At 66.4% G+C, this 888989-nt stretch carries 878 protein-coding genes, 5 tRNA genes and 16 pseudogenes (2 of these 899 only partly in view); 483 read left to right on the top strand and 416 right to left on the bottom strand.

What is annotated here, in order from left to right; all coding sequences use genetic code 11:
- A protein-coding gene (locus ABSY19_RS24565; RefSeq protein WP_382156721.1) for a substrate-binding domain-containing protein crosses the window boundary here: on the bottom strand, positions 1-487 show its 5' portion. The gene continues 215 nt to the left of window position 1, outside the view; the window shows 487 of its 702 coding nt (coding positions 1-487); it begins with the start codon at positions 485-487; the stop codon falls past the left edge of the window.
- A 125-nt stretch (positions 488-612) separates the two neighbouring features.
- Between ABSY19_RS24565 and ABSY19_RS24560 the strand changes: the two genes are divergently transcribed.
- On the top strand, positions 613-1506 hold the full coding sequence (locus ABSY19_RS24560) for a LysR substrate-binding domain-containing protein (protein WP_382156719.1): 894 nt from the start codon (positions 613-615) through the stop codon (positions 1504-1506).
- On the opposite strand, the gene ABSY19_RS24555 is transcribed toward ABSY19_RS24560, so the two are convergent.
- From ABSY19_RS24555 to ABSY19_RS24530, 6 genes are all read right to left on the bottom strand, one after another.
- Positions 1503-2474 carry an AEC family transporter gene (locus tag ABSY19_RS24555; RefSeq protein WP_382156717.1) on the bottom strand — a complete coding sequence of 324 codons (972 nt, stop codon included), beginning with the start codon at positions 2472-2474 and terminating at the stop codon, positions 1503-1505. The two genes, ABSY19_RS24560 and ABSY19_RS24555, sit on opposite strands and share 4 nt — an antisense overlap.
- Before the next feature lie 139 nt (positions 2475-2613).
- Positions 2614-3609 carry a Bug family tripartite tricarboxylate transporter substrate binding protein gene (locus ABSY19_RS24550; RefSeq protein WP_382156715.1) on the bottom strand — a complete coding sequence of 332 codons (996 nt, stop codon included), beginning with the start codon at positions 3607-3609 and terminating at the stop codon, positions 2614-2616.
- 5 nt (positions 3610-3614) lie between these two features.
- Positions 3615-4934: a TRAP transporter large permease gene (locus ABSY19_RS24545; protein ID WP_382156713.1), complete on the bottom strand. Its 1320-nt coding sequence runs from the start codon at positions 4932-4934 to the stop codon at positions 3615-3617.
- On the bottom strand, positions 4931-5401 hold the full coding sequence (locus tag ABSY19_RS24540) for a TRAP transporter small permease (protein WP_382163930.1): 471 nt from the start codon (positions 5399-5401) through the stop codon (positions 4931-4933). The genes ABSY19_RS24545 and ABSY19_RS24540 overlap by 4 nt, the downstream gene beginning before the upstream one ends.
- Positions 5402-5518: 117 nt before the next feature.
- Positions 5519-6559 carry a TRAP transporter substrate-binding protein gene (locus ABSY19_RS24535; RefSeq protein ID WP_382156711.1) on the bottom strand — a complete coding sequence of 347 codons (1041 nt, stop codon included), beginning with the start codon at positions 6557-6559 and terminating at the stop codon, positions 5519-5521.
- Between the two features lie 177 nt (positions 6560-6736).
- The gene (locus ABSY19_RS24530) at positions 6737-7519 is read right to left on the bottom strand and encodes a GntR family transcriptional regulator (protein ID WP_382156709.1); all 783 of its coding nucleotides are present in this window, start codon (positions 7517-7519) and stop codon (positions 6737-6739) included.
- 149 nt (positions 7520-7668) lie between these two features.
- On the opposite strand from ABSY19_RS24530, the gene ABSY19_RS24525 reads away from it, so the two are divergent.
- The gene (locus tag ABSY19_RS24525; protein WP_382156707.1) at positions 7669-8799 is read left to right on the top strand and encodes a 5-methyltetrahydropteroyltriglutamate--homocysteine S-methyltransferase; all 1131 of its coding nucleotides are present in this window, start codon (positions 7669-7671) and stop codon (positions 8797-8799) included.
- A 289-nt stretch (positions 8800-9088) separates the two neighbouring features.
- Here the strand turns inward: ABSY19_RS24525 and ABSY19_RS24520 are convergent, their stop codons facing one another.
- Positions 9089-10129 (bottom strand): TRAP transporter substrate-binding protein, encoded by a 1041-nt coding sequence (locus tag ABSY19_RS24520; RefSeq protein WP_382156705.1) that lies wholly within the window; start codon positions 10127-10129, stop codon positions 9089-9091.
- Between the two features lie 216 nt (positions 10130-10345).
- On the opposite strand from ABSY19_RS24520, the gene ABSY19_RS24515 reads away from it, so the two are divergent.
- Complete coding sequence (locus tag ABSY19_RS24515; RefSeq protein ID WP_382156703.1) at positions 10346-10954, top strand: 2-hydroxychromene-2-carboxylate isomerase; 609 nt, start codon at positions 10346-10348, stop codon at positions 10952-10954.
- A gap of 7 nt (positions 10955-10961) precedes the next feature.
- On the opposite strand, the gene ABSY19_RS24510 is transcribed toward ABSY19_RS24515, so the two are convergent.
- Both ABSY19_RS24510 and ABSY19_RS24505 read right to left on the bottom strand, forming a co-directional pair.
- On the bottom strand, positions 10962-12803 hold the full coding sequence (locus ABSY19_RS24510; RefSeq protein ID WP_382156701.1) for an AMP-binding protein: 1842 nt from the start codon (positions 12801-12803) through the stop codon (positions 10962-10964).
- Between the two features lie 124 nt (positions 12804-12927).
- Positions 12928-13791, bottom strand: coding sequence for an amidohydrolase family protein (locus ABSY19_RS24505; protein WP_382156699.1), 864 nt, complete (start codon positions 13789-13791; stop codon positions 12928-12930).
- A gap of 113 nt (positions 13792-13904) precedes the next feature.
- On the opposite strand from ABSY19_RS24505, the gene ABSY19_RS24500 reads away from it, so the two are divergent.
- From ABSY19_RS24500 to dnaJ, 15 genes are all read left to right on the top strand, one after another.
- The gene (locus ABSY19_RS24500) at positions 13905-14693 is read left to right on the top strand and encodes a crotonase/enoyl-CoA hydratase family protein (RefSeq protein WP_382156697.1); all 789 of its coding nucleotides are present in this window, start codon (positions 13905-13907) and stop codon (positions 14691-14693) included.
- Between the two features lie 134 nt (positions 14694-14827).
- Positions 14828-16696, top strand: coding sequence for a feruloyl-CoA synthase (locus ABSY19_RS24495; RefSeq protein ID WP_382156695.1), 1869 nt, complete (start codon positions 14828-14830; stop codon positions 16694-16696).
- Between the two features lie 12 nt (positions 16697-16708).
- On the top strand, positions 16709-17956 hold the full coding sequence (locus ABSY19_RS24490) for a thiolase family protein (protein ID WP_382156693.1): 1248 nt from the start codon (positions 16709-16711) through the stop codon (positions 17954-17956).
- Between the two features lie 23 nt (positions 17957-17979).
- On the top strand, positions 17980-18744 hold the full coding sequence (locus ABSY19_RS24485) for an SDR family NAD(P)-dependent oxidoreductase (RefSeq protein ID WP_382156691.1): 765 nt from the start codon (positions 17980-17982) through the stop codon (positions 18742-18744).
- An 8-nt stretch (positions 18745-18752) separates the two neighbouring features.
- A complete protein-coding gene (locus ABSY19_RS24480; protein WP_382156689.1) occupies positions 18753-19172 on the top strand; it encodes an acyl-CoA thioesterase in 420 nt (139 codons plus the stop codon).
- A 53-nt stretch (positions 19173-19225) separates the two neighbouring features.
- Positions 19226-20359, top strand: coding sequence for an ABC transporter substrate-binding protein (locus ABSY19_RS24475; protein ID WP_382156687.1), 1134 nt, complete (start codon positions 19226-19228; stop codon positions 20357-20359).
- 149 nt (positions 20360-20508) lie between these two features.
- Positions 20509-21549, top strand: coding sequence for a branched-chain amino acid ABC transporter permease (locus ABSY19_RS24470; RefSeq protein ID WP_382156685.1), 1041 nt, complete (start codon positions 20509-20511; stop codon positions 21547-21549).
- A 1-nt stretch (position 21550) separates the two neighbouring features.
- Positions 21551-23320 (top strand): ATP-binding cassette domain-containing protein, encoded by a 1770-nt coding sequence (locus ABSY19_RS24465; protein ID WP_382156683.1) that lies wholly within the window; start codon positions 21551-21553, stop codon positions 23318-23320.
- A 10-nt stretch (positions 23321-23330) separates the two neighbouring features.
- Complete coding sequence (locus tag ABSY19_RS24460; RefSeq protein ID WP_382156681.1) at positions 23331-24071, top strand: ABC transporter ATP-binding protein; 741 nt, start codon at positions 23331-23333, stop codon at positions 24069-24071.
- Positions 24068-25759, top strand: a complete 1692-nt coding sequence (locus tag ABSY19_RS24455; protein WP_382156679.1) for an acyl-CoA dehydrogenase family protein — start codon at positions 24068-24070, stop codon at positions 25757-25759. Before ABSY19_RS24460 ends, ABSY19_RS24455 begins: the two co-directional genes overlap by 4 nt.
- Positions 25760-25774: 15 nt before the next feature.
- Positions 25775-26338 carry a MarR family winged helix-turn-helix transcriptional regulator gene (locus ABSY19_RS24450; RefSeq protein WP_382156677.1) on the top strand — a complete coding sequence of 188 codons (564 nt, stop codon included), beginning with the start codon at positions 25775-25777 and terminating at the stop codon, positions 26336-26338.
- Positions 26339-26449: 111 nt separating this feature from the next.
- Positions 26450-26779: a winged helix-turn-helix transcriptional regulator gene (locus tag ABSY19_RS24445; protein WP_382156675.1), complete on the top strand. Its 330-nt coding sequence runs from the start codon at positions 26450-26452 to the stop codon at positions 26777-26779.
- Between the two features lie 146 nt (positions 26780-26925).
- Positions 26926-27486: a nucleotide exchange factor GrpE gene (gene grpE, locus ABSY19_RS24440; RefSeq protein ID WP_382156673.1), complete on the top strand. Its 561-nt coding sequence runs from the start codon at positions 26926-26928 to the stop codon at positions 27484-27486.
- A gap of 92 nt (positions 27487-27578) precedes the next feature.
- A complete protein-coding gene (gene dnaK / locus ABSY19_RS24435) occupies positions 27579-29519 on the top strand; it encodes a molecular chaperone DnaK (protein WP_382156671.1) in 1941 nt (646 codons plus the stop codon).
- Between the two features lie 81 nt (positions 29520-29600).
- Positions 29601-30737 (top strand): molecular chaperone DnaJ, encoded by a 1137-nt coding sequence (dnaJ, locus tag ABSY19_RS24430; RefSeq protein ID WP_382156669.1) that lies wholly within the window; start codon positions 29601-29603, stop codon positions 30735-30737.
- Between the two features lie 100 nt (positions 30738-30837).
- Here the strand turns inward: dnaJ and ABSY19_RS24425 are convergent, their stop codons facing one another.
- The 4 genes from ABSY19_RS24425 to ABSY19_RS24410 all read right to left on the bottom strand — a co-directional run bounded on the left by ABSY19_RS24425 (position 30838) and on the right by ABSY19_RS24410 (position 33880).
- Entirely contained in the window at positions 30838-32235 is a 1398-nt protein-coding gene (locus ABSY19_RS24425) for a hypothetical protein (protein WP_382156667.1), read from the bottom strand.
- A 221-nt stretch (positions 32236-32456) separates the two neighbouring features.
- On the bottom strand, positions 32457-32930 hold the full coding sequence (locus tag ABSY19_RS24420; RefSeq protein ID WP_382156665.1) for an ASCH domain-containing protein: 474 nt from the start codon (positions 32928-32930) through the stop codon (positions 32457-32459).
- 40 nt (positions 32931-32970) lie between these two features.
- Complete coding sequence (locus ABSY19_RS24415) at positions 32971-33390, bottom strand: DUF5329 domain-containing protein (RefSeq protein ID WP_382156663.1); 420 nt, start codon at positions 33388-33390, stop codon at positions 32971-32973.
- Positions 33380-33880 (bottom strand): GNAT family N-acetyltransferase, encoded by a 501-nt coding sequence (locus ABSY19_RS24410; RefSeq protein WP_382156661.1) that lies wholly within the window; start codon positions 33878-33880, stop codon positions 33380-33382. Before ABSY19_RS24410 ends, ABSY19_RS24415 begins: the two co-directional genes overlap by 11 nt.
- A 112-nt stretch (positions 33881-33992) precedes the next feature.
- On the opposite strand from ABSY19_RS24410, the gene ABSY19_RS24405 reads away from it, so the two are divergent.
- A complete protein-coding gene (locus tag ABSY19_RS24405) occupies positions 33993-34982 on the top strand; it encodes a ZIP family metal transporter (protein WP_382156659.1) in 990 nt (329 codons plus the stop codon).
- Positions 34983-35017: 35 nt separating this feature from the next.
- Positions 35018-36244 carry a lytic murein transglycosylase gene (locus tag ABSY19_RS24400; RefSeq protein WP_382156657.1) on the top strand — a complete coding sequence of 409 codons (1227 nt, stop codon included), beginning with the start codon at positions 35018-35020 and terminating at the stop codon, positions 36242-36244.
- A gap of 2 nt (positions 36245-36246) precedes the next feature.
- Here ABSY19_RS24400 and ABSY19_RS24395 read toward each other — a convergent pair whose 3' ends face one another.
- Positions 36247-37221 (bottom strand): YafY family protein, encoded by a 975-nt coding sequence (locus ABSY19_RS24395; protein ID WP_291116900.1) that lies wholly within the window; start codon positions 37219-37221, stop codon positions 36247-36249.
- A 115-nt stretch (positions 37222-37336) separates the two neighbouring features.
- Here ABSY19_RS24395 and ABSY19_RS24390 point away from each other — a divergent pair, with 115 nt between their 5' ends.
- On the top strand, positions 37337-37942 hold the full coding sequence (locus ABSY19_RS24390) for a glutathione S-transferase family protein (protein WP_382156655.1): 606 nt from the start codon (positions 37337-37339) through the stop codon (positions 37940-37942).
- A 15-nt stretch (positions 37943-37957) separates the two neighbouring features.
- Here the strand turns inward: ABSY19_RS24390 and ABSY19_RS24385 are convergent, their stop codons facing one another.
- From ABSY19_RS24385 to ABSY19_RS24375, 3 genes are read right to left on the bottom strand one after another with little or no spacing between them, the layout of a single operon-like run.
- Positions 37958-38647 carry a nucleotidyl transferase AbiEii/AbiGii toxin family protein gene (locus ABSY19_RS24385; protein ID WP_382156654.1) on the bottom strand — a complete coding sequence of 230 codons (690 nt, stop codon included), beginning with the start codon at positions 38645-38647 and terminating at the stop codon, positions 37958-37960.
- Positions 38640-39158 (bottom strand): helix-turn-helix domain-containing protein, encoded by a 519-nt coding sequence (locus ABSY19_RS24380; protein WP_382156652.1) that lies wholly within the window; start codon positions 39156-39158, stop codon positions 38640-38642. Before ABSY19_RS24380 ends, ABSY19_RS24385 begins: the two co-directional genes overlap by 8 nt.
- Positions 39159-39209: 51 nt before the next feature.
- Positions 39210-39554: a heavy metal-binding domain-containing protein gene (locus tag ABSY19_RS24375; RefSeq protein ID WP_382156650.1), complete on the bottom strand. Its 345-nt coding sequence runs from the start codon at positions 39552-39554 to the stop codon at positions 39210-39212.
- A gap of 78 nt (positions 39555-39632) precedes the next feature.
- Between ABSY19_RS24375 and ABSY19_RS24370 the strand changes: the two genes are divergently transcribed.
- Positions 39633-40295: a class I SAM-dependent methyltransferase gene (locus ABSY19_RS24370; protein WP_382156648.1), complete on the top strand. Its 663-nt coding sequence runs from the start codon at positions 39633-39635 to the stop codon at positions 40293-40295.
- Positions 40296-40308: 13 nt separating this feature from the next.
- Here ABSY19_RS24370 and ABSY19_RS24365 read toward each other — a convergent pair whose 3' ends face one another.
- From ABSY19_RS24365 to ABSY19_RS24345, 5 genes are all read right to left on the bottom strand, one after another.
- Positions 40309-41925 (bottom strand): DHA2 family efflux MFS transporter permease subunit, encoded by a 1617-nt coding sequence (locus tag ABSY19_RS24365; RefSeq protein ID WP_382156646.1) that lies wholly within the window; start codon positions 41923-41925, stop codon positions 40309-40311.
- 16 nt (positions 41926-41941) lie between these two features.
- A complete protein-coding gene (locus tag ABSY19_RS24360) occupies positions 41942-43246 on the bottom strand; it encodes an HlyD family efflux transporter periplasmic adaptor subunit (protein ID WP_382156644.1) in 1305 nt (434 codons plus the stop codon).
- A gap of 41 nt (positions 43247-43287) precedes the next feature.
- The gene (locus tag ABSY19_RS24355; RefSeq protein ID WP_382156643.1) at positions 43288-44745 is read right to left on the bottom strand and encodes an efflux transporter outer membrane subunit; all 1458 of its coding nucleotides are present in this window, start codon (positions 44743-44745) and stop codon (positions 43288-43290) included.
- Between the two features lie 59 nt (positions 44746-44804).
- Positions 44805-45287 carry a MarR family winged helix-turn-helix transcriptional regulator gene (locus ABSY19_RS24350; RefSeq protein ID WP_382156641.1) on the bottom strand — a complete coding sequence of 161 codons (483 nt, stop codon included), beginning with the start codon at positions 45285-45287 and terminating at the stop codon, positions 44805-44807.
- Positions 45288-45436: 149 nt separating this feature from the next.
- A complete protein-coding gene (locus ABSY19_RS24345; protein WP_171020127.1) occupies positions 45437-45607 on the bottom strand; it encodes a hypothetical protein in 171 nt (56 codons plus the stop codon).
- 225 nt (positions 45608-45832) lie between these two features.
- Between ABSY19_RS24345 and ABSY19_RS24340 the strand changes: the two genes are divergently transcribed.
- From ABSY19_RS24340 to ABSY19_RS24255, 18 genes are all read left to right on the top strand, one after another.
- Positions 45833-46669: an ABC transporter ATP-binding protein gene (locus tag ABSY19_RS24340; protein ID WP_382156639.1), complete on the top strand. Its 837-nt coding sequence runs from the start codon at positions 45833-45835 to the stop codon at positions 46667-46669.
- A gap of 43 nt (positions 46670-46712) precedes the next feature.
- Positions 46713-47708 (top strand): ABC transporter substrate-binding protein, encoded by a 996-nt coding sequence (locus ABSY19_RS24335; RefSeq protein WP_382163928.1) that lies wholly within the window; start codon positions 46713-46715, stop codon positions 47706-47708.
- Positions 47709-47748: 40 nt separating this feature from the next.
- On the top strand, positions 47749-48534 hold the full coding sequence (locus ABSY19_RS24330) for an ABC transporter permease (protein ID WP_382156637.1): 786 nt from the start codon (positions 47749-47751) through the stop codon (positions 48532-48534).
- Positions 48535-48692: 158 nt separating this feature from the next.
- Positions 48693-49448, top strand: coding sequence for an SDR family oxidoreductase (locus ABSY19_RS24325; RefSeq protein ID WP_382156635.1), 756 nt, complete (start codon positions 48693-48695; stop codon positions 49446-49448).
- Between the two features lie 122 nt (positions 49449-49570).
- Entirely contained in the window at positions 49571-50068 is a 498-nt protein-coding gene (locus ABSY19_RS24320; RefSeq protein ID WP_382163926.1) for a cupin domain-containing protein, read from the top strand.
- A 103-nt stretch (positions 50069-50171) separates the two neighbouring features.
- Positions 50172-50996 (top strand): alpha/beta fold hydrolase, encoded by an 825-nt coding sequence (locus ABSY19_RS24315; protein ID WP_382156633.1) that lies wholly within the window; start codon positions 50172-50174, stop codon positions 50994-50996.
- A gap of 14 nt (positions 50997-51010) precedes the next feature.
- Complete coding sequence (locus ABSY19_RS24310) at positions 51011-51838, top strand: IclR family transcriptional regulator (protein WP_382156631.1); 828 nt, start codon at positions 51011-51013, stop codon at positions 51836-51838.
- On the top strand, positions 51835-53508 hold the full coding sequence (locus tag ABSY19_RS24305; protein WP_382156629.1) for a thiamine pyrophosphate-binding protein: 1674 nt from the start codon (positions 51835-51837) through the stop codon (positions 53506-53508). Before ABSY19_RS24310 ends, ABSY19_RS24305 begins: the two co-directional genes overlap by 4 nt.
- 125 nt (positions 53509-53633) lie before the next feature.
- Positions 53634-54365 (top strand): aspartate dehydrogenase, encoded by a 732-nt coding sequence (locus ABSY19_RS24300; RefSeq protein ID WP_382163924.1) that lies wholly within the window; start codon positions 53634-53636, stop codon positions 54363-54365.
- 125 nt (positions 54366-54490) lie between these two features.
- The gene (locus ABSY19_RS24295; protein ID WP_382156627.1) at positions 54491-55963 is read left to right on the top strand and encodes an aldehyde dehydrogenase; all 1473 of its coding nucleotides are present in this window, start codon (positions 54491-54493) and stop codon (positions 55961-55963) included.
- 34 nt (positions 55964-55997) lie between these two features.
- A complete protein-coding gene (locus ABSY19_RS24290; protein WP_382156625.1) occupies positions 55998-56981 on the top strand; it encodes a Bug family tripartite tricarboxylate transporter substrate binding protein in 984 nt (327 codons plus the stop codon).
- Between the two features lie 4 nt (positions 56982-56985).
- Positions 56986-57975 (top strand): Bug family tripartite tricarboxylate transporter substrate binding protein, encoded by a 990-nt coding sequence (locus ABSY19_RS24285; protein WP_382156623.1) that lies wholly within the window; start codon positions 56986-56988, stop codon positions 57973-57975.
- A gap of 5 nt (positions 57976-57980) precedes the next feature.
- Entirely contained in the window at positions 57981-58370 is a 390-nt protein-coding gene (locus ABSY19_RS24280) for a hypothetical protein (protein ID WP_382156621.1), read from the top strand.
- Positions 58370-58816 carry a RidA family protein gene (locus ABSY19_RS24275; protein ID WP_382156619.1) on the top strand — a complete coding sequence of 149 codons (447 nt, stop codon included), beginning with the start codon at positions 58370-58372 and terminating at the stop codon, positions 58814-58816. The genes ABSY19_RS24280 and ABSY19_RS24275 overlap by 1 nt, the downstream gene beginning before the upstream one ends.
- 6 nt (positions 58817-58822) lie before the next feature.
- The gene (locus ABSY19_RS24270; protein WP_382156617.1) at positions 58823-59602 is read left to right on the top strand and encodes an SDR family oxidoreductase; all 780 of its coding nucleotides are present in this window, start codon (positions 58823-58825) and stop codon (positions 59600-59602) included.
- Positions 59603-59681: 79 nt separating this feature from the next.
- Positions 59682-60668 (top strand): Bug family tripartite tricarboxylate transporter substrate binding protein, encoded by a 987-nt coding sequence (locus ABSY19_RS24265; protein ID WP_382156615.1) that lies wholly within the window; start codon positions 59682-59684, stop codon positions 60666-60668.
- A gap of 17 nt (positions 60669-60685) precedes the next feature.
- A complete protein-coding gene (locus tag ABSY19_RS24260) occupies positions 60686-61054 on the top strand; it encodes a RidA family protein (RefSeq protein WP_382156613.1) in 369 nt (122 codons plus the stop codon).
- 86 nt (positions 61055-61140) lie between these two features.
- Positions 61141-62364, top strand: coding sequence for an MFS transporter (locus tag ABSY19_RS24255; RefSeq protein WP_382156611.1), 1224 nt, complete (start codon positions 61141-61143; stop codon positions 62362-62364).
- 7 nt (positions 62365-62371) lie between these two features.
- On the opposite strand, the gene ABSY19_RS24250 is transcribed toward ABSY19_RS24255, so the two are convergent.
- A complete protein-coding gene (locus tag ABSY19_RS24250) occupies positions 62372-62830 on the bottom strand; it encodes an NYN domain-containing protein (RefSeq protein ID WP_382156609.1) in 459 nt (152 codons plus the stop codon).
- A 423-nt stretch (positions 62831-63253) separates the two neighbouring features.
- On the opposite strand from ABSY19_RS24250, the gene ABSY19_RS24245 reads away from it, so the two are divergent.
- On the top strand, positions 63254-63763 hold the full coding sequence (locus ABSY19_RS24245) for a DUF1993 family protein (RefSeq protein WP_382156607.1): 510 nt from the start codon (positions 63254-63256) through the stop codon (positions 63761-63763).
- A 51-nt stretch (positions 63764-63814) separates the two neighbouring features.
- On the opposite strand, the gene ABSY19_RS24240 is transcribed toward ABSY19_RS24245, so the two are convergent.
- The 3 genes from ABSY19_RS24240 to ABSY19_RS24230 form a co-directional block, all read right to left on the bottom strand.
- Complete coding sequence (locus ABSY19_RS24240) at positions 63815-64267, bottom strand: SRPBCC domain-containing protein (protein ID WP_382156605.1); 453 nt, start codon at positions 64265-64267, stop codon at positions 63815-63817.
- Complete coding sequence (locus tag ABSY19_RS24235; RefSeq protein WP_382156603.1) at positions 64264-64635, bottom strand: ArsR/SmtB family transcription factor; 372 nt, start codon at positions 64633-64635, stop codon at positions 64264-64266. The genes ABSY19_RS24240 and ABSY19_RS24235 overlap by 4 nt, the downstream gene beginning before the upstream one ends.
- A gap of 121 nt (positions 64636-64756) precedes the next feature.
- Positions 64757-65125 carry a DUF1428 domain-containing protein gene (locus ABSY19_RS24230; protein WP_382156601.1) on the bottom strand — a complete coding sequence of 123 codons (369 nt, stop codon included), beginning with the start codon at positions 65123-65125 and terminating at the stop codon, positions 64757-64759.
- Positions 65126-65377: 252 nt separating this feature from the next.
- Here ABSY19_RS24230 and ABSY19_RS24225 point away from each other — a divergent pair, with 252 nt between their 5' ends.
- The 4 genes from ABSY19_RS24225 to ABSY19_RS24210 all read left to right on the top strand — a co-directional run bounded on the left by ABSY19_RS24225 (position 65378) and on the right by ABSY19_RS24210 (position 69765).
- Complete coding sequence (locus ABSY19_RS24225; protein ID WP_382156599.1) at positions 65378-66187, top strand: phosphatase PAP2 family protein; 810 nt, start codon at positions 65378-65380, stop codon at positions 66185-66187.
- A gap of 24 nt (positions 66188-66211) precedes the next feature.
- Positions 66212-66706, top strand: a complete 495-nt coding sequence (locus tag ABSY19_RS24220) for a DUF1579 domain-containing protein (protein ID WP_382156597.1) — start codon at positions 66212-66214, stop codon at positions 66704-66706.
- Between the two features lie 143 nt (positions 66707-66849).
- Positions 66850-67965 (top strand): DUF4062 domain-containing protein, encoded by a 1116-nt coding sequence (locus ABSY19_RS24215; protein WP_382156595.1) that lies wholly within the window; start codon positions 66850-66852, stop codon positions 67963-67965.
- A gap of 15 nt (positions 67966-67980) precedes the next feature.
- Positions 67981-69765 carry an alkaline phosphatase family protein gene (locus ABSY19_RS24210; protein WP_382156593.1) on the top strand — a complete coding sequence of 595 codons (1785 nt, stop codon included), beginning with the start codon at positions 67981-67983 and terminating at the stop codon, positions 69763-69765.
- A 1-nt stretch (position 69766) separates the two neighbouring features.
- On the opposite strand, the gene ABSY19_RS24205 is transcribed toward ABSY19_RS24210, so the two are convergent.
- A complete protein-coding gene (locus ABSY19_RS24205; RefSeq protein WP_382156591.1) occupies positions 69767-70756 on the bottom strand; it encodes a cupin domain-containing protein in 990 nt (329 codons plus the stop codon).
- 92 nt (positions 70757-70848) lie between these two features.
- On the opposite strand from ABSY19_RS24205, the gene ABSY19_RS24200 reads away from it, so the two are divergent.
- From ABSY19_RS24200 to ABSY19_RS24190, 3 genes are read left to right on the top strand one after another with little or no spacing between them, the layout of a single operon-like run.
- Positions 70849-71988 carry an FAD-dependent monooxygenase gene (locus ABSY19_RS24200; RefSeq protein ID WP_382156589.1) on the top strand — a complete coding sequence of 380 codons (1140 nt, stop codon included), beginning with the start codon at positions 70849-70851 and terminating at the stop codon, positions 71986-71988.
- 31 nt (positions 71989-72019) lie between these two features.
- Positions 72020-73003, top strand: coding sequence for a Bug family tripartite tricarboxylate transporter substrate binding protein (locus tag ABSY19_RS24195; RefSeq protein ID WP_382156587.1), 984 nt, complete (start codon positions 72020-72022; stop codon positions 73001-73003).
- A 13-nt stretch (positions 73004-73016) separates the two neighbouring features.
- Positions 73017-74597: a sulfatase gene (locus ABSY19_RS24190; protein ID WP_382156585.1), complete on the top strand. Its 1581-nt coding sequence runs from the start codon at positions 73017-73019 to the stop codon at positions 74595-74597.
- Between the two features lie 47 nt (positions 74598-74644).
- Here ABSY19_RS24190 and ABSY19_RS24185 read toward each other — a convergent pair whose 3' ends face one another.
- The 5 genes from ABSY19_RS24185 to ABSY19_RS24165 are packed head-to-tail and all read right to left on the bottom strand — an operon-like array spanning position 74645 to position 79981.
- The gene (locus ABSY19_RS24185; RefSeq protein WP_382156583.1) at positions 74645-75355 is read right to left on the bottom strand and encodes a CoxG family protein; all 711 of its coding nucleotides are present in this window, start codon (positions 75353-75355) and stop codon (positions 74645-74647) included.
- Complete coding sequence (locus ABSY19_RS24180; RefSeq protein ID WP_382156581.1) at positions 75345-75821, bottom strand: (2Fe-2S)-binding protein; 477 nt, start codon at positions 75819-75821, stop codon at positions 75345-75347. The genes ABSY19_RS24185 and ABSY19_RS24180 overlap by 11 nt, the downstream gene beginning before the upstream one ends.
- A gap of 15 nt (positions 75822-75836) precedes the next feature.
- Positions 75837-76703, bottom strand: a complete 867-nt coding sequence (locus ABSY19_RS24175) for an FAD binding domain-containing protein (protein ID WP_382156579.1) — start codon at positions 76701-76703, stop codon at positions 75837-75839.
- A complete protein-coding gene (locus ABSY19_RS24170) occupies positions 76696-78981 on the bottom strand; it encodes a xanthine dehydrogenase family protein molybdopterin-binding subunit (RefSeq protein ID WP_382156577.1) in 2286 nt (761 codons plus the stop codon). The genes ABSY19_RS24175 and ABSY19_RS24170 overlap by 8 nt, the downstream gene beginning before the upstream one ends.
- 19 nt (positions 78982-79000) lie before the next feature.
- Complete coding sequence (locus ABSY19_RS24165; RefSeq protein ID WP_382156575.1) at positions 79001-79981, bottom strand: Bug family tripartite tricarboxylate transporter substrate binding protein; 981 nt, start codon at positions 79979-79981, stop codon at positions 79001-79003.
- Positions 79982-80231: 250 nt separating this feature from the next.
- Between ABSY19_RS24165 and ABSY19_RS24160 the strand changes: the two genes are divergently transcribed.
- A complete protein-coding gene (locus ABSY19_RS24160; protein WP_382156573.1) occupies positions 80232-80792 on the top strand; it encodes a MarR family winged helix-turn-helix transcriptional regulator in 561 nt (186 codons plus the stop codon).
- On the opposite strand, the gene ABSY19_RS24155 is transcribed toward ABSY19_RS24160, so the two are convergent.
- From ABSY19_RS24155 to ABSY19_RS24105, 11 genes and pseudogenes are all read right to left on the bottom strand, one after another.
- Positions 80789-81757, bottom strand: coding sequence for a PDR/VanB family oxidoreductase (locus ABSY19_RS24155; protein WP_382156571.1), 969 nt, complete (start codon positions 81755-81757; stop codon positions 80789-80791). The two genes, ABSY19_RS24160 and ABSY19_RS24155, sit on opposite strands and share 4 nt — an antisense overlap.
- Positions 81758-81767: 10 nt before the next feature.
- Positions 81768-82796: a Rieske 2Fe-2S domain-containing protein gene (locus tag ABSY19_RS24150; RefSeq protein ID WP_382156569.1), complete on the bottom strand. Its 1029-nt coding sequence runs from the start codon at positions 82794-82796 to the stop codon at positions 81768-81770.
- A gap of 43 nt (positions 82797-82839) precedes the next feature.
- Positions 82840-83064: a recombinase-like helix-turn-helix domain-containing protein gene (locus ABSY19_RS24145; protein ID WP_382156567.1), complete on the bottom strand. Its 225-nt coding sequence runs from the start codon at positions 83062-83064 to the stop codon at positions 82840-82842.
- Positions 83065-83085: 21 nt separating this feature from the next.
- Positions 83086-84060, bottom strand: a complete 975-nt coding sequence (locus tag ABSY19_RS24140) for a VOC family protein (RefSeq protein ID WP_382156565.1) — start codon at positions 84058-84060, stop codon at positions 83086-83088.
- A gap of 137 nt (positions 84061-84197) precedes the next feature.
- A complete protein-coding gene (locus ABSY19_RS24135) occupies positions 84198-84548 on the bottom strand; it encodes a hypothetical protein (protein ID WP_382156563.1) in 351 nt (116 codons plus the stop codon).
- A gap of 10 nt (positions 84549-84558) precedes the next feature.
- Positions 84559-84924 (bottom strand): SDR family oxidoreductase, encoded by a 366-nt coding sequence (locus ABSY19_RS24130; protein ID WP_382156560.1) that lies wholly within the window; start codon positions 84922-84924, stop codon positions 84559-84561.
- Between the two features lie 61 nt (positions 84925-84985).
- Positions 84986-85153, bottom strand: a pseudogene (locus tag ABSY19_RS24125) (SDR family NAD(P)-dependent oxidoreductase); the annotation flags it as partial.
- Between the two features lie 11 nt (positions 85154-85164).
- Positions 85165-85518 (bottom strand): hypothetical protein, encoded by a 354-nt coding sequence (locus ABSY19_RS24120; RefSeq protein ID WP_382156558.1) that lies wholly within the window; start codon positions 85516-85518, stop codon positions 85165-85167.
- 8 nt (positions 85519-85526) lie between these two features.
- Positions 85527-86051 (bottom strand): alpha/beta hydrolase, encoded by a 525-nt coding sequence (locus tag ABSY19_RS24115; RefSeq protein ID WP_382156556.1) that lies wholly within the window; start codon positions 86049-86051, stop codon positions 85527-85529.
- Positions 86052-86089: 38 nt separating this feature from the next.
- Positions 86090-87088: a Bug family tripartite tricarboxylate transporter substrate binding protein gene (locus ABSY19_RS24110; RefSeq protein WP_382163923.1), complete on the bottom strand. Its 999-nt coding sequence runs from the start codon at positions 87086-87088 to the stop codon at positions 86090-86092.
- Positions 87089-87298: 210 nt separating this feature from the next.
- A pseudogene (locus ABSY19_RS24105) lies at positions 87299-88174 on the bottom strand (porin); the annotation flags it as partial.
- Positions 88175-88349: 175 nt separating this feature from the next.
- On the opposite strand from ABSY19_RS24105, the gene ABSY19_RS24100 reads away from it, so the two are divergent.
- Positions 88350-89039 carry a GntR family transcriptional regulator gene (locus ABSY19_RS24100; protein ID WP_382156554.1) on the top strand — a complete coding sequence of 230 codons (690 nt, stop codon included), beginning with the start codon at positions 88350-88352 and terminating at the stop codon, positions 89037-89039.
- On the opposite strand, the gene ABSY19_RS24095 is transcribed toward ABSY19_RS24100, so the two are convergent.
- The gene (locus ABSY19_RS24095) at positions 89036-89917 is read right to left on the bottom strand and encodes a transglutaminase family protein (protein WP_382156552.1); all 882 of its coding nucleotides are present in this window, start codon (positions 89915-89917) and stop codon (positions 89036-89038) included. The two genes, ABSY19_RS24100 and ABSY19_RS24095, sit on opposite strands and share 4 nt — an antisense overlap.
- 165 nt (positions 89918-90082) lie before the next feature.
- Between ABSY19_RS24095 and ABSY19_RS24090 the strand changes: the two genes are divergently transcribed.
- From ABSY19_RS24090 to ABSY19_RS24080, 3 genes are all read left to right on the top strand, one after another.
- On the top strand, positions 90083-92638 hold the full coding sequence (locus ABSY19_RS24090; RefSeq protein ID WP_382156550.1) for an FtsX-like permease family protein: 2556 nt from the start codon (positions 90083-90085) through the stop codon (positions 92636-92638).
- A gap of 62 nt (positions 92639-92700) precedes the next feature.
- Entirely contained in the window at positions 92701-93738 is a 1038-nt protein-coding gene (locus tag ABSY19_RS24085) for a PLP-dependent cysteine synthase family protein (protein ID WP_382156548.1), read from the top strand.
- A 7-nt stretch (positions 93739-93745) separates the two neighbouring features.
- Positions 93746-94885, top strand: coding sequence for a lipocalin-like domain-containing protein (locus ABSY19_RS24080; RefSeq protein WP_382156546.1), 1140 nt, complete (start codon positions 93746-93748; stop codon positions 94883-94885).
- 13 nt (positions 94886-94898) lie between these two features.
- Here ABSY19_RS24080 and ABSY19_RS24075 read toward each other — a convergent pair whose 3' ends face one another.
- From ABSY19_RS24075 to ABSY19_RS24065, 3 genes are all read right to left on the bottom strand, one after another.
- A complete protein-coding gene (locus ABSY19_RS24075; RefSeq protein ID WP_382156544.1) occupies positions 94899-95513 on the bottom strand; it encodes a LysE family translocator in 615 nt (204 codons plus the stop codon).
- A gap of 495 nt (positions 95514-96008) precedes the next feature.
- Positions 96009-97076, bottom strand: a complete 1068-nt coding sequence (locus ABSY19_RS24070) for a M48 family metallopeptidase (protein WP_382156542.1) — start codon at positions 97074-97076, stop codon at positions 96009-96011.
- Positions 97076-98284, bottom strand: a complete 1209-nt coding sequence (locus ABSY19_RS24065) for a YjgN family protein (protein ID WP_382156540.1) — start codon at positions 98282-98284, stop codon at positions 97076-97078. Before ABSY19_RS24065 ends, ABSY19_RS24070 begins: the two co-directional genes overlap by 1 nt.
- Positions 98285-98373: 89 nt before the next feature.
- Here ABSY19_RS24065 and ABSY19_RS24060 point away from each other — a divergent pair, with 89 nt between their 5' ends.
- The gene (locus tag ABSY19_RS24060; RefSeq protein WP_382156538.1) at positions 98374-100158 is read left to right on the top strand and encodes an ABC transporter transmembrane domain-containing protein; all 1785 of its coding nucleotides are present in this window, start codon (positions 98374-98376) and stop codon (positions 100156-100158) included.
- A 138-nt stretch (positions 100159-100296) separates the two neighbouring features.
- The gene (locus ABSY19_RS24055) at positions 100297-101628 is read left to right on the top strand and encodes a Glu/Leu/Phe/Val dehydrogenase (protein ID WP_382156536.1); all 1332 of its coding nucleotides are present in this window, start codon (positions 100297-100299) and stop codon (positions 101626-101628) included.
- A 132-nt stretch (positions 101629-101760) separates the two neighbouring features.
- Here the strand turns inward: ABSY19_RS24055 and ABSY19_RS24050 are convergent, their stop codons facing one another.
- The 26 genes from ABSY19_RS24050 to tsaD all read right to left on the bottom strand — a co-directional run bounded on the left by ABSY19_RS24050 (position 101761) and on the right by tsaD (position 126939).
- On the bottom strand, positions 101761-102240 hold the full coding sequence (locus ABSY19_RS24050) for a DUF1178 family protein (RefSeq protein WP_382156534.1): 480 nt from the start codon (positions 102238-102240) through the stop codon (positions 101761-101763).
- The gene (locus ABSY19_RS24045) at positions 102237-102860 is read right to left on the bottom strand and encodes an NUDIX domain-containing protein (protein ID WP_382156532.1); all 624 of its coding nucleotides are present in this window, start codon (positions 102858-102860) and stop codon (positions 102237-102239) included. The genes ABSY19_RS24050 and ABSY19_RS24045 overlap by 4 nt, the downstream gene beginning before the upstream one ends.
- A complete protein-coding gene (locus ABSY19_RS24040; protein ID WP_291120470.1) occupies positions 102860-103162 on the bottom strand; it encodes a DUF2818 family protein in 303 nt (100 codons plus the stop codon). The genes ABSY19_RS24045 and ABSY19_RS24040 overlap by 1 nt, the downstream gene beginning before the upstream one ends.
- Positions 103163-103217: 55 nt before the next feature.
- Positions 103218-104726 (bottom strand): NADH-quinone oxidoreductase subunit NuoN, encoded by a 1509-nt coding sequence (gene nuoN, locus ABSY19_RS24035; RefSeq protein WP_382156530.1) that lies wholly within the window; start codon positions 104724-104726, stop codon positions 103218-103220.
- A gap of 27 nt (positions 104727-104753) precedes the next feature.
- Positions 104754-106229, bottom strand: a complete 1476-nt coding sequence (locus tag ABSY19_RS24030) for an NADH-quinone oxidoreductase subunit M (protein ID WP_291120474.1) — start codon at positions 106227-106229, stop codon at positions 104754-104756.
- Between the two features lie 16 nt (positions 106230-106245).
- Positions 106246-108285: an NADH-quinone oxidoreductase subunit L gene (nuoL, locus tag ABSY19_RS24025; protein ID WP_382156528.1), complete on the bottom strand. Its 2040-nt coding sequence runs from the start codon at positions 108283-108285 to the stop codon at positions 106246-106248.
- Between the two features lie 40 nt (positions 108286-108325).
- Positions 108326-108634 carry an NADH-quinone oxidoreductase subunit NuoK gene (gene nuoK / locus ABSY19_RS24020; RefSeq protein ID WP_291120478.1) on the bottom strand — a complete coding sequence of 103 codons (309 nt, stop codon included), beginning with the start codon at positions 108632-108634 and terminating at the stop codon, positions 108326-108328.
- Positions 108631-109281, bottom strand: a complete 651-nt coding sequence (locus ABSY19_RS24015) for an NADH-quinone oxidoreductase subunit J (RefSeq protein ID WP_382156526.1) — start codon at positions 109279-109281, stop codon at positions 108631-108633. The genes nuoK and ABSY19_RS24015 overlap by 4 nt, the downstream gene beginning before the upstream one ends.
- A 51-nt stretch (positions 109282-109332) precedes the next feature.
- Positions 109333-109869: an NADH-quinone oxidoreductase subunit NuoI gene (nuoI, locus tag ABSY19_RS24010; protein ID WP_291120482.1), complete on the bottom strand. Its 537-nt coding sequence runs from the start codon at positions 109867-109869 to the stop codon at positions 109333-109335.
- Between the two features lie 15 nt (positions 109870-109884).
- Complete coding sequence (nuoH, locus tag ABSY19_RS24005; RefSeq protein WP_291120484.1) at positions 109885-110961, bottom strand: NADH-quinone oxidoreductase subunit NuoH; 1077 nt, start codon at positions 110959-110961, stop codon at positions 109885-109887.
- Positions 110958-113090, bottom strand: coding sequence for an NADH-quinone oxidoreductase subunit NuoG (gene nuoG, locus ABSY19_RS24000; RefSeq protein WP_382156524.1), 2133 nt, complete (start codon positions 113088-113090; stop codon positions 110958-110960). The genes nuoH and nuoG overlap by 4 nt, the downstream gene beginning before the upstream one ends.
- Before the next feature lie 14 nt (positions 113091-113104).
- Entirely contained in the window at positions 113105-114478 is a 1374-nt protein-coding gene (gene nuoF / locus ABSY19_RS23995; RefSeq protein WP_382156522.1) for an NADH-quinone oxidoreductase subunit NuoF, read from the bottom strand.
- On the bottom strand, positions 114475-114999 hold the full coding sequence (gene nuoE, locus ABSY19_RS23990; protein ID WP_382156520.1) for an NADH-quinone oxidoreductase subunit NuoE: 525 nt from the start codon (positions 114997-114999) through the stop codon (positions 114475-114477). The genes nuoF and nuoE overlap by 4 nt, the downstream gene beginning before the upstream one ends.
- On the bottom strand, positions 114996-116249 hold the full coding sequence (locus ABSY19_RS23985) for an NADH-quinone oxidoreductase subunit D (RefSeq protein ID WP_382156518.1): 1254 nt from the start codon (positions 116247-116249) through the stop codon (positions 114996-114998). Before ABSY19_RS23985 ends, nuoE begins: the two co-directional genes overlap by 4 nt.
- A gap of 87 nt (positions 116250-116336) precedes the next feature.
- Complete coding sequence (locus ABSY19_RS23980; protein ID WP_382163921.1) at positions 116337-116945, bottom strand: NADH-quinone oxidoreductase subunit C; 609 nt, start codon at positions 116943-116945, stop codon at positions 116337-116339.
- A 69-nt stretch (positions 116946-117014) separates the two neighbouring features.
- Positions 117015-117494, bottom strand: coding sequence for an NADH-quinone oxidoreductase subunit B family protein (locus tag ABSY19_RS23975; protein WP_066270388.1), 480 nt, complete (start codon positions 117492-117494; stop codon positions 117015-117017).
- Between the two features lie 36 nt (positions 117495-117530).
- Positions 117531-117890 carry an NADH-quinone oxidoreductase subunit A gene (locus ABSY19_RS23970; RefSeq protein WP_204735483.1) on the bottom strand — a complete coding sequence of 120 codons (360 nt, stop codon included), beginning with the start codon at positions 117888-117890 and terminating at the stop codon, positions 117531-117533.
- A gap of 48 nt (positions 117891-117938) precedes the next feature.
- Positions 117939-118023: transfer RNA gene (locus tag ABSY19_RS23965), tRNA-Leu, on the bottom strand.
- 180 nt (positions 118024-118203) lie between these two features.
- Positions 118204-118608, bottom strand: a complete 405-nt coding sequence (gene secG, locus ABSY19_RS23960; RefSeq protein WP_382156516.1) for a preprotein translocase subunit SecG — start codon at positions 118606-118608, stop codon at positions 118204-118206.
- A 55-nt stretch (positions 118609-118663) separates the two neighbouring features.
- Positions 118664-119410: a triose-phosphate isomerase gene (gene tpiA, locus ABSY19_RS23955; protein WP_382156514.1), complete on the bottom strand. Its 747-nt coding sequence runs from the start codon at positions 119408-119410 to the stop codon at positions 118664-118666.
- A gap of 22 nt (positions 119411-119432) precedes the next feature.
- Complete coding sequence (locus ABSY19_RS23950) at positions 119433-120422, bottom strand: NAD(P)H-quinone oxidoreductase (protein WP_382156512.1); 990 nt, start codon at positions 120420-120422, stop codon at positions 119433-119435.
- 20 nt (positions 120423-120442) lie between these two features.
- Positions 120443-122572 carry a polyribonucleotide nucleotidyltransferase gene (gene pnp / locus ABSY19_RS23945; protein WP_382156510.1) on the bottom strand — a complete coding sequence of 710 codons (2130 nt, stop codon included), beginning with the start codon at positions 122570-122572 and terminating at the stop codon, positions 120443-120445.
- A 234-nt stretch (positions 122573-122806) separates the two neighbouring features.
- Entirely contained in the window at positions 122807-123073 is a 267-nt protein-coding gene (rpsO, locus tag ABSY19_RS23940; protein ID WP_291117839.1) for a 30S ribosomal protein S15, read from the bottom strand.
- Between the two features lie 121 nt (positions 123074-123194).
- On the bottom strand, positions 123195-124397 hold the full coding sequence (locus tag ABSY19_RS23935; protein WP_382156508.1) for a pyridoxal phosphate-dependent aminotransferase: 1203 nt from the start codon (positions 124395-124397) through the stop codon (positions 123195-123197).
- 20 nt (positions 124398-124417) lie between these two features.
- On the bottom strand, positions 124418-125722 hold the full coding sequence (locus ABSY19_RS23930; RefSeq protein ID WP_382156506.1) for a branched-chain amino acid ABC transporter substrate-binding protein: 1305 nt from the start codon (positions 125720-125722) through the stop codon (positions 124418-124420).
- A gap of 113 nt (positions 125723-125835) precedes the next feature.
- Positions 125836-126939 (bottom strand): tRNA (adenosine(37)-N6)-threonylcarbamoyltransferase complex transferase subunit TsaD, encoded by a 1104-nt coding sequence (gene tsaD, locus ABSY19_RS23925; RefSeq protein WP_382156504.1) that lies wholly within the window; start codon positions 126937-126939, stop codon positions 125836-125838.
- A 73-nt stretch (positions 126940-127012) separates the two neighbouring features.
- Between tsaD and ABSY19_RS23920 the strand changes: the two genes are divergently transcribed.
- The 13 genes and pseudogenes from ABSY19_RS23920 (at position 127013) to ABSY19_RS23860 (ending at position 142194) form a co-directional block, all read left to right on the top strand.
- The gene (locus tag ABSY19_RS23920; RefSeq protein ID WP_382156502.1) at positions 127013-128284 is read left to right on the top strand and encodes a nitrate- and nitrite sensing domain-containing protein; all 1272 of its coding nucleotides are present in this window, start codon (positions 127013-127015) and stop codon (positions 128282-128284) included.
- 333 nt (positions 128285-128617) lie between these two features.
- Positions 128618-129886, top strand: coding sequence for a CmpA/NrtA family ABC transporter substrate-binding protein (locus tag ABSY19_RS23915; protein ID WP_382156500.1), 1269 nt, complete (start codon positions 128618-128620; stop codon positions 129884-129886).
- Positions 129887-129916: 30 nt separating this feature from the next.
- Entirely contained in the window at positions 129917-130855 is a 939-nt protein-coding gene (gene ntrB, locus ABSY19_RS23910; protein ID WP_382156498.1) for a nitrate ABC transporter permease, read from the top strand.
- A 58-nt stretch (positions 130856-130913) separates the two neighbouring features.
- Complete coding sequence (locus tag ABSY19_RS23905; protein ID WP_382156496.1) at positions 130914-131720, top strand: ABC transporter ATP-binding protein; 807 nt, start codon at positions 130914-130916, stop codon at positions 131718-131720.
- A gap of 21 nt (positions 131721-131741) precedes the next feature.
- Positions 131742-134231, top strand: a complete 2490-nt coding sequence (nirB, locus tag ABSY19_RS23900) for a nitrite reductase large subunit NirB (RefSeq protein ID WP_382156494.1) — start codon at positions 131742-131744, stop codon at positions 134229-134231.
- A pseudogene (nirD, locus tag ABSY19_RS23895) lies at positions 134228-134599 on the top strand (nitrite reductase small subunit NirD); the annotation flags it as partial. The gene nirB and the pseudogene nirD, both read left to right, overlap by 4 nt.
- A 95-nt stretch (positions 134600-134694) precedes the next feature.
- Positions 134695-137475, top strand: a complete 2781-nt coding sequence (locus tag ABSY19_RS23890) for a molybdopterin-dependent oxidoreductase (RefSeq protein WP_382156492.1) — start codon at positions 134695-134697, stop codon at positions 137473-137475.
- A 68-nt stretch (positions 137476-137543) separates the two neighbouring features.
- Positions 137544-138473 (top strand): DNA-binding protein YbiB, encoded by a 930-nt coding sequence (gene ybiB, locus ABSY19_RS23885; protein ID WP_382156490.1) that lies wholly within the window; start codon positions 137544-137546, stop codon positions 138471-138473.
- A complete protein-coding gene (gene cobA / locus ABSY19_RS23880) occupies positions 138457-139242 on the top strand; it encodes a uroporphyrinogen-III C-methyltransferase (RefSeq protein WP_382156488.1) in 786 nt (261 codons plus the stop codon). Before ybiB ends, cobA begins: the two co-directional genes overlap by 17 nt.
- Before the next feature lie 47 nt (positions 139243-139289).
- Positions 139290-139967: a methyl-accepting chemotaxis protein gene (locus ABSY19_RS23875; RefSeq protein ID WP_382156486.1), complete on the top strand. Its 678-nt coding sequence runs from the start codon at positions 139290-139292 to the stop codon at positions 139965-139967.
- A 54-nt stretch (positions 139968-140021) separates the two neighbouring features.
- On the top strand, positions 140022-141242 hold the full coding sequence (locus tag ABSY19_RS23870) for an NAD(P)/FAD-dependent oxidoreductase (RefSeq protein WP_382156484.1): 1221 nt from the start codon (positions 140022-140024) through the stop codon (positions 141240-141242).
- A gap of 176 nt (positions 141243-141418) precedes the next feature.
- Positions 141419-141631, top strand: a complete 213-nt coding sequence (gene rpsU / locus ABSY19_RS23865; RefSeq protein ID WP_056273869.1) for a 30S ribosomal protein S21 — start codon at positions 141419-141421, stop codon at positions 141629-141631.
- Positions 141632-141738: 107 nt separating this feature from the next.
- Positions 141739-142194: a GatB/YqeY domain-containing protein gene (locus ABSY19_RS23860; protein ID WP_382156482.1), complete on the top strand. Its 456-nt coding sequence runs from the start codon at positions 141739-141741 to the stop codon at positions 142192-142194.
- A gap of 91 nt (positions 142195-142285) precedes the next feature.
- Here ABSY19_RS23860 and pmbA read toward each other — a convergent pair whose 3' ends face one another.
- Positions 142286-143701 (bottom strand): metalloprotease PmbA, encoded by a 1416-nt coding sequence (gene pmbA, locus ABSY19_RS23855; RefSeq protein ID WP_382156480.1) that lies wholly within the window; start codon positions 143699-143701, stop codon positions 142286-142288.
- Positions 143702-143773: 72 nt separating this feature from the next.
- Between pmbA and yjgA the strand changes: the two genes are divergently transcribed.
- Genes yjgA through ABSY19_RS23840 form a run of 3 tightly spaced genes read left to right on the top strand, consistent with a single transcriptional unit; the run spans position 143774 to position 145531 of the window.
- Positions 143774-144430 carry a ribosome biogenesis factor YjgA gene (gene yjgA / locus ABSY19_RS23850; RefSeq protein WP_382156478.1) on the top strand — a complete coding sequence of 219 codons (657 nt, stop codon included), beginning with the start codon at positions 143774-143776 and terminating at the stop codon, positions 144428-144430.
- Complete coding sequence (gene mog / locus ABSY19_RS23845; RefSeq protein WP_382156476.1) at positions 144427-145035, top strand: molybdopterin adenylyltransferase; 609 nt, start codon at positions 144427-144429, stop codon at positions 145033-145035. The genes yjgA and mog overlap by 4 nt, the downstream gene beginning before the upstream one ends.
- Before the next feature lie 19 nt (positions 145036-145054).
- Positions 145055-145531 (top strand): peptidylprolyl isomerase, encoded by a 477-nt coding sequence (locus tag ABSY19_RS23840; protein ID WP_291115907.1) that lies wholly within the window; start codon positions 145055-145057, stop codon positions 145529-145531.
- Between the two features lie 137 nt (positions 145532-145668).
- Here ABSY19_RS23840 and cysE read toward each other — a convergent pair whose 3' ends face one another.
- The gene (gene cysE / locus ABSY19_RS23835) at positions 145669-146439 is read right to left on the bottom strand and encodes a serine O-acetyltransferase (protein ID WP_382156474.1); all 771 of its coding nucleotides are present in this window, start codon (positions 146437-146439) and stop codon (positions 145669-145671) included.
- Positions 146440-146450: 11 nt separating this feature from the next.
- On the bottom strand, positions 146451-147185 hold the full coding sequence (locus tag ABSY19_RS23830) for an RNA methyltransferase (RefSeq protein WP_382156472.1): 735 nt from the start codon (positions 147183-147185) through the stop codon (positions 146451-146453).
- Between the two features lie 123 nt (positions 147186-147308).
- On the opposite strand from ABSY19_RS23830, the gene ABSY19_RS23825 reads away from it, so the two are divergent.
- Positions 147309-148232 carry an inositol monophosphatase family protein gene (locus tag ABSY19_RS23825; RefSeq protein ID WP_382156470.1) on the top strand — a complete coding sequence of 308 codons (924 nt, stop codon included), beginning with the start codon at positions 147309-147311 and terminating at the stop codon, positions 148230-148232.
- Between the two features lie 19 nt (positions 148233-148251).
- Here ABSY19_RS23825 and ABSY19_RS23820 read toward each other — a convergent pair whose 3' ends face one another.
- Positions 148252-151560: a PAS domain-containing protein gene (locus ABSY19_RS23820; protein WP_382156468.1), complete on the bottom strand. Its 3309-nt coding sequence runs from the start codon at positions 151558-151560 to the stop codon at positions 148252-148254.
- Positions 151561-151684: 124 nt separating this feature from the next.
- Between ABSY19_RS23820 and ABSY19_RS23815 the strand changes: the two genes are divergently transcribed.
- The gene (locus tag ABSY19_RS23815) at positions 151685-153568 is read left to right on the top strand and encodes an ATP-binding protein (protein WP_382156465.1); all 1884 of its coding nucleotides are present in this window, start codon (positions 151685-151687) and stop codon (positions 153566-153568) included.
- A 3-nt stretch (positions 153569-153571) separates the two neighbouring features.
- Here ABSY19_RS23815 and rpoN read toward each other — a convergent pair whose 3' ends face one another.
- Complete coding sequence (gene rpoN, locus ABSY19_RS23810) at positions 153572-155062, bottom strand: RNA polymerase factor sigma-54 (protein ID WP_382156463.1); 1491 nt, start codon at positions 155060-155062, stop codon at positions 153572-153574.
- A 258-nt stretch (positions 155063-155320) separates the two neighbouring features.
- Entirely contained in the window at positions 155321-155593 is a 273-nt protein-coding gene (locus tag ABSY19_RS23805; RefSeq protein WP_382156460.1) for a GlsB/YeaQ/YmgE family stress response membrane protein, read from the bottom strand.
- A 157-nt stretch (positions 155594-155750) separates the two neighbouring features.
- Between ABSY19_RS23805 and ABSY19_RS23800 the strand changes: the two genes are divergently transcribed.
- From ABSY19_RS23800 to ABSY19_RS23790, 3 genes are read left to right on the top strand one after another with little or no spacing between them, the layout of a single operon-like run.
- Positions 155751-156230 (top strand): CBS domain-containing protein, encoded by a 480-nt coding sequence (locus ABSY19_RS23800; protein WP_382156458.1) that lies wholly within the window; start codon positions 155751-155753, stop codon positions 156228-156230.
- Between the two features lie 10 nt (positions 156231-156240).
- Complete coding sequence (locus tag ABSY19_RS23795; RefSeq protein ID WP_382156456.1) at positions 156241-157104, top strand: YihY/virulence factor BrkB family protein; 864 nt, start codon at positions 156241-156243, stop codon at positions 157102-157104.
- On the top strand, positions 157101-158255 hold the full coding sequence (locus ABSY19_RS23790) for a putative zinc-binding metallopeptidase (protein ID WP_382156454.1): 1155 nt from the start codon (positions 157101-157103) through the stop codon (positions 158253-158255). The genes ABSY19_RS23795 and ABSY19_RS23790 overlap by 4 nt, the downstream gene beginning before the upstream one ends.
- Here the strand turns inward: ABSY19_RS23790 and ABSY19_RS23785 are convergent.
- The 4 genes from ABSY19_RS23785 to ABSY19_RS23770 form a co-directional block, all read right to left on the bottom strand.
- On the bottom strand, positions 158246-159520 hold the full coding sequence (locus ABSY19_RS23785; protein WP_382156452.1) for an ATP-binding protein: 1275 nt from the start codon (positions 159518-159520) through the stop codon (positions 158246-158248). The genes ABSY19_RS23790 and ABSY19_RS23785 overlap by 10 nt on opposite strands.
- An 80-nt stretch (positions 159521-159600) precedes the next feature.
- Entirely contained in the window at positions 159601-160113 is a 513-nt protein-coding gene (locus tag ABSY19_RS23780) for an MgtC/SapB family protein (protein WP_382156450.1), read from the bottom strand.
- Positions 160114-160118: 5 nt separating this feature from the next.
- Entirely contained in the window at positions 160119-160589 is a 471-nt protein-coding gene (locus ABSY19_RS23775) for a response regulator (RefSeq protein ID WP_382156448.1), read from the bottom strand.
- Positions 160590-160645: 56 nt separating this feature from the next.
- Complete coding sequence (locus tag ABSY19_RS23770; RefSeq protein WP_382156446.1) at positions 160646-161329, bottom strand: outer membrane beta-barrel protein; 684 nt, start codon at positions 161327-161329, stop codon at positions 160646-160648.
- Between the two features lie 187 nt (positions 161330-161516).
- Here ABSY19_RS23770 and ABSY19_RS23765 point away from each other — a divergent pair, with 187 nt between their 5' ends.
- Complete coding sequence (locus ABSY19_RS23765) at positions 161517-163769, top strand: response regulator (RefSeq protein WP_382156444.1); 2253 nt, start codon at positions 161517-161519, stop codon at positions 163767-163769.
- Positions 163770-163876: 107 nt separating this feature from the next.
- A complete protein-coding gene (locus ABSY19_RS23760) occupies positions 163877-164335 on the top strand; it encodes a PA2169 family four-helix-bundle protein (RefSeq protein ID WP_382156442.1) in 459 nt (152 codons plus the stop codon).
- 60 nt (positions 164336-164395) lie between these two features.
- Here ABSY19_RS23760 and ABSY19_RS23755 read toward each other — a convergent pair whose 3' ends face one another.
- The 3 genes from ABSY19_RS23755 to ABSY19_RS23745 form a co-directional block, all read right to left on the bottom strand.
- Positions 164396-164674 (bottom strand): hypothetical protein, encoded by a 279-nt coding sequence (locus tag ABSY19_RS23755; protein WP_382156440.1) that lies wholly within the window; start codon positions 164672-164674, stop codon positions 164396-164398.
- An 88-nt stretch (positions 164675-164762) separates the two neighbouring features.
- The gene (locus ABSY19_RS23750; RefSeq protein WP_382156438.1) at positions 164763-166190 is read right to left on the bottom strand and encodes a sigma-54-dependent transcriptional regulator; all 1428 of its coding nucleotides are present in this window, start codon (positions 166188-166190) and stop codon (positions 164763-164765) included.
- A gap of 121 nt (positions 166191-166311) precedes the next feature.
- A complete protein-coding gene (locus tag ABSY19_RS23745) occupies positions 166312-166518 on the bottom strand; it encodes a hypothetical protein (RefSeq protein ID WP_382156436.1) in 207 nt (68 codons plus the stop codon).
- 133 nt (positions 166519-166651) lie between these two features.
- Between ABSY19_RS23745 and ABSY19_RS23740 the strand changes: the two genes are divergently transcribed.
- Positions 166652-166861, top strand: coding sequence for a DUF6496 domain-containing protein (locus ABSY19_RS23740; protein ID WP_382156434.1), 210 nt, complete (start codon positions 166652-166654; stop codon positions 166859-166861).
- 17 nt (positions 166862-166878) lie between these two features.
- Here ABSY19_RS23740 and ABSY19_RS23735 read toward each other — a convergent pair whose 3' ends face one another.
- A complete protein-coding gene (locus ABSY19_RS23735) occupies positions 166879-167133 on the bottom strand; it encodes a hypothetical protein (RefSeq protein ID WP_382156432.1) in 255 nt (84 codons plus the stop codon).
- A gap of 145 nt (positions 167134-167278) precedes the next feature.
- On the opposite strand from ABSY19_RS23735, the gene ABSY19_RS23730 reads away from it, so the two are divergent.
- From ABSY19_RS23730 to ABSY19_RS23670, 13 genes are all read left to right on the top strand, one after another.
- Positions 167279-167644: a hypothetical protein gene (locus ABSY19_RS23730; RefSeq protein WP_382156430.1), complete on the top strand. Its 366-nt coding sequence runs from the start codon at positions 167279-167281 to the stop codon at positions 167642-167644.
- 53 nt (positions 167645-167697) lie between these two features.
- Complete coding sequence (locus tag ABSY19_RS23725) at positions 167698-167823, top strand: hypothetical protein (protein WP_291115850.1); 126 nt, start codon at positions 167698-167700, stop codon at positions 167821-167823.
- A 114-nt stretch (positions 167824-167937) separates the two neighbouring features.
- Entirely contained in the window at positions 167938-168339 is a 402-nt protein-coding gene (locus ABSY19_RS23720) for a GreA/GreB family elongation factor (RefSeq protein ID WP_291115847.1), read from the top strand.
- 86 nt (positions 168340-168425) lie between these two features.
- A complete protein-coding gene (locus tag ABSY19_RS23715; RefSeq protein WP_382156428.1) occupies positions 168426-169295 on the top strand; it encodes a universal stress protein in 870 nt (289 codons plus the stop codon).
- Positions 169296-169303: 8 nt separating this feature from the next.
- Positions 169304-170176 (top strand): hypothetical protein, encoded by an 873-nt coding sequence (locus tag ABSY19_RS23710; RefSeq protein WP_382156426.1) that lies wholly within the window; start codon positions 169304-169306, stop codon positions 170174-170176.
- Between the two features lie 47 nt (positions 170177-170223).
- Positions 170224-171348 (top strand): MBL fold metallo-hydrolase, encoded by a 1125-nt coding sequence (locus ABSY19_RS23705; protein ID WP_382156425.1) that lies wholly within the window; start codon positions 170224-170226, stop codon positions 171346-171348.
- 4 nt (positions 171349-171352) lie between these two features.
- Entirely contained in the window at positions 171353-172141 is a 789-nt protein-coding gene (locus ABSY19_RS23700) for an IclR family transcriptional regulator (RefSeq protein ID WP_382156423.1), read from the top strand.
- 140 nt (positions 172142-172281) lie between these two features.
- On the top strand, positions 172282-173124 hold the full coding sequence (locus ABSY19_RS23695; protein WP_382156421.1) for an alpha/beta fold hydrolase: 843 nt from the start codon (positions 172282-172284) through the stop codon (positions 173122-173124).
- Entirely contained in the window at positions 173124-174476 is a 1353-nt protein-coding gene (locus tag ABSY19_RS23690; RefSeq protein ID WP_382156419.1) for an amidohydrolase family protein, read from the top strand. The genes ABSY19_RS23695 and ABSY19_RS23690 overlap by 1 nt, the downstream gene beginning before the upstream one ends.
- Before the next feature lie 37 nt (positions 174477-174513).
- The gene (locus ABSY19_RS23685) at positions 174514-175473 is read left to right on the top strand and encodes a Bug family tripartite tricarboxylate transporter substrate binding protein (RefSeq protein WP_382156417.1); all 960 of its coding nucleotides are present in this window, start codon (positions 174514-174516) and stop codon (positions 175471-175473) included.
- Between the two features lie 7 nt (positions 175474-175480).
- Positions 175481-176182, top strand: a complete 702-nt coding sequence (locus tag ABSY19_RS23680) for a fumarylacetoacetate hydrolase family protein (RefSeq protein WP_382156415.1) — start codon at positions 175481-175483, stop codon at positions 176180-176182.
- Positions 176183-176216: 34 nt separating this feature from the next.
- Entirely contained in the window at positions 176217-177131 is a 915-nt protein-coding gene (locus tag ABSY19_RS23675; RefSeq protein ID WP_382156413.1) for a delta(1)-pyrroline-2-carboxylate reductase family protein, read from the top strand.
- Between the two features lie 252 nt (positions 177132-177383).
- Positions 177384-177923 (top strand): DUF4142 domain-containing protein, encoded by a 540-nt coding sequence (locus ABSY19_RS23670; protein ID WP_382156410.1) that lies wholly within the window; start codon positions 177384-177386, stop codon positions 177921-177923.
- A 6-nt stretch (positions 177924-177929) separates the two neighbouring features.
- Here ABSY19_RS23670 and ABSY19_RS23665 read toward each other — a convergent pair whose 3' ends face one another.
- From ABSY19_RS23665 to ABSY19_RS23645, 5 genes are all read right to left on the bottom strand, one after another.
- The gene (locus ABSY19_RS23665) at positions 177930-179090 is read right to left on the bottom strand and encodes an alpha-hydroxy acid oxidase (protein WP_382156408.1); all 1161 of its coding nucleotides are present in this window, start codon (positions 179088-179090) and stop codon (positions 177930-177932) included.
- Between the two features lie 73 nt (positions 179091-179163).
- Positions 179164-179937: an SDR family NAD(P)-dependent oxidoreductase gene (locus ABSY19_RS23660; RefSeq protein ID WP_382156406.1), complete on the bottom strand. Its 774-nt coding sequence runs from the start codon at positions 179935-179937 to the stop codon at positions 179164-179166.
- Between the two features lie 34 nt (positions 179938-179971).
- Positions 179972-180943, bottom strand: a complete 972-nt coding sequence (locus ABSY19_RS23655) for a Bug family tripartite tricarboxylate transporter substrate binding protein (protein WP_382156404.1) — start codon at positions 180941-180943, stop codon at positions 179972-179974.
- A 37-nt stretch (positions 180944-180980) separates the two neighbouring features.
- Complete coding sequence (locus ABSY19_RS23650) at positions 180981-181454, bottom strand: RidA family protein (RefSeq protein WP_382156402.1); 474 nt, start codon at positions 181452-181454, stop codon at positions 180981-180983.
- A gap of 5 nt (positions 181455-181459) precedes the next feature.
- On the bottom strand, positions 181460-181849 hold the full coding sequence (locus tag ABSY19_RS23645; protein ID WP_291115815.1) for a RidA family protein: 390 nt from the start codon (positions 181847-181849) through the stop codon (positions 181460-181462).
- A 123-nt stretch (positions 181850-181972) separates the two neighbouring features.
- Here ABSY19_RS23645 and ABSY19_RS23640 point away from each other — a divergent pair, with 123 nt between their 5' ends.
- The 4 genes from ABSY19_RS23640 to ABSY19_RS23625 all read left to right on the top strand — a co-directional run bounded on the left by ABSY19_RS23640 (position 181973) and on the right by ABSY19_RS23625 (position 185807).
- Entirely contained in the window at positions 181973-182872 is a 900-nt protein-coding gene (locus ABSY19_RS23640) for a LysR family transcriptional regulator (RefSeq protein WP_382156400.1), read from the top strand.
- A 135-nt stretch (positions 182873-183007) separates the two neighbouring features.
- Positions 183008-183886 carry a polysaccharide deacetylase family protein gene (locus ABSY19_RS23635; RefSeq protein WP_382156398.1) on the top strand — a complete coding sequence of 293 codons (879 nt, stop codon included), beginning with the start codon at positions 183008-183010 and terminating at the stop codon, positions 183884-183886.
- 33 nt (positions 183887-183919) lie between these two features.
- On the top strand, positions 183920-184921 hold the full coding sequence (locus ABSY19_RS23630) for a Bug family tripartite tricarboxylate transporter substrate binding protein (protein ID WP_382156396.1): 1002 nt from the start codon (positions 183920-183922) through the stop codon (positions 184919-184921).
- A 22-nt stretch (positions 184922-184943) separates the two neighbouring features.
- Positions 184944-185807 (top strand): fumarylacetoacetate hydrolase family protein, encoded by an 864-nt coding sequence (locus tag ABSY19_RS23625; protein WP_382156394.1) that lies wholly within the window; start codon positions 184944-184946, stop codon positions 185805-185807.
- Positions 185808-185830: 23 nt separating this feature from the next.
- On the opposite strand, the gene ABSY19_RS23620 is transcribed toward ABSY19_RS23625, so the two are convergent.
- Positions 185831-186268, bottom strand: a complete 438-nt coding sequence (locus ABSY19_RS23620) for a MarR family winged helix-turn-helix transcriptional regulator (protein ID WP_382156392.1) — start codon at positions 186266-186268, stop codon at positions 185831-185833.
- A gap of 108 nt (positions 186269-186376) precedes the next feature.
- On the opposite strand from ABSY19_RS23620, the gene ABSY19_RS23615 reads away from it, so the two are divergent.
- Both ABSY19_RS23615 and ABSY19_RS23610 read left to right on the top strand, forming a co-directional pair.
- Complete coding sequence (locus tag ABSY19_RS23615; protein WP_291115798.1) at positions 186377-187324, top strand: amidohydrolase family protein; 948 nt, start codon at positions 186377-186379, stop codon at positions 187322-187324.
- 29 nt (positions 187325-187353) lie between these two features.
- A complete protein-coding gene (locus ABSY19_RS23610; RefSeq protein ID WP_382156390.1) occupies positions 187354-188352 on the top strand; it encodes a Bug family tripartite tricarboxylate transporter substrate binding protein in 999 nt (332 codons plus the stop codon).
- Positions 188353-188442: 90 nt separating this feature from the next.
- Here the strand turns inward: ABSY19_RS23610 and ABSY19_RS23605 are convergent, their stop codons facing one another.
- Positions 188443-188769 (bottom strand): low molecular weight protein tyrosine phosphatase family protein, encoded by a 327-nt coding sequence (locus tag ABSY19_RS23605; RefSeq protein WP_382156388.1) that lies wholly within the window; start codon positions 188767-188769, stop codon positions 188443-188445.
- Between the two features lie 212 nt (positions 188770-188981).
- Between ABSY19_RS23605 and ABSY19_RS23600 the strand changes: the two genes are divergently transcribed.
- Positions 188982-189452 carry a DUF5990 family protein gene (locus tag ABSY19_RS23600; RefSeq protein WP_382156386.1) on the top strand — a complete coding sequence of 157 codons (471 nt, stop codon included), beginning with the start codon at positions 188982-188984 and terminating at the stop codon, positions 189450-189452.
- Here ABSY19_RS23600 and ABSY19_RS23595 read toward each other — a convergent pair.
- The gene (locus ABSY19_RS23595; protein ID WP_382163919.1) at positions 189444-190061 is read right to left on the bottom strand and encodes a class I SAM-dependent methyltransferase; all 618 of its coding nucleotides are present in this window, start codon (positions 190059-190061) and stop codon (positions 189444-189446) included. The genes ABSY19_RS23600 and ABSY19_RS23595 overlap by 9 nt on opposite strands.
- Before the next feature lie 111 nt (positions 190062-190172).
- Entirely contained in the window at positions 190173-190862 is a 690-nt protein-coding gene (locus ABSY19_RS23590) for a glutathione S-transferase family protein (RefSeq protein WP_382156384.1), read from the bottom strand.
- A 114-nt stretch (positions 190863-190976) separates the two neighbouring features.
- Between ABSY19_RS23590 and ABSY19_RS23585 the strand changes: the two genes are divergently transcribed.
- Positions 190977-191867 carry a LysR substrate-binding domain-containing protein gene (locus tag ABSY19_RS23585; RefSeq protein WP_382156382.1) on the top strand — a complete coding sequence of 297 codons (891 nt, stop codon included), beginning with the start codon at positions 190977-190979 and terminating at the stop codon, positions 191865-191867.
- A gap of 346 nt (positions 191868-192213) precedes the next feature.
- Positions 192214-193788: an HNH endonuclease family protein gene (locus ABSY19_RS23580; RefSeq protein WP_382156380.1), complete on the top strand. Its 1575-nt coding sequence runs from the start codon at positions 192214-192216 to the stop codon at positions 193786-193788.
- A gap of 232 nt (positions 193789-194020) precedes the next feature.
- Here ABSY19_RS23580 and ABSY19_RS23575 read toward each other — a convergent pair whose 3' ends face one another.
- Complete coding sequence (locus ABSY19_RS23575; protein ID WP_382156378.1) at positions 194021-194410, bottom strand: helix-turn-helix domain-containing protein; 390 nt, start codon at positions 194408-194410, stop codon at positions 194021-194023.
- Between the two features lie 106 nt (positions 194411-194516).
- On the opposite strand from ABSY19_RS23575, the gene ABSY19_RS23570 reads away from it, so the two are divergent.
- From ABSY19_RS23570 to ABSY19_RS23515, 12 genes are all read left to right on the top strand, one after another.
- Positions 194517-194723 (top strand): hypothetical protein, encoded by a 207-nt coding sequence (locus ABSY19_RS23570; RefSeq protein WP_382156376.1) that lies wholly within the window; start codon positions 194517-194519, stop codon positions 194721-194723.
- Between the two features lie 77 nt (positions 194724-194800).
- Positions 194801-195067, top strand: coding sequence for a hypothetical protein (locus ABSY19_RS23565; protein WP_382156374.1), 267 nt, complete (start codon positions 194801-194803; stop codon positions 195065-195067).
- Positions 195068-195181: 114 nt separating this feature from the next.
- Entirely contained in the window at positions 195182-195715 is a 534-nt protein-coding gene (locus ABSY19_RS23560) for a phospholipase D family protein (RefSeq protein WP_382156372.1), read from the top strand.
- Positions 195712-196281 carry a hypothetical protein gene (locus tag ABSY19_RS23555; RefSeq protein WP_382156370.1) on the top strand — a complete coding sequence of 190 codons (570 nt, stop codon included), beginning with the start codon at positions 195712-195714 and terminating at the stop codon, positions 196279-196281. Before ABSY19_RS23560 ends, ABSY19_RS23555 begins: the two co-directional genes overlap by 4 nt.
- 50 nt (positions 196282-196331) lie before the next feature.
- Positions 196332-196784: a GFA family protein gene (locus ABSY19_RS23550; protein WP_382156368.1), complete on the top strand. Its 453-nt coding sequence runs from the start codon at positions 196332-196334 to the stop codon at positions 196782-196784.
- Positions 196785-197260: 476 nt separating this feature from the next.
- The gene (fusA, locus tag ABSY19_RS23545; RefSeq protein WP_382156366.1) at positions 197261-199288 is read left to right on the top strand and encodes an elongation factor G; all 2028 of its coding nucleotides are present in this window, start codon (positions 197261-197263) and stop codon (positions 199286-199288) included.
- Positions 199289-199361: 73 nt separating this feature from the next.
- Complete coding sequence (locus tag ABSY19_RS23540; protein ID WP_382156364.1) at positions 199362-199739, top strand: nuclear transport factor 2 family protein; 378 nt, start codon at positions 199362-199364, stop codon at positions 199737-199739.
- 708 nt (positions 199740-200447) lie between these two features.
- Positions 200448-201212 (top strand): hypothetical protein, encoded by a 765-nt coding sequence (locus ABSY19_RS23535; protein ID WP_296339551.1) that lies wholly within the window; start codon positions 200448-200450, stop codon positions 201210-201212.
- The gene (locus tag ABSY19_RS23530; RefSeq protein ID WP_296339549.1) at positions 201209-201406 is read left to right on the top strand and encodes a hypothetical protein; all 198 of its coding nucleotides are present in this window, start codon (positions 201209-201211) and stop codon (positions 201404-201406) included. Before ABSY19_RS23535 ends, ABSY19_RS23530 begins: the two co-directional genes overlap by 4 nt.
- A gap of 176 nt (positions 201407-201582) precedes the next feature.
- A complete protein-coding gene (locus ABSY19_RS23525; RefSeq protein WP_382163917.1) occupies positions 201583-202137 on the top strand; it encodes a very short patch repair endonuclease in 555 nt (184 codons plus the stop codon).
- On the top strand, positions 202089-203267 hold the full coding sequence (locus tag ABSY19_RS23520; protein ID WP_296339545.1) for a DUF262 domain-containing protein: 1179 nt from the start codon (positions 202089-202091) through the stop codon (positions 203265-203267). Before ABSY19_RS23525 ends, ABSY19_RS23520 begins: the two co-directional genes overlap by 49 nt.
- Positions 203264-204007: an MAE_28990/MAE_18760 family HEPN-like nuclease gene (locus ABSY19_RS23515; RefSeq protein WP_308326627.1), complete on the top strand. Its 744-nt coding sequence runs from the start codon at positions 203264-203266 to the stop codon at positions 204005-204007. The genes ABSY19_RS23520 and ABSY19_RS23515 overlap by 4 nt, the downstream gene beginning before the upstream one ends.
- On the opposite strand, the gene ABSY19_RS23510 is transcribed toward ABSY19_RS23515, so the two are convergent.
- The 25 genes from ABSY19_RS23510 to ABSY19_RS23390 form a co-directional block, all read right to left on the bottom strand.
- A complete protein-coding gene (locus ABSY19_RS23510; RefSeq protein WP_382156362.1) occupies positions 203968-204951 on the bottom strand; it encodes a DNA cytosine methyltransferase in 984 nt (327 codons plus the stop codon). The genes ABSY19_RS23515 and ABSY19_RS23510 overlap by 40 nt on opposite strands.
- Before the next feature lie 331 nt (positions 204952-205282).
- A complete protein-coding gene (locus ABSY19_RS23505; RefSeq protein WP_296339539.1) occupies positions 205283-205567 on the bottom strand; it encodes a DUF2274 domain-containing protein in 285 nt (94 codons plus the stop codon).
- Entirely contained in the window at positions 205564-206826 is a 1263-nt protein-coding gene (locus tag ABSY19_RS23500) for a TrbI/VirB10 family protein (protein WP_308326628.1), read from the bottom strand. Before ABSY19_RS23500 ends, ABSY19_RS23505 begins: the two co-directional genes overlap by 4 nt.
- Before the next feature lie 2 nt (positions 206827-206828).
- Complete coding sequence (trbG, locus tag ABSY19_RS23495; protein ID WP_308326629.1) at positions 206829-207845, bottom strand: P-type conjugative transfer protein TrbG; 1017 nt, start codon at positions 207843-207845, stop codon at positions 206829-206831.
- The gene (gene trbF, locus ABSY19_RS23490) at positions 207842-208546 is read right to left on the bottom strand and encodes a conjugal transfer protein TrbF (protein ID WP_308326630.1); all 705 of its coding nucleotides are present in this window, start codon (positions 208544-208546) and stop codon (positions 207842-207844) included. The genes trbG and trbF overlap by 4 nt, the downstream gene beginning before the upstream one ends.
- Before the next feature lie 12 nt (positions 208547-208558).
- Positions 208559-209908 carry a P-type conjugative transfer protein TrbL gene (gene trbL / locus ABSY19_RS23485; RefSeq protein WP_308326631.1) on the bottom strand — a complete coding sequence of 450 codons (1350 nt, stop codon included), beginning with the start codon at positions 209906-209908 and terminating at the stop codon, positions 208559-208561.
- 9 nt (positions 209909-209917) lie between these two features.
- Positions 209918-210646 carry a P-type conjugative transfer protein TrbJ gene (trbJ, locus tag ABSY19_RS23480; protein ID WP_308326632.1) on the bottom strand — a complete coding sequence of 243 codons (729 nt, stop codon included), beginning with the start codon at positions 210644-210646 and terminating at the stop codon, positions 209918-209920.
- Positions 210643-213114 carry a conjugal transfer protein TrbE gene (trbE, locus tag ABSY19_RS23475; protein WP_308326633.1) on the bottom strand — a complete coding sequence of 824 codons (2472 nt, stop codon included), beginning with the start codon at positions 213112-213114 and terminating at the stop codon, positions 210643-210645. Before trbE ends, trbJ begins: the two co-directional genes overlap by 4 nt.
- Positions 213115-213126: 12 nt before the next feature.
- The gene (locus tag ABSY19_RS23470) at positions 213127-213411 is read right to left on the bottom strand and encodes a VirB3 family type IV secretion system protein (protein ID WP_308326634.1); all 285 of its coding nucleotides are present in this window, start codon (positions 213409-213411) and stop codon (positions 213127-213129) included.
- Positions 213408-213800 (bottom strand): TrbC/VirB2 family protein, encoded by a 393-nt coding sequence (locus ABSY19_RS23465; RefSeq protein WP_308326635.1) that lies wholly within the window; start codon positions 213798-213800, stop codon positions 213408-213410. Before ABSY19_RS23465 ends, ABSY19_RS23470 begins: the two co-directional genes overlap by 4 nt.
- Positions 213797-214861 (bottom strand): P-type conjugative transfer ATPase TrbB, encoded by a 1065-nt coding sequence (trbB, locus tag ABSY19_RS23460; protein ID WP_382156360.1) that lies wholly within the window; start codon positions 214859-214861, stop codon positions 213797-213799. The genes ABSY19_RS23465 and trbB overlap by 4 nt, the downstream gene beginning before the upstream one ends.
- Positions 214858-215304 carry a CopG family transcriptional regulator gene (locus tag ABSY19_RS23455; protein ID WP_308326637.1) on the bottom strand — a complete coding sequence of 149 codons (447 nt, stop codon included), beginning with the start codon at positions 215302-215304 and terminating at the stop codon, positions 214858-214860. Before ABSY19_RS23455 ends, trbB begins: the two co-directional genes overlap by 4 nt.
- Complete coding sequence (locus ABSY19_RS23450; RefSeq protein ID WP_308326638.1) at positions 215301-217304, bottom strand: conjugal transfer protein TraG; 2004 nt, start codon at positions 217302-217304, stop codon at positions 215301-215303. Before ABSY19_RS23450 ends, ABSY19_RS23455 begins: the two co-directional genes overlap by 4 nt.
- Before the next feature lie 217 nt (positions 217305-217521).
- Positions 217522-217749: an EexN family lipoprotein gene (locus tag ABSY19_RS23445; protein WP_308326639.1), complete on the bottom strand. Its 228-nt coding sequence runs from the start codon at positions 217747-217749 to the stop codon at positions 217522-217524.
- 25 nt (positions 217750-217774) lie between these two features.
- A complete protein-coding gene (locus tag ABSY19_RS23440) occupies positions 217775-218689 on the bottom strand; it encodes a LysR family transcriptional regulator (protein WP_308326640.1) in 915 nt (304 codons plus the stop codon).
- 17 nt (positions 218690-218706) lie between these two features.
- Entirely contained in the window at positions 218707-219639 is a 933-nt protein-coding gene (locus tag ABSY19_RS23435; protein ID WP_308326641.1) for an electron transfer flavoprotein subunit alpha/FixB family protein, read from the bottom strand.
- A gap of 1 nt (position 219640) precedes the next feature.
- Positions 219641-220390, bottom strand: coding sequence for an electron transfer flavoprotein subunit beta/FixA family protein (locus ABSY19_RS23430; RefSeq protein WP_308326642.1), 750 nt, complete (start codon positions 220388-220390; stop codon positions 219641-219643).
- A 24-nt stretch (positions 220391-220414) separates the two neighbouring features.
- Entirely contained in the window at positions 220415-222196 is a 1782-nt protein-coding gene (locus ABSY19_RS23425; protein ID WP_308326643.1) for an acyl-CoA dehydrogenase, read from the bottom strand.
- Positions 222197-222353: 157 nt separating this feature from the next.
- Positions 222354-223055, bottom strand: coding sequence for a nitroreductase (locus tag ABSY19_RS23420; protein ID WP_308326644.1), 702 nt, complete (start codon positions 223053-223055; stop codon positions 222354-222356).
- 303 nt (positions 223056-223358) lie between these two features.
- Positions 223359-224336, bottom strand: a complete 978-nt coding sequence (locus ABSY19_RS23415; protein ID WP_308326645.1) for a tripartite tricarboxylate transporter substrate binding protein — start codon at positions 224334-224336, stop codon at positions 223359-223361.
- Positions 224337-224364: 28 nt separating this feature from the next.
- Entirely contained in the window at positions 224365-226500 is a 2136-nt protein-coding gene (locus tag ABSY19_RS23410) for an acetate--CoA ligase family protein (RefSeq protein WP_308326646.1), read from the bottom strand.
- Positions 226501-226508: 8 nt separating this feature from the next.
- Positions 226509-227300 (bottom strand): citryl-CoA lyase, encoded by a 792-nt coding sequence (locus ABSY19_RS23405; protein WP_308326647.1) that lies wholly within the window; start codon positions 227298-227300, stop codon positions 226509-226511.
- 24 nt (positions 227301-227324) lie between these two features.
- A complete protein-coding gene (locus ABSY19_RS23400) occupies positions 227325-227819 on the bottom strand; it encodes a MaoC/PaaZ C-terminal domain-containing protein (protein ID WP_308326648.1) in 495 nt (164 codons plus the stop codon).
- A 10-nt stretch (positions 227820-227829) separates the two neighbouring features.
- A complete protein-coding gene (locus ABSY19_RS23395) occupies positions 227830-228978 on the bottom strand; it encodes an acyl-CoA dehydrogenase family protein (RefSeq protein WP_308326649.1) in 1149 nt (382 codons plus the stop codon).
- Positions 228979-228999: 21 nt separating this feature from the next.
- Positions 229000-229752 (bottom strand): SDR family NAD(P)-dependent oxidoreductase, encoded by a 753-nt coding sequence (locus ABSY19_RS23390; protein ID WP_308326650.1) that lies wholly within the window; start codon positions 229750-229752, stop codon positions 229000-229002.
- Positions 229753-230048: 296 nt separating this feature from the next.
- Here ABSY19_RS23390 and ABSY19_RS23385 point away from each other — a divergent pair, with 296 nt between their 5' ends.
- From ABSY19_RS23385 to ABSY19_RS23375, 3 genes are all read left to right on the top strand, one after another.
- A complete protein-coding gene (locus ABSY19_RS23385) occupies positions 230049-230783 on the top strand; it encodes an IclR family transcriptional regulator (protein WP_308326651.1) in 735 nt (244 codons plus the stop codon).
- A 6-nt stretch (positions 230784-230789) separates the two neighbouring features.
- A complete protein-coding gene (locus tag ABSY19_RS23380; protein ID WP_308326652.1) occupies positions 230790-231857 on the top strand; it encodes a CaiB/BaiF CoA-transferase family protein in 1068 nt (355 codons plus the stop codon).
- Positions 231858-232070: 213 nt separating this feature from the next.
- A complete protein-coding gene (locus tag ABSY19_RS23375) occupies positions 232071-233099 on the top strand; it encodes an AraC family transcriptional regulator (protein WP_308326653.1) in 1029 nt (342 codons plus the stop codon).
- 22 nt (positions 233100-233121) lie between these two features.
- On the opposite strand, the gene ABSY19_RS23370 is transcribed toward ABSY19_RS23375, so the two are convergent.
- A complete protein-coding gene (locus ABSY19_RS23370; RefSeq protein ID WP_308326654.1) occupies positions 233122-233892 on the bottom strand; it encodes an SDR family NAD(P)-dependent oxidoreductase in 771 nt (256 codons plus the stop codon).
- 286 nt (positions 233893-234178) lie between these two features.
- Here ABSY19_RS23370 and ABSY19_RS23365 point away from each other — a divergent pair, with 286 nt between their 5' ends.
- From ABSY19_RS23365 to ABSY19_RS23305, 13 genes and pseudogenes are all read left to right on the top strand, one after another.
- Positions 234179-235210 carry a helix-turn-helix domain-containing protein gene (locus ABSY19_RS23365; protein ID WP_308326655.1) on the top strand — a complete coding sequence of 344 codons (1032 nt, stop codon included), beginning with the start codon at positions 234179-234181 and terminating at the stop codon, positions 235208-235210.
- 148 nt (positions 235211-235358) lie between these two features.
- Complete coding sequence (locus tag ABSY19_RS23360) at positions 235359-236504, top strand: acyl-CoA dehydrogenase family protein (RefSeq protein ID WP_308326656.1); 1146 nt, start codon at positions 235359-235361, stop codon at positions 236502-236504.
- A complete protein-coding gene (locus ABSY19_RS23355; protein WP_308326657.1) occupies positions 236501-237571 on the top strand; it encodes a CaiB/BaiF CoA-transferase family protein in 1071 nt (356 codons plus the stop codon). Before ABSY19_RS23360 ends, ABSY19_RS23355 begins: the two co-directional genes overlap by 4 nt.
- Complete coding sequence (locus tag ABSY19_RS23350; RefSeq protein WP_308326658.1) at positions 237568-239235, top strand: long-chain fatty acid--CoA ligase; 1668 nt, start codon at positions 237568-237570, stop codon at positions 239233-239235. The genes ABSY19_RS23355 and ABSY19_RS23350 overlap by 4 nt, the downstream gene beginning before the upstream one ends.
- Positions 239236-239262: 27 nt before the next feature.
- A complete protein-coding gene (locus ABSY19_RS23345) occupies positions 239263-240444 on the top strand; it encodes a thiolase family protein (RefSeq protein WP_291557878.1) in 1182 nt (393 codons plus the stop codon).
- Positions 240441-241241, top strand: coding sequence for an enoyl-CoA hydratase/isomerase family protein (locus tag ABSY19_RS23340; protein WP_023123319.1), 801 nt, complete (start codon positions 240441-240443; stop codon positions 241239-241241). Before ABSY19_RS23345 ends, ABSY19_RS23340 begins: the two co-directional genes overlap by 4 nt.
- A gap of 30 nt (positions 241242-241271) precedes the next feature.
- Positions 241272-242053, top strand: a pseudogene (locus ABSY19_RS23335) (SDR family NAD(P)-dependent oxidoreductase).
- Positions 242025-243287 (top strand): ABC transporter substrate-binding protein, encoded by a 1263-nt coding sequence (locus ABSY19_RS23330; RefSeq protein WP_382156358.1) that lies wholly within the window; start codon positions 242025-242027, stop codon positions 243285-243287. The pseudogene ABSY19_RS23335 and the gene ABSY19_RS23330 overlap by 29 nt, the downstream one beginning before the upstream one ends.
- A 16-nt stretch (positions 243288-243303) precedes the next feature.
- Positions 243304-244071, top strand: a complete 768-nt coding sequence (locus tag ABSY19_RS23325; protein ID WP_291557863.1) for an ABC transporter ATP-binding protein — start codon at positions 243304-243306, stop codon at positions 244069-244071.
- Entirely contained in the window at positions 244068-244784 is a 717-nt protein-coding gene (locus ABSY19_RS23320; RefSeq protein WP_308326660.1) for an ABC transporter ATP-binding protein, read from the top strand. Before ABSY19_RS23325 ends, ABSY19_RS23320 begins: the two co-directional genes overlap by 4 nt.
- A gap of 17 nt (positions 244785-244801) precedes the next feature.
- Positions 244802-245674 (top strand): branched-chain amino acid ABC transporter permease, encoded by an 873-nt coding sequence (locus tag ABSY19_RS23315; protein ID WP_308326661.1) that lies wholly within the window; start codon positions 244802-244804, stop codon positions 245672-245674.
- A gap of 11 nt (positions 245675-245685) precedes the next feature.
- A complete protein-coding gene (locus ABSY19_RS23310) occupies positions 245686-246681 on the top strand; it encodes a branched-chain amino acid ABC transporter permease (RefSeq protein ID WP_308326662.1) in 996 nt (331 codons plus the stop codon).
- A 9-nt stretch (positions 246682-246690) separates the two neighbouring features.
- Positions 246691-246996 carry a hypothetical protein gene (locus ABSY19_RS23305; RefSeq protein WP_308326663.1) on the top strand — a complete coding sequence of 102 codons (306 nt, stop codon included), beginning with the start codon at positions 246691-246693 and terminating at the stop codon, positions 246994-246996.
- On the opposite strand, the gene ABSY19_RS23300 is transcribed toward ABSY19_RS23305, so the two are convergent.
- The 9 genes from ABSY19_RS23300 to ABSY19_RS23260 form a co-directional block, all read right to left on the bottom strand.
- Positions 246989-248971 (bottom strand): relaxase/mobilization nuclease and DUF3363 domain-containing protein, encoded by a 1983-nt coding sequence (locus ABSY19_RS23300; RefSeq protein WP_308326664.1) that lies wholly within the window; start codon positions 248969-248971, stop codon positions 246989-246991. The genes ABSY19_RS23305 and ABSY19_RS23300 overlap by 8 nt on opposite strands.
- A 436-nt stretch (positions 248972-249407) precedes the next feature.
- Positions 249408-250007 (bottom strand): S26 family signal peptidase, encoded by a 600-nt coding sequence (locus ABSY19_RS23295; RefSeq protein ID WP_308326665.1) that lies wholly within the window; start codon positions 250005-250007, stop codon positions 249408-249410.
- Positions 250004-250561 carry a DUF2840 domain-containing protein gene (locus ABSY19_RS23290; RefSeq protein WP_108689692.1) on the bottom strand — a complete coding sequence of 186 codons (558 nt, stop codon included), beginning with the start codon at positions 250559-250561 and terminating at the stop codon, positions 250004-250006. Before ABSY19_RS23290 ends, ABSY19_RS23295 begins: the two co-directional genes overlap by 4 nt.
- Positions 250558-250821, bottom strand: a complete 264-nt coding sequence (locus tag ABSY19_RS23285) for a chromosome partitioning protein ParB (protein WP_308326666.1) — start codon at positions 250819-250821, stop codon at positions 250558-250560. Before ABSY19_RS23285 ends, ABSY19_RS23290 begins: the two co-directional genes overlap by 4 nt.
- A complete protein-coding gene (gene parA / locus ABSY19_RS23280; RefSeq protein WP_382156356.1) occupies positions 250818-251456 on the bottom strand; it encodes a ParA family partition ATPase in 639 nt (212 codons plus the stop codon). Before parA ends, ABSY19_RS23285 begins: the two co-directional genes overlap by 4 nt.
- A gap of 253 nt (positions 251457-251709) precedes the next feature.
- Complete coding sequence (locus ABSY19_RS23275) at positions 251710-252567, bottom strand: replication initiator protein A (protein ID WP_308326668.1); 858 nt, start codon at positions 252565-252567, stop codon at positions 251710-251712.
- A 26-nt stretch (positions 252568-252593) separates the two neighbouring features.
- Complete coding sequence (locus ABSY19_RS23270; protein WP_308326669.1) at positions 252594-252875, bottom strand: AlpA family transcriptional regulator; 282 nt, start codon at positions 252873-252875, stop codon at positions 252594-252596.
- 83 nt (positions 252876-252958) lie between these two features.
- Positions 252959-253765 carry a DUF2285 domain-containing protein gene (locus ABSY19_RS23265; RefSeq protein WP_308326670.1) on the bottom strand — a complete coding sequence of 269 codons (807 nt, stop codon included), beginning with the start codon at positions 253763-253765 and terminating at the stop codon, positions 252959-252961.
- A gap of 342 nt (positions 253766-254107) precedes the next feature.
- Complete coding sequence (locus ABSY19_RS23260) at positions 254108-254455, bottom strand: DUF2958 domain-containing protein (protein ID WP_308326671.1); 348 nt, start codon at positions 254453-254455, stop codon at positions 254108-254110.
- Positions 254456-254678: 223 nt separating this feature from the next.
- On the opposite strand from ABSY19_RS23260, the gene ABSY19_RS23255 reads away from it, so the two are divergent.
- On the top strand, positions 254679-254972 hold the full coding sequence (locus ABSY19_RS23255; protein WP_308326672.1) for a helix-turn-helix domain-containing protein: 294 nt from the start codon (positions 254679-254681) through the stop codon (positions 254970-254972).
- A 367-nt stretch (positions 254973-255339) separates the two neighbouring features.
- On the opposite strand, the gene ABSY19_RS23250 is transcribed toward ABSY19_RS23255, so the two are convergent.
- Positions 255340-255654 carry a DUF736 domain-containing protein gene (locus tag ABSY19_RS23250; protein ID WP_308326673.1) on the bottom strand — a complete coding sequence of 105 codons (315 nt, stop codon included), beginning with the start codon at positions 255652-255654 and terminating at the stop codon, positions 255340-255342.
- An 818-nt stretch (positions 255655-256472) separates the two neighbouring features.
- On the opposite strand from ABSY19_RS23250, the gene ABSY19_RS23245 reads away from it, so the two are divergent.
- Positions 256473-256991 carry a GNAT family N-acetyltransferase gene (locus tag ABSY19_RS23245; protein WP_308326674.1) on the top strand — a complete coding sequence of 173 codons (519 nt, stop codon included), beginning with the start codon at positions 256473-256475 and terminating at the stop codon, positions 256989-256991.
- Between the two features lie 130 nt (positions 256992-257121).
- Here ABSY19_RS23245 and ABSY19_RS23240 read toward each other — a convergent pair whose 3' ends face one another.
- The 6 genes from ABSY19_RS23240 to ABSY19_RS23215 form a co-directional block, all read right to left on the bottom strand.
- Entirely contained in the window at positions 257122-257331 is a 210-nt protein-coding gene (locus tag ABSY19_RS23240; protein WP_308326675.1) for a hypothetical protein, read from the bottom strand.
- 63 nt (positions 257332-257394) lie between these two features.
- Positions 257395-259452, bottom strand: coding sequence for a ParB/RepB/Spo0J family partition protein (locus tag ABSY19_RS23235; protein ID WP_308326676.1), 2058 nt, complete (start codon positions 259450-259452; stop codon positions 257395-257397).
- Between the two features lie 65 nt (positions 259453-259517).
- Entirely contained in the window at positions 259518-260348 is an 831-nt protein-coding gene (locus ABSY19_RS23230) for a DUF932 domain-containing protein (RefSeq protein WP_308327310.1), read from the bottom strand.
- Between the two features lie 710 nt (positions 260349-261058).
- On the bottom strand, positions 261059-261337 hold the full coding sequence (locus ABSY19_RS23225) for a hypothetical protein (RefSeq protein ID WP_296337315.1): 279 nt from the start codon (positions 261335-261337) through the stop codon (positions 261059-261061).
- A gap of 65 nt (positions 261338-261402) precedes the next feature.
- Complete coding sequence (locus tag ABSY19_RS23220; RefSeq protein WP_308326677.1) at positions 261403-261753, bottom strand: DUF2958 domain-containing protein; 351 nt, start codon at positions 261751-261753, stop codon at positions 261403-261405.
- A 283-nt stretch (positions 261754-262036) separates the two neighbouring features.
- Complete coding sequence (locus ABSY19_RS23215; protein WP_296337311.1) at positions 262037-262429, bottom strand: ATPase; 393 nt, start codon at positions 262427-262429, stop codon at positions 262037-262039.
- Between the two features lie 459 nt (positions 262430-262888).
- Here ABSY19_RS23215 and ABSY19_RS23210 point away from each other — a divergent pair, with 459 nt between their 5' ends.
- The 11 genes from ABSY19_RS23210 (at position 262889) to ABSY19_RS23160 (ending at position 273800) form a co-directional block, all read left to right on the top strand.
- Positions 262889-263092 carry an excisionase gene (locus tag ABSY19_RS23210; RefSeq protein ID WP_291555203.1) on the top strand — a complete coding sequence of 68 codons (204 nt, stop codon included), beginning with the start codon at positions 262889-262891 and terminating at the stop codon, positions 263090-263092.
- A gap of 127 nt (positions 263093-263219) precedes the next feature.
- Positions 263220-263450, top strand: coding sequence for an XRE family transcriptional regulator (locus tag ABSY19_RS23205; RefSeq protein ID WP_291555214.1), 231 nt, complete (start codon positions 263220-263222; stop codon positions 263448-263450).
- 3 nt (positions 263451-263453) lie between these two features.
- Positions 263454-264719 carry a tyrosine-type recombinase/integrase gene (locus tag ABSY19_RS23200; RefSeq protein ID WP_291555201.1) on the top strand — a complete coding sequence of 422 codons (1266 nt, stop codon included), beginning with the start codon at positions 263454-263456 and terminating at the stop codon, positions 264717-264719.
- Between the two features lie 38 nt (positions 264720-264757).
- Entirely contained in the window at positions 264758-267355 is a 2598-nt protein-coding gene (gene mutS / locus ABSY19_RS23195) for a DNA mismatch repair protein MutS (RefSeq protein ID WP_382156354.1), read from the top strand.
- Positions 267352-268179 carry a peptidase gene (locus ABSY19_RS23190; protein ID WP_382156352.1) on the top strand — a complete coding sequence of 276 codons (828 nt, stop codon included), beginning with the start codon at positions 267352-267354 and terminating at the stop codon, positions 268177-268179. The genes mutS and ABSY19_RS23190 overlap by 4 nt, the downstream gene beginning before the upstream one ends.
- Before the next feature lie 3 nt (positions 268180-268182).
- A complete protein-coding gene (locus ABSY19_RS23185) occupies positions 268183-269052 on the top strand; it encodes an alpha/beta fold hydrolase (RefSeq protein WP_382156350.1) in 870 nt (289 codons plus the stop codon).
- Between the two features lie 43 nt (positions 269053-269095).
- On the top strand, positions 269096-271021 hold the full coding sequence (locus ABSY19_RS23180) for a PAS domain S-box protein (RefSeq protein WP_382156348.1): 1926 nt from the start codon (positions 269096-269098) through the stop codon (positions 271019-271021).
- A 131-nt stretch (positions 271022-271152) separates the two neighbouring features.
- Entirely contained in the window at positions 271153-271584 is a 432-nt protein-coding gene (locus tag ABSY19_RS23175; protein WP_382156346.1) for a DUF2306 domain-containing protein, read from the top strand.
- A gap of 37 nt (positions 271585-271621) precedes the next feature.
- Positions 271622-271912, top strand: coding sequence for a 2TM domain-containing protein (locus ABSY19_RS23170; protein ID WP_382156344.1), 291 nt, complete (start codon positions 271622-271624; stop codon positions 271910-271912).
- 20 nt (positions 271913-271932) lie between these two features.
- Complete coding sequence (locus ABSY19_RS23165; RefSeq protein WP_382156342.1) at positions 271933-272994, top strand: sensor histidine kinase; 1062 nt, start codon at positions 271933-271935, stop codon at positions 272992-272994.
- The gene (locus tag ABSY19_RS23160; protein ID WP_382156340.1) at positions 272991-273800 is read left to right on the top strand and encodes a LytR/AlgR family response regulator transcription factor; all 810 of its coding nucleotides are present in this window, start codon (positions 272991-272993) and stop codon (positions 273798-273800) included. Before ABSY19_RS23165 ends, ABSY19_RS23160 begins: the two co-directional genes overlap by 4 nt.
- A gap of 23 nt (positions 273801-273823) precedes the next feature.
- Here ABSY19_RS23160 and hutC read toward each other — a convergent pair whose 3' ends face one another.
- A complete protein-coding gene (gene hutC / locus ABSY19_RS23155) occupies positions 273824-274552 on the bottom strand; it encodes a histidine utilization repressor (protein WP_382156338.1) in 729 nt (242 codons plus the stop codon).
- Between the two features lie 143 nt (positions 274553-274695).
- Here hutC and hutU point away from each other — a divergent pair, with 143 nt between their 5' ends.
- Genes hutU through hutG form a run of 4 tightly spaced genes read left to right on the top strand, consistent with a single transcriptional unit; the run spans position 274696 to position 280137 of the window.
- On the top strand, positions 274696-276393 hold the full coding sequence (gene hutU / locus ABSY19_RS23150; RefSeq protein ID WP_382156336.1) for a urocanate hydratase: 1698 nt from the start codon (positions 274696-274698) through the stop codon (positions 276391-276393).
- A 25-nt stretch (positions 276394-276418) separates the two neighbouring features.
- The gene (gene hutH, locus ABSY19_RS23145) at positions 276419-277966 is read left to right on the top strand and encodes a histidine ammonia-lyase (protein ID WP_382156334.1); all 1548 of its coding nucleotides are present in this window, start codon (positions 276419-276421) and stop codon (positions 277964-277966) included.
- Between the two features lie 13 nt (positions 277967-277979).
- Complete coding sequence (gene hutI / locus ABSY19_RS23140; protein ID WP_382156332.1) at positions 277980-279221, top strand: imidazolonepropionase; 1242 nt, start codon at positions 277980-277982, stop codon at positions 279219-279221.
- A complete protein-coding gene (gene hutG, locus ABSY19_RS23135; RefSeq protein WP_382156330.1) occupies positions 279199-280137 on the top strand; it encodes a formimidoylglutamase in 939 nt (312 codons plus the stop codon). The genes hutI and hutG overlap by 23 nt, the downstream gene beginning before the upstream one ends.
- 20 nt (positions 280138-280157) lie before the next feature.
- On the opposite strand, the gene ABSY19_RS23130 is transcribed toward hutG, so the two are convergent.
- Positions 280158-280580 (bottom strand): hypothetical protein, encoded by a 423-nt coding sequence (locus tag ABSY19_RS23130; protein ID WP_382156328.1) that lies wholly within the window; start codon positions 280578-280580, stop codon positions 280158-280160.
- 134 nt (positions 280581-280714) lie between these two features.
- Here ABSY19_RS23130 and ABSY19_RS23125 point away from each other — a divergent pair, with 134 nt between their 5' ends.
- Positions 280715-281332 (top strand): DUF924 family protein, encoded by a 618-nt coding sequence (locus ABSY19_RS23125; RefSeq protein WP_382156326.1) that lies wholly within the window; start codon positions 280715-280717, stop codon positions 281330-281332.
- A gap of 109 nt (positions 281333-281441) precedes the next feature.
- Complete coding sequence (locus tag ABSY19_RS23120; RefSeq protein WP_382156323.1) at positions 281442-283316, top strand: choice-of-anchor I family protein; 1875 nt, start codon at positions 281442-281444, stop codon at positions 283314-283316.
- 113 nt (positions 283317-283429) lie between these two features.
- Here ABSY19_RS23120 and ABSY19_RS23115 read toward each other — a convergent pair whose 3' ends face one another.
- Positions 283430-284707: a DUF2157 domain-containing protein gene (locus ABSY19_RS23115; protein ID WP_382156321.1), complete on the bottom strand. Its 1278-nt coding sequence runs from the start codon at positions 284705-284707 to the stop codon at positions 283430-283432.
- Between the two features lie 117 nt (positions 284708-284824).
- Here ABSY19_RS23115 and ABSY19_RS23110 point away from each other — a divergent pair.
- From ABSY19_RS23110 to ABSY19_RS23085, 6 genes and pseudogenes are all read left to right on the top strand, one after another.
- A pseudogene (locus ABSY19_RS23110) lies at positions 284825-286653 on the top strand (glutamine--tRNA ligase/YqeY domain fusion protein).
- Positions 286654-286677: 24 nt separating this feature from the next.
- Entirely contained in the window at positions 286678-287085 is a 408-nt protein-coding gene (locus ABSY19_RS23105; protein ID WP_382156319.1) for a phage holin family protein, read from the top strand.
- Positions 287086-287107: 22 nt separating this feature from the next.
- Positions 287108-287602, top strand: a complete 495-nt coding sequence (locus ABSY19_RS23100; RefSeq protein WP_382156318.1) for a rod shape-determining protein — start codon at positions 287108-287110, stop codon at positions 287600-287602.
- Between the two features lie 157 nt (positions 287603-287759).
- On the top strand, positions 287760-288689 hold the full coding sequence (locus ABSY19_RS23095; RefSeq protein ID WP_382156316.1) for a restriction endonuclease: 930 nt from the start codon (positions 287760-287762) through the stop codon (positions 288687-288689).
- Between the two features lie 11 nt (positions 288690-288700).
- Positions 288701-289066 (top strand): hypothetical protein, encoded by a 366-nt coding sequence (locus ABSY19_RS23090; RefSeq protein WP_382156314.1) that lies wholly within the window; start codon positions 288701-288703, stop codon positions 289064-289066.
- Positions 289067-289084: 18 nt separating this feature from the next.
- Entirely contained in the window at positions 289085-289408 is a 324-nt protein-coding gene (locus ABSY19_RS23085) for a hypothetical protein (RefSeq protein ID WP_382156312.1), read from the top strand.
- 10 nt (positions 289409-289418) lie between these two features.
- On the opposite strand, the gene pcp is transcribed toward ABSY19_RS23085, so the two are convergent.
- Positions 289419-290060, bottom strand: coding sequence for a pyroglutamyl-peptidase I (gene pcp / locus ABSY19_RS23080; protein ID WP_382156310.1), 642 nt, complete (start codon positions 290058-290060; stop codon positions 289419-289421).
- A gap of 4 nt (positions 290061-290064) precedes the next feature.
- Positions 290065-290820: a tRNA-uridine aminocarboxypropyltransferase gene (locus ABSY19_RS23075; RefSeq protein WP_382156308.1), complete on the bottom strand. Its 756-nt coding sequence runs from the start codon at positions 290818-290820 to the stop codon at positions 290065-290067.
- Between the two features lie 154 nt (positions 290821-290974).
- Between ABSY19_RS23075 and ABSY19_RS23070 the strand changes: the two genes are divergently transcribed.
- Both ABSY19_RS23070 and ABSY19_RS23065 read left to right on the top strand, forming a co-directional pair.
- The gene (locus ABSY19_RS23070) at positions 290975-291364 is read left to right on the top strand and encodes a hypothetical protein (RefSeq protein WP_382156306.1); all 390 of its coding nucleotides are present in this window, start codon (positions 290975-290977) and stop codon (positions 291362-291364) included.
- 96 nt (positions 291365-291460) lie between these two features.
- Positions 291461-292681: a GGDEF domain-containing protein gene (locus ABSY19_RS23065; protein ID WP_382156304.1), complete on the top strand. Its 1221-nt coding sequence runs from the start codon at positions 291461-291463 to the stop codon at positions 292679-292681.
- 12 nt (positions 292682-292693) lie between these two features.
- Here ABSY19_RS23065 and ABSY19_RS23060 read toward each other — a convergent pair whose 3' ends face one another.
- Complete coding sequence (locus ABSY19_RS23060; protein WP_382156302.1) at positions 292694-293344, bottom strand: hypothetical protein; 651 nt, start codon at positions 293342-293344, stop codon at positions 292694-292696.
- A 45-nt stretch (positions 293345-293389) separates the two neighbouring features.
- Between ABSY19_RS23060 and ABSY19_RS23055 the strand changes: the two genes are divergently transcribed.
- From ABSY19_RS23055 to ABSY19_RS23030, 6 genes are all read left to right on the top strand, one after another.
- On the top strand, positions 293390-294004 hold the full coding sequence (locus ABSY19_RS23055; protein ID WP_382156300.1) for a DUF938 domain-containing protein: 615 nt from the start codon (positions 293390-293392) through the stop codon (positions 294002-294004).
- 52 nt (positions 294005-294056) lie between these two features.
- Positions 294057-294533: a TerB family tellurite resistance protein gene (locus tag ABSY19_RS23050; RefSeq protein WP_382156298.1), complete on the top strand. Its 477-nt coding sequence runs from the start codon at positions 294057-294059 to the stop codon at positions 294531-294533.
- Positions 294534-294657: 124 nt separating this feature from the next.
- The gene (locus ABSY19_RS23045) at positions 294658-295104 is read left to right on the top strand and encodes an RcnB family protein (RefSeq protein WP_291113444.1); all 447 of its coding nucleotides are present in this window, start codon (positions 294658-294660) and stop codon (positions 295102-295104) included.
- Between the two features lie 146 nt (positions 295105-295250).
- Positions 295251-295859, top strand: coding sequence for a DsbC family protein (locus ABSY19_RS23040; RefSeq protein ID WP_382156296.1), 609 nt, complete (start codon positions 295251-295253; stop codon positions 295857-295859).
- Positions 295860-295965: 106 nt separating this feature from the next.
- Positions 295966-296106, top strand: a complete 141-nt coding sequence (locus ABSY19_RS23035) for a hypothetical protein (protein WP_291113440.1) — start codon at positions 295966-295968, stop codon at positions 296104-296106.
- 10 nt (positions 296107-296116) lie between these two features.
- Positions 296117-296398 carry a DUF427 domain-containing protein gene (locus ABSY19_RS23030; protein WP_382156294.1) on the top strand — a complete coding sequence of 94 codons (282 nt, stop codon included), beginning with the start codon at positions 296117-296119 and terminating at the stop codon, positions 296396-296398.
- A gap of 13 nt (positions 296399-296411) precedes the next feature.
- On the opposite strand, the gene ABSY19_RS23025 is transcribed toward ABSY19_RS23030, so the two are convergent.
- Both ABSY19_RS23025 and ylqF read right to left on the bottom strand, forming a co-directional pair.
- Positions 296412-297008 carry an NAD(P)H-dependent oxidoreductase gene (locus tag ABSY19_RS23025; RefSeq protein WP_382156292.1) on the bottom strand — a complete coding sequence of 199 codons (597 nt, stop codon included), beginning with the start codon at positions 297006-297008 and terminating at the stop codon, positions 296412-296414.
- Between the two features lie 83 nt (positions 297009-297091).
- Entirely contained in the window at positions 297092-298033 is a 942-nt protein-coding gene (gene ylqF / locus ABSY19_RS23020; RefSeq protein WP_291113434.1) for a ribosome biogenesis GTPase YlqF, read from the bottom strand.
- 131 nt (positions 298034-298164) lie between these two features.
- On the opposite strand from ylqF, the gene ABSY19_RS23015 reads away from it, so the two are divergent.
- Complete coding sequence (locus tag ABSY19_RS23015) at positions 298165-298635, top strand: hypothetical protein (RefSeq protein WP_382156290.1); 471 nt, start codon at positions 298165-298167, stop codon at positions 298633-298635.
- 31 nt (positions 298636-298666) lie between these two features.
- On the opposite strand, the gene ABSY19_RS23010 is transcribed toward ABSY19_RS23015, so the two are convergent.
- Positions 298667-299275, bottom strand: a complete 609-nt coding sequence (locus tag ABSY19_RS23010) for a TetR/AcrR family transcriptional regulator (protein WP_382156288.1) — start codon at positions 299273-299275, stop codon at positions 298667-298669.
- A 76-nt stretch (positions 299276-299351) separates the two neighbouring features.
- Between ABSY19_RS23010 and ABSY19_RS23005 the strand changes: the two genes are divergently transcribed.
- A complete protein-coding gene (locus ABSY19_RS23005; RefSeq protein ID WP_382156286.1) occupies positions 299352-299987 on the top strand; it encodes an NAD(P)H-dependent oxidoreductase in 636 nt (211 codons plus the stop codon).
- Here the strand turns inward: ABSY19_RS23005 and ABSY19_RS23000 are convergent.
- The 3 genes from ABSY19_RS23000 to ABSY19_RS22990 all read right to left on the bottom strand — a co-directional run bounded on the left by ABSY19_RS23000 (position 299968) and on the right by ABSY19_RS22990 (position 303551).
- A complete protein-coding gene (locus ABSY19_RS23000) occupies positions 299968-300861 on the bottom strand; it encodes a dienelactone hydrolase family protein (RefSeq protein ID WP_382156284.1) in 894 nt (297 codons plus the stop codon). The two genes, ABSY19_RS23005 and ABSY19_RS23000, sit on opposite strands and share 20 nt — an antisense overlap.
- A gap of 92 nt (positions 300862-300953) precedes the next feature.
- Positions 300954-302513 (bottom strand): glutamate--cysteine ligase, encoded by a 1560-nt coding sequence (gshA, locus tag ABSY19_RS22995; RefSeq protein WP_382156282.1) that lies wholly within the window; start codon positions 302511-302513, stop codon positions 300954-300956.
- A gap of 33 nt (positions 302514-302546) precedes the next feature.
- Entirely contained in the window at positions 302547-303551 is a 1005-nt protein-coding gene (locus ABSY19_RS22990) for a tRNA dihydrouridine synthase (RefSeq protein ID WP_382156280.1), read from the bottom strand.
- 359 nt (positions 303552-303910) lie between these two features.
- On the opposite strand from ABSY19_RS22990, the gene ABSY19_RS22985 reads away from it, so the two are divergent.
- The 3 genes from ABSY19_RS22985 to ABSY19_RS22975 are packed head-to-tail and all read left to right on the top strand — an operon-like array spanning position 303911 to position 305897.
- Entirely contained in the window at positions 303911-304525 is a 615-nt protein-coding gene (locus ABSY19_RS22985; RefSeq protein ID WP_382156278.1) for a pseudouridine synthase, read from the top strand.
- A gap of 1 nt (position 304526) precedes the next feature.
- On the top strand, positions 304527-305306 hold the full coding sequence (locus ABSY19_RS22980) for an SDR family NAD(P)-dependent oxidoreductase (protein WP_382156276.1): 780 nt from the start codon (positions 304527-304529) through the stop codon (positions 305304-305306).
- Between the two features lie 18 nt (positions 305307-305324).
- Entirely contained in the window at positions 305325-305897 is a 573-nt protein-coding gene (locus ABSY19_RS22975) for a histidine phosphatase family protein (protein WP_382156275.1), read from the top strand.
- A gap of 37 nt (positions 305898-305934) precedes the next feature.
- Here ABSY19_RS22975 and ABSY19_RS22970 read toward each other — a convergent pair whose 3' ends face one another.
- Positions 305935-306873: a LysR family transcriptional regulator gene (locus tag ABSY19_RS22970; protein ID WP_382156273.1), complete on the bottom strand. Its 939-nt coding sequence runs from the start codon at positions 306871-306873 to the stop codon at positions 305935-305937.
- A gap of 133 nt (positions 306874-307006) precedes the next feature.
- Here ABSY19_RS22970 and ABSY19_RS22965 point away from each other — a divergent pair, with 133 nt between their 5' ends.
- The 6 genes from ABSY19_RS22965 to ABSY19_RS22940 all read left to right on the top strand — a co-directional run bounded on the left by ABSY19_RS22965 (position 307007) and on the right by ABSY19_RS22940 (position 314355).
- Positions 307007-307990, top strand: a complete 984-nt coding sequence (locus ABSY19_RS22965; RefSeq protein ID WP_382156271.1) for a Bug family tripartite tricarboxylate transporter substrate binding protein — start codon at positions 307007-307009, stop codon at positions 307988-307990.
- A gap of 4 nt (positions 307991-307994) precedes the next feature.
- The gene (locus tag ABSY19_RS22960) at positions 307995-309614 is read left to right on the top strand and encodes a GMC family oxidoreductase (RefSeq protein ID WP_382156269.1); all 1620 of its coding nucleotides are present in this window, start codon (positions 307995-307997) and stop codon (positions 309612-309614) included.
- Between the two features lie 11 nt (positions 309615-309625).
- Positions 309626-311059: an NAD-dependent succinate-semialdehyde dehydrogenase gene (locus ABSY19_RS22955; RefSeq protein ID WP_382156267.1), complete on the top strand. Its 1434-nt coding sequence runs from the start codon at positions 309626-309628 to the stop codon at positions 311057-311059.
- 102 nt (positions 311060-311161) lie between these two features.
- Positions 311162-312352: a beta-ketothiolase BktB gene (gene bktB, locus ABSY19_RS22950; protein ID WP_382156265.1), complete on the top strand. Its 1191-nt coding sequence runs from the start codon at positions 311162-311164 to the stop codon at positions 312350-312352.
- A 16-nt stretch (positions 312353-312368) separates the two neighbouring features.
- Positions 312369-312914: a DUF4256 domain-containing protein gene (locus ABSY19_RS22945; protein ID WP_382156263.1), complete on the top strand. Its 546-nt coding sequence runs from the start codon at positions 312369-312371 to the stop codon at positions 312912-312914.
- A gap of 70 nt (positions 312915-312984) precedes the next feature.
- Positions 312985-314355: an MmgE/PrpD family protein gene (locus tag ABSY19_RS22940; RefSeq protein ID WP_382156261.1), complete on the top strand. Its 1371-nt coding sequence runs from the start codon at positions 312985-312987 to the stop codon at positions 314353-314355.
- Positions 314356-314366: 11 nt separating this feature from the next.
- Here the strand turns inward: ABSY19_RS22940 and ABSY19_RS22935 are convergent, their stop codons facing one another.
- Complete coding sequence (locus ABSY19_RS22935) at positions 314367-315140, bottom strand: IclR family transcriptional regulator (RefSeq protein ID WP_382156259.1); 774 nt, start codon at positions 315138-315140, stop codon at positions 314367-314369.
- A gap of 116 nt (positions 315141-315256) precedes the next feature.
- Between ABSY19_RS22935 and ABSY19_RS22930 the strand changes: the two genes are divergently transcribed.
- From ABSY19_RS22930 to ABSY19_RS22905, 6 genes are read left to right on the top strand one after another with little or no spacing between them, the layout of a single operon-like run.
- On the top strand, positions 315257-316711 hold the full coding sequence (locus ABSY19_RS22930; protein WP_382156257.1) for an FAD-binding oxidoreductase: 1455 nt from the start codon (positions 315257-315259) through the stop codon (positions 316709-316711).
- A 15-nt stretch (positions 316712-316726) separates the two neighbouring features.
- Positions 316727-318088, top strand: a complete 1362-nt coding sequence (gene purB, locus ABSY19_RS22925) for an adenylosuccinate lyase (RefSeq protein WP_382156255.1) — start codon at positions 316727-316729, stop codon at positions 318086-318088.
- A 56-nt stretch (positions 318089-318144) separates the two neighbouring features.
- The gene (locus ABSY19_RS22920; RefSeq protein WP_382156253.1) at positions 318145-319140 is read left to right on the top strand and encodes a tripartite tricarboxylate transporter substrate binding protein; all 996 of its coding nucleotides are present in this window, start codon (positions 318145-318147) and stop codon (positions 319138-319140) included.
- Positions 319141-319153: 13 nt separating this feature from the next.
- Positions 319154-320014, top strand: coding sequence for a sulfurtransferase (locus ABSY19_RS22915; protein WP_382156251.1), 861 nt, complete (start codon positions 319154-319156; stop codon positions 320012-320014).
- A 34-nt stretch (positions 320015-320048) separates the two neighbouring features.
- Positions 320049-321023, top strand: coding sequence for a Bug family tripartite tricarboxylate transporter substrate binding protein (locus tag ABSY19_RS22910; RefSeq protein WP_382156249.1), 975 nt, complete (start codon positions 320049-320051; stop codon positions 321021-321023).
- Positions 321023-323344: a molybdopterin-dependent oxidoreductase gene (locus ABSY19_RS22905; RefSeq protein ID WP_382156247.1), complete on the top strand. Its 2322-nt coding sequence runs from the start codon at positions 321023-321025 to the stop codon at positions 323342-323344. Before ABSY19_RS22910 ends, ABSY19_RS22905 begins: the two co-directional genes overlap by 1 nt.
- Here ABSY19_RS22905 and ABSY19_RS22900 read toward each other — a convergent pair.
- Entirely contained in the window at positions 323336-324085 is a 750-nt protein-coding gene (locus ABSY19_RS22900) for a 2OG-Fe dioxygenase family protein (RefSeq protein WP_382156245.1), read from the bottom strand. The genes ABSY19_RS22905 and ABSY19_RS22900 overlap by 9 nt on opposite strands.
- Before the next feature lie 131 nt (positions 324086-324216).
- Between ABSY19_RS22900 and ABSY19_RS22895 the strand changes: the two genes are divergently transcribed.
- Together ABSY19_RS22895 and ABSY19_RS22890 are read left to right on the top strand one after the other, a co-directional pair.
- Positions 324217-324612: a bacteriohemerythrin gene (locus tag ABSY19_RS22895; RefSeq protein WP_382156243.1), complete on the top strand. Its 396-nt coding sequence runs from the start codon at positions 324217-324219 to the stop codon at positions 324610-324612.
- Positions 324613-324698: 86 nt separating this feature from the next.
- Complete coding sequence (locus ABSY19_RS22890) at positions 324699-325469, top strand: DUF2189 domain-containing protein (protein ID WP_382156241.1); 771 nt, start codon at positions 324699-324701, stop codon at positions 325467-325469.
- Between the two features lie 3 nt (positions 325470-325472).
- On the opposite strand, the gene ABSY19_RS22885 is transcribed toward ABSY19_RS22890, so the two are convergent.
- From ABSY19_RS22885 to ABSY19_RS22860, 6 genes are all read right to left on the bottom strand, one after another.
- Positions 325473-326477 carry an MDR family oxidoreductase gene (locus tag ABSY19_RS22885; RefSeq protein WP_382156239.1) on the bottom strand — a complete coding sequence of 335 codons (1005 nt, stop codon included), beginning with the start codon at positions 326475-326477 and terminating at the stop codon, positions 325473-325475.
- A 3-nt stretch (positions 326478-326480) separates the two neighbouring features.
- Entirely contained in the window at positions 326481-326714 is a 234-nt protein-coding gene (locus ABSY19_RS22880; RefSeq protein WP_382156237.1) for a hypothetical protein, read from the bottom strand.
- A gap of 38 nt (positions 326715-326752) precedes the next feature.
- Positions 326753-328177: an efflux transporter outer membrane subunit gene (locus tag ABSY19_RS22875; RefSeq protein ID WP_382156235.1), complete on the bottom strand. Its 1425-nt coding sequence runs from the start codon at positions 328175-328177 to the stop codon at positions 326753-326755.
- A 31-nt stretch (positions 328178-328208) separates the two neighbouring features.
- Positions 328209-331427: an efflux RND transporter permease subunit gene (locus ABSY19_RS22870; protein WP_382156233.1), complete on the bottom strand. Its 3219-nt coding sequence runs from the start codon at positions 331425-331427 to the stop codon at positions 328209-328211.
- A 23-nt stretch (positions 331428-331450) separates the two neighbouring features.
- Complete coding sequence (locus tag ABSY19_RS22865) at positions 331451-332671, bottom strand: efflux RND transporter periplasmic adaptor subunit (protein ID WP_382156230.1); 1221 nt, start codon at positions 332669-332671, stop codon at positions 331451-331453.
- 90 nt (positions 332672-332761) lie between these two features.
- Positions 332762-333595, bottom strand: a complete 834-nt coding sequence (locus ABSY19_RS22860; RefSeq protein WP_382156228.1) for an alpha/beta hydrolase — start codon at positions 333593-333595, stop codon at positions 332762-332764.
- 108 nt (positions 333596-333703) lie between these two features.
- Between ABSY19_RS22860 and ABSY19_RS22855 the strand changes: the two genes are divergently transcribed.
- The gene (locus tag ABSY19_RS22855) at positions 333704-334615 is read left to right on the top strand and encodes a LysR family transcriptional regulator (RefSeq protein ID WP_382156226.1); all 912 of its coding nucleotides are present in this window, start codon (positions 333704-333706) and stop codon (positions 334613-334615) included.
- A gap of 3 nt (positions 334616-334618) precedes the next feature.
- On the opposite strand, the gene ABSY19_RS22850 is transcribed toward ABSY19_RS22855, so the two are convergent.
- Positions 334619-336361 (bottom strand): long-chain fatty acid--CoA ligase, encoded by a 1743-nt coding sequence (locus ABSY19_RS22850; protein ID WP_382156224.1) that lies wholly within the window; start codon positions 336359-336361, stop codon positions 334619-334621.
- Positions 336362-336668: 307 nt separating this feature from the next.
- Here ABSY19_RS22850 and ABSY19_RS22845 point away from each other — a divergent pair, with 307 nt between their 5' ends.
- The 14 genes and pseudogenes from ABSY19_RS22845 (at position 336669) to ABSY19_RS22780 (ending at position 350660) form a co-directional block, all read left to right on the top strand.
- Positions 336669-337214, top strand: coding sequence for a hypothetical protein (locus ABSY19_RS22845; RefSeq protein WP_382156222.1), 546 nt, complete (start codon positions 336669-336671; stop codon positions 337212-337214).
- A 37-nt stretch (positions 337215-337251) separates the two neighbouring features.
- Positions 337252-338889, top strand: coding sequence for a hypothetical protein (locus ABSY19_RS22840; protein WP_382156220.1), 1638 nt, complete (start codon positions 337252-337254; stop codon positions 338887-338889).
- 287 nt (positions 338890-339176) lie between these two features.
- A complete protein-coding gene (locus tag ABSY19_RS22835; protein ID WP_382156218.1) occupies positions 339177-340211 on the top strand; it encodes an amino acid ABC transporter substrate-binding protein in 1035 nt (344 codons plus the stop codon).
- A gap of 1 nt (position 340212) precedes the next feature.
- Entirely contained in the window at positions 340213-341385 is a 1173-nt protein-coding gene (locus ABSY19_RS22830) for an amino acid ABC transporter permease (protein WP_382156216.1), read from the top strand.
- Between the two features lie 2 nt (positions 341386-341387).
- The gene (locus ABSY19_RS22825) at positions 341388-342491 is read left to right on the top strand and encodes an amino acid ABC transporter permease (RefSeq protein ID WP_382156214.1); all 1104 of its coding nucleotides are present in this window, start codon (positions 341388-341390) and stop codon (positions 342489-342491) included.
- A gap of 12 nt (positions 342492-342503) precedes the next feature.
- Entirely contained in the window at positions 342504-343247 is a 744-nt protein-coding gene (locus tag ABSY19_RS22820; RefSeq protein WP_382156212.1) for an amino acid ABC transporter ATP-binding protein, read from the top strand.
- A 41-nt stretch (positions 343248-343288) separates the two neighbouring features.
- Complete coding sequence (locus ABSY19_RS22815; protein WP_382156210.1) at positions 343289-344362, top strand: glycerophosphodiester phosphodiesterase; 1074 nt, start codon at positions 343289-343291, stop codon at positions 344360-344362.
- A 41-nt stretch (positions 344363-344403) separates the two neighbouring features.
- Positions 344404-344793: a hypothetical protein gene (locus ABSY19_RS22810; protein WP_382156208.1), complete on the top strand. Its 390-nt coding sequence runs from the start codon at positions 344404-344406 to the stop codon at positions 344791-344793.
- A gap of 80 nt (positions 344794-344873) precedes the next feature.
- Positions 344874-346250 carry a hypothetical protein gene (locus ABSY19_RS22805; RefSeq protein WP_382156206.1) on the top strand — a complete coding sequence of 459 codons (1377 nt, stop codon included), beginning with the start codon at positions 344874-344876 and terminating at the stop codon, positions 346248-346250.
- Between the two features lies 1 nt (position 346251).
- Entirely contained in the window at positions 346252-347661 is a 1410-nt protein-coding gene (locus ABSY19_RS22800) for a multicopper oxidase family protein (RefSeq protein WP_382156204.1), read from the top strand.
- A 23-nt stretch (positions 347662-347684) separates the two neighbouring features.
- Positions 347685-348203, top strand: coding sequence for a plastocyanin/azurin family copper-binding protein (locus ABSY19_RS22795; protein ID WP_382156202.1), 519 nt, complete (start codon positions 347685-347687; stop codon positions 348201-348203).
- A 23-nt stretch (positions 348204-348226) separates the two neighbouring features.
- Positions 348227-348679: pseudogene (locus tag ABSY19_RS22790) on the top strand (DUF411 domain-containing protein); the annotation flags it as partial.
- A complete protein-coding gene (locus tag ABSY19_RS22785) occupies positions 348665-348961 on the top strand; it encodes a copper-binding protein (protein ID WP_382163915.1) in 297 nt (98 codons plus the stop codon). The pseudogene ABSY19_RS22790 and the gene ABSY19_RS22785, both read left to right, overlap by 15 nt.
- 112 nt (positions 348962-349073) lie before the next feature.
- The gene (locus ABSY19_RS22780; RefSeq protein WP_382156200.1) at positions 349074-350660 is read left to right on the top strand and encodes a methyl-accepting chemotaxis protein; all 1587 of its coding nucleotides are present in this window, start codon (positions 349074-349076) and stop codon (positions 350658-350660) included.
- 7 nt (positions 350661-350667) lie between these two features.
- Here ABSY19_RS22780 and ABSY19_RS22775 read toward each other — a convergent pair whose 3' ends face one another.
- Positions 350668-351633, bottom strand: coding sequence for a Bug family tripartite tricarboxylate transporter substrate binding protein (locus ABSY19_RS22775; protein ID WP_382156198.1), 966 nt, complete (start codon positions 351631-351633; stop codon positions 350668-350670).
- 170 nt (positions 351634-351803) lie between these two features.
- Between ABSY19_RS22775 and ABSY19_RS22770 the strand changes: the two genes are divergently transcribed.
- Positions 351804-353132, top strand: a complete 1329-nt coding sequence (locus ABSY19_RS22770; protein WP_382156196.1) for a TAXI family TRAP transporter solute-binding subunit — start codon at positions 351804-351806, stop codon at positions 353130-353132.
- A gap of 10 nt (positions 353133-353142) precedes the next feature.
- On the opposite strand, the gene ABSY19_RS22765 is transcribed toward ABSY19_RS22770, so the two are convergent.
- The 3 genes from ABSY19_RS22765 to ettA all read right to left on the bottom strand — a co-directional run bounded on the left by ABSY19_RS22765 (position 353143) and on the right by ettA (position 357700).
- Positions 353143-355257, bottom strand: a complete 2115-nt coding sequence (locus tag ABSY19_RS22765) for a DUF1631 family protein (RefSeq protein WP_382156194.1) — start codon at positions 355255-355257, stop codon at positions 353143-353145.
- A gap of 109 nt (positions 355258-355366) precedes the next feature.
- On the bottom strand, positions 355367-355921 hold the full coding sequence (locus ABSY19_RS22760) for a DUF1415 domain-containing protein (protein ID WP_382156192.1): 555 nt from the start codon (positions 355919-355921) through the stop codon (positions 355367-355369).
- Positions 355922-356038: 117 nt separating this feature from the next.
- Positions 356039-357700 carry an energy-dependent translational throttle protein EttA gene (gene ettA, locus ABSY19_RS22755; RefSeq protein WP_291121668.1) on the bottom strand — a complete coding sequence of 554 codons (1662 nt, stop codon included), beginning with the start codon at positions 357698-357700 and terminating at the stop codon, positions 356039-356041.
- Positions 357701-358007: 307 nt separating this feature from the next.
- Here ettA and ABSY19_RS22750 point away from each other — a divergent pair, with 307 nt between their 5' ends.
- Positions 358008-359792 (top strand): DEAD/DEAH box helicase, encoded by a 1785-nt coding sequence (locus ABSY19_RS22750; protein WP_382163913.1) that lies wholly within the window; start codon positions 358008-358010, stop codon positions 359790-359792.
- A 29-nt stretch (positions 359793-359821) separates the two neighbouring features.
- Positions 359822-360904, top strand: coding sequence for an endonuclease/exonuclease/phosphatase family protein (locus tag ABSY19_RS22745; RefSeq protein WP_382156190.1), 1083 nt, complete (start codon positions 359822-359824; stop codon positions 360902-360904).
- Here ABSY19_RS22745 and cphA (ABSY19_RS22740) read toward each other — a convergent pair.
- Both cphA (ABSY19_RS22740) and cphA (ABSY19_RS22735) read right to left on the bottom strand, forming a co-directional pair.
- Entirely contained in the window at positions 360893-363481 is a 2589-nt protein-coding gene (gene cphA, locus ABSY19_RS22740) for a cyanophycin synthetase (protein ID WP_382156188.1), read from the bottom strand. The two genes, ABSY19_RS22745 and cphA (ABSY19_RS22740), sit on opposite strands and share 12 nt — an antisense overlap.
- Positions 363482-363518: 37 nt before the next feature.
- The gene (cphA, locus tag ABSY19_RS22735) at positions 363519-365747 is read right to left on the bottom strand and encodes a cyanophycin synthetase (protein ID WP_382156186.1); all 2229 of its coding nucleotides are present in this window, start codon (positions 365745-365747) and stop codon (positions 363519-363521) included.
- A gap of 167 nt (positions 365748-365914) precedes the next feature.
- On the opposite strand from cphA (ABSY19_RS22735), the gene ABSY19_RS22730 reads away from it, so the two are divergent.
- Both ABSY19_RS22730 and ABSY19_RS22725 read left to right on the top strand, forming a co-directional pair.
- Positions 365915-368197: an ABC transporter transmembrane domain-containing protein gene (locus ABSY19_RS22730; RefSeq protein WP_382156184.1), complete on the top strand. Its 2283-nt coding sequence runs from the start codon at positions 365915-365917 to the stop codon at positions 368195-368197.
- The gene (locus ABSY19_RS22725) at positions 368194-368670 is read left to right on the top strand and encodes a DUF1854 domain-containing protein (RefSeq protein WP_382156182.1); all 477 of its coding nucleotides are present in this window, start codon (positions 368194-368196) and stop codon (positions 368668-368670) included. The genes ABSY19_RS22730 and ABSY19_RS22725 overlap by 4 nt, the downstream gene beginning before the upstream one ends.
- A gap of 12 nt (positions 368671-368682) precedes the next feature.
- Here ABSY19_RS22725 and ABSY19_RS22720 read toward each other — a convergent pair whose 3' ends face one another.
- Positions 368683-369066, bottom strand: a complete 384-nt coding sequence (locus ABSY19_RS22720) for a hypothetical protein (protein ID WP_382156180.1) — start codon at positions 369064-369066, stop codon at positions 368683-368685.
- Positions 369067-369135: 69 nt separating this feature from the next.
- Here ABSY19_RS22720 and ABSY19_RS22715 point away from each other — a divergent pair, with 69 nt between their 5' ends.
- The gene (locus ABSY19_RS22715) at positions 369136-369798 is read left to right on the top strand and encodes a response regulator (protein ID WP_382156178.1); all 663 of its coding nucleotides are present in this window, start codon (positions 369136-369138) and stop codon (positions 369796-369798) included.
- A complete protein-coding gene (locus ABSY19_RS22710; RefSeq protein WP_382156176.1) occupies positions 369795-371168 on the top strand; it encodes a sensor histidine kinase in 1374 nt (457 codons plus the stop codon). Before ABSY19_RS22715 ends, ABSY19_RS22710 begins: the two co-directional genes overlap by 4 nt.
- Here ABSY19_RS22710 and ABSY19_RS22705 read toward each other — a convergent pair.
- Entirely contained in the window at positions 371165-371731 is a 567-nt protein-coding gene (locus ABSY19_RS22705) for a DUF4148 domain-containing protein (protein WP_382156174.1), read from the bottom strand. The genes ABSY19_RS22710 and ABSY19_RS22705 overlap by 4 nt on opposite strands.
- A 215-nt stretch (positions 371732-371946) precedes the next feature.
- Between ABSY19_RS22705 and ABSY19_RS22700 the strand changes: the two genes are divergently transcribed.
- The 5 genes from ABSY19_RS22700 to ABSY19_RS22680 all read left to right on the top strand — a co-directional run bounded on the left by ABSY19_RS22700 (position 371947) and on the right by ABSY19_RS22680 (position 376135).
- Positions 371947-372879: a LysR family transcriptional regulator gene (locus ABSY19_RS22700; protein WP_382156172.1), complete on the top strand. Its 933-nt coding sequence runs from the start codon at positions 371947-371949 to the stop codon at positions 372877-372879.
- Between the two features lie 93 nt (positions 372880-372972).
- Positions 372973-373815, top strand: a complete 843-nt coding sequence (locus ABSY19_RS22695; RefSeq protein ID WP_382156170.1) for a hypothetical protein — start codon at positions 372973-372975, stop codon at positions 373813-373815.
- A 28-nt stretch (positions 373816-373843) separates the two neighbouring features.
- Positions 373844-374419 carry an RNA polymerase sigma factor gene (locus ABSY19_RS22690; protein WP_382156168.1) on the top strand — a complete coding sequence of 192 codons (576 nt, stop codon included), beginning with the start codon at positions 373844-373846 and terminating at the stop codon, positions 374417-374419.
- Positions 374416-375321 carry an ankyrin repeat domain-containing protein gene (locus tag ABSY19_RS22685; protein ID WP_382156166.1) on the top strand — a complete coding sequence of 302 codons (906 nt, stop codon included), beginning with the start codon at positions 374416-374418 and terminating at the stop codon, positions 375319-375321. Before ABSY19_RS22690 ends, ABSY19_RS22685 begins: the two co-directional genes overlap by 4 nt.
- A gap of 22 nt (positions 375322-375343) precedes the next feature.
- The gene (locus ABSY19_RS22680; protein ID WP_382156164.1) at positions 375344-376135 is read left to right on the top strand and encodes an SDR family NAD(P)-dependent oxidoreductase; all 792 of its coding nucleotides are present in this window, start codon (positions 375344-375346) and stop codon (positions 376133-376135) included.
- 13 nt (positions 376136-376148) lie between these two features.
- On the opposite strand, the gene ABSY19_RS22675 is transcribed toward ABSY19_RS22680, so the two are convergent.
- Together ABSY19_RS22675 and ABSY19_RS22670 are read right to left on the bottom strand one after the other, a co-directional pair.
- On the bottom strand, positions 376149-377393 hold the full coding sequence (locus tag ABSY19_RS22675; protein WP_382156162.1) for an MFS transporter: 1245 nt from the start codon (positions 377391-377393) through the stop codon (positions 376149-376151).
- Positions 377383-377847: a MarR family winged helix-turn-helix transcriptional regulator gene (locus ABSY19_RS22670; RefSeq protein ID WP_382156160.1), complete on the bottom strand. Its 465-nt coding sequence runs from the start codon at positions 377845-377847 to the stop codon at positions 377383-377385. The genes ABSY19_RS22675 and ABSY19_RS22670 overlap by 11 nt, the downstream gene beginning before the upstream one ends.
- Positions 377848-377899: 52 nt before the next feature.
- On the opposite strand from ABSY19_RS22670, the gene ABSY19_RS22665 reads away from it, so the two are divergent.
- Positions 377900-378442, top strand: coding sequence for a PaaI family thioesterase (locus tag ABSY19_RS22665; protein WP_382156158.1), 543 nt, complete (start codon positions 377900-377902; stop codon positions 378440-378442).
- Positions 378443-378447: 5 nt separating this feature from the next.
- Positions 378448-378858, top strand: a complete 411-nt coding sequence (gloA, locus tag ABSY19_RS22660; protein WP_382156156.1) for a lactoylglutathione lyase — start codon at positions 378448-378450, stop codon at positions 378856-378858.
- 65 nt (positions 378859-378923) lie between these two features.
- Here the strand turns inward: gloA and ABSY19_RS22655 are convergent, their stop codons facing one another.
- The gene (locus ABSY19_RS22655; RefSeq protein ID WP_382156154.1) at positions 378924-379448 is read right to left on the bottom strand and encodes an OmpA family protein; all 525 of its coding nucleotides are present in this window, start codon (positions 379446-379448) and stop codon (positions 378924-378926) included.
- 50 nt (positions 379449-379498) lie between these two features.
- On the opposite strand from ABSY19_RS22655, the gene ABSY19_RS22650 reads away from it, so the two are divergent.
- Positions 379499-380119 carry a gamma-glutamylcyclotransferase gene (locus ABSY19_RS22650; protein WP_382156152.1) on the top strand — a complete coding sequence of 207 codons (621 nt, stop codon included), beginning with the start codon at positions 379499-379501 and terminating at the stop codon, positions 380117-380119.
- Between the two features lie 44 nt (positions 380120-380163).
- Positions 380164-380799, top strand: coding sequence for a pyridoxamine 5'-phosphate oxidase (gene pdxH, locus ABSY19_RS22645; RefSeq protein ID WP_382156150.1), 636 nt, complete (start codon positions 380164-380166; stop codon positions 380797-380799).
- Positions 380800-380811: 12 nt separating this feature from the next.
- Here pdxH and ABSY19_RS22640 read toward each other — a convergent pair whose 3' ends face one another.
- From ABSY19_RS22640 to ABSY19_RS22610, 7 genes are all read right to left on the bottom strand, one after another.
- Positions 380812-381354: an RNA polymerase sigma factor gene (locus tag ABSY19_RS22640; protein WP_382156148.1), complete on the bottom strand. Its 543-nt coding sequence runs from the start codon at positions 381352-381354 to the stop codon at positions 380812-380814.
- 2 nt (positions 381355-381356) lie between these two features.
- Entirely contained in the window at positions 381357-381569 is a 213-nt protein-coding gene (locus ABSY19_RS22635) for a DUF2892 domain-containing protein (protein WP_382156146.1), read from the bottom strand.
- Positions 381570-381674: 105 nt separating this feature from the next.
- Complete coding sequence (gene folK, locus ABSY19_RS22630) at positions 381675-382175, bottom strand: 2-amino-4-hydroxy-6-hydroxymethyldihydropteridine diphosphokinase (protein ID WP_382156144.1); 501 nt, start codon at positions 382173-382175, stop codon at positions 381675-381677.
- A gap of 20 nt (positions 382176-382195) precedes the next feature.
- Entirely contained in the window at positions 382196-383845 is a 1650-nt protein-coding gene (gene pcnB / locus ABSY19_RS22625) for a polynucleotide adenylyltransferase PcnB (RefSeq protein WP_382156142.1), read from the bottom strand.
- Positions 383842-384510 carry an HAD family hydrolase gene (locus ABSY19_RS22620; protein ID WP_382156140.1) on the bottom strand — a complete coding sequence of 223 codons (669 nt, stop codon included), beginning with the start codon at positions 384508-384510 and terminating at the stop codon, positions 383842-383844. The genes pcnB and ABSY19_RS22620 overlap by 4 nt, the downstream gene beginning before the upstream one ends.
- Complete coding sequence (hda, locus tag ABSY19_RS22615; RefSeq protein ID WP_382163911.1) at positions 384507-385193, bottom strand: DnaA regulatory inactivator Hda; 687 nt, start codon at positions 385191-385193, stop codon at positions 384507-384509. Before hda ends, ABSY19_RS22620 begins: the two co-directional genes overlap by 4 nt.
- 23 nt (positions 385194-385216) lie before the next feature.
- Complete coding sequence (locus tag ABSY19_RS22610) at positions 385217-386314, bottom strand: AI-2E family transporter (RefSeq protein WP_382156138.1); 1098 nt, start codon at positions 386312-386314, stop codon at positions 385217-385219.
- 159 nt (positions 386315-386473) lie between these two features.
- Here ABSY19_RS22610 and purM point away from each other — a divergent pair, with 159 nt between their 5' ends.
- Positions 386474-387511, top strand: a complete 1038-nt coding sequence (gene purM, locus ABSY19_RS22605) for a phosphoribosylformylglycinamidine cyclo-ligase (RefSeq protein WP_382156136.1) — start codon at positions 386474-386476, stop codon at positions 387509-387511.
- Positions 387512-387524: 13 nt separating this feature from the next.
- Here purM and ABSY19_RS22600 read toward each other — a convergent pair whose 3' ends face one another.
- The 9 genes from ABSY19_RS22600 to murJ form a co-directional block, all read right to left on the bottom strand.
- The gene (locus ABSY19_RS22600) at positions 387525-388298 is read right to left on the bottom strand and encodes an ABC transporter ATP-binding protein (RefSeq protein WP_382156134.1); all 774 of its coding nucleotides are present in this window, start codon (positions 388296-388298) and stop codon (positions 387525-387527) included.
- On the bottom strand, positions 388298-389053 hold the full coding sequence (locus tag ABSY19_RS22595) for an ABC transporter permease (protein ID WP_382156132.1): 756 nt from the start codon (positions 389051-389053) through the stop codon (positions 388298-388300). Before ABSY19_RS22595 ends, ABSY19_RS22600 begins: the two co-directional genes overlap by 1 nt.
- On the bottom strand, positions 389046-389891 hold the full coding sequence (locus tag ABSY19_RS22590) for an ABC transporter permease (protein ID WP_382156130.1): 846 nt from the start codon (positions 389889-389891) through the stop codon (positions 389046-389048). Before ABSY19_RS22590 ends, ABSY19_RS22595 begins: the two co-directional genes overlap by 8 nt.
- 9 nt (positions 389892-389900) lie before the next feature.
- A complete protein-coding gene (locus ABSY19_RS22585; RefSeq protein WP_382156128.1) occupies positions 389901-390956 on the bottom strand; it encodes an ABC transporter substrate-binding protein in 1056 nt (351 codons plus the stop codon).
- A gap of 118 nt (positions 390957-391074) precedes the next feature.
- On the bottom strand, positions 391075-391404 hold the full coding sequence (locus ABSY19_RS22580) for a 4Fe-4S binding protein (protein WP_382156127.1): 330 nt from the start codon (positions 391402-391404) through the stop codon (positions 391075-391077).
- Complete coding sequence (locus ABSY19_RS22575; RefSeq protein ID WP_382156125.1) at positions 391401-393038, bottom strand: FAD-dependent oxidoreductase; 1638 nt, start codon at positions 393036-393038, stop codon at positions 391401-391403. The genes ABSY19_RS22580 and ABSY19_RS22575 overlap by 4 nt, the downstream gene beginning before the upstream one ends.
- A gap of 118 nt (positions 393039-393156) precedes the next feature.
- Complete coding sequence (locus ABSY19_RS22570; protein WP_382156123.1) at positions 393157-393789, bottom strand: NAD-dependent epimerase/dehydratase family protein; 633 nt, start codon at positions 393787-393789, stop codon at positions 393157-393159.
- Between the two features lie 119 nt (positions 393790-393908).
- Positions 393909-394766: a SirB1 family protein gene (locus ABSY19_RS22565; protein WP_291120952.1), complete on the bottom strand. Its 858-nt coding sequence runs from the start codon at positions 394764-394766 to the stop codon at positions 393909-393911.
- Between the two features lie 29 nt (positions 394767-394795).
- Positions 394796-396355 (bottom strand): murein biosynthesis integral membrane protein MurJ, encoded by a 1560-nt coding sequence (gene murJ / locus ABSY19_RS22560; protein ID WP_382156121.1) that lies wholly within the window; start codon positions 396353-396355, stop codon positions 394796-394798.
- Between the two features lie 125 nt (positions 396356-396480).
- On the opposite strand from murJ, the gene rpsT reads away from it, so the two are divergent.
- Complete coding sequence (gene rpsT / locus ABSY19_RS22555) at positions 396481-396780, top strand: 30S ribosomal protein S20 (RefSeq protein WP_291120948.1); 300 nt, start codon at positions 396481-396483, stop codon at positions 396778-396780.
- A gap of 137 nt (positions 396781-396917) precedes the next feature.
- Here the strand turns inward: rpsT and ABSY19_RS22550 are convergent, their stop codons facing one another.
- Positions 396918-397238, bottom strand: coding sequence for a DUF3579 domain-containing protein (locus tag ABSY19_RS22550; RefSeq protein WP_382156119.1), 321 nt, complete (start codon positions 397236-397238; stop codon positions 396918-396920).
- A 267-nt stretch (positions 397239-397505) separates the two neighbouring features.
- On the opposite strand from ABSY19_RS22550, the gene ABSY19_RS22545 reads away from it, so the two are divergent.
- The 8 genes from ABSY19_RS22545 to kynA all read left to right on the top strand — a co-directional run bounded on the left by ABSY19_RS22545 (position 397506) and on the right by kynA (position 404312).
- Positions 397506-398705, top strand: coding sequence for an aspartate aminotransferase family protein (locus tag ABSY19_RS22545; protein WP_382156117.1), 1200 nt, complete (start codon positions 397506-397508; stop codon positions 398703-398705).
- A gap of 14 nt (positions 398706-398719) precedes the next feature.
- On the top strand, positions 398720-399643 hold the full coding sequence (argF, locus tag ABSY19_RS22540) for an ornithine carbamoyltransferase (protein ID WP_382156115.1): 924 nt from the start codon (positions 398720-398722) through the stop codon (positions 399641-399643).
- On the top strand, positions 399643-400209 hold the full coding sequence (locus ABSY19_RS22535) for a hypothetical protein (protein ID WP_382156113.1): 567 nt from the start codon (positions 399643-399645) through the stop codon (positions 400207-400209). The genes argF and ABSY19_RS22535 overlap by 1 nt, the downstream gene beginning before the upstream one ends.
- Before the next feature lie 9 nt (positions 400210-400218).
- Positions 400219-401148 carry a class I SAM-dependent methyltransferase gene (locus ABSY19_RS22530; protein ID WP_382156111.1) on the top strand — a complete coding sequence of 310 codons (930 nt, stop codon included), beginning with the start codon at positions 400219-400221 and terminating at the stop codon, positions 401146-401148.
- On the top strand, positions 401145-401450 hold the full coding sequence (locus ABSY19_RS22525) for a YkgJ family cysteine cluster protein (protein ID WP_382156109.1): 306 nt from the start codon (positions 401145-401147) through the stop codon (positions 401448-401450). Before ABSY19_RS22530 ends, ABSY19_RS22525 begins: the two co-directional genes overlap by 4 nt.
- Positions 401451-401530: 80 nt before the next feature.
- The gene (kynB, locus tag ABSY19_RS22520; protein WP_382156107.1) at positions 401531-402160 is read left to right on the top strand and encodes an arylformamidase; all 630 of its coding nucleotides are present in this window, start codon (positions 401531-401533) and stop codon (positions 402158-402160) included.
- A complete protein-coding gene (kynU, locus tag ABSY19_RS22515; protein ID WP_382156105.1) occupies positions 402157-403446 on the top strand; it encodes a kynureninase in 1290 nt (429 codons plus the stop codon). The genes kynB and kynU overlap by 4 nt, the downstream gene beginning before the upstream one ends.
- 2 nt (positions 403447-403448) lie before the next feature.
- Complete coding sequence (gene kynA, locus ABSY19_RS22510) at positions 403449-404312, top strand: tryptophan 2,3-dioxygenase (RefSeq protein ID WP_382156103.1); 864 nt, start codon at positions 403449-403451, stop codon at positions 404310-404312.
- 13 nt (positions 404313-404325) lie between these two features.
- Here the strand turns inward: kynA and ABSY19_RS22505 are convergent, their stop codons facing one another.
- The 4 genes from ABSY19_RS22505 to ABSY19_RS22490 all read right to left on the bottom strand — a co-directional run bounded on the left by ABSY19_RS22505 (position 404326) and on the right by ABSY19_RS22490 (position 406746).
- The gene (locus tag ABSY19_RS22505) at positions 404326-404631 is read right to left on the bottom strand and encodes an addiction module antidote protein (RefSeq protein ID WP_382156101.1); all 306 of its coding nucleotides are present in this window, start codon (positions 404629-404631) and stop codon (positions 404326-404328) included.
- Complete coding sequence (locus tag ABSY19_RS22500; RefSeq protein ID WP_382156099.1) at positions 404628-404930, bottom strand: type II toxin-antitoxin system RelE/ParE family toxin; 303 nt, start codon at positions 404928-404930, stop codon at positions 404628-404630. Before ABSY19_RS22500 ends, ABSY19_RS22505 begins: the two co-directional genes overlap by 4 nt.
- Before the next feature lie 160 nt (positions 404931-405090).
- The gene (locus ABSY19_RS22495) at positions 405091-405555 is read right to left on the bottom strand and encodes an NYN domain-containing protein (protein ID WP_382156097.1); all 465 of its coding nucleotides are present in this window, start codon (positions 405553-405555) and stop codon (positions 405091-405093) included.
- Between the two features lie 258 nt (positions 405556-405813).
- Entirely contained in the window at positions 405814-406746 is a 933-nt protein-coding gene (locus ABSY19_RS22490) for an AraC family transcriptional regulator ligand-binding domain-containing protein (protein WP_382156095.1), read from the bottom strand.
- Positions 406747-406956: 210 nt separating this feature from the next.
- Between ABSY19_RS22490 and ABSY19_RS22485 the strand changes: the two genes are divergently transcribed.
- The 17 genes from ABSY19_RS22485 (at position 406957) to ABSY19_RS22405 (ending at position 424354) form a co-directional block, all read left to right on the top strand.
- A complete protein-coding gene (locus ABSY19_RS22485; RefSeq protein ID WP_382156093.1) occupies positions 406957-408147 on the top strand; it encodes a lipid-transfer protein in 1191 nt (396 codons plus the stop codon).
- Positions 408144-408584 (top strand): MaoC family dehydratase N-terminal domain-containing protein, encoded by a 441-nt coding sequence (locus tag ABSY19_RS22480; RefSeq protein WP_382156091.1) that lies wholly within the window; start codon positions 408144-408146, stop codon positions 408582-408584. Before ABSY19_RS22485 ends, ABSY19_RS22480 begins: the two co-directional genes overlap by 4 nt.
- Before the next feature lie 16 nt (positions 408585-408600).
- Entirely contained in the window at positions 408601-409008 is a 408-nt protein-coding gene (locus ABSY19_RS22475) for a MaoC family dehydratase (protein ID WP_382156089.1), read from the top strand.
- Between the two features lie 35 nt (positions 409009-409043).
- Positions 409044-409874 (top strand): SDR family NAD(P)-dependent oxidoreductase, encoded by an 831-nt coding sequence (locus tag ABSY19_RS22470; RefSeq protein WP_382156087.1) that lies wholly within the window; start codon positions 409044-409046, stop codon positions 409872-409874.
- A 2-nt stretch (positions 409875-409876) separates the two neighbouring features.
- Positions 409877-411028, top strand: coding sequence for an acyl-CoA dehydrogenase family protein (locus ABSY19_RS22465; protein WP_382156085.1), 1152 nt, complete (start codon positions 409877-409879; stop codon positions 411026-411028).
- Entirely contained in the window at positions 411028-412080 is a 1053-nt protein-coding gene (locus tag ABSY19_RS22460) for a CaiB/BaiF CoA transferase family protein (RefSeq protein ID WP_382156083.1), read from the top strand. Before ABSY19_RS22465 ends, ABSY19_RS22460 begins: the two co-directional genes overlap by 1 nt.
- Positions 412073-412864 (top strand): ABC transporter ATP-binding protein, encoded by a 792-nt coding sequence (locus ABSY19_RS22455; RefSeq protein ID WP_382156081.1) that lies wholly within the window; start codon positions 412073-412075, stop codon positions 412862-412864. The genes ABSY19_RS22460 and ABSY19_RS22455 overlap by 8 nt, the downstream gene beginning before the upstream one ends.
- Complete coding sequence (locus ABSY19_RS22450; RefSeq protein WP_382156079.1) at positions 412861-414801, top strand: AMP-dependent synthetase/ligase; 1941 nt, start codon at positions 412861-412863, stop codon at positions 414799-414801. Before ABSY19_RS22455 ends, ABSY19_RS22450 begins: the two co-directional genes overlap by 4 nt.
- 4 nt (positions 414802-414805) lie before the next feature.
- Positions 414806-415690: a branched-chain amino acid ABC transporter permease gene (locus ABSY19_RS22445; RefSeq protein WP_382156077.1), complete on the top strand. Its 885-nt coding sequence runs from the start codon at positions 414806-414808 to the stop codon at positions 415688-415690.
- Positions 415690-416739: a branched-chain amino acid ABC transporter permease gene (locus ABSY19_RS22440; protein ID WP_382156075.1), complete on the top strand. Its 1050-nt coding sequence runs from the start codon at positions 415690-415692 to the stop codon at positions 416737-416739. The genes ABSY19_RS22445 and ABSY19_RS22440 overlap by 1 nt, the downstream gene beginning before the upstream one ends.
- A gap of 40 nt (positions 416740-416779) precedes the next feature.
- The gene (locus tag ABSY19_RS22435; RefSeq protein ID WP_382156073.1) at positions 416780-418009 is read left to right on the top strand and encodes an ABC transporter substrate-binding protein; all 1230 of its coding nucleotides are present in this window, start codon (positions 416780-416782) and stop codon (positions 418007-418009) included.
- 41 nt (positions 418010-418050) lie between these two features.
- Positions 418051-419283, top strand: coding sequence for an ABC transporter substrate-binding protein (locus tag ABSY19_RS22430; protein WP_382156071.1), 1233 nt, complete (start codon positions 418051-418053; stop codon positions 419281-419283).
- 8 nt (positions 419284-419291) lie between these two features.
- Entirely contained in the window at positions 419292-420104 is an 813-nt protein-coding gene (locus tag ABSY19_RS22425; protein ID WP_382156069.1) for an ABC transporter ATP-binding protein, read from the top strand.
- A 144-nt stretch (positions 420105-420248) separates the two neighbouring features.
- Positions 420249-421040 carry an enoyl-CoA hydratase-related protein gene (locus ABSY19_RS22420; protein WP_382156067.1) on the top strand — a complete coding sequence of 264 codons (792 nt, stop codon included), beginning with the start codon at positions 420249-420251 and terminating at the stop codon, positions 421038-421040.
- Positions 421041-421046: 6 nt separating this feature from the next.
- On the top strand, positions 421047-422024 hold the full coding sequence (locus tag ABSY19_RS22415) for an NAD(P)H-dependent flavin oxidoreductase (RefSeq protein WP_382156064.1): 978 nt from the start codon (positions 421047-421049) through the stop codon (positions 422022-422024).
- A 9-nt stretch (positions 422025-422033) separates the two neighbouring features.
- Positions 422034-423506 (top strand): AMP-binding protein, encoded by a 1473-nt coding sequence (locus ABSY19_RS22410; protein WP_382156061.1) that lies wholly within the window; start codon positions 422034-422036, stop codon positions 423504-423506.
- 119 nt (positions 423507-423625) lie between these two features.
- A complete protein-coding gene (locus ABSY19_RS22405; RefSeq protein WP_382163909.1) occupies positions 423626-424354 on the top strand; it encodes a TSUP family transporter in 729 nt (242 codons plus the stop codon).
- Between the two features lie 7 nt (positions 424355-424361).
- On the opposite strand, the gene ABSY19_RS22400 is transcribed toward ABSY19_RS22405, so the two are convergent.
- A complete protein-coding gene (locus ABSY19_RS22400) occupies positions 424362-425255 on the bottom strand; it encodes a LysR substrate-binding domain-containing protein (RefSeq protein WP_382156058.1) in 894 nt (297 codons plus the stop codon).
- Positions 425256-425369: 114 nt separating this feature from the next.
- On the opposite strand from ABSY19_RS22400, the gene phnA reads away from it, so the two are divergent.
- From phnA to ABSY19_RS22385, 3 genes are read left to right on the top strand one after another with little or no spacing between them, the layout of a single operon-like run.
- A complete protein-coding gene (gene phnA, locus ABSY19_RS22395; protein ID WP_382156055.1) occupies positions 425370-426593 on the top strand; it encodes a phosphonoacetate hydrolase in 1224 nt (407 codons plus the stop codon).
- Between the two features lie 49 nt (positions 426594-426642).
- On the top strand, positions 426643-427608 hold the full coding sequence (locus ABSY19_RS22390) for a Bug family tripartite tricarboxylate transporter substrate binding protein (protein WP_382156052.1): 966 nt from the start codon (positions 426643-426645) through the stop codon (positions 427606-427608).
- Positions 427609-427628: 20 nt separating this feature from the next.
- Complete coding sequence (locus ABSY19_RS22385) at positions 427629-429323, top strand: Na/Pi cotransporter family protein (protein ID WP_382156049.1); 1695 nt, start codon at positions 427629-427631, stop codon at positions 429321-429323.
- Positions 429324-429403: 80 nt separating this feature from the next.
- Here the strand turns inward: ABSY19_RS22385 and ABSY19_RS22380 are convergent, their stop codons facing one another.
- Positions 429404-430291 (bottom strand): LysR substrate-binding domain-containing protein, encoded by an 888-nt coding sequence (locus tag ABSY19_RS22380; RefSeq protein WP_382156046.1) that lies wholly within the window; start codon positions 430289-430291, stop codon positions 429404-429406.
- A gap of 110 nt (positions 430292-430401) precedes the next feature.
- Here ABSY19_RS22380 and metE point away from each other — a divergent pair, with 110 nt between their 5' ends.
- Positions 430402-432693, top strand: coding sequence for a 5-methyltetrahydropteroyltriglutamate--homocysteine S-methyltransferase (metE, locus tag ABSY19_RS22375; RefSeq protein ID WP_382156043.1), 2292 nt, complete (start codon positions 430402-430404; stop codon positions 432691-432693).
- 20 nt (positions 432694-432713) lie between these two features.
- Here the strand turns inward: metE and ABSY19_RS22370 are convergent, their stop codons facing one another.
- The 3 genes from ABSY19_RS22370 to ABSY19_RS22360 all read right to left on the bottom strand — a co-directional run bounded on the left by ABSY19_RS22370 (position 432714) and on the right by ABSY19_RS22360 (position 436352).
- Positions 432714-433889: an acyltransferase family protein gene (locus ABSY19_RS22370; protein WP_382156041.1), complete on the bottom strand. Its 1176-nt coding sequence runs from the start codon at positions 433887-433889 to the stop codon at positions 432714-432716.
- Positions 433890-433966: 77 nt separating this feature from the next.
- Positions 433967-434959, bottom strand: coding sequence for a Bug family tripartite tricarboxylate transporter substrate binding protein (locus ABSY19_RS22365; protein WP_382156038.1), 993 nt, complete (start codon positions 434957-434959; stop codon positions 433967-433969).
- Between the two features lie 190 nt (positions 434960-435149).
- Positions 435150-436352, bottom strand: a complete 1203-nt coding sequence (locus tag ABSY19_RS22360; protein WP_382156036.1) for an FAD-dependent monooxygenase — start codon at positions 436350-436352, stop codon at positions 435150-435152.
- A 103-nt stretch (positions 436353-436455) separates the two neighbouring features.
- Between ABSY19_RS22360 and ABSY19_RS22355 the strand changes: the two genes are divergently transcribed.
- The gene (locus ABSY19_RS22355; RefSeq protein WP_382156033.1) at positions 436456-437163 is read left to right on the top strand and encodes a DUF899 family protein; all 708 of its coding nucleotides are present in this window, start codon (positions 436456-436458) and stop codon (positions 437161-437163) included.
- Between the two features lie 27 nt (positions 437164-437190).
- Here ABSY19_RS22355 and ABSY19_RS22350 read toward each other — a convergent pair whose 3' ends face one another.
- The 17 genes from ABSY19_RS22350 to ABSY19_RS22270 form a co-directional block, all read right to left on the bottom strand.
- Positions 437191-437715 carry a DNA-binding protein gene (locus ABSY19_RS22350; protein WP_382156030.1) on the bottom strand — a complete coding sequence of 175 codons (525 nt, stop codon included), beginning with the start codon at positions 437713-437715 and terminating at the stop codon, positions 437191-437193.
- Positions 437716-437730: 15 nt separating this feature from the next.
- On the bottom strand, positions 437731-438057 hold the full coding sequence (locus ABSY19_RS22345; RefSeq protein WP_382156028.1) for a hypothetical protein: 327 nt from the start codon (positions 438055-438057) through the stop codon (positions 437731-437733).
- Between the two features lie 15 nt (positions 438058-438072).
- Positions 438073-438756, bottom strand: coding sequence for an orotate phosphoribosyltransferase (locus ABSY19_RS22340; RefSeq protein ID WP_382156025.1), 684 nt, complete (start codon positions 438754-438756; stop codon positions 438073-438075).
- Entirely contained in the window at positions 438753-439673 is a 921-nt protein-coding gene (locus tag ABSY19_RS22335; protein ID WP_382156022.1) for a helix-turn-helix domain-containing protein, read from the bottom strand. The genes ABSY19_RS22340 and ABSY19_RS22335 overlap by 4 nt, the downstream gene beginning before the upstream one ends.
- A gap of 140 nt (positions 439674-439813) precedes the next feature.
- Positions 439814-441238: an aspartate ammonia-lyase gene (gene aspA / locus ABSY19_RS22330; protein WP_382156019.1), complete on the bottom strand. Its 1425-nt coding sequence runs from the start codon at positions 441236-441238 to the stop codon at positions 439814-439816.
- An 8-nt stretch (positions 441239-441246) separates the two neighbouring features.
- The gene (gene pyrC, locus ABSY19_RS22325; RefSeq protein ID WP_382156016.1) at positions 441247-442311 is read right to left on the bottom strand and encodes a dihydroorotase; all 1065 of its coding nucleotides are present in this window, start codon (positions 442309-442311) and stop codon (positions 441247-441249) included.
- 11 nt (positions 442312-442322) lie between these two features.
- The gene (locus ABSY19_RS22320; RefSeq protein ID WP_382156013.1) at positions 442323-443579 is read right to left on the bottom strand and encodes a hydantoinase/carbamoylase family amidase; all 1257 of its coding nucleotides are present in this window, start codon (positions 443577-443579) and stop codon (positions 442323-442325) included.
- Positions 443580-443600: 21 nt separating this feature from the next.
- The gene (locus ABSY19_RS22315) at positions 443601-444551 is read right to left on the bottom strand and encodes a dihydroorotate dehydrogenase (protein WP_382156010.1); all 951 of its coding nucleotides are present in this window, start codon (positions 444549-444551) and stop codon (positions 443601-443603) included.
- Complete coding sequence (locus ABSY19_RS22310) at positions 444544-445392, bottom strand: dihydroorotate dehydrogenase electron transfer subunit (protein ID WP_382163907.1); 849 nt, start codon at positions 445390-445392, stop codon at positions 444544-444546. The genes ABSY19_RS22315 and ABSY19_RS22310 overlap by 8 nt, the downstream gene beginning before the upstream one ends.
- A gap of 47 nt (positions 445393-445439) precedes the next feature.
- Entirely contained in the window at positions 445440-446651 is a 1212-nt protein-coding gene (locus ABSY19_RS22305; RefSeq protein ID WP_382156007.1) for an MFS transporter, read from the bottom strand.
- A gap of 348 nt (positions 446652-446999) precedes the next feature.
- On the bottom strand, positions 447000-448067 hold the full coding sequence (locus tag ABSY19_RS22300; RefSeq protein WP_382156004.1) for a VWA domain-containing protein: 1068 nt from the start codon (positions 448065-448067) through the stop codon (positions 447000-447002).
- On the bottom strand, positions 448064-449134 hold the full coding sequence (locus ABSY19_RS22295) for a DUF58 domain-containing protein (protein WP_382156001.1): 1071 nt from the start codon (positions 449132-449134) through the stop codon (positions 448064-448066). Before ABSY19_RS22295 ends, ABSY19_RS22300 begins: the two co-directional genes overlap by 4 nt.
- Before the next feature lies 1 nt (position 449135).
- On the bottom strand, positions 449136-450137 hold the full coding sequence (locus ABSY19_RS22290) for an AAA family ATPase (protein ID WP_382155998.1): 1002 nt from the start codon (positions 450135-450137) through the stop codon (positions 449136-449138).
- A 27-nt stretch (positions 450138-450164) separates the two neighbouring features.
- Positions 450165-451094: a S1C family serine protease gene (locus tag ABSY19_RS22285; RefSeq protein ID WP_382155995.1), complete on the bottom strand. Its 930-nt coding sequence runs from the start codon at positions 451092-451094 to the stop codon at positions 450165-450167.
- Positions 451095-451149: 55 nt separating this feature from the next.
- Complete coding sequence (acnA, locus tag ABSY19_RS22280) at positions 451150-454014, bottom strand: aconitate hydratase AcnA (protein ID WP_382155992.1); 2865 nt, start codon at positions 454012-454014, stop codon at positions 451150-451152.
- A gap of 82 nt (positions 454015-454096) precedes the next feature.
- The gene (locus ABSY19_RS22275; protein ID WP_297403479.1) at positions 454097-454255 is read right to left on the bottom strand and encodes a DUF3309 family protein; all 159 of its coding nucleotides are present in this window, start codon (positions 454253-454255) and stop codon (positions 454097-454099) included.
- Positions 454256-454370: 115 nt separating this feature from the next.
- The gene (locus tag ABSY19_RS22270) at positions 454371-454784 is read right to left on the bottom strand and encodes a hypothetical protein (protein WP_382155989.1); all 414 of its coding nucleotides are present in this window, start codon (positions 454782-454784) and stop codon (positions 454371-454373) included.
- Between the two features lie 134 nt (positions 454785-454918).
- Between ABSY19_RS22270 and ABSY19_RS22265 the strand changes: the two genes are divergently transcribed.
- Entirely contained in the window at positions 454919-455725 is an 807-nt protein-coding gene (locus tag ABSY19_RS22265) for a helix-turn-helix domain-containing protein (RefSeq protein WP_382155986.1), read from the top strand.
- Positions 455726-455737: 12 nt separating this feature from the next.
- Here the strand turns inward: ABSY19_RS22265 and ABSY19_RS22260 are convergent, their stop codons facing one another.
- Complete coding sequence (locus ABSY19_RS22260) at positions 455738-456607, bottom strand: MBL fold metallo-hydrolase (RefSeq protein ID WP_382155982.1); 870 nt, start codon at positions 456605-456607, stop codon at positions 455738-455740.
- 79 nt (positions 456608-456686) lie between these two features.
- On the opposite strand from ABSY19_RS22260, the gene ABSY19_RS22255 reads away from it, so the two are divergent.
- Positions 456687-456995, top strand: a complete 309-nt coding sequence (locus ABSY19_RS22255) for an ArsR/SmtB family transcription factor (RefSeq protein WP_382155979.1) — start codon at positions 456687-456689, stop codon at positions 456993-456995.
- A 22-nt stretch (positions 456996-457017) separates the two neighbouring features.
- Positions 457018-457548, top strand: a complete 531-nt coding sequence (locus tag ABSY19_RS22250) for a rhodanese family protein (RefSeq protein WP_382155976.1) — start codon at positions 457018-457020, stop codon at positions 457546-457548.
- 111 nt (positions 457549-457659) lie between these two features.
- Here ABSY19_RS22250 and acnB read toward each other — a convergent pair whose 3' ends face one another.
- The 3 genes from acnB to ABSY19_RS22235 all read right to left on the bottom strand — a co-directional run bounded on the left by acnB (position 457660) and on the right by ABSY19_RS22235 (position 462335).
- Positions 457660-460260: a bifunctional aconitate hydratase 2/2-methylisocitrate dehydratase gene (gene acnB / locus ABSY19_RS22245; RefSeq protein WP_382155973.1), complete on the bottom strand. Its 2601-nt coding sequence runs from the start codon at positions 460258-460260 to the stop codon at positions 457660-457662.
- Positions 460261-460325: 65 nt separating this feature from the next.
- The gene (locus ABSY19_RS22240; protein WP_382155970.1) at positions 460326-461330 is read right to left on the bottom strand and encodes an HpcH/HpaI aldolase/citrate lyase family protein; all 1005 of its coding nucleotides are present in this window, start codon (positions 461328-461330) and stop codon (positions 460326-460328) included.
- Positions 461331-461348: 18 nt separating this feature from the next.
- A complete protein-coding gene (locus ABSY19_RS22235; RefSeq protein WP_297403047.1) occupies positions 461349-462335 on the bottom strand; it encodes a malate dehydrogenase in 987 nt (328 codons plus the stop codon).
- Between the two features lie 171 nt (positions 462336-462506).
- Between ABSY19_RS22235 and ABSY19_RS22230 the strand changes: the two genes are divergently transcribed.
- The 21 genes from ABSY19_RS22230 (at position 462507) to ABSY19_RS22130 (ending at position 482468) form a co-directional block, all read left to right on the top strand.
- Positions 462507-463304 carry a GntR family transcriptional regulator gene (locus ABSY19_RS22230; protein WP_382155967.1) on the top strand — a complete coding sequence of 266 codons (798 nt, stop codon included), beginning with the start codon at positions 462507-462509 and terminating at the stop codon, positions 463302-463304.
- A gap of 154 nt (positions 463305-463458) precedes the next feature.
- Positions 463459-463890, top strand: a complete 432-nt coding sequence (gene sdhC / locus ABSY19_RS22225; protein WP_382155964.1) for a succinate dehydrogenase, cytochrome b556 subunit — start codon at positions 463459-463461, stop codon at positions 463888-463890.
- 20 nt (positions 463891-463910) lie between these two features.
- Positions 463911-464276, top strand: coding sequence for a succinate dehydrogenase, hydrophobic membrane anchor protein (sdhD, locus tag ABSY19_RS22220; protein ID WP_291119976.1), 366 nt, complete (start codon positions 463911-463913; stop codon positions 464274-464276).
- Between the two features lie 4 nt (positions 464277-464280).
- Positions 464281-466086, top strand: coding sequence for a succinate dehydrogenase flavoprotein subunit (gene sdhA, locus ABSY19_RS22215; RefSeq protein WP_382155961.1), 1806 nt, complete (start codon positions 464281-464283; stop codon positions 466084-466086).
- Between the two features lie 40 nt (positions 466087-466126).
- Positions 466127-466831, top strand: coding sequence for a succinate dehydrogenase iron-sulfur subunit (locus ABSY19_RS22210; RefSeq protein ID WP_291119971.1), 705 nt, complete (start codon positions 466127-466129; stop codon positions 466829-466831).
- A 19-nt stretch (positions 466832-466850) separates the two neighbouring features.
- Positions 466851-467162, top strand: a complete 312-nt coding sequence (locus tag ABSY19_RS22205; protein WP_291119968.1) for a succinate dehydrogenase assembly factor 2 — start codon at positions 466851-466853, stop codon at positions 467160-467162.
- A complete protein-coding gene (locus ABSY19_RS22200; protein ID WP_382155958.1) occupies positions 467159-468469 on the top strand; it encodes a citrate synthase in 1311 nt (436 codons plus the stop codon). The genes ABSY19_RS22205 and ABSY19_RS22200 overlap by 4 nt, the downstream gene beginning before the upstream one ends.
- Positions 468470-468629: 160 nt before the next feature.
- Positions 468630-469556 (top strand): LysR family transcriptional regulator, encoded by a 927-nt coding sequence (locus tag ABSY19_RS22195; RefSeq protein ID WP_382155955.1) that lies wholly within the window; start codon positions 468630-468632, stop codon positions 469554-469556.
- 29 nt (positions 469557-469585) lie between these two features.
- Positions 469586-471007: a 3-isopropylmalate dehydratase large subunit gene (leuC, locus tag ABSY19_RS22190; protein ID WP_382155952.1), complete on the top strand. Its 1422-nt coding sequence runs from the start codon at positions 469586-469588 to the stop codon at positions 471005-471007.
- A gap of 40 nt (positions 471008-471047) precedes the next feature.
- A complete protein-coding gene (locus tag ABSY19_RS22185) occupies positions 471048-471209 on the top strand; it encodes an entericidin EcnAB (protein WP_291114172.1) in 162 nt (53 codons plus the stop codon).
- A 15-nt stretch (positions 471210-471224) separates the two neighbouring features.
- Positions 471225-471875, top strand: a complete 651-nt coding sequence (leuD, locus tag ABSY19_RS22180; protein ID WP_382155949.1) for a 3-isopropylmalate dehydratase small subunit — start codon at positions 471225-471227, stop codon at positions 471873-471875.
- A 30-nt stretch (positions 471876-471905) separates the two neighbouring features.
- Complete coding sequence (leuB, locus tag ABSY19_RS22175; protein WP_382155946.1) at positions 471906-472994, top strand: 3-isopropylmalate dehydrogenase; 1089 nt, start codon at positions 471906-471908, stop codon at positions 472992-472994.
- 78 nt (positions 472995-473072) lie between these two features.
- Positions 473073-474200 (top strand): aspartate-semialdehyde dehydrogenase, encoded by a 1128-nt coding sequence (gene asd / locus ABSY19_RS22170; protein WP_382155943.1) that lies wholly within the window; start codon positions 473073-473075, stop codon positions 474198-474200.
- Positions 474201-474460: 260 nt separating this feature from the next.
- A complete protein-coding gene (locus ABSY19_RS22165) occupies positions 474461-477136 on the top strand; it encodes a FimV/HubP family polar landmark protein (RefSeq protein ID WP_382155940.1) in 2676 nt (891 codons plus the stop codon).
- 20 nt (positions 477137-477156) lie between these two features.
- Complete coding sequence (gene truA / locus ABSY19_RS22160) at positions 477157-477975, top strand: tRNA pseudouridine(38-40) synthase TruA (protein WP_382155937.1); 819 nt, start codon at positions 477157-477159, stop codon at positions 477973-477975.
- Positions 477972-478652 carry a phosphoribosylanthranilate isomerase gene (locus tag ABSY19_RS22155; protein WP_382155934.1) on the top strand — a complete coding sequence of 227 codons (681 nt, stop codon included), beginning with the start codon at positions 477972-477974 and terminating at the stop codon, positions 478650-478652. The genes truA and ABSY19_RS22155 overlap by 4 nt, the downstream gene beginning before the upstream one ends.
- 43 nt (positions 478653-478695) lie before the next feature.
- Positions 478696-479967 carry a tryptophan synthase subunit beta gene (gene trpB, locus ABSY19_RS22150; RefSeq protein ID WP_382155931.1) on the top strand — a complete coding sequence of 424 codons (1272 nt, stop codon included), beginning with the start codon at positions 478696-478698 and terminating at the stop codon, positions 479965-479967.
- Positions 479964-480773, top strand: a complete 810-nt coding sequence (trpA, locus tag ABSY19_RS22145) for a tryptophan synthase subunit alpha (protein ID WP_382155929.1) — start codon at positions 479964-479966, stop codon at positions 480771-480773. The genes trpB and trpA overlap by 4 nt, the downstream gene beginning before the upstream one ends.
- A 137-nt stretch (positions 480774-480910) precedes the next feature.
- Complete coding sequence (gene accD, locus ABSY19_RS22140; protein WP_291114198.1) at positions 480911-481789, top strand: acetyl-CoA carboxylase, carboxyltransferase subunit beta; 879 nt, start codon at positions 480911-480913, stop codon at positions 481787-481789.
- The gene (locus ABSY19_RS22135) at positions 481786-482094 is read left to right on the top strand and encodes an LON peptidase substrate-binding domain-containing protein (RefSeq protein ID WP_382155926.1); all 309 of its coding nucleotides are present in this window, start codon (positions 481786-481788) and stop codon (positions 482092-482094) included. The genes accD and ABSY19_RS22135 overlap by 4 nt, the downstream gene beginning before the upstream one ends.
- The gene (locus ABSY19_RS22130) at positions 482031-482468 is read left to right on the top strand and encodes an LON peptidase substrate-binding domain-containing protein (protein ID WP_382155923.1); all 438 of its coding nucleotides are present in this window, start codon (positions 482031-482033) and stop codon (positions 482466-482468) included. Before ABSY19_RS22135 ends, ABSY19_RS22130 begins: the two co-directional genes overlap by 64 nt.
- Here ABSY19_RS22130 and nagZ read toward each other — a convergent pair whose 3' ends face one another.
- The 22 genes from nagZ to ABSY19_RS22020 all read right to left on the bottom strand — a co-directional run bounded on the left by nagZ (position 482469) and on the right by ABSY19_RS22020 (position 502236).
- A complete protein-coding gene (nagZ, locus tag ABSY19_RS22125) occupies positions 482469-483563 on the bottom strand; it encodes a beta-N-acetylhexosaminidase (RefSeq protein WP_382155920.1) in 1095 nt (364 codons plus the stop codon).
- Positions 483564-483582: 19 nt separating this feature from the next.
- Positions 483583-483975: a holo-ACP synthase gene (gene acpS / locus ABSY19_RS22120; RefSeq protein WP_382155917.1), complete on the bottom strand. Its 393-nt coding sequence runs from the start codon at positions 483973-483975 to the stop codon at positions 483583-483585.
- Positions 483972-484745 carry a pyridoxine 5'-phosphate synthase gene (locus tag ABSY19_RS22115; protein ID WP_382155914.1) on the bottom strand — a complete coding sequence of 258 codons (774 nt, stop codon included), beginning with the start codon at positions 484743-484745 and terminating at the stop codon, positions 483972-483974. The genes acpS and ABSY19_RS22115 overlap by 4 nt, the downstream gene beginning before the upstream one ends.
- Positions 484742-485554, bottom strand: coding sequence for a DNA repair protein RecO (gene recO / locus ABSY19_RS22110; RefSeq protein ID WP_382155911.1), 813 nt, complete (start codon positions 485552-485554; stop codon positions 484742-484744). The genes ABSY19_RS22115 and recO overlap by 4 nt, the downstream gene beginning before the upstream one ends.
- Positions 485555-485599: 45 nt before the next feature.
- Positions 485600-486628, bottom strand: a complete 1029-nt coding sequence (era, locus tag ABSY19_RS22105; RefSeq protein WP_382155908.1) for a GTPase Era — start codon at positions 486626-486628, stop codon at positions 485600-485602.
- A gap of 3 nt (positions 486629-486631) precedes the next feature.
- Entirely contained in the window at positions 486632-487369 is a 738-nt protein-coding gene (gene rnc / locus ABSY19_RS22100; RefSeq protein WP_382155905.1) for a ribonuclease III, read from the bottom strand.
- Positions 487370-487412: 43 nt separating this feature from the next.
- A complete protein-coding gene (locus ABSY19_RS22095; protein ID WP_382155902.1) occupies positions 487413-487760 on the bottom strand; it encodes a DUF4845 domain-containing protein in 348 nt (115 codons plus the stop codon).
- Between the two features lie 31 nt (positions 487761-487791).
- Positions 487792-488757: a signal peptidase I gene (gene lepB, locus ABSY19_RS22090; RefSeq protein ID WP_382155899.1), complete on the bottom strand. Its 966-nt coding sequence runs from the start codon at positions 488755-488757 to the stop codon at positions 487792-487794.
- 11 nt (positions 488758-488768) lie between these two features.
- Positions 488769-490577, bottom strand: a complete 1809-nt coding sequence (gene lepA / locus ABSY19_RS22085) for a translation elongation factor 4 (protein ID WP_382155896.1) — start codon at positions 490575-490577, stop codon at positions 488769-488771.
- 508 nt (positions 490578-491085) lie between these two features.
- The gene (locus ABSY19_RS22080; protein ID WP_382163906.1) at positions 491086-492549 is read right to left on the bottom strand and encodes a DegQ family serine endoprotease; all 1464 of its coding nucleotides are present in this window, start codon (positions 492547-492549) and stop codon (positions 491086-491088) included.
- 155 nt (positions 492550-492704) lie between these two features.
- Positions 492705-493778 (bottom strand): MucB/RseB C-terminal domain-containing protein, encoded by a 1074-nt coding sequence (locus ABSY19_RS22075; protein ID WP_382155894.1) that lies wholly within the window; start codon positions 493776-493778, stop codon positions 492705-492707.
- Positions 493779-493784: 6 nt separating this feature from the next.
- The gene (locus tag ABSY19_RS22070) at positions 493785-494534 is read right to left on the bottom strand and encodes a sigma-E factor negative regulatory protein (RefSeq protein WP_382155891.1); all 750 of its coding nucleotides are present in this window, start codon (positions 494532-494534) and stop codon (positions 493785-493787) included.
- A 26-nt stretch (positions 494535-494560) separates the two neighbouring features.
- Positions 494561-495202 carry an RNA polymerase sigma factor RpoE gene (gene rpoE, locus ABSY19_RS22065; protein WP_382155888.1) on the bottom strand — a complete coding sequence of 214 codons (642 nt, stop codon included), beginning with the start codon at positions 495200-495202 and terminating at the stop codon, positions 494561-494563.
- A 34-nt stretch (positions 495203-495236) separates the two neighbouring features.
- Positions 495237-495701, bottom strand: a complete 465-nt coding sequence (locus ABSY19_RS22060) for a hypothetical protein (RefSeq protein ID WP_382155885.1) — start codon at positions 495699-495701, stop codon at positions 495237-495239.
- Positions 495702-495737: 36 nt separating this feature from the next.
- Positions 495738-496982 (bottom strand): beta-ketoacyl-ACP synthase II, encoded by a 1245-nt coding sequence (fabF, locus tag ABSY19_RS22055; RefSeq protein WP_382155882.1) that lies wholly within the window; start codon positions 496980-496982, stop codon positions 495738-495740.
- A 7-nt stretch (positions 496983-496989) separates the two neighbouring features.
- Positions 496990-497229 carry an acyl carrier protein gene (acpP, locus tag ABSY19_RS22050; RefSeq protein ID WP_066269448.1) on the bottom strand — a complete coding sequence of 80 codons (240 nt, stop codon included), beginning with the start codon at positions 497227-497229 and terminating at the stop codon, positions 496990-496992.
- A 117-nt stretch (positions 497230-497346) separates the two neighbouring features.
- Positions 497347-498108, bottom strand: coding sequence for a 3-oxoacyl-ACP reductase FabG (gene fabG / locus ABSY19_RS22045; RefSeq protein WP_382155874.1), 762 nt, complete (start codon positions 498106-498108; stop codon positions 497347-497349).
- 16 nt (positions 498109-498124) lie between these two features.
- The gene (fabD, locus tag ABSY19_RS22040) at positions 498125-499075 is read right to left on the bottom strand and encodes an ACP S-malonyltransferase (RefSeq protein WP_382155871.1); all 951 of its coding nucleotides are present in this window, start codon (positions 499073-499075) and stop codon (positions 498125-498127) included.
- Between the two features lie 39 nt (positions 499076-499114).
- Complete coding sequence (locus ABSY19_RS22035) at positions 499115-500092, bottom strand: beta-ketoacyl-ACP synthase III (protein WP_382155868.1); 978 nt, start codon at positions 500090-500092, stop codon at positions 499115-499117.
- Positions 500093-500111: 19 nt separating this feature from the next.
- On the bottom strand, positions 500112-501173 hold the full coding sequence (gene plsX, locus ABSY19_RS22030) for a phosphate acyltransferase PlsX (protein WP_291114260.1): 1062 nt from the start codon (positions 501171-501173) through the stop codon (positions 500112-500114).
- Between the two features lie 133 nt (positions 501174-501306).
- On the bottom strand, positions 501307-501489 hold the full coding sequence (gene rpmF, locus ABSY19_RS22025; protein ID WP_005794249.1) for a 50S ribosomal protein L32: 183 nt from the start codon (positions 501487-501489) through the stop codon (positions 501307-501309).
- Between the two features lie 186 nt (positions 501490-501675).
- Positions 501676-502236, bottom strand: a complete 561-nt coding sequence (locus ABSY19_RS22020; protein WP_382155865.1) for a YceD family protein — start codon at positions 502234-502236, stop codon at positions 501676-501678.
- Positions 502237-502272: 36 nt separating this feature from the next.
- On the opposite strand from ABSY19_RS22020, the gene ABSY19_RS22015 reads away from it, so the two are divergent.
- A complete protein-coding gene (locus ABSY19_RS22015; RefSeq protein WP_382155862.1) occupies positions 502273-502887 on the top strand; it encodes a Maf family protein in 615 nt (204 codons plus the stop codon).
- A complete protein-coding gene (locus ABSY19_RS22010; RefSeq protein ID WP_382155859.1) occupies positions 502884-503687 on the top strand; it encodes an SAM-dependent methyltransferase in 804 nt (267 codons plus the stop codon). The genes ABSY19_RS22015 and ABSY19_RS22010 overlap by 4 nt, the downstream gene beginning before the upstream one ends.
- A gap of 9 nt (positions 503688-503696) precedes the next feature.
- Here ABSY19_RS22010 and galU read toward each other — a convergent pair whose 3' ends face one another.
- Positions 503697-504581, bottom strand: a complete 885-nt coding sequence (gene galU, locus ABSY19_RS22005) for a UTP--glucose-1-phosphate uridylyltransferase GalU (RefSeq protein WP_382155856.1) — start codon at positions 504579-504581, stop codon at positions 503697-503699.
- A 135-nt stretch (positions 504582-504716) separates the two neighbouring features.
- On the opposite strand from galU, the gene ABSY19_RS22000 reads away from it, so the two are divergent.
- Both ABSY19_RS22000 and galE read left to right on the top strand, forming a co-directional pair.
- On the top strand, positions 504717-506156 hold the full coding sequence (locus ABSY19_RS22000; RefSeq protein WP_382155853.1) for a mannose-1-phosphate guanylyltransferase/mannose-6-phosphate isomerase: 1440 nt from the start codon (positions 504717-504719) through the stop codon (positions 506154-506156).
- 4 nt (positions 506157-506160) lie between these two features.
- Positions 506161-507192, top strand: coding sequence for a UDP-glucose 4-epimerase GalE (galE, locus tag ABSY19_RS21995; protein WP_382155850.1), 1032 nt, complete (start codon positions 506161-506163; stop codon positions 507190-507192).
- A gap of 16 nt (positions 507193-507208) precedes the next feature.
- Here galE and ABSY19_RS21990 read toward each other — a convergent pair whose 3' ends face one another.
- The 7 genes from ABSY19_RS21990 to xdhC all read right to left on the bottom strand — a co-directional run bounded on the left by ABSY19_RS21990 (position 507209) and on the right by xdhC (position 513548).
- Positions 507209-508189 carry a S49 family peptidase gene (locus ABSY19_RS21990; RefSeq protein ID WP_382155847.1) on the bottom strand — a complete coding sequence of 327 codons (981 nt, stop codon included), beginning with the start codon at positions 508187-508189 and terminating at the stop codon, positions 507209-507211.
- A 12-nt stretch (positions 508190-508201) separates the two neighbouring features.
- A complete protein-coding gene (locus tag ABSY19_RS21985; RefSeq protein ID WP_382155844.1) occupies positions 508202-508582 on the bottom strand; it encodes a Rieske (2Fe-2S) protein in 381 nt (126 codons plus the stop codon).
- Between the two features lie 7 nt (positions 508583-508589).
- Positions 508590-509249, bottom strand: a complete 660-nt coding sequence (locus ABSY19_RS21980; protein ID WP_382155841.1) for an HAD family hydrolase — start codon at positions 509247-509249, stop codon at positions 508590-508592.
- Between the two features lie 4 nt (positions 509250-509253).
- Positions 509254-510093 carry an S-formylglutathione hydrolase gene (fghA, locus tag ABSY19_RS21975; protein ID WP_382163904.1) on the bottom strand — a complete coding sequence of 280 codons (840 nt, stop codon included), beginning with the start codon at positions 510091-510093 and terminating at the stop codon, positions 509254-509256.
- Between the two features lie 2 nt (positions 510094-510095).
- On the bottom strand, positions 510096-511202 hold the full coding sequence (locus ABSY19_RS21970; protein ID WP_382155839.1) for an S-(hydroxymethyl)glutathione dehydrogenase/class III alcohol dehydrogenase: 1107 nt from the start codon (positions 511200-511202) through the stop codon (positions 510096-510098).
- A 158-nt stretch (positions 511203-511360) separates the two neighbouring features.
- On the bottom strand, positions 511361-512557 hold the full coding sequence (locus ABSY19_RS21965) for a urate hydroxylase PuuD (protein ID WP_382155836.1): 1197 nt from the start codon (positions 512555-512557) through the stop codon (positions 511361-511363).
- 139 nt (positions 512558-512696) lie between these two features.
- Positions 512697-513548 (bottom strand): xanthine dehydrogenase accessory protein XdhC, encoded by an 852-nt coding sequence (gene xdhC, locus ABSY19_RS21960; RefSeq protein ID WP_382155833.1) that lies wholly within the window; start codon positions 513546-513548, stop codon positions 512697-512699.
- Between the two features lie 176 nt (positions 513549-513724).
- Here xdhC and ABSY19_RS21955 point away from each other — a divergent pair, with 176 nt between their 5' ends.
- The gene (locus ABSY19_RS21955) at positions 513725-514288 is read left to right on the top strand and encodes an energy transducer TonB (protein ID WP_382155830.1); all 564 of its coding nucleotides are present in this window, start codon (positions 513725-513727) and stop codon (positions 514286-514288) included.
- 54 nt (positions 514289-514342) lie between these two features.
- Here the strand turns inward: ABSY19_RS21955 and uraH are convergent, their stop codons facing one another.
- Entirely contained in the window at positions 514343-514696 is a 354-nt protein-coding gene (gene uraH / locus ABSY19_RS21950; protein ID WP_291121102.1) for a hydroxyisourate hydrolase, read from the bottom strand.
- 68 nt (positions 514697-514764) lie between these two features.
- Here uraH and ABSY19_RS21945 point away from each other — a divergent pair, with 68 nt between their 5' ends.
- From ABSY19_RS21945 to ABSY19_RS21900, 10 genes are all read left to right on the top strand, one after another.
- Positions 514765-515439 carry a GntR family transcriptional regulator gene (locus ABSY19_RS21945; RefSeq protein WP_382155827.1) on the top strand — a complete coding sequence of 225 codons (675 nt, stop codon included), beginning with the start codon at positions 514765-514767 and terminating at the stop codon, positions 515437-515439.
- Positions 515436-516401: an allantoinase PuuE gene (puuE, locus tag ABSY19_RS21940; RefSeq protein ID WP_382155824.1), complete on the top strand. Its 966-nt coding sequence runs from the start codon at positions 515436-515438 to the stop codon at positions 516399-516401. The genes ABSY19_RS21945 and puuE overlap by 4 nt, the downstream gene beginning before the upstream one ends.
- Positions 516402-516411: 10 nt before the next feature.
- A complete protein-coding gene (gene uraD / locus ABSY19_RS21935; RefSeq protein ID WP_382155821.1) occupies positions 516412-518196 on the top strand; it encodes a 2-oxo-4-hydroxy-4-carboxy-5-ureidoimidazoline decarboxylase in 1785 nt (594 codons plus the stop codon).
- Positions 518197-518204: 8 nt separating this feature from the next.
- Positions 518205-519452 carry a M20/M25/M40 family metallo-hydrolase gene (locus tag ABSY19_RS21930; RefSeq protein ID WP_382155818.1) on the top strand — a complete coding sequence of 416 codons (1248 nt, stop codon included), beginning with the start codon at positions 518205-518207 and terminating at the stop codon, positions 519450-519452.
- Positions 519453-519540: 88 nt separating this feature from the next.
- Complete coding sequence (locus ABSY19_RS21925) at positions 519541-521829, top strand: NADP-dependent malic enzyme (protein ID WP_382155815.1); 2289 nt, start codon at positions 519541-519543, stop codon at positions 521827-521829.
- Positions 521830-522305: 476 nt separating this feature from the next.
- Positions 522306-523787: a nucleobase:cation symporter-2 family protein gene (locus ABSY19_RS21920; protein ID WP_382155812.1), complete on the top strand. Its 1482-nt coding sequence runs from the start codon at positions 522306-522308 to the stop codon at positions 523785-523787.
- Between the two features lie 287 nt (positions 523788-524074).
- Positions 524075-525109: an ABC transporter substrate-binding protein gene (locus ABSY19_RS21915; protein ID WP_382155809.1), complete on the top strand. Its 1035-nt coding sequence runs from the start codon at positions 524075-524077 to the stop codon at positions 525107-525109.
- Between the two features lie 79 nt (positions 525110-525188).
- Positions 525189-526019, top strand: coding sequence for an ABC transporter ATP-binding protein (locus ABSY19_RS21910; RefSeq protein WP_382155806.1), 831 nt, complete (start codon positions 525189-525191; stop codon positions 526017-526019).
- A 20-nt stretch (positions 526020-526039) separates the two neighbouring features.
- Complete coding sequence (locus ABSY19_RS21905; protein WP_291120841.1) at positions 526040-526807, top strand: ABC transporter permease; 768 nt, start codon at positions 526040-526042, stop codon at positions 526805-526807.
- Positions 526804-527280, top strand: coding sequence for a nucleoside deaminase (locus tag ABSY19_RS21900; protein ID WP_382155803.1), 477 nt, complete (start codon positions 526804-526806; stop codon positions 527278-527280). Before ABSY19_RS21905 ends, ABSY19_RS21900 begins: the two co-directional genes overlap by 4 nt.
- Before the next feature lie 282 nt (positions 527281-527562).
- On the opposite strand, the gene ABSY19_RS21895 is transcribed toward ABSY19_RS21900, so the two are convergent.
- On the bottom strand, positions 527563-528582 hold the full coding sequence (locus ABSY19_RS21895; RefSeq protein ID WP_382155800.1) for a Rieske 2Fe-2S domain-containing protein: 1020 nt from the start codon (positions 528580-528582) through the stop codon (positions 527563-527565).
- A 287-nt stretch (positions 528583-528869) separates the two neighbouring features.
- Here ABSY19_RS21895 and ABSY19_RS21890 point away from each other — a divergent pair, with 287 nt between their 5' ends.
- From ABSY19_RS21890 to ABSY19_RS21880, 3 genes are read left to right on the top strand one after another with little or no spacing between them, the layout of a single operon-like run.
- Positions 528870-529904 carry an ABC transporter substrate-binding protein gene (locus ABSY19_RS21890; protein WP_382155797.1) on the top strand — a complete coding sequence of 345 codons (1035 nt, stop codon included), beginning with the start codon at positions 528870-528872 and terminating at the stop codon, positions 529902-529904.
- Positions 529901-530392, top strand: a complete 492-nt coding sequence (locus ABSY19_RS21885) for a nucleoside deaminase (RefSeq protein WP_382155795.1) — start codon at positions 529901-529903, stop codon at positions 530390-530392. The genes ABSY19_RS21890 and ABSY19_RS21885 overlap by 4 nt, the downstream gene beginning before the upstream one ends.
- A gap of 30 nt (positions 530393-530422) precedes the next feature.
- Positions 530423-531256: an urease accessory protein UreD gene (locus ABSY19_RS21880; RefSeq protein WP_382155792.1), complete on the top strand. Its 834-nt coding sequence runs from the start codon at positions 530423-530425 to the stop codon at positions 531254-531256.
- 18 nt (positions 531257-531274) lie between these two features.
- Here the strand turns inward: ABSY19_RS21880 and dmeF are convergent, their stop codons facing one another.
- Positions 531275-532237, bottom strand: coding sequence for a CDF family Co(II)/Ni(II) efflux transporter DmeF (gene dmeF, locus ABSY19_RS21875; protein ID WP_382155789.1), 963 nt, complete (start codon positions 532235-532237; stop codon positions 531275-531277).
- Between the two features lie 66 nt (positions 532238-532303).
- Between dmeF and ABSY19_RS21870 the strand changes: the two genes are divergently transcribed.
- Together ABSY19_RS21870 and ABSY19_RS21865 are read left to right on the top strand one after the other, a co-directional pair.
- On the top strand, positions 532304-532579 hold the full coding sequence (locus ABSY19_RS21870) for a metal/formaldehyde-sensitive transcriptional repressor (protein ID WP_382155786.1): 276 nt from the start codon (positions 532304-532306) through the stop codon (positions 532577-532579).
- Between the two features lie 124 nt (positions 532580-532703).
- Positions 532704-534398: a tetratricopeptide repeat protein gene (locus ABSY19_RS21865; protein ID WP_382155783.1), complete on the top strand. Its 1695-nt coding sequence runs from the start codon at positions 532704-532706 to the stop codon at positions 534396-534398.
- Positions 534399-534405: 7 nt separating this feature from the next.
- Here ABSY19_RS21865 and ABSY19_RS21860 read toward each other — a convergent pair whose 3' ends face one another.
- Complete coding sequence (locus ABSY19_RS21860; protein ID WP_382155780.1) at positions 534406-535314, bottom strand: LysR family transcriptional regulator; 909 nt, start codon at positions 535312-535314, stop codon at positions 534406-534408.
- Between the two features lie 94 nt (positions 535315-535408).
- On the opposite strand from ABSY19_RS21860, the gene ABSY19_RS21855 reads away from it, so the two are divergent.
- The 11 genes from ABSY19_RS21855 to ABSY19_RS21805 all read left to right on the top strand — a co-directional run bounded on the left by ABSY19_RS21855 (position 535409) and on the right by ABSY19_RS21805 (position 547143).
- Positions 535409-536623 (top strand): amino acid ABC transporter substrate-binding protein, encoded by a 1215-nt coding sequence (locus ABSY19_RS21855; protein ID WP_382155778.1) that lies wholly within the window; start codon positions 535409-535411, stop codon positions 536621-536623.
- Positions 536624-536713: 90 nt separating this feature from the next.
- On the top strand, positions 536714-537589 hold the full coding sequence (locus ABSY19_RS21850; protein ID WP_382155775.1) for a branched-chain amino acid ABC transporter permease: 876 nt from the start codon (positions 536714-536716) through the stop codon (positions 537587-537589).
- Complete coding sequence (locus ABSY19_RS21845) at positions 537586-538503, top strand: branched-chain amino acid ABC transporter permease (RefSeq protein WP_382155772.1); 918 nt, start codon at positions 537586-537588, stop codon at positions 538501-538503. The genes ABSY19_RS21850 and ABSY19_RS21845 overlap by 4 nt, the downstream gene beginning before the upstream one ends.
- Positions 538500-539231 (top strand): ABC transporter ATP-binding protein, encoded by a 732-nt coding sequence (locus ABSY19_RS21840; RefSeq protein ID WP_382155770.1) that lies wholly within the window; start codon positions 538500-538502, stop codon positions 539229-539231. The genes ABSY19_RS21845 and ABSY19_RS21840 overlap by 4 nt, the downstream gene beginning before the upstream one ends.
- Positions 539224-539955 (top strand): ABC transporter ATP-binding protein, encoded by a 732-nt coding sequence (locus ABSY19_RS21835; RefSeq protein ID WP_382155767.1) that lies wholly within the window; start codon positions 539224-539226, stop codon positions 539953-539955. The genes ABSY19_RS21840 and ABSY19_RS21835 overlap by 8 nt, the downstream gene beginning before the upstream one ends.
- Positions 539952-540941 carry an acetamidase/formamidase family protein gene (locus ABSY19_RS21830; RefSeq protein ID WP_382155765.1) on the top strand — a complete coding sequence of 330 codons (990 nt, stop codon included), beginning with the start codon at positions 539952-539954 and terminating at the stop codon, positions 540939-540941. Before ABSY19_RS21835 ends, ABSY19_RS21830 begins: the two co-directional genes overlap by 4 nt.
- Positions 540942-540973: 32 nt before the next feature.
- On the top strand, positions 540974-541744 hold the full coding sequence (locus ABSY19_RS21825) for an SDR family NAD(P)-dependent oxidoreductase (RefSeq protein ID WP_382155763.1): 771 nt from the start codon (positions 540974-540976) through the stop codon (positions 541742-541744).
- A 32-nt stretch (positions 541745-541776) separates the two neighbouring features.
- Positions 541777-542310, top strand: a complete 534-nt coding sequence (locus ABSY19_RS21820; RefSeq protein WP_382155761.1) for a 2,4'-dihydroxyacetophenone dioxygenase family protein — start codon at positions 541777-541779, stop codon at positions 542308-542310.
- 18 nt (positions 542311-542328) lie between these two features.
- On the top strand, positions 542329-544494 hold the full coding sequence (locus ABSY19_RS21815) for a thiamine pyrophosphate-dependent enzyme (RefSeq protein WP_382155758.1): 2166 nt from the start codon (positions 542329-542331) through the stop codon (positions 544492-544494).
- A gap of 2 nt (positions 544495-544496) precedes the next feature.
- Entirely contained in the window at positions 544497-546119 is a 1623-nt protein-coding gene (locus ABSY19_RS21810) for an indolepyruvate oxidoreductase subunit beta family protein (protein WP_382155755.1), read from the top strand.
- A 31-nt stretch (positions 546120-546150) separates the two neighbouring features.
- Positions 546151-547143 (top strand): Bug family tripartite tricarboxylate transporter substrate binding protein, encoded by a 993-nt coding sequence (locus ABSY19_RS21805; RefSeq protein ID WP_382155752.1) that lies wholly within the window; start codon positions 546151-546153, stop codon positions 547141-547143.
- A gap of 18 nt (positions 547144-547161) precedes the next feature.
- On the opposite strand, the gene ABSY19_RS21800 is transcribed toward ABSY19_RS21805, so the two are convergent.
- The 12 genes from ABSY19_RS21800 to ABSY19_RS21745 form a co-directional block, all read right to left on the bottom strand.
- Complete coding sequence (locus ABSY19_RS21800) at positions 547162-547368, bottom strand: hypothetical protein (protein WP_291121965.1); 207 nt, start codon at positions 547366-547368, stop codon at positions 547162-547164.
- 134 nt (positions 547369-547502) lie between these two features.
- Complete coding sequence (gene urtE / locus ABSY19_RS21795; RefSeq protein ID WP_382155749.1) at positions 547503-548195, bottom strand: urea ABC transporter ATP-binding subunit UrtE; 693 nt, start codon at positions 548193-548195, stop codon at positions 547503-547505.
- Positions 548196-548200: 5 nt separating this feature from the next.
- Positions 548201-549076, bottom strand: a complete 876-nt coding sequence (gene urtD, locus ABSY19_RS21790; RefSeq protein ID WP_382155746.1) for an urea ABC transporter ATP-binding protein UrtD — start codon at positions 549074-549076, stop codon at positions 548201-548203.
- Complete coding sequence (gene urtC, locus ABSY19_RS21785; protein ID WP_382155743.1) at positions 549073-550191, bottom strand: urea ABC transporter permease subunit UrtC; 1119 nt, start codon at positions 550189-550191, stop codon at positions 549073-549075. The genes urtD and urtC overlap by 4 nt, the downstream gene beginning before the upstream one ends.
- Positions 550188-551783 (bottom strand): urea ABC transporter permease subunit UrtB, encoded by a 1596-nt coding sequence (urtB, locus tag ABSY19_RS21780; RefSeq protein WP_382155740.1) that lies wholly within the window; start codon positions 551781-551783, stop codon positions 550188-550190. The genes urtC and urtB overlap by 4 nt, the downstream gene beginning before the upstream one ends.
- 151 nt (positions 551784-551934) lie before the next feature.
- On the bottom strand, positions 551935-553224 hold the full coding sequence (urtA, locus tag ABSY19_RS21775; protein ID WP_382155737.1) for an urea ABC transporter substrate-binding protein: 1290 nt from the start codon (positions 553222-553224) through the stop codon (positions 551935-551937).
- 152 nt (positions 553225-553376) lie between these two features.
- Positions 553377-553571, bottom strand: coding sequence for a YbdD/YjiX family protein (locus tag ABSY19_RS21770; RefSeq protein WP_382163902.1), 195 nt, complete (start codon positions 553569-553571; stop codon positions 553377-553379).
- 25 nt (positions 553572-553596) lie between these two features.
- Positions 553597-555669, bottom strand: coding sequence for a carbon starvation CstA family protein (locus ABSY19_RS21765; protein WP_382155734.1), 2073 nt, complete (start codon positions 555667-555669; stop codon positions 553597-553599).
- 130 nt (positions 555670-555799) lie between these two features.
- Positions 555800-556429 (bottom strand): response regulator, encoded by a 630-nt coding sequence (locus ABSY19_RS21760; protein WP_382155731.1) that lies wholly within the window; start codon positions 556427-556429, stop codon positions 555800-555802.
- Entirely contained in the window at positions 556426-557751 is a 1326-nt protein-coding gene (locus ABSY19_RS21755) for a cache domain-containing protein (RefSeq protein WP_382155728.1), read from the bottom strand. Before ABSY19_RS21755 ends, ABSY19_RS21760 begins: the two co-directional genes overlap by 4 nt.
- Positions 557752-557805: 54 nt before the next feature.
- A complete protein-coding gene (locus ABSY19_RS21750) occupies positions 557806-558819 on the bottom strand; it encodes a response regulator (protein ID WP_382163894.1) in 1014 nt (337 codons plus the stop codon).
- Entirely contained in the window at positions 558803-562348 is a 3546-nt protein-coding gene (locus ABSY19_RS21745; RefSeq protein WP_382155725.1) for an ATP-binding protein, read from the bottom strand. Before ABSY19_RS21745 ends, ABSY19_RS21750 begins: the two co-directional genes overlap by 17 nt.
- A gap of 116 nt (positions 562349-562464) precedes the next feature.
- On the opposite strand from ABSY19_RS21745, the gene ABSY19_RS21740 reads away from it, so the two are divergent.
- From ABSY19_RS21740 to ABSY19_RS21705, 8 genes are all read left to right on the top strand, one after another.
- A complete protein-coding gene (locus tag ABSY19_RS21740; RefSeq protein ID WP_382155722.1) occupies positions 562465-562767 on the top strand; it encodes an urease subunit gamma in 303 nt (100 codons plus the stop codon).
- Between the two features lie 25 nt (positions 562768-562792).
- Entirely contained in the window at positions 562793-563380 is a 588-nt protein-coding gene (locus ABSY19_RS21735) for a HupE/UreJ family protein (protein ID WP_382155719.1), read from the top strand.
- A 4-nt stretch (positions 563381-563384) separates the two neighbouring features.
- The gene (locus ABSY19_RS21730; RefSeq protein ID WP_382155716.1) at positions 563385-563690 is read left to right on the top strand and encodes an urease subunit beta; all 306 of its coding nucleotides are present in this window, start codon (positions 563385-563387) and stop codon (positions 563688-563690) included.
- A 10-nt stretch (positions 563691-563700) separates the two neighbouring features.
- Positions 563701-565419 carry an urease subunit alpha gene (ureC, locus tag ABSY19_RS21725; protein WP_382155713.1) on the top strand — a complete coding sequence of 573 codons (1719 nt, stop codon included), beginning with the start codon at positions 563701-563703 and terminating at the stop codon, positions 565417-565419.
- A gap of 8 nt (positions 565420-565427) precedes the next feature.
- Positions 565428-565979: an urease accessory protein UreE gene (ureE, locus tag ABSY19_RS21720; protein ID WP_382155710.1), complete on the top strand. Its 552-nt coding sequence runs from the start codon at positions 565428-565430 to the stop codon at positions 565977-565979.
- The gene (locus ABSY19_RS21715; protein ID WP_382155707.1) at positions 565966-566688 is read left to right on the top strand and encodes an urease accessory protein UreF; all 723 of its coding nucleotides are present in this window, start codon (positions 565966-565968) and stop codon (positions 566686-566688) included. Before ureE ends, ABSY19_RS21715 begins: the two co-directional genes overlap by 14 nt.
- 30 nt (positions 566689-566718) lie before the next feature.
- A complete protein-coding gene (gene ureG, locus ABSY19_RS21710) occupies positions 566719-567399 on the top strand; it encodes an urease accessory protein UreG (RefSeq protein WP_382155704.1) in 681 nt (226 codons plus the stop codon).
- A 42-nt stretch (positions 567400-567441) separates the two neighbouring features.
- Positions 567442-567529: transfer RNA gene (locus tag ABSY19_RS21705), tRNA-Ser, on the top strand.
- Positions 567530-567693: 164 nt separating this feature from the next.
- Here ABSY19_RS21705 and ABSY19_RS21700 read toward each other — a convergent pair.
- Positions 567694-568143, bottom strand: a complete 450-nt coding sequence (locus ABSY19_RS21700) for a DUF4148 domain-containing protein (RefSeq protein ID WP_382155702.1) — start codon at positions 568141-568143, stop codon at positions 567694-567696.
- A gap of 231 nt (positions 568144-568374) precedes the next feature.
- On the opposite strand from ABSY19_RS21700, the gene ABSY19_RS21695 reads away from it, so the two are divergent.
- Positions 568375-569058, top strand: a complete 684-nt coding sequence (locus tag ABSY19_RS21695) for a heavy metal response regulator transcription factor (protein ID WP_291113937.1) — start codon at positions 568375-568377, stop codon at positions 569056-569058.
- Positions 569055-570458 carry a heavy metal sensor histidine kinase gene (locus ABSY19_RS21690; protein ID WP_382155699.1) on the top strand — a complete coding sequence of 468 codons (1404 nt, stop codon included), beginning with the start codon at positions 569055-569057 and terminating at the stop codon, positions 570456-570458. The genes ABSY19_RS21695 and ABSY19_RS21690 overlap by 4 nt, the downstream gene beginning before the upstream one ends.
- 15 nt (positions 570459-570473) lie before the next feature.
- Here ABSY19_RS21690 and hemW read toward each other — a convergent pair whose 3' ends face one another.
- Genes hemW through ABSY19_RS21665 form a run of 5 tightly spaced genes read right to left on the bottom strand, consistent with a single transcriptional unit; the run spans position 570474 to position 575019 of the window.
- Complete coding sequence (hemW, locus tag ABSY19_RS21685; protein ID WP_382163892.1) at positions 570474-571727, bottom strand: radical SAM family heme chaperone HemW; 1254 nt, start codon at positions 571725-571727, stop codon at positions 570474-570476.
- A 20-nt stretch (positions 571728-571747) separates the two neighbouring features.
- A complete protein-coding gene (gene rdgB / locus ABSY19_RS21680) occupies positions 571748-572371 on the bottom strand; it encodes an RdgB/HAM1 family non-canonical purine NTP pyrophosphatase (RefSeq protein ID WP_382155696.1) in 624 nt (207 codons plus the stop codon).
- Positions 572368-573099 (bottom strand): ribonuclease PH, encoded by a 732-nt coding sequence (gene rph, locus ABSY19_RS21675; RefSeq protein WP_291113945.1) that lies wholly within the window; start codon positions 573097-573099, stop codon positions 572368-572370. The genes rdgB and rph overlap by 4 nt, the downstream gene beginning before the upstream one ends.
- A gap of 16 nt (positions 573100-573115) precedes the next feature.
- A complete protein-coding gene (locus ABSY19_RS21670) occupies positions 573116-574015 on the bottom strand; it encodes a PP2C family serine/threonine-protein phosphatase (protein WP_204733641.1) in 900 nt (299 codons plus the stop codon).
- On the bottom strand, positions 574012-575019 hold the full coding sequence (locus ABSY19_RS21665) for a serine/threonine-protein kinase (RefSeq protein WP_066268004.1): 1008 nt from the start codon (positions 575017-575019) through the stop codon (positions 574012-574014). The genes ABSY19_RS21670 and ABSY19_RS21665 overlap by 4 nt, the downstream gene beginning before the upstream one ends.
- Before the next feature lie 60 nt (positions 575020-575079).
- On the opposite strand from ABSY19_RS21665, the gene ABSY19_RS21660 reads away from it, so the two are divergent.
- The 4 genes from ABSY19_RS21660 (at position 575080) to ABSY19_RS21645 (ending at position 579358) form a co-directional block, all read left to right on the top strand.
- Entirely contained in the window at positions 575080-576015 is a 936-nt protein-coding gene (locus ABSY19_RS21660; protein WP_382155693.1) for a YicC/YloC family endoribonuclease, read from the top strand.
- Between the two features lie 103 nt (positions 576016-576118).
- Positions 576119-576739: a guanylate kinase gene (gene gmk / locus ABSY19_RS21655; RefSeq protein ID WP_382155690.1), complete on the top strand. Its 621-nt coding sequence runs from the start codon at positions 576119-576121 to the stop codon at positions 576737-576739.
- Between the two features lie 28 nt (positions 576740-576767).
- Complete coding sequence (gene rpoZ / locus ABSY19_RS21650; RefSeq protein WP_066268010.1) at positions 576768-576971, top strand: DNA-directed RNA polymerase subunit omega; 204 nt, start codon at positions 576768-576770, stop codon at positions 576969-576971.
- Between the two features lie 137 nt (positions 576972-577108).
- A complete protein-coding gene (locus tag ABSY19_RS21645; protein WP_382163890.1) occupies positions 577109-579358 on the top strand; it encodes a RelA/SpoT family protein in 2250 nt (749 codons plus the stop codon).
- Positions 579359-579360: 2 nt separating this feature from the next.
- Here ABSY19_RS21645 and greB read toward each other — a convergent pair whose 3' ends face one another.
- Positions 579361-579924, bottom strand: coding sequence for a transcription elongation factor GreB (gene greB / locus ABSY19_RS21640; RefSeq protein WP_382155687.1), 564 nt, complete (start codon positions 579922-579924; stop codon positions 579361-579363).
- A 409-nt stretch (positions 579925-580333) separates the two neighbouring features.
- Between greB and ABSY19_RS21635 the strand changes: the two genes are divergently transcribed.
- On the top strand, positions 580334-580486 hold the full coding sequence (locus ABSY19_RS21635) for a DNA-binding protein (RefSeq protein WP_082585723.1): 153 nt from the start codon (positions 580334-580336) through the stop codon (positions 580484-580486).
- 154 nt (positions 580487-580640) lie between these two features.
- Here the strand turns inward: ABSY19_RS21635 and ABSY19_RS21630 are convergent, their stop codons facing one another.
- Positions 580641-581411, bottom strand: coding sequence for an IclR family transcriptional regulator C-terminal domain-containing protein (locus tag ABSY19_RS21630; RefSeq protein ID WP_056272060.1), 771 nt, complete (start codon positions 581409-581411; stop codon positions 580641-580643).
- A gap of 152 nt (positions 581412-581563) precedes the next feature.
- On the opposite strand from ABSY19_RS21630, the gene ABSY19_RS21625 reads away from it, so the two are divergent.
- The 10 genes from ABSY19_RS21625 to ABSY19_RS21580 all read left to right on the top strand — a co-directional run bounded on the left by ABSY19_RS21625 (position 581564) and on the right by ABSY19_RS21580 (position 591467).
- A complete protein-coding gene (locus tag ABSY19_RS21625; RefSeq protein ID WP_056272063.1) occupies positions 581564-582823 on the top strand; it encodes a Rieske 2Fe-2S domain-containing protein in 1260 nt (419 codons plus the stop codon).
- Between the two features lie 5 nt (positions 582824-582828).
- The gene (locus tag ABSY19_RS21620) at positions 582829-583296 is read left to right on the top strand and encodes an aromatic-ring-hydroxylating dioxygenase subunit beta (protein ID WP_373271092.1); all 468 of its coding nucleotides are present in this window, start codon (positions 582829-582831) and stop codon (positions 583294-583296) included.
- Between the two features lie 7 nt (positions 583297-583303).
- Positions 583304-584338, top strand: coding sequence for a 2Fe-2S iron-sulfur cluster-binding protein (locus ABSY19_RS21615; protein WP_236944066.1), 1035 nt, complete (start codon positions 583304-583306; stop codon positions 584336-584338).
- 25 nt (positions 584339-584363) lie between these two features.
- Complete coding sequence (locus tag ABSY19_RS21610) at positions 584364-585584, top strand: cytochrome P450 (RefSeq protein ID WP_056272071.1); 1221 nt, start codon at positions 584364-584366, stop codon at positions 585582-585584.
- A 38-nt stretch (positions 585585-585622) separates the two neighbouring features.
- On the top strand, positions 585623-585946 hold the full coding sequence (locus ABSY19_RS21605) for a 2Fe-2S iron-sulfur cluster-binding protein (RefSeq protein ID WP_056272074.1): 324 nt from the start codon (positions 585623-585625) through the stop codon (positions 585944-585946).
- Positions 585946-587121 carry an NAD(P)/FAD-dependent oxidoreductase gene (locus ABSY19_RS21600; RefSeq protein ID WP_056272078.1) on the top strand — a complete coding sequence of 392 codons (1176 nt, stop codon included), beginning with the start codon at positions 585946-585948 and terminating at the stop codon, positions 587119-587121. Before ABSY19_RS21605 ends, ABSY19_RS21600 begins: the two co-directional genes overlap by 1 nt.
- A 52-nt stretch (positions 587122-587173) precedes the next feature.
- On the top strand, positions 587174-587929 hold the full coding sequence (locus tag ABSY19_RS21595; RefSeq protein ID WP_056272082.1) for an SDR family NAD(P)-dependent oxidoreductase: 756 nt from the start codon (positions 587174-587176) through the stop codon (positions 587927-587929).
- A gap of 14 nt (positions 587930-587943) precedes the next feature.
- Positions 587944-589392 (top strand): NAD-dependent succinate-semialdehyde dehydrogenase, encoded by a 1449-nt coding sequence (locus ABSY19_RS21590; RefSeq protein ID WP_056272085.1) that lies wholly within the window; start codon positions 587944-587946, stop codon positions 589390-589392.
- A 75-nt stretch (positions 589393-589467) separates the two neighbouring features.
- Positions 589468-590520, top strand: coding sequence for a TRAP transporter substrate-binding protein (locus ABSY19_RS21585; RefSeq protein ID WP_056272088.1), 1053 nt, complete (start codon positions 589468-589470; stop codon positions 590518-590520).
- A complete protein-coding gene (locus tag ABSY19_RS21580) occupies positions 590517-591467 on the top strand; it encodes a PdxA family protein (RefSeq protein ID WP_056272090.1) in 951 nt (316 codons plus the stop codon). The genes ABSY19_RS21585 and ABSY19_RS21580 overlap by 4 nt, the downstream gene beginning before the upstream one ends.
- 45 nt (positions 591468-591512) lie before the next feature.
- Here ABSY19_RS21580 and ABSY19_RS21575 read toward each other — a convergent pair.
- Positions 591513-591815: pseudogene (locus tag ABSY19_RS21575) on the bottom strand (ATP-binding protein); the annotation flags it as partial.
- Positions 591816-592032: 217 nt separating this feature from the next.
- Here ABSY19_RS21575 and ABSY19_RS21570 point away from each other — a divergent pair.
- The 9 genes from ABSY19_RS21570 to ABSY19_RS21530 all read left to right on the top strand — a co-directional run bounded on the left by ABSY19_RS21570 (position 592033) and on the right by ABSY19_RS21530 (position 601170).
- Positions 592033-593178, top strand: coding sequence for a TRAP transporter substrate-binding protein (locus tag ABSY19_RS21570; protein WP_235501285.1), 1146 nt, complete (start codon positions 592033-592035; stop codon positions 593176-593178).
- Between the two features lie 9 nt (positions 593179-593187).
- Positions 593188-593970, top strand: a complete 783-nt coding sequence (locus ABSY19_RS21565; protein ID WP_056272093.1) for an SDR family NAD(P)-dependent oxidoreductase — start codon at positions 593188-593190, stop codon at positions 593968-593970.
- 8 nt (positions 593971-593978) lie between these two features.
- Positions 593979-595445, top strand: coding sequence for an aldehyde dehydrogenase family protein (locus tag ABSY19_RS21560; protein ID WP_056272096.1), 1467 nt, complete (start codon positions 593979-593981; stop codon positions 595443-595445).
- 48 nt (positions 595446-595493) lie between these two features.
- Positions 595494-596528, top strand: a complete 1035-nt coding sequence (locus ABSY19_RS21555) for an aromatic ring-hydroxylating dioxygenase subunit alpha (RefSeq protein WP_056272099.1) — start codon at positions 595494-595496, stop codon at positions 596526-596528.
- A 34-nt stretch (positions 596529-596562) separates the two neighbouring features.
- On the top strand, positions 596563-597750 hold the full coding sequence (locus tag ABSY19_RS21550) for an ABC transporter substrate-binding protein (RefSeq protein WP_056272102.1): 1188 nt from the start codon (positions 596563-596565) through the stop codon (positions 597748-597750).
- An 87-nt stretch (positions 597751-597837) separates the two neighbouring features.
- The gene (locus ABSY19_RS21545; RefSeq protein ID WP_056272106.1) at positions 597838-598701 is read left to right on the top strand and encodes a branched-chain amino acid ABC transporter permease; all 864 of its coding nucleotides are present in this window, start codon (positions 597838-597840) and stop codon (positions 598699-598701) included.
- Entirely contained in the window at positions 598698-599690 is a 993-nt protein-coding gene (locus ABSY19_RS21540; protein ID WP_056272109.1) for a branched-chain amino acid ABC transporter permease, read from the top strand. The genes ABSY19_RS21545 and ABSY19_RS21540 overlap by 4 nt, the downstream gene beginning before the upstream one ends.
- On the top strand, positions 599687-600448 hold the full coding sequence (locus ABSY19_RS21535; protein WP_056272113.1) for an ABC transporter ATP-binding protein: 762 nt from the start codon (positions 599687-599689) through the stop codon (positions 600446-600448). Before ABSY19_RS21540 ends, ABSY19_RS21535 begins: the two co-directional genes overlap by 4 nt.
- The gene (locus tag ABSY19_RS21530; RefSeq protein ID WP_382155684.1) at positions 600448-601170 is read left to right on the top strand and encodes an ABC transporter ATP-binding protein; all 723 of its coding nucleotides are present in this window, start codon (positions 600448-600450) and stop codon (positions 601168-601170) included. Before ABSY19_RS21535 ends, ABSY19_RS21530 begins: the two co-directional genes overlap by 1 nt.
- 36 nt (positions 601171-601206) lie before the next feature.
- Here the strand turns inward: ABSY19_RS21530 and ABSY19_RS21525 are convergent, their stop codons facing one another.
- Positions 601207-601956, bottom strand: a complete 750-nt coding sequence (locus tag ABSY19_RS21525; RefSeq protein WP_056272116.1) for an IclR family transcriptional regulator — start codon at positions 601954-601956, stop codon at positions 601207-601209.
- A 152-nt stretch (positions 601957-602108) separates the two neighbouring features.
- Here ABSY19_RS21525 and ABSY19_RS21520 point away from each other — a divergent pair, with 152 nt between their 5' ends.
- The 4 genes from ABSY19_RS21520 to ABSY19_RS21505 are packed head-to-tail and all read left to right on the top strand — an operon-like array spanning position 602109 to position 606212.
- Positions 602109-603383, top strand: coding sequence for an aromatic ring-hydroxylating dioxygenase subunit alpha (locus ABSY19_RS21520; protein WP_056272119.1), 1275 nt, complete (start codon positions 602109-602111; stop codon positions 603381-603383).
- Positions 603384-603429: 46 nt separating this feature from the next.
- Positions 603430-604410, top strand: coding sequence for a tripartite tricarboxylate transporter substrate binding protein (locus tag ABSY19_RS21515; protein ID WP_056272122.1), 981 nt, complete (start codon positions 603430-603432; stop codon positions 604408-604410).
- 6 nt (positions 604411-604416) lie between these two features.
- On the top strand, positions 604417-605196 hold the full coding sequence (locus ABSY19_RS21510) for an SDR family NAD(P)-dependent oxidoreductase (RefSeq protein ID WP_056272130.1): 780 nt from the start codon (positions 604417-604419) through the stop codon (positions 605194-605196).
- 44 nt (positions 605197-605240) lie between these two features.
- Positions 605241-606212 (top strand): PDR/VanB family oxidoreductase, encoded by a 972-nt coding sequence (locus ABSY19_RS21505; protein WP_056272133.1) that lies wholly within the window; start codon positions 605241-605243, stop codon positions 606210-606212.
- 331 nt (positions 606213-606543) lie between these two features.
- Here the strand turns inward: ABSY19_RS21505 and ABSY19_RS21500 are convergent, their stop codons facing one another.
- Both ABSY19_RS21500 and ABSY19_RS21495 read right to left on the bottom strand, forming a co-directional pair.
- The gene (locus tag ABSY19_RS21500; RefSeq protein ID WP_268766295.1) at positions 606544-606669 is read right to left on the bottom strand and encodes a hypothetical protein; all 126 of its coding nucleotides are present in this window, start codon (positions 606667-606669) and stop codon (positions 606544-606546) included.
- A gap of 107 nt (positions 606670-606776) precedes the next feature.
- Positions 606777-608024 (bottom strand): CaiB/BaiF CoA-transferase family protein, encoded by a 1248-nt coding sequence (locus ABSY19_RS21495; RefSeq protein WP_056272136.1) that lies wholly within the window; start codon positions 608022-608024, stop codon positions 606777-606779.
- Between the two features lie 143 nt (positions 608025-608167).
- Between ABSY19_RS21495 and ABSY19_RS21490 the strand changes: the two genes are divergently transcribed.
- Genes ABSY19_RS21490 through ABSY19_RS21480 form a run of 3 tightly spaced genes read left to right on the top strand, consistent with a single transcriptional unit; the run spans position 608168 to position 611249 of the window.
- On the top strand, positions 608168-609043 hold the full coding sequence (locus ABSY19_RS21490; RefSeq protein WP_235501286.1) for an IclR family transcriptional regulator: 876 nt from the start codon (positions 608168-608170) through the stop codon (positions 609041-609043).
- A 30-nt stretch (positions 609044-609073) separates the two neighbouring features.
- Positions 609074-609835, top strand: a complete 762-nt coding sequence (locus tag ABSY19_RS21485; protein ID WP_056272141.1) for an enoyl-CoA hydratase-related protein — start codon at positions 609074-609076, stop codon at positions 609833-609835.
- A 7-nt stretch (positions 609836-609842) separates the two neighbouring features.
- On the top strand, positions 609843-611249 hold the full coding sequence (locus ABSY19_RS21480) for an MmgE/PrpD family protein (protein WP_382155681.1): 1407 nt from the start codon (positions 609843-609845) through the stop codon (positions 611247-611249).
- A 59-nt stretch (positions 611250-611308) separates the two neighbouring features.
- Here the strand turns inward: ABSY19_RS21480 and ABSY19_RS21475 are convergent, their stop codons facing one another.
- From ABSY19_RS21475 to ABSY19_RS21455, 5 genes are all read right to left on the bottom strand, one after another.
- Positions 611309-612136 carry an alpha/beta fold hydrolase gene (locus ABSY19_RS21475; protein ID WP_082586005.1) on the bottom strand — a complete coding sequence of 276 codons (828 nt, stop codon included), beginning with the start codon at positions 612134-612136 and terminating at the stop codon, positions 611309-611311.
- Positions 612137-612180: 44 nt separating this feature from the next.
- Positions 612181-613413 carry an acyl-CoA dehydrogenase family protein gene (locus tag ABSY19_RS21470; RefSeq protein WP_056278144.1) on the bottom strand — a complete coding sequence of 411 codons (1233 nt, stop codon included), beginning with the start codon at positions 613411-613413 and terminating at the stop codon, positions 612181-612183.
- 16 nt (positions 613414-613429) lie between these two features.
- Complete coding sequence (locus ABSY19_RS21465) at positions 613430-613831, bottom strand: Zn-ribbon domain-containing OB-fold protein (RefSeq protein WP_034694630.1); 402 nt, start codon at positions 613829-613831, stop codon at positions 613430-613432.
- A 5-nt stretch (positions 613832-613836) separates the two neighbouring features.
- Entirely contained in the window at positions 613837-615006 is a 1170-nt protein-coding gene (locus ABSY19_RS21460) for an acetyl-CoA acetyltransferase (RefSeq protein ID WP_056278147.1), read from the bottom strand.
- Between the two features lie 122 nt (positions 615007-615128).
- Positions 615129-615611, bottom strand: a complete 483-nt coding sequence (locus ABSY19_RS21455) for a MaoC family dehydratase (protein WP_056278151.1) — start codon at positions 615609-615611, stop codon at positions 615129-615131.
- Positions 615612-615741: 130 nt separating this feature from the next.
- Here ABSY19_RS21455 and ABSY19_RS21450 point away from each other — a divergent pair, with 130 nt between their 5' ends.
- The gene (locus ABSY19_RS21450; RefSeq protein WP_056278154.1) at positions 615742-616551 is read left to right on the top strand and encodes an SDR family NAD(P)-dependent oxidoreductase; all 810 of its coding nucleotides are present in this window, start codon (positions 615742-615744) and stop codon (positions 616549-616551) included.
- An 8-nt stretch (positions 616552-616559) separates the two neighbouring features.
- Here ABSY19_RS21450 and ABSY19_RS21445 read toward each other — a convergent pair whose 3' ends face one another.
- From ABSY19_RS21445 to ABSY19_RS21360, 18 genes and pseudogenes are all read right to left on the bottom strand, one after another.
- Entirely contained in the window at positions 616560-618074 is a 1515-nt protein-coding gene (locus ABSY19_RS21445; protein WP_056278157.1) for an AMP-binding protein, read from the bottom strand.
- 14 nt (positions 618075-618088) lie between these two features.
- Entirely contained in the window at positions 618089-618955 is an 867-nt protein-coding gene (locus tag ABSY19_RS21440; RefSeq protein WP_056278160.1) for an alpha/beta fold hydrolase, read from the bottom strand.
- A complete protein-coding gene (locus ABSY19_RS21435; RefSeq protein WP_235501454.1) occupies positions 618952-619647 on the bottom strand; it encodes a transglutaminase family protein in 696 nt (231 codons plus the stop codon). Before ABSY19_RS21435 ends, ABSY19_RS21440 begins: the two co-directional genes overlap by 4 nt.
- 13 nt (positions 619648-619660) lie before the next feature.
- A complete protein-coding gene (locus ABSY19_RS21430) occupies positions 619661-620542 on the bottom strand; it encodes an SDR family oxidoreductase (RefSeq protein ID WP_056278584.1) in 882 nt (293 codons plus the stop codon).
- Between the two features lie 24 nt (positions 620543-620566).
- Positions 620567-621001 (bottom strand): PaaI family thioesterase, encoded by a 435-nt coding sequence (locus tag ABSY19_RS21425; protein ID WP_056278166.1) that lies wholly within the window; start codon positions 620999-621001, stop codon positions 620567-620569.
- A complete protein-coding gene (locus ABSY19_RS21420; protein WP_056278169.1) occupies positions 620998-621474 on the bottom strand; it encodes a PaaI family thioesterase in 477 nt (158 codons plus the stop codon). The genes ABSY19_RS21425 and ABSY19_RS21420 overlap by 4 nt, the downstream gene beginning before the upstream one ends.
- Entirely contained in the window at positions 621471-622532 is a 1062-nt protein-coding gene (locus ABSY19_RS21415) for an MBL fold metallo-hydrolase (protein ID WP_056278172.1), read from the bottom strand. Before ABSY19_RS21415 ends, ABSY19_RS21420 begins: the two co-directional genes overlap by 4 nt.
- 2 nt (positions 622533-622534) lie before the next feature.
- The gene (locus ABSY19_RS21410; RefSeq protein ID WP_056278176.1) at positions 622535-623680 is read right to left on the bottom strand and encodes an acyl-CoA dehydrogenase family protein; all 1146 of its coding nucleotides are present in this window, start codon (positions 623678-623680) and stop codon (positions 622535-622537) included.
- Positions 623677-625701, bottom strand: a complete 2025-nt coding sequence (locus ABSY19_RS21405; RefSeq protein WP_382155678.1) for a biotin carboxylase N-terminal domain-containing protein — start codon at positions 625699-625701, stop codon at positions 623677-623679. Before ABSY19_RS21405 ends, ABSY19_RS21410 begins: the two co-directional genes overlap by 4 nt.
- A gap of 25 nt (positions 625702-625726) precedes the next feature.
- Positions 625727-626524, bottom strand: a complete 798-nt coding sequence (locus ABSY19_RS21400; RefSeq protein WP_069047281.1) for a crotonase/enoyl-CoA hydratase family protein — start codon at positions 626522-626524, stop codon at positions 625727-625729.
- 10 nt (positions 626525-626534) lie between these two features.
- The gene (locus ABSY19_RS21395; protein ID WP_382155675.1) at positions 626535-628130 is read right to left on the bottom strand and encodes an acyl-CoA carboxylase subunit beta; all 1596 of its coding nucleotides are present in this window, start codon (positions 628128-628130) and stop codon (positions 626535-626537) included.
- Between the two features lie 82 nt (positions 628131-628212).
- Entirely contained in the window at positions 628213-628410 is a 198-nt protein-coding gene (locus ABSY19_RS21390) for an SDR family oxidoreductase (protein ID WP_056278186.1), read from the bottom strand.
- Positions 628411-628460: 50 nt separating this feature from the next.
- On the bottom strand, positions 628461-628574 hold the full coding sequence (locus ABSY19_RS21385) for a hypothetical protein (protein WP_250637255.1): 114 nt from the start codon (positions 628572-628574) through the stop codon (positions 628461-628463).
- A gap of 173 nt (positions 628575-628747) precedes the next feature.
- Positions 628748-629737: a hydroxymethylglutaryl-CoA lyase gene (locus tag ABSY19_RS21380; RefSeq protein WP_056278190.1), complete on the bottom strand. Its 990-nt coding sequence runs from the start codon at positions 629735-629737 to the stop codon at positions 628748-628750.
- Between the two features lie 18 nt (positions 629738-629755).
- Positions 629756-631753, bottom strand: a complete 1998-nt coding sequence (locus tag ABSY19_RS21375) for an acetyl/propionyl/methylcrotonyl-CoA carboxylase subunit alpha (RefSeq protein WP_382155672.1) — start codon at positions 631751-631753, stop codon at positions 629756-629758.
- Between the two features lie 66 nt (positions 631754-631819).
- The gene (locus ABSY19_RS21370) at positions 631820-633427 is read right to left on the bottom strand and encodes a carboxyl transferase domain-containing protein (RefSeq protein WP_008905476.1); all 1608 of its coding nucleotides are present in this window, start codon (positions 633425-633427) and stop codon (positions 631820-631822) included.
- Positions 633428-633467: 40 nt separating this feature from the next.
- Positions 633468-634238 (bottom strand): enoyl-CoA hydratase/isomerase family protein, encoded by a 771-nt coding sequence (locus tag ABSY19_RS21365; RefSeq protein ID WP_382155669.1) that lies wholly within the window; start codon positions 634236-634238, stop codon positions 633468-633470.
- Positions 634239-634252: 14 nt separating this feature from the next.
- Positions 634253-635418: pseudogene (locus ABSY19_RS21360) on the bottom strand (acyl-CoA dehydrogenase family protein).
- Between the two features lie 156 nt (positions 635419-635574).
- On the opposite strand from ABSY19_RS21360, the gene ABSY19_RS21355 reads away from it, so the two are divergent.
- The 23 genes from ABSY19_RS21355 (at position 635575) to ABSY19_RS21245 (ending at position 661519) form a co-directional block, all read left to right on the top strand.
- Positions 635575-637629: an NADPH-dependent 2,4-dienoyl-CoA reductase gene (locus ABSY19_RS21355; protein ID WP_069047284.1), complete on the top strand. Its 2055-nt coding sequence runs from the start codon at positions 635575-635577 to the stop codon at positions 637627-637629.
- A gap of 18 nt (positions 637630-637647) precedes the next feature.
- Positions 637648-638814 carry an acyl-CoA dehydrogenase family protein gene (locus ABSY19_RS21350; protein ID WP_056278207.1) on the top strand — a complete coding sequence of 389 codons (1167 nt, stop codon included), beginning with the start codon at positions 637648-637650 and terminating at the stop codon, positions 638812-638814.
- An 81-nt stretch (positions 638815-638895) separates the two neighbouring features.
- Positions 638896-640062, top strand: coding sequence for an acyl-CoA dehydrogenase family protein (locus ABSY19_RS21345; RefSeq protein WP_056278211.1), 1167 nt, complete (start codon positions 638896-638898; stop codon positions 640060-640062).
- Entirely contained in the window at positions 640059-641228 is a 1170-nt protein-coding gene (locus ABSY19_RS21340; RefSeq protein ID WP_382155666.1) for an acyl-CoA dehydrogenase family protein, read from the top strand. Before ABSY19_RS21345 ends, ABSY19_RS21340 begins: the two co-directional genes overlap by 4 nt.
- Entirely contained in the window at positions 641225-641632 is a 408-nt protein-coding gene (locus ABSY19_RS21335) for a Zn-ribbon domain-containing OB-fold protein (RefSeq protein ID WP_204734784.1), read from the top strand. Before ABSY19_RS21340 ends, ABSY19_RS21335 begins: the two co-directional genes overlap by 4 nt.
- 61 nt (positions 641633-641693) lie before the next feature.
- Entirely contained in the window at positions 641694-642851 is a 1158-nt protein-coding gene (locus ABSY19_RS21330; protein ID WP_382155663.1) for a thiolase, read from the top strand.
- 30 nt (positions 642852-642881) lie between these two features.
- Entirely contained in the window at positions 642882-643802 is a 921-nt protein-coding gene (locus ABSY19_RS21325) for an SDR family oxidoreductase (RefSeq protein WP_382155660.1), read from the top strand.
- Positions 643803-643813: 11 nt separating this feature from the next.
- Positions 643814-644671, top strand: coding sequence for a MaoC/PaaZ C-terminal domain-containing protein (locus ABSY19_RS21320; protein WP_008905466.1), 858 nt, complete (start codon positions 643814-643816; stop codon positions 644669-644671).
- Between the two features lie 51 nt (positions 644672-644722).
- Positions 644723-645526, top strand: coding sequence for an enoyl-CoA hydratase/isomerase family protein (locus ABSY19_RS21315; RefSeq protein ID WP_210825675.1), 804 nt, complete (start codon positions 644723-644725; stop codon positions 645524-645526).
- A 67-nt stretch (positions 645527-645593) separates the two neighbouring features.
- Entirely contained in the window at positions 645594-646760 is a 1167-nt protein-coding gene (locus tag ABSY19_RS21310) for an acyl-CoA dehydrogenase family protein (RefSeq protein WP_008905464.1), read from the top strand.
- Positions 646761-646769: 9 nt separating this feature from the next.
- Positions 646770-647987, top strand: a complete 1218-nt coding sequence (locus tag ABSY19_RS21305; RefSeq protein ID WP_382155657.1) for a CaiB/BaiF CoA transferase family protein — start codon at positions 646770-646772, stop codon at positions 647985-647987.
- A gap of 190 nt (positions 647988-648177) precedes the next feature.
- Positions 648178-648975, top strand: coding sequence for an ABC transporter ATP-binding protein (locus ABSY19_RS21300; RefSeq protein WP_008905462.1), 798 nt, complete (start codon positions 648178-648180; stop codon positions 648973-648975).
- A complete protein-coding gene (locus ABSY19_RS21295; RefSeq protein ID WP_204734790.1) occupies positions 648962-650905 on the top strand; it encodes an AMP-binding protein in 1944 nt (647 codons plus the stop codon). Before ABSY19_RS21300 ends, ABSY19_RS21295 begins: the two co-directional genes overlap by 14 nt.
- A gap of 3 nt (positions 650906-650908) precedes the next feature.
- Positions 650909-651796, top strand: a complete 888-nt coding sequence (locus ABSY19_RS21290; protein WP_056278238.1) for a branched-chain amino acid ABC transporter permease — start codon at positions 650909-650911, stop codon at positions 651794-651796.
- A gap of 5 nt (positions 651797-651801) precedes the next feature.
- Positions 651802-652875 (top strand): branched-chain amino acid ABC transporter permease, encoded by a 1074-nt coding sequence (locus ABSY19_RS21285; protein WP_034694558.1) that lies wholly within the window; start codon positions 651802-651804, stop codon positions 652873-652875.
- A gap of 10 nt (positions 652876-652885) precedes the next feature.
- On the top strand, positions 652886-653737 hold the full coding sequence (locus ABSY19_RS21280; RefSeq protein ID WP_374726524.1) for an ABC transporter ATP-binding protein: 852 nt from the start codon (positions 652886-652888) through the stop codon (positions 653735-653737).
- A gap of 126 nt (positions 653738-653863) precedes the next feature.
- Entirely contained in the window at positions 653864-655120 is a 1257-nt protein-coding gene (locus ABSY19_RS21275; RefSeq protein WP_008905457.1) for an ABC transporter substrate-binding protein, read from the top strand.
- A 93-nt stretch (positions 655121-655213) separates the two neighbouring features.
- On the top strand, positions 655214-656470 hold the full coding sequence (locus ABSY19_RS21270) for an ABC transporter substrate-binding protein (RefSeq protein WP_382155654.1): 1257 nt from the start codon (positions 655214-655216) through the stop codon (positions 656468-656470).
- A 248-nt stretch (positions 656471-656718) separates the two neighbouring features.
- The gene (locus tag ABSY19_RS21265; protein ID WP_008905455.1) at positions 656719-657516 is read left to right on the top strand and encodes an SDR family NAD(P)-dependent oxidoreductase; all 798 of its coding nucleotides are present in this window, start codon (positions 656719-656721) and stop codon (positions 657514-657516) included.
- A gap of 59 nt (positions 657517-657575) precedes the next feature.
- On the top strand, positions 657576-658367 hold the full coding sequence (badI, locus tag ABSY19_RS21260) for a 2-ketocyclohexanecarboxyl-CoA hydrolase (protein WP_127806045.1): 792 nt from the start codon (positions 657576-657578) through the stop codon (positions 658365-658367).
- Between the two features lie 95 nt (positions 658368-658462).
- On the top strand, positions 658463-659095 hold the full coding sequence (locus ABSY19_RS21255) for a TetR/AcrR family transcriptional regulator (protein WP_382155651.1): 633 nt from the start codon (positions 658463-658465) through the stop codon (positions 659093-659095).
- Between the two features lie 144 nt (positions 659096-659239).
- Positions 659240-659749, top strand: a complete 510-nt coding sequence (locus tag ABSY19_RS21250; RefSeq protein WP_322341346.1) for a MaoC family dehydratase — start codon at positions 659240-659242, stop codon at positions 659747-659749.
- Between the two features lie 63 nt (positions 659750-659812).
- Positions 659813-661519 (top strand): electron transfer flavoprotein-ubiquinone oxidoreductase, encoded by a 1707-nt coding sequence (locus tag ABSY19_RS21245; RefSeq protein WP_382155648.1) that lies wholly within the window; start codon positions 659813-659815, stop codon positions 661517-661519.
- 133 nt (positions 661520-661652) lie between these two features.
- On the opposite strand, the pseudogene ABSY19_RS21240 reads toward ABSY19_RS21245, so the two are convergent.
- Positions 661653-662111: pseudogene (locus ABSY19_RS21240) on the bottom strand (IS30 family transposase); the annotation flags it as partial.
- 627 nt (positions 662112-662738) lie between these two features.
- Between ABSY19_RS21240 and ABSY19_RS21235 the strand changes: the two are divergent.
- Genes ABSY19_RS21235 through ABSY19_RS21175 form a run of 13 tightly spaced genes read left to right on the top strand, consistent with a single transcriptional unit; the run spans position 662739 to position 676427 of the window.
- Complete coding sequence (locus tag ABSY19_RS21235) at positions 662739-663530, top strand: ABC transporter ATP-binding protein (RefSeq protein WP_008905448.1); 792 nt, start codon at positions 662739-662741, stop codon at positions 663528-663530.
- 10 nt (positions 663531-663540) lie between these two features.
- On the top strand, positions 663541-664323 hold the full coding sequence (locus tag ABSY19_RS21230; RefSeq protein WP_056278265.1) for an ABC transporter ATP-binding protein: 783 nt from the start codon (positions 663541-663543) through the stop codon (positions 664321-664323).
- On the top strand, positions 664320-666188 hold the full coding sequence (locus ABSY19_RS21225) for a long-chain fatty acid--CoA ligase (protein ID WP_056278268.1): 1869 nt from the start codon (positions 664320-664322) through the stop codon (positions 666186-666188). Before ABSY19_RS21230 ends, ABSY19_RS21225 begins: the two co-directional genes overlap by 4 nt.
- A complete protein-coding gene (locus ABSY19_RS21220; protein WP_182118913.1) occupies positions 666188-667060 on the top strand; it encodes a branched-chain amino acid ABC transporter permease in 873 nt (290 codons plus the stop codon). Before ABSY19_RS21225 ends, ABSY19_RS21220 begins: the two co-directional genes overlap by 1 nt.
- Positions 667060-668106: a branched-chain amino acid ABC transporter permease gene (locus ABSY19_RS21215; RefSeq protein ID WP_177134658.1), complete on the top strand. Its 1047-nt coding sequence runs from the start codon at positions 667060-667062 to the stop codon at positions 668104-668106. Before ABSY19_RS21220 ends, ABSY19_RS21215 begins: the two co-directional genes overlap by 1 nt.
- A 41-nt stretch (positions 668107-668147) precedes the next feature.
- Entirely contained in the window at positions 668148-669350 is a 1203-nt protein-coding gene (locus tag ABSY19_RS21210) for an ABC transporter substrate-binding protein (protein WP_382155645.1), read from the top strand.
- A 55-nt stretch (positions 669351-669405) separates the two neighbouring features.
- Complete coding sequence (locus ABSY19_RS21205; RefSeq protein WP_382155642.1) at positions 669406-670614, top strand: ABC transporter substrate-binding protein; 1209 nt, start codon at positions 669406-669408, stop codon at positions 670612-670614.
- A 43-nt stretch (positions 670615-670657) separates the two neighbouring features.
- Positions 670658-672127: an acetyl/propionyl/methylcrotonyl-CoA carboxylase subunit alpha gene (locus ABSY19_RS21200; RefSeq protein WP_382155639.1), complete on the top strand. Its 1470-nt coding sequence runs from the start codon at positions 670658-670660 to the stop codon at positions 672125-672127.
- Between the two features lie 2 nt (positions 672128-672129).
- Positions 672130-672630 (top strand): biotin/lipoyl-containing protein, encoded by a 501-nt coding sequence (locus tag ABSY19_RS21195; RefSeq protein WP_382155636.1) that lies wholly within the window; start codon positions 672130-672132, stop codon positions 672628-672630.
- Positions 672631-672640: 10 nt separating this feature from the next.
- Positions 672641-674239 (top strand): acyl-CoA carboxylase subunit beta, encoded by a 1599-nt coding sequence (locus tag ABSY19_RS21190; protein WP_382155633.1) that lies wholly within the window; start codon positions 672641-672643, stop codon positions 674237-674239.
- Between the two features lie 9 nt (positions 674240-674248).
- Positions 674249-675112, top strand: coding sequence for an SDR family oxidoreductase (locus tag ABSY19_RS21185; RefSeq protein ID WP_008905438.1), 864 nt, complete (start codon positions 674249-674251; stop codon positions 675110-675112).
- On the top strand, positions 675109-675987 hold the full coding sequence (locus tag ABSY19_RS21180) for an SDR family oxidoreductase (RefSeq protein WP_056278294.1): 879 nt from the start codon (positions 675109-675111) through the stop codon (positions 675985-675987). The genes ABSY19_RS21185 and ABSY19_RS21180 overlap by 4 nt, the downstream gene beginning before the upstream one ends.
- Positions 675984-676427: a PaaI family thioesterase gene (locus tag ABSY19_RS21175; protein ID WP_182118908.1), complete on the top strand. Its 444-nt coding sequence runs from the start codon at positions 675984-675986 to the stop codon at positions 676425-676427. Before ABSY19_RS21180 ends, ABSY19_RS21175 begins: the two co-directional genes overlap by 4 nt.
- A 164-nt stretch (positions 676428-676591) precedes the next feature.
- Here the strand turns inward: ABSY19_RS21175 and ABSY19_RS21170 are convergent, their stop codons facing one another.
- The 12 genes and pseudogenes from ABSY19_RS21170 to ABSY19_RS21115 form a co-directional block, all read right to left on the bottom strand.
- On the bottom strand, positions 676592-677692 hold the full coding sequence (locus tag ABSY19_RS21170; protein ID WP_382155630.1) for a CaiB/BaiF CoA transferase family protein: 1101 nt from the start codon (positions 677690-677692) through the stop codon (positions 676592-676594).
- A 47-nt stretch (positions 677693-677739) separates the two neighbouring features.
- Positions 677740-678599: pseudogene (locus ABSY19_RS21165) on the bottom strand (ABC transporter ATP-binding protein).
- Positions 678593-679822, bottom strand: a complete 1230-nt coding sequence (locus ABSY19_RS21160) for an ABC transporter substrate-binding protein (protein WP_182118907.1) — start codon at positions 679820-679822, stop codon at positions 678593-678595. The pseudogene ABSY19_RS21165 and the gene ABSY19_RS21160 overlap by 7 nt, the downstream one beginning before the upstream one ends.
- Positions 679823-680033: 211 nt before the next feature.
- Positions 680034-680945 carry a branched-chain amino acid ABC transporter permease gene (locus ABSY19_RS21155; protein WP_382155627.1) on the bottom strand — a complete coding sequence of 304 codons (912 nt, stop codon included), beginning with the start codon at positions 680943-680945 and terminating at the stop codon, positions 680034-680036.
- Between the two features lie 3 nt (positions 680946-680948).
- On the bottom strand, positions 680949-681836 hold the full coding sequence (locus ABSY19_RS21150; protein WP_382155624.1) for a branched-chain amino acid ABC transporter permease: 888 nt from the start codon (positions 681834-681836) through the stop codon (positions 680949-680951).
- Positions 681833-683785, bottom strand: a complete 1953-nt coding sequence (locus tag ABSY19_RS21145; protein WP_382155621.1) for an AMP-dependent synthetase/ligase — start codon at positions 683783-683785, stop codon at positions 681833-681835. The genes ABSY19_RS21150 and ABSY19_RS21145 overlap by 4 nt, the downstream gene beginning before the upstream one ends.
- Positions 683782-684582 carry an ABC transporter ATP-binding protein gene (locus tag ABSY19_RS21140; protein WP_056278313.1) on the bottom strand — a complete coding sequence of 267 codons (801 nt, stop codon included), beginning with the start codon at positions 684580-684582 and terminating at the stop codon, positions 683782-683784. The genes ABSY19_RS21145 and ABSY19_RS21140 overlap by 4 nt, the downstream gene beginning before the upstream one ends.
- Positions 684583-684585: 3 nt before the next feature.
- A complete protein-coding gene (locus tag ABSY19_RS21135) occupies positions 684586-685746 on the bottom strand; it encodes an acyl-CoA dehydrogenase family protein (protein WP_056278316.1) in 1161 nt (386 codons plus the stop codon).
- Positions 685747-685777: 31 nt separating this feature from the next.
- Positions 685778-686545 carry an SDR family NAD(P)-dependent oxidoreductase gene (locus ABSY19_RS21130; protein WP_069047303.1) on the bottom strand — a complete coding sequence of 256 codons (768 nt, stop codon included), beginning with the start codon at positions 686543-686545 and terminating at the stop codon, positions 685778-685780.
- A 9-nt stretch (positions 686546-686554) separates the two neighbouring features.
- Positions 686555-687802 (bottom strand): thiolase family protein, encoded by a 1248-nt coding sequence (locus tag ABSY19_RS21125; RefSeq protein ID WP_069047304.1) that lies wholly within the window; start codon positions 687800-687802, stop codon positions 686555-686557.
- Between the two features lie 34 nt (positions 687803-687836).
- Complete coding sequence (locus ABSY19_RS21120; RefSeq protein ID WP_069048988.1) at positions 687837-688637, bottom strand: enoyl-CoA hydratase/isomerase family protein; 801 nt, start codon at positions 688635-688637, stop codon at positions 687837-687839.
- A gap of 59 nt (positions 688638-688696) precedes the next feature.
- Positions 688697-689875 (bottom strand): acyl-CoA dehydrogenase family protein, encoded by a 1179-nt coding sequence (locus ABSY19_RS21115; RefSeq protein ID WP_204734808.1) that lies wholly within the window; start codon positions 689873-689875, stop codon positions 688697-688699.
- A 179-nt stretch (positions 689876-690054) separates the two neighbouring features.
- Here ABSY19_RS21115 and ABSY19_RS21110 point away from each other — a divergent pair, with 179 nt between their 5' ends.
- The 20 genes from ABSY19_RS21110 (at position 690055) to ABSY19_RS21015 (ending at position 710161) form a co-directional block, all read left to right on the top strand.
- Positions 690055-690219 (top strand): hypothetical protein, encoded by a 165-nt coding sequence (locus ABSY19_RS21110; RefSeq protein WP_382155618.1) that lies wholly within the window; start codon positions 690055-690057, stop codon positions 690217-690219.
- Positions 690216-690458: a hypothetical protein gene (locus ABSY19_RS21105; protein ID WP_382155615.1), complete on the top strand. Its 243-nt coding sequence runs from the start codon at positions 690216-690218 to the stop codon at positions 690456-690458. Before ABSY19_RS21110 ends, ABSY19_RS21105 begins: the two co-directional genes overlap by 4 nt.
- Before the next feature lie 71 nt (positions 690459-690529).
- Positions 690530-691714 (top strand): lipid-transfer protein, encoded by a 1185-nt coding sequence (locus ABSY19_RS21100; protein ID WP_382155612.1) that lies wholly within the window; start codon positions 690530-690532, stop codon positions 691712-691714.
- A 33-nt stretch (positions 691715-691747) separates the two neighbouring features.
- Positions 691748-692191: a MaoC family dehydratase N-terminal domain-containing protein gene (locus tag ABSY19_RS21095; protein WP_069047307.1), complete on the top strand. Its 444-nt coding sequence runs from the start codon at positions 691748-691750 to the stop codon at positions 692189-692191.
- A 10-nt stretch (positions 692192-692201) separates the two neighbouring features.
- On the top strand, positions 692202-692618 hold the full coding sequence (locus tag ABSY19_RS21090; RefSeq protein WP_056278336.1) for a MaoC family dehydratase: 417 nt from the start codon (positions 692202-692204) through the stop codon (positions 692616-692618).
- Positions 692619-692701: 83 nt separating this feature from the next.
- Complete coding sequence (locus ABSY19_RS21085) at positions 692702-693529, top strand: SDR family NAD(P)-dependent oxidoreductase (protein WP_056278339.1); 828 nt, start codon at positions 692702-692704, stop codon at positions 693527-693529.
- Between the two features lie 29 nt (positions 693530-693558).
- A complete protein-coding gene (locus ABSY19_RS21080; protein ID WP_069047308.1) occupies positions 693559-694740 on the top strand; it encodes an acyl-CoA dehydrogenase family protein in 1182 nt (393 codons plus the stop codon).
- A 38-nt stretch (positions 694741-694778) separates the two neighbouring features.
- Positions 694779-695891, top strand: a complete 1113-nt coding sequence (locus tag ABSY19_RS21075; protein ID WP_172823113.1) for an acyl-CoA dehydrogenase family protein — start codon at positions 694779-694781, stop codon at positions 695889-695891.
- Between the two features lie 46 nt (positions 695892-695937).
- A complete protein-coding gene (locus tag ABSY19_RS21070; RefSeq protein WP_069047310.1) occupies positions 695938-697545 on the top strand; it encodes an acyl-CoA carboxylase subunit beta in 1608 nt (535 codons plus the stop codon).
- 23 nt (positions 697546-697568) lie between these two features.
- Entirely contained in the window at positions 697569-698762 is a 1194-nt protein-coding gene (locus tag ABSY19_RS21065; protein ID WP_069047311.1) for a CaiB/BaiF CoA-transferase family protein, read from the top strand.
- A gap of 20 nt (positions 698763-698782) precedes the next feature.
- The gene (locus tag ABSY19_RS21060; RefSeq protein WP_069048989.1) at positions 698783-699943 is read left to right on the top strand and encodes an acyl-CoA dehydrogenase family protein; all 1161 of its coding nucleotides are present in this window, start codon (positions 698783-698785) and stop codon (positions 699941-699943) included.
- Between the two features lie 76 nt (positions 699944-700019).
- On the top strand, positions 700020-700751 hold the full coding sequence (locus ABSY19_RS21055; protein ID WP_382155609.1) for an enoyl-CoA hydratase/isomerase family protein: 732 nt from the start codon (positions 700020-700022) through the stop codon (positions 700749-700751).
- Between the two features lies 1 nt (position 700752).
- Positions 700753-702756, top strand: coding sequence for a biotin carboxylase N-terminal domain-containing protein (locus tag ABSY19_RS21050; RefSeq protein ID WP_069047313.1), 2004 nt, complete (start codon positions 700753-700755; stop codon positions 702754-702756).
- 82 nt (positions 702757-702838) lie between these two features.
- On the top strand, positions 702839-703759 hold the full coding sequence (locus ABSY19_RS21045; protein WP_069047314.1) for an MBL fold metallo-hydrolase: 921 nt from the start codon (positions 702839-702841) through the stop codon (positions 703757-703759).
- Between the two features lie 92 nt (positions 703760-703851).
- The gene (locus ABSY19_RS21040; protein WP_069047315.1) at positions 703852-704640 is read left to right on the top strand and encodes an enoyl-CoA hydratase/isomerase family protein; all 789 of its coding nucleotides are present in this window, start codon (positions 703852-703854) and stop codon (positions 704638-704640) included.
- 20 nt (positions 704641-704660) lie between these two features.
- Entirely contained in the window at positions 704661-705311 is a 651-nt protein-coding gene (gene can / locus ABSY19_RS21035; protein ID WP_034694598.1) for a carbonate dehydratase, read from the top strand.
- 33 nt (positions 705312-705344) lie between these two features.
- Positions 705345-706769: an MmgE/PrpD family protein gene (locus ABSY19_RS21030; RefSeq protein ID WP_069047316.1), complete on the top strand. Its 1425-nt coding sequence runs from the start codon at positions 705345-705347 to the stop codon at positions 706767-706769.
- Positions 706769-707938: an acyl-CoA dehydrogenase family protein gene (locus ABSY19_RS21025; RefSeq protein ID WP_172823114.1), complete on the top strand. Its 1170-nt coding sequence runs from the start codon at positions 706769-706771 to the stop codon at positions 707936-707938. The genes ABSY19_RS21030 and ABSY19_RS21025 overlap by 1 nt, the downstream gene beginning before the upstream one ends.
- Before the next feature lie 60 nt (positions 707939-707998).
- On the top strand, positions 707999-709168 hold the full coding sequence (locus tag ABSY19_RS21020) for an acyl-CoA dehydrogenase family protein (protein ID WP_069048990.1): 1170 nt from the start codon (positions 707999-708001) through the stop codon (positions 709166-709168).
- A 15-nt stretch (positions 709169-709183) separates the two neighbouring features.
- Positions 709184-710161 (top strand): acyl-CoA dehydrogenase family protein, encoded by a 978-nt coding sequence (locus tag ABSY19_RS21015; protein ID WP_069047318.1) that lies wholly within the window; start codon positions 709184-709186, stop codon positions 710159-710161.
- Positions 710162-710227: 66 nt separating this feature from the next.
- On the opposite strand, the gene ABSY19_RS21010 is transcribed toward ABSY19_RS21015, so the two are convergent.
- Entirely contained in the window at positions 710228-711187 is a 960-nt protein-coding gene (locus ABSY19_RS21010) for a LysR family transcriptional regulator (protein ID WP_382155606.1), read from the bottom strand.
- Positions 711188-711201: 14 nt separating this feature from the next.
- On the opposite strand from ABSY19_RS21010, the gene ABSY19_RS21005 reads away from it, so the two are divergent.
- From ABSY19_RS21005 to ABSY19_RS20990, 4 genes and pseudogenes are all read left to right on the top strand, one after another.
- A protein-coding gene (locus ABSY19_RS21005) for an IS3 family transposase (RefSeq protein ID WP_382155541.1) occupies positions 711202-712319 on the top strand; the annotation gives its coding sequence in 2 pieces (ribosomal slippage) (positions 711202-711451 and positions 711451-712319; 1119 coding nt in all).
- Between the two features lie 222 nt (positions 712320-712541).
- Entirely contained in the window at positions 712542-712781 is a 240-nt protein-coding gene (locus ABSY19_RS21000) for a CDGSH iron-sulfur domain-containing protein (protein ID WP_069047320.1), read from the top strand.
- A 78-nt stretch (positions 712782-712859) separates the two neighbouring features.
- Positions 712860-713620, top strand: a pseudogene (locus ABSY19_RS20995) (DODA-type extradiol aromatic ring-opening family dioxygenase).
- Positions 713621-713960: 340 nt separating this feature from the next.
- Entirely contained in the window at positions 713961-714206 is a 246-nt protein-coding gene (locus ABSY19_RS20990; protein ID WP_083239971.1) for a luciferase family protein, read from the top strand.
- A gap of 54 nt (positions 714207-714260) precedes the next feature.
- Here ABSY19_RS20990 and ABSY19_RS20985 read toward each other — a convergent pair whose 3' ends face one another.
- Positions 714261-716231, bottom strand: coding sequence for an AMP-binding protein (locus tag ABSY19_RS20985; protein WP_069047321.1), 1971 nt, complete (start codon positions 716229-716231; stop codon positions 714261-714263).
- Between the two features lie 100 nt (positions 716232-716331).
- Here ABSY19_RS20985 and ABSY19_RS20980 point away from each other — a divergent pair, with 100 nt between their 5' ends.
- From ABSY19_RS20980 to ABSY19_RS20965, 4 genes are all read left to right on the top strand, one after another.
- Complete coding sequence (locus ABSY19_RS20980) at positions 716332-717015, top strand: nitroreductase (RefSeq protein ID WP_069047322.1); 684 nt, start codon at positions 716332-716334, stop codon at positions 717013-717015.
- Positions 717016-717027: 12 nt separating this feature from the next.
- A complete protein-coding gene (locus ABSY19_RS20975) occupies positions 717028-718230 on the top strand; it encodes a thiolase (RefSeq protein ID WP_069047323.1) in 1203 nt (400 codons plus the stop codon).
- Positions 718227-718658: a Zn-ribbon domain-containing OB-fold protein gene (locus ABSY19_RS20970; protein ID WP_083239972.1), complete on the top strand. Its 432-nt coding sequence runs from the start codon at positions 718227-718229 to the stop codon at positions 718656-718658. Before ABSY19_RS20975 ends, ABSY19_RS20970 begins: the two co-directional genes overlap by 4 nt.
- 585 nt (positions 718659-719243) lie before the next feature.
- Positions 719244-719504, top strand: coding sequence for a hypothetical protein (locus tag ABSY19_RS20965; RefSeq protein WP_236944226.1), 261 nt, complete (start codon positions 719244-719246; stop codon positions 719502-719504).
- Between the two features lie 32 nt (positions 719505-719536).
- Here ABSY19_RS20965 and ABSY19_RS20960 read toward each other — a convergent pair.
- The 16 genes and pseudogenes from ABSY19_RS20960 to ABSY19_RS20885 form a co-directional block, all read right to left on the bottom strand.
- Positions 719537-720630, bottom strand: a pseudogene (locus ABSY19_RS20960) (aminotransferase class III-fold pyridoxal phosphate-dependent enzyme); the annotation flags it as partial.
- A gap of 25 nt (positions 720631-720655) precedes the next feature.
- Complete coding sequence (panD, locus tag ABSY19_RS20955) at positions 720656-721072, bottom strand: aspartate 1-decarboxylase (protein ID WP_069047324.1); 417 nt, start codon at positions 721070-721072, stop codon at positions 720656-720658.
- Between the two features lie 49 nt (positions 721073-721121).
- The gene (gene bioB, locus ABSY19_RS20950) at positions 721122-722168 is read right to left on the bottom strand and encodes a biotin synthase BioB (protein ID WP_236944072.1); all 1047 of its coding nucleotides are present in this window, start codon (positions 722166-722168) and stop codon (positions 721122-721124) included.
- A gap of 85 nt (positions 722169-722253) precedes the next feature.
- Positions 722254-723042 (bottom strand): citryl-CoA lyase, encoded by a 789-nt coding sequence (locus tag ABSY19_RS20945; protein WP_069047325.1) that lies wholly within the window; start codon positions 723040-723042, stop codon positions 722254-722256.
- 34 nt (positions 723043-723076) lie between these two features.
- Positions 723077-723916 carry a CoA ester lyase gene (locus ABSY19_RS20940; protein ID WP_069047326.1) on the bottom strand — a complete coding sequence of 280 codons (840 nt, stop codon included), beginning with the start codon at positions 723914-723916 and terminating at the stop codon, positions 723077-723079.
- A 2-nt stretch (positions 723917-723918) separates the two neighbouring features.
- The gene (locus ABSY19_RS20935; RefSeq protein ID WP_056278598.1) at positions 723919-725283 is read right to left on the bottom strand and encodes an MmgE/PrpD family protein; all 1365 of its coding nucleotides are present in this window, start codon (positions 725281-725283) and stop codon (positions 723919-723921) included.
- 16 nt (positions 725284-725299) lie between these two features.
- Positions 725300-726478, bottom strand: coding sequence for a CaiB/BaiF CoA transferase family protein (locus ABSY19_RS20930; protein WP_382155603.1), 1179 nt, complete (start codon positions 726476-726478; stop codon positions 725300-725302).
- Positions 726479-726489: 11 nt separating this feature from the next.
- Positions 726490-727647, bottom strand: coding sequence for an acyl-CoA dehydrogenase family protein (locus ABSY19_RS20925; protein WP_056278421.1), 1158 nt, complete (start codon positions 727645-727647; stop codon positions 726490-726492).
- 51 nt (positions 727648-727698) lie between these two features.
- The gene (locus ABSY19_RS20920; protein ID WP_056278424.1) at positions 727699-728481 is read right to left on the bottom strand and encodes an enoyl-CoA hydratase-related protein; all 783 of its coding nucleotides are present in this window, start codon (positions 728479-728481) and stop codon (positions 727699-727701) included.
- 31 nt (positions 728482-728512) lie between these two features.
- Entirely contained in the window at positions 728513-730495 is a 1983-nt protein-coding gene (locus ABSY19_RS20915) for an acetoacetate--CoA ligase (protein WP_069047328.1), read from the bottom strand.
- Complete coding sequence (locus tag ABSY19_RS20910) at positions 730492-731715, bottom strand: CaiB/BaiF CoA-transferase family protein (protein WP_056278429.1); 1224 nt, start codon at positions 731713-731715, stop codon at positions 730492-730494. The genes ABSY19_RS20915 and ABSY19_RS20910 overlap by 4 nt, the downstream gene beginning before the upstream one ends.
- 14 nt (positions 731716-731729) lie before the next feature.
- Positions 731730-732518: an enoyl-CoA hydratase/isomerase family protein gene (locus tag ABSY19_RS20905; RefSeq protein WP_056278432.1), complete on the bottom strand. Its 789-nt coding sequence runs from the start codon at positions 732516-732518 to the stop codon at positions 731730-731732.
- Between the two features lie 222 nt (positions 732519-732740).
- Positions 732741-734333, bottom strand: coding sequence for an AMP-binding protein (locus ABSY19_RS20900; protein ID WP_056278436.1), 1593 nt, complete (start codon positions 734331-734333; stop codon positions 732741-732743).
- A 99-nt stretch (positions 734334-734432) separates the two neighbouring features.
- Positions 734433-735371 (bottom strand): electron transfer flavoprotein subunit alpha/FixB family protein, encoded by a 939-nt coding sequence (locus ABSY19_RS20895; RefSeq protein ID WP_069047330.1) that lies wholly within the window; start codon positions 735369-735371, stop codon positions 734433-734435.
- The gene (locus ABSY19_RS20890; protein WP_056278441.1) at positions 735371-736120 is read right to left on the bottom strand and encodes an electron transfer flavoprotein subunit beta/FixA family protein; all 750 of its coding nucleotides are present in this window, start codon (positions 736118-736120) and stop codon (positions 735371-735373) included. The genes ABSY19_RS20895 and ABSY19_RS20890 overlap by 1 nt, the downstream gene beginning before the upstream one ends.
- Before the next feature lie 65 nt (positions 736121-736185).
- The gene (locus tag ABSY19_RS20885) at positions 736186-736791 is read right to left on the bottom strand and encodes a TetR/AcrR family transcriptional regulator (RefSeq protein ID WP_056278444.1); all 606 of its coding nucleotides are present in this window, start codon (positions 736789-736791) and stop codon (positions 736186-736188) included.
- Positions 736792-736942: 151 nt separating this feature from the next.
- On the opposite strand from ABSY19_RS20885, the gene ABSY19_RS20880 reads away from it, so the two are divergent.
- From ABSY19_RS20880 to ABSY19_RS20790, 19 genes are all read left to right on the top strand, one after another.
- Positions 736943-738079, top strand: coding sequence for an acyl-CoA dehydrogenase family protein (locus ABSY19_RS20880; protein WP_056278445.1), 1137 nt, complete (start codon positions 736943-736945; stop codon positions 738077-738079).
- Between the two features lie 78 nt (positions 738080-738157).
- Entirely contained in the window at positions 738158-739366 is a 1209-nt protein-coding gene (locus ABSY19_RS20875; protein ID WP_069047331.1) for an acetyl-CoA C-acetyltransferase, read from the top strand.
- A gap of 45 nt (positions 739367-739411) precedes the next feature.
- The gene (locus ABSY19_RS20870; protein WP_056278451.1) at positions 739412-741544 is read left to right on the top strand and encodes a 3-hydroxyacyl-CoA dehydrogenase NAD-binding domain-containing protein; all 2133 of its coding nucleotides are present in this window, start codon (positions 739412-739414) and stop codon (positions 741542-741544) included.
- A gap of 51 nt (positions 741545-741595) precedes the next feature.
- Positions 741596-743215: an acyl-CoA carboxylase subunit beta gene (locus ABSY19_RS20865; RefSeq protein ID WP_056278454.1), complete on the top strand. Its 1620-nt coding sequence runs from the start codon at positions 741596-741598 to the stop codon at positions 743213-743215.
- An 8-nt stretch (positions 743216-743223) separates the two neighbouring features.
- Positions 743224-745185, top strand: a complete 1962-nt coding sequence (locus tag ABSY19_RS20860; protein ID WP_069047332.1) for an acetyl/propionyl/methylcrotonyl-CoA carboxylase subunit alpha — start codon at positions 743224-743226, stop codon at positions 745183-745185.
- A 55-nt stretch (positions 745186-745240) separates the two neighbouring features.
- Entirely contained in the window at positions 745241-746416 is a 1176-nt protein-coding gene (locus tag ABSY19_RS20855) for an acyl-CoA dehydrogenase family protein (RefSeq protein ID WP_069047333.1), read from the top strand.
- Positions 746413-747573, top strand: a complete 1161-nt coding sequence (locus ABSY19_RS20850; protein ID WP_056278464.1) for an acyl-CoA dehydrogenase family protein — start codon at positions 746413-746415, stop codon at positions 747571-747573. The genes ABSY19_RS20855 and ABSY19_RS20850 overlap by 4 nt, the downstream gene beginning before the upstream one ends.
- Positions 747545-748513, top strand: a complete 969-nt coding sequence (locus ABSY19_RS20845) for a MoxR family ATPase (RefSeq protein WP_069047335.1) — start codon at positions 747545-747547, stop codon at positions 748511-748513. Before ABSY19_RS20850 ends, ABSY19_RS20845 begins: the two co-directional genes overlap by 29 nt.
- Positions 748514-748586: 73 nt before the next feature.
- Entirely contained in the window at positions 748587-749951 is a 1365-nt protein-coding gene (locus ABSY19_RS20840; protein ID WP_382155600.1) for a VWA domain-containing protein, read from the top strand.
- 37 nt (positions 749952-749988) lie between these two features.
- Positions 749989-751629, top strand: a complete 1641-nt coding sequence (locus tag ABSY19_RS20835) for an MBL fold metallo-hydrolase (RefSeq protein ID WP_382155597.1) — start codon at positions 749989-749991, stop codon at positions 751627-751629.
- 38 nt (positions 751630-751667) lie between these two features.
- Positions 751668-752159: a PaaI family thioesterase gene (locus tag ABSY19_RS20830; RefSeq protein WP_082586013.1), complete on the top strand. Its 492-nt coding sequence runs from the start codon at positions 751668-751670 to the stop codon at positions 752157-752159.
- Between the two features lie 31 nt (positions 752160-752190).
- Positions 752191-753972 carry an acyclic terpene utilization AtuA family protein gene (locus tag ABSY19_RS20825; protein ID WP_322315495.1) on the top strand — a complete coding sequence of 594 codons (1782 nt, stop codon included), beginning with the start codon at positions 752191-752193 and terminating at the stop codon, positions 753970-753972.
- A gap of 43 nt (positions 753973-754015) precedes the next feature.
- Positions 754016-755209 (top strand): acyl-CoA dehydrogenase family protein, encoded by a 1194-nt coding sequence (locus tag ABSY19_RS20820; RefSeq protein WP_056278480.1) that lies wholly within the window; start codon positions 754016-754018, stop codon positions 755207-755209.
- 144 nt (positions 755210-755353) lie between these two features.
- Positions 755354-756013 carry a TetR/AcrR family transcriptional regulator gene (locus ABSY19_RS20815; protein ID WP_382163888.1) on the top strand — a complete coding sequence of 220 codons (660 nt, stop codon included), beginning with the start codon at positions 755354-755356 and terminating at the stop codon, positions 756011-756013.
- 28 nt (positions 756014-756041) lie between these two features.
- Positions 756042-756314: a hypothetical protein gene (locus ABSY19_RS20810; protein ID WP_056278483.1), complete on the top strand. Its 273-nt coding sequence runs from the start codon at positions 756042-756044 to the stop codon at positions 756312-756314.
- 451 nt (positions 756315-756765) lie between these two features.
- Entirely contained in the window at positions 756766-757386 is a 621-nt protein-coding gene (locus ABSY19_RS20805; RefSeq protein ID WP_382155594.1) for a glutathione S-transferase family protein, read from the top strand.
- Between the two features lie 41 nt (positions 757387-757427).
- A complete protein-coding gene (locus ABSY19_RS20800; RefSeq protein ID WP_069048993.1) occupies positions 757428-758096 on the top strand; it encodes a cupin domain-containing protein in 669 nt (222 codons plus the stop codon).
- Positions 758097-758226: 130 nt separating this feature from the next.
- Positions 758227-759288, top strand: coding sequence for an FAD-dependent oxidoreductase (locus ABSY19_RS20795; RefSeq protein ID WP_086124730.1), 1062 nt, complete (start codon positions 758227-758229; stop codon positions 759286-759288).
- Between the two features lie 34 nt (positions 759289-759322).
- Complete coding sequence (locus tag ABSY19_RS20790) at positions 759323-759862, top strand: TetR/AcrR family transcriptional regulator (protein ID WP_200959415.1); 540 nt, start codon at positions 759323-759325, stop codon at positions 759860-759862.
- A 147-nt stretch (positions 759863-760009) separates the two neighbouring features.
- Here ABSY19_RS20790 and ABSY19_RS20785 read toward each other — a convergent pair.
- The 3 genes and pseudogenes from ABSY19_RS20785 to ABSY19_RS20775 form a co-directional block, all read right to left on the bottom strand.
- Positions 760010-760732: pseudogene (locus ABSY19_RS20785) on the bottom strand (heavy metal-binding domain-containing protein); the annotation flags it as partial.
- A gap of 47 nt (positions 760733-760779) precedes the next feature.
- A complete protein-coding gene (locus tag ABSY19_RS20780) occupies positions 760780-761067 on the bottom strand; it encodes a heavy-metal-associated domain-containing protein (RefSeq protein ID WP_056278500.1) in 288 nt (95 codons plus the stop codon).
- Between the two features lie 11 nt (positions 761068-761078).
- Positions 761079-761564, bottom strand: a complete 486-nt coding sequence (locus ABSY19_RS20775) for a hypothetical protein (RefSeq protein ID WP_382155591.1) — start codon at positions 761562-761564, stop codon at positions 761079-761081.
- Between the two features lie 718 nt (positions 761565-762282).
- Between ABSY19_RS20775 and ABSY19_RS20770 the strand changes: the two genes are divergently transcribed.
- Positions 762283-763143: a hypothetical protein gene (locus tag ABSY19_RS20770; protein ID WP_382155588.1), complete on the top strand. Its 861-nt coding sequence runs from the start codon at positions 762283-762285 to the stop codon at positions 763141-763143.
- A gap of 387 nt (positions 763144-763530) precedes the next feature.
- Here the strand turns inward: ABSY19_RS20770 and ABSY19_RS20765 are convergent, their stop codons facing one another.
- The gene (locus ABSY19_RS20765; RefSeq protein WP_190693193.1) at positions 763531-765057 is read right to left on the bottom strand and encodes a Fic family protein; all 1527 of its coding nucleotides are present in this window, start codon (positions 765055-765057) and stop codon (positions 763531-763533) included.
- Positions 765058-765353: 296 nt separating this feature from the next.
- Here ABSY19_RS20765 and ABSY19_RS20760 point away from each other — a divergent pair, with 296 nt between their 5' ends.
- Positions 765354-765740, top strand: a complete 387-nt coding sequence (locus ABSY19_RS20760; protein WP_190693122.1) for an HU family DNA-binding protein — start codon at positions 765354-765356, stop codon at positions 765738-765740.
- A 108-nt stretch (positions 765741-765848) separates the two neighbouring features.
- Here ABSY19_RS20760 and ABSY19_RS20755 read toward each other — a convergent pair whose 3' ends face one another.
- From ABSY19_RS20755 to ABSY19_RS20690, 14 genes are all read right to left on the bottom strand, one after another.
- A complete protein-coding gene (locus ABSY19_RS20755) occupies positions 765849-766751 on the bottom strand; it encodes a hypothetical protein (protein ID WP_190693120.1) in 903 nt (300 codons plus the stop codon).
- On the bottom strand, positions 766744-767838 hold the full coding sequence (locus ABSY19_RS20750) for a hypothetical protein (RefSeq protein WP_190693118.1): 1095 nt from the start codon (positions 767836-767838) through the stop codon (positions 766744-766746). The genes ABSY19_RS20755 and ABSY19_RS20750 overlap by 8 nt, the downstream gene beginning before the upstream one ends.
- Positions 767839-768031: 193 nt before the next feature.
- On the bottom strand, positions 768032-768613 hold the full coding sequence (locus ABSY19_RS20745; protein WP_190693116.1) for an RES family NAD+ phosphorylase: 582 nt from the start codon (positions 768611-768613) through the stop codon (positions 768032-768034).
- Positions 768614-768625: 12 nt separating this feature from the next.
- Complete coding sequence (locus ABSY19_RS20740; RefSeq protein WP_190693114.1) at positions 768626-769096, bottom strand: hypothetical protein; 471 nt, start codon at positions 769094-769096, stop codon at positions 768626-768628.
- Positions 769097-769120: 24 nt separating this feature from the next.
- The gene (locus ABSY19_RS20735) at positions 769121-769483 is read right to left on the bottom strand and encodes a hypothetical protein (RefSeq protein WP_190693124.1); all 363 of its coding nucleotides are present in this window, start codon (positions 769481-769483) and stop codon (positions 769121-769123) included.
- 332 nt (positions 769484-769815) lie between these two features.
- Positions 769816-770268 carry a hypothetical protein gene (locus ABSY19_RS20730; RefSeq protein WP_190693113.1) on the bottom strand — a complete coding sequence of 151 codons (453 nt, stop codon included), beginning with the start codon at positions 770266-770268 and terminating at the stop codon, positions 769816-769818.
- Positions 770269-770425: 157 nt separating this feature from the next.
- On the bottom strand, positions 770426-771541 hold the full coding sequence (locus ABSY19_RS20725; protein WP_382155585.1) for a tyrosine-type recombinase/integrase: 1116 nt from the start codon (positions 771539-771541) through the stop codon (positions 770426-770428).
- Positions 771542-771701: 160 nt separating this feature from the next.
- Entirely contained in the window at positions 771702-773216 is a 1515-nt protein-coding gene (locus ABSY19_RS20720) for an IS66 family transposase (protein ID WP_382163701.1), read from the bottom strand.
- 81 nt (positions 773217-773297) lie between these two features.
- On the bottom strand, positions 773298-773630 hold the full coding sequence (gene tnpB / locus ABSY19_RS20715; RefSeq protein ID WP_382155582.1) for an IS66 family insertion sequence element accessory protein TnpB: 333 nt from the start codon (positions 773628-773630) through the stop codon (positions 773298-773300).
- Positions 773627-773977, bottom strand: a complete 351-nt coding sequence (locus tag ABSY19_RS20710) for a transposase (protein ID WP_382155579.1) — start codon at positions 773975-773977, stop codon at positions 773627-773629. Before ABSY19_RS20710 ends, tnpB begins: the two co-directional genes overlap by 4 nt.
- A gap of 332 nt (positions 773978-774309) precedes the next feature.
- Positions 774310-775311 carry an SAVED domain-containing protein gene (locus ABSY19_RS20705; RefSeq protein ID WP_382155576.1) on the bottom strand — a complete coding sequence of 334 codons (1002 nt, stop codon included), beginning with the start codon at positions 775309-775311 and terminating at the stop codon, positions 774310-774312.
- A 109-nt stretch (positions 775312-775420) separates the two neighbouring features.
- A complete protein-coding gene (locus ABSY19_RS20700; RefSeq protein ID WP_382155573.1) occupies positions 775421-775903 on the bottom strand; it encodes a Mov34/MPN/PAD-1 family protein in 483 nt (160 codons plus the stop codon).
- Positions 775900-777354 (bottom strand): ThiF family adenylyltransferase, encoded by a 1455-nt coding sequence (locus tag ABSY19_RS20695; protein ID WP_382155570.1) that lies wholly within the window; start codon positions 777352-777354, stop codon positions 775900-775902. Before ABSY19_RS20695 ends, ABSY19_RS20700 begins: the two co-directional genes overlap by 4 nt.
- 275 nt (positions 777355-777629) lie before the next feature.
- Positions 777630-778718: a nucleotidyltransferase gene (locus ABSY19_RS20690; protein WP_382155567.1), complete on the bottom strand. Its 1089-nt coding sequence runs from the start codon at positions 778716-778718 to the stop codon at positions 777630-777632.
- Between the two features lie 140 nt (positions 778719-778858).
- Here ABSY19_RS20690 and ABSY19_RS20685 point away from each other — a divergent pair, with 140 nt between their 5' ends.
- Positions 778859-779794: a helix-turn-helix transcriptional regulator gene (locus ABSY19_RS20685; protein WP_382155564.1), complete on the top strand. Its 936-nt coding sequence runs from the start codon at positions 778859-778861 to the stop codon at positions 779792-779794.
- 186 nt (positions 779795-779980) lie between these two features.
- Here the strand turns inward: ABSY19_RS20685 and ABSY19_RS20680 are convergent, their stop codons facing one another.
- Together ABSY19_RS20680 and ABSY19_RS20675 are read right to left on the bottom strand one after the other, a co-directional pair.
- On the bottom strand, positions 779981-781756 hold the full coding sequence (locus ABSY19_RS20680) for an alkaline phosphatase family protein (protein ID WP_382155561.1): 1776 nt from the start codon (positions 781754-781756) through the stop codon (positions 779981-779983).
- Positions 781757-781789: 33 nt separating this feature from the next.
- Positions 781790-782890, bottom strand: coding sequence for a DUF4062 domain-containing protein (locus ABSY19_RS20675; RefSeq protein ID WP_382155558.1), 1101 nt, complete (start codon positions 782888-782890; stop codon positions 781790-781792).
- Positions 782891-783253: 363 nt separating this feature from the next.
- On the opposite strand from ABSY19_RS20675, the gene ABSY19_RS20670 reads away from it, so the two are divergent.
- From ABSY19_RS20670 to ABSY19_RS20650, 5 genes are all read left to right on the top strand, one after another.
- Entirely contained in the window at positions 783254-784324 is a 1071-nt protein-coding gene (locus tag ABSY19_RS20670; protein ID WP_382155555.1) for an ABC-three component system protein, read from the top strand.
- A 50-nt stretch (positions 784325-784374) separates the two neighbouring features.
- On the top strand, positions 784375-784797 hold the full coding sequence (locus tag ABSY19_RS20665; protein WP_382155552.1) for an ABC-three component system middle component 2: 423 nt from the start codon (positions 784375-784377) through the stop codon (positions 784795-784797).
- A 6-nt stretch (positions 784798-784803) separates the two neighbouring features.
- Positions 784804-786672: a hypothetical protein gene (locus tag ABSY19_RS20660; RefSeq protein WP_382155549.1), complete on the top strand. Its 1869-nt coding sequence runs from the start codon at positions 784804-784806 to the stop codon at positions 786670-786672.
- A gap of 137 nt (positions 786673-786809) precedes the next feature.
- Positions 786810-788213: an AAA family ATPase gene (locus ABSY19_RS20655; RefSeq protein ID WP_382155546.1), complete on the top strand. Its 1404-nt coding sequence runs from the start codon at positions 786810-786812 to the stop codon at positions 788211-788213.
- A 16-nt stretch (positions 788214-788229) separates the two neighbouring features.
- Positions 788230-788937, top strand: coding sequence for a hypothetical protein (locus ABSY19_RS20650; protein WP_382155544.1), 708 nt, complete (start codon positions 788230-788232; stop codon positions 788935-788937).
- A gap of 23 nt (positions 788938-788960) precedes the next feature.
- Here the strand turns inward: ABSY19_RS20650 and ABSY19_RS20645 are convergent.
- Positions 788961-790078, bottom strand: a protein-coding gene (locus ABSY19_RS20645) for an IS3 family transposase (protein ID WP_382155541.1) whose coding sequence is annotated in 2 segments (ribosomal slippage) — positions 788961-789829 and positions 789829-790078 — 1119 coding nt in all. Because the reading frame shifts where the segments join, the coding sequence is not laid out codon by codon here.
- Positions 790079-790736: 658 nt separating this feature from the next.
- Here ABSY19_RS20645 and ABSY19_RS20640 point away from each other — a divergent pair.
- The 5 genes and pseudogenes from ABSY19_RS20640 to ABSY19_RS20620 all read left to right on the top strand — a co-directional run.
- Positions 790737-791930, top strand: coding sequence for an ATP-binding protein (locus ABSY19_RS20640; RefSeq protein ID WP_291087692.1), 1194 nt, complete (start codon positions 790737-790739; stop codon positions 791928-791930).
- Positions 791931-792237: 307 nt separating this feature from the next.
- Positions 792238-792534, top strand: coding sequence for a transposase (locus ABSY19_RS20635; RefSeq protein WP_066273726.1), 297 nt, complete (start codon positions 792238-792240; stop codon positions 792532-792534).
- The gene (locus tag ABSY19_RS20630) at positions 792531-793253 is read left to right on the top strand and encodes an IS3 family transposase (RefSeq protein ID WP_382155538.1); all 723 of its coding nucleotides are present in this window, start codon (positions 792531-792533) and stop codon (positions 793251-793253) included. Before ABSY19_RS20635 ends, ABSY19_RS20630 begins: the two co-directional genes overlap by 4 nt.
- Positions 793192-794568, top strand: coding sequence for an IS30 family transposase (locus ABSY19_RS20625; RefSeq protein WP_382155535.1), 1377 nt, complete (start codon positions 793192-793194; stop codon positions 794566-794568). Before ABSY19_RS20630 ends, ABSY19_RS20625 begins: the two co-directional genes overlap by 62 nt.
- 4 nt (positions 794569-794572) lie before the next feature.
- Positions 794573-794848 (top strand): annotated as a pseudogene (locus ABSY19_RS20620) (IS3 family transposase); the annotation flags it as partial.
- 311 nt (positions 794849-795159) lie between these two features.
- Here ABSY19_RS20620 and ABSY19_RS20615 read toward each other — a convergent pair.
- The 5 genes from ABSY19_RS20615 to ABSY19_RS20595 form a co-directional block, all read right to left on the bottom strand.
- Positions 795160-795609 carry a hypothetical protein gene (locus tag ABSY19_RS20615; protein ID WP_382155532.1) on the bottom strand — a complete coding sequence of 150 codons (450 nt, stop codon included), beginning with the start codon at positions 795607-795609 and terminating at the stop codon, positions 795160-795162.
- 222 nt (positions 795610-795831) lie between these two features.
- Positions 795832-797043 (bottom strand): DUF3322 domain-containing protein, encoded by a 1212-nt coding sequence (locus ABSY19_RS20610; RefSeq protein ID WP_382155529.1) that lies wholly within the window; start codon positions 797041-797043, stop codon positions 795832-795834.
- Positions 797040-800462: an ATP-binding protein gene (locus tag ABSY19_RS20605; protein WP_382155526.1), complete on the bottom strand. Its 3423-nt coding sequence runs from the start codon at positions 800460-800462 to the stop codon at positions 797040-797042. The genes ABSY19_RS20610 and ABSY19_RS20605 overlap by 4 nt, the downstream gene beginning before the upstream one ends.
- A complete protein-coding gene (locus ABSY19_RS20600; RefSeq protein WP_304751494.1) occupies positions 800455-801147 on the bottom strand; it encodes a DUF4194 domain-containing protein in 693 nt (230 codons plus the stop codon). Before ABSY19_RS20600 ends, ABSY19_RS20605 begins: the two co-directional genes overlap by 8 nt.
- A 33-nt stretch (positions 801148-801180) precedes the next feature.
- Positions 801181-802671 (bottom strand): DUF3375 domain-containing protein, encoded by a 1491-nt coding sequence (locus ABSY19_RS20595; RefSeq protein WP_382155523.1) that lies wholly within the window; start codon positions 802669-802671, stop codon positions 801181-801183.
- Positions 802672-803062: 391 nt separating this feature from the next.
- Between ABSY19_RS20595 and ABSY19_RS20590 the strand changes: the two genes are divergently transcribed.
- The 3 genes and pseudogenes from ABSY19_RS20590 (at position 803063) to ABSY19_RS20580 (ending at position 805336) form a co-directional block, all read left to right on the top strand.
- The gene (locus ABSY19_RS20590; RefSeq protein ID WP_382155520.1) at positions 803063-803659 is read left to right on the top strand and encodes a DUF6088 family protein; all 597 of its coding nucleotides are present in this window, start codon (positions 803063-803065) and stop codon (positions 803657-803659) included.
- Positions 803652-804677, top strand: a pseudogene (locus tag ABSY19_RS20585) (nucleotidyl transferase AbiEii/AbiGii toxin family protein). Before ABSY19_RS20590 ends, ABSY19_RS20585 begins: the two are co-directional and overlap by 8 nt.
- A 176-nt stretch (positions 804678-804853) precedes the next feature.
- Complete coding sequence (locus ABSY19_RS20580; protein ID WP_382155517.1) at positions 804854-805336, top strand: helix-turn-helix domain-containing protein; 483 nt, start codon at positions 804854-804856, stop codon at positions 805334-805336.
- A 93-nt stretch (positions 805337-805429) separates the two neighbouring features.
- Here the strand turns inward: ABSY19_RS20580 and ABSY19_RS20575 are convergent, their stop codons facing one another.
- On the bottom strand, positions 805430-806860 hold the full coding sequence (locus ABSY19_RS20575) for a tyrosine-type recombinase/integrase (protein WP_382155514.1): 1431 nt from the start codon (positions 806858-806860) through the stop codon (positions 805430-805432).
- Positions 806861-808476: 1616 nt separating this feature from the next.
- Between ABSY19_RS20575 and ABSY19_RS20570 the strand changes: the two genes are divergently transcribed.
- Positions 808477-809562: a hypothetical protein gene (locus ABSY19_RS20570; protein ID WP_382155512.1), complete on the top strand. Its 1086-nt coding sequence runs from the start codon at positions 808477-808479 to the stop codon at positions 809560-809562.
- 650 nt (positions 809563-810212) lie between these two features.
- Here ABSY19_RS20570 and ABSY19_RS20565 read toward each other — a convergent pair.
- Positions 810213-810470, bottom strand: a pseudogene (locus tag ABSY19_RS20565) (IS21 family transposase); the annotation flags it as partial.
- A gap of 675 nt (positions 810471-811145) precedes the next feature.
- Here ABSY19_RS20565 and ABSY19_RS20560 point away from each other — a divergent pair.
- Both ABSY19_RS20560 and ABSY19_RS20555 read left to right on the top strand, forming a co-directional pair.
- Positions 811146-812552: a tyrosine-type recombinase/integrase gene (locus ABSY19_RS20560; RefSeq protein ID WP_382155509.1), complete on the top strand. Its 1407-nt coding sequence runs from the start codon at positions 811146-811148 to the stop codon at positions 812550-812552.
- Positions 812553-812786: 234 nt separating this feature from the next.
- The gene (locus ABSY19_RS20555) at positions 812787-813527 is read left to right on the top strand and encodes a hypothetical protein (protein ID WP_382155506.1); all 741 of its coding nucleotides are present in this window, start codon (positions 812787-812789) and stop codon (positions 813525-813527) included.
- 135 nt (positions 813528-813662) lie between these two features.
- Here ABSY19_RS20555 and ABSY19_RS20550 read toward each other — a convergent pair whose 3' ends face one another.
- From ABSY19_RS20550 to ABSY19_RS20490, 13 genes are all read right to left on the bottom strand, one after another.
- Positions 813663-814211, bottom strand: a complete 549-nt coding sequence (locus tag ABSY19_RS20550; protein WP_382155503.1) for a hypothetical protein — start codon at positions 814209-814211, stop codon at positions 813663-813665.
- Between the two features lie 225 nt (positions 814212-814436).
- A complete protein-coding gene (locus tag ABSY19_RS20545; RefSeq protein ID WP_382155500.1) occupies positions 814437-815159 on the bottom strand; it encodes a hypothetical protein in 723 nt (240 codons plus the stop codon).
- A complete protein-coding gene (locus tag ABSY19_RS20540; protein WP_382155497.1) occupies positions 815156-815731 on the bottom strand; it encodes an SET domain-containing protein in 576 nt (191 codons plus the stop codon). Before ABSY19_RS20540 ends, ABSY19_RS20545 begins: the two co-directional genes overlap by 4 nt.
- A gap of 175 nt (positions 815732-815906) precedes the next feature.
- The gene (locus tag ABSY19_RS20535) at positions 815907-817883 is read right to left on the bottom strand and encodes an AAA family ATPase (RefSeq protein ID WP_382155494.1); all 1977 of its coding nucleotides are present in this window, start codon (positions 817881-817883) and stop codon (positions 815907-815909) included.
- Positions 817867-818217: a hypothetical protein gene (locus ABSY19_RS20530; RefSeq protein WP_382155491.1), complete on the bottom strand. Its 351-nt coding sequence runs from the start codon at positions 818215-818217 to the stop codon at positions 817867-817869. The genes ABSY19_RS20535 and ABSY19_RS20530 overlap by 17 nt, the downstream gene beginning before the upstream one ends.
- Positions 818214-818561: a hypothetical protein gene (locus ABSY19_RS20525; protein ID WP_382155488.1), complete on the bottom strand. Its 348-nt coding sequence runs from the start codon at positions 818559-818561 to the stop codon at positions 818214-818216. The genes ABSY19_RS20530 and ABSY19_RS20525 overlap by 4 nt, the downstream gene beginning before the upstream one ends.
- Complete coding sequence (locus ABSY19_RS20520) at positions 818558-818788, bottom strand: helix-turn-helix domain-containing protein (protein ID WP_382155485.1); 231 nt, start codon at positions 818786-818788, stop codon at positions 818558-818560. The genes ABSY19_RS20525 and ABSY19_RS20520 overlap by 4 nt, the downstream gene beginning before the upstream one ends.
- A gap of 148 nt (positions 818789-818936) precedes the next feature.
- The gene (locus ABSY19_RS20515) at positions 818937-820436 is read right to left on the bottom strand and encodes a hypothetical protein (RefSeq protein ID WP_382155482.1); all 1500 of its coding nucleotides are present in this window, start codon (positions 820434-820436) and stop codon (positions 818937-818939) included.
- A 280-nt stretch (positions 820437-820716) separates the two neighbouring features.
- Entirely contained in the window at positions 820717-821364 is a 648-nt protein-coding gene (locus ABSY19_RS20510; RefSeq protein ID WP_382155479.1) for a hypothetical protein, read from the bottom strand.
- Complete coding sequence (locus tag ABSY19_RS20505) at positions 821361-821627, bottom strand: hypothetical protein (protein ID WP_382155476.1); 267 nt, start codon at positions 821625-821627, stop codon at positions 821361-821363. Before ABSY19_RS20505 ends, ABSY19_RS20510 begins: the two co-directional genes overlap by 4 nt.
- Before the next feature lie 47 nt (positions 821628-821674).
- Positions 821675-822205 carry an HNH endonuclease gene (locus ABSY19_RS20500; protein ID WP_382155473.1) on the bottom strand — a complete coding sequence of 177 codons (531 nt, stop codon included), beginning with the start codon at positions 822203-822205 and terminating at the stop codon, positions 821675-821677.
- A gap of 487 nt (positions 822206-822692) precedes the next feature.
- Positions 822693-823010, bottom strand: coding sequence for a helix-turn-helix domain-containing protein (locus ABSY19_RS20495; RefSeq protein ID WP_382155470.1), 318 nt, complete (start codon positions 823008-823010; stop codon positions 822693-822695).
- Between the two features lie 52 nt (positions 823011-823062).
- Positions 823063-823422, bottom strand: a complete 360-nt coding sequence (locus ABSY19_RS20490) for a helix-turn-helix domain-containing protein (RefSeq protein WP_382155467.1) — start codon at positions 823420-823422, stop codon at positions 823063-823065.
- 393 nt (positions 823423-823815) lie between these two features.
- Here ABSY19_RS20490 and ABSY19_RS20485 point away from each other — a divergent pair, with 393 nt between their 5' ends.
- The gene (locus tag ABSY19_RS20485; protein WP_382155465.1) at positions 823816-824271 is read left to right on the top strand and encodes a hypothetical protein; all 456 of its coding nucleotides are present in this window, start codon (positions 823816-823818) and stop codon (positions 824269-824271) included.
- Here ABSY19_RS20485 and ABSY19_RS20480 read toward each other — a convergent pair.
- The 28 genes from ABSY19_RS20480 to ABSY19_RS20345 all read right to left on the bottom strand — a co-directional run bounded on the left by ABSY19_RS20480 (position 824250) and on the right by ABSY19_RS20345 (position 848485).
- Entirely contained in the window at positions 824250-824723 is a 474-nt protein-coding gene (locus ABSY19_RS20480) for a DUF2514 family protein (RefSeq protein WP_382155462.1), read from the bottom strand. The two genes, ABSY19_RS20485 and ABSY19_RS20480, sit on opposite strands and share 22 nt — an antisense overlap.
- The gene (locus ABSY19_RS20475) at positions 824720-825259 is read right to left on the bottom strand and encodes an N-acetylmuramoyl-L-alanine amidase (protein ID WP_382155459.1); all 540 of its coding nucleotides are present in this window, start codon (positions 825257-825259) and stop codon (positions 824720-824722) included. The genes ABSY19_RS20480 and ABSY19_RS20475 overlap by 4 nt, the downstream gene beginning before the upstream one ends.
- A complete protein-coding gene (locus tag ABSY19_RS20470) occupies positions 825256-825633 on the bottom strand; it encodes a hypothetical protein (protein ID WP_382155456.1) in 378 nt (125 codons plus the stop codon). The genes ABSY19_RS20475 and ABSY19_RS20470 overlap by 4 nt, the downstream gene beginning before the upstream one ends.
- A 706-nt stretch (positions 825634-826339) precedes the next feature.
- Complete coding sequence (locus ABSY19_RS20465) at positions 826340-827047, bottom strand: hypothetical protein (protein WP_382155453.1); 708 nt, start codon at positions 827045-827047, stop codon at positions 826340-826342.
- Complete coding sequence (locus ABSY19_RS20460) at positions 827044-830040, bottom strand: phage tail protein (protein WP_382155450.1); 2997 nt, start codon at positions 830038-830040, stop codon at positions 827044-827046. Before ABSY19_RS20460 ends, ABSY19_RS20465 begins: the two co-directional genes overlap by 4 nt.
- Positions 830033-830473, bottom strand: a complete 441-nt coding sequence (locus ABSY19_RS20455; protein WP_382155447.1) for a C40 family peptidase — start codon at positions 830471-830473, stop codon at positions 830033-830035. The genes ABSY19_RS20460 and ABSY19_RS20455 overlap by 8 nt, the downstream gene beginning before the upstream one ends.
- Positions 830470-831375 (bottom strand): DUF2163 domain-containing protein, encoded by a 906-nt coding sequence (locus ABSY19_RS20450; RefSeq protein WP_382155445.1) that lies wholly within the window; start codon positions 831373-831375, stop codon positions 830470-830472. The genes ABSY19_RS20455 and ABSY19_RS20450 overlap by 4 nt, the downstream gene beginning before the upstream one ends.
- On the bottom strand, positions 831372-831986 hold the full coding sequence (locus ABSY19_RS20445; protein ID WP_382155442.1) for a DUF2460 domain-containing protein: 615 nt from the start codon (positions 831984-831986) through the stop codon (positions 831372-831374). The genes ABSY19_RS20450 and ABSY19_RS20445 overlap by 4 nt, the downstream gene beginning before the upstream one ends.
- Positions 831986-833983 carry a hypothetical protein gene (locus ABSY19_RS20440; protein WP_382155439.1) on the bottom strand — a complete coding sequence of 666 codons (1998 nt, stop codon included), beginning with the start codon at positions 833981-833983 and terminating at the stop codon, positions 831986-831988. The genes ABSY19_RS20445 and ABSY19_RS20440 overlap by 1 nt, the downstream gene beginning before the upstream one ends.
- Positions 833980-834249 (bottom strand): hypothetical protein, encoded by a 270-nt coding sequence (locus ABSY19_RS20435; RefSeq protein ID WP_382155436.1) that lies wholly within the window; start codon positions 834247-834249, stop codon positions 833980-833982. Before ABSY19_RS20435 ends, ABSY19_RS20440 begins: the two co-directional genes overlap by 4 nt.
- A gap of 77 nt (positions 834250-834326) precedes the next feature.
- The gene (locus ABSY19_RS20430; protein ID WP_382155433.1) at positions 834327-834698 is read right to left on the bottom strand and encodes a hypothetical protein; all 372 of its coding nucleotides are present in this window, start codon (positions 834696-834698) and stop codon (positions 834327-834329) included.
- A 4-nt stretch (positions 834699-834702) separates the two neighbouring features.
- Positions 834703-835341 (bottom strand): phage tail tube protein, encoded by a 639-nt coding sequence (locus tag ABSY19_RS20425; RefSeq protein WP_382155430.1) that lies wholly within the window; start codon positions 835339-835341, stop codon positions 834703-834705.
- Positions 835342-835359: 18 nt separating this feature from the next.
- Positions 835360-835809, bottom strand: coding sequence for a hypothetical protein (locus tag ABSY19_RS20420; protein WP_382155427.1), 450 nt, complete (start codon positions 835807-835809; stop codon positions 835360-835362).
- A gap of 5 nt (positions 835810-835814) precedes the next feature.
- The gene (locus tag ABSY19_RS20415; RefSeq protein WP_382155425.1) at positions 835815-836099 is read right to left on the bottom strand and encodes a hypothetical protein; all 285 of its coding nucleotides are present in this window, start codon (positions 836097-836099) and stop codon (positions 835815-835817) included.
- A 3-nt stretch (positions 836100-836102) separates the two neighbouring features.
- The gene (locus ABSY19_RS20410) at positions 836103-836414 is read right to left on the bottom strand and encodes a hypothetical protein (RefSeq protein ID WP_382155423.1); all 312 of its coding nucleotides are present in this window, start codon (positions 836412-836414) and stop codon (positions 836103-836105) included.
- Between the two features lie 37 nt (positions 836415-836451).
- Positions 836452-837396, bottom strand: a complete 945-nt coding sequence (locus ABSY19_RS20405) for a major capsid protein (protein WP_382155421.1) — start codon at positions 837394-837396, stop codon at positions 836452-836454.
- A 39-nt stretch (positions 837397-837435) separates the two neighbouring features.
- Positions 837436-837774 carry a capsid cement protein gene (locus tag ABSY19_RS20400; protein ID WP_382155418.1) on the bottom strand — a complete coding sequence of 113 codons (339 nt, stop codon included), beginning with the start codon at positions 837772-837774 and terminating at the stop codon, positions 837436-837438.
- A 41-nt stretch (positions 837775-837815) separates the two neighbouring features.
- The gene (locus ABSY19_RS20395) at positions 837816-839183 is read right to left on the bottom strand and encodes a S49 family peptidase (protein WP_382155415.1); all 1368 of its coding nucleotides are present in this window, start codon (positions 839181-839183) and stop codon (positions 837816-837818) included.
- 81 nt (positions 839184-839264) lie between these two features.
- On the bottom strand, positions 839265-840899 hold the full coding sequence (locus ABSY19_RS20390; RefSeq protein WP_382155412.1) for a phage portal protein: 1635 nt from the start codon (positions 840897-840899) through the stop codon (positions 839265-839267).
- A gap of 13 nt (positions 840900-840912) precedes the next feature.
- Positions 840913-841140, bottom strand: coding sequence for a DUF6148 family protein (locus tag ABSY19_RS20385; RefSeq protein WP_382155409.1), 228 nt, complete (start codon positions 841138-841140; stop codon positions 840913-840915).
- Between the two features lie 69 nt (positions 841141-841209).
- Positions 841210-841515 carry a hypothetical protein gene (locus ABSY19_RS20380; protein WP_382155406.1) on the bottom strand — a complete coding sequence of 102 codons (306 nt, stop codon included), beginning with the start codon at positions 841513-841515 and terminating at the stop codon, positions 841210-841212.
- Positions 841512-843551, bottom strand: coding sequence for a phage terminase large subunit family protein (locus ABSY19_RS20375; RefSeq protein WP_382155403.1), 2040 nt, complete (start codon positions 843549-843551; stop codon positions 841512-841514). The genes ABSY19_RS20380 and ABSY19_RS20375 overlap by 4 nt, the downstream gene beginning before the upstream one ends.
- Positions 843548-844156 carry a hypothetical protein gene (locus ABSY19_RS20370; RefSeq protein ID WP_382155400.1) on the bottom strand — a complete coding sequence of 203 codons (609 nt, stop codon included), beginning with the start codon at positions 844154-844156 and terminating at the stop codon, positions 843548-843550. The genes ABSY19_RS20375 and ABSY19_RS20370 overlap by 4 nt, the downstream gene beginning before the upstream one ends.
- Positions 844157-844288: 132 nt before the next feature.
- Positions 844289-844891: a phage tail protein gene (locus ABSY19_RS20365; protein ID WP_382155397.1), complete on the bottom strand. Its 603-nt coding sequence runs from the start codon at positions 844889-844891 to the stop codon at positions 844289-844291.
- Positions 844888-845184, bottom strand: a complete 297-nt coding sequence (locus ABSY19_RS20360; RefSeq protein ID WP_382155394.1) for a hypothetical protein — start codon at positions 845182-845184, stop codon at positions 844888-844890. The genes ABSY19_RS20365 and ABSY19_RS20360 overlap by 4 nt, the downstream gene beginning before the upstream one ends.
- Positions 845185-845431: 247 nt before the next feature.
- Complete coding sequence (locus ABSY19_RS20355; protein ID WP_382155391.1) at positions 845432-847108, bottom strand: DUF5906 domain-containing protein; 1677 nt, start codon at positions 847106-847108, stop codon at positions 845432-845434.
- Positions 847101-848117 carry a toprim domain-containing protein gene (locus tag ABSY19_RS20350; RefSeq protein WP_382155388.1) on the bottom strand — a complete coding sequence of 339 codons (1017 nt, stop codon included), beginning with the start codon at positions 848115-848117 and terminating at the stop codon, positions 847101-847103. Before ABSY19_RS20350 ends, ABSY19_RS20355 begins: the two co-directional genes overlap by 8 nt.
- Entirely contained in the window at positions 848117-848485 is a 369-nt protein-coding gene (locus ABSY19_RS20345; RefSeq protein WP_382155385.1) for a hypothetical protein, read from the bottom strand. Before ABSY19_RS20345 ends, ABSY19_RS20350 begins: the two co-directional genes overlap by 1 nt.
- Positions 848486-848767: 282 nt before the next feature.
- Between ABSY19_RS20345 and ABSY19_RS20340 the strand changes: the two genes are divergently transcribed.
- Positions 848768-849019 carry a hypothetical protein gene (locus ABSY19_RS20340; protein WP_382155382.1) on the top strand — a complete coding sequence of 84 codons (252 nt, stop codon included), beginning with the start codon at positions 848768-848770 and terminating at the stop codon, positions 849017-849019.
- Between the two features lie 134 nt (positions 849020-849153).
- On the opposite strand, the gene ABSY19_RS20335 is transcribed toward ABSY19_RS20340, so the two are convergent.
- A complete protein-coding gene (locus ABSY19_RS20335) occupies positions 849154-849411 on the bottom strand; it encodes a hypothetical protein (protein WP_382155379.1) in 258 nt (85 codons plus the stop codon).
- A gap of 80 nt (positions 849412-849491) precedes the next feature.
- Here ABSY19_RS20335 and ABSY19_RS20330 point away from each other — a divergent pair, with 80 nt between their 5' ends.
- From ABSY19_RS20330 to ABSY19_RS20220, 23 genes are all read left to right on the top strand, one after another.
- On the top strand, positions 849492-850040 hold the full coding sequence (locus ABSY19_RS20330; RefSeq protein WP_382155376.1) for a hypothetical protein: 549 nt from the start codon (positions 849492-849494) through the stop codon (positions 850038-850040).
- Positions 850041-850203: 163 nt separating this feature from the next.
- On the top strand, positions 850204-850740 hold the full coding sequence (locus ABSY19_RS20325) for a hypothetical protein (protein ID WP_382155373.1): 537 nt from the start codon (positions 850204-850206) through the stop codon (positions 850738-850740).
- 165 nt (positions 850741-850905) lie between these two features.
- Positions 850906-851160, top strand: a complete 255-nt coding sequence (locus tag ABSY19_RS20320; protein WP_382155371.1) for a hypothetical protein — start codon at positions 850906-850908, stop codon at positions 851158-851160.
- On the top strand, positions 851157-851522 hold the full coding sequence (locus ABSY19_RS20315; RefSeq protein WP_382155368.1) for a hypothetical protein: 366 nt from the start codon (positions 851157-851159) through the stop codon (positions 851520-851522). The genes ABSY19_RS20320 and ABSY19_RS20315 overlap by 4 nt, the downstream gene beginning before the upstream one ends.
- Positions 851519-851779 (top strand): hypothetical protein, encoded by a 261-nt coding sequence (locus ABSY19_RS20310; protein ID WP_382155365.1) that lies wholly within the window; start codon positions 851519-851521, stop codon positions 851777-851779. The genes ABSY19_RS20315 and ABSY19_RS20310 overlap by 4 nt, the downstream gene beginning before the upstream one ends.
- Positions 851780-851784: 5 nt before the next feature.
- Entirely contained in the window at positions 851785-852513 is a 729-nt protein-coding gene (locus ABSY19_RS20305) for a hypothetical protein (RefSeq protein WP_382155362.1), read from the top strand.
- Between the two features lie 30 nt (positions 852514-852543).
- A complete protein-coding gene (locus ABSY19_RS20300; protein ID WP_382155360.1) occupies positions 852544-853041 on the top strand; it encodes a hypothetical protein in 498 nt (165 codons plus the stop codon).
- Entirely contained in the window at positions 853038-853310 is a 273-nt protein-coding gene (locus tag ABSY19_RS20295; RefSeq protein ID WP_382155357.1) for a hypothetical protein, read from the top strand. Before ABSY19_RS20300 ends, ABSY19_RS20295 begins: the two co-directional genes overlap by 4 nt.
- Before the next feature lie 27 nt (positions 853311-853337).
- Positions 853338-853655, top strand: coding sequence for a hypothetical protein (locus ABSY19_RS20290; protein WP_382155354.1), 318 nt, complete (start codon positions 853338-853340; stop codon positions 853653-853655).
- 43 nt (positions 853656-853698) lie between these two features.
- Positions 853699-854055 (top strand): hypothetical protein, encoded by a 357-nt coding sequence (locus tag ABSY19_RS20285; protein ID WP_382155351.1) that lies wholly within the window; start codon positions 853699-853701, stop codon positions 854053-854055.
- 3 nt (positions 854056-854058) lie between these two features.
- The gene (locus ABSY19_RS20280; RefSeq protein WP_382155348.1) at positions 854059-854490 is read left to right on the top strand and encodes a hypothetical protein; all 432 of its coding nucleotides are present in this window, start codon (positions 854059-854061) and stop codon (positions 854488-854490) included.
- Positions 854483-856441 (top strand): ParB/RepB/Spo0J family partition protein, encoded by a 1959-nt coding sequence (locus tag ABSY19_RS20275; RefSeq protein WP_382155345.1) that lies wholly within the window; start codon positions 854483-854485, stop codon positions 856439-856441. Before ABSY19_RS20280 ends, ABSY19_RS20275 begins: the two co-directional genes overlap by 8 nt.
- Complete coding sequence (locus ABSY19_RS20270; RefSeq protein ID WP_382155343.1) at positions 856438-856950, top strand: hypothetical protein; 513 nt, start codon at positions 856438-856440, stop codon at positions 856948-856950. The genes ABSY19_RS20275 and ABSY19_RS20270 overlap by 4 nt, the downstream gene beginning before the upstream one ends.
- Before the next feature lie 7 nt (positions 856951-856957).
- Complete coding sequence (locus tag ABSY19_RS20265) at positions 856958-857335, top strand: ASCH domain-containing protein (protein WP_382155340.1); 378 nt, start codon at positions 856958-856960, stop codon at positions 857333-857335.
- 47 nt (positions 857336-857382) lie between these two features.
- Positions 857383-857823: a hypothetical protein gene (locus tag ABSY19_RS20260; protein ID WP_382155338.1), complete on the top strand. Its 441-nt coding sequence runs from the start codon at positions 857383-857385 to the stop codon at positions 857821-857823.
- A gap of 32 nt (positions 857824-857855) precedes the next feature.
- Positions 857856-858401, top strand: a complete 546-nt coding sequence (locus tag ABSY19_RS20255) for a DUF1566 domain-containing protein (RefSeq protein WP_382155335.1) — start codon at positions 857856-857858, stop codon at positions 858399-858401.
- Positions 858402-858435: 34 nt separating this feature from the next.
- Positions 858436-859041, top strand: a complete 606-nt coding sequence (locus tag ABSY19_RS20250; RefSeq protein ID WP_382155332.1) for a hypothetical protein — start codon at positions 858436-858438, stop codon at positions 859039-859041.
- A gap of 21 nt (positions 859042-859062) precedes the next feature.
- Positions 859063-859431 carry a four helix bundle protein gene (locus ABSY19_RS20245; protein ID WP_382155329.1) on the top strand — a complete coding sequence of 123 codons (369 nt, stop codon included), beginning with the start codon at positions 859063-859065 and terminating at the stop codon, positions 859429-859431.
- 302 nt (positions 859432-859733) lie between these two features.
- Positions 859734-860804 (top strand): RNA-directed DNA polymerase, encoded by a 1071-nt coding sequence (locus ABSY19_RS20240; protein WP_382155326.1) that lies wholly within the window; start codon positions 859734-859736, stop codon positions 860802-860804.
- Positions 860801-861715: a DNA cytosine methyltransferase gene (locus tag ABSY19_RS20235; protein WP_382155323.1), complete on the top strand. Its 915-nt coding sequence runs from the start codon at positions 860801-860803 to the stop codon at positions 861713-861715. Before ABSY19_RS20240 ends, ABSY19_RS20235 begins: the two co-directional genes overlap by 4 nt.
- Positions 861716-862022: 307 nt before the next feature.
- Positions 862023-862226: a hypothetical protein gene (locus tag ABSY19_RS20230; RefSeq protein WP_382155321.1), complete on the top strand. Its 204-nt coding sequence runs from the start codon at positions 862023-862025 to the stop codon at positions 862224-862226.
- On the top strand, positions 862226-862456 hold the full coding sequence (locus ABSY19_RS20225) for a hypothetical protein (protein WP_382155318.1): 231 nt from the start codon (positions 862226-862228) through the stop codon (positions 862454-862456). The genes ABSY19_RS20230 and ABSY19_RS20225 overlap by 1 nt, the downstream gene beginning before the upstream one ends.
- A gap of 217 nt (positions 862457-862673) precedes the next feature.
- Positions 862674-863789 (top strand): tyrosine-type recombinase/integrase, encoded by a 1116-nt coding sequence (locus tag ABSY19_RS20220; protein ID WP_382155315.1) that lies wholly within the window; start codon positions 862674-862676, stop codon positions 863787-863789.
- A 103-nt stretch (positions 863790-863892) separates the two neighbouring features.
- Here ABSY19_RS20220 and ABSY19_RS20215 read toward each other — a convergent pair.
- From ABSY19_RS20215 to hrcA, 3 genes are all read right to left on the bottom strand, one after another.
- Positions 863893-863969 (bottom strand) — tRNA-Arg (locus ABSY19_RS20215).
- Positions 863970-863997: 28 nt separating this feature from the next.
- A tRNA-Ile gene (locus ABSY19_RS20210) sits at positions 863998-864074 on the bottom strand.
- Positions 864075-864095: 21 nt separating this feature from the next.
- Complete coding sequence (gene hrcA, locus ABSY19_RS20205) at positions 864096-865115, bottom strand: heat-inducible transcriptional repressor HrcA (protein WP_382155312.1); 1020 nt, start codon at positions 865113-865115, stop codon at positions 864096-864098.
- A gap of 100 nt (positions 865116-865215) precedes the next feature.
- Between hrcA and ABSY19_RS20200 the strand changes: the two genes are divergently transcribed.
- The 3 genes from ABSY19_RS20200 to rapZ are packed head-to-tail and all read left to right on the top strand — an operon-like array spanning position 865216 to position 868771.
- Positions 865216-866127 carry an NAD kinase gene (locus tag ABSY19_RS20200; RefSeq protein ID WP_297394066.1) on the top strand — a complete coding sequence of 304 codons (912 nt, stop codon included), beginning with the start codon at positions 865216-865218 and terminating at the stop codon, positions 866125-866127.
- Between the two features lie 59 nt (positions 866128-866186).
- Entirely contained in the window at positions 866187-867830 is a 1644-nt protein-coding gene (gene recN / locus ABSY19_RS20195) for a DNA repair protein RecN (RefSeq protein WP_382155310.1), read from the top strand.
- Between the two features lie 17 nt (positions 867831-867847).
- Positions 867848-868771: an RNase adapter RapZ gene (gene rapZ / locus ABSY19_RS20190; RefSeq protein WP_382155307.1), complete on the top strand. Its 924-nt coding sequence runs from the start codon at positions 867848-867850 to the stop codon at positions 868769-868771.
- Here the strand turns inward: rapZ and mutY are convergent.
- The 3 genes from mutY to mutM all read right to left on the bottom strand — a co-directional run bounded on the left by mutY (position 868768) and on the right by mutM (position 872737).
- Positions 868768-869865, bottom strand: coding sequence for an A/G-specific adenine glycosylase (gene mutY / locus ABSY19_RS20185; RefSeq protein ID WP_382155304.1), 1098 nt, complete (start codon positions 869863-869865; stop codon positions 868768-868770). The two genes, rapZ and mutY, sit on opposite strands and share 4 nt — an antisense overlap.
- Positions 869862-871808 (bottom strand): dynamin family protein, encoded by a 1947-nt coding sequence (locus ABSY19_RS20180; protein ID WP_382155301.1) that lies wholly within the window; start codon positions 871806-871808, stop codon positions 869862-869864. Before ABSY19_RS20180 ends, mutY begins: the two co-directional genes overlap by 4 nt.
- 113 nt (positions 871809-871921) lie before the next feature.
- Positions 871922-872737 carry a bifunctional DNA-formamidopyrimidine glycosylase/DNA-(apurinic or apyrimidinic site) lyase gene (mutM, locus tag ABSY19_RS20175; protein WP_382155298.1) on the bottom strand — a complete coding sequence of 272 codons (816 nt, stop codon included), beginning with the start codon at positions 872735-872737 and terminating at the stop codon, positions 871922-871924.
- 92 nt (positions 872738-872829) lie between these two features.
- Here mutM and ABSY19_RS20170 point away from each other — a divergent pair, with 92 nt between their 5' ends.
- The 7 genes from ABSY19_RS20170 to pth all read left to right on the top strand — a co-directional run bounded on the left by ABSY19_RS20170 (position 872830) and on the right by pth (position 878711).
- Complete coding sequence (locus ABSY19_RS20170) at positions 872830-874605, top strand: tetratricopeptide repeat protein (protein ID WP_382155295.1); 1776 nt, start codon at positions 872830-872832, stop codon at positions 874603-874605.
- Entirely contained in the window at positions 874602-875108 is a 507-nt protein-coding gene (locus ABSY19_RS20165) for a lipoprotein insertase outer membrane protein LolB (protein WP_382155292.1), read from the top strand. The genes ABSY19_RS20170 and ABSY19_RS20165 overlap by 4 nt, the downstream gene beginning before the upstream one ends.
- A gap of 14 nt (positions 875109-875122) precedes the next feature.
- A complete protein-coding gene (gene ispE, locus ABSY19_RS20160) occupies positions 875123-876001 on the top strand; it encodes a 4-(cytidine 5'-diphospho)-2-C-methyl-D-erythritol kinase (RefSeq protein WP_382163885.1) in 879 nt (292 codons plus the stop codon).
- Between the two features lie 90 nt (positions 876002-876091).
- Positions 876092-876168 (top strand) — tRNA-Gln (locus ABSY19_RS20155).
- Between the two features lie 97 nt (positions 876169-876265).
- A complete protein-coding gene (locus ABSY19_RS20150; protein WP_291113981.1) occupies positions 876266-877240 on the top strand; it encodes a ribose-phosphate pyrophosphokinase in 975 nt (324 codons plus the stop codon).
- 98 nt (positions 877241-877338) lie between these two features.
- Positions 877339-877971, top strand: a complete 633-nt coding sequence (locus tag ABSY19_RS20145) for a 50S ribosomal protein L25/general stress protein Ctc (RefSeq protein WP_382155289.1) — start codon at positions 877339-877341, stop codon at positions 877969-877971.
- Between the two features lie 71 nt (positions 877972-878042).
- Complete coding sequence (pth, locus tag ABSY19_RS20140; protein ID WP_382155286.1) at positions 878043-878711, top strand: aminoacyl-tRNA hydrolase; 669 nt, start codon at positions 878043-878045, stop codon at positions 878709-878711.
- Here the strand turns inward: pth and ABSY19_RS20135 are convergent.
- The 5 genes from ABSY19_RS20135 to ABSY19_RS20115 all read right to left on the bottom strand — a co-directional run bounded on the left by ABSY19_RS20135 (position 878657) and on the right by ABSY19_RS20115 (position 883060).
- Positions 878657-878959, bottom strand: a complete 303-nt coding sequence (locus ABSY19_RS20135) for a YfhL family 4Fe-4S dicluster ferredoxin (protein ID WP_291113989.1) — start codon at positions 878957-878959, stop codon at positions 878657-878659. The two genes, pth and ABSY19_RS20135, sit on opposite strands and share 55 nt — an antisense overlap.
- Positions 878960-879051: 92 nt before the next feature.
- Entirely contained in the window at positions 879052-879570 is a 519-nt protein-coding gene (gene coaD, locus ABSY19_RS20130) for a pantetheine-phosphate adenylyltransferase (protein ID WP_382155283.1), read from the bottom strand.
- Positions 879571-879606: 36 nt separating this feature from the next.
- Positions 879607-880221 (bottom strand): 16S rRNA (guanine(966)-N(2))-methyltransferase RsmD, encoded by a 615-nt coding sequence (gene rsmD / locus ABSY19_RS20125; RefSeq protein WP_382155280.1) that lies wholly within the window; start codon positions 880219-880221, stop codon positions 879607-879609.
- A gap of 20 nt (positions 880222-880241) precedes the next feature.
- Positions 880242-881579 carry a M16 family metallopeptidase gene (locus ABSY19_RS20120; protein ID WP_382155277.1) on the bottom strand — a complete coding sequence of 446 codons (1338 nt, stop codon included), beginning with the start codon at positions 881577-881579 and terminating at the stop codon, positions 880242-880244.
- 17 nt (positions 881580-881596) lie between these two features.
- Complete coding sequence (locus ABSY19_RS20115) at positions 881597-883060, bottom strand: M16 family metallopeptidase (protein ID WP_382155274.1); 1464 nt, start codon at positions 883058-883060, stop codon at positions 881597-881599.
- A 41-nt stretch (positions 883061-883101) separates the two neighbouring features.
- Here ABSY19_RS20115 and ftsY point away from each other — a divergent pair, with 41 nt between their 5' ends.
- From ftsY to ABSY19_RS20090, 5 genes are all read left to right on the top strand, one after another.
- Positions 883102-884130: a signal recognition particle-docking protein FtsY gene (gene ftsY / locus ABSY19_RS20110; RefSeq protein WP_382155271.1), complete on the top strand. Its 1029-nt coding sequence runs from the start codon at positions 883102-883104 to the stop codon at positions 884128-884130.
- 59 nt (positions 884131-884189) lie between these two features.
- Positions 884190-885029 carry an undecaprenyl-diphosphate phosphatase gene (locus ABSY19_RS20105; protein ID WP_382155268.1) on the top strand — a complete coding sequence of 280 codons (840 nt, stop codon included), beginning with the start codon at positions 884190-884192 and terminating at the stop codon, positions 885027-885029.
- The gene (locus ABSY19_RS20100; protein WP_382155265.1) at positions 885026-885346 is read left to right on the top strand and encodes a hypothetical protein; all 321 of its coding nucleotides are present in this window, start codon (positions 885026-885028) and stop codon (positions 885344-885346) included. Before ABSY19_RS20105 ends, ABSY19_RS20100 begins: the two co-directional genes overlap by 4 nt.
- A 7-nt stretch (positions 885347-885353) precedes the next feature.
- Positions 885354-886496, top strand: a complete 1143-nt coding sequence (locus tag ABSY19_RS20095; RefSeq protein WP_382155262.1) for an FAD-dependent oxidoreductase — start codon at positions 885354-885356, stop codon at positions 886494-886496.
- A gap of 107 nt (positions 886497-886603) precedes the next feature.
- Positions 886604-887392 (top strand): DUF4399 domain-containing protein, encoded by a 789-nt coding sequence (locus tag ABSY19_RS20090; protein ID WP_382155259.1) that lies wholly within the window; start codon positions 886604-886606, stop codon positions 887390-887392.
- Between the two features lie 4 nt (positions 887393-887396).
- Here ABSY19_RS20090 and ABSY19_RS20085 read toward each other — a convergent pair whose 3' ends face one another.
- The 3 genes in view from ABSY19_RS20085 to selD are tightly spaced (at most 21 nt apart) and all read right to left on the bottom strand, a layout consistent with a single transcriptional unit that may run on beyond the window.
- Positions 887397-888104: a haloacid dehalogenase type II gene (locus ABSY19_RS20085; protein ID WP_382155256.1), complete on the bottom strand. Its 708-nt coding sequence runs from the start codon at positions 888102-888104 to the stop codon at positions 887397-887399.
- Between the two features lie 5 nt (positions 888105-888109).
- Positions 888110-888493 carry a RidA family protein gene (locus tag ABSY19_RS20080; RefSeq protein WP_382155253.1) on the bottom strand — a complete coding sequence of 128 codons (384 nt, stop codon included), beginning with the start codon at positions 888491-888493 and terminating at the stop codon, positions 888110-888112.
- 21 nt (positions 888494-888514) lie between these two features.
- Positions 888515-888989 carry the 3' portion of a selenide, water dikinase SelD gene (selD, locus tag ABSY19_RS20075; RefSeq protein ID WP_382155250.1) on the bottom strand. Its footprint extends 602 nt past the window's final position, so only the last 475 of its 1077 coding nucleotides appear in the window; the start codon falls outside the window, past its right edge — the gene reads right to left on this strand; its stop codon occupies positions 888515-888517.

Below are 888989 nucleotides of genomic sequence, written 5' to 3'. Positions count from 1 at the left end.
CCTCGCCGCGCGCCACCAGCGTGCCCACCGGCACACCGGGCGGTGCCTGCACGGTGCGCCCGCGCACCTCGTCGGCCACGCCCCAGCGTTCGAACAAAGCAGCCAGCGCCACGCCGCTGGGGCCGGTGGAGTAGCTGATGCTGCGCGCGGCCAGCACGGCGCGCTTCAGCGCGGCTTCGGAGCCGATGTCGGGCACCGGCGCGCCCGCGCGCACCGCGATGGCCACGCTCGAGCGCACCAGGTCCACGCGGCTGCCGGCCTGCAGGTGGCCGGCGGCGATCAGCTTGTCGATCGCGTCGGAGGCGAGGATCACCACGTCGAAGCGCTCGCCGGCGGCGACGCGCTTGGCCGCGTCCACACCGCCGACGGCCTCGATCACCACCGCGCCGCCCGCGCGTTGCTCGAACGCCGCGCCGAGTTCGGCCAGCACCTGGCGGGTGGCCATGGACGAAATGCCTCGGATGCTCGGTGGGGTCTCGGTGGTCATGGGCAGGGACTCGGGTTGAAGGGCGCATTGTGACCCCCAGCACCCCTCAAGAAAAGTCACAGTCGTGGCTATCAGCTAGAACAAAATCACATAACTATGATGGGGGCTGCAACCCGACCTTTTCCATGGACCTGAAACAACTCGAATACTTCGTGCGCGTGGCCGAACTCGGCAGCTTCACGCGCGCCGCCATGGCGCTGAACGTGGCGCAGCCCGCGCTCTCGCGCCAGGTGCGCCTGCTGGAGGTGGAGCTGCGGCAGAACCTGCTGGTGCGCAACGGCCGGGGCGCCACACCCACCGAGGCCGGCAAGCTGCTGCTGGCGCACGGGCGCGGCATCCTGCACCAGGTGGAGCGGGCGCGCGAAGAGCTGGGCCGGGTGCGCGGCGCGCTGGCCGGGCGCGTGGCCATCGGCCTGCCGCCCAGCCTGGCGCGGGTGCTCACGGTGCCGCTCACGCGCGCCTTCCGCCAGCAGCTGCCGCAGGCCAGCCTGTCGATCAGCGAGGGCCTGTCCATGACCATGCAGGAATCGCTGGTGAACGGCCGGCTGGACATCGCCGTGCTCTACAACGCGCAGCCCTCGCCCGAACTCGAGATCCACCCGCTGCCCGACGAGGAACTGGTGCTGGTGGAGCCCCGCCCGCCGGGCCTGCCGGAAGACCCGCCGCCCCTGGCGATCCCGCTGCGCGAGGTGGCCGAACTGCCGCTGGTGATCCCGAGCCGGCCCAACGCGATCCGCATGCACGTGGAAACCGAGATGGCCAACATCGGCTGCCGGCCCCACATCGCGCTGGAAATCGACGGCGTCTCGGCCATCCTCGACCTGGTGGCCGACGGCGCGGGCGCCGCCCTGCTCTCGCGCAACGCGGTGTTCAGCTCGATCCGGCCCTCGGCCTACCGCATGCGCCCGGTGAGCGACCCGCCCTTGCGCACCCGCCTGTGCCTGGCCGTGAGTTCCCAGCGCCCAGCCACGCTGACGCAGCAGACCACGCTGGAACTCATCAGGAAGCTGGTGGCTTAGCTCAACCAGCCGGCGCTGTGGCGCATCAACCAGAGGATGGCGCTGAGCGTGAAGAACGAGGCCACGGTGGTGGCCAGCAGCGCGGCTGCGGTGAAGCCTTCATGGCCGTGGCGCTGCGCGAGCAGCGGGTAGATGCCCAGCATGGGCATGGCAGCGGACAGCACCACCGCGGCGCGCAGCTCGCCGGTGAGCGCGGGCAGGCCGATCAGGGGCAGGAGCATCACGGCGGCCCACACCGCGGCGGGGTGCAGCAGCAGCTTGCCGAGGGTGATCTGCGCCACCTGGCGGCGCAGGCCACGCACCTGCAGGCCCACCAGCGTGCCGCCGATGATGAACAGCGCCAGGCCGCCGCTGGCCGCGCCAAACAGGTTGACCGTGCGCGCGATCACCGAAGGGATGGGCCAGCCCAGCAGCGCGACCACGAAACCCAGCACGATGGCGATGATCATGGGGTTGCGCACCAGGCGGTGCAGCGTCTCGCGCAAGGCGTGCCTCCAGGACGAGCGCGCCGTGTCCGACGCCCCCACATCGGCCAGCGTCATCAGCAGCGGCAGCTTGATGAGGTTTTCCACCAGCAGGTTCATCGCCAGCGCCACGCCCGCCAGCGGCCCGATCGCCAGCAGCACCACCGGGTAACCGATGAAGGTGCTGTTGCCGCAGGTCATGCCCATGGTGGTGTAGGCGCTCTCGGTCAGCGAGCGCTTCTGCAGGCGGCGCGCGCCCCACAGGCTGATCAGCAGCCACACCACCGAACCCACGCCGAAGGCCAGCAGGTAGGCCGGCTGCAGCAACTCGGCGATCGGCCGCGAAGCCAGCGCATTGAACAGCAGCGCCGGCAGCGCGAACTGGATGACGAACTTGCCCATCACCCGCATGTCCGCAGGCGAAAACACCCGCCAGCGCACGGCCGCAAAACCCAGCGCGATGCAAAGGTAGATCGGCCCGGTGATGGCCAGGATATCGAGCACGAGAAAGAAAGAGAGATGAGAAAAAAATCAGCCGGCGCACGTGCCCCATCCAGAGGGCCCGCGGAACCGCCTTTGCCGGGCCGCCAGGCCCGCCCCCCTCCAGGGAGGACGCGCGGCAGCGCGGCGGGGGGTGCTCCGATTACTGCTTCTGAATCTTGGCCTTCTCGATCACACCGCTCCAGCGGCGGATGTCGGACGCGAGCAAGGCCGCGTTCTGTTCCGGCGTGCTCGAGCGCGCGTCGATGTTCAGGCCGCGCAGCTTTTCGCGAACACCGGGATCGGCCACGGCGGTGGCGATTTCCTTGTGCAGGCGCTCCACCACCGCGCGCGGGGTCTTCGACGGCACGGCCAGCGCGTTCCAGGACGACGCGATGTAGTCCTTGACGCCGGCCTCGACCGCCGTGGGCACCTCGGGCAGCACGATGGAGCGCTTCTCGCCGGTCACGGCCAGCGCGCGCAGGGCGCCGCCCTGGATCTGCGTGAGCACCGGCGCCAGGATTTCCACCGCCACGTCGACCTGCTGGCCACGGATGGCGCCGATCAGCGCGGGCGAGCCGTTGTAGGGCACGATCTGCGCGTCGATGCCGGCCGTGCTCTTGAACAGCTCGGCCGCGAGGTGCTGGGTGCTGCCGATGTTGATGCTGCCGATGTTGATCTTGCCGGGGTTGGCCTTGGCGAAGCTCACCAGCTCGCCCAGGGTCTTGTGCGGCGAGTTCGCGGGCACCACCACGGCGATGTCGAAGTAGCCCAGCGTGGAGACCGGCGTGAAATCCTTGATGGTGTCGAACGGCAGCTTCTGGAACAGGCTGGCCGTCACGGCGGTGCCGTTGGACATCAGGAACATGGTGTGGCCGTCGGGCTCGGAACGCGCGACCGACTCGGCGGCCACCACGCCACCGGCACCGGGGCGGTTGTCGATCACCACCGGCTGGCCGAGCTGGCTGGTCAGCTTCTCGGCCACGATGCGGGCGGTGAGGTCCCCCACGCCACCGGGGCCGAACGGCACCACGATGCGCAGGCCCTTGGACGGGAAGGCGGACTGCGCCACGGCTGGCAGGGCCGCCAGGCCCATGGCGGCGGTGGCCAGGGTGGCGCCGAGCACGGCGCGGCGACGGAGATTCAGGAATGTCGTCATGTCATTTACCCCACGAATTGAACCAACCAGAGAGAGACGGCCGGGAAGAAGAGCACCAGCAGGGTGCGCACCACGTCGCTGGCCAGGAAAGGCATCACGCCGCGGTAGCTCTCGCCAATGGGCACGTTCTTGGCCAGGCCGTTGACCACGTACACGTTCAGGCCCACGGGCGGCGCCAGCAGGCCGAAGCCCACGGTCATCAGCACCATGATGCCGAACCAGATCGCCACGGATTCCTGCGGCATGCCGAAGTCCAGGCCCATGACCACGGGGAAGAAGATCGGGATGGTCAGCAGGATCATGGAGAGTTCGTCCATCACCGCGCCCAACACCACGTAGAACAGCAGGATGCCACCCACCACCATCAGGGGCGAGACGTCCCAGCCCTGGATGACCGAAGCCAGCTGCGCGGGCACCTGGGTGAGGGCCAGGGCCGAGTTCATGAGATCGGCGCCGATGAAGATCATGAAAATCATCGCGCTGGCCGCGGCCGTGGAGTAGAAGCACAGCTTGACCTTGGCCCAGGTGAGCTCGCGCTTGAACAAGGCCGCGACAAAGGTGGCGGCCGCGCCGACACCCGCGCCCTCGGTGGGCGTGAACAGGCCGCCGTAGATGCCGCCGAAGACGACCAGGAACACGATCGCGATGGGCAGCACGCCCATCAGGGCCTGCAGCGTGAGCTTCTGCTCGTTCTCATCGTGCTCGGGCGCATGGCCAGGCACCAGGCGCACATAGACCGCGATGGCAATCATGTAGCCCACCATCGCGATGATCCCGGGGATCATGGCCGCGGCGAACAGCTTGGCGATGTTCTGCTCGGTCAGGATGGCGTAGATCACCAGCGGCACCGAAGGCGGGATCAGCACGCCCAGCGTGCCGCCGGCGGCCAGCGTGCCGGTGGCCAGACGACCGGAATAACCGTGGCGCTTCATTTCAGGCAGGGCCACCGAGGTGATGGTGGCCGCCGTGGCGACCGACGAACCGCAGATGGCACCAAAACCCGCGCTGGCCAGCACGGCGGCCATGGCCAGGCCGCCCTTGAAGCGGCCCATGACCACGGCGGCGAACTGGAACAGCGCCTTGGAGATGCCGCCCTGGGTGGCGAAGTTGCCCATCAGGATGAACAGCGGAATGACCGAGAGGTCGTAGCTGGCGAAGCGCGCGAACGCCATGCCGTTGAGGTTGTTGAAGAAGGGCGGCAGGCCCACCTGGTAGATGTAGCCGAAGGTGCCGGCGGCGAACATGGAGACGGCGATCGGCACGCGGATCGCCATCAGGATCAGCATCACTGCGAAGATCGACCCCGCGAGACTCAAAGAACTCATTCGCCCTGCTCCGAAAAATTGCCAATGAATGCCTGGTACAGGGCGATCAAGCCAGTCAGCACGAACGGCGGAACCATGAAGGCGTAGGTGATCCACTCGGGGAAGCCGAGCATCATGGTGGTGGTCTGGGAGGCGTAGGCGCTCATGCCGCCGATGGCGGTGCGCCACGCCAGCGCGAACATCAGGAAGGCCAGCAGCAGGCTGCCGAAGCGGTCCAGGCGCGCGATGCCGGCCTCGGACACCTTGGCGGTGAAGAAGTCGACGATGATGTTCTCGCGCTTGAGCTGGCACCAGGGCATGAAGAGCGCGATCGCCGCGCCCGCGGTGACAGCGGTCAGCTCGTAGTCACCCACCAGCGTGACGCCGATGGTGTTGCGGCCGATCAGGCTGAAGCAGGTGATCAGGGTGATCACCGTGAGCAAGACCCCGGCCAGGATGGCGCAGAACCTGGCCAATAAAGACAGCACTTTCAAACTTGTCACCTTCAAAAAAACGACCAATTCACGTCCGCTGAGCACAGCGAAAGCGAATCGGTCACTCAGTAGAGGGACGGCCAGGAGGGCCGTCCCGTGGGGGGTGCGGGATTATCGCTGGTACTTCGCGATCAGCGCACGCGCTTCCGACAGGAGTTTGGCCCCGTCGATGTTCTTGCCCTTCATTTCGTTGACCCAGTCGGTCTCGACCGTGGCCGCGGTGCGGCGCCAGCGCTGCGTCTCGGCCGCGTCGAGCGCCACGATGTTGTTCTTGGCCTTCTCGGCGATCTCGCGGCCGGCCTTGTCGCCGTCGTCCATGGCCTTGCCGAACAGGGCGGCGGTCTCGATGCCGGAGTTGGCGTCGATCACCTTCTTGAGGTCGGGCGGCAGCTTCTCGTAGCTGGCGCGGTTCATGGAGAACGCGAAGGTCTGGGTGTACAGGCCCTGCTTGCCGGCGAAGGTGGTGTGGTTCTTCACCAGCTCCGTGACCTTGAGCGAGGGCGTGACTTCCCAGGGGATGGTGGTGCCGTCGATGGTGCCCTTGGACAGGGCGTCGGTCACGGCCGGCACCGGCATGCCCACGGGCGTGGCGCCCAGCTTGGTGAGCATGTTGTTGATGACGCGCGAGCCGCCGCGCACCTTCATGCCACGCAGGCTTTCCAGGCCGGTCACCGGCGTCTTGGTGTGGAACAGGCCGGGGCCGTGGGTGTGCACCGCGATCAGCTTGACCTCGCGGAATTCGTCGGCGGCGAACTTCTCGACGTATTCCTGGAAGGCGCGCGAGGACTCCTCGGCCGAGCCGCTCATGAAGGGCAGCTCGAAGACTTCGGACTTGTTGAAGCGGCCCGGGGTGTAGCCCAGCACGGTCCAGGTCAGGTCCACCACGCCGTCGCGGGCCTGGTCGTACAGCTGCGGGGGCGCGCCGCCCAGGGCCATGGCATGGAACAGCTGGACCTTGATCTTGCCGCCCGACTCGGCCTCCACCTTCTGCGCCCAGGGGATGAGCGCGCGCGCCGGGATGGTGGCCTGCTGCGGCAGCATCTGGTGCAGCCGCAGCGTGACCTGCTGCTGGGCCATGGCGTTGCCCGCCATCAGGGCACCAGCGAGGGCACCCACGGCCAGCAAGGCGGTTCGGCGTTGGATGAATCTCATGCTTGTCTCCAGTTCCTTGTGTTCGCCGGGTCGGTAGCGTGTGGGCGCACTCCGACTTCCGGCAGGCTTGAAGAACGTCTTGCCCACACTGTGCATGGCCGCCGGCATCTCCGCCAGCCAGATAACCGACTTTCAGTTATGCCGTTTTTCTATGAAACCTTCGGGTGGTCGCCCGCCTCAGCGGCGGCGGATGAGCTTGATGGCCGGCATGGAGGCCGGCGCGTGCACCGTGGCGTGACCGGCCAGCACTTCGCGCAGGTTGCGCTGGGCCAGGCGGGAGTGCTCGCGCATGATGGCCTCGGCGCGCGTGCCTTCGCGCTGTTCGATGGCGTCGAGCACCTGGCGGTGCTGGTCCTGCGCCACCACCAGCATGTCGCGCGCGCGCTGGGAATGGGCCTGCATCACCACGAAGCCCGAGGGCGAGGCGAACGGCAGGGTGAGCACTTTGTCCAGCTGGCGCGCGATGGTGGGGCTGTCGGCCATTTCCCAGACCAGGGCGTGGAACTGGCTGTTGAGCGCCACGTAGTCGGAAAAGCCCTTGTCGTCGAGCGCGGGCACGGCGAGCACGGTGTCCAGGCGGTTGAGGCATTGCCGGGCTTCGAGCAGCACCGCGCCGGGCGCGCCGCGCTCGGCCGCCAGCCGGGCCAGCAGGCCTTCGAGCGTGCCGCGCAGTTCGATCGCGTCGGCGATGTCGCGCTCGGAAAAGGTCTGCACCACGTAACCGCCGTTGGGCAGGGCTTCGAGCAGGCCTTCCTGCTCCAGCCGCATCAGCGCGGCGCGAATGGGGGTGCGCGAGACGCCCAGGCGCTCCACGATGGCGAGTTCGGCGATGCGCGAGCCGCCGGCCAGCTCACCCGAGAGGATGAGTTCGCGCAGCTGCAGCAGGGCGCGCACCTGCGCGCTTTCGGTGGCGGCGCCCACGGGCTCGGGCGGGGACAGGGTGGTGGCGTCCAATGTCATGGGATACGCAATGTATACAGAAACCGCCATTTTTCAAGCGATTTGCCATCGAATCGGGGTTTTCCATAGGTTTATGTATGCATTGAAGGCTGGCAAAGTGCGCCTTCACCCCATTTTCAGAACCCAACGACCCGAGGACGTTTTCCACCATGAGCCTGCGCACCCATGCCCCGTTCCGCGCCGACCACGTCGGCAGTTTTCTGCGACCGGCCTACCTGCTCGAAGCCCGCGAGAAAAATGCCAAGGGCGAGATCGGCGCGGCGCAGCTGCGCGAGGTGGAGGACCGGGCGATCGCCGAGATCGTGAAGTTCCAGGCCGATGTGGGCCTGCAGTCGATCACGGACGGCGAGTTCCGCCGCACGTATTTCCACATCGATTTCCTGGAGCAGCTGGGCGGTGTGAAAACGGACATTCCGGTGACGATCCGCAAGCCGGACGGCACGGAAGAACTGGCGCCGCCGGTGATCCGCGTGATCGACAAGGTGCGGCACGCGAAGAACATCCAGTTGGCGGACTTCGAGTACCTGAAGGCGCAGGTGGCGGCTTTGGGTCTGCCCGCGCCGGTGACGCCGAAGGTGACGATTCCGTCGCCGACGATGCTGCATTTCCGGGGTGGGCGCGCGGGGATCAGCAAGGAGGCCTACCCGGAGCTGGACCCGGTGTTCTACGACGATGTGGCGAAGGCGTATGGCGAGGAGTTGCAGAGTCTGGCGGACGCCGGTTGCACCTACGTGCAGATGGACGACACGAACATGGCGTACCTGTGCGATGAGCGGATGCGCGAGGCGGCGCGGCAGCGGGGGGACGATCCGAACGAGTTGCCGCACCGGTACGCGGGTTTCATCAACAAGGTGGTGGCGCACAAGCCGGCGGGGATGACGCTGGCGATGCATTTGTGCCGGGGCAATTTCAAGAGCACGCACGCGGCGGCGGGGAACTACGAGCCGGTGGCGGAGGCGTTGTTGTCGGAGATGAAGCTGGATGCGTTTTTCCTGGAGTACGACGACGATCGTTCGGGGGATTTCCGGCCTTTGCGTTTTTTGAGCAAGGGCAAGGTCGTGGTGCTGGGGCTGGTGACGACGAAGTTCGGTCAGCTGGAGAGCAAGGACGATCTGAAGCGGCGCATCGATGAGGCTGCCAAGTACGCGCCGCTGGAGCAGATGTGTCTGTCGCCTCAGTGCGGGTTCTCTTCCACCGTGCATGGGAACAACATCGCTGTGGAGGATCAGCGTCGGAAGCTCGCCCTTGTGGTGGAGACGGCTCGGGAGGTTTGGGGCTGAGGTTTCTCTCTCGCTGCGTTTCAGGCAGGGACCTCGCGTCAGGCCAGTGGCGACGCCCGCCTGCTCCGGCCCTGCTCGCGGACGTCTGCCCGGGTCCGCGAACACCCTTTCGTCAACACCGCGCTGGCGCTCAACCTCTGTGGCAACCGCGAATGGGGGCCTGCGCATTCGGGCATCGCCACCGTCCTGCAAGCGGCGTGGGCACACCAAGCTTGGCGCGCCCACCCAGCAGGCACAAAAAAGGCCGCCCGAAAAACGAGCGGCCCAAGCAACTCAAGAGAAACTTGAATTACTTGCTGTGCTTGGCAATCAGGGCACGAGCTTCAGACACCAGCTTCGCGCCGTCGATGTTCTTGGCTTGCACTTCCTTCACCCAGTCGGCCTCCACGGCCGCCGCCGTCGCCTGCCAACGCTTGGTTTCAGCAGCGTCCAAGGTCACCACCTTGTTGCCCAGCTTCGTCGCCGACGCCAGACCCATGCGGTCACCCTCGTCCATCGCGCGACCGAACAGCGCCGCCGTCTCCACACCCGAATTCGCGTCGATCACCTTCTTCAGATCCGCCGGCAGCTTGTCATAGCTGTTGCGGTTCATCGTCAGCGCGAACGTCTGCGTGAACAAACCCTGTGGGCCCGAGAACGTGGTGTGGTTCTTCACGATCTCCGCGATCTTCAGCGAAGGCACCACCTCCCACGGAATCGTCGTGCCCTGAATCACACCCTTGGTCATCGCCTCCGTGACTGCCGGCACCGGCATGCCCACCGGCGTCGCGCCCAGCTTCAACAACATGCTGCTGATCACCCGCGAACCGCCGCGCACCTTCTTGCCCTTCAGGTCTTCCAGCTTCGTCAGCGGCTCCTTCGTGTGGAACAGGCCCGGGCCGTGCGTGTGCGCCGCCAGCAGCTTCACGTCCTTGAACTCATCGGCCGCGTGCTTCTCCACGAACTCGTGGAACGCGCGCGACGCCGGCTCGGCCTTGCCGCTCATGAACGGCAGCTCGAACACCTCGGCCTTGTTGAAACGGCCCGGCGTGTAACCCAGCACCGTCCAGGAAATGTCCACCACGCCATCGCGCGCCTGGTCGAACAGCTGCGGCGGCGAACCACCCATGGACATCGAGTGGAACAGCTGCACCTTGATGCGGCCACCCGACTCCGCCTCGACCTTCTTCGCCCACGGCACGATGGCCAGGGCGGGGATGGGCGCCGTCGGCGGCAGGAACTGGTGCAGGCGCAGCGTCACGGTCTGCTGCGCCAGGGCGCTGCCCGCCAGGGTGGCCGCGCCAAGGGCAGCCATCGCCACGATGGCGTTGCGGCGTCGAAGGAATGTCATGGAGATGCTCCTGAGAGAAAGGGGGAAGGAGAGAAAAAACGAAATCCGTGCGGTCCACCCCCTGAAGGGCGGCCAGGACATGACATGTGCCGCGTCAGGCACAAGAGGCACACTGTGCAGCCATCGCGCGCCCCGCGCCAGCCTGTTTAGGTACAAACAGCTATTCCATCTTGTTATGAAACCTGCTAAGCGGTTTTTGATCGCTCGCCCTCTCCCATGAGCTCACCGATCCAGTTCCACTTCGACTTCATCTCGCCCTACGGCTACTTCGCCTCGCTGCGCATCGAAGCCCTGGCCGCGCGCCATGGCCGCGCGGTGGACTGGCGCGCCATGCTGCTGGGCGTGTCGGTGATGAAGGTGATGGGCCTCAAACCCTTGATGGACACGCCCCTGAAGGGCCCTTACACCGCGCGCGACGTGCTGCGCCACGCGCGCGAACACGGCCTCCCGATGAAGCGCCAGCCGAACGACCCGGTGATGAACCCCCTGCCCTGCGCGCGCGCCTTCGCCTGGGTGAAGCAGCACCAGCCGGCCCACGCGGCCGCGCTGGCGCACGCGATCTACGCGGCCTATTGGGGCGAGGGCCAGGACCTTTCCACGCCCGAAGCCCTGCGCGGCCTCGCCCTGCCCGAGGGTTTGTCGGCCGATGCCGTGGCCGAGGCGGCCGCGGGCGATGAAGCCGCGTCGCTGCTGCGCGCGATGGTCGACACGTCGCTGAAAGCCGGCGTGTTCGGCTCGCCCACCGTGGTGGTGGACGGCGAACCCTTCTGGGGCGTGGACAAGCTCGATCAGGTCGAGCGCTGGCTCACGCGCGGCGGCTGGTAGCCCTCGCTCAGTCGAAGCGCAGCTCGGTCTCGACGGCCATGGCCGCGAGACCTTGCATGAGGCGCTCGCGCAGCGCTTCGTCGCGCGGGCCGGGCACGGTGATCACCGCGCACTGCCGCCCGCCCCGCTCCAGCGCCTGCACGCGCGCCGGCACACCGGGCGCCCATTCGCGCAGCGCCTCGGCCAGCTTGATCTCGATCGCGCGCAGGCGCAGCTCGGGCTTGAACACCTTGCCGATCGCGGTCATGGGCAAGGCCTCGAGCAGCACCACGCGTTTGGGCACCGCCGGCCGTTCGTAGACCTGCGGCGCAACCAGCGCCAGCAACTCATCGGCAAGCAGCGTCGTACCCGGCTTGAGCGTCACGAAGGCCACCGGCACCTCGCCCGCGTAGGCATCGGGCTCGGCCACCACGGCGCACAAGGCCACGGCGGGGTGCGCGAGGAACGCGTCTTCCACCAGGCCGGGGTCGATGTTGTGCGAGCCGCGGATGATGACGTCCTTCGCGCGGCCGGTGATGTGGATGCGGCCGGCCTCGTCGAGGTGGCCCAGGTCGCCGGTGACGATCCAGCCCTGCTCGAACATCCCGGCGTTGCGCGCCGCGTCGGTGTAGCCCGGGCTCACGTGCGGGCCGCGCAGCACCAGCACGCCGGTCTCGCCCGCCGCGCAGCGTTCGTCCAGCTTCGCCTCGCCATCGCGCCAGGGCACGGCATGCACCTCGGTGTAAGGCAGGCGCAGGCCGGCCGAGCCGGGCGTGCGCGGCCCGAGCAAGGGCTCGATGCTCACCAGCCCCGCGCACTCGGTCATGCCCAGGATGTTGCGCACGGGGATGCCGGTGGCGGCTTCGAAGCGTTGCGCGAGTTCGGACGGCAGCGGCGAGCCACCGGTGTAGGCCGCGCGCACGGTGGTGATGTCCGCGTCCACCGGCACGCCCATCAGGGCCGCGAGCACCGTGGGCACGCAGGCCAGGTGCGTCACCCGCTCGCGCTCGCAGAACCGCCAGTAGCGCTGCACGAAGCCGGTGTTGCGCATGCCGCTGAGCGTGGGCAGCACCTGCCGCGCGCCCACCGCGAGCAGAGCCAGGCCATAGACGAAGGCGCCGGCCACGTGGAACAGCGGAAAGCCGTTGATCTCCACCGCGTGCTCGTCCAGGTCGTAGAAGGCGTGGGCGAACCAGGCCGTGTGCGCCTCGTTGCCCTGGGTGTGCTGCGCGAGCTTGGGCGCGCCCGTGGTGCCGCCGGTGTGGAACAAGGCCACCACACGGTCAGGGTTCAGGTCGGGCTCGAAGCCCAGCGCCTCGGGCTGCGCGGCCAGCAGGTCCTGCAGCACCGGCACCTCGGGCGCGGTGGACTCGCCCACGCGGATCTGGATCAGCGGCAGCGCATGGTGCCGCACCACCTGCTCGGCCACCGGCCACACCGCGAGCTCGCCGTTGGGCCCGAGCGCGACCAGCAGCTTGGCGTTCGAGGCTTTCAGCAAGGCCGCGATGTGATCGGGCTGCAGCAGGTAGTTGATGGGACACACGCGGCCCGCGAGCTGCGCTCCCCAGAGCACCGCATGCGCCTCGGGCAGGTTGGGCGCGAGCAGCGCCACCGCGGCGTCCGGCCCCACGCCCAGCGAGCGGAACAGGTTGGCCGCGCGGTGGATGTCGGCCAGCAGCGCGCGGTAGCTGATGCGGCGGGGCTCGGTGGCGAGATCGGCGTCGGGCAGAAAGCGGAACGCCTCGCGCTCGGGGAAACGCTCGGCCGTGGCGCGGATCAGCGCATACGGACTGCGGTGCGGCGCGGTCTGCCCGCGCGGGGTCTGCTCCAGCCGCTCGATGTCGGCCAGCGAATGAAAGGCTGTCAGCATGTGGTGTCCTCAACGCGGGAGCGCCGGAGCGCCCGGGTTCCAGCCAGAGATGCCACGGAACCGGCTTCGCCGGGCCGTAGGCATCGCCCCCGGACGGGGGTCGCGCGCAGCGCGGCAGGGGCGATCAATCCAGCCCCAGCAGGCGCACCGCGTTGCCCTTCAGGATGCCGGGCATCACCTCGGGCTTGAAACCGGCGACCTCGAAGTCCTTCATCCAGCGCTCGGGCGTGATCAGCGGGTAGTCGCTGCCGAACAGCACGCGGTCCTTCAGCAGCGTGTTGGCGTACTGCACCAGCTGCTTCGGGAAGTACTTCGGGCTCCAGCCCGAGAGGTCGATCCACACGTTGGGCTTGTGCGTGGCCACGCTGAGCGCCTCGTCCTGCCACGGGAAACTGGGGTGGGCCATGACGATCTGCATGTCGGGGAAATCGATCGCCACGTCGTCCAGGTGCATGGGGTTGCTGTACTCCAGCCGCAGACCGCCGCCGCAGCGCATGCCCGAGCCGATGCCGCTGTGCCCGGTGTGGAAGATCGCGGGCAGCTTGTGCGCGTTGATCACCTCGTAGATCGGCCAGGCCATCTTGTCGTAGGGGTGGTAGCCCTGCACCGTGGGGTGGAACTTGAAGCCCTTGACGCCCTCTTCCGCGATCAGCCGCTCGGCCTCGCGCGCGCCCATCTTGCCCTTGTGCGGGTCGATGCTGGCGAAGGCAATCATCATGTCGCTGTTCTCGCGCGCGGCCTGCGCGATCTCCTCGTTCGGAATGCGCCGGCGGCCGAGCTTCGATTCGCTGTCCACGGTGAACATCACCAGGCCGATCTTCTTCTCGCGGTAGTAGGCGATGGTCTCGGCGATGGTGGGCCGGCGGTTGCTGCCGAAGTACTTGTCGGCCGCGCGGTCGTACTCCTCGCCGTAGTTGTCGAAGGGGTTGCGGCAGCTCACTTCCGCGTGGGTGTGGATGTCGATCGCGAGCAGGTTCTTGTGGTCCATGGGTGTCTCTCTACCTAGGGTAAACACGGGGGTCGTTTTCGACCGGTGTGCTTGTTTTGGTTATTGTTTATAACAATAATGCGACCTCACTTCAAGCAAGCCCTTCCTGCCTCATGCCCATCCATTCCACCGACATCAGCCTGAGCCTGCAAGGCGAATCGTCCGAAATCGCGGTCATCACGCTGAACCGGCCCGCCAAGCGCAACGCGCTCAACGACGGCCTGATCCTCGCCTTGCGCGACATCTTCCAGGGCATGCCGCAAGGCGTGCGCGCCGCCGTGATCCACGGCGCGGGCGAGCACTTCTGCGCCGGCCTGGACCTCTCCGAACTGCAGGAACGCGACGCCGGCCAGGGCCTGCACCACTCGCGCATGTGGCACGCCGCGCTGGAGTGCGTGCAGCACGGCCCGGTGCCGGTGGTCGCGGCGCTGCACGGCGCGGTGGTCGGCGGCGGCCTGGAGCTGGCCAGCGCCTGCCACATCCGCGTCGCCGACGCCTCGTCCTTCTTCGCGCTGCCCGAAGGCTCGCGCGGCATCTTCGTGGGCGGTGGCGGCTCGGTGCGCATTCCGCGCCTGATCGGCGCCGCGCGCATGGCCGACATGATGTTCACCGGCCGCGTCTACAAGGCCGAGGACGGTGAACGCATCGGCCTGGCGCAGTACCTGGTGCCCGAAGGCACGGCGCTGGAAAAAGCCATGGAACTGGCCACGCGCATCGCCAGCAACGCACCGCTGACCAACTACGCGCTGATGCACGCCCTGCCGCGCATCGCCGAACAACCGGCCGACCAGGGCTTCTTCACCGAAGCGCTGATGGCCGCCATCGTGCAGAACGCCCCCGAGGCAAAAGAGCGCGTGCGCGCCTTCCTGGAAGGCCGCGCGAACAAAGTCAGCAAGGATTAACCCCCCGCGCCGCCTTCGGCGTCACCCCCCAGGGGGCGATGCCTGGGCCCGGCAAAGCCGGTTCCGCGGCATCCCTGGAAGAGGCACGTGCGCCGACACGATTGATCGACAACGACAAACCGCCCGAGAGAGACATGAGCCAGAACCCCGCCACGGCCGCCCGTTACCGGCCCCTGACCTTCGGTGTCACCCGCGCCACGCTGCGCGACGGCGACACCGGCGTGCACTACCTGAGCGCGCAGCAGGACCTGCCCGCCTTCCCCGGTCGCATCACCGACCGGCTGGTGCACTGGGCCCGCACGCGCCCCGACCAGACCGTGTTCGCGCGCCGCGCGAGGAACGCCGACGGCAGCACGGGCGACTGGCGCCACATCAGCTTCGCGCAGGCGCTCGACGCGGCGCGCCGCATCGGCCAGGGCCTGCTGAACCGCGGCCTGTCCGCCGACAAGCCGGTGCTGATCCTGAGCGAGAACGACCTGGAGCATGCGCTGCTCGCGCTGGGCTGCGTCTACGCCGGCATCGCCTACTGCCCGACCTCGCCGGCCTACTCGCTGGTGAGCCAGGACTTCGACAAGCTGCACCACGTGGTGAAGACGCTCACGCCCGGCCTGGTGTTCGCCGCCGACGCGCAGCGCTACAGCCGCGCCATGCTCGCCACGCTGGGGGCCGACGTGGAGCTGGTGACGACCGAGGGCAGCGTGCCCGGCCGCGCCACCACCTCGTTCGCCTCGCTGCTGGCCACCGAGGCCACACCGGCGGTGGACGCCGCCATGGCCGCCACCGGCCCGGACACCATCACCAAGTTCCTCTTCACCTCGGGCTCGACCAAGATGCCCAAGGCCGTGATCAACACGCAGCGCATGTGGTGCGCCAACCAGCAGCAGATGACGGAGTCGATGCCGGTGCTGGCCGAGAACCCGCTGGTGCTGGTGGACTGGCTGCCCTGGAACCACACCTTCGGCGGCAACCACAACGTCGGCATGGTGCTGTACCACGGCGGCACGCTCTACATCGACGACGGCAAACCCACGCCCGCGCTGATGGCCGAGACGCTTCGCAACCTGCGCGAGATCGCGCCCACGGTGTACTTCAACGTGCCCACGGGTTTCGAGGCGATTGCCAACGCGATGAAGACCGACGAGGCCCTGCGCAAGACCCTGCTCTCGCGCGTGCGCATGTTCTTCTACGCGGGCGCCGCGCTGGCCCAGCCGGTGTGGGACGCCCTGCACGCGGTGCAGGAGCAGGAGATCGGCGAGCGCATCGTCATGGGCACGGGCCTGGGCATGACCGAGTCGGGCCCGTTCGGCCTGTACGTGACCAGCGCCAACGTGAAGGCCGGCGACCTGGGCCTGCCCACGCCGGGCCTGGTGCTCAAACTGGTCGACACCGACGGCAAGACGGAGGTGCGCTACAAGGGCCCGAACATCACGCCGGGCTACTGGCGCATGCCGGCGGAGACCGCCGAGTCCTTCGACGAAGAAGGCTTCTTCAAGACCGGCGACGCGGTGAAGTGGATCGACGAGACCGACATCCACCTGGGCCTGAAGTTCGACGGCCGCATCGCCGAAGACTTCAAGCTCGCCACCGGCACCTTCGTGAGCGTGGGCCCGCTGCGCGCCAAGATCATCGCCGCCGGCGCGCCCTACATCCAGGACGTGGTGCTCACCGGCCTGAACATGAAGGAAGTCGGCGCCATGGTGTTCCCCACCGGCGCGGTGCGCGCGCTCAGCGGCCTGGGCGCCGAGGCCTCGCTGCACGAGGTGCTCAACAGCGCGCCCGTGCTCGCGCATTTCCAGCGCGTGGTGACCGAGCTGGCCAAGACGTCCACCGGCAGCGCCAGCCGCATCGCGCGCCTGTGCCTGCTGGCCGACCCGCCCACCATCGACCGCGGCGAGGTCACCGACAAGGGCTCGATCAACCAGCGCGCGGTGCTGGCCCACCGGGCCGAGACCGTGGAACGCCTGCACGCCGACACGCTGCACGCCATCCTGAAACCCGAATAAACGAAAGACGACATGGCTTCCCGAGGATTCTTCAACGCGTTCGACGACGTCTGGCTGCTCGACGGCGTGCGCACCCCCCTGGTGGACTACTGCGGCACGCTGGGCCACATCTCGCCCACCGACCTGGGCATCAAGGCCGCGCGCGAAGCGCTGGCGCGCGCGGGCGTGCCGGGCGAGCACATCGGCTCGGTGGTCACGGGCAACATGGCGCCCGGCGATTTCGACCAGTTCTTCCTGCCGCGCCACATCGGCCTGTACGCCGGCGTGCCGGTGGAGGTGCCGGCCATCATGGCGCAGCGCATCTGCGGCACCGGCTTCGAGCTGTTCCGCCAGGCCGGCGAACACATCCAGGGCGGCGCCTGCGAGGCCGCGCTGGTGGTGGGCACCGAGAGCATGACGCGCAACCCCATCGCCGCCTTCGACCACCGCACCGGCTTCAAGCTGGGCGCGCCGGTGGGCTTCAAGGACTACATGTGGGAAGCGCTGAAGGACCCGGCGGCGGGCATCAACATGATCCAGACCGCCGAGAACCTGGCGAAGAAATACAGCATCACCCGCGAAGAGGTGGATGCCTTCGCCTCGGCCTCGTTCGCCAAGGCCGTGGCCGCGCAGGAAAGCGGTTTTCTCGCCGGTGAGATCGTGCCGGTGGTGACCGAGAAGTTCGAGCTCTCGGGCTACAAGGCGCGCGGCATCAAGCTGCAAGGCAAGCTCACCGAAGTGGCCACCGACACCCACCCGCGCCTCTCGCCGGTGGAGATCCTGGCCAAGCTCAAGCCCGTGTTCGAGGGCGGTGTGCAGACCGGCGGCAACAGCTCGGCCCTGGTGGACGCCGCCGCGGCCTGCGTGGTCGCCTCCGGCAGCTACGCGAAGGCGAACGGCAAGCAATCGCTGGCCCGCGTGGTCGCCGCCGCCGCCGTGGGCGTGCCGCCCGAGATCATGGGCATCGGCCCCGCACCGGCCATTCGCCTGCTGCTGGAGCGCACCGGCCTGAAGCTGAGCGACATCGCGCGCTTCGAGGTGAACGAAGCGCAAGGCGCGCAGACCCTGGCGGTGGCGCGCGAGCTCGGCATGGACCTGGACAAGCTCAACGTCAACGGTGGCGCGATCGCGCTGGGCCACCCGCTCGCCGCCACCGGCGTGCGCCTGACGCTCACGCTGGCGCGCGAACTGCAGCGCAGCGGCCAGCGCTACGGCATCTCCAGCGCGTGCGTGGGCGGTGGCCAGGGCATGGCCCTCCTGATTCAAAATCCGAACGCCTGAAACCAGAGAAGAAGGAGACCTCTATGAACATTCAAGGACACGCGGCCCTCGTCACCGGTGGTGGCTCGGGCCTGGGCGAGGCCACCGCGCGCGAACTCGCGCGCCTGGGCGCCAAGGTCGCCGTGCTCGATGTGAACCTGGACAACGCCAAGCGCGTCGCGGCCGACATCGGCGGCGTGGCGCTGCTGTGCGACATCACCGACACCGAGAGCCTGCAGGCCGCGATCGACCAGGCCGCCGCGGCCCACGGCCCGGCGCGCATCCTGATGAACATCGCCGGCATCGGCTCGGCCAAGCGCGTGGTCGCCAAGGACGGCAGCCCCGCGCCGCTGGAAGACTTCGCCAAGGTCATCAACGTCAACCTGATCGGCACCTACAACGCCAGCCGCCTGTTCGCCGCCGCCTGCGCCAGGCTCGATGCGCTGGAAGACGGCGAGCGCGGCGTGATGGTGTTCACCGCCAGCGTGGCCGCGTTCGACGGCCAGATCGGCCAGCAGGCCTACAGCGCCTCCAAAGGTGGCCTGGTGGGCATGACGCTGCCGATGGCGCGCGACCTTGCGCAGCACGGCATCCGCGTCTGCACCATCGCGCCCGGCCTGTTCAGCACGCCGCTGATGAAGCAGCTGCCCGAGCCGGTCCAGCAGTCGCTGGCGGCCAGCATCCCCTTCCCGCCGCGGCTGGGCAAGCCCGAAGAGTTCGCCCAGCTCGCCGCGCACATCGTCACCAACACGCACCTCAACGGCGAAGTGATCCGCCTCGATGGCGCACTCCGCATGGCCCCCCGGTAAACCCCCTCATGACCAAGACCGTTGTTTACGAAGTGGAAGTGATGTTCGGCGACTGCGACCCCGCCGGCATCGTCTTCTTTCCGAATTTCTCGAAATGGATGGACGCGTCCTCGCTGAACTTCTTCGTCAAGTGCGGCGTGCCGCCCTGGCGCGAGCTGGTCAAGACGCGCGGCATCGTGGGCACGCCTCTGCTGGAGATCCACACCAAGTTCAGCCGCCCGGCCACCTACGGCGAACGCCTGCAGATCCACACCAGCGTGACCGAGTGGCGCGAGAAGGTGTTCATGCACCGGCACGTGGTGAAACGCGGCGACGACGTGCTCTGCGAAGGCACCGAGACGCGCGCCTTCGTGATCCACCCGCCCGAGGCGCCCGAGCGCATCAAGGCCATTCCCGTGCCCGAGGACATCAAGGCCCTCTGTTCCTGACCCCTGCGTTTTCCCTGCCCTTTCCCTTTTCACCACCCCAGAAGGAGACTCGAATGAAAGCCGTCAAAACCCTCGTCGCCGTGGCCGTCACGGCCCTGGCCAGCACCGCGGCGCTGGCCGACATCAACGTGGGCGTGATCCTCTCGCTCACGGGCCCGGGCTCCGGCCTCGGCATTCCGATGCAGAACCAGTTCAAGCTGTTTCCGCAGACCATTGGCGGCGAGAAGGTCAACCTGATCATCCTGGACGACGCGAGCGACCCGGGCAAGGGCGCTGCCAACGCACGCCGCCTGGTGACCGACGACAAGGTCGACGTCATCATCGGTTCGACCCTCACCCCGGTGGCCGCGGCCATCGCCCCGGTGGCAGCCGAAGCCAAGACCGTGCAGCTGGCCGCTTCGCCCGTGGGCGTGCCGCCCGGTGCCGACCAATGGCTGTTCCGCCTGCCGCAGGGCAACGATGTGATGGGCTTCGCCGTGGTCGAGCACATGAAGAAGCAGGGCATCAAGACCATCGGATTCCTGGGCTACACCGACGCCTACGGCGAGCTGTGGCTCAAGGCCATGACGCCGCTGGCCGAGAAAGCCGGCATGAAGATCGTGGCCGCCGAGCGCTTCGCGCGCGCCGACACCAGCGTGACGCCGCAGGCGCTCAAGCTCACCGCCGCCAACCCCGATGCGATCCTGGTGGTGGCGACCGGCTCGGGTGCTGCCATGCCGCACAAGGCCATCGTCGAGCGCGGCTACAAGGGCAAGATCTACCAGACGCACGCTGCCGCCACGCCCGACCTGGTGCGCATCGGTGGCAAGGACGTGGAAGGCTCCTTCGTGGTCTCCGGTCCGGCTGTGATCGCCGAACAGTTGCCTGACAACCACCCGTCCAAGAAGCTGGCCATGGACTTCGTCACCAACTACGAGAAGCTGGTCGGCCCCGGCATGCGCAACCAGTTCGCGGGCCACGCCTACGACGCCGCCATCGCACTGAACAAGGCCGTGCCGATCGCACTGAAGACCGCCAAGCCCGGGACGCCCGAGTTCCGCGCCGGTCTGCGCGACGCACTCGAAACCATGGGCCGCACCGTGTTCGCGCACGGCGTGATGAACTGGTCCAAGGACGACCACTGGGGCTTCACGAACGAAACGGGCGTGATGCTGAAGGTCGTCGACGGCAAGTTCAAAGTCGAGTGATTCGAAACGCCCCCCTGCGCCGCTGACGCGGCTTCCCCCCCTCTGTGGCGCGCCTTCGGCGCTTCGAGGGGGGACGACACCTGGGGCCGGCGGAGCCGGACCCTCGGTGTCCCTGTTCGAGAGTGTCTCTTTCTTGCGCTGAGGCTTTTATGGATTTCTCAATCGCCAGCATCCTGGCGTTGGATGGTCTGACCAACGGTGCGGTGTACGCACTGCTGGGCCTGGCCATCGTCCTGGTGTTCACCGTCACCCGGATCATCTTCATTCCCCAGGGGGAGTTCGTCGCTTACGGCGCGCTCACCCTGGCCATTTTCCAGACCGGCAAGGTGCCCGGCACCGTGTGGCTGCTGTTGCTGCTGGCCAGCGTGGCCGCGCTCATGGAGCTGTTCGGCCGTTGGCAGCACCAGCGCAATGCGCTGATCGCCGTCAAGGCGGCCGCGCGCACGCTCACCTTGCCAGTCGTCGTCTCTCTCGTCGCCATCTGGGCCGCGCCGCAGCAGTTCCCGCTGTGGGTGCAGGCGGTGCTCAGCGTGGCGGTGGTCACCGTATACGGCCCGCTGGTGTACCGCGTGGCCTACCAGTCGCTGGAGAGCTCCACGCCGCTGGTGCTGCTGATCGTGTCGGTCGGCGTGCACTTCGCCTTGACCGGCCTGGGCCTGCTGTTCTTCGGCGCCGAGGGCTTCCGCAACCCGGCGTTCTGGGACGCACGCTACGCCATCGGCCCCGTCATGCTGTCGGGTCAGGCCATCATCACCTTCGCGGCGACGGTGGCCCTCATCGTCATGCTATGGCTCTACTTCGAGCGTTCGCTGCGCGGCAAGGCGCTGCGCGCCATCGCCGTCAACCGCACCGGTGCCCGCCTGATGGGCATCTCCTCACAAGCCTCCGGCCAGCTGACCATGACCATGGCGGCCTTCATCGGCGCGCTCTCGGGCCTGCTGATCGGCCCGACCACCACGGTGTTCTACGACTCGGGCTTCCTGATCGGCCTCAAGGGCTTCGTGGCCGCCGTGGCGGCTGGCCTGGCGAGCTACCCGGGCGCGCTGGTCGCGGCCCTGGGCGTGGGCGTGATCGAGGCCTTCGGCTCCTTCTGGGCCAGCGCCTTCAAGGAAGTCATCGTCTTCACCCTGATCCTCCCCGTTCTGCTCTTCAGGTCCCTGAGCAGCAAGCATTCCGACGAGGACCACTGACATGCCCCGCATTCCACACATCGGCCTGCTGATCCTGGCCATCGCGATCCCGCTGCTTGCGCTCGCGCCCCTGCCCGATTTCTGGGTCACACAGCTCAACTACATCGGCATCTACAGCATGACGGTGCTGGGCCTGATCCTGCTCACCGGCGTGGGCGGCCTCACCTCGTTCGGCCAGGCGGCCTTCGTCGGCATCGGCGCGTACACCACGGCCTGGCTCACGCTCAACCTGGGCATGTCGCCCTGGCTCACGCTGTTCATCGGCATGGCGCTGACCGCCGGCAGCGCGCTCATCGTCGGCCTGATCACGCTGCGCATGTCGGGCCACTACCTGCCGCTGGCCACCATCGCCTGGGGCCTGTCGCTGTACTACCTCATGGGCAACCTGGACGCGCTGGGCAAGTACGACGGCCTGCTGGGCATCAAGAGCCTGTCCATCGGCGGCTTCGACATCGGCCAGGGCCGCGCCTTCTTCGTATTGACCTGGGTCATCCTGCTGGCCTTCGTCGCCGCGCTGCTGTTCCTGCTGGACTCGCGCGCGGGCCGCGCCATGCGCTCGCTCAAGAGCGGCTCGCAGATGGCCGAGGCGATGGGCATCAACACCTTCCGCTACAAGGTCACCATGTTCGTGCTGGCCGCGCTGTTCGCCTCTGTGGCGGGCTGGCTGCTCGCGCACTTCCAGCGCACGGTGAACCCCTCGGCCTTCGGCCTGAAGATGGGCATCGAGTACCTGTTCATGGCGGTGATCGGCGGCGTGGGCCACGTGTGGGGCGCCATCGTCGGCGCCGGCCTCATCCGCGTGCTGGAAGACCAGCTGCAGGTGCTGCTGCCCCGCCTGATCGGCACCAGCGGCAGCTACGAGGTGATCGTCTTCGGCATCGCGCTGGTGGTGGTGCTCAAGTACCTGCCCGACGGCCTGTGGTCCGTGGTCGGCAAGGGCAAGGCGCCGAAACCGCGCGCGGTGGACTGGCAGAACGCCGCCGCCCTGCCCGAGCGCGCCAAGCCCGCCGCTGGCGAGCTGGTGCTGGACGTGCAGAAGGCGCGCATGCAGTTCGGCGGCCTGGTGGCGGTGAACGACATCAGCTTCCAGATCCACGCCGGCCAGATCGTCGGCCTGATCGGCCCCAACGGCGCCGGCAAGTCCACCACCTTCAACCTGATCACGGGCGTGCTGCCCGCCACCAGCGGCGAGGTGCGCTTCCAGGGCGGCAACGTGATCGGCAAGCCCTCGCGCGCCATCGCGCAACTGGGCATGGCGCGCACCTTCCAGCACGTGAAGATGATCCCGGACATGACGGTGCTCGAGAACGTGGCCCTGGGCGCGCACACGCGCGGCCGCAAGGGCGTGCTGCCCGCCATGCTGCGCGCCAACCGCGCCGAGGAACGCCAGCTGTTCCGCGAGGCGCAGCGCCAGCTCGAGCGCATCGGCATGGGCGAGTACCTGCACGAACAGGCCGGCAACCTGGCCATGGGCCCGCAGCGCCTGATGGAAATCGCGCGCGCTCTGTGCGCCGACCCGACCCTGCTGCTGCTGGACGAACCCGCCGCCGGCCTGCGCCACAAGGAGAAGCAGGCCCTGGCCGGCGTGCTGCGCCAGCTCAAGGCCGAAGGCATGAGCATCCTGCTGGTGGAGCACGACATGGACCTGGTGATGCAGATCTGCGACCACCTGGTGGTGATGGAATTCGGCACCCTGCTCACGCAGGGGCCGCCCGAGCAGGTGCAGCAGGACCCCAAGGTGCTCGCCGCTTACCTGGGCACGGAACACTGAGGCACGAGACATGAGCAACCCCATTCTTCAAGTCAAGGGCCTGCGCGCCGGCTACGGCCGCGCCGAGGTGCTGCACGGCATCGACCTGCAGGCGCGAGCCGGCGGCGTGATCACCGTGATCGGCCCCAACGGCGCGGGCAAGTCCACGCTGCTCAACACCCTCATGGGCATCCTGCCCGGCCAGGGCGCGATCGAGTTCCGCGGGCAGGACATCAGCGCCCTCACGCTCGAAGAGCGCGTGATGAACGGCATGGCCCTGGTGCCCGAGAAGCGCGAGCTGTTCGGCACCATGGCGGTGGAAGACAACCTGCTGCTCGGCGGTTTCCGCCAGATGCGCCTGGGCAACGCCCAGTGGCGCAGCCGCCTGGACGACGTCTACAGCATCTTCCCGCGCCTGCAGGAGCGCCGCGTCCAGCTCGCCGGCACGCTCTCGGGCGGCGAGCGCCAGATGCTGGCCGTGGGCCGAGCCCTCATGTCCGCGCCCGACCTGCTGATGCTCGACGAGCCCAGCCTGGGCCTGGCGCCGCTGATCGTCAAGGAGATCTTCGCCATCATCGACCGCCTGCGCCAGACCGGCGTGACCATCGTGCTGGTGGAGCAGAACGCGCGCGCCGCGCTGCAGGTGGCCGACCATGGTTACGTGCTCGAGATGGGCGAACTCAGCGCCCAGGGCCCTGCCAGCGAACTCGCCAGCGACCCGCGCGTGATCGAGACCTACCTCGGCACCGCGCGCAAAGCCACCGCCGCATGAACGCCTACCAGCCCCGCGCCGCCGAACACGCCTTCGTGCTGTTCGACGTGCTGCGCGCGCACGAGCGCATCGCCGAACTGCCCGCGCTGGCCGAGCACGCCGACACCGGCCTGCTCACGCAGGTGATCGAGGAAGCGGGCAAATTCGTCGGCGAGGTGATCGCCCCGCTCAACCGCGAAGGCGACGAAGTGGGCGCGCAATGGAACGCTGGCGCGGTCACCATGCCGCCCGGCTTCCGCGACGCCTACCAGGCCTTCTGGCAGGCCGGCTGGCCCTCGCTGGCCAGCGCCACCGAAGACGGCGGCCAGGGCCTGCCCACCGTGGTGGAAGCGGTGCTGCACGAGATGCTCAACGCCGCCAACCACGGCTGGACCATGGCCCCCGGCCTGCTGCACGGCGCCTACGAATGCCTGCGGCACCACGCCAGCGACGCACTCAAGGCCCGCTACCTGGAGAAGCTGGCCTCGGGCGAATGGCTCGCCACCATGTGCCTGACCGAGCCCCACGCCGGCAGCGACCTGGGCCTGGTGCGCACCAAAGCCGTGCCGCTGGCCGACGGGCGCTACGCCCTCACCGGCACCAAGATCTTCATCTCCGGCGGCGAACACGACCTGGCCGACAACATCGTGCACCTGGTGCTCGCGCGCCTGCCCGACGCGCCGCCCGGCCCCAAGGGCCTCTCGCTCTTCCTGGTGCCCAAGTTCGAGGACGATGGCAACCGCAGCGCCGTGCACTGCGAGCGCATCGAGGAAAAGATGGGCATCCACGGCAGCCCCACCTGCGTGATGCGCTTCGACGAGGCCGCCGCCTCCCTGGTCGGCGAGCCCGGCAAGGGCCTCAACGCCATGTTCGTCATGATGAACGCGGCGCGCCTGCTGGTGGGCCTGCAAGGCGTGGGCCTGCTCGACGCCGCCTGGCAGAAAGCCCATGCCTACGCGCAGGAGCGCCGCCAGATGCGCGCGCCCGGCACCACGAGCAAGGCCGGCGAGGCCGACCCGATCGCCCTGCATCCTGCTATCCAGCGCATCCTGGGCACCCAACGCGCCTGGATCGACGCCGGGCGCGTGATCGCCTACCGCACCGCGCTCGAACTCGACACCCAGAAACACCATCCCGACGCCGCCCGGCGCGAGGCCGCCGCGCGCTGGTGCAGCCTGGTCACGCCGGTGCTCAAGTCCGCCTGGACCGAGCAGGCCTTCAGCGGCGCCAGCGCCTGCCTGCAGGTGTTCGGCGGCCACGGCTACGTGCGCGAATGGGGCATCGAGCAGCACGTGCGCGACGCGCGCGTGGCCATGATCTACGAGGGCACGAACGAGATCCAGGCGATCGACCTGCTGGTGCGCAAGACCCTGCCCGACGGCGCGGCCGCGCTGCAGGCCCTGCTGGCCGACCTCAACAGCGACCTGGCCGCTTTGCCCGAGGCGGCGGCCACCCGCGGCGCCCTGGCGCGTTTCGGCGACTTCGTGCGCGAGCGCGTCGTGCCCATGGCCGGCGCCTCGGCCGAGCGCCCGTTCTGGCTGGCCGACGACTTCCTGCGCGCCACCGCCCTGCTGCTCATGGCCTGGGCCTGGGAGCGCCTGGCCGCCACCGCCGGCCACGGCGCCCAGGCCCGCGCCGCCTTCTGGCGCTGGGTCTGGCCCGAGTTCGAGATGCGCCTGGCCATGATGGACGCCACCCTGGTCAGCTAAGCTCCGCGACCACCCATGTCCGCGACCTCCCCCACCATCTCCACCGCCAACGCCCTGCGGCGCCCGCGCGGCCCGCGCAAGCCCGCCGCCCCGGCGCCGCTGGACAGCGCGCCGGAGAGCACCGGGCCAGAGATCGACACCAGCTACCTCGAAACCCTGCTGGGCTACAACGCGCGGCGCACCGCGCTGGCCGTGATCACCGTGTTCCTGCGCCGCATGGAGCCCTTCGGCATGCGGCCGGTGGACTTTTCCGTGCTCTCGGTGGTCGCGCACAACCCGGGCGTGACCTCGCGCCAGATCTGCGCCGCCCTGGACATCCTGCCACCCAACCTGGTGGGCATGGTCAAGAGCCTGCAGAAACGCGGCCTGATCCTGCGCAAACCCCACCCCACCGACCGGCGCGCCCAGGGCCTGCACCTCTCGGCGCCCGGCGAGCGCCTGTACCGCGAGGCCCAGGCCACGGCCACCGCGCTGGAGCGCGACGTGGCCGACCGCCTCTCGCCCGAGGAGCTGCAGACCCTCATCGGCCTGCTGCGCAAGGTCTACCGCCGCCCGGCCACGCCCGCGCAATCCGGGTAAGTCCGTAGCCTTGGCCTTTGCGCCACAGAACGGGGGTTCCCGCAGCTAGCAAACCGGTAGCGCGGGCCGTATATTGCGAGAACCAGACGGGCCCGTCGCAGGAGACCTCGCATGAGTGCCAAGGACAACGCTGCCGTGATGCAACTCTTCGACTTGCTGGAATCGCGCTACGCCATGCGCGTGATCTGGGCCCTGAGCGACGGCCACCCCCAGACCTTCCGGCTCCTGCAGGACAGCGTGGGCGGCGTCACCCCGAACACGCTCAACACCCGCCTGAAAGAGCTGCGCGCCGCCCGCCTCGTGGACCACAGCGGCCACGGCTACCGGCTCACCACCCAGGGCGCCGATCTGGCGCGCCGGCTGGTGGAAGTGCAGCAATTCGCGGGCAAATGGTCACACCAGCAGGCGCGCGCCGCCCATCCCCTGCCCGCCGGGACATAGAATCACGCCCCTGGACAGCCCGCCTTCGCGCCGGCAGCGTCCACCGGTGGCCAAAGTGCCACCTCCCACCCTTGAATCCGGGCCCGTCGGCCCCAATTGCCCTGCATGGCCGTCCTGGCCATTGACTTCACGCACTTCAAAGACCCATGAGCCAGACGACACCCCATACCGCCCAGCCCGACCCGAACGCGCCTGTGAGCCCCGAAGAGGCCCTGGCCGCCGAGGCCGCCAACCAGGCCGATGCCGTCGCCGCCCTGACCCAGGATCTCTCCACGCTCAAGGCCCAGAACGCCGACCTGGCCGACCAGTTTCTGCGCGCCAAGGCAGAGGCCGAAAACGCCCGCCGCCGCGCCGAGGAAGAGGTCAGCAAGGCCCGCAAGTTCGCCGTGGAGAGCTTTGCCGAGAGCCTGCTGGCCGTCGCCGACAGCCTCGAAGCCGGCCTGGCCATCACGGACGCCACGCGCGAACAGCTGCGCGAAGGCACCGAGGCCACGCTCAAGCAGCTCAAAAGCGCGCTGGAGCGCCACAAGGTGCTGGAAATCAACCCGACCGGGGCCGCGAAGTTCGACCCCCACCAGCACCAGGCCATCAGCATGGTGCCTGCCGACCAGGAAGCCAACACCGTGGTCAGCGTGCTGCAGAAGGGTTACCTCATCGCCGACCGCGTGCTGCGCCCGGCCCTGGTGACGGTGGCAGCCCCCAAATGATCACCCGGCGGGCTTGAAATACCCGCCGGTTATCCACACCTTCCCCACATCGTTTTTCACAACATCCTCACTTTTCGCATCGGAGCAACAACATGGGACGAATCATCGGCATTGACCTGGGCACCACCAACTCGTGCGTGTCCATCATGGAAGGCAACAACACCAAGGTGATCGAGAACGCCGAGGGTGCGCGCACCACGCCGTCGATCGTGGCCTACCAGGAAGACGGCGAAGTGCTGGTGGGCGCCTCGGCCAAGCGCCAGGCCGTCACCAACCCCAAGAACACGCTGTACGCGATCAAGCGCCTGATCGGCCGCAAGTTCACCGAAAAGGAAGTCCAGAAGGACATCAACCTCATGCCCTACTCCATCGTGGCCGCCGACAACGGCGACGCCTGGGTGGAAGTGCGCGGCAAGCAGATCTCGGCCCAGCAGGTCAGCGCCGACATCCTGCGCAAGATGAAGAAGACCGCCGAGGACTACCTGGGCGAGCCGGTCACGGAAGCCGTGATCACGGTGCCCGCGTACTTCAACGACGCCCAGCGCCAGGCCACCAAGGACGCCGGCCGCATCGCCGGTCTGGACGTCAAGCGCATCATCAACGAGCCCACCGCCGCGGCCCTGGCCTTCGGCCTGGACAAGCAGGAAAAGGGCGACCGCAAGATCGCCGTGTACGACCTGGGTGGCGGCACGTTCGACGTGTCCATCATCGAGATCGCCGACGTCGATGGCGAGAAACAGTTCGAGGTGCTCTCCACCAACGGCGACACCTTCCTGGGCGGTGAAGACTTCGACCAGCGCATCATCGACTACATCATTGGCGAGTTCAAGAAAGAGCAAGGCGTCGACCTGTCCAAGGACGTGCTCGCGCTGCAGCGCCTGAAGGAAGCCGCCGAGAAGGCCAAGATCGAGCTCTCCAGCTCGGCCGCGACCGACCTGAACCTGCCCTACATCACGGCCGATGCCTCGGGTCCCAAGCACCTGAACATCAAGCTCACGCGCGCCAAGCTCGAAGCCCTGGTGGAAGAGCTGATCGAGCGCACCATCGCGCCCTGCCGCACCGCCATCAAGGACGCCGGCATCAGCGTGTCCGACATCCACGACGTGATCCTGGTCGGCGGCATGACCCGCATGCCCAAGGTGCAGGAAAAGGTGAAGGAATTCTTCGGCAAGGAACCGCGCAAGGACGTGAACCCCGACGAAGCCGTGGCCGTGGGTGCCGCCATCCAGGGCCAGGTGCTCTCCGGCGACCGCAAGGACGTGCTGCTGCTCGACGTGACCCCGCTGAGCCTGGGCATCGAGACCATGGGTGGCGTGATGACCAAGATGATCACGAAGAACACCACGATCCCGACCAAGTTCGCGCAGACCTTCTCGACCGCCGAGGACAACCAGCCGGCCGTGACCATCAAGGTGTTCCAGGGCGAACGCGAGATCGCCTCGGGCAACAAGCTGCTGGGTGAGTTCAACCTCGAAGGCATCCCGAGCGCGCCGCGCGGCATGCCGCAGATCGAGGTCTCGTTCGACATCGACGCCAACGGCATCCTGCACGTGGGCGCCAAGGACAAGGGCACCGGCAAGGAAAACAAGATCACCATCAAGGCGAACTCGGGCCTGTCGGAAGACGAGATCCAGCAGATGGTGAAGGACGCCGAGCTCAACGCCGCCGACGACAAGAAGAAGGTCGAGCTGGTGCAGGCCCGCAACCAGGCCGAAGCCATGGTGCACAGCGTGAAGAAGTCGCTGGGCGAACACGGCGACAAGCTCGAAGGCGCCGAGAAGGAAGCCATCGAAGCCGCGTTGAAGGACGTGGAAGAAGCCGCCAAGGGCGAGGACAAGGAAGCCATCGAGGCCAAGACCGAAGCCCTGATGGCCGCGAGCCAGAAGCTGGGCGAGAAGGTGTACGCCGCGTCGCAGGCCGAAGCCGCCGCCGCCGCGGGTGGTGCTGGCGCCGATGCCGCACCGCAAGGCAGCAGCAAGCCGGACGACGACGACGTGGTCGATGCCGAAGTCAAGGAAGTGAAGAAGGGCTGATCGGGGCCCGCTTCCCACCCCATTCGCCGCGTCCGGGCAACCTGACGCGGCGTTTGTGCTCCAAACGAACCGCAAGAAACCATGGCTAAACGCGATTTTTACGAAGTGCTGGGCGTGCCCAAGAACGCCGGCGACGACGAGATCAAGAAGGCGTATCGCAAGCTGGCGATGAAGCACCACCCCGACCGCAACCAGGGTGATGCGGCCAAGGCGGCCGAAGAGAAGTTCAAGGAGGCCAAGGAGGCCTACGAGATGCTGTCGGACCCGCAGAAGAAGGCGGCCTACGACCAGTACGGCCACGCGGGCGTGGACCCCAACATGCGCGGCGGTGCCGGTGGTGCCGAAGGCTTCGGCGGTTTTGGCGACGCGTTCGGCGACATCTTTGGCGACATCTTCGGTGGCGCGCGCGGCGGCCAGCGCGGCGGGCGCCAGGTGTACCGCGGTGCCGACCTCTCCTACGCGATGGAAATCTCGCTCGAAGAGGCCGCCGCCGGCAAGGAAACGCAGATCCGCATTCCCTCGTGGGACAACTGCGAGACCTGCAGCGGCACCGGCGCCAAGCCCGGCACCAGCGTGAAGACCTGCACCACCTGCCACGGCCAAGGCTCGGTGCAGATGCGCCAGGGCTTCTTCAGCGTGCAGCAGACCTGCCCCACCTGCCATGGCCAGGGCAAGATCATTCCCGAGCCCTGCACCACCTGCCACGGCCAGGGCAAGATCAAGAAGCAGAAGACGCTGGAGATCAAGATCCCCGCCGGCATCGACGACGGCCAGCGCATCCGCAGCACCGGCAACGGCGAACCCGGCCAGAACGGCGGCCCCTCGGGCGACCTCTACATCGAAGTGCGCCTGCGCAAGCACGACATCTTCGAGCGCGAGGGCGACGACCTGCACTGCCAGGTGCCGGTGAGCATGACGGTGGCCGCCCTGGGTGGCGAGATCGACGTGCCCACGCTGGCGGGCAAGGCCACCATCGACCTGCCCGAAGGCACGCAGAGCGGCAAGACCTTCCGCCTGCGCGGCAAGGGCGTCAAGGGCGTGCGCAGCAGCTACCCCGGCGACCTGTACTGCCACGTGGCGGTGGAAACGCCGATCAAGCTCACCGAGCACCAGCGCAAGCTGCTCAAGGAGCTCGACGAGTCGTTCAAGAAAGGCGGCCACAAGCACAGCCCGAACGACAAGGGCTGGTTCGAGAAGGCCAAGTCGTTCTTCAGCTGATCGGCCATCTCCAAAAAAAAGCGGCGCCTCGGCGCCGCTTTTTCATGGCGAGGCCTCAGTCGTTGTGGAACGCCCGGATCAGCACGACGGGCTGCATCCGTTATTGGCTGAACATGTAGGTGAACATGTCGCCGAAGTCCAGATAAACCTCCTTGGCCGCGGCACCGACTTCATGGATCACGATCATGTTGTTCGCCTTGAGCATAAAGTCGTTGTGTTTCGCATTGGTCGAACCACTGAGCGAGTAGTAATGCGGGGTTCCGCCAATCGTCAGCGCGAACTGGAAGTTTTTCGCATGAGTTTTCTTGTTCAGGTGAACATTGGAACTCGCCAACGGGCTGAAATCGGAGCTGCCATTGTCAGCATCCATCACAACGAACTTGACGTTCGACGTCGATGGGCTCGCCAGGTTGAGGCCATGCTGCAAAGCCATCTCCCTGATGTCCGTCATGAAGTGCGTACCGAACTCCGACCAATTGCCATTGCTGAAGCGGAGGTAGGCCTGATTCATCTTCACGTAAGGAGCGGTCACATTGGCGCCCGTGTTGATGATGTTCATGATCTTGGCGACCGGATTGCCGCTGGTCGTCCACACGTTGGACGCGAAATAAGGATAGAAATACGCCGAGATACCGTCCGCATCCTCGGCGTAGTTCAGACCGCCTGGGGCTGAGTGCAGATTCTGCATGGCGGTCCGGAAGGCGTTCGGGTTTGAATTCTGGGCGTGCGGCCAGAGCGCACTGTCGAAGTATTTCTGGTAAGCCCCATAGAGGGCGCTGTTTTGGTTGAGAACCACACCCGATTGGTGCCAGTTGTGGCTGCTGACCGGGCCATACGCCCGCCACTCGTCGAAGTTGGCGGTCGCGGTGTAGACGACGCTGTGCTGTTCGGTTGTGCCGGTGCGCGTCTTGTTGATGAGCAGGAACTTGTTGTGCATCTGTTCGTCGGAGCCTTCTCCCCAGCCCACGATGCGATAAGACAGGTTGGGCCCGCCATTGGCGTCGAGGTAGTTCGTGATCGCCGCCAGAGAAACGTTGGATTCGCTTTTCTCGTGGATGATCATTTGCACCTTCACCCCGGCCTGCGCCGCCTTGCAGTACGACCAAAGCAACTTTTCGGAATCGGCCCCCGCGAAGTCGGTATTGGAGACATCGAGATACGTCGAAGGATTCGCCGGATTGAATCCCACATAGACGTTCATGGCCATCCTGAAGGTGGCCGAACGAATCTCCACCGTTTCGGATGGATGGGCGGTCTTGTAGGCAATGGCCTTCTGAATCAGATCGGAAAATTTCGCGACGACATGACCGGGGCCGCCGAGGGCGCCGTTCAAGGTCTCAGGCATGTGGCGTTGCTCGATGACCTGAACCTTGGTCGCCCCCTTGTTGCGAACCGGGTACACGTCGGCGTAGGCCGACTCAAGAGGCAGGATGGCTGCAATGCCAATCGCCGCCATTGCGCGGATGCGGGTCCAATGAACACTTCTGCAAATCACCATGCGATTGTCTCCGTTATGTTGCCGACCTTGAGCTTCATTGAAGTCAGCGAAAAACGGAGCCTGTCGGAATACTGACGGGCCACAAGAACGCAGACAACAGCAATGAATCCGCGGCAGTGGCGCCGAATGTTGACGCCTGCGCTGCCGTCATTGCAGTAAATCACCGTCGGTGCGCACAGGTCCAATTCAAAGATTTCTCCTTTCTATTCCTTTTACCTATCTCACGGTGACGAAGAGGGCCGATACACCACCTTGAAGCGCTCGCAGGCCAGCAGCATGTCCTCGGTGAAGGCGCGACCATGCAAGGCGCACTCGCGCAGGAAGAACTGCTCGTGCGCTTCGCGCCAGTACGTCAGCGAACCATCGCCCTCGCCCTCCGTGGCCGCGAACTCGGCGCTGACCTGGTTGAAGGGAACCCGGTCGACGGCCACGGTTTCGATGACGCATTGCGGCACACCGGCCCAGTTGGTCACGACGCTGAGGTCGCCCGGCACCGGCGCGCGCCTGCCCTGCGCCTCGAAAGTCCATAAGGCCGAGGCCGTCGCGCGCTTCGTGCCGGACAGCACGAGTTCAGCGAGCGAATCCGCCAGGGCCTCGCTGTCGGCGAAGTAGAACGCTTCGTAGAAACGCGATTCGTCCACGCCGGCGGTCGACGCGACAAAGGCCTGCCAGAACTCGGCGATGGGGGGAGGCATGGGTGACATGGCCGGTATTGTGCGGGAGGCACTCACCGCCTCAGGGCTTGGCGCCACCCGCAGCCCCGCGAAGGGCCGTGAGCTGATCGCCCAGCCAGCGTCGGCTTTCCACCGGCGCCTGGCCGCCACAGCGGACCTGGTACGGCCGGCCCGAGAGGCTGCTGCGCGACGCGGCCAGCTCGATGAACTGCTCCGCGCTCTGCACCGTGCCCCGCTTCTCGATGTAGGCGAGCTTGTCCAGCAGGTGCGCCTTGGCCCGCGCGCCGTCGTGCCAGCTGCCGTTGCGCAGGAACTGGCAGCCCGAGGTTTCGAGGCGGTTCAGCATGGCGTCGATCTCCGCGCGCACGGGCGCAGGCGTGGGGTCGGCGAACGCGGCGCCCCACACGCCCGCCAGCACCACGACCAGCACCGGCCAACGCGCCCATGCGCGCCGGGGTGGAGCGAGCCGGTCAGGCCGCATGGCGCAGCAAAGCCATGGCATGGCTGTCGATGAATTGGCTGTCCACCCGGAACGCCTGCCGTTGCACGCCTTCGAGCTGAAAGCCCAGGCGCTCGTAGAGCGTGCGCGCGTTGGGGTTGTCCGCGCGCACGGTGAGTTCGATGCGCGTCAGGCCCTGGCGCCACGCCTTGTCGATGGCCGCGGCCATGAGCTGCCGGCCCAGGCCCCGGTGCCTCGCCGAGGGCAACAGGCCAATGCCCAGCACACCAATGTGCGCCCGCGACTGGCCAAACACCGGCAGCACATCGCACCAGCCGACCACGGCACCGTCGATCAGCGCGACGAAATGCGGGCGATCGTGGTCCAGGTTCTGCCGAAAGAAGGCGATGGTCTCGGCCAGGGGCGGCGCCTGCGTCAGCGCGAGGAAGCGCTTTTCACGCGCCACCGCATCGAGCACCGCGTGAAGCTCGTTGAAGTGGGGTTCGGCGAGGGGGGCGATCGACGAGTTCATCCTGCCCGACTGTACCGGCGCGCCCTATCCCCTTCATTGGCAACATCGATTGGCCTTTCTCGATAGTTTTTGTCAAACTAAACGCCACTTTCCATTCGACGCGGGAGCTTCCATGGCCGAACTGATCCGACAAGTCCGACCCGCCTGGGTCCAGCTGCAGCAACTGCCGCTGCCGCCCCACGCCCTGCGCAACGCCCTGCTGGCCCTGGGCACCGGCCTGCTGGTGATGGCGGGCCTGGCCTCGCTCAGCACCTTCTGGGCGCCCACGCGCGCCTGGTGGGACGCGGCCGAACACGGCAGCGCCATGGCGGCCGGCGTGCAGGCCTCGCTGCTGGCCGCGGTGGCCACGGCCGTGGGCGCGCTGCCGGTGTTCCTGGTGCAGCGCGTGAGCAAGCTGCAGGAGGCGGCCCTGCTGTCGTTCTCGGCCGGCGTGATGCTGGCGGCGGCGATCTTCGCCTTGTTGCTGCCCTCGCTCGATGCGGGCCAGGCGCTGTTCGGTGGCCGCACCGGCGCGGCCGCGCTCAGTGGCGCGGGCCTGGCGCTGGGCATGGGCCTGATGCTGGCGGTGGACCGCTTCACGCCGCACGAACACGCGGTGCTGCCGCCGGCCGCGCCGGGCCATGCCGCCAGCGCGCACACGCCCGGCGCCGTGCAGAGTGCCAAGCTCATGGTGCTGGCCATCCTGATCCACAACGTGCCCGAAGGCCTGGCCGTGGGCGCCGCCTATGCCGGCCCGCAGGACGCGGCGGGCGCGCAGGCCGGCGCCTCGGTGGCGCTGGCCATCGGCCTGCAGAACATGCCCGAAGGCCTGATCGTGGCCATGGCGCTGCGCACGCTGGGCCGCAGCGCGGCGCAGGCCTGGGGCGTGGCCGCGCTCACCGGCCTGGCCGAGCCGCTGGGGGCCATCCTCGGCCTCGCGGTGCTGGGCAGCCTGCCGGCGTTCTACCCGCTGGGCCTGGCCCTGGCGGCCGGCGCGATGCTGTTCGTGGTGAGCCACGAGATCATTCCCGAGACGCACCGCAACGGCTTCGAAACCCTGGCCACGGGCACGCTGCTGGCGGGTTTCGTGTTCATGCTGTTACTCGATGCCGCCTTGAACTGAGGCCCCCGGCGGGGTGCGTGGCTAAGATCGGGCGCATGAAAGCCCGACGCCCCGCCCCGCCCCTGCTCGCCGCCCTCTGCACCGCCCTGTTCGCCACCGCCGGCCTGGCACAGGCCCCCAGCCCCACCCCGGCGCCCGCACCGCAGGAATTCGAGAACTGCCTGAACACGCTGCGCGCGCCCGCCCGCGCGGTGGGCGTGAGCGAGGCGACCTTCACGCAGCACACACTGGGCCTGGTGCCCGACATGAGCGTGATCGACAAGCTGAATTTCCAGCCCGAGTTCCGCACCGCGATCTGGGACTACCTCGCCGGCCTGGTGGACGAGCAGCGCGTGGCCGAGGGCCAGGCCATGCTGGCGCTGCACGCGGAGACGCTCAAGCGGGTGCAGGAGCGCTTCGGCGTGGACCCCGCCACGGTGGTGGCGGTGTGGGGGGTGGAGAGCAACTTCGGCCAGACCTTCGGCAAGTCGCCGCTGGTGCAGTCGCTGGGCACGCTGTCCTGCTTCGGTCGGCGGCAGGCCTATTTCCGCACCGAGTTCTACGCGACGCTGCGCATCCTGCAGGCCGGGCACATCGCGCCCAACCGGCTGGTGGGTTCGTGGGCCGGCGCCTTCGGCCACACGCAGTTCATGCCCAGCACCTTCGAGCGGCTGGCGGTGGACTTCGATGGCGACGGCCGCGCCGACCTGATGGACAGCACGCCCGATGCCCTGGCCTCGACCGCGAACTTCCTCGCCAAGGCCGGCTGGCAGAGCGGCCAGCCCTGGGGCTTCGAGGTGAAGCTGCCCCCCGGCTTCAACGCCGGCAACGAAGGCCGCCGCACCAAGCGCACCATGGAAGACTGGGTGGCGCGCGGCGTGAAGCGGGTGGATGGTTCGCCCCTGCCGGCCAGCGGCAGCGCCGGCCTGCTCACCCCCGCCGGGCCGCAGGGGCCGGCCTTCCTGGTGCTGCGCAACTTCGACGCGATCTACAGCTACAACGCGGCCGAGAGCTATGGCCTGGCGATCGCGCACCTGTCGGACCGGCTGCGCGGCGGCGGCCCCTTCGTCACGCCCTGGCCCACCGACGACCCGGGCCTCTCGCGCGCCGAGCGCCGCGAGGTGCAGACCCTGCTGATCGCGCGCGGCCACGACATCGGCGAGGTGGACGGCATGCTGGGCGAGAAGAGCCGCGTGGCGATCCGCGCCGAGCAGGAGCGCCTGGGGCAGGAAGCCAGCGGGCGCGCCGGCCAGAAGCTGCTGAAGGCGCTGCGCGGCAGCTGAAATCAGCGGCCCGCGCGGGCCAGGTTGCGCGCCAGGCGCTCGCCGGCCGCGCGCAGGCGCTCGTGCAGCGCGGGCGGCTCCAGCACGTCGAAGTCCACGTCCATCGCCATGAGCCAGTAGGCCAGCGAGTCCAGTGAATCCAGTTGGCCGGCGCCACACCGCATGAGACAGCGCGTGTCGTCGATGGCTTCGAGCGTCGCGGCGGAGGCCGGGATGATGCGCGCCATCGCCTCGCGGGGCCGGTGCAGCACCACGCGCGCCTCGTCGCCGTGCTGCACCCCCGCCAGCGTGCCCGAGACATAGGCGCGCAGGTCGCCCGCCGGCGCGGCCCGTGGCGTGAAGTGCGCGCCGGTGCTCGGCGCGCCTTCCACGCGGTCGATGCGGAAGGTGCGCCAGTCGTCGCGCGCGGGGTCCCAGGCCACCAGGTACCAGCGGCTGCCGGTGTGCACCAGGCCTTGCGGCTCCACCGTGCGCACGCTGCTCTGGCCGCGCATGTCGCGGTAGTGGAAGCCCACCTGCAGCTGGTCGCGGCAGGCAACGGCCAGCAGCGCCAGCACGCCCGCATCGATGGTCGGCCCGCCGCGCTGCAAGGGCACGATGGCCGAGCGCAGCGCGCCGGTGCGGCGGCGCAGCCGGGTGGGCATCACCTGCTCCAGCTTCACCAGGGCGCGCAGCGAGCTCTCTTCCACCCCGCTCACGGTGCCCGAGGCGGCGACCTGCAAGGCAATGGCCACGGCCAGCGCCTCTTCGTCGTCCAGCAGCAGCGGCGGCAGCGACTGGCCCGCGCGAAACGCGTACCCACCCGCCACGCCGCTGCTGGCGTGGATGGGGTAGCCGAGCTGGCGCAGGCGGTCGATGTCGCGCCGCAGGGTGCGGGGATGCACCTCCAGCCGCTCGGCCAGCTCGGTGCCCGCCCAGTGGCTGCGGGTCTGCAGCAGGGACAACACGCGCAGCAGCCGTGAGGACGACGAAAGCATGGCGCCACTCTACCTCGAATCGAGGGCCGAAACTGTCCGCAATAGGCGCGACATTGCAGGCACGTGCCCGACGCGGTGTCGGGCCGATGCTTCAACCCCCTTTCAGGAGTCCACCATGTCCCAGATCGTTCTCTACTGGCACCCCATGTCCAGCGCCACCCCGGTCGCCTGCGCCCTCGCCGAACTGGGCGTGAAACACGACCGCGTGAAGATCGACATCACGAAAGGCGAACAGCGCCGCCCCGACTACCTGGCCCTCAACCCCAACGGCAAGGTGCCCACCATGACGGTGGACGGCGCGCCCCTGTTCGAGGCGCTGGCGATCGAGATGTGGCTGGGCGAGACCTACGGCGTGAAGAAGGGCCTGTGGCCGGCCGAGGGCACGCCCGAGCGCCTGCAGGCGATGGCGTGGAGCACCTGGTCCTACGTGACCTACGGCGCGCAGCTGGTGCGCCTGCAGGCCGCGCGCGACATGGGCACGCCCGACGACGCCCACGGCACGTCGGCGCACAAGGGGCTGGACCAGTTGCTCGCGCTGCTGGACGCGCGCCTGGCGGCCCAGCCCTGGATGCTCGGCGCCGCCTATTCGCTGGTGGACCTGATCGTGGGCTCGGTGATCGGCTACAGCGCCTACATCGGCGCGCCGGTGGGCTCGCACCCGCATGTCGCGGCCTGGCTGGGCAAGGTGCAGGCCCGGCCGGCGATGCAGATCGACGCCTGAGGCCGGGCGCAGGCCTCAAGCCTCCAGCAAGAGGCGCGAGAGGCGCTCTCGCCAGGCCGCTTCGGGTGGGGGCATCCGCATGGCTTTCATGCAGCGGGACAAGCGACCGTCCCGCTCGAGCAGAAGCTCCTTGCCACGTCCAAAGGCCTTGTCGATGCCCTTGCCGTAAGCGCGCCGGGCCTTGGCCGCGCCAGCGGCGTTCAGCACGTGGCCGTCCGCCAACATCGCGAGATCGATGAGATCCCGACTCATCACCGCGTCGTCGGCATACCGGTCCGCGTTCGCCATGAGCTTGGTGGCGGTCAGGTCTTCGACCGCCATCGCCCACACGCCGCAGATCCTGTCTTCGGGCAGGGGATCGGTGAATTCGACCCGGCTTTCAAAAATGATTTCCAGCTTGACCGGCACGGCATCGACCGCCACCGCCAGGCGAATGCCGTACTGATCGACCCGGGGTTCGCGCACGAGATCCACGGGCTGGGCAAAGAGCCAGTCGAGGTGACGGGCGTCCACCGTTTCGCGCAAGCCCCGATAACCGTCGATCGAAGGACAGATGAAATCGATGTCCACCGATTCGCGGTACTCCCCCCGGGACAAGGCGATCGCCGTCCCGCCACCGAACAGGCAGCGGTGTTTGAGCAGCGCCTGGACGTCCAGGCGCTCCAAGATCGCCGCGATGCGCTGGTGGTGCTCACGCTCAAACAAGCAGCACCCCCTTGCCCACCGTGTTCGTCAGCTTCTTGAGCACCGCCGCTTCCTTGCCCACGATCTTCTCGGGCTCGATGTGCCGCCAGTTGCGTTCGTACAGGCCGAACACCTCCTCGGGCGTGAGCTTCGTGTCCTCATCGGGCAGGTGCCATGCCGCCACCGTCCGCAGATACGGCAGATCCTTCAGGGCGATCAGGCGCGGCAACGGGGGCCTCTTCGGTGCCAGCAGGCTGGCATCGCGCAGCTGATGCCCCACGCGGTCGTCCCTGGCCAGCAGCGTCAGATCGCCCGCCATGCCCATCGCACCGAGCACCCGGGTGAGCGTGCCCAGGCTGGCCGCCGCCGGCTCCCCCACCTCCAGCCGATGGAGCGTGACGCGGGTGATGCCCGCGAGTTCGGCGAGCTTCTCGGCACTCATGCCCCGGCGCTTCCTCGCCAGGCGCAGCCGCATGCCCAGCTCCGCCAGCAATCGGGCGTCTTCATCCAACGGCTTGGCATAGGCTGGCATGAATCGTATTTTATACAAAATACGCCATTTTTGGAAAGCAAAATATGCAGACTAAAGTTTCACCGCTGTACCACTCACGGCGACCATCATCATCCCGTTGGTCTCGCCCAGCACCTCGTAATCGAAGTCGATGCCGATCACGCCGGTGGCGCCCATCTCGCGCGCCGATTCCATGAGGTCTTCCATGGCGGCGTCGCGCGCGCCCGAGAGGGCGCGCTCGTAGCCACCGGCGCGCCCGCCCACCACATCGCGCACCGAAGAGAACAGGTCGCGGAAGATGTTGGCGCCGATGATGGCCTCGCCGTGCACGATGCCCAGGTACTGCGACCGCTCCACGCCTTCCGGCGTGGTGGTGCTGAGGAAGAAGCCGTCCTTGCTCTTGGAAAACCAGCCCATGTGAACACTCCCGCAAACGCACCGCCCGCCGGGTGCCCGGGCATGGTACCGTGGGCCACACCCTCCACGAAAGCTCCCATGCCAGGCTACCAAGTCCGGACCGAGACCCTCAGCCTCGGCGGCGAAGACTGGCACATCCGTCGGCTGCTCGACGACCAGCAGTACACCGACACCCAGCACCACGCGGCCGACATCGGCCTGCCACCGGCCGGCTGGTCGCATTTCGGGCAGGTGTGGCCCTCCTCGCGCGTGCTCGCGCTGGCCATGCTCACGCACCCCATCGCGGGATTGCGCGTGCTGGAAATCGGCGCGGGCCTGGCGCTGGCCAGCCTGGTGATGCACCGGCGCGGCGGCGACGTGACGGTGAGCGACTGGCACCCGCTGACCGAAGAATTCCTGCGGCACAACCTGGCCCTCAACGGCCTGGGCCCCATGCCCTACCAGGCAGGCAATTGGGAAAGCACCGCCGCCACCGACAACCCGGCCCTGGGCCGCTTCGACCTCATCGTGGGCAGCGACCTGCTCTACGAGCGCCAGCAGCCGGCGCAGCTCGCGGCCTTCATCTTCCGCCACGCCGCGCCCCAGGCGGTGGTGATCATCGTGGACCCCGACCGTGGCAACCGCGCGGCCTTCGGCCGCGACATGGCCGCGCTGGGCTTCACGCTGAGCATGCAGGCGGCCGACCGGCAGCTGGAAGACGGCGAGGCCTACAAGGGCCGCTTCCTGAGCTTCACGCGCTGAACTGCGGCGGCGCTCAGTGCGCGCCGCCCGCGTCCACGGAGCCGCCGAGCACCGGCTTGGAGAACCAGATCACCGCCACCAGCACGAAGAACAGCGCCGCCGAGAGGTAGAACAGGTCGGTCACGGCCAGCGTGAAGGCCTGCTGGTTGATCAGGCGGTCGATCGTGGTCAGCGCCTGTTCGCGGCTCATGCCGCTGCCCACGAGCTGGTCCAGCGTGGCCATGGCGGTGGCGTTGCCGGTGTGGATGGACTCCACCAGCTGCGCGTGGTGCAGCGAGGCCCGGCTTTCCCACAGCGTGGTGAACAGCGAGGTGCCCACCGCGCCCGCCGTGATGCGCACGAAGTTGGACAGACCCGCGGCCGACGGCGTCTGCTGCGGCTGCAGGCCCGAGAACACGATGGCCTGCAGCGGAATGAAGAAGAACGCCATGGCCGCCCCCTGCAACAGCGTGGGGATCAGGATGGTCATGAAGTCGGCCTGGGTGTTGAAGTTCGAGCGCATCCACAGCACCGCGCCAAAGCCGAGGAAGGCCACGGTGGCGAGCTTGCGCGGGTCGATGCGGCTCACGTTCTTGCCCACCCAGGGCGAGAGCACGATGGCCAGCAGGCCCACCGGCGCCGTCGCCAGGCCGGCCCAGGTGGCCGTGTAGCCCATGTGCTGCTGCAGCCACAAGGGCAACAGCACCACGTTGCCGAAGAACAGGCCGTAGGCGATGGACAGCGCGAGCGTGCCGGTGACGAAGTTGCGCCGCGCGAACAGGCGGATCTCCACGATGGGGTGCTTGTCGGTCAGCTCCCAGGCCAGGAAGAACAGGAAGCTCACCACCGCCACCACGGCCAGCGCGATGATCTCGCCCGACTCGAACCAGTCCAGCTCCTTGCCCATGTCGATCATGATCTGCATGGCGCCGACGAACAGCACCAGCAGCACCAGGCCGATCACGTCCAGCGGCACGCGGCGCGGGCCGGGGTCGCGGCTGCGGTAGATGGACCAGGTGAGCGCGGCGGCCACCAGGCCCACCGGGATGTTGATGTAGAAGATCCAGGGCCAGGAGATGTTGTCGGTGATCCAGCCGCCCAGCAGCGGCCCGGCCACGGGCGCGACCAGCACGGTCATGGCCCACATGGCCATGGCGGTGCCCGCCTTGGCGCGCGGGTAGCTCGCCAGCAGCAGCGTCTGAGAGAGCGGGATCATCGGGCCGGCCACCAGGCCCTGCAGCACGCGGAACGCGATCAGCAGGCCGATGTTGGGCGCCAGGCCGCACAGCCAGGAGGCGACCACGAACAGCAGCACGCTCATGGTGAACAGGCGCACCTGCCCGAAGCGCTGCGTGAGCCAGCCGGTGAGCGGCACCGAGATGGCGTTGGCCACCGCGAACGAGGTGATGACCCAGGTGCCCTGCGCCGGGCTCACGCCCATGTCGCCCGCGATCGCGGGAATGGACACGTTGGCGATCGAGGTGTCGAGCACGTTCATGAACGTGGCCAGCGACAGCGCGAGCGTGCCCAGCACCAGCTGCGCGCCCTTGAGGGGCTCGAACACCGGTGGCGAGGCGCTCGGCGCGGGCGCCGGCGGTGGGGCCTCGGCGGGCAAGGCCCCCGAGGCGGGAAGGGCGTGGCTGTCGGCCATGGCGGTCAGCGCCGGTTCAACGGGCCAGGGCCACCGAGCCCGTGCTCACCGGCGCGGCCGGCAGGGCCGGCGCGGCAGGGGCGGCGGGCGCCCGCGTGGCGGCCGCCGTGCGCGACCCACCACCACCGTGCTGGCCGATGATCTGTTGCACGCGCGTGTCGGCTTCGCGGTTGTCCTGTTCGAACACGGCGGTCTGCACCTCCTGCGGCGCGGCGGCCGCATCGGCCAGCATGCGGCCGTCGGTCTTGCTCACGTCCACGCGCGCTTCCATCGACAGGCCCAGGCGCAGCGGGTGGTCCACCAGTTCCTTGGCGTCCAGGCGCACGCGCACCGGCACGCGCTGCACCACCTTGATCCAGTTGCCGGTGGCGTTCTGCGCCGGCAGCAGCGCGAAGGCCGCGCCGGTGCCCGCGCCCAGGCCCTCGATGGTGCCGCGGTAGGTCACGTTCTTGCCGTACACGTCGGCGCTGAGTTCCACCGGCTGGCCCAGCCGCAGGTTCTTGAGCTGGCTTTCCTTGAAGTTGGCGTCCACCCAGACCTGGTCGAGCGCGATCACCGACAGCAGCGGCGAACCGGCCGGCACGCGCTGGCCCAGCTGCACGTTGCGGCGGGCCACGTAGCCGGCCACCGGCGCCTGCAATTCGACGCGCTTGAGCGCCACATAGGCCTCGCGCACGCGGGCCGACGCGCGCAGCACGCTGGGGTGCTGGTCGACCGCGATGCCTTCGGTCAGCGTCTGGTTCGAAGCCAGCTGTTCCTTCGCGGCGAGCACGGCCGCGCGGGCCGCCTCGGTGGCGCTGCGCGCGGCGGCGAGCTGCGCCGTCGCGTGCTTGAACTCTTCCTGGCCCACGGCACCCGAGGCCACCAGCGGCTGGCGCCGTGCCACGTCGTCCTGCAGGCGCTGCAGGTCGGCCTGCGCGCGCGCCAGGTCGGCTTCGCGCAGGGCGATCTGGGCGCCCTGGGTGCGGTTGTTGGCGTACAGCGTGCGCACCTCGCGCACCGTCTGCGCGAGCTGGGCCTCGGCCTGTTCGAGCGCGATCTTCGCGTCCGTCGGGTCCAGGCGCACCAGCCACTGGCCGGCCTGCACGTGGTCGTTGTCGTTGGCGCTGATCGCCACCACGGTGCCCGCCACCTGCGGCGTGATCTGCACCACGTTGCCCTGCACATAGGCGTTGTCGGTGGTTTCGTAGTGGTTGAGCACCAGGGCCCAGTAGGCGGCGTAACCCAGGCCGGCGGCGAGCACGACCGCGCTCACGGCGGTCAGGGCTTTCTTGCGGGCGGGGTTGCCTTGCGGTGCGGTGGTGTCGGAAGGGGTGGTCATGAGGGGCTCCGTTGGTCGGTGAGCAAGATGAAAAAGGGAAGTCAGTGCGAGGCCGGGGTGTCGGGCGCGAAGCCGCCCCCCAGGGCGCGCACCAGCGCCACCTGGGTGGACAGGGCCCGCGCCTGCAGGTCCACGGTCTGGCGTCGCTGGCTGAACAGCGAGGTCTCGGCGCTGAGCACGGTGAGGTAACCGCTCAGGCCCGCGCGGTAGCGCTGGGTGGCGATGTCGTAAGCCGCCTCGGCCGCGCTGCGCGCCTGCGCCTGCTGCTCGCGCTGGCGCTCCAGCGACTGGCGGGCGTTGAGCTGGTCGGCGGTTTCACGCACCGCTTCGAGCACCGCGCCGTTGTAGCTTTCCACCGCGGCGTCGAGGTCGGCCGTGCGGGTGCGCAGTTGCGCGCGCAGGCGGCCGGCGTCGAAGATCGGCAGGTGGATCGCGGGGCCGATGCCGTACTGCTGGCTGCCCGAATCGACCAGGCGGTCCAGCCCGATGCTGGACAGGCCCACGAAGGCGGTGAGGCTCACGTTGGGATAGAACTGCGCCCTGGACACGTCCACGCCCTTGGTGGCCGCTTCCATGCGCCAGCGCGCGGCGGTGATGTCGGGGCGGCGGCCCAGCAGGTCGGCCGGCAACACCTCGGGCAGCGCCAGGGTGCGCAGGGCCTGCAGGTCGGGCTTCAACTGGTCGTAGCTGGCCGGCGGCAGGGCCGCGAGCGCGGCCAGGGCGTGGCGCGTGGCCACGATCTGTTCGTCCAGCTGCTCGATCTGCACGCGCGCGTCGGGCAGCGCGCCCTCGCCCTGCTTGAGCTCCACGCGCGTGTCCAGCCCGGCGTCCACGCGCTGGCGAATCAGGCCCAGCATCTGCTCGCGCTGGGTCAGGGCCTGCTGCGCCACCTCGCGCTGCGCGAGCAGGCGGCCGAGCTGCACATAGGTCTGCGCCACGTTGCTGGCCAGCACGTTGCGCGCGGCCTGCAGGTCGGCGGCGGCGGCGCGCTCGCTGCCCACGGCGGCTTCGATCGCGGAGCGGTGCAGGCCGAAAAAGTCGAACTCCCAGCTGCCGGCGATCTGCGCGTTCGCCAGCGTGCGCGTGGAGCCGCCCAGCGGCGCCGGGTAGATGCTGTTGGCGCTGAAGTGCTGGCGCGTGGCGTCGGCACTGCCGTTGATCTTCAGGCCGTCGTTGGCCTCTTCGCCGGCCGTGGCGGCCTGGGCGCGCCGCAGGCGGGCCTCGGCCACCTTCAGCGAAGGCTGGGCCTGCAGGGCCTGGTCGATCACCTGGGTCAGGGACACATCGCCCCAGCCGCGCCACCAGTCGGCGGGCACCGGTTCGGCGGTGGCCGCGCCGCTGCCGGCGGGTTGCGCCAGGCCCACGGCCTGCGGCTCCAGCACCGTGGATTGCGATTGAATGCCCGCGCTGCTGGCGCAGGCCGCGAGCACGGCGGCCAAGGCCAGGGTGCTCAGGGCGGCCACCGTGCGGCGTGCGGGGAATATTTGATGGGGCTTCATTTGCTTAGGCAAGTAATGGGGTCAACAAGTCGATGAGGCGGGGGTTCACGAACGGTCCGTCAACCGGAGTCCTTCAGTGCCTCGCCCGTCTCGACCATGCGGCGCAGGTAACCCAGCAGCGCCTGCCACTCGGTCTTGCTGAAACCGGCCAGGTGCTGGTTCATCACATCGGCCAGCACCTCGGGCACGTGTTCCATGGCGGCCTTGCCCTCGGGCGTGAGTTCCACCACCACCACGCGGCGGTCTTCGGTGGAGCGCACGCGCGTGCACAGGCCTTTCTTTTCCAGGCGGTCGAGCAGGCGCGTCATGGCACCGGCGTCGATCTGCGACCAGCGCGCGAGTTCGGCCACGGTGGCCGTGCCCTGCATGCGCAGCTTCATCAGCGGCCCCCACTGCGCGGTGGTGAGGTCGTGCAGGCACAGGCGCTTGTCGGCCTGGTAGACGATGGACATCATCACGCGCTTCATGAGGTAACCCACGCTCTGGTCGGGCGTGAAGTTGTGTCCGTCGTAGAAGGCGGGGGTCGGGGTGGTGCGAGGCATGCCGCGAATATACATGCCTAGGCAATATTTGTCTTGGCTTCAAAAAAGCCCGCGAGCGCGAGAGGGCCAAAAAAGCCGCGCCGAAAAAACGAAAAGGCCCGCGATGCGGGCCTTCTGTCTGGGGCCTGGCCGGGTGGGCCAGGGGGCGATCAGCCGCCCTTCTTCGAGCGCTTGCCCGGGTTCTTCTTGCTGCGCGTGGCCACACCACGCTCCAGGCTCACGCGCTGGCCACGGCCGGGCGTGGTCAGGGTGACGCCAGCGACGGGCTTCGGACGGGGAGTGGCTTTGCGGTCGGCTTCGGTGACGATTTTGTTGCCCATGGCTGGTTCCTGAGAGAGATTGCAAAAGCCGCTATTAGGCCATAGACGGCGCGCCCTCTCCCAGGCACGCCCTCCCCCGCGTTCCAGGCCGGTCCGCCCGCCCAGGCCAATACCCCGCGGCCTTAGTAGGTTTTTGCAGACAAAGTGGGGCAACGGCCCTAGCATTGATTCTGTAATGAATCAACGTTTCATATACAAAACATCCTAATCCACCCGCAGGTCCCCATGAACGACGCACTTCACGGCTCCCGCGCAACCGCCCCGATCAGCGGCGGTTTGCATCCCGCGATCGAATTCATCGGGGTAGACAAGCGCTTTCCCGCGCGGGGCAAGAACCCGGAAGTGATCGCCGCGCGCAACGTGACGCTGTCCATCCAGCCGGGCGAGGTGGTGTCCCTGATCGGCCCGTCGGGCTGCGGCAAGAGCACCCTGCTCAACATGGGCTCGGGCCTGGCCAAGGCCTCGGCCGGCACGGTCAAGGTCAACGGTGAAGTGGTCACCGGCCCCAACAAGCACGTCGCCTTCATGCTGCAGAAAGACCTGCTCATGCCCTGGCGCACGATTTCGCAGAACGTCGAGTTCGGCCTGGAGCTGCGCGGCGTGCGCGCCGCCGACCGCGCCGCCATCTCCGAGAAGCTGCTGGCCCAGTGCCACCTCAAGGGCTTCGGCAACAGCTACCCGCACCAGCTCTCCGGCGGCATGCGCCAGCGCGCCGCCATGGCGCGCACGCTCGCGGTGGACCCGATCGTGCTGCTGATGGACGAGCCCTTCTCCGCGCTGGACGCGCAGACCAAGATGATCCTGCAGCAGGACCTGGCGCGCACCGTGGCCGAGCACAAGAAGACGGTGCTCTTCATCACCCACGACCTGGCCGAGGCCGTCGCGCTGTCCGACCGCATCCTGGTCATGAGCGAGCGCCCCGGCACCATCGTCGAAGAGATCGTGGTCGACATCCCCGGCCGCGACAACCCGATGGCGCGCCGCAAGCACCCGGCCGTGGGCGACTACGTCTCGCGCCTGATGGACCTGCTCAAGCTCGACGCGCAGACCGACGTGCACTGACCCCCGCATTCCCATTCACCCACCTCCTGGAGTTGCCATGAAGATGACCCGCGCTTTCAACGGAACCCGCCGTGCCTGCCTGAGCCTGCTCGCCACCGCGGCGCTGGTCTCGCCCCTGGCGGCCCATGCCCAGCTGCAGGAGATCACCTACCTGCTGCCCGCGCCCGGCACGCTGCCGGCCTTCGGCCCCTGGATGCTGGCCCAGGCCAAGGGCTACTACGAGCAGGAAGGCCTCAAGGTCAACTTCGTCACCGCGCGCGGCGGCGTGGACGTGGCCAAGCAGATCGGTGCCGGCAACGCCGTCATCGGCGGCGCCATCGGCGACACCCCCATCATCGCCCGCGCCCAGGGCATCCCCGTCAAGGCCGTGGCCGTGCTCGGCGCCGGTTCGCTCACCCAGCTCGTGAGCCACAAGGACGAGAAGATCGAGAGCCCACGCGAACTCAAGGGCAAGACCGTCACCGTCCTGGCCTACACCGACACCACCTACTACGCCCTGCTGGGCATGCTCAGCAAGGTCGGCCTGACCAAGAACGACGTCAACATCCAGGCCGCCGGCCCTGCGGGCGTGTGGCAGCAGTTCGCCGCCAAGAAGGCCTCGGCCATGGCCGGCGTGCCCGACTGGACGGTGAGCGCGATGGAAGCCGGCGCGCAGGTCGACATCCTGCCGGCCGACATCTACTTCAAGAGCATGGCCCAGGCCATCCTCGCCTCCGACGAGACCATCGCCAAGAACCCGCAGCTGATCCAGAAGCTGGTGCGCGCCACGCTCAAGGGCATGAAGGACATCATGGCCGACCCCAAGGCCGCCACCGCCGCCTACGTGGCGCACGTGCCGGTGCACAAGGGCAAGGAAGCCAGCATCCAGAAGGCCTTCGAACTCTTCAACAAGTACGTCTACGCCGCGCAGAAGGTGCCCGGCACGATGGACGAGGCCCGCCTGGCCGAGCTGCAGAAGTTCTACGTCACCAACGGTGTGGTGCCCAAGGAGACCCCGGTCAAGGAGCTCTACACCAACCAGTTCGTGACGGCCAAGTGAGTCGCGCCGCCCTTCCCTTCCCGCATCTGAGAGTCGCGACATGAAAGACGTACTGCAGCGCTACAGCACAGCGCTCTGGAGCCTGCTGGTCCTGGTGGTGTTCATGGCGGTCTGGGAATACGTTCCCGGCCTGCTGGGCGTGCCGGAATTCGTGCTGCCGCCCTTCTCGCGCGTGTGGGAAGAAGCGGTCCGCATCTGGGGCACCGAGCGCCTGCTCTGGCACGCCGGCATCACCGGCGCGGAGGTCGTCATCGGCTTCATCCTGGGCTCGCTGCTGGGCGCGCTGATCGGTTACGCCCTGGGCCTCTCGCCCAAGGTGGAGGCCGTGCTCTCGCCCTACCTGCTCGCGCTGCAGATCGCGCCCAAGGTCGCGTTCGCGCCGCTGTTCGTGATGTGGCTGGGCTACACCATGTACCCCAAGATCCTGGTCGCGATCCTGATCGTGTTCTTCCCGGTGCTCATCAACGTGCTCTCGGCCATGCGCACCATGGACCACGACCTGATCAACCTCGCGCGCTCCTTCTCCGCCACCCGGCTGCAGGTGTTCCGCATGGTCGAGTTCCCGACCACGCTGCCGCCCCTGTTCTCGGGCCTGCGCATCGCCAGCACGCTGGCCGTCATCGGCGTGGTCGTCGGCGAACTCGTGGGCGGCAACATGGGCCTGGGCTACATGCTGGTGTTCTTCGAAGGCCAGGGCAACACCGCCGGGGTGTTCGTGGTCATCGGCGCGCTCACCGTGATCGGCATCGTCGCCTACTACGCCGTGGTGATCGCCGAGAAGCGCGTGCTCCACTACCTGCCCAGCGCCGAGCGGCGCGTGGCCTGATATGAACACCCCCCTGCGCCGCTGCGCGGCTTCCCCCCTCTCTGGCGCGCCTTCGGCGCTTGGAGGGGGGACGGCATCTCGGGCCGGCGGAGCCGGACCCTTGATGCCCCTGGCGGCGTTGCCTCGTGCGCAGCGCAACAAAAACTGAGTCCACCACCATGAGCCACAACGAAATCCAGCTCACCGGCCGCCGCGTCCTCGTCACCGGCGCCGCCCGCGGCCTGGGCGCGAGCTTCGCCCAGTCGCTGGTGCAGGCCGGCGCGCGCGTCGTCATCAGCGACGTGCTGCACGAGGCCGGGCAACAGCTCGCGAAAGACCTCGGCCCGAACGCGCACTACGTGCCGCTGGACCTGCTCGACGCGGCCAGCGTGCGCGCCGGCGTGGACGCCGCCGCGCAATGGCTGGGCGGCCTCGACGGCCTGATCAACAACGCGGCCATCACCAACTCCGGCGGCAAGGGCATGGGCGAACTCAGCCCCGAGACCTGGGACCTGGTGATGGACGTGAACGTGCGCGGCACCTGGCTCGTCACCGCCGCCGCGCGCCCGCACCTGGCCGCCGCCGGTGGCGGCCGCGTGGTCAACATCGCCTCCGACACCGCGCTCTGGGGCGCCCCCCGCCTGCTGGCCTACGTGGCGAGCAAGGGCGCGGTGATCGCCATGACCCGTTCGCTGGCGCGCGAGATGGGCGAGGACGGCACCACCGTCAACGCCATCGCCCCCGGCCTCACGCTGGTCGAAGCCACCGCCTACGTGCCGCAGGAACGGCACGAGCACTACCTCAAGGGCCGCGCGATCCAGCGGCCGCAGATCCCCGAAGACGTCAACGCCGCCGCCCTGTTCCTGCTGACACAGGCCAGCGGCTTCATTACCGGTCAGCTGCTGCCCGTCAACGGCGGCTTCACGATGAACTGAAAAGGAGAAAACGCATGAGCACAGCCACCATCACCAAACCCGCAGCGGCCAACGCGCCCGTGTTCAACGAACGCGGCCTGATGGACGCGAACATTCCGCCCGAGGCCGAGACGCAGCGCGTGATGATGCGCCAGGAAGGCCAGAGCTTCGCGCAGTGGATGGAGAGCCGCGTGGCGCGCAGGAGCACGCGCAGCTACGACTGGGACGCGCTGAAGTTCCAGGCCGACTACGACCCCAAGTACCGCCGCGCGCAGATGCGCTACGTGGGCACCGGCGGCACCGGCGTGAACAAGGACACCAACACCGTGCCCGCCGCCCACTTCACCTTCTCCACCATGGTGATCCCGGCCGGCAACATCGGCCCTTCGCACATCCACTACGACGTGGAAGAGATCTTCTTCGTCATGCGCGGCGCGATGAAGGTGGTCTGCGAGAAGGACGGCGAGCGCTGGGAAACCATCGTCGGCGAGCGCGACCTGATCTCGGTGCCGCCCGGCGTGTACCGCGAAGAACACAACGTGGGCGACGAAGACGCGCTGATGTGCGTGATGCTGGGTTCGCCCAAGCCCATCACCCCCACCTACCCGCCCGACAGCCCGCTCGCCAAGATCAAGAGGTGAATCCCCCCCGCGCCGCTGCGCGTCACCCCCCAAGGGGGGCAACACCAGCGGCCCGGCAAAGCCGGTTCCGCGGTGTTTCTGGTTCAACTTCCCTTCAATCCTCATGACGCCTCTTCAAGCCCTCGCCTCCCATCCGCTGCGCAACATCGCACTGGCGGACGGCGCGCGCGTGTCGTACCGCGAAGCGGGCACGGCCGCGTCGGTGACGCACGTGCTGCTGCACGGCATCGGCTCGGCCTCGGGCAGCTGGGTGCGCCAGCTCGACGCCGCGGCGGGCAAGCCCCTGCGCGTGCTGGCCTGGGACGCGCCGGGCTACGGCACCAGCGATCCGGTGAAGGCCGACTGGCCGCGCGCCGACGACTACGCCGAGCGCCTCTGGGCCTGGCTCGACGCGCTTGGCGTTGCAACGCCCATCACGCTGGTGGGCCACTCGCTGGGTGCGCTCATGGCCGGCCGGGCCGCCTTGCTGGCGCCTTCGCGCGTGCAGCGCCTGGTGCTGCTCTCGCCCGCCGGCGGGTATGGCCACGCCGAGCCGGCCGTGCGCGAGCAGAAACTGCGCGACCGCCTGGCCACGCTGGAGCGCCTGGGCCCGCAAGGCATGGCGCAGGCGCGCGGCGCGGCCATGCTCTCGCCCGGCGCGGCGCCCGAGCTGGTCGAGGCCGTGCGCGAAAGCATGTCGCAGGTGATTCCCGCCGGCTACACGCAGGCCGCGCGCCTGCTCGCCCACGGCACCCTGGCGGCCGACCTGAAGCAACTGCGCCTGCCGGTGGTGGTGGCCAGCGGCGGCGCCGACGGCATCACCACCCCCGCCTCCTGCCAGGCCGTGGCCCAGGCCGCCGGCGTGGCATGGAATGATCTGGGTTCTGCGGGCCACGCGTGCCCGCTGGAAGCCCCCGGCGCGGTGAACGCCCTGCTGGGTCTCAACTGAACAAGGAGAAGACCATGGCCACCGAGAAAAACGACGACCGCTACACCGTGCCCGCGCTCATGCGCGGCCTGCAGCTGCTGATGCTGTTCAACCGCGACGAGCGCGAACTCACCGGTGCCGAAATCTCGCGCCGGCTCGAGCTGCCGCGCGCCTCGGTGTTCCGCATGCTGCAGACGCTGGAGCAAGGCGGCTTCGTCGAGCGCGTGGGCGACGGCGCCTACTACAAGCTCGGCCTGTCCGTGCTGCGCCTGGGCTTCGAGTTCCTGGCCTCCATGGAACTCACCGAGCACGGCCGCCCCATCATCGAGGCGCTGCGCGACCAGTGCGGCTACTCGGCCCATGTGGTGGTGCGCGACGCGCGCGACGTGGTCTTCATCGCCAAGGTCGCCGGGCGCAGCGCCCTGTTCCATTCCATCCAGGTCGGCGCGCGCCTGCCGGCCCACGCCACCGTGCTGGGCCGCCTGCTGCTCAGCGACCTCGACCTGCACGCCCTGCGCCAGCTCTACCCCGAACCCGAGCTGCCGAAGTACACCCCCCGCACGCCGGCCACGGTCGAGCAGCTCAAGCAGCTGATCGACCAGGACCGCGCCAACGGCTACGGCGTGAGCCAGGGCGGATTCGAATCCGGCATCTCGACCATCGCCGCACCGGTCTTCAACGACCGGGGCGAGGTCTCGGCGGCCATCAGCATCACCGTGCCGGCGCAGCAGGTGCAGCCCGGCGAACTCGAAGTTCTCGTCAACCAGGTGCGCGAGGCCGCGGCCCAGCTCACCGAACGCATCAGCCACCTGCCCAACCGCGGTGGCTGGCAAACCAAACCGACCGAAAAGAAAGTCGCATGAGCCCATCTCACCAACGCATCACCGTGGGGGAACTCGCCGCCCGCTTCCTGGAGCAGTGCGGCGTGCGCGCCGCCTTCGGCGTGATCTCCATCCACAACATGCCCATCCTCGACGCGTTCCACACGCGCCAGAAGATCCGTTTCGTCTCGGCGCGCGGCGAGGCAGGTGCGTGCAACATGGCCGACGCCTATGCCCGCGTGAGCGGCACGCTGGGCGTGTGCGTCACCAGCACCGGCACCGGCTGCGGCAACGCGGCAGGCGCGATGGTCGAGGCCATCACTGCCGGCACGCCGCTGCTGCACCTCACCGGCCAGATCGAGTCCCCCTTCCTGGACCGCGACCTGGGCTACATCCACGAGCACCCGGCCCAGCTGGCCATGCTCAAGGCGGTGGGCAAGGACGCCTTCCGCATCCGCAACCCCGAGACCGCCCTGGCCACGCTGCGCGAGGCCGTGCGCCTGGCGCAGACCCCGCCCTGCGGCCCGGTGAGCATCGAGATCCCGATCGACGTGCAGAAGATGAAGCTGGACCTGCCGGCCGATCTCTCGCCGCTGGCCGTGCCACCCGTGCAGCCCAACCTGGCCGCCGTGGACCTGCTCGCCGAGCGCCTGCTCAGCGCCAAGCGCCCCCTGCTGTGGCTGGGTGGCGGCGCGCGCGGCGCCAGCGCCGCCGCGATGCGGCTGGTGAACATGGGCTGGGCCGTGGTGTCCTCCGTGCAGGGCCGCGGCATCGTGCCCGAAGACCACCCCGCCACGCTGGGCTCCTACAACCTGCAGAAGCCGGCCGAAGAGTTCTACGAAACCGTGGACGCCTTCCTCTCCGTGGGCACGCGCCTGCGCAGCAACGAGACGCTGAACTACAAGCTCAAGCTGCCGGCCACGCGCTACCGCATCGACGCCAACCCCCTCACCGACGGCCGCGGCTACAGCAGCGAACTGTTCGTGCACGGCGACGCCGAGATCACGCTCAACGCGCTGGCCGACCGGCTCGAAGGCCGCATGCGGATCGACCCGAAGCTGGCGACCGATGTGAAGCGCGCGCGCGCCGAAGCCGCCTCGCTGGTGGACGGCACGCTGGGCCAGTACGCCAAGCTCAAGAACACGCTGGCCGAGGTGGTCGGCAAGAAGCTCTGGTGGGTGCGCGACATCACGCTCTCCAACAGCATGTGGGGCAACCGCGCCCCGGTGCTGGACCACCCGCGCGCCGGCGTGCACGCCCTGGGCGGCGGCATCGGCCAGGGCCTGGCCATGGGCGTGGGCGCGGCCGTGGCCGATGCCGAACACGCGCTGGGCCGCCGCACCATCTCGCTCTGCGGCGACGGCGGCTTCATGCTCAACGTGGGCGAACTCGCCTGCGCCGCGCAGGAGAAGGCCAACGTGGTCTTCATCGTCATGAACGACCAGCGCTACGGCGTCATCAAGAACATCCAGGACGACATCTACGGCAGCCGCCACGCCTACGTGGAACTGCACACGCCCGACTTCGCGCAGCTCTGCGCCAGCCTGCAGGTGCCGCACCACAAGCTGGCCGACCCGGCCGCCGCCAAGGACACGCTGCAGAAAGCCCTGGCCCACGCCAGCGGCCCGGTGGTGGTGGAAGTGGACATGAACGCCTGGGGCCCGTTTGCCGTGAAGTTCGCCGGCCCCCCGAAGAAGAAGGAAGAAACATGAGCGACGCGCAGAGCCGTTCCCAAGCAAGCTCGCACCGCAGTGCGCAGCACGAAGGTTCTGGCATTCATTTTCAGCAGGTCACGCTGATCGGTTACGGCGCCATCGGCCGCACGCTCTTCGCGCGCATGGCCGGCCACCCCACGGTGCGCATCACGCACGTGGTGCTGTCCGAGAGCCACGTCGCCGACGCGCAAGCCGCGCTCGGCACGGCCGCGACCGTGTGCACCGAGGTGCCGCCCGAGACCGCTCTGCTGCTGGAATGCGCGGGCCACGCCGCCATCGGCAGCCACGTGCTGCCCGCGCTGGAGCGCGGCATCGAATGCGCCGTGCTGTCCATCGGCGCGCTGTCCGAAGACGGCCTGCCCGAGAAGCTGGCCGAGGCCGCGCAGCGCGGCGGCACGCGGGTGCACCTGCTGGCCGGCGCCATCGGTGGCATCGACGCCATCGCCTCGGCCCGCCTGGCCGGCCTGGACAGCGTCACCTACACCGGCCGCAAGCCGCCCGAAGGCTGGCGCGGCACCCCCGCCGAACAGGTGGCGGACCTGGGCACGATCACCGAGCCCACCGTCATCCTCGAAGCCACGGCGCGCGAAGCCGCCCACCTGTACCCGAAGAACGCCAACGTGGCCGCCACCGTCTCGCTCGCCGGCCTGGGGCTGGACGCGACCCGCGTGCGCCTGATCGCCGACCCGACCGTGACCGAGAACATCCACGAGGTCGATGTGCGCGGCGCCTTCGGCGAGATGCGCATCACCATGCGCGGCAAGCCCCTGCCCGACAACCCCAAGACCTCGGCGCTGACCGTGTTGTCCGCCCTGCGTTTCCTGCACAACCGCACTTCCTCCGTGACGATATGAAGCCCACCCCCGCGCCGCGCTTGCGGCGCGTCACCCCCTCAAGGGGGCGGCGTCTGGGACCGGCGTAGCCGGATCCGCGACGCCTCTGGATCAACAGCCCTTCGCGCCGACAAGAGAGACATTCCATGACCGACAAACTTCAAAGCTATTTCGCGGGCCGCTGGCGCGACGCCTCGGGCCCGGAATACACCACCGAATACCCGCACGACGGCAGCACCGTCGCCCGCCTGCACGCGGCCACCGCCGCCGACGTGGACGAGGCCGTGCAGACGGCCGAACGCGCCCGCCTGCAGCCTTCCTGGGCCAGGCTCAAGCACCACGAACGCGCCGGCATCCTCTACCGCATCGCCAACGGCATCCGCGAGCGTGGCGAAGAACTCGCCCAGCTCCAGCGCCTGGACAACGGCAAGCCCATCAAGGAATGCCGCGCCCTGGTCGCCAGCGCCGCCGGCACCTTCCAGTTCTTCGGCGCCGCCGCCGAGACCTGGGAAGACACCATCACCCCCTCGCGCGGCGACTACCTCAGCATGAGCGTCAACGAGCCCCTGGGTGTCGTGGGCGCCATCACGCCCTGGAATTCCCCCATCGCCAGCGAGGCCCAGAAGCTCGCCCCGGCTCTCGCCGCCGGCTGCGCCATGGTCTTCAAACCGGCCGAGATCACCCCGCGCATGGCCCTGGAGCTGGCCAAGATCGCCGAGCAGGCCGGTGTGCCCGCCGGCATCATCAGCGTGCTGCCGGGCAAGGGCAGCATCGTGGGCGACGCCCTGGTCAAGCACCCGCTGATCAAGCGCATCGCCTTCACCGGCGGCACCACCGTGGGCATGGGCATCCAGCGCCTGGCGGCCGAGAAGCTCATGCCGACCTCGCTGGAGCTGGGCGGCAAGTCCCCCACCATCGTCATGCCCGACGCGGACCTGGACCACGCCGTGGCCGGCGTGCTCTACGGCATCTTCAGTTCCTCGGGCGAGTCCTGCATCGCCGGCTCGCGCGCCTTCGTGCACGAAAGCGTCTACGACGAGTTCAAGGCCCGCCTGCTCGAAGGCGTGAAGAAGCTGCGCGTGGGCGACCCGTCCAGGGAAGAGACGCAGATGGGCCCGCTGGTGAACCTGGGCCACCGCGCCTCGGTGGAGAAGTACGTGCAGCTGGGCCGCGACGAAGGCGGCACGGTGCTGTGCGGTGGCGAGCGGCCCACGGGCAGCTTCTACGACGGCGGCAGCTACTACCTGCCCACCATCTTCGAAGGCCTGCCCAACAGCGCGCGCATGTGCCAGGAGGAGATCTTCGGCCCGGTGCTGGCCTTGCTGCCGTGGAAGGACGAGGACGACCTGATCGCGCAGTGCAACGACAACATGTTCGGCCTGGCCTCGGGCATCTGGACGCGCGACTTCAAGAGCGCCTGGCGCATCGGGCGCGCGCTGCAGACCGGCACCGTGTGGATCAACACCTACAAGGTCTTCTCCATCAGCACGCCGTTCACCGGCGTGAAGATGAGCGGCTACGGCCAGGAGAAGGGCCGCCTGGGCATCCTCGAATACACCAGCCAGAAGAGCTTCTACTGGGGCTTGAACGAATCGCCCATGCCCTGGGCGACCAGCTGATTTTCTTTTTCCAACCTTGCAACCTTCTCTCGACATGACAAGCCGCCGCACCCTTCTCGCCCTCGCCTCGCTGTTCGCCCTCATGGGAACCGCGCAAGCCCAGACCGCCGCCGAGAAACAGCTGGCCTCCGACAAGTTCACCCTGGTCGCGCCCTTCCCCGCCGGTGGCGCCATCGATGCGCTGGCCCGCCTGCTGGCCGATGGCCTGGCCAAGCGCTACGACCAGACGGCCATCGTGGAAAACGCCCCCGGTGGTGCCGGCACCATCGGCATGGGCAAGATCAAGCGCGCCAAGGCCGACGGCCACAACCTGCTGGTGATCCCGGCCGGCAACCTCACCATCAACCCCACGCTGATGCCGAAGTTCCCCTTCGACGTGCAGAAGGACTTCGTGGCCGTCACCATGCTGGCCACCACGCCCAACGTGCTGGTGACCCACCCCAAGAGCGGCTTCAAGAACGTGGCCGACGTGATCAAGGCGGCCAAGGCCAAGCCCGGCACGCTGTTCTACGCCTCGACCGGCATCGGCAGCGGCCTGCACATCGCGGGTGAACTGTTCAAGGACCAGGCCGACATCGACATCCAGCACGTGGCCTACAAGGGCTCCACGCCGGCCATCAACGACCTGATGGCGGGCACGGTGCCGCTGATGTTCGGCAACCTGCCCACCATGCTGCCGCACCTGGAAAGCGGCCGCCTCGTGGCGCTGGGCCTGACCGACCGCGCGCGCACCCCCAACGCGCCCGACATCCCCACCCTGGCAGAACAAGGCGTGCCCGGCGTGGTGGTGCCCTCGTGGTACGGCCTGCTCGCGCCCGCGGGCACGCCGGCCAACGTGGTCGATCAACTCGCGAAAGACATGGTCGAGATCCTGGCGCAACCGCACGTGCGCGAGACGCTCAAGGCCCAGGGCATGACCGAATGGACGATGAAGCCCGCCGCCTTCGATGCGCACATCCGCACCGAGACGGCCAACTGGGCCAAAGTCATCAAGCAACGCAACATCACGATGGAATGACACCATGACCAACCGCCGCACCCTTCTTGCCGTCACCTCGCTGCTCGCCTTGCTGGGCACCACCACCGCCCACGCACAGACGGCCGCCGAGAAACAACTGGCCGCCGACAAATTCACGCTTGTCGCGCCCTTCCCCGCCGGCGGCCCGATCGACACGCTGGCCCGCGTGCTCGCCGATGGCCTGGCCAAGCGCTACGGCCAGGTGGCCGTGGTCGACAACGCCCCGGGCGCGGCCGGCAACATCGGCATGGAGCGCGTCAAGCGCGCCAAGGCCGATGGCCACACGCTGCTGGTGATCCCGGCCGGCAACCTCACGGTCAACCCCACGCTGATGCCGAAGTTCCCCTTCGACATCCAGAAGGACTTCGTGCCCGTGGCCATGCTGGCCAAGACGCCCAACGTGCTGGTGACGAACCCGGCCACGGGCATCAAGAGCGTGGCCGATCTCATCGCGCGGGCCAAGGCCAAGCCCGACTCGCTCGCCTACGCTTCGCCCGGCGTGGGCAGCGGCCTGCACCTCGCCGGCGAGCTGTTCAAGTCGCAGGCCAACGTGGACATCCTGCACATCGCCTACAAAGGCACGCCGCCCGCCATCAACGACGTGATCGGCGGCACCGTGCCCCTGATGTTCAGCAACCTGCCCACCGTGCTGCCGCACATCCGCAGCGGCAAGCTGGTCGCCCTGGCCGTGACCGACAGCGCGCGCACGCCCACGGCGCCCGAGATTCCGACGCTGACCGAACTGGGTGTGCCGGGCGTGGTGGTGCCGTCCTGGTACGGCCTGCTGGCGCCCGCCGGCACGCCGGCCGACGTGGTGGCGCAACTCGCGCGCGATGCAACCACCATCCTGGCCGAGCCTGCCGTGCGCGAGCGCCTGCAAGGCCAGGGCCTGAGCGCCTGGGACATCCAGACCTCCGCATTCGACGCCCACATCCGCGACGAAACCGCGCGCTGGGCCAAGGTCATCAAGGCGCGCAACATCACGATGGAGTGAAGGTCATGAGCGCAGCGCAGGGCCGCTCCCAAGCAAGCTCGCACCGCAGCCCGCAGGGCGAAGGTACGCCAGTGCACGCCTCCGCCAATGTGTTGATCACCATCGTGTTGAAACACCACGCCGGCCTCACGCTGGACGACGTGCAGGCGAAGCTCAAGGCCAGCGAATGGTGGGAGCGTTTCCCGGTGGAAGGCACGCGCGTGGTGTCGTGGACCGTGGCCATGGGCCTGGGCCAGATCGTCACGCTCGAAGTGCCACCGCACCTGCTGGGCCGCGTCAACCTCGAACTGGAGCGCTCCGCCTGGGGCGTCTTCCAGACCGAGTGTTACCCCACCTACGACTTCGTGCCGGTGCGCGAACGCATCAAGGAACGCGTGCGCGCCGGAGGCCAGTGATGACGACCCTCGCGCACAAGATCCAGAGCCCGCAGGTGCCCGACCTGCCCACCGCGAGCTGGACCAACGGCTACCGCATCGGCCAGGAGGTGGTGGTCTCGGGCATGACCGGCCACCCCGCCACGCGCCAGGCCGCCGAGCGCGGTGAAGCGCTGGGCGCCTACGAGCAGGCCATCGTCGTGCTCAAGAAGCTCGAAGCCCTGGTGACGGCCGCGGGCGGCCACCGGCACAACCTCATCAAGACCGTGGTCTACCTGACCGACATCGCCGACAAGGACGAGGTCGGCCGCGCGCGGCGCGATTTTTTTGGCGAGCACACGCCGTGCTCCACCCTGGTGGCCGTGAAGGCCCTCGTGTTCCCGGAGCTGCGCGTGGAGATCGACGCCTGGGCCCGGCTCGACGTGGACCTTCGCGAAGCCCAACCCCTTCTCTCTACTGAAAGCTGAACCACCATGGACCTGGGCATTGCCGGCAAGAAGGCGCTCGTGTGCGGCGCGAGTTCGGGGCTGGGCTACGCCTGCGCCGAGGCGCTGGTGAAAGACGGCGTGCACGTGGTGATCGCCGCGCGCACCGAAGGCCCGCTGCGCGAGGCCGCGCAACGCCTGGCCGCGCACGGCGCGGGCCAGGTGGACTGGGTCGCCGCCGACGTGACCACCGACGAAGGCCGCGCGCGCATCTTCGCCGCGCACCCCGATTTCGACATCCTCGTCACCAACGCGGGCGGGCCCCCACCCGGCGACTTCCGCACCTGGGACCGCGAGACCTGGCACCGCGCGATCGACGCCAACATGCTCGCACCGATCGAACTCATCAAGGCCACCGTGGACGGCATGATGGCGCGCGGCTTCGGCCGCATCATCAACCTCACCTCCAGCGCCGTGAAATCGCCGCTGGACGGCCTGGGCCTGTCCACCGGCGCGCGCAGCGGCCTCACCGGCTTCGTCTCGGGCCTGGCGCGCACCACCGTGGCGCGCGGCGTGACCATCAACAACCTGCTGCCCGGCACCTTCGACACCGCGCGCCTGGAAAGCAACTTCGCCGCGCAAGCCAAGCGCGAAGGCAAGACCGTGGACGAGGTGCGCACCGCGCGCCTGGCCAAGCACCCGGCCCACCGCATCGGCCAGCCCAGCGAACTCGGCCACACCTGTGCCTACCTGTGCAGCGTGCACGCGGGCTACATCAACGGCCAGAACATCCTGCTCGACGGCGGATCGTTCACCGGCGTATTCTGAACAGGCACCCGACGGCCCCGCTTTCTCTGTTTCGGTTTCAGTTTTCCCTGCCAGCCCACCCCACTAGGAGACATCGAACATGACCGCCCGCCGCCCCCTGCTGCTCACCGCGCTCGCAGCAGCCGCCGCCCTCGCCCTGCCCGCCGGCAGCGCGCTGGCGCAGACCTACCCCAGCAAGCTCATCACCCTCGTCGTGTCCTTCCCGCCCGGTGGCGACACCGACGCGCTCGCGCGCACCTTCGCCGAGAAGCTGCAGGCCCGCGTCGGCCAGACCGTGGTGGTGGAGAACAAGACCGGCGCCAGCGGCACCATCGGCAACGCCTTCGTGGCCAAGGCCGCGCCCGATGGCTACACGCTGCTGTTCACGCCCAACACCTTCGCCACCGCCCCGCTGGTGCTCAAGCCCGGCACCGGTGCCGTGTACAACCCGCTCACCGACTTCACGCCCATCCTGCTGGCCGGCACGCAACAGCTGTTCCTCGTCACCCACGCCGGCTCGGGCCTGAACACCGTGAAAGACGTGGTGGCCGCGGCCAAGAGCGGCAAGGTCACCAACTACGCCAGCCCCGGCAGCGGCTCGCCCATGCACATCCTGGGCGAGATGTTCAACCGCTCGGCCGGCGTGAAGCTCACCCAGGTGCCCTACCGGGGCAGCGGCCCGGCCATCGTCGACCTCGTGGCCGGCCACATCCCCATGATGTACACCACGCTCGGCCCGGTGGCGCAGTACATCGCCCAGGGCAAGCTGGTCAACGTGGCGGTGGCCGACCCGCAGCGCTCGCCGCTCGCGCCCAACGTGCCCACCCTGGCCGAGGCCGGCGTGAAAGACGCCGAAGTCGGCGCCTGGCAAGGCTTCATGGGCCCCAAAGGCATGCCCGCCGACGTGGTGCGCACGCTCAACGGCCACCTCAACGAAATCCTCAAGATGCCCGACGTGATCGCGCGCATGAACACCATGGCGCTGATTCCGGCCGGTGGCGACCCGGCGGCGCTGGCCAAGATCAACCAGTACCACAACGAACGCTACGGCAAGGTGATCCGGGAGACCGGCATCATGGCCGACTGAGCGAAGCGCGCGCAGCGATGAAGGAAGTCATCGACGTCGGCCTGCCGCCGTTCAAGCAACCGTTCTCGTGGATGGTGCGCGCCGGCGGCGTGCTCTACACCGCCCACGGCCCGGTGCGCGAAGACGGCAGCGTGGACACCACCGGCAGCATCGAACAGCAGGCCCGCCTGACCTTCAGCAACCTGCAGCGCGCGGTGGAACGCGCGGGCAAGACCATGGACGACGTGGCGCAGGTGCTGATCTACATGACCGACGTGGCCGACATGGCGGCCATCGACGCCGTGTACCGCGAGTTCTTCCGCGCGCCCTGGCCCAACCGCTCCAGCGCCGGCGTGGCGCTGGTGGTGCCGGGGATGAAGATCGAGATCGTGGCCTACGTGGCCTGAGGGGCACCGCGCCGGCCTTCAGCGGGCCGAACAGCGGAAGGGGACAATGGCGTCCCCACCGCCGTTCCCTCGCCCTCACGCCGCGCATGCCACCTCCTCCCGCCCCGCCCGGCGCCGCCTCTTCCTCGGCCGAGTTTTCCCTCAAGCGAATCGCGGTGCCGGTCTTCGGCCCCTCCCTGCTCTTCGGGCTGGGCGAAGGCGCCATTCTCCCCATCATCCCGCTCGTGGCGCGCGAGCTGGGCGCCTCCGTGCCCATGGCCGCGCTGGTCGTCGCGCTGATGGGCCTGGGCTCGCTGCTCAACAACATTCCCGCGTCGCTCATCACCATGCGCTGGGGCGAGCGCTGGGCCATCGTCGCCGCGGGCCTCTGGAGCGCCCTGGGCATGGCGCTGTGCGTGGGGACCTCGCACCTGGCGCTGTTCGCCACGGGCTGCCTCATGGTGGGCATGTCCCGGGCCGTCTACAACCTGGCGCGCCAGAGCTACATGGCCGAGGCCGTGCCGATCGCGTACCGCGCGCGGGCGCTCTCGACACTGGGCGGGGTGAGCCGCATCGGCATGTTCATCGGCCCGTTCCTCGGTGCGGCGGCCGTGCACGTGTTCGGCCTGGCCGGCGCCTTCGGCGTCGGCATCGCCGGGGTGGTGGCGGCGGCCGCCCTCGGCGCGCGCGTGCCGGACCTGGAGACACCCCACCTGCCGGCCGGCCAGACGCCGCCCGCGGCCACCACCATCGCCTCCACGCTCAGGGACCACCGCCACGTGTTCCTCACGCTCGGCATCGGCGTGGTGCTGGTCAGTGCCGTGCGCGCCTCGCGCCAGGTGGTCATACCCCTGTGGGCGGATCACCTCGCGCTGGCGCCGGCCGTGGCCTCGCTCATCTACGGCCTGGCCGGCGGCATCGACATGCTGGTGTTCTACCCCGCCGGCAAGGTGATGGACCACAAAGGCCGGCGCTGGGTCGCCGTGCCATCCATGGTCATCATGGGCACGGCGCTGCTGCTGATGCCCTTCACCTCGGGCTTCACCACGCTGCTGCTGGCCTCGCTGGCCATCGGCTTCGGCAACGGCATCGGCTCCGGCATGATCATGACCCTGGGCGCGGACCATTCCCCACGCCATGGCCGCGCGCACTTCCTGGGCGTGTGGCGTCTCATGTCCGACATCGGCGCCTCGTGCGGGCCGGTGCTGCTCTCGTTCCTGGCCGGCAGCCTGTCGCTGGCCACCGGCATCGCCGTCACCGGGCTCATCGCCTTCGCGGCGGCGGGCTCGCTGGCGTACTGGATTCCCCGGACACACGCCGGCGGACGTTGACGGCGCCTCACTCGGCCGTCGCCGCGATCGACTCGGTGTAGATGAAGCTGCTGCAGGCGGCCACGAAGGCCCGTGGCGTCTGCCGCGCGCCGAAGCCATACACGCGCACCCCCTCGCGCCGCACGCCAAACGCCAGCGGCGTGAGATCGCTGTCCGACGACACCAGGCAGACCGCATCGAACTGACCCGTGTTCACCAGCGACATCGCCTCCACGCTGAGCATGATGTCCGCCGCGTTCTTGCCCTTGGCGTATGGGAAAAGCTGCACCGCCTCGATCGCGTTGTAGAGCAACACGTTCTTGAAGCGGCTCATGTGGGGCCGCGTCCAGTCGGCGTACGCGCGCTTGACGATGAGCGCGCCGTAACAGGCGGCGCGCAGCAGGATGGAACGGATCAGTGTGTGAGAGACGTTTTCCGCGTCGATCAACACGGCAATCTTCTGTTGCTTGTGCTGCAGCCTGGGCATGGAGTGTCTGCCTTCCCTGTTCGTTAAGGAACAGCCGCCGCCACACAACACAGAGTGGCGGCGGCCCGAACGGGCTGAGAACCGGGGACCCCTTGCGAAGAACCGGCAAGCCTCGCGGCTTCCCATTCAGGCCGCCATAAAGCAAGCGTGAATGATGAAGGCCGCTGTCCTAGCGGTGTACAGCGGCCTTTCAAGCCGCAAGGGATCCTCGGGTTCTCAGGCCCGGCTCACCTTTTTCGTGAGCGGGGGAGACTTTACATCAATACGCCAAAAGTATTCACAACGCCGCAAGAAAAATCCGCAGCGAGCACCAGTCTCGTTGGCCGGTGCGGGTGGTCCCTGTGCTGTTAGCCTTGCTGCCTCGGCAAGGCCTCTGCCATGCCAGCCCTGGCAATCGTGCCCCAACTTAAAAGTGAATTCCCCATGACCAGCCCGCTGTACAACGCCTCCGTCCCCGTCCTTCAGCAGATGCTGCGCGCCCTGTCCGATGTGCTCAAGAAGGCCGAAGACCACGCGACGCAAAAGAACATCGATCCCAACGCGCTGCTGCAAGCGCGGCTGTTCCCCGACATGTTTCCGCTGGTTCGTCAGGTCCAGATCGCCGCTGACTTCTCCAAGGGGATCGCGTCCCGCCTGGCGGGTGCCGAGGTGCCGTCCTGGCCCGATACGGAAGCCAGCTTCGCGGACCTGCAAGCCTTGATCGCCAAGGCCTTGGCCCACATCGGCTCCTTCAAGCCCGAGCAATTTGATGCGAGTGAAAGCCGCGAAATCGTGTTGCGCCCCGGCACCCCCAAGGAAAAGAAGCTGACCGGCAGCGCCTATCTTCTGCACTACGGCCTGCCGCAGTTTTTCTTCCACGTGACCACCGCCTATGCCATCTTGCGCCACAACGGTGTTGAGGTCGGCAAGCGCGACTACATGGGTGCCTATTGATGCGAGACGCCTGAGTGCAGCCCAGCGCCAGGCGCGCCTTGCCGCGCTCGTTCAGGCGCCGGTCTCACGCAGCGCGGCCTCAAGGCTGGCAAGGATCTGGGCCCAACCCTGGCGTGCACGGTCGGCGTAATCCTTCCACTCGGGCTGCATCTCCGCCGTGAGATGCAGCGTGCAGCCGCCGTCCGCTTCCGGCGTGATCTCGATGGTCACGATGTCGAAGGTCGGCGATGCGGCCGGGATACCGAATGTGAACACAAGCCGCCGTGGCCGCTCCATGACGAGGTACTCCCCGGTGTGCTCCACATCGCCGTCGGGACGCCTGTCGGTCAGCACGAACTGCCCGCCGACACGCGGGTCGATGTCGCAGCGGACCATCTCGCCGGTTTCAGTCGAGAACAGGAAGCGGCTCGCCAGGCGCGCATCGAGCCAGGCATCGAACACCCTCTCGGCCGGTTGGCGGAATCTGTGATGGACAGCAATTGCGAGATGGTCTTCGCTCTTCATGATCGATGGACTCCTTTGGTTTGCCGGGATGGAATTGCATCCTCCTCGTCCAGCAGCGCCTGCAGGCGCTGCAATCGGCCCGCCCAGTCGCGTTGGCGCGACTGAAGCCAGTCCGACGCCTCTGCCAGCGGTCGCGGTTCGAGACGCAGGATATGTTCGCGGCCAGAGCGGCGGCGCGTGACAAGGCCGGCGCGCTCCAGGATGCGGATGTGCTTGGACACGGAGTTGAGCGAGATGTCGAACGGCACGGCCACCTCGGTCACTCGGGCTTCGCCCAGGGACAACCGCGCCAGGATGGCGCGACGGGTCTCGTCGGCCAAGGCGACGAACATGTTGTCGAGTCGGTTGGCTGTCAACGCGTTATTCATTCACCCATTTTGGTGAATATTTATCAAGCTGTCAACAGAACTCGAGACGGGACGTTCCACCGCCTGCTCGCGAAGCGGAGCGTGCGCGCTGCGCAACATCCAGTGGCAGCGCTGCGCCCCATCAAGCCTTCACTTCAACCACCTGTTCAAAGCCGCCGAAGATCATGCGTTTGCCGTCGAAGGGCATGGGCGGGTTGCCGGGTTTGGACGGGTCCATGCGCGGGTCTTCCATCATCTTCTTCATGGCCGCGTCGCGCGTGGCTTTGTCCGGCCATTCGACCCACGAAAAGGCCACCGTCTCCTCGGCCGTCGCCTGGACCGCACGGCGAAAGTCGGTGACTTTGCCGTCGGGGACGTCGTCGCCCCAGCCCTCGATCACACGAAGGGCGCCCAGCTCGATGAATATCGGGTCGAACTGGCGTGCGTGTTCAATGAACTTCTGCTTGTTGGCGGTGGGAACGGCGATCACGAAACCATCGATGTAAGACATACCAGACTCCTGTGGGGTTGACCTGCAAGGTGCCCCCTGTGGGCACCTTGTAGCTACACGACGAACGACAGCAGGACAAATCGACACGACCTTCCAGCGTCAGGTCTCAACAGCCGCCGTGAACGTATCGAAGGACATGGTGAGCAATGCCGGAGCGCGAGGCTGTAGGACAGCCGCGCTTTTTGCGGGCGGGCTTCGCGTGCAAAAATCGACCGCAGCCGCGACGATCCAGCCAGGAGAGCACCAGCACCCATGGACAACGACCTGACCCAAGCCCTCGCCAGCGCCGAATGGCTCGGCCGCCACGCGGTCCCCGTGCTCGCCGCCGCGCTGGTGCTGGTGCTCATCGCCGTCACCGCCTTCGTCATCGGCTTCAGGCGCTACAGCCCCTACGCCGCGTGGGACCGCTGGCCGCGCCCGCTGCTGCTGGGCGTGTGCCTCGCGCTCGGCGCGGGTGTGCTGGTCGCCACGGCGTCCCTGTTCGCCGAGATGCTGGAGGTGTTCGACGCGGACGAGGAGATCGGCCAGTTCGACGTGCGGCTCACCGAGACCCTGGCGCGCGAGCTGCCGCCTTCTGCCCTGCGCTTCTTCGGCAACCTGACGCACCTGGGTGACCCTTTGCCGCTGACGCTGCTGGTGATCGGTGTGGGCGTGCTGTTGCTCGTTCGCCGGCGCACCTCGCTGGCCTTGGGCTGGGTGGTGGCGTGCGCGGGTGCGGGTTTGCTCAACCGGGTGCTCAAGCACATCTTCGAGCGGGTCCGCCCCTTGCACGAGCACGGCTTCGCGCAGGCCGATGGCTACAGCTTTCCCAGCGGGCACACCTCGGGTTCGCTGGTGGTGTACGGCATGCTGGCCTACTTGTGCCTGCGCTTGCTGCCGCCGCGCTGGCATCTGCCCAGCGTGCTGCTGGCCTCGGCCTTGGCTTTCAGCATCGGCTGGAGCCGCGTGATCCTGCAGGTGCATTGGGCGAGCGATGTGGTCGCCGGGTTCGCCTTCGGTGTGGCGTGGTTGACGGTGTGCATCGCGGCGATCGAGATCACCCGGCGCCGCGCCCGCGCGTAGCCGGTCGGTTCGGAAGGAGACATCATGGGTCGCAAGGAATTCGAAGTCTCGCTGGCGGGCGGCGTGCACGCCCAGATGGCGCGCATGGCAGGGCAGTGGCAGGGGCGCTTTCGCCTCTGGTTCGAGCCGGGCGAGCCGGCCGAAGACTCGGTGCAGCGCGGCAGCATCCGCGTGCTTCTCGGTGGCCGCGTGCTGTTGCACGAGTACAGCGGCCACTGCGGCGGTGAGCCCATGGAAGGTGTGGCGCTGATCGCGCACCACCTCGACGAGCGCCGCTACGAGTCGGCGTGGGCCGAGAGTTTCGGCACGGGCACGTCCCTCATGTTCAGCACCGGCACGCCTGGCGACCCGCGCCTGTCGATGCTGGGCAGCTACGCCGACGGCCAGGGCGGCCCGCGCTGGGGCTGGCGCACCGCGATCGATCAGCCGGACGACGACACGCTGGACCTGCGCATGTACAACATCTCGCCCACCGGCGAAGAGGCCTTGGCCGTCGAGGTGAATTACCGCCGCGTCTGACATGCACAGATGGGGTAAGAGCAGCGGCGAAACGGGCGCCAGCGGTTGATGCCGAGGGAAATCTTGCCCAGAATCCAGCAGCGTCCTCTGGCGCAAGACCTGCGGGCCGATCCGCCAGGTTCAACAACAACAAGGAACGCCTCTTGGCCAAGTCTCTCATCCGCGTGATGCTCTCCAGCCGTTGCCTGGACCCCTGCCCCGCCGACAGCAAGACCACCTTGACGGACCTGCGCCAGGCGCTGAAAGCCGAGATCGAGTCCGCGCAGGTGCTGGGGCGAAAGCTGTTCGAGGTCTGGATCAACGAAGACGCGCCGCCCGCCGAAGGCACGCAGGACAGCTGGGATGCCTGCCTGCAGGCCGTGCGCGACTGCGATGTGCTCATCGTGCTGAGCAACGGCAACGCGGGCTGGGCCGCGGGCGAGCAGGACATCGGCATCTGCCACGCGGAGTACATGGAGGGCCTTCGCTCGGCGCAGGCGAAGGTGCGCCTGGTGGCGCTGCCGACCGTGGCCGAGGCCAAGGGCGCGGCGGGTGAGCGCAACCGGCGCTTCCAGGACTACCTCTCGCGGCAGACGGCCTTCCGGGGCGGAGAGGTGAAGACCGTGGCCGACGCGAAGAAGCGCGTGTTCGAGGCGCTCTCGGATGCCGTGATCTCGCTGGCGCAACGCGGCGTGCAGGCCAGCGCCTCGACGCGCTTCGATGTCGGCGCGGCCCTGGACTGGACCCGGCTCGATTTCCGCCAGCGGAAGGCGGCGATGGAATCGACGCTCAGGACGGCGCTGGGCGGGCTGCAGGGGGCCAAGGTGGTGGACGGCGGTGTGGTGGTCAAGCTGGACGGCAAGGACGTGGCGGTGGTGGTTCACGCGATTCCGGCCTCGTTCGGCGTGGCCGCCGCGCGCGAACTGGTGGGGCGGCCCTTTCTGGAGGATCACCAGCGCATCGACTTGCTGGCTTCGGCGCATGGGCCGCTGCATCTGATCGCCTGCCACCGGGGCGCGACGGAGACCCAGGCCACCTCGCTGCTGGGGTTTCCGGGCGCGACGGTGGTGAGCGGCCCCTTCGGGGTGTTCGTGGCGGACGACGTGCAGAAGGTGCAGTTCGCCTTCCTGGCCAACTGCCGCGACGACTCGCAGACGCGCCACGCGAGCCAACGGTTTTTCGAGTGGCTGCAGCAGACGGGTGAGGCGGCGCTGGTGGCGCGCAGGGCGGTGTCGCGCGCGCGGATCGTCAAGGTGGTGGCCAAGGAAATGAATGCTTGAAGGGAGCTTGAACACATGAACGAAAAAGATCTTCTGCTGGGGCCGGTGCTGTCGTTCCGCGGCATCGGCAAAGGCGATGTCTGGAAGGTGACGGCGCTGGTGGGCATCAAGGCCGGCGCGCCGGTGCCTGCGCTGGAGGTGGACGGCAAGGCCTGCCCCGCACCGAAGGAGCTGCTGGCCATCCCCGGCGAACGCTATCTGCGCTACGACGTTTCCTGCAAGGTCCTGAAGAGCGAGCGCACGGTGAGCTACGGCGTGCCGGGCGGACCGACGTGGCGCATGACGGTGCCGGGCAAGGATTTCTCGCCGCGCATGGCCTATGTGTCGTGCAACGGGTTTTCCGACCCGGCCGTGATGCGCAAGCTCATCCGCACGTCCGATGCGGTGTGGGAAGACCTGCTCTACAGCCACGACCGCGCGCTGCGCCGCAAGCAAGGTTCTGGCGAAGTGAAGCTGCTGGACAAGGAGCAGCTGTGGCACGAGAAGCGCATCCATGAAAAAGGTCTGCAGCGCTTTCATCTGATGCTCATGGGCGGCGACCAGATCTACTTCGATTCGATCTGGGAAGACATCAAGGCGCTGCGGCAGTGGGTGGCCTTGCCCCGGCAGGCGCAGCTGGACTTCAAGGTCACCAAGGCGCTCGAGCGCGAGATCGAGGACTATTACTTCACCCTGTACAAGCAGCGCTGGCTCCCCAAAGAGCGCAAGCCCTGGTCGTCGCCCACGGCCACGCTGGACGCGAGCGCGGCGATGGCATCCATCCCCACCGTGATGATGTGGGACGACCACGACATCTTCGACGGCTGGGGTTCGTACAGCTGCGAGATGCAGAACAGCCCGCTCTTCCAGGCGCTGTTCCGCCACGCGCGGCGCGCCTTCTGGGTGTTCCAGATGCAGCATGCCCTGGGCGATCTACCCGAGCTGCAGGACACGACGCCGGCGGGCTTCTCGCGGCAGGACCCGATGCTCAAGCCCATCGCCTGGAGCCAGGTGCTGGCCAAGGACGCGCAGGCCCTGCCCTTGCTGGACGACCAGCCCGGGTTCACCTCGGCCTACGCCGTCGGGCCGGTGGCCATCGTCGCGGCCGACCTGCGCACCGAGCGCTCGCGCGCGCAGGTGATGGGGTCGGACACCTGGGGCCGGATCAAGAAGTGGACGAACAGCCTGGCGCCCGGCGGCACGAAGGCGCAGCCCAGCAGCGGGTGCCAGCATTTGCTGTTCATGTCTTCGGTGCCGGTGGTGCACCCGAAGCTGCCCCTGGCCGAGTTGCTGATGGACAAGTTCGGGCAGGACCACGTCACCGACAGCAATGCCGACGACCTGAAGGACCACTGGTCACACGACGACCACGAGGGCGAGCGCAAGCGCCTGCTGGAGGTGCTCTCCCAACTGTCGCGCGACAAGAAGATCCGCGTGTCCCTGGTGTCCGGCGATGTGCACGTCGCGGCCTGGGGCACGGCCTACCGCAAGGACCTGCCGGCCACGGAGACCTGGTCCCAGATCCATCAGTTCACCTCGTCGGCCGTGGTGCATCCCTCGCTCATGGGGGTGATGGAGCGGCTGTTTCTCTCGTGGCTGAACAGCAATGCCAAGCAGCCGCAGAACATCGACGTGCAGTACGTCGCGGAGGTGATGCCCTTCCCGGGGCACGACAAGCATGTGATGGCGGCCCGCAACTGGCTGGCCCTGGAGCTGGACATGGGGTCGGCCGAGGGCTGCAAGCTGTGGGCCACCTGGCGCTGCGAAACCGAGACCAGCTTTTCCAACCACCTGCTGGCCGTGGCGCCCATCGCGCCCTGAGTCAGTCCCCCGCCGACGCCGTGTGCGGATCGGTCATGGCGGTGCGGCGCGCCACCTCGTGCTTGGCATACGCCGTGGGCGACAGGCCCGACCAGCGCCGGAACGCGCGCGCGAACACCTTGTCGGACTCGTAGCCCGCGTCCTGCGCCACCTGGGCCAGCGGCAGGTGGCCGGCTTCCAGCTGTTCGGCCGCGAGCGCCATGCGGTGCCCGCCCAGGTAACCCATGGGCGTGTCGCCCACCAGGGCCTTGAAGCGGTCGCTGAAGCGCGAGCGCGACATGGCGGCTTCGCGCGCCAGGGTCTCCACCGTCCAGCTGCGCGCGGGCTCGCGGTGCATGGCGGCGATGGCGCGCGCGATGGCGGGGTCGGACAGGCCGCGCCACCAGTTGGCCTCCACCGGGCCGGCGCCGCGCAGCAGGTGGCCGCGCAGGATGTTGATGAGCAGCAGCTCGCCCATGCGGCTGGCCGAAAGGCGCCAGCCCGGGCGCTGGTCCAGCGTTTCGGTGACGAGTGTTTCCATGGACGCGGCCAGGATCACGGCCGTGGGCAGTTCGCTCGCGCGCACATGGATGAGCGGCGGCAGCACGCTGAGCACGGAGTGCCGGCAGTAGGCCGAGAACCAGAGCAGCGCGCTGAACATTTCGCAGCCTTCGCCGCCGCCGCCGTGGCGCAGGTCCAGCGGCGCTTCGTCGCGCGCGCCGGGCGTGCGCTGGGTGAGCAGCTGGGCGAAGGGCACGGTGGGCGCGTCGGGCGCGGAGCCCATGCGGTGGGCCGCGCCCAGCGGCATCATCACCAGATCGCCGGGCTCCACGCGCAGTGGCCCGCCGCCGCCGGCCGCTTCCACCCACCAGGGCGCGCCGCGCGCCATGCGGATCATGGCGGCGCCAGACACCCCATTGGAATGCAAGCCCCAGGGCGCAGACAGGTGGAACCGGGCCGTGACCGCGCGTTCGGCGCGGCAGATGGCGAGCACTTCGCTGAGGACATCCATGGACGAATCGTACCCATTTCGGGCGCCCAAGCGGTTGAGTGCGCGGGGCCCGCGCTCAACAATGCACGCTTCGACATTGCAGGAGCAGCCCCATGAGCAGTTTGAGAATCGGTATCGCCGGCGGCGGTGTGGGCGGTCTGGCCGCCGCGATCGCCTTGCGCAAGCAGGGCCACGAGGTGACCGTGTTCGAGCAGGCCAAGGGCTTCTCGCGCGTGGGCGCGGACATCAACCTCACGCCCAACGTGGTGCGCGCCATCGACGGCCTGGGCGCCGGTGCCTTCATCCGCCGCACCGGCGCCCAGCCCACCTTCCGCATCAGCCGCGACTGGGACACGGGCAAGGAAACCTCGCGCCTGGGCATGGGCAACGTCGCCGAAGAGCAGTACGGCGCGCCGCAGGTCACGATCCACCGCGCCGACATCCTGGCCGCGCTGGCCGAGCAGTTCCCCATCGAGCAGATCGCGTTCGACAAGCGCCTGAAGACGCTGAGCCAGAACGACGCGGGCGTGACCCTGCAGTTCGACGACGGCAGCGAAGCCACCTTCGACGTGGTGGTGGGCGCCGACGGCATCCACTCGCGCGTGCGCACCGCCCTGTTCGGCGAGGAAAGCCCGCGCTTCACCGGCGTGGTGTCGTTCCGCTCGGTGGTGCCCACCGAGCGCGTGAAGCACGTGCCCGAGATCGAGGCCTTCACCAAGTGGTGGGGCCCCAACCCGCAGAGCCAGATCGTCACCTTCCCGCTCAACCAGGGCAAGGAGACCTTCGTCTTCGCCACCACCGGCCAGGAGAGCTGGACCGAAGAGTCCTGGACCAGCCCGGGCGACGTGCACGAGCTGCGCGGTTTCTACAAGGACTTCCACGCCGACGCCCGCGCCCTGCTCGAGGCCTGCGACACCACGCTCAAGAGCGCGCTGTACGAGCGCGAGCCGCTGCCGCAGTGGTCGCAGGGCACGGTGACCCTGCTGGGCGATGCCTGCCACCCCATGCTGCCCTTCATGGCGCAAGGCGCGGGCATGGCGATCGAAGACGCGGTGGTGCTGGGCCGCGCGCTGGCCGGTGTGGGCACCCGTGCGCAGGCCACCGAGGCGCTGCGCCGCTACGAGACGACGCGCCAGGAGCGCACGGCCAAGATCCAGATCGGTTCGCGCGGCAACCAGTGGATGAAGGGCCAGGGCAACGCCGACTGGGTCTACGGCTACGACGCCTGGAACGTGCCGCTCGCCCAGGCCTGAGATTTCCCCACCTTTCCCTAGGAGACACACCATGAAAAACCAGAAACGCCACTTCACCCTGGGCCTGATCGGCCTCGCGCTCGCCTCGGCCCTGCCCTTCGCGGCGGCGCAGACCTTCCCGAGCAAGCCCATCACCATCGTGGTGCCCTTCCCGCCCGGCGGCGGCCCCGACCTGGCCGCGCGCGTGCTGGCCGAGAAGATGGCGCCCAAGCTGGGCCAGCCGGTGGTGGTGGACAACCGCCCCGGCGCCGGTGCGCTGCTGGGTGCCGGCGCGGTGGCGCGCTCGACCGCCGACGGCCACACCGTGCTGCTCACGCCCAACACCATGGTGATCTCGCCCCACGTGCTGCCGGCCGGCGCGGGCGGTGGCGTGGACGTGCACAAGGACCTGGTGCCCGTGATCTCGCCCGCCACCACGCCCATGGTGCTGGTGGCCAACCCCTCGCTGGGCGTGACCAACCTCAAGGCCGCGCTGGATGCCGCGCGCAAGTCGCCCGGCCTGCCCTACGGCAGCCCCGGCAACGGCTCGCCCATGCACTTCGCGGGCGAGATGCTCAAGAGCGCGGCCAAGGTCGATCTGATGCACGTGCCCTACCGTGGCGTGGGCCCCTCCATCACCGCCGCGCTCAGCGGCGAGGTCAAGCTGCTGTTCACCGGCCTGGGTGGCGCGGTGCCGCACATCAAGGGCGGCAAGCTGGTGCCGCTGGCGCTGACCGAAAAGAAGCGCTCGCCGCTGCTGCCGGATGTGCCCACCGCGACCGAACAAGGCGTGAGCGGCGTCGAGGTGAACGCCTGGTACGGTGTGTTCGTGCCGACCGGCACGCCCGCGCCGGTGATCGCGCGCCTGAACCAGGCCTTCAACGAAGCGCTGCAGCTGCCCGACGTGCGCGAGAAGCTCGCCGGCGCCGGCCTGGACGTGCTGGGCGGCACGCCGCAGGTGCTGGCCGACTTCATGAAGGCCGACAACGAGCGCTACGGCAAGCTGGCCAAGGAACTCAACATCAAGGCCGACTGAGGCGCACGGCGGCATGGCACGGCGACCGAACTTCCTGCTGTTCATCACCGACCAGCACCGCGCCGACCACCTCGGCTGCTACGGCAACACCGAGGTGCGCACGCCGCACATCGACGCGCTGGCGGCGCAGGGCTGCCGCTTCGACGACTTCCACGTCGCCACGCCCATCTGCCAGCCCAACCGCGCCTCGCTCATGACCGGGCGCCTGCCCAGCGTGCACGGGCTGCAGATGAACGGGCGCGAGCTCTCGCTGGGCGAGCGCACTTTCGTGGAGACCTTGCGCGAGGCCGGCTACCAGACCGCGCTGGTGGGCAAGTCGCACCTGCAGAACATCACCACCCTGCCCACGGCCTGGCCCGGCAAGGGCCCGCGCCGCCCGCACGAGGCCTTGCGCCCCTACCCGGGGCGCTACGGCCAGGAGGTGTGGCAGCGCTGGGAGGAAGACCCGGCCCACGAGCTGGAGCTGCCCTACTACGGCTTCGAGCAGGTCGCGCTCACCATCGGCCACGCCGACGAGCAGCACGGCCACTGGCGGCGCTGGCTGCGGCAGCAGACGCCCGACGCGGACCGCCTGATCGGCCCCGCCCACGCGATCCCCACGCCCGACCTGCACCTTGCGCGCATCGGCCACGCCTGGCGCACGCGCGTGCCCGAGGCGCTGTACCCCACGGCCTACATCGCCGAGCAGACCTGCCACGCGCTGGACCGCATGGCGAGCGCGGAGCAGCCGTTCTTCATCCAGTGCTCGTTCCCCGACCCGCACCACCCCTTCACGCCGCCCGGCCGCTACTGGGACCTGTTCCGGCCCGACGACGTGTCGCTGCCCGCGTCGTTCCACGCCGAGCTGACCGACCCGCCACCGCCGGTGCAATGGCTGCGCGAGCAGCGCCGCCACAACCCCGCGTTCCGCCCCGGCTACGGCAGCTTCGCCTGCTCCGAACAGGAAGCGCGCGAGGCCATCGCACTGAACCATGGCAGCCTGGCCAACATCGACGACCACATCGGCCTGGTGATGGCGCGGCTGCGCGCGCTCGGGCTGGACGAACACACGGTGGTGATGTTCACCAGCGACCACGGCGACCTGCTGGGCGAGCGCGGCCTGATGTTCAAGGGCGGCCTGCACTACCCCGCCCTCACCCGCGTGCCCTTCATCTGGCGCGATGGCGCGCAGGCGCCGGCCACGGCGGCCTCGGCCGCGCTGACGCAGACCATCGACATCGCGGCCACCGTGCTGGAGCGCGCCGGCCTGGAGCCCACCAACGGCATGCAGGGCGCTTCCCTGCTGCCGGTGGTCACCGGCCAGGCGAGCGGGGTGCGCCAGCAACTGCTGATCGAGGAAGAAAGCCAGCGCAGCGATTTCGGCATGGACCGCCGCGTGCGCATGCGCACCCTGCGCAACCACGACCACCGCCTCACGGTGTACGACGGCCAGCCCTGGGGCGAGCTCTACGACCTGCGGCAGGACCCGCTGGAGCTGCGCAACCTGTGGGCCGACGCGGCCTCGCTGCCGCTGCGGCAGTCGCTCATGGAGCAGCTGGCGCGCGCCATGCTCACGGCGGCGGACACCAGCCCCTACCCGGGCGCCGCCGCATAAAAAAAAGGCCCGCTCGAGCGGGCCTTTTTTTTTGAAGATGCGGTGGGTCAGACCAGCGTGCGCAGCCAGGCCGCGCAGTCCTGCGAGGCCTGCACCGGCCAGTGCACGGTGATGGTGGTGTCGCCGCGCCGCACTTCCACGCGGATGTCCTGACCCGAGCCGCCCCGCAGGCGCGCCCAGAAGCCGGGGCGTCGCGCGCTCGCCGCCGGCGGCGTGGGTTCGGGGCGCGCCGGGGGCGGCGGCACCGGCTCCACGGGCGCGGCCGCTTCGACGACCACCGGGGGCACCGGCACGTCCACCGCCGCCCCGGTGCCGCCGGCCAGGCGCGCCGCCGCGTTGACGCCGAACTCGTCCCACATGCGGTCGGCCTTGGTCTTCATCACGCCCAGGCCGAAGGTGCCCATGCGGCCGAGCACGTCCACCTTGACCTTCATGCGCAGCTCGGTGCCGCCGCCCTCGCGCTCCTGCAGCCACATCTCGCTGTTCTGCTTGAGCGAGCTGGCCACCGAGGCGTCCTCGCCCGTGCCTTCGGCGCGCAGGTAGCGCGGTTCGTCGCGCTCGACGATGCGGGTCTTGAGCTTGAAGCGCGCGCTGATGAAGGCGATCTTCACCTTCATCACGGCCACGTACTCGTCGTCGCTCACGACGTCGATGGACTCCATGCCAGGCACGCAGGCGCCCATGGCATTCGGGTCCAGCAGCAGGGCCCAGACGCGCGCCGGCGGCGCGTCCAGCAACAGGGTTTTTTCAATTTCCACGCATCTTCTCCGCAGCGGTCAGGATGGATTCGACGATCTGGGTGTAGCCGGTGCAGCGGCAGAGGTTGCCGTTGAGGCCATGGCGCACCTCGTCTTCGCTCGGCGAGGGGTTGGCCGCCAGCATCGCGCACGAGGTCATGAGGAAGCCCGGCGTGCAGTAGCCGCATTGCAGGCCGCCGCATTGCATGAAGCTCTCCTGCAAGGGGTGCAGGGTCTCGCCCTGCGACAGGCCTTCCACCGTGGTGACGCTGCGGCCGTCGTGTTGCACGGCCAGGCTCAGGCAGGACTTGACGACCTGCCCGTCGACCAGCACCGAGCAGGCGCCGCAGATGCCGGTTTCGCAGCCGCGCTTGGTGCCGGTGAGGTGCAGGTCGTCGCGCAGGAAGTCGGACAGCAGGCGCCGCGCGGGCACGGTGCTCTGCACGGCCTCGCCGTTGACGGTGAGGGTGATGGGGTGTTGGCTCATGGCTAGGGTCTGTTCCTATTTCTGGGGCAGGCCGAACAGGCCCGCGATGTTGCGCCGCGCGACCACGCGCACCATGTCGCGCCGGAAGTCGGCGTCGCCCCGGGCGTCGGACACGGGTTCGATGTCGGCGGCGACGATGTCGGCGGCCTCGGCCGCCACGTCGGCGGTGAGGGTCTTGCCGGCCAGGTACGCCTCGGCGCGCGGCAGGCGCACGGGGATGGGGGTGGACGCACCGACGGCGATGCGCGCCTCGGTGCAGACCGCGCCGTGGCGCCGCGCGACGAAAGCCACGCTGACCAGCGGCCGGTGCTCGGCCGCCGTGCGCAGGAAGCGCGCGTACTGGCCGCTCGCGTCGGCGGGCAGCGCGGGCACGCGGATCTCGCTGAGCAGCTCGTCGGGTTCGAGCGCGGTGGTGTAGTAGTCCACCAGGAAGTCGCTCAGGGCCAGCACGCGCTCGCCGCGCGCGCTGGCGAGCACCACCTGCGCGTTCAGCGCCAGCAGGCAGCCCGGTGGGTCGGTGGACGGGTCGGCGTAGCAGAGGTTGCCGCCGATCGTGCCCTGGTTGCGCACCTGCGGGTTGGCCACGCGCGCGGCCATGCTGGCGAGCATGGGAAAGCGCTCGCGCACCAGGGGCGAGGCGGCCACCTCGGCGTGCAGCGTGAGCGCGCCGATGCGCAGGCCGCCGCGCTCGTCCAGCGCGATGCCGCGCAGCGCGCCGAGCCGGCCCAGCGACACCAGGTGCGAGGGCGTGAGCATGCGCTGGCGCATGCCGAGCATGAGCGCGGTGCCGCCCGCGATCACGCGGCACTCGTCGCCCAGGTCGGCCAGCATGCGGCTGGCCTCGGCCACGCTGTCGGGTTCGAGGAAGTCGAAGTCAAGCATGGGCCGCCTCCTTCAGGGCGCGCAGCGCGGCCAGCACTTTCTGCGGCGTGATGGGCAGGTCGGTGATGCGCACACCCACCGCGTGGTACACCGCGTTGGCGATCGCCGGCGCGCCCGGCAGGATGGCGGTCTCGCTCGCGCCCTTGGCGCCGTGCGGGCCGTTGGGTTCGTGGGATTCCACCAGCCCGCCGCGCAGCAGGGGCACGGCGTCGGCGGTGGGCATGTTGTAGTCGGCGAAGTTGCCGTTCATGAGGCGGCCGCCTTCGAGCTGCAGCTGCTCGTAGAGCGTCCAGCCCATGGCCTGCACGGTGGCGCCGTTGGTCTGTCCGTGGATCGCTAGCGGGTTGAGGGCCTTGCCGCAGTCGTCGCTGACGTAGCTGTCGATCACCGTGACCTGCCCGGTCTGCGTGTCCACCTCGACCTCGACCGCCTGCGCGGCGAACGAGTAGGCGGGCGCGATGTTGCCGTGGACCTGGTCGTCGTGCATCTGGGTCTTGGCGTCCCAGCTGCCCATGACCTGGATGCCTTCGCCGCCGTGGCGCCAGATGTGCTGGCGCGCCACCTCGGCCAGCGTGCGCCGCTGCCCGGGTTGCTCGCGCACGCGGATGTGGCCTTCGGCGATCTCCAGCTGGTCGGCTGGCGCACCGAGCATCTGCGCGGCCAGGGCGAAGAGCTTGTCGCGCGCGGCCTGCGCGGCCACGATGGCGGCGTTGCCGGCCGCCATGGTCACGCGCGAGGCCAGCGTGCCGATGCAGAACGGCGCGCTGTCGGTGTCGGGCGCGACCACGAGCACGTGGGCCAATGGCACGTTGAGCTCGTGGGCCACGATCTGGCTCAGCATGGTCATGGCGCCCTGCCCCATGTCGCCTTCGCTGCAATGCACCACCAGGCGGCCGTCTTCGTTGACCTTGATCATCACGGTGGAGCCGTCCCAGTTGCCGATGGTGCGGTTGCCGCTCACGTGCATGGCCGCGGCCATGCCCACGCCGCGCCGGCGGCTGCCCGTGCCCGGCGCCCGCGTGCGCTTCTGATGCCAGCCGATGGCTTCGGTGCACTGGGCGATGCATTCGAGCAGGCCGGTGCTGCCGATCTGCCAGCCGTGGATGGAGGTCTCGCCACGGCCGATGGCGTTGCGCTGGTGGATCTCCACCGGATCGAGCCCGAGCCGCTCGGCCATCGTGTGGATGTGGCTGTTGAGCGCGAACAGCATCTGCGTGCCGCCGAAGCCGCGAAACGCGCCGTGCGGTGGCGTGTGCGTGTAGGCCATGGTGGCGTGCGAGCGCACGTGCTGCAGCCGGTGCATGTTGTCGCTGCGCATGGCGCTCACGTGCATGACCTCGGGCGAGAGGCCGCAGTAGGCGCCGCAGTCGGCCACGATGTGCACGTCCTTGGCGACGATCAGGCCCTCGCGCGTCATGCCCAGCTTGAGCGTGATGCGCTCGGGCACGCTGGAGCAGGCGGCCTGGAAGTCCTCCAGCCGGTTGTTGACGAGGCGCACCGCGCGCCCGGTCTTGAGCGCGAGCAGGCCGGCGACGAGCTGGTTGTCGTCCTCGACGATCTTGCCGCCGAAGCCCCCGCCCACGGTGGCCGCCTGCACCCGCACGCGCGAGACCGGCAGCTCCAGCGCGGCGGCCAGGCGCGCGCGCGCCAGGAACACCGACTGCGTCGAGGTCCAGACCTGCAGGCGGCCGTCCGCGTCGATCGCCGCCACGCTGGCCATGGGCTCGAGGTAGCCCGGGTACTGCGCGTGCGTGGTGTAGGTCGCCTCATGGATCAAGTCCGCCTGCGCGAACCCGGCGTCCACGCTGCCGCGCTCGAAGCGGATCTCGTGCGCCACGTTGCCGCGCCCGGGGTGCACGCCGGGCGCGCCCTCGGCCAGCGCTTCCTCGGGGGTCAGCAGCGGCGGCAGTTCCTCGTACTCGATGTGGATCAGGTCCAGCGCGTCGCGCGCGATCTCTTCGGTGGTGGCCGCCACGGCCGCCACCTCTTCGCCCGCGAAGCGCACCACGCCCTCGGCCAGGATGCGGCGCTCCTTCTGGTGCACGCCCCACATCGTGCGCGGCGCGTCGGCGCCGGTGAGCACCGCCTTGACACCAGGCAGGGCCAGCGCCGCCGAGGTGTCCACGCGGACGATGCGCGCATGGGGGTAAGGGCTGCGCAGGATCTTGCCGTGCAGCATGCCGGCGACCTTGATGTCGCCGGCGTACACCGCGCGGCCCAGCACCTTGGCGCGGGCGTTGACCTGCGGCGTGTCGCGGCCCAGGGTGGATTCGCTCATGGGAGTTCCTCGCCTGGGCTCAGTCGGCCTGGATGTTCAGGTCTTTGATGAGCTTGGAGAGGCGCGCGTAATCGTCGGCGTTGATCTTCGCCAGCGCCTCGGGCTTGCCGCCCACCGGGCGCGAGCCGAAGGTCGCCATCTTCTCGACCACGTCGGGCATGCGCAGGATCTCGTTCATGTGCTCGTTGAGCTGCTTGACCACGGCCGGGGGCGTGCCCTTGGGCGCGAAGATGCCGTTCCAGGCGCCGAGCTTGACGTCCTTGTAGCCCTGCTCGGCCACGGTGGACAGGTTGGGCAGCAGCGGTGTGCGCTCGCCGTCGGTGAGCGCCACCGCCACCAGCTTGCCGGACTTGAGGTGTTGCTCCACCGCGCCCAGGGTGACGTAGCCCATGCTGACCCGCCCGGCCAGCATGTCGGGAATCATCGGGCCGACGCCGCGGAACGGGATGTGCTGCACCTGGATGCCGGCAGCGCGGTTCAGCCACTCGGCCACGATGTGCATCGGCGAGCCCGCGCCCGGGCTGGCGTAGGTGAGCTGCTTGCCGGCCTTGGCCTGGGCCACGAGGTCGGCCACGCTCTTGATGCCGCTCTCGGGGTGCGTCACCAGCAGCACCGACTGCATGGCGCTCAGCACGACCGGGTCGAAGCCGTTGAGCGCGTCGTAGCTGGCGTTGGGCGCGAGCTTGAGCACCATGGGCGCGGTGGTGAAAGGGTTGGGCGTGAACAGCAGCGTGTAGCCATCGGGTTTGGCGCGCGAGACGTAGGTGTTGCCCACCGTGCCGCCCGCGCCGGGCCGGTTGTCCACGATCACGGGTTGCTTGAGCCGCTGCGACAGCTTCTCGGCGAACAGCCGCGCGGTGGCGTCCGAGTCGCCGCCGGGCGGATAGGCCACGACCAGGCTGATGGTTTTCTCGGGGTAGGCCTGGGCGGCCGCGCCACCCGCAAACAAGGCCGTGGCCGCCAGGGCCAAGGCCATCCACTGTCGACGATCCGTTTTCATCAATGCACTCCTGTGAAGGCGATTCATGCCGTTGGGTGGGGTCCAGGCCGGTGTCCGTCCGTGCCATTTAGACGTTTCATATTGGAAACATAGGTTCACAACAGAAACGCCTTCATCGTATGCCTTCGTCGTTGACTGATCAACGATGAAATCCCGATTTCTGACAATTTGTTGCAATTTAATTGACTGATCAACGACGAGATCGCGGCGCAAGGCCGATCGGGCGCGCCGCTTCCCTGAGAATCCCCGCATGCCCCAAGACGAGCCCCTGACGAAGCCCTCTGCCCTGCCGCCCGAAGGGGTCGACGACGGCGCCAGCAACCCCTGGGCCGATCTGGCGCCCGATGGCGCGGGCCTGGCGGTGCACGACTTTTTGACCACCATGTTCAGCCACACCAGCAACGGGCTGCGGCGCGCGATCACCCTGCCCTATGCCAACCGCTTCGAGCTCACGGTGTCGGAGTGGCGCATCCTGTCCGTGCTGGCGCACGCGGGCTCACTGCCGTTCGCGGAACTGGTGGAACTGGCGGCCGCCGACAAGGCGCAGGTCAGCCGCGCGCTGCGGCTGCTGGGTGACCGGGGCCTGGTGGAGATGCAGACGCCGGGTCCCCGGGGTCGCAAGGGCCTCATCTGCTTGATGACCGAAGCTGGTCAGGCGCTGTACCAGGAAATCATGCCGCTGGCGCGGCGCAGCCAGGCGCAGATGATCCTCACGCTCAGCCGGGACGAGCGCCGCATGCTGTACACGGTGCTCGGCAAGCTGCGGCGGCAGTGCGGGGCTGCCGCCGCCGACGGATCGATCGACGCTTAGATGTCCAACACCAGCCGGTCGCTCTTGCAACCGGAGACGCAGACCATCATGGCCTTGTTGGCCGCGCGCTCGGCGTCGGTCAGCACCATGTCGCGGTGGTCGGGGATGCCTTCGAGCACCTTGGTTTCGCACGAACCGCAGATGCCCTCTTCGCAGCTGAAGGGCACGTCGGCGTTGATCTCGATCAGGCGCTTGTGCAGCGTGGTGTCGGGCGTGACCTCGAACATCTGGCCGCTGCGGCGCAGCTCGACGGTGAAGCGGGTCTTCGCGTCGTCTGCGGCCGCCACCTCGACCGCCGTGAAGCGCTCGATGTGGGCGTTGCTGTGGCCCAGCGCGGCGCAGGTCTTCTCGAAGTTGTCGAGCATCACGGCCGGGCCGCAGGCGTAGAAGTGCTCGCTGGCCGAGGGCGCGCGCCGGCCCAGCAGGGCCGTGAGGTCGGGCGGGCCGCCCTTCTCGTCGTCGAAGTGCCAGGTCACGGGCACGCCCAGGGCCTCGATCTCGTCGATGAAGGCCGCGCTCTTGCGCGAACGCGCGAAGTACAGGAATTCGAAGCTGCGGCCCAGGTCTTTGAGGCGGCGCGCCATGCACAGCACGGGCGTGACGCCGATGCCGCCGGCCACCAGCACCGTGTGGCTGGCCTCTTCGTGCAGGCCGAAGTGGTTGCGCGGCGCGCTGATGGTGATGCGCATGCCCACGCGCAGCTGCTCGTGCACGCAGCGCGAACCGCCGCGGCTGGTGCGGTCCTTGAGCACGCCCACCACGTAGCGGTGGCGCTCCTGGCTGTTGTTGCACAGCGAGTAGCTGCGCACCATGCCGTTGGGCAGGTGCAGGTCGATGTGCGAGCCGGCCTCGAACGGCGGGAACACGACATCGGGGGCGGGACGCAGGTCCACGCTGATCACGTCATCGGCTTCGTGGCGCAGCGTGTGGACCCAGGCTTGCAGGGTGGTGGCGTTGTTGCTCATCCCGCGATTCTCACATGGGCTTGTCGAGCTGGGCCTTGGCCAGGTTTCTGAGGTGGCGGCGCAGGCGCACGATGCCCATGTCGTGCGCGTACAGGTGCTCGCGCTTGTTGGCGTCGGGCTCCATGTTCTCCACCGCCACGCGGTCCTGCTCCAGCACGTTCCAGTGGCGCTCTTCCAGGCGGTTCTTGTAGAGGAAGCGCCAGGTGTCGCGCTGCCAGCCGGTCACGCGGCGGCAGCGCCAGTGGAACACGCCCGAGGTGCGGTTGCTGATGGGCGTGTAGCTGCCGATGATGGTGAAGTTGCCGCCGGGGCCGCCGGTCTTGGGGTACGGGATCTCCAGGCGCATCACGTGGATGCCCAGGTCCATCCACTCGGTCCAGTCGAAGTTGACGCCGCGCTGGCCCTTCTTCTCGAAGCAGAAGCCGTTGGGGATGTCGCGGATCTGGAACTCGGCCTGGCTGTCGCCCTCGCTCATGGTGTGCGACTGCTTGTGCAGGTACACGCCGTGCATCGGGTCCATGACGTTGTCGACCACGTAGCGGTAGTCGCCGCCCCACTCGGTGTAGCAGAGGAAGTTCGACCACTCGGGCGAGGTCAGTTCTTCGGGCAGCTGCAGCGGCGGCGCGTCGTCCAGGATGGGGTTGCTCGCGTTGTAGAGAAAGATCGCGCCGGCCGCTTCGGCGGCGTGGAACATGCGCGCGGGGCGCGAGCCTTCGAGCTTGCAGCCGGGGCTGCCGGGCACGCGGGTGACGGTGCCGTCGCAGCGCACTTCGACGCCGTGGTACGGGCAGGCCAGGCGGTCGCCCAGGTTCACGCCCAGCGAGAGCGGCGCGCCGCGGTGCGGGCAGTGGTCTTCCAGCGCGTGGACCTGGCCGGCCTGGTCGCGCCAGAGCGCGATCTTGTAGCCCAGGCGGCGGATCGAGATCGGGTCGTTCTTCACGAAGCTGGACGGGCAGACCGGGAACCACAGGTCTTTGAGGCCGACTTCGAGGACGGCGTCGACCGGGTCGAGCTGAACATTGATGACAGAGGTATCCATGGACGTGTCTCCTGGCGGTGGGGCTGGGGTCGGGCGGCGGGGTTCAGGCGCCGAGGCGGGCCATTTCCTGCTGGAAGGACTGCTCGGTCCAGCGCTGGCCATTGGGGCCCGAGGGCCCCGCGTCGTTGAGGTACTTCACCAGGCCTTCGAGGTCGTGGATGCCCTGAGCGTAGGCGCGTTCGATCGAATCGCCCAGCAAACCCTCATACGAGGTCGGGGGAGCGGTGCGCGTCTGGTGGGTTTCGTTGTAGAGGTCGGGGGTTCGCATGCGGTGTCTCCTTCGGTGTCGTCATTCCGTGGGCGGCTTGGGCTTGTCGGTCATGAATTTGCCGCTGGGCGCACCGGCGTTCACCTGGCGGCGCGTATGGCCGTCGATGCCGCCCTTGATGGCCCATTCGGCGAACACCGTCGGACCGGGCGTGAATTCACGCGGCTCCCAGTCGGCGGTGAGTTCGTCCTCGTCGGTGTAGTACTCCACCAGCGCGCCGGCCGGGCTCTCGAAGTACCAGAACATCGCCGAGGAGATCGGGTGTCGGCCCGGGCCGAGCTCGGTGCTCCAGCCGCTGCGCGACATGTGCATGCCGCCGCCGACCACTTCGTGCAGGTCGCGCACGGAGAAGGCCACGTGGTTCAGGCCCTTGCGCGGCTCGGGCGGCTGCAGCAGGAACAGGTCGTGGTGGCCGCCCTCGGCCGCGCAGCGCAGGAACAGGCCGCGCTCGGGGTACAGATCGGAGACCACGAAGTCCAGGTTGTCGATGTAGAAGGCGCCGGTGGCCTTGAGGTCGGTCACGAAGAACACCACGTGGCCCACCTCGACCGGCGTGGCGCGGTCGTAGGCCGGGCTGCGCTGGTTGCGGCGCGGGCGGTCGCTCCAGGTGTTGACGAGCGCGCTCTCGATCTGCACCTCGCGCTTTTTCGTGAGCTGCAGGCGCACCGCCAGGCCATTGGGGTCGGTGCAGCCGAAGCGGCCATCGGCGTCCACGAAGCCGGGCTGGCCCTGCAGGCGGCTGCGGTAGAGCGCCAGGCTCTCGGCCGTGTCCACGCCCCAGACCACCTCGCGCAGCGTCGGGTCGGGCTCCACGCCGGCCGGCAGGCCGGGCTTGTCGGAGTGCGCCACGACCACACGGCAGCCGTTGAGCGATTCGAACACCAGTTCCTGGGGAGATTCCTGCACCAGCGACAGGCCCCAGTCCAGGAAGAACTGGCGGCAGCGCGGCAGGTCGGCGGCGCCGTAGGTGATTTGATCGATGCCCAGTACGCTCATCTGCAATCCTTGAAGTGCCTGGCCGCCTCCGGGCGCCAAACGTTTCTTTAGTAAACCCGTGTTTCTTACTTGAAACGAACTGAATTCTACCGGCAAACGTTCGGCGTGGGAAGTGGCATGCAGACTAATTTGGTCGGCTATGCCCTGTCGGGCGTCGGGCAAGGCCCGTCGGCCAGCACCTTTTGCGTGACGTGGAACAGGCGGCCCTGGAACCAGGGCCGGATCTGCGCGAGCTGGGCTTTCAGCACCTGGCGAACGGGATCGGCAAACGCGCGCTCCATGGCGTCCACCGAGTCGTAGGAGGATTCGAAGGTCATGTGCAGGCGCGGGCCGCCGTCCTCGATGGACAGGGCGCGCAGCACCCGCACGGCGCGCACGCCGGGAAAGCGCTTCATCAGCGGCACCACCTGCTCGATCACGAAGGCATCCAGGCGGTCCACGTCCTCCGGCTTCACGGTGCCTTCGAGACACGCGGTTCGAACGATCATCGCGGCCTCCTCACAGGCCCAGGCCGCCCAGCGACTTGCCACCATCCACGAAGAGGGTCTGGCCCGTGATGAAGCGGGTGCGCGGCGACGCGAGGAAGGCAATGGCATGGGCGATCTCGCCCGGATCGACGGGCCGCCCGCTGGGTTCGAGCGCGCTGGCCGCCGCGTGCTGCTCGGGCGTCATGGCGCGCGTCATGCCGGTGTCGGTGAAGCCCGGTGCGATCGAGTTGACCGCGATCTGCCGCTGGCGAAGGTCCATCGCCATGGCCCGGGTCAGGCCCACCACCGCGGCTTTCGAGGCCACGTAGTGCGCAAAACCGGTGCCGCCCAGCGCCGCGCGCGAGGACACCGTCACGACCCGGCCGCCCGGCTTCATGCGCCGCGATGGCCGGGCGGTCGCACACGTCGACCGCGTGGCCGGCCGCGTCGCGCCCGGCCTGGGTGAGTTCCGCGAGCAGCGTGTCGACCTGCGCCGCGTTGCGGTCGATCACCACGACGCGGAAACCGTCCTCGGCCAGGCGCAGCGCCGTGGCGCGGCCGATGCCGGAGGCGCCTCCGGTGATGAAAGCGGTTTCCCTCTCGGCGGGGGTGGGGGTGGTCTGCATTCTTTTTCCTCTCAAACAGCGGATGGATCCAGGCGCCGGTGGGCGTGCAGCAGGCCGGCCAGGCGCTGGTACCACGCCGCCTTCGGGTCGCGCAGGCAGGTGTGGGTCGCAAAATGGTCCAGGCTGGGCTCCTCGTGCAGCAGGGACGGCCCCGGCTGCCTGGCCAGCAAGGCCGCCATGCGGCGGTTCGAATGAACCACCCGGGCACTGTCGGACTCGCCATGGCTGAGGTACATGGGGATGGTGTTGCCCACCGTCCAGCACAGCGGGCTCATCACGGCGTCGTGCGCCGCGTCGCTCAGCACCATGCTGTAGATGCGCTCTTCCAGGCTGGCCGCGGGGGGATCGGGGTGGTGCAGATCCATGATGCCGCTCACGGGCAGGCAGGCCCGGATCGCGCCCGGGGAATGCCGGCGCCGCCCGCTTCATCGCGCCGCAAGGCCACCAGCGCCGCCAGATGCGCGCCGGCGGAATGCCCCGCCAGGTAGATCTGGTCGCCGCGACCGCCGAAGTCGGCCGCATGGGCGATCACATGGCGGGTGAGCGCCAGGCCGTCTTCGAACGCCGCCGGCAGCCGGTGCCCCGGCGCCAGCCGGTAGCCCGGCGCCACCAGCACCATGCCCAGGCCGACCACGGCTGGCGCCATGAAGGCAACGTACTCCTTGTAGCCGTTGGTCCAGCCGCCGCCGTGCCAGAAGATCAGGATGGGGGCGTCGTCCCGCGCATCGGTGGACCGGTACACGTCGCAGCGGTGCTGCGGATCGGGGCCATAGGCGCGGTCGCGCGCGACGGCGATGCCGGCCGGCAGCGGCGCGTCGGCGGCCCAGCCCAGCACGGTCTCTTCGTAGGCCTGCGCGGCTTCGAAGGGGAGCGGCGGCTGCGGTGAAAGGCGGGACAAAAGGTTCTGTGGATGGTGGGTCACGGTGCTTGCGGCGCTCAGTCCGCCTTGATACCAAATTCGGCCACGACCTTGCCATAGCGGACATAGTCGGCGGCCACCAGCTTCGCGAGCTTGCCAGGGTCTCCACCCGCTGGCGCGAGCGCGATGGTCTCCATCCGCGCGATCACATCGGGCATCTTGAGGATCTCGTTGACATGCTGGTTGATCAGCTGGACCAGGTCGGCGGGCATGCCCTTGGGCCCCATCAGCGCCTGCCAGGCCCCGACCTCGGCCCCCATGATGCCCTGCTCGGCGAGCGTGGGCACATCGGGCAGAAAGGGCGAGCGCTTCAGGTCGGCCACCGCCAGCGGGACCAGGCGGCCCGACTTGATGTGCGGCGCGGCGGGACCCAGCGTGGTGTACATCAGCGGGATCGCCCCGCCCACCACGTCGGCGATGGCGGGCATGCTGCCCCGGTACGGAATCTGCGTGATCTTCGTGCCGGTGGACTTGTTGAAGAGTTCGCCGAGGATGTGCATGGGCGAACCGTTGCCAGGGCTGGCGTAGCTCACGATGCCGCCGGCCTTGGCCTTGGCCACCAGCTCCTTCACGGAAGAAACGCCGGTCGCGGTCGCCGCGACGACGAACAGCGATTGGCTGCCCAGCTGGACGATGGAGGTCAGTTCCGTGCTCGGGTCGATCGCGCTGCCGGCGGCCGTCATCACGTGGGGCGTGATGGCCGCGGTGTTGGGGGCCAGCAGCAGGATGTGGCCATCCGGGCGTGCCTTGGAGACGTAGTTGGTCGCGATGGTGCCGGCGGCGCCGGTGCGGTTGTCGACCACCACGGGTTGTCCCAGGCGGGGGGCGAGCTTCTCGGCGATCAACCGCGCCAGCACGTCGGTGTCGCCGCCAGCGGGGTAGCCCACCACGATGGTGATCAGCTTGTTGGGGTAGTTCGGCGCCTGGGCCTGCGCCTTCGGCGCGAGCAGCGCCGCGGCGGCGAAGGTGGCGAGCAGCAGCCGCAGCGAGGAGCGGCGATGGAAGGAGGTGTTCATGGTGTCTGAAGGAAATGAAGGGAAGGATGCTTCTGGCGCGCGGCAGGCGTCAGAAGGCATGGCGGATGCCGACGTTGTAGGCCCGGTTGCCCAGGCCTTGTTCGGTGGCGTTGCCCACCCGGTAGAAGCCGGTGGGGAGCCTGCGGGCACGCTGTTGTCGATGCGCGCGATCGAGGCGTAGACACCCGTGCGCCTGGACAGGGCGTGCGTGTAACCCAGCGCCCACTGGCTCGCATCGTGGTGGGCGGCGGTCCGGTCGTTCTTGCGGATGTACGAGGCCATGAACCGCCCTGCCCCATAAGGCACCGACACCCCCAGCAGCACGTCGCGCGAATCCGCGTTGACCAGGCCGAACACCGCCGAGCCCTTGTTCACCACGTAGTTGAAATGCGCCGTCGCCACGCCAAAGTCGTATTTCGCCCCGAGGAAGCTCATCTTCGCCGGCACCGACGCGGCGCTGTTGACGTTGTGGTGGCCCAGCTTGACGTACACCGGACCCGACACATAACCGATCGCGCCACCGTACTGGCGCCGCGCGCTGCTGTCGCCGGGCGTTTCGCCCAGGCCGTAGACCACATCGGCGGTCCAGCCCGCCTTGGCCGCGTAGGTGTAGCGCACGGTGTTGTCCATGCGGTTGTTGCCGCCCGCGCCGCCGGCGCTGATCAGGTTGGCGGACGTCCCGGCCAGGCCCGTGATGAAGGGATCCGTCTCGGTCTGGACGAAGGCGATGGGGGTGTACTGGCGGCCGAGCGAGAGGCTGCCGAAACCGCCCTGCAGGCCCACGAGCGACTGCCGCCCGAACGCGAGACCGCCCTGCCCCAGCGTGCCGTTGTCCGCGTTGAGCCCCATTTCCAGGACATAGAACGCCGAGAGCCCCGCACCGAGGTCTTCGGTGCCGCGAAAGCCCAGCCGCGAGCCGCCGGCGACGCCGCTGGTGAGCTTGGAGGCGCTGGCGCCGTTGGGCCCGCCGCTTTCGCGCACGAAGGCCAGGTCGACGAGGCCGTAGACCGTGCTGGTGCTCTGGGACCACGCGGCGCCGCTGACCAGGACCAGCGCGGGGAGAAGGGTGCATCGTTTCAGTTTCATGGGTACTTTCGGGACAGGGGGTGAAAACGCCTCTTTCGCGGCGGGGAGAAGGCGGCTCACCGGCCCACGGAGGGCGGTCGGTGCGATAATTTCTCCGTTTGCGAAAGTCGCTGAATTTCATGAAATATACGTTTTTCATGAAATATTGTGTTTCGTATAAACTCCTATTTACTTCATGAATCAGTTCGTTGTAGAAGACCCCGCCCTCGACTCGGGCTCGCGCACCGAGCGCGCGTACCACCGCCTGCGGCAGGAAATCCTGTTGGGCGACCTGGGGGCGAACGACCGCTTGCGGGTCGCGGAGCTGGAAGAGCGGTTCGGCCTGGGGCTCACGCCCATCCGCGAGGCGCTGGCCCGCCTGGCCAGCGAAGGGCTGGTGTCCATGGAGGCGCGGCGGGGCGCGCGCGTCCTGGAGATCTCACTCGCCGAGCTGGCCGATCTGATGAAGACGCGCCGTGAGATCGAACGCCTTTGCCTGACCGAATCCATCCAGCACGGCGACGCCCGCTGGGAAGCGGAGGTGGTTGCCGCCCTGCACGTGCTGGGGCGCACCCCCCTGCCCGGGAGCGAAGGCAGCACCACGGATCTCGAGTGGGAGAAGCAGCACCGCCACTTTCATGCGGCGCTGGTGAGCGCCTGTGGTTCGGAGTGGCTGCTGCGGTTCTGGAACCAGTTGATGGACCATTCGCAGCGCTACCGCAAGGCCCGCCACAAGGGCCCGCTGGTGGCCCGGGACGTGCAGGCGGAACACCAGGCGATCCTCGACGCGGTCCTGCGCAGGGATGCGGCGGCCGCGGTCGCCCTCATGGAGCAGCACCTGCTCGCCACGGAGAAAGCGGCCCGCGCCGCGCTTGAGCAGCGTTAGCCGCCCGCCTGCCAGCCGCCGTCGGTCGACAAGGCCTCGGGCCGGTGCACCGGCATCAGCCAGCCGTGCTGCGGGCTGGTCTGGGCCGAGATGTCGATGCGCGGCGCGTGCGTGACCACCCCGCCAAAGATGGTGGCGAACGAGGCGTCGGCCGCGTCGCGCCCGGTGCCGATGCGCAGGAAGCCCATGGGGATCGCGGTGCCCGAAGGATCGAAGATGTACCAGCGGTGCCCCACATAGGCTTCCACGTAGGCGTGGAAGTCGGTCGGGCCCAGGGCGGGGTCGGCGCCGAAGTCGACCGCGGTGGTGAAGCGCGCGGGAATGTTGAGCGCGCGGCACATCGTGATCATGAGGTGCGCGAAATCGCGGCACACCCCCTTGCGGTCGTTGAGCGTGTCCAGCGCCGAGGTCATGGAATTGCTGGTGTTCGACTCGAACGTCACCTGGCTCTGCACCCATTGCTGGATCGCCTGCACCCGTGTGTAGCCCATGGGCAATTGGCCGAACAGCTCGTTGGCCAGGGCGGTGACGCAGTCGGACTGGCAGTAGCGGCTGGGGTAGATGTAGGCCAGCGCCTCGGGCGGCAACTGGGCCACGGGCGTCTCGAACACGCTATCGGGCTGCGCCACGTGGTGCTCGATGTCCACCGTGGCGCGGTAGCGCACCGACAGCGCGCCCGGCCCGGCGCTCAGGCGCAGCGTGCGCGTGCGCGTGGCCGCGTCGGTGTGCATCAGCAGGGGCACGGGCTGGCTGACCTGCAGCTGCTCCCAGCTCACGGTCTGCTGGGGCGAATGCGCGGCCTGCACGTTGAAGATGAAATCGGCACCGGGTGGGTGGATCTCGTACTGCAGATCGATGGCGAGGTGGATGCGAACCATGGGGTCACCGTGTGGGGAGAAGTGGACCCGCCTTGCGGCGGGCGGCAGCGCGTGAAGGCGCTGTGTGATCGGTGAACGCCAGACAACCGTTGGACCATCTTAGGCCTTTGCCGCGGCTTCGTCGGTGCGCTGCCTCACCAAGCGCGAGGGCTTAAGCTCCACGCCATGCGCGCGCTGCTCTCGACCTTCTCCTTGCAAGAGTTGCGCCACCACCCCTGGCGCAACGCCTCGGCGGTGGTGGCGGTCATGCTGGGCGTGGCGCTGGCCTTCGCGGTGCACCTGATCAACGCCTCGGCGCTGGCCGAGTTCTCCAGCGCGGTGAGCTCGGTCAACGGCCAGCCCGACGTGGAGCTGCGCGCGCGCCAGGGCCCGCTGGACGACGCCCTGCTCGCCCGCGTGGCCGCGCACCCCGGCGTGGCGCTCGCCAGCCCGGTGCTGGAAGACCCCGTGCAGGCCCTCGCGCGCGACGGCGAGCGCCTGGGCGCGAAGCTGGTGGGTGTGGACGCGCTGGTGGTGGCCGGCCTCTCGCCCGCCCTGATGCCGGTGACCGACGGCGAAAACACCACGCGCCGCTTCGACCTCTTCGCGCCCGATACCGTGTTCCTCAACGCGGCGGCGCAACAGGCCTTCGCGGGGCAGACCACCGTGCGGCTGCAGAACGGCGCGGTGCTGCGCGTGGCCGGCCGCGTGAACGCCCCCGGCGCGCCGCTGCTGGTGATGGACGTGGCCGCCGCGCAAGCGCTGATGGACCGCGTGGGCCAGCTCAGCCGCATCGACCTGCGCCTGGCCAGCGGCGCGCGCGCCAGCGAGGTGCTGGCCGCGCTGGACCTGCCGCCGAACGTGATCGCGCAGCGGCCCGAGCAGTCGGGCGAGCGCGTGAGCAACCTCTCGCGCGCCTACCGCGTCAACCTCACGGTGCTCGCGCTGGTGGCCCTGTTCACCGGCGCCTTCCTGGTGTTCTCGGTGCTCTCGCTGTCGGTGGCGCGGCGCCAGCCGCAGTTCGCGCTGCTGGGCGTGCTGGGCCTGTCCAGCCGCGAGCGGCTGCGCCTGGTGCTGGCCGAGTCGGCCCTGCTCGGCCTGCTGGGCAGCGCGCTGGGCATCGCGCTGGGCACGGCCCTGGCCGCGCTCGCGCTGCGCCTGCTCGGCGGCGACCTGGGCGGGGGTTATTTCTCGGGCGTGGCGCCGCCGCTGCTGTGGAGCCCGCTGGCGGCCACGGTCTACCTGCTGCTGGGCGTGGTGGCGGCGCTGGTGGGCGGCTGGTGGCCCGCGCAGGCCACCGCGCGCCTGGCGCCCGCGCTCGCGCTCAAGGGCCTGGGCGCGCCGCCGCGGCCCGGCGCGCGCCGCCACACGCTGGCCCTGGCCCTGGTGCTGCTGGCCGCCGCCATGGCCTGGGCGCCGCCGGTGGCGGGCATTCCCCTGGCGGCCTATGTGTCGGTGGGCCTGCTGCTGGTGGGTGGCATCGCGGCGCTGCCGCTGGGCGTGGGCTGGCTGCTGGACCGCATCGCGCCGCGCGTCGCGCGCCACGCCCTGCCGGTGCTCGCGGTGGAGCGCGCGCGCCGCTTGCGCGAGACCGCCGCCGTGGCCACCAGCGGGGTGGTCGCGAGCCTGGCGCTGTCGGTCGCGCTCACGGTGATGGTGGCGAGCTTTCGCGACTCGGTCACGCACTGGCTCGACGCCGTGCTGCCCGCCCAGCTCTACGTGCGCAGCGTGGGCAGCGGCGCGGGCGACGGCAGCCACCTGCCCACCGGGTTCGTGACCGCCGTGGCCGGTGTCCCGGGCGTGGCCCGCGTGGACACGCTGCGCGCCACGCCGGTGCAGCTCGCGCCCGAGCGCCCCGCCATCGCGCTGCTCACGCGCCCGCTGGAGAGAACCACCGGCGGCACGCTCAGCCTGCCCCTGGTGGGCAACCCCCTGCCCGCCCCCGCCGTGCCCGAGGGCGAACAGCGCGTGGTCACGGTCTATGTGAGCGAGGCCATGGTGGACCTCTACGGTGCCCGGCCCGGCAGCTGGCTGCCCGCGCTCGCGCAGGCCTTCGCCGAGCCGCAGGTGCGCGGCACGCGCTTCTTCGTGGCCGGCGTGTGGCGCGACTACGCGCGCCAGCACGGCAGCGTGGTGATGGACCGCGCCGACTTCGTGCGCCTCACCGGCGACGCGCGCGTGAACGACCTCGCGCTGCACCTGGCCGAAGGGGCCGACGAAAACGCGGTGCGCGAACGCATCCGCGCGCTGGCCGAGGCACAGGGTGCGGCGAACGCCATCGAGTTCGCCTCGGTCGGTCAGATCCGCGCCAACTCGCTGCGCATCTTCGACCGCAGCTTCGCCGTCACCGTGTGGCTGCAGGCGGTGGCGATCGGCATCGGCCTGTTCGGCGTGGCCGCGAGCTTCAGCGCGCAGGTGCTGGCGCGCCGGCGCGAATTCGGCCTGCTCGCGCACCTGGGCCTCACGCGGTCGCAGATCCTGGGCGTGGTGGCGCTCGAAGGCCTGGCCTGGACGGTGCTCGGCGCCCTCGCCGGCCTCGCGCTCGGCCTGGCCGTGAGCCTGGTGCTGGTGCACGTGGTCAACCCGCAGAGCTTCCACTGGACCATGGACCTCGTGCTGCCCTGGGCCCGCCTGCTCGCGCTGTGCGCCGCCGTGGTGGTGGCCGGCACGCTCACCGCCTGGCTCGCCGGCCAGGCCGCCGCCAGCCGCGACGCGGTGCGCGCGGTGAAAGAAGACTGGTAATACACAATGCCTGCCTCCCCCCCGCCTTCACCGAAGATCGACATGACCCCCCCACCGCCTGGGTGCACCAGGCCATCGCCCGCATCGAGGCCGACTTCTGCCGCAGCGCCGACACCCACCTCATCGCCCTGCCCCTGCCCGGCTGGGCGGCGCACGGCATCGACTTCTATCTCAAGGACGAGTCCACCCACCCCACCGGCAGCCTGAAGCACCGGCTGGCGCGCTCGCTGTTTCTCTACGCGCTGTGCAACGGCTGGGTGCACGAAGGCACCACCATCGTGGAAGCGTCCAGCGGCTCCACCGCCGTGAGCGAGGCCTACTTCGCCCGCCTGCTCGGCCTGCCCTTCATCGCCGTGATGCCGCGCAGCACCTCGCAGGAAAAGCTGGACCAGATCGCCCTCTACGGTGGGCGCTGCCACTTCGTGGAGACCACCGGCGAGGTGTACGCCGCCGCCCACGCGCTCGCGAAGGACACCGGTGGCCACTACATGGACCAGTTCACGAACGCCGAGCGCGCGACCGACTGGCGCGGCAACAACAACATCGCGCAGAGCATGTTCGAGCAGATGGCGCACGAACGCCACCCGGTGCCGCGCTGGATCGTGGTCGGCGCGGGCACGGGCGGCACCAGCGCCACCATCGGCCGCTTCCTGCGCTACCGGCGCCACGCCAGCCAGCTGTGCGTGGCCGACCCGGCGGGCTCGGTGTTCTGTGCCTACCACCGGCTGCGCGACGGCACGCTCACCGCGCCGGGCTCGCGCATCGAAGGCATCGGGCGCCCGCGCGTGGAGCCCAGCTTCATCCCCAGCCTGATCGACCGCATGCTGGAGGTGCCCGATGCCGATTCGCTGGCCGCGATGCACGCCCTGTCCGACCTGCTGGGCCGTCGCGTGGGCCCGTCCACCGGCACCAACCTGGTGGCCATGCTGGACCTGGCGCAGGGCATGAAGGCGCGGGGTGAGAGCGGTGCCCTTCTTTCGCTGCTCTGCGACAGCGGCGAGCGCTACCGCCAGACCTACTTCGACCCCGGCTGGGCGCAGGAGCGCTTCGGCGATGTCGCGCCCTCGCTCGCGCACGTGCGGGCGCAGTTGCAAGGTTGATGGCGCCATGAATCGGCCCGGGCTTCCCACGCGGCGGCACCTGCTGCTGGGTGCGGCGGGGCTGGCCTGGCCCCTGGTTCATGCGCAACCGGCGCACCGCCCGGGCGATGCGCTGCGGCCGCGCCCACTCGTGTTCCCGCGCGACCACGGCACACACAACGAGACGCGCACCGAGTGGTGGTACCTCACCGGCCAGGCGAAGGACACGGCGGGGCGCGACTTCGGTTTTCAGGTGACGTTCTTCCGCAGCCGCGTGGACGGCACGCAGGCCCTGCGCGGCCCGCTGGCCGCGAAGCAGCTGCTGTTCGCGCACGCGGCCATCACCGACGTGCAGGGCGGCCGCTTGCTGCACGACCAGCGCATCGCGCGCTGGGACGGCGAGCCGCCCGCGCCAGTCGCCGAGCGCGGCGTGTTCGCCAGCGCCGAGGACACGCAGGTGGTGCTGCGCGACTGGTCGCTGCGGCGCCGGCCCGACACCGGCCACTACACCGCGCGCGTGGTGGGCGACGAACTCGGCATCGATCTGCAGGCGGTGCCGCAGCAGGCCTGGCTGCTGCAGGGCGACCAGGGGTTTTCGCGCAAGGGGCCGGACGCGTCGCAGGCCAGCTTCTACGTGAGCCAGCCGCACCTGGCCGTGCAAGGCACGCTGGCGCTCAAAGGCCAGCGCTTCGAGGTGCGCGGCACCGCCTGGCTGGACCACGAATGGAGCGAGGCCCTGCTGCACCCCGAGGCGGTGGGCTGGGACTGGATCGGCATGAACCTCTTCGACGGCCACAGCCTCACGGCCTTCCAGCTGCGCCGCAAGGACGGCAGCAAGCTCTGGGCCGGGGGCTCGTTCCGCGCCGCGGGCAGCGCGCAGAGCGCCACCGACATCTACCGCTTCAGCGCGGGTGAGGTGGACTTCCAGCCCCGGCGCTGGTGGACCAGCCCGCTCACGCGCGCGCGCTACCCGGTGGAGTGGGTGGTGCGCACGCCGGGCGATTTCTACACGGTGAAGGCCGTCATCGACCCGCAGGAACTCGACAGCCGTTCGAGCACCGGCACGGTGTATTGGGAAGGGCTGTCCGACCTGATCGACAGCAACGGCAAGGCTGTGGGGCGGGGGTATCTGGAGATGACGGGCTACGTGCAGCGGCTGGTGCTGTGAGCGCGGCGGTGCGTCAGCGTTCGGTGAACGCGAGTTGCGCGCCCAGGCCGGCGAAGGCGGCGGAGAAGCCGCGGCGCAGCCAGTCCTGCACGCGCGGCGAGTCGATGACCGCGCGGCGGAAGGCGTGCGCGAGCAGGCCGTAGAGCACGAAGACGCCGAAGGTCATGGCCATGAAGACGCCGCTGAGCAGGAGCAGTTGGCCCAGGGGCGAGGTGGCGGCGGGGTCGACGAACTGCGGCAGGAAGGCGAGGAAGAAGATGGTGAGTTTGGGGTTGAGGATGTTGAGCAGGAAGGCTTTGACGGTGAGGCTGAGGGCGCTGCGCCGTGCGCCGCCTTCCTGCACCACGAAGGCCGAGCGGTCGCGCCAGGTGGCGATGGCGAGGTAGAGCAGGTAGGCGACGCCGGCGTATTTGAGGAGTTGGAAGGCGAGCGCGCTGGTGTGCATGACGGCGGCGAGGCCGAGCACGGTGGCCAGCAAGTGGGGCACGATGCCCAGGGTGCAGCCGAGTGAGGCGAACAGGCTGGCCCGCTTTCCCTGCACCAGCCCGGCGGACACGGTGAACACCACGCCTGTGCCGGGGATGAGGACGACGATGAGGGAGGTGATCAGGAATTCCAGGGTGATCATGTGGTGGCTCCTTTTAGGGTGGTCATGTTGCCACAGGGCGTGGTTTTGGTTCGTGTGGCTTGGCTGGGGTGGCTTGGTCTCGGGGCCCTTGTGCCAACTTGGTCTCGGGGCCGCTGGTGCGGGTGGCCGTTCTCCGGCGCTGCTCGCGGACGGCTGCCCGGGCGCTCGCATACCACTTCGTCAATACCGTGTGGGCACACGACCTCTGTGGCAACCGCGAATGGGCGCCTGCGCCCGGCCACCCGCACCATCGACCCAGTGGCATGGTGCAATTCAAGTGGTTGAATTCAAGTTTCACTTGAATGGCGTTCCATTCCCTTCCTCTCGACGGATGGTGGGGTTCGCGGGCGCAGGCGCCCATTCGCGGTTGCCACAGAGGCTGTGTGAAGCAGCGGTGTTGTTGAGGTAACGCATGAGCGCCAGGGCAGTCGTCCGCGAGCAGCGCCGGAGAACGCGGACCACGCCAGCCGTCAGCGCGAGGTGCAAGGTCAGAAACTAGCGCGAGTCCTCAGGCCGCCACTCCCGAAAAAACCGAATGCGTTCCAAGTGATCCGGGTGGCTGCCAATCGCGATGGGCAACGACACACGGTCCTCCTCATCCTGCGGAGAAGAGTCCTTGTCGGCCTCAACAAGCATGCGCTCGAAAAACACCGCCATGGCCGCCGGCGGCACACCCCCCGCGTGCATCAGCCGAGCCGCATGCGCATCGGCGCGCCGCTCGGTGTCGCGCGAATAGGCCTGGGTCGCCAACGTCGCCGGCACCGTGGCCAGAAAACCGCTCGCATCCCCCAACACCACCCCCACCAACGCACTGATCAGACTCGCGCGCACCACCATGTCCAGCCCATCGCGGTGCTCCACATGGCCCAACTCGTGCGCCAACACGCCCACCAACGCATCCGGCTGGTCGTGCAACAACTCCACCAACTCATCCGTCATCACCATGTAACCACCCGGCAACGCAAACGCGTTCGCGCCCAACACCGGCGAGGCATGGAACGCCAGCTCCCAGTGCGGCGCATCCCCCTGCGGATAAGCGCGATCCACCAGCGACTTGAAACGCTGGCGCAACTCGTCCTGCCGCTTCTGCGGCAGGGCGCTCGGCCGCAGGAACAGGCTGTCCAGCTGCTGCAAGCTCTGCTGCCCCACATGCCGGTCCAGCGAATCCGGCACCTGGTGCGCCAGCGTCTGGCTCAACCACGGCACGCCCCACAACCAGGCGGCCCCCAGGAACACCACCGAACCCGCGAGCGCCACCAGCGCGGCGCGCCAGCTCTGCATCCAGCCCACCACCGCGCTGTCCTGCAAACCGCTGGCCTGCGCCCAGGCGTCCCACGCCGCCGCATCGGCGTGCTGGATGAGACCGCCGTCGGGCAACTCGGCCTGGCGCTGGCCATGCGTGCGCCGCTCGGGCCAGCGCACGCGCGCCAGCGGGTAGCGCCGCGTGTCCTCACCCGCTTGCATGAGCAGCTCGCCCGCCTCCACGCGCAGCGTCACCGCGCGCGGCCTGGGCGACTGGCCGTCGAACCACTGGCTGTGCAGCGAGGCCGGCGCAGCGCCCATCAGAGCCCCATGTCCATGCCGAAGAAGTCGCCGGCCGCGTCGCCCAGCACCCCCTTGCCGGCCTGCTGCGCGCTCGCCAGCCAGTCATCCACCGGCCCATCGACCGCCAAGGACATGGCCTCGAGCTTCAGGCGCGCGGTGCGCACCTTGGCGAAGGGCCAGTACAGGCCCAGCGTGACCACGATCAGCAGCCAGTTGACCAGGGTGACGCGGAACAGGCTGCGAAAGCGCAGCGCGCTGCCGAAGCGGACCTTCTCGCTGCGCGTGCCGTTCCACAGCAGGTCCTGGAAACGCGCGCCGAAGTATGGGGCGCTGACCAGCGGGATCAGCAGGTAGATCACCCCCAGCGCCACCGGCACCACCAGCGCCACCAGGGCCCGCCGCTGGCCGGCCGCCAGGTCGCCGAACATGCCACGCGCCAGCACGAACAGCACCAGGGCGACCAGCGCGGCGCCCACCAGGCCCACCAGCAGGCTCACACCTCCCGTTTTCAGGAACAGCCCGTAGAAGCGGCCGGTGCCGGTGTCCAGCTGCGTGCGCTGCTGCGCGAACACATAGCCCCCATGCTGGTAACGCTTGATGCGCGCCATGAGCCAGGGCACCAGCGCCGTGAAGAGCAGTACCACCGAGCCAATCACGATGCCGCTGCGCCGGGCCACCTCGGGCGCCATCTCTTCGCCTTCGGTCACGGCGGGCAGGAACAGCACGAAGGCCAGCGCGGGCAGGAAGAAGGGCAGCATGCTGAGGTAGGCGCCCTTCAGATCCCCCGCGAAGCTCAGGCGCACGCCGCGCCAGCTGGTGTTGCGCAGCCGGAACTGCAGCGAGGCGCGCCACAGCGCGGGCCAGAGCACCATGAAAACCAGCAGCGCGATCCACGCCAGGTGGGGCAGGAAGTTCGACACCGCCCAGTAACCCACGCCCAGCAGCAGCACCAGCAGGTAGCCGCGGAACATCTTCCAGGGGTCGGCGTGGAAGCCCAGCGGGTCGCCGCCGACCAGGGTGTTGTTCTGGAAGTAGGCGATGCGCCGGGCGCGCGCGAAGGGCGCATACAGGGTGAGGGTGACCAGCGTGAGCAGCAGGTTCACGATCCAGATGCGGAAGTACTCGCTGCCCGAGCCGGTGAACCGGATGTCCAGCGCCTGCGCCGCCGCCGCGGCGCGCTCATCCGCCAGCGCCACGGTGGGCGCGAAATCGTCCTGTTGTGCCATCCCCGTCCCTTGAAATTGAAAAATTGGGAGGCATCCTAGCACCGAGCCCCCATTCACGCCCGGCCCCCAAAACCGGCACACTCTGCACCATGCCCACACCCTCCTCCGACCGCCCCAAAGCCGAATCGCCCACCTCGCTCGGCGGCCTGCTGCCCTTCATGCGGCCCTACCGCACCCAGATCGTGCTGGCGATGCTGTTCCTGGTGCTGGCGGCCGTTGCCACGCTGCTGTTTCCGGTGGCCCTGCGCGGCCTGATCGACGGCGGCCTGGTGGCGGGCGACCGCAGCGCGCAGGCCATGGGGCTGCGCGGCCACTTCCTCGAACTCTTCGCCGTGGCGGTGGCCCTGGGCCTGTTCTCCGCCGCGCGCTTCTACCTGGTGAGCTGGCTGGGCGAACGCATCACGGCCGACCTGCGCCACGCGGTCTACAGCCACGTGCTGCGACAGAGCCCGCAGTTCTTCGAGACCACGCAGACCGGCGAGGTGCTCTCGCGCCTGACCACCGACACCACGCTGGTGCAGACCGTGGTGGGCTCCTCGCTCTCCATGGGCCTGCGCAATGGCGTGATGGGCATCGGCGCGCTGATCATGCTGGTGTGGACCAACCCGTATGTGATGCTGCAGGTGCTGCTGATCATCCTGCTGGTGGTGCTGCCCAGCATGTGGTTCGGCCGGCGCGTGCGCAAGCTCTCGCGCGCCAGCCAGGACCGCGTGGCCGACTCCAGCGCGATCGCGGCCGAGGTGCTCAACGCGATCCCCATCGTGCAGAGCTACACCGCCGAAGACCGCGAGGCGGGGCGCTTCAAGGACTCGACGGAGAGCGCCTTCGTCACCGCCATCCGCCGCACCAAGGCCCGCGCCGGCATGGTGGCTTTCATCATCATCAGCACGGCCGCGCTGCTGCTCTGGGGCCTGTACCAGGGCACGCAGGCGGTGCTGGCCGGCACCATCACGCCGGGCCACCTGGGCCAGACCGTGGTCTACATCATCATCCTGGCCGGCGCGGTGGGGGTGCTGGGCGAGGTGTATGGCGACCTGCTGCGCGCCGCGGGCGCGAGCGAACGGCTGATGGAGCTGCTGGCCAGTGAATCGCCGGTGCAGTCGCCCGCGCGGCCCCTGCAGGCGCCGGCGCCGCAAGGCGGCAGCGCGCTGGCCTTCGACGACGTCACCTTCCACTACCCCTCACGCCCGGCGCAGGCGGCGCTCAGCGGATTCACGCTGGCCGTGCAGCCGGGGCAGACGGTCGCGCTGGTCGGGCCCAGCGGCGCGGGCAAGACGACCGTGTTCGGCCTGCTGCTGCGCTACTACGACCCGGCGCTGGGCAGCATCCGGCTCGACGGCGTGCCGATCGACCAGCTGGACCTGCACGCGCTGCGCCAGCGCATCGGCATCGTGCCGCAGGACCCGGTGATCTTCTCCAGCAGCGCGATGGAGAACATCCGCTACGGCAAGCCCGGCGCGAGCGATGCCGAGGTGCGCGCGGCGGCGGCCGCCGCGTTTGCCGACGAGTTCATCGAGAAACTGCCCGAGGGTTACGACACCTTCCTGGGCGAGCGCGGCGTGCGGCTCTCGGGCGGGCAGCGCCAGCGCATCGCGATCGCGCGCGCCATGCTCAAGAACCCGCCCCTGCTGCTGCTCGACGAGGCCACCAGCGCGCTGGACGCGCAGAGCGAGCGCATGGTGCAGGCCGCGCTGGAATCGGCCATGAAGGACCGGACCACGCTCGTGATCGCCCACCGCCTGGCCACCGTGCAGCAGGCCGACCGCATCGTGGTGCTGGACCATGGCCGGCTCGTTGAACAGGGCACACACGCCCAGCTGGTGGCACAGGGCGGCGTGTACGCGGGGCTGGCGGCGCTGCAGTTCAACGCATAGACGGCAGGTAGAAAAAGGTTCAACTATGCAATGGATGCATAACACGATGGCATCATGGCCTTGGACATGACGAGGCCATCTTCGTAAGCTTGCGCGTGTTGGCTCAGCACCGGGCCACACACCCACAAGGAATCTTCCATGTCACAAACACCGCCCGTCCCGGCCGGCAGCGCCACCAGCGCCCCGGCCGTTTTCACGCAAGCCCTTCCCTCCTACCTCGACCCCAAGCACCTCGGCCCCTGGGGCGTCTACCTGCAACAGGTGGACCGCGTCGCGCCCTACCTGGGCCCGCTGGCGCGCTGGGTCGACACCCTCAAGCGGCCCAAGCGCACGCTGATCGTGGACGTGCCGATCCACCTGGACAACGGCACCGTGGCCCACTTCGAGGGCTACCGCGTGCAGCACAACACCTCGCGCGGCCCGGGCAAGGGTGGTGTTCGTTTCCACCAGGACGTGACGCTGTCCGAGGTGATGGCCCTGTCGGCCTGGATGTCGATCAAGAACGCGGCGGTGAACGTGCCTTACGGCGGCGCCAAGGGCGGCATCCGCGTCGACCCGCGCCAGCTCACGCGCGGTGAGCTCGAGCGCGTGACGCGCCGCTACACGAGCGAGATCGGCATCATCATCGGCCCGACCAAGGACATCCCGGCGCCGGACGTGAACACGAACGAGCAGATCATGGCCTGGATGATGGACACCTACTCGATGAACGAGGGTGCCACCGCCACCGGCGTGGTCACCGGCAAGCCGGTGGACCTGGGCGGCTCGCTGGGCCGGCGCGAGGCCACGGGCCGCGGCGTGTTCACCGTGGGCGTGGAAGCGGCGCGCCGCATCGGCCTGGACGTGGCCACCGCGCGCGTGGCCGTGCAGGGCTTCGGCAACGTGGGCGGCGTGGCCGGCAAGCTGTTCGCCGAAGCCGGCGCCAAGGTGGTCGCGGTGCAGGACCACGGCGGCACCATCTACCGCGAGGCCGGCCTCGACGTGCCGGCGCTGCTGGACCATGTGAAGCGCGCGGGCACGGTGGCGGGTTTTGCCGGTGCCGAAGTGATGGCCAACGACGCCTTCTGGGACGTGCCCTGCGACATCCTCATCCCCGCCGCGCTCGAATCGCAGATCACCGAGGCCAACGCCGGCCGCATCCAGGCGCGCATGGTGATCGAGGGCGCCAACGGCCCGACCACGCCGCAGGCCGACGACATCCTGCACGAGCGCAACGTGCTGGTGCTGCCCGACGTGATCGCCAATGCCGGCGGCGTGACGGTGAGCTACTTCGAGTGGGTGCAGGACTTCTCCAGCTTCTTCTGGAGCGAGGACGAGATCAACGCCCGTCTGGTCAAGATCATGAAGGACGCCTTCGCCGCCGTGTGGCAGGTGGCCGACGAGAACAAGGTGAGCCTGCGCACGGCGACCTTCATCGTGGCCTGCAAGCGCATCCTGCACGCGCGCGACCTGCGAGGCCTGTATCCGTAACTCCCCCCTGCGCCGCTGCGCGGCTTCCCCCCTCTCTGGCGCGCCTTCGGCGCTTGGAGGGGGACGATGCCTGTGGCCCGGCCAAGCCGGTTCCACGGCATCTCTGGGGGTGAGGCACGCGCCTCGGAGGGGCTACTGCAGCGTTTCCTTGATGCCGGGCACGGAGGGCAAGGCGATCACCTCGATGCCCTCCTCCATGAGTTCGAGGGCTTCCTGCGGGCTCGCCTGTCCCCGGATCTGCCGGTGCTCGACCTCGCCATGGTGCATGGCCCGGGCTTCGTCGGCGAAACGTTCACCCACGTCTTCGGTGTTCGCCATCACCTCGCGCAGCGCCTGCATGATGCGCGCCTGCATGGCCACGAGGTCGGGCTGGCCACCGTGGTTGCTCATGGCCACCGCCGTGCCGGCGGCCGGTTCGGTCGGCGCCTGCGCCTCCTGGCGGCCGGCGCGCAGGTTCAGCCTCGGTGCCGAGAGCTTCTTCTGGATGTGCACATCGCCACACATCGGGCACGACACCAGGCCGCGCTCGAGCTGGCTCGTGTAGTCGTCTTCGGAGCCGAACCAGCCTTCGAATTCGTGCTGGTGCGCGCACTGCAGGTTGAGGACCTTCATGCCCCGGATTGTCCCGCATCCACCCCGTTCGGGTGGGTGGCCCATTCCAGAACCCATTCGCCGCGCTGCACGTTCTGCAGCCACATGGAGCCGATCAGGGTCTTGCAGTCGATCACTTCGCCGCTGAAACACCAGGCCTGCAGCTCGGCGGGGGTGGCGGCGAACACGTCCAGGAATTCGCCTTCGTCGAGCTGGCGCTCACCGAGCGTGAGGCCGCGCGCGAACCAGATGTCGATGACTTCGTCGGAATAGGCGATGGTGGGCGCGAGCCGGCCGGCGAAGGCCCACTCGCGGGCGCTGTAGCCGGTTTCCTCGAGCAGCTCGCGCTGCGCGCAGGCCAGGCTGCCCTCGCCCGCGTCGAGCTTGCCGGCGGGGAATTCGATCATGACCGCCTGCATGGGGTGGCGAAACTGCCGCTCCATCACCACACGGCCGTCGTCCAGCAGGCCAATCACCATCACCGCGCCCGGGTGCAGCACGAACTCGCGCGTGGCGTGGGCGCCATCAGGCATGCGCACGGTGTCGCGCACCACATGCAGGAAATGCCCGCGCAGCAACTCGGTGCGCGACAGCGGGGTTTCTCGGAGGTGGCTGTCGTCGGCCATGGGCAGCTCGGCCATCAGCCGCGGCGGCGAAACAGGTAGCGGTAGACGAAGCCGGGGAAGGCCAAGGTCAGGAACAGCGAACCCGTGGTGGCGTAGAACTCCCAGCCCTGGGGGGCGATCTGGCCGGCGTCGCGTTCGAGCGCCAGGCCCAACGCACCGACCAAGAAGTACAGCAGCACCAGTTCACCCACGCGCATCCACAGCGTCTTGGGCGCGCGGCGCGGCAGCACGGCCAGCCAGCGGTTGTTGAGGAAAGGCAGGTTGGCCGCGACGAAGGCGGTGATCAGCACCAGCCAGACAGAGAGTGTGTGGGTCATGGAACGGTGTGAGCCGGCAGCCACCGGCAAGTTCACCGGTGCGCCGCCAACGCGATCAGGCCAGCAGTTGCGCCACGGCCTGGGCGCACAGGGTCATGAGGCCGCCAGGCACGATGCCGAGCACCAGCACCAGCAGGCCGTTGATCGAGAGCACCGCGCGCGCGTCCAGCCCGGCCTCGATCTCGGCGGTCTGCGTGGGCGCATCGAAGTACATGATCTTGACCACGCGCAGGTAATAGAACGCGCCGATCAGCGACATGATCACCGCGAACACGGCCAGGCCCACATAGAACGCGGCGCTCGAAGCCAGCAGCGCCTGCAGCACGGCGAGCTTGGCGTAGAAACCCACCAGCGGCGGCACACCGGCCAGCGAGAACATGCAGACCGCCATCACACCGGCGTACAGCGGGCTGCGCTGGTTCAGGCCGGCCAGGTCGCTGATGTTCTCCGACTCGAAGCCGCTGCGCGAGAGCAGCAGGATCACACCGAAGGTGCCCAGCGTGGTCAGCACGTAGGTGACGACGTAGAACATGGACGAGCCGTAGGCGTTGGCCATGTTGCTGCTGTCCAGGCCGTCGGCGCCCTGCACCACGCCCGCGAGCAGGCCCAGCATCAGGAAGCCCATCTGCGCGATGGTCGAGAAGGCCAGCATGCGCTTGAGGTTGTTCTGCGCGATGGCGGCGAGGTTGCCCACCAGCAGCGACATGACGGCGAGCACCGCGAGCATCTGCTGCCAGTCCACGGCCAGCGGCTGCAGGCCTTCGACCAGCAGGCGGATCACGATGGCGAAGGCGGCCAGCTTGGGCGCGCCACCGATCATCAGGGTGATGGCGGTCGGGGCACCGTGGTACACGTCGGGCACCCACATGTGGAAGGGCACCACGCCGAGCTTGAAGGCCAGGCCGGCCACCACGAACACCAGGCCAAGGGTGAGCACCTGCGGCGAGCCCACGAGCGTGTCGTCGCCGCCCGCGATGGTCAGCATCACCTCGGTGAGGTTCAGCGAACCGGTGGCGCCATAGACCATGGACAGGCCGTAGAGCAGGAAACCGCTGGCCAGCGCGCCCAGCACGAAGTACTTCATGGCCGCTTCGGTGGCCTTCACGTCGTCGCGGCGCAGCGCCACCAGGGCGTAGCTGGAGAGCGTGAGCAGCTCCAGGCCGAGGTAGATCACCAGGAAGTGGTGGCTGGAGATCATGACGAACATGCCCAGCAGCGCGAACATGCCCAGGCTGAACAGCTCGCCGCCGCGCAGCATGTCGCGCTGGCCCGAGTAGGCGCGGCCGTACACGAAGGTGACCATCATGGCGATGGAGGCGAAGCACTTGAGCCAGTTGCCCATGGGGTCGCTGACGATCATGCCGCCGAAGCCGTAGACGGTGTTGCCCGAGCTCGCGGCCAGGCCCTGCAGCACCGCGATGACGCCCAGCGTCAGCAGCGTCAGGCCGTAGGTGACGCCGCGCAGCGGCGTCTTCACCGCCAGATCGACCAGCGCGATCACGCAGGCCATCGTCATCAGGAGGATTTCTGGGTAGGCCGCGACCCAGCTGAGCTTGTCAATCATGTGAGCGTTCTCTCGTGTAGCGTGAGCTCAGTTCAGTTTGGAGATGGCGACGTGGCGCAGCAGTTCGGCCACGGACGCATCCATCACGTCGGTGAAGGGCTTGGGATAGACACCCATGTAGAGCACGGCCAGCGCCAGCACGCCCAGCACCAGGAATTCGCGCGCGTTGATGTCGACCAGGGCCTTGACGTTGTCGTTGCCCACGCTGCCGAGGTAGACCCGCTTGTACATCCACAGCGAGTACGCGGCGCCGAAGATCAGGGCCGAGGCGGCCAGCAGGCCGATCCAGAAGTTGGCCTTGACGGCGGCGATGATGACCATCCACTCGCCCACGAAACCGGCGGTGCCCGGCAGGCCGCAGTTGGCCATGGTGAACAGCAGCGCGAAAGCGGCGAACTTGGGCATGGTGTTGACCACGCCGCCGTAGTCGGCGATCTCGCGCGAGTGAACGCGGTCGTACAGCACGCCGATGCCCAGGAACATCGCGGCCGAGACGAAGCCGTGGGCGATCATCTGCACGATCGCGCCGGAGACGCCGAGGTCGCTGAAGACGAAGAAGCCCAGGGTGACGAAGCCCATGTGGGCCACCGACGAATAGGCCACGAGTTTCTTCATGTCCTGCTGCACCATGGCGACCAGGCCCACGTAGATCACGGCGATGAGCGAGAGCGCGATCATCAGCCAGGCCCATTCGTGCGCGGCATCGGGCAGGATGGGCAGCGAGAAGCGCAGGAAACCGTAGGCACCCAGCTTGAGCATGATGGCCGCCAGCACGGCGGAACCGCCGGTGGGGGCTTCCACGTGCACGTCGGGCAGCCAGGTGTGCACCGGCCACATCGGCACCTTCACCGCGAAGGCGGCGAAGAAGGCGAAGAACAGCAGGGTCTGCGCGGTGCCGCCCAGGGGCAGCTTGTACCAGTCGGCCAGCGCGAAGCTGCCGCCGGACTGCGTGTACAGGTAGATCAGGGCCACCAGCATGAGCAGCGAGCCCAGCAGGGTGTACAGGAAGAACTTGAAGGCCGCGTAGATCTTGTTCGGGCCACCCCAGATGCCGATGATCAGGTACATCGGGATCAGCGTGGCTTCGAAGAACACGTAGAACAGCATCGCGTCCTGCGCGCTGAAGACGCCGATCATCAGACCCGAGAGGATCAGGAAGGCACCCATGTACTGGTTGACGCGCGAGGTGATCGACTCCCAGCTCGCCACCACCACCACGACGTTGATGAAGGCGGTCAGCAAGATCAGCCAGAGCGAGATGCCATCCACGCCCAGGTGGTAGTTGACGTTGAAGTTCTCGATCCAGGCGCGCTTCTCGACGAACTGCATGGCGGCGGTGCCCAGTTCGAAGCCGGTGTACAGCGGCACGGTGACGGCCAGGCCGGCAATGGCGCCCACCAGCGCGACCCAGCGCACCACGTGCGCCTGATCGTCGCGGCCCAGGGCCAGCAGCACGACGCCGAAGAAGATCGGCGTCCAGATTGCAAGGCTCAGCAAACCCATCTTGTTATCCCTCTTCTTATTTGGCGAGCCAGACGAAATACGTCATGAACAGCAGCACGCCCACGATCATCATGAGCGCGTAGTGGTAGAGGTAACCGGTCTGCGCGCGGCGCACGACCGAGGACACCACGCCCACCAGCTTCCAGCTGGCGTTGACCACGCCGCCTTCGATCACGCCCCGGTCGCCGCCCTTCCAGAGGCCGACACCCAGCGCGCGCGCGCCACGGGCCAGCACGTTCTCGTTGAACCAGTCCAGGTAGTACTTGTTCTCCAGCACCACGATCAGCGGGCGCAGCGCGCGCGCGATGGCGGCCGGCACGGCCGGGTTGATCAGGTACATGTACCAGGCGCACACCGCGCCGGCCAGCGCCAGGTACAGCGGCGCGGTCGACAGCGCGTGGGTCGCCATGGCCAGGGGTCCGTGGAACATCTCGCCGAACTTCACCATGGCCGGGTGGGCCGCGGTGTTGATGGTGATGGCGTCCTTGAAGAAGTCACCGAACAGCATGGGCTGGATGGTGATGAAACCGATCACCACCGAAGGAATGGCCAGCAGCAGCAGCGGCACCGTCACCACCCAGGGCGACTCGTGCGGCTTGCCATCGCCGTGCCCATGGTCGTCGTGGTGGTCGCCATGGTCATCGTGGTGGCCGTGGTGGGCGTCCGGGTTCTGGTCGTAGCGCTCCTTGCCGTGGAACACCAGGAAGTAGAGCCGGAACGAGTAGAACGAGGTGACGAACACGCCCGCGAGCACCGCGAAGTGCGCGAAGCCGGCGGCGGGCAGGTTGCTGAAGTGCACCGCCTCGATGATGCTGTCCTTGGAATAGAAACCGGAGAACAGCGGCGTACCGATCAGGGCCAGCGTGCCCAGCAGCGAGGTGATCCAGGTGATGGGCATGTACTTGCGCACGCCACCCATCCAGCGGATGTCCTGGTTGTGGTGCAGACCCATGATGACCGAGCCGGCGGCCAGGAACAGCAGCGCCTTGAAGAAGGCGTGGGTCATCAAGTGGAACACGGCCACCGAATAGGCGGAGGCGCCCAGCGCCACCGTCATGTAGCCCAGCTGCGAGAGCGTGGAGTACGCCACCACGCGCTTGATGTCGTTCTGGATGATGCCCAGGAAGCCCATGAACAGCGCGGTGATCGCACCGATGATCAGGATGAAGTTGAGCGCGGTGTCCGACAGCTCGAACAGCGGCGACATGCGCGCGACCATGAAGATGCCGGCGGTCACCATGGTGGCGGCGTGGATCAGCGCCGAGATGGGCGTGGGGCCTTCCATGGAGTCGGGCAGCCAGACGTGCAGCGGGAACTGCGCGCTCTTGCCCATGGCGCCGATGAACAGGCAGATGCAGATCACGGTGATCAGCATCCAGTCGGTGCCGGGGAAGCCCAGCGTGCCGAGTTCGGGCGCCTTGGCGAACACCTCGGTGTAGTTCATGGTGCCGGCGTAGGCCACGATCAGGCCGATGCCGAGGATGAAGCCGAAGTCGCCCACGCGGTTGACCAGGAAGGCCTTCATGTTGGCGAAGATGGCCGTGGGCTTGTTGAACCAGAACCCGATCAGCAGGTAGGACACCAGGCCCACCGCTTCCCAGCCGAAGAACAGCTGCAGCAGGTTGTTGCTCATGACGAGCATGAGCATGGAGAAGGTGAACAGCGAGATGTAGGCGAAGAAGCGGTTGTAGCCGTCGTCCTCTTCCATGTAGCCGATGGTGTAGAGGTGCACCATGAGCGAGACGAAGGTGACGACCACCATCATCATCGCGGTGAGGCCATCGACCAGGAAGCCGATCTCCATCTTCAGGCCGCCCACCACCATCCAGGTGTAGATGGTCTCGTTGAAGCGCGCGCCGTCCACGGCCACGCTCTTGAGCGTCATGGCCGAGAGGATGAAGGCCACCAGCACGCCCAGGATGGTGAAGGTGTGCGAGGCGCGGCGGCCGATCACGTTGCCGCCGAAGGTGGTGCCCAGGATGCCGGCGATCGCCGAACCCAGCAATGGGGCCAGCGGAACGGCGAGCAAGGTGCTTGCAGAGAGGGTGGTGCTCATGGGGTTCTTGCCTGAGTTCTCGTGTGGGGTGGCCCTGGCCTCAACCCTTGAGGGTGTTGAGTTCTTCGACGCTGATCGACGACTTGTTGCGGAAGAGCAGCACCAGAATGGCCAGACCGATCGCCGATTCGGCGGCGGCCACTGTCAGGATGAAAAACACGAAGACCTGGCCGTGCATGTCGCCCAGGAAATGCGAGAAGGCCACGAAGTTCATGTTCACGGCCAGCAGCATCAGTTCGATGGCCATGAGCAGAACGATGAGGTTCTTGCGGTTCAGGAAGATGCCCACGACCGAGATCGCGAACAGGATCGCGCCGACGGCGAGGAAATGGCCCAGCGAGACGGTCATGGTTTCTGGCCCTCCTGGGCGGCTGCCGCTTCGGCGGCGGGGGCGGCTTTCTGCGTGGCGTTCATGGGCAGCACCACCAGGCGGTCGCTGGCGCGCACGTGCACCTGCAGATTGGGGTTGATGGCCTTGCTGTCCTTGCGCTGGCGCAGGGTCAGCGCGATGGCGGCGATCATGGCCACCAGCAGGATCACGGCGGCCACTTCGATCGGGTACAGGTACTCGGTGTACAGCAGCACGCCCAGCTCACGGGTGTTGGAGTAGCCCGGGTCGGCGGCCACCGCGCCCGGATTGCCCGTGACCGTGGGGAAACCGGCCCACAGCACGGCGATGAGTTCGGCCGCCACGAAGGCGCCGAGCAAGGCCGCCACCGGGAAGTGCTTCCAGAAGCCCTGGCGCACCGTGTCCAGGTTGATGTCCAGCATCATCACGACGAAGAGGAACAGCACCATCACCGCGCCCAGGTACACCAGCACCAGCGTGATGCCCAGGAACTCGGCGCGCAGCAACAGCCACAACGCCGCCGCCTGCGAGAACGCGAGCATGAGGTGCAGCACGGCATGCACCGGGTTGCGCGCGGTGATCACGCGGTAGCCTGCGTACAGCAGCACCGCGGCGAACAGGTAGAAAAAGCCGGTCTGGTAATCCATGGCGTCGTGGTTCTTGTGTCGTCTGGTCCGGCCGAATCGGTTCGGCGCCGATCAGCGGTAGGGGGCGTCGGAGGCCCGGGCGGCGGCGATCTCGGATTCGTAGCGGTCGCCCACGGCCAGCAGCATCTCCTTGGTGAAATACAGGTCGCCGCGCTTCTCGCCGTGGTATTCGAGGACGTGCGTCTCGACGATGGAATCGACCGGGCAGCTTTCTTCGCAGAAGCCGCAGAAGATGCACTTGGTCAGGTCGATGTCGTAGCGCGTGGTGCGGCGCGAACCATCGGCGCGCACATCGGATTCGATGGTGATCGCCATCGCCGGGCAGACGGCTTCGCAGAGCTTGCAGGCGATGCAGCGCTCTTCACCGTTCTCGTAACGGCGCAGGGCGTGCAGACCACGGAAGCGCGGCGACAGCGGTGTTTTTTCCTCGGGGAACTGCACCGTGACCTTGCGCTTGAAGGCGTAGCGGCCCGTCAGGGCCATGCCCTTGAACAGCTCCACCAGCAGGAAGCTGTTGAAGAAATCGCGGAAGGAGAACGGCGCGGCGTGCGCGGACGGCGCGGTGGAATTGGCGGTGGTGGTGGACATGGTCGTTCGCCCGGCTTATTTCCAGAGGTTCCACGGGGTCTGCATGAGCGCGCCCACGAGGAGCAGCCAGATCAGCGTGACAGGGATGAAGATCTTCCAGCCCAGACGCATGATCTGGTCGTAGCGGAAGCGGGGGAAGGTGGCGCGGATCCAGATGAACATGGACACCACGACGCAGGTCTTGATGCCGAGCCAGATCCAGCCGGGGATGAAGTCGAGCGCGGCGATCGGCGACAGCCAGCCGCCCAGGAACATCAGCACGGCCAGCACGGACACCAGCCACATGCTGGCGTACTCGGCCAGGAAGAAGATGGCGAAGCCCATGCCCGAGTACTCGACCATGTGGCCGGCCACGATCTCGGCCTCGCCTTCGACCACGTCGAAGGGGTGGCGGTTGGTTTCGGCCACGCCGGAGATCAGGTAGACGAAGAAGATCGGCAGCAGGGGCAACCAGTTCCAGGACAGGAAGCCCAGGCCCATGTTGGCGCCCATGCCGCGCGCCTGAGAGGCCACGATCTCGCCCAGGTGCAGGCTGCCGGCGGTCATGACCACCACCAGGAAGCAGAAGCCGATGGCGATTTCGTAGCTCACCATCTGCGCCGAGGCGCGCAGCGCGCCGAGGAAGGCGTACTTGGAGTTGGACGCCCAGCCGGCGATGATCACACCGTAGACCTCGATCGAGGTGATGGCCAGGATCACCAGCAGGCCGGCGTTCACGTTGGCGATGATCGCCTCCGGGCCGAAAGGAATCGCGACCCACGCGGCCAACGCCGGCATGATGGCCATGACGGGGCCGAGGCGGAACAGGCCGTTGCTGGCCGCGCTGGGGCGGATCAGTTCCTTGGTCAGCAGCTTGAGCGCGTCGGCGATCGGCTGCAGCAGGCCGAAGGGGCCCACGCGGTTGGGACCGTGGCGCACCTGGATCCAGCCGAGCAGCTTGCGCTCCCACAGCGTGAGGTAGGCCACCGCGCCCATCAGGGGAGCGAGCACCACCACGATCTTGATCAGGTTCCAGATGACGGGCCAGGCACCGGTGGCCCACCAGTCGGCGGCGATCAGGCCCAGGCCGCCGTTGTACATCGCATCGATCACGCTGCGGCTCCTTCCAGGGCTTGAGCGGTCCGCGCATCGGCGGTGAGTTGCAGGGCGGTCGAGCGGCGCACCAGGCCGTCGAGCTGGTAGATGGACGCCACGCAGGGCGCCACTTCGGCGGGCGACGTGTCGATCGCCGCGCTGCTCGCGTTGGACAGGCGGGCGGCATCGACCACGGCGCCGTTGCTCACGCCCGGCAGCGCCGCGGCCAGCACGGCCTGCGACGAATCGGCGTCGAAGCCCGGCAGGTCCAGCAGGTTGCCGAGCACGCGCAGCACCTTCCAGGCCGGGCGCGTGTCGCCCAGCGGGCGCACGACGGCGTGAAAGCCTTGCAGGCGGCCTTCGGCGTTCACGAAGGAACCCGAGGTTTCGGTGAACGGCGCGATGGGCAGCAGCACGTCGCTCACGTCGAGGTTGGTCTTGAAGGGGCTGAGGGTGACGACCATGCCGGCCGCCGCCAGACCCGTGGCACCGACGGCGGTGTCCTGGGCGGGTTCGGTGTTGAGCAGGAGGGCGGCCTTGAGCTGGCCCACCAGCATCTGGCCGGCGTTCAGACCGCCCTGCCCCGGCACCGCGTTCACCAGCTGCGCGCCCACGGTGTTGGCCGCTTCGCTGAGGTAACCCACCGTGGCGCCAGTCTGCTGCGCGATCCAGTTCGCGAGCGCGAGCAGGCTCGACGCCTTGGCGTGGTGCGCTGCCGCGTTGCCCAGCAGAATGGCTTTCTGTTCCCCACCCAGCAGGGACTTGGCCACCGCGCGGTGCGCGTCCGTGGCCTCGCCACTCACGGGCGCCGCGGCACCCGTTTCGGCGCCGATGGCGGCCGCGATGCCGGCCAGCGCCGACACCCACAGGCCGCTGTCGGCCAGCACGGTGTTCTTCACCGGCATGGCCCAATCTTGCGCCACGGCGTTGAGCACGTTGACCTGCGCGCCCTTGCGCTGGGCCTGGCGGATGCGCTGCGCGAACAGCGGGTGGTCCTTGCGCAGGTTGGAACCGATCACGAGCACGCGCTGCAGCGTGGAGAGCGATGCGATCGGCAGGCCCAGCCAGCGGGCAGCACCGGTGGGTGCCGTGTTCGAGAAATCGGCGTGGCGCAGGCGCGCGTCGATGTTCTGGCTGCCCAGGCCACGCACCAGGGCACCGGCCAGGGCCAGCTCTTCAAGCGTGCTGTGCGGGCTGGCCAGCAGGCCGATGGCGGCGGCGCCGTGGTCGGCCTTGACCTGCTTCAGGCCATTGGCCACGTACTCGAGCGCGGTCTGCCAGTCGACCGTCTTCCATTCACCGCCCTGCTTGAGCATGGGCGAGGTCAGGCGTTCTTCGCTGTTGACGGCTTCGTACGAAAAGCGGTCGCGGTCGGCGATCCAGCATTCGTTGACGGCTTCGTTTTCCAGCGGCACCACGCGCATGACCTTGTGGTTCTTCACCTGGACGATCAGGTTGGCGCCGGTGGAGTCGTGCGGGCTCACGCTCTTGCGGCGCGAGAGCTCCCAGGTGCGGGCGCTGTAGCGGAAGGGCTTGCTGGTGAGCGCGCCGACCGGGCAGATGTCGATCATGTTGCCCGAGAGTTCGGAGTCCACCGTGTCGCCCAGGAAGGTCTCGATCTCGGCGTGTTCGCCGCGGTGCGACATGCCCAGCTCCATCACGCCGGCCACTTCCTGGCCGAAGCGCACGCAGCGGGTGCAGTGGATGCAGCGGCTCATCTCTTCCATGGAGATCAGCGGGCCCACGTCCTTGTGGAAGACCACGCGCTTTTCTTCTTCGTAGCGCGAACCGGAGCCACCGTAGCCCACGGCCAGATCCTGCAGCTGGCATTCGCCGCCCTGGTCGCAGATGGGGCAGTCCAGCGGGTGGTTGATGAGCAGGAACTCCATCACCGACTGCTGGGCCTTGATCGCCTTGTCGCTCTTGGTGCGCACGATCATGCCCTGCGTGACCGGCGTGGCGCAGGCCGGCATGGGCTTGGGCGCCTTCTCCACGTCGACCAGGCACATGCGGCAGTTGGCCGCGATGGACAGCTTCTTGTGGTAGCAGAAGTGGGGGATGTAGGTGCCCGCCTTCTCGGCCGCATGCATGACCATGCTGCCCGGGGGCACTTCCACCTTCTTGCCGTCGAGTTCGATTTCAACCATGGGAATGTCTTCTCTTAAGCGGCCTTGGCGGGCGTCTGAGCAGCCGTGATCTTGGCCTCGAACTCATGCCGGAAATGTTTGATCATGGCGCGCACCGGCATGGCCGCCGCATCGCCCAGGGCGCAGATGGTGCGGCCCATGATGTTCTCGGCCACGTTGTCGAGCAGCGCCATGTCGGCGGGCTTGCCCAGGCCGCGATCGATGCGGTCCACCATGCGCCAGAGCCAACCCGTGCCTTCGCGGCAGGGTGTGCACTGACCGCAGGATTCGTGCATGTAGAAGTAGGACAGGCGCTTGAGCGACTCGACCATGCAGCGCGAGTCGTCCATCACGATGACGGCACCCGAGCCCAGCATGGAGCCGGCCTTGGCGATGGAGTCGTAGTCCATCGTGCACTCCATCATGATGTGCGCGGGCAGCACGGGAGCCGACGAGCCGCCAGGGATCACGGCCTTGAGCGTGCGGCCCTTGCGCACGCCACCGGCGAGCTCCAGCAGCTTGCTGAACGGCGTGCCCAGTGGCACCTCGTAGTTGCCCGGCATCTCCACGTCGCCCGAGACCGAATAGATCTTGGTGCCTCCGTTGTTCGGCTTGCCGCAGGCCAGGTAGGCCGCGCCGCCGTTGCGGATGATCCAGGGCACCGCCGCGAAGGTCTCGGTGTTGTTGATGGTGGTGGGCTTGCCGTACAGGCCGAAGCTGGCCGGGAACGGCGGCTTGAAGCGAGGCTGGCCCTTCTTGCCTTCGAGCGATTCGAGCAGCGCGGTTTCTTCACCGCAGATGTAGGCGCCGAAACCGTGCGCGGCGTGCAGCTGGAAGTTGAAGCCGCTGCCCATGATGCCGTCGCCCAGGAAGCCGGCGGCGCGCGCCTCTTCCAGCGCGGCCTCGAAGCGCTCATAGGCTTCGAAGATCTCGCCGTGGATGTAGTTGTAGCCCACGCTGATGCCCATCGCATACGCCGCGATGGCCATGCCTTCGATGACGATGTGCGGGTTGTACAGCAGGATGTCGCGGTCCTTGCAGGTGCCGGGCTCGCCTTCGTCCGAGTTGCACACCAGGTACTTCTGGCCCGGGAACTGGCGCGGCATGAAGCTCCACTTCAGGCCCGTGGGGAAGCCCGCACCGCCCCGGCCGCGCAGCGCCGATTCCTTGAGCGTGGCGATCACCTGGTCCTGCGTCATGCCCACGACGGGCGGATCACCGGCCGGCGGTGAGCCGTCCTGGCCCAGCACCTTGCGCAGGGCCTGGTAGCCGCCACGCGCCACGTAGTCCTTGAGCGACCAGTTGCTGCCGTCGAGGCCGGCGTAGATCTGCGGTTCGATGTGGCGGCCGTGGAAGCAGGTCTGCACGCCGGTGGCGCGGAACTGCGAGAGGATCTGCTCGGCGTTCATGCTTGTCCTTCCGAGGCCTGCACGGACGATTTGAGGCCGTCGACCAGCTGGTCCAGCTTCTCATTGCTCATGAAGCTGCACATGTGGCGGTCGTTGACCAGCATCACGGGGGAGTCGGCGCAGGCACCCAGGCATTCGCTCTGCTGCAGCGTGAACAGGCCGTCGGCCGTGGTCTCGCCCATGGTGATGCCCAGCTTCTGCTCCAGGTGGTGCAGGGCCTTGTTGCCGTCGCGCAACTGGCACGGCAGGTTGGTGCAGACGTTGAGCTTGAACTTGCCCACCGGCCGCTGGTTGTACATGTTGTAGAAGGTCGTGACCTCGTGCACCGCGATCGGTTCGACACGCAGGTAGGCGGCCAGCGCCACCTCGGCTTCAGGGCTCACGTGGCCCTCTTCCTGCTGGATGATGGACAGGCAGGCCATCACCGCGGAAATGCGCTGCTCGTCGGGGTACTTCGCGACCTCGCGGTCGAAGCGCCGGATCGTGGCCTCCTGGAAGGACTCGGGCGTGACGGTGCTCATCGGTCGATCTCTCCGAAAACGATGTCCATGGTGCCGATGATGGCCACCGCGTCGGCCAGCATGTGGCCGCGCGCCATCTCGTCCATGGTGGCGAGGTGCGCGAAACCGGGCGCGCGGATCTTCAGGCGGTAGGGCTTGTTGGCGCCATCGCTCACGAGGTAGATGCCGAACTCGCCCTTGGGGTGTTCGACCGCCGCGTAGGCCTCGCCTTCGGGCACGTGGAAACCTTCGGTGAAGAGCTTGAAGTGGTGGATCAGCTCTTCCATGTTGGCCTTCATGGCCTCACGGGCGGGCGCGGCCACCTTGTGGTTGTCGGTGATCACCGGGCCGGGATTGGCGCGCAGCCATTTCGAGCATTGTTCGATGATGCGGTTGGACTGCTTCATCTCCTCCATGCGGACGAGGTAGCGGTCGTAGCAGTCGCCGGTCTTGCCGACCGGGATGTCGAAGTCCATCTGGCCGTACACGTCGTAGGGCTGCTTCTTGCGCAGGTCCCAGGCGATGCCGGAGCCGCGCAGCATGGGGCCGGTCATGCCCAGGTTGAGCGCGCGCTCGGGCGTGACCACACCGATGCCGACGGTGCGCTGCTTCCAGATGCGGTTGTCGGTCAGCAGCGTGTGGTATTCGGCCAGGTAGGTCGGGAAGCGCCGGGTGAAGTCGTCGATGAAGTCCAGCAGCGAACCCTGGCGGTTCGTGTTCATCTGCTCCATGGCGCGCGCGTTGCGGATCTTGCTGTGCTTGTACTGCGGCATGCTGTCCGGCAGGTCGCGGTACACGCCGCCCGGACGGAAGTAGGCCGCGTGCATGCGCGCGCCCGAGACGGCTTCGTACATGTCGAACAGGTCTTCACGCTCGCGGAACGCGTAGATCAGGATGGTCGAGCTGCCGCAATCGTTGCCATGCGAACCGAGCCACATCAGGTGGTTGAGCAGGCGCGTGATCTCGCTGAACATCACGCGGATGTACTGCGCGCGGATCGGCACCTCGATGCCCAGCAGCTTCTCGATGGCCAGGCAGTAGGCGTGCTCGTTGCACATCATGGACACGTAGTCCAGCCGGTCCATGTAGGGCAGCGACTGGATGTAGGTCTTGTGCTCGGCCAGCTTTTCGGTGGCGCGGTGCAGCAGGCCGATGTGAGGGTCGGCGCGTTGCACGACCTCGCCGTCCAGCTCCAGCACGAGGCGCAGCACGCCGTGCGCGGCCGGGTGCTGCGGGCCGAAGTTCAGGGTGTAGTTCTTGATCTCTGCCATGTCAGGGCTCCCGCCGGGCCGTCCCAAGGGAAGCCCGCGCCCCTTCGGGGGGCAGCGAATACACGAAGTGATGAGCGTGGGGGTGCATCAGTGAAGCCCGCCGTAGTTGTCTTCGCGGATGATGCGCGGCGTGATCTCGCGCGGCTCGATGGTCACCGGCTCGTAGATCACGCGCTGGCGCTCGGCGTCGTAGCGCATTTCGACGTGGCCCGACAGCGGGAAGTCCTTGCGGAACGGGTGGCCGATGAAGCCGTAGTCGGTCAGGATGCGGCGCAGGTCGTCGTGGCCTTCGAAGACGATGCCATACAGGTCGAAGGCCTCGCGCTCGTACCAGTTGGCCGCGGCCCACAGCGGGGTCACCGACGCCAGCACCGGGAAATCGTCTTCGGGGCAGAACACGCGCACGCGCACGCGGTGGTTGTGGGTGACGGACAGCAGGTGCACCACCGCCGCGAAGCGCTGGCCTTCCCAGCGGCCATCGCCGTAGGCCTGGTAGTCCATGCCGCAGAGGTCGATGAGCTGTTCGAAGCGGGCCTCGGGCGCATCGCGCAGGGTCTGCATGACGGCCAGGTAGTCGGCCGCCTTCACCGTGAGCGTGAGCTCTTCGCGGACCACCTGGAGGGATTGGGCCTTGTCGCCCAGCAGACCCGCCAGCGAGTTCTTCAGCGCCTCGGGCTCGACGGCAGGGGGAGTCATGGCGGTGTCGGTCATGAACAGGGTTCTTTCAGGGCCAGTGACGTGCTAGCGATGTCAGGGGCGCCGCGCTCAGGCACGCGCAATGGTGTGGGTGCGGCGAATCTTCTGCTGCAGTTGGATGATTCCGTACAGCAGCGCCTCGGCCGTGGGCGGGCAGCCGGGCACGTACACGTCCACCGGCACGATGCGATCGCAGCCCCGCACCACCGAATAGCTGTAGTGGTAGTAGCCGCCGCCGTTGGCGCACGAGCCCATGGACAGCACCCAGCGCGGCTCGGCCATCTGGTCGTAGACCTTGCGCAGGGCCGGCGCCATCTTGTTGCACAGCGTGCCGGCCACGATCATCAGATCGGACTGGCGCGGGCTGGCGCGGAACACCTCGGAGCCGAAGCGGCCGATGTCGTAGCGCGCGGCGGCCGCGTGCATCATCTCGACCGCGCAGCAGGCCAGACCAAAGGTCATGGGCCAGAGCGAGCCGGTCTTGGCCCAGTTCACCACCGAGTCGTAGCTGGTGGTGACGAAACCTTCCTTGAATACACCTTCAATCATGAACCGCTCCGGTGCGCGCGCACGCGTCTGTCGAACTCATTCCCAATCCAGCGCGCCTTTTTTCCATTCGTAGGCGAAGCCCACGGTCAGGATGGCCAGGAACACCACGCCAGCGAAGAAGCCCGTGGCCCCGATGTCGGAGAACGCCACGGCCCAGGGAATGAGGAATGCAATTTCGAGGTCGAACAGGATGAAGAGGATGGCCACCAGGTAGTAGCGCACATCGAACTTCATGCGGGCGTCTTCGAAAGCCTCGAAGCCGCATTCGTAAGGGGAGTTTTTCTCGGCATCCGGGAGATTGGGGCCAAGGATGTAGCCCAGAACCTGCGGGATGATCCCTACGGCAATACCCACCAAGATAAACAGGAGCACAGGAAGGTATTGTTCGAGACTCATCTTGGGTAGATTCCGCTGACACGGCGTGGGACCGTGTTGTCCAATGATTGGTGCCGACGGCGAGACTCGAACTCGCACAGCTTTCGCCACTACCCCCTCAAGATAGCGTGTCTACCAATTTCACCACGTCGGCTGGGTCTGCATTGATGGGCTCGCGAGGAATGGTGCGAGCCTTGCTGACAACCCATAGAGTTTACCCTGAAACGCCCCCTGTTTCCGGGGGCTGCTCCGGTTTTTCCGAAGGAATCGGTCGGGTTGTCGCAGCGCAGGAAAAGTCCGCCCGGCGTGGTGTCCGGGCGGATGGAGGATCCGCTTACTTGGCGGGAATCTGGGCCGCGCCGGTGGCCGGTGCGGCATCGCCTGCGGCGGCCGGCGCGGGCGCCGTGCCGGTGCCCGGGATCTGCTGGGCGGCGCCGGCCGGTTGCGCGGGCAAGGCAGCGCCTTCCAGCACGGAGCCCGTGCTCGGTGCGGCGGTGCGCAGGTTGCCGAAATACGCCAGGCCCAGCGTGCTGGCCAGGAAGATGGCGGCCAGCACGGCCGTGGTGCGCGACAGGAAGTTCGCGCCACCCGAGGCGCCGAACAGGCTGGCCGAACCGGCGCCACCACCGAAGGCCGCGCCCGCATCGGCGCCCTTGCCGTGCTGCATGAGGATCAGGCCGATCATGCCCAGCGCGGCCAGGATCTGAACCGCCAGCAGGATGGTCAACAAAACGTTCATCTTTTTTCTCCGGAGATATCGGTTGTCGCCGCGCCACCCAGGGCGCGAGCGGGGATTAAGGGGCCGAAGCCACGATCTGAAGGAAGTCGGGCGCCTTGAGCGACGCACCGCCAATGAGGCCGCCGTCGATGTCGGGCTGGGCCAGCAGACTCGCGGCGTTGGCGGCGTTCATGCTGCCGCCGTACAGGATGTGAACCCGACCGGCATTCTGCGTCGCCGCCGAAATCTGGGCGCGCAACACGGCGTGCACCTGCTGCGCCTCTTCGGGCGTGGCGGTCTTGCCGGTGCCGATGGCCCAGACCGGCTCGTAGGCCACGACGATTTCGGTGATGCAGTGGCCGCAGAGGTGGATGACGGCCGCCAGCTGGCGCTTGACCACCTCCTCGGTGTGACCGGCCTCGCGCTCGGCCAGCGTTTCGCCGACGCAGACGATGGGCGTGATGCCCTTGGCCAGCGCGGCTTTCGCCTTCTCGGCCACCAAGGCGTCGGTTTCGCCGTGGTACTGGCGGCGCTCGGAATGGCCCACGATGGCGTAGCGGCAGGCGAAGTCGCGCAGCATGGCCGCCGACACCTCACCGGTGTAGGCGCCCTGCTCCTGGTTCGACACATCCTGCGCACCCCAGGCGATCGGGCTGCCTTGCAGCAGCGCGCCCACCTGCGCCAGGTAGGGCGCGGGCACGCACAGGGCCATGTCGGCCTTGGGCGACTGGCCGCCGAGGCCATCGAGCATGGCCTTGGCCAGCGCTTCGTTGGCGGCCAGCGAGCCGTTCATCTTCCAGTTGCCTGCAATCAGTTTTCTCATGACGGGTTCTTCTCTGACCGGGTCAGGCCCAGCTCAACACGAGCTTGCCAACGTGCTGGTTGGACTCCATCAGCGTGTGCGCCGCCGCGGCCTGCGCGGCGGGGAACACCTGGTGAATCACCGGCTGGATGCGGCCTTCGGCCAGCAAGGGCCACACACGCGCGCGCAGCGAGGCCGCGATCGCCGCCTTGAACGCCACCGGCCGGGGCCGCAGGGTGGACCCCGTGATAGTCAGGCGGCGGCGCAGCACCAGGCCGGCGTTGAACTCGGCCTTGACGCCGCCCTGCACCGCGATGATCACCAGCCGGCCGTCTTCGGCCAGGCATTCGATCTCGCGGCTCACGTAGCTGCCGGCGACCATGTCGAGGATGACGTTGACGCCTTGCTTGCCCGTGAGCTCGGCCACGGCGGCCACGAAGTCCTGGGTCTTGTAGTTGATGGCGTGGTCGGCGCCGAGCTTGAGGCAGGCGGCGCACTTGTCGTCGCTGCCGGCGGTGGCGATCACGCGAGCGCCCAGGGCCTTGGCCATCTGGATCGCGGTCACGCCGATGCCGCTGGTGCCGCCCTGCACCAGCAGGGTTTCACCGGCCTGCAGGCGACCGCGGTCGAACACGTTGCTCCAGACGGTGAAGAAGGTCTCGGGCAGCGAAGCGGCGGCGATGTCGTCCAGACCTTCGGGCACCGGCAGGCATTGCCCCACGGGCGCCACGCACCACTGCGCATAGCCGCCCCCCGCGACCAGCGCGCACACGCGGTCGCCGGCCTTCAGGCCGGCGACCGCCATCGCGGCGGTGTCGCCCGATTCGATCACGCCCGCCACCTCGAGGCCGGGAATGTCGGACGCGCCAGGCGGCACCGGGTAGTTGCCGGTGCGCTGCAGCACGTCAGGGCGGTTCACGCCCGACGCGCCCACACGGATCAGCACCTCGCCCGCACCCGCGACCGGCACCGGGCGTTCGCCCAGGCGCAGGACTTCGGGTGCGCCGTAGGCGCTGATTTCAACGGCTTGCATGACCGGCACCACCGGTGACATCACGACTGAGGCTGCTGAGGTGCCTGCTCGCCGGTGTTGCGTTCGGCCAGGGCCTTCATGGACAGCTTGACGCGGCCCTTTTCATCGGTCTCCAGCACCTTCACGCGCACGATCTGGCCTTCGCTCAGGTAGTCGGTGACCTTCTCGACGCGCTCGTGGGCGATCTGGCTGATGTGCAGCAGGCCGTCCTTGCCGGGCAGCAGGTTGATCAAAGCACCGAAGTCCAGGATCTTGGTGACCGGGCCTTCGTAGACCTTGCCCACTTCCACCTCGGCCGTGATCTGCTCGATGCGGCGCTTGGCTTCGTCGGCCTTGGCCGAGTCGGTCGAGGCGATGGTGATGGTGCCGTCTTCGTCGATGTTGATCTGCGTGCCGGTTTCTTCGGTCAGCGCGCGGATGACGGAGCCGCCCTTGCCGATCACGTCACGGATCTTCTCGGGGTTGATCTTCATGGTGAAGAGCTTGGGCGCGAAGTTGGACACTTCGGTCTTGGCTTCGCCCATGGCTTCCTGCATCTTGCCCAGGATGTGCATGCGGGCTTCCTTGGCCTGGGCCAGCGCGACCTGCATGATTTCCTTGGTGATGCCCTGGATCTTGATGTCCATCTGCAGCGCCGAGATGCCGTTGGTGGTGCCGGCCACCTTGAAGTCCATGTCGCCCAGGTGATCTTCGTCACCCAGGATGTCGGTCAGCACGGCGAAGCGGTTGCCGTCCTTGATCAGGCCCATGGCGATACCGGCCACGTGCGCCTTCATGGGCACGCCGGCGTCCATCAGCGCCAGGCAGCCGCCGCAGACCGAAGCCATCGACGAGGAGCCGTTGGACTCGGTGATCTCGGACACCACGCGCATGGTGTAGGGGAAGTCTTCCTTGCTCGGCAGCGCGGCGATCAGCGCGCGCTTGGCCAGGCGGCCGTGGCCGATCTCGCGGCGCTTGGGCGTGCCGAAACGGCCGGCTTCGCCGGTGGCGAAGGGAGGCATGTTGTAGTGCAGCATGAAGCGGTCTTCGAACTCGCCGGCCAGCGCGTCGATGCGCTGCGCGTCGCGGTCGGTGCCGAGCGTGGCCACGACCAGCGCCTGCGTTTCACCGCGGGTGAACAGGGCCGAGCCGTGGGTGCGGGGCAGCACGCTGTTGCGGATTTCGATGGCGCGCACGGTGCGGGTGTCGCGGCCGTCGATGCGGGGCTCGCCGGCCAGGATCTGGCCACGCACGATCTTGGCTTCGATCTCGAACAGCAGGGCTTCGACGGCCACGCTGTCGAAGTCCACGCCTTCGGCCTTCAGGGCGGCGAACACGTCGGCATAGGCCGTGCGGCAGGCCTGGGTGCGGGCCTGCTTGTTGCGGATCTGGTAGGCGGCTTCGAGCTTGGCCTTGGCCAGAGCGTCGACCTTGGCGATCAGCGGCTCGTCCTTGGCCGGCGGCTGCCAGTCCCAGGCCGGCTTGCCGGCGTCGCGCACGAGTTCGTTGATGGCGGCGATGGCGATCTTGCCCATGTCGTGGCCGTAGACCACGGCGCCCAGCATGACTTCTTCGGACAGCTGGTCGGCTTCGGATTCCACCATCAGCACGGCGGCTTCGGTGCCGGCGACCACGAGGTCGAGCTGGCTGTCCTTGAGCTGGGTCTGGCCCGGGTTGAGCACGTACTCGCCGTTGACATAACCCACGCGGGCCGCGCCGATGGGGCCGTTGAACGGGATGCCGCTGACGGCCAGCGCGGCGGAGGTGGCGATCATCGCGGCGATGTCGGCCTGCACTTCGGGGTTCAGGCTCACCACGTGCACGATCACCTGCACTTCGTTGTAGAAGCCTTCAGGGAACAGCGGGCGGATCGGGCGGTCGATCAGGCGGCAGGTCAGCGTCTCGAGTTCGCTCGGGCGGCCTTCGCGCTTGAAGAAGCTGCCGGGGATCTTGCCGGCGGCGTACGACTTTTCGGTGTAGTCCACCGTCAGGGGGAAGAAGTCCTGGCCGGCCTTGGCCTCGGTCTTGGCGACCACGGTGGCCAGGACCACGGTGTCGTCGATGTTGACCAGCACGGCGCCGGTGGACTGGCGCGCGATTTCGCCGGTTTCCATCGTGACGTGGTGGGGGCCCCACTGGAAGCTCTTGGTGACCTTGTTGAACATGCTCATGGTGTCTCTCCGTTAAATGCGTGCAGCTTCGCTGCACAAAACCCGGAGACACAACCCAGAACACGATGCCATTCCAGAAGGGCTGTGGGCGCCACACCTGGCACACAACCCGTTTGGAATGACACAGCTTCGCTCTGTTGTCGGGGCTCCGGAATCAAAAAAGGCGCGTGACAAGCAAAAAACGCCCGAGCCAGCGAACCAACTCAGGCGTTTCGTGTGTCACAGCCGTGCCAATTACTTGCGCAGGCCCAGTTTCTGGATCAGGGCGATGTAACGCTCGGCGTCCTTGGACTTCAGGTAGTCGAGCAGCTTGCGGCGGCGGCTCACCATGCGCAGCAGACCGCGGCGGCCATGGTGGTCCTTGGCGTGGGTCTTGAAGTGAGGGGTGAGCTCGTTGATGCGGGCGGTCAGCAGTGCGACTTGCACTTCGGGGCTGCCGGTGTCGTTGGCGGCGCGGGCGTTGGCCGCGACCACTTCGGCTTTGATGGATTGGGCGATCATTGAAAGTTCCTTGGCCAGTTGCCTGGCGTTACGTGCGTCCCGCCGCAGCCGATGTGGGCCGCCGCGGGCGTGAAATTGCCGTCCGTGAAGACAGCAACCGCGAATTATAGACCAGAAGGACTCAGGAGGCAGCCGGCGGCTGGGCGGCCAGCCAGTGGCGCAGGCGCTCCACGCCCTGCACCAGGCGGTCCGTGTCGCGGCTGGCGAAGCACCAGCGCAGCCAGCCCGTGGCCTCGGGGCTGAAGGCGCTGCCGGGCGCCAGGCCCAGGCCGGCTTCGCGCACCAGGCGCTTGGCCACCGCCAGGCAATCGTCCTGCCCCGCCAGCCGGAAGAAGGCGTACATGCCGCCCAGCGGCTCGGCCAGGGTCACCCCGGGCAGCGCGCGCAGCAGCGGCACCAGGGTGTCTCGGCAGTGCCGCAGGTGCGCCACCAGGGCCGGCGTGACCTCGTCGCCGCGCTGCAGCGCCACGGTGGCCGCGCGCTGCACGAACACCGGCGCGCAGGAGGTGTTGTATTCAATGAGCTTGCCGATGGCGGCGGTGAGCGCTGGCGGCAGCACCAGCCAACCCAGGCGCCAGCCGGTCATGAGGAAGCTCTTGGAGAAGCTGTGGGCGACGATGACGCGGTCGTCCGGTTCGGCCACGTCCAGGAAGCTGGGCGCGGCGCCGTTGGGCGTGTCGTCCGCGAAATAAAGCCGCTCGTAGACCTCGTCGGCCAGGATCCAGGTGCCGGTGCGGCGGCAGTGCGCGAGGATGGTGCGCTGCTCGGCGGCGCTGAGCGTCCAGCCCGTGGGGTTGTTGGGGGCGTTGACCACCAGCAGGCGGGTCGAGGGCGTGATGGCGGCGAGCAAGGCGTCCATGTCCAGCACCCAGGCCCCCGCCCGGGGGCCATCGGCCTGCACGCGCAGCGGCACGGTCTTGACCTTCGCACCCAGGATGAGCGGCTGCGCCACCAGGTTGGGCCAGGCCGGCGAGACCACGATCACCTCGTCGCCCGCCTCCACCAGGGCCTGCGAGGCCAGCATGAGCCCGTTGACGCCGCCCGAGCTGACGGCCAGGCGGTCGAACCAGTGGCCCGCGCCGCGCCCGGGGTGGAGCTTGTCGGTGTACGCCGCCAGCGCCTCGCGCAGCTCCTGCAGGCCCAGGTTGTGGGTGTAGAAGGTCTCGCCGGCCTGCAGCGAGGCCACGGCCGTGTCGCGGATGAAGCCGGGCGTGACCTCGTCGCTCTCGCCGAACCAGAACTTGAGCACATCGGCCCGGCCCAGGCCCTCGTTGGCCACTTCCCGGATGCGCGAGGCCTCCAGCTGTTCCACCACCTGTCTCATCGGCACACGCTCCCGCAGTATCAAGGTCGCTGCATGGTACAGGTGTGCGGCAGCTCGGCCTGCTGTGGGCTGAGGTTGCGGATCACGCGAAAGCCGTAGCCCGAGCCTTCGACGTCGAACTTGACGCCGGGCGCGCCCTGCCGGTCCATCACGGCCACGGCCAGCGATTGCTGGAACTGGTGGTCGGCGCCGCGCATGCGGGCGCGCTGGCCAGCGAGGGTGACGTCGGCCTTTTCCAGCTGGGCGGCGATGGTGGCGGCGTTGACCGGGCCGGCCGCGCCCGCGCGCTCGATGGCCTGCGCCAGGGCCTCGACGAGCAGCTGCATGCGCATGTGCACGTAGTCGTCGGCCGGGCTGGGGAAACGCTCGCGGAACGATTTGTAGAAGGCCTCGGACTCGGGCGTGGGCACGTTGGGGAACCAGTCGGCCACGGCGATCACCTTGCCGATGCCGGCATCGCCCATGGCGGCGGGCGCGCCCAGCGCGTTGCCGTAGAAGGTGTAGAAGCTGCCCTCGAAGCCGCTTTCGCGCGCGGCCTTCACCAGCAGCGTGAGGTCGTTGCCCCAGTTGCCGGTGAGCACGGCCTGCGCGCCGCTGGCCTTGATCTTGGCGGCGTAGGGCAGGAAGTCCTTCACGCGCGCCATGGGGTGCAGCTCGTCGCCGACGATGGTCACATCGGGCCGCTGGGCCGCGAGCTGGCTGCGCGCCTCGCGCAGCACGGCCTGGCCGAAGCTGTAGTCCTGCCCGATCAGGTAGATGTTCTTGAGCTGCCTGTCCTCGCGCAGCACGCTCATGAGGGCCTTCATGCGCATGTCGGCATGGGCGTCGAAGCGGAAATGCCAGAAGCTGCATTTCTCGTTGGTCAGCACCGGGTCCACCGCCGAGTAGTTGAGGAACAGCACCTGGCGCGCCGTGTCGCGCTCGTTGTGCTTGTTGATGGCGTCGATCAGCGCGCTCGCCGCCGCCGACGAGTTGCCCTGGGCGACGATGGTGACGCCCTTGTCGATCGCCGAGCGCAGCGCCGAGAGGGCCTCGTCGGTCTGGCCCTTGCTGTCGAAACGCTCGATCACCAGCGGGCGGTTGCCGCCGGGCAGCTTCACGCCGCCGCGGGCGTTGACCCGCTCGGTGGCCCAGATCAGGTTGCGGAACACCGCATCGCCGGTGTTGCCGATCGGGCCGGAGAGGCCTTCGATCATGCCGATGCGGATCGGGGCGCCGGTGGCGGGCGCCTGCGCCACGGCCAGGGTGGTGGTCAGGCCGCCCACGAGGGCCGCGACGAACGCGCGGCGGCGCGGCGAAAACAGGGAATCGAACAGGTGTTTCATCAGGGAGGGGCTCCGGGTGCAAAGGCCGGGGGCCGGGACTGGCCCACGCAGCAGAGTCGCCAAGGCGACAGCGCCGGGAGTTTAATTCATAATTACAGGAATCACCCGCCCGCTCATCCAGCGGTGGCAGGAAGGCCCAGGTCGGAAAGCGGCCAGCGCGGTTTCACGTCGAAGGGGTAACCGCCGGCGCCCGCTGCGTCGGCGCCGGCCAGCCCGGCCTGGGCCCGCATGCCGCCGGCCAGCGCGATCATGGCGCCGTTGTCGGTGCACAGGTGCAGCTCGGGGTAGTGCACGCGCACGCCGGCCTGGGCGCAGGCGGCGCCCAACTGCTCGCGCAGCAGCGCATTGGCCCCCACCCCACCAGCCACCACCAGGCGGCGCAGACCGGTCTGGCGGATCGCCATGAAGGATTTCTTCACCAGCACCTCGACGATGGCGGCCTGCACGCTGGCGGCCACGTCGGCCTTCTGCTGCGCGCTCAGCGGGTCGGCCAGGTGCAGCGTGGCCGGGCCGTCCGGGTGGGCATGGGCCAATTTCTTCACCTGGGTGAGCACCGCCGTCTTGAGGCCGGCGAACGAAAAGTCGAGATCGCCGCTGTGCAGCAGCGGGCGCGGGAATTTGTAGGCCTGGGCGTCGCCCTGCTGGGCCAGGCGCGAGAGCGCCGGGCCGCCCGGGTACGGCAAACCCAGCAGCTTGGCCGATTTGTCGAAGGCCTCGCCGGCCGCGTCGTCGATGGTCTCGCCCAGCAGTTCGTAGCGGCCCACGCCGTCCACCCGCATCAACTGGCTGTGGCCACCGGAGACCAGCAGCGCCACGAAGGGGAATTCGGGCGGGTCGGCGCTCAGGAAGGGCGAGAGCAGGTGGCCTTCGAGGTGGTGCACGCCGATCACCGGCTTGCCCAGCGCAAAGCCCAGGGCGCAGGCCACGCCCGAGCCGACCAGCAAGGCGCCGGCCAGCCCCGGCCCCCGGGTGTAGGCGATGGCGTCCACGGCCGAGAGCGGCAGGCCGGCCTGGGCCAGCACGGCGTCGGTCAGCGGCAGGACGCGGCGGATGTGGTCGCGGCTGGCAAGCTCGGGCACCACGCCGCCATAGGCCTGGTGCATTTCAATCTGGCTGTGCAGGGCATGCCCCAACAGCCGGGGGGTGGCGCTGCCGCTGGCATCGACCAGGGCCACGCCGGTTTCGTCGCAGGACGACTCGATTCCCAAAATCCGCATGCGGGGAGTGTACGGGGCGGCATGGTTGTTGCTCAGTGGCAGGGGCATGCCCCCTACCCCACGAACATCCCCCATGAAATCGGGCCTGAGTTTCCTTGTCGCCGCCAAGCGCTGCGAAATCGCCGAGCTGCAGGAGCTCGCGCTGACCAGCGCGCTCGTGAATGTCACCGGCCGGCTCGTGCACGGTCTGCAGCGCGAGCGCGGCCTGTCCAACCTGCACATCGGCTCCCAGGGCGCGCGCTTCACCGACATGCGCGCCCGCCAGATCGAGGAATGCCGCCAGACCGAGGCCGAGCTGCGCGCCTGTTTCGACAGCCTGGACACCGAGTCCGCCCGCGTCGGCCATGGCGCGCGCCTGTTCAGCCGCATCGCCTACGTGCTGCACGGCCTGAACGCGCTCGAAGACCTGCGCGAGCGCGTGGCCTCGCTGGCCTGGACCACCCGCCAGGCCACCGACGCCTACGTGCGCCTGATCGCGGGCCTGCTGGCGGTGGTGTTCGAGGCCGCCGACAGCGCGAGCGACCCGGAGGTCTCGCGCCTGCTGGTGGCGCTGTTCAACTTCATGCAGGGCAAGGAGTTCGCGGGCCAGGAACGCGCCGCCGGCTCGGCCCTGTTCGTCAGCGGCCGCGCCGAGGCGATCGAGCAGCAACGCCTGCTGCACCTGATCGAGTCGCAGGAGCGCTGCCTGCAGGTGTTCGCCGAGTTCGCCAACCCCAAGGCGGTGGACCTGTGGGCGGCCAGCCAGGCCAGCGCCACGCTGGCCGAACTGGAGCGCCTGCGCCGCGTGCTCTGCACCGCCGCGCAGGGCGCGCCGCTCAACGTGCAGCTCAGCCAGGTCTGGTTCGACTGCTGCAGCCAGCGCATGGACCGCATGAAGGCGGTGGAGGACCGGCTCGCGCTCGACCTGCTGCGCGCCTGCGAGGACAAGATCGGTGCCGCCCGGACCGAGCTGGAGGCCTACCAGGCCCTCAGCACCACCGCCCCGCGCGAGGCCAACGCCCTCTCCTTCTTCCAGGATGCACCTTCCGCGGCCGTGCCCGCCGGCTTCGGCGCCACCGCCCAGGGCTATGGCCTGCAGCTGGATCGCTCCATCCTCGAGCTGGTGCAGGACCAGGCGCGCCGCCTGCAGACCATGGGCGAGGAGCTGGACACGGTGCGCGCCAGCCTGAACGAGCGCAAGCTGATCGAGCGCGCCAAGGGCCTGCTGATGGCGCACCGCCAGCTCAGCGAGGAAGAAGCGCACAAGACCATGCGCCAGATGGCCATGAACCAGAACCGCCGGCTGATCGAGGTGGCCGAGGCCGTGCTGGCCATGGCCGACGTGCTGCCCGCCCGGCCGCGCTGACACGCGGCCGGGTGTTGCAGCGCACAAATAGCGTGCCCGCCGGATCGGCTCGCACCAGTTTGAAGCCCACCACCCGGATGCCGCCCCCACCGGCCGCCGGGTTTTTTCCTTGGGAATCAAGCGCTTCTCGCGCGACCCCGGGACAACCCTGAGGCTGGCACGCTAACTGCTTTGATCCAGGCAAAGGAAACCGGGCCAATGGCGGCCTGAGTTCCAGACAGTCTTCCCAGACACGGACAACGGCGTCCATTTCCCGCCCGCTCAGCGCAGGCACGGAAATGGGCGCCGTTGTGCTTTGGGGCAACGCTTTTTTTCATCAGCAAGGAGTTGGACATGAACGCAGACATCCCCACCCCAGCCGACGGCCCCACCGCCTCGCGCCGCGAGTTCATCAAGAAGGGCAGCGCCGTCGGCACGGCCGCCCTCTTCTCCACGCTGGGCCACCACGGGGTCTGGGCCGCCGGCTCCGACGCACCTGAAAAAACCGAAGTCAAGATCGGCTTCATTCCCCTGACCGACTGCGCCAGCGTGGTCATGGCCGCCGAACTCGGCCTGGACAAGAAGCACGGCGTCAAGATCGTCCCGACCAAGGAAGCCAGCTGGGCCGGCGTGCGCGACAAGCTGGTCAATGGCGAACTGGATTTCGCCCACGTGCTCTACGGCCTGATCTATGGCCTGCAACTGGGCACCGCCGGGCCGAAGAAGGACATGGCCATCCTGATGAACCTGAACCAGAACGGCCAGGCCATCACGCTGTCGAAGAAGCTGGCCGAAAAAGGCGCGGTGGACGGCCCCTCCCTGGCCAAGCTGATGGCCACCGAAAAGCGCGAATACACCTTCGCCCAGACCTTCCCCACCGGCACCCACGCCATGTGGCTCTACTACTGGCTGGCGGCGGCCGGCATCGACCCCTTCAAGGACGCGCGCGCCATCGTGGTGCCGCCGCCGCAGATGGTGGCCAACATGCGCGTGGGCAACATGGACGGCTTCTGCGTCGGCGAGCCCTGGAACCACCGCGCCATCATGGACGGCATCGGCATCACGGCCAACACCACGCAGGACATCTGGAAGGACCACCCCGAGAAGGTGCTGGGCACCACGGCCGAGTTCGTGCAGAAGAACCCCAACACCGCGCGCGCCGTGACGGCGGCCATCCTGGAGGCCGGCAAGTGGATCGACGCCGGCCTGCAGAACAAGAACAAGATGGCCGAGACCATCGCCCAGCGCTCCTACGTGAACACCGGCGTGGACGCGATCAACCAGCGCATCCTGGGCCGCTACCAGAACGGCCTGGGCAAGACTTGGGACGACCCCAACCACATGAAGTTCTACAACGACGGGGCGGCCAACTACCCCTACCTGAGCGACGGCATGTGGTTCCTCACCCAGCACAAGCGCTGGGGCCTGCTCAAGTCGCACCCCGACTACCTGGCCGTGGCCAGGCAGGTCAACCGCATCGACATCTACAAGGAAGCCGCGTCCGCCACCAAGACGCCGCTGCCCAAGTCCGACCTGCGCAGCGCCAGGTTCATCGACGGCGTGGTGTGGGACGGCAAGGACCCCGCCAAGTACGCCGACAGCTTCAAGATGAAGGCGGCCTGATCCGGCCCGCCGCACCCGAGGAACACCACCATGGTCAGTGCCGTTTTTCACACCCCCCTGGAGGCCGTGGCGCCCGCCGCCCCCGCGGTGGCCGCCGTGCCCCACCCCAAGCCTTCGGTGGCCGCGCCGCTCGCGCCGGCAGCCATCGAGCCCGCCCGGCCGGCCTCGCCTTCGCCCTGGCGCGAGCGCGGCGCGGGCTTCTTCCGCGGCGTGCTGCCGCCGCTGCTCGGCCTGGGCTTCCTCGTGCTGGTGTGGTCGCTGGTGGCCGGCAGCAGCGACAGCGGCATCCCCACGCCGCTGGCCACCTGGGCGCAGGCCGTGGGCGTGTTCTCCGACCCGTTCTACCAGGCCGGCCCGAACGACCAGGGCGTGGGCTGGAACGTGCTCATGTCGCTGCAGCGCGTGGGCGTGGGCTTCGGCCTGGCCGCGCTGGTGGGCATTCCGGCCGGCTTCGCCATCGGCCGCTTCGACTTCCTCAGCCGCATGTTCAACCCGCTCATCAGCCTGCTGCGCCCGGTCTCGCCGCTGGCCTGGCTGCCGATCGGCCTGCTGGTGTTCAAGGGCGCCAACCCGGCCGCGATCTGGACCATCTTCATCTGCTCGATCTGGCCCATGATCATCAACACCGCCGTGGGCGTGCAGCGCGTGCCGCAGGACTACATGAACGTGGCGCGCGTGCTCAACCTGAGCGAGTGGAAGATCTTCACCAAGATCCTGTTTCCCGCCGTGCTGCCCTACCTGCTGACCGGCGTGCGCCTGGCGGTGGGCACGGCCTGGCTGGTGATCGTGGCCGCCGAGATGCTGACCGGTGGCGTGGGCATCGGCTTCTGGATCTGGGACGAGTGGAACAACCTCAACGTCGCCAGCATCATCATCGCCATCTTCGTGATCGGCATCGTCGGCCTGGTGCTCGAGTTCGGCCTCATCAAGCTGGCCACCCTGTTCACGTTCGAAGAGGTGAAGTCATGAGCGCCGCCCGGCCGCCCGAAGGCGATCGCACCGCAATGCGCAGCATGGAGGTTTCCAAATGAGCGATGCGTCCAAGTACATCGAGATCCAGGGCGTCGAGCAGACCTTCAAGACCCGCAAGGGCCTCTTCCCCGCGCTGCGCCAGATCGACCTCACCGTCGCCAAGGGCGAGTTCGTCACGCTGATCGGCCACTCGGGCTGCGGCAAGTCCACGCTGCTCAACCTCATCGCCGGCCTGACCACGCCCACCAGCGGCGTGCTGCTGTGCGCCGACAAGGAGATCGCCGGCCCCGGCCCCGAGCGCGCGGTGGTGTTCCAGAACCACTCGCTGCTGCCCTGGCTGACCTGCTTCGAGAACGTGCACCTCGCGGTCGAACGCGTCTTCGGCGTCAACGAAAACAAAGCGCAGCTCAAGGCGCGCACCGAAGCCGCGCTGGCCCTGGTGGGCCTCACCGCCGCCGCGCAGAAGCGCCCCGGCGAAATCTCCGGCGGCATGAAGCAGCGCGTGGGCATCGCGCGCGCGCTGTCGATGGAACCCAAGGTGCTGCTCATGGACGAACCCTTCGGCGCGCTCGACGCGCTCACCCGCGCCAAGCTGCAGGACGAGCTGCTGGAGATCGTGGCGCGCACGCACAGCACCGTGGTGATGGTCACGCACGACGTGGACGAGGCCGTGCTGCTGAGCGACCGCATCGTGATGCTCACCAACGGCCCGGCCGCCACCATCGGCGAGGTGCTGCGCGTGGACCTGCCGCGCCCGCGCCAGCGCGTGGCGCTGGCCGACAACCCGACCTACCAGCAATGCCGCAAGGAAGTGATCGACTTCCTCTACACCCGCCAGACCCACGTGGAGAAGCTGGCCTGACCGGCCGCCCAGGAGAACCCCATGGACATGCGCCTGCCCCCCTCGCAACGCCTGAAACTGGTCATGGTCGGCAACGGCATGGCCGGCGTGCGCACGCTCGAAGAGCTGCTCAAGATCGCGCCCGACCTGTACGACATCACCGTCTTCGGCGCCGAGCCCCACCCCAACTACAACCGCATCCTGCTCTCGCCGGTGCTGGCGGGCGAGCAGACGCTGGAGGAGATCGTGCTCAACGACTGGGCCTGGTACCAGGAGCACGGCATCACCCTGCACGCGGGCAAGACCGTGACCGAGGTGGATCGCGTCAGGCGCATCGTGCGCGCCAGCGATGGCCAGGGTGGCGTGATCGAGGCGCCCTACGACCGCCTCATCATGGCCACCGGCTCCAACCCCTTCATGCTGCCCATCCCGGGCAAGGACCTGCAGGGTGTGCTGGCCTACCGCGACATCGCCGACACCCAGGCCATGATCGACGCCGCCACGCAGTACCAGCACGCCATCGTCATCGGCGGCGGCCTGCTCGGTCTGGAAGCGGCCAACGGCCTGATGAAGCGCGGCATGGCGGTGAGCGTGGTGCACGTCGCGCCCTGGCTCATGGAACGCCAGCTCGACGACGTGGCCGGCAAGCTGCTGCAGCAGTCGCTGGAGCAGCGCGGCATGCGCTTCCTGATCGGCGCGCAGACGCAGGAACTGGTGGGCAACGACGCTGGCCGCGTGAAGGCGATCCGCTTCAAGGACGGCACCGAGCTGCCGGCCGACCTGGTGGTGATGGCCGTGGGCATCCGCCCCAACACCGCGCTGGCGGAGTCCATGAACCTGCACGTGAACAAGGGCATCGTGGTCAGCGACACGCTGCAGACCGTGACCGACCCGCGCATCTACGCGGTGGGCGAGTGCGCGGCGCACCGCGGCATCGCCTATGGTCTGGTGGCGCCTCTGTTCGAGCAGGGCAAGGTGCTGGCCACGCACCTGGCCGAATTCGGCATCGGCCGCTACGTCGGTTCGCTCACCTCCACCAAGCTCAAGGTCACCGGCATCGACCTCTTCTCCGCCGGCAACTTCATGGGCGGCGAGCACACCGAGGAGATCGTGATGAGCGACCCCTCGGGCGGCGTCTACAAGAAGCTGGTGATCCAGGACGACAAGCTCGTCGGCGCCTGCCTGTACGGCGACACGGTGGATGGAAGCTGGTACTTCAAGCTGCTGCGCGATGGCCGCAGCGTGGCCGACATCCGCGACCGCCTGATGTTCGGCGAGTCCAACATCGGCGACGTGGGCCACCAGGGCCACAGCAAGGCCGCCGCCATGGCCGACAGCGACGAGGTCTGCGGCTGCAACGGCGTGACCAAGGGCAGCATCTGCAAGGCCATCAAGGACAAGGGCCTGTTCACGCTGGAGGAGGTGCGCAAGCACACCAAGGCCAGCGCCTCCTGCGGCTCGTGCACCGGCCTGGTGGAACAGATCCTGATGTTCACCGCCGGCGGCGACTACTCCGCCACGCCCAAGCTGAAAGCCATGTGCGCCTGCACCGACCACGGCCACCAGGCCGTGCGCGACGCCATCCGCGACAGCCGGCTGCTGAGCATCGGCGCCGTGTTCGAAGGCCTGGGCTGGCGCACGCCCAACGGCTGCGCCACCTGCCGCCCAGCCGTCAATTACTACCTCATCAGCACCTGGCCCAAGGAGGCCAAGGACGACCCGCAGAGCCGCTTCATCAACGAGCGCGCGCACGCCAACATCCAGAAGGACGGCACCTACAGCGTGATCCCGCGCATGTGGGGCGGCGAGACCACGGCCGACGAGCTGCGCCGCATCGCCGACGCGGTGGACAAGTACAAGATCCCCACCGTGAAGGTCACCGGCGGCCAGCGCATCGACCTGCTGGGCGTGAAGAAGGAAGACCTGGTCAACGTCTGGAAGGACATCGGCATGCCCAGCGGCCACGCCTATGCCAAGGCCCTGCGCACGGTGAAGACCTGCGTGGGCAGCGAGTGGTGCCGCATGGGCACGCAGGACAGCACGCAGATGGGCAAGGACCTGGAGCGCGCGATGTGGCGCATGTACGCGCCGCACAAGGTGAAGTTCGCGGTCAGCGGCTGCCCGCGCAACTGCGCCGAGGCCGGCATCAAGGACGTGGGCATCATCGGCGTGGACTCGGGCTGGGAGATGTACATCGCCGGCAACGGCGGCATCAAGACCGAGGTGGCAGAGTTCTTCACCAAGCTCAAGACCGCCGAGGAAGTGCTGGAGTACACCGGCGCCTTCATGCAGCTCTACCGCCTCGAAGGCTGGTACCTGGAGCGCACGGTGCACTACGTGAACCGCGTGGGCCTGGATCACGTGAAGAAGAAGATCCTCGACGACGCCGAAGGCCGCAAGGCGCTGTGGGAACAGCTGCAGTTCGCGCTCGACGGCGAGCCCGATCCGTGGTTCGAGCACCAGAAGGCGGCGGTGGACACGCGCCAGTTCACTCCCATCCAAGCGGTGGCACTGGAAGGGAGTGCGCCATGAGCAACTGGATTCCGATCACCCGCGTCGACGACATCCCCGTGCTCGGCTCGCGCTGCGTGCAACGCGACAAGGGCCTGGACGTGGCCGTGTTCCGCAATGACCGCGACGAGGTCTTCGCCTTGCTCGACCGCTGCCCGCACAAGGGCGGCCCGCTGAGCCAGGGCATCGTCTTCGGCACCCATGTGGCCTGCCCGATGCACAACTGGACCATCGGCCTGGACAGCGGCTGCGCCAAGGAGCCCGACGAAGGCTGCACGCCGCGCTTCGCGGTGAAGGTGCAGGACGGCGTGGTGCACCTGGACGCGCACGAACTCGCGACCCAGGCGACCGATCTCACGCGGCCCGTGGCCGGCCCTCAGCGCAGGGCAACCGACCCCCACGCTCCGCCGCTGCGCGGGTCGCTGCCCCCCGAGGGGGAGCGGCCTGGCTTGGGGCGGCCCGGCGCGGCGGCCACCGTCCCCGCATGAGCCCGATCACCACCCGCTCCACCTGCCCCTACTGCGGCGTGGGCTGCGGCGTGCTGATCGAAAGCGTGGGCAGCCAGATCACCGGCGTGCGCGGCGACCCGCAGCACCCGGCGAACTTCGGCCGCCTCTGCACCAAGGGCCAGACCCTGCACCTCACCGCGTCGCCCGCGATCGCCCAGCAGACACGCCTGCTGCAACCCATGCAGCGCGCACAACGCGGCGCGCCCGCGTCGCCCCTGGCCTGGGACGCCGCGCTCGACCTCGCCGCCGAGCGCTTCGCCACGGTGGTCGAGCGGCACGGCCCGGACGCGGTCGGCTTCTACATCAGCGGCCAGCTGCTCACCGAGGACTACTACGCCTTCAACAAGCTGGCCAAGGGCCTGATCGGCACCAACAACGTCGACACCAACTCGCGCCTGTGCATGAGCAGCGCGGTGGCCGGCTACAAGCTCACGCTGGGCGCCGACGCGCCGCCCGCCTGCTACGACGACGTGAACCACGCGCAATGCCTGTTCATCGTCGGCAGCAACGCGGCCTTCGCGCACCCGGTGCTGTTCCGCCGCATCGAAGAGGCGAAGCAGCACAACCCGGCCATGAAGGTGATCGTGGCCGACCCGCGCCGCACCGACACCGCCGGTTTCGCCGACCTCTACCTCCCTCTGCAGCCGGGCAGCGACGTGATGCTGTTCCACGGCCTGCTGCACATCATGCTGTGGGAAGGCTGGATCGACAGCGGCTACATCGCCGCGCACACCACCGGTTTCGACGCGCTCAAGGCCCTGGTGCGCGAACACACGCCCGAGCGCGTGGCCCAGGTCTGCGGCCTGCGGCGCGAAGACCTGTTCACCGCCGCGAAGTGGTTCGCAACCTCGCCCGCCACGCTCAGCCTCTACTGCCAGGGCCTGAACCAGAGCAGCAGCGGCACGGCCAAGAACGCCACCCTGATCAACCTGCACCTGGCCACGGGCCAGATCGGCCAACCCGGCGCCGGCCCGTTCTCGCTCACCGGCCAGCCCAACGCCATGGGCGGGCGCGAGGTCGGCGGCCTGGCCAACCTGCTGAGCGCGCACCGCGACCTGGCCAACCCCGCGCACCGCGCGGAAGTGGCTGCGCTCTGGGGCCTGCCTTCGGTGCCCGAAAAGCCCGGCCTGAGCGCGGTCGAGCTGTTCGAGGCAGCCGCCGACGGCCAGGTGAAAGCGCTCTGGATCGCCTGCACCAACCCGGCCCAGTCCATGCCCGACCAGGCCACCGTGCGCCGCGCGCTGGCGCGCGCCGAGTTCGTCGTGGTGCAGGAGGCCTACGCCACCGCCGCCACCTGCGAATACGCCGACCTGCTGCTGCCCGCCACCACCTGGGGCGAGAAGGACGGCACCGTCACCAACAGCGAACGCCGCATCAGCCGCGTGCGCGCCGCCGTGCCCGCGCCCGGCCAGGCGCGGCACGACTGGCGCATCGTGGTCGACGTCGCGCAGCGCCTCGAAGCCCGCTGGCGCCCCGGCCAGCCCACGCTGTTCCCCTACCCCGATGCCGAAAGCCTGTGGCTGGAGCACCGCGAGTCCACGCGCGGGCGCGACCTCGACATCACCGGCCTGAGCTACGCCATGCTGCAGCAGCAGGGGCCGCAGCAATGGCCCCTCAAGACCGGCGAATCGCAGGGCCGCCAGCGCCTCTACGAAGACGGCGTGTTCGCCACGCCCGACGGCAAGGCCCGCTTCGCCGCCCTGCCCTTCGTGCCGCTGGCCGAGCCCCGCGAGTCGCGCTACCCGTTCTCGCTCACCACCGGCCGCCTGCGCGACCAGTGGCACGGCATGACCCGCACCGGCGCGCTGGGCCGCCTGTTCGGCCACGTCGCCGAACCCTCGGTGCAACTGCACCCGAAGGACATGGAGCGCCGCGGCCTGAAGGACGGTGACCTGGTGCACGTGACCAGCAAGCGCGGCTCCATCCTGGTGCCCGCGACGGGCTCGGACGAGATCGGCCTGTCGCAGGCCTTCATCGCCATGCACTGGGGCGCGGAATACCTCAGCGGCCTGAGCAGCACCGGCGAGCCGCTGGCCGGCGTCAACGCGCTGACCACCTCGGCCTACTGCCCCACCTCCAAACAGCCCGAGCTCAAACACGCGGCGGTGAAGGTGCTCAAGGCCGAACTGCCCTGGACGCTGCTGGCCTTGGGCTGGCTGCCCGACACCCAGGCACTGGAAGCGCGGGAAGGCCTGCGCGCGCTGATGGCGCGGTTTCCGTTTGCATCCTGCGTGCCCTTCGGCCGCGAACGCACCGGCGTCCTGTTCCGCGCCGCCGCGCACGACGCACCCGAGCCCGAACTGATCGAACGCATCGAAGCCCTGCTGGGCCTGCAGACGGCCGATGCGCTGCGCTACGTGGACAAGCGCCTGGGCCAGCGCCGCACCGCGCGCCTGGTGCGCGAGGGCGACACCACCCGGCTCGAGGCCTTCGTGCTGGCCGGCGACACGCGCGCCGAGGTCTGGATCAAGCCCCTGCTGCAGGACGGGCTGCCCGCCGCCGCGTACGGCCGCCTGCTGCTCATGCCGGGCGCCAAGGCCCCCGTGGCCGTGGTGGCCAAGGGCCGGCAGGTGTGCACGTGCTTCAACGTGGGTGAAGACGCCATCCAGGCCCGGCTGGCCAGCTGTGAAGGCAGCGACGACCAGCGCCTGGCCGCCCTGCAGGCCAGCCTGCAATGCGGCACCCACTGCGGCTCCTGCGTGCCCGAACTCAGGCGGCTGGTGCGCGCCAGCGCGCCCCTGGCCCAGCCCGCCTGAGCGGCCAGAACGCCCATATAACGAGAAGTCATCAAACTTGCCTGACAATTTGCCGAAATTTGCAAGTCATGGCCATCAGTCAATACATCAAGGAAATCGGTCGGGGCAAGGACGGCGCCCGCTCGCTCACGCGCGAGCAGGCCACCGACCTGCTCGGCCAGGTGCTGGACGGCGCCGTGACCGACCTCGAGGTCGGCGGCTTCTGCCTGGCCATGCGCATCAAGGGCGAAACGCCCGACGAGATGGCCGGCTTCCTCGATGCCACCCACGCGCGCCTGCGCCGCCTGCCCGACAACGGCCTCACCACCGTCGTGCTGCCCAGCTACAACGGCGCGCGCAAGCTGCCGGTGCTCACCCCGCTGCTGGCCCTGCTGCTGGCGCGCCGGGGCGCGGCGGTGCTGGTGCATGGCACCGCCACCGAGAACCAGCGCGTGTTCGCCTCCCAGGTGCTCGAAGCGCTGGGCGTGCCTTCGGCCCGCGCGGTGCCCACGCTCGGCGCGGGCGAGGTCGCCTTCGTGCCCACCGAGGTGCTCAGCCCCGGCCTCAAGCGCCTGCTGGACGTGCGCCGCGCGGTCGGCCTGCGCAACCCCGCGCACAGCCTGGTGAAACTCATGAACCCGTGCGAAGGCAAGGCCTTCATCGTCGGCAGCTACACCCACCCCGAATACGCGACCTCCATGGCCGCCACCTGGGCGCTCACCGGCGCTCATGCGCTGCTGCTGCGCGGCACCGAAGGCGAACCCGTGGCCGACGCACGCCGCACGCCGCGCATGGAAGTGTTCCGCGACGGCGAGCGCACCGAGGTGCAGACCCAGCAGGACGGGCCGCTGGCCAGGCTGCCGTCGCTGCCCGCGGTGGACGCCTCGCACACCGCCGCTTACATCCGCGCCGTGCTCGATGGCACGGAGCCCATCCCCACACCGATTGCCCTGCAGGTGGAACACATCTTGCGAGAGGTCGTGCAACATGAAACCGCAACCCATGCCCTCGCCGTCTGAGTTCCTGCCCGGTACCGTGGCCCTGGTGGGCGCCGGCCCCGGCGACCCCGAACTGCTCACGCTCAAGGCCGTCAAGGCCATCAGCGCGGCCACCGTGCTGCTGGTCGACGACCTCGTGAGCGACGGCGTGCTCGCCCACGCGTCGCCGCGCGCGCGCATCGTGCACGTGGGCAAACGCGGCGGCTGCAAGAGCACGCCGCAGGCCTTCATCGAGAAGCTCATGGTGATGGCGGCCCAGGAAGGCGAAATGGTGGTGCGGCTCAAGGGCGGCGACCCGTTCATCTTCGGCCGGGGCGGCGAAGAGGTGGAGCACCTGCGCGCCGCCGGCATCGAGGTGCAGGTGGTCAATGGCATCACGGCCGGACTGGCCGGCCTCACCTCGCTGGGCGTGCCGCTCACCCACCGCGAACACGCGCACGGCGTGGTCTTCGTCACCGGCCATGCCAAGCCGGGCGATGCCGGCACCGACTGGCAGGCCCTGGCCGCCACCGCGCGCGACGCCAAGCTCACGCTCGTGATCTACATGGGCGTGTCCAGCGCCGCGCAGATCGAGCAGGACCTGCTCACCGGCCTGCCGGCCGACACGCCCCTGGCCGTGATCCAGCACGCCACGCTGCCCCAACAACGGCACGCGCTCACCACACTGGGGCAATTGAGCGCCACCATCGAGCGCGAAGGCCTGGGCAGCCCGGCCGTGATCGTGGTCGGTGACGTGGTCCGCGGCATCGCGGCCGTGCAGGCGCCCGAGGCGGTTGCGCGCGCCGCCTGAACGCCGCCCGGGCCACCATGGCCCGGCGATTGCTTGATGTCAGCCCCATGACATCCCTCGCCCCCACCCGCCCCGTTCGCCGCGACACGCCCGCCCACATCGCGGGCCTCTCGCTGGTCAACCTCGCCGCGCGCCAGCGCATGCTCTCGCAACGCATGATCCTGCAGACCGTGCTCGCCGCCAACGGCGAGGCCGGGCGCCTGCAGGCCGCGCAGCGCAGCCTGCAGATGTTCAGCGAAAGCCAGCAACACCTGCTGGGCACGGTGGACCAGCTCGAGGCACAGGGCGCCCGCCAGATCCAGGAGACCTACCACGGCACGCGCGGGGTCGGGCCGGTGGTGCAGGCCTTCATGCAGCTCATGCACAGCGCGCTCGAACAGATCGAGGCCTACAGCCCGCGCGTGCCCACCACCCTGGCCGAGCTGGTGGACCACACCGACCGCATCCTCGACGCCCTCAACACCGCGACCACCGCCTTCGACGAGGTCGCCAAGGCGCGCGCCGACGCGATGATGAAGGAGCTCACCGGCATCGTCAGCGACATCCAGAGCGTGGCCAAGGAGGCCAAGGTGGTGAGCTTCAACGCGCAGGTGGTGGCCGCGCGGGCCGGGCAACACGGCCGCGAGTTCGCCGTGGTGGCCAACGTGCTCTCGGACATCACGGGCGAGATCGACGGCCTCACGCGCAAGGCGGCCACCCTCGCCGAAAGAAGCCGGGGCCAGTGAAGCAGCCCGGCAAAGCCGGTTCTGCGGTGCCTCTGGACGGGCGGCGGTGGGCGCATGGCTACACTGCCCGCCATGCAAGATTTCGACGCCATCGTCATCGGCGCGGGCGCGGCCGGCCTTTTTTGCGCCGGCATCGCCGGCCAGCGAGGCCAGCGTGTGCTGGTGCTCGACCACAGCGACAAGGTCGCGGAGAAGATCCGCATCTCGGGCGGCGGGCGCGCCAACTTCACCAACCGCGAACTCGACCCGCAGGCACCGCACAAGCACTTCCTGAGCGCCAACCCGCACTTCTGCCGCTCGGCGCTCTCGCGCTACACGCCGGCCGACTTCATCGGCCTGGTGCAGCGCCACGGCATCGCCTTCCACGAAAAGCACAAGGGCCAGCTGTTCTGCGACCACTCGGCCGACGACCTGATCCAGATGCTGCTGCGCGAATGCGACGCGGGCGGCGTGCAGCGCTGGCAACCCTGCGGCGTGAAGGCCGTGCGCCAGGGCGGTGAAGGCGTGTACGAACTCGACACCGACCGGGGCCCGGTGCGCGGCCGCGCGGTGGTGATCGCCACCGGTGGCCTGTCCATCCCCAAGATCGGTGCGAGCGACTTCGGCTACCGCATCGCCAGCCAGTTCGGCCTGCGCCTGGTGGCGCAGCGCCCGGGCCTGGTGCCGCTCACCTTCGACGGCGATGGCTGGACGCCCTACGCCGGCCTGGCCGGGCTCGCGTTGCCGGTGCGCATCGAGACCGGCGAAAAAAAGGGCCGCATGGCTTTCCTGGAAGACCTGCTGTTCACCCACCGCGGCCTGTCCGGCCCGGCCGTGCTGCAGATTTCCAGCTACTGGCAGGAAGACACGCCGATCCGCCTGAACCTGGCCCCCGAGACCGAACTGCCCGCCGCCCTGGCGCGCGCCAAGGCCGGCTCGCGCAAGCTGCTGGGCAACGAACTCGCCAGCTTGGTGCCCAGCCGCCTGGCCGAGGCCTGGGTGCAGCAGGACGCCGACTGGCAGCGCCCGGTGGCCGAAGCCTCGGACAAGGCCCTGGCCCGGCTGGCCGAGCGCCTCTCGCGCTGGGAACTCACCCCCACCGGCACCGAGGGCTACCGCAAGGCCGAGGTCACGCTGGGCGGCGTGGACACCCGCGACCTCTCGTCCCAGACCCTGGAATCGAAGCAGCCGGGCCTGTATTTCATCGGGGAGGTGGTGGACGTGACCGGCTGGCTGGGCGGCTACAACTTCCAGTGGGCCTGGGCGAGCGCCCACGCCTGTGCACAGGCGCTGTGACCCCCACGCTGCGCCACTGCGGTAGCCAACCCCATGAAAATGGCTATAATCCAGGGCTTTGCTGGCAAATCCCCGTCGGCCAATACTAGTTAATGACGGGACATTTTGCGGAAACGACGCCCGGGCCCGATCTTCCCGTTCATCCTCTTTCCGCGCATTCTGGACATCCTTCGCCAATGACGACCATCCGTGTAAAAGACAACGAGCCCTTTGACGTCGCCCTGCGCCGTTTCAAGCGCACCATCGAAAAGCTCGGCCTGCTGACCGATCTGCGCGCCCGCGAGTTCTACGAAAAGCCGACCGCCGAGCGCAAGCGCAAGAAGGCCGCCGCCGTCAAGCGCCACTACAAGCGTGTGCGCTCGATGCAGCTGCCCAAGAAGCTGTACTGAGCACGAGCCACCGGGCCCTGCCGCCCGGTCGCGAACAAGCCCGCTGGAGGACGCTCAGGCGGGCTTTTTTGTTTCCGATTCCTCTCCCGACCATCCCAGGAGCCTCCATGAGCCTGAAAGACCAGATCACCGAAGACATGAAAGCCGCCATGCGCGCCAAGGACAGCGAGCGCCTGGGCACCATCCGCCTGCTCACCGCCGCGATGAAGCAGAAGGAAGTGGACGAGCGCGTGGAGCTGGACGACGCCATGGTCATCGCCATCGTGGACAAGCTGGTCAAGCAGCGCAAGGACAGCATCGAGGCCTTCTCCAAGGCCGCGCGCCAGGACCTGGTGGACAAGGAAGCCGCCGAAATGGCCGTGCTGCAGGGTTACCTGCCCGCGCGCCTGTCGGCCGACGAAGTGGCCGCCGAAGTCAAGGCCATCGTGGCCGAACTCGGCGCCAAGGGCCCGGGCGACATGGGCAAGGTCATGGGCGCGGTGAAATCGCGCCTGGCCGGCAAGGCCGACATGGGCCAGGTGTCTGCTGCGGTGAAAGCCGCCCTCTCCGGCGCAGGCAGCTAAGTCAAGACATGCCGTGGATCCGGCTCCGCCGGTCCACAGGCATGGCCCCCTCGAGGGGGTGACGCGCCGCCGGCGCGGCGCGGGGGTGGGCCTAGCTCCCGGCCACCTTCATCCGGTTGATCAGGATCGAACCGGTCGTTTTCGCACCGTAGTTGTAGGCATCGGCCCCGATGGCCTCGATGCCCAGCAGCATGTCCTTGAGGTTGCCGGCGATGGTGATCTCGTGCACCGGGTAGGCGATCTCGCCGTTTTCCACCCAGTAGCCCGAGGCGCCGCGCGAGTAGTCGCCGGTCACGTAGTTCACGCCCTGGCCCATCAGCTCGGTGACGAACAGGCCGCGGCCGAGCTTCTTGAGCATGGCGCGCAGGTCGTCGCCCGGCTGCGTGAGCCGGCTGGTGAGCGTGAGGTTGTGCGAGCCGCCGGCGTTGCCGGTGGTGCGCATGCCCAGCTTGCGCGCCGAGTAGGTGGAGAGGAAATAGCCCTGCACCCGCCCACCCGAGAGCACCTTGCGCTTGGCCGTGCGCACGCCTTCGTCGTCGAACGGCGCGCTGCCCTTGCCATTGCGCACGTGCGGGTCTTCCTGGATGTCCAGGTGCTTGGCCGTCACGCGCTTGCCCAGGCTGTCGTGCAGGAAGGTGGTGTTGCGGTACAGCGCGCCGCCGCTGGTGGCCTGCACGTAGCTGCCCAGCAGACCGGCCGCCAGGGGCGACTCGAACAGCACCGGGCATTCGGTGGTGGCGATCTTGCGGCCGTTCAGGCGCGCCAGCGTGCGCTCGGCGGCGTAGCGGCCCACCGCCTCGGGCGTGGCCAGCTCGCCGGGCGAGCGCATGGAGCTGTACCAGTAGTCGCGCTGCATGTTCGCGCCCTTGCCCGCGATCGGCGCCACCGACAGGCTGTGGCGCGAACTGGCGTAGCCCCCGCTGAAGATACCGGGCTTGCCGCGCTCGCCGCCGCGCAGGTGCGCGGTGAAGAAGTGCGACTGCTGGGCCGATACGCCGGCACCCTCGCTGTTGTTGATCTTCCTGCTGGTGGCGAAAGCGGCCGCCTCACAGGCCAGGGCGATGCGCGCGGCCTCTTCCGAATCGAGCGACCAGGGGTGGAACAGGTCCAGGTCGGGGTAGCTGTCGGCCACGTCCTGGGCGTCGGGCAGGCCGGCCACCGGGTCTTCGGCGGTGAAGCGGGCGATGTCGTAGGCGGCCTGCACCGTCTGGCGCACGGCGGCGGCGGAGAAATCGGAGGTGGAGGCATTGCCGCGCTTCTGTCCCAGGTAGACCGTGACACCCAGCGACTTGTCGCGGTTGCGCTCCACGTTCTCCAGCTCGCCCTTGCGCACCGAAACGCTCAGGCCGGCGCCCTCGGACACCTCGGCCGCCGCGTCCGCAGCACCGAGCTGTTTCGCGTGGCCCAGGGCCAGATCGACCAGTTCCTCGAACTGGCTGCGGGCGTACTGGAAACCGGAAAGGGGGGAACGGGGGGCTGCCGCAGGGGCTTGGGAGGGGTTTTTCATGTCGACGGCTATGATACTTGCCGCCCCTTCCGGCCGCTGCCATTCGCGCAGAAGGCCTATTCAACGATCCACATGTCCCGCAAACCCACCAAAGGCTATTTCGTACGTGGCCAGTTCGTCGCCCTGGGCAGCGAGCTGGACCTGGAGCTCAAGCGCGAGCTCAAGGGCGACGCCGAAATGAGCAAGACCGACCTGAAACGGGAGAGCGACCGCCTCCAGGCGCTCGGCGAGAACCTGCTCACCCTGCGCGCCGACCTGACGCAGAAGCTCGACCTGCCGGAAAAACTGCTGGACGCGGTGGCCGAGGCCAAGCGCATCACCAACTTCGAAGGCCGCCGCCGCCAGATGCAGTTCATCGGCAAGCTGATGCGCGCGCTGGACGAAGACACCATCGCCGCGGTGGAAGCCGCGCTCAACGAGCAGAACAAGGGCTCGGCCAAGGGCACGCTCTCGCTGCACCTGGCCGAACAATGGCGCGACCGCCTGATCGCCGACGACGACGCGCTCACCCAGTGGCTGCAACTCGACGCGGCTGCGGATGTGCAGCACCTGCGCGCGCTGATCCGCCAGGCGCGCAAGGACGCCCAGGCCACGCAGGCGCAGGAGCGCCCGGGCGAGGCCGTGCGCCACGGCAAGGCCTACCGCGAGATCTTCCAGATCGTCAAGGCCACGCTGAACCAGGGCGAGGACGACCACGGCGCCCCCACCGACGAACCAGACCAGCCATGAGCGAGACCACCACGCCCTCCCCCGCCGACCCGGTGCGCATCGGCATCGTGTCCATCAGCGACCGCGCCAGCACCGGCGTGTACGAAGACAAGGGCCTGCCCGCGCTGCAGGACTGGCTCACGCGCGCGCTCAGGAACCCGATCACCTTCGAACCGCGCCTCATTCCCGACGAGCAGGCGCGCATCAGCGCCACGCTGATCGAACTGGTGCACGCCGGCTGCTCGCTGGTGCTCACCACCGGCGGCACCGGCCCGGCGCTGCGCGACGTGACGCCCGAGGCCACACTGGCCGTGGCGCACAAGGAAATGCCGGGTTTTGGCGAGCAGATGCGCCAGATCAGCCTGGCTTTCGTGCCCACCGCCATCCTCTCGCGCCAGGTGGCGGTGATCCGCAGCCAAAGCCTCATCATCAACCTGCCCGGTCAGCCCAAGGCCATTGCCGAGACGCTCGAAGGCCTGAAAAACGCCGACGGCACGCAGCGCATCAACGGCATCTTCGCCGCCGTGCCCTACTGCATCGACCTGATCGGCGGCCCCTATCTTGAAACGCACGACGACGTCTGCAAGGCCTTCCGCCCGAAGTCCGCCGTGCGCCCCGCCCGCTAACCCATTCCAGCGACCCGCCATGAAGATCACCAAAGACACCATCGTCACCCTCACCTTCCGCGCCGTCGACGCCAAGGGCAAAGTGCTCGAAGACGGCAAGGAACCGCGCGCCTACCTGCACGGCGGCTACGGCAACACGCTGCCGGGCGTCGAACTGGCCCTGGAAGGCCAGGAAAAGGGCTTCAGCACCACCATCAAGCTGCAGCCCTCGCTGGCCTTCGGCGAGCGCGATGAAAGCCTGGTGACCTCCATCTCCAAGAAGGACTTCCCGCCCGGCGTGAAGGTGGGCGGCCAGCTCGAAGGCAGCGATGCCGATGGCAACCGCCAGATCTTCACCGTGACCAAGATCAAGGGGGACACCGTCCTGCTCGACGGCAACCACCCGCTGGCCGGCCAGGACCTGACGTTCACGCTCAACGTGATCGACGTGAAGGCCGCCTCAGCCGAAGAGATCGCCCATGGCCACGCCCATGGCGCGCACGGACATCATCACTGAACGAAGCCCTTCCGCGCACCACCACGCGTGACGCGGAGCGCCGGGTGGCCGGGTGGCCGGCGCAGCGAAGTGAAGGAGGAGACCCGGCAAAGCCGGGTCGGGGGACATGAGCGGAGCCGGCCACCCGGCGCTCCGCGTCACTTCCCGACCAGCTGATTGAGCTTTTCAGCCTCGAAGCATTCCTCGCGCGCCGCGTCCTGCGGCACGCAATCGCGCTTCTTCGCCTCGGCCAGGGTCTCGATGGCCTGCCAGAGCAGCGCAATCTGGTGCTCCTGCCCGGCGGCGTTGTCGATCAGGCCGCGCATGGCCTGCGACAAGGGATCGTCGTCCTGCGTGATGCCGTAGGCCTGGAACTTCTGGCCCTGCTCCGTCACATCGGCGCTCTCGCCGGTCTTGCTCGGGATGATGCGGGCCGGAATGCCCACCGCCGTCGCCCCTGCGGGCACCGGCTTGATCACCACCGCGTTGCTGCCGATCTTGGCGCCGTCGCCGACGACAAAACCGCCCAGCACCTTGGCGCCCGCGCTCACCACCACGTCGCGGCCCAGCGTCGGGTGGCGCTTGGTGCCCTTGTAGAGCGAGGTACCGCCCAGCGTCACGCCCTGGTAGATCGTGCAGCCGTCGCCGATCTCGGCGGTCTCGCCCACCACCACACCCATGGCGTGATCGAAAAACACGCGCTCGCCCAGCTTGGCGCCCGGGTGGATCTCGATGCCCGTGAACCAGCGCGAAATGTGCGAGATGAAGCGACCCAGCCACTTGAAGCCGTGGTTCCAGCACCAGTGCGCCGGGCGGTGCAGCCAGACGGCGTGCAGCCCGGGGTAGCAGGTGATCACCTCCCAGGTGCTGCGCGCGGCCGGGTCGCGGTCAAGCACGCACTGGATGTCGGAGCGGATGCGGTCGAACATAAGCCGGCAGTCTATCGCTTCGCCTTCTCGGCGGCTTGCAGCATGGCCTTGGCGACACCTCGAAGAATGTGGATTTCCTCGTCGCTGGGCGCGGCCCGGTTGAAAAGCTGGTTCAGGCGCGGCATGAGCTTCTTGGGCGCCTCGGGGTCGAGAAAGTCCACCGCCACCAAGGCGCGCTCCAGGTGGTCGAGCATGCCGCCCAGGGCCTGGGCATCGGCCTGCGGCCGCTCGGCCACCACCGGTGGCGCCCCGAAGCCGCCGAGCGCCTGGCGCCAGTCGTAGGCGATCAGCTGCACCGCCGCGGCGAGGTTGAGCGAGCCGAAGGTCGGCGCGGTGGGGATGCTCAGCGCCACATGGCAGCGGTACACGTCTTCGTTGCGCATGCCGAAACGCTCGGACCCGAACAGAAAGGCCACCCCGGACGGCGGATCGCCCGCGCCCAGCAGCCCCGTGAAGTGCTCGCGCGGCGCGCGCGTGGGCGGGCCGAAGTCGCGCGGGGTCATGGCGGTGGCGCAGAGGTGACTCATGCCCTCCAGCGCCTCGTCCAGCGTGTCCACGATGCGCGCCTGGGCCAGCACGTCGTTGGCCCCGCTGGCGCGCTGGATGGTTTCCTCGCGCCGCAGCACGTTGGCCCAGCGCGGCTGCACCAGCACCAGGTCGTCGAAACCCATGACTTTCATGGCGCGGGCGACACCGCCCACATTGCCGGCGTGGCTGGTCTGGATCAGGACAAAACGGGTGCGCATGCGAAAAAGGGCGGGGACGGTAAAATCCCGGGTATTGTCGCCGCCCGCATCGCCGGGCTTCGTCACCCGCTCTTCCACCACTGCCGCGCCCTCCCCTGTGGAGCGCGCCGAGGTTCACAATTCATGTCGTCCACACTCCACCCCATGCTCAACGTGGCCATCAAGGCCGCACGCACCGCTGGCACCCTCATCAACCGCGCCGCGCTGGACGTGGAGTCGGTCCGGGTCTCGGTCAAACAGACCAACGATTTCGTGACGGAGGTCGACCAGGCCGCCGAGGCCGCGATCATCGACACCCTGCTCACCGCCTACCCCGACCACGCCATCTGGGCCGAGGAGTCGGGCAAGCGCCCGGGCAAACATGGCGGCGCAGACCATGTCTGGATCATCGACCCGCTGGACGGCACCACCAACTTCATCCACGGCTTCCCGGTCTACTGCGTGAGCATCGCGCTCATGGTGGGCAACCGGCTGGAGCAGGCCGTCGTCTACGACCCCTCGCGCAACGACCTCTTCTGCGCCACGCGCGGGCGCGGCGCCTACCTGAACGACCGCCGCATCCGAGTGGCCAAGCGCACCACGCTGCGCGACTGCCTGATTTCCACCGGCTTCCCGTTCCGCCCGGGCGACGCCTTCCAGACCTACCTGCAGATGTTCGGCGACGTGATGCCGCGCGTGGCCGGCGTGCGCCGCCCCGGCTCGGCCGCGCTCGACCTGGCCTATGTGGCCGCGGGCTTCACCGACGGCTTCTTCGAAATGGGCCTCTCCCCCTGGGACGTGGCCGCCGGCGCCTTGCTGGTCACCGAAGCCGGCGGTCTGGTGGGCAACTTCACCGGTGAGTCCGACTTCCTCGAACAGAAGGAATGCCTGGCCGCCAACCCCAAGATCTACGGCCAGCTGGTCGGCCTGACCGGCAAGTACAGCAAGTTCGCCAGCGCGGGCGACAAGGCGGCGGTGCGCCAGGCGCGCAAGACGGCCGCCCAGGCGCCCGACAGCGCCGCTGACGCGGCCCCGGCCGACACCCCCGCCTCCGACGCCGCGAACTGAGCCGCGCCGCGCGAGGGCTTCAGCCCAGCGGCAGGCGCAGCCAGAAGGTCGCGCCCTCTCCGGGCGCGGATTCGGCCCAGACGCGCCCGCCATGGCGCTCGACGATGCGCGCCACGATGGCCAGCCCCACCCCCATGCCCGGCACGTTGCTGCCCGCGTGCAGGCGCTGGAACAGGCCGAACAGCTTCTCGGCGTGCGCCATGTCGAAGCCCATGCCGTTGTCGCGCACGAAATACGCGCGCTGACCCGAATCGAAACCCACCGCCAGTTCGGGTTGCGCCAGGTGGCGCGAGTACTTGAGCCCGTTGTCGATCAGGTTGGACAACACCTGGCGCAGCAAGGTGGCATCGCCCATCGCCTGCGGCATGGTCTGGATGTCGATGCGCGCGTGGTTGGTCTGCGGCGAGAGCGTTTCCACCACCGACTGCGCCAGCGCGGCCATGTCCACCGGCACGGGTTCAAGGTCCACGCGCACCACGCGCAACAGCTCGAGCATGTCGGTGATCATCTGGCCCATGTTGCGCGACGAGCGCGCGATGCGCTCGAACATGTCGCGCCCGGTCGGGCTCAGGCGGTCGGCCTCGTCCTCCAGCACGATGGACGCAAAACCGTTGACCGACCGCAGCGGCGCGCGCAGGTCGTGCGCGATGGAGTACGAGATGGCCTCCATGTCGCGCATGGAGCGCTCCAGCTCGGCCGTGCGCGCGCCCACCCGCTGCTCCAGGCTGGCGTTGAGCGCCTTCACCTGCTCCTGCGCGGCCACGCGCTCGGTGATGTCCAGGTGCGTGCCCGACATGAACGTGGCGCGGTCCTGCGCATCGCGCTTGTGCACCCGGCCGCGCGTGTTGACCCAGATCCAGTGGCCGGCCTTGTGGCGCATGCGGATGTCGCACTCGTAGTACGGCAGGATGCCCGCGATGTGCTGGTCGCGGATCTGGTCGGCCCGCTTCAGGTCGTCGGGATGCACCAGCGCCTCCCAGGTCTCGGCGCGCATGGGCTGCAGCTCGCGCAGGGTGTAGCCCAGCATCTCGGCCCAGCGTTCGTTGACCGTGAGCACGTTGTCGGCGATGTTGTTTTCCCAGATGCCTGGCCGCGTGGCCTCCAGCACCCAGGCCAGGCGCTGGCGCTGCTCGCGCAGCGCCTCCTGGGCCTGCATGTAGGAACTCACGTCGGTGAAGGTGCGCACCATGCCGCCGTCGGGCAGCATCCGGGTGCGCATCTCCAGCGTGCGGCCATCGCGCGTCTTGCGCCAGTACTTCTCGGGCGAGGGCACCTGTGGCCCGTGCACGATGTGGCTGTGGGCGATCGGGTCCACCCAGGACAGGCCGGGTCCGAAGTCGCCGCGCTCGGTCTGGAAGCGCCGCACCTGGTCCATGGTGGGTTGCCCCTGCAACAGGGCTTCGGGCAGGTCCAGCATGTCGAGCAGGCGGTGGTTGTAGGCCGTGATGCGGTTGTCCGCGTCCACCCGGCACAGGCCCTGCTCGATGCTCTCCAGCGTGGCCTGCAGGTCCAGGCTTTTCTCGGTCAGCAGCTCGCTGGTGATCTCCAGCTGCTCGCGCGTGCGGCGCCGCTCGATGTGGCCGCGCCAGGCCAGCACCAGCTGGCGCACCGCGCCCAGCAAGGGCTGCAGGAACTCGATGTCCTCTTCGCTGTAGCCCCCGGGCTGGTTGGCCAGGCCCACCATGGCCACGAGCCGGTCGCCCACGGCCAATGGCACGCACAGAAAGGCGTCCATGGGCGGATGACCGCCCGGCAGCCCCCCGGCGTGCGGGTGGCTGGCCGGCTGGTTGGCGATCAGGGGCTCGCCCGTGAGCATGGCGCGCCCGAACAGGGTGTCGAGGTTGCGAAACGCCATGCCCGCCTCGGCCTGGCTGGCGTACATCAGGCGGGACGCCTCGTCCCAGGCGATGTTGGTGATGGCGCTGGTGCGCAGGTAGGGCGCGCCGGTGTCGCTGTAGAGCACCTCGCCCACGAAGCCGTAGGCGCTGCCGGTCACCGAGAGGAAGGCCTGCAGCAGCCCCTCGAAGGCCTTGCGCTTGTCCTCGGCCTCGATGAACACCGACTGGGCCACGCGCACCGCCTCGAGCATGCGGTGCTGCCGCTCCAGCTTCTGCGTGGCCAGCCGCGCCTCGGTCACGTCGGTGGAGAACCCGTGCCAGACCACCGAGCCGTCGGTCTCGCGCTGGGGCACGGCCTCCACGTGGTGCCAGCGGGTGCCGGCCGTGGGCAGGCACACGCGGTAGGTCTGGCGCCAGGGCGCCAGATGCCGGGCCGAGGTGGCCAACGAGGCGATCATTTCCGCGCGGTCATCGGGATGCACCCGCCGGAACAGCACGTCCGCATCCTCCTCCAGCTCGGCCGGCTCGATCTCGAGCATGCTGCGGACCACGTCGTTCACATACGAGATCACGCTCTTGCCATCGGCCCGCAGGCGCGCCTGGTACATCATGCCGGGCACCCGGGCCGCGATGTTCTGCAGCAGCTTGAGCTGTTCGGCCAGGCGTTCGCTGGCCTCGCGCTCGGCCGTGATGTCCTGCACCACGCCGAAATCGGTCTGCGGGTTGCCGGCCACGCTGGTCTGGCCGATGCGGGTGCGGAACCAGCGCTGCTGGCCATCGGGCAGCCGCCAGCGGAACTCGACCTGGCGCCCGTCCATCGCCTCGCGCGCGGCCTGCCAGGCGGGCCGGTCGTCCGGGTGGATGCCCGCGCGGCCGTCGCCGCGCGCGATCAGGTCGCGCGGCTCCAGGCCGGCGATCTCGAACAGCCCCAGCGACCACACCACGCTGTCGGAATGCTGGGCGTTGGTCCAGTGGCCCACGCGCGCCAGCTTCTCGATCGCGGCATGCAGCTCCACCTGCTGCTGCAGCCCGAGGTTCGCCTCGCGCAGGGCCGCCTCGGTCTGCAGCCGGGCTTCCGTCGCCTCGAACTCGCGGGTGGCTTCGGTGACGTAGACCAGCGCCAGGGGCTCGGGCAGCGTGTCCATCACCGTGGTGTGCAGGCGGACCCGGTGCATCACGCCGTCGCGCAGGCGCAGGTGCTGCACCGTGTCGGGCGACGGCAGCTGGTTCACGAAGCGCGCGCGCTCGTCGGCGCTGGGCCAGTGCCCGAGCTCCACGGTCGTGCGGCCGATCACGTCCTCGCGGCGCTGGCCGGTGAGCGCCAGCCAGGCGTCATTGACCGCCAGCAGGCGCCCATCGCTCAGGCGCGAGACGATGGCGGCCAGCGGCGAGGCCAGGAACAAGGCCTCGAAAGGCAAACCCGCCTCCTGCTGCGGGGGAAACGCTGCGCACCCGATGGTGGACGGGGGTTCGGGAACAGCTTCGGCCATGCGCGCTCGTGAAAGGGTGGGAGGACGGAAACAGGCTCAAATTGTGCCGGACTGTGTGGCTTGCGGTGCGTGAAATTGGCCTGCTAAAGTGGCTTGCTGTTCACCACGACGTGCCCTGGAGACCATGAAACCCACCTCGCTGCGCCAGCAACTCACGCGCGCGGCCATGCTCACCACCTTGCTGGCGATCCTGCTGAGCGCCGGCGCCTTGCTGACCTACGAGCTGATGGTGTACCGCCGCGTCGGCATCGCCGACATGCGCACCCAGGCCGATCTGATCGCGCGCTCCACCGCCCCGGCGCTGGCAGCGAGCGACGCCCAGGCGGCCTGGGAAAACCTCTATCTGCTGCGCCAGCAGCCCCAGATCCGCGCCGCCGCCGTGTACGGCCGCGACGGCGCGCTCATCGCCTCGCACACCACCACCGCGAAAAACGAACTGCGCGCCCGCATTCCGCTGACATCGGACGCCTGGGGCCCGCGCTTCAGCGGCTCGTCGCTGGAGATGGTCCGCCCCATCGAGCACAACGGCGCGCGCATCGGCATGCTCTACCTCAAGGCCGAACACGGCGTGTGGCAGCGCTTCGTGGATTTCGCGCTGATCGTGCTGGCCGTCAGCGCGGTGAGCCTGGTCGCGGCCTACTACCTGTTCGTGGTCCTGCAGCGCCGCATCACCGCGCCGCTGGAGAAGATGACGTCGGTGGCGCGCGACGTGATCGGCAGCCACAACTGGTCGCTGCGGGCACCGGCCACCGACTACAAGGACCTGGACGTGCTGGTCGATGCCTTCAACCGCATGCTCTCCGAGTGCGAGATCCGCACCACCGAGCTCGAACGCGAGATGGTGACGCGCCAGGGCGTCGAACGCGAGCTGCGCCAGGCCGACCGCCAGAAGGACACCTTCCTGGCCACCCTCGCCCACGAATTGCGCAACCCCCTCTCGCCCATGACGAGCGCGGTGGCCCTGCTGCAGATGCCGCAGGTGTCGCCGCAGGCGCGGGAGAAGGCGCTGGCGGTGCTCGAGCGCCAGCTGCAGCACATCGTGCGCCTGGTCAACGACCTGCTGGACGCCTCCCGGGTGGCCACCGGCAAGCTGTCGCTCGACACGGCGCCGGTGAACATCGGCGAGCTGCTGCACACCGCCACCGAAGGCGCGCTGGCGCTGGCGCAGCAGCATGGCCTGCAGCTCACGCTGCACCTGCCCGATGCGGCGCTGTATGTGAACGGCGACGCGGTGCGGCTGACGCAGGTGTTCTCCAACCTGCTGAACAACGCCTGCCGCTACACCCCGCACGGCGGGCGCGTGGACCTCTCGCTCACCTCGACGCCGTCCTCGGTCGAGGTGACGGTGGTGGACACCGGCATCGGCGTGGAGCCCGCCATGCAGGAACGCATCTTCGACCTGTTCGAACAGGCGGACCAGTCCATGCAGCGCGGCAGCGCCGGGCTGGGCGTGGGGCTGACGCTCTCGCGCCAGATCATCGAGCTGCACGACGGTTCGTTGTCCATGCACAGCGAGGGCCTGCACCGCGGCTCGTGCTTCACGGTGCGGCTGCCCCGCCTGCACCGCGAGCCACCGCGCGACGAGCCCCCCGCCGTGGCGCCTCCCCACGCCCAGCCCTCGCGCCCGCTGCGCATCCTGATCGCGGACGACAACGTCGATCTGACGGTGAGCCTCTCGGCCGTGCTGTCCTCACACGGCCACCAGGTCGAGGTCGTGCACGATGGCGAAGCGGCGGTTCGCGCGGCGCGCGCGCAGGTGCCGGACGTGGCGCTGCTCGACATCGGCATGCCCGGCCTCGACGGCCACCAGGTGGCGCGGGCGCTGCGCGCCGATGCCACCACGCAGGGCATCCGCCTCGTGGCCATCACCGGCTGGGGCCGCGACGCCGACCGCGAGGCCGCGCGCATGGCCGGCTTCGATCAGCACCTGCTCAAACCGGTGAACCCCGAACAGCTGCTGCGGCTGCTGAGCGAGCCGCCAGAAGCGCCCCGCACCCCGCCGGCCTGAGCCTCAGGCCGAGACGGCCAGGCCGTCGTGGCGCTTGCGCCGGCCCACGGCCTCAATGCGCAGCATCTGACGGTACTTGGTGACGGTGCGCCGCGCCACCGTCAGGCCCTGCCGGGCGAGCTGGCGCGTGATCTCGGCGTCCGACAGCGGCCGATCGGTCGACTCCGCTTCGATGATGTCCTGGATCAAGCCCCGGATCGCGGTGCCCGAGCAGGCCTTGCCATTGGCGCTCACCATCGCGCGCGAGAAGAAGTGCTTGAGCTCGTACACGCCGGTGGGCGTGGCCATGTACTTGTTGTTGGTGACGCGCGAGACCGTGGATTCGTGGATGCCGACCTCGTCGGCGATCTCGCGCAGGCCCAGCGGCTTCATCGCCATGCTGCCGTACTCGAAGAAATGGCGCTGGCGCCGCACGATGGCCTGCGACACGTCGAGGATGGTCGAGAAGCGCTGCTCGACGTTGCGCAGCGTCCAGCGCGCCTCCTGCAGGTGCGCGCCCATCTCGGCGTTCTCGGCGCAGCGGTGGCGCTGGAACAGCTGGGCGTACACCTCGTTGATGCGCACCTTGGGCACGACCGCGGCGTTGAGCCGCACGTTCCACGCGCCCCGGTCCTTCTTCACGATCACGTCGGGCACGATGTAGTTCACCCGGGAAGAACTCAGGCGCCAGCCCGGTCGCGGGTCGAGGTGGCGGATGCGGTCACACACCGCCTCGACCTCGCCCACCGAGGCGTCCAGCGCCCGCGCCAGGGTCGGCACATCGCGCGCCGCCAGGCTGTCCATGTGGTCGTTGACGATGGCGCGCGCCATCGCGCGCACGTGGGGGCATTCGATCTCGCCCAGCTGCAGGCTGAGGCATTCCGCCACATCGCGCGCGGCCACACCGGCCGGCTCCAGCGACTGCACCAGCTTGAGCGCGATCTGCAGGTCTTCCAGCGTCGCTGCGGGCACCACGTCCGCCACCTCGCGCAGTTCGTTCAGGGGCGTGCGCAGGTAACCGTCGTCGTCGAGCGACTCGACCACCACACCGGCCAGCGCGAGGTCGCGCGGCGACAGGGCCATGGTGCCGAGCTGCCCGTGCAGGTGGGCATTGAGCGGGGTTTCCTCCATCATGAAATCGAGCGCGGACACATCCCCGTCGTGTCCCTGGCGCGCCGGGGTCAGGCCATCGGCGAGCCACAGGTCGCTGTCGGACGCGGTGGACCGGTCGATCTCGGCCTGCGCCGGCGCCGCCAGATCGGTCTCGCGCGGTCCGTCGTACACCTCGCCGGCCGCTTCGCCCGATCGGCTGTCGATGTCACCGTCCCGCAGGCCTTCGCTCTCGTCCTCGCCATCGCCCTCTTCCGCTTCCAGGAACGGATTGCGCCCCAGCACGTCGCGCACCACGATGCCGAAATCCAGCGAGGACATCTGCAGCAGGCGCACGGCATGCTGCAAACGGGGAGACAGGGTCTGGCTCTGGCGCTGGTCGGCGCGGGCGTCCATCTGGATCATGCGGTTCTCCTCCGGTAAGGCATGGTCGGCGGTGTCGCGAGGTGCGGCCGCCTCAGACCAACCCCGCATGCAACCACCATGCCGCACGAGCGCAGAAGACACAAATTCCCACAAAACCACGTCCCCGCCAGGCCCTCACAGAGGGACACGGCGCGCACCTTTCCGAACATTCAGACACAGTCGATCGGAACGCCCTTCAGGCCGGCCCGCGCAAGGGCCCATCTTGCGGCAAGATTTGCCGAAACGGCCCGCGCGGAACTAGTGCATCGATTCGCGCCGGAAGAGGTTGATGAGCGCCAGCAGGATGATGGCGCCGATCAGCGACACCAGCATGGCGCCCACGTTGAAGACGCTGTCGTTGAGGGTGTCCACCCCCATCAGGGGTGAGAGCACCCAGCCACCGATGGCGGCGCCCACGATGCCGGCCACGACATTGCGCACGATGCCCTGGCGCCCATCCGTGGACAGAACCACGCTGGCCAGCCTGCCCAGCAGGCCGCCGACCGCCAGCCAGAGGATGATGTTGATCATGGCGTTGCTCCTCGTTAGAGTGGTCGCAGGAAGTTCCTTCGAACCTGCCGAGGGCAATCCCCGCTCCCGGTGGCCGCGGGCACAGCACCTGCCCTGTCAAGGTCCCACCCGCCGGCATGCGGCGGGCCAACGCCACAACCGCAGCAGGAGATTTCCCATGAAGCAAGTGAAAGATGTGATGACCAGTGGCGTGCGCACGCTCGGCCCCCAGGACAGCGTGGTGCTCGCGGCCCAGGCCATGGAAGAACTGGACATCGGGGCGCTGCCGGTCTGCGATGGCCAGCGCATCCTCGGCATGGTGACCGACCGCGACATCGTGGTGCGCGGCGTCGCCCAGGACCTCGCGCCCGGCAAGACCAAGCTCGAGGACGTGATGAGCGCCCAAGTCGAATGGGTGTTCGAGGACGAAGGCCTGGCCGAGGTCGCGGCCAAGATGCAGCAACTGCAGATCCGCCGCCTGCCCGTGCTCGACCGCGACAAGCGCCTGGTGGGCATCCTCTCGCTGGGCGATCTGGCCGCCAAGGGCGACGTGCAGCAGGCCGGCGCCGCGCTGGCCGACATTTCCGAGCCGGCCCGCCCGACGCGCACCGGCCAATCGGTCGCCAGCGGCCCCGCCGGGGGCGGGGAAAGCCTCTGAGAGTCACGCGATGCTCTTTCGCGTGATGAAAGCCGCCGTCGTCAACTGGATCGACGACGACGCGCCCAGCATGGGCGCCGCCCTCGCCTTCTACACCCTGTTCTCCGTCGCGCCCATCCTGCTGATCGTGATCTCGGTCGCGGGCCTGTGGTTCGGTGAAGCCGCCGCGCGCGGCGAGATCTTCGCGCAGCTCTCGCAACTGGTCGGCAGCGACAGCGCGCTCACCATCAACAGCCTGGTGGAAGACGCGAACCGCCCGGCCGCCGGCATCGTGGGCACGGTGGTGGGCCTGGGCGCGCTGCTCATCGGCGCCACCACCGTGTTCGCCGAGCTGCGCAACGCCATGGACCGCATCTGGCGCACGCACGCCGAGCATCCCAAGCGGGGCGGCGTGCTCGAGCTGCTGCGCGCGCGCCTGGTCTCGCTGGGGCTGGTGCTGGCCATCGGTTTCCTGCTCATGGTCTCGCTGGTGCTCAGCGCCGCCCTGGCGGCCCTGGGCAAGTGGGCCGCGCCCTGGCTGGGCGAGCTGGCGATGCTCGCGGGCGCGGTCGACTTCGCCCTGAGCCTGGCCTTCCTCAGCGTGCTGTTCGCCATGATCTTCAAATGGATGCCGCGCGTGCCGCTGGCCTGGGGCGATGTGTGGATCGGCGCCGTGATCACCGCCGTGCTGCTCACCGTGGGCAAGTCCGTCATCGGCACCTACATCGGGCGCAGCGGCGTCGCCTCGGTGTTCGGCGCGGCCTCCTCGCTGGTCATCTTCCTGCTCTGGGTGTACTACTCGGCGCAAGTGTTCCTGCTCGGCGCGGAGTTCACGCGCGCCTTCACCCTGCGGCACCAGACCGCCGACCGCACCACCGAGGACCCCGCGCCGTGAACCGTGCTTTCACCTGCATCTGCGGGCAACCGATCTTCTTTCGCAACAGCGTGTGCCTGGGTTGCGGCCGGGCGCTGGGCTACGACGCCGCGCGCGGCAAGCTGCTGCCCCTGGAGCCCACCGGCGAACCCGGCTGGTGGCGCAGCAGCGAGACTGGCACGCGCCAGCGCACCTACCAGCGCTGCGAGAACCTGTCCTCGCCGGCCGCGTGCAACTGGCTCATCCCGCCGGCCAAGCCACGCGAGCACACGCCCTCGCTGTGCCTGTGCTGCCGGCTCACGCGCACGCTGCCCGACCTCGACGTGCCGGAACACGCCGGCTGGTGGCACCGCATCGAACAGGCCAAACGGCGAATGGTGTCCTCGCTGCTCGCCCTGCGCCTGCCCATCGTGCCGCGCGGCGAAGACCCGCAGCGCGGGCTGGCCTTCGACATCCTGGTCTCGCAGCCCGGCCTGCCGCCCGTGGTCACCGGCCATGCCGGGGGCGTGATCACCCTGGACGCGGCCGAGGCGGACGACGCCACGCGCGAGCACCGCCGCACCTCGCTGCGCGAGCCCTACCGCACGCTGCTGGGCCACCTGCGCCACGAATCGGGCCACTACTTCTGGCAGCGCCTGGTCGATGGCAAGGAATGGCTGGAGCCGTTCCGGGCCGTGTTCGGCGACGAGCGCACCGACTACGCCCTGGCGCTGCAGAACCACTACAACCACGGCGCGGCAGCGGACTGGAGCTCGCGCCACGTCACCGCCTACGCCAGCTGCCATCCCTGGGAGGACTGGGCCGAGACCTGGGCGCACTACCTGCACATGCGCGACACGCTGGGCACGGCGCGCGGCTTCGGCATCCGGGGCGACCGCGTGGAACTGGCCTGCGAACCCTTCGGCCCCGACGTGCTGAGCGAGGACGGCAACGGCAACGGGGCCCTGGACGCCACCGACGAGCAATTCCTGCTCTGGCTCAACCACTGGCTGCACCTCACCGTGGCTTTGAACGAGATCTCGCGCAGCATGGGCGTGGCCGACTTCTACCCCTTCGTGCTGTCGCGGCCCGCCGTGCGCAAGCTGCACCTGGTGCACCGCGTCATCGCCCACCACACCCCCCGGGGCGGCCGGCGCCGGCGCCCGCTGACGCCACCCCCGCCTCAGTCGTAGGCGAGCGGGAACATGATCTCGAAGGTGGTGCCCGAGTGGTCCGAGTCCACCCGCACGGTGGCATCGAGCACCTCGCACAGGCGCTTGACGATGGACAGGCCAATGCCCTCGCCGTGCACATAGGTCTCGGTGGATTCGCCTGGCGGCGGCACACCGGCCTCCTCATCGTGGATGTGGGTGATCTGCTGGGCCTGCGTGTCCGACACCACCTGGTCCGCGTGCTGCGTGGCCACTTCAAGCGCCTCCTTGAGCTCCGATGACTTCGCCTGATGGATGCCCGGGCCGGTGTCCTTCACGATCAGCTTCCAGCGATCCTGGTCTTGCGCGCCACCGGTCTCCCAGGCCACCTCCACCCCGCCGGTGCGCGTGTAGCGCACGGCGTTGAGCACCAGGTTCTGCACGATGCGGCGCAACTTGACCGCATCGGACTGCACCACGAACGCCGCGGCGCCGCGCAGCGCGAACGTCAGGCCCTTCTGCTGCGCGTGGTCCTCCAGCGATTCGCCCAGGCCGCGCAGCAGCGGCGCCACGTCCACCGCTTCCAGGTTGCGCTCCTCCTGGCCGCTTTGCAGCCGCGCCAAGGTGGTCACGTCGTCCAGCAGCTTGTGCAAGGCCTGCACGTTGTGGCCCAGCAGGCGCAGGAAAGTCTCCCGCGCCGCCGGGTCCGCCTGGCGCATCCCCAGACCGGCCGTGGCGTTGCTCACCACCCCCAGGTTGCCGCGCAGGTCGTGCGCCGCTTCCTGCCAGAGCAGGGCGCGCTGCTGCTCCAGGCGGCGCAGCGTCTCCAGCGCCGTTTCCAGTCCGCGCGCATAGGCCGTGGCCTCCAGCTGCTGCAACTTGAAGTACTGCGCCGTGCTGGCGCTCACGGCCAGGCTGTAGACCTGCGCCCACACCGCGCGCGCCATCGCCATCGCGGCGGTCGTGTGGTCCGAGGCCAGCCCCTCGAGTTCGTTCACCACGCACTCGTTGAGCCGGCCGAGCTCCCGCACCACCTCGGCCAGGCCGAACCCCTGTTGCCAGCGGTGCAGGCCGTGCGCGGCAGCGTCGCCCAGGTGCGAGGTCTCCACGCGGGGTGCGCGCAGTTGCTCCTCGAAGCCCTCCAGCACCGCGGGAATGTGGTCGTTGAGTTGCGTATGCGGCAGCGAGGCGCCGCTGGTGAGCGTCGCATCCGCCGTGACGCTGGCGCGCCAGGCCCGCAGGATGGCTTCGCGCCGCTGCGTCAGTTGGTCCGCCAGCGCAATGAGTTCTTTTCCATGCAGGGGCATCGAGGGGCCTTTGAGGGGATGGGTGACGACAGCGGACCGCAAAGCACGCGGGCCATTCTGCACCCGAACGCCTCGCCAGCTCAATGTCCCCGAGTCGGCGGCTCGGCCTCCTTCTCCTTGCGGATCGAACGCCCCCAGCGGCGCAGCCACACCAGCACCAGCAGGATGAAGGCCGTGGCCAACACGGCGGTGCCCGTCTGGCCGAGCCCGGCGGCCACGCCGATCGCGGCGGTCGCCCAGATGGTGGCGGCCGTGGTCAGCCCATGGATCCGCCCCTCGCTCTCGTCCTTGAGCACCGCACCCGCGCCGAGAAAGCCGATGCCCGAGACCAGGCCCTGCACCACGCGGCTGAGCTGCTCCTCGTTCATGCCGGATGCCTGGGGCACCAGCACGAACAGGGCCGCGCCCAGCGCCACCAGCATGTGGGTGCGCAGCCCGGCCTCGGCATCGCGCCGCTCGCGGTCCCAGCCGATGGCCGCGCCCAGCAGCAGGGCTTCGCCCATGCGCCAGGTGGCGCGGGTGATGCGCTCGACATCGGCGAGGTCGCCGAACTCGGCCTGCACCGTGGTCCAGATGGTTTGCAGCACGGACATCGCGGTCAGCCTTGCGGGGGCGTGGACGGCGACAGCGCCGCGCCTTCGTCCCGCCATTGGGCAAGGCTGCCCATGAGCGCGCCCAGCGGAATGGGCTTGGTGAAGTACAGATCGAAACCGGCGGCCAGCGAGCGTGCCCGGTCTTCCTGCTGCGAGCGGCCGGTCACGGCGACGATCATCATGCGCTGCGCCGGCAAGGCATCGCGCAGGCAGCGCGCCACCGTGTTGCCATCCATGCCGGGCATGCCGATGTCGAGGATGCAGACGTCGGGCCGCAGGCGCTGCGCCATCTCCAGGGCTTCGCGCCCGTCGTTGGCGATCTGCACGGTGTGGCCGTCCACCTCCATCAGCAAGGCCAGCGACTCGGCGGCATCGCGGTTGTCGTCCGCGACCAGCAGCCGCAGGCCGCTGCCCGCAGGGGATGGATGGGGCTCGTACATGCTCGGCTCGCCCGCGCCGGTGGTCTGAAGAACCATTCTTTTTCCATGGGTTGTCGGATCAGGCCTACACAGGGCAAACGGCGCGCCCGATGTCAGAACCGGTGCATGTAGCCGATGCTGGTGGTGTCCACCTCGCGCTTGCCGATGCCCACGAAGCGCACGTCGTAGCGGTTCCACTCCAGCACGATGGAGGAGCGCGGGCTCAGGTCGAAGCCGATGCCCGCGCCGTAGGAACCTTCCCACCCGCTGGCCTTGCCGGTGGCGATGCCCGAGCCCGGGCTGGCCGAGACCTCGCTGCGGCCATAGGTGGTGCCGACCTTGCCGAACAGGTGCACCACGCCCAGCGGCACGCGCCCCACCAGGCTCAGGTTGATGCCGTGCGCCTCGGCCTTGCCGCCGCCACGCTCCATGTCGCCCAGGTTCACGTAACCCAGTTCGGCACCGAAGTAGCGGTTGAACATCCCGCCGGTGTACAGGTGGTACGAGGTGCTGCTGTCCGAACAGGCGAAGCCCCCCACGCAGCCCAGGTCGTAGTCAGGTTTGCCGACGTTGACGCCGACGTAACCGTGCGAGGTGTACGGGATCACGGAGAAGTTGCCTTCGCCCGGCGCGTAGGCGCGCCGCTGCGCCGTTGTGCTGGTGGTGCCTGCCTGGGCCACCACCGTGGTGTCCAGAGGAGTGGGCGGCGTGCCCGACTGCGCGGAGACCGAGCACGCAACGGCCAGGCCGATCGCGGCCAGCGGCCACGCCTTGAGATGGTGAAGTGAGCGGTTCATGGGGAGTCCTGGTGGGTTGGAGAAACACTGCGCCTGAAAGGGAATGCAGCGCTTCACCACGGCAAGCGGGATGCCAGGTGCCCGCCGGCGGACATCGAACCGCGGACGGGCACACGGATTGCCCTCATCCTCCAGGGCGCCATGAACGTGTGCAGTGACAGTGCGGCACCCTTGGGCCAGGCATCCGATGTTTTCCCTACTTCCTTCGAAGCGCGAACCGGGTGCCTTGTCGGCCCGAGGCTTCTCCATCCGGACGCGCCTGATCGCCCTGGTGCTGGCGGTGCTGCTGCCCGCGCTGTGCGCCGCCGCCTGGGTGCTGGGCCTCACCTACCGCATGGAACGCGAGAGCAGCGAACATGTGCTCGAAGAGACCACCCGCGCGCTGTCCATGGTGCTCGACCGCGAGTTGACCCAGCGCGCCGTCGTGGTGCGCGCGCTCGCGAGTTCCAGCCTGCTCGACACAGCCCCCCAGCTGTCGCCCGCCGCCCTGCGCGATTTCGACCAGCAGGCGCGGCGCACGCTGACCGGGCTGGAAGGCTGGCTGGAGCTGCGCAGCGCGGACCAGGTGCTGGTCAACACCCGCCAGCCACCCGGCACCCGGCCGCGCGCGGGCCCCCGGCTTGCGCTGGTCGACCGCCCGATGATCCAGCCGCTGCGGCAGGACGCGGCGCTGGGCATTCAGTACGCCGCGCTGGTGCAGCCAGTGTTGCGCGAGGGCCAGGCGGTGCTCAACCTGTCGCTCACGATGCTGCCGAACGAGTTCCAGCGCATCATCGACGAACAGCGCCTCCCTGCGGGCTGGCTGGCGGCCATCATCGACAACCAGGGCCGCGTGGTCGCCCGCCATCCCGGCGGCGGCGTCCACATCGGGCGGCCGGCCACGGCGGACCTCAAGGCCCACCTGGACGCCGAACGCGAGGGCCTGATGCACTCGGTCTCGCTCGATGGCCATCCCGTGACCCTGTACTTCCACACCTCGCCGCAAAACTGGACCTACGTCACGGGCATGTCGCGCGAGCAGTTCGAGGGCACGGTCCCGCGCGCCGTGCTGCAGGTGGCCTCCGCCATGCTGGCGCTGCTGGTGGTCTCGCTCATCGCGGCGGCCTGGGTGGCGCGGCGCATCGTCCAACCCATCCACACCATCGAGCAGATGGCGCTGGACCTGCGCGAAGGCCGCCCCCTGCGGCGCACGCGCACCGGCCTGCTGGAGTGCGACCAGGTCGCGCTGGCGCTGCACGATGCGGGGCACGCCATCCGCCACGCGCGCATCGAGCTGGAACGCCAGGTGAGCGATGCGGTGGAACGCACCCGCAAGCTGGAGCAGCGGGCCTCGCACAACCACCGCGTGGAAGCCCTGGGCCGGCTCACCGGCGGCATCGCCCACGAATTCAACAACCTGCTGGGCATCATCAGCAATTGCGCGCACCTGATGCGCCGCCTGGCCCCAGCCCCCGCCATCCAACCCGCGATCGACGCCACGCTGAGCGCGGTGGACACCGGCAGCCGCCTGACCCAGCACCTGCTGCGCTTTGCCGGCCGCCAGACCGTGCACCCGCGCGTGATGCAGCTCCAGACCTTCCTGCCCGAGACCGCCGAACTGCTGCGCACCCTGCTGGACCGCCGCGTCACGCTGACCACCGAGGTCGACGAAAACACGCCCGCCGTGCAGCTGGACCCGAGCGAGCTCGAGCTCTCGCTCATCAACCTGGCGCTGAACGCGCGCGAGGCCATTCCTGCCCATGGCCACCTCTGGCTGCGCGCCGCTGCGGCCGAGCCCGACGATCTGGAGGGCCTGCCCAGCGGCAGCTATGTGCGCATCACCCTGCGCGATGACGGCCATGGCATGGACGACACCGTCGCCCACCGCGCCTTCGAGCCCTTTTTCTCCACACGGGAACCGCACGAAGTCGCCGGGCTGGGCCTGAGCCAGGTGTATGGCTTCTGCCTGCAGGCCGGCGGCCGCGCGCGCCTGGAGAGCGTGCCGGGCCTGGGCACCACGGTCACGCTGGTGCTGCCCGCCCACACCGGTGAGCCCGCCGACGCGCGCGCCGCCCTGCCGGTCTCGCCCGCCGCCATCGCCGGCACCCGCCTGCTGCTCGTCGAGGACAACGAGGCGCTGTGCGAGGCCACCGCCGCCGTGCTCCGCTCCTACGGTTGCGACGTGGTGTGCGCCGCCAGCGCGGAGGACGGGCTGCGGCTGATCGACACCCCGCCGGGCTTCGATGTGGTGGTCACCGATGTGCTGATGCCCGGCAAGATGGACGGCGTCGCGCTCGCGAACCATTTGCGGCAAATCTTGCCGCAGCTGCCCGTGGTGCTGATCAGCGGCCACCACGGCGACACGTCGCCCCCGCCGGGCGTGCGCCTGCTGCGCAAACCCTGCCCGCCCGAGGTGCTGGCGGGCGCCATCGAAGCGGCCATCGCGCAGCGCCCCCTCTGACAAAGACCGCCCAACGGGTACGCCATGTGCCCATGAACAGACGTCGGATGGGTTGGGACTTCCAGTCCCCCGGTTCGGCGTCCTGTTCACAACTTCGAAGGAACGCCATGAAAGACACACGCACCATCAACACGCTCAACAACCTCATCGAGACCTGCAAGGACGGTGAGTACGGCTTCAAGGCCAGCGCGGACCATGCCGTGGACCCGCAGATCAAGTCCCTCTTCATGACCCGCGCGGAAGACTGCCGGCGCGCCGCCGCGGAGCTGCAGACCATCGTGATGCAGCAAGGTGGCAAACCCGAAGACAGCGGCACCGCCACCGGTGCGGCCCACCGTGGCTGGGTGGCCGTCAAGGGCACCCTGGCCGGCTACACCGACCTGGCCATGCTCGAAGAGACCGAGCGCGGTGAAGACACCGCCCTGGCGCGCTACCGCTCCGCGCTGAAGGACGAGTTGCCCGCCGACATCCGCAGCGTGGTCGAGGCCCAGATGCAAGGCGTGCAGCGCAACCACGACCAGATCCGTGCGCTGCGCGACCAGCACAAGGCCGCCGCCACCCACTGACCTCCCCATCCTCCCCCTTGGCCCGCGCTTGCCGCGGGCTTTTTTTTTTTTGCGGCGGCCTCAACCGCCTTGGGGATGGCGCTCGGCCCACTCGGCGTCGCTGTGCCCATCGCCCACCGGGTCGGCGCTTTCGTCTTCGGGCGGGGCGGAGGGAACGGGGGTGGGCGCGGGCGGTGGCGGGGGAGCCCCGGGGGCGTTCGCACCGTCGGCCGTGGCATCCGCGCACAGCAGGGCACACGGGCGCGGTTCGGGCGGAGATTCGGCGCGCGAGGCCGGGCTGGCATCGGCCATTTCCAGCACACATGGCTTCTTCTCGCCTGCGGCGGTGACATGGGACATGGGGCACTCCTGTGGCGGCGGCGACCGGTGGGTCACCTCCTGCCCCCGTGCGGCAAGCGGCGTGCCTTGCGCAGCCCCCGAGCGCGCCCTAGGGCCGGGGCCCGTCGGCCGGGTCTTCGGCCGCGTACTGCTTGAGGCGGTTGTAGAGCGTCTTCAGGCTGATGCCCAGGGCCGCGGCGGTGCGCTCCTTCTGGCGGCCGTAGTGCTGCAGCGTCGCCAGGATCAGGGTCTGCTCGGCCTGCGCGAGCGAAATGCCCAGCGGCAGCACCACCGAACCTTCCGGGCGGCTGGCGCCCACCGGCGCCGGCGCGCTCGCCACGGCCGGCGCCGGCGCTGGCGCGACCGCGCCCACCGGCGGTTCGGAGGCGCTCGGCAGCCACTGCGCGCCGATCGCCTCGCCAGACGTCATCACATAGGCGCGCTGCACCGCATTGCGCAGCTCGCGCACGTTGCCCGGCCAGGCATAGGCCGTGAGCCGATCCAGCGCTTCGGGCGAGAAGCTCTTTTCCTTGCCCTCCTGCTCGCCGATGAGCCGCAGGAAACGGTTCGCCAGCAAGGGGACATCGTCCAGGCGCTCGCGCAGCGGAGGCAGGTCGATCGGGAACACGTTGAGGCGGTACATCAGGTCCGTGCGCAGGCGCCCGTCGGCCACGGCCTGCATGGGCTGGCGGTTGGTCGCCGCGATGATGCGCACATCGGTCTCCTGGCTCTGGGTCGCGCCCACGCGCAGGAAGCGGCCGGTCTCGAGCACGCGCAGGAGCTTGACCTGCAGGTCCAGCGGCATCTCGGTGATCTCGTCGAGGAACAGCGTGCCGCCCGCCGCGCGCTCGAAGAAGCCCTGGTGCTGGCGGTCCGCGCCGGTGAAGCTGCCTTTCTCGTGGCCGAAGATCTCGCTCTCGATCAGGTTGGGCGAGATGGCGCCGCAGTTGACGCCCAGAAAAGGCATCTTGCGCCGACGGCTGAGCTCGTGGATGGTCTGCGCCACCACCTCCTTGCCGGTGCCGCTCTCGCCCGTGATGAACACCGACACGCCGGTGCCCGCCACGCGGGTGATCTGCTCGTACACCTGCAGCATCGAGGGCGAGCGCCCCCACAGCTGGCCGAAATGGCCGGTGCTCGCGACCTTGGCGGTCAGGCCCGCCACCTCGGCCTTGAACACGGAAGGTTTGCTCACGCGCGAGAGCACGCCCTGCAATTGTTTGGGCGTGATCGGTTTGACGATGTAGTCCACCGCGCCCAGGCGCAGCGCGAGGATGGAGGTCTCCAGGCTGGCGTGCCCGGTGACCAGCACCACCTCGGAGTTGGCGAGCAGCTCGGGGTCGGCGAACAGGTCCATGCCGCTGCCATCGGGCAGGCGCAGGTCCAGCAGCACCAGATCGGGGGCCTGCAAGGCCAGCTGTTTGCGCGCATCGCGCAGCGTGTTCGCGGTGGCCACGGTCAGGCCCTGCATGGCGATCAGCTCGCCGAGCATCGCGGAAGCGTCAACGTCGTCGTCCACGATCAGGACATGGGTCATCTCTTGCGGTTCCTTGGTCTGCGCCCGCCCACGGGCGTGTTCGTGCATCGAAACGGCGCCCATGATGCCACCGTTTGCCCGGCCCACGCACGGCCGCGCGCCGGTTTCCGGGCCGGCCTTGTCAGTGCAAGGACACGATGGGCGTGGGCTGCCGCGGTGGGTCGCCCGCCGGGGGTGTCTGCTCGTCCGGCACCTCGGGTTCGCGGATGTCCGGCGGCAACTGCGTGGGCGTTTCAGGCGGCACGGCGGGCTGTCCCGGTGGCGGCGGGGGCGGCACCGGGGGCGTGGGCTTGGGCACGTCGGGCACATGAGCGTGAACCATGGTCATTCGGGGACTCCTGTCTGTGGGTGTCTGAAGAAAGAAGCCCCTGCATGGCAAGGCGTGTGCCTGTCTCGCCGCAAGAAGAATCGGGAACGCCGTTCGCCCCTGACACTCCCCCTTCGTCAACCAGGAGTTCACCATGGCAAACACCTCCACCAAAAGCCGATCCGAAGCCATCACCGCGCGCAAGATGAAAAAGGTCATGCACGAGTTCAAGGAAGGTGAGCTGGAAAGCAGCTCAGGCGACAAGGTGCGCAGCCGCAAGCAGGCCATCGCCATTGGCCTGTCGGAAGCGCGCCAGGCGGGCGGCAAGGCGCCGCCCGCTCCGAAGGAGCGCCAGCGCCACTGATGCCGCACGGCCCGGGTCTACTGGGTGGTGCCGCCCGGCGCCGGTGTCGCGGGCGAAGCAGCCGGCGGTGCCGGGCTGGTCTCGGGCGTGGGCACCGCGGGTGCGCTCGGTGGCATGGGCGGGTTGGTGGTGCGGTCGCGATCGCGCTCCATCTCGCCCGTCGTGGGCGGTGGCACATCGGTGGGCCGCCGGTCGCAACCGGCCAACAGCATCAGCGAGGCGGCGGCGGCCGCCACACCGAGCACCATGCGGGATGAAAGCAAAGGTTTCATGGTGATCTCCTGAAGGCGCACAGGACTTTCCTGCGCCTGAAATCGGGGCAAGTCGAGTGCCTGTGCGCCGGCCGCGCGTCAGTCGGCGGGCACATGCCTTGCCGCTGCCGCCGGGTGGACACCTCCACGCACCAGGAGATTCGAGATGAGCAAGCCCCGCGCAGATGCGCCCCACCGCCCCTCCGGCGCGCCGCGACGCGACCCTTCGAACCCGGTGAGCCGCACACCCGACGCCCCCGGCTCGACCCCGGCCAAGGCAACCGACGACCACCTGGAGCTGCCGCACGAACGCGACCAGTCCACCGACAGCACGGCCAGCGCGCCGGACCCCGACATGCAACAGGCGCACCAGGACCTGCAGGACGGCCAGGTGGACACGGACATGCGCGCCACGCCCGGCCTGGACGCGGGCCGGCGCGCCGGCTACGTGCCCGGCGCGGGCGGCAAGTCCCCCTCGCAGAAGGCACCGCCCTCCTCGCCCACCGCCCCGCGCAAGGACCCGCGCCGCTGAAGAACAACCGCACAAGCCTTGCCAGAATGGGCGCCGCGCCTACAATACCCCCCATGGCATCCCGGTCCACCCTCACTTTCCACCTGCACACGCGCCTGCCCCTGATGGCAGGTTCGGCCGTGGCCGGTCGCAAGCTGATGGGCACGGCGGGACTGCGCCAGCCGGCCGCACATTCCTAAGCCCGGCGATACCCCCTCCTCCTTTTTGCGCAAACCATCTATCGCCGGGCCCCAGCCCAGCGCGATCGTGGCCGCTGCACACCCGCAGCATGGCCGCACCAGATGGAGTGCTCCATGCACAAGACCCTGACCGGTGAACGCCTGCTCACCGAACTCGATTTCACGCGCCTGAACAACCTGCGCGGCGGCAAGATGCCGCCCGAGCTGGCGGACACGCTGGACTCGCTGGACCTCGTGCCCTCGCGCGAGGTGCCGGCCAATGTCGTCACGATGTACTCGCAGGTCATCCTCGAAGACGTCGCCACGGGCAAGCGCCAGAAGCTCACGCTGTGCTACCCGGCCGATGCGGAGCCGCACCTGGGCTTCATCTCCGTGCTCTCGCCCGTCGGCGCCAGCCTGCTCGGCCAGCGCGTGGGCGCCATCGCGCGCTGGCGCACGCCCAACGGCGATGCCTGCGAGGCCGAGGTCGTCGAGCTGCTGTTCCAGCCCGAGGCCAGCGGCGACTACACCACGTAGTTCCCTCGCGCCCGCGCCGCGCCCCCTTCGTCACGCTCCCATCGGCCCACGCCATGGGGTTGGCCCCCGCACGTCCAGGATGTCCCATGACCTTCGATTCCATTCTCGCCCTCACCGACTTCACGACACAGTCCGAGCATGCACTGGATCGGGCCGCGCTCCTCGCCGGCCAACACAACATGCCCTTGCGGCTCATCCACTTCGCGGAAGAACCCCACCGCTTTTTCTCCGACCCGATCGCGCGCCTGTCGCAGCGCGCGCGCCAGCTGACCCGGCGCCATGGCATCCGGGCCGTGGCCCTGGAGCGCAACCCCGTGACGCTGGACGACGTCATGCAGGAATGCCGCAACGCCAGCCTGCTGGTGATGGGCCCCCTGTGGCAACGCAACTGGAAAACCTTCTACCGCGGCACCACGCTCGACCAGTTCGTGCACGACAGCCCCTGCCCGGTGCTGGTGGTCAAGCAGGCGGCCGGGCGCACCTACGAGCAGGTGCTGGTGGCGGTGGACCTCACGCCGCGCTCGCGCGACCTGATCGCCTACGCGCGCCGCTTCGCCAGCCCCTCGGCGCTCCAGCTGTTCCACGCCATCGACACGATCGAGGAATCCAAGCTGCGCTCGGCCGACGTGTCCTTCGAGGCCATCCGCGCGAATCGCCTCGACTCGCGCCAGCACGCCAAGGACCGGCTGATGCAGCTCACCCGCGCGCTGGGCATGGCCGGCAGCGCCATGGCCTTCGACGTGGGCAACGGCGACCCCGCGTACCAGACCGCCGTGCAGCAGCAGGCCACCCGCGCCGAACTGGTGGTGGTCGGCAAGCGCCGCGCCTCCGCGTTCGCGCGCTTTCTCACCGGCAGCGTGGCCCAGCGGCTGGCCAAATGGGCCGAGAGCGATGTGCTGGTGGTGCCCTTCGACGGCCTGGCCGAACCCGTGCCCGTGATGGCGAGCCAGGGATGACGCCGGCCATGGACCTCACCAAACAGTTCATCAAGACCAAACAACCCTGCGCCGACGGTTTCCGCTGGTTCCTGCGCCACCACGAGAACGGCAGCAACTACCAGGACCTGCTCGACGCCCTGGTGGAGGCCGGCCGCGTGAGCGACGCCTGCTGGCTGCTCTCGCAGTTCGGCCCCACCAACGCCGTGATGGAGGTGGACGCCGTGGCCGCCGAGGCCCTGGTGTTCGCGGGCTCGCTGGTGGTGCGCGGCAACATCGAGGTCGACACCCTGATCCGCACCGGGCGCGGCATCCAGGCCGGCGGCAGCATCGTGGTCGGCCAGTCGCTGGTCTCGGGCGACGACATCAAGGCCGGCGGCAGCGTGCGCAGCGACGGCTCGCTGGAGGCCGCCGGGCACATCAAGGCCGCCTGGGGCATCGACGCGCGCGAGCAGCTGCGCTGCGGCGGCGACATCCGCGCGGCCTGGGACCTGTGGTGCGGCGGCCCGCTGCATGTGGCCGGCAACGCCCACGTGGGCCAGGACCTGATCACCCAGGGCCCGATCGAGTGCGGCAAGAGCCTGGTGGTGGGCGGCCGGCTCACGGCGCGCGACAGCATCCGCGCGGGCGACGGCATCCAGGCCGGCGGCACCATCGAATGCGCCATGCACCTGGAGGCCGGCTGGGGCATCAAGGCCGGCCGCTCCATCGTGGCCGAAGGCGCGATCCGCGCGGGCGAGAGCCTCAGCGCCCACGAGGTCATCCGCGCCGGCGCCGGCTACGGCGTGTTCGCCGGCCTGAACGTGCAGGTGGAGGCCTGGGAATGCAGCGCGCGCGTGTGCGCCTGCACCAAGCCCGCCAGCCTCATGAGCGGCTGGTGGGCCGGCGCGCGCGAAGTCTGAAACCCGGGGTGACAGCGCGCCGGGGGGCCTTCTGAAATAATCCCCCGATGCCCGAAGCCCCCACCTCCGACGGCCGCCCGGACGATCCGGCCACCGCCCCCGACACCCCCTACGCCCTGCAATACCCGTGTGGTGAGCCGCCCGCGCCCGGCCAGGTGCGCGAGGTCGCGCCCGGTGTGCTGTGGCTGCGCATGCCGCTGCCGTTCGCCCTCAACCACATCAACCTCTGGGCCGTGGCCGACGAGGACGAACAGGGCACGGGCTGGGCCGTCATCGACACCGGTACCAAGACGCCCGAAGCGCTGGCCGCCTGGCGCCAGCTGACCGCGCCCGAAGGCCCGCTGGCCGCCACGCCGCAGGGCGCGCGCATCACGCGCGTGTTCTGCACCCACATGCACCCGGACCACGTCGGCATGGCGGGCTGGCTCACGCGCAAGTTCCAGTGCCGGCTGTGGATGACCCGGCTCGAGTACCTCACCTGCCGCACGCTGGTGGCCGACACCGGGCGCGAAGCGCCGCAGGACGCCATCGACTTCTACCGCCAGATGGGCTGGAACGAAGAGGCGCTGGACATCTACCGCACCCGCTTCGGCGGCTACAGCAAGTACATGCACACGCTGCCAGACAGCTTCCGCCGCCTGAGCGATGGCGAAACCGTGCGCATCGGCGCGCACGGCTGGCGCGTCATCGTCGGCCGCGGCCACTCGCCCGAACACGCCTGCCTGGTCAGCGACGACCTCGGCGTGCTGGTCTCGGGCGACCAGGTGCTGCCCCGCATCTCGTCCAACGTGAGCGTGTTCCCCACCGAACCCGATGCCGACCCGCTGGGCGACTGGATCGCCAGCATCGAGCACCTGCGCCGCACGCTGAGCGACGAGCTGCTGGTGCTGCCCGCGCACGGCGAGCCCTTCCGCGGCCTGCACGCGCGGCTGGACCGCCTGGCGCAAGGCCACGAACGCGGCCTGCAGCGCCTGCGCCGCAGCCTGGGCGAATCGCCCAAGCGCACGGTGGACGTGTTCGGTGCGCTGTTCGCGCGCGCCATCGACAGCAACGGCGAACTGCTGGGCATGGCCACCGGCGAAGGCGTGGCCCACCTCAACCACCTGCTCGCGCGCGACGAGGCCGTGCGCGAAACCGGTGCGGACGGGGTGTACCGCTACCGCATGAAATGACGCGATGAGCGACAAGAAGCCGGGGCAACCCCTGGTGACCGCGCTGCTGCGCGGGCTGGCGGTGCTGCGCTGCTTCGACCATGGGCGCGAACGCCTGGGCAGCAGCGAGATCGCGCGCATGACCGGCCTGCCGCAGCCCACCGTGTGGCGCCTGTGCAAGACGCTGGAGCACGGCGGCTACCTCACGGCCGACCAGGAAGGCGCCCGCTTCCGGCCCGGCCTGGCCATCCTCACCCTGGGCTACTCCGCGCTCGACACGCTCGAACTGGCCGAACTCGCGCGCCCCATGCTGGAGGAGATCGCCGCGCGTTTCAACGCCGCGGCCAGCCTCTCCACGCGCGAGGGCACCTCGATGCTCTACGTGCAGCGCACGGAGTCGCCGCAGGCCTTCCTCAAGCTCAACGTGCGCGCCGGTTCGCAGGTGCCCATCATCAGCTCGGGCACCGGCTGGGGCTACCTCGCCGGCCTGCAGCCGGAGCAGCGCAAGCAGGTGATGCAGGAATGCCGCAAGGCCGACCCCGCGCTGCACCGCCGCGTGGAGAAGCAGGCGCTCGCCGCCATCGCGGAATACCCCAGGCAGGGCTACGTCACCAACGTCGACGTGTTCTTCCCCGGCCTGACCACCGTCTCCATCCCGCTCTCCTCGCCGGCCAGCACCACGCCCTTCGTGCTGATCTGCACCTCGGCCACCCCGGTGTTCGCCGACCTCTCGGTGCGCGCCGAGGCCGGGCAGGCCCTGATGCAGGCCGCGCAGCAGCTGCGCCCGGTGATCGAGCGGCTCGAGCGCGAGTGATCCGCCCGGCCCCGGCAGCGCGCCGGCGGCTATTCATTCAACTTCCGTACATGCCCTAGTCACGGGCGCCGATGCCCGCGACAGAATGGCGCTCATGGAATGAATATGTAATTCACCCCATGAATAAAAGGAGTTTTTGAATGATCAGTTATCCGATGGCCGTTGGGGCCGTCACCACCCGCGTTCTCGAGGCCGGCAGCGGCGACCAGGTCGTGGTGCTCGTGCATGGCACCGGCGGCCGCGCCGACCGCTGGGTCCGCAACGTCGACGCGCTCGCCGCCGCCGGTTTCCACGTGTACGCCATGGACCTGCCGGGCCACGGGTTTGCCTCCAAGGGGCCGGGCGTCGCGTGCTCCGTGCCGGCGTACCGCGCCTTCCTGGCCGGGTTCATCGACGCCATCGGCGCGGCGAAACCCGTCATCGTGGGCACCTCGCTCGGCGGGCACGTGGTCGCGTCCTACGCCTGCGAACAGCCCGAGCGCGTGCGCGCCATCGCGCTGGTGGGCAGCATGGGCCTGGTGCCCATCGGCGACGAGGCGCGCGGCCGCATCCAGGCCGGCGCCAACAACCAGACCCGCGACGGCGTGGCCACCAAGATGCAGCGCGTGATCTTCGACCCGGCGCTCGTCACGCCCGAGATGCTCGAAGAGGAATGGCGCATCAACAACTCGCCCGGCGCGCTCGAATCGTTCGCCACGCTCGGCCAGTACATCGCCACCGACCTGGACAAGGAAGTCGTGGGCGAGCAGCTCGCGCGCGCCCCATTCCCCGTGCTGCTGGTCTGGGGAGAGCAGGACAAGACCGTGCCCCCGGCCGTGGGCGAGAAGGTGCGGGCCCTGCTGCCCCACAGCCGCCTGGCCCTGCTGGCCGACGCCGCGCACACGGCCTACTACGAACGCGCGGACGACTTCAACGCCGTGCTGGTCGACTTCCTCGCCGAGCGCGCGGGCCAGACCCCACGCGCTGGCGTGCGCTGGAGCTGATGGTGGCGCGGCACTGCCTGGTGGGCGGCACCCTCATCGACGGCACGGGCGCCGCGCCGCGCCCGCTGCACTGGCTGGCGATGGAGGGCGGTCGCATCGTCCACATCGAAGCCGGCGAAGGCCCCGGCGCCCCGCTGCCCCCCGACGCCGAGGTGGTCGAGAACGCGGTCGGCAAGACCGTGATGCCCGGCCTCGTCGACGCGCACTGCCACATCAGCTACGGCGTGGCGCGCGGCATCGAGGAGCAGGACCTGTTCGCCTCGGCGGAGTACCGCGCGATCCGTGGCGTGTACCACGCGCGCACGGTGCTGCAATCGGGCGTCACCTCGTTCAGCGATCCCGGCGGCAGCTGGTTCGTGGCGGTCGCGGTGCGCAACGCGATCAAGGCGGGCCTGTTCCCCGGGCCACGCATCTCGGCCGCCGCGCGCTACCTCAGCACACACGCGGCGCTGACCGACTACTTCCCCTCGTGGGTGGGCACGCCGCGCTCCGGCGTGGGCGCCCTCACCGAAGGCGAAAGCCAGATGGTCAACGAGGTGCGCGACCAGGTGAAGAACGGCGTGGACTTCATCAAGATCGCGGCCAGCGGCGAGTCGTCCATCCTCACGCCAGGGGGTGGCAGCGTGCCGGCGTTCAACGCCGCCGAGCTCAAGGTGATCGTGCAGGAGGCCCATCGCCTGGGCCGCCGCGTGACCGCCCACGCCCGCAGCGGGCAATCGGTGATGGACTGCGTGGACGCCGGCATCGACTGGATCATGCACGCCGACTTCATGAACCCGCAGCAGGCCGACCGCCTGGCCGAGAGCGGCATCCCCTGCTGCCCGGCCCTCACCTTCACCGCCAACGTGGCCGACTGGGGCCACATCGCGGGCTGCTCGCAGGCGCGCATCGACCGCTTCAAGCGCGACCTCGAGAAGGCCGTCACCAACCTCACCTACGCGCACCGCAACGGCGTGACCATGATGTGCGGCACGGACAGCGGCTTTGCCGTCACGCCGTACGGCGAATGGCATGCGCGCGAGCTCGAGCTGTTCGTGACCCTGCTGGGCATGAGCCCGCTGGAGGCGATCACCTGCGGCACGCGCAACGCGTCCATCACCGTGGACGGCGAAAACACCGGCACGCTGCAGACCGGCAAGTTCGCCGACCTGCTGGTGGTCGACGGCGATCCCCTGGCCGACATCCGCATCCTGCAGGACCGCAGCAAGCTCTCGGCCATCTACCTCGGCGGGCAGGCGGTGGACCGCACGCCCCAGCCCCCGATGCAGCGCTGGCCCTGGGAACGCAGCCTGCAGATCTCGGAGCGCGAGCTGTACCAGCACACGGTGGCCACCGCGCTCGCCGCCGCCTGACCTCTCACCGACCCACGACACCACAGGAGACAACACCATGAAACTGCCCTTGTCCCGCCGGCACTTCGTCGCGCTGGCCGCCGCGGCCCTCACCTGCACCGCGCAGGCCGCCGACCCCATCACCATCATCGTGCCCTACCCCCCGGGCGGCCTGTCGGACACGCTGGCCCGCCTCACCGGCAAGGTGATGGGACAGAACATGGGCGTGCCCGTGATCGTCGAGAACCGGCCCGGCGCCAACGGCGTGCTGGGCCTGCAGGGCATCGCGCGCGCCAAGCCCGACGGCTCGGTCATCGGCATGGTGCCCGCCAGCGTGATGACGGTGAACCCCGCGCTGTACAAGAACATGAACGTCGACACCCTGCGCGACATCACGCCGCTCACCCTGGCCATCACCCTGCCCAACGTGCTGGTGGTCAACCCCTCGGTGCCGGCGCAGAACATGCAGGAACTGATCACCTACCTCAAGGGGGCGGGCAACAAGGTGTCGTACGGCTCCATGGGCACCGGTTCGAGCGCGCACCTCAACGGCGAGCTGCTCTCGCGCTCGGCGCAGCTGCAGATCATGCACATCCCCTACAAGGGCAGCGCGCCCGCCATGCAGGACCTCGTGGCCGGCAACATCCAGATGGCGTTCGAGAACCTGCCCGTGGCCCTGCCCATGATCCAATCCGGCAAGCTGCGCGCCCTGGGCGTGACCAGCACCAGCAGCTCCTCGCAGGCGCCCGACATCCCACCCATCGGCAAGACCATCCCGGGTTTCGAGGACAACATCTGGTTCGGCTTCATCGCGCCCGCCGGCCTGCCCCCCGCCACCGAGAAACGCCTGAACGAAGAACTCATCAAGGCCATCCGCTCCGACGAGGTGAGCAAGGCCATGGTGGGCCGGGGCGCGGCCATCACCACGAGCACGCCCAACGAGATGCGCAAGGTGATCGCGGCCGACCGCGAGAAATGGGGCGCCCTCGTGCGCGAACGCAACATCGTGGTGGAGTGAACAACCGATGACCCGATACGCCTTCGAACCCGCACCCGCCACCTCGGTGGCCATCCAGGGGCGCGCCGAGCGCTTTCCGGTGCGCCGCGTGTACTGCGTCGGCCGCAACTACGAAGCCCATGTGCGCGAGATGGGCCACGACCCCGACCGCTCGCCACCGATCTTCTTCTGCAAGCCGGCGGACGCGGTGGTCGAGGTCGCCGACGGCGAGGAAGGCCGCTTCCCCTACCCCGGCGAAACCAGCAACTGCCACCATGAGATCGAACTCGTGGTCGCCATCGGCGAGGGCGGGCGCGACATCCCGCAGGACCAGGCGCGCCGCCACATCTTCGGCTACGCCATCGGCCTGGACATGACGCGCCGCGACCTGCAGCGCGCCGCCGCCAAGGCCGGCCAGCCGTGGGAGACCGGCAAGGCCTTCGACGCCTCGGCGCCCATGGGCCCCATCCACGCGGTGCAGGACACCGGCTACCTCGACACCGGCGCGCTCTCGCTGCACGTCAACGGCGAAACGCGCCAGCGGGCCGACCTCTCGCAACTGATCTGGAACGTCGACGAGACCATCGCGACGCTCTCGCGCCTGTTCGAGCTTCAGCCCGGCGACCTGATCTTCTCGGGCACGCCCGAGGGGGTGGGCGAGGTGCGGCGCGGCGACGTGATGAGCGGGCGCTTCGATGGCCTGGGCGAGCTGCGCGTGCGGGTGATCTGAACCGGGGGACGTCGGATCCCCGATGATGTGGGGCATGACGTCCTCCCTGAACCCCAGCGCCACCGCCGCCGCGCTGCCCTACCCCGAGCTGGCCGACGAGATCGAGGCGCTGCTGAGCGACCCCACGGTGGCGGTCCCCGCGCGCATCGTGCAGGCCCTGCCCGGTGGCGGCACCCTGTTCGCGATGCCCGCCGTCGACGCGCGCGTGGCCATCACCAAACTCATCACCCTGATCCCGGACAACGCCGCGCGCGGCCTGCCCAGCATCCAGGGCGACATCGTGGTGTTCGATGTCGCCACCGGCCAGCGCACCGCCCTGCTCGACGGCCCTACCGTGACCTCGCGCCGCACCGCCGCCGTGTCGCTGCTGGGCGCGCGCCTGCTCGCGCCCCGCCGCGACGGCCCGCTGCTCATCGTCGGCGCGGGCGTGCAGGGCCGCGCGCACCTGGAAGCCTTTGCCGCCGGCCTGGGCGTGCGCGAGGTGCGCATTGCCTCGCGCAATCCGGCCAGCGCCGACGCGCTGGTGGCCCATGCCCGCACGCTGGGCCTGGACGCGCGCCGCGTGGACGATGCCGACGCCGCGCTGGCCGAGTGCCCGCTGGTGGTGAGCACCACGCCGGCCCGGCAGGTGGCGCTGCGCGGCACGCCGCGCGACGACGCCTTCGTGAGCGCCGTGGGCGCCTACACGCCGCAGATGGTGGAGTGGGCGCCCGAGGTCTGCCGCGACCTCGCCGCGCGCGGCACGCTGGTGGTGGACACGCGCGACGCCGACCACGAGGCTGGCGACCTGCTGCAGGCCGGCATCGATGTCACCGCCGTGCCCACCCTGGCCGACTGGCTCGCATCGCCCCGGCCGGTGCGCGGCCCGGTGTTCTTCAAGAACTGCGGCTGGGGCGGCTGGGACCTGGCGGCGGCCCGCCTGGTGAGCCGCCGGCAGCAGGCCCGCTGAGCGGGGCGCGCGGCGGCGGCACCGGCGCGTCCAGCGCCGCGCCCGGGTCTTCCTCGCCCGCCACCGAGGCCAGCAGCTCGCTGGCATCGGCCTTCCTGCCGTCGGACGGCGGCGGGGGTGAAGGTGGCAATCGAATGGTGCGGCTCATGGTCGTTCCCAGGGGCAAACGGCGCTCCCGCTCCCCACCAGCGCCCGCACGGGCATGCCACTTGCCGGTGGACGGGCTCCCCAACGGATTCAAGGAGCCCCCGCATGAACCACCGAGCAAGCCCCCTGACCGCCCTGGCGTTCACCACCGCCCTGCTGTGGAGCACCACGGCCTTCGCGCAAGGCCTCGCGCCCATCGACAAGAGCTTTCTGCAGCAGGCCGCCGAAAACGGCCACGCCGAGGTCTCGGCCGGCCGCCTGGCCCTGACCAAGGCGCGCAACCCCAAGGTGCGCGACTTCGCGCAGCGCATGGTCGACGAACACAGCAAGGTCGGCGAAGAGCTGCGCACGCTCGCCGCCGCCAAGCAGCAGGAGCTGCCCAACGAGCCCTCGATGCTGCAGAAGGGCAAGGAGATGATCATCGCCGGCCTGGGCGACGAGACCTTCGACCGCCGCTACCTCAACCAGATGGGCGTGGAGGCGACCAAGAGCGCGATTCCCCTGTACGAAAAAACCGCGCTCGAATCGCGCGACCCGGAGGTCAAGGCCTTCGCCTCCAAACACCTGCCGGCCCTGCGCGAGCACCTGCAGGCCGCGCAGGACCTCAAGGTCTCGGTGGACCAGCGCCCCGCCTCGACGAAGTGAGCGCGTTCAGGGCGGCGTGGGCAGCAGCAGATCGCGGTCGAGCTGCCCGCAGCCGGTGACGCCCAGCATGGCCATGTTGCGGTCGATCTCGGCGCGCAGCAGCTCGATGGCGTGCGCCACGCCGCGCTGACCGGCCACCGCCAGCGCGTGGTTGAACGGCCGGCCCACGAACACGAAGCGCGCCCCGAGCGCGAGCGCCTTGAGCACGTCCGAGCCGCGGTGGAAGCCACCGTCCACCATCACCGGCATGCCGCCCACGCCGTCGACGATGCGCGCCAGCACCTGCATGGGCGCCACCGCGCCGTCGAGCTGGCGCCCGCCGTGGTTGGAGACCACGATGCCGTCGGCCCCGAGCGCCTTGGCCTTCACCGCATCGGCCACGCCGAGGATGCCCTTGATCACCAACGGGCCTTGCCAGAAGGCGCGAATGCGCTCGACGAACGACCAATCCAGGTGGTCGCGGTGCGAGAAGTCGCGCAGCACATTGCTCGACAGAATGGGGGCGCCGCGCTCGGCGAACGAGTTCTCGAAATGCGGCATGCCGTGGCGCCACAGCGTTTTCGCGAAGGTGCCGAGCAGCCAGCGCGGGTGTGACACCCCTTCCCACGCCAGCCGCAGGCCGGGCCGCAGCGGCGTGGAAAAGCCGTTGCGCACGTTGTTCTCGCGGTTGGCGCTCACGGGGATGTCCACCGTGACCACCAGCGTCTCGTAGCCCGCGCGGCGCACGCGCTGCAGCAGCGCCAGGATCCGCGCCTCGTCGCCCGGCAGGTAGGCCTGGAACCAGGTGCCCGGCGCGGCCTGGGCCACGTCCTCCAGCGGCGTGAGCGAGGAGCCGCTCAGGATCGCGGGAATGCCGGCCTCGCGCGCGGCCTGGGCCAGCGCGATGTCGCCCCGGTAGGCCGAAAGCGCGGCCAGGCCCATGGGTGCGATGCCGAAGGGGCTCGCGTAAGTGGTGCCGAACAGCGGCTGCTGCTGCGTGCGGCGCGACACATCCACCAGCACGCGCGGCACGAAGCCGTAGGCGTTCATCGCCTCCTGGTTGCGGCGCAGCGAGACGTTGTCCTCCGCCGCGCCCGCCACATAGCCGTGGATGGGCCGGGGCAGGCGGCGCTGCGCGAGCGGCGCAAAGTCCTTGAGCGCGAGGATGTTCGAGAGAGCGGAGGGCATGGTGAAGCGACAGGAAGGCTCCCGCCCCGGCCAGGTCGCCGGGGCGTGGGATTCGAAAAGGAAAAGCCGGCGGTCAGGCGAGCGTCTGCCCGCCGTCCAGCGTGATGGTGCTGCCGGTCACGTAGGCCGAGGCGTCCGAGGCCAGCCACACGGCGATGTCCTGGATTTCCTCGGGCCGGCCGATGCGGCCCAGCGGCACCTGGCGCACGAAGGCCGCGTACTTCTCGGGCACCGACATCTCGGCCTCGGTCAGCGGCGTGAGGAAACGCCCCGGCGCGAGCACGTTGACGCGAACCCCTTTCGGCGCCCACTCCACCGCGAGCGCGCGCGAGAGGTTGATGACCGCCGCCTTGGCCGCCGAGTACGGCGCGTTGCCGGCCCGGCCGCGCATGCCGGCGGTGGACGAGAGGTTGATGATGGAGCCGCCGCCCTGCGCCAGCATGTGCCGGCCCACGGCACGGCACACCTTGAAGGTGGACGAGAGGTTGGCCGAGATGACGCCGTCCCACTCCTCGTCGGTCACGTCCACGCTGGGCTTGCGCAGGCTGCCGCCGGCCGCGTGGGCCAGCACGTCGATGCGGCCGAAGCGCGCCACCGCCTGCTCCACCACCGCATTCACCTGCCACGAATCGGTGGCGTCGGCCACGGCCACCAAGGCTTGGCGGCCCAGCGCCTCGACCTCGCGGGCCACGGCCTCCAGGTCGGCGCGCGTGCGCGCCATCAGCACCACGTCGGCCCCCGCGCCGGCAAAGCCCAGCGCGATCGCGCGGCCCAGCCCCTTGCCCGCGCCGGTGACCAGCGCGGTGCGCCCCGCCAGGCGCCCGCCGGCCTGTTCCTTGTCATTCATGAGGTCCGCTCCTGATGCTGATGCTGCTGAGTCTTCAATCCGCCGTGATGCCGGCCGAGCGGATGATGCCACCCCACTTGGTGGCGTCGGCCTGCACGAAGGCCTTGGTGGCCGCCGCATCCGAGGCCAGCGTGGTCAGGCCCAGTTGCGCGAGCTGCGTCGTCACCGACGGCTGGCGCAGCGCGTGCGTGAACGCGTTCTGCAGCTGCGTCACGATCGGCGCGGGCACACCGGCCGGGGCGAAGACCGCGTACCACACGGACGCGCCGAAATCGGCCAGGCCCGAGGCCGCCAGGGTGGGCGTGTCGGGCAGTTGCGCCACGCGCTGCGACGAGGTGACCGCCAGCGCCTTCAGGGCACCGCTGCGGATCTGCGGCAGCAGCGGCGGCATGTTCTCGAACGCCAGCGTGACGCGGCCGGCGAGCAGGTCCTGCATCGCCGGCGCCGTGCCTTTGTAGGGCACGTGGATCATCTCGGTGCCGGTCATGCGCTCGAACAGCTTGGCGCACAGGTGCTGCGTCGAGCCGTTGCCCACCGAGGCGTAGGCCACCTGGCCCGGCCGCGCCTTGACGTAGGCGATGAGTTCCTGCACCGAGTTCACCGGCAGCGAGGGCGGCACCACCAGCACGTTGGGCACGGTCGCCACGCCGATGATGGGCGTGAAGTCCTTGAGCGGGTCGTAGGGCAGGTTCGGGTACAGCGCGGGCGCGGTGGCGTAACCGGGCGTGCTGCCCAGCGTGAGCGTGTAGCCGTCCGGCTTGGAACGGGCCACGGCCGTGGTGCCCACGACACCGCTGGCGCCCGGCTTGTTGTCCACCACCATGGGCTGGCCCAGCACGCCGCCGGCCTCGCGCGCCAGCAGGCGGCACAGCAGGTCGTTCGTGCCGCCGGCCGCCCAGGGGCTCACCAGCGTGATGGGGCGGGAAGGAAAAGCCTCGGCAAAGGCCGGCCAGGCCGACGTGAGGCTGCCGAGGCCCAGGGCTTGGATGAGATGACGTCTTTGCATGGCGGTGGTCCTTTGCGCGGGGTGAGGGGGTGAAGGGTCAGGGTTGGATTTCGAAGGTGCAGATCGTCTCGACCGGCGCCGTGTAGATCAGGTCGGGCACGCTCAGGCTGGCGCGCGCCATCGCCGCGCGCTCGGCGCCCAGCACCTCCACGAACAGGTCCGACGCGCCGTTGGAGACGTAGGGCGCGCGCTCGAAGCCGGGCGCGCCGTTGACGTAGATCAGCAGCTGCACCACACGCACGATCCGGTCCAGGTCGCCAAGCACGGCCTTGGCCTGGGCCAGGTGGTTGATCGCGCACAGCCGGGCCGACTGGTAGGCCTCGTCCACCGAGACCTTGTCGCCCACCTTGCCCAGGTAGGGGAACTCGCCGTTGTGGTGCCCCAGGGCACCCTGGCAGAAGAACAGGTTGCCCACCGCGACACCGGGCACCAGCGCCGGGTTGGCCTTGATGATGGGCGCATCGGGCAGCACGATGCCCAGCTCGGCCAGGCGTGATTCGATCTTGCCCATGGGTCTCACTCCACTTCGGCGACGCACTCGATTTCCAGCAGGAAATCCTTGCGCGGCAGGCGGGCCTCGACGGTGGTGCGCGCCGGCCAGGTCTGCGGGTCGTTGCCGAAGAACTCGCGGTAGATCTCGTTCATCTCGTCGAAGTCGGCGCGGCGGTCCAGGAACACATTGACCTTCACCACCTGCGCCAGCGACGAGCCGGCCTCTTCCAGGATGTTCTGCAGGTTGGTCATGCACTGGCGCATCTGCGCGGTGAAGTCGCCCTTGGCCAGCTGCATCTCGCCGTGGTAGGCCGGGCAACCGGAGACGAACACGAGGTTGCCGGTGCGCACGGCGTGGGCGTGGGGCGCCTTCGTGCGGGTCACCTTGGGGCTGTAGATCACTTGTTTGGTCATGGGAACTCCTGTGTGCGGAAAAACGTTGGAAACGCAAATGTGCCTGCCGTTTGGCGTCGCAACAAACGATTTGTTTTGAACAATGAGTTGCCATTTTCGCAACACCAATCCTAGAATCGCCGCATGATCCTGCAGACCTCCCTGCTGCGCTACCTCGAAGTGGCGCAAAGCGGCTCCATCCGCGCCGCCGCCGAGCGGCTCTTCGTCACGCCCTCGGCGCTCAGCCGCGAGCTGCAGAAGCTGGAAGAAGACCTGGGCGTCACCCTGTTCGAGCGGCGCGCGCGCGGCATGGTGCTCACCGCCGCCGGCAAGGTCTACCTGAACCACGTGCGCGACGCGCTCAACGGCATCGAGCGCATGCGCTCCGAGCTCGACGCGCTGCAGAACCTGCACCGCGGCCACGTCTCGCTGCTCTCGGTGGAGGGCTACGCCTCGGACTTCCTGGCCCCCGCCATCGCCCAGTTCCAGGACGCCTACCCCAATATCACCTTCTCGCTGCGCATCACCGGCACCGGCGCGGTGGAGAACGGCATCGCCAGCGGCGAGGCCGACATCGGCCTGGTCTTCAACCTGCAGCCCAAGGCCGAGATGCACTCGGCCCTGCACCTGCACGCACCCCTGCTCGCCGTGATGGCGCCCAGCCATGCACTGGCGCGGCGCAAGAGCCTCACGCTCTCGCAGATCGCCGGGCAGCGCCTGGCGCTGCCCGACAACAGCTTCGGCGTGCGCCGCCTGATCGACTTGCAGAGCCACATGTCCAAGGTCCACATCACGCCCGCGCTCGAAGCCAACTCGCTCGCGGTGCTGCGCGGCTTCGCGCGCAACGGCGGCGGCATCACCCTGCTCTCGCACATGTCCATCCGCAACGAGCTGGCCATGGAGCAGCTGGTGGGCGTGCCGCTGGACGACGCGCTGCTCTGCCAGGGCGGCATCGACGTCTGCGTGCTCTCCGAGCGCAAGCTGCCCGTGGCCTCGGCGGCCTTCCTCAAGCACCTCACCGAAGTGGGGCGCGCCGCGCTCTGAAGCGGTGCGTCAGCGTTGCGCGCAGATCAACACTGCGTGCAAAAGAAGTCGTTTGTGGTTGCACAGTCGACTCCGTAAGCTCGGGACCATTCAGGCAAGGCACTGGCGCCTTGCGGTTGGAACCCGGAGCCCCGAATGCCCCAGAAACTCGACGTGCACGCCGGTGCCATCGAAACCCTGCCCCCCGCCGATTTCCGCTGGCCCGGTGGCCAGCGCCTCGGCATCTTCTTTCGCGTCGCGCTGGAAGGCTGGTCCGACGACCAGTGGCCGGGCTTCGGCCCCATGGGCAACCCGCTCAAGCCCGGCACGCCCGACCTGAACGCGCTCGGCTGGGTCGAGTACGGCATCCGGCGCGGCATCCACCGCATCCTCGACGTGCTGGAGCGCCAGCAGATCCAGGCCAGCATGCTGGTCTGCGGCGTGCTCGCCGAGCGCTACCCTGAAGCGCTGCGCCGCATCGCCGATGCCGGCCACGAAATCGTGGCGCACTCCTGGGGCATGGACGTGATCCCGGCCTACCTCGACGAAGCCGCCGAACGCGCCAACATCCGCCGCACCACCGAGCTGCTGGAACAGGCCTGCGGCGTGCGCCCCGTGGGCTGGATCAGCCCGCGCGCCTCGCCCAGCGTGCGCACCGCGCGCCTGCTCGCCGAAGAAGGCTACGAATGGCACGGCGACACCATGAACGACGACCTGCCCTACCTCGTGCGCTTCGGCGACCGCGAGATCGCGGCCTTCCCCGGCGGCATGGAGATGAACGACACGCCGCACGCCATCCGCTACGGCAACGCACCGCGCCAGATGCTGGAGCTGTTCGACGACTGGCTCGACTTCGTGCAGCGCCACGAGCCCGGCGCGGTGCGCCTGAACCCCTCCATCCACGGCCACGTGTTCGGCCGCCTCAGCGGCATCGGCGTGTTCGAGGAATTGATCCGCCGCGCCCGCGCGCTCGACGACACCTGGATCGGCCGCCAGGGCGATGCCATCCGCCACCTGCGCCAGTCGCTGCGCTGAACACCCCTCACCACCCCCACCAGGAGAAGCTCCATGAACGCACACCACCCGCATGGCCTCACCCGCCGCCACGTTGTTGCCGGCGGCACGGCCCTGGCCGCCCTGATGGGCAGTGGCCTGGCCCGCGCCGCCGGCTACCCCGAGCGCCCCATCCGCATGGTGGTGCCCTACCCCGCCGGCGGCTCCACCGACATCGTGGCCCGCCTGGTCGCCAAGCACCTTGGCGAGGTGCTCAAGGGCACCGTGGTGGTGGACAACAAGGGCGGCGCGGCCGGTGCCATCGGCGCGGCCGACGTGGCCCGCGCCGCACCCGACGGCTACACCCTGCTCTCCAACATCGTCACCTCGGCCGTGCTCACGCCCATCACCCAGGCCAAGACGCTCACCTACGACCCCATCGGCGCCTTCCAGCCCGTGGCCATGGTGGCCAAACTGCCCAACGTGCTCATCATCAACAAGGACATTCCGGTGCGCACCTTCAAGGAGTTCGCCGCCTGGGCGCGCGCCAACCCCCAGCGCGCCAGCTATGGCACGGGCGGCACCGGCAGCGTGATGCACCTCACCGGCGAACTGCTCAAGCGCGACGGCGACTTCGCCATGGAACACGTGCCCTACAAGGGCGCGGCCGCCGCCATCCAGGACCTCATGGGCGGCAGCATCGTCGCGGTGCTCGACAACATCACCGGCGTCATCGGCCCCATCCGCTCCGGCCAGGTGCGCGCCCTGGGCGTCTCCACCGACCAGCGCTCGCCCGCCCTGCCCGACGTGCCCACCTTCGCTGAAGCGGGCGTCAAGGGTTTCTCCAACGCCAGCTGGTTCGGCGTCTTCACGCGCGCGGGCACGCCGCGCGACATCGTCGCCCAGCTCGAAAAAGCCACGCTGGAAGCCTGCGCGCGGCCCGAGGTAGTGCGCACGCTGACCGAACTCGGCGCCGTGCCCGACCCCATGGGCGCCCAGGCCATGGACACCTTCTGGAAAGCCGAATTCACCTACTGGAAACGCGCCATCGACGCCGCCGGCATCCCCCTGAACTGAACCCCGACCCCAAAGGCCTCTCTTGAAATTCGCCAGCTTCCTGCACCAGGGCACCGCCACCTACGGCGCCGTGATCGACGACCAGCACCTCGTGGACCTGCGCCCCGCCCTGGGCGCGCTCGCGCCCGACCTCCAGAGCGCGATCGCGCAAGGCCTGCTCGACAAGGCCGCCACCCTCGCGCGCGCCGCCACCGAGCGCATCCCGCTCGACGCCGTCGAGTTCCTGCCCGTGATCGGCCGGCCGGCCAAGATCGTCTGCGTGGGCCTCAACTACGCCGACCACGTGCGCGAGACCGGCCGGCAAGTCACGCAGCAGCAAGCGCCCACGCTGTTCCTGCGCGTGGCCAACTCGCAGGCCGGGCACGGCCAGGCCCTGCTCATCCCGCCCGAATCGCCCGCGCTCGACTTCGAAGGCGAGATCGCCGTCATCATCGGCAAGCCGGGGCGCCGCATCGCCGAGAGCGCGGCCTGGGCGCACGTGGCCGGCTACGCCTGCTACAACGACGCCAGCATCCGCGACTGGCAGACCGCCACCTCGCAATGGACGGCCGGCAAGAACTTCGCGCGCACCGGCGCCTTCGGCCCCTGGATGGTCACGGCCGACGAGATCCGCCCCGACCAGGTCATGACCCTGGTCACCCGCCTCAACGGCGAAGAAGTGCAGCGCACCACCACCGACCTGCTCATCCACAGCATCCCCTCGCTCATCGCGCACATCAGCTGCTTCACCGAACTCGAAGCGGGCGACGTCATCGTCACCGGCACGCCGGGCGGTGTCGGCTTCAAGCGCCAGCCGCCGCTCTACATGCGGCCGGGCGATGTGGTGGAAGTGGAAGTGGATGCGCTGGGCGTGCTGCGCAACCCCATCGAGGCCGAACTGGCCTGAATGCCCCGGGGCAGGACCGGGGCTCAGTCCCCGAGCTTGCCCAGCAGCCGGATCAGCTCGGCGGTCTCGGCATCGGAGAGCGCGGCGCGCAGCGCCGCCTCGTGCTCGCGCACGATGCGCGCGGCGCGGCTCCAGCACTTGCGCCCCTCGGGCGTGAGCTTCAGGTACACCGTGCGGCGGTCGTGCTCCTGGCGCGTGCGGTCGATCAGGCCGCGCTCGGCCAGCTTGTCCGCCAGCGGCACCATCGACGGGTTCGTCAGCCCCACACCGCGCGCCAGCTGGCCCTGCGGCAACTCCACATTGCAGCTCAACAGCTCCAGCACGCCATACATGGCCGTCGTCAGCTGCAGCTTGCCCAGCGCCGTGTCCAGGCGGCGCAGCGCCTGGTTGTGCGCTTTTCGAAGGTGGTACCCGACGTAAGCGTCGAGCGCGGGAGAAGAAGGAGGGGTGCAATCGGCCATGGGCAGCCGGCAGGATAGCACGCAGCCACCCGATCATTCTTCGTCTATTAGTTTGACATCAAACTATTCGATGACTACACTTCGGCCCAACATCAATCAGGAGACCGCATGTTCGTCGTCGACAACCACATCCACCTGGGCCAACCGGGTGTTCACGTCTCGCAGCACATCTACAGCGAGCTGCGCAAGAACTGGAGCGATCGAGGCTTCCGGTACCACAGCACCGAGGTGAAGTCCGAGCGCCGCGACGGCGAGATGCTCGTCCACGTGATGGACGAAGTCGGCATCGACGTGTGCTGCGTGCTCGCCGGCAACTGGAACCGCGTGCTCCCGCCCGAGCAGCGCCCCTACAACGTGCCCAACGAATTCGTGGCCCAGCAGGTCAAGGCCTCCAAGGGCCGGCTCATCGGCATCTGCAGCGCCGACCCCATCATCGACCCCTGGGGCGCCGCCGACGAACTCGAGCGCTGCGTGCGAGAGCACGACTTCCGCGGCATCAAGCTCTACCCCACCTACGCGCACTTCGACCCGCGCGACAAGGCCTGCGAACCGCTGTACGAAGCCGCCTCCGCGCTCGGCGTGCCGGTGCACTTCCACATGGGCTTCACACCCGTCTGCGGCGCCGACATGAAACTGCAGCAACCCTGGCTGCTCGACGAAGTGGGCCAGCGCTTCCCCAAGATGAAAGTGGTCATCTGCCACCTGGGCTACCCCTACGCCGCCGAAGCCATGGGCGTGGTCGCGCGCAACCCCAACTTCCACGCCGACCTCAGCGCGCTGGGCTTCTACCATCCGCGCACCGTCTACCAGCTCATCCACGACTTCGGCTGCGTCAACCCCTGGGAACGCCTGCTCTACGGCTCGGAGAACCCCTTCATGTGGACCTTCCACAAGACCGTGCAGAACATCAACGAACACGCGCGCGCGCTCGACATGCCCGAGATCCCCGACCACGCGCTGGAACTCATCCTCGGCGGCAACGCCACGCGCCTCTACCGCATCGACCAGAGCAAACAGCACCGCCCCGCGACGCCGCCCGCCAAGGCCGCCGCCTGACCACCCCATCACACCGGAGACAAGACACCATGAAGAAGATCGCTCGCCGCTCCCTGCTGGCCGCTGCCCTGGCACCCGCCTTCGGCACCCTCGTCGCCCCACTGGCCCATGCGCAGGGGGCCTTCCCCGCGCGCCGCATCTCCGTCGTCGTGCCCTTCCCCGCCGGCGGCCCGGCCGACATGGTCGCGCGCGTCATGCAACCGCTGATGCAGAAAGCCCTGGGCGAAACCGTCATCGTGGAAAACTTCGCCGGCGTCGGCGGCGCCATGGGCGTGGGCAAGGTGCTGGCCGCACCGGCCGACGGCCACACCATGCTGCTCACCACCGTGGCCGAGCCCATCCTGCCGCCGCTCACCATGTCCAGCGTGCGCTACAAGCCCGACGACCTCGTGCTCGTCTCGCAACTCTCGTACACCAACATCGCGCTCGTCGTGCGGCCCAGCCTGCAGATCAACTCGGCGCAGGCCCTGGTGGACTACCTCAAGAACCCGTCCAACAAAGCCCTGACCTACGCCACGCCCGGCAGCGGCACGCTCTACCACCTCATGGGCGAGCACTTCAAGATGCTCACCGGCACGCAGCAGCTCATGCACGTGCCCTACAAAGGCCTGGCACCGGCCGTGAACGACCTCATCGGCGGCCAGGTGGACGTGGCCTTCCTGCCCATGGCCGGCAGCACCGCCAAACTGATCGAAGCCGGCACCCTGCGCGCCCTGGCCCACACCGCCGACAAGACCGTGGCCGGCCTGCCGCGCCTGAGCGAAGTCGACGCCAACCTGAAAGACTTCGTCTACACCGTGTGGACCGGCGTCTTCCTGCCGCGCCAGACACCCACCGACGTGGTGACCGCCGTGCACAAAGCCATCGACACCGCACTGCAAGGGCCCGAATTCGGCGTGTACACGCGTGAAGCCGGCGGCGTGGCGCTCACGCGCGCCATGCCGCTGAAACAGGCACAGACCTTCTACAACGCCGAAGCGCAGCGGCTGCAGCGGGTGTTTCAGGCGGTGAAGCTGAAGGCGGATTGAGCGCGAGCGCAGCTTCAAGCAGAAAACAGAAAGGCCCCGATGGGGCCTTTCTGTTTTGTCAGGCTATCTCTGCGCAAGGCCCTTGACTTCCTATTTGGGGCGCAGATGTTGGCCCACCTTCTTCTGCAGCAACTCAATCAGTTCAGGCTGCATGAACTCGAAGCGGTCGGGAATATCCAGACACACAAGCTTTTTCCCTCGCAGGGAAGCCGCGAAGCGCTGCTGGAGTTTCACCCGGTGCTGCTTCTCCATCACGAAGATCAGCTCCGCCCATTCAAGCTGTTCGGCACTCAGCAGGCAGTCCGCGTCCGGCGCAAGGCCCGCAGAGTCGGTCTCGATGTTTGGCGCAGCGAACACCTGCTCCGCCGTGGGGCTGCGGAGCCTGTTTCTGCTGCAGATGAAAAGCACACGAGTCAAAAAAAGCTATCTCGATAGGGAAACAACGATCGCGCCATCCTGGCCTGAGCTTGGTGCAACGCATCCAGCAAACTCGCAGGCCGTAAGACCAAGCAGAAATGTAGATCAACCTGCGGGCGGCGATTGCGGCTTGATTCGCGTGTCAGCTAGGATGGCTGTCGGCCAGCAGCGAGCATGCGCCAGAGCCTTCACAAGCCTGTCACCCGGAAGCCATGAAAAACGGAACAAACTCTGAGCTTCAGATCATCCTTGCTGTCACGGCATTCCCACCCGGGGTCCGTTTTGCGGTGCAACACGGTCGCGATGACTTGCTGCCGCCCTACGCGTCGACGGCCGAGCTCGTGTCGTTCGCCATGACCATGAGTCTCGGCCCCACGCTGCCGGACGGATCGTTCAACTTCCGTGGCCCGTTCGCGCAAGGCACACCGGCCGACCGCTTCATTTACCTGAACTCCGGGACCTACGCAGGCCAACCCGATTCACGCTGGGAGCGAAGGGCGAAGATCAAGTTGGCCGGCATCCCCCAGCCCCTGGTGGAGACCGCCGCAGGAGACGCCAACTGCGCCATCGAAGGTCGCATCCACGGCACGGCGCGAGACGGCGGGCCGGTGTGCGCGACCGTGGGCCCTCAGGCGATCAGCTGGCACTTAATCAAGCGCATCGTGCCTGCTGAGCTACTCTGAAGCGGCCAGCCGGCGCAGTGCAAGAAAGCTCCAGCTGACGTCCGCCCGCCCAAGCATGTCTTCGCGCTCGGCCTGGTGGTGGCAGCGCAGCCCGTGCCGTGCGGCCAACCGAACCGTGTCCTCAGCGGAGACGTCAAACATTCTTCTGCCTTCCGGTATCGGGCCGTGCCGCAGAGACATGAAGACTTGACCGTTGTCGGCCGTCAGCGCGGCAACAGCTTCCATGGCCACCTCCCGCTCCTGAGCATCCAGATGCATCCACACGGCGGTGAGAAGGACAACGTCGAACCGGCGCTTTGCTTGCCGCAATACGTCCAGCGTCGGCAGATGGTCGTCCATCCAATCGATGGGCAGTGCGCCATGAAGGCGCTGACCCTCGCGGCGAAGTTCGCCTGTGGGCTCCACGGCGATGACCTGATGGCCACAACGGGCGAGTGCCGCGGCATCGCGCCCCGACCCCGCGCCGATGTCGACCACCGTGGCCGGCTGTGTGGGAAACAGGTGAATCAGGTCTCGGTAGACCTCAGCGAAAGTGATGCTCTCGTATTGAGAGGCCAAGGCCGATGCGTTCGCACCGTATCCAGCCGCTCCGGGGACTGTAGAGGTCATGGATGCCATACGTGGTTTGGACAAGCGCTTGCGGAGCGCAGCGCGCGGCTGCTTCTGGCCGATGCCCGACATGCTAGCCCAGGCAGGACCATCGAGGCGACCTGCGGCCGCTCATTGCAACTCCACATGCCCAGCAAACGCCCCCGTGCTGCGCACCACCTCCCCATGCTCCACCCCATGCGCGAAACGCACGGCGGGGTCGGCCTGCAGGCGCTCATACAAGGCATTCAACGCCGGGTAGTCGCGGCGGTCCAGCACCTGGTGGAAATCGTTCCAGCGCGCGATGCCCAGGAAATACGCGTCCGCCGCCGTGCGGCGCTCGCCCACCAGCCAGTCGCGCCCGGCCAGCAAGCCCTCCAGCGCGGCATGGGCACGGCGCACCTTGTCGTGCCCCATGGCCGTTACCGCGCGCAGCGCTTCGCCTTGCAGGCCATGCTCCATCGCGTACCAGAGCGGTGCGAATGACTCGAAGAAATCGGTGTTCAGGAACGCCAGCATCTCGTTGAAGCGGTCGAACTCCGCGCTGCCCTGCGCAGGCACCAAGCCGCTGGAGGCAGCCACCCCAGCCGCCGCCCCGATGTGATGGAGGATGGCCATGCTCTGGCTCACGAAGCGGCCATCGGCCGTGCGCAGCGAGGGCGTTTCGCCCACCGGGTTGACGCGCTTGAAGGCCTCGCTGCTCACCACCTCGGGCATCTGGATGCGGCACAGCTGGTAAGGCAGGCCGCTCCACTCCAGCGCCACGATGGCGCCAAACGAACAGCCTTCAGGCACGCCGTAGAAAAGAAGAATGGGTTTCATGGTGGGTTTCAACTCCTGTTGCATTGACGAAGGAGTGCATTCTTGCGGCGTGGACGACGGCCGCCTAGACAGGCAAAAGGCAACGCATCGTCCACATACGTGGACAATGGCCACATGAACCTGAACGACCTCACCCTGTTCGCCCAGGCCGTGGAAAGCGGCGGCTTCGCGCCCGCGGCCCGGCGCTTCTCGGTGCCGAAATCCACCCTGAGCAAACGCGTGGCCGCGCTCGAAGCCAGCCTGGGCGTGCGCCTCATCGAGCGCAACTCGCGCAGCTTCCGCCTCACCGACACCGGGCACGACTTCTACCAACACGCGCGCGCCGCGCTGGTGGAGGTGGAGAGCGCGCAGCAGGTCGTGCAGTCGCGCCTGGCCGAGCCCAGCGGCACCGTGCGGCTCACCGCCGCCGTGCCGGTGGTGCAGTTCCAGCTGGCGCCCCACCTGCCCACGCTCGCCCGCACCTGGCCCCGCCTGCAATTGCAACTGCACGCCAGCGACCGGTTCGTGGACCTGGTGCAGGAAGGTTTCGACATCGCGCTGCGCAGCCACTTCGCCCCCCTGCCCGACTCGGGCCTGGTGCAGCGCACGCTCAAGGTGGAACCCGTGATGGTAGTCGCGGCCCCGGCCTACCTGCGCGAGCACGGCACACCGCGCCAGCCGAGCGACCTCGCGGCGCACCAGGCCCTGCTGACCGGTGTGGACGCCACGCGCTGGACGCTGCGCAACAGCAAGGGCGAAGTGCAGATCGCCGAGCCACGGCCGCGTTTGGTGGCCGACGAATCCGTGGCGCTGCTGCACGCGGCCACGGCCGGCCTGGGCATCGTGTGCCTGCCCGAGAGCATCTGCCAGCACCACCTGGCGCGAGGAGAACTGGTGCGCGTGCTGACGCGCTGGACGGCGGGCCGCGTCACCACCACCGCACTGGTGCCGCACCGCCGCAGCCTGCTGCCTTCGGTGCGCGTGGTGCTGGAGTTTCTTTCGGAGCAGCTGGGGTCGGCGGCTTGAGTAAGACCCCGCAGCAAAAAATACTGTATCAACATACAGTACAATGACGCCAAGCCAGACACCATGCGGTGTGTGGCGCCACGCAGTTGCTGTTGTTGTCTCCTTGTGGATCTACAGCTTTAGCCCGTCCGCCTTGCCGGTGGACGGGCTTTTTCTTGCAGAGTTACCGGCGCACTTAAGGATATTGAGAAGTACCGTGCACCCAGATGCCGTCAATATAAAACTCCGGCATGTGAGATTAAGTGCATTGAGTGCAAGCGTCTTTAGGACTGGTAGCAGTCCACCGGCTACCCGGTCTTACAGGTGCCATTAAGATGAACCCCCTCAAAAACAATTTGGAGATGCAATGGCTGCGAGACGAGGAGCGACCGTCAATCTGGATGCATTGATCCCTCGAGATGATGTAGAGGCAAAGAAGCCAAAAGCGAGTAAAGGTGTGATCCAGGTTACGGAGCTGGCCTTGGGGCGTCACTTTTATGGGCTACTGCGAAAGCCTCTATTCCAGCGAGAGACCAATGATTGGGACGTTGACAACGTTGTTTCATTGATTCGCAGTTTCAGAAATGGTCACCTGATTCCTGCGGTGATCCTGTGGTCAGCCGATGGTACGACCTTTGTGATTGATGGGGCACATCGTCTAAGCGTATTCATCGCTTGGGTAAACGATGACTACGGAGACAGTTCAATTTCGCAGGCCTTCTTCAAGCACCAAATTCCGAAGTCGCAGCGCGACGTCGCGCGCAAATGTAGAGAGCAGATCAAAGCAGAGAATTTGGAGTACGCCGAACTCCAAAAGCTCACGCTGCTCCCTAGTCGCACTCCTGAACAGTTGGCTTGGAGCACAAATATCGCTCAGCCAGTGGAAACGCAGTGGGTCGTCGGCGATGCGGATGTCGCTTTGCAGTCGTTCTTGGACATAAATCAGCGGTCGGTGGAGATCGACAAGACCGAGCGCTACATGATCGAGGAGCGAAAAGCACCTCACATCGTTGCCGCTCGTGCCCTAGTAAATGCAGCGCGAGGTCACGCTTACTGGGGTGCATTTGGCGAGCAGCACATTCAGGCGATCGAAGAGTCAGCTAGAAAGATCTATGACGCCATCTTTGAACCTGAAGGGGCTCAGTCGCATACGCATTCCGAACTGCAGCCTGCGGGCATGGCACAAACAGCGAACGGCCTACGCCTTGCACTAGAGCTAGTGAATATCGTTACTGGAGTAAAGGGAGGCACAAAAGACATGCCTGCTGACACCGATGGTAGTCACACATCGCGAGTGCTTGCCAAGGTTTGGGGAGTCGTGAAATATGTGGCCGGAGGCGAACCGGCCTCGCTGGGCCTTCATCCCGCTGTCTATTTCTGGGGAACCACAGGAAATCATCGGCCAAGCATGTTCTTGGCCACGGTGTCTTTTGTGCAAGAGTTGATACAGAAGGATGAACTTGCAAAATTCACAATGCACCGCGCCCAACTGGAAGAATTTCTTGTAGGAAAGGGAAACCTAGGCCAGCAAATTCTGAGTCGCTACGGTGGATGGAAGCGGAGCCTTGAGCCGATGAAAAACTTGCTCCGGCAAATTCTGGACGGACTGGCTGCGGGCAAAACAGAGGCTGAAATCTACGCTAGTGTCTCCAACCTGGGAGGCGGGGCGGGGCAGGAAACGCCAATACGGACCGACACGTGGAAAGAGACGCGCAGCGCAGCTCGCATCAAGGCGAGCATAGAAACGGCGCATCGCTGTGCGATCTGCAAGGCTCGGCTCGTGCTCGCTCATGCAAGCGATGATCACATAAAGCGCCGCACGGACGGGGGGACTTCCGGGCAAGACAATGCACAACTGACCCACCACTATTGCAATCACGGCTTCAAAGAGCATTTTGCTCAGTTGAAGCGATCATTGCCTGACATTGCAGCGCCGGTTTGACCAATATGAAACGAGCGAGCATCTGAATGCTTGCTCGTATAGCGCGGGTCAAAAAGGCAAGATCAGTAGAGGCCTTCTTTTGTGGCCTAGGTAGTTGATCGCCTCAGCAAGTTCAAGGGCGCCTCGTTGGCGGGTTGCCCACTCTATATGGACCTCAAAAGTATGGGTCCACTTATACCGAAAGCAGAACGGAAAGGCCCAAGGGGGCCTTTCCGTTTTCTGAATCGATATCTCAGTTGCTCTTCTTGGCTTCGGCGTTCCTCGTCCGAGCCTTATGGACTTGCTTTGAAGGCGCAGACGGAACCTTGCCCTCGGCGAGAAGCGCCATGTACTTCACCGCTTCGATCTGCATCTCATGCGTGCAACGGTCGAAGTCATCAAGCACGGCTCGTTGCATCGGCTCCAGGCCAAGCCTGGTCGAGATGCGCTTGCCCGTCAGCAGGTAGCAGACGTTCACACCCACCTCCCCCAACTTGACGAGTACTTCCGCGTCCGGGTTGCGCTCCCCTCGCTCGTAGTTTCCGATCGAGCGCTTCGAGATCCCAACAGCGTCGGCGAGCTCCTGTTGGTTGAGTTTGAGCCGACGCCTCTCCTCCAAAAATCGCTCCACGAAGTTACTCATTTTTGCTACAGCTGGGATATGATGGAATGGACATGTACTTAAAAAGTACCTGTTGTGTATTTTTCCGTTACTCAATGCTAGCCCAGGGAAAGGAGCAATTTCGACCATGTCCACATACGCTGTTTCTTCGTCTCGCAAACGCGTCCCCAACGGGGTCAACAGTTCGCGTCCCATCGCGCTGCGGCTCACGCCCGCAGAGCTGGAGCATGTGAAGGAGCGGGCCAGGCTCGAACACCGCTCCATGGCCAGCGTGTGCCGCCTCGCGGTGCTGCGCGAGCTGGGCTTGAACGACGATGAAAAGGTGACCTCATGAAACTCTTTGGCCGCAAACCAGCCCCTCAGGCAGCAGCGTCAGCAGCAGTGCCCACATGCACGCCCGATCCGGAGCACATGCCCTTCTTCCCGAAACCGGTGTCGACGCAGCGCATGTGGTTTTCGCTTCACCACAGCACGTCGGCGGAGCTGAAGGTGTCCACGCGCCGCGCGAAGGTGAAAGACGCCCCTTATGACGTGGTGCTGCAGGCCTGCAAGGCGCCGCTGGAAACGGAATGGACCCTCAGCGCCGAGCAGGCGCGCGAACTCGCGGCCCGCCTGCTCGACGCCGCCGCTGACTGCGGCGAGTTCGACAACGCGACGTTCTCCCTTCGCTGGGACTGAACGGGCCGAGAGCGGCCTAGCCAAGCCCCTGTGGCTACGATGTGGGCTGCCAGCCCTGCGCAGCGGCCCACATCGGGCGCGCGTCTCGTGCCGGCGCGGCTTGGGGGCATGGGCATGACGACTTTTCTGCGATCCATCGCGCTGGCGGCGTGGCTGCTGGGCGCTTCCTTGCTTTCGCATGCGGCGCCGAGCGTGCAGGTGGGCTTCTCGCCGGAGGGCTCGGCGCGCCAGCTGGTGCTGGAAACGATCGCCAGCGCGCAGCAGAGCATTCACATCCTGGCCTATGCGTTCCAGGCGCCAGACATCATGCAGGCGCTGGTGGACGCGAAGAACCGGGGCGTGGAGGTGCGCGTGGTGGTGGACAAGAAACGCAACCGGGGCAAGACGAGCAAGAAGGCGATGGACTTCGTGACCCGCCACGGCGTGGAGCTGCGGACGAACGACCATTTCCACATTCACCACGACAAGACCATCATCGTGGACGGCCACACGGTGCAGACAGGTTCGTTCAATTTCGCGCCGTCGGCCGAGACGATGAATTCCGAGAACGTGGTGGTGATTCGCGGCATGCCCGAGGTGTCGAGCCAGTACATGGCGCACTGGCAATCGCGCTGGAAGCTGGGCAAGCCGTATCCTGCACAACCATGACCCAACGATCTTCTCCCTCTTCTCCCTCTTCTCCCTCTTCTCCCTCCTCCTCCATTTCCAAGCGCCGCCAGATCATCACGGTGATGATGCTGGTGCTGGCGCTCATCGGCGGCCTGGTGCGCTGGCTCGCGCCGCAGCCTTCGCTGGCGCGCGATCTGGGCTCGGTGCTGATGGTGCTGTGGCTGCCGATCATTGGCAACATCATTGGCTGGCTGATCCAGCGCGCGAAGGCACCGAAGCACGCGCCGCAGGGTTTCGCGGCGGGCACGGTGTTCAAGCCGGATGCGCGGATCGAGCTCACCTTGCTCGCGGCGGACACGCCGTTGCTGAGCCGGCCGATCCGTGCGGGTTACTTCGATGGCGCACTGGTGGTGGGCTCCGAGGGGTTCACCACGCGCCTGGCGGTGCCCACCGATGGCGAGCCGGTGCCCGAGGTGCCTTGCACGCTGGAGGTGCAGTTCCTGCGCCCGGAGCTGGCGCTGGCCCAGCTCAAGAATGGCACCAAGTTCGCGCTGCTGTCGGGCCGCACTTTGTTGGGCACGGGGCATGTGGTGCCGCTGGCTTGATTCGGGCTTGGGCTGCGATGGGCGTCCATCGGCCAAGAAAGGAATGCAGTTTGACTCCCTCTGACTTTGACGAACGCCGCGAACTCGAGGCGGCCTGCCATTGTGGTGCCGTGCGCTTTCGTCTGGTTCTGACCGATGGGCTGCGCAGCGTGCGTCGGTGCAACTGCTCGTACTGCAGCATGCGTGGCGCCGTGGCCGTCTCAGCCAACCTGGACGATATCCATGTCGTGCAGGGCGCGGACAAGCTGACGCTCTACCAGTTCAATACTGGGCAGGCGAAGCACTACTTTTGCTCGGTGTGCGGCGTCTATACCTTTCACTCCAGGCGTTCCGTCCCCAGCCAATACGGTGTGAACGTGGCATGCATTGCTGGCCTGAGCCCGTTTGACTTTGATGAAGTGCCTGTGTTGGAGGGCCGAAACCATCCCAAAGACCGGAGCGACGGCGGGCCGATGACGGCCGGCTGGCTCAGTTACCGTGCCAACACGGATCATCAGCGTTGACGGTCATCAGCCAGTGACATCCGTTCTTCACCTCGTCGGTCCGTCGTTGCAGCGCCAGACGAGATTGCGTCGCACATCGAGCGGAATGTTCATCTTGCCCAGTTCCAGCCCTACTGACACTCAGGGCACTCCAATTCCAGGAAAATTGCGGCATGTTCAATTTCAACGTCGTCCAACCCACGTTCGCTGCATAGCTGCGTCCTTTCGATGGCAATCGGAAGGAGATGACCTTCCGGCCCCACAACCCCGGCAGGCATGGTCTTCCGGGGTTTTTGTTTTTTCAGGTTCCAACATGTTCACGCGCACTTACGACAAGCTGATCGCCACGATTTCCGCCCGCCGGAACGTGGGATACGTGCGCGTGCGCCCGTGGTCCGGCCGACCCATTCCTTCCTGAGCCAGCCCTGGTGAATCCATGCCGGGGCGGCTTGATCGTCCTGACATGTGGACCCTCGAGGGGTCCGGAAAGATTCACCATGAACCGCATCAACAACAACAACGGCATCCGCAACATCGGCATCATTGCCCATGTGGACGCGGGCAAGACCACGACCAGCGAACGCATCCTCTACTACACGGGCGAGAGCCACCGCATGGGTGAAGTGCACGACGGCGCTGCCCACATGGACTTCGACCCCGAGGAGCGCCGACGCGGCATCACCATCAACAGCGCCGCCACCACCGTGCATTGGCGCGGGGTGCAGATCAACCTGATCGACACACCGGGCCACATCGACTTCAACATCGAGGTGGGCCGCGCGTTGCGCGTGCTCGACGGCGCCGTGGTGGTGCTGGACGGGGTGGCCGGCGTGGAGCCGCAGACCGAAACCAACTGGCGCCTGGCGGACCGGCACGAGGTGCCGCGCATCGCCTTCGTCAACAAGCTCGACCGCACGGGTGCGAACTTCGAACGCGTGATCGCGTCGATGCGCGAACGCCTGGGTGTGCAGGCCGTCCCGGTGCACCTGCCCATTGGTGCCGAGGGCGAGTTCCGCGGCGTCGTGGACCTGGTGCGCATGCGTGCCCTGCTGTGGGAGCGCGACGATGCATCGCAGCCGGTGCAGGAAGCCGCCATTCCCTCTGACCTCCTGGCCGAAGCCCAGGCGGCCCGCGCGCGCCTGCTGGAAGCCGTGGTCGAGCAAGACGATGAGGCCCTGGAGGCCTGGCTGCGGGGCGAAGAGCCCTCGGTGGAACTGCTGCAACGCTGCATCCGTGCGGGCGTGCGCAAGCGCGCTTTTGTGCCGGTGCTGGCGGGTTCGGCCTTCCGCAATCGCGGTGTCGAGCCGCTGCTGGATGCGGTGGTCGACTGGCTGCCCGCGCCTGGGGAGCGCGAAGGCACGGCCACGGGCCTCGACAGCGCGCCGCTCGCCGCCCTGGCATTCAAGGTAGTGACCGACGAACACGGCAGCATGGTCTTCGTGCGCCTGTATGCGGGCCGGTTGCGGCGTGGCGACTCGGTGCTCAACACCAGCACAGGGCGCATGGAACGCGCGGCCCGCCTCTATGAGGTGCATGCCGACAAGCGCATCGAACGCGATGAACTCGTGGCGGGCGAGATCGCCGCGGTGGTCGGCTTCAAGGACACCCTCACGGGCCAGACCCTGAGCGATCCCAGGCACCCGGTGCAGCTGGAGTCCATCTCCGTGCCGGAGCCGGTGATCCACATGGCGCTGGAGCCGCGCACCAAGGCCGACCAGCAGGGCCTGTCCAAGGCGCTGCAGAGCATGCTGCGCGAGGACCCGAGCCTGCGCGTGCGCCAGGACGAGGAATCGGGGCAGACCATTCTGTCGGGCATGGGCGAGCTTCAGCTGGAGGTCGCCGTGCACAAGCTGCACGACCGTTATGGCGTGGGCGTGGTGGTGGGCCGCCCTCAGGTGGCCTACCGCGAGACCATTGCCACGGCAGCGGAGCTGACGCACGTGCACAAGAAGCAGACCGGCGGCCCGGGCCAGTTCGCGCAGCTCACGCTGCGCCTGGAGCCTCTGGAGCGAGGTGCGGGCGTGCAGTTCGAAAGCCGCATCGTCGGCGGCGCCATTCCCCGCGAGTTCATTCCCGCGGTGGAAGCGGGTATCCGGCGCGCGGCCGAAGCCGGTCCGGCTTCGGGCTACCCGGCCGTGGACTTCCGCGCCGTGCTGCTCGATGGTGCTTTCCACGAGCGCGACTCCTCGGCCATGGTCTTCGAGTTGGCTGCAAGCCATGCGCTGCGCGATGCCTTTGCCAAGGCCAGGCCGCATCTGCTGGAGCCGGTGATGGCCGTGGAGGTGATCGCGCCCACCGAATACCTGGGCGACGTGATCGGCGATCTGCACCGCCGCCGTGGCCAGGTGCGAGGGCATGAGGTGCGCGGAACGGCCACGGTGGTCGACGCGCTGGTGCCACTGAAAGAGATGTTCGGCTACATCAGTGGGCTGCGCGCGCTTTCATCGGGCCGTGCGCAGTACACGATGCAGTTCGATGGCTACCAGGTGGCGCCGCCCGCTGTGGCCGAGTTGGCTGCAGCTTGACCAGAGGGGTGCAATCCTGCGGGATTGCACCCCTCGAACTCATGGTGTGGCCAGGCCCAACTAATATGTCGTCATGAATGATGCAAATCTCGACACCATTGTTGAACTCGAAGAACGGCTGGCGCGCGCCATGCGCACCTCCGATGTCCCGGTTCTGGACGAACTGCTGGCGGACGATCTGCTGTTCACGAACCACCAAGGCATGGTCGTGACGAAGCAGGAAGACCTTGACGTTCACAGGTCGGGCTTGTTGAAGCTGGACTCGCTCGATGCGTCGGACCGCAGCGTCCGGCTGCTGGGCAATGTGGCCGTTGTCGCGGTGCGAGTGCAGCTGGCTGGACGCTATGGCAACGATTCTTTCGAAGGCAGGTTCAGATACACCCGCGTTTGGGCACTGCTGGGCGCGCGCTGGCGGATCGTCGCCGCGCACGCGAGCGTGGTGGCCGCGTAGTGCCGTTGGCGCCTGTCGAAAGACGGCAGTACCCGACTTGTCCCTTCTTTCTGTGCATAACTTTGTGGATGTCGCTGGAGCAACCTTGCCGCAGCGAGTGCCTGCGGGGCCTGCCGCTGGGTTGCCTAAAGAATGGGCAGTACCGCCGACGCCCCTGTCGTAAGACATAAGATATAGCTCGGGCATCGAAGCCGCCTTCCACAGACCCACCCGCGCCGTTCACCGTTCCCACCGCCCTTCGCCCGCTGCCACCGACGCAGCCCGTGCCACGGCACAGCGCGGTGAACCTCTGGCCAGAAATTCACGACCTCATCGATGAAAAAGGATTTTTCCGACAGCCCTTCCGCCCAGCCGGACCTGTCGCAGCACACACCCATTGTGTAGGCAGGCAAATACGCCCCTGTGCGGATTTGCCAATTTTTCCTTTATTGACGGCCACTTAGAGCAGGTACGCCGGACTTCGCCAGAGTGCACCATGGGCGTGAATTGGCATAGTTTGGCGATGGAATTACCCCAAAATTACACCAAGCAAACAGCCCGGAAACTGGCGCATAGCCCAGCGTGTGATGGCGTACTTTGACGGCACACTCCCCCGCCTGCTCCAGCACGCTCCGACAGCAAGCGCCTCTACGCTCCAGCACGCCGGGACAGGTTTCGGCGGCCGTCACAGCATGGCATCGTCGCCCCATCGAGTAGCGGAACCTCCAAGTGCCACTCCCACCCTCAGCCTTCTACCAGACACACCTGTCGGGCCTCCACCAACAACTGCTGGCTAGCCCGATCGTCCGCTCCTACCTGACCGGCACGGGCATCCGCCTCGATGGCATCGAGTTGAACCCCGACGATCTCTACGAACTGCCCATCGGCATCTTCTCCGTGGTGGAGTTCGCTCACCTGCTCTCTGTGTTCGATGGCAGCCGCGTCCACCAGCAGGCCGAACACTCATTCGGCCTGGATGAAGCACCACCAGGCCTGTACTTCACCATCGCCAACTCCCAACTGATTCAGCACCCAGGCAAAAACCGGCTCGGCCTGTACGCGGCCCCAAACGGGGGAACCGACCTGTTCATCGACGGCCTGCACGTCGATCGGTATTTCCTAAACGAACACCACACCCCACCGACATTGGGCACGGTGGCGTTCGCGCTCTGCGCGATCACGGCACACTTGGCTGGTCTGTCCCATGTGTCCCTGGTGGCTGCGGGCGGACATGGGTTCGACCGGCGCCACATCGGTTACAAGGTCTGGCCCAAGCTGGGGTTCAATGCACCACTGTGGCCGGAAGAAGTGGCCCAGGCTCCGCACTTGGCCCACTGCCAGAGCGTGCAGGACGTGCTGGCCACGGACGCCGCCTGGTGGGCCGATCACGGCAGCCAGCGGCTCATGACCTTCGATCTGACCGCATCAAGCACAGCTTGGCAAAAACTGCTACCCTATGCAGGTAGAAAGCTCTCTGATGGGAGACTTCCATGAGCTACAACCGCGCAGTCCGCAAGCCTACCGAAACCCCGCAGAAAACCGCTGCGGCAGGCGGTCGCGTCTTCAAGTTCCCGTTCAAAGGCATCCCGCCCGTCACTGCGGAAATGTGGGCCAAGATGGAAGCCGCCGCGCGGATACCGCGCAAGGATCGGGACTATCCGGTCATGATCGAAGCGCCGGACGCCTGACCCGGCCCGAATGAACAGAACCCGCCAGCGATGGCGGGTTTTGCGTTTCAGGGGTCAGTTCGAACCCGGCGAGGCCACCGGCGACCGTGAGCGCGGCGACCTGGCACGTTCATCCCCGACCGGCCATAAAGGCTTCGAGCATAACCACCTCGCCATGCGTTTACGTGTACAGCGCCATGCCAGTCGGATGTGATAAGCCGCGCTTGTGGCCGTATAGTGCTCCTATGGTTGACACCTTGACACAAGAAGCCCGTAGTACGCTGATGTCGCGCGTTCGTCAAAAGGACACCTCTCCCGAGGTGAGGTTACGCAAACAACTGCACGCGAAAGGGCTGCGCTACCTCCTTCACCCTGCGTCTTTGCCTGGCCGTCCCGACTTAGCCTTTCCTAGATACCGAATCGCTGTCTTTGTTCATGGCTGCTTCTGGCATGGGCACAACTGTCGGGCTGGCCGACTGCCGTCCTCCAATCAGGCGTACTGGTCGGAAAAAATCGCCGCCAATCAGGTACGAGACGCCCGCAAGATCGCCGAACTCCGCGGATTGGGTTGGCGAGTCGCCGTTGTTTGGGAATGCGAAACAAAAGGCTCCAATCTCGTTCGGACAATCTCGACCATGGTTGAAATCATCCGAGACGGTGCTTCCCCGAGATTTCACACCCAAGTGTCTGAACAGGAATCCTCATGGAACAAGATACCCTGGCCTTGCCGAATGCCGACCAAGCGGCATTAGTCGAAACACAGATCGCAGAACTGCAAAAAATCACGGATTACGAAATTCGCGAATGGCCGATTGAAGTTCTGGTGGAGAAATTCACCAGCGGCCGAGAAACCGACACGTCCGAAATTTTCATCCCGGATTATCAGCGCGAGATGGTCTGGAGTGCAAAACAACAATCGCGCTTCATCGAATCCATCCTTATTCGGCTTCCTGTTCCCTTCATTTTCGCCGCTGATGTCGGATCGGGCGACCGCGCGGGAACATTGGAAATCATCGACGGTTCACAGCGACTGCGTACGCTAGACAACTTCCTCTCCGACCGGCTGCACCTGCAAGACTTGGTACGGTTGACGGCAGCCAACGGCATGCGCTTCTCGGATTTCGGGAAGCCTCGTCAGCTGCGCTTCAAGCGATCCACGATCCGGGTCATCGAACTCACTGAGCAAGCTGACGAACAGGCACGCCGAGAAATGTTCGACCGCCTCAACTCCGGCGGCAGCAAACTCACCAGCATGGAAATTCGGCGCGGCGTGGAAGACGGCCCTTTCATGAAAATGATTACCGAATGGGCGGGTAAAGATATTTTCAAAGAAATGGTGCCTCTGAGCGATCGCAATGCCAAGCGCAAGGAATACGAGGAACTCGCACTGCGTTACTTCGCCTATGCCAACAACTACAAAGCCTTCCAGAAAAGCGTAGACCAGTTCCTGACCGACTATTTGAAGGATCGGAACAAAAATGCTACGCCTGCGGAGCTTGAAACGATGTCGGGAGAGTTCGAGCGTGCGCTGCAATTCGTGCAGCAACATTTCCCCAACGGCTTCAAGCGGAAGGACCACAACACCGTACCTCGCATCCGCTTCGAGGCCATAGCCGTGGGCGCCACTTTGGCGCTCCGGGAACAACCCGGTCTACAGCCGGCAAACATCGCGGCTTGGCTGGATAGTCCACAGTTCATCAAGCACACCCGTTCCGACGCAAGCAACTCGCGGCCCAAGCTGATCAATCGAATCCACTACGTACGCGACCATCTACTGGACAAGGAAGTCGAGGAAGACCCGGACACGGCTCTGGTCGAGGGCAGCGCCAACGACGATGCACCTCCTGACAACGAACCCGACCAGTCGGAACTGTTCGTATGACGCATATGCTGCCGTTAACCAAAGAGCTATTACGCTCTCGCGCTCATGAATTGCTGGTGTATCTGCAATTTTTGCGGATCGCGTTGGAAAAAGACGCGCATGTCAGCGCGCTGGGAGATCGGGTGCAACTACCTCTGGACAAGGCGCTCACCCATATGATGAAGGCCAACGTGTGCCTGTTGCTCTACAGCGCGATGGAGGCGTGCATGGTGCAATTATTGGACGAGATGCACGACATCATCGGCCAGAACTGCCAAGGTGCAGATCAACTTAACAATCAGCTCGTGCTGATGGTCGCACGCCACTTCAAGGCTAGCAAGACCAATCTGACTACAGAAAATACCAGTTCACCCCTTCATGAAAACCTCTTCAAGACATGGTTGGTCGATTGGCAAGATCGCAACCAGCGCGAAAAGCGTCAGGCCGGCCTATCTGGCAGCGTAGACAGTTTGGCAATTTTCGACAGATTGCGCCGGTTCGGCGTATTTCCAGCCGATCTCAAGAAGCCTCCCGCACATCTGACCCATGGGGCCTTGCAAAGCACCAAAGGGCGTCGAAACCAATTAGCGCACGGGGAACGCAGTTTCGCGGATCTGGGGCAAGATTTGGCATTCGAAGAACTATGCCGAGACGCGCTCGCTGTGTTCCGCACGCTGCGGCGCGTGGCTCAGGAAGTGAACGTTTTTCTGCAACAGCGCCGCTACTTAGCGGCACCGGCCTTAGCGTTAATCGAGGCGTAAAGCGAGCGCGCTACCGCCTCGCCCAATTTGGGCGGTACAGCGTTACCGATCAGCCGCGCCAAGGTTTTTATCACGACAGGCTTACCGTCTTCGACAAAACGGTAATCGCTAGGAAAAGACTGAAAGATAGCCGCCTCGCGCAAGGATATGCCACGATGCTGAAGCGGGTGGCCGAAGCGGCCGTTACCGTACCCGTTGCACAGTGTCGTCATGGTAGGAGCCGGCTTGTCCCACTCCATGCGCCCGTACACGCCGGCAGAGTGCTTACCACTATCACGCCGATGACATTCGGCCACCAGTTCACCTGGCCAGTCACGCCAAGTGCCGCCTGGACGCGAGGCACGAATACGCTTGCGATTGAGCGGTGACAGGGACGAGGCCACGTGCAGCGGGTCTTCCGCGCATTGTTGACCATCGACGAGGGTGGGCAAATGGCCCACTGCCTCACGGACAGTCACCCACTGGGTAGCCCCTTTGTGCGTGGGCTCCGGCAAAGTCACCGGCCCACTCCTGGAGGCGACCAACACCAACCGCTTACGCTGCTGAGGGGCCCCGTAGTCGGCGGCGTTCACTACTCCGTAAGCTACTTGATACTGCCCCTTCTTCAGTGCACGCAAAAATGCCTTGAATGGCGCTGTCCCCAGCAAGCGCGGCACGTTTTCCATAGTGACCAAGTCGGGCGAACACTCTTCCACCAGTCGAGCGAACTCCTTCAGCAAGCGCCACTTAACCTTGTCCACCGTGGCAGTGTTCGCATAGCTCGAAAAGGGCTGGCAAGGCGCACATCCGGCAAGCAATCGCACCGCGTTCGGCGACCATAGCTCGGCTAACTGCTGCCCCGTAACGTTCGCCACGTCGCCCTGCACGAACTGAGCGTCCGGGTGATTAGCTGTATAGGGATACTCGCAGGCCGGGTCCAGATCGAACCCCGCCACGACCTTCACCCCCTGACGTGCCAAGCCGTGCGAGAGGCCACCGGCCCCGCAGAACAAATCGATCGCTTCAACTTGACGCGCTGAAGGCACATGGTGAACAACAGTCCGAGTAGACATCCTGAAACTTACTATGAAATCGTGCCCCACTACGCCGTCAGCGCAACTACCCTAGTTTCGCATCTTGCCACAAGTCGGGCCGTTAAAGACAGGCCCTCGGCCTTGCAAACCGTACCTGCGCCCCAAATGCCTTCTGCGGCAAAAGTCCGGTCATGATCGAAGCGCCGGAGGTCTGAACCGGCCCGAAGGAACAAAGCCCGCCAGCGGCGGCGGGTTTTGCGTTTTATGACCTGAGCGAGGGTGCATCGGTCCCCGGCGCAGCCGCCGAGGGCCGCGAAAGCGGCGGCTTGACGCGCTCGCCCTTCCTGAATCCTCGATCCCCCGCCATGAAGGCTTCCAGCATGTGCGGGATCAGCGTCATGGCATCGGCCGCCTCACCATAGGTCTGCGCGTGCAACGCGGCGTAGCGGTCGAGGTCGGCTTTCAGGCTGGCCGGGCAGGCAAATATCAGCTTGACGCTCTCGGTCTTGGGCAGCGGCCCGAGTCGCAGTTTCTTGGTCGTGCTCATTGCGAAGTTCCCCGATTGAAGAACAGCGGCTGGTAGGGCCGCAGCACCAGATCGCGGTTCACGATGATCCTCACCGGCAGACCTGGCCGGCTGGTCAGCGTCGGCTGGATGTTCATGTTGCGCCGGGTTATTTCCTGGCCCACCTGATTGATGCTGTCCTGCGCGGTGTCGCGCCCGGCGATCACGATGCGGTTGCCGTCCTGACGGTTCTCCGGCGCGGCCAGCTCGGCACCGATGCCCAGCAGCGTGGTCAGCGCCGCGCCGGCAAAGACGCGGCCCCAATGCCAATCGACGCCATCCTCCAGGCCGGCGTAGCCGGCCGGATCGGTACCCACGGGGTTGTCCAGCGTCAGCGAAGACGTGTCCGGCAGGATGACGCGGTTCCACACCACCTGCACGCGGCTCTGCCCGTAGCTCACCTGGCTGTTGTACCTGCCCAGGATGCGCGAGCCCTGCGGGATCAGCAGGAACTTGCCCGTGGCCGTGTCATAGACCGGCTCCGTCACCGTGGCGATCACGTCGCCCGGTAGGTCCGACTTGATGCCCGTCACCAGCGCCCCGGCGATCACCGTCCCGGCCATCACCTGGTACGGCGAAGCCGGCATTTGCAGATGGCCGGAATTGCGGGTTTCCGTAGAACCGGCTTTCTGGAAAGCCTCCTTCTGGTCCTGCCGGTTCTGCGCGGTGGTCGGGTCGGTGAGCTGGGCCGCCGTCGAGGCTGGCCCAGCGGCGAGCGGGTCGAAGGCCGCCAAGGCGGATCCCGGGCCGGCAGTGGCGGCCTGCGTAGGCGCAGCGGTCTTCTGTCCACCCGATTGGAAGAACACCGTAGAGGCTGCCGCTGCATCCGCTTCCTTGCGCCGTGCGTCCTCCGGGTCATGTCCCGGTGGGGCATAGACAGGCGTCACCGGCTGCTGCGACTTCACGATGGCCGGACCGAGATCGCCCGGCAGCGGCGGCCCCAGCTCGGGCACCTTGACCGGCAGCTTGGAGTAGTCGGCTGGCAGGCCATCCAGCCCTTCGGACTTCGAGACGCGATCCACGTTGTACAGCTCGGTCTGTTCGCCAGCACTGCGCCGATGCGGCTGGAGCGACCAGATGGTGGCCCCGAGCACGGCCACCGACAGGCCGCCAGTGAGGATGGCCAGCGCGCGCCGGTTCAGGCGCGTGACCGGACGCGGCTGGGCGCGCAGCGCCACCGCCTCCGGCGCCACCTTGGCCGCCGAAGGCGCGGCAAGGCCGGGAGTGTCGTCCTGGCTCATGCTCAGTTCCTCCCCGCTGCACCAACCACCCCGTCCGTGCGCTCGATGCGCACCACGTCGCCCTTGTCTGCCCCGAGGCGCAGTTCGGCCGCGCCGAACAGCCGGTCCACGATGTAGTACGGCGGGCGAAAGCGGTAGTTCACCAACTGCCCGTCGCCCTGCGCACCGATCACGAACAGCGGAGGCAGCTCGCCCTGGGCGATGCCGGCCGGGAACTGGATGTAGACCTTCTCGCCATCGTCGAAGGCGCGCAGCGGCTTCCAGGGCGGGTTGCTGCCGCTGATCGCGTAGCGGAACCGGATGCGCTCCAGCGACAGGCCGGTATCCACGGGGGCCGCAGCGTTGGCCGCTTGCGCCTGGCGCTGCAGGGCCAGCATCTTGTCCTTGGGGTAGTCCCAGGACACGGATGCCATCCACGCCTTGTCGGTCGAGGTCAGCTCGATCAGGTAGGTGCGCCGGCTGGTCGTGATGACCAGATTGGTCTTGAGGCCCGAGCGGATCGGCTTGACCATCACATTCACGCGCAAGTCCGCACCGGAACCGCTGGACGTATCGCCCACGATCCAGCGCACGGTATCGCCAGAGGCCACCGTCACCAGTTCCTCGCCCGGCTGCAGGGCCACCACGGTCACGCGGCCCACGGCCGCATAGACCTGGTACAGCGCGCCATCGGTGAACGGCCAAACCTGGATCGCATTGACGTAGCCCTCGCGGGTCGGTGCGATGCGTGCCTCGGCATTGGCGCGGGACACACGCACTTTCTCGTCGGCCGGCTCCGGCATCGGCGCCGGTTTGGCACTGTCCTCCGCCACGGGCTTCAACTGCGCCGGCATCGGCAACACCTCGGGCACGGCCACAACTTCCACGGGCTTGGGCGCTTCCGGCAACGGTTGGGCCTGTACCGGCTCATCCAGCGCGATCACCGGCGGCGGCTTGCCCTGCGTGGCGCAGCCTGCGAACAGAACGGTCGATGCCAGCAGGACCACCGGCAAAGCGGATTTGCAGAAAAACGTGTTCATGGTTTTGTTCCTTCGGAAGAATCGAGTTCGCGGCTCCACGACAGGCCGTTGACGTAGATGCCCAGGGGGTTCTTGCGCAGCCGCTGCTCGGTGCGCGGGGTCTGCTGCACGATGGACACCACCGCGTTCCAGCGCTCGGTGCGGTCCAGTGCGCCCGTGACGAAGCGCTGCTCGGTCCAGCGCACGTTGAACGACGTGTCGCTGGCGCGGGTCACGCTGGCGATCTGCACCGTTACCGACTCCTTGCCGATGCGCGCGAACGGGTCGCTGGTGCGGGCGTACTCGTTGAGCACCACCGCGCCCTTGTCCGTGGCGTAGTCGTACGCGTCGAGCCAGTTCTGCCGCACCACGATGGGGTCGATGGAGAGGGAGCGCACCAGCGTGACGAAGCGCGCGATGTGGTGGGCCGTCTGCGCATCGGTCGGCCGGTACGGCGTGGCCGCCTCGCCCACGGTGCGCACCTGGCCGGCCTGGTCCACCTCGATGACGTAAGGCGTCACGATGGACTGCGCCGAGCGCCACACCAGGCCGCCCGCCATCAGCAAGGCCAGCGACAGGCAGCCGAAAGCCATCAGCCGCCAGTTCTTCGCCTGCACGCGGGCTGAGCCGATGCGCTCGTCCCAGGCCTGGGCGGCGGATTGATACGGGGTTGCAGGCTGCGGCGTATCGGCGTAGCGCACCTGTGGTCGTTTGAATCGCATGGATGGTTCTCCTCAAGAATCGGAATCACGCAGGCTCGGACCGGAACCCGAGCCGCCGCCATCGCCACCGCGCAGCGTGTGGGCGGCGGTCGTGGCGGCATGGGTGAGCTGCTGCCTGCGGTGCAGGCGCTTGGCCCAGGCAGGCTGTTCCTTGGCGCCTTCGGCCTGGGGCGCGCCTTCGGCAGTGCCACCGGCAGCCTCTGCACCGCCGCCTTCGCGGAAAGCCGCCGCAACCCGCTCCTTCATGGAGCGCGCGCCTTCAGCCACCTTCTGCCCGGCCGCATGTGCACCGGCCCTGGCGACGTTCCCCACGCCAGCGGCCGCGCCCTTGACGCCGCCGCCGACCGAAGCCGAGCCGGCCTGGAAGGCCGATCTGGCGCTGCTGGCCGTCGATACCGCCGAACGCGCCCCGCTGGCCGCCATGCGTGCGGCGCCCGGCGCCATGCGCGCACCGGCCGCGACGGCACTGCCCGCGCCGGCAACGACCGCTCCAACCGCCACGGCGGCGCCTGCCGCGCCCACGGCGGCCCCAGCCATCGCACCCGCGCCCAACTGCGGCGCACCCGACACCAGGCCCGTGGCAATGCCCGGCCCGAAGATTCCCAGCGCCAACAAGGCCAGCGACGCCAGCATCACGACCAGCGCGTGGTCGATGGACGGCTCCGCCGGATGCACCGTGAACTCGGCGAACAGCCCCGTGCCGATGCCCACGATCACCGCCAGCACCAGCACCTTGATGCCCGAGGCCACCACGTTGCCCAGCACCTTCTCGGCCAGGAAGGCGGTCTTGTTCCACAGCGCGAACGGCACCAGCACGAAGCCCGCCAGTGTGGTCAGCTTGAACTCGATCAACGTCACGAACAGCTGCACCGCGAGCACGAAAAAGCACAGGATCACGATCAGCCAGGCGATGAACAGCACCACGATGGGCGCAAGGTTCACAAACACCTCGGGGAAGCCCGCCAGGTCGCTGATCTGCCGCAGGATCGGCGCCCCGGCGTCGATCCCTGCCTTGGCCAGCCGGCCCGGCTGCAGGAAGCTGCCCATGCTGAGGGTCGAGCCGCTGGCCGTCAGGCCCAGCCCGGCGAAGGACCGGAACACGATGCCGGCCAGCGCGTTGAAGTTGCCGATGATGTAGGCGAAGGCACCCACGTAGAGCACCTTGCGCAGCAGCTTGGCGATCACGTCCTCGCCCTGGCCGCTGGCGTGGCCCAGCGCCCAGTACAGCCCGGCGATCGTCATGTCGATGGCGATCAGCGTGGCGGTCAGGAATGCCACCTCGCCTTGCAGCAGGCCAAAGCCCGAGTCGATGTAGCGCGAGAACGTGTCGAGGAAGCGGTCGATGACCGTCACGTCGTTCATGGCAGCGCGTCAGTTGCCGTAGAAGTTCACCGACTGCGGCGTGTACGGCGTGCCGCTGCCCAGGAACCGGCGCGTCACCTCGCGCCCGCGCTCGGCCGCCGCTGCCTGCCGCGCCAGTTCCAGCGAGGCCGCCCGGTCTTGCGTGAGCTGCAGCCGTTGCGCCTGGATGGACTGCTTGGCCTGCAAGGCCAGCAACTGGTTCGTCGCCTGCATCGCCTGCAGCGCGCCCACTGCGGACTGGCTCTGGCCCACCAGATCGGCCAGCACGCCTTCGTCGTCGCTCAGGTTCTGCGACGCCTGGGCCTGCATCTGCATGGTGGTCTGCAAGCCATTGAGCGTGTTCTTCCAGCGTTCCTGCGCATCGCGGTACATCTGGTCGCCGCTGACGGTGGCGGCGTACTGCTCGGGGTACAGGCGCGCGAACTCCCGATCCATGTTCGCCACGTCGTAGGCCAGGCCCCTGGCCTGGGCGATCAGCCGCTGGGTGGTCGCCAGGTTGCTGCGCAGCCGGCTGACCACGCTGAACGGCAGGCTGGCCAGGTTGCGCGCCTGGTTGATGAGCATCTGCGCCTCGTTCTGCAGTTGCCGGATCTGGTTGTTGATCTGCTCCAGCGTGCGGATCGCGGTCAGCGTGTTCTGCACGAGGTTCGTGGGGTCGATCACGACCCATTGCGCCTGCACGGGGGACACCGTGCACAGCATGGCCGCGATGGCGGCGGCGAGAAGGCGTTTCTTCATGGCAAGTTCTCCTGGGGGTGGTCAGCGAAGCGAGGGGAAACATGAGGCGCCAGCGGCGCAAGGCCTGGGAACGCGCGCAGCAGGTCGGCCGCCCAATCGAGGCCGCGATGGCGCAGCCAGGCGAGCGCGAAGCCGGGCGCGCCGGCGTGGCCCAGAACCTCGTCGATGGCGCGCTGGTCCTGCGGCGTGGAGGCGCCCGCGAAGGCCAGCGCCGCCGGCCCCAGGTCGAGGTCGAACAGGCGATTGCCGAGGCGCGACTGGTAGTAGTAGTCGCGCTTGGGCTGCGCTGTGGCAACGATCTCGATCTGGCGGGTGTTGAGCCCGAAACCCTCGTAGATCGTGCGAATCTGCGGTTCGGTGGCCTGCGGGTTGGGCAGAAAAATGCGGCTCGCACAGCTTTCCACGATGGCCGGCGCGATGCTCGAATCCTGGATGTCCGCCAGGCTCTGCGTGGCGAAGATCACCGAGACGTTCTTCTTGCGCAGCGTCTTGAGCCACTGGCGGATGCGCGCCGCGAACACCGGGTCGTCGAGGAACAGCCAGGCCTCGTCGAGGATCAGCAGCGTGGGCGCGCCATCGAAGCGTTCATCAAAACGCGCGAACAGGTAGCCCAGCACGGCCATGACAGCGGCCTTGCTGTGCATCAGCTCCTCCATCTCGAAGCACTGCACGTCGGCCATGCCCAGCCGGTCGCGGTCGGCGTCCAGCAGCTTGCCGTGGGCGCCACCCAGCACGTAGGGCGCGAGCGCCTGGCGCAGCGCGTTCGATTGCAGCAGCACCGCCAGGCCCGTCATGGTGCGCTGCTCCAGCGGCGCACCGGCAAGGCTTCCCAGCGCCGACCAGATGGCGGCTTTCTCATCGGGACCAACCGCCACGCCTTCGTGCGCCAGCCGACCTTCCACCCATTCCGCCGCCCAGGTGCGGTAGCCCTCGTGGTCGATGCGGGCGAGCGGCTGGAAGGCGATCTCGCCATCCGTGCCCAGGTCGTAGTGCTCGCCACCCAGGCCCAGGATGGTGGCGCGCATGGAGCGCCCCATATCGAAGGCGAAGATGCGCGAGCCGCGATAACGGCGGAACTGCATCGCCAGCGTGGCGAGCAAGACCGACTTGCCCATGCCGGTCGGCCCGGCCACCAGCGTGTGGCCCACATCACCGATGTGCGTCACCAGCCGGAATGGCGTGGCGCCATCGGTGCGCGTGACGATCAACGGCGGGCCGCCCAAATGCTCGCTCTTCTCCGGTCCGGCCCACACGGCGGACACCGGCATCAGGTGCGCCAGGTTCAGCGTCGAGACGATGGGCTGGCGCACATTGGCGTAGGCGTTGCCGGGGATCGAAGACAGCCACGCATCGACCGCGTTCAAGGTTTCGGGAATCGTCACGAAGCCCCGGCCCTGGATGACGCGCTCCACCATGCGCAGCTTCTCATCGGCCACGGCCGGGTCGGCGTCGAGCACCGTCACCGTTGCGGTGAGGTAGCCGAAGGAAACCTGGTCGCTGCCCAACTCCTGCAAGGCCGCGTCGGCGTCGGTGGCCTTGTTGCTGGCGTCCGTATCCACCAACGGGCTCTCCTGCTGGAAGATCGTTTCGCGCAGCAGCGCGATGACGTTCTTGCGCTTGGCGAACCACTGCCGGCGCAGGCGGGAAAGCTCTTTTTCCGCCTCAGCTTTGTCCAGGCACAGAAAACGCGTACTCCAGCGATACGCAAATCCCAGGCGGTTGAGATCGTCCAGAATCCCCGGCCAGGTCGAGGTCGGAAAACCCCGCACCGTGGCCACGCGCAGGTGCTGGTCGCCCAGCATGGGCGCCAGGCCGCCGACCAGTGCGGAATCGGTCAGCAGCGCATCGATGTGGAACGGCACCTCGGGCACCGCCAGCGAATAGCGCTGCGTCGAGATGGCGGAATGCAGGTAGGTCAGCGTCTGCCTGTCATCGAGCCAGGCGATTTCCGGCATCACGCCGTCGAGCAGGTCGAAGACGCGATCCGTTTCCGCGACGAAAGCGGTCAGGCGCTCGCGCCAGTCCACGCCTTCGGTCGGACGGTTCTCGTATAGCAGTCCCGCTGCGCGCGCACGCGACTCCTCGGCCGGCAGGTACACCAGCGTGAGGTGGTAGCCGCTCTCGAAGTGGTTGCCCGAATCCTCGAATGCGGCGCGGCGTTCCTCGTCCACCAGCCAGGACAGCGGTTCAGGAAAGTCGGAATGGGGATAGCCCGCCGCCGGCCGGCGCTCGGCTTCGATGAACAGCGCCCAGCCCGAGCCCAGCCGGCGCAGCGCGTTGTTCAAGCGCGCCGACGTGGCGATCAGTTCGCCCTGCGTGGCGCTGTCCAGATCGGGACCACGGAAGCGCGCCGTGCGCTGGAACGATCCATCCTTGTTCAAGACGATGCCCGGTGCCACCAGCCCTGCCCAGGGCAACCAGTCGGCCAGCAGCGCGGGCCGCTGGCGGTATTCGGCAAGGTTCAGCATCGCAGCATCCCCCTACACGTCCAGCAGCGGCTTGTGCTTGATGTGCCGCGCAAAGACCTGCATGAACTGCGGATCGACGCGCGCACCCCACACCGCCAGCGAATGCCCGGCGAGCCACAGCACGACGCCCGGAATCCACAGCTGCAGGCCCAGCCCGACAGCAGCGGCCAGCGTGCCGTTGGCAATGGCCACGGTGCGCGGGGCGCCGCCCAGCAGGATCGGCTCGGTCAAAGACCGATGCAGCGGAATCTCGAACCCACGGGCGAACCCGGCCGCGAAGGTGTCCGGGGCACTCATACGACGGCCCCGCCGGAGAAGCTGAAGAAGCTCAGGAAGAACGAGGACGCGGCGAAAGCAATGGACAGGCCGAACACGATCTGGATCAGCTTGCGAAACCCGCCCGACGTGTCGCCGAAGGCCAGCGTGAGACCCGTGGCGATGATGATGATCACGGCCACGATGCGCGCCACCGGCCCCTGGATGGAATCGAGGATGGACTGCAGCGGTCCTTCCCAGGGCATCGAGGAGCCGGCGGCCTGTGCCGTGCCGGCCAGCAACAGCATCAGCGCGGCCAACAGCAGCCCTTGCCCCGCCGGGCGGGCCAGGGTGCGCAGCCGTGCCAAGCCGGACAGGTGGGGAGGCGGATTGACGGAAACACGGAAAGTAGGAATGGTCATCTGCGTCATGGCAGTTCTCCAGGTGAGTCAGGGGACAGGAAAGGCGCAGCGGCGGGGGCTGCGAGGGAAACCAGCGGCAGCTCGGGAAGCTCGGGAAATGGCGCTTCCAGCGCGTCCGCCAGGTGATAGCCCGCGCCGTCGAAACCGGCGACGCGGGCGATGCTCTCGATGCGGCGCTTGCGTCCGCGCCCGGCGATGTGGATCACCACGTTGACCGCCTCGGCGATCAGCGCACGCGGCGGGTTCATCGCCACTTCGAGGATCAGTTGTTCCAGGCGCAGCAGCGCCCCGAGCGGGGAGCCGGCATGGATGGTGGCGATGCCGCCCGGGTGGCCCGTGCCCCAGACCTTGATGAGGTCCAGCGCCTCGGGGCCGCGCACTTCGCCCACGACCACGCGATCCGGGCGCAGGCGCATGGACGAGCGCACCAGCTCCTGCATCGACACCACGCCCTGGCGCGTGCGCAGCGGCACGTGGTCGCGCGCCGCGCATTGCAGCTCGATGGTGTCTTCGAGTACCAGCACGCGGTCGCCCGTGGCGGCGATCTCGGCCAGCAGCGCATTGGCCAGCGTGGTCTTGCCCGTGCTGGTGCCGCCCGCGATCAGGATGTTGTGGCGCTCGCGCACGGCCCGCACCAGCAAACCCGCCTGATCGGCGGTCATCATTCCGTCCTCGACGTAGCGCGACAGCGGGATCACGCCCACGGTGCGCTTGCGCAGCGCGAAGGCCGGCCCGGGCGCTGCCGGCGGCAGGATGCCCTCGAAGCGCTCGCCGGTTTCCGGCAGTTCGGCCGTCAGCAATGGCTGGCCGCGATGCACTTCCGCGCCGACGTGGGCAGCCACCAGGCGGATGATGCGTTCGCCGTCCGCCTCGGGCAGCTCCACGCCCATCGGTGCGCGGCCCGTGGAAAGCCGGTCGATCCAGAGCGTCCGGTCGGGGTTGAGCATGATTTCCACCACGTCCGGGTCTTCCAGCGCGGCGGCGATCAGCGGTCCCATCGCGGTGCGCAGCATGCGGATGCGGCGGTCCAGCGCGGTGGCGGTGAAGGAGGACGAAGGAACGGCGCTCATGAGGCGCGTTCCTGCACTTCATCCAAGCGCGAGGGATCGGGATGCAGCTCTTCCACCACGTCGCGCACCAGGCTGCGCCCGCGCAGCAGGTGACGGCCCAACTGCTCCACGAACTGCTCGAAGCGCGCCTTGCCCTGCGCGCGGGCGGCTTCCTGATGGGCATCGGGCACCGGCGTGCTCACGGTCAGGAAGTAGCGGATGAACAGCGCCAGCGTCTCGATCTGGATGTTCTGGTCGCGTTCCAGGCGCTCGGCCTGGCGGGACAGGCGATCGAGCCGCTTGGCAATGGCCGCCTCGCGCTGGTCGGCGGCATCGGGCGACAGCCAGGACGCCAAGGCCGCGGCGACGATGCTGGACTTGGACACGCCTTTCTTGGCGGCCAGTTCGTCGAGCCGCCTGGCGTGCTCGGATTGGATGAACAAGTTGAGGCGGTATTGGCTCATAGGTCGATTCCGTCGTCAGGGTCGAGGGATGCCAGGCGGGCCGTGCGCTGCCGAGCCGGGTCCAACTGGCGCGGAAGGGGAAGCGGTGTGTCGTCTTCGTCATCGAGCAGCGCGAGGTCGGCTGCAGGCACGGACAGCCCGGGGTCGTAGGCGACGGTTTTGGAGAGTTCGGGTTGGCGGCGGGGACCACCGTCGTCGGCGGTGGAACCGAATCCCTGGATGGCTTCGATGTCAGGGGCCGCAGGCACAGCGGGAATCGCCAACCCGCTCCAGTCGTCAGGCCGGGCTGGCGGAACGTCGGCATAGCGCCCACAGGCGAGCGCAGGCGGCGGCAGCACGCGCTGCTTGAAATTGCTGTCCGCGTAATAGCGCAGCTTCCTGGCCTTGATCGGCGCCACGCTGGACACCATCACCACCGCCTCGTCGGGTGGCAGCTGCATCACCTCGCCGGGCGTCAGCAGCGGCCGGGCCGTCTCCTGGCGCGACACCATCAAGTGGCCCAGCCAAGGCGCCAGCCGGTGCCCCGCATAGTTGCGCTGCGCGCGCAACTCGGTGGCCGTGCCCAGCGTTTCGGAAATGCGCTTGGCCGTGCGCTCGTCGTTGGTGGCGAACGTCACGCGCACATGGCAGTTGTCGAGGATCGAATGGTTCTGCCCATACGCCTTGTCGATCTGGTTGAGCGACTGCGCGATAAGGAAACTGCGGATGCCATAGCCCGCCATGAAGGCCAGGGTCGTCTCGAAGAAGTCCAGCCGACCCAGCGCGGGGAACTCGTCGAGCATCAGCAGCAGCTTGTGGCGGCGCGCGATGCCATCGCTGCCGTCGAGCGATTCGGTGAGGCGCCGGCCGATCTGGTTCAAGATGAGCCGGATAAGCGGCTTGGTGCGGCTGATGTCCGAAGGCGGCACCACCAGGTACAGCGACACAGGGGATTCGGCTGCGATCAGGTCGGCGATGCGCCAGTCGCAGCGCGAAGTGACTTCGGCCACCGTGGGATCGCGGTACAGGCCCAGGAAGGACATGGCGGTAGACAGCACGCCCGAGCGCTCGTTGTCCGACTTGTTCAGGACTTCGCGCGCCGCCGATGCGACGACCGGATGCGGCGCATCACCGAGATGCGCCGTGGTCATCATCCGGTGCAAGGTCAACTCGAACGGGCAAGCCGGATCGGAGAGGAAATTCGCCACGCCACGCAGCGTTTTGTCTTCGCCCGCATAGAGCACATGCAGGATGGCGCCGACCAGCAGCGCGTGGCTGGTCTTCTCCCAATGGTTGCGCTTCTCCAGCGCGCCCTCGGGGTCCACCAGAATGTCCGCGATGTTCTGCACGTCGCGCACTTCATGCGCGCCGCGCCGCACTTCCAGGAGCGGGTTGTAGGCCGCAGAGCGCGCATCGGTCGGGTTGAACAGCAGGCAGTGCGAGAAGCGCGAGCGCCAGCCGGCGGTGATGCTCCAGTTCTCGCCCTTGATGTCGTGGATGACGGCGGACGCGGGCCAGGACAGCAGCGTCGGCACCACCAGCCCAACGCCCTTGCCCGAGCGCGTGGGCGCGAAGGTCAGGACGTGTTCCGGCCCTTCATGGCGCAGGTACTGGCAATCGTGCTGGCCGAGGAAGACGCCGGCCGGGTTTGTCAGCCCGGCCTTGCGAATGTCCTGCGCATTCGCCCAGCGCGCCGAGCCATAAGTCGTGACCAGTTTGGACTGGCGCGAGCGCCAGATCGACATGCCGATGGCGACCACCACCGCCAGCAGGCCACTGCCGCCCGCGATGGCACCGCCCTTGTCGAAGACTTGCGGCGCATAGGCATCGAAGAAGAACCACCACTCGAACAGCCGCCAAGGGTGATAGACCGGCGTGCCCAGGAAATCGAACCAGGGCGAGCCCAGGCGCAGTTGATGGCCCAGTGCGGCGGCCGTCCATTGCGTGGCGCCCCACACACCCGCGATCACGATGCCGAACACCACGGCGATCTGACCGAACAGCACGTTCGTTCCTTGCATTGGTCAACCTCCTACTACGGCACAGGGACGTGCCGTAGTGCTGAGGATCAAGGCGAGCGTGCAGGCCGGTCAAAGGCCGTTATGGCGGAGATTCAGACCCAAAAAGCCAGACTTCTTGCTGCGGCGTACACAATAGAAACGCCGCATGCGCGAGCGCGCTGCGGCGTGATGAGGTAACAGGGAGAACTTTGTCGCTGCCAGGCGACGGCGAGAGGCGCTATTTGGATTTCTGTTCCGGCCGATCGCCGAAGAAACGCCGGTTGGCGGCTTCGGCCGAACGGCGACAGAGTTCCTCGCCGGCCTTTGCTCGGTCTTCCTTGCACAGGCGCTGGACTTCCTTGAGGCGCTCAGGATGGGCCACGAGGAAGTCCACGGTTTCCGTCGGTTGGGATGGCCCACAGGCCGTCAGTGCGGCGACCATCAGCAGCGGCAGGAATCGGGTCATGGCTTGGGCCCTTTCAGCAGGTGGATCAGGAGTCCTCGGCGGCGCTGGAGCCATCTGCCGAATCAATGGAGGCCACTCGTGCGATGAACCGGGCCAGCATTTCGGAGGGCTCCACGTCACGGTGCAGCAGATACGTGGCCAGCATCTGCGACTTGCCCGCCAAGCGCCGGGCCACAACACCTGGCCCACGGCCGGATGCAATGTGCGCGGCGCCCGCCAAACCAAGTGCCAATCCGGCGGAGACCAAGGTCATCATCACCTCATAGGACGCCACGCGCTGGGCGATCAGTGGCTGTTGCTCGTAGCGCTGCAAAACGCGATCAACTTGGCGTGCATGGCCTTCGCATATCGCCGGATCGCATAGCGCCAGCGGATAGCGCAACACTTCTTCCAACGGAACGTGCTTGTGGGCCAGCACAGGATGGCGAGCTGGGACCGCCACCATCAGCTCGTCTTCCCACGCAGGCCTGACCACAATGCCGTCGCCCACCTCTTCGGCCATCGAAAAGCCGACGTCATACAGGTCATCGTGCAGACCCTTGATCTGTTGGTCCAACGGCACTTCAAATAACCGAATGTCAATCTCTGGATCTTCCTCTCGGCACCGTGCCAGCAGCGTCGGCATTCGCGAGGGCGTGATGCCATCGGACAAAGCGATGCGCAACTGTCCCTGAAACCCACTGGCGGCGGACTTGACGCCGTCACACGCCTGTTTCAGAGCTTCGAAGATTCGCGGCACCCGCTCCAGGAATGCCATTCCGGCAAAGGTCAGGCGGGTGCTTCGCGTGGTTCGCGTGAACAGTTGCGCCCCGAGCTCTTCCTCTATCTCCTTGATGGTGCGCGACAAAGGGGACTGATCGATGTGCAGCTTTTCCGCTGCGCGGCCAAAGTGAAGTTCTTCGGCCACCGCTATAAAGCAACGCAAATGCCGAAGCTCCATGGTGTATCTCATCCAAGTTAAAAGGCCTTGACGAGTTCCGGCACAGCCGCGAAAAGGTCCGCCTCCAGCCCGTAGTCGGCCACGCTGAAGATCGGCGCCTCCGGGTCCTTATTGATCGCCACGATCACCTTCGAGTCCTTCATGCCCGCCAGGTGCTGGATGGCGCCCGAGATGCCGCAGGCGATGTACAGCTGCGGCGCCACGATCTTTCCCGTCTGCCCCACCTGCAGGTCGTTGGGGGCGTAGCCCGCGTCCACCGCCGCGCGGCTGGCTCCAATGGCCGCGCCCAGCTTGTCGGCCAGGGGGGTGATGACTTCGTCGAACTTTTCCTTACTGCCCAGGGCCCGGCCACCGGAGACGATGATCTTGGCGGCGGTGAGTTCGGGGCGGTCGCTCTTGGCGATCTCGCTGCCCACGTAGCTGCTCTTGCCGGCGTCGGCGGCGGCAGCGGCGGTTTCGACGGCGGCGCTGCCACCGGTGGCGGCGGCGGCGTCAAAGCCCGTGGTGCGCACGGTGATGACCTTCACGCTGTCGGCGCTTTGCACGGTGGCGATGGCGTTGCCGGCGTAAATGGGGCGCTCGAAGGTGTCGGCGCTCACCACCTTGGTGATGTCGCTGATCTGGGCGACGTCGAGCTTGGCGGCCACGCGGGGGGCCACGTTCTTGCCGCCGGCGGTGGCGGGGAACACGATGTGGCTGTAGTTGCCGGCGATGGCCAGCACCTGGGCGGCCACGTTCTCGGCCAGGCCGTGGGCCAGGCTGGCGCCGTCGGCGTGGATGACCTTGGCAACGCCGGCGATCTGCGCGGCGGCAGCGGCTGCGCCACCAGCGTTGTGGCCGGCCACCAGCACGTGCACGTCGCCGCCGCAGGCTGCGGCTGCCGTCACGGTGTTGAGCGTCGCGCCCTTGATGGTCGCGTTGTCGTGTTCAGCGATTACGAGTACGGTCATGTCAGATCACCTTCGCTTCGTTCTTGAGTTTCTCGACCAGGGCGGCCACGTCGGCCACCTTCACGCCGGCGCCGCGCTTGGCGGGTTCGCTGACCTTCAGGGTCTTCAGGCGCGGGGCCACGTCCACGCCGAGGTCTTCGGGCTTGACGGTGTCAAGCGGCTTTTTTTTGGCCTTCATGATGTTGGGCAGCGTGACGTAGCGCGGCTCGTTCAGGCGCAGGTCGGTGGTGATGACGGCGGGCAGCGAAAGCTGCAGGGTTTCCAGGCCGCCATCGACTTCGCGGGTCACGCTGGCCTTGTCGGCGGACAGCTCGACCTTGCTGGCGAACGTGGCCTGGGGCAGGTCGGCCAAGGCCGCCAGCATCTGGCCGGTCTGGTTGGCGTCGTCGTCGATGGCCTGCTTGCCCAGGATCACCAGCGATGGCTGTTCCTTGTCGACCAGGGCCTTCAGGAGCTTGGCCACGGCCAGGGGCTGCAGGTCGGCATCGGTCTCCACCAGGATGGCGCGGTCGGCGCCGATGGCCATGGCGGTGCGCAGGGTTTCCTGGCACTGGGCCACGCCGCAGCTGACGGCGATGACTTCGGTCACCAAGCCTTTTTCCTTCAGGCGCACGGCTTCTTCGACGGCGATTTCGTCGAAGGGGTTCATGCTCATCTTGACATTGGCGATGTCCACGCCGCTGCCATCGCTCTTGACGCGGACCTTGACGTTGTAGTCAACCACCCGCTTGACGGGAACCAGGATTTTCATGGGAGGGTTTCCTTTCAGGATCATTCAGAGTTGATCGTCCGCCAGGGCCAGCGTGCTGGCGGCGCCGCCCGTGACGATGTCGCGCAGCATCGGCGCCTGCACCAGGACATGCGCCGCGTAGTGGCTGGCCGTGGCACGCTTGGCGCCGAGAAAGCTAGCATCGCCCGATCTCGCCGCGAGTTGCGCAGTGGCGGCTTCGGCCATGCGCGCCGACAGCCAGCCGCCGATCACCGTGCCCGCCAGCCGCAAGAAGGGCACGGCGCCCGCCGCGCACTGCGCTGGTTGGTCGTCGTGGGCCAGCAGCCAGTCGGCCGCACCCCCCAGCGCACGCGCCGAAGCCGCTAACACGCCGCCGATCTGCGCCAGCGCGGCATCGGGCATCTCGACCAACCGGCGCGCATCGCCGTCGATGCGGCCCAACAGCGCCTTCAGCGTGCGCCCGCCCTCTCGCGCCAGCTTGCGGCCAATCAGGTCGTTTGCCTGGATGCCCGTGGTGCCTTCGTAGATGGTCGTGATGCGCGCGTCGCGCAAGTGCTGTGAAGCGCCGGTTTCCTCGACATAGCCCATGCCGCCATGCACCTGCACACCATCGGACGTGATGCCCTGTGCGCTGTCGGTGCACCAGCCCTTGACCACCGGGATCAGCAGGCCGACCAGGGCCAGTGCCTGCTCGCGCTCTTGCGCGTCGGCGTGGCCTGCGGCGCGGTCCATCTGGCCGGCGCAGAAATAGGCCAATGCGCGCATGGCCTCGGTGCGGGCCTTCATGTCCATCAGCATGCGCCGCACGTCCGGGTGGCCTGCGATGGTGGTGCTGGCCCTGAGCAGCGGCTTGCCCTGCACCCGCTCCAGCGCGTAGGCGCGTGCGCGCTGGTAGGCGCGCTCGGAAATGCCCACGCCTTCCAGACCGACGTTCAGCCGTGCGTGGTTCATCATGGTGAACATGCAGGCCAGCCCCTGGTTCGGCTCGCCGACCAGATAGCCGATGGCGCCGCCGCCATCGCCGAAGCTCATCGACGCCGTAGGACTGCCGTGGATGCCCATCTTGTGTTCGATGGAGGTACAGGTCAAATCGTTGTGTTCGCCCAGGGAGCCGTCGTCGTTGACCAGGTACTTCGGACACAGGAACAGCGAGATGCCTTTCACGCCGGGCGGTGCATCGGGCAGGCGCGCCAGCACGAGGTGGACGATGTTCTCGGCCATGTCGTGCTCGCCCCAGGTGATGAAGATCTTGTTGCCGCTGACGCGGTAGTGGTCGCCCTCGGGCACGGCGCGGCTGCGCAGCGCGGCTAGGTCGGAGCCTGCCTGGGGCTCGGTGAGGTTCATGGTGCCCGTCCAGCGGCCCTCGACCATGGGCTCCAGGAAGCGGTGCTTGAGTGCGTCGCTGCCATGGTGCGCAATGGCTTCCACCGCGCCCAGCGTGAGCATCTGGCACAGGCTGAACGCGAGGTTGGACGACTTCCACATCTCCAGCACGGCTGTGGACACCAGCGTGGGCAGGCCCTGGCCGCCCCATTCGGTGGCAGCGGGCATGCCGTTCCAGCCGTTCTCGCAGAAGCTGGCCCAGGCTTCGCGAAAGCCATCGGCTGGCGTGACCTGGCCGTCGTGCCAGCGCGCGCCCTGCACGTCGCCGGTGCGGTTCAGCGGATCAAGCACGCCGGCGGCGTAGTGGGCAGCCTCCTGCAGGATGGCCTCGACCAGGTCGGGCGTGGTTTCTTCATGGCCCGGCTGGGCACAGATCGCATCCAGGCCTCCGACTTCCTTCATCGTGAACAGCATGTCGCGCAAGGGCGCGGCGTAGGTAGACATTGCTTACTCCTCTTTGTGGGTTCAACCCGTCAGCCCCATAGGGCATACATCCATGCATGACCCTACCCATCAGGACAAGGCCCGGTCGATCAACCGCTTCAGGGCGGCTGAATTTCTCAGGCGGCTTACGACGCGATTAGTTGGTATGACAAGATTTCTAGAAGCCGCTGAAGCGTGTGAAGTTCTCGACCGGCTCACGCTCGGTGCGCACGTGGTTCACCACGGCCGCCGGGTCGGCATAGCCCAGTGCCATGCCGCACAGGACCATCTGCCCGTCCGGGATTTGCAGGGCTTCAGCCAGAAGGCGCGGGTAAAGGGTCCACGCCATCTGCGAACAGGTATCCAGGCCTCGTGCGCGGGCCGCCAGCATGATGTTCTGTAAGAACATCCCGTAGTCCACCCAACTGCTCTGCACCATGCGCCGGTCCAAGGTGAAGATCAAACCGACCGGCGCATCGAAGAAGGCAAAGTTACGTGCATGTTGAGCACGCATGGCATCCGTATCTCCCTTGGAGATTCCGACTGCGGCATAGAGCGCAAAGCCGCACCGGCGCCGCCTGGTCAGGTAGGGCTCGAAGAACTCGGCCGGGTAGATGTCGTATTCGGACTGGTGCTCTCCCTCTTCATGGTGAAAGGCGTGCAGTACACGGTCGCACAAGCGCTTCCTCGCCTCGCCCGCCACGGCAATGACATGCCACGGCTGGGTGTTGGTGCCACTGGGCGCGCTGGCTGCCACCGACAGAATCTGGGCCACCACTTCTTGCGGCACCGGGATCGGCAGAAAGGCGCGGACGGAACGACGTTCGCGCATCACCGCATCAATCAGCATGTCGCGCAAAGGCGCGGCGCAGACAGACATTCACTCTCTCCTGGTTGCTGGGCTATTCGGGTGAGCACACCGACATGCCGTTGCCGAAGAAGCATTCATGCGAATGCATCGATGCCGAACGACCACGGGCCGCCCCTGGGCGTGCTACCAGGCGGTATTCTGGGCACTCGGCACATACGCGTCTTGCCCGCCAGTGCATGGCGAGTTGACTTTGTATGCACAAGGCGAAACCCGGTTGACCGCAGCCGGACGCTCGAATGGAAGGGGTGGCGAGCGGCCACACGATGCATCTTGGGCAGCGCTTTGCAACGCGGAATCCCGAGTCGATAAAATTCAATCCAAAGTCGCACCCGACTTCTTAACCACCTGTTCCCACCTCACGACTTCGTCGCGCACGAAAGCCTCAAACGCCTTGCCAGACTTGCGCAGTGGAACGCCACCAAATTCGACGAACTTTTCCTGCACGCCCTTGTCCTCGATGGACTGCGCAAAGGCCAACTGCAGTTTCTGCATGACAGCGTCCGGAGTTTCGCGCGGCGCAAATACACCCAACCATGATTCGGCCGTAGCTTTGGCATAGCCCAGCTCGCTCAAAGTAGGCACCTCCGGCAGCACGGGCACGCGCTCCAGCCCGGTCATGGCGATCGCGCGCAACTTGCCCGACTTGATATGCGGTACCGTGGTCGCCGGATAGTCGAAACTCAGATCAATGTTGCCTGCGATCAGGTCGGTGATGGAGGGAGCGCTACCTCTGTACGAAACATGACGGAGCTTGATTCCCGCCACAGTCTGGAACAGTTCCGCAGCCAAGTGCGAGCCGGTTCCAACGCCCGGAGACGAGTAGGTCAATGCCTCCGGATTCTTCTTGGCATATGCAACGAGTTCGGCCAGATTTTTGTAAGGCTTTGAGGCATTGACGACGAGCACATTGGGAATGGCCATCAGGCCCTGAACGGCTCGGAAGTCGCCATCCTTGTAGCGGAGGCTCTTGTAAAGGGCCAAGTTGGTCGCCTGGGTGCCTTGCGTTCCCAGAAGGACGGTATAGCCATCAGGCGTGGCTTGTGCCACAGTCATGGCTCCCAGTCCACCCCCTGCACCGGGGCGGTTGTCCACAACGATGGGCTGGTTCAGCACCTTCGAGGCGTATTGCCCCGCAACGCGCGCTAGATTGTCGGTAATGCCGCCCGCAGTGAACGGCACAACGAGTTTGATAGGGCGATCCGGGAAGGTATCAGCATGCACCGGCAGTCCGACAGTTGCTGACAACACGCTAAACAGGGTACCTGTGGAAAAAATGCGTCGCGAAATCATGTGAATATCTCCTTTCAATATTTGCAAATCAGGGGGCCGGTTGCGCTGTGATGAGAACGGCGTCGAGCGCCATCACGCCTGCAGCGCTGACGATCACGGGATTCAGATCCATTTCCTGGATACGATGATTCCCTTGGACGACAAAATTCGAGACAGCCACCAACATCTTTTCGAGCGCCGCGATGTCGGTGGCGGGGCTGCCACGGAAGCCTTTGAGCAGCTCGTGGCAGCGAGTTTCGCGGATCATTTCTGCGGCATCGCGAGGTGTGATCGGTAGCAGGCGGCGGCTCACGTCCTTGAATAGCTCGACGTATATGCCGCCAAGCCCAAAGGTCAGGATGGGGCCAAACAAGGGATCACAGTGGACGCCAATGAAGGTCTCTACGCCCTGCTTGAGATCAGCCATCTGCTCGATCAACAGGCCGTCGATGTCCGCCTGCGGGCAAGCCTTTTGCGCGCTGGCCATGATCGAGTCCCAGGCCGCACGCACTTCTGCTTCGGTCCGCAAGCCAACCATCACCCCACCAATGTCGGACTTGTGCAGGATGTCGGCACTGGCGATCTTGGCGACCACAGCGCCACCGATTTCAGCTGCGATTACCACCGCTTGCTGCGCATTGCGCGCCACGCGCCCAAAGGGCACACGCACGCCTGCACCCGCGAGCAGCGCCTTGCCTTCGGATTCCCCGTAGACCTTGCGCACGCCTTGCTCCGCGTGATGCTTCTCGGTGCAGATAGCGGGAAGCCAGTCCGCATCGAAGCCACGCTGACGTTTACTGAAGTTGTTCCAGCACTGCAGCGCTTTGATGGCTTTGCCTAGGCTACGCACGGGCACCAAGCCGCCCGCAACCATGATCTGGAAGCCCTCGCCTAGCCGGTCGCTGAGCCAAACTGGCATGATCGGTGTATCGACTTGGGCCTGCACCTTGACCATGTTCTCGGCGGCTGCACGCGTGGTCGCGCCGTACTCCATCGGGATCGGGTACAGCACCACATCCACATTGGGATCGCGTGCCACGGCGAGCAAAGAACCAAAGCTGATCTCGGGGTTGACCAGTATCTCGGCCGTGGTGTCTACCGGATTGTCAAAGGCCGCATACGACGGCAGTAACTCGCGCAGCTTCGCGCCCGTGGCCGGATCGAACTCGGCCAGTGCGAGACCCGCCAGGCCGAGCATGTCGGCCGCTAGCGCCACTGTGCCGCCCGAAAAGGAATAGACCGCCACGCGCGCATCCTTCTTTGGCACGCCGCGCGCCAGCAAAGCGGCGGTGTCGATCAATTCGTCGATGTCATCGACTTCGATGATGCCCAATTGCCTGAAGGCTGTGCTGTTGATCTCGGCGGTGCCCGATAGCGCCGCCGTGTGCGATTGCGTGGCCTTGATTCCGTATTCCGATTTGCCGACCTTGAGCGCCACAATGGGCTTGCCGTGCGCGGCAGCCTTCAGCGCCGCTTGCGCGAAACGCGGCGGGTCGTTGATGCCTTCGAGCAGGGTGACGATGACCCTGATCTCGGGCATCGAGACCATGTGGTGGATGTAGTCGCTCACGGTGAGATCCGCCTCATTGCCGCTGGAGCACCACAGCCCGATGCCCACGCCGCGATCACATGCCTGCAGGAAGGTGCGCCCCAATCCGCCGCCTTGCGTCACCAGGCCGATCGGCCCGGTCATGCGGTCATGCTCGAAGGACGGGGAAAAGGTGAAACCCAAGCCCTTGTTGGTGTTTGTCAGACCGGGGCAATTCGGCCCGTAGATGCGGATTCCCGTTTCACCGGGAATCTGACGCATGCGTGCTTCCAGGCGCTTGCCCTCTTCGCCCGCCTCGCCGAAGCCCGAGGTCAGCACCACGGCAAAACGGATGCCCTTTTTGCCGCAGGCTTCGAGGACATCGTTGGCGACATTGGCAGGTACGGCGACCACAGCGAGATCGGGCGCATAGGGAAGGTCTTCGACACGGCGGTAGCTGCGCCGGCCCATGACCTCGTCCTTGGTGGCGTTGACCAGGAACAACTCACCCTGGAATTTCGAGTGCTCGATAAGGTTGGTCAGCGCGCGCTGGCCCAGGCTTGCCGGCCGGTCGGAAGCTCCGACCACGACCACCGAGCGCGGCTCCATCAGCAAATCCAAGTTCTGGAACATCATGCCTTGCGTTTCGTCCTTCATGGCACACCTCACTCAGCGCCGCGGCGCTTGCCCGGGATTTCATTGCGCGGGTCCTGCTCCAGGACGAGATCCCACAGTTGCTGTCCGATGGGGTTTTGGCGCTCTTCGTAGAGGTGGCCGATCAGGCCCGCCGCGCGGCCAACAAGCATGAAGCCGCGTGCCAGCAGGGGGTCCAGCCCCATGTCGCCGATGATCGAGCCGATGGCGCCGACCGCATTCATCGGCAAGTTCTTGCTCATCTCGTCGCGGAACACGCGCTCGATGGCGTACATCAGGCGCCAGTGCTTGCCAAAGCAGCCGTTGTCGCGCGAGACAGCGGCCAGGGTCGGAATGCGCGGGTCACCGTGGATGTGGATGGGATGCCCCACGCCGTAGATGGGCTGCTTTTTCTCGCGTGCGTGGCGGATGGTTTCGCGCGCGCAGGCGACAAATGCATCATCGCCGTCTTCGTCCTTCAGGTCGCGTGCCGCGTTGATGAGCAGTTCGGCCGCATTCTGCGTCGTGCCCAGGAAGACGCTGCCCGCGCCGAGCAGTCCGGCGGCCACGGCGGCCTGCATGGCCTCGGGTGCGCCGAGGTAGGTCAGGCGCGCGCTCATCGCGCTGGGCGTCAGGCCGTGGTCGCACGCGGTCACGAGGATGAGATTGATCATCTTCTTCTCACGCTCGTCGGGCATGCGGCCCAGGATGGCCAGCATCATCATGTCTACGAAGTCCACCTGGCCCAGCAGTTCCTTGGCCAGGTCTTTTTCGCGCACGGTGATCTTGTCAATGGTGGTGTAGCCGATTTCGGTACGGATCATGTTCAGCCTCTTGTTGAAGAAAACTCAGGTAACCCGGCGCGCAACCATCATGGTTGCATCGCACTCGCAGACGGCTTCGCCATGCTGGTTGAATGCCTGCCGACGGAAGACGACGATGCCGCGCGCGGGGTTGGACGTTGGCTTGCAACTCGCAACTTCGATGCGGCCATGCAGGGTGTCGCCGATCAGCGTCGGCTTGGGAAAGCGGTACGTCATCTCCAGCAGGCCGATGAGCGACGGCTCCAGCAGTTGATTGATGACGGTGCGCGTGTTCAAGCCCGAGAGAATCGAGGCCACCAACATGCCGTGCGCGATGCGCGTGCCCCAGGGCGACTGAGCGGCGTACTGTGTATCGACGTGCAGGCGGTTGTAGTCAGCGCTTAGCGCGGCGAAGCCCACCACGTCCGCCTCGGTGACGGTGCGGCTTGATGTCTCGAAGCTCAGGCCCGGCTCCAGGTCTTCCCAGTGGTAGCGCAACGAGGCAATGGCTTGGGGCGCTGGAAGGGTGCTCGTGTCCATGCGTCTTCCCTCAGGCAATCGCCGACATGCCCAGCACTTCGCGCCCGACGATCAGCGTCTGGATCTCCGCTGTACCTTCGGGAATCACTCCCCCAGCGGTATCGCGGAAGATGCGCTCCAGCGGGTATTCGGTCGAATAGCCGATGCCGCCATGCACTGCGATGGCCATCTTGGCCACTTCGTGCGCAGCCTCTGCGGCATAGAGCTTGGCCAGCGAGCACTCAATGCGCGAGGGAAGGCCGTTTTCCATCGACATCGCCGCCTTGTAGCCCAGGGCGCGCGCTGCTTCGGTACGCACCAGCATGTCCACGATGTGCTTTTGCACCAGTTGGAACTGCCCGATGGGCTTGCCGAACTGCTTACGGGTCTTGGCGTATTCCACCGACAGGTCGAGCGCAGCCTGCGCCGCACCCACCGCACCCATGGCGATGTTCAGGCGCCCGTAGTTCAGGCCGATGGCAACATTCTTGAGCGCTGAGCCTGGGGTGCCCAGCAATGCGGACTTGGGCAGCTTGATGCCGTCCAGGAACAGTTCGGATGTGCCCGAAGCCTTGAGCACCATCTTGTCAACCAGGCGCGCCTCGACCGGCGTCTGCGCCTTGTCGATCAGGAACAGCGACAGGCCGCCCTCTCCCTCAGCTGCCTGCAGCCGGGCCATCACGATCAGGAAATCAGCCGCCTTGCCATTGGTGATCCACAGCTTGGTGCCGCTCAGGAGGTAGTGGTCTCCCTTGTTCTCGGCACGGGCCTCGATGCCCGCGGGGTTCGAGCCATGGTTGGGCTCGCTGAAAGCCACGGCGGTCGCTTTTTTCGACGCGAGCACCGGCTCAAGGAAATGCGTCTTCTGCTCAGGCGTTCCCAGCCCGTTGACCAGGCGCATGAAGATGTTGGTGGTGTTGACGATGGTGCGCAACGCGCCCCAGCAGTAACCCGCCTCCTCGATCAGCATGGCCCACGTCACGAAGTCCAAGCCCAGGCCACCGGCATCCTCGGGCAGCATGCCGCCGATGTAGCCAAACTCGCTCAGGCCCGCGAGCAGATCCAGCGGAATGTGTTTTTCCTTTTCGCACTCGGCGATACGCGGGCTCACCACGTTGCGCAGGTAGCGGCGGACGCTGTCACGCAGCGCAATCTGGTCGGAAGTGAAGTCGAAGTTCATCGTGTTGGTTGCTCACGGTCATCAAGAAGAAAAGCGCCCGCCTGTCACGTACAGCGTCACGCCGGTGATGTAGCGCGCCCGTTCCGAGGCCATGAAGGTCACGGCGGAGGCAATGTCGTCGGGGGCGCCCAGGAAGCCCACGGGGTTCTTGGCCAGCGCAAGCTCGCGCAGCTTGGGGTAGCCGGGGTTGGCCTGCATCAGTTCGGTTTCGACGAAGCCTGGAGCCACCGCATTGACGGTGATGCCGAACTTGGCCTGCTCCAGCGACAAGGCGCGTGTGAAGCCGATCAAGCCCATCTTGGCCGCGCTGTAGTTGGTCTGGCCGGGGTTGCCGAAGACCGAGCGCGAGGAGATGTTGACGATGCGCCCCCACTGGCGCTCCATCATCCCGGGCAGCACGGCGCGGCTGCAATGAAACGCGCCCTTAAGCACCACGTCCACCACCGAATCCCACTCGGTCTCGGCCATCTTGGTGAGATAGCGGTCCTTGTTGAAGCCTGCGTTGTTGACCAGGATGTCCACGGCGCCGAACGCCTCGACGCCCGCAGCCGCCATATCGCGCACCTCGGCCTTGTCGGTCACGTTGCAGCGCACACCGATGGCCTGACCGCCTTGGGCCCGGATTTCGCCCGCAACCGCCTCGGCCGCCACGAGGTCGATGTCGGACACCACCAGCTTCACTCCTTCGGCCGCCAGGGCGCGCGCCGTTTCGGCACCGATGCCCCGGGCACCGCCCGTAACCACCGCGACACGACCTCTGATTCCCAAGTTCATCTTCTCACCTTTCTACGAAATACCGTAATCAACTGCGACCTATTGTATTTTTTGGATTTATCGAAATAATAGGGGTTTTCCCTTAAAAATCCGATGCAACACTAACCACTCTCTAGTCAGGCATGCCTTCCCAGAGGGGGAAAGACCCTCAAGCCTTCCTGTAGCCCTATCGATAAGCCACCTCTGCATAGCCAAGAGCACACAACTAGAATTTCAAAGAATCGGTGCGAACTACGGAATTTCGTAGGAAAATTGCGTGCACCATGCCAAATTTCGTACCTGCATCGGCCCGCACCATGGCCGTCTTCGACATGTTCGCGATGGAAAAGCGCGACCTTTCCAACTCCGAGATCGCCCGCCTGCTCAACCTGCCCGAGAGCAGTTGCTCGGACTTGCTGCACACGCTGCACGAGGAGGGCTACCTCATGCGGACCGCGCGGACGCGGCGCTTCTATCCCACCGGGCGCTTGCACCAGATCGCGCTCGAGATCGCGCACAACGACCCGCTGCTGCGTGCCGGCACGGAGGCGGCAGACTTGTTGGCCGAGGCCACGGGCGAGACATCCTTCGTCGGCCGGCTCGACAACGGCACCGTGCGCGCGGTCGCCGTCCAGCAAGGCAAGCACCCGCTGCGCTACGTGCTCAATGTGGGCGAGCGCATCGCACTCCATACCTCAGCCATGGGCAAAGCCCTGCTGGGCACGCAGACTCCTGAGGAAATCGCGCGACAGTTGCGCCTCAAGCCGCTGCGCAAGATCACCGACAGCACCGTCACCGATCCCTACGCCATTGCGGCGGAAGTCGCCGAAAGCCGTCTGCGCGGCTGGTATCAGACCCACAGCGAAGGCGGCGAGGGCATGGATGCGCTAGCCATCTCCGGCATGCTGGGCAAGGAGCCCCTGGCCATCAGCCTGGCGGGGCCACCCGATCGCCTGGCCAAGAACCATGACCGCTATCTGCAGGCTCTGCGCAAAGTCGGCGCGATGACTTTCGGCACTGCCGAGCCTCCCTCTTCCTTGTCTGACGGCTGACCGCCCATGTCCACTTCTTCCTCACTGCCCTTGCACGGCCTTCGCGTGCTTGATTTTTCCGAGCTGCTGCCTGGTCCCTTCTTCACGCAAAACCTGGTCGAACTGGGCGCCCACGTGATCAAGATCGAGCGCCCGCCACACGGCGACAATGCCCGCAAAATCGCACCGGGCCTGTTCGCCTCGGTCAACCGGGGCAAGCACAGCCTCATGGTGGACCTCAAGAATCCGCAACAAGCCGAGGCGCTTCGCCAGCAAGTGCCCGACGCCGACGTGGTGGTCGAAGGCTTCCGCCCCGGTGTCATGAAGCGGCTGGGCTTCAGCTATGAGGCGCTGGCCGCGCTGAATTCACGCATCGTCTATGTTTCTCTCAGCGGCTATGGTCAACACGGGCCCCTGGCGCAGATGCCGGGCCACGACATCAACTATCTGGCTGCCGCAGGCGTACTCGCGCTCTCGGGCAGCGATGCGGTCCATCCCGACCATGGCGCGGGCATTCCGCTGGCGGACCTGTGTGGCGCCATGTATGCGCTGTCGAGCACGCTGGCGGCGCTGCTGCAACGCCAGCGCACGGGCCAGGGCCAATATCTGGACGTCTCTCTCACCGACTGTGCCGCGCACTGGATGAATCCGCGCCTGGGCCACTTCCACGAGGCAGGGCTGTCATCGGTGCGCGAGCAGCGTGAGGACATCCTGGCCAAGCCTGCTTATGGCGTCTTTGAAACCGCCGATGGCGTACTGATCTCGCTGGGCGCGCTCGAAGACCACTTCTGGGCGCGGCTCGTGGAGGTGCTGGGCTTGGAAGATTTGCGCGGCCCTGACTATGCAAGCCATGCAGCGCGCACGCGCCGGGCTGCGCAAATCAATGCCGCCATTGCGCAACGCATCACCACGCAGGAATCCACGGTCTTGCTCGCACGCTTGCATGGCGCCGACGTGCCTGTAGCACCCGTCGTGCCACCCAGCGCGCTTGCGTCCAGCCAGCACTGCCAGCAACGCGGACTTTTTGGGAATGGATATGAAGGGAAAGAGCCTGCCTTCGTGCGCTATCCCGTGCGTGTGCAGGGGATGCCATAGCGTTGATAGTGCGAGCATCTGCTACGCGACATAGGCGTTGGTTCGCCATTTGTCATATTGACCGTCGCGCAGTTGCCCGCGACATGCACAGCGCCGATCGGCGTGGGCACCAGCGCAAGATGATCGTGGGCATAGCGACGTTCCATCGGTTTGCGGGCCGTTTTCTTAGTGTAATTTCGGATTCAGCGCCAGCTATCGTTGTTCCATTTGACCATGTTGAAACCCGTCGTCACTGTTCCTGTTTTTGCCGTGCATGGCCTGCTCGACGGCGCGCGCAGCAAAGGACTGGCCACCGAGTCCTGGCTGGATGGCGTTCTGGCGCAGGCCCGCATCGCCGAGTCGCTTCTGCATCTGGAGCAGTCGCGTGTGACCATAGAGCAATACATCGCACTCTTCAGTGCCGTGAAGAACAGCTTGGACGACGAATGCCTAGGCTATCTACACGGTCGGCCGTTGCGCTGCGGCAGCTTTGCGCTGATGGCTCGCTCTACGCTCGGGGCCAGGACGCTGGCAGCCGCCTTGCAGCGCGTGAGTGCATCCTTCGCCCTGCTGCAGGACGACGTGGCGCTCGTGCCCGTCTCTGATGGCTTGCTCAAGGGTGCTGCTCTGGACGTGCGCCGCGCCCCGGGCAAACATTCAGACTTCCTGCACGGGCTGCTGTTGCGCGTCTTCTGGCGTCTGCTGGTATGGCTGCACGGCGGCCGGCTGGTGCCCAGAGGGTTCGATTTTGCCTTCGAGCCACCGCCGCGTGCCGCAGACTATGCCCAAATCTTCTCGGGCACGTTGCGGTTCGGGCAGGCGCGGTCGGCGGTCTGGTTCGAGGCATCCGCATTCACGCAGCCGATGCGCCGTGACACCGCCGCGCTCCAGACCTTTTTGCGTGCCACACCGGGCAACCTGATCGGCCCGCGCCTAATCGAGCGGACAGCCAGCGCGCGGGTGCGCGCGCTATTGCAGCAAGCGTGCCCGGAGTGGCCCGATCTGACTGTCGCCGCGCAGCGCTTGCACATGTCGGTCAGCGCACTGCAGCGGCATCTGGCCGTGGAGGGCAAGTCCTTTCAAGTGCTGAAGGACGAGTTACGGCGCGACATGGCGATCGTTCGGTTGACCAGCACCGATGCCGCGCTGAGCGCCATCGCCGCCGAGTTGGGGTTCGCCGACGGCACCGCCTTCCAGCGGGCCTTCAAGTCATGGACCGGCAGCACGCCAGGCGCCTATCGTTCGCGTACCCAAAAGACGTAGCGCTGCTTCGACGCGGTCGCACTCAAAGCGACGAGCACAGATGCCCGCCATCCACTGGCACGCAGGCGCCGGTCATCCACGACCCAGCCTCGGTCGCGAACAGCAAGAACAGACCGTTGAGGTCCTCCGGCTTACCCAGACGGCGCATCGGGATGCGCTTGATAAGCGCCTTGCCATAGTCGGTCTCCCACATGGCATCGGTCATCTCGGTGCCGATGTAGCCCGGCTCGATGGCATTGACGCGAATGCCGTGGCGTGACCATTCGAGCGCCAGGCTCTTGGTCATGTGCACGACTGCAGCCTTGGACGTGGCATACAGCATGGAACCCGGCATCACGCGCTCGCCCAGGATCGATGCGATGTTGATGATTGAGCCTCCCCGCCCCGCATCCACCCAGCGCTGCGCGGCACGCGCGGCCACCAGCCACACGCCGCGCACGTTGGTCTTCATCAGCGAGTCGAAGTCGGACGCAGGCAGCGTGAGCGACAAGGCGTCGTTGGAAGCCCCGGCGTTGTTAACCACCACGTCGAGGATGGTGCCCGAGGCGTCTATCTCGGCGAAGGCGTCGTCGATGGACTGCTCGGAAGCCACATCCATTTCCAGCACCGTGACCTGAGGCGAACCGAGCTTTTCGAGCTCCTGGGCGAGCTTGTCGAGCCGCGCCTTGCGCCGCGCCCCAATCACTACCTTGGCCTTGCAACCAGCAGCCAGCCGAGCGAAGTTCTCGCCCAAGCCCGACGAGGCCCCCGTGACCAGCACCCGCTTGCCTGCCAGCATTGCACCCAGATCCATCATCGTCTCCTTGCATCTTCAGTTCGCCGTCGATGCCGGGAGGTTAGCGCAGGGCCGCTCGGTTGCGGGGTTGCCTCGCTCCCCCATCCGTCGAAAGAGGTGCCTTGTCAGTTGATCGAGACCATCCGTCATTGCCGCGCCAAGCACCGCTGCCTACGATTTCCTGTATGCCTTGGGCACCCTGAGCGCCGCACGAAAGCACGCCACGGTGTCGACGCTCCGGTCCCGATGGGCTGCGGCGTCCGGGGGCAGATTCAGGAGACGACAAGTGCTGCAACAGTCACCCATGGAATGGTCCATCGACCATGCGCCCATCGAGGGCAGGATAGATGCGACGGAAGCGATCCTCAAGGACTCCTTCCAGCGCTGGAGTCTTTCCTCCCCGGCGAAGCCTGCTGCATTCCAGGCGAAGTTGCGGCGACACGAACTCGCCGGAGCCTCCTTGGTATGCACCGTGACCGGTCCTTGTGCCGACCAGTCTCCTCCTGGACATTCGCCATTCGACGATGAGTTCTGCCTGGGGCTGCAGCTGAACCTGAGCGGCCGAGTGCAGCTGCAGCAGTGGGACACGCCATTCTGCGAGGGCGACATGTTCCTCTGGCGTACCGATCAGCGGCAAGACTATGAGGTGCTGGAACGAACCCACAGCGTGTCGTTGATGATTCCCTGGCAGCTCATGCGCGAGCATCTACCGGGCCGCAAGCAGCCGCCCGCAGCCTGCCGCATTGACAGCCACACAGGCGTGGGCTCACTGCTCAGCCAACACCTGATGGGGCTGGCCAAGCAGATCGGCGCCGTGCCGCCCTCCGCCCACGTCGCCCTTTGCCGCACGGTGATCGGGCTTCTGGACATTGCGCTGCCAGAGCCGGAGAGCGCCACTCGATTCACGGCCATGGCCGCGTTGCGCGAACGAGTACTGGCCTACATCGCCCAGCATTTTCAAGAGGATGACCTGAGTCCGGCACGCATTGCCGCGGCGCACGGCATTTCACTGCGTTACCTTCATGCGCTGTTTGCGCAGGGCGATACCACGGTGGTCGGCCACATCCTGGAAAGCCGATTGCAAGCGTGCTGGCGGACACTCGTTGACCCGGTCTGCCGGCATCTGCAGGTCTCGGCGATCGCCTTTCACTGGGGCTTCAACTCCACCAGCCATTTCTGCCGCGCATTCAAACAACGCTTTGGAGTGTCGCCCAGCGATGCACGCGGCATGACTGCTCACGGCTCCGCCATCGGGCCGGTCGAGTCAGCCGGGTTTTCCCTTGCACACGCAAAGTCAACTCGCCATGCACTGGCGGGCAAGACGCGCACGGGCTGAATGCCGACCATATGCCCTGGACAGACTGAGAACGCAGAGATTCGACGCTTCGCCCGCCCCGTTGTGGCTATGCGGGCATGACCCGGGGCCGCATCGCTGGCCAAGTTTTCAAACCTTCATCGTACAAACCTTCTGAGGAGCCGCTCCCATGCTGCCGCAATTGCACCGTCAACCCTGGATGGACAGCGACATCGAGACCTTTCGCGACCAAATTCGCCGCTACATCGCCGCCGAGATGGCTCCGAAGCTGCCCGGCTGGCGCGAGCAGGGCTACGTCCCGCGCGAAACCTGGCGGCCCTTCGGCGAAATGGGCTTCATGCTGCCCGAAATGCCCGAAGCCTACGGCGGCACCGGGGCCAGCATTGCCTACCAGTTGGTGGTACAGGATGAGTTGACCAGAGCGGAAATGCCCAACAACGTCCAGGTGCACAGCATCGCTTCGCACTACATCATGGACTACGGCACCGAGGAGCAGAAGCAGCGTTGGCTGCCCAAGTTGAGCAGCGGCGAGATGCTGGTCGGCATCGCGATGACCGAGCCTGGCTGCGGCACGGACCTCAAGGCCATCGCCACCCGCGCGCGCCGCGATGGCGATCACTACGTGATCGATGGCGCCAAGACCTTCATCACCAACGGCTATACCTGCAATCTTCTGATCGTGGTCGCACGCACCGGCGAGGCGGGCAGCCGAGGCCTGTCGCTGATCGTGCTGGAGACTGAGAGCTTGCCAGGGTTCCGCGTGGGTCGCCTACTCGACAAGATCGGCCTGCATGCGTCGGACACCGCCGAACTCTTCTTCGACGGGGTGCGCGTGCCGGTCGATCAACTTCTGGGAGGCGTCGAAGGGCATGGTTTCAAGCAACTGATGGGCCAGTTGCCCTACGAGCGCATGTCCATCGCCGTGCCGGCAGCGGCCATCATCGACCGGGCCCTGGAACTCACCATTGAATACACGAAGGAGCGCAAGATCTTCGGCGCGCCCATGTTCGAGATGCAGACCACGCGCCACAAGCTGGCTGAGATCGCCACCATCGCCCACGTGGTGCGCACCTTCGTCAATGACTGCACCCAGCGGCTGCTGGACGGAACGCTCGACGCCGAAGCCGCGTACATGGCCAAGTGGTGGTGCAGCGAGCAGCAGTGCCGCGTGGTGGACGAGTGCCTGCAGATGTTCGGCGGCTACGGCTATATGTCCGAATACCCGATCGCGCGCATGTACACCGCCTCGCGTGTGCAAAAGATCTACGGTGGCGCGAACGAGGTCATGAAGGAACTGATTGCGAGGAAGCTGTGAACGCCCCGCACACGCTGCAAAGGCCACTGCACGGCGTCCGTGTGGTGGAGTTCGAAGGGATCGGGCCGGGCCCGCTGGCCGCCATGATGCTGGCCGACATGGGTGCCGAGGTGATTGCGCTGACACGGGCCGAGCAGGCCGCTGGGGCGCAGCCGCTGGGTGGCGCGGCAGCCAATCCGCTGCACCGTGGCAAGACGGTCGAGGTCACCGACCTGAAATCGCCCGGCGGCAAAGCGCACGCCCTGGAGCTGATCGCCCAGTCCGACGTCTTGATCGAGGGTTATCGCCCGGGTGTGATGGAACGGCTGGGGTTCGGCCCCGCCGAATGCGCGGCGCGCAACCCCAGGCTGGTCTATGGCCGGATGACGGGCTGGGGCCAGGACGGCCCGCTCTCCCGGGCCGCTGGTCACGACCTGAACTACGTCGCGTTGACGGGCCTGCTGTCGCTGTCGGCGCGCAAGGGGCAGGCGCCCATCGTGCCGCCCTCGGTACTTGGGGACGCGGCCGGGGCGCTGGGCATGGCCTTCGGTGTCGCCTGCGCGCTGGTGGATGCGCGCGCCACCGGCCGTGGCCGGGTCGTGGACGCCGCCATAGTCGACATCGTGGCCATGATGGGCACGCTGGTGCACTGGATTCGCGCCAATGGGCAGATCGATGGCGCGCAGCCGAGTCCGTTTCACGATTCGCCATTCTATGACGTGTATGCCTGCGCAGACGGTGGCTTCATCAGCCTCGCGGCGGTGGAGCCCGCATTCCACGCACTGCTGCTGTCAAAGCTGGGCCTGGCGGACGTGAACCCTGCTGACCAGTACGACACGGCGACGTGGCCAGCGCTGAAGGAGCGCATCGCGGCCCTCATTCGCAGCAGGCCCCGGGCGCACTGGTGCGAGTTGCTCGAAGGCAGTGACGCCTGCTTTGCGCCCGTGCTCAGCCTGGCCGAGGCAGTGCGGCATCCGCACAACGCGGCAAGGGGCATCTACCAATCCACCCCCTCCGGCGCCATCGAAGCGGCTCCGGCCCCGCGGTTCCAGGCACTCAACGCAACCACTCAGGAGACAAGAAAATGACCAACACCGCCCAGCCCATCCGCGGCTGCCCGTCCACCACGGGCAACGAATGCCAGCTCAACACCACGACGCTGATCCGACACGCTGCGCGCACCCACGGGGACCAGGAGATCGTCTACCGCACACCCGATGGCGGCTGGGATCGCTACACCTATGCCGACTGCTACGCGCGCGTCTGCCGCAGCGCCAATGCACTGCGCGCACTCGGCGTCGAGCCGGGCGACCGGGTCGGCATCCTGGACTGGAACAGCCGGCGCCACTTCGAGCTGTACTGGTCCATCCCCGGCCTGGGCGCGGTCATGCTGCAGATGAACCTGCGCCTGGGCGCCGAGGACCTGGGCTACGTGGTCGGCCACAGCAAGGTGTCTTACGTTTGCGTGGACGAGTCCTTGCTGCCGATCGCCGAATCCGTCGCAGCGAACTCGCCCCAGATCAAGGGCTGGATCGTCATGACCGACAAGCCGCTGGACCAGATCAAGACCACGCTGAAACCGCTGCTGCACTACGAAGACCTGCTGGCCGCCGCCGACGCCAAGATCGACTGGCCCGAGATCGACGAAACCTCGGCTTACAGCGCCTGCTACACCACCGGCACCACGGGCAAACCCAAGGGCGTGTACTACTCGCACCGCGGCATCTACCTGCACTCCACGGGCATGGCCACCAACATGGGCATGACGCTGGACGACTGCGTCATGCTCATCACGCCCATGTTCCACGGGCAGTGCTGGGGCCTGCCGCAGGCCGCCACGCTGCTGGCCGACAAGATCGTGCTGCCGGGACGCTACGCTGCCGAGGACACCAAGCCGCTGGTCGACACCATGATTGCCGAGGGAGTGACCATCACCAACGGCGCACCGGCCATCTTCCAACCGATGCTGCAGTACATCGAGACGCTGCCGGTCAAGCCGGACTTCAGCCGCATGCGCATGCTGTCCGGCGCGAGCGAGCCGCCGCTGTCGATGATGATCGGCTTCCACGAACTCACGGGTGCCGAGGTGGTGCACGGCTACGGCGCCACCGAAGCCACGACGCTGGTGACCGTCAACCGCCTCAAGCCCACGTTGAGGAAGCGCTTGACCCAGGACGAGCGGTGGAATCTCAAGCGCAAGCAGGGCCTGGTCCTGACCGGCGTGGACATCCGCATCCTCGATGCCAACGACCAGGATCTGCCGCACGACGGCCAGTCGGCCGGCGAGATTTGCCTGCGCGGCCCCTGGATCACGACCAGCTACCACGACATGCCCGATTCCGGCGATCGCTTCCTGGAGGGCGGCTGGTGGCGCTCGGGCGATGTCGGCACGGTGGACGAGAACGGCTACCTCAAGGTCACCGACCGCATCAAGGACGTGATCAAGAGCGGTGGTGAATGGATCTCTTCCATCGACATGGAAAACCTGCTCATGGGCCACCCGGCCGTGCGCGACGCTGCGGTGGTCGGCATTCCTCATGCGAAGTGGCAGGAACGGCCGCTCGCCCTGGTTGTGCTGAAGCCCGGCCAGCAGGCGACCCAGGAACAACTGCAGGAGCACCTGACCAGCGCCTTCGCCAAGTGGCAGTTGCCCGATCAGGTCCTGTTCGTCGAAGCCATCCCCAAGACCAGCGTCGGCAAGCTCGACAAGAAGCGCATACGCGCCGAGCACGTGGGCCGCTACACCGAGTGAGCCAACCTTTTGCTACAGGAGAACAACATGAATGATCATGAACCCGTCATCGTTGGTGCACTGCGCACCCCCGTGGGCAAGCGCGGCGGACGCTTGCATAAATGGCATCCCGTCGACCTGATGGCCGAGACGCTGCGCCAGTTGGTCGAGCAATCCGGCATCAACCCGGCGGATCTGGACGACGTGATCGTCGGCTGCGTGCTGCAGTGGGACCAGCAGCACGGCAACCTGGGGAGGCATGCCGTGTTGGCGGCGGGGCTGCCCGAATCCGTCCCGGCAGTGACGGTCGATCGGCAATGCGGCTCTGGCCAGCAGGCGGTGAGCTTTGCCGTGCATGGTATCCAGGCGGGCGCCTACCAGTTGGCCATCGGCGGGGGGGTGGAGTCGATGTCGCAGGCGCCGCTGCCGCCGTCGTTCAAGCCCGGCGCGCCGCTCGGCTCGCAATACAGTCCGCGCGAGCTGGCGCGCTACCAGGACAACCCGCTGATACCGCAAGGCGTTTCGTCGGAGTTGCTGAACACGCGCTTCGGTCTTACGCGTGAGACCCTGGATGCCTCTGCCGTGCGCAGCCATCGGCGCGCCACCGAGGCGATGCAGGCCGGCCGCATCAAAGATCAGCTGGTGCAGCTGACCGAGGATCCGGCCGACCCGAACAGCCCGATCGTCGCTGCCGACGAGGGCGTGCGCGCCAACCCCGACCCCGAGAAGATGGCCACGCTCAAGCCGGCGTTTGCCGCCAACGGCACCACCACCGCCGGCAACTCGTCGCAGGTCAGCGATGGTGCCGCCGCGCTGCTGATCGCCAGCCGCGCTTATGCCAAGCAGCACGGCCTGAAGCCGCGTGCGCGCTTCGTCAGCACCGCCGTGGCCGCCGCCGATCCGGTGATCCAGTTCACCGCCGTGCTCGATTCCACCCGCAAGGCACTGAAGGAAGCGGGCCTGAGCATCAACGACATCGATCTGTTCGAGGTCAACGAGGCCTTCGGCGGCGTGCCGCTCATGTTCCAGCAGGAATTCGGCGTCCCGGACGACCGCCTCAACGTCAATGGCGGCTCGATGGCCATCGGCCATCCGCTGGGCTCCACCGGCGCGCGGATGCTCACCGACCTGCTGTACGAGCTGGAGCGCCGGGGTGGTCGCTATGGCCTGCAGACCATTTGCGAGGCCTCGGGCACGGCCAACACCACCATCATCGAGCGGCTGGCATGAGCGGGGCCAACATGAGCGAATCCAGCGAAGTGCTCGTCAGCCGCGAAGGCGCCATCGTCACCTTGACCATCAACCGCCCCCGTGCGAAGAACAGCTTGAACCGCGCGGTATTCGATGGCCTGCGCGCGCAGCTTGCGCAACTGCGCGACGACGATGCCGTGCGAGCCGTCATCATCACCGGCGCCGAGGGCGTGTTTTGCGCCGGAGCTGACATCACGGCGTTCGAGGTGCTGCGCGCCGCGCCGCTGCTGGGTGATCGCGCAGCGACGGGCTGGGACTTCTTTTCGGAACTGGGGAGCTTCCCCAAGCCCGTCATTGCGGCGGTGGAAAAGGTCGCGCTGGGCGGCGGCATGGAACTGGCGCTGGCCTGCGACATCGTGATCGCCGGCGAGTCAGCCAAGTTCGGCGTGCCGGAAGTCAAGCTGGGTGCCATTCCCGGTGCTGGCGGCACCCAGCGCCTGATCCATGCCATCGGCAAGTCCAAGGCGATGGCTCTGCTGCTGACCGGCGATTTCATCGACGCCCGCAAGGCCTGCGACGTCGGCATCGTCGCCGAAGTGACTGCTGACGGCCAGGCCCTGCCGACGGCGTTGGCGATGGCCAGCCGGATTGCGGCCAATTCGCCGCTGGCCGTGGCGCTCGCGAAAGATGCGGCCTTGGCCAGCTTTGAAACTCCACTCGCGCAGGGCCTGGAGCATGAGAAGCGCAATTTCTTCGTCGTTTTGCGTTCGGCCGACAACCTGGAAGGGCAAGCGGCATTCCTGGACAAGCGTGCCCCCAACTTCACTGGCCAATAACGCCTGTCTGTCATCTATCAAGGAAAAACCATGAAACTGAATTCCGACATTTCTGCCGTCATCACCGGGGGGCTTCCGGTCTGGGAGCTGCCACGGCCCGGCTCTTGGCCAGCCACGGCGTCAAAGTCGCCATCTTCGACATGAACGAAGCCGTCGGCCAGGCGTTGGCAAGCGAGCTTGGCGGCGTTTACTGCAATGTGGACGTGACGTCCGAGGAGCAGGTGGACGCAGCCTTCGCCAAGGCCCGCGCCGCGATCGGGCAGGAACGCGTTCTGGTCAACTGCGCCGGCACGGCCGACGCCGTCAAGACTGTCAGCCGCGACCGGAAAACGGGTGAGATCCGCCCGAGTGCGGTGGATCGCTTCAATCGCATCGTGCAGATCAACCTGGTGGGTACGTTCCGCTGCATTGCCAAGTCGACGGCGGGCATGCTGGCGCTGGAACCGCTGGCCGACGGCGACCGCGGCGTCGTGGTCAACACCGCTTCGGCCGCCGCAGTGGACGGCCAGGTCGGCCAGGCCAGCTACGCCGCCAGCAAGGCCGCCGTTATGGGCATGACCTTGCCGATCGCGCGCGACCTGATGGACGAAGGCGTTCGCGTCAACACCATCCTGCCGGGGATCTTCGGCACGCCCTTGCTGCTGGCCCTGCCGGACAACGTCAAGCAGGCGCTGGCGGCCAGCGTGCCCTTTCCCAAGCGTTTGGGCGACCCCGATGAATTCGCGCAGGCCGTCGAGTTTCTGGTCACTTGCGGCTACATGAACGCCGAGTCCATCCGCGTGGATGGTGCCCTTCGCATGGCGCCGCGCTGACGCATCAATTCACCTGACCCATCCAACCACCACAGGAGACATCATGCAGAAAAGACAATTCATCACCATGCTTTCCGGCGCCATGCTGGCGGGCGTTTCTGGTCTGACCCGCGCGCAGGGCGCGGGCACCCCAGGCGTGACGGACAGCGAAATCAAGATCGGCTCGACCCTGCCGCTCAGCGGCCCGGCCGCAGGCTATGGCGCCGTCGGCAAGGCCATGTCTGCATGGTTTGATCTGGTCAACGCCGAGGGCGGCGTGAATGGGCGCAAGCTCAAGCTGGTGCTGGCCGACGATGGCTACAGCCCGCCGAAAACCCTGGAGCAAGTGCGCCGCCTGGTGGAGCGCGAGCAGGTGGCTTTCATCGCGGGTCAGATAGGCTCGTCCACCGGGCTGGCGACGCGTAGCTATCTCAACAACGCCAAAGTACCGCAGCTCTTTGTTTCGTCCGGTGCCGCCACGTGGTTGGACGATGCGGCCAAGTTCCCCTGGAGCATGGGCTGGCTGCCCCTGTACACCGACGAAGGGCGCATTCTGGCCAGGCACATCCTGCAGACGCGGCCGAACGCGAAGATCGCCATGTTCTACCAGAACGACGATGCCGGCAAGGATGTGCTGCGCGGCATGAAGGAGGTTCTGGCCGCCGCCGGAAAGCCGCTCGTGCGCGAAGAATCGCACGAGGTGTCCGATCCGACGGTGGACTCGCAGATCGTCTCCATGCAGGCCTCGGGCGCGGACGTGCTGGTAGCTTGGGGTTCGCCCAAAGCCACCCTCCAGTCGCTGCGCAAGGCCCATGACATCGGCTGGCGGCCGACGATCTACATCAACCCGAGTGCGTCTTCGGTGCCCATGGTGCTGACCCCGGTGGGGCTGGACAAGGTCAAGGGCGTCATGAGCGCCGCGTTCGTCAAGGATCCGGGCGACCTGACCTGGAAGGACGACCCCGGGTTCCAGGCCTGGCATGCCTTCATGGACAAATACAACAAAGGCGCGGCCAAGGAGTACCTCACCGTGCTCGGTGCTTGCCTTGGGCAAGTGACAGTGCAGTTGCTCAAGCAGTGCGGCAACGACCTCTCGCGCGAGAACATCCTGCGGCAGGCGCGCCGCCTGGACATGGAGTTGCCCATGATGCTGCCGGGCCTGCGTGTCAAGACCAGCGACGCCCGCCCTCACCCGATACCGGACATGCGCATCCAGCAGTTCGATGGCACGAGCTGGAAGGTGATGTCGTCCTGACGGGTCGAGCGCAGCGATGGAACCCATTCTTTCCGTACGCGATCTGACGATCCGCTTTGGCGGCGTCGTTGCGCTGGACGCCTTCTCGATGGACGTGCCTGAGGGCAGCATCTTCGGCCTGATCGGGCCGAACGGGGCCGGCAAGACGACCTGCTTCAACTGCATCAGCGGCCTGTACCGGCCCACACGCGGCAGCGTGCGCTTCGGCCACGCTGAACTGACACGCCTGCCGCGCCACGGCGTCGCCCGGCTGGGCCTCAGCCGTACCTTCCAGAACGTGGCGCTCTACCCGTCGCTCACGGTGCGCGAGAACGTGATGGTGGGCGCGCACGCGCGGCTGCCGGTGTCGATGCTGGGTGCCGCGCTGCGCTCGCGCGCCGTCCGTGCCGCCGAGGAAGAAATCGCACACTCGGCCGACGCGGCCCTGGCCACGCTGCGGCTGTCTGCGTATGCGGACCGGGGCGTGGCGGAACTGCCAGTGGGCATCCAGCACCGCGTGGAAATCGCGCGGGCGCTGGTGACGCAGCCCAAGCTGCTGCTGCTCGACGAACCTGCCGCTGGCCTCACCGCTGGCGAGGTCGATGAACTGCGCGAGGTGCTGCTGCGCCTGCATGAAGAGTTGAAGTTGAGCATGGTGGTCGTGGAACACAACATGCGCTTCGTGATGAAGACCTGCTCCGACCTCGCGGTGCTGAGCTTTGGCCGCAAGCTCGCCCAGGGCTCGCCCGAGGAAGTGGCCAACAACGACGCCGTGCTCGATGCCTATCTGGGAGGTGTGCTGTGACCCAACGGCTTGAAATCCGCAACCTCGCGGTGGCCTATGGCCGCACGGCGGTGGTGCATGGCATCGACCTGCACGTTCAGGCGGGCGAAATGGTGGCGCTGCTCGGCGCCAACGGCGCGGGCAAGACCTCCATCCTGCGCGCCATCAGCCACCAGCAGGTGACGGCCACGGGCACGCTGCGCTTCGAGGGCCAGGACATCATCGACATGGCCGCGCCCGCCATCGCCTCGCTGGGCATCGCCCACGTGCCCGAGGGGCGCGGCACCTTCGGCGACCTGACGGTGCTGGAGAACCTGCGCGTGGGCGCCATCCACCGCCGCGACAAGGACGGCATCGAGCAGGACATCGCCCGCATGCAGACGCTGTTCCCCAAGCTGTCCAGCCGCGCGAAGCAGGCGGCGGGCACGCTCAGCGGCGGCGAGCAGCAGATGCTGGCCATCGCCCGCGCGCTGATGATGCGCCCCAAGATGCTGCTGCTGGACGAGCCCTCGTTCGGCATCGCGCCGCGCGTGACGCAGGAGATCTACGAACTCCTGCACCAGTTGCGCGAAACCGAGCACCTCACGGCCCTCATCGTGGAGCAGAACGCCCAGGTTGCGCTGAACCTGGTCAACCGGGCCTATGTGCTCGAAAGCGGACGCATCACCGCCCAGGGCACCGCTGCCGAGCTGCGCGAAGACGACGCCGTGCGCCGCAGCTACCTCGGCCACTGAACAAACAAAGGTTCACCATGCAAGCATTTCTTCACCAGATAGCTTCGGGCCTGGCGGCGGGCGGCATCTATGCCAGCTTGGCCATCGCGCTCGTGCTCATCTACCGCTGCACTTCGTCCGTCAATTTCGCGCAGGGCGAACTGGCGATGTTTTCCACCTACATGAGCTGGGCGCTGGTTCAGGCTGGCGCGTCGTGGTGGGTAGCCTTCGCCGTCGTGGTCGTGGGTGCGTTCCTGCTCGGGCTGGCGCTGGAGCGGGTCATCTTCCAGCCCCTGCGGCACAAGCCGGTGCTCTCGGTCGTGGCGGCCAGCATCGCGCTGCTCATCATCCTCAACAGCCTGGTCGGCTGGCTGTTCGGACATGAGATGCAGGAGTTCGCCACGCCGTTCGGTGGTGTTCTCCGCCGTGCCGAGCCCTTTCTCTCGGCCCATGAGGTCGGCGTTCTGCTCGTCACCCTTGCCGAGCTGGCGGCGGTGTTCGTGTTCTTCCGCTTCACCCGCTTCGGCCTGGCGATGCGCGCGGTGGCGGTGAACGCGCCGTCGGCAGAGCTGGTGGGCATCAGCACCAACAAGGTGCTGGCCGTGGGCTGGGGCCTTGCGGCGGTGGCCGGTGCCGTGGCAGGGCTGATGGCCGCGCCCATCGTGTTCCTGGAGCCGTCGATGATGATGGGGCCGCTGATCTATGCACTGGCGGGCGCGCTGCTGGGCGGCATTGCCAGCCCCGTGGGTGCCGTGGCCGGGGGCTTCGCCATCGGGGTGCTGGAGAACCTGCTGGGCGCCTATGTGGTCGGCAACGACCTGAAGCTGACCTGCATCATGTTGCTGATCATCGCCATGCTGGTCTTGCGGCCCGCCGGCATCTTCGGCAAGACGGTTCAGGTGAGGGTGTGAGCATGAATACCATGAACGCCCCACTCAACATCCGCCCGGCGGCATCGCCCACCTGGTTGCGCTGGACGGCCTCGGTGGTCGGGCTCGCGCTGCTGGCCTGGTCCTTTAGTTGGCAAAGTTATCCGTTGTACGTGATGACGCAGGTGCTGATCTATGGCATCGCCATCATGGGCCTGAACCTGCTCACCGGCTACACGGGCCAGATCTCGCTCGGCCACAGCGCCTTCTTCGCCATCGGTGCCTATACCGCGGCGGTGCTCTCGCATCACCTGGGCTGGCCGTTCTACGTGGGCGTGCCGGTGGCGGCGCTGTTGTGCTTCGTGGCGGGTTTCCTCTTCGGCTTCCCGGCGCTGCGGCTGCCCATGCTTTATCTGGCGCTGTCCACCTTCGCGGTGGCGGTCGTGACACCGCAGGCGCTCAAGTGGAAAAAGATCGAGTGGCTGACCGGCGGCGTGGCGGGGATCGTCCTGGAAAAACCTGTGTTCCCAGGGGTGCTGGCCGACCGGGCGGACTGGGCCATCATGGCCTGCGTTGCGGCCTGCGCGCTCTGCGCCTTCCTGCTGGCGCGGCGGATTCTCGGCTCGCAGTTCGGCCGCCTGGTGGACGCCTCGCGCGACCAGCCGCTCGCGGCGGCGGCGGGCGGGCTCGACATCACCGCCCTGCGCACGCAGATGTTCGGCCTCAGCGCGGCGTTCACCGGCCTGGCCGGTGCCCTGAGCGTGGTGGCGGGCCAGTTCGTCGCGCCCGAGAACTTTCCCTTCCTGCTCTCGGTGTCCCTGCTGGTGGGCAGCTTCGTGGGCGGGGTGCGGAGCCTGTGGGGCGCCTTCCTGGGGGCTGCTTTCATCGTGCTTACGCCCAACCTGGCCGAGAGCGTGTCGCAATCCGCCCCGTGGATGATTTTCGGCTTCGCACTGCTCGCAATGGTCTTCCTGGCCCCAAATGGCTTGAGCGGCTGGATCACCAGCCTCTGGCGCAGGCGTGCAAATTCCTCATCCGCCCAGTCTTAGACGCTTTCCATGCAGCCCGTCTTCGTCGCTGGCACGGGCATGACCCGTTTCGGCAAGCACATTGACTGCGGTCTCAAATCGCTCGCCGCCGAGGCGATTGGCGAAGCCATTGCCAATGCAGGCATCACCCCGTCCCAACTGCAGGCGGCCCACATGGGCAACGCCGCTGCTGGTGTCATGGCCGACCAGGTGCTGATCCCCGGACAGGTGGCGCTGCGCGGCATGGGCATCGGGCGCATTCCGGTCGTCAACATCGAGAACGCTTGTAGACGCATCCTTGCAGTGGGTGCTCGATATGCTGCTGGCTTCAGATAACAGATAAGCCCTGTTGCCGTCGGATTTGCCAGGATACGCGGCCGTCATGTACCTGCGCAGAAATCGGCATACCGAGTCGTTGTTCGATGACAGGCCTCCATGGCACCAGGCTGAACCCCATGCCGTCATCGAGCATGGCGTAGCGTCCGCTGGCCAGCATGACGCTGCGGCGGTAGATACCCGCCACGCGCTGGCCATCGGCCACGGGCCGGTGCTCCAGGCCAGTTTCGGCGGCCAAGTCCTTCGCGGCATGCGCTACATCCCGGCTGCGCAGCATTGCCAGCAGATTGCGCGCCAGGATGACGCGTTGGCCGCGCCGCTCGGCCAGCCCCTGTTCGGCCAGGAAGTCGGTGCGCTGCTGCATTGCCTGCTTGGCCTCGCCGCCAAAGCCCAGGTCGCCCAGGCCAGAGCCGCCGCCGATCAACTGCTGGTCAAGCCAGGTGGCCCCGATCACGCGGGCCTGCCGCTCGATGGGCAGGTGCGATTTCAGCTCCACGGCCACGCCGCCCAGGCGCTGCGCGTCGTAGCGACGGCCCTGATCGGGCAGGTCGCCCGGCACCTTCCATAGCCCTTCGGCCACGCGCTCCACGATGCCTGCCCGGCGCAGGGCTTCCAAGCGCCGGACGTGGGCCGCGACGACTTCCTGCGGATCGCGGCCCGGTACGGCCTGGCCCTGCGCGATAGCAAGGTGGTGGTCGGTGCGGTACAGGCCATCGCTCGCCAGCACGGCGATGTTCTTGTCGGCCGCGCGCACGTCGGCCGATCCCTTCACCTCCACCACGGCGCCGGTGGGATAGTTCGCCAGCTCGTCGCGGGTGTTGAGCACGACGTAGTGGGCCTTGCCGTCCACCCCGTCGATGACCAGATAGCCGCGGTCGCGCAGCTCGTCGGCCAGCCCCTTCGCGGCTACGCGGCCGAGAATGGTTCGGCCATCGTCGCCCGGCTCGAACACCGCCAGTTCGCGCGGCTCGCCGCGCATGGCACCCTGCATGGTGCGGATGATGTCGCCACGCTCGCCCAGGGCGCGCAGGGTCTTCTCGGCATCGGCATGGACGGCCCAGGTGCCCGGCTGCGTCTCGTCGGCCAGCCCCAGGCGCTGCAAGCGTTGCAGGCGGCCGATCAGCAGCAGGCGTTGGCGTTGCAGCTTCGGTTCGTTGAAGCGTTCGATCTGCACCCGGCCGTCTTCGCCGGCCTCGCGTTGCAGCGTACGATCCAGGCTCGTCCACCGCTCCTGCTCCACCTCGCGTTGCAAGGTCTGCTGGATCTCCAGTTCGGTGCGCAGCCCCAGCCATTCGGTCGCCAGTTCAGCGGCACGATGGCGGAATCCATCAGCGATGTAGTCGCCGGCGATGATGAGGTCTTTGCCGGTGTCGTCGCGCCCGCGCACGATCAAATGCGTGTGGGGGTTGTCGGTGTTCCAGTGATCCACCGCCACCCAATCCAGCCACGTGCCCAAGTCAGCTTCCATGCGGTTCATCAGATGCCGCGTGTAGGTGCGCAGGTCGTCCAGTTCGGCCCCGTCCTCGGGCGAGACGATGAAGCGGAAATGGTGCCGGTCGTCGGCACAGCGTTCCTTGAAGGCTTCGAGGTCGGCGTCGTCGGCCTGCGGCCCGTAAGCCCGGCCCGGCTCGCCATCGCGGCCGACGCCGTCGCGTTCGATGTAACGCAAATGCTTGGCGAGCGATTGCGGGCTGGCTTGGCGCTGGTTGAGCAGCAGCGTCTTGATGGTCACGCGCCGCGACATGGGCGTCAGCTTCGCGCCTGCGAAGCGTGCCGCCGTATGCCCGCGCCCCAGGCGCGAGCCGGGCCGCTGGCCAGCGCGTGCGCTGCCGCCGCCGGCTGCGGTACGGCGCACCGAGGACTTGCCGCCACTGGCCTTGCCCGCCTGCTTGAGCACCTTGGAGACGAAGCCCTGGCCCCGGTTCTTCGGGGCGCCGGGGCGGATGCGGAAATCATCGTCGCTGCGGTCGGTCATGGCCGCGCTTCCTGCAAGCTCTGGCGTGTCCGGTCGTGCGAAGCACGCGGACAGGCCTGCATTGGCGCGGGCCTCGCGCACCGCGCGGCACGGCGGTGAAGCCGCTGCGTGCCGCGCCACCCCCACGTGCAGACAGGCTTTGTGGGCGGCTGGGTGCCGCACCCTTTTGTCTTGCCTTCCGCATTTGCCCCTCGCTCCCGCTCCGGGCCTCGGCGGCCCGGCGGCGCTGCTGCCCCAGCAGCCAGCCCGCCGGCGAACGTGCCGATGGCCGCAGGCCAGGCACGTTCGAGGCAAGACGCCTGCACGTTGGACGGCTGCGCCGGATGTTGCGCGAGGCGCGGCGCGAATGCGCCCGCTCTACACGCGCGACGACACGGCAGCAGCGGCGAGAACGACATGCCCGATGGCACGCCGGAGCGCAGCGAATCGGCGGCCATCATGGGCGTGTCTCCAGCCACACCGGATGCGCAACGCCGATCACGGCGGACGCGCTGACTGGCCCGAAATAGCGGCTGTCGAACGACGCCGGATTGGTCACGCTCAACAGGAACAGCTCGCCCGGTTCGAGGCGGCGGCAAAGCTGCAAGGATGGCAGCGGCCGGCCCAGCCGGTCGGCAGGCAGCGCGGCGGCCGCAGGCACGCCGTCGATGCGTACCTGCCCGGCGACGATGCAAACGTGTTGCGGCGCGACCGCGCCCACACGTTTGAGCAGCGGAACGCGGGTCGGCAGGTAGCCGCGCTGCGCAGCCAGCATGGCGGCCCTGTCGGGCAGCGGCACCAGCACGATGCTGTCCACGGACAGCGGACGTGGCAGCGAGGCGGTGTGCGGGTCGAACGGTTCGATGCGATACCAGCCGACCGCTACGCTGTCGGACGGGTTGTAGGTCAGACGCGGCAGCGGCGACACGAAAGCCGCCCAGGCCAGCGCAGCGAGGCCGACGGCGGCGAAGCCCGCCAGCACGATGCGAGCGCGCGGGCGCGAGCGAGGATGCGGCGCGGCTTCGTGCGTGCATGTGGTGTTGGATTGGGTCGTCATGGCAGCGCCCTTCCAGCCAGCCAGGCAGCATGCCGCTCGGCGGTGTATTCGGGCAGCGGCAGGCGAGCCGCCAGACGGTTGCCCAGCGTGCGCCAGTACGCGGGCGACACGTCGATGGCGGCGATGCCCTGCGCGTCGATGCCGTCGATGCGTTCCAGCACGGCACGCACCGCGTTTTCGCCTTCGGCGTGCAGCAGCAGGCGTGCGCCCGGCCGCACACCGGGGATGCGCTGCATGTCGTCCAGCGGCGTGGCGGCTTGCATCACCATGAGCTGCCAGCGGATCGTGCCGTAGTCGTTTGCCTCCCAGCGCACACGGCAGAACATTGCACGCGGCAGGAACACCGCGCAGCGCCGCCAGCGGTCGAGCCGCAGCGTGCGTGCCGGTTCGCCGAAACGCAGGTAGAGCTTGAAGCGCGGTTCGATGTAGGCGAGCGATACGCGAGTCAGCGGCACGCTGCCAGCCTGGCCGGCGAGCGTCGAAAGCGAAGGCGGCGGCGCAGCAGCCGGTGCAGCCGTTGCCGCGTGAGCGGCAGGCAAGGCGGATGCGTTCATGGCAGGTTCTCCGGGCGCTTGTCGGGAAACTCCCGTTCCAGCAGGCCGCGCAGCAGTTCGGCCACGGTCACGCCTCGCGTGAAGGCCGACACCTTGATGCGCGCCCGCATGGCGGGCGTAATGTCGAGCGTCAGGCGGGCCGTGTAGAGGTCGCCCTTGTTGAGCGCATCGGCATCGCCCTGGCGAATCCACGCCTCGGCGTGCGGATTCGCGGGCGGACGCGCGCCGATGCCGACGCGCTTGCTGCGTGGGCCGCTCATGTCGGCCACCGCAGCAGTTCATCGGTGAGCGCGGCGATCTCGCGTGCGGCGGCGCTGTCGGGCGCGGTTTCGCGGGCGAGCCGGCCAGCGGCCACGCTGTCGGCGAAGACGATGCGCTGGTGGATCTCCGAGCGCAGCGCCGGCAGCGGCTGTTCGGCCAGCGACTGCCGCGCCTCCCTGCCGATGATGGTGGTGCTGACGCGCCGGTTGATGACGAAGGCCGCGCGCAGCGCAGGCCGGAACACCTGCGCTTCGCGGATCAGCGAAACCATCTCGGCGCTGGCCCACACGTCGTAGGGGCTGGGCTGCACCGGGATCAGCACGCGCTCGGCCGCCAGCAGCGCGGAGCGCGCCAGGGCGGCGATGCGCGGCGGGCCGTCGATGATGACGTGATCGGCGCGGCGGGCCAGCTCCGGCGCTTCCTGATGCAGCGTCTCGCGGGCAAGGCCCACGGCGCTGAACAGCCGTGGCAAGCCTTGCTGGCTTCTGCGCTGCGTCCAGTCGAGCGAGGAACCCTGCGGGTCGGCATCCAGCAGGATGACGTGCAGGCCGCGCATCGCCAGTTCGCCCGCGATGTGCGTGGCGAGCGTGGTCTTGCCGACACCGCCTTTCTGGTTGAGAAACGCGAAGATCATGGCGCGGCCCTCCTGGCTGGAAAGCCGGTCTTTCTCCTCTGCGCTTCGTGCTGCCTGGCGGTTGTCCACCAGGGCGCGGCGCCTCTACTACCGGTTAGAGCATTTGAGTTAGGGAAGTTAGGAGAGGCCGAAACCCGCGCCAGCATTGGCTTTGCGGCCGATTTTGTTGCCTGATAGCACGAGGATTCGTTGCCTGATAGCACGACACCTGTGTTGCCTGATAGCACGAGTCCGTCCACAGGCCACGCACCGCTTATCCCCGTGCCGTGGGCGGCACGGGCCGGAAGGTCAGCAGCGGCGAGGCAACGCCAGCGGCATGCTCGATGCCCAGCAGGTAGCCCGGCAGGGCTTGCCGCGCCACCAGCGCGCGCAAGTCGGCCGCGAAGTCGTAGAACCGCGCCACGCTGCCCGATTTGCGGTACAGGTGCTGGAAGTCGAACTGCCAGCCGCCCGGCTGCCGACCGCCGTGCTTCCTCACCAGCCGGTACAGCCAGCGCTCGATGCCGCCCGTGAGCCGGAAATACGCTGGGTCGATGGTCAGCACCAGGGCGGCGTCGAGCACGCCGGCATAGAACCAGTCTGGCAGGATCAGTTCGATGCCCAGCGGCGTGCCGCGGGCGTCGGCCATTTCCTTCCACTCGTTGATCCACGAGAAGCGGTGCAGACGCCGACCGCTCGTCTCCCGGATGGATGTGGCCACCGTAGTCGATTGCAGGCGATCCAGTGCGGCCTTGAGGCGCTGGTAGTCGCGCAGCGACGTACCGCGCCCGATGAAACGCAGCACCTCGTAGGGGCGCACCTGCATCAGCCGCGATGGACGCAGGCCCGCGTCGCGCGCTTCCACGATCTGCGAGGCGGCCCAGATCAGCACGTCGGCGTCCCAGATTGTGGCGATGCCGTGCTCGGCCGTGCCTTCCACGCGGATCGTCACGTCGCCAGCGCGGAAGTCGATCGGCGCCGTGCGCCGCGACTTGGCCAGCGAGAAGAACGGAAACGCCATCAGGTCCTGGCTGTCGCGCGGCGCCATGTCGCCCGGCAGGGCGCGGAACAGGTCGAGCTGTTCGCGTTCCGGCACGGGCCGCTGCCGGGACGGCAGCGCAGGACTGGACATGGCGAAGGCCACCCGCGCGCCGGCGTTCAGCGCGCACGGCTGTCCGCCGCATGGTGCTCGGCGTACTCGGGATCGGACGTGCTGTCGAAGCTGCGCTCGGCGGCCCAGGCATCGAGGTCGGCCACGGCGTACATGACTCGGCGGCCGAACTTGCGGAACTTGGGTCCACCACCCAGCACGCGCTGCTTCTCCAGCGTGCGCGGCGACAGCCGCAGATAGTCGGCGGCTTCGTCGTTGGTCAGGTAGCGTTGGGGTTGGGCCGTCGTGGCAACGGCAGCGGCGGCAGGCCGCAAGGGAGCGGGACGCATGGCGAGAACCTCCATCGGTTGCAAAGCTCCGGCCGCACAGCGCAACCGGATGGAGGCAGTCTCAGAAAACGCGGCCTTCCTGCTCAGGGCCGATCTGCGCCGGATGCAGAACGACCCTTCTCAAGCGGCGCAAGCTGTGCTAAGCGGCGGTAGCCGCCGCGCATCAGCGCATCGCCGCGCTGCACCAGACGGCGCACCCTGGAGCGCAGGCCACCGTCGCTATACCAATCGGCCACGGCGTCCACACCGAACAACCCTTCGGCCGCTTCGCGCAAGGACGCACCCGCCAGGGTCGCGTCTAGCGCCTGCAGGGTGTGCAGTTCTTGCAAGGCAGCAGGCGTGGGCCGTCCGCGAGCCGCCGCCGCAGGCGTGGCCGCAGTCGCTGCGGTCAACGCATCCAGCCCGGCCGCCAGCGCGCGGTAGCGAGCGCATGGCGAGGCGCAGGTCCGCATGGCGCAGAGGCAGGCCATGCCGTCTTCCAGGCCCGGCCCGAGCGCGAGACGCACGCAGCAGCCAGGCCAGTGCGCTGTCAGCACGAGGCGCTTGCCGTCGTGGATCAGGTGCTTGTGGCCGGGGACATTCCAGAACTCGAAGGCGCCGGCATCTGGCGGTGGATCGTCGTCGGCGTAGAGATGCACCACGGCCTCATGGTCGGGGAACCAGGCCGGATGCGCGTCACGCGCATCCAGGGCTGGATCTTCCAGCAGGCGCAGGCCCCAGGGCTGCGCCGCTGGATGCGCCGCTTGCGATCTGCGATGACGGCGCAGCCAGTCGAGCCGGTAATCGGGATTCCTGCGCAGGTATTCCCAAGCCAGAGCAGGAGCATCGAGGTGCAACACGTAGAGGTACGCGGCCGTCGGATACCAAGGCGCGGTGCGGTGATCGGTCATGGCGAAGCTCCCTTTAAACACAGGAGCAGCGCCACAAACATCACCGCGCAAGCATCATCGCATCAGGCCCCAATCGTAAAAAAACTGGTCAGAGCGTAAATCTTGTGTCAAGACGATTTGAATCCGGTACATTGCACAAAACCGTCTAAAAAGCTTGCTGTAGCGCATGAGAACAAGCCGTCTCCTGCGACGCCCACACTGCCGCACGCCGCGCCAGCCATCATGGCTGTTTGCGCCAGAGTTGCCCCGTGCCGGTGCAACAGCGCAGATTGAGACCTGACGGGTCTGAAGCCAGACGAAAATGGCCTCAATGCGCCCCGGCTGCTCCGGAACGCGAACGGCTCAATCGACGATGGAGCCGTTCTCCCGGGCCAGTCTCAGGTATTCGGACAGTGGGCGTACTGCCTGGAAATACCGGTCCCGCATCACGAGCTGTTGGCGTGGCCCGACGATGGCAGCCAGATCCGACAGCTTGATTTCCCCCAGATCCGGCATTCCCAATCCCAGGTCGATCAGGCCCCAGGCAGTGTCGCCATCGGCGGGGTTCAGCGCGGCCAGCAGCCAGGTAGCGTGCGCGTCCGGCGTGAACAACCGCACCACGGGCCGCGGGTCGATGGCTTCGCCAGCGGCGCGAGCCTGGCCGTGGGCCAGCAGTTGCCTGTGCTCGTCCTCGGTGGTGAGTCGGTTCATGGGGCGGCCCCTTCTTTGAACAAATCCGCCGAAGCGTGAAAGCGCGAAGCCGCATCGGCGCATTTGGGGAAAGGCACGAATGCGGTTTTACGGTTCTGTGGGAATCAGCGCAAGCGGGTTTCCGTGCAGGCGCAAAAGCGGGAAAGCGCAGCGATGAATACTATAGATTGTAGTCCTATAGGGCGCAATCGGCTGTCATCTTGGATTTTGCGGAGATCCAAGCTTGGCAGCGAAGCACACATTGTCGGAGGCGTTGAAGACCATCAGGAAGGCGCGGGGGTTGAGCCAAGAGGCCTTCTCCAACGTGTCCAGCCGCACCTACATGAGTTCGCTGGAGCGCGACCTGAAAAGCCCGACCCTGAACAAACTGGCCGAGCTGTGCGAGGTCATGGAGGTCCATCCGCTCACGCTGCTGACACTGGCCTATGCTGGTGACGACACGCGGCGGGCCGAGCGGCTTCTGGCGCAGGTGCGGCAGGAGCTGGAGGCCGTGACGCAGCAGGCCGATGCGCCGTAGCGCGCGCATCGGTGCTCGCCAGGCCGATCCGGCGCAGCTGGTTCGGCGGTATCGAGGGGCGCCAAGCCCTGCGCGGCGGGGATAGCCCGCAGGGCTTTGCCCTGGAGAGTGCGAGCGTCAGCGCGCAGCGCCGCAGGCGCGAAGGCGTGAGGGATTGAAGCCGGATGGCCGTGACGGCGAAGGCGGCACGGGGCGCAGCCCGAAAGCCCGGCGGTGCAAAGCACCGACACGCCATGCCGCATCCGCAGCCACGAACCCAACGCATAGGGAAGCAGCCTGACATAGCCCACGCTCCAACGGTCCTGCCTCCTTGCTACGCTGCCCAGCAACACAGCGCCCCGCCGCGAGGGGCGGGGCGCTGCGGCGGTTACGCCGCCTGGGGCTTGTTGCGCGACCAGATCAGGTCGTGCGTGCCGTCCTCGCCTTCGATCAGGCGGGCATAGACGGTGGCCGGGAACGAAGGATCGTCGAGGGTCACGGACACGTAGGGCCGTTCGGCTTTGCTGACCTTCTTCCATGCCGCACCGATGTCGTGGCCAGCGACCTGCACGCGGAAGTCGGGGGCGTTGTCGTTGTCGCCCTTGTCGTTGGGGACGATCTTGACCTTGACGTTGAGCGTCAGGGTGCGCAGCGTGCCGGTGAAGCCGTCTTTCTCCGCGGTGAAGGTGCCGATGTTTGCCATGATGAATCTCCTTACGGTTGAACAAGGTTCGCGCCCATCGCGTCCTTGTTGTGATCCGGCCGGCGGGGGACGGGCTGGCTGCACCGCGTGCGGGCGCAACGCAGTGGAGCACCTGGAAGACCAAATAATTTGTCCCGCGAGGAATGCGCGCAGCGCAGGGGAAATTATTTGGGCTGGAAGGTTGCAGCCACAGAAGCCCGAGGCGCAGCCGCGCCCCCGCCAGGATTCACAACGAGACAAGGACGCCCTGGGCCGAACCACCCCGGAAGGAGTCATGGTCCACTCGGCATCCCGCGCTGCACGGCTTCACCGGCTAGTCTTCCTGACACTGGCAAGGGCCACGCCCAACGACTGGTGAGCACGCCCCCAACACCCGCGGCGTCTGGTATGAAGCGCGGCGTGGAAGCCCATCGCAAGGCCAGTCGGCGTGTCCGTGAACCGCCCCTCGTGACGACCAGGCAACGAACCGCCAGCGTCAAGGACGGCACGCATTCGTGCAACCTGCCGTAGCAAGCTCCGGCGTATCTGCCCGTCGCCCCCGCCCCTCGCGTCGGGACGCTGATCCGGCCGATCCGGCGCAGCCCGATTCGGCGGTATCGAGGGGGGTGCCAAGCGCAGCGCGGCGGGGATAGCCCGCAGGGCTTTCCCCTGGAGGCAAGCGAAGCGCGCAGCGCCACAGGCGCGAAGGCGTGAGGGATTGAAGCCGAATGGCCGTGACGGCAAAGACGGCACGGGGCGCAGCCTGAAAGCCCGGCGGCGCATCGCGCCGACACGCCCAGGTCGTTCTATATTTTCAGGAAAGAATCCAAGACAAGCCCATGACCCTCCAGCTACGACACGAGACCCCGGACGACATTGCTGCCATCGAAGCCGTCACGACGGCCGCTTTTGCCGATGCGCCGCACACCAGCCACACCGAGCAATTCATCGTGCGTGCCCTGCGCGCCACCAATGAACTGACGCTTTCCATCGTGGCCGAGGAGCATGGGCAGATCGTCGGCCACGTCGCACTGTCCCCCGTCACGATCACCGATGACCAGGGACGGAAGGCCGATGGCTGGTACGGGTTGGGGCCGATCTCCGTCCTGCCGCAAAGGCAGGGGCACGGCATCGGCTCGCGCCTGATGGAACAGGCGCTGTCTGAACTGCGGGCCATGCGAGCCGCTGGTTGCGTGCTGCTAGGCGATCCCGCGTACTACGGGCGCTTTGGCTTTCAGGCCCATGCGGGCCTGCAACTGCCGGGCGTGCCGCCCGGCTACTTCATGGCGCTGGCCCTGCATGGGCCAGTGCCCGAAGGCATCGCGCGCTACAGCGATGCCTTCAACGCCGCCGCCTGAGCCAACGCGAAGGCGGCGGCGTTCTGGCTGGGCTGTTGGCCTTGAACACCGGGCGCGGCCACTGCCGCGCCCGGATTTTGCGTTTCACCGCGCCCAGGACGGAACGGCCTGGGCGCGGTGCTGATCGCGGTTATTCCTTCGTTTCGATGAGCCACCACACGGCACGCGGCAAGGCGCGGCCCGTGATGGGGTGAATGTCGGTGAGGTCGGCGCGGGCCGTCCAGCCCGAGGGCGGGCGGTAGCCGCGCACGTCGCCTGCGCCGTGCCAGCGGCGGGCGCGCACCGTGCCGGGAGCGTAGATCGCCGCCATGCGCGGGCGGCTGGTGGCGGTGCGGGTCATGGGGGGCTTCTCCTTCCAGCAAAGCGCCCCGGTCGAGGCCGGGGCGCTTGCCTTCGGCGCGGGTCAAGCGGCCAGCGCCTCGGCGGGTTCATCCGCCATTGCTTCGGCATCCTCCGGGGCGTGCTGCTCCGGGCATGCCTCCTGCACCGCATCCTGCGGGCCTGCGGCCTTGAAGATGGCGGGCATCCAGCCCGTGCCATCGGCCAGCCGCTCGGCTTCGCTGGCAATGTCGGCCTTCTTCAACTTCGCCAGCCGGGTGACGGATTCCGGGGCAAACGCGCCTACGGCATCCAGAATCACGGCCTTGGAAACATGCTTGAAGTAGCCTTCTGCGGTTGGCTTCCACCATGCGGCCATGTCGAGGCCCACGGCCTGCGCCAGTTCCGCGCCGGGCTGGTGCGGCGTGGCGCGGGGCGTCACCACGTCCACCGTGGAAGCCACGCACACGGCCAGCAGCCGCACCAGTTCGTCTTGCGGCTTCGCCAGCAGCTCGGCGAACAGTTCGGCGCTGTCCTCCGGCAAGGCTTCGCCGGCCACCTGTTGCAGTTCACGGAGTGCCACGGCGGCGGGAGATTCCGGCCAGTCAGGGGCCATGCCTTCCAGCCGGTCTTGCAATTTCAGGCCCACGCCCAGCGGCAAATCGTGGCCGTAGTGGCGTTCCTGCAAGACGGTCTGCACCATGCCATGCACCAGCGCGGCCAGCGCGACGTGCGGATGCCGTGCGACTTCGATTTGCAGCGCCGCCGTGCGGTGGGCGCTCAACCGCTGCGCCAGCCGGTCGGACATGGCGGCGGTCTTGGGCTGCCTGTCGTCGTCTCCGTCCTCGCCTTCGTCGTCGTTCTCGGATTCGCCTTCGCTGCCGAACCCTTGGCGTAGCCTTTCCAGCGTGCGCAGCGCCTTGGCCTCGGCCTCGCGCATCAAGCCGCGATGAATCACGGCCTCGCCGTTGCGGTCGATGGTGACGATCGCACCGGCTGCGGCCTTCACGTTCGCGCCGTAGTCCTGCAAGCCATCTTCCAGCGCCTGCAACTGCTCGCCCACGGTTTCGCCTTCCTCCTGCAAGGCGTCGGCCTTGTCCTCGTCGTCGGCGTCCAGCGCAGCATCCACGGCTTCGGCCAGTTCGTGCATCTTGGCTTGCAGCCTCTCGATGCGTGCCGCTTCGCGCTTGTTCGGTTCGCGGCGCTCCTTCGGTGCGCGTTGGAAAGCGTGCAGGTCGGCATGGGTCACGCCCGGCGTGGCATCCACCCACGCCCAACCCTCGACGCGGACAGTGGCGGCGATGCCTGCCAGCTTGTCTTGCGCCAGCCGTTCCAGCAGCGCGGCATCGGTCAGATACACGCCCGCGTCATCTTCCGCGAACAGGTCACGGCGGATGCCACCGCCTGCGGCCTCGTAGGTGTCCAGCCCGACGAAGCGCACCAGCGGATGCCGGTAGGCGTCGATTTCGCGCTCGGTGAGGCGTTCGCGCAGCGCGGACGGGCCGCGCTGCCAGGTTGGCGCATCGTAGAACGCGCTTTCCTGCGCGGCGTGGTCATCGGTGATGGCAAGGGCCATCAACTGGTCAAGGCTCACGGCATCGGCGCGATAGTCAGCCATGAGGCGGGGCGAGACGTTCGCCAGCTTCAATCGGCGCTGCACCACCAGCGGCGTAACGGAGAAATCTGCCGCAATGTCCTCGATGGGACGGCCTTCGGCCACCAGCGCGGCGAAAGCCTCGAACTGGTCTGCGGGGTGCATGGCTTCGCGCTGCACGTTTTCGGTGAGGCTGGCCGTGCGGGCGGTGCCATCGGCCACCAGCAGGCAAGGCACTTCCCATTCCTTGCTGATGCGGTGCTTTTTCGCCAGCAGCTTGAGGGCTGCGAGGCGTCGGCCACCGGCCACGACTTCGTAATGCTCGCCATCGGCGGATGCAATGACGATCAGGTTTTGCAGCAGGCCCACGCGCTGGATGCTCGCAGCCAGTTCGGGGATGGACATGCGCGGGGTCTTGCGCACGTTGCGGCCCGTGGGGCGCAGCACCAGCCGCGACAGCGGAACCAGAATCAGGTTCTTGGTCGGGTCGGCGGCTTCCAGCGCGGGGGCTTGGATGGCGCGGGCTTCGGTTTGGGTAACGGCGTTCATAGCGAATCTCCAATCGAGTGAAACAAGGGAATGGAGGGGAACCGCCCCTCCGGCGGGGGAACGGTTCAGGCTTTCAACTGGCGCAGGCCATCGGCCAGCATCCAGAGGGCGCGGTTCAGGCGCACATCGGAATCAATGCCCTGCACGGGTCGGGTCTGCTGGCGGCGTCCGTTGGCGCTGCGGCCATGCAATCCGCCCTTGGTCAAGTTCTCCTGCGTGCGGTTGAACACGCTCCACAGGTCGGGGCGGCGGTCGTCGAACCGGCGCGGCATCAGGATTTGCGATTCGGTGATGGGCGCGGGCTTGTTGTCGGCGGGGTCGTACTTGAGGGCCAGCGCGGAACGGGCGAACACTTCGGACTCGCCTTCGTCCAGCGTGATTGCGCGCATGGCATCGCGGGATTCCTTCACGCGCTCGAAGCCGCTCAACACCTCGAAAGCGCCTTCGATGACGGAACCGGCCACGTCGCCCTTGTGGGGCACGCGCACGTCCGCCACGGTGTCGCCGCAGACAAGGCCATTGCTGCAAACGAAGCGGAACATTCCGGCCAGCATCTGATAGCTGCTCGTGCCGTCATGGGAGTTCAGCAGCACGATTTCGTTAGCCTCCGCGCCGTTGATCTGGCTGGCATGGCGCAGGCGCAGCATGTGTTTCGTGTGCTCGCGCTTGCCTTCATCGCGCACGCGGGTCTGCGTCACCATGAAAGGCTGAAAGCCTTCTTTGCGAAGCTCGGTCAGTACGGCGGCGGTGGGGATATAGGCGTACCGCTGCGAACGGCTTTCGTGCGGGGCATCCGCGAAGATGGACGGGGCCACGCGATGAATCTGGTCATCGGACAGCGGGTAGTCGCTGCGCAGCGCCGGGGAGTGGGAAGCGAAGCGGGATGCGAGTTGCATGCTCTTTCTCCTGAACAAAATGGCTGTTGAAGAAAACCGCACACCGGATTCCTAGATTCGGAGCCCAGCCTTTCGGCTGTTCGGTGCGGTCGGCACGAGGAACCCGGTTGGCCCTGTTGCCACCGTCTTTCCTGAGTTCATCGCCCGCGACGAAAGGGAGCCCGTGGACGGGGGCCGTCAAGGAGACAAGCGCAGGGTTGGTGCGGCCCGCAGGCGCAGCCGAGGACACGGCCCTGCGCGCCTTGACGGCACCAGGCCGCGGGCTACAGTCGCGGACAAGGTGATGAAGTCAGGGGAGACGGCTGGACATGGCAACGGCCATCCCTGTGTGCCGAACCGCACGGCAAGCGAAGCGCGCAGGCCCGAAGCTAGAAGCCGGGCCGGAGGCGTCAGCCGAGCGGAGCGAGGGAACGATGGAAGCCCGAAGGGGCGAGACGCCGCAGGCGGCTCGATGCGCTACGCGCACGACAGCGCGACCGGCCATCTCCCAGGTGGCCGGGGACGCCCAGACTTCATAGGTGAAGGAACCACAGGATCAGGATGAGCACATGCAAGGCCGTGTGGATCTGCTGCGAATGCGGTCTGGCCGATCCGGCGCAGCCGAGTCGGCGGTGTTCAGGGGCGCCAAGCCTGCGCGGCGGGGATAGCCGGCAGGGCTTTCCCCTGGAGGCAAGCGCAGCGCGCAGCGCCCCGTGAGGGGCGCGTAGGCATCACGCCGAGTCGTCAGGACGCAGGCTGGATTCCGATACCGGCATGCACGGCGATGACGAGTCCAGCAAGTAGCGCGCACCGCGTGCGTACAGGCCCGAAAGCCCGCTGGGCCGATAGAACCCGGTGACACGACGCCGGAACTGCGCACCGAATTCGTTGGTGAAGATCACCGCGTCTCCGATCTTGAAGCGCAAGGGCTGGCCGTTCTCCGGCGCGAATGGCTTGAACGCATCGTGCTGCGCCGTGATTTCGATGATGTAGTCGTGATGGCTGCTCATGGCATGGATCTCCTGCGAAGGTTGGGAAAGCGCAAGGAGCGCCTTGCGGCGCTCCCAGGGCCGGCTCAGACAACAACCCGGCCAGCCAGTCGCGCATCGCGCGCATAGGCGCTCAACCGCTTCTCGGCGCGGAAAGACAGGTCGCGCTCGATCGGCAGGCCCAGCCCGCCGCGCACCGCCGCCAGTTCGCCCAAGCTGACCCAGCCGATTTCCGGCGCCCCCAGGCCCAGGTCACAAAGACCAAAGGCGTGGTCGTGGTCATCGGGATCAATCGCGGTCAGCAGCCAGGTCGCGCCGGCGTCCGGCGTGAACAGCTTGACCACGGGGGCCGGATCGAAGTCCGGGTTCTCCAAGGATTCGCGGCCGTTGGCCAGCAGCACGACGCGCTGCTCGTCAGTGATGAGTGCGTTGTTCATGGTGGAATTGCCCGGCCCTTCCGGGGCACGGCGCAGCGCAAGCAGTCAGGGGTCGAAGACGGCCACGGGCCGCAAGCGCCACTGGCGCGCAGCCCTTGACGGCGAGAACGCCGTGGCACGATGAAGGGAACAGCAAGACCGCCTCCCTCGCACCTCCACTCACCCGGTTTTTTGGCAAGCGAAGCGCGCAGCGCCGCAGGCGCGGAGACAGATACCGGGGCGCAGCAAAAAGAAAGGTGCGCCGCTCCCGAAGGAACGACGCACCGAAGGAAGCGCGGCGCGATCAGTTCGCCGCCGGCGCTGTCATCGACTGCAACTGCTCGATCACGCCAGGCTCAACGAAGACGCAAGCCTGCTCGTCCGCGATCGGCACGTTGAACACCTGCGCGAACACCGTGCGCCGCAGATGGGCCAGCCGGCCCGTCCGGTATGCCTGTTCGGGCTTCATGCGCCCGCCGGCCTGCGAGCCGCTGCGCTGCGGATCGCATTCGACCAGCGCGACAAAGCCATCGTCGGACAGCTTCTGATGCTCGGGGCACAGGCCCCAGCCGGTCGCCGTATGGCGCTCCATGCTCGCGCGCAGGCGCTTGTCCAGCAGAATGGCGCCGGTATCGAACGCCGTGCCGCAGACCAGGCAAACGTGCTGTTCGAGGGAAACGTGTGATTTGTCGTTCATGACGGTTCTCCGGTTGCAAGGGCGGAATTGCCCGGAACCGTCGCCCTCACGGCGCAGCGCAGCAGTCAGGGGTCGCAGACGGCCGCTAGGACGCAAGCGCGCATTGCGCGCGCAGCCCTTGCACGGCGAGAACGCCGTGATACGGTGAAGGGACACAGCAAGACCGCCCCCTCACACCACCCCACACACGCGGGGTTTTCGGCAAGCGGAGCGCAGGCCCGTCAGGGCCGAAGGCGTCAGGGATCAAAGCCGAATGGCCGCGATTCGGCACGAAGCGCGGGGCGCAGCCCGCGAGCCCGACGGCGGCACGCCGGGACGCCATGTCGATGCCTGCTGACGCCCGTCTACGCTCAGGTACGCCCACGCGGGTTTTCTGTTTGGCGTCCAACTCGCACACTTAGCCAGACACCCGGCCATGGAGCTTTCGCACGAATGGTCGCGTCGTGAGCGGAGGTCAACATGGGCAATCCGAGCCAGTGGGTACTCATCAAGCGCTTCGCCGAAATCACCGGCTATAGCGAGAACGCCGTGCGGCACAAGATCAAGGGCGGCATCTGGATCGAGGGCCGCATCTGGCGGAAGGCCCCTGACGGACGAATTTTCGTGAACCTGGGCGAGTTCGAGCGCTGGGTCGAGAGCGATGCACTTGCCCACTCCTTCTAGCCCCTTCGGCAAGACGACGGCCATGATGGCGATCCAAGAAAATGGTTATGCACTCATTGAGCGTATAATCTGCCCGCGTAGTTCCCTCCCGGCCGCACCTGCGGATCGGGCTTTCGCTACCGGCGCCATGAACGCCCCAAAACCTCACGACCCTACACCCGACGCCATCCGCAAAGCCCGCCTCGCCGTGGGGCTCACGCAGACAGAAGCCGCGCACACCGTGCGCGCTTCCCTGCGTGGGTGGCAGCAATGGGAGGCCGGCGATCGAGCCATGCCACCCGGCCTGTTTGAGCTGTTCATGCTCAAGACCGGCCAGTGGCCCCTCGATGGCATCACGGAAGGGCAACCTGTGAGGTAAACCATGGCAAAGGCAGCAGCAACCAGCACGGGGTTTCCCGGCGTCGAAGTGCGCGGCAACTCGATCCGCGTCTTTTTCATGTACAAGCGTGATAGGCATGCCCATACGCTTCCCCTAGAGCCGACCCGCAACAACATCAAGCATGCCGACCAGTTGCGCAGCGCGGCACTGTTCGCGTTGAGGAACGGCACCTACAACGAGGCCGACTTCTTCCCGCATTCACGCTCTGCCGCGAGCTTGCCCCTTGGCGGCAAGCGTGTGGGCGAACTGTGCGACCGCTACAAGCCGCTGAAGGCGGTGGACATCACACCGGAAACACAATCGCGCTACGAAGTCGCTCTCGACATCTGCGTGGACACGCTCGGCCGCACGCGCATGGTCGATGCCCTGCTCCCCGAGGACATCCAGAAGCTGCGCGTGGACCTGATCGCCACGCGGGCCGTGTCCACGGTAAACCACTATCTGGCGACGTTCTCCGGCTTCCTCTACTGGTGCGAGAACAACCACTACTGCGGCGAACTCGGCAAGCATTGCGTGCGCTTCACCAAGAGCATCAAAGATCCTGACCCGCTGACTTACGAAGAGTACCTGGCGCTCATCGAGAAGGGATGCTTGCATCCCATCGACAAGGCCGCCGTGACGGTGGCGGTCTATACCGGGCTTCGGCCGGGCGAGCTGTGCGCCTTGGCCGTGGAGGACGTGGCACCGGATTTCAGTCATATCAAGGTGCGCCGTTCGGTAACGCAGTCGGTGACGTTCAAAGTGCCCAAGACGAAGAAGGAGCGCACCGTGCTGCTGCAGCCGCCGGCGCGCGAGGCACTGAAGGTGCTGGTCGCCGATGCGGAGCAGCGCGAGACGGCCGACCTGACCGTATGGCTCAATCGGCATGAATCGCGCATCGACCACGTGCGTGTGCTCCTGTCGCCGAAGACGCAGGCACGCAAGGCGGTCGTGAACGACTACTTCGTGCCAAGCGCCTGGAACACTAAGTGGGGCAACCTCATCCGGCGCGCGGAGATTCGTGCACGGCCGGCCTATCAGACTCGCCACACCTTCGCCTGCTGGAACCTGACGGCCCGGGGCAACCTGGCCTTCATCGCCAACCAGATGGGGCACAAGGACTACTCGATGCTGGTGACGGTCTACGGACGATGGATAGACACGGAGTCCTCCAGGGAACTTGAGCGCATCTGGGAGGGCATGCAAAACATGGCTCGGATTACACCAAAATTACACCAAGAAGCGATTGAGGAGTCCGTAAGTTGTTGATTTCAAATGATAAATTAGACTTCTCTACGCACACGCCCATGATGCAGCAGTACCTCGGCCTGAAGGCTGGGCATCCGAACACGCTGCTGTTCTACCGCATGGGCGATTTCTACGAGCTGTTCTTTGCGGACGCGGAGAAGGCCGCGCGCCTGCTGGACATCACGCTCACGCAGCGCGGCCAGTCGGCCGGCCAGCCGGTGATCATGGCCGGCGTGCCCTTCCACTCGGTGGACACCTACCTGGCGCGCCTGATCAAGCTGGGCGAGTCGGTGGCGATCTGCGAGCAGGTGGGCGACGTGGCGACGGCCAAGGGGCCGGTGGAGCGCAAGGTGGTGCGCGTGGTGACGCCGGGCACGCTGACGGACAGCGAGCTGCTGTCGGACAAGTCCGAAGCGCTGCTGATGGCGGTGCACCCGGGTGCGCGCACGGGTTGCGGGCTGGCGTGGATGTCGGTCACGCAGGGCATCGTGTTCCTGGCGCAGTGCGCGAGCGACGAGCTGGCCGACTGGGTGGCGCGCGTCTCGCCCGGCGAGGTGCTGTACAGCGCCGACGCCACGCCCGCGTTCGAAAAATCGGTGCAGGCCCTGGCCAGCCAGAGCGGCAGCAACGGCGGTCGGCTGGTGGCGGTGTTGCGCCCGGCCTGGGCGTTCGACGCCGCGCTGGGCCAGCGCAAGCTGCTGGAGCAGTTGCAGGCCGCGAGCCTGGCCGCCTGGGACGCGCAGGACATGCCGGACGCGCACGCGGCCGCCGCCGCACTGCTGAACTACGCCGAACACACGCAGGGCCGCGCGCTCACGCACGTGAGCAGCCTGCAGGTGGCGCGCAGCGGCGAGCGCATCGACCTGCCGCTGAACACGCGGCGCAACCTGGAACTGACGCAGACGCTGCGCGGCGAGACCAGCCCCACGCTGTTCTCGCTGCTGGACGTGTGCTGCACCGGCATGGGCAGCCGCGCGCTGCGCAGCTGGCTGCTGGAGCCCCGGCGCGAGCGCGCGGAGGCGCGCGCGCGGCTGGCCGCCATCGACACGCTGCGCGGTGGCCTGTGGCAGTCGCTGCGGCAGTCGCTCAAGGGCGCGAGCGACGTGGAGCGCATCACCGCGCGCACGGCGCTGCGCCAGGTCAAGCCGCGCGAGCTGGTGGGCCTGGGCCAGACGCTGGAGCGCGCGCGCCAGCTGGCGGCGCAGCTGGGCCCGCAGGCCGCTGGCGGTCTGCTTCATGGCATTGCCGCGCACCTCACGCCACCCGAGGGCTGCGCCGAGCTGTTGCGCGACGCGCTGCTGCCCGAGCCGGCCGCGCTGGTGCGCGATGGCGGCGTGATCGCCGACGGCTTCGATGCCGAGCTGGACGAGCTGCGTGGCATCCAGAACCACAGCGATGCCTTCCTGATCGAGCTGGAGCAGCGCGAGCGCGCGCGCACCGGCATCGCCAACCTGCGCGTGCAGTTCAACAAAGTGCATGGCTTCTACATCGAGGTCACGCAAGGCCAGGCCTCCAAGGTGCCGGACGACTACCGCCGCCGCCAGACGCTGAAGAACGCCGAGCGTTTCATCACGCCCGAGCTCAAGGCCTTCGAGGACAAGGCCTTGTCGGCGCAGGACCGCGCGCTGGCGCGCGAGAAGTGGCTGTACGACCACCTGCTGGACGAGCTGCAGGCCTACATTCCCGTGCTCACGCAGCTGGCGCGCGCCATGGCCGCGCTGGACGCGCTGTGCGCGCTGACCGAGCGCGCGCTCACGCTGAACTGGTGCGCGCCGCAGTTCGTGCCCGAGCCCTGCATCGACATCCGCGGCGGCCGCCACCCGGTGGTGGAGGCGCGGCTGAACGAAAGCTCGGGCGGCAGCTTCATCGCGAACGACACCGTGATGGGCCCCAAGCAGCGCATGCAGGTGATCACCGGCCCCAACATGGGCGGCAAGAGCACCTACATGCGGCAGGTGGCGGTGATCGTGCTGCTGGCCAGCATGGGCAGCCACGTGCCGGCCACCTCGTGCCGCCTGGGCCCGATCGACGCCATCCACACCCGCATCGGCGCGGCCGACGACCTGGCCAACGCGCAGTCGACCTTCATGGTGGAGATGACCGAGGCCGCGCAAATCCTGAACGCCGCCACGCCCGAGAGCCTGGTGCTGATGGACGAGATCGGCCGGGGCACATCCACCTTCGACGGTCTGGCGCTGGCCGGCGGCATCGCCACGCACCTGCACGACAAGTCGCGCGCCTACACGCTGTTCGCCACGCACTATTTCGAGCTGACCGAATTCCCCGCCAGCCACCACGCGGCGGTGAACGTGCACGTGAGCGCGGTGGAGTCGGGCGGCAAGGGCGGTGGCGGCATCGTGTTCCTGCACCAGATCGAACCGGGCCCGGCCAGCCGCAGCTACGGCATCCAGGTGGCTCGCCTGGCCGGCGTGCCGGCCGGGGTGGTGCAGCATGCGCGCCACGCCCTGGCCGCTCTGGAGGCCCAGAGCGAAGAAAGCCGCAGCCAGGTGGACCTGTTCGCGCCCCCACCTGCCACACTGGAGCCTGAAGCGCACCCGCTGCAGGCGGCCGTGGCGCAGATCGACCCCGACACCCTGAGCCCGCGCGAAGCGCTGGAACAGCTTTACGCCCTCAAGAAACTCGCTGCCTCATCATGACTTACTGCGTCGCCGTCAAACTCAACGCGGGCATGGTCTTCCTCTCCGACTCGCGCACCAACGCGGGCCTGGACCAGATCAGCACCTTCCGCAAGATGATCGTCTATGAAAAGCCGGGCGACCGCTTCATGTGCCTGCTGTCGGCGGGCAACCTGAGCATTTCGCAGTCGGTGCGCGAGATCCTGCAGGTGGAGCAGCTCACCGACCCCGATGGCGGCGAGCCCATCACGATCTGGAACGCCAAGAGCATGTTCGATGCCGCGCGCGTGCTGGGCTCGGCGGTGCGCCACGTGTACGAACGCGACGGCGATGCGCTGCAGCGCGCGGGCGTGGATTTCAATGCCTCCATGATCTTCGGCGGCCAGGTGCGCGGCGAGGGCATGCGCCTGTTCCAGGTGTATTCGGCCGGCAACTTCATCGAGGCCACGTCGGAGACCCCGTTCTTCCAGATCGGCGAGTCGAAGTACGGCAAACCGGTGCTGGACCGCGTGATCGCGCCCGAGACGCCGCTGGACGAGGCCGCCAAATGCGTGCTGGTGTCGATGGACTCCACGCTGAAGTCCAACCTGTCGGTGGGTCTGCCGCTGGATCTGGCGGTGTACGAGGCCAACATGCTGCAGTCCGACAAGATCACCTGCATCGACAACGACAACCCCTACTTCCGCATGCTGCACAAGACCTGGGGCCAGAAGCTGCGCGAGGTGTTCGACGAGATCGAGGACCCGACCTGGGACGACGCGCACACCGACGTGCCGCTGCTGAGCGACAACCCGCGCAACGCGCCGCTCAAGAAGATCACCAACGCCCGAGAGAAGCTGATCTGAGGCATGTCGCTGATCGTCTTTTCCCACGCCAACAGTTTCCCCGCCAGCACCTACGGGGTGCTCTTCAAGTCGCTGCGCGCCCGAGGCCACACGGTGCGCGCGGTGGACCGCTTCGGCCATGAGCCGCAGTACCCGGTGACCAGCAACTGGCCCCATCTGGTGCAGCAGCTGGCGGACTTCGCCGCCCCCGAGGTGGAGCGCCACGGCCAGGGCGCCTGGCTGGTGGGCCATTCGCTGGGCGGCTTCCTCAGCCTCATGTGCGCCGCGCGCCACCCCAAGCTGGGCGGCCACGCGGTGCGCGGCGTGGTGCTGATCGACTCGCCGGTGCTCGGTGGCTGGCGCGCGCGCACGCTCGAGCTGATCAAGCGCACGCAGCTGGTGGGCTCGGTCTCGCCGGGCAAGGTGAGCCGACGCCGGCGGCACAGCTGGCCCGATGCGCAGACCGCGCACGCCCATTTCAGCAGCAAGAAGGCGTTCGCCCAATGGGACCCGCACGTGCTGCGCGACTACATCCACCACGGCACGCGCGACGCGGCCGACGCGCAAGGCCGGCCGCACCGCGTGCTGGCCTTCGACCGCGAGGTGGAGACCGCGATCTACAACACCCTGCCCCACAACCTGGACCGCCTGCTGCGCCGCCACCCGCTGCAATGCCCGGTGGGCTTCATCGGCGGCACCGATTCGCAGGAAATGAAGCAGGTGGGCATGGCGATGACGCTGCGCCTGGTGGGCAAGGCGCACCCCGAGCGGCTTCGCATCCTGGAGGGCAGCCACCTGTTCCCGATGGAAAAGCCGCTGGAGACGGCCGCCGCCATCGACGACGTGCTGGGCGCCCTGGCCCCCGCCGGCCGGCCTCCGGGACGCCCCGCCTGACACGAGCCGGTGTAAGCTGGGCACCCCCTCGGACCGCGCGCCCATGACGACCCCACCGTCCTCCACGAACCTGCTGCAGCAAGGCTGGCAGCGCGCGGCGAACTGGCAACCCGAAGAACACAGCCTTTGGCTTCGCTGCGCCGTGGCCGTGCTGCTCACCTTCGCGGCCGTCTGGCTGCGCATGGCGCTGGCGCCGGCCGATTCGGGCGGGCGCTTCATCACCCTCTCGCTCGCGACCGCGCTGGCCGCGCTGTACGGCGGCTTCCTGCCCGGCATGCTCAGCGCGGTGCTGGGCACGGTGTTGATCAACTTCCTGATGGTCAAGCCGTACTGGAGCCTGGCGATCGACCACCCGGTCGAGGCCTTCTGGCTCAACCTCTGGCATCTGCTGGCGCAGATCGTGGTGGTGGGCGCCATCACCCTGATGCAGCGCCGCAACCAGCGTTTTCAGGAGGCCACCGAGCAGCTCCAGCAAAGCAAGCGGCAGCTGGAAGACACGTTCGAACAGAGCGCCACCGGCATGGCGCACAACGACCTCCATGGCCGCTGGATCCGCCTGAACCAGACCTATTGCGACATCGTGGGCTACACGAAGGAAGAAATGCTGACCAAGCATTTCCGCGACTTCACCCACCCCGACGACCTGGAGCTGGACATGCGCCAGCTCAAGCGCACGCTGGCCGGCGAGATCAACCACTACAGCTTCGAGAAGCGCTACATCCACCGGCAGGGCCATGTGGTCTGGGCGCACGTCACCATCTCGCTGGTGCGCAAGGCCTCGGGCGAGCCGGACTACCTGATCGCGGTGGTGCAGGACATCAGCGCGCGCAAGGCCATCGAGGACGCGCTTCGCACCAGCGAGCACCTGCTGCGCCAGGCCCATGGCCTGGCGGGCCTGGCCAGCTGGCGCGCCGACCTGACCACCGGGCGCTTCGTCACGCTGGCGGGCTCGCACGAAATCCTGGGCCTGCCTTCGGCGGACTTCAGCACCCAGGACCTGGTCGCGCTGACACACCCCGACGACTTTCCAAGGGCATTCGAGCTGTGGAAGCTCGCGGTGCAGGGCAAGGCCGACTACCACATCGAGTACCGGCTGCTGTTCGGCGGCGAAGAGCACTGGTTCCTGGTGCAGGCCGAGTTCGAGCGCGACGCGCAGGGCCGCGCGGTGCGCGCGCTCGGCGTGATCCAGGACGTGACCAAGCGCAAGCGCGCGGAGCTGGAGATCCAGCAGCTCAACGCCTCGCTGGAGCAGCGCATCCACCGCCGCACCGAGGCCCTGAAGGCCGCCTACGACGAACTGGAAAGTTACTCGTACGCGGTGGCGCACGACCTGCGCTCGCCGCTGCGCATCATCAACGGCTTCGCGCAGGCGCTGCACGAAGACAACCCCGGCATGGGCAGCGACAGCCAGTCGCACCTGCAGCGCATCACGGCCGCGAGCAAGAAGATGGGCGAGCTGATCGATGGCCTGCTCACGCTGTCGCAGTTCGCGCGCGGCGAGCTGCAGCGCAAGCCGGTGCACCTCAGCGCCATCGCCACCCGGCTGCTGGAGGAGTTCGCGGGCGCCGAGCCGCAGCGCCGGGTGCGCTGGCAAATCGAGCCCGGGCTGCATGTGATGGCCGACCCGGCCCTGGTGGAGGCCTTGATGCAGAACCTGCTGCACAACGCCTGGAAATACACGGCGAACACGCCCGAGGCGCTGATCCGCGTGGAGGGTGCCTACGAGCACGGCCAGCAGCGCTTCAGCGTGCTCGACAACGGCGCGGGCTTCGACATGGCGCGCGCGGCCAAGCTGTTCCAGCCTTTCCAGCGGCTGCACATGCCGCACGAGTTCAGCGGCCTGGGCATCGGCCTGGCCACCGCGCTGCGCATCGTGCAGCGCCATGGCGGGGAACTGCAGGCCAGCGCCGAGCCTGGGCGCGGCGCCACCTTCAGCTTCACGTTGAGCGCCAAACCCCTGGCGAGCTGAGCTCCCGCGCCTGCATTTCGCGCCGCGCTGGCGGCGTTTCACCCCAGGCTTCGGCGGTTCGGTCGCAGGGCACTGGCACCCGGGCGGCGCCCCCGGCACAGTGCGCTCCATCCCCTCCGATGGAGCCCACCATGCAACTCACGCCCCTCATCGCCGTTCACATGACCGCCGCCATCGCCGCCGTGCTGCTGGGCCCGGTGGCGCTCTGGGCGCGGCGCGGGCACGCCGCGCGCCAGGCCCGCAGCCAGCGCCCGCGCCTGCACCGCGCCATCGGCTACGCCTGGGTCACGCTGATGCTGGTCACCGCGATCTCGGCCATCTTCATCCGCGATTTCAAGCTGCCCAACATCGCGGGCTACACGCCGGTGCACCTGCTGGTGCCCATCGTCTTCGGCAGCCTGTTCCTGGCGTTCCGCGCCCTGCTGCGCGGCAACGTGAACACCCACCGCCGCGTGATGGTGTGGCTGTACGTGAGCGCCTGCCTGGTGGCCGGCGCCTTCACCCTGCTGCCCAGCCGCTACCTGGGCGGCCTGGTCTGGCACCAGTGGCTGGGCCTGGCCTGAACCCTTCCTTTCTTTCCCCCTTGAACTGGAGCACACCATGAACCTCTCGAACCCCCAACACCAGGACCTGGACCGCCTGGCACGCCGCCGCGCGGGCGCCCGCATGGGCTGGTACGTGCACGCGCTGGTCTTTCTTTCGGTCAACAGCGTGCTGGCCATGCTGTCCTTCTCCAGCGGCCGCCATTGGGCCGTCTACCCCGCGCTGGGCTGGGGCCTGGGCCTGCTGATCCATGGCCTGGTGGTCTGGCTCGTGCTGGGTGGCGGCGGGCTGCAGCAGCGCCTGGTGGCGCAGGAGCGCGAGCGGCTGCAGCGGGAACACGGCCGGTGAGCCCCGTAGCGGCGGCGGGCATGCGGGATACTGCGGCCATGCCGCCGTTCAAGTTCAAGCCCGACATCGCCGCCCGCCGCGCCCTGGTGGTCGTGGTGGTCAACACCGTGATCGCGCTGATCATCACGGCGGTCAACGGTGACGCGTTCGCGGTCAACCTCGTGTACTCGCAGTGCATCGGCCTGGGCATCTGGGCGATGATCGACGGTGGCCGCCACGTGCTCAACCCCAGCGGCTGGCCCGGCGCCTGGCGCATGGCCTTGCTGGTGGTGGTCGCGGTGCTGACGTCCTATGGGGGCGGCAGCGTGGTGGCGAACCTGCTGCTGGGCCGCGATCTGTTCGCGAGCCTGAGCAACGTGCCCCGCGCCACGCTGGGCTTCGTGCTGATGTCGCTGGCCGCCGGGGGCTTTGGCGCCTACTACTTCACCAGCCGGGCCATGCTGGCCCATGCGCGCCTCGCGCAGGAAGAGGCCCAGCGCCAGGCCAGCGAGGCGCGCCTGAAGCTGCTCGAGTCGCAGCTCGAACCGCACATGCTGTTCAACACCCTGGCCAACCTGCGCGTGCTCATCGGCACCGACCCGGTGCGCGCCACGGCCATGCTGGACCGGCTCAACGACTTCCTGCGCGCCACGCTGACCGCTTCGCGCACCGAGGCCAGCGCCGGCCGCCACACGCTGGATCAGGAGTTCGCCCGGTTGCGCGACTACCTGGAGCTGATGGCGGTGCGCATGGGCCCGCGCCTGCGCTACACGCTGGACCTGCCCGACGAGCTCACCACCCAGCCGGTGCCGCCCTTGCTGCTGCAGCCGCTGGTGGAGAACTGCATCCGCCACGGCCTGGAGCCCAGCCTGCAGGGCGGCGAGGTCCGCGTCAGCGCGCGCCACGAAGGCAGCGACCTGGTGCTGGAGGTCAGCGACACGGGCGTGGGCAGCGAGCCCTCGCCCACACCCGGTTTCGGCCTTTCGCAGGTGCGCGAGCGGCTGGAGACGGCCTACCCGGGCCGTGCGCGCATGGACTGGCAAGGCCGGCCCGGCGGCGGCACGCGCGCCCTGCTCACACTGCCATGGACCCCATCCCCATGAACGCCACTGCCCTGCTGGCCGAAGACGAACCGCTGCTGGCCCAGGCCCTGCAGGCCGAACTCGCCCGGGCCTGGCCCGGCCTTCAGGTGCTGGCCACCGTGGGCGATGGCGACGCGGCCGTGGCGCACGCGCTGCGCCTGCAACCCGATGTGCTGTTCCTCGACATCCGCATGCCCGGCCAGACCGGCCTGCAGGCCGCTGCCGAGCTGGCGGACGAGTGGCCCGACGGCGTGCCGTTCCCCGCGCTGGTGTTCGTCACCGCCTACGACGCCTATGCGGTTCAAGCCTTCGAGGCGCAGGCGGTGGACTACGTGCTCAAGCCGGTGCAGCCCGATCGCCTGGCGCGCACGGTGCAGCGCGTGCAGCAGGTGCTGGCGCAAAGGCAGCCTGCCAGCGCTGGGGCCACGGCGTTCGACGAGGCCACGCTCGCGCGCCTGCGCGCCCTGCTCTCGGGCCATGCGCCGGCACCGTCGGCACCACCGCGGCTGCAGGTGATCCAGGCGGGCGTTGGCCAGGGCATCCGCATGGTGCCCATCGGGGAGGTGCTGGTGTTCGAGGCCGCCGACAAGTACGTGCGCGTGCTCACCGCGAAGGGCGAGGTGCTGATCCGCACGCCGCTCAAAGAACTGCTTCCGCAGCTGGACCCGGCGGTGTTCTGGCAGGTGCACCGCGGCACGGTGGTGCGCGCCGATGCCATCGACAGCGTGCAGCGCGACGAAGCGGGCAAGCACAGCCTGCGCCTGCGCGGCCGCCCCGAGCACTGGCCGGTGAGCCGGCTTTACGCGGCGCAGTTCAAGGCCATGTGAGACCGATCTGAGGCCGACGGCGTTCAGAAGCTGCCGGTGAACTGGTAACGCGATGCGGGGTGCCACATCGCGGCCACCGAGGCCACCTGCCCTTGCGACTGCGTCTGCCGGCGCAGCACCAGGCAGGGGTCGCCCGGCGCCATGTGCAGCATCTCGGCCACCTCGGGTGGCGGCGCGCTGGCTTCGATCACGAAATGCACGCCCTGCAGCGGCGCCACGCGCATCAGGTAGGCGTTGGGCGTCTGGCTGTTGAAGTCCTGCGCCATGTAGTCGGGCGCGACCCGGGGGTTGACCCAGCGGTCTTCGACCTGGATCGGTTCGCCGTTCTCGAAGTGCACCACCACCGAGTGGAACAGCGGCTGATCGGCCTTGAGCCCGAAGCGGCGCGCCAGCGCTTCGCCCGCCTTGGCGCGCTCGAGTTTGTGCAGTTCGCTGCGGTGGGCGTGGCCGCGCGCGGTGATCTCGTCGGCGATGTTGCGGATCGCCACCAGCGTCGCCTGGTACTTCTGCTGCGCCACGTAGGTGCCCGAGCCCTGCACGCGCTCGACGATCTGCTCGTCGCTCAGTTCGCGGATGGCGCGGTTCACCGTCATGCGCGAGACGCCGAACTCGCGCGCCAGCGCCTCTTCGGCCGGGATGGCGTCGCCCTCGCGCCAGACGCCGGCCTGGATCTGCGACAGCACGTGCTGCTTCACCCGCAGGTAGGCAGGGGTTCGTTCGGCGGCGGGCAAGGCGGGAGGAGCGGAGGTCATAGGGTTTCTACCAGGGCGTGAACCGCTGAAGTGGTCTTGACAGCATCGATTATCGGCAGATAAAGTTGTCTATACATATTCAAGATTATCCGGAGAATATGTACACCATAACCAGCCGCCACCCGCCTGAAGGAACCCGCCCCGTGACCACCACCGTCGACCCCCGTCTGGACCCCACCCGCGTGATCCGCGCCCCGCGCGGCAACACCTTGCATTGCAAGAACTGGGTGGCCGAAGCCGCCTACCGGATGATCCAGAACAACCTGGACCCCGAGGTGGCGGAGAACCCGCGGCACCTGGTGGTTTATGGCGGCATCGGCCGCGCCGCGCGCGACTGGGCCTGCTTCGACCAGATCCTGGCTTCGCTGAAAGACCTCGAAGAGGACGAGACCCTGCTCGTGCAATCGGGCAAGCCGGTGGGCGTGTTCAAGACGCACGTCAACGTGCCGCGCGTGCTGCTCGCCAACAGCAACCTGGTGCCCAAATGGGCCAACTGGGAACACTTCAACGAACTGGACCGCCAGGGCCTGTTCATGTACGGGCAGATGACGGCGGGCTCGTGGATCTACATCGGCAGCCAGGGCATCGTGCAGGGCACGTTCGAGACCTTCGTCGAGGCCGGCCGCCAGCACTACGGCAACGACCTGGCCGGCCGCTGGATCCTCACCGCCGGCCTGGGTGGCATGGGCGGCGCGCAGCCGCTGGCCGCCACGCTGGCCGGTGCCTGCTCGCTCAACATCGAGTGCCAGCAGAGCAGCATCGACTTCCGCCTGCGCACGCGCTACGTGGACAAGCAGGCCAGCGACATCGACGACGCGCTGGCGCTGATCCGCCACCACACGGCGCGCAAGGAAGCCGTCTCGATCGCGCTGCTGGGCAACGCGGCCGAGGTGCTGCCCGAACTGGTGAAACGCGCCCAGGCGGGCGGCCTGCGGCCCGACCTCGTGACCGACCAGACCTCGGCCCACGACCTGATCAACGGCTACCTGCCCGCGGGCTGGAGCGTGGCGCAGTGGAAGGCCGCGCAGCGCGATTCGGCCCAGCACGCGCAGCTGGTCGACGCCGCCGCGAAAAGCTGCGCGGTGCACGTGCAGGCCATGCTCGACTTCCACGCCATGGGCATCCCCACCGTGGATTACGGCAACAACATCCGCCAGGTGGCCTTCGACCAGGGCTTGAGCAACGCCTTCGACTTCCCCGGCTTCGTGCCGGCCTACATCCGCCCGCTGTTCTGCGAGGGCAAGGGCCCGTTCCGCTGGGTGGCGCTCTCGGGTGACCCGGAAGACATCCACAAGACCGACGCCAAGATCAAGGAGCTGTTCCCGCACAACCACCACACCCACCGCTGGCTGGACATGGCGCGCGAGCGCATCGCCTTCCAGGGGCTGCCGGCCCGCATCTGCTGGCTGGGCCTGGGCGAGCGCCACCTCGCGGGGCTGGCGTTCAACGAGATGGTGCGCACGGGCGAACTCAAGGCGCCGATCGTGATCGGCCGCGACCACCTGGACACCGGCTCGGTGGCCAGCCCCAACCGCGAGACCGAGGGCATGCGCGACGGCACGGACGCGGTGAGCGACTGGCCCTTGCTCAACGCCCTGCTCAACACCGCCGGTGGCGCGAGCTGGGTCAGCCTGCACCACGGCGGCGGCGTGGGCATGGGCTACTCGCAGCACGCCGGCATGGTGATCGTGGCCGACGGCAGCGACGCGGCCGCCGAGCGCCTGGCGCGCGTGCTGGTGAACGACTGCGGCTCGGGCGTGATGCGCCACGCCGATGCGGGCTACGAGCTGGCGATCGCCACTGCGAAGAAGCACGGCCTGAAACTCCCGATGGTGGCCTGAACGCAGGCGCGAGACACTCCCTCCCATGACCCTTCCCACCCTCACCCTCCAGCCCGGCCAGATGGCGCTGGGCGACCTGCGCGCCGTCTGGCAGCAGGCCATGCACGTGCAACTCGCGCCCGAGGCCCAGGCCGGCATCGCGGCCTCGGCCGCGGCGATCCACGCCATCGTTCAGAAAGGCGACGCGGCCTACGGCATCAACACCGGCTTCGGCAAACTCGCGCGCACGCGCATCCCGGACGAACAGCTCGAGACCCTGCAGCGCAACCTGATCCTGTCGCACTCGGTGGGCACCGGCGAGCCCATGAGCGACGCCACGGTGCGCCTGGTGATGCTCATGAAGGCCGCCAGCCTGGCGCGCGGCCACTCGGGCGTGCGGCCGGTGGTGATCGACACCCTGCTGGCCCTGCTGAACGCGGGCATCTCCCCGCTGATCCCGGTCAAGGGCTCGGTGGGCGCCTCGGGCGACCTCGCGCCGCTCTCGCACATGACGCTGGCGCTGATGGGCGAAGGCGATGTGTTCGTGCAAGGCCGGCGCGTGCCCGCCGCCGACGCGTTGAAGCATGCCGGCATCGCGCCCCTGGTGCTGGCCGCCAAGGAAGGCCTGGCCCTCATCAACGGCACCCAGGTGTCGACCGCGCTCGCGCTGCACGGCCTCTTCATGGCCGAGCGCCTGCTGGAGGCCGGCACCGTGATCGGGGCGCTGTGCGTGGACGCCGCCAAGGGCAGCGACGCGCCGTTCGACCCGCGCATTCACACGGCGCGCGGCCAGCCCGGCCAGATCGCCGTGGCCGCGGCCACGCGCGCGCTGCTGGCGGGCAGCCAGATCCGCCTCTCGCACCTGGACAACGACGAGCGCGTGCAGGACCCCTACAGCCTGCGCTGCCAGCCCCAGGTGATGGGCGCCTGCCGCGACCTGATTTCCAACGCCGCGCGCACGCTGCTGATCGAAGCCAACGCCGTGACCGACAACCCGCTGGTGTTCACCGACACCAACGAAGTCATCTCGGGCGGCAACTTCCACGCCGAGCCGGTGGCCTTCGCGGCCGACACGCTGGCGCTGGCCATCGCCGAGATCGGCGCCATTTCCGAGCGGCGCATCGCGCTGCTGATCGACAGCACGCTCTCGGGCCTGCCCCCCTTCCTGGTGGACAACCCGGGCCTGAACTCGGGCTTCATGATCGCGCACGTGACCGCCGCCGCGCTGGCCTCGGAAAACAAGTCGCACGCCCACCCGGCCAGCGTGGACAGCCTGCCCACCAGCGCCAACCAGGAAGACCATGTGAGCATGGCCACCTTCGCGGGGCGCCGGCTCGACGAGATGGCGCGCAACACCGCGACCATCCTCGGCATCGAGTGGCTGGCCGCGGCGCAGGGCGTGGACTTCCACCGCCCGCTGGCCACCAGCCCGCGCCTGGCGCGCACCCACGCCGCGCTGCGCGAGCGCGTGCCCTTCTACGCGCAGGACCGCCTGTTCGCGCCCGACATCGAGGCCGCGCTGCAGCTGGTGCTGCAAGGCGAGGCCGGCGCGGGGCAGCAGGACCTGTGCGCCGCCATCTGGGCGACCCCCTGAGGCCCGCGCCGCCATGAGCCGCCTCACCCTCTGGCGCAACGCCCGACTGGCCACGCTGACCCCGGCCCGGGGCGGCGACGGCTGGGGCCTGATCGATCGGGGCGCCCTGCTCACCGAGGGCGGCCGCATCGCCTGGGTGGGCGCGCTGGCCGACCTGCCCGCCCTCGCCCGCCCCGCCCAGGAGGTGGACCTGGGCGGCGCGCTCGTCACCCCCGGCCTGGTGGACTGCCACACCCACCTGGTCTACGGCGGGCAGCGCGCGACCGAGTTCGAACAGCGCCTGCAGGGCGTGAGCTACGAAGCCATCGCGCGCGCGGGTGGCGGCATCCGCTCCAGCGTGGCCGCGACGCGCGCCGCGAGCGAAGCGCAGCTGCTGGCCAGCGCCCGGCAGCGCGCACTGTGCCTCATGGCCGAGGGCGTGACCACGCTGGAGATCAAGTCCGGCTACGGCCTCTCGCTGGAGGCCGAGGTGCGCTGCCTGCGCGTGGCGCGCCGCCTGGGCACCACACTGCCGCTGACCGTGCGCACCACCTTCCTGGGCGCCCACGCCGTGCCACCGGAGTTCGAAGGCCGGCCGGACGGCTACATCGACGCTGTCTGCGCCTGGCTGCCCGAGCTGCACGCGCAGGGCCTGGTGGACGCGGTCGATGCCTTCTGCGAGCGCATCGGTTTTTCACCCGCGCAGACGCGGCGCGTCTTCGACACCGCGGTCGGCCTGGGCCTGCCGGTCAAGCTGCACGCCGAGCAGTTGTCCGACCAGGGCGGTGCCGCGCTCGCGGCCTCCTACCGGGCGCTCTCGTGCGACCACCTCGAACATCTGAGCGCCGAGGGCATCGCGGCCATGCGGGCGGCCGGCACCGTGGCCGTGCTGCTGCCGGGCGCGTACTACTTTCTCCGGGAGACGAAACTGCCGCCCATCGAGGCCCTGCGCGCGGCCGGCGTGCCGCTGGCCGTGTCCACCGACCACAACCCTGGCACCTCGCCGGGCCTTTCGCTGCTGCTCATGGCCAGCATGGCCTGCACCCTGTTCCGCCTCACGCCGCTGGAAGCGGTGCAGGGCATCACGGTGCAGGCCGCGCGCGCCCTCGGCCTGGCCGACCGGGGCCGGCTCGCCGCCACCCAGCGCGCCGACTTCGTGGCCTGGAACCTCGACCACCCGAACGAACTGGCCTACTGGTTTGGCCGCAACCCCTGCCACCGCGTGGTGGTGGGCGGACAGGAAAGGACACCCCATGGACATGGCACCCCCCTTTGAATGGAGCGGCCGCGTGGACGCCGAAGAGACCGGCGTCACCACCCGCTGGCACCAGCACGTGCGCGCGGCCGCCACCAGATCCACCGGTGGCGTCACGCTGATCGGCTTCGCGGTGGACGAGGGTGTGCGCCGAAACGGCGGCCGCCCCGGCGCCGCGCGCGGGCCCGTGTCGCTGCGCCACGCCCTGTGCAACCTGCCCGTGCTGGGCGAGCCCGCGGTGTGGGACGCCGGCGATGTGAGCTGTGGGAAGGGTGGGCTCGAGGACGCCCAGACCCGGCTGGCCGCGCGCGTGGCCCAGGCCATTCAACACAAGAGCCTGCCGCTGGTGCTGGGCGGCGGTCACGAAATGGCCTGGGGCACCTTCCAGGGCATCGTGAAGAAGCGCCCCGACACGAACCGCCTGCTGGTGGTCAACCTCGACGCCCATTTCGACCTGCGCACCGCGGCCCAGGCCAACTCGGGCACACCCTTCCGCCAGATGCACGACTGGTGCGTGCAACACCAGCAGGCCTTCAACTACCGGGCGCTGGGCATCAGCCGTTTCGCCAACACCCAGGCCCTGTTCGACCGGGCGCGGCAGATCGGCGCGCGCTACTGGCTGGACGAGCACCTGCAGGACGCCGGCGGCGTGCACGACGCGCAGCAGGCGCTGTCTCTCGACCTCGCGCAGTGCGATGCCGTGTACCTCACGGTGTGTCTGGATGTCTTGCCCGGGGCGCAGGCCCCGGGGGTGTCAGCGCCCGCGACGCTGGGCGTGCCGCTGGCCCATGTGGAGCGGCTGATCGATCAGGTGATGGCGTCCGGCCGCGTCGTTGCGGCCGACATCGCCGAACTCTGCCCGGTGCTCGACCGCGATTGCATCACCTCGCGCCTGGCGGCGCGGCTGGCCGCGCGCATCACCCGCGGCGCGGCCTGATCACCACGCACGCGCCTTGCTCAGCGGCGGCGACCGTCGTAGCGGCCGTCGTCACGATCGTGGCGATGGCCGTGTCGGCGGCCTTCCCACCGTGGTGCGGGGCCCCAGCCGGAGCGGTAGACGGGGCGCGGCGCGTAGTACACCGGCGGCGGCCCGTAGTAGATCGGGCGGGGAGCGTAGTAGATCGGACGGGGGGCGTAGTACACCGGCGGCGGCGCGTAATACACGGGGGGCGGTGCGTAGTAGACCGGCGGTGCGTTCGACACGCCCACGACCACGCCCGGGGTGTTCACACCAATGGACCAGTGCACGTCGCTGCGGGCGTGGGCCTGCGAGCCCATGGCCGACAAGGCCCAGGCACCAGCGGCCAGGGTGGCGAGGGTGAGGCCACGGGCCAGCGCCGAGGTGCGGCTCCAGGGGGTTTTCAAGGTCTGTGTGTTCATGTGGGGCTCCAATGCAGGGTGGTTTGCGCACCCCGTGACCGTATTACAGACAATTCCGCGCTAACCTGTTCCACATACTCGGTCAAAGTCGTTGCCAGACGTAACGCCTGCCCCATCTTTACATTGAAACCCCCATGAAAACCCTCATGCCACCCACCGCGCAGGACGTGCTCGACTTCTGGCTCGGGGACGGCCTGGAACGCGGCTGGTGTTCGGACAAGCGCGACGAGCTCTGGTTTGGCGGCAGCCCCGAGATCGACACGCGCATCCGCGAGCGTTTTGGCACGCTGGTGGCACAGGCGCTGGACGGCGGCCTGGGCGAGTGGGAGGCGCGCATCGACACGCGGCTGGCCCTGGTGCTGCTGCTCGACCAGTTCACCCGCAACGTGCACCGGGGCCAGGCGCGCGCGTTCGCGGGCGATGCGCGGGCCCAGCAGCTGTCGCTGCAGGCGCACGCCAGCGGCATGGACGCCGAACTCGCCACCGTGGGCCTGGTGTTCCTGAACATGCCGCTGATGCACGCGGAAGACGCCGCCCTGCAGGCCGAGAGCGTGCTGCGTTTCCAGCGCCTGCTCGACACCTGCGCGCCCGAGCTGCGCGACACCCTGGAGCGCAACCTCGAATTCGCGCGGCTGCACCGCGACATCGTGGACCGCTTCGGCCGCTTTCCATACCGCAACGCCGTGCTCGGGCGCACCAACACGCCCGCGGAAGAAGACTTCCTGAAAGACGGGCCGCGCTTCGGGCAGTGAGGCCGGCGCGCCCCAGGAAACGTCACCAAAAAGACACGGATAAGTCACGATCGCGTCACGGCCGGTTTCTACAACCGTGGTTTTCAACCACCACGTCGAGACCGCCCGAATGCGCCCCCTGCTGCCCAGCACCCCCACCACCCGCTTGTTCACCGCCTCGCTGCTCATGACCGCCGTGCTCGCCGCCTGCGGTGGCGGCAGCGATGCCCCGGCGCCCACCACGCCGACGCCCGAGGCCACGCCGGTGAGCCTGAAGCTGGAGAAGATCGGCGGCTACAGCACGGGCCAGTTCGGTGTGAGCGCGGCGGAGATTCCGGCCTTTGACGCCGCCAGCAAGCGCCTGTTCGTGGTCAACGCGCAGCTCGGCGCCGTGGACGTGCTCAACCTGGCCACCCCCGCCAACCCGGTGAAGATCGGCGTGATCGACGCCACCGCGGTGCTGGCCGGCGCCGAGATCAACAGCGTGGCGGTGCACAACGGCATCGTGGCCGTGGCCATCCAGGCCCCGGTGAAGACCGATACCGGCCGCATGGCGCTGTACCGCGCGAGCGACCTGAGCCTGATCAGCTCGGTCACCATCGGCGCCCTGCCCGACATGGTGACCTTCACGCCCGATGGCAACACCGTGCTGGTGGCCAACGAGGGCGAGCCCAGCGACGACTACCAGGTGGACCCCGAAGGCAGCGTGAGCGTCATCGACGTGCGCAACCCCGCCGCGCCGGTCGTGCGCACCGCGACCTTCACCGCGTTCAACGGCCAGGAAGCCACCCTGCGCGCCGCCGGCGTGCGCATCTACGGCCCGAACGCCACCGCCGCGAAGGACTTCGAGCCCGAGTACATCGCCGTCTCGGCCGACAGCAAGACCGCCTGGGTGACGCTGCAGGAGAACAACGCGATGGCCAAGGTGGACATCGCCACCGCCACCGTCACCGACGTGCTGCCGCTGGGCTACAAGGACCACGGCGTGGCCGGCAACGAACTCGACGCCTCGGACACCGACGGCGGGACCATCAACATCAAGACCTGGCCCGGCGTGCGCGGCATGTACCTGCCCGACGCCATGGCCTCGTACACCGTGGGCGGCGCGACCTACCTGGTCACCGCCAACGAAGGCGACGCGCGCGCCTGGGGCGAAGGCAACGCGGCGTACTGGGGCGGTGACGCCACCAAGGGATTCGTCGAGGAGTTCCGCGTCAAGCACCTGGTCAACAAGAACGGCTGGGCCGGCCGCGCGGGCGACGACCTGCCGCCGCAGCTCAACGCCATGGCCGCGGGCGGCCTGCTCGACCCCGCCACCTTCGGCTACTGCGGTGCCATTGCCGGCGACCCGATGGGCTGCCGCGCCGATGCCGCCCTGGGCCGCCTGAACATCAGCTGGACCATGGGCTACCGCACCAACCCCGATGGCTCGCCCATGATGTTCAGCGCCGCCGGCGTGGCCGACCCGCTGGGCAACCGCCTGATGTACGACCAGCTGTACAGCTACGGCGCGCGCTCCTTCAGCATCTGGAACGCCAACGGCGGCCTGGTGTGGGACTCGGGCGCGGAGATCGAGAAGTTCCTCGCCAGCAGCGACTGCAAGCTCGGCCGCGACCGCAGCATTTCCTGCGCGACGTACTTCAACTCCGGCCACGACGAAGGCAACGCGAAGGACAGCCGCAGCGACGCCAAGGGCCCGGAACCCGAGGGCATCGCGCTCGGCCAGATCGGCACCAAGACCTTCGCCTTCATCGGCCTGGAGCGCATGGGCGGCGTGCTGGTGTACGACATCACCAGCCCCACGGCACCCAAGCGCGTGGACTACCTCAACACCCGCGACGAGTGGGTCACCAACCCGCCGAGCCTGGCCACGGCGGGCGACCTGGGCCCCGAAGGCCTGGTGTTCATCCCCGCGGCCCGCTCGCCCAACGGCAAGCCGCTGCTGGTGGTGGGCAACGAAGTGAGCGGCACGACCGCCGTGATGCAGCTCAACCTGACGTATTGAAGGGCTCCCCCCGCGCGCCTTCGGCGCTCCCCCCTCTCTCGCCTTCGGCGGGAGGGGGGGCGACACCTGGGGCCGGCGGAGCCGGGCCCTCGGTGTCCCTGGATGCGGTCACTTCATTCGGGGCGCGCCAGTGGCTTCAGCGCTGCCGGCAGCCAGTCGGCCAGCCGGGCGTGGAGGCGGTCTTCGTTGCGCTGCCACCAGATGCCCAGCGCCACCACCCCCAGGCCCAGCAGGGTGAGCGCGAACGGGAACAGCAGGCTGTCCTCGAACACGCGGTAGGCCAGGTAGCCCAGGTAGCTGGCCACGCCGATGGCGCCCAGCACGGTGAACACGCGCCGCCCGATGGCCGCGCCGAGAAACACCAGAAACACGTTGATGAGCGCGTACAGGAACTTGTTGAGCTCGGAATCGCTGTCGCGCAGGCTGAGGCCGCCCCAGAACATGATCGCGCCGAACAGGTAGAGCCAGAAGGCGAAGTCCTGCCGGTCTTCGGCGTTGTCGGCGGTGCGCGTGCGCAGGTCCACCCACACCGCGATGGCGCAGGTGGCCAGGCCGAACACCAGCGACACGTCGCGCGTGAATGTCCAGTCGAAGCCGTCCTTCTGCATCAGCATGTGCGCCACGTCCATGCTGAGGTACCAGATCGTCACCGCCACGGGCATCACCATGAAGGGCAGCTTGTAGCGGTACAGCAGCACCACGGCGGCGGCCAGCGTGGCCAGTTCCAGCGTGAGCCAGCGCCAATCGATGTAGCGGTGGTAGTCGCGATAGCTGTCGGGCCCACCCTCGGGCCACAGGCCGATGCCCGACTGGAACGCCCACACCGCCAGCGGCACCAGGCACACGGCCAGCGTGGCCAGCACGCCGGCGGGCGTGCGCAGGCCCTTCTCCAGCAGGTTGCCCGCCACCAGCAGCGCGCCCGTGAGGTAACCCAGGGCCAGCACGCACACGCCCCAGGCGCCGAACAGCTCCCAGCCCAGGGTCATGAACAGCGTCATGGCGCCGATGGCCAGCATGCCGCCGAAGTAGTAGAGGGTATTGGTGAAGCTGAACGCCGGGCCCCGGTCCAACGCGGGGCGCGGGGCCTGGGCCGGCGGTGCCGCCCAGCCGGCGGCGAGGTCTTCCTGGGCGAGTTCGGCCGCCGTGGGCACCACGGAGGGGGACGGTGAGGCGCCTGCGGCCACCCGCAACGGGCTGCCCGGCGAGGCCCACGACGCCCAGAGCGCATGCGCCTCGGCCGGCTGGATGGCCCCACTCTCCACGGCGGCCTCCACGTCGCGCCAGCCCAGCTGCACGCGCACCGAGGGCAGGAACACGTCCTCCGTCTGCGTGATTTCCCACCGCGTCGGCTCGTCGGTGGGCATGGTGTCGGGGTTGTCGTTGTTGTTCATCTCGGGCTTCCTCTTCCTCGTCCGGGAACGGCCACGATACCGGAAAGCGCCACCCTGGAACCAAAGTAGCACTCGGCCCGGCGCGGTAGGCATCGGGCCGGATCAATAGAATGGCGCATGAGCTCCACCCACCCCAGCAACAAAACCAGCACCCCCGCCACCGAGGGCGAACACAAGGTCAGCAACTTCCTGCGCCAGATCATCGAGAACGATCTGGACAAAGGCACCTACCAGAGCCGCCGCTGGGCGGGCAGCCCCGGCGACGCCGCGCACCAGGCCCAGGGCCAGCCCGACCCGGCCAAGATCCGCACCCGCTTCCCCCCGAGCCCAACGGCTACCTGCACGTGGGCCACGCCAAGAGCATCTGCCTGAACTTCGGGCTGGCGCGCGACTATGGCGGCGTGTGCCACATGCGCTTTGACGACACCAACCCGGAGAAGGAAGACACCGAGTACGTCAACAGCATCATCGATGCCGTGAAATGGCTCGGCTTCAGCTGGGAGGCCCACGGCCGGCAGCACCTCTACCAGGCCAGCGACTACTTCGACTTCATGTACCGCGCGGCCGAGTACCTGGTGCAAGCCGGCCACGCCTACGTGGACGAGCAGACCACCGAACAGATGCGCCTGAACCGCGGCGACTTCGGCAAGCCCGGTGTGGACAGCCCCTTCCGCAGCCGCACGCCCGCAGAAAACCTCAAGCGCCTGCGCGAGATGCGCGACGGCCTGCACGAGGACGGCAGCATGGTGCTGCGCGCCAAGATCGACATGGCCAGCCCGAACATCAACCTGCGCGACCCGGCGATCTACCGCATCCGCCGCGCCACGCACCACAACACGGGCGACACCTGGTGCATCTACCCGATGTACACCTTCGCGCACCCCATCGAAGACGCGCTGGAGCAGATCACCCACAGCTTCTGCACGCTGGAGTTCGAAGACCAGCGCCCGTTCTACGACTGGCTGCTCGAGCGCCTGTGCGAAGGCGGCCTGCTGCAGACCCCGCCTCCGCGCCAATACGAGTTCGCGCGGCTCAACCTCACCTACGTGATCACCAGCAAGCGCAAGCTCGCGCAGCTGGTGTACGACCACAAGGTCAGCGGCTGGGACGACCCGCGCATGCCCACCATCGTCGGCCTGCGCCGGCGCGGCTACACGCCCGAGAGCATCCAGCTGTTCGCCGAACGCATCGGCGTGACCAAGAGCGATTCCTGGATCGACTACAGCACGCTCGAAGGCTGCCTGCGCGAAGACCTGGAGAACAAGGCCCACCGCGGCATGGCCGTGCTCGACCCGGTCAGGCTGGTGCTTACCAACTGGGCCGAGACCTTCGGCAGCGATGACTACACCGAAGACTGCACCCAGCCCGCCCTGCCCCACTCGGCCATCGCCGAAGGCCAGCCCGAACCCGCGCCGCGCGTGTTCAAGATCGGCAAAGCCGTGTGGATCGAGCGCGAGGACTTCGAGGAAGTGCCACCCAAGGGCTACAAGCGCCTGTTCCCCGGCAACGTGGTGCGCCTCAAGGGCGGCTACGTCATCGAATGCACCGGCTGCGCGAAAGACGCGGACGGCAAGGTCACCGAAGTGCACGCCAAGGTCATCCCCGGCACCAAGAGCGGCACCCCGGGCGCCGACAGCGTGAAGGCCAAGGCCGCCATCACCTGGGTGAGCGTGGCCGACGGCGTGCAGGCCGAAGTGCGGCTCTACGACCGCCTCTTCCTCGATGCGCAGCCCGACGCCGGTGGCAAGGACTTCATCGAAGCCCTGAACCCGAACAGCCTGAAGGTGGTGACCGCCTACGTGGAGCCTTCACTGGCCCAGGCGAAGCCGGACGACAAGTTCCAGTTCGAACGACACGGCTACTTCGTGGCCGACCGCCAGGACCACGTGGCGGGCAAGCCGGTGTTCAACCGGGCGACGGGGTTGAAAGACTCCTGGGGCAAATAAACACATCCAAGGGAACATCCCACCATGCTCACCAACCTCACGCCGTTCCTGCTGCACTGGGCCATCACGGGGTTCGCGCTCTGGGTGGCGAGCCATGTGTTCAAGGGCATCCAGTTCAGCAGCACGTCATCGCTGGTGGTGTCGGCGCTGCTGCTGGGCCTGGCCAACGCGATCGTGCGGCCGCTACTGGTGTTCCTCACCCTGCCCCTCACCGTGCTCACCTTTGGCCTGTTCCTGCTGGTCATCAACGCGCTGATGCTGTTGCTGGTGGCGAAGCTGGTGGAAGGTTTCAAGATCAGCGGCTTCTGGACCGCGTTCTGGGCCAGCCTGTTCATGTCGCTGCTGAGCGTGGTGCTCGGCGCCTTCGTGCTGGGCGGCTCGCCGGAGTACACCATCGAGACCAGCCCGGGGCCGGGATCGGTCTGGCTTTGAGTCGCGTTGCAAAGAAGACACCTTGCTTTCCTTCCTCAAACCCACGGTCTACATCCAGATCTCCGCTGAACGGGTCACGGTAAAGAACGTGAAGTCAGGCGCCTCCCTGTCGGAAGTGCCTGAAATCGCCTTTACCACCGGCGGCAAGACGACGGTGCTGGGCATCGGCAACCAGGCCAGACAGGCGGCCGTGGCGCAATCCGCCCACGCCCAGGTGCTCAACCCCTTTGCGCATCCGCGGACCTTGGTGTCCGACTTCACCACGGCACAAGCCTTGCTCAAGGCGATGGTCCGCCAGGTGCTCGGACAGTCCCTCCTGGCCTTGTCCCCGTCGGTGGTGATTCACCCCTTGGGTTCTCCAGCGGGCGGTTTCACCGAAGTGGAAAACCGCGCATTCCGGGAGATGGCCCTGGGTGCGGGAGCGTCTCAGGCCTGGGTATGGAACGGCCGGCCACTCACCGACCAGGAGGTGTTGTCGCAATCGTTTCCGCTGGCCGAGGGCAGGCTGGCGGGGTAGGTTTTCTTCCCCTGGCAGGCAACGCCCCGACCGCCAGTCGGCCCGGCGTGATCGTTCGCCGGTTGTCCCACGCTTCCAATCGCATTTGCGCCTCCCCGATCTGCTGGTCTGCGGCATCATGCCTGCGCCAACATCAAAACGAAGGGGAGTTCCGCCAATGGCCAAGCCGCCGCATCGCCGATCGCGTCAACGAAACAGCCGGCCCTTTCTTGAGAAGGGTTTGACCGCCTTGGTGGTGGGCGCCGGCTTTTTTCTGGCGTTCCTGATGCTGTCCGGGCACCCGCTGCTCCGCGCGGTGGGCGTCGCGCTGCTCACGCCGGCATGGCTGGCCACAGGCGTTGGCGTGCTGCTGCTGGGCATCCACTATGTGCTTCAGGAAAAAGCGGGGGACGCCAAGCAGCCGCTGCCCAAAGTATCGCCACCACCATTGCGTGTCGCAGCGATCACCCCGGCTCCCACCAGGCAGGAGCAAGCAATCCGACCCGTTGCCCACGCGGCAACGGAGAGTCAGGCGATCGCCCCTGTTCCCACAGCCTGGAGTGCTGCCGTTTTCAAGGCCATCGAATGGCGGCGCTTCGAAGCGGTCTGCGAAGCGCTGTTCGCGCAAGCCGGGTTTGAGGCGCGCACGCAGTCGCATGGACCCGACGGCGGCGTGGACGTGTGGCTGCATTCAAAGCACGCGCATGGGCCCGTGTCGGTGGTGCAATGCAAGCATTGGCTGTCCAAGCCGGTGGGCGTCAAGGACGTGCGCGAGTTCTTCGGTGTGATGGCATCGCACCAGCTGAAACGCGGCACCTACGCGACCACCTCGACATTCACGCCCGACGCATTGACGTTCGCCAGGAGCAACGGCATTCACGCGCTGGACGGTGTCGGTCTGCTCAAGCTGATTGCCACGCGCACATCCGAGCAGCAGCAAGCCTTGCTGGCCGTGGCTTTTGAGGGCGACTACGCGCGGCCGACCTGCGCCAGCTGTGGCACCAAGATGGTGGAGCGCCAGTCCCGCAAGGACAGCTCCATGTTCTGGGGATGTGCGAACCACCCCCGATGCAGGAAGACCCTGACAATGGCACGGCAGGCCGCGTAAACAACAGCCCCATGCACCAGCACATCTGCCCTCACTGCCGCAACGCCTCGGTGCCCAATCTGGCCGTTCGTTGGTCCAGCAGAGAAAGCCCCGCCGAGTGCACGGCATGCGGCCAGCTGTCTCATGTCGTCAGCAGCACGTCCAGCGGCATCTGGGTGTTCGGTGTGCTTTTGGTGGTTGCTTCAGGGATTGCCGCGTTGGTGACGCAATCCCTTTGGGTGGGCCTTGCGGGTTTGGCGCTGATGGTTGCCTGCAACGTATGCGCATGGCAGCGCACAGAGCTGTGGCCGATCAGCAAGACCGATGCCCGGACGGCCAACAAGGTGGGTTGGTGGGCGGCCATCGGGGCCTGGGTCGTGGCGCTTTTCGTGAACTGATCGCTGGCGTCTGCACCCATGGCCAGCCCCCACCACCACGTCTACGTGATCGAACTCTCCAGGGACGTGCTGAACGAAAGCAAATTCCGCAAGAACAACCCGGACTACATCGACGGCAAACCCTGCGTCTACGTCGGCATGACCGGCCTCGACCCGGACGTGCGCTTCGACAAGCACAAGGCCGGCATCCAGGCCAATGCCTACGTGTTCAAGTACGGTCTGCGCCTGCTGCCCGACCTCTACGAGGCCTTCAACCCCATGCGGTACGAAGCCGCCGTGGAGAAGGAAATCGAGATCGGCATCGACCTGCGTTCGGCCGGTTTCGGCGTCTGGCAGGCCTGAGTCGGCCGGCTCAGTGGGTGGCGCCGGCGCCCAGCGAGTGGTCCTTGTCCACCTGCAGCGCGCTGCGCACGGCCACCCGCAGCCCGCGCACGATGTCGTCGAGCGCCATGTTCGGCACCCCCTGTTCCGGCAGCCACGGCACGTGCACGAAACCACCGCGCGTGTGCGCCAGTTCTGGCACCGTGGACAGGGTGCGCATCAGGCCGTAGAACACGTGGTTGCAGACAAAGGTGCCGGCGGTCTGCGACACCTCGGCGCCCACGCCTTCTTCGTGCAGCGCGGCGAGCATGGCCTTGATGGGCAGGCCGGTGAAGTAGGCCACGGGCGCGTCCCGGACCACCGGCGTGTCCACGGGCCTCGCGCCCGCGTTATCGGCCAGGGGCGCGTCGTTCACGTTGATGGCCACGCGCTCCAGCGACAACACCTTGCGCCCACCGGCCTGCCCCACACAGATGACGAGGGCAGGCTGATGCTGCCGCAGCAGCGCGTCCAGCTCGCACAGCGAGGCGTCGAACACGGTGGGCAACTGCGCCGCCACCACGGTGTGGCCGAGCACTTTGCGACCGTGCAGCGCCTGCACGGCCAGCCAGCTGGGGTTGAGCGATTGACCGCCGAAGGCGTCGAAACCGGTGAGCAAGACCTTTTTCTGCATCGCGTCAATCTACCGCACGCAGAGCCTGCAGCCGCCCGTGGGCCTCGGAGGCGATGTCCAGCGGCGTGCTGCGCTTGATGCTGAGGTAGTGCGCGGTGAACACGTCCAGCCACGCGGCCAGCGTCTGCGCCGCATGGCTTTCACCGGCCAGGTCCAGGCAGAGCGCCGCCACTTCGGATGTGCAGAAGTGGCTCTCGCGGAACGACCGCCTTAGGCGGTAGTTGGAAACCACCTGTTCGGGGTGCAGGCTGAGCACGGGCAGGTGGTCCAGATAGGGGCTCTTGCGGAACATCTTGCGCGCTTCGGACCAGGTGCCGTCGAGCAACACGAACAGGGGTTTCCTGGCGCTTCCGTGTGCGGGCTCCGCGTGCTGCAGTTCGGTCACCACGCGCTCGGGCGGCACGAACTCGCCGGGAAACACGAGGTAAGGCTGCCATTGCGGGTCAGCCAGCAGGGCGGGCAGGCCGGGGTCCACTTCGGTGCGGGACCATTTGAAGGCCCAGGTGTCGGCCACCACGTCGGCCACCAGCCAGCCGGTGTTGCTGGGCTTGAGCGCTTCGATGTCGCCCATGATGAGGCAGACGCCGGCGCGCGTGGGCGTCCGCGGGCGCCAGGCGCACAGGCAATGGCTGGCGGTCAGCCGGCAACCGGCGCAGCGCCCCAGGCCCGAGCCGCGGGCCACAAAAGGTTTGGCGCTGGCGGCCAGGCGGGCGGTGCGCAGGCGCGAGACGGCATGCCCGGAGGCGGAAACAGAATGCATGCAAGGAATGTAGGCGCAAGTGCCCAGGCAGGGATTTTTCTTACACCCGCGGTCGCCAGATGTAACGCCTTTCGCGGTCAGCCGGCCATGGCTCCGTTGGTCGCCCTGCGGCGCGGCCTGAACGGCGTTTGGCACATGATGGCGGGGATTTCTCATGACCAAGACCACCAGCTCCAAGACCAAGTCCGGGCGGCGCAAAGCCCATCGGCGCAGAACCCAACCCCTGCTTTTCAACGGCCTCGGCGCGCTGTTGGCAGGCATCTTCCTGTGGATGGTGTCCTTGGCGATGGCGACCGAGGCTTCGCTCAAGTCCGCCGCCAAGGCTTTGCTTGCACCGGCCTGGATGGCGCTGGGCCTGGGCGTGGGGCTGCTGGTGCTGCACGTGATGTCCAAACGCCGCGCGCAGGCCGAAGCGGCCATGCTGCTGCGCCAGCACTCGACCTTCCTCGAACCGATGCCGCGGCTCAAGCCCCGCCCCAGCAAGCCCAGGCACAAGGAGCCCTTTCAGGGACAGCAGCAGCGCACATCGGCCACGGGCCGGTAGCGCTTGCGCTGTTGGATCCGCACGCAATGCGAAAGGGCGTGACAAACTTGACGGGATAGGACCTCGCCCCCCCGGTCGACTCCCGATAATCCTCGCATGCCCATTGCCGAAATCGCTGTCTGGTCCGCCATGCTGGGTGGCTTGTGCACCCTTGCGGCACTGGCACTGGCCGACCTGTTCCAGGGCCACAGCATCGGCTCTCTTCGCAACCTGCTGTTCGTGTCGATTACCGGCGCCAGCTGCGTGGTGATGACGGGTTTGCCCGAGGTCTTCTTTCCCGATCTGCCCGAGCGGCTGATGATGGTGCTCAAGGCCGGCCTGGGCCCGGCGGCCGGGGCCATGGGCCTGTACTACGTGGGCACGTGGCTGGGCGGCGCCCGCGAGGACGGGCGGGTGCACCGGCTCACGGCGGTGGGCGGTGCGCTGCTGGTGTCTGCCACGGTCATCCTGGTGGTGCTGGCCAGCCAGATCGAACCCGACAATTTCCGCGAATTGCTGGTGGCCACCGCGGTGGTGAACATGGTGCCTGTGTTGCTCGCGCTGGCGGCCGCGTTGCGCGCCGCCCGGCTGGGCGACCCGCTCGCGCGCTGGATGGTGGTGGCCATCGGCTGCCTGGCCGTCACGACGATCGGCCATTACCTGCGCGGCCTCGACGTGCCGGGGCTGGGCGTGGGCGCCTGGCTGTTCACGGCGGTGATCACGCTGGTGTTTTTCCTCATGGCCTCGGTGCTGGGCCTGCTGCGCAACCGGCACAACCGCGAGATCGCGCGCCTCTCGCGCCTGTCGAACAGCACGGACCCGGCCACCGGCCTGTCCACGGGTTCGGCGCTCATCGCCGACGTGGAGCACGCCCTCTGGCGCGCCGCCCGCCTGGACTGCGAGGCGGCCGTGTTGTGCCTGTACGTGAGCAACCTGTACGAACTGGCCGATTCGGCCGGGCCCAGCGCGGAGCATCAGATCCTGTCCACCGTGGCGGCGCGCATCCGCCGCGCGGCGGGCTTTCGTTGCGTGGTGGGGCTGTACCACCCCCGGTGCTTCGTGGTGGTGCTCACCATGGACCCGCACCAGCCCCCCGTGCGCGCCACGGCCGCGCGCATGGCCTTGACGGTGTCCAACCCCTTGACGGTGTTCGACGAGCAGCGCAAGCGCCAGCCGTTCCGCCCGCGCATCGGCCTGGGCGTGGTCACGGTGGATCCCGCCAGCGCCACGCCCACCGACGTGATCAACGAAGCCGAGCGCCAGGCCCTGGCCATGGCCAGCACGGCACCCCGCGACGGCGAACAAGGGGTGGAGACCGAGCCCGCGCGCCTGCGCTGAAGCCTCGCGCCCTCAGCGCATCAGGCCCCCGCAGAGTTCGCGTTCCAGCCCCGTCGCATCGGCCTTCCAGCGCTCCACGAGGCGATCGCCGATGGGCATATCGGGCCCATGGCGCATGAGGCGAGAGACCTGTCCCGGTGAGCCGGGCGGAGCTTCATCCACCACCTGGAACCCATAGCGCACCCCACGCGAGGTGTAGCGCGTGCCGGTGCTCAGCACCACCTCCTCCGCATAGGTGCGGCCTTCCAGGCGCAGGTGGCCCAGGTACACCGTGGTGCCAGGCGATCGCGGCACGCAGAGCACCACGCGGGGCCAGCTGATGCGCGTGTCGTCGGTGAAGACGCCCACGCCGATGCTGGAAATCACGTAGGCGCCCGGGGCCAGTTGCCAACGAAAACCGCCATCCGCAGCGGCCACCGCGCCGAAGACGTGGGGGTCGCCGGTGGTGAGGTTCAGCGCCATCATCGGTGGCGCCGGCCAGGCGGGCCGAAAGGCGCCGTAGGGTGTCTTGATCTGGCCATCGATCACGTAGTTGACGCGGCCGGTGACCACGGTAAGGGCCTCGCTGGACACCTGGTGGGCCGGTGCCTGCGCCACCGGTTGGAGCGCGCAACCGTGCAGGAAGGCCGCCGCCAGGGCGATCGCGGGTGTCGATGGCTTCATGGCGGCGGATTCTCGCACCGCCGTCCGTGCCGGACAATGCCCCCAATGAACGCCAACATCCTGCGCCTGAGCCCCGCCGCCGAACGCAACAAACGGCCCATTCTGGACGTGCTCCGCCAGGTGCTGCCCGAGCAAAGCCGTGTGCTGGAGATCGCCTCAGGCACCGGCCAGCACGCCGCCTGGTTCGCCGCCGCCATGCCGGGCTGGCGCTGGCAGCCCACGGACTTCCAGGCCGACGCCCTGCCCTCCATCCGCGCCTGGGCGGCCGACACCACCGCAGGCCATGTGCTCGCGCCGCTGCAGCTGGACGTGCTCGCGCCCCACTGGCCGGTGGGTCCGGAACCCTTTGACGGCATCTTCTGCGCCAACATGCTGCACATCGCGCCCTGGGCCACTTGCGCGGCGCTGATGCAGGGCGCGGCCCGGCACCTCACGCCGCTGGGCGCGCTCATCACCTACGGCCCCTACCTGGAAGACGGTGTGCCCACCTCGCCCGGCAACCTGGCGTTCGACGAGAGCCTGCGGCGCGAGAACGCGTCCTGGGGCATCCGCCGGCGGGAAGCCGTGGAAGGTGAAGCCCGGCGCGCCGGCCTGATGCTGAGCGAACGGCATGCCCTGCCGGCCAACAACCTGCTGCTGGTCTGGCGCCGGGAACCCTGAGCCCTCGCCCCGGCTCCACCTCTCTACCACCGCGCCACACCTTTTCCACACCATGCTCAGAAACCTCAAGGACCTGTTCGACACCCTCACCGCCAGCCTCACGGCACCGGCCGGCGCCCAGGCGCCCGCCGAGCAGGAACACACCCTGCAGCTCGCCACCGCCGTGCTGCTGGTGGAAGTGATGCGCGCCGAGCCCAGCCTGCAGGACAGCGAGCGCGACGCGGTGCTGACGGCCCTGCGCCGCAAGTTCGCGCTGAGCGACGACGAGCTGCAGCGCCTGTTGGAGATGGCCCACGAGACCGCGCGCACCGCCTACGACTACCAGCGCTTCACCGCGCTGATGAACGAGCGCTTCACGCAGGCGCAGAAGATCCGCGTGGTGGAATCGATGTGGGAGGTGGCCTTCGCCGACCACCACCTGGACGCGCACGAGCACCATGTCATCAGCAAGGTGGCCGGCCTGCTGCATGTGACACATGGTGAGTACATCGCGGCCAAGCTGCACGCCCAGGCCGCCATGAAAGGCTGAGCCGCGCGGCTTCGGCGGCCGGCACAAGCCGGTACAGAACTTTGCACAGGCGGAGCGCGGCATTTACCGGGCGTTCACATGCGCCGGACACGATGGAGTCTCACCAACCCCAGGAGAAAGCTCCATGAAATCCCGAAACCTTGTTGTGTACGCCCTGGCGGCCGCCTCCCTCGGCGTGAGTTCGCTGTCCTTCGCGCAAGGTGCGCGATTCGAGCCCAGCCACCTGCAGCGCGTGGACGACCGGCGCGATGACCGCCGGGACTACCGCCAGGACCGGCGCGACGATCGCCGCGATTTCCGCCACGACCGCCGTGACGACCGGCGCGACTACCGCCACTCGCGCAACGACCGGCACTACCACCACTACTACTACAACGCGCGCGGCCCCGAGTTCCGCCGCGGTGGCTACATCCCCTACGAATACCGCAACCGCCAGTACGTGGTGGTGAACCCGCACCAGCACCGCCTGTACGCGCCGCCGCGCGGCCACCAGTGGGTGCAGGTCGGCACCGACTACGTGCTGGTCGCCATCGCCACCGGCCTGATCGCGAACCTGATCCTGAACAACTGACGTTCCACGGCGCAGGCACCGCCGCGCCCAGGGCGCAGCACATCCGCAAGCCGGGGTGCTGCGCCCTTTGCCATGGGCCCCACGCTCACGGGGGTGCGCCTTCTCTGCGATGATGCGGCCCAGGAAAACCACCGATGCGATCCGCCATGAAACTCCGCCACCTCACCCTCCCCCTGATGGCCGCCCTGGCCCTTTCGCTGGCCGCCTGCTCCAAGGAAGAAACCACCGGCGCGCCGAGCGCCGCTGGCGCCCCCGCGGCCGACACCAGCCCCATCCCCCCGGCCCAGGCCTACGATGTGCTCGCCGCGCAAGGCAAGGGCTTCACCGCCGGTGCCCTGATGAGCGCCAACACGGTCTACGTGCTGTTCGACCCGCAGTGCCCGCACTGCGGCCACCTGTGGCAGGCGTCCGTGCCGCTGCAGAGCAAGGTGAAGTTCGTGTGGCTGCCCGTGGCCATCATGAACGCCAAGAGCGCGCCGCAAGGTGCGGCCATCATGACCGCCGCCAACCCGGTGGAAACCATGAACGCGCACGAGCAGCAGCTGCTCACCGGCCAGGGCGGCATGTCGGCCTCGGCCAGCATTCCGGACGACGTGATGGCGAGCATCAAGGCCAACACCGCGCTGCTGGAGCGCCTGGGCGCCACCTCGGTGCCGTTCATGGTGGCCAAGCACCAGCGCACGGGTGCCGTGATCACGCAAAGCGGTGCCCTCGGCGTCGAGGCCCTGGCCAACTTCCTGGGCATGGGACAGTAGTCCGCAAACGCGCTTTCCGGGCGCCCACCAGGGGGCTTGAAAGGCGCATTTTGTCGCTTACCATCGGCGCATCTGCCGCGTTTCGCGGTGTCAATTGGAGGTCCCCATGGGCAAGGAACAACGCAACGAAAAAATGGCCAAGAAACCCAAGAAAGACACCTCGGCGCCCAAGGGCCCCGTGTCTTCCGACCGGCCGGTGCCACCGGTCACGGCCGTGATGCCGCGCGGCAAAGAGAAGAACAAGTGAGCGCCGCCGCATGAAGGCGACATGGAACGGCGTGACCATCGCCGAGAGCGACGACACCGTGGTCGTGGAAGGCAACCACTACTTCCCGGAGAGTTCGCTCAATCGCGACCACGTCACCTTCAGCAACCACCGGACCACCTGCGCGTGGAAGGGCCAGGCGAGTTATTACTCGCTGCTGGTCAATGGCGAACTCAACACCGACGCCGCCTGGTACTACGCCGACCCCAAGCCCGAGGCCGAGATGGTCAAGGGCCGCGTGGCGTTCTGGAAAGGCGTGAAGATCGAGGCCTGAGCACCGGCACGCCTCAGGCCGCGTCGCGGCCGAGCCGGCGCAGCTTGGCCTGCCACCGGGCCACACCGGCCTCCCCCAGTTGCTCGACCGAGCCCACCAGCGTTTCGTGGACCGGCGCGAAGCCGATGAACCCCAGGATGTTGCGCTCCAGCGCCTTGAGGCTGTGCGCGCGGAAGTACCAGCGGTAGGCCAGCGCCGGCATGCCCATGGTCACCACCACACGGGCCGAGCGGCCGCTCAGGGGCTTGCGGCCGAACTCCCTGGGCCCCTCGGGGCCGACCGCGAAACCCGGCCGCGCCACCTGCTCCAACCAGGCCTTGAGCAGCGCCGGCATCTCGCCCAACCAGAGCGGAAAGAACAGCACCACGTGCTCGGCCCAGAGGATGTGCTGCTGCGAAGCCTGCAGCGCCGGGGGCACGCCGCCGTGTTTCCAGTCGTGCGCGCTGCGCAGCACGGGAAAGTCCAGCTCACCCACCGCCACGCGGCGCACCTCGTGGCCGGCCGCGATCGCGCCGCCCGCATAGGCCTCGACCAGCAGGTGGTTGAGGTGCCGGCCCGAGGTGTCGGGATGGCCTTCGATCAGCAGAATGCGGCGGGGAGAGGTGCTCATGGCGGGCTCCAGAAGGGATGGAACCCATGCTCGCACCGCGCGGGCGCGGGCGCCTTGACGCGGGTCAAGGCCCGCTCACCGGCTCAGCGCCGGTCGGGCTTGCGCGGTTTGGCTGCGCGTTCCTTCTTGCGGCCCTGGCGCTCGGCGTCCGCCTTCTGCCCGGCCTGAAGCCAGCGCACGAACTGCTCGGGCGTCTCCAGCGTGATGCGCCCCAGCGTGCCGCTGCGGAAGTCCGCGATCACCAGCTCGGCCGCCTTCTGCCAGTTCACCGCGCCGCCACCCGCCAGCGCGCCGCGCTTGCGGCCGATCGCCTCCATGAGCTCTTCGTCCGGCAGGGCCGCGATGGCCTCGGGCGCGAGGCCCAGCTTGTAGCGCGCCTCCAGCAGGGGTGCGTAAGACAGCTTGAGCTTGTTGAGCAGCTCCAGCGCCACCTCCTGGTCGTCGTAGGCATTGCGGCCCACCGCGCCGCTGGCGGCGAGGTTGAAGCCACTTTCAGGCACCACGATGCGCGGCCAGAGCATGCCGGGCGTGTCGAACAGGTAGAAGTCGTCGGCCAGGGCGATGCGCTGCTCGGTGCGGGTGATGCCCGCCTCGTCGCCGGTCTTGGCCGCGCGCTTGCCCATGAAGGTGTTGATCAGCGTGGACTTGCCCACGTTGGGAATGCCGCAGATCAGCACCCGCATGGGCTTGACCATGCCGCCCCGGTTGGGCGCCAGCTCATGGCAGGACGCGATGATGGCGCGCGCCGGTGCCGTCACGCTGGCGTCCAGCGGGATCGCGCGCGTGTTCGGCTGGGCGTTGTAGTGCGCCAGCCAGAGCGCGGTGCGCTCGGGATCGGCCATGTCCTGCTTGTTGACCACCTTGAGCGTGGGCTTGGCCGAGGTGAGTTCGGCCAGCAGCGGGTTGGCGCTGGAGCCGGGCAGGCGCGCGTCGAGCATCTCGATCACGACATCGATGTCTTTCACACGCTCGGTGATGGCCTTGCGCGTGAGGTGCATGTGCCCGGGAAACCACTGGATGCTCATCGGGGGAATCTCTCTGGGGAAACGGGGGTTGCGGGGCGGGTGCAGGGATTGTGCCTTGGTGTAACTCCCGGGGTCGCGCGCCTGGGCCGTCCCTACAATCGGCCTCAATCCAACACCCGCAGAGGCGCCTCATGAGCATCACCGTCAAGATCGATCTGGGCTACGAGTTCGACGTCAAGGCCAAGGCGGCCGAGGTGTTCGAAGTGCTCTCCAATGTGCCCGAGTCGGTCAGCCATTTCCCGAAGGTGGAGAAGCTCAGCGACCTGGGCGGCGGCGTCTACCAGTGGGAAATGGAAAAGGTCGGCACCGCGCAGGTGAACATCCAGACCGTGTACGCCAGCAAGTACGTGAGCGACCAGGCGCGCGGCACCGTGAAATGGACCCCGGTCAAGGGCGTGGGCAACGCCCTGGTGGGCGGCAACTGGAAGATCGTGGACAACAAGAAGTCCACCGGCCTGACCCTGGCCATCCAGGGCGAGATCGAGGTGCCTCTGCCCGGCCTGATGAAGATGGTGGTGGCCCCCGTGGTCGAGGGCGAGTTCGAGAAGCTGGTCGAAAAGTACATCGCCAACCTCATCAAGCGCTTCGGCGGCGAGGCCTGATCCGCCCCTTGCCGCCTTCGGTGAGCGCGTTTCAAGTCCTGCGCGCGATCCGCACGATGGCGTCGTAGATCTCGTGCTCGGCATCCGCCGGGTCGAGTTCGCCCGCGGCCGCCGCGAACGACACGGCCTGCGCCGTGCCCAGCATGGCGCGCATGCCCGCCGGCCCGATGGGCTGCTTCGCGAACGGCTGCAGCGCGGCCTGGCACTTCGCCTGGAACGCGGCCTCCAGCTTCTTCTTCAGGGCGTCGAGTTCGGGTGAGCCCGCCAGCGCCGCGCTGACGCCGGGCATCTCGCGGCCCATCGCCATGACGCAGTTGAGATAGGTGGCAGCGATCACCTTCGCCACGGCCGGGAGCGACTTGCCCGAGGCCTGCAAGGCCTCGTCCATCAAGGCGTGCTGCCGGTTGTCGTATTCCTCGTAGAGCGCGCTGAGCAGGCCGGTGCGCGTGCCGAAATGGTCGTACACCACGGGCTTCGTCACCCCCGCGCGCTCCGCCAGGTAGCCCAGCGTGAGCGCATCGGTGCCTTCGCCGCGCACGATGGACCACGCGACCTCCATGAGCTGGCGGTTGCGGTCTTCCTTGGACAGGCGCTTCTTCGGCGTGGCTTGATCAGCAGGGTTCATCGGATGGCTTGACATTGTTAACCTACCAAAGGTAACCTACAGACAGTAGATTACCAAAGGTAGTTTACACCCAAACCCCCAAGGAGCCACCATGCACGCCCTCATTGTCGTCAGCCATCCCGATGTCCAGTCCCTCACACACGCCGTCGCGCGCTCGTTTGCCGAGGGCATTGCGGCCTCGGGCGAGCACACCACCGAGTTCGCCGACCTTGCCGCGGAAGGCTTCGACCCGGCATTCAACCAGGCCGACCGCAGCGCCTACTTTCTCCAGAAGCCCTTGCCTTCGGACGTCCTGCGCGAGCAGGCGCGCATCGACCGCGCCGACGCGCTCGTGCTGGTCTATCCCGTCTATTGGTGGTCGTTTCCCGGCCAGCTCAAAGGCTGGATCGACCGCGTGTTCGCCAATGGATGGGCCTACGACGAGGCGCCCGACGGCACGCTGGGCAAGCGGCTGGGCCGCCTCGCGGTCCACCTCATCGGCATCGGTGGCGCGGACGGAGGCACCTATGCGCGGCACGGCTACGACAAGGCGATGCGCACCCAGATCGACCACGGCATCTTCGATTTCTGCGGCGCCCGGGTCGTCACCTCGGAGTTCCTGCTCGATGTGAATGGGCAGGCGGCGGCGTCCCATGTGCTCACGGCGCGGGCCCTGGGCGGGAATGCGTTCGCGGAAAGCGCCACGCCGGCCGGTGGCGAACGGCTGATCACACCAGGTGCTGCCTGAAGAACGCCAGCGTGCGGTCCCACGAGAGTTTGGCCGCGGCGGCGTCGAAACGCGGCGTGGTGTCGTTGTTGAAGCCGTGCTGGGTGCCCGGGTACTGGTGCGCGGTGTAGCGCACGCCGGCCGCCTTGAGCGCGGCCTCGTAGGCCGGCCAGGCCGCGTTGATGCGCTCGTCCACCCCCGCGAAATGGATCAGCAGCGGCGCCTTCACCTTGGCCGCGGCCTCCACCGGCGGGTGGTTGCCGTAGTAGGGCACGGCCGCCGCCAGTTCGGGCAGCTCGGTGGCCAGCGTGTGGGCCACGCCCCCGCCATAACAGAACCCCACCACGCCGATGCGCCCGTTGCCGTCCGGCCGGGCCTTGAGCGTGGCGGCCGAGGCCAGGAAGTCCTGCTTCGTCTTGGCCTGGTCGAGCTGGGCGAACAGGGCGCGCGCCTTGTCCTCGTCGCCCGGGTAGCCGCCCAGCGGCGTGAGCGCATCGGGCGCGAACGCCAGGTAACCGTCGAGCGCCAGGCGGCGCGCGATGTCTTCGATGTGGGGGTTCAGGCCCCGGTTCTCGTGCACCACCAGCACGGCCGGCAGGCGCCCGCCGGCGGGGGGCGCCACCGGCTTGGCCACATAGGCCTTGATGGTGCCGTAACCCATCGGCGAAGGCACGCTCACCGTCTCGGTCTTGATGCGGGGGTCGTTCGCCGGCACCACCTGGGCGGCGGCGAAGTTCGGGCTGAGCGCGGCCAACAGGCCCGCCGCCGTCATGCCGCCCACCGCGAACTTGGACGCGCGGTCCAGGAAGGCGCGGCGGTCGATGTCGCCATGCACGTACGCGTCAAACAGGATCAGCAGTTCCTGATCGAAGTCGGCGGCGGTCAGACGGGTCATGGGCGATCTCCGGCAAAAAGATCGCAGGATAGGTCCCCCCGGGGCCGGGCGGGCCATTGCCCATCCGGTCAGGCGGGCTTTGCCGCCCTGCCTCAGGCCGCCAGCGACGCGGTCTGCGCCTGCGGACGGCCCAGCCGCGCCGGCGAGGTGTATTCCTGCCGGTAAATCTCGAACGGCATGGAGTCGGCCGCTTCGATGGCGCGCTGGTCTTCCACCGACTTCGTGGCCATCGCTTCGTATTTCGCCTGCAGCTTGCTGGCCCAGGGCAGGCCCGCCAGGTGCTGGTGCGTCACGCGCGACTGGGCGCGCGCGAAAGCGACGAAGGAATCGCCATGGTGCTTGTGCATGGCCTGCAGCACGCGGGCCGAGGGCAGCTTGTCGGGGTCCTGCAGATGGCCTTGCGCCAGGGCCACGGCCAGGGCGTGCTCGTTGCCGCCGTGGGCTTCGTCCAGCAGCGCGGCAATCGGGACGAGCTGCTCCAGCAGCTCGGCGCCCCACTGCATCAGCGGCACGCTCTGGCCGTTGCGCATCAGGTTCAGGCCGGGTTCACGGCCGCGCGCGGCGGTCAGGTGCTGGTTGTGCGCCAGCTCGCGGATCTCGGCCGGCGTGTCGGGCGGGCTGTCCGACAGCAGGCAGTGCAGCAGGAACACGTCGAGGAAGCGCAGCGTGGGCGCGCCGATGCCGATGGGTTCGAAGGGGTTGAGGTCCATCAGCCGGACCTCGATGTACTCCACGCCGCGCTCGCGCAGGGCGTGCAGCGGGCGCTCGCCGGGGCGGATCACGCGTTTGGGGCGGATGGTGCCGTAGAACTCGTTCTCGATCTGCAGCAGCGTGGTGGCGAGCTGGTTGTAGTCGCCGCCCGGGTTGCGGATGCCCACCGCCTCGTACGCGGGCCAGGGGCGCGTGAGCGCGTCGTGCAGCGAGGCCGCGTAGCCTTCGAGGCCGTTGTAGCTCACCGCCAGCGTGGCCTGGGCCTCGCTCTGGTAACCCAGGCGGCCCATGCGCAGCGAGGTGCCGTGCGGCATGTACAGCGTGCCGGTGTCGCCCAGTTTCTGCAGCTCGTGCTGGCGGCCTTCGACGAAGGTGGAGCACAGCGCGGGCGAGGCGCCGAACAGCGTGAGCAGCAGGAAGGCGTGGCGGCGGAAGTTGCGGATCAGCGCGAAGTAGCCGTCGTTGTCCACGCCCGGCAGCGACCAGTTGTAGTGAATGCCCGAGATGGTCTGCATGCGCCGGCCATAGCGGTGCGCCAGGCCCATGCGGTAGACGCTCTTGGCGCGGCCCACGTTGGACGAGCCGTAGCGGCCGATGGGGATGGTTTCGTCGGGCGGCAGGCCGCAGGGCATGCTCGACGCCCACATCATCTCGTCGCCCTGGGCGCGCAGGCTGCGCACGGTGTACTGGTGGACTTCGGTCAGCTCGGCCAGGCAGGCCTCGACGCTGTCGTGCACGCCCGTGATCAGTTCGAGCTGGGACTCGCTGTAGTCGGTGGTGATGTGGGGGTGCGTGAGCGCACTGCCCAGCGCGGCCGGGTGTGGCGTGAGCGCCAGTTTGCCGTCGGGCTGGGCGCGCAGGCTTTCTTTTTCAATGCCGCGACGCATGCCGCGCAGACGGTCTCCTGGGAGGGCGGCCAGCCGTTGTTCGAGAGAGGTCATACAGGCGTCGTGGTTCGGGTCCGGGGCCGGAAGTTAACACGCCGGCGCCATTTCTGCTGGCAGCGCCCGGATCGACTCTGTGGTAAGGATGTCCGGTCCCTGGGCCCGACGCAGCCAGGCCTCGATGTCGTCGGGCTCGTTCACCAGGCGCAGTTCGTCGAACGCGGCCTGGGCTTCGGGGTAGCGTTTGCGCAGGTAGTTGAGCCATTGTTTGAGCCGCCCGGAGCGGTGGCGGCGCTCCACGCGGGCGCTCACCTGCCGCCAGAAGATCTCGAACAGCGGGGGCAGGACCGACCAGGGCACACCGCCCAGGCCTTTGATGGCCAGGGCCAGGCCGGGGTCGGTCACCATGCCGCGGCCGATCATGAGGTGTTCGCAGCCGGTCACCTCGCGGCAGCGCACGGCGTCGGCCACGGTCCAGATTTCGCCGTTGGCGATCACCGGCAGGCGCCGGTGGGCCGGTGGCAGCGAGGCGCGCACCTCGGCCAGCCGGTCCCAGTAGGCGGGAGGCCGGTAGCCGTGGGCCTTGGTGCGGGCGTGGATCACGAGTTCGTCCGCCCCGGCCTCGGCAATGGCGTGGGCGCAGTCTTCGGCGCGTTCGTCGTCGTTGTAGCCCAGCCGCATCTTGGCGGAGACGGGCATGTGGGCCGGCACGGCACGGCGCACGGCCGCCACGATGCGCCCGACCAGCTCGGGTTCGTCGAGCAGGACGGCGCCGCCCCGGCTCTGGTTGACGGTCTTGGCGGGGCAGCCGAAGTTCAGGTCGATGCCGTGCGGGCCCAGGCCGGCCAGGCGTTCGGCGTTTTCCGCGAGCAGGGTCGGGTCGGAGCCGAGCAGTTGGGCGCGCACGGGCACGCCGGCACGGGTGCGGCCGCCATTGAGCAGTTCGGGCACCACGCGGATGAAGGCACGCTCGGGCAGCACGGTGTTGGTCACGCGGATGAATTCGCTCACGCAGCGGTCGATCCCGCCCGTGCGCGTGAGCACATCGCGCAGGGTGGCGTCGAGCAATCCTTCCATGGGGGCCAGCAGCAGCATGCTGCGTATTGTCCTTTGCCTGGAGAATGTGTGGATGTGGTGCTCTTTTTCTCCGGCTGGTCCGGTCATCGGCGACCGGGGGGGACGGCTCCGCTCATGTCCCCCGAACCGGCTTCGCCGGTTCTCCTCCTTGACTTCGCTGCGCCGTCCCCCCGGTCGCCGATGACCTCGTTGGCAGACGAAACATTGCTCGCCCGCATTCCTTCTGGCGCGTGGGCGCACGGCGCTCTGCGCAGCGGGGTCAAGGAGGAGGCGGCACCAGCCGCCGGGGGACACCCGCGGAGCAGAGCGCCGTGCGCCCACGCGCCCGCGAGGTGCAGCGAGTGAGCACCCTAAACGTAATCCACGAAGACGAAAAAATGATCGTCCTCGACAAACCCGCAGGCCTGCTCGCCGTCCCCGGAAGAGGCCCCGACAAGCAGGACTGCCTCAGCGCAAGGGCCCAGGCGAAATGGCCCGACGCCCTCGTGGTCCACCGGCTCGACATGGCCACCTCCGGCCTCGTCGTCATGGCCAGAGGCATCGAAGCCCAACGCCAGCTCAGCCGCGCCTTCGAACAAAGGGAAGTCCACAAACGCTACACCGCTGTCGTCGCCGGCACCCTGCGCAACCCCCAACCCGACAACGGCTGGAACACCATCGACCTGCCCCTCACCATCGATTGGCCCAACCGGCCCCGCAGCATCGTCAGCGCCGAACTCGGCAAGCCCAGCGTCACCCGCTGGCGCCTCGCCGGAGCACCCACAGACGACGACCACACCACCCGGCTCGAACTCGAACCCGTCACCGGCCGCACCCACCAACTGCGCGTGCACCTGCAAGCCATCGGCCACCCCATACTCGGCGACATGCTGTACGCCACCCCCGAACAGCAGGCCCGCGCCCCGCGCCTGCTGCTGCACGCCCACCAACTCTCGTTGCCCCATCCGCAGCACGGCGACACCGTGCACTTCCACAGCCCCTGCCCCTTCTGACATGACCACCACCCCGCTCCAACTCACCATCCTCACCGGCGGCTCGCGCGGCATGGGCCTGGCCATGGCCCTGCAGTCGCTGCGGCCCAACGGCCACCTGCTCTGCCTCTCGCGCCACATCAACACCCAGCTCGCCGACGAAGCCCAGCGGCTCGACGCCACCCTCACGCAATGGGCGCAAGACCTCGCCGACACCACCGGCGCCGCGCAGCGCCTGGAGGACTGGTTGAATGAACAAGCCGCCCAGGGCTTCGCCAGCGCCACCTTGATCAACAACGCCGGCGTGATCCCGCGCATCGGCCCCATCGACGACTGCCCGCCCGACGACCTCGCCAACGCGCTGCGCGTGGGCCTGGAGGCGCCCATGCAGCTCACCGCCGCCTTCCTGCGCGCCACCGGCGCCTGGGTGGACGCCGGCTGGCGCGGCCCGCGCAAGGTGCTCAACATTTCCTCGGGCCTGGGCCGGCGCGCCATGGCAGCCCAGGCGCCCTACTGCGCCGCCAAGGCCGGCATGGACCACTTCACCCGCTGCAGCGCGCTCGACGAAGCGCAGCGCCCACATGGCGCGCGGCTGGTGTCGCTGGCCCCGGGCGTGATCGACACTGACATGCAGTCGCAACTGCGCTCGGGCGACCCGGCCGCGTTCCCCGACGTCGGACGCTTCAAGGACCTGAAAAGCCAGGGCCAGCTCAGCACCCCGCAAGACGCCGCCGCGAGCGTGCTGGCCTGGCTGGACCGGCCCGACTTCGGCAGCAACCCCGTCGCCGACGTGCGCGATTGACCGCGACCGGGAGACCCCATGCAACGACGCCACTTCACCCAGGCCACCGCCCTCGCCCTCACCACCCTGCCCACCCTCGCCTTCACGCAGGACGCGGGCTTCTGGACCCTGCTGCGCGAAGGCGGTTGCGTGCTGCTGATGCGCCACGCGCAGACCGAGCCCGGCGCGGGCGACCCGCCGGGCTTCACGCTCGGCGACTGCCGCACCCAGCGCATGCTCAGCGACACCGGCCGCAAACAGGCCAACAAGATGCACGAAGCCTTTCTGCGCGAGCGCGTGAAGATCAACGAGGTGCGCTCCAGCGCCTGGTGCCGCTGTGTCGACACCGCCATGCTGGCCTTCAAGAAGAACACCGTCTGGGCGCCGCTCAACGCCTTCTTCAGCCCCGACGAGCGCGAGGAGCAGACGCGCGAGGTGCTCGATGCCGTGCAAGGCTGGTCGGCCCCGCGCAACCTGGCGCTGGTCACGCACCACATCAACGTCGCCGCCCTCACCGGCCAGACCCCGGCCATGGGCGAGATCCTGCTCACCCGGCCGGGCAAGGACGGCAGCGGCGCGCAGTTGCGGGTGGTGGCGCGGCAGGCCTTCTGAAGCCGCACCGGCCAGGCCAGTGCCGCCAAGGCGGGTTTCAGAAGGCGCTCAGGCTCAACTCGCTGCGCAGGCCGTCCAGGAAGCTGCGGCGCACCGCATTGGCCTGGTCTTCGCGCAGATAGAAGGCACAGAACGGCCCGCGCACCAGCGGTGCGGGGGCCGCGATCTCGGCGACTCCGCCCTGCGAGATGAAGTTGGCCGCCATCTGGCTGGCGATGGCCCACAGCATGTCGGTGCGGGCCGTCAAGGCGAAGGCGGTCAGCAGGGAGTCGATCTGCACGTCAGGTCCCACACCGCCCCGATCCCCGCCGCGGTGCAAGGCCAGCATGCGGTCGATCATGGGGCGCAGCGGCGTCTGCGGTGGCGGCAACACCCAGGCGGGTTTCGCCAGGTCGGCCCAGCCCAGCCGCCGCCTGCGCAGCAGCGGGTGGCCCACGCGGGCCAGGATGGTGCTGTGCTCCTCGTACAGCGGCACCACCTCCACGGTGTTGAGGTCCACGCGCAGCTCGGCATGGGTCAGCATCACGTCGAGCCGGCCTGCTCTCAACTCCTCGTGCAGCACGTCGAGCGGGTGCATCTGCACATGGATGAACACGTGGGGCAGCGTGCGGCGCATGCGCTCGATCGCGCCGGCCAGGGCCTGCGGCGAGAACAGGGACAGCGCGCCCACGCGCAGCTCGCTGGTGACGCTCGCATCGACGCCGGCCAGGTCCTCCTTGACCAGCTCCAGCTCGCCCAGGATGCGGCTGGCTCGCTGGGCCAACCGAAGCCCCACCGCGGTCGGTACCACGCGCTTGGTCGTGCGGTGGAAAAGCCGCACGTTCAACTGGGCCTCCAGCTCCGCCAGCGCCCGCGATACCGCGGGCTGCGTGGTGTGCAGCGCCTCGGCCGATCGGCTCAGATTCAACTCGCGCGCGAGCACGCTGATCAGCCGCAGCTGCTTGGTCGTGAGCTGGAGTTGGGAAGGGAGCGACACGCGCCAATCATACCGATGTCGGTATGAATCACCCCGAAGAATTCATTTGTGGCCGCCTTGTCCCTCTCTCAATAATTCGCTCGCCGTGAATGCCGGCGCATGAATTCCAACAACACCTGACGGAGACTGTCCCATGCCTGATTTCGCCCTGACCCGCCGCGCGATGAACGTCGCCGTGGGTGCGCTGCTGTCCGGCTGCTGCCTGGTGGCGGCGGCGCAAAACAACCCGTCGCGCCCGGTGCGCATGGTGGTGCCCTGGCCGCCGGGCACGCCGGCCGACGTGGCCGGGCGCATCGTCGCCGAGCACATGGCCGCCGGCCTGGGCCAGCCCGTCGTGGTGGAGAACAAACCCGGCGCCGTGGGCACGATCGGGATGCTCGATGCGCTGCGCCAGCCCGCCGACGGCCATACGCTGTACCTGCTGTCCTCGGCCTCGCTGGTCGCACCCCTGCTCTACCCCGCGCAGAAGATCGATTTCCAGAAAAGCCTGGACGTGGTCGGCCACCTGTCCTGGAACTACAACGTGCTGGCGGTGGCCGAGGCCAGCCCGCACAAATCCACCCAGGAACTGGTGCAGGCCGCCAAGGCCAGGCCGGGCGAACTGAACTTCGGCTCGGGCGGCAACGGCACGCCAGCGCATCTGGCCGGGGAGCTGTTCAAGCAGCAGACCGGCACCCAGATGACGCACGTGCCCTACAACCAGTTCACCATGGCCGTGAGCGACCTGCTGGCCGGCCGGGTCGATTTCATGTTCCTGACCGCGACGGCGGCCATCCCGCAGATCGCGGGCGGCAAGCTGCGCGCGCTGGGCACCACGGGCAGCCAGCGCCTGCCCCTGCTCAAGGGCGTGGCGACCATGACCGAACAAGGCTACAGCAGCTTCGTTCTGCGCTCGTTCGACATGGTGACGGTGAAAGCGGGCACGCCCAGGCCCATCGTGGAGCGCCTCAACAGCGAACTCAACCGCGCGCTCACGAGCTCTGGCGTGAAGGACAAGCTCGACGCACTGGCGCTCGACATCGAGCCCATGACGCCGGCGCAATCGGCCAAGGTGCTGGCCACCGAATCCGACAAATGGATGCAGATCGGTCGCAGCGCGCAGATCAAGGTGGACTGAGGGCATGCGCAAACCATTGCACGAAGCCGACGTCGTCGTCGTCGGCGCGGGCTCGGCCGGCTGCGCGCTGGCCGCGCGCCTGAGCGAGGACCCGGGCTTGAGCGTGCTGCTGATCGAAGCAGGACAGCCCAGCAACGACCCCTGGCTCGGCATTCCCATCGGCTATTTCAAGACCGTCGGGCGTCCGCGGTTCGACTGGTGTTTCGAGACGGAAGAAGAGCCCGCCATGGGTGGGCGCAAGCTGCCCTGGCCGCGTGGCAAGGGCCTGGGCGGCTCCAGCCTCATCAACGGCATGCTGTACCTGCGCGGCCACCGCCGCGACTACGACCAGTGGCAGGCCATGGGCAACGAAGGCTGGTCGTGGAACGACGTGCTGCCCTACTTCCAGCGGTCCATGCACGGCGAACGCCACCGGCCCGGCAGCGACGGCAGGGGCGGCCCGCTGTGGGTGAGCGACCTGCCGCGCGATGTGCTGTCCGACGCCTTCATCGACGCCTGCGCGCGCACCGGCGTGCCGGCCACGGACGACTTCAATGGCGGCGACAACACCGGCGCCGGCTACTTCCGCATGACGGTGCGCCGCGGGCGCCGCATGAGCACGGGCCACGCCTACCTGCGGCCCGCGATGGCCCGGCCCAACCTGAAGGTGCTGTCGGGTGCGCAGGCCCTGGGCCTGGAACTCCAGGGCCTGCGCGCCACGGGCGTTCATGTGATGGTGCAAGGGCTGCGGCAGCTCGTGCGCGCGCGCCACGAAGTGATCCTCTGCGCCGGCGCGATCCAGTCGCCACAGCTGCTCATGCTCTCGGGCCTGGGCCCGGCCCAGGCGCTGCAACCGCATGGCATCCGGGTGGCGCTGGATCTGCCCGGCGTGGGCCAGAACCTGCAGGACCATCTGCAGGTGCGACCCTCCTTCCGCTGCCAGGGCGTCGAAACGCTCAACGACATCGCCCACAGCCGCTGGCGCAGCGCCCGGGACTTCCTGCGCTACGTGACCACGCGCACCGGTTCGCTGGCCACGGGCGTCTACCGCGCCGGCGCCTTTTTCTCCCTGGACGACCCCGCGCACGCCGACTGGCCCAACATCCAGATCCACTTCGGCCTGGTCAGCTTCGACCGCCCGCACCAGCCGCCGCACCCCTTCCCGGGCATCACGCTGTCGGCCTGCCTGCTGCGCCCCGAAAGCCGTGGGCACATCGCGCTGCGCGACGCCAACCCTCTGTCCGCGCCGCGCATCCATGCCAACTACCTGCAGCACGAATCCGACCAGCGCCTGGCGGTGGCGGCCGTGCGCAGGATGCGCGACATCGCCGCGGCCCAGCCGCTGGCGCGCTACGTGGTCCAGGCCAACGAACCCGGCGCCGCGCTGCAGAGCGACGAGGACATCCTGACCTGGGTGCGCCAGCGTTCGGGCAGCATCTTCCACCCGGTCGGCACCTGCAGGATGGGACCCGACAGCGACGCCAGCGCCGTGCTCGACCCCCGCCTGCGCGTGCGCGGCGTGCAGGGCCTGCGCGTGGTCGATGGCGCCGCCATGCCCCTCGTGGTCTCGGGCAACACCAATGCGCCCATCGTCATGATGGCCGAGAAGGCCGCGGACATGGTGCGCGCCGACCTCCGGTCATGAAGGACACGACCATGACGATCGAACCCTCCGCCCTGCAATGCATCGCCGGCCAATGGCGACACGGCCAGGGCCGCAGAACCCTGGACGTGCTCAACCCCGCGAACGCCCAGGTCGTGGCGCGATTCCAGGCCGCGTCGGCGCAGGACGTCGAGGAGGCGCTGGGAGCCACCGAGGCCGGCTTCGGCCACTGGCGCGCCATGACGGCGCTGGAACGCGGCCATCGGCTGCGCCGCGCGGCCGCGCTGCTGCGCGAGCGCACGGCCGAGATCGCGCCCACACTGACCGAGGAACAGGGCAAGACCCGCCTGGAGGCCGAGCGCGAGATCGAGCAGGCCGCGCAGATGATCGAATGGAATGCCGAGGAAGGCCGGCGCACCATGGGCCAGACCATTCCCTCGCGCCATGCCGGCGTGAGCTTTCAGACGATGAAACTGCCGGTCGGACCGGTGGCGGCGCTCACGCCCTGGAACTTTCCCGTCATGCTGTCCGCGATCAAGGTGTCGGCCGCGCTCGCGGCAGGCTGCAGCGTCATCCTCAAGCCCGCCGAGGAAACACCGCGTGCCGCGGCCGCCCTGGTGCGCTGCTTTCACGACGCGGGCATCGACGGCCGCGTTCTGCAGATGCTGGTCGGCGAAGCCGCGCAGATCTCCTCGGCGCTGATCGCATCACCGGCCATCCGCAAGATCTCGTTCACCGGCTCGACCCAGGTCGGCCGCCTGCTCGCGCAACAGGCCGGGGAGCAGCTCAAGCCCATCACGCTGGAGCTGGGCGGCCACGCGCCCGCCATCGTCTGCGCCGACGCCGACCTGGCGCGCACCGTGGCCGCTCTGGCCCAGATCAAGCTGCGCAACGCGGGCCAGATCTGCGCCAATCCTTCGCGCTTTCTCGTGCACCGCAGCCTTTGCGCACGGTTCGTGGACGCGTTCAGGGCCGTGGCGGAAAACACCGTCATGGGGGATGGTGCGGCCGAAGGCACGACCATGGGGCCGCTGACCCATGGGCGCCGCGCGGCGGCCGTCGCCGGCCTCGTGGAGGACGCGCGCCAGCGTGGTGCCCGCGTGGTCTGCGGCGGCAGGGCCGGAGGGGGGCCCGGCTTCTTCTACGAACCCACCGTGCTGGCCGACGTGCCGCCCGACGCGCGCATCTGGCACGAGGAACCGTTCGGTCCGCTGGTGCCGGTGATGCCCTTCGACACGCTCGACGAAGCGATTGCCATGGCCAACGCGCTGCCGCTGGGCCTGGCCGCCTTCGGTTTCACGCAGCACCTCGAATCGGCGCGCCGCCTTTGCGAGGAGGTGCAGGCCGGGGCCATCGCGATCAACACCGTCACGCTGATGCAGCCCGAAACCCCGTTCGGGGGTGTGCTGGACAGCGGCTTCGGCCGCGAGAACGGCCCGCAGTCGCTGGAGGCCTACCTGGTGACGCGCTCCGTCGTGGTGGGCTGAAGCGGCCCCAACGCAGGGCAATGCCCTGCCCATGGGCTCCGAGAGCAGGCCCGGCCGATCGGACTACGATGGAGCCCGACCTTCAACCCTCGGAGAAACCCCATGAGCAACCAGCGAGAAGTTTTTGTCGTCAGCGCCGTTCGCACCGCCATCGGCACCTTTGGCGGCAGCCTGAAAGACCAGCCTCCCACCGAGCTCGGCGCGCTCGTCGTGCGCGAGTCGCTCGCGCGCGCGGGCGTCGAAGGCAAGGACGTGGGCCACGTGGTGTTCGGCCACGTGGTCAACACCGAGCCGAAAGACATGTACCTCTCGCGCGTCGCGGCCATCCAGGGCGGCTGCGCCGAAGGCACGCCCGCCTTCAACGTCAACCGCCTCTGCGGCTCGGGCCTGCAGGCCATCGTGTCGGCCGCGCAGGGCATCCTGCTGGGCGACACCGACGTGGCCATCGGCGCCGGTGCCGAATGCATGAGCCGCGCGCCGTTCGCCAGCCTGAACATGCGCTGGGGCGCGCGCATGGGCGACACCAAGATGGTGGACATGATGGTCGGCGCGCTGCACGATCCCTTCCACACCATCCACATGGGCGTGACCGCCGAGAACATCGCGGCCAAGTGGGGCATCACGCGCGAGGACCAGGACAGGCTCGCCGTGGAAAGCCACAACCGCGCGCAGCGCGCCACCGAGGCCGGCCTGTTCAAGGATCAGATCGTGCCCGTGATGCTCAAGAGCAAGAAGGGTGACGTGGCCTACGCCACCGACGAGCACTTCCGCGCCAACGCCACGATGGACGACCTGGCCAAGCTCAAGCCGGTGTTCCTGAAGGAGAACGGCACCGTGACCGCCGGCAACGCCTCGGGCATCAACGACGCGGCCGCGGCCGTGGTGCTGATGGATGGCGGCGCGGTCAAGGCGCGCGGCGCGAAGCCGCTCGCCCGCCTGGTGGCGTATGCGCACGCGGGCGTGGACCCGAAGTACATGGGCATCGGCCCGGTGCCGGCCACGAAGCTGGCGCTGCAGAAGGCCGGCCTCACGGTGAAGGACCTGGACGTGATCGAGGCCAACGAAGCCTTCGCCGCGCAGGCCTGCGCCGTCACGCGCGACCTCGGCCTGGACCCGGCCAAGGTCAACCCCAACGGCTCGGGCATCTCGCTGGGCCACCCGATCGGCGCCACGGGCGCGCTGATCACCGTGAAGGCCCTCCACGAACTGCAGCGCATCCAGGGCCGCTACGCGCTGGTGACGATGTGCATCGGCGGCGGCCAGGGCATCGCCGCGATCTTCGAACGGGTTTGAACACAGGGGGCGCCACATGAAAGCCGAACAACGCGACGAGCTGCTGCGCACCTTGAAGCAGCGGTTCGAGAAGCACATGAAGCGGCATGCCAAGGTCGGCTGGGCCGACGTGCTGGCCCGCCTTCAAAGCAAGCCCGACAAGCTGAACACCCTGGCCGAGATGGAGAGCACGGGCGGCGAGCCCGACGTCATCGGCACGGCGGACGAGCACGGCGCCTACCTGTTCTGCGATTGCGCCGCCGAAAGCCCGGCGGGGCGCCGCAGCCTGTGCTTCGACGGCGAAGCCCTGGCCGCGCGCAAGGAGAACAAGCCGGCGGGCAGCGCGGCCGAGGTGGCCCAGGCCATGGGCGTGTCGCTGCTGACCGAGGCGCAGTACCGCCAGCTCCAACAGTTCGGCGAATTCGACCTGAAGACCTCCAGCTGGGTGGCCACGCCGCCCGAGATCCGCAAGCTGGGGGGCGCCCTGTTCTGCGACCGGCGCTACGACCAGGTGTTCACGTACCACAACGGCGTGCAGTCGTATTACGCCTCGCGCGGGTTCAGGGGCTGGGTGAGCGTCTGAATCGGCGCATCGGTTCGTGGTGGGGCTTGGTTTATATAATGAAACACATTTCATTTAATGAACCAACCACATGCCCTCCACCCCCGAGTCCACCCTGGTCGCCCACCTCGCCGGCCTTCAGCAGCGGCCCCTCCCTGACGCCACGCGCGAGCGGCTGGCCCAGGCGCTGCTGGACTGGTTCACCGCCGGCTGGGCCGCCGTCGGCATGCCCGGCGCCTCGGCGCTGAGGGGGCTGGCCCGCACCAGCGTGCCCGGCCCCGGGCCGGCGCCGGTGTTCGGTGGCGCCCCGGCGCAGCCCCTGGCGGCCGGCTTCGCCAATGCGGGCATCGCGCACCTGCGCGAGATCGACGACGCGCACCGCGCCGCCATGCTGCACCCGGGTGTGGTGGCGATCTCGCCGGTGCTCGCGCTGGCGGCCACGCAGGCGCTGTCGATGCGCCGCGCGGCGGACGCCATCGTGGCCGGCTACGAGGTGGCGCTGCGGGTGGGCGAGGCCCTGGGCACCCGCCACGCCGCGGGCTTTCACGCCACCGCGACGGCGGGCACGGTGGGGGCGGCGGCGGCCAGTGCGGTGGCGCTGGGCCTGCCGCAGGCACAGCTGCACCACGCCCTGGGCATCGCGGCCACGCAGTCGGCCGGCCTGTGGCAACTGGTGGACGACGAGGCCCACGAGGCCAAATCGCTGCATCCCGGCTTCGCGGTGCGCAACGGCCTGATGGCCGCCTGGGCGGCACAGGCAGGTTTCCCCGGCGCGCGCGCATTCGTCACGGGGCGGCGCGGCCTCTACGCGCTGCTGGGTGGCGACGGCCCCTTGACCGCGCTGGACAGCGACCTGGACGCGCCCGAGCGCCTGAACACCGCCACCATCAAGGCCTGGCCTTGCTGCGCCCAGCTCTTCACGCCGCTGGACGCCACCCGCGAGATCCTCGACCAGCATGCGCCTGCCGTGCAGGACATCGAGTCGGTGCAGGTGGTCATCTTTCCGCACGCGCTCAAGATCGCCGGCGTGCACTGGCCCACCAAGCCCGCGGAGACGCCGTTCTGCCTGCGCTACGTGGTGGCCACGCTGCTGATCCAGGGTCGGCTCGGCATCGCCGACATGGAAACGCCCGACCTGTCATCGCCCGTGCTGCTGGCCCTGGCCGATCGCGTGCACGTGAGCACGGACGAGGCCTTTCAGCGCGGCTTCCCGGAAAAGCGCCCCTCGCGCGTGACGGTCACGCTGAAGGACGGCCGCAGCCTGAGCGCCTACCGCGAGCTGCGCCGGGGCGACCCCGAAGACCCTTTCGACTGGGCGCAGTTGCAGGCGCGCATGCGGGCCTTCGCGCCGGCCATGACCGACCCGCAGGCCGCGCGGCTGACCCGCTGGTGCGGGGCCTTCGCGGACGCGTCGAACGACGAGGCGCCCTGCCGGCCCAGCGCCGACCTCTTCGGCATTTGAGCAGGGCCGCGTCAGGCGGCCGGCACGCGCCAGCCATTGGGCGCGGCACTGGCGAAGCCCTGCAGCGCGAGTTCCTGGCGCACAATGTCCGCCGCCTTGCGCTGGGCCACGATGTTGTGGCGCGAGGCCAGGCCGATGACGACCATGGCGCCCAGGAAGGTCCCATCGCCGTCGAACACCGGCAGCGCCACCGAGGCCATCTCGTCCACGCGTTCGGCGCGCGTCATGGCGTAGCCCTTGGCGTCGATCTCGGCCTGGTGCGGCGTGGGGCTGCCGGTGAAGGCCAGCAGGATGTGGGCCGATGAGCCGCCCGCCGCCAGCGGCAGGCGCGTGCCCACCTCCACATGGTGGCGCACCTCCTTGACCGTGTTCTCGCGGTAGAGGCACACGCGGTCGTCGCCGCTGCGGATGTAGAAGGCCACGGTCTCACCCGTCTGCTGCATGACCGCGTGCAGCACGGGCTGCAGGCGCGTGCCCAGATCGAAGGTGCTGCGGTAGAGCATGCCCATGTGCAGCAGTGCCGGGCCCGGCGCGTAGCTGCCGCTGTCGAACCGGTGGACCATGCGCGCGCGCTGCAGCACGCCCAGCAGGCGCAGCAGCGTGGCCTTGTCCAGCCCGGTGCACTCGGCCAGTTCGCGCAGGGACATGCGCAGGCGGTCCTCGCGAAAGCATTCGAGGATGGAGAGGCCGCGCTCGAGCACGCCCGCGGGCGGCTTGGGGGCGCTGGCGTCCGCCGGCTCGCCAGGAAGGACCGATGGGGCTGGGTGGTTTTTGCTTGGCTTCATGGTGGGTGTCCGCGACTGCGGATTATCTCGGTTGACAGCGGGGGTGGTCGGATTTATAGTTTCATTCATTGAATCATAGTTCATTGAATGAAATGAACAAACCCAACACACCCACCATGTCGAATGCCCCTGACCCCCTGGTTGCCGAACTGGCCGCGATCGTCGGCGCCAGCCATGTGCTGACGGACGACGCGGCCACCGCGCGTTACGTCGGTGACTGGCGGCGCAACTTTCCCGGCGCCGCGCGCGCCGTGGTGCGCCCCGCCAGCACGGCGGAGGTGTCGCGCGTGGTGGCCGCGTGCGCGGCGAGCCAGGTGGCGGTGGTGCCGCAAGGCGGCAACACGGGCCTGGTGGGCGGCTCCACACCCGACGCCTCGCGCAGCGAGGTGCTGCTGAGCCTGGACCGCATGACCGCCGTGCGGCGCGTGGACCCGCTGGACAACAGCATGACGCTGGAGGCCGGCTGCACCGTGCTGGCGGCGCAGGAAGCCGCCACCGCCCAAGGGCGCCTGTTCCCGCTCTCGCTGGCCTCGGAGGGCAGCGCCACGGTGGGCGGTGTGGTGTCGACCAACGCCGGCGGCGAGCAGGTGCTGCGCTACGGCAACACGCGCGACCTGACCCTGGGCCTGGAGGTGGTGCTGGCCGATGGCCGCGTGCTCGACGCCCTGGGCGCCCTGCGCAAGGACAACACCGGCTACGACCTCAAGCAGCTGTTCATCGGCGGTGAGGGCACCCTGGGCATCGTGACGGCCGCCACCTTCAAGCTGTTCGCGCCACCCCGGCAGGTGGTCACCGCCTGGGTGGCCGTGCGCGATCCGCAGGCCGCCGTGGAGCTGCTGGCCGAGCTGGGCGCGGCGGTCGGCGAACGGGTCACGGCCTTCGAGCTGATGGGGCGCCAGGCGCTGGACCAGGTGCTGGCGCACGGCACACCGGGCATGCGCGATCCCCTGCCCGGCGGGTACGGCTGGGCCGTGTTGTTCGACGTGTCGGAAACCTCCACCCGCATGGACCCCTCGCCCGCGGTGGAAGACGTGCTGGGCCAGGCGATCGAACAAGGCCTGGTGCTGGACGCGGTGCTGGCCCGCTCGGGCCAGCAGAGCCACGACCTGTGGGCCTTGCGCGAGCACGTGCCCGAGGCCCAGCGGCTGGACGGGCCGTCCATCAAGCACGACATCTCGGTCGCCGTCTCGCGCATCCCCGAGTTCATCGCCGAGGCCGGCGCGGCGCTGCAGGCCTTGCTGCCCGGCGTGCGCGTGGTCTGCTTCGGCCACGTCGGCGACGGCAACCTGCACTACAACCAGAGCAAGCCCCCGGGCATGCCGGACAGCGACTTCCTGCGCCACGAAGACACGATCCACGACACGGTGCACGCCATCACCGCGCGCCTGCAAGGCTCGATCTCGGCCGAACACGGCATCGGCCGCCTCAAGCAGGCCGCCTTCCTCCACCACAAGCCGCCCATCGCGCTGGAGCTGATGGCGCGCATCAAGCAGGCGATCGATCCCGCCAACACCTTCAACCCCGGGCGCGTGCTGCCGCGCGCGCTGCCCGTCCCCCAACCCGTTCTCTAACCCTTCAGGATTTCCATGCCCGTTTCCGTCTTCGACATGCAATCGCTCCAGCACCTCTGGGGCACCGATGAGCTGCGCCGCATCTTCGGCGAAGAGAACCGCATCCAGAAGTGGCTCGACTTCGAGGCCGCCCTGGCCGCCGCCCAGGCCGAGCTGGGCCTCATCCCGGCCGCCGCCGCCCAGGAGATCGCGCAGCAGGCGCGGGTCGAGCACATCGACATCGCCACCATGTCGGCCGAGATCCGCCGCATCAAGCATTCGCTGGTGCCGGCGCTCAAGCAGCTGCAGGCCCGCTGCAGCAAGGACAACGGCGAATGGGTGCACTACGGCGCCACCACGCAGGACGTGGTCGACACCGGCGTGGCCCTGCAGCTCAAGGAGTTCCACGCCGTGGCGCTGCGCGACCTGAAGGCGGTCGGCCAGGAGCTGGCCCGCCTGGCCGTGACGCACCGGGACGTGCCCATGGCCGGCCGCACCCACGGCGTGCAGGCCCTGCCCATCACCTTCGGCCACAAGTGCGCGATCTGGCTCGACGAGCTCGGGCGCCACCACGAGCGCCTGGTGCAGGCCGCGCCGCGCGTGCTGGTCGGCATGCTGGCCGGCGCCGTGGGCAGCCAGGCCTCGCTGGGCCCCAAGGCACAGGAGCTCGAACAGCTCATGCTCACCAAGCTGGGCCTGGGCACACCCGCCATCAGCTGGGCGCCCGCGCGCGACCGCTTCACCGAGTACGCCAACCTGCTGGCCATGCTGGGCGCCACGCTCTCCAAGATCGGCAACGAGCTGTTCAACATGCAGCGCAACGAATTCGGCGAGGTGGAAGAAGGCTTCTCCGACGGCAAGCTGGGCTCGTCGACCATGCCGCACAAGCGCAACCCCACCTCCGCCGAAAACCTGGCCGGCCTCTCGCGCCCGCTGCGCTACAACGCCGCCATGATGGTCGAGGGCATGGTGCAGGAAAGCGAGCGCGACGGCATCGCCTGGAAGATGGAATGGAAGGCCCTGCCCGAGTGCTGCCTGATCGCCGGCGCCATGCTGTTCCAGGCCAGGAACCTGCTGGCCGGCCTGAAGGTCAACGCGGACGTGATGGCGGCCAACCTCGACAAGATGCGCGGCTACCTGCTGTCCGAGCGCGTGATGCTGGAGCTCTCCGAGCGCGTGGGCAAGCAGACGGCCCACGAGTGGATCTACGAAGCGTCCATGCACGGCATCACGTCCCGGCTCGACTTCGCCGACGCCATGCGCCAGCACGAAGGCCTCTTCACGCAATTGAGCGACGACGAGATCCGCGACTTCACCGACCCGCTGCAGTACCTCGGCCAATGCGGCGCCACGGTGGACCGCGTGGTGGCCCAGCAGCAGTCCTGGCTGCGGGACTGAGATTCTCTGCCTGCGGCACAGCTGCTTCCTTCCCCCACAACAATGGAGACCAACCGATGAACCACCCTGCCCTCAAAGCCCTTCGCCGCCGCACCATGCTGGCCCTCGCGCTCTCGCTCGGCCTGGGCGCGGCCGCACCGGCCTTCGCGGCCTACCCCGACCAGCCCATCAAGCTGGTGATCGGGTTCCCGCCCGGTGGCGGTGGCGACCTCTACGGCCGGCTGATCGCCAACGCGCTGAGCAAGAGCCTGGGCCAGACCGTCGTGGCCGACAACCGCACCGGCGCGGGCGGCAACATCGCCGCCGACCTGGTGGCCAAGGCCAAGCCCGACGGCTACACCCTGCTGCTGGCCATGAGCGGCAACCTCGCGGTGGCGCCGGCCACCCGGCCGCAGAGCATCCCCTACAAGGTGCCCGAAGACTTCGCGCCCATCGGCATGATCCTGGAAGCGCCGCACGGCCTGTTCGTCGCGCACGGTTCGCGCTTCAAGACGGCGCGCGAGCTGCTGGACGCGGCCAAGACGCAGAAGCTCAGCTTCGCCTCCACCGGCGCCGGCGCGGCCGCGCACATGGGCATGGAGATGGTGGTCAAGGAGGCCGGCGTGGAGATGCTGCACGTGGCCTACCGGGGTTCCGGCCCGGCCATCACGGACATGCTGGGCGGCCAGGTCGACAGCTTCTTCGCCACCGCCTCGCCGCTGGTGAACCAGGTGCGCCAGGGCCAGCTGCGGCTGCTGGCCATCACCGGCGACAAGCGCAACCCGGCCATCCCCGATGTGCCGACCTTCAAGGAGCTCGGCGTGAACGTGCCGGTGACGCAGTGGTACGGCCTGGTCGCGCCGGCGGGCACGCCCGATGCCGTGGTCAAGCACCTGTCGGACCACCTGAGCCGCGCGCTCGCGACACCGGAAGTGCGCGACGCCATCCGCCGCGACGCCGCCACCGAGCGCAACCTGCCCATGGACGCGTTCCGCGGCTTCATCCTCGAAGACATCGCGCGCTACAAGGCCGCGCTCACGCCGGCCCTGCTCAAGGAAATCTCCAGCAAGTAAGGGCACCCGCTTCATGATCACCTTCGACACCCTGATCTCCGCCGACGAACTCGCGGCCGCCCAGAAAAGCGGCGCACCGCTGATGGTGCTGGACTGCAGCTTCGAACTCACCGACCCGCAGGCCGGCCAGCGCGCCTACGACAGCGGGCACCTCCCGGGCGCGCGCTACGTGCACCTGGACCAGGTGCTGTCCACCACGAAGACCGGCCGCAACGGCCGCCACCCGCTGCCCAGCCGCGAGACCTTCGCCGCGGCCATGGCCGCCCTCGGGCTCGATGCGGACACGCAGGTGGTTGCGTACGACAACGCCGGCGGCATGTACGCGGCGCGCCTGTGGTGGATGCTGCGCTGGGCCGGCCACCCGGCCGTGGCGGTGCTCGACGGCGGCATCGCCGCCTGGAAAGCGGCGGGCCACGCGCTGAGCCAGGACGCGCCGGGCGCGCCCGCCCCGGGCAGCTTCCGCCTGAAACCCTCACTGGTCACCACGGTGTCGTACGACGAGGTCCAGGCCAACATCGACAGCGCCGAGCGGCTGGTGCTGGACGCGCGCGCGCCCGACCGCTTTCGCGGCGAGAACGAAACCATGGACCCGATCGGCGGGCACATCCCGGGCGCGCGCAACCGGCTGTTCAAGGACAACCTGGGTGCGGACGGCCGCTTCAAACCGGCCGCGCAGCTGCGCCGGGAATTCGACGCCATCACCGAAGGCCGGCCGGCGGCGCAGCTGGTCAACCAGTGCGGCTCCGGCGTGACCGCCTGCCACAACCTGCTGGCCATGGAGGTCGCCGGGCTGCGCGGCGCGGCGCTCTACCCCGGCTCGTGGAGCGAATGGAGCGCCCAGCCGGGCGCCCCGATCGCCACAGGCGCAGCGTAAGACCACACCACACAAGAACAGACTGGAGACCTTCATGCACCTCACACCCCTGCTGCGCCGCGGCGCCCGCGCGGTCGTGGCGGCCGGGCTCATGGGCCTCGCCGCCGTGGCCTCGGCCCAGTACCCGGATCAGCCGATCCGCCTGCTGATCGGCTTCCCACCCGGGGGCGGTGGCGACCTCTATGGGCGCACCATCGCCAACGAGCTGGGCAAACACATCGGCAAACCCATCGTGGTCGAGAACCGGCCCGGGGCGGGCGGCAACATCGCCGCCGAACTGATGACGCAGGCCAGGCCCGATGGCTACACCCTGCTGCTCGCCATGAGCGGCAACGTGGGCAGCGCGCCGGCGATCCGCACCAACCTGCCCTACAAGGTGCCCGACGACTTCGTGTTCGTCAGCCAGCTGGTGGAAACGCCCTATGGCCTGGTGGTCCGTGGCGACTCCCCCATCAAGACCATCCAGGACTACATCGCCACCGCCAAGGGCGGCAAGATGACCTACGCCTCCACCGGCACGGGCGGTGCCGCGCAGATCGTGATGGAGATGGTGAAACAGCAAGGGGGCCTGGACATCCTGCACGTGCCCTACAAAGGCTCGGGTCCGGTCATGACCGACCTCATGGGCGGCCTGGTCGACAGCTTCTTCGCGCCCTACACGCCGCTCATGGGCGCCATCAACGGCGGCAAGCTGCGCCTGCTCGCGGTCAGCACCGACAGGCGCATCCCCAGCATGCCCCAGGTGCCCACGCTCAAGGAGTCGGGCATCGACGTGGTGATGACGCAGTGGTACGGTCTGGCCGCGCCCAAGGGCACGCCGCAGCCCGTCGTCGACAAGATCGCCCAGGCCGTGAAACAGGCCATGCAGGCACCGGAGGTGCAACGCGTCTACGGCGCGGACGGCGCCCAGGCCTCGTCCCTGACCGGCGCGGCCTTCCGCGACTTCGTGCTGAAAGACATCGCCAACTACAAGCGCGGCGTGGAACGCGGCAACCTCAAGGCGGAATAGTGTCTTTGCCCTCCTCGTTTTCATCTGAGCCCGACATCGCCCTGCGCCCGCACAGCGCCCACTGGGGCGTCTTCTCCGCCGGTTGGCAGGACGGCGAACTCGTCGTGCGGCCCCACGCGGGCGACCCCGACCCGAACCCGCTGATCGACAACTTCAGGACCGCCCTGCACCATCGCGCCCGCGTCACCACGCCGATGGTGCGACGCGGCTGGCTCGAGAACGGCCCGGGGCCCGACGCGCGGCGCGGCGACGACCGTTTCGTGCCCATGGCCTGGAACGAGGTGCTGGACCGGCTCGCGGACGAACTGCGGCGCGTGCAGCAACAACACGGCTGCGAGGCCATCTTCGGCGGCTCCTACGGCTGGTCGAGCGCGGGGCGCTTCCACCACGCGCAAAGCCAGGTCCACCGCTTCCTGAACACCACCCTGGGCGGTTACGTGCGCTCGGTGAACAGCTACAGCGCCGGCGCCTCGGGCCCGATGCTGCCGCACGTCATCGGCACCATGGAGGAGGTGGCGCGGCGCAACGTCACCTGGGAGCAGATCGTCGAACACACCGACGTGGTGCTGGCCTTCGGCGGCATGGCGCTGAAAAATTCGCGCGTGGCCTCGGGCGGCATCAGCCGGCACATCGAGCGCGAGTCCATGCGCGCGGCCGCCGCGCGCGGTTGCCGCTTCGTCTCCATCAGCCCGCTCAAGAGCGACCTGCCCGACGAGGCGGCGTTCGACTGGCTGCCCGCCGTGCCCGGCACCGACACCGCGCTGATGCTGGCCCTGGTGCACCAGCTCGTGAGCGACGGCGCGCACGACCGCGCCTTCATCGATCGGTGCTGCGACGGCTGGGAAGCCTTCGAGGACTACCTGATGGGCCGCGGCGACGGCGTGCCCAAGAGCTGCGCCTGGGCCGCGCCGATCTGCGGCCTGCCCGAGCGGCAACTGGTCGACCTGGCGCGCGCGCTGGTTGGCCAGCGCGTGCTGGTGGTGGTGGCGCATTCGCTGCAGCGCTCGCAGCACGGCGAACAACCGGTCTGGATGGGGGCGGTGCTCGCGGCCGCGCTGGGCCAGCTCGGCCTGCCCGGCGGAGGCTACAACTACGCGCTGGGCACGCTGGCGCACTACGGCAAGCGCAACAACGCGGTGCCCGCCGCCGCGCTGCCGCAGGGCGACAACGGCGTGAAGGCCTTCATTCCGGTGGCGCGCATCAGCGACATGCTGCTCCACCCGGGCCAGCCCTTCGACTACAACGGCCAGCGCCGCACCTACCCGCACATCCGCCTGGCCTACTGGGCCGGTGGCAACCCCTTCCACCACCACCAGGACCTCAAGCGCCTGGCCGACGCCTTCCGCACGCTCGACACCTTCGTCGTGCACGAGATCGCCTGGACCGCCACCGCGCGCCACGCCGACATCGTGCTGCCCTGCACCATGACGCTGGAGCGCGAAGACATCGGCGCGACCCCCACCGACCCGCTGGTGGTCGCCATGCACCGCATCGCCGAACCCCATGGCCTGGCGCGTGACGACTACGACATCTTCTGCGACCTGGCCGGGCGCCTGGGCGGCCTGCAGGCTTTCAGCGAAGGCCGGAACACGCGCCAATGGCTGGCGCACCTGTACGAGCGCACGCGCGCCGGGCTCGAAGCCCTGGGCCAGGAGGCGCCGGACTTCGAGACCTTCTGGCAACGCGGCGAGCTCCTGCTGCCGCAGAAGGACGACGACGGCGGCATCCTGCGCGCCTTCCGCCACGACCCCGAGGGCGCGAAGCTCGCCACGCCCAGCGGCAAGGTGCAGATCAGCTCACCCGTGGTGGCCGGCTTCGGTTACGCGGACTGCCCCGGCCACCCGGCCTGGCTGCCCCCGAGCTTCGCGCCCGATGCGGCCCACCCGCTGTGGCTGGTGGCCAACCAGCCGCATTCCAAGCTGCACAGCCAGCTCGACTTCGGCGCCCACAGCCAGTCCACCAAGCGCCAGGGCCGCGAGGTGTGCACCCTGCACCCGGCCGCGGCCGCCGCGCGCGGCATTCGCGAGGGCGACACCGTGCGCCTCTTCAACGAGATCGGGGCCTGCCTGGCCAGCGCGCGCCTGTGCGCCGACATGCGCGAAGACGTGATTCAGCTGCCCACCGGCGCCTGGTACGACCCCGTGCAGGATGCCCAGGGCCGGCCGATGTGCGCCCACGGCAACCCCAATGTGCTCACCCGGGACGTCGGCACCTCGTCGCTGGCCCAGGGCTGCGCGGGCCAGCTCAGCACGGTTCAGGTGGAGCGTTTCGACGGACCGCTGCCGCCGATCCGCGCCTACGAACCGCCGCCGTCAGGCTGAGGCGTCGCCCTGGAAGGCCCCGCTGCGGTAGGTCACCACCAGCGTGTCGCGCCAGCCCAGGGCATCGCCTTCCAGCGGCTGGATCGGCGTGCTCTCGTGGATCACGCGCGCGTCGTCGAGCAGCAGCAGCGACCACGGCTCGCGCAGCGTGAAGCGCTGGCCGCTCGGGCCGTTGGCTTCGAACACGCGGCTCTCGCCGCCCTTGATGGCGTGGCGGTCCACCATGAACACGGCCACCAGGTCCACACCGTCGCGGTGCGCGCCTTCGGGCGTGGGCCGCCCGATGCCGTCGGTGGTGTCGATGCGGAACACGTGGGCCTCCACGCTCCAGGGCTGCGCGCCGCGCAGCGCGCTGGCGGCCTCGCCCAGCCGGGCCAGCAGGCGGCTCCACACCGGCTGCGCCACCGTGGCCGGCTCCATGGGTTCGAACCAGCGCTGCATGCCGCCGTGCAGGGCGTTGTACTCCAGCGGCTGCCAGTGCGCGCGGTGCGGCACCTGCCGCACGCGGTCGTCCTCCACCACGAAGCAGCTGTGGCGGCGGCTGCGGTAGCGCCCGCCGTCCTTCAGGTAGGCGTCGGGCGGCAGCTGGTTCCAGCCGGTGTGCAGCCCGGCCAGGTCCACCGGCCGCGCGGCGAGCCACTCGCCCACGGCCTCGGCGCTCAGCAAGGCGAAGCCGGTGGTTTTCAAGGCGCTGTGCACATCGGACAGCGGCACGTAAGGGGGCTGGAATTCGCTGGTCATATGGCCGCCCAGTGTAGCGGCGCGCCAGCAGGCGCACGGCCTGTCGGGCCTTGGCATGGCGCGCGTTTGCGCTGGATCAAGGCGCCGGCGCGCCGCCGCTGCCAAGCTTGGGCCCCAAGGAGCAGCACCCGATGGACAACACCGCGCAATGGACCGAGGCCCTCTGGCTGGACTTCGACCCGCTGGACAACATGAATCGCGAACTCATGGCGCGGCTGGCCCGCGCGCAGACCGCCAGCGACGCGGAGCTGCCGCAGGCCTGGGCCGAGCTGGTGTCGCACGTGGCCACGCATTTCGGCCAGGAAGACAGCTGGATGCGCGAGACCGGCCACGGCCAGGCGGACGCGCACGCGCTGGCGCACCGCGTGGTGCTCAACCTGCTGCGCGAGGGCCTGGGACAGGTCCGCGGCGGCCAGCTCGGGACCGTGCGCCAGATGGCGCGCGAACTGGGTTCGTGGTTCGCCAAGCACACGCACGCCTTCGACGCCGGGCTGGCGCTGCACCTGCGAAGCCACGCGCTCAGCTGAACCGATCCGCTGCACCGACCCGCCACCGTTCCCGCGCACCAGCCACCCACCCACGAGGTGGCGCGCCATTCCCGAGGAGACAAGCCATGACCGAAGAATCCCCACCGCCACCGCCGTCGGTGTTCGACCTGCGACTGGCCGAGTTGAACGCCGGCGACCCGCTGCGCTGGCTGCGCCTGGGCTGGCGCGATTTCCTGCGCAGCCGCGTCGGCCTGTTCTACGGCCTGTGTTTTTTCCTCATGGGGCACGCGCTGATGGCCGTGTTCCGCGCCGCGCCGGCCTATGTGCTGGCGCTCTCGGCCGGCTTCCTGCTGCTGGGGCCGTTCCTGTGCCTGGGCCTGTACCACGTGAGCCGCGCGCTGCAGGAAGGCCGCGAGCCCTCGCTGCCGGACTCGCTGCTGGCCTGGGAGCAGACCAAGGGCTCGATCGCGATCTTCGCGGGCGTGCTGCTCATCCTGGAAATGCTGTGGGGCCGCGCCTCGCTGGTGGTGTTCGCGGTCAGCTTCAGCACCCTGCCCGACACCGCCAACCTGCTCTCGCAGCTGCTGGCGCGCGAGAACCTGGAGTTCCTGATCACCTACACCCTGGTGGGCGGTGTGTTCGCGGGCCTGATCTTCGTCACCAGCGCGGTCTCGATCCCCATGATCCTGGACCGTGAGGTCGATGCGATCTCGGCCGCGCTCACCAGCATCCGCGCCTGCCTGCAAAACCCGGGCGTGATGGCCTGGTGGGGCGCGCTGATCACGCTGCTGGTGGTGCTGGCCATGCTGCCGTGGTTCCTGGGCCTGATCGTCGTCGGCCCGGTGGTGGGCCACGCCACCTGGCACGCCTACCGCCAGGTGGTGCCCCCGCGCTGAGCCTCAGGCCTTGAGCTTCACCACCAGGCGCCCGCGCACCTGGCCGGCCAGGATCTGGCTGCCGGCGGCGATCGCGTCTGGCAGCGCGATCTCTGTCGTGATCGACGCCAGCTGTTCGCGGTTGATCGTCTTCGCGAGCGCGTCCCACGCGGCCTCGCGTTTGGCCATGGGCGCCATCACACTGTCGATGCCGCAAAGCGTGATGCCGCGCAGGATGAACGGCGCCACGCTCGCGGGCAGGTCCATGCCCTGGGCCAGGCCGCAGGCCGCCACCGCGCCGCCGTAGCGTGTGCTGGCGCAGGCGTTGGCCAGGGTGTGGCTGCCCACCGAATCCACCACGCCGATCCAGCGCTCCTTCTGCAGCGGTTTGCCCGGCGCGCTCAGGTCGTTGCGGTCGATCACGCTGGCCGCGCCCAGCGATTTCAGGTAGTCGGCTTCCTGCGGCCGACCGGTGGAGGCCACCACGGTGTGGCCCAGACCGGCCAGCAGCGAGATCGCCACGCTGCCCACGCCACCACCCGCGCCGGTCACCAGCACCTCGCCGCTGCCGGCGGCCACGCCCGCGTCGGCCCAGTGTTTCTGCAGCGCCTGCACGCACAGCATGGCGGTGTAGCCGGCCGTGCCCAGCGACATGGCGTCGCGCTCGCTCAGCGTGTCGGGCAGTGCCACCAGCCAGTCGCCCTTGACGCGCGCCATCTGCGACAGCCCGCCCCAGTGCGTCTCCCCCACGCCGAAGCCGTTGAGCAGCACGCGGTCGCCGGCCTTCCATTTCGGGTGGTCGCTCTGCGTCACCGAGCCGGCGAAGTCGATGCCGGGCACCATGGGGAAGCTGCGCACCACGGGCGACTTTCCGGTGATGGCCAGGCCGTCCTTGTAGTTGATGGTGGAGCAGTCCACGCGCACCGTCACGTCGCCGCTGGCGGGCAGTTGCGCCTCGTCGAGCTGCGTGAGTTCGCAGCGGTAGCCCGACTCGGGTTGGGTGATCAGCAGGGCTTCGAACACGGTCATCTCCTAGGAAGGGGTGGCAGGGGCCGACTCGCGCCAGAGGCGCACCGTGAGCCACCAGGCCAGCAGCGAATCGGTCAGCGCCATCAGACCGAGCACGAGGCGCAGCGCATCGGGCGGGTCGGTGAGCTGCACGAACAGCGCGATGCAGGACGACAGCAGCTGCAGGCCGACCATGAGCCAGAAAAGGCCACGGTGCGGCTGCCAGAGGCGGCGGAGGGTCTCGGACGGGGACGGCATGCCCTATTGTGCCGGCCCCGGCCCGCCGCCAAGGTCGCTCAGGCGCCCCGGACGGGGGCGCCCGCCTCCCAGCCGCCGCCGATGGCGCGGATGAGCCGCACCGTGGCTTGCTGCTGGGCGGCCTCCACGCGCTGGGCCTGCCGCCGGTTGATCAGCTCGTTGCGGCGCGCGTCGAGCAATTCGAGCTGGCTCACCAGGCCGTTGCGGTAGCGCGTTTCCGAGATCGCGCTGGCGCGCTGCGCGGCGCTGACCGCGCGGCCCTGGGCCAGCGACTGGTCCTGCAGCCAGCGCAGGGCGGAGAGTTGGTCTTCCACCTCGCGGAAGGCCGTGAGCACCTGGCCGCGGTAGCTCGCGGCGGCAGCGTCGAGCTGCGCCTGCGCGCCCTGCACACCGGCCTCGCGCCGGCCGCCGTCGAACAGCGGCATCGACAGCAGCGCGCCCACGCCCCAGGCGCGCGCCGACCACTTGAACAGGTCGCCGAGGTCGGGCGAGGCATAACCCGCGGCCGCCGTGAGCGACACGCTGGGAAACCACGCCGCCTGCGCCACGCCCACGCGGGCCTGGGCGGCCAGCAGCGCGGCCTGCGCGGCGGCCACGTCGGGCCGGCGGGTGAGCACGGTGCCGGGCACGCCGGCCGGGATCACGGGCAGCACCCGGGCACCGTCGGCGGGCGCCAGCGCGAAGCCGGAGGCCGGCTCGCCCACCAGCACGGCCAGCGCGTGTTCGAGTTCGGCGCGGCTGCGGCCGAGCGCGAACCCCTCGGCCTCGGTGGCGGCCAGCTCGGTCTGGATGCGGATCACGTCCAGCTCGGCCACGTCGCCGGCCTCGAAGCGGCGCTGCGTGAGGCGCAGCGTGTCCGCATAGGCGGCGGCGGTGTCCTGCACCAGGGTGCGCTCGGTGTCCACCGCGCGCAGGGCCAGGTAGGTCTGGGCCACCTCGGCCTGCACCAGCAGGCGCGTGCTCTGCAGCAGGGCTTCGCGCGATTGCGCGTCCAGCGCGGCGGCGTCGCGCGCGCCCGCCAGGCGCCCGAACAGGTCGAGCTCGTACGACAGGTTGACGCCCGCCTGCAGCAGCGTGGCGGGTGTGGCGCCGTTGGCGGTGTTGGCACCGGCGCCGCGCGAGGCGTCGGCGCCCACGCCGATCTGCGGCAGGCGATCGGCCTGCGCGCCGCGCACCAGCGAGCGCGCCTGGGCCAGGCGGGCCGCGGCTTCGTGGATGCTGGTGTTGCCGGCGGCGGCGCGTTCGGCCAGGTCGTCGAGCACCGGGTCGTTGAACGCCTTCCACCAGGTGCCCCGGGCCTGCGCTTCGGCGGGTTGGGCGATGGTCCAGTGTTCGTTCTGGCGCGGCTGTTCCTTGAACTGCGGCGGCGTGGGCACGGACGCCGGCAAGGGCGGCAGCGCGGTGGCGCAGCCGGCCAGCACGAGCGCGGCGGTCAGCGTCAGCAGGCGATGGAAATTCTTCACGGGGTTCACCTTCCGGGTCTTCTTCAATGGGTCAGGGGGCGGCAGGCACGGCGCGGGCGCTGCCGCCACCGCCGGAGGCGAAACCCTCCAGGTGCGGCACCGTGCCGTGCAGCTTGAGCGCGCGGTTGCCGGCCAGGCGGCGCAGCAGCACGTAGAACACCGGCGTGAGGAACAGGCCGAAGGCGGTCACGCCGATCATCCCGGCGAACACGGCCACGCCCATGGCCGAGCGCATCTCGGCGCCCGCGCCGGTGGCCAGCACCAGCGGCAGCACACCCATCACGAAGGCCAGCGAGGTCATGAGGATGGGGCGCAGCCGCAGGCGGCTGGCTTCGATGGCGGCCTGCACCGGCGAGCGCCCGGCGAATTCGAGCTCGCGCGCGAATTCCACGATCAGGATCGCGTTCTTCGCCGACAGCCCCACCAGCACGATCAGCCCGATCTGGGTGAACACGTTGTTGTCGCCGCCGTCCAGCCACACGCCCGTCATGGCCGCGAGCAGGCCCATGGGCACGATCAGGATGATGGACAGCGGCAGCGTGAGGCTCTCGTACTGCGCGGCGAGCACCAGGAACACCAGCAGGATCGCCAGCGGGAACACCCACAGCGCGGAGTTGCCGGCCAGGATCTCCTGGTAGGTGAGCTCGGTCCACTCGAAGCCGATGCCCTGCGGCAGCGTCTCGGCGGCGACGCGCTCGATCGCGTCCTGCGCCTGGCCGGACGAGAAGCCGGGCGCGGGCCCGCCGTTGATGTCGGCCGAGAGGTAGCCGTTGTAGCGCATGGCGCGCTCCGGGCCGAAGCTGGAGTTCACCTTCATCAGCGCCGACAGCGGCACCATCTCGCCCGAGGTCGAGCGCACCTTGAGCAGGCCCACGTCTTCGGCGCGCGCGCGGTAGGGCGCGTCGGCCTGGGCGCGCACGCTGTAGGTGCGGCCGAACTGGTTGAAGTCGTTCACGTACAGGCTGCCGAGGTAGATCTGCATGGTGTCGAAGATGTCCGTCACCGGCACGCCGAGCTGGCGCGCCTTGGTGCGATCGATGTCGGCGTAGAGCTGCGGCACGTTGACCTGCCAGCTCGTGAACATGCCGGCGAGTTCGGGCGTCTGGTAGGCCTTGGCCATGAAGGCCTTGACCGCCGCGTCCATCGCTTCGTAGCCGAGCGAGGCCTTGTCTTCCAGCTGCAGCTTGAAGCCCCCCGTGGTGCCCAGGCCCGCCACCGGGGGCGGCGGGAACATCACGATGAAGGCGTCCTGGATCTCGCCGTAGGCCTGGTTGAGCTGGCCCGCCACGGCGCCGCCGCTCTGGTCGGCGCGCCGGCGCTCGGCGAAGGGCTTGAGCGTGGCGAACACGATGCCGGAGTTCGAGCTGTTGGTGAAACCGTTGATGGACAGGCCGGGGAAGGCGATCGCGTCTTCCACGTTCGGGTTCTGCTTGGTGATCTCGCCCATGCGGTGGATCACGTCTTCCGTGCGGTCCAGCGTGGCGCCGTCGGGCAGCTGCGCGAAGCCGATCAGGTACTGCTTGTCCTGCGCCGGCACGAAGCCGCTGGGCACGGCCTTGAACAGGCCGAAGGTCACGCCCACGAGCGCGAGGTAGATCACCATCATCAGCGCCTTGCGCGAGATCACGCGCCGCACGCCGCCGCTGTAGGCCTCGGCGCCGCGGTGGAAGAAGCGGTTGAAGCCACGGAACAGGCCGCCGAAGATCCGGTCCATGCCGCGCGTGAGCGCGTCCTTCGGTGCGTCGTGGCCGCGCAGCAGCAGGGCCGCGAGCGCGGGCGAGAGCGTGAGCGAGTTGATGGCCGAGATCACGGTGGAGATCGCGATGGTCACCGCGAACTGCTTGTAGAACTGGCCGGTGAGGCCGCTGATGAAGGCCAGCGGCACGAACACCGCCACCAGCACCAGCGCGATCGCGATGATGGGCCCGGAGACCTCCTTCATCGCGCGGTAGGTCGCGTCGCGCGGCGACAGGCCGGCCTCGATGTTGCGCTCCACGTTCTCCACCACCACGATCGCGTCGTCCACCACGATGCCGATCGCCAGCACCAGCCCGAACAGCGAGAGCGCGTTGATCGAGAAGCCGAGCAGGTGCAGCACCGCGAAGGTGCCCACCACCGACACCGGCACCGCCAGCAGCGGGATGATGGAGGCGCGCCAGGTCTGCAGGAACAGGATCACCACCAGCACCACCAGCGCGATGGCTTCGAGCAGGGTCGTGATCACCGACTGGATCGAGGCGCGCACGAACTGCGTGGGGTCGTAGGCGATGCGGAATTCCACGCCCTCGGGCATGTTCTTCTGCAGCTCGGCCATGGTGGCGCGCACCTCGGCCGAGATGTCGAGCGCGTTGGAGCCCGGGGCCTGGAACACGCCCATGCCCACGGCGGGCTGGTTGTTGAGCAGCGAGCGCAGCGAGTAGTCGGCCGCGCCCATCTCCAGCCGCGCGATGTCGCGCAGCCGGGTCACGGCGCCGTCGCCACCGGTCTTGACGATGATGTCGCCGAACTCCTCTTCGGTCTGCAGGCGGCCCTGCGCGTTGATGGAGAGCTGCATGTCCACACCGGGCAGGCCCGGCGAGGCGCCGACCACGCCGGCGGCGGCCTGCACGTTCTGGCCGCGGATCGCGCTCACCACGTCGCTGGCCGAGAGGCCGCGCTGCGCGACCTTCTGCGGGTCCAGCCAGACGCGCATGGAGTAATCGCCACCGCCGAAGATCTGCACCTGGCCCACGCCCTGGATGCGCGCGAGCCGGTCCTTCACATTGAGCACCGCGTAGTTGCGCAGGTAGTTGATGTCGTAGCGGTCGTTGGGCGAGACCAGGTGCACCACCATCGTGATGTCGGGCGAGCTCTTGACCGTGGTCACGCCCAGGCGGCGCACTTCCTCGGGCAGGCGCGGCTCGGCCTGCGACACGCGGTTCTGCACCAGCTGCTGGGCCTTGTCGGGGTCGGTGCCGAGCTTGAAGGTCACGGTCAGCGTCATCACGCCGTCGGTCGTGGCCTGGCTGCCCATGTAGAGCATGCCCTCCACGCCGTTGATGGACTCCTCCAGCGGCGTGGCCACGGTTTCGGCGATCACCTTGGGGTTGGCGCCCGGGTACTGGGCGCGCACCACCACCGAAGGCGGGGCCACCTCGGGGTACTCGGAGATCGGCAGGCCGCGCAGCGCGACCAGGCCGGCGATCAGGATCAGCAGCGAGAGCACGCCCGCGAAGATCGGCCGATCGATGAAGAATTTCGAGAGGTTCATGGTGTTCTTTTCACGGGGTGGGCTCAGGACCTGGCCACCGCCACCGCGCGATCGGGCGTGCCGGCGCGGGCATTGTTCATGGGCACGGCTTGCGGCTGCACCACGTCGCCCGGGCGCACGCGCTGCAGGCCGTTGACGACGATGCGCTCACCGGGTTTGAGGCCGCTGAGCACGGTGCGCAGGCCGTCGACCGGCGCGCCCAGCGTGACCTCGCGGTACTCGGTCTTGTCGCCCTCGCCCACCACCAGCACGTATTTCTTGTCCTGGTCGGTGCCGACGGCGCGCTCGCTCACCAGCAGGGTGCGCGCGGTCTGCGGCTGGCCCATGCGGATGCGCGCGAACTGCCCGGGCATCAGGCGCCCGTCCCTGTTGTCGAACACGGCGCGCACGCGCACCGTGCCGCTGCGCGGGTCGACCTGGTTGTCGATCAGCTGCAGCTGGCCGGCGTAAGGCGTGTCGCTGGTGGCCGAGGTGCCCATCTGCACGGGAATGCGCTCGACCGCCGGGCGCGCGCCGCCGGCCAGGCCCTGCAGCGCGCCGGAGACGGTTCTTTCATCGGCATCGAAGCTGGCGTAGATCGGGCTGACCGAGACCAGGGTGGTGAGCACCGGCGCGCCGGGGCCGGCGGCGACCAGGTTGCCCACGGTCACCTCCAGCTTGCCGATGCGCCCGGCCACCGGCGCGCGCACCTGGGTGTAGCCCAGGCTCAGGCGCGCGGCCTGCAGCTGCGCCTGCGCGGCCTTGAGGTTGGCCTCGGCTTCGCGCAGCACGTTCTCGCGATCGTCCAGCTCGCGCTGGGCGATCGCCTTGTCGTCCCATAGGCGGCGCGAGCGGGCGTGCTCGTTGCTGGCGTGGGTCACGCGGGCCTGCGCGGCGATGACCTGGGCCTCGGCGCGCGCGAACTCGGCTTCGTAGGGCGCGGGGTCGATGGACACCAGCAGGTCGCCCTTGGCCACCAGCGCGCCTTCGCGGAAATGCGTGGCCTGCACCACACCGGCCACGCGGGAGCGGATGTCCACCCGCTCGACCGCCTCGAGGCGGCCGGAGAACTCCTGCCAGGCGGCCACGTCGCTCTCGGCCACGGTGGCCACGGAGACCGGCATGGGCGGCGGTGCGCCCACCGGTGCGTTGGCCCGGGCCGGGCTCGCTTCCTGGACGAGCACGACGCCCGCGACGATGAGGGCGGCCAGAGCGGCGGCGGTGGGCCACCAGACGCGGCGCTTGAATTGGGACAGGTCGGACATGTTTTTTCCTTTTTGAGGGCGAACGGGGCCGCCCCCGGTGGATCACCGGGGTGGGCATTTCAGGTGGATGGGAAAGGGGGTGCGGGTCCGTCAGGACGGCGGGGGCGTCGCGGCCTGGAGGAAGGCGCGGACGTGACCGCGCACCTCGATGGCGCACGGACATTCCCCGGCGGGCTGTTCGCTCAGCGACTCGGGCCAGCCGGTGGTGGGGGGCAGCAGGCCGCTGTGCACCGCGATGCCCGCCTCGCGCAGGCGATCGGCGTAGGCCAGGGCCTCGTCGCGCATCGGGTCATCGCCGCCGGTGAGGATCAGTGCGGGCGGCAGGCCGGCCAGCCGTTGCGCGCGGCAGGGCACGGCATAGGGGTGTTCCGCGTCCATCGGGCCGCGCAGGTACTGCTGCCAGCCATCCATCCACTTGCAGCCGGTGGATTCGCCCATGGTCTGGCGCAGCGAGGGCGTGGCACCGCACGGGTCCAGCATGGGCGCGACGAGGATCTGGCCGGCCAGCGGCGGGTGCGCGCGGTCGCGCACCATCATGGCCACGGCCGCCGCGATGTTGCCGCCGGCCTCCTCACCCGCGACGAACAGCGGCGCGCCAGTGCCCGCCAGGCGTGTGCGCTGCTTGAACAGCCATTCCAGCGTGGTGTAGCCGGCCTCCACCGCATCGGGAAACCGGTGCGCCGGCGCCAGCGGATAGGCCAATGACGCCACCACCGCGCCCGAGCTCGCCAGCAGCTCGGCCAGGCAGGCGCCGCTGTCCAGATCGCCCGAGATGAAGGCGCCACCATGGAAGTGCAGCACCAGCGGCACCACGCCGCCGCGCGGCTTCGCGCCCCAGACGCGCAGCGCCAGCGGGGGCTTGCCAGGCACCGACAAGGTGCGTGCGGGCGGCACGGCGGCAGAGGATGAGGCAGTTGAAACCATGGCCTGAACTATAGACACACCCTTTCTGCGGATAAAGCCACCTGCCGCCAGTTGTCTGTTTCCATTGCATGAACAATCCCGCCACAAAGCACATCAAGGACAGAGGGCATGGATCAGATCCAATCGATCAGGGTATTTGCGCGGGTGGTGGAGGCCGGCACCTTCACCAAGGCGGCCGAGTCGCTGGACCTGCCCAAGGGCACGGTGACGAAGATGGTGCAGCACCTGGAGTCGCGGCTGAAGGTCAAGCTGCTCAACCGCACCACCCGGCGCGTGACCGTCACGCCCGATGGCGCGGCGTACTACGAGCGCACGGCCCGCGTGCTCAACGACCTGGACGACATCGAGGCCAGCATGACCAACGCCCAGGCCAGCCCCAGCGGGCGCCTGCGCGTGGACGTGGGGACCTCGGTGGCGCAGCACATCATCATTCCCGCGCTCGCCGACTTCTACCGCCGCTACCCCGACATCCAGCTCGACCTGGGTGTCTCCGACCGCGCGGTGGACCTCATCGCCGACAACGTGGACTGCGTGATCCGCGGCGGCGAACTGCTGGACCAGTCGCTCGTGGCCCGGCGCGTGGCCAACATGGCGCTGATGACCGTGGCCTCGCCGGCCTACCTCCAGGCGCACGGCACGCCCACGCACCCGGACCAGCTGGGCAGCGAGCACACGATGCTGAACTACTTCTCTCCGCGCAACGGCCGCCCCTTCATCAACGAGTTCGAGAAGGACGGCCAGACGGTGGAGATCACGGGCCCGACCCGGCTGTCCGTCAACGAGAGCAACGCCATGACCGCGGCGGTGCTCGCGGGCCTGGGCGTGGCGCAGATGGGAGCCTTCACCGCCGTGCCGCTGATCGAGCGCGGCGAGCTGGTGCGGGTGCTCGCCGACTGGTCGACCCACACCATTCCGCTCTACGTGGTGTACCCGCCGAACCGCCACCTCAGCGCCAAGGTGCGGGCCTTCGTGGAATGGGTCGCCGAGCTGTTCTCGAAACACCCGGAGCTGTCGGGCTGAACCTCAGGCGGTGCTGGGCGGTGCCTTCGCGGCCTCCTGCTCCTGCAGCAGGCGCCACATCACCTTGCCGCTGCCGCTCTTGGGCAGCGCGGTGACGAACTCCACCGTGCGCGGGCACTTGTAGGCCGCCATGTTCTCGCGGCACCAGTCCAGGATGACCTGCTCGCTGGTCTGTCCGCGCGCGGCTTCGCGCAACACCACCACCGCCTTGACGCTCTCGCCCCGGTAGGCGTCCTGGGTCGCGATCACGCAGGCCTCGGCGATCGCCGGGTGCCGGAACATCAGCGCCTCGACCTCGGCCGGCCAGACCTTGAAGCCGCTGGCGTTGATCATGCGTTTGAGCCGGTCGGTGATGAAGTAGTAACCGTCCTCGTCCACCCGGCCGAGGTCGCCCGAGCGGAAGAAGCGCTTGCCTTCGAAGGTGATGAAGGCGGCCTCGGTGGCCTCGGGGCGTTTCCAGTAACCGTCGAACACCTCGGGGCCGTGGATGATGATCTCGCCCGCCTCACCCTGCGGCATTTCCTGCAGCGTGATCGGGTCGACCACGCGCGCGTCGGTGCCCAGGAAAGGAATGCCCAGGCATTGCTGCTTGGGGTGGTCGGGCGGGTTGTTGTGCGAGGGCGCGGCGGTCTCGGTCAGGCCATAACCTTCCGAGTAGCGCAAGCCGAACTGGTCGAGCAGGCGCTGCGCCACGGCCTGCGGCATGGCCGCGCCGCCGCCGCCCACCAGCACCAGGCTGGAGAGGTCGTACTGGTCGAAGTTCGGGCTGGCCAGCAGGTCGATCACCATGGTGGGGATGTTGGTCCAGTGGGTGCAGCGCCAGCGCGAGATGAGCCGCCCGGCGAGCTCGCGGTCCCAGCGCGGCATCACCACCATGGTCGCGCCGTTGTACACGCCCGCGTGCATGCCGGCCACCATGCCGGTGATGTGGAACATGGGCACCACCAGCAGGCCCACGTTCTCCGACGTGCTGTTGGTCCACAGGCCCACGCCCACCGCGTTGTGCATGAGGGTGCGGTGCGGGTGCATGCAGCCCTTGGGCAGGCCGGTGGTGCCACTGGTGTAAGGCAGCACGGCGAGGTCGTCCGGGCCCCGGTTGTGCGCGGGCGCGCTGCCGCCGCAGGCCAGCGCCTCGGCCCAGTCGCTCACCGTGCCGCCGGGCAGCGAGGGTGTGGGGTGGCGCGTGCCCAGCCAGTCGGCCCAGGCCGGTGGGATCTCGGCGGCCGGGCCGATGGCGTCGCTGTAGTGCGAGACCACGAGGTGGCGCAGGCGGTCGCCCTCGCGCACCTCGCTGTTGGCCTTGAGCAGTTCACCGGCCAGGTCGGCCGCGGCGATGGCCACGCGCGCGTCGGGATCGATCAGGTAGTGCTTGAGCTCCTCGGCCCGGTTCATGGGGTTGACCGGCACCACCACCGCGTTGGCGCGCAGGATGGCGAAATGCGCCACCACCCACTGCGGGCAGTTCTGCATGAACAGGATCACGCGGTCGCCGTCCTGCACACCCTGCTGCCGCAGGTGCGCCGCCAGGCGCTCCACCTGAGCGTGCAGCTCGCGGTAGCTGAGCACGTGATCGAAGAACACCAGCGCGGGCTTGTCCGGGTAACGCTGCGCGCTCACGTCCAGGTTGCACCAGAGCGAGGTGGCGGGCGTGGTGATGCGGTGCGGCAGGCGCGTGGGCCAGAAGCGGTGGTGCGCATGCGGATCGGGCGTGGACGCGGCGCGCCCGCCTTCGGTGGTGCTGCTCATCACATGTCTCCGTTATGGGTGTTGTGGGACAAGCATACGGGGCGCCTCCGCCCGCCGAAACCCGCGTTTGTCGCGCGAGAGACCGCGATGGCAGCTCAAAGCAAAGTTGGGAGATGGCTCAAGAAATCAGGGCAATGACGACCCCTACGATCCAAGTTCATGTCTTTCATGCATCCAACAGGCACGCAGCTGCAGCAATGCTCCCTGGAGTATGTGTAGTTCTATTGGACTACATTTACTTCGACTGGAGTCGAACGCGGCATGTGTCGACCACTCAGCAGTTGCAATATTCAAGGAGGGCATTGAAATGAAACAGGGTCGCAAGTTGGCCAAGGGGCTGGGGGTGAGCGCGTTGATTGGGACGCTCGCGCTGGCTGGTTGCGGGGGAGACAAGCGTGCGGAGGGTGGCGACGCAGCGCGCACGCCCCAACAAGTGATCGAGCAACTGGAAGCGAGCGGTGAGTTGCCCAAGCTTGAGCGCCTGCCCAGCGTTGAAGGCATGGATGCGAATGGCAACGGTGTGCGGGATGACATCGAGACCCACATTCATCGCAAGTACACAGATCCGGCACAACGCAAGGCGGCGATGCAGACGGCACGGGCCTATCAGCAGATGCTGCTGGTGGACAAGAACGATGCGGTCGCGTTGGAGGCGGTGTCGGAGAAGATGTCTCGGGCTGTCGTTTGCTCAATCACTGCTTTTCCTTTGACCGGGAAAGGTGGTGATGCCATGTTCGATGAATTGAGGTCTATTACCACGAATACCAAGACCCGATTGCAGGCTTACTTGGCATACAACAAGGCGCGTAGCGGGACGGTATCTAGCATGCCAGAGGGGGCAGTTTGTGAATAAGAGAGCTGCTTCTCGAAAACGGTGGACTTGCGGCTACATGATGGTGCTCTTGCTAGTACTCCTTCCGATTTCGTCTGTTGCGCAAACCAGCACCTGTGATGCAAACGGTGTTGTGTTTGGCTTCTTCAACGGGGTGCAAACGAAACAGGATCAAGCGCTGATTGCTTTGGGTCGTCACATCAAGGGGAGGAATCTTTACGGTTCTAGCACTCCCAACGGCGAACCCATCACGTACGACCTGTTCTACAACGACACCGAAGGCTTCGCCGATTTCGTGGAGACGTTCGACCAGCGTCTGCACGAACATGGTGGCCTGCTGGCCGGCCGCTTCGAACTGTTCTTCTCTGCCACGCGTGGTGAGGGGGCTTGGTGGCGAGCGATCACGTCGGCCATTCCGAGTCTGGTCGGTTTTCTCGATTCCTTGTTTGATCTGTCTCGGGCGGCACTGATGACCGAGCTGACCGCCAACCTCGGAAACCCGAACATGGCCGAGGTCGCCAGTCGCCACCGGGCACGGATCGATCATTGGGCGAGCCTTGAGAAGAAGATGCTTTTCTTTGCGCACTCGCAAGGCAATCTGTTTGTCAACATGGCCTATGCACATGCCCTCAGCAAGACCGATGCGAAGTCGGTCAGGGTGGTGCATGTGGCACCGGCATCGCCGATCTTGTCTGGCCCCCACACACTGGCCGACAAGGACTTGGTCATCAATGGTTTGAGGATCGTGGGCGCCGTGGTTCCCAACACCACGGACATACCTCCGTATTTCAATCGCCCGGCCGGCCTCAATGGCCTGCGTGATCTGATCGGACATGGGCTGCTTGAGATCTACCTCAATCCTGCAGTGCCCACGGCTGGCCGAATCCGAGAACATGTGTTGACCGCATTGCGGGAGTTGGAATCGCCGCCGCGCCAACCCATGCCGCCGTTTCCGGATTTCGTGGCCCATCCGTGGACGGGTGGGTCGGCGCCTGTGGTGGTGCGGACGCCAGACGATGCATCGCATGTATTGGAGAAAGTCGTTGACCAAAGCAGTGCTGCGACGGTGTTCGTCAGCGCAGGTGGTGGATATTGGTCGCTCGCGCCACCCGAAGAGTCAAAGAGCGGGTGGAGCCGAAAGCTCTTCCAAGGGAAGGGAATGGGTGGCTCTCGACAGTGTTTGTGGGGCGAACAGCACGTGGAAGGATGGGCGAGCGCTCAGCCGACTTTTGAATGTGTCTTCGAAAGAGTGCCTCTCGGATATGGGTCTTATGGCCCGGCGTTGCCTGAGGAACTGGCTGCGTATAAAGACGCCCCGAGGGGTACGGTCGTGCGTTTGAATACGATGACTTATCTGAGCCTGCGTCTGGGGGTGGTGGGCGTCAGCGCAACCGATGCATCGGTCGGCTTCATGTCGGGAGCCATCCTGCGCGGGTTCACGGGCATGCAGGGTGAGCGCGTGTGGAATGAGTCCTACACGATCAAACCTGGCGTGCTGCAGAACCAGGAGGCCTATGAATCGTGGCTGGCAGCCCAGCGCGCCCATGCGACCGAAGAATTTCGTCGCTATGAGCGCTATCTGGAGGAACGAGCGGAGTATGAGGAAAGGAGGCGGCTTTGCCCGCCACCACCGCCTCCACCACCACCGGATCCGGAAGCGTGTGTGCCGACGCAGCAGGTAGTCTGCCCGTCATGACGGTGGAGTGGTGCTGCTCACCACATGCCTCCGTTATGGGTGTTGTGGGACAAGCATACGGGGCGCCTCCGCCCGCCGAAACCCGCGTTTGTCGCGCGAGAGACCGTGATGGCACGGAATCTGCAGCGTGATGCCCTCATGTGCAATTTGCATGATCCGCCCACGTAAACCCCGATCCCTACCCCAAAAAGGCGGGTCTACATTTCGGTGGCCACCGCAACATGCACCCAACAGGTGCGTTTCGCGGGACGGCCATTGCCCTTTCACTTACCACTGGAGAGACCCCGATGAAACAGCATTCCCTGAAACTGGCGGCCCTGGGCCTGGGCGCGGCCGCCACCCTGATCGGCCTGCCGGCCCACGCCGGCAAGGACCTCGACGCGGTCAAGAAGCGCGGCGAGCTGATCTGCGGGGTGAACACCGGTCTGGCGGGCTTCTCGGCCGCCGACAGCCAGGGCAAGTGGAGCGGCATGGACGTGGACGTGTGCCGCGCCGTGGCCGCCGCCATCCTCTCCAACGCCGACAAGGTGCGCTACGTGCCGCTGAACGCGCAGCAGCGCTTCACCGCCCTGCAGTCGGGCGAGGTCGACATGCTGGCGCGCAACACCACCTGGACGCTGACGCGCGACGCCTCGCTGGGCCTGACGTTCACCGGCGTGAACTTCTACGACGGCCAGGCCTTCATGGTGCCCAAGAAGCTCAACGTGAAGAGCGCCAAGGCACTCAAGGGCGCCACGGTGTGCGTGCAGTCCGGCACCACCACCGAGCTGAACCTGACCGACTTCTCGCGCGCCAACAACCTCGCGCTCAAGCCCGTGGTGTTCGAGAAGGTCGAGGCCGCCACCGCCGCCTACGTGGCCGGCCGCTGCCAGGCCTACACCACCGACGCCTCGGGCCTGGCCTCGATCCGCGCCAAGGAAACGCCCAAGCCCGACGAGCACGTGATCCTGCCCGAGCTGATTTCCAAGGAGCCGCTGGGCCCGGCCGTGCGGCGCGGCGACGATGAGTTCTTCAGCATCGTGAAGTGGGTCGGCTACGCGCTGATCGAAGCCGAGGAATACGGCGTCACCCAGGCCAACGCCGACTCCATGAAGAGCAGCACCAACCCCAACATCATGCGGCTGGTGGGCGCGGGCACCGAAGACACCGGCAAGCTGCTGGGCCTGGACAAGGAATGGGCGCTGCGCGCCATCAAGGCCGGCGGCAACTACGGCGAGCAGTTCGAGCGCCACGTCGGCCCCAAGACGGCCATCGGCCTGCCGCGCGGCACCAACAACCTGTGGACCCAAGGCGGCCTGATGTACGCCCCGCCGGTGCGCTGAGTTGAGCGCCGCGCCGCCGCCGAAGAAACGCACGTGGTCGCTCAACAGCCGGGCCACGCGCGGCCTCATCTTCCAGGCCATCGCCCTGCTCCTGATCGCCGCGGGCGTGTGGTTTCTTGCGCACAACACGCAGGAAAACATGCGCGTGCGCGGCATCCAGAGCGGCTTTGACTTCCTGGGCGCCGCCGCCGGTTTCGACATCGGCGAGACGCTGGTTCCCTACAGCCCGAGCGAGAGCTACGGCAAGGCGATCTGGGTGGGCGTGCTCAACACGCTCAAGGTCGCGGCCATCGGCATCGTGCTCACCACGCTGCTGGGCGTGCTGCTCGGCGTAGGCCGCTTCTCGCGCAACGCGCTGGTGCGTGGCCTGTGCTACGGCTACGTGGAGGTGTTCCGCAACGTGCCCATCCTGCTGCAGCTGCTGATGTGGTACCTGGTGTTCATCGAGCTGCTGCCGCCCTCCAACGAAGCCTGGAACCTGGGCCACCTGTTCTACCTGAGCAAGGGCGGTTTCTCGTTCCCGTTTCCCTCGGCCGGCGTGGGCCAGGTGCTGGCGGGCGTGGGCGTGGGCCTGGTGGCGGCCTGGCTGTGGCGGCAGGGCGTGCAGAAGCGCTTCGAGCGCACCGGCCAGAACGCCGACCGCGTGTGGGCGCCGATCGCGCTCATCGCGGTCTTCGCGCTGGTGGGTTGGCTGGTGGCCGGCATGCCGCGCGAGTGGAACATCCCCGAGCAGCTGGCCTTCATGGTCGACGGCGGCGTGAGCGCGACCCCCGAGTTCATGGCCATCCTGATCGGGCTGGTGATCTACACCTCGGCCTTCGTGGCCGAGGTGGTGCGCGGCGGCATCCAGTCGGTCAGCCGCGGGCAGGACGAAGCGGCGGCCGCGCTCGGCCTGAACCCGAAGCAGAAGATGAACCTGGTGATCCTGCCGCAGGCCATGCGCGTGATCATCCCGCCGCTGACCAACCAGTACCTCAACCTCACCAAGAACTCCTCGCTCGCGGTGGCGGTGGGCTACCCGGACGTGGTCTCGATCGCCAACACCACCATCAACCAGAGCGGGCGCGCGGTGGAGTGCATCGCCATCATCATGCTGGTCTACCTCACCACCTCGCTGTCCACCTCGGCCTTCATGAACTGGTACAACCAGCGCGTGGCCATCCAGGAGCGCTGAGCATGGCCGACACCTATGTGCCCATCGCGCCCCGCCCATCGCCGGTCAGGACCACCGGCTTCGTGCCCTGGGCGCGGCGCAACCTGTTCGCCGACTGGCGCAGCACGCTCACCACGCTGTTCGTCGGCGCGCTCATCGTCTACCTGCTGCCCGGACTGATCCACTGGGCGTTCCTGCGCGCCGTCTACGTCAACGACGCGGACGCCTGCCAGGCCGCGCGCGGCATCGGCGCATGCTGGGGCGTGGTGACCGAGAAGTACCGCATCATCCTGTTCGGCCGCTACCCCTACGACGAGCAATGGCGCCCGCTGATCGCCACCGCCGTCATGCTCGGCGGCCTGTTGCTCAGCTGCATGCGCGCTTTCTGGAAGCCCTGGCTGCCGCTGCTCTGGCTCGGCGTGCTGGTGCTGTTCTTCACGCTCATGCGCGGCGGCGTGCCGGGCCTGAGCCCGGTGCGCACCGACCTCTGGGGCGGCCTGCCGCTCACGGTGATGCTGGCCACGCTCTCGCTCTTCATGGCCTTCCCGCTCTCCATCGTGGTGGCCCTGGGCCGGCGCAGCCAGCTGCCGGCGATCCGCTCGGCCTGCATCGTCTACATCGAACTCATCCGCGGCGTGCCGCTGATCTCGGTGCTGTTCATGGCCTCGTTCATGTTCCCGCTGTTCATGCCGCAGGGCGTGACGCTGGACGTGCTGGTGCGCGTGATCGTGGGCATCACCCTGTTCGCGGCGGCCTACATGGCCGAGATCATCCGCGGCGGCCTGCAGGCCATCCCCAAGGGCCAGCTGGAAGCGGCCGACACGCTGGGCCTGTCGTACTGGCAGACGCAGCGCAAGATCGTGCTGCCGCAGGCCCTGGCCATGGTGGTGCCGAGCATGATGAACAACTTCATCTCGGTGTTCAAGGACACCTCGCTGGTCACCATCGTCTCGCTCTACGAGCTTACCGGCGCGCTGGCGCTCGCGCTGAACTCCGACGTGAACTGGCGGCCCTTCAAGATCGAGGCCTACCTGTTCATCACCCTGGTGTATTTCACGTTCTGTTTCTCGATGTCGCGCTACAGCCTGTGGGTCGAAAAACAGCTCAGCGCCAGCAAGGCCCGTTGAAAGAAAACACACATGTCCGATTCCATCATCCGATTCGACAAGGTCAACAAGTGGTACGGCAACGACTTCCACGTGCTGCGCGACATCGACCTGGACGTGGCCCGGGGCGAACGCATCGTGATCTGCGGGCCCTCGGGCTCGGGCAAGTCCACGCTGATCCGCTGCATCAACCGGCTCGAGGAACACCAGCAGGGGCAGCTCACGGTGGACGGCATCGAGTTGACCGATGACATCAAGGCGATCGACCGCGTGCGCAAGAACGTGGGCATGGTGTTCCAGCAGTTCAACCTGTTCCCGCACCTGAGCGTGCTGGAGAACCTCACGCTCTCGCCCATGTGGGTCGGCAAGCTGCCGAAGAAGGAGGCGGAGGAAAAGGCGATGCAGCAGCTGCAGCGCGTGCGCATCGCCGAGCAGGCCCACAAGTTCCCGCTGCAGCTCTCGGGTGGCCAGCAGCAGCGCGTGGCCATCGCGCGCGCGCTGTGCCTCACGCCCAAGATCATGCTGTTCGACGAGCCCACCTCCGCGCTCGACCCGGAGATGATCAAGGAAGTGCTCGACGTGATGATCGAGCTGGCCAACCAGGGCATCACCATGATCTGCGTGACGCACGAGATGGGCTTCGCCAAGGCAGTGGCCGACCGCGTGATCTTCATGGACCAGGGCCAGATCGTCGAGCAGAACACGCCGACCGAATTCTTCAACCACCCGCAGAACGAACGCAGCCGCGATTTCCTGTCCAAAATCCTCGGTCATTGAGCTGTCTTGCATCGGACATGGGAGGCTGTCAGACTGCCCCCATGAACGAACCCACCCCGCAGGGCGTGCAACGCCTGACCTGGATCCGCTGGAGCTGCACCACCGCCCTGGGCCTGTCGCTGTGGTGCGCGAGCGCCGCGCTCGCGTTCGACGTGCAGGGCCATCGCGGCGCGCGCGGCCTCGCTCCCGAAAACACCCTGGCGGCCTTCGAGCGCGCACTGGCCGTGGGCGTGAGCACGCTCGAACTCGACGTGGTGCTCAGCGCCGAGGGCGTGCCGGTGATCTCGCACGACATCGCCCCCAACCCCGACCTCACGCGCGATGCCGACGGCCGTTGGCTGCAGGCGCGCGGCCAGCCCTTCCACCGCCTCACGCTGGCCGAGATCGGCGCCTGGGACGTGGGCCGCATCAACCCGGCCAGCCGCTACGCGCGCGATTTCGCCGAGCAGCAGGCGCAGGACGGCCAGCGCATCCCGACCCTGGCCGCACTGTTCGAGCGCGTGCGCCAGCTGGGCGCCCACCAGGTGCGCTTCAACATCGAACTCAAGATCAACCCCAGCCGCCCGGACGAATCCCCCCACCCCGACACCTTCGTGCGCGCGGTGCTGGCGGTCATCAAGGCCCATGGCATGACCCAGCGCGTGAGCCTGCAGAGCTTCGACTGGCGCATCCAGAAGGTGGCCAGCCAGCTCGCGCCCGGCATGCCGCTGTCCTACCTGTCGTCGCGCAACACGCTCAAGAGCAGCGAGTGGACGGCCGGCCTGCGGCTGGCCGACTTCGAGGACGCACCCGGCATGGTGGCCGCCGCAGGCGGCAAGCTTTGGTCGCCCAACTTCAACGACATCGACCAGCACCTGCTGCAGCGCGCCCGCTCGCTGGAGCTGCGCGTGATCCCGTGGACGGTGAACGACACCCAGGACATGGCGCGCCTGATCGACTGGGGGGTGGACGGCATCATCACCGACTACCCCGACCGCCTGCGCGCGGTGATGCAGGCGCGCGGCATGACCCTGCCGCCGCAGGTGGCGGTGCGCGCGGCCAAGGCCCCCGCGCCGGTGGAAGAGATCCTCCCCTCGCCGCCCCCGCGCTTCGGCGTCGCGCCGCAGTTGCCCTGACCTCGGGAACCAAATCGGCCCGCGCCGTATCATTCCAGTCCATGCGCCACCTGTTGCTCGCCCTCATGATCGCCCTGCTGCCGATTCGCGGCTGGATGGGCGACGCGATGGCGCTGTCGATGCTGGTCGCGCCGGCGCAGGCCACCATGCATCACCAGGCCACGGCCGGCACCGACCACGCCATGCCTGCCGGGCACGCCCAGGGCCATGACCATGGCGCCGCCGGCATGACCGAGCACGGTGCCGACATGCAGGCCGACGGTGGCGGCGAACACACGCACAAGAGCTGCGAGGTCTGCAACGGCCCGGCGATGGCGCTTTCGGTGCCCGCCGTGCCCACCCTGTCCCCACGGCACGGCCTGCTCGCGCCACCGGCCGAGCGCTTCGTCAGCTCCGAGCCGCACCAAGGCATCAAGCCACCCATTTCCTGAGCGCACATACCCGAGGTGCGTCCGCCGCCGCCCGATGAGGGCGTGCGATGGGCGCTGGTTTGTGTTTTCAGGAGATTTCCATGACCCTTTTCTGGCGAACGTCGCCACCTGGGCCCACCCGCGCGCGGGCCGGCCTCTTCATCGGCTGTGCCCTGGCCCTCGCGTCGGCCCATGCGCAGTCTTCCGACGCCCTCGGCGCGGCCGACCCGGCCCGCCCCGTCACCGCACCGCCCCTGGTGCTGCCGCCCACCGGCAACGCCGAGCTGCCCGCGCTGCCGACCGACATCGCGGCGGCGCGCGCGATCTGGCAACGCGCCAACCAGCGCGTGGCCGAGTTTCCGCGCGGCCACGCCGACCTGCTGCGCTGGGAATCGGCCCAGCCCGGTGAAGTCCGCGCCGAGCCCCGGCGCGGGCCGACCCTGGACCTCACGCAGGCGCTGCGGCTCTCGCTGCGGCACCGGCCCGAGCTCTTCATCCACGCCGACATGAACCCCCTGGCTCAACGCCAGGTGGCCGTGGCCTATGCGGCGCACGTGCGGGACGTGCAGCGCGCCTGGATCGACGCCGTGACCGCGCGCCAGAGCGAGCGCCTGCTCGCCGAGGTGCTGGACGCCACGCGCACCGGCAGCGAGCTGGGCCGGCGCATGGTGGTGGCGGGCAACTGGAGCCAGGCCCGGCAGATGCGCGAGCAACTGATCGAGGCCAGCGCCTGGCAGGCCAGCGTGAACGCGCGCAGCACCACCCTGGCCGCGCAGGAGCGGCTGGCCCGCCTGCTGGGCCTGTGGGACGCACAGGCCGTGGCGCAGCTCGGCGAGCAGCTGCCCACCAGCCTGCCGGAGTTGCCCGCGAAAGCCTCGCCCGGCGAGGGCGTGAGCGAGGCCGCGCTGGAAGCCGCCGTGCTGCGCGGCCACCCCACGCTGGCACAGACCCGGCTGCTGGCCGGGCGCGACATCGCCCCACCGTCACCCGCGCGCCGACAGGCCTGGAACGAGGCGGTGGATGCCGCGCTCGACACCGTCACCGGCGCGGACTCGGCACCACCCCGCATCGACAACCTGAGCCTGCTGCGCGACCACACGCTGGAGCGCGCCGTGAGCGCCGAAGCGGCCTTGCTGCGCCAGGCCGCCGAGCGCCGCTCCATGGCGCGCCAGGCCTGGACGGCGCTGCAGGTGCGCCATGCGAGCGCCCAGCACGCGCAGACCGTGGTGGCGCAACTGCAGACCGCCCTGGAGCAGGACACCCAGCTGCGCTACAACGGCATGCTGCAAAGCACCTGGGAGCTGCTGGCCAGTGCCCGCGAGCGCATGGGCGCGCTCGATGCCGCGCTGCAGGCGCGCCGTGGCTACTGGCTCGCGCAGGCCGACTGGCAGGCCCTGCTCGCCGGCGCCGACTACGCCGGCCCCGACACCCCCTCCTCTTCATCCGGCACTGGCACGGCCGCCGCCGCAGGACACTGACATGACCCCCTCCCTCAACCGACGACATTTTTTTGCCGGCGCGGCCGCCACGGCGGTCGCCGCCACCAGCGTGAGCCGCGTGGCGCTCGCCGCCCTGCCCGAAGCCGTGCAGCAGACCTCGGCCGACACCGCCGCGCCGTGGACGCCGCCGGGCGTGACCGGTGCGGGCCGGCCCTACAACCCGGTGGTCACGCTCAACGGCTGGACCTTGCCCTGGCGCCTGAACAACGGCGTGAAGGAGTTCCACCTGGTGGCCGAACCCGTGGTGCGCGAGGTGGCACCCGGCTTCATGGTCAACATGTGGGGCTACAACGGCCAGAGCCCGGGGCCGACCATCGAGGTGGTGGAAGGCGACCGCGTGCGCCTCTACGTCACCAACCGCCTGCCGGAACACACCACCATCCACTGGCACGGCCAGCGCCTGCCCAATGGCATGGACGGCGTGGGCGGCCTGAACCAGCCCGCCATCCCGGCAGGCAAGACCTTCGTCTACGAGTTCACCGCGCGCCGACCCGGCACCTTCATGTACCACCCGCACGCCGACGAGATGGTGCAGATGGCCATGGGCATGATGGGCTTCTGGGTCACGCACCCCAGGCAGAAGCACCCGCTGATCGAGGACGTGCAGCGCGACTATTGCTTCCTGCTCAACGCCTTCGACGTCGAGCCCGGCAGCATGACGCCGCAGGTGAACACCATGCTGGAGCAGAACATCTGGGCCTGGAACAGCCGCGTGTTCCCCGCCATCACGCCGCTGGTGGCGCGCCTGGGCGAGCGGGTGCGCGTGCGCGTGGGCAACCTCACCATGACCAACCACCCGATCCACATCCACGGCATCGAATTCGAGGTGAGCGGCACCGACGGCGGCCCCACGCCCAAGGGATCGCGCTGGCCCGAGGTGACGACCGACGTGGCCGTGGGCCAGATGCGGCAGATCGAGTTCGTGGCGGACGAGCCGGGCGACTGGGCCATGCACTGCCACAAGAGCCACCACACCATGGGGGCCATGGGCCACAGCGTGCCGACCATGATCGGCGCCGACCACCGGGGCCTGGTCAAACCCTTGCAGCGCGCCTCGCCCGACTACATGGTGATGGGCGAGCGCGGCATGGCCGACATGGGCGAGATGCAGATGGAGCTGCCCGCCAACACCTTCCCCATGATGACCGGCACCGGCCCCTACGGCCCGATCGAGATGGGCGGCATGTTCACCACCTTCAAGGTGCGCGCCGACCAGAAGGCCGGCGACTACAGCGACCCGGGCCCCTACGCCATGCCGCCGGGCACCCAGGCCCGGCTGGTCGAGACCGGCGCGGCACCCGCGGCCGCGCGCCCGACCCCTGCAGCATCCTCACCCGCCAGCGCCACCGTGCGCAAACCCGCCGCCGACGCGGGCCACCACCAACACTGACTCCATTTTTGAAAGGACACACCATGAACACGACGAACACCACCACCCGCCGCCAGTTCCAGCTCGGCCTGCTCGCCCTGCCCTGGGCCCTGTCCCTGCCCGCCGCGCACGCGCACGGCGACCAGCACGGCAAGGCCGCCAGCGCGGTGGTCAAGGAGCAGAAGCCCTGGGGCATCGCGGGCGAACCCGGCGCCGCCACGCGCACGATCGACATCCGCATGACCGACGACATGAAGCTCAGCCCCAACCACCTGGAGGTGCGCGAGGGCGAGACGCTGCGCCTGCGCGCCATCAACAAGGGCAAGGTGATGCACGAGATCGTGCTCGGCACGGGCGCGGACCTGCGGGCCCACGCCGAGATGATGAAGAAACACCCCGGCATGGAGCACGACGAGCCCTACATGGCGCACGTGCCCGCTGGAAAAACCGGCGACATCGTCTGGACCTTCAACCGCCCCGGCGATTTCGAGTTCGCCTGCCTGATCGCCGGCCATTTCGAAGCCGGCATGCGTGGCACCATCCGCGTCAAGCCCAAGGCCTGACGCCCCCCCTTCAGGAGCACCCCATGCAACGACGACACCTGCTCAGCGCCGCGATCAGCCTCTCCCTGGCGGCCAGCGGCGCCTTCGCCCAGACGCCCGCCACCCCTGCGCTGCAGGTCTGGAAAGACCCCAACTGCGGCTGCTGCAAAGACTGGGTCGAGCTCATGCGCGCCGACGGCTTCCAGGTCCAGGTCTTCGACACCGGCAACACCGCCGTGCGCCAGCGCCTGGGCCTGCCCGCCAAGTACGGCTCGTGCCACACCGCCCTGGTCGGTGGCTACGTGGTCGAAGGCCATGTGGCGGCCAGCGAGATCCGCCGCCTGCTCGCCGAGAAACCCGACGCGATCGGCCTGGCCGTGCCCGGCATGCCGGTGGGCAGCCCGGGCATGGACGGCCCGGTGTACGGCGATCGGCGCGACGCCTACGACGTGCTGCTGGTGCAGCGCGACGGCAGCTCGCGCGTGTTCCAGCGCCACGCGGGCGCGGCCACCGGCGGCTTCAAACCGACCTCGGGCGATGCGGCGGCCGGCGCGCTGCCGGCCAGCGAGGCCGAGGTGCGCAAGGTCGACACCGCCGCCGGCAAGATCACGCTCAAGCACGGCGAGATCAGGAACCTGGACATGCCACCCATGACCATGGTCTTCCAGGCGCGCGACCCGGCCCTGCTGGGCAAGGTGAAGGTCGGCGACAAGGTGCGCTTCACGGCGGACAAGGTCAACGGCGCCTACACCGTGATGAGCCTCGAACCGGCACCCTGAGCCGGCGGGGGAGGCTGGTCCGCGGTTTGATCTGCGTCAAACCGCGGCCAGTCTGGGCCGGCTGCTGCGTTTTTTCCCTTCGGTTTCGGCCGCAATGGCCGATGACCATCCCATGCGCAACAACCTGCCCGTCACCCACAACGAATATGTGATCCCCGAAGGGGTCACGCTGGTGTCCACCACCGACCTGCAAAGCCGCATCACCTACTGCAACCCGGCCTTCGTGGCCGTGAGCGGGTTCGATCGCGAAGAACTCCTGGGGCAGCCGCACAACATCGTGCGCCACCCCGACATGCCCACCGAGGCCTTCCGGGACATGTGGGCCACCCTGGCCAGCGGTTCGCCCTGGTCGGCGCTGGTGAAGAACCGGCGCAAGAACGGCGACCACTACTGGGTGGAAGCCAACGCTACCCCGGTGCTGGAAAACGGCCGGACCGTGGGCTACATGTCGGTGCGCACCGCGCCCAGCCGCGACAAGGTGCAGCTGGCCGAAGCCCTCTATGCCCGCATGCGGGCCGAAGGCCAGGATGGGCGCCCCACCCTCTCGCTGCGGCAAGGGCAGGTGGTGCAGGGCGGCTGGCTTGGCCGGCTGCAGGACATCACCCGGCTCACGCTGGGCAAGCGCATCGCGCTGTGCTCGGTGGGCATGGCGGCGGCGGGCCTGGTCATGGGCGAACTCGCGGCCCCCTTCGGCGCCATGGCGCACCTCGGTGCCGGCGTGGCCTTGCTCGCCGTGGCTTCGGTGGCCGCGCTCCTGCTGCGCCAGCAGATGCTCACGCCCCTGCAACGGGCAGTGGCCTTTGCCAACCAGATGGCCGCGGGGGATCTCTCCGCGCGCATCCAGGGCCACGCCAATGGCGAATTCGGCGAACTCACGAAGGCCCTGAACCAGCTCAATGTGAACCTGCAGGCCGTCGTGGCCGACGTGCGCCACGAGGTCGAGGGCGTGCAGGTGGCCTCCAGCCAGATCGCCGCCGGCAACCAGGACCTGTCCTCGCGCACCGAGTCGCAGGCCAGCAGCCTGGAGCAGACCGCCGCCTCGGTGGAAGAACTCAGCAGCACGGTGCAGCAGAGCGCGAACGCCTCGCGCGAGGCCTCGGTGCTGTCGCAGCGCTCGGCCAGCGTGGCGCGCGAAGGCAACGACGCCATGGCGCGCGTGATCCACACCATGGACGACATCAGCCGCTCGTCCAAGCGCATCGGCGAAATCATCGGTGTGATCGACGGCATCGCCTTCCAGACCAACATCCTGGCCCTGAACGCGGCGGTGGAAGCGGCGCGCGCGGGTGAACAGGGCCGGGGTTTCGCGGTGGTGGCCGGCGAGGTGCGCAGCCTGGCCCAGCGCACCATGACGGCCTCCAGGGAAATCAAGGCGCTGATCGACGAGTCGACGGGCCAGGTGGCCGCCGGCAGCGAGCTGGTGCACAGCACCGGCAAGACCATGACCGAAGTGGTGCAGTCGGTCGAACAGGTCAACGGCCTGATCGCCGACATCACCCACGCCACGCAGGAACAGGCCCTGGGCCTGGGCCAGATCAACCAGGCCGTGGGCCAGCTCGACGCGGTGACCCAGCAGAACTCGGCCATGGTCGAGCAACTCGCCGCCGCCGCGGGCTCCCTGCAGGCCCAGGCCCAGGTGATGAACGACGCGGTGCGCGTCTTCCGCCTGCAGCAGCGCGCGGGCGCCGTGCGGGCCTGAGCGGCCTTCAGTTCGCGCTCAGGTCGAGCTTCGCCGCCACGGCCTCGAAGGCCTTGAGTTCGCCGGCGAGCTTGGCGGCGAACTGCGCCGGCGTCACCGGCTGGGCCGCGACGTTGCCCTGCTTGGCCAGGGCGTCGCGGAACTCGGGCGTCTGGATGATCGCGTTGATGTCGGCGTTGATCTTCGCCACGATCGCGGCCGGCGTGCCGGCCGGCGCGAGCACCCCGTGCCAGGTGCCGATGGTGAAGTCGGCGATGCCGGCCTCGGCGAAGGTGGGCACGTCCTTGAGGTGAGGGAAGCGCTGGCTGGACGTGACCGCGAGCGGGCGCAGCTTGCCCGCCGTGACGAAGGCCGTGATCGAGCCAGGCGACGGGAACGACATGTCGACCACGCCACCCACCAGGTCGGTCATGCCCGGTGCCGCGCCCTTGTAGGGCACGTGCAGCATGTCGGTGCCGGTGCGCAACTTGAAGATCTCGCCGGCCAGGTGCGGAATGCCCCCGACGCCCTGCGAGGCGTAGCTGAAGGACTTCTGCTTCGCGCGCAGGGCGGCGACCAGCTGGCCCACGTTCTGGTAGGGCGAAGCGGCGTTCACCACCAGCACGTTGGGCACATCGACGGTGAGCGCGATGGGTGCGAACGACTTTTCGACGTCGTAGCGCAGGCCCTTGACCGCGAACTTGTTGAGCGTGTGGCTGGTGGCAGTGACCAGCAGGGTGTAGCCATCGGGCTTGGCATGGGCCACCGCCGCCGCGGCGATGGTGCCATTGGCACCGGCGCGGTTCTCCACGATCACCGACTGCCCCCACTGCGCGGCCAGCGCCTGGCCCACCAGGCGGGCCGACTGGTCGATCGCGCCACCGGCGGCGTAGCCCACCACCAGGGTCACGTTGCGGTTCGGGAAATCCTGCTGCGCGTGCGCGGCACCGCAGGCGAGAATCGCGGCGAATGCGCCGCAGGCGAGGGTCTTCATGGTGTCTCCGTTGGAATCTGCTGCGCCACAGGCAGCGATGGAGCCCATCGTAGGAAGCGCGTTCCAGGGCGTCAAAGCGAGATTGGGCGGATTCCGCCAGGAGAAAAGCGGACACCGGCCGAACATCCTGTCACAGCAGGCGCAGAGGGTCGGCATGCTAATGTCGCGCCATGCCCAAGACCCTGCGATACACCCTGCTCTCCCTGCGCGAGATGCTGCTGTCTGCCGGCCCGTTCGCCATCCTCACGGTCGCCCTGCTCTGTTTCACCTACTGGTGGCTCAAGCCCAACCCGCCGGACCGCGTGGTGCTGGCCACCGGGCCCGCGCAAAGCGCCTACGAAGCCTTCGGCAAACGCTACGCCGAGGCGCTCGCGCGCAACGGCATCACGGTCGAGCTGCTGCCGTCCGAAGGTTCGTCCGCCAACCTGGAGCTGCTGCGCACCGGCCAGGCCGACCTGGGTTTCGTGCAGGGCGGCACGGCCGACATCGGCTACGACGACGAAGATTCCATCACCTCCCTGGGCAGCCTGTTCGTGGAACCGCTCTGGCTGTTCTACCGGGAGGACGCCGCCAAGCGCCTGCGCAAGTCGCCCACCGTGAGCAAGCTCTCCGAACTCAAGGGCTGGCGCGTGAACGTGGGCACGCCGGGCAGCGGCGTGCCGCGCCTGTTCTCCACGCTGCTGGACGTGAACCGCCTCAACGCCTCCGAGATGACGCTCAGCCAGCTGGAGCAGACCCCCGCCACGGTGGCCTTTCTCAACGGCGAGCTCGATGCCGTGGTGTTCGCCTCGGCGCCCGAATCGCTGATGGTGCAGATGCTGCTGCAGACGCCTGGCGTGCGCCTGCTGGACTTCGCGCAGAGCGAGGCCTACTCGCGCCGCTTCGGCTACCTCACCCCCGTGGTGATGCCGCAGGGCATGGTGGACCTGGCCAACAACATCCCGCCGCGCAACGTGCGCCTGGTGGCGTCCACCACCAGCCTGCTCGCGCAGGCGAACACGCACCCGGCCATCCTGCAGCTGTTCGCGCAGACCGCCATCAGCCTGCACAGCGGTGCGAGCTGGTTCAGCCGGGCGCGCGAGTACCCCAGCCTGGAACACAGCGAGGTGCCCATCGCGCCCGAGGCGCAGCGCGCCATCAAGGGCGGCACGCAGCCCTTCCTGCAGCGCTACCTGCCGTTCTGGCTGGCCAACCTGATCGAGCGCATGTGGCTGGCCATGGGCCTGATCATCGCGCTGGCGCTGCCGCTCTCGCGCATCGTGCCGCCGCTCTACACCTTCCGCATCCGCAAGCGTGTGTTCCGCTGGTACGCCGAGCTGCGCGACGTGGAGCAGCGCAGCGAAAACAGCGACGAGAGCGCGCAGGAGCTGCTGGAGCAGCTGAACGCGATGGAGGCCAAGGTGGAAAAGGTGGTGGTGCCGCTGTCGTACACCGACGAGCTCTACGCGCTGCGCAACAACATCCACCTGGTGCGCAAGAAGCTCCTGCGCAAGGCTTGAGGGCCGTTCCTCAGGGGCCTTTTTTGTCCTGCGCCATGGCGCTGTTGAGCCAGGCCTGACGCGCCACTTCATCGAGGGCCTCGTCCACCACGCCATGGTCGGCCACCACGCGCAGGCGATCCTGTTCCAGCAGGCGTTCGAGCCCGCGCTTGGTCATGGACAGCGAGCGGCCGTTCGCGCCGGTGAACAGGAACAGCGTGCCGTGCGGGCTGGCCCAGGTGATCTGCCAGCGCATGGCCTGACCGTCCTGGAGCACATCGACCCAGGTGCCCACCGGCAGGTCCGAGGTGCGCTGCACCGCCATCTCGGCCTTGACTTCGGCCCAGTCGCGCTGCCGCTGCATGGGTCGGGTTTCGAGAAACGCCGGCTGGGTGGAGGTCAGCTGCGAGTCGAGCAGCACGTCGTCCATCAGGCAGGAATCGCGCGCCTCGGTGCGCTGCATCCAGGGCTCGTCGTCCATCTCCGGCTGGATGCTGGGCTGTTCTTCCTCGGGCGGCGGCTCCTGGCTGCTGCGCTGGGTCTTGTAGGCCGCCTCGTGCAGGCCCATGAGCGCCTGGAAAAACGCCTCGGTCTGCTCGCGCGGGTAGTCGATGGAGTCCAGGCCTTCGCGCAGCGTGCGCAGCACGCCGGGGATGACCTTGACCAGGCGCGGCCGGTTCAGGCTGGCCAGCGCCAGCTGGCTGGACCACAGCAGGTCGGGCAGGATGTCGCTATAGCGCCGCGCGGGCGAGTCGACCGGCGACACGGGTGAAGACTCGGACATCTCCAGCCGCGCCTGCGCCACCACCTGCGACCAGGGGCCGGTGAGGAAGCGCCGCACCACACCCGGCGCTTTGTCGAAGTCGTTGCGCGCGCGGATCTCGGCCGCCACGCGTTCGGCCAGCAGGTTGCGCTGCTCCACGCGCACCAGCGTCTGCACCGCCAGGCCACGCGCCTGCACCTGCGCGGGCGCCACGGACTCCGCTTGCGAGCGGTGCAGGTCCGCGAGCAGGCTGGGGAAGCGCTCGGCGAGGTCCTCGCCCGGCTTGAGCAGGGTGCGCACGATGCCGCGCACCTGGTTGGAGAACGGGTTGTAGCCCGGGTCCATCTCGCTGGTGAAGGCCAGGCTGCGCTCGGTGATGGCATCGAGCAGGCGGCGCGCGGGGTTCTGCTTGTCGGCGAAGAAGCGCGGCTCGCTGCGCGCCAGCTGCAGCAGCGCGGGCTTCATGTCCTGCACCAGGTTGCGCACCGGCGCGAGCAGGCGCTCGTCGGCCGCGATGCGCTTGAGCATGAGGGTGACGACCTCGCTGGCCAGCGTGCGGCCCATGACGTTGTCCGACACCGCCGTCTTGCTGTTGGACTTCTCGTTGAGGTCGAGGTTGCCGACCAGCAACTGGTGGAGATGGTCGAGCGTGAGCAGGTTGTCGTTGACCAGCACTTCCTGCACCGAGACCGCTTCGTCCCGCGGGCTGGCCGCCGCGACCAACCGGCGAGGCGCCGCGGTCTGCGTCACCACGTAACCGGCCGGCTTCACGCCCGCGCGATCGAGTTGCTTGCTCAAATAGGCGTACAGGTGGCGCAGCTCATCACCGAGCGAGATGGCGCCGACCTGCAGCCAGCGCGTGCGCACCGCGGCTTCCACATGCAGGCCCTTGAGCGCCGTCATCAGCGCGGCCACGATCACCTCGACCCGCAGAGGATTGGCCTCGGGGTTCACCACCGTGAGACCCTGGGCGCCACTCATGCGCGAGGTCAGCGTGACCAGCTCTTCGTCCACCGCCATCTTGACGACCTGCTGCACGCGGGCGAGCTCCACGGTTTCCTGCACCTGGTCGTCGCCCATGAGTTCGAGCTCGTCGAAACTCACGGTGGGCGAGCGGCGCGAACCGGTGCCGGTGTGCGGCAGGGCGTTCTCCATCGACTCGGCGAACGCGGCGAGAAAACGGGTGGCGATCAGGTCACGGTGCGACTCCAGCGTGGTGCGGGCCTGCAGCATGCCCTGCTTCTCGCTGAGCTGGCCGGCCGAGAGCTCGCGGTCCTTGAGGGTGCTGTGCAGCTTGCCCAGCCAGCGCGGCACCCACTCGCGGGTCTGCGCCAGGGCTTCGCGGAGGCAGGCGTCAAAGGCCTGGGTATTGCTGGCGTCCATGCAGCCGGTGTCCTTCGTGAGCGGGGAAGAAAACGGAAAGGGTTCTGCACATTATCGGCAGGAGGGTGCCGTCACCATAGCGCAAAAGTAGGCCGGAAAGGCCTGGCGTTCACCGCTCAGCCATCCATGCGCGCCAGCCATCGGCGCCCAGCTCGCGCAGGGTCTGCAGGTTGCGCTCGACGATGGCGTCGGCGTCACCACCGGCGGTCTCGATCGCGCGCTCGACGCTGTCCTCGCGCAGCAGGTGCAGCGTGGGAAACGGCGCGCGGTTGGTGGCGTTGGTCACGTCGTCCGGCGCCGTGCCCTCGAATTGAAACAAAGGGTGAAACGGCGCCACCTGGATCACACCCTCGAGATCGTGCTCGGCCACCACGTCGTCCACCACGTTGAGGAAGTCGTTGAAGACCTCGAAGTCGGGGAACAGCGTGGCATGCACCAGCAGGGTGGTGTCGATCTCTTCGGCCGGCGTGTTCACCAGCAGGTCGAGCTCGCGGTCGAGGTCGTCCAGGAAGGCGTCCAGGTGCCGCGCCGTGCTCACCACGATGCGCACCTGGTTCTTCACGTACACCGCGCGCGCGAACGGACACAGGTTCAGGCCGATGACGGCCTTCTCGATCCAGTGGCGCGTGGCGGCAAGAACGTCTTCGGCGGTCAAAGTGGACATGTCGGGAAGAAGAGGTGGTGCTGGTCCAGAATGCCGCGGGTCCGGGTCCCCCGGCCCGCAGGCATTGCCCCCTTGAGGGGGTGACGGCCCGAGCATCGGGCCGGCGCGGGGGTGGGCTTACTTCAAGGCTTTGAAGCGCATGCGCTTGGGCTTGGCACCCTCTTCACCCAGGCGCTTCTTCTTGTCGGCTTCGTACTCCTGGTAGTTGCCGTTGAAGAACACCCATTGGCTGTCGCCCTCGGCGGCCAGGATGTGGGTGGCGATGCGGTCGAGGAACCAGCGATCGTGGCTGATGACCAGCGCGCAACCGGCGAACTCGAGCAGCGCGTCTTCGAGCGCGCGCAGGGTTTCCACGTCCAGGTCGTTCGAGGGTTCGTCCAGCAGCAGCACGTTGCCGCCCTCGGCCAGCGTCTTGGCCAGGTGCAGGCGACCGCGTTCACCGCCCGAGAGGCTGCCCACGCGCTTTTGCTGGTCGCCGCCGGAGAAGTTGAAGCGGCCGCAGTACGCGCGGCTGGGCATCTGGAACTTGCCCACGGTGATCATGTCCAGGCCGCCCGAGATGTCTTCCCACACGGTCTTGTCGCCGTCCAGGCCTTCGCGGCTCTGGTCGACGAAGGCCATCTTCACGGTCTGGCCGATCTTCACCTCGCCGGAGTCGGGCTGTTCCTTGCCGCTGATCAGCTTGAACAGCGTGGACTTGCCCGCGCCGTTGGGGCCGATGATGCCGACGATGGCGCCCGCGGGGATCTGGAAGCTCAGGTTGTCGATCAACAGGCGGTCACCGAAGGACTTGCTGACGTTCTTGAACTCGAACACCTCGTTGCCCAGGCGCTCGGCCACGGGAATGAAGATCTCGTTGGTTTCGTTGCGCTTCTGGTATTCGACGTCGCTCAGCTCTTCGAAACGGGCCAGGCGCGCCTTGCTCTTGGCCTGGCGGCCCTTGGGGTTCTGGCGCACCCACTCCAGTTCCTTCTTCATGGCCTTGGTGCGGGCGTCTTCGGTGCGCTGTTCCTGCTCCAGGCGGGCTTCCTTCTGCTCCAGCCAGGTCGAGTAGTTGCCCTTGTAGGGAATGCCGTGGCCGCGGTCGAGTTCGAGAATCCACTCGGCCGCGTTGTCCAGGAAGTAACGATCGTGGGTGATGGCCACCACGGTGCCGGGGAAACGTTGCAGGAACTGTTCGAGCCAGTCCACCGATTCGGCGTCCAAGTGGTTGGTCGGTTCGTCGAGCAACAGCATGTCGGGCTTGGACAGCAGCAGACAGCACAGCGCCACGCGGCGCTTCTCACCGCCGGAGAGCACGCCGATCTTGGCGTCCCAGGGCGGCAGGCGCAGCGCGTCGGCCGCGATTTCGAGCTGGTGTTCGCCGTCGGTGCCCGAGGTCGCGATGATGGCTTCGAGCTGCGCCTGCTCGGCGGCCAGGGCGTCGAAGTCGGCGTCTTCCTCGGCATAGGCCGCGTAGACCTCGTCCAGGCGCTTCTGCGCGGCGCGCACACCGCTCATGCTGGCCTCGACCGCCTCGCGCACGTTCTGCTCGGGGTCGAGCTGGGGTTCCTGGGGCAGGTAGCCGATGCGGATGCCCGGCATCGGGATCGCTTCGCCTTCGATCTCCTTGTCGATGCCGGCCATGATCTTGAGCAGCGTGGACTTGCCCGAGCCGTTGGTGCCCAGCACGCCGATCTTGGCGCCCGGGAAGAACGAGAGCGAGATGTCCTTGAGGATCTGTCGCTTGGGCGGCACGATCTTGCCGACCCGGTTCATGGAAAAGACGTATTGAGCCATGGGAATGTTCTGCCTGAAGAATCTGCAGCCAGGACGGCCGCGCAACCCATGATTATCCCCTCAGAGACCCATGGACCGCTTTTGAGCGGCGGTTGGCGGCGGCAAAGCCCCGATCGTGCGACAATAGACCCTGTCGGGCACTTCAGTTGGCTCGGCGCCGGCACTTCGCCGGGGTGTGCGCAACCCGCTTGCGGCCACCGACTTCCTGAATCCATCTGCCCCAGACTGACCGGGCGCCGCAGCCAACCAGGCCGCGACATCCGGAGTGGCCGATGCCCCCAGCGCCCTGGACGGGCGCCTCATCTACATGACCTTTGACGATCTGAACCTGGCCCCGGCCATCGTGCAAGCCGTGCGCGAGCACGGTTACGAAACCCCCACGCCCATCCAGGTGGAAGCCATCCCCGCCGTGCTGGCCGGCCGCGACCTGCTCGGTGGCGCCCAGACGGGCACCGGCAAGACCGCCGCCTTCACCCTCCCGCTGCTGCAACGCCTCTCCGGCAGCGAGCGCGCCAAGAGCCGTTTCGGCGGCGTGGGCATCCGTGCCCTGGTGCTCACCCCCACCCGCGAACTCGCCGCCCAGGTCGAAGAGTCGGTGCGCGTGTACGGCAAACACCTTTCGCTGACCTCCACCGTCGTCTTCGGCGGCGTCGGCATGAACCCGCAGATCAACGCCATGAAGCGCGGCGTCGACATCCTGGTGGCCACCCCCGGCCGCCTGCTCGACCTGCAGCAGCAAGGCTTCCTCGACCTCTCCACCGTGCAGATGCTGGTGCTGGACGAAGCCGACCGCATGCTCGACATGGGTTTCATCCACGACGTGAAGAAGATCCTCGCGCTGGTGCCCAAGGAAAAGCAGAGCCTGCTGTTCTCGGCCACCTTCAGCGACGAGATCCGCGACCTCGCCAGCGCCCTGCTCAAGGACCCGCTGCACATCCAGGTGACGCCCCGCAACACCACGGTGCAGCGCATCACGCAGGTGATCCACCCCGTGGGCCGCGGCAAGAAGAAGGCGCTGCTGGTGCACATCATCAACCAGCACAACTGGAGCCAGGTGCTGGTGTTCACGCGCACCAAGTTCGGTGCCAACAACGTCGCCGAGTACCTCACCAAGAACGGCATCCACGCGATGGCGCTCCACGGCAACAAGAGCCAGGGTGCCCGCACCCAGGCGCTGGCCGGCTTCAAGAGCGGTGAGATCCGCGCCCTGGTCGCGACCGACATCGCCGCGCGCGGCATCGACATCGACGAGCTGCCGCACGTCGTGAACTACGAGATCCCCAACGTCAGCGAAGACTACGTGCACCGCATCGGCCGCACCGGCCGCGCGGGCAACAGCGGCGAAGCCGTGAACCTCGTGAGCCTGGACGAAGAAGGCTTCATGATGGAGATCGAGCGCTTCACCAAGCAGCAGATCCCGGTGCAGATCTTCCCCGAGTTCATGCCCGAGCCAGGCGAGAAGGCCGAGCCCATCGCCATGGGCCGCCAGACCATCTGGGGTGGCGCGGGCAAGCCGCCCAGCCGCGAGGTGATGGCGGCCGCCGCCAAGGCCGCGCGCACCGAGATGCTGCAGCGCGTGCGCGAGAAGAAGGCCAGCGAGCCGCAAGGCCGTGGCAACGGCGGTGGCGGTCAGCGCCAGCGCCCCGCGGGTGATGGCAGCCAGGCCGACGGCCCGCGCGGCGAAGGCCGTCGCGGCAACGGTGGCGGCGGTCAACGCGCCAACGGCAATGGCGGCGGTGGCAATGGCCAGCGCCAGGGCCAGCGCCACGGTGGTGGCCAGCAGGGCCAGCGCCCGCCGCGCGAAGACCGCGGCTTCCGTGAAGACCGCGGCCCGCGCGAGGACCGCGAGCCCGGTGCCGAGCGCCAGCCCGGCCCCAACGCCCACCTGGGCAGCCTGCGCATCAAGGAACCCCGTCCGCGCGCGGCCAACCCGGGCGGCCAGCCCGATCCGCTGCGCACCAGCATCGACGCGATGCGCACCGGCAACCGCGGTGGTGGCAGGGGCAAGGGCGGTGGCGGCGGTGGTGGTCAGCGCGGCAACGCGGGTGGCCCGGCCGACCCGCTGCGCACCAGCTACGGTCGCATCCGCTGACGCGGCGGCTTTCCCACTACAGTGCGGTCATGTCCCTTGACCGCACCACCCCCCTCGGCGCCCCGTCGGCCTCTGCTGGCCACGGGGCGCCGGCACGTTATGCCACCCTCATGATGGCCACCTGCAACGTGCTCAACCTGGCGCAGCCAGGCCGCCACTTCTACGAGGGGCAGGACCCTTACACCCACACCGAATTCGAGCGCAAGGTGGGTTGGCTGGGCGATCGGTTCCGGGCCCTCAATGCCGACGTGCTGGCGGTGCAGGAGGTCTGGGACGAGGCCGCCCTGCGCACGGCGGTGGCGCGCAGCGGGCTGCAATACGGTTTCGTCGCCGTGCCCGGTGCCAAAAACGGTCCCGGCCAGATCGGCGCGCAAGGCACGCCCCGGGTGGGCATCGTGACGCGCCTGAAGGTCGATTCGGTGCAGTCGCTCAACGACTTTCCCGAAGCGGCCCGCGTGCAGGTGCCTGGCCTGGGCCTGCACACCCGCTTCGAGCGCCCGCCGCTGATCGCGATGCTGCGCCTCAAGCACGGCCAGCCGGTGTGCGTGATCACCGCGCACCTCAAGAGCAAGCGGCCCAAGTTCCTGGAAGATGCCAACGGGGTGGGCATCGAAGACACGGCCGACCCGGCGGTGCAGGCGCTGGCCTCGCTGCGTTCGCTGGTCATGCGCGCCAGCGAAGCTCTGGCGCTGCGCCTGAAGGTGGTCGAGCTGCTGCACCGCACCCAGCTGCCGCTGGTGCTCATGGGCGATCTGAACGACGGTCCGCACAGCGTGACGACGCAGCTGATCGCGGCCACCTCGCAGGTGGCCTACGACAAGGGCGCGCTCGACCACGCGCTGTTCAGCGCCTGGGACGTGCAAGGCGAAGCGGCGATGCGCCGCGACGTGGCGTACTCGCACATCCACCAGGGCTACCCCGAGGTGCTGGACCAGTTGCTGGTGAGCGAGCAGTTCGTCGCGACCAGCCGGCGATCGATCGGTGACGTGCGGCGCGTGGAGGTGTTCAACGACCACCTGTTCGAGGGCCGCGACCGCAGCCGCAGCGACCATGGCTTCGTGCGGGCGCTGCTGCGGCTGCGCCTGCCCGACCTGCCCCTCTCAGCGGGCTGAGGCGCCCGCTTCGCGGATGCGCTGCGCGAGGTGCGCGAGCGCCTCTTCCACCTGGTCCACCAGCACGAGGCAGAGGTCGCCGGGTTGCAGCCGCTCCAGCGCGGCGTCGATGGCCACGAACTCGCCCCGGATCTCGAACACCTCTTTCGTGCGGCTCGCCCCGGCGAGTCCCTCGCGCAGCAGCGTGAGCACCTCGCCATCTTCGCGGCCGCGCTGGCAGGCGTCCTGGAACAGCAGCACGTCGTCGAAGGCCTTGCCCAGGATCGTGGTCTGCTCGCGGATGTCTTCGTCGCGGCGGTCGCCCGCGCCGCTGATGACCACGCTGCGCCGGCGCGCGGGCATGGCGTTGACCGCTTCGACCAGGGCGCGCATCGCGTCCGGGTTGTGGCCGTAGTCGGCGATCACGGTGGCGCCGCGGTAGTCCATCACGTTGAAGCGGCCCGGCGCGTTGTCGGCGTCGTTGGAGAAGCTGGCCAGACCGCGCGCGATGGTGTCCCAATCCAGGCCGGCGCACCAGGCCGCGCCGATGGCCGCCATGACGTTGTCCTTCTGGAAGCCGATGGTGCCGCCGCGCGTGATGGGCACGCCCTGCAGCGGAATCTGCACGCGCCAGCTGCCTTCGGTCACGATGATGCGATCACCTTCGACGCAGATGGTGCGCTTGCCCTGCACGCGGTGCGCGGCCAGCACGGGGTGGTCGTGGTCCTGCGCGAAGAAGACCACGCCGCCGGTGCACTTGGCGGCCATGGCCGCGACGATGGGATCGGCCGCGTTGAGCACCGCGTAACCCGTGGGCGCGACGTTCATCACGATCACGCGCTTGAGCACCGCGAGGTCTTCGACGGTGGTGATGTAGTTCAGGCCCAGGTGGTCGCCGGTGCCCACGTTGGTCACCACCGCGACCTGGCACTGGTCGAAGCCGAGGCCCTCGCGCAGCATGCCGCCGCGGGCCGTTTCGAGCACGGCGGCGTCCACGTCGGGGTGCAGCAGCACGTTGCGCGCGCTCTTGGGGCCCGAGCAGTCGCCGCTGTCGATCTGGCGGCCATCGACATACACGCCGTCGGTGTTGGTCATGCCCACGCGCATGCCGCTGGTGGCCATGAGGTGCGCGATCAGCCGCGTGGTGGTGGTCTTGCCGTTGGTGCCGGTGACGGCGACCACGGGGATGCGCCCATCGTCGCCGGGTTCGAACATGTTGGCGATCACGGCCTCGCCCACCGGACGGCCCTTGCCGTACGACGGCGAGAGGTGCATGCGCAGGCCGGGCGCGGCGTTGACCTCGACCACGCCACCGTGCTGCTTCTCCAGCGGCACGTGCACGTTCTCGCAGACCACGTCCACGCCGCAGATGTCCAGGCCCACCGTCTGCGCGGCGGCCACGGCGCGGGCGGCCACGTCCGGGTGCAGGTCGTCGGTGACGTCGGTCGCGGTGCCCCCGGTGCTCAGGTTGGCGTTGTTGCGCAGCACGACGCGGCGGCCCATCTCGGGCACCGACTCGGGTTTCAAACCCTGCACGTCCAGGCGCGCCAGGGCGATGTCGTCGAAGCGGATCTTGGTCAGCGAGGTGGCGTGGCCGTCGCCGCGCCGGGGATCGGCGTTGACCAGGTCCACCAGCTCGCGCACGGTGTGCTCGCCATCGCCGATCACGTGCGGTGGCTCGCGCCGCGAGGCCGCCACCACCTTGTCGCCCACCACGAGCAGGCGGAAGTCGCTGCCTGGCAGGTATTTCTCGACCATCACGTCGCCGATCTCGGCGGCCGCGCGGAACGCGATGTCCATGTGCTCGCGCGAGACGATGTTGACCGTCACGCCCTTGCCCTGGTTGCCGTCCTGCGGCTTGACGACCACGGGCAGGCCGATCTCCATGGCGGCTGCCCAGGCGTCGTCGGCGTCGCTGACGGGCCGCCCTTCGGGCACTGGCACACCGGCAGCGCCGAGCAGGGCCTTGGTCAGGTCCTTGTCCTGGGCGATCGACTCCGAGACCGCGCTGGTGCTGTCCACCTCGGCGGCCCAGATGCGGCGCTGGCGCGAGCCCCAGCCCAATTGCACCAGGCTGCCGGTGGTGAGGCGGCGGTAGGGAATGTTGCGCGCCACGGCGGCGTCCACGATGCAGCCGGTGCTGGGGCCCAGGCGCACGTCTTCGTCGAGTGCGCGCAGGCGGGCGATCGCCGCCTCCACGTCGTAGCTTCCGGCATCGCCCGCGCCGGCGGCGGCGAGCAGTTCGCGGGCGATGTCGAAGGCCAGCCGGCCCACCACCTCTTCGCTGTACTGCGCCACCACCTGGAACACGCCAGGCTCCAGCGTGGCCGAGGTGCGGCTGAAGGAGACCGGGCATCCCGCCTGGGCCTGCAGGGCCAGCGCGGTGGCTTCCAGCACATGGGCCAGGGTCAGATGCTCTTGCGGGTTGCTGGGCTCCAGGGGTCCCACGGAGGGGAAGAGCTCGCGCAGCCGCCGTTCGAAATCCGGCAGGGCTTGCAGGTCCATCTCGTGCGGTTCGCAGGAGACGATGGCCTCGATGCAGGTGTGGCGACTCCAGAGATTGGGGCCGCGCAGGGTCCGGATGCGAGAAACGTCCATGACGGAAGCTGGGAGTGAATGAAGAGAGGACCGGCGCTCAGCGCGCCGCGTCCAGGGTAACCGGTTCTGGCCGTTCGGGGGTAGGAGCGACGTCGAGACCCGCCGTCTCGATGCCGGCGGCCATCAGTTCGGGCGAGACCGCGAGCGCCCAGGCGGCGGCGGCCACGGCCATCAAGGTGTGCGCGCCCAGCGACTGCAGCAGCCCCTGCACCACGGGTGCGTCCAGCCGCACGCGGTGGGCCTTGCGCACGCCCTCGGCCAGCACCAGCTGGCCTTCGAACACCGACACGGTGCGAGAGCCCGCCTCGCGGTGCTTCTGCAGCGCGGGCGAGGCGGCGTCCATGCCGTAAAGAATCACATCCCCATCGCACAGCTCGACCATCTCCAGCACCCGGGCGTCGTCGGCGTTGAGCACGGCCACGCCATCGGGCAGCACCACGTCCACCTGGGTGCGCATCACGCGGTAGAGCTGGTCGGTGCTGCGCACGTCGTGCCGCTCCAGGCCCTGGAAGTCGTCGAGATCGGTCACGACCCCCACGGTGCAGCGGTCGTAGGCCAGGCCGTCGTCCAGGATGACGGCGGGGCCGTTCTCCAGCACCACGGCGTCGATCTCGCGGTTCATCAGCAGGCGCTGGCCGGCCTCCCAATGGGCGCTGGGCCGGACATCGACCTTGCGGTTGCCCAGGAACAGGCCGTCCTGGCAGGCCAGGCCGACCTGGTGGCCGCTCAGGTGCAGCAGCCAGCCCACCAGCCGGGCGATGGCGTTGCCATGGCGCGAGCTGGCCACGCCCACGATGGGCACGCGGCCGTTGCCGCCTTCGTCGAACAGGTGGTCCACGATGGCGCGGCCCACGGGGCGCGACAGGCCGGTGGCGGGCTTGAGGTGCATCAGCAGCCCGGGCCCGGCGTTCACTTCCACCACCGCGCCGCCTTGCGCCTGCAGCGGGCGGCCGATGTCCTGGGCGACCAGGTCCACACCGGCCACGTCCAGCCCCACCACGCGGGCGGCCAGTGTCACGGCGTGCGCCACCTCGGGGTGCACTTCGTCGGTGCAATCGATCGCCACGTTGCCATTGCGCTGGACCATCACGCGCCGGCCCAGGGCGGGCACGGCCTCGCCCGACAGGCCCTGGCGCTCCAGCAGCAGGCGCATGACGGGTTCGCGGTCCAGGCGGATGGTCTCGAGCGGGAATTCCTCGGCCTCGCCCCGGCGCGGGTCGCTGTTGAGCTGGCTGTCGATGAGCTGCTCCACGGTGGAGCGGCCATCGCCCACCACCGACAGGCTTTCACCGCGCGCCGCCGCGACCACGCGGCCGCCCACGACCAGCAGGCGGTGCTCGTCGCCCAGCACGTAGCGCTCGACCATGACCTCACTGCCCTCGGCGTCGGCCACCGAGAAGGCTTTTTCGATGTCTTCGCGCTCCGACAGGTCCAGGCTCACCCCACGGCCATGGTTGGCATCGGAAGGTTTGACCACCACCGGCAGGCCGATCTCCTGCGCGGCTTCCCAGGCGGCTTGCGGGCTGTCGACCACCTGGCCTTCGGGCACGGGCACGCCACAGGAGGCCAGCAGGCTCTTGGTCAGGTCCTTGTCGTGCGCGATGTTGCCGGCGATGGCGCTGGTGCGGTCGGTCTCGGCCGTCCAGATGCGGCGCTGGTGCCGGCCCTGGCCGAGCTGGACCAGGTTGCCGTCGTTCAGGCGCAGGTGGGGGATACCCCGGTCCGTAGCCGCGGCGACGATGGACGCGGTGCTCGGGCCGAGGTAGCTGCGGTCGATCTGGTTGACCAGGCGCGCCACGGCGGCCGGCACGTCGAAGCCGGCCGCGCCGTCCTCGCGCTGGCGGATGGCGGCAAGCAGCAGGGCATGCGCTTCGGTGAGCGCGGCCCGGGCCACGGCCTCGTCGCGGGCGCGGAACACCATGCGGTAGACACCGCGCCGGCTGGTCTCGCGCGTCTGGCCGAAACCGGTGGGCATGCCCGCCAGATTCAGCAGCTCGATGACGATGTGTTCCAGGATGTGGCCGGCCCAGGTGCCTTCGCGCAGGCGCTGGATGAAGCCACCGCGCTCGCCCACACCGCAGTGGTGTTCTTCGAGGGCGGGCAGCCATTCGACCAGGCGTTCGGTGAGGCCGGGCAGCTTGTTGGAAGGAAAGTCCTCCAGATCGCCCAGATCCAGCCAGACTTCGAGCACCGGTCGGTACGTCCAGATGTTGGGGCCGCGCAGGTAGTTGATGCGCAGCAGCGTGATGTCGTGTTTCGAGCTCATGTCTCCGGCGGGACGCGTGATTCGGGCGACCGGGTGTAGTACCGGTCAGGGGTTCAGAAGAACTTCAATGCCATCAACGATCGCGGGCTCGACATCGGTGAAAATGCAAGGCTCCCCCGTGGGAGCATGCCATTTCTCGCGGTCGACGCCACGCTGTCATCTTCACCATGCTTTCACACTTTCCAGCTGAATCCTCAGCCCCAGGAGCCGACCCTGCACAGGACGCCTTGCGGCCCGCATCAACCCAGCTGGGGGGCGATGATAGCGCTGTCGTTGCCTTGGCGCTGGACTTGGACAGCGATTTACATTTCCGTACGCGCACCCTGTTGTTAACCCGTCAAAAGTTCACACTCGAAGGCCAGGAGTGGATACTGAGCCCGGGTATGGAGCTGCGGCTGAGCGACCACGCCGGTGTCGGCACCCTGGAGCTGCTGGACGCCCAGGGGCGCATCGCGGTGTGGCGCTTCACCATGGGCGTGCAGGCCCGGGCCGCGCGGATGGTCGACCAGTTCCATCGCCTGATGGCCCAGCTGGATCAGGCGCCCGAGCAGGTGATCGAGGAACCCGCCCGCACCTGCCCCCAGTGCCAGGCCACCCTGCCGGCCGACAGCGATGAATGCCCGGAATGCGCCCAGGAAGCGCCGCAGGCCCCGCCGTCCACCTGGGTGCTGCTGCGCCTGTGGCGCTTCGCCCGGCCCTACCGGTGGACGCTGCTCACCGGTTTCCTGCTCACGCTGGCCTCCACCGCCGCCACGCTGGTGCCGCCCTACCTGACCATCCCGCTGATGGACCGGGTGCTGATCCCGTTCCAGAACGGCCAGGAGATCGACACCGGCCTGGTGCTGGCCCTGCTCGGCGGCCTGCTGGGCTCGGCCCTGCTGGCCTGGGGTCTGGGCTGGGCGCGCACCTGGTTGCTGGCCCTGGTGTCAGAGCGCATCAGCTCGGACCTGCGCACCACCACCTTCGACCACCTGCTCGAGCTTTCGCTGGACTACTTCAGCAGCAAACGCACCGGCGACCTCATGGCGCGCATCGGCAGCGAAACCGACCGCATCAGCGTCTTCCTGTCCCTGCACGCGCTGGACTTCCTCACCGACGTGCTGATGATCACCATGACCGCGGTGATCCTGTTCTCGATCAACCCCTGGCTGGCGCTGGCCACGCTGGTGCCCCTGCCCTTCATCGGCTGGATGATCCACCTCGTGCGCGACCGCCTGCGCACCGGCTTCGAGAAGATCGACCGCGTCTGGGGCGAGGTGACCAACGTGCTGGCCGACACCATCCCCGGTATCCGCGTGGTCAAGGCCTTCGCCCAGGAAGCCCGCGAAGCGCGGCGCTTCAAGCAGGCCAACGAGCACAACCTGGCCGTCAACGACCGCATCAACAAGACCTGGTCGCTGTTCACCCCCACCGTCACCCTGCTCACCGAGATCGGCCTGCTGGTGGTGTGGGCCTTCGGCATCTGGCTGGTCAGCCAGAGCGAGATCACGGTGGGCGTGCTCACCGCCTTCATCGCCTACATCGGGCGCTTCTACGGGCGGCTCGACTCGATGAGCCGCATCGTCTCGGTCACGCAGAAGGCCGCCTCGGGCGCCAAGCGCATCTTCGACATCCTGGACCACGTCTCCAACGTCCCCGAGCCAGCGCAGCCGGTGCCGCTGACCCAGGTGCAGGGCGGCCTGCAGATGGAAGGCGTGAGCTTCCGCTACGGTAGCCGCACCGTGATCCGCAACCTGAGCCTGGACATCCGCCCCGGCGAGATGATCGGCCTGGTCGGCCACAGCGGCTCGGGCAAGAGCACCCTGGTCAACCTGCTGTGCCGCTTCTACGACGTGAGTGAAGGCGCCATCCGCATCGATGGCACCGACATCCGCCGCGTCGGCGTGGCCGACTTCCGCCGCCACATCGGCCTGGTGCTGCAGGAGCCCTTCCTGTTCTTCGGCACCATCGCCGAGAACATCGCCTACGGCAAACCAGGCGCCACGCGCGCCGAGATCGTGGCCGCCGCGCGCGCCGCGCACGCGCACGAGTTCATCCTGCGGCTGCCGCAGGGCTACGACTCGCTGGTCGGCGAGCGCGGCCAGGGCCTCTCGGGTGGCGAACGCCAGCGCATCAGCATCGCGCGCGCGCTGCTGATCGACCCACGCATCCTGATCCTGGACGAAGCCACCTCCTCCGTGGACACCGAGACCGAGAAGGAAATCCAGAAGGCGCTGGACAACCTGGTGCAAGGTCGCACCACCATCGCCATCGCGCACCGGCTCTCCACCCTGCGCAAGGCCGACCGCCTGGTGGTGATGGACCGCGGCCAGGTGGTGGAGATCGGCCCGCACGACGAACTGATGGCGCAGCGCGGCGCTTACTGGCGCCTGTACGAAGCGCAGGCGCGCAAGGAGCAGGAGGCCGCCGCCCTGCTCGACGCCGACACGCCCGAGGACAACGACGCATGAACACCCCGAACCCCGCCTGGCAACTGCAGCGCAACCCCTTCGGCCGCCTCGTGCTCACGGACGCCGCCGGGGAGACCCACGTGGGCGTGGTGCCCGTGCGGGCCTTCCCCATCGGCGCGCCCGACGAAGGCCTGTCGCTGGTGGGCAGCGACGGCCACGAACTGGTCTGGGTGGACCGCCTCTCCGCCCTGCCAGCCGACTTGCGGCAGTTGCTGCAGGAAGAGTTGGCGCAACGCGAGTTCACGCCGGTGATCCAGCGCATCGAATCCGTGTCCACCTTTTCCACGCCCAGCACCTGGCAGGTGAGCACCGACCGCGGCCCCACCAGCTTCGTGCTGCGCAGCGAGGACGACATCCGCCGCCTCGAAGGCCAGGCCCTGCTGATCCTGAGCGGCCAGGGCGTGTGCTTCGGCGTGCGCGACCGCTTCGCACTCGACGCGCATTCGCGCCGGCTGCTCGACCGGTTCCTCTGACGGCGCGCCCGCTCAGCCCCTGACGAACAGGGTCACCAGCGGTTCGTCGCCCACCTGCCGGCTGCGGTGGCCGTGCACCGTGGGATCGAAGCTGGCCCCGGGGGGCAGCGTGTCGGCCGAGTAGAAATGCTGGCCCGGCCCGAAGGCGCGCCAGCTGCCGTCCTGCAGGCCGATCTCCATGCAGCCCTGCAGCACGAACAGCCATTGCGCATCGCCGGTGCAATGGAACTCGCTGCGAAAGCCCACCGGGCTCTGGCGCAACTGGCAGGCCGTCGCCGGCAGCAGGGGCGACAGGCGGGCCGCGGGCGAACCCTCGGACAAGGGGATCTCGGCCTCGCGAAAACGCGCGCGGCCATCGGTGTCGGTGAACAGAATCACCTGCGGGAATGTGCTCAAGGAAACCTCCGGAGTCGGGCTTTGCTTTGTACCAGAGGCATTCGCGCTTTTCGCTCACACTACGCAACCATGAAAGTTCTACTCGCCGAAGACGACCTCATGCTGGGCCGGAGCATGGAGCGCGGGCTGCGCCTGGCCGGCTTTTCCCTGGACTGGACGCAGGACGGCCCGCAGACGCAGGCCGCGCTGCGCGAGCAGCCGTACGCGGTGCTGCTGCTCGACATCGGCCTGCCCGGGCTGGATGGCCTGCAGCTGCTGCAGTGGCTGCGCTCGGAAGACCGCCCGGTGCCGGTGCTGGTGGTCTCGGCGCGCGATGCCGTGAGCGACCGCGTGGCCGGCCTCAACCTGGGGGCGGACGACTACCTCACCAAGCCCTTCGACCTCGACGAACTGGTGGCGCGCGTGCACGCGCTCGCGCGCCGGGGCAGCGGGCGCGCCCAGCCCGAGCTGCAGTTCGGCCGCCTCACCATGCGGCCGCTGCGCCGCGAAGCCCTGCTCGACAACCAGCCCGTCACCCTGGCCGCGCGCGAGTACGACCTGCTGCTCGCCCTGATGGAAAACCCGGGCACCGTGCTCTCGCGCGAACAGCTGGAAAGCCGCCTCTACGGCTGGCAGGAAGAGGTGGCGAGCAACGCGGTGGAGGTGCACGTGCACCACCTGCGGCGCAAGCTGGGTGCGGCCTGGATCAAGAACGTGCGAGGCGTGGGCTACAAGCTGGTCGCCGCGGCATGAACTCGATCCGCCAGCGCCTGCTGTTCTGGCAGATCACGGCGTTGATCGTCACCAGCGTGCTGGTCAGCGCCTTCACCTACCACCTGGCCTGGCAGGCCTTCAACCGGGTGCGCGATTTCGGCATGGAGCAGATCGCGCATTCGGTGGTGCGGCACGGCGTGCGCCCCCACAGCTGGGCCCTGGATCCACCCGAGCACGCCGCCCCGCGGCCCACGGCCCGCCCAGCCCCGCAGGACAACCCGCCGCCCTGGGTCACGGACGACCTGGGCCGCTTCATCAGCCAGATCTGGTCCACCGACGCGGAGCTCTTGTACGCCTCGGTCGAGGGCATCGGCCCTCCCCTGCAGGAACCCGGTTTCCACAATGTCGAGTGGTCGGGCGAAGCCTGGCGGGTCTACACGCTGGTGGACGACGAGGAAATCGTGCAGATCGCCAAGACCGAAAGCGACCGCGCCAGCAGCTTCGCCCAAATGGCGCCCTGGCTGCTGGTGCCCGTGGCGTTGCTGGTGCTGCTGCTCGGCCTGCTCATCCGCGTGGCCGTCAACCGCGCGCTGGCGCCGCTGGAGGCGCTGGGCCAGGACATCCGGCGGCGCGACGAAAAAGACCTGCAAGCGATCGCCACGGACGGCTTGCCCGAGGAGGTCGCGCCGCTGGGCCAGGCGCTCAACCAATTGCTGGAGCGCGTGTCGCGCCTGCTCACGCGCCAGCGCCAGATGCTGGCCGACGCCGCCCATGAATTGAACACCCCCCTGGCGGCCGTCAAGCTGCAGGCCCAGCTCACGCGCCGCGCGCCGCCGGGCGAGCGCGAGGCCGCGCTGGATGAACTCGACCAGGGCATCGCCCGCAGCACCCACCTGGTGGCGCAACTGCTGCAGATGGCGCGGCTGGAAGCGGATGGGCGCGAGCGCCAGCCCGTGCCGCTGCGGCTGGATCAACTGGCGGCGGACGTGGTGGCCGCGTTTTCGGCCCGCGCCGAAGCCCGTGGCATCGATCTCGGGCTGGACAGGCGCGAGGCCGCCACCGTGCAGGCCGATCCACAGGACCTGCGGGTGCTCCTCGACAACCTGGTGGACAACGCCTTGCGCCACACGCCCCCGGGCAGCCGGGTGGACCTGCACGTCGAGCAAGCCGAAGGCCGTGCCCAGCTGAGCGTCAACGACAACGGCCCCGGCATTGCCGAGGCCGATCGCCAGCGGGTGCTGGAGCGCTTCGTGCGCCTGAACCCGCAGAACGAGGCCACCGGCAGCGGCCTGGGCCTGGCGATCGTGGCGCAGATCGCCCAACAAAACGGGGGGCTGCTGACCTTGGCCAGCAGCCCCCCGGGGGGTCTGAGCGTGCGCGTCGCTTTCAGCGCACTGCCGACCACTTAGCCGCCGTTGGCGCGGCGCGATTCGACCAGCTCGGCGCGCACTTCAGCGCGCGTCTTGCCTTCGGCCAGCACCGGCTGGGCGTACTTGCCGGGGAACAGTTCGTTGGCCTTGGCACCGGTCTGGCCATCGGCCACATAGTCGCCCGTGCGCAGGGCTTCGGCCAGCTCAGCCTTCACTTCGGCGCGGGTCTTGCCCACGGCGGCGGTGGCGGTCACGGCCTTGTCGGCGCGGGCTTGGGCGTACTGGGCGGGGAACAGCTCGTTGGCCTTGGCGCCGGTCTGGCCGTCGGCCACGATGTCGCCGGTGCGGATGGCTTCGGCCAGCTCGGCCTTCACCTCAGCGCGGCTCTTGCTCACGGCCACGGGCTGGGCGTAGAGGTGGGGGGCGAGGTCCTTGTAACGGGCACCGGTTTCGCCGTCGGCGATCAGGTCACCGTTGCGTTGGGCCTGGATCAGTTCGGCACGGACTTGTTCGCGGGTCTTGCCCACGGAGGCATCGGCGGCGAAGGCGTGGCCGGCAACGAGGGTGGAGAGGGCGATGGCAACAACAGACAGCTTTTTCATGACAGTTTCCTTGGAGAGGGTTGAACATGCCGGTCGGTCCGTTGTGCGGTCTGGCCGGCTTCGATGCCTCTGCGGAGGGGTTTGCGTGCATCGATGGGATGAACTGTAAAGTTTCTGAATCAGAAGAAAAACAGCATTGAAACGACTATTGTGTTTCTAATTCAGCAATAATCACGGTTTTGACACCCGGGAAAACCCTTTAAAGGAGCTTTGTTATGGACCGCCTGGCCTCGATGCGTGCCTTCCAGAAAGTGATCGATGAAGGGGGTTTTGCGGCGGCGGCGCGCGCCATGGACATGTCGCCCGCCGTGGTCACGCGGCTGGTGGCCGATCTGGAAGACCACCTGGGCACCCGCCTGCTGCACCGCACGACGCGCCGCGTCTCCCTCACCGACGCGGGCGAGAACTACCTCGACCGGGTGCGCGTGATCCTGCAGGAGCTCGACGAGGCGCACGCGCTGGTGAGCTCGCAGACCAGCGAACTCGCGGGCGTGCTGCGCCTGCTGGCGCCGCCCGTGCTCGCCACGCACGTGCTCGCCCCCCTGGTCAGCGGCTTTCGGCAGGCCTACCCCAAGATCCTGCTCGACATCGATGTGGATTCCCCCCGCGAGCCCCCGATCCAGGACTACGACATCACGCTCATGGGCGCTCAGGCCTCGTTCGATGCCAACGTGATCGCGCGCAAGGTGCTCTCCAGCGTCACCGTGCTGCTGGCCTCGCCCAAGTACCTGCAGCGCAAGGGCACGCCCGTGCGGCCCGAAGACCTGGAGCGGCACGACTGCCTGCGCTTCAAGCCCGCGACCGGCCGCACCCGGGGCTGGCGCCTGCTGCACGAGACGGACGAAGCCCGCTTCGTCGACATCGAGGTGCAGCCCGTGCTGTGGGCCAACCACACCGACACCCTGATGCACGCCGCGCTCGACGGCGCCGGCATCACCGCCACCACCATCGAACTGGCCGCGCCGATGATCGAGAGCGGCGACCTGGTGCGCGTGCTCAACCCCTGGATCACCGACCGGTTGACCATGTACGCGGCCCTGCCCAGCCGCAAATTCATGCCGCGCCGCACCGAGGTGTTCCTGGACTACCTCATCGAGCAGACCCGAGCCCGCGTGAGCAGCGCGCTGGCGACCTGCAACAGCTGCTGACGCACTCCGTTACACAAAACCCGGCACCGCCTCAACCCCGTCGAGGCGGTTCGTTCGTTTCAATCGGCTCCATCCACTGTTCGCGGAGCCCGCATGAAACCCCTTCCCTCCTTCCGCCTCGCCCTGTCCCTGGCCGCCGCGCTCGCGGCCCTGGCCTCCTCGCCGGCCCAGGCCGTGGGCCGGCTCACCGACATCCAGGTGATCGACCGCGACAGCGGCGAAACGCTCACGGTCTACCGCCACCAGGGCGAGCACTGGGTCGCCGGGCGGCCCGGCGCGCGCTACGCCGTGTCGGTGCGCAACGCCACGCCGGGCCGGGTGCTCGGCGTGGTCTCGGTCGACGGTGTGAACGTGATCTCGGGCGAGACCGCCGCCTGGCAGCAGACCGGCTACGTGCTCTCGCCCTGGCAGCAGCACGCCATCACCGGCTGGCGCAAGAGCGATGCCGAGGTCGCGGCCTTCCACTTCACGGCATCGAGCGCCTCGTACGCCGAACGCACCGGCCGCCCGGCCCACGTGGGCGTGATCGGCGTGGCCGTGTTCCGCGAGAAACCCCTGCCACCGCCGCCGCCGGCCGTGGTGCCCTGGCCCTCGCTGCGCGAGCAGAGCGGCGCGCAGAACCGCTCTTCGGCCGCCGAGGCGCAAGCCGAAAGCGAGGCGCCACGCGAGCGTGCCGAGTCGCTGGCCGCGCGCCGCATGGCCCCCGCCGCACCGGCGCCGCGCCTGGGCACCGGGCACGGTGCGCGCGAGGACGCGCCCATCACCCACACCACCTTCGAGCGGCGCAGCGACCGGCCCGATGAAGTCATCCGCATCCGCTACGACAGCCGCGAGAACCTGATCGCCATGGGCATCATCCCCACGCAGGCCGTGCCGCCCCGGCCCAATCCCTTCCCCGGCGCCGTGCCCCCCGGCTACGCGCCCGACCCGAGTTGACCGCCCGCCGGCTCCCATAATCGCGGGCATGACCGAGGAGGTTGTGCCCGCCGATGAAACCTTGATGCAGGCCTTTGCCGCGGGCGATGCGCGCGCCTTCGAAACCCTGTACGACCGCCACGCCCTGCCGATGTGGCGCTTCGTGCAACGCAGCGTGCACGACCGCGCGCTGGCCGATGACCTGGTGCAGGACGTGTGGTTCTCGCTGATCCGCCAGGCCCCGCGCTACGAACCCCGCGCGCGGTTTCGCACCTGGCTGTTCACCCTGGCCCACCACCGCCTGGTCGACCACTGGCGCACCCACAAGGCCCACGCCAGCCTCGATGCGGAAACCGACGACGGCGCCGCTCTCGCCGACACGCTGGCGGCCGATTCGGGCTTCGGCCCGGTGCGGCAGCTGCAGTCGCGCGAGCAGGCCCAGGCCTTGCTGGACGCGCTCGCCGCCCTGCCCCTGCCGCAGCGCGAAACCTTCCTGCTGCAGGCCGAAGGGGGCCTGAGCCTGGCCGAGATCGCGCAGGCCACGGGCGTGAACGCCGAAACCGCCAAGAGCCGGCTGCGCTACGCGCGCGAGCGCCTGCGCCAAGCCCTGGAGGCCTTTGCATGAAGCCGCAAGACGAACTGCTGCAGCGCTACCGGGAGGCCAACGCACACGACCCCGCGCGCCCCGACCCGACCCTGCGCGAAAAGGTGCTGGCCGAGGCGCGCACCGCCGCGGCCCAAGCCCGCGAAACCCCTGGGCACACAAAGCCGCCGGCCGCCAACGATTCGGCCTGGCGCTGGCGCGCCTTCGGTGGCCTGGCGGTGCTGGGCCTGGCCACGCTGGTGGTGCTGCAGTTCGATCGCGGCACACCCGAGGAACGGGAGATCGCCCTCGGCGAGGCCCAGGCGCCCTCCCGCGCAGCCGCACCGGCAGAGGCCCCGGCCGCCGCGCAGGAAGCCGCACCCACAGCCACGGTGCCACCCGAACCCCGGCCCACCCCGCCGGCCGCACCGCGCCCCTTGCCCGAGCATCCGAAGCCGCGCGGTCCAGCACCCGCAGCCACCTTGCCGCCCCCCGCGCCGCCAGCTCCAGCGGCCAACAGGGCAGCGGAGGCCGAAGCCCCTGCCACCGCATCGACCGACATGGCGACCACGCCCCGTGCCCGTGGTCTGGCACAAGAGCAGGCCCCCGCCGCCCTGTCGGCGCGGCGTGGCGCACCCGCGCCCCAGGCCATCGCGCCGCTCTCGCCCGCCGCGGCCCTGCTGGCCGCCGCCGCGCGCGGCGCGGTCGCCGATGTGCGCGACGCGCTGGCCCAGGGGGCGGACGTGAACGCTGCCGACGCGCGGGGCCGCACCGCGCTCATGCTGGCCGCGCAGCGCGGCGATGCCCCGCTGGTGCGCCTGCTGCTCGGCGCAGGCGCCGACCCCGAGCGCACCGACCGCGATGGCCTGCGCGCCATCGATCTCGCGCAACAGGCAGGGCACGCCGAACAGCTGCCATCGCTGCAGGAGCGCGGAGCGCGCTGAGCCCCGTCGCTACCATGGCGGCATGAACACCCCAGCCTCTTCCTCCTCCGTGCATTTCGGCCACCAGGGCCGCATCGTCCTCGTCACCGGCGGGGCCCAGGGCATCGGCGAAGCCTGTGCGCGCCGCTTCGCGCGCGAAGGCGCCAAGCTGGTGATCGCCGACGTGGCCGACGCGCGCGGCCGCACCCTCGCGCGCGAACTCGGCGGCACCTACATGCATTGCGACGTAGGCGACAAGGCCGACGTGGACGCCATCGTCGCACTGGCGCTGGACAGCCACGGCCGCATCGACGTGCTGGTCAACAACGCCGGCATCTTCAAGGCGGCCCACTTTCTGGACGTGAGCGAAGAAGACTTCGACGAGGTGCTGCGCGTCAACCTCAAGGGCGCCTTCCTCATGGGCCAGGCGGTGGCCCGCGCGATGGCGCAGCAGGCCGATGGCGGCAGCATCGTGAACATGAGCTCGGTCAATGGCGTGCTCGCCATCCCCAACATCGCCAGCTACAACGTGAGCAAGGGCGGCATCAACCAGCTCACCCGCGTGATGGCGCTGGCGCTTGCCGACCACGGCATCCGCGTCAACGCGGTGGCGCCCGGCACCATCGCCACCGAGCTCGCGGCCCAGGCCGTGCTCACCAGTGAAGAGGCGCGCCACAAGATCCTGAGCCGCACGCCGCTCAAGCGGCTCGGCGAACCCGACGAGATCGCCGACGTGGTGGCCTGGCTGGCCAGCGACGCGGCGAGCTACGTCACCGGCGAGATCGTCACCGTCGACGGCGGGCGCATGGCGCTGAACTACACCGTGCCGGTCTGAGCGCTGCCCTGCTTCACGCGGGCCGGGGCCGCGCCACCACGGCTTCGCGGATCGGCAGGTGGATCAGCGCCGCGCCCACGGCCAGCACGATGTCGATGTACCAGACCCAGTCGTAGCTGCCCGTGGCCTCGAACACCTGGCCGCCCAGCCAGGCGCCGAGAAAGCCCCCCACCTGGTGCGCCAGCATCACGATGCCGAACAGCATGGCCATGTTGCCGGTGCCGAAGAACTTGGCCACCAGGCCCACCGTGGGCGGCACCGTGGAGAGGAAGGTCAGGCCCATCACGGCAGCGAAGGTCAGCATCACGGCCTCGGTCTTGGGCGCCAGCAGGAACACCAGCACCGCCACGGCGCGCGAGGCGTACACCAGCGAGAGCAGCGACTTCATGCGCCAGCGGCCCACGGCCCAGCCCATGGCCAGGCTGCCGATGATGTTGAACAGACCGATCACGCCCAGCGCCCAGGCACCCACCGGCGCCGGCAGGCCGCACGCGGCCACCACGCCGGGCAGGTGCGTGGCGAGGAAGGCCACGTGAAAGCCGCACACGAAGAAACCGGCCGAGAGCAGCAGGTAGCTCGGCGTGTTCAGCGCCTGGCGGATCGCCTGGCCGGTGGGCAAGGCCACCGGCGCGGGCGCCGCCCCGGCCTTGGCGGCCGGACCCGGGCCGCGCAACACCCAGGCCGCGGGCAGCGCCAGCAGCACGATCAGGCCCAGCGCCTGCAGCGCACCGACCCAGCCCAGGCCCAGCGTGAGCGCGGCGGCCAGGGGCGCCATGAGGAACTGACCGAACGAGCCACCCGCGTTCACGATGCCGGTGGCCATGCCCCGACGTTCGGCCGGGATCAGGCGCGCGGTGGCCGCCATCAGCACCGAAGGCCCGGCCATGCCGGCGCCACCGGCCGCGAGCACACCGATGGCCAGGATCAGGCCCCAGGTGCTGGTCATCAGCGGCGTGAGGTACATGCCCAGCGCCACCAGCAGCACACCCACGAGCAGCACGCGCCCGGCGCCGATGCGGTCGGCCACGGCGCCCGCGAAAGGCTGCGTGAGCCCCCACCAGAGCTGGCCGAAGGCGAACGCCAGGCTGATGCTGCCCACCCCCAGACCGGTGGCCGTGTTCAGCGGCGAGAGGAAAAAGCCCATGGTCTGGCGCGTGCCCATGGTCAGCGCGAAAGCCCCGGCCGCGGCCAGCAGCACCAGCCACCACACATAGGGCGCACGCGCGGGCGCGGCGGCGGTCAAGGTCTCAGTCTTCATGGGTGTCTTCCTCGTGAAACGCGGCCAGCCCCTGGTCCAGCAGCCCGTGCAGCGCCGCCACGGTGGCCACGCCCAGCTTGTCGTTGAGTGAGAGTTGCGCGGCCTTCCAGCGCCGCTGCGCCTGGCGCCGCAGCTCCAGCCCGGCGTCGGTGATGTGCACGAGCCGGCTGCGCGCATCGACCCCTTCGCCCAGGGCCAGCCAGCCCGCCGCGATCATGGGTTGCAGGTTGCGCGTGAGGGTGGAGGCACCCATGTCCATGCGCCGGGCCAGCTCGCCGGGCGCCAGCGGCCCGAGGCGGTCCACGTGCGTCAGCAACGAGTACTGCGTGATCTTCAGCCCCGAGCCGGCCAGGTGCTGGTCGTAGTGCTGGGTCACGCGGCGCGTGAGCTGGCGCAGCTTGAAGTTGGTGCAACCCACCGGGGTCGGCGATGTCACCTGGGTGTCGGCATTCATGAGACGATTGTATCTACAATACTTGTACCTGCAAACAAAAAGGAATCGAACCATGACCGTCGAAGAAACCCAGGCCCAGTGGATCCAGCAATACGAGGCCGTCGTGGCCCGCATGAACGCCGGTGCGGGCGTGGGCCTGGCCAACCCCGCCGATCTCGCGGGCCTGACCGGCATGCAGCAGATGCAGGCCATGCTCGACGGCAAGCTGCCCTACCCGCACATCGCCGACACGCTGGACTTCTCGCTGGTGGAAATCGGTGAAGGCCGGGCCGTGTTCCAGGGCCAGCCCCAGCTCAAGCACTACAACCCGCTGGGCACGGTGCACGGCGGCTGGTACGCCACGCTGCTGGACTCCGCCGTGGGCTGCGCGGTGCACACCGTCATGCCGGTGGGCCGGGCCTACACGACGGCCGAACTCAGCGTGAACATCGTGCGCGCGGCCTCCTACAGGAGCGGCCCCTTGCGCGCCATCGGCACGGTGGTCCATGCCGGGCGGCAGTTGGCCACCGCCGAGGGCCGCATCGTCGGGCCCGACGGCAAGCTGTACGCGCATGCCACAACGACCTGCCTGGTCTTTGAAGTGCCGTCAAAATAGCACCCATGCGACTTCTACACACCATGCTGCGCGTGGGCAACCTCCAGCGCTCGATTGACTTCTACACCCAGGTGCTGGGCATGCAATTGCTGCGCACCTCCGAGAACCCCGAGTACAAGTACTCGCTGGCCTTCGTGGGCTACGAAGGCAACCCGGCCCAGGCCGAGATCGAACTCACCTACAACTGGGGCACCGAGAGCTACGAACTCGGCACGGCCTACGGCCACATCGCCCTGGGCGTGCCCGACGCCTACGCGGCCTGCGAGAAGATCAAGGCGGCCGGCGGCAACGTGACGCGCGAGGCCGGCCCGGTCAAGGGCGGCACCACGGTGATCGCTTTCGTGACCGACCCCGACGGCTACAAGATCGAGCTGATCCAGCGCGCGGAAAAAGAAGCGGGCCAGGGCCTGCGTTGAACGCCTGCCGGGCGTGGACGAAAAAGCCCGGCATGCCGGGCTTTTTTGTGGGCGCTCAGGCCAGCTCAACGCACGATCAGCACTTCCACGCGGCGCGCTTCGGCGTTGTTGCCGGTGCCGGCAGTCTGCTCGGGCTTCTTCAGCTCCACCGCGCCTTCGGCCACGCCCGCGCCCACCAGGGCACTGCGCACGGCGATGGCGCGCTGCTTGGCCAGCTCGGCGTTGAAAGCCGGGTCGCCGGTCAGGTCGTGAAAGCCCGACAGCACCAGCTTCTTGCCGGCCTTGGCCGCGGCGATTGCTTCGCCCAGCGCATCGAGCGCGCCGGCGGCCAGGTCGGCCTTGCCGGACGCGAAGTAGAACTTGACCACGCCGTTTTCGACCACCACGCTGGCGTCATCGCCCACCGGAGTGACCGTGGTCACAGCCACAACGGCCGCGACCGGAACCACTGCCGCCGGGCCGGCACTGGGCGCGGCCTGGCGCGACTTGTAAATGCCCATGCCCAAGGCAAGGCCTACCGCCAACAGGATCGCGCTGATCAGCACCACCGCCACAACGCGGTACTCGGGTTCGTCATCCTGAGAGGACATGGGAAACACTCCGTGAAGAATAATGGGAAAGAACTCGACAAAGATTGTAAATGGCCGACCGTGACACCCCGAGGACGCGCGCGCTCCACGACCCTGCCCTGAGAAACGGCGCGCAGATGATGGCCGACACGCTGGCGCAATGGCGCGCGCAGGGGCCGCGGCCAGACCTCTGGGTGTTCGCCTACGCCTCGCTGGTCTGGCGCCCCGAGTTCGAGGCCGCCGAGCAGCGCCCGGCGCGCGTGCGCGGCTACCACCGCTGCCTGCAGATGTGGAGCCGCGTCAACCGGGGCACGTATGAATGCCCGGGCCTGGTGTTCGCGCTGATGCCCGGCGGCAGCTGCGCCGGTCTGGCGCTGCGAGTGCCGCACGAGCAGGTGGAAGCCCTCATGCCGGTGCTGTGGGCGCGCGAGATGCCCAACCCGGTCTACGACCCGAGGTGGCTGCATTGCGACACGCCCCAGGGCCCGGTGCGCGCGCTGGCCTTCACGCTCTCGCGCCAGAGCCCCAGCTACACCGGCACGCTGAGCGACGAGCGCTACCGCGAGATCTTTGCCCGCTCCTGCGGGCGCTATGGCACCACGCTGGACTACGCGCGCCAGACCTTCGAGGGTCTGCTGCACCACGGCATCCACGACCGGGCGCTGCAGAAGCTGCTGGCGCTCGCCGATTGACCCGACACAAGGCCCCGTCGGGGCCTCGCTCCTATACTGCCCGCATGAACATCGCCGACCTGCGCAAGAGCTACGAAAAGGCCGAACTCAGCGAGTCCGCCTCGCACGCCGACCCGCTGCAACAGTTCGACCAGTGGCTCAACGAAGCCATCCGTGGCGAGGTGCCTGAACCCAACGCCATGACGCTGGCCACCGTGGGCTCGGACCTGCGTCCGAGCACGCGCATCGTGCTCATCAAGGGCTGCGACGAACGCGGCATCGTCTGGTACACCAACTACCAGAGCCGCAAGGGCCGCGAGCTCGCGGGCAACCCGTTCGCCGCGCTGCAGTTCCACTGGGTCGAGCTCGAGCGCGTGGTGCGCATCGAGGGCACGGTGGAAAAGGTGAGCGACGAAGAGAGCGACGCGTACTTTCACAGCCGCCCGCTGGACAGCCGCATCGGCGCCTGGGCCAGCCCGCAGAGCGAGGTGATCGAGAGCCGCACGGTGCTCGTGACCAACGCCGCGAAGTACGGCGCGCAGTTCCTGCTGAAACCGCCGCGCCCGCCGCACTGGGGCGGCTACCGACTCAAGCCCGACACCTGGCAGTTCTGGCAGGGCCGCAAGAGCCGCCTGCACGACCGGCTGCGCTACACCGCGCAGGCCGACGGCGGCTGGCTGCGCGAGCGGCTCGCCCCCTGAGGCCCGGCACGCTCAGCTTTTGGCGGGCGCGTCAGCGCCGAGCAGGTACTCGCGCACCAGTTCGCGCGCGCGGTGCAGGCGGCTCTTGACCGCGCCGGGCGGCTCGCTCAACCGTTGAGCGATCTCCGCGATGGTCAGTTCCTCGAAATCGCGCAGCAGCACCACCTGGAGGTAGTGGGCTGGCAGCGACTCCAGGGCATGGGCCAAGTCGATCCGCAGTGCACCATCCGTTCGGTCCAGCATCTGCGCTTCGGCGATGTCGTCGGTCAATGGCTCGTGCCGGAACAGGCTGCGCGACAGTTTGCGGCACTCGCGCTGGATCACCGCGAACAGCCACGACGAGAACGCCGCGGCCGCCCGGAGACTTTGGACCTTTCGCGAGACCACCAGCAAGGACTCCTGGACCGCGTCATCGACGTCGCTGGCATGGCAGTGCTTGTGGGCATAGCGGCGCGCGTCCGTCTGGCACAGGGCCAGCAGGCGGGCGATGGCGGCCGGGTCGCCGGTCTGTGCCACCAGGATGAGCTGGTCGCGATCCGCCACGCTGTCCGCCATGCTCAGGCCCTCTTGTCGAGCTGGCGGCCCAACATCGCGCACATCGGGCAGAAGCCGACCAGGCCGCTCAGGGCCAGCACGGCGCCCGTGACACCGGCCCCCACGGCGACGTTAGAGACGCCCCAGTTGACCACCGCGAAAGCGATGGTCATGGCGCCCACGACCACCCGCACCACGCGCTCCCAGTTCGGGACATTCTTGACATAGATCACCATGCACTCCTTGTTGGCCGAGGAAGACCCTCAAACCCTAAGAGGCGGCAACGGAGGCAAACGGTTCGCGCCGGTGGCAAAAAAACGCGCCATCGAGGCCCGGCTCCTTCAAGGCCGGACGCCCACCTCGATCGGGCCCGCGCGTTCGATGCGCTGGCCCGCCACCGCCCGCAGCGCGGCGGCGCTCACGAGTTGCGGCGCGATCTCCGCCAGGGGCACCAGCACGAAGGCCCGCTCGCCCATGCGGGGATGCGGCACGGTGAGCCGCGTTGAGTGAATGCGGCACTCGCCGTACAGCAGCAGATCCAGGTCCAGCGTGCGCGGCGCGTTGCGGTAGGGCCGCTCGCGGCCGGCCGCCTGCTCGATGGCCTGCAGCGCGTCGAGCAAGGCGGGCGCGGTGAGCGTGGTGGCGACCTCGGCCACGGCGTTGAGGTAGTCCGGCCCGCTGGAATCCACCGGTGCCGTGCGGTACAGGCTGGAGGCGCGCTGCACCCGCACACCAGGAACGGCATTCAGGGCCGCAAGCGCCTCGCGCAAGGCCTTCCCGGCGTCCCCGAGGTTGGCGCCCAGGGCCACATGGGCCGTGACCTCGGCGCGCGGCGCGGCCATCACGGGGGTGTCAGCAGGCCTCAGCCGCCGGCCTCATCCGAGCCACCACCGCCACCTTCGACCGGTCCCGCGCCGGTGGGCTTGCGGCGGCGACGGCGGCGCTTCTTGGCCGGTGCCGAACCCTCGTCCAGCGGGGTGTCGTCCGACGGCGCATCCCCACCCTCGTCGCCTTCGACGGAGCGGAAACGCGGATCGACTTCGTTCGGTTCGGCAGCGGCCGCCGCCGGGTGGTCCGCGTCCGTGCGCTTGACGCGCCGGGCCTTGCTGGCGCCCGGCTTGGCCAGGTTCTCGCGGCGCTGCGCATCCACCATGTCCTCGCGCATGGCGTCGCTCGCCGTGCTGAAGGTTTCCCACCAATGCGCGAGTTCTTCCTCGACCTCACCGACCTGCCCGCGCAGGCGCAGGAAGTCGAAGCCAGCACGGAAGCGCGGCTGCTCAACCAGGCTGAACGGCGAGGTGCCCACGCGCTTGTCGAAGCGCGGCTGCATCATCCAGATCTCGCGCATGTCCGCGCCGAGCTTGCCCCGGCCCGACACGTCGCCGATGCGGGCTTCGAAGGCGTCGTCCACCGCCGCCTGCAGGGCCGCGAAGGGCGCGGGCGGGCGCTGGTTCGGGCGCGGTGTGAGGTGCTGGTTCCAGGCCTTGCGCACGTCGGCCCAGAGCACGCAGGCCAGCAGGAAGCTCGGCGCCACCGGCTTGCCTTCGCTCACGCGGCGGTCGGTGTCCTGCAGGGCCAGCTTCACGAAGTCGTCGTCGGCGCGCTGCACGACGATGTCGAGCAAGGGGTAGATGCCGGTGCCCAGGCCCACGGCCTTGAGCTGCTCGATGCTGGCCAGCGCGTGGCCGGTCTGCAGCAGCTTGAGCATCTCGTCGAACAGGCGGCTCTGTGGCACATCGGCCAGCAGCGTGTGCGACGAGGCCAGCGGCGCCAGCGTCTTGGCGTCGAAGGTGAAACCCAGGCCGCTGAGCTTGGCGGCGAAACGCACGGCGCGGATGATGCGCACCGGGTCTTCGCGGTAGCGCGTGGCGGCGTCGCCGATCATGCGCAGCGTGCGCTTCTTGGCGTCGCGGATGCCGTGGTGGAAGTCGACCACGGTCTGCGTTTCCGGGTCGTAGTACATCGCGTTGATGCTGAAGTCGCGCCGGGCCGCGTCCTGCTCGATCGGGCCCCAGACGTTGTCGCGCAGCACGCGCCCGCTGGCGTCCACCGCGTGCTTCATGCCCGCGAGTTCGCCCTTGCTGGTGCGCTCGTTGCCCGCCACCTGCTCGGCCGCGGCGTTGTCCATGTAGGCGCGGAAGGTCGAGACCTCGATGACCTCGTGCTCGCGCCCCCGGCCGTAGATCACGTGCACGATGCGGAAGCGCCGGCCGATGATGAAGGCGCGGCGGAACAGGCCCTTGACCTGCTCGGGCGTGGCGCTGGTGGCGACGTCGAAGTCCTTGGGCCGCAGGCCCAGCAGCAGGTCGCGCACCGCACCGCCCACCAGGTAGGCCTCGAAACCGGCCTGCTTGAGGGTGTGCACCACGTCCAGCGCGCGCTGGTCCACCAGCGAACGGTCGATGCCGTGCACGCTGGCCGGCACGTCTTCGCGCTTGCCGAAGGGGTTGGCACGGCGGCCGGCAGGGGCGCTGGACTTGCCCAGCAGCCGATCGATGAATTTCTTGATCATTCGAATAGGTTCAGTGTGCGCCAGCCCCGCTCGAGGGCAATGGCGCGGAGCCGGGCATCCGGGTTGGTGGCCACGGGCTCGTTGACTTTTTCCAGCAGCGGCAGGTCGTTGATGGAGTCGCTGTAGAAAGTGCTGTGCTGCACGCGCGACCAGTCCAGTCCCCGTGCGGCCAGCCATTGTTCCACACGGGCGATCTTGCCCTCGCGGAACGACGGCGTGCCCCGGATGGCCCCGGTGGGTTCGCCGCGCGCGTCGCGTTCGAGTTCGATGGCGATCAGTTCGTCCACCCCGAAGGCCCGGGCGATCGGGCGGGTGACGAATTCGTTGGTGGCGGTGACGATGACCACCGTGTCGCCGGCGGCCTGGTGGCGCCGCAGCAGCGCGCGCGCGGGCTCGTGCATGGCGGGCTCGATCACCTCGCGCATGAAGCGCTCGTGCGCCTTCTGCGACACCGCCATGCCGTGCTCGCGCACCGCCTCGATGGCGAAGCGCACGTAGTGGTGGATGTCGAGCGTGCCGGCCTTGTAGTCGGCGTAGAAGCCGGCGTTGGCCTGGGAGAAGCCTTGGGCGTCGCGCCAGCCGAGCGAGACGGTGAACTCGCCCCAGGCGTAATCGGAATCGAGCGGGATCAGGGTGTGATCCAGGTCGAAGAGAGCCAATCTCATTCGTTTTCCAGCATGGATTTGATCAGGGGAATGGTGATGGCGCGCTGCGTGCGCAGCGCATAGGCGTCGAGCTGGTCGAGCAGCATCATCAGGCTGGAGAGGTCGCGCGAGAAGCGGCGCAGCATGAAGTCCATCACCTCGTCGCTCAGGAACACGCCGCGGTCGTCCGCCGCGCGGCGCAGCACGGCGCGGCGTTCGGTTTCGCTCAAGGCCTGCAACTGGAACACGTGGCCCCAGCCCAGGCGGGTGCGCAGGTCCTCGCGCAGGCGCAGGTCGGCCGGCGGGCAGGTCGCCGCCGCCAGCACCCAGCGCGAGGCGCCGTGCGCCGGGCTCTGCGCGTTGACGAACCAGTTGAAGGCCGCGGCCTGCTGGGCCGCGGTGTAGAGGTGGCAGTCGTCGAGCAGCACCGCGTCCCACTGGTCGTCGAACTCGGTCGGGTCCAGCACGGTGGCGTCCAGCCAGCCCACGCGGCCGCCCTGCTCGCGCAGCGCCTCACGCACCGCGCGCAGCAGGTGCGTCTTGCCGCTGCCGCTCTCGCCCCAGAGGAAAGTGGGCACCGGCGAGCGCAGCGGGTTGTTGGTCCACAGGCGCAGGTGCTCAATGGCGGCCTCGTTGCCGGCCCCCACGAAGTTGGTCAGGGTGGGCAGCGGCGCGAAGCCGATGTCCAGCGCCATCTGGCGCATGGGGGGCGTGGGTCCGGCGGTGCTCATGCCTCGGGGCTTTCCGGCACCGCCGCGCGCGGGCCTTCCAGGTACAGCGCGCTGGCCATGTAGCTGCGGCGCAGGCGGCGGATCGCCACCAGCAGCACCGCGCTGGCGGGCAGCGCGATGAGCACGCCCACGAAGCCGAACAGGTGGCCAAAGGCCAGCAGCGCGAAGATGACGGCGATCGGGTGCAGGCCGATGCGCTCGCCCAGCAGGCGCGGCGTGAGGTAGAGGCTTTCCACCACCTGGCCCACGCCGTACACGGCGGCCACCAGGGCCACGCCCAGCACGGTCTGGAATTCGAGCAGCGCGGCCAGCACGGCCAGCACCAGGCCCAGGCCGAAGCCCAGGTAGGGCACGAACACGGCCAGGCCGGTGAACACGCCGATGGGCAGCGCCAGGTCGAGGCCCACGAGCGCCAGCGCCACGGTGTAGAACACCGCGAGCACGCCCATCACCAGCAGCTGCCCGCGCAGGTACTGGCCCAGCACCGCATCGGTCTCGTCCAGGAAGCTCTGCACGCTGGCGCGCCAGCGCGGCGGGATCAGCGACTTGGTGCGCTCGACCAGGTTGTCCCAGTCCAGCAGCAGGTAATAGGCCACGATGGGCATGAGAAACAGATTGCCGAACACGGCGGCCAGCGCGCTGCCGCCGATGCGCAGGGAGGCGAGCAGGCTTTCCAGGATCTCGCCCTCATGACCGGACACCAGCTTGGTCAGCCAGCCGCGCACCAGGCTCACGTCCACCGACAGGCTCACGCCAAAGCGCCCGGCCAGCGGCGTGAGCCAGGCGTTGAGGCGGTTGAGCAGCTCGGGCACCTGCTCGCGCAGCAGCGGCACCTGCTTGGTGATGACGGGCACGATCAGCAGCAGCACCGCCAGCAGCACCATCATCAGCAGGGTGATGGCCAGCCCGGCGCCCAGCCAGCGCGGCACGCCCTTGCCGTGCAGGCGCTCCACCAGCGGGTGCAGCGCATAGGCCAGCACCGCGGCCAGCAGAAAGGGCATCAGCACGGGGGCCAGCAGCGAAAGCAGCAGCCAGATGACGACCGCGATCGAGGCCCACAGCAGGGCTCGGATCTGGTTGGAGGTCAGGGGCATGGGGCGGGGGTTGGGCGGGGTGGGCAAGGGATGCGGGAGAGCAAACCCTTAAAATCAGGGGCAAATTCTATCGGGCCACCCCCCAGGGTACCCGAAAGTCCCCTCCCACCCGCGTCCAGCCCATCGACCCGCCCCGCCCTGCGCCGGGGCCGACCGCCCATGACCACCCCCTCCACCCCTCTTTCGTACAAAGACGCCGGCGTTGACATCGACGCGGGCGACGCCCTGGTCGAGCGCATCAAGCCGCTGGCCAAGAAGACCATGCGCGAAGGCGTGCTGGCCGGCATCGGCGGTTTCGGCGCCCTGTTCGAGGTGCCCAAGCGCTACCAGGAGCCGGTGCTCGTGTCCGGCACCGACGGCGTGGGCACCAAGCTCAAGCTGGCGTTCGAATGGAACATGCACGACACCGTGGGCATCGACCTGGTCGGCATGAGCGTGAACGACGTGCTGGTGCAAGGTGCCGAACCCCTGTTTTTCCTGGATTACTTCGCCTGCGGCAAGCTCGACGTGGACACGGCCGCGGCCGTGGTCGGCGGCATCGCCAAGGGCTGCGAGCTCAGCGGCTGCGCGCTGATCGGCGGTGAAACCGCCGAAATGCCGGGCATGTACCCGGCCGGCGAGTACGACCTGGCCGGCTTCTGCGTGGGCGCGGTCGAAAAATCCAAGATCCTCACCGGCCAGAGCGTGCAAGCCGGCGACGTGGTGCTGGGCCTGGCCTCGCACGGCGTGCATTCCAACGGCTTCTCGCTGGTGCGCAAGTGCCTGGAGCGCGCGGGCGCGAACCTGCCCGCCACGCTGGACGGCCAGCCGTTCCGGGAAGCCATCATGAAGCCGACCCGGCTCTACGTGAAGAACGTGCTGGCCGCGCTGGCCGCGCACCCCATCAAGGCGCTGGCCCACATCACCGGCGGCGGCCTGCTGGAGAACATCCCCCGCGTGTTGCCCGAAGGCACGGCCGCCCACCTGGTGAAGGGCAGCTGGCCGCAGACCGAGCTGTTCGCCTGGCTGCAGAAGACCGCCGGCATCGACGACATCGAAATGAACCGCACCTTCAACAACGGCGTCGGCATGGTGGTGGTGATCGCCGCCGACCAGGCCGCCGCCTGCGCCGCCACGCTGCGCGGCCTCGGTGAAACCGTGCACGAGATCGGCAAGATCGCGGCACGCGGCGAAGGCGCGGCCGTCGTCGTCGCCTGAGGCGACCGCGCGCTCAGCGCTTGAGCTGCCCGAGCACGCGCTGCTTGATCTGATTGAAGGCCGTGCCTGTGCGCTCGCGCGGGCGCGGCAGGTCGACCTCGATCACGCTCTGCACCCGGCCCGGCCGGGGTTCCATCACCGCCACGCGGTCGCCCAGGAACACGGCCTCGTCCACGTCGTGCGTGACGATCACCACGGTGATGCGCCGCTCGCGCCAGATGCGCAGCAGTTCTTCCTGCATGTGGGCCCGGGTGATCGAATCGAGCGCACCGAAGGGCTCGTCCATCAGCAGGATGTCCGGCCGCGAGACCAGCGCGCGAGCGATGGCCGCGCGCTGCGCCATGCCGCCCGAGAGCTGGTGCGGCCAGGCTTGCGCGAACCCCGTGAGGCCCACGAGTTCGAGCTGTTCGCGGATGCGCGCCTCGCGCTCGCGCCGGCTCAGGTCCAGGCTGTCGAGCCCCAGGCCGATGTTGTCCGTGACGTTGAGCCAGGGAAACAGGCGGTGGTCCTGGAACACCAGGCTGCGCTCCACGCCCGGCCCGGCCACCGGTTCGCCATCGATCAGGATGTCGCCATCGAAGCGGTCGTCCAGACCCGCGATCAGTCGCAGCAGCGTGGACTTGCCACAGCCAGAGGCACCGACGATGCCCAGGAACTCGCCGCGCGCGATCTCCAGGCCGATGCGCTGCAGCACCGGCAGGTCCTGCCCCTCGATCCGGTAGGTCTTGCCCACGTTGCGCAGGCTCAGGGCGGTGGGGGCGGCCGCCTCCAGGGTGGGGGTGCTCATCAGCGGGTTCTCCAGGGAATGAGGCGCGGGAAAAGAAGCTGCGCGACGCGGCTCAGGCCGTAGCCCACCAGGGCCATCACCAGCACGCCGATCAGCACCAGGTCCATGCGGAACACGTCGCGCGCGGTGGCGAGGTAGGCGCCGATGCCCCGGCCGGTGCCGATCGCGTATTCGGAACCCACGGTGCCGATCCAGGCCGTCAGCAGCGCGAGCTCCACGCCGGTCAGCACCGAGGGCAGGATCGCGGGCAGCACCAGCCGGCGCAGCCGCAGCCAGGGCCCGAGCCGCGCGATCGCGGCCACCTCGCGGTAGGCCGGCGCGATGCCGCGCACGCCCTGCTCGGTGTTGAGAAAGACCGGGAAGAAGGTGGAGATCGAGATGAACACGATCTTCACCAGATCGCCGTTGCCGAACCAGGCGGTGAGCAAGGGAATCCAGGCGAACAGCGCGACCTGGCGCAGGCCGTGCACGGTGGGCGCGACGGCCAGTTGCGCCGGCCGCGACAGACCGACGGCCACGCCCACGGCGATGCCCAGGCTGGCGCCGATGAGAAAGCCCAGCGCCACACGCAGCAGGCTGCTGGCGGCGGCCGACCAGATCTGGCGACCCTGTTCATCGACGAAGGGCGCGGCCAGCACCTCGTACAGCGGCACCATCAGCGGGTGGGCGATGGCACCGGTGTCGATCAGCAGCAGCCAGGCCGCGCCGATGGCCAGCGGCAGCCAGGCACCCGGGGGGATGCGCACCTCAGCCATGGCCGGGCGCCCAGCGGCTCAGGCCGCGTTCGAGCCAGCGCAGCAGCAGGTCCAGCGCGCAGCCCGCCACCCCCACGACCACGATGCCGACGATCACGATGTCGAGCTGGAACAGCTTGCGGCCCCAGACCATCATGTAGCCGATGCCTTCGGTGGCCGCGAGCATTTCCACCACGATGAGCGCGATGAAGGCGTGGCTCAGGCCGAGGCGGAATCCGCTGAACACCGTGGGCAGGCAGGCCGGCAGCGTGAGGCGGGTCAGGCGCGTCCAGGGGCGCAGGCGCAGCACGCGCGCGGCTTCGAGGTAGGCCAGCGGAATGTTCCGGATGCCACGGGAAGTGTTGAGCACCACGGGCACCATCACGGCCTTGGCGATCACGATGACCTTGAGCGCCTCGTCGATGCCGAAGATCAGGATGAGGATGGGAATCCAGCCCAGCGTGGGCACCGCGAACAGGGCGCGCAGCGTGGGCTCCAGGTGGCTGCGCGCGCGCGCCGACACGCCCAGCCAGATGCCCAGCGCCAGGCCCAGTGGCCCACCGAGGGCCAGGCCCGAGCCGATGCGCTGCAGGCTGATGAGGAAGCCGTCGAGCAGCTCACCGCCGCGCGCAAGCTCCAGGAACGTGTCCCAGACCAGCGCGGGCGCCGGCAGGATCTGCGGCGGCACCCAGCCCCGCACCGCCGCCCACTGCCAGAGCGCGACGATGGCCGCCGGCAGGGCCAGCGCCAGCAGCAGGCGCCTCAGCGGGGCCGGCAGCGCGGTGCGCCACGGCCAGGTCGCGGCGCGCGGGAGCGGCGAGGCGCCGACCCCGCCGGCCAGGTGTTCGAGGGCCGCCATGGCTCGGCCTCAGCGGCGCGCCACGAGGGCGGCGCGGTTCGTCCAGTAGGTCTGCAGGCCCTGGGCGCGCAGCGCGTTCTCCACGTACTGCGGGGCGGCCCACTTCGCCACGTCGATGTCGTTGCGGATCAGCTTGTTGTCCTTGGTGAAGTCGATCGCGTCGTCGTACTGGCTGAGCAGGAAGGCGTCCACGCGCGGGTCGAAGGCTTCCTTGAGCGAGACGCCGTCGTAGTCGTCCTTGAAGGCCTGGTAGGGCATGCCCGAGAGCGTCCAGAGGCGGTAGGCCTCGTCGCGGTTGGCCTCCTGGCCCAGCCAGTGGGCGGCTTTCACCAGACCGTTGGCGATGCGCTGCGTGGCGTCGGGGTACTGCTTCTCGAAGGCCTCGCTCACCAGGATGCCGCCAAAGCCCGAGGCTTTCGCGCCCTGATCCTTGGACGAATAGAACACCTTGCCCACGCCCTTGTCGCGCAGGGTCAGCAGGCTGCTGGAGCCCACCGCCGCGTCCACGCTGCCGGCGCTCAGGGCCGCGAGCTGGTCGGCGGTCTTGAGGTCCACCAGCTGGATGTCGCGCAGCGTGAGGCCGTTGTCCTGCAGGGCCTTGAGCAGCGCCCAGTGCAGCACCGTGCCCTTGGCCACCGCCACCTTGCGGCCCTTGAGGTCTTTGAACGAGTTGACCTCCAGGTCCTTGCGGGCCAGCCCGAAGACGGTGGTGTAGCCGTAGGACGCGAGGATGCGCGTGGGCAGGCCGCCGGCCTTGCCGATGATGTTGGGCAGCGAGCCGTATTGCGCCACGTCGAGCCGGTTGTTGGCGATGGCCTCGTTGATCGCGGGGCCGGTGCCGGTGAAGTACTCGAAGCTGAGCTTCACGGGCGTGCCCTTGAACTCGTCGGCGATGAAGCCCTTGCCCTGCGCGATGGCGAGCAAGGCCACGCCGTGGGGTTGGCCGAAGCCCTGGCCGAAACCGCCGAAGCGGATGGTCTCGGGCTGGGCCTGCGCGTGGGCGCCGAAAGCGGCGGTGGCGGCGAGCGCGAAGGCCGCCAGGTGTTTCCAGAAAGAAGCGGTCATGGGAAGTTTCCGTGGAGATTGAAGGGTTTCAGTCCAGAACACCGCGGAACCGGCTTTGCCGGGCCGCAGGTGTTGCCCCCGTGAGGGGGTCGCGCGAAGCGCGGCGGGGGTGGGCCATCTAGTGCGCGCGGCGCAGCAGCTCGAAGCTGGCGTCCAGCGCGGCGGTGGGCTGGCGGTCCTTGCCCCAGCCGACGGCGCGGCGGTAGCTGCCGATCCATTGCCGCACCTCGGTGCCCTCCTCGGCCACGGTGACGGCGTGGTCCGCCACCGGCGCGACGTACAGCGCATCGGTCGGGCAATACAGCTCGCACATAAAGCAGGTCTGGCAGTCCGACTGGCGCGCGATGCGCGGGATGCCACCGGGCACCGCCTCGAACACCTGCGTGGGGCAGGCGCTCACACAGATGTTGCAGCCGGTGCAGCGTTCGGGGCTGACGATTTCGATCATGCGGCGAGCCTTTCAAGGTCCAGGTTGACCGGTGGGCGAACGGTTTGCGGGCGCACCCAGACCTCGTCCAGGCCGCCGCTGACGAGGCGGTGCCGCTGGCCCAGGTCCAGGCCGGCGTGGTCCTGCCGGCGGGCCATGCCACGCGTCTCGGTGCGCTGCAGGGCGCTGCGGTACATCCAGCGCGAGGTGGCCAGCATGGCCACGGCCTCGCGCGCGCGCACCGCCTGCTGCGGGCTCGGCGCGCTGGCGTGGCGCACACGCGCCCACTGGGCGTCGAGCCGCTGCAGCGAGTCTTCCAGCAGGTCGGCGCGGCGCGTCCAGTTGCGTTCGTAGGGGAACACCTCGGCCTGCACCGCGCGCACCAGTTCTTCAGGGTCCCAGGCCGGGGCCCCGCCTTCCTGGATGCCGGCGGTGCCCGCACGGTGCAGACGGCGCCTGGCCAGGCTGCGCGCGCCATGGCTGAAATCGGCCGCGCCCGCGCCGGCCCAGAAACCGGACGACATGGCCCAGGCCGCGTTGTGGCTGCCGCCGCCGGTGAAGGCACCGCAGATCAGCTCGCGCGTGGCCGCGTCGCCGGCCGCGTACAGGCCGGGCACCGAGGTCGCGCAGTCGTCGCCGATCACGTGCAGGCCGCCGGTGCCGCGCACCGTGCCTTCCAGCCGCAGGGCCACCGGGAAGTGGTCCTTGAACGGGTCGATGCCCTGGCGGTCGAAAGACACGAAAAAATTGGGCTGCGCGTGTCGCATCCAGGCGCGGATCTCGGCGTCGGCCCGGTCCAGGCAGGCGAACACCGGCTGCGTCTGCAGCGTGCGCGCGATCACGCTGCGGCCGCGAGACGAGCCCGCGCCCTCGATGGCCACGCCGTCGCGGTCGTAGAAGGTGGCCCAGTTGTAGAACAGGGACTTGGTGACGGAGGAGAACGAAGGCCCCAGGCCGTAGGCGTTGGAGAACTCCATGCCCGAGAGCTCGGCGCCGACTTCGGCGCCCATCAGGTAACCGTCGCCGGTGAGCACGTTGCAGCCCAACGCCCGGCTCAGGAAGGCGCAGCCGCCGGTGGTGATCACCACCGCACCGGCCCGCGCCACCCAGGTCTCACCCGTGGTGCGCGTGAGGCCGGTGGCGCCGGCCACATCGCCGTTCTCGTCGGTCAGCAGCTCCAGCGCCGGGCTGTGGTCCAGGATGCGGGCACCCGACTCCTTCACCTTCTTGCGCATCAGGCGCATGTACTCCGGCCCTTGCAGCGAGGTGCGCTGCAGCTGGCCTTCGGTGTCGATCGGGAAGGGGTAGCCCCATTCCGTGAGCATCTCGGTGTTGAGCCAGGTCTGTTCGAGCACACGGTCCATCCACGCGTGCTCGGCCAGTTCACCGCCCATGGCGTAGCGGCTGGCCTTGGCCTTCTCGCGCGCGGCCGCGTCGCGCGGCACGTGCCACAGGCCGGTGCCCGAGGGCGCGGTGGCGCCGGAGGTGCCGCAGAAGCCCTTCTCCACCAGGGTCACGCTGGCGCCGCGCGCGGCGGCCGCGATGGCCGCCCAGGCGCCCGCCGGCCCGCCCCCGATCACCAGGACATCGGTCTCGATCTGCTGCTGCCCGGCCGCATCGCTCAACAGCGGGGAAGAAAGGCCACGTTGCGCCATCGTCTGCTCTCCAACAAATGTGTTCAGAGAAGGCAGTCTAGGAACGGGTCAGCGCATCAACAACGATCGATTCCGAGTTTCCATATGCGAAAAAAAGCAGCCGCGCCGCGGCTGCCGCTCAGATCAGCGCTTCGGACGGCAGCACGTGCACGCCCGGCGACGCCGCCAGCGCGGCCTGCAGCAGGTGGTGCGCGATGCGCTCGGCCGGCACCACCCGGTAGCGCCGGGGCAGCAGGGGCTGCACGCCGCGCGAGACCAGCACCGCCAGCCGCTCCAGGGGCCGGCTCTCCTGCCGCTGCCCGCCGATCAGGCCCGGGCGCACCAGCGTGAGCGAGGGGTAGCCCACGGCCTGCAGGTCGCGCTCGACCTCGCCCTTGGTGCGCGAATAGAACACGCGCGAACGCGCATCGGCCCCCAGCGCGGAGTTCAGGGCGAAGGCCCGCGCGCCATGGCGGCGCGCGAGGTAGGCCACCTCCAGCGGGTGGTCGTGGTCCACCTTGTAGAAAGCGGCCTGCGAGCCCGCCGCGCGGATGGTGGTGCCCAGGGTGCAGATCACCGCATCCACCCGCCACCAATCGGCGTCTTCGGGCAGGCGATCGAAGTCCACCACGGGGTTGAGCAGTTTGGGGTGTGGGGCCAGCGGCTTGCGGGTCGGCGCGACCAAGCGCTCCACGGCGGGGTCGGCCAGGGCCTGTCGCAGCACATGGCTGCCCACCAGACCGGTGGCGCCCACCAGCATCAGTTGTTTCATACCGTCGTTTTTCTTGTCGCCGGATCGGCGGTGTTGGCGCGCATGGTCCCTGCGCGGCCCGCTCGCGTCAAACGGAATTACATGGCGACACATCCCCGCCCCCGCGGGCGGGCGGCGGCTCAGTTGAGCGCGCGGCGCAGTTCCTGCAGGCGCTGGGCGATGGCGTCGCGGTCCAGCGTGTCGTCGGCGTGTTCCACGTAGGTTTCCAGGTCGCCCACGGCCAGGCGCACGTCGCCCATCTCGGCCCAGGCCAGGCCCCGGTCGCGGTACTCGATCCAGGCGTCGGGCAACAGGATAAGCAGGCGGTCCAGCACGGCGATCAGGCGCAGCCAGTCTTCCTGCGTGCGGTGGATTTCCTTGAGGTTGCGCAGCAGGCGCGCCAGGATCTCGCGCGGCGTGGCGGCCTGCAGGTACAGGCCCACCGGCACGTCGAAGTCGTCCACCAGGCCATTGCGCCGCTTGTAGGGCTCCAGCCGTTCCGAGAGGTCTTCGCGGCTGAGCGACTGGCCGGTGAAGGGGTCGATCACCACCTGGCCATTGGGCAGGTTGACCTTGACCATGAAATGGCCGGGAAAGTTGACGCCACGCGCCTTCAGGCCCAGGCCCTGGGCCAGCTCCAGCCAGAGCACGGCCAGCGTGATGGGAATGCCCCGGCGCGTGCGCAGCACGGCGTTGAGAAAGCTGTTGTCGGGGTCGTAGTAGTTGTTGACGTTGCCGCCGAACCCCATGTCGCGGAAGAAGAACTGGTTGAGCGTGCGCAGCCGCTGCAGCGGCCCGGCGTCGGCGGCGCAGCGCCGGCGCACCCGGGCCAGCATCTGGTCCACGTCGCCCAGCACCTGCTGCACGTCGAGGTCGGGGTATTCGTCCTGGGCCACGGCCGTGGCCGCCTCGAACAGGGGCAAAGCCTCGTCGTCGCCCACCAGGGCGGCAAAGTAGCCCAGGGGGGTCGGCGCGGGGTATTCGTACGCGGTCGGCATGGTGGGGAATCCGGTTTCCGCAGATTACGTCATTTTCTGACGAACTGCCTCAGGTTCAACCCCGCCAGCAGCAGCGTGAGGAAATAGACCAACATCCCGCCCAGCACGCACAGCGTGAGCAGGCCCACGCGCTGCAGGGCCTGGCCTTCGAAGCCCAGCCAGTTGAAGCGCGCCGCCACCCACATCAGGAACACCGCCAGCAAGGCGCTGGCCGCCAGCACCTGCATGCCGAAGCGGGCCCAGCCCGGTGACGGTTTGTAAGCGCCCCGGCGGATCAGCCCCACCAGCAGGAACAGGGCATTGACCATGGCGCCGATACCGATCGCCAGCGCCAGCCCGGCGTGGGCCAGCCGGGGCACCAGCAGGACGTTGAGCACCTGGGTGAGCACCAGCACGCCGATGGCGATCTTCACCGGCGTGCGGATGTCCTGCCGCGCGTAGAAGCCCGGCGCCAGCACCTTGATCGCGACCAGCCCGATCAGGCCCGCGCCGTAGCCCATCAGGGCGGTGGCGGTGCGCTGCACGTCGGCGTCGGTGAACGCCCCGTAGTGGTACAGCACGGCCACCAGGGGGTGGGCGAAGGTGAGCAGCGCCACCGCGCAGGGCACGGCCAGCAGCACCACCAGGCGCAGGCCCCAGTCGAGCAGGCCGCTGTAGCGGTCCGCGTCGTCGGACGCCTTGGCCGCCGCCAGCTGCGGCAGCAGCACCACGCCCAGCGCCACGCCCAGCATGGCGGTGGGGAATTCCATCAGGCGGTCGGCGTAGGTCAGCCAGCTCACGCTGCCGGCGCCCAGGTGCGAGGCGATCTGGGTGTTGATCAGCAGGGAGATCTGCGCCACGCTCACGCCCAGCAGCGCCGGCAGCATGAGGGTGGTCACCCGGCGGGTGCCGGGGTGGTGCCAGGCGGTTTTCAGCGCCGACCAGCGCAGGCTCACGCGCGGCAGCAGGCCCAGCCGGCGCAACGCCGGGATCTGCGCGCCCAGCTGCAGGGTGCCGCCCAGCAGCACGCCCCCGGCCATGGCGTAGATGGGCTCGATGCCCAGCGAAGCGAACCAGGGCGCGCCCCAGCCGGCGGCGGCGATCATGGCCACGTTGAGCAGCACCGGCGTGGCCGCCGGCACCGCGAAACGTTTCCAGGTGTTCAGAATCCCGGCCGACAGCGCCACGAAGGACATGAAGGCGATGTAGGGGAACATCCAGCGCGTCATGAACACGGCGGCGTCGAAGCCGGGGTCGTCCAGGCCGCTGGCCATGGCCCAGACCAGCACCGGCGCGCCCACCACGCCCAGCACGCAGGTGGCGGTGAGCGCCCAGGCCAGCACGGTGGCGATCTGGTTCACCAGCACCCGGGTGGCGTCGTCGCCCTCTTTTTCCCGCACGCCGGCCAGCACCGGCACGAAAGCCTGGCTGAACGCGCCCTCGGCGAACAGCCGGCGCAGCAGGTTGGGAATGCGGAAGGCGACGTTGAAGGCGTCGGTCAGCGCGCTGGCGCCGAAGGTCGCCGCCATCAGCAGTTCGCGCACCAGGCCGGTGATGCGGGACGCCAGCGTGAGCAGCGAAACGAGGGAGGCGGACTTGAAAAGGGTCACGCGGCGAGTGTAACGACCGGGATCGCCCCCTCCCCCGCCCGGCCGGCCACCCTTGCCAGCCCGGCCGGCCGTGCTAAAATCGCGGGCTTTGCTGGCATCATCCCCAAACACCGAAGGAACTCACCATGGCAACCAAGCCGAAGAAAAAGAACCCCCGTCTGGCGTCTGGCCGCAAACGCGTGCGCCAGGACGTCAAGATCAATGCAGCCAACACCTCGCTGCGCTCCAAATACCGCACCGCCGTCAAGAACGTTGAAAAAGCCGTTCTGACCGGTGACAAAGCCAAGGCGACCGAACTGTTCGCCAAGATGCAGAAAGTCGTCGACATCGTCGCCGACAAGGGCATCTTCCACAAGAACAAGGCCGCGCGCGACAAGAGCCGCCTGTCGGCCAAAGTCAAGGGTCTCGCAGCAGCCGCTGCCTGAACCCGTCCCGGTCTGGCCCCGCCAGACCACCAGCCCAGGCCCCCAAGGCCTGCCGTTTGAAACGGGTGCGCTGCCAGCAAAAGCAAAAAAGCCGTCGCAAGACGGCTTTTTTGTTGCCCGCGCCAAAAGCGGGGGGATCAGGTCTTGGACGGGGGATCGGGGAGGAGGCAGGCCTCGACCACCTGCAGGCCGTTGTCGCGCGCGAAGTTCATGCAGAAGTCCCAGGCCATGGGCTCGGCCTCGCGCAGGTCCGCATGCACCACCACGCACTTGATGCCGTTGATGTTGTTGGGCACGCACCAGGGGGAGTAGCTCAGGTGGCTGCCGGGGGTGGCGCCCCCGGGGCGGAACGAACTCATCACCCCGGCCAGGCGCTCGGCCCAGTCACTGGGTCGGAACGTGCGGCCGTCCTTCGTGACACCCTGGATGAAAACTTGTTTGGCTGTCGGTGAAACCATCGGGGGAGAGGCCTTCGGATGGAGGGCTCGACTGGAAGAATGCCGCCGCCGGACCGAGGATCGCTCGCCGGGGCAGGAGGCAGGTATTCTATCTTATATAAGACTTGGAATGAGGGGTAACCCGGACCCGCTAGCGTACACCGGGCGCATTTCAGCGATGCCCAACAAGCAATGATGATGCCCGCCCGCTGCCCCTAAAATCGCGCTTCAACGGCTCAACCTTCGTTGAGCCGCTTTCTTTTTGGCCCTTCCCACCGGAGTCCCTGCATGAACGCCGCCCTCAAGCCCGTCGCCTCGCCCCACGTGATGAACACCTACGGCCGCCTGCCGATCGCGATGTCACACGGCCGAGGCGTGCGCCTGTGGGACACCGACGGCAAGGAGTACCTGGACGCGCTGGGCGGCATCGCCGTCAACACCCTGGGCCACGGCCACCCCAAACTGGTGCCCGCTCTGCAGGACCAGATCGCCAAGCTGATCCACTCCAGCAACTACTACCACGTGCCCGACCAGGAACGGCTCGCGCAGATGCTGGTGGAGCGCTCGGGCATGACCAATGTGTTCTTCTGCAGCACCGGCCTGGAAGCCAACGAGGCCGCGCTCAAGCTGGCGCGCAAGTACGGCCACGACAAGGGCATCGAGCGCCCCGAGATCGTGGTCTACGAGAAAGCCTTCCACGGCCGTTCCATCGCCACCCTCTCGGCCACCGGCAACCCCAAGGTGCAGGCCGGCTTCGGCCCGCTGGTCGAAGGCTTCATCCGCGTGCCGCTCAACGACATCGAGTCGCTGAAGAAGGCCACCGCCGGCAACCCCAACGTGGTCGCCGTGTTCTTCGAGACCATCCAGGGCGAAGGCGGCGTGAACCCGATGCGCTCGCAGTACCTGAAGGACGTGCGCGCCCTGTGCGACGCCAACGACTGGCTGCTGATGATCGACGAAGTGCAGTGCGGCATGGGCCGCACCGGCAAGTGGTTCGCCCACCAGTGGGCCGGCATCGTGCCCGACGTGATGCCGCTGGCCAAGGGCCTGGGCTCGGGCGTGCCGATCGGCGCGGTCGTGGCCGGACCCAAGGCCGCCAACATCTTCCAGCCCGGCAACCACGGCACCACCTTCGGCGGCAACCCGCTGGCCATGCGCGCCGGGGTCGAGACCATCCGCATCATGGAAGAGGAAGGCCTGCTGGAGAACGCCGCCCGCGTGGGCCAACACCTGCGCACCGTGCTGGAAAAGGACCTGATCGGCAAGGCCGGCGTGAAGGAGATCCGCGGCCAGGGCCTGATGATCGGCATCGAGCTCACCAAGCCCTGCGGCGTGATCACCCAGCGCGCCGCCGACGCCGGCCTGCTGCTCTCGGTCACGGCCGACAGCGTGATCCGCATGGTGCCCCCGCTGATCATGACCACGGCCGAGGCCGACGAGGTGGCCGCCATCCTGCTGCCGCTGATCCACGCCTTCCTGGCCGAATGAGCGCCGCCCCCGCCATGACGATCCCGCACTACCTGCAGTTCAAGGACCTCGACGCCGCCACCTACGCCTACCTGTTCGAGCGCGCGGCCTTCATCAAGCGCAAGTTCAAGGCGGTCGAGAAGTACCAGCCCTTCGCGGACCCCGACCGCACGCTGGCCATGATCTTCGAGAAGGCCAGCACGCGCACCCGCGTGAGCTTCGAGGCCGGCATGTACCAGATGGGCGGCTCGGTGGTGCACCTGACCACGGGTGACAGCCAGCTCGGCCGCGCCGAGCCCATCGAAGACAGCGCGCGCGTGATCAGCCGCATGGTCGACATCGTGATGATCCGCACCTTCGAGCAGAGCAAGATCGAAGCCTTCGCGGCGCACTCGCGCGTGCCGGTCATCAACGGCCTGACCAACGAGTTCCACCCCTGCCAGATCCTGGCCGACATCTTCACTTTCATCGAACGGCGTGGCTCCATCCAGGGCAAGGTCGTGGCCTGGGTCGGCGACGGCAACAACATGGCCAACACCTGGCTGCAGGCCGCCGAATTGCTGGGCTTCACGGTGCACGTGAGCACCCCCAGCGGCTACGAGGTCGACCCGGTGCTCGCCGGCATCCGCAACCCGGACTGCTACAAGGTCTTCAAGGACCCGCTCGAAGCCTGCGCGGGCGCCCACCTCGTCACCACCGATGTGTGGACCAGCATGGGCTTCGAGGCCGAAAACGAAGTGCGCCGCGCCGCCTTCAAGCGCTGGTGCGTGGACGAGGCCATGATGCGCACCGCCCAGCCCGATGCCCTCTTCATGCACTGCCTGCCCGCGCACCGGGGCGAGGAGGTCAGCGCCGAGGTGATCGACGGCCCGCAGTCCGTCGTCTGGGACGAGGCCGAGAACCGCATGCACGTCCAGAAGGCCCTGATGGAGTACCTGCTGCTCGGCCGGCTCGCCTGATGGGTCCGCGGCCCGCCGAGAGGCTGCTGGAGCAGTTCCTGCCGGCGCACCAGTTCAGCGAACGGCACACGCTGCAGATGCCGGCGGCGCCGCATCAGGTCATGGCCTGCATCGAAGCGGTGCTGCGCGAGCCCGATCCGCTGGTGAGCCGCCTGATCGCGCTGCGCGAGGCTCCGGCACGGCTCTGGCAGCGAATGGGCGGCCAGGGGCGCCTCCCGGCCCGCCCATTCGGGCTGGACGATTTCACGCTGCTGGAGCGTCGAGGCCACGAGGAACTTGTGTTCGGGCTCGCGGGGCAGTTCTGGCGGGCCGACTACGGGCTGACACCCGTGGCCGACGCCCAGGCCTTCCACGCGCTGCAGGATGTGCCGCGGCTCGCCCTGCACTTCGGTGCCACCCCGGTCGGCACGGGCACCTTGCTGAGCACCAGCACGCGTGTGCATTGTCCCGACGCGGTGAGCCTGCGGCGCTTCACGCCGTATTGGTACCTCATCCGCCCGGTCAGCGGCTTCATCCGCCGCCGTCTGCTGCAACGAGTGGCCCGGGCAGTTGCCCTGGCCGGCTGACCACTCACCATGCAAGCCCTGCTCGACGCCATCGCGCGCCTCGAACCCGCCGCCGAGGCGCGGCGGGTCTTCCACGGCCGCGGCGGCCTGCACCCGGGCTGCGAGCAGTGGGCGCTGGACGCCTTCCCCCCGGTCTGGGTGCTGACCAGCTTCCAACCCGTGGACGAGGCCACGCTGGCCGTGCTGCACACCGCGCTGGCCGAACGTTGGACCCAGGTGGCGCCCGGCGAACCGCTGAACTGGGTCTTCCAGTGCCGGCACGACAGCCAGACCGAAACCCGCCTGATGGCCGGCGCCGTGCCCGAACCCCACGTGGTGAGCGAGCGCGGCGCGCGCTTCCTGGTGCACGTGCTCAAGGGCCAGAACCACGGCCTGTTCCTGGACATGGCCGAAGGCCGCCAATGGGTGCACGAGCATGCCGACAAACAAAAGGTGCTGAACCTGTTCGCCTACACCTGCGCCTTCTCGGTGGTGGCGCTGCAGGGCGGCGCGAAACAGGTGATCAACGTGGACATGAGCGGCGGCGCCATGGCCATCGGCCAGCAGAACCACCCGCTCAACGGCCTCGCGGGCGGCGCCAGCTTCCTCGCGCACGACATCTTCAAGACCTGGGGCAAGATCACCCGCAGCGGCCCCTACGGCCTGGTCATCGTCGACCCACCGAGCTTCCAGAAGGGCAGCTTCGTCGCCACCAAGGACTACCAGCGCCTGATGCGCCGCCTGCCCGACCTGCTGCTGCCCGGCGGCCAGGTGCTGCTCTGCCTCAACGCGCCCGAGCTCGACACCGCCTTCCTGCGGCAGCAGATGCAGGAAGCCGCGCCCGAGCTGGTGTTCGAACAGCGCCTGCCCAACCCCGAGGCCTTTGCCGACGCCTCGCCCGAGCGAGCGCTCAAGGTGCTGGTCTACCGCGCGCCGGCGCTCGCGCCCAGAGTCGCATGAGCACCTGCACCAGCTGCGGCGCCTGCTGCGCCTGTTTCCGGGTCGATTTTTCGGTTCACGAGCTGGACGAGATGGGCGGCTCCGTGCCCGGCGGGCTGGCGGTCGAGGTCACCGAGCACACCGCCCGCCTGCGCGGCACCGACCATTCGCCGCCCCGCTGCGCCGCCCTCACCGGCAAGGTGGGCCAGAAGGCGGTCTGCGGCATCTACGAATGGCGGCCTTCGCCCTGCCGCGAGTTCGAGGAAGGCAGCGACGCCTGCGCGCGCGCCCGCCAGCGCCACGGCCTGCCGGCGCTTATTTGATTCAAGCCTCAACTATTTTCCGGGTCTGTTGGCAATAACCGACACCACGGAATTTTTCAGGGTGCTACCTTCCATGCACCATGAAACAGCTCTGGGACATCTCTCCGCCGGTGCACGCCGGCGCCCCGGTTTTTCCGGGTGACACCGCCTACACCCAGCAGTGGGCCGCCACCATCGGCCCGGGCTGCCCGGTCAACGTCAGCGCCATCACGCTCTCGCCCCACGTGGGCGCGCATGCCGACGCGCCGCTGCACTACGACGCCGACGGCGCCGCCATCGGCCATGTGCCGCTCGACGCCTTCCTCGGCCCCTGTCGCGTGATCCACGCCATCGGCTGCGGCCCGCTGGTCAGGCCCGAACACATCGCGCACGCGCTCACCGACCTTCCCCAGCGCGTGCTCGTGCGCGTGTACGAACACCAGCCGCAGGACCGCTTCGACGACGCCCTGCCCGCCTTCGCGCCCGACACCGTGGAACAACTCGCCGACCTCGGCGTGCTGCTCATCGGCATCGACAGCGCCAGCATCGACCCCGCCGCCAGCAAGACGCTCGACAGCCACCAGACCATCCGCCGGCGCGGCCTGCGCGTGCTGGAAAACCTGCTGCTCGACGACGTGCCCGAAGGCGACTACGAACTCATCGCCCTGCCCCTCAAACTCACCACCGCCGACGCCAGCCCCGTGCGCGCCGTGCTGCGCCAACTGCCATGAACAACGCCCCCACCCTCGCCGACTGCCGCGCGCTCGACGCGCAAGACCCGCTGCGCGCCCTGCGCGACCTCTTCTTCATTCCCGAGGGCACCATCTACCTCGACGGCAACTCGCTCGGCGTGATGCCGCGCAGCGCTCCCGCGCGCGTGGCCGAGGTGGTGACGCAGGAATGGGGCACCGACCTCATCCAGAGCTGGAACAAGCACGGCTGGTTCGCCCAGCCCAAGAAGGTGGGCGACAAGATCGCGCGCCTCATCGGCGCCGAGCCCGGCACCGTGGTCGCCACCGACAGCACCTCGGTCAACCTCTTCAAAGTGCTTTCGGCCGCGATGGACCTCGCCAGCGTCGACCACCCCAAGCGCCGGCGCATCGTGAGCGAGCGCAGCAACTTCCCGACCGACCTCTACATCGCCGAAGCCCTGTGCCAGCAGCACGGCTTCGAACTGATGCTGGTGGAGCCCGAAGAAATCCCCGCCGCCCTCACACCCGAGGTCGCCGTGCTCATGCTCACCCACGTGAACTACCGCACCGGCGCCATGCACGACATGCCCGCCATCACCGCCGCCGCCCACGCCACCGGCGCGCTCATGCTGTGGGACCTCGCGCACAGCGCGGGTGCCGTGCCGGTGGACCTCACCGGCGCGGGCGCCGACTACGCCGTGGGTTGCGGCTACAAGTACCTCAACGGCGGCCCGGGCGCGCCGGCCTTCGTGTGGGTCAACCCACGCCACGCCGACCGCTTCTGGCAGCCCCTGGCCGGCTGGTGGGGCCACGCCACGCCTTTCGAATTCACGCCCGACTACCGGCCCGCGCCCGGCATCACGCGCTACCAGTGCGGCACCCAGCCCATGATCAGCCTGGCCGCGCTCGAGTGCGGCGTGGACACCCTGCTCGCCGCCGAAGCCCACGGCGGCATGGCCGCGCTGCGCACCAAGTCGCTCGCGCTCACCGACCTCTTCATCGAACTCGTGGACGAACGCTGCCAGGGCCACGGCCACGGCATCGGCCTGGCCACGCCGCTGGACCCGACCGAGCGCGGCTCGCAGGTCTGCCTCACGAAGGACGAAGGCGCCTACGCCATCGTGCAGGCCCTCATCGCGCGCGGCGTGGTGGGCGACTTCCGCGCGGGCGACGGCCAGCGCCACAAGGACATCCTGCGCTTCGGCTTCACGCCGCTCTACATCGGCTTCGAGGACGTGTGGAACGCCGCCGACCAGCTGCGCCAGGTGCTGGAGACCGGCGAGTGGCGGCGCGCCGAATTCAACACCAAACACGCGGTGACCTGAGCATGTGCCCGCACCACACCGATCCGGCCTCGAAGCCCGAAGACATCGTGCGCGAGGAAGGCGCGCAACTCGACTTCAGCCGCGACATGAGCTACGGCGACTACCTGCAGCTCGACGCCATCCTCAACGCGCAGAAACCGCTCTCGCCCGCGCACGACGAAATGCTCTTCATCGTGCAGCACCAGACCAGCGAACTCTGGATGAAGCTCATGCTGCATGAGCTGCGCGCCGCCATTCACAGCATCGCGAAAGACGAACTGCAACCCGCCTTCAAGATGCTCGCGCGCACCTCGAAGATCATGGAACAGCTGGTGCACGCCTGGGACGTGCTCGCCACCATGACCCCGCCCGAATACAGCGCGCTGCGGCCCTACCTCGCGCAGTCCAGCGGCTTCCAGAGCCACCAGTACCGCTGCATCGAATTCGCCATGGGCAACAAGAACGCGGCCATGCTCAAGCCGCACGCCCACAGCCCCGAGCGCATGGCCGTCGTGCAGGCCGCCTACGAAGCCCCGTCGCTCTACGACGAAGCCCTGCGCCTGCTCGCCCGGCGCGGCCTGGCCGTGCCCGCCAGCCACACGCAGCGCGACTGGACCCAGCCCTACGAAGCCAGCGACGCCGTCGAACAGGCCTGGCTGCAGGTGTACCGCAACCCCAAGGACCACTGGGACCTGTACCAGCTCGGCGAAAAGCTCACCGACCTGGAAGACGCCTTCCGCCTCTGGCGCTTCCGGCACGTGACCACGGTGGAACGCGTGATCGGTTTCAAGCGCGGCACCGGCGGCACGGGCGGCGTGAGCTACCTGCGCAAGATGCTCGACGTGGTGTTGTTCCCGGAGATCTGGCGTTTGCGCACCGATCTTTGAGAAAGAGTGTCGCCTATGCGGGATGCGCCGAGAGCCTGACCCCCAAGGCACGCGCCACCTTCAGCACCGTGTCGAACCGTGGCTTGGCGCCCGGTGCGAGCGCCTTGTAGAGGCTCTCTCTGCCCAGCCCCGCGTCCTTGGCCACCTGTGCCATGCCTTTGGCGCGCGCAATGTCCCCGAGCGCCAGCAGCAGAAGATCGGGGTCGTCCATTTCGAGAACGGCCGTCATGTACTCGGCAATCGCCGCATCGTCCGTGAGGTAACGAGCGGCGTCGAAAGGGAGCAGCTTGGCTTGTGCCTTGGTCTTGGATGTGTTCATGGCTCCAGCTCCAGTTGTTTGAGCAGCCTCTGTGCTCGCTTGATATCTCGGCTCTGGGTTGACTTGTCTCCACCAGCGAGCATGACGATGAGAATGTTCTGACGGCGCGTGAAGTACAAGCGATAGCCTGGACCGACATCCACCCGCATCTCTGAAACCTCTTCGCCGACCGGCTTCCAGTCGCCGAGGTTGCCGGCTTCCGCCAGCCGCAACCTCGCCGCGATGCGGATCCGGGCCTTGATGTCTTTGAGGTTGTCGAGCCACTCCTGGAACGCCTGTACTTGAAGGACCGCGAACATTGAAATGTATCTAATTGGATACTAACACCAAACTGCCCGAAAGACAGCGTCTGAGCCCTCCAGCCTGAGGGAGCAGGATGCGATCCAAACCATGGCGACACCGTCGCCCTCTTCAACAACACCAATGAACTGAAAGCTGCCACGAACGCTGCAGCTGGACTCACGAGTACGCAGAATCCAGAAACGCAAACGCATTGCAAGCCGCCACAAAACTCTTCGCGGCATCTTGCCGGCCAAAGCCATAGACCGGCACATCGGCTTCACGGGCGCGGGTGACCACGCCCGTGTAGTCGCTGTCCGATGACACGATGCAGAAGCCGTCCACCTTGCGTTGCGGGGCGTGCAGCATTTCCATCATGTCCATGATCAAGGCCGAGTCGCTGGCGTTCTTGCCGTGGCGGTAGTGAAACTGCTGGACGGGGCGTATCACGTTGGCCTCCAGCACCTTGCGCCAGGAAGCAACGTGCGGGTTGGTCCAGTCGGCGTACGCGCGGCGGATGAGGACGTTACCGCGTTCGGCCGCCAGCTTCATCACGGGTTCGCAGCATGTCCAGCTCATGTTCTCGGCGTCGATCAGCAACGCGAGTCGGAGCGGTCGGGGGAAAAAGAACGGTGCTTGCTTCATGGGCCTTCCTGTTGCGATGAGTTCCACCACCACCCTTTTGAGGTGGCGGTGGCCCGAACAGGTTGGCGTACCGAGACAGCTTGCACCATCGGCGAGACTTGCGTCTCCCCATCCGGGCCACCATAAACAGGAAAGCACAGACGAAGAAGATGATGGCCGCAACGCCGAAACATTGCAGCCATCTCAAAACGCAAGCTGTCAGCAGGACGCCAATCCTGATCGCACTTTTGTACGACGAAAGAAGTATAGCTTCGGCGTTCAGCGCCGCCGATACGCCCCGCAGTGTTTCCCCGTCCACTTCTTGAACGCGCGCTGAAAGGTCGGGCTGTCGCTGAAACCCAGCTCGCTCGCCAGCTGCACCAGCGACACGCGCGATGACGACAGGCGCGAGATCGCGAGGTCGCGCCGCAGGTCGTCCTTGAGCCATTGCAGCGAGGTGTGTTCGGCCGAGAGGTGCCGCTGCAGGCTCGACGGCGAGGTGTGCAGGTGCTCGGCCACGGCCTCCAGCGAGGGCCACTGCGGGTAGCTGCGCATGAGGTGGTTGCGCACCCGCTGCGCCACGGCGCCGAAGTCGCGCGGCGGCGAGATGACCTGCGTGTACGCGTCGGTGAGGAACACGCGCAGGGCCGGCTCGTCGCGGCTCACCGGGGTGTCCAGTTCCTTGGCCTTGAACCAGAAACCGAAAGCCGCCTGCCCGTAGCGCCGGGGCGCGGGGAACACGAGGTTGTAGCCTTCCTGGCCGTCGGGCTCGGGGTAGCTGAAGTCGAAGTGCGTGATGGGCAGCGGCGCGTTCAGCAGCCAGGCGGCCAGGCGCCAGAGCACGCGCACCATGGTCTCCTGCGCGAACACGGGCGTGGGGTGGCCGGGGGCGATGGTCTGCATGTGCAGGCTGGCTTCGTCGCCGTTGACCTGCAGCGAGAAAAAGATGTCGTCCTGCAGCAGGTTGAGCGCCGCGCTCATGCGCTTGAGCGCGCGCCGCAGGTCGTGCGCGGACAGGCCTTCGCGCGCCGTCAGCGCGAAGCTGCCAGGCTTGAACGGGCGTGAGAACAGGCCCATGCATTCGTCCTTCATGTCGTTGAGCAGCGCATAAAAAAGCGCGACGTACTGCATGGGCGTGACGCCCTGGTGGCCGGGTTGGCGCAGGGCATGCGGGTCCACCCCGACTTGACGTAGATAGCCATCCATGTTCATGCCCCGGCTTTCCGGCCCGGAGAGCATGCCGAACACGAAAACAGGGGCAATGAAGGCCCCCGGGTTTTCCCGAGGTTTTCGCTGTTTGAGGTCTTTTGCCATGGTTTCAGGGTGTTCGGCTATCGCTAGGAAATGGGGCGAAGCCTAGCATCCGCCCCGTCTTCCAACCAATTTTTCGGGGCCGCCGCCCCGCCGCACAAAGGACCGTTCATGAAGCAAGACGTGTATGTCGTGGGGGTCGGCATGGTGCCGTTCACCAAACCCGGGGCGAGCGAGCCCTATCCGCAGATGGCGGCCAAGGCGGTGAACGCGGCGCTGCGCGACGCGGGCCTGGACTACGCCAAGGTGCAGCAGGCCTATGTGGGCTATGTGTACGGCGACTCCACCGCCGGCCAGCGCGCGCTGTACGAGGTGGGCATGACGGGCATTCCCGTCGTGAACGTGAACAACAACTGCTCCACCGGTTCCACCGCGCTCTTTCTCGCGCGCCAGGCGGTGATGAGCGGCGCGGCCGACTGCGTGCTGGCGCTGGGCTTCGAGCAGATGAACCCAGGCGCCCTCGGCTCGGTGTTCAAGGACCGCGCGAGCGCCTTCGAGCGTTTCGACGACGCCACGGAAGAACTGGTGGGCCATGGCGAGATTCCGCTGGCGCTGCGCTACTTCGGCGGCGCGGGCCTGGCCCACATGCAGGAGTTCGGGACGCCGCTGAACACCTTCGCCAAGATCCGCGCCAAGGCGAGCCGCCACGCGTCGAACAACCCGCTCGCGCTGTTCCGCACCGTGGTGACGGAAGAAGAGGTGATGAACGCGCCGGTGATGTGGCCGGGTGTGATGACGCGCCTGATGGCCTGCCCGCCCACCTGCGGTTCGGCGGCGGCCATCGTGTGCTCGGGGGCCTTCGCGAAGAAGCATGGCCTGAACACGGCCGTGCGCATCCGCGCTCAGGCCATGACGACGGACGGCCCCGCCACTTTCGGCGCGAAGGACATGCGCGAAGTGGTCGGCTTCAGCATGGCCAGGGCCTGCGCCGAGCAGGTGTACGCCGAAGCGGGCCTGGGCCCGCGCGACGTGCAGGTGGTGGAACTGCACGACTGCTTCGCGCACAACGAGCTGCTGAGCTATGAAGCCCTGGGCCTGTGCGAACGCGGCGGCGCGCAGAAGTTCGTGGAAGACGGCGACAACACCTACGGCGGCCAGGTCGTCACCAACCCTTCGGGCGGCCTGCTCTCCAAGGGCCACCCGCTGGGCGCGACCGGTCTGGCGCAATGCACCGAGCTCGTGCAGCAGCTGCGCGGCCAGGCCGAGAAGCGCCAGGTGGACGGCGCGCGCATCGCGCTGCAGCACAACCTGGGCCTGGGTGGCGCCTGCGTGGTGACGATGTACGAAAAGGTGGCCGCATGATCGACAGGAAATTCATCGGCTATCAGCTCAAGCCTTCGGTGCTCACGGTGGACCGCACGCGCCTGCAGTTCTTCGCCAAGGCGATTGGCGAGAAGAACCCGGTCTACGTGGACCCGGCCGCCGCGAAGGCCGCCGGCTACGCCGACGTGCCGGCCCCCCCCACCTTCCTGTTCGCGGCCGAGCTGGACAGCGGTGCCAACGACCAGCTGCTGGCCGACCTGGACATTCCGCTGGCCAAGCTGCTGCACGGCGAGCAGTCGTTCCGCTACCTCCGGCCGGTGTGCGCGGGCGACACGGTGACCGTGCAATCGACCATCACCGACATCTACGACAAGAAGGGCGGCAAGCTGGAATTCGCCGTCAAGGACTCCAAGGTGACCAACCAGCGCGAGGAACTCGTCGCCGAGCTGCGCACCGTGCTCGTGGTCCGCCACTGAAAGGGAAGAGAACACCATGACCGCATCGATCAAGGTCGGCGACCGCCTGCCCGCCCTGCAACTCCCCCCGGTGGACCGCGCCACGCTCGCGCTGTTCGGCGGCGCCTCGGGCGACCACAACCCCATCCACATCGACCTGGACTTCGCGCGCCGCTCGGGCATGCCCGACGTGTTCGCGCAGGGCATGCTGGGCATGGCCTGGGTGGGCCGGCTCATCACGCAATGGGCGCCGCAGTCGCGCCTGCGCCAGTACGACGCGCGCTTCGCCGGCATCACCCACCTGGGCAACGCCATCACCTGCAGCGGCGAGGTGGTGGAGCTGATGGACCTCGACGGCGAGGCCTGCGCGCGCGTGGCCGTGAGCTCTTCGAATCAATACGGCCAGAACAAGATCGTCGGCGAGGCCATCGTGGCACTGGCCTGAACGCACACCGACACACACAAGAGGAAAGACACAGCATGAGCAAGAAACTCGACGGCAAGGTGGCCCTGATCACGGGCTCGGGGCGCGGCATCGGCCGTGAAATCGCCCTCAAGCTCGCCCAGGACGGCGCGCGCCTGGTGATCAACGACCTCGACGCCGATCCGGCGCAGGAGACCGTGGAGGCCATCAAGGCCCTGGGCGGCGAGGCCGTGGCCTGCGTGGGCAGCGTGACGGCGCCCGATTTTTCGGAGCGCTTCATCGGCACCGCCGTGGAGAACTTCAAGGGCCTGGACATCATCGTCAACAACGCCGGCTACACCTGGGACAACGTGATCCAGAAGATGACCGACGAGCAGTGGTACGCCATCATGGACTGCCACCTCACCGCGCCCTTCCGCATCCTGCGCGCGGCGCAGCCGGTGATCCGCGCACTGTCGAAATCCGAGATGGACAGCGGCGTGCGCAACATGCGCAAGGTGGTGAACATCTCGTCCATGGCCGGGGTCTTCGGCAACGTGGGCCAGTCCAACTACTCGGCGGCCAAGGCCGGCATCATGGGCCTCACGCAGGCGCTGGCCAAGGAATGGGGTCGCATGAACGTGACGGTGAACTGCGTGGCCTTCGGCCTCATCAAGACGCGGCTGACCGGCAGCACCGCCGACGGCGCCACCACGAACATCGACGGGCGCGACATCAAGGTGGGCGTGAACCCCGGCCTGCTGTCGATGATGGAGCAGACCATTCCCCTGGGCCGGGGCGGCACACCGGAAGAAGCCGCGGGCTCGGTGTACCTGTTCTGCATCCCCGAGTCGGACTACGTCAGCGGCCAGACGCTGATCTGCTCCGGCGGCCTCACGGGCATGTGAGCATGCTGCCGCGCCTGCACCAGCATCCCTGGATGGATGCCGACATCGAGGCCTTTCGCGAGCAGGTCCGCCGCTGCGTGGCGGACAAACTCGCACCCAAGCTCGATGCCTGGCGCCGCCAGGGTTTCATTCCCCGCGAGTCCTGGCGCGCCCTGGGCGAGCTGGGCTTCCTGTTGCCCGAGATGCCCGAGGCCTATGGCGGCCCGGGCGCGAGCATCGCCTACCAGCTGGTGGTGCAGGACGAGCTCTCCAAGCAGGAGATCCCGGCCAACACCGGCGTGCACTCCATCGCTTCGCACTACATCCTGGACTACGGCACCGAAGCACAGAAGCAGCGCTGGCTGCCCAGGCTCGTCAGCGGCGAGATGCTGGCCGGCATCGCCATGACCGAACCCGGCGCGGGCTCGGACCTGAAGGCCATCCGCACCAAGGCCCGGCTCGAGGGCGACCACTACGTGGTGGACGGCGCCAAGACCTTCATCACCAACGGCTTCACCGCCAACCTGCTGGTGGTGGTGGTGCGCACGGGCGAGGCCGGTGCCAAGGGCGTCTCGCTGCTGGTGATGGAAACCGAGAACCTGCCCGGCTTCAGCGTGGGCCGGCGACTGGAGAAGCTGGGCCAGCACGCCTCGGACACCGCCGAGCTGTCCTTCGACGGCGTGCGCGTGCCGGCTTCGCAGCTGCTCGGCGGCCAGGAAGGCGAAGGCTTCAAGCAGCTCATGAGCCAGCTCACCTACGAGCGCCTGCTGCTCGCGGTGAACGCGGCGGCGGTGATCGAGCGCGCGGTGGAGCTCACGGTGGACTACACCAAGCAGCGCAAGGCCTTCGGCCAGGCGCTGGCCGACTTCCAGAACACCCGCTTCAAGCTGGCCGAGTGCGCCACCATGGCGCACGTGGTGCGCACCTTCGTGAACGACTGCATCCAGCGCCAGCTGGACGGCACGCTGGACAACGAGGCCGCCTACATGGCCAAGTGGTGGTGCTCGGAGCAGCAGGGCAAGGTGACGGACGAATGCCTGCAGCTCTTCGGCGGCTACGGCTACATGGCCGAGTACCCGATCGCCCGGCTCTACGCCGATTCGCGCGTGCAGCGCATCTACGGCGGCGCCAACGAGATCATGAAAGACCTGATCGCGCGCAAGGTGCTCGGCTGATGCAACCGCTGAACCACCTCCACGTGATCGAGTTCGAAGGCATCGGCCCCGGCCCGCTGTGCGGCCGGGTGCTGGCGGACCTGGGCGCGCGCGTCACCGTGATCGCGCGGCCGGGCACCTCCTCCGTGGTCGACAAGCTCTCGGGCGGCGGGCAACCGCCGCTGCGCGAAGGCAAGACCGTGGTCGAACTCAACCTCAAGCACCCCGACGACGTGACCCAGGCCCTGGGCCTGGTGGCCAGCGCGGACGCGCTGATCGAAGGCAACCGCCCGGGCGTGATGGAGCGCCTGGGCCTCGGCCCTGCCGCCTGCGCGGCGGTGAACCCGAAACTGGTCTACGGCCGCATGACGGGCTGGGGCCAGCAGGGCCCGCTGGCGCAGGCGGCCGGGCACGACATCAACTACGTGGCGCTCAGCGGCATGCTTTCGCTGTCGGCGGTGCACGGCCAGCTGCCCGTGTCGCCGCCCACGGTGCTGGGCGATGCCGGTGGCGCGCTCGGCCTGGCGCTGGGCATCGTCAGCGGTGTGCTGCAGGCGCGCCAGAGCGGCCAGGGCTGCGTGGTGGACGCCGCCATCGTGGACGTGGTCGCCATGCTCGGCGGCCTGGCGCAATGGATCGCCGGCACCGGCGGCCTGGGTGGCCAAGGCAACGACCGGCCCAGCGTGTTCCACGACTCGCCGTTCTACGACGTCTACCGCTGCGCGGACGGCGGCTTCGTCACGCTGGGCGCGATCGAGCCGCAGTTCTACGCGCTGCTGGTGAAGAAGCTCGGCCTCACCGACGTGGACCCGGCCGCCCAGTTCGACACCACGGCCTGGCCGGCCTTGAAAGCGCGCCTGCGCGCCCTCTTCCTCACGCAGCCGCGCCAGCACTGGTGCGATCTGCTCGAAGGCACGGACGCCTGCTTCGCCCCGGTGCTCACGCTGGACGAGGCCGCCCGCCACCCGCACAACGTGGTGCGCGGCCTGTACGCGCCGACGCCGTCGGGCGAACGCCGCACCGGCGCCGCGCCCCGCTTCACCCCCTTGCAAGAGGTCCCTACCCATGACTGAAGCCCGGCGTTCCCACGCCGCCATGCTGGAGGCGCGCGACCTCACGCTGAAATTCGGCGGCGTCACCGCGCTGTCCGAGATTTCGGTGGACATCGGCCACCAGGAGCTGGTGGCCCTCATCGGCCCCAACGGCGCGGGCAAGAGCTCGCTGCTCAACGTGCTCTCGGGCTTCTACCGCCCGAGCACCGGCATCGTGCGGTTCGAAGGCCAGGACATCGGCCGCTGGCCGGTGCACCGCGTGGCCCAGGCCGGCCTGGCGCGCACCTTCCAGGGCACGCACCTGCTGCCGCACATGAGCGTGCTCGACAACATCCTGGTCGGCCGCTACATGCACATGAAGAGCACGCTGACCACGGCCTTCCTCTACTACCCCTTCGCGCACCGCGAAGAGGTGGCGCACCGCGCCGTGGCCGAGGAGATCCTGGGCTTTCTGGAACTCGAACACCTGCGCCACCACACGGTGGGCACGCTGGGCTACGGCATGCGCAAGCGCGTGGACCTGGGCCGCGCGCTGGCCATGGAGCCGCGCATGCTGCTGCTGGACGAGCCCATGGCCGGCATGAACAGCGAAGAGAAGGAAGACCTGGCGCGTTTCATTCTGGACATCCGCGAATCGCGGCAGATCCCGGTGGTGCTGGTGGAGCACGACATGGGTGTGGTGATGGACATCGCCGACCGCGTGATCGTGCTGAACTTCGGCCGCAAGATCGCCGACGCCTCGCCCGCCGCCGTGCAGAAGGACGAGAACGTGATCTCTGCCTACCTGGGGGGAGCCCACGCATGAGCGCGACCCTGAACAAGACCCCGCAGACCCTGCCGCAATGGCTGCTGCACAACGCGGCCACGCGCGGCGGCGAGGTGGCGCAGCGCCACAAGCGCGACGGCGTGTGGCACGAATTCACCTGGACCGACGTGCGCGACGAAGTGCGCGCCCTCGCCCTGGGCCTGCGCGCCCGTGGTGTTCAGCGCGGCCAGACCGTGGTGCTGCTGAGCGAGAACCGGCCCGAACTCTACTGGGCCGAATGGGCCGCGATGGCGGTGGGCGCCAAGGTGGTGGCGCTCTACCCCGACGCGGCGGAAGCCGAGGTCGACTACATCGTGGCCGACGCGCAGGCGGTCTGCGTGTTCGCCGAAGACCAGGAGCAGGTGGACAAGGTGCTGCCCGTGATGGCGCGCCACGGCGGCCTGCACACCGTGGTGTGGTGGGAGTCGGGCGGCCTGTGGTCGTACCGGCACGAAGGCCTGCTGGGCTGGGACGCGTTCCGCGCGCCGGCCGAGGACGCGGCCTGGTTCGAGCAGGCGGTGGCCCAGGGCCAGGCGAGCGACATCGCCGTGCTGTCCTACACCTCGGGCACCACCGGCGCGCCCAAGGGCGTGATCACCACACACGCCTCGCTGATGCACAACGCCGAGCTGATCGGCCAGACCATGCAGGTGCCCGAGGGCGGCGAGTACCTGTCGTACATTCCGCTCTCGTGGGCCACCGAGCAGTGGGTGGGCGTGACCATGGGCCTGATGCGCCCGCTGCGCGTGAACTTCGCCGAGCGGCCGGACCAGATCCAGGAAGCGATCCGCGAGCTGGCCTGCGAGATGGTGTTCTTCGGCCCGCGCCAGTGGGAAAGCCTGGCCGCGCGCGTGCATGCCCGCATGCTCGACGCCGCGCCCTGGCGCCAGAAGGTGGTGGACTGGGGCCTGCGCATCGGCAAGCTGGCGCGCGCGGACCAGATGGACACCCGCGCGCGCTCCTGGTGGGTGCGCGCCCAGCTGCCGCTGGCCGACGCGCTGGTGCTGCGCCCGCTGCGCGAGCAGCTGGGCCTGAAACGCGCGCGCATCGCCTTCACCGGCGGCGCGGCGGTGGCGCCCGACATCTTCCGCCTGTTCGCCGCCATGGGCGTGATGCTGCGCAACGTGTACGGCTGCAGCGAGTTCGGCCTGATCACGGTGCACCAGGGCGAGCGCGTCAACGCAGAGACCATCGGCGAGACCGTGGCCATGGCCAGCGCCTGGGGCGTGCCGATGGAATGGCGCGTGACCGACGGTGGCGGGCTCGAAGTGCGCGGCGGCGCGGGCTTCTCGGGCTACTGGGGCAAGCCCGAGAAGAGCGCCGAGAAGATGAACGAAGGCTGGTTCCAGACCGGCGACGCGGTGGGCCAGGGCCCCAGCGGCAACGAGCTCATCTACTACGACCGCGTGGAGCACATGAACCGGCTGCAGGGAGGCCACCTGTTCTCCAAGCAGTTCATCGAGGTGCGGCTGCGCTTCTCGCCCTACATCCGCGAGGTGATGGTGGTAGGCGACCCCACGCGCTCGCACGTGACCGCGCTGGTGAACATCGACGGCGAGGTGTTCGGCCGCTGGGCCGAGCGCAACGGCGTGTCGTTCACCACCTTCACCGACCTGTCGCAGCGCCCCGAGGTGCTGGCGCAGGTGGCCAAGGAGATCGCCAGCGTGAACCGCACGCTGCCCGAGGCCGCGCGCCTGAAGCACTTCGTGAACCTGCCCAAGGAGCTGGACGCCGACGAGGGCGAGCTCACGCGCACCCGCAAGCTCAAGCGCGACTTCATCGAGCAGCGCTACGGCGCGCTGATCGACGCGATGTACGGCGAGCGGCCCGGCACCACCATCGAAATCCCCGTGCGCTACCAGGACGGCCGCGCCGGCGTGCTGCGCGCCGACGTGACCACCGGCCATGTGCCGGCCGCGCGCGCCCAGGAGACCTGACCCCATGACCGACTTCTTCAACTACCTCTTCAACGGCTTCCTGCAAGGCCAGATCTACGCCCTGCTGGCGCTGGGCTTCATGGTGATCTACCGCGCCAGCAAGGTGTTCAACTTCGCGCAGGGCGAGCTGATGATGCTCGGCGCCTACGCGGTGTGGACGCTCACGCTGGGCGCCAACCTCCCGCCCTGGCTGGCGATTCCGCTGGCCTTCGTCTGCGCGCTGGTCTACGGCTGGCTGATCGAGCGGCTGTTCTTCGAGCGGCTGGTGGGCGAGTCGGTGTTCTCCATGGTGATGGTGACCATCGGCCTGGTGATCCTGATCCGCGGCATCGTGCTGGTGGTGTGGGGCGCGGCGGACCGCCAGTTTCCCGTGCTGCTGCCGCCCACGCCCTTCATCGTCGGCGACATGATCTTCCCGTCGTCGCTGGTGATCGGCGCCGTGCTCACGCTGGTGGTCACGGTGGGCATGTCGTGGTTCTTCAACCGCACCCGCGCCGGCCTCACGCTGACCGCCGTGGCGGAAGAGCCCACCACCGCGATCTCGCTCGGCATCTCGGTCAAGCGCGCCGTCACCCTGGCCTGGATGATGGGTTCGGTGATCGCCACGGCCGGCGCCATCGTGCTGCTCAGCGGCCGCTCGCTCACGGTGGGCACGGCCGACGTGGCGCTGGCCGCGCTGCCGGTGGCGCTGCTCGCCGGCCTCGAATCCATCGGCGGGCTGATCCTGGCCGGTGCCATCGTCGGCATCGTGCAGGCCCTGGTGGCGGCCTATGTGGACCCTGCGATCGGCGGCTCGGCCTCGTCCATCGTGCCCTTTGTTTTCATGCTGCTGATCCTGCTGGTGCGCCCCACCGGCCTGTTCGGCTGGCGCCATGTGGAGCGTGTGTGATGGACCCGTCCGGCATTTTCTTCACCAGCCACGCGGGCGACCGCTCCCTGATCCGCACGCGCGCGCAGTGGGTGGGCCTGCTGATCCTGCTGCTCGTGCTGGCCACGCTGCCCTGGTGGGCCTCGGACCGCTGGGTCAGCATCGGCTACACCACCTTCATCACCGCCGTGGCCGTGATCGGCCTGCAGATCTGCACCGGCTACGCGGGGCAGATCAACCTGGGGCAGTCGGCCTTCATGGGGGTGGGCGCCTACGGCGCGGCGCTGGCCATGTCGGCCGGGTGGGACGCGCTCGCGGCGCTGCTCATCGGCGGCGCGGGCGCGGCCCTCTTCGGCGTGATGTTCGGCCTGACGGCCGCGCGCATCAAGGGCTTCTACCTCGCGCTCACCACCATCGCGGCGCAGGCGCTGTTCCACTTCCTGGTGCTGAACCTGCCGCAGGCCTGGCTGGGCGGCGCGGGCGGCCTGCACGTGGAGTCGGCCACCGCCCTGGGCATCTCGCTGAACAACGACCGCGCGATCTACGGTTTCTCGTTCATCGTGCTGGTGGTCATGACCATCGGGGCCTTCGGCATCGTGCGCTCGCGCCACGGCCGCAGCTTCGAGGCGGTGCGCGACGACGACGTGGCCGCCGGGATGATGGGCATCCCCGTGGCCGCCACCAAGGCGCGCGCCTTCCTGGTCAGCGCCTTCTACGCCGGCGTGGCCGGCGGCCTGTGGGTGGTGGCGCTGCGGCACGTGTCGGTGGAGCAGTTCACGCTGTTCAACGCCATCTGGATGATCGCCATGATGATCGTCGGCGGCCTGGGCTCCATCGTGGGGGCGCTGATCGGCACCGTGCTGATCCAGCTGGCGCGCGAGGGCGTGACCAGCCTGGGCCCGAGCGTCATCCAGTGGGTGCCCGCCGTGGGGCAGGACTTCGTCTTCGCCGCCATGAACGTGCTGCTGGGCACCGTGATCATCCTTTTCCTGCTGTTCGAGCCCAAGGGCGTGATGCACCGCGTGCAGATCACCAAGCAGGCGTACCGACTCTGGCCGTTCCCGTACTGACCGCCGGGGGGCGGCACCCATCACGACAACAGGAGACAACATGCAAACACTCAAGAGCTGGGCGGCCCGCACCGCCACCGTGGCCGGGCTGTGTCTGTCGGCGGCCCTGCCGGCCACGGCGCAGACCGTGTACCAGGTGCCCGCGATGTCCGATTTCTCCGGGCCGTTCTCGTCCATCATGCCGATGATGGCCGGCGGCCGCGAGGCGGTGGCGACCTGGTGGAACGCCGAAGTGGGCGCCAAGATGGGCGTGAAGGTCGAAGTGAAGAGCTACGACACGCGCTACGACGCCGCGCAGACCGCCAGCCTGTGGCCCGGCGTGCTCGCCACCAAACCGCTGGTGGGCCTCTCGGCCGGCGGGCCGGACACCGCCGCGCTGCAGCAGCGCCTGCCCACCGACAAGGTGGTGATGATCTCCGGCTCGGCAGCCAACGGCTCGGGTTGGCGCCCCAACCAGTGGGTGCTCACGCCCCGGCCCACCTTCGTGCACGAGATCGCCGGCTTCATCGAGTGGTACCAGAAGACCAAGACGCCGGGCCGCCCGGTGAAGGTGGCGATGTTCACCACCGAGGCATCGCCCAGCTTTGCCGACATGGCCAAGGGCGTGTCGGCCTACGCCAAGGCCAGCCCCAACGTGATGAACCTGGTGGAGATGGTCTTCGTGGACGTGCAGCCCACCGACGTGACGCTGCAGCTGCGCCGCGTGCTCAACGCGGGCGCCGAGGTGATCCTGGTGCCGACCAACATCCAGCAGGCGGTGGCGGTGAAGCGCGCCATGCAGGCCCTGGGCAAGAACGTGCCCATCGTGCATGGCCTGCAGAACTCGCCCGGCATGTTGCAGAAACTGGTGGGCAGCATGGCCGCCATGGAAGGCGACTACGAGGTGCACGGCGGCGTGATCACCAGCGAGGAAGACACCGAAGCCAAGCGCTTCTACGACCTGCTGGTGGCCAAACACGGCATGAAGGTGCCCTGGCACGCCATCACCTCGCTGGGCATGACGCAGACGCTGCTGGCGGTGCGCGCCATCGAGGTGGCCGCGAAGAAGCATGGCCCCGACAAGCTCAGCGGCGAGCTGATCTACAGCACGCTGATCGAGACCACCTTCCCAGCCAAGGACTTCTTCGGCCTCACCGGCGGCGACCTCGACTTCTCGGTGGAGGCGCCCTTCCCCACCAAGGACCCGCGCATCAACGTGGGCCAGGTGGTGGGCGGCAAGCTCGTCACCGTGGCCAAGGGCGTGCCCGTGCCCAGGCTGGGCAAGTGGTGAGCCGCTTTTTCCGCAGACCTTCATACCAACCAGGAGACGTCATGAAAGCACTGAAACACTGGGCCACCCAGGCCGCCCTGCTGGCGGGCATCGCCGCCTCGGCCGTCGCGCCCGCCGGCGCGCAGACCGTGTACCAGATCCCGGCCCTGTCCGACTACTCGGGCCCGTTCGCGGCCATCATGCCCATGGTGGGCCCGGGCCGCGAAGGCGTGGTGAACTGGTGGAACGCGGAAGTGGGCAACAAGCTGGGCGTGAAGCTCGAGCTCAAGACCTACGACACGCGCTACGACACCGCGCAGACCGCCAGCCTGTGGCCCGGCGTGCTGGCCACCAAGCCGGTGATCGGCCTCTCGCTCGGCGGCCCCGACACCTCGGCCCTGCAACAGCGCCTGCCCACCGACAGGGTGCCCATGATCCTGGGCTCGGCGGCCAACGGCTTCGGCTGGCGCCCCAACCAGTGGGTGCTGGCCACGCGGCCGACCTTCGTGCATGAAGTCTCCGGCTTCATCGACTGGTTCCAGAAAACCAAGACCCCGGGCCGCCCGGTCAAGGTGGCGATGTTCACCACCGAAGCCTCGCCCACCTTCGCCGACATGGGCAAGGGCATCATCGCCTACGCGAAGGCCAACCCCAACGTGGTGACCCTGGTCGAGATGGTGTACGTGGAGCCCCAGCCGGCCGACGTGACGCTGCAACTGCGCCGCGTGCTCAACGCCGGTGCCGAGGTGGTGCTGGTGCCCTCCAACATCCAGCAGGCGGTGGCGGTGAAGCGCGCCATGCAGACCCTGGGCAAGAACGTGCCCATCGTCTACAGCCTGCAGAACTCGCCCGCCATGCTGCAGAAGCTGCTGGGCAGCCTGTCGGCCATGGACGGGGACTACGAAGTGCACGCCGGCGTGATCGCCACCGACGAGGACACCGAGGCCAAGAAGTTCTACGACATGCTGGTGGCCAAGTACGGCGTGAAGGCGCCCTGGCACTCGATCACCACCATCGGCATCAACCAGACCCTGGTGCTGGTGCGCGCGGTGGAGGCGGCGGCGAAGAAGCACGGCGGCGACAAGCTCACCGGCGAGATGCTCTACAACACGCTGATCGAGACCCACTTCCCGGCCAAGGACTTCTTCGGCTTCACCGGCGGCGGCGACATCGACTTCTCGGTCGAGGCCCCCTTCCCCATCAAGGACCCGCGCGTCAACATCGGCCAGGTGGTGGGCGGCAAGCTGACCACGGTGGCCCGGGGCGTGCCGGTGCCCAAGCTGGCGAAGTGGTGAGCGAGAGCGTGGCCGTGTCAGACCAAGCGCTGATCGCCCTCAACAACGTCGAGGTGCTCTACGCCGACGTGATCCTTTCGCTGAAAGGCATCACGCTGGAAGTGGCCGCCGGAGGTTGCACCGTGCTGCTCGGCCCCAACGGAGCCGGCAAGAGCACCACCCTCAAGACCATCTCCGGCATGCTGGACGTGGAGGAAGGCCGCGTCGCCTCGGGCAACGTGCGCATGCTGGGCCAGGACATCACCGGCGCGTCCGCCGAGCGGATGGTGGCCGACGGCGTGGTGCACGTGGTCGAAGGCCGCAAGGTGCTGCGCCACATGACCGCCGAGCAGAACCTGGTGGTGGGCGGGCACCGGCTCACGCGCATGGCCGATGTGAAGCAAGGGCTGGAGCGGGTCTACGGCCTGATCCCGCGCCTGGCCGAGCTGCGCACGCGCACCGCCGGCTACCTCTCGGGCGGTGAACAGCAGCTGCTGCTGATCGGCCGCGCCATGATGGCCCAACCCAAGCTGCTGATGATCGACGAGCCCTCGCTGGGCCTGGCGCCCATGATGGTGAGCGAGATCTTCGGCCTGCTGGCCAAGCTGCGCGCCGAGGGCGTGTCGCTGCTGATCGTGGAGCAGCACGCCCAGGCCGCGCTGGAGCTGGCCGACCACGGCTACATCCTGGAAAACGGCCGCGTGGTGCTCGAAGGCACGGCCGCCGAGCTGCGCGCCAACGAGGACATCCAGGAGTTCTACCTGGGCCACCAGGCCAGCGGCGAGCGGCGCAACTACCGCGAAGTCAAACACTACCGCCGGAGAAAGAGATGGCTGGGCTGACGCCCACCCCCCGCGCCGCCTTCGGCGTCACCCCCCGGGGGCGATGCCTGCCGACTGGCGAAGCCAGATCGGCGGCATCTCTGGAGGGGGCATTTCAAGCGTTGCGTGTCGTGCTTCGATGCGCTGGACAAACGGAACAACACCATGACAGAGATGAATGGCATCGAATGGAACGTGGACGGCCAGGGCGTGGGGCGCATCGTGCTCAACCGGCCCGAACACAACAACGCGCTGGGCCCGTCGAACGCGCCCGCGCTGGTGCGCGCCATCGACGAGGTGCTCGCGGGGCAACCGCGCGCCGTGGTGATCGAGGCGCGCGGGCCGATCTTCTGCGCGGGTGGCGACATCCGCGAATTCGTGAAGGCAGGCGACCGGCTCGATGAGCTGGTGGACGAGATCCTCGACGAGCTGCTGCCGGGTTACCTCAAGCTCGCGCAGGCCACCTGCCCCATCGTCACGGTGGTGGGCGGCCCAGTGGGCGGCGCGGGCGTGGGCCTGGCGCTGTGCGGCGACTTCGTGCTCGCCAGCGACACCATGAAGCTGCGCACGGGGTACGCGGCGATCGGTCTCTCACCCGACGTGGGCGCTTCCTACTTCCTCGCGCGGCGCGTGGGCCCGGTGCGCGCGCAGCAGTGGCTGATGCTCAGCGACCCCATCGACGCCGCGCAATGCCTGGCCGCCGGGGCGGTGGACCAGGTGTTTCCCGCCGCCGAACTGGAGGCCGCCGCGCAGGCCCTGGTGCAGCGCCTGTGCGCCTCGGCGCCGGCCTCGCTCTCGGCCATGAAGCGGCTCTCGCTCGAAGGCCCCGCGCTCTCGCTGCAGGCCTACCTCTCGCTGGAGCAGCAGTTGCTGAAAGCCTGCGCCCGCACCGCCGACGCGCGCGAAGGCACCTCGGCCTTCGTGGCCAAGCGCGCGCCCATGTTCACCGGCCGCTGAGTCGCCATGGCCCTGCCCGCCGAATGGCGCACGCGCCTGCGGCTGCCGCTGATCGCGGCGCCCATGCTGCACGTGTCCGGGCCGGCGCTGGTGGCGGCTGCCTGCCGCGCGGGCGTGATCGGCGCCTTCCCGGCCGCCAACTGCCGCCGGCACGGTGAACTGGCGGCGTGGATCGCCAGCATCCGCGAGGCCATCGGCGACACCACGAAGGCCGCGCCCTTCGCCGTCAACCTCATCGTGCGCAGCGCCACGCTCGCCGACGACCTCGCCTGCGTGCTGCGCGAGAAGGTGGAACTCGTGATCACCAGCGTGGGCTCGCCAGCCGCGCTGGTGGAGCCGCTGCACGGTGCGGGCTGCCGCGTGTTCGCCGACGTGGCCACGCTGGCGCACGCCGAGAAGGCGCTGGCCGCCGGCGTGGACGGTCTGGTGCTGCTGTGCGCGGGCGCGGGCGGGCAGACCGGCTGGGTCAGCCCCTTCGCCGGCGTGCGCTCGCTGCGCGCGCTGTTCGACGGCCCGCTGGTGATCGCCGGCGGCCTGAGCGACGGCCACGCGCTGTGGGCCGCGCAGGCCCTGGGCGCCGACCTCGGCTACATGGGCACGCGCTTCATCGCCACGCCCGAGAGCCTGGCGAACGAGGCCCACCGGCGCATGCTGGTGGACGCGGGCTGGGACGACATCGTGCCGTCCAGCGCATTCACCGGGCTGCCGGTGAACTGGCTGCGCGCCTCCCTCGTCGATGCGGGCCTCGACCCCGATGCGCTCGATGCCAGCGCCTTGAAAGCCGACGCCGCGGAGCTGTACGGCACCCGCGACACCCAGCAGCACCCCAGGCGCTGGACCGAGCTCTTCAGCGCCGGCCACTCGGTGGCCGGCGTGCACGGCGTGTTGCCCGTCGCCGCGCTGGTGGACGAACTCGCCGGCCAATACGATGCCGCGCGCCAGCGCGGCCTGGGTTTCGCACCCGCCGGTCCCTCCCGTGACTAGGATGACCCCATGACCTCCGCCCTGCCCACGCTGATCGACCTGCTCGCGCACAACGCCGTGGCCCACGCCGACCGCCCCGCCGTGATCGACGACGGCGCGCCGCAGTCCCACACCATGCTCTACGAGGCCGTGCAGCGGCAGGCCGCCGCGCTGTCGGCCCTGGGAGTCGGCCAGGGCGACCGCGTGGTGCTGATCGCCGGCAACCGCGCCGAGGTGCTGGTGATGCTGGGAGCGCTGGCCTGGCTGGGCGCGATGCTGGTGCCGCTGAACCTGCGGCTCTCGCCGGCCGAAATGGCCCAGCAGGCGCGCGACGCCGCACCGGCGCTGGCCGTGGTGGATGCCGCCTGCGCGCCCTTGTGGCAGGCGGCCTGGCCCGAGGGCATGCCCGGCGTGCCCACGGTGGTGCTCGGCGCGGCGAACTGGCCTTCGCTCGCCGTCGCCGGCCCGCCCACCGCGCCCCCGGTGGCACGGCGGGACGCGCCGGAACTCGGCGCGGCCATGCTGTTCACCGCCGCCGTGGAAGGCCACGCGCGCGGCGCGGTGCTGGCGCAGTCGCAGCTCACCGCCTCGGCCCGGCAGATCGGCGAGGTGTGGTCACTCGGCACGGACGACCGCTGGCTCGGTGTGCTGCCGCTGTTCCACGCGGCCGGCATCGGCCTCTCGCTCGCCTTGCTGGCCGCGGGCGGCGCCTGTGTGCTGCTGCCGCGCTTCGACCCGGCCGCCGCCGTGGCGGCGGTGGAACAACACCAGGTCACCGTGAGCGCCACCTTCGCGCCCATGCTCGGCGCCATGCTCGACGCGGCCCAGGCCAGCGGCGCTTCGCTGGCCAGCCTGCGCATCGGCATGGGCCTGGAACCCCCGGCCACGCTGGAGCGCCTGGCCGCGCTGTGCCCGGGCGCCGGCTTCTGGTCGGCCTATGGCCAGGCCGAGGTGTCGAGCATGGTGTGCCTGGGTCTGCAAAGCGAACGCCCCGGCGCCGCCGGCCGCGCCGTGCCGCCCTCGCAGATCCGCATCCAGGACGCGGCCGGCCAGCCCGTGGCCGCCGGCGTGGAAGGCGAGATCGCGGTGCGCGGCCCCACGGTGTTCCTGGGCTACTGGGACGTGGCGCAGCAACGCCCCTTCAAGCCCGCCGACCCCTGGCACCGCACCGGCGACCTGGGCCGCCTCGATGGGGACGGCTGGCTGTGGTTCACCGGCCGCGCGGCGCACAAGCAACTCATCAAGAGCGGCGGTGAAAACGTCTACCCGGCCGAGGTGGAACAGGTGCTGCTCGAACACCCGGCCGTGGCCGAGGCCTTCGTGTTCGGCCGGGCGGATGAGAAATGGGGCGAGGCCGTGCACGCGGCCTGCGCGCTCAAGCCCGGCGCGGCAGCCACCGAAGCCGAGCTGATCGGTTTCGTGGAACAGCGGCTGGCGCGCTACAAGCGGCCGCAACGCGTGAGCTTCGGGCCCGCGCCACTGGAACGCGTGGCGCGGACCTGAGCAGCGCCTGCCGGTGCTTCGAGGGCTCGCCGGGGTCGGGCCACCATGCGGCGCGCGGAAGCTGGTTACAGTTCTGCCCAGCCCGACAACCCTCATTCATTCATTCAGATCCCATGTCCATGGACTTCACGCTGGTGCTCGTGCTCGGGTTGGTGGCCGGCACGGTGGGCGGCGTCGTCGGCTTCGGCACCTCCATCATGCTGATGCCGGCCCTGGTGCTGGTGTTCGGGCCGCGCGAGGCCGTGCCCATCATGGCGATCGCTTCGATGATGGCGAATGCCTCGCGGGTCGCCGCCTGGTGGCGGGAGGTGGACTGGCGCGTGGTCGGCGTCTACAGCGCGACCGGCATGCCCGCCGCGGCACTCGGCGCGGCGACGCTGCTGGTCCTGCCAGGCCGGATCGTGGAGGCGGTGATGGGCCTGTTTTTCCTCGCCATGATCCCCTTGCGCCGCTGGATGGCGCGCCAGGCCCTGGTGCTCCGGCTCTGGCATCTGGCCCTGGTCGGCCTGGGCATCGGCTTCCTGACAGGCATCGTCGTCAGCACCGGCCCCATCAACGCGCCCTTCTTTCTGGCGCACGGACTGGTCAAAGGGGCCTACCTGGGCACGGAGGCGATGAGCTCACTGGGTGTCTATGCCGCCAAGACGCTGGCCTTTGGCACGCTGGGCGGGCTGCCCCTGGCGTCCGTGGCGAAGGGCCTGGTGATCGGATCGTCGTTGATGGCCGGCGCGTTCATCGCGAAGCGCTACGTGAGCCAGCTCGACGCGGAGAGATTCCGGCTGCTCATGGATGGCCTGTTGCTGGTGGCGGGCGGCACCATGCTCTGGAGCGCCGTGGCCAGCCACTAGGCCGCGGCTACTGCGCGGCACGCTCGCTGGCGGCGTGCAGCCATGCGAGGAACTCGCGCAGGTGCTTGGGTTTGTCGGAGTCCAGTGGCACCAGCACGAAGTAGGCGCTGCCCGGCACCTGCCACCGCGGGAACGGCGTGACCAGCCGGCCGAGCTCCACGTCGGCCGCCAGTGTGGGGAAGGTGCCGATGCCGAACCCCATGCCATCGACCACGGCCTGCAGCGTGACGAAGAAGTGGTCGAAGCGCAGCGTCTGCATCGGGCGCAGGTCCGCGCAGCCCGCCGCGCCGAGCCAGTTCTCCCAGTCGCCAGGCCGGGACTCGGTGGACAGCAGCACCGCCTTCTCCAGCTGCCGCGGTGTTTTCAGCGCGCGCCCCCCGAGCAGCGCTGCGCTGGCAATGACGGTCGTGTTTTCGGTGAACAGCGGCGCCACCTCGAACTGCGTCTGGTCGCCGGGCGCCCGGCGAATGGCCACATCGAAGCTGCCCTTGAGGACCGGGTCGTGGCTGAAGGCCGTGGAAATGCGCACTTCGGTGGCGGGATGGCGCGCGCGGAACTCCGCCAGCTGCGGGATCAGCCAGCGCATCGCCAGCGTGGCCGGGGCGTTGACGCGGATCACCTTGCTCGCGGCGTTCTTGCCATAGCGCCGGGACGCGTCGCTGATGTGGTCGAACGCGGCGCTGATCTCGCGCGCGAAGGCTTTGGCATGTCCCGTCGCCACCATGCGCTGGCCTTCCTTGCGGAACAGGGGTTGGCCCAGCGAGTGCTCCAGCAGCTGGATCTGCCGGCTCACCGCGCCGTGGGTGAGGTTCAGTTCTTTCGCGGCCTCGGTGTAGCTGCCGGCGCGTGCCGTCACTTCGAAGATGCGCAAGGCGTTGAGGGGCGGGAGCTGGTGGGGCATGGTGGGCGGGCCAGGTGGGTGGGGACGGAAACCAATTGATCCGTGATTTTTACTCACGGCAAGACGATTATTTATCGATGGTGTCAGTTTATCTAACCAAATAAGCTTCGACCCATGAACACAGCCACCCTCACCGTCAACCAGCGCACCTACAACACCCCCGGCACACCGACCGTCATCGTCTGCATCGACGGCTGTGAGCAGGAGTACATCAACCAGGCCGTGCAGGCGGGGCATGCGCCCTTCTTCGCCCGGCTGTCACAAGGGGGCACCGTGCTGTCGGGCGACTGCGTGATGCCCTCCTTCACGAACCCGAACAACCTGTCGATCGTCACCGGCGCGCCGCCCAGCGTGCACGGCATCTGCGGCAACTACTTCTTCGACCCCGAGCAGAACGCCGAGGTGCTGATGAACGATGCGCGCTACCTTCGCGCGCCCACCATCCTGGCGCAGTTCGCGCAGGCCGGGGGGAAGGTGGCGGTCGTCACGGCCAAGGACAAGCTTCGCAGCCTGCTCGGCCACGGGCTCGAGGGCATCTGCTTCTCTGCGGAGAAGGCCGACCAGGCCACCCTCGTGGACAACGGCATCGAGGACGTGCTGGCCAAGGTCGGCCTGCCCCTGCCGTCGGTGTACAGCGCGGACCTCTCGGAATTCGTGTTCGCGGCGGGGGTGATGCTGCTGCGCACCGAGCGGCCGGACCTCATGTACCTGTCGACCACCGACTACGTGCAACACAAGTTCGCGCCGGGCACCGAAGGCGCGAACAGCTTCTACGCCATGATGGACCGCTACCTGCAGGAGCTGGACCGGCTCGGGGCGGTGATCGGCATCACCGCGGACCATGGCATGAACGCGAAGAGCGATGCGCTGGGCAAGCCGAACATCGTGTTCCTGCAGGACCTGCTGGACCGCACCGCCGGCCCGGGCAAGGCCCGGGTGCTGCTGCCGATCACCGACCCGTACGTGGTGCATCACGGCGCCCTGGGTTCGTATGCCACGGTCTATGTGGCGAACCCGGCGGACATCCCTGCGATCCGGCAACAGCTGCTGCGGATCCCCGAGGTGGAAGACGTGCTGGACCGGGCGAGCGCCGCCGCCCGCTTCGAGCTGCCGCCCGACCGCATCGGGGATCTGGTGGTGCTGAGCCACCGGCTGTCGGTGCTGGGCACCTCGAGCAGCCAGCACGACCTGTCGGGGCTCACGGTGCCGCTTCGCTCCCACGGCGGGCTGTCCGAGCAACGCGTTCCCCTTCTCTTCAACCGCGTGCTCACGGGCGTGCCGCAACGGCGGCTGCGGAATTTTGACGTCATTGACCTGGCGCTGAACCACACAGCCTAGGCCACTGGCCCTTGGTGCGTTCGAAACTTCAACAAAGGAGACATCCCCCATGATCAGCTGGAAGCAAAAAGGAATCCTGGTTTGCCTTGGACTCTGGGCGGCGGGATCCGCCACCGCCCAGGCCTTCCCGAACAAACCGGTCCGCATCGTGGTGGGGTTCGCCGCCGGAGGGTCCACCGACAAGCTCGCCCGTGTGCTGGCCCAGCGCATGACCGAACTGCTGGGCCAGTCGGTGATCGTGGACAACCGGCCCGGCGCGGCCGGCAACCTCGCGGCCGAGATGGTGGCCGCGGCGCCGCCGGACGGCTACACCGTCTTCATGGCGACGCTCAGCAGCCAGGCGATCAACCCCCATCTCTACAAGCTCAAGTTCGATCCGATCAAATCGTTCGAGCCCATCGCGCTGGTGGCCAAGTACCCCTTGCTGCTCGTCGTGCCGCCCCAGCTGCGCGTGAACTCCGTGCCCGAACTCATCGCCCATGCGAAGGCCAACCCGGGCACGTTCTACGCCTCGTCGGGCAACGGCTCGCCGGCCCACCTCGCGGGGGAGATCTTCAAGAGCGCCACCGGCACCGACGTGCAGCACATCCCCTACAAGGGCGGCGGCCCTGCCATGGTCGCGCTGATGTCGAACGAGGCACAGTTCGGCTTCGAGACCATGCCCAGCGCCATCGGCCACGCGCGCGGCGGCAAGCTCAAGGGCCTGGCCGTGACCTCCGACCGGCGCTCCACCGCCGCCCCCGAGCTGCCGACGATGCAGGAGGCGGGCGTGAAGGACTTCTCGGTGACCTCATGGGCCGGCCTGCTCGCGCCCGCGGGCACACCGAAACCGGTGCTCGAGCGCCTGACCCAGGCGGCGCAGAACGCGATCGGCAGCCCCACCGTCAACGCGGCCCTGGCCAGCGATGGCGCCGAACCCGGCACGGGCGGCGGCGCCGAATTCAAGCGCTTCATGGACGACGAGCTCCAGGCCTGGGGCAAGGTGGTCCGGGCATCCGGGGCGAAGGTCGACTGAGCTTGCGATCGGCTGCCGACATGAAACACCTGTTGAATCTTCTGGCAGCGATCGCCCTGCTCGTCTGGTCCACCCAGCTTGTGCGCACCGGCATCCTGCGCGTGTTCGGTGCCAACCTGAGGCAGGTCCTGGCGCGCAGCATCGGCAACCGCATCACCGCGGCCCTCTCGGGCCTGGGCGTCACGGCCCTGGTGCAGTCGAGCACGGCGACCGCGCTCATCGTGTCGTCCTTCGTCGGGCAGGGGCTGCTGAGCCTGCCGGTGGCCCTCGCGGTGATGCTGGGTGCCGACATCGGCACCAGCCTGATGACGGTGGTGTTCTCTTTCGACCTGTCCTGGCTGTCGCCGCTGCTCATTCTCGGTGGGGTGGTGATGTTCATCTCCCGCCAGCAAACGGCCGTCGGCCGCGTGGGCCGGGTGCTGATCGGCCTGGGGCTGATGCTGCTGGCGCTGCGCCTGGTGTCGCAGTCCACCGAGGTGCTGACCCAGTCGCCTGTGGTGAAGGCGCTGCTGGTCTCCGTCAACAGCGATCTGCTGCTGGAGATCACGGTGGGCGCCGCGCTGGCCCTCATGGCCTATTCCAGCCTGGCCATCGTGCTGCTGACCGCCACCCTCGCGGCGTCCGGTGTCGTGCCCACGGACATGGCCCTGGGCATGGTGCTGGGCGCCAACCTGGGCAGCGGTCTGCTGGCCGTGGTGACCACGGCGCGTTCGGCCATCGAGGTGCGCCAGGTGCCGCTGGGCAACCTGATGTTCAAGGCGCTGGGCGTGCTGCTGGCGGCGCCGCTGGCGCCGGAATGGCTGCACGGCATGCAGCCCTATGTGCCAGACCCGGCGACGCTGGTGGTGCTGTTCCACCTGAGCTTCAACATCGCCGTCGCCCTCCTGTTCATCGGCGTCACCCAGGTCGTGGCGCGCTGGGTCGAGCGCCTGCTGCCCAAGCCCGACAGGAACCGGGTGGCCGGGCGGCCGCACCACCTGGACCCGTCGGCGCTGGCCACGCCCTCGCTGGCGATCTCCTGCGCGGCGCGCGAGGCCATGCACCAGGCCGACGTGGTCGAGACCATGATGGTCGGCCTGCTGGCCGTGATCAAGAACAACGACCTGCGCCTGGCCGAGGAGTTGCGCAAGCTCGATGACTCGGTGGACGAGCTGTACTCGGCCATCAAGTACTACCTGACCAAGATCTCCCGCGAGGCGCTCGCCGAAGAAGAAAGCCGGCGCTGGGCCGACATCATCAGTTTCACCATCAACATGGAGCAGATCGGCGACACCGTCGAGCGCGTGCTGCTGGACATCGAGGACAAGAAGATCAAGACGGGGCGCAATTTCTCGGACGCCGGCATGGCCGAGATCTGCGAGCTGCACGCCCGGCTCATCGACAACCTGCGCCTGGGCATGAGCGTGTTCCTCAACGGCAACGTGCGCGACGCGCAAAAGCTGCTGGAAGAAAAGGCGCGCTTCCGGGACCTGGAGCGCGCCTACGCCACCAGCCACCTCGTGCGCCTGACCGACAACACCGTGCAAAGCATCGAGACCAGCTCGCTGCACATCGACCTGATCAGCGATCTCAAGCGCATCAATTCGCACATCTGCTCGATCGCCTACCCCATCCTGGATTGCGCGGGCGCGCTCGCGCCGAACCGCCTGCGAGCGAGCCAGGGCCTGACGGAACACGGCCTCCGAACCGAGGCGATACCCCTGCGGGTTCTATAGTCGCCGGCCGGTTCGAAGGTGTCTCGCAGCCAGCCACGGCGGCATGCCCACAACGCTGCTCGGACTGAGCCCGACCCGGGTCATTGCGCTCGCCGGCGCGCCAGTTCGATGAAGGCCTGCAGGTAGTCGGTCTGCAGATCGGCCTCGCGCGCGCCGAGAAAGATCTGCTTCGCGATGCCGCGCGGCCCCAGGCGCACGGGCACCACGTCGACCTTGGCCGCGTACTCCTCCACCAGCCAGCGCGGCAGGGCCGCGACGCCCCGGCCGCTGGCCACCATCTGCAGCATGATGTCCGTGGTCTCGATGGTCTTGTGGCGCCGCGGCGTGATGCCGGCGGGCTGCAGGAACTGGTTGTAGATGTCCAGGCGGCCGGTCTCCACCGGGTAGGTGATCAGCATCTCCTGCGTGAGCTGCCGGGGCTTCACGTAGGGCACCCCGGCCAGCGCATGGCCCCGCGCGACCACCAGCACCTGTTCGTAATCGAACACCGGCTCGTAGCGCAGCCCGGGCTTGTAGAGCGGGTCGGGCGTGACCAGCAGGTCGATCTCGTGGCCGAACAGCGCGCCGATGCCGCCGAACTGGAATTTCTGCTTCACGTCCACGTCCACGTCGGGCCAGGCCGCGAGGTAGGGCGAGACGACTTTCAACAGCCACTGGTAGCACGGGTGGCATTCCATGCCGATGCGCAGGCTGCCGCGTTCGCCTTTCGCGAACTGGCGCAGCTGGTCTTCCGCCTGGTCCAGCTGCGGCAGCACGCGCCCGGCCACGGCCAGCAGGTACTGCCCGGCCTGCGTGAGGCGCAGGCTGCGGCCTTCGCGCAGCCAGATGTCCGTGCCCAGCTGCTGCTCCAGCTTCTTCATGCTGTGGCTCAGCGCCGATTGCGTGACGCACAGCACCTCGGCCGCCGCCGTCAGCGAGCCCTGTTTCTCGACTTCCTGCACCACGGCGAGATGGATGCGTTCCAGCATGATGAATGAGTGAAATTCATGAATACGTGAGATAAGACCATTTTACTTCATCGATCCATTTGCCTACCATCCGCCGCTCTTTCCTTTCAATTTCCACCTCAGAGCGGCCCATGACCACCCTCCACAACCTCGGCTTTCCCCGCATCGGCGCCCGGCGCGAACTCAAGTTCGCGCTCGAGTCCTACTGGAAGGGCGAGTCCTCGCGCGACGCCCTGGAGGCGCTCGGCGCGCAACTGCGCCAGCGCCACTGGGCCGACCAGACCGGCCTGGACTTCGTGCCCGTGGGCGACTTCTCGTTCTACGACCAGGTGCTGGACATGAGCTTCACGCTGGGCAACCTGCCCCAGCGCGTGAGCGGTTTCCATGGTGATGCGCTGGACAACCTGTTCCGCGTGGCCCGGGGCCGCTCGGCCCAGGCCGTGGACGAGCACGGCGCCTGCGGCGGCGGCGTGGCCGCGGGCGAGATGACCAAGTGGTTCGACACCAACTACCACTACATCGTCCCCGAGTTCACGGTCACCACCGACTTCCAGCTCGACGCCTCGCGCCTGCTCGCGCAGCTCGCCGAAGCCCAGGCCCAGGGCGTGAAGGCCAAGCCGGTCATCGTGGGCCCGGTGACCTACCTGGCGCTGGGCAAGGCCAAGGACGGCAGCGACAAACTCGCGCTGCTGCCGCGCCTGCTGCCGGTCTACGCGCAGCTGCTGGACGCGCTGGCCGCGCAGGGCGTGGAGTGGGTGCAGATCGACGAACCGCTGCTCGTCACCGAACTCGACGCCGAGTGGCAGCACGCGTTCAACACCGCCTACCACCACCTGAAAATCTGCCGCACCAAGCTGCTGCTGGCCACCTACTTCGGCCCCCTGCTGGAGAACAAGTACCTGGCCGCGAACCTGCCGGTGGCCGGGCTGCACATCGACACCCTGGACGCGCGCGACGACGTGCTGCCCCTGATCCACCTGATGCCCGCGCACAAGGTGCTGTCGCTGGGCGTCGTCAGCGGGCGCAACATCTGGAAGACCGACCTCACGGAACTGCTGGACTGGCTGGAGCCGCTCGCGCAGCGCCTGGGCGAGCGGCTGTGGATCGCGCCCTCGTGCTCCCTGCTGCACGTGCCGGTGGACCTGGGCAGCGAACAGAAGCTGGACGCCGAGGTGAAGTCCTGGCTGGCCTTCGCGCTGCAGAAGCTCGACGAACTGAGGCTGCTCGCGCGGGCGCTGAACGAAGGCCGCGACGCCGTGCGCGACGAACTCGCCGCCAACCGCGCCGCGCTGGCGGCGCGCCGGGCGTCGGCACGCGTGCACAAGCCGGCGGTGCAGGCCGAGGTCTCGGCGATCGACGCGCGCCTCGGCCAGCGCCAGAGCCCCTATGCCGAGCGCGCGCCGCGGCAGGCCGCGCTGCTGAAGCTGCCGGCCTACCCCACCACCACCATCGGCTCGTTCCCGCAGACGGCGGAGATCCGCCACGCGCGCAGCGAGTTCAAGGCCGGGCGCCTCGACGCGGCGGGCTACCGCGCGGCCATGCAGGCCGAGATCGCGCGCAGCGTGCGCGAGCAGGAAGCGCTGGGCCTGGACGTGCTGGTGCACGGCGAGGCCGAGCGCAACGACATGGTGGAGTACTTCGGCGAGCAGCTCGACGGCTATGCGTTCAGCCAGTTCGGCTGGGTGCAGTCCTACGGTTCGCGCTGCGTGAAACCGCCCATCCTGTTCGGCGACATCGCCCGGCCCCGCCCGATGACGGTGGAGTGGATCACCTACGCGCAGTCGCTCACGGACAAACCCATGAAGGGCATGCTCACCGGGCCGGTCACGATCCTGAACTGGTCCTTCGTGCGCGACGACCAGCCGCGTTCGCTCACCTGCCAGCAACTCGCGCTGGCGATCCGCCAGGAGGTGCTGGACCTGGAACAGGCCGGCGTTCGGGTGATCCAGATCGACGAGGCGGCGCTGCGCGAAGGCCTGCCGCTGCGCCGCTCGTTGTGGCCGAACTACCTGGGCTGGGCGGTGGAGGCGTTCCGCCTCACCGCCAACGGCGTGCGCGACGAGACGCAGATCCACACCCACATGTGTTATTCGGAGTTCAACGACATCCTCGCCTCGATCGCCGACATGGACGCCGACGTGATCACCATCGAGACCTCGCGCTCGGACATGGAGCTGCTCGACGCGTTCGACCACTTCAACTACCCGAATCAGATCGGCCCGGGCGTCTACGACATCCACTCGCCCAACATCCCCACGCAGGACCACATCGTGCAGCTGATGAAGAAGGCGGCGCGGCGCATCCCCGCCGAGCGCCTGTGGGTGAACCCGGACTGCGGGCTCAAGACCCGCCAGTGGCCCGAGATCATCCCGGCGCTGGGCAACATGGTGGCCGCGGCGCGGGCCTTGCGCGCATCGGCCTGAGGCCAGTCCCCCGGCCGGGATCAGGCCAGGCCGCCGGCCGCGCCGGGCAGGTCGCGCCGGGGCCGGGGGTGGCGCTTGCCATTGAGCAGCTGGCTGATCCAGGTGTGGCGCACGAAGAGCTGGTAGCTGCCCAGGCAGACCAGCGTGGTGGCTGTGATGTTGATGGCGATCTTGAGCAGGGCGGGCAACGGCAGCTGGTACAGCAGCGCGCCGAACAGGATGGTGAACGGGAAGTGCACCAGGTAGACCCAGTAGGCGCTCTCCGCGAGGTAACCCAGCACCCTGTGGCGCGACTGCAGGAAGCGCAAGGCCAGGCCGATCGACGCGAAGGCCCAGAGCCAGGCCGCGCAATGGAAGCTGTAGGCGCCCAGCAGCATGGGGCCGTGGCGCTGCGTCACCAGGCCGGACAGCAGGTAGAACCCCAGGCCGAGCGCCGCGAAAAGCCCCCAGCGGCGCTGGAACTGCGCGAACAGCACCGCCTGCTGCCCATGCAGCATCAGCCCGAAGCCGAAGTACACGCCGTAGTGCACCCACTCGTTCCACGGCGGCAGGAAGGAGCCCGAGTTCACGATGAAGCCACGCGGGTAGCCGGCGGTGGCGGCCAGCAGCGGCAGCGCCAGCAGCGCGAAGCCCCAGGGCCGGCGCGCCACCCAGGCCAGCACCGCGCCAGCGGGCGCGAACCAGCGCCGGGGCAGGCGCATCAGCCCGGCGGTGATCACGCAGAACCACAGCAGCAGCCACAGGAACCACATGTGCATGGTGCTGATGCCGCGGTCGGGCACGTTCGCGGCCACGGCCAGGTCGAACCCCCATTGGTTGAGCGCCAGCCGGTTCAGGAACAGCAGCGCCGCCAGGCTGGTGAGCACCCACAGGATGGGCCAGAAGATCGCGAACGGCAGGGCCAGGCGCGCGAGCCGGTTGCGCAGCAGGCCGCCCGGGCCGCGCGATTCGGCCAGCAGCGCCGCGAAAAAACCCGCCAGGATGAAGAAGGCGGGCATGCGGAACACGTGGATGAAGCTCACGAGGGCATCGGCAAAGGCCGTGCGCTGCTCGTCGAGCCAGACGTTGGGCATGGGGTGCGTCGTGTAGACCGCCGCCACGTGCAACACGATGCCCAGCCACATGAGGATGGCGCGCAGGTTGTCCAGCGCGTGGAGGCGGACCCCAACGGGCGCGGGCGCAGCGTGTTCACTCATGAGAGCGCGACATTAGCAGTTCGCGGGCGTTCGCGCCACCACCCGCGAGACCCCGCCAGCCGGCGGGGAGCGGCCGCTCAGCCCGGACGGATGTGGTTGCGCTGGATGACCTCGGCCATGGCGGCCGTGTCGCTCTTGATGCGGCGCGCCAGGCCTTCGGGGCCGGTGCCGGCGACCTGCCAGCCCTGGCCGAAGATTTTCTGGCGGATGTCCTCGCGGCGCACGATCTCGGTCAGCAGGGTGGCCAGGCGGTTCACGTGCGCCTTGGGCAGGCTGTTGGGCGCGGCCACGGCGTTCCAGATCTCGAGCTGGAAGTCGCGCACGCCGGCCTCGCTCAGGCTGGGCACGCCGGGCACCAGGCTGCTGCGGCCGGTCGACGTGACGCCGATGGCCTTGAGCTTGCCCGCCGTCACCTGCGGCATGGCCAGGCCCGGGGGCAGCAGCGACATCTGTACCTGGCCCCCCAGCATGGCGGTGATGACCTGCGGGTTGCCCGGGTACGGCACGTGCACCGGCGCGATGCCGGCGCGGCTCTTGAGCAGCTCCATGCCCAGGTGGGCCACGGTGCCCACGCCGGGCGTGCCGTAGTTCCACTTGTCGCCGGAGGCGCGCGCGGCGGCGATGTAGGCCGCGCCGCTCTCGGCCACGCCGGCGGGCACGCTGAGCACCAGGGGCGCGACGGCGATCAGCGAGACGGGGGCCAGCTCGGTGATCGGGTCGTAGGTGGTGTCGGGGTTGAGGATCTTGGCGATCGTCATGTTGCCGTTGATCATCAGGCCGATGGTGTGGTCGTCGGTGGCGCGCGCCACCGCCGCGGCGGCGATGTTGCCGCCGGCACCGGGCCGGTTCTCGATCACCACCGGCTGGCCCAGGGCCTGCTGCAGCGGCTCGGCCAGGAGCCGCGCGGTGAGGTCGGGCGAGGAACCGCCGGGGAAGCCCACGATGATCTTCAGCGGCCGGCTGGGCCAGGCGGCCTGGGCGTGCGCGCTGGGCAGCACGGTGGAAGCGGCCACGGCGGCGGCGGTGGCCAGGGCATGGCGGCGGGTGACGGGGGTGTTCTGGAAGTTCATGTCTGCCTCTGGTTTCGGGATGGATGCACAAGGATTCTCACTGCTCCGGAGCGCGACCCGCAACGAAAGAAGTGCACCCTCCAGAGGCATCAAGGGTCCGGCTGCGCCGGCCCGAGATGCCGTCCCCCTCGAAGCGCCGAAGGCGCGCCACGGAGGGGGAAGCCGCGCAGCGGCGCAGGGGGGTGTCTCATCATCTCATCGGCTCGGGCGGTCCGTCGTAGAGCCACGTATTGTCCAGCAATCGTTCGCCCAGCATGCTCATGGCGGAGTCCCGCGCCCAGCGCAGCATGCCCTGGGCGTGAAAGACCACGCCGTTGCGCTGCGAGAGCTTCTGCACGCGCGCGTTGCGCTGCCAGCGGGTCCGGGCGTAGCACGACAGCCGCAGCGCCCAGTCGATGCCGGCCTCGCGGTCCTGCACCAGGCGCCCGAGCGTCCAGGCGTCCTCGATGGCCATGGCCGCGCCCTGCGCGAAATAGGGCCGCATGGGGTGGGCCGCGTCGCCCAGCAGGGCCACGCGGCCGCGCGCCTGTTCGTGCGGGCCGCGCAAGGCGGGCCGGTCGTTCAGCGGCCACAGCGTCCAGTCGGGCACGGCCGCGACCATGGCCATCAGCTCGCCGCAGGCCGGGCCCAGGGCGCGCCGCAGGTCGCTGGCGTGGGCCTCGTGCGTCCAGCCCTGGGGGTCGTCGCCGGGCGGCAGCTGGCCTTGCACCACCGCCACGAGGTTGAACCAGTCGCCCTGCTTCACCGGGTAGTGCACCACGTGCAGGCGCGGCGCCAGCCAGGCCGTGACCAGGTTGGCGCGCAGGGGCGTGGGCAGGTCCACCGAGCGCACCATGCCCCGGTAGGCCAGGTGGCCGGTGGCGCGCACGGGCGGCCCGCCGAGCAGGCCGGCGCGCACCCGGCTCCACAGGCCATCGCAGCCGATCAGCGCCTCGCCCGACAGCGTCTCGCCATCCTCCAGCGCCACCTGCACGCCCTCGCCGTCTTCCGTCCAGCTCGCCAGCCGCGCGCCCAGACGCAGCTGCACCTCGGGTCGGCGCTGCACCGCGCTCAGCAGCAGGCCGTGCAGGTCCGCGCGGTGCAGGGTGGCGTAGTGCTGCCCGTGGCGCGCCAGCGCCAGGGCGCCCAGGCGCAGGTGGCCGAGCTGGTTGGCCCGGTGGGCGTCGCGCACGCGCAGCGCCTCCGGGAACGCGGCGCAGGACTGCAGGGCGTCCATCAGGCCCCACTCGGCCAGCACGCGCACCGCGTTCGGCCCCAGCTGCAGGCCCGCCCCCACCTCGCCAAAGGCTTCGGCCTGTTCCAGCACCACCGAGCGCACGCCCGCGCGGGCCAGCGCCAGGGCGCAAGCCAGTCCACCAATGCCACCGCCCGCCACGATCACTTGTTGGTTCATGCGCGCGATTGTGCCGCCCCGGCCGGGCTGCGTGAGGTAGCGCACCAACAAGGCTGGGGGAACGCGATAGGCTGGCACTTCGATCACCCGCAAAGGACCTCCGATGACCGCCTCGCTCCAGCCCGCCACCGAACTGGCCCGGGCGGCCAGCCAGCCCTACCCCAACGACAGCAGCGAGTACCGCGCCGCGCGCACGGCGCTGCTGGCCGAAGAGATCGAACTGCGGCGCCACATCGAGCGCGTGGCCGCGCAGCGGCGCGCGCTGCCGCCGGGTGGCGTGGCGGCCGATTACGAGTTCCGCGACGAGAACGGCAAGACGGTGGGCTGGAAGGCGCTGTTCGGCGCGCACGACACGCTGGTGACCTACTTCTGGATGTACGGGCCGCAACGCGAGCGGCCCTGCCCGATGTGCACCGCGTTCATCGGCTCGCTCGACATTCCCGCGCGCGACCTCTCGCAGCGCGTGGCGCTGGCGGTGATCGGCCGCTCGCCGGTGGAGCGGCAACTGGCCTTCGCGCGCGAGCGGGGCTGGAAGAACCTGAAGTTCTACGCGACGGTGGGCGACCGCTTCGCGCGCGACTACCGGGGCCTGGCACCCAATGGCGAGGAGTGGCCCGCGCTCGATGTCTGGGTGCGGCGCGACGGCCAGGTGCGGCACTTCTGGGGCTCCGAGCTCGGCGGCACGGCCGACCCGGGCCAGGACCCGCGCGGCGCGCCCGACCCCACGCCGCTGTGGAACATCCTGGACCTCACGCCGGGCGGGCGCGGCACGGACTGGTACCCCAGGCTGGACTACGGCAACGGCGCCTGAACGCGCGCGTGCCGAGGGGCGAAGGGATCAGGCTTTCAGCCGGTCTTCGATGAACGCGACGACGCGCTCGAGGCGCTGCACGACCAACAGCTCGCCCGGCATGTCCGCGAACTGCGCCCGCGGCCCGAAGCCGATGACGGGTTTGTGGAACGCCAGGCAAAGGCGCACCTCATCGCGGGTGCCGTGCGCACCCGGCAAGGCCACGACGACGTCGCTGCTCAGCACGTTCACGTGGTTGCGCGTGCGCAGCCCGGGTGGATCGGATGCGGCGCGGCGCGGGAGCGGCGTGACGATCCGGATGTCGACATGCGCGTTGGGGTAGCCCTCCAGCGGTCGGAAACCGTGCTCGGGGTCGGCCAGGGTGGGCAGCACCCCGATGGCGCAACCGCGCCGGCCGGGGTGTTCGTGAAACGCCTTGCCCACGCTCGCCATCACGCCCTGGCCACCGCCTGTGAGCAGGTGGTGGCCGGCCTCGGCGATCCACGCGCCCAGTGGTCTGGCGAGCCGGTTCCAGGGTCGGGAGCCCGAACCCATGACGCCGATGACGGCCATGGCACCCGGGGACGTTCAGAACGCCTGGACGTTCCACTCGTAGTCGAGCGCCACGGCGCTCACCGCGGCCAGGCGGTCCTCGGGCGACTGGGACAGCGACGCCAGCAAGCGCGCATTGAAGGCGTCGAGCGTCGCCTTGGCCTGGTCCGCCTGCGCGGGGTCCACCGCCTGGTCTTCGAACTTCTGCACATAGGAGTGGGCCGCGACGCCCACCACGAAATACAGCGCGGCGTTGTCCGGATCCGTCTTCATGAGGGCGAACGCGCCTTTGTAGAACGCCTTGAACTGGTCGGTTCCCGCCAGGCCCTGCGCAAACGTCTGCGCGATGTGTTGAAAAGTCATGCCGGAGGTTCTCCTTTAAGCGGGGACAGGGGACACGGGGGAGGATGCGATGCCACCATGGGCCTCGGACCACGCCCCCGGGGTTCGAAGAAATGCGGCCCATTCCGCGAGGGCCGATGGGTCGAACCCATCGCGCCCGCGCGCGGCATCCAGCACGTCCTGCCAGGTGCACAGGGCATGGACCCGCATCTGGTGCGCGTGCAGCATCGCGGTGGCATCGAAGGTGCCGTAGTCGAAGACCACGAAGACGTCGCGGACCACGGCACCCCGCGCGCGCAGTGCCTGGCAGAAGGTGAGCTTGGACAGGCCCGCGGCCATCAGGTCGTCCACCAGCAGCACCGCCGAGCCGGGCGCCACCACCCCTTCCACCTGCGCCTGGCCCACGGCCCGCTTGCGAACGTATTGCAGGGGCAGGTTCAAGGCACCCGCCATCCAGGCCGCGAAGGCGATGCCGCTGGACTCTCCTCCCGCCACGGCGGCCAGGCCCTCCAGGGCGCCGGCGGCGCGAAGCCGGGCCAGGGCCTGCTCCAGCAGCACCTGCCGCGTCCGTGGAAACGAAATCAGTCGCCGGCAATCCATGTACACCGGGCTGGCCCAGCCCGATGGCAAGCGGAAAGGCTCGTCGGTCCGGCAGCTGACGCAGCCCGCCTCGATCAGCATCTCGGCCACCGCATGGGCGGAGGATGGGTTGGGCATCATGGCAACTCCGTCAATGGATCCACCCGCTCCAGCAGGCGCCGCAAGCGCTGCGCGCCCGTGCGGCCCTTGTAGGCGCTCTTCCAGAGGCGGCCGATCATGTCCTCGTACAGGCGCACGGCTTCGGGTGAGGCGGTCACGGTGGCAATGCCGTTGCGCACGTTGGGCAACTCGCCCAGCCGGAAAGGGCTCACCGCCAGCACGGTGCGCTGGTTCCCGGAGAACAGCTGGAAGGTCGACGAGGGCATGGCATCGTCGATCAGGCCGATCTGCACATTCAGCGGCTCGCTCTCCATCAGATCGGCAATGCGCACCACTTCGTTGCGCGCGGCCCGCACGCGCTGCATCCGGACCTCGTGCGGGAGATCGACCCGCCCGACCAGCCCCGTCAGCACGAAGCGCTCCAGCTCGCGCATGCCGATCAGGCTCACGATGCTCATGCGGCGCTGCTCGAAGAACCGCCGACGCTCGGCCAGGATGGTCAGCATGTCCTCCACTTCGCCCTGGCGCGCTTTGCCCTGGGACTTCGGCGAGGCCTCGAGCAGCATTTCCCGCAGGTGCGTCAGGTACTCGTCGGAGGTCAGCAGCAAGGAAATGGGTTCGAAGTGGGCCAGGATGCGGTCGGATGTCTGCTCGAGCTGGCGCATGCGTTCGAACAGACCCAGGGCGTTCGAGTAGTACTCGACTTCCACTCCCAGCAAGGAGGCCAGCGACGTGTTCAGCAGCTGCGCCAGCCTTTCCAGGGTCTCGATCTTGACGATCTCGCCCTTCTCCATGCGGTACACCACCGCGCGCGACACGCCGAGCTGCTCGGCCACATCCTCGGCCTGCAGCGACGCGCCGATGCGGTAGGCCTTGAGCCGGTTGCCCAGGTCCGCATAGTCAATCGAGGAAGCTGGCGGCAAGACGGGTGTGCTCATCTCTTTTTCACTCGGTCGAATCAAAAAAGAGAATATAGGGCACCCGCTGGAAAAGACATACCTGCGTCGAACGGGCGCCCTCCCCCGGTCGCGCGCCATCCGGTGGCGCACCCGCGGTTCATGGCCCGGAACGGACGGGCTCATGGGCGGGCTCCGGACAGGAAGACCCGAGGCCGCGTGAGGACGTCGTGGTGGAGGGCTTCGTTCAGTTCGGCTTCGGTGAGCAGGCGGCGCGCCAGCACGACGTCGCGCACAGTCGTCCCGTTGGCGAACGCCTCGGCGGCCACGGCGGTCGCCGCCTGGTAGCCGATGAGCGGGTTGAGGGCCGTCACCAGCGCGATCGAGCGCTCGATGTTCTCGCGCAACCGGTCCGGGTTGGCCGTGATGCCGTCGATGCAGCGGTCGGCCAGCGCCATGCACCCGTGGGTCAGGTGTTTGAAGCTGCGAAAAAGCGCGTTGGCGATCACCGGCTCGAAGGCGTTGAGCTGGAGCTGGCCCGCCTCGGCGGCGAAGGTCACGGTCGTGTCCGCACCGAAGACCTCGAACGCGATCTGGTTGACCACTTCCGGAATCACCGGATTGACCTTGCCGGGCATGATGGACGACCCGGCCTGCATGGCGGGCAGGTTGATTTCGCCCAAGCCCGAGCGCGGGCCACTGGACAGCAGCCGCAGGTCGTTGCAGGTCTTGGACAGCTTCACCGCGATGCGCTTGAGCACGCCGGAGAGTTGCACGAACGCGCCGCAGTCCTGCGTCGCTTCGATCAGGTTCGGTGCCGTGCTCAGCTCGATCCCGGTCAGCCGCACCAGATGCCGCAGCGCCCGTGCGGCGTACTCGGGGTGGGCCGTGATGCCGGTGCCGATGGCCGTGGCCCCGAGGTTGATTTCGCGGATCAGCGACGCGGCCTCGCGCAGGCGCGCCATGTCCTCGTCCAGCATGACGGCGTAGGTCGAAAACTCCTGGCCCAGCGTCATGGGCACGGCGTCCTGCAGCTGGGTCCGGCCGATCTTCAACAGCGGCGCGAATTCGGACGCCTTGCGCTCGAAGGCCGCCTTCAGGTGCCGCATGGCCGCCAGCAGGCGCTCGATGGCCCAGCAGGTCGCGAGGCGGATCGCCGTGGGATAGACGTCGTTGGTGCTCTGCGCCATGTTCACGTCCTCGTTCGGATGCAGGTGCTGGTACTCGCCGCGCCGATGCCCGAGGATTTCCAGCGCGCGGTTGCACACCACTTCGTTGGCGTTCATGTTGGTCGACGTGCCGGCGCCACCTTGCAGGACATCCACCACGAATTGATCGTGCAAGGCGCCCGCGCGGATTTCGTCGCAGGCGGCGACGATGGCGTCGCGCTTGGCAAGCGGCAGCAGGCCCAACTCCGCGTTGGCGGCGGCGGCGGCCGATTTGACCGTCGCCAGCGCCACCACCAGATCGGGAAAGGAGGCGATGGTCGCGCCCGTGATCTGGAAGTTCTCCTGCGCCCGCAGGGTATGGACACCGTAGTAGGCGTTCGCGGGCACCTCGCGGTCGCCCAGAAGGTCGTGCTCGATCCGGAAAGGGGTCGTGTTCATGGATGCTTTCAATGCGGTGCGGCGGGCCGCGCCGGGCGCACCTGCCAGGGCACGGTGCTCCCGCCCAGGAAAGGGTGGATCGCCGCGCCGCCGGGCAGCGCCACGTTGTCGGGCACCGCTTGCGGCGCACGCAGCAGGGTGAGGGTGTCCTCGTTGGGCGAGAGGCCGTAGAACCGGGGCCCGTTGAGGCTCGCAAAGGCCTCCAGGCGATCGAGCGCGCCGGCCTGATCGAAGACCGTGGCGTAGGCCGCCAGGGCGGTGGGCGCGTTGAAGATCCCGGCGCAGCCGCAGGCGGATTCCTTGAGCGCGCGCGCGTGCGGCGCCGAGTCGGTGCCCAGGAAAAAGCGCGCGTCGCCCGAGGTCGCCACCTGGATCAGGGCCAGCCGGTGGCGCTCCCGCTTCAGGATCGGCAGGCAGTAGAAGTGCGGCCGGATGCCCTGGGTGAAGATGGCATTGCGGTTGAACAGGAGGTGCTGCGGCGTGATGGTCGCGCCCAGGCGCCCGCTGTGATCGGACCGCACCACCTGCGCCGCCTCTTCGGTGGTGATGTGCTCCAGCACCACCTTCAGCGCGGGGAAGTCGCGCAGCAGCGGCTGCAGCGTGCGCTCGAGAAACACCGCCTCGCGATCGAACACGTCCACCGCCGGGTCCGTGCTCTCACCGTGCAGCAGCAGCGGCATCCCGATGGCCTGCATGCACTCCAGCGCCGGGGCCACCTTGGCCATGTCCGTCACGCCAAATTCCGAATGCGTGGTGGCGCCCGACGGGTACAGCTTGACGGCGCTGAACACGCCCTCTTCGTGGCCGCGGCGCAATTCGTCGGGCGGCGTGTGGTCGCAGAGGTAGGCGGTCATCAGGGGCATGAAGCGATCGCCCGCGGGCACCGCGGCCAGGATGCGCGCCCGGTACGCACGGGCCGCCTCCACCGTGGCCACCGGCGGCTGGAGGTTGGGCATCACCATCGCCCGGCCGAACGACCCTGAGGTGTAGGGCAGCACGGTGGCCAGCACGTCGCCATCGCGAAGATGCAGGTGCCAGTCGTCGGGGCGTCGGATCGTGATCAGGTCGGTCATGGTCGGCCTCTTCAGGCGATGCGGCTGGCCGCGACGGAGAGCGCCTGCACGCCCAGCATGAAATCGTCGAGGTCCATGGACTCGTGCGGGTTGTGCGAGCCGTTCTGGTTGCGGATGAACAGCATCGCGCTGGGAATGCCCGCGTTGGCGAACAGCGCGGCGTCGTGCCCCGCGCCGCTGGGCAGGACCTCGTAGGCCGCCCCCTGGTCCGCGCAAGCCTGCGACAACAGGGCGCACAGGCGCTCGTCCATGGTGGCGGGCTCGCTCAACAGGCGGCGGTCGAAGCGGAAGCTCACGCCCCGCTCACGGGCGATCGCGCTCACCTCAGCCTGCACCAGCTGGTAGAAGGCTTCGAGCGTGTCCGTGCTTTTGCTGCGCGCCTCCAGGCTGAAGCCCACCTGGCCGGGAATGCGCGAAATGGAGTGTTCCGCCGGGTCCGTCTGCAGAATGCCCACCGTCACCACCAGGTCGGTGCCGCGTTCCAGCAAGGCCCGCCAATGGGCGTCCAGCCGCATGACCAGGTCGGAGACGGCGAAGACGGCGTCGTGGCGGAGCCAGCGCGGCACCACGCCGGAGTGCTGGGCATCGCCCAGGCACTCGATGCGGTTGTGCCGGACGTTGCCACGGATGCCCGACACCACGGCCAGCGGCAGCTGGCGCGCCACCATCACCGGCCCCTGCTCGATGTGGAGTTCGATATAGGCCTTGACCGCCGCCTTGTCGATGAGCACGTCCTGCGCGCGGACCGCCTCGATGTCGGCACCGCTGTGCTTCATGCAATCGGCCAGGCACTCGCCGGTGCTGCGCTGGCGCAGCGCCAGGTCCTCGGCGCCCAGCTTGCCGAACAGGGCGCCGGAGCCCATGTAGGCCTTGCCGAACCAGGCGCTTTCCTCGCCCCGGAAGGCGATGGTCTGGATGGGCACCGCGGGACTGACGCCCTGGCGCCGCAGGGCCACCTGGCACAGCAGGCCCGCCACGACCCCGGCCAGACCGTCGAAGTTGCCGCCTTGCGGCACCGAGTCGATGTGCGAACCGATCCAGACCGAAGGCCGGTCCATCGGCGCGTCCGGCAGCGAGAACACCACGTTGGCGGCCCGGTCCGAGGTGGCCACCAGCCCTTCCGAGCGCGCGAAGTCCCGCAGGTAGTCCGCCGTGGCGGTTTCGCCCGGTCCGTAGCTTTCCCGTGTCACGCCCACCCCGTCGAACGAGAGTTCACGGACGTCGGCAAAGAGTTTTTCGGCCAGGGGCCGAAGTTCAACAAGGTTCATGGCAATCGCCGGCGGTGGGCATCAACCCGATTGCTGGGCAAAGCGCAACCAGCGGTCGGACAGCTGCCGATCCAGCCGGACCTGGCCGGTCAACTCGCGGACGTGGGTCACACCGGTCTCATCGCAGAAGGCGTGAAGCCCGTCGACGATCTTCTGCATCGCACCGGGGTCGATGAACGACGCGGTGCCGACCTGGACGGCACTGGCACCGGCCAGCATGAACTCGACCGCGTCCTCGGCGTTGGAGATGCCGCCGCAACCGATGACCGGGATGCGCACGCTGCGGTAGCACTGGTGCACCATGCGCAAGGCAATCGGCTTGATGGCGGGCCCCGACAAGCCGCCCATCACATTGCCCAGCTTGGGCTTGCGGGTGCGGACGTCGATGGACATGCCCAGCACCGTGTTGCCCATCACCAGGGCGTCCGCCCCGGCCTCCTCGGCGGCTTTCGCCACGGCGGCAATGTGCGATGCGTTGGGCGTGAGCTTGACCCAGAACGGGTGCTGGGTTCGCCGCCGGATGGCGCTCACCACCTTGTAGGTGGTTTCGGGCGTCATCGCGAAGGCCATGCCATCGGCCTCCAGGTTGGGGCACGAGATGTTCGCCTCGATCACGGCGACCTCCGGCAGCGACATCTCCTCGATGGCCTGCGCGAACTCGTCCACCGTGTCGGCCGAGATGGACACGACGACCGGCGTGTCGAACCGCGTGTAGGGCGGCAGCACCTCGCGCCGGTAGTGTTCCAGGCCTTTGCTCGGGATGCCGATGGAGTTCATCATCCCGCCGTGGGTTTCGGTCACCCGCGGCGTGGGGTTGCCCGCGCGCGGTTTCGGCGAGACGCTCTTGATCACCAGCGCGCCCAGGCGGTTGAAGTCCAGCGCTTCGGCGTATTCGATCGCGAAGCAGCCGGAGGCGGGCATGACGGGGTTGCGCAGCGCGACGTCGCCCACTTTGACATGGAGATCAGCCAAACTCCACCTCCCCCACCACCTGATCGATCGAGAACACCGGGCCTTCGCGGCAGACGCGCAGGAACCGCTTGTCGCCGCCGTGATCGAACAGCCGCACACAGGAGAGGCAGACCCCCATGCCACAGGCCATCCGCTGTTCCATGGCGACTTCACCGCGCGTCTGCGGATAGTCCTTCAGCACCTGCTGCAGCAACATGAGCAGGCGGTGCGATCCACAGGTGTAGACCACATCGTGGTGCTGCGCGTCCATCAGCCGGCGCACCAGCACCTCGACCGCCTCGACCGACGAGCTGCCATCGCTGTCATGGACCACGTGCAGATCGGCCTGCGCACCGCGCAGGAATTCGTCGCGCATCAGGTCCTGGGGTGCGCGTGCCGACATCACCGCCGTGATGGCGATGCCCGAGCGCGCCGCCAGTTGCAGCAAGGGCGCCATGGTGGCCAGGCCGACACCCCGCGCCACCACCAGGATGCGTCGGACACTGGCGTCCAGCACGAAGGTGTTGCCCAGCGGGCCGACGATGTCCATCTGCCCCCCCACGGCCAGGGTCGCCAGGGCCTTCGTGCCCAGGCCGGTCACGTTGTAGAGGAATTCGATCGTGCCGGGCGCGGGGCCGACGCCATAGACGCTCATCGGCCGCAGCAGGAAGGGCTTCATGTCGTCGGTCGACGGGCACTTGAGCTGGTAGAACTGCCCGGGCCGGGTGATGGCCGCGAGATCCACCTCGGCGGTGAGCCGGAGGTACTTGTAGCGGTCGTTGACCCAGCGGTGCTCCACCACCTCGCAGCGGTGCGAGGCCACCGCCTCGGCATTGCGCTGGAAGCAGGCGCGCTCGGTCATGGTGGCGCAGGCCCGTGGTGCGGCCGGGAGATGCTGGAGCGCTTCGGTCATTCCAGCTCCTTGCCCTTGAGTTCGGGAATGAGAAACACCGTGGCCACCATGTCCAGCAGGTAGATGGCGGCCAGCAAGGCGATGGCGATCTGGAACGAATAGGCACTGACCAGCGCCCCCACGACCACGGGCCCGAACCCACCCACGCCGCGGCCGATGTTGAACAGCACGTTCTGCGCCGTGGCACGGGCCTCCGTCGGGTAGGCCTCCGACATCAGCGCACCGTAGCCACCCAGCATGCCGTTGACGAACATGCCCAGCACGGCACCCGCCCACAACATCTGGAGGGGGTCGGTCAGTTGCGAATAGAACAGCACCATGGCCACGGCGCCCGCCTGGAACAACAGGAAGCTGGGCTTGCGGCCGATGCGATCGGCCAGCTGGCCGAAGATGAAGATGCCGGCCATCATCCCGAGGATGGTCACCGAGGTCCACAGGGCCGATTTGGTGAGGTTGAATCCGAGCTGCTTGGCCAGAAAGCTGGGCATCCAGATCATGATTCCGTAGTAGCCGAAGTTCTGCACCGAGCACAGCACCACGATGCCCGCGCTGATCTTCGCGGTCGCCTTGTCCTTCGCCAGCAGCCTGAAGGCCTGCCCCTTCGACGCCGGCCTGGCGGCCTGGCGCACGAACACCTCGGGTTCATGCAGCTTGTTGCGGATCACCCAGGCCACCAGGGCGGGCAGCACCCCCACCAGGAACATGCCACGCCAGCCGATGACGGGCAGGAGCAAGGGCGTCAGCAAGGCGGCGCCGAGCACGCCACATTGCCAGCCCAGCGCCACGTACGAGGACACTCGCGCGCGGTGTTTGGCGGGCCAGGCCTCGGCCGCCAGCGCCATGCCGATGCCGAACTCCCCGCCCAGGCCGATGCCCGCGATCGTGCGGTAGATCAGCAAGTCCCAGTAGCCCTGCGCGAACGCGCACAGGCCGGTGAAGACGGCGAACAGCACGATGGTCCAGGTGAGCACCCGGATGCGCCCGTACCGATCGCTCAGCGCCCCGAAGACGATGCCGCCGAAGACCGCGCCCACCAGGGTCCAGGTCACCAGGGACCCGGCCTGGCTGGGCGTCAGTTGCAGCTCGGCCGAGATCGCGCTGAGCATGAAGCCCAGGATCAGCAGGTCGAATCCATCCATCGCATAGCCCACCGCCGAGCCCGCCAGGGCTTTCCAGCTGTAGCCATCCACCGCATCTTTCTTGCTCATTTGAGTCTCCACCCCACAGGGCTTTCGTTGCACGGGACATCGCCGCAAGGCTTCGGCGAGGTTCGACATCTCTTCTATGTTTTGATACTAGTATCTTTTTTGATACTTGTCTCGATCGTGAGATAAGTGTTTTCCCGGATGCGACGGCCGGTGATGCGGCGTCAAGGCGCGCGCAGAGGACCGCGCCTCATGGCCGAGGGCGCGGTGCGATGGTGGGGAAATGGGAGGCGCTCAGCACCGGTTCTGCAGGCGCAGCCGGTGGGCCGGAACGGTTCGCCGTTCAGGCCTTCTTCGTGGCGCGCCGACGCACGGGCCGCTGCGCCACGTGCCGGCGCGTGCCCTCGGCGTTCAGAGGATGCGGTTGAACCAGAGCACCGACAGGCCTGCCGACAGCAGCGCGAGCAGCGAGGCGGCCAGGGCCAGCAGGCCGGAGATTTCGGTTTCCTTCTTCTCCACCGTCAGCCGCGAGCTCAGGGTCTCGTAGACCTTCTTGAGGTTCTCGGCGGTGCCGGCGTAGTAGTACTCGGCCTGCGTGGCGCGCGCCACTTCCTTGAGGCTTTCCTCGTCGAGCCGCACGCGCATGGACCAGCCTTCGAAGCCGATGATCTCGCCGTCCACCGTGCCCACGCCCACGGTGTAGACGCGCACCCCGCGCTCGGCCGCCATCTTCGCGGCCTCGGCGGTGTCCACGCCGGTGGTGCGCTGGCCGTCGGTGAGCAGGATGATCGCGGCCGAGGTGTAGGAGCCCGGGGCCACCGGCGTGAAGGTCTTCTCGTCGGGCTTGGGCTGGTCGAGCGAGCGGCCCTTGGGCGCGAACGGATCGGTGTTGCGGCTGTAGGTCATGTCGCCGAGGTTGATGCGCTGCTCGGGGAACAGCTCGGAGAGCGAGACCACGATGGCGCTGCCGATGGCGGTGGCGCGCTGCAGCTGGAACTTGTCGATCGCGGTGACCAGGTCTTCGCGGCTGAGCGTGACGGGCTGCACCACCTGCGCAGAGCCCGCGAAAGCAACGATGCCGACCTTCACATGGCGCGGCAGTTCGGCCAGGAAGGCCTTGGCCGCGTTCTGCGAGGCCACCAGGCGGTTGGGCTTGACGTCTTCGGCGCGCATGCTGCCCGAGACGTCCATCGCCAGGATGATGGTCTGCTGGGTCGAGGGCAGCACGATGGTGGCCATGGGCCGCGCCGAGGCCAGCAGCATGATGCCGATGGCCAGCAGCAGCAGCACCGGGGGCACGTGGCGGCGCCAGCCCGGGCCCTTGCCCATGGCCTCGCGCACGATGGACAGGCTGGCATAACGCAGCGCGGTCTGCTTGCGCCTTCGCAGCAGCCACACGTAGAGCAGCACCAGCAGCGGCAGCGCGAGCAGCAACCACAGCAACTGCGGCCAGAGAAAGGTGACGGGCCAGTTGTTCATGATGGACGGGCTCCTTCGCGTGGGACGCCGCTGAAGCTGCGGCGGTCCCGGGTAGGCAACTGGGTGGGCACAGGGCGTGCGCCGGTGCCGTTGCGCGTCTCGCGCAGGCGGCGCTTGCGCAGGTCGATGAAACGCAGCACGGCCTCGGCCAGGTCGTCGTCGGTGGACAGCTCCAGGGTGTCGACGCCGGCGCGGCCCAGGCTTTCGCGCAGCTGCGCCTCGCGCTGCGCGGCGATGCGCGCGAAGCGCTGGCGAAAGCCGGCGTCGTGCGTGTCGACCAGGAGCTGTTCGCCGGTCTCGGCATCGCGGATCGGAATCAGGCCGAGGTCGGGCAGGTCGAGTTCGAGCGGGTCGAGCAGGCGCACGGCGACCACGTCGTGGCGGCGCGCGAGTTCGCCCAGGGGTTTCTCCCAGCCGGGCTCGCTGATGAAGTCGGACACCACGAACACGGTGCCGCGCTGGCGCACGGTGTGCACGGCGGCCTTGAGCAGGTCGGCGAGCTGGGTCACGCCGTTCTTCGCGTTGGCGTGCACCGGCGGCTGCAGCACCATCTGCATGAGCCGCAGCACCTGGGTGCGGCCGCCGCGCGCGGGCAGCACCGCGTCCACCACGGGCTGGCCGCGCGAGCCGTAGAGCACGGCGCCCACGCGGTTGCCGTGGCGCCCGATCAGGCGCGCGAGCACGGCGGTGAAGTCCAGCAGTACCTGGCTCTTGCGCTGCTCGCCCGAACCGAAGTCCACCGAGGGGCTGAGGTCGAGCAGGAACCAGGCGGCCATCTCGCGGTCTTCGGTGAACACGCGCACGTGCGGCGTCTGCAGGCGCGCCGTCACGTTCCAGTCGATGTGGCGCACGTCGTCGTGGTGCTGGTACTCGCGCAGGTCGGCGAGGTCGAGGCCGGAGCCGCGCATGAGGGTGCGGTAGTCGCCCTGCAGCAGGCCGTCGAGCCGGCGCAGCACGGTCCATTCGAGCCGGCGCAGCAGCGCCTCGGCCCGGCGCGCGACCGGCGTGGCGGCGGCCGCGGCGTTGGCCGGCGCCCCGCCTTTCCTGCCGAACAGCCGACTGAGCATGTCAAGCCACCTTTTTCTCGTGTTCCAGCGGCCGGGCCGGCGCGGGAATGTGTTTCATGATGCGGCCGATCAGGGTTTCGCTGGTCAGGCCTTCGGACAGGCCCTCGTAGGACAGCACCACGCGGTGGCGCAGCACGTCGGGCACGAGGTCGGTCATGTCTTCGGGCAGGGCGTAGCCGCGCCCGCGCAGCATGGCCAGGGCGCGCGCGCCTTCCACCAGGCCGATGGTGGCGCGCGGGCTGGCGCCGAAGGTGATGAGGTGCGCCATGTCCTTGATGCCGTGTTTCTCGGGCGTGCGCGTGGCCGATACCAGCTTGACCGCGTACTGCACGAGCGAAGGGTCCACGTACACCTGCCGGCATTGCGCCTGCAGCGCGGCGAGCTGGTCGGTGGTGGCCACCGCGTTGACGTTGACGGCCGGGCCGGTGACGCGCTCGACGATGACGAACTCCTCTTCGTCGCTCGGGTAGTCCACCATCACCTTCATCATGAAGCGGTCGACCTGCGCCTCGGGCAGCGGGTAGGTGCCTTCGGTCTCGATCGGGTTCTGCGTGGCCATCACCAGGAAGGGGTTGGGCACCTTGTGCGTCTCACCGGCGATGGTCACCTGGCGTTCCTGCATCACCTCCAGCAGCGCGCTCTGCACCTTGGCCGGCGCGCGGTTGATCTCGTCGGCCAGCAGCAGATTGGCGAACACGGGGCCCAGCGAGGTGCTGAAGTCGCCGGTCTTCTGGTTGTAGATGCGCGTGCCCACGAGGTCGGCGGGCACCAGGTCGGGGGTGAACTGGATGCGCTTGAAGCGGCCCTGCACGACGCTGGCCAGCGTCTTCACGGTGAGGGTCTTGGCCAGGCCAGGCACGCCCTCGACCAGCAGGTGGCCCTGGGCCAGCATGGCGACCATGACACGTTCGAGGAACCGGTCCTGCCCGACCACCACGCGCTTGACCTCGTACAGGATCTGCTCCATGAGCTGGGCGGTGTCGGGGGCGGTGCTTTGGTCCATGGAACGCTCCTGTGAAGAAAGGAAGAACTAGAACGGGGGCAGACCGGCGGCGCTGGCGGCGCTCTCGATCGGCACTGCAAAACCGATGCCAAGGAAGGTGCGGTGGCTGGTCGGGTTGAGGATGCCGGTGACGATGCCGACGACCTCGCCATCCATGGTGACCAGCGGGCCGCCCGAGTTGCCGGGGTTGGCCGCGGCGTCGAACTGGATCAGGTTGCCGATCTCCTGCTCGCCCTCGGGCGACTTGAAGGCGCGGTCGAAACCGGAGATGACGCCCGACGAGGTGGAGGGGCCGATGCCGAAGGGAAAGCCCACCGCGACCACCTCGTCGCCGGGCACGAGGTCGCCGGTGGATCGCATGGTGGCGGCGATCAGGTCGTCCGGGATGGTGTGGGCCTGCAGCACGGCCAGGTCGTTCTGGGCCTGCACGCCGGTGATGCTGGCGCCGGACTCGGTGCCGTCGGCGAACACCAGCTTGATGGTCTGCGCGTGCTGCACCACGTGCAGGTTGGTCAGGATGATGCCCTTGTCCACGATCACCACGCCCGTGCCCACCCCCATTTCCTGCTCCTCGCCCTTCTTGTCCTTGCCGAAGGACATGACGCGCACCACGGCGGGGCGGATCTTCTCCGCCGCGCGCGCGGCCTTGGACGGGATGTTCTGGGTGGTGAGGGTGCGCAGCACGGCCGCGTCGATGTCCTTCTGCGTCAGCGCCTTGGGCCCGTTCGCGCTGCCCTGCCAGGCGCTGGCGGCCAGCAGGGCCGCGAGCAGGGCCAGGGCCGACCACATGACGCGCGGGCTGGCCGCCCAGCGGGCGGCGGCGGCCCGCCAGCGGCGCCGGCGCGGGATGGGTGCCGCCGGGGCGTCGGCCTGTGCCGCGGCCGGCCCGGCGCCTTGCGCGCCCGCCTTCGGCACCCCGGGGCGGGTGGACGGGCTGTACAAGGCAGGCTTTCGCATGGCGACTCCCGAAGGGCAGAACGAAAACACATCATGCCGCGTTGCGGCATCGGGCTCAAGCGCTCAACAATTGCCTGAGGACGTAGGGGAGGATTCCCCCGTCGCGGTAATAGTTCACCTCCACCGGCGTGTCGATGCGCAGAATGACGTTCACCTCGCGGCGCTCGCCGTTGGCGCGGGTGATGACCAGCCGGGCCTCGCTCTGCGGCAGCAGGTCGGGGTGCGGGACCACGTCGATGGTTTCGTCACCGGCCAGGCCCAGGCTTTCCCAGGAGTCGCCGGCCTTGAATTGCAATGGCAACACACCCATGCCGACCAGGTTGGAGCGGTGGATGCGCTCGAAGCTGCGCGCCACCACGGCCTTGATGCCCAGCAGCTGGGTGCCCTTGGCGGCCCAGTCGCGGCTGGAGCCGGTGCCGTACTCCTCGCCCGCGAACACCACGGTGGGCACGCCGGCGGCCTGGTAGCGCATGGCGGCGTCGAAGATGCTCATCTTCTGGCCCTGGCCCACGCCGTCGAGCTGGTAGATCGTCCAGCCGCCCTCCTCGCGCGATCCGCCGGGCAGGGGGGCCAGCATCAGGTTCTTGATGCGCACGTTGGCGAAGGTGCCGCGCATCATCACCTCGTGGTGGCCCCGGCGCGCGCCGTAGCTGTTGAAATCGGCCTTGAGCACGCCATGCGCCAGCAGCCACTGGCCAGCGGGCGAGTTCTCGGCGATGTTGCCGGCCGGCGAGATGTGGTCGGTGGTGATGGAGTCGCCGAACAGCGCCATGACGCGCGCGCCACGCACCGCCGGCGGCTCGGCGGACGCCGTGGCCGCGAGCTGGAAGGTTTCGAAGAACGGCGGCTCGGCGATGTAGGTGCTCTTGGGCCAGGTGTAGGCATTGCCCGAGACGCCCTTGATGTGCTCCCACAGCTTGCCGGGCTCGCTGGCCACGCGCGCGTAGTTCTCGCGGTAGGCCTTGCCGTTCATGGCGAACTTCATGAGCTGGTAGATCTCGTCGCTGCTGGGCCAGATGTCGCCCAGGAACACCGGCTTGCCGCCCTTGCCCTTGCCCACCGGCTCGGTCATGAGGTCTTTCATGACGTTGCCGGCGATGGCGTAGGCCACCACCAGCGGCGGGCTGGCGAGGAAGTTGGCCTTGAGGTTGGGGTGGATGCGGGCCTCGAAGTTGCGGTTGCCCGAGAGCACCGCGGCGCAGATGAGGTCGTTCTGCGTGATGACCGCGTTGAGCTCGGGCGCGAGGTCGCCCGCGTTGCCGATGCAGGTGGTGCAGCCATAGCCGGCGAGCGCGAAGCCGAGCTTTTCCAGGTAGGGCAGCAGGCCGGTCTGGGTGAGGTATTCGGTGACGATGCGCGAGCCGGGGGCCAGCGAGGTCTTGATGTGCGGCTGCACCTTGAGGCCGGCTTCCACCGCCTTCTTGGCCAGCAGGCCGGCGGCCAGCAGCACGCCGGGGTTGCTGGTGTTGGTGCAACTGGTGATGGCGGCGATCAGCACGTCGCCGTTGCCGATGGTGAGGTCGCCACGCGGTTCCTTGACCGGCGCGCTGGCGCGCACCGGCCGGTTGGCCACCATCTCCACCTCGAAGCGCGGCGCGCCTTCGGGCGTGGGCTTGGCCGAGGGCACGGCCACGGGCGCCATCTCGTTGTCGATCGCGTGGTAGCGCGTGTGCAGCAGCTCGGCCGGGCGGTTGAAGCCGTTCTGCTCGTTGGGCTTGCTGAACAGGTCGCAGAACTGGCGCGCCACCTGGCCGAGTTCGATGCGGTCCTGCGGGCGCTTGGGGCCGGCCAGACTCGGCGTGACCAGGCCGAGGTCCAGTTTGACGACCTTGGAGTAGTCGATCTCGCCGCTGGCCGGCACGCCGAACAGGCCCTGGGCCCGGAAGTAGGCCTCGAAGGCCTCGATCTCGGCCGCGCTGCGGCCGGTGCCGCGGAAGTAGGCCAGCGTCTTCTCGTCCACCGGGAAGAAGCCCATGGTGGCGCCGTACTCGGGCGCCATGTTGGCGATGGTGGCGCGGTCGGGCAGCGCGAGCGAGGCCGTGCCTTCGCCGAAGAACTCGACGAACTTGCCCACCACCTTGTGCTGGCGCAGGATCTCGGTGACGGTGAGCACCAGGTCGGTGGCGGTCACGCCTTCGCGCAGGCGGCCGGTGAGCTCGAAGCCCACCACGTCGGGCGTGAGGAAGTACACCGGCTGGCCCAGCATGGCGGCCTCGGCCTCGATGCCGCCCACGCCCCAGGCCACCACGCCGATGCCGTTGATCATGGTGGTGTGGCTGTCGGTGCCCACCAGGGTGTCGGGGTAGTACATGCCGCCCTTCATGTGCACGCCGCGCGCCAGGTACTCCAGGTTCACCTGGTGCACGATGCCGAAGCCCGGAGGCACCACGCCGAAGGTGTCGAAGGCCTGCATGCCCCACTTCATGAACTGGTAGCGCTCGTTGTTGCGCTGGAATTCCAGCTTCATGTTGAGGTCGAGCGCCTGCTTGGTGCCGTAGTGGTCGACCATCACCGAGTGGTCCACCACCAGGTCCACCGGCACCAGGGGCTCGATCTTCTTCGGGTCCTGGCCCAGGCGCTGGGCCACGCTGCGCATGGCGGCCAGGTCGGCCAGCAGGGGCACGCCGGTGAAGTCCTGCAGCACCACGCGCGCCACGGTGAAGGGGATTTCGTCGGTGCGCGCGGTGTTGGGCTGCCATTGCGCGAGCTGCGCCACGTGGTCGGGCGTCACGCGCTCGCCATCGCAATGGCGCAGCACGCTCTCCAGCACGATGCGCAGCGACACCGGCAGGCGCTTCACAGAGGGGTACTGTCTGGCCAGCGCCGGCAGGGAATAGAAGCGGCCGCTCTTGCCCGAGGCGGTCTTGAAGGTCTTGACGGTGGAGGCGAAGGGATGGGCGAAATGGCTGGTCGTGGGCATGTGGGGCTCCTGACGGAATCGGTGAAACACCGGTCCATTCTGTCAGGAGCCCGCTAATCCGTGCTGACGGCCATGAATTGCGTCACAAACGGCCGGTGAGCAGCAGCACGATCACGATGATGAGCACCACCCCGAGCACCCCGCTGGGCCCATACCCCCAGCCGCGGCTGTGAGGCCAGGTGGGAAAGACGCCGAGCAGGATCAGGATGAGGATGATCAGGAGGATGGTTCCAAGCGTCATGGTTGTTTTCCTTGTTCAAAAAGACCGATGGGCGCCCGCGACGGCCGGTCCGTCGCGGGCGCCCATCCAGCGTAGGCGCTCGGTGCGCGCACATCTGTGCGCTGGCGCACACGCCTCAGGCCAGGGCGGCCGGCCGCTGGCGACGCAGCGCCATCCATTGCAGCTCGGCCAGCACCAGCACCGCCACCGCCTGCACCACCAGGTAGGCCTGGCCCAGCGGCGTGGGCGAGACCTGGCCGCCGAACAGCAGCGCGAGGCAGGCCGCCATCCAGGCGAAGTTGCCGAGCACCAGCACGCCCAGCAGTGCGCGCGACGGCGTGGCCTGCAAGGCCAGCGTGCCGGCCAGGGCGACGTAGAGCAGCAGCAGGATGCCCGAGGCGCTGAGCAGCGCGCCGGGCAGGCCCAGCAGGGTGGACAGCGAGCCGGTCAGGACCAGGTGCAGCACGGCGGTGCCGGAGCCGGACAGGGCATCGGCCCAGAGCACGCGGCGCAGGCCGACCGGGGAAGTGAGGGAAGCGATGAGGGACATGGTGCACTCCTTGATGAGGTGAGGACGGATGGAATTCAGGGCATCCGGGGTGCATGGTCGGCCGGCGGGTGCTCGACGTCCATGACGTGGCAGGTCATGGCCGGGCGGCGCCCGGGTGCCCTACCATGCCGCCCATGAACGCCCTGACCACTCCCTCCCCGTTCGGCGAACGCCTGCGCCACTGGCGCCAGCGGCGCCGCCTGAGCCAGCTCGACCTGGCGCACGTGGCCGATGTGTCCACCCGGCACCTGAGCTACGTGGAGACCGGCCGCGCCAGCCCCAGCCGAGACATGGTGCTGCGCCTGGTCGACCGCCTCGAGGTGCCGCTGCGCGAACGCAACGCGCTGCTGGAAGCCGCCGGGTACGCCCCGATGTACCGCGAGCGCCCGCTGGACGCGCCCGACATGGCCTCGGCGCGCGCGGCGGTCAAGCGCATCCTGGACTGCCACGAACCCTGGCCCGCGCTGGCGATGGACCGGCACTGGAACCTGGTGATGGCCAACCGCCTGGTGCCGCTGCTGATGGTGGGGGCCTCGCCCCGGCTGCTGGAGGGCCCCGTCAACGTGCTGCGCCTGAGCCTGCACCCCGAGGGGCTGGCGCCGCGCATCGCCAACCTGCGGCAATGGCGCGAGCACCTGTTCGAGCGCCTGCGCCAGCAGATCCACGCCACCGGCGACGAAGCGCTGGCCGCGCTGCTGGCCGAGCTCAAGGGCTACCCGGCATCGTTCGGCAACGACGCCGGCACGCTGCCGGGCGAGCACCATGGCGTGCTGATGCCCTTCCAGTTCAACACCGGCCATGGCGTGCTGAACCTCGTGAGCACGACCACGGTGTTCGGCTCCCCGGTGGACATCACGCTGCAGGAGCTGGCGCTGGAGACCTTCTTCCCCGGCGACGAGGCCTCGGCGGCGCTGCTGCGTTCGCTCGCCGCTCGGGCCTGACGCCGCACGACCTCAGTTGGACAGGCGGATGGGGACCTTCAGGTAGCGCACGCCATTGGATTCGGCCTCGGGCAGCCGGCCCGCCCGGATGTTGACCTGGATCGAGGGCAGCAGCAGCGTGGGGGCGGCCAGCGTCGCGTCGCGGTGCTGGCGCAGGGCCACGAACTCGTCGACGCTCACACCTTCATGCACATGCACGTTGCGCGCGCGTTCGTCGGCCACGGTGGTCTCCCAGGCAAAGTGATCGCGCCCGGGCGCCTTGTAGTCGTGGCACATGAAGAGCCGCGTCTGCGGCGGCAGGGCCAGCAGCCGCTGGATCGATTGGTAGAGCGTGCGGGCGCTGCCGCCGGGGAAGTCCGCGCGCGCGGTGCCGTAGTCGGGCATGAACAGCGTGTCGCCCACGAACACCGCATCGCCAATGCGGTAGGACACGCAGGCGGGCGTGTGGCCTGGCGTGTGCATGACGCCCACGGTCAGGTCACCGATGGCCAGCGTCTCGCCATCGCGCAGCAAGCGATCGAACTCGCTGCCGTCGCCCGAGACATCGTCGAGGTTGAACACCGGGCGAAAGAGGATTTGAACCTCGCGAATGTGCTCACCGATGGCGACCTGCGCGCCGGTGCGCTCTTTCAGGTACGGCGCCGCGCTCAGGTGATCCGCATGGGCATGCGTTTCCAGCACCCAGACGATCTCCAGCGCCTGCTCGTGCGCCGCCGCCAGCACCCGGTCGGCCGACGCGGTCGAGGCCTTGCCACTGCGGTGGTCGTAGTCGAGCACCGGGTCGATCACCGCCGCCTGCCGGGTAGCAGGGTCGGCCACCAGGTAGGTCACGGTGTGGGTCGCTTCGTCGAAGAAGGCCTGAATCTGCGCGGAGGAAGGCATGGCTTGTCTCACATCGATGGGTGGGGCTGAACTATTTATTAGTTTATGCTAAATTAGAGACATCTAAAATACAAACGCCATGGCCACCCGCAAAGACACGCAATTTCTCCAGACCGGTGCCGCCCAGGCCGCCGCCCTGCTTCGGGCCGTTGGCAACGAACACCGGCTGCTGGTGCTCTGCCTGCTGATCGAGCATGGGGAGATGACGGTGGGCACGCTGCTCGAGCAGGTGCCCCTGAGCCAGTCCGCCTTGTCCCAGCACCTCGCCAAGATGCGCGACGAGGGGCTGGTGGCCTATCGGCGCGAGTCGCAGACCCTGCACTACCGCATCGAAAACCCCGACGTGGCCCGGCTCATCGCCACGCTCAAGTCCATCTTCTGTCCCTGACCTTGCTTTGGAAAACCCCACCATGTCCTTGAAGCCCCTCTCTCCTCAAGCCGCGCAGGCACTCGTGAAACAGGGCGCGATCCTGATCGACATCCGGGCCGCCGACGAGCATGCCCGCGAGCGCATCGCGCTGGCGCGCCATGCGCCCATGGAGCAACTGAAGAACAACGGCCTGCCGCTGGAGGACGGCGCGTCGGCCGTCATCTTCCATTGCCGCTCGGGCAACCGCACGCAGGTCAACGCGTCCGCGCTGGGCGCCTGCACGGCGTGCGAGGCCTATGTGCTCGAAGGCGGGCTGGATGCCTGGAAGAAGGCGGGGCTCCCGGTGATCACCGATGTCTCCCAGCCGCTGGAGCTGCAGCGGCAGGTGCAGATCGTGGCGGGCTCGCTGATCGTGCTGGGCGCGGTGCTGGGCGCCACCGTCTCGCCCTGGTTCCATGCGCTCTCGGGCTTCGTCGGGGCAGGCCTGGTGTTCGCGGGCGCCTCGGGCTTCTGCGGCCTGGCCCGCGTGCTGATGCGCATGCCCTGGAACCGGCGCGCACTGGCAGGATAAAAAAAAGCCGCTGCAACCGCAGCGGCTTTTTTGAATCCAGGGGTTCGGCTGCGTCGGCCCTCCAGCGCCACCCCTGAGGGGTGACGCCGAAGGCGGCGCGGGCGGCGCCCTTTACGCGGTGACGCCCTTCGCGGCTTCGGCGTACTCCTCGATCTGGTCGAAGTTCATGTACTGGTAGATCGCGGCGCCGTCCTTGTTCACCACGCCCATGGCTTCGTGGTACTCGGCCACGGTGGGGATGTGGCCCAGCTTGGAGGCGATGGCGGCGAGTTCGGCGGAGGCCAGGTACACGTTGGTGTTCTTGCCCAGGCGGTTCGGGAAGTTGCGGGTGGAGGTGGACACCACGGTGGCGCCTTCGCGCACTTGCGCCTGGTTGCCCATGCACAGCGAGCAGCCGGGCATTTCGGTGCGGGCACCGGCGGTGCCGAACGCCGAGTAGTGGCCTTCCTTGATCAGCTCGCTCTCGTCCATCTTGGTCGGCGGCGCGACCCACAGCTTGACGGGAATGTCGCGCTGGCCGCCCAGCAGCTTGGCCGCGGCGCGGAAGTGGCCGATGTTGGTCATGCACGAACCGATGAAGGCTTCATCGATCTTGGTGCCGGCCACGTCGGACAGGGTCTTGGCGTCATCGGGGTCGTTCGGGCAGCAGAGGATGGGTTCCTTGATGTCGGCCAGGTCGATCTCGATCACGGCGGCGTACTCGGCGTCCTTGTCGGCTTCGAGCAGGCTGGGGTTGGCCAGCCAGGCTTCCACCTTCTCGATGCGGCGCTTCAGGCTGCGGGCATCGGCGTAGCCCTGGGCGATCATGTTCTTCATCAGCACCACGTTGCTGGTGAGATATTCCTTCACCGGCTCGGGGTTGAGCTTGATGGTGCAACCGGCGGCCGAGCGCTCGGCCGAAGCGTCGCTCAGCTCGAAGGCCTGTTCGACCTTGAGGTCCGGCAGGCCTTCGATTTCCAGGATGCGGCCCGAGAAGATGTTGATCTTGCCGGCCTTGGCCACGGTCAGCAGACCGGCCTTGATCGCGTACAGCGGGATCGCGTGCACCAGGTCGCGCAGGGTCACGCCGGGCTGCATCTGGCCCTTGAAGCGCACCAGCACGGATTCGGGCATGTCCAGCGGCATCACGCCGGTGGCGGCGCCGAAGGCCACCAGGCCGGAGCCGGCGGGGAAGCTGATGCCGATCGGGAAACGGGTGTGCGAGTCACCGCCGGTGCCCACGGTGTCGGGCAGCAGCAGGCGGTTGAGCCAGCTGTGGATCACGCCGTCGCCCGGGCGCAGGGCCACGCCGCCGCGGTTGCTGATGAAGGCGGGCAGCTCGCGGTGGGTCTTCACGTCCACCGGCTTGGGGTAGGCGGCGGTGTGGCAGAAGGACTGCATCACCATGTCGGCGCTGAAGCCCAGGCAGGCCAGGTCTTTCAGTTCGTCGCGCGTCATCGGGCCGGTGGTGTCCTGCGAGCCGACGGTGGTCATCTTGGGTTCGCAGTAGGTGCCGGGGCGAACGCCGAAGCCTTCGGGCAGGCCAACCGCGCGGCCCACCATCTTCTGCGCCAGGGTGAAGCCGGCTTTGGTTTCGGCGGGTGCCTGCGGCAGGCGGAACACCGTGCTGGCGGGCAGGCCCAGGAACTCACGCGCCTTGGCGGTGAGCGAGCGGCCGATGATCAGGTTGATGCGGCCGCCGGCGCGCACTTCGTCGAACAGCACGTCGCTGCGCAGCTGGAATTCGACCAGCGTGGCGCCACCCTTGGTGATCTTGCCGTCGTAGGGGTGGATGTCGATCACGTCGCCCATTTCGAGCTTGCTCACGTCCACTTCGATCGGCAGCGCGCCCGAGTCTTCCTGGGTGTTGAAGAAGATGGGGGCGATCTTGCCGCCCAGCGTGACGCCACCGAAGCGCTTGTTGGGCACGAAGGGGATGTCCTGGCCGGTGGCCCAGATCACGCTGTTGGTGGCCGACTTGCGGCTGGAGCCGGTGCCCACCACATCGCCCACGTAGGCCACGAGGTGGCCCTTCTTCTTCAGGTCGTCGATGAACTGCATCGGGCCGCGCTTGCCGTCTTCCTCGGGCTTGAAGGCCGCGCCTTCGCGCGTGTTCTTCAGCATGGCGAGGTAATGCAGCGGGATGTCCGGGCGGCTCCAGGCGTCGGGCGCGGGCGAGAGGTCGTCGGTGTTGGTTTCGCCGGGCACCTTGAACACGGTCACGGTGATGGTCTTTTCGACTTCAGGGCGGCTGGTGAACCACTCGGCATCGGCCCAGCTCTGCATCACCTGGCGGGCCTTGGCGTTGCCGGCCTTGGCCTTCTCGGCCACGTCGTTGAAGAAGTCGAACATCAGCAGGGTCTTCTTCAGGCCCTCGGCCGCCACGCTGGCCACTTCCTCGTCGTCCAGCAGCTCGATCAGCGGGTGCACGTTGTAGCCGCCCACCATGGTGCCCAGCAGCTCGGTGGCCTTGGACTTGGAGATCAGACCCACCTTCACGTCGCCGTGCGCCACGGCGGCCAGGAAGCTGGCCTTGACCTTGGCCGCGTCGTCCACGCCGGGCGGCACGCGGTGCGTGAGCAGGTCCAGCAGGAAAGCGTCCTCACCGGCCGGCGGCGCCTTGATCAGCTCGATCAGGTCGGCGACCTGCTTGGCGTCCAGCGGCAGCGGAGGAATGCCCAGCGCGGCGCGTTCGGCGGCGTGGGCGCGGTAGTCGGTGAGGAAGGTGGACATGGGGTTCTCCAGTGGGGAAGTGAAATTCGTGGGGCAGAAAACAGGTGGGGACGGGGCAAGCAAGCTCAATGCCGCAGGGCAGCGGGTTCGGCGAAGTGGGCTTGCACCGTGTCGGGCAATGGCAGGCCGGTCTGGTGCGCGCGCTCCAGCACCTGCCAGAAGTAGCGGTAGCTCGCCCGGTCGTGCAGGCGGCCTTCGAACTGCACCGGCGCCCAGTCGGCGGCCAGGGCGCGCTCGATGAGGGCGGCGGCGGTGTGAACCTCGCTCGCCTGGGGCGCGAACGCGGCCAGGATGGGGCGGATCTGGTCGGGATGGATGCTCCACATGCGCGTGTAACCGAGCTCCCGGGCGGCCTTGCGGGCCGCCTGCTGCAGGGCATCCAGGTGCTTGAACTCGGTCACCACGCAATGCGAGGGCACCTTGCCGTGTGCGTGGCAGGCCGAGGCGATCTCCAGCTTGGCGCGCAGCACCAGCGGGTGCGAGAACTGGCCGGCGGCGCTCATCCCGTCGGCCGGGATGGCGCCGCCGTGCGCCGAGACGAAGTCCATCAGCCCGAAACTGATGCTCTGCACGCGGGGATGCGCCGCGATGTCGAAGGCACGGTGCACCGCCGCGGGGGATTCGACCAGCACGTGCAGGGGCAAGGCCCGGGCGCCGGCGGCGTCGAGTGCGTCCGCCGCGCGCTGCACGTCGGCCACCGATTCCACCTTGGGCACCATGAGGTGGGCCAGGCGATGGCCCGCGCGCGCCGCGATGGTGGCCACATCGGCGTCGAACGCCGCATGGTCCACCGGGTGAACGCGCACCGCCACGCGCGCCTCGGGCGCCGCGGCCAGGGCCAGTTCGGTCACCAGCGCGGCGTGCTCGGCCTCGCCGCCCACGGGCGCGCCGTCCTCGCAGTCCAGCGTGACGTCGAAGACGCAGGTGCCGAACTCCTCGGCCATCTCGGCCTGCAGCGCCAGGCTCTTGCGCATCCGGGCTTCCACCCCGCTGTAGTGGTCGCAGACCGGCAGCGCGAACGCGCCGGCCTGGGCACCGAGCAGGATGTGGCGGGGATGAACGGGAGCCAAGGCGCGGTTACCAGCCGATTACAGGAGGTGCTTGACGCCGTCCTGCTCACCCTTGAGCTCATCCAGCGTCTTGTTGATGCGCTCTTGCGAGAAGGCGTCGATTTCCAGGCCTTCGATGATCTTGTACTTGCCGCCTTCGGTGGTAACCGGGAAGCCGAAGATCACGTCCTTGGGGATGCCGTATTCGCCGTTGGAGGGCACGCCCATGGTGACCCACTTGCCGTTGGAGCCCAGGGCCCAGTCGCGCATGTGGTCGATGGCGGCGTTGGCGGCCGAGGCGGCCGACGACAGGCCACGCGCCTCGATGATGGCGGCGCCGCGCTTGCCCACGGTGGGCAGGAAGGTGTCGGCGTTCCAGACCTGGTCGTTGATCGCGTCCTTCACGCTCTTGCCGCCGATGGTGGCGAAGCGGTAGTCGGCGTACATGGTGGGCGAGTGGTTGCCCCAGACGGTGAGCTTCTCGATCTCGCCGACCTTGCCACCGGTCTTGGCGGCGATCTGGCTGGCGGCGCGGTTGTGGTCCAGGCGCAGCATGGCGGTGAAGTTCTCGCGCGGCAGGCTGGGCGCGCTCTTCATGGCAATGTAGGCGTTGGTGTTGGCGGGGTTGCCGACCACCAGCACCTTGACGTCGCGGCTGGCGACCTTGTCCAGCGCCTTGCCCTGGGCGGTGAAGATCTGGGCGTTGGCGGCCAGCAGGTCGGCGCGCTCCATGCCGGGGCCGCGCGGACGGGCACCCACCAGCAGGGCGTAGTCGGTGTCCTTGAAGGCGGTCATGGGATCGCTGTGGGCTTCCATGCCGGCCAGCAGCGGGAACGCGCAGTCTTCCAGCTCCATCATCACGCCCTTGAGCGCCTTCTGAGCCTTCTCGTCCGGGATTTCCAGCAGCTGCAGGATCACGGGCTGGTCCTTGCCCAGCATCTCGCCGGAGGCGATGCGAAACAGCAGGGCGTAACCGATCTGGCCAGCGGCGCCGGTGACGGCAACGCGAACGGGCTTCTTGTTCATGGTGAAAACTCCGGAAAAGGACGTTGGGGAAGAGAGAAATGACGAGGCGGACGAACCCCCTGGACAGCCCGTGAGTGTACCCTCGCAAACCCTGATACGTCAATTTGTCTTATGTCTTATATAAGATATGATTGAAGCCATGAGCGCCCTCCCGATGGCGCCCGCAAACGCATGGCCACCTCACCCCAGAATCCCACCGACGCGGCACCTGCAGAGGCCGGCGCCCCCGTGTTCGAGAACACCGCGCCGGCCTTCAGCCCGCTGTACCAGCAGATCAAGACCCTGATCCTGCGCAGCCTGCAGGCGGGCGAGTGGAAGCCGGGCGACATGATCCCGAGCGAATTCGACCTGGCCGCGCGCTTTCGCGTGAGCCAGGGCACCGTGCGCAAGGCGATCGACGAACTCGCCACCGACAACCTGCTGGTGCGCCGCCAGGGCAAGGGCACCTTCGTGGCCACCCACGCCGAGCAACACATCCAGTACCGCTTCCTGCGCCTGCTGCCCGACACCGGCACGCTGGAAGACCAGGGGCCGGCCGAGCGCCGCATCGTCGAATGCCGCCGCCTGCGCGCGCCGGCCGAGGTGGCGCGCCAGCTGGCCCTGCGCACGGGCGACGCCGTGCTGCAGGTCAAGCGCGTGCTGGCGTTCGCCGGCATCCCCGCCATCGTGGAAGAACTCTGGCTGCCGGGCGGCCCCTTCAAAGGCCTGACGATCGAGGCGTTGTCGGAAGACAAGGGCCCGATGTACGCCCTGTTCGAAACACAGTTCGGCGTGCGCATGGTGCGCGCGGTGGAAAAGATCAAGGCGGTCAGCGCCGACGAAGACACCGCCACCCTGCTGGGCGTCGCGCCCGGGCACCCGCTGCTGAGCGTGGAACGCCTGGCCTACACCTACAACGACGAACCCATGGAGTTGCGCCGCGGCTACTACCGCACCGACGCACGCCATTACCGCAACGAGCTGAGCTGATGGCACACCCAGCCGGAGCCCCGGATATCGGGGAGCGTCCGAGTGCCGGACTGCGGTTTGGTGCATTGCAATAGAATTTGACGCGCCTTGGCAATAGTTACCAACGAGTTACCAAGCCGCGACGACCCCTCCCTCCCCGGAAGAAAGCCCCACCATGACCGAGTTGACCAAGAAGCGGCCCGAGTTCCGCAACATCAACGCCTTCAAGGATCTCACCACCTACCGCCTGCCTCCGGCCGGCTGGGTGTCGATCCTGCACCGCGCCAGCGGCGGCCTGATGTTCATCCTGCTCCCCCTGATCGTCTGGCTGTTCGACACCTCCGTGTCGTCCGAGCTGTCCTTCGAACGTTTCAGCTCGGCGTTTTCCGCCGGCATCGGCTTCGTGCCGGGCTGGTTCTTCAAGCTCGTGGTGCTGTCCATCATCTGGGCCTACCTGCACCACCTGATCGCCGGCGTCCGCCACCTGTACATGGACGCCTGCCATGCGGTGAGCAAGGAATTCGGCCGCTCTTCCGCCGTCGTCACGCTGGTGCTGAGCATCGGCCTCACGCTGGTGCTGGGCGCCAAGCTGTTCGGCCTGTACTGATAGCGACGAGGAAACTGAACATGTCCGTCAACTACGGTTCCAAGCGCGTCGTCACCGGCGCCCACTACGGCCTGCGCGACTGGCTCGCCCAGCGCATCACCGCCGCCCTCATGGCGATCTTCACGCTGATCGTGCTGCTGCAGGTGCTGTTCATCAGCGGCCCCATCGGCTACGAGAGCTGGGCCGGCATCTTCGCCCAACAGTGGATGAAGGCGCTGACCTTCGCCGTCTTCCTGGCCCTGGCCTACCACGTGTGGGTCGGCATGCGCGACATCTGGATGGACTACGTCAAGCCCGCCGGCATCCGCCTCGTGCTGCACGTCTTCACCATCGTCTGGCTCCTGTCCTGCCTGGGCTGGGCCGTTCAAGTTCTCTGGAGGCTCTGAAGCCATGACCGCATCCGCATCCCTTCCCAAGCGTCAGTTCGACGTGGTCATCGTCGGCGCCGGCGGCTCCGGCATGCGCGCCTCGCTGCAGCTCGCGCGCGCCGGCCTCAAGGTGGCCGTGCTCTCCAAGGTGTTCCCCACCCGCTCGCACACCGTGGCGGCCCAGGGCGGCATCGGCGCCTCGCTCGGCAACATGAACGAGGACAACTGGCACTACCACTTCTACGACACCATCAAGGGCTCCGACTGGCTGGGCGACCAGGACGCCATCGAGTTCATGTGCCGTGAAGCCCCCAAGGTCGTCTACGAGCTCGAACACTTCGGCATGCCGTTCGACCGCAACCCCGACGGCACGATCTACCAGCGCCCGTTCGGCGGCCACACCGCCAACTACGGTGAGAAGCCGGTGCAGCGCGCCTGCGCCGCGGCCGACCGCACCGGCCACGCCATGCTGCACACCCTGTACCAGCAGAACGTGCAGGCCCGCACCACCTTCTTCGTCGAATGGATGGCGCTGGACCTGATCCGCGACGCCAGCGGCGACGTCGTCGGCGTGACCGCGCTGGAAATGGAAACTGGCGAGACCTACATCCTCGAAGCCAAGACCACGCTGCTGGCCACCGGCGGCGCCGGCCGCATCTTCGCGGCCTCCACCAACGCCTTCATCAACACCGGTGACGGCCTGGGCATGGCGGCGCGCGCCGGCATCCCGCTGCAGGACATGGAGTTCTGGCAGTTCCACCCCACCGGCGTGGCCGGCGCGGGCGTGCTGCTGACCGAAGGCTGCCGCGGCGAAGGCGCCATCCTGCGCAACGTCAACGGCGATCGTTTCATGGAGCGTTACGCGCCCACGCTGAAGGACCTGGCACCGCGCGACTTCGTCTCGCGCTGCATGGACCAGGAAATCAAGGAAGGACGCGGCTGCGGTCCGAACAAGGACTACATCCACCTCGACATGACGCACATCGGCGTCAACGACATCATGAAGCGCCTGCCCTCGGTCTACGAGATCGGGCACAACTTCGCCAACGTCGACATCACCAAGGACCCCATCCCCGTGGTGCCCACCATCCACTACCAGATGGGCGGCATCCCGACCAACATCCACGGTCAGGTGGTGACTCCGGACGGCCAGGGCAACCAGAAGGTGGTCAACGGCCTCTACGCCGTGGGCGAATGCTCCTGCGTGAGCGTGCACGGCGCCAACCGCCTGGGCACCAACTCGCTGCTCGACCTGCTCGTGTTCGGCAAGGCGGCTGGTGACCACATCGTCCAGTACAACAACAAGAACAAGATCCACAAGCCCCTGCCTGCCGACGCGGCGGACAAGACGCTGGCCCGCCTGGCCCGCCTGGACAACGCCACCGATGGCGAGTATTCGCAGGACGTGGCCAACGACCTGCGCACCGCCATGCAGCAGCACGCCGGCGTGTTCCGCACCCAGGCCAGCATGGACGACGGCGTGGTCAAGATCAACGCGATGCGCGCTCGCGTCGCCGCCATCACGCTCAAGGACAAGTCCAAGGTGTTCAACACCGCGCGCATCGAAGCGCTGGAAGTGGAGAACCTGATCGAATGCGCCCAGGCCACCATGACCTCGGCCGCCGCGCGCCGCGAGTGCCGCGGTGCCCATACGGTGAACGACTACGAGCGCCCGGCCGACGACGCGCAGTTCCCCCTGGGCCGCAACGACGCGGAGTGGATGAAGCACACGCTGTGGCACAGCGCCGACAACAGCCTGACTTACAAGCCTGTCAACCTCAAGCCCCTGACCGTGGAGTCGGTGCCCCCGAAGGTCCGCACCTTCTGAGCCCCTTCACCCAGCACCCACGACGCACGGAGAACAAACCATGGCAAAACGCACCTTCAAGATCTACCGCTACGACCCGGACAAGGACGCCAAGCCCTACATGCAGAGCATCGAAGTCGAACTCGATGGCCATGAGCGCATGCTGCTCGACGCCCTGATGAAGCTCAAGGCGGTGGATCCCTCCATCTCGTTCCGCCGCTCGTGCCGTGAAGGCGTGTGCGGCTCGGACGCCATGAACATCAACGGCAAGAACGGTCTGGCCTGCCTGACCAACATGAACACGCTCAAGGGCGACATCGTGCTCAAGCCGCTGCCCGGCCTGCCGGTGGTGCGCGACCTGATCGTGGACATGACGCTGTTCTTCAAGCAGTACAACAGCATCAAGCCCTACCTGATCAACGAAACCGTGGCGCCCGAGAAGGAACGCCTGCAGAGCCCCGAAGAACGCGAAGAGCTCAACGGCCTGTACGAGTGCATCCTGTGCGCCAGCTGCTCCACCAGCTGCCCGAGCTTCTGGTGGAACCCGGACAAGTTCGTCGGCCCCGCAGGCCTGCTGCAGGCCTACCGCTTCATCGCCGACAGCCGCGACCAAGCCACCAGTGAGCGCCTGGACAACCTGGAAGACCCGTACCGCCTGTTCCGCTGCCACACCATCATGAACTGCGTGGACGTCTGCCCCAAGGGCCTGAACCCCACGAAGGCCATCGGCAAGATCAAGGAAATGATGGTGCTGCGCTCGGTCTGAGCGCCCACCCCCGAACCCCATGACCGACACCCCCCTGCAGGATGCCTTGCTGGACGAGCGCGCGCTGAGCAAGCTGCGCTGGCGGTGTCGTCGTGGCCTGCTCGAGAACGATCTGTTCATCGAGCGATTCTTCGCCAGGCACGAATCTGGCTTAACCGTGCGCCAAGCCGATGCACTCGGGCTCTTGATGGACTTGTCCGACAACGACCTGCTGGATCTGCTGCTCGGTCGAAAGCCCCTCCAAGGCGATCTCGAACGCGCGGACGTGACGCAAGTGCTTGCACTGCTGCGCGGCCTGCGACCTCTCTCATCATCCGAGGAACCTGCATGAAACTCGTAGACAACAAAGCCACCCTGTCGTTCTCCAACGGCAGCCCCAGCGTCGACCTGCCGGTCTACGCCGGCAACATCGGTCCGGACGTGATCGACATCCGAAAGCTCTACGCGCAGACCGGCATGTTCACCTACGACCCGGGCTTCCTGTCCACGGCCTCGTGCCAGTCGGCCATCACCTACATCGATGGCGACAAGGGCGAGCTGCTGTACCGCGGCTACCCCATCGAACAGCTGGCCACGCAGTGCGACTACCTCGACACCTGCTACCTGCTGCTCAACGGCGAGCTGCCGAACGAATCGCAGCGGGGCGACTTCCACAAGCTCGTGACCAACCACACCATGGTCAACGAGCAGATGCAGTTCTTCCTGCGCGGCTTCCGCCGTGACGCCCACCCCATGGCCGTGCTCACCGGCCTGGTCGGCGGCCTGTCGGCCTTCTATCACGACAGCACGGACATCAACAACCCGAAGCACCGTGAGATCGCCGCGATCCGCCTGATCGCCAAGATGCCCACGCTGGTGGCCATGGCCTACAAGTACGGCATCGGCCAGCCCTACATGTACCCGAAGAACGACCTGAGCTACTCGGGCAACTTCCTGCGCATGATGTTCGGCACGCCCTGCGAGGAGTACCAGGTCAACCCGGTGCTCGAGCGCGCGCTGGACCGCATCTTCATCCTGCACGCCGACCACGAGCAGAACGCCTCCACCTCCACCGTGCGCCTGTGCGGCTCGTCGGGCACCAACCCGTTCGCCGCCATCGCGGCCGGCGTGGCCTGCCTGTGGGGCCCGGCCCACGGCGGCGCCAACGAGGCCTGCCTGAACATGCTGGAAGACATCCAGCGCAACGGCGGCGTCTCCAAGGTCGGCGAGTTCATGGAGAAGGTCAAGGACAAGAACTCCGGCGTCAAGCTCATGGGCTTCGGTCACCGCGTGTACAAGAACTACGACCCGCGCGCCAAGCTGATGCAGGAAACCTGCAACGAAGTGCTGCAGGAACTGGGCCTGGAAAACGACCCCCTGTTCAAGCTGGCCAAGGAACTCGAGAAGATCGCGCTGGAAGACGAGTACTTCGTCTCGCGCAAGCTCTACCCGAACGTGGACTTCTACTCCGGCATCGTGCAGCGCGCCATCGGCATCCCGGTCAACCTGTTCACCGGCATCTTCGCGCTGGCGCGCACCGTCGGCTGGATCGCCCAGCTCAACGAGATGATCAGCGACCCCGAGTACAAGATCGGCCGTCCGCGCCAGCTGTTCACCGGCTCGGTGCGCCGCGACGTCAAGCCGCTGGCCAGCCGCTGATCGGCGTCCGCCTCCCTGAAAGCCCGCCGCCCGGCGGGCTTTTTTTTCGCCTCCGGCCTGCGCAGAGCAGCAAGCCAGCCATCGTCCTTGACGATGCCATGGACTCCTTATCTGAGAGAAAATCATTTTTCGACCTCTCCAAACGAGAGGCCAACGCCCCATGCTCTCCGAACGCAATTTCGCCCGCCAGATCGACCTCACCTCGCTGCAGCTCTTCGTGGCCGTGTGCGAGCTGGGCAGCATCGGCCGCGCGGCGGAGCGGGAGTTCATCGCCGCCTCGGCGATCAGCAAGCGCCTGTCGGACCTGGAAAGCGCGCTGGGCACCACGCTGCTGCACCGCCATGCGCGGGGCGTGCGGCTCACGCCCGCGGGCGAAGGCCTGCTGCACCACGCGCGCACCGTGCTGTTCGGCCTGGAGAAGATGCAGATCGAACTGGCCGAGTACGCCGATGGCGTGCGCGGGCATGTGCGCGTGCACGCCAGCATCTCGGCCATCGTGCAGTTCCTGCCCGAAGACCTGGGCGCCTTCGCGCGCCAACACCCCCAGATCAAGATCGATCTGGAGGAGCACCTCAGCCCCGAGGTGTTGCGCGCGGTGAAGGAAGGCGCCACCGACCTCGGCCTGTGCAACGGCGCCATGGGCACCGTTGGCCTGCAAAGCCTGCCCTACCGGCGCGACAGCCTGGCGCTGGTGGTGCCGCGCGGGCACCCGCTGGCCAGCGGCGGACCCGTGCCCTTCGAAGCCACCCTGCCCTTCGATCATGTGGGCCTGCACGCCAACAGCTCCATCCACCTGGCCACGCACCAGGCCGCCACCCAGGCCGGCACCACCGTGCGCGTGCGCATCCGCGTGACCGGGCTGGACGCCATGTGCCGCATGATCGCCAACGGCCTGGGCGTGGGCGTGATGCCCGAGCGCGCCTTCCATTTGCTGAGCACCGGCGATGCGCTGCAGGCTGTGCCCCTGACCGATCCCTGGGCCCAGCGCCAGCTGGTGCTGGTGGCTCGCGATTTCTCCAGCCTGCCCGCCAGCGCACGCCTGCTGGTGGATCACCTCAGTGCCGCCGAAGTCCGTCAGGCGGCCTAAAATCCTTCCTCCACGACAAGACCCACGCCATGCCACGCACGCTCTACGACAAGATCTGGGACGAACACGTTGTCCACACCGAAGAGGACGGCACGTCCGTGCTCTACATCGACCGGCACCTGGTGCACGAAGTCACCAGCCCCCAGGCCTATGAAGGCCTGCGCCAGGCTGGCCGCAAGGTCTGGCGCGTGAGTTCGGTGGTGGCCACCGCCGACCACAACACGCCCACCAACGGCTGGGAACTCGGCTACGACGGCATCACCGATCCGATCAGCAAGGAACAGATCACCACGCTGGACAGCAACATCGCCGAATTCGGCGCGGCCGCGTTCTTCCCCTTCATGTCCAAGCGCCAGGGCATCGTGCACGTGATCGGCCCGGAAAACGGCGCCACCCTGCCGGGCATGACCGTGGTCTGCGGCGACAGCCACACCTCCACCCACGGGGCGTTCGGCGCCCTGGCCCACGGCATCGGCACCAGCGAGGTCGAGCACGTGCTGGCCACGCAGACCCTGCTGGCCAAGAAAGCCAAGAACATGCTGGTGCGCGTGGACGGCCAGCTCGCCAAGGGCTGCACCGCCAAGGACATCGTGCTGGCCATCATCGGCAAGATCGGCACGGCCGGCGGCACGGGCTACACCATCGAGTTCGGCGGCGCGGCGATCCGCGCGCTGAGCATGGAAGGCCGCATGACGGTGTGCAACATGGCCATCGAAGGCGGCGCGCGCGCCGGCCTCGTGGCCGTGGACGACAAGACCATCGAGTACGTCAAGGGCCGCCCGCTCTCGCCCACCGGCGTGGAATGGGACCAGGCCGTGGCCTACTGGAAGACCCTGCAGTCCGATGCCGACGCGACGTTCGACGCCGTGGTCGAACTCGACGCTTCGCAGATCGTGCCGCAGGTCACCTGGGGCACCTCGCCAGAGATGGTGCTCGGCATCGACGGCTCGGTGCCCGACCCCGACCGCGAAAAGGACGCCAACAAGCGCGGCGCCATCGAACGCGCTCTGACCTACATGGACCTGTCCCCCGGCAAGCCGCTCAACGACATCTTCGTCGACAAGGTCTTCATCGGTTCCTGCACCAACAGCCGCATCGAAGACATGCGCGAAGCCGCCGCCGTGGTGAAGAAGCTCGGCCAGAAGGTGGCCAAGAACGTCAAGCTGGCCCTGGTCGTGCCGGGCTCCGGCCTGGTGAAGGCCCAGGCCGAGCGCGAAGGCCTGCACGAGATTTTCAAGGCCGCGGGCTTCGAATGGCGCGAGCCCGGCTGTTCGATGTGCCTGGCCATGAACGCCGACCGGCTGGAGCCGGGCGAGCGCTGCGCCTCCACCAGCAACCGCAACTTCGAAGGCCGCCAGGGCGCTGGTGGCCGCACCCACCTGGTGTCCCCCGCCATGGCCGCCGCGGCCGCGGTGCACGGCCACTTCGTGGACGTGCGCACCTTCGCTTGACCCTTCCTCCTTCCCCCGCAACCACCCTCAGGAGATTCACATGAAACGCATTGCATGGATCGCAGCCGCCTTCGCCCTCTCGCTGACGCTGGCCGCGTGCAACACCTGGACCGGCGTCAAGCAGGACGCCAAGCAGGCTGGGCAGGCCGCTGGCAAGGGCATTGAAAAAGCCGGCGAGAAGGTCCAGGACATCGCCAAATAACAGGCACACATCACCATGCAGAAATTCACCCTCCACAAGGGCCTCGTGGCCCCGATGGACCGCGAGAACGTCGACACCGACGCCATCATTCCCAAGCAGTTCCTGAAGTCGATCCGCAAGACCGGCTTCGGGCAGAACCTGTTCGACGAGTGGCGCTACCTCGACAAGGGCGAACCGGGCCAGGACCCGGCCAGCCGCAAGCCCAACCCCGACTTCGTGCTCAACCAGCCGCGTTACGCCGGTGCGTCCGTGCTGCTGGCGCGCAAGAACTTCGGCTGCGGCTCCAGCCGCGAACACGCGCCCTGGGCCATCGACCAGTACGGTTTTCGCGCCATCATCGCGCCCAGCTACGCCGACATCTTCTTCAACAACTGCTTCAAGAACGGCCTGCTGCCCATCCAGTTGCCCGAGGCGCAGGTGGCCCAGCTGTTCGATGAAGTCGCGGCCTTCCCCGGCTACCAGCTCACCATCGACCTGGAGCGCCAAGTGATCGTCAAACCGCAAGGCGAGGAAATCCCCTTCGACGTGCAGGCGTTCCGCAAGTACTGCCTGCTCAACGGGCTGGACGACATCGGCCTCACGCTGCGCTACAAGGACAAGATCGCGGCCTTCGAGGCCGAACGCCTGGCGACCAAGCCCTGGCTCGCGCACACGATGGCGGCCTGAGCACTTCTCTCGACTCCAACTTCACATCACATGAAAATCGCAGTTCTTCCGGGTGACGGCATCGGCACCGAAATCGTGGCCGAGGCGGTCAGGGTCCTTCAGGCACTCGAGCTGCCGATCGAAATGGAGTCCGCCCTGGTGGGTGGCGCGGCCTACGAGGCCCACGGCCACCCGCTGCCCGAGTCCACCCTGAAACTGGCGATGGACGCCGACGCGGTGCTCTTCGGTGCCGTGGGCGACTGGAAGTACGACAAGCTGGACCGCCCGCTGCGCCCGGAACAAGCCATCCTGGGCCTGCGCAAGCACCTGGGCCTGTTTGCCAACTTCCGCCCGGCCATCTGCTATCCCGAGCTGGTGGGCGCCTCCAGCCTCAAGCCCGAACTGATCTCCGGCCTGGACATCCTCATCATCCGCGAGCTGACCGGCGACATCTACTTCGGCCAGCCCCGTGGCCGGCGCACCGCCACCGACGGGCACTTCCCCGGCGCGGAGGAAGCCTTCGACACCATGCGCTACAGCAAGCCCGAGATCGAGCGCATCGCCCACGTGGCCTTCCAGGCCGCGCGCAAGCGCAACAAGAAGGTGACCAGCGTCGACAAGGCCAACGTGCTCGAAACCTTCCAGTTCTGGAAGGACGTGGTGACCGAGGTGCACGCCCAGTACCCCGACGTGGAGCTGGAGCACATGTACGTGGACAACGCCGCCATGCAACTGGTGCGCGCGCCCAAGAAGTTCGACGTGGTCGTCACCGGCAACATGTTCGGTGACATCCTGTCCGACGAGGCGTCCATGCTCACCGGATCCATCGGCATGCTGCCCTCGGCCTCGCTGAACACGAAGAACCAGGGCCTGTACGAGCCCAGCCATGGCAGCGCGCCGGACATCGCCGGCAAGAACCTGGCCAATCCTCTGGCTACAATACTGTCCGCTGCCATGATGCTCAGATTCACGTTCAACCAGACCGAAGCCGCCGACCGCATTGAAACTGCGGTCAGCAGCGTGCTCGCGTCCGGCCTGCGCACCACGGACATCTGGTCGGAGGGCACGACCAAGGTGAGCACCCGCGGCATGGGCGATGCCGTCGTGGCCGCCATCACCAAAACCATTACCAAGGGCTGATACAGCTCCGGTTCGTCACGCCCCTCCCCGGCCAGACGAGCCGGGGCAAAACGGTTTTTTTAACTGAAGGGCGTTGACATGAAACTCGTAGGACTCGTTGGCTGGCGCGGCATGGTCGGTTCCGTGCTGATGGACCGCATGGTCGCGGAGAGCGACTTTGACCTGATCGAACCGCTGTTTTTCTCCACCTCCAACGCGGGCGGCAAAGCCCCTGCGATGGCGAAAAACGAAACCCAGCTGCAGGACGCGCACGACATCGCGGCCCTCAAGCGCTGCGACATCGTCATCACCGCCCAGGGCGGTGACTACACCAGCGAGGTCTACCCCAAGCTGCGCGCCGCCGGCTGGAACGGCCACTGGATCGACGCCGCGTCCACGCTGCGCATGGACAAGAACGCCGTCATCGTCCTGGACCCGGTCAACCTGCCCGTCATCCAGAACGCCCTGGCCCAGGGCGGCAAGGACTGGATCGGCGGCAACTGCACCGTGAGCTGCATGCTCATGGGTGTGGGCGCGCTCTACAAGGCGGGCCTGGTGGAGTGGATGAGCACGCAAACCTACCAGGCGGCTTCCGGCGGTGGTGCCCAGCACATGCGCGAGTTGCTCACGCAGTACGGCACGCTCAACGCCGAGGTCAAGGCCTTGTTGGACGACCCCAAGAGCGCCATCCTGGAGATCGATCGCAAGGTGATCGCCAAGCAGCGCTCGCTCTCGGGCGCCGAGACCGCCAACTTCGGCGTGCCACTGGGCGGCTCACTCATCCCCTGGATCGACAAGGACCTGGGCAATGGCATGTCCAAGGAAGAGTGGAAGGGCATGGCCGAGACCAACAAGATCCTCGGCATGGGCGAAGGCTTCAATGTCCCGGCCATCCCGGTGGACGGCTTCTGCGTGCGCGTGGGCGCCATGCGCTGCCACAGCCAGGCCCTCACCTTCAAGCTCAAGAAGGACGTGCCCGTGGCCGATATCGAAGCCATGATCGCGGCCGACAACGCCTGGGTGAAAGTGGTGCCGAACACGCGCGAAGCGACGATCCAGGACCTGACCCCGGTGGCCGTGACAGGCACCATGACGATCCCGGTGGGCCGCATTCGCAAGCTGGCCATGGGCCCGGAGTACTTGGGCGCCTTCACCATCGGCGATCAACTGCTCTGGGGCGCGGCCGAACCCCTGCGCCGCATGCTGCGCATCCTGCTCGAGGCCTGACCCATCCGGGGATGGCATCGATGGAGGAAGGGTGTGGTTGTTCACGTTGCGCCACTGCAACGCAACAACCCGCCCCGCGACGACAGAGGGTCGACGAAGAAACTCAAGCGGATTCTCAGCTTGTCACTGTAATCCGTTGATGTTAAGGTCAATTCTCGGTTTTTTACGTCGAGGTCAAAGTGCCATCCATCTCCCGCCACACCCCATCCCAACAGACCCGCCCAGTGCCCCCCGGCACGGGTTTACGAGGTCTCGCGCGGTTGCATGCGGTCGCTGCGGCGGCGGTGCTGTGTGCGGGCCTCGTGCACCACAGCGATGCCGAGGCCTTGGCGCTCGGTCGTGTGGTGGTGCAGTCGGCCCTGGGCGAACCGCTGCGGGCCGAGATCGACGTGCCGGATATCAATGCGGAAGAAGCCGCCAGCCTGCGGGTGGGCCTGGCTTCCGGCGATACCTTCCGGGCGGCGGGCGTGGACGTCAACGCCGCGCTGGCGACCCTGCAGATCAGCCTGCAACGGCGCGCCGATGGCCGTGCCTACCTGCGCCTGACCAGTTCGCGCCCGGTCACCGAACCCTTTGTGGACCTCATCGTCGAGGCCAACTGGTCGTCCGGCCGCATGGTTCGCGACTACACCCTGCTCTTCGACCCACCGAACCTGCGCGCGGCCGCGCCTCAGCCGGTGCCCGTGGCGCCGGGCGTGTCTGCCGCCCCGGCCGCCTCAGCGCCACGCCCTGCGGCACCCGCGTCCAGCGTCGCCCAGCCTCAGGTGCAGCCACCCCGAGCCGCGACCCCGGCGCCGGCCGCTGCGGCACCCACACCTGCCCCGGCACCCGCACCGGTGGCGCGGCCCACGCCTGCGCCGGCCGCTCCCAGCAGCGCGGGTGGAGGCCAGGTCCGCGTCAAAGCCGGTGACACCGCCGGCGGCATCGCGGCCGCCAACAAACCAGCGGACGTGTCCCTGGACCAGATGCTCGTGGCCATGCTGCGGCAGAACCCCAACGCCTTCATCTCGGGCAACGTCAACCGCATGAAGGCCGGCGTTGTGCTTGACCTGCCCAGCGCAGCGGAAGCCAGCGCCATCGCGCCGAGTGAGGCACGCCAGACCATCACGGCCCAGAGCCGCGATTTCAATGAATTCCGCCGCCGCCTCGCGGGCAGCGCGCCCGAGGCGGGTGTCGCCGCCGCCGATCGGCAGGCCGCCGGCCAGGTGCAGACCGAAGTCAAGGAAGCCAAGCCCGCCGCACCGGCCGCCGACAAGCTGACGCTGTCCAAGGAAGCCGCACCAGGCCAGGCCGCCAACGAAGACAAGATCGCCAAGGAACGCCAGGCCAAGGAAGCGTCCTCGCGCGTGGCCGAGCTCTCGCGCAACATCGAGGAATTGTCCAAGCTGGGTGGCGGCAGCGCCCCTGCGCCCGCGCCGGCGGCTCCCGCTGCCGCGCCTGCCCCGGCAGTGCCTGCAGCGGCGGCCCCTGCGCCCGCTCCGGCACCGGCCCCCACGGTGACCGTGCCCACCGCACCCGCGCCGACCGAGGCAGCTCCCGCGCCCGCCGCGCCTGCGGCAGAAGCCCCGGCGCCGGCCGCACCGCCGGCCGAGGCCCCAGCGGCCGCCGCGCCCTCCACCACCCCAGCTCCGATGAAGCCCCCGCTGCCGGTGCCCACGCCGCTGCCCGACGAGCCTTCGTTCTTCGACCAGTTGCGCGACAACCCGCTGGCCTTGCCTCTGGCGGGCGGCCTGCTGGCCTTGCTGGCCGGCCTGGGCCTCTACCGCATCCGCCAGCGCAAGCACGGTTCGAGCGTCGACAGCTCCTTCCTGGAAAGCCGCCTGCAACCCGATTCGTTCTTCGGCTCCAGCGGTGGTCAGCGCATCGACACCGCGGAATCCGTGGCCTCCGGCTCGTCCATGGTGTACTCGCCCAGCCAGCTGGATGCGGCAGGTGATGTGGATCCGGTGGCGGAAGCCGACGTCTACCTCGCCTACGGTCGTGATCTGCAGGCCGAGGAAATCCTCAAGGAAGCGATGCGCAGCACGCCCACGCGCGTGGCCATCCACAACAAGCTGCTGGAAATCTACGCCAAGCGCCGCGATGCGCGCGCGTTCGAGGTGGTGGCCACGGAGGCCTACAACCTCACGCAAGGCCAAGGCCCGGAATGGGAACACGCCTGCGAACTTGGCAAGGAACTGGACCCCTCCAACCCCCTGTACCAACCCGGAGGCAGCCCGGCCGTGAAGGTCGCGGCCACGGCGGGCATCGCGGGTGCCGGCCTGAACACCATGCCCTTTGGCGCCAGCACGCTGAACGAGCCCGGCAAGCAAGCCCCGCCGTCCGGTCTGGGCGATCTCGACCTGGATCTGGACTTTTCGCTCGACGAACCCTCGGACGCCGCACCGCTGGCCGCCCCGGAAGCGGGCATGTCCAGCATGGACGACCTCAAGATGACCGAGGCGCTGACCAGCGCGACCCCTGCGGATGCGAAGGATGGCCCGCCCTCGTCCATGTCGATGGATTTCGACCTGGACTTCCCGTCCGGCCCCGCCCCGCTGCAGGAGCATGCGCCCGAGCCAGTGCAAGCCATGGACCGCACCCCGGCACCCAGCATCGACTCGCTGTCGTTCGACGACGGCCCGATCCTCGACCTGGACACCTCGCATGCGGCGGACCACCGCCCCCAGACCCCGCCCCCGGCGGCGGCCGACATGCTGTCGTTCGACTTGAACCACCTCAACCTCGACCTGAGCGCGCCGCCCGTGGAAGACGACGCCACCTCGGCCGGCCGCCTGACGGAAGAAAATCCGCTTGAGACCAAGCTGTCGCTGGCGGAGGAATTCCGCGCCATTGGCGACTTCGAGGGTGCGCGTTCGCTGGCGGAGGAAGTGCTGGCCGAAGCCTCGGGTTCGCTCAAGGCCAAGGCAGGGACTTTCCTGGCCGATCTGGCCTGACGCGCCCTCGGTTTTCGCTTTTGCCCCCACCGCCCCAGGAGCCCAGCCGCACCCGCGTCGCACTGGGCGTGAGCTACAACGGTCGCGCCTACGACGGCTGGCAAAGCCAGCCGGGCGGGCGCACCGTGCAAGACCACCTTGAGCAGGCGCTGACGCGCTTCAGCGCCCAGGACGACACGGTGAAAACGCTCTGCGCGGGCCGCACCGATGCGGGCGTGCACGGCCTGATGCAGGTGGTGCACTTCGACACCGCGCTCGACCGCCCCGAGAACGCCTGGGTCCGTGGCACCAACAGCTTTCTGCCCGACAACATCGCCGTGCAGTGGGCGCGGCACGTGCCCCAGAGCTTCCACGCCCGGGCCAGCGCCCGCTCGCGCCGCTATGCCTATGTGTTGCTCGAATCGCCGGTGCGCCCGAGCGTGGACGCCGGCCAGGTCGGCTGGGTGTTTCGCCCGCTTGCGCTGGATCCCATGGTGCAGGCGGCGCAAGCCCTGCTGGGCGAACACGATTTCACCTCGTTCCGAGCGGCACAGTGCCAGGCCCACTCGCCCGTCAAGGACCTGATGCGGGTGGACATCGCGCGCCGCGGAAGCTACTGGCGCTTCGAGTTCGAGGCCTCGGCCTTCCTGCACCACATGATCCGCAACATCATGGGTTGCCTGATCGCCATTGGCAGCGGCAACCGCCCTCCCTCCTGGATGGCCGAGGTGCTGCAGGCCCGCAGCCGCGACGCCGCCGCCCCGACCTTTTCCCCTGACGGCCTGTACTTTCTCGGGCCGGTCTACGATGCCGGGCTGGGTCTGCCCGAGCGCACACCCGCTTTCGACTGGCTGCCATGACACCCCACCACCGCACGCGCATCAAGATTTGCGGCCTCACCCGCGAGGCGGACGTGGACACGGCCGTGCGCGCTGGCGCCGACGCCATTGGCTTCGTGCTGTACGCCCAGAGCCCCCGCCATGTGACGGCGCAGCGCGCCGGCGAACTCGCTCGCCGCCTGCCGCCCTTCGTCACACCGGTGCTGTTGTTCGTCAACGCCACCCCGGACCAGATCCGCCAGGGCTGCGACGCCGTGCCCCAGGCCCTGCTGCAGTTCCACGGCGATGAAACGCCGGCCGAATGCCAGGCCGCCGGCCGGCCCTACCTGCGCGCGGCGCGCATTCCCACCGGCCCCGCCGGGGCGGGCTTCGATCTTCTAAAATACGCCTCGGACCACTCGGCCGCCCAGGCCATCCTGCTCGACGCGCTCGTCGAGGGCTATGGCGGTGGTGGTCAATCCTTCGACTGGACAGCCTTCCCTTGGTCACATCCACTTCTAAACGCCAGCTCTCGCCTCGTTTTGTCTGGTGGACTCACGCCTGCAAACGTGACCGATGGCATCACGCGCGTGCGGCCCTGGGCCGTTGACGTGAGCTCCGGGGTCGAAGCCGCCAAAGGCATCAAGGACCCCGACAAGATGCTCGCCTTCGTGGCCGCCGTGCGGGCGGCCGATGCGCAGACCCCCTGCCCGACCTGACCCCTTTCATGGGGTCAGGCTGGCAGTCCCACCGAGACACCCCATGCAGACGACCTACCAACAACCCGACGCCCGCGGCCATTTCGGCATCTACGGCGGCAGCTTCGTGAGCGAGACGCTCACCCACGCGATCAACGAACTCAAGGCCGCGTACGCGAAGTACCAGCACGACCCCGAGTTCCTGGCCGAATTCGAGAGCGAGCTGGCCCATTTCGTGGGCCGCCCCAGCCCGGTCTACCATGCCGCGCGCATGAGCCGCGAGGCCGGCGGCGCGCAGATCTTCCTCAAGCGCGAAGACCTCAACCACACCGGCGCGCACAAGGTGAACAACACCATCGGCCAGGCCATGCTGGCGCGCCGCATGGGCAAGCCGCGCGTCATCGCCGAAACCGGGGCCGGCCAGCACGGCGTGGCCACCGCGACCATCTGCGCGCGCTACGGCCTGGAGTGCGTGGTCTACATGGGCAGCGAAGACGTGAAGCGCCAGAGCCCCAACGTCTACCGCATGAAACTGCTGGGTGCCACCGTGGTGCCGGTGGAATCGGGCAGCAAGACGCTCAAGGACGCGTTGAACGAAGCCATGCGCGATTGGGTGGCCAACGTCGACAACACCTTCTACATCATCGGCACCGTGGCCGGCCCGCACCCCTACCCGATGATGGTGCGCGACTTCCAGAGCGTGATCGGCAAGGAGTGTCTGGTGCAGGTGCCCGAGATGCTGGCCGCCGCCGGCTGCCACGGCGAACAGCCCGACGCGGTGATCGCCTGCGTGGGCGGCGGCAGCAATGCCATGGGCATCTTCCACCCCTACATCCCCTATGAAGCCACCCGCCTCATCGGCGTGGAAGCCGCTGGCGAGGGCCTGGAGAGTGGCAAACATTCGGCCTCACTGCAGAAAGGCAGCCCGGGTGTGCTGCACGGCAACCGCACCTATGTGCTGCAGGACGACAACGGCCAGGTGACCGAGACCCACAGCATCAGCGCGGGCCTGGACTACCCCGGCGTGGGGCCGGAGCACGCCTTCCTGAAGGACATCGGCCGCGCCGAGTACGTGGGCATCACCGACACCGAGGCGCTCGAAGCCTTCCACCACCTCTGCCGCACCGAGGGCATCATCCCCGCGCTGGAGTCCAGCCATGCCGTGGCCTACGCCCTCAAGCTGGCCAAGACCATGAAGCCCGACCAGTCCATCCTGGTCAACCTCTCGGGCCGGGGCGACAAGGACATCGGCACCGTGGCCGACCTCTCGGGCGTCGATTTTTACGACAGACCTTCCATGCGCGGGCTCACCGTGAAGGGGGGCAACGCCAAATGAGCCGCATCGAAAACACCCTCTCCCAGCTCAAGTCCCAGGGCCGCAAGGCCTTGATTCCCTACGTCACGGCCGGTTTTCCGTTCGCCGACATCACACCGGACCTGATGCACGGCATGGCCGAGGCCGGCGCCGACATCATCGAGCTCGGCGTGCCGTTCTCCGACCCGTCGGCCGACGGCCCCGTGATCCAGAAAGCGGGCGACCGCGCGCTGGCGCTGGGCATCGGCATGACCCAGGTGCTGGCCATGGTCCGCAGCTTCCGCGAGCGCAACAACACCACGCCGGTGGTGCTCATGGGCTACGCCAACCCGGTGGAGCGTTACGACCAGAAGCATGGCGCGGGCGCCTTCGTGCGCGATGCCAGCCAGGCGGGCGTGGACGGCGTGCTGATCGTCGACTACCCGCCCGAGGAATGCGAGGAATTCGCCGCCTCGCTGCGCGAGCACGGCATGGACCTGATCTTCCTGCTGGCCCCCACCTCCACCGACGAGCGCATGGCGCAGGTGGCGCACGTGGCCAGCGGCTATGTGTACTACGTGTCGCTCAAGGGCGTCACCGGCGCCGGCACGCTGGACATCGGCCAGGTCGAGGCCATGCTGCCCCGCATCCGCGCGCACGTGAGCGTGCCGGTGGGTGTGGGCTTCGGCATCCGCGATGCCGAAACGGCGCGCGCCATCGGCCAGACGGCCGACGCGGTGGTCATCGGCAGCAAGATCATCCAGCTGCTGGAGAACGAGCCGCACGAAAAGGTGGTGGCGGTGGCCATCCAGTTCCTTCGCAGCATCCGGAAAGCGCTCGACGCATAACCTAGCCCCCACGCTCCACCGCTGCGCGGGTCGCTGCCCCCAGGGGGGCTGGGCCTGCCTTGGGGGGGCCCGGCGGCTGGCCCGCGCCCAACCTCTCCCATGGTTTAATTCCCTTTGTCCCCCGCAAGGAGAGAAACATGTCCTGGCTCGAAAAACTGCTCCCCCCCAAGATCACCCCCACCGACCCGACCGAGCGCCGCAGCGTGCCCGAGGGCCTGTGGATCAAGTGCCCGAGCTGCGAAGCCGTGCTCTACAAGAACGATCTGGAAAAGAACCAGAACGTCTGCCCGCATTGCAGCCACCACCACCGCATCGGTGCGCGCGCGCGCCTCAATGCGTTCCTGGACGCTGAAGGCCGCTACGAAATCGCCCAGGAAGTGCTGCCGGTGGACGCGCTCAAGTTCAAGGACAGCCGCAAGTACCCGGAGCGCCTGAAAGACGCGCTGGAAACCACCGGCGAGACCGATGCGCTGGTCGTCATGGGCGGCGCGGTGCACGGCGTCAGCCTGGTGGTGGCGTGTTTCGAATTCGACTTCATGGGCGGCTCCATGGGCTCGGTGGTCGGCGAGCGTTTCGTGCGCGGCGTTGAAGAAGCCATTGCCCAGAAGGTGCCCTTCATCTGCTTCACCGCCACCGGCGGTGCGCGCATGCAGGAAGGCCTGCTGTCGCTGATGCAGATGGCCAAGACCAACGCGGCCCTGACCCGGCTGGCCAAGAAGGGGCTGCCCTACATCAGCGTGCTGACCGACCCGACCATGGGTGGGGTCAGCGCGGGCTTCGCCTTCGTGGGCGATGTGGTGATCGCCGAACCCCGGGCGCTGATCGGTTTTGCCGGCCCGCGCGTGATCGAGAACACCGTGCGGGTGAAGCTGCCCGAAGGTTTCCAGCGCGCCGAGTTCCTGCAGACCAAGGGCGCGGTGGACTTCATCTGCGACCGGCGCGAACTGCGCGCCACCATCGCCAACACCCTGGCCATGTTGCAGCGCCAGAGCGCCGACGCGGTGGTCGACGATTGAGTTCCACCTCCGGGGCTGCCGAGGCGCTCACGCTGTCGCAGCTCCCGCTGTTCCCGTTGCAGACGGTCCTCTACCCCGGCGGCTGGCTTCCTCTGCGCATCTTCGAGGTGCGTTACCTCGACATGATCGGCCGCTGCCACAAGGCCGGTGCGCCCTTTGGCGTGGTCTGCCTGAGCGAGGGCAGCGAGGTCCGGCGCCTTGACCCCGAGGCGCCCCCGGGGGCGACGGTTTTGCGAAAGAGGTGTTCCACCCCGTGGGCACGCTGGCGCAGATCGAAAGCCTGGAACGGCCACAACCCGGCCTGATGATGATTCGCTGCCGTGGCCTGCAACGGTTCCACGTGCAGCGCCGCAGCCAGCTGCCCCACGGCCTGTGGGTGGCGGATGTGCGACTCGACGAGCCGGAGGCTGCGGTGCCCGTGCCGGAACACCTGGCCCACACCCGCGACGGCCTGCAGCACCTGCTGCAGAACCTGCAGGAGCGCGACCCGGACAGCCTGGAGCAGTTGCCGCTGCAGCCGCCCTACCAGTGGGACGACAGTGGCTGGGTGGCCAACCGCTGGGCCGAGTTGCTGCCCGCGCCGGCCGAGCTCAAACAGCGCCTGATGGCGCTGGACAATCCTTTGTTGCGCCTGGAGCTGGTGTCGGACCTGCTGGACAAGCTGGGCCTGAACCGCTGATCAGCCCGGCAGCAGCGACAGCGCCTGCATGTAGCGCTCGCTGACCATCAGCGTGTCCCAATCGGGGGCGGCCATGCGGGGCAGCAACGCGAGCCGACGTTCTTCGCTCGCCGCGCTGGGCTGCCAGCGGCCTTCGAGCACCGCCTGAGACAGGGCGTCGATCGCCTCGTCGATCGGGGCGCCACCGTCCACCACCGACTGGTTGCAGAGCAGCACCATGTCCCCCCCGGCCGCGAGCGCGGCCAGCGCAGCTTCGGTGAAGCTCACTTCACGGCCACCGATCTGCCGCGCCGCGGCCATGCTGAGGTCGTCGCTGAAGATCGCACCGGTGAAGCCGAGGCGGCGCCGCAGGATGTCCTGCAGCCAGCGCGACGAGAAGCCGGCAGGGCGGTTGTCGACCTTGGGGTAGATCACGTGCGCGGGCATCACGGCCTGCAGGCTGGCCGAGAGCCAGCCGTAGGGGGCGGCGTCCTCGGCCAGGATGGCCTTGAGGCTGCGCCGGTCCACCGGGATCGCGAGGTGCGAGTCGGCCTTGACGAAGCCATGGCCGGGGAAGTGTTTGCCGCAATGGCCCATGCCGCTCTGCAGCAGGCCGAGCATCAGGCCTTGCGCCAGCACCGTGACCAGGCGTGGATCGCGACCGAAGGCGCGGTCGCCGATCACCGAGCTCTCACCGTAATCCAGATCGAGCACCGGCGCAAAAGTGAGGTCCACGCCGCAGGCGCGCAGCTCGGCACCCAGCACGAAGCCGGCCGCGGTCGCGGCATTGCTCGCCTGCAGGGCCGCCGCGCCAGCGGGTTCGCCGGCCTTGGGGCCGCGCAGCCACATCTGGCCCAAGGTGGCCATGGCGGGCAGGTGGGTGAACCCGTCGGTGCGGAAGCGCTGCACACGGCCGCCCTCGTGGTCCACGGCGATCAGCAGGTCGTGCCGCACGGCCTTGATCTGGCGGCACAGCGCGGTGAGCTGGGCCCGGTCCTGCCAGTTGCGGCCGAACAGGATGACGCCGCCGACCAGGGGATGGGCCAGGCGCTGGCGGTCCACCGTGGTCAGGCTGTGGCCGGCCACGTCGATGATGAGGGGGGCGTGAGGGTTCATGGAAACGGTTTCGGAAAAGTCAGTCCCGCTCCACCACCACGAAGCTGGCGGCGTAGTCGGTTTCGTCGGTCACGGTCACGTGCGCGCGCAGGCCTTGTGCCTCGAACCAGGTCTTCAGATCGCCGTGCAGGACGATGACGGGCTGGCCGCTGGGCAGGTTGTTGATCTCGCAGCGCCGCCAGGTCATGGGCAGGCGCATGCCCATGCCCACTGCCTTGGAAAACGCCTCCTTGGCGGAGAAGCGGGTGGCCAGGTAACGCAGGCCGCGTTGCGGCCAGCGCGCGCTGCGTTTCTGCCAGACGATGAACTCGGCGTCGGTCAGCACCTTGCGCACGAAGCGCTCGCCCTGGCGCTGCAACACAGCCTCGATCCGCCGGATGTCGCAGATGTCGGTGCCGATGCCGTAGATCATGGCGCGAAGGCGTCGGCGATGCAGCGGTTGTAGTCGGCGATGGTGGCGCTGTAGCCCAGTTCCAGAGCGTCCGCGATGAGGGCATGGCCGATGGACACCTCGCTCACCCCCGGCACCGTGCGCAGGAAGGCCGTGAGGTTTTCGCGGTTCAGATCGTGCCCGGCGTTCAACCCCAAACCGGCGTCCAGCGCAGCCTGGGCGGCCGCCTGGAAGCGCTGCAATTGCGCATCGCGCTGCGGCGTGTGCCAAGCGGCCGCATAGGGCTCCGTGTAGAGCTCCACACGGTCGGCCCCCACCGCCTTCGCACCAGCCATCTGGTCAGGCTCGGCGTCCATGAACAGGCTCACGCGCACCCCCAGCGCCCGTGCTTCGTCGATCAGCGGGCGCAGGCGTTCGGCGTCGGCCGGGAAGCTCCAGCCGTGGTCGCTGGTGAACTGGCCTTCGCTGTCGGGCACGAAGGTGACCTGCTGCGGCCGCAGCTCGCGCACGAAGCCCATGAGGTTGTGGAACGGGTTGCCTTCGATGTTGAATTCGCGGTCAGGCCAGGCCTTGAGCAGCTCGGCGAGTTCGTGCACGTCGTGCGTGCGGATGTGGCGCTCGTCGGGCCGCGGGTGCACGGTGATGCCGTGCGCGCCGGCCTGCAGGCACAGCGTGGCCGCGCGCGTGACCGAGGGAATGCCCAGGTGGCGGGTGTTGCGCACCAGGGCCACCTTGTTGAGGTTCACCGACAAGGCGGTGGTCGGATGCGGGGATCGGGAGGCCACGGTCATGGTGAGGTCGCGGTGGGGAAGTTCTCTGGGGAGGCGCCCGAATCCGACGGCGTTCGCAGCCGGGTCATGGCTTGCACGTCGAGCATCAGCTGGCGGGTCTTGAACACGCGCACACCGCAATGGTAGTGCAGCAGGTTGCGCAGGGGCACGCGCACCGCCTGCAGGCAGGCCGCACAGGCGCGCAAGGTGGGAATGAACGGCGCGGGTTCGTCCATGGCGGCCTGCAGGTCCAGCCACTGCTCGCCGGTGAGGGCCTGGCCATCATCGTCGTGCGCGGGCACCAACCCGCTCTCGGGCACCAGCACATAGCGGCGCAAGGGGTCCAGGTCGGTCAGCGTGCTGCTCTCCTGGGCCAGATCGGGCAACAGACCCACATCGCGCAACAACAGCAGTTCGAATGCCCGCAGGATGAGCGGTTGCGCGTCGCTTTTCTCCGCCAGCAATTGCACCGCAGTGGTGAAGTGGTCGAACAGGCGCTCGTGCGGGTCGTCGCGCGCGAGCAGGCGCATGAGCAGCTCGTTCAGATAGCTGCCCGAAATCAGCGCCTCGCCCGTGGGCATGACGTGCCCGCCCTGCCAGTGCGCTGCCTTGAGCGTGCGCACCTCGGCGTCGCCGCTCCAGGACACATGCAGGGGCTGCAACGGCAGCAGCACGGGGCGGAACTGGGAGGTGGGCCGCTTCACGCCCTTGGCCACCAGGGCGATGCGGCCATGGTGGCGCGTGAAGACCTCGAGCACCAGGCTGGTCTCGCTCCAGTCGTAGCGGTGCAGCACGAAAGCGGGTTCGTCGGAGAAGCGTTTCAGGGCCATGCCGTGTGGCCTCGTGTGCCGGTCGGGTGTCCAGCAGCCGCTGGCTTACTCGTAGCCGAACGAGCGCACGCGAGCGTCGTCGTCCGCCCAACCCGAGCGCACCTTCACCCACAGCTCCAGGAACACCTTGCAATCCCAGAGCTTCTCCAGTTCCTGCCGGGCCTCGGTGCCGATGCGCTTGAGCTTCTCGCCCTTCTCGCCGATCACCATGCCCTTGTGCCCCTCACGCTCGACCACGATGGTGGCGGCGATGCGCTTGAGCGTGCCCTCCTCCTCGAACTTGTCGATGATGACCGTGGAGGTGTAGGGCAACTCGTCGCCGGTCAGGCGGAACAGTTTTTCGCGCACCATCTCGCTCGCCATGAAGCGCTCGCTGCGGTCCGTCAGGTCGTCCGGATCGTGCATCCAGGGTTGCTGCGGCAGGTATTTCTCGCAGATCGAGAACAGGCGCTGGATGTCCTTGGGCGCCTTGGCCGACATGGGCACGAACTCGGCGAACGGATGGCGCTCCTGCATGGAGCGCAGCCAGGGCGCCAGATCACCGCGGCGGTGCACAAGGTCAAACTTGTTCGCCACCAGCATCACCGGCACGTTCGCGGGCAACAGCGAGAGCACCTTGGCATCGGCCAGGTTGAAATGCCCGGCTTCGACGACAAAGAGGATCAGGTCGACATCGTTCACCGCGCCCAGCACGGTCTTGTTCAGAGCGCGGTTGAGCGCGTTGCCGTGGCGGGTCTGGAAACCGGGCGTGTCCACGAACACGAACTGCGTGGGGCCGACGGTGCGCATGCCGGTGATGCGGTGGCGCGTGGTCTGCGCCTTGCGCGAGGTGATGCTCACCTTCTGGCCGACCAGCGCGTTGAGCAAGGTGGACTTGCCCACATTGGGCTTGCCGACGATGGCGACATAACCACAGCGTTGCTCCGCCGGGTCCACGGGTTCAGCCGCTGGTGGTTCATCCACCGCCGGATCACCGGTTGGAGCGGCGGCGTCGGCCGTGTCTTTGCCCAGGACCCTGGCCAGCATGGCGTCCAGATCGGGGTTGGAGGAAGGGGGAGTGGCAGGGGCGGACATGGATCAGGAAGGCTGGGTGGTGCGGCTCACCACGGGGGATTCGGTGGACGCGGCGGCGGCGCCCGGGCTGGCGGTCAGGTGCTGCAACATGGCCGCGGCGGCGGCCTGCTCGCCCGCACGGCGGGAAGCGCCAATGCCGCGCTCGCTGCGGCCAGTTTCCGTCACGGTGCACTCCACATCAAAGGTCTGCTTGTGCGCTTCGCCGAGCGTGGCCACGACGCGGTAGACCGGGAGTTTCATTTTGCGCGCCTGCAGCCACTCCTGCAATTCGGTTTTGGGGTCCTTGCCCATCGCACTCATCTGGGCGCTGAGCTCAACCCCGCTGTAGAGCCGGTGCACCAGCGCCGCGGCGACTTCGAAGCCCGCGTCGAGGTAGACGGCACCGATCACGGCCTCCAGGGCATCGGCCAGGATCGAGGGTCGCTTGTGCCCACCCGAGCGTTTTTCGCCATCGCCCAGGCGCAGGCAGGCCGAAAGCCCCAGGCTGGAAGCGATCTGGAACAGGGTGTCTTGCTTGACCAGGTTGGCGCGCACCCGGGACAGGTCGCCTTCGGGCAGCTGGTTGAGCTTCTCGAACAGCAGGCCGGAAATCGCCAGGCTCAGCACCGAGTCCCCCAGAAACTCCAGGCGTTCGTTGTGATCGGCGGTGAAGCTGCGGTGGGTCAGCGCGCGCTCGAGCAGGCGCGGGTTGGCAAACGGGTGTTGAAGGCGCTTCTGCAGCGCCAGCAGTTCGGGGCTCAATGGGACCAGCGCCCGCCGGGACGCTGCCGGTCCGTCATGTTCTTCACTTCGAGCGACCTTCGTATTTCATCACCAGGTGCGCCGGCCCCACCAGGGGGATTTCGCGCGCGTAAGCGAAGGAGACCACGACGCGATCCCCCTCCTTGCCCACCGTGAGGTCCTTGCCGGCCACGGCGCGGATGTCGTCGATCTGCGCCGCCTTGTCGAAGATGCTGCGCACCTCAGCCACCGTGCTGCCAGCGGCAGCCTTGTCCACCGCCTTCTTCACGGCGAGGTACTCGATGTAGGTGGGGGCCACCTGCGCGAGGATGACACCCGTGTACGCCAGCAAGACACCGACGATGAGCAGGCCGAAAAAGGTCAAACCCTGTTGTTGTCGCTTCAGCTTCATGTGTTCATCCCCTTGAAACCAACCAGCAGGCTCACTCGAACGACCCGATGCGGCCGAGGTCCCCGAAGTTCATCCAGACAAAAAAGGCCTTGCCCACGATGTTCGCGTCCGGCACGAAGCCCCAGTAGCGCGAGTCCAGGGAGTTGTCGCGATTGTCACCCATCATGAAATAGTGGCCCTGGGGCACCTTGCAGGTAACGCCCTCGACCGTGTACCTGCAGGCGTTGCTGAAGGGGAACTCCGTGGTGCCCTGGATGAAGGCCGGACGGTCGTCGTCGTTGAGGGTGTTGTAGCTGCGCGCGTCCAGGGTCTCGCGGAACTGGCGCGCATAGCGCATGGTCTCGCTGTCGAAGAACTCGGGCTGCGCCACGCGCGGCACCGGCTTGCCATTCACCGTGAGCTGCTTGTTCAGGTAGGCCACCTCGTCGCCCGGCACCCCGATCACCCGCTTGATGTAGTCCAGGCTGGGTTGCGGCGGATAACGGAACACCATCACATCGCCCCGTTGGGGGGTGTGGTTCTCCATGATCTTGGTGTTGAAGACCGGCAAGCGCACTCCGTAGTGGAATTTGTTCACCAGTATGAGATCGCCCACGCGCAAGGTGGGGATCATGGAGCCAGACGGTATCTTGAAGGGCTCGAACAGAAAGGAACGCAGGACGAAGACCGCCAGGATCACGGGGAACAGGCCAGCCGTCCAGTCCAGCCACCAGGGCTGGGCCAGCAGCTTCTGCCGCGCGTTGTCCACGTCGCCTTCGATGTGCGTGAAGCCTTGCTTGAGCAGCGCCTCCTTGCGCGTGTTGTGCTCGAGCAGCAATTGCTGCGCCGCACGGCGGCGGCGGGGCAGGAAAATCAGCTTTTCGGCGATCCAGTAGACCCCTGTCACCGCCGTTGCCAGCATCAGCAGCACGGCGAAGTTGCCCTCCACCACACCGGTGTACCAGGCGACCGCGTAAGCGGCAAACGCCGCCAGGATCACCGCGGTGATCGATGCCATGGCCGCCGGCATCAGTCCTGCACCTGCAAAATGGCGAGAAAGGCCTCTTGGGGCACTTCGACCGAGCCGATCTGTTTCATGCGCTTCTTGCCTGCTTTCTGTTTTTCGAGGAGTTTGCGTTTGCGGGTGATGTCACCGCCGTAGCATTTTGCCAGCACGTTCTTGCGCAGCGCCTTGATGGTTTCGCGGGCGATCACGTTGCCTCCGATGGCCGCCTGGATGGCCACGTCGAACATCTGGCGGCTGATGATCTCACGCATCTTCGCGGCCACCGCCCGGCCCCGGTACTGGGCCTGGGTGCGGTGCACGATGATGGACAAGGCGTCGACCTTCTCGCCGTTGAGCAGGATGTCGACCTTCACCACGTCGGAGGCGCGGTACTCCTTGAATTCGTAGTCCATGGAGGCATAGCCCCGACTGACCGACTTCAGCTTGTCGAAGAAGTCCAGCACGATCTCGCCCAAGGGCATGTCGTAGGTCAGCATGACCTGCTTGCCGTGGTAGGCCATGTTGATCTGCAAACCGCGCTTCTGGTTGGCCAGCGTCATGACCGCGCCCACGTACTCCTGGGGCATATAAAGATGCACCGTGACGATAGGCTCGCGGATTTCATCGATCCGGCCCTGGTCGGGCATCTTGGACGGGTTCTCCACCATCAGGACCTCGCCATCGGGCTTGACCACCTGGTAGACCACGCTGGGCGCGGTGGTGATCAGGTCCTGGTCGAACTCGCGCTCCAGGCGCTCCTGCACGATCTCCATGTGCAGCAGGCCCAGGAAACCGCAGCGGAAGCCGAAGCCCAGCGCCTGCGACACTTCCGGCTCGTAGTGCAGCGACGCGTCGTTGAGCTTGAGCTTCTCCAACGCGTCGCGCAAGGCGTCGTACTGGTTGGCCTCGGTCGGGTACAGACCGGCAAACACCTGGGGCTGCACTTCCTTGAAGCCCGGCAAGGCTTCGGTGGCCGGGCCGGCGTTGTTGGGCAGCTTCTTCTCGAGCGTGATGGTGTCGCCCACCTTCGCCGCCTGCAGCTCCTTGATGCCGGCGATGATGTACCCCACCTCCCCCGCTTCCAGGGCCTCGCGCGGCTCGTTGGCCGGCGTGAACACACCGAGGTTGTCGGCGTTGTAGACGGTGTTGGTCGCCATCATCTTGAAGCGCTCGCCCTTCTGCAGGCGACCGTCGACCACGCGCACCAGCATCACCACGCCCACGTAGGCGTCGTACCAGCTGTCCACGATCATCGCGCGCAGCGGCGCATCGGGCCGCCCCTTGGGCGCCGGAATGCGCGCGACCACCGCTTCCAAGATGTCCTCCACGCCCATGCCGGTCTTGGCCGAACAGGGAATCGCATCGGTGGCATCGATGCCAATCACGTCCTCGATCTCGCTCTTGGCGTTCTCCGGGTCGGCGTTGGGCAGGTCCATCTTGTTGAGCACCGGCACCACCTCCACACCCAGGTCGAGCGCGGTGTAGCAATTGGCCACGGTCTGGGCCTCGACCCCCTGGCTGGCATCGACCACCAGCAACGCGCCTTCGCAAGCCGAGAGCGAACGAGACACCTCGTAAGAGAAGTCCACGTGGCCCGGGGTGTCGATCAAATTGAGGTTGTAGACCTGTCCGTCGCGGGCCTTGTACTTGAGCGCGGCGGTCTGCGCCTTGATGGTGATGCCGCGCTCCTTCTCGATGTCCATCGAGTCGAGCACCTGCTCGCTCATCTCACGATCGGACAACCCCCCGCACAGGGAAATGATGCGGTCAGCGAGCGTGGACTTGCCATGATCGATGTGCGCGATGATCGAAAAATTGCGGATGTGATTCATCAGGAAAGCGGCTCAGGCACGAGAAAAACCGCGGGTTCACACAGGAACGGGCGGCCATAAAAAAGGGCGCGTCAGCTGCTGACGCGCCCGTAACCAACAATCAATGGCAACTGCGATAGTTGGGGTTTCATTGTAGGCAAAAAGCCTGGAATGCACACCTCCGAACCACCGTCGTTACCCTGTTGCAGCGCAGCAACGTCAAAGTTATGCACAGCTCATTCACAGGAAAACGGGACAACGTGTGAGGCAGCTGTGGATGACTTGGGAACATCCTGCGGCACTTCCACATCGTGGATCGACGTGGCGCATGGGCACAGGAATCTGTTCAGAACAGGGGCTATTTTAGCGAATTCAGTCATGAGACCGACAAGGATTGTAAGCGTTCACTAACAAAAAGAAAATTTTGGGTGCCGCGTACTGTGGAAAACCCCGTGTGGCGAATCGGCCACCGAAAAAAATAACCCCCAATCCCAATCGGGACAGGGGGTTATTGGCCGGAGGACGCGGCTCAGCGTGCTGCGCGGATCACCGCATACTGGGCCCACTCCCCGCGGCGGAACAGCACGTTGATCGGCTTGCTCTTCTCGACCTTGCTCAGGGCAGCTTCGACTTCCTTGACGCTGGCGGTCTCGGTGTTGGCGATCGCCACGATCACGTCGCCTTCGCGCAGCCCCGCACGCGCAGCGGGGCCTTCGGCCGAGGCCACACGCACACCGCCCTTGAGATTGAGCTCCTTCTTCTCGGCCGCAGTGAGTTCGGCCAGGCTCAGGCCCAGCGCCTGCAGGGCATTGCTGGACTGTGGCTTGGTCGGCTCCGGTGCCGCGGCCTTGGCCTCCGGGCGCTCCGGTTCGAGCTCGGCCACGATGATCGAGAGCTCGCGCTGGCTGCCCCGGCGAAACACCGTCATGCTGCTCTTGTTGCCCGGCTTGGTGTTGCCCACGAGGCGCGGCAAGTCCACGGACTTGTCGATCTCCTTGCCGTCGAACTTGACGATGATGTCGCCCGGCTCCACGCCGGCCTTGGCCGCTGGCGAGTTCGGCTCCACCCCGCGCACCAACGCCCCCTTGGGCTGGCCCAAGCCGATGGACTCGGCCACGTCCTTGCTCACCTGATCGATCTGCACGCCAATGCGGCCACGCGTCACGCGCCCGGTAGCCCGGAGCTGATCGGAGACGCGCACCGCCTCATCGATGGGGATCGCGAACGAGATGCCCTGGAAACCACCCGAGCGCGAGTAGATCTGGCTGTTGATGCCCACCACCTCGCCGCGCATGTTGATCAGCGGGCCGCCCGAGTTGCCCGGGTTGATGGCCACGTCGGTCTGGATGAACGGCAGGAAATCCCCCGTGTCGCGCTGCTTGGCACTCACGATGCCGGCAGTGACCGTGTTTTCCAGGCCGAAAGGGGAGCCGATGGCCATGACCCATTCACCGACGCGCAGGCGATTGATGTCGCCGATCTTGACGGCCGTCAACCCCGATGCCTCGATCTTCACCACGGCCACGTCGGTGCGTTTGTCCGCCCCCACGAGCTTGGCCTTGAACTCGCGCTTGTCGGGCAGGGTGACGATGAGTTCGTCGGCGCCATCGACCACGTGCGCGTTCGTCATGATGAGGCCGTCCGCGCTCAGGATGAAACCCGAGCCCACGCCCCGGGGTTGCGCCTCTTCGGACGGTGGCCGCTCCTGGCGGGGGCCGCGCGGCGTCATGCCGGGAGGAATGGGAATGCCGAAGCGGCGGAAAAACTCCAGCATCTGCTCGTCCGGCGCCGAGCCACCTGGGCCTTCCTTGCTGGCGCGCTCCAGGGTGCGGATGTTGACCACCGACGGCCCCACGAGGTCCACGAGGTCGGTGAAATCAGGCAGCCCACGCACGCTGGCCGCCGGTGGCACGGTAGGAACCTGGGCTGCCGCGGTGGACGAGGTCGCCAAGCCTGCAGCGCCGCTCACCACCAACGCGGCCGTGGTCAGCATGCTCAGGAGCGGGATTCGCACGGTGTCGGAGCGCGTCATGGAAATCCTTTACGGGTACGCAAAAAAAGAGGATATGCCGAAAAACAAAAGGCCGCCGGGAACAAGGCCGGCCGCCGACGCGAAGCAGGCCATCTCCGGACGGCCAGGCGACGCATCTACCGGGTTCGCTCCAAGGCAATGGCGAATCGGCGCAAGGTGGCTGCGGGCGCTTCCCCCATCACGGTCAACCAATGCTCGCCCACCCGGCGGTTGACCGAATTCGTGGCGCCCACCGTGGCGGAGGTCTCCTGCGTGTGGCGCTGCGCATCGAACGGCTCGACAAACAGGGACACCGACGCCAGGCCATCCGAGAACACCCACTGCATGGAGGCCTGGCCAGGACCTTGCGCCGCGGCTCCGGGCGTCTCGCGCGTGTGACAGCTCATGGCGGTGAAGCCAGGCACCGGCTCTTTCAGACGCCAGCCCTCCGCCTCCGCGGTGGTCTTTTTCAAGGTGGGCTTGTGGACCTCATAGCCTCGGGTGTCTTTCATGAGCTTCGAGAGCTTGTCCATGCTCACCGGGGCATCGAGCTGCAGCTCGGAGAAGGCCACCTGCTCCAGCACCGCGCCCTGCTCGCCCAGGGTCTGCAGCTTCATCACCAGCCCCGTCTGGCGCTCGGACCAGATGCGATAGCCGAAGCGAAGGTCGTCGCGCGGCAGAATTTCCACCATGTCGGCCAGATGCCCGGCCACCCGCTGCACACCCACTTCCCGCGCGCTGTAAAACTGCGGGATCAGGTTGCTCGGCGTGCGCAGCAGCTCGGGGAACATGCCCAGCGAATCGCGTTTCTCGACGAACGCGGTTTTCGCCTCTGGCACAAAAGTGATGACCTCCTTGTTGCGGCGAATGGTCGTTCGCGGCGCGCCAGTCAGGGTATCGACTCGCTCCATCTGCTGCGAGCCATCGCACACATGCCAAATCTTCGAGGCCGACATGGCGCTCCCTGCGGACACCACCAGGGTACCGATGTAGGAGCGCTGGTTCGAGGCTTCGTGCATGCGCGTCAGCCATTCGTTGACGCTTCGCACATGGGCCGAGGCCGGTGCGTTCTGCGCATGCACCGGCGCCATGAAGCCCGAAACCAGGGCCACAAGCGCAGCCGCACCCCAGCGCCGGATGACGGGCCTTCCATGTTGAAACCGCAGCACGCTCACATCACCACGAAAAGGAAGGGTCAGGACTAGCGCCATGGTGCCTCAGCGTCCTGCGGCGTCGTAAGTGGCATTGCGGATGAAGCCGGTGGGCATCTGCAGCGCCGACATGCCGCCATTCTGGCGATGTTCGGCCAACAACTCTTCCAGACGCGCGTCGCGGATCAAGGGGCCTTGCCCGGTGTTCACCACCACCGCGTTGGACGGAGCCGCCGCCGCACTGACCGCCACGGGAGCCGCGGCTTGTTGCGTTGGCACCGGAGCCGAGGCCAATTGAGGGCCTGCTGCACCGCCCGAGCCCGAGGGAGCACCGCTCAACACCGTCCAGCTCACGGCCATGACGGCCGCCAGCGAGGCCAGCCCGGCCACCATCTTCCAGCGAAAAACCGCGTCATTGGCCGCAGGCACCTGCACCAGCGCTGCGGGCGGGTCTTGCACCAGCAACCGCCCCTCGCCCACGGGTTGGGCCACGGGCGCCGACTCGGATCGCAGCCGTTCACGCACACCGGCCAGAAAGTCGCCGGGCGCCTGGGCGGTGGCCACCACGCGGTTGCCACGCAACACATCGCCGATCACCTGGTAGGTGTGCCAACTCGCGAACACCTCCGCGCGGCCTTCATCGGCTGCGAGCAGCCCTTCGAGCAATGCGGCATCGAGCTCGCCATCCACCAGCGCGGACAAAGCCTGCTCCGGGGCAACGAGATCGATCTCTTTCTGAGGCCGAAGGTTCAAATTGACTTGTGCGGCATTCATGATGAATTTCCTGAAATTCCCTACTCGCGGGGCGATGGACAAGCTTTCAATGGCCTGCCCCGCCTCTTCTACCAGCGTTTGCCTGTCTGACGCTCCAGCATCGGCTTGATGCGCCCTGAAATGGCCTCGCGCGCCCGGAAAATCCGGGATCGCACTGTGCCGATGGGGCACTCCAGCGCCGCGGCAATCTCTTCATAGCTCATGCCCTCGATTTCCCGCAGGGTGATCGCCATGCGCAACTCTTCGGGCAGCGCGTCCATGGCGGCGTTGACCGCCTCGGCGATTTCCTTGCTGGCCAGCACCGCTTCGGGCGTTTCGGTGTCAGCCACTCCCGAATTTAGTTCGCGTTCCGGAGCGGAAGTTTCATCGTCTTCCCCGGATTTCATCTGAGACTGGAAGACCAGCGGATCGCGCTTGAGTTCCATGAGCTGTTTTTTGGCCGTATTGACCGCAATGCGATACAGCCAGGTGTAGAACTGCGCGTCACCCCGGAACTGAGCGAGCGCGCGGTAAGCCCGGATGAAGGTCTCCTGGGCAATGTCCTGGACCAGGTCGGTGTCGCGGACCATGCGCCCGATCAGCCGCTCCACGCGGCGCTGGTACTTGATGACCAGCATCTCGAAGGCACGCTGCTCCCCCGCGAGCGTGCGCTGCACCAGCATGACGTCGCTGTCGGGTGGTGGTGGAGCGGTGTGGTCTTCGAGAGTCATGCGCGCGGAAATATAACCCAGGCCATTCGCCGGCTCATGCGCGGACCGATATCAGCGCCCGGCGCAGGTCGTTCCAGAGCGCGGGATTGCGACCACGCTCCACCCAGATCCAGCGCGCGGGCGCGTCTGCGGAGCACAGGCGCAACAGCACAGCGCCCTGCCAGTCCATCACCCGCTCCACGCGCTGCAACGGCACGCCCTCGGGACACGATTCGCTGTACCAGTGCCAGACACCTGCCGGCGCTTCGGGATCGCGCCTTTCCAGCGCATTCCATTTCAGCCGCCCCACGGGAGACCGTCGCCAAGTCCACAGGGCGCCCATCACCCATATGGACCACAGCGTGCCCCCCACCACGCCCGACCAGGAAGCACCGCGGGTCGGGTCGAGCCCACACCACAGGCCCAGGACAGCGCCACCCAGCACGGCCAGAAACGCGAGCAGGACGCCATACAAACCACAACGCCCCACCGGAAACATCACCGATGGGGCGTTGTGCATGCGGGTTCTTCGTGAAGATAGGCGCGATCAGAGCGTTCAGGCGCGACGGAAAACCAGCGTTCCGTTGGTGCCGCCGAAACCGAAGTTGTTTTTCACGGCCACGTCGATCTTCACGTCCCGCGCCGTATTGGCGCAGTAGTCCAGGTCACACTCCGGGTCCTGGTTGAAGATGTTGATGGTCGGTGGCACCTTCTGGTGGTGCAGCGACAGCACGGTGAACACCGACTCGATGCCCCCGGCGCCCCCCAGCAGGTGGCCGGTCATGGACTTGGTCGAACTGACCACCATGTTCTTGGCATGGTCTCCCAGGGCCGCCTTGATGGCGTTCGTCTCGTTGATGTCACCCAGCGGCGTGGAGGTGCCGTGGGCATTCAGGTAATCCACCTGATCGGCGTTGACCCCCGCGTTGCGCAAAGCCCCCAGCATCGCACGGCGTGGGCCGTCCATGTTGGGTGCCGTCATGTGACCCGCATCGGCGCTCATGCCGAAACCGGCCAACTCGGCGTAGATCTTCGCGCCGCGTGCCTTGGCGTGCTCGTACTCTTCGAGCACCATCACGCCCGCGCCCTCGCCCAGCACAAAGCCATCGCGGTCCTTGTCCCAGGGACGGGACGCGGTCTTGGGATCGTCGTTGCGGGTCGACAGCGCGCGCATGGCGGCAAAACCGCCAATGCCCAGCGGCGACACGGTGGCTTCGGAACCACCGGCGATCATCACGTCGGCGTCGCCGTACTCGATCATGCGACCTGCCTCACCGATGCAATGCAGACCCGTGGTGCAGGCCGTGACGATAGCGATGTTCGGCCCCTTGAAGCCGAACTTCATCGACACGTGTCCCGAGATCATGTTGATGATCGAGGCCGGCACGAAGAAGGGAGTGATGCGCCGTGGACCGCGGTTGGTCAGCTCGGTGTGCGTGTCCTCGATCAGCGGCAAACCGCCGATGCCCGAGCCAATCACGCAACCGATGCGCGTGGCCTGCTCCTCACTGAGCTGATCGCCCGTCAGGAGGCCCGAATCCGCCACCGCCTGCATCGACGCAGCCACGCCGTAGTGGATGAAGGTGTCCATCGTCCGCGCTTCCTTGGCGGTGATGTACTCATCCAGGTTGAACCCCTTGACCTCTCCTGCAAATTTGCAGGCGAAGTTCGACGCGTCGAACCTCGTGATGAAATCAATGCCGGATTGTCCGGCCAGGAGGTTGGCCCAGGAATCGGCCACCGTGTTGCCCACGGGGCTGATGCAACCCAGACCGGTCACGACGACGCGGCGACGGCTCATCTGTGCTTCAGGCCTTCTGGTTGGCCAACGCGTAGTCGATGGCTTTCTGAACCGTGGTGATCTTTTCGGCTTCTTCGTCGGGGATTTCGATACCGAACTCGTCTTCCAGCGCCATCACCAGTTCAACCGTGTCCAGAGAATCGGCGCCCAGGTCGGCCACGAAGGCCTTTTCGTTGGTGACCTGCCCCTCTTCCACACCGAGTTGTTCGGCAATGATTTTCTTAACACGTGCTTCGATATCGCTCATAGGTCCCTCTGAGGGTGGTTGAAATACAGTCCGCCATTTTAGCCGTGCCGGGAAAGTGATCCCGGGTGGCCCGCCGGGCGGCTGACGCGGCGAGGAAAAGGGGTGAATGCTCCGGACTCAGGACATGAACATGCCGCCGTTGACGTGCAGTTCCTGTCCCGTGACATAGGCCGCCTGAGGGCTGCTCAGGTAAGCCACCGCGTGCGCGATGTCGGCGGGTTTGCCCAGATGCCCCAGAGGGATCTGGCCCAACAAGGCTTTTTGCTGTTCTTCGGGCAAGGCCGCGGTCATGTCGGTCTCGATGAAACCCGGTGCCACACAGTTGACCGTGATGTTGCGGCTGCCCAGTTCGCGCGCCAGGGCGCGCGTCATGCCCGCCACGCCGGCCTTGGCAGCGGCGTAGTTGGCTTGGCCAGCATTGCCCGACGCACCCACGACGCTGGTGATGCTGACGATGCGGCCATAGCGCTGCTTCATCATCGGGCGGATGACGGCGCGGCTCATGCGGAAGACGGCCTTGAGGTTGGTGTCCAGCACCGCGTCCCAGTCGTCGTCCTTGAGGCGCATGGCCAGCATGTCGCGCGTGATGCCGGCGTTGTTCACCAGCACCTGCAGACCGCCGTGGGCCTTGAGGATCTCATCGATCAAAGCCTCGGCCGCAGCCGCATCATTCACATCCAGCTTCGCGCCCCGGCAACCGGTGGCAGCGCCAGGCGCGGCCGACAGTGCCGCACCGATGCGCGCCGCGCCTTCGTCGCTGGTCGCGGTACCGATCACGATCAGGCCGCGCGTCGCCAGTTCCAGCGCGATGGCCGCGCCAATGCCCCGCGAGGCGCCCGTGACCAGGGCCACCTGGCCCGCAAATTTGATTTCAGACATGGGAGTTCTCCAGACTTCAGACCAGCAAGGCCTTGACCTCGGCCAGCGTGGCGGGGTCGAACAGGGCCGCACCGGTCAAGGACGGATCCACGCGCTTGACCATCGCGGCCAGCACCTTGCGCGGCCCGCATTCGACCAGGGTGTCGATGCCGCGGGCCTTGATCGCACCCACGCACTCGACCCAGCGCACCGGCCCGAAAGCCTGCCGGTACAGGGCTTCGCGGATGCGATCGGGCTCGGACTCCACCGCGACATCGATGTTGTTGATCACGGGAATCTGCGGCGCCGCAAACGGCGTCGCGGCAAGCTTTTCCTTCAATTTCTCGGCGGCCGGCTTCATCAGGCTCGAGTGGAAAGGCGCGGACACCGGCAAGGGCAGCGTGCGCTTGGCACCATGTGCCTTGAGCACCTCACACGCCTTGTCGACGGCGGCCTTGCTGCCCGCGATGACGGTCTGCACCGGGTCGTTGTAGTTCACGGCCTCCACCACTTCGGCGCTGCCGGCACCAAAACTGGACTGCGCTTCCAGACAACCCGCCACCACGGCCGCGGCGCTCAGGCCCAGCACGGCCGCCATGGCCCCCGTGCCCGGTGGCACGGCATCCTGCATGGCCTGCGCACGAAAGCGCACCAGCGGAGCGGCCTGTGCAAGGGTCAAGGACCCCGCAGCCACCAGCGCGGAATACTCGCCCAGCGAATGCCCCGCAACCGCCATGGGCAAAGCGCCTCCTTCGGCGCGCCAGACGCGCCAGGCCGCCACGCCCGCCACCAGCATCACAGGCTGGGTGTTCACGGTCATGGCCAGCACATCGGCCGGGCCTTCGTGGATCAGCTTGCCCAGGTCTTCACCCATGGCATCCGAAGCTTCCTTCAGCGTCTCCTGAACGGCGGGGTGATCGCCCCACGCATCGAGCATGCCCACGGCCTGAGAGCCCTGGCCCGGAAACACAAACGCAAAATTCTTCATGGAGGTATTCAGTTCAGACGAAAGCAGAGAAGGCAGTGCTCAGAAATCGAGCAGCACCGAGCCCCAGGTGAATCCGCCGCCGACGCCTTCGAGCATCAGCGTGTCGCCTTTTTTGACTTGTCCCTGTCGCACCGCGTGGTCCAGCGCCAACGGAATGGAGGCCGCCGAGGTGTTGCCGTGCTGGTCGACGGTGACGACCACCTTGTCCAGCGGCAGTTTGAGCTTGCGCGCCGTGCTGTGCATGATGCGGATGTTCGCCTGGTGCGGAATCAGCCAGTCGATGTCCTCCGTGGTCTTGCCGGCCTTGATGAGCGTGGCCCGCGCGGTGTCTTCCAGCACGCCCACCGCCAGCTTGAAGACCGCCTGGCCATCCATCTTGAGCAGCGGGTCGCCGAGGATCTGCCCGCCGGAGACGTGGCCCGGCACACACAGAATGCCCGTGTGTTTGCCGTCTGCATGGATATCGGTGGCCAGAATGCCCGGCGTGTCCGAGGCCTCCAGCACCACGGCACCGGCGCCATCGCCAAACAGCACGCAGGTGGTGCGATCGCTGAAATCGAGCAGGCGGCTGAAGATCTCGGTACCGACCACCAGGGCCTTGCGCGAGGTCCCCGAGCGGATCAATGAATCCGCGACGGTCAGGGCGTAGATGAAACCCGTGCACACCGCCTGCACGTCGAAGGCAGGGCAACCGGCGATGCCCAGCTTGCGCTGCACGATGGTCGCGGTCGAAGGAAAGACCATGTCCGGCGTGGACGTGGCCACGATGATCAGGTCGATGTCGCCCGGCGCCACCTGGGCCGCGGCCAAGGCCTGTTGGCAGGCCTCGACGGCCAGATCACTGGCATAGACCCCGTCGGCCACGAAGTGACGCGCCCGGATGCCGGTGCGTTCGACGATCCAGTCGTCGCTCGTTTCCACGCCGCGCGGTGCCAGCAGCTCGACCATGTCGGCGTTGGTCAGGCGCTGGGGCGGCAGGCTGCTGCCAGTGCCGGTGATGCGGGCGTAGCGTGTCATGCGGGTGAGAGGCGAAATTTCAAAGGGTCGGAATGCTCTTGAGCTCGCTGGGCACGGACTCCGGAGCAATCAGCGGCTTGGCGTGGGCGATGCGCTCCCGCACGTTGTCCAGCAATTTGTTGTGGGCCGCATCATAAGCCCGGCTCAGCGCATGTTCGAACGCAAAGGCATCCGCCGATCCGTGGCTCTTGAACACCAGCCCTTTCAGGCCGAGCAGCGCCGCACCGTTGTACCGGCGGTGATCAACGCGATTTTTAAACGACTTTAAAACCGGATAAGCGACGATGGCCGCCATTTTTCGAAAAATGTTCTTCGAGAATTCTTCCCGAATGAAGCCACTGATCATCGAAGCCAGGCCCTCGCTGGCCTTGAGCGCCACGTTGCCGACGAAACCGTCACAGACCACGATGTCCGTCGTGCCTTTGAAAACGTCATCGCCCTCGATGTTTCCGAAGAAATTCAGATCGCCGGTGTTGGACGCATTTCGCAGCAGAACGCCGGCTTGTTTGATGACTTCGCTGCCTTTGATGACTTCTTCACCCACGTTGAGCAGGCCCACCGTCGGCTCCTGCCGACCCGTGACCGCCGCCACCAGAGCCGAGCCCATCACGGCGAATTGCAGCAGGTGCTCGGCCGAACAATCGACATTGGCGCCCAAGTCGAGCACCGTGGTCGCACCACCCCGGGCGTTGGGCATCTGGGTGGCGATGGCCGGGCGATCGATGCCATCCATGGTCTTCAACACATAGCGGGCGATGGCCATGAGCGCCCCGGTGTTGCCGGCCGAGACGGCTGCCTGCGCGGCACCGTCCTTGACCTGGTTGATGGCCACCCGCATCGAAGAGTCCTTCTTGCGGCGAAGCGCCACCTCCACCGGATCCTCCATGGTCACGACCTCACTGGCCGGCACCACCTTGCAGCGCACGTTGTTGAGCAGTTGGGGCCAGGCGCGAAACACCTCGGGCTTGCCCACGAGCAGAAGTTGCGCCTGGGGATGAGCAGCCAGAAAGGCCGTGCAGGCAGGCATGGTGACGGCCGGCCCGACATCCCCGCCCATGCAATCCACAGCGATGGTGATCATGACAACACCCCGGATCGAGCGCTTTGTGCACCCCAAGAACAAAAAAAGCCCGCATGCAGCATGCGGGCCTGTGCCTCACTGGCCAACCGGACCCCGTTCGCGACACCGCGGCGAGGCCCGTGGCGGCCCGCCATCAGGCTTCGGACTTGTTTTTCAGCACTTGGCGACCACGGTAGAAGCCGTTGGGGCTGATGTGGTGGCGCAGATGGGTTTCGCCGGTGGTGGGTTCCACGGCGATGCCGGGCACGTTCAGCGCATTGTGCGAACGGTGCATGCCGCGCTTGGAGGGGGACTTTTTGTTTTGCTGAACAGCCATGGTGGGCTCCTGAAATCGGTAGGGTCAAACGGAGTGGCACAAACGGAGACCTGAAATCGCTCCGTTCAACCGGTTGCGCGCCTGACCCGAGCACGTCAACGTGCGAATGGATACCAGCGCAAAGCCAAGCATTATAGCCCGAAGGCGGCAATGCCGCCAGCCCCGGGGCCATGGCGCGCCACAGGCTCACTTTTTGAGCTTGGCCAGTTCGGCAAAGGGGTTCTTGCGGGGCGCCGCCGCCTCGGGAGCGTCCCCGGCCCCCGCCGTGCGCAGGGACACCGGCTCAGGGCAGGTGTCGTGCATGGGCACCAGGGGCAGTTCCATCAACAGCTCATCCTCCAGCACGTCGTGCAGATCGGGCTTGGGCTCCAGGGCCAGCAAGTCCTCATCACAGTCGTCATCCTGGGCTTCGGCCGTGGCCTCATCGGCCACGAAACGGAACCAGCGGTCCACGGTCAAGGGCGTGTCCACGGGCGCGAGGCAACGCTGGCAGATCAGCGGCACCCGGGCATCGGCCTGCAAATGCAGCCAGACATCGGGCGTGCCGCCGCTGGCCGCCGGCCGCATTTCGCCCTGCGCCCGCCAGCGCACGGGCGTGAGCGTGGCGCCACCGTCCAGGGCCGCTTCGGCCTGGACGCGGGGGAATGCCGAAAGCGGCTCTTCGTCCTGCAGGCTGGCGGCCGCTTGGGCGAAGGCACGCACGTCCAGGCGCCGAGGGTTCCAGGCCGTCTTGGGGGTGTCTTTCATCCGGGCAGTGTAAAAGAATGCGGGGAGAATACCGGGATGACCACCGCTTCCGATCCGTCATCCGACACCCCGTCCCGAGCCCTCATTCTGGGTTCCACATCGCGGTACCGCCATGAACTGCTGTCCCGGCTGGGCGTGCCCTTCGAAGCGATCGCCCCCAACGTGGACGAAACACCCCGGGCCGGGGAAAAGCCGGCGGATCTGGCGCTTCGCCTGGCCATTGAAAAAGCCCGGCATGTCGCGCAACGACACCCCCAAGCCGTGGTGATCGGCAGCGACCAGGTCGCCGACCTGGCTGGCGAACCGCTTGGCAAGCCAGGCACCCATGAGCGGGCCGTGGCCCAGCTGAGGCGCATGCGCGGCCAGACCGTGGTGTTCCAGACCGCGCTGGCGGTGGTGTGCCAGGCCTCGGGCTTCGAGCACAGCGACATCGCTGCGGTGCGGGTGGTGTTCCGTGACCTGAGCGACGGCGAAATCGAGCGTTACCTGCTCGCGGAGCAACCCTACGATTGCGCCGGCAGCGCCAAGAGCGAGGGCCTGGGCATCGCGCTGCTGGAGCGCATCGACAACGACGACCCGACGGCCCTGGTGGGTCTTCCGCTGATCCGCACCTGCCGACTGATCCGCGCGGCGGGGGTGAAGTTGTTGTGAGCGCCCACTCCGAATCACGCGGCACGCTCTACCTCGTGCCCACCCCCCTGGATTTCGGCGTGGCGCAGGCCCCGCCTGTGGCACCCTCCGAGTGGCTCCCCGCCGAGACGCTGGACACCGCCCGGCGCCTGACTCACTGGATCACCGAAAACGCCAAGAGCACGCGCGCCTTTCTCAAGCGGGTGGACGCCCTCGCCAGCCTGGCCGCGCCCTTGCAGGCGCAGCAGATCACCGAGCTGCCCAGAGCGGCCCACAAGAAGGGGGACCATGCCCCGCAGGCCGAAGGCGACGCACAGGCCCGTGAACTGCTGGCCCCCGCCCTGCTCAGGCACGACATCGGCCTTGTCAGCGAAGCCGGCATGCCCGCCATCGCGGATCCCGGAAGCTCCATCGTGCGCGCCGCGCACGCGATGGGCCTGCGCGTGGTGCCGCTCACCGGCCCCATCTCGCTCATGCTGGCGCTGGCCGCCAGCGGGCTGAATGGACAGAGCTTCGCGTTCGTCGGCTACGTGCCCCAGGACCCCACCGAGCGCGCCAAACGGTTGCGGGAACTGGAAGCCCTGGCCCTGAAGACCGGGCAGACGCAGATCCTCATCGAAACGCCCTACCGCAACACCGCCCTCTTGCAGGCGCTGCTGCAAACGCTGCATCCGCACACACGCCTGGCGGTGTGCGGGGCACTCACCTTGCCCCAACAGGTCTGCCGCAGCGCGCTGGTGCAGGAGTGGAAGCGCAACCCCCAGACCCTGTCCGGCGAGTTGCCGCTGGACGCGCCCTGCGTCTTCCTGCTGGGCCGCTGAAGTCCGGGCTCAGACGCCCAGACGCTTCAGGTGCGCGCGCACCGAAGCGCTGAGTTCGGTGTTGGCCAAGGCCAGATCGATCGTGGCCTTCAGAAAGCCTTCCTTGCTGCCGCAGTCGTAGCGCTTGCCGGCGTAGCGGAAGGCCTGCACCTTTTCCTTGCCGATCAGGGCCGCGATGCCGTCGGTGAGCTGGATTTCGCCCCCCGCGCCACGCGGTTGCTGGCGGATGCTCTCGAACACCGCCGGCGTGAGGATGTAACGACCGGCCACGGCCAGGGTCGAGGGGGCCACGTCGGGCGCCGGCTTCTCCACCATCGCGAACACCTCGGCCAGCGCCTGGTTGGCGCCGTGCACGTCGACGACGCCATAACGGCGCGTCTCGGCGCGCGGCACGTCCTGCACCGCGAGCACCGTGCCCGGGCTGGACTCGTAGGCCTGCACCATCTGCTGCAGCACGGTGGCACCGCCCTGCGCCTGGTCCTGGCCCATCATCAGGTCGTCGGCCAGCAGCACCGCGAACGGCTCGTTGCCCACGAGGCGCTCGGCGCAGAGCACCGCATGGCCCAGACCCAGCGCGCGAGGCTGGCGCACATAGACACAGTCCATATCGTCGGGTTTGATGGAATGCACCAGCTGAAGCAGGGCGGACTTGCCTGCGGCCTCCAACTCCATCTCCAGTTCGTAGGCGGTGTCGAAGTGGTCCTCGATGGCGCGCTTGTGGCGCCCGGTCACGAAGATCATTTCGCGGATGCCGGCGGCGTAGGCCTCCTCCACGGCGTACTGCATCAGCGGCTTGTCCACCACCGGCAACATTTCCTTGGGGATCGCCTTGGTGGCCGGCAGGAAACGGGTGCCCAGGCCACCCACGGGAAATACGGCTTTGCGGATCGTCATCTTGGTTTGGCTCGCATGTTCGTGAAGAAAGGCTCACCATGTTAACGGCGCACACGCCGACGTCCATCGAAAGGCTACACTGCAGCGGATTGAAAGCGGGGTTCCCCCCACTGGTTCAACCCACTCCCATCCGGCATGAGCATCACCCCCGTCATCCTTTGCGGAGGCTCCGGCACCCGTCTGTGGCCTCTGAGCCGCCAGAGTTTTCCCAAGCAGTTCGTGCCTCTGGTGGGCGACAAGAGCCTGCTGCAGTTGACCCTGGACCGCCTGGCCTGGTGCGACAACCCGGTGATCTGCGTGGCCGCCGAAGACCACCGTTTCCTGGTGGCCGATGCGATCGAAGCGGAAAACGTGCCCGGGCAGGTGCTGCTCGAACCGGCGGCGCGCAACACCGCCGCGGCCATGGCGCTGGCCGCCCTGCTCGCCCGCTCGAAGGACAACGCCGATCCCCTGCTGCTGTTCTGCCCCTCCGACCACCACATTCCCGATGCTTCGGCCTTCGCCCAGACCATCCGCCAGGGTGTGCCGGCGGCCGAGGCCGGCGCCATCGTCACCTTCGGTGTGATGCCCAGCTTCCCGAGCAGCGCCTACGGCTACATCCAGCAGGGCGATGAGCGCGCCGATGGCAGCCGCAAGGTGGCCCGTTTCATCGAAAAACCCGCACCGGCCGCCGCCCAGGCCTTGCTGCTGCAGGGCAACGTGCTGTGGAACGCGGGCATCTTTCTCGCGCGCGCCAGCACGCTGCTGGCCGCGCTCGCCCAGCACGCCGCCGACATCCTGCAGGCCTGCGAAAAGGCCATGGCCCAGACGCGGCAGGACCGGGTGGGCCAGATCCAGTTCGTTCGCCCCGACGCCGAACCCTTCCTCGCCTGCCGCTCGCAGAGCATCGACTACGCGGTGATGGAGCCGCACGACGACGTGGCCGTCGTGCCCTTCCAGGGCCAGTGGAGCGATGTCGGCAGCTGGAACGCGGTGGCCGAACTGAGCGACGCCGATGGCGAAGGCAACCGCATCACCGGGCAGGGCCACGCGCTGAACGCGCGAAACACCTTCATCCACGCGCCGGGCCGCACCGTGGTGGCGCTGGGCACACAGGACCTGCTGATCATCGACACCCCCGACGCCTTGCTGGTGGCCCAGCGGGACCATGCCGAGCAGGTGAAGGACGTGGTGGCCCACCTCTCGCAGCGCAAGGTGCCGCAGGCCGCGATGCACCGCCGCGTGGCGCGCCCCTGGGGCTGGTACGACAGCGTCGACATGGGCGAGCGCTTCCAGGTCAAGCGCATCGGCGTGAAGCCGGGCGCCTCGCTCAGCCTGCAGAAACACCACCACCGCGCCGAACACTGGATCATCGTCAAGGGCACGGCCGAAGTCACGCGTGGGCAGGAGGTGTACCTGCTGTCGGAGAACCAGTCGACCTACATCCCCATTGGCGAAGTGCACCGGCTGCACAACCCCGGCAAGATGGTGCTGGAGATGATCGAGGTCCAGTCGGGCAGCTACCTCGGCGAGGACGACATCGTGCGGCTGGAGGACATCTACGGCCGCCAGCCCGACCCCGCCACCAAAAAGTAAAAAAATGAAAGTTCTGCTCACCGGCGGCGCCGGCTACATCGGCAGCCACACCGCCGTGGCCCTCATCGAAGCCGGCTTTGAACCGGTGTTGCTGGACAACTTCGCCAACAGCCACCCCGTGGTGTTGGACCGCCTCGCGCGCATCACAGGGCAGACGATGCCGTTCGAAGAAGGCGATGTGCTGGACACGCCCTGGGTTGAAGACGTGTTGCGCCGCCACCGTCCTGTGGGTGTGATCCATTTCGCGGGCGACAAGGCGGTGGGCGAAAGCGTGGCGCTGCCCCTGAAGTACTTCCACAACAACATCGGCGGCGCGGTCAGCCTGCTGCGCGCCATGGAGACCGTGCACGCGGAAGACCCTTCGATCGCGCCCACGCTGGTGTTCTCCAGCAGCGCGACGGTGTATGGCGATCCGGCCACCGTGCCGATCACCGAGGACTTCCCGCGCAGCCACACCAACCCCTATGGCCACAGCAAACTGGTCATTGAAGACATGCTCACCGCCCTGTGCGCGGCCCGTCCGGCCTGGCGCGTGGGCACGCTGCGCTATTTCAACCCGGTCGGTGCCCACCCCAGCGGCCTGATCGGCGAGGACCCGGCGGGCATTCCCAACAACCTGATGCCCTACGTGGCGCAGGTGGCCGTGGGCCAGCGCGAACACCTCAACGTGTATGGCAACGACTACCCCACGCCCGATGGCACGGGTGTGCGCGACTACATCCACGTGCAGGACCTGGCCGCCGGCCACGTCGCCGCCATCAAGGCCCTGCTGAGCCGTGGCGAGAGCTTCACGGTGAACCTGGGCACGGGCAGCGGCCACAGCGTGCTGGACGTGGTGCGCGCCTTCGAACAGGCCAGCGGCCGCCCGGTGCCCTACCAGATTGCCCCACGCCGCGCGGGTGACGTGGCCCAGTGCTGGGCCGACCCGGCGCTGGCCTTGCGCCTGCTGGGCTGGCGGGCGAAGCACACGCTGGATCAGATGTGCGCCGATGCCTGGCGCTGGCAGAGCGGCAACCCCAACGGCTACAAGGGCTGAACCCGCCCCGGAGCCCTCACTTCAGCTGCACGCCGGCCGCACGGGCCGCCAGGAACATCCCTTCGCCCATGCTGGCGCCAAAGCGCTTGGCCAGGCGCAGGCCCACGTTCTCGCGGCGCGTGTAGTCCACGATCTCCTCGGCCTTGACGATCTCGCGCGCCACGTAGTCGAGGTTGCCCAGGCCGTCGGCCAGGCCGAGCGCCACCGCCTGCTGGCCATTCCAGACCAGGCCGCTGAAGGTGTCGCCGTTCTCCTTCAGGCGATCGCCACGGCCCTTTTTCACCACCTCGATGAACTGGGCGTGGATCTGGCCCAGCATGGTCTGGATGTAGGCCTTCTGCGCCTCGTCCTGCGGGCTGAACGGGTCCAGCATGGCCTTGTTGGCCCCAGCGGTCATGAGACGGCGTTCGATGCCGAGCTTGTCCATCAGGCCGGTGAAACCGAAGCCGTCCATCAGCACGCCGATGCTGCCGACCAGGCTGGCCTTGTCCACGTAGATGTCGTCCGCCGCCGCGGCGATGTAGTAGGCGGCCGAGGCACAGGTTTCTTCCACCACCGCATAGACCTTCTTGCCGTGCAGGCCCTTGAGGCGGGTGATCTCGTCGTTGATGATGCCGGCCTGCACCGGGCTGCCGCCGGGTGAGTTGATCAGCAGCACCACGGCCTGCGCGCCCTCGTCCTCGAACGCGGAGCGCAGCGAGGCCACCACGTATTCGGCGCTGGCTTCGGCCCCGCTGGCGATCTCCCCCTTGATGTCCACCACCGCCGTGTGCGGGGTGCTCACCGTGGTGGTGGTGTTGCTGGTGTAGGCGAACCAGGCAATGGCGCCGAACACCGCCAGCCAGAGCAGCCGGCTGAACATCTTCCAGCGGCGCGCGGACTGCTGCTCGCGGATGGTCGCGAAAACCAGTTTTTCCAGGGTGGCGCGCTCCCAGGCCACGCCCGGCGTGCGGTCGCTGGAGGCGTTGGCGGACGGGCCGGGGAAATCGTCGTTCATGGTCGAAGGCTCTCAGAATTCAAGGGGTTTGAGGTGGTATTGTGACCGCCAGTGGACCACCCCGTCGTGCTCCACCAGCTCGATCTTGACCAGCCCGCCCCGGCATGGTCCACCCTGGCAGGCACCGGTGTCGGGCTCGTACACCGCGCCGTGCGTGGCGCACAGCAACCAGCGGCCGCTGTCGTCGAAAAACCGATCGGGCTGCCAGTCCATTTCCATCGCCACGTGGGTGCAGCGGTTCAGGTAGGCGTGCGGCTGGCCGCGGTAGCGGATCGCGAACGCGCGGCAGGTCTGGCCCGCGTACACCACGTCGAACGACACGGCACGCCCCCCATCGACCAGATCCCGGCTGTTGCACAGCGCGTAGACCGGATCGTCGGAGGAGATGCTCATGGCCGACTCAGGCGTGGGCGCTCAGCCAGTCGTGCAGTTCGCGCACCGAGTGCGCCACGTGCAAGGGGTTGAGCACCGCGAAGCTGGCCGGCTCGTGCGCGCCGTAGCTCACGCCCACGCTCGCGCAGCCGGCGTTGACGGCCATCTGCAGATCGTGCGTGGTGTCGCCGACCATCAGGGTGCGCTCGGGCGCCACGCCGAACTCGCGCATCAGCTCTTGCAGCATGCGGGGGTTGGGCTTGCCGGCGGTCTCGTCGGCGGTCCGTGAGCCATCGAACACGCCCTGCAGCTCCACCGCGTGCAGCACCTCGTTGAGGCCCGCCCGGCTCTTGCCGGTGGCCACCGTCAGCCAGTGGTGGCGGCGCTTGAGCTCGGCCAGCAGCGGCAACACCCCCTCGAACAGGCTCAGCTCGTGCTGCGCCGCCATGTAGTGGTGGCGGTAGCGCTGCCCGAGCTCGGGGTAGCGGTCGGGTGGCACGTCGGGCGCGGCGTGGGCCAGGGCCTGCATGAGGCCCATGCCGATCACGTAGCTGGCCGCCTCGCGGGTGGGCGCCACACCCCCGACATCCACCACCGCCGACTGGATGCAACGGGTGATGAGCGCGGTGGAATCGAACAGGGTGCCGTCCCAGTCGAAGGCGATGAGATCGAATTGGCGCGGGCGCATGGGGTCAGGCACAGAGGGTTTGCGCATGGTGGCGCAAGTGGTCTTCGATGAAACTGGCGATGAAGTAATAACCGTGGTCATACCCCTCGTGTCGGCGCAGCGTGAGCGGCTGGCCGGCCTGCGCGCAGGCCGCCTCGAACAGGTGGGGGTGCAGCTGGGCGGCCAGGAAATTGTCCGCCAGCCCCTGGTCGATCAGCAAGGGCGGCGCCTTGCGCCCGGCCTTCACGAGTTCGGTGGCGTCGTGCGCGGCCCAGCCGGCGCGGTCGTCACCCAGGTAGCCACCGAAAGCCTTCTCGCCCCACGGGCACTGCGTGGGCGCGGCGATCGGCGCAAACGCCGACACGCTCTGGTACAGCCCGGGGTGGCGCAAGGCCAGCGTGAGCGCTCCGTGACCACCCATGGAGTGGCCAAAGAGGCCGACGCGGTCGTCCCGCGTGGGAAACTGCGACAGCACGAGCCCGCGCAACTCTTTCGTGACCCAGCTTTCCATGCGGAAGTGCGCCGCCCAGGGCGCTTGCGTGGCATCGAGGTAGAAGCCCGCGCCGTGGCCGAAGTCCCAGGCCGCGCTCGCGCCCTCGATGCCGGTGTCGCGCGGGCTGGTGTCGGGCGAGACCAGCATCAGGCCCAGCTCGGCCGCCACGCGCTGCGCGCCGGCCTTGATGGCGAAAGTCTCCTCGGTGCAGGTCAGCCCCGCCAGGTAGAACAGCACCGGCACCGGGCCCTGCGCGGCCTGCGGCGGCACGAACACGCCGAACTTCATCGGCAGGCCGATCCCGGCCGAGGCGTGGCGGTAAAAGCCCTGCACGCCGCCGAAGCAGCGGTGCTCGCTCAAGGTCTCCAGCACCATCAGAACTCCACGACGGCGCGGATGGACTCGCCGCGCTTCATCAGCGCGAAGCCCTCGTTGATGTCGGCCAGCTTGAGCTTGTGGGTGATCAGGTCGTCGATGTTGATCTTGCCGTCCATGTACCAGTCCACGATCTTGGGCACATCGGTGCGGCCCCGCGCGCCGCCGAAGGCCGAGCCTTCCCATTTGCGGCCGGTGACCAGCTGGAACGGGCGCGTGCTGATCTCGGCACCGGCCTCGGCCACGCCGATGATGATGCTGCGGCCCCAGCCCTTGTGCGTGCACTCCAGCGCCTGTCGCATCACCTGCGTGTTGCCGATGCACTCGAAGCTGTAGTCGGCCCCGCCGTCGGTGAGCTGCACGATGGCATCGACCACGTTCTCCACCTCCTTGGGGTTGATGAAGTGCGTCATGCCGAACTTGCGCGCCATCTCCTGGCGGGCGGGGTTGAGGTCCACGCCGATGATCTCGTCCGCGCCCACCATCTTCGCGCCCTGGATCACGTTCAGGCCAATGCCCCCCAGGCCGAACACCACCACGTTGGCGCCCGCCTCCACCTTGGCGGTGAAGATCACCGCGCCGATGCCGGTGGTGACGCCACAGCCGATGTAGCAGACCTTGTCGAACGGGGCGTCCTCGCGGATCTTGGCCAGCGAGATCTCGGGCGCCACGGTGTAGTTGCTGAAGGTGCTGGTGCCCATGTAGTGGAAGATGGGCTTGCCGTCCAGGCTGAAACGGCTGGTGGCGTCGGGCATCAGGCCCTTGCCCTGCGTGCCGCGGATCAGCTGGCACAGGTTGGTCTTGCGGCTCAGGCAGAACTTGCACTGGCGGCATTCGGGCGTGTACAGCGGGATGACGTGGTCGCCCTTCTTGAGCGTGGTCACGCCCGGGCCCACGTCGACCACGATGCCCGCGCCTTCGTGGCCCAGGATGGCCGGGAAGATGCCTTCGGGGTCCGCGCCCGAGAGCGTGTAGTAGTCGGTGTGGCAGATGCCGGTGGCCTTGATCTCAACCAGCACCTCGCCGAATTTCGGCCCCTCCAGGTCCACGGTTTCAATGGTCAGGGGCTGGCCTGCTTTCCAGGCCACGGCGGCTTGCGTCTTCATGGTGTGCTCTGCTCGGAGGTTGTGAAATCGGTCACGAGGTTACCGCAGATCACACCCCCTCACCGGAGCGACATGACAAGACCCGAAACACCGCGGAACTGGCTTTGCCAGGCCGCAGGTGTTGCCCCCTGAGGGGGTAGCGCGAAGCGCTGCGGGGGTCACTCTGTCTTCGCGCCGCCCTTGAACCATTGGCCGATCAAGGCGCGCTCTTCCTCGGTGAGCCCGGTCGCGTTGTTCATCGGCATCAGCCGCGTGACCACCGCCTGCTGGTACACCGCCTGCGCGTGCTGCTTGAGCGCATCGGGCGTGTCCAGCCGCACGTTCTTGGACTGCAGCGCCTCGCCATGGCACATCACGCAGCGCTGGTCGATCACCGGCTTGACCTGCGCATAGCTCACGGTGGCGGGCACCGCCACCGCCTGCACCGGCGCCGGCTTGAGCCAGACGATCAGCGCAATCAGCGCCACCACGCCAGCCACTGCGTACGGCCAGGGGTGCTTGTTGCGGCCCAGTTTGTAGCCGTGGCGCATCACGAAGAACTGGCGGATCGCCGCGCCGGCGAACATCATGCCGATGAGGATCAGCCAGTTCTGCGGGTGCGTGTAGGTGAAGCTGTAGTGGTTGCTCAGCATCGCGAACACCACCGGCAGCGTGAAGTAGGTGTTGTGCACGCTGCGCTGCTTGCCGCGCTTGCCGTGGATGGGGTCGACCGGTCGGCCGGCCTTGAGGTCGGTCACCACCGTGCGCTGGCCCGGGATGATCCAGAAGAACACGTTGGCGCTCATGGCGGTGGCAATCATCGCGCCCACCAGCAGGAAGGCCGCGCGCCCGGCGAACAGCTGCGTGGCCAGCCAGGCCGCCACGCACACCAGCACCAGCACCAGCGCGCCCACCTTGGCATCACCGTTCTCCTTCTGGCCCAGCGTGCGGCAGATCGCGTCGTACAGCAGCCAGAACACCACCAGGAAACCCAGTGCGGTGGCGATCGCCGCGGCCGGCGACCACTCGAACACCTTCGGGTCGATCAGGTAGACGCTCGGGCTCCAGAGGTAGGAGATGAGGAACAGCGCGAAACCCGAGAGCCAGGTGGAGTAACTCTCCCAGTAGAACCAATGCAGGTGGTCGGGCAACTTGGGCGGCGAGACCGCGAACTTCACCGGGTGGTAGAAGCCGCCGCCGTGCAGGGCCCAGAGTTCGCCACTGACACCGTCCTTCTTGAGCTGCTCGTCCTCCGGCGGGGTGAGGCTGCTGTCAAGAAAGACGAAATAGAAAGATGAGCCAATCCAGGCAATGGCCACGATGACGTGCAGCCAGCGAAGCAGCAGATTGGCCCAGTCGAGCAGGTAAGTTTCCATGGCACCTCAAGGCAAGGTCAGGGCTTGCGACTCACCACCGCGGGCGCTCTGAGTCGTCTGAGGGCCGCGTTTGAGTGTTGTGGGAACACCCGCTCCGCTGCGACCGGTCGGCCAAAGTGTATACACTTTTTGAGAACATTCAAGAGGTCATGCGCGCATCGGCCGTGGTTTCGCAGACAAGCAACAACTGCGCCACCACCGAGGCGGCGATCACGGCCGGCGCCTTGCCCTGGATGCCCGGCAGGCCGATGGGGCAGGTGATGCGCGCCAGCTCCGCCTCGCTGAAACCGCGCTGGCGCAGGCGCCGCCGGAAGGTCGCCCACTTGGTCTTGCTGCCGATCAGCCCCACGAAGCCCAGATCGTCATGTTGCCGTTGCCGTTGCAGGCAAGCCGCCACGATGTCGAGGTCTTCGGCGTGCGAGAAGCTCATGATCAACACGCTGGAGCGCGGCGCTAGGTCGCGCACCGCGAGCTGCACCGGTTCGGAGTACTCGGTGCGCACCCCGATCGGCAGGTCGTGCGGAAACACCTCGTCCCGGCTGTCGATCCACGTCACATCGAACGGCAGCGGCGCCAGCGCCTGCACCAGGGCGCGGCCCACGTGGCCACCGCCGAACAGCGCCAGCGGCGCATGGCCAAAGGTCAGGCGCTGGCGCAGCGCCTCGCGGCAGGAGGCGTCGACCAGTTCGAATTGCAGCACCAGGGCCCCGCCGCAGCACTGGCCCAGGCTGGGGCCCAGGGTGACCGCCTGCGACCAGGCGGCAGGCCGCTCGCTGGCCCCGCGCCCCAGCGCCTCGCGCGCATGCCGCATCGCATCCCACTCCAGGTGCCCGCCACCGATGGTGCCGACCGCGCCACCCGCCGCGCCCGCGAACACCGCCATCCACGCACCGGTTTCGCGCGGCACGGATCCGCGCGTCGCGCCGACCGTCACCAGCACGGCGCGCTCCGTCGCCAGACGCAATAAAAAGGCTTCAAGGTCTGAGAGCATCTGTGGCGCCGCCGTCAAAAAAGAGGTATGGACACGCAATCGCGATCGAGGACACCCAGTATCCGCCTCTACTGTACCCACGCCCGACCGAAAACGCCCATACACTTCATCCGCCCCGCCATATGGTCCAGTCGAAGACCCCGCCCGACCCCCGATCCCTTTGCAGGTCAGCCACCATGAGAGACATCACCCCCGCTCCCCGTCCGGCCCCGCGCGCGGACGCCGCCGACCAGCCCCGCGCGCCCTGGGGCTGGCTCGGCCTGTGCACCGCCGCCCTGCTGGCCGCCTGTGCCGCGCCGCTGCCCCCCCCGCCGCCACCGCCACCGCCCCCACCACCGGCTCCGGTGCCCGCACCGCCGCCGCCCGTGAGCGCCCTGCCCGCACCCGACTTCATTTCGCACGCCGCCTCGCCGCACGACTACCGCAAGGACGGCGCGCGCCACATCTACGAACGCAATGCCCACCGCATTTACAAGGGCCAGCTGCCACCCCTGATGCATGCCGTGGGCGTGCTGCAGGTGCAGGTCGATGGCCGCGGCAATGTGCAGAACATCAACTGGATGCGCGCGCCCAGCCATGTGCCCGACGTGATGCGCGAGATCGAGCGCACCGTGCGCGCCGCCGCTCCCTTCCCCGCGCCCGTGCGCATGGGCAGCGTGACTTACACCGAGGTCTGGCTGTGGGACAAGAGCGGCAAATTCCAGCTCGACACGCTGACAGAAGGCCAGCGTGACAAGTAGGCCTCGGTCCCTTCGAAAAAACCCGCCATCCGGCGGGTTTTTTTTCATGCCCGCTCAGCTACCCCGGTAGGTGGAGTAACTCCAGGGGCTCACCAGCAGCGGCACGTGGTAGTGCTGGTCGGTGTGCGCCACGCCGAAGTCCAGCGACACGCGGTTGAGGAAATTCGGCTCGGGCAGCTTCACGCCCTTGGCCGCGAAATACCCCGTCACGTCGAACACCAGCCGGTAGGTGCCCACCTTCAGGCTGGCGTTGTCGTACAGCGGCCCGTCCGGGTTGCGCCCGTCCGCGTTCAGCGTGAAGCGTTTGACGAGCGTGGCCTTGTCGCCCTCGGTGGTGTGCAGCTCCACCACCATGCCGGCGGCGGGGCAGCCGTGCATCGTGTCCAGAACGTGTGTGCTCAAGCCCATGGTGTGTTGTCCTTCCAGTGTTTGATGGTCGACCGAAAGTGTATACACTTTTTGTTTTTCTGGATATGATGCGCCGCATGGAAACCTCCAGCACCCTGCACATCGTCGAGTCGCTCACGCGGGCCATCGTGGAGCACCGGTTGCACCCGGGCACCAAGCTGGCCGAGCAGAAGCTGGCCGACCACTTCGGCGTCTCGCGCACCCTGGTGCGCCAGGCCTTGTTCCAGCTCTCGCAGAACCGGCTGATCCGGCTCGAACCGGCGCGCGGGGCCTTCGTGGCCACGCCTTCGGTGCAGGAAGCGCAGCAGGTGTTCGCCGTGCGCCGCATGCTCGAGGTGGAGATGACACGCGCCTTCGTGAAGAGCGTGACCAACGCCAAGATCAAGGCGCTGCGCGAACACGTGGCGCAGGAAAAGATGGCGGTCAACAACGAGGACGTGGCCGGCCGCACCGAGTTGCTGGGCGACTTCCACGTGCGCATGGCCGAGCTCATGGGCAACCAGGTGCTGGCCGAGCTGCTGCGCGAACTCATCTCGCGCTGCGCCCTGATCACGCTCATGTACCAGAGCAACCAGGCCGCCGAACACTCGAACGACGAACACGCCGACATCGTCAAGGCCCTGGCCGCGCGCGACGAGGAGCTGGCGGTGCGCCTGATGAACGAACACCTGCTGCACGTGGAGGAAAACCTGACCTTCGACCGCAAGCTGCCGACCAACGACATCTCCATGGCCTTGTCATGACGCTTTACGACTCCACGCGCGATTACCCGCGCGATCTGGCCGGCCACGGCCGCGATGTGCCCCATGCCCGCTGGCCCAACGGCGCGCGCATCGCCGTGCAGTTCGTGCTGAACTACGAAGAAGGCGGCGAGAACAGCGTGCTGCATGGCGACGACGCGTCCGAGCAGTTTCTGTCCGAGATGTTCAACCCCGCGGCCTACCCCGCGCGCCACATCAGCATGGAAGGCATCTACGAGTACGGCTCGCGCGCCGGCGTCTGGCGCATCCTGCGCGAGTTCGAGCGGCGCGGCCTGCCGCTCACCGTGTTCGGCGTGGCCACCGCCCTGCAGCGCAGCCCGGACGTGACCGCCGCTTTCAAGGAGCTGGGTTACGACATCGCCTGCCACGGCCTCAAGTGGATCCACTACCAGAACGTGGACGAGGCCACCGAGCGCGCCCACATGGCGCAGGCCATGCAGCTGATCGAACGCCTCACCGGCAGCCGGCCCCTGGGCTGGTACACCGGGCGCGACAGCCCCAACACGCGCCGCCTGGTGGCCGACTACGGCGGCTTCGAGTACGACAGCGACTACTACGGCGATGACCTGCCGTTCTGGATGAAGGTGCGCAAGACCGACGGCAGCGACGCGCACCAGCTCATCGTGCCCTACACGCTGGACTGCAACGACATGCGCTTCGCGCTGCCCCAGGGCTACTCGCACGCCGACCCGTTCTTCCAGTACATGAAGGACACCTTCGACGCGCTCTACGCCGAAGGCGACCCCGACGGCCTGGACCGGCCCAAGATGATGAGCATCGGCATGCACTGCCGCCTGCTCGGCCGGCCCGGGCGCATCACCGCGCTGCAGCGTTTCCTGGACCACATCCAGCAACACGACAAGGTCTGGGTCGCGCGGCGCCTGGACATCGCGCGCCACTGGACAGCCACCCACCCCTTGACGCCCCCTGAACATGCCGCCTGAGGCCGCCCCCATGCCCATCACCCTGGAACAACTCAACCGAGCGCCGTTGGCCGAAGCCACGCAGATGCTCGACGGTCTCTACGAACACTCGCCCTGGATCGCGGAACAGGCGCTGGCCCAACGCCCCTTCGCCTCGCTGGCCGCGCTCAAACACGCCATGGTGACCGTGCTCAACCAGGCTGGCCGGGAGCCGCAGCTTGCGCTGATCCGCGCCCACCCGGAACTCGCAGGCAAGGCCATGGTGGCCAAGTCGCTCACCGCCGAGTCCACCAACGAACAGACCAAGGCCGGCCTCACGAACTGCACGCCCGAGGAGTTCGCGCACATCCAGCAGCTCAACGCGCAATACAACGCGAAGTTCGGTTTTCCCTTCATCCTCGCGGTGCGCGGCCCGCGCGGCGTCGGCCTGAACAAGCGCGAGATCATCGCCACCTTCGAGCGCCGCCTGGGCCACCCGGTGGACTTCGAACGCGCCGAGTGCCTGCGCAACATCCACCGCATCGCCGAGATCCGGCTGAACGACAAGTTCGGCTTCGAGCCCACCGTCGGCCACCGCGTGTGGGACTGGCACGAAGACCTCGCGCGCCACAGCGACCCCGGCTTCGCCGAACACGGCCAGCTCACCGTGACCTACCTGACCGACGCGCACCGCGCCTGCGCCGCCGACATCGCGGCCCGCATGCGCGACTGCGGCTTCGACGAGGTGCACATCGACGCCGTGGGCAACGTGGTCGGCCGCTACCACGGCAGCACGCCAGATGCTCCGGCCCTGCTCACGGGCAGCCACTACGACACCGTGCGCAACGGCGGCAAGTACGACGGCCGCCTGGGCATCTTCGTGCCCATGGCCTGCGTGCAGCAGCTGCACACTGCGGGCCGGCGCCTGCCGTTCGCCTTCGAGGTGATCGGCTTCGCCGAAGAGGAAGGCCAGCGCTACAAGGCCACCTTCCTGGGCTCGGGCGCGCTCACCGGCCACTTCAACCCCGCGTGGCTCGACCAGCTGGACGCCGACGGCGTGAGCATGCGCGACGCCATGCGGCACGCCGGCCTGCCCGCCACGCTGGAAGCCATCGCGGCCCTGGAGCGCGACCCCTCGAAGTACCTCGGCTTCGTGGAAGTGCACATCGAACAGGGCCCGGTGCTCAACGAGATGGATCTGCCGCTGGCCGTGGTCACCTCCATCAACGCCAGCGTGCGTTACCTGTGCGAAGCCGTCGGCATGGCCAGCCACGCCGGCACCACGCCCATGGACCGCCGGCGCGACGCCGCCAGCGCGGTGGCCGAACTCGCGCTCTACGCCGAGCAGCGCGCCGCCGCCGACGGCGACTCGGTCGCCACCATCGGCATGCTGCAGGTGCCCGGCGGATCGATCAACGTGGTGCCCGGCCGCTGCCTGTTCTCGCTCGATCTGCGCGCGCCCAGCAACGAACAGCGCGATGCGCTGGAGCGCGACATCCTCGCGCAGCTGCGCGGCATCTGCGAGCGCCGCGGCATCGGCCTGAAGACCGAAGAAACCATGCGCGCGGCGGCCGCGCCCAGCGCACCCGCCTGGCAGGCCCGCTGGGAGAAAGCCGTGGCCGCCCTGGGCGTGCCGCTGCACCGCATGCCCAGCGGCGCCGGACACGACGCCATGAAGCTGCACGAGGTCATGCCGCAGGCCATGCTCTTCGTGCGCGGCCTCAACAGCGGCATCAGCCACAACCCGCTGGAGTCCACCACCAGCGACGACATGGAACTGGGCGTGAACGCCTTCTCGCACCTGCTCGATCAACTCGCCACCGAACACCCGAACTGAACGCCATCATGACCACCGAACACCAACTGGATGCCTGGATCGACGCCCACTTCGACGAGGAGGTGCGCTTCCTGCAGGAACTCGTGCGCGTGCCCACCGACACGCCACCGGGCAACAACGCGCCGCACGCCGAGCGCACCGCCGAGCTGCTCGACGCCATGGGCCTGAAGGCCGAACGGCACGCCGTGCCCGCCAATGAGGTGGAGGCCGCCGGCCTGCAGAGCATCACCAACCTGATCGTGCGCCGCCCCTACGGACCGGGCAAGACCATCGCCCTCAACGCCCACGGCGACGTGGTGCCGCCCGGCGAAGGCTGGACGCACGACCCCTACGGCGGCGAGGTGGTGGACAGCCGGATCTACGGCCGTGCCACGGCCGTGAGCAAGAGCGACATCGCCAGCTTCACCTTCGCGATCCGCGCACTCGAATCGCTCAACGCCAGGCTCGCGGGCGGCGTGGAACTGCACGTGACCTACGACGAGGAATACGGCGGCGAGGTCGGCCCCGACTGGCTGCTGAACAAGGGCCTGACCAAGCCCGACCTGATGATCGCCGCCGGTTTCAGCTACCAGGTGGTGGTGGCCCACAACGGCTGCCTGCAGCTGGAGGTGACGGTGCATGGCGACATGGCACACGCCGCCATTCCCGACAGCGGCACCGACGCGCTGCAGGGCGCCACCCACATCCTCAACGCGCTGTACGCGCTCAACGCCGACTACCTGAAGGTCACCTCCCAGGTCGAAGGCATCACCCACCCCTACCTCAACGTGGGCCAGATCAGCGGCGGCACCAACACCAACGTGATCCCCGGCAAGGTGGTGCTCAAGGTGGACCGCCGCATGATCCCCGAGGAAGACCCGGCCGAGGTGGAAGCGTCGCTGCGCCGCACCATCGAACAGGCCGCGGCCAGCTTCCAGCCGCCGCGCGGCGGCCGCCAGCTCAAGGTGGACGTGCGCCGCATCCTGCTCGCGCGCGCCATGAAGCCGCTGCCCGGCAACCAGCCGCTGGTGCGGGCCATCCAGAAGCACGGCCAGGCCGTGTTCGGCGAAACCATCCCCGCCGTGGGCACGCCGCTCTACACCGACGTGCGCCTGTACGTGGAGCGCGGCATCCCCGGCGTGATCTACGGCGCGGGCCCGCGCACGGTGCGCGAATCGAACGCCAAGCGCGCCGACGAGCACCTGCAGCTCGACGACCTCAAGCGCGCCACCAAGGTGATCGCGCGCACCCTCTTCGAACTGCTGCAACCCGCCTGAACCATCCATGAAACACCGCGCCCGGCGCGGTCTTGAGGGCTTGAACGCGTGACACAATGAACCCGCATTCAAGCTCTCTGGAGACAACATGACCCCTGCTGAACAAGCCCTGCGCGACGCCGCGTTCGAGTACCACCGCACGCCCTCGCGCGGCAAGATCGCCGTCACCCCCACCAAGCCCCTGTCCAACCAGCGCGACCTCTCGCTGGCCTACTCCCCCGGCGTGGCCTACCCCTGCCTGGCCATCGAGGCCGACCCCGCGAAGGCGGCCGAGTACACCTCGCGCGGCAACCTCGTGGGCGTGGTCACCAATGGCACGGCCGTGCTCGGCCTGGGCGACATCGGCCCGCTGGCCGCCAAGCCCGTGATGGAAGGCAAGGGCTGCCTGTTCAAGAAGTTCGCCGGCATCGACGTGTTCGACATCGAGCTCGACGAGAAGGACCCGGACAAGCTGGTCGAGATCATCGCCTCGCTCGAACCCACGCTGGGCGGCATCAACCTCGAGGACATCAAGGCACCCGAGTGCTTCTACATCGAGAAGAAGCTGCGCGAGCGCATGGGCATTCCGGTGTTCCACGATGACCAGCACGGCACGGCCATCATCTCGGCCGCCGCGCTGATCAACGGCCTGGAGCTGGTGGGCAAGGACATCGGCTCGGTCAAGCTCGCAGTCAGCGGCGCGGGTGCCGCCGCCATCGCCTGCCTGGACGTGATGGTGGGCCTGGGCGTGGCGCGCGACAACATCTTCGTCTGCGACTCCAAGGGCGTGGTCTACGAAGGCCGGCCCGGTGGCTACGACGAGTCGAAAGCGCGCTACGCGCAGAAGACCGACAAGCGCACGCTGGCCGACGCGGTCGATGGCGCCGACGTCTTCCTGGGCTGCTCGGCCCCGGGCGTGCTCACGGCCGAAATGATGAAGACCATGGGCCCCAAGCCGATCGTGCTCGCCCTGGCCAACCCCGAGCCGGAGATCCGGCCCGAGCTGGCCAAGGCCGTGCGGCCGGACTGCATCATCGCCACCGGCCGCAGCGACTACCCGAACCAGGTCAACAACGTCCTGTGCTTCCCGTACATCTTCCGCGGCGCGCTCGACTGCGGCGCCACGCGCATCACCGAAGAGATGAAGCTGGCCTGCGTGCGCCAGATCGCCGAGCTGGTGAAGAGCGAGACCAGCGAGGAAGTGGCCAACGCCTACGCCGGCCAGGACCTGAGCTTCGGCCCGGACTACATCATCCCCAAGCCGTTCGATTCGCGCCTGATCCTGCGCATCGCGCCGGCCGTGGCGCAGGCCGCCGCCGATTCCGGCGTGGCCACGCGGCCCATCACCGACATGGATGCCTACCGCCAGCAGCTGGGCCGTTTTGTGTACCAGACCGGCATCCTGATGCAGCCGATCTTCAACGCGGCCAAGGCCCTGCCGAAGAAGCAGCGCGTGGCGTATGCCGACGGTGAGGACGAGCGCGCGCTGCGCGCGGCGCAGATGGCGATCGACGACCAGCTCGCGCTGCCGATCCTGATCGGGCGCCCGGCGGTGATCGAGGCGCGCATCGCCAAGGCCGGCCTGCGCATGAAGCTCGGACAGGACGTGCAGAACGTCAACCCGGAAGACGATCCGCGCTTCCGCCAGTACTGGGAGCACTACCACCAGATCATGGGCCGCCACGGCGCGACGCCCGAGGTGGCCAAGGCCGCCGTGCGCCGGTCCAACACCATCATCGGTTCGCTGATGCTGTCGCTGGGGGACGCGGATGCGCTGATCTGCGGCCTGGTCGGCGGTTTCATGACGCACCTGGAGCGCATCGACAACGTGTTGGGCCGCCGCCAGGGCGCGGGCCTGTACGCCTCGGTCAACGCGTTGATGACGAACCGGGGCCCGGTCTTCATCGCCGACACGTACGTCAACGAAACGCCGTCGGCCGAGGAGCTGGCCGAGATCGCGTGGATGGCGGCGCAGGAAGTACAGCGTTTCGGTCTGCCGCCGAAGGTGGCGTTCCTGTCTCACTCCAGCTATGGGTCGAGCAAGCGCGCGTCCGCCCGCAAGATGGCCGATGCGCGCGACCTGTTCGTGGCGGCGCACCCCGAGATCGAGTGCGACGGCGAGCTGCACGGTGATGCCGCGCTGCAGCCCGAAATCCGCGCCGCCTACCTGGCCGAGACCACGCTGACGGGGTCGGCGAATCTGCTGATCTGCCCGAACCTGGATGCGGCCAACATTCTCTACAACGTGATGAAGACGACCACCAGCGGCGGCGTCACCGTCGGCCCCATCCTCATGGGCGCGGCCGGCACGGTGCACATCCTCACGCCGGCGGCCACGGTGCGGCGGGTGCTCAACATGACGGCGCTGGCGGCGGCCAGTGGTGTGGTGAAGAACTGAGTCTTCTCGCTTGTGTTTGGGAAGGGGCGCCTCGGGCGCCCCTTTTTTTCGCCTGCACCTCGCGGGCCCAGGGACGCCCGGCGCTCTGCTCCGCGGGTGTCCCCCGCCCCGGCTTCGCCGGGGCTCCTCCTTTACCCCGCTGCGCAGAGCGCCGGGCATCCCTGGGCCGAAGTGATGTAGGCACACCCACTCTTCGTCTTCCAGCTCGCGCGCCAAGAGGTCGTTGGTGACGAGGGGGTGTGGCGCAGCGACGTAAAGGAGGAGGACCGGCGAAGCCGGTCCGGGGGACAGTCGCGGAGCCATGCCCCCTCGGCGCCGGCGACCGGTGCCACAGGAAAACGAATCACCCGTGAAACAACCCAGCCGCCGGTCCGAAACCGGGTTTCCCCTAGGCTGAGCCCAATTCGATAGTACACATAATCTGTATACAGTTTTGCATGCATTGAAGCCGAACCACGCCCCTCAAGGAGACCCCCATGTCCACCTCCGTCCACCCGGTTGATGAAGTCCTGCCCCCCGGCAAACTCACCGCGCTCGGCCTGCAACACGTGCTCGTGATGTACGCCGGCGCCGTCGCCGTCCCCCTCATCGTGGGCCGCGCGCTCAAGCTCAGCCCCGAACAGGTGGCCATGCTCATCTCGGCCGACCTCTTCTGCTGCGGCCTCGTCACCCTGATCCAGGCCCTGGGCGCCACCCAATGGTTCGGCATCAAGCTGCCCGTGATGATGGGCGTCACCTTCGCCTCCGTCGCCCCCATGGTCGCCATGGCCAACACCAACCCCGGCATCCAGGGCGCGGGCCTCATCTTCGGCTCCATCATCGGCGCGGGCATCGTCTCCATCCTCATCGCGCCCATTGTCAGCCGCATGCTGCGCTTCTTCCCACCCGTGGTCACCGGCACCATCATCGCGGTCATCGGCATCAGCCTCATGCGCGTGGGCATCAACTGGATCTTCGGCAACCCCGTCGGCGCCACCAGCCCCTTCGTCCCCAACACCGAGCACATCACCTGGCTGCACACCGTGAACGAGGCCACCGCCAAAGGCCTGGTGCCCGACATGCCCAAAGGCCTGTCCATCGCCAGCAGCGTGCCCAACCCCGCCTACGCACAGCCCGCACACATCGCCATCGCCGCCATCGTGCTGGCCGCCATCCTGCTCATCGCCAAATACGCGCGCGGCTTCATCGCCAACATCTCGGTGCTGCTGGGCATCGTCGTCGGCGCCGTCGTCGCCGCCGCCACCGGCCTCATGACCTTCGAGAAAGTCAAACACGCCAACTGGTTCGACGTGGTGCTGCCGTTCGAGATCGCCATGCCCATCTTCGACCCCATCCTCATCCTGACCATGAGCCTGGTCATGATCGTGGTGATGATCGAGTCCACCGGCATGTTCCTCGCGCTGGGCGACATGACCGACCGCAAGATCGACCAGAAGGCCCTGACCGCGGGCCTGCGCACCGACGGCCTGGGCACGCTCATCGGCGGCATCTTCAACACCTTCCCCTACACCAGCTTCTCGCAGAACGTGGGCCTGGTCGGCGTCACCGGCGTCAAGAGCCGCTTCGTCTGCGTGGCCGGCGGCGTCATCCTCATCGTGCTGGGCCTGCTGCCCAAGATGGCGGCGCTGGTCGAGTCCCTGCCCACCTTCGTGCTGGGTGGCGCGGGCCTGGTGATGTTCGGCATGGTGGCCGCCACCGGCATCCGAATCCTGGCCGGCGTGGACTACAAGGGCAACCGCAACAACCTCTTCATCGTGGCGGTCTCGATCGGCTTCGGCATGATCCCGCTGGTCGCACCCAACTTCAAGATGTGGATGCCGCACGCCATCCACCCCCTGATCGAGTCCGGCATCCTGCTGGCCTCCATCAGCGCGGTCGCGCTCAACCTGTACTTCAATGGCAGCCGGGGCGACACCAGCGCCGCCATCGAAGCTGCCAAACACGCCGAGGCGCACTGAGCGCTTCGCCCGCTCCCTTTCGACAAGGCCCCTTCGGGGGCCTTTTTCATGCGCGCACCGCGCCCGGACATGGTGCAAGCCCCGATGTGGTGCGCACCATTCAGGGTTAGTCTCGATGACGCACCGAACGTCTCGAACAAGAATCTGTATACAAATTCTGTGCTCAAAAGGCGCCCCGGCGCCTTTTTGCCGCCCACGCTTTGCTGGCACCTTTATTGCTGATGACAAGGCATGCCCGGGTGACAGCTGAGCAACCCCCTGCAACCCCGCCCATCACAGGAGAACCCATGAACAAGCGCCACCTCATCAAGATCACCGCTGCCCTGGCCGCGGCCGCCGCCTTCGGCAGCAGCGCCCACGCGCAGACGCCGATCAAGTTCCAGCTCGACTGGCGTTTCGAGGGTCCTGCCGCGCTGTTCCTGCAACCCGCCGCCAAGGGCTACTTCAAGGCCGCCGGCCTGGACGTGACGATCGATTCCGGCAACGGCTCGGGCGGCACCGTCACCCGCGTGGCCTCGGGCAGCTACGACCTGGGCTTCGCCGACCTGGCCGCGCTGATGGAATTCCACGCCAACAACCCGGAAGCGCCGAACAAGCCGGTGGCCGTGATGATGGTCTACAACAACACGCCGGCCGCGGTGCTCGCGCTCAAGAAGAGCGGCATCACCAAGCCCGCCGACCTCAACGGCAAGAAACTTGGCGCCCCGGTGTTCGACGCCGGCCGCAAGGCCTACCCGATCTTCCAGAAGGCCAACAACCTCTCCAACGCGACCTGGACTTCGATGGACCCGCCGCTGCGCGAAACCATGCTGGTGCGCGGCGACATCGACGCCATCACGGGCTTCTCGTTCACCTCGCTGCTCAACCTCGAGGCGCGCGGCGTGAAGACCGAGGACGTGGTCATCATGCCCTTCGCCGATCATGGCGTGAAGCTGTACGGCAACGTGATCATCGCTTCGCCCAAGATCATCAAGGAGAACCCGGCCGCCGTGAAAGCCTTCCTGACCGCCTTCGCCAAGGGCGCCAAGGAAGTCATGGCCAACCCGGCCGCCAGCATCGACACCGTGAAGGCGCGCGACGGCATCATCAACGTGCCGCTGGAAACCCGCCGCCTGGTGCTGGCCATCGACTCCGTGGTCGCCAGCCCCGACGCGCGCAAGGAAGGCTTCGGCCAGGTCAACCCCGGGCGCCTCTCGCTGATGGCCTCCCAGGTGTCGGACGCCTACGGCACCAAGACCCGCATCGACCCGGCCACGATCTGGAACGGCTCCATGCTGCCCTCGGCCGCCGAACTCAACGTGCTGCCCCCCGCCAAGAAGTAAGAACGGCCACCGGCCGCCAGCCCGCGGCCCCGGCCAGCCACCCCACGGCGGCTGGCCTTTTTTTCAGGAAGACGACCCCATGCAAGACCCCTCCAGCGACCAGCCCTTCGTCGATTTCGACCAGGTCTGGCTGGCCTACAACGAAGACCTGCTGGCCCAGAACGTCTTCGCGGTGGAAGACATCAACCTCAAGGTCAAACGCGGCGAGTTCATCGCCATCGTCGGCCCCTCGGGTTGTGGCAAGTCCACCTTCATGAAGCTCACCACCGGGTTGAAGATGCCCAGCATGGGCAAGATCCGCATCGACGGCCAACCCGTCACCGGCCCGCTGAAGATCTCGGGCATGGCCTTCCAGGCGCCCTCGCTGCTGCCCTGGCGCACCACGCTGGACAACGTGCTGCTGCCGCTCGAAATCGTCGAACCCTACCGCAGCCAGTTCAAGGACCGGCGCAAGGAATACGAGGAACGCGCGAAGAAGCTGCTGGCCAGCGTGGGCCTGGGCGGCATGGAAAAGAAGTTTCCCTGGGAGCTCTCGGGTGGCATGCAGCAGCGCGCCAGCATCTGCCGCGCGCTGATCCACGAGCCCAAGATGCTGCTGCTCGACGAGCCCTTCGGCGCGCTCGACGCCTTCACCCGCGAGGAACTCTGGTGCACGCTGCGCGACCTGTGGGAGGCGCAGCGTTTCAACGTCATCCTGGTCACGCACGACCTGCGCGAATCGGTCTTCCTGGCCGACACGGTGTACTGCATGAGCCGCAGCCCGGGCCGCTTCGTGGTGCAGCGTGAGATCCCGATCCCGCGCACGCGCGACCTGGAGGTGACCTACACCAAGGAGTTCTCCGACATCGTGCTCGAGCTGCGCGGCCACATCGGCGCCATGCGCAAGGCCGGCACCGTCATCAACCAATAAGGAAGCGGGAGTCAAAGAACATGCAACAAAAACACCTGGAACGATGGTCGCCGTTCCTGCTGCTGCTGGCCATCGTCATCCTCTGGGAAATCATCACCCGGGGTTTCGGCGTCTCGGAATTCATCTTCCCGAGCCCTTCGCGCATCTGGGAACAGACGCTGGAGCACAAGGTCACCATCCTGGGCCACGCCTGGCGCACCTACTGGGTGACCATGGCCGGTTTCGGCATCGCCATCGTGGTCGGCGTGCTGCTGGGCTTCCTCATCGGCAGCTCGCGCCTGGCGTATGCGGCGGTCTATCCGCTGATGACGGCGTTCAACGCCCTGCCCAAGGCGGCCTTCGTGCCGATCCTGGTGGTGTGGTTCGGCATCGGCGTGGGCCCGGCGATTCTCACGGCCTTCCTGATCTCGTTCTTCCCCATCATGGTGAACATCGCCACCGGCCTGGCCACGCTGGAGCCTGAGCTGGAAGACGTGTTGCGCGTGCTGGGCGCCAAGCGCTGGGACGTGTTGACCAAGGTCGGCCTGCCGCGCTCGATGCCGTATTTCTTCGGTTCGCTGAAGGTGGCGATCACGCTGGCCTTCGTGGGCACGACGGTGTCGGAGATGACGGCGTCGAACGAGGGCATTGGTTATCTGCTGATCTCGGCGGGTTCGTCGATGCAGATGGGTCTGGCCTTCAGCGGTCTGCTGGTGGTGGGTGTGATGGCGATGGCCATGTACGAGCTGTTCAGTTTCATCGAGAAGCACACCACGGGTTGGGCGCACCGCGGCTCGCAGAGCGCATGAGTCCGGAGCAGGTGGCGAAGCACCTGCGCCGCGCCAACGGGGTGGCGCGGCGTGCGGCGGGCATGGGCCGGCATCCGTTCGGGGCCTTGCTGGTGGCGCCGGATGGGGAGACGGTGTTGGCCGAGCAGGGCAACATCGACACCGTGAACCACGCGGAGTCGACGCTGGCCCGCGTGGCGGCCGACAACTATCCCGGCGAGTACCTGGCGCGCTGCACGCTGGTGACGACGTTCGAGCCTTGTGCCATGTGCACGGGCACGCTGTATTGGGCCAACATCGGGCGCGTGGTCTATGGCGCGAGCGAGGAGGCCTTGCTGGCGTTGACGGGCAGCCACGAGGAGAACCCTACGTTGTCGCTGCCCTGCCGGGAGGTTCTCGCGCGGGGGCAGAAGGTCGTCGAGGTCATCGGGCCCGTGCCTTCGCTGGAGGCCGAGATGCTGGAGCCCCATCTGGGGTTCTGGGCGTCTCGCTGAGTTTTTCTCCGGCCGACGGCGGCCATCGGCGAGGGGGGAATGGCTCCGCGGATGTCCCCCGGGCGGCTGCGCCGCCCTCCTCCTTTACTCCGCTGCGCCATTCCCCCTCGCCGATGACCTAAGGGCGTTCGGTCTGTTTTCGCGCCAACGTCACGTCGGCCTCGTGAGCGGGCGGCGTTCTGCGCAGCGGGGTAAAGGAGGAGGCGGCACCAGCCGCCGGGGGACACCCGCGGAGCAGAGCGCCGCCCGCTCACGAGGCCCGCGAGGCAGCAACGAGAAAGACTACCGATGCACCTCCACCTCCCCAGCAGAGGAAAGCAGGGCCATCAACCGCCGGCGAATCAGAATCCCGGGCCGATCGGAGTCCATCGAAAACTCCACCCCACGCCGCCGCAGATCCACCACCGCATCCGGGTCGGTGGACTCGAGAATGTCCTTGTCCTCCCGCGTGATCTCATCGTCGAAATCGATCAGCATCTGCGCCGGACAATCCGCCTCCGTGTCGTTGCGGAACAGCCATTGGCACAACTGCATGCGCCCATCGTCGATCGGCGTGAACGCATTGATGATCACGTGGCGCACCCCGCTCGGGTACTCGATGTCCAGCCGCCGCGAAAACGGCTGGTAGTAGGCGTTGCGCATGTGCCGCTGCGTGATCGCCTCCTTCACCCCGCTGATGCGCTGGAATTTCTCCGGGTTCACCGCGTCGATCACCGTCTCGGCATAAAACCCGGCCTCGTTCTCCACCAGCTCGTACTTGCTCGGCGCCGGCGACGCCGCCACACCGAAAGTCGCGCGGTGCACGAAACTGAAGTGCGAGTTGTCGAACGAATTCTCCAGCGCGCGCACCGGGCTCGTGTGCCAGGTCTCGTAGAACTGGAAGATCGTGCGCCAGCCCTCCGCCTCGAACTCCGGAATCGCGGGAATCTCCGCCACCGGATCCTCCAGCGCCACCCACGCATAGCCATGGCGCGCCGTGCAGTGGTAGGCCGTCGTGCCGTAGTCCTTGGGAATCTCGCGCTCCGGCGGGTACTGCGGAATCTGGATCACGCGGCCGTGCCGGTTGTAGACCCAGCCGTGGTAACCGCACTGGAGGTTGCCGTTCTTGCACCAGCCCTTGCTCAGCTTCGCGGTGCGGTGGCAGCAACGGTCCTTGAGCGCGGCCGGCTCGCCGTGTTCGTCGAGAAACAGAACGATGTGTTCGCCCAGCAGGGTAAAGGGCTTGGGGCCGTCGGCCAGCATCGTCAGCGGCATGACGGCGTGCCAGTAACGGCGGAAGACGGGTTGTTGGGTGACCAGCATGGTGAAGGCGCTCCTGAAAGAAATGGCTTGAGGGTGGGGTCTCAAGAGCAATTTCCCGCCCCGCAACGCAACGCACGGGGTTGAACGCTTCTACTCTGGCCCTGCATGCTAGCAAAAGGCAGGCCACATTGGGTTGGCATGCCTCGTGCATACCGGCACCTCGCAGAGTAGAAGCGTTCAGCGGGTGTGCACCAACACCGCCCGCCCGGAAATTGCTCTTGTACGTCTCCCGTGGCCACTCACATGGCCTGCGGGAGTGGAACAAGCCCACCGTCCGGAGCCTTGCCATGCAACGCCGTCACTTCCTCGCCTCTTCGTCCGCCGCCGCCGTCTCGGCCCTCGCCGCACCCACCGTCTGGGGCCAGGCCGCCCCAAGACACACCCCTATCAAGTTCACGCTGGACTTCCGCATCACCGGCCAGACCTCGCCCTTCTTCCTCGCCCAAAGCAAGGGCTACTACAAGGACGAAGGCCTGGACGTGAGCATCGACGTGGGCTCCGGCTCGGTCGCCTCCATCACGCGCATCGCCAGTGGCGTCTACCAGATGGGCCTGGGCGACATCAGCTCGCTGATCGAATTCCAGGCGACCCAGAGCGGCACGCCTTTGGTGCAGGCCGTGTACCAGTACTACAACCGCGCACCGTTCGCGATCATCGGCCGCAAGGACCGGGGCATCACCACCGACTTCCGCAGCCTCGAAGGCAAGAAGATCGCGGCCGCCGCCGTCGAGTCCACCCGCCGCGCCTGGCCCATGGTGGCGCGCAAGCTGCGCGTGAAGAACGACCTCTTCCAGTGGTCCACCACCGACTTCGCCTCGCGCGACAACGTCGTCGTTCGCGGCGACGTGGACGGTGCCACCTACTTCCACGACTCCGCGGTCTCGCTGTTCGCGCGCATGAAGCTCGACGAACTCTCCATCCTCGAATACACCAGCGCCGGCGTGAACCTCTACGGCAACGCCATCCTCGCGAGCAACGCCATGATCACGCAGAACCCCGCCGCCGTGGCCGGCTTCCTGCGCGCCACCAACCGCGCCATCCAGGAGAGCATGGCCGATCCGGTCGCCGCGATCGCCGCCACCAAGCTGCGCGAGCCCATCCTCAACGAAGCCGTCGAACTCGAGCGCTGGCGCATCACGCAGCGCTACATCGCCGCGGCCGACACGCGCAGCCACGGCCTGGGCGATGTCTTCAAGCGCACGCTGGAACAACAGGTGGACGAGGTCGTCGACGTGTTCGGCCTCAAGACCCGCCCGAGCGTGGAAGGCGTGTTCAACCGCGCCATGCTGCCGGCCGCCGGCGACCGGGTGCTCAAGGCATGACGACGGCCACCCTGAACGAGCGCGACGGCGCCTACCTGCGCCAGGCCATCGGCTGGTCGCGCGTGGCGCGCGAGCGGGGCAACCGCCCCTTCGGGGCGGTGGTGATCGCCGACGACGGCCGCGTGCTCGCCGAGGCCTGGTGCAACACCGGCGAGACCGGCGACTGCACCGGCCACGCCGAGACCAACGCGGTGCGCCAGCTCAGCCCGGTGGTGGACCGCGAAACACTCGCGCGCGCCACGCTCTACTCCTCGGCCGAACCCTGCGTGATGTGCGCGGGCGCGATCTTCTGGAGCAACATCGGGCGCGTGGTGTTCGGCATCGACGCCGTGAGCCTGCGCGTGTTCCGCGGCGAACGCGCCGAGCAGCGCGACGCCGAGCTGTCGTGCCGTGACGTGTTCGCGGCCTCGCCGCACCGCATCGAGTGCATCGGCCCCGCGCTGCTGGACGAGGCGAGCGAACCGCACCAGGGCTTCTGGAAAACCTGAGCGCACCGGAGCGCCCCGTAAACTCCCCGCATGCCCTGGCACGCCCAACTCGACCTGAACTACCGCCGCGACGACGCCCAGCGCACCGTGCTGCAGCACGCCCACACCGGGCCGCTGCGCATCCTCAAGAGCCTGTACCCCGAAGGCGAGGGCATCTGCCACAACGTGGTGGTGCACCCGCCCGGCGGGCTGGTGGGCGGCGACGTGCTGGACCTGCGCGTGCACGCGGGCGCCCAGGCGCACGGCCTGCTCTCCACACCGGGCGCCACGCGCTTCTACCGTTCGGACGGCCCGGCCGCCACGCAGCAGGTCGCGCTCGTGCTGGAGGCCGGCGCGCGGCTCGAATGGCTGCCGCTCGAAGCCATCGCCTACCCGGCCTGCCTGGCGCACAACAGCCTGCGCGCCACGCTCGCCGAAGGCGCCGAGCTGATCGGCTGGGACGTGTGCGCGCTCGGCCTGCCCACCGCCGGCCAGCCCTTCGATCGCGGCAGCCTCACCCAGCACCTGGAGATCCCGGGCCTGTGGCTGGAGCGTTCGCACATCGACGCGGCCGACACCCGCCTGCTCGAATCGCCCCTGGGCCTGGCCGGCCAGCGCTGCCTGGGCACGCTGTGGCTGGCCTGCGGCAGCCCGCTCGCGCGCGAGCGGCGCGAGCACCTGCTGGAAGCCGTGCGCGCGCACCTGGACGGCGACCTCCAGGGCGTGCAGGCCGGTGCCACCTGCCCCAACCCGCAGATGCTGGTGCTGCGCGCGGTGGCGCCGCTGGTGGAGCCCTTGATGGCGCTGTTCCAGCGCGTCTGGGGCGGGCTGCGCACCGAGGCCTGGGGCCTGTCGGCGGTGCCGCCGCGCATCTGGCGGGTCTGACCCCGCGCCGCCCCGGCGTCAGGCGGCGGCCGGTACCCGGTTCACCTCGACCGAGATGTGCACCAGTTCCTCGTGCACCCGCAGCAGGCGCTTGAAATCGTCCGGGCCGGCGGCTTCGGCCGTCGCCAGCGACACGATGCACGCGTACTGGTCCGCCCCGACGCGCCACACATGCAGGTCGCACAGCTCGGCCCGCACCGGGCCGGCCGCGATGGCGGCGCGGATCTCCTGCACCACCGGCGTGTCCATTTCAGCGTCCAGCAGCACCCGCCCCGCATCGCGCAGCAGGCCGACGGCCCAGGCCGCCACCAGCCCGGCGCCGACGATGCCCATCACCGGGTCGAGCCAGGCCGCGCCCCAGAGCTTGCCGCCGAACAGCGCCACGATGGCCAGTGCCGACGTGGCCGCGTCTGCCACCACATGCAGGTAGGCCGCGCGCAGGTTCAGGTCCTTCGGTGCGGCGTGGTCACCGTGGTGGTGGTGGTGATGACCGTGGCCATGGTCGCGACCGTGGTCATGCCCATGGCCGCCGCGCAACAGCCAGGCGCAGGCGAGGTTGACCAGCAGGCCCACCACCGCGATGGCGATCGCTTGGTCATAGTGGATCGCCGTCGGCGCCAGCAGGCGCTCCACCGAGTGGTAGAGCATGAACAGCGCCACCAGCACCAGCAGGATGGCGCTGCTGTAGCTGCCCAGGATCTCGATCTTCCAGGTGCCGAACGCGAAGCGACCGTCGCCCGAAAGCCGCCGCGCCGCCACATAGGCCGCCGCCGAAAGGCCCAGCGCCAGGGCGTGCGAACTCATGTGCCAGCCGTCGGCCAGCAAGGCCATGGAGTTGTAGATCCAGCCGCCCGCGATCTCCGCCACCATCATCGCGGCGGTGAGCAGCACCGCCCATTTCGTGTTGCGTTCGGCCAGCGGGTTGCCTTCACCAAAAACGTGCGAATGCCGCCAGCCCGGCAGGGCGTGCGAGTGGTTCATGTCGGTATCCTGTCGAATTCAATATACTCCACCCCAGTATATTCATCTGCAGGAAACACCCCCTCGATGGCCCACACGATCACCGGGAAAAAGAAGCTGCTGGCGCGCGTGCGGCGCATCAAGGGCCAGGCCGAGGCCCTGGAGCGGGCGCTCTCGGGCGAGGCCGAGTGCACCGCGGTGCTGCAGCAGATCGCGGCCGTGCGCGGCGCCGTGAACGGCCTGATGGCCGAGGTGCTGGAAGGCCACATCCGAGAGCACCTGGGCCCCGACGCGGTCGAGCCGGCCCAGCGCGACGAGGACCTGGCGGCGGTGGTGGCGGCCCTGCGCTCCTACCTGCGCTGACCCCCGGCCCGGGCGACGACCGTTCGTCCGCTGCCCGAAAAGCACCGGAATCGCCACCCTCTTCTCCCCCTCATGGTGCGTGGCGCTGGGCAGAATCCTGACATTGCCCCCTTTGCGTCCGCTCATGCCTTCCGCACCCAACCAGCTCCACGACGCCCATGCGCTCGTGATCGAGGGCAACCTGCAATCGCGCTCCATCCTCGTCGCCCAGCTGCGCGACCTGGGCGTGGGCACGGTCGTGCAGTGCTCGCGCCTGGCCGACGGGCGCCGCAAGCTGGAGATGGCGAGCTTCGACGTGGTCATCTGCGAACAGCGTTTCGAGCGCGAGTCCGGCTCCGGACAGGACCTGCTGGACGACCTGCGGCGCAACCAGCTGCTGCCCTTCCACACCGTGTTCGTGATGCTCACGGCCGAGGCCTCCTACGCCAGCGTGGCCGAGGCCGCCGAGTCGGCGCTGGACGCCTACCTGCTCAAACCCCACACCGCCTCGCGCCTGGCCCACCGCATCGTGCAGGCGCGCGTGCGCAAGCAGTCGCTGCAGGACATCTTCAGCGCCATCGACGCGCAGGACTTCGAGCGCGCCGCCAACCTGTGCCAGACCCGGTTCGAAGCGCGCCAGTCCTACTGGCTGTACGCCGCGCGCATCGGTGCCGAGCTGATGCTGCGCGGCGGCCGCGTGGACGAGGCCCAGACCCTGTACCAGGCCGTGATCGAGGCCAAGACCCTGCCCTGGGCCCGCCTGGGCGTGGCGCGGGCCCAGCTGGAAAACGGCCAGCCGGCCAAGGCCGTGACCACGCTGGAGAGCCTGATCCGCGACGATGACGCCTACGCGGACGCCTACGACGTGATGGGCCGCGCGCAGTTCGAACTGGGCAACTTCCAGAGCGCGCTCACCACCTACGAGATGGCCACGCGCCTCACGCCTTCGTCCATCAGCCGCCTGCTCAAGCACGGCATGCTGGCCTACTACACCGGCGAGCGCAGCGAAGGCGTGGAGCTGCTCGACCGCGCCACGCGCCTGGGCCTGGACTCCAAGATGTACGACGCGCAGGCCTTGCTGCTGCTGGCCTTCGCCCGGCTCGACAACAACGACGCGCGCGGCCTGCAGCGCACGGTGGACCAGCTCACCCGGCTGCGCGACCGCAGCCACGCACCCGCGCGGCCACACCGCCTGCTGGCCATGGCCGAGAGCCTGCTCGCGCTGCAGCAGCAGAACACCACGCGCGCCGTCGACGACGTGCGCCGCCTGACCGACAGCGTGCTCACGCCCGATTTCGATTTCGAATCTGCCTGCAACCTGCTCGCCCTGATGGGCCGGCTCGCGATGCGCTCCCTGCCCATGCAGGACGCCGAAGGCGCGGTGGACCGGCTCGCGCTGCGTTTCGGCACCAGCCGCGCCATGACCGAGCTGCTGGCCTGCGCGGCCGGCAGCGATGCGGGGCATGCCGAGCGCATCCGCGCCGCCCACGGCCAGGTGCTGCGCATCTCGCAGGACGCCATGGCCCTGAGCCTCAAGGGCGACCCGCAGGGCACGGTGCAACAGCTGCTCGAAGCCGGTGAACGCACCGGCAACGCCAAGCTGATCGAGTCCGCGCACCAGGTGCTGCAGCGCCACAGCGAGCGCATGGACAGCTACCCGGCGCTGCAGGAACGCGTGGAGGCGCTGCGCGCGCTCTACCGCACCACCGCGCCCATCACCCGCCTGGGCGAGCACACCAGCAGCGGCCAGACCCCGCCGGGCGGCGTCTCGCTGTCGGCCGGCTACAAGCCGCCCAGCCCCGAAAGCCTGACCGGCACCACCGCCCAGCCCGCCGCCTGAGCGCGCCTCAGAGCTCGCAGAACAGGCGCACCACCTGTTCGCGGAACCAGCGGTTGTCCGGGTCGCTCTCGAAGCGGTGGCTCCAGTGCAATGAGACGGTGAAGTTGCAGTCCACGAACGGCGGCTGCACCATCACGCAGCCACCCGAGGCGACAAAGCCGCGCGCGATGTTGCCCGGCATCACCACGCAGAGGTCGGTCGCGCTCACGATCGAGGGCAGCACCATGAAGTGCTCGGTGGTCAGGCGCAGGCGGTCCTGCAGGCCGGTCTGCTCTAGGATGCGCAGCGTGTCGCCGTGCGAACGCACACCCACGAACTCCAGCTTCTGCAAGGCCTTGAGCTGCGCCGCCCCTTTCAGGCGCTTCAAGGGCGCGTGCATGGGATGGCCGGCGCGCATCAGCACCACATAGCGGTCGCGCAGCAGCTCGGTGCGCTGCGTGTCCTTCACCAGCGGCAGGAAACCGAAGGCGAAATCGATCACCCCGGTGTCCAGCGCATCGGCCAGCTGCGCGTGGGCCACCGGGCGGCTGGCCACGCGCACGCCGGGCGCGAGCTGTTGCAGGCTGACCATGAGCTCGGGCAGGAAGCGGTTCTCGCCGATGTCGCTCATGTGCAGGCGGAACAGCCGGCGCGAACGCTGCGGGTCGAAGCCGGTGGACTCGTTGATCGCCTGCTCGACGATGGCCAGCGCGTTCTGCACCGCGCCCGCCAGGCGCTCGGCGCGCGGCGTCGGTTTCACGCCGCCGGGCGTGCGCACGAAGAGCGCGTCCTCCAGCAGCAGCCGCAGGCGGCCCAGTCCGTGGCTCGCGGCCGGCTGGGTCAGGCCCACCTGCTCGGCGGCGCGGCTCACGCTGCCGGCGCGGTAGATCGCCGCGAACAGGCGCAGCAGGTTCAGGTCGATGTCATTGATATGCATGGCATTGATATTCGATATCCCCTTGATCTTATTGCCGAATATGTCACAGACCGTGAAACTCCGCGACTCAACAACAAAACCCACCGGAGACAAGATGAACAAGAGGACCACCCTGACCTGGTTGGCCGCGGCCGCCGGCCTGTGCGCCCTGGCCGCCCTGCCCGCCCACGCGGCAGACCCCACCGAGATCCGCATCGGTTACGCCATTTCCAAGACCGGTCCCTACGCGGGCGGCGCCAGCACCACCGTGCTGCCGAACTACCAGCTGTGGCAGCAGGACCTGGAAAAGTCGGGTGGCATGCTCATCAACGGCAAGCGCGTGCCGGTCAAGTTCGTGGAGTACGACGACCGCAGCAGCTCCGAAGAAGGCGTGCGCGCCGTCGAGCGCCTGGTCAACCAGGACAAGGTCGACTTCATCCTGCCGCCCTGGGGCACGGCGATGAACCTCGCGGTCGCGCCCATCCTGGACCGCCACGGCTACCCGCACCTGACCACCACCATGATCACGGACCGCATTCCGCAGCTGCGCGAACGCTGGCCCAACACCTTCTTCTTCACGCTCACCTCCACCGACTACGCCAACGGCGTCATCGACCTGCTCACGCGGCTGCGCAGCGAGGGCAAGATCAAGGGCGACGTGGCCATCGTCAACGTGGCCGACCAGTTCGGCGTGGAACTGTCCAAGGCGGCGCGCGACGGCCTGAAGAAGGGCAACTTCAACGTCGTCTACGACCAGAGCTACCCGCTGGGCTCGCAGGACCTGCAGTCCATCCTGAACGAAGTCAAGCGCCGCGACCCCGAGGTCTTCCTGGCCTTCAGCTACCCGCCCGACACGCTGGCGCTGACCGACCAGGCGCGCGCCGTGGGCTTCAACCCCAAGCTGTTCTACACCGCCATCGGCACCGTGTTCCCGGTCTTCAAGGACCGCTTCGGCGCCAACGCCGAAGGCGTGCTGGGCCTGGGCGGCGTGAGCCCCGAACTGCCGGTGACCAAGGCCTACCGCGCCCGCCACCTGGAAGTCTTCAAGAAGGAAGCCGACTACAACGGCAGCGCGGTGACCTACGCCACGCTGCAGGTGCTGCAGCAGGCGATCGAGCGCGCCAACAGCATCGAGCGCAAGGCCGTCTCTGCCGAGATCGGCAAGGGCGGCTTCAACACCGTGATCGGCCCGGTCACGCTGAAGAACCGCATCTGGAGCGAGGCCTCCTCGGTCGGCCAGTGGCAGAACGGCCAGTTCCAGCCGGTCTCGCCCGCCAACGCCATTGGCGTCAAGCCGGTCGCGCTGCCCAAGCCGGCCTGGAAACAGTAACGCGTCACACCCGCCCGCACGGCACCGCCCGAACCACGCGCAGACGTGGCGGGCGGCTCGCCTTTTTTCTTTCTCCCACGGTAACGCTCCATGGCATTGATCGACGCCCTGCTCAACGGGCTCACACTGGGCGGCGTGTACGCCCTGATCGCGATGGGCCTCACGCTGCAATACGGGGTGGCCCGCATCATGAACCTGGCCTACGGCCAGATGCTGATCGCCGCCGCCTTCGCCGCCTACGCCCTCTTCACCACCTTCGCGCTGAGCCCACTGCTGGGCCTGCTGCTGATCGCGCCCGCCGCCTTCGCCCTGAACTGGCTGCTCTACCAGCTGCTGCTCACGCCGCTGGTGCGGCGCGCCAAGACCAGCGAAGCGCTGGAGGTGGACAGCATCCTGGCCACCTTCGGCCTGCTGTTCGTCATCGAGGGCATCGTGCTGGTGATCTTCGGCGGCAACTACTACAACTACGACTACCTGGGCCAGGTGATCACGCTGCTGGGCTCGCCGCTCAAGGCCAACCGCCTGCTGGCCCTGGGCTTCGCGGTGGTGATCGGCATCGGCCTCTACCTCGTGCTGCACCACACGCGCCGGGGCACGGCGCTGCGCGCGGTCGCGGTCTCGCCCACCTCGGCGCAGCTGGTCGCGATCGACGTGCGCAAGGCCGCCGCCTTCGCGTTCGCGCTGGGGGGTGGCCTGGTGGCCGCCAGCGGCACGCTGGTCAGCATGTTCTTCACCATCAACGCGTCCATGGGCGTGGTCTTCACCATGAAAGCCCTCATCGTCGTGATCATGGGCGGCGTGGGCAACCTCATGGGCTGCCTGGTGGCGGGCCTGCTGCTGGGCCTGACCGAAAGCCTGGTGGCCACCTTCGTAGCGCCCGGCCTCACGCTCGCGGTCACCTTCGGCCTGTTCCTGCTGGTCCTCATCATCCGCCCCACGGGCATGTTCGGAAAGGCCGGGGCATGAAGCGCGGCGACATCGTGTTCGTCACGCTCGGCGTGGCGGGGCTGGCGGCCTGCGCGCTGCTGCCCTTCTTCGGCAGCGGTTACGCCATGTCGATGGCGATCAACCTGCTGATCTTCACCGTGCTGGCCACGGCCTGGGCCCTGTTCTCGGGGCCCACGGGCTATGTCTCGCTGGCCACGGTGGCCTTCTTCGGCCTGGGCGTGTACGTGGCCGCGGTGTTCGGCGAGGCCTGGCCCTGGCCGGCGGTGCTGGCCACGGCCGCGCTCGCCGCGCTGGCGGTGGCGCTGCTGGTGGGGCTGGCCACGCTGCGGCTGCGCGGCGTGTACTTCGTGATCTTCACCTTCGGCCTGGCCGAGCTGATCCGCCAGGTCGTGACCTGGTACGAGGCCAACCACTCGGGCTCGGTCGGGCGCTACCTGTTCCTGGACATCGAGCAGAAGCACATCGTCTGGCAGCTCACCGCCCTGGCCACGCTGGTCTACCTCGCGGGCTGGCTGGTGAAGCGCTCGCGCGTGGGCCTGGCGCTGCGCATGATCGGCGACGACGAGATGGTCGCGCGCCACTGCGGCGTGCACACCACCTTCGCCAAGCTGCTGGTGTTCGGCATCAGCGCCATGTTCATGGCCCTGGCCGGCGCCATCGTGGCGCCGCGCTGGACCTACATCGACCCGACCATCGCCTTCAACCCGGTGGTCTCGTTCCAGGTGCTGATCATGGCCCTGCTCGGTGGGGCCGCGCGCCTGCACGGCCCGGTGCTGGGCGTGATCCCGCTGGTGCTGCTGTTCGAATTCCTGTCGGCCAACTTCCCGAACTACTTCAGCATCCTGCTGGGCTGCACCTTCCTCGTCATCGTCTACCTGGCGCCGCGCGGCATCGTGGGCCTGATGGACCGCCTGCAGGGAGGCAAGCCATGAGCGCCCCCCTGTTGCAGGTGAACGGCCTGGTCAAGCGCTTCGGCGGTCTGGTCGCGGTCAATGGCGTGGACTTCTCGGTCGCCCAGGGCGAGATCGTCGGCCTGCTCGGGCCCAACGGCTCGGGCAAGACCACGGTGATCAACCTGATCTCGGGCGCGCTGCCGCCCACGGCCGGCTCGGTGGCCCTGCAAGGCCAGGCACTGACCGGGCTGCCGGCCTTCCGCGTGGCGCGCGCCGGCGTGGCCCGCACCTTCCAGCTGGTGCGCGTGCTGGGCTCCATGGACTGCGTGGAGAACGTGCAGGCCGGCCTGGCCTTCGGCACGCAGAACCTGCCGCAGCGCGCCTCGCGCGCGCAGGCCCTGAAGCTGCTGGAGCGCGTGGGCATGGCGGACTTCGCCCACACCACCGCCAGCGAACTCACCTACATCAACCAGAAGCGGCTGGAGCTGGCGCGCGCGCTCGCGCTGCGGCCTCGCCTGCTGCTGCTGGACGAATGGCTGTCCGGGCTGAACCCGTCCGAGCTGGTGGACGGCATCGCCCTGTTGCGCTCGCTGCGCGAGGAAGGCATCACCATGCTGATGGTGGAACACGTGATGGAGGCGATCCGCGCGCTGTGCGACCGCTGCGTGATCATGAACGCGGGCAGCCGCATCGCCGACGGTCCACCGGCCGCCGCGCTGGCCGAGCCGGCCGTGGTGCGCGCCTACCTGGGAGACGACGATGCTTGAAGTCAGCCAGGTCAGCGCGAGCTACGGCCACCACGTGGCGCTGCAAGGGGTGGACCTGCACATCGGCGCGGGCGAGGTGGTGGTGATGCTGGGCGCCAACGGCGCCGGCAAGTCCACCCTGCTCAAGTGCATCGCGCGCCTCATTCCCTCCCTGCCGGGCAGCCGCATCGCGCTCGACGGCCAGGACCTGCTCACGCTGCCCGCCCACGCCGTGGTGGAAGCCGGCATCGCCCTGGTGCCCGAGGGCCGCGGCATCTTCGGCGAGCTGAGCGTGCGCGAAAACCTGCAGCTTGGTGCCCACGCGAAACGCGCGCGCGCCGGTGAGAAAGAGCAGCTGCAGCGGGTGCTGTCCATCTTCCCCAAGCTGGCGCAGCGCATGGGGCAGATGGCGCAGACCATGAGCGGCGGTGAACAGCAGATGGTGGCCATCGGCCGCGCGCTGATGTCGCAGCCGCGCGTGCTGCTGCTCGACGAGCCCTCGCTCGGGCTCTCGCCCATCATGACGGGCGAGCTGTTCCGCGCGCTGGCGCAGATCCGCACCCTGGGCGTGAGCGTGCTGCTGGTGGAGCAGAACGCGCGCCGCAGCCTGCGCATCGCCGACCGGGGCTACCTGCTGGAGAACGGCCGCATCGTCGGCCAGGGGTCGGCGCAGGACCTCGCGCAGGACCCGGCCGTGCAGCGCGCCTACCTGGGCGGCGTCGCCACCGAAGGCGTGTCCGCATGAGCCCTCATCTGCGCTCGCGCCCCGAGACCGTGGTCTGGGGCTTCCTCGCGCCCGACGTGCCGCCGGTGCTGCGCATCGCCTCGGGCACCACGGTGGACATCGACACCGTCAACGCGCTGTGCGTGCCGCCCGATGCGCCCGAGGCCTTCTTCGAGCGCCACGGGCTCGCGCTCACCGACGCCGCGCAGGACATCTGCGACATCGTGAGGACCGTGCCCAAGGACATCGGGCCGCACGTGCTCACCGGCCCGATCCACATCGACGGCGCCGAACCCGGTGACGTGCTGGAGGTGCGCATCCACGAGGTCGAGCCACGCGCACCGCACTACGGCGTCAACTTCACGCGGCCCGGCGCCGGCAGCCTGCCCGATCTGCTGCCCGAGCCGCGCACCCAGGTGCTGCCGATCGACATGGCGCGCCGCACCGCCCGCTTCCGCGAGGGGCTGGACATCCCGCTGCGGCCCTTCATGGGCATCCTGGCGGTGGCGCCCACCTCGCGCGTGTCGTCGATCCCGCCCGGGCGCTTCGGCGGCAACATCGACCTCAAGCACCTGGTGCCCGGCGCGCGCCTGTACCTGCCGGTGCAGGTGCCGGGCGCGCTCTTCTTCACCGGCGACGGCCACGGCGTGCAGGGCAACGGCGAGGTCAACCTCACCGCGCTGGAAACTTCCATGACCACCCGGCTGGAGTTCGTGTTGCACAAGCGCCGGGCGCTCGCCTGGCCCATGGCCGAGACGCCCAGCCACTACATCGTGATGGGCCTGAACGAAGACCTCGACACCGCCGCCGCCGACGCGGTGCGGCGCGCGGTCGAGGTGCTGCAGGCCTTCGCGGGCGTGGACACGGGCGAGGCCTACGCGCTGGCCAGCCTGGTGGTGGACTTCGAGGTCACCCAGCTCGTGGACGGCGTCAAGGGCATCCACGGCTGCATCCCCAAATCGCTGGTCGCCCCCACGGCCGAGGCCTGGTGGGGGCCCGCGCCATGACGAAACCCGAATCCCGGACAGAAAGGACCCCCGTGTCGGACTTCGAAGGACAACATTGCGTGCTCACCGGCGGTGCCGGCAGCATCGGCCTGGCCGCCGCCCGCCAGCTGCTCGCGCGCGGCGCCTCGGTGCACCTGGTGGACCGCGACCCGGCCCTGCTCGAAGCCGCGCGCCAGGCACTCGCGGCCGAAGGCCATGGCGAACGCGTGGGCACCAGCGCCGCCGACGTGAGCGACAGCCGCCAGACGCAGGACTACCTGGCGCAGGCCGTGGCGCGCGCGGGCGCCATCGACTTCCTGTTCTGCAACGCCGGCCTCAACGGCGAGATCGTGCCCATCACCGCCTACCCCGAAGACGTGTTCGACACCGTGATGGCGGTGAACGTGCGCGGCACCTTCCTCGCGCTCAAGCACGGCCTGCCCCTCCTGCGCGACGGCGGCAGCGTGCTGATCACCTCCAGCGTGATGGGCGTCACCGCCGACCCCGGCGTGAGCGCCTACGCCACCTCCAAGCACGCGCTGATCGGCCTGATGCGCGTGGCCGCCAAGGAAGTGGCGCCGCGCGGCATCCGCGTCAACGCCATCGCGCCCGGCCCCACGACCAACGGCTTCCAGAACGACATCGAGCGCCGCCTGAGCGACGTGGTCGGGCGCGATGCCACGCAGATGCTCAACGAGGCCATCCCGCTGCACCGCCACGCCCAGCCCGAGGAAATCGCGCGCATGGTGGTGTTCCTGGCCTCGGCCGGCAGCAGCTTTTCCACCGGCGGCGTGTTCATGGCCGACGGCGGCATGCACATCTGACCCATCCCGCAAAAAAGAAAGGACCCCACACCATGCCCGAACTCGCCACCCATGAATTCTGGAAAGACCTCAAGCCGATCGAGAAGGTCTTCCAGCCCGACGCCCTGCCCGAGGTCTACATCCCCAACGCGCCGACCGAGGACGAGCGCCTCTACGTGCCCTTCACCGAGACCGTGTCCTCGCGCCCGCTGTGGATCTCGCCGAGCCAGAACAAGTGGTGCGACATTCTGATGGCCAGGAAGGCCGGCCTGGTCAACCGCCACTACCACCCGCATCAGGTTTTCGCCTATACGATTTCCGGCAAATGGGGTTATCTTGAGCACGAATGGACCGCGACCGCGGGCGACTTCGTCTACGAGACCCCGGGCGAGGGCCACACGCTGGTGGCCTACGAGCACAAAGACCCGATGAAGGTGTTCTTCATCGTCGAAGGCCCGCTGATCTGGCTGGACGATCAGGGCGAGTCGAACGGCTACTTCGACGTGCACCAGTACATCGCCCTGTGCCGCGCCCATTACGAGAAGGTCGGCATCGGTGCCGCCTTCGTCGACACCCTGTTCCGCTGACCCTGGAGAGCCCGCACCGTGGAAGTTTCATTCAGCCAGGAAATCGAATCGCTGCGCCTGGGGGACGGCCAGACCTTCCACGGCGAAGGCATCCTCGCCATCACCAAGGCGCTGCTGCAGTCGGGCGTGGCCTACGTGGGCGGCTACCAGGGCGCGCCGGTCTCGCACCTGCTCGACGTGATGGTGCAGGCCAAGCCCTACATGGACGAGCTCGGCGTGCACGTGGAGGCCTGCTCCAACGAGGCCTCGGCCGCGGCCATGCTGGGCGCGTCCATCCACTACCCGCTGCGCGGCGCGGTCACCTGGAAGTCCATCGTGGGCACCAACGTGGCGGCCGACGCGCTGTCCAACCTGGCCTCGCCCGGCGTCACCGGCGGCGTGCTGGTGGTGGTGGGCGAGGACTACGGCGAAGGCGCCAGCGTGATCCAGGAGCGCACGCACGCCTACGCGCTCAAGTCGAGCATGGTGCTGCTGGACCCGCGGCCCGACCTGGAGCGCATGGTGCACATGGTCGAGCAGGGTTTCCGCCTGTCCGAGGCCTCGAACATGCCGGCGCTGATGGAGCTGCGCATCCGCGCCTGCCACGTGCGCGGCAGCTTCACGGCCAAGGACAACGTCAAGCCCGCGCTCTCGCGCCACAACCTGATCGAGGAGCCGGCGAGCTTCGACTACAACCGCCTGGCCCACCCGCCCGTGACCTTCCGCCACGAGAAGCTCAAGAGCGACGAGCGCATTCCGGCCGCGCGGCGCTACATCGTCGAGCACGGCCTGAACGAGCACTTCGACGGCGCGCACCAGGACCTGGGCCTGATCGTGCAGGGCGGCCTGTACAACACCCTGATCCGCGCGCTGCAGCAGTTCGGCCTGGCCGATGCCTTCGGGCGCAGCGCCATCCCCATGCTGGTGCTCAACGTCACCTGCCCGCTGGTGCCGCAGCAGCTCACCGACTTCTGCGTCGGCAAGCGCGCGGTGCTGATGCTGGAAGAGGGCCAGCCCGAGTACATCGAACAGGAGCTCGCCACCCTGCTGCGGCGCGGCGACATCCAGACGCCGCTGCACGGCAAGGACATGCTGCCCAACGCCGGCGAGTACACCGCCGAAGTCATGGCCAACGGCCTGGCGCACTTCATCGGGCGCTACCTGCAGGACCCGGCCACCCAGGCCGTGACCGACGCCGCGCGCGCCTGGCTGCAGGGCAACCAGACGCGCCGCCAGGAAGCCGCGCAGCAGCTGCAGGCGCCGCTGCCCGCGCGCCCGCCCGGCATGTGCGTGGGCTGCCCCGAGCGGCCGGTGTTCTCGGCCCTCAAGCTCGCGCAGCAGGACGTGGGGCCGGTGCACATCGCAGGCGACATCGGCTGCCACGCGCTGGCCACCTTCGAGCCCTTCTCGTTCGGCCATTCCATCCTGGGCTACGGCATGAGCCTGGCCAGCCGCGCCGGCGTGTCGCCGGTGATGAAGCGGCGCGTGCTCTCCGTCATGGGTGACGGCGGCTTCTGGCACAACGGCCTGCTCACCGGCGTGCAGTCGGCCCTGTTCAACGGCGACGACGCGGTGCTGCTGATCTTCAAGAACGGCTACACCTCGGCCACCGGCACGCAGGACATCATCTCGACCCCCGGCGACGAGGCCAAGGAAGCCGCCGCCGACAAGCTGCAAAGCCTGGCCCACACCAACCAGACCATCGAGACCACGCTCAAGGGCCTGGGCGTGCAATGGATGCGCACGGTGCACACCTACGAGGTGGACACGGTGCGCGCCACGCTCACCGAGGCCTTCACCACCGAGTTCCAGGGCCTGAAGGTGATCGTGGCCGAGGGCGAATGCCAGCTGGAGCGCCAGCGCCGCATCAAGCCCTGGATCGCCAGCCTGCTCAAGAAGGGCCGGCGCGTGGTGCGCGTGAAGTACGGCGTGGACGAGGACGTGTGCAACGGCGACCACGCCTGCATCCGCCTCTCGGGCTGCCCCACGCTCACGCTCAAGGACAACCCCGACCCGCTCAAGGTGGACCCGGTGGCCACCGTCATCGACGGCTGCGTGGGCTGCGGCCTGTGCGGCGCCAACGCGCACGCGGCCACGCTGTGCCCGTCCTTCTACCGCGCCGAGGTGATCCAGAACCCGCGCTGGCACGAGCGCCTGATCCATTCCCTGCGCGGCAGCGTCGTGCGTCTGCTCCAACCGGCCTGAACATGCCTACGTCCCAACAACCCATTTCCCTGCTGCTCTGCGCCCTCGGTGGCGAGGGCGGTGGCATCCTCACCGACTGGCTGGTGGACACCGCGCGCCACGCGGGCTACCCGGCGCAGGCCACCTCCATCCCCGGCGTGGCGCAGCGCACCGGCGCCACCACCTACTACCTGGAGGTCTTCCCGGTGCCCACGGCCGACCTGGGCGGGCGCCGGCCGGTGTTCGGCCTCAACCCCCTGCCCGGCCGGCTCGACGCGCTGGTGTCCTCCGAGCTGCTCGAAACCGGCCGCCAGATCACCAACGGCCTGGCCTCCAGCACGCACACGCTGGTGATCAGCTCGTCCGCGCGCGCCCTGACCACGGGCGAGAAGATGGTGATGGGCGACGGCCGGCGCGACAACGCCGAACTGCTGGCCCTGGTGAACAAGCACAGCCTCGCGCGCCACGTGCTCGACATGGCCGCGCTCACCAAACAGGCCGGCACCGTGGTCAGCGCGGTGATGCTGGGCGCGATCGCGGGCAGCGGTCTGCTGCCCTTCGCACGGCGCGACTACGAGGCGGTGATCGCCGAGAGCGGCGGCGGCGCCAAGGCCAGCCTGCGCGGCTTCGCGCTCGCCTTCGATGCGGTCAACGCGCAGCGCACCCAGGCCGCCTACGTGGAACAGGTGCTGGCGACCGAAGGCGCCGCCGCGCCCGCGCCGCCGCAGACCGCCCTGCCCGAGGCGCTGCGCCGCGAATTCCCGCTGGAGGCGCACGGCATCATGGCCCTGGGCCATGCGCGCGTCTGCGAGTACCAGAACGCGGCCTACGGCGAGCGTTATGCCCAGCGCCTGCGCCGCGTGCTGGCCGCCGAGACGCTCGGCGACCCGAAGAACCTGCACGGCCACCGCACCACGGTGGAGATGGCGCGCTGGGTCGCGCTGTGGATGGCGTTCGACGACATCGTGCTGGTGGCCGACCTCAAGAGCCGCGCGAGCCGCCAGGCGCGCGTGCGCGGCGAGGCCAAGGCCGGCCAGGACGACCTGCTGCGCGTGTACGACCACTTCAAGCCCGGCGCGCCCGAGTTCGCGGCCATGCTGCCCGAGGGCCTGGCGCAGCGCGTGCTGGCCTGGGACCGCCGGCGCGTGGCCGCCGGCCAAGGGCCCTGGGCGCTGCCGCTGAAGATCGGCACGCACTCGGTGCTGGGCATGCTCGCGCTGCGCGGCCTGGCCGCGTGCAAGCGCCTGCGCCCGCTGGGCAGCCGCTTCCACACCGAGCAGGCGCTGATCGACCGCTGGGTCGACGCCGTGGTGCAGCTTGCCGCCATGCACGCCCCGCTCGCGCACGAGGTGGCGCTGTGCGGCCGCCTCATCAAGGGCTACGGCAGCACCAACGAGCGCGGCAAGGACAACCTGCTGCACATCATCGACCACCTCGCCCTGCCCGCGCTGGCCGACCCGGCGAGCGCCACCCAACGCGCCCAGGCCGTGGCCGCCGCGCGCAACGCCGCGCTGAGCGACGAGGCCGGCAAGGCGCTGGACCAGGCGCTGCGGCAACACGGCGCGCCCGCGCGCCCCGTCAAGGCACAGCCGATCCGCTGGCAGCACAATCCCCGGCTCAAGGCCAAACCGGCCTCGACGCCCTGACTTTCCGTTTTTCACAACAAAGGAGACCCGCATGAAGCACCACCCCACCCCCCTGTCTTCGCTGCCCTGGCGCCGCGCGGCCGCCACCGCCCTGCTCACCCTGGGCACCGTGACGGGCGCGCTCGCGCAGGCCTTCCCGGACAAGCCGCTCAAGGTCATCGTGGGTTTCCCGCCCGGTGGCGCGGCCGATCAGATCGCGCGCCTGGTGTCCACGCCGCTGGCCACCGCGCTGGGCCAGCCGGTGATCGTGGAGAACCGGGCCGGTGCCAACGGCAACATCGCGGGCGAGGCGGTGGCGAAATCGCCCGCCGACGGCTACACCCTGCTGCTGAGCTCGGGCGGCATGGTCTCGGTCAACCCGCATCTCTCGCGCATGAGCTTCGACCCGGTGAAAGACCTCACCCCCGTGGCCTCGGCCGCGCGCGTGCTGGTCTACCTGATGGCGCGGCCCACGCTGGAGGTGAAGAACGTGCAGGAACTGGTGGCCATGGCCAAGGCCAACCCCGGCCGCATGAGCTACGGCTCGGCCGGCAACGGCAGCTCGCCCCACCTCGCGGGCGAGATGCTCAAGGCCCAGACCGGCATGTTCACCGTGCACGTGCCCTACCGGGGCGCCGCGCCCGCGCTCAACGACCTGATGGGCGGGCAGATCGACTACTACTTCGACCCCGGCATCGGCCTGGCCCACGCCAAGGCCGGGCGCACCAAGCTGCTCGCCGTGGGCAGCCTCAAGCGCTCGCCGCTGTTCCCCGACGTGCCCACGCTGGACGAAGCCGGCCTCAAGGGCTTCGACGCCGACACCGTGTTCGGCTTCTACGCCCCGGCCGGCACGCCGCCGGCCGTGATCACGCGCATCAACGCCGAGGTCAACAAGATCCTGGCCACCGCCAGCGTGAAGGAACGCATCACCGCGCTGGGTGGCGAAGCCCTGCCGCTCACGCCCGCCGAATTCGGCAAGCGCGGCATGGACGACTCGCAGCGCTTCGGCGCGATCATCCGCGACCGCAAGATCACGGCCGACTGAACGCGCGGCCGGCCTTCATCACGCCATGTAGACGGCGATGAAGGCCAGCATGAAGATCTGCAGCACGCCCATGGCGGGCAGCATGAGGGGCATGTAGTGCACCACGGAGTCGAAGATATCCTCGGCCTCCTCGTCGGTGTAGACCCTCAATTCCGGGTCCGAGTAGTCCTTCGGATGCTCGGCCAGGGCCTGATCGGGGGCGGGCTGGGTGTGCGGGGTGTGCATGGCGGTCCTCTCGCAGTGAGTGATGCGCCTGGACGGGCAAACGGTGTTCCCGCGCCCTCCGCCTCACTGTCCGGGGGGCGTGGACGAATCATCCCCCTTTTCGGCAAATCCTTCCACCCACCCTGACCTGCGGCTCAGATCGCCACCAGCTGCCGGATGCCCTTGGCCTGCATCTCGCTGCCCGGCCCGCTGGCGATCACCTCGCCGCGCTCCATCACGAGGTAGTGGTCGGCCAGGGCCTCGGCAAAGTCGTAGTACTGCTCCACCAGCACGATGGCCATGTTGCCCCGGTCCGCCAGCATGCGGATCACCTTGCCGATGTCCTTGATGATGTTGGGCTGGATGCCTTCGGTGGGCTCGTCCAGGATCAGCAGCTTGGGGCCGGCGGCCAGGGCCCGCGCGATCGCGAGCTGCTGCTGCTGACCACCCGAGAGGTCACCGCCCCGGCGGCCCAGCATCTGCTGGAGCACCGGGAACAGCTCGAACAGCTCGGCCGGGATGGGCGTGCTACCCTTCTTCGTCGCCAGGCCCATGAGCAGGTTCTCGTGCACCGTGAGACGGCCGAAGATCTCGCGGCCTTGCGGCACGAAACCCACGCCCAGGCGCGCGCGCTCGTAGGGCGTGGCCTTGTGGATCGGCACACCGTCGAGCTCGATGCTGCCGCTCTTGATGGGCACCAGGCCCATCAGCGACTTGAGCAGCGTGGTCTTGCCCACGCCGTTGCGCCCCAGCACCACGGTCACCTGGCCGAGTTCGGCTTGCAGGCTGACGTTGCGCAGGATGTGGCTGCCGCCGTAGTACTGGTTGACATCTTTGACGTTCAGCATGGATCTCACCTTCCGAGGTACACCTCGATCACCCGTTCATCCGCCTGCACCTGATCCAGCGTGCCTTCGGCCAGCACAGACCCATCGCACAACACCGTCACCTTCTCCGAGATGGTGCGGATGAAGCTCATGTCGTGCTCCACCACCATCAGCGAATGTTTGCCTTTCAGCGAGAGAAACAGCTGCGCCGTGCGCTCCGTTTCCTCATCCGTCATGCCCGCCACCGGCTCGTCCAGCAACAGCAGCTTGGGGTCCTGCATCAGCAGCATGCCGATCTCCAGCCACTGCTTCTGCCCATGGCTCAGGTTGCCGGCCAGGCGCGAAGCGCTGTCGGCCAGGTGGATCGTGTGCAGCACCTCCCCCAGCCGGTCCTTCTCCTCGCCGGTGAGCACAAACAGCATGGAATGGCGCACCCGCTTGTCCGTGGCCAGCGCCAGCTCCAGGTTCTCGAACACGCTGAGGTGCTCGAACACCGTGGGCTTCTGGAACTTGCGCCCGATGCCCATGGCGGCGATCTCGGCCTCACGGTAGCGCAGCAGGTCGATCGTGCTGCCGAAGAAGACCTGGCCCGCGTCGGGCCGGGTCTTGCCGGTGATGATGTCCATCATCGTGGTCTTGCCCGCGCCGTTGGGGCCGATGATGCAGCGCAACTCGCCGGGCGCGATGTCCAGGCTCAGGCCGTTGATGGCCTTGAAGCCGTCGAAGCTCACGTGCACGTCTTCCAGGTACAGGATGCGGCCGTGCGTGGTGTCCACCTCGCCGCGCACCACCGGGCGCGAGAAACCGGCCTGGCGGCCGCCGGATTCGGTCGCACCGCCCAGGGCCAGCGCGGCCACGCGTTCGGCGCGCTTCGCGCCCTCTTCCATCAGGTCGGGCGTCATGCCGGGTCTCCCTTCTTGGCCGGGCGCAGTTTCTTCACCAGGCCCACCACGCCCTGCGGCAGGTAGAGCGTGACGACGATGAACAGCGCGCCCAGCACGTACAGCCAGTACTCGGGAAAGGTCACGGTGAGCCAGCTCTTGGCGCCGTTGACGATGAAGGCGCCGAGGATGGGGCCGATCAGCGTGGCGCGGCCGCCCACCGCGGCCCAGATCGCGATCTCGATGCTGTTGGCCGTGCTCATCTCGCCCGGGTTGATGATGCCGACCTGCGGCACGTAGAGCGCGCCGGCCACGCCGCACATCACGGCCGAGATGGTCCAGATGGTGAGCTTGTAGGGCAGCGGGTTGTAGCCGCAGAACATCACGCGGCTCTCGGCGTCGCGCACCGCCTGCAGCACGCGGCCGAACTTGCTCTTCACCAGCCAGCGCGCGAACAGGTAGAAGCCCAGCAGCGTGAGGCCGGTGAGCACGAACAGCGCCATGCGCATGTTCTGCGTGGCCAGCGGCAGATCGAGGATGCGCTTGAAGTCGGTGAAGCCGTTGTTGCCGCCGAAGCCGGTCTCGTTGCGGAAGAACAGCAGCAGCGCGGCGAAGGTGAGCGCCTGCGTGATGATGGAGAAGTACACGCCCTTGATGCGCGAGCGGAACGCGAAGTAGCCGAACACGAAGGCCACCAGACCCGGCACCAGCACGATCAGCAGCAGCGTGGCGATGAAGCTGTCGGACAGCGCCCAGTGCCAGGGCAGCTCCTTCCAGTCCAGGAACACCATGAAGTCGGGCAGCTCGCTCTTGTAGTTGCCGTCGGTGCCGATCTGGCGCATGAGGTACATGCCCATCACGTAACCGCCGAGCGCGAAGAACAGGCCGTGACCCAGGCTCAGGATGCCGGTGTAGCCCCAGATCAGGTCCATGGCCAGCGCGCAGATGGCGTAGCACATGATCTTGCCCAGCAGGCCGACCATGTAGTCGCTCAGGTGGAAGACGCTGCCCTCCGGCACGAACAGGTTGAGCAGCGGCGCCACGGCACAGACCACCAGCAGCGCGACCACGAAGGCGCTCCAGCCGGCGCGCGTGAGCAGCGGGCCGTGCGAGGGCAGGACGACGGGGGCGCTCATGCCTCCCTCCCTTTCATGGCGAAGATGCCCTGAGGTCTCTTTTGAATGAACACGATGATGAAGACCAGCACCGCGATCTTGGCGAGCACGGCGCCGGCCCAGCCTTCGATGAACTTGTTCAGCATGCCCAGCCCCAGCGCGGCGTACACCGTGCCGGCCAGCTGGCCCACGCCGCCGAGCACCACCACCATGAACGAGTCCACGATGTAGTTCTGCCCGAGGTCGGGGCCCACGTTGCCGATCTGGCTCAGCGCGCAGCCGGCCAGGCCGGCAATGCCCGAGCCCAGCGCGAAGGCGTAGGTGTCGATGCGCGCGGTGTTCACGCCCATGCACGAGGCGATGGGGCGGTTCTGCGTGACGCCCCGCACGAACAGGCCCAGGCGCGTCTTGCCGATCAGCAGCGTGACGCCCAGCAGCACCGCGAGCGCGAAGCCGATGATGATGATGCGGTTCCAGGGCAGGTTGAGGTTGCCCAGCAGGGTGATGCCGCCGCTCATCCACGAGGGGTTTTCCACGCCCACGTTCTGCGCGCCGAACAGGCTGCGCACGGCCTGCATCAGCACCAGGCTGATGCCCCAGGTGGCCAGCAGCGTCTCGAGCGGCCGGCCGTAGAGAAAACGGATCACCGTGCGCTCCATGGCCGCGCCGACCAGACCCGAGGCCAGGAAGGCCACCGGCAGGGCGACCAGCAGGTACCAGTCGAAGTACTCGGGCAACGAGGCGCGGAAGAAGCTCTGCACCAGCCAGGTGGCGTAGGCGCCGATCATGATCAGCTCGCCGTGCGCCATGTTGATCACGCCCATGAGGCCGTAGGTGATCGCCAGCCCCAGCGCGGCCAGCAGCAGGATGCTGCCCAGGCTGATGCCGGTGAAGGCCTGGCCCAGCGCGCTGCCGATGGCCAGCGTGGTGTCCAGGCTGGACAAGGACGCCTTCAAAGCCGCCTTCACCTGGGCGTCTTCTTCCTTCTCCATCTGCGCCATCAGCAGCGGGCGCACGACGGGTTGCTTGGCCTCGCCGAGCTTCTCGGCGGCAGACAGGCGCTGCGCCGGGTCATCGCTCGCCAGCAGCACCGCCGCCCGCGCCAGCTCCAGGCTCTGGCGCGCGCGCGGGTCGAGTTCGCCGGCCAGGGCCTTGTCGATCAGCGCGAGCTGGCTGGTGTCGGGTTCCTCGAAAGCGGTGCGCTGCAGGGTGCTGGCCGCTTCGCGCTGGCGCTCGGGCGGCGCGCCCACCAGTTCCATGCCGGCCAGCGCGTTCTCCATCGCGCTGCGCAGGCGGTTGTTGACCATGATGTCGCCGGCGTCCTCGGGCAGCGCCGCGAGTTTCTCGCCGGTCACGGCGTCGATCGCGCCCTCGCCTTCGGCGATGAGCACCCGCTCGCCCTGCAGGCGCACGGCCTCGTCGGCCATGGCCTTGATCAGCGCAGTGGCTCGTTCGTCGGGCTCGGCGGCCAGGCGGTTGAGCGTGTCGATGCGGGTGTCGGTGTCGCCATCCACCAGCGCGAGCGCGTCGGCCGGGGTGAGCGCGTGGGCCACGCCGAGCGCCATCCAGAGCGCCAGCCCCAGCCCCAACACACGGAGCCAACGAATCTTCATATCAATCCCTAAAAGCCAGACCGGATGGCGCGCCAACACGCCAGAACCAGGGGCATCGAGGGTCCGGCTCCGCCGGCCCAAGATGCCGTCCCCCTCCCAGCGCCGAAGGCGCGCCAGAGAGGGGGAAGCCGCGTCAGCGGCGCAGGGGGAGTTACTTCTTGTCCGGCACGTTCTTCTTGCCCTTGTTCTCGGCGATGTAGTCGCTCCACGGATCGGCGACCACCGGGCCAGGCGTCTTCCACACCACGTTGAACTGGCCGTCGGCCTTCACCTCGCCGATGAACACCGGCTTGTGCAGGTGGTGGTTTTCCTTGTCCATGGTGCTCGTGAAGCCACCCGGCGCCTTGAAGGTCTGGCCGGCCATGGCAGCGATGACCTTGTCGGTGTCGGTGGACTTGGCCTTGGCCACGGCCTGGGCCCACATGTTGATGCCGATGTAGGTCGCTTCCATGGGGTCGTTGGTCAGGGGCTTGTCCTTGTGGCCGGGGATGTTCTTCGCCTTGGCGTAGGCGCTCCACTTCTTCACGAACTCGGTGTTGGCCGGGCTCTTGATGCTCATGAAGTAGTTCCAGGCGGCCAGGTGGCCGACCAGCGGCTTGGTGTCCACACCGCGCAGCTCTTCTTCACCCACCGAGAAGGCCACCACCGGCACGTCCTTGGCCGAGAGGCCGGCGTTGCCCAGTTCCTTGTAGAACGGCACGTTGGAATCGCCGTTGATGGTGGAGACCACGGCCGTCTTCTTGCCGGCAGACGCGAACTTCTTGATGTTGGCGATGATGGTCTGGTAGTCCGAATGGCCGAAGGGGGTGTACTCCTCCATGATGTCGGCATCGGCCACGCCCTTGCTCTTGAGGAAGGCGCGCAGGATCTTGTTGGTGGTGCGCGGGTAGACGTAGTCGGTGCCCAGCAGCACCCAGCGCTTGGCCGAGCCGCCGTCCTTGCTCATCAGGTATTCCACAGCGGGAATGGCCTGCTGGTTGGGCGCGGCACCGGTGTAGAACACGTTCTTGCTCAGCTCTTCGCCTTCGTACTGCACCGGGTAGAACAGCAGGCCGTTGGCCTCTTCCACCACCGGCAGCACCGACTTGCGCGACACCGAGGTCCAGCAGCCGAAGATCACGGCGACCTTGTCCTGCGTGAGCAGCTGCTTGGTCTTCTCGGCGAACAGCGGCCAGTTGGAGGCCGGGTCCACCACCACGGGTTCGAGCTTCTTGCCGAGCACGCCGCCCTTGGCGTTGATCTCGTCGATGGCCATCAGCACCGTGTCCTTGAGCACGGTTTCCGAAATGGCCATGGTGCCCGAGAGGCTGTGCAGCACGCCGACCTTGATGGTCTCCTGGGCGTGGGCGCTCAGACCGGTGAAGCCGAGCGTGGCGACCGTGGCCGCGGCGGCCAGGGTCTTGAGGGTGAATCGGCGGGCGTTTTGGGGGGTCTTCGACATGGCGCTTCTCCAGTGTTCCAGGGGTCCCTTGGAAGGGGTGTTGGGCGCCGCCGGCCCGCCTTCTTCAGGCGGTGCTCGACGGACAACTGGATGCTAGGGAAGACCCTGGATGGCGTATGTACGCCACGTGGCGTACGCCGCTGGCGCCGACGTCAGCAGCAGCGCCCGGTGGCGGAGCCGTAGCGCGCGGCCTGGCGTTCGCGGAAGAACGCCTCGTAGTTCATCGGCTCCTGGTCCGGGTGCGTGGCCCGCATGTGCTTCACGTAGCTGCCGTAGTCGGGCACGCCGACCATGAGGCGCAGGCTCTGCGTGAGGTAGCGCCCGGCCCGCCCGAGGTCGTCGAGCAGGCCGCCCGCGCCGGTGGCGGCGGGATCAGCCACCGACGCTGGCGCCGGCCGGCAGCGCCTCGTAGGGGGTTTCGGCCACGCTCGGCTTGCGCTCGGCGCGCGCCTTGAGCACGCTCTTCACGCTGTAGAACAGCACGCTGAGCACCACGAACATGAACAGCGCGCACAACACGGCGTCCAGGCGGTTGTTGAAGACGATGCGCGACATGGCCTCGGGCGTCTTGGCCGGCGCCAGCAGCACGCCGTTCTGCAGCGCCTCGGCGTAGCGGCTGGCGTTGGAGAGGAAGCCCACCTTCACGTCGGCCGAGAAGATCTTGAGCCAGCCCGCGGTGAGCGTGCAGACCAGCAGCACGATCGCCGGCACGATGGTGACCCAGGCGTAGCGGTCCTTCTTCATCTTGAACAGCACCACGGTGCCCAACATCAGCGCCACGGCGGCGAGCATCTGGTTGGCGATGCCGAACAGCGGCCACAGCGTGTTGATGCCGCCCAGCGGATCGACCACGCCCTGGTACAGGAAGTAGCCCCAGGCCGCCACGCACAGGCCGGTGGCGATCAGGTTGGCGGGCAGCGAATCGGTGCGCTTGAGCGCGGGCACGAAGCTGCCCATCAGGTCCTGCAGCATGAAGCGGCCGGCGCGCGTGCCGGCGTCCACGGCCGTCAGGATGAACAGCGCTTCGAACAGGATGGCGAAGTGGTACCAGAAGGCCATCATGGTCTGGCCGCCCACCACCTGGTGCAGGATGTGCGCCATGCCCACGGCCAGCGTGGGCGCGCCACCGGCGCGCGCCAGGATGGTGTTCTCACCCACGTCCTTGGCGGTCTGCACCAGCATCTCGGGCGTGATCACGAAGCCCCAGGTGGAGAGCGTCTGCGCCACCGCTTCGGGCGTGCTGCCCACCAGGGCGGCCGGGCTGTTCATCGCGAAGTAGATGCCGGGCTCGATGCACGAGGCCGCCACCAGCGCCATCACGGCAACGAAGGATTCGGCCAGCATGCCACCGTAGCCGATGAAGCGCGCGTTGACTTCGTTGTCCAGCATCTTGGGCGTGGTGCCCGAGGAGATCAGCGCATGGAAGCCCGAGACCGCGCCGCAGGCGATGGTGATGAACAGGAAGGGGAACAGGTTGCCCGACCAGACCGGGCCGTCGCCGGCCGCGAACTGGGTGACCGCCGGCATCTGCAGCGGCGGCGCGACGACGACGATGCCGATGGCCAACGCGACGATGGTGCCGATCTTGAGGAAGGTGGAGAGGTAGTCGCGCGGCGCCAGCAGCAGCCACACGGGAATGGAAGCGGCGACGAAGCCGTAGCCGATCAGCATCCAGGTCAGGGCCTTGCCGTCGTAGGTGAACAGCGGCGCCCAGGTCGGGCTCTCGTGCACCCACTGGCCGCCCACGATGGCCAGCATCAGCAGCACGAAGCCGATGATGGAGACCTCGCCGATGCGACCGGGCCGGATGAAGCGCAGGTACACGCCCATGAACAGCGCCACCGGAATGGTGGCCGCCACGGTGAAGGTGCCCCAGGGCGATTCGGCCAGGGCCTTCACCACGATCAGCGCCAGCACCGCGAGGATGATGATCATGATCATGAAGGCACCGAACAGCGCGATCAGGCCCGGCACGGTGCCCATTTCCTGCTTGATCAGGTCGCCCAGCGAGCGGCCGTCGCGGCGCGTGGAGATGAACAGCACGATGAAGTCCTGCACCGCGCCGGCGAAGACCACGCCGGCCAGAATCCACAGCAGGCCGGGCAGGTAGCCCATCTGCGCGGCCAGCACCGGGCCCACCAGCGGGCCGGCGCCAGCGATGGCGGCGAAGTGGTGGCCGTACAGCACGTACTTGTGCGTGGGCACGTAGTCCAGCCCATCGTTGTGGCGCCAGGCCGGCGTCATGCGCGTGCCGTCCAGGCCGAGCACCTTGGTGGCCAGGAAGAGGCTGTAGTAGCGGTAGGCGATCAGGTAGACGCAGACCGAGGCGACCACCACCCAGAGGGCGCTGACGGCTTCACCCCGTCCCAGCGCCACGGCCGCGAGCGCGAAAGCGCCCAGCACGGCCACGAAAAACCACCCCAGGTGGCGACCCAGTCCAGACATGCTTGTCTCCTCTTGTGCCGCGGCCTCGCCGATTCGGGCCGCCGTGCGACGGGCAGTATCGGCAACCGGGCGCAAGGGCGCATCCGTTGCACCGCGCGCCGGACCAAGTGGTTTTACGTAAGGGTCGAACTCAGGGTGAAACGTCGCGGGCGTGCTCAACCGCGTACCGGATGAGCTCGGCCTGCCCTTCCAGCTCCAGCTTGCGCCGGATGCTCTGCCGATGCGCTTCCACCGTGCGCACGCTCAGGTCCAGAGCTTGAGCGATCTGCTTGCTGGACTGGCCCCGGCCCAGCGCACTCAGGATCTGGCTCTCGCGCGGCGTCAGCAAGGGGCGCGGCTGCTGGTTGCGGAACAGCCGGCGCGACACCCCGGGACTGAGGAAGGTGCCGCCCGCGACCACCGCCTCGATGGCGGCCACGATTTCGCTGGCCGGCGCGTCCTTCAGCACATAGCCGCGCGCACCAGCCTGGAGCGCCCGGTGCACATACTCCGGGTTGTCGTACATGCTGAACATCAGCACGCAAACATCGGGCCAGCGCGCGAGCATGGTGCTGGCCAGATCGATGCCGTTGCCATCCTTGAGGCCCACGTCCTGCAGCACCACGTCCACCACCAGGCCGTCGAGCAGGCGCAGGGCTTCGGCGGCGTCGCCGGCCTCCCCCACCACCGCCAGCTGCGCCACGCTGGAGAGGCGCGCGCGCAGACCCTCGCGCACCATGGGGTGGTCGTCGACCAGAAGGATGCGGATGGTGTCGTTCATATCGATGCCTCGATCTGGGTGCCGTGGCCGGGTTCGGCCTGGATGCTCAGCCGCCCGCCGATCGCGGCCAGGCGCTCGCGCATGTTGCGCAGGCCGATGCCGCGCTCGGGGTGCAGGTGCACGGCCGCGCTGTCGAAGCCCTGGCCGTCGTCGGTGACGCTCATGCGCACGGTGCTGCCCGGTCCGAAGGCCAGCACCAGCTCCACCTGCCCGGCCTGCGCGTGTTTGGCTACGTTGGTCAGGCTCTCCTGCGCCACGCGGAACAGCGCGGTCTTCACCTCGTCGGGCAGTTCGCGCTCGGTGCCTTCGATGCGCACCGCCACCGGCAGGCCGATGGCGTCCTCGAATTCCTGGCCCAGGTGCTGCAGCGCGGCGGGCAGGCCCAGGGTGTCGAGCAGCGCCGGGCGCAGGGCGTGCGAGAGGCGGCGCACTTCCACCAGGGTGTGGTTGAGCCCTTGCAGCGCCTTCGCCAGCGGCTCGGGGTCGCGGGTATCCGCCCCGGCCTCCACCAGCAGCTTGGTGGACACCAGGGTCTGGCTGATGCCGTCGTGCAGCTCGCGCGCGAGGCGGGCGCGCTCGTCTTCCTGCGACTGCTGCACCTGCCGCGCCAGCAGGCGCAGCTTGTTCTCGGCCACGCGGTGCTCGCTCAGGTTCAGCGCGAGGCCGCTGGCGCTGATCAGCGCGATGCCGAACACCGCGATGCCGGCGATCCACAGCAGCGTGGTGGCGATGTTGCGGTTGGCCTCGCCTTCGATGCGCGTGAGCGTGGCCTGGATGCCGTCGAGGTAGAGCCCGGTGCCCAGCATCCAGCCCCAGCGCTCGTAGGCCATCACATAACCCAGCTTGGGCGTGTCCTTCCCGCTGGAAGGCTGGCGCCACAGGTAGTCCACGAAACCGCCGCCCGCGCGCGCCTGGGCAATCAGGCGCTGGATCGTGGGCCGGCCCTGGGGGTCGCGCAGTTCCCACAGGTTCTGTCCCACCAGCTCGGGCTGGCGCGAATGCATGAGCACGCGGCCCTTCAGGTCGTAGACGAAGAAATAGCCGTCGCGGCCGTAGTCCAGCGAGGCCAGCAGGCGCAGCGCCTGCTCGCGGTCCGCCGCCTCGTTGCCGCCCCGGTCGTACAGCGGCTGCACGGTGCTGGCGGCCAGGGCCACGTAGTTGCGCAGCTCGGCGCGCCGCGCCTCCAGGTAGGTGCGCTCCACCAGGGCGTATTCGCGCCTGGCCAGATCGCGCTCCTGGTGCTGCACGGCCAGCGCGATGAGCACGAGCGAGGCCAGCAGCGGCAGGATGGCCAGCAGGAGGATCTTGGTTCGCAGTCGCATCGGAGGGGAATGGGCGCCGTGGCGCGATTGTCCTCCGATCCCGGCGGGGGCGGCTCAGCCGGCGTGCTGCGGCTGCAGTTGGGGCACCCGGGCCATCGCCATGGCAGCCGCGGCCGTGCGCGTCTCCACCCCCAGCTTGGCGTGGATGCGCTCCAGGTGTTTCTTCACCGTGGCCGGGCTGGCGCCCAGGATGTCGCCGATGTCGCGGTTGATCTTGCCCTTGACCACCCAGTACAGCACCTCGGCCTCGCGCGCGGTGAGGCCGAAGGCGGCGGCCAGGCCGGAGAGCACGCTGGCGTCCGAAGTCTCCTGCATCACGATGAGCCAGTCGCCGCCCTCGCCGTTGACCTCGTCGCCCACGCACTGGTGCAGGCGGAAGGTGAGGCGGCGCGGGCCGTTCTCCAGCGTGAGGCGCGGCGGCTCGCGCTGCGCCAGCGCTTCGCCGAGGTGGCGGCGCAGCCACTGCAGCACGGCCGGTGGCGTGGTCGGCGCTTCGGTGCCGCAGTGGTGGCGCAGCAGGTCGCGCGCCAGCGGCGTCTGCCACATCAGGCGGCCGTCGCGCTCGCGCACGGTGATGGTGGCGTAGCCGAAGGCGTCGAGCGCGTTGCGCGCCTGGCTGCGCTCCACCGCGCCTTGGCGCGCGTGGCGCGCGCTGCGCAGGTGCACGCCCATGCGCGCCATCACCTCGCGCGGCTTGATCGGTTTGGTCACGTAGTCGGCGCCGCCCGCGTCGAGCGCGGCCACCAGGTGCTCGGTGTCGGTCAGGCCCGTCATGAAAATGATGGGGATGTGCGCCGTGGCCGGCTGCGCCTTGAGCCGGCGCGCGACCTCGAAGCCGTCCAGGCCGGGCATCACGGCGTCGAGCAGCACCACGTCGGGCAGGGCCTGGGTGGCGCGGCGGATGGCGCTCTCGCCGTCCAGCGCCACGAGCACGGTGTAGCCCGCCTCGTCCAGCGCGTCGTGCAGGGGCGCGACGTTGTCGGGCACGTCGTCGACGATGAGCACCACCAGCGCGTCCGTGAGCGGCCGCGCGGTCGATGGCGCCGGGGTTTCAACCGGGTGCGACATGGTGTTGCAGCAGTTGCTGTTCGATGGTTTCAAAACGGAATTCGCGCGCCAGCGTGCGCAGGCCCTGCGCGAACGCGGCCTGTTCGGGGCGGCGCTGCACCCATTCGTCCAGCCACTGCACGATGCCCTTGTAGTAGCCCAGGCGCACCAGTTCCAGCAGGGGTTCGAGTTCGTCCCTCGTCGCGGGCGCCGCGGCGGCCACCGGCGCCCCGTCGCGCTCGGGCGCGGCTTCGGTGATCCAGGCCAGCGACAGGCGCTGGCCGAGCCAGCCCAGCAGGTCCTCGCGCCGCACCGGCTTGACGAAGAAGTCCTGCGGGCGGTGGCCGAGGTCGTTCTCCAGTCCCTTGTCGAAGGCATTGGCCGAGACGATGGCCATCGGCACCGCGCCCCAGCCGCGCGCGCGCAGGCGGCGCAGCGTCTCCCAGCCGTCGATGCCGGGCATGGCCAGGTCCATGAAGACCGCGTGCGGCGCGCCGGGCTCGCCGGGCTGCAGGCCATCAAGCAGGGCCAGCGCGTCGTGGCCGCTGGTGGCGAGCATCACTTCGAAACCCAGGGGCGCAAGCCAGCGCGCGAGCAGTTCGCGGTCGGCCTCTTCGTTGTCCACCACCAGCACGCGGCGGCGCGCGCCCTGGTAGCCGGCGTGTTGCGGCACCGCGGTCGGCGCGGGCAGCTGCACGCCGTGCAGCTCGGGCAGGAACAGGCGCACCGTGAACACCGAGCCCTGGCCCGGGGTGCTGCGCACCGTCATCTCGCCGCCCATGAGGTCGGCGAGCATCTTGGCGATGGTCAGGCCCAGGCCGGTGCCGGTGGCCGTGCCGTGCACACCGGCCTCGCCCTGCCCGCGCGCGAAGGGCTCGAACACGCGATCCAGGTCCTGCGGGTTCATGCCGGGCCCGGTGTCGTGCACCTCGAACTGCGCCATCTCGCGCGCGTGCGCCACGCGCAGCCGCACCTCGCCGCTGCGGGTGAACTTCACCGCGTTGCCCAGCAGGTTGATGAGGATCTGGCGCAGGCGCTTCTCGTCGGCGCGCACGGTGTCGGGCAGGCGGCTGCCGGTGTCGAACGAGAAGCGCAGGCCCTTGGCCGCCGCCTGCAGCTCGAACATGCTGGCGACCTCGCGCATGGCGTCGGCAAACGCCATGGGCCGCACGTCGAGCGCGAGCTTGCCGGATTCGATGCGCGCGATGTCCAGCGTGCCGTCGATCAGCGAGAGCAGGTGTTCGCCGCCGCGGTGGATCACGCGGATGGCCTGCGCGCGGTGCGGCGCCACGCCGGGGTCTTCCTGCAGCAGCTGGGCGTAACCCAGGATGCTGTTGAGCGGCGTGCGCAGCTCGTGGCTGATGGTCGAGATGTAGCGCGTCTTGGCCTGGTTGGCCTGCTCGGCCGCGCGCCGCGCCTGCTGCAGCGCCTCGTCGGTGCGCTGGTGTGACTCGATCTCCTGCATCAGCAGGCGCGTCTGCCGGTTGGATTCTTCCTGCGCCACCTCGCGGCTCTTGTGCGCGAGCACCAGCCACCAGGCCACGGTGGCGGCGATCAGCAGCAACACCGCGTACACGCGCACGAAGCCCGAGCGCAGCGCGGCGTCGAGCAGCGAGGTGTTGGCCGCCACGCCCAGGCCCTGGGCCAGGCCTTCCACCTCCTGCCGGTAGAGCAGGCCCAGCACGGCCGCGAGCACCGGCGCCACGATCATCATGAGCAGCAGGTAGTGCGCCAGGCCCGCTTCCAGGTAGGGCCACACGCGGCGCGGCAGCACGCGGCGCAAGGCGCCCATCCACTGCTCGGACAGGCGCGCATGCGGCTTGCAGAGGTCGCCGCAGCGCGCGTCGAGCGTGCAGCACAGCGAACAGATGTGGCCCTGGTACGCAGGACAGTGCGCCATGTCAGGCGCCTCGTACTCGCGTTCACAGATCACACAGGTTTGGACAACACCCCCCGCGCCGCCTGCGGCGTCACCCCCCTGAAGGGGGGCCGCACTGGCGGCCTGGCGGAGCCAGATCCGCGGTGCGCCTGGCGGCACCTCTCCACCGCTTCTGGCGATGTAGTAACGCCCCTGGGTCAACCACGCGATCACCGGTGCGGTGATGAGCGCCGTCACCATCGCGATCACCGCCGAGAACGCCTGCGCCGTCGCCCCCAGCAGGCCCATGTGGGCCACGATGGACAGCGCCGAGGCCAGGCCCATGGCGCCCACGCCGACGGGGTTGATGTCGTACAGGTAGGCGCGCTTGAACTCGATGCCCTTGGGCGACCAGCCCAGCGGCTTGTTGATCACGAGGTCGGCGACCACCGCCATGATCCAGGCGATGGCGATGTTGGAGTACAGGCCCAGCACCTCGCCCAGCGCCTGGAACACGTTCATCTCCATCAGCATGAAGGCGATCAGCGTGTTGAACACCACCCACACCACGCGGCCGGGGTGGCTGTGCGTGATGCGCGAGAAGAAATTGCTCCAGGCCAGCGAGCCCGCGTAGGCGTTGGTGACGTTGATTTTGAGCTGCGAGACCACCACGAACAGCGCCGTGGCCGCCACCGCCCAGCCGTAGTCGGCGAACACGAACTCGTAGGCCGCGAGGTACATCTGGTTGGGGTCCACCGCGCGCTCGGGCGGCACCATGTGGCTGATGGCCAGGTAGGCCAGCAGCGCGCCGCCCAGCATCTTGACCACGCCCAGTACCACCCAGCCCGGCCCGCCGGCGAGCACGCCCAGCCACCAGCGCAGCGCGTGGCCGGGCTCCTTCGCGGGCATGAAGCGCAGGTAGTCGGCCTGCTCGCCCATCTGCGTGATGAGCGCGATGCCCACCGTGAGCGCTGCACCAAACAGGTGCCAGTCGAACACCGCGCCCGCACCAGATTCGCCCCCGTACCGCACCACGTTGGTGAAGGTCTCGGGCGCCATCCAGGCCACCGCCCCAAAAGGCACCACCATCATCACGACCCACAGCGGCTGGGTCCAGACCTGGAAGCGGCTGATGACCGAGACACCGTGCGTCACGAGGGGGATGACCACCAGCGCGCAGATCAGGTAGCCCCAGGCGGGCGGGATGTCGAGCGCGAGTTCGAGCGCGTAGGCCATCACCGCCGCTTCGAGCGCGAAGAAGATGAAGGTGAAGGACGCGTAGATCAGCGAGGTGATGGTCGAGCCGATGTAGCCGAAGCCCGCGCCGCGCGTGAGCAGGTCCATGTCCACCCCATGGCGCGCGGCGTAGACGCTGATGGGCAGGCCGCCCAGGAAGATGATGAGGCCGGTGCAGAGGATGGCCAGCGCGGCGTTGACGAAGCCGTACTGCACCAGCAGCGTGGCACCCACGGCCTCGAGGATCAGGAAGGAGGCGGCGCCGAACGCGGTGTTGGCCACCCGCCACTCGCTCCATTTGCGGAAACGCTGCGGCGTGTAGCGCAGCGCGTAGTCCTCCATGGTCTCGCTGCCGACCCAGCTGTTGTAGTCGCGGCGCACCTTGATGATGCGCTGCGGCGCGTCCTGCCCGGCCGGCGGCGGGGCGCTGGCGGGCGGGGAAGGCGGTGGGGGCACGGCGGGGTTCACACCGGGATTTCGCAGCTTTCATGCCACGCCGGGCCTGGGGCACGGGAATTGCTGATTCCAGGGCAACTTGTATGCTCAGGCTCCCTTGACGATCGCGCACCACCATGGAACTCACGCCCCGAGAGAAAGACAAGCTGCTGATCTTCACCGCCGCCTTGCTGGCCGAGCGGCGCAAGGCGCGCGGCCTCAAGCTCAACTACCCCGAATCGGTGGCGCTGATCAGCGCGGCCGTGATGGAGGGCGCGCGCGACGGCAAGACCGTGGCTCAGCTGATGAGCGAAGGCCGCAGCGTGCTCACCCGCGCCGACGTGATGGACGGCATCGCCGAGATGATCCCGGACATCCAGGTGGAAGCCACCTTCCCCGACGGCACCAAACTCGTCACGGTGCACCAGCCGATCGTGTGACCCCATTCAGGATTCAGGAGACCCCATGACTTTCGCCTTCTTCCTCAAGCGCGCCCTGCCCGCCCTCACCCTCGCCGCCCTGTCGTTCTCCGCCGCCGCCCATGTGGGCGATGCGCACGACCACGGCGGTTTCCTCACCGGTTTCCTGCACCCCATCACCGGGCTGGACCACCTCGCCGCCATGCTGGCCGTGGGCGTGTGGAGCGCCATGACCACGAAACGCCTGTGGGTCGCACCGGTGTCGTTCGCCGCCCTGCTGCTGGCCGGCGCGCTGATGGCGCAGGCGGGCGTGGCCTTCCCCGCCATCGAGCCGATGATCGCGGCCTCCATGCTGGTGGTGGGCCTGCTGCTGGCCGCGCAGGTGAAGCTGCCCGAGGCGGCGGGCGCGGTGCTGGTGGGGGCCTTCGCGCTGTTCCACGGCGCGGCGCACGGACAGGAGCTGGCCGATGGCGCGGCCCTGGCCGGCATGGTGCTGGGCACGGCCGTGCTGCACGCGGTGGGCATCGGCATGGGCCTGGGCCTGAAGCGCGCCAACCACTGGCTGCCGCGCGTGGCCGGCGGCGTGGTGGCGCTGATGGGCCTGAACATGGGCTGGTCCCTGCTGGCGGGCTGAAGCCATGATCCCCGGCGAACTCTTCACCGACGCGGGCGAGCACCCGCTCAACCCCGGCCGGCGCACGATCACCCTGGTGGTGAAGAACGGCGCCGACCGCCCGATCCAGGTCGGCTCGCACTACCACTTCGCCGAAACCAATGGCGCGCTCGACTTCGACCGAGACGCCGCGCGCGGCATGCGGCTGAACATCGCCAGCGGCACCGCCGTGCGGTTCGAGCCCGGCCAGCAGCGCACCGTCGAGCTGGTGGACTACGCGGGCGACCGCATCGTGTACGGCTTCCGTGGCCTGACCCAAAGCGCCCTCTGAAAGACAGCCCATGGCAAGCATCCCCCGCAGCGCCTATGCCGACATGTTCGGCCCCACCGTCGGCGACCGCCTGCGCCTGGCCGACACCGGCCTGGTGATCGAGATCGAGAAGGACTACACCCTGGCCGCCGGCGGCTATGGCGAGGAAGTGAAGTTCGGCGGCGGCAAGACCATCCGCGACGGCATGGCGCAAAGCCAGCGCACGCGCGCCCAAGGGTCGGTGGACACGGTGATGACCAACGCGGTGATCATCGACCACTGGGGCATCGTCAAGGCCGACATCGGCTTGAAGGGCGGGCGCATCGTCGCCATCGGCAAGGCCGGCAACCCCGACACCCAGCCCGGCGTGGACATCGTCATCGGCCCGGGCACCGAGGTCATCAGCTGCGAAGGCCACATCGTCACGACCGGCGGCATCGACAGCCACATCCACTTCATCTGCCCGCAGCAGGTGGACGAGGCGCTGACCTCGGGCGTGACCACCATGCTCGGTGGCGGCACCGGCCCGGCCACCGGCACCTTCGCCACCACCTGCACGCCCGGCCCCTGGCACATCGAGCGCATGCTGCAGGCCGCCGACGGCCTGCCCATGAACCTGGGCTTCCTGGGCAAGGGCAACGCCAGCCTGCCCGCCGCGTTGCACGAGCAGGTGGACGCGGGCGTGATCGGCCTCAAGCTGCACGAGGACTGGGGCACCACCCCCGCGGCCATCGACACCTGCCTGAGCGTGGCCGAAGAAGCCGACGTGCAGGTCGCCATCCACAGCGACACGCTCAACGAATCGGGCTTCGTGGAGAACACCATCGCGGCCACCAAGGGCCGCAGCCTCTGCGCCTTCCACACCGAAGGCGCCGGCGGCGGCCACGCGCCCGACATCCTGCGCGTGGTCGGCGAGGCCAACTTCCTGCCCTCGTCCACCAACCCGACCATGCCCTACACCGTCAACACGCTGGACGAGCACGTGGACATGCTCATGGTCTGCCACCACCTGGACGCGGGCATCGCCGAGGACCTGGCCTTCGCCGAGAGCCGCATCCGCCGCGAGACCATCGCGGCCGAGGACATCCTGCACGACCTGGGCGCCATCAGCATGATGAGCAGCGACAGCCAGGCCATGGGCCGCGTGGGCGAGGTCATCATCCGCACCTGGCAGACGGCCGACAAGATGAAGAGCCAGCGCGGCACGCTGCCCGAGGACAGCTCGCGCCACGACAACTTCCGCGTCAAGCGCTACATCGCCAAGTACACGATCAACCCGGCCATCGCGCACGGCATCGCGCACATCGTCGGCTCGCTGGAAGTGGGCAAGTGGGCCGACCTGGTGGTGTGGAAGCCCGCCTTCTTCGGCGTGAAGCCGGCGCTGGTGCTCAAGGGCGGCAGCATCGCGCTGGCCGCCATGGGCGACCCCAACGCCTCCATCCCCACGCCGCAGCCGGTGCACTACCGGCCCATGTTCGGCAGCTTCGGTGGTGCCACCGCGAAGAGCAGCCTGACCTTCGTCTCGCAGGCCGGCCTCAAGGCCGGCGTGGGCGAACGCTACGGCCTGCAGAAGACCCTGTCGGCCGTGCACGGCGTGCGGGGCGTGACCAAGGCCCACATGGTGCACAACGCCCTGCTGCCGAAGATGGAGATCGACCCACAGACCTACGCGGTGCGCGCCGACGGCGTGCTGCTCACCTGCGAACCCGCCACGCGCCTGCCGATGGCGCAGCGCTATTTCCTGTTCTGAGCGCCGCGATGCTGCAAGTCTCCAAGCTCATCCCCCAAGGCCAGGGCCTCGCCAAGCCGCTGGTGCAGCGCGCGGCACAGCTGGTGCTGGACTGGGACATCCGCCAGAAAAGCCGTTTCGACGCCACCACGACCGACGAGCGCCACGTGGGCGTGTTCCTGCCGCGCGGCACCGTGGTGCGCGGTGGCGACGTGCTGCTCACGCAGGACGGCTCGCTGCTGCGCGTGGTCGCCGCGCCGCAGCCGGTGCTGCGCATCACCGCCTGCCCCGACCACCCCGCGCAGGACCAGGCCTTCGACCTGATGCGCGCGGCCTACCACCTGGGCAACCGGCACGTGCCGATCGAACTGCGGCCCGACCACCTCAAGATCGAACCCGACCACGTGCTGGCCGACATGCTGCGCGCCATGCACCTCACCGTGGTGGAGGCGCGCGAGCCCTTCGAACCCGAGGGCGGTGCCTATGGCATCCAGGGCGCGGGCCACGCCGGCCATGCGCACGGGCACGGCCATCACCACAGCCCCGGCCACGATCACCACCACGGACATGACCACGGCTGACGCGGGCCACCCGGTGCCCGAGCGCTCCGCCGCCAGCCTGCTGCAGATCCTGTGGCTGGCCTCGCCCGCGCTGCCCGTGGGCGGCTTCTCCTATTCCGAGGGCCTGGAGGCCGCCGTGGACGCGGGCCTGGTGCACGACGAAGCCAGCGCGGCCGCCTGGCTCACCGACCAGCTGCACCTGGGCCTGGCACGCAGCGACCTCGCGGTGGCGGCCCAGGCCATCCCCGCCTGGCGCAAGCAGGATCTGCCTCGCGTGCGCGCGCTGAATCACTGGGTGCTGCAGACCCGCGAAACGCTGGAGTTCCGCCTGCAGACCGAGCAGATGGGGCGCTCGCTGCTCGAGTGGGCGCGACAGCTCGGCGAGCTGGGCGCGGGCGTGTTCGAGCAACTGCAGGCGGCCGACCTGAACCCGCCCACCTACCCGGTGGCCTGCGCCTGTGCCGCCGCGAGCGCGCAGGCCAGCGTGCGCGACAGCCTGGTGGGCTATGCCTTCGGCTGGGCCGAGAACCTGGTGCAGGCCGCCATCAAATCGGTGCCGCTCGGCCAGAGCTCGGGCCAGCGCATGCTCGCGCGGCTGGCGCAGCAGGTCCCCGATGCGGTGGACCACGCCATGGCCCTGAGCGACGACGCCCGACAGGCCTTCAGCCCCATGCTCGCGATTCTTTCCGCGCGCCACGAAACGCAATACTCTCGCCTCTTCCGCTCCTGAGCACGTGCCCCCATAAACGAGGAGACCGCCATGACCACCGCCCTGCACCACATCCCCCGCCGCACCAAGACCCTGCCCCCCTTGCGCGTGGGCATCGGCGGCCCGGTCGGCTCGGGCAAGACCACGCTGCTGGAAATGCTCTGCAAGGCCATGCGCGAGCGCTACGACCTGATCGCCATCACCAACGACATCTACACCAAGGAAGACCAGCGCCTGCTCACCGTGAGCGGCGCGCTGCCGGCCGAACGCATCATGGGCGTGGAAACCGGGGGCTGCCCGCACACCGCGATCCGGGAAGACGCCTCGATCAACCTCGAAGCCATCGACCGCATGCTGGACCAGTTCCCGAACGCCGACGTGGTGTTCATCGAAAGCGGCGGCGACAACCTGGCCGCCACCTTCAGCCCCGAACTCAGCGACCTCACGATCTACGTGATCGACGTCGCCGCGGGCGAGAAGATCCCGCGCAAGGGCGGCCCCGGCATCACCAAGAGCGACCTCTTCGTCATCAACAAGACCGACCTGGCGCCCCACGTGGGCGCCGACCTGGAGGTGATGAAGGCGGACACCGCGCGCATGCGCCCGGATGCCGCGCGCCGCCCCTGGGTGATGACCAACCTCAAGACCCTGACGGGTGTGGACGAGGTGGTGCGCTTCATCGAGACCCGGGGCATGCTGCGCAGCGAAGCCCGGGAGCCCGTGCCGGCCTGAAACACCGGCGCAGGCTAAAATCCCACCCTTGTCATCGCTCCCGGAGACTTGGGTGAGCGGTTTAAACCAGCAGTCTTGAAAACTGCCGACCCGCAAGGGTCCGTGAGTTCGAATCTCACAGTCTCCGCCAGAACCAGAAACAGCAACGGGCCCATGGGGCCCGTTGCTGTTTCTGGTGCGGACAACGCGGTTCGCATCGGCATCACTCCTGTTGCATGGTGAAAGACAACCCTGGCAAGGTGCTCCGGCAGGTCAGTTTGGGGCAGCCGGTTCACCTCGCCGTGCGGGCTGCCTTCACTGGCCCAGGCTGACGGTGGTGCCGGCGACGGCGCGCAGACCGGCCTGACGCACTTGCTCGGCCTGTTGCGCGGTGGCGATCACCGGGTACGCGGCGTCATTCTCATTCACCAGGCCCAGGCGCTGGGCTTCTTTCAGCTCGGCCACCACTTGGGCGCGGGTCTTCTCGAAACCGGCGGGCACCTCGAACTTCACGATGTCGGTGTCGGCCAGGCGGCCGGCGTCGCGGGCGGCGATGGCTTGGGCACGGACTTCGTTGCGGCTCAGGCTGGAGCCCGCGGCAACTTCGAATTTCACGATGTCGGTGTCGGGCAGCTGGCCGGCGTCGCGGGCGGCGATGGCCTGGGCTTGCACTTCAGCGCGGGTCAGCGGCGCGCTCTGGGCCATGGCGGCACCGGCAACAGCCGTCAGCATGAGGGGAATGAGGACACGGGTCGAGAGTTTCATGATGCTTCCTTGAACGGTAGGTTGAATGGATGGATGGAGGTTTGGATGGAGGTTTGTGCCGCCTTGGTTTCGGCACAGGAGAGACTGTAAAAACCGGGTCTGTCATTTTCAGAACGCGAGAATTACGGATTCGTAATGCAGCAAAACGGGCAATTCCGTGACAATTCGGTGTCGTGCAAGGCCTTTTGCCGCCTTGTTGTCCCTCCACCCGGTCACCAAGCCCCACTCCCCATGCGCGTGCTGGTCATTGAAGACGAATCCAAGCTGGCGGACTACGTCAAGCGGGGTCTCTCCGAGGCCGGTTACACCGTGGACGTCGCCCGCGACGGCATCGAGGGCCGCTACCTCGCTCTCGAAGGCGACTACCAGCTGCTGGTGCTGGACATCATGCTGCCCGGCATCGATGGCTTCGGCGTGCTCGCGGCGCTGCGCGAGAAACGCAACACGCCGGTGTTGATGCTCACCGCGCGCGACCGCGTGGAAGACCGGGTGCAAGGCCTGCAGGCCGGCGCGGACGACTACCTCGTCAAGCCCTTCGCCTTTTCCGAACTGCTGGCCCGCGTGGCCGCGCTGCTGCGCCGGGGCCCCGCCGCCGTCGCCGAGGCGGCCAACACCCGCATGGCGGTGTGCGACCTGGAGATGGACCTGATCAGCCGCAAGGCCTGGCGCGCCGGCCAGCGGCTGGACCTCACGGCCAAGGAGTTCTCGCTGCTGGCGCTGCTGGCGCGCCGCAAGGGGCAGATCCTCTCGCGCACCACCATCGCCGAGCAGGTGTGGGACATGAATTTCGACTCCGACACCAACGTGGTGGAAGTGGCGGTGCGCCGCCTGCGCTCCAAGATGGACGACCCCTTCAAACCCAAGCTGCTGCACAACGTGCGCGGCATGGGCTACGTGCTGGAGGAACGCACATGAACACCTCGACGACCGTGCTGGACGCGGCCCCGCCCCTGGGTGGCGACAAGCCCGCCGAGGCGCCCTGCACCTATTCCATCGGCCGACGCCTCTCGCTGCTGCTGGCCGTGCAGACGGTGATCGGGCTGGGCGTGCTGCTGGCCTTCATCTATGGCGCCACCTCCATGCTCTTCATCGCCAAGCACGAGGAAGAGCTGCGCAGCTACAGCACCGTGCTGGTGGACGTGTCGCGCGAGGCCTACGCCCAGGGTGGCGAGGCCGAAGTCAAGGCCAAGATGGCCTGGCTGGCCGAACGCCGCCCAGGCACCTTCGTGCAGATGAGCCGCGCCGACGGCAGCGAGTTCTACCGCGACGCGGCACCCACCTTCGACGTGAACCAATCCACTGCCCGGGGCATGGATTTCGCCGTGCCGACGGCGTCTGGCGGCCTGCTGCAGGGCAAGGTGGTGCTGGATTGTTCGCAGGACGCCAAGACCGCCCGCCGCATGGCCCTGCTGCTGGTCGGCGCCGTGCTGGCCGGTGGGGCTCTGGTGGGCTGGGGCACCTTCTGGCGCGTGCGCTGCAGCCTGCGCCCTCTGCTGGACCTGGCCGCCCAGACCAAGGCCATCGACGCGCGGCGCCTGGGCCAGCGAATTTCGCTGGCCGAACCGGCCGAAGAACTGCAACCGGTGATCGACCAGTTCAACGGCCTGATGCACCGCGTGGAGCGCACCTATGTGCAGCTCGAGGGCTTCAACGCCGACGTGGCGCACGAGCTGCGCACCCCGCTGGCCAACCTGATCGGCCAGACCGAGGTAGCGCTCAGCCGCGAGCGCAGCGTGGCCGAGCTGGAGGAAACGCTGCACTCCAACCTGGAAGAGCTGCAGCGCATGGCGGCCATCGTCAACGACATGCTGTTCCTGGCCCAGGCCGACCGGGGCGTGAAGGCACGGCGCAGCGCGCCGGTGAGCCTGGCCGAGCTGGTGCAGCAGGTGGTGGAGTTCCACGAAGCCCCCATGGACGAGCGGGGGCTGCGCGTGACCATCGAGGGCGATGCCCACCTGTCGGTGGATGCGCCTTTGATCAAGCGCGCGATCTCCAACCTGCTGGGCAATGCGATCCGCTACGCCGACCAGGGCTCCGCGCTGTGCGTGCGCATCGCGCCCGAGTCGGAAAGTGGCGCGCGCCTGTGGGTGGAAAACACCGGGCCGTCGATCGAAGCCTCGCACCTGCCGCGCCTCTTCGACCGCTTCTTCCGCGCCGACGCCGCGCGCTGCGAGATGGAAAAACCGCACCATGGCCTGGGCCTGTCCATCGTGGCGGCCATCGCGCGCATGCACGACGGTTTCCCGGCGGCCGAATCCAGCGGCGGCACCACGCGCGTGGGCTTCAGCCTGCAGACCAACGCGGCCAGCGCCTGAGCGAACCCGGCGGGCTCAGTCCGCCAGGAACAGTTCCTGCAGGTCGCTCAGGAAATCGAAGCCGCGTTCGGTCGGCCACACCCGGGTGGCGTCGCGCGCGATCAGCCCTTTCTGCTCTGCCTGCGCCAGGGCCGGCGCGATGCTGGAGAGCGGCAGGCCCGTGCGCTCCATGAACTGCAGCAGCGTGAAGCCGTCCTTGAGCCGCAAGGCGTTGAGCATGAACTCGAAGGGCAAGGCCTTGCGCGAGACTTCGTCGGCGCTCACCACGGCGTTGCCCGCCAGCGCGCGCTCCATGTACAGGCGCGGCTCGCGCACACGCACCGGCCGGGCCACGCGGTGCGCGAAACTGAGCTTGCTGTGCGCGCCGGCGCCGATGCCCAGGTAGTCGCCGAACTGCCAGTAGTTGAGGTTGTGCCAGCACTGGTGCCCCTCGCGCGCGTAGGCCGACACCTCGTAGCGTTGCATGCCCGCCTCGGCGGTGAGCTCGGTGATGCGGTCCAGCATGTCCCAGGCCTCGTCCTCCGGCGGCAGCGCGGGCGGGTACTTGGCGAAGTAGGTGTTGGGTTCGAGCGTGAGGTGGTAGATCGAGATGTGCGGCGGCGCGAACGACAGCGCGGTGCGCACGTCGGCCTCGCAATCGGCCAGCGTCTGCCCCGGCAGCGCGTACATGAGGTCGAGGTTGAAGGTGTCGAAGGCCTGCGCGGCCTCTTCCACCGCGGCCAGAGCCTGATCGCGGTCGTGCACCCGGCCCAGCGCCTTGAGGTGGGTATCGTTGAAACTCTGCACGCCGATCGACAGGCGCGTCACGCCCGCGTCGCGGAAGGCGCGGAAGCGGTCTTTCTCGAAGGTGCCGGGGTTGGCCTCCAGCGTGATCTCCGCATCGGCCTCCAGTCGCAGCATCGCGCGCACGTCGCCCAACAGGCGGTCGATGGCGGCGGGCGAGAACAGGCTGGGTGTGCCGCCGCCGATGAACACGCTGTGCACCGTGCGGCCCCAGATCAGCGGCAGCGAGGCCGCGAGATCGGCGCGCAGGGCCTCGAGGTAGGCGGTTTCGGGCAGGGCCTCACCGGGCGCGGCGGTGGCGCTCCATTCGTGCGAGTTGAAATCGCAGTAGGGGCACTTCTTCAGGCACCAGGGCAGGTGGATGTAGAGCGACAGCGGGGGCAGGCTCTGCAGCTGCAGCGTGCCCGGGCGCATCCAGTGGCGCACGTCGTTCCAGGCCGGGTCGGCCTGGCCTGCGGCGGCCGGCTGGCCGCCGGGCCAGGACATCGGCACGCCGGTGGGTTCGCTCATGGTGTGTCCGAGGGCGCAGGCGAGAACCAGCGCTCGCGCATCAGTTCGAGCATCTGCCGCGCCGCGCGGCCCCGGTGGCTGTTCGCGTTTTTCACCTCGGTGGGCAATTGCGCGAAGGTCTGGCCGAATTCGGGCAGGTACATCACGGGATCGAAACCGAAACCCTTGTCGCCGACCGGCTGCTGCGTGATCAGCCCGGGCGCGCGGCCGGTGGCCACGAGCGGCTCGGGGTCGTCGGCGCTGCGCAACGCCACCAGCGTGCTGACGAGGGCCGCGCGGCGGTCGGTCACGTTCGCCATTTGCTCGAGCAGCGCGCGCACGTTGTTGCCGTCGCCCTTGGCGTAGCCGAATTGCGTGGCGTAGTACGCCGTGTCCACGCCGGGCAGGCCACCGAAGGCCTCGACGCACAGGCCCGCATCGTCGGCCAGCGCGGGCAAGCCGCTCTCGCGCGCGGCATGCCGCGCCTTGGCCAGCGCATTCTCGATGAAGGTGCGGTGCGGCTCGGGCGCTTCCGGGATGTTGAGGTCGGCCTGGCGCACCAGTTCCACGCCCAGCGGCGCGAACAACGCCTGCAGCTCGGCGAGCTTGCCGTTGTTGTTGGACGCCAGCACCAGCTTCATGCCAGCCCCAGCGCCTCGCGCTGCGCCGCCACCAGGTCGGCGATGCCTTTTTCGGCCAGGGCCAGCAGCGTGTTCATCTCGTCGCGCGTGAAGGCAGCACCCTCGGCCGTGCCCTGCACTTCCACGAAGTGCCCGGCGCCGGTCATCACCACGTTCATGTCCGTGTCGCAGGCCGCGTCTTCCACGTACTCCAGGTCGAGCAGCGGCTTGCCGCGCAGGATGCCGACCGAGATCGCGGCCACCTGGTCGCGAATCGGCGACACGGGCAGCTTGCCCTGTGCCATCAGCTTGGCAACCGCGTCGTGCGCGGCCACGTAGGCGCCCGTGATGCTCGCGGTGCGCGTGCCGCCATCGGCCTGGATCACGTCGCAGTCCAGCGAGATGGTGCGCTCACCCAGCGCCTTCAGGTCGAACACGGCGCGCAGCGAACGGCCGATCAGGCGCTGGATCTCCTGCGTGCGCCCGCTCTGCTTGCCCTTGGCCGCCTCGCGGTCGCTGCGGGTGTGGGTGGCGCGCGGCAACATGCCGTACTCGGCCGTCAACCAGCCTTCACCACTGCCGCGTTTGTGCGACGGCACTTTTTCTTCCACCGAGGCGGTGCAGAGCACCTTGGTGTTGCCGAACTCGATCAGCACCGAGCCCTCGGCGTGGATGGTGTAGTGGCGGGTGATGCGCACCGGGCGCAAAGCATCGGCGGCCCGTTGGCCGGGTCGGGTCATATCGCTCATGGGAAACCTCGGGAGTTCAGGAATTGCGTTCGGCCGTGCGGCGGATCGCGGCATTGATCTCGGCGATCGAGCGTTCGATCGCCGCGTCGTCCATGTCTTCGATGGAAGGGTCGGGAATGCCCGACTGGATGGTGGAAGCAAACACGCCGTCGTCGATGTCTTCGGTGGAGACGCGGGTGGACTGGAATTCGTCCGCCGTCTCCCACTCCATCGCCAGCACGGTCACATTGTCGCAGCGCGGGCCGCCGCGCTTGAGCGCCATCTCCACCAGCTCGGGCACGGCCTGCTCCAGCGGCCGCTTGGACAGCTCGGACGTGATTTCTTCGTCGCTGACCGTGCCCCACAGGCCGTCCGAGCACAGCAGCACGCGGTCGCCCTGCATCAGGTGGACCGGGCCGGAGAGGTCGAACACCGGCTTGGCGGGTGAGCCCAGGCAGGTGAAGAGGATGTTGCGGTTGATGTGGTCGGTGGCGCGGCCCAGGTGCTGCTGCTGCTCCATGTAGGAGTGGTCGCGCGTGCGCGTGAGCATCTCGCCGTGGCGCACGACGTACAGCCGCGAATCGCCGCAATGCACCCAGTGCACGTGGTTGCGCTCCATCACGGCCGCCACCAGCGTGGTGCGCGGGGTGTCGAGCATGCCTTTTTCGGCGGCGTAGCGGATGATCTGGTGGTGCGCCGCCATCAGGGCGCTGGAGAGGAACTCCGGCACTTCCCGCACCGTGGGGTTGGCGGCCTTCTGGAAATACGCCGAGAAAGTCTGCAGCGCGAGCTGCGCCGCCATCGCGCCTTCGGGGTGGCCGCCCATGCCGTCGGCCAGCACGAACAGGCCCGACTCCCGGGTGTAGGCATAGCCCATTCGGTCTTCGTTGCGCTCCCGGCCCCCTTGGCGGCTGATCTGGTAGACCGAAAACTTCATCGAAACTTGGTCGCGGCGTTGGTGGACTTGCGCAGGGACTTCTTGTTGTCCGACACGATGTTGTCGAACTGCAGCCGCATCTTCTCGGCCACGGTGAGTTTGGTGTAGCTGCGCTCGGTCTCGCGGCTCAGCTCCTTTTGCAGCGCGAACACCGATTGCGGGCGCGACAGCGGATCCAGCGACATGCACCACTCGACCACCTCGATGAGGTTGTCGGAGTACACGCCGCGCAGGCGCGAAAGCGCCAGCGAGAGGCGGTCTTTCTCCAGCCGCTGGGGCGCGTCGTTGGGCGGGTAGCCCTGCATGCTGGCGTAGATGCAGGCGCCGATCGCGTAGATGTCGGTCCACGGGCCCATGGAGGAGTCGCGCCGGTACATCTCGGGCGCGGCGAAGCCGGGCGTGTACATCGGGCGGATGAAGTTGCCTTCCTTGCTCAGCACCTCGCGGGCGGCGCCGAAGTCGATCAACACAGAACGGTTGTCGTCGGTCACGAAGATGTTGGCCGGCTTGATGTCCAGGTGCAGCATCTTGTGCTGGTGCACGATGCGCAAGCCGCGCAGCACCTCGTCGTACAGCGAGCGGATGGTCGATTCGCGGAACACCTTCTGCTTCTTGAGTTCACGCGCCGTGATGATGAATTCCTGCAGGGACGCGCCCTCCAGGAAGTTCATGACCATGTAGACGGTCTCGTTCTCGCGAAAGAAATTGAGCACGCTCACCACCGACTGGTGGGAGATCTGGGCCAGGGCACGGCCTTCTTCGAAGAAGCTCTTGAGGCCCAGCCGGTACAGCGACAGCTTCTCCGGCTGCACCTGGGGCAGCAGCTCGCCGGGGCCGCGCGAAGCCAGCGACGAGGGCAGGTATTCCTTGACGGCGACCTGCTGGCCTTCCGTGTCCACGGCCAGGTACACCACGCCAAAACCGCCGGCCGCCAGCTTGCGGACAATGCGGTAACCACCGATCACGGTGTCCGGCGGCAGCGGTGCGGGTTTGACCTTTGACATAATTCGGATGGTTTCCGGAACGCCTCGTTTTGGACCACTCACCCTGATGGGCAAAGTTCAATGGCAGTTTACAGCATGACCGGCTACGCCTCGGCCCACTCGGGCGGGTCTGCGGCCCCGGCCAGCGCCGAGTCCAGCCGCGAGTCCCAGGCCGGTGTGGGCGTCGAAATCCGCTCCGTCAACAGCCGCTTTCTCGACCTCACTTTCAAGCTGCCGGACGACCTGCGCGCCACCGAACCCGCGCTGCGCGAACTGCTGGGCGCGCGCCTCAAACGCGGCAAGGTGGAGGTGCGGGCCTGGATCGAAGGCCGCTCCGACACCGTGCCGCGCGCGCCCAGTGCGCTCGACCTGCAAAAACTCGTGGGCCTGCAGGACAACGTGCGCGCCTGGCTGCCCACGGCATCGCCGTTGTCGGTGGCCGAGGTGCTGCAGCTCACTTCGCGCCAGCAGGGCAACCCCGGCGAGTTGAACGACGCCTTGGTTACCCTGGCACAGACCGCGCTGGACGGTCTCACCAGCGCCCGTGAACGCGAAGGCAAACGCCTGGCCACGATGCTGCTCGACCGCCTGGGTCAGCTGCGCCAGCTTGCCAAGGACGCGCAACCCCTGATCCCGCAACTGGTCGCGCAGCAGCGCCAGCGCTTCATCGACCGCTGGAACGAGGCCCTGGGCGCGGGTGCATCCGGCACGGCGCAAGGCAGCGCCATCACCTCCGACATGGCGCAGGACCGGGCCCTCACGGAAGCCACCGCCTTCGCCATCCGCATCGACGTGGCCGAGGAGCTGACCCGGCTCGACTCCCACCTGACCGAGATCGAGCGCCTGTTGAAGAAGGGCGCCGAGGTCGGCAAGCGGCTCGATTTCCTGATCCAGGAACTGCACCGCGAGGCCAACACCCTGGGTTCGAAGTCGTCCAACCTCGAACTCACCCGCATCTCGGTGGACATGAAGGTGCTCATCGAACAGATGCGCGAGCAGGTCCAGAACATCGAATGACATACGGCCCCCACGCTCCACCGCTGCGCGGGTCGCTGCCCCCCAAGGGGGCGCGTTTCGCCTTGGGGCGGCCCGGCGGCGAAACCCAACTTCTTGCCTCGTAATGGAATACCCCGGAAACCTGTTTGTCGTCGCGGCCCCCAGCGGGGCCGGCAAGTCCAGCCTGGTCAAGGCCTTGATGGAGCTCGATTCGCGCGTCGTGCCCTCGGTCTCGCACACCACGCGCCCGCCCAGGGGCCAGGAGTTGCATGGCCGGGAGTACTACTTTGTAAGCAAGGAAACCTTCGACCAGATGGTCATCCAGGGGGCTTTTCTGGAGTGGGCCATGGTGCATGGCAACCGCTACGGCACCTCGAAAATGGCCATCGAGCAGCGCATCAACCAGGGCGCCGACGTGGTGCTGGAGATCGATTTCCAGGGGGCCATCCAGGTCAAGCGCATCTTCCCCAACGCCGTGCTGATCTTCATCCTGCCGCCGAGCTGGGAGGAATTGCGCTCGCGGCTGGAGCGCCGGGCGGAAGACACCGCCGAGGTGATCGAATTGCGCCTGCAGAACGCCGCCACCGAGATGGCCCATGCCAGGGAATTCGACTTCGTTATAATCAATGAGTTGTTCGAGCGGGCCTTGTTTGACCTCAAGGCCATCGTCCATGCCCAGCGGCTCAAGTTTTCCGCTCAGCGTATCGCCCGCGGCGATACCTTCCAAGCGCTCAACATCCTCTGATTCACCGCCCATTTCCTGGAGCCCGCCCATGGCACGCATCACCGTCGAAGACTGTCTGGAAAAAATCCCCAACCGCTTTCAGCTCGTGCTGGCCGCGACCTACCGCGCCCGCATGCTGAGCCAGGGCCATGCGCCCAAGATCGAGAGCAAGAACAAGCCCGGCGTGACCGCCCTGCGTGAAATCGCCGACGGCAAGGTCGGCCTGGAAATGCTCAAGAAAGTGCCACTCTGAGGCCTTTCAGGTCCTTCGAAAGAAAACACCGCGCTGCGGTGTTTTTTTTCGCCCCTGCTCCGGACGTATTCATGTGCCTTGCACAGACTCTGTGCATGGACTCAGCGGGATCCATCGTCTCGCGCTAAAGTATGCAGATGATCACCGAGGCCGACAACGGCACCCTTCAGTCCCCAGCCGAGCAGGCGCATCCGGCCGCGAGCGCCGCTGCGGCCAGCTTTGCCGCGCTGCTGGGCAAGTTGGACTACCTCGGTCCGACCGACATTGAAAGCATCCGCCAGGCCTACCGGTTCGCCGACGAGGCCCACCTGGGCCAGTTGCGCAAGAACGGTGACCCGTACATCACCCACCCGATCGCGGTGGCCGCCCAGTGCGCCGAATGGAAGCTGGACGCCCAGGCGCTGATGGCGGCGCTGATGCACGACGCCATTGAAGACTGCGGCGTGACCAAGGAAGAACTGGTGGAGCGCTTCGGCGCGCCCGTGGCCGAGCTGGTGGACGGTCTCACCAAGCTGGAGAAGCTGGAATTCGACACGCGGGAGCAGAACCAGGCGGAGTCCTTCCGCAAGATGCTGCTGGCCATGGCCAAGGACGTGCGGGTCATCCTGATCAAGCTTGCCGACCGCACCCACAACATGCGCACCATGGGCGACATGCCGCGCTCGAAGTGGCAGCGCATCAGCAGCGAAACCCTGGAAATCTACGCACCCATCGCGCACCGGCTGGGCCTGAACTTCACCTATCGCGAACTGCAGGACCTGGCGTTCCGTTTCCTGCATCCGTGGCGCTACGAGGTGCTCTCCAAGGCCCTCAACAAATCGCGCAACCGCCGCCGCGATCTGATCGCCCGCGTCCAGCGCGAGGTGGAAGCAGATTTCGTGCGGCACGGCATGAGCGTGCGCATCATGGGTCGGGAGAAGACGCTGTATTCGGTCTATCGCAAGATGGACAACAAGCACCTGTCGTTCTCGCAGGTCACCGACATCTACGGCTTTCGCATCATCGTCCCCGAGCTGACCGACTGTTACACCGGGTTGGGCGTGCTGCACCAGCTCTACAAGCCGCTGCCAGGCAAGTTCCGCGACTACGTGGCCATTCCCAAGGTCAACGGCTACCAGTCGCTGCACACCACGCTGATCGGCCCCTTCGGCACCAACATCGAGTTCCAGCTGCGCACGCACGCCATGGACGTGGTGGCCGAATCGGGGGTGGCCGCGCATTGGCTCTACAAGGCCAGCGAACCCAACAGCGACACTTCGCAACGGCTGGGCACGCAATGGCTGCAGTCCTTGCTGGACATCCAGCAGGAAACGCGCGATGCGGCGGAGTTCTGGGATCACATCAAGATCGACCTCTTCCCCGATGCGGTCTATGTGTTCACGCCCAAGAGCAAGATCATGGCGCTGCCGCGCGGCGCCACCGTGATGGACTTCGCCTACGCCATCCACAGCGACGTGGGCAACCACACGGTGTCGGCGCGCATCAACGGCGAGCAGCGACCGCTGCGCACCGAGTTGGCGAATGGCGACGTCGTCGAGATCGTCACGGCCGAGAAGGCCGAGCCCAACCCGACCTGGCTGTCCTTCGTCAAGACCGGCCGGGCGCGCTCGAAGATCCGGCACCACCTCAAGACGGTGGCACAGGAGAAGTCACACGAGCTGGGCGAACGCATGCTCGGCCAGGCCCTGCGCTCCGAAGGCATCGCGACCCTGCCGTCCGAAGCAGGCCCACACCACGCGACCTGGGAAAAACTGCTGCGCTTCACCGGCAACAAGTCGCGTGCGGAGCTGCTGTCGGACATCGGCATGGGCAAGCGCATCGCCAGCATGGTGGGCAAGAAGCTGGCCGTGCTGCTGGCCGAAACTGGCCTCAAGCCCGACGCCCTGCTGATCAGCACCGAGCGCTACGCCAGTGGCCGGGACGAATCGGTCTCGCAAGGTGTGGTCACGCTCGACGGCAGCGAGGGCCTGTCGGTGCAGTACGCGCCCTGCTGCAAGCCGATCCCGGGCGACCGCATCGTCGGTTACCTGGGTCGTGGCGAGGGCCTGGTGGTGCACGCGGACGACTGTCCCACCGGCAAACGCCTGCTCTTGCGCGATGGCGAACGCTTCCTGGAAGTCGAGTGGGCCGACGAACCCGTGCGCTCGTTCGACACCACGGTGATCGTGACCGTCACGAATGGCAAGGGGGTGCTGGCGCGCGTGGCGTCCAGCATCGCAGCGGCCGAAGCCGACATCACCCATGTGGACATGGGCGATGAACCCGCCCAAACCGCGACGGACATCCGTTTCTCGGTGGCGGTGCGCGACCGCCAGCACCTGGCCGATGTGTTGCGCAGCCTCAAACGCACCACCTCGGTCATCAAGGCGCAGCGCTACAAGCCCTGATTTCAGGCGCCTTCGCCTGGCGCCGGATACCGCACGCTCAGCACTTCGAGCTCCTGCACGCCGCCAGGCACCACGAGCTTCACCACATCGCCCACCCGCGCCTTGAGCAGGGAACGCGCCACGGGAGAGATCCAGCTGACCTGGGCCTGGGCACTGTCGGCTTCGTCCACGCCCCGGATCGTCACGGTGGTCTCCTGCCCGTTGTCGTCGGCGTAGGTCACGGTGGCACCGAAGAACACCTGGTCGCCGCCAAAGTGCAGCGAAGCGTCGACGACTTCGGCGATCTCGAGCCGGCGGGTCAGGAAGCGGATGCGCCGGTCGATCTCGCGCAGGCGCTTCTTGCCGTAGAGGTAGTCGCCGTTCTCAGAGCGGTCGCCATTGCTCGCCGCCCAGTGAACGATGTCCACGATCTTGGGACGTTCGTCGTCGATCAGCGAGAACAGCTCGGCGCGCAGCCGGTCATAGCCGGCGCGGGTGATGTAGTTCTTGCCACCGGGCACGGGCGCCGCGGCAGGCAGATCGTCTTCATCGTCCGAATCGGTTTCGCGGGTGAAGGCCTTGCTCATGGTGGGCGATTCCCAGGCAAAAAATGAAAAAGCCCGCAGCTTTTGGCTGCGGGCTTCCATATGGTGCGGCTGGCAGGAATTGAACCCACGACCCCTTGGTTCGTAGCTACCAGTTCATCTGTAAGTTGTTGATCTATATAGGATATTTGATCACTCATTGTACCAAAACTACCCTGTTTAGACATGTATTTCACAGCCCAGTCCCGCAAAAGTCCCGCAGAGAAATTTCCCGCGAGATCACATTGATCAGTGTCTGCATCCGTGGCGCAAACGTTTTCTCGAGCGTGGGCACGCGCCCGGCGGGTGATGTGAAGCGACAAATATTCGCTCACTCCTTCGGACCTGTCAGGGAAATTGGTCACGATAACTATCTTCTTATCGGCACTAATTTATATCAGAGAGCAGGGCGATGCCAACGAAAAGTACGAGAGTCTCCCGGGGCGTCCAAGTCGATGACGTTTGGGCCGCGGCCGACGGCGTGCTTGCCCAACGCAAGCGGCCCACGATCGAGCGCGTGCGCACGCACCTCGGTCGCGGATCCGCGCCGGCGCCGCCACCTTGAAGACTTCACCATTCACGTGCCGCAAGGTCGGTCAGAGCCCCTTTCTGCGCGAGTTGATCATTCCCTTTGGACGATCTGGATACGTCGTGTTGAGTTCCACTGATCTCTGCCGCTCTACGGGGGTCAGTTTTCAACGGAAGCCAACAGGCGGGCTCTACAACTGCAGTGCAAACGTCCTTCGTGCCACTTCAAGTTCTGGCATCAACTTGTTCACGACATCGTCGCGTGACATGCGCGAAGTGGCCACGGAAAGACTCATAGCCCCCAGCAACTCACCCTTTCCATTGCGCACCGGCACGGCAATGGAACGCAAGCCAATTTCCAGCTCTTCGTCACTCATCGAATAACCGCACTCGCGCGCAGCCTGCACCTCCTTCATCAGTGCCGCCACGTCAGTCTTTGTTTTCGGCGTAATCGCCTGGCGACTCATTCGCTGAAGGCGGAATTCAACCTCCTCGTCTGACATACCCGCGAGAAGCACTCGCCCGGTTGCAGAACAATAGGCGGGCAATCGCGCGCCGATACCGAGTCCGAAAGACAAGCTGCGCCGCTGAGTTGAGCGTGCAACGAAAACGACAAACTGCGAGTCCAGCACCGCCAGCGACGCGGACTCGCGCGTGCGCTCACTAGTGATCTCCAGGATGGGCTGCGCCACCTTGGTCAGGGGCGTAGAGTTCACGTAGGCGTGCACCAGCCGCAAGGTGCGCGGCTCGAGAAAAAAATGCCGCCCCGATGCTCGCGCGTAGCCTAGCTTGACGAGGGTAAGCAGGGCGCGGCGAGTCGAGGCCTTGCTGTGGCCTGTGATATCGGCCGCTTCGGTCAGCGTCAGAGGCGAATTGCTGACGCCGAAGGCCTCGATCAGGAGTAGGCCCTTCTCCAGACCCATGACGTATTCCTTGTCAACTGCACGCGCTTCATCGTCCATTTGCGGCCCCACTCGAAGTTGAATAAGTTCGGTATTCGAACATTTTGCCGGATTTTGTTGACCTTCATCAACTCAAAAAATACAGTCGCGGTTCACCAAACGGTCAAAAGTTCGGTATCCGAATTCTTCCAAGGCAAGAACCCCACTGCATCATGAGCGTCACCGCCCCTGCGAATAGCGCACCCCTAACCTTCTGGCCACCTGGGAACCTCACCCGCGTGCCATACCACCTGTACCAGGAACCGGCCGTGCTCGACGCCGAGCAACAGCGCATCTTCGAAGGCGCGACCTGGAACTACCTGTGTCTCGAAGCCGAGTTGCCACAACCCGGCGGCTACCGCACGACGTTCCTCGGCCGCATGCCGGTGGTGGTGGCGCGCGACAGCGACGGCGAGGTGTACGCGTTCGAGAACCGCTGCTCGCACCGCGGCGCACTGATCGTCCTGGACGACGGCGGCACCGCGCGTGACTTCCAGTGCGTGTACCACGCATGGCGTTATGACCGCCAGGGCAACCTCAAGGGCATCGCGTTCCAGAACGGCGTAAACGGAGAAGGCGGCATGGACCCTGCTTTCTGCATGAAGAGTCATGGTCCGCGCAAATTGAGAACGAGTGTGTTTTGTGGCCTGGTATTTGGCAGCCTGAGCGACGACGTGCCCGACCTGGAGGACTACCTCGGCCCGGAAATCGCGCGCGGCATCTCGCGCGTGCTGCACAAGCCGGTGCAGATCCTCGGCCGCTTCAAGCAGACGCTGCCCAACAACTGGAAGCTCTACGTGGAGAACGTGCGCGACACGTACCACGCGAGCCTGCTGCACGTGTTCTTCACCACGTTCCGGCTCAACCGCCTTTCGCAGAAGGGCGGCGTGGTGGTGAGCGAATGTGGCGGCAACCACATCAGCTTCTCCGCCATCGACCCCATCGCCGAAAATAGCGAGGACTACAAGACCGAGGAACTGCGTTCGGAGAAGGACGACTTCAAGCTCGAGGACGCTACGCTGTTGAAAGGAATAGACGAGTTCGGCGATGGCGTGACGCTGCAGATCCTCTCGGTATTTCCGGGCTTCGTGCTGGCGCAGATACAGAACACCATCGCGGTACGCCAGGTGCTGCCCGAAGGCCTGGAGACCACCGCCCTGAATTGGGTGTACCTCGGCTTCCAGGACGACACACCCGAGCTGCGCACCATGCGTCACAAGCAGTCCAACCTGATCGGGCCGGCCGGCTTCGTATCGATGGAGGACGGCGCTGTGGGCGGCTTTGTGCAACGCGGCATTGCCTCCGCTGGCGCGCAGGAAGCCATCGTCGAGATGGGCGGCGACAGCGTGCGCTCGCAGAGCAGCCGCACCACGGAAGCGTCCGTGCGCGGCTTCTGGAAAGCCTACCGCCTGCACATGGGAGCGGATGCATGAACGCGGTGATCGACACCGCGAGCGCGTTGGCGCTCAACGCGCATTGCGCGCGCTGCATCGACAACGACGAGCTCGAAGCCTGGACGCAGTTCTTCACCGAACACTGCCTCTACCGCGTGACCACCGCCGACAACCATGCGCAAGGCATGGAAGCCAGCCTGATCTACGCCGACTCGCGCGCCATGCTCAACGACCGCGTGCTCTCACTGCGCACCGCCAACGTCTACGAGAAACAACGTTACCGCCACCTGGTGGGCCTGCCCTCCCTGCTGGAGGACACGCCGCGCGGGCGCCGCAGCGAAACCCCGTTTGTGGTGGTGCGCATCATGCGTGGCGGCGAGACCAGCCTCTTCGCCACCGGGCGCTACCTCGACGAGCTGGTGATCGATGGAGGCGATACCCTGCGCCTGGCCAGCCGTGTGGTGGTCTGCGACAGCCACAACATCGACACGCTGCTGGCCATTCCCCTGTGAGCAAGCCGTGAGCACCCCGCACCTCATACGCATCGCCGGGATGGCCACCGCCATCCCCTGCGCCGCTGGTCAGACAGTGCTCGACGCAGTGCGACAGGCCGGCTACGAGATGCCGTTCTCGTGCAACTCGGGCGTGTGCGCGAGCTGCAAGGGCCGCGTCGTCTCGGGCCGGGTGAACCCCGGCGCGGCGGGTGAGCATACGCTCACGGCGGACGAGATCGCGCACGGACAGGTGCTGTTCTGCCAGGCGCGCCCGCTCACCGACATCGAGATCGAACCGCGCCAGATCGAGAAAACCGATCCGAACGCGCGCCGCCAGCTCGCCGCCAGGGTCATGCGCATCGACTTTCTGGCCAGCGACGTGGCGCGCCTCAAGCTGCGTTTTCCGGCGGGCGAGAAGGTGAAGTTCAAGGCCGGCCAGTACCTGCAGGTGCTGCTGCCCGACGGCCAGCGCCGCAGCTTCTCCATGGCCAACCCGCCGCACCAGAACGATGGCGCCGAGCTGCATATCCGCATGCTGGAAGGCGGCGCGTTCTCGCATTGGCTCGCGCACGACCTCAAGGTGGGTGACCACCTCCGGGTCGAACTGCCGCATGGCGACTTTCACCTGCGCGAGGGCAGCACCGCGCCCATCGTGATGCTCGCCAGCGGCACCGGCTTCGCACCCATCAAGTCGATGGTCGAGGACGGCCTGCGCCGGGGCCAGGCACGCGAGATCGCACTCTACTGGGGCGCGCGCACCGAGAAGGACCTGTACCTGCTCGACCTGGCGCGCGGCTGGGGAGAGCAGGCCGGCCTGCGCTTCGTGCCCGTGCTCTCCGAACCCGAGGCCGGCTGGAGCGGTCGCACCGGCTTCGTGCACCAGGCCGTGCTGCAAGACCACGACAGTCTTGCCGGCCACCAGGTCTACGCCTGCGGCGCGCCTGCCATGGTGAGCGCGGCGCGCAGCGATTTCGTCGAAACCCGCGGCCTGCCGCCCGATGCGTTCTTCTGCGACGCGTTCGTGGTGGCCCAGCCCCGCACCTCCGCGCTGACCGACTGAAGCACACCCGAAGAAGAGCCATTCCATGACCCATCCCAACCCCTACGACAACGTTCCCACCAGCGACTTCGACCCGTACGCCACCGAGGTGCTGGCCAACCCCTATCCCCACTACGAGCAGCTGCGCGAACTCGGCCCCTGGGCCTGGCTGGAGCGCTACGGCGTGCTTGCGGTCGCACGCCACGACGAAGTGCAGCGCATCCTGTCTCAGCCCGACATCTTCTGTTCCAGCGCGGGCGTGGGCCTTGCCAACTTCCACACCGAGACGCCCTGGCGCAAGCCCAGCATCATTCTCGAAGCAGACCCGCCCCACCACAGCCGCACCCGCAAGGTGGTGGCGCGCGTGCTCTCGCCCGCATCGATCGGACGCCTGCGCGCCACTTTCGAGGACGTGGCCGCGCGCATGGTCGACGAGCTCGTGGAACGCGGCTCGTTCGACGCCGCCAAAGAACTGTGCGAGGCCTTTCCCATTAAGGCCTTCGGCGACGCGGTGGGCCTGCCCGCCGAGGGGCGCGAGCACCTGCTGCCCTACGGTGACATGGTGTTCAATGGCTTCGGCCCGATCAACGAGCGTTTCCAAGACCGAATGAACAGCTCGGGCGAAGCGGTGAACTGGATCGCCAAGGTCTGCCAGCGCGACGCGCTCACGCCCGACGGCCTGGGCGCCCAGCTGTTCGCCGCCGCCGACGCGGGCGAGATAGGCCACGACGAGGCCGGCATGCTGGTTCGCACCCTGCTCTCCGCCGGGCTGGACACCACCGTGTTCACCCTGTGCAACGCCTTCACCAGCTTCGCGCGCAACCCCGGTCAATGGGCCCTGCTGCGCGACGACCCCTCGCTGGCGCGCCAGGCACTCGAAGAGGTACTGCGCTACGACAGCACCTTCCACTCTTTCTACCGCACCAGCACCCAGGACGTGGAACTCGGCGGCATCACCGTGAAGCAGGGCCAGAAGATCGTGGTGTTCATCGCCTCGGCCAACCGCGACCCGCGCCGCTGGCCCGAAGCCGACCGCTTCGACATCACCCGCCGCGCCACCGGCCACATGGCCTTCGGCACGGGCATTCATGGCTGCGCCGGCCAGATGATGGCGCGCCTCGAAGGCGAGATCGTGCTCACCGCACTGGCCCGCCGCGTGGCCTCGATCCGCCTCGACGGCGAACCGGTCCAGCACTTCAACAACACGGTGCGCGGGCTCAAGAGCATGCCCGTGACGGTCGAGCCGCTGCTGGCCGCCGTGCACTGACATCCCGCCCCATTCGAACTAGAAGAGAGAAACCCACGATGCCCCAGATCGTCTACGTACAACCCGACGGCTCCCGAGAAGCCGTGCCCGCCAGTCCCGGCGCTACCGTCATGATGACCGCTGTCGGCCACGGCATTCCCGGCATCGTCGCCGAGTGCGGCGGCTCCGCCATGTGCGCCACCTGCCACGTGTACGTGGACCCGGCCTCGATCGGCTTCCTGCCGCCCATCAGCGACGTCGAGGACGAAATGCTGGCCAGCGCCGCGGGCGAGCGCCGCGAACACAGCCGGTTGGGCTGCCAGCTCGCGCTGGCGCCCGGCGTGGACCAGCTGATCGTGCACATCCCGGAGCGGCAGGTCTGATGGCCCACGGCACCGTCATCGTCGGCACCGGGCAGGGCGGCTTCCAGCTCGCGGCCTCGCTGCGCGATTCGGGTTATGCCGATCCCATCACCCTGGTCGGCGACGAGCCCGGCCTGCCTTACCAGCGCCCCCCGCTGTCCAAGGCCTTCCTTCAAGGCAAGGTGGACGACACCGGCCTGCTGCTGCGCCCGCCCCCGTTCTACCAGCGCATCGATGCCCGCGTGCTCGGCGGCACGCGCGTGGCGCGCATCGACCGCGCGGCGCGTGGCGTGCACCTCTCCAGCGGCCAGACCCTGCCCTACGACCACCTGGTGCTGGCCACCGGCGCGACCGCGCGCACCCTGTGCGTGCCCGGAGCGGGGTTGTCCGGCGTGCACGTGCTGCGCGGTCTGGAGGACGCGCGGCGCATCCGAGAGCAACTGGCCCGCGCGCGCTCGGTGGCCGTGGTCGGCGCCGGCTTCATTGGCTTGGAACTCGCGGCCGTGGCGCGCGGCCAGGGCCTGCCGATGCACGTGATCGAGGCCACGGCACGGCCCCTGCTGCGCGCCCTCTCCGAGCCCATGGCGCGACACCTGCAAGCCTTCCACGAAGCCCAGGGCACGCAATTCCACCTGAACACGCAGCTCGACGCCATCGAAGGCGAGGACGGCCGCGCCACCGGCCTGCGCCTGCACGGCGGTGGCCGCATCGTCGCCGACCTCATCGTGATCGCGGTAGGCGTCACGCCCAACGACCAGCTGGCGCGCGACGCCGGGCTGGCGGTGGGCAATGGCATCGAGGTCGACGAGCTGCTGCTCACCAGCGACGCCGCCATCTCCGCGCTCGGCGACTGCGCGAACTTTCCGTTCGCGGCCGATGGCGGCTCCCGCGTGCGCATCGAGTCGGTACAGAACGCCGTTGACCAGGCGCGCTGCATCGCCGCGCGCCTGTGCGGTCAACCCCTGCCGTACGCCAAGGTGCCCTGGTTCTGGAGCGAGCAAGGCCCTTGCCGGCTGCAGATGGCCGGCCTGGCCGCGCCGGGCGACCGCAGCGACATCGAGGGCGATCCGGCCAGCGGCCGCTTTTCGGTGCTGCGCTACCGCGGCGATCAACTCAGCGCCGTCGAATCCCTCAACGACCCTGCCGCCCACATGCGCGCGCGCACGGCCCTCGCGCCGGTGCTAGCACCGACCTGAGCTCCCTCAGTCCCATTCGACATCCACACCTTCCCACAGAAAGAGACAACACATGACAGCAGCATCCCGGGTCATCGCGGTCACTGGCGGCGCCAGCGGCATCGGTTTCGCCTTCTCCGAAGCCCTCGCGCGCGCGGGCCACCAGGTCGTCATCGCCGACCTGCGCGGTGCCGTCGAAGCGGCCGAACGCCTCAGTGCCCAGGGCCTGAAGGCCATCGGCACGCAGACCGATGTGGTCAAGCCCGCCGACGTGGCGGGCATGGTCGAACAGGCCGTGAAGGCGTTCGGCCGGCTCGACGTGCTGGTGAACAACGCCGGCCTGTTCACCACGCTCACGCTCAAACCGTTCGACCAGATCAGCGACGCCGAGTGGATGCGGGTGATGGAGGTCAACACCCTGGGGCCTTTCGTGTGCGCCAAAGCGGTCGTGCCCGAAATGCGCAAGAACGGGTTCGGCCGCATCGTGAACATCGCGTCCACCACGCCGATCAAGGGCACGCCCAACATGCTGCACTACGTGGCCAGCAAGGGCGCGGTGATCGCGTTCACGCGCTCGCTAGCCCGCGAACTCGGCAAGGACGACATCACCGTCAACGCCATTGCCCCGGGCTTCACGCTGAGCGACGGTGTGCTCGACAACGACCTGCACAGCAAGATGGGCGACGTGGTGCGCAAGACCAGCCGCTCGCTGCAGCGCGACCAGGTGCCTGAAGACCTGGTGGGCGCCCTGCTCTTCCTAGCCAGCGACGGCGCGGGCTTCATCACCGGCCAGACCATCGCCGTCGACGGTGGCTCGGTATTCATCTGATCGGTTGACTCACCATGACCGACACCGCATACGGCAAGCCTTTCCTCTACATCGATGGCGAATTCATCGAAGGCGGCGACCGCCAACACCAGGACATCATCAACCCCGCCAACGGCGAGGTGATCGGCTCGTTGCCGCACGCGCGCCGCGACGACCTTGACCGCGCACTGAACGCGGCGCAACGCGCCTTCGAGAGCTGGCGCAAGAGTTCGCCGCTCGAGCGCTCGAAGGTGCTGCGCCGCGTGGCCGAGCTCACGCGCGAACGCGCACCGCAGGTCGCCCGCCAGATCACTCTCGACCAGGGCAAGCCGCTGAGCGAGGCGCTGCTGGAGGTGACCACCTGTGCCGAACACGCAGAGTGGCACGCCGAAGAATGCCGCCGCATCTATGGCCGCGTGATCCCCGCACGCCTGCCCCACGTGCGCCAGCTGGTGCTGCGCGAGCCCGTGGGCGTGTGCGTGGCCTTCACGCCCTGGAACTTTCCGTTTAACCAGGCCATCCGCAAGATGGTGGCGGCGATCGGCGCGGGTTGCACGCTTGTGCTGAAGGGGCCAGAGGATTCGCCGGGCGCGGTGATCGCGCTCGCGCGCATGTTCCACGACGCGGGTCTGCCCCCGGGCGTGCTCAACGTGGTGTGGGGTGTGCCGGCCGAGGTGTCGGACCACCTGATCCGCTCGCCGATCTCGCGCAAGGTATCGTTCACCGGCTCGGTGCCGGTGGGCAAGCAGCTGGCGTCGCTCGCCGGCCTGCACATGAAGCGCATCAGCATGGAGCTGGGCGGGCACTCGCCGGTGGTGGTGTTCGACGACGCCGACGTGGACGACGCGGCCCATCTGCTGGCGCGTTTCAAGGCGCGCAACGCGGGGCAGCTGTGCATTGCACCCAGCCGCTTCTTCGTGCAGGAGAAGGTGTACGACCGCTTTCTCGACACCTTCACGAAAGCCTACGGTGGCTTGAAGGTGGGCGACGGCATGGACAAGGACACGCAGATGGGCCCCCTGGCGCACCTGCGCAGGGTCGATGCCATGGAAGGCTTGGTGGCCGATGCGCTGGAGCGTGGCGCGAAGCTGGCCAGCGGCGGCACGCGGCTCGCTGGCCCTGGCTACTTCTACCCGCCCACCATCCTCACCGACATTCCCGACGACGCGCGCCTGATGGTCGAAGAACCCTTCGGTCCGGTCGCGCCGATCACGCGCTTCAAGGACACCGACGAGGTATTGAAGCGCGCCAACGCCCTGCCCTTCGGCCTCACCGGTTTCGTTTTCACCGGCTCCATCAAGACCTCGGAGCGCATGGTCAACGGCCTCGAGGTGGGCATGGTCAACGTGAACCATTTCGGCATCACGCTGGCCGAGACGCCGTTCGGTGGCGTGAAGGACAGCGGCATCGGCAGCGAAGGCGGCAGCGAAACCTTCGACGGCTACCTCGTCACTAAATTCGTTTCGCAGGCAAGCCCTGCTTGATCACCAGTACTACAAGAAGCCAGCACCGCCCAGGGGGCCGGACCCGCCTTTCCCTTCAATCCAGGAGACAACCTCATGATGCAACGCAGAACCCTCATCAAATCGGCGGCGGCAGCCGCTTCCCTTGGAGCCCCCACCCTTGGCGTCTTCGCCCAGCAAGTGGTAACCCTGAAGTTCCATACCTTCATGGCGCCGACCTCGAATGTCTATCTCAATGCACACAAGGCATGGATGTCGAAAGTGGAGAACGACTCGGGCGGACGTATCCGCTTCGAGGGCTTTCCTGCCATGCAGCTGGGGGGCTCACCAAGTCAACTTTTCGACCAGGCACGGGATGGTGTTGTCGATATCGTATGGACTTTGGCTGGACTTACCCCCGGTCGATTCCCTCGGACCGAAGTGTTCGAACTGCCGTTCATGACCATGGACGGCATCGGAGCGTCGCGTGCCGCCTGGGAGTACCTCGAAACCCACGCCAGCGATGAGTTCAAGGACGTCCAACCACTCGCTTTTCATACCCATGGTCCAGGAGTGCTGCACTCGAAAAGCAAGGCCATCAACAGCGCTTCCGACCTGCGCGGCCTGAAGATGCGAGGGCCGACCCGCCAAGCGACTAAGTTGCTCGCAGCAGCAGGAGCATCCGCGGTAGGCATGCCGCTGCCACAGATTCCAGACGCGCTGTCCAAAGGCGTCATTGACGGCGCAGCCTTGCCTTGGGAAGTGATTCCTTCGGTCAAGGTGCATGAGCTTGTTCAGCACCACAGCGAGTTCGCGCCCGGCAAGCCAGCTCTTTACAACACGGCGTTTGTGATGGTGATGAACAAAAGAAAATATACATCGTTGCCTCCGGATATCAAAAAGGTGATCGACGACAACTCGGGCCTGGAAACCTCGGCTTGGTTCGGCAAGGTGCAACAAGATCATGACCCCATCAGTCGCAAGATGGCGACCGATCGAGGCAACAAGGTACACGTGTTCAGCGAATCGGAAACCAGCGAGTTTGTCAAACTGACTGGCACCATCGCCAGCGAATGGGTCCAGGAGATGGACAAGCGCGGGCAGGACGGTGCCAAGCTCTTGGCTGGCGCAAAGGCGCTCATTGCCAAACATAAACCAAAGGCTGCATGAGCGGCCTTGCGCGCCTGGCCATCTCGATCGGCGATCCGAACGGCATCGGACCGGAGATCACGCTAAAGGCACTTGCCACTCTGACAGAGTCTGAGCGCGACCGTATTACGCTGTTCGGCCCGAATTCGGTGCTGCGCCGCTGCGCCGAGCAATTGAACCTTAGCGGGATGCTAGATGGTGTTCGTTGCAACGAGGTAGGCGCCCTCGATCCGGCTGCAGCTGTACCTGGTCGCATCGACGCGGCCGCTGGCGCCTCGTCGGTGGCCAGCGCTACGGCGGCCATTCAGGCTGCGCAGGCTGGCGAGTTCGACGCCGTGATCGCCTGTCCTCACCACGAGACAGCGATCACGCAGGCAGGTATAGCGTTCAGCGGGTACCCCTCTCTTGTGGCGCGTGTGTGCGGCCAATCTGCCGACTCCGTTTTCTTGATGCTGGTGGGGGCGGGCTTACGCATCGTGCACGTCACGCTCCACGAGAGCGTTCAAACAGCACTTGATCGTCTGAGCACCGACCTGATCGTGCGCGCCACTCAGGCAGGCATCGTCGCGTGTCAGCGGCTGGGCGTGGAAACGCCTCGCATCGGCATGTTCGGTATCAATCCACACGCATCCGAAGGTGAGCTTTTCGGACCGGAGGACGCTCGCTTGATGGTGCCTGCGGTGGCGCAGCTGCGCTCAGCAGGCCACCATGTCAGTGGGCCCACAGGTGCAGACACGCTGTTGGCAAACAGGCAGCACGATCTCTATGTGGCCGTCTTCCACGACCAGGGTCACATTCCAATCAAGTTGCTGGCGCCCCACGCCGCAAGTGCCCTCAGCGTGGGAGGCAACGTCGTGCTGTCCAGTGTCGGGCATGGAAGTGCCATGGACATCGCCGGCAAGGGAATTGCCAGTCCCGAGGCCTTGCTTCGCACGATTTACCTGCTGAACTCCACGCTGAGCGAGTGACTTCCTAAATTTGACAGTCTCCTCCTATGGTCAACCCAAACTGCGCTAACAAAGTCGTTCGAATTCCGACTGTTCGGGTGCGATCGCGATTCGTGAGGCGGACTGCTTCAGACGGTAGCTCTTGCCTTCGAACCCCAGCGTCGAGCAGCGGTGTATCAGTCGATCAAGGATGGTGGTGGCCATGGTGACGTCGGCCAGGTACTTGCTCAGGTCCTGCACCAAAAGATTTGAGGTGATGACGATGGCGCGGCGCAGGTTGTAGCGCTGGTGAACGATGGCATAGAGGAGTTCGTCGCTGATGTCGGCGATGCGCCGGGCCAGAGACTGGTCATCTAGCACGAGCAGGTCCGAGGACTCCACACATCCCACGGCCTGCACGCTGGTGCTTGGCTGTGGCGAACATGAGGACTCGGTCCTTGCGGTTCTCGTCGTGATCTTGTGGATTTGGCGATAGCGCCGGATGTTTCGTGCCGACCCAGCCTAACAACATCGAAGGTCATTTAGGTAACCGCTCACGACGCCCCCAGTGTTTACCCTGATTTCGTGGAGTGAACATAACCGTAGAATGAACAACATAATCACCAGACGGACAATCCGGATTGCGAACTGGATCAAGTCTCACTTCCTAGGTACTCACGCCTTCTCCTCAATTCACCAAATGATCAACCGCAGAACCATCGTTCAGTTGGCAGTAGGGATGGCCTTGGGCGCTCCCTCGCTGACAGGCTTTGCTCAGCAGTCGATCACTTTGCGATTTCACACTTTCATGTCTCCCATGTCCAACGTATGGGTCAGCATGAACAAGGTATGGATGGAAAAGGTGCAACGGGAATCAGATGGGCGCATCCGGTTTGAGGCGTACCCCGCGATGCAGCTTGATGGCGCGCCTGTGCAGCCATACGACCAGGCACGGGATGGCGTGGCTGACATCGTTTGGACACTGACCGGCTATTCACCTGGAGGCTTTCCTTGCAGCGAGGTGTTTGTCCTGCCGTTCATGACGACCAACGCCGAGGCTACTTCCAAGGCTTTCTGGGAGTTCATCAAGACAAAAGCGTCCAACGAACACAAGGAAGTGCATCCCATTGCAGTGCAGGTTCATAGGCCGGGGATGCTCCACACCCGCGACCGCCTCTTTGAGGCTCCGTACGACTTGCGCGGCCTGAAAATGCGCGGTCCAACCAGACAAACTACGAAGATGCTGGGATACCTCGGCGCCAATGCTGTGGGCATGCCGCTGCCCAAGATTCCCGACGCACTGCAAAAGGGGCCTCTCGACGGTTGCGTGATCCCTTGGGATGTCGTTCCCTCCGTAAAGGTGCACGAATTAACGAAGTTTCACAGTCAGTTCGATCCAGCCAGTGGCGCGCTCTACACCACGACATTCGTGACGGCAACAAACAAACGGAAGTACGAGTCCCTGCCGCCAGATGTCCGGAAGGTGCTGGACCCCAACTCGGGCATAACCGCTTCTGCGTCCTTGGGGCGCGCCCACCAATGTGGCGACGACCCTGCCCGCAAGTTGGTGGAGGCACGCGGCAACGTGACCCATAACTTCGGGCAGGTCGAAGCCCAAGAGTTCAGGCGCGCAGCAAGCCAGGTAGAGGTCGAATGGGTCAAGGACATGGAGAGCCGCGGCTTCGATGGTCGCGATCTTTTGTCAACAGCCCGGGCCTTGATCGAAAAACACACAAAAACTACCAAGACATAAAGACACTCCATGAATCAACTGCCCAAAGAAAACACCCCACGGCTGGCCAACCGGGTTGCGATCGTGACCGGCGCGGCGCAAGGTATCGGAGAGACATACGCTCGTGCATTGGCTCAAGAAGGTGCCTCCGTGGTCTGTGCCGATGTGCTGGACGCCACCGGGGTGGTCAACCAGATCATTGAGAAGGGTGGCCGGGCGGTGTTTGTCCACACAGACGTGACGTCCCGCGAATCGGTGGAGAAGATGGTTGGGTCCGCACTTCAGGCGTTCGGCCGCATTGACGTGCTGGTCAACAACGCCGCAATTTTCGGCAACCTTGCCCTCAAGCCGTTCGAGCAGATCGAGTCGACCGAGTGGGACAAGGTGATGTCCGTCAACGTGCGCGGCTCCTTCGAGTGCGCCAGAGCGGTCAGCCCCGTGATGCGTCAGCAGCGCTACGGCAAGATCATCAACATCGCCTCCGGCACGGTTTTCAAGGGCACGCCGCTCTTCCTGCACTACGTCACCTCCAAGGGCGCCGTGGTGGCGATGGCGCGCTGTCTGGCGCGTGAATTGGGTAACGACAATATCTGCGTCAATACACTGGCGCCGGGCCTGACCCTGAGCGCCAATGTCAGCGCAAATCCCGACTGGCAAGGCTCAATCGCTTCAGGCATCGTTTCGTCCCGCTGCATCAAGCGTGATCAGGTACCCGACGACCTGACCGGCACCTTGATCTACCTCGCCAGCGCCGACAGTGACTTTGTCACCGGTCAGGTGATTGTGGTTGATGGCGGATCGGTCACACATTGAGCACTCCTATGCACGCCACAGCAGAACTCTTGATCGATGGCCGGTGGATGCCCGCCAGCCAGGGCCTCGAAGTGCCCAGCCTGGACCCGGCCAACGGCAGCCAGATCGGTTGCTTCAGCGCTGCCACCCGGGCAGACGCAGAGGCGGCCATTTCGGCTGCACGCAGAGCCTTTGAAAAGCCCACGTGGGCCCAGTCGCCGCGGCTGCGGCAGAACGTGATGAACGAATGGGCAAGCCGGCTAGAGCACAAGGCTGAAGCACTGGCCCAACTGCTAACGCAAGAGAATGGCAAGGTGATCGCGCAATCGCGGGGTGAGCTGATGGGAGCCATCTCGGAGATCCGTTACTACGCGGGTCTGGCCCGGCACATACCAGGCCACGTGCTCGAGGTGGAACCCGGCGTATTTTCCACGATGCTGAAAGAGCCGGCCGGCGTCGCCGGCATCATCGTCCCTTGGAACGCTCCCGTGATCCTGCTTATCCGGTCGATCACCCCCGCGTTGGCCGCTGGCTGTACTTGCGTGGTCAAGCCTGCACCGCAGTCCGCACTCATCACCGCTGCGGTGATCAGGGAACTGGCCGACGTGACTGGACTGCCGCCCGGTGTGGTGAACCTGGTGAGTGAGCAAGGCCACGACGTGGCGCAGTTGCTCACCTCCTCGCCAGAGGTGGATGTGGTCAGCTTCACGGGCTCCAACCTGACGGGGCAGCGCATCATGGCCGCCGCTGCTCCCACTATGAAGAAACTGTCGCTCGAACTGGGTGGCAAGTCATGCTGCCTGGTTTTTGAAGATGCCGATATCGACCACATCGCGCCTCAACTGGCTGCCGCTGCGACGGTCATCTCTGGTCAGCAATGCACGGCGGCGCGCCGGGTGTTGGTTCACGCGTCACGCTATGAGGCGATGAAAAAAGCGCTGGCCAATGCACTGGCGGCAATCAAAGTGGCGCCCGGAAATACCCCGGGCGCCCAGATGGGTCCCTTGATCGATCTCTCTACCACTGAGTTGGTGCAACGTCGCATCGAGCAGGCGATGGACGACGCAGACGAAGTGATCCTGCGCGGTCAGCGTCTCGGCGGAAACCTGCGGCTTGGCGGGTTTGTCTCGCCCACCTTGGTCGCGCACCGGGATGCCAGTGCATCTTTTGTCCAAGAGGAGATTTTCGGCCCCTTGGTCGTGCTGGAAAAGTTTGAAACCGAAACCGAAGCGGTGGCGCGGGCCAATCACACCGAGTTCGGGTTGTCCGCGAGTGTCTGGACCGAGCAGGGCGCGCGCGCCTGGCGTATCGCTCGAGCGCTACGCAACGGCACCGTTTGGATCAACGACCACAACAAGCTGTGCGCTGAAGCGGAGACCGGCGGCTATCGCCGCAGTGGCTTGGGCCGTCTCCACGGCTTTGACGCGTTGATCGATTTCACCGAGATCAAACACATCTATCAGAACGTAGGTGTGCTTGATCCACCCAAGGGCTGACTCCACAAGCCTGCCCGAATCCTTAGTACTTATAGGAGAGAACGAATCATGTTTCCCAAAAACACGTGGTATGTAGGCGCTACGCCCAGCGAACTCGATGGAAAGCCCCTTGGCCGCAAGATTTGCGGCGAGTCCATCGTGTTTTTCCGTGGCCCCGACAACAAGGTGGCCGCTGTCGAAGACTTTTGCCCCCACCGCGGTGCTCCGTTGTCGCTGGGCAAGGTTGAAAACGGCAAACTGGTTTGTGGCTACCACGGTCTGGAAATGGGTTGCGATGGCAAGACGGTTGCCATGCCATGCCAACGCGTGGGCGGCTTCCCCGCCGTGCGGACGTATCCCGTAGTGGAGCGCTACGGGTTCATCTGGGTCTGGCCTGGCGATGCGCAAGAGGCCGACCCCTCCAAGATCCACCATCTGGCCTGGGCCGATGACCCCGAGTGGGCCTACAGCGGTGGGCTGTACCACGTAAAATGCGATTACCGGCTCATGATCGACAACCTCATGGACCTGACTCACGAGACTTACTTGCACCCGAACTCAATTGGTCAAAAGGAAATCGATGAGTCGCCGCCCAAGACGCGGATGGATGGAGACTGCGCCATCACCGAGCGTTACATGGAGGGCATCATGGCGCCGCCATTCTGGCGTGCGGGCTTGCGCGGAAACAACCTGGCCGACGATGTTCCAGTGGACCGGTGGCAAATCTGCCGCTTCTATCCGCCAAGCCATGTGCTGATCGATGTGGGTGTGGCGCACGCGGGCAAGGGCGGCTTCAATGCAGACCCCAAGGTCAAAGCCTCCAGCACAGTCATCGACTTCATCACACCTGAAACCGAGTCCTCGACCTGGTACTTTTGGGGCATGGCCAGGAACTTCAATGCGCAGGACCAGGCGTTGAGCGAGCAGATCCGCACCAGCCTGAGCAAAGTTTTCTCCGAGGACCTCCAGATGCTGGAGATGCAGCAGCAGAACCTGGAGCGCAACGCCGGGCGCAAGCTACTGAGCCTGAACATCGATGGCGGTGGCGTGCAAGCCCGCCGCATCATCGATCGGTTGCTGGTTGCGGAAAAATCCGCTGCCTGATGTTTTCCCGATCCCACCACAACAGGAGACACAGATGAACTCACGGCGCTTTGTTTTGACACGAGGAGCCGCGCTGATCGGCGCGGCCTCCAGCGGCATTTTGTTGCCCCGGTGGGCGCAGGCGCAAACCAGCAATCTGCGGGTTGGCCTGATGCTGCCGTTCACAGGTACCTTTGCCCAGCCCGGTATCGCCGTCGAAAACGGCTTCCGGCTGGCGCTGGCGCAAAACGGCGGCAAGCTCGGTGGCCGCGAGGTGGAGTTCTTCAAGGTCGATGACGAATCCAATCCGGCCAAGGGCATCGAGAACGCGACCCGCCTGGTAATGCGTGACAAGGTCGACGTGCTGGTGGGTTCGGTGCACTCGGGCGTGCAGATGGGCATTCACAAGGTCGCACGCGATACAGGAGTTCTCAACATCATTCCCAATGCCGGCGTGCACGTGGCCACCCGGGCCCAGTGTGCGCCCAATGTGTTTCGAACCAGCTTCACCAACGCCCAGCCTACCCTGGCTTTGGGCAAGGCCATGGTCGACCGAGGCCACAAGAAGGCGGTGTGGATCACCTGGAACTACGCCGCAGGCGACGAGGCCTTTGAGGGTTTCGAAAAGAGCTACACCGAAGCCGGTGGCACCATCATCAAGAAGCTCGGCCTGCCCTTTCCCAACGTGGAGTTTCAGTCGCTGTTGACCGAGATTGCGTCTTACAAGCCCGACGCCGTGGCTTGCTTCTTCGCCGGTGGCGGTGCAGCCAAGTTCCTGCGCGACTACGCTGCGGCCGGCCTGAACAAGACGATCCCACTGTACGGCTCGGGCTTCCTGACCGAGGGCGTGCTCGATGCAGCAGGCGAAGCTGCCGAGGGCGTTCTCACCACGCTGCACTACAGCGACTCGCTGGATATCCCGCGCAACAAGCAGTTCCGCCTCGACTATGTAAAGGCGTTCAAGGCGCAGCCCGATGTGTATGCCGTTCAGGGATACGACGCGGGCTTGCTGCTCGTCAAGGGTGCCAACGCAGTCAAAGGCGACTTGTCGAACAAACCGGCACTGTACGCAGCGCTGGAAGGCGCCACCATCGACAGTCCGCGCGGGAAATGGACCATGAGCAAGGCCCACAACCCGATCCAGGACATCTACCTGCGCCAGGTGGTCAACAAGGACAACAAGGTGATCGGCATTGCTCAGAAGGCTGTGGCCGATCCCGCCACGGGTTGCCGCATGGGTTGAGTCTTTCGCGCCCCGGTTGTCCTCCAGCGGCGGAGTTCGTCCAAAAGATGTTCCGCCGCTTTTCTTCGTCCTTTTGTTCCTTAACTCATGGATTTCGCCAACTTCCTCATCCAGTTGCTCAACAGCCTGCAGTACGGCCTGTTGCTGTTCATGCTGGCCGCGGGCCTCACGTTGATTTTCGGGATCATGGGTGTGGTCAACCTGGCGCACGGCAGCTTCTACATGCTGGGTGCCTACCTCGCGTGGTTTTTGGTCGGCCAACTGGACAGCCTGGTGCTCGCGATCGTGCTGGGCACGGTGATTGCCGTGGGGCTGGGCTGGCTGCTGGAGTGGACCTTGTTCCGGCACTTCTACCACCGCGACCACCTCGATCAGGTGTTGCTCACCTTCGGCCTCATCTACATCTTTGAAGAGGTGCGCTCCATCCTCTGGGGCGACGACGTGCACGCGGTGCAGGTGCCCGAGGTGCTGAACTGGTCGATCCCGCTGACCGAGAACCTCTCGTACCCGGTGTACCGGCTCGTGATGTCGGGCGTGTGCATCGCGCTGGCGCTCGGCCTGTACCTGCTGATCTCCAAAACGCGCCTGGGCATGAAGATCCGCGCCGGGGCGTTCAACCGAGAGATGACCGAGTCGCTGGGCATCAACATCCGCCTGATCCACGGCGTGGTGTTTGCCTTGGGCGTGGCGCTGGCCGCCATCGCCGGCATGATCGCCTCGCCCATCGCGAGCGTGTACCCCGGCATGGGCAGCTCGGTGCTGATCATGTGCTTCGTGGTGGTGGTCATCGGCGGTATCGGTTCGGTGCGTGGTGCGCTCGTGGCCGCGTTGCTCGTGGGTCTGGTCGACACCTTCGGCAAGGTGCTGGTGCCGCAGATTGCCGGCATGGCCGTCTACATGCTCATGGCCGCCGTGCTGCTCTACAAGCCCGAAGGGCTCTTCAAACAATGAGCTCCCCCAAAGCCCAACTCGAAAAGCTGCCGCGCAGCATCCAGGCCATCCTGGTGCTGGGAGCCATCGCGCTCGCCGCGTTTCCACTCATCCCCGTCACCGGTAGCGACTTCTACCTGCAGATGCTCTCGCAGATGATGATCCTGGCGATCTTCGCCATGAGCCTGGATCTGCTGCAGGGCGTTACCGGTCTTGTGTCGCTCGGACACGCGGCTTACTTTGGTCTTGCCGGCTACGCGCTGGCTTTCCTCACCCCGGCGGACACTCCCATCAGCCTGTGGTGGTCCCTGCCCGCCTCGGCGCTGGGCGCGGGACTGGCCGCGCTCGTCATCGGCTTCTTCTTGGTTCGCACCCACGGTATTTACTTCATCATGGTCACCATGGCGTTCGCCCAAATGGTGTTCTTCCTGTTCTTCGACAACAAGGCGCTCGGGGGGTCGGACGGCGTGTACGTGAACTTCCGCCCCACCGCCTCGGTGTTCGGCTGGAGCGGCATCGACCTCGAGAACAAGACAACCTTCTTCTACTTCACGCTCCTGCTGCTCGTGCTGGTCTATGCCTTCCTGCGCCGCCTGTTGTTCTCTCCTTTTGGCCGGGTGCTCGCGGGCATTCGCGTGAACGAGCACCGCATGCGCGCGGTGGGCTTTGGGACCTTCGGCTACAAACTCACGGCCTTCACGCTAGCAGGGGCGCTGGCCGGCGTGGCGGGCTTCCTGTGGGCCGCGCAGACCGGTTATGTGAACCCCGAGTTGATGGGTTTCCACATGAGTGCACACGCCATCATGATGGTCATCCTCGGGGGCATGGGCAATTTCGCTGGCGCCATCGTGGGGGCCTTCGCGTTCGAGTACGTGATGCACTTCTTCAAGGACCTCACCAAACACTGGCAGCTGCTCATGGGCACGTTCATCGTGCTGGTGGTGGTGCTGGCGCCGCGCGGCTTGCTGGGTCTGGTGCAGCGCTTCGCCAGCCCGAAGGAGCGCCCATGAACGAACTGCTGCTCTCCGCCCGCAACCTGACCAAGCGCTTCGGGGGTCTGGCCGCCGTCAATGATGTGTCGGTGGACCTGCACCGCGACCGCATCCACGCCGTCATCGGCCCCAACGGCGCAGGCAAGTCGACACTGACCAACCTGCTCTCGGGCGACCTGCCTCCCACCTCGGGCCGCATCACGCTCAACGGGGTCGAGACGGCGGGCAAAAGCCCCGAAAAGATCTCGCGCCTGGGTCTGGGCCGCAGCTACCAGAAGACCAACATCTTCCTGCCCTTCACCGTGTGGGACAACGTGCGACTGGCGGCCCAATCGCGCGAACGGCATGTGCCGTGGAACCCGCTGCGCTGGGTGTCCTCGGCCAGCGCCATGGGCGCGGTCAACGAGCGCTGCGAGCGCGCGGTCGAACTCGCCGGTCTGTCAAATCGCGCCAGCGTGGTGGCCGGCACCACCAGCCACGGCGAGCAGCGCCAGTTGGAGATCGCCATGACGCTGGCGACCGAGCCCACCGTGCTGCTGCTCGACGAACCCCTGGCCGGCATGGGCCAGGCCGAGGCCGAGAGCATGGTGGCGCTGCTGCTGCGCTTGAAAAAGGACCACGCCATCATGCTGGTCGAACACGACATGGACGCGGTCTTCACCCTGGCCGACCAGCTCACCGTGATGGTGAACGGCCAGGTGATCGCCAGCGGGACGCCGGCCGACGTGCGCGGCGATGCCGGCGTGCAGGCAGCCTACCTGGGTGAGGAGCATTGATGAGCGCATTGACGAACGCCTTGGTTGAGGCCAAGGGTCTCAACACCCACTACGGCGCCAGCCACATCCTGCGCGGCATTGACTTCACCGTCGGCCAGGGCCAGACCATTGGTCTGATGGGCCGCAACGGCATGGGCAAGTCGACGCTGCTCAAATCCATCATGGGCATCGTCAAGCCCAGCGGCGGCAAAGTGCATGTGAAGGGCCGCGACATGACGGGCGCAGCCACCTTCGAGATCGCGCGACAAGGCCTGGCTTATGTGCCCGAAGGCCGCGGCATTTTCGGCAACCTCAGCGTGAAGGAAAACCTGGTGATGTCGGCCCGCGCCGGCACGAAGGGTCAGCGCGACTGGACCTACGACCGCGTGCTGGAGACCTTCCCGCGCCTGGCCGAGCGCCTGAACCACGGCGGGCAGCAGCTCAGCGGCGGCGAGCAGCAGATGCTCACCATCGGCCGTGCGCTCATGACCAACCCCGACCTGCTCATCCTCGACGAAGCCACGGAAGGCCTGGCGCCTCTGATTGCGCGCGAGATCTGGCGCATTTGCGGCCTGATCCGCGAGAGCGGCATCAGCAGCATCATCGTGGACAAGAACTGGAAACACGTCACCCAGATCACCGACCGCAACGTGATCCTGGTCAAGGGCGAGGTGGTTTTTGAAGGCAGTTCCGAAGAGCTCCTGTCGAAGCCCGAACTGCTGGAGCAGCACTTGGGTGTATGAGAATCAGTGTCGCCCCGGCCGGCCCCTTGAAGCTAGCTAGCGCTGCCCAAGTGCTTGCGAGAGTTTCCGTGCTTCTTCCTTGAGGAGCGTAACAAATACGCTGACACGCGCTTGGTCCACGCGCACACCAGGACCGAAAACGGCCAAAGACCCCATGACTTTGTCGTTCCCCAGAAAAAACGGCACAGCAACCGCCACCGCGCCCTGGATCAATTCGTCCCGGCTTATCGCATACCCCTGTTCCCGGATCTGCTGCAGCCTGTCGAGATAGGCCGATACATTGACGGCTTCTCCGCTCTTGTTCAGATAGCTTTCGGGTGTGGGAACATGGGCAAGGATGGCACGCCCGCTAGCGCCCAACGTCACGTCTTCCCGATAGCCCAAGCCGCGTTTGAAACTGAGCGGCTGTGCGCTGGGCAATTCGGCCACACAGATTCGACTGTTGCCCTGGTGAACAAGCAAGGCAACAGTCTCGCCCGTCTGGTCCCACAAGCGGCGCAGCATCGGTTGCGCCAGGGTCGCTATGTCAAGACTGGAGCTCCACACGTGTGCAAGGTGCGCCACCGAGGGACCTAATTCGAAGCGCTGAGGATCACCGGACGACACGATGAACCCGCTGTGTTCCAGCGTGCGCAACAGCCTGTACAGGGTTGGACGGCTCAGGTCCACCCGCTTGAGCAGCTCACCCGCTGTCAGTTGGTGGTCGGTTGCCGTGAACGCCATGAGGATTTCCAGCGCTCTGTCCACGGCCCGGACACTCTCGCCCGGTTTTTCAGTTGGTCCCATAACTCCACCCAAGGTTGCACTTCTATCATGGTACCCGCCAACCAGTCCACTTGATGGACTGACTATTCAAAACTTGACAGAGCTCAATCGGTCCGTAAAATGGACTGTAATGTCATGCAGTGGACATGCCGATCAATTTTGGAGACCTGTCTATGAACAAGGAAATGTCTGAAGCGCTCACCCGCGTCGGTCCCGGCACGCGCATGGGCAACCTGATGCGCCGCTACTGGGTGCCGGCACTGGCATCGAGCGAAATCCCCGAAGCCGACGGGCCGCAGGTGCGCGTGCAACTGCTGGGCGAGAAGCTGCTCGCCTTTCGCAATAGCGATGGCAAGGCTTGCCTGATCGGCGAATTCTGCTCGCACCGAGGCGTGTCGCTGTACTTCGGCCGCAACGAGCACAACGGCATCCGCTGCGCCTACCACGGCGTGAAGTTCGACGGCATGGGGCAATGTGTGGACGTGCCGTCCGCGCCTCAGGCTTGCGCGCGCATGCACATAAAGGGCTACCCTTGCGTGGAGCGCGGTGGCATCGTGTGGACCTATATGGGCCCGGCCGATCAGCAGCCCGCACCGCCCGAGCTGGAGTGGTGCACGCTGCCGCCCGAACATGTGTATGTCTCCAAGCGCCTGCAGTACAGCAACTGGCTGCAGGCCATGGAAGGCGGCATCGACACCGCACACGTCTCTTACGTGCACCGCTACGAGGTGGATACCGACCCGATGCACCAGGGAGTGAAGGCGCTGGACTACATCAAGGCCGACGGCAACGTGAAGTTCGAGATCGAGCAGACGCCCTTCGGCCTGAGTCTGTTCGGCCGCCGCAACGGCGAACCCGATTCGTATTACTGGCGCATCACGCAGTGGCTGTTCCCCTGGTTCACGCTGATCGCGCCGTTTGGCGAGCATGCGCTGGGCGGGCATGTGTGGGTGCCGATCGACGACCATAGCTGCTGGGCTTGGAGCATCAACTGGCAGCCTGCCCATCCCCTCACCGACGAAGAACGCACCGCGATGGAAGAAGGTAAGGGCATTCATGTCGAATACGAAGCGCCCGGCAGCTTCATCCCCAAGCAAAACCGCGACAACGACTACTGCATGGACCGCGTGGCGCAACGCGAAGACCGCTCTTACAGCGGCGTGTTCGGCTTCTCCGCGCAGGACTATTCGCTGCAGGAAAGCATGGGCACGATCCAGAATCACGAGGCCGAAAAGCTACTGCCCACTGACAAGGCTATCGTGATGGCGCGCCGCATGTTGCATGAGGCCGCGCTCGGCTTGGCAGATGGCCAGACCCCGCCCGCGCTGGACCCAAGCGCACAGCACGTGCGCCCCGCCGGAGTGCTGCTGCCCAAGGAACAGGACCCCGTTGCGTGGGCACGCGAGCAGCTCGCCGACGCGACGAAAAAACCGGTCTTCAGCCTTTGAGCGACTTCACTTTTCCACCCCACGACAGACAGCACCGGAGACACCTATGAAAACCCACCTGAAACTCGCGGCGGCTGTCGCGCTCGCGGCCTGCGCGGCCACTGCCGCCTGGGCGCAAGGCGCGTCCGACTGGAAGCCCAGCAAGCCGGTGCGCATCATCGTGCCCATCGTCGGCAGCACCAACGACGTGCTCGCTCGCCTGATCGGGCCGAAGCTGCAGGAGGCGCTCGGCCAGCCATTTGTGGTCGAGAACAAACCTGGTGCGGGGGGCAACATCGGTGCATACGAGGTGAGCCGCGCCGCGCCGGACGGCCACACCCTGCTGATCGGCTACAACGGGCCGCTGGCGATCAACGTCACCCTGTTCGACAAGATGCCGTACGACCCTACCAAGGATCTCGCGCCCATCACGCTGGCGGTGAAGTCGCCGCAATACCTGGTGGTGAACCCGGCCACCGGCATCACCGATGTGAAGGACTTCATCGCCAAGGCCAGGGCCAACCCGACCAAGTATGCCTACGGCTCGGTGGCCATGGGCAGCGCCTCGCACCTCACCATGGAAATGATGAAGTCGGGGGCGAACTTCCGCATGACGCACATTCCCTACCGCGGCGCCGGGCCAGCCGTGGCCGATCTGATCGCGGGCAACATCCAGGCCGGCTTCTTCGTGCCCGGCAACGTGCAGGGCTTCGTGAAGGAGGGGCGTCTCAAGCTGCTGGCCTCCACCGGCCCGAAACGTTTTCCGAGTACACCGGACATCCCGACTCTCAGCGAGTCGGGGCTGAAGGACTTCGAGGCCACCTCGTGGATCGGTCTGCTCGCGCCGGCCGGCACGCCGCCGGACATCATCAACCGCTACCACGAGGAGATGGTGCGCATTCTCAACTCGCCCGACATCCAGAAGCGCCTGCACGAGATGGAGTTCGAAATCGTCGCGAGCTCGCCCAAGCAGTTCAGCGACTGGATCGGCACCGAGATCGTGCGCTGGGGCAAGGTCATCAAGGACACCGGCGCCAAGGCAGAGTGAGCCGACATGAGCGCACCCCGACTCGCTGAGAAGACCGCGCTGATCACGGGCGGCGGTGCCGGCATTGGCGCCGCGGCGGCCACGCTGTTCTGTCGCGAAGGCGCGGCCGTGCTGCTGGTGGATGCCGACGCCCAGGCGCTGGAGCGCACCCGCCAAGCCATCGTGCAGGCCCTGCCCGGCGCGCGCGTGCTGTGCGTGGCGGCCAACGTGGCCGACGAGGTCGCCGCGCGCGCCGCCGTGCAGCAATGCAACGCGCAGCTCGGTGGCCTGGACATCCTGGTAAACAACGCCGCCATGCGCAACTACTCGGCCGCCGCCGACGCCACGCCCGCCGAGTGGCAGGCCATGGTGGGCGTGAACCTGGTGGGCATGTCCAACTACTGCGCCGCGGCCTTGCCGGCGCTGCGGCAATCGGGCGCGGGCAGCATCGTCAACGTCTCGTCGTGTTACGCGGTCACCGGCCGCAAGGGCATGGCGCTGTACGACGCGACCAAGGCCGCGCAACTGGCCTACACGCGCAGCCTCGCGTTCGAGGAGTCGTCGCACGGCGTGCGCGCCAACGCGGTGTGCCCCGGTTCCACGCTGACGGATTTTCACGTCGGCCGCGCGCAGGGCTCGGGCAAGAGCGTCGAGCAGCTCAGGACCGAGCGCAAGGATACTTCGCTGATCGGGCGCTGGGCCTCGCCGGAAGAGATTGCCTGGCCCATCGTGTGGCTAGCGTCCAGCGAGGCCTCCTTCATCACCGGGACCACGCTGATGGTCGACGGTGGCTTGCACATCATGTAGCTATTGGGGACATGTTCCCCAAGGTTCTTGTCTAGAACTCCGCAATGTCAACATCCAAGCTTTCTGCACTTGTCTACAACATGAGGCTTGAAGCCCCCGGCGTTGTTAGTGTCGAATTTAGGCCAGCCACACCAGACACTGTCTTCCCACCTCATGCCGCTGGCTCACATATCGACCTTCATCTGGGAAACGGCTTGGTTCGCAGCTACTCGCTGATGAACCCGATCACCGATAAGCAACGCTACGTGGTGGGCGTTCTCAAGGATCGTCAGAGCCGTGGGGGGTCGAAGTATGTCCACGAGAAGGTTCGCGTGGGCGATGTTCTGGACATCTCGGTGCCTCGCGACAATTTTCCGCTGGAAGAACGTGCTCAGCACTCCGTGCTGGTTGCAGGTGGCATCGGCATCACACCTATGCTGTGCATGCTCAATCGACTGGCTTCGCTGGGTCGATCTGCCGAGCTGCTCTATTTCGCTCGTTCCCGCCGGGATGCTGCGTTCTTGCAAGTGCTGGAATCGATGGAGTCAGGCCAGCTCAAAGTGCGGTACCACTTCGATGACGAAGTCGGTGCGTCTCCCGACCTGCCAACACTGCTGGCAGCGTATCCGGCCGATACCCATTTCTATGGCTGCGGCCCCGGCCCCATGCTGGACGCGTTCCAGAAGGCTTGCGACGGTCTGGGATACACCCACGTGCATCTGGAACGGTTCGCCGCCGTGGAACCTGTGGGGACGCCGCCCTTCAACGCCAATGGCTGCACCGTAGAACTGCGCCGGAGTCAGAGGATCATTCAAGTGCCGGCTGGTTCGACCATTCTCGACGCCATGATGGATGCGGGCATCATTCCTAGCTACAGCTGCAAGGAGGGGATCTGCGGTGCCTGCGAAACCAAAGTTCTGGCTGGCGAGGTGGATCACCGGGACAGCATCCTGACACAGCAAGAGCGAGCAGCCAACAAGTCGATGATGATCTGTGTGTCGGGTTGTCGTTCCAATTTGTTGGTACTGGATCTCTAAGACCGGTGTTGTTTGGATAGGTTGCGCGCTTGGCCGGTTTGAACACACCGCCGAGCAGGTCACGAAATCGGGTCAACTCCAACTCCAACTCCAACTCCAAGGTGCCAGTTGTAGTGGTGATTCCAATGGTCCGACGCAGCAGTGTGCTCGCTGGAGTTCTGGTAAGCGAAGCCATAGACCCATTGGCTCAGATCCGACTGGATGAAGCGCTCGACCTTGCCGCTGGTTTGGGACCGCCACGAGCTGGTATTCGGTCACAAATACCCAAATCTTGGCAGGCCTGTGCGAAGTCTCTTAAGCGGAAGGCCGCTCCGTTGTCGATGAGCGGGAGCTAGATGCGCACACCCAGACTGGCGTAGTAGGCGTGGGCGTTGCGCGAGAACTGCACCGCGTTGAGCGCCTTCTGGTCGGGGTGGATGTCGATGAACGCGATACGGGCAGGGTCATCAATGGTCAAAAAAGCATCTTCCAGCCCGCTTCATCAACGCTATCCTTGCATTTGCCCATCCACGGAATTGGGGCCCAACGCGCTGACCAGTCGAGTCGCGTTTGATGCCGGAAGCCTCATTCTGACACCTCCGCATCGGCGAGGAGTGGAACCGCTGCGCCACCAACCAGCAAGGACGCCAGCGCAACTGCATCAAAGCCGCATTCGCGCAGCACCGATTCGGTGTGCTCCCCCAATCGCGGCGCGGGCGCCAGCTTGCTGACGTCGTAACCCACCCAGCGCGCTGGCGCGCCAAAGGTACGCATCGCTCCTTCGCTCGGGTGCTCGACCTGACGGAAGAAGCCCACCGCCGCCAAGTGTGGGTCATCCAACAGTGATTCGACGGTGTTCAGAGGCACCGCCGGCACGTCGATGTCTTCGAACAGCTCCAACCAGTGCGCGGTGCTTTGCACGCATAGCGTCTGGCCCAGAAAGCCGTACACCTCGTCAATGTGGCGGGTGCGGCTGGCCAAGTCGGCGAAGCGCGGATCGACCCGCAAATCGTCGCGCTCGATGGCATGCAGAAAACGCTGCCAGTGGCCGTCGTTGTATACCAGCGCGCAGATGTAGCCGTCGCTGGTTTCGTATGGCCGGCGCCCGGGCGACAACAGCCGCACGTAGCCAGCGTCACCACTGGGCGGCTCGAAGGTGCGCCCATATAGGTGGTCCGAAAGCACCACGCTGGCCATGGTTTCGAACATCGGCACATCGATGCGGCAGCCGCGTCCGTTGCGCTCGCGCCCGTACAGCGCCATGGCCACGCTGTGCGCTGCATGCAGGCCGACCATGCGGTCGGCAATCGTCAGCGGCACGTAGCGCGGCTCGCTCGCCCCGCTTTGCTGCTGTAAGGCGGCGATGCCGACCGCGCCCTGGATCAGGTCGTCATAGGCCGGGCGGCCGGCGTAGGGACCGTCCTCGCCGTAACCGTACACGCCGCACCAGATGATGCGTGGATTGATCATCGAGACGCTCTCGTAGTCCAGCCCGAGCCGGGCGATGGAGGCCGGGCGGAGGTTGTGCACGAAGACATCGGCGCCTTCGATCAGGCGCCGCATCGCAGCCGCGCCCTCCGGCGATTTGAGGTCAAGCGCCACGCTGCGCTTGTTGCGGTTCAGGTGCAGGAACAGCGGACCCATGCCGGGATGGCGTCCGGGGCCGATCCAGCGTGTCGAGTCGCCCTCAGGGGATTCAATCTTGATCACGTCCGCGCCATGGTCGCCAAAGATCTGGGTGGCGTAGGGCCCCATCAGCACCGCGCTGAGGTCGATCACCCGCACGCCCTCGAGTGGCCCGGCGGGTGCTGCCTGCTTGTGTTGGCTTGTCATCTGTGTCTCCTCTGATTTCTCGATGCCAGGCTGCCTCAGCGCCGAGTGCTGAGGAAAAACCGGATTGACGGCCGTCCATCCTAACGATATTCTGATTACCAAACAAATGTTCCCATATCAGAACACAAGGAGGCTTCGATTCTATGAACATGCCCACGGCCAGCTTGCGCGAATGCACAGGCATCAATACCCGCGCGGAGGCTTCTCCCATGGCCGTGACCCGCGTGCTGCGGCTGCTGCGGATACTGGCCGACCGCCCTGCTGGCTTGGCCCTGACCCCGTTGTGCTTGGCGTTGAATGCACCAAAAACCAGCGTACTCTCGCTGTTGCGCGGCCTCACGGCGCATGGCTACCTGCAGCGCAGCAATGACCTGTATGAACTGGGCCCCGAGGCGTTCTCACTAGGGGCATCTCTGGTGTCGGCCCGCTCGCTCGACGTTGTGGCCCTGCCCTTCCTGCGGGAGGCAGTGGCGCGATCCGGCGAGACCGCCCTGATCGCCAGAATCGACCGCACCGCAGATCGGCTCGTCTACAACCCGATCTTCGAGAGCACCCGGACGATTCGATACGCCGTGCCAGTCGGCACGACACGGCCGCTGTTTGCCTCGTCCGCCGGGCGCGTGCTGCTCGCGTTCCAGGAAGAGGCATGGCGGCGTGACTACCTGCGCCGGGCCGATCTGCGGGCCATGACCGAGCACTCGGTCACCGACCCGGCGCAACTGGCGCGGATCATCGAGGAAGCCCGGGTGAGAGGGGTGGCGGTCACATTCGGAGAAGTGACACCTGACGTTGCCGGCTTTTCGGCCCCGATCTTCGAACCTGACGGGCGCGTGAACGCAGCGCTGATCATCGCCGCGCCGATCGAGCGCGGTCGCGCCGTCGCCGATGCGCTGCAGCACCTGGTGATGGAACTCGCCGCAAGCATCTCGGGGGCACTCGGCTACCGTGCGGGACCGGAATCGCGTGAGGTGGCAACGAATCAAGCCAGACCAATGCCCCAGACCCGCCGCTCGCGGTAACAGGCACAAACTTCAAAAGGAGACACCCCCATGAACAATGAACTGCTTTACGAAGTGAACGACGGCATTGCCGTCATCACCATCAACCGGCCCGAGCGCCGCAATGCGCTGAATCGCGCCGTGCGCGAAGGCTTTTTTGAGGTCTGGCGCCGCTTCGAAGCTGACGGGCAGGCGCAGGTGGCCATCCTCACCGGCGCCGGTGACAATTTCTGCGCCGGCATGGACCTGGTGGAAGCCGCAGACACTCAACTGCGCATCCCGCCAGCGGGCTTCATCGCCGTGCTCGGCGACAACATCGAGGTCACCAAGCCCGTCATCGCTGCCGTGCAGGGCTATGCCTATGCAGGCGGTTGGCTGCTCTCGCAGATGTGCGACCTGTGCGTGGCCGACGAAACCGCCAAATTCGCCATCACGGAGGCCAAGGTCGGGCGCGGCATGCCGTGGGCCTCGCCGGTCATCCACATGCTGCCGCAGCGCATTCTGATGGAAGTCGCGATGACCGGCGACCCGCTGACAGCGCAGCGCGCCTACGAACTCGGCTACATCAACCGCCTGATGCCCAAGGGGCAAGCATTGCAAGGGGCCAAAGAGCTGGCGACCCGGCTCATGGCCAATGCGCCACTGACGGTGCGCGCGGCCAAAGAAATGGTGCGCCTGTCCACCGAGATGGGCCGCACCGCCGCGCTGCGCGCCTCCAACCGAGCGTTTGATGCCGTCTACCTCAGTGAAGATGCCCTGGAAGGCCCGCAATCTTTCCGGGAAAAGCGCAAACCGGTCTGGAAGGGGCACTGAAATGAGCATGACCACAACCAGAAAACCCGCACCGTCGTCCGCTATCCAAATCGCTGACATCACGCGGGAACTGGCCGCGCGCTGCGCTGACCTGTGCTACACCGATCTCCCGGAGGACGTGCGCCTGCGGGTCCGGCAATGCCTGCTCGACTGGATCGGGGTGACGCTGGCTGGCGCGTGCGAGCCACTGGTTCACATGCTGGCCGAAGAAGCCCGTGAACAGGGTGGGTATGCCCAGGCCACCGTCGTCGGGCACGCCATGACGACCTCCAGCCGGCAGGCGGCATTGATCAATGGCTCGGCCTCGCACGCACTCGACTATGACGACGTCAACATGGCCTGCACCGGCCACCCCTCGGTGGTCCTGATCCCGGCCTTGCTCGCCCTGGCCGAATCGCGCGGCGCCAGCGGACGCGACTTCATGACGGCCTTCGCCGCCGGCTACGAAACCATGTGCCAGTTGGGGTTGGTGTGCGGCGACGCACAGTATTCCAACGGCTTCCACACCACAGCCACGCTAGGCACGCTCGGTGCGGCCGCCGCCTGCGCACGCTTGCTGCAACTCGATGCCGACGACACCGCGACCGCGCTGGGCATCGCCAGCACCATGGCGGCTGGGCTGAAATCGATGTTCGGCACCATGTGCAAACCCTTGCATGCCGGGCGGGCCAGTGCCGACGGCCTGCAGGCGGCCCAGTTGGCCGCACGCGGCTTCACCAGCCGTGCCGATGCGATTGAATGTCCGCAAGGCCTCATCGCCACGCACGGTGGTACCGCGTCGCTGGGAGCTGCGGTGGCCACGCCGAACGGCGGCTGGCATCTGCGCCACAACCTGTTCAAGTTCCACGCCGCCTGTTATGGCACACATGCCGCCATTGAGGCCGCGAGCCACTTGCGCCTGCAACACGCACTGCGGGTTGATGACGTGTGCCGCGTGACGGTGCGTGCCAGTTCCGCCTGCGAGGGTGTATGCAACATCGCGGAGCCGCGCACCGGGCTGGAGGCCAAGTTCAGTCTCCGTCACACGGTAGCGATGGCGCTGGCCGGGGTCGACACCGCCGGATTGGACGCGTTCAGTGACGAAGCCGTATACGCGCCCGAGGTGGTGGCGCTGCGTGATCGGGTGCAGGTTTTGCTCGCACCTCAATGCCCGGACCTCACCCTCAGCGAGGTGGTGATCGAGACTCAGAGCGGCACAGTGCTGCGCCAACGCTACGACAGTGGGCGCCCAGCCAGCGACCTGCTGGAGCAGCAGCAGCGCCTGGAGGAAAAGTTTCGCCTGCTGGTCAAGTCTGTGCTCATACCTGACGAGTGCGACGAGCTGATAGACCTGGTGGCACGGCTCGACGAACTGACCGACCTCTCGCCGCTGGCAGGCATGCTGGCTCGCCAAGCGTGCGCTGATCGACACTAACAGCGTTTATTGGTGCGGGCAGGCTGGCGTGCGGAAAAAAAAGAGACGTGCAATACCCCTCATTGGTCGGCGTTTTTGCTCTCCGCGGAAGGGCTGCGCCCAATGCGGCAAAACAAGCGCTGCAACATGCTCCTGGTCTCCCCACGGGCCAGCTGCTGCGGATGGTGACCAACTCCAGGCAGCGCCGTCACTTCAAGCGGCATCAGACCGTGGCGAAACAATGCAATCGCGCTGGGCCGCCAGCCATATTCATCGTCATTGCCGAACAACACGGAGACCGGACAACGCACTGCGGCAAGCTCGACGCTCATGTCCCATTGAAGTGCCTGCGGGCTGGCCCAGGGCTCGTACCAGCCCCAGAACATGGTGTCGGTGTTGTCGCCATGGTGGCGACGAAGTTTTTCGCGCAAGCCGTCTTGCTCAAACGCGCGCCGCGCGACGGCCATGGCGTCCACCATGAACTGATCCACAGCCATGGTTGGCGAGCAGGCAAAAACGCCGCATACCAGCTCAGGATGCGCCGCCGCAGCCAGCACCGACATGGCTCCTCCATCACTGTGGCCGAACATCAACGCCTTGTGGATTCCAAAGTGGCGCAACACCTCGCCAAGCACCGGCCCAGCCTCTTCACGCCGGTAGCTGGGCTCGCGCCCACCCACCAGACTCTCGGATCGCCCATAACCATACCGGTCATAGGCCAGCACCGGCCAGCCGCTGGCTTCGGCCAACACCTGAGGCAGGTCTTTCCAGGTGGTGATGCAGTCCAGACCGCCATGCATCATCACGATGGTCGGCTGCCCGTTGCCCACATCACCCCAGGTGGTGGCGGCCAGCCGATGGCCTCCCGCAAACAGTTCGTGTTCCTTCATTTCGTTCTTTTTCATCATGTCAATCTGCCTCCGGGTTGGGCATTGCAGAGGATCCACACAGCCTACAGGTCGGCCTGTCCAGTCAGCAGTTGGCGCGCGACGGTGCGGCGCTGGATTTCGCCCGTACCGTCGGGTATACGCATCACGCGGGCGAAGCGGTAGCCCTCTTCCAGGCGCAGTTCGTTGGTCAGGCCCATGCCGCCGTGGATCTGGATGCTGCGGTCCATCACGCGCCCCAGCATCTCGGTCGAAAATGCCTTGACCATACTGACCTGTGCGTTGGCTGAGCGGCCGCTGTCCAGGCGCCAGGCACAGTTCTGAATCATGGTCTTGGCAGCGTAGATGTCCATCGCGCTGTCGGCCAGCATGAGCTGGATGGCCTGGTGCTCGGCAATGGGCACGCCAAAGGTTTTTCGCACCTTGGCGTAGTCCACCGCCTGGTCCAGCGCCCAGCGGGCCAAGCCCAGGCAGGATGCAGCCATGCCCATGCGCCCGGCGTTGACGCCGTCCATGGCCACCGCCAAGCCGTGCCCGACGTCGCCGAGCCGGTGGTCGTCGCGCACACGCACGCCGTCGAGCACGATGACGCCGGTGTCGCCGCCTAGGTGACCCATGGTGTTGATGATGCGCGGCACTGAAAAACCTGACGCGCGCGTGTCGACGAAGAAACCGGTGACACCACCCTTGTGGCGCGCTGCGGCTTCGGGGTCGGTCAGCGCGAACACCATGGCGTAATCGGCGTAGGGCGAGTTGGTTATCCACTGCTTGGTGCCGGTGAGCACCCATTCGTCACCGTCGCGCACGGCGCGGGTTTGCATGCCGAATACATCGGAGCCCGCATCGGGCTCGCTCAGACCAAAACACAGGGTCTTGTCGCCGCTGGCGATGTCGTCGCGGTACTGCGCGAAGATGTCCGGCTTCAGATGCCGCAGCACAGGCGACAGACCGTTGGTGAAGGGCGAGGGCAGCACCACCGTCTGCACCAGCGGCTGGGCCGGACCCACGCAGTGGTTGAGGCTCTCCTGCACATGGGCCATGACCTGCGCGCCCTGCCCGCCACCACCCAGTTTTTCGTCGCCGAACAAGGTGTAGAAGCCCAGTTCCGCGGAGCGCTTGCGCACCTGCTGGCGCAGCGCCAGCGCCTCGGGCACATAACGGCCGCTGGCGTCGAACAAAGTGCGTTCGCTGCCCAGCAGATCGTGGTGGCGCTGCTGCAGTGGCAGCACTTCGCGCTCCACGAAGCGCAGCACTGCCTCGGCAATCGCCACGGTATCGGGATCGATGGTGAAGTCCATATGGGAAACCTCGGCGCTACAACAGCCGGAACTTCGGCAGCGTGACCTCGTCGGTCACGTCGTCGTACTGCACCGTCACACGCTGGCCGATGCGCACCGCCTCCACATCGTCGGTGACGATGTTGGTCATCATGCGCGCGCCCTCGTCGAGGTCGATCACCGCCACCACGTAGGGGGTGTCGGCCTTGAAGGCCGGACCGGCCGGCCGGCGCGCGATGGTGTAGCTGTAAATGGTGCCGGTGCCGCGCGCATCGACCCATTCGACGGCGTCGGAATGGCAGTGCGGGCACAGGACGCGCGGATAGAAATGGTGCTTGCCACAGTCATGGCAGCGCTTGAGTGTCAGGCGATGTTGTTTCAGGGCGTCCCAATAGGAGCGGCTCTCGCCATCGATGACGGGCAGGGGTTTGTCGTACATGGTGTTCACCGGGTGGAGAGAATGCAAGTGGCACCGCTGGAGAGCGTGCCGCCGGTGCCGTGGACCAGCGCGGTCACGGCGTCCTGGATCTGGCGCGGGCCGCATTCACCGCGCAACTGGCGCACCGCCTCGATCAGCAGGAAGATGCCGTACATGCCGGGGTGTGCGTAAGACAGACCGCCGCCGTTGGTGTTAAGCGGGAATACACCGCCCGGCGCGGTGCGCTGGTTGGCGACAAAGGCTCCACCCTCGCCACGCTTGCAAAAGCCCAGCGCTTCGAGCGTCAGCAGCACGGTGATGGTGAACGAGTCATAGACCTCAACCACGTCAATGGCGTCATGCCGGATGCCCGCCATGGCAAAGGCGTCCCGACCGGCCACTTCGGCGGCCGTCAGGCGCGCTAGGTCGGGCATGGCGGCGATGGTCCAGTGGGTGTGTGATTCGCCGTAACCGCGCACGAACACCGGCTTGCGACCGAGCGCCTTGGCGTGCTCGGCGGTGGTCATGACCAACGCGCCACCACCGTCGGTGACCAGACAGATATCGAGCAGGTGCAGCGGGTCGGAGATCATCGTGCTCTGGAGCACATCCTCGATCGACAGCGGCTCGCGCATGGTGGCCGCCGGATTGAGCGCCGCCCACTTGCGCGTGGCCACCGCGATCTCGGCCAGGTTCTCGGAGGTGGTGCCATATTCGTGCATGTGGCGCTTGGCCGCCATCGCATAGCCGCCCACCGGCGTGGGCATGCCCCAAGGCGTCTCGTACTGCATGGTCAGCACCGCCGGGCGCCCGGCGAGGTTGCGGCTCATCTCGCTCTTCTGCAGGCTACCGTAAGTGATCAGCGCCACCTCGCAGCGGCCAGCCTCGATGGCGGTGGCGGCATGCGCCACATGCGCCTCGAAGGCCGAGCCGCCGATGTTGGTGCCGTCGACGAAGCGCGGCGTAATCCCCAGGTACTCCGACAGCGTCACGGTCGGCAACTGGCCCGGACCGGGCACCCCCCACATACCGGCGGTCAGCAACCCATCGACTTCGTGCATGGCGATGCCGGCGTCCTTCAAGGCGTCGCGGGCGACCAGCGCCTGGGCCTGCAGGACCGACATGGGCGCAAGGACCTTGCCGTCCTTCAGTGGCAGGTCGGCAACGCCGACGATCACAGCTTCTCGTTTTGTCATAGTTGGAAGTTTCCTAGTGTTGAATATCCCGGTCCACCCGGTCTGTACTGTTGATCCGGCCCTTTGACGTCGCGAGTCGTAGACGGGCTGCCACAGGCAAACGACTCACGAAAGTTCAAAATTCATGGAGCCGGAGCAGCAGGCAAAAAAGTAATGGTTTCAGTGAAGTCGGCAATGGTCTCGCCACGCTGATTGATCACCAAATGTTGCAACTCCATCAGGGTGTAGCCGCGCGAGGTCGTGGGGAGCAACCGGGCCTCCCCTTCGACATGAATGGTGTCGCCCGGAAACAGCGCACCGCGCAGGCGCGCCTGTACGCCGGTCATACCGCCGAACGGGCCGACTTCGTGGCCTTTGAGCGTGCCCTTGATGATGCCCGCCACGTAAGTCGCCAGCAGCCCCATGCCTAGCGAGATGACCATCGGGCCGGGCGCAAAGCGGCTGCGATGCGATCCGGTCATGTTCTCCCGGATGTACTCCATGTCGATGAAAAATGGTTCATGCAAGCCGACCACATTGACGAAGGTGACGATGTCGGTTTCGCTGATGGTGCGCCGGTGCGTCTTGAAATGATGCGACTTGGCACTGTCGGTCAGCTTGGTCATTTTGAAGTCCGGTGATGGATGGGGGGTGGTGATGGATGAAAGTGGTCCTCTGCGGGCAATCCCTCGATCGGCCTGTCCCGCTGTTTTGACAAAGTCGGGTTTTTATGTATCCAGCGCCGGAGAACAGCGGATGAACCCAGCACCCTTGACTGGCGGTCCACTTCAGGGCCAGATCGCCCTCGTCACCGGTGCCACGGCCTTCATCGGTCGTGCCATAGCGCTGGAGTTGGCGCGGCGCGGCGCGCACGTGGTCGTCAACGGCCGCAATCCCGAAGCCGGGCAGGCGGTGATCAACGAGATCGCTGCGAACGGCTACAGCGCCACGTTTGAACAAGCCGACCTGACCAATAGCGATGCGGTTCATGCCATGGTGGATCGAGTTGCCGAGCGCCACGGTCGCCTTGACATCCTGGTGGCCAGCGGCGCAGATGCCAGTGCCGACTTGCCGTTCTTTCGCCTTTTCAAGGAAATGCGCGACGGCGGCTTCGACAACTACATCCGCGCCCACTGGCTCACCCGCGTGTATGCGATCCAGGCGGCCGCCCGCGTCATGGCACTGCACGGTCGCGGCAAGATCGTCGCGGTGGGTACCGCCGCGGGCCGCGTGGCCACGGTCGGCGAATCTTTCATTGGCGGTGCCACAGGCGGCATGATGCAAATGTGCCGCGTGCTGGCACGTGAACAGGGGCGCGACGGCATTCGCGTCAACGCGGTGGCGATGAGCTACATCTGGGATGCCGAGCCGCGCTGGGGTCCGGGCTCGCCAGCGCTCGAAGACGGCCATGGTGCGGGCATGATCGAGAACCCGCGCAAGCGCATGCTGTTTCCAGTGCATTGCCAGAACATCGCCAACTCGGCGGCGTTCTTGGCCGGACCGGAGTCCGATGCCATCACCGGCCAGACGCTCAGCGTCAACGGCGGTTTGAGCACACCGGGCTGACATGGCCATCAGGCGCCACCGTGCGCGGCCTTGACGGCCGCGCGGTCAATGCTATCGGCACCGCCCAAGGGGAGTGCCGATACAAACACCACGTGCTTGGGTTTTTTGTAGCGTGCGATGCGACCGCCCACAAACTCGATCAACTCCTCGGCACTCAGCGTGCACCCCGCCTTCAGCACGCAGACAGCCTTGACCGCCTCGCCCCACTGAACGTCCGGCACACCGAGGACCACCACCTGCGCCAGCGCCGGGTGCTCCATAATGACCCGCTCGACTTCAGCCGGATAAACGTTCTCGCCCCCCGGCTTGATCAACTCCTTGGCCGGTGAACGCCCGCTGTACCAGAGGTAGCCCTCGGCATCGACGCGCCCCATGTCGCCCGTGTGGTGCCAGCCGTTGCGCAGCGTGAAGGCGTTGTCTGCTTCACAGCGCCAGTAGCCCTGGAACACCATCGGCCCCCGCACCACAATTTCGCCGGTGGCGCCTGTGGGCAACGGGCGGTCCAGTTCGTCCACCACCGCGACCATGTTCAGCGCGGTGGGACGCCCGGCGCTGCCGGGGCGCTCGTCAAATGGCGCCAGGCTGACCGAGCCCGAGGTCTCGGTCTGGCCGTAGGCACTCCAGAAGGTCGCCTGGGGACAGGTGGTGCGCAAGCGCGCGATGGTCTCGGGCACATCGATCCCCGACACCACGCGCAACCTGGCCAGTGAAGAGCCTTGGGCGGCTGCGGCGTCCAGCAGGGCACCCAGCATCGGTGGAAAGGTGCCGATCAGGCTGCCCCCGTCCTCGTCGATATGTTTGACCAGACTGGGCGGATCGAAACGTGTCAACAGCAGCGTCGCCCCGCCCGCCTGCTGCGTGGCCAGCATGAAGCCGATGGCGGCCACGTGAAACAGCGGCAAAACGCCCAGATTGACGTCCGTCGGCGTCAGGTGCCAGGCCAGTTGCGTCTGCAGGCTGGCGGCAATCAGGCCGCGGTGCGAGAGCAGCGCGCCGCGCGGCCGACCGCCCACGGCGGCGGTGTGGATGATGAGCAAACCGCTGTCGTCGGCCAGACCGGGCAGATCCGCCGCCTGCGTATCGCACTCCCGATACAGCTCACTGACGGGTTGCCATGGCGCTGGCGCGGCGCCCAGCGTGTAGCGCAGCGTGTCGTCCAAACCGCGCTGCGGCAGCAGGGCCTGGAATTCATCGGCCACGATCAGCACCCGCGGTGCCACGTCCTCGATGACATAGGCGACCTCCTCGGCCGACAGCCGCCAGTTGATCGGCACCACGATCGCGCCCAACTGGGCTGCGGCGCCGAACAGATCGACGTATTCCAGGCAGTTGGGGGCCAGTATCGCCAGCCGGTCACCCTGGCCCACGCCTGCGTCCGCCAGACCGGCTGCCAGGCGCGCTGTGCGCCCGGCGTACTGGGCGTGCGTGATCCGCTGATTGCCGAACACCAGAGCGGTGTTCGATCCGTACAACCGCGCGTTGCGGTTGATGAGATCGTGCAGCGTAAAAGATCGCAAACTCATTTCAGGCTCCTGGTTCAGATTTCACCCGACGGGGACTGTGTCGACGGCATCACTTCGTGCAGAAACGCCGCCACGCTGGCGGCGAAGGCGTCGTTGGCATCACCAGCGATCATGTGACCAGCACCCTTCAGATCGATAAAACGCGCCCGCGGCAGGGTTTGCACCAGGGCGCGCGCATCTTCTTCGCTGATGACGTCGCTGCGCTGGCCGCGCAGCAGCAAAGTGGGCGCCTGCAGGCCGCGCAAAGCGCGCTCGTAGCCGTCCGCATCGCGCCGGTGGTTGTGGTTGGCCTCGCTCATCAGTTGCGGGTCCCAATGCCAATTCCAGAGACCTTGCGCATTCATGCGCAGGTTTTTCTTCAGCCCCTCAACCGGTCCTTCCATGGGTCGGCCCCGGTAGGCGGCGATATGCTGGGCGGCCTCTTCAAGTGACGCAAAACCATCGGGCCGAGCCCGCATGAAGCGCACGATGCGCTCGACACCGACTTCTTCCATGCGCGGCGCAATGTCCACCAGCACCAGCGCGTTGATCGGCGGCGCATCGGCGCGGCCCACAGTGGCCATGCTGATGAGGCCACCCAGCGAGGCACCGACCACCGCCAGCGGTGTGCCCAGTTCGCGCCAGATGCAGCACATGGTGTCGGCCAGCGTCTCGATGCGGTAATCGCCATCCTTGGCCCAGGCGCTGTCGCCGTGGCCCGGCAAGTCCAGCGCCACGGTGTACCAACCCGCATCGCCCAGCACCTGTGCCGCCTTGCCCCATGCATGGCGGGTTTGCCCGCCACCGTGCAGCAGCAACACCGTGGGCGCGCCGACTGGGCCATAGACGTCGGCCACCAGAGAGCCACCGGCAAAGCCGGGAAATTCCCGGCGCGTCGTCATGATGACGGCCCCACTTCCTGGGCGAAGTCGGCCCCGCTGTCCGCGGTCTGTCCCCAGTCGGCGAAGGTTTTGTAATGTGCGCGCCAAGAGGCCAGCAGTTCATCGCGCGGCAAGTCGGCGTAAGTGCCGTGGTCGTGCACATACTCCATGTGCCTGCGGCCGCTGACATCGAATTCATGAAAGACCGAATCGGCGCGGCCATCGAATTCCAGTGGATGGATACCGGCCTTCTCGCACAAGGAGCGGTTGAAGGCGGGCGTGGCCTTGAGCCACTGCCCGTCAACCCACAGCTCGGTGTAACCGTGAAAGACGAACAGATCGGTGCCCATCATGTCTTGCAGGCGCTTGCTGCTCAGGTGGTTGCGAACGTCGGCATAGCCCAGCCGTGCCGGCACGCCCAGGACGCGGGCTGCCGCTGCCAGCAGCGCCGCCTTGGGCACGCAAAAGCCACGCCCGGCCTCGATCACGCGACTGCCCTTCAAACCCTCGACCGTGGTGTCAAAGCAGTAGGGGTCGTAGAGAAACTCGTCACGCACGGCGTAATAGAGCTTGACTGCGATCTCGCGCGGCGCCATGGCAGGGTCGGCCACCCGGTGCGCGAACGCGATCACCGCCGAGTGATCGCTGTCCACGTAGCGGCCGGGCGCGAGATAAGCCGACGGATCGTTCGAAGGGGTGATTGGGGTTTGCATAGTCACTTCCATGTCATTGATCCTTGACGCTCAGGCACTTTGGCGGTTCGGCCAGCGCAAAGCCATTGAAGGGTTTGGATCGATCATGAGCCTGCAATTTCCAGGTCGGTCGGGCATTGGGCACGCCACCATCGACCCGAATGCAAGAACCCGTGATGAAAGCCGCCGCCTCGCACAGCAAAAACACAATCGCCGCCGAAATCTCGGCCTCGGTGCCATAACGTTGCAGCGGCACCTTGGTCTTCAGGCTGCGCAGTTCGGCCTGCATCTCGGGGCTGTAGGTATCAAAGCCGCTGCTGGCAATCCAGCCCGGTGCCACGGCGTTGACACGCACGCCGGCGCAGGCCCATTCGCAAGCCGCCGTCTCGGTGAACGACAGCATGCCGGCACGCGCCGCACCGCTGTGCGCCATGGTCGGCATGCCGCCCCAGATGTCGGCGATGATGTTGACAATGGCGCCGCCATGGAACTCCATGGACTGGTTGAAGGCTTCGCGCGCCACCAGGAAGCCGCCGGTGAGGTTGCTGCGCACCACCGCATCCCAGCCCTTCAGGCTGATGTCCTTGACCGGCTGCGGGTACTGGCCACCCGCGTTGTTGACGAGACCATCGATCTTGCCGTGCTGTGCGATCACGTCGGCGATCATGGCCTTGACGCCCGCCTCGTCGCGAATGTCGCAAGCGTGGATACTGGCCCGGCCGCCGGCCTGCGTGATTTCAGCTTGCACAGCTTCCAGCTTCTCGACGCGGCGACCGACAAGCGCGACGCTGGCCCCTAGGTTGGCCAGTTCGTGCGCGGTGCAGCGGCCAATGCCACTGCCACCACCGGTGACGATAACGGTTTGACCAACAAACAGGCCAGGGCGGAACACGGAACGGTAGGTAGATTGAGACATGATGGACATTTCCTTTCTGCACCCTCAGGCTCGCAGCATGAAATTGCCGTGGCCAAGGGCGATGGGCTTATCGGGGCTGGATTGCCATGCCTGGATGCGCAGGTTCGCCACACGCTGGCCCAGCTTGACCATCACGACGTTGGCATAGGTGTCCTGCGGACGGCCCGAGCGCAGGTAATCAATGTTGAAATCGATGGTCTTGGGCAAGTCCCGGCTGTCCATGTGCCACAGCAGGTAGAACAATCCGGCGCATTCCAGAAACCCTCCGGTGGCACCGCCATGCAGAGCCGGCAGCATGGGGTTGCCTATCAGTTTTTCCTGGAAAGGCAAGACGCAGGTGAACTCCTCGCCCTTGACATCAATGCGCAGGTCCAGAAAACGCGCAAAGGGCACCGCCTGGATCACTTCGCTCCAGTCACCCTGGGCGCGCGCATGGTCAATTTGTTCGGTCCATTTCATCGTGGCACATCCTCGTTGCGCAATACCGGTCGCCCGGAAGTAAACATGTAAATGCCGACTGCGGTGGCTATTGGGTCGTCCAACGTGTCGTGGTAAGCGGCGCCACGGACGAACGCCAGTTCTGCAGTCAACTTGTAGCAAACGGCTCCCCCCAGAATCGCCCGCCCGGGCGTCGCGGGCTTGAGGTAGTCGATGCGCAAGTCCAGCGTGGCCATCGGCCGTATCTCCGGCAGCTTGACGAAAATCGCGAATCCGAGCGCGGCGTCGAGCAGCGCAGTGATGACTCCGCCATGCAAAACCCTGGTCTGCGGATCGCCCACCAGTGCTTCCTGGTACTCGACTTTGAGCACGCACCAGTCGGTGTGCACCGCGTGCGGCAGGAAGCCCAGTTCGCGGTTATACGGCGACACATGGGCGAACTTTTGCCATCGCTTGGCGATTTCTTCTTCTTTGATGATGTGTGTTTCTGTCATCTCGACATGTCTCCAGACAAGGTGAGGGTGGGCTCTTCGCTGGCCGCCGTCACCGGATACCAGCGGGTCGCGGCTGGCGTTTCTTCATGGCGCACATGGCCGGCACGCTGCAGCCACAGCAGGTGCGCCAGGGTTTCGCCCATGGCCAGGTAAGCATGCAGCGGGTCGCTCTGCGCGCCATAAACGGCGTAGCCGAGTTCGGTGGCATTCATGCCCCCCTCGCCCAGACGCGCCAAGAACTTGCGCAGTGCCCTCTGGTGGTGCGCCACCAGTCCATGCGCGCGCTCGACCCCGGCGTGGTAGACGCCGTGGTGGGCTGGCAAGACGTACTCGATGTCCAGTCCCGCAATGGTGCGCAGGCTATCCAGGTAACGTGGCAGCGGATCGGTTTCGCCATAGGGCCAGACACCAATGTTGGGTGTGATGCGCTCGAGCAACTGGTCGCCCGTGAGCAGCAATTTCAGCTTGGGCTCGTACAAGCAGATTTGGGCAATGCTGTGTCCACCAAGCACCAGCACGTCGAAAGCATGATCGCCGATGTGCAAGGTCTGGCCGGCTTCGAGCGGCTCGACGCGAGTCGGCACGGCACAGGCCATATTGCTTTGCAACACCCCGCCCACCACCTGATGCGCATCTTCCGGCGCCACCCCATGGCGGCACATGAAGTCGATACAGTAAGCGCGGTCATCGATGCTGACCACGTGCGTCTGCCGCGCCACCGCCACCTCCTCCTCGCGCATCAGGATCGGAGCCCCGGTGCGCTCGTGCAGCCACACCGCCAGCCCGAGGTGGTCGGGGTGGTGGTGCGAGACGATGATGCGCGTCAAGCCAGCCGCCAGCGGGCCTTCCAATGCGCGCAGCCACAAGGCCCGCGCCGCCTCGCAATCGGCACCCGTGTCGAATAGGCACCAACCCTCGCTGTCGCGAATCAGGTAGATGTTGACGTGGTCGATGCCATAGTCCACCGGCAGCGTGAACATCAGGATGCCGGGCAGGACCTCCTTCAGAGGCAGCTCGACCAACCCGTCAATGACTGAAGTAGCTCGAGAGGTGCTCATGTTCACAACCGTTTCGCCACTTCTTCGAGCATGACCTCGGTGGCACCGCCACCGATAGCTTGGACGCGTGCGTCGCGCACCATACGCTCGATCGCGGCCTCGCGCATGTAGCCGAAGCCGCCGTGGAACTGCTGGCAGTCATAGACCACATCGTTGACCAGCTCGCCGCACAGCGCCTTGACCATCGACACCTCCTTGACGCAGTCGCGCCCCTGCGCGTCCAGCCAGGCCGCGTGGTAAACCAACTGGCGGGCCGCCGCCACCTGCGCTGCCCGCATGGCCATGCGCTGGCGAATCGCCTGCTTGTCCCACAGCGTGGCGCCGAAGGCCTTGCGCTCGCGCACATAGGCCAGCGTCAGCTCGATCGCGCGTGCGGCCTCGCCCATCACCTGCGCACCTAGCACCATGCGCTCGTTCTGGAAGTTGCGCATGATCTGGTAGAAGCCCTTGTTCTCTTCGCCCAGCAGGTTGGCGGACGGCACGCGGCAGTCCTCGAACACCAGCTCGGCGGTGTCGCTGCACAGCCAGCCGCTCTTGTTGAGCGCACGCCCGACCCGAAAACCCGGGGTGCCCTTCTCGACGATGAAGATCGAGATACCGCGCGAACCCTTGGCGCTCGGATCGGTCTTGGCGGCGACAAAGTACACGTCGCCATGCACGCCGTTGGTGATGAACATCTTGCTTCCGTTGATGACCCAGTGCTCACCGTCGCGCACCGCGCGTGTGCGGATGCCGGCCACGTCGGAGCCGGCATCGGGCTCGGTGACCGCCACAGCGCAGATCTTCTCGCCACCGATGATGGGCGGCAGGTAGCGTGCGAGCTGCTCTGGCGTGCCAAAGTTGGCCAGGTGCGGCGAGGCCATGTCGGTGTGCACCATCACCGTCACGGCGAAGCCGCCGTAAGTGGAACGGCCGAGTTCTTCGGCCAGGATGGCGCTGTACACGGTGTCGAGTTTCGAGCCGCCGTACTTTTCGTCGTAGCGTATGCCCAGATAGCCCAGTTCGCCCATCTTGCGCAGCAGCGCGCGCGGCACCATGCCCTGATCTTCCCAGAGCGCGGCGTGCGGCACTACTTCCTGCTCGACAAAGCGGCGCAGGTTGTCCCGGAACTGCCGGTGTTGCTCGTCAAAATAAATCGGCTCGTTCATTGCTTTTCCTCGGATTCGATTGTTTCCATGATCGCTAGCACATCACCACCGCGCACCGCGTCGCCGACGCGGCAACGCAGCTCGGCCACACGTCCCGGCGCTACCGCGCTCAGCGTATGCACCATCTTCATAGCTTCCATCTGCACCAGCGTGTCGCCCGCGTTCACACTCATGCCTACACTGACCTGCACCTGCGTCACCAGACCGGGCATGGGGGCGAGCAGGAGATTGCCGCCCAGCTCATCGGCACCCGCCGCGCCCTTGAGTGCGCGCTGCCAGCGATCGAGCCGGCGCCAGGCCCACGTGCCGCTCAGGCCAGAGAGCCACACGCGTTCGCCTTGCTTGGCGTGCTGCTCCACCGCCACCGTGAAGCGAACCGTCAGGCCGTCGCACTGCAACGCCAGGGTGTCGCCGACCAATACCGCCGCCAGGGTCAACTCCCGATCGCCGACGCACACACGCCAGCTGTCACCCTGCGGCGAGACGCTGACTTCATGCACGCAGCGCTGCTCGTCTTCGAGCAGCACCTGTGTGCTGCCAGTGCCACTCCCAGCGCCGGCCGCGCGCCAGGCCCCGAGCGACTGCCAGGCCGAGCGCCCGGCCGTCGCCTGTTTGATCAGCACGCCGTGCACGGCGGCAGCCGCGATGGCCAGCCCATCGTCCGTGCGCGGCTGCCAGCCTGTGGGAAAGGCGCGTTCGATGTAATGTGTGGTGAGTACTTGCGCGAAGTGGTCATGGCGCAGCAGATCGGCCAGAAAACCGAGGTTGCTGTGCACGCCGAGCAGCACCGTGTCGTCCAATGCCGTGGCGAGCCGCCGTGCGGCGGTCGGCCGGTCGTCGGCATGGGCAATTACCTTGGCCAGCATGGAGTCGTAATAAGGCGTAACGTAACTGCCGTTGCGCACGCCGCTGTCGACCCGAACGCCCTCGCCGCGCGGCTCGCGGTAGTCGATCAGGGCGCCGATCTCGGGCGCAAAACCCGCCGCCGGATTCTCCGCGCAGACACGCGCCTCGATCGCGCAGCCGCGCTGCGTCAGGTCCGGCTGGGCGAAGCCGAGCGGCTCACCAGTGGCCACCCGCAGCTGCCATTCGACCAAATCGATACCGACCGTCAACTCGGTCACCGGGTGCTCGACCTGCAGCCGGGTGTTCATTTCCAGGAAGAAGGTGTCGCCGCTGCGGCTGTCGTGGATGAACTCGATGGTGCCGGTGCTGTCGTAGCCGATGGCGTGCCCGATCGTCAGCGCGTGCGAAAACAGGGCCTCGCGCACGGCGGGAGGCAGGTGTGGCGCGGGCGCTTCCTCAATCACTTTCTGGTGGTTGCGCTGGATCGAACATTCGCGCTCGAACAAATGGACCAGATGCCCGTGCTTGTCGCCCAGCAACTGCACTTCGAGGTGGCGTGGCTCGTCGAGGTAGCGTTCCAGCAGCACGCGGTCGTCGCCGAACGAAGCCTTCGCTTCGCGTCGCACGGTATCCAGCGCGGCCGAGAAGTCAGCCGCGCTGCGCACCACCCGCATGCCCTTGCCGCCGCCGCCGGCCGAGGCCTTGATCAGCACCGGGTAGCCGATGCCCCCGGCCGCCGCCTGCAAGACCGCAGAGTCCTGGTCGTCGGCGTGGTAGCCCGGCACCACCGGCACGCCGGCTCCGAGCGCGATGCGCTTGGATTCGATCTTCGAGCCCATGCGCCGGATCGCTTCGCGCGAGGGGCCCACAAAAATGAGCCCGACGGCTTCGCAGGCGTCAATCAGGGCCAGGCTTTCCGACAAAAAGCCGTAGCCCGGATGGATGGCCTGCGCACCGGCGGCACGCGCCGCGGCCACGATGGCAGCCGCATCAAGGTAGCTGCGCGCGGCCTCCGGCGCTCCGATGCGCACGGCCGTATCGCACAGGGCCACGTGCAGCGCCTCGCGGTCGGCGTCGGAATAGACCGCCACCGTGCGCAAGCCCATGCGGCGCGCGGTGCGGGCGATGCGGCAGGCGATCTCCCCGCGATTGGCAATCAGGAGGGTGTTAAACATCAGTCGCACGCCTTCATGCCAACACTCAGACCTGCCGCCACACCGGCAGCCGCTTGCCAAAAAAGGCTGCAATGCCGTCGCGCCCTTCTTCGGTTTCCCAGGCGTCGGCCAGCTTGTCAGCGGTGTAGATCATGTTGGTGGGCAGATCGTGCGCCTGCACATAGGCCACCAGCTTCTTGGTGGCCGCCACCGCGCCGGGCGCGCACTGCAGCAGGTCGGCGAGTTCGCGTTCAATGGCCGCGTCGAGCTGATCGGCCGCCACCACTTCTGAGAGCAGGCCCAGGCGCTGCGCCTCTGCCGCGCTCATGCGGCGCGCCGTCAGAAAGGTGCGCCGGGCGTTGGCTTCACCCATGCGCGCCACAACGTAGGGCGCGATGTTGGCCGGCAGCAGGCCCAGGCGCACCTCGGTCAGCGAGTAGATGCCGGTATCGACCGCGATCGTGATGTCACAGACCGAGATCATGCCGACGCCGCCGCCATACGCGGGGCCATTGATGCGGCCAATGACGGGCATAGGCAGCTCGTTCAGGGCGCGCAGCATGAGCGCCAGATCGCCGCTTTCGCCCACGCGCTCGGTCCGGCTCTTTTTCATGTTGTCCTGCATCCAGCCCAGGTCACCACCGGCGCAAAAGGTCTTGCCGGTGCCGGTGAGCACCACCGCGCGCACGCCCGGCGCTACGGCCAGCCAATCGACGGCACGGCGCAACTCGCTGATCAGGGTGGCGTTGAGCGCGTTATGAGTGTCGGGGCGGTTGAGCGTGAGGCGGGCCACGCCGCGCGCGTCGACGACCAGTTGCAGGGTCTCGTAGGTGGGGGTGTTCATAGAGGTTCTCTTACATGCGGTAAACAGGGGTTGCCGTACTCGGCAACGCACGGCGCGCCGCCAGCGCCAGCGCCAGGCCCAGCACGTCGCGCGAGGCCGAGGGTTCGATCAGACCGTCGTCCCACAGCCGGGAGGTGGCGTAATAGGGATCGCTCTGGCGCGCGTACTGCTCGCGTACCTTGCGTTCGATATCCAGCAGCCGCGCCTCATCAGCCGGGCCGCGCAGGTTAGAGCGCGCCAGCTCGACCATCACGTTGCTGGCAATGTCGGCGCTCATCGTGGCAACTCTGGCACTGGGCCAGGCGAACAGGAATTCGGGCTCAAAGCCGCGGCCGCACATGCCGTAGTTGCCGGCGCCATAAGAGCCGCCAACCACCAACGTGAGCTTGGGCACGCGCGCGCAAGCCATGGCATACACCATCTTGGCGCTGTGCTTGGCAATACCGCCACGCTCGGCCTCGGTGCCAACCATGAAGCCGGGGATGTTCTGCAAAAACAGCAGCGGTACTCCGCGCTGGTTGGCCAGTTCGATGAAATGCGCGCCCTTCAGGGCCGACTCGGCCAGCAGCGCGCCGTTGTTGGCGAGGATGGCGACCGGCTGGCCGTGGATCGCGCCAAAGCCGGTCACCAGCGTATCTCCCCACAACGGTTTGAACTCGTGGAAAGCGCTGCCGTCGAGCAGCCGCGCAATGATTTCGCGCGCGTCGTAGGGCTGTTTGGGGTCGACCGGTACGACGCCATCGAGCTCAACCGGGTCGTAACGTGGTGCGCTGGGCGGCAGCGGCGGCACCATGGGCGGCTCGGGCGGCAGGCTGGCGACGATCTGACGCAGCATGGCCAGCGCCTGATGCTCGTCCTCGGCCAGGTGGTCGCTGACACCGGAGACACGGCTGTGCATCTCCGCGCCGCCCAGGGTTTCGCCGTCTACCACTTCGTTGATCGCGATCTTGACGATGGACGGGCCACCCAGATGAATGCGTGCGTTACCGCGCACCATCACCACTTCGTCCGACAGCGCGGGAATGTAGGCGCCGCCCGCGGTGCAACCGCCGAACACGGCCGAGAGCTGCGGCAGGCCAGCCTGCGACATGCGGCACTGGCGGTGGAAGCTGTTGCCGAAGTGGTCCTTGTCGGGAAACACGCGGTCCTGCTCCGGCAAAAAGGCGCCGCCGCAATCCACCAGGTACAGGCAAGGCAGGCGCAGGCGCTGGGCAATCTCCTGCGCCCGTATGTGTTTTTTAACGGTTTCATGGAAGAACGAGCCGCCCTTGACGGTGGCATCGTTGGCAATGAACATGCAGGGCCGCCCGGCCACCATCCCGACGCCGGTGACGATGCCCGCACCCGGCACCTCGTTGCCATACTGATCCCAGGCCGCCAGCGGCGAGAGTTCCAGGAAGGCGCTACCGTCATCGACGATGAAGTCGATGCGCTCGCGCACCAGCAGCTTGCCGCGCTCGCGGTGGCGCTGGATGTGCGCGTCGCGCCCGCCGGTGGCCACCTCGGCCAGGCGTGCGCGCAGAAGAGCGATCTGGCCCGCGTGGTGTGCAAGGTTGTCGCGGAAGCCCGGACCTTGCACATCGACCAGCGTTTGAATCACGGACATCCTGTTTCGTCCTTTGAAGCGCGGTCAGACCGCGGCGTAGCCACCATCGACCACCAACTCGGCACCCATGACGGTGGACGACTCATCGGAGGCCCCGGAACAGCACCACCGCCGACACTTCCTGATGCTGCACCGCCCGCCCAATTGGAGTGGTGCCGAGCAGCGATTTGTGATCGGCCGGATCGCTCAACAAGTCCTTGGTCATCGGCGTCTCGATGGCGCCAAGGTGAACCGAATTGACACGAATATTGAAAGGGGCGAGATAGGGCGCGCTGGCCATACTGAACAGCCGTACCTCGCCCTTGGAAGCCCCATAGGCACAGGGTGCGCCTAACGGCCGTAGATAGACAGGATGTTGATGATCGAGCCACCACCTGCCTGCTTCATCGTCGGCACCCCCGTCCGCGTGCCGAAAAAGGGGTAGCGCACGTTGACGTTGAACATGCGGTCCCACTCCGCCGCGCTGGCGAACGCCCGCCGCGACGGTTTCGCCAATCCCGGCGTTCATGTCCGCGACAGGCAGCTCGCAGTGGACCTGGCCCATGCCCATCGCACTGCCCGTCACCAGAATGACCTTGTCCTGTACTCGACCAATGACCTTCTCCTTGTCATGTGATTCAGCGCACCGCCCCACAAATCTCTTGCATTCGCTGGCCGGCGCGAAATCCCTTGAGCGAGCCGCTGTGCATCACATGGCCCGACAGGGTGCGGCCGATGACGCGTTCGGCCAGAAGGGACGCCTCGATCAGCGCCTCTAAATCGATGCCGGTCTCGATGCCCAGTTCCTGGCACATGAACACCATGTCTTCGGTGCAGATATTGCCGGCCGCGCCACCGTGCGTGTGACCCGCGAACGGACAGCCGCCCAGACCGGCGACCGAACTGTCGAACAGCCGCACGCCCATTTGCAAGGCGGCATAAACGTTGGCACCGCCGACGCCGCGCGTGTCGTGCAGGTGCAGGCCGATCTGAGCCTCCGGCACGATCGCGCGCACCGCGCCGACGCGGCGCTTGATCTCCTCGGGATTTGCCCAGCCCATGGTGTCGGCCAAGTAGACCGCCGGCAGCGGCACACGCCGGTCGGCGCAGGCATCGACCAGCCAGCGGACCTGATCGGTGAGGACCGACAGCGGCACGGCGCCACCGAGATTGCAGCCAAAGGCCGTGATCACGTAGGCCTTTTCCACCGGAATGCCCAGGGCGATGTAGCGGTCCAGCCAGCCGAGCTGGCGTTCACGCATCTCGGCCACGCTGCAATTGTTGTTGCGCTGCGAAAACGGCTCGGTTGTGTAGAACATCAGCTTGCCGTCCAGATCCACCTGTTCACAGGCGCGCGCCCGCTCGAAGCCGTTGTCGTTGAGCCAAAGCGCCGTGTAGCGGGTACCAGGGCGCTTGATGATGGCGGCGAACAATTCGGACGTGTCGGCCATCTGCGGCACCGCGCGCGCACTGACAAAGGACGCAACCTGGATCTGCCTCAGACCCGAGAGGCTCAAGGCATCAATCAGCGCGGCGCGGTCCGCCAGCGGATAGGTTTTTGGCTCCATCTGGAAGCCCTCGCGCGGTCCCTCCTCATGGAACTCGACGGAGGTAGGCAAGTTGCTCATCGCTTGTACCTCCTTCGATCAAGCCGGGCTGACTTCGGCCAGCACTTGGTGGCGCTCAACCATGTCGCCGACCCGGCAGCGCAGGCTGCTCAGGCTGCCTTCGAATGGCGCCATGACGTGCAGCTCCATCTTCATCGATTCGAGCACGATCACGGTCTGGCCGATGGAAACCTTCTCACCGACCGCCGACTTGACCGCCACCACCTTGCCCATCATTGGCGCGCCCAATTGACCGCTGGCGGCAGCGTCACCGGCGCCCCCCCCCAGATAGGGTCGTGCCGTGAACAAGCTGCTGCCCAACGCGCTGGCGAGCTCGGCCTGCCACGCGTCGCCCCGGATCGTCAGTTCCAGCGCCCGCCCACCACATTGCAGCAGGAAGCGTCCGCCCGCGAGCGGCTGCAGCGTAGCGCGCACCTTTTGCTCGCCAATGACCAGCGCACTGCTGCCCTGGTCATCGCGCATCGAAAACCGCACGGGCCATTCCGCCGCGCCCGCCTTCAACACAAGGACCGGCTGGGGTGCGGCCTGAATCGGCCCACTGCTCAGGCGCCAGCCCGTGAAACCGTCCCAGAGGGTCCAGCAGCCCAGCGCGGACGACTCGGCACGCCGTTGCGCCAGCCAGTGCAGCGCGGCAGCAGCCAGATGCTCAAGAGGCGGCGCGGCGGGAGCCACCACGCCGCGCTGCGCGTGGCGCTCGTCGATCAGGCGGGTGTGAAATGTGGCATCGCGGGTCTCCGGCCATTCCAGCAGTTCATGCAGAAATTCCAGGTTGGTGACCAGGCCGATCACCGTGCTTTCGCGCAATCCGGCCACCAGCGCCCGGCGCGCCGACTCGCGGTCGGGCCCGTGCGCGATGAGCTTGGCGATCATCGAGTCGTAGTGCGGCGAGATTTCGTCGCCACTGTCTACCCCGGACTCGACGCGCACGCCCGCGCGCGAAAAATCGACCACCTGCAACCGCCCGGTAGCCGGCAAAAATCCCGCAGCGGCGTCTTCAGCGCACAGCCTGGCCTCGAAGGCGTGACCGGTGCACCGCACGTCGGCTTGCGCCAGCGGCAGGCTGTCCGTGTCGGCAATGCGCAGTTGCAGTTCGACCAGATCGAGGCCGGTGACTTCTTCGGTCACCGGGTGTTCGACCTGCAAGCGAGGATTGACCTCCAGGAAATAATATTCTTCACCCGTGACGACAAACTCAACCGTGCCCAGGCCGCGGTAACTCACGCCAGAGGCCAGCTTGACCGCATCGGCCAGGATAGCTTCACGCAGACGCGGGCTCAGACCGCTTGACGGCGCTTCTTCGATCACTTTTTGATGGCGTCGCTGCAAGGTGCACTCGCGCTCGAACAGGTGAATGGCGTGGCCCTGGCCGTCACCGGCCACCTGCACCTCCAGGTGGCGCACATGCGGCAGGTAGCGCTCGACGATCAGTTCGCCGTTGCCGAAGGCTTTTTCGGCCTCACGCATGGCACTCTCGATGCGCGACTCCAGCCCCTCCAGCGTCTCGACCACCGCCATGCCACGGCCACCGCCACCAGCCACGGCCTTGAGCAGCACGGGCAGCTTCATACCGCGCACCAGATTCAACACCTCGGCTGGGTCGGTCATGCCGCTTTCGCTGCCGGGAATGACCGGCACGCCGAGACGGGCTGCCTCGCGCTTGGCACTGGCTTTGCCGCCGACGCGCTCGATGGTGTCGGCCCGGGGTCCAATGAAGGTCAAGCCAGCCGCATCCAGTGCGCGCACAAAGGCCGGATTTTCCGAGACAAAACCGTAGCCCGGATGAACGGCGTCGGCGCCCACACGCCGGGCCGCCGCGATGATGGCATCGATGTTCAGATAACTCTCGCTGGGCGCTGCACCCCCGAGTTCGACCGATTCACCGATCTCACGCACATGGCGGGCAAACCGGTCGGCACTGGAGTGCACGGTGGCCACTTCCAGGCCGAGCTTGCGGCAGGTGCGGGCAATGCGGCAGGCGATCTCGCCGCGGTTGGCAATGAGGACTTTCTTAAGCATGCCCAACTCCTGCGGCGAAGTGGGTCATCAAGACGGTGTGGATGCGTTGCATGGCTGGCGTCCTGGTTAAAAACGGAAGACACCGAACGGCGTCGGTTTGGCGGCAGTCCGGGATGCGAGGTCGAGCAGCAGTCCCATGGCGTCGCGTGTTTCCACCGGATCGATGATGCCGTCCACCCACAAATTCGAGGAGAAGTTCGCAGCAGGCTGGAAGTCTTCGTAAATCTTGCGTACCGGCGCCTTGAACGCCTCTTCTTCCTCGGGCGTCCACTCTTTTCCCTCGGTCTTGTTGATCTGTTTGCGCACCAGCGCCATCACTGTGGCGGCCTGATCCGGACCCATGATGGCCGCGCGACCGGTCGGCCAAGCAAACATCGCGGTCGGGTTGAACGGGCGGCCACACATCGCCAGGTAGCCGGCGCCGTAAGAGGCGCCCATGATGATGGTGTACTTGGGCACGTTGGCCGAGGCCATCGCCGTGATCATCTTGGCCCCGGCTTTGGCAATGCCAGCCTGCTCGGCGGCGCGCCCGACCATGAAGCCGGTCACGTCGGCCATGAACAGCAGCGGGATGTCTCGCTGGCAGCACAGATCGATGAAGTGCGCCGCCTTCATCGCGCTTTCCGGGAACAGCACGCCCTGGTTGGCCAGGATGCCAACCTCGTGGCCATGGATGCGAGCAAAGCCGGTCAGCAGGGTGTCGCCGTACATCGGCTTGAATTCCTGGAACCGGCTGTCATCGACGAAACGCGCCAGAATCTCGCGCGTGTCGGTCGGGATTTTGGTGTCGCGGCTGATGATGCCGTAAATCTCGCGCGGATCGAAGCGCGGAGGCACCGACGGCTGACGCGTCCAGCGTGGCTTGGGCTGCTCACCCAGGTCCCGTACGATTTCACGCGTGATGGCCAGCGCGTGGCGGTCATCTTCGGCAATATGATCAGTGACACCGCTGACGCTGCAGTGCATCTTGGCGCCGCCCAGCGACTCTGCATCCACCGTCTCGCCGGTGGCGGCAAAGGTCAACTCGGGGCCACCGAGGTACATATAGCCTTGTTCCTTGACAATCACCGCCTCGTCGCACAGCGCCGGGATGTAGGCGCCACCCGCCGTGCAAGGCCCCATCACCACGGCAATCTGCTGGATACCCTCGGCCGACATGCGTACCTGGTTGTTGAAAATGCTGCCGAACTGCCCCACATCGGGAAAGATGTTGGCCATTTCAGGCAGGAAGGCGCCACCGCTGTCCACCAGCGTGATGCAGGGCAAGCGGTGTGCCCAGGCAATTTGCTGCGCCCGCACATGCTTCTTGCAGGTCATGCCGTAGTAGGTGCCACCCTTCACGGTGGCGTCGTTGGCAATGATCATGCACGGACGGCCCTGCACCAGACCGATGCCGGTGATGATGCTGGCACCCGGCGGCACGCCGTCGTACATGCCCTCGCCGGCAAGCATGCCGACCTCTAGGAAAGGCGAACCTGGATCGAGCAGCACTTCGACGCGATGGCGCGGCAGGATCTTGTTGCGCGCCAGGTGTTTTTCCCGCGCTTTCGGGGGGCCTCCGGCCAGCGCCAGTTGGCGACGGCTTTGCAGGTCCGCAATCACGGCCTGGTAGGCTTTTTGGTTGAGCCGAAATTCGTCGTCGGAAGTCGATATGCGGGAGGAAAGGATGGTCATATGTGATTGCGCCTATTCGCGAGACAAAGCATTCAGCCGCTCAGGCCTTGAACACCGGTGTACGGCGTGCCTCGAAGGCCGCCAGACCTTCGCTGACGTCGTCATCGAGCAGAGCCGCGCTGGCCAGGTCTTCCTCAAGCTGGAGACCGACCTCCGACGAACCCTCCATGCCTTGCCGTGCCAAACGTTTCATGGTGGCCATGCCGATGCGGCTGCGCGTGGCGATCTTGCTGCAATACGCCAGCGCCGCTTCACCCAACTGCTCAGGCTCGACCACATAGTTCACCAGCCCCCACTGCTCGGCGGTGGCGGCATCGATCCAGCGCGCCGAAAAGAACAGGTCCAGGCCACGGCGCAGACCCGCAATGCGTGGCATGCGCTGGCTGCCGCCCCACCCGGGAATCAGGCCGAACTGGGCATGCTGGTCGCCAAAGCGCGCGTCCTTGGCCGCAAAGATGATGTCGCAGGCCAGCATCAGTTCGCTGCCACCGGCCAGGGTCAGACCCTGGCAGGCCGCCACCACCGGCAAATCGCTGCGTTCCAGGCGCTTGAGCACGCTGTGACCATAGCTGATGAAGTGCTTGAGCCTGGCTGGATCGCCACGCAGCGACTTCACCTCATCCAGATCGGCGCCGGTGCAGAAGTGCTTGCCTTGCGCCCGGATCAGAATGGCGCGCACACCGGAGTCGGATTTCTCGAATCCGTCGATGGCGGCCTCGATGGCCGCATGAACGGACATCGACAGGCAATTGAATTTTTCGGGGCGGGCTAACTCGATAATTCCAACGGCGCCGGCACGGCTGATCTCCACTGGGGATGTCTGAATCATTTCTTGCTCTCCTTGGCGTACTGCACGGCGGCGCGTCCCACGCGCTCGCGGGCAACGATCAGCTTCATGATTTGCGCCGTTCCGTCGCCGATTTCCAGGCCCATCACGTCGCGCAGGCGCTGCTGGTGAGGCAGGTCCATCGACCAGCCATAGTGCCCAAAGGTCAGCAGGCACTGGTGAATCGCGTCAAAAGCGGTCTTGGGGCCCATCCACTTGACCATGGCCGCTTCCGCGGTGTGCGGCTGACCGGCATCGCGCAGGGCCAGGCCGTGGTAGCAGAGCTGGCGGCAAGCGGCGATCAGGGTCTCGAACTCGACAAGGGGAAAGCTCACGCCCTGGTACTGCGCCAGCGGCGCGCCAAAGGTCTGGCGTTCCTTCACGTATTCCCAGGCTTCGTCGATCGAGGCCTGCGCGGCGGCCACGCACTGCAGCGCGATCAGGATGCGGCTGAAGTCAAAGCCCTGCATCACCTGCGTGAAGCCTTTGCCCTCCTCGCCCAGCCGGTTCTCGACCGGCACCCGCACATCGTCGAAAAACACCGAACCACGGCCGATGATCTTGCTACCAACATCGTTGAAGCGCGTGCGTTGCACGCCGGGCTGATTCAGATCGACCAGGAAGGCGCTGATGCCTCGTGCGACATCCTCGGGCTTTCCGGTGCGTGCGAACAACACCATGGCATCGGCCTGGTCGGCAAAAGTGATGGAGGTTTTCTCGCCGGAAAGCACGTACTCGTCGCCCACGCGACGCGCCTTGAGTTGCAGATTGGCGGCATCCGAGCCGCCCCGTGGTTCGGTCAGACCCAGCGCGACGATGGCCTCGCCCGCCACGATCCGGCTGTTCCAGGTGCGCGCCAGCTCGGGGACGCATTGGCATGGATGATGGCGCCCATCAGCGAACTGAGCAGCTGCATGTAGCTGACGTTGAAGTCACCATAGGCAATTTCCTCGGTGATCATGCCGGCCGTGACGCCACTGAGGCCCAAGCCGCCATATTCCTCGGGCAGATCAACACCGATCAGACCGAGCGAACCCATTTCCTTGAACAAGGCCCGGTCGATGCCAGGTTGCGATTCGCGCTTCTGGTAATCGGGCCTGAGCTTCTCTCGTGCAAAGCGGCGCGCCACGTCACGCAGCGCAATCTGGTCATCGTCGAACATCATGGGTAAATCTCCTGACTGACTGTTGTCGAAATCGCCGCCTGCATCACACCGTCAATCCGGACGAAGAATTTGAGGTGCTCGCCAATTGCATGGCTGGTCGTTGTCGCATGATATCATCGAACAGGTGTTAGTTAGATTTTTAAAGAGGCGTTCCCCATGTCCACCGAAGCCACTGTTTTCTTTCCGACGCTACTCTCCGTCCTGAAGGTAGGCGCGCACACCCTTCGCAACCGAACGCTGATGGGATCGATGCACACACGTCTGGAGTCGCTGGACCGGTCGATCGACCGGCTGTCCCTGTTCTATGCCGAGCGCGCACGCGGCGGCGCGGGCCTGATTGTCACGGGCGGCTATGCCCCCTGCCAGGATGGCCTGCTGGATGAAACGGGTCCCCTGCTTATCACGACGGCACAAGCCGATGTGCTCAGACCGATCCCTCAGGCGGTGCACGCCGAGGGCGGCAAGATCATTCTGCAAATCCTGCACACAGGGCGCTACGCAAAAGTCGCCAGGCCAGTGGGCGCTTCTGACATCCCCTCCCCGATCAACTCCCGCGCGCCTCGCGCCTTGAGCACGGCCGAAGTCTGGCAAACGGTGGAAGACTATGTACGCTGTGCCGAACTGGCGCAACGCGCCGGCTTCGACGGCGTCGAGATCATGGGCTCGGAGGGCTACCTGCTCAACCAGTTCACCGTCACGCGCACGAACAACCGCAGCGACGAATTTGGCGGCAGCATGGAAAATCGTCATCGCCTGCCGGTGGAGATCGTGCGGCGCACGCGCGAACGCCTGGGGTCGCAGTTTCTGCTCATGTATCGGGTTTCGGCGCTCGATCTGGTCGAGGGCGGTGCCCCGGCTGACGACATCATCCAGCTCGCCCAGGCGGTGCAGGCCGCAGGCGCTGACATCCTCAATACAGGCATCGGCTGGCACGAAGCGCGCATCCCGACCATTGCCTACGTGGTGCCGCGCGCGGCGTGGCGCTTTGCGGCGGCCCGCATCAAACAAGCAGTGACGATTCCTGTCATCGTCTCCAACCGGATCAACACGCCCGATCTGGCCGAAGAAATCCTGGCCAGCGGTGACGCCGATATGGTGTCGATGGCGCGCCCCTTCCTGGCCGATGCCGACTTCGTACGCAAGGCGGCGCAGGGCCGCGCCGATGAGATCAACACCTGCATCGCCTGCAACCAAGCCTGTCTCGACTACATCTTCGCCGACCGCCCCGCCACCTGTCTGGTCAATCCACGCGCCGGGCGCGAGCTGGAGTTCTCGCTGATGCCGTCACGGGCCATGCAGCGCAAGGTGGCGGTGATCGGTGCCGGCGCGGCCGGACTGGCCTGCGCGCTGACTGCGGCGGAACGCGGTCATGCGGTCACCCTGTTCGAGGCTGGACCCGAGATTGGCGGCCAGTTAAACCTGGCCCGGGCCGTGCCGGGCAAGCAGGAGTTCAACGAACTGTTGCGCTATTTCAGGCAAGGCGTGGCTCGGCATGGCGTGACGCTCAGGCTCAACAGCCGGGCGGATGCCCCATCTCTAGCTGCCGGTCACTACGACCGCATCGTGATAGCCACCGGCGTGCGCCCGCGCCTGCCGCAGCTCCTGGGCATGGCTCACCCGAAAGTGATGAGCTATGCCGATCTGCTGTCGGGTCGGGTGCAGGCAGGCCGCCGGGTCGCGGTGATCGGCGCCGGTGGCATCGGTTTCGATGTAGCCACCTTCCTGCTGCATGACGAGCATGAGGGTAATGCTGCCAACGCGCCTCAGGCGCTTGAGCAGTTTTACGCTGAATGGGGCGTCGATACCTCGCCCGCAGCTGCGGGTGGCCTCAAACCGGCACAGCCAATCAGCGCGCCACGCGAAGTCACCCTGTTGCAGAGAAAACCTGAAAAGCCTGGACGCAGTCTGGGTATGTCCACTGGCTGGGCACTCAAGGCCGAGCTGGCGCGGCGCGGCCTGCGCACGCTGCCAGGATGCGTCTATGAACACATCGATGACGCCGGGCTGCACCTGCGCGTCAACGGTGTACCGCAGACGCTGAACGTGGACACCATCGTGATTTGCGCCGGCCAGGACAGCGAGAACGCGCTGGTCGCCGAATTGCGCGCGCTCGGCCTGGCGCCCGATGTCATCGGCGGCGCCGAGCTGGCCGCCGAACTCGACGCCTTGCGCGCCATTGACCAAGGCACACGCCTCGGTCTGGCGATTTGAGTCCACTGGAACACCACCATGGATTTCGCCCACAACCAGGAACATGAAGCGATACGCGAAGCAATCGGCAAAATCTGCGCTCGCTTTGACGACAGCTACTGGCTCGAACGGGACCGGCTGGGCGGCTTTCCGCATGAGCTGCACCGCGCTCTAGCCGACGGCGGCTGGCTCGGCGTTTGTCTGCCACAGGAATATGGCGGCGTCGGACTGGGCATCAGTGAAGCGACCGTGATGATGCAGACCATCTCACAGTCGGGTGCGGGGCTGTCTGGCGCATCGGCGGTGCACATGAACATTTTCGGCTTGCAGCCCGTGGCGGTGTTTGGCAACGAGGAGCAGAAACGCCGCATGCTGCCTCCGCTGATCCAGGGCAAGGAGAAGGCCTGCTTCGCCGTCACCGAGCCCAACACCGGCCTGAATACCACCCGTCTGAAAACCCGCGCCGAACGGGCAGGCGACCACTATGTGCTGTCTGGCCAGAAGGTCTGGATATCGACCGCCCAGGTGGCAGAGAAGATGCTCATTCTGGCGCGCACCACTCCGATCGAGGACTGCAAGAAACCGACCTTCGGCCTGAGCCTGTTCTACACCGACCTCGACCGCAGTTTTGTCGAGGTGCGCGAAATCGAAAAGATGGGACGCAAATCGGTCGACTCGAACGAACTCTTCATCGACGGCTTGCGCGTGCCGGTAGGAGACCGCATCGGCGAAGAAGGCCGCGGCTTTGAGTACATCCTGCATGGCATGAACCCGGAGCGGGTGCTGATCGCGGGCGAGGCCGTCGGCCTGGGTCGGGCGGCGCTGCAGGTAGCCGTCAAGTACGCCCGCGAGCGCGTGGTCTTTGACCGGCCCATCGGGCAGAACCAGTCTATCCAGCATCCGCTGGCGCAATCATGGATGGAGCTTGAGGCCGCTGAAATGATGGCGATGCGCGCGGCCTGGAAATACGACAACAGCCTGCCCTGCGGCGCCGACGCAAATGCTGCCAAGTACATGGCGGCCGAGGCTGGTTTCAACGCCTGCCAGCGCGCCATGGCCACGCTGGGCGGCTATGGCTATGCCAAGGAATACCACGTCGAGCGTTATCTGCGCGAAATGATGATTCCGCGCATCGCGCCGATCAGCCCGCAACTCATCCTGTGCTTCATCGCTGAGAAGGTGCTGGGCCTGCCTAAATCCTATTGACATTCACGAGCTCGCGACCGATTTTCTTCCCGCTGAGGCCAGCAGTACCCAATTTTTACCCAGGCCAGCACCCACCCCATCATGACTACCACCCACGACAGCGAACGCGCTGAACAACTGACCATGCTGCGCGAAAGCGCGCTAAGTTTCGTCACCAAAGAATCACCACTCAACCGTGCCCGCGCCCTGCGCCAACAGGTGCCGGGCTACGACCGCCGCTTCTGGAGCGCCCTGGCCGAGCAGGGCTGGACCGGGCTGCTGGTGCCCGAACAATTGGGCGGCTACGCCCAGGGTTTCGCTGAGATGGCCGAGGTGGCGGCCGCCCTGGCTTCTCAGGTCGCGCCCGAACCGGTGGTGCCGGTGCTGGTGTTTGCCGGCCGGCTGCTGTCCCATGTGGGTGCCACCGAGCTATCGATGCGTCTCTTGACCGAACTCGCCGAGGGTCGCACGCTACCCGCCGTGGCCTGGCAGGAAGATGTAACCGGCGCGAAAGACCAGCCCGGTCTGGCCGCGACCCGGCTGGAGCGCCAGGGCGACTCCCTGCTGATACATGGCTACAAGCGCCATGTACGCCCCGGTGCCGGGGCCGACGGCTACATCGTCAGCGCCACCAACCCACAAGGTCTGGTCCTGGTGTGGGTGCCGGCAGATGCATCCGGCCTTACCCTGTCGAGCCAGCCGCTGGCCGACGGCAGCTATGCAGCACAGCTCAACTTGAACAGCGTTCGCCTGCCCGCCAGCCACCTGCTGGCCGAAGGGGCCGCCGCCGCGGCCGCGCTGACCCGCGCCTACGACGAAACCCTGGTACTGGCCAGCGTTGAACTGCTGGCCCTTGTGCGCAGCATGCTGACCATGACACAAGACTACCTGCGAACGCGGATCCAGTTCGGCAAGCCGATAGGCAGCTTCCAGTCACTGCAGCACCGCACTGTGGACCTGTTGATTCAGCAGGAACTGACTGCCAGCGTGGTGACGCAGGCTCTGGCCCTGCTAGATGACCCGGCCGCCGACGCCAGCGCGCGCTCTGCCCTGGCAAGCCGCGTCAAGTCGCGCGCGTCGGATGCGGGGCTGCAGGTGGCGCGGGAGGCGGTGCAACTGCACGGCGCCATCGGCGTCACCGACGAATACGACCTGGGCCTGTATCTGCAGCGTGCTCTGGTGTTGGCCGCCTGGCTGGGCAATGGCAACCAGCAGCGCCGCCGCTACGCCAACCTCACCCAAAACGCCACCGCGCAGGAGCACGCATGAACACCACCGCCTCCACTTCCACTGACTGGAATGCGTTCGACAACGCCAGCTTTCGCGCCACACTGCGCGAATTCTTTGAAGAACATTTCCCCAGCGAATGGCGCTACCCGCAACGGCGCCTGCGCTGGTCCGAAATCGGCCCTTGGTACCTGAGGCTTTCAGAAAAAGGCTGGGTCGCGCCGAGTTGGCCCACGCAGTACGGCGGCATGGGACTCTCACCCGAGAAACTCATCATCTTCATTGAAGAGCAGGAGCGCTGGGGCGTGGCGCGCGCGCCCGACATGGGCATCACCATGGTCGGCCCGCTGCTGATCAACCATGGCAACGACGCCCAGCGCGCCTACTACCTGCCCAAGATCATTTCCGGTGAGCACATCTGGTGCCAGGGTTACTCGGAACCCAATTCGGGCTCCGACCTGGCCAGTCTGCGCACCGAGGCGGTGGTCGATGGCAGCGATTTTATCGTCAACGGGCAAAAGACCTGGACCACGCTGGCACAGGACGCCACCCACTTTTTCCTGCTGGTGCGCACCGACAAATCGGCCAAGAAGCAGGAAGGCATCAGCTTTTTGCTGGTCGACATGAACACGCCGGGCATCACGGTGCGCCCCATCCGCAACATCGCGGGCAGCGAAGACTTCTGCGAGGTCTTCCTGGAAAACGTGCGCGTGCCGCGCACCAGCATCGTCGGCGAGCTTAACAAGGGCTGGACCATCGCCAAGGCGCTGCTCGGATTCGAGCGCATCTTCCTGGGCAGCCCCAAACAAAGCCAGTACGCGCTGGCGCGCGTGCAGGAAGCCGCGCAGCGCCTCGGCCTGTTCGAAGACACCGGCTTCGTGGACCGCTACACCAAGCTGGCGCTGGACGTGTCCGACCTGGGCGCGCTCTATGGCCGTTTCATCGATCAAGTCAAGCGCGGCGAAACCCTGGGGCCCGATGTCTCCATGCTCAAGCTGTTCGCCACCGAAACCTATTCGCGGCTGGCCGACCTGCTGGTCGATGTCATGGGATCGAGTGGCGGCACGCCCGGCTCCACAGCCCTGCCCGGTGGCAAAACCGATGCGTTGACCAGCTTCTACAACGCGCGCCCAGCCACCATCTACGGCGGCAGCAACGAGGTGCAACGCAACATCCTGGCTGCCAGCGTGCTGAAGCTACCGTCATGAGCGCATCGGGCTATCCGGCATTTGACGGCCCCGGCCCGGACGCTCAGTTCGTGCAGGAGCTGGCGCAAGGCCGCTTTCAGATCCAGCACTGCACGGCCTGCGGCCAGCATGTGTTTTATCCGCGCGCGCTGTGCACCCATTGCGGCTCGGCCCAGCTCGACTGGATTGAACCCAGCGGGGTCGGCTGCGTCTATTCCAGCACCACGGTGCGCCGCAAGCCGCAAGCCGGTGGCGACTACAACGTGGCGCTGGTGGACCTAGCCGAAGGGCCGCGGCTGATGTCGCGCATCGATGGCATTGCACCCGACCAGGTGCGCATCGGCATGCGGGTGCAGGCGCGCGTGATCGACGATCCTGCCAAGGGCAAGTTGCTGGTCTTCATCCCCGAGGGCGCCACACCATGAGCGCCGCGTCGGGCCGTTCCCAAGCAAGCTCGCACCGCAGTGCGCAGCGCGAAGGTCCTCCATGAGCACCATCTCTCCCCTGCGCGGCGCGGCCGCCATCGTGGGTGCCAGCCTGGGCGGCGTGCCCATGGCCCCCGGTCGCAGCGCGCTCGAAATTCTGGGCGAAGCGGTGCACGGCGCGCTGGCCGATGCCGGCTTGAAGCTGTCCGATGTCGATGGCCTGTTCACCGGCTCGTCCTACCACTTCCTCGCCGGTCTATCGGTGGCCGAATATCTGGGCATCCATCCCAAGTTCTGCGAAGCCACGATGGTTGGCGGCTCGTCTTATGTGGGCCACCTGCTTACCGCCGCCATGGCGCTGCACACCGGCCAGTGCGAAGTGGCGCTCATTTGCTACGGCAGCAACCAGGGCTCGGGCTTTGGCAAACTCAAGTCGATGGCCGAAACGCCCTTGTACGAGGCGCCCTACGAGCCGCGCTACCCGATCTCCAGCTACGCGCTGGCGGCCGCGCGCCACATACACCAGTACGGCACCACGCGCGAAGACCTGGCGCACATCGCGGTGGCGGCGCGCCAGTGGGCGCAACTCAATCCGCTGGCCCATGCACGCGATCCGCTCAGCATCGAGCAGGTGCTGGCTTCGCGTCTGGTGAGCGATCCGCTGTCGGTGCTCGATTGCTGCCTGGTCACCGACGGCGGCGGCGCCCTGGTGCTGGTGCGCAGCGAGCGGGCGAAAGACTTTCCCAAGCCACCGGTCTATGTGCTGGGCGCGGCTGCGGCCACCTGGCACCGCCAGATCGGCTCCATGCCCGACCTGACGGTCACCGCCGCCGCCGAGTCCGGGCCGCGCGCCTTCGCCATGGCCGGGCTGGCCCCGAAGGACGTGGACGTGCTGGAGTTGTACGACGCCTTCACCATCAACACGCTGCTGTTCCTCGAAGACCTGGGCTTTTGCGCCAAGGGCGAAGGCGGCGCTTTCGTGCGCAACGGGCGCATCGCACCGGGGGGCGCGTTGCCGGTCAACACCAATGGCGGCGGCCTGTCGTGCTGCCACCCGGGCATGTACGGCATGTTCCTGCTGATCGAGGCCATGCAGCAACTGCGCGCCGAGGCCGGCGACCGCCAGGTGCCGAATGCGGAGATCGCCCTGTGCCACGGCAACGGCGGCGTTCTTTCCAGCCAGGTGACGGCCCTGCTGGGCACGGCCGCCACCGTCTGATTTTTCAAATCAACAACCAGGAGTCATTTCATGAGCAAGGGCAACATGCTGCAAGACAAAGTCGCCGTAGTCACCGGCGCGGGCCGGGGCATCGGCCGCGACATCGCACTGATGATGGCGGCGCAAGGCGCCAAGGTGGTGGTCAACGACATCGGCGCCTCGGTCGGCGGCGAAGGCAATGACGCCAGCCACGGCCAGCAGGTGGTCAACGAGATCAAGGCCGCTGGCGGCCAGGCCGTTCTCAGCACCGACAGCGTCTCGACCTGGCCCACGGCCAACCGCATCATCGAATGCGCGGCCGACACCTTCGGGCGCATCGACATCGTCGTCAACAACGCCGGCATCCTGCGCGACCGCCTGTTCTTCAACATGTCGCCCGAGGGGTGGAGCGCCGTCATCGACGTGCACCTCAACGGCAGCTTCTTCACTTCGCGAGCCGCCGCCCCGCACTTCAAGACGCAGAAGTCGGGTGCCTATGTGCACATGACTTCCACGTCCGGCCTGATCGGCAACCTGGGCCAGGCCAACTACGCCGCTGCCAAGCTGGGCATCGTGGCCATGTCGCGCCACATCGCCGGCGACATGCAACGCTACAACGTGCGTTCCAACTGCATCTCGCCGTTCGCCTGGAGCCGCATGATCGGCGCCATCCCCACCGACACACCCGAGCAGCAGGCACGCGTGGAAAAACTAAAAAAACTCGGTACCGAGCAGATTGCGCCCATGGCCACCTTCCTGGCCAGCGATGCCGCAGCCGACGTCACGGCCCAGATCTTCGCCGTGCGCGGCAACGAGATTTTCCTCATGAGCCAGTCGCGCCCGATCCGCGGCATGCACACCGCCGAGGGCTGGACACCCGAGACCATCGCCGAGCGCGTGTTGCCCGCCATGAAGCAGAACTTCTATCCGCTGGAGAGCTCGAACATCGTGTTCTCCTGGGATCCCGTCTGACGTCATCTGCCATGGCGATCAACTACGAGAAACTGATGGCATGGCCGTTCGAGGACGTTCGCCATCGCTACACCCAGCGCGACACCATGCTCTACGCACTGGGCGTGGGCCTGGGCACCGACCCGACCAACGAGACCGAGCTGCGCTTTGTCTATGAAAAGAACCTGCTGGCGCTGCCCACGCTGCCGGTGGTGCTGGGCTATCCCGGCATGTGGCTCAAGGACCCGGCCACCGGCGTTGACTGGGTGCGGCTGGTGCATGGCGAACAGGGCTTGCGCCTGCACCGGCCGGTGCCGCCCGAGGGTGAAGTGATCGGGCGCACGCGGGTGAGCCAGATCATCGACAAGGGGCCGGACAAGGGGGCTCTGATCTACACCGAGCGCACGGTGACGGACGCCACCAGCGGCGAACTGCTGGCCACGCTGACCTCGACCACCTTCTGCCGCGCCGACGGTGGCTTTGGCGGCCCGGCCGGGCCGGTCAAAACCGTGCATGAGCTGCCCACGCGCGCGCCTGATCACAGCGACGATTTCGCCACCCAGCCGCGTGCCGCGCTGATCTACCGCCTCTCGGGCGACTACAACCCGCTGCACGCCGAACCCGCGGTGGCAAGCGCCGCTGGTTTCAAGCAGCCCATCCTGCACGGCCTGGCCACCTACGGCATCGCCGGCTGGGCACTCACCCAGCGCGTCTGCGGCGGCGACCCGAGCGCCCTGCAGTCGCTGGATGTGCGTTTTTCGTCACCCGTTTACCCCGGCGAAACGATACGCACCGAGCTCTGGGTGGATGGCAAGGTCGTTTCCTTTCGCGCCCGCGCCGTCGAACGCGACATCGTCGTGCTGAACAACGGACGCGCCGAGCTGCGCTGACCGTCCTTTGCCTTTCGTTTTCGTTTTCAATTTTTTTCAAGGAGCCTCAACATGAACTACGCTGACTTTCAATTCCTCAAGTTCGACCACAAGCCCAACGGCGTGCTGGTCATCACCATCAACCGCCCCGAGGTCATGAATGCCACCAATGGCCGGCTGCACTGGGAGCTGACCAAGATCTGGGGCGTGGTCACTGACGATGCCAAGACCAAAGTGGCGGTCATCACCGGCGCGGGCGACCAGGCTTTCTCGGCCGGCGGCGACCTGGAATGGGTGGCCGGCATGGTCGGCAACCCGAAGGAAATCGCCAACACCATGACCGAAGCATCGGACGTGGTCTACAACATGATGGCCTGCGACAAGCCCATCATCTCGGCCATCAACGGCGTGGCCGTCGGTGCCGGTCTGGCAGTCGCCTTCCTGGCCGACATCAGCATCATGGCCGAGGAGGCCAAAATTACCGACGGCCATGTCAAGATCGGCGTCGCCGCCGGCGACCACGCAGCCATTCTGTGGCCGCTGCTGTGCGGCATGGCCAAGGCCAAGTACTACCTGATGACGGCCGAGTTCGTGAACGGCAAGGAAGCCGAGCGCATCGGTCTGGTCAGCCTGTGCGTGCCGCGCGCCGAGCTGATGGACAAGGCCATGGCCGTGGCCAACAAACTGGCCAATGGCAGCCAGCAGGCGATCCGCTTCACCAAGCGGTCGCTCAACGGCTGGATGAACGTGGCGCGCCCGATCTTCGAGAGCTCGCTGGCGATGGAAATGCTGTGTTTCCTGGGCGAAGACGCCAAGGAGGGCGTGGCCTCGGTGCGCGAGAAGCGCGCGCCCAAGTTCCCCTCGGCCCAGAACTGATTGAGTTCGCTCCTTCTCCCTCTCGGGGAAGGAGCCTGAATTTCCCAAGTACACAGGAGAACACCCCATGGATTTCGCGCTGACCCAAGAACAACGGATGATCTACGAGTACGGCGACCGTATCTCGAAGCAGTTCGACCACAATTACTGGCGCGGCTACGCCAACAAGAACGAACGCCCCACCGAGTTGTACGAGCAGATCACCAACGACGGTTTTCTCGGCATCATGGTGCCCGAAGCCTATGGCGGTGCCGGCCAGGGCATGACCGAGATGCTGCTGTTCATGGAGGGACTGGCCAACAACGGCATTCCGCTGCTGAACCTGGTGGTCGGACCGACCATGACCATGGGTCTGCTGGCCAAGCACGCCAGCGAGGACATGAAGCGCCGCTTTCTGCCGGGCGGCTGCACCGGCGACATCAAGTTCTGCTTCGCCATCACCGAACCGAACGCCGGCTCGAACTCGATCGAGATCACCAGCATCGCCAAGTCCGACGGCAAGGGCGGCTTCAAGCTCAACGGCCAGAAGGTCTTCATCACCGACGCCAACTGCGCCGACTACGCCATGGTCGTGACCCGCACCACAGCGCGCGCTGACGTGAAAAAGAAGACCGACGGCTTCACCATCTTCATGGTCGACATGAAGAAAAAAGGCATCAGCAAGACGCTGATTGAAGTTGCCTTCCCGGTGCCCGAAACACAATGGCAACTGTTCTTCGACAACGTGGAGCTCACCGAGGCCGATGTGCTGGGCGAAGTCGGCAAAGGCTTCAACATCCTGTTCGACACGCTCAACCCCGAGCGCATCATCCTGTCGGGCTTGTGTACCGGTGTCGGGCGCTTCGCCTTGAAGAAGGCGGTGGCCTACGCCAACGACCGTAAGGTGTTCAACAACACCCCCATCGGCGCCTACCAGGGCGTTCAGCACCCGCTCGCGATAGCCCGCAGCGAGATCGAGATGGCCTCGCTGATGGCGCTCAAGGCCGCCTGGGCCTTCGACCAGGGTCTGCCTGCCGGGGAGTTTGCCAACATCGCCAAGTACGCGGGTGCCGAAGCCGGCATCCATGCCGTTGACGCGGCCATCCAGACCCATGGCGGCAACGGTTTCACCAAGGAATACGGCATTTACGACTTGTACGGTCTGGTGCGGCTGCTGCGCACGGCTCCGTTGAACCGCGAGTTGGTGTTGAACTACATCGCGGAGCATGTGATGGGCCTCCCGCGCTCCTATTGACAGGCAACCATGGGTAACAACGCTCCCCTGCCAGCCTTTGGTGCCCTGGCCGGCCTGAAGGTGATTGACCTCTCACGCGTGCTCGGTGGCCCGTACTGCGGACAGATTTTGGCCGACCACGGCGCGCAGGTCATCAAGGTCGAGCCGCCCGCTGGCGATGAGACCCGCGCCTGGGGCCCACCCTTTGCCGACGACGGCACGGCGGCCTACTACAACGGCCTGAACCGCAACAAGCGCGACATCGTGATCGACCTGTCCAAGCCCGAAGGGCGCGAGATCGTTCTCAAGCTGCTGGCGGACGCCGACGTGCTGATCGAGAACTTCAAGATCGGCACGCTGGAGCGCTGGGGGATCGGCTATGAACAGACGCTGCGCGAGCGCTTCCCGCGCCTGATCCACTGCCGGGTCAGCGGCTTCGGCGCCGATGGGCCGCTCGGCGGCGCGCCTGGCTACGACGCGGTGGCACAGGCACTGGGCGGCCTGATGAGCGTCAACGGCACGCCGGACACCGGCCCGCTGCGGGTCGGTGTCCCGGTGGTCGACATCACCACCGGCCTGTCGGCCGTGATAGACGTGCTACTGGCGGTGATCGAGCGGCAGCGCTCCGGGCGAGGGCAGTTCGTCGAGGCCACGCTGTACGACACCGCCGTGTCGCTGCTGCATCCGCAAAGTGCAAACTGGTTGCAGTCGGGCCAGACACCCAGGCTCAGCGGCAATGCGCACTCCAACATCGTGCCCTACGACAAGTTGCCGACCCGGACCTGCGAGGTCTTCCTGGGCATCGGCAACAACGGGCAGTGGGAAAAACTGTGCGAGTTCCTCGGCCATCCCGACATGGCCAGCGAGCCGCGCTTTGCCACCAACGCCGAGCGTTTTCGCCATCGCGACGAACTGCGCGCCTTGCTAGAGGCGCAGTTGCAAGAGGTGGATGGCGAACAGCTGTGCCGTGACCTGCTGGCCGCCGGTATTCCGGCCGGCGCAGTCAGGGCCATTCCGCAGGTATTGACCGACCTCCACACCCTGCATCGGGACATGGTGGTGCAGGTCGAGGGTGTGCCTGGCATCGGCATCCCGGTCAAGCTGTCACGCACACCGGGGCGCGCCCACAGCGCGCCGCCGCGCTTCGGCCAACACACACGCGAACTGCTCACGGAGCACGGCTACGGCGCCGCCACCATTGATGCCCTGATCGCACGGGGAAGCATCGTAGAACACGTTGCGAAATGAACTCTGCCTGCCAGAGACTAGGGGAACCCCCTATGTACCTAACTAATGTTAGGTATCAAAATGAAAAACTTTTATGCAGAACAGAAAATCGGCTCGGCAAACTGCGCACAGGCAGGTGGTCGACCGTGCTATGTCATAGGCACCCTCAGTGATAAACACCATCAGTACCAAAGAGCAGCGGCCAACTCCGATGAAAGCCAGCAACGCGGCGGCAGTGCCCGCCCTCGAATGCCGAGGGCTGGAGCGGCGATTCGGCGGCCTCGTCGCGTTGAAGGATGCCAATTTGCGCATTGAGCGTGGGGAGATCTTCGGCTTGGTTGGCCCCAACGGCAGCGGCAAGACGACCATGACCAACGCCATCACCGGCTTCTTTCCACCCCAGGTCGGCAGCATATGGCTCAATGGCCGCGACATCACCGGCATGGCGCCGCACAAGGTCGCAGCTCTGGGCGTCGCGCGCACGTTCCAGAACCTGGCGCTCTTCAACGGCATGAGCGTGCTTGACAACATCCTGCTGGGGCGTCACATCCACATGAAGCCCGGCGTGGCAAAAACCGCCCTCTACTGGTGGCTGGGTCGCAAGGATGAGATGGCGAGCCGGCTCAAGGTCGAAGAGATTATCGATTTCCTGCAGCTGCAGAGCGTGCGCGACGAGCTGGTGGACAGCATTCCGATCGGGCTGAAAAAGCGCGTCGAACTGGCACGCGCGTTGGTGGCCGAACCCAGCTTTCTGGTTCTTGACGAACCGATGGCTGGCATGAACCAGGAGGAAAAGGAATACATGGCCCGTTTTATCCTCGATGCGCGTGCCGAGCGCAATGTCACTGTGCTGCTGATCGAGCACCACATGGATGTGATCACCGGTATCTGCGACCGCATGATGGTGCTCAGCTATGGTGAAACCATCGGAACCGGTATTCCTGCCGACGTGATGAAGGATGAACGTGTGATCAAGGCCTACCTGGGGGGTGCGCATGCAAAGCACTGAAACCAATGCTGCCAAGGGCAGCAACACCACATGGGATATGGGCACCGACACCACCCTCATCCACATTCTGGCTCGCAACGCCGAGTTGCTGGGCAATCGCGTGGCCATGCGCGAAAAGCACCTGGGAATATGGCAGGAGATCACCTGGTCGCAGATGCTGGATACCACGCTCGCCTGCGCGGCCGGCATGGAAAGCCTGGGTTTTAGCGCAGAGGATGCCTTGCTGGTCCTGGGCGACAACCGACCCCGGCTCTACATGGGCATGCTCGCGGCCGGCGTGCTGGGCGGCTACGCGATGCCCGTCTACTCTACTGCAACACCCGACGAAATCCGTCACTTCATGCATGAGACGCATGTCCGCTTTGTCCTGGCAGAAGACCAGGAGCAAGTCGACAAGGTGCTTGATCTGGGCGATCAGGGTGCAACGATCAAGAACATCATTTACGACGAGCCACGCGGCTTGACCAACTATTCGAATCCCGGACTGATTTCGTGGGAAAAGTTGCAGGCCATCGGTGCAGATCGCTTGCGTGCCGAGCCGAAACTGCGAAATGCCTTGATCGAACGGGCGCTGCCCGACGGACCGGCGGTGTTCGTGCACTCGTCGGGGACCACGGGCAAGCCGAAGGGCGTGGTACTGAGCCACCGCAATTTCCTCGCGGGGGTGCGCAACGCCCATCGCGGGGGCGCCTTCACATTTGGCGAGACCATCCTCGCCTATCTGCCCATGGCCTGGGTGGGCGACTTTGCCATCACGGTCGGCGCCGGTGTTGCGCTGCACTTCACCATCAATATCCCCGAACGCCAGGAAACGGTGCTGCACGACCTGCGCGAGGTGGCTCCCACTTTCTATCTGGCGGCACCGCGCAGCTGGGACAACATGCTGACCACCATCCAGGTTCGCATGGAGGATTCGACGCCGCTCAAGAAATGGCTCTACGATGTTTTCATGAACTCGGCGCTGGCGTCCGAACGACGCAAGCTCGAGGGAAAACAGCCCAGCCTGACAGAGCGTCTGATGCGGCAACTGGGAGAGTGGTTGATCTTCGGACCGATCAAGGACCAGTTGGGCCTCACCCGCCTGCGAGGTGCTTTCACCGGCGGCGAGGCCATTGGCGAAGACACTTTTGTTTTTTACCGCGCACTGGGCGTGAAATTGCGACAGTTTTATGGTCAAACTGAAAGCAGCGCCTTCACTGCCTTGCAGGACACCGAAGAAGTACGCCTGCACACGGTCGGCAAACCGCTGCCCGGTGTGGAAGTCAAGATCGGCGACAACGGAGAGGTCTTGATTCGCTCCGGGAGCGTGTTTTCCGGTTACTACAAACTTGAAAATGCCACCCGTGAAGCACTTGAGGACGGCTGGCTGCACACGGGCGATGCAGGTTATATCGAGCCTGATGGACACATGGTGGTGCTCGGACGGTTGTCGGAGGTGGTGTATACCTCCAAAGGCGAACGCTACATTCCGAACTACATTGAGAACCGCCTCAAATTCAGTCCGTACATCAAGGATGTGGCCGTGCTCGGGAGCGGCCGCGACACGCTGGCGGCCATCATCTGCATCGACATGGAGCCGGTGGGCCATTGGGCTGAGGTACGGGGCATTTCCTACATGTCCTATGCCGACCTGTCGCAAAAACCCGAGGTGATCGAACTGGTCACGGCAGCGGTCAAGCGCGTCAACAGCATCCTGCCAGACGGGTTGAAACTGCATCACTTCGTGTCCTTACACAAGGAGTTCGACCCCGACGACGGAGAGGTCACGCGAACCCGCAAGCTGCGCCGCAACGTGGTCGAGGAGCGTTATGCGCCCATCATAGATGCGATCTACGGCGGCCAGCAGACGGTCACGATGAAGGCGCAGATCACGTATGAATCCGGTGAAGTCGGCACCATCGAGCGCCAACTCTCGGTGCAGGAGATTTAAATTATGGATTTTTCACTGTTTGCCGAATTGGCCATCAATGGCGCGCTGTCGGGGCTCATGTATTCACTGGTCGCCATGGGCATCGTGATCATCTACAAGTCATCCTCGGTGCCTAACCTGGCGCAAGGTGCGATGACCATGCTGGGTGCCTATGTCGTGCTGGCCATCGCCAATGGATTGGGCGTGTCGATGTGGGTCGCCATCCCGCTGGCCATGGGAACGATGTTCTTTGTCGGAATGGGCATCGAGCGGGTGGCGTTGCGCCGGCTGGCGGGCCGCCCCATCATCATGATCCTGATGATGACACTGGGGCTGGACATCTTTATACGCGCGACAACAATGGCCATCTGGGGCGGCTCTGGCCTTCCGCTGTCCATTGGCATCAGCGACGACCCGCTGTTTCTGGGGCCGGTGCTGCTCAGTCGGGCTTATGTGGTGGGCGCCGTGGTGGCCATCGCGCTGTTTTTGGTCTTGATGTTCTTCTTTCGCACGCGCAGGGGCATTGTTCTGCGCGCCATCTCCGACGATTACATCGCATCGTGGTCGATCGGTATTTCGGTTGAACGCGGGGTGGCGTTTTCCTGGGCCATGTCCTCGGTTCTAGCCACCACGGCCGGCGTGTTGTGGGGCTCGGTTCAAGGGGTCAGCCAGGCGCTGGCGCTGCTTTTGCTCAAGGGCTTGACCGTCGCCGTTTTAGGCGGTCTTGACAGCATCGGCGGCGCCATTCTGGCCGGCTTGCTGCTGGGCCTTCTTGAAGGCGTTGCATCTGGCTATCTCGACCCCTTGGTTGGCGGTGGTAGCCGCGACCTGGTGGTTGCCACAATACTGATTCTGACCATCCTGATTCGGCCGCATGGCCTGTTCGGGCGCCACGACATTGAAAGGATCTGAAGCTCATGCTATTTCGTCAATCAGGAATTTTCCATACCAATTACGCCAACGCGCGCTCGCTTTTTCCGCTCCCCGCGGATCGCTGGATGATCGGCTTGTTGCTGGCCTTTGCGTTAACTGCGCCATTCACCATGAGCACGCTCGTCCTCAGCACCCAGTTGTTACCGTGGCTGGTGTGGACTGCGGCCGTGCTCGGCTTGAACCTGATCCTGGGCTGGACCGGACAGTTCCACTTCGGCTATGCCGCCATCATGGGCATCGGCGCCTACACGGCGGTGCACGGCGTACGCAACGGCATTCCCTGGGAGATCGCGATGGTGCTCGGCGGCGTGATGGCCGCTGTGATCGGCATCGTTTTCGCTTTCGCGGCGCTGCGCGTGAAAGGCCTGTATCTGGCGCTCAGCACGCTGGCCCTGCAGTTCGTGATGGACTGGGTGATCTCCCACGTGCCGGCCATCAGCGGCGGCACCCAGGCCACACTGCAGGCACCTGACATCAGCCTGCTCGGCCAGGCCATCACCTCGGATACCGGACTCTATTACGTGGCGCTGGGCTGGTGCCTGATCGTCACCGTGTTCATGCTCAACTTGCGCCGCACCGGGCTTGGCCGCGCGCTCATTGCGGTGCGTGAAAAGGACTTCGCTGCGGCGGTCATTGGCGTGCACAGCCTGTATTACAAGCTGGTGGCGTTCGCCACCTCGTCCTTCATTGGCGGCATCAGCGGCGCCATCCTGATCTTCACCTTCTACCGAGCAGCCACACCGGAGCAATTTGCCGTCAATGTCTCCATCGAGTTGCTGGCCATGGTGATCGTCGGCGGACTGGGCAGCATCATCGGCAGCTATTTTGGGGCCGCCTTCATTCTGTTGATGCCCGGCCTGATGAACAGTCTGATCGGCTGGCTGGCGCAGCTCCTGGGCATCTCGCTCGGGATCGAAACGCTGGCCCACATTCCACATGCGGTTTATGGCGCGCTGATCATTATTTTCCTGCTGGTTGAGCCTATGGGGCTGGGCAAGATGTACACCAATCTGCGCAACTACCTGCTGGTCTGGCCCTTCGGCTACGCCCGAAAGTAAAAACGACATCATGGCGACTGACAACTTGACTTCCACCCCAACGCTGATGCAAAACCAGACTGCGGAACCTGCCTTGATATTGTCACTGAACAATGTCGAGGTCATCTACGATCATGTATCGCTCGCCATCAAGGGCGTTTCGATCGATGTGCCGCAAGGCGCCATGGTGGCACTGCTGGGCGCCAACGGCGCTGGCAAAAGCACGACGCTGAAGTCGATCAGCGGCCTGCTGCGCCCTGAGCGCGGCCTGGTAACCCGCGGTGAGGTGCAATTCCTGGGTCAGAACATCGATGCACTGGCGCCGCAGGAGCGCGTCAAGCTCGGTATCGTGCATGTGCTGGAAGGGCGGCGTGTGTTCGAACACATGACGCCTGACGAAAACCTGGTGGCGGCCTCGGCTGTTCGTGGCACCCGCCAAGACATGCTGCGTAACAAGGATATGGTTTACAGCTACTTCCCGCGCTTGCATCAGCGGCGCACCGCGCAGTCCGGCTACCTGTCAGGCGGCGAGCAGCAGATGCTGGCCATTGGCCGTGCCTTGATGACGCAACCCAAGCTGCTGATGCTTGACGAGCCGAGTCTTGGTCTCGCGCCTTTTCTGGTGGCCGAGATTTTCGACATTGTTCGGCGCATCAACAAGGAAGAAGGCCTGTCCGTTCTGCTGGTGGAACAAAACGCAATTGCAGCTTTAGAGGTCGTCTCGCATGGCTATCTGATCGAGAACGGACGCGTGGTGATGCATGACAGCGCAGAAGCCATGAAGAAAAACCCGGACATCCAGGAGTTCTATCTAGGAGGCACCGAAGGGCGAAGCTTCCATGACATCAAACACTATAGTCGGCGCAAACGCTGGCTCACCTGAAACAAGTTTCTCGTAGCATGGACACCTCCACATCGCGTCGAGCTCTCGCATTAAGTCTTGGGCACGACCGGCATGCCTACTACAGACTGCATTTCACCCCGTGCTAGCTAAACAGGAGACATCACCATGAAAATCAAACTGCTTTCAATTCTTGCTGGCGTGGGGATGGCGATGTCCAACGTCCAGCCCGCGCTGGCCCAGGCCCAGACCGAACCGATTAAATTTGCGCTATGTTACGACCTGAGCAAGGTTTACGCCTTCGCCGTACCGCAAGTTGCTCAGGCCGCGCGCGACTATGCGCAGATACTCAACCAGAAAGGCGGCATCGAAGGCCATCCGGTCGAGATTCTGGTTCAAGACCATGGCAACGAACCGCAGCGGGGCATCGAGTGCTATGAAAAGATGAAGCGCGAGGGTGCGATCACCTTCGACTTCTTTTCCACGCCGGTCGGGCGCGCGCTGCTGCCGCGCGCAATGCAGGACAACAATGTGATGATTTCATCCTTTACTGGCCGCAGCGATGCAGTCGACGGCGATGTGTTCAAGTGGATATTCCCCATCGGGCCCACCTATTGGAGCCAAGCAGCCAATAACATCCAGTACATCAAGTCCAAGTCGAACAACAACCTGAAGGGTGTGAAGATCGCATTCTTTTACCTGGACACCGCGTTTGGGTTGGAACCCATCGGCGTGTTGAAGACACTCGCGGCAAAGGAAGGCTTCGACCTCCAATTGTTCCCGAACCCGCTGCCTGGTAACAATCAGTCAGGGGCGTGGTCCCAGATCCGCCGCTTCAACCCCGATTGGGTCATCAGCTGGAACCTGGGCAACATGCACGTTGTTGCCTCGCGCGAAATGAAACGCAACGCCATGCCGATGGACAAGTACATCGCCGTCAATTGGTTCAACGAAGTGGACATCGCGAACATTGGCGCCGACGCGGCCAAGGGCATCAAGCGCGGCACTAATGTGGTGGGCGGTCAGGAGCACCCTCTGATCCAGCAGATCCTGAAGGATCTGTATGACAAGGGAAAGGGCAACGGCGACCGCAAGCATACCAATGACATCTTCTACAACACTGGGCTGGCCACCTACGCTCCTGTTTTCGAAGGCGCGCGTCTGGCAATCAAGCAGTATGGCTGGCCTCTGACATCCGACAAGATGAAGCGCGGGCTGGAGAGCCTGCGCAACTTCGACGCTAACGGCCTCATCGCCCCTGTAACTGTGACGGCCAAGGACCATGGCGGCGGCGGCAAGACGCGCATCGACATGTGGGATGGCGCGAAGTGGGTGCCAGAGACTGGCTGGTTCTCCGCATACGACGATGTAGTCCAGGAAAGCGCCAAGAAGGAATCGGCGGAGTTCGCCAAGTCGAAGCAGTAGCGATACGCCTCGGTCAGGCCTCAGGCACGACTGTACGGCGTGTCTTCTACAGACTGCATTTCACCCCGTACTAACTAAACAGGAAACATCATCATGAAAATCAAACAGCTTTCCATTCTTGCTGGCCTGGGATTGGCGCTGGCTGGTCTGCAGTCCGCGCAGGCGCAGGCACCAGCCCAGCCCGTCAAATTCGCGCTTTGTTATGACCTGAGTAAATCCTACGGCTTTGTGACGCCACAAATTGCCCAGGCGGCGAATGACTATGCCAAGATATTGAATCAGAAAGGCGGCATTGAAGGCCACCCCATCGAGATACTGGTTCAAGACCATGGCAACGAGCCGCAGCGTGGCATTGAGTGCTACGAAAAGATGAAACGCGAAGGCGCCGTTGCCTTTGATTTCCTGTCCACGCCGGTTTCCCGCGCCGTTCTGCCGCGCGCCATGGCGGATGGCAATGTGATGGTGCAATCCTTTGTAGGTCGTGGCGATGCGGTCGATGGTGATGTGTTCAAGTGGATTTTCCCCATTGGGCCCACCTACTGGGGTCAAATGGCCAACAATATCCACTACATCAAAACCAAGTCCAACAACAACCTCAAGGGCGTGAAGATTTCGTTCATCTACCCCGACTATCCGTTCGGGCAGGAACCGATCGGCGTGTTGAAGACACTTGCGGCCAAAGAGGACTTTGACCTGCAGTTGGTTCCCAACCCGATGCCGGGCAATGACCAGGCCGCCGCTTGGTCCCAGATCCGCCGCAACAACCCCGACTGGGTGATCAGCTGGAACCTGGCCGGCATGCACGTCGTCGCCTCGCGCGAAATGAAGCGCAACGGCATCCCGATGGACAAGTACATTTCCGTCAATTGGCTCAACGAAGTTGACCTTGCCAACATTGGTCTGGAAAACGCAAAAGGCCTCAAGCGCGGCACCAACGTGACGGGTGGACAGAGCCACCCGCTGATGCAGCAGATCATCAAGGACCTGTATGAGAAAAACAAGGGCAGCGGTGACCGCAAGCATCTCAACGATGTTTACTACAACACCGGTCTGGCCATCTATGCCAGCGTTTTCGAAGGCGCTCGCCTAGCCATCAAACAAAGTGGCTGGCCCCTCAACCCTGACAAAATGAAGCGCGGACTGGAAAGCTTGAAAAACTTTGATGCCGAAGGCCTGATCGCCCCCGTGACGGTGACCGCCAAAGACCATGGCGGCGGCGGCAAAACCCGCATCGACATGTGGGACGGCGCCAAGTGGGTGCCCCAGACTGACTGGTTCTCGGCGTATGACGACGTGGTCCAGGACACCGTGAAGAAAGAATCTGGCGAGTTCGCTAAGAACAAACAGTAATTGCCTTCCCTTGGGATGGATCACGGTCAGACGCGTTGCGCACTGATAGTGAACCATCCCATCTTGTTTCTCAGATTTTCATCCCTCTCTTGAATCGACAGGTGGCAGCCTATGCCACAGTGGATTGCAGTGGTAGCTGCCAGGCGCACCATCCAACACAGGAAATCTCGCCCGCAATCTAACTATCGTTAGATAGTTATAATTTCATCCTCACCAATGTGGCGCCTAAAGCGCAAGGAGCAATCAGTATGGATCTCGAACTAAAAGGAAAATCGGTCATCGTCACGGGTGGCGGCTCGAACATTGGCCGCGGCATCGTGCTCGGCTTCGCCGCGGAAGGCGCCAACATCACCATCGGCGACATCGACGAAAGTCAGGCGCAAAAGACGGCAGAACTCGCGCTGGCGAGCGGCGCGGCGTCGGCGCAGGTTGTCAAGACCGATGTCACCCAACTTGACCAGGTGCAAGCCATGTTCAAGGCAGCCTCGGACAAGTTCGGCGGCGTCGATGTCCTCGTCAACAACGTCGGCTGGGACCAGTTGATGTTCTTCACGCAGACGACCCCCGATCTGTGGCAAAAGATCATCAACATCAACTACCTCGGCGTTCTCAACTGCACCAAGACCGCGCTTGAAGTCATGGTTCCTCGCAACGCCGGCTCAATCGTCTCCATCAGCTCTGATGCCAGTCGGCAAGGTGAGCCACGTGAAGCGGTGTATGGCGGCGTCAAGGCTGCCATCAACAGTTTCATGAAAACGATCGCCAAGGAAAACGGGCGTTACGGCATCCGCTGCAACGTGGTATGCCCCGGCGTCACTATCCCCAGTACCACCGACGAAGTGGGCGGAAGCAGCATGTGGATTGATGCCGACAGTATGTTCACGCCGGAGCAACTGGAAAAAGTCGCCAAGGCGCTGCCGTTGCGCAAGGTGGGACGGCCGCAGGATATTGCCAATGCCGTCGTCTTCCTGTCTTCAGCGAAGGCTGCGGGCCATGTCACCGGGCAGGTTCTTTCAGTGTCTGGTGGTTACAGCATGATTGGGTAAACGCCCGGGCACGGTCGAAAGACATGCGGCATTGAAATAACAGACAAAAAGGAAAACCCATGGAATTCAAGGACATCCTCTACGAAGAACTCGACTCGGTGGCCTACATCGCGATCAACCGCCCCGAAGTGATGAATGCGTTTCGCGGCCAGACCGTCGAGGAACTGCTGCAGGCATTCATGAAAGCAGGCTGGGACAAGCGAATCGCCGCCATTGTGCTCACCGGGACGGGTGACCGTGCTTTCTGCACCGGCGGCGATCAGTCGGCTCATGCCGGGCAGTACGACGGCCGGGGCACCATCGGTATCCCGGTGGAAGAGTTTCACAGCGCCATTCGTGACGTGCCCAAGCCCGTGATCGCCCGCGTGCAGGGTTACGCCATTGGCGGCGGCAATGTCCTGGCCACCTTGTGCGACATGACCATTGCCTCGGAAAAGGCCGTGTTTGGCCAAGTCGGCCCGAAAGTAGGCTCGGTCGACCCTGGCTGGGGCACGGCTTACCTGAGCCATGTGGTTGGCGAAAAGAAAGCCCGCGAGATCTGGTACATGTGCCGCCGCTACAGTGCACAAGAGGCCTTGGCCATGGGTCTGTGCAACACCGTCGTGCCCCACGACCAGCTCGACGCCGAAGTCGCCCGCTGGTGCAAGGAAATTGTCGAAAAAAGTCCGACGGCTCTGGCGATCGCGAAACGTTCGTTCAATGCATCCACCGAGCACATTCGCGGGATCGGCAGCCTGGGACTTCAAGCGCTGAGCCTGTACTACGACACGGCAGAGTCCAAAGAAGGCGTGAGCGCTTTCCTGGAAAAACGCCGGCCTGATTTCAGGCAGTGGACCAACGGGAGCAAGTGAGCAACTACTTGCGACGCGCCAGTGCACGAGTCTGCCCCTTCGACCAAAGCCAAGTTTGATACGATTCGCTTTTTTGGATCTAACTATCGGTCATTATGAAGCCAAGTACAGAAGCAAAGCTCAGCAACAATAACGCAGATGGCCCCGCTACACGTGAACGGGTGCTGCTCGAAGCTGCACGGCTGTTCAGGCATCATGGCTATGCGGCAACTACTTTGCGCGAGGTTGCGGATGCTGCCGGCGTCAAAGCCGGCAGCATCTACTATCACTTCGAATCGAAAGAGCAGATCTTGGGCGAGGTACTGGACAAAGGTATCACCATCGTCGCCGATGCCGTGCGCACCCGTGTTGCGGCTCTTCCCGAAAGTGCACCCTGGCGAGACCGAATCGCCGCTGGCATTGAAGGCCATCTCTGGGGAATGCTGCATTATGGCGACTTTACGTCAGCCAACATCCGCATCTACGGCCAAATCCCCATCAGCGCAAAAAATCGCCACCGGATCGTGCGGCGGGCTTACGCAGACTATTGGGATCGGCTGTTCGAATCAGCGCTCGCCAGCGGCGAGTTGCGCCAGGACACCAGCACAGCCATGATTCGGCTTTTCGTGATTGGGGCATTGAACTGGACCGTTGAATGGTACAACCCCCAACGCGGCTCTTTTCAGGACTTCTCACGGCAAATCACAGCGATCGTGTTCGATGGAATCCTCATGCATGACAAAGCATAGCCGCAATGCATTGCCGGCAACTTCAAAAGGCCGGGCCGAGAGACGGACAACCATGGTCCCCATGTCCCCGACGTTGCTCAGTGGCACGCCAACCGACTGCATCTTGGAAATCGCAAATTGAACAACACACCGAAGGATCAAAAAATGACTGTCAAGGAAGGGTGGCGCGGCCGGTTCTATGAAGACTTCGAGGTCGGCGACGAGTATCGGCATGGCCTCGGTCGCACACTGACCCAGAACGACAACATCTGGTTCACGTTGCTGACGCAAAACACGGCTCCGCTGCACTTCGATGCCCACTACGCCGCGCAGACGGAGTTCGGCCGTCCGCTCATCAATTCCTGCCTCACGCTGACCCTCGTGACGGGGCAGACGGTGAGCGATGTCTCGCAAAACGTCATGGCCAACCTGGGGTGGGACGAAGTTCGACTTCCGAATCCGGTGTTTGAAGGCGACACGCTCTATTCACGTTCCACGGTGCTGGACAGGCGCGAGTCGCGGTCGCGAACCAATGTCGGCGTCGTCACGGTGCGCACCGAAGGCTATAACCAGAGCGGCGTCATTGTCTGCACCTTCAAACGCACGGTGATGGTCTACAAACGTGACGGCGCACCGCGCACCGCACCGCCGCTGCCGGTCGACAACCGACCCTGACCCCCCCCGCCTTTTTTTCGTCAACTTCGGCCCCAGGGTCGCCACCTTTTTGACCCTCTCCGCATGAAGCCCACCTCCCTGCTCGAACGATACGGCCCGCGCGAGGCGATGGAATACGACGTGGTGGTGGTGGGTGCCGGCCCCGGCGGTTTGGCCACAGCCATCCGCCTCAAGCAGCTCGCGGCAGCAAAGGGCGCGGACGTCTCCGTGGTGCTGCTGGAGAAAGGCTCCGCGCCCGGTGCTCACATTCTCTCCGGCGCGGTCATGGACCCCATCGCGCTGAACGAACTCTTCCCCAACTGGAAGGAGCTGGGCGCACCGCTGAACCAACCCGTCACCGGTGACGACGTGCTTTTCCTGAGCGAAACCGGCTCCAGGCGCACGCCCAACTTCCTGGTGCCCGACTGCTTCCACAACGAGGGCAATTACGTCATCAGCCTGGGCGCCCTGACCCAGTGGCTGGGCGAGCAGGCGGAAGCCCTGGGCGTGGAAATCTTCCCCGGCTTCACAGCCGCCGAGGTGCTGTACAACGACAACGGTTCGGAGAGCGGGAATTTACCTTCGGTAAAGGGTGTCGCCACCGGCAACCTTGGCATTGGCAAGGACGGCCTGCCGCACGACGGCTTCCAGCTCGGCATGGAGTTGCATGCCAAATACACCATCTTTGCCGAAGGCGCGCGCGGCCATCTGGGCAAACAGCTCATCATGAAATACAAGCTCGACGAAGGCCGCGATCCACAAAGCCATGCCATCGGCATCAAGGAACTGTGGGAGATCGACCCGGCCCGCGCCCAACCTGGTCGGGTGGTGCACACGGCCGGCTGGCCGATGGACAGCCAGACCTACGGCGGCGGTTTTCTCTACCACTTGGAAGGCAACAAGGTCACGCTGGGCTTCGTCACCGGGCTCGACTACAAGAACCCATGGCTCAGCCCCTTTGAGGAAATGCAGCGCTGGAAGGCCCACCCCGCCATTCGCGCCCACATCGAAGGCGGCAAGCGCATCGGCTACGGCGCGCGCGCCATCACCGCTGGTGGCCTGCTCAGCCTGCCCAAGACCGTGTTCCCGGGCGGCGCGCTGATCGGCTGTGATGCCGGCTACCTGAACGCCGCACGCATCAAAGGCAGCCACGCCGCCATCAAGAGCGGCATGCTGGCCGCCGAAGCCGCGTTTGAAGCCCTGGCCGCCGGACGCAGCGGCGACGAACTCAGAGCCTACCCCGCTGCGTTCGAAAACAGCTGGCTGCACACCGAACTCGACCAGTCGCGCAACTTCAAACAGTGGTTCAAGAAGGGCAGCCTCGTCGGCGCCCTGATGACCGGCATTGAACAGTGGCTGCTGCCCAGGCTTGGCATCAAGCGTCCGCCCTGGACGATCCACCGCACCCAGGCCGACCACGCCAGCCTGCGCCCGGCCGCCGAGATGCCGCAGATCAGCTACCCCAAGCCCGACGGCAAGCTCACCTTCGACCGGCTCTTCAGCGTGTTCGTCAGCAACACCAACCACGAAGAAAATCAGCCCGCGCACCTGACGCTTAAGGACGCCAGCGTGCCGGTGCAGATCAATCTGGCGAAATACGCCGGCCCCGAGAGCCGTTACTGCCCGGCCGGCGTTTACGAATTCGTAAAGAACGACGACGGCTCGGACCGGCTGCAGATCAACGCGCAGAACTGCGTGCACTGCAAGACCTGCGACATCAAGGATCCGACGCAGAACATCGTCTGGGTCACGCCCGAAGGCGGCGGCGGGCCGAACTACGCGGGAATGTAGCCGAGAGTGATTCAAATCTAAAGTGCAATACCCTGGGTTTCAATGAACGAGGGTGGGTGTTGCGTGCTATTGAGCAGGAGTTCCCGATAGACTGCCAGAGGGGTATCGTGCGCCCTACCCCTTCCAAGGTCCAGGGCGGGTTGTTGATCTGATCGGCAATCGCATCGAGCTGCTTCTGGCTGTACCCTGAGAGGTCCGAGCCCTTGGGTTGGTACTGGCGCACCAGCTCGTTGGAGTTCTCGTTAGAGCCTCGCTGCCAAGGGCTGTGGGGTAACAGAAGTACACCGCAATGTCTGTGCGTCGGCTCAGTTCACTGTGCATCGCCTTCTCCCGGCACTGGTCGTACGTCATGCTCTGGCACATAGGCTCAGCGAGCCTCAGCAGCTTGTCAGACAAGGCCTGCAGGACATTGACCGCGATGGCGGGCTTGAACCCGTGCAGCTTGATGAGCATGAGCAGCCCGACTGGTGCACTCCACCAGGGTGCCCACCGCGCGGGCGTTCGCAGCACCCTTGATCAGGTCACCCTCCCCGTGCCCGGGCAACTGCCGGTCTTCAATCTCGGGCGGACGCACATGGATGCTCACCATGTCCATCTATTGATCCGGCCCTTTGAAGTCGCGAGTCGTGGACGGACTGCCACAGGCAAACGATCCACGAAAGTTCAAAATTCATGGGGCCGGAGCAATAGTATCTGAGCTCTTCGGCCTTTTCCTTTGTTGCGAGGTAGTCGTTTGCGCTTGGGTGGGCTGCTTTGCATCTGCGGGCCGTACTCGGGGGCAGGTGTTGCACTTCAGTCTTGAATCCGCCGACGGTGAACCACCGGCATTCATGCTGAAGCGAACCTGGCCAGAAGTTCCCGCCCGCACTTGCACCCGGACTTGATGGCACCTGCATAGGGATTTCCCGAGTTGAAGACAGACTAACTACCGTTAGATTAACGCCATGCAAACAAGGCATCGCGCCTACCGAACGGCAAGGCACATGGCAGGCACGCTGCCCAACACGGCCAACGCGGGACAACCTTTAAGAAAATTAACTGCCCCCTCGAACGGCACCCTGGCAACCAGAGACCATGGTCGCGCCCATGCACCCGGCCCATCCGAGCCGAAGGTCTGCACGACTGCGGCTGCCATCCTGGCGCACCCCTCCACTACGCTCGACCGGCAAACCCGTTCAATGGTTAAGTCGCCGCAGCACAGCGCAAGTAGCGGCCTGTCATGCTGAATCTCACCAATGTCCAGATCGTTTACGACAACACCATCGAGGCGGTGCGAGAGGCCTCATTGGCCGTCGGCAAAGGTCGCATAGTCGCCCTGCTCGGTTCCAACGGGGCCGGGAAATCAACCACGCTCAAAGGCATTTCTGGCGTTCTGTATCCGGAAGACGGTGAGATCAAGGGTGGCCAGATCACGTTTGAAAACCGCCAGCTGACCGGCCTGGCGCCGGACGAAATCGTGCGCGCCGGCGTGGTCATGGTGCCCGAGGGGCGCCGCCTGTTCGACCAGTTGACGGTCGAGGAAAACCTCGTGATGGGCGGCTACACACGCAGTCTGACCGACGCCAGGCGCCAGATGGAGATGGTGTATGGGCTGTTCCCGCGTCTGGTGCAAAAACGCAGCACGGTGTCGGGCTACCTGTCGGGCGGCGAACAGCAGATGGTGGCCATCGGCCGCGCGCTGATGTCGTCCCCGAAACTGCTGATGCTCGACGAGCCCACGCTCGGTCTGGCGCCACAGATCAGCGAAGAGATTTTCGACATCATCACCCGCCTGTGCCGCCAGGAAGGCATGGGCATTCTCCTGGTGGAGCAGAACGCACAGATGGCGCTGGCCATTGCCGACTATGGCTACATCATGGAAAACGGCCGCGTGGTGCTCGACGGTGAGGCCGACAAGATGCTGCGCAACGACGACGTGCGAGAGTTCTACCTAGGCTTCGGCGAAGGTGGATCGCGCAAGAACATGCGCGACGTGAAGCATTACAAGCGGCGCAAACGCTGGCTGTCCTGAGAAAAAAAACATGAACGACACATTGTTAAGGGTCGAAACCCTGTCCAAGCGCTTCGGCGGCGTCGAAGCCGTTGCCGGTGTCAGTTTTCACGTTCGGCGCGGTGAAATCTATTCCCTGATCGGCCCCAACGGGGCCGGCAAGACGACCACCTTCAACATGATCAGCGGCGTCGTCAAGCCCAGCAGCGGCACCGTGCATTTCGATGGCAGCGACATCACCGGCATGCCGGCACACCGCCTGGCCGCCATCGGCATCGGTCGGACCTTCCAGAACCTGGCGGTGTTCAAACATGCCAGCGTGGTGGACAACCTGCTGGTCGGCCGCCACTGCCACATGGCCACCAACGTGCTGGATGCCTCGTGGTTCTTCGGACGGGCGCGGCGCGAGGAGCTCGAACACCGTCGCAAGGTGGAAGAGATCATCGATTTTCTCGAAATCGAGGAAATTCGCGACATGCCGGTGGGCACCCTGTCCTATGGCCTGCAAAAGCGGGTCGAGTTGGGGCGCGCACTGGCCACCGAGCCCAAGTTGCTGCTGCTGGACGAAATGGTGTCGGGCATGAACAGCGAGGAGACCGAAGACATTGCCCGCTTCGTGCTGGACATCCGCGACGAACTCGGCATTTCGGTCCTCATGGTCGAGCATGACATGGGCATCGTGATGGACATCTCCGACCGCGTCTGCGTGCTCAACTTCGGCCGCAAGATCGGCGAGGGCACGCCGGCCGAGATATCGGCCAACCCGGCCGTGATCGACGCCTACCTGGGCAGCAAAACCAAGGAGGCCGCGTGATCGACAACCTGGACGCGTTGCTTCGCGACGGCAACACCACATTCCCCAAGCTGCTCCAGCACTGGGCACAGCGCTTTCCGGATGCGCTCGCGTTTCGCGAGAAAGATTACGGCATCTGGAACCGGATGACCTGGCAGCACTATTTCGAAACGGCGCGCCGCTTCGCCCTCGGTCTCAAGTCTCTGGGCTTCGACAAGGGCGACCGGCTGGCGATTGCCAGCGAGGACAGTCCGCAGTGGATGTTCACCGACCTGGCCACGCAAGCCATCGGCGGTGTCGTGGTGGGCATCTACCCCACCAACCCGTGGCCGGAACTGCAGTACATCGTGCACCACTCGAACAGCAAGTTCGTGGTCTGCGGCGATCAGGAACAGGTCGACAAGGTGCTCGACGCCATGGCCAAGCACGACACCGGCCTGCCCGACCTGGTGAAGATCATCTGCGTCGACATGAAGGGGATGCGCGGCTACAAACACGACAAGCTGATGTCGTTCGAGGACGTGCTTGAGCTAGGAGACCAAAACGCCGCGGCATCGCCCCAGCACGCGAGCGCCTTTGATCGTGCCATCGAGGACACCCAGCCCGATGACACCTGCATGCTGGTCTACACCTCGGGCACCACCGGGCCGCCCAAGGGCGCGATGCTGTCGCACCGCAACCTGATCGTCACCGTTGACAAGCTCAAAACCCATTTCAAGCTCGACCGGCACAACTACGAAGTGGTCTGCTACCTGCCGTTGTGCCACGTGGCCGAGCGTGCCTTCTCGACGGTCATGCACCTGCTCACCGGTGGCGTGGTCAATTACGCCGAATCGATCGACACGGTAGCCGTCAATCTGCGCGAGATCGCACCCACGGTGTTTTTGGGCGTGCCGCGCATCTGGGAGAAGCTGCAGCAAGGCATTTTGATCCGCATGCAGGACGCCTCGCGCTTTCAGCGCTGGGCTTTCCAGCGCTGCTTCGATGCCGGGCGCCGTCTGTTCGAAAAGGTCGAGGCGCAAGGGGGCCAGCGCAGTCTGTCGGATCGCCTGCACTTCTTCGTTCTGTGGTTGCTGATGTTTCGCAATCTGCAGAAATTCGTCGGCCTGGACCGCATGCAGTGCGGCTTCTGTGGCGGCGCCAGCGTCTCGCCCGAGGTACTGAAGTTCTTCCGCATCCTCGGCATTCCGGTGTACCAGGTCTACGGCATGACCGAGTCCGGCGGGGTGATCTTCTTCCAGCATGAAAAAGCGATCAAACTGGGCGCCACCGGCCTGCCCATCGACGGCCTGAACTGGAAGATCGCGGAGGACGGCGAGCTCGTCGTCAAGCACCCCGCCGTGTTCAAGGGCTACATCCACGACGAAGGCGCCACCGCCAAGACCGTGGTGGACGGCTGGCTGCACACGGGCGACATCGTGGCGCTGGCTGACAACGGCGAGCTGATGATCGTTGACCGCAAGAAGGCCATCATCATCACCAGCGGCGGCAAGAACATCGCGCCCTCGGAGATCGAAAACGCGCTCAAGGACAGCCTGTATGTGCGCGAGGCGATCATCCTGGGCGACGGACGCCACTATTTGGCGGCGCTGATCCAGGTCGACTACGAAACGGTCGGCAAGTGGGCACAAGAACGCAAACTGGCCTACACCACCTACAAGAGCCTGGCCGCGCTGCCCGAGGTGCGCGAACTGATCGACGAGGACGTCAAGCGTGTGAACAAGCTGTTTGCCCGGGTCGAGAACATCCGCAAGTTCCTGATCCTGGAAAAAGAACTCGACCACGACGACGGCGAACTCACCGCCACCCAGAAGGTGCGCCGCAACGTCATCGAAAAAACCTTCGCGAAAGAGATCGCGATCATCTACGGCGCAGGAGCGGGCTGATGGACTATTTTCTGCAACTGGTCATTTCCGGCATCGCCGTGGGCCTGCTCTACGGCTTCATCGGCATGGGCTTTGCGATGATTTACCGCGCCACCGGCGTGGTGAACTTCGCCCAGGGCGAGCTGATGATGCTGGTGTCCTACATCGCCTTCACCCTGGCCGGCACCTTCCAATTTGGCTTCTGGCTCATGCTGGCAGCAACTGTCGCGGCCTCGGTGCTGATTGGCCTGCTGATCGAGGTCTTGCTGATCCGTCCGATGCTTGGTCAGCCGGTGTTTTCCACGGTGATGGTGACCATTGGCCTGGCCGTGATCCTACGCTCGGTGGTGGTGCTGATCTGGGGCGCAGACCCCATGCCGCTCAATGCCGGCCTGCCAACGGAGGTCATCAAGATCGGCCCGGCCGGCCTGTACCCGGCGCAGCTGTATTCCGTTGGGCTGATGGCGGCCGTACTGCTCGGCCTGTGGACCTTCTTTCGCTATTCGCGGGTCGGTATCGCCATGCGTGCCACCGCCAACGTGCAAACTGCAGCCCTGCTGATGGGCATCAATGTCAAGCGCATTTTCGCCTTGTCCTGGGCCTTGTCGGCGGGGCTCGCCGCCATTGCGGGCGTGTTGATCGGCGTGGTCTACGACGTCAATCCCGGCATGTGGACGACAGGTCTGCGCAGCTTTCCCGCGGTCATCTTGGGCGGGCTGGACTCGGTGTTCGGCGCCGCACTCGGCGGCATCCTGATCGGGGTGGTCGAGAATCTGTCGGAAGGCTATATCGGCCGCGGCATGAAGGAGATCGCCGGTTTTGTTTTGATCCTCGTCGTCCTTATGGTCAGACCCTATGGCCTGTTCGGCAAACCTGAAATCGAGCGTGTCTGATGCGTAGCGGAAACTTCAAACAAAACTATCGTCAGCTGCTGGCACTGACCGACTCGGTTCCTGTCATCGTCTGGTCGTGTCTGCTGGTGGCGCTGCTGGCGGCCGCGCCACTGCTGCTGGCCAAGTACTATGTCTCCGTCATTCTGCTGCTGCTGATCACAGCGGTGGGGGTGTTGGGCCTGAACCTGCTGACCGGGACCACCGGGCTGATCTCGCTCGGGCACTCGGGGTTTCTGGCGGTCGGCGCCTACACGGCCGGCATCGTGGCCAGCAAACTTGGTTGGCCAATGCTGGCGTCCATCTTCGCCGGTGGCGTGAGCGCGGCCATCGCCGGGATCATCGTGGGCATACCCTCGCTGCGTCTCAAAGGGCTGTACCTGGCCATCACGACGATGGCATTTGCCGTGATCATCAACCACCTGATCCTCAACGGTGGCGACCTGACCGGAGGCTCGGAAGGCTTGACGGTGCCGCAACCCTCGCTGTTCGGTCAGGCGCTGGGGGCAGAACGTGGCTACTACTACGTGGTGCTGTGCTTTGTGGTGGTGTTCACCTTCATCACCCTGAACATCCTGCGCAGCCGCATTGGCCGGGCGTTCCTGGCGATTCGGGAGCACGACATCGCAGCCAAGGCCATGGGCGTCAACCTGGTGCGCTACAAGTTGCTGGCGTTCATGGTCAGCGCCTTCTACACCGGCATCGCCGGAGGCTTGCTGGCCTACTACACACGTTACCTGAATGTCGACAGCTTCAGCCTGCTGATATCGATCGAGGCGCTCTCCATGCTCATCGTCGGCGGCCTGGGTTCTGTAGCCGGCGCCTTGCTCGGAACGGCTTTCATCGTCCTGCTCAACGAAAGCCTGGGCTTCGTGTTCGGCATGATCGGCGCCAGCTTCGGCGGGTCGGGCTCCACTGCCGCCTATGAGATCAAAGGCGTCATTTATGGACTCGCGATTGTGTTGTTCCTGCGTTTTGAGCCCGATGGCCTGATGGGGCGATGGCGCGACATCAAGCATTACTGGACCCATTGGCCCTTCCGATTCTGACCCCGCAGCACACGCGCTGCTTATTCCATAGGAGACCTGCGATGCGAACACTACAGAAGCTGACCCAGCGCTTTTGCCTCGGCGCCCTCGCCGCACTGACCTTCGGCAGCGCACTGGCGGCAGATCCCGGGGTCACGAACGAGAAACTCGTGCTTGGCGCGGTCATTCCGCTGAGCGGCCCGCCCAGCATCATTGGCAAGGCCATTGCCACGACCCTGAAAGTTTGGGAGCAGGACGTCAATTCGCGCGGCGGCATCGGCGGACGCAAAGTCGACATTCGCATCGAGGACGACGGCTATGTGCCGCAGCGCACCGTTCAGGGTCTCAAAAAACTGATCGATGTCGAACAGATCTTTGCATTGATCGGCACCTCCGGCTCGTCGCAGTTGCTGGCCATGCTGCCCATCATCGACGAGCAGAAAATTCCCGCCATCAACCATATCGCCGTCAACAGCGCCCACTTCAACCCACCGCACAAGACGCTGTTCAATATCGGGGCAACTTACTGCCAGGAGGTCTCTGCCAGCATGAAGCATCTGGTCACATCCCAGAAGCTGCAGGGATCGAAGTTCGGCCTGATCTTCCAGGAAGACGATTACGGCACCGACGTCAAATGCGGCTACGAACAGGCCCTGAAAGAGCTCGGCTTGAAAAGCAGCATCGAAGTTGCCTACAAACGCGGGGCGAAGGATTTTTCCGCCGAGGTGTTGAGCGTGCAGCGCGCCGGCGCCACCTTCGTGCTGACCGGCGGCATCATCACCGAAACCGCCGCCATGCTCAAAGAGATCGCGAAGAACCAGATGCAAGCCGTGCGCCTGGCCGCTCACCCTTCGCATCTGCCTGCGGTACTGGCCCTGGCCGGCCCGGCAGCAGACGGCGTGTACGTCGCCGAGTATGTGCCTCCAGTGACCGACACACAAACACAGGGCATTGGCAAACTCACCGCACTGACCTACAAATATTTTTCAGCCAATGAGGTCAAGGACATGAACCGGTATTCATTGACCGCCTATGTGGGTGTCCAGTTGCTCGAATCAGCGCTCAACGCCTGTGCCAAAAACCTCACGCGTGCCTGCGTGGTTGAAAAGCTCGAGCAGACCAACAATTTCACCAGCGACGGCATCATGGCCCCCTTGACCTTCGGGCCCAATATTCGACAGTCGGGGACCCGCCCCATTTTGCTCAAGGCGAATGCCAGCGCCGGGAAATTCGAGCGAGCCTCTGAATTTCTGAGTTCCAAGTAATCAAGACGACGTGCCACCAGCCCCTCCCCCATTACTCAACCAGGAGTGCCTTTTCATGACACGCAAATACTTTCGATATGCCGCCACCAGTCTGCTCAGCATGGTTATCAGCCTGACGGCCACGACCGCCGCTGCTGCCGACCCCGGCGTGACCGACTCCAAAATCGTCCTCGGCTCGGTGACGCCCGTCAGCGGCCCCCCTAGCCTGCTGGGCAAGGCCCACATGCTTGCCTTGCGGGTATGGGAGCAGGATGTCAACGCCCGCGGCGGCATCAACGGCCGCAAGGTGGAAATTCGCCAGGAAGATGACGGCTATGTGCCTCAGCGTGCTGTGCAAGGCGTCAAGCGACTGGTCGACGTGGAAGGCATCTTCGGCCTCATCGGCACCTCGGGCTCAGCGATGCTGCAAGCCATGCTGCCCTACATCAACGAGCAAGGCTTGCCAACCATCAACGCGATGGCCGTGGCAGCAGCGCACTTCACTCCACCGAACAAAACGGTATTTGTGATCGGGCCAACCTATTGTCAGGAGTTGAGCTCCGCCATGAAAAACATGGTCGCTAGCAAGAAGTTGCAAAAGGAGAAGTTTGCGCTGGTCTATCAGGATGACGAGTTTGGCAGCGACGTGCGTTGCGGCTACCAGAAGGCGATCAAGGATCTGGGGCTTAACAGCGTGTCCGAGATCTCCTTCAAGCGTGGCACCAAGGACTTCTCGGCTGAGATGCTGAGTCTGAAGCAGGTGGGAGCGACCTTTCTCGCGTCGGGCGGCGTGGTGGCCGAGCATTCGATGCTGATGAAGGAAGCCGCTAAAAACCAGATGTCGCTGACCTTCCTTGCCGTGCACTCGGCCCACCTGACCCCTGTTCAGGCGCTCGCCGGTGCCGCGGGCGACGGCTACTTCGTCGCAGACTATGTCCCGCCTCTGACCGACCTGTCGGTGCCAGGCATGGCCAAGTTCATGGGGTTGGCACAGAAATATCTGTCAGCCGACGAGTTGAAGTCGCTCAACCGCTATTCGATCACAGCCTACGTCGGTGCGCTGCTGATGGAAGACGCGATCCGCCGCTGTGGCAAGGCGCTGACCCGCGCCTGTGTCGTCGAGAAGCTGGAGACAACCAAGAACTTCAGCACCGATGGGCTGGCTTCTCCCATCAGTTTCGGCCCCAATGACCGGCACTCGCCGAGCAGCGTGCTCGTGTTGCGCTCGGACGCCAAAAACTCCCGCTTCGAGCGCGTGTCCGAACCCATCCCCGTGCTCGATTGACACCAGACGCCGTTCGTCACCCGCCGTACAACTGGTTCCGCCCGTGTTTCAAAAAGTTCTGATCGCCAACCGTGGCGAGATCGCGCTGCGGATCCTGCACACACTCAAGGGCATGGGGCTCGCCACCGTGGTGGCCCACCACGCGGTGGACGCCGATAGCCCGGCCGTGCTGGAGGCTGACGAGTCGGTCGAATTGCACGCCTTGACGCCCGTGGCGGCCTACCTCGATATCGCGCAGTTGGTTGAAGCGTGTCGGCGCAGTGGGGCACAGGCGCTGCATCCCGGTTACGGCTTCCTGTCTGAAAACGCGGCGTTTGCGCGTGCGCTGGAAGCTGCTGGCATCGTCTTCATTGGCCCGCGTCCGGACAGCATCGAACTGATGGGCGACAAGGTGCGCGCGCGCAGCTTCGTCGCCCAACGCGGCTTTCCGGTGGCACCGAGCGCCATCGAGGACGATGACCCGGCCAGCTTCGTCGAGCGCGCCAGGGCGCTCGGTGCGCCGCTGCTGATCAAGCCTTCAGCCGGCGGTGGCGGCAAGGGCATGCGAATCGTGCGTGACCTCGCCGTGTTGGATCGCGAGATCGAGACCGCACGGCGCGAAGGTGAGCGCTATTTTGGCGACGGTCGGCTGTTTGTCGAGCGCTATGTGGAGCGCCCGCGGCACATCGAGGTGCAGGTGATGGGCGACGCGCATGGCCAGTTGGTGCATTTCTGGGAGCGTGAATGTTCAGTGCAGCGACGCTTCCAGAAAATCATTGAAGAAACCCCCTCCCCGGCCCTTTCACCGGTGCAGCGCCACGATATTTGCGAAGCCGCAGCCGGCATTGCCCGCGCCGCCAACTATCGCGGCGCCGGCACCGTGGAGTTCATCTACGGCGCCGGTGGCGAGTTTTACTTTCTTGAGATGAACACGCGTCTGCAGGTCGAACACCCGGTCACCGAAATGGTGACGGGCTTTGACCTCGTTCGCGAACAGGTACGCGTCGCCCAGGGTGAGCCGCTCGGCTACACCCAGGCGGACATCGTGCAGCTTGGTCACGCCATCGAATGCAGGCTTTACGCCGAAGACGCCGAGCATGATTTTCGCCCCTCCACCGGTGACATCCTGTGCTGGCGACCACCCTCTGGTCCCGGCGTGCGGGTTGATGCCGGCGTGCGCGAAGGACAGGCGGTAACTGCCGCATTTGACCCCATGATCGCCAAAATTATTTGCCATGGAAACACGCGTGCACAGGCTATCGAACGCTCCATCCTGGCGCTTGAGCAATCGGTGCTGTTGGGTCTGACCACCAACGCACGCTACCTCACGCGGGTACTGCGCCATGCCGAGTTCCGTGCTGGGCAGGCCGACACCGGCATGCTGGCACGCTGCGCCGACGAGCTGCGCGAGTCTCTCACCCCCGATGACATCGACCTGGTACTGGCATCGGCGGTGCTCGCCGACCGCGAACTGTTGCGCGCCGTTCACTCCATTCCCGCGATGCACGCCGCCATGGGACCCTGGAGGAATTGACGATGCGCCGCCGCTATGTCATCAATGGCAAGGTCCATGACCTCGTGGTAACACGTGGAGCGAATGGCGTGTTCCACGTCAGCCATGGCGAACGCAAATTCGAGATGCAGGGGAAGACGCTGCCTGATGGCCGTTGGCGGGTCACCGTGAATCAGCGCCCGCAAGCCGTCTGGATCGCCGCGCAAGGCGACAGTCGATTCGTGCACAGTGCGGCCACCGGTGCCCTTGAAGTCGAGGTGATCGATCTCAGCGCAGCCTCCGGCGGCGACCGGGCCGGTGCCGCTTCCGACTTGCTGCAGGCGCCAATGCCCGGCACGGTGATCGCGGTTCATGTGGCAGCCGGCGATGCCGTGCACACGGGCCAACCGCTCGTCGTGATCGAAAGCATGAAGCTGGAAACCACGCTGACGGCACCGCGCGACGCCCGGGTCAAGACTGTGCACTTTGCCGTTGGCAACACCTTCGCTCTCAAGTCCACCCTCGTGACGCTGCAAGACCCCTGAGAACCGATTGATGAAACGCATCGACTCCCGCATCGACACCGCATCCGAAGCGTTCCGGCGAAACCATCAAGCCATGAGCGCCATCGTCGCGAATTTTCGCGAGCGCATGGAAATCACGCGCCACCAACGTCCGCCGCATGAGATCAAGCGCGTGCGCGCGCAGGGCAAATTACTGGTACGTGAACGGCTGGACCTGCTACTAGATCCCGGTACGCCCTTTCTTGAGTTCTCGGCGCTGGCTGCCTGCGAGGACTACAACGGCGAGGTCCCGGGTGCCAACGTGGTCACTGGCCTGGGCGTGGTCAGTGGCCGCGAGGTGCTGATCCACGCCGACGATTCCAGCGTCAAGGGCGGTGTCTGGTACACGCTCACGCCACGCAAGCTGGCACGACTGCTGGACATCGCGCTGGAGAACCAGTTGCCGGTCCTGCATTTGTGCGACAGCGGCGGCGCCTTCCTTGAAGAACTGTCAGGCGTGTACATCGAGGGTGGCCGGGTGTTCCGCAACCAATGCCTGCTGTCCAAGGCCGGCGTGCCGCAGGTCGCGATGGTGTTCGGCCACTGCACCGCCGGCGGTGCCTACATCCCGGCGCTGTGCGATTACAGCATCATCGTGCGTGGCACCGGCGGCGTGTTCCTCGGCGGGCCACCGCTCGTGAAGGCCGCCACCGGTGAGGAGCACACCGCCGACGAGATCGGAGGCTGTGATTTACACACCCGGGTATCCGGCACGGTCGACTACCCCGCTGACAATGAGGCCCACGCCATCGCGATTTGCCGCGAGATCGTTGCGCAGTTCAAGCCCGCGACGAAAAGCTACCTGCCAGAACGCGATGCTGAGCCACCCTACTACGACCCCGACGAAATGCTGGGCATCGTCTCGCCCGACCACCGGGTGCAGTTTGACCAGCGCGAACTCATTGCCCGCATCGTCGACGGCAGCCGCTTCCACGAATACCAACCCGCTTATGGCACCACGCTGATCTGCGGCTACGCCTACATCTGGGGGTACCGCGTGGGCATCCTCGCCAACAACGGCGTGTTGTTCAGCGACAGTTCCAAGAAAGCGGCGCACTTCATCTCGCTGTGCAATCAGAACCGTACACCGCTCGTGTTTCTTCAAAACACCACCGGCTACATGATCGGCCGCAACTACGAAATGGAAGGCATCACCAAGGACGGTGCCAAGATGTTGATGGCGCAGGCTGGCAGCGAGGTGCCCAAGTTCACCGTCATCACCAGCGCAGCTTTCGGTGCGGGCTATTACGGCATGTGCGGACGGGCGTGGGATCCACGGATGATCTGGGCCTGGCCGAACGTGCACATGGGGGTGATGGGCCCCGATCAGGCCGCCAACACACTCGCCGACGTGAAAATCGCCCAGTTGCGCCGCAAGGGCCACACGCCCGATGAGGCCGAGATGGCGCAATTGCGCCAGCGCGTGTACGAAAAGGCCGAACGCGAATCCAACGCCTACTTTGCCACCTCGCGCTTGTGGGACGACGGTCTGCTGGCGCCCACTGACACCCGCAACGCACTGGGCATGGCACTCTCAGCCGCCGCACACGCCCCGATCGCCGACCCGCACTACGGAATTTTCCGATTCTGAAGGGACAACATGACAGAAGACACCACCTTCGGCTTCGACGATGAAGCCCTCGCAACCCGCCCCACCGTCTACCAGAGCGGACTCTTCGAAGGCCAGGTGGTGATGGTCAGCGGCGCCGGCAGCGGCATCGGCAAAGCCATCGCCTTCCTGTACGCGCGCCTGGGCGCCAAGCTGGTCATCTGCGGGCGCGACCCAGCCAAGCTAGAGAGCTGCGCCGAATGGCTGCGCCGGCTCGGCAGCCCTGATGTGCTGGTGCACCCCATGACGATCCGTGATCCCGAGCAGGTGGAACAGTTGATCGACGTGGCCTGGCTGCACTTCGGACGCATCGACGTGCTCGTCAACAACGCCGGCGGGCAATTCCCGCAGCGGGCGCTGGACTACAGCGTCAAGGGCTGGAAGGCGGTGATCGACACCAACCTGAACGGAACCTGGTACATGATGCATGCGATGGCGCGCCGCTGGCAGGGCACCGGCACGCGGGGCAACATCGTCAACATCGTCGCCACCTTCCAGCGGGGCATGCCGGGCGTGGCGCACACCTGCGCTGCGCGCGCCGCGGTGACTCACCTGTCTAAAACTGTTGCAGTGGAGTGGGCGCAGCATGGCATCCGCGTCAATTGCATAGCGCCTGGAGCGATCGCCAGCACCGGCTTTCGTCAGTACTCCCCCGAGGCGGTGAAGGCCTTCGCCGGAGCCAACCCGATGAAACATGTCGGTGACGTGCAGGACGTGGCCGAGGCCGCGGTCTACCTCAGCGCGCCCAGCGGCAAGTTCGTCACCGGCGAACTGCTCACGGTGGATGGCGGCGGCGTGCTCTGGGGCGAAGTCTGGACCATCGCCAAACCCGATTACTTCAAGGTGAACACATGAATTCGGCTGACTCGCAACACCCCAAGTTCGGCCCGGGCGACGAGGCCCTGGCCGCACTCCCGACGGTCTATCGCGACGACCTTTTCGCCGGCAAAGTGGTGCTGGTGTCGGGCGCCGGCAGTGGCATCGGCAAGGCGATTGCCTTCCTGTTCGCGCGGCTGGGTGCCACGCTCGCCATCTGCGGGCGCAAGGCCGACAAACTCGAGGACTGCGCCGAAAAACTGCGCGCGCTGTCGGGCCGTGAGGTAATCACCTACCCGATGACCATCCGCGACCCCGAGCAGGTGGACGCCATGCTCAGTGCCGTGTGGGAACGTTTGGGCGGCGTCGACGTGCTGGTCAACAACGCTGGCGGCCAGTTTGCCGCCCATGCGATGGACTTCAACGTCAAGGGCTGGAACGCGGTGATCGACACCAACCTCAATGGCAGCTGGTACATGATGCAGGGCGCGGCCAGGCGCTGGGTGGAGCAAGGCCGGCCCGGCAACATCGTCAACATCACCGCCGCCATCGACCGCGGCCTCACGGGCATGGCGCACACCACCGCCTCGCGCGCGGGCGTCATTGCGCTGTCCCGCACGCTGGCCATCGAGTGGGCAGAGCACGGCATCCGCCTGAACTGCATTGGCGCCGGCGCCATCGAGAGCAACGGTTTCAACAACTACCGCGAAGAAAACGTTTCCACTTTCTACTCGTGCAATCCGATGAAACGGGCCGGCGACGTGCAGGACATCGCGGAGGCGGTGGTCTACCTCGCCGCACCCTCGGGCAAGTTCATCACCGGCGAGGTGCTCAACGTCGAAGGCGGGATGCTGCTGTGGGGCGAGTTCTGGCCAGCCGGAAAACCCGACTACTTCAAGGTCGATCAAGAGTGACCTCACAGCCCCCTCTTCCGTCGGCAACGTACTCCCACGGGCCTTTTCAGCAGCTCGTCGGGTACGACATCCTGCACAACGAGCGCGGCCTGTATTTCCGGCTGCCGATCCGGCGCGACCACCTCAACCCCCACGGCGTGCTCCACGGCGGCGTGCCCCTGACCTTGCTCGATGCGGTCGGGGGCAGAACCCTGATCGACCGGCCGATCCCGGGCAGCGGCCAGCTCATCCAGTCGTCGGTAACGGTCACGCTCACCGTGGATTTCATGCGTGCGGTCGGCACAGGAATCCTGTTTGCATCGGCAACGCCTGACCACATCGGCAAGACGCTGGCCTATGTGTCGGTGAAGGTCACGCTCGACGCACTCGACGGAGACATCGTGTCGCGCGGCATCGGCACCTACCGCATCTACACCAAGTCACTGGTCAAAGCGGTCTGATCGGTGCTCGGCGGAGACCGCCCGGCAAAGCACTGCCGCTCAATGCAAATGATTATCGGGCGGCGGGAGGATTTTCAGCTCGCGGTTGATGCGTTCGATTTGGTCGGGCTGAAACTGCGTCGAATGCCTGTGGTCCGTTTTCCCCAGCCCCCACCATTCTTCGACTACAAGAGTTCGTCGTCGTGTTCGCCAATGAACGGTGCGGGGCCTGGGCGATCAGTCACCGTCCGGCTGAACCTTGGTGCCGGCGAAGGTTGGAGCACGCCGTCTCGCTCAAAGTAAGTGCCGCGCGCGCTGTTGTGTGGATGATGTGCAGCCTCTTCCAGAGTCAGCACCGGCGCAAAGCACACGTCGGTCCCTTCCAGCAACGCACACCAGTGCGTGCTCGGCTGGGTGCGGAAGATGTCGGTGACCTGGCGTTTGAGTGTCGGCCAGACGGCCGGATCGCGTTGCCGTTGAAACTCGGGATCGCTGATGCCCAGCTTCTCCAGCAGCAGCACATAGAATTGGGGTTCCAGTGATGCGATCGAGATCCATTTCCCGTCAGCGCACTCATAGGTGTCGTAGAAATGCGATCCGCCATCCAACAGGTTGGCCTGCCGCTCATTCTTCCACATTCCCAGCGCCTTGAGGTCGCAGACGATGGAGGTCAGCAGCGCAGCGCCGTCGGTGATCGCAGCATCGACCACCTGACCATGGCCAGAGGAGCGCGCTTCAAGCAAAGCGCAAACGATGCCAAAGGCTAGAATCATGCCGCCGCCGCCCAGGTCGCCAACCATCGCCGGCGGCGCTACTGGCCCGCCGTCCGAGCGGCCAATCATGCTGAGCGCGCCCGACAGCGCAATGTAGTTGATGTCATGCCCGGCGGCCTGCGCGAGCGGGCCGTCCTGACCCCAGCCGGTCATGCGTCCGTAGACGAGTCGCGGGTGGCGTGCCAGCAGCACGTCCGGGCCCAATCCCAGCCGCTCCATCACGCCCGGGCGAAAACCCTCGATGATCGCGTCGGCCCCGTCGACCAGCCCCAGCACCCGCTGTACGTCTGCGGGTGACTTTAGATCGACCGCCACCGAACGCCGGCCGCGGTGCAGCACGCTGCGCCGACCACTGGCCAGGAAGGCGCCTTCCCCGCGGTCTTTGCCCTTGTCGGCCTTGCGGTCCAGGCGGATCACATCCGCACCCATGTCGGACAGCATCATCGCGCAGAACGGTCCGGGGCCGATGCCGCCGAACTCGATAACTTTCAACCCCTGCAAGGGACCACTCATTTGTCGTTACTCCTGAAACTGAATTTGAACCACAAGCCAGCCGTTTGTTACCCCAGCCAGCGCTTGCGCCGCTTGTAGTGCTTGACCTCTCGGAAACTCTTGCGCACCCCCTCGCGGTCCAGGCCGAGATAAAACTCGCGCACATCCTCGTTGTCGCGGAGTTCCTGGGCCTGCCCCTCCAGCACGATGCGACCGCTCTCCATGACATAACCATAGTCGGCGATCTCCAAGGCCACGCGTGTGTTTTGTTCGACGATGAGCAGCGACAGCCCCTGCTCACGCAGGTGGCGCAGCACGCTGAAGACTTCCTCGACCATGCGCGGCGCCAGCCCGAGTGACGGCTCGTCGATCAGCATGAGTTTCGGCTCGGCCATGATCGCGCGCCCGATCACCAGCATTTGCTGCTCGCCGCCCGACAGATAACCGGCCGTGCGTTTTCGCAGGTCGGCCAGGCGCGGAATCGCTTCGTACACGCTGTCCATCGCCCGGCGCATCGCCTGCGCCGATGGAAACATGTGGCCGCCGATGGTGAGGTTTTGCTCGACCGTCATGTGTTGCAGCACGCGCCGGCCTTCCATCACATGAACCAGACCACCGCGCACCACGGTCGCCGGGTCGTGCCCCTGAATCGGTCGGCCGTCGAAGGTGATCGCCCCCCTGAGACGCGGCCATCTTCCGAGTCAATGACGCCGGAGATGGCCTTGAGGGTGGTGCTCTTGCCTGCGCCGTTGGCGCCCAGCAGCGCCACACATCCGCCTTCGGGGACCTGCATCGACACGCCCTTGAGCGCCAGGATCACCTCGGCATACAGCACCTCGACGTTGGACAGCGTCAGCACCGCCGGATTGGCGGCCGCATCGGGCGTGGTCCGTTGATCCGGTGCTGCAGCAAGGGCTGAATTCACCATTTGGGCACCATTGGGACGGCCACATCGCCCGCCGCCCGAACGACCTTGCCGTCCTTCATGGTCACGATGTTGACCTTGGCGGTGCCGGTGGGGAAGGGGTTGTCGTTGCTGAAGTCCGCGCCTGGCAGTATGCCCATCAGGTCGTTGCTGGTGAACTGGCTGTTCATCAAGGTCTCGCGCACGGATTCACCGGTGACTTTGCCGGCGCCCTTGGCCTTGATGGTGGCTTCAATCGCGCGCACGGCCACGATGGTTTGTCCAAGACCCATGATGGTCATGGCATTCCAGGTCGATTTCAGGCCGTGCTTTTCCTGCAACATGCTGTAGAACTCGCGTGCGGTCGAGTCACTTTCGCTGGCATCGGCGATGGCACCCACCTCGAAATCACCGGCAAAGCCGTTCGGGTCGCCCAGTGCCTTGGATGATCCCACCAAGCTGTTGTGCAGCGAGAGCATGATCGGGACGTTTTTACCCAACGCCTGCAGCGCACGCTTGGTGGCCACGGCCTGCGCGGTGTTGGTCTGGATCACGATCACGTCGGTGCCAGCGTTGACCAAGCGACGCACTGCCAGGGTCACGTCGGCCGGTTGCACTTCGGTCCAGACCGCCTCGACGAAGGTGGCTTTGTCCGGGTTGGCCTTGGTGTAGCTTTGCAGGCCCTTGGCCATGTCGGCATAAGCGGGGGTGGCTTCGGAGGTGATGATCGCAACCTTGACAGGGCGCTTGCCATCGAGTTTGGTGGTGCGGAACCATTCCAGGAATCCGCCCGCCTCATGGGCGTAGGTGGGGCGCAGGTTCAGGGCCCATTGGTTGGGTTTCCAGCCGAAGCCGTAGGTGGCGGTGCTCATGAGCATGGGGATCTTGTCTTCCGGCAAGCGCTGCTGCAGCGCGGCGGCATCCGGGCCGCCGAGGCCGAGCAGGAGCGCGGGTTTGACTTCGGCCTTGATGCCGGGCCACAGACTGGCGGTTTGAGCCACGTCGTAGCGCGTGTCGAAGGTTTTGACGACGATCTGCACGTTGAGCTTGCTACCGACTTCCTTGTTCCACCACTCGATCACGGCGAGTCGCCCGCCTTGCATCTGTGGCATGACGTTGGCGTAGGGGCCGGCGAAGTCGGCAAAGGCGGCCACGTTGATCGTCGTCGTTTGCGCGTGGGCGGGCGCGTTCAGCAGCAGGCCAGTGGCCAGGGCGGTCGTGAGTTTCAGAAAGGTTTTGCGTTGCATGCTTGTCTCCAGTTGTGGTGGTGGTGAGGAAAAGGGGCGGGGGGAATTGCGACTCGCTGTGCCGGGCGGGCTCAGTGGTGAAACGGCCAGAGCCGGTAGTTGGCTTTCAGGATGTTCCAGCGGTGCATCAGGCCTTTCGGTTCAAGCAGCAGGAACAGCGTGATGATGAGGCCGAGAAACACATTCATGCTGGCGAAGATCAGGTCGCTGCTCAGGCTGGGAATTCGCTCGACCAGGTCGGGGCCCAGACTGGTGATGACTTCTTGGACCCCCGGATGAGCACGGTGCCGATCAGTGCCCCGACGATCGAACCGAGCCCGCCGACGATCATCATGGCAATGAACCAGATCGAGTTGAACAGCGTGAACTGGTCGACCGAGACGAAGCGCACCTGGTAGGCCCACAGGGCACCGCCGATGCCAGCGTAAAAAGCGCCGAGCACAAAGGCGCGCGACTTGGCGCCGGCCACGTCGATGCCCATCATGCCGGCGGCCACATCGTCGTCGCGCACGGCGACGAAGGCGCGCCCGTGGCGGCTGCGCAGGATGCCGAAAGCGCCGAATACCATCACCATGGTGACGACAAGAAACAGGTAATACAGAGAACGGTCGGTGTTGAACAAAAATGTGCCCAGCCTCGCAGGCTCCAGGCTGAAACCATTGACGCCGCCGAGCCAGGATGAGGGCAGGTTCAGGACAACGAAGTGGAAGATGAACTGGGCCGCGATGGTGGTCAGTGCGAGGTAGAAACCCTTGATGCGTTTCGCTGTCATGCCGAACAGCCAACCGGCCAGCGCAGCCACCAGGCCGGCAACCGGCACTGCCACCCAGAACGGCAGCCCGACCTTGACCTCGACCACACTGGCGGCGTAGGCACCGACCCCCATGAAGGCAGCCTGGCCCAGGTTGATCTGCCCGGCGTAGCCGGTGGTGATTTGCAGCCCGACCACCACGATGGACGTGACCAGCATCAGGTTGGCTACGGCTACCAGACGCTCCGAGGCGAACCAGGGGAGGATCAGCAGAATGACAATGAACAGCGCCAGGGTGACCCACTGGGCGCGCGTGCGGATCAGCGCGCGGTCGCGCGCATAGCTGGTGGAAAAAATGCCGGATGGATCCATGGGTCAGACTCTTTCAATGCGTTTCCAGCCGAACATGCCGGTCGGACGAATAACCAGCACCACCAGCATGAAGATATAGGGGACGACGGCAGCGGCACTGCCACCGATCAGCGGGTCGATGTAGGCGGCGGTCAGTCCCTGCACGACCCCGACGATGATGCCCGCCAGCAGCAGGCCGCCGATGGATTCGAGCCCTGCAAGCAGGGCCACCGGCAGGGCGGCGAAGCCGATTTCGGAGGACAGGAATGTCAGCGACTTGCCGCTCAGGTAGACCATCGAAGTGATGACCGACAGCACACCGCCTAGCGCCCAGGCGAAGGCGATGGAGCGGCGCACGCTGATGCCCATGGCCAGAGCGATCTGGTGGTCCTCGGCCACCGCCGCCATCGCCAGCCCGGTGCGGCTGCGGTTGAAGAACCAGTGCAGCGCCACAGCCGCCACCACCGCGATGAGGCCACCGATGGCAAGCGAGCGCGGGATGATCATCTCGCCCAGGATGATGGGCGTGAGGGGAAAGATGGCGGGGAACTGGCGCTCCTGCGGGCCCCAGATCACCAGCACCAGTCCGCGCATCAGGATCAGCAACCCGATGGTGACCATGATCATCGAGAACACCGACTCGCCAATCAGCCGCCTGAACAACAGGCGTTCAATCGCCAGCCCGATCAGCACCGAAATGCCCAGTGCAACGGCGATGCCCAGCGCCGGATGCATGCCGCGCGACTGGATCGCCCACCACAGCAGGAAGGCGCCCAGCACGATCATCTCGCCGATCGCCATGTTGAAGACCTTGCTGGCGCGGTAGATGACGACAAAGCCCATTGCCACCAGCGAATACAGCAGGCCGAGCAGCGCGCCGTTGATGGTGTAGTTGATGAATTCGATGATCATGGGGTGTGTGTTCCTTCAATGTCGGTGGCCACCACGGTTGCGCGCAACGCGCCTTGGCGGCCGTCCTGGTAGGTCACGGCTATTTCGCAGGCAATGTCGGCGACACCTGCATACAGTCCGTCAATCAGCGCTCCATAGCGCACCTCGAGAAACTCTCGGCGCAGCTTGCGCGTGCGGGTGAGTTCGCCTTCGTCGGGATCGAGCTCCTTCGGAAAATTGGCGAAACGCACCACCCGCGAGCTTTCTGGCAGCAGTTTGTTGATGCGGCGGATTTCGCCCTGCACCAGTTGCCGCACCTCGGGCCGTTGCGACAGGTCGGTGAAGGTGGAGAATGCGATGCGCCGCTCCTCGGCCCAGCGGCTGGTCACCGCCATGTCGATGTTGATCAGCGCGCCAACCCAGGGCCGGGTGGCGTCGCCCAGCACCATCACGTCCTTGATGAAGGGCGAAAAGCGCAACCGCGTCTCGATGAACTGCGGGGGATACGGGTGACCGCTGGCGAGTTTGACCAGGTGTTCCACGCGGTCGAGGTACACGAGTTCTCCGCTCTCGGTCTTGCGCACTGCGTCACCGCTGACGTACCAGCCGTCGCGCTGGATGCTGGCGGTCTTGTCGGGCTTGCCCCAGTAGCCGAGAAAGCCGGTACCGCCGCGCAGCAGCAGCTCGCCGTTGTCCTCGATGCGCGATTCCAGCGGTGCGCCGAAGGCTGGGTCCACATCCAGCAGCGGGCCCACGGTTTCGAGGTCGTAGCGCTCGCCGCGGTGGCCAGCAATCAGACCAAACTCCGAGCAGCCATAAATATTGCGCAAATGGACGCCCATGGCGTGAAACAAACGAAACACGTCGGGCGCCATGGCGGTGCCGCCTGAAACCGCGACGTCGCTGCGAACAAAGCCGAACTGATCGCGCACCGGACGCAGGGCCAGCGCTTCGGCCACCGGCAGCAGCAGGCGCGACAGCCACGGTGCCGTGCGCCCTTCGAGCCGCGCCACATGCACGTCGTGGCCGATGCGGATGCCCCAGCGGTAGATGCCGCGCGCCATCCAACTCGCGGCGAGCATGCGCGCCTCGATGGTGGCGGCGATGTTCTCCCATTGGCGCGGGCCGAACAGCACGATGTGTGGCGCGAGTTCGCGCAAGTTCGGCAAGACCTGGTCGGGGCCCTCCGGGAAGTTGACCACCAGGGGCGTGATCAGCCCGAGGGTCACACCCAGCAACTGCTCGGTGATCCAGGCCAGCGGCGTGTAAGACAAATATTCCATGCCGGGTTGCAGCGGCAACGCGCTCCTCATCCGAACCGCGTTGTCCATCAGCCAACGGTGGCTGATCATCACGCCCTTGGGCTTGCTGGTGGTGCCGGAGGTGTAGGTCAGTAGCGCCAGATCGTCCGCCTGGCCGGCGTTGACTTCACGTTCGAAGCGCAGCGGGTGCTTCTCGTGCTGACGCCGACCTTCAGCGGTCAGGTCATCAAAGGATTGCAGCAGCGGATGCCGGTACGACCACATGCCCGAGTTGTCCCAGTAGGCGATGCCCCGGATGTCGGGCAGCCGCTCCAGCAGCGCAAGCGCCTTGTCAACCTGCTCCTGATCCTGCGCGAAGATGAAGCGGGCCTTTGAATCCTCGCACAGGTAGTGCAACTCGTCGACGGTGGCGTCAGGGTAGACCGATACGATTTTGACGCCCAGTGACTGGGCCGCAAACAGCGCCCAGTAGTGCTCTGGTTCGTTCTCGCCGATCACAATCGCGGTTTCGCCACGCTGCAGGCCCTGCGCCGCCGCGCCAAGCGCAATGCTGCGCGTTCGATCAAACACGTCGGCCCATGTATGGCAGCGCCACATACCTTTGCGCTTGACGCGCTGCGCCAGCAACTGTGGATGTTCCCGGGCGTGGGCGAACAACTTCTGCGGCAGGGTCATGACGACTTCTGGGGCGGGGTCGGTCGCACTCATGCCGCTGCTCCCAAGTAGGCCTGGATCACGGCCGGGTCGGCCTGCACTTGTGCAGGTGTGCCGTCGGCGATCTTGCGGCCAAAGTCGAGCACCGCCACGCGGTCTGCCAGATCCATGACCACCCCCATGTCGTGCTCCACTAGCACAACCGGGATGCGCTTGGCCTCGCGCACGTCTATGATGAAACGGGCCAGATCTTCTTTTTCTTCGGTGTTCATGCCGGCCATGGGTTCATCCATTAACAGAACCTTGGGTTCCATCGCCAACGCACGGCCCAGGTCAACGCGCTTGCGAAGACCGTAGCCGAGCGCGCCTACCGGCTGGTGGCGGATATTCTCAATTTCAAGGAAGTCGATGATTTCCTCGACTGCCTCCCGGTGCAGCGTTTCTTCACGCTGGGTCCAGGGAAAGTAGAGAAATGCCTGCGCCAGATTTGATCGCATCTTGCTGTAGCGGCCGACCAGGATGTTGTCGATCACGCTCATGTTGGAGAACAAATGGGTGCCCTGAAAAGTGCGCACCACGCCTTCGCGCGCGATCTGGTGCACCGCGCGGCCTTTGATGTCTTGACCACGGTAGTGAACGCTGCCTTGTTGCGGCAGGTAGAAGCCGCTGAGCACGTTCATCAAAGAGCTCTTGCCCGCGCCGTTGGGCCCAATGATGGCCAGCAGCTCGTTGTCACGCACATCGATGGCGACCTCGGCCAGCGCGGTGACACCGCCAAAGCGCAAGGTGATGTCCCGCGCCTGCAGCACCGAAGCCTCGCTGGATGGGCTAATCGAGGAGTTAGAGGTCATGGGTTAGGAGAAGGCGTTGATGCCGGTCAAGGCGCGGCCAATGATGAGTTTCTGGATTTCGGTGGTGCCGTCGGGAATCGGCATCATGCGTGCGTTTCTGAACAACAATTCAACGCCGAAGTCTTTGGTAATGCCGTTGCCGCCGTGAATCTGCACTGCTTTCGACGTGACATTGACCGCCATCTCGGTCGCGTACCATTTGGCCATGGCGCTTTGCACCTCGCTGCGCACGCCGTGGTCGATCAGGTTGAAGGCGCGGTAGACCAGCAGACGCGCGGCGTCGAGTTCGGTCGCGGCTTCGGCAAGCATGCCCTGGATCAATTGATGGCCGCCGATGGGCTTGCCATGCTGGCGGCGTTCCTTCGAATAGGCCACCGCCTTGTCGAGCGCCGCCTGTGCGATGCCCACCGAGGTAAGACCGACCATAGGACGCGCTTTCTCGAACAGCACCATGGTGTTCTTCAGGCCGGTGCCGGGGGCTATCATCATGTTGGCGGCCGGCACGCGCGCGCCATCGAAGAACAGCTGAGCGGTCGAGGTGCTGTTGAGCCCGAGCTTGTCGATGTTGCGGCTTTCGTAGCCGTGTTCGGCGCGGTCCACCAAGATCATCGAGATGGCGCCAGAACCTTCTTGTGAGGTACGCACGATGACCATGCAAAAGTCGGAGTAGTGGCCGTTGGATATCCAGGTTTTCTCCCCGGTGACAATGTAGTGGTCGCCATCGCGCTGGGCACGGCAGGTGACTTCAGCTACGTTGGAGCCGACCCCGGGCTCGCTGATGCCGCTGCAGGCAATGATTTCGGCGCGTACCATGCGTGGCAAATATTTCTCACGCATGGCCACGTTCGTGCAGACCTCCAGCGAATAGGCGCCGAGCTGCTGAATCAACAGCGAGATTGCCACGTCGCCGGAGATGCGCGCGAGTTGCTCATACATCAGTGCATAGGTGAGCCAGGGCATGCCCAGACCACCATGTTCCTCGGCAATGATGCCGTTGCCGCCCATGCCGTAGGGCAGCATCTTCTGGAAGATCTCCAGCATCACCTCTTTTTCAATTAGCTTGTCGGGCTGGTAGCGTTCGACAATCGGACGCAGTTCGGTCTCCAGGAAGCGAGTGAAGCCTTCCACGGCCATGCGCTGTTCTTCGGTGGGGAGGAAATTCATGGTGCTGGTCTCGGTGTGTTGTCGGTCTCGTTCAGCGAGTGCTCATGCGTGCACCGGCATCAATGTGCAAACAGGTCGCGTTGATATAGGGGTTCTCGACGATGGAACGCACCAGGTGGGCCAGCTCGCTGGCTTGACCCATGCGGCGCGGGAACAGAATCATGCGGTCAACGATGGCCTGTGCGACCTTCTTTGGCAGGCCCGCGACCATTGGCGTTTCGAACAAGCCCGGCGCAACCGCTACGCAGCGGATGCCCAGACCGGCCAGGTCCCGTGCCACCGGCAGCGTGAGGCCGATCACCCCGGCCTTGCTGGCGGCGTAGGCCGCCTGTCCCATCTGGCCGTCCTGTGCGGCACCGGACGACAGGTTAATGATGACGCCGCGCTCATCACCCTCAGGCTCATTGCGCGCCATCGCCACGGCTGCCAGGCGCAGCACGTTGAAAGTGCCGGTCAGGTTGACGGCAATCACCTTGTCCCACAGTGCCAGGGGAAAGGGTTTTCCATCGGCCACGGTCTTGGCTGCGTCGGGCACGCCAGCGCAGTTGATGCAAATGTGAATGGCGCCAAAACGGGCCAGGGTTGCGTCGATGCCCGCCTGCACCTGTGACTCACTGGTGACATCTACCTGCTCGAACATGGCGGCAGAACCCAGTTCGGTGGCTGCCTGTACACCACGCTCGCTGTCGCGGTCGAACAATGACACCCGTGCGCCGCCTGCGGCGAGCGCATCAACCACCGCGCGCCCCAAGCCTGAAGCACCACCTGTGATGATGGCCACCTTGTCATGCAGAATCATTTTTGTCCTTCAGCGACCGAGGATGGTGATGGCGGCCACGGCTTCTTCAATTCCGAACAGGCCCCCACCGTTTTCTGCGATGGCAAGGCGGGCCCCTTGCACCTGGCGAGCCCCCGCTTCGCCGCGCAACTGCACGACCAGTTCATGCAACTGACCCAGCCCGGTGGCGCCGATCGGGTGCCCCTTGGACTCCAGACCACCCGAGGTGTTGATCGGGATGCGGCCGCCAATCGTGGTGTCGCCGCGCTCGGCGAGTGGCCCGCCTTCGCCGAACGCACAGAAGCCAAGGTTTTCACTCTGCACGATTTCGCCGATGGCGGTGGCATCGTGGACCTCGGCCAGCGAAATGTCTTGCGGGCCAACGGCTGCGAGTTCGTAGGCTTGTTTGGCAGCCTTGACGGTGATGTGTTGATCCAGGTCTTCAGAGCGGCGGGTGCTGCCAGTGGCAATGACCGATGCCAGCACCTTGATGGCGCGCTCACGCTTTGCCATGCGCGCCAATGCTGCCTCGGAACACACGACGACCGCGGCAGCGCCGTCGCTGATGGGTGCGCACATCGGCAGCGTCAACGGGTAGGTGATGGGGGGCGCGGCCAGTACCTCGTCAATGGTGTATGCATTGCGGTATTGCGCCAGCGGGTTGTGCACCGAATGGCCATGATTCTTGGCCGACACGGCGGCAATTTGTCGCTGCGTGGTGCCGAACTCGCGCATGTGAAAGCGACCAAAGGCGGCGTAAATGTCCATGAACAGGCTGTAGGGCGCCTTGGACATGGACCCTTCCGGCGGCTCAATACCGTGCCCCATTTGAAGCAGCCTGCGTTTATTCTCCTCGACCGTGGCCACGTCCCAGGCACCGTCGAAGACGCTGAACATTTTGGCTTTGTCGGCGCAGAACATTTTCTCGGCACCAATGGCCAGCGCGATCTCGCCTGCCCCCGAGCGCACGTACTGCACCGCCAGGTTGAAAGCCGAGCTGGCACTGGCGCAGGCGTTCTCAATGTTGAAGATCGGGATGGACTCGAAGCCCATCGAACGCAACACAACCTGGCCACGGATCATGGTCTGGCCTTCGAGTGCGCCCTGTGTTGCGTTGGAAAAGTATGCCGACTGGATGTCGCTGATGGACAGTCCGGCATCGGCCAGCGCGGCGTTCACGGCAGCGGCGGTCAGTTGCTTGATATCGCGGTCAAGAAACTTGCCGGTCGGCGTCATGCCGACGCCGACTATGTAAACGGCGGCTTGCGGGTTGGTCATGGTAATGCGTCCATTCAGAAGAAGCGGTGTGAAATCAGTAGCCCTTGAAATCGGGTGTGCGCTTGCCGACGAAAGCCGCGAGGCCCTCTTGTATGTCGTGCGAATGGCGGTGCGCGTCGAGCACCAGGCGCTCAAGCCGCAGTGCCGAAGCCTGTGGCTGCTCCAGCCCATCGGCCACGGCCTGTTTCATGCGGCGCAGCACCAACGGGCTCTTGCTGGCGATACGCAAGGCGATTTTTTCGACCTCGGACGCCAGCTCGGCATCCGGCACCACACGGTTCACCAGGCCAAGCGGAACCAGTTCGCGCGCGGGCATGGTGTCGCCGGTGAACAGCAGGTATTTGGCGGCGGTGGCGCCGATGCGCCGTGGCAGGATCGCCGCGCCGCCCGCGCCCGGAAACACGCCGAAGTTGGCATGCGCATCGCCGATGCGGGCACTTTCGGCGGCGACGATGAGGTCGCAGGCCATGGCCAATTCCAGCCCGCCGGCCATCGTCAGGCCGTTCAGCGCGGCGATGGTGGGTTTGGGGCAAACGCGCAGCCGATCCATCATGCCGCCGACAAGATCGAGAAACTCGCCCATCGGGTCGCTTGGGCCGGGGTCGCCAGCGCTGCTCTCGAACACACCTTTGAGGTCGGCGCCTGCGCAGAAGGCTCGGCCCGCACCGGTCAGCACGATGACGCGGATGGCCGGGTCACGCTCGCAACGCTCGGTCGCATTGCGCAATTCGGCGCACATTGACTCCGACAGAGCATTCATCGCATCGGGCCGGTTCAGCGTGATCCACGCCACGGCGCCACGTTGCTCAAAGCGGATGGTCAACGAGGGTTGCATCTTCAAGGCCTGCTTGTTTGTGTGGTGGTCAGCTGCGCTTGCCATGCGGGTTTGGGGAATCAACCGCGCAGCAGCTCTTCGGCGATGATCATCTTGCGCACCTCGGATGTGCCTGCACCGATTTCGAGGATCTTGATGCAACGGAACAGCCGGTTGATCTCGGACTCCCAGATGTAGCCGCTACCGCCATGCACTTGTACGGCCTTGTTGAGCACCCGGTTGCAGGCTTCGCCGGCGTAGAGGATGGACGCTGCGGTGAGCTTGTGCACATCGCCGCGGCCTCCGCCGCCCACCTCCAGATCATTGACCTCGGCCAGGGTGCGCCAGACCAGGGTTTTCATGGCTTCGATCTCTGTGTACATCTCGGCCAGCATGGCCTGCACCATCTGGAAGCTGCCGATGGGTTTGCCGAACTGCACGCGCGTCCTGGCGTACTCGACGCTCAATTCGAGCGCACGTTCGCAGATGCCCACGCACAAGCCAGCCACCAGCGCGCGCTCCAGATCGAGCCCGCTCATGACGATTTTGACGCCTTCGTTTTCCTTGCCCACCAGGTTGGCTGCCGGCACGCGGCAGTTGTCGAACACCAGCTCGCCGGTCTGGCTGCCGCGAAAACCCATCTTGATGAGCTTTTGAGCCACCTTGAAGCCGGGAAAATTCTTCTCGACGATGAAGGCCGAAATGCCCTTGGCACCCAACTCCGGCGCGGTCTTGGCGTAAACCAGCAGCACGTCGGCCACCGGGCCGTTGGTGATGTAGATCTTGGTGCCGTTGAGGATGTAGTGGTCGCCCTCGCGGCGCGCGCTAGTGCGCATCGCGCCCAGCGCATCCGAGCCGGCGCCGGGTTCGGTCAGGCCGAGCGCGCCGATTTTTGTGCCGTTGCACAGATCGGGCAGGTATTGGCGGCGCTGCGCCTCGTTGGCGTTGCGGTAGATGTTGTTGACGCACAGGTTGTCGTGCGCCGCCCAGGACAAGGCGATGGCGGGGTTCCAGCGCGCAAAGGCCTGGCAGATCAGGCCCGAGCTGAACAGGTCCATGCCCGCGCCACCATGCTCGGCAGGCACGGTGGCCCCCATGAAGCCAGCCGCTCCAATTCTCTGAAAGATATCAGATGGCCACCACTCCTCGTCGTCCATGCGGCGCGCGAGTGGCACGAATTCCTTGCGCGCGAACTTGTCGGCGGCTTCGAGCACGGCACGGTCGTCGGCGGAGAGGGCAAAACTGCGAGGCGTGGACATAAAGGATGCCTATCAATGCGTGGGCTGCGGGCAAGGTGTCACGGCGCGCGCCCAAGCTGCGGGGACGAGGTCTCTTTGGGTTTGCGCGAATTTAATGAGGGATTGCCAAACTGTCAAGCGTTAGGTAGGATTCGTTGCAGGCGCTCACCTGAAGTGCCAGAGATCTGGAGACTTCGGCCATGGGAGGCGGAATCGGTGCGGATTCATTGGCGGGGGCCGACCTGTTGCTCAATCAGGTGGTCACCCGTGCCGCATTCACCCGTGACACCTATCGGATCACGCCGCTCGCGGCGCGACCCTTCATCAGTGACAAACGACGCTTCGACCTAAGGAAACAGCCTTGACCCACGAACGCGGGATGAACCTGCTGCGCCGCCAGAACGTGGGCGACAACTTGCGCCGCGCGGTGAAGGCAACCGGAGAAAAACATACGGTCATCTTCGAGTTCTGTCGTGGCCGCCAGCCCGGCTTCGAGGCGCCGAAGCGGATTCACTTCCGAAGCTCGCTGCCAATCAGTGCGGCCAACAAGATCCTCAAGAAGGACCTCAAAACCGAGTATGCCAACGCGGACAAGGGCGGCTGAGGCCGTCGGCCTCCCGGTGTCCGAGTCCAAAACGTTTAGATCGAAACATTTCAACCCAAGGAGTCAGTGCGATGAACCAGAAAGTTATTGTTGCCGGTGTGGGCATGATCCCGTTCACCAAACCGGGCGCCAGCGAGCCCTATCACGTGATGGGAGAAAAGGCGGTGCGCCAGGCCATGGCCGATGCGCGCGTCGAATACCCCATGATCCAGCAGGCCTATGTGGGCTATGTGTATGGCGATTCCACCTGCGGCCAGCGGACGCTCTACCCGGTGGGCATGAGTGGCATCCCCATCGTCAACGTCAACAACAATTGCTCCACCGGCTCGTCGGCGCTGTTCCTGGCGCGCCAGGCGGTCGAAAGCGGTGCCGCCGAGTGCGTGCTGGCCCTGGGCTTCGAGCAGATGGCCGCCGGAGCCATCAAGGCCCAGTTCGAGGACCGGCCGACACCGTTCGAGGAGTTTGACCGGGCCACCGCCGAGCTTGTGGGTCATCCGGAAATCCCGCTGGCCATTCGCTACTTCGGCGGTGCCGGCAAGGCGCACATGGACAAGTACGGCACCCAACTGGCGACCTTTGCCAGCATTCGCGCCAAGGCCAGCCGCCATGCCGCCAACAACCCGCTGGCGCTGTTTCGCAAGGAGGTCTCGGTCGATGACGTGATGAACGCACCGATGCTGTGGGAGGGCGTGATGACCCGCCTGATGGCTTGCCCGCCGACCTGCGGCGCCGCTGCTGCGGTGATTTGCTCCGAAGCCTTCGCCAAAAAGCATGGGCTCGACACCCGCGTGTCGATTACCGCCCAGGCAATGACGACCGATTTCCCCAGCACCTTCGAGTCGCACGACATGATGCGCGTGGTCGGCTTCGACATGGCGCGCGATGCGGCGCAAAAGGTCTACAAGCAGGCCGGCATCGGCCCGCAGGACGTGAGCGTGGTTGAGCTGCACGACTGCTTCGCGCAGAACGAACTGATCACCTACGAGGCGTTGGGCCTGTGCCCGGAGGGCGGCGCCGAGAAATTCGTGCTGGACGGCGACAACACCTATGGCGGCAAGGTGGTGACCAACCCGTCGGGTGGCCTGTTGTCGAAAGGTCATCCGCTGGGCGCGACCGGCCTGGCGCAATGTTTCGAGCTGACCCATCAACTGCGCGGCACGGCGGAGCAACGCCAGGTCAAGGGTGCGCGTGTGGCCTTGCAGCACAACCTCGGGCTGGGCGGCGCTTGCGTCGTCACGCTTTACCAAGCCGGCTGAGCGCAGGCGCAGCAAACCAGAAGCTGGAGTCCCATGATTGACAAGCAATTCATCGGTTACGAGGTGCCGCCCACGCTGTGGGATGTGGAGAAGGGGCGCATCCGCTTTTTCGCCCAGGTGATCGGTGCCACCGACCCGATCTACTTCGACACGACTGCCGCCAAGGCCGCTGGCTACCGCGACGTCGTGGCGACACCGACTTTCATCTTTGGCGCCGAGAGCGATTCGGGGGTGTTGATGACGTTGCTCGACACGCTCAAGATCGATCTGCGGGAGGTCTTGCACGGTGAGCAGCGCTTCGACTACCACGCCCCGGTGTGCGCTGGCGACACGCTGCGTTTTCAGACCCGGGTCGCCGACATCTACGACAAGAAGGGCGGCGCGCTCGAGTTTGTCGTCAACGACACGAAGGTCACCAATCAACTTGGCGAGCATGTCTCCGACATGCACTCAGTGATCGTCGTGCGCCACGCCTGAAGGAATATTCATGAACGCTCAAGTAAAAATCATGGATGTCGGTGCCGACATGCCCGTGCTGGAATTGCCGCCGATCAGCCGCACCACCCTGGCACTGTTCGCCGGTGCGTCGGGCGACCACAACCCGATCCACATCGACATCGACTTCGCCCACGGTGCGGGGATGAAGGATGTGTTCGCGCACGGCATGCTGTCGATGGCCTACCTCGGGCGCGCGCTCACCGAATGGGTGCCGCAGCGCCAGATCCTCAGCTATGGCGTGCGCTTCGCGGCCCTGACCCATCTCGGCGACCGCGTGCGCTGCACCGGCAAGGTGCTTGAACAGATTGAGCATGCAGGCCGACCCTGCGTGCGCGTTCAAATCAGCGCTACGAAAGCGACAGGCGAAATCACGCTGTCCGGCGAGGCGCTGGTTGCCCTGAACTGAGAGGCTGAGACCGCCGTTTGGCAGCCCGGCTCCTTATTCTTTTCCCTTTCATTTCCTTTTCATCAAAAACAAGGACACACATCATGAAAAAACTCGAAGGCAAAGTGGCCATCGTTTCAGGTTCGGGCCGCGGCATCGGCCGTGCGATCGCCATGAAGTTGGCCATCGAAGGCGCCAAGATCGTGGTCAACGACCTCGACGCAGCTCCAGCAGAGCAGACCGTGGCCGACATCAAGAAGGCAGGCGGCATGGCCGTGGCCTGCGTGGGCAGCGTCACTGCCGGCGATTTTGCTGATCGCTTCGTCAAGACCGCGATTGACAGCTTCGGCGGCCTGGACATCATCATCAACAACGCCGGCTACACCTGGGACAACGTGGTTCAGAAGATGACGGACGAGCAATGGAACGCGATCATCGACGTGCATCTGACCGCGCCGTTCAAAATTTTGCGCGCTGCCGCAGAGTTCATTCGCGTCGCCTCGCGCAAGGAAGCCGAAGCCGGGCAGGAGGTGTTCCGCAAGGTGGTCAACATCTCGTCTATCGCCGGCACCGGCGGCAACGCCGGCCAGGCTAACTACTCAGCGGGCAAGGCCGGCATCATTGGCCTGACCAAGGCGCTCTCCAAGGAGTGGGGGCGTTACAAGGTGAACGTCAACGCCGTCGCTTTTGGCATGATCAAAACGCGGCTGACCGAAGCTTCGGCCAGCGGCGACGCATCCATTGACATCCAGGGCCAAAAGATCAAGGTCGGCGTCAACCCTGATCTGCTGGAAATGATGGAGCGCACCATTCCGCTGGGTCGCGGCGGCACGCCCGAGGAAGCGGCCGGATCGGTCTACCTGCTGTGTATTCCCGAGTCGAACTACGTAAGCGGCCAGACGCTGATCTGCGGCGGCGGCATCTCGATCTAAAGCGCAAGCCGAACGCAGAAAGGCCCACGATGGACATCGATTTCAGCCCGGAAGACATGGCGTTCCAGCAAGAGGTTCGCACTTGGTTCAAAGCCCACACACCGTCCGATCTCAAGCGCAAGACCGTCACCGGAGAGATGCTGCAGAAGAACGACATCGTTCAATGGCAGCGCCGACTCGATGGCCAGGGCTGGCTGGTCACCGGCTGGCCCAAGGAGCATGGGGGGCCGGGCTGGACGCCGACGCAGCGCTATATTTTCGACCTTGAGCGCGCGGCGGCCAGTGCGCCGGTGGGGCTGTCGATGGGCGTCATCATGCTCGGGCCGGTGCTGATTGCCTTCGGCACGCCAGAGCAAAAGGCGCAGTACCTGCCGCGCATCCGTCGCTGCGAGGACTGGTGGTGCCAAGGCTATTCCGAGCCGGGTGCAGGCTCCGACTTGGCCAGCCTGAAGACCACGGCCGTGGCCGATGGCAGCGATTACATCATCAACGGCTCCAAGATCTGGACCACTTATGCGCATTGGGCCACGCACATGTTCTGCCTGGTGCGTACCGCCAACACCGGCAAGAAGCAGGAAGGCATCTCCTTCCTGCTGATCGAGATGGACCGCTCCGGCATCGATGTCAAACCCATTGTCTCGATCGACGGCGAACACCACCTGAACCAGGTGTTTCTCACCGACGTTCGGGTGCCCAGAAAAAACCTGGTCGGTCGCGAAGGCCAGGGTTGGGACATTGCCAAGTACCTGCTCACGCACGAGCGCACCAGCATCGCCGGCGTGGCCGACTGCAAGGCGCATTTAGCCAACTTGTATGCCGCGGCAGGTGAGCGCCGCTCGGGTGGCCAACCGCTGATGGAGGACGCGGCGATGCGGCTCAAGCTGGCGCGCGCCGAGATCGAACTGATGGCGCTCGAACACACCAACTTTCGCGTGCTGGCCGCCACCGCCTCGGGCAAGGCGCCGGGGCCGGAATCCTCGCTGCTCAAGACCATGGGCACGGCGGTGCAACAGACCTTGGCCGAGCTGGGCGTCGAGATCGCCGCCGAGCAAGCCTGGCCCTGGCATGACGGCGGCGAGTTTGGAAGCGGACGCCATGCCCATGCGATGCCGCACTACTGTTTTTCGCGCGCCGCCACGATTTACGGCGGCAGCGACGAGGTGCAAAAGAATGTATTGGCCAAGATGCTGCTGGCCGGCGGCACGCGGTAAGGATCGTCATGAACTTTGATCTCTCCGAAGAACAAAAGATGCTGCGCGACGCGGCACAGAAATTTCTGCGCGCCGAATACCGCTTCGATGCGCGCAACCAGATCGTCGCGTCGGCGTCCGGCATGAGCCACGAGCACTGGCAGCGATTCGGGGAATTCGGCTGGCTTGGGCTCGGACTGCCCGAGGCCGATGGCGGTTTTGGCGGCGGCATGCTCGAGACGATCCAGGTCGCCGAGGCCCTGGGCGCCGCGCTGGTGGTCGAACCCTACCTCGTCAGCGCCGTGCTCGGCGCGCAGGCGGTGGCACGCGCGGGCACCGCGGCGCAGCGCGCGACCTGGCTGCCCGGGCTGGTCTCGGGCCAGCGCATTGTCAGCCTAGCGCACACCGAGGCCGATGCGCGCCACGACCTCGCCCATGTTCACACCAGCGCCATGGCCAAGGGCGGCCGCTGGGTGCTGTCGGGCCGCAAGAGCGGTGTGCTGGGCGCGCCCTGGGCCGACGGCTTTGTTGTGGCCGCCAGAACCTCGGGGACCGTCAGTGAACGCCGGGGAATCAGCTTGTTTCTGGTCGAGGCCCACACGCCGGGGGTGCAGGTGGCGGGCTACAAGGTCTACGACGGCAGTCGGGCTGGTGATCTGCAGCTTGATGCTGTCGTGCTGGGCCCGGACGCATTGCTGGGCATGGAAGGCGAAAGCCTGGGACTGCTCGAGCACCTGGTTGATCTTGGCATTGTTGCCGCCTGCGCCGACGCCCTGGGTGCCATGGGCGCGCTGTTGCGCAAAACTGGCGAATACGTCAGCACGCGCAAACAATTTGACGTGCCGATTGCCAGCTTCCAGGTCATCCAGCACCGGCTGGTCGATATGTTCGCCGCGGTCGAGGCCAGCCGCTCCCTGGTGCTGATGGCGGCCCTGCATGCCGAGCACCCCGACGCGGCCACCCGTTCGCGCGCCGTCTCGGCCGCCAAGGCCGCCATTGGTGAGCGCGCCCGCTTCGTGGCACAGCAAGCGGTGCAGTTGCACGGCGGCGTGGGCATGACCGAGGAGCTGGACATCGGCCATTACTTTCGCCGCCTGACGCTCTTTTGCAACCTGTTGGGCAGCACCGACCACCACCTGCAGCGCTTTGCGACGCTGCGTGCGGTGGCCTGATTGCCTGATGACCGACCCATACCGAGTCACTGGAAGGGCTGCCTAAATGAGCTTGATGACATCCACCGCCACGCCGAACTCGCCCGAATTTCAGCGCAACCGCGAAGCCTATGAGCTGCGCATTGACGACTTGCATGAACGCCGCGCACGTGCCCTGATCGGCGGCCCCGAAAAGGCGCGCCTGCTGCACAAGAAGCGCAAGCAATTGCTGCCGCGCGAGCGCCTGGCTGCCGTACTCGACCCCGGCTCGCCCTTCCTCGAGTTCGGGCAGCTTGCCGGCGACGGCCTGTACGAGGGCGTGCCGCCGGGCGGCAGCATCATCACCGGCGTGGGGCTGGTGTGCGGGCGCGCCTGCATGCTGATGATCCACGATGCCACGGTCAAGGGCGGCACCTACTACGGCATCACCGCTAAAAAGCATGTGCGGGCCCAGATGTTCGCCTGGCAGCACCGGCTGCCGTGCATCACCATGGTCCAGTCGGGCGGCGCCAACCTGCCGGAGCAGGCGCATATTTTCCCCGACGACGGCCAGTTCGGTTCCATTTTCTACAACCAGATCCGCATGTCGGCCGAGGGCATCACCCAGATCGCGACCGTGCACGGGCCGTCTACCGCCGGCGGCGCCTATCTCCCGGCGCTGTGCGACGAGGCGGTGATCGTGCGCAACCAGGGTGCGATGTTCCTCGCCGGGCCCGAGCTGGTGTACGCCGCCACCAAGGAAGAGGTTGACATTGAAACCCTGGGCGGCGGCGAGATGCACAGCCGCATCAGCGGCGTCACTGACCACCTGGCCGAGAACGATGGCCATGCCATCGCCATCGTGCGCGGCATCGTGGCCAACCTCGGTACCGCAGCCAAGCAGCGCTGGGACGTGGTGCCGCCGCTGCCGCCGCGCCATGACCCGCGCGAGATCTACGGCATTGTCAGCGCCGACAACCGGCATCCGACCGACAACCGCGAAGTGCTGCTGCGGTTGATCGACGACAGTGACCTGCAGGAGTTCAAACCCCTGTACGGCGACACCATGATCTGCGGCTTTGCTCGCATCAAGGGCTTTCAGATCGGCATTCTGGCCAACAACGGCGTGATCTTCTCCGAGAGCGCGCTCAAGGGCGCGCACTTCATTGAGTTGTGCTGCCAGCGCGACATTCCGCTGCTGTTCATGGCCGATGTGTCGGGCTTCATGGTCGGCAAAGCCGTGGAGCAGCAGGGCATTGCCAAGCACGGCGCCAAGTTCATGACGGCCATGGCCTCGGCCAACGTGCCGCGCTACACGCTGATCACCGGAGGCTCGTACGCGGCGGCCTACTTGGCGATGTGCGGGCGCCCGTTCAAGCCCAACGTGATGATGATGTGGCCTACCGGCCGCGCCGCGCTGATGGGCCCAGAGCAGGCCGCCACCACCCTGGGCCTGGTGCGCGAGAACATCCACCGGCGCGAGGGCACTAGCTGGAGCGACGAAGAACGCGAGCAATTCAAGCAACCGATACGCGAGCAGTTCGAGAGCTTTTCCAGTCCCTACAACTACGCCTCCAACCTGTGGTGCGACATGGTGATTGACCCGCTGGAAACACGCGACACCATGGCTTTGCTGCTGGAGCTGGCGGGCCGCGTGCCGGCGCGCGACACGCACTTCGGCGTGTTCCGCATGTAATCCTTTGGCCCACCGAATTGAACATGCTCGACGCCATTCTCTCCGGCTGCCGCGTGCTCGACCTGACCCAAAACGTGGCCGGCCCGTTTTGCACCCAGACCCTCGGCGACCTCGGCGCCGAGGTTATCAAGATCGAACGCCCCGGCAGCGGCGACGATGCGCGCCAGTGGAAACCGCCCGAAGTGGCCGGCGTCTCGACCGGCTTCGCGGCGCTGAACCGCAACAAGAAGAGCGTCTGCATCGACCTCGACAGCGCGGCCGGCCAGCAGCTGGTTGCGCGCCTGGCGGCCGGTGCCGACGTGCTGGTGCATTCGCTCAAGCCCGGCAGCGCCGAAGCGCGCGGCCTCGGCGACGAACACCTGCGACCGACCAATCCGCGCCTCGTGTACTGCGCGATCAGCGCCTTCGGCGAGGTCGGCCCGATGCGCGCGCTGCCCGGCTACGACCCGCTGATGCAGGCCTTCACCGGCATCATGAGCGTCAGCGGCCACGAAGGCGACGAGCCGGCGCGCGTCGGCGTGTCGCTGATCGACATGGGCACCGGCATGTGGGCCACGTTGGCGATCCTGGCCGCGCTGCTGCGCCGCGCCAGCACGGGCGCAGGCATGCGCGTGCACGCCAGCCTGCTCGAGACCGGGCTGTCGTGGATGACGGTGCCGGTGGCGAACTACCTGGCCACCCAGCGCCTACCGCGCAAGATGGGTTCGGCCATGGCGATGATGGCGCCCTACGAGCTCTTCGACAGTGCCGACGGCAAGGTCTTCATCGCCGCGGCCAACGACCGGCTGTTCGGCCGCATCTGCAGCGCGCTGGCTTGCCCAGAGCTGGCGCAGGACCCGCGCTTCATCGACATGTCGGCGCGCATCGGCCACCGCGAGGCGCTGCACGACGCGCTGGAAGCGCGCACCCGGCAGCGCAGCACCGCCGACTGCGTGGCGGCGCTGCGCGCGGCCGGTGCGCCCTGCAGCGAGATGCACGACGTGGCCCAGATGCTGGCGCACGAACAGGTGCAAGCGATCGGCATGCTGGGCGCGCTGCCGCTGCCGGGCGCACCGCAACACCAGACGATGGGCCTGCCCATCAGTTCGCAGGGCCGTCGCGGGCGCAGCGGCCCGCCGCCGCCAGTGCTGGGCGGGAACACCGACGAGGTGTTGACGGCACTGGGCCTGCATGCCGATGAACTGGCGGCGCTGCGACAGCAACGCGTCGTCGATTGAATGACAAGGCCGACATCACAATGAACTTCGACTACACCGAGACCCAGGGCCAGATCCGCGCCGCCGTCAAGGAGTTGTGCAAGGGCTTCGGCCCCGAATACTGGCGCCAGTGCGCGCAGGACGGCGCCTATCCGGAAGCCTTCGTCGACGCGATGGCCAAGGCCGGCTGGCTGGCTGCGCTGATTCCCGAGGAATACGGCGGCGCCGGGTTGCCGCTGCTCGACGCCTGCCTGATCCTGCAGGAGATCAACCAGAACGGCGGCAGCGCGGTGCACTGCCATGCGCAGATGTACACGATGGCGTCAATCATGCGCCACGGCTCCGAGGCACAGAAGCGCCGCACGCTGCCGCGCATCGCTGACGGCAGCCTGCGGCTGCAGGCCTTCGGCGTGACCGAGCCCGACGCGGGCTCCAACACGCTGGCGATCAAGACCTTCGCGCGCAAGGTGCCGGGCGGCTACGTCGTCAATGGCCAGAAGATCTGGACCTCGCGCTACAGCCACTCGCACATGTATCTGCTGATCGCGCGCACCACGCCGATCGACGCGGTGAAGAAGAAGACCGATGGCCTGAGCCTGTTCCTGATCGACATCAAGAAGGCGGGCGCGTCGCTCAAGGCCACGCCGATCCGCACGATGATCAATCACCACACCTTCCAGGTCTTCATCGACAACCTCGAACTGAGCGACGACGACCGCATCGGCGAGGAAGGCAAGGGCTTTTACTACCTGCTGGATTCGCTGCATTCCGAGCGGCTGCTGGTGGCCAGCGAGGCCATCGGCGACGGCCACTGGTTCGTCGGCAAGGCCGCGCGCTACGGCAGCGAGCGTGTCGTCTTCGACCGCCCGATCGGCGCCAACCAGGGCGTGCAGTTTCCGATCGCGCGCGCCCACATGAACATCGAGGCCGCCGAACTGATGCGCAACAAAGCCGCGACGCTGTTCGACGCCGGCCTGCCCTGCGGGCGCGAGGCGACCATGGTCAAGTACCTGGCCAGCGAAGCCGCCTGGGAGGCAGCCGAGGCGGCCATGACCACCTTCGGCGGCTATGGCGTGGCCTGCGAGTACGACATCGAGCGCAAATGGAAAGAGAGCCGGCTGTTCCGCACCGCGCCGATCTCCAACAACCTGGTGCTGGCGCAGGTGGCCGAGCATCTGTTGGGTATGCCCCGCTCTTACTGATGGCCCAGATGCACCACGAAACCCTGCTGATCCACCCGCGCCGGGCACCGCACCGGAGGACGGCATCCGCTGCCTGGTGCTCAACCGCCCCGAGGTGATGAACGCGATGAACACGCAGATGTTCGTCGACCTGCGCAACGCCCTGCACGAACTGGCCTTCGACGACGGCCTGCGTGTGCTGATCATCACCGGCGCCGGTGAACGAGCTTTCTCGGCCGGCGGCGACCTCAAGCAGCGCGACGGCATGACCGACGGTCAATGGCGGCGCCAACACCAGCTCGCCGAAGAGGTGTTGCTGGCGGTCAAGGATTTCCCGCAACCGGTGATCGCCGCCGTCGAAGGCCACGCACATGGCGGCGGCTGCGAACTGGCGTTGATGTGTGACTACATCGTCGCTTCGCGCGCTGCGGTATTTTCGCTGCCCGAGCTGCGGCGCGGCATCATGCCCGGCGGCGGGGGTATCCAGAACCTCGTGCGCGCCATCGGTGCGCGGCGCGCCAAGAAGCTGCTGTTCACCGCGCGCCGCTTCTCGGCCGAAGAAGCCGCCGAATGGGGCGTGGTCACCGACCTGGCCGAGCCGGGTACGGCGCTGGCCGCCGCAGTCGCCGACGCGCGCGACATCGTGCTGGCCGCACCGATGGCCACCCACTACGCCAAACTCGCCGCCTCGCGCGGCGGCGAGATTGACTTCCACAGCGGCTACATGCTCGACATCGCCGCCTACAACGTGCTGGTGTCCTCGGCCGACAGGCTGGAGGGCGTGAAGGCCTTCAATGAAAAGCGCCCACCGCGCTGGAGCGGACTCTGACATGTTCAAAAAAATCCTGATCGCCAACCGCGGCGAAATCGCCTGCCGCATTGCACACACCTGCCGGCGCCTCGGTATTGCAGTGGCCGGTGTGCATTCGAGTGCTGATCGCGATGCGCTGCACGTTGACCTGATCGGCGAGTCGATCGAAATCGGTGGGGCAACGCCAGCCGAGAGCTACCTGCGCATCGATGCGGTGATCGATGCGGCCCGGCGGACCGGGTCGCAGGCCATTCATCCTGGTTTTGGCTTTCTGGCCGAAAACGCGGTCTTCGCGCGCACGGTCGAGGCGGCCGGCCTGGTCTTTATCGGCCCGACGCCCGAGGTCATTGAGCGCCTGGGCGACAAGGCGTCGGCCAAGCGCGAGGCGCGCGCCGCTGGCGTGGCCGTGCTCGGCGGCAGCGAGCTGCCCAGCCGCGACGCGGCAGAAGTGGCGGCCACCGTACGCGGCCTGCCACTGCCAGTGATTCTGAAAGCGGCCGCCGGTGGCGGCGGCAAGGGCATGCGGGTGGTGCAGCAATTGGACGGGTTGATGGAGGCCATCGAGGCGGCCATGCGCGAAGCCAAAAGTTCCTTTGGCGACGCGGCGTTGATCGTCGAAGCCTTTGTCGAGCGCGGGCGCCACATCGAGGTGCAGATTGTCGGCGACGGCCATGGCGAAGTGATTCACCTGTTCGAGCGCGAATGCACGTTGCAGCGGCGCCATCAGAAAGTCATCGAAGAGGCTCCAGCGGTGTATCTCGCCCCGGCGCTGCGCGAGGCGATGCTCGGTGACGCGGTGCGCCTGGGGCAGCGACTGCGCTATCGCGGTGTCGGCACGGTGGAATTCATCGTGCAGGGCGACAGTCACCATTTTCTCGAAGTCAACCCGCGGCTGCAAGTTGAGCATCCGGTGACTGAAGAGGTGACTGGTATCGACATTGTGGAGGTCATGCTGCGCATCGCTGCCAACGAGGGATTACCCTTGCGTCAGAGCGAAGTGCAGGTGCGCGGCCACGCGATTGAGGCGCGGGTCTGCGCTGAAGACGCAGCGCAAAATTTCCTGCCATCCACCGGTGAACTGATCGCGGTGCGGTTCCCGACTTCGGGTGTGCGGGTTGAATCGGGGGTGCGGGCCGGCATGGTGGTCACGCCCTACTACGACTCGATGCTGGCCAAGCTGATCGTTCATGCGCCCACGCGCGAGGCTGCGCTGGACCGTCTGAGTGGGGCGCTGGGCGAAACCCAGGTGCACGGCGTCGAAACCAATTGCGCTTTTCTGCAGCGTCTGCTGGCCCTGCCTGCAACGCGGGACGCCAGCTTCCACACCCGTCTGATTGACGAGGTGCTGGCAGAGGGGGGTCAGGGCACGGGTAGCGCGCCGCTGGAGCGGCTGGCTGCAGCGGCGGCCTGGTGGTTGCTCGATGCGCGGCGCAGCAGCAAGCCATTCGGAGCCTGGTCGGCCTTGGACGTGACGGGTTGGCAGATGCACGCTGGCGACGATCGGCTCACGCCGGTTCCGGCGCTGTTGCTGCGCTCGGGAGGAACAACACACGAAGCCCGGTTCGGCGCCGTCTCGCCCGAGTCCGAAGTAACGGTGCAAATCGGCACCGAACGGGTTCGCCTGGCGCTGACCGCCAGCGCCGGGAGCGATTGGCGTTTGCGCATAGGGGATTGTCATGAGGTACTGACCATCGTGCGCAGCGACGATACCGTGTTTGTGCAGAGCGGCGGCACCGCCCACGCCATCGGCGTGACCTCCTACCTCAGCCAGGTCGCCACTGGCCGCCAGGCCAGCGGACAGTTGCGCACGCCGATGATGGGAATGATCCTGAAGACCCATGTGGAGGTTGGCGAGCGGGTACGTGCCGGCGACGTGGTGGCGACGATGGAGTCGATGAAGATGGAGATGCGCATCAACGCCGATCACGATGGCGTGGTGCGCTCGCTGTCGGTGCAGCCCGGGCAGATGGTCGAGCGCGGCCTGGTGGTGGCCGTGGTTGAGTCCGAGGGCGCCGCGGAATGAGCGGCAGCAAATCCAGCATGCGCGCCCCTCTTTGCAAACCTGGTGTTATCCACCGCTCAAAATGACGTGCCCGAGACGGCCCATGACCGGCATCCAACTTCCGAACGGTATTCAGGTTTTTGAGCGCGGCTGGCTGTCCTCGAACAATATTTTGTTCATCGGAGCACAGTCCAGCGCACTCGTTGACAGTGGCTACAGCACGCACGCGGAACTAACGACCGGGCTGGTCAGCGCCGCTTTGCAGCAGGGTCCGCTGGACTTGCTGCTCAACACGCATCTACACAGCGACCACTGCGGCGGCAATGCCGTCCTCCAGGGCAATTACCCAGAACTTCAAACCCTCATTCCGCCAGGCCATGCATCACTTGTCTCGTCATGGGACCCCGTCGCCCTGAACTATGTGCCATCCGGGCAACACTGCCCCCGGTTCAAGTTCGATGGTCTTCTTTTACCTGGCACGGAAATTCAGCTGGCCGACACGGCGTGGCAAATTCATGCGGCGCCGGGCCACGATCCCCATTCAGTCATTCTGTTTGAGCCGCAGTCCCAAACCCTGATCTCGGCAGATGCCTTGTGGGAAAAAGGCTTCGGCGTGGTGTTTCCGGAGCTTGAGGGCGACGCCGCATTCGACGAAGTGGCCGCCACCTTCGACCTGATCGAGCGGCTTGACCCGTGCTGGGTCATTCCTGGCCACGGCCCGGTATTCCGCTACCGCGCCGAGGTGCTGGCCTACGCGCGCGCGCGCCTCAACGCCTTTGTCAAGAGCCCTGACCGACATGCGCACCACGCAGTCAAGGTGTTGCTGAAGTTCAAATTGCTGGATCAGCAGCAACTGCCTTTTGCCGATTTTGTCAACTGGGCCGCCAACACCCGCTACTTCCAGCTCATTCACCAGAGGTTTGTTCCTTCTGTTCCCATCGACCGCTGGATGGAGCAGTTGACGCAAGAGCTTGTGCGTTCAGCAGCCGCACGAAGAGAAGGTGACATGGTCTACAACGCGTGAAATCGGTCACGGAGTGAATCATGCGACGAAGGCGCTGACGAATCAGCGTTCGTATGTGCAGAGCAAGCAATTTTTTAACAGGAGATCAGGATATGAGTGAAGCAGAAACGGTTTTGTACGAAGTGCGCGATGGCATTGCCACCGTGAAGATCAATCGCCCCGAGATGCGTAACGCGCTGTCACCGGCCGCCGCCAACCGGCTGCACGATCTGTGGGGTGAAGTCGATGCCGACAAAAACGTACGCGTGGCAATCCTGACTTCTGCCGACTGCGGCACCTTCTGCGCCGGGCTCGACCTGCGTGAGGCTTCGCGTGTCAAGAAGGAAGAAGGCGTGGACATCCTGACCAAGATGAAGGACCCGTTCCATGGCCGCCAGCGCCGTGTGGCCAAGCCCATCATCGCGGCCATGACCGGGCACCTGATTGCCGGCGGCATGATGCTGAGCCTGAACTCGGATTTGCGCGTCGGCCTCAAGGGCACGCAGGTCGGCATAACCGAAACCCGCATCGCCGGGCGCGGTAGCCCGTGGGCCATTCCCCTGCTGTGGATGCTGCCGCAGCCGCTGCTGATGGAGATGGTGCTGACCGGCGACCTGTATCCGATCGAAACCTTTCATGGGCTCGGTTTCATCAACTACCTGGAAGACACGCCGGATGCCGTGCGCGCTCGCGCCACCGCATTGGCCGAACGCATCCGCGACAACGCGCCGCTGTCGGTGATGGCGGGCAAGGAATCGATCATGACGGCGATGAGCGCCGGCTGCGAGGCCGGTATGGCGCTGGCCCACAACATCTACCGTGCCGCTTACGCCAGCGAGGACGCGCAGGAAGGTCCGCGTGCCTTCGCCGAGAAGCGCAAGCCGGTGTGGAAGGGGCGTTGATGTCGCTCCGTGGAGATGCCATGTCCAGCCTGGCCCCTCTGCTGGAGAACAACCGTGCCTGGTCGGCGCGCTGCGCTGCGGAAGATCCGCAGTACTTCGAGCGGCTGGCGCACCAGCAGATGCCGCGCTACCTGTGGATCGGCTGTTCCGACAGCCGGGTGCCGGCCAACGAAATTCTGGGCCTGCGGCCTGGCGAGGTGTTCGTGCACCGCAACGTCGGCAACCTGGTGGTGCACTCCGATCTGAACTGCCTGACGGTTCTGCAGTATGCGGTCGAGGTGTTGAAGGTCGAGCATGTTCTCGTGGTGGGCCACTACGGCTGCGGCGGCGTGCAGGCGGTGATAGAACAGCGCCGCACCGGTCTGGCCGAGAACTGGCTGCGCCATCTGGAGGACGTGGCGCGCAAACACGCTGATCGGTTCGACGGCATTTCCAGCGTTGACGAGCGCGCTGCGCGGCTTTGCGAGATGAACGTGATCGAGCAGGTCAGCAACGTGTGCCGCACCACCACCCTGCGCCGCGCCTGGGAGTGCGGGCAGCAAGTCGAGGTGCACGGGTTGGTCTACGGCCTGCGCGACGGCTTGCTGCGGCCGGTCGGGGGCAGCGTCAACCGCGGTCAGGACCAGCAGAAGCAATACGCCCAGTCTCTTGCCGCGCTTGGCACACTCTGAGTGATACGAAGAATACAAGTAAGGTTATTCCACATGCCAGCCGACACGACAACCCTCCCTGCCCCCAGCATCGCCGCCCAACTGGCCGCCTTCGCGCACGGCCTGACGCCAGACATGCTGCCCGCAGCCGTAGTCGAACAGGCCAAGCTGCTGATGCTCGACGCACTGGGCATCGCCTTGGCTTCGTCCCAGCACGACTTCGCGCACTGCGCTTACCGCGGCTTGCACGCCCTGGGCGGTGCGGGTGACAGCGCCGTCATGGGTGCCTTTGCCCCCCTGCCGCTGCGCGATGCGGTGCTGATGAATGGCATCCTGGTCCACGGGCTGGATTTCGACGACACCCACCCCGGCGCGATCACCCACCCCAGCGCCAGCGCCTTTCCGCTGGCGCTGGGTCTGGCGGCGCAGCGGCATGCCAGCGGGGCCGAGATGATCATGACCTATGTGCTGGCGATCGAGGTGGCGGCACGTCTGGGTGCAGCGGCCCAGGGGCGCTTCCACGACGTGGGCTTTCACCCGACTGGCCTGGTGGGGGCTTTTGGGTGCGCACTGGCGGCCGGCAAGCTGATGGGACTGGATCAGGCGGGCCTTGAGCACGCGCAAGGCGTGGTGCTGTCGATGGCATCAGGCAGCATGGAATTTCTGAGCGACGGCGCCTGGACCAAGCGCATGCACTCGGGCTGGGCCGGTGTCAGCGGGCTGACCGCCACGGCGTTGGCCGGTGCCGGATTCCGCGGCCCGTCGCAGCCCTATGAAGGCCGCTTTGGTCTGTACGCCAGTCACCTGGCCGCGCGCGGCCTAAACGCCGATTTGTCCTTGTGCGCGCGCGGCCTGGGCGAGCGCTGGGAACTGATGGATGTGGCGGTCAAGTTGTATCCAACCTGCCACTTCACGCACGCCAGCATCGATGCCGCGCTGGCGCTGCGCGCGGCCGGTCTGCGCACTGACGAGATCGCTTCGGTACAGGTGCTGCTGCCGCAAGGGGTGCACCCGGTGGTGTGCGAGCCGGTGGCGGCCAAGCGGCGACCGGCCAACGTCTATGAATCGCAGTTCAGCATTCACCATCTGGTCGCGCTGGCCCTGCTGCGCGGCGAGCTGGGGCTGGCCGAACTGGATGCCGCCAACCTGAGCGACCCGCAGGTGCAGGCGCTGGCTGACCGCATCGAACACGCGGCCGACCCCGATGCCGATTACCCCACCTTCTTTTCCGGCGAGCTGCGCGTGCGCACGCACGATGGGCGCGAGCTGCGCCACCGCGAGGCCGCGCACCGCGGCGCGCCGGGGCGCCCCATCACGGCCGCTGACATCGAAGCCAAATTCATGGGCAATGCGCTACTGACCTTGCCGCGCGAGCAGGCGCTACGCCTGCTCGACGCGCTGCTGACGGCCGACCGCGCCCCAGATGCCGCCGTCCTGGCGCAGAGCCTGACCCATTCCAACACTTCCGGAACCCTCTGATGACGACCAGCCAGTCCGTGGCCTTTGATGCCGAAAAAGAAAATATGGTGCTCGACGCCGTCGAACGCTTTGTGGACCGCGAGATCAAGCCGGTGGCGCAGCGGCTCGAGCATGCCGACGAATGGCCGGCCGACATTGTGGCCGGCATGCGCGAGATGGGCCTGTTCGGCTGCATCATCCGCGAGGAGTACGGCGGCCTGGGCCTGTCGGCCAGCACCTATGCCAAGGTGGTGGAGCGCATCGCGCGGGTCTGGATGTCGGTGTCGGGCATCATCAACTCGCACCTCATAATGGCCGCCTGCGTGCAGCGCAACGGCACCGAGGCGCAGCGCCAGCATTTTTTGCCGCGCTTTGCCAGCGGCGAACTGCGCGGCGGGTTGGCACTGACCGAGCCCGATTGCGGCACCGACTTGCAGGCGGTGCGCACGGTGGCGCGCCGCGACGGCGACCATTACGTCATCAACGGCACCAAGACCTGGATATCCAACGGCATCCATGGCCAGGTCTTTGCCGTGCTGGTCAAGACCGACCCCGAAGCGCAACCGCGCCATCGCGGCATGAGCCTGTTCATCTGCGAGAAGGGCCCGGGCTTCACGTCCACCAAGAAGCTGGAAAAGCTCGGCTACAAGGGCATCGACAGCGCCGAGCTGGTGTTCGACAACTTTCGCGTGCCGGCCGCCAACTTGGCCGGTGGCGTGGAGGGACAGGGTTTCAAGCACGTGATGGGCGGACTGGAACTTGGGCGCATCAATGTGGCTGCGCGCGGCGTGGGTGTGGCGCGCGCCTGCCTGGAGGAGTCGGTAGCCTATGCCCAACTGCGTCGCACCTTCGGCAAGCCGATCTGCGAACACCAGGCGATCCAACTCAAGCTGGCCGACATGGCCACCCGGGCGGAGGCGGCGCGTCTGCTGGTTGAACAGGCCGCGCGGGCTTATGACGCCGGCCAGCGTTGCGACATGGAAGCCGGCATGGCCAAGCTGTTCGCCAGCGAGGCGGCGGTCGAGAACTCGATGGAGGCCTTGCGCATCCACGGGGCTTATGGCTACTCGAAGGAAATGAATGTCGAGCGCTACTACCGCGATGCGCCGCTGCTGTGCATCGGCGAGGGCACCAACGAATTGCAGCGCCTGATCATTTCCGCCCAGTTGGTGGAGCGCAGCCCGATCTGATGTATCGCCTGGGGCGGCGCCTCAACTCGGCGGTGAATGAACCCCTCGGAGGAAAATTTCTTGAACAACCTGCTGTCCGCTTTCCGGTTCGCCGCCCTGCCCGCCGGGACGAATTCATTTCGCGCCGAGGTGAAGGCCTTTCTCCAATCCAGCTTTGAGCCAATGCCCGCCGACATCCGGGCCCGTTCATGGATGGGTTTCAATGCCGCTTTCAGCAAGAAGCTGGCCGCACGGGGCTGGGTCGGCGTGACCTTGCCGGCGCAATACGGTGGCGCCAGCCTGGACGCCTTCTCGCGCTTCGTGCTGGTGGAAGAACTGCTGGCCGCCGGCGCCCCGGTTTCCGCGCACTGGATCGCCGACCGCCAGAGCGGGCCCTTGATCCTCAAGTTCGGCACGGAGGCGCAACGCCAGTTCTACCTGCCGAAAATCTGCGCCGCCGAGGCGTTTTTCTGCATCGGCATGAGTGAGCCCAATGCCGGCTCCGACCTCGCCAGCGTCGGCACGCGTGCCACGCGCTGCCAAATTGACGGTTCAAGCGGCTGGCGGCTGAACGGCCGCAAGATATGGACCACCAACGCGCAGCACTGCCACTACATGATCGCGCTGGTGCGCTCGTCGGGCGAGCCGCAGGACCGGCAAAAAGGCTTGTCGCAGTTCATTGTCGATCTGGCATTGCCCGGCGTGACGATGCGCCCGATCCGTGACCTGGCGGGTGATGCACATTTTTCCGAAGTGTTCTTCGACAACGTGCTGCTGACCGACGACGCGCTGATCGGCCATGAAGGCAGCGGCTGGGCGCAAGTCAATGCCGAACTGGCCTTCGAGCGCAGCGGCCCGGAGCGGGTGTACTCCAGCATCGTGCTGCTGGAGCACTGGATCACCTGCCTGCGCAAGACACCGGCGGTCTCGGTCCATGCCGCCACCATCGGGCGTTTCGCCACGCACCTGGCCACGCTGCGCAACATGTCGATCGCCGTCACAGCCAAGCTCGTCAACGGGGAAAGCCCGTTGGTCGAAGCGGCCCTGGTCAAGGACATTGGCACCGAATTCGAGCAGAGCATTCCCTCTGTGATCGAAGCCGCCCTCGCCATGGACCCGGACGCCCTGGTCGATGCCGAGTTGTACCGCGCCGTGGCTTATGTGAGCCAGATGGCGCCCACCTATTCCCTGCGCGGCGGCACGCGCGAGATCCTGCGCGGCATGATCGCGCGCGGTCTGGGTCTGCGCTGAAAAAGAAAGCATTCCATGTTTGCACAAGCGATTGAAGATATCCTCCAGGACCAGTGCACGCCCGCCGTGGTGCGCGCGATTGAAGCGGGCGGCTCGCCGCTTAAGCTGTGGCAGGCGCTGCAAGGTGCCGGCTTCCACGAACTGCTGGCGTCCGAGGACGCTGGCGGTGCCGGCCTCCCGCTGGCCGATCTGTTCCCGATACTGTGCAGCTTCGGCCGCTACACGGTGCCGGTGCCGGTGGCGCAGACAATTGTGGCGCGAACGCTGCTGGGGTCGCAGTTTGCGATGCCCAGCGGCATGATTACGCTGGGCGCTGCGTTGCGGCGCGAGGCCGGTGGCGCTATCGTGTGCTCATTCACACCTTACGGCATGCTGGCGGATTTCGTGCTGGCCCAAGATGGTGATGCCTTGTTGCTGCTGCATTGCGCAGCGGCGCAGCGTGAAGCAAGCGGCGTGCACGGGAGCCTGACGGCCACCCTGCGCTGGTCCGATGCGCGCGTCGCGACGCACGTGCCCGGCGCTGGCCCGCTGCTGCCGACGTTCGCGGCGGCCTTGCACGCCGCCCTGCTCAGCGGGGCCATGACCCGTGTGTTCGAAATGACATTGAAACACTGCAATGACCGCATCCAGTTCGGCAAAACCCTGGGCAAGTTCCAGGCGGTGCAGCACCAGTTGAGCGTCATGGCCGAACATGTGGCTGCTGCCTCGATGGCAGCCGAAGCGGCCTTCCACACCGACGCTGCGGCACCGTCCCTGCTCGCCGCAGCGATGGCCAAGTCCCGCACTAGTGAGGCGGCGGTTCTGGTCGCCTCCATCGCGCATGCACTGCACGGCGCTATCGGTATTGCGGAAGAATACGACCTGCAATTGCTGACCCGGCGCCTGCACGAGTGGCGCATGGCGCATGGCTCGGAGGCGCACTGGAATGTGTTGATCGGCCAGCGCGTGCTTGCTGCCGATGTGTCCATCGTTGATTTTGTGCGGTCTGTTTAGCCGCCGCTTTTGTGCCCACGATCAGCGGCGAAGTGATCGACACCCGGGGCTTGCAACAGTTTAGGTTCATCGATCCGGCTGTTGCGCTAACGACTTGCCCCCGCCAAGCGCTTCACTGAAGAAGTCGATGAAGGTTCTCAGCTTGGGTGTCACGTACTGCCGATTCGTGTAAACCGCATACAGCGTGAAAGGGGGCACCGTGTAGGTCGGCAGCACGCGCGCGAGGCAGCCCGCGGCCAGATCGTCGTCGACCGTCCATTCGGGGAGAAACGCCATGCCCATGCTGGCGTGCATCGGGTGATAGGTGAGCGTGCTGTCGTCCGAGCGCATCACCGCATTCAGCTTGATCCGCGCCTTGCCGGCAGGTCCCTGCATTTCGAGGCCATCGAGGTTCACGTAGTTGGGTACCACGGCGCTGCACCTGGCCAGATCGGAGGGTCTGCGCGGAGAGCCTTCGCGCTTCAGGTAAGCCGGGGTTGCGACCAGGTGGAACTGCACGGGACAAATCGGCCGTGCAATCAGCGCCGGGGACAGTTCGCGCGTGGCGCGCAGCGCGAGGTCGTAGCCGTCGGCGACCAGGTCGATCTTGCGGTTCTCCAGTCGCATGTCGACCAGCACCTCCGAATAGGTGTTGCGGTAGGCCGCCAGTACGCTGGCGAAATGCCGGTTTGCACACCAGACGGGCGCGCTGATTTTCAACTGTCCGCGTGGTGCCTGCGCGCTTTGCCGAAGCGCCGCTTCGGCAGCCTGCAGCGTGTCGAGCGCCTCGCGGCATTGTGCGTAGTACATCGCGCCGGCCTCCGTCAGGCTGAGCTTGCGGCTGGTCCTGTGCAGCAACCTCGCACCGAGGTCTCGTTCGAGCTGGGCGACATGCTTGCTGGCCATCGGAGCGGACATGGTGAAGCGCGCCGCGGCGCGGGAAAAGCTGCCAGCCTCGACCACTTCCCTGAAAACGCGAAGGCTGCTCAGACGATCTGACCTGCCCGGTTTCTTCGGACCAATAATTTCCAGGAAGATGGCTCCCAACCCGCGAGGAGCCCATGAGAAAGAGTCGATTCAACGAAGAGCAGATGGTCACTGTGCTGCGCGAGGCAGACAAGACCAGCGTGGCCGAGGCGGCCAAGAAGCACAAAGTCAGCGAGCCCACGATCTACGCCTGGCGCAAACACTTCGGCCAGATGGAAGCCGCCGATGTCAAACGCTTGAAGGCCCTGGAGGTCGAGAACGGCAGGCTCAAGAAGCTGTTGGCCGAGCGTGATCTGGACATCGAAGTTCTCAAGGAGATCAACGCAAAAAAGTGGTGAGCCCGCAGGCCCGACGCGAACAGGTCACGCTCGCTTGCGAGCGGGGCCTGTCAGAGCGGCGGGCCTGTGGGCTCATCGGCCTGGCCCGCTCCAGCCTGAGCTACACGCTGCGTCTGCCGGCCAAAGACGCCCCTGTCATTGCTGCGATGAAGTCGCTGTCTGCCCAGTACCCGCGCTACGGTTACCGGCGCATCCGCATTTTCCTGCGCCGCCAGGGCCTGGAGCTGAGCTGGTCGCGCACGCACCGCATCTGGCGACAGGCCGGTCTGCTGTTGCCCAAGAAGCGCCCACGAAGACGCATCGCCAGCAACAGGCCCAGGGCCTACACACCCTTCAAGGCCAACGCCGTGTGGGCGTACGACTTCGTCTTTGACACCACCGCCGAAGGCCAGCAGATCAAGTGCCTGACTGTCATCGACGAATACACGCGCGAGTGCCTGGCAATCGACGTGGCCGGCTCCATCCGCTCACACCGCGTGGTGGAGGTGCTCACGCGGCTGGTCAGCATCCACGGCGCTCCGCTGTTCATGCGGTCAGACAATGGCCCAGAATTCGTTAGCCATGCCATCCTGGAGTGGATCTCACAGGCCGGCATTGCAACCGCGCTGAGCGACCCTGGCAAGCCTTGGCAGAACGGCGCCGATGAGAGTTTCAACGGCAAGCTGCGTGACGAGTGTCTGTCGCTGGAGTGGTTCAGGTCCCGCAAGGAGGCCGCTGTGGTCATTGAGGCCTGGCGGCACCACTACAACACGGTGCGCCCCCATAGCAGCCTGAACTACCTCACGCCCCACGAATTCAAGCAGCACAATCCATCCATTCAAACCATTCCCAACCGGGCCGTCTTACAGGAATGAATGGCTCGAAAAAACCGAGCAGGTCAGATCCATTTATGGTTTCTTGTGAGGAAATGATGTGTTGATAACACAGCTATTGATTAACCAAAATTAAACATTAAGCTATTCCTCATGGTCAGTCGGGTAGACATCCAGTCTCAAAGAGGCTGCCCATCAGCCGCGCTTTCGTTGATGCCTTCAACCAATGCCGTATCACTTCGTAATCATCCTCAGGAGCTCAACATGAGTAAGCGGCATATCGCCGCCACCACGCCGTTCGCAATCGACGTGGAAAAAGGCAAGGACTACTACTGGTGTGCCTGCGGTCTCAGCAAATCGCAGCCGTTCTGCGACGGCAGCCACAAGGGCGGCGAGTTCGTGCCGACCAAGTACAGCGCCGACGAAAGCAAGACTGTCTATTTTTGCGGCTGCAAGCAAAGCAAGAACGGCGCGCTTTGCGACGGCACGCATAAAGCTCTGTAAGAGCGGACCATGCCCGTGACAACGGAGCCATTGCCGACCTACTTCATCTCGCACGGCGGCGGACCCTGGCCATACATGATGGCGCAGTCCAACGGCATGTACGACCGTCTGGCGCAGTCCCTGCGGGATATGCCACGCCAGCTCGGCGCCCAACCGAAGGCCGTGCTCGTGATCTCCGCCCATTGGGAGGAGCGCGAGTTCACACCGTGATGGCCGCCGAACGGCCGCCCATGGTTTACGACTACTCTGGCTTCCCCGAACATACCTACCATGTCCATTACCCGGCACCGGGCCTGCCAGCGCTGGCCGAGCAGGTGCGGCAGTTGATCCAGAGCGCAAGGTTCTCGGCGCTGCTTGATGCCCAGCGCGGTTTTGACCACGGCAGCTTCGCGCCGCTGGTGGTGATGTACCCGCTGGCCGATGTGCCGGTCGTGCAACTGTCACTGCGCGCGGGCTATGACCCGGCTGAGCATTTGGCCGTCGGCCGTGCCCTGGCGCCGCTGCGCGAGCAGGGCGTGCTGATCGTCGGCAGCGGCCTGAGCTACCACAACCTGCGCCGCATGGGGCCGTCCGCCGCGGTGCCGTCAAAGCAATTCGACGACTGGCTGCAGCAGACCTTGGTCACCACCGAGCCGCACCAGCGTGCGCAGCGGCTGATCGACTGGCAAGACGCGCCGGCCGCCCACGTGGCCCATCCGCAAGAAGACCATCTGCTGCCCCTGATGGTGGCGGTGGGTGCCGCCGGGCATGATGAAGCCGTGTGCGTGTACCACGAGGAAGGTTTCTTTGGCGGCGTCACCGTCTCCGGCTTCAGGTTCGGCCAGGAAGGCGGGGTCTGAGTGGCGGTGGCTTGCTGGGCCGGTAGGCGCCTGTCGCCGAGGGGGGGTTCCTGTAACCCACGCGGCAGGTGTGCAGCGACAAACGATGAAGCGCGAAGACGGAGAACCGCATGACAAGTTATCTCTGCCATCAGCGCCGTGGCGCTCGCCCGCGGACGACGCCAAGCAATCCGCATACGCAGCTTGAACAGAATGCGCCGGTAGAACTGCAAGAGCTGGTTTTCGAGAGGGGGCAGTCCCTGGGCGGCGTGGAAGTTGGTCCGAGCCAGGTGTCTGTTCCCGGAGCGCGCGCCTTTTATTTTATTTACCGCGATGCGGATGCCAGTCCTTCGGCGCCTTCATGTTCGGCAAGGAGTTTGCCCACATCCACCCGCCCAGTGACGGCAGTCTGCACATGACCTTGCCGCCCGAGATCGTTCCCCAGGTCATCGAAAACGGCTGGGCGGAGTTGCATCCGCTGGCGGGTCAATATGGCCTGCCCGGGAACATCGTGATGGTCTATGGGCCGCGTGACGACGAGGAACTGCAGGTTGTTTGCGATTTGCTGACGGCGTCGCATACTGCGGCGACATCGTCAGAGGCGTGAAAAATCCGGGGCCACATCCTGCCCGTCAGGGCAGGATGTGGCGCACAACCAGGCTCAAGCTTTTGCAAGTTTGCCCTGCAGCTCGGCCACCGTTTCCGGGTTGACCAGCGACGACAAGTCGCCCGGACTGTCGCCCTTGTACACCGCCCGCACCACGCGGCGCATGATCTTCATGTTGCGCGTCTTGGGCAGGTCGCTGACCAGCAGCACCTGCCGGGGGCGGTAGGAGGCGCCCATGCCATGGACGACCGCCTGGGACAGTTCGGCCTGCAGCGCCGCGTCCGCCGCCACGCCGGGCATCGGCACGCAGACGCAGACGATGGCCGAGCCCTTGATCTCGTCGGGCACGCCGATCACCGCCGCCTCTGACACTTTGCCGGTGCCGGTGAGCAGGGTTTCGATCTCCGACGGGCCGGTGCGCTTGCCTGAGACCTTAATCGTGTCGTCGCTGCGTCCGAGGATGTAGAACAGGCCGTCCGCATCGCGCATCGCAAAGTCGCCATGCACCCAGACGCCCGCAATGTTGCGCCAGTAGCTGTCGAGGTAGCGTTCGTCGTCGCGCCACAGGCTCTTGGTGAAGCCGATGTTGGGGTTGCGCAGCACCAGCTCGCCGACCTGGCCCGCGCCGACCGGCTGGCCGCTTTCATCGACGATGTCAACCCCGGCGCCGAGCCCGCGCGCGCCGAACGAGCCTGGCCGCAAGGGATGGTGCAGGGTGCCGGTGAAGTTGCAGCCGCCCACCTCGGTGCCGCCGACGATGTTGAGGAACGGCAATTTCTCTTTGCAGATGTGCTTGAAGAACCAGCGCCAGGGCGCCTCGGTCCAGGCCTCGCCGCCGGAGCAGGTGATGCGCAGCGAAGACAAGTCGTAGCGCTGGACTTCTTCGTCGCCGTAGCGCATCAGGCTTCGGATCAGCGTGGGCGCGACACCCAGGTAGGTGACTTTGTGATCTTGCACCAGGCGCCAGAAGCGGCCCGTGTCGGGGAAGTCGGGCGTGCCTTCGGCCACCAGCAGGCTGCCGCCGAAATAGCTCGGAATGCAGGCGCACATGGCGCCCACCATCCAGCCCATGTCGCTCATGAAGAAGAAACGGTCGCTCGACTTGAAATCGGCACAGATGTGCATGTCGCGCGTGACCATCGAGCCCAGGAAACTCACGTGGGTCCAGATGCAGCCCTTGGGCTTGCCGGTGGTGCCCGAGGTGTAGAGCAACACGGCGGGGGCCTCGGAGGCCATCTCGGCGGTCGGCATGTCATGGGGCTGGGCGGCGACCAGGCTGGCCCAGTCGTGGTCGCGCCCGGGCGTCATCGGGCATGGGGACGCTTCACCCAGGTGACGCAGCACCATCACGTGCTGCACGCTGGGTGTCTCGCGCAGGGCTTCGTCCAGCACCGACTTCATGACGCCGGGCGTGCCGCGCCGCCAAGTGCCGTCCACCGTCAGCACCGCCTTGGCTTGGCCGTCGTTCAGGCGAGCGACGATGGGTTGCGGCCCGAAGCCCGAAAACAGCGGCATCAACACGGCGCCAATCTTCAGGACCGCAAAGAACGCGACAAAGGTCTCCGGCAGGTTGGGCAGGTACAGGCCGACCCGGTCACCTCGGCCAATACCCAGCGACTGCAACGCTCCGGCCAGGCGGCAAACCTCGGCATCAAACTCGCGGTAACTCAAGGACTTGCGGTTTTTCGGGTCTTCGCCCTCCCACACCAGGAAAGGCTGGTCCCACACCGGCGTTCCGCGGTGCCGGTCCAGGCAGTTCAGCACGATGTTGGTGGTGCCGCCGATGCACCAGCGTGCCCATTCGATGCCGCGCGAGGTGTCAAGCATCTGCGTGTAGGGCTGGTAGAAGCGGAAGTCGCAGAACTCGAACACCTCTTGCATCAGCCAGGCCGGATCGGCGTCGGCACGGGCACTCAAGTTTTCGAAGTCGGACTCGCCCACTTTGTGCAAAAAAGCGGTCAGGTTGGACTGCGCCATCAGTTCAGGGGAAGGCGCCCAATCAAACGGTTGTTTGGTAGAATTCATGGGGCAATCCTATCCGAACGTCGTATTGGAGTCCAGCGGTGCACTCTCACCGCGTCGTTTCTTCTCCGCAGCTCTACGTAGTCAGAAAGGCGGTCTATCCGTGCATGTCGACGAAGCGATTCGCAGCCGAAAATCGGTCAGGCGGTTTCTACCTGCCTCCGTTCCTTCCTCGGTGGTGCAGCACATTCTGAGCGTGGCGGCGCGTGCCCCGAGTGGCAACAACGTGCAGCCGTGGAAGGTGTATGCGGTGGCGGGTGAGGCCCGGCAGCGCCTGTGTGATGCCTTCATTGAGGCGGCCACGCACGAGCCTGACCGGCATCAGCCCGAGTACGCGTATTACCCCACGACCTGGGTCGAGCCTTATCTGGAGCGCCGGCGTCGCTGCGGTTTCGGTTTGTATGCCAGCCTGGGCATCGCCCGCGACGACGCGGCGGCACGCGAGCGGCAGATGCTGCGCAACTACACGTTCTTCGACGCGCCGGTGGGGCTGCTCGTCACGCTCGACCGCCGTTTGAACACTGGCAGCTTCATGGACCTGGGCATGTTCATCCAGAACATCATGGTGGCCGCGCGTGCGCAGGGACTGCACACCTGTGCGCAGGCCGCGTTTGCTTGGTTCCACAAGGTGGCGCGCGCCCAGTTGCCGATCAGTGACCACGAAATCCTCGCCTGCGGCATCGCCCTCGGGCACGAGGATCTGTCGGCCCCGGAGAACGCCTTCATTACCGAACGAACCGATGTGGAGACGCTTGCCAGCTTCCATGGCTTCGACACCGCACGCTGAACGAGGACTCTCATGGCAAACATCAAATCCGTATCATCTTCGCACACGCTTCGCGGTAAAACCGCGATCATCGGCGCCGGCATTTCGGCCGTCGGCCGCGTGCCGGGCAAGAGCGCGCTCGCGCTGGCCGCCGACGCAGCAGGCAAGGCGCTTGCCGATGCCGGCATCGGCAAGCACGAGGTCGATGGCGTGCTTTCCAGCTCCGCCTTCGCCTCGCCGTTTCACCGATTCAGCGTAGCCTTCAGTGAGTACCTCGGCATCCAGCCGACGTTCTCCAACACGATGCAGGTCTCCGGCGCCACGGCGGCCACCCTGTTCAACATCGCCGCCGCCGCCATTGCTGGCGGCCTGGCCGAGACCGTTCTGGTGGTGGGCGGCGACAGCTTGCTGACCGGTCTGTCGCCCGACCTGGCCCTGCGCTCGATGACCGAAAGCCGGGACCAGCAATACGAAATGCCCTTCGGCATTCCCGTGGCCAACACCTTCGCCATGACAGCGCATCGCCACATGAAGGAGTTCGGCACCACCTCCGAGCAATTTGCCAAGGTGGCGGTGATCCACCGCGAACACGCACGCCGCACGCCGGGGGCGCAGATGACCGATCCGCTGAGCGTCGATGACGTGCTGAATTCCGGCTGGGTGACAACGCCCTACCACAAGCTTGACTGCTCGCTCATCTCCGACGGCGCAGCAGCCTTCATCGTCACCTCGGCCGAGCGCGCCAGGGCGCTGGGAATTGCCAAGCCCATCTACATCCTCGGCGGCGGCGAATGCTACACGCACGAGCACATCTTCCTGATGCCCTCGCTGACCACCACGGGCGCGGTGCAGTCGAGTGCCAGGGCCTACGACATGGCGGGCTGCAGGCCGAAGGACATCGACGTGGCCGGCGTCTATGACTGCTTCACCGGCACGGTGATCATGATGCTGGAGGACCTCGGTTTCTGCCCCAAGGGCGAGGGTGGGCGCTTCGTCGAGGACGGGCAGATCACCTACGGCGGAGCCATCCCCTGCAACACCCATGGCGGCCTGCTGTCGTTCGCGCACTCGGGCATGCCGGGCTCGCTGTTTCATTTCTACGAGGTCGTCAACCAGCTGCGCGGAAGCTGCGGTGAACGCCAGGTCGCGGGCGCTGAACTTGGCCTGGTGCATAGCCTGGGCGCCGGTTTTGCGACCAACGCCACCACCATCCTGGGAACGGAGGCCACGCTGTGATCAACCTCAAAGACGCCCACCTCAAGCCACAGCCGATGCCGGATGCAGATTCGGACATCTATTGGCGCGGCATTCAGGAGGGCAAGCTGCTGCTGCAGCACTGCCCAGCGTGCGGCCACGTGCAGCTCTACCAACAGGCGATCTGCCGTGAGTGCGGTAGCGAGCGCCTAGAGCACCGCGCCGCCAGCGGTCGCGCCAAGGTGCATTCGTTCAGCGTGGTTCACCGGGCGCCCGGCCCGGCTTTCAAACAGGACACGCCCTATGCGGTGCTGCTGGTCGAACTCGAAGAAGGTCCGTGGATGATCAGCTCCTTCATCGGCGCAGACCCTTCAGCAGTCACTTTCGACATGGCTGTCGAGTTGGTTTGCGAACCCGTCGGTGTTGGTGTGTCGCTGCCGCGATTCCGGGCGGCCGGACCTCCAGCGTGAAGCAGCGTCGTCGTGCGCCTTCTGAGTGTCTGAGGACACGACCCAACCCAACGCGGGATTTCGGTGGCCGCAGCTTGCTGCGCCGTCCTCCCAGGCGGCAGTCGAGGGGGCTCCTCCTGACCTGACGACGGCCACAGTGGCGCGGCGGGCGATTGCGCCCTTGTCCATGCATGATCGGAGCGTGGCCATCGTTGCGCCGGTCGGCTATGGCAAGACGACATTGATGGGCGGATGGTTTCGCGCTTGCAAAGACGCAGACCCCGTGTGGGTGGGACTCGATGCTTCCTGGCGCGACCAGGTGTTCTTTGTTCGCTCCTTGTTGAATGCGGTCGGAGGCCCGTCGGAGCCGGTCGCGATGGCGGCCATTGACGCGGCGGCGGTGGTCGATAGCGGCTTGCTGGCGTTGTTGCAGGCCCTTGGACAACGTCGTCGTCCCATGATGCTTTTTTGCGCCGCTATGCCAGGTCTTTGTGCGCCATTGGCCGGCAGGCACAAGATCAGGACCCATTCCACTATGGCGCCGCACAAACGGTTCTGGCCTATGCGCACAAATGCAATTGACGTTTCACCGAGGCCCCCCAGTCCTTGCGCGAGGTGCAAGTGAAGTTCGGGGAGGCTCCTTCGCCTTTCGGCCACATGTGGGTGCGGGTGATCTTTTCCGCCTTGCTGTTCAAGGCGGGGCGGCATCGTGAGGCCCTGGCAGACAGCACCTCGGCGCTGACCGAAGAGCTGGCTTTCGCTCCCGACGCCTCGTGCCTGGCGGTCAGGCTGCGCGCGATCCGCGCGTTGCTGCTGTACGAACGCAACCTGTGCATCGAGGCGATGGTGGATTTGGAGGTGGCGTGACCACTACTGTCGCACCAGGGCATCGTCGATAAGATGGCGTAGATCGTGTGGCCGATGGGGCGCAGCAGCAGCCCCTGCGCCAGCGCGCGGCAGGCATAGCGGTGGCCGAAGTCGGGCAGGCGTGCTGAGCACGTGCCACGCGAAGACCATGCCCTTGCGTCGATCGAAGCGCACACGCGGGTGCTTGGAGATCGGCGCGAACTGCGCGGCCAGCCGCTCGCTGGTGCCCAGGTTCTGGCGCAGCGCGTCGGTCTGCGCGAAGAGGTCCAGCGTGGCCAGCGCGGCGCGGCAGGCCAGCGGGTTGCAGGTGTAGCTGTGCGAATGCAGGAAGCCGCGCGCCACCTCGTCGTCGTAGAAGGCGGCATAGACCGCGTCGGTGGTGAGCACCACCGACAGTGGCAGCGTGCCGCCGGTCAGGCCCTTGGAGATGCAGAGAAAGTCGGGGCGGATGCCCGCCTGCTCGTGCGCGAACAGTGTGCCGGTGCGGCCGAAGCCGACCGCGATTTCGTCGAGCACCAGGTGCACCTGGTGCCGGTCGCAAAGCTCACGCGCGCGTTTCACGTTTCAGGTACAGCGGGTCGTGCATGGCCTTGCCGGCGGCGCACTGGATCAGCGGCTCGATGATCACCGCAGCGGTCTCGTGCGCGTGTTCGGCCAGCCAGTCGCCCAGAGAGGCGGCGGCCCCCTCAGCCACGTCGGCCGGGGTGTCGCCGGGCGCGGCCTGCCTGGCGTCGGGGCTGGGCACGGTGGCGGCCATGCGCACCAGCGGCGCGTAGGCTTCACGGAACAGCGCGATGTCGGTCACGGCCAGCGCGCCCACCGTCTCTCCGTGGTAGCCCCCGGCGACACTGACAAACCGGCACTTGCCTGCCCGGCCCGCATTGCGCCAGTGGTGGGCGCTCATCTTCAGCGCGAACTCCGTGGCACTGGCACCGTCGCTGCCGTAGAAGGCGTGGCCCAGGCCGGTGCGCGCGGCCAGGCGTTCGGAGAGTTCAACCACTGGCCCGTGGGTGAAGCCTGCAAGCATCACGTGGCCCAGTGTGTGCAGCTGGTCGATCAGCGCAGCGCGGATCGCGGGGTGGTTGTGGCCGAACAGGTTGACCCACCAGGGCTGCGCTGGCGCCAGGCGGCGTTGGCCGACACGGGCTGCGTCAAAGCTCGGCGCCCGGGGGCAGGATGACCGGGTCGCCGGCCTGCGGACCTGCGGGCTCGCTGCGGGTCTCGACGATGCGGTTGGCAGCGTCGGGGAACACCAGCTGGGGCACGGCCTCGTCGAGCTTGTCTTCGTGCACCATGCCGAAGGCCGCGATGATCACCAGGTCGCCCACGCTGGCGCGCCGGGCGGCCGAGCCGTTGAGCGAAATGATGCCGCTGCCGCGCGGCGACCTGATGGCGTAGGTGATGAACCGTTCGCCGTTGTTGACGTTCCAGATGTGAACCTGTTCGTTGGGGCGGATGTTGCTCGCCTCCAGCAGGTCTTCGTCGATGCCGCAAGAGCCTTCATAGTGCAGCTCGCAGTGGGTGACGGTGGCGCGGTGGATTTTGGATTTCAGCAGGGTGCGGAACATAGGGGATTTGCTTGAACGGAGGGAGCCTCGGCCATCGACAGGGCCAAGGTCAGGCGTGCGCCCGCGTGGTGTGCATGCCCGTGCGGGCCAGCAGGTCCTGGTCGGCTTCCACGTCGGGATTGCCGGTCACCAGCAGCTTGTCACCGTAGAAGATGGAGTTGGCGCCGGCCAGGAAGCACAGCACCTGGGTCGATTCGTCCATCTGCCGGCGCCCGGCCGACAGGCGCACCTTGGCCCTGGGCATGGTGATGCGGGCCACCGCCACGGTGCGCACGAACTCCAGCGGGTCGAGGTCGGGCTCGTCGGCCAGCGGCGTGCCGGGCACCTTGACCAGGTGGTTGATCGGCACCGACTCGGGGTACGGTGCCAGGTTGGCCAGTTGCGCGATCAGGCCGGCGCGCCCGGCGCGGGACTCGCCCATGCCCACGATGCCGCCGCTGCAGACGTGGATGCCGGCCCCGCGCACGTGGCCCAGCGTGTCCAGCCGGTCCTGGTAGTCGCGGGTGGTGATGATGTCGCCGTACAGCTCGGGCGCGGTGTCCAGGTTGTGGTTGTAGTAGTCCAGACCAGCGCCCTTGAGGCGTTGCGCCTGGTCGCCCGTGAGCATGCCCAGGGTGCAGCAGGCCTCCAGGCCCTCGTCCTTGATCACGCGCACCAACTCCTCGACCTTTTCCAGGTCGCGGTCGTTGGGCGCTCGCCAGGCGGCACCCATGCAGAAGCGCGAGGCGCCGGCCGCCTTGGCGCCGAGCACGGCCTCGCGCACTTCCTCGGGCGTCATCATCTTGGTGGCGGGCACGCCGGTCTCGTGGTGCACCGACTGCGGGCAATAGCCGCAGTCCTCCGGGCAGCCGCCGGTCTTGATGGACAGCAGCGTGGCCAGCTCCATCTCGGTGGGGTCGTGGTGCTCGCGGTGCACGGTCTGCGCGCGGTGCATCAGCTCAGGGAATGACAGGTCCAGCAGGGCCTGCACCTCGGCCACCGGCCAGGCCTGCTGGCGGGCCTCGACCGACAAGGTTCCCACGCTCGATGCCTCGGCAGGCTGCGGGGGTGATTGCACCCAGTGGATGGGTTCTTCTCTCAGGATCGTGTCATTCATTGCGCAATACTCCAGTGGTGTCCAGAAAAATTCAATCGATAGGTCGACGCGGGCGCATCGTGCCTGCAAGGCCAGCCACAGCGCTTCAGGCGCCTTGTGGTCTGATGTGCTGGGTGGCCTCGTCTTCGACCCGCTGCCAGATCTCGACCGCCATCGGGTTCTTGCTCTCTTCCAGGATGTGTCCCACCAGCCCGATGGCACGCGCCAGGACGCCGATGCCGCGCACAATTTTCCATGGTAGCCCGAGCTCGCAGCTGATGGCGCCGATGGCGCCGGTCGCGTTGACGGGAAGCGACTTGCCAGCGACGCGTTCGGCCTCGGCGCAGATCAGTTGTTCGAGCCGGATGTAGTCGCCTGAAAAGCCATTGTCCTTGGCGATCTGGAACAGGCGCGGGGCACGCGGATCGACCGGCTTGTGCAGCGGATGGCCGAGCCCCGGAATGATCTGGCCGCGCGCGCGAAAGGCTGCCACGGTGTCGCAAGCGATGCGCTCCAGATCAGCTCCTTTCGTTTCGGGTGGCAGGGCCTCGTACAGCATTTTGGCGGTGCCTTCGGTGCTGCCGACGAACACGCTGCCCAGACCGCACAATCCGGCCGCCACGGCGGCCTGCAGCGATTCGGGCGCACCGGCGTAGGTCAGTCGCGCGACCAGCGCACTGGGCGTGATGCCGTGCTCGACCAGCGTCACCGCGATGGCGTTGAAGACGTTGGACTCCTGCTGCGTTGGCATGCGCCCGACGATCTGCAAGAAGGCCATATCACCCAGGTTGAGATGGCCGAGGATTTCGTCAGGCAGACTCTTGCCGTGCACCTCGATGCGGTCGGGGGTACTCCAGGCAATGTCGGAGCGGATGGGTTTGGCTTTGCGAGTCATAAGGAATTCCAGTCGATTGGAGTGGGTTAAAAAATCAGGCGCTCAGACCCGCGTCGCGCAGCACGGCTTGTGCACGCTGGTACACCGGCAGATCGACCATCTGGCTGTCAACCGCCACAGCGGAACCACCCGCCGTTTCAAATGCTTTGCAGACGCGGCGCGCCCAGTCAAGCCGTTCGGGGGTCGGCGTGAACACCGCCTGGACGATGGCAAGCTGCTTCGGGTGGATGCACAGCTTGGCACCAAAGCCGAGTCGACGTGAGCGTTCAGTGTCCGCCTGCAAGCGTTGCAGGTCCTCGATCGCGGTGCTGACACCATCAACTGGCGCGGCCAGCCCGGCCAGCCGCGAGGCCAGCACCACTTGTGAGCGGAAAGCCAGCAGCTCTGACTCCGCGCCATCGGGCGCACAGTCAATGCCCAGATCGAGCGCCAGATCGACGCTGCCAAAAGCCAGGCGGATCACGCCCGGCACGCTCGCAATGCTGTGGATTTCCCTAAGTCCGCGCGCCGACTCGATGATCGGCAACACGTCCTTATAGGTGATCTCGACCACGGTGCACACGGCATCGATACCCTCGGCCTTGGGCAGCATCACCGCCGCCACACCAGGATGGCGACACAGTTCGAGATCGTCTTCAAACCAGGGCGTGCCAGCGGCATTGATGCGCACAACCAGCGGTGCCGACGCATCAAGCGCCGCCGCCAACGCGTCGCGTGCGCTCGCCTTCGCCTCGGGGGCAACCGCGTCTTCCAGATCAACAATCACCGCGTCGGCGCCGCTGGCGCGCGCCTTGGCAAAACGCTCAGGCCTGTCTGCGGGCACAAAAAGATAGGCACGCGGAAGGACATGGAGGCCGGGGGTGCTGGTCGCCATGCTCATGCCGCCAACCAGCGCTCGATGTGCGGCGCCTCGGCGACCGCCCAGACGCGCGCGATCAGTGCCTCCACCTCTGCAGGCGTGGCCCCCTTGCCGTAGGCCGCCAGGCGCTGCGCCTTGTCTTCCAGCTCGGCACGTGTCAGGGTGTTGCCAGGGTCGCCTTTGGGCTCATCGACCCGCGCGCCAAAGGTGTGGCCATCGCGCGTGCTCACCGTTACCTTGCCGATCCAGCGCTGCGGGTAGGCCTTATCGACCTCGGCGTCGAGCTGCATCGTCACGCGGTCGCGCAAGGCGGCCACGCGCGGCGCGAGGTAATGCGCTTCAAATTCATTCAGCCCGGCAAAGCCGTATTCGGCGGCCAGCGCCAGCACCGTGCCCATTGAGAATTTGGCCTGGTGCACGGTGGCGGGCACGGTGACGCGGCCCAGCACGTCGATGGCGCCCTGGTGCACATGGGTGGTCACCGCGGCAATATCGTCGGCCTTGAGCCCATGCGTCTGCATCAGCGCCAGCAGCGCGTCGGCGCTGGGGTGGGTGTGGCGGCACGAGGCGTGGTATTTGAACGAGGTTTCCGCCGTGGCCCAGCGCTGGCCCAGGCGGTCGGTCAGGCGCGCCGGATCGGCGTCGTTCGACATGCCCGCAGCCATGCCTTGCGCGCCTTCCAGAATCTGGCGCGCGCCGGTCAGCCCCTCGCGCGCCAAGTAGGCGCAAGCCAAGCCGCTGGACGCCGCATGCGCGGTGTGCAGTTGCTTGGAGTCGGCGGCGTCGCGCAAAAACTCCCACAGCCCGGCGGCTTGTGTGCCGGCGCTGCCGAAGGCATGCAGCATGGTGGTCGCATCGAGCTTGAGCAGCCGTCCGGCCGCCGCAGCGGCGGCCAGCGTGCCGGCGGTGGCCGTGGTGTGAAAGATGCGGTAGTGCGAGCGGCCCAGGAACTCGCCCACCCGAATGCCGACTTCATAGCCCGCCACTACGGCGGCCAGGAACTCGCGGCCGCTGGCACCGATGTCCTGCGCGATGGCCAGCGCCGCCGGGAACACGACGGCTGCGGGATGAAACACCGAGCCGTTGTGGACGTCATCCTGCTCGGCGAAATGCGAGGCGGCCGCGTTGACCATCGCAGCGAAATGGGGCGAGGTGGTGCGGCGCGAGATCAGCACCTCGGCGCGGCCGGAGGCCGGCCCCATGGTGCGGGCATAGGCTTCGATGGCCTCGACCGGCCGGGCGCCCTTGCCCGCCAACGCGGAGGCGTACCAGTCGAGGAACAGGTCTTCGGTTCGGCGCAGCACCGGCGCCGGAATGGTGTCGAATGACAGATCGGCGGCAAAGGCAGCCAGCGTCGCGCTCGGGTTTGTATCTGGGGTCATGGCATCGATCTCGCAGTCAGATGGCTTGGTCTGCACGCAGCCGGGCGATGTCAGTCTCGCCGTAGCCGAGCTCGGTCAGGATGGCTTCGGTGTGCTGACCCAGCGCAGGCACCGGCCCCATGGGCGGCGGCGGCTCGCTGCCCTGGACGTGGTGCGGCGGGTACAGCGCCGGCAGCGTGCCGCCTGGCGAACCGATCTCGGTCCAGCGCCCACGCGCCGCGAGTTGCGGGTGCTTCCACAGGTCGGCCATCTCGTTGAGCTGGCCGTTGGCGATTTGCGCCGCCTCCAGCCGCGCCACCAGTTGCGCCGCGGTCAGGGTGGCGCAGACACCTTCGATGATGCCGCGCAGTTTCTCGCGCTGGGCCAGCCGGTTGGCGTTGCCCAGGTACTGTGCGGTCAGCTCGGGCAATTGCAACACCTGGTTGCAGAAGGTGGCCCATTCGCGGTCGTGCTGCACCGCCAGCACCACCTGCTTGCCGTCGCCGCAGGTAAAAGGGCCGTAGGGGTAAATGGCGGCGTGCGAGGCGCCGGCACGCAGCGGCGGCGGCTGGCCATCCAGCGTGTAGTAGAGCGGGAAGCCCATCCATTCGGACATGGCTTCGAGCATGGAGATTTCGAGCCGCTGGCCACGCCCCGTGCGCCCGCGCTCCAGCAAAGCGGCCAGCACGCTGCTGTAGGCGTACATGCCAGCGGCGATGTCGGCAATCGACAGCCCGGCCTTGGATGGCGTCTCCGGCGTGCCGGTCACCGACACAAAACCGGCTTCGCTCTGGATCAGCAGGTCATAGGCCTTTTTCGCGGTGTAGGGGCCGCCGTCGCCGTAGCCCGAGATGTCGCACACCACGATGCGCGGGTTGACCGGCGCCAGGCTGGCATGGTCCAGTCCCATGCGCGCGGCAGCACCGGGCGCCAGATTCTGCACCAGCACGTCGGCGCGCTCCACCAGCTTTTGCAGTACGGCGCGTGCGGCCGGGTGTTTGAGGTCGAGCGTCAGGCTTTCCTTGGAGCGGTTGCACCAGACGAAGTGGGAAGCCGAGCCGTGGGCCCGGCTGTCGTAGGCGCGGGCGAAGTCGCCCTCGCCCGGACGCTCGACCTTGATGACGCGCGCGCCGAGATCGGCCAACTGGCGGGTGCAGAACGGCGCGGCAATCGCGTGCTCCAGCGTGACAATCAGCATTCCTTCCAATGGACGCATGGCAATTTCTTTCAGAATGAGCGCGGCAACTCGAGCACATGCTCGGCCACGTAACTCAGAATCAGGTTGGTGGAGATCGGCGCCACTTGGTACAGCCGGGTTTCGCGGAACTTGCGCTCGATGTCGTATTCGCAGGCAAAGCCAAAGCCGCCATGGGTCTGAATGGCGGTGTTGGCCGCCTCCCAGGAGGCTTTGGCGGCCAGGTACTTGGCCATATTGGCCTCTGCGCCACACGGTTGGTGGGCGTCAAACAGCTCGCAGGCACGCCAGCGCATCAGGTCAGCGGCTTCGGTCTCGATGTGGGCCTCGGCCAAGGGAAACTGCACGCCCTGGTTCTGCCCAATCGGGCGGTCAAACACGCGGCGCTCGCGGGCATAGCGGGCGCTGCGCTCGACGAACCAGCGGGCGTCGCCAATGCACTCGGCGGCAATCAGCGTGCGCTCGGCGTTCAGGCCGTCCAGGATGTACTTGAAACCTTTGCCCTCCTCGCCGATCAGGTTCTCGGCCGGGATTTCGAGGTTGTCGAAGAACAGCTCATTGGTCTCGTGGTTGACCATGTTGCGGATCGGGTTCACAGTCATGCCCTGGCCAATGGCCTGGTGCAGGTCAACGATAAAGATCGACATGCCCTCTGACTTGCGCTTCACATCCTTGAGCGGGGTGGTGCGTGCCAGCAAAATCATCAGATCGGAGTGCTGAATCCGCGAGATCCAGACCTTCTGGCCATTGACCACATAGCGGTCGCCCTGCTTGACTGCGGTGGTCTTGATCTTGGTGGTGTCGGTGCCTGTGGTTGGCTCGGTCACGCCCATGGACTGCAGGCGCAGATCGCCGCTCGCGATTTTTGGCAGGTAGCGGCGCTTTTGCTCGTCCGAGCCATGGCGCAGCAAGGTGCCCATGTTGTACATCTGGCCGTGACAGGCGCCGGCATTGCCGCCGCAGCGGTTGACCTCTTCCATCACCACCGAGGCTTCGGCCAGACCCAAGCCAGCTCCGCCGTACTCCTGCGGAATCATCACCGCCAGCCAGCCGGCCCTGGTCAGCGCGTCCACACACGCCTCGGGGTAAGCACGGGCATCGTCAATCTTGCGAAAGTACTCGTCAGGGAAGCGTTTGAAAAGATCGCGCAGCGCGGCACGCAACTCGGGGTAACGTTCTTGGTTCATCATTTTCAGTCTCTAAAAGTTCCCCGCCGAGCCGCGCAGGACAAAGGTTACCGGTTAGCGGAATTTGCTGAAGTCGGGCTTGCGCTTCTCAAGAAAGGCGCTGGCCCCTTCCTGCTGCTCGCCGGTACTGAAATAGTTAGGTGCCACTTCCTGGATCAGGTCGTTCATGTCCTTGCCCATGATCGGGGCCATGTGGTGGTAGAACGAACGCTTGACAATCTTCAGGCAGGTCGGCGACAGCGACAGCAATTCGTCGCAGTACTTCTGCACCTCTTCGTCGAGTTGGGCCATGGGCACCACCGAGTTGGCCAGACCCCAGTCGAACGCCTGCTTCGCGCTGTAGCGGCGGCACAGCATCCACAGTTCGCGCGCCCGCTTGTGGCCAAGCACATTGGCCGCGTGCGAGACGATATAGCCACCGGCCGGTGAGCCGACGCGTGGCCCGTTCTGACCAAAGATCGCATGCTCGGCGGCAATCGTGAAGTCACAAAAGTAGGCAATGTGGTGACCGGCACCAATGGCATAGCCGTTGACGCGCGCGATCACCGGCTTGGGACATTCGGCGATCTGGCGGTTGAAGTTGAATTCCAGGTCCTGCAGGCCGCTCTTGCCACCTTCGCCCTTTTCCCAGTTGACATCACCGCCGACACAAAAGGCGCGCTCGCCAGCACCGGTCAGCACGATCACGCCGACCTTCGGATCGTCGCCGGCCTGGGCCAGCAGTCGCTCCATGTCCTTGATGGTGTCACCAGTGAAAGCGTTGAGCGTCTTGGGCCGATTGATGGTGATGGTGGCAACGTAATTTTTGACGTCGTAAATGACTTCCTGATCGCTCATGGTGTTTCTTCGTGATATTGGTTGGGGGAAACTATCGGGTCTGCGTGGCACGCACGCGCGCAAACTCAAGAAACCAGTCAAGGCTGGCGGGGTTGGCCAGCGCATCGCGGTTGACCACTTTGTCGATGGGCTGGCCGAGCAGCAGCTTCTTGATCGGCAGTTCGAGCTTCTTGCCGGTGAGCGTGCGCGGCACCTCGGCCACGGGAAACACCTCGTCCGGCACATGGCGCGGCGACGCGGCCGCGCGGATGGCGCTCTTGATGCGCCCGATCAGCGGCGCGTCCAGCGCCACGCCCTGGCGCAGCACGACGAACATCGGCATATAGCTTTCGCGCCCCAGAAACTCAAGATCGACCACCAAACTGTCGAGCACTTCGGGCAGCGCCTCGACCACGCTGTAGATGTCGCTCGTGCCCATGCGCACGCCGTGGCGGTTGATGGTGGTGTCGCTGCGGCCGTAGATGATTGCGCCGCCGCGCGGTGTGATGCGAAGCCAGTCGCCATGCCGCCAGACGCCGGGGTACATGTCGAAATAACTGTCCAGATAGCGCCGGTTGCCGGGGTCGTTCCAGAAGTAGAGGGGCATGGACGGCATGGGCGCGGTGCAGACCAACTCACCCACCTCGTCCACGACCGGCTGGCCCTGCTCGTTGAAGGCCTCGACGCGCGCCCCGAGGCAGCGCCCCTGCATTTCTCCCACGACAACGGGCAGGGTCGGCACGCCGCCGACGAAGGCCCCTGCGAAGTCGGTGCCGCCGGAGATCGGGTTGATCCAGACATCGCGCCCGACATGCTTGGCAATCCACTGGTAGCTTTCCAGGGACAGTGGCGAGCCGGTCGAACCCACGGTGCGCAGCGGCCCCAGCGCGCCCACCTCGCGCGGCTCTACGCCTGTTTTCTGGCAGGCCGCATAAAACGCCGCACCGGCACCCAGAAACGTCACGCCGACTTCCCCCGCGAAGCGCCACAGCGTGGTGTAGTCGGGCCAGGCCGGGGCGCCGTCGTACAGGCAGACCGTCGCCCCCACCAGCAAGCCACCCACCTGGCAGTTCCACATGATCCAGCCCGTGGTGGAAAACCAGTGGAAGCGGTCTTCGGGACCGAGGTCGTTGTGCAGGCGCATCAGCTTGACCTGCTCCAGCACGATGCCGCCATGGCCGTGCACGATGGGTTTGGGCAAGCCGGTGGTGCCCGATGAATACACCACCCACAGCGGGTGGTCGAAAGGCATTGACTCAATGCGCAGTTCAGCTGGGCCGCTGACCACCTCGCTCCAGAGCACGCCACCGCGCAGCGCGCCCACGCTGGCGCTGCGCTCCAGGTAGGGCAGGAGCACGCAGCGCTCGACGCTGGGCAGCCCGTCGAGCAGCATGGCCACGGTGTCGCGCCGGTCGAAGCGCTTGCCACCCCAGCGGTAGCCATCGACCGCGATCAACACCTTCGGATCGATTTGCCGGAAACGGTCCAGCACCGTGGGCGCCCCCATGTCGGGCGAGCACACCGACCAGATCGCCCCCACGGAAACCGTGGCCAGAAAAGCCACGATGGATTGCGGAATATTGGGCAGGTAGGCCACCACGCGGTCGCCCGGCCCCACGCCCGCTGCGCGCAGCCACTGCGCCAGCGCCGCCACTTGGTCCTGCAGCGTGCGCCAAGACATGTCCGCCCGCTCGCCCGCTTCATTGCGAAAAACGATGGCCGGTCTGGCATCCGTAGCGTGCCGGAACACCTGCCGCGCATAGTTGGTGCGCGCGCCCACAAACCATTGCGCGCCCGGCATCTGCCGATCGCTCAGAACCGGGCCATTCCAGTCGTCGAGCGGAAGCTCAAAATAGCCGACGATGGCGCCCCAGAAACCCTCCAAGTCATCCACGGACCATTGCCACAAGGCCTCGTAGCCGGCAAAGCGCACGCCTTTTTCGCGTTCCAGCCATTGTTGGAAACAGGTCAACTCGGCACCCTCGATGCGATCCGCGCTGGGGATCCACAGAATGTCGGGCGAAGTTTTGCTCATGGTTTCCCTACTGCTGCGGTTGCCATGGCAGTTTCGTGCAGGCGCACGACCCCGTCGCGCACCAGTTGGGCAATCTCCGGCCCACCATAGCCCAGTTCGCCCAACACCGGCCCGGTATGCTGCCCCAGCGCGGGAGGTGCCAGCATGTCACCGATCTTGCGCATGCCCGCGGCAAGCTGCGCCGGAAAAGGGATTAGCGGCAGCCCCGGCATCTCAGGATGCTCCACGAAACGGGCGACCAGCACCGGGTCGGCCATGGCCTCGGACACCGTGTTCACCGGACCACAGGGAATATCGGCGGCCTCGAAGGCTGCCACCCAGGTAGCCGCCGAACGGGTGATGAAAATCGCCTCCAGTTCAGCCAGCAGCGCCGGCCGGTTGGCAATGCGCACCGCATTGCGCTGGTAACGCGGATCGTTGAGCCACTCCAGCCGCTCGATGACGGCGCAAAACCGCTTGAACGCACCTTCATTCACCACCGACACGCTGAACCAGGCACCGTCGGAGCCTCGAAAGTGACGGCTCGGCACAGCAATCGGCAGGTTCACCGCACGAACCGGCTCGCGCTGCTCAACCGCATATTCACCCACCTTGCTGGCAAGAAAATTGAACATGGTGTCCACCAGGGACAACTCCACGCGCTGCCCCTGGCCGGTCTGCTGCCAATGCATCACCGCGGCCAGCACGCCCAACGCGCCGCACATGCCGGACGCCACATCGATGATCGGCAAGCCGATACGAACCGGTGGATTGCCCTCTTCCCCGCTGGCGTAGAAGGCCCCCGTCATGCCCTGCACCACGCTGTCGACCGAGGGCCTGAGCCGGTAGTCGCCCTGCTCACCGAAGGCGCTGACCATGTAGTACACCAGCGTCGGGTTGATGCGCCGCACCGCGTCGTAGGTCAGCGCATGTGTCTCGGCAAAGTCGGGGCGAAAGTTGTGCACCAGAACCTGGGCTTTTGAAATCAACCGCTCCAGCACCGAGCGCCCGGCAGGGGTGCGTATGTCCAGCGCGATCGACTCCTTGCCCCGGTTGCAGGTCATGAAAGCGACGCTGGAGTCGCCATAAAACGGCGGGCCAAAATGCCGCCCCTCCTCGCCGGTGATCGCCTCGACCTTGATGACGCGCGCGCCCAGATCGGCCAGCACCATGGCCGCGTAAGGCCCGGCAATCAAGCGGGACAGATCGATGACGGTGATGCCACTCAGAATGCCTTGCACGGCGCCGCCCTTTTTTACTTGCTGGCGCGCGAGCGGGTGCGGAAAGCCGCAATGCCGGCGCGATGCTCAGGCGTGTCTTCGAGCACCGCCATGTGCGAGGACACCATGTCCAAGTGCGTGGCGAGCGCCATGGTCTGGCTTTGGTAGACGGCGCGGCGAAAAAAGCGTACCGCCTGCTGCGGCTTGGCGGCAATGGTGCGCGCCATATCGTAGGTGGCGGTCATCAGTTCGGCATCGGGCACCACGCGATTGACCATGCCAATGCGTTCGGCCTCTTCCGCCCCCACCACGCGACCGGTCCAGAACAACTCAAGCGCGCGCGCGGTGCCAATCAGGCGCGGCAAGTACCAGGCACCGGCATCACCAGCCATCAGTCCGATGTTGATATAACTCTCGGCAAGCGTGGCTGAGCTGGCCATCAAACGGATATCGCACATCAAAGCCATGTCGCAGCCAGCGCCTCGCGCAGCGCCGTTGACAGCGGCAATGACCGGTTTTTCCATCCGCTCCAGCGTGAGCGCAATGCGATGCACGTGGCGGTACAGAAAATCCTTGCGTCCCATGCTGTCCATTTCGCTGAATTTGGCCATCTCCTCGAAATCGCCGCCGGCACAAAAAGCACGACCGGCACCGGTGACGACGATGACCTTGACTCGCTCATCAGCTTCGGCCTGCTCAAGTGCTGCGCGCCAAGCATCCACCATCTCAAGATCGAAGGCATTGAGCTGATCGGGCCGGTTGAGGGTCAGGGTCGCAATGCCGTCGGCATCAACCGCAAGCAAGATGGCAGGAACGACGGACATGGAAAACCTTTCTGACGGTGGGATGAACAAGGATCAAGGATCAAGGATCAAGGATCAAGGGCGACTGTCCGCGCCTGCCGGAAACCGGCTGGTTTCGATAAAGGTCATGCGAACATATTGACAGAACGGTGGTTAGTTAGGACCTCAAGCCGAAGCACGCCTTGCAAGCAGCCTGGTCACAGGCGCGGGCGTGTGTTGCACACCCCATGACCTTCCCGACACCTATCGTTCAATGTCCTCGTACAGGGCGCGATAGCTGTCACGCAGCGGATGCTTTTGAATCTTGCCGGTGGAGGTCATCGGCAAGGCATCGACGATGCGGATCGCCTTGGGCACCTCAAAGCCACCGAGATGCTCCTTGCAGTGGTTGATCAACTCGGCCTCGTCGGCCTGCGCCCCTGGCTTGAGCACCACGAAGGCGGTGACCGCCTCGACCCAGCGCGGGTGCGGCAAACCTACCGCCGCCACATTGGCCACCGCCGGGTGGCGCAGCAACGTGGCCTCGACCTTGATGGACGGCACGTTTTCGCCGCCGGTCTTGATCATGTCCTTCTTGCGGTCCCTGAACATCATCTGGCCATCGACCCACATGCCGAGGTCACCGGTGTGGTGCCAGCCGAAAGCGCGTGCCTCGGCGGTGGCTTCGGGATTTTTGTAGTAGCCCTCCATCACGTTCGGACCGCGGTGCACGATCTCGCCGACCTCGCCGGGGCCGAGCAGCTGGCCCGCGTCGTCCATCACCGCCGTGTCGTTGATCAATGCACTGGCGCCCCAGTAGGAACCAAAGCGTTTAAGCTGCTCTTCGGGCCGGAAGGCCATGGTGAGCGGGTACATCTCGGTCTGGCCGGTGGCCAATGAGTAATTCGGGCAGAACTCGGCGATCAGGCGGCGCAGCAGGGTCTCGGCCATGGGCGCCATGGCGTACACGCACATGCGCAGGCTCGACAGGTCGCGCCCCGGGCGCGAGGGATGATCGAGCATGGCCTGGTGCATCAGCGGCAAGCCCACCAGCAAGGTCACCCGTTCACGCTCGATGGCGTCGAGCATGGCGGCGGGTTCGAAAGCGCGCATCACAATCACCGTGCCGCCGCCCGCCAGCACGCCGCACATCAGCGTGTGCTGGGCGCAATGAAAGAGGGGCAGCACGGCAATGTTCACGGCATCGCGCCACACCCCCAACTCAAGCGCGTTGTTCATCGCTGCCATCACCACCGACAAATGGCTTTGCATCACCCCTTTAGGGCGGCCGGTGGTTCCGCTGGTGTACATGATCTGGGCTACGTCGCGGTCATGAATTTCGACCTCGGACTCAGTGGCAGACTGCGCAGCAATCGCTGCAGCGAAGCTGCAGAAAGCCCCAGCCCCCTCGCCTTCCAGCACCCATCCGCGACCGGGCTGCGCCTCGATGGCTGCACGCAACTCCGGGCGCACCAGCAGAGCGGCATCCACCAGCAGGAAGCGCGCCTCAGAGTGGTCGATGATGTAGCGAACGTCATCCAGCCCCAGGCCCGTGTTGATCGGCACCCAGATCAGGCCGGCGCGATGGATGCCGAACATGGCCACCAGGAACTCAAGCGAGTTATTGCATAGCGTGGTCACGCGGTCACCTCGCACCAAGCCAGCGGCCAGCAAGGCATTGGCGCAGCGGGTCACGCGCTCATCGAGCTCACCGTAGCTCATGCTCTGATCGCCGAGCACGAACGCCGTCTTGGCGCGGTCTCGCGCTGCCGAGCGGCGCAGGAAGTCGCCGATGGCCACGCGGGCAATTGCGCCAGGGGATGGCACATCAGCGATGACGGAGGTTGATGGGCTCATGATCGATGTCTCCTACTTTTTGAATTGTTTGGCCGGTGCCGCCGACCATACTGCCAGGAACAGGCCTGGCCTCTGCTTTACCTCGGCATCCGCTGCAACCTATAACGCAGTCACCAATTCGGGCACCGCTGTGAACAGATCCGCCACCAGCCCATAGTCGGCCACCTGGAAGATCGGCGCTTCGGCGTCCTTGTTGATCGCAACGATCACCTTGCTGTCCTTCATGCCGGCCAGGTGCTGGATGGCGCCCGAGATGCCAACCGCCACGTACAACTGGGGTGCCACGATCTTGCCGGTCTGGCCGACCTGGTAGTCGTTGGGCGCGTAGCCGGCGTCGACGGCGGCGCGCGAGGCGCCGATCGCCGCGCCAAGCTTGTCGGCCAGCGGCTCCAGCACGGCGTGAAACTTGTCGGCCGCGCCCAGTCCGCGTCCGCCCGATACGATGACCGATGCAGCGGCGAGTTCCGGGCGCTCCAGCTTCACCACCTCACGCCCGACCAGGGTGGTCAAGCCGAGATCGCCAGCCGCGTCCAGCGTCTCGACCGCTGCCGTGCCGCCCGCACCGACCGGGTCGAAGGCGGTGGTGCGAATGCTCAGCACCTTGATGGCATCCTTCGATTGCACGCGGGCCAGCGCGTTGCCGGCATAGAACGGGCGCAGGAAGGTGTCGGGCGACTCGATCGCGATCACGTCCGACACCTGGGAGGCGTCCAGCAAGGCCGCCACGCGCGGCAGCACGTTCTTGCCAAAGGCGGTGGCTGGCGCCAGCACATGGGTGTAGCCGACATCGGCGCGCACGCGTGAGCGCACCAGCTCGGCCAGGTTCTCGGCCAGGTGGGCCTCTAGGTGCGCCGCGTCAACGTGCAGCACCTTGCTCACGCCCGCAACCGCCGCCGCAGTCTGGGCCACGGCAGCGCAGTTGCGGCCCGCCACCAGCACATGAATGTCGCCGCCGATGCGCGTGGCGGCGGCAATCGTGTTCAGCGTGGCCGCTTTGAGTACGGCGTTGTCGTGTTCCGCAATGATCAGGGTTGTCATCAGATCACCTTCGCTTCTTCTTTGAGTCGTTTGACGAGTTCGGCCGGGTCGGCCACCTTGATGCCGGCCTTGCGGGTCGGCGGCTCGCTGACGTGCAGGGTCACGGTGCGTGGCGCAATGTCGATGCCGAGCTCGGCCGCCTTGATCACCTCCATCGGCTTTTTCTTGGCCTTCATGATGTTGGGCAGCGTGATGAAGCGCGGCTCGTTCAGGCGCAGGTCGGTCGTGATCACGGCCGGCAGCTTCATGGCCAGGGTTTCCAGGCCACCGTCGATCTCGCGAGTGATGGTGGCCGTGTCGCCGCTGATCTGCACCTTGGAGGCGAAGCTGGCCTGGGCCCAGCCCATCAGCGCGCCAAACATCTGGCCAGTCTGGCCAGCGTCGTCATCAATCGCCTGCTTGCCGAAGATGGCGAACTGCACACCTTCTTTTTGGGCCACATGCTGCATCAGCTTGGCCACCGCGAGCGGTTCGAGCGCGGCGTCAGTTTCAACCAGCACGGCGCGATCAGCGCCGATGGCCATGGCGCTGCGCAGCGTTTCCTGGCAAGCCGCCGGGCCACAGGAAACAACGATCACTTCAGAAGCGACACCGGCCTCCCTGAGGCGCACCGCCTCTTCGCAGGCGATCTCGTCGAAAGGGTTCATGGACAACTTCTGGTTCGCGAGATCGACTCCCGAACCGTCGGACTTGACGCGGGCCTTGACGTTGTAGTCCAGCACCCGCTTGACGGCGACCAATATCTTCACTTTATCTCCATGTGACTAAAAATAAACAATTGAAAACGGTAAGATGAAAGCCGAATCCGGCCCGTTCAATCACGGCTCACTCCCGATGCGGCCACACGAGGAAACAGCATCGCGTACATGCGCTGCGCCAACGCATCGATGTCCAGACGCCCGCCAGGCCGGTACCACTGCGCCGTCCAGTTGAGGGCACCGAGAACTGTCTGGCGCACCAACACGACATCTGTATCGACCAGGCCCAGCGCCGCAGCCTCGCTGATCGGCGTCATCCACAAGGTCTCGTAGGCGTCGCGCGATGCCATCACCCGGGTCTGGGCGGCCGGCGAAAGGCTGCGCCACTCATAGAGCAGCACGGTCATGGCGTCGAGCCTCGTACCCAGCAAAGCCTTCAGGTGGCTGCGCACCATCGACAGCAGCCGCTCGGGCAAGCGAACTTCGCCAGCCAGCCCGTCGCGCACCGACCGCATGATGTCGCGAACACCCTCCTCCATGATCGCCACCAGCAGATCCTCCTTGGTCGCGAAATGGTAGAAGAGCGAGCCTGAAGTCATGCCCATGGCTTGGGCAATCTCGCGCACCGAAGTGCGCTCAAAACCCTGGCGCCGGAACCGGCTCGCCGCGGCCGCCAGGATCGCATCTCTGCGCGAGAGTGGGTTGTCTTGCTCCTTTGCCATGCCGTATACTATATCATCTAACAAGCGTTTGGTCGATTGGTTTGTCTATCGTGCGTTGGGTGCTTCCGGCGCTTTCCCACGTGGACGAGCAACTCTTCGCGACCGTCGGCCATGCCAGTGCCAATGCCAATCGAACTTCATGGACAGACCCATGCTCAACCGCACCCTCTTCGGTGAAGAACACGAACTCTTCCGGGACCAGGCACGTCGCTTTCTGGAAGAAGAAGTCATACCTCATCACGCCGGCTGGGAAAACGATGGCATCGTGCCGCGCGCCGTCTGGCGCAAGGCCGGCGCCGCCGGCCTGCTGTGCCCCGCCATACCCGAGCAATACGGAGGCGGTGGCGGTACGCGCCTGCACAGTGCTGTGCTCATTGAAGAAGTCTCGCGCGCCGGCACCAGCGGCATTGGCTTCGGCCTGCACTCCGACATCGTGGCACCCTACATCCTGGCCTACGGCACCGAGGCGCAAAAGCGCAACTGGCTGCCGAAGATGGCCACCGGCGAAGTGATTGGCGCCATCGCCATGACTGAGCCGGGCGCGGGCAGCGACCTGCAAAGCGTGCGCACCAGTGCGGTCCGTGACGGCGACGAACTTGTGATCAATGGTCAAAAGACCTTTATCACCAACGGCCAGAACGCCGACGTGGTGATCGTTGTCGCCAAGACCGACCCGACGCAAGGCGCCAAGGGAACCTCGCTGGTGCTGGTCGAGACCAATCGCCCCGGCTTCACGCGCGGGCGCAATCTCGAAAAAATCGGCATGAAGGCGCAGGACACCTCGGAACTCTTCTTCGAAGACGTGCGCGTGCCGGCCAGCAACATCCTCGGCGGGGATGGCAAGGGCTTTTTCCTGCTGATGCAGGAACTGGCCTGGGAGCGCATGCAGATCGCCATCGGCGCGGTGGCGGGCGCCGAGGCCGCGCTCGAATGGACCCTGGCCTACACCAAGGATCGCAAGGCCTTCGGCCAGCGCGTGATCGATTTCCAGCACAACCGCTTCAAGCTCGCCGAAATGAAAACCGAGGTGCAGATCGCACAGGTCTTTGTCGACCGTCTGCTCGGCCTGCTGATGGACGGTCAACTTGATGCCGCCACCGCCGCGATGGCCAAGTACTGGACCACCGACCTGCACTGCAAGGTGATCGACCAATGCCTGCAGATGTTCGGCGGCTTCGGCTACATGTGGGAGTACCCGATTGCCCGCGCCTATGCGGATGCGCGCGTCGCGCGCATCTACGGTGGCGCCAACGAAATCATGAAGGAAATCATCAGCCGCACGCTGTAGCAACTGCTGCCAGCCGCCTGCCGCTCTTCCGCCCTCTTGCCTATCGCATCCCCAGATTCAGAAAGAAGGAAACCCAACATGACCGAAGCATTCATTTTCGACGCCGTGCGCACGCCGCGCGGCAAGGGCCGCAGCTCGGGTGCGCTGCACGGCACCACGCCCATCAGTTTGGCCATTACCGCGCTGCAGGCACTACGCGACCGCAACACCCTGGACACCGCCTTCGTGGACGACATCATCCTCGGCTGCGTCGAACCCGCCGGTGAGCAAGGCGCCAACATCGCGCGCGTTGCGGCCATTGCCGCCGGGTACCACGAAAGCGCTGCCGGCGTGCAGGTCAATCGCTTTTGCGCCTCGGGCCTGGAGGCCTGCAACATGGCCGCCGCCAAGGTGATGTCGGGTCAGTCGCCACTGGTCATCGGCGGCGGCGTGGAGAGCATGAGCCGTGTGCCCATGGGCACCAGCGGCGGTGCCTGGGCGATTGACCCAGCGGTGGCGATTCCGACCTATTTCGTGCCGCAGGGCATTTCGGCCGATCTGATTGCCACGCTTTACGGCCACAGCCGCAGCGACGTCGACAGCTACGCGGTCGAAAGCCAGCGCCGCGCCGCACTCGCCTGGGCCGAGAGCCGCTTCGCCAATTCGATCGTTCCCGTGAAGGATGTGAACGGTTGCATCGTGCTTGAGCGCGACGAACACATGCGCGCCGAAACCACGCTGGAGTCGCTGGCCAAGCTGGAGCCTGCTTTCAAGGTGCAGGGCGAGAAATACGGCTTCGACGCGGTGGCCATTCAGCGTTATCCCGAGATCGAGCGCATGGTGCACGTGCACCATGCCGGCAACTCATCGGGCATTGTTGACGGCGCGGCTGCGGTGCTGGTCGGCAACGCCGAAGTCGGCAAACGGCTGAGCCTGAAAGCCCGTGCCCGCATCCGCTCGTTCGCCTCCATCGGCAGCGAGCCCACCATCATGCTGACCGGCCCCTCCTATTCGGCGGAAAAGGCGCTCAAGCTCGCTGGCATGAAGGCCAGCGACATCGACCTCTATGAACTGAACGAAGCCTTCGCCTCAGTCGTGCTGCGTTTCATGGAAGTGATGAAAGTCACGCACGACAAGATGAACGTCAACGGCGGGGCGATTGCGATGGGGCACCCCCTGGGCGCGACTGGCGCGATGATTCTGGGCACCCTGCTCGACGAACTCGAGCGGCGCAACCTGTCGACCGGCCTGGTCACGCTGTGCGTGGGCGCCGGCATGGGCACAGCCACCATCATCGAGCGCGTCTGAAGCCTCGGCACGACGTGAACCTCATCACAGACCTGGATCACCAACATGACGATTGACTACAAGCTTGATGCCGATGGCATCGCCACCATCACCTGGGCCATGCAGGACGTGCCCATGAACGTCCTCAACGAGCAATCCATTCCTGCCTTCTCCGACGCCGTGCGCAGGGCCGTCGCGGACGCTGCCGTCAAGGGCGTGATCGTCACCTCTTCCAAGCCCGAGTTCATCGCCGGTGCCGACCTCAACATGATGCTCGCCATCACGGACGTTGCCGAAATGATGGACTTCGTCACCCAGTTGCACGCCCTGATGCGCGGCATTGAGAAAAGCGGCAAGCCCTTCGTCGCGGCCCTCAACGGCACCACGCTGGGCGGCGGCTACGAGGTCGCGCTGGCCTGCCACCGACGCATCGCCGCCGACAACCCCAAGGCCCAGATCGGCCTGCCCGAGGTGGGCCTTGGCCTGCTGCCCGGCGGCGGCGGCACGCAGCGTCTGCCGCGCATGATCGGTGTGCGCAACGCGCTGCCCTTCCTGCTCGAAGGCAAAAAGCTCGCCCCGCAAAAAGCCCTGGATGCGGGTCTGGTCGATGAAGTCGTGCCGGCCGACCAACTGCTGGCCCGCGCCAGGCAGTGGCTGCTGACTGACGGTGCCGCTGCCGCTGTTCAGCCCTGGGACCGCAAGGGTTTCAAGCTGCCGGGCGGCGCCGTGCAAAGCCCCATGGGCTACGACACTTTGACCGCTGGCAACGCCATGCTGCGCGCCAAGACCTTTGGCAACTATCCCGCACCTGAGGCGATCTTGAACTGCGTCTACAACGGCTGCCAGATCGACATCGACACCGGCTGCAAGGTCGAGATGCGCGAGTTCGTCAAGCTGACGACCGGCAAAGAGGCCAAGAACATGATCCGCTCGCTGTTCTTTGGCATCCCCGCCGCCAGCAAGCTGGCCTCCCGGCCCAAGGGCGTGCCTCAGGCCAGCTACCGCAAGGTCGGCATTCTGGGGGCTGGCATGATGGGCGCGGGCATTGCCTTCGCCGCCGCCGAGGTCGGCATGGAAGTGGTGCTGCTCGACAGCAGCACCGACAGCGCGGCCAAGGGCAAGGCCTACAGCGAGAACCTGTGGAACAAGCGCGTGGCCGCCAAGCGCATGACCGAGGCCGAGTGCACTGCCAAGCTAACCCTGATCAAGCCGACCACCGACTTCGCCGACCTGACAGGCTGTGACATTGTGGTCGAAGCGGTGTTTGAAGACCGCGCCATCAAGGCCGACGTGACGCGCAAGGCCGAGGCGGTGATCGCCCCCGGCGCCCTCTTCGCCTCCAACACCAGCACCCTGCCCATCAGCGGGCTGGCCGAGGCGTCCGCACGTCCGGCCAACTTCATCGGCCTGCATTTTTTCTCGCCAGTCGACAAGATGCCGCTGGTGGAGATCATTCGCGGCCAGGCCACCAGTGACGAATGCCTGGCCCGTGCCATGGACTTCGTCAAGGCGATCCGCAAGACGCCCATCGTCGTCAATGACAGCCGCGGCTTCTACACCAGCCGGGTGTTCTCGACCTACGTCGGCGAAGGCCTGGCGCTGCTGGCCGAAGGCGTGAAGCCGGCGCTGATCGACAACGCCGGGCGCATGGCCGGCATGCCGGTGGGGCCGCTGGCGCTGGCCGACGAAGTCTCGCTCGAATTGATGGCGCGCATCCGGAAACAGACCGCCACCGACCTCGGCAAGGCCTACCAGCGCAGCGCCGTCGACGACGTCTGCGACCGCATGGTGGACCAGCTGGGACGACTGGGTAAAAAAACCGGCAAAGGTTTCTACGACTACCCACAAGATGGCCAGAAACAACTGTGGGCAGGCCTGGCGCAGGCGTTCCCGCTGGCGGCCACGCAACCCACGGTCGAAGAGGTCAAGCAGCGCCTGATGTTCATCCAGTCCGTCGAAACAGCACGCTGCCTCGAAGAAAAAGTTCTGCTGGCACCAATCGATGCCGATGTCGGCGCGATCCTGGGCTGGGGCTTCCCAGCCTACCTGGGTGGCCCGATCGGCCAGATCCACAGCCAGGGGGTGTCCGCCTTTGTCAAAGTCTGCGAGAGCCTGGCAGAGCGGCACGGTGCGCGCTTCGCGCCGCCGCAGTTGCTGCGCCGCATGGCCGCCCAGGGTGAGCGTTTTTACGACCTGTAAGCAGGCCTGTGACCCCATTCGTTCACTGCGACCTTTCAGCGAGAACCGCCCATGCCCGCCATTCAAAGTCAAGTCGACCCGCAGTCAGAGAGCTTCCAGCGCGAGCGCGCACAGATGCTCGCGCTGATCGACAGTTTCCGCACGCTCGAAGACCGTGTGCGCAACACGTCGAACAGCCAAGAAGCCAAGTTCCGCGCCCGCAAACAGCTGCTGCCGCGTGAGCGCATCGCGCTGCTGCTCGACCGCGGCTCGTCGTGGCTGGAGTTTTCGACCCTGGCCGGCTTCAGGATGCACGACGACGACGGCGAGAAGAACGTGCTGGGGGGCGGGATCATCTGCGGCATCGGGGTGGTGTCGGGCATCCGTTGCGTGGTGATCGCATCCGACAGCGCGATCAAGGGCGGCACCATCACACCGATGGGCATGAAGAAGAGCCTTCGCGCCGAAGCCATCGCACTGGAGAACAAACTGCCAGTGGTGCGACTGGTCGAGTCCGGCGGCGCCAACCTGATGCATGTGGGCGAGGTGTTCATTGAAGGCGGCCGCGGCTTCGCCAACCAGGCGCGGCTATCGGCCAGGGGCATTCCACAGGTCTGCGTGATGCACGGCCACTCAACTGCCGGCGGCGCCTACCTTCCGGGCATGTCCGACTATGTGATCATGGTGCGCGGCCGTGCAAAGGCTTTCCTGGCCGGCCCACCCTTGCTAAAAGCCGCCACCGGCGAGATCGCCACCGACGAAGAGCTGGGCGGCGCCGAGATGCACTGTTCGATGTCGGGCGTGGCCGAGTACCTGGCCGAGGACGATGCGGACGGCATCCGCATCGCACGCGACATCTTGGCGCGGCTGCCGTGGAACGACCGCTTGCCGATGCGCGCGGTGAAGACCTGGAAAGAGCCGCGTTATCCGGTCGAGCAACTGGCGGGCGTGGTGCCGGTTGACTTTCGCCAGCCCTACGACATGCGCGAAGTGCTGGCGCGGGTGATCGACGACTCCGACTTCCTCGAATTCAAATCGTTGTACGGCTCCAGTACCGTGTGCGGCCATGGTGCCATCGAGGGATACCCTTGCGGCTTCATCGGCAACAACGGGCCCATTGATCCGCAAGGCGCCACCAAGGCGACCCAGTTCATCCAGTTGTGCTGCCAGTCGGGCACCCCGATCGTCTATCTGCAGAACACCACCGGCTTCATGGTCGGCAAGGATGTGGAGCAGGTCGGCATGATCAAGCATGGCGCCAAGATGATCCAGGCCGTGGCCAATGCCACCGTGCCGCAAATCACCGTGATGACAGGTGCCTCCTTCGGTGCCGGCAACTACGGCATGTGTGGCCGCGCCTACGATCCGCGCTTCGTGTTCGCCTGGCCCAACGCGCGGGTGGCTGTGATGGGCGGCGAGCAGGCCGCCACCGTGATGCGCATCGTCACCGAAGAAAAATTTGCCCGCACCGGCAAGGAGCCACCCGCCGAAACCATGGCCACCATGAAAAGCGAGATCCTGGCACGTTTTGACCTCGAATCGCATTCGCTGTTTGCCACCGCGCGCCTGTGGGACGACGGCATCATCGACCCGCGCGACACCCGCCGCGCGCTCGCCACCACCCTGGCGGTGTGTCGGGAAGCCGGGTTGCGGCCCTTGCTTTCGAACACCTTTGGCGTGGCACGGATGTGAGAACCCTGATGAACTTCACCAAAATCCTGATTGCCAACCGCGGCGAGATCGCCTGCCGGATCATCCGCACGGCCCAGGCGCTGGGCTACCGCACGGTGGCCGTTTACAGCGAAGCAGATGCCCAAGCGCTGCATGTTGCCTTGGCCGACGAGGCAGTGTACATCGGCCCGGCGCCGGTACGGGAGAGCTACCTCAACGTTGCGGCGCTGCTGGCGGCGGCGCGCAGCACCGGTGCCGACGCGGTACACCCCGGCTACGGCTTCCTGTCCGAGAACGACGGCTTTGCGCAAGCTTGCCTGGACGCCGGGCTGGTGTTCATCGGCCCGGACCCGCAGGCCATCCTGAAAATGGGCAACAAGGCCGGCGCCAAACGCCTGATGCTGGCGGCGGGCGTGCCCTGCGTGCCGGGCTATCAGGGCACCGACCAGTCCGATGCCACGCTGCTCACGAAGGCTGCCGAGATCGGTTTCCCGATCATGGTCAAGGCGGCGGCGGGCGGTGGCGGGCGAGGCATGCGACTGGTCGAACACCCGCAAGACCTCGCGGTCGCCCTGGCCAGCGCCCGCTCGGAAGCAGGCAACGCCTTCGGCAGCGAAGAGCTCATCCTGGAGCGCGCGGTGATTGAGCCGCGCCATGTCGAAATCCAGGTCTTCGGCGACCAGCACGGCCACATCATCCACCTGGGCGAACGCGACTGCTCGATCCAGCGCCGGCACCAGAAGGTGTTCGAGGAAGCGCCCTCCCCGGCGGTCACGCCCCAGCTGCGCGAGCAAATGGGCGCGGCGGCGGTGGCGGCTGCGCGCACCGTGAACTACGTCGGCGCCGGCACGGTGGAGTTTCTGCTCGACAGCGAAGGGCGCTTCTACTTTCTGGAGATGAACACGCGGCTGCAGGTCGAACACCCGGTGACCGAGTGCATCACCGGGCTGGACCTGGTGGCCTGGCAGATCGCCGTGGCCCGTGGCGAGCACTTGCCGCTGACGCAGGAGCAAGTGCACTTGAACGGGCACGCCATCGAAGTGCGCCTGTACGCCGAAGATCCGTACAACGGCTTCCTGCCGCAAAGTGGCGATGTTGCGCTCTGGTGCCCGCCCACGGGCGAAGGCGTGCGCGTTGACCACGGCTTGGCATCAGGCCAGACCGTCAGCCCGCACTACGACCCCATGATCGCCAAAATCATTGTGCACGGCGCGACCCGCGACGAAGCCCGACGGCGCCTGATCGGTGCGCTGCAACGCACCCGCCTGCTCGGCCTGCCCCACAACCGTGCCTTCCTCGAAGCCGTGGCCAGCCACCCGGCCTTCGCCGCTGGCGAAACGACCACTGCCTTTATCGCCCAGCACTTCGGCGCTGCGGCGCTGGTGCGGCCCCAGCCCGACTCGCTGGCGCTGGCGCTGGCCGGCACGCTGTGGTTTGAAGCCAGCGCCACGCCGGTCGCAGCCGCGCCCTGGCGCTCCAGCGGACCGGCACGCTGGCCGATGCTGATCGGCGAGGGCGAACACCGCCATGCCGTGCACATCACGGTCACTGGCACCCACAGCTACACGCTCGAAGTGGGCGCGGCGCTGCACCACATCACCCTCAGCGGGCGCGAAGGCGAGTGCCTGCACCTGATCGCCGATGGCGTGCAGCAGCATGCGGCTGCGGTGTTTGCCGGCGGCGTGTTGCACTTGGAGCTGGGCGACCTGAGTGCCAGCTTTGAAGACCTGACCTATGACCCCCCGGCCGCGGCGGCAGGCAGTACGGAGTCACGCGTGCTCGCACCCATGAATGGACGGGTGCTGGCCGTTGACGTCCAACATGGCGACACGGTCACCAAGGGGCAACGCCTGGCGGTGCTCGAAGCCATGAAGATGGAGCATCAACTGCTGGCCCGTCGCGATGGCGTGGTGGACCAGGTAGCTGTGCGCGCTGGCGACCAGGTTGCCACGCGCGCATTGTTGGTGTCACTGGTCGAGCAGCCTGATTGAGGCGCGCACCGCTCGGCACGCGCGACACACGCCACATCCACGGAGAGTAAAACGCATGCCTGCCGAAACCCTGCCTGCCAAGAGTCCCTTCTATACGCCCGAGCATCTGGCGTTCCGCGACGCGATGCGCCGCTTCGTCGCCAGAGAAATCAGTCCGCACGTGGATGCCTGGGACGAAGCCGAGTCCTTTCCTGTCGCGTTGTACCGCAAGGCGGCCGAAATCGGCCTGCTGGGCCTGGGTTTTCCTGAAGCCTTCGGCGGCAACGACGGCGACCTGTTCATGACCATCATCGCCGCGCATGAACTGGCGCGTTGCGGTGCTGGTGGTGTCCTGGCGAGTCTGCTGTCGCACACCATCGGCTGCCCGCCCATCGTCAACGTGGGCAGCGAGGCGCTGAAGCAGCGCGTCTTGCCGCCGGTGCTGCGGGGCGAGAAGATCAGCGCACTCGGCATCACCGAACCCTCCGGCGGCTCGGACGTGGCCAACCTCAAGACCACGGCGCGCAGGGATGGTGATCACTATGTCGTCAACGGCTCGAAAACGTTCATCACCTCCGGCATGCGCGCCGACTTCTACACCGTGGCGGTGCGCACTGGCGGGCCGGGGCCAGGCGGCGTGTCGCTGCTGCTGATCGAGAAAGGCACGCCCGGCTTTACGCAAACGCCTTTGAGAAAAATGGGCTGGTGGTGCTCCGACACCGCCGCCCTGTATTTCGACCATTGCCGCGTGCCAGTGGAGAACCTGGTGGGGGTGGAAAACCAGGGCTTCAAGGCCATCATGAAGAATTTCAACCGCGAGCGCATCTTTCTCGCCGCCGGCGCCAACGGCTTTGCCCGCGTCTGCCTGGACGAGGCGCTGGCCTGGTCGCGTGAGCGCGAGATGTTCGGCGGCCGCCTGATCGACCAGCAGGTCACCCGCCACAAACTCGCCGACATGGCCATGCGCGTCGAGGCGACCCAGGCCATGCTGGAATTGCTCGCCTGGCGCGTCGAACAGGGCGATACGCCGGTGGGCGAAATCTGCCTGCTGAAGAACCAGGCCACCCAGACCATGGCCTATTGCGCCAGCGAGGCGGTGCAACTGCACGGCGGCGCCGGTTTCATGCGCGGCGTCAAGGTGGAGCGCATTTACCGCGAAGTCAAGGTCAACGCCATCGGTGGCGGCGCCGAAGAGGTGATGCGCGACCTGGCGGCGCGCCAGCTCGGGTTTTACGCCGGAAGCCCTGGATGAAGTCCGCCGCCTCACCCACACAGCACATGCCGCCTTCGGCGCTGCCCGAGGCCATGCGCCTGGCCTTGTCGGGCGCGCCAGCGCCTGACTGCGCGCACGGCTTCCCCCGTGCCTGGTGGCGTCATCTCGGCGCCAGCGGCCTGCTCGGTGTGGGCTTCGACAGCGACGGCGGGGCGCCCGTCACGGACGCCGTGCAGGTCAGCGCTGTGGCCGGCATCGTCGCCCGGGAATCCGCCAGCCTGGGTCTGGGCATGGCGTGGATGATGCAGCAGATGCTGGGACGCTTCGTGCTGGCGCCGAATCTGCGCAGCGACCGGCATCGTGCGCTGCTGCGATCCATGGCGCTTGGCGACACATTACTGGCACTCGCGATCTCCGAGCCCGGCACCGGCGCACACCCCAAACACCTGAGCTGCCGGGCGATTCAGGACGGCAGCGACTGGCTCCTTGACGGCCACAAGGCCTTTGTCAGCAACGGCCCGGCAGCCGATGCCGTCATCGTGCTGGCCGTGAGCGGCGAACACGAGGGGCGCAGGCGCTTCGATGCTTTCGTCGTTGAGGTCAACACACCGGGCCTGACCCGCCAACTGGACGACAAAGTGCGCGGACTGGCGCCGCTCGGCCATTGCGGCATGCAACTTGTCGGCTGCCGGGTGCCGGAAAGCCAGCGCCTTGGCGAGCCTGGACAGGCTTTCGACACCATCGCTCGGCCGCTGCGCGCGATCGAAGACGCCCTGCTGCTGGGCCCCATGCTCGGCGCCATGCAAGCCGAGCTGGATACATTGGCGCGCTGGTTCCAAAGCTCCGCCCGGACCCCTGCATTGACCCGGGACCTGGGTGGCTTGCAACTCGAACTCGATGCCCTCTCGCCCGTTGCACGTCATGCCGCCCAGCACCTGGACCAGCACGGACCCAACGAGGCGTTGGCGGCATTCAATCTGGGCGCGCGCCGCCTGCTTGATCGCTGGCAAGGCACCTGTGAATCCTTTGCCGCGGCCCTGGACGACCGTGAACCGACCCTGCTCAACCTGGCGCGCGATCTGCGCCTGGTGCAGGGCATAGCCCGCGGCATCGCCGAATCCCGACAACTTCAAACCGGCGAAAAAATGCTGCTCTCCAAGGAACCCCGTGAAAACACTACACCAACCCCACTTTGACTCCATCGATGGCCTGGCGCAGCGGCTGGCTGCGGTCGACTACATTGCCAGCCGCGAAATCGCCACCTCGGTCTATCTGGGCTTCAATCTGGAAAAGCCGATCCTTGTCGAAGGCCCGGCTGGCGTCGGCAAGACCGAACTGGCCAAGGGCATGGCCGAGATTCTCGACGTGCCCCTGATCCGCATGCAGTGTTACGAAGGCCTGGACGAATCCAAGGCCTTGTACGAGTGGAAATACGGCAAGCAATTGCTCTATACGCAACTCCTCAAGGACAAACTGGGGGAGATGATGCAAGGCGCGGTGGGACTCGCGGCCTCCATCGAGCGGCTGCATGCGCACGACGATCTGTTCTTTTCCGAGCACTTTCTTGAGCCGCGCCCGCTCTATCAGGCCTTGCACCAGGAGCGCGGCTGCGTGCTGTTGGTGGACGAGGTTGACAAGTCCGACCCCGAGTTCGAGGCTTTCCTGCTCGAAGTGCTGTCCGACTTTCAGGTCTCGGTGCCCGAACTCGGCACCATCAAGGCCAAGGTAAAGCCCATCGTTTTTCTCACCAGCAACAACACGCGCGAGATGAGCGACGCGCTCAAGCGCCGCTGCCTGCACTTGCACATTCCATTCCCCGAGGCGAAGCTGGAGCGGCGCATTCTGGAGCGCCGCGTGCCAGGCCTGTCGGAAACACTGAACCGCGAACTGGTCGCTTTCATTCAGGCGGTGCGGCAGATGGACCTGAAAAAGCAGCCCTCGGTCAGCGAGACCATCGACTGGGCCAAAACGCTGCTGCTGCTGCACGCCGAACACTTGAGCCTGGACATGGTGAAGGGCACGCTCAGTGTCTTCCTCAAGTTCGAGCAGGACATCGCCTCGGCCAGCGAGCAACTGCCGGCCCTGCTGCAACAAGCGCGCAAGGATGCGGAGATTCCCCGTGCAAGCCACGCTTGAGGATTTCTTCAAGGCGCTGCGCGGCAGCGACCTCGAGATCAGCCTCAACGCCCAGGTCGATGCGGCGCGCGCCGTGGCGCTGGTCGGCTGGAGCGACCGCACCCTCCTGAAAAGCGCACTGGGCACGACACTGGCGAAAACCACCCCGGATCGCGCCCTGTACGACGAGGCCTTTGACCGCTTCTTCCGTTTCAATTCCTTCGAAAACATGGCCGCGCAAGGCAGTCCGGCCAAGCCCTCCTTCAGGCCCGACACCGACCCCAACGCCAACCCCGCTTCAGACGCCATGGCCGCGCAAGACCTGCCGGACCCAGCCCAAAACAAACAGACCGCAACCGGTTCCGGTGGGCCGGGCGGCTGTCAGGGCAGCGGTGGCCAGGCCTTGTCGCAGTTGTTGCTGTCGGGTGAGTCTGCGGCACTGGCAAAGCGCATGCAGGAAGCCGCGCGCGAGGTGGGCCTGACCGACATCTGGTTTTTCACCCAAAAGGGCTACTACACCCAAAAGATCCAGCAGGCCATGGGGCTGGAGCTGCTGGACCGCGAAATCTCTGACGCCAAACGCCAGACGCTGGCGCCCGAGCGTGCCAAAGACCTCGAACGGATGCGCAAGAAATTGTTCGAGGAGGTGCGCAATTTTGTCGAACGCAAACTCGCGCTCTACGGCACGGCACCGACGCGCCAGTTGCACGACGACTTCCTGCAATCGCAAAAGCTCTCCAACATCGAAAAGCGTGATTTCGCGCGCATGCACGTCATCGTTAGCAAAATCGCCCAGCGACTGGCCGATCGCCACTCGCGGCGCAAGAAGAAGCGGGTGCGCGGCCAGCTCGACTTTCGCAAGACCCTGCGCAAAAACGCTGCCTACGATGGCGTAATGTTCGAGACCTTCTGGCGCTCCAAAGTGGTGGACCGGCCACGCGTGGTGGCGATCTGCGACGTCAGCGGCTCGGTGCGCCAGTACGCGCGTTTTTTGTTGCTGTTCCTGCACAGTCTGGGTGAGCAGGTGAGCGACCTGCGCAGCTTCGCTTTCACCAACCACCTGGTCGAGGTGAGCGACACCTTTGAGTCGCTGCCGGTCGAACAGGCGGTCGACAAAGTGATGCAGGCGGTGGGCGGCAGTGGCACCGACTATGGGCAGACGCTGCTCGACATCGAGGCGCAGTTGCTCGAGGACATCGATCGCCGCACCACCGTGCTGATTCTCGGCGACGCGCGCAACAACCGCGGTCAAGCCCAGGCTCAAGTCATGCAACTGCTCTACCAGCGCGCGCGCCGGGTCATCTGGCTCAACCCCGAGCCGGTGTCGTTCTGGGGCCTGGGCGATTCGGAGATGAAGCGCTACGCCCCTTATTGCCACATCGCGCGCGAATGCAATTCCCTCGCACACCTGGAAAGCACGCTCGACGCCTTGCTGCGCACCCACTCTGCCAGCGCCTGAAGCCCAAACCCACATCCTCGCTCAACAGACACTGCCCATGGTCCGCCCCACATTGCAGCTCCACCCCCACAGAGAGCCGGTCACCGCGCACCCGGCCGCCACCCTGCTGCTGCTGCGTGATGGTGCGCTTGGCGTCGAAGTGTTGATGACCCGGCGCTCGCCAAAAGCCAGCTTCTTGCCTGGAGCCTATGTTTTCCCCGGCGGGCGAGTGGACGCTGACGACCACCAGGCGCATACACTGGCACGCGCCCCCAACGCGGGCGGACGCTACCGCACGGCAGCACTGGCTGCACTGAGGGAAACCTTCGAGGAATTGGGCATCCTGCTGGCGGTGCAGGCCGATGACAAGCCCATCACCGGCACCCACCTTCAAGCGCTGGACCGCAGTGAAGCGCTGTACCCGCAACTGCAAAGCCAGGGCTGGTCACTAACGCTCGATCGGGCGCGCATGCTGGCCTGCTGGACCACCGATCGCAGCGTGCCCAAGCGTTTCAACACCGCCTTCTTCGTTGCGCTGATGCCCGACCAGCAGGAGCCGGTGGCCGACGAAATGGAACAGTTCGAGCCCGTCTGGGTCAGGCCCGAGGATGCGCTGACGAAACACCAAGCCGGCAACTTTTTCATGATCTTTCCAACCATCCGCACCCTGCACTGGTTGGCGGATTTCGAGCAAGCCGAGCAGGCCCTGGCGGCCTGTACCGAAGACGTGCCACTGTGGAACTCCTGCCCTCGGGGTGGTCTGGTCAGCGGTCAACTTCAGCGTTTCATGGAGCATGAAGCGCCGTACGGCGAACTCGCGCTGGTCTGCCCGGACGGCCAGCTCGAGCACCCGCTGGACTGGCAACACGAGCGGCCGGTGCCCTTGTTGCGGCACCTGCATCGTCTCACCGCCCCCAACGCCAGCATCATGACCGGCCCCGGCACCAACAGCTACATCCTTGGAGACGCGTCCAGCGGCTACATCGTCATTGATCCGGGCCCCTTGCTGAACGACCATATCGAGCGCCTGCTCGCTTTCACGGCAGGCCAGATCACGGCCATCGTCTGCACCCACTCGCACCCGGACCACTCCCCCGCCGCGCAGCCGCTGGCCCAGGCCTGCGCCCGCCTGGCAGGCCATACTCCGCCGGTGCTGGGCCTGGCATGCGCCGCCACTGCCCGCTCCACGGCTGTCTTCGCCCCCGACCGAGCTCTGGCCGATGGCGAGCGCCTGATGCTGCACGATGGCGAGCACAAAAGCACGCTGCGCGTGGTCCAGACACCAGGGCACGCAGCCAACCACCTCTGCATCATCCTCGAAGAAGACGGTCTGCTGTTTTCGGGCGACCACATCCTCAGCGGAAGTACCACCATCATCGAACCGCCCGATGGCGACATGAGCGCCCATCTCGATTCGCTGGACCGCCTGGCGCAGATCTGCGAGAAGGACGGTATCGAGTTCATCCTGCCGGCGCACGGTCACGTCATTGGCTGGGCGGCGCAGTCCATTGCGCAGCTAAAGGCGCACCGCCTGCGGCGCGAGGCCAGGGTGCTAGCGGCCATGCGCGCCGTCCCGCAAGGCGGCTTGGACGACTGGCTAACTCTGGCCTATGACGACACCCCCGCAGCGCTCTGGCCACTGGCGCGCCGTTCGTTGGCGGCCCATGTGCAGCGCATCGAGCAACTCGCGATGCTTTGAACCCCATACGCTTTTTAGACAACCCACAGGAGCTCAATATGAATACCAACGCCCCCAACCTTGACCGCATCGCAGCTTGCAAGCAAGGCTGGAACGATAGCCCTTTTCTGAAGGCGCAAGGGCTTGAAGTTGAAGAAACAGCTGTAGGCCGAGCTGTTGTACGACTTCCTAAGGCCCTTCCCACCCAACGCGGCGGCGGCGGTTCGGACACCGTGCTCAATGGCGGCGTCATCTCCTATATGTTCGACGGTGCGCTTGGCTGGGCCATCATCTCCTCGCTGCTGGCCATGCCCGAGGCGTCCGACATTGATCCCTTCGAGCTTCGCCAGTTCACGATCAACCTCGACATCACCTTCCTCAACGCCGCCGTGGGCGATAGCTTCGAAGCACGCGGCAAGGTGGTGCGCATCAGCCGCACGACGGCATTTGCCGAAGGGGAGTTCCTGGATGCCAATGGCACAGTTTGCGCCACCGCCAAGGGTATCTGGCGCGTGTTCTGGCCGCGCAGTATTGCATCCACCCCGCGCTGACCCCGCTCCCCCGAATAACCCGGAGACATCCATGAAAAAAATAACCCTTCGTATTGGCAGCGCCTCGGGCTTCTGGGGCGACTCCGAGTTCGCCGCCGCCCAACTGGTGCAGCGCGGCAACATCGACGTCCTGGTGTTCGACTACTTGGCCGAAATCACCATGTCGCTGCTCAGCCGCGCCAAGGCCAAAGACCCGGCACAGGGCTATGCACCGGATTTCGTGACCACCCTCCAGCCCCTGATGAAGGAACTGAAGTCGCGCGGCATCAAGGTCATTGCCAACGCGGGCGGTGTCAACCCGTCTGCCTGTCGCGCTGCGCTGGTGGCTGCAGCCCAGGCCGAAGGTGTCGATCTGAACATCGCCGCCGTGCTGGGCGACGACCTGATGCCCCAGGTTGAGGCCCTGCGCTCGGCCAACACCCAAGAGATGTTCGCGGGCAGCCCCTTTCCACAAAAAGTCATGAGCGCCAACGCCTATCTGGGCGCCTTCCCGATCGCCGCGGCGCTCGATGCCGGCGCCGACGTCGTGGTCACTGGCCGCTGCGTCGACAGCGCGGTCACACTGGCGCCGCTTATCCATGCCTTTGGCTGGACCGCCGCCGACCACGATCTGCTCGCGCAGGGCAGCCTGGCTGGTCACCTGATCGAGTGCGGCACGCAGGCCACCGGCGGCAACTACACTGACTGGGATTCGGTGCCGGGCTGGGACGACATGGGCTTTCCCATCGCCGAGTGCCGCGCCGACGGCAGCTTCGTCATCACCAAGCCCGAAGGCACTGGCGGGCTGGTCTGCCACTCCACGGTGGGCGAGCAGATGCTCTATGAAATCGGCGACCCGCGCGCCTACATCCTGCCCGATGTGGTGTGCGACTTCACCAGCGTCACGCTGACGCAGATCGGCCCCGACCGCGTCGAGGTCAAGGGCGCGCGCGGCCTCCCGCCGACCGATCAGGCCAAAGTCAGCGTCACCTACGCCGACGGCTTTCGGGCCATGAGCTTGTTCATGATCGGCGGCATCAATGCCGGCGCCAAGGGGCAGCGCGTCGGCGCCGCAATGCTGGCGCGCATGCGGCGACACTATGCACAGCGCGGTTGGCCCGACTTCACCGAAACTTGTGTCGAGGCCATCGGCGCTGAAGACACCTACGGCCCCCACGCTCGGCCCGATGCGCGCGAAGTGATGCTCAAGGTCGGCGTGCGCCACCCGGTCAAGGACGCACTCGAACTGTTTTCGCGCGAAGTGGCGCCGATGGCCCTGATGTCGGCCCCGGCCATCACGGGCTTCACCGGTGGTCGACCCAAGGTGCAACCGGTGGTTCGGCTGTTTTCCTGCCTGATCCCCAAGACCCAGCTGGCCGCGAGCATCGACATGGGCGACAAGACCGTGGCGGCACCGCCATGGCACGGCCAGGCGTTTGATCCGGCGACCCTGCCCCAGGTCGGCGGCCCGCTGCCTGCCGCCGACGCCTATGCGCGCGGCACGCGCATAGTGCCGCTGGTGAAGCTGGCCTGGGGCCGCAGCGGCGACAAGGGCGACGCCGCCAACATCGGCGTCCTGGCGCGTCAACCCGGCTACCTGCCTTTCATCCGCGCCGCCCTGACCGAGCAGGCCGTGGCGGCCTGGTTCGCCCACCTCGTCAAGGGCAGCGTGCAGCGCTTTGACCTGCCCGGCACGCACGCGCTGAACTTTCTGATGCACGAAGCCCTGGGCGGCGGCGGCATCGCTTCGGTTCGCATGGACTCGCAGGGCAAAGCCTTTGCGCAGATGCTGCTCGATTTTCCAGTCCCGATCCCAGCCGACTTGGCACTTTGACAACTTTCGCCCCTGCCCCCAATCCAAGACAGAGAAATACACCATGAACACCTCGGCCACTACCGCGATAGCCAACACGGCTTCCACCGCCTTGAGCGCGCGTATCCGCGACGTGCAGGAAGCCACCCGCGGCGTCACCACCCTGTACCCGCGCAGCTACATCCTCCAGTGCATCAAGGAAGATCGCTTCCCCGACGAGCTGTGGCAAAAGCTCGGCGAGTTCGGCCTGCTCGGCCTGTCCGTCCCGGAAGAGTATGGCGGCTCCGGAGGCGGCGTACTGGAGATCACCGCGCTCAATGAAGCGCTGGCTTTGGCCGGCGTGCCCACGCTGTTCCTGGTCGTCACAGGGCTGGGCCGGGTACCGATCATGCGCCACGGCACACCCGAGCAGATCAGGAAATACGTCACGCCGACTTGCACCGGCGAGAAGAAGTTGTGTTTTGCCATCACCGAGCCCAATGCCGGCACCAACAGCTTTGCCATGACCACACTGGCCACACCGGACGGCGATGGCTGGGTGCTCAATGGCCAAAAGGTCTTCATTTCTGGCGCGCGCGATGCCGACTACATGCTGGTGATCGCACGCACCACCAAGGCAGGCGAGGTGAAGCATCGCACCGACGGCATCTCGCTGTTCGTGCTTGACATGAAAACGCCCGGAATCCAGCTGACGCAACTCAACATCCAGGTCGAAACCGCCGAGCGCCAGTACATGGTGTTCTTTGACAACGTCAAGCTGCCCGCCGACGCACTGATCGGCGAAGCCGGCAAGGGCGCCAAGCTGATGTTCGAAGGCCTGAACTCGGAGCGCCTGCTGGCCGCTGGAGCCGCAATCGGCTTGGGCGACTATGCGCTGGCCAAGGCGGTAGCCTATTCGAAGGAGCGTAAGCCCTTCGGCAAGCCAATTGGCTCCTACCAGGCACTGCAGCACCGTATGGCGCAGGCCAAGGCGCAGATCGAGGCAGCGCGGCTGATGACCTACAACGCCGCCGAGCGCTTCGACGCCGGCGAGGATGCTGGTGCCCACGCCAACATGGCCAAGCTGCTGGGCTCGCAAGCGGCGGTGGCCGCCGTAGAGGCCGCGCTGCAAACCCACGGCGGCTACGGATTCGACCGCGACTACGACATCATCACGTTGTGGCCCATGGTGCGCCTGCTGGAAATCGCGCCCATCAACAACGAGATGCTGCTCAACTACATCGGCGAACATGTATTGGGCTTGCCTAAGTCATACTGAGCCGATGGCCGTCATCCCCGGTACCGACCACCCAGACCGAGACCGATGTTCGCAATACGGTCGAGGCCTCCGTCCGCCGTTTTCGGGGTCGTCTGAGCTTTCGACCCGACATCATTGGCAGGCCTCGCTACTCGTTTTCGGATGATGTGTGCCGTGCGCTCCCTCCCCACTTTCGAAGCAGCCAAGCGGCCGCGAGGCCGCCCACGCAAGACGCCGCAGGAGCGAAATGAAGGCAATCGCCGCCAAGATGTCGTCAAGGCCGCGGCCAAACTGTTTCGACGCTACGGCTTCAACGGCACGAGCACGCGCGACATCGCCTGCGCCGTCGGCATGCATTCCGGATCACTGTTTTGTCACTTCAAAAGCAAGGATGCGCTATTGCATGAAGTGATTCAGGAAGGCATGCGCAGCGCGATGGCGCGCCAGATGATCGTGCTACTTGCCGAGCATGACGCTGTGACCACGCTGCGGCAATTGATCCGATCGCATTTCGAAACGATTCTGGGACCAAACAGCGACTTCATGCATGTGGTGCTCTACGAGTCGCGCTACCTCAATGCTATGCAGCACAAAGTCATCGCGAAGCTGCAAGGTGAATACGAAGCGACATGGACGTCCGTGCTCCAAGAGCTCTCGTTGACTGGCTGCTTGCAAGTCGAGGTTCCGGTTGCGCGCCATTTGATCTTTGGTGTGCTGAACGGGTCAGCGCAGTGGTTCAAGTCTGAAATGGGAATCTCGATTGATGACCTGACCGACGCAGTGGTGGCCCTGTGCATACACGTCCCCCGGCAAAGCCGGACTTGATGTTGAACGCGCCTTTGGGCGTCAGGCGGTGTATCCGGACGACGCCAACACCGTGGCCGATCTGCCCAGCCAGGCCGAACTCGTGAAGTACAAGAGCCAGGGCATCAACATCATGGCGCCGCCGATCTTCGCCCTGCTGAGCACCGACACTTCAGAGTGGATCGCGCCCTCGCAGTACGCGCGAAACGCCCGCTCGGCCGGTCTGGACATCATTGCCTGGACCCTGGAGCGCTCGGGTCTGCTGGCCGATGGCGACAACGGCCTGTATTACCAGACGTTCGATTCGGCCATCAAGACCTAAGGCGACATGATGCGTGTGCTCGACGTGCTCGTCCGCGAGGCGGGTGTGATTGGCGTTTTCTCGGACTGGCCAGCCACGACTACGTCCTACGCGAACTACTCCAATCAGCGGTAGTCTTCATTGGCGCCCGGCGTTCTTCTCCATGGCGGAGATACGGCATGACTGTCGGCCGCAACCACCACAACAAGGTGGAGACAAGAAGATCGCGCCATGACACTACCTGAAAGCGAGTCACAGTCGTAGAGCCGAACAGCGCAGAAGGTGTTCCACTTGACGTCGCTGGGTCGCGCTGATCCTGCCGATCATGTGAATGTCGCGAACGGTTCAGCTCAGCTGAAGCAGCGAATTTCGCTTGGTCCTGGGGCCTGTTTGTAAAGCCGCACATAAGAATTGACAACCTACTGATAGGTAGTACAATGACGCGTTACAAAAATCGTCAATAGAACACTCAATGAAAATCTACGACATCAAAGGCTTTCCAAACCCACTGCGAGTCCGCATCGCTCTGGCAGAAAAGGATGCAACGGACAAGGTTGAATTCGTCCCAGTGGATGTGATGAGCAGCGAGCACCGCTGCGATGCTTTCAAAGCGAAAAATCCGGATGCTACCGTGCCCCTGCTGGAGCTTGACGACGGCACCTGTATCGCCCAGTGCAACGCCATCACTGAATATATCGATGGCGTTTTCGATGGTCCTTCCCTAACCGGCGCAACCCCAAAGGAGCGTGCCCGCATCACGATGATGAATCTGCGGGCAGAAAACGGTTTGATGAACGCGGTCGGCGCCTATTTCCATCACGCTACTCTCGGCCTTGGTCCGGATCTGGAGACCTGGCAATGCGCCGAATGGGGCAACAAGCAGAGGGAAGTTGCTAGCGCTACGATGGCCTATCTGGATAGCGTTCTGTCGGAAAATGAGTTTCTCGCAGGCGACAACTTCTCTATCGCTGACATCACTGCCTTTGCGGGTCTGGCGTTTGCGGATTTCGCCAAGGTTGAAATCCCCGAGTCCCTGGTCAATCTCCATGCTTGGCGTGCAAAGGTTGCAGCCCGTCCTTCGATTGCCGGTTAATGCGCGATCTCCGGGTTGTAGGGGTCAAAGGAGTGGGTTTCATGGAGATCAACGCAGATTTTTCCAAGCGTGTTGTGGTGCATTCGCGCGAGTTGGAATGGCGACCCTCGCCCATGAAGGGGGTAGAGCGGCGCATGCTGGACCGAATTGGGGGCGAAGTTGCCCGCGCCACGACCATCGTGCGGTATGCGCCGGACAGCAAGTTCTCGGCACATACCCATACGGGGGGCGAGGAGTTCATCGTGCTCGATGGAGTGTTTCAAGACGAGCACGGTGATTTTCCTGTCGGCACCTATGTGCGCAACCCCCCAACGACGTCCCATACGCCAGGCTCTGACGAGGGATGCACGATCTTTGTGAAATTATGGCAATTCGACATGGCGGATCGCACACAGTTTCGCAAGGACATGGAAGCCGAACTGGGCACCCCGGTGGATGGCATTGCCAGCGCAATGCTATATGAGGACCATCGTGAGACCGTCACTTACAGCAGGCTTGAGGCGGGCGCAACTCTGAAGTCTGAGGTGTCCGGCGGGATAGAGCTGCTGGTGATAAACGGCGCTCTCACCGTGGAAGGCGAGATACTGGGAAAGCACACTTGGCTGCGCCTGCCCGAAGGCCAAAGCTTGTCCGCGATGGCGACGGGCGATGGCGCGAAAATCTGGATGAAGACAGGACACCTGCCATTTGCCAAAGCACCCGCTGCTTAGCCATGGCTACGGCAGATTCCCCGGCAGAGCTTACAGCACCACCGCTACCGACCCGCGGGTGTCTATCGTGACGACTGTGTGGCCAACAAAGACGAATCGGTTGTCCTTCGCTGGCGAGGTGTCTTGAGCGATGCTGACCGATACCCTGATCATCGGTGGTGGCCTGTCCGGGCTGGCCTTGGCTGCAAAGCTTGCTGCACAAGGCCGCGATTTCCTTTTGGTCGAGGCGCGTGACCGCTTGGGCGGTCGCATCCTGACCGTGCGCGAGGGTGCCGCTCATTTTGATCTGGGTCCCACGTGGTTTTGGCCAGGACAACCCAGGATCGCAGCGCTCACCGAACGCTTAGGGCTGTCCCGGTTCGATCAGTTCTGTCAGGGCGATGTGATCTTCGAGAATGAGCAGGGCCGTGTTCATCGTGGACGAGGGTATGCCTCAATGCAGGGGGCCTGGCGGCTGGAGGGGGGGTTGGGCGCCTTGATCGCGGCCCTTGAGAATGAGGTTCCGGCGCAACGACGCCGTGTTTCGACAACGATCCGTATGCTAACCCGGGCAGCACCGGGGATCATCGCAACGTCTGAGGATGGCGTGAGCATCCAGGCACGGCGGGTGGTTCTGGCCCTGCCCCCGCGCATGGCCGTAAGAATGTCCTTTACGCCGACGCTGCCAATCGCTGCGTTGACAGAGCTGGAGGGAATCGCAACCTGGATGGCAGGCCATGCCAAGGCCGTGGCTGTCTATGATCGGCCTTTTTGGCTTGAGGCTGGCCTTTCCGGTGATGCCATGAGTCGTCATGGTCCGGTGGTCGAAATCCATGATGCCAGCCCGGCCTCAGGCGGGCCTTATGCCCTTTTCGGGTTCATCGGCGTGCCGCCCAGGGCGCGATCCGACCAACAGGCCCTGCGCCGACAGATACAGGCCCAGTTGATCCGTCTGTTCGGACCAGAAGCCGCCACACCAAGTATTCTGTGTCTCAAGGACTGGGCTTATGACCGCTTGACAGCGACCGAACTGGACGCACAGGCGCCACATGTCAACTCGCAATACGGTTTGCCCCGCGTTCTCAATGGACTTTGGGATGGCGATTTGATCCTTGCCGGGACCGAGGTGGCGCCTAAATTCGGAGGATACCTTGAGGGGGCGCTGGAAGCATCGGAGCTGGCGCTGGCAAACCTAGGACACATAGAAAGGTGAAATGACAACGAACAGAGACACCAGAGTCGCCCTGATGGATTTTGCTGAACACGCAGCCCGGTCACGGGGTTTCGACGGCTTCAGCTATGGCGATATGGCAGAGGCGATCGGCATTCGAAAAGCGTCGATCCACCACCATTTTCCGACCAAGGCCAATCTTTCCGAAGCATTGATCGAGCGATATCAGACCAACCTGCAGCATCGCCTGGCCGAGATCGAAGCAACCCACGCCACCGCCGGTGCACGCCTCAAGGCCCTGATTGCCCTGTACCGAGCAGCCCTGGATGATGGCCGCACCGTTTGTCTGTGCGTTGCCTTTTCAACCAGCCGGGAAAGCTTGTCTGAAGTGGTCATCGCCAAAGTCAGCGCCGTCCGCGCAATGATCCTGCAATGGATCACTGCGACGTTCGAACTCGGCCAAAGGGACGGGTCCATATCGGCAATCCTTGATCCGGCATACGAGGCGCCCGCGACCCTGGCCATGCTGGAAGGTGCCCATCTCGCAGCGCGTACTGAAGAGGACCTTGTTGCGTTTGACGTCGCAACCCGACTGCTGAACGCCCGTTGTCAGTAGCTTTGGTCCAGTTCGTGCGCTTTTATTGGGCTACTCGCCCTCTTCCTTTAATTCTGACGTCTCCCCCGAATTCCGGACTTTTCAAAACTAGAGGCACGGTTGCTTTCCGGCAAGCCCGAAGGGGCGCAAGGAGAAGCAATGAAGAGGTCGAGATTTATCGCCTACATGGACATGGGCCAACGGCACGTCTTCCTCCTGCCCGTCGGGCTGGATGCGCCGCGCGGTCTTGGGCGCCAGCCCCAGCAGCGAGCGAATGGCCGCCGAGGTTTGCGCACGCGCCTTGAGTTCCAGCAGCTGGCCCAGCAAGGTGAGCGAGATGATCACCGCCGCCGCCTCGAAGTACACCGACACGCGCCCCATCGAAACGAACGAATCGGGAAACACCTGGGGCGCCACCGTGGCCACCACGCTGTAGACAAACGCCGAACCCGTGCCCAGGCTGATGAGGATCCACATGTTGGGGCTGCGGTTCAGCACCGACTGTGCGCCCCGCACAAAAAACGGCCAGCCGGCCCACAGCACGATGGGCACGGTGAGCACGAGTTCGATCCAGCTCTGGGTCGCCATCTCGAACCAGCCGAAGCTGTGGCCGAACATCGCCAACACGGCCACCACCACCGTGAGCGGCAGGGTCCACCAGAAGCGGCGCTGGAAATCCAGCAGTTCGGGGTTCTCGGCCTCGTCCAGCGCCGGCATGACCGGCTCCAGCGACATACCGCATTTTGGACAGTTGCCCGGGTGGTCCTGGCGGATCTCCGGGTGCATCGGACAGGTGTAGACCGTGCCCTCCAGCGGAGATGTCACAGGTAGAGAGGCCGGCGCACCCGGGCCTCCAGCGTGACGGTGTTCGTGATGACGATGTGACTCCATGGCATGGCTCCAATCTTCAGGCTGGCTTTGCCAAGCCCGTGGTGGGGTCAACTGCAGCAGCAACCGCCCTTGGGCGCAGCTGGCGGTGGCGGACTGTCGGTTGCCTGACCCGACGGGGCGCCATTTGTGACCACCTCGCTTTCGTAGCGCCTTGCCGCCAATGCAGAAATCAGCTGCGATGGCGCCACGTTCGCCTCAGCTGTGACCCTCACACGGCCAGCTCGCAGATCCACTGCGACGTCTTGCACACCGTCGATTGGAGCCAGGGCCGTCGTGACGCGCTGGACGCAGGCACCGCAGGTCATGCCCTGCACATCGAGATCGATGATGTTCATCGTGATCTCCTTCACTTGCCGGCGGGCGGCATGGTTCCATCCGGCATGCGCTGCATCATCATTTCCATCATGGTCTGCATCAGGTCCATGCGCATCTCCATCATCTGATGGTGCTTGGACATGTCCATGGGCATGTCCTTCATGCCCGCCATTCCCGGCATGCCCGCCTTGCCGTGCATGCTGCCCATCCCCTTCATGTCCTTCATGCCTTTCATCATGGCCATGCCTTCGTGCATGGTTTTCGTGTGCTCGGCCATCAAGGCCTGGCGCTCTGCTGGCGTCTTGGCATTCATCATCTTGTCGCGCATGGCCTGCATGTCTTTCATGTGGTCGTGCATGGCTGACGGCGCCCCAGACGGTGCCACAGCTGCTAGATGCGCAGCGTGTTGATCTGCATTGGCCGCCGACATGGGACCCGCTGCCGGGGCGTTGGGGTTCGCGCAAGCGGTCAGCAAGACGGCGGTCGAAAGCGTGAGAAGGGTGTGGATGGTTTTCATGATGGTGTTCTTGAAGGAATGGGGGAGCCGCCGCAGGCGGCAACAAAGGGGATGCCAGACAGGAGATGGGACGCCATCTGGGTGACCCAGACAGCAAGAGCGCTCTTCGCAATGGGCTGCGAAGCGGTCTACAAGGTCAAACGATGGGGTCGCGCAGCGATGGGCGAAGCCATGTGCGGGGGTCTGGTGGCGTGTACCCGCAGCTGAACTGCGGTGGGTGTGGCCATGGTTGGCGCCCCAGTCCGCGAAAGCACGCCCACCCAACCCGAACTGCCGTCGGCGAGGGGCTGATCGACTTTGGTGATGGCCAGCGGTGCTTCATCACAGAACCTCAAGCATCCCGCATCAACAGGGTCGCTTTGTGCGCGGTGATGGCCTTGTGCAACCGATTCATGGTGTGGTGACACCGTTGAAGAATCGTGACCGCCGTGGTCAGGCTCGCTCAAGAGGCAGGCATTGGCCACCCCGGCGCCCAATGCAAACAGCCACACCGCCAGGATGATCCTGGTGGCATGGCGCAGCGAGCGGCGGTGAATGTGCATCTTGGTCAGACGAACTGTGGAAACAATTCAAGGCTAAACATGTGGGCTCAAGCCGTCTTGATGCAAATCAAGAAAGCTGGCCGGAAGACGGTCCCGGACCAATAAAGTGTGCGGCGGCGCAGCACGATGGTCGGTTCGCCACCGAACAGACTGGAAGGCTGGCACTGGCCCCACCGGTGCAGTACTGGCTGGACGCGCGCCTCTACCGCGCGGGCTGGAATGCCGTGCGAGCAGGTGCCGGCAACATGGACCTGTTGGTGGCCCAGGGTACCAGCGCCGGATACGGCCTGAGCGTCTATCTGCTGTTCAAGCACGCGGAGCACGGCACGCCGCACCCGTACTTCGAAGCCGCAGCGGTGATCGTCACACTGGTTCTGCTGGGCAAATGGCTCAAGTCGCGCGCCAAGCGCCATACCACCGCCGTCATCGCGGCGCTCAACACCCTCAAGCCCAAGGTGGCACGCGCACGTATGCCTTATGGCAACGTGGATATTGCGATTTCGCAGGTAAAGATCGGGGGCATCGTGGTGGTGCGCCCGGGAGAGCGTATTCCGGTCGACGGTGTAGTCACCATCGGCTCCAGCCGGGTGGACGAATCGCTGATCACAGGCGAGAGTCTGCCGGTGGCCAAGCACGCGGGCGACAAGGTCACCGGCGGCGCCTTCAATGCCCGGGTACTGCTGCGGGTGGAAACCACTGCGGTGGGCGCGGAGTCCACGCTCTCGCGCATCGTTCGTATGGTCGAGTCGGCGCAGGCCGAGAAAGCCCCGCTACAGCGTAGCGTTGACCGCGTGAGTGCCGTCCTTGTTCCGGTGGTGCTGTTGATCGCGTGTCCGCGTGCCGTGGGCCGTGGACCTTGCGACGTCCACAGGCAGCATGGCCGGCACCGGGGTGGCCGTTCGCCAAGGCATCCTGATCAAGGATGCCGAAACTCTGGAGGTCGCGCACAGTGTCGACACCGTCGCGATCGACAAGGCGAGCACGTTCACCGAAGGCAAGTCGACGTTGGTCACGGCGCTGGCAGCGCCCGATCATGAAGATAGTCTACTGTCCTGGAGCGCCGCTATCCAGGCCGGCAGTGAGCACCCGCTGGCGCGCGCCATATGAACGCCGCCGAAGAAGCTAGTCTAGTGTTGCTCTCCTCTACCAAAGTAAGCGACGTTCCCTGGCGCGGCATGTCGGCCGAGGTGCAGGGTCGTGCATAGGCGCAGCATGCTGGGTAGATAACCAGAAAACGCACACCAGGGCCGTGACCTTACCGTGCCGACCAAGAGGTCATACGGCAAATTCCTTGGTTCGGACGGGCCAAGCCCGGAAGCACGAGCGGTGGCCGAAACGTTCATTCCAAAACCAACCGCTTGAAAAAACGTCTTTGACTGCGGAAATTTGTCTACCAACGTCCGCATCCACGGAAAAACATCTACTCAGACGCGGGCGTCGATGTATGCCGCAAAGTGCTCGCCTACGACGGACTCCACCCTGGCAAGTTGCTCATCGGTCAGGCCTTCCGCCAGTTTGCGCTTGCGTTTGGACAGCGTGCCGTTGCCCTGAACGATGACATCGATGAGGGTATTCAGCTGGGACTGGCGCATGTCCAGCCAGGCTTCCAAGTCCTTGACCGTGTTGTCGTGAGCGCGCAGGTAGATCACCTCGGACAGCAGATCCTCTTCAACGCACAGCTTGCAGCATTCCAGGATGAATTCGCACAGGTCGGTTGCGTCGAAGTAAGCGTACAGCCACCGCGGCTGTGGTGACTTGACCAGGATCGTTGCGCTATCGCCGTCCAGCATGTATTCCAGCAGATCCGTGCGTGGGCGTGAATAGCTCTTCAACAGCTTCGAGTAGCGCTCAAGCTGGCTCAGCATGCGGGCCGACAAAGGCAGCACGACTCCCCCGGGGGTGAAGCCAGCCTGGCGAAGCACGTGGTGGAGCAAGAACCGGTGCAGTCGCCCGTTGCCGTCAAAGAAGGGGTGCACAAACACCAGACCGAACGAGGCGCAAGTGGCCGCGACAACAGGATCGAGCTCGCCGGCGGACGCGGCTGTTGCCAGTGCGGCAACGTCATCCATCATGGGGTCGACCAGTGCGACGGGCGGTGGAATGAAGTCTGCGATGTTGCGCATACGCCCTGGACGGGACAACCAGTTCTGCTTGGGGCGGTACTGGTACTCCGCTGCGTGGTCGCTGACGATCTGGTTCTGCCAGGCACACAGTTGCTCTTCCGTGAGTGGGCCGGGTTCGCCGGCGGATTCCAGCAGCTTGCGAAACCGGCCCGCGCGATGGCTGTCGGGGATTTCGTTTTCGATGTTGTAGGTCGAGCGAGTCTCGGACAGGTAGAGGTAGTCCACCGCGCGGGCCAGCATCTCGGGTTCGATGCTGCTCATGGCGGTTTTCACCTTCTCAGCAAGTCCCTCCTCCAGCAAGGCTGTAAGCCGAGGCGTTCGACGAACGAGCGGGCTGTACGCGCGACCACCTAACACGTTGTTGATGATGCCGAACTTGGCGTCCAGCACCTTGGGCCCGCAAACATGGTGCACCGGGTCGAGCAAGAAAATTCGCGGGTTGCCGGCGGGCATGTCGTAGTCCAACTTGTGCTCAGAGAGCCATTCCACGAGGTGGCCAGCCATTCGAGAGTAACGCGAGCTGGGCATGGCATGCAGCCATTCCTGTACGCCGTCACGAGCCTCTTGATGTTCAAAGAGTGCCCCCAGCACCGTCAGGTTCAAGTGCTCTCGCTTGAGCGCAAAGGTGAGTTGGCCCGCATACGACTCGGTGTCGCTCAAGCGCCTCAAAGGCAACTCGATGCGCTCGCTGCCGTCAGGGGTGAAGGTGTGCTTCTCCAGCGTCTGCTCGGTCGCCACAAAAATCCGCTGCAGAGGCGGCACGCGCAAACTGAAACGTCGAATCAGCGACTCGTAACCCAGGTACAGACGAGGATTGGGATGCGGCATGGGTTTTGTGTGTTTGAGCGACCAGCAGGACGTTGCAGTCGCCAAAACATCTTTAAAACTGGAAAAACATCTACATGCTATCAATCGCTCGGCAAAACGTCTACAGCCGCCCGCCAACGTTCCACTGAAAGGCCGCACTTGTGGCGCTCAACAGACCGGCTGCGGTGTCGAGACCAGCACATGGATTGAGCAACTCATGCCATGCGAGAAAAAAGCGCCTCTCCTGCCGCCATAAACTCCACGTACTGCGCGAATGGCGCAGCGTCCTATTTACCCAACCGTGGAGTCACAAAAGAATGGCCACTGCAAAGAAGGCAGCCCCCAAGGCAGCCGCGAAGAAGACCGTCACCAAACAGGTGAGCGTGCTCAAGCCGATCAAGGAAACTTTCAACAAGACCACGCTGGTCGCCCACCTGGTGCAAGCCTCCGGTGCCGAGCCCAAAACGGTCAAGGCCGTGCTCGGCTCACTGGAGGCGGCCATCCTCGCGTCTTTGTCCAAGAAGGGCGCGGGCGAGTTCACTTGGCCAGGCGTCTTCAAAGTCGCTGCCACCCACGTGCCTGCCAAGAAGGCCCGCCAGGGAATTGACCCATTCACCAAGGTCGAGCGCATGTTTGCCGCCAAGCCCGCATCGGTCAAGGTCAAGGCTCGCTTCTTCAAGAAGGTCAAGGACGCCGCTCTGTAATCGGCGCTGATCTCGTGCAAAGGGGGCTATCGTGCCCTCTTTCTCTTTTCGAGCAGTCTGCGGCCAGCCTCGCCGTGTACCAAGCTTCGTTTGCGGGCCGTCGCGGACTCAGCCCTTTTCAATTTCCGCCTGGACCAGCTGTACATACATATCCACCAGAGCACTGGCCTGAAGTTGCAACTGCAGGCGTTCGTCGACGTTGTCGGGCTTGTGAAATCGGCCGTACGCGACCGAGCCCTTCATGAAATGGCCCTCCGTGTCACCGCGGGCGCAGAAGCTGCGTCGAAGGCAGTCCAACGCGCTCTCCAGCGCAGCACGGTGGGCACCTTGTTTGAACTGCGCCGCGAACGCGCGAGCGCCCTCCTCCAAGTCGCTGCCGTACTGCAAAACGTGGATGAGATCCCCCACGTCCTTGTTCGCGCCGCGCTGGTCGAACGCGATGGCCTTGAGCACAACAAATGCCAGCTGGTTGGCGTAGTGAATGCGCTCCACGGCAATGCCCTTGCAGTCCAGCAGTTGCGCTTTCACCTCTTTGGTTTCAAAGAGGGTTTGCGCAATCGACATGTGAGGGATGGCCATCGCCGAAATCGATTCCGCACCCAGCGAGCGAAGCCGCGCAGGTTCGTCGCCAGTCGCATCGCACAGAAACTCCACGCGCACCGGCACGCCCCGCTCTGTCTTGGCCTCCCACTGCCATGAGGACACACCGCCCTGCTCCCTTTTCATCTTCGAAAACCCACGTTCTTTGAGGCGGGTCGAGATGGGGGTGTAGTCCTCGCCGGCGGCGATCACGGCGAGGTCGATCACCAGATCAAGGTCAGAGGTGCCCGCGTGCGCTGGCACCTCGGGCGGGCTCTCCGGGGTGAGATACCTGGGCACCAGTCCACCGACCAACCGTACCGTGTCCTTCAGGCTGCCCATGCACCCGAGTACGGTGACCAGCGCCTGTTCACAAGCCTCGGTGACTTCAAGTGAATAGCCCGACGCGCTTTCTGGCTTGGAGTCAGACATCGCGTGCACCTCCAGCGAGAAGTTGCTTCTTCACTTGGCCTGCCAGTTCCCCGCTGCGCCCGCCTGCGTTTGCCAGTTCCAAGTATTGGACAACCGGGCTGGCAAACCATCCCGGTCGATCAGCCAGGTGGAGGCGATGCTGCAGAGCGAAATCTTCGCACTCGTGGAGAGTGACGTTAAAGCCTCTGTCGGCGCGCTTGAGTCCCAGATGCTCGGCAATAGCCGAGGTCGCCCCTAGCGGCACGATCAAGTCATAGCCGCTGACGGCGGTGAGAACTTGCGCAATGCTGTTCGCAGCGTACTGTCCAGTGAAGGCCCAGTCATTGTGATGTCCTTCTCCCATACGTTTGGCCAGCGTCTCCCCAAGGGAGGCCGGGTTCTGGGTGAAGGCGAACCAGCGGGGCTTGCTGACCTTTCTGCTCTCCCAGTCCCTTGCCCATGTGTCCAGAAGGACCTCTGGATCCGTTAGCTGGCGGCGCACACTGCGCCCGTTTCCTTCGCTCTGGACCATGCCGCGCTTCTCCAACTCGCGCATGAGCACAGAGACCGTATTTGGGCTTGCACCTGACGCCTGCGCGAGGTCGGAGCCTGTGCGCCAGGCGTCCCAGTGCAGCAGCAGGGCGTGCAGCACTTTTTCGCGTTCAGGAGTGAAAAGAGAGCCTACGTCCCGCCAACTGGGCTTCAGGGGGGGGCGGTCTATGAGCAGTTGGCGCGCGCCCAACTGAATGGAGAGGCTGCCGCTGCCGTCGAAGTAGCCGATACCGGCGGACTCAAGCGATTTGCGGGCCCCTTCGCTGAGCGATTCCGCCCAGACCATGACCTGGTTGATGCGCGGGTCAGCGCCAGCGAGGTCAGCGAGTTGCCTTCGCGCCACCTCGATATCGCGCGGAAAGGCGTGTCGCTTGAATTCAACCAGGACATGGTTCTGCTCGCCGTCGATGGTGATCGCCAGACCAAGGTCACCGCGGCGCCCGTCGCGCAGCCTGGGTTCGTGCTCGACCTCCATGCTCTGAACCGGGAATCGTTCACTGAGTGCTGTGCGGAAGTGATCGAGGAGCTTTTCGGTGACGTGGCGTTCCAGAAGCATGGCGCAACCTCCGTGGATGAAGTGCTGTACAGCGTATTGATGCGCCTGAGCAGATGATACGCTCTAAATGCCAAATACGCTGTACAGCGTATGAAACCGTCGCGTGCCAAGAAGAGGACGCTGTGAGCAGGCGTTCAAGCATCGCCATGCTCTCTGCCTCATAGCGCAGCCGCTCACCACCTCCCGACAACGATCAACGCTCGTCCAACGGCACGCCCGAGCTCCATAACGCGGTTTGCAACACCTGCAGCAGCCGATTGGTCCCCGGCTTGACGAGTCGCCGGGAGCTGCGCTTGCTGAGCCGGACGATGCCGGAAGTGAACAGCGCAAGACAGGCGTGCTGGGGATGCTGCGCAGAAGCGTACACCACGCCATCCAGCGCCATGGCTCGGCATTCAGCGGCCAGTTCCTGTGTTTGAGATACACGAAGCGACTGCAGCACAGGGTAGGGCTCGGCCAGGCCGCGCACGTCGGCCAAACGCAGAGGCCCTGATGTGACGAACTCGACCAGGCATCGGCGGCGCAGTTCCGAGAGGGTTCTGCTCACCGTTTCGCGCCTGAGCAGCGATTCGTACAGTGCCGTCTGCGGACTATCCGCCAGATAGGCCACCGGCTCACTGGACAGACAAAAGCGCCCCTGCATCAAGCCAACCGGCGGCAGCGACAAGCCATTCATTCGAACGCTGTGGGCGCGGGGCCGAATCAACTGGACGCGATGAAAAACGCGGGGTGCAGGCAGTTCTATAACGGGTGGTTGGAGATCTTTGAATTTCATGGGCAGTCAGGCTCAATGCCCTTCTGCTGTTGCCAGGTCAACGATGCGCCGGCCAGGGACGCCCTGCTCCAGGGCGATGCGTGGCGCCAGTCCGTCAAGTGCCTCGTGCGGCGTTTCCAAAAACGACAACATTTGCCACCCATCTGTGGTGCCCAAGGCTTCAGACAGCGCCTGAATCACCGGGAAGACGTAGGGCTCAAACTGCCATTTCGGAATCTTGAAGCCACGACGCAAATGCGTCACGCCAATGCAGCGGCCACTCTTGATCCAAGCGCTGATCGTCACACGTGTCGTCCCGCTCAGCTCAGCCGCTTCTTCAGTCGTGATCATGTCCGAGGCATTGATGCGTTGGCGCCGGTACTCGGCACCACGGCGCAGCAACGCAGTCGTCTGCGCCTCACTGGCGTAGGGGTCGACCGTACTGGAGCGACGTGGGTTGACAGAGTCAAGGGCAACAGAAAAAAGAGAAGTCAATGTGTTCATGGCGATCGAGTCTTGAGCACCCGTTCAGGGCGCGTTGCGCATGTCGGGCTTGCTGTTGCCGAAGAACCGATGCGGCTTGGTCTGGCCTTGCTGCGAGGCCAAATAGCGCGGGCGATCGAGCTCAGTTGATCGCGCCATTGCAGGTGCGCTGACCCTGGTTGGCAGGATCGCGCGCCACATGCCTTGGAGCCGCGCACTGCAGGTGCGCTGCGCGAACTCGGTCCTGGCGTGCACCGCCAGGAAGGCCTTCATCATGGCTTGAGAGATTCTGGAGGGCTCAAACGGCGCGACGGTGCCATTGCGGCAAATGATCTTGTAGCTGGCGTAAACCCCTGACATTTGAGGGAGGCCAGAGTCCGTGGTTTCGTCCCAAGTCCAAGTCAACATGTGTGCTCTCCGGTTCACGAGTTGCTTCATTGCAGCGCATGGGTACATTTTCGATCACTCCGATTTATCCGTCAAGTTCGTAAAGCTGGTGAAGCTGGTGAAGCTGGTGAAGCTGGTGAAGCTGGTGAAGCCTTGCTTTGTGGGGCTGAACTGGGGTTCCGTTCGAGAACAACTCACGGACGCTCACGCTTTCAACGTCAGTTGTCGCCCGCGGGCGGCCCTGGTCTGGAATAAATAGGCATTTAAGAACCACAGCGGCACAACCGTTATGAGCAAAACGCAGCTGGCAAACTTTGAAAATGGTCGCATTCAATCTTTTGCGGGCACCACGCTCAAGATTGACGTGAAGCAATGGCAACGCCTGAGACGGACCAATCGAGGAAGCGACGCTGAACACGCTCATGGGTGTTCGCGTCGCTCGCGCTAGGTTCGTAAGGTGCGTAGATATGCACATACAGGGTGTGTTGACGGGCGTACGACTCACCCCCACGAAGATGGTTGCGCCGGACATCGCGCCACTCCAGCGCCTGTGGACTTGCAATGAGAGTGCGCACCCATGCCGGATCGACAACCCGACCCACCCAAGAATAGAGGGTGGTCAGTTCGCCTGAGTCCATGCTGCGCAATTCGATGATGAGACGCTCGGTGGCGAGCATGTGGATACCGACGTCGATACGGTGCACGAGACCGACCTCGGGCGTGCATTTGGATATGCGTTTATGCGTGCATTCGGCGGTGAATTTTGGTTCAACGCAATGGGATGGTTTGGTCGCTACGGTTGTCATTTCGTGATCTCCTTTCATCCAAGCTCTCACGAAATCTCTCCGCGTCAAGTCCACAAGATCCTCTTTTTGCAGATCCTCTCGGTCAGATGTCGATGACCAAAATGAGATGGACATCGACACACACTGCACTGCCGCAGGCCCCCTGCCGCCGAGGACCTCAGCCCAGCGGAAGGACCAGGCTCACTGGCTGGTTCTCATCGCTCCAGCGCCGGTCGTAGGCGGTGGTTGTCGTGATGCAGGCGTGCCCCAGGAAGTGCCGCACTTCGTTGAGATCGGCGCGCTCACGCAAAGCGAGTGTGGCGGCCGTGACCCGCAGCGCATGCGCAGAAAACCGCTCCCCCACCACTCCGATCTGCTCCAGGTAGGGCTGCACAATGCGCTGGGCCACAGCACCGGCAGTGAGTCCAGCAGATTTGATTGCTGTGCCGGACTGCCTCTGACCCCGCGACTGCTGAGAAGCGTTGGTCTGCAGATTTAGAGGACTCTCCGAGCCGCGCTCGAACACTGCGGCGTGCATCTCGATTTTTGGGGGCGTGCTGGCGCGTCGCCCGGTGCCCACTCTGTCATTCAAAGACCCAACCTCCTCCTCCTCAATATGAAGACTTTGAGGATTGACATCGCACCCGGCACCGGAGTGACGGCGGACTGCCTTCATCCGCACGAACAGCCGCTCATCGCTTTGAGGCTGCGCGCCCCTCATCGCCAAATAGTGCTGCACCCTCTCGCGCATGAGGGGTGCGGCGGCAATGAACCGCGTCTTGCCACCCTTGCCCAACACCCGCAGGTGCGACACACCCGCGCGCTGACAATCAAAATCCCGCACCCTGAGGGCGACCACCTCGGCGCGGCGCAGACCGCCCAATAGCATGACGGCCAGGATCGCGCGGTCTCGCACACCCTTGAGCGTGTTCGCATCGGGCGCGTCCAGCAGGGCCTGGGCTTGCTCAAGCGACAGCGCCGGGGTCTTGCCCTCGTGAGTCTCCAGACGCGGTCTGCGCACACCGCGTGCCGGGTTCGTGGGGATGAGCTGCTCATCGACCAGATGCTCCAGCAGCGAAGACAGGGCTGCGAGCTTGCGGCGTTGCGTGCTCGGCGACAGGTCTTGGGCCTGCAGGTGGTGGCGCCAGGCCAGCACATGGGAGCGCGCGACCTGCATCAACTCGGACGGGGTTTGCAACCCGGAGAACGCCGCAAAGTCCCGCACGTCGGCGGCGTAGGCGCGTCGGGTGCAGGTGCTGGCGAAGTTGGCCAGCCACTGGGTCTCGATGGTCATGAGGCCCAGCTGTGCGAAGCGTCTGGCGCCTGCGGCAAGCTCGGGCCAGCACGGGGGCCTGTGGATGTGAGAGGCAATTGGATCTGAGGTGTGTTCGTGGTAAGCGCGCGGCCATCCCATCTTGACCGCATGGCGCGGTCGTGTTTTTGAGATTGCTTTGTCAGGCTGGCTGCCAGCGATGTGGCAGCAGCTCGCCGATCTGGCTGGCGCGCTGCATAGGCAGGCGTGCCATCACATCGCGCAGGTAGGCATACGGGTCGTGGCCATTCATTCGCGCTGACTGGATCAGGCTCATGACGGCTGCCGCCCGCTGGCCAGCGCGCAGGCTGCCAGCGAAGAGCCAGTTGTTACGGCCAATGGCAATGGGCCGGATCTGGTTCTCGATCCAGTTGTTGTCCACGGGCAGTTGCCCGTCATCCGCGAACCGGGTCAGTGCCTCCCAGCGCCGCAAACTGTAGTCCAGCGCCTTGGCGCTAGCTGTTCCCTCAGGCACCTTCTGACGTTGCAGCAGCATCCACTGGTGCAAGGCATCGAGCAGCGGCTTCGTTTGTAGTTGCCGGATGGCTTGGCGCTGCTCGGCACTGAGCGCCTTGACCTCGCGCTCGATCTCGTAGACCCGCGCGAACTGCTGCAGCGCGAACTCGGCGATCTGGCTTTGATTGGCCGCGTGCAGATCGAAGAACTTGCGCCGCGCGTGCGCCAGGCAGCCGACCTCGGTCACCCCACTGGCGATCAAGGCCTTGTAGCCGCTGAAGTCGTCACAGGTGAGGCTGCCTCTCCAGTCACCCAGGAAGCGCCGGGCGTGTTCGCCCGAGCGTGATTCGCAGAAGTCGTAGACGACCACCTTGGTGTTCTCGAAGGCACCCGTGGCATAGGCCCAGAGGTAGGCCCGGTGCGTCTTTCCGTTGCCCGGCTTGAGCATGGACACCGGCGTCTCATCGGCATGCAGCACGCGGTGCTGCAGCAGCTCGTTTCTCATGGCATCCACCAGTGGCTGCAACTGCACGCCACAGGCGCCCACCCACTGAGCGAGCGTGGAACGCGGGATCGCGAGACCAGCTCGACCAAAGATCGCTTCCTGGCGGTACAGCGGAAGGTGATCCGCGTACTTGGCCACCAGCACCTGCGCCAGCAGCCCGGTGGTGGGGATGCCCTTGTCGATGATGTGCGGATCGACGGGGACTTGGGTGAGCGTCTCGCACTTCGCACAAGCCCACTTGCCACGGATGTGGCGCTCGACGCTGAAGACGCCAGGCACATAGTCCAGCTTCTCGGCCACGTCCTCGCCCACGCGCTTCATCTGGCAACCGCAGGCACAGGTGGTCGAGTCGGGCTCGTGGCGGATCTCGCGCCGCGGCAGGTTGGCTGGCAGCGGCGCGCGCTTGGGAACCTTCTTCTCTTCAACCTTGGCGGGTGCCTGCGCTTCCTGCAGCGCATCGATCTCCGTGGCCACGGCCGCCAGATCGGCCTCGATCTCGTCTTCGAGCAGGCTCTTCTGCTCGGGGTTGAAGCGTTCGGACTGGGCGGCGAATTTCATGCGCTTCAAGAGCGCGTTCTCGTGCGTGAGTTTGTCCAGCAACGCGCTCTGGTGGCGCAGCTGCGTCATGAGGCGCGTGGTCAGCTCACGCAGCTCTTCTGCGCTCAGGCTCTGCAGGGATTGAGGCTCGACCACCATGGGCATCCACTGTGCCAGCACTGGAATGTGCGCACCATTGGCGCATGCCCCAATTGGCAAGCGCCGGTCAGCGCTTCAGAGTCAGACCACGGTGATGACACCGCCGTCAGCCAGGCGCTGCCAGGGCAGGCCCAGCACCAGCGCATCGAACTGGGCGCGGCTAAGCGAGGCGGTGCTGGCCGCATCACGCGGCCAGACGAACTTGCCGCTGTTCAGGCGACGCGCTGCCAGCCACACACCGATGCCGTCGTGCACCAGCACCTTCATGCGGTTGGCGCGCCGATTGGCGAACAGGTAGGCGTGGTGCGGGCGCGCTGCGCCGAAGACCGACACCACGCGGGCCAGCGCCGTCTCGGTGCCTGCTCGCATGTCCAGCGGCTCGGTGGCAAGCCACAGCGCATCAACCCGGATCACTTGATCAGCTCTCGCATCCACACGGCGCACTGATCGGCCGCATCCAAGGGCCAGGTCACCGAGACGCTGGTGGCGCCACGGCGCAGCTCGACGCGGATGTCTGGTGCAAGTGCAGGCCTTGGTGAACATGCCGCTGGCGGCAGCGGCACTGGAACGAATGCGGGAGCCTGGAGTGCAGGCAGCGCGCCACCCGCTTCGCGGCGCCACTTGTGCACGACATTGGCGTTGATGCCGTGCGACAGGGCAATGCTGGCCACCGAAGCGCCTGGCTTGGCGCACTCGGCAAGGATCTGCTGCTTGAGCTCGGCGTCGTACCGCCGGCGAGTCTTCTTCTTGGCTTCATTCATGGTGTCCACCTATTTCGCTTGGTGGACACCATCGTTGCCGCTTAGACCGATCCCTTCAAGGGTGGGATGGCCGCGCGCTTACTGTTCGTGAGCGTGCATTGACGGTGGGTGTCTCCCCTTCCCTGCACGGTGCAGAAAAATCTGGGGGTCCCTGTATCGATAACATGCGTTTTCGATACGTCAAGAGCAACGAGCGACCTTCCACAGAACCCGCAAAAAGGGCGTTCTCAGCAATGGCGGACGTTCGCACTGTTTCGTTCGCGCAGTCACAGACTAAGAGGCAAAGTCCATTCGAAGATTCTTACATGTGTGGTCATGTACAAGCCGCCATGTCATTTCAGGCGTAGTGTTGGCCTCCAAGTCGGCGCCTGCCAATCCCACACGTGTACTTCTTCAAGGACCTTGGGCAATAGCGAGCGCCCGATCTCAATACTTGCACTCAATGGCGTGGCGGGATGAAGGTGCAACACCTTCACGCCTGCGCGTACGAGCTCGCCAAGAAACGCGTTGAACTGCCGGCGAAAATCTTGCAGATGCTGGTCTTGGCGGATGATTCCGCGGTTCGGCGCAATCGCTCGAAACTCGACAACTTGAATGCCCGCTGGGTGTATCGCCGTGCCCGAAATATTGATCACTGCCGCGACCTCGCGAGGGAGGTTCTCGGGCACCTTGAACGTGAACTGCGGCGCGGGACAGTCAGCGCGCATGTCCCAAAGCCAACGCTCGCCGGGAAGGTCCAGCACAGAAGCCTCCGTCTTGTCGCCAATCAAGGCACCCAGCTTCATGAGCATAGGGATCGGCGCAAAGCCAGCAATCGTCAGATGTGGCAAGGCCCCGCTTTTGACAATCTCAGGGTGAATCCGTGTGTCATAGTACTTTCTGAGCGACGCCTCGGCCTGCGGCCAGAAGTCGTCAGAGCTGTCCTGGAAGTCGAAGTCCGCACGGTCTATGTGTATGTACTGGTCACCAGGGAAGCGCGTGTATTGCGAGTTCTCCACCAGAGCATGGCGAATCTGTGCGATGTCGATGATGGGGACGTGACTCCCCACCGGGAAAGCCATCAGAACGGGCAAGCTTTCTTTGGCTCCAGTAGCCGAGTAGATTTTTTCGATTCGGGACTCGTGCTCCCGCTTCATCGCCCTGAGATGGTCGGCCGAGTAGGGGTTGGCTTTCCCTTTATGGTCAACGCGCTTGTGGCAGTCGTAGCACAGCAGCATGATGTTGCTGGGGTCTGTCGCCAATCGTTCAGACTCTCCTGCAACGCCCCGTGCTGCATCGGGACTATCTCCGATGATGTGGGCATGCTCGCCGATGAAGTACACCTTCTTGGTCAAGATGTCTCGATTCAACGGTTTGCAGCATCCCTTGAATTCACAGCGCCCTCCCGCAGCGACCCAAAGGTCTCGTCGGACATCCAATGAAATGCGAGCTCGCGCCTGCGTCCTAGCCATTCCGTCGCTCCTCTTGCAATTCCTTAAATGTGCCCCGACGGCTCAGCGTCCACACCCGCATCTTCTCGGTGCCAATGATGGGGAAGAACAAGCGATCTCCCTCGAAGGTGTCAACAGACACCGCCTTTTCCCAGTCCCTTCGGTCCACGCCGCTCGGTGTCGGGTCATCCTCGGGGTGTGTGTGCCACAGTCCTAAATAGGCAGTGGTATTACCACCAGCCTCCCACAGGGCCCGAACCAGCTTCTCGTGAGCCTTAGAGCGAAAGAAGCTCACCCGCCCTCGCCTGTCAGCGCCCTGCGGCGTCGTCACCTCGTCGACAACGACATCACGGGACTCAAGTAGGTGTCGGCCAAGCAAGACTCCTCCGGCCTCAGCGTCAAACCTGCCATGCTGAGCGAAAGCGCGCATTTGCTTCACCGCATGCTCGGTGAATACCAGGCGCCTACGTGGTGTGACGCGGTAGACGAGGTTCACACGTGACCTCGGCAGTGTTTACACGCTCGACCGAACACGCTGGCGGTGGCTTCTGATTGTGAGACGCTCGGAGCTCGACGCCACCAGTTCGTGGTCTTGAGCCCTTGGGCTTGTGCCGCCGTCCCGGTACCTACCCAGAATTGGTACGCGGGTGCGTCGGTGCCGTGCGTGATTGCCCCTAGCAACTGGTCTGCCGCCATCAATCCGGTGCGACGCGCCTGCAGGGCGCCGTAAGGCACGAAAACGCTGGCGCATCCTGTGAGGTTGCGTGTCACGCGCTGATTCTGTTCGAGAAACGCCGTACGGGGCAGCAACGACTGAGCCCCTTCTTCGTCACGATACAGGCACTCCAGGCATCCCTCACCTCGTGTCGACGTAAGCACGGAATGCCCGCCTAGGTCCATTGCCTCGAGCCACGTGAATACGACGGGCAACTGCCGTTGGACCATCTTGAAGCGCCTGGAAAGGAGGCGCTCAAGAGTCGGCGATCCGATAGCCAGAACAACACCATCCAAGTCTGCCATGACGTCTTGGCAAAGCCAGTCCTGGGCGTGCTTGACAGCGCAGTCCACCTTCAAACCCGGGTACTGCTGCTCCAAGCGGATTTTCAGGCCCCAGACCTTGTCGAAGCCAACATAGCGCTCATCGAGCACGTGACGGAACACGTTGTCCTCGGAGAACACGTCGAAGTCGACGAGAGTGAGCCGCCCCACGCCGGCGGACGCCAACGTGTCCGCCACAAAAGAGCCCACTGCTCCGCATCCCACAACTGCCACATGTTTGCCGAGTAGGTCCAAACTGGCCCCACCACGTTCGCGCATATACGCTGCAGTTTGCCGGCGCACAGTGATAGGCGTCACGGGCTGGTCGGACTGGACCTGATGATCCTTGGCACTGAAGACCACGCCTATCAGCGACCGACCGCCAGCGGCTCGAGGTGTGGAGATGAAGAGAACAAGCTGCTTTGAGGTACTTTTGGACGTGCTGAGAAACTCGGTCCAGAGCGCAAGCTGCGAAACCGAAAGCCGCGCTCGCACCCCCTCCAAGAAATCAGCCGTGAGTACATTGGGGAATTCGGGAGGGCTCGGCACCTCCGGCAAGTGAAGGTACAAGCCTCGCTTGGTCTGCGCAGAATCCACGAAGAACACCTTCGGAATTTCCGCTCCGCGCTCAGTGAAGCACCAGCGCTGAACCTTCTTGCGCTCGCCGGTTCCATCGGCCTTTTTGACCTCATCTTTGACGTGAGCGGTGATGAGTCGGTCTACCTCATCCACCTCAAAAGCCGAACGCCCTCTGAGCGCACCTGGCAGGCCGTTCCAGTAGGCCTCGAGCTCGTTGAAGAACTCACTCTTCTGAATGCTCTCATCGGCCGTCCACTTCTCAAGCTGCGAGAACGCTTCAAGAAAGGTGTAAGCAACGACCTCGCTGTGCCGCTCCCAGTCCAGCGACATTCCTTCACCGTCGTCGATGCATACGCCCCCTAAGTAGCCTACGTGGGGCAACAAGCCGCGTGGTTGGTCGAGTAGCACGCCAGGCAAGCGAAGACCCGATTCAGCGCAATTGACGCTCAGGTCCCAAGCGCGCTTTTCCCCCAAAAATCGCACATGGAGCCAACCACCGAAGCTTTCCTCTAGACGCTCCGTCGCTATCCCGCGCTCTAGACACCGTGCTTGAAGCAGCTCGAAATACTCCTGCAGAAGCTCAGCCGAGGGGCGCGCAGGTCCGCTCAAGCCGAGTGCCCAGTGCTGATGACGGCGGCCGACACAGCTTTCGCGGTTGCTGCTTTCTCAGGTACGGGGAAGTCGTCACCGAACTGCTGCCTGAGCTTCTTGCAAGCCTCTTCTGGAAGCTCTTCGGCTTCAGCGTCAACGAGGGCCTGGCGAAGCGACTTGAGCTTGGTCTCGAACGTTTCCATCTGCCCCTTTGACATCCATTCCATCAGGTCGCAGTACGGGGTCACCGGCAACGTGACCACCAGGCGGCGATGCCACCCCTCGTCGGTGTAGAGTTGCTGGAACTGGCCGAGCAGCGCGTCTACCCAGTCAATCATCGCCAGGAGGTCAACAGGCCGACCAGAAGTCGAAAAGCGCGTAGCAAACAAATTCTTCGCAGCGACCGTCAATGCGATGCTCAACGGCGCACCTCCGTTGGCAAACTGGACGTTGCGCCAGCGCTTGAAGTACCGGATGCAACGGCGATACTGAGCAAGGTCGTCGGCGTCGGAGAACGCGGTGCAGATGATGTCGGTGAGCTTCCTGGGGTCTGAGGGCTCCCATACGCGCTTTTCAGTACTGGAGTTGAGCTTGCCCTTGGCTAGGTCCAGGAGACCGTCGTCACGCTTCACGTAGATGGCGAGGTCCACGTGGTAATCCACTTCGTTGCCGCGCATGTAGTTCACAGTCACGCACGGTCTGCGGATGACCACACTACGTCCGTGCGTGTTTAGAGCCTTGCACACCTTCTTCTTGAGCTCCACCAGGTCCGCATATTTGTCACGAGTGCAATCGAAAACGATGCCCACGTCGATGTCGTAGTTCTTGTCGGGCGGCAAGACTCCAGTGTGCATCGCATAGCTCCCCTGGTCGAACTTCTCAAACGCGGGCACGTCACCGTCCAGCTTGTTGGCCAAGGCACGGATCAGTGTGTCACGCTTATCTCGGAGCTTTGCGCGCTCATCGTCCTGGTCGAGCTTGATGCGAGTATGAAATTCGTCAAACTGCTGTTGAAGCGTAGCCATTCTCGAGTCCTTGTCTTTGGTGTAGAGCACAGCCACAACTGCTGCGAGCAGTCCCAGGCCGACGAATAGGAGGTTCATGAAGGAGCGAAAAGTACTGTTTATTTTTACATGGTAGGGACATATCGGCAAAGCGTTCTGCAAATATTACATCATCATTTTGATGACATCAAGTACGCAAATGGAATATTCCGTCTACCAAGAATCGATATCATTCACACATGGATGAAGCAACAACGCAAAGCCGCGCTTCGGCGCTGGCCGCGGTGACGCGAACACAGCTCGAAAGGCTGTCGCACATCGACTTCAAGCTCTATTTTTTGGGTGAGCTACGCCGTGCTGATGTCACAGATAGGTTCGGAAAGGGCCCGGCCGCAGCTACACGAGACATCGCGCTGTATCGAAAAATCGCGCCCGAAAACCTCACTCTTGATAACTCGGACAAGGTCTATCGGCCCTCGCCGGAGTTCGTGCCGTTGTTGGATCACTCGCCGGCAAGGGTCTTGACCGCCCTCTCCCAGGGTTTCGGAGAGGGGCATGGGGAACAATTCGAAGCGATGGTCCGCTGCGAGATTCCCATCACACTGAGCCTGCCAAAAATGTCGGTGCTGGCGCCCCTGGCCAGAGCGATAAATCGCGGCAAAGCCGTACGAACCGGCTACACCTCAGTGGAGAGTGGCCAGACTCAGCGCGAACTGGTTCCTCTGGCGCTCGTGGACATTGGAAATCGGTGGCATATACGAGCCTTCGACCGACTTCGAGGGGAGTTTCGAGACTTCGTCCCAACTCGAATGGAGAACCCTGTACTTCTCGAAGACAGCCTAGTGAAGCGCGAGGAGACAGCAGAAGCCGACGTTCAATGGAGCCGCATCATTGAACTGGAGCTTGTTCCTCACCCTGACCACACCAGACCTGAAGTCGTCCGCATGGACTATGGCCTCGCACCAGGGGAAGCGCTGAAGGTTCGAGTCAGAGCTGCCAATGCGGGCTACATGCTCAGACGCTGGAGCGTGGACTGCTCTCCGGACCATCGCCTGCGCGGGCCGGAATACGCGCTGTGGCTTCGAGACCCGCTGTCGCTGTATGGTGCGAGCAATGCCCAATTGGCACCAGGCTACAAGGACCCCAAGTCCAATCGAGAGATCAAGGCCATGTGAGGGAACTGCCCATCGCGGCACTCAGGTTTCTCCAGCTGGATTTCCAGAACTTCGTTCATGAGAACAACACGGAACACGGCCTTCTATAGCTTCTATTGACGGCGACATCAGTGACCGTGAGAGTCACATCTGTGGGTCATTCTCAAGAACAACGTACATGCTCAATGCCGATGACTCGCCATCTCGTTAGACCTCCACGCGCACAGGCTCAGTGGCCAGCAAGTGGTTGGTGAAGCTCTCCTTCGTCTCGCAACGCCACGTAGCCCAAAGCTTCGCTCCGCTTGAGTTACCCGTGCCGAGGTCCAGTTCCAGGGCCAACCAGTTCCTGGAAGCTTGCACGTACCGATTCGAACCGGGGAACAACATCATCTCTGCGTGCAAGTTGATATCCAAAGACTGCTTCATCCGTGCGACCGTGTTCAACACATAGAAAAACAGTCGCTCAGAAACAGAGACCAGCGAAGGATGTACGACGGCTGTGGAGGTGAATTGCTGAATGTGCGCCCAGTTCTCCCGCTGGCCGACGTCTGCTTTGTAAGCAGTGCCCCAAGCCGCGACGTGTACATCGCCAGAAACTATCGAAACCCGCAGCTGCTTCTTCTTGGCCGTATCAAGCAAAGTTTCGATTAAACGCCGGCGCTCGCCTTCGTGGTCGTCATTGGTCCAGTGGTCCTTCAGATCGTCTGCGCTGCTATCGAGCACATGCTCTGACCCGAAGTTGTCCATGTACGCTTCTGCCAACGACAGCTTGGGGTGAACAACAGGCACCGAAGACATGAACAAGAGGTGTTGACACCCGTATCCAGGGTGCTTGCGGTCGTTTGGAAGTACCTCCTTCAGGCAAGCGTGCAAGGCGTCCCAGGTGTGGGGACCAAGGACTTGTTCATGAGATCGCTCTGTTCGTAGATCAGCAACCAGCAAAAAAAGCGGCCCCAACGCGTGCTTGAAGCTGAACCCAGGCTGGTTCTGAAGTAGCGGCAACTTGAGCTTGTCCGCCTTTAGCGCCTTTGCCCAATCGATTCGCTCAAAGAGAGGATCGTCCGTGCGTACCTGTACGTCAGTGCGCAGCTTGAGCTCTGGAAGCATCTCGATCGCGTGCTGCATCTGGAACACCCAGAATGCCCTACGAGCATGAAAGAACAGTCTCTGGAACAGCGGGCTGCGTTGCATCTGGGGACTGTACGAGCCCCAACCATCAAAGATATCGTGGTCATCCCACATCATGACCGTAGGCATGCTGGCCATGGCGAGCGAGGCGTCCAGGGACCCATCCTCGGCACCCCAAGCTTGGCGCTCCACAGGCAACCAGCGAGCGCTGTACAGATTGAAGTAATAGTCCTCAATGGCCTTGTCGAGCTCATCGCTCACTGCGTAGTCCAGTTGCTTTTCGCGATGCAGACCTATCCAACCTTTGAGCTGCTTCAAGTCCTCCCAGATAGAGTCAAAGTAGATCTGGTCGCCGCCCATGAGCAACAAATGGAATCGCTGATTACCTTTGTCCTGGGTGCTCGCTTCATGCCAAAGCTGTTCCTTGTCCAGCATGTAGCCGGCAGGACGAACAGATTTGTCATGGTTGCACAGGAGGTCCTCCCAAACGGCAGTCTCAGATTTGATGAGCTTGCGCAGTGCACTGGGCTCAGCGTATCCATTGCACGAAACGTAGGCCATGCGCGGCGCGTAGCCTTTCCCGGGCACCGTAAACGACCATGCCTGGGCAACGCCCTTGACCTTGTACTCAACTCGGCGTTCTTCCTTCTTCTGCTTGCACGACAAGTCATAACGGAGGTATTTCTTTCCCGCATGCTCAAGGAGCACGACGGGCGGCTTGACCTGCGTACCGTCGAGGGTCAGTACGGGAGTTTTTGCCTTGCTATCGACGCCGACGAGGGCAGTCACTGCCCAGTCACCCTCGACACTGGTTCCGCGAAAGGACAACACTGGTCCCAGATACAGCTTGGTCATGTTGACCCTCCCCTACAAAGCTACTTTGAACTTTCAGACGGAAAAAGACTGCTCTTTGGCAATCGCGCTTACGATCCTCGCACGCGCCTTGGCCCTCGCTGCCAGTAGTTCTGCCTCTCCGGCCTGCTCAAGCCATTCGAAAAATCGCTGGGTAGCCATCCTCGTCTGGACTGAGTCCCTGCAGTTGGCCAGGAAGACGAACTGCATCTTCTGTACATTGTCAGCCAAGTAAATGCCAAACGGGCTGCTCACAACCGTCGCATCCGGGAAACCGAGTAGGTTCGTTGCCTGGGTTTCGGTCACCGATCGGTGACAGGCAATGACATGCAACGGCCCCCCACCTGAACCCAGTTCGGGTGCCAGGCGATGGTCGTTCAAATGGGGACGCCCCACCAACTCCCTTGCCGCCGCGACATTCATCGCAGCCGGTACGGCATGGACTTTGATCAGCACTGGGGTGCCAGCGATAGATACGCACAGCGCGCCCTTCTTGGGCTTGTATCCTGCTCGCCCCGTCAGGGACGCATGAACCTCGGCCTCCATGGCATTCTTTCGCCCAGCAAAGTCCATGCGACTCCATTCCAGGGACGCGCCGAGGTCGAAGCGACCGACTTTGGAGCCCTCTGCGCCTCGCTTGGTTTGTGCGAGAACGGCGTCGAAGATCGTCCTCTGAACGGCAGCGGAGAGGTCTGAAATCGTGTGAATTTCGCCGCCACGAAAGGGGGAGGCCGCTTCAACAAACGCAGCAAAACGCGCGTTTCTGCCATCTTGGCCTTTGTCTCTGGTCGATGCGCTCTTGGGCAGAGCCAACACTCTGACCTTGCCGGGAGAGTACTTGACTCCCTCGGCGTACTCTGCATGGCAAATGCCGATGTCCTCGCCCGTCTTCGCCCACCCAGCATCGCCGTTGTACAAAACGATGAGGATGTCACAATCTCGCACTTGCTTCAGACATGCGTCCCAGCTGTCTGCCGAGTGATCAAGCGCTTCTGCATCCTCGTTTATCCAGACCTCAAACGGGGTGGAGCCGAAGAGCTTCTGTCTTTCGATGTCCTTTTTCAGAGCGCGGCGGACCTCCGTTAGGGTCACTTGCTGATCTGGAGAGAAGTTCACCAGGCAGCGGCTGGACAACATCACTCGGATTCTCTGCGTTGTGGCCAAGTTACCCTCCATCTTTGAATGCTCGCCGCGCATCTTCATAGCGTTCGGTCAAGCTGAATATTCCATTCCTCGCGCTAGGATACCGGCTAGCACCACGGAGCGGTGCCGCTAGGGTGTCTGTGCAGCCTGCGCTCAGCGAACTGAGGGAGCCTGGCGTAAAGATTGTTCAGCGCCCTGTTGCCACCTTGGCGCGAGTCTGCGCGAACCGCGATACGCTGCGAGCAGCGGCGCAAATGGTGCCACCAACCTCCGCTGCTTTGTTACACTTATCCACAGTAGCTGTGCCTGGGGAGGGCTGGGCGCGAAGTCACTCTTTCATCGAGGACGCCTGCAAAAATGGCATCAAAAGCCGAAGGTCGCCGCGCGCGCAAGAACCAATTTGGGGTGAAAGGCGGGGTGATTCCACCGTCTTCTCAGGTTATTCACTTTTCACCTGCGCAGTGGGAAGAGTTTATTGAGGCGGCATGCCGACTGCGCCCGCTGGAGGGCTTGGTTCGCTATGCCTTTGTCAAGCGCTTGGGTGGCGCGGGTGATGGTGGACGAGATGTTGAAGCGCGACTTGACACCACGCTCACTCAAGACCGATGGGACCTCTACCAAGCAAAGCATTACGCGACTGGGTTGACACCAACCAACGCCTTCCCTGAGTTAGCCAAGTTCTTCCAGCAACTGGAAGCCACGACGTACCCTCGCCCTCGCTACTACCTATTCTGTGCGCCCAAAGGTGTCGGCAATGATCTTGGCAACATGATCAACAACCCCTCCGAGTTCAAGCGGCGCTTTTTGAGCGATTGGAGGCAAGGAAAGACTGGATTCAAGGGCCGATCGGCTGAGCTGACAGCACCACTTGCGAAATTGATTAAGGAGTTCGATTTCGCAAAGATCCGAGAGTGTCAAACGCGCGACCTCATCGAATGGCACGCGCTAGACCGCAGTGCGCACCACGAGTTGTTCGGTATGGAAGCACAGCGCCAAAATGACCCTGATGCACCTGCGTCTCTCAGTCCTGATGAGCATGTGTACGTGGAGCAACTGCTCAAGGCCTATGGCGAACAATGTGGGCAACTATTGACGTCTGACGATGTGATGGCACCTGGCAGGTACCAAGAACATTTTCAAGACCAAAGGACTCTTTTCTACTGCGCTGAGGGCCTGAAGATTTTCAGCCGCGACCTCTATGGCGAGGAAGAGTTTGATGACCTGCTCGCGATGGTGCGCAAAGGCATCAGGCCACTGGTGAACAGTCCCTCGCTGAGGACTGGCCTGGAGCGTCTAGACAAGGGGACCAGCGAAGTCTCAAAGCTCAGAGTTGACGACAGCGTACTCGCATCAAAACTCAGGCCGGGCGATCTGCCTGGCACGTGCCATCACCTTGTTAACAGAGGGCAGCTATCGTGGGTCAAGTAAAGCGCAAGGCCCCTGCAGCCTTTAACTCGCCATTCGAACTCGGCCTACGAATGGTCTATCTGCTGCAAGCGCTATCTCCACGCGGAGCGGACCTTCAAAAACTCGTGCTTCTCGACTACGCAGTGGTTTACTCGGCAGATCTCAATGGGCCAAGCAGTTTGCACACTCCGGTACCCTTCCGAGGCGCAGAGCTGCTTAGTCGACGCGAGCTCATCGAACAAGGCCTTTATCTGATGAGCACGCGGGGGCTCGTGACAGCGACCTGGAGCGAGCAAGGCATCACCTATTTTGCTGGTGACGTTGCGCGAACCCTGACGACCACGCTCACCTCTCGCTACTTGCGAGATCTCGAGAGCCGCTGCTTCTGGGTGGCAGAGCGTTTTTCACATTCAGAGTCTCAGGAACTCACCACTGAGTTTGCCGCGAGCGGCCATCTTTGGGGCGCCGAGCTAGAGGCCGTCGTTCGCGATTGAGGAAACATGGCCATCATCCTGACCACTCTCAAAGCTGTTGGCGTCGACCGCGAGGATGCCGAAATTCCTTTCGACGCTAAGCGACAGGTCATCCGAGGCCCGAGCGAAACGGGCAAGTCCTACATCCGCGACTGCCTCTGGTACATGTTGGGTGGGGAAAAACCACCCAAAGGCATCCCCTTGGCGGAAGGCTATCAAGAGCTGCAACTTCGACTTGCTGCCGATGGAAACCAGTATGAGGTTCGCAGAGGGCTCTCTGGAGGAGGCGAGGCCATCTACCACCGGCCCCTCAACAATCCTGATGCATCCGCTTTCGAACCGCTTGAAGACGATCTCGGAGATCTTCTCGTCAAGCTCTCCAAGGCCGCAGGAAAACAGATTCTGCGCAACCAAAGTGACCGCGGTCCCGTCACTGGAGACGACTTACGTCATTGGTCCCTTTGGTCCCAAACAGAAATTCCTGGTGAGGACCCAACAAGTGGACAGGGATACGCGACTACCAAGCGCATCTCATCGTTCAATCTCTTTTTGAGTGGCACTGACGACGCCGCGATACAAGTCAATAAAACCAAGGCTGAGGTCGACCGCATCAAGGGGCAATTGACCTCCGCTGAAGCTGCGCTGGAGCGAACAAAGGCGGGCTTGCCCGATGACGTAAAGCGTGAGGATGTCACGGATGCACTTGAACGGGTAGACCGAACGCTTGCGGCAATGACGACTCAGTACGAGGCCCGCTCCACGCTGCTAAAGCAGATGAGGCGAGACATCGCGGACACCTCCGACGTCTTGACGCGCATTGCCAACGCACGCAACCATGCCAAGTCGATGGTCGCTCGCTTCGAGCTGCTGGAGCAGAAGTACTCAAATGACTTGGCGAGATTGGGGGCCACGAACGAGGGCGTAGCTTTCTTCCAGGAGTTGCCAAGCGTGCCGTGTCCTCTTTGCGGAACGCCGACGGAAATACAGGTGGACCCGCAAGATCTCACGCCAGCCGCGCCGGCCAAATACCGAGTGGCGATAGCCGCAGAGGCCGACAAGATTCGCAGCTTGCGCTCTGGCTTGCTTTCGGCCTTGCTTCGCGAAACGCAAAGGTATGACACTCTGAGGGTTGAAGCAGAGCGTGTGGCCCAGCTCCTGAACGGCCTTCAGAGACAAGAGGCCCTCGCGATTGAAGGCTCGCGAATCGAATTCGATGCTGACCCGAAGACACTGGCTTTCCGTCGGAGCGATCTCACAGCTCAGTTGGCGATCTTCGATGAGGTGGAGCGAGTGACCGCTGAAATCGCCAGGCTCAAGGCGTCGAGTGTGCGAAAAAGGCTGGTCGTCAACCGAGACGGAGGAACGCACGGACGCGCAGTTGCAGATCGCTCCAAGGCACTTCTTGAGTCGTGGGGCTTCGCGGACATTGAGAACATCGCGCTTGACGCAGAGGAGTGCGACCTTGTCATAAATGATCGCCCTCGCCTCAGCTACGGCGCCGGCCGCAGAGCGCTCTACTTGTCTTCACTCGTCATCGCGCTGATGGAGCATGCACTGCAGGAAGGCCATCCCCACTTAGGCGTGGTCGTTATTGACTCGCCACTAAAAGCTTACGCGGACCCAAGTTTTCAAGAAAGCACAGATGTTCCTCTGGAGAGGGTGACCGACAAGTTCTACGCCTGGCTTTCGAACTGGTCGGGCATCGGCCAAATCATCGTCTTGGAGAACGAAGAGGTGGCCAATGCAACAGCCGAGGTATTGAAGCCAATTGAGTTTTCGGGCGTGCCGGGGTTGGGACGGCCAGGCTTCTTTCCACACCGCGACATTCTCCAGTCCAATGTGAGCCCGGGCCTTTTCGATGATGCAGCCGGATTTCTCGGTTCCATTGAAGACTAAATGAAACAACCAGCCGATGCCTATGACCTACGCGCGCACAAGACGACTTACGACGCCTTTACCGTTCAAGTCTGCTTGGGCGCCCACACGAATCAAAGTAGCTCGACCTCAAGGTCTCTTTCCATTTTGGAGCCGCCATGTACCTGAGACGAATAGAAATTGAGAATCTGCGCGCCATTCGAGAGCTCACGCTCGACTTCGGCACGACGACGCAAACGCGTCGCTGGACTGTTCTACTCGGTGAGAACGGCTGCGGTAAGTCCACAGTCCTCAAGGCGATCGGCTTGGTTCTCGCTGGATCTGACGCTTTGGCAGAGCTGCTTGAGGACCCGGACGCCTGGGTTCGCAACGGCGCCAAGATCGCACGAGTTCGAGCGGAGATTACGACTGCCCAGGGAGAGACACGGAACCTCCTGCTTGAGATACATCGCGGTGATCGCCGCGACTCCGTCATACGCCGCAATCAAAAGGGTTTGGCTTTGCTGGATGCAGCAATCGACAAGGCGGACCGCAACTACTTCGTCGCTGGATACGGGGCGTTCAGGCGACCTCCCGATCCGTTAAGTTCATCAAAATCCGGGCGGCGTGCGCGCATCAGTCGGGCCGACAACATTGGCACGCTTTTCTCGGCTGCCTCAGAACTGATGAGCGTCGAACAATGGGCGTTCGAACTCGACTACCGAGAGGGAAAAGAGGGCCGTAAGGTAATTGCGGAAGCGTTGGGCTCACTTCTGCCCGGAATGTCCTTCAGCCGCATCGACAAGAAAGAGTTCGCCATCTGGATGAACACGCAGGATGGAGAGGTCAGGCTACGCAATCTTTCTGAAGGTTATCAAGCGATGGCGGCCTGGGCGGGCGACATCTTGTATCGAATGACTGAGACCTTCAGTGACTGGAAATCGCCATTGCACTCTCGCGGTGTGCTCATCATTGATGAGATGGACTTGCATCTGCACCCTGTCTGGGAAAGAAGCTTCGTCGACTTCCTCAACCGAGCTTTCCCGAATCTCCAGATAATCGCAACCACTCATTCACCTTTGTCGATCCAGCAATGTGGAGAGGGTGAGCTCTTCGTCATCAAGCGCGAAGGGGCAAGTCCGCCCACTCTCATCGAGTTCCAAGGTGACCCGAGCAAACTGCGACTGTCCGAACTTTTCCTCTCGCCGCTGATCGGCTTGGAGACGCTAGACTCGCCAAAGGTTGCGGCCTTGCGACAAGAGGCGCGCACCATTGAGCTCTCTCGAAGCAAGCGGTCGTCATCAGACATCAAGCGTCTTGACGAAATTGCACAGGAGCTCAAAGGCACGACCCCCCTGCCCTCCGCAGAAGTGCCAGCGCTTGCCTCTGTCATGGCGGTGCAGAGAACCCTCAGGCACCTCCTGCCTGCAAGCCACGCGGCGCAACCCAGGCTGCGCGCGACACCGATGCGCGCGCCTGCACCAGCAAGTAAAGCGAAGCCGCGATCGACAGAGTCAACTACCAAGAAAACCTTGGCCACAAAGGCTGTAGTCAAGTCTGCAACCAAGCGCGCAGCGCCTTGAGATGAGGTGAGATCTTATGATTAAGCTCACGCGTACCAGGGACAAGATTCACCCGGACTTCACCGGAGAAAAACTATTCACCAAACTCGTTAACTTGGTGGAAGCCCGCATCCGGGACGGTGATGCTCTTGAGTTCAAGGGTTCTCTTGGGGATTGGTCTAAGACCAAGAAGGTGCTCAAAGCCGAGAGCTTCGGCAAGTGCGCCTACTGCGAATCGGATACCGAGAAGGTCGCACACGGCGATGTGGAGCATTTCAGGCCGAAGTCAATCTACTGGTGGCTCGCCCTTTGTGTCGACAACTACAACTTCTCTTGTCAGCTGTGTAACCAGACCTACAAGAGCGATAAGTTTCCAGTAAAAGTCAGGATGCTGAAAGCACCCAAGCTTCCCAAGGCACTTCCAACAGACGCTGCTCTCAAGAGGTTGATTGCGCGCATCTGCCCTGATCCCGCTACTGTCACGGACAGCGAGCTGCTGAAGAAGTGGTTCAATGAGGACTCAGACCTGCCCAACCCGTACCTGGAGGATCCGGAGAAGCTTTTTGCTTGGGCAGTGTCGGAAGTAAATCAAGAAGTTCACTTGGTTGCCCCCAATAATGCAAAGCCCCGCGCCAAGCGGGCGGTCAATGCTGCGGTCGAGTATCTCGGCCTGAACCGCGAGACCCTCACTCGGAGCAGGTTCGTTGTCTACAACGAGCTTCAATTCGCGCTGTACGTGTGGTGACCTGCTCGGTTTTTTCGAGCCATTCATTCCTGTAAGACGGCCCGGTTGGGAATGGTTTGAATGGATGGATTGTGCTGCTTGAATTCGTGGGGCGTGAGGTAGTTCAGGCTGCTATGGGGGCGCACCGTGTTGTAGTGGTGCCGCCAGGCCTCAATGACCACAGCGGCCTCCTTGCGGGACCTGAACCACTCCAGCGACAGACACTCGTCACGCAGCTTGCCGTTGAAACTCTCATCGGCGCCGTTCTGCCAAGGCTTGCCAGGGTCGCTCAGCGCGGTTGCAATGCCGGCCTGTGAGATCCACTCCAGGATGGCATGGCTAACGAATTCTGGGCCATTGTCTGACCGCATGAACAGCGGAGCGCCGTGGATGCTGACCAGCCGCGTGAGCACCTCCACCACGCGGTGTGAGCGGATGGAGCCGGCCACGTCGATTGCCAGGCACTCGCGCGTGTATTCGTCGATGACAGTCAGGCACTTGATCTGCTGGCCTTCGGCGGTGGTGTCAAAGACGAAGTCGTACGCCCACACGGCGTTGGCCTTGAAGGGTGTGTAGGCCCTGGGCCTGTTGCTGGCGATGCGTCTTCGTGGGCGCTTCTTGGGCAACAGCAGACCGGCCTGTCGCCAGATGCGGTGCGTGCGCGACCAGCTCAGCTCCAGGCCCTGGCGGCGCAGGAAAATGCGGATGCGCCGGTAACCGTAGCGCGGGTACTGGGCAGACAGCGACTTCATCGCAGCAATGACAGGGGCGTCTTTGGCCGGCAGACGCAGCGTGTAGCTCAGGCTGGAGCGGGCCAGGCCGATGAGCCCACAGGCCCGCCGCTCTGACAGGCCCCGCTCGCAAGCGAGCGTGACCTGTTCGCGTCGGGCCTGCGGGCTCACCACTTTTTTGCGTTGATCTCCTTGAGAACTTCGATGTCCAGATCACGCTCGGCCAACAGCTTCTTGAGCCTGCCGTTCTCGACCTCCAGGGCCTTCAAGCGTTTGACATCGGCGGCTTCCATCTGGCCGAAGTGTTTGCGCCAGGCGTAGATCGTGGGCTCGCTGACTTTGTGCTTCTTGGCCGCCTCGGCCACGCTGGTCTTGTCTGCCTCGCGCAGCACAGTGACCATCTGCTCTTCGTTGAATCGACTCTTTCTCATGGGCTCCTCGCGGGTTGGGAGCCATCTTCCTGGAAATTATTGGTCCGAAGAAACCGGGCAGGTCAGTGGCAAGAGGGAACACGAGAAGCGAAGATTATGGCCAAACTCCAAGTCGAAAGAATGTGCCGATCTGATCGGCAGTACACAGGAATGGCGCGCTTCTTTGCGAAAGAAGCAGGATTTCCGCTCTAGGAGGTTTTGGGGGGCCCAGTTTCGATAATCGGTGTTTTCAACACCTGCGACCTCATCACCGGCCGCAGCACCCAAGCCATCGCGAAGATCGCGCAGGCCTACTCCGTTCGCATGATTGCGTGCTCCGCGCCTGAAGAGGTGCACGCCCGCCGCAAGGGGAACACGGCATGCAGGTATGGCTCCATGGAGCACTCCCCCCAGAGCCACCCTGCGATGCCCCCTTGAGATCGCTATCAGCTGCACGGTACTGACCCCACCCTATCCGACCTGGGCACCGGGACTGCCGCAATCAAAGCCAAACTGAGCAGGACGCGCCATTTTGGGCAGGCTATGACCGCGGCCTTGCCGACCGGCTGCATTTGGCTGGTTTGACGTACTGTCGCTCTTTTATTGACTTTTATTGACTTTTATTGACTTTTATTCTGATATGGATAAATTATCCATATCAGAATAAAACGGGATAAACATGATCGCTTACCCCCGCACCGCCCTGGCCGACGAACTGGTGCACCAACTCCAGGGCAAGACCGCCTTTGGCGACGCCCAGAACGGCCTGTTTCTGGCCGCGCCCCGGCGCACCGGAAAAACCACCTTCTTGCGTGGAGACCTGTGTCCGGCGCTCGAGAAAGCGGGTGTGGTGGTGGTGTACGTGGACCTCTGGGCCGATGCCACGCGCGACCCCGGGGTGTTGATTGCCGATGCCATTGGCCGCGCCCTGCAACCCCATCTGGGTATGGTCGCACGCACCGCCAAGAAGGCCGGGCTGAACAAAGTGAGCCTGGCCGGCTGGCTAGACGTAGACACCAGCCGCATCGGCAAGCTGGACGGACTGACGTTGGTGGACGCCTTGCGCGCCTTGCACGAAACCGCAAACAAACAAGTAGCGCTGGTGATTGACGAAGCCCAGCACGCGTTGACCAGCGAGGCAGGCGAGGCGGCCATGACAGCGCTGAAGTCGGCCCGCGACCAATTGAACCGGCCAGGCGTGGTGAACCTGATGCTGGTGATGTCGGGCTCGGACCGCGACAAGCTGCTGCGCCTGGTGAACACCAACGGCTCGCCGTTCTATGGCTCGCAGATCAAGACCATGCCGGCACTGGGGCAAGACTTCATTGCACACATCGTGCAGCTGATCGAAGCGCAGCGCCCGGAGTTGGCACCGGTGGACCAGGCAACGCTGCAGGCGGCATTTGAAGGCTTTGGCAGCAGGCCGCAGTTCTTCATGGAAGCGCTGGGCCAGGTGCTCAGCCCGCTGGCGGCGCTGACGGGCCGCTTTGAGCCCGCCATGCTGCAGGCCGCTGCGCAGCGCCAGCAGGACGATGAAGGCCAGATGGAATCAGATTACCTGGGCCTGAAGCCGCTGGAGCAGGCGGTGCTGTGGCGCATGCTGGAGCAAGGCCCTCGGTTCAGGCCGTATGACGCCGAAGCGCTGCGCTTCTACCGCGAGAAGACCGGGCGCGACAAGGCGGTGACGCCGCAGCAGGCGCAAAACGCGCTGGAGTCCCTGCGCCAGCGCATGCCGGCGCTGGTGTGGAAATCGGCCCGAGGGGAATACGCCGTGGAAGACGCGGCCATGCACCGCTGGTACGAAACCCGGGCGATGGCCGGGACCTGGCCGCCGCTGAGCCGGCAAGGCAATCTGCTGCAAGACACCGAGTAGCCCGCCAGCGCACAGCAGTGACCTCAAACTGACGACACAAAAATTCAGGGGGCATGTCGTCCAAAAGGTCAACAAAACCGGAGCGCACCACCCGGCACCTGGTGAAGTTGTTTCAACGAAACATGTTCTCCTTTTCTGAAACTTGCGACACGTGTACGGATTCATGTCGTTTTCGGCGACATGAACGCCAGGACATGAAGCCCACCGCACCGGCGAGTATGTCAATGCCGATACCGTGATTGAGCAGTTTGGGCTTCCCCCAGTTTCCCGGACACATCCAATGACATGATGTGTTCAGGAGATAGGTATGACAAGAACCCGAAGGAGCTTCACGGACGAGTTCAAACGTGAAGCAGTGAAGCTGTGCAAGCAGCCAGGCGCCACCGTGACGCACATTGCACGGGACCTGGGTATCCAGACCAGCGTGCTCAGACGGTGGGTTACCCAGGAGCGCGGTGGGGTGTTGGACCTCAGACCAAACCGGCCGCTTCGCAGTGAGGCCGCCACCGAGGTGGAGCGGCTGCAACGCGAACTGCGCCGCGTGACCACGGAGCGCGACATCCTAAAAAAAGCGCTCGGCTACTTTGCAAAGGACCCGCAGTGAAGTACGGCTTCATTGCGCGGCATCGTAGTGTCTGGCCCACCCGCACCATGTGCCGGGTTCTGGCGGTCTCCCACAGCGGCTTCTATGAATGGATGGACAGAGCGCCGAGTCAGCGCAGCCAGGACGACGCCAGGCTCACCCGGCTCATCCGAGAGAGCTTCGAGCTCAGCGACCGCACCTATGGCAGTCCACGCGTCTGGCACGACCTTCGAGCGCTGGGCGAGAGTTGCGGGATGAACCGGGTCATCCGGCTGATGCATCTGGCCAAGCTGCAAGCCCGCCACAAGCGTCGCAGGCTACCAGGCGATACGGGCAGCAGGCTTGAGAACCACATCGCGCCCAACCATCTGCAGCGCGACTTCCAGGCCAGTGGTCCGAACCAGAAGTGGGTGGCCGACTTCACCTACATCTGGACGGCCGAGGGCTGGCTGTATGCGGCAGCGGTGATGGACCTGTACTCACGCCGCATCGTGGGGTGGTCGATGAGCGACACCATGCAGGCCAAGATGGTGAGCGACGCTTTGTTGATGGCTCTTTGGCGGCGCGGCAAACCCAGCGCGCTGATGCACCACTCGGACCAGGGCAGTCAGGGCGGATTCAACCGGTCGTCGCAACACCTTCAACCAGGAGGTGTTTATGGGACGACCCGCAGGATGGATGAAGCAATTGACAGGGAGAGACGCAATGCGCTGTCCGGGTGCGCCTTCGCTTCGACGTGAGATCGAGCGGCAATTCTGGAAGCAAATCGCGACCGGGATCACGAGCGAGAAGGCCGCGGAGGCCGTAGGTGTCTCCCAGCCGGCTGGTGGCCGCTGGTTCCGTCATCGTGGCGGCATGCCATTGTTTCTTTCAAACCCCATATCTGGACGGTATCTTTCATTCGCCGAGCGAGAAGAGATCGCTCTTCTGCGAGCCCAAGACGTTGGGGTAAGGGAGATTGCTCGCGTCATAGGGAGAAGTCCCTCGACAGTCTCACGAGAATTGGCCCGCAATGCTGCCACGCGCAGTGGGAAGCTCGAATATCGGGCGTCGGTCGCACAGTGGAAGTCCGAGTTGGTCGCCAGAAGGCCCAAGCCGGCCAAGCTCGTGAAGGACCAGCGTCTGCTCCAATATGTCCAAGACCGCTTGGAGGGCAAGATCCGTGATGCTCAAGGGCGCGAGATTGCGGGGCCTCGGCAAGCTCCATTTATCGGGCGTAACAAGCCCCATCGTGGTGACCGCAAGTGGGTCAATGGATGGTCGCCAGAACAGATCGCAAACCGACTGCAGGTCGACTTCCCGGATGATCCGTCCATGCGCATCTCACACGAAGCCATCTACCAGGCGCTCTATATCCAGGGTCGAGGCGCCCTCAAGCGCGAGCTGGTCACCTACCTGCGCACAGGGCGTGCCTTGCGCACGCCACGGGCCAGGTCCCAGGCCAAAGCGTGGGCACATGTCAGTGAAGATGTGATGATCTCCAGCCGCCCTGCTGAGATAGAAGATCGTGCTATCCCTGGTCACTGGGAGGGGGACCTGATCATCGGCCTGGACAGGTCGGCCATTGGCACGCTGGTGGAACGGTCAAGCCGTTTCACCATGCTCGTGCACCTGCCGCGCGAGGAAGGCTATGGACTGACTCCTCGAACAAAGAATGGTCCTGCGCTGGCGGGTTACGGAGCCGTGACCATGGCCAACGCGCTCAAGAGAACAGTGACGAAGCTGCCTACCCAGCTATGGCAGTCATTGACTTGGGATCGTGGCAAGGAGCTGTCCGACCATGCACGGTTCACTATCGAATCGGGGGTGAAAGTCTTCTTCGCCGATCCTCGCAGTCCATGGCAGCGCGGTACGAACGAGAACACAAACGGGTTGCTGCGCCAGTACTTCCCCAAGGGCACCGACCTGTCTCGGTGGAGTGAGCAAGACATTCAAGCCGTGGCACTGACCTTGAACAACAGACCTCGCAAAACGTTGGGCTGGAAGACGCCGGCTGAAGCGCTGAATGACTACCTAAAATCGGCTGATCAACCCGGTGTTGCATCGACCGGTTGAATCCGCCCAGTACACCAGCGACGACTTCCAGCAACTGCTCAAGGCACAGGGCATCACCTGCAGCATGAGCCGTCGCGGTGAATGCTGGGACAACGCCGCGATGGAGAGCTTCTTCTCATCCATGAAGACCGAGAGGCTCAGCCGCAAGGTCTACCGGACGAGGGAAGAAGCCAGGTCCGATGTGTTCGATTACATCGAGCGCTTCTACAACCCGGTGCGCAAACACTCAAAGCTAGACTTCCTCAGCCCAGTCGACTTTGAGCAAGGCTCAATGGGCTAAGCAAACCGTCCGGGAAACTGGGGGAAGCCCAGTTGCAGCGCAAGCTCGATGAAGCGCGCAACCGTACCGCGAAAACCCAGGAGTGAGCTTTCGGGTTCTATTCACTCGCGGGGCTGAGGCAGATCTCGAGCTTCTCTTCGACTTCGTACCTGAGCGTGAGTTGGCGCTAGACGGCTTCAGATGCGGTCGTCACTGTAGTGCGTGATCAACTTGAAGACGACTATCACTGACGTGTAGCACGGCCATGATGCCGGCCGCTCTTCGAGGCTGCGGATGGAAAGCGAGGACGACTCTTGCATCAAAGCACCCGGTCACCCCGCCGTCTTGGGAAGCCGACGTGTACTGCCCTGCCACTCGAAGCCGTCGCCCTTGGGCACACGCATGAACCCTTGGTTCTTGAGCTTGAGACCATTCACCTCGTAGCCTTCGGTCTTGAGAAACGGCTTGTCAACTCCGCTGAACGAGACGTTGACTGTGTAGCTGCATTTGACGGCCCCTTTGATCGCCTCTTCAGCCTTTGAGCCCATGAAGGCAGCCGCACGGGTCAGTTGCTCCATCTCCTTGCTGGATGGGGTTGTGCAGTCGAGGTCCGTGATTTCAACTGTGCGCAGCTTGACGTAGCCATTGCTGGCCGTCCTGGAGTGCCACGCCTTGACGTCTTCTGAGGAGGGGTAACCGTTCGATCCAGCGCTGCATGCGCTCAGCACAGCTGCGACGCCCAATGTGGTCAGGCTCGAGCGGCAGGAGGAAATGATTTTCATGGTGGTCAATTGCTTTGGTTGGTTAATGAACAGAGGCGCACTCGGCTGCCTCTCTTCAGAATCTCAAACAAAGCATCGGAGTCAAGAGACCCAGGACAGATTTTCTTGTCGGTGATCGCTGGCCAACCCACTCGCTTCATCGGTGGGCCATGGACGGCAAGGCCAACACCCTGCCACCCCAAATCGGCTGAGAAGGCCGGGTCATCGAGATCAGCACCAACCTCACGAGAACTGTGACGTCGTTCTCTGCAACTCCGAGGACATACGGTTGAGGTGAACTGAGAACCACCCAAATCCGATCCTCTCCTGCTCCAATCTCAACCTGGATTGGATGCGATCGAAGCGCAGTTCGTCATAGACCGCAGCCTCCTCCATCGTCAGGCGCGACAACTCGTGGCGTGCAGGCTCAGTCTCCTCGCCCCATTGCAAAGGATGTGCGAGCAGCGTCTCGCGGTCCATGAGGAAGGACGATGCGTGGGGAAAGTAGCCACGCAGCTGATGAAGTATGGCAAAGCCATGGGTATCGATGTCACCCCAGTAGTACAAGTGGCTTCGGTGCAGCCATGCAGCGCGCGCCAACGGTTCCCAGCCGTAGCCCGCGCCAAACACGACGATCGCTCTCGCCACCGGCGGGAAGGCAAGGAAATTGGTCTCGTTCTCCGTGATGAAAACGTGATCAACGGGCAGCGCGAGCGCAGCGAAGCTCGAAGCGTCCAGCGTGATGTCCGGCAACTCCTGGCAACCCGACAAGCTGGGCAGGGTTGGATCGAGCAATCGGAACCGAATCCGCACCGGCTTGTCCAGGAAGCCAAAACGGCGGGCGAACTGCGATATCCCGCTCGCACTGTTGTCGATAACCTCGGGCGGCAGCGCCAAGTCCAACAGCTCGGTCAACACCCCCCGGTGGGCCTCGATGAATTTGCTGTCCACCCCGGGCGCGTCCACCTGCCGCAGGTAGACGCCGGGACGTGGATAGGCCTGCAGCCAATCAACAACCGCCAAGAGGCGATCCCACCGATCGATCAGATCCAGGGCCTGCAGCGGACGCCGGGACATCCAATCCAGCAGCCTGGGTTGCGCGATCGCGGTCCGTTGCCACATCGCCTCGAAGCGTTGTGCCTGACTGGTTTTTCCGATCAAAGCCAATGCCAACTGAAGCGTGTCGATCCAAACGGCAGACGGCAGACGCTGGGCTCCCTGTACCCGATGGTTCCAATCTCGCCACTCAATCCGCACATGAGGCGTGGCGGCGAAGGCACTCAACCAGTCCCGCACGGCCTCGAAGCGATCAGAGAGATCGCCTGCGCTGGGCACCTTCAGCGACAGACGTACGGGCCAGATCACAGAACTCGAAACCGAAGATCGCAGCAAGTCCCCACGATTCCACAAGCGTTGAACCTGGGCGCGAAGGTCTTCCGTTGTCGTCCAGTTCATGTCACTGCGCCTCCATCAACTCTGGTCGCAGCGTCTCCTGCCATCTGGCTTTCTGCCTGAATTTCCGCTTTCTGCGCGCGATACTCTTCAATCGACAGGCAGCGCAACTTGGAATCCCGCCCTCCTTCGTTGTGGACGAAGCCAACACTGGCCACGAAAGGTTCGATGATGTGGATCTTTTGCAGCGGTGTGACGATCAGCAGTTGCAGATTGAGTTGCTGGAACAAGCGAAGCCCGTACTGCGCCGACTCGTCCGAGCCGCGCCCAAACGCCTCATCGATGACGACGAAGCGAAACGACCGCGAACGCACGGCGCCCCACTCCAGCCCGAACTGGTAGGCCAGGCTTGCGGCCAGCACGGTGTAAGCGAGCTTCTCCTTCTGCCCACCGGACTTTCCACCCGAGTCGGAATAGTGTTCGTGCTCCACACCGTCAGCACGCCAACGCTCACTCGCAGAAAACAAGAATCCGTTGCGCACGTCGGTCACCTTGGCGGTCCATCGCCGGTCGGCATCCGACAGTCCCTCTCGCCCACGAAATCGGTCAATGATGCCTTTGACCTGCAAGAACTTGGCCTCTGAATACTGTTCATCAGGTGAGCCCGTGAGCGCACCCTCGGTACAGGCACGCAGATCCTGCTGGAAGTCACGGATCTCCGCATCAGGACTGGGCTGGGCCACCAGCACGATTAAGCGACCGGGGTTGTAGTCGATCACCTGAAGCGATTGATTGATCAGATCAACACGCTCCTTGATCGTCTCGCGCTCACGGGCGAGCTGGGCGTTGAAGTTGGCGATTTCATTGATGGTGTTGACGTTGAGAAGCTCCTTGAAGCGGGCCTCAAACCGCGGCAGGTCATCGCTCTTCAAACCATCAAGCATCCGTTCGTACTCGAGCAGCGCTGCCAGGCTCACATCCATCTCGACCGTTTCTGCCTTGAACTCCTCCTTGAAGCCACGCATGGCGTTCACGATGCGCTCGGTCAAACGTGCCAGGCGCTTGTCTTCCGCGTCGATGCGCTCCTGCAGCCATCGACGCATGTCCTGCTCACGGTTGTCGCAGGACTCCACGGAGAGCTGATGCTCGCCGAGTGCCTGAACGCGCCAGTCGTTCAATCGATCAACCCGGGGGCCATCGAGCGGCACGGCATCACAGACAGCACTGGCCAGATTCCGCAAATCTTCGGCCGCCGTGTGCTTGGCTCTTACTTCGCCGCGCTTGCCCAACGCATCGCCATGCTTGGTCTCTGTTTCGCTCAGTCTGACCTGAACCTCTTTCAACTGGCGGCCCAGCTCCTGCAGGGTGTCCGACGCAGCTTCAAGTCGCGCGTGCTCCTCTGCGAGGGTCGCGATCTGTCGCGCCAGGCTCCTCCAGTCGATGTCTGCGAATCGCGAGAACTCCTCCAGGCGGGCCAGCGTCTCCAGTCGGTCCTTCAGCTCCGAGCGTGCATCGCGGATCTCACCCATGCGCTGGCCCAGTGTGGCCAGCTTGTCTTCCAGGCGCTCGCGCTGGTCACGCAAGGCCCGCAACTTGTCAGCGTTGCTCCAGCCCAGCACGTAGCGGCTGCGGTCGTCGATGCGGCTGCGATCGTCCTTCTCGTGGCGGCCTGACGGATCCTTGATCTGCCCCGAGCGTGTGATGGCGCGGGTCTCGCGGCGAAACTGCTCCCCCGAATCACAACAGGCCACATCAAAACGATTGCGAAGTTCCTGCTCCAGCCACTCGTAGTGCGGCGAATCGGGTTTAACGACGAGCTTTCTCACCAGCGACTGCGGATGAAGGCTGGCACCCTGTCCTGGCTTTTTCGGTCGCACATGGAAATACACCAGGCGCGCACCCAGGTGCTGCCTGTCCACCCATTCCGCAACAGCCTTGTAGTGCGCGTCCGGCACCAGCAACGCGACGCCGAAGCCTCGCAACAGCCGCTCCGCTGCACCCTCCCACTCGCGTTCATCCTCGCGCACCTGGATCAGCTCACCCGCGAAAGACAGGTCGCCTTCGTCAATCGAGAGCGCGGCGCACAACGCATCACGGATCCGAACCTGGGCAGCATCAATATTGCTCCTGCGCCGCTGAAGGCTGTCGATCTCCTCGGACAAGGCTGTGCGCTCTTCACGTCCCTTGCGAAACGCAAAATCCTCCTCGCGCTCTCGGTTGTCCAAGTCTGCGATGCGTTCGCGCAAGCCTTCCGCGCGAGAAGCGATGGCTTGTTGCTGATCGAGAAACATTGCCTCGTCGGTTGGCGATATCTCATCAATGCGAGCCAGCAATGTGGTGTGGCGATCGGCCTTCTGCTGGCGCTGGGCTTTTTCTTGCTCCAAGCGGCGAATGTCGGCGGCCAGCTCCTCCAGCCGGTTGCCACCGTTCTCGCGCAGGTTGCGCTCCAGCTTCGCGATTTCCGATCGCTCAGTATCGCGCTGGGCGCCCAAACGTTCGAGTTGGACATCAAACCGGGAGGCGTCCTCTTCAAGCAACTCCAGCCGCCGATCCAACAGCTCCACCTTGAGTCCTGCGAAATACGGGTGCAGCGCGTCTCGCCCATCGCGCCAGCCCTGGATTTCCGAGACCAAGGCACTGTGGCGACGCCCGTCCTCGACCAGGGGTGTCAGCAGCTCAACCTGTCGTTTGGTCTTGAGCACCGCTTGATGGGCGCGGTCCAGGTCGTCAAAGTGGCGGATCAAGGCCTCGATGCGGCTGCCCACATCAAACGGCTCCAGCATGTGGCTGCGCACGAAGTCGGTGAGGTTGCCCACCGATTTCATCGAGACCGTCTGGTGAAACAACTCCAATGCCTGTTCGTGCTCAATACCAAAGCGACGACGGAACCAGGCGCAGTAAGGCGGAAAGCTGTCGAACAACTCACAGCCCGAGGCGCGCAGCTTCTTGCGCAATGCGGTGATGTCGCTGCCGAAGTGGGCAAAGTCCTCAGCGATGCTCATCGGCCGCTCGGTCGCCACGAACAAGCGAGCAGGTTGGCCTTGAGGATCCTTCAACCAGAACACTTGGGCCAGGGTCACCGCCTGGTCGTAACCCTCGTTGCGGAAGACGCCGAGGATGACCGAATAGCTTGACGCATCACGCAGCGCCACGGGTCGGGCGCTACCGGTGACCTCGTTGCGCTCGCTCTTGTAGTGACCAAGCACGTAGGAGCGCAGGCTGCGCTCGCGAGCATCCGCTCCTGCAGCCTTGTTGTAGGCCACGCGGTGCGCAGGCACCAGCAACGTGGTGATGGCATCGACCAAGGTGGACTTGCCCGAACCAATATCGCCAGTGAGCAGGCCGTTGCGGCCTTCGAGGTTGTATCGCCAGACCCGCTTGTCGAAGGTGCCCCAGTTGAGCACCTCCAGTTGATGCAAGCGAAACCCTACCCGGGTGTTGTCGTCCACAAAATCCAGTGACAGCGAAGGCGACTCAAGCATCGGCCGCCCTTTCGGTCTGGGGCTTGCCAGAGACAGCGCCGGCCAGCGCCGTGCGGTAAACCTCCAACCGCGCGTCGAAGTCGGCCAGCCACTGCGCGTCGACAAAGGCTTTCAGAATGCGCCGCACTTCGTAGTTCCCCCTGTCCAGCCCACTGCCGGCTGCGGGTTTGAGCCGACGCAGAAAGCCCAGATCGACCACCTTCGTGATGGTTGCGTCCACTTGATCGATGAGCCGAGCTTCGTTCGTCCCATCAGGCAAGAACACCCGCATCAGCTCGGACATCTCGTCGCGCGATAGAACCAGGCGGGTGTCGCCTCCTCCGGCGTCGAACTCTGCCATGCGCTTTCGCAGCAACGCCAGCATCAAGCTCACCGGGTAGGACAGGGGGCGCCGCGCGACGAGCCGGGGCAACCGAGGTACGCCCTCCGACTCGTCTGGGTCGGGGCGACTCTTGAGAAACGCGTAACCCTCGGCTTCATCAAGAACCAGGTCGAGCAGCAGCACCGCTGCTTGTTCTCGCACCCGCGCCTGCAAACGAAAGAGGCTCGCCCACAACCGCTCATCATCCTCACGGTAGAGCACGCCCTTGAGCAGGTGCACCATCAGTTGCGTCAACTCGGGCACAGCCGGCAAAGTGGCCAGTGGAGCACCCTCCGGCGGGCTCTCGTGCAGCGATTCAGTCATGTTCTTCTCCCTTCCAAGCCACGACGACGGACGTCATCGCGTGAAGATCACACGGGGCAGACGCGCCTCGCGCGTCACCGGTTCACCCATTGGATTGCTCGCCATCCACCGGATGGGCTCTTCAACAGTTTCGTCAACAACAGCACGCAAGTCATCCACTGATGCTGCGCCACCGCCAACGACGTCACCGTGGTGGGCCAACTCCAGATAGGCCACCAATTCGGCCAGCCCTTGTTGCAGTGGCTCGTCGTTGATCAACTCACGCAGCGTGATCTGCGCCCGCACGCGAAGCGCATGCTGGACCGTTGCACGCAGGCGCGCCTTGTCCACAACGATCTGGTCGAACAATCGAGCGGTGTTGATGTCGTCTTCTGCTGGGTCCACCTCCAGCGCGAGATCAGCGAGACGCGGCTTCACACTCAGCGTGAACATGGGTCGCTCCAGTGGAAGCTCAACGTCTGCCCCCATCGCATCGATCGTCATCAAGCCAACGGTGGGGGGAGCAGTCCGAAGGGCCAGCGCCTTGCTCTCAATGCCGTGCAGCAAGTCGAGGATGCGCCGATTCTCCAGAAAGGCCCGGTCGTCCAGAAAACGGCGCAGCTGTTGCGACAACTGCGCCACGGTGCGCTGCGTGTGTTCGCCGGCTTCAAGCCAGTCGTGGTGCACGCGGCGGGTGCGCGGCTCGGGCTTCAATGCAGCCACCACGGGTAGCGCCAGTATCTGATCCAACCGCGCTGAGAGTTCCTCCTGACGGCTGCTGGACATGAGGAAGTCCCAGAAGGCGCGGAAACTGCGGCCTTGGTCCGAGTCGCCAATCGCATCGCGCTCGCCCATGATCTCGTCGAGCAGCGCTCCTTTGGAGCCTTCCCAGAGAGCAATCTTCTCGCGCACCTTGCGATCGAGCAGGCGAAAGTTGTGCTCCACCTCGCGGAAATCGGACAGCAGTTCTCGGGCGAGCTGTTGAAACTGCTGGAAGCGGTCCTTGACCGCTGTGTCGTCCAGCGCGGGCGCATCGCCGGCCAGAACGCGGGCGATCTCTACATCGAGCTCATCTCGCTTCTTGCGCAGGTCGTCGACCCGTTTGATCGGATCAGTCTCGGTGCCAGCGCTGATCTGCTCCAGCAGCGCAAACAGCGTCAGCAGGCGTGACTCGGTTCCCACGAACGCCCGTTCCGTGAGCGACCCCAACCATGCGATGGCTTTCTCGGTGGCCGGTGTCAGGTCGAATTGCGCCTCGTCGGTACCGGGCTTGTAGAACTTTCTCAGCCAGCCCTTGTCGGCAGCCGCCCAGTCGTTGAGGTACTCCGAAGCACCTTTGGGATAGATCTCGGATCCGAGTTGCTCTCGCAAGACAAAAAGTTCGTCCTCCAGCGCCTCGGCCAGGTCGGCCTCGCTGATGACGCGCTCGTTCGGCGCCACGAAGACCCGGTGCAGGAAGTTGGCAACCAGCGGCGCATGCGGCGAGGCCAGCAACCTCCAGGCGGGGTGGCGGTCCCGAAGCGTGACGAGGGTGGCGTGGTTCACAGCGGTCCACTCACGGGCTCAATCCTTCAACAGGTGTCATGGGCGCAATTTCGATGGGGTCCAACCTTTGGCTGCGAATATTGCCAAAGTATCCCATTGCCGATCAGACACTTGCTCGCAGCCATTGCGGCAACGAAGCCGTGAACATCATCTCCATCGTGGGCGAGGGAATTTTGGTCGGAGGCGCTTGATGAGCAGGTCTCTGCCACAGTGACTGGGCTGGCACTGGGCGGCTGCGCAGCCCGACCAAGGCCGCCAAGGGTGGGTTGGCTAGCATCCTAAGCACCCCCCGTCGCTGCACGGCCTACCGAAAAGCAAGCAACTTTCAGGACAACGCACGATATTCTTGATGTCAGAAACTGGAATGCATTTCTGATAAACTGGTTTCACTATGGTCACGCTCCCTGAGTTCATCCTGCTTCACGCAAAGTCCCTGCCCGAAGGAGGCGTGTTGTCGCCAAAAGAGTTTCTGCACATGGGAAGCCGCGATGCGGTCGACCAGGCTTTGTCTCGCCTCACCAAAGAGGGCAAGCTGTTGCGTGTGGCGCGGGGCACGTACGTCATGCCTGTGTCCAGCCGGTTCGGAACGCGTGCGCCCTCACCTGAAAAAGTGGTCCAGGCCCTGGCCGCCCAACATGGCGAGGTCGTGTCGCCTCACGGAGCCAATGCGGCCAATGCACTGGGGCTGACCCAACAGGTGCCGATTCGCGAGGTGTACCTGACCTCGGGACGTACCCGCCATCTCAAGCTCGGCCGCTCCGAGGTCATGGTGAAACACGCACCTCGCTGGATGCTGGCGCTTGGCCCAGGTCCAGCCGGCTCCGCCGTGCGCGCTTTGGCCTGGATGGGGCCCTCCCACGTGAGCGAATCGCTGAGCACCCTGCATCGCACGCTGCCGCCCGCCGAGTGGCAGGCACTGACTGCGGCCCGAGCGGCGTTGCCCTCCTGGATGGCCAGGGCCATCGGCGAAGAGACGCTGCGTGGCTGAGCGCTACTTCGACTTGAACAAGGAGGACCAGAACGAAGTTCTGGAGCAGGCCCGGGCGAGGACGGGCAGACCTGCCCATCTGCTGGAGAAGGACCTGTGGGTCGTCTGGACGCTCGGCGTCTTGTTTGAATCGCCGTTTGCAGCCGACCTCACCTTCAAGGGTGGCACATCGCTGTCCAAGGCGTACAAGATCATCGAGCGGTTCTCCGAGGACATCGACCTCACCTACGACATCCGCAAACTGATCCCGGATCTCACCGGTGACGGGTACTTTCTCCCGGCCAGCCGCAGCCAGGCCAGCAAATGGAGCAAGGCCGTCAGGGATCGGCTCCCCGACTGGATCGGATCGACCGTACAGCCACATCTGCTGGCAGCGCTTGAGCGCGAGCGACTTGGGGCAACGCTGGAAATCGCAGGCTCAGACCTCGACACACTCCTGCTGCACTACCCAGCGATCAAGCAGGGCACTGGGTATGTGTCACCCGTCATCACGCTGGAGTTTGGTGGCCGGGCCACCGGTGAGCCGCACGGCGTGCTGCCCGTCACCTGCGACATGGCGGGTCATGTCGATGGTGTGTCGTTTCCCCAGGCATTGCCCCAAGTGATGGGTGTGGCGCGGACCTTCTGGGAGAAGGCCACAGCGACACACGTCTACTGAGCGCAGGGACGCATCCGGGGTGAGCGGTACGCGCGCCATTGGCACGACCTGGCGGCCATCATGCGCAGTGAACACTTTGATGCTGTGATTGCTGATCGCGCCGTGGCCTGGGAGGTAGCGGAACACAAATCCTGGTTCTTCAGTGAGAAGGCCGCCGACAACAAGACCATCAATTACACCTTCGCCATCCTGGGCGCGTTGCGGATCGTGCCCGAGGGGGCCGCGCGAGACGCGCTGGCCGCTGACTACGCCAAGATGCTGGAAGACGAGGTCATGGTGGGTGATGCCCTCCCCTTTGATGAGCTGATGCAGGCCTGCGCCCAGGTGCAGGCGCGGGCCAACGCTGCCGCACGGACCTAAGCTGGGGCCTTCAATAGAGGCACACTTTGCTGATGCGACCAGTGTGAAAATTCTGGGCACCCAAACGAATTGGTGTTGAAAACGCCCATTATCAATACCGACTCGCCGGCCAGAAAAATACGCCGGCTTTCATACAAGTATGGGATGCGGCGCGGGCTCTGTCGTACGATGCGGTCATGACCACCTTTGCCGAAACCCTCAAAAAAGAGATCGCCCGCATAGCCCGCAAGGAACTGCGCGAGGAGATCACGGCGCTGCGCAAGATCGCGATGAGCCAGCGAACCGACATCTCCGCCTTGAAGAAGGAGGTCAAGTCGCTTCAGTCGAGTCTGAAGAAACTGGAGAAGTTGCGCGCGGTACCCTCCTCCTCTGGCTCGTTGACCAAACCTTTGCCGGAGGTCAAGCCCACTCCCGATACACCCCGGGGAAAACCAGGCCGTAAAGTGATGTTCACTGCGGAACGTCTGAAAGCCCAACGCGCCCGACTCGGCTTCACCCAGGAACAAATGGGACAGCTGCTGGGCGTCTCTTCCTTGTCAATATGGAAGTGGGAGTCCGGCGGCGCCTCGCCAAGGGCTGCGCGTGTCCCGGAAATTTTGGGAAGAATTGCAATGGGCAAGCGTGAAGCCTTGTCGCTCATTGAACAGCACGCGGCCTAAAGAACCCGCTTTAGGTCGAATAAATGCGCTCTGAGAACTAGGCATCGTGCATCACCATACGGTGGGCAGGCTTGCACCTGCCCACCTTCTTCATCAGCGCAGAGACACCTCAACACCGCTCTCAGGCTGAACGCCGCCGCCCAAGAGCGGGACGACGAGGACGCGGCCGGGAAGCAACTTTTGAAGCAGCGCGTGGACATCTTTGAGCACTTCCAACTTGACCCCCTCCTCAAGGTTCACGGTGAGAACGATGCGCTCGTTGTGTGGCATTTCGATCCCCAATGCTGCACGCCCGGTCAGCCACGCACGCTCCACACCAAGCATCAGCAAACCCGTGGCGACGCCGGGCGTGTTCTGAAACATCTCGATCCGCTTTTCGATGCGCAGCTTTTGCTGCTTGCTCATCATGGAGACCGAGCTGAGATAGGCCGTGGAGATGTCCTTGCGCCAGTGGCCCAGAGCCTCTGACACCTTCTTGTACGCGTGGTCAACCAGTTCACGGTTCTGTTTGAACCACGCTGGCGTCTCCTCACCCTCAGCTGGCGGGCGGTGGCCGGTGATGTCTTCGAACATGTCTGCTGCGAACTGGTGACGCAGGCCGTGACTCGAGACCCCCATCGCCTTCTGGTTGATGCCGTACTTGCGCAGCACGTGGTAGTACTTGGTCCGCGCCTCTTCCATCGTCATGCGCTCGTAGCCCATCTCACCTTTGTTGTTGTGCTCATCAGCCCAGGCGCGCGCGCGCTCAAGAACATCGCGCTGTTTGGCTTGCTTCACAGGATCCTTCATGAAGGGCACAAAGCGGCCCGCGCCACCCTTCGTGCCAAGTTTGATTGCAATGCCATCACGGCGCTCGGCCTCACGCGGGCGAAAGCTCAGCGCTTCTTTGACACGCAAGCCGAAGTTCAGTTCGAGCTCAAACAGGATGGCCTCCTGAGGGTTTTCGACGGCGACCACTTCGATGATCGCTTGGGCATCCACCCCGGCCGCCTTCCAGCTCTTGCTGCCGTGAGTCACCTGCGCACGCGTCACGGCGGATTTTTCAACACCTTTCGCCTCCAGTGCCACGTAGAGCTTTTCGCGCTTCGGGATCGCTTCCATCTTGCCGATGAGTTCGCAAAACTTGCGAATCGCCGACAACTTGTTTTGAATCGTCGAGCTGCTGTGACCCAGATCATTTGCCCAGTACGCAGTCAGCACCACAGCGTGACGCTGCCCAATCTCGTCGATGCGCTGAATAGGCATGTTCAGCTTTCGCAGATCCTGAATGATGTTCATCAGAGTGCGTCCGAACGCCGTGCGAGTCTTCTCAGCGACGACTCGTTTGCGGCCGGTGAAGGACTGAAGGTCCAGATCCTGCAGAAAATACGTCATCTGCCGCCGCGGGTCGTTGGGATGCGCCTTGATCGCTTCTTGGGCGCGCAGCTGTGCACTGCCCGGGCCGCCCCTGGTGAGCGTTTCCGCACGTGACTTCACTTGGTGTGCGCGACGTTTGCCGCGACCATTGCCTGATGCTTTCGCCATTTCTCTTTCTCCTGTTGTGACTTTCGTCGTGATGAGGGTTAACACCTGCGGGCGCCCAACGCACCCGCATGCCTAAACCTTCAGGCAGGCCCAAACCGCCAGATCGCTCTGGCTTTTCATTCGTCTTTTTGCTACTGGTCGCCCGGTACAAGGCCCCTGGGCATGGCACGTCAGTCTTCGGTGATTTCCGTTTTTCGTTAGCAAGCTGTCCTGCCGGCACAGGTGGAATCCCCGTGTGACCCCCATCCTTGCTGGATGAGCACCCCAACGCAGTTATGGCGTTGGGGGGGTACTGTCTTGTTCAGACAGAGCCATGTGGGCTGGCTAGACCGGGGTAGTTATTCACTACCCGGGTGAACTCACTTCACCGCCAGACTGATTTGGCGGCGTTGTCCTTTGCTGCTTGTCCAACCTGCCCCTTTTTAGGCCCTGAGGGCTCCCGGCTAACGCGCCAGGCGGGAGGTACTTGTGACAAACCACCCGCAGGTAGTCGTCAGAGCAAAGTCAAAACGTGAGTTGATCTATACGCTTGCGCGTCCACACCCGCTCCGTAGCTCAGAGCGTTGGCTGGCGGCTTCCAAGAAGGAAGACCTGATTGGCTTGCTGTGGGCAGTCCCCATTCGGGGTCGCCACTTCTGAACCGCGTCGCGGGCTCAGCAGCTGGTCGTTGTTCGACCTGTTTTGCGACGCTCCATACAGAGCACCGTCTTGGTTTGCGACTTCCGATGTGGGAAGTCGGCTTGTTGCCTTAGGACACTCATGGTGAAGCGTCGGTTAGCGGTTTTCCCTGTGTAGGGAGTGGGACATCACTGGGATGTCTAAGTACCAGAGGTACAGGTGAAGGAATAGTAGATGCTGTTTGCAGTCTTGTCTTGTGATGCGGACCAGTTGGGTATAGGTACCGCTCAACGCAGTCTGCCCGAGCCCTTGTCCACAGATGGCAAAACACTCTCCCGCAGCGTGTCATTCATGCCAAACGGCAAAAAAGTCATTTCAGATCAAAAGCCTTCTTATCACTCTGGTTGCCACCACTCCTGCAGACACGCAAAGTGGGTTGGTTGAAAGGGCCCTGTGGATATCTCGCCATCAACACGGTACTTGAACGCGTAAAACGATCCTTCGATTGAGGAAACAAAAAGCGGCAGCCCTGCCCTCTAGCTCCCTACATCAATAGAGCCACCTGATTGCGCGTATCCACACGAAGGTTCACACCGCAGTGAGGCGCGATTCTCTGGCTGACCCACACGTTGTGACCGCCCATGGCCACTCGTGGCCTCACTTTCGAAGAAGCCAGCTTCAGCCCTGCGTGCGCACTGCGCGTCGTAGCCGCAACTGGCCTGCCATGGCCTCCTGCGGCCCCTACCCTGACGTGGTTGCCGGGACTCGCCTCCCGCGCGGATGCTTTGTGGCCGCCAGTGACCTCAGGTGGCCCGCCCTGGCCACTACAACAGCATGGACAAGGGTTCGCTTCGCAAGAGATACGGTGTGTGGCCTGCACTGGCCCGGCTTGGCCTCCCGTGGCCAACAACTGGTCCGCATCGCTTGCAGAGGTGCGAAGGCCCCAACAGAATGCCCAGCAGCACAATTTTGTGCAGACAAGAAACCTGGAGAGACCTATGAAACGCGACGCACATCTGATCACTGTTCCCGCACGAGCCATCGACGTGGGCTACGCCAATACCAAGTTCACCTGTGGCCACAAGGTGGCACGAGGTGTCCCGATCATCCATGCGGACCTGTTTCCGTCGATCACCGCCACCTTGCGGGCGGGCGCCACTTTCCGACATGCACCCGGCACCCTTGGGGCCGACGGATGCATCAGCGAAATCGATGGGGTGCCACACTTTGCCGGTCGTGGGGTCGAGATGCACCTCAAGGGGCTCCAGCCACGCCACGTCATGAAGGACTACTGCACCTCTCCCTCCTACCTCGCGCTCATGCGGGGGGCTATGCACTACATGCTGGTCGATGAAGGCAATCCGAAAGAGATGACGATTCAGCACCTGACCGTAGGACTCCCCCTCAACACCTTTGACGAATACGAGAACCACCTGCGCGAGCTGGTCATCGGTCGGCACGCCGTGACCAGCCCAGATATTGAAGTGGGTGCAAGGCACGTAACGGTGCTGAACGCCTCCGTCATGGTGCAACCCCTCGGAGCCCTCTACTACTACGGCCTCACTCACAAGGACTTCGAGATGAGCGGGTGGAATCTCGTGGTCGACGTGGGCGGCGGAACGATTGACTTTCTGGCGGCCTACGACAAGGTCCCCAACTACGAACGGTCGGGTGCTCATCCAGAGTCGATGCTGGCGTGCGCGTACGAAGTGGCCAAAGCGATCAATCCGGAGCTCAAGAATCAATACGGTGTGATTCAGGCGATTGACCTGGCCATCCGCGACAACCGGGAAACCGTTCGCATTGGCGGCGAGGACTACGAAATGGCCCGATACAAGGGTGCCATCAACGAGGTCCTGCGCAGGGGTTACGAGGCAATGCTAAACACGGTGGGCGCCTTGAATGACTTTGACAACATCTTGGTCTGCGGTGGTGGTGGTGCGGTGTTCTTTGAATTTCTCCGTGAACACGCACCCGGACTGCGGCGCCGCCTGAAGATGGATGGTGGCTCAACCTTCTCCAACGTGCGCGGCTTCCAAGTAGTCGCCGACTACGCTGCGAATGAAGCCTACGCGAACGGTTGATCAAAGGGATCACACCATGGCGCAACGAAAACGATCACAGAATCCAGACGAAGCTCTGCGGGTCCGAGTCACGATTCCCCCCGATGGAGTTGGAGTCCTGGACTATCTCAAGGGGATCAGCCCTGCAGGTCTCAACATGGAGATCCTGCAGTTGGTCCACTTGGGCTACCAGTTCCGAATGGCCATGGGCCGCTGGAGCTTGCCGCCTTTCGGCCAACTGCATCCCACGCCAACTGCAGTTAAAGCGTCAGTCGCTCCCCTGAATCTATCGGTTCCCACTGGCGTACCTGAAAACATCCAAGTCAATGCTGCCAATCCCTTGGAGGAAGGAGCATCCGTTGCCAGCCCGTTCGATGCAAGCTTTAAGAGCATATTCGGACCCGCGTACGAACGAACAAGGAACCGAAAGGCGTCGGCCTGACTTGGCCAGGAGTGGGATGAAGTGACGTAGTCACCATCAGCTCGATCAACAACAGATCGTGGTGAGGTGAATACTTCAGGGTGACTCTTCACTGCAACCCATACAAGTGTTGAATTCCACCGATCTTTGACCCGAGATTTCCATCGAATACTGACCCACCCGCTTTGTGAGCAAAGTAGCTCACGGTGTGGATAAGTGCTTCGTTTTCTCCTTTTCAGACTTGGGATGTGTGGAGCTGCAGCAAAGTGCGCCGCTGTTTGCGCGACTTTGTTGCCTCGATCGATAGCCAGGTTGAGAGTTTGTCGGCGTAGGGATCGAGCTTGCTGGAGCTCGCACGCCTGGCGTAGCGGGGTTCTTCATCGCCCGCCCGCAGGTACTTCTTAACGGTGTTGCGAGCCAGGCCTGTGCGCCTGGAGATCTCGCGAATGGACATCTGCTCGCGCAATGCCCAGCGTCTTATGACACTCAGTGTCGCCACGTCTATCACTCCTGAAATCTCCTGCTGTCAAAAGCAGCAGGATAGGGTTCTTACGTGGGTCAGCTTTAAATGGAAATTGCAGCTCTAACTGGGTCAGTTTTCAATGGAAGACAACACTGGGCCCAATTAAGGCAATGAACAACAGTGCGTGGCAGGCAGCACGCTCAAGAGCAGCACTGGGCGATCTGCGTGTCCACGACCTTCGACACACCGTGGGCATGCGACTGCGTGAGGCAGGAGTCAGTGAGTCGACTCGACGAGACGTGTTGTGGCACAGCAATCGCTCCGTCACCAACCACTACTCAATGGCCCAGATTCGAGAACTTCATGAAGCTCTGGAGAAGATCACACAGCCGACCAATGGCTGGAACAAGAGCCTCCAGGCGCTGAAAGCGGAGCATGCGCTGCGGAAAGCTGGCACACGGACTTGAGCCTCGGATGCTGATGATCAATTCCGAGTCCCGCAAAAGTCCCGCAGCAAAGAAAAACGGGCTAGCTCTTTTGGAGCTAACCCGTTGATCTAGAACGATGTTCTGGTGCGGCTGGCAGGAATTGAACCCACGACCCCTTGGTTCGTAGAGAAAGAGCCACCCATATTCGGATGTTTCCGATTGATTTCGTTCACCTGTTTTCCCTCTGTGGATGTAGCTTTGGTCATTTCGCAATGTTTCGTGAGTTCGCGGTATGCTGTTACCCCAATGTTACCCGGGGAACAACATGGCAGAGAAACTGGACTTCACAATCCGCGCAATTGAGGCTTTGCCCACCCCTGTGGAAGGTCGCAAGGAGTACAAGGACGTGCGGGTGCCCGGGTTGTACTTGCGGGTAACGAACCGAGGCGTGAAGACATTCTCCTGCGTAGGACGCGCAAAAGGTTCAAGCAAGGTGGAGCGTGTCACTCTGGGGAAATTTCCATCTGTGAAGCCCGAACAGGCGCGTACGCGAGCTGTGGAGATTGCCGGTCAGCAGGCTAGCGGCGTCAGCCCCGCCAGCTCGGCACGCGAGCGAAGAGGTGAGATGACCGTAAACGACCTCTATGTTGAGTACCTGAAGCACTCCAAGCTGAGTGTCCGAGGCTGCAAGTCCCTTGAGCTGACGCATCGTCTCTACATCGCTCCCTACTTCGGGAATCGTCGCTTGTCAGAAGTTACGGGAAGAGACGTCGCAAAGTGGCATCAGTCTCTGCCTGAGTTGATTCTTCGCAGGCGCAAAGAGGAAGCGGACGCTCGCGAATTGCTTCAGCAGGAGGAACGGAAGGAAATAGCGGCTCGCCAAGCAATAAGGCGACGCGGTCCGCTTCCGACGCTCAAGAAGCCCGCAAAGTTGTCTACGGTCACCTTTACAGGGCAAGTCACAGCCAATCGGGCAATGGAGCAGTTGCGGGCGATGTTCAACTTTGCCGCTAAGCCAGTGCGAGCCTACTTTGTCGGAACAAACCCAGCTACTGGGCACACCCGTTTCGTGCAAAAGTCCCGCGAGCGTTTTTTGCTCCCGCAGGAGTTGGCACCCTTTTTCCAGGCTCTTGAAGAAGAGCCAAATCAAGCCGCACGAGACGCTTTCCTCACGAAGCTACTTACAGGTGTGCGGCGAGCAAACGTCCATGCAATGAGGTGGGACGAGTTGGACTTGGAGAATGCAGAGTGGCACATCCCCCTAACAAAGAATGGAACACCCCAGACGGTGGCACTGGTGCCGGAGGTCGTATTCCTTCTGCGTGAACGCGAGCGAAACGCCCAGAAAGGCTGCCCGTTCGTCTTTCCTGCTGGACGAAAGAGTAAGACTGGCCACATAGGCAGTTTGACGAAGGCATGGGCCCGTGTCCTGAAGCGTTCGGGATTGAGAAACATCCGGCAGCATGACTTGCGAAGAACGCTCGGGAGTTGGCAGGCACGCACCGGTGCTAGTTTGGTTCTCATCGGAAAGAGTCTGAATCACAAACATCCAGCTTCTACTGCAGTCTATGCGCGGCTGGACACAGACCCAGTCCGAGATTCCATTGGCCGTGCTACTTCGGCCATGTTTGAAGCCGCAGGGCTCAAGGCACCCGCAGAAGTCATCCCTCTGCATCCTCAGACAACAGCAACGAGGTGAAGGTGCTTCTGGGTCTTCCTCTCCTACAACGTGACACCCTCTCACATGCGCTCAAAAAAACGTCGCTCAATCAAGGTGACGTCTCGAAAGGTTATTCTGTATCAACGCACTGCGCGGCTTTTTGAGAGGCAGTGAGCTGACACCACTTTTAATCACGCATTGGGAGGGAAGCGAATGAACTGGATTGGTATGGTCGTAGGCGCCGGGGCTGGGGCAGTGGCTGTGGTGCTCAGCATGGGCATCCTCAAATTACTTGGGAAGAGCAACTCCAAGAGCGCAAATGTTTTGCATGTCGTGGTCTTCGCAGCTGCTCTCGCACTCGGGCGAGAGTTTGTTGAACCAAACATAAGAGCGCAGCAAGTCGAGTCGGGCTTGCTGGAACTGCCCATCTATCGCGCACTTCAGCAATACGAACCAGAGTCTTACAAACGGGTTGTGGCTGCCATTGAAGAAGGAACTGCGAAACAGTGGCCTCAAGAGCGAACGTGGGCCGTCACGCGTCCAATCCTGGGCGAGGTAGCTGCAAAGCGCTTGCCACATGCGTCTGACCCAGTTTTAGTAAGGTTTGCTGAACATCTCATCAATGCGACCACCCTTCTGCATGCCAAAGAAGGGACGGCCTGCTTCTCGTATGTCAACCCAGCTCCCGGTGAAGCCGTTGATTTCACCACGCTGCTGGGTAGAGAGGTCGCAAACCACGAACTCAATCTTGTTGCAGAGGTGGTGACTTCGGCTGCAGGAACTTCTAGGACTCCAGTTGCAGACGCTGACGTTGCAGCAGACATGGAAACGGTGCTCGGAAAGCTCCTCCAGAAGTACACACAGGAAGAGTTGCTGGGTCTGCAGAACTTACAGGCGCCAAACCTCGACAAAAAGAAATACTGCCTAATCATTTCGGACTTGTATCGTGAGTCAGTTGCACTTGCCGAACCCAACAACAGCCGCTTACTGCGATACCTGATGCAGGGGCAGTGAAGTTGCATGTCTGCACTAGCTGCATCAACCAGCCATTGCCAGACCCTCGAAACCTTCCTGCTGGGGAAATGCTCGCAAATCAGGCAGCAGTCACTTTTCTGACCCGTGACAAGCACTCAGCGATGAATTGGTCCACTATGCATCCCACGCCGCCGTCAAGGGCCTCGACGAACCGTTGCTGGCTATATCTCTCTGCTCGATGAACGCCGCAAGTGCTGCGCGAGACGCTTTGGGTTCACCCGGATAACGACCGGTAACCAAGAGGCAGGCAAACGAGAACATTACGCTCGTCAGCCAGAAGAAGAAAGCGAGGGCTGGGACACTCCACATCAGCACGGCATTCTCTGAGCCGGAGTCGTACATCTGCCACCCAACAAGACCAATGGCAACGACTTGCGCAAAGTGGGCAAGGTAGCCCCAGGACGTGCGAACAATGCCGCACAAGTCGGCGAACCTGTTTCGCAATAGCTCCCCGCTGTGGCGCGCAGATGAGTACTGAATCGCTTTGGGCACCACCTCTTCGCTTTCTAGGGAGGTGACAGGCACACCGAGCGAGATAGCCATCTCTTGCAGGCGACGCTTCTCGACGCTCTGCTTTTCCCACGCGCCTATGGCAAGAACAAGCAGGCCAAACGCGAAGGACGCCAAGAACGCCCCGCCAACATGAAGTACCGCAAAACCCATTGGTCGCTCCCTTGCAGCGTTGCTGCAGACGGCGCCATCTTAAATGCGAGTCACAGGCGAGCGATGCTAAAAGGTCCAAACGCAGCAAGTACTTACGGGATTGCTTAGTCACTGGGGAAGGCTTCCAGTGCCTCCCTTTGTCGAGCGAGTTCACGGGCCAGGTCGCGGAGCATCTGGCGAGTTCCGCCCTTCCAACCGTTGCTGCTAACCCTGGCCTTGCCGTCTTTACTCTTCGGTCCGGTGGACTGCTCCCACGGCTTCCATCGCTTGATGGCCTCGCGCTGTCGTTCCCGCTGTTCCTGCGTCCAAGACCGTGCTGCCATGCTGTGTTCCATCTAAAAGTTTGGTTTGCTGGTTTTCGTTTTCTCCGCACGCCTGCGCGGGCGCATGTGCGCGCGTACTGGTCTCGAAATGGCTCGCCGTCCCGTTGTTCACCTGCTGCGGGCCGTTGGAGATGTTGGCCTGGCGGGCGAACACTACAGGCGGGTTTTTGATGTTGGCGAGCGTCTCCAGGGTGTTCCGGCACTGGCTCTGGGCCTTCAGAGCAAGACGCATGTAGCTCTCCGCAGCTTGGGGGTAACTACCCATGTTTAGGGCAGAACGACATGCCATCTCCGCGAACATCGCATTGAGCGCCACGGCCTGGCTGTAAAGCAGCGTCTCTGAACTTTGCAGGTTGCCGGCGTGCACATCCTTCATGGTGGCCCGAAGAGCCTTGACCGCAGGTGTGATGCCAACATCTCCGTTCACGCGCTTCCCAAAGCTCTGCATGAGCATCATGTTGGACACCATCCCGCTCACCGCACTTTCGGCGTAAAGCTTCTCCATGTCCTTCGGGTCGCCCTCAATTTGCAGGACGTTGCTCGCCGGGGGTTCTTTGCTGCTATCAGCGGGTGAAGGGGCTACCTTCTTGGAGGGCTTCGCTAGTTTCTTGCTTGGAGCATTCATTTGATTTCCTTTGATTGTTTTTCAACAGGGGACATGTCGATGGATGGCAAGTAACCGAAGCGTCTCAACAAGCCATCCACGTCGCGGGCCAGCTCGTCATGGGACGCCTCGCACCAGTTCGCCCAAGGCTCCCCCAAACGCCGAAGGGCAAGCGCTCGCCACCGTAGAGTGGTCACGACCTCCCCTGCCACCGGACGAAGCCCCCAGCCGTTCACGCATCCGACCTGGCGGTAATCGACTGTCAGTTCTTCACCAGGCGTCAGCGTGCGGCGGCTCAACATCACAAGGCCTTCGGGTTCGGGCACAAACACGCAATTGGGAAGCGGTGAATGGTTCGTGAGCCGTCCGGCCACTGTGCGACATGCGCCGACCCGTGCCATGGCCACCGGCTTGCCCTCCGGAACCGGCAGCGTGCAGAACAGCCCGCGACCGTGGATGCGTGAGCGCCCCAAGGCAAAGCTGTCGTAACCGGGCGGCATCTCGATGTGGTCGCGCATGTCAGCAACGACAGCAGTGACTGACGCCTTGGCCAAAGAGTATTCAGCCAGGAAGCGTTGGTAGTCGTCATGCACCAGGCACCACACCGGGTTGATGGCTCCGGGGGCTCCCACCCCAACCGGGAGAAATCACTTCTGATGGTGTCGCCGAAGTCTCCTCCGGTTCGCTCCTCCCCCCTATAGGGGGAGCGGAGACTTTCGGAGACTCCGACACTCTCCGAAAATGGAGAAAACGGCGAAGTTCGGAGACTCATGCCAACCATAGCCACCCCTCATTCAGGCCGAGAACGCCACGGGCCAGAAGACCGGTGATGGCTTCTCTGGCGCGGCTGTTCCGCTTATCTGTGGGGCATGTAAGGCGAGCAGCGCCAGCGAGCACAGCAGCATCAAGCTCAATGCAGGGGCGCAACGGTGGTGCGCCTGGCTTACCGCTCTGACCCTCCTTGAACAGTGGCCGCAATGCCTCAAGCACGAGCCGCTGATTGCCCCCTGCAGGTAGTTTCGCCCGGGTGACTTCCTCGGAGACCATGTCGCGCACCACCACACACGATGTGATGGCCTCCCCTTGGGCGTCGGTTCCGAGCATTTCGATTTGAAGCCGGAAGGCCTTTACATCCCCGTCTGCGCCGTCCTTGGACTTCGCCACGCGCCACTCCCTGCGTTCACCTTCTCGGGACACCTCGACCGCTGCATCCATGGCCGCGAACAGAGAGCTATGGCCACGGAGCCCGCGTGTCGCGTCCTTGCCTGTGTGATGCACCAGCACCACCAATCCGCCGATGAGCGCCTGCAGGTGCTTCGCCGCTTCGAGAATCTCGCCCATGTCCTTGGAGCTGTTTTCGTCCGAGGTTGGCGCGGCCCGGTTCAGGGTGTCCAGAAAAACCACCGCACCCTGGGGAACAACAGCCGCAAGGTCGTGCACGTCCCGCATGTCGGTCAACTTGAACGGCTGCAGGAGCATGTGCAGCGTCCTCGGCAGACTTCTCCCCCTATAGGCCTCCCACGCTGCCACGCGCAGACGAAACCCCGCTTCGCCCTCCAGTGCGGCATAGACCACCGGGGCTGCCTCCGTGCGGCAGTCGAACCAGCGCGCACCCTCAGAAATGGCGGCGGCCATGTCCAGTGCCAGAAACGATTTCCCGGATGCGCTAGGACCATACAGCCCCGCCAGGCCAGCAGCGGGCAGAACACCACGCACGCGCCAGGCCAACGGTGGGAGAGCCGCCAGGTCAGAAGCGCGCAGCAGCTTGTACCGTTGCGCGGGTGCCGTTGGGCTGGACAGAAGTGCCTCCACAGCATCCATTCCGTCACGCTGCGCCAGGTCGTTGATGTCCGAGTTCTGCTGCCACCCTTCAGGCATCGCGACGTACTCAATGCGCAGCTCTTGTGCGAGCGCCTTCGCCTCGGCCTCCTTACCAACATCCGGAACGACCACCAGACGCGCAGAGGGGTCAGATGCGCGCAGCTCGGTCGCAACCGCCCGAACCCTGCCCCAGCCAAAGCACACCACCGCGGGACGACCTGTTGCCTTCCAAGCGGCCCAAGCCTGCCCGATGCCCTCGCACAGAAACACCATGGCACTAGGACCGAGGTCGCCAACGACGTGCCACCCTTCCAAGCTTGCGCCCGGAAAATTCAGCTTCCCCGGTCGCCCTGCGGCCTTCAATCGCGCAGCGCCCTCAGGAGCGGCGATGAGCTGCAGGCTAGAGATGGAGCCATCCAGACGGCGAACAGGAACAACAAGCGCCCCTGCCATGCACTCGCCAGCGATGACCAGGGGGTCACCGCTAGGTACGACACGCAGGCCATCGGGAACCCCCTGCTTCTGCTGGATGTAGGGGTGCTCTGCAGAAGCGGGCTTACAGCGCTCCCACACGTCGGTGGGGCCTACCCCTTGCCGCCCTCGATTTGGACGCTCCTGCGGCTTTCTGGGCGTGAGCGCACGGGCGGCCGTTGGTTTCTGCCCATCCACCCGCCAGCCGTTCTGCGCGGCGGCCTTGAAAAGCGTTCCAGCTCCTACCCCTTTGCCCGGTTTGAAGCTGCGCCAGGTGTCGCGGGCGTCACGCTCGTTGTAGTTCCCAGCCTGAGCGCTCCAGTCGTTGAACACGTCAAACTCCAGCCCGGCTGCGTGTGCGGCCATTCCCACCCGAACCCACTCGTCACGCGAAAGGTCGGCGGGTATGGCGTACAAGGCGTCTCGGGCTCGCTCGTTAACCATGGTCAGCATGAGACCTCCCGTTCATGGCCAGCGCCTGCGCCGTGTACTTGCCGTCCAGGCGGTACAAGGCGATGACGCGGTCGGCACAGGACTCCGTGGGGCTGGGAATCTCGATGGTCTCAATGGGCCAGCCCAAGGTGCGCAAGGTGAAGACCACCGCTCCGAGACGCCAGCTCTGCGTGCGGCATTCAAAGTCTGGATGGTCGAATACTTGTCCGTCCATCAACATGCCCAAAGCTTTGTCGGCGAGCGTTCCACGGGTGGGCCACTGGGGCGCGAATGGTGGCGGCTCCAGGAAGGAAAGTTGCTCGGGTTGCGAAACGCTGCGTGGGAGCTTTTTCATGCGGCCTCCACCAAAAGCGACAGCGCCTTCTGAACACGCTCGCGACCACTCAGAGTCAAGCGGTATCGGCCAGGCTTGCAGAATTTTCCGTCGCGGTCCTGGACTTCGGTCCTCTGCATCTCTATGCCATCATGGCCAGCGACCTTGCGCCGAAGTTCCATGATGATTTGCGGGCCGTTGGAGGCACCTGCAATGCGGTCAACCTCTTCGCGTGACACCCATCCGCCGGCATCGGCCAGAGCGACAAGTACACGGGTTTGACGTGGCGTGAAACGGAAAGACTGTTTAGAATCGAGGCTGTCTAGGGCGCTCGGGTTTTCGTAAGGAAGCTCGGGCGTTTTCATTTCGAGCCCTCCACCGAAGCATTACGCAGGTTCTGCTCAATGAATCGCTCAATGTCTGAGCGGCGGTAGCGGACGTGATGGCCGAGTTTGAAGAATGGAAGCACCACCCGATTGGTGCTTCTCCAGACTGACAAGGTCGCTTGGGGCAGGTTCAGCAGTTCAGCTGTCTGCTTGGGCGTGAGGTTTTCGCTCGAAGTGATTCGGCGAGTTGCGGAGAGGGTTTCCATGAGTCGGAACCTTTCGGTTGTTTACGTACCCCGAATTCCGATGGCGGGGTGAAGACTCGTCACTCAACCCCGCGCCCTCTCGCTCTAAAACCCCGCCCGGTTCAGGGTGCTAACCCTGACTGGACCACTGTTTCACCCTGCTTGGTCCCTAACGTGGGTCGGCCAATTCCCTCAGCGCGTATACCTTTGGAAAGTGTTGCTCCAACCTCTCCCAAGCCTTTTCCTGTCCGAGTGGGCGGCCCTTCTTGCGCTTAGGACTAATTAGCCACTGCATGACTTCGAACGGGCAGAAGAGCGGCTCGACAGTTCTCCCCCTTTGGCCTTGCCCTGTGACCCTCCGAGCCGCCTTAAGTGCCGGGGTGTCGCTTAAGTTTTTGAACCAACTCAAGTTCATGCCGGTGAATGCTCCGAATGCTGCAATCAACTCGTCACGCGTGGCCAGAACCGCAAAGTCAATCGTGTCGCCTTTTGCCAAACGCTTCTTTGTTGGCACCAGCTCATCAAGATACGGAAAGCTCAGCCTCACCTCTTCCCCGATGGACTCATCCGCGAGCCAGGCATTTACGTCCTCTTGAAACAGGTCGCGGTGCCAAAGGTGGGTCTTGGGGATGAACTCGCGTTCTACGCGAATGTTGTTAAGCCGGAGGGTGAGTTTTTTCGCGTGAATGGCTGCATCCATCTGCTCGGAAAGCGACTTGGCGTCCAAGCCGGGGCTGAGGTCCGCGATGACTTGCGCGGCCTCGACGAGCGTGTATCTACCTCTACGCCACTTTGCAAGCCGTTCCTCAACCTCTGCGCAGAACTCGGGAAACGACCGGCACATGGTGCTTATGTGGCCAGCGAACGCCGTAGACACCTGTCGCATGTCGCCTCCAACTGGATGGGCCTCCTTCCAGCGATGCGCTTCAGGTGGCGGCATTGAGGCCAAGACAGCATCTTCGTTCTCCTTGAGATACCTCCCCAGCCCAGCCAAGAAGAAGCCTCGATGCACGCGAAAGTTGTTCTCCATGGCCCAACGGCACCATTCTTCAGGAGACAACCTATCCAGCCCGTTGGTTGTCGCTAGTCGTTCAATGCTTTTGGCTGCCGCGCATGGGGCCGTGGCGTCGTAGCTGGGAACCGGGCGTGAACCGAGGTCATGGTAAAGGTCAGGGTCCAAGCCCTGCATCAAACGTGCCGCCTCCCCAGAGCCCAAGGTCTTCATGTTTTCGACCCAGTACCGCCAGTCAATGAGCTTTTTGTTCTGAAGGAACTCAACTACGCCAGCGTGGGAATCTTCAGATGAATACGTGGCGAGGGGCTGCCTGCGTTCGAACCCCTCCAGCGCCATGTTGAGGACTGCATCTTCCAGATAAGGTGAGAGTTTCAAGTCACGGTCACCCTCACGCTCGTCCATCATCGACCACCGCCCGGGCCCGTAGTCGTGCTCAAAATCGGCGGTGAACTCGTCGAGCCACACGAACACACCTGCGGGGAGCTTGGAAACGGACTTCGACAACCAAGCCGCGTAGCCCTGCTCGTTGCTGGCGAACTGCTCGCGGAGTTCGGCTTCCAAGCCTTGCACGGCTGCCACGTACCGGTCCCATTCCTTCGGGAGCAGTTTTGTAGGGACACCGTCAACCAAGTGGTAGGTGTCGGTATTCTCCATTCCCTGGAACGCCCCGGACTCTCGCGCAAACTCTCTCGCGACCACGTCTGGCGAAATCGTCCAACCAGTAGCGTATGGAATCGCTCGCACAGGTAGCGCATCCCTGTCTGCCACCTTGACCACCAATGACGAGTAGCTGCTCTCTGCCTCAGCTCGGCTTACTGACCTGTCCATTGCACGCCTTCGCAGTGCCCTTCAAATAGATGCCCCAGCAGGCGGGTGAAGGTTTCCCGCTCTTCGGTTCGCGGGCCTAGCTGGGGCAAAAACTCACGTACCGACTTCAGGTCGCGGAGCCCGCGACAACCTTCAGCATGGTGTTACGAAACTTCTCGTCGGTCAGGGCTGCACGCTTTCGCCTGGCGTTCTCCAAGGCTGACTGGTTTCGGACGACTGGGCTAGACGTGATGAGTTCTTGCATCTGCGCCAGCAGCCCCTCAAACTCTTCTTGAGCGTCTGGGCCATAGCTCCAGGAATCTTCTTCTGAAAACATGATTCCACGCGCAGCCGCACCGGCAGCACACATGAACCGCGCGAGATGCGCACGATACTGTTCTTCAGGCACGTCGAGCGACTTGATTTCACGGTCTACCTTCGCCAACTGTGTGCCGACCCTCAGCTGTTCTTCCAGACGCTTCTTTTCGGCAGCAGTCGGATACACGATGAGCCTGAAGATATTTGACGTCTTGCTGCCCCATCGAGAAAGGACATGCCTGCGTCCCGATTCGTCTTTCCAGCGGATGCCACGCGCCCCCGGAACCTCACCAGGGAATGGAGTACCGAGCGGCACGAGGTCTGACTCTTCCAAGACACTACGTTGACCACAGAACGCCACTTCGCCTGAGCTTTCGTAAACCATTCTTTTGAGGCCCGGCCACTCTCGAATATGAGGCGCGACACAGGCCAACGCCACCTGGGCACGGCTGCTCATGCCGCAACCTCGACGGCGCTGGACTCTCCGGCACGCGCTCGCTTGAGCTGTTCCAACGTGAGCAGAGGAAAACGCGTGCGTTCCTCCCAAACGAGCTGCAGCGTTTCATCAGAGCACTTCACTCCGACGCGGATGTGTGTGGGGGTGTACTCGCCCTGAGTTGTTACCACGCAGTCCAAAGGGCTTGAAGAGTCTGGATTGTCGTGAGGTACGACGAAGGCGCGTCGGTCACTGAAGGGAGCGATTGCGGTTGATTTAGACATGATGCATTTCCTTTTTCAGTTGAGGGTGGGTTCTGGCGAGGGGAACGTCATCCAGCCACTTTGCGAGTAACAAACTCGATGGCCGTGCTGTCGCTCTTGGAGAGGTTGCAACGGACACATGCAGCGACCAGATTCAGGGTGTCATCACCACCGCCAAGCGCGCGCGGTAACTGGTGCTCAACGTGCCACGGCCCGAACAGGTTCAGCGGTGTGGCGCAATAGTGGCAATGTCCGCCAGAGCCCTCAAAAATGGAGCGCCTTCGACGAGACACGTACTGCGCTGGGGCTTGCGTATGCGTCAGCACCGGCTCGTCTGGCCATAGCTCCCCTTGCGTGGAGCTGCCCGGTTGCATCAGATGCTTGTCGTTGGCCGAGGTCAGCCGCAAGCGAGCCAATGCGAGCGCCTGCACCTTGTCCTCCGACACGCTGATGACAACGCCCGCATGGGGCTTGACCACCATGTACTTGGTTGCGAACAGACCCCGAGACACGCACGGTACGCTGGCCAGCGCGTAGCATCCGTCTTCGCCGAAGACACCTCCATAAATTGGACGTTGAAGCAGACGTTCGCCGGACATGCTGTGCGCCTTCAGGAGAGCTTTTCAGGGCGAGGCTGGGGGCGTTGCATATCAGTGCCTTCTGGCGAACAGAAGCAACGACTCGGGCTCCAAGTGATGCTTCGCGGCCAACCGGCGCAAGCGCTCTGCTGGCGCACGCTCGCCAACTACGATGAGCGTGGGGCCGTCGTCTTCTGGCTGAAAAGTCCCACACACATCTGAGCCGCATACGTGTTGAAGAACACGGTCCGGAAGTTGACCTGCGACACGGACTTGGCCGATACCTACGGCCTGGAGAAAGCGAGAAAAGCTCATGACGCCTCCCGCTGGAGAGCGTGGCACCCACGTACTGCGGTCGTCAGGCGCTTCTTGAAAAACCGCAGGATGTGCGGTGTAGGTTGGGTAACATAGACCTCAGCCATTTGAACCTCCTTAACAGGTTGATTTGGTCAGGGCTGCATCGGTGTTCCACCACTTTTGCGGCCCGCTTTTTTTCTGGTGCGCGCTGTCACTCTTTCGGTTGTTCCAAGTACTGCGCATGAAGCCTCTTAAGCTCCAACAACAGCGCCAAGTGCTTCAATACCCACACAGGAATTTCCACCCCATCGTTGCGCCAACGACTGGGCGTGTTTCGGTGCAAGCCGGTCGCCCTGCAGAAGTCGCTTACCTTCCAGCCGAGCTCTGACAAGGCGTCGTCGAACTCATCAATCGTCATCAAGCCCCCAACGTTTCTGAATCTTACGAGATTTCCTGAAAATGTGCAACTTTGCGGAACTTCACGCACATTAACGAGACAATCCGTGCTGAGTTCTTGTGCACTGCTCATGCATATTTGGTAACCGACTTCGGACTCGTTTGACCTCTACGCGTGGCGGCATTCAGGGGCTAGAGGAAGTCGCGAAAGACCGATGGCAAAGTGCGCAAAGGCAACTCCCCTGGGAAAAGCGCAAAGCGCGACGTGAGCGGGCGTTTTTGGCGACCGTCAAATGCTCTGCTGCATTTCCAGTCTGCATCTGAGATTCGGCTTCATTTTCAGATGTAGCGGCGTCACCACCCCGATTCAAAAAGCTCTCGATGTCTTCTAGCCTGTATCGCACATGGCCGCCGACTTTGACATAAGGAAGTTTCACTCGGCCCGTGCTACGCCACACCGCCAGAGTAGTAGTCGGGACGCAGAGATAAGTAGAGGCCTCACGGGGCGTGAGGAGAGGTTCTCTAGGCGAGGCATGTGAGCGCATTCGACCTCCGTGAAGGAAAGGCAGAAGGCAAAAACCCGGGACATGCCCGGGTTTTGCTGACTCTCTTCAGAACTTTCTCTTTCAAACAGCACGACTGCTGCCTGACTCTCCCTCGGTTCGCCCTGGTGGGCTTGCCGTTTCCCCCGTGTTACCCCACACCTTTCGGCGCTGGGCTGGGGACTGGAGAAGTCCTTGATTTATATGGTGCGGCTGGCAGGAATTGAACCCACGACCCCTTGGTTCGTAGCCTGCTGAAAAACGAATGGGGTCATGTAAATCAACAGGTTACGGGCGTCCACCCTACCTTTGCAGCGCGACTGCGCACGAGTGAGCATTCTACAGTCGCGCAAAAGTCGCGCACTGCCTCCCACCAAAACACTGTATATTGAACCAGTGTTTTACGAAGTGACCCCATTGCGCCGCAACGCGCGGCGGTTGCGCCCCGAACAGTGGCCGCAGCCTGAATTCGGCTACATCACCATGGCCACCTGGCGGCCAGGGGAGACCTCACTGCTACGCACCGCGCGCGTCGCGACGCTCTACACCAACGTCGGCCTGATGCGCCGACCAGCCCTGGTTCTGATCGAACCCCGCATCGCCTACCTGCCCATGGATGGAGAGGTGTGGGAAGGCACCCAGCTGGAAAGCACGGAAGAAGGGACCAAAGAGGTCGAGCAGGCCTGGCTCGTGCGGCCCACCAAGAAAGACAGCCCACCGCTGCCCCCGTTCGACGTGAAGCTCTGGATGGAGATGCGCCGCGCTTCCGGCGACCGGCCACAGCCACCAGTCGGCAAAGGGTGGATCAAGCCCGAGCGCGGCCGCGACGGTCATGGGGTCAGCGCCCGGTAGGCGCCTTCGCAGGCGAGGCCGGCGATGCGGGCTTGGTCAGCGTATCGCGCGACTCGTTCCTGAGCCTCGTCAAGCCTTCGCTGCACGTCGGCAAGCATTCGCTCGGTGGCTTCGGCTGCTTGGCTTCCCCCGGGAGCGGTGGAATCGGTGCGGCATGCCCGGGCACGGGCGGCAGCGAACTCGTCGCGCAGGCTGCGACCAGCAGCAGCGGCATCAGCAGCAGCGCCCTCAAGGGCATCGATTTTCTTGCGGGCATCTTCCACCTCTTTCTGTACTGCCGCAGTGCGGCGATTGCCTTCCTCGATTGCCACATCCACAGCCCGGGCACGAGCGCGCAGCGATGAGTTCTGATGCTCAAGCAGCGCCATCTCTGCGCCGCGCAAGCGGTAGGTCTGCAGCGCCGCCGCCGCCCCCACCACCAGCACGCACGCGATGGCGGCCTTGGTGATCATGATTGCCCCCATGCCGGCGGCGCCAGGCACTCGGCGATGGCAGACGCCACCAGCCACTTCCTGTCGAGGTAGACGGCCAGGTCCGAGGGGTTGCTGATGAAGCAGACCTCCACCACCAGCCCGCCTGCCCGCACGAAGCCCAGGCGACCACGGGCGCTCTGCGACTGGTCGATCCAACCACCCGCCCCCCGAACGGGCAGTTCAAGCGTGTGGGCGATCCTGCGCGCGATGGTGCGGGCCATTTCACGCTGCGGCGGGAGGCTGATGACCTCCACACCGGTGGCCTTGAAGCTCTCCGCGGCATTCATGTGCAGCTCGATGGCCACGTCGGAGCCCGGTACCAGCGTCAACGCGTGCACCAGGGGCAGGTTCTGCCAGCGATCCCCATCCGTCTTGACCTGGTGGCCCATGGCCTTGAGCTTTGCCGCCACGATGTCGCGCAACTCGGTCATTAGCGCGGCCTCGGTGGTTTTGCCGTCGGCGGCGACTGCTCCGGGATCAGAAGCACCATGGCCCGCAGTAACAGTGAATTTCATTTCATGATCTCCTTCACATCGCGGGCCAGCTCGCCCAGGTCGTGGTCCTTGCGCTTGTCGGCCCAGGCGAAACCGGCGCGCACGATCACCCAGCCCGGCAACCCACAGGCGAAGATCAGACCGCCAAGGGCCATCAGGCCGACCACGCCGCCCACAGCCAGGTGCTGCAGCTGCAGGTACTCCACCGCCATGGCGCCGCCGCCCACGCTGGACACCACCGTGCAGATCAAGGCCATAGCCCACTCGCGTTTGCTCTTCGGTTGAACCCAGAGCATCACCACGACGGTGGCCAAGCCGGCCGGGATGCCGAAAGCGATGGCGGCCTTGTAGAGCAGGTATCCGCCCGCAGCGGTGGATGAAGTAGGTTCGCTCATGGCTCAACTTCCGTAGGACTGGGTTGAATGTTTCTGGTGCGGACGGATACTCATGCCGCGGTGAGTACAAGCGTTGCAAGCGCGTGCGCAGCGTTCCCACCAGGGTTGTAGGCAGCGGGGTCTTCCGTCGTTCCGACCACGCTTTTCACAGCACTGAAAGACTGAAACCGCCCAGAAACTTGGAAGTCCAGTGCGTACCCGGCCGGGGCTGACGCCGTGGCGAATGAACCGGCGAAAGCGCCTACAACGATGCACGCAGAAGGCGAGGCGGCTGGGATGCTGCCAACGCTCGGAGGGTTTGCAGTGTTGGAACCGGGTGCCGCAAAAGCGGCTGATGCCGATCGGACAACTGCCACGTTTCTTACTGCGTAGCTATTGGCGTTGACGCCGTTTGAGGCGCCAAAGGTAAGCCGGAGAGCATCCCCTCCACCACCTGCCGCCACTTTCGTCGCAACCCACAGGAGGCGCGTGCCACCAGTGGCCGCTAGATTGGCCCTGACCGTCCACCCAGTGCCTGACACCCCAGTGTCGATCCCGATCGACGGAGCATTGGTTGTGCCAAGAGCTACGACGATGATGTCGCCCGCAGCTGCGGCGGGCATACTGATGTTGTGCACCGTAGCTGCGCCAGCTACAGTCGAAACATCGTCGACGATGAGGGGGCCGACCCCTGCCGTCATCTTTGCGCTGGCTACGATTCCCGGTATCACAGCGGCTCCGTCGAACCGAACACGTCGGCCACGCTGCTTGAGACGAATTTCACCGTCACCGTGTCGCCCGGCTCCAGCACCAACGTGCCACCCTTTGGCGGATTGAGCGTGACACCAGAGCCGGACAATGTCAGGTTGCCCGAGGCGCCTCGATTGGCGACGTGGTACTCCTCGGGGGCCGCGAAGCCGTCGCCGACGTCGAAAGTGCCCGTCTTCGCGCCAGTCGCCGTGAAACGCACGTAAGAGCCAGCATCGCTCGGATCGAAGGCCCGAGCTGCCGTGGCGTCAGTGATGAGAGGGGCAGCAGAGCCCCCTCCACCGCCTCCACCCGCTTGGCCATGAACGCCACCGGGGCCACCTCGGTAATCTCGGATCACTGTGGGGACGCCGCCTGCCGTGGTGATGTGGAACACCCGCGCATAGTCGACCAGGTTGTTCCAGTTGGTCATGCTGGTGGAAGTCGTCATCGCGCCTGTGGAACGCGCCACCACGAGGTAGTTCTCCGCTGAGTTGGTCAGCGTAAGCGTGCCGTCAACGATGTCGAAACCGCCCCATCTCGCACCACCGAGATACCCCCATGTGAGTGCTGCGCTGGTGTCCGGGTCACGCCCATAGACCTGCTGGTGCGCGAGGATGTCCAGCGCCTCGTTGACGGTGGGAAATGGATCAGCGGGATTCCCGCCTGGTACGCGCGGAGCGCTCATGGTGCTGATGTCTCCAAAGTGGCAGCGAATCCCTCGCCAACGGTGTCCGAGAGTTGCTGTGCGGTGATCGTGATGGGGTCGCCGCTGGTGAATCCGTCAGCGGCAATCTCGGCCGCCGAATACGTCCATTCGAGATCGGTGTCGTTGTGCGTCCGCACGAGGCTCAAGCCGTCGTAGACCTTGAAGCGGAAGGCCGCCAGGGTCTCACCCAGCGGCGCGAACGTGCCGGTGGTGGTGTAGCGGGCCACCAGGCGCGATCGGCGATCCGCCGACACCTCCAGGTCGCCGCCAGCATTGGCGTGAGCTCGAAGGCGCCAAGGGCTGTAAGGCATCAGCGAGATGCCGCTGTCGGCGAACTCCTCCTCGATCACCGAGGACAGCAGCAGGTTGAGGGTCACCGCCTTGACTTGCTGCTCCACGCCGATGTCGGTGGTCTCATTGACCATCCGGCGCAACATCGAGTCAAGCAGAACGAATCGCGCCCCCGAGGGGTGCTCGACGATCTTGTGCTCTTGACCAAGCTGACCGCGCAGGAACTGCGAAAGGTCATAGATGCGGTACAGGCCATCGTTGCCGATGAAATCGGCATGCACGAAACGCAACGGCTCATCACCGATCACGGCAGCGTTGATGGTGCGGTCGACCGCCATGTCGGCAAGTGTCGAGCTGCTCAACTCGCCGCGGACGCGAACGCGTACCTTACCGGCGTGCTGGAGAGACCAGCTACCTCCTGCGTGGCTTGCAAGCGCCGTGGTTGTCTCGCCGATCACTGCGGAGTCACCCGTGATGAACTCCTGTTCGTACGCTTCGGGAAGCCGTGCGCGCACAAACACGGCCCCTGGCCATTCGTCCGCCGCGCTGGAGCGGCCAGGGGTGATGGCGACGTAGGGGCCAGGCGCATCGGCGTCAGCGTCACGCAGCGCAGGGATGTTGACCGTCTGCCACTCTGTCGGGGCAATGAGCACCGGTTCCGCCGGCACGTAGCCCTCGTAAGTTGGGTCGGGCGGATTGAGCACGCTGGCGTCATCAAGCGCGCAATCCCATTCGATCACCACCAGCGAATCGCGCTTCGTGATGACGCGCAATCTGTAGGTGCGACCCTGCGGATTGGTTGTCGTAATGATCTGACCAGGTTGCACCCTGGCGTACTTGCGACCGCCCACACGCAGCGTCACACGCCCGAGGCCGGCCATGAGATCGAGCAGCATCGAGGTAACGGTGTTCTTGGCTTGCGCTGGCGTCATGCCAAAGGCCATCTCCACCACCCTCGTGCTCACCATGCTGCTGTCGATACGATCGCTGAACTCCGTACCAACTGCGTAGTCGGCATGGGCGTTGCGATAGCGCAGCGCGATCTGCGCCGGCAACTCGCTCTCGTTCCCTTGCACCAACGGGAACGGTTCACCGGGGTCGGCATCTTCGTTGGCGCCCAGGTCGCTCCAATCGACCGCCATGACGGGCACCGTGGCGCGCGGAGAGATGTAGAGCCTGTCGGTGCAGAACGCCTCGTACTTGGCGTAGGGTCGAAGTGTCTCCAGGTGCGCCCGCGTGCCGCTCACATCGCCTGTTGCATAGCCCTCCAGTGGCACGTCGTACAGATCCTCGTGCACCTGGAACTCATTGGGCATGTAGCCCGCGCGGACCAGAAGCGCATCGACAGTCGCCTTGACGTTGGTTTCGAGCGTAGGCTGATAGACCGGGTCCGTGCCGTATCCACAATAGAGACGCGAGAGTCGAAACGAGGCGAAGATGGCGCCGCGCATGTCAGTCACACCAACGGCACCGAATGCCCAGGATCTGCTCCCGACCGCCAGAGCATTGGGCGACACGACCGTCATGAACAGGCTGTTGTCGACGTAGATCTCCATCGTGTGCAACGTGCCCGCCGGGAAGACGATTCCCAATCGGCCGGTCAATGGAAAGTTCGTCGCAACAACTTCAGGCTCAGGCAAGTTGAGGCGATGCCAAACCAGATCAAAGCTGGCGCCTGGATTTGACACGGAGTCGTGATCGCGAATGGAAAGCCTGTGGGAGTTCAGCCCATCGCTGAAAATCCAGAACTGAGTTGCTCCATTGGCGTAAGACGGACCGCCCACGGGGGAGCGGATCTCCATGTCGAAGAAGTTGTAGTCGAGCGCGATGTATCGGTCGGTGGTGGCGAAGTCATGTGCCACGTCAAAATCGCCACCGTCCGCGGGAAACTGGAATCGCGTTTGCCCGCCGTTTGGAAACGACCACTGAAGTTCGACGCCGGTCGTCTTAAAGTCCAGCGACGTGAACACGCCGCTCGCACTCGGCGTTGCGTTCTGAGCGGGAGGAAGCTGATCGCCGAGCTCCGTCACATTGGTCAACGGCATGTATATCCGCGCACCCGATAGATCAATTCCGGAAACGGTGTTGGCCTGATGCTCCAGGTTCGGAATCTGCTTTCCATTGGTCAACTGCAGACCCGTGATGACGATGCTCGTTCGACCGCGGTATGCCGGCGCATTGCCCACGCCCACCGCCGCTTCATAGGTCGGGTCCGGCAATTGATCGTCCGCTCCTGTGTAGACGACGTAGGAGGCCCAAATGCCTTCCTTGGTCTTGACCTCACTGCGCACGAGCTCGGCATTGAGCCAGTCACGAGCCACGTCGGTAGTCACGTTCTCGGAAAGCAGGATCATGACGTCACACTCGTAGGTGAACGTCGTGTACTTGCTGCCACCGCCCTTCCCTACTTTCTTTCGCTGAGCGATTTCGCGCACGGGGCTGGCCCAGACAATCTGCCCCGTCAAGCGCGGCTTGCCCGCCAGCCAAGGCACTGCCTGGCCATATGCCGTGCCAATGATGTTGCGGTCCTCCAGGCGCGGGCCCTGCTGGTTGCTGCCGCCCATGGCCGACGAGAGGAGCGAACCCGCCATGAAACCCCAGGAGGCATAGGAAATGCCCCAGATACCGCCCGTGAAGAACGAGCCGATGGCCGCGCCGATGTACGGAAGAGCCTCAGACATGGGCCACCTCCGGGAATCGGAATGCGGCAACGAACTTCATGCCGGCGGCGAGGACCAGCCGCTGCTCGACCACCTCGCCGCGGCGGTTGTCCGCATGAATGATCGACAGGCCGCCCGAGTGGTCTCCCAGGATGCCGACGTGGTGGGGAAACCTGTCCCACGCGATCACAAGCAGGTCGCCCGGGGCCATCTCTGTCTGCGGCACTTCGTGGGCCATCAGTGGCCGTATTTGCCGCATGAGCGTCACGCCGTCTGGAAGCCGCCGGTAGCCCGTGACGTTCCATTCCCGCGCCTTGAGGCCGAGATCCCAGGCAACGCCCACCGGCAAACCCACGCAATCGATGCCACCATGGAGACCCTTGACGCGCCCCTGGTGCAAATAGGGCGTACCGATGTAGGCACGTGCTGCGGTCACGACTTCGGGCCGGCTCATCCGCCCACCCCGCTCAGAATTCGATCCGCCGTCGGGCGGTGTTCCTCTCCCTGGAAGTTGGGCACGTTGCCGAACTTGTCGCGGCAGTCAGGGCCAAGGCGCTTTCGGCATCCCGCTTCTGCGATGAGTGTGTCGCCGACCTGGATGGCGAGAACAGCCGGCGCCGTCAGTACGAATGTGCCCGAGGCGAACGAACTCACCTGCATCTCTATGCCTGCGTTGTTGCCGGTGATCCATTTGACGTTGCCGGCGCCGAAGTAGTCGACGCTCTGGCCCGCACCGCTGCAGACGAACGTGCCCTGATCCGTCACACCGGTGACCGTCAGGTTGTGCCGAAACCCCGTGGGGTTCGCGTTGCACTGCCCTGAGCCCGTGGAGAACAGCCGCGCGCGACATGTGGGCTGGGACACAATGCCGATGGGTTGTTGCAGCCGTTGCTTGAGGCAGCGCAACTCCATCGTGATCCTGGCGCTCTCCACCTTGGGCTGACCCATGGTGCCCACCTTGAGCGTCTCGATGTCGTCCGCAATCGTCGTCGTCGCCACATCCCATCGAAACAGGAACAGACGGAAACGAGCAGCAAACCAGCGGCCAGCAAGCAGGTCGGCTTCCAGAAACGTCTGGCCATTGTTGAGCGTGACGAAGCTCGTTTCGTCGACCTCGAACCCGGCCGTGCTCTCCAAGGTGCCGAAGGTGAGCCCATGCAGCGGGGAGAACTCGAAGCTGGTGAGTCCGGCAAGGTTCCACGGGAGGCTGTTCCATGGCGTGATGTCGATCTTTCGAGGCACCGAGAGCGATGTCAGACCCATCGTCGTGCCGTCGGCACGCTGCAGCAGAAGCCCAACAGCCATGCAGGTGTGGCCGGTGTCGTAGTGCGCCTGGAGCGATGCAGGGATGTTCATGCTTCCTGCCGCGTTTCCCGGATGCTGATGTCCGACCAAGAGGTGAGCATTGCAGAGCCACCGAGGACGGCAAACGCGGCTTGCGGCGACGTGAAGGCCACCGGAACATGGAACTGGCCCATGAGGGCATACGTATCTCCGCCCGCATGGCCGGCGATCACCACCCGGCCATCAGTTGTCGTGATCGTGGTGGACCCGGTGATGTCGGTGGTCGTTCCCGACCTGGTTCGGAACACCTTGACGCCCGGCGCGGGCTTGTAGATGGGCCGAACGGCTGTACGGCCTGGTGACTGGTAGAGCCGATTGATCTGCCAGGTCGTGCCGCTGATCAACGTGAGATTCGAGTTTTGAAGGGTGAGCCGATAGTCGGACCAGTCCTTAAACCGAAACCCGTCAATCCCGCGGACCACCCAAAAGAACGCGCGCAAGGCCTCGAACTCCTCGCCTGTGCGCGGTGGCTGTTCAAAGGAATACTCATGAAGTGGATACGGGTCCATCAGGTTCGTGAACCGCTGGCCGCCGATCGTCCCCGCCTGCATTGCCGTGAAGCGTGGCCCCCCCACCATGTTGGCGCTGATCTCGGGCGGAAAGAGTTGCTCGTAGAACGACATCACATGTTCCTTTGAGCGGCCTGGAGACCACGTGCTGCAGCTTTCGACAGCTGCGCTTCTGTGCGCCGATCCACCGGGCCCTGCACCGAAAAGTAGTTGGTGACGGAGAAGGCACGCCCGGCTCCAGCGGCGTTCTCAGCAGCGGGAATGATCCTTTCGCCCTCGTGGACCATGGCGAGCATGTCACGCGGCACATAGTCAGTACCAACGTCAAAGGACGGGACTCCGCCGAATAGACTGCCGGCGATGCTTTTCAGCGCACCGCCAACGACACCGCTACCACTGCCGCCACTGACCATGTCCCCGAAAAGGTAGCGAGACAACTGCGCGGCAGCGGCCTCTGCCACCATCCGTTGCAGCATCTTGGTGAAGGCCTCGCCAACGTTGTCGAACTTTCCCTCCATGAGATCGACGAAAGTGTCACCGAGTGAGTCTTGGATGTTCTCTGCAGCCCGTTTCGTAAAGCTGTCCAGCTCGCTGAGGGATTCACTCACCTTGTTGGTTGCCTCATAGGCACTTTGCGCTGCGTCCACTGCACGCTCATAGGTATCGCGGTAAGACGGGCCGAGCTTGTCGAGCAACATCTGCTGCCTCGCCAGCTCGCGGTTAAGAAGCTCCAGTGGTGTACGCGTGTCGTCGTACACCTGCTTCCCGAGGTCGGCCAACTCCTTCTTGCGCTCCAGTTCCTCCACCTGGAGTTCCTTGAATTGCTTGTCTATCTTCTCGAACTCTCTGGAGGCATCAATCTCCGCAGCGGTATTGAGGAGTGACTCCCGCTGCTTTTCGGTAACCTGACCCAACCGGCCGAGTTGGAGATCACGCTGGACCTTCTCAACCTCGGTCAAATTCAGGGTGGCTTCCAATTGGCGCTGTAAAGCTTCCAGGTGGCGTTGCGCCTCCGCGTTGGGATCCTTCGATTTCTTTGGATCGTTCGATTCCTCCACCACCTTGATCCCAGGCTTGGCCTCCTCGCCCGCAGCCTGGCGACGAAGCCGTGCATCCTCCGCTGAGGATTGGTTCAATGGGTTGCCTGCATCGTCGAGGGCCCGCAGTTGTGTTCGAAGAGCATTGACAGCCGCTTGTCGTTTTGCCAACTGCTCTCGGAAGGCATCACTATCCGGAGCCGATCTATCGTTGAACAGCTTCAGCGCATGCTCGGCTTCCTTGATCTGCACCACGAGCGCGCGGCGGCGAGCCGCGCCACCATCGCCTTGAGCGAATCTCCTCTTGAGCTCTTCATCGCTCGCGAAGATGATCTGCAGAAAGCTCTTCCCCTCCTTCTGTCCCACTCGAAATCGCTCGATCACGGCATTGATTTCCGTGATCAGGCTGACGCTCATCGCGCGGCCTGCATCCTCAGCGTTGGACTGAAGCGCCGCCAGTTGCTTGTTGAACTTGTCAACCTCTTCTGCAGCCTGCGTGCTGATCCGCCCTTGAAGCCTGCCAGCCTCAGCCAAGTCACGGAGGAATGGACCCACCTCCTTTACCGACTTGCCAAACAACTCCTGCACCGCGCGCGCCTTGTTGCCATCATCGGCAAAGCCCTGCAGTGCCACCGCTGTCCTACGAAGTGCCTCTGCAGGGTCCAGTCGCTTGAGTTGCTCGATGTCGAGATTGAGTGCTTTGAGAACAGCGCCAGCGCCCTTGTCAGGGTCAGCATCCTTCAGCACTCCATTGAACTTGAGCAGCGCACTGCTGGCAACTTCAAACGAGCCACCAGTTTCACGCGCTATGCGATCAAGTGCGCTGACGCTCTCGACCGTGGAGCCCGAGACCTCGGCGAGGTCCTTAATTCCATCAATTGCATCACGTGCGTTGGTGGTCAGGCCAATCAATCCGACTGCGGTGATCGGAACGGCGAACGAAGCCAATGCAGCAACAGAAGCTGCCTTCAGGGTGTTGAGGTTGAAGCCAAGACCGTCGACGCGCCGGCTGACCGCGGCGAACGCCGCCGCAGTGCGGTCTTCAGCGGTGAGGGCGATCTTGGGTTGGGTCATGACTCAAAGCTGGCGTTGATGGATGCCACTTGCCGAGCGAGTTGCTCCGCAGTTGGCTGCTGTTCGGCTTCTTCGCCCTGGTCGTTGATCTGCCAGGGATCGGCGCCGAGGAACTGCGATGCCGACCAGCGGGTCTTGTCGGCCTTGCGCAGCTCCCCGTTGTGGATGGCGGCCAGCACCTGCGCATGCCGCATGCGTTCTGCCGCCGGGTGCAACTGCTCTCTGGTGAACATGACCTGCCATTCCCCGAACTCCTCTGCGCTCATGCGCGCGCCCAGTTCTTCCACAGTGCAGCCCAGCCGAAGGGCAAGAACGAAGGCGAAGCGCCTGTCCGGCTGGTACGCTAGTTTTTTGCGATTTCCTGCTTGTTGCGGCCGTTGAGCGACTCGGCGACCTTGAAGAGGTCCAGTACGTCACCGGGGTTCTCCGCACCAAACACGTCCCACTCGGCCTCGCTGTAGAGCGGCTTGCCGTCGGCAATCGTGACAGTGCGGGCTAGGGTGTAGGAAACCACGTGCCCGCCGGCGCGAGCGCGGGCACGCTCCTCGGTCTCGCCGTCGCGAGGCTTTTGAGACTCTTCGTTGACATGCTTTTTCTCAAGCATTTCGGAGAGCAGGAGCCCGCGCACGACGACATCACCACCCAGCGCAGGGACGGGTACGGTCTGCTTGCGCAGAACCGGGGACTTGACTTGATCTCGGCTGAGGACTGCCATGGGTTCAGTTCATCCAGAACGACATGGGAGCACGGAGGTTCATGCTGAGCGGTGTGGTCACGGCAGCGCCCGCTTCACCCTGCGGAGAAAGGTTGCAGCTCATGTACGCCGAAAAGGCCAGCTTGACTCCGGTGGCGAACGTCAGCAGAACGCAGCCAGGCGTCTTGCGGTCGTCGAAACCCTTGGCGGCCAGCAGCGCGGCGTCGTTGGGCACCCAAAGCGATGTCGAGGCCACGACGATGGGCGAACGGTTGCCGGGGATCTGGAAGTCCTGGTCGGTGTGAATGGTCGGGATCAGGATCTGCGCGGCTTCGCCACCGCTTGGCGTGAAGTTCTGCAACGTGCTGGCCTGCGCGCCAAAGGTGATCTCCTCCGCCGTGCCACTCACGAAGTCGTCGAACAGCGTGCTGTCGATACCCTCCAAGGTGAACTCATCCGTGGTCGATGCGGAGACACGCACCACGCGGTAATTCAGCTGGGACATGCCCACGATCTTCAGCAGCAGGTAGTCCCCATTGCTGTAGCCGTGGGCGGTGCTGTCAGCCACGGCCGGGTTGGCCTTGCTGATGTCGGTGATGGTCTTGGGGGCGGCCAGCAGGGTCTGCACGGCCACTTTCACTTTGCTCCAGACGTTGATGTCCATGCGATGCTCCTGTGAGTGTCAAAGAATTTGGTCGGGGGCCTCGGCGGCCACCATGTAGGTCATGCGCCAGTCCTGCGCGCGCGATGCAATGAGCCGGTCTTTGTCCTCGCTGACCACCGGCCGACTACCTGTGATCTGCACGCCGAGCTTGCAGAGGGAGCGCAGCGTTGCGCTGGCCGCAAGCAGCTTTTCCACCTGCAGGCCGAGATCTCGCGAGCGCGCGACTGCCTCGGTCCCGTGAGCGGCCACGCAGTTGATGGATACGCCCAGCGCGCGCTCTTCGATGCTCGTGAACGTGTTCAAGGTCACCGTTTCGCCCTCCGCCGATTCGTCCACAAGGATGGCTGGCAGCATGTTGGGTGGGACAGCGTCCACGCGATCGAGGTAAACGTTCGAGCCCGCGGCTGTTCCGCCGGTTGCCAGGATGCTGCGCACCGCTTCGAGGATCTGTTGCTGGGCATGGGCCACGACAGTTAGCCTTTGCGCAAGCGCAGCAACGTCGTTCCGGTGCCGTCCGGCTCCGGCTCCACCACCTGCCAGGCTTCCACGCCGATCAGGAGCGTCTGTCCGACGACATCCACCGGGACCTCGCTGGAGGGCAACAGGAAGACGGGGCCAGTGGCGTACACGCCGCTTGCAACTTCGAACGCCTGGTAGCCGTTGTCGAAGATGCCGCGCACTGCCTCCCCGTCCAAGGTCGCGTCTGACGCGAACTCGGTGGACTGGAAGAAGAGCGAGAAATCCTCAACGAATGGCATGGGTCAGGCTTCCAGGTCGGCGAACGCGGCATTGGCTGCGTCGAGAGCCGCTTGAGCAGCGGGCTTCTCTTCATCAGATGCCTTGGCGAACGCTTCTTCCGCTGCCGCAATTGCGTCCTGTGCGTCGGAGAGCGCTTGCGCGTGCCGCTTGGCATCGGCCGCCGTACGCGCCTTCGCCTTCTCCGCCGGCTCAGCGGAGCCGCACGTGATCAGGGCGAGGGCCTGTTGTTTCGCCTTGTCTGCGATTTCCATCAGGTCGCCAACGGCATAGCGCTTGCCGTCATACCGTATCGGCTGGAGTGCAACGAGTTTCATGTTCACCTTTCGTCAGCGCGGCAGAAGGGGTGACCACTCAGGCCACGGCGTTGGTGATCAGGAATCCGGCGGAAGCGGCAGCGAGCACCGGCGCTTCGCTGCGGGTGACCGGGTACAGCCAGCTTTTGGCATTGCGGTCAAAGTAGGGGTCTTCGACCTGCGGATAGCCACTGAGCTGGTAGGTGTAGCCATAGCTGGGAAGGCCACCGCTCTGGGCGCTCGCCAGGTTGGTGTATGCCACCACCACGTCCTTGCCCCAGACATCGGTGAACGCAGTGCCGGCATCGTTCGAGTAGATGGCTGCGCCTTCAACAACACGCTCGACGCCGAAAAGGCTTGCCAGCAGTTCAGCAGTGGCAACGTCGCGGCCGGTGTACTTGATGCGGTCGACGATCTTGGGGTGGTTCTTCAGCTTGTCCATCACCACCGAGCCCAGCACCACGGTGTTGGGACGCTTGCCAGTGGCAGCACGCACAGCGCTTTTGGCGGCTTCGATGTCATCGATGGGGTCACTGGTTGCGCCGTAGTCGCTCCACTGGTCGGTGCCAGCAAGCGTGACCTTGTTCGACGCCGCGTAGTTGGCGGCGTTGCGTGCGATGTCGGCCGAGGCCTTCTCGTGACGCAGGGACATGATCGCCTGTACCTCGTTGATGGCGCGTGCGCCCAGATCGATGCCTGGGCTGTTCTGGGCTTCCTGTTCGATCTCGACCGGCACCATGCCTTCGAGGCTGTAGTCCACCAGCGCGTAGGGCGCACCCGCATAGCCGAAGCGAACGCGCTTGGTGTTCTCGCCCGGTGCGCGCTGGCTCTGGTAGAGCATGAAGCTCTCTTTGCCGAACGTGATGATGTTGCCGCCGCGCAGATTCACGGGGACGGTGGGGAACAGAAAGCCGGCCACCATTTCGCTGTTCTGGTAGCCCTGGGCCACCGTGGTGAGGACGGGATCGATGACGCGGGCCTGTGCGGCGTTCATTGCAGACATGAAGATTTCTCCAGTTGGGTGAAGGGGTTGGGCTTCGAATCAGTTCGGAATGAGCAGCACTTCAATCTCGTCGCCATCGGCGGCAGCGGCAGTCAACGCGCGCGCAACGGTGACGCCCGCGGTCCGGGTGATCAACTTGCCGGCAGTACCGACTTCGAGTGCTGCTCCGGCAGCCACGGCTGCACCAGCGGTAGCGATGCCCGTGCCGAGCGCGGTGATCGGTACACGCGTGCCAGAGGCTGCATCGAGCTCCGCCACGCCAACGGCGTTTCCCGCGGCGGTGGCGACAGCACCGGTCGCGGTGATGGCCCGCGCGCGGGTGATGGTGGCGGCGGCGAGAACGCCGATGGTGTGTGCGGACTTGAAGAGTGCGGCCATGGTGTGCTGCTCCTAAGGGTGTGTTGAGGGAGAGGGGTTGCTCAGGCCTGGGCGGCTTGAACTGCTTTGACCGCGGCGAGATAGTCGGTACCGGGATGGTCGGCCTGGTACTTCTTGGCTTGAGCGTCCAACTCTTTGCTTGTCATTGCTGCACTGGCGGGCTTCTGAACCGAGGAACCAGGCACCAGCGCCAGCGGTGCGGGGGCCTCGCTGCGCAAGGCCTTGCCCGCAGATTCAATCCGCTCGCGTTCGGCCTTGAGAACCGCGCTGGCGGCTTCGGGGCCGGTGGTCTTTCCATCGAATGCGAGCTGTTCGACCAGTGCTTCATGGCCGGGCAACGTCTGGGCGCGCACGTCGGCGATGCGCTGCCGCTCTGCTGCAGCGCCTTCAGCGCGGGCAGCCGTGATGTCGGCTTGGGTGATGGCCGCAGTTGGCGCGGGAGGTGTGGCGGACGGTTGACCGCCTTCAGTGGGGGTGCCAGACATGGGTGCTCCTTGGTTGGCGGATGAGCGGGCGGTCGGCCCGGCGGGGAATGAACGGACACGCTTGGCGGCCAGCTCGGAAAGAAGTTGATCTGTGGTGGACACGCGATCAGCGAGGCCCAGGCTTACCGCAGCCTCACCCCGGTAGACCGAGGCCTGGGTGTTCCGCACGGCTTGCGCCTTCAACCCCCGGTTTCGGACCACCGCGTCGACAAACATCGTGTAGATGCCGTCGACCTCTTCCTGCAGGTTGGCCTGAACATCCTTGGGCAGCGGCTCGTATGGGTTGCCGTCAACCTTGTGGTCGCCAGCAAAGATGTGCGTGACACGAATGCCGTCGTTGGCGAGTGCACGTGAGAAGTCGACATGCCGCATCACCACACCGATGGAACCTGCGTAGCCGGTGGCAGAGACGGCGAGCGAGTCGAAGGCCGAACCGCCGAGGTAGGCGGCCGAAGCCGCGAGAGTGTCGGCGATCGCCCACATGGGTTTGCGGCCCCGCTGAGCGTGAATGCGGTCGCCGTATTCGAAAGCTCCCGCCACCTCGCCACCTGGGGAGTCGAACACCTGCAGGATCGCGTGCACCTCGGGGTCTTCCATCGCTGCTTCGAGCTGCACGGCTAGCTCGTTGTAGCCCAGCAAGTAGCTGGAGTCGGCCATGAGGTAGCGGCTACGGTGCACCAGCGCGCCGCTGGCGTGGATGACGGCAACCCCATCTGTGACGATGTAGCCGTTGTCGCCACGTTGACCACAACGGGTGCTGAACATTTCGGCCGGAAGCGACGCTACTTGCGCAAGCTCAACGGGGAGCTCTACGCCGGCCCCCAACAGCCGATCACCCAGACCCGCGATGATCGCGTCCAGCTTCTGCGGGTGAATGAGCAGCGGCGTGTTGAAGATGCGCGCTGCGATTTGGGGATGCTTCATCGGGTCATCACTGGATCGTTTCAGTGACGCCGATTCTGAAAACATAGGCCCATAAAAAATAGGCCAAATTGCGACAAGTCCTCAACGATGCGCAGGGCCGGTGTTGTCTGCTTCTGATTGACGCTGCGTTGCATCCCGGTCATCGTCGGGCGCACTCGCAGGAGCCGGCGCGCCCGCCTTTTGCACGTAAGTGCCATCGCGCTTCTGAGCGGCCACTTCTTTTGCACGCTGCCGATGCTTGACCTTCCACGGCACTCCGTCGTAAGCCACGCTCTCGGAATCGAGTGTGCTGATCTCCATGTCCACCCGTGCCTGTGCTGCAGTGACTTCTTTTTGGGGATCCAGCGAACCAGGCCCGTCACCGGTCCACACGCCAGCGCACCACGCAGCACGTGTGATGTCATCACTGAAGAACCCGGGGGCCCTGATGCGACCGGCTGTCACCTCTTCCGCAAGCCATAGCTCGTGGACCGGAGAACACGTGTTGGTGATCATGCGGTCCCGGCGACGCCGCCAGAATTTCGCCGCCATCAACATCGCTCCGCGGGCGGCGGTGTAGCTGCTCTGGAAATGGAGGATAAGGACCTCGACGGGGATCTCCAACGCCATGCCGATCTGTCGCACCATGGCCATCCAGAACGGATCGAATGCGGGATTGGGGCGGGTCGGTGCCACCGACACGGGCTCTTCACCAGGGAGGAGGTTGATCGCCTTGCCGCTCTCCATCTCGCCGGACCACTTGCCGGCCTGCTCGACGATTGCGCCCTTTGCGTCGTCTTCGAAAATGTCCTGGAACGCTTCCGGGTCCATCTTGAGGAAGACGCTGAAGATGCTGCTGGTGACGGCCGCGTTTAGCTCGGCTTCGGTCCAGCGCCCCAACTGCTTTAGAGGTTCAAGGATTGGGGCAATCCATGGAACACCGCGAACCTGTCCAGGCCGCAGCGGCTGGAAACTCTGGAGCACATTCCGACGCCCACTCTTTTCGCCCCTCACGTTCACCCGCGTCCAGTCATTCTTTTTGCCGAGAGCATCGCCGGGGTGCAGCCTGGCGACGTGCACCGCAACGGGCTCTCTCGTGGTGGGATGCAACTCGACGCCTTCCACCAGGTTGTCGGTGTTCGGTTTTCCGTCCGGGTTGCACACGCGATCCGCCTCAATCAACTGCAGCGCGAGAGATGCAGCGCGACCTGCGCGCGGCACCATCGGCGTCAACCAGAAGATGTCGCCACGCTCAAGCTCCGAGCGAAAGCTCAACTCCTGCAGGCCGTAGAAGTTGAGGTTGCGTTCAAGAGCGCAGTCGATTGAGTCGCACCACGCATGAAAGCGACGGTCATGGTCTTCATTCCATGCCTCGGCCTCTTGTTCGCTCAGGCCGAGAAATCGCCCGTCAACCTGCGCGCTGAACATCAGACCAGTCCCGACAACCCCGTTAACAGTCTGCCCGATGGCACCGACCGCGATCGGTGAATTGCGCATCTGGTCGCTGCTCCGTGCGCGCAGCACCTTGAGGTCTGGATTGATGTCCGTATTGGGCGACCCCGGGGAGGTAAGCCACCTCGAAAGCTGCGCTTTGTTGATGCCTGCGCCGCTGTAGCCACCGCCCATGGCGAGCGTCGTGCGAGCCAGCATGCGTTCTGCCGCACGTTTGGGCGAGACATATGCAATGGCCTTGTCTAACAAGTTCTGGCCACCGAGTGCAGCCATGGAGGCGTTCATGCGATTTGCCATGTCAGAACCCCACCACGATGGTCCGGCTTCGCCCACGACCACTGGCTCGCGCGCTCAGTTCCGCAACTCGCCTGCTCCAGGTCTCGATACCCTGCTGGATCGTCGAGAGATCTTGGTACGTCAGCGTCCGTCCCGCGATGGTGTAGGACTTCTTGTTGAGCGCAGCTGTCTCGGCCGCTAGGTAAGCGTTCAACTGCTCCTGGGCCTGTGCGAGGGTGATTCCGGACATGATTTCGTGCTCCTAAGTCCGCGGGAGTCTAGGCAGCAGGCGGTGGCAAAACTAGGCCAAATTGCGACTTCACCCACCCGTGCCGCGCTTTACGTACCGATACAGCGTCGCTCTGTGGATGCCATGGCGCGCCGTCAGTTCGTCATCACTGGTTGCAGCATTGACGGCCTCGCGTGCGATCTCGGCCCGCTGGTCGTTCGTGAGGTGTTTCCGGCGCTTCGGTATCCGCACTCGCAGCCCACCCAACTCGGCGCGCGCGGTGGCCTCGATCTGCTGGGCCTGTTCGTCCGTGATAGAGGGTACGAGCGCGCGCAGCCGCTGAATGACCACCAGCAGCAGGTCCGGTTCAGGGTCGAGGTTCCGGCTGGTTGTCACGCGCCACCTCTCCTCAACCCCCTGAGCGAAATCTTGCCGCCCACAATGGAGGGGGCGGATGCCTGTTCGATTGGTGGTGGTGCAGCACTGGCCACTACCGTCGCTGCGAGATCGCCCAAAGGCTCGACCACCGGCACGTCTTCCGGCTCAGGTGGCTGCCGGACAGGCTGGTCATCTTGTTCAAAAAGGTCGCCGATGGCCGGCACCAGGCGTTCTCGTAGCAACTGCCAGGCGTGTTCGCTCTTCTTATGCAGGCCCAGCATCATGGCGGCGGCCACGCTGTAGACGGTCAGATCCAGCGGTTCGTTTGGCTCGCCCTTCTTCTGTTCCCACCAACTGACCTTGCGGCCACGCTTAAAACCGCTCGTGCGGTACTCTGCCACCAGACCCTTGAACCAGCTCTCGGGCAGGTCCTGGCTGAAGTGCAAGGCACCAGGTCCTTGCACGAACTTCCAGCGCGCCTGCAGGTAGTCCTTGGCGGTGTCGGTTCCGATGATCCACAGTTGCGGGCCGCGGCGCTCAGTCTTACCCCTCTTGTCCACGCCCACGATGCTGGGCTTGTTGCCGATGATCGGGCGGTTCTTTTTGTTTGCGTCGCCTTTGATGGCAAAGACGTTCCGGTGGCGACGCGCCTGGGTGAAGTTGTAGACCTCTTGCGTGTGATGGCCACCGGAGTCGACAAAGGCGGCACTTATGTTGAGGCGGCAGCCGCTGACGTGGCGGTACCGGCCTTTGAGCAGTTCATCGGCCTTGTCCCACGTGGCTTTGCTTGCCGGGTCGCCGTGGATGATCTGGTAATCCACCACCCAGCCTTCCATGCCCTCGCCCCAAGCAATGACCTGGAACTCCAGACGGTAGGCCTGCACGTCGATCGCACCGGTGAGAACGAGTCCGCCGGCCGGGACGGTGGTCAGGCGGTAGGGCTCGGCGCGAGCCATCAGCCCTTCATAGCGCGTCGTCTCTTTGCTCCGCGCCCAGCACTTGGCCAGACGTGTGTTGTAGAAGACGATCATGCTGGTGTCGTCGCCCTCCTCCAGCTTGGCCTTGGCCTTGTGGTACTGCTTGAGCAGCGCAATCCAAGGGAGCCAGCCGTAGGGGAGGAACATGGCCGAGGCCTGGAAGCTTTCGGTCTCACCGTCGCCCGGGACGCCATCGCTCCACAGACCGCGCGCGAACATGCGGGTCTTGTCCCCCTCGCCGTGCAGGCCGCCGCATTCACAGCATGGATAGAAGGCTTCCTTGCCATCGTCGCTAGCGATGAGGCGCGGTTCGCCGTCCTTGTCGAAGAAGTCCAAAGGCTGTGCGTGACCGCAGTGAATGCACTCTGCCAAGGCCACGCGCTGGGTGCCGCGATCGTGCAGCGTTTGAATCGGACTTTCACCCTCGATAGTGGGCGAACTGGGGTAGTAGAGCTTTGCTTCCCGCTCGTGGCTGGTCATCCGTGTTTCCAGCAGTTCGTCGGGTGAACCTTCGCCGCCCACGTTGTCTTTGGACCTGTCGATCTCGTCGTACACACCGTAGGTGGCGGTAAGCTCTGAGAGGTTGGCAGCGGCGCCAGCCGTTGCGATGTACAGCGCTCCGCCCGGGTAAGACTTGATGTCGTTGTTGTTGGTCGAAACCCGAGAAGCTGGCTTTGCGAAGCGATCTCGTAGTGGCGCGGTGGCAGCGACCACCTTGTCGATGCGGGCGGCGGCACGCTTGTGCAGCTTGCCGGTAGGCACTACCCAGATAAAGTTGCGCGGGCGCTGGTGCACCGTCTCGCCCATAAAGTTCAGGCCCACCTGACTCTTGAACATCTGCGATGCAACCATGGCCACCACGCGTTTGCAGGGATGATCTGCGCTGAGGCAGCGCATCGGCATGCGAGCGTGCGGCGTGCGCGAAGTCTTGTACGGGCCGGGCTCGCTGGCACCGGTCTCTTTCGGCACGATCATGTTGTCGTCGGCCCAAACGTCAACCGACTTGTTCGAGTCCGGCTCGATGCCACGCGCGAACGCATCGAGCATCAGGTAGTAGCCGTCGTGCAAGTCGTTCAAGCGACCTCAACCTTCACGCCAAGCTTTTCGCGGAGGCGCTGAGCCAGCATCTGTTGGATGGTGCGGTTGTGCTGGCGCAACACCTTTGCACAGGCATCGGCGTTTTCCAGCACTGCCAGCTCAGCGGCCAGCGTGTTGACGGATGAGTCCATGGAGTCACGCAGTTCGCGTGCAATGTCGAAACCACCTCGATTGATATCGGCAACGTCGCGTACCTCGGCGCGCTTGCGCGCCAGCTCCAGTTCGGCAAGGGCAGCGTTGGCATTCTCGGTGCGCACACGTGCGGCGGTGTAGCCGTCAGGTGCCACAGCGGCTACTGTCGGCATGGCCGGCGCCTGGACGCCGTCAACGGCCGCCATCAGATCGTCACCGGTTTCGGATACGTGTCCACCGCTATCGGTCGCACCGACCCTGGCGCGGGTGTTGCGCGCCCACTGCCTGTCCGCGAGCTGCAGGTCGATCAGCTTGTCGGGGCCGAACGCGCTGATGCGCTGCTCTTCCACCGCCTTGCGCACCGCTTCCCGCGACCCGCCGGGCAGGCCCCGGTCCTTCCGGGAGCGCGCGTACTCGGCCTGCGTCAACAGATTCGGGTCACTTTTCGCCATCTGTCAACCTGTGCGTCAACTTTTCCTGAGCCGAATCGCTAGCGCGATTTCGCGATCGTTTCGCCCCGTATGAGAGGGGCGCACGGAAGGACCCGAACGGGGGGTGGGGGGTCGGGAGGGTGGGGTGCATGGTCAGCGCGCGTTGAACTTCGAGACGTAGAACCGGGCTTCGCTCGCGAAGATGGTGGGGAAGCGGGCGCGGATCGTGCCGACCACCGCGCGGTTGATTCGCTTCTGGTTGAACATCTGGGCTACATCGATCGTGCTCACAGCCTTGATGGGCAAGCGATCCTTGCCCGTGCGGATGAACACGGTGCGCCCCTTGTTCCCGATGAATGCGCCGGTGATGATCTTCTTGCCACCGGTCTTGCGGACCTGGAAACGGAGCTGGTTGAGCGTGCCTTCCTTGCCGCGCTTGCGCGCCTGGGCCAGGCTGACCGAGCGTTCGAGGAACGCGATCATGTTCGCGCTGCGCTTCTTTCCATTGCCCCCGATCAATTCGGCAGTGAAGCTGAACTGTCCTGCCCTGAAAGCGGCGCGCTTGAGGCGCAGCCGCTCCCGGACATAGGCCGAGGTAACGCGGTACTCCGAGGTGATCTCCCGGCCCATCTGAGTCTGTGCCTGGGCCATGGTCTTGTTCATGGCTGAGACCAAGGCCCGACCGCCAATGTCGGAACGCAGCTGCCGCAAGGACCGCTGCACTTCGGGGAAGTTGGTTTTGAAGTCCAGCTTCATGGTGCGTCCTGCCCCCACGGAGACCGCAGCCCAATGGACCGTCCGCCCTCTTCCGCAAAGAATGTGCAGCGACGGCCGTGCACCACGTGCCACCGTGCCGCCTCATCCGCACCCTGCGCCTGCAACACGGCGGCATGCTCACGCTTGGCCTGTTGAGCCTTGGCCATTTGCGCATCCACCATGTCGCTGCCGTAGGCCTCCCTGCAGAGGTCGACAAACGCGGCCACCGCAGGCATGGCTTGGCGCCGCGCCGCGTTTGGCGCCGTCTGTTCGATCGACTGCTCATCCTTCATGACTCTTCCTTTTTTTTGAGAGAGAAACCAGAGTGGCGTTACGCGTGCGCGCGACCGTGTTGCGCCTGGAGCCCGCGTCGTTACGTGCGTTACGCTCGTTACGGGGGGTGTGCGTCACGCACATGCGCACGCGCCTGCACGCACATGGGTATGCGCGCACATGTACAGGGAGGTGGCGTAACACGCGTAACGCACGTAACGACGCGGGTTTGCGGCGTATCGGCGTTACGCTGGGTGCGTAACAGACTCATTTCTCACCCCCGGCTCTCTTGCCAGAAGTGGGGGCGGGGGAGGATGTTCCATCGTCGGCTCCTGATCCACCCTCCCTGGTCCGCAGAAAGCGGCTCAAGGCGACGTCGAAGGTGTCAACAGCACTGCCAGCCCACTCGCCTTCGGATACGCCGTTGCGCGGGCCGCAGTCGCGCGGTATCCAGCACCGCACGGACTTCCTGACGCTCATGGCATCCACCAGGTTGATCACCTTGTAGGTGAGCACGGGTTCGAGCTTTCTCCCGTCCGCGTCCTTCTCAACTCTCTCGTCGGCCCATTTCCTGACCGTCGAAGTGAATTGCGCCTGATTCGGGGCCCAGCGCTCGCCGGTGTTCTCTCCCCATCGGCGGAAGGCGCGGTACAGCTGCTCGGCCGAGCACACGGTCCTGGGCAGGTGCAGGTACCCGCCCATCCAGTCGAGCATGAAGCGCTCGCCCGGTTCCATGCTCAGCTCGATGAGGTCCTGCTTGGCCTGCGTCATGAGCGGCTTCGTGTGCTCGTGGAAGCCATCCAGCGGATAGTTCAGCAGGTAGTGCATCCACTTGGCCGCGCCACCAGCAGCCAGGAAGGCCCGCACCGTGTCGTATAGCTTCCCGTCTTCGGGAATCGGGGTGTAGACGACGAGATGGCGCCGATCATCCCGCTCCAACGCGATCGGGATTTTCTCGTTCGAGAGAAACACCAGGTTCGCCCAGTTGGCTTCCCAGCGGGTGTCGGTGTGCATCGAGCGGATCGGGATACGCTCCGCATCGATCATCCACTTCAGGCGGTTCTTGTTGTGAAACAGCTCCTGGCGGCTGACCACCTCATTGCAGACCACGATCTGCTTTGCCGATATCCATGCGTTGTACTTTTCCTCGATCTCGGTCTGGCCGACCATCACGCCATAGCGCCCGTACATGTCACGGACCACATCGAAGAATAGGTTCTTGCCGGTGCCCTGCGGCCCGTGGAACACCAGGGCAGTGGCCATCTTGGCACCTTGCTTCTGCAGGGGAAGCGCCAACCAGCACAACACCCAGTTCTTCACTTCGTCGACGCTGGTCACCGCGCCATCGCAGCGGCTGCAAAGATGATCGAGTAGCGCGAGCATGGGCTCCACGTCTTTCGCTTCACAAGCCTCCGGCTCGATGGCCAGACCATTCCACAGGTTGATCGCGTCTTCACCGCATTGTTCGGTTGGGTCGAAAACAAGCTGCTCTTCGTCGACGCTCTTGCGGTCTGGCGAGGCCTTCCACATGCGCACGTAGTCCGCTCCGAACATGTGAGCCATGTTGGACAGCTTCACGCTCTTGCGCTTTTCGCCATCCCAGGCCGTGTCGGTGGGGTAGATCAGCGTGAAGTTCTCAATGAGGCGCGTGTACTTTCCCCAATCGATCTTCTTTTTCGGCTTGCCCCCATCGCCCGCGGCCTCCCCCCCTTTCCCCTTCGAAGACGCGCTAGCGCTATCAGGGGAAGGGGGTGGAGAGGCCGAATCCGCGCCATCTGACGCACTGGAGCGCCTCTTCCGGCCCGCACTGAGCGGCAAGACATTGCTCAGTGGCGCTTCCGCGCCAGAGGCCAGGAAGGCCGCTTCTAGCCCTCCCAGCTCATCGCCCGCCGAGTCGTCGTCAGGCTCTACCGGTGGCAGGTGTGGGTCATCCGGCTCAGTCACTCAAGGCCTCCACAATGAGCGACGTGACACGCTGCAACTGGCGAGCAACGACGGCAAGGCCTTCGCGCTGGTGCAAGTCATTGAAATCGGTGTCCTTAAGCTGCCGCGTTCGCGCGTCGAACACCGGCCAGACGATCTCGCATGAGTCCGTGTGCTTCGCTGCCAGGCGCGCACGCCTGCAGCCGGGGTTGGGCCCCGCATGGTCGGTCGACTTCCAGTCGTCATCGGCGCAGATCAGAATGAAGGCGCCCGGGTAGAGGCCCCTCAGCAGCTCCACCACAGCCGGCAGGTTGTAGGCGTCGAGCGCCACGAACACGGGCCACTTCTTCTCCGTTGCCATGCGGATGGACAAGCCAGTGGCATAACCTTCGCACACCAGCAGCAGGCGGCTCTCTGGCGAGATCTCGCCCAATCGAACGCTGCAGCCGGTTTTCGCGAAGCCGGAGGTGAAGACCTTCTGCGGCAGCGGCTCGCCGGTTCGGCGATGCTTGCGCGGCCCGGGGTGGATACGCTGTACTGCACGCAATGCGTCCTCGCGAGGCAAGTCGTACCGCAACAATGGAATCAGGATCGATCCGTCGGGGAGATACCGACATGCCTCGCCTTCCACCTGCTTTGACTTGAGATAGGCCGAGCTGCCGGTGCGAGATCCCGTGGCCCAGAGCTCGGCCGCGGAAAGGGCGGCCAGACGGGCCTCTTCGGCGCGGGCAGCGGCCTCGGCCCTCCGCGCTGCCTCGTGCTCCGCTTTCCGGCGCGCGCGCTCAGCCTCTGACAGTGGCGCCCAATCCACGTCCACCTTCTCGGATTTGCCACTGCGCCAACTGCCAAACGCGCCGACCAGGTAGACGCCGCCGGCATCAGGTCGGAACTCGTACAGCTTGTACCAGGCCTTGCCCCCCACACCGCACGTTGTGCGCCGATTGAGGACGGGAAAGCGACTTCGGTCTTTCGAACGTAGGGCGATGCCGAACAGCTCCATCTGATGGAGCACCTCTCGGTAGTTGTCCATCAGTTCCGCTTGCTCTGCAGCAATGTGAGAAGGGCATCGCGCTGCTCGCGCAGCTCTCGGTTTTCTCGCTCCAGCGTCGTCTCGACCTTGCGCATGGCGCTGAGGTCAAACCCTCGGTCGTGGTTCATCCAGAGCAGCGGGGCATCGTTCCCGCAGTGATTCATGACCAGCTTGAGCCGCGGCCAGATGATGCCTTCCTGTCCAGACTGCCAACGGCTGAACTGGGCCTTGTCCAGCTTGAGATCGCGCTGGACCTGCTTTGCCTCATAGCCCGCCAGCTCGACGCAAAGATCGAGGGCCGCGCCCAGTGACTGTTTGCGCATGACTTCGGATGGTGAGACCACCATAGGGATGGATACCTGTTGCATTTCGGTTCCTCTCAATTTTGTTGTGTGGTGTTGAGAGGCTCGCAAAGGCAAAAATTTTTGACATGCGAACCAACCACATGAATGAAAAACCCGCCGGCCGCGCGCCTGGTTGTGGCCAGGGAGGAAGAACCTCCAGGCGCGCGGCCACCGCTGCGAGCGGCCACATGGCGGAAAGACTGCCGGAAGAAGGGACGAAAGACCGGCAACCGCAAAAGGGCGGGCCCATCCAGGCGGATACAGTGGCGGCTCCGACCCCAACCACCCAACCAGAAGGACAGGCCCATGAAATCCAATGTGAATCTCGCCTTCACAGACGAGGCGCGCGAATACTTGAAGTCGCTGGGCTTCTCAAACTTCAAAATGGCTTGGCGAGATATGCCAACACTGCCGGCGATCGGAGACACCATGTGGCTCGATTCAACCGACGACAGGTTGATGTTCTCGGTGACGGATCGGACCTTCATGTTCAACCCCGGGGGCGATGCGTCGCTCGAAATCGAGCTCGGGCTGCTTGGGCCGGCGTCGGACCGCTGAGGCCGACGTCTACGGACAGCACCGCCCCGCCGAACCACGGCGAGCGCTGGCCACCTACGAACAGCCGTCGCGCTCGCCATTCCTCAAGCTTCGAGACGCTCGCCCGCCGGCGCCAGGCGATGGGCTTGAGTGGCTTAGCCATGGGCGACCTCCTGCTCCGTCTTAAGTTTGGGCGCCCCATCTACTTCGATCAGCTCCGGCCAGATCAAATGCCAGTCGTCGGGGCGCAGATCCCAGAGTTGCGCCGCTGGGTCGACCGTATTGAGCTGCTTCGCCAGTGCCGCACCAGCTGTTTTGAGACCACGAGTGATCTGGTACAGGTACTGCTCTTCGATGCCGAGTCGACTCGCGATCTCGCGCCGCTTTTCGGCTGGGTAGGAAGGAAGGGCCATGAGAAATATTCTAGCCCATGGCTAGCAATACTCAAGCCCCGGGCTAGAGCACTCGTGACGGCTTCTGCTTGAATCGTGAAATGAGCGTCGAGCAGGATCCCAAAAAGCTGTTCATGGCCTTTGTGGACCGTGAAGCTGCACGTGGCGCAACAAGGAAGCGCTCAGATGGCTACCATGCTGTGGCTCATCAGTTGGGCTTGAAGTACGACATCGTGTACCAGATGTACAACGGGCAGCCAAAGTCCCGGCCAAGGGCCCCCAGTTGGTTCACTGTTAGAGATCTCGTGCGGGCCTACCAAGGCGACAACGACTTTGACGACCTCACGCAGAGCGCTGCAGATGCCTTTACATTCGCCTTGAAGCGTTCAGTTGCCGTTGATTCTGGGATTCCCTCCGTAGCCGACGGAATCCAAGGACAGAGTTTCGACCGTGAAACGCTACATGGCGCTGTAACGAAGCTTGCCGCCGCCATTGCTGTCCTTGACAGTACCGACAGGAAGGCAGCAGCAGCAATCTTGCACGACCTTGCGATTGCCCCTGACCAATCGGAGTTGATGTACTCGAAGCTTCAGCGCCTGTTGGGGGGAGACGATCCGCACGAAAGCCTGTCGTACAAAACGGGCACCTGAGCAGCGCCCCACGACTTTATGCAATCGTTCGCCCAAGCACAGTTGATGAAATCCCTGCAATTAGAGTAATAACAGGCGTGTGCACCAAAAATCTCACATATTGGTGCACCAGCCTTCCCCGACAATCGACAGACAAATTGACTCCCGAGATTTGCGGGCTTTCATGCAGGAGGTAATCGTGCGCTCAGTTTCTATCATCGCTTTGGCGGCAACATTGGCTGCATGCGCGGTTCCACAGCAACAGCGTCCCAGTGTAGCCATCAGCGCGCCGTTCGACGCAGCTCATGCTGCCCGGCTCCTTCAAACAGGAGTGAACACGATTAAAGGCAATGCTTTCTTGAGGCAGCGTGGCGGTGGCGTGGTCACCTGCGCGGGATCAACAGTCTATTTGGTGCCAGGCACTGAATACGCTAAGCAACGAATGGCTGCACTGTATGCAGGAGACGGAGTTAGCGGGCTCAACCGCGGGCAAAACAACCCGATCTTTATCCCGGAGTCCACCGCGTATCAGCAGGCTACCAAAACGACCAAATGCGATGCGCAAGGTAACTTCATGTTCGACCGCGTCGCGGAGGGGGTGTTTTACATTACGACGACCGTCAATTGGCAAGTGGGCGGCCGCAATCAAGGGGGAAATCTCATGCACCGAGTGCAGCTCGAGGGCGTTGAGACTTCCAACCTCATCATGACTGGGGATTAAATAGCCCTCCGATCCCAAGACGCCCGCTGATGCGGGCTTTTTTTCGTCTGCAGGCAAGCACCGCTCATCGGAAACCTAGCCCAAACTCTAGCCGTTGGCTTGTTTTAGGCTAGCTTTGGGCTAGACTTTCTCCAGCGCGTCATCCGACGCCAACTGGAGGAAGGCATGGAACACCACCGGATCTCGCATCAGGACGCCCTGCAGGCGGCCAAGTGCCAAGCGGTCACTGTCGTCGAACTGAGCGAACGCGAAAGCGCTGAAGCGCTGCACCGCGAGTTCGGCATCACCGATTTCGCCGACACCGAGCCGGCAGAGCTGGCGCTCGTCGAAATCGACTCCGACCACCTGCGCCGCCAGGTCAGCCGCGCGGCCGGCCACTCGCGCTACGACGATCTGGCGATGTGCCGGGTGCCGGCATGAACGCGGGCATCTCTATCGACCTTCGCATCGGGCAGCACGTCCGCCACCGCGACTACAAGGGCAAGCGCGTCACCGGGGTGGTGCACTCGCTGTCCGTCGACCGCGAGCAGGGTTTGATGGTCGAGATCATCCTGGACGAGCCGATCGTCATTGATGGCGACGGCGAGCGGCCGATCAACATCCACCGTCAGTACGCACCGGCTCACGAGTTCCAGCCCTTCGATGACCGAGATGAGCTGATCGCTGAGTTGCGCCTGGCGTGCGAAGGCCTGCTGTCCTGCGCAGAAACGGGCACCACCAGCCTGAGCGCGATTCGCGCAGGCCAGGCCGCCATCGCCAAAGCCACCGGGACTGGGTCATGAGCGCCTGGTCCATCCCCCTCGAAGGTGTGAGCCACAAGGACGGCAAGGGCCGCGAATGGCGCGCCACCGTCACCGACTACGGGTCATTCGCCGAACTGACCTGCTGGTACCCCGGCTGCGCCCACAGCCCTCTCCAGTCCGTTCATTCCACCGTGCAGGAAGCCAAGGAAGTTGGTGACGCCTGGCTCGGTGACCCCGTCACGTCCGAAGACCGTGCCGGCGCCGCTTCACCCACCCCCCAAACCCCTCAGGTCTGACCACCATGAAACGCACTCTTTTCACCATCGCCCTCATCGCAACCTGCACCGCCGCACTGGCCACGTATCCGACGCCCACGCCGCCGGCGAGCACCCCTGTGGACATCGACGCCACGCTGAAGCAACAGCAGAAAGCCCAGGCCGACGCAGACGCGGCCGCCAAGGCCAAAGCTGCTGCAGATGCCAAGGCGAAGGCCGCAGCCGATGCCGATGCCGAGTCCTACGGAGGTGGCGCAGCCATCAATGACAACAGCCGCACCAGCATGTTCGTGCTGCCACCGCCCGTTTGGACACAGGTGCCGCAGGCCGCGGGCTGCATCGTCACGTCGTCGCGCGCGGGTTCGTTGCTGCTGGGTGTTGTGAGCGGTTCGAAGACCGACCAGAAGTCCGACCCGGTGTGCGTGGGCGTTCTCATGGCCAAAGCCGCGTACGACCACTGTCACTTCGAGTCCGAGGCGCTTATCACCCAGCGCATCTACGAGACGATCTTCCCGGGTCACCCAGAGTTGCCGATCGCTCCAGGCACGCGCAACCACTCACTCGCCGAGTGCGAGGGACTCAAACGCCCGCGCCTGGTGCTGGCCCCCTCCATCGCGACGCCGCCCGTCATCACGCCCACCCCGGTCACTGCGCCCGTTACGGCCCCTGTCGCTTGCGTGGCGCCTGAACCGCAAAAACCTGCGGTCCGCCGGATCGTCAAGGCCAAGCCGAAGGCCCCCGGCTGCGCCATCTGAGTACCCCATCAACACCTCGTGAAGAACCCCATGAAGACCCCCATCCAGACCCCTATTCCCGGCCAGTACTGGCCCGAGCAATCCGCCCACTACGCAGGCCCTGTCGCCTACCCCGACGGCAACGTCTACGCGCTGTTGCTTCCCGATGGCTTCGACACCTTCGGCCGCCTGAAATGGGGGAAGCTCGGCAAAGAGATCAAGGGCGCCGCCAGCCTCCACGACGGGCTTGCCAACACCGCTGCGATGGTCAAGGCTGCGAGCGCTGCCGGCAAGGCCGTGGTCGCCCACAACCCGGACTGGTACATCCCCAGCCGCATCGAGGCTCTCCAGCTCCACGCCACCCTGCAGGAAAAGGTGGGCGAGGGCTGGGTGTGGACCAGCACGCAGTACTCGGCCCTCAACGCCTGGTACCAGGGCTTCGGCCACGGCACCCAGAGCATCTACAACAAGGACGCGGAGCTCCGCGCCGTCGCCGTCCGCAGGTTGCTCCTTCATTCCTTCAGTGCTTCGGCACAGCGTGCGGAATGAAGACCGCTCGCAACTGGATCTGCGCAGCGCTGGCGTCACTCGCCCTGCTGGCCCTGGGCGAGTGCCTAGACGCACAAGCCGAAGCGCAGGACACGGCTGCCAGCGCGACCGACGCAGTGACCGCGGCAAGCATCGCGGCGCAGCGTGATGCCCTCGCCCGGCGCATCTGTGAATACGAGCGCGGGCCAGGCGCCCGGGTCCTGTGGACGCATCAGGGCGACATGGTGTGCCGTCCCGCCACGCGCACGGCGCAGGCCAACGCCCTCTGACTCCGAATCACCAACCGAGGCACGGCCATGAACAGCACGACGTCCGCAATTCAGCTTGAGCTCGACGATGCGCTGCTGCGGCGTGCCTGGTGTCTGCTGCGGCCGCCATCGTGGCCTCAGTCCTACGAGGCCTGCATGGCCGATGCGCTGCGTTCGCGCATGGTGCATATGTACGCGAGGCAGCTGCTGCGCTCCGACGCCAAGGCCAAGGGACGTGAGGCCTGGCCTGCCACCGCTCTCACCACGCCTGCCCTGGCACGCGAACGACGTTCGCCGGGGTCTGCCACCTCACCCGTCGTGATCGACCGCAAGCGCGCTGCCGCTGGCGATAGGGACGACGACTGATTTCCCCACCCCTGTCCAACCACCTTCAAAAGGAAGGAAGCCCATGCTTTCGCCCAATCCTGAAACCGAACGCCCTGAGGTGCGTTACCCCGTGCTCAAGCTGCCGAAGCTGGAGCTGTACTTTGCCTGTGGTTCGCTCCTCTGGCTGCGGCAGATCAACAACGACCCCCTCGTGCGCGTGATCGAGCATGAGGGCAATGTCACCGCCGTGGATCTGCGCGACCTGTGCCCGTCGCTGGAGGCGGACTACATCAACGCGCGCGAGAACGATCGTGCCGGCGTCATCTACTTTCACCTCAAGCTGACCTTCAAGACGCTGCCCGAGTTCCTCGCTGCGGCTGCGGCCATGCCCCTCAACCGCCGCCGCATTCCGACGCTGGCAAAGGCCGGGATGCACTGAGCAATGCCGGCCACCGCTCCCATCACCATGCAGGTGCTCCAGCACCTGTACACCCGCGGCGCCAGCACGCGAGCCCAGATCGTCACAGAGCTGGGGCCCGTGCCCTACAGCACGCTGAGCAACCTGCGCGTTCTCGGAAACATCACGATCGACAAGAGCGCCTCGGCCGCCACGTACAGCATCACGCCCCGCGGGCAGAAGAAGCTGCTGGGACTGCGCGGAGCACCTCACCTGCGCCAAGAGCAAGTCCGTCGCACCGAACTGATGCGCCAGGCCGCGTCCTATCACGGCACCGAGACCACACAGCCGAGCAACCGCCCTGGGTCGATGGACGCATTCGCGCTGCCCAGCCGCATCGGCGACCGCCTTTTCTGGCCGGACGGCCGAGTCACTCGCATCAACCCCACCACTACAGGAGAGCGCAGCCATGGCTGACGAAGAGATGAACACGGGCGCGGCATACGAAGCCGTCGTTGAAAAGAGCCTGATTGGCCGCAAGGTTCGGATCAGTCCCGAAGCAAAGGACACCGGTACCGACAACCTTCACTTCCTCGCAGGCATGTACGGAGAGATCACCCGGCCTTCGCCTTTCAGCGGCTGGATGGTGACGGTCGGGAAGAAGACCAAGCACTTCGACCTGACAGATCTGGAGCTGCTGCCGGAGAGTGGCGGCGATACAGCGGCCGAGACCCCGCCGGCCGCAGCTCTCACGAGCTCGGAAACGCGCCTTGTGATTGAACCGCCCCTGCAGGCGATCAACAGCACGTCCAACCCCCGCCGTCGGCGTGGCCTGGACGTGGACAGCTTGCGCACCCTGGCCGACAACATCATCACCCACGGGCTGGCTCAGCCGATCCTCGTACGGCCACTGCCGTCCTCTCGCTTGGAGGAGACGGCGCACCTCGATCCGCGTCCGGCATACGAGGTGATTGCTGGCGAGCGTCGGTGGCGCGCCGCACAGCTCGCCGGGCTGACCTCGATGCCGTTCTTCGTGCGTGAGATGTCCGACCAGGCCGTGCTGGAGATCCAGCTGGTGGAGAACATCGAGCGCGAAGACCTCGACGCCATGGAAGAGGCCGAGGGCTTCGCGCTGCTGCGCGAGAAGCTCGGATACACCGTCGAGCAGATCGCAGAGCGCATCGGCAAGGGCAAGGGCGCCAGCTACGTGCGCAAGACGATGAAGCTGCTCGACCTGACGCCTGAGAGCCGCGATGCAATGTATGACGGGCACTTGGGGCGCAGCACGGGCCTGCTGGTGGCCCGCTACCCAGCAGATCGCCAGGCCGCGGTGGTGGCCTATATCAAGTCCAAGGCGGTCAAATCGCCTGGGGGCAGCGAGCCGGCACCCTACCGGGTGATTGCTCCCGAGATCTACGTGCGTTTCAACACGGAGCTGAAGGGGGCACCGTTCGACACCGAAGACAGCACGCTGTTGCTGGGCGTGGGCGCCTGCAGCGTTTGTCCCAAGCGCACTGGAGGCAGCACCGATCTGTTCGGCGATGCGCCCAACGCCCCCGAGGCCTGCGCGGATGAAGGATGCTTCGACAACAAGCGCCAGGCCAACCTGCAGCGCGTCCGCGAGAAGGCCCAGGCTGACGGCTACAAGGTCATCGACGGGGCCGATGCAGCCGCAGCCAAGCCCTCAGCGCATTCGCGCCACCTGACCGGCCTGGTGCGGCTCACCGACACCGCCTACACCGAGACTGGGGACGACGGAAAAGCGCGCGAGGTCACCTTCGACGATGCGCTGCGCAGCCTGGGCAAGAAGGCTCCGAAGGCGCGGGTTTTCATCGACCCGCACACCGGCGCGGCTGAGAAGGTCATCACGCTGGATCTCGCCAACAAGCTCACGCCCGCCGAGGAGCCGACGCAACCGACCGGAAAGCAGAAGGCCGCGCCGGTGGATACGTCTCCGCCGGAGGTGCAGGCGTTCCGTGACCCACGCGTGCGGCACGCGGTGCTGTACCGCATCTTCGATGTGATCCGCGGTCGGGAACGCACGCTGGAAGAGCTGAAGCACATTGCCCGCGTGATGTTCCTGAACGGCGAAGAGATTGCCGCTCCGCGCACGGAAGAGTACCTGGGGTGGACGGCGGACCTGGAGGACAAGGACCCGATCGACGTGATGCGCATCACCAGCGAAAAGATCAACGCGCTCCCAGCCGACCAATTGGGGGAAATCATCGCCATGGCGGCAGTCGAGCAGGTGATCACGGGATGGGGTTACGGCGACGCGGAGCAAGACCAGGCGGTGATTGCCAGCTATGGCGTTGACGTGCTGGCGGTGCGCGACAAGGTGGCGGAGGACCTTGAGCGACAGCAGGACAGCGATGCAAACGAAGAGCGACAGCCCGACGCCGGCGATGCCAGCGAGGAGGCAGCATGAACAGCGTTCTCCAAGCCTGGGTAACCCAACTCCCAATGATGCAGCAGACGGTTCTGCTGACAGCCATTCGCGGTCCCGACGGGCTGCCCAAGTACGGCGCCACAAAGATGCTGCTGCGCTGGTATCGCCGCTGTGTGCTTCTGTCGGCGCTCGATGGCCGTGTGCTGGCCGATCCGATCGAGGCGAACGGCGGCTCGTTCACGGGCCCGTCCCTGGACGGCGCTGATGACCTCGACCCGTGGGCCGATCGCATGCAGGTGCACGTGAATCAATACCTTCGCGATCTCGACGCAATCCCTCACCACTTCCAGTTGCATTTCATGCATGCCGTGGAGATCGTTGGATACAAACACCCGGATCACAGCGTCCGCCATTTCTGGCACGGGGTGTACGTGCGCCTGGTGCACGACATGCACGTGTGGCCGGAGACGGAAGAACAGCTCGACGAGAGGCTTGGCGACTCGCGATCAGGCTGGCTGAAGCGGGCAGACCCTGCAACCGTTGCGTGAGGACCAGATGATCACACTTTCTGTTCGTCAACCTTGGGCGTGGGCAATCGTCAATGGCCACAAGCCTGTGGAAAACCGCGACTGGCCAACGCGGTTCACCGGCCCAATCCTCATCCATGCCGGCAAGACCATGGCGCGCCGCTACTACGAAGAGGTCAGCGAGGACCTCGTGGCGCGTGGTCTGGTGCACGAGGTTCCTACCTTCGAGGAGTTGCCACGCGGCGGCATCGTGGGCATTACCAACATTGTGGGCTGCGTGCAGGAATTGCCCTCAGGCTGGTTCACCGGCCCATATGGCTTCTTGCTCAAGGACTCCAGGCCGCTGCCGTTTCATCCATGCAATGGCGCGTTGAAGTTCTTCGACGTTCGAGGAGTGCAGCTATGACGCGAAAGGCCTCTCGCCGTCGTGTGCGTCAGGTCGCGGAGAACAACATGCAGGTGGCCCTGGCCGCTGCAACCAAGTTCACGGCCGCCGAACTGCGACAGCTCTTGCTTCCGCCACAGGATGCACTCGAATCCATGCGCAAGGGTTTGGCCACCGAGATCCAGTGGATGCACCTGGCCAGCGTTTCCGCGATCGCGCTGAGCGTCGAACACCTCGGCGTCGTGCGCCACCTCAAGGCTCAACTGGATGAAGCGGACAAGGTTCTCGCAGTGATCCGACAACGGGCCATGAAAACAGGCGCATGGGTGCCGCCGATCCTGTACGGCCACGAGATCACCGCCATCCAGGACCTTGTTCGTCTCCACAAATTTCAGACCGAGAGCCTGAGCGCCGGTGAGTACCGCGCCGCCTGGCAGCACGCCGCGGCGGAAGTCACCCGCGTTGGCGGCCGCCGCATCAGCGTTACCGAGCAGGCCGCAGCCTGCTGACCACCACCCATCCATTTCAACCGGAGACCTTCATGGAAACCATCAACGATTCCAACACCCCGCAGGCCACGGCTGCAGCCGTCGTCGCCACCATGGCCGCTCTGGTGCCGCCGCGCATCGGTGAGCACTGGGCAGGCCAGGGCGGCGTCTACGTCGGCATCATCCGCGGCCGCGACGGCCAGCCCGACTACCACCTGATCGCCGCAATCGGCACGCACGAGCTCGAAGACGTCACTTGGGGCGAGTACGGCAAAAGGATCGAGGGCTGCGATAGCTATCACGATGGCAAGGCCAACACCGCTGCCATGGCAGAGGCCGGTAACGGCATCGCGAAGCGCATCCAGGCGCTCGACATCGAAGGAAACACAGACTGGCACCTGCCGAGCCAGGCCGAGATCCACCTGCTGGCGGCCAACGTTAAGGAGGCAATGAACCAAGGTGATTGCTACTGGACCAGCACGCAGGGCTCGGCCAGCATCGCCTGGTACCAGAGCTTCGGCCACGGCAACCAGTACGTCGACTTCAAGGACGCGGAGCTCCGCGCCGTCGCCGTCCGCGCGATTCAGCTCACCGCTTGAATCCTTCAATTCCTTTCTCTCGGGACCTCAAACCATGAGCCTCATCATTGAGCACGCCGAGCACGTCACCGTGCAGTTTGGCAGCGATACCGCTGCCCGGGACTTTCTGGCCAGCCTTCCGACCACGACCGCGTTCAAGGCAGCGCACTCACCGATACCCGACAACCCTACCCCGCTGGGCGAACCGTTGGTTTCCACGAAGCCGGGCGAGGTGTGGCCCGGCCAAGGCCTGTACGCAGGGATCTGCTGTGCGCCTGATGGGAGGCGCTGGCACTTGTTCGTGCCGCCGGGCGCGAAAGACATGTTCCCCGAAGTGAAGTGGGGCGCCTACGGCACCGAGATCGATGGTGCCAACGACATCTATGACGGCCAGGCAAATACCGCAGCGATGGCGGCCGCCGGCATCGTGCTCGCGGAGGAGGTGCAGAACAGTGCCCTCGGCTGCTACCTCCCGAGCCGTGCAGAAGCGCTGCTCATGTTTGCCACGCTCAAGGACCAGCTCGGCGACGGATCGATGTGGACCAGCACGCAGTGCTCGGCCAGCGGCGCCTGGTACCAGTACTTCGGCTACGGCACCCAGGGCATCAGCAGCAAGGACGCGGAGCTCCGCGCCGTCGCCGTCCGCAGATTGATGCTTTGATCCTTCAGTGCTTCTGACCCCATGAGCCTTCACCACGATTTGCCGATCTACAAGAAGGGGCGCGAACTGCTGCGGCTCGCGTACCTCGTGCAGCTGAGAATGCCGCGCGCCTTCAAGCGCACCCTGGGCGAGAAGATCACGGTGCATTGCACCGAGATGCTCGACCTCATGGCGATGGCCAACGCCACGCAGGGTGCCGAGCGGGCCGGGTACATCCGTCAGTTGCTCGCACGCCAGCGCACGTCCACGGTGCTGCTGCGAGTGTGCTTCGACATGGAGCTCATCTCGCACAAGCTCTGGGCCGATTCGGTCCAGCTGCTCGGCTCCATCGGCAAACAGGGTGGTGGCTGGCTCAAGTCAGTCAACCCGCAACCGGCGCCTGCAGCATGATGGTCAAGGCCTCCATGCCCGTGCGCTCTCTGAATCTGGTCGCGCCCCTGGCTCACAAGGCCACGGACATGCGCACAACGGAGACCGCTGCCCCCGTGCAGGCCCGGTCCGGCGCAGTCGCCTCGCTGATCGGCGCAAGCCTTCGGCCCGGCGATGTGGAAAGCGCGAACACACGCAGTACTCGGCCAACAACGCCTGGTACCAGAACTTCGGCAACGGCAACCAGAACATCAACAACAAGGACGCGGAGCTCCGCGCCGTCGCCGTCCGCAGATTCAGGCCCCTGCAGCTTCTACGACCTGGTGCAAGCGTGGAAGGACTGCTGCGCGAACAAGCGCAACACCGCCAGCGCGCTGGCGTTTGAGGACCGGCTGGAGAGCAACCTGCTCGACCTGCACGACGAACTGTGCAGCGGGCAGTACCGCCCCGGCCGGTCCATTTGTTTCGTGATCACGCGTCCGAAGCCGCGCGAGGTCTGGGCCGCCGCGTTCCGCGATCGCATCGTCCATCACCTCCTGTACAACCGCATCTCGCCCCGCTTTCACGCGCGCTTCGTGGCCACCAGCTGCGCCTGCATTCCAGGCCGCGGCACTCTCGACGCAGCAGAGAAGCTGGAGCACGGCGTGCGTTCCATCACCAGGAACTGGAGCCGCCCCGCCTTCTATCTCAAGTGCGACCTGGCCAACTTCTTCGTCGCGATCCACAAGCAGGTCCTGCGCGACCAGATCGCCGAGCACGTGGTCGAGCCGTGGTGGATGGGTCTCGCCGAGACGATCCTTTTCCACGACCCTCGCGACGACGTGGAGGTGCGCGGCCGCGCGGATCTGTTCGCCCGTGTGCCAGCGCACAAGAGCCTCTTCAACGCGCCTGACCGCACTGGCCTGCCCATTGGCAACCTGAGCAGCCAGTTCTTTGCAAATGTCCATCTCAATGCGCTCGACCAGTTCGCCAAGCACCAGGTGCGCGCACCGCACTATGTGCGATACGTCGACGACTTCATTCTTCTTCACCAGAGCTCGGAATGGTTGAACGAGGCGCGCCAGCGCATCGAGACGTGGCTACCTGAACGCCTGGGCGCTCACCTCAACCCGCGCAAGACCATCCTGCAGCCTGTCTCGCGCGGCATTGACTTCGTAGGCCATGTGATCAGGCCATGGCATCGCACGACGCGCGCGAGGACGGTGGCCAGCGCGGCCGAGCGCCTGCGCACGATGCCGGCGGAGGATCTCTTCGCCAGCGGAAACAGCTACCTCGGCCTTGTCCGCCAGGCCACCCACAGTCACACCGACCAGGCGCGCCTGGCGAACATCCTGCGCGATCGCGGGCATGTCGTCGCCGGCGACCTGGGCAAGATCTTCAGGAGATCCGCATGAAGGCGATCGACCTCTTCGCCGGCGCTGGCGGGTTCAGCACCGGCGCGGCCATGGCAGGTGTGCAGGTGGTGTGGGCGGCCAACCACTGGCCGGCGGCGGTGCAGGTGCACGCAAACAACCATCCAGGCACCATGCACGCCTGTCAGGATCTGGAGCAGGCGGACTGGACCCAGGTGCCCGGCCACGACCTTCTGCTGGCCTCTCCCGCATGTCAGGGACACACCAATGCCCGCGGCAAAGAGCGGCCGCACCACGACGCGCAGCGCGCGACTGCGTGGGCTGTGGTGTCGGCGGCCGAGTGCCACCAGCCAGAGGCGTTCGTGGTGGAGAACGTAAAGGAATTCGCCAAGTGGGCGCTTTACCCAGCGTGGTGCGCAGCCATGCATGCGCTGGGCTACGCGCTGGCGCCGATGGTGCTGGATGCCGCCGACCATGGCGTGGCGCAGCACCGCCGGCGGCTGTTCATCGTCGGCACGCGCTCCAAGCACCCCATCGATCTGCGGCTCGAACAGCACGCGCACGCGCCGGCGTCGAGCGTGATCGACTTCACCGCCGGCCGCTGGAGGCCCATTCATCACCCTCGGCGCTCGAGCGCAACGCTACAACGCATCGAGCGCGCCCGGCCTCGGTTCGGCGAGAGGTTCGTCGCGCCCTACTACGGCAGCGGCAGCGGAGAGACCGGGCGCAGCCTGGACCGCCCGCTAGGCACCATCACCACACTGGACCGCTGGGCCGTCATCGACGGCGAGCGCATGCGCATGCTGAGCGCGGGCGAAGCCCGGGCCGCCATGGGCTTCCCCGACACCTACCAACTCCCGTCGCGCCACAAGGACGCCATGCACATGCTCGGCAATGCCGTGGTTCCGCCCGTCGCGCGCGACGTCATCAATGCACTGAGGGCCGCAGCATGACCACAAACCCACAACATGGTCACCAGGGAGAGCACGTGAGCCAAGCCTGGTTGGATTGGGCCGTTGATCGCTGGCTTGAGTTGCCACCTGAGTCGGCAGAGGCGCGGACCCTGCTCGACGAGATTTTCAGGGAGCAAGCCCGACAAGTATTCCGGCGTGATCCGAGACGGCTGCTCATGCGAGATGTGCTCAAGCGACGAGACCCAACGACGATCAGGAACCGCATCTGGCTGCGCGCGCGTCGACAACTTAGAAAAGCAAAGTTGACCACCGTCACCAGGGCGAACAGCATGAATGGAGGTGCGTGATGCACGGATTCCCCTTCTGGTTCAGCGTGCTGCTGCACCCTTTAACCTGGGCGATTCTGGCCGCTCTGGTGCTCGCCATCGTGATCTTCGGTTGGCGGCGTGCCCTGTTCACCCTGCTGTTGATCCCCGCCGGACTCCTGTGCATCTGGGATCCCCGCAGCCGTTCGCTCTGGAAAAAGTGGTTCAGAAACGGAGGGCTTTGATGAGCACGCGTCTTGCAATCGAGCTCGCTGCGGCGGCCTTTGGCGTCCTGGGCACCGTGCTGCTGGCCTTGAACGGGCCCCACGCGGGCTGGGGTTTCGTGGCCTACCTCGCCAGCAACGCCGGCTGGATCACCTTCGCGTGCATTCACCGGCACTGGGGCCTGCTCGGACAACAGATCGCCTTCACGGTATCGAGCCTGCTGGGGATCTGGGTGTGGTTGCTGAAATGACGATCGGATTCCAAGCCCGAATGATCCGGCAGAAGCTCGCACCGGCGTACTGCGGCGTGGACAGGAACAAGTTCAACGCCGAATTCCGGCCCCACCTCACTGAGGTGCCCCTGGGGCCGAAGAGCCTCGCCTACGACCGCCACGAGCTCGACGAGTTGCTCGACGCGTATATTGCGACCCATGGACGCCCGGGACCGCAAAAGAGAAAGGACGAAATATGCGAACCCGGACAAGAGGAATCCAGCTCAACGATGACGGGAGCCGGACGCTCAACCAGGTCTACAAGGGCCAACGAATCTTCGAGAGACTCGGCAAGGTCAGCCAGGCGGACGCAGAAGCCGAACTCCGGCGAAGGCGAGACGACATCGCCGCGCAGGAGCTTCGAAACGGTGCTGAACGCGTGTGGGCGGATGGCGCGAGGAAGTACCTGATCGAGTGCCAGCAGCGCAAAGCGCGCTCGCTGGACACGATCGCGTACCACGTCGACATCCTGCTGCCCTACATCGGCGACAAGCCGATGTGGGAGGTCTGCACGGAGAGCCTTGAGGAGTTCATCAACGACCGACTGGATGAAGGCGTGAAGAATGCCACCGTCAACAGGTCGCTGGAAGTGGTCCGAACGGTCACGAACCGCGCCGCACGCGTGTGGCGCGATCGAGGCAAGCCCTGGATTGGAGCGGCCCCTCTCATCGAGATGCTGGACGAGGCGGCCCAGGCCCGAGCGCCGAGACCGATCTCGTGGGCAGAGCAGGCGAAACTACTACCGAGGTTGCCTGATCACCTGGCGGAGATGGTGGACTTCACCGTCAACACCGGCGCCCGCGACGAGAACGTGTGCGGCCTGCGGTGGGAATGGGAACGGCCGGTGCCGGAGCTGAAGCGCAGCGTGTTCGTGATCCCGCCCGAGTACTTCAAGACCAACCGCTCACACGTGTTGGTATTGAACGACAGGGCATGGGACATTGCGCAGCGCCAACGTGGAAGGCACCCCGACTATGTGTTCGTTTACAGGCGGGAGCGCGTGAAGAATCTCGACCTCGCGCCGGCGATGCAGTATCACCGGATCGGGACGATGAACACCAACGCGTACCAGGCCGGCCGCAAGGCTGCAGGGCTGGAGACGGTGCGGGTACATGACCTGCGCCACACCTACGGCCAGCGGCTGCGCGATGCCGGCGTGAGCAAGGAAGATCGGGCGTTGCTGCTGGGTCACGCTGTTGAGGACATGCCTGAACACTACGCCACGGCCACCGTGGCGCGGTTGTTGGATGCAGCCAACAGCGTGGCCCAGACGAGAGACCGAACGACCCTGCTTCGCATCGTGAACGGGTGAGAGAGGAACGAAGCGGCTGAGAAAAGTCGCGCAGAAAGTCGCGCAGCAAAGAAAAACGGGTTAACCCTTTTGGAGCTAACCCGTTGTTCTACTTAGTAAAAAGTGGTGCGGCTGGCAGGAATTGAACCCACGACCCCTTGGTTCGTAGCCAAGTACTCTATCCAACTGAGCTACAGCCGCGAAGCCTCGAATTATAGCAGCATTTTTTTGGTAGGCCGTGTTGGACTTGAACCAACGACCAAAGGATTATGAGTCCTCTGCTCTAACCAACTGAGCTAACGGCCCGCCCAAGGATTGTAGGGGGGCTTATTTGTGGTGGCTGAGCGCGTTACCAACCAGCTTGGCCGTGACATCAACAATCTGGATCATGCGCTCGTACGACATGCGCTGGGGGCCGATCACACCCAGCGTGCCCACCACCTGGCCGTCCACCTCATAAGGGGCAGTCACCACAGACAGGTCTTCGTAGGGCACGACCTGGCTTTCACCGCCGATGTAGATGCGCACGCCATCGGCCTGGGCCGACACATCGAGCAAACGGATCAGCTGGGTCTTCTGCTCGAACAGGTCGAACATGCGGCGCAGGTTGCCCATGTCGCTGGAGAACTCGCTGACGGAGAGCAGGTTTCGTTCGCCCGACACCACCACCTCGTCCTGGGCCTCGCTGGCCTCGGCTCCGATATCGACCGCCGCCTTCATGAGATCGGCGATCTCGCCGCGCAGGGCGTCCACCTCGGTCTTGAGGCGCTCGCGCACCGCCTCCATGGTGAGGCCGGAGTAATGGGCATTGAGAAAGTTGGCAGCTTCCAGCAGTTGTGGCTGGGTGAAGTTGACCTGCGTGTGGATGATGCGGTTCTGCACGTCGCCCTCGGGCGACACGATGATCACGAGCACGCGCCGTTCGGACAGGCTGAGGAATTCGATGTGGCGGAACACCGAGGCGCGCCGCGGTGCCATGACCACGCCCACGAACTGCGACAGGTTGGACAGCATCTGCGCGGCGTTGCTGATGACGCGATGTGGCTGCCCCGCCTCGATGCCCGGGGCACCCATGTCGCTCACCGTAGGCAGGCTTTCGCGGCGCACCGTGAGCATGGTGTCCACAAACAGCCGGTAGCCACGGGCCGTGGGGATGCGGCCAGCCGAGGTGTGCGGGCTCGCGATCAGCCCAAGCTCCTCGAGATCGCTCATCACGTTGCGGATGGTGGCCGGCGACAGCTCCATGCCGGCGGCCCTGGCGAGCGTGCGCGAGCCCACGGGCTGGCCGTCGGCGATGTAACGCTCGACGAGGGCTTTGAGCAACAACTTGGCGCGGTCATCCAACATGGCTTCATTCTAAGGACGGATGCCCCCGACGGTACCGCCGACGCACAGGGTTTTATGCCATTCCACCACAGGAAAGCTGTGTTGTAATTTCCGAATGAGCATGTCAACCGACACCCGGTCCACGACCGCCCGATGGAACCGGCCCCTGCGTTTTGCGCATGTCGTCATTGTGGGCAAGTACCACGCACCCGGTGCGCGCAATGCGGTGGACGAGATCGCGCACTTCCTGCACGACGAAGGCTGCGACGTTTCGCTGGAAAAGGAAACCGCCGCCAACACGGGCTTGCTGCAGTATCCGGCGCTCGACGTGCCGGCCATGGGCAAAGCTTGCGACCTCGCCTTGGTGGTCGGCGGCGACGGCACCATGCTCGGCATCGGGCGCCAGCTCGCGCGTTATGGCGTGCCACTGGTGGGCATCAACCAGGGTCGGCTGGGCTTCATCACCGACATTCCTTTTGACAGCTACCAGGAAAAGCTGCGCCCCATGCTGCGCGGCGAGTTCGAGGAAGACGCGCGCGCGCTGATGGCGGCCACGGTCTGGCGCGATGGCCGTTGCGTGTTCGAGGCCACGGCGCTCAACGACGTGGTGGTCAACCGGGGCGGCGTGGCGAGCATGATCGAGTTGCGCGTGGAGGTGGACGGCCATTTCGTGGCCAACCAGCGCGCCGACGGCCTCATCATCGCGTCGCCCACCGGCTCCACCGCCTATGCCCTGTCGGCCGGTGGCCCCCTGCTCCACCCCGGCATCGGCGGCTGGGTGATGGTGCCGATTGCGCCACACACGCTGTCCAACCGGCCGGTGGTGATTCCTTCGCACAGCGAGATCGCGGTGGAGATCGTCTCGGGTCGCGACGCCAGCGCCAACTTCGACATGCAGACGCTCACCAGCCTGCTGCATGGCGACCGCATCGTGGTGCGCCGCTCCGAACATGCGCTGCGCTTGCTGCACCCGGTGGGCTGGACCTACTTCGACACCTTGCGCAAAAAGCTGCACTGGAACGAAGGGGCCTGAAAGCCCGGTCAGAATAGCGGCTGCGCTCCCATTTCATCAACGCCGCGCCTCTTACACCCATGAGCCTCAGACGCATCGTTTTGCGCGACTTCGTCATCGTGCAGTCCCTCGAACTGGAGCTCGGCTCCGGCTTTGGTGTGCTCACCGGGGAAACGGGCGCCGGCAAGTCCATCCTGATCGACGCCCTGCAGCTCGCGCTGGGCGCGCGCGCGGAAAGCGGCGTGGTGCGCGAAGGTGCGGCGCGCTGCGACATCGCGGCCGAGTTCGATGCCCCCGCTTCGCTCACGCCGTGGCTGGAGGAACAGGGATTTCCCGTCGAAGACGGCCTGCTGCTGCGCCGCACCGTGGACACCGAGGGCCGCAGTCGGGCCTGGATCAATGGCAGCGCGGCCACCGTGACCCAGCTCAAGGCCCTGGCCGATGGCCTGGTGGACATTCACGGCCAGCACGCCTGGCAAAGCCTCACGCGCGCCGATGCGGTGCGCGACCTGCTCGACGCCTACGCCGGCATCGACACCGCGCCAGCGGCCCGGGCCTGGGCACAGTGGCGCCAACGCCGCAAGGCGCTGGACGCCGCCACCGAAAAACAGGCCACGCTGCAGCAGGAAAGCGAACGCCTTGCCTGGCAGATCGCGGAACTCGACAAGCTGGGCCCTCAGCCGGGTGAATGGGAAGAGCTCAATACCCAGCACAGCCGGCTGGCCAACGCCCAGGGCCTGCTGGACGCCGCCCAGGTCGCCGCGAACGCGCTGGACGAAGACGATACCAACGCCGCCGCCCTGATCCACCGCGCACTCTCGGCCCTTCAGGCGCAGGCCCACATCGAGCCGCAGTTCGCCAGCGCCATCGAAGCGCTGGAGGCCGCGCTCGCTCAGGTGCAGGACACCGTGCACAGCCTGCACCAGTACAGCCGCCACACCGAACAGGACCCCGCCAGCCTGGAAGTGCTGGACCAGCGCCTGTCGCTCTGGGTCTCGCTGGCGCGGCGCTACCGCCGCACCCCGGAAGAGCTGGCCGAGGTGCACGCGCAATGGAAGGCCGAACTCGCCCAGGTGGATCAGGCGCTGGACATCGAAGCTCTGCAACGCGCCGAGCGCGCCGACTGGAAAACCTTTGGCACCGCCTTGCAGGCCATCAGCAAGGAACGGCAGAAGGCCGCGCCCAAACTGTCCAAGGCCGTCACCGCCACCATGCAGACGCTGGGCATGCAAGGCGGAGTGTTCGAAGTGACCTTGCTGCCGCTGGAAGAACCGCAGGCCCAGGGCGCGGAGCAGGTCGAGTTCCGCGTCGCCGGCCACGCGGGCGCCACACCCAAGCCGGTCGGCAAGGTGGCTTCGGGCGGTGAGCTGTCTCGCATCGCCCTGGCCATCTCGGTCGTCACCAGCCGCTTGGGCCAGGCGCCCACGCTGATCTTCGACGAGGTGGACTCGGGCATCGGTGGGGCCGTGGCCCACACCGTGGGCCAGTTGCTGCGCCAACTCGGCAAGGACCGCCAGGTGCTCGCCGTGACCCACCTGCCCCAGGTGGCCGCTTGCGCCGACCACCACCTGCTCGTGAGCAAGCAGGCCGTGGGTCGCCAGACCCAGAGCACCGTCGAGCCCATCGCCACCGACGCGCGCGTGCGCGAACTCGCCCGCATGCTGGGCGGTGGCGAACAGTCCGAAATCTCGCTGGCGCATGCCCGCGAAATGCTGGCCGTGTGAAGAACGCAGCCGCCGCCATGAACCCGATTGACGACACCCCGATCCACCTGGTCCTGATCACCGGCATGTCCGGCTCGGGCAAATCGGTGGCGCTCACCGCGCTCGAAGACGTGGGCTTCTACTGCGTGGACAACCTGCCACCCGAATTGCTCGAGTCCTTCATCGAACTGGAGCAGAGCAACCAGGCACCCCGGGTGGCCATCGCCATGGATGTGCGCAGTGCCGCCTCGCTGCCGGGCCTGCCCAGACGCCTGGCCCAGCTGCAGCGCCGCGCCCACCGGCCGGTGCACCTCACCACGGTGTTCCTGGACGCCACCACCGACACGCTGGTGCGCCGCTTCTCGGAAACGCGCCGCCTGCACCCCCTCTCGCTCAAGCAGGCCCACGACCAGCACCGCGCGCTGACCGACGCGATCGAACACGAACGCGAGCTGCTGGCCGAATTGCGAGAGCAGGCGCTCGTGCTCGACACCAGCCTGATCCGTCCCACGCGCCTGCGCAGCCAGATCAAGGACCTGCTCGGTGCGACACAGGCGCCCCTGACGCTGGTGTTCGAGTCCTTCGCGTTCAAGCGCGGCATTCCCATGGACGCCGACTTCGTGTTCGACGTGCGCATGCTGCCCAACCCGCACTACGAACCCGAACTCAAACCCTTGAGCGGGCTTGATGCCCCGGTGGCCGCGTACCTCGCGGCCCAGCCCGAGGTGGGGCAGATGGAAGAGCAGATCACCACCTTCCTGCGCCACTGGCTGCCACAGATGCTGCGCGACCACCGCAGCTACGTGACGGTGGCGATCGGCTGCACCGGCGGCCAGCACCGCTCGGTGTACCTGGTGGAGCGGCTGGCCGACACCTTCGCGCCCGACTGGTTCACGCGCGTGCGCCACCGCGAAGACGACAACTGGCCCGGGCCGGCGAGCCAGGCGGCTGAGCTGAGTTAACTCAAGGCCGACAACAGCTGGCGCACAGGCGTCGGCAGACCGTGGTCGATCAAGGCGCCTGCGGGCACCCATTGGCCTTCGGGCAAACCGTCCGACTCTTGACCTTCCCGCAGATCCAGCAGCAAGGGGTGCAGGCGCAACTCCCGGTGGGTAAGGCTGTGCGACACCGGCTCGAGCGGCTGCAGCCGCCGGGCAAACCCGGATGACAGCGACGCCTGCAAGGCCGGCTCATCGGCGAACACGGGTGGGCAGTACAGCCCGGCCCAGATGCCGGGTGCGGGCCGGCGCTCCAGCCAGAAGGCTTGTTGCCCATCGGCACCGGTGCCCCGCACCAGCAACAGCCACCAGTTCTCGAAACGGCGTGCCACACGGCGGGTCTTGACCGGGAAGCGCGAAATCTGATCCGTCCCGTGCGCGCGGCACATCATCTGCACCGGGCAGCGCCCGCACAGCGGCTTGGTGCGCTGACACACCGTCGCGCCCAGGTCCATCAAACCCTGCGTGTAGGCCGTCATGTCCTCGCGCGTGGGGGCTTCCGGCAACAAGGCCTGGGCGAGTGACCAGAGTTCGCGCTGTGGCCCGGCCTGCGCCAGGTCGCCTTCGAAGGCGAGCAGGCGCGACAACACCCGGCGCACATTCCCATCGAGGATGGAGATGCGCTCGCCGTGGCAGAACGCCGCGATCGCCGCGGCGGTGGAGGCACCGATGCCCGGCAGGGTCTCAAGTTGCTCGGCCGTATCGGGGAACACACCGTGGTGGTCCCTCACCACCGCCTGCGCGCAGCGGTGCAGGTTGCGCGCACGGCTGTAGTAGCCCAGGCCGCTCCACAGCGCCATCACGTCATCGGGCAAGGCCGCGGCCAGGGCGCGCACGTCGGGGAAGCGCTCCAGGAAACGGGGGTAGTAGGACAGCACGGTGCTGACCTGGGTCTGCTGCAGCATGACCTCCGACAGCCACACCCGGTAGGGATCTCGGGTGTTCTGCCAGGGCAGGCCACTGCGGCCCGAATGGCGCTGCCATTCGATGAGCCGGGGTGCAAAAGTGATGGGCAGTGCCGCCCCCACGGGGTCCACCGAAATCGCCTCGGCGCTCATGCCGCGAGCGCTTCGTCGGAGGGTTCTTCTTCGGGTGCGGCCAGCAGGTGGTCAGTGAGCTCGGCCAGTTTAACGTCGAGCTGATTCAGCTCGGCCTGGTGCGATTGCAGCTCCCGGATGCGTTCGTCCAGACCACCAGCGGCCTGCTGGATGCGCGACACGGCCTCGATGCGCCGGCTGAAATTGCGGCGGCGCTCGCGCAACTGCGCGTCGAGCTGGGCGGCGGCGGATTTGTTCCACAGCTCCACCTCGTTGACCGCGGTGTCGTACACCACGCGAAGCCGGCTCATGAGCGCACGCGCCAGGCGCTCGGCAAACTCGGGCTGCGCCAGGCGCAGCGCGTTGCCCAGGCTGAGGTACTGCAGGTGGCTTTTCTCGATCAGGTCGAGGTCTTTCACGTACTGTCCCAGGCGCGGCGGCGTGGGCGCCTGCAGCGAGAAACCGTACTCGGCATTGAGGTTCTTGAAGCTGCCTTCCAGCATGGACTGGATGTCACCCGCCATGCGATCGGCCTTGCCCATGTCGGTGCGCAGGCGGTCGAAGGTGTGGTCGTAGGCGCGGCGCACGCCCAGCTTGATGCCGGGCTGCTTCAAGGCCTTGCCCAGGGTCGCCACCTCGGCCTTGAGATGGGAAGAGCTGAGCATGGCGAACAGGTCCTTGAGCAGGCGCAGGTGCACCGAGCGCACCGCCTGGATCTTGGCACCGCTCGCATCGAAGTCGGCCTGCTCCTGCTCGATGCGCAGGCGCATCTGCTTGATCACACCGGTGTTCTTGCCGCGCAAGCCTTCGAGTTCCTGGATCTGCTCCACCAGGTCGCGCGCTCGGGTGTGCACCATGCGGCCGGTTTCCGAGCGAAGCGCCTGGATGCCATTGGCCACGGCCGCGCCCAGGATCTTGCGGCGCTGACCCAGCAGATCCACGCCCAGAGCGGTCTCCAGCTCCATCAGGTTGCTGGCCGCCAGCAGCTTCTTGTCGCGGTGCACCTTGGCCAGCAGGCCCTTCTGCGCCGACACCGCCAGCACCTGGCGCGGCGACAGGCCAAGGATCTCGGCTGAGTCGGTGCGCTGCGAAGCGATCTGCAACTGCACCTGCTCGGGCGAGCTCAGTGCGTCCCACATGGTGTCGATCTTGTTGAGCACCACCAGCCGGGACTCGCGCCCCTCGCCCAGCACCGCAAGGTGCTGGCGCCAGATGGTCAGGTCGGACTTGGTCACGCCGGTGTCGGCCGCGAGGATGAACACCACCGCGTGCGCCTGCGGCAGCAGGCTCACGGTGAGCTCCGGTTCGGCGCCGATGGCGTTGAGGCCCGGGGTGTCGAGAATCACCAGGCCTTGCTTGAGCAAGGGGTGCGCCATGTTGATCAAGGCATGCCGCCATTTCGGCACCTCGATCAGGCCGTCCGGGCCAGGCAAGGGGTTGTCTTCGGGCACCTCGTCGTGCCAGAACCCCAGCGCCGCCGCTTCCGCCTGCGTCACGCGGCGCACCTCGGCCACTTTCTGGATCGCGCGCGCCAGCTGCTTGGGGTCGTTCACGTCGAGATCGACCCGCTCCCACTTCTCCAGCGCATTGCGCCAGTCCAGCAGGGATTGCGGCTGCAGGCGGGTTTCGATGGGCAGCAGGCGCAGGCACGGCGGCACTTCCGCGTCATAGCCCAGCTCGGTGGGGCACATGGTGGTGCGCCCGGCGCTGGCGGGCATGATGCGACGGCCATAACCGGCGAAGAACACCGCGTTGATCAGCTCGGACTTGCCGCGCGAGAACTCGGCCACGAAGGCCACCATGATCTTGTCGTTCTTGACCTGCGCATGCAGCTGGTCGAGGCGCTCGCGCACGCCGGACTCCATGAGGTCGTGGTCGGTCAACCATTCGGACAACAGCTTCAGGCGCAAGGCAAACTGCTTGCGCCACACACCGTGCTGATCGAATTCCTGGTTGAAGCTCATGGGCCTTGTGTCTCTGTCAATGGGTCAATATAGCATCGGCACACAGGAGAAAGCTGACCGGTCGGAAAGACCGACAGCCGGGCGCCCGGGCACAAAACCGCACCGCTGGCGCGTCACTTTTTCTGACACACGGGGCAGAAGAATGTGGACCGTTGGCCCTGCCGCATCGCCTTGACCGGCGTCCCGCAGACCCGGCAGGGCTGGCCCTCGCGGCCATAGACCATGGCATCGAGCTGGAAGTAGCCGCTCTGCCCTTCGGCACTGGAGAAGTCGCGCAAGGTGCTGCCTCCCAACGCCACCGCTCGCTGCAACACCGACACAATGGCCGCGTGCAGCCGCGCCGCGCGGGGCTTGCTCAGGCGATCGGCGCGCAGCGCGGGGTGAATGCCCGACATGAACAGCGCCTCCGACGCATAGATGTTGCCCACGCCCACGACGATGTCGCCCGCCATCAGCACCTGCTTGATGGCGGAGCGCCGCAGCTTCAGGGCCCGGTGGAAACTCACTGCGTCGAAGCCGATCTCCAGGGGCTCGACCCCCAGGCCGCCCAGCAGCTTGAGCACCCGGGCGTCCTCCAGAGACGGGGCATAGACCACCGCACCAAAGCGGCGCGGATCGTGCAGGCGCAGCACCCCGTGGCTGGTCAACAGTTCGAAGTGGTCGTGCACGCCGCGCGGCGGCAGGCTGGGAGCGAACTGCAGGCTGCCCGACATGCCCAGGTGCAGCAGCAACACCCCCTCGTCCAGATGCACCAGAAGGTACTTGCCGCGCCGCGCCACCGAGCGCACCTGACGCCCGGCCAGGCTCGAAGGCTCACAGCCCAGGGGCCAGCGCAGCGGCTTGCCCAGGGAAAGAGCGCGCACCTGGGCGCCCGCGATGCGGTCGGCAAAGCTGCGGCGCGTGACTTCGACTTCGGGCAATTCGGGCATGGTGGGTGGTTTTTCTGCAGGGGGCCGGAACGCCGGTGCGGTCTTGGGGTCACACCCCCGTGCCCCTGAACCCTTCCCATTATCATGACCCGATGAACACCTTGCACCGCACCGCGACCCTGGTTCTCTTGGGCTTGGCTTTTGGCGCGGCCGCGCAGCCTGCCCCACCGGCCGCGCCACCCGCAGCCGCCGCCCAGCCCCCCGCAAGCGGGCCCGCCGTGGTCAATTCGGCCCTCAACGCGCCCCTCTTCTACCAACTGCTGCTGGGCGAACTCAATGTCAGCGCGGGTGAGCCGGGCACGGGCTATTCGCTCATCCTGGACGCGGCACGCCGCCAGAAGGATCCGGAGCTGTACCGGCGCGCGGTGGATGTGGCCTTGCAGGCCCGCTCGGGCGAGGCCGCGCTGACCGCGGCGCGCGCCTGGGCCCAGGAAATTCCGAACAGCCCGGAAGCCAACCGCTTCGTGCTGCAGATCCTGCTGGCGCTCAACCGCGTGGGCGAGACCGGCCCGGTGCTGCAGGCCATCCTGCAAGCCAGCCCGGTGACCGAGCGCAACGACACCATCAATGCCATCCCACAAACCTACGGGCGCATTGCCGACAAGGCCCTGGCCGCGACCGTGGTGCGCGAGGCCCTGGCGCCCTCGCTCAAACAACCCTTCCATGCCGCGGCGGCCTGGACCACCGTGGGCCGCATGGAGCTGGCGCAGGACCAGTTGCCCCCGGCCCTCGCGGCGGCGCGCGAAGGCCATGCGATCGATCCTGCATCGCCCTACCCGGCCCTGCTCGCGCTGGAATTGATGGAGCGCGGGCAAAACGACGCCGAGGCCATCGTGCGGCAACAGCTGCAGACCGGCAATGCCGCCACGCCGGGCGACACCGCCGTGGCGCTGGCCTATGCCCGCATCCTGGTGGACCTGCAACGCAACAGCGAAGCGCGTGCGCAACTCGAAGCGCTCACCGCGCGCCAACCCGACCAGGCTGAGCCCTGGTTGCTGCTGGCCTCGCTGCAGGCGCAAGACAACGCGTTGGCGCCCGCCACGGCGTCGCTGCAGAAGTACATGGCGCTGGCGCGCCAGTCGGGCGACGAGCGCACCGCGCGCGGCCTGACGCAGGCCTACCTGCTGATGGCGCAGATCGCGGAAAAGCAGAACGACTTTCCCGCGGCCAATGCCTGGCTGGACCGCATCGAGAACGCCGACGACATCATGGCCGCCCAGATGCGGCGCGCCTCGCTGCTGGCCCGCCAGGGCCAGTTGCCCCAGGCCCGCGCGCTGTTGCGCGGCCAGCCCGAGCGCCGGCCCGAAGACGTGCGCCTCAAGCTGGTCGCCGAAGCGCAGTTGCTGCGCGACTTCAAGGCCTACCAGCAGTCCTACGAGGTCTACAACGAGGCCGCCACCCGCTTCCCTGAAGACACCGACTTGATCTACGACCAGGCCATGATGGCCGAGAAGGCCGGGAAACTGGCCGACATGGAGCGCCTGCTGCGCCAGCTGATCGCCCTCAAGCCCGACTACCACCACGCCTACAACGCGCTGGGCTACTCGCTGGCCGAGCGCAACATGCGCCTGCCGGAAGCCAAACAACTGATCGAGAAGGCGGTCTCGCTCGCGCCGGGCGATGCCTACATCCAGGACAGCCTGGGCTGGGTCGAGTTCCGCATGGGCAACAACGCGCGCGCCCTGTCCATCCTGCAGGCCGCCTACGGCAAACGGCCCGACCCGGAAATCGCCGCGCACCTGGGTGAGGTGCTGTGGGTGCAAGGCCAGCGCGAGCAGGCGCTGAAGATCTGGCGCGAAGGCCTGCTTCTCGCGGCCGACAACGAAACCCTGCAGGCCACCCTCAAACGCCTGCAAGTCAAACCATGACCGTGCGGGCTTTCCCCTGGCCCAGGCTGCAGGGCCGCTTGGGCGTGCTGGCCTTGGCCGCCGTGCTCTCGGCTTGCGCCACACCGCCTCGCTCGGCACTGCCTGGCGAAACGGTGTGGAGCGGCCGCCTGTCCCTTCAAGTCGACAGCGCGCCACCCCAGTCGTTTTCCGCCGCTTTCGACCTGCGCGGCGCCCCCGCCGAAGGCGAGCTGCAACTCACCTCGCCCCTGGGCAACACGCTGGCGACCGTGGTGTGGACGCCCCAGAGCGCCGAGTTGCGCCAGGGCGGCCAGGTCACCCGGCGCGGCAACCTGGACGAGCTCACCACCGAACTCAGCGGCACGGCGGTGCCGGTCGCGGCGCTGTTCGGCTGGCTGCGCGGCGAGCAAGGCGATGTGCCCGGTTGGCAGGCCGATCTGTCGCGTCAGGCCGAAGGCCGCATCACGGCACGCCGCTCCACCCCCTTGCCCACCGCCGAACTGCGCGTCGTCTTCCAGCCATGACCTCCCACGCCCCCGTGCGGCGCCTGCTGGACGTGCCTGCGCCCGCCAAGCTCAACCTCTTTCTGCACATCACCGGCCGACGGGCCGACGGTTACCACCTGTTGCAGTCCATCTTCATGCTGGTGGACTGGTGCGACCACCTGCATTTCGAGCGCCGGGCCGATGGCGCGATCAGCCGCGAGGACCTCACACCCGGCCACCTGCCGACCGAAGACCTGTCTGTGCGGGCCGCACGGGCCCTGCAACAGGCCACCGGCTGTGCTCACGGCGTGCACATCGGCCTGGAAAAACGCCTGCCCGCCGAGGCCGGCATGGGCGGCGGCTCCTCGGACGCGGCCACAACCCTGCTGGCCCTGAACCGGCTCTGGGGGCTGGGGTTGAAGCGGTCGCAGCTGGCGGCAATCGGTTTGCAACTGGGCGCCGACGTGCCGTTTTTCATCGGCGGGCGCAACGCCTGGGTGGAAGGCGTGGGCGAGCAGCTCACCCCCGTGGCCCTGTCGCCCACCCGCTTCCTCGTGGTCAAGCCACCCACGGGCGCCTCCACCCAACGCATCTTTGGCTCGCCCGAGCTCAAACGCGACACAAAAACTGCTACAATCCAAGGCTTTGCTGCAAATGACTCGCGTGAAGGCGCGGTGATCGATCTCCAGAAAGTTCTGGCCTTCGGACACAACGATCTTCAACCCGTGGCGCAGGCGCTCTGTCCCGATGTGGGGCATTGCATTCGATGGCTCGACAGCCATGGATTGCAAGGGCGAATGACCGGATCGGGAACCGCGGTGTTTGCACAGCTGCCGCAGGCAGTGGACCTGACAGACGCCCCCGGCGACTGGATGGTTCGAGAATGCGGCAACATGGATGCACATCCATTGCTCGACTGGTGCACCGATTAGAATCGGCAGCGCACAGCCCAGGCAGTGGTTGCGCAACCTGCGACGTTTTTGGTTGGTTGTTCGGCATCACGCCGAACCATTGACCTGCGTAGGGGAGTCGCCAAGTTGGTAAAGGCACTGGATTTTGATTCCAGCATGCGAGGGTTCGAGTCCTTCCTCCCCTGCCACCCTGTTTCAACACATCAAGCACCGGAACGGCCACCCCCGGGTGGCCTTTTTTGACGGCGATCTTCTGGATCCGTCGTTCAGACAGCTGGGAACACCATGCAAGTTCAGCCCCCGGATTTCATGATCTTCACCGGCAACGCCAACCCGGTGCTGGCCTCCGAAATCGCCCAACACCTGGGCACGCAACTCGGCGCGGCCAATGTGGGTCGCTTCTCCGACGGTGAAGTCACGGTCGAGATCACGCAGAACGTGCGCGCGCGCCACGTGTTCGTGATCCAGTCCACCTGCTCGCCGACCAACGAGAACCTGATGGAGCTGCTCATCATGGTCGACGCGCTCAAGCGCGCCTCGGCCGAGCGCATCTCCGCCGTCATCCCCTATTTCGGCTACGCCCGCCAGGACCGCCGCCCGCGCTCGGCCCGCGTGCCGATCTCGGCCAAGGTCGTGGCCAACCTGCTGCAGACCGTGGGCGTGAGCCGCGTGCTGACCATGGACCTGCACGCCGACCAGATCCAGGGCTTCTTCGACATTCCGGTCGACAACATCTACGCCTCGCCCGTGTTGCTGGGCGACCTGCGCCAGAAGAACTACCCCGACGTGCTCATCGTCTCGCCCGACGTGGGTGGCGTGGTGCGCGCCCGTGCGCTGGCCAAGCAGCTCAACTGCGACATGGCCATCATCGACAAGCGCCGCCCCAAGGCCAACGTGTCGGAAGTGATGCACGTGATCGGCGACATCGAAGGCCGCAACTGCGTGATCATGGACGACATGATCGACACCGCCGGCACGCTGGTCAAAGCCGCCGAGGTGCTCAAGGAGCGCGGCGCCAAGAACGTGTATGCGTACTGCACGCACCCGATCTTCTCGGGCCCGGCCATCGAACGCATCGCCAAGGGCAGTGCCCTGGACGAGGTGGTGGTGACGAACACCATTCCTCTCTCGCAGGCCGCGCAGGCCTGCTCCAAGATTCGCCAGCTCTCCGTGGCACCGCTGATGGCCGAGACCATCGCGCGCATCGCCTCGGGTGAGTCGGTCATGAGTTTGTTTGCCGATCAGGACAACCTCTTCTAAGAGGCTGAAGGCAGCAAAAGCGGGTCGTCTCCATGGTGGGGGCGGCTTTTTTGAAACAGAGGCGTTCTGGTCGCGGAACCCCTCCACAGGAGTCAGTCATGCAATTCGTCGCTTTTGAGCGCGCCAAGCAGGGTACGGGTGCGAGCCGCCGTCTGCGCAACACCGGTCGCGCGCCCGGTATCGTTTTCGGCGGTGACACGCCGGCCGCCACGATCGAACTCGATCACAACGCCCTGTGGCACGCCCTGAAGAAGGAAGCGTTCCACTCGTCCATCCTCGACATGGAACTCGCTGGCAAGGTGCAGAAGGTTCTGCTGCGCGATGTGCAATACCACCCGTACAAGCCGCAAGTGCTGCACGTGGACTTCCAGCGCGTGGACGACAAGACCCGCCTGCGCAAGAAGGTGCCGCTGCACTTCGTGAACGCCGACAACTCGCCGGCCGTCAAGAACGACAAGTGCGTGATCAGCCACGTGCTCAACGACATCGAAATCGAGTGCCTGGCCACCCAGCTGCCCGAGTTCATCGAAGTGGACCTGGGTGAAGTCACCAAGGGTGCCACCGTGCACACTGGCGACATCAAGCTGGCCAAGGGCGTCAAGCTCGTGACGCACGGCCGCAAGAACATCACCGTGGCCACCGTGGTGGAACCGGTGGAAGAAGTGGTCGCCGCACCGGTGGCCGCTCCCGCCGACGACAAGAAGGCCGCCAAGGGCAAGGGCAAGAAGTAATTCCAGCCCCTGCTGTCAGAAAGGCCCGCACCCGCGGGCCTTTTTGTTTTCCGCCTCGATAATCCGATCCCATGATCAAACTCATCGCCGGCCTGGGCAACCCGGGGCCGGAATACGAACACACGCGCCACAACGCCGGCTTCTGGTGGGTGGACGAGGCCGCGCGCCTGCTCAAGGTGTCCCTGCAGATGGAGCGCGGGCACTTCGGCCTGGTGGCGCGGGCCAACGTGGGCGGCCAGAGCGTCTGGCTGGTGGAACCGCAGACCTTCATGAACCTCTCGGGCAAGTCGGTGGCCTCGGTCGCGCGCTTCTTCAAGATCGCGCCCGAAGAGGTGCTGGTGGTGCACGACGAACTGGACCTGGCGCCCGGTGAGGCCAAGCTCAAGAAGGGCGGCGGACACGCGGGCCACAACGGCCTGCGCGACATTCACGCGCAGCTCGGCAGTGCCGACTACTGGCGCCTGCGCGTGGGCATCGGCCACCCGGGCAACAAGAACGAAGTGGCGAACTGGGTGCTGAAGAAGCCCTCGCCCGATGACCGCATCGCGATCGCGCAGGCGCTGGATCGCTCGCTCAAGGCCTTGCCGCAGTTGATCGCGGGCGAAATGGACAAGGCCACGGCCTTGATCCACACCAGCAAGCCGCCGCGGCCCAAGCCACCGCGGCCGGCCACCACGCCAGCGCCTCAGGCCGAGGCGGGTGGCGGGGCTGCCGTGTCACCGGCGGCCGACAAGGGCTGACCGGCTTTCTGCAGGCGCTGGTACTTCTCCCACAGCGTCTCGCGCGACTCGACGTGGTCCGGGTTGATCGGAATGCAGTTCACCGGGCAGACCTGCACACACTGCGGCTCGTCGAAATGCCCCACGCACTCGGTGCAGCGCGCCGGGTCGATTTCGTAGAAGTCCTCGCCCATGGAGATGGCCTGGTTCGGGCACTCGGGCTCGCACACATCGCAGTTGATGCATTCGTCGGTGATCAGCAAGGCCATGGTCAGGCTGCGGCGCAGGGCCGCCCCAAGCAAAGCCGCACCCCCGCGGGGGGCAGCGAAACAGCGAAGCGTGAAGCGTGGGGACTCATGTTCTAAGCCTGCAGGGGCTTGGGTGCGAGCCGCGCGGCCACGGCACCGCTCACCATCTGCGACACATCACCACCCAGCTGCGAGATTTCGCGCACCAGCGTGCTGGAAATGCACTGCAACTCGGCCTGCGGCAGCAGGAACACCGTCTCCACCGCCGCATTCAGCTTGCGGTTCATCGCCGCCATCTGGGCCTCGTAGTCGAAGTCGGTGAGGTTGCGGATGCCACGCACCACGGCGGTCGCGCCATGCTGCCGGCAGAAATCCATGATCAGGCCTTCGAAGGGCAGCACCCGCACCCGCCCCGGCATGCGGGACGCGACCTCGGCGGCCATGTCCAGCCGCTCCTGCAGCGTGAAGCGGGTCTTCTTGTGGTGCGCGATGGCCACCGCGATGACCACTTCGTCGAACAGCAGCGCGGCGCGGCGCGCCACGTCCTCATGGCCCAGGGTGATGGGGTCGAAGGTACCGCTGTAGACCGCCACGCGGCCACCACCGCCGGTTGAAGCAAGGGCTGAACTCATGCCGAAGATTATGCGCGAGGGGCCCCGCGCCACGCCTCACTGGGCCGGCAATGGCCGCAACAGGTGAAAGGCCACCGCCCCGGCCTTGCCTTGCCGGTGCACCTGCAGGCCGATCTGGGCCAGTTCGTCCCCGCTCCAGGCCCGTGGGGCCTCCAGGTAGATCAGGCCGTCCCCTTGCACCGCCTGGCGCGCGGCGGCCAGCGCGGCGGCGCACAAGGCCTCGTTCTGTCCATCACCAAAAGGCGGGTCCAGGAACACCACATCCAGCCCTTGCCCGGCCCGCTGGCGCAGCGCCGCCACACCATCGCCCCGCTCCACGCGCACGCCCGTGGCCTTGAGCTGGGTGGTGATGCGGCCCAGGTTGGCGAGCAAGGCGCTGTCCTGCTCCACCAGCACCACCTCCACCGCGCCGCGCGAGGCGGCCTCCAGGCCCAATGCCCCGGTGCCGGCGAAGGCGTCGATGCAGCGCCAGCCGCTCAGGTCCTGCCCGAGCCAGTTGAACAGGGTTTCGCGCACGCGCGAAGGCGTGGGCCGCAGGCCAGGGCGGTCGGCCACGGGCAGTTTGGTGCGTTTCCACTGGCCGCCGATGATGCGCACCTCGTGGGGGGCGCTCGCGGCGGCGCGCGCGGCGCTGGGGGCAGGCTTTTTCATGGCAGCGAGCTTACGCGACCTCAGGGTTGCGCACCCACCACCACGGTGACCATCCGGTCGGGCTGCAGCACGCGCGCGAAGGCCCGCTGGATGTCGGCCACGCTCAGGCGCTCGATCTCCTTCGTCCAGGTGTCGAGGTAGTCCAGCGGCAGGTCGTTCCAGGCGATGTTGGCCACGTTGTCCAGCAGCTTGCGGTTGCTGTCGAGCCGCAGGGCTTCGCCGTTGATGAGATAGTCCTTGGCGGCCTGCAGTTCGGCCTCGGTCGGTCCCTTGGCGACGAAGTCGCGCACCACCTCGCGCACCACGTCCACCGCCTGCGCCGCCTGGTCGGGCCGCGTGGTCAGGGCGATCTGGAAGGCGCCGGCCTGGCGCGCCGTCAGGAAGTAGCTGGACACACCGTAGGTCAGCCCGCGCTTCTCGCGCACCTCCGTCATCAGCCGCGAGACGAAGCCACCACCGCCCAGCACGTAGTTGCCCACATAGAGCGCAAAGAAGTCGGGATCGGCGCGGGCCACGCCAGGCTGGCCGATGAGCACCTGCGCCTGCGCAGCCACAAAGGGCAGGCGCTGATCCACGGCCTTCGCCAGCGGCTGCACGGGCGGCAGATCGGGCAAGGCCGAACACCCATGCGGCTGCACGGCCGCCATCAACCGGCCCACGATGCGGTCGGCGGTGGCGCGGTCCACCGCCCCCACCATCGACACCTGGGCGCGGCAGCTCACCACATGGCGGCGGTAGAACGCGCGCATGTCGGCCACCCGGATCGCGTTGAGGGTGCCGGCATCGGCCCGGAACCCATAGGGATGGTCGCCATACACGGCACGGCCGAACGCGCGGCTGGCCTGCGTGCCCGGTCGGTTCTCGGCCTCCTTGAGCGCGGCCAGCAGGCGCTCGCGGTCGCGCTGCCACACCCGCTCGGGCCAGGCAGGTGCGGCCAGCTGGCGCGCGGCCAATGCCACCGCGCGGTCGAGCAGATCGGGTTCGGCCAGGGTGCGCAGTGAAACGCTGAAGCGATCCAGGGTGATGCCGGCACCGAATTGAGCGCCCAGGTCGGCCCAGGCCTCGCTGAGCTGGTTCTCGTCGAGCGCGGGCAGTCCGGGCTGCGCGGCCACACCGCCCGAGAGCAGCCCGGCGGTCGCACTTGCCAGGCCGGCCTGGGCCGCGGGATCGCGGCGCCGGCCGCCATCGAAATCGATCTGCACGTCCAGCATGGGGATCGAGGGACTCGCAATGAGGTGCACGCGCGCGCCGCTGGCGTGCGTCCACTGTTCGATGGGGATGGTGGCCCGGGCGGTGCCCAGGGTGCTCAGCAAGAGCAGGGCCGGCAGGGTTCGCCGCAGCAGGGTGAACAGGGTCATGGTGTACGCGGCTCGCTTCAGTGGCGCGTCAGCGCGGGCCGAGGACCGGCCGGGGCCGCAGAAGCCGCTTCGCGGCGCGAGGGATCGGGCACCAGCACGCCCGTGCTGAGCTGTTCGTCGGAAAAATAACGCTGCGCCACCAACTGCACCTGGGCCGCCGTGACCGTGCGCAGGCGGGCCATCAGGCGGTCGCCCGCGTCCAGGCCCATGCCGTTGATCCAGTAGCCACCCAGCTCGCGCGCCTGGTTGGCCACGGAGTCGAGCTTGTAGATCTCGCCAGCGGTCCACTGCGTCTTCACACGCTGCAGTTCCGCTTCCTGGATGCCTTCGCGGGCGATGCGCGCCACCTCGGCCTTGAGCGCGGCCGAGGCCATCTCGGTCGTCACGCCGGCCGAAGGCACCGCCGTGAGCATGAAGAGCTGCGGGCCCCGGCCCATGAGGCCGTAGGACGAGCCCGCGCTGTCGGCCAGCCGCTTGCCGCCCGTGCCCACGCCCTGCACCAGCGCGCGGTCCAGGCGCGCACCGTCGTAACCGTCGAGCACGGCCGAGAGCACGGTCAGCGCGAGGGCATCGCGGTCGGTCTCGTTGTCCACCTCGGCGCCGCGCCACTGCGGCACCTTGTACGCCAGCGCGACCAGGGCCTGGTCGGCCACGGCGCGGTACTCGAGCCGGCGCGGCCCCGTCTGGGCGGGCTCCTCGCGCGGCTTGCGCGCGGGCACGGCCGCGGCGGGCAACGCGCCGAAGTGTTTCTCGGCCAGCGCGCGCACCTGCGCCACGTCCACGTCGCCCGCGATCACCAGGGCGGCGTTCGCCGGCACGTACCAGCGGCGGTAGAACGCGCGCGCGTCGCCGGGCGTCATCGCCTCGATGTCGCTCATCCAGCCGATCACGGGCCGGCGGTACGGATGGGCCTGGTAGACCATGGCGTTGAGCGCCTCGAACATGCGGGCGCGCGGCGACTCTTCGGTACGCTGGCGCCGCTCTTCCTTGATCACCTCGATCTCGCGCTTGAACTCGTCGTCGTCCCACTGGTTGCGCGCGAAACGATCGGCCTCCAGCTGCATCGCGGTCTCCAGGCGGCGCGCGGGGATCTGCAGGTGGTAGGCGGTGGCGTCGCGCGTGGTGAAGGCGTTGTCCATGCCGCCGAAGGCGGCCACGCGGCGCGAGAATTCGCCCGCCTTGATGTCGGGCGTGCCCTTGAACATCATGTGCTCCAGCGCGTGCGCCACGCCGCTGGTGCCATCGACCTCGTCCATGGCACCCACGCGCACCCACAGCATCTGGACCACGGTGGGTGCGCGGCGGTCGGGCCGCACGATCAGCGTCAGGCCATTGGCCAGCGTGAATTGCTGCGCCAGGGGTGCCTGGGCGGTGCTCGGTGGAGGGGAAACCGGGGTGGCGGGCGACTGGGCCAGCGCGGTGCCGCCCGCCATCGCCAGGACCATCAGGAGTGCAGAACAGCGCTGCTTGGTCAGCGGCATAAGGCGTTTCATAGAATGCAATGGATTCTAGAGTTGGAAAAATGTTCTCGTTCTTTCGCAAAAAAGCCCTCACCCCGCCCACGCCCGCCCTGCCTGAGGCCCCCGCGCCCTCGCCTGCGGCGCCCGCGCCAGCCGCTGCGGCACCCACTCCGGCTGCGCCCGCGGCCGCGCCGCGCCAGGGCTGGCTGGACAAACTCAAGGCCGGCCTGCGCAAGACCGGCTCGGGCATCGCCACGGTGTTCACCGGCACCCAGATCGACGATGCCCTTTACGAAGAGCTGGAATCGGCCCTGCTGATGGCCGACACCGGCGTGAAGGCGACCACCCACCTGCTCAGCGACCTGAAACGCCGCGTGAAGGAAAGCAAGACCACCGACCCGGCCGCCGTCAAGGGCCTGCTGGCGGATGCCATCGCCGACCTGCTCGCCCCGCTGCAGAAGCCGCTGGTGATCGGCGAGCACAAACCCACCGTGATCATGGTCGCAGGCGTCAACGGCGCGGGCAAGACCACCTCCATCGGCAAGCTCACGCGCCACCTGGCCGACAGCGGCGCCTCGGTGCTGCTCGCGGCGGCCGACACCTTCCGCGCCGCCGCGCGCGAGCAGCTGGCTGTCTGGGCCGACCGCAACACGGTGGAAATCATCACCCAGCAAGGCGGCGACCCAGCCGCCGTGAGCTTCGACGCTGTGACCGCCGGCAAGGCACGCGGGCGCGACGTGGTGCTGGTGGACACCGCCGGGCGCCTGCCCACGCAGTTGCACCTGATGGAAGAGCTGCGCAAGATCAAGCGCGTGGTGCAGAAGGCCGATGCCGGCGCGCCGCACGAGGTGCTGCTGGTGATCGACGGCAACACCGGCCAGAACGCGCTCATGCAGGTGAAGGCCTTCGACGAGGCGCTGCAACTTACCGGCCTGGTCATCACCAAGCTCGACGGCACCGCCAAGGGCGGCGTGCTCTGCGCGATCGCGCGCGAGAAGCCGGTGCCGGTCTACTTCATCGGGGTCGGCGAAAAGCTCGAAGACCTCGAAACCTTCGACGCGCGCGAATTCGCGCAGGCCCTGCTGGCCTGAGCCCCTCGGGCAGCGCATCCCTATACTTCGCGCACCATGCCGCATTGCCTGCCCCACCCATGAGCCCCACCACCGCCTGGCTCGAAGCCGCCTTCCTGGGCCTGATCCAGGGCCTGACCGAATTCCTGCCCATCTCGTCGAGCGCGCACCTGCGCATCATCGGCCCGCTGCTGCCCTCGGGCGGCGACCCGGGCGCGGCCTTCACCGCCATCACCCAGATCGGCACCGAAGCCGCCGTGCTGCTGTACTTCCGGCACGACATCGTGCGCATCTTCCTCGCCTGGTGGGCCTCGCTCACGCAACCGGCGAAGCGCCAGGACCCCGACGCGCGCATGGGCTGGCTGATCATCATCGGCTCGGTGCCCATCGTGGTGCTGGGCCTGCTGTTCAAGGACGCGATCGAAGGCTCGCTGCGAAACCTCTACATCACGGCCACCATGCTGATCGTGTTCGGCATCATCCTGGGCGCGGCCGACCGCTACGGCCGGCGCGAGCGCCCGCTGAGCCAGCTCACCTGGGGCCACGGCCTGCTGTTCGGCCTGGCCCAGGCGATGGCGCTGATCCCCGGTGTCTCGCGCTCGGGCGGCACCATCACCGCCGGCCTGCTCATGGGCTACACGCGCGAAGCGGCCGCGCGCTACTCGTTCCTGCTGGCGATTCCCGCCGTGATGGGCTCGGGCTTCTACCAGCTGCTGCGCAGCTGGCAGCACGGCAGCCCGGTCGCGCCCGGCCCCACCGCCCTGGCCACGCTGATCGCCTTCGGCGTGGGCTATGGCGTGATCGTGGTCTTCCTCAAGCTGGTGTCCACGCGCGGCTACATGGCCTTCGTGTACTACCGCATCGCGCTGGGCCTGCTGGTCTTCGGCCTGCTCGGCGCCGGCATCCTGAGCGCCCATTGAACACCCTCCTGCCCATGACCGGTCCAGCACCCACCACGACCGGGTTCTGGGGCCGGCGTTGGCAGGGCCAGGTCGCCTGGCGCACGCTGTTCTGGCGCGACATGCTCGCCGTGGGCAGCGTCATCAACCTGTGCACGGGCTTCGCGGCGCTGATGCTGGTCTCGCAAGGCCAGCCGATCGCCTGGGCCCTGGCGGTGCATTTCGCCCCTCTGCCGTACAACAGTTTCCTGCTGGCCTCGCTCTGGCGCACGCCCGGGCGCCCCGCACCGGTGAAGCTCGCCGGCTGCGCCTGGTTCGCGGCCATGCTGGTGGTCTGAGGCAGCCATGCACCACGGCATCAAGAAACTCCTGTTGCTCGGTGCCGGCCAGGCCCATCTGCAGGTGTTGGCGCGCCTGGCGCGGCACCACCCGGGCAACCTGGACGTGATCCTGCTCACACCGTTCGCGCACCACACCGGCCAGGGTTGCCTGCCCGGCTTCATGACCGGCCAGCACACGGCGGACGAAGGGCGCGTCGCGCTCGAACCGCTGGTGCGCGCGGCCAGCGCGCGCTGGCTGCAGGGCCGCTGCACCGGGCTCGATGTGGCGTCGCGGCAGGTGCAGGTCGCGGCCACGGGTGGCGCGCAAGGCGTGCCGGCCACGCTGGGCTACGACCTGCTGTCCATCGACACCGGCACCGTGCCCGACCGCGCCTGGCTCGACGCCGAGATGCCGGGCGCCAACCACCATGCCCTGCACCTGAGCCCCATGGAGGCCTTCGTGGCGCTGTGGCCCCAAGTGATGGCACTGGCGCAGCAACAGGCCGTCTCGGTGGCCGTCGTGGGCGCCGAGGCCGATGGCATCGAACTCGTGTTCGCGGCCGAACAAGGCATCCGCGAACACGGCTTGCCGGGGGCCCGCTTCACGCTCATCACCGGGGGTGACGAGGTCGGCACCGACCTGCCACCCGGCGTGCGGCAACGCGTGCTGCGCCAGCTCAGGCGCCGCGGCATCACGGTGCTGCGCGAGGCCTGCGTGGGCATGAGCGAAGGCCAGGTGCACCTGGGCAATGGCGCCCGCCTGGCCTGCGACGTGCCGCTGCTGGCCATGGGCGTGCGCACCCCCACCTGGTTGCCCGCCAGCGGCCTGGCGCTCAACGAAAGCGGGCAGGTGTCGACCGGCCCGACCCTGCAAAGCACCAGCCACCCTCAGGTGTTCGCCACCGGCAGCGTGGCCGCCCGCGTGGATGGGGCGCCTGGCGACATGCACGCCGGCGCGGCATTGGCCCACAACCTGCTGGCCGCGCACGAGGGCACCGCGCCGCGCGCCCTGCCCCCCTCGCGCCCGCGCATGGCCCTGCTCGCCTGCGGCACGGGCCACGCCATCGCGAGCTGGGGGCCGCTGACCCTGGCCGGTGGCTGGGTCTGGGGCTGGAAAGACCGCATCGACCGCGGTTTTCTGGAACAGCACCGCGTGACACGTCGATGACGGCCCCGCCAGGCCCCGGCGCCTGGCCATGCCCACACCCCCCCGGGTATGGGCCGGATTGGATAGACTTCGCGACGGCGTCCCCGCCCACCACCGATCCGCCCGCCATGCGCGCCTCCACCCGACTTGCCTCTCTCCTCCTCGCCGTGGCCGCGGTGCTGCCCGCCCTCGCGCAGACCCCACCCGGCACGACCCACCCCTGGCAAGCCGCGCCGCCGCGACTGACGGCCGAGGCCTACTTCACCAATCTCAAGGACGGCGACCGCATCGAGACGCCCTACCTGCTCAAGTTCGGCCTGTCCGGCGGCTGGGGCCTGGCGCCCATCGCGCAACCGGGCCGGGCCAAAAGCGGACACCACCACCTGCTCGTCAACCGCGACCTGCCGCTGAACTTCAAGGAAGCGCTGCCGTTCAACGACCAGTACATCCACTTCGGCAAGGGCCAGATGGAAACCGTGCTCACCCTGGAGCCCGGCACCTACACGTTGCGCATGCTGCTGGCCGACCAGAACCACCTGCCCCACTTCGTCTACAGCAAGCCCGCCACCATCACGGTGACCAAGAAGAACCCGACCGATCCCAAGACGCTGTCGGTCAAGGGCGTGGCCCTGCAGTTGGAGGGCCCGGTGGTCAAGCGGCCGTTCCGGGTGCAGTTCCACGCCTCGTCGCTCAACGTGGCCCACCAGTCGCAGCGCCTGCCCGAGACCGGGCACTTCCGCCTGACCATCTCGCCCGCATCGGGCGCCCCGGTCGTGATGGATTTCGTCGAAGGGCAGACCGAGGTCTGGCTCTCGCCGCCAGCGGGCAGCTACGGCCTCAAGCTGGAGCTGCTGGACAACATCGCACCCGGCAAGGCGCTCACCGACGCGGTCAGCGCCAGCGTGCGCGTCGAATAAGGCCCTAGCAGCCCAGCTGATCGGCCAGGTGCCCGAAATCGCGGGCGTGCCAGGTGTTGGCCGCCACCGGCGACACGTCCTTGGGCCGCGCGGCGCCGAACTCCAGTGGTCGTTCCACATAGGCCGTGGCCAGGCCGCAGGCGCGCGCGGCGGTCAGGTCGTCGTGGTGCGCGGCCACCAGCATCACCTGCTCGGGCCGCAGGCGAAACACCGCCACGGCCCCCAGGTAGGCGCGCGGGTCGGGCTTGTAGGCGCGGAACACCTCGGCCGACAGCACGCAGTCCCAGGGCAGACCGGCGCGCTTGGCCATGTTCGTGAGCAAGCCGATATTGCCGTTGGACAGCGTGCAGATGGTGTGGCATGCCTTCAGCCGCTGCAGCCCGGCCACCGCATCAGGCCAGGGGTCGAGCCGGTGCCACACGCGGTTGAGGTGATCGCGCTCGGCCTCGCTCAGGTGGGTCAGGCCGAAGCGGGGCAGCAACGCCTCCAGCACCATGCGGTGCAGGTCGTCGATCAGCGTCCAGCCCAGCTCGCCCGAGCGCACGCGCTGCATGGCGGGCTGGTAGCCCGCCCGCCAGGCGGTGGCGAAGGCATCGGCATCGATCTGCGGGTACAGCGCCTGCACCTCGCGCACGATGCTGCCGTGCCAGTCGACCACAGTGCCGAAGACATCGAAGACGAGAACGGGGGTGGTGGTGGACGAAGAGGACATGGTGTTCAGCGCGCCTTGAGGGCCGTGACCTCGACCTCGATCTTCATGCGCGGGTCCAGCAGGCCGGCCGACACCATCATCGCCGCGGGCCGTGCCCGGCCCAGGTGCTTGCGCAGCACCGGCCAGCAGGCCTCGAACAGCGAGGCGTCGGGCAGCACGTAGTTGACACGCACCACGTCGTCCAGGCTCGCCCCGGCCTGTTGCAGCGCGGTCTGGATGTTCAGGAAACACTGCTCGGCCTGTTGCACCACGTCGTCCGAGATGCCCATGGTGGCGTAGTCGAAACCCGTGGTGCCCGAGACGAAGACCCAATCGCCCGCGACCACGGCGCGCGAGTAGCCGATCTGTTCCTCGAAGGGCGAGCCGGAGCTGATGTGCTGTCGTTGCATGGTGTGAGGTCCCTTGTTCATTCAATCCACCCGCAGGCGCGCGCCGTCGGCGCTCGACGCCACGACCTCGCCGATCTCGGCTGCCGCGCCAAAACCGTGGCGGTGAAACACGGCCAGCACGTCGGCCACGGCCTCGGGCGCGCAGGCCACGAGCAGGCCGCCGCTCGTCTGCGGGTCGCTCAGCAGCGCCTGGTCCACCGGCTGCAGGCCGGCATCCAGCCGCACCTCATGGCCGTAGGCGGCCCAGTTGCGCCCCGAGGCGCCCGTGACCATGCCGGCCGAGGCCAGGCCGCGCACGCCTTCGATCAGCGGCACGCGGGCCATGTCCACGCGCGCCGTGGTGGCCGAGCCGCGCGCCATCTCCAGCGCATGGCCGGCCAGGCCGAAGCCCGTCACATCGGTGAGCGCGTGCACGCCCTCCAGCGCGGCGAGATCGGGGCCGGCGGTGTTGAGCTTGGTGGTGTGCTCGATCATCTGCGCGTAGCCCACGGCCGGC

The sequence above is a fragment of the Hydrogenophaga sp. ANAO-22 genome (assembly GCF_042466645.1).
Classification (GTDB): Bacteria; Pseudomonadota; Gammaproteobacteria; order Burkholderiales; family Burkholderiaceae_C; genus Hydrogenophaga.
This window is presented reverse-complemented; position numbering and strand designations above follow the sequence as displayed.

What these genes read in the sequence shown, in the direction of transcription:
- ABSY19_RS21040 (WP_069047315.1), top strand. Translation starts at nt 703,852, where the DNA reads ATGAGTGAAGCAGAAACGGTTTTGTACGAAGTGCGCGATGGCATTGCC.
- ABSY19_RS21230 (WP_056278265.1), top strand. Translation starts at nt 663,541, where the DNA reads ATGAACGACACATTGTTAAGGGTCGAAACCCTGTCCAAGCGCTTCGGC.
- ABSY19_RS20165 (WP_382155292.1), top strand. Translation starts at nt 874,602, where the DNA reads ATGACCGTGCGGGCTTTCCCCTGGCCCAGGCTGCAGGGCCGCTTGGGC.
- rpmF (WP_005794249.1), bottom strand. Translation starts at nt 501,489, where the DNA reads ATGGCTGTTCAGCAAAACAAAAAGTCCCCCTCCAAGCGCGGCATGCAC.
- ABSY19_RS24495 (WP_382156695.1), top strand. Translation starts at nt 14,828, where the DNA reads ATGAGCCAGAACCCCGCCACGGCCGCCCGTTACCGGCCCCTGACCTTC.
- ABSY19_RS22580 (WP_382156127.1), bottom strand. Translation starts at nt 391,404, where the DNA reads ATGATCGAAATCGTCAGCCCCGAACGCTGCACCGGCTGCAACATCTGT.
- ABSY19_RS20675 (WP_382155558.1), bottom strand. Translation starts at nt 782,890, where the DNA reads ATGTTGTCCAGCCGCTGCCTGGTGAACTTCTCTCCAGATCAGCAAGTG.
- ABSY19_RS21585 (WP_056272088.1), top strand. Translation starts at nt 589,468, where the DNA reads ATGATGCAACGCAGAACCCTCATCAAATCGGCGGCGGCAGCCGCTTCC.
- dnaK (WP_382156671.1), top strand. Translation starts at nt 27,579, where the DNA reads ATGGGACGAATCATCGGCATTGACCTGGGCACCACCAACTCGTGCGTG.
- ABSY19_RS22930 (WP_382156257.1), top strand. Translation starts at nt 315,257, where the DNA reads ATGTCGAATGCCCCTGACCCCCTGGTTGCCGAACTGGCCGCGATCGTC.
- ABSY19_RS23950 (WP_382156512.1), bottom strand. Translation starts at nt 120,422, where the DNA reads ATGCAAGCCGTTGAAATCAGCGCCTACGGCGCACCCGAAGTCCTGCGC.
- ABSY19_RS21000 (WP_069047320.1), top strand. Translation starts at nt 712,542, where the DNA reads ATGAGTAAGCGGCATATCGCCGCCACCACGCCGTTCGCAATCGACGTG.
- ABSY19_RS24045 (WP_382156532.1), bottom strand. Translation starts at nt 102,860, where the DNA reads ATGGCCGAGCTGCCCATGGCCGACGACAGCCACCTCCGAGAAACCCCG.
- ABSY19_RS21470 (WP_056278144.1), bottom strand. Translation starts at nt 613,413, where the DNA reads ATGGACTTCACCATCGATCCCGATACCGTGGCGATTGCCGAGGCAGTG.
- ABSY19_RS22015 (WP_382155862.1), top strand. Translation starts at nt 502,273, where the DNA reads ATGACCACCGCTTCCGATCCGTCATCCGACACCCCGTCCCGAGCCCTC.
- ABSY19_RS22335 (WP_382156022.1), bottom strand. Translation starts at nt 439,673, where the DNA reads ATGAGCACACCCGTCTTGCCGCCAGCTTCCTCGATTGACTATGCGGAC.
- mutY (WP_382155304.1), bottom strand. Translation starts at nt 869,865, where the DNA reads ATGAGCGCCGAGGCGATTTCGGTGGACCCCGTGGGGGCGGCACTGCCC.
- ABSY19_RS21390 (WP_056278186.1), bottom strand. Translation starts at nt 628,410, where the DNA reads ATGGCCAGCGCGCCCTATCTCGCCCCTTTCAATATTCGTGTCAATTCG.
- acpP (WP_066269448.1), bottom strand. Translation starts at nt 497,229, where the DNA reads ATGAGCGATATCGAAGCACGTGTTAAGAAAATCATTGCCGAACAACTC.
- ABSY19_RS20515 (WP_382155482.1), bottom strand. Translation starts at nt 820,436, where the DNA reads ATGGAGAATACCGACACCTACCACTTGGTTGACGGTGTCCCTACAAAA.
- ABSY19_RS24275 (WP_382156619.1), top strand. Translation starts at nt 58,370, where the DNA reads ATGACGACCCTCGCGCACAAGATCCAGAGCCCGCAGGTGCCCGACCTG.
- ABSY19_RS20285 (WP_382155351.1), top strand. Translation starts at nt 853,699, where the DNA reads ATGCTTTCGCCCAATCCTGAAACCGAACGCCCTGAGGTGCGTTACCCC.
- ABSY19_RS22095 (WP_382155902.1), bottom strand. Translation starts at nt 487,760, where the DNA reads ATGAAGCTGAAGCGACAACAACAGGGTTTGACCTTTTTCGGCCTGCTC.
- ABSY19_RS23385 (WP_308326651.1), top strand. Translation starts at nt 230,049, where the DNA reads ATGGCCGTCTTCGACATGTTCGCGATGGAAAAGCGCGACCTTTCCAAC.
- ABSY19_RS22420 (WP_382156067.1), top strand. Translation starts at nt 420,249, where the DNA reads ATGACAGAGATGAATGGCATCGAATGGAACGTGGACGGCCAGGGCGTG.
- ABSY19_RS22235 (WP_297403047.1), bottom strand. Translation starts at nt 462,335, where the DNA reads ATGAACAAGAAGCCCGTTCGCGTTGCCGTCACCGGCGCCGCTGGCCAG.
- rpoN (WP_382156463.1), bottom strand. Translation starts at nt 155,062, where the DNA reads ATGATCCAGATGGACGCCCGCGCCGACCAGCGCCAGAGCCAGACCCTG.
- ABSY19_RS21985 (WP_382155844.1), bottom strand. Translation starts at nt 508,582, where the DNA reads ATGAGCATCTCCTCCGACGATCCGGTCTACGCGCTGTGCAACAGCCGG.
- ABSY19_RS21755 (WP_382155728.1), bottom strand. Translation starts at nt 557,751, where the DNA reads ATGCGACTGCGAACCAAGATCCTCCTGCTGGCCATCCTGCCGCTGCTG.
- ABSY19_RS20245 (WP_382155329.1), top strand. Translation starts at nt 859,063, where the DNA reads ATGAGCCTTCACCACGATTTGCCGATCTACAAGAAGGGGCGCGAACTG.
- ureE (WP_382155710.1), top strand. Translation starts at nt 565,428, where the DNA reads ATGCTGCAAGTCTCCAAGCTCATCCCCCAAGGCCAGGGCCTCGCCAAG.
- ABSY19_RS23325 (WP_291557863.1), top strand. Translation starts at nt 243,304, where the DNA reads ATGGAACCCATTCTTTCCGTACGCGATCTGACGATCCGCTTTGGCGGC.
- ABSY19_RS21075 (WP_172823113.1), top strand. Translation starts at nt 694,779, where the DNA reads ATGCTGCGCGACGCGGCACAGAAATTTCTGCGCGCCGAATACCGCTTC.
- ABSY19_RS21235 (WP_008905448.1), top strand. Translation starts at nt 662,739, where the DNA reads ATGCTGAATCTCACCAATGTCCAGATCGTTTACGACAACACCATCGAG.
- ABSY19_RS24460 (WP_382156681.1), top strand. Translation starts at nt 23,331, where the DNA reads ATGAGCAACCCCATTCTTCAAGTCAAGGGCCTGCGCGCCGGCTACGGC.
- ftsY (WP_382155271.1), top strand. Translation starts at nt 883,102, where the DNA reads ATGTTCTCGTTCTTTCGCAAAAAAGCCCTCACCCCGCCCACGCCCGCC.
- ABSY19_RS22685 (WP_382156166.1), top strand. Translation starts at nt 374,416, where the DNA reads ATGAAGCCGCAAGACGAACTGCTGCAGCGCTACCGGGAGGCCAACGCA.
- ureC (WP_382155713.1), top strand. Translation starts at nt 563,701, where the DNA reads ATGGCAAGCATCCCCCGCAGCGCCTATGCCGACATGTTCGGCCCCACC.
- ABSY19_RS20180 (WP_382155301.1), bottom strand. Translation starts at nt 871,808, where the DNA reads ATGAGCTTCAACCAGGAATTCGATCAGCACGGTGTGTGGCGCAAGCAG.
- ABSY19_RS21900 (WP_382155803.1), top strand. Translation starts at nt 526,804, where the DNA reads ATGAGTCCGGAGCAGGTGGCGAAGCACCTGCGCCGCGCCAACGGGGTG.
- hrcA (WP_382155312.1), bottom strand. Translation starts at nt 865,115, where the DNA reads ATGTTGGATGACCGCGCCAAGTTGTTGCTCAAAGCCCTCGTCGAGCGT.
- ABSY19_RS23915 (WP_382156500.1), top strand. Translation starts at nt 128,618, where the DNA reads ATGAACGCAGACATCCCCACCCCAGCCGACGGCCCCACCGCCTCGCGC.
- ABSY19_RS22800 (WP_382156204.1), top strand. Translation starts at nt 346,252, where the DNA reads ATGACCCCCTCCCTCAACCGACGACATTTTTTTGCCGGCGCGGCCGCC.
- tpiA (WP_382156514.1), bottom strand. Translation starts at nt 119,410, where the DNA reads ATGAGAAAACTGATTGCAGGCAACTGGAAGATGAACGGCTCGCTGGCC.
- ABSY19_RS23005 (WP_382156286.1), top strand. Translation starts at nt 299,352, where the DNA reads ATGCACGCCCTCATTGTCGTCAGCCATCCCGATGTCCAGTCCCTCACA.
- recO (WP_382155911.1), bottom strand. Translation starts at nt 485,554, where the DNA reads ATGGCCCTGAAACGCTTCTCCGACGAACCCGCTTTCGTGCTGCACCGC.
- ABSY19_RS22435 (WP_382156073.1), top strand. Translation starts at nt 416,780, where the DNA reads ATGCAAACACTCAAGAGCTGGGCGGCCCGCACCGCCACCGTGGCCGGG.
- kynB (WP_382156107.1), top strand. Translation starts at nt 401,531, where the DNA reads ATGAAACAGCTCTGGGACATCTCTCCGCCGGTGCACGCCGGCGCCCCG.
- ABSY19_RS21895 (WP_382155800.1), bottom strand. Translation starts at nt 528,582, where the DNA reads ATGCTGGTCACCCAACAACCCGTCTTCCGCCGTTACTGGCACGCCGTC.
- ABSY19_RS23660 (WP_382156406.1), bottom strand. Translation starts at nt 179,937, where the DNA reads ATGAATGACAAGGAACAGGCCGGCGGGCGCCTGGCGGGGCGCACCGCG.
- ABSY19_RS21945 (WP_382155827.1), top strand. Translation starts at nt 514,765, where the DNA reads ATGCGCCGCATGGAAACCTCCAGCACCCTGCACATCGTCGAGTCGCTC.
- acnA (WP_382155992.1), bottom strand. Translation starts at nt 454,014, where the DNA reads ATGCCCACGACCAGCCATTTCGCCCATCCCTTCGCCTCCACCGTCAAG.
- ABSY19_RS21355 (WP_069047284.1), top strand. Translation starts at nt 635,575, where the DNA reads ATGTCCACCGAAGCCACTGTTTTCTTTCCGACGCTACTCTCCGTCCTG.
- ABSY19_RS21295 (WP_204734790.1), top strand. Translation starts at nt 648,962, where the DNA reads ATGCAAAGCACTGAAACCAATGCTGCCAAGGGCAGCAACACCACATGG.
- ABSY19_RS20535 (WP_382155494.1), bottom strand. Translation starts at nt 817,883, where the DNA reads ATGCTGACCATGGTTAACGAGCGAGCCCGAGACGCCTTGTACGCCATA.
- lepA (WP_382155896.1), bottom strand. Translation starts at nt 490,577, where the DNA reads ATGAATCACATCCGCAATTTTTCGATCATCGCGCACATCGATCATGGC.
- ABSY19_RS21970 (WP_382155839.1), bottom strand. Translation starts at nt 511,202, where the DNA reads ATGAAGACGCAAGCCGCCGTGGCCTGGAAAGCAGGCCAGCCCCTGACC.
- nuoN (WP_382156530.1), bottom strand. Translation starts at nt 104,726, where the DNA reads ATGATTGACAAGCTCAGCTGGGTCGCGGCCTACCCAGAAATCCTCCTG.
- ABSY19_RS21320 (WP_008905466.1), top strand. Translation starts at nt 643,814, where the DNA reads ATGGCGATCAACTACGAGAAACTGATGGCATGGCCGTTCGAGGACGTT.
- ABSY19_RS23980 (WP_382163921.1), bottom strand. Translation starts at nt 116,945, where the DNA reads ATGACTCCCCCTGCCGTCGAGCCCGAGGCGCTGAAGAACTCGCTGGCG.
- ABSY19_RS22730 (WP_382156184.1), top strand. Translation starts at nt 365,915, where the DNA reads ATGCTTTCACACTTTCCAGCTGAATCCTCAGCCCCAGGAGCCGACCCT.
- ABSY19_RS22940 (WP_382156261.1), top strand. Translation starts at nt 312,985, where the DNA reads ATGCCCTCCACCCCCGAGTCCACCCTGGTCGCCCACCTCGCCGGCCTT.
- bioB (WP_236944072.1), bottom strand. Translation starts at nt 722,168, where the DNA reads ATGAATGACACGATCCTGAGAGAAGAACCCATCCACTGGGTGCAATCA.
- ABSY19_RS21540 (WP_056272109.1), top strand. Translation starts at nt 598,698, where the DNA reads ATGAGCTCCCCCAAAGCCCAACTCGAAAAGCTGCCGCGCAGCATCCAG.
- ABSY19_RS20885 (WP_056278444.1), bottom strand. Translation starts at nt 736,791, where the DNA reads ATGGCAAAGGAGCAAGACAACCCACTCTCGCGCAGAGATGCGATCCTG.
- ABSY19_RS21890 (WP_382155797.1), top strand. Translation starts at nt 528,870, where the DNA reads ATGCAACGCCGTCACTTCCTCGCCTCTTCGTCCGCCGCCGCCGTCTCG.
- ABSY19_RS20250 (WP_382155332.1), top strand. Translation starts at nt 858,436, where the DNA reads ATGAGCCTCATCATTGAGCACGCCGAGCACGTCACCGTGCAGTTTGGC.
- ABSY19_RS21765 (WP_382155734.1), bottom strand. Translation starts at nt 555,669, where the DNA reads ATGTCTGGACTGGGTCGCCACCTGGGGTGGTTTTTCGTGGCCGTGCTG.
- ABSY19_RS21805 (WP_382155752.1), top strand. Translation starts at nt 546,151, where the DNA reads ATGAAGCACCACCCCACCCCCCTGTCTTCGCTGCCCTGGCGCCGCGCG.
- rpsU (WP_056273869.1), top strand. Translation starts at nt 141,419, where the DNA reads ATGACGACCATCCGTGTAAAAGACAACGAGCCCTTTGACGTCGCCCTG.
- ABSY19_RS24195 (WP_382156587.1), top strand. Translation starts at nt 72,020, where the DNA reads ATGAAAAACCAGAAACGCCACTTCACCCTGGGCCTGATCGGCCTCGCG.
- ABSY19_RS21820 (WP_382155761.1), top strand. Translation starts at nt 541,777, where the DNA reads ATGCCCGAACTCGCCACCCATGAATTCTGGAAAGACCTCAAGCCGATC.
- ABSY19_RS21955 (WP_382155830.1), top strand. Translation starts at nt 513,725, where the DNA reads ATGAGAGACATCACCCCCGCTCCCCGTCCGGCCCCGCGCGCGGACGCC.
- ABSY19_RS20625 (WP_382155535.1), top strand. Translation starts at nt 793,192, where the DNA reads ATGAAGCAATTGACAGGGAGAGACGCAATGCGCTGTCCGGGTGCGCCT.
- ABSY19_RS24465 (WP_382156683.1), top strand. Translation starts at nt 21,551, where the DNA reads ATGCCCCGCATTCCACACATCGGCCTGCTGATCCTGGCCATCGCGATC.
- urtB (WP_382155740.1), bottom strand. Translation starts at nt 551,783, where the DNA reads ATGAAGATTCGTTGGCTCCGTGTGTTGGGGCTGGGGCTGGCGCTCTGG.
- ABSY19_RS22710 (WP_382156176.1), top strand. Translation starts at nt 369,795, where the DNA reads ATGAACTCGATCCGCCAGCGCCTGCTGTTCTGGCAGATCACGGCGTTG.
- ABSY19_RS24205 (WP_382156591.1), bottom strand. Translation starts at nt 70,756, where the DNA reads ATGGATGTCCTCAGCGAAGTGCTCGCCATCTGCCGCGCCGAACGCGCG.
- ABSY19_RS23730 (WP_382156430.1), top strand. Translation starts at nt 167,279, where the DNA reads ATGAGCAAGCCCCGCGCAGATGCGCCCCACCGCCCCTCCGGCGCGCCG.
- grpE (WP_382156673.1), top strand. Translation starts at nt 26,926, where the DNA reads ATGAGCCAGACGACACCCCATACCGCCCAGCCCGACCCGAACGCGCCT.
- ABSY19_RS23465 (WP_308326635.1), bottom strand. Translation starts at nt 213,800, where the DNA reads ATGACGCAGATGACCATTCCTACTTTCCGTGTTTCCGTCAATCCGCCT.
- ABSY19_RS24410 (WP_382156661.1), bottom strand. Translation starts at nt 33,880, where the DNA reads ATGAACTCGTCGATCGCCCCCCTCGCCGAACCCCACTTCAACGAGCTT.
- ABSY19_RS22475 (WP_382156089.1), top strand. Translation starts at nt 408,601, where the DNA reads ATGACCGCATCGATCAAGGTCGGCGACCGCCTGCCCGCCCTGCAACTC.
- nirB (WP_382156494.1), top strand. Translation starts at nt 131,742, where the DNA reads ATGGACATGCGCCTGCCCCCCTCGCAACGCCTGAAACTGGTCATGGTC.
- ABSY19_RS22775 (WP_382156198.1), bottom strand. Translation starts at nt 351,633, where the DNA reads ATGAAGACCCTCGCCTGCGGCGCATTCGCCGCGATTCTCGCCTGCGGT.
- pcnB (WP_382156142.1), bottom strand. Translation starts at nt 383,845, where the DNA reads ATGATCAAGAAATTCATCGATCGGCTGCTGGGCAAGTCCAGCGCCCCT.
- ABSY19_RS21870 (WP_382155786.1), top strand. Translation starts at nt 532,304, where the DNA reads ATGGCCCACACGATCACCGGGAAAAAGAAGCTGCTGGCGCGCGTGCGG.
- ABSY19_RS20725 (WP_382155585.1), bottom strand. Translation starts at nt 771,541, where the DNA reads ATGACCATCGAGACCCAGTGGCTGGCCAACTTCGCCAGCACCTGCACC.
- ABSY19_RS21440 (WP_056278160.1), bottom strand. Translation starts at nt 618,955, where the DNA reads ATGACGACGCGCCGGGAATTTCCCGGCTTTGCCGGTGGCTCTCTGGTG.
- ABSY19_RS22410 (WP_382156061.1), top strand. Translation starts at nt 422,034, where the DNA reads ATGACCTCCGCCCTGCCCACGCTGATCGACCTGCTCGCGCACAACGCC.
- ABSY19_RS24360 (WP_382156644.1), bottom strand. Translation starts at nt 43,246, where the DNA reads ATGACCACCCCTTCCGACACCACCGCACCGCAAGGCAACCCCGCCCGC.
- ABSY19_RS23230 (WP_308327310.1), bottom strand. Translation starts at nt 260,348, where the DNA reads ATGCAACTCGCATCCCGCTTCGCTTCCCACTCCCCGGCGCTGCGCAGC.
- ABSY19_RS22760 (WP_382156192.1), bottom strand. Translation starts at nt 355,921, where the DNA reads ATGTCCACTTTGACCGCCGAAGACGTTCTTGCCGCCACGCGCCACTGG.
- ABSY19_RS23725 (WP_291115850.1), top strand. Translation starts at nt 167,698, where the DNA reads ATGGCATCCCGGTCCACCCTCACTTTCCACCTGCACACGCGCCTGCCC.
- pth (WP_382155286.1), top strand. Translation starts at nt 878,043, where the DNA reads ATGATCAAACTCATCGCCGGCCTGGGCAACCCGGGGCCGGAATACGAA.
- ABSY19_RS23125 (WP_382156326.1), top strand. Translation starts at nt 280,715, where the DNA reads ATGAAAACCCTCATGCCACCCACCGCGCAGGACGTGCTCGACTTCTGG.
- ABSY19_RS23345 (WP_291557878.1), top strand. Translation starts at nt 239,263, where the DNA reads ATGAATGATCATGAACCCGTCATCGTTGGTGCACTGCGCACCCCCGTG.
- ABSY19_RS22590 (WP_382156130.1), bottom strand. Translation starts at nt 389,891, where the DNA reads ATGGCGGCCCTCGAACACCTGGCCGGCGGGGTCGGCGCCTCGCCGCTC.
- ABSY19_RS20310 (WP_382155365.1), top strand. Translation starts at nt 851,519, where the DNA reads ATGAGCGCCTGGTCCATCCCCCTCGAAGGTGTGAGCCACAAGGACGGC.
- rdgB (WP_382155696.1), bottom strand. Translation starts at nt 572,371, where the DNA reads ATGAAGCTGGTGCTGGCGTCCAACAACAACGGCAAGCTCGCCGAGCTG.
- ABSY19_RS21660 (WP_382155693.1), top strand. Translation starts at nt 575,080, where the DNA reads ATGGCAGTTTACAGCATGACCGGCTACGCCTCGGCCCACTCGGGCGGG.
- ABSY19_RS20330 (WP_382155376.1), top strand. Translation starts at nt 849,492, where the DNA reads ATGAGCGTCGAGCAGGATCCCAAAAAGCTGTTCATGGCCTTTGTGGAC.
- ABSY19_RS22300 (WP_382156004.1), bottom strand. Translation starts at nt 448,067, where the DNA reads ATGAACAACTGGCCCGTCACCTTTCTCTGGCCGCAGTTGCTGTGGTTG.
- ABSY19_RS22385 (WP_382156049.1), top strand. Translation starts at nt 427,629, where the DNA reads ATGAAACACCTGTTGAATCTTCTGGCAGCGATCGCCCTGCTCGTCTGG.
- ABSY19_RS22900 (WP_382156245.1), bottom strand. Translation starts at nt 324,085, where the DNA reads ATGACCAGCGAATTCCAGCCCCCTTACGTGCCGCTGTCCGATGTGCAC.
- ABSY19_RS21565 (WP_056272093.1), top strand. Translation starts at nt 593,188, where the DNA reads ATGAATCAACTGCCCAAAGAAAACACCCCACGGCTGGCCAACCGGGTT.
- ABSY19_RS21800 (WP_291121965.1), bottom strand. Translation starts at nt 547,368, where the DNA reads ATGCACACCCCGCACACCCAGCCCGCCCCCGATCAGGCCCTGGCCGAG.
- kynU (WP_382156105.1), top strand. Translation starts at nt 402,157, where the DNA reads ATGAACAACGCCCCCACCCTCGCCGACTGCCGCGCGCTCGACGCGCAA.
- ABSY19_RS20560 (WP_382155509.1), top strand. Translation starts at nt 811,146, where the DNA reads ATGCTGTTACCCCAATGTTACCCGGGGAACAACATGGCAGAGAAACTG.
- trbJ (WP_308326632.1), bottom strand. Translation starts at nt 210,646, where the DNA reads ATGAAGAAACGCCTTCTCGCCGCCGCCATCGCGGCCATGCTGTGCACG.
- ABSY19_RS21070 (WP_069047310.1), top strand. Translation starts at nt 695,938, where the DNA reads ATGAGCTTGATGACATCCACCGCCACGCCGAACTCGCCCGAATTTCAG.
- ABSY19_RS23710 (WP_382156426.1), top strand. Translation starts at nt 169,304, where the DNA reads ATGGACCTCACCAAACAGTTCATCAAGACCAAACAACCCTGCGCCGAC.
- ABSY19_RS21980 (WP_382155841.1), bottom strand. Translation starts at nt 509,249, where the DNA reads ATGCGCCCGCGCCAATTCGATCTCATCGCCTTCGACTGGGACGGCACC.
- ABSY19_RS22595 (WP_382156132.1), bottom strand. Translation starts at nt 389,053, where the DNA reads ATGGCTGAGGTGCGCATCCCCCCGGGTGCCTGGCTGCCGCTGGCCATC.
- ABSY19_RS22745 (WP_382156190.1), top strand. Translation starts at nt 359,822, where the DNA reads ATGTCCCTTGACCGCACCACCCCCCTCGGCGCCCCGTCGGCCTCTGCT.
- ABSY19_RS20635 (WP_066273726.1), top strand. Translation starts at nt 792,238, where the DNA reads ATGACAAGAACCCGAAGGAGCTTCACGGACGAGTTCAAACGTGAAGCA.
- ABSY19_RS24535 (WP_382156711.1), bottom strand. Translation starts at nt 6,559, where the DNA reads ATGAGATTCATCCAACGCCGAACCGCCTTGCTGGCCGTGGGTGCCCTC.
- ABSY19_RS20605 (WP_382155526.1), bottom strand. Translation starts at nt 800,462, where the DNA reads ATGCTTGAGTCGCCTTCGCTGTCACTGGATTTTGTGGACGACAACACC.
- ABSY19_RS21525 (WP_056272116.1), bottom strand. Translation starts at nt 601,956, where the DNA reads ATGGGACCAACTGAAAAACCGGGCGAGAGTGTCCGGGCCGTGGACAGA.
- ABSY19_RS23410 (WP_308326646.1), bottom strand. Translation starts at nt 226,500, where the DNA reads ATGAAGGACGAAACGCAAGGCATGATGTTCCAGAACTTGGATTTGCTG.
- ABSY19_RS24370 (WP_382156648.1), top strand. Translation starts at nt 39,633, where the DNA reads ATGCCAGGCTACCAAGTCCGGACCGAGACCCTCAGCCTCGGCGGCGAA.
- ABSY19_RS21450 (WP_056278154.1), top strand. Translation starts at nt 615,742, where the DNA reads ATGAACCCAGCACCCTTGACTGGCGGTCCACTTCAGGGCCAGATCGCC.
- ABSY19_RS21625 (WP_056272063.1), top strand. Translation starts at nt 581,564, where the DNA reads ATGAGCGTCACCGCCCCTGCGAATAGCGCACCCCTAACCTTCTGGCCA.
- ABSY19_RS20650 (WP_382155544.1), top strand. Translation starts at nt 788,230, where the DNA reads ATGATTAAGCTCACGCGTACCAGGGACAAGATTCACCCGGACTTCACC.
- ABSY19_RS20805 (WP_382155594.1), top strand. Translation starts at nt 756,766, where the DNA reads ATGAAAATCTACGACATCAAAGGCTTTCCAAACCCACTGCGAGTCCGC.
- ABSY19_RS21130 (WP_069047303.1), bottom strand. Translation starts at nt 686,545, where the DNA reads ATGATTCTGCATGACAAGGTGGCCATCATCACAGGTGGTGCTTCAGGC.
- ABSY19_RS24110 (WP_382163923.1), bottom strand. Translation starts at nt 87,088, where the DNA reads ATGAACACCTCCTTCCATCGCCGCTCCTCGCTGCGGCTGCTGCTCGCC.
- ABSY19_RS21475 (WP_082586005.1), bottom strand. Translation starts at nt 612,136, where the DNA reads ATGATGAAAAAGAACGAAATGAAGGAACACGAACTGTTTGCGGGAGGC.
- ABSY19_RS24190 (WP_382156585.1), top strand. Translation starts at nt 73,017, where the DNA reads ATGGCACGGCGACCGAACTTCCTGCTGTTCATCACCGACCAGCACCGC.
- ybiB (WP_382156490.1), top strand. Translation starts at nt 137,544, where the DNA reads ATGGCCATCAGTCAATACATCAAGGAAATCGGTCGGGGCAAGGACGGC.
- ABSY19_RS23615 (WP_291115798.1), top strand. Translation starts at nt 186,377, where the DNA reads ATGTTCGTCGTCGACAACCACATCCACCTGGGCCAACCGGGTGTTCAC.
- ABSY19_RS23985 (WP_382156518.1), bottom strand. Translation starts at nt 116,249, where the DNA reads ATGGCAGAGATCAAGAACTACACCCTGAACTTCGGCCCGCAGCACCCG.
- era (WP_382155908.1), bottom strand. Translation starts at nt 486,628, where the DNA reads ATGTCCGCCCCTGCCACTCCCCCTTCCTCCAACCCCGATCTGGACGCC.
- trbB (WP_382156360.1), bottom strand. Translation starts at nt 214,861, where the DNA reads ATGAGCGCCGTTCCTTCGTCCTCCTTCACCGCCACCGCGCTGGACCGC.
- ABSY19_RS23180 (WP_382156348.1), top strand. Translation starts at nt 269,096, where the DNA reads ATGACGACCCCACCGTCCTCCACGAACCTGCTGCAGCAAGGCTGGCAG.
- ABSY19_RS21455 (WP_056278151.1), bottom strand. Translation starts at nt 615,611, where the DNA reads ATGACCAAGCTGACCGACAGTGCCAAGTCGCATCATTTCAAGACGCAC.
- leuC (WP_382155952.1), top strand. Translation starts at nt 469,586, where the DNA reads ATGCCACGCACGCTCTACGACAAGATCTGGGACGAACACGTTGTCCAC.
- ABSY19_RS21145 (WP_382155621.1), bottom strand. Translation starts at nt 683,785, where the DNA reads ATGAGTGCGACCGACCCCGCCCCAGAAGTCGTCATGACCCTGCCGCAG.
- fabF (WP_382155882.1), bottom strand. Translation starts at nt 496,982, where the DNA reads ATGAGCCGTCGCCGCGTCGTCGTGACCGGTCTGGGTTGCATCAGCCCC.
- ABSY19_RS20780 (WP_056278500.1), bottom strand. Translation starts at nt 761,067, where the DNA reads ATGAACATCATCGATCTCGATGTGCAGGGCATGACCTGCGGTGCCTGC.
- ABSY19_RS24150 (WP_382156569.1), bottom strand. Translation starts at nt 82,796, where the DNA reads ATGGATACCTCTGTCATCAATGTTCAGCTCGACCCGGTCGACGCCGTC.
- ABSY19_RS20685 (WP_382155564.1), top strand. Translation starts at nt 778,859, where the DNA reads ATGGATGAAGCAACAACGCAAAGCCGCGCTTCGGCGCTGGCCGCGGTG.
- ABSY19_RS22485 (WP_382156093.1), top strand. Translation starts at nt 406,957, where the DNA reads ATGAAGCAAGACGTGTATGTCGTGGGGGTCGGCATGGTGCCGTTCACC.
- ABSY19_RS21670 (WP_204733641.1), bottom strand. Translation starts at nt 574,015, where the DNA reads ATGAAGTTTTCGGTCTACCAGATCAGCCGCCAAGGGGGCCGGGAGCGC.
- ABSY19_RS24545 (WP_382156713.1), bottom strand. Translation starts at nt 4,934, where the DNA reads ATGAGTTCTTTGAGTCTCGCGGGGTCGATCTTCGCAGTGATGCTGATC.
- ABSY19_RS24365 (WP_382156646.1), bottom strand. Translation starts at nt 41,925, where the DNA reads ATGGCCGACAGCCACGCCCTTCCCGCCTCGGGGGCCTTGCCCGCCGAG.
- sdhD (WP_291119976.1), top strand. Translation starts at nt 463,911, where the DNA reads ATGTCCGTCAACTACGGTTCCAAGCGCGTCGTCACCGGCGCCCACTAC.
- ABSY19_RS22460 (WP_382156083.1), top strand. Translation starts at nt 411,028, where the DNA reads ATGCAACCGCTGAACCACCTCCACGTGATCGAGTTCGAAGGCATCGGC.
- ABSY19_RS23165 (WP_382156342.1), top strand. Translation starts at nt 271,933, where the DNA reads ATGCGGGATACTGCGGCCATGCCGCCGTTCAAGTTCAAGCCCGACATC.
- ABSY19_RS21315 (WP_210825675.1), top strand. Translation starts at nt 644,723, where the DNA reads ATGAACTACGCTGACTTTCAATTCCTCAAGTTCGACCACAAGCCCAAC.
- ABSY19_RS23720 (WP_291115847.1), top strand. Translation starts at nt 167,938, where the DNA reads ATGCACAAGACCCTGACCGGTGAACGCCTGCTCACCGAACTCGATTTC.
- ABSY19_RS21100 (WP_382155612.1), top strand. Translation starts at nt 690,530, where the DNA reads ATGAACCAGAAAGTTATTGTTGCCGGTGTGGGCATGATCCCGTTCACC.
- ABSY19_RS21405 (WP_382155678.1), bottom strand. Translation starts at nt 625,701, where the DNA reads ATGTTTAACACCCTCCTGATTGCCAATCGCGGGGAGATCGCCTGCCGC.
- ABSY19_RS23210 (WP_291555203.1), top strand. Translation starts at nt 262,889, where the DNA reads ATGGGCAATCCGAGCCAGTGGGTACTCATCAAGCGCTTCGCCGAAATC.
- ABSY19_RS21275 (WP_008905457.1), top strand. Translation starts at nt 653,864, where the DNA reads ATGAAAATCAAACTGCTTTCAATTCTTGCTGGCGTGGGGATGGCGATG.
- ABSY19_RS21285 (WP_034694558.1), top strand. Translation starts at nt 651,802, where the DNA reads ATGCTATTTCGTCAATCAGGAATTTTCCATACCAATTACGCCAACGCG.
- ABSY19_RS21840 (WP_382155770.1), top strand. Translation starts at nt 538,500, where the DNA reads ATGAGCGCCCCCCTGTTGCAGGTGAACGGCCTGGTCAAGCGCTTCGGC.
- ABSY19_RS21580 (WP_056272090.1), top strand. Translation starts at nt 590,517, where the DNA reads ATGAGCGGCCTTGCGCGCCTGGCCATCTCGATCGGCGATCCGAACGGC.
- ABSY19_RS23765 (WP_382156444.1), top strand. Translation starts at nt 161,517, where the DNA reads ATGTTTTCCCTACTTCCTTCGAAGCGCGAACCGGGTGCCTTGTCGGCC.
- ABSY19_RS24240 (WP_382156605.1), bottom strand. Translation starts at nt 64,267, where the DNA reads ATGAAGAGCGAAGACCATCTCGCAATTGCTGTCCATCACAGATTCCGC.
- ABSY19_RS23115 (WP_382156321.1), bottom strand. Translation starts at nt 284,707, where the DNA reads ATGAACAACAACGACAACCCCGACACCATGCCCACCGACGAGCCGACG.
- ABSY19_RS21750 (WP_382163894.1), bottom strand. Translation starts at nt 558,819, where the DNA reads ATGTCGCACCCGGTTGAAACCCCGGCGCCATCGACCGCGCGGCCGCTC.
- ABSY19_RS20800 (WP_069048993.1), top strand. Translation starts at nt 757,428, where the DNA reads ATGGAGATCAACGCAGATTTTTCCAAGCGTGTTGTGGTGCATTCGCGC.
- ABSY19_RS24490 (WP_382156693.1), top strand. Translation starts at nt 16,709, where the DNA reads ATGGCTTCCCGAGGATTCTTCAACGCGTTCGACGACGTCTGGCTGCTC.
- ABSY19_RS20590 (WP_382155520.1), top strand. Translation starts at nt 803,063, where the DNA reads ATGGTCACGCTCCCTGAGTTCATCCTGCTTCACGCAAAGTCCCTGCCC.
- ABSY19_RS22310 (WP_382163907.1), bottom strand. Translation starts at nt 445,392, where the DNA reads ATGACCGAGCGCGCCTGCTTCCAGCGCAATGCCGAGGCGGTGGCCTCG.
- nuoI (WP_291120482.1), bottom strand. Translation starts at nt 109,869, where the DNA reads ATGTCCACCACCACCGCCAATTCCACCGCGCCGTCCGCGCACGCCGCG.
- ABSY19_RS20920 (WP_056278424.1), bottom strand. Translation starts at nt 728,481, where the DNA reads ATGAGCGATCAGGAAGTCATTTACGACGTCAAAAATTACGTTGCCACC.
- hutI (WP_382156332.1), top strand. Translation starts at nt 277,980, where the DNA reads ATGAGCCGCCTCACCCTCTGGCGCAACGCCCGACTGGCCACGCTGACC.
- ABSY19_RS21120 (WP_069048988.1), bottom strand. Translation starts at nt 688,637, where the DNA reads ATGCAACCCTCGTTGACCATCCGCTTTGAGCAACGTGGCGCCGTGGCG.
- ABSY19_RS23640 (WP_382156400.1), top strand. Translation starts at nt 181,973, where the DNA reads ATGATCCTGCAGACCTCCCTGCTGCGCTACCTCGAAGTGGCGCAAAGC.
- ABSY19_RS23970 (WP_204735483.1), bottom strand. Translation starts at nt 117,890, where the DNA reads ATGAGTCTCGAACAATACCTTCCTGTGCTCCTGTTTATCTTGGTGGGT.
- ABSY19_RS23770 (WP_382156446.1), bottom strand. Translation starts at nt 161,329, where the DNA reads ATGAACCGCTCACTTCACCATCTCAAGGCGTGGCCGCTGGCCGCGATC.
- ABSY19_RS24285 (WP_382156623.1), top strand. Translation starts at nt 56,986, where the DNA reads ATGACCAACCGCCGCACCCTTCTTGCCGTCACCTCGCTGCTCGCCTTG.
- ABSY19_RS20095 (WP_382155262.1), top strand. Translation starts at nt 885,354, where the DNA reads ATGCACCACGGCATCAAGAAACTCCTGTTGCTCGGTGCCGGCCAGGCC.
- ABSY19_RS23560 (WP_382156372.1), top strand. Translation starts at nt 195,182, where the DNA reads ATGACGACTTTTCTGCGATCCATCGCGCTGGCGGCGTGGCTGCTGGGC.
- ABSY19_RS23185 (WP_382156350.1), top strand. Translation starts at nt 268,183, where the DNA reads ATGTCGCTGATCGTCTTTTCCCACGCCAACAGTTTCCCCGCCAGCACC.
- ABSY19_RS22885 (WP_382156239.1), bottom strand. Translation starts at nt 326,477, where the DNA reads ATGACCGTGTTCGAAGCCCTGCTGATCACCCAACCCGAGTCGGGCTAC.
- ABSY19_RS24480 (WP_382156689.1), top strand. Translation starts at nt 18,753, where the DNA reads ATGACCAAGACCGTTGTTTACGAAGTGGAAGTGATGTTCGGCGACTGC.
- ABSY19_RS23430 (WP_308326642.1), bottom strand. Translation starts at nt 220,390, where the DNA reads ATGAAAATCCTGGTTCCCGTCAAGCGGGTGGTTGACTACAACGTCAAG.
- ABSY19_RS20720 (WP_382163701.1), bottom strand. Translation starts at nt 773,216, where the DNA reads ATGGTGGTCGAGCCTCAATCCCTGCAGAGCCTGAGCGCAGAAGAGCTG.
- ABSY19_RS23785 (WP_382156452.1), bottom strand. Translation starts at nt 159,520, where the DNA reads ATGCCCCTGCATGGAAAAGAACTCATTGCGCTGGCGGACCAACTGACG.
- ABSY19_RS20080 (WP_382155253.1), bottom strand. Translation starts at nt 888,493, where the DNA reads ATGCAACGACAGCACATCAGCTCCGGCTCGCCCTTCGAGGAACAGATC.
- rsmD (WP_382155280.1), bottom strand. Translation starts at nt 880,221, where the DNA reads ATGAAAAAGCCTGCCCCCAGCGCCGCGCGCGCCGCCGCGAGCGCCCCC.
- ABSY19_RS23010 (WP_382156288.1), bottom strand. Translation starts at nt 299,275, where the DNA reads ATGTCAAGCCATCCGATGAACCCTGCTGATCAAGCCACGCCGAAGAAG.
- ABSY19_RS21855 (WP_382155778.1), top strand. Translation starts at nt 535,409, where the DNA reads ATGAACAAGAGGACCACCCTGACCTGGTTGGCCGCGGCCGCCGGCCTG.
- ABSY19_RS21665 (WP_066268004.1), bottom strand. Translation starts at nt 575,019, where the DNA reads ATGTCAAAGGTCAAACCCGCACCGCTGCCGCCGGACACCGTGATCGGT.
- ABSY19_RS22975 (WP_382156275.1), top strand. Translation starts at nt 305,325, where the DNA reads ATGCAACGACGCCACTTCACCCAGGCCACCGCCCTCGCCCTCACCACC.
- ABSY19_RS22960 (WP_382156269.1), top strand. Translation starts at nt 307,995, where the DNA reads ATGCGCAAACCATTGCACGAAGCCGACGTCGTCGTCGTCGGCGCGGGC.
- ABSY19_RS24245 (WP_382156607.1), top strand. Translation starts at nt 63,254, where the DNA reads ATGACCAGCCCGCTGTACAACGCCTCCGTCCCCGTCCTTCAGCAGATG.
- ABSY19_RS21080 (WP_069047308.1), top strand. Translation starts at nt 693,559, where the DNA reads ATGGACATCGATTTCAGCCCGGAAGACATGGCGTTCCAGCAAGAGGTT.
- coaD (WP_382155283.1), bottom strand. Translation starts at nt 879,570, where the DNA reads ATGAGTTCAGCCCTTGCTTCAACCGGCGGTGGTGGCCGCGTGGCGGTC.
- ABSY19_RS20445 (WP_382155442.1), bottom strand. Translation starts at nt 831,986, where the DNA reads ATGTCGTTCTACGAGCAACTCTTTCCGCCCGAGATCAGCGCCAACATG.
- ABSY19_RS21215 (WP_177134658.1), top strand. Translation starts at nt 667,060, where the DNA reads ATGCGTAGCGGAAACTTCAAACAAAACTATCGTCAGCTGCTGGCACTG.
- ABSY19_RS22505 (WP_382156101.1), bottom strand. Translation starts at nt 404,631, where the DNA reads ATGAACACATCCAAGACCAAGGCACAAGCCAAGCTGCTCCCTTTCGAC.
- ABSY19_RS22655 (WP_382156154.1), bottom strand. Translation starts at nt 379,448, where the DNA reads ATGTCCTCTCAGGATGACGAACCCGAGTACCGCGTTGTGGCGGTGGTG.
- ABSY19_RS21135 (WP_056278316.1), bottom strand. Translation starts at nt 685,746, where the DNA reads ATGAATTTCCTCCCCACCGAAGAACAGCGCATGGCCGTGGAAGGCTTC.
- galE (WP_382155850.1), top strand. Translation starts at nt 506,161, where the DNA reads ATGAAAGTTCTGCTCACCGGCGGCGCCGGCTACATCGGCAGCCACACC.
- ABSY19_RS23375 (WP_308326653.1), top strand. Translation starts at nt 232,071, where the DNA reads ATGTTGAAACCCGTCGTCACTGTTCCTGTTTTTGCCGTGCATGGCCTG.
- ABSY19_RS23030 (WP_382156294.1), top strand. Translation starts at nt 296,117, where the DNA reads ATGAAGGCGACATGGAACGGCGTGACCATCGCCGAGAGCGACGACACC.
- ABSY19_RS21415 (WP_056278172.1), bottom strand. Translation starts at nt 622,532, where the DNA reads ATGAGCACCTCTCGAGCTACTTCAGTCATTGACGGGTTGGTCGAGCTG.
- ABSY19_RS24155 (WP_382156571.1), bottom strand. Translation starts at nt 81,757, where the DNA reads ATGAGCAACAACGCCACCACCCTGCAAGCCTGGGTCCACACGCTGCGC.
- ABSY19_RS20430 (WP_382155433.1), bottom strand. Translation starts at nt 834,698, where the DNA reads ATGGCAGTCCTCAGCCGAGATCAAGTCAAGTCCCCGGTTCTGCGCAAG.
- ABSY19_RS21965 (WP_382155836.1), bottom strand. Translation starts at nt 512,557, where the DNA reads ATGGAAACTTACCTGCTCGACTGGGCCAATCTGCTGCTTCGCTGGCTG.
- ABSY19_RS20875 (WP_069047331.1), top strand. Translation starts at nt 738,158, where the DNA reads ATGACCGAAGCATTCATTTTCGACGCCGTGCGCACGCCGCGCGGCAAG.
- ABSY19_RS23090 (WP_382156314.1), top strand. Translation starts at nt 288,701, where the DNA reads ATGCACCAGCACATCTGCCCTCACTGCCGCAACGCCTCGGTGCCCAAT.
- ABSY19_RS21865 (WP_382155783.1), top strand. Translation starts at nt 532,704, where the DNA reads ATGCCTTCCGCACCCAACCAGCTCCACGACGCCCATGCGCTCGTGATC.
- ABSY19_RS22665 (WP_382156158.1), top strand. Translation starts at nt 377,900, where the DNA reads ATGACCGTCGAAGAAACCCAGGCCCAGTGGATCCAGCAATACGAGGCC.
- ABSY19_RS22415 (WP_382156064.1), top strand. Translation starts at nt 421,047, where the DNA reads ATGGCCCTGCCCGCCGAATGGCGCACGCGCCTGCGGCTGCCGCTGATC.
- ABSY19_RS23500 (WP_308326628.1), bottom strand. Translation starts at nt 206,826, where the DNA reads ATGAGCCAGGACGACACTCCCGGCCTTGCCGCGCCTTCGGCGGCCAAG.
- ABSY19_RS21910 (WP_382155806.1), top strand. Translation starts at nt 525,189, where the DNA reads ATGCAAGACCCCTCCAGCGACCAGCCCTTCGTCGATTTCGACCAGGTC.
- ABSY19_RS24225 (WP_382156599.1), top strand. Translation starts at nt 65,378, where the DNA reads ATGGACAACGACCTGACCCAAGCCCTCGCCAGCGCCGAATGGCTCGGC.
- ABSY19_RS21150 (WP_382155624.1), bottom strand. Translation starts at nt 681,836, where the DNA reads ATGATCATCGAATTCATCAACTACACCATCAACGGCGCGCTGCTCGGC.
- cphA (WP_382156186.1), bottom strand. Translation starts at nt 365,747, where the DNA reads ATGAGCTCGAAACACGACATCACGCTGCTGCGCATCAACTACCTGCGC.
- ABSY19_RS22635 (WP_382156146.1), bottom strand. Translation starts at nt 381,569, where the DNA reads ATGGTGATCTATGTCAAGAATGTCCCGAACTGGGAGCGCGTGGTGCGG.
- ABSY19_RS21990 (WP_382155847.1), bottom strand. Translation starts at nt 508,189, where the DNA reads ATGAACGACGATTTCCCCGGCCCGTCCGCCAACGCCTCCAGCGACCGC.
- ABSY19_RS22445 (WP_382156077.1), top strand. Translation starts at nt 414,806, where the DNA reads ATGACCGACTTCTTCAACTACCTCTTCAACGGCTTCCTGCAAGGCCAG.
- ABSY19_RS21025 (WP_172823114.1), top strand. Translation starts at nt 706,769, where the DNA reads ATGACGACCAGCCAGTCCGTGGCCTTTGATGCCGAAAAAGAAAATATG.
- trbG (WP_308326629.1), bottom strand. Translation starts at nt 207,845, where the DNA reads ATGAACACGTTTTTCTGCAAATCCGCTTTGCCGGTGGTCCTGCTGGCA.
- asd (WP_382155943.1), top strand. Translation starts at nt 473,073, where the DNA reads ATGAAACTCGTAGGACTCGTTGGCTGGCGCGGCATGGTCGGTTCCGTG.
- ABSY19_RS22530 (WP_382156111.1), top strand. Translation starts at nt 400,219, where the DNA reads ATGCAAGCCCTGCTCGACGCCATCGCGCGCCTCGAACCCGCCGCCGAG.
- ABSY19_RS20905 (WP_056278432.1), bottom strand. Translation starts at nt 732,518, where the DNA reads ATGTCCGTCGTTCCTGCCATCTTGCTTGCGGTTGATGCCGACGGCATT.
- ABSY19_RS21760 (WP_382155731.1), bottom strand. Translation starts at nt 556,429, where the DNA reads ATGAACGACACCATCCGCATCCTTCTGGTCGACGACCACCCCATGGTG.
- ABSY19_RS21605 (WP_056272074.1), top strand. Translation starts at nt 585,623, where the DNA reads ATGCCCCAGATCGTCTACGTACAACCCGACGGCTCCCGAGAAGCCGTG.
- ABSY19_RS20825 (WP_322315495.1), top strand. Translation starts at nt 752,191, where the DNA reads ATGAAAAAAATAACCCTTCGTATTGGCAGCGCCTCGGGCTTCTGGGGC.
- ABSY19_RS22345 (WP_382156028.1), bottom strand. Translation starts at nt 438,057, where the DNA reads ATGACTTTTCAACACATCGCGCAGACGTTTGCGCAGGGCCTGGCGGGA.
- gmk (WP_382155690.1), top strand. Translation starts at nt 576,119, where the DNA reads ATGGAATACCCCGGAAACCTGTTTGTCGTCGCGGCCCCCAGCGGGGCC.
- ABSY19_RS24175 (WP_382156579.1), bottom strand. Translation starts at nt 76,703, where the DNA reads ATGCTTGACTTCGACTTCCTCGAACCCGACAGCGTGGCCGAGGCCAGC.
- ABSY19_RS20465 (WP_382155453.1), bottom strand. Translation starts at nt 827,047, where the DNA reads ATGAGCGCTCCGCGCGTACCAGGCGGGAATCCCGCTGATCCATTTCCC.
- nuoG (WP_382156524.1), bottom strand. Translation starts at nt 113,090, where the DNA reads ATGGTTGAAATCGAACTCGACGGCAAGAAGGTGGAAGTGCCCCCGGGC.
- ABSY19_RS22915 (WP_382156251.1), top strand. Translation starts at nt 319,154, where the DNA reads ATGATCACCTTCGACACCCTGATCTCCGCCGACGAACTCGCGGCCGCC.
- ABSY19_RS23265 (WP_308326670.1), bottom strand. Translation starts at nt 253,765, where the DNA reads ATGACCGATCACCGCACCGCGCCTTGGTATCCGACGGCCGCGTACCTC.
- ABSY19_RS23820 (WP_382156468.1), bottom strand. Translation starts at nt 151,560, where the DNA reads ATGGCCGAAGCTGTTCCCGAACCCCCGTCCACCATCGGGTGCGCAGCG.
- ABSY19_RS21410 (WP_056278176.1), bottom strand. Translation starts at nt 623,680, where the DNA reads ATGAACGAGCCGATTTATTTTGACGAGCAACACCGGCAGTTCCGGGAC.
- ABSY19_RS22355 (WP_382156033.1), top strand. Translation starts at nt 436,456, where the DNA reads ATGACCGCCTCGCTCCAGCCCGCCACCGAACTGGCCCGGGCGGCCAGC.
- ABSY19_RS22845 (WP_382156222.1), top strand. Translation starts at nt 336,669, where the DNA reads ATGAAACAGGGTCGCAAGTTGGCCAAGGGGCTGGGGGTGAGCGCGTTG.
- ABSY19_RS20115 (WP_382155274.1), bottom strand. Translation starts at nt 883,060, where the DNA reads ATGCCGCTGACCAAGCAGCGCTGTTCTGCACTCCTGATGGTCCTGGCG.
- ABSY19_RS21570 (WP_235501285.1), top strand. Translation starts at nt 592,033, where the DNA reads ATGAACAACATAATCACCAGACGGACAATCCGGATTGCGAACTGGATC.
- ABSY19_RS20755 (WP_190693120.1), bottom strand. Translation starts at nt 766,751, where the DNA reads ATGTCTGACTCCAAGCCAGAAAGCGCGTCGGGCTATTCACTTGAAGTC.
- ABSY19_RS23040 (WP_382156296.1), top strand. Translation starts at nt 295,251, where the DNA reads ATGAAACTCCGCCACCTCACCCTCCCCCTGATGGCCGCCCTGGCCCTT.
- nuoK (WP_291120478.1), bottom strand. Translation starts at nt 108,634, where the DNA reads ATGACCGTCTCGCTGGGCCATTTCCTCGCCGTCGGCGCGATCCTGTTC.
- hutG (WP_382156330.1), top strand. Translation starts at nt 279,199, where the DNA reads ATGGACATGGCACCCCCCTTTGAATGGAGCGGCCGCGTGGACGCCGAA.
- rpoZ (WP_066268010.1), top strand. Translation starts at nt 576,768, where the DNA reads ATGGCACGCATCACCGTCGAAGACTGTCTGGAAAAAATCCCCAACCGC.
- ABSY19_RS22680 (WP_382156164.1), top strand. Translation starts at nt 375,344, where the DNA reads ATGAACACCCCAGCCTCTTCCTCCTCCGTGCATTTCGGCCACCAGGGC.
- ABSY19_RS22450 (WP_382156079.1), top strand. Translation starts at nt 412,861, where the DNA reads ATGAGCGCGACCCTGAACAAGACCCCGCAGACCCTGCCGCAATGGCTG.
- trbE (WP_308326633.1), bottom strand. Translation starts at nt 213,114, where the DNA reads ATGCTGAACCTTGCCGAATACCGCCAGCGGCCCGCGCTGCTGGCCGAC.
- ABSY19_RS22870 (WP_382156233.1), bottom strand. Translation starts at nt 331,427, where the DNA reads ATGAACCTCTCGAAATTCTTCATCGATCGGCCGATCTTCGCGGGCGTG.
- ABSY19_RS21635 (WP_082585723.1), top strand. Translation starts at nt 580,334, where the DNA reads ATGCCAACGAAAAGTACGAGAGTCTCCCGGGGCGTCCAAGTCGATGAC.
- ABSY19_RS20345 (WP_382155385.1), bottom strand. Translation starts at nt 848,485, where the DNA reads ATGCAACAGGTATCCATCCCTATGGTGGTCTCACCATCCGAAGTCATG.
- aspA (WP_382156019.1), bottom strand. Translation starts at nt 441,238, where the DNA reads ATGAACACGACCCCTTTCCGGATCGAGCACGACCTTCTGGGCGACCGC.
- ABSY19_RS22465 (WP_382156085.1), top strand. Translation starts at nt 409,877, where the DNA reads ATGCTGCCGCGCCTGCACCAGCATCCCTGGATGGATGCCGACATCGAG.
- ABSY19_RS22500 (WP_382156099.1), bottom strand. Translation starts at nt 404,930, where the DNA reads ATGTTCGCGGTCCTTCAAGTACAGGCGTTCCAGGAGTGGCTCGACAAC.
- ABSY19_RS22890 (WP_382156241.1), top strand. Translation starts at nt 324,699, where the DNA reads ATGACCGAAGAATCCCCACCGCCACCGCCGTCGGTGTTCGACCTGCGA.
- ABSY19_RS24330 (WP_382156637.1), top strand. Translation starts at nt 47,749, where the DNA reads ATGAAAGACGTACTGCAGCGCTACAGCACAGCGCTCTGGAGCCTGCTG.
- ABSY19_RS20580 (WP_382155517.1), top strand. Translation starts at nt 804,854, where the DNA reads ATGACCACCTTTGCCGAAACCCTCAAAAAAGAGATCGCCCGCATAGCC.
- ABSY19_RS21210 (WP_382155645.1), top strand. Translation starts at nt 668,148, where the DNA reads ATGCGAACACTACAGAAGCTGACCCAGCGCTTTTGCCTCGGCGCCCTC.
- ABSY19_RS23120 (WP_382156323.1), top strand. Translation starts at nt 281,442, where the DNA reads ATGCGCCCCCTGCTGCCCAGCACCCCCACCACCCGCTTGTTCACCGCC.
- ABSY19_RS23175 (WP_382156346.1), top strand. Translation starts at nt 271,153, where the DNA reads ATGCAACTCACGCCCCTCATCGCCGTTCACATGACCGCCGCCATCGCC.
- ABSY19_RS23735 (WP_382156432.1), bottom strand. Translation starts at nt 167,133, where the DNA reads ATGAAACCTTTGCTTTCATCCCGCATGGTGCTCGGTGTGGCGGCCGCC.
- ABSY19_RS22860 (WP_382156228.1), bottom strand. Translation starts at nt 333,595, where the DNA reads ATGGTTTCAACTGCCTCATCCTCTGCCGCCGTGCCGCCCGCACGCACC.
- ABSY19_RS23000 (WP_382156284.1), bottom strand. Translation starts at nt 300,861, where the DNA reads ATGACCCGTCTGACCGCCGCCGACTTCGATCAGGAACTGCTGATCCTG.
- ABSY19_RS24445 (WP_382156675.1), top strand. Translation starts at nt 26,450, where the DNA reads ATGAGTGCCAAGGACAACGCTGCCGTGATGCAACTCTTCGACTTGCTG.
- ABSY19_RS22805 (WP_382156206.1), top strand. Translation starts at nt 344,874, where the DNA reads ATGACCCTTTTCTGGCGAACGTCGCCACCTGGGCCCACCCGCGCGCGG.
- ABSY19_RS23290 (WP_108689692.1), bottom strand. Translation starts at nt 250,561, where the DNA reads ATGAACGCATCCGCCTTGCCTGCCGCTCACGCGGCAACGGCTGCACCG.
- dmeF (WP_382155789.1), bottom strand. Translation starts at nt 532,237, where the DNA reads ATGAACCACTCGCACGCCCTGCCGGGCTGGCGGCATTCGCACGTTTTT.
- ABSY19_RS20350 (WP_382155388.1), bottom strand. Translation starts at nt 848,117, where the DNA reads ATGGACAACTACCGAGAGGTGCTCCATCAGATGGAGCTGTTCGGCATC.
- ABSY19_RS22585 (WP_382156128.1), bottom strand. Translation starts at nt 390,956, where the DNA reads ATGACCGCTTCTTTCTGGAAACACCTGGCGGCCTTCGCGCTCGCCGCC.
- ABSY19_RS23075 (WP_382156308.1), bottom strand. Translation starts at nt 290,820, where the DNA reads ATGCATTCTGTTTCCGCCTCCGGGCATGCCGTCTCGCGCCTGCGCACC.
- ABSY19_RS23600 (WP_382156386.1), top strand. Translation starts at nt 188,982, where the DNA reads ATGAAAAACGGAACAAACTCTGAGCTTCAGATCATCCTTGCTGTCACG.
- ABSY19_RS24250 (WP_382156609.1), bottom strand. Translation starts at nt 62,830, where the DNA reads ATGCCCAGGCTGCAGCACAAGCAACAGAAGATTGCCGTGTTGATCGAC.
- accD (WP_291114198.1), top strand. Translation starts at nt 480,911, where the DNA reads ATGTCCTGGCTCGAAAAACTGCTCCCCCCCAAGATCACCCCCACCGAC.
- fusA (WP_382156366.1), top strand. Translation starts at nt 197,261, where the DNA reads ATGAACCGCATCAACAACAACAACGGCATCCGCAACATCGGCATCATT.
- bktB (WP_382156265.1), top strand. Translation starts at nt 311,162, where the DNA reads ATGAGCAACCAGCGAGAAGTTTTTGTCGTCAGCGCCGTTCGCACCGCC.
- ABSY19_RS24075 (WP_382156544.1), bottom strand. Translation starts at nt 95,513, where the DNA reads ATGATCACCCTGGAATTCCTGATCACCTCCCTCATCGTCGTCCTCATC.
- ABSY19_RS21520 (WP_056272119.1), top strand. Translation starts at nt 602,109, where the DNA reads ATGAACAAGGAAATGTCTGAAGCGCTCACCCGCGTCGGTCCCGGCACG.
- ABSY19_RS23620 (WP_382156392.1), bottom strand. Translation starts at nt 186,268, where the DNA reads ATGGCCGATTGCACCCCTCCTTCTTCTCCCGCGCTCGACGCTTACGTC.
- ABSY19_RS22075 (WP_382155894.1), bottom strand. Translation starts at nt 493,778, where the DNA reads ATGGCGCTAGTCCTGACCCTTCCTTTTCGTGGTGATGTGAGCGTGCTG.
- ettA (WP_291121668.1), bottom strand. Translation starts at nt 357,700, where the DNA reads ATGGCTCAATACGTCTTTTCCATGAACCGGGTCGGCAAGATCGTGCCG.
- acpS (WP_382155917.1), bottom strand. Translation starts at nt 483,975, where the DNA reads ATGATCTACGGCATCGGCACCGACATCTGCGACATCCGGCGGATCGAG.
- ABSY19_RS21535 (WP_056272113.1), top strand. Translation starts at nt 599,687, where the DNA reads ATGAACGAACTGCTGCTCTCCGCCCGCAACCTGACCAAGCGCTTCGGG.
- ABSY19_RS24050 (WP_382156534.1), bottom strand. Translation starts at nt 102,240, where the DNA reads ATGAAGGTCCTCAACCTGCAGTGCGCGCACCAGCACGAATTCGAAGGC.
- ABSY19_RS24350 (WP_382156641.1), bottom strand. Translation starts at nt 45,287, where the DNA reads ATGCCTCGCACCACCCCGACCCCCGCCTTCTACGACGGACACAACTTC.
- ABSY19_RS22320 (WP_382156013.1), bottom strand. Translation starts at nt 443,579, where the DNA reads ATGAACCTTGTTGAACTTCGGCCCCTGGCCGAAAAACTCTTTGCCGAC.
- ABSY19_RS22250 (WP_382155976.1), top strand. Translation starts at nt 457,018, where the DNA reads ATGTCCTTGAAGCCCCTCTCTCCTCAAGCCGCGCAGGCACTCGTGAAA.
- ABSY19_RS22770 (WP_382156196.1), top strand. Translation starts at nt 351,804, where the DNA reads ATGCCCAAGACCCTGCGATACACCCTGCTCTCCCTGCGCGAGATGCTG.
- ABSY19_RS22955 (WP_382156267.1), top strand. Translation starts at nt 309,626, where the DNA reads ATGACGATCGAACCCTCCGCCCTGCAATGCATCGCCGGCCAATGGCGA.
- pyrC (WP_382156016.1), bottom strand. Translation starts at nt 442,311, where the DNA reads ATGACCGACCTGATCACGATCCGACGCCCCGACGACTGGCACCTGCAT.
- ABSY19_RS21115 (WP_204734808.1), bottom strand. Translation starts at nt 689,875, where the DNA reads ATGTCCACGCCTCGCAGTTTTGCCCTCTCCGCCGACGACCGTGCCGTG.
- ABSY19_RS20425 (WP_382155430.1), bottom strand. Translation starts at nt 835,341, where the DNA reads ATGGACATCAACGTCTGGAGCAAAGTGAAAGTGGCCGTGCAGACCCTG.
- ABSY19_RS20990 (WP_083239971.1), top strand. Translation starts at nt 713,961, where the DNA reads ATGTTCGGCAAGGAGTTTGCCCACATCCACCCGCCCAGTGACGGCAGT.
- ABSY19_RS20855 (WP_069047333.1), top strand. Translation starts at nt 745,241, where the DNA reads ATGCCTGCCGAAACCCTGCCTGCCAAGAGTCCCTTCTATACGCCCGAG.
- ABSY19_RS24255 (WP_382156611.1), top strand. Translation starts at nt 61,141, where the DNA reads ATGCCACCTCCTCCCGCCCCGCCCGGCGCCGCCTCTTCCTCGGCCGAG.
- ABSY19_RS23870 (WP_382156484.1), top strand. Translation starts at nt 140,022, where the DNA reads ATGGCTACACTGCCCGCCATGCAAGATTTCGACGCCATCGTCATCGGC.
- ABSY19_RS23095 (WP_382156316.1), top strand. Translation starts at nt 287,760, where the DNA reads ATGGCCAAGCCGCCGCATCGCCGATCGCGTCAACGAAACAGCCGGCCC.
- ABSY19_RS24420 (WP_382156665.1), bottom strand. Translation starts at nt 32,930, where the DNA reads ATGCCTCCCCCCATCGCCGAGTTCTGGCAGGCCTTTGTCGCGTCGACC.
- ABSY19_RS21730 (WP_382155716.1), top strand. Translation starts at nt 563,385, where the DNA reads ATGATCCCCGGCGAACTCTTCACCGACGCGGGCGAGCACCCGCTCAAC.
- ABSY19_RS20235 (WP_382155323.1), top strand. Translation starts at nt 860,801, where the DNA reads ATGAAGGCGATCGACCTCTTCGCCGGCGCTGGCGGGTTCAGCACCGGC.
- ABSY19_RS20370 (WP_382155400.1), bottom strand. Translation starts at nt 844,156, where the DNA reads ATGGCGAAAAGTGACCCGAATCTGTTGACGCAGGCCGAGTACGCGCGC.
- ABSY19_RS20545 (WP_382155500.1), bottom strand. Translation starts at nt 815,159, where the DNA reads ATGAATGCTCCAAGCAAGAAACTAGCGAAGCCCTCCAAGAAGGTAGCC.
- ABSY19_RS22035 (WP_382155868.1), bottom strand. Translation starts at nt 500,092, where the DNA reads ATGACACGCTACGCCCGCATCACCGGCACTGGCAGCAGCCTGCCGCCC.
- ABSY19_RS20600 (WP_304751494.1), bottom strand. Translation starts at nt 801,147, where the DNA reads ATGACTGAATCGCTGCACGAGAGCCCGCCGGAGGGTGCTCCACTGGCC.
- ABSY19_RS20225 (WP_382155318.1), top strand. Translation starts at nt 862,226, where the DNA reads ATGAGCACGCGTCTTGCAATCGAGCTCGCTGCGGCGGCCTTTGGCGTC.
- ABSY19_RS22550 (WP_382156119.1), bottom strand. Translation starts at nt 397,238, where the DNA reads ATGGTTTCACCGACAGCCAAACAAGTTTTCATCCAGGGTGTCACGAAG.
- ABSY19_RS24260 (WP_382156613.1), top strand. Translation starts at nt 60,686, where the DNA reads ATGAAGGAAGTCATCGACGTCGGCCTGCCGCCGTTCAAGCAACCGTTC.
- ABSY19_RS21610 (WP_056272071.1), top strand. Translation starts at nt 584,364, where the DNA reads ATGACCCATCCCAACCCCTACGACAACGTTCCCACCAGCGACTTCGAC.
- ABSY19_RS20530 (WP_382155491.1), bottom strand. Translation starts at nt 818,217, where the DNA reads ATGAAAAAGCTCCCACGCAGCGTTTCGCAACCCGAGCAACTTTCCTTC.
- ABSY19_RS20275 (WP_382155345.1), top strand. Translation starts at nt 854,483, where the DNA reads ATGGCTGACGAAGAGATGAACACGGGCGCGGCATACGAAGCCGTCGTT.
- ABSY19_RS21690 (WP_382155699.1), top strand. Translation starts at nt 569,055, where the DNA reads ATGAACACCTCGACGACCGTGCTGGACGCGGCCCCGCCCCTGGGTGGC.
- ABSY19_RS24055 (WP_382156536.1), top strand. Translation starts at nt 100,297, where the DNA reads ATGTCACAAACACCGCCCGTCCCGGCCGGCAGCGCCACCAGCGCCCCG.
- ABSY19_RS22390 (WP_382156052.1), top strand. Translation starts at nt 426,643, where the DNA reads ATGATCAGCTGGAAGCAAAAAGGAATCCTGGTTTGCCTTGGACTCTGG.
- ABSY19_RS21060 (WP_069048989.1), top strand. Translation starts at nt 698,783, where the DNA reads ATGAACTTCGACTACACCGAGACCCAGGGCCAGATCCGCGCCGCCGTC.
- ntrB (WP_382156498.1), top strand. Translation starts at nt 129,917, where the DNA reads ATGGTCAGTGCCGTTTTTCACACCCCCCTGGAGGCCGTGGCGCCCGCC.
- ABSY19_RS23085 (WP_382156312.1), top strand. Translation starts at nt 289,085, where the DNA reads ATGGCCAGCCCCCACCACCACGTCTACGTGATCGAACTCTCCAGGGAC.
- ABSY19_RS20400 (WP_382155418.1), bottom strand. Translation starts at nt 837,774, where the DNA reads ATGGCCGCACTCTTCAAGTCCGCACACACCATCGGCGTTCTCGCCGCC.
- sdhC (WP_382155964.1), top strand. Translation starts at nt 463,459, where the DNA reads ATGACCGAGTTGACCAAGAAGCGGCCCGAGTTCCGCAACATCAACGCC.
- ABSY19_RS20085 (WP_382155256.1), bottom strand. Translation starts at nt 888,104, where the DNA reads ATGTCCTCTTCGTCCACCACCACCCCCGTTCTCGTCTTCGATGTCTTC.
- ABSY19_RS23455 (WP_308326637.1), bottom strand. Translation starts at nt 215,304, where the DNA reads ATGAGCCAATACCGCCTCAACTTGTTCATCCAATCCGAGCACGCCAGG.
- ABSY19_RS20325 (WP_382155373.1), top strand. Translation starts at nt 850,204, where the DNA reads ATGCAGGAGGTAATCGTGCGCTCAGTTTCTATCATCGCTTTGGCGGCA.
- ABSY19_RS22205 (WP_291119968.1), top strand. Translation starts at nt 466,851, where the DNA reads ATGACCGACACCCCCCTGCAGGATGCCTTGCTGGACGAGCGCGCGCTG.
- ABSY19_RS21310 (WP_008905464.1), top strand. Translation starts at nt 645,594, where the DNA reads ATGGATTTCGCGCTGACCCAAGAACAACGGATGATCTACGAGTACGGC.
- ABSY19_RS22855 (WP_382156226.1), top strand. Translation starts at nt 333,704, where the DNA reads ATGGATCAGATCCAATCGATCAGGGTATTTGCGCGGGTGGTGGAGGCC.
- ABSY19_RS24230 (WP_382156601.1), bottom strand. Translation starts at nt 65,125, where the DNA reads ATGTCTTACATCGATGGTTTCGTGATCGCCGTTCCCACCGCCAACAAG.
- ABSY19_RS21925 (WP_382155815.1), top strand. Translation starts at nt 519,541, where the DNA reads ATGACCCCTGCTGAACAAGCCCTGCGCGACGCCGCGTTCGAGTACCAC.
- ABSY19_RS24450 (WP_382156677.1), top strand. Translation starts at nt 25,775, where the DNA reads ATGTCCGCGACCTCCCCCACCATCTCCACCGCCAACGCCCTGCGGCGC.
- ABSY19_RS20870 (WP_056278451.1), top strand. Translation starts at nt 739,412, where the DNA reads ATGACGATTGACTACAAGCTTGATGCCGATGGCATCGCCACCATCACC.
- dnaJ (WP_382156669.1), top strand. Translation starts at nt 29,601, where the DNA reads ATGGCTAAACGCGATTTTTACGAAGTGCTGGGCGTGCCCAAGAACGCC.
- ABSY19_RS20220 (WP_382155315.1), top strand. Translation starts at nt 862,674, where the DNA reads ATGCGAACCCGGACAAGAGGAATCCAGCTCAACGATGACGGGAGCCGG.
- ABSY19_RS23830 (WP_382156472.1), bottom strand. Translation starts at nt 147,185, where the DNA reads ATGCGCACCCGTTTTGTCCTGATCCAGACCAGCCACGCCGGCAATGTG.
- ABSY19_RS24320 (WP_382163926.1), top strand. Translation starts at nt 49,571, where the DNA reads ATGATGCGCCAGGAAGGCCAGAGCTTCGCGCAGTGGATGGAGAGCCGC.
- ABSY19_RS22835 (WP_382156218.1), top strand. Translation starts at nt 339,177, where the DNA reads ATGAAACAGCATTCCCTGAAACTGGCGGCCCTGGGCCTGGGCGCGGCC.
- ABSY19_RS22370 (WP_382156041.1), bottom strand. Translation starts at nt 433,889, where the DNA reads ATGAGTGAACACGCTGCGCCCGCGCCCGTTGGGGTCCGCCTCCACGCG.
- phnA (WP_382156055.1), top strand. Translation starts at nt 425,370, where the DNA reads ATGAACACAGCCACCCTCACCGTCAACCAGCGCACCTACAACACCCCC.
- ABSY19_RS24135 (WP_382156563.1), bottom strand. Translation starts at nt 84,548, where the DNA reads ATGATCGTTCGAACCGCGTGTCTCGAAGGCACCGTGAAGCCGGAGGAC.
- ABSY19_RS22380 (WP_382156046.1), bottom strand. Translation starts at nt 430,291, where the DNA reads ATGCTGGAACGCATCCATCTCGCCGTGGTGCAGGAAGTCGAGAAACAG.
- ABSY19_RS21270 (WP_382155654.1), top strand. Translation starts at nt 655,214, where the DNA reads ATGAAAATCAAACAGCTTTCCATTCTTGCTGGCCTGGGATTGGCGCTG.
- ABSY19_RS22690 (WP_382156168.1), top strand. Translation starts at nt 373,844, where the DNA reads ATGACCGAGGAGGTTGTGCCCGCCGATGAAACCTTGATGCAGGCCTTT.
- rpsO (WP_291117839.1), bottom strand. Translation starts at nt 123,073, where the DNA reads ATGATCGCCCAATCCATCAAAGCCGAAGTGGTCGCGGCCAACGCCCGC.
- ABSY19_RS22705 (WP_382156174.1), bottom strand. Translation starts at nt 371,731, where the DNA reads ATGAAAAAGCTGTCTGTTGTTGCCATCGCCCTCTCCACCCTCGTTGCC.
- ABSY19_RS23595 (WP_382163919.1), bottom strand. Translation starts at nt 190,061, where the DNA reads ATGACCTCTACAGTCCCCGGAGCGGCTGGATACGGTGCGAACGCATCG.
- ABSY19_RS20760 (WP_190693122.1), top strand. Translation starts at nt 765,354, where the DNA reads ATGGCCACTGCAAAGAAGGCAGCCCCCAAGGCAGCCGCGAAGAAGACC.
- ABSY19_RS20915 (WP_069047328.1), bottom strand. Translation starts at nt 730,495, where the DNA reads ATGAGCAAAACTTCGCCCGACATTCTGTGGATCCCCAGCGCGGATCGC.
- ABSY19_RS22780 (WP_382156200.1), top strand. Translation starts at nt 349,074, where the DNA reads ATGCGCAACAACCTGCCCGTCACCCACAACGAATATGTGATCCCCGAA.
- ABSY19_RS23055 (WP_382156300.1), top strand. Translation starts at nt 293,390, where the DNA reads ATGAACGCCAACATCCTGCGCCTGAGCCCCGCCGCCGAACGCAACAAA.
- ABSY19_RS20765 (WP_190693193.1), bottom strand. Translation starts at nt 765,057, where the DNA reads ATGCCGCATCCCAATCCTCGTCTGTACCTGGGTTACGAGTCGCTGATT.
- ABSY19_RS21930 (WP_382155818.1), top strand. Translation starts at nt 518,205, where the DNA reads ATGACCACCGAACACCAACTGGATGCCTGGATCGACGCCCACTTCGAC.
- ABSY19_RS23160 (WP_382156340.1), top strand. Translation starts at nt 272,991, where the DNA reads ATGAACGCCACTGCCCTGCTGGCCGAAGACGAACCGCTGCTGGCCCAG.
- ABSY19_RS20500 (WP_382155473.1), bottom strand. Translation starts at nt 822,205, where the DNA reads ATGTCCGGCGAACGTCTGCTTCAACGTCCAATTTATGGAGGTGTCTTC.
- ABSY19_RS21595 (WP_056272082.1), top strand. Translation starts at nt 587,174, where the DNA reads ATGACAGCAGCATCCCGGGTCATCGCGGTCACTGGCGGCGCCAGCGGC.
- ABSY19_RS21885 (WP_382155795.1), top strand. Translation starts at nt 529,901, where the DNA reads ATGACGACGGCCACCCTGAACGAGCGCGACGGCGCCTACCTGCGCCAG.
- ABSY19_RS20740 (WP_190693114.1), bottom strand. Translation starts at nt 769,096, where the DNA reads ATGAACACATTGACTTCTCTTTTTTCTGTTGCCCTTGACTCTGTCAAC.
- ABSY19_RS23520 (WP_296339545.1), top strand. Translation starts at nt 202,089, where the DNA reads ATGGAACAAGATACCCTGGCCTTGCCGAATGCCGACCAAGCGGCATTA.
- ABSY19_RS24140 (WP_382156565.1), bottom strand. Translation starts at nt 84,060, where the DNA reads ATGAGCGTACTGGGCATCGATCAAATCACCTACGGCGCCGCCGACCTG.
- ABSY19_RS21530 (WP_382155684.1), top strand. Translation starts at nt 600,448, where the DNA reads ATGAGCGCATTGACGAACGCCTTGGTTGAGGCCAAGGGTCTCAACACC.
- ABSY19_RS20930 (WP_382155603.1), bottom strand. Translation starts at nt 726,478, where the DNA reads ATGCGTCCATTGGAAGGAATGCTGATTGTCACGCTGGAGCACGCGATT.
- folK (WP_382156144.1), bottom strand. Translation starts at nt 382,175, where the DNA reads ATGGCCGCGCCGCGCGCCGAGGTCACGGCCCATGTGGCCCTGGGCGCC.
- ABSY19_RS22610 (WP_382156138.1), bottom strand. Translation starts at nt 386,314, where the DNA reads ATGCCCCTGACCTCCAACCAGATCCGAGCCCTGCTGTGGGCCTCGATC.
- ABSY19_RS20505 (WP_382155476.1), bottom strand. Translation starts at nt 821,627, where the DNA reads ATGTCTAAATCAACCGCAATCGCTCCCTTCAGTGACCGACGCGCCTTC.
- ABSY19_RS21250 (WP_322341346.1), top strand. Translation starts at nt 659,240, where the DNA reads ATGACTGTCAAGGAAGGGTGGCGCGGCCGGTTCTATGAAGACTTCGAG.
- ABSY19_RS23415 (WP_308326645.1), bottom strand. Translation starts at nt 224,336, where the DNA reads ATGATTTCGCGACGCATTTTTTCCACAGGTACCCTGTTTAGCGTGTTG.
- ABSY19_RS22675 (WP_382156162.1), bottom strand. Translation starts at nt 377,393, where the DNA reads ATGAAGACTGAGACCTTGACCGCCGCCGCGCCCGCGCGTGCGCCCTAT.
- ABSY19_RS21065 (WP_069047311.1), top strand. Translation starts at nt 697,569, where the DNA reads ATGCTCGACGCCATTCTCTCCGGCTGCCGCGTGCTCGACCTGACCCAA.
- ABSY19_RS21695 (WP_291113937.1), top strand. Translation starts at nt 568,375, where the DNA reads ATGCGCGTGCTGGTCATTGAAGACGAATCCAAGCTGGCGGACTACGTC.
- ABSY19_RS20710 (WP_382155579.1), bottom strand. Translation starts at nt 773,977, where the DNA reads ATGAATGAAGCCAAGAAGAAGACTCGCCGGCGGTACGACGCCGAGCTC.
- ABSY19_RS24345 (WP_171020127.1), bottom strand. Translation starts at nt 45,607, where the DNA reads ATGGGCAACAAAATCGTCACCGAAGCCGACCGCAAAGCCACTCCCCGT.
- ABSY19_RS22470 (WP_382156087.1), top strand. Translation starts at nt 409,044, where the DNA reads ATGAGCAAGAAACTCGACGGCAAGGTGGCCCTGATCACGGGCTCGGGG.
- ABSY19_RS20570 (WP_382155512.1), top strand. Translation starts at nt 808,477, where the DNA reads ATGAAACGCGACGCACATCTGATCACTGTTCCCGCACGAGCCATCGAC.
- ABSY19_RS24520 (WP_382156705.1), bottom strand. Translation starts at nt 10,129, where the DNA reads ATGACATTCCTTCGACGCCGCAACGCCATCGTGGCGATGGCTGCCCTT.
- ABSY19_RS22200 (WP_382155958.1), top strand. Translation starts at nt 467,159, where the DNA reads ATGAAACTCGTAGACAACAAAGCCACCCTGTCGTTCTCCAACGGCAGC.
- ABSY19_RS21845 (WP_382155772.1), top strand. Translation starts at nt 537,586, where the DNA reads ATGAAGCGCGGCGACATCGTGTTCGTCACGCTCGGCGTGGCGGGGCTG.
- ABSY19_RS23685 (WP_382156417.1), top strand. Translation starts at nt 174,514, where the DNA reads ATGAAACTGCCCTTGTCCCGCCGGCACTTCGTCGCGCTGGCCGCCGCG.
- ABSY19_RS20550 (WP_382155503.1), bottom strand. Translation starts at nt 814,211, where the DNA reads ATGGGTTTTGCGGTACTTCATGTTGGCGGGGCGTTCTTGGCGTCCTTC.
- ABSY19_RS22340 (WP_382156025.1), bottom strand. Translation starts at nt 438,756, where the DNA reads ATGATGCCCAACCCATCCTCCGCCCATGCGGTGGCCGAGATGCTGATC.
- ABSY19_RS21350 (WP_056278207.1), top strand. Translation starts at nt 637,648, where the DNA reads ATGGATTTCGCCCACAACCAGGAACATGAAGCGATACGCGAAGCAATC.
- ABSY19_RS20975 (WP_069047323.1), top strand. Translation starts at nt 717,028, where the DNA reads ATGGCAAACATCAAATCCGTATCATCTTCGCACACGCTTCGCGGTAAA.
- ABSY19_RS22640 (WP_382156148.1), bottom strand. Translation starts at nt 381,354, where the DNA reads ATGGCGGACAGCGTGGCGGATCGCGACCAGCTCATCCTGGTGGCACAG.
- ABSY19_RS23285 (WP_308326666.1), bottom strand. Translation starts at nt 250,821, where the DNA reads ATGAGCGGCCCACGCAGCAAGCGCGTCGGCATCGGCGCGCGTCCGCCC.
- ABSY19_RS22695 (WP_382156170.1), top strand. Translation starts at nt 372,973, where the DNA reads ATGAAACCCCTTCCCTCCTTCCGCCTCGCCCTGTCCCTGGCCGCCGCG.
- ABSY19_RS22405 (WP_382163909.1), top strand. Translation starts at nt 423,626, where the DNA reads ATGGACTTCACGCTGGTGCTCGTGCTCGGGTTGGTGGCCGGCACGGTG.
- ABSY19_RS20795 (WP_086124730.1), top strand. Translation starts at nt 758,227, where the DNA reads ATGCTGACCGATACCCTGATCATCGGTGGTGGCCTGTCCGGGCTGGCC.
- ABSY19_RS20470 (WP_382155456.1), bottom strand. Translation starts at nt 825,633, where the DNA reads ATGAGCGAACCTACTTCATCCACCGCTGCGGGCGGATACCTGCTCTAC.
- cysE (WP_382156474.1), bottom strand. Translation starts at nt 146,439, where the DNA reads ATGTTCGACCGCATCCGCTCCGACATCCAGTGCGTGCTTGACCGCGAC.
- xdhC (WP_382155833.1), bottom strand. Translation starts at nt 513,548, where the DNA reads ATGCTCTCAGACCTTGAAGCCTTTTTATTGCGTCTGGCGACGGAGCGC.
- ABSY19_RS23515 (WP_308326627.1), top strand. Translation starts at nt 203,264, where the DNA reads ATGACGCATATGCTGCCGTTAACCAAAGAGCTATTACGCTCTCGCGCT.
- ABSY19_RS20935 (WP_056278598.1), bottom strand. Translation starts at nt 725,283, where the DNA reads ATGACCCCAGATACAAACCCGAGCGCGACGCTGGCTGCCTTTGCCGCC.
- ABSY19_RS23470 (WP_308326634.1), bottom strand. Translation starts at nt 213,411, where the DNA reads ATGAGTGCCCCGGACACCTTCGCGGCCGGGTTCGCCCGTGGGTTCGAG.
- ABSY19_RS24395 (WP_291116900.1), bottom strand. Translation starts at nt 37,221, where the DNA reads ATGCTTTCGTCGTCCTCACGGCTGCTGCGCGTGTTGTCCCTGCTGCAG.
- ABSY19_RS23015 (WP_382156290.1), top strand. Translation starts at nt 298,165, where the DNA reads ATGAGCATCACCGTCAAGATCGATCTGGGCTACGAGTTCGACGTCAAG.
- ABSY19_RS21905 (WP_291120841.1), top strand. Translation starts at nt 526,040, where the DNA reads ATGCAACAAAAACACCTGGAACGATGGTCGCCGTTCCTGCTGCTGCTG.
- ABSY19_RS20475 (WP_382155459.1), bottom strand. Translation starts at nt 825,259, where the DNA reads ATGAAATTCACTGTTACTGCGGGCCATGGTGCTTCTGATCCCGGAGCA.
- ABSY19_RS22490 (WP_382156095.1), bottom strand. Translation starts at nt 406,746, where the DNA reads ATGAACATGGATGGCTATCTACGTCAAGTCGGGGTGGACCCGCATGCC.
- ABSY19_RS21160 (WP_182118907.1), bottom strand. Translation starts at nt 679,822, where the DNA reads ATGCAACGCAAAACCTTTCTGAAACTCACGACCGCCCTGGCCACTGGC.
- panD (WP_069047324.1), bottom strand. Translation starts at nt 721,072, where the DNA reads ATGTTCCGCACCCTGCTGAAATCCAAAATCCACCGCGCCACCGTCACC.
- ABSY19_RS20745 (WP_190693116.1), bottom strand. Translation starts at nt 768,613, where the DNA reads ATGAAATTCAAAGATCTCCAACCACCCGTTATAGAACTGCCTGCACCC.
- ABSY19_RS23530 (WP_296339549.1), top strand. Translation starts at nt 201,209, where the DNA reads ATGAGCTACAACCGCGCAGTCCGCAAGCCTACCGAAACCCCGCAGAAA.
- ABSY19_RS20265 (WP_382155340.1), top strand. Translation starts at nt 856,958, where the DNA reads ATGATCACACTTTCTGTTCGTCAACCTTGGGCGTGGGCAATCGTCAAT.
- ABSY19_RS21545 (WP_056272106.1), top strand. Translation starts at nt 597,838, where the DNA reads ATGGATTTCGCCAACTTCCTCATCCAGTTGCTCAACAGCCTGCAGTAC.
- ABSY19_RS21555 (WP_056272099.1), top strand. Translation starts at nt 595,494, where the DNA reads ATGTTTCCCAAAAACACGTGGTATGTAGGCGCTACGCCCAGCGAACTC.
- uraH (WP_291121102.1), bottom strand. Translation starts at nt 514,696, where the DNA reads ATGGGCTTGAGCACACACGTTCTGGACACGATGCACGGCTGCCCCGCC.
- ABSY19_RS24390 (WP_382156655.1), top strand. Translation starts at nt 37,337, where the DNA reads ATGTCCCAGATCGTTCTCTACTGGCACCCCATGTCCAGCGCCACCCCG.
- ABSY19_RS23705 (WP_382156425.1), top strand. Translation starts at nt 170,224, where the DNA reads ATGCCCGAAGCCCCCACCTCCGACGGCCGCCCGGACGATCCGGCCACC.
- ABSY19_RS22060 (WP_382155885.1), bottom strand. Translation starts at nt 495,701, where the DNA reads ATGCACAACGCCCCATCGGTGATGTTTCCGGTGGGGCGTTGTGGTTTG.
- ABSY19_RS23805 (WP_382156460.1), bottom strand. Translation starts at nt 155,593, where the DNA reads ATGATCAACATCATCCTCTGGCTGGCGGTCGGCGGCCTGCTGGGCAGG.
- ABSY19_RS21335 (WP_204734784.1), top strand. Translation starts at nt 641,225, where the DNA reads ATGAGCGCATCGGGCTATCCGGCATTTGACGGCCCCGGCCCGGACGCT.
- ABSY19_RS23235 (WP_308326676.1), bottom strand. Translation starts at nt 259,452, where the DNA reads ATGAACGCCGTTACCCAAACCGAAGCCCGCGCCATCCAAGCCCCCGCG.
- nuoF (WP_382156522.1), bottom strand. Translation starts at nt 114,478, where the DNA reads ATGAACGCCGAGCAGATCCTCTCGCAGTTCCGCGCCACCGGCGTGCAG.
- ABSY19_RS24220 (WP_382156597.1), top strand. Translation starts at nt 66,212, where the DNA reads ATGGGTCGCAAGGAATTCGAAGTCTCGCTGGCGGGCGGCGTGCACGCC.
- ABSY19_RS21850 (WP_382155775.1), top strand. Translation starts at nt 536,714, where the DNA reads ATGGCATTGATCGACGCCCTGCTCAACGGGCTCACACTGGGCGGCGTG.
- ABSY19_RS22255 (WP_382155979.1), top strand. Translation starts at nt 456,687, where the DNA reads ATGGCCACCCGCAAAGACACGCAATTTCTCCAGACCGGTGCCGCCCAG.
- ABSY19_RS24380 (WP_382156652.1), bottom strand. Translation starts at nt 39,158, where the DNA reads ATGCCAGCCTATGCCAAGCCGTTGGATGAAGACGCCCGATTGCTGGCG.
- urtC (WP_382155743.1), bottom strand. Translation starts at nt 550,191, where the DNA reads ATGAGCGCCCCCGTCGTCCTGCCCTCGCACGGCCCGCTGCTCACGCGC.
- ABSY19_RS23450 (WP_308326638.1), bottom strand. Translation starts at nt 217,304, where the DNA reads ATGCAAGGAACGAACGTGCTGTTCGGTCAGATCGCCGTGGTGTTCGGC.
- ABSY19_RS23070 (WP_382156306.1), top strand. Translation starts at nt 290,975, where the DNA reads ATGACCAAGACCACCAGCTCCAAGACCAAGTCCGGGCGGCGCAAAGCC.
- ABSY19_RS23540 (WP_382156364.1), top strand. Translation starts at nt 199,362, where the DNA reads ATGAATGATGCAAATCTCGACACCATTGTTGAACTCGAAGAACGGCTG.
- ABSY19_RS21300 (WP_008905462.1), top strand. Translation starts at nt 648,178, where the DNA reads ATGAAAGCCAGCAACGCGGCGGCAGTGCCCGCCCTCGAATGCCGAGGG.
- hemW (WP_382163892.1), bottom strand. Translation starts at nt 571,727, where the DNA reads ATGTCCTGGCCCGGCGGCCAGCCGGCCGCCGCAGGCCAGGCCGACCCG.
- ABSY19_RS20490 (WP_382155467.1), bottom strand. Translation starts at nt 823,422, where the DNA reads ATGCGCTCACATGCCTCGCCTAGAGAACCTCTCCTCACGCCCCGTGAG.
- ABSY19_RS23130 (WP_382156328.1), bottom strand. Translation starts at nt 280,580, where the DNA reads ATGAACACACAGACCTTGAAAACCCCCTGGAGCCGCACCTCGGCGCTG.
- trbL (WP_308326631.1), bottom strand. Translation starts at nt 209,908, where the DNA reads ATGAACGACGTGACGGTCATCGACCGCTTCCTCGACACGTTCTCGCGC.
- trpB (WP_382155931.1), top strand. Translation starts at nt 478,696, where the DNA reads ATGCAGACGACCTACCAACAACCCGACGCCCGCGGCCATTTCGGCATC.
- ABSY19_RS21245 (WP_382155648.1), top strand. Translation starts at nt 659,813, where the DNA reads ATGAAGCCCACCTCCCTGCTCGAACGATACGGCCCGCGCGAGGCGATG.
- ABSY19_RS21170 (WP_382155630.1), bottom strand. Translation starts at nt 677,692, where the DNA reads ATGAGTGGTCCCTTGCAGGGGTTGAAAGTTATCGAGTTCGGCGGCATC.
- ABSY19_RS24530 (WP_382156709.1), bottom strand. Translation starts at nt 7,519, where the DNA reads ATGACATTGGACGCCACCACCCTGTCCCCGCCCGAGCCCGTGGGCGCC.
- ABSY19_RS23435 (WP_308326641.1), bottom strand. Translation starts at nt 219,639, where the DNA reads ATGACCGTACTCGTAATCGCTGAACACGACAACGCGACCATCAAGGGC.
- ABSY19_RS21645 (WP_382163890.1), top strand. Translation starts at nt 577,109, where the DNA reads ATGATCACCGAGGCCGACAACGGCACCCTTCAGTCCCCAGCCGAGCAG.
- ABSY19_RS23330 (WP_382156358.1), top strand. Translation starts at nt 242,025, where the DNA reads ATGGTGCCCTTCGCATGGCGCCGCGCTGACGCATCAATTCACCTGACC.
- ABSY19_RS20105 (WP_382155268.1), top strand. Translation starts at nt 884,190, where the DNA reads ATGAGCCCCACCACCGCCTGGCTCGAAGCCGCCTTCCTGGGCCTGATC.
- ABSY19_RS24280 (WP_382156621.1), top strand. Translation starts at nt 57,981, where the DNA reads ATGAGCGCAGCGCAGGGCCGCTCCCAAGCAAGCTCGCACCGCAGCCCG.
- ABSY19_RS23670 (WP_382156410.1), top strand. Translation starts at nt 177,384, where the DNA reads ATGAACCACCGAGCAAGCCCCCTGACCGCCCTGGCGTTCACCACCGCC.
- ABSY19_RS23775 (WP_382156448.1), bottom strand. Translation starts at nt 160,589, where the DNA reads ATGGTTCTTCAGACCACCGGCGCGGGCGAGCCGAGCATGTACGAGCCC.
- ABSY19_RS22480 (WP_382156091.1), top strand. Translation starts at nt 408,144, where the DNA reads ATGATCGACAGGAAATTCATCGGCTATCAGCTCAAGCCTTCGGTGCTC.
- ABSY19_RS23445 (WP_308326639.1), bottom strand. Translation starts at nt 217,749, where the DNA reads ATGACCCGATTCCTGCCGCTGCTGATGGTCGCCGCACTGACGGCCTGT.
- ABSY19_RS24310 (WP_382156631.1), top strand. Translation starts at nt 51,011, where the DNA reads ATGGCCACCGAGAAAAACGACGACCGCTACACCGTGCCCGCGCTCATG.
- trbF (WP_308326630.1), bottom strand. Translation starts at nt 208,546, where the DNA reads ATGCGATTCAAACGACCACAGGTGCGCTACGCCGATACGCCGCAGCCT.
- ABSY19_RS23365 (WP_308326655.1), top strand. Translation starts at nt 234,179, where the DNA reads ATGGAATGGTCCATCGACCATGCGCCCATCGAGGGCAGGATAGATGCG.
- ABSY19_RS22575 (WP_382156125.1), bottom strand. Translation starts at nt 393,038, where the DNA reads ATGGCGCAACGTGGCCTTTCTTCCCCGCTGTTGAGCGATGCGGCCGGG.
- ABSY19_RS24070 (WP_382156542.1), bottom strand. Translation starts at nt 97,076, where the DNA reads ATGGGCGCTGCGCCGGCCTCGCTGCACAGCCAGTGGTTCGACGGCCAG.
- ABSY19_RS20520 (WP_382155485.1), bottom strand. Translation starts at nt 818,788, where the DNA reads ATGGAAACCCTCTCCGCAACTCGCCGAATCACTTCGAGCGAAAACCTC.
- ABSY19_RS23655 (WP_382156404.1), bottom strand. Translation starts at nt 180,943, where the DNA reads ATGCAAAGACGTCATCTCATCCAAGCCCTGGGCCTCGGCAGCCTCACG.
- nuoL (WP_382156528.1), bottom strand. Translation starts at nt 108,285, where the DNA reads ATGAGCACCACCCTCTCTGCAAGCACCTTGCTCGCCGTTCCGCTGGCC.
- ABSY19_RS23250 (WP_308326673.1), bottom strand. Translation starts at nt 255,654, where the DNA reads ATGGCAAACATCGGCACCTTCACCGCGGAGAAAGACGGCTTCACCGGC.
- ABSY19_RS22195 (WP_382155955.1), top strand. Translation starts at nt 468,630, where the DNA reads ATGCTCTCCGAACGCAATTTCGCCCGCCAGATCGACCTCACCTCGCTG.
- badI (WP_127806045.1), top strand. Translation starts at nt 657,576, where the DNA reads ATGGAATTCAAGGACATCCTCTACGAAGAACTCGACTCGGTGGCCTAC.
- ABSY19_RS20455 (WP_382155447.1), bottom strand. Translation starts at nt 830,473, where the DNA reads ATGAGCCGGCCCGAAGTCGTGACCGCAGCACGTGCCTACATCGGTACG.
- ABSY19_RS21430 (WP_056278584.1), bottom strand. Translation starts at nt 620,542, where the DNA reads ATGTCTCAATCTACCTACCGTTCCGTGTTCCGCCCTGGCCTGTTTGTT.
- hutH (WP_382156334.1), top strand. Translation starts at nt 276,419, where the DNA reads ATGACCCTTCCCACCCTCACCCTCCAGCCCGGCCAGATGGCGCTGGGC.
- ABSY19_RS24515 (WP_382156703.1), top strand. Translation starts at nt 10,346, where the DNA reads ATGAGCTCACCGATCCAGTTCCACTTCGACTTCATCTCGCCCTACGGC.
- rapZ (WP_382155307.1), top strand. Translation starts at nt 867,848, where the DNA reads ATGAACCCGATTGACGACACCCCGATCCACCTGGTCCTGATCACCGGC.
- ABSY19_RS23200 (WP_291555201.1), top strand. Translation starts at nt 263,454, where the DNA reads ATGGCAAAGGCAGCAGCAACCAGCACGGGGTTTCCCGGCGTCGAAGTG.
- ABSY19_RS21510 (WP_056272130.1), top strand. Translation starts at nt 604,417, where the DNA reads ATGAGCGCACCCCGACTCGCTGAGAAGACCGCGCTGATCACGGGCGGC.
- ABSY19_RS24265 (WP_382156615.1), top strand. Translation starts at nt 59,682, where the DNA reads ATGACCGCCCGCCGCCCCCTGCTGCTCACCGCGCTCGCAGCAGCCGCC.
- ABSY19_RS23815 (WP_382156465.1), top strand. Translation starts at nt 151,685, where the DNA reads ATGAAACCCACCTCGCTGCGCCAGCAACTCACGCGCGCGGCCATGCTC.
- ABSY19_RS20940 (WP_069047326.1), bottom strand. Translation starts at nt 723,916, where the DNA reads ATGGCGACCAGCACCCCCGGCCTCCATGTCCTTCCGCGTGCCTATCTT.
- ABSY19_RS20090 (WP_382155259.1), top strand. Translation starts at nt 886,604, where the DNA reads ATGCGCGCCTCCACCCGACTTGCCTCTCTCCTCCTCGCCGTGGCCGCG.
- ureG (WP_382155704.1), top strand. Translation starts at nt 566,719, where the DNA reads ATGACCACCGCCCTGCACCACATCCCCCGCCGCACCAAGACCCTGCCC.
- ABSY19_RS24130 (WP_382156560.1), bottom strand. Translation starts at nt 84,924, where the DNA reads ATGAAGCCGGGCGGCCGGGTCGTGACGGTGTCCTCGCGCGCGGCGCTG.
- ABSY19_RS21550 (WP_056272102.1), top strand. Translation starts at nt 596,563, where the DNA reads ATGAACTCACGGCGCTTTGTTTTGACACGAGGAGCCGCGCTGATCGGC.
- ABSY19_RS20640 (WP_291087692.1), top strand. Translation starts at nt 790,737, where the DNA reads ATGATCGCTTACCCCCGCACCGCCCTGGCCGACGAACTGGTGCACCAA.
- hutC (WP_382156338.1), bottom strand. Translation starts at nt 274,552, where the DNA reads ATGACCTCCGCTCCTCCCGCCTTGCCCGCCGCCGAACGAACCCCTGCC.
- ABSY19_RS21860 (WP_382155780.1), bottom strand. Translation starts at nt 535,314, where the DNA reads ATGCATATCAATGACATCGACCTGAACCTGCTGCGCCTGTTCGCGGCG.
- ABSY19_RS23315 (WP_308326661.1), top strand. Translation starts at nt 244,802, where the DNA reads ATGCAAGCATTTCTTCACCAGATAGCTTCGGGCCTGGCGGCGGGCGGC.
- argF (WP_382156115.1), top strand. Translation starts at nt 398,720, where the DNA reads ATGACGATCCCGCACTACCTGCAGTTCAAGGACCTCGACGCCGCCACC.
- ABSY19_RS23840 (WP_291115907.1), top strand. Translation starts at nt 145,055, where the DNA reads ATGAAGATCACCAAAGACACCATCGTCACCCTCACCTTCCGCGCCGTC.
- ABSY19_RS23890 (WP_382156492.1), top strand. Translation starts at nt 134,695, where the DNA reads ATGAGCCCGATCACCACCCGCTCCACCTGCCCCTACTGCGGCGTGGGC.
- ABSY19_RS20365 (WP_382155397.1), bottom strand. Translation starts at nt 844,891, where the DNA reads ATGAAGCTGGACTTCAAAACCAACTTCCCCGAAGTGCAGCGGTCCTTG.
- ABSY19_RS23860 (WP_382156482.1), top strand. Translation starts at nt 141,739, where the DNA reads ATGAGCCTGAAAGACCAGATCACCGAAGACATGAAAGCCGCCATGCGC.
- ABSY19_RS22700 (WP_382156172.1), top strand. Translation starts at nt 371,947, where the DNA reads ATGGACCGCCTGGCCTCGATGCGTGCCTTCCAGAAAGTGATCGATGAA.
- greB (WP_382155687.1), bottom strand. Translation starts at nt 579,924, where the DNA reads ATGAGCAAGGCCTTCACCCGCGAAACCGATTCGGACGATGAAGACGAT.
- ABSY19_RS24065 (WP_382156540.1), bottom strand. Translation starts at nt 98,284, where the DNA reads ATGGCACAACAGGACGATTTCGCGCCCACCGTGGCGCTGGCGGATGAG.
- ABSY19_RS20260 (WP_382155338.1), top strand. Translation starts at nt 857,383, where the DNA reads ATGCAGGTGGCCCTGGCCGCTGCAACCAAGTTCACGGCCGCCGAACTG.
- ABSY19_RS23585 (WP_382156382.1), top strand. Translation starts at nt 190,977, where the DNA reads ATGAACCTGAACGACCTCACCCTGTTCGCCCAGGCCGTGGAAAGCGGC.
- leuD (WP_382155949.1), top strand. Translation starts at nt 471,225, where the DNA reads ATGCAGAAATTCACCCTCCACAAGGGCCTCGTGGCCCCGATGGACCGC.
- ABSY19_RS24305 (WP_382156629.1), top strand. Translation starts at nt 51,835, where the DNA reads ATGAGCCCATCTCACCAACGCATCACCGTGGGGGAACTCGCCGCCCGC.
- ABSY19_RS20450 (WP_382155445.1), bottom strand. Translation starts at nt 831,375, where the DNA reads ATGAACATCCCTGCATCGCTCCAGGCGCACTACGACACCGGCCACACC.
- urtE (WP_382155749.1), bottom strand. Translation starts at nt 548,195, where the DNA reads ATGCTGAACGTCAAAGATGTCAACCAGTACTACGGCGGCAGCCACATC.
- ABSY19_RS22650 (WP_382156152.1), top strand. Translation starts at nt 379,499, where the DNA reads ATGGCCGACCGTGACACCCCGAGGACGCGCGCGCTCCACGACCCTGCC.
- ABSY19_RS23245 (WP_308326674.1), top strand. Translation starts at nt 256,473, where the DNA reads ATGACCCTCCAGCTACGACACGAGACCCCGGACGACATTGCTGCCATC.
- pcp (WP_382156310.1), bottom strand. Translation starts at nt 290,060, where the DNA reads ATGCAGAAAAAGGTCTTGCTCACCGGTTTCGACGCCTTCGGCGGTCAA.
- ABSY19_RS20655 (WP_382155546.1), top strand. Translation starts at nt 786,810, where the DNA reads ATGTACCTGAGACGAATAGAAATTGAGAATCTGCGCGCCATTCGAGAG.
- ABSY19_RS22185 (WP_291114172.1), top strand. Translation starts at nt 471,048, where the DNA reads ATGAAACGCATTGCATGGATCGCAGCCGCCTTCGCCCTCTCGCTGACG.
- ABSY19_RS20170 (WP_382155295.1), top strand. Translation starts at nt 872,830, where the DNA reads ATGAACACCTTGCACCGCACCGCGACCCTGGTTCTCTTGGGCTTGGCT.
- ABSY19_RS24300 (WP_382163924.1), top strand. Translation starts at nt 53,634, where the DNA reads ATGGCCGGCCACCCCACGGTGCGCATCACGCACGTGGTGCTGTCCGAG.
- ABSY19_RS23935 (WP_382156508.1), bottom strand. Translation starts at nt 124,397, where the DNA reads ATGAGACAGGTGGTGGAACAGCTGGAGGCCTCGCGCATCCGGGAAGTG.
- ABSY19_RS20410 (WP_382155423.1), bottom strand. Translation starts at nt 836,414, where the DNA reads ATGAAACTCGTTGCACTCCAGCCGATACGGTATGACGGCAAGCGCTAT.
- ABSY19_RS22945 (WP_382156263.1), top strand. Translation starts at nt 312,369, where the DNA reads ATGAAAGCCGAACAACGCGACGAGCTGCTGCGCACCTTGAAGCAGCGG.
- ABSY19_RS20750 (WP_190693118.1), bottom strand. Translation starts at nt 767,838, where the DNA reads ATGCTTCTGGAACGCCACGTCACCGAAAAGCTCCTCGATCACTTCCGC.
- ABSY19_RS22795 (WP_382156202.1), top strand. Translation starts at nt 347,685, where the DNA reads ATGAACACGACGAACACCACCACCCGCCGCCAGTTCCAGCTCGGCCTG.
- ABSY19_RS21880 (WP_382155792.1), top strand. Translation starts at nt 530,423, where the DNA reads ATGCCCTGGCACGCCCAACTCGACCTGAACTACCGCCGCGACGACGCC.
- kynA (WP_382156103.1), top strand. Translation starts at nt 403,449, where the DNA reads ATGTGCCCGCACCACACCGATCCGGCCTCGAAGCCCGAAGACATCGTG.
- ABSY19_RS23975 (WP_066270388.1), bottom strand. Translation starts at nt 117,494, where the DNA reads ATGATTGAAGGTGTATTCAAGGAAGGTTTCGTCACCACCAGCTACGAC.
- ABSY19_RS22570 (WP_382156123.1), bottom strand. Translation starts at nt 393,789, where the DNA reads ATGAAACAACTGATGCTGGTGGGCGCCACCGGTCTGGTGGGCAGCCAT.
- ABSY19_RS22290 (WP_382155998.1), bottom strand. Translation starts at nt 450,137, where the DNA reads ATGGACCAAAGCACCGCCCCCGACACCGCCCAGCTCATGGAGCAGATC.
- ABSY19_RS21715 (WP_382155707.1), top strand. Translation starts at nt 565,966, where the DNA reads ATGACCACGGCTGACGCGGGCCACCCGGTGCCCGAGCGCTCCGCCGCC.
- ABSY19_RS24400 (WP_382156657.1), top strand. Translation starts at nt 35,018, where the DNA reads ATGAAAGCCCGACGCCCCGCCCCGCCCCTGCTCGCCGCCCTCTGCACC.
- hda (WP_382163911.1), bottom strand. Translation starts at nt 385,193, where the DNA reads ATGCGCCAGATGGCGCTGGACATCGGCTTCGCGCCGCTGCCCACCCTG.
- mutM (WP_382155298.1), bottom strand. Translation starts at nt 872,737, where the DNA reads ATGCCCGAATTGCCCGAAGTCGAAGTCACGCGCCGCAGCTTTGCCGAC.
- ABSY19_RS22270 (WP_382155989.1), bottom strand. Translation starts at nt 454,784, where the DNA reads ATGTCCCTCATCGCTTCCCTCACTTCCCCGGTCGGCCTGCGCCGCGTG.
- pdxH (WP_382156150.1), top strand. Translation starts at nt 380,164, where the DNA reads ATGAACATCGCCGACCTGCGCAAGAGCTACGAAAAGGCCGAACTCAGC.
- cobA (WP_382156488.1), top strand. Translation starts at nt 138,457, where the DNA reads ATGCCCTCGCCGTCTGAGTTCCTGCCCGGTACCGTGGCCCTGGTGGGC.
- ABSY19_RS20335 (WP_382155379.1), bottom strand. Translation starts at nt 849,411, where the DNA reads ATGGCCCTTCCTTCCTACCCAGCCGAAAAGCGGCGCGAGATCGCGAGT.
- ABSY19_RS22080 (WP_382163906.1), bottom strand. Translation starts at nt 492,549, where the DNA reads ATGCTGACCACGGCCGCGTTGGTGGTGAGCGGCGCTGCAGGCTTGGCG.
- ABSY19_RS23065 (WP_382156304.1), top strand. Translation starts at nt 291,461, where the DNA reads ATGCCCATTGCCGAAATCGCTGTCTGGTCCGCCATGCTGGGTGGCTTG.
- ABSY19_RS22545 (WP_382156117.1), top strand. Translation starts at nt 397,506, where the DNA reads ATGAACGCCGCCCTCAAGCCCGTCGCCTCGCCCCACGTGATGAACACC.
- ABSY19_RS24525 (WP_382156707.1), top strand. Translation starts at nt 7,669, where the DNA reads ATGAGCCTGCGCACCCATGCCCCGTTCCGCGCCGACCACGTCGGCAGT.
- ABSY19_RS24560 (WP_382156719.1), top strand. Translation starts at nt 613, where the DNA reads ATGGACCTGAAACAACTCGAATACTTCGTGCGCGTGGCCGAACTCGGC.
- ABSY19_RS21420 (WP_056278169.1), bottom strand. Translation starts at nt 621,474, where the DNA reads ATGACAGAAACACACATCATCAAAGAAGAAGAAATCGCCAAGCGATGG.
- ABSY19_RS20815 (WP_382163888.1), top strand. Translation starts at nt 755,354, where the DNA reads ATGTGTGCCGTGCGCTCCCTCCCCACTTTCGAAGCAGCCAAGCGGCCG.
- ABSY19_RS21095 (WP_069047307.1), top strand. Translation starts at nt 691,748, where the DNA reads ATGATTGACAAGCAATTCATCGGTTACGAGGTGCCGCCCACGCTGTGG.
- ABSY19_RS23400 (WP_308326648.1), bottom strand. Translation starts at nt 227,819, where the DNA reads ATGGACACGAGCACCCTTCCAGCGCCCCAAGCCATTGCCTCGTTGCGC.
- ABSY19_RS23060 (WP_382156302.1), bottom strand. Translation starts at nt 293,344, where the DNA reads ATGAAGCCATCGACACCCGCGATCGCCCTGGCGGCGGCCTTCCTGCAC.
- ABSY19_RS23270 (WP_308326669.1), bottom strand. Translation starts at nt 252,875, where the DNA reads ATGCGTCCCGCTCCCTTGCGGCCTGCCGCCGCTGCCGTTGCCACGACG.
- ABSY19_RS23440 (WP_308326640.1), bottom strand. Translation starts at nt 218,689, where the DNA reads ATGGAGCTTCGGCATTTGCGTTGCTTTATAGCGGTGGCCGAAGAACTT.
- ABSY19_RS20835 (WP_382155597.1), top strand. Translation starts at nt 749,989, where the DNA reads ATGGTCCGCCCCACATTGCAGCTCCACCCCCACAGAGAGCCGGTCACC.
- ABSY19_RS23825 (WP_382156470.1), top strand. Translation starts at nt 147,309, where the DNA reads ATGTCGTCCACACTCCACCCCATGCTCAACGTGGCCATCAAGGCCGCA.
- ABSY19_RS23310 (WP_308326662.1), top strand. Translation starts at nt 245,686, where the DNA reads ATGAACGCCCCACTCAACATCCGCCCGGCGGCATCGCCCACCTGGTTG.
- pnp (WP_382156510.1), bottom strand. Translation starts at nt 122,572, where the DNA reads ATGAGCATGTTCAACAAGGTCACCAAGAGCTTCCAGTGGGGCCCCCAC.
- urtA (WP_382155737.1), bottom strand. Translation starts at nt 553,224, where the DNA reads ATGTCGAAGACCCCCCAAAACGCCCGCCGATTCACCCTCAAGACCCTG.
- ABSY19_RS20300 (WP_382155360.1), top strand. Translation starts at nt 852,544, where the DNA reads ATGAAGACCCCCATCCAGACCCCTATTCCCGGCCAGTACTGGCCCGAG.
- ABSY19_RS23590 (WP_382156384.1), bottom strand. Translation starts at nt 190,862, where the DNA reads ATGAAACCCATTCTTCTTTTCTACGGCGTGCCTGAAGGCTGTTCGTTT.
- ABSY19_RS20440 (WP_382155439.1), bottom strand. Translation starts at nt 833,983, where the DNA reads ATGACCCAACCCAAGATCGCCCTCACCGCTGAAGACCGCACTGCGGCG.
- ABSY19_RS21220 (WP_182118913.1), top strand. Translation starts at nt 666,188, where the DNA reads ATGGACTATTTTCTGCAACTGGTCATTTCCGGCATCGCCGTGGGCCTG.
- rpsT (WP_291120948.1), top strand. Translation starts at nt 396,481, where the DNA reads ATGGCAACCAAGCCGAAGAAAAAGAACCCCCGTCTGGCGTCTGGCCGC.
- ABSY19_RS22285 (WP_382155995.1), bottom strand. Translation starts at nt 451,094, where the DNA reads ATGCGAAAGCCTGCCTTGTACAGCCCGTCCACCCGCCCCGGGGTGCCG.
- ABSY19_RS21380 (WP_056278190.1), bottom strand. Translation starts at nt 629,737, where the DNA reads ATGAGCAACTTGCCTACCTCCGTCGAGTTCCATGAGGAGGGACCGCGC.
- ABSY19_RS21290 (WP_056278238.1), top strand. Translation starts at nt 650,909, where the DNA reads ATGGATTTTTCACTGTTTGCCGAATTGGCCATCAATGGCGCGCTGTCG.
- ABSY19_RS24340 (WP_382156639.1), top strand. Translation starts at nt 45,833, where the DNA reads ATGAACGACGCACTTCACGGCTCCCGCGCAACCGCCCCGATCAGCGGC.
- gloA (WP_382156156.1), top strand. Translation starts at nt 378,448, where the DNA reads ATGCGACTTCTACACACCATGCTGCGCGTGGGCAACCTCCAGCGCTCG.
- ABSY19_RS21345 (WP_056278211.1), top strand. Translation starts at nt 638,896, where the DNA reads ATGACTACCACCCACGACAGCGAACGCGCTGAACAACTGACCATGCTG.
- ABSY19_RS23505 (WP_296339539.1), bottom strand. Translation starts at nt 205,567, where the DNA reads ATGAGCACGACCAAGAAACTGCGACTCGGGCCGCTGCCCAAGACCGAG.
- ABSY19_RS20830 (WP_082586013.1), top strand. Translation starts at nt 751,668, where the DNA reads ATGAATACCAACGCCCCCAACCTTGACCGCATCGCAGCTTGCAAGCAA.
- mog (WP_382156476.1), top strand. Translation starts at nt 144,427, where the DNA reads ATGAGCGAGACCACCACGCCCTCCCCCGCCGACCCGGTGCGCATCGGC.
- ABSY19_RS20255 (WP_382155335.1), top strand. Translation starts at nt 857,856, where the DNA reads ATGGAAACCATCAACGATTCCAACACCCCGCAGGCCACGGCTGCAGCC.
- ABSY19_RS24100 (WP_382156554.1), top strand. Translation starts at nt 88,350, where the DNA reads ATGAATCAGTTCGTTGTAGAAGACCCCGCCCTCGACTCGGGCTCGCGC.
- ABSY19_RS20880 (WP_056278445.1), top strand. Translation starts at nt 736,943, where the DNA reads ATGCTCAACCGCACCCTCTTCGGTGAAGAACACGAACTCTTCCGGGAC.
- ABSY19_RS23630 (WP_382156396.1), top strand. Translation starts at nt 183,920, where the DNA reads ATGAACGCACACCACCCGCATGGCCTCACCCGCCGCCACGTTGTTGCC.
- ABSY19_RS24415 (WP_382156663.1), bottom strand. Translation starts at nt 33,390, where the DNA reads ATGCGGCCTGACCGGCTCGCTCCACCCCGGCGCGCATGGGCGCGTTGG.
- fabG (WP_382155874.1), bottom strand. Translation starts at nt 498,108, where the DNA reads ATGTCTGAAATCAAATTTGCGGGCCAGGTGGCCCTGGTCACGGGCGCC.
- ABSY19_RS20280 (WP_382155348.1), top strand. Translation starts at nt 854,059, where the DNA reads ATGCCGGCCACCGCTCCCATCACCATGCAGGTGCTCCAGCACCTGTAC.
- ABSY19_RS22985 (WP_382156278.1), top strand. Translation starts at nt 303,911, where the DNA reads ATGATCGTCCTCGACAAACCCGCAGGCCTGCTCGCCGTCCCCGGAAGA.
- acnB (WP_382155973.1), bottom strand. Translation starts at nt 460,260, where the DNA reads ATGTCCACCTTCCTCACCGACTACCGCGCCCACGCCGCCGAACGCGCC.
- ABSY19_RS23380 (WP_308326652.1), top strand. Translation starts at nt 230,790, where the DNA reads ATGTCCACTTCTTCCTCACTGCCCTTGCACGGCCTTCGCGTGCTTGAT.
- ABSY19_RS20145 (WP_382155289.1), top strand. Translation starts at nt 877,339, where the DNA reads ATGCAATTCGTCGCTTTTGAGCGCGCCAAGCAGGGTACGGGTGCGAGC.
- ABSY19_RS21205 (WP_382155642.1), top strand. Translation starts at nt 669,406, where the DNA reads ATGACACGCAAATACTTTCGATATGCCGCCACCAGTCTGCTCAGCATG.
- ABSY19_RS21190 (WP_382155633.1), top strand. Translation starts at nt 672,641, where the DNA reads ATGAAACGCATCGACTCCCGCATCGACACCGCATCCGAAGCGTTCCGG.
- ABSY19_RS24015 (WP_382156526.1), bottom strand. Translation starts at nt 109,281, where the DNA reads ATGGATTACCAGACCGGCTTTTTCTACCTGTTCGCCGCGGTGCTGCTG.
- ABSY19_RS22440 (WP_382156075.1), top strand. Translation starts at nt 415,690, where the DNA reads ATGGACCCGTCCGGCATTTTCTTCACCAGCCACGCGGGCGACCGCTCC.
- ABSY19_RS20120 (WP_382155277.1), bottom strand. Translation starts at nt 881,579, where the DNA reads ATGACCCTGTTCACCCTGCTGCGGCGAACCCTGCCGGCCCTGCTCTTG.
- ABSY19_RS23580 (WP_382156380.1), top strand. Translation starts at nt 192,214, where the DNA reads ATGGCTGCGAGACGAGGAGCGACCGTCAATCTGGATGCATTGATCCCT.
- ABSY19_RS24375 (WP_382156650.1), bottom strand. Translation starts at nt 39,554, where the DNA reads ATGGGCTGGTTTTCCAAGAGCAAGGACGGCTTCTTCCTCAGCACCACC.
- ABSY19_RS20315 (WP_382155368.1), top strand. Translation starts at nt 851,157, where the DNA reads ATGAACGCGGGCATCTCTATCGACCTTCGCATCGGGCAGCACGTCCGC.
- ABSY19_RS21480 (WP_382155681.1), top strand. Translation starts at nt 609,843, where the DNA reads ATGACCACAACCAGAAAACCCGCACCGTCGTCCGCTATCCAAATCGCT.
- ABSY19_RS22620 (WP_382156140.1), bottom strand. Translation starts at nt 384,510, where the DNA reads ATGAGATTGGCTCTCTTCGACCTGGATCACACCCTGATCCCGCTCGAT.
- ABSY19_RS24060 (WP_382156538.1), top strand. Translation starts at nt 98,374, where the DNA reads ATGCCCACACCCTCCTCCGACCGCCCCAAAGCCGAATCGCCCACCTCG.
- urtD (WP_382155746.1), bottom strand. Translation starts at nt 549,076, where the DNA reads ATGACGCCCGACCTGATGGAAGAGGGCGCGAAGCGCGCCGAACGCGTG.
- ABSY19_RS23525 (WP_382163917.1), top strand. Translation starts at nt 201,583, where the DNA reads ATGCCAGTCGGATGTGATAAGCCGCGCTTGTGGCCGTATAGTGCTCCT.
- ABSY19_RS22265 (WP_382155986.1), top strand. Translation starts at nt 454,919, where the DNA reads ATGAACGCCCTGACCACTCCCTCCCCGTTCGGCGAACGCCTGCGCCAC.
- puuE (WP_382155824.1), top strand. Translation starts at nt 515,436, where the DNA reads ATGACGCTTTACGACTCCACGCGCGATTACCCGCGCGATCTGGCCGGC.
- ABSY19_RS21515 (WP_056272122.1), top strand. Translation starts at nt 603,430, where the DNA reads ATGAAAACCCACCTGAAACTCGCGGCGGCTGTCGCGCTCGCGGCCTGC.
- ABSY19_RS22305 (WP_382156007.1), bottom strand. Translation starts at nt 446,651, where the DNA reads ATGAGCAAGAAAGATGCGGTGGATGGCTACAGCTGGAAAGCCCTGGCG.
- ABSY19_RS21385 (WP_250637255.1), bottom strand. Translation starts at nt 628,574, where the DNA reads ATGTTCAACGTCAACGTGCGCTACCCCTTTTTCGGCACGCGGACGGGG.
- ABSY19_RS21920 (WP_382155812.1), top strand. Translation starts at nt 522,306, where the DNA reads ATGTCCACCTCCGTCCACCCGGTTGATGAAGTCCTGCCCCCCGGCAAA.
- ABSY19_RS21090 (WP_056278336.1), top strand. Translation starts at nt 692,202, where the DNA reads ATGAACGCTCAAGTAAAAATCATGGATGTCGGTGCCGACATGCCCGTG.
- ABSY19_RS21395 (WP_382155675.1), bottom strand. Translation starts at nt 628,130, where the DNA reads ATGTCCGTGATTCAAACGCTGGTCGATGTGCAAGGTCCGGGCTTCCGC.
- ABSY19_RS20695 (WP_382155570.1), bottom strand. Translation starts at nt 777,354, where the DNA reads ATGTCGCTGGACTGGGAGCGGCACAGCGAGGTCGTTGCTTACACCTTT.
- ABSY19_RS24505 (WP_382156699.1), bottom strand. Translation starts at nt 13,791, where the DNA reads ATGGACCACAAGAACCTGCTCGCGATCGACATCCACACCCACGCGGAA.
- ABSY19_RS20615 (WP_382155532.1), bottom strand. Translation starts at nt 795,609, where the DNA reads ATGAAAATCATTTCCTCCTGCCGCTCGAGCCTGACCACATTGGGCGTC.
- ABSY19_RS21085 (WP_056278339.1), top strand. Translation starts at nt 692,702, where the DNA reads ATGAAAAAACTCGAAGGCAAAGTGGCCATCGTTTCAGGTTCGGGCCGC.
- ABSY19_RS23370 (WP_308326654.1), bottom strand. Translation starts at nt 233,892, where the DNA reads ATGGATCTGGGTGCAATGCTGGCAGGCAAGCGGGTGCTGGTCACGGGG.
- ABSY19_RS22115 (WP_382155914.1), bottom strand. Translation starts at nt 484,745, where the DNA reads ATGACCGTGGCCTCCCGATCCCCGCATCCGACCACCGCCTTGTCGGTG.
- ABSY19_RS20295 (WP_382155357.1), top strand. Translation starts at nt 853,038, where the DNA reads ATGAAGACCGCTCGCAACTGGATCTGCGCAGCGCTGGCGTCACTCGCC.
- ABSY19_RS20985 (WP_069047321.1), bottom strand. Translation starts at nt 716,231, where the DNA reads ATGAATTCTACCAAACAACCGTTTGATTGGGCGCCTTCCCCTGAACTG.
- ABSY19_RS23220 (WP_308326677.1), bottom strand. Translation starts at nt 261,753, where the DNA reads ATGAACAACGCACTCATCACTGACGAGCAGCGCGTCGTGCTGCTGGCC.
- mutS (WP_382156354.1), top strand. Translation starts at nt 264,758, where the DNA reads ATGATGCAGCAGTACCTCGGCCTGAAGGCTGGGCATCCGAACACGCTG.
- ABSY19_RS24180 (WP_382156581.1), bottom strand. Translation starts at nt 75,821, where the DNA reads ATGAGCCAACACCCCATCACCCTCACCGTCAACGGCGAGGCCGTGCAG.
- ABSY19_RS20865 (WP_056278454.1), top strand. Translation starts at nt 741,596, where the DNA reads ATGCCCGCCATTCAAAGTCAAGTCGACCCGCAGTCAGAGAGCTTCCAG.
- ABSY19_RS22935 (WP_382156259.1), bottom strand. Translation starts at nt 315,140, where the DNA reads ATGAAGCCAAGCAAAAACCACCCAGCCCCATCGGTCCTTCCTGGCGAG.
- ABSY19_RS22765 (WP_382156194.1), bottom strand. Translation starts at nt 355,257, where the DNA reads ATGGACGCCAGCAATACCCAGGCCTTTGACGCCTGCCTCCGCGAAGCC.
- ABSY19_RS20670 (WP_382155555.1), top strand. Translation starts at nt 783,254, where the DNA reads ATGGCATCAAAAGCCGAAGGTCGCCGCGCGCGCAAGAACCAATTTGGG.
- ABSY19_RS20230 (WP_382155321.1), top strand. Translation starts at nt 862,023, where the DNA reads ATGCACGGATTCCCCTTCTGGTTCAGCGTGCTGCTGCACCCTTTAACC.
- ABSY19_RS23390 (WP_308326650.1), bottom strand. Translation starts at nt 229,752, where the DNA reads ATGAACTTGGGAATCAGAGGTCGTGTCGCGGTGGTTACGGGCGGTGCC.
- ABSY19_RS23800 (WP_382156458.1), top strand. Translation starts at nt 155,751, where the DNA reads ATGAAGCAAGTGAAAGATGTGATGACCAGTGGCGTGCGCACGCTCGGC.
- ABSY19_RS22600 (WP_382156134.1), bottom strand. Translation starts at nt 388,298, where the DNA reads ATGAGCACCCCCACCCTGGAGGCGGCCGCCCCCACCGCCCTGAGCCTG.
- ABSY19_RS23215 (WP_296337311.1), bottom strand. Translation starts at nt 262,429, where the DNA reads ATGAACGACAAATCACACGTTTCCCTCGAACAGCACGTTTGCCTGGTC.
- ABSY19_RS21915 (WP_382155809.1), top strand. Translation starts at nt 524,075, where the DNA reads ATGAACAAGCGCCACCTCATCAAGATCACCGCTGCCCTGGCCGCGGCC.
- ABSY19_RS24335 (WP_382163928.1), top strand. Translation starts at nt 46,713, where the DNA reads ATGACCCGCGCTTTCAACGGAACCCGCCGTGCCTGCCTGAGCCTGCTC.
- ABSY19_RS23295 (WP_308326665.1), bottom strand. Translation starts at nt 250,007, where the DNA reads ATGACGACCCAATCCAACACCACATGCACGCACGAAGCCGCGCCGCAT.
- ABSY19_RS24290 (WP_382156625.1), top strand. Translation starts at nt 55,998, where the DNA reads ATGACAAGCCGCCGCACCCTTCTCGCCCTCGCCTCGCTGTTCGCCCTC.
- ABSY19_RS22810 (WP_382156208.1), top strand. Translation starts at nt 344,404, where the DNA reads ATGCGCCACCTGTTGCTCGCCCTCATGATCGCCCTGCTGCCGATTCGC.
- ABSY19_RS23300 (WP_308326664.1), bottom strand. Translation starts at nt 248,971, where the DNA reads ATGACCGACCGCAGCGACGATGATTTCCGCATCCGCCCCGGCGCCCCG.
- ABSY19_RS23745 (WP_382156436.1), bottom strand. Translation starts at nt 166,518, where the DNA reads ATGACCATGGTTCACGCTCATGTGCCCGACGTGCCCAAGCCCACGCCC.
- yjgA (WP_382156478.1), top strand. Translation starts at nt 143,774, where the DNA reads ATGTCCCGCAAACCCACCAAAGGCTATTTCGTACGTGGCCAGTTCGTC.
- ABSY19_RS20775 (WP_382155591.1), bottom strand. Translation starts at nt 761,564, where the DNA reads ATGAAAACCATCCACACCCTTCTCACGCTTTCGACCGCCGTCTTGCTG.
- ABSY19_RS22260 (WP_382155982.1), bottom strand. Translation starts at nt 456,607, where the DNA reads ATGCCTTCCTCCGCGCAGATTCAGGCCTTCTTCGACGAAGCGACCCAC.
- ABSY19_RS23795 (WP_382156456.1), top strand. Translation starts at nt 156,241, where the DNA reads ATGCTCTTTCGCGTGATGAAAGCCGCCGTCGTCAACTGGATCGACGAC.
- ABSY19_RS20150 (WP_291113981.1), top strand. Translation starts at nt 876,266, where the DNA reads ATGCAAGTTCAGCCCCCGGATTTCATGATCTTCACCGGCAACGCCAAC.
- ABSY19_RS21255 (WP_382155651.1), top strand. Translation starts at nt 658,463, where the DNA reads ATGAAGCCAAGTACAGAAGCAAAGCTCAGCAACAATAACGCAGATGGC.
- ABSY19_RS23665 (WP_382156408.1), bottom strand. Translation starts at nt 179,090, where the DNA reads ATGCCCTCCGCTCTCTCGAACATCCTCGCGCTCAAGGACTTTGCGCCG.
- ABSY19_RS23260 (WP_308326671.1), bottom strand. Translation starts at nt 254,455, where the DNA reads ATGAACCGACTCACCACCGAGGACGAGCACAGGCAACTGCTGGCCCAC.
- ABSY19_RS21195 (WP_382155636.1), top strand. Translation starts at nt 672,130, where the DNA reads ATGCGCCGCCGCTATGTCATCAATGGCAAGGTCCATGACCTCGTGGTA.
- leuB (WP_382155946.1), top strand. Translation starts at nt 471,906, where the DNA reads ATGAAAATCGCAGTTCTTCCGGGTGACGGCATCGGCACCGAAATCGTG.
- ABSY19_RS22455 (WP_382156081.1), top strand. Translation starts at nt 412,073, where the DNA reads ATGACTGAAGCCCGGCGTTCCCACGCCGCCATGCTGGAGGCGCGCGAC.
- ABSY19_RS20735 (WP_190693124.1), bottom strand. Translation starts at nt 769,483, where the DNA reads ATGTTGACTTGGACTTGGGACGAAACCACGGACTCTGGCCTCCCTCAA.
- ABSY19_RS21465 (WP_034694630.1), bottom strand. Translation starts at nt 613,831, where the DNA reads ATGTACGACAAACCCCTGCCCGTCATCGATGGCGAGAGCCGCTCCTAT.
- gshA (WP_382156282.1), bottom strand. Translation starts at nt 302,513, where the DNA reads ATGACCTCTCTCGAACAACGGCTGGCCGCCCTCCCAGGAGACCGTCTG.
- plsX (WP_291114260.1), bottom strand. Translation starts at nt 501,173, where the DNA reads ATGATCACCATCGCTGTGGATTGCATGGGCGGGGATGTCGGGCCGGCC.
- ABSY19_RS24235 (WP_382156603.1), bottom strand. Translation starts at nt 64,635, where the DNA reads ATGAATAACGCGTTGACAGCCAACCGACTCGACAACATGTTCGTCGCC.
- recN (WP_382155310.1), top strand. Translation starts at nt 866,187, where the DNA reads ATGAGCCTCAGACGCATCGTTTTGCGCGACTTCGTCATCGTGCAGTCC.
- ABSY19_RS24470 (WP_382156685.1), top strand. Translation starts at nt 20,509, where the DNA reads ATGGATTTCTCAATCGCCAGCATCCTGGCGTTGGATGGTCTGACCAAC.
- ABSY19_RS20690 (WP_382155567.1), bottom strand. Translation starts at nt 778,718, where the DNA reads ATGAACCTCCTATTCGTCGGCCTGGGACTGCTCGCAGCAGTTGTGGCT.
- ABSY19_RS23565 (WP_382156374.1), top strand. Translation starts at nt 194,801, where the DNA reads ATGCCCTTCTTCCCGAAACCGGTGTCGACGCAGCGCATGTGGTTTTCG.
- ABSY19_RS23635 (WP_382156398.1), top strand. Translation starts at nt 183,008, where the DNA reads ATGCCCCAGAAACTCGACGTGCACGCCGGTGCCATCGAAACCCTGCCC.
- ABSY19_RS20435 (WP_382155436.1), bottom strand. Translation starts at nt 834,249, where the DNA reads ATGAGCGCAGAGGAGTTCGGGGAATGGCAGGTCATGTTCACCAGAGAG.
- ABSY19_RS20290 (WP_382155354.1), top strand. Translation starts at nt 853,338, where the DNA reads ATGAACAGCACGACGTCCGCAATTCAGCTTGAGCTCGACGATGCGCTG.
- ABSY19_RS23570 (WP_382156376.1), top strand. Translation starts at nt 194,517, where the DNA reads ATGTCCACATACGCTGTTTCTTCGTCTCGCAAACGCGTCCCCAACGGG.
- ABSY19_RS21740 (WP_382155722.1), top strand. Translation starts at nt 562,465, where the DNA reads ATGGAACTCACGCCCCGAGAGAAAGACAAGCTGCTGATCTTCACCGCC.
- ABSY19_RS20925 (WP_056278421.1), bottom strand. Translation starts at nt 727,647, where the DNA reads ATGATGAACCAAGAACGTTACCCCGAGTTGCGTGCCGCGCTGCGCGAT.
- ABSY19_RS24200 (WP_382156589.1), top strand. Translation starts at nt 70,849, where the DNA reads ATGAGCAGTTTGAGAATCGGTATCGCCGGCGGCGGTGTGGGCGGTCTG.
- ABSY19_RS20305 (WP_382155362.1), top strand. Translation starts at nt 851,785, where the DNA reads ATGAAACGCACTCTTTTCACCATCGCCCTCATCGCAACCTGCACCGCC.
- parA (WP_382156356.1), bottom strand. Translation starts at nt 251,456, where the DNA reads ATGATCTTCGCGTTTCTCAACCAGAAAGGCGGTGTCGGCAAGACCACG.
- ABSY19_RS21735 (WP_382155719.1), top strand. Translation starts at nt 562,793, where the DNA reads ATGACTTTCGCCTTCTTCCTCAAGCGCGCCCTGCCCGCCCTCACCCTC.
- rpoE (WP_382155888.1), bottom strand. Translation starts at nt 495,202, where the DNA reads ATGACTCTCGAAGACCACACCGCTCCACCACCACCCGACAGCGACGTC.
- ABSY19_RS22920 (WP_382156253.1), top strand. Translation starts at nt 318,145, where the DNA reads ATGAACCACCCTGCCCTCAAAGCCCTTCGCCGCCGCACCATGCTGGCC.
- ABSY19_RS20610 (WP_382155529.1), bottom strand. Translation starts at nt 797,043, where the DNA reads ATGAACTGGACGACAACGGAAGACCTTCGCGCCCAGGTTCAACGCTTG.
- ABSY19_RS24475 (WP_382156687.1), top strand. Translation starts at nt 19,226, where the DNA reads ATGAAAGCCGTCAAAACCCTCGTCGCCGTGGCCGTCACGGCCCTGGCC.
- ABSY19_RS23875 (WP_382156486.1), top strand. Translation starts at nt 139,290, where the DNA reads ATGACATCCCTCGCCCCCACCCGCCCCGTTCGCCGCGACACGCCCGCC.
- ABSY19_RS20575 (WP_382155514.1), bottom strand. Translation starts at nt 806,860, where the DNA reads ATGGCGAAAGCATCAGGCAATGGTCGCGGCAAACGTCGCGCACACCAA.
- ABSY19_RS24510 (WP_382156701.1), bottom strand. Translation starts at nt 12,803, where the DNA reads ATGCTGACAGCCTTTCATTCGCTGGCCGACATCGAGCGGCTGGAGCAG.
- ABSY19_RS21460 (WP_056278147.1), bottom strand. Translation starts at nt 615,006, where the DNA reads ATGACAAAACGAGAAGCTGTGATCGTCGGCGTTGCCGACCTGCCACTG.
- ABSY19_RS23930 (WP_382156506.1), bottom strand. Translation starts at nt 125,722, where the DNA reads ATGAAACACCTGTTCGATTCCCTGTTTTCGCCGCGCCGCCGCGCGTTC.
- ABSY19_RS21305 (WP_382155657.1), top strand. Translation starts at nt 646,770, where the DNA reads ATGGGTAACAACGCTCCCCTGCCAGCCTTTGGTGCCCTGGCCGGCCTG.
- ABSY19_RS21140 (WP_056278313.1), bottom strand. Translation starts at nt 684,582, where the DNA reads ATGACCTCTAACTCCTCGATTAGCCCATCCAGCGAGGCTTCGGTGCTG.
- ABSY19_RS21445 (WP_056278157.1), bottom strand. Translation starts at nt 618,074, where the DNA reads ATGAGTTTGCGATCTTTTACGCTGCACGATCTCATCAACCGCAACGCG.
- ABSY19_RS23225 (WP_296337315.1), bottom strand. Translation starts at nt 261,337, where the DNA reads ATGAGCAGCCATCACGACTACATCATCGAAATCACGGCGCAGCACGAT.
- ABSY19_RS24270 (WP_382156617.1), top strand. Translation starts at nt 58,823, where the DNA reads ATGGACCTGGGCATTGCCGGCAAGAAGGCGCTCGTGTGCGGCGCGAGT.
- ABSY19_RS21505 (WP_056272133.1), top strand. Translation starts at nt 605,241, where the DNA reads ATGTCAACATCCAAGCTTTCTGCACTTGTCTACAACATGAGGCTTGAA.
- ABSY19_RS22230 (WP_382155967.1), top strand. Translation starts at nt 462,507, where the DNA reads ATGGCCACCTCACCCCAGAATCCCACCGACGCGGCACCTGCAGAGGCC.
- ABSY19_RS23395 (WP_308326649.1), bottom strand. Translation starts at nt 228,978, where the DNA reads ATGAACTTCGACTTCACTTCCGACCAGATTGCGCTGCGTGACAGCGTC.
- ABSY19_RS21835 (WP_382155767.1), top strand. Translation starts at nt 539,224, where the DNA reads ATGCTTGAAGTCAGCCAGGTCAGCGCGAGCTACGGCCACCACGTGGCG.
- ABSY19_RS20525 (WP_382155488.1), bottom strand. Translation starts at nt 818,561, where the DNA reads ATGAAAACGCCCGAGCTTCCTTACGAAAACCCGAGCGCCCTAGACAGC.
- ABSY19_RS23425 (WP_308326643.1), bottom strand. Translation starts at nt 222,196, where the DNA reads ATGTCTACCTACGCCGCGCCCTTGCGCGACATGCTGTTCACGATGAAG.
- ABSY19_RS23695 (WP_382156421.1), top strand. Translation starts at nt 172,282, where the DNA reads ATGATCAGTTATCCGATGGCCGTTGGGGCCGTCACCACCCGCGTTCTC.
- ABSY19_RS23420 (WP_308326644.1), bottom strand. Translation starts at nt 223,055, where the DNA reads ATGTCTGTCTGCGCCGCGCCTTTGCGCGACATGCTGATTGATGCGGTG.
- ABSY19_RS20390 (WP_382155412.1), bottom strand. Translation starts at nt 840,899, where the DNA reads ATGAACGCCTCCATGGCTGCACTCGGTGGCCAGAACTTGTTAGACAAG.
- ABSY19_RS23750 (WP_382156438.1), bottom strand. Translation starts at nt 166,190, where the DNA reads ATGACCCATGTCCTGATCGTGGACGACGACGTTGACGCTTCCGCGATG.
- sdhA (WP_382155961.1), top strand. Translation starts at nt 464,281, where the DNA reads ATGACCGCATCCGCATCCCTTCCCAAGCGTCAGTTCGACGTGGTCATC.
- ABSY19_RS20790 (WP_200959415.1), top strand. Translation starts at nt 759,323, where the DNA reads ATGGATTTTGCTGAACACGCAGCCCGGTCACGGGGTTTCGACGGCTTC.
- rph (WP_291113945.1), bottom strand. Translation starts at nt 573,099, where the DNA reads ATGAGCGATATGACCCGACCCGGCCAACGGGCCGCCGATGCTTTGCGC.
- ABSY19_RS20895 (WP_069047330.1), bottom strand. Translation starts at nt 735,371, where the DNA reads ATGACAACCCTGATCATTGCGGAACACGACAACGCCGTACTCAAAGCG.
- ABSY19_RS23240 (WP_308326675.1), bottom strand. Translation starts at nt 257,331, where the DNA reads ATGACCCGCACCGCCACCAGCCGCCCGCGCATGGCGGCGATCTACGCT.
- ABSY19_RS21600 (WP_056272078.1), top strand. Translation starts at nt 585,946, where the DNA reads ATGGCCCACGGCACCGTCATCGTCGGCACCGGGCAGGGCGGCTTCCAG.
- ABSY19_RS24355 (WP_382156643.1), bottom strand. Translation starts at nt 44,745, where the DNA reads ATGAAGCCCCATCAAATATTCCCCGCACGCCGCACGGTGGCCGCCCTG.
- ABSY19_RS22275 (WP_297403479.1), bottom strand. Translation starts at nt 454,255, where the DNA reads ATGACGCTTGGAACCATCCTCCTGATCATCCTCATCCTGATCCTGCTC.
- ABSY19_RS24550 (WP_382156715.1), bottom strand. Translation starts at nt 3,609, where the DNA reads ATGACGACATTCCTGAATCTCCGTCGCCGCGCCGTGCTCGGCGCCACC.
- ABSY19_RS21485 (WP_056272141.1), top strand. Translation starts at nt 609,074, where the DNA reads ATGAACAATGAACTGCTTTACGAAGTGAACGACGGCATTGCCGTCATC.
- ABSY19_RS20900 (WP_056278436.1), bottom strand. Translation starts at nt 734,333, where the DNA reads ATGAGCCCATCAACCTCCGTCATCGCTGATGTGCCATCCCCTGGCGCA.
- ABSY19_RS21630 (WP_056272060.1), bottom strand. Translation starts at nt 581,411, where the DNA reads ATGGACGATGAAGCGCGTGCAGTTGACAAGGAATACGTCATGGGTCTG.
- ABSY19_RS23305 (WP_308326663.1), top strand. Translation starts at nt 246,691, where the DNA reads ATGCAGCCCGTCTTCGTCGCTGGCACGGGCATGACCCGTTTCGGCAAG.
- ABSY19_RS22965 (WP_382156271.1), top strand. Translation starts at nt 307,007, where the DNA reads ATGCCTGATTTCGCCCTGACCCGCCGCGCGATGAACGTCGCCGTGGGT.
- ABSY19_RS24040 (WP_291120470.1), bottom strand. Translation starts at nt 103,162, where the DNA reads ATGACCCACACACTCTCTGTCTGGCTGGTGCTGATCACCGCCTTCGTC.
- ABSY19_RS23035 (WP_291113440.1), top strand. Translation starts at nt 295,966, where the DNA reads ATGGGCAAGGAACAACGCAACGAAAAAATGGCCAAGAAACCCAAGAAA.
- ABSY19_RS22565 (WP_291120952.1), bottom strand. Translation starts at nt 394,766, where the DNA reads ATGCCGACCGCGTACGAATACCCCGCGCCGACCCCCCTGGGCTACTTT.
- ABSY19_RS21125 (WP_069047304.1), bottom strand. Translation starts at nt 687,802, where the DNA reads ATGACCAACCCGCAAGCCGCCGTTTACATAGTCGGCGTCGGCATGACG.
- ABSY19_RS23170 (WP_382156344.1), top strand. Translation starts at nt 271,622, where the DNA reads ATGAACCTCTCGAACCCCCAACACCAGGACCTGGACCGCCTGGCACGC.
- ABSY19_RS22820 (WP_382156212.1), top strand. Translation starts at nt 342,504, where the DNA reads ATGTCCGATTCCATCATCCGATTCGACAAGGTCAACAAGTGGTACGGC.
- ABSY19_RS20510 (WP_382155479.1), bottom strand. Translation starts at nt 821,364, where the DNA reads ATGAGCAGCCGTGCCCAGGTGGCGTTGGCCTGTGTCGCGCCTCATATT.
- tsaD (WP_382156504.1), bottom strand. Translation starts at nt 126,939, where the DNA reads ATGCGGATTTTGGGAATCGAGTCGTCCTGCGACGAAACCGGCGTGGCC.
- ABSY19_RS22535 (WP_382156113.1), top strand. Translation starts at nt 399,643, where the DNA reads ATGGGTCCGCGGCCCGCCGAGAGGCTGCTGGAGCAGTTCCTGCCGGCG.
- ABSY19_RS20270 (WP_382155343.1), top strand. Translation starts at nt 856,438, where the DNA reads ATGAACAGCGTTCTCCAAGCCTGGGTAACCCAACTCCCAATGATGCAG.
- ABSY19_RS24095 (WP_382156552.1), bottom strand. Translation starts at nt 89,917, where the DNA reads ATGGTTCGCATCCACCTCGCCATCGATCTGCAGTACGAGATCCACCCA.
- ABSY19_RS20730 (WP_190693113.1), bottom strand. Translation starts at nt 770,268, where the DNA reads ATGACAACCGTAGCGACCAAACCATCCCATTGCGTTGAACCAAAATTC.
- ABSY19_RS20460 (WP_382155450.1), bottom strand. Translation starts at nt 830,040, where the DNA reads ATGTCTGAGGCTCTTCCGTACATCGGCGCGGCCATCGGCTCGTTCTTC.
- ABSY19_RS24295 (WP_382156627.1), top strand. Translation starts at nt 54,491, where the DNA reads ATGACCGACAAACTTCAAAGCTATTTCGCGGGCCGCTGGCGCGACGCC.
- ABSY19_RS24500 (WP_382156697.1), top strand. Translation starts at nt 13,905, where the DNA reads ATGCCCATCCATTCCACCGACATCAGCCTGAGCCTGCAAGGCGAATCG.
- ABSY19_RS22840 (WP_382156220.1), top strand. Translation starts at nt 337,252, where the DNA reads ATGATGGTGCTCTTGCTAGTACTCCTTCCGATTTCGTCTGTTGCGCAA.
- ABSY19_RS20320 (WP_382155371.1), top strand. Translation starts at nt 850,906, where the DNA reads ATGGAACACCACCGGATCTCGCATCAGGACGCCCTGCAGGCGGCCAAG.
- ABSY19_RS21700 (WP_382155702.1), bottom strand. Translation starts at nt 568,143, where the DNA reads ATGAAACTCTCGACCCGTGTCCTCATTCCCCTCATGCTGACGGCTGTT.
- ABSY19_RS23920 (WP_382156502.1), top strand. Translation starts at nt 127,013, where the DNA reads ATGAAATCGGGCCTGAGTTTCCTTGTCGCCGCCAAGCGCTGCGAAATC.
- ABSY19_RS23350 (WP_308326658.1), top strand. Translation starts at nt 237,568, where the DNA reads ATGACCAACACCGCCCAGCCCATCCGCGGCTGCCCGTCCACCACGGGC.
- ABSY19_RS21030 (WP_069047316.1), top strand. Translation starts at nt 705,345, where the DNA reads ATGCCAGCCGACACGACAACCCTCCCTGCCCCCAGCATCGCCGCCCAA.
- ABSY19_RS23755 (WP_382156440.1), bottom strand. Translation starts at nt 164,674, where the DNA reads ATGTCCCATGTCACCGCCGCAGGCGAGAAGAAGCCATGTGTGCTGGAA.
- ABSY19_RS21490 (WP_235501286.1), top strand. Translation starts at nt 608,168, where the DNA reads ATGAACATGCCCACGGCCAGCTTGCGCGAATGCACAGGCATCAATACC.
- ABSY19_RS21110 (WP_382155618.1), top strand. Translation starts at nt 690,055, where the DNA reads ATGGGAGGCGGAATCGGTGCGGATTCATTGGCGGGGGCCGACCTGTTG.
- ABSY19_RS22360 (WP_382156036.1), bottom strand. Translation starts at nt 436,352, where the DNA reads ATGAACCAACAAGTGATCGTGGCGGGCGGTGGCATTGGTGGACTGGCT.
- ABSY19_RS22495 (WP_382156097.1), bottom strand. Translation starts at nt 405,555, where the DNA reads ATGAAGCAAGCACCGTTCTTTTTCCCCCGACCGCTCCGACTCGCGTTG.
- ABSY19_RS20680 (WP_382155561.1), bottom strand. Translation starts at nt 781,756, where the DNA reads ATGACCAAGCTGTATCTGGGACCAGTGTTGTCCTTTCGCGGAACCAGT.
- ABSY19_RS22525 (WP_382156109.1), top strand. Translation starts at nt 401,145, where the DNA reads ATGAGCACCTGCACCAGCTGCGGCGCCTGCTGCGCCTGTTTCCGGGTC.
- ABSY19_RS21325 (WP_382155660.1), top strand. Translation starts at nt 642,882, where the DNA reads ATGAGCAAGGGCAACATGCTGCAAGACAAAGTCGCCGTAGTCACCGGC.
- ABSY19_RS24485 (WP_382156691.1), top strand. Translation starts at nt 17,980, where the DNA reads ATGAACATTCAAGGACACGCGGCCCTCGTCACCGGTGGTGGCTCGGGC.
- ABSY19_RS21015 (WP_069047318.1), top strand. Translation starts at nt 709,184, where the DNA reads ATGTTTGCACAAGCGATTGAAGATATCCTCCAGGACCAGTGCACGCCC.
- nagZ (WP_382155920.1), bottom strand. Translation starts at nt 483,563, where the DNA reads ATGAACCCTCACGCCCCCCTCATCATCGACGTGGCCGGCCACAGCCTG.
- ABSY19_RS20415 (WP_382155425.1), bottom strand. Translation starts at nt 836,099, where the DNA reads ATGCCATTCGTTGAGGATTTCTCGCTCTTCTTCCAGTCCACCGAGTTC.
- ABSY19_RS23190 (WP_382156352.1), top strand. Translation starts at nt 267,352, where the DNA reads ATGACTTACTGCGTCGCCGTCAAACTCAACGCGGGCATGGTCTTCCTC.
- ABSY19_RS20945 (WP_069047325.1), bottom strand. Translation starts at nt 723,042, where the DNA reads ATGACTCGCAAAGCCAAACCCATCCGCTCCGACATTGCCTGGAGTACC.
- ABSY19_RS20860 (WP_069047332.1), top strand. Translation starts at nt 743,224, where the DNA reads ATGAACTTCACCAAAATCCTGATTGCCAACCGCGGCGAGATCGCCTGC.
- ABSY19_RS21560 (WP_056272096.1), top strand. Translation starts at nt 593,979, where the DNA reads ATGCACGCCACAGCAGAACTCTTGATCGATGGCCGGTGGATGCCCGCC.
- ABSY19_RS20200 (WP_297394066.1), top strand. Translation starts at nt 865,216, where the DNA reads ATGTCAACCGACACCCGGTCCACGACCGCCCGATGGAACCGGCCCCTG.
- ABSY19_RS23905 (WP_382156496.1), top strand. Translation starts at nt 130,914, where the DNA reads ATGAGCGATGCGTCCAAGTACATCGAGATCCAGGGCGTCGAGCAGACC.
- ABSY19_RS23275 (WP_308326668.1), bottom strand. Translation starts at nt 252,567, where the DNA reads ATGTCCAGTCCTGCGCTGCCGTCCCGGCAGCGGCCCGTGCCGGAACGC.
- trpA (WP_382155929.1), top strand. Translation starts at nt 479,964, where the DNA reads ATGAGCCGCATCGAAAACACCCTCTCCCAGCTCAAGTCCCAGGGCCGC.
- ABSY19_RS21340 (WP_382155666.1), top strand. Translation starts at nt 640,059, where the DNA reads ATGAACACCACCGCCTCCACTTCCACTGACTGGAATGCGTTCGACAAC.
- ABSY19_RS24315 (WP_382156633.1), top strand. Translation starts at nt 50,172, where the DNA reads ATGACGCCTCTTCAAGCCCTCGCCTCCCATCCGCTGCGCAACATCGCA.
- ABSY19_RS22825 (WP_382156214.1), top strand. Translation starts at nt 341,388, where the DNA reads ATGGCCGACACCTATGTGCCCATCGCGCCCCGCCCATCGCCGGTCAGG.
- ABSY19_RS20665 (WP_382155552.1), top strand. Translation starts at nt 784,375, where the DNA reads ATGGTCTATCTGCTGCAAGCGCTATCTCCACGCGGAGCGGACCTTCAA.
- ABSY19_RS22210 (WP_291119971.1), top strand. Translation starts at nt 466,127, where the DNA reads ATGGCAAAACGCACCTTCAAGATCTACCGCTACGACCCGGACAAGGAC.
- ABSY19_RS22020 (WP_382155865.1), bottom strand. Translation starts at nt 502,236, where the DNA reads ATGAAAGACACCCCCAAGACGGCCTGGAACCCTCGGCGCCTGGACGTG.
- ABSY19_RS24210 (WP_382156593.1), top strand. Translation starts at nt 67,981, where the DNA reads ATGAACGAAAAAGATCTTCTGCTGGGGCCGGTGCTGTCGTTCCGCGGC.
- ABSY19_RS22715 (WP_382156178.1), top strand. Translation starts at nt 369,136, where the DNA reads ATGAAAGTTCTACTCGCCGAAGACGACCTCATGCTGGGCCGGAGCATG.
- ABSY19_RS24405 (WP_382156659.1), top strand. Translation starts at nt 33,993, where the DNA reads ATGGCCGAACTGATCCGACAAGTCCGACCCGCCTGGGTCCAGCTGCAG.
- ABSY19_RS21185 (WP_008905438.1), top strand. Translation starts at nt 674,249, where the DNA reads ATGACAGAAGACACCACCTTCGGCTTCGACGATGAAGCCCTCGCAACC.
- ABSY19_RS24080 (WP_382156546.1), top strand. Translation starts at nt 93,746, where the DNA reads ATGAATCGGCCCGGGCTTCCCACGCGGCGGCACCTGCTGCTGGGTGCG.
- ABSY19_RS22865 (WP_382156230.1), bottom strand. Translation starts at nt 332,671, where the DNA reads ATGTCCGACCTGTCCCAATTCAAGCGCCGCGTCTGGTGGCCCACCGCC.
- ABSY19_RS22000 (WP_382155853.1), top strand. Translation starts at nt 504,717, where the DNA reads ATGAGCATCACCCCCGTCATCCTTTGCGGAGGCTCCGGCACCCGTCTG.
- ABSY19_RS23405 (WP_308326647.1), bottom strand. Translation starts at nt 227,300, where the DNA reads ATGATCCGTACCGAAATCGGCTACACCACCATTGACAAGATCACCGTG.
- ABSY19_RS22815 (WP_382156210.1), top strand. Translation starts at nt 343,289, where the DNA reads ATGAACGAACCCACCCCGCAGGGCGTGCAACGCCTGACCTGGATCCGC.
- ABSY19_RS22850 (WP_382156224.1), bottom strand. Translation starts at nt 336,361, where the DNA reads ATGAGCAGCACCACCGAAGGCGGGCGCGCCGCGTCCACGCCCGATCCG.
- ABSY19_RS24455 (WP_382156679.1), top strand. Translation starts at nt 24,068, where the DNA reads ATGAACGCCTACCAGCCCCGCGCCGCCGAACACGCCTTCGTGCTGTTC.
- ABSY19_RS20480 (WP_382155462.1), bottom strand. Translation starts at nt 824,723, where the DNA reads ATGATCACCAAGGCCGCCATCGCGTGCGTGCTGGTGGTGGGGGCGGCG.
- ABSY19_RS23780 (WP_382156450.1), bottom strand. Translation starts at nt 160,113, where the DNA reads ATGTCCGTGCTGCAAACCATCTGGACCACGGTGCAGGCCGAGTTCGGC.
- ABSY19_RS21050 (WP_069047313.1), top strand. Translation starts at nt 700,753, where the DNA reads ATGTTCAAAAAAATCCTGATCGCCAACCGCGGCGAAATCGCCTGCCGC.
- ABSY19_RS21155 (WP_382155627.1), bottom strand. Translation starts at nt 680,945, where the DNA reads ATGGATCCATCCGGCATTTTTTCCACCAGCTATGCGCGCGACCGCGCG.
- ABSY19_RS23740 (WP_382156434.1), top strand. Translation starts at nt 166,652, where the DNA reads ATGGCAAACACCTCCACCAAAAGCCGATCCGAAGCCATCACCGCGCGC.
- ABSY19_RS22155 (WP_382155934.1), top strand. Translation starts at nt 477,972, where the DNA reads ATGACACCCCACCACCGCACGCGCATCAAGATTTGCGGCCTCACCCGC.
- ABSY19_RS22430 (WP_382156071.1), top strand. Translation starts at nt 418,051, where the DNA reads ATGAAAGCACTGAAACACTGGGCCACCCAGGCCGCCCTGCTGGCGGGC.
- ABSY19_RS22365 (WP_382156038.1), bottom strand. Translation starts at nt 434,959, where the DNA reads ATGAACTTCCAGAACACCCCCGTCACCCGCCGCCATGCCCTGGCCACC.
- ABSY19_RS22910 (WP_382156249.1), top strand. Translation starts at nt 320,049, where the DNA reads ATGCACCTCACACCCCTGCTGCGCCGCGGCGCCCGCGCGGTCGTGGCG.
- ABSY19_RS24165 (WP_382156575.1), bottom strand. Translation starts at nt 79,981, where the DNA reads ATGAAAACGGATCGTCGACAGTGGATGGCCTTGGCCCTGGCGGCCACG.
- ABSY19_RS23340 (WP_023123319.1), top strand. Translation starts at nt 240,441, where the DNA reads ATGAGCGGGGCCAACATGAGCGAATCCAGCGAAGTGCTCGTCAGCCGC.
- nuoE (WP_382156520.1), bottom strand. Translation starts at nt 114,999, where the DNA reads ATGAGCACCGTCACGCCCGAGTCCTTCCAGGAGGCCACGATCCGGCGC.
- ABSY19_RS22725 (WP_382156182.1), top strand. Translation starts at nt 368,194, where the DNA reads ATGAACACCCCGAACCCCGCCTGGCAACTGCAGCGCAACCCCTTCGGC.
- ABSY19_RS21280 (WP_374726524.1), top strand. Translation starts at nt 652,886, where the DNA reads ATGGCGACTGACAACTTGACTTCCACCCCAACGCTGATGCAAAACCAG.
- cphA (WP_382156188.1), bottom strand. Translation starts at nt 363,481, where the DNA reads ATGGACGTTTCTCGCATCCGGACCCTGCGCGGCCCCAATCTCTGGAGT.
- ABSY19_RS23675 (WP_382156413.1), top strand. Translation starts at nt 176,217, where the DNA reads ATGACGTCCTCCCTGAACCCCAGCGCCACCGCCGCCGCGCTGCCCTAC.
- ABSY19_RS23650 (WP_382156402.1), bottom strand. Translation starts at nt 181,454, where the DNA reads ATGGGCAAGATCGAATCACGCCTGGCCGAGCTGGGCATCGTGCTGCCC.
- ABSY19_RS23105 (WP_382156319.1), top strand. Translation starts at nt 286,678, where the DNA reads ATGCTCACCAACCTCACGCCGTTCCTGCTGCACTGGGCCATCACGGGG.
- ABSY19_RS22400 (WP_382156058.1), bottom strand. Translation starts at nt 425,255, where the DNA reads ATGCCCCACCAGCTCCCGCCCCTCAACGCCTTGCGCATCTTCGAAGTG.
- ABSY19_RS20405 (WP_382155421.1), bottom strand. Translation starts at nt 837,396, where the DNA reads ATGTCTGCAATGAACGCCGCACAGGCCCGCGTCATCGATCCCGTCCTC.
- ABSY19_RS20385 (WP_382155409.1), bottom strand. Translation starts at nt 841,140, where the DNA reads ATGTCCGGAATCACCCTCGCACAGGCCCAGGAGCAGTTGAACGCTTAC.
- ABSY19_RS23680 (WP_382156415.1), top strand. Translation starts at nt 175,481, where the DNA reads ATGACCCGATACGCCTTCGAACCCGCACCCGCCACCTCGGTGGCCATC.
- ABSY19_RS22980 (WP_382156276.1), top strand. Translation starts at nt 304,527, where the DNA reads ATGACCACCACCCCGCTCCAACTCACCATCCTCACCGGCGGCTCGCGC.
- ABSY19_RS23700 (WP_382156423.1), top strand. Translation starts at nt 171,353, where the DNA reads ATGAGCGACAAGAAGCCGGGGCAACCCCTGGTGACCGCGCTGCTGCGC.
- uraD (WP_382155821.1), top strand. Translation starts at nt 516,412, where the DNA reads ATGCCCATCACCCTGGAACAACTCAACCGAGCGCCGTTGGCCGAAGCC.
- ABSY19_RS23610 (WP_382156390.1), top strand. Translation starts at nt 187,354, where the DNA reads ATGAAGAAGATCGCTCGCCGCTCCCTGCTGGCCGCTGCCCTGGCACCC.
- ABSY19_RS21425 (WP_056278166.1), bottom strand. Translation starts at nt 621,001, where the DNA reads ATGAAATGGACCGAACAAATTGACCATGCGCGCGCCCAGGGTGACTGG.
- ABSY19_RS21375 (WP_382155672.1), bottom strand. Translation starts at nt 631,753, where the DNA reads ATGCTTAAGAAAGTCCTCATTGCCAACCGCGGCGAGATCGCCTGCCGC.
- ABSY19_RS21045 (WP_069047314.1), top strand. Translation starts at nt 702,839, where the DNA reads ATGACCGGCATCCAACTTCCGAACGGTATTCAGGTTTTTGAGCGCGGC.
- ylqF (WP_291113434.1), bottom strand. Translation starts at nt 298,033, where the DNA reads ATGAGCATCCAGTGGTTTCCCGGGCACATGCACCTCACGCGCAAGGCC.
- ABSY19_RS23715 (WP_382156428.1), top strand. Translation starts at nt 168,426, where the DNA reads ATGACCTTCGATTCCATTCTCGCCCTCACCGACTTCACGACACAGTCC.
- ABSY19_RS21370 (WP_008905476.1), bottom strand. Translation starts at nt 633,427, where the DNA reads ATGACCATCCTTTCCTCCCGCATATCGACTTCCGACGACGAATTTCGG.
- ABSY19_RS23025 (WP_382156292.1), bottom strand. Translation starts at nt 297,008, where the DNA reads ATGAGCACCTCTCCCCGCCGCATTCTGCTGATCGAAGGCCATCCCGAC.
- ABSY19_RS23360 (WP_308326656.1), top strand. Translation starts at nt 235,359, where the DNA reads ATGCTGCCGCAATTGCACCGTCAACCCTGGATGGACAGCGACATCGAG.
- ABSY19_RS21810 (WP_382155755.1), top strand. Translation starts at nt 544,497, where the DNA reads ATGCCTACGTCCCAACAACCCATTTCCCTGCTGCTCTGCGCCCTCGGT.
- ABSY19_RS20395 (WP_382155415.1), bottom strand. Translation starts at nt 839,183, where the DNA reads ATGAAGCATCCCCAAATCGCAGCGCGCATCTTCAACACGCCGCTGCTC.
- ABSY19_RS21590 (WP_056272085.1), top strand. Translation starts at nt 587,944, where the DNA reads ATGACCGACACCGCATACGGCAAGCCTTTCCTCTACATCGATGGCGAA.
- ABSY19_RS23045 (WP_291113444.1), top strand. Translation starts at nt 294,658, where the DNA reads ATGAAATCCCGAAACCTTGTTGTGTACGCCCTGGCGGCCGCCTCCCTC.
- ABSY19_RS24325 (WP_382156635.1), top strand. Translation starts at nt 48,693, where the DNA reads ATGAGCCACAACGAAATCCAGCTCACCGGCCGCCGCGTCCTCGTCACC.
- ABSY19_RS24090 (WP_382156550.1), top strand. Translation starts at nt 90,083, where the DNA reads ATGCGCGCGCTGCTCTCGACCTTCTCCTTGCAAGAGTTGCGCCACCAC.
- ABSY19_RS24160 (WP_382156573.1), top strand. Translation starts at nt 80,232, where the DNA reads ATGCCCCAAGACGAGCCCCTGACGAAGCCCTCTGCCCTGCCGCCCGAA.
- metE (WP_382156043.1), top strand. Translation starts at nt 430,402, where the DNA reads ATGACCACCCTCCACAACCTCGGCTTTCCCCGCATCGGCGCCCGGCGC.
- ABSY19_RS24145 (WP_382156567.1), bottom strand. Translation starts at nt 83,064, where the DNA reads ATGCGAACCCCCGACCTCTACAACGAAACCCACCAGACGCGCACCGCT.
- ABSY19_RS23050 (WP_382156298.1), top strand. Translation starts at nt 294,057, where the DNA reads ATGCTCAGAAACCTCAAGGACCTGTTCGACACCCTCACCGCCAGCCTC.
- ABSY19_RS23690 (WP_382156419.1), top strand. Translation starts at nt 173,124, where the DNA reads ATGGTGGCGCGGCACTGCCTGGTGGGCGGCACCCTCATCGACGGCACG.
- ABSY19_RS22895 (WP_382156243.1), top strand. Translation starts at nt 324,217, where the DNA reads ATGGACAACACCGCGCAATGGACCGAGGCCCTCTGGCTGGACTTCGAC.
- ABSY19_RS22880 (WP_382156237.1), bottom strand. Translation starts at nt 326,714, where the DNA reads ATGCCGTCCCCGTCCGAGACCCTCCGCCGCCTCTGGCAGCCGCACCGT.
- ABSY19_RS22350 (WP_382156030.1), bottom strand. Translation starts at nt 437,715, where the DNA reads ATGGCCGTCATCGGCGTCATGGGTTCGGGCTCCCGACCCTGGAACCGG.
- galU (WP_382155856.1), bottom strand. Translation starts at nt 504,581, where the DNA reads ATGACGATCCGCAAAGCCGTATTTCCCGTGGGTGGCCTGGGCACCCGT.
- ABSY19_RS20660 (WP_382155549.1), top strand. Translation starts at nt 784,804, where the DNA reads ATGGCCATCATCCTGACCACTCTCAAAGCTGTTGGCGTCGACCGCGAG.
- ABSY19_RS24425 (WP_382156667.1), bottom strand. Translation starts at nt 32,235, where the DNA reads ATGGTGATTTGCAGAAGTGTTCATTGGACCCGCATCCGCGCAATGGCG.
- ABSY19_RS20135 (WP_291113989.1), bottom strand. Translation starts at nt 878,959, where the DNA reads ATGGCCTTGCTGATCACCGACGAATGCATCAACTGCGATGTGTGCGAG.
- ABSY19_RS23575 (WP_382156378.1), bottom strand. Translation starts at nt 194,410, where the DNA reads ATGAGTAACTTCGTGGAGCGATTTTTGGAGGAGAGGCGTCGGCTCAAA.
- ABSY19_RS21495 (WP_056272136.1), bottom strand. Translation starts at nt 608,024, where the DNA reads ATGACAAGCCAACACAAGCAGGCAGCACCCGCCGGGCCACTCGAGGGC.
- ABSY19_RS20495 (WP_382155470.1), bottom strand. Translation starts at nt 823,010, where the DNA reads ATGAGCAGTGCACAAGAACTCAGCACGGATTGTCTCGTTAATGTGCGT.
- ABSY19_RS23205 (WP_291555214.1), top strand. Translation starts at nt 263,220, where the DNA reads ATGAACGCCCCAAAACCTCACGACCCTACACCCGACGCCATCCGCAAA.
- can (WP_034694598.1), top strand. Translation starts at nt 704,661, where the DNA reads ATGTCCAGCCTGGCCCCTCTGCTGGAGAACAACCGTGCCTGGTCGGCG.
- ABSY19_RS20340 (WP_382155382.1), top strand. Translation starts at nt 848,768, where the DNA reads ATGAAATCCAATGTGAATCTCGCCTTCACAGACGAGGCGCGCGAATAC.
- ABSY19_RS21830 (WP_382155765.1), top strand. Translation starts at nt 539,952, where the DNA reads ATGAGCCCTCATCTGCGCTCGCGCCCCGAGACCGTGGTCTGGGGCTTC.
- ABSY19_RS20850 (WP_056278464.1), top strand. Translation starts at nt 746,413, where the DNA reads ATGAAGTCCGCCGCCTCACCCACACAGCACATGCCGCCTTCGGCGCTG.
- ABSY19_RS20360 (WP_382155394.1), bottom strand. Translation starts at nt 845,184, where the DNA reads ATGAAGGATGAGCAGTCGATCGAACAGACGGCGCCAAACGCGGCGCGG.
- ABSY19_RS23555 (WP_382156370.1), top strand. Translation starts at nt 195,712, where the DNA reads ATGACCCAACGATCTTCTCCCTCTTCTCCCTCTTCTCCCTCTTCTCCC.
- ABSY19_RS20555 (WP_382155506.1), top strand. Translation starts at nt 812,787, where the DNA reads ATGGGCATCCTCAAATTACTTGGGAAGAGCAACTCCAAGAGCGCAAAT.
- secG (WP_382156516.1), bottom strand. Translation starts at nt 118,608, where the DNA reads ATGAACGTTTTGTTGACCATCCTGCTGGCGGTTCAGATCCTGGCCGCG.
- ABSY19_RS24170 (WP_382156577.1), bottom strand. Translation starts at nt 78,981, where the DNA reads ATGAGCGAATCCACCCTGGGCCGCGACACGCCGCAGGTCAACGCCCGC.
- ABSY19_RS20820 (WP_056278480.1), top strand. Translation starts at nt 754,016, where the DNA reads ATGAACACCTCGGCCACTACCGCGATAGCCAACACGGCTTCCACCGCC.
- purB (WP_382156255.1), top strand. Translation starts at nt 316,727, where the DNA reads ATGCCCGTTTCCGTCTTCGACATGCAATCGCTCCAGCACCTCTGGGGC.
- ABSY19_RS21435 (WP_235501454.1), bottom strand. Translation starts at nt 619,647, where the DNA reads ATGCAAACCCCAATCACCCCTTCGAACGATCCGTCGGCTTATCTCGCG.
- ABSY19_RS22670 (WP_382156160.1), bottom strand. Translation starts at nt 377,847, where the DNA reads ATGAATGCCGACACCCAGGTGACATCGCCGACCCCGGTGGGTTGCACC.
- ABSY19_RS21180 (WP_056278294.1), top strand. Translation starts at nt 675,109, where the DNA reads ATGAATTCGGCTGACTCGCAACACCCCAAGTTCGGCCCGGGCGACGAG.
- ABSY19_RS21330 (WP_382155663.1), top strand. Translation starts at nt 641,694, where the DNA reads ATGAGCACCATCTCTCCCCTGCGCGGCGCGGCCGCCATCGTGGGTGCC.
- pmbA (WP_382156480.1), bottom strand. Translation starts at nt 143,701, where the DNA reads ATGAAAAACCCCTCCCAAGCCCCTGCGGCAGCCCCCCGTTCCCCCCTT.
- ABSY19_RS22295 (WP_382156001.1), bottom strand. Translation starts at nt 449,134, where the DNA reads ATGCTCAGTCGGCTGTTCGGCAGGAAAGGCGGGGCGCCGGCCAACGCC.
- ABSY19_RS21400 (WP_069047281.1), bottom strand. Translation starts at nt 626,524, where the DNA reads ATGAACACCCCCACCTACGAGACCCTGCAACTGGTCGTCGACGCGCGC.
- fabD (WP_382155871.1), bottom strand. Translation starts at nt 499,075, where the DNA reads ATGAAGAATTTTGCGTTTGTGTTTCCGGGCCAGGGCTCTCAGGCCGTG.
- ABSY19_RS24120 (WP_382156558.1), bottom strand. Translation starts at nt 85,518, where the DNA reads ATGGATCTGCACCACCCCGATCCCCCCGCGGCCAGCCTGGAAGAGCGC.
- purM (WP_382156136.1), top strand. Translation starts at nt 386,474, where the DNA reads ATGACCACCCCCTCCACCCCTCTTTCGTACAAAGACGCCGGCGTTGAC.
- ABSY19_RS22990 (WP_382156280.1), bottom strand. Translation starts at nt 303,551, where the DNA reads ATGCTGCTGCTGGCCCCCATGGAAGGATTGCTCGACGCCACCCTGCGC.
- lepB (WP_382155899.1), bottom strand. Translation starts at nt 488,757, where the DNA reads ATGGCATCGATCACCGCGGTGATCCTGGCGGCGTTTGCCGCTTACGCG.
- ABSY19_RS22750 (WP_382163913.1), top strand. Translation starts at nt 358,008, where the DNA reads ATGACCTTTGACGATCTGAACCTGGCCCCGGCCATCGTGCAAGCCGTG.
- ABSY19_RS24030 (WP_291120474.1), bottom strand. Translation starts at nt 106,229, where the DNA reads ATGGGTTTGCTGAGCCTTGCAATCTGGACGCCGATCTTCTTCGGCGTC.
- ABSY19_RS21265 (WP_008905455.1), top strand. Translation starts at nt 656,719, where the DNA reads ATGGATCTCGAACTAAAAGGAAAATCGGTCATCGTCACGGGTGGCGGC.
- ABSY19_RS23760 (WP_382156442.1), top strand. Translation starts at nt 163,877, where the DNA reads ATGAAAGACACACGCACCATCAACACGCTCAACAACCTCATCGAGACC.
- ABSY19_RS23645 (WP_291115815.1), bottom strand. Translation starts at nt 181,849, where the DNA reads ATGACCAAACAAGTGATCTACAGCCCCAAGGTGACCCGCACGAAGGCG.